General features: G+C 64.8%; 846 protein-coding genes, 4 tRNA genes, 2 other RNA genes, 11 pseudogenes and 2 riboswitches (2 of these 865 cut by a window edge). Of the genes and pseudogenes, 488 read left to right on the forward strand and 375 right to left on the reverse strand.

The genetic code is table 11. From position 1 onward, the window contains the following. The 3 genes in view from CIT37_RS07425 to CIT37_RS07435 are tightly spaced (at most 35 nt apart) and all read right to left on the reverse strand, a layout consistent with a single transcriptional unit that may run on beyond the window. A protein-coding gene (locus CIT37_RS07425; RefSeq protein WP_038947482.1) for a hypothetical protein crosses the window boundary here: on the reverse strand, positions 1-524 show its 5' portion. It extends 25 nt beyond the left edge of the window; only the first 524 of its 549 coding nucleotides appear in the window; its start codon is at positions 522-524; its stop codon lies beyond the left edge, outside the window. Between the two features lie 35 nt (positions 525-559). Next, on the reverse strand, positions 560-955 hold the full coding sequence (locus tag CIT37_RS07430; RefSeq protein WP_028140132.1) for a VOC family protein: 396 nt from the start codon (positions 953-955) through the stop codon (positions 560-562). Then, positions 956-1,309, reverse strand: coding sequence for a c-type cytochrome (locus tag CIT37_RS07435; protein WP_334262581.1), 354 nt, complete (start codon positions 1,307-1,309; stop codon positions 956-958). A 334-nt stretch (positions 1,310-1,643) separates the two neighbouring features. Between CIT37_RS07435 and CIT37_RS07440 the strand changes: the two genes are divergently transcribed. Continuing rightward, the gene (locus CIT37_RS07440) at positions 1,644-1,952 is read left to right on the forward strand and encodes a hypothetical protein (protein WP_028140134.1); all 309 of its coding nucleotides are present in this window, start codon (positions 1,644-1,646) and stop codon (positions 1,950-1,952) included. Positions 1,953-2,014: 62 nt separating this feature from the next. On the opposite strand, the gene arfB is transcribed toward CIT37_RS07440, so the two are convergent. From arfB to CIT37_RS07475, 7 genes are all read right to left on the reverse strand, one after another. Continuing rightward, positions 2,015-2,431, reverse strand: coding sequence for an alternative ribosome rescue aminoacyl-tRNA hydrolase ArfB (gene arfB, locus CIT37_RS07445; protein WP_095424850.1), 417 nt, complete (start codon positions 2,429-2,431; stop codon positions 2,015-2,017). 117 nt (positions 2,432-2,548) lie between these two features. Continuing rightward, a complete protein-coding gene (locus CIT37_RS07450) occupies positions 2,549-3,916 on the reverse strand; it encodes a M16 family metallopeptidase (RefSeq protein WP_161966347.1) in 1,368 nt (455 codons plus the stop codon). Beyond that, complete coding sequence (locus tag CIT37_RS07455) at positions 3,913-5,307, reverse strand: M16 family metallopeptidase (protein WP_404515391.1); 1,395 nt, start codon at positions 5,305-5,307, stop codon at positions 3,913-3,915. The genes CIT37_RS07450 and CIT37_RS07455 overlap by 4 nt, the downstream gene beginning before the upstream one ends. 189 nt (positions 5,308-5,496) lie before the next feature. Next, positions 5,497-6,222 carry a hypothetical protein gene (locus tag CIT37_RS07460; RefSeq protein WP_095424807.1) on the reverse strand — a complete coding sequence of 242 codons (726 nt, stop codon included), beginning with the start codon at positions 6,220-6,222 and terminating at the stop codon, positions 5,497-5,499. Positions 6,223-6,317: 95 nt separating this feature from the next. Next, entirely contained in the window at positions 6,318-6,812 is a 495-nt protein-coding gene (gene lspA / locus CIT37_RS07465; RefSeq protein WP_095424808.1) for a signal peptidase II, read from the reverse strand. A gap of 10 nt (positions 6,813-6,822) precedes the next feature. Next, positions 6,823-9,831, reverse strand: a complete 3,009-nt coding sequence (ileS, locus tag CIT37_RS07470) for an isoleucine--tRNA ligase (RefSeq protein ID WP_028140140.1) — start codon at positions 9,829-9,831, stop codon at positions 6,823-6,825. A gap of 203 nt (positions 9,832-10,034) precedes the next feature. Continuing rightward, complete coding sequence (locus tag CIT37_RS07475) at positions 10,035-11,006, reverse strand: bifunctional riboflavin kinase/FAD synthetase (protein WP_028140141.1); 972 nt, start codon at positions 11,004-11,006, stop codon at positions 10,035-10,037. Positions 11,007-11,235: 229 nt separating this feature from the next. On the opposite strand from CIT37_RS07475, the gene CIT37_RS07480 reads away from it, so the two are divergent. Beyond that, entirely contained in the window at positions 11,236-11,631 is a 396-nt protein-coding gene (locus CIT37_RS07480; protein WP_008567674.1) for a response regulator, read from the forward strand. Between the two features lie 186 nt (positions 11,632-11,817). Here the strand turns inward: CIT37_RS07480 and CIT37_RS07485 are convergent, their stop codons facing one another. From CIT37_RS07485 to uvrC, 9 genes are all read right to left on the reverse strand, one after another. Further along, complete coding sequence (locus CIT37_RS07485; protein ID WP_028140142.1) at positions 11,818-12,672, reverse strand: TIGR01459 family HAD-type hydrolase; 855 nt, start codon at positions 12,670-12,672, stop codon at positions 11,818-11,820. 15 nt (positions 12,673-12,687) lie between these two features. Next, complete coding sequence (locus CIT37_RS07490) at positions 12,688-14,193, reverse strand: EAL domain-containing protein (RefSeq protein ID WP_095424809.1); 1,506 nt, start codon at positions 14,191-14,193, stop codon at positions 12,688-12,690. Between the two features lie 149 nt (positions 14,194-14,342). After that, positions 14,343-15,473, reverse strand: coding sequence for a YihY/virulence factor BrkB family protein (locus CIT37_RS07495; RefSeq protein ID WP_095424810.1), 1,131 nt, complete (start codon positions 15,471-15,473; stop codon positions 14,343-14,345). Continuing rightward, positions 15,474-16,061, reverse strand: coding sequence for a hypothetical protein (locus CIT37_RS07500; RefSeq protein WP_095424811.1), 588 nt, complete (start codon positions 16,059-16,061; stop codon positions 15,474-15,476). A 91-nt stretch (positions 16,062-16,152) separates the two neighbouring features. Next, the gene (gene prmB, locus CIT37_RS07505) at positions 16,153-17,112 is read right to left on the reverse strand and encodes a 50S ribosomal protein L3 N(5)-glutamine methyltransferase (protein ID WP_038947474.1); all 960 of its coding nucleotides are present in this window, start codon (positions 17,110-17,112) and stop codon (positions 16,153-16,155) included. Next, positions 17,112-17,594, reverse strand: a complete 483-nt coding sequence (locus CIT37_RS07510) for a molybdenum cofactor biosynthesis protein MoaE (protein WP_095424812.1) — start codon at positions 17,592-17,594, stop codon at positions 17,112-17,114. Before CIT37_RS07510 ends, prmB begins: the two co-directional genes overlap by 1 nt. A 3-nt stretch (positions 17,595-17,597) precedes the next feature. Beyond that, entirely contained in the window at positions 17,598-17,849 is a 252-nt protein-coding gene (gene moaD, locus CIT37_RS07515; RefSeq protein WP_018318355.1) for a molybdopterin converting factor subunit 1, read from the reverse strand. Beyond that, entirely contained in the window at positions 17,846-18,463 is a 618-nt protein-coding gene (gene pgsA / locus CIT37_RS07520; RefSeq protein WP_018318354.1) for a CDP-diacylglycerol--glycerol-3-phosphate 3-phosphatidyltransferase, read from the reverse strand. The genes moaD and pgsA overlap by 4 nt, the downstream gene beginning before the upstream one ends. A gap of 97 nt (positions 18,464-18,560) precedes the next feature. Beyond that, on the reverse strand, positions 18,561-20,615 hold the full coding sequence (gene uvrC / locus CIT37_RS07525) for an excinuclease ABC subunit UvrC (RefSeq protein WP_095424813.1): 2,055 nt from the start codon (positions 20,613-20,615) through the stop codon (positions 18,561-18,563). 235 nt (positions 20,616-20,850) lie between these two features. Here uvrC and CIT37_RS07530 point away from each other — a divergent pair, with 235 nt between their 5' ends. After that, complete coding sequence (locus tag CIT37_RS07530; protein WP_028140149.1) at positions 20,851-21,474, forward strand: outer membrane protein; 624 nt, start codon at positions 20,851-20,853, stop codon at positions 21,472-21,474. Positions 21,475-21,588: 114 nt separating this feature from the next. Here the strand turns inward: CIT37_RS07530 and CIT37_RS07535 are convergent, their stop codons facing one another. The 4 genes and pseudogenes from CIT37_RS07535 to CIT37_RS07550 all read right to left on the reverse strand — a co-directional run bounded on the left by CIT37_RS07535 (position 21,589) and on the right by CIT37_RS07550 (position 24,389). Further along, positions 21,589-21,804: a cold-shock protein gene (locus CIT37_RS07535; RefSeq protein ID WP_008544396.1), complete on the reverse strand. Its 216-nt coding sequence runs from the start codon at positions 21,802-21,804 to the stop codon at positions 21,589-21,591. A 268-nt stretch (positions 21,805-22,072) separates the two neighbouring features. Beyond that, positions 22,073-22,933, reverse strand: coding sequence for a 23S rRNA (adenine(2030)-N(6))-methyltransferase RlmJ (locus tag CIT37_RS07540; protein WP_095424814.1), 861 nt, complete (start codon positions 22,931-22,933; stop codon positions 22,073-22,075). A gap of 155 nt (positions 22,934-23,088) precedes the next feature. Further along, positions 23,089-23,782 (reverse strand): annotated as a pseudogene (locus tag CIT37_RS07545) (ribonuclease T2 family protein). A gap of 145 nt (positions 23,783-23,927) precedes the next feature. Beyond that, a complete protein-coding gene (locus tag CIT37_RS07550) occupies positions 23,928-24,389 on the reverse strand; it encodes a hypothetical protein (RefSeq protein WP_028140152.1) in 462 nt (153 codons plus the stop codon). Between the two features lie 185 nt (positions 24,390-24,574). On the opposite strand from CIT37_RS07550, the gene CIT37_RS07555 reads away from it, so the two are divergent. Together CIT37_RS07555 and CIT37_RS07560 are read left to right on the forward strand one after the other, a co-directional pair. After that, positions 24,575-24,874, forward strand: coding sequence for a hypothetical protein (locus CIT37_RS07555; protein ID WP_038947472.1), 300 nt, complete (start codon positions 24,575-24,577; stop codon positions 24,872-24,874). Positions 24,875-24,919: 45 nt separating this feature from the next. After that, positions 24,920-25,450 (forward strand): DUF3617 domain-containing protein, encoded by a 531-nt coding sequence (locus CIT37_RS07560; RefSeq protein ID WP_028140154.1) that lies wholly within the window; start codon positions 24,920-24,922, stop codon positions 25,448-25,450. Between the two features lie 72 nt (positions 25,451-25,522). On the opposite strand, the gene CIT37_RS07565 is transcribed toward CIT37_RS07560, so the two are convergent. Genes CIT37_RS07565 through CIT37_RS07575 form a run of 3 tightly spaced genes read right to left on the reverse strand, consistent with a single transcriptional unit; the run spans position 25,523 to position 28,200 of the window. Next, positions 25,523-26,911 carry an ATP-binding protein gene (locus CIT37_RS07565; RefSeq protein ID WP_028140155.1) on the reverse strand — a complete coding sequence of 463 codons (1,389 nt, stop codon included), beginning with the start codon at positions 26,909-26,911 and terminating at the stop codon, positions 25,523-25,525. Between the two features lie 18 nt (positions 26,912-26,929). Then, entirely contained in the window at positions 26,930-27,661 is a 732-nt protein-coding gene (locus CIT37_RS07570) for a response regulator (protein WP_038971144.1), read from the reverse strand. Beyond that, a complete protein-coding gene (locus CIT37_RS07575) occupies positions 27,658-28,200 on the reverse strand; it encodes a MarR family winged helix-turn-helix transcriptional regulator (RefSeq protein WP_028140157.1) in 543 nt (180 codons plus the stop codon). The genes CIT37_RS07570 and CIT37_RS07575 overlap by 4 nt, the downstream gene beginning before the upstream one ends. 337 nt (positions 28,201-28,537) lie before the next feature. Here CIT37_RS07575 and CIT37_RS07580 point away from each other — a divergent pair, with 337 nt between their 5' ends. From CIT37_RS07580 to CIT37_RS07600, 5 genes are all read left to right on the forward strand, one after another. Further along, the gene (locus CIT37_RS07580; protein ID WP_028140158.1) at positions 28,538-29,620 is read left to right on the forward strand and encodes a branched-chain amino acid aminotransferase; all 1,083 of its coding nucleotides are present in this window, start codon (positions 28,538-28,540) and stop codon (positions 29,618-29,620) included. A gap of 135 nt (positions 29,621-29,755) precedes the next feature. Further along, positions 29,756-30,280: a YegJ family protein gene (locus tag CIT37_RS07585; protein ID WP_095424815.1), complete on the forward strand. Its 525-nt coding sequence runs from the start codon at positions 29,756-29,758 to the stop codon at positions 30,278-30,280. Between the two features lie 145 nt (positions 30,281-30,425). After that, entirely contained in the window at positions 30,426-31,946 is a 1,521-nt protein-coding gene (gene hisS / locus CIT37_RS07590; RefSeq protein ID WP_095424816.1) for a histidine--tRNA ligase, read from the forward strand. 118 nt (positions 31,947-32,064) lie between these two features. Beyond that, positions 32,065-32,268 (forward strand): tautomerase family protein, encoded by a 204-nt coding sequence (locus CIT37_RS07595; RefSeq protein ID WP_008144861.1) that lies wholly within the window; start codon positions 32,065-32,067, stop codon positions 32,266-32,268. A 196-nt stretch (positions 32,269-32,464) separates the two neighbouring features. Then, on the forward strand, positions 32,465-32,869 hold the full coding sequence (locus CIT37_RS07600) for a thioesterase family protein (protein ID WP_095424817.1): 405 nt from the start codon (positions 32,465-32,467) through the stop codon (positions 32,867-32,869). 121 nt (positions 32,870-32,990) lie between these two features. Here CIT37_RS07600 and proC read toward each other — a convergent pair whose 3' ends face one another. Both proC and CIT37_RS07610 read right to left on the reverse strand, forming a co-directional pair. Beyond that, positions 32,991-33,866 carry a pyrroline-5-carboxylate reductase gene (gene proC, locus CIT37_RS07605; RefSeq protein ID WP_161966524.1) on the reverse strand — a complete coding sequence of 292 codons (876 nt, stop codon included), beginning with the start codon at positions 33,864-33,866 and terminating at the stop codon, positions 32,991-32,993. A 127-nt stretch (positions 33,867-33,993) separates the two neighbouring features. Continuing rightward, the gene (locus CIT37_RS07610; RefSeq protein ID WP_028140163.1) at positions 33,994-34,494 is read right to left on the reverse strand and encodes a type III secretion system chaperone family protein; all 501 of its coding nucleotides are present in this window, start codon (positions 34,492-34,494) and stop codon (positions 33,994-33,996) included. 411 nt (positions 34,495-34,905) lie between these two features. Beyond that, a riboswitch (FMN riboswitch) is annotated at positions 34,906-35,066 on the forward strand. Positions 35,067-35,141: 75 nt separating this feature from the next. Here CIT37_RS07610 and CIT37_RS07615 point away from each other — a divergent pair. Next, the gene (locus CIT37_RS07615; RefSeq protein WP_095424819.1) at positions 35,142-35,702 is read left to right on the forward strand and encodes a 6,7-dimethyl-8-ribityllumazine synthase; all 561 of its coding nucleotides are present in this window, start codon (positions 35,142-35,144) and stop codon (positions 35,700-35,702) included. A 113-nt stretch (positions 35,703-35,815) separates the two neighbouring features. Here the strand turns inward: CIT37_RS07615 and CIT37_RS07620 are convergent, their stop codons facing one another. The 6 genes from CIT37_RS07620 to CIT37_RS07645 all read right to left on the reverse strand — a co-directional run bounded on the left by CIT37_RS07620 (position 35,816) and on the right by CIT37_RS07645 (position 41,254). Further along, positions 35,816-36,769: a ribose-phosphate pyrophosphokinase gene (locus CIT37_RS07620; RefSeq protein ID WP_026202002.1), complete on the reverse strand. Its 954-nt coding sequence runs from the start codon at positions 36,767-36,769 to the stop codon at positions 35,816-35,818. 191 nt (positions 36,770-36,960) lie between these two features. Next, positions 36,961-37,572 carry a hypothetical protein gene (locus CIT37_RS07625; protein ID WP_038971139.1) on the reverse strand — a complete coding sequence of 204 codons (612 nt, stop codon included), beginning with the start codon at positions 37,570-37,572 and terminating at the stop codon, positions 36,961-36,963. A gap of 187 nt (positions 37,573-37,759) precedes the next feature. Further along, complete coding sequence (pgeF, locus tag CIT37_RS07630) at positions 37,760-38,527, reverse strand: peptidoglycan editing factor PgeF (protein ID WP_038947462.1); 768 nt, start codon at positions 38,525-38,527, stop codon at positions 37,760-37,762. Further along, on the reverse strand, positions 38,524-39,642 hold the full coding sequence (locus CIT37_RS07635) for a class I SAM-dependent methyltransferase (protein ID WP_038947461.1): 1,119 nt from the start codon (positions 39,640-39,642) through the stop codon (positions 38,524-38,526). Before CIT37_RS07635 ends, pgeF begins: the two co-directional genes overlap by 4 nt. A 20-nt stretch (positions 39,643-39,662) precedes the next feature. Beyond that, entirely contained in the window at positions 39,663-40,508 is an 846-nt protein-coding gene (lgt, locus tag CIT37_RS07640) for a prolipoprotein diacylglyceryl transferase (RefSeq protein ID WP_038947460.1), read from the reverse strand. Between the two features lie 8 nt (positions 40,509-40,516). Beyond that, positions 40,517-41,254 carry a dienelactone hydrolase family protein gene (locus CIT37_RS07645; protein ID WP_038947459.1) on the reverse strand — a complete coding sequence of 246 codons (738 nt, stop codon included), beginning with the start codon at positions 41,252-41,254 and terminating at the stop codon, positions 40,517-40,519. 162 nt (positions 41,255-41,416) lie between these two features. On the opposite strand from CIT37_RS07645, the gene CIT37_RS07650 reads away from it, so the two are divergent. The 4 genes from CIT37_RS07650 (at position 41,417) to ychF (ending at position 44,418) form a co-directional block, all read left to right on the forward strand. Next, positions 41,417-41,677, forward strand: a complete 261-nt coding sequence (locus CIT37_RS07650) for an accessory factor UbiK family protein (protein WP_095424820.1) — start codon at positions 41,417-41,419, stop codon at positions 41,675-41,677. Between the two features lie 263 nt (positions 41,678-41,940). Continuing rightward, positions 41,941-42,651 carry a 50S ribosomal protein L25/general stress protein Ctc gene (locus tag CIT37_RS07655; protein WP_028140171.1) on the forward strand — a complete coding sequence of 237 codons (711 nt, stop codon included), beginning with the start codon at positions 41,941-41,943 and terminating at the stop codon, positions 42,649-42,651. Between the two features lie 58 nt (positions 42,652-42,709). Beyond that, positions 42,710-43,315, forward strand: coding sequence for an aminoacyl-tRNA hydrolase (pth, locus tag CIT37_RS07660; protein ID WP_028140172.1), 606 nt, complete (start codon positions 42,710-42,712; stop codon positions 43,313-43,315). A 5-nt stretch (positions 43,316-43,320) separates the two neighbouring features. Beyond that, positions 43,321-44,418, forward strand: coding sequence for a redox-regulated ATPase YchF (gene ychF / locus CIT37_RS07665; protein ID WP_028140173.1), 1,098 nt, complete (start codon positions 43,321-43,323; stop codon positions 44,416-44,418). A gap of 140 nt (positions 44,419-44,558) precedes the next feature. Here the strand turns inward: ychF and CIT37_RS07670 are convergent, their stop codons facing one another. Continuing rightward, positions 44,559-44,855 carry a DUF4282 domain-containing protein gene (locus CIT37_RS07670; protein WP_038947458.1) on the reverse strand — a complete coding sequence of 99 codons (297 nt, stop codon included), beginning with the start codon at positions 44,853-44,855 and terminating at the stop codon, positions 44,559-44,561. A gap of 167 nt (positions 44,856-45,022) precedes the next feature. Here CIT37_RS07670 and CIT37_RS07675 point away from each other — a divergent pair, with 167 nt between their 5' ends. The 3 genes from CIT37_RS07675 to CIT37_RS07685 all read left to right on the forward strand — a co-directional run bounded on the left by CIT37_RS07675 (position 45,023) and on the right by CIT37_RS07685 (position 46,299). Continuing rightward, complete coding sequence (locus CIT37_RS07675; RefSeq protein WP_028140174.1) at positions 45,023-45,475, forward strand: MaoC family dehydratase; 453 nt, start codon at positions 45,023-45,025, stop codon at positions 45,473-45,475. Then, positions 45,475-45,954: a MaoC family dehydratase gene (locus CIT37_RS07680; RefSeq protein ID WP_028140175.1), complete on the forward strand. Its 480-nt coding sequence runs from the start codon at positions 45,475-45,477 to the stop codon at positions 45,952-45,954. The genes CIT37_RS07675 and CIT37_RS07680 overlap by 1 nt, the downstream gene beginning before the upstream one ends. 198 nt (positions 45,955-46,152) lie before the next feature. After that, positions 46,153-46,299, forward strand: coding sequence for a hypothetical protein (locus CIT37_RS07685; RefSeq protein ID WP_028140176.1), 147 nt, complete (start codon positions 46,153-46,155; stop codon positions 46,297-46,299). A gap of 39 nt (positions 46,300-46,338) precedes the next feature. On the opposite strand, the gene CIT37_RS07690 is transcribed toward CIT37_RS07685, so the two are convergent. The 5 genes from CIT37_RS07690 to CIT37_RS07710 all read right to left on the reverse strand — a co-directional run bounded on the left by CIT37_RS07690 (position 46,339) and on the right by CIT37_RS07710 (position 49,814). Continuing rightward, entirely contained in the window at positions 46,339-46,476 is a 138-nt protein-coding gene (locus CIT37_RS07690; protein ID WP_164936752.1) for a hypothetical protein, read from the reverse strand. 279 nt (positions 46,477-46,755) lie between these two features. Next, positions 46,756-47,178 carry a hypothetical protein gene (locus CIT37_RS07695; protein ID WP_028140177.1) on the reverse strand — a complete coding sequence of 141 codons (423 nt, stop codon included), beginning with the start codon at positions 47,176-47,178 and terminating at the stop codon, positions 46,756-46,758. 329 nt (positions 47,179-47,507) lie between these two features. Beyond that, positions 47,508-48,425 carry a hypothetical protein gene (locus CIT37_RS07700; protein ID WP_028140178.1) on the reverse strand — a complete coding sequence of 306 codons (918 nt, stop codon included), beginning with the start codon at positions 48,423-48,425 and terminating at the stop codon, positions 47,508-47,510. 271 nt (positions 48,426-48,696) lie between these two features. After that, positions 48,697-49,137 (reverse strand): nuclear transport factor 2 family protein, encoded by a 441-nt coding sequence (locus tag CIT37_RS07705; RefSeq protein WP_038947455.1) that lies wholly within the window; start codon positions 49,135-49,137, stop codon positions 48,697-48,699. Between the two features lie 230 nt (positions 49,138-49,367). After that, positions 49,368-49,814: a nuclear transport factor 2 family protein gene (locus tag CIT37_RS07710; protein ID WP_095424822.1), complete on the reverse strand. Its 447-nt coding sequence runs from the start codon at positions 49,812-49,814 to the stop codon at positions 49,368-49,370. A gap of 293 nt (positions 49,815-50,107) precedes the next feature. Between CIT37_RS07710 and CIT37_RS07715 the strand changes: the two genes are divergently transcribed. Both CIT37_RS07715 and CIT37_RS07720 read left to right on the forward strand, forming a co-directional pair. Beyond that, entirely contained in the window at positions 50,108-50,344 is a 237-nt protein-coding gene (locus CIT37_RS07715; protein ID WP_095424823.1) for a hypothetical protein, read from the forward strand. 138 nt (positions 50,345-50,482) lie between these two features. Next, complete coding sequence (locus CIT37_RS07720; RefSeq protein ID WP_038947454.1) at positions 50,483-50,869, forward strand: hypothetical protein; 387 nt, start codon at positions 50,483-50,485, stop codon at positions 50,867-50,869. 59 nt (positions 50,870-50,928) lie between these two features. On the opposite strand, the gene uvrB is transcribed toward CIT37_RS07720, so the two are convergent. The 4 genes from uvrB to CIT37_RS07740 form a co-directional block, all read right to left on the reverse strand. Next, positions 50,929-53,904, reverse strand: a complete 2,976-nt coding sequence (uvrB, locus tag CIT37_RS07725; protein WP_095424824.1) for an excinuclease ABC subunit UvrB — start codon at positions 53,902-53,904, stop codon at positions 50,929-50,931. Positions 53,905-53,996: 92 nt separating this feature from the next. Beyond that, a complete protein-coding gene (locus CIT37_RS07730) occupies positions 53,997-54,227 on the reverse strand; it encodes a hypothetical protein (protein WP_095424825.1) in 231 nt (76 codons plus the stop codon). A gap of 54 nt (positions 54,228-54,281) precedes the next feature. After that, positions 54,282-54,506 (reverse strand): hypothetical protein, encoded by a 225-nt coding sequence (locus CIT37_RS07735; RefSeq protein ID WP_018318312.1) that lies wholly within the window; start codon positions 54,504-54,506, stop codon positions 54,282-54,284. 102 nt (positions 54,507-54,608) lie between these two features. Beyond that, positions 54,609-55,526, reverse strand: coding sequence for a LysR substrate-binding domain-containing protein (locus CIT37_RS07740; RefSeq protein ID WP_028140186.1), 918 nt, complete (start codon positions 55,524-55,526; stop codon positions 54,609-54,611). Positions 55,527-55,806: 280 nt separating this feature from the next. Here CIT37_RS07740 and CIT37_RS07745 point away from each other — a divergent pair, with 280 nt between their 5' ends. Both CIT37_RS07745 and CIT37_RS07750 read left to right on the forward strand, forming a co-directional pair. Beyond that, positions 55,807-56,586, forward strand: a complete 780-nt coding sequence (locus tag CIT37_RS07745) for a sulfite exporter TauE/SafE family protein (RefSeq protein WP_095424826.1) — start codon at positions 55,807-55,809, stop codon at positions 56,584-56,586. After that, positions 56,583-56,813 (forward strand): hypothetical protein, encoded by a 231-nt coding sequence (locus CIT37_RS07750; RefSeq protein ID WP_038947450.1) that lies wholly within the window; start codon positions 56,583-56,585, stop codon positions 56,811-56,813. The genes CIT37_RS07745 and CIT37_RS07750 overlap by 4 nt, the downstream gene beginning before the upstream one ends. A gap of 32 nt (positions 56,814-56,845) precedes the next feature. Here CIT37_RS07750 and CIT37_RS07755 read toward each other — a convergent pair whose 3' ends face one another. Together CIT37_RS07755 and CIT37_RS07760 are read right to left on the reverse strand one after the other, a co-directional pair. Continuing rightward, positions 56,846-57,421, reverse strand: a complete 576-nt coding sequence (locus CIT37_RS07755; protein ID WP_244611395.1) for an SCO family protein — start codon at positions 57,419-57,421, stop codon at positions 56,846-56,848. Positions 57,422-57,450: 29 nt separating this feature from the next. Next, the gene (locus tag CIT37_RS07760) at positions 57,451-58,566 is read right to left on the reverse strand and encodes an MBL fold metallo-hydrolase (protein ID WP_095424828.1); all 1,116 of its coding nucleotides are present in this window, start codon (positions 58,564-58,566) and stop codon (positions 57,451-57,453) included. 200 nt (positions 58,567-58,766) lie between these two features. On the opposite strand from CIT37_RS07760, the gene CIT37_RS07765 reads away from it, so the two are divergent. Continuing rightward, positions 58,767-59,471 carry a glutathione S-transferase family protein gene (locus CIT37_RS07765; RefSeq protein WP_095424829.1) on the forward strand — a complete coding sequence of 235 codons (705 nt, stop codon included), beginning with the start codon at positions 58,767-58,769 and terminating at the stop codon, positions 59,469-59,471. Between the two features lie 171 nt (positions 59,472-59,642). Here the strand turns inward: CIT37_RS07765 and CIT37_RS07770 are convergent, their stop codons facing one another. Next, complete coding sequence (locus CIT37_RS07770; RefSeq protein ID WP_038971126.1) at positions 59,643-59,849, reverse strand: cysteine-rich CWC family protein; 207 nt, start codon at positions 59,847-59,849, stop codon at positions 59,643-59,645. Positions 59,850-59,963: 114 nt separating this feature from the next. On the opposite strand from CIT37_RS07770, the gene CIT37_RS07775 reads away from it, so the two are divergent. From CIT37_RS07775 to hmuQ (CIT37_RS07785), 3 genes are all read left to right on the forward strand, one after another. Beyond that, positions 59,964-61,475, forward strand: coding sequence for a DUF1800 domain-containing protein (locus CIT37_RS07775; RefSeq protein ID WP_095424830.1), 1,512 nt, complete (start codon positions 59,964-59,966; stop codon positions 61,473-61,475). Between the two features lie 2 nt (positions 61,476-61,477). Further along, on the forward strand, positions 61,478-62,695 hold the full coding sequence (locus tag CIT37_RS07780; RefSeq protein ID WP_161966349.1) for a DUF1501 domain-containing protein: 1,218 nt from the start codon (positions 61,478-61,480) through the stop codon (positions 62,693-62,695). A gap of 86 nt (positions 62,696-62,781) precedes the next feature. After that, positions 62,782-63,096, forward strand: a complete 315-nt coding sequence (gene hmuQ / locus CIT37_RS07785; RefSeq protein ID WP_095424832.1) for a heme-degrading protein HmuQ — start codon at positions 62,782-62,784, stop codon at positions 63,094-63,096. 16 nt (positions 63,097-63,112) lie between these two features. On the opposite strand, the gene CIT37_RS07790 is transcribed toward hmuQ (CIT37_RS07785), so the two are convergent. The 6 genes from CIT37_RS07790 to CIT37_RS07815 form a co-directional block, all read right to left on the reverse strand. After that, the gene (locus CIT37_RS07790; protein ID WP_028140531.1) at positions 63,113-64,054 is read right to left on the reverse strand and encodes an aldo/keto reductase; all 942 of its coding nucleotides are present in this window, start codon (positions 64,052-64,054) and stop codon (positions 63,113-63,115) included. Between the two features lie 252 nt (positions 64,055-64,306). Beyond that, positions 64,307-64,762 (reverse strand): GNAT family N-acetyltransferase, encoded by a 456-nt coding sequence (locus tag CIT37_RS07795; protein ID WP_095424833.1) that lies wholly within the window; start codon positions 64,760-64,762, stop codon positions 64,307-64,309. A 71-nt stretch (positions 64,763-64,833) separates the two neighbouring features. Next, a complete protein-coding gene (locus CIT37_RS07800; protein ID WP_095424834.1) occupies positions 64,834-65,646 on the reverse strand; it encodes a PAS-domain containing protein in 813 nt (270 codons plus the stop codon). A 128-nt stretch (positions 65,647-65,774) separates the two neighbouring features. Next, positions 65,775-65,930 (reverse strand): hypothetical protein, encoded by a 156-nt coding sequence (locus CIT37_RS07805; protein ID WP_092255007.1) that lies wholly within the window; start codon positions 65,928-65,930, stop codon positions 65,775-65,777. 73 nt (positions 65,931-66,003) lie between these two features. Then, a complete protein-coding gene (locus CIT37_RS07810) occupies positions 66,004-66,180 on the reverse strand; it encodes a hypothetical protein (protein ID WP_018318299.1) in 177 nt (58 codons plus the stop codon). A 150-nt stretch (positions 66,181-66,330) separates the two neighbouring features. Then, positions 66,331-66,981: a glutathione S-transferase family protein gene (locus CIT37_RS07815; protein WP_028140528.1), complete on the reverse strand. Its 651-nt coding sequence runs from the start codon at positions 66,979-66,981 to the stop codon at positions 66,331-66,333. Between the two features lie 638 nt (positions 66,982-67,619). On the opposite strand from CIT37_RS07815, the gene CIT37_RS07820 reads away from it, so the two are divergent. From CIT37_RS07820 to CIT37_RS07855, 8 genes are all read left to right on the forward strand, one after another. Then, positions 67,620-68,822: a pyridoxal phosphate-dependent aminotransferase gene (locus tag CIT37_RS07820; protein WP_026201996.1), complete on the forward strand. Its 1,203-nt coding sequence runs from the start codon at positions 67,620-67,622 to the stop codon at positions 68,820-68,822. A gap of 428 nt (positions 68,823-69,250) precedes the next feature. Further along, the gene (locus CIT37_RS07825; protein WP_028140527.1) at positions 69,251-69,730 is read left to right on the forward strand and encodes a DUF992 domain-containing protein; all 480 of its coding nucleotides are present in this window, start codon (positions 69,251-69,253) and stop codon (positions 69,728-69,730) included. A gap of 190 nt (positions 69,731-69,920) precedes the next feature. Next, positions 69,921-71,969 (forward strand): elongation factor G, encoded by a 2,049-nt coding sequence (locus CIT37_RS07830; RefSeq protein WP_095424835.1) that lies wholly within the window; start codon positions 69,921-69,923, stop codon positions 71,967-71,969. A gap of 318 nt (positions 71,970-72,287) precedes the next feature. Then, complete coding sequence (locus tag CIT37_RS07835) at positions 72,288-72,560, forward strand: helix-turn-helix domain-containing protein (RefSeq protein WP_026201995.1); 273 nt, start codon at positions 72,288-72,290, stop codon at positions 72,558-72,560. A 95-nt stretch (positions 72,561-72,655) separates the two neighbouring features. Further along, positions 72,656-74,398: a SulP family inorganic anion transporter gene (locus CIT37_RS07840; protein ID WP_038947439.1), complete on the forward strand. Its 1,743-nt coding sequence runs from the start codon at positions 72,656-72,658 to the stop codon at positions 74,396-74,398. Between the two features lie 72 nt (positions 74,399-74,470). Continuing rightward, positions 74,471-75,310, forward strand: a complete 840-nt coding sequence (locus CIT37_RS07845) for a shikimate dehydrogenase (RefSeq protein WP_038947438.1) — start codon at positions 74,471-74,473, stop codon at positions 75,308-75,310. Positions 75,311-75,366: 56 nt separating this feature from the next. Beyond that, positions 75,367-75,993, forward strand: coding sequence for a hypothetical protein (locus CIT37_RS07850; RefSeq protein ID WP_018318290.1), 627 nt, complete (start codon positions 75,367-75,369; stop codon positions 75,991-75,993). 29 nt (positions 75,994-76,022) lie between these two features. Beyond that, positions 76,023-76,625, forward strand: coding sequence for a single stranded DNA-binding domain-containing protein (locus CIT37_RS07855; RefSeq protein ID WP_038971119.1), 603 nt, complete (start codon positions 76,023-76,025; stop codon positions 76,623-76,625). Positions 76,626-76,861: 236 nt separating this feature from the next. Here the strand turns inward: CIT37_RS07855 and CIT37_RS07860 are convergent, their stop codons facing one another. Continuing rightward, entirely contained in the window at positions 76,862-77,998 is a 1,137-nt protein-coding gene (locus CIT37_RS07860; RefSeq protein ID WP_028140522.1) for an alpha-hydroxy acid oxidase, read from the reverse strand. Positions 77,999-78,114: 116 nt separating this feature from the next. Here CIT37_RS07860 and CIT37_RS07865 point away from each other — a divergent pair, with 116 nt between their 5' ends. The 12 genes from CIT37_RS07865 to CIT37_RS07920 all read left to right on the forward strand — a co-directional run bounded on the left by CIT37_RS07865 (position 78,115) and on the right by CIT37_RS07920 (position 91,337). Beyond that, positions 78,115-78,282: a hypothetical protein gene (locus tag CIT37_RS07865; RefSeq protein WP_162832259.1), complete on the forward strand. Its 168-nt coding sequence runs from the start codon at positions 78,115-78,117 to the stop codon at positions 78,280-78,282. A 220-nt stretch (positions 78,283-78,502) separates the two neighbouring features. After that, the gene (gene glmM, locus CIT37_RS07870) at positions 78,503-79,846 is read left to right on the forward strand and encodes a phosphoglucosamine mutase (protein WP_028140521.1); all 1,344 of its coding nucleotides are present in this window, start codon (positions 78,503-78,505) and stop codon (positions 79,844-79,846) included. A 167-nt stretch (positions 79,847-80,013) separates the two neighbouring features. Then, positions 80,014-81,261 (forward strand): MFS transporter, encoded by a 1,248-nt coding sequence (locus tag CIT37_RS07875; protein WP_038947436.1) that lies wholly within the window; start codon positions 80,014-80,016, stop codon positions 81,259-81,261. A gap of 226 nt (positions 81,262-81,487) precedes the next feature. Next, positions 81,488-82,339 carry an outer membrane protein gene (locus tag CIT37_RS07880; protein ID WP_028140519.1) on the forward strand — a complete coding sequence of 284 codons (852 nt, stop codon included), beginning with the start codon at positions 81,488-81,490 and terminating at the stop codon, positions 82,337-82,339. Between the two features lie 168 nt (positions 82,340-82,507). Next, a complete protein-coding gene (locus CIT37_RS07885) occupies positions 82,508-83,317 on the forward strand; it encodes an outer membrane protein (protein ID WP_038947435.1) in 810 nt (269 codons plus the stop codon). Positions 83,318-83,391: 74 nt separating this feature from the next. Next, the gene (locus tag CIT37_RS07890; protein ID WP_095424836.1) at positions 83,392-83,982 is read left to right on the forward strand and encodes a glutathione S-transferase family protein; all 591 of its coding nucleotides are present in this window, start codon (positions 83,392-83,394) and stop codon (positions 83,980-83,982) included. 17 nt (positions 83,983-83,999) lie between these two features. After that, the gene (locus CIT37_RS07895) at positions 84,000-84,464 is read left to right on the forward strand and encodes a GNAT family N-acetyltransferase (RefSeq protein WP_095424837.1); all 465 of its coding nucleotides are present in this window, start codon (positions 84,000-84,002) and stop codon (positions 84,462-84,464) included. 172 nt (positions 84,465-84,636) lie between these two features. After that, on the forward strand, positions 84,637-84,828 hold the full coding sequence (locus CIT37_RS07900) for a hypothetical protein (protein WP_240536301.1): 192 nt from the start codon (positions 84,637-84,639) through the stop codon (positions 84,826-84,828). 81 nt (positions 84,829-84,909) lie between these two features. Next, complete coding sequence (locus CIT37_RS07905; protein WP_095424838.1) at positions 84,910-86,082, forward strand: phosphoserine transaminase; 1,173 nt, start codon at positions 84,910-84,912, stop codon at positions 86,080-86,082. Positions 86,083-86,197: 115 nt separating this feature from the next. After that, the gene (gene serA, locus CIT37_RS07910; protein WP_038947431.1) at positions 86,198-87,787 is read left to right on the forward strand and encodes a phosphoglycerate dehydrogenase; all 1,590 of its coding nucleotides are present in this window, start codon (positions 86,198-86,200) and stop codon (positions 87,785-87,787) included. 156 nt (positions 87,788-87,943) lie between these two features. Continuing rightward, on the forward strand, positions 87,944-89,116 hold the full coding sequence (locus CIT37_RS07915; RefSeq protein WP_095424839.1) for a thiolase family protein: 1,173 nt from the start codon (positions 87,944-87,946) through the stop codon (positions 89,114-89,116). 247 nt (positions 89,117-89,363) lie between these two features. Then, positions 89,364-91,337, forward strand: a complete 1,974-nt coding sequence (locus tag CIT37_RS07920) for a methyl-accepting chemotaxis protein (RefSeq protein WP_095424840.1) — start codon at positions 89,364-89,366, stop codon at positions 91,335-91,337. A gap of 132 nt (positions 91,338-91,469) precedes the next feature. Here CIT37_RS07920 and CIT37_RS07925 read toward each other — a convergent pair whose 3' ends face one another. Next, the gene (locus CIT37_RS07925) at positions 91,470-94,931 is read right to left on the reverse strand and encodes a sensor histidine kinase (protein WP_095424841.1); all 3,462 of its coding nucleotides are present in this window, start codon (positions 94,929-94,931) and stop codon (positions 91,470-91,472) included. Between the two features lie 581 nt (positions 94,932-95,512). Here CIT37_RS07925 and CIT37_RS07930 point away from each other — a divergent pair. The 4 genes from CIT37_RS07930 to tenA all read left to right on the forward strand — a co-directional run bounded on the left by CIT37_RS07930 (position 95,513) and on the right by tenA (position 98,183). Then, positions 95,513-95,947: a phasin gene (locus tag CIT37_RS07930; RefSeq protein WP_028140510.1), complete on the forward strand. Its 435-nt coding sequence runs from the start codon at positions 95,513-95,515 to the stop codon at positions 95,945-95,947. A gap of 426 nt (positions 95,948-96,373) precedes the next feature. Next, a tRNA-His gene (locus CIT37_RS07935) sits at positions 96,374-96,450 on the forward strand. Between the two features lie 178 nt (positions 96,451-96,628). Next, on the forward strand, positions 96,629-97,066 hold the full coding sequence (locus CIT37_RS07940; RefSeq protein WP_028140509.1) for a hypothetical protein: 438 nt from the start codon (positions 96,629-96,631) through the stop codon (positions 97,064-97,066). Between the two features lie 433 nt (positions 97,067-97,499). Further along, positions 97,500-98,183 (forward strand): thiaminase II, encoded by a 684-nt coding sequence (tenA, locus tag CIT37_RS07945; RefSeq protein ID WP_028140508.1) that lies wholly within the window; start codon positions 97,500-97,502, stop codon positions 98,181-98,183. A 35-nt stretch (positions 98,184-98,218) separates the two neighbouring features. On the opposite strand, the gene CIT37_RS07950 is transcribed toward tenA, so the two are convergent. Both CIT37_RS07950 and CIT37_RS07955 read right to left on the reverse strand, forming a co-directional pair. Then, the gene (locus CIT37_RS07950) at positions 98,219-98,623 is read right to left on the reverse strand and encodes a nuclear transport factor 2 family protein (RefSeq protein ID WP_028140507.1); all 405 of its coding nucleotides are present in this window, start codon (positions 98,621-98,623) and stop codon (positions 98,219-98,221) included. 84 nt (positions 98,624-98,707) lie between these two features. Further along, entirely contained in the window at positions 98,708-99,646 is a 939-nt protein-coding gene (locus tag CIT37_RS07955) for an AEC family transporter (RefSeq protein ID WP_028140506.1), read from the reverse strand. A gap of 310 nt (positions 99,647-99,956) precedes the next feature. Between CIT37_RS07955 and CIT37_RS07960 the strand changes: the two genes are divergently transcribed. Next, positions 99,957-101,096 carry a helix-turn-helix transcriptional regulator gene (locus CIT37_RS07960; RefSeq protein WP_095424851.1) on the forward strand — a complete coding sequence of 380 codons (1,140 nt, stop codon included), beginning with the start codon at positions 99,957-99,959 and terminating at the stop codon, positions 101,094-101,096. Positions 101,097-101,376: 280 nt separating this feature from the next. On the opposite strand, the gene CIT37_RS07965 is transcribed toward CIT37_RS07960, so the two are convergent. Both CIT37_RS07965 and CIT37_RS07970 read right to left on the reverse strand, forming a co-directional pair. Continuing rightward, positions 101,377-102,297 (reverse strand): HpcH/HpaI aldolase/citrate lyase family protein, encoded by a 921-nt coding sequence (locus tag CIT37_RS07965; protein ID WP_095424842.1) that lies wholly within the window; start codon positions 102,295-102,297, stop codon positions 101,377-101,379. 2 nt (positions 102,298-102,299) lie between these two features. Continuing rightward, positions 102,300-103,466, reverse strand: a complete 1,167-nt coding sequence (locus tag CIT37_RS07970; RefSeq protein ID WP_095424843.1) for a CaiB/BaiF CoA transferase family protein — start codon at positions 103,464-103,466, stop codon at positions 102,300-102,302. 428 nt (positions 103,467-103,894) lie between these two features. Between CIT37_RS07970 and CIT37_RS07975 the strand changes: the two genes are divergently transcribed. Together CIT37_RS07975 and CIT37_RS07980 are read left to right on the forward strand one after the other, a co-directional pair. After that, entirely contained in the window at positions 103,895-104,236 is a 342-nt protein-coding gene (locus tag CIT37_RS07975) for a hypothetical protein (RefSeq protein WP_095424844.1), read from the forward strand. A 383-nt stretch (positions 104,237-104,619) separates the two neighbouring features. Continuing rightward, positions 104,620-105,297 carry an AAA family ATPase gene (locus tag CIT37_RS07980; protein WP_038948136.1) on the forward strand — a complete coding sequence of 226 codons (678 nt, stop codon included), beginning with the start codon at positions 104,620-104,622 and terminating at the stop codon, positions 105,295-105,297. A gap of 79 nt (positions 105,298-105,376) precedes the next feature. Here CIT37_RS07980 and CIT37_RS07985 read toward each other — a convergent pair whose 3' ends face one another. From CIT37_RS07985 to trxB, 7 genes are all read right to left on the reverse strand, one after another. Beyond that, entirely contained in the window at positions 105,377-105,541 is a 165-nt protein-coding gene (locus CIT37_RS07985; protein ID WP_109866588.1) for a hypothetical protein, read from the reverse strand. Between the two features lie 133 nt (positions 105,542-105,674). Beyond that, complete coding sequence (locus CIT37_RS07990; protein ID WP_154694126.1) at positions 105,675-105,827, reverse strand: hypothetical protein; 153 nt, start codon at positions 105,825-105,827, stop codon at positions 105,675-105,677. Between the two features lie 98 nt (positions 105,828-105,925). Further along, positions 105,926-107,602 (reverse strand): recombinase family protein, encoded by a 1,677-nt coding sequence (locus CIT37_RS07995; protein ID WP_109866589.1) that lies wholly within the window; start codon positions 107,600-107,602, stop codon positions 105,926-105,928. A 140-nt stretch (positions 107,603-107,742) separates the two neighbouring features. Then, the gene (locus tag CIT37_RS08000; RefSeq protein ID WP_223153759.1) at positions 107,743-107,997 is read right to left on the reverse strand and encodes a ribbon-helix-helix protein, CopG family; all 255 of its coding nucleotides are present in this window, start codon (positions 107,995-107,997) and stop codon (positions 107,743-107,745) included. A 226-nt stretch (positions 107,998-108,223) separates the two neighbouring features. Further along, positions 108,224-109,132, reverse strand: coding sequence for a 4-hydroxy-tetrahydrodipicolinate synthase (dapA, locus tag CIT37_RS08005; RefSeq protein ID WP_095426768.1), 909 nt, complete (start codon positions 109,130-109,132; stop codon positions 108,224-108,226). 459 nt (positions 109,133-109,591) lie between these two features. Next, positions 109,592-110,515: a LysR family transcriptional regulator gene (locus CIT37_RS08010; protein ID WP_026201990.1), complete on the reverse strand. Its 924-nt coding sequence runs from the start codon at positions 110,513-110,515 to the stop codon at positions 109,592-109,594. Between the two features lie 5 nt (positions 110,516-110,520). After that, positions 110,521-111,486, reverse strand: coding sequence for a thioredoxin-disulfide reductase (gene trxB / locus CIT37_RS08015; RefSeq protein ID WP_038971099.1), 966 nt, complete (start codon positions 111,484-111,486; stop codon positions 110,521-110,523). A 266-nt stretch (positions 111,487-111,752) separates the two neighbouring features. On the opposite strand from trxB, the gene CIT37_RS08020 reads away from it, so the two are divergent. Further along, the gene (locus tag CIT37_RS08020) at positions 111,753-112,232 is read left to right on the forward strand and encodes an Lrp/AsnC family transcriptional regulator (RefSeq protein ID WP_026201989.1); all 480 of its coding nucleotides are present in this window, start codon (positions 111,753-111,755) and stop codon (positions 112,230-112,232) included. A 161-nt stretch (positions 112,233-112,393) separates the two neighbouring features. Here the strand turns inward: CIT37_RS08020 and greA (CIT37_RS08025) are convergent, their stop codons facing one another. The 3 genes from greA (CIT37_RS08025) to CIT37_RS08035 all read right to left on the reverse strand — a co-directional run bounded on the left by greA (CIT37_RS08025) (position 112,394) and on the right by CIT37_RS08035 (position 117,866). Next, a complete protein-coding gene (gene greA / locus CIT37_RS08025; RefSeq protein WP_007596674.1) occupies positions 112,394-112,867 on the reverse strand; it encodes a transcription elongation factor GreA in 474 nt (157 codons plus the stop codon). Positions 112,868-113,089: 222 nt separating this feature from the next. After that, positions 113,090-116,554: a carbamoyl-phosphate synthase large subunit gene (gene carB / locus CIT37_RS08030; RefSeq protein WP_028140499.1), complete on the reverse strand. Its 3,465-nt coding sequence runs from the start codon at positions 116,552-116,554 to the stop codon at positions 113,090-113,092. Positions 116,555-116,696: 142 nt separating this feature from the next. After that, positions 116,697-117,866 (reverse strand): MFS transporter, encoded by a 1,170-nt coding sequence (locus tag CIT37_RS08035; protein WP_028140498.1) that lies wholly within the window; start codon positions 117,864-117,866, stop codon positions 116,697-116,699. Positions 117,867-117,979: 113 nt separating this feature from the next. Between CIT37_RS08035 and CIT37_RS08040 the strand changes: the two genes are divergently transcribed. Beyond that, complete coding sequence (locus CIT37_RS08040; protein WP_038971098.1) at positions 117,980-118,351, forward strand: ArsR/SmtB family transcription factor; 372 nt, start codon at positions 117,980-117,982, stop codon at positions 118,349-118,351. A 111-nt stretch (positions 118,352-118,462) separates the two neighbouring features. Here CIT37_RS08040 and CIT37_RS08045 read toward each other — a convergent pair. Both CIT37_RS08045 and CIT37_RS08050 read right to left on the reverse strand, forming a co-directional pair. Continuing rightward, positions 118,463-118,538, reverse strand: a tRNA-OTHER gene (locus CIT37_RS08045). Positions 118,539-118,592: 54 nt separating this feature from the next. Further along, on the reverse strand, positions 118,593-119,294 hold the full coding sequence (locus tag CIT37_RS08050) for a class I SAM-dependent methyltransferase (protein ID WP_095426767.1): 702 nt from the start codon (positions 119,292-119,294) through the stop codon (positions 118,593-118,595). 114 nt (positions 119,295-119,408) lie between these two features. On the opposite strand from CIT37_RS08050, the gene CIT37_RS08055 reads away from it, so the two are divergent. Beyond that, positions 119,409-119,933, forward strand: coding sequence for a Dps family protein (locus CIT37_RS08055; protein WP_028140495.1), 525 nt, complete (start codon positions 119,409-119,411; stop codon positions 119,931-119,933). Positions 119,934-120,048: 115 nt separating this feature from the next. On the opposite strand, the gene CIT37_RS08060 is transcribed toward CIT37_RS08055, so the two are convergent. Together CIT37_RS08060 and carA are read right to left on the reverse strand one after the other, a co-directional pair. After that, positions 120,049-120,570: a cupin domain-containing protein gene (locus CIT37_RS08060; RefSeq protein WP_038971109.1), complete on the reverse strand. Its 522-nt coding sequence runs from the start codon at positions 120,568-120,570 to the stop codon at positions 120,049-120,051. Between the two features lie 173 nt (positions 120,571-120,743). Further along, positions 120,744-121,934, reverse strand: coding sequence for a glutamine-hydrolyzing carbamoyl-phosphate synthase small subunit (gene carA, locus CIT37_RS08065; protein WP_038948142.1), 1,191 nt, complete (start codon positions 121,932-121,934; stop codon positions 120,744-120,746). Positions 121,935-122,080: 146 nt separating this feature from the next. Between carA and CIT37_RS08070 the strand changes: the two genes are divergently transcribed. The 7 genes from CIT37_RS08070 (at position 122,081) to CIT37_RS08100 (ending at position 127,752) form a co-directional block, all read left to right on the forward strand. Then, positions 122,081-122,791: an alpha/beta fold hydrolase gene (locus CIT37_RS08070; RefSeq protein ID WP_038948144.1), complete on the forward strand. Its 711-nt coding sequence runs from the start codon at positions 122,081-122,083 to the stop codon at positions 122,789-122,791. A 51-nt stretch (positions 122,792-122,842) separates the two neighbouring features. Next, positions 122,843-123,298 (forward strand): GatB/YqeY domain-containing protein, encoded by a 456-nt coding sequence (locus CIT37_RS08075; RefSeq protein WP_095426766.1) that lies wholly within the window; start codon positions 122,843-122,845, stop codon positions 123,296-123,298. A 124-nt stretch (positions 123,299-123,422) separates the two neighbouring features. After that, complete coding sequence (locus CIT37_RS08080) at positions 123,423-124,559, forward strand: epoxide hydrolase family protein (RefSeq protein WP_028140490.1); 1,137 nt, start codon at positions 123,423-123,425, stop codon at positions 124,557-124,559. A 159-nt stretch (positions 124,560-124,718) separates the two neighbouring features. Next, on the forward strand, positions 124,719-126,329 hold the full coding sequence (locus tag CIT37_RS08085; protein ID WP_038948147.1) for an acyl-CoA synthetase: 1,611 nt from the start codon (positions 124,719-124,721) through the stop codon (positions 126,327-126,329). A 42-nt stretch (positions 126,330-126,371) separates the two neighbouring features. Beyond that, positions 126,372-126,839: a MarR family winged helix-turn-helix transcriptional regulator gene (locus tag CIT37_RS08090; protein WP_095426765.1), complete on the forward strand. Its 468-nt coding sequence runs from the start codon at positions 126,372-126,374 to the stop codon at positions 126,837-126,839. Between the two features lie 80 nt (positions 126,840-126,919). Further along, entirely contained in the window at positions 126,920-127,306 is a 387-nt protein-coding gene (locus CIT37_RS08095; RefSeq protein ID WP_095426764.1) for a nuclear transport factor 2 family protein, read from the forward strand. Positions 127,307-127,308: 2 nt separating this feature from the next. Continuing rightward, positions 127,309-127,752 (forward strand): hypothetical protein, encoded by a 444-nt coding sequence (locus tag CIT37_RS08100; RefSeq protein WP_028140486.1) that lies wholly within the window; start codon positions 127,309-127,311, stop codon positions 127,750-127,752. Position 127,753: 1 nt separating this feature from the next. Here CIT37_RS08100 and CIT37_RS08105 read toward each other — a convergent pair whose 3' ends face one another. Further along, entirely contained in the window at positions 127,754-129,985 is a 2,232-nt protein-coding gene (locus tag CIT37_RS08105) for an ATP-binding protein (RefSeq protein WP_028140485.1), read from the reverse strand. A 240-nt stretch (positions 129,986-130,225) separates the two neighbouring features. Here CIT37_RS08105 and CIT37_RS08110 point away from each other — a divergent pair, with 240 nt between their 5' ends. Further along, on the forward strand, positions 130,226-130,999 hold the full coding sequence (locus tag CIT37_RS08110) for a DUF2189 domain-containing protein (RefSeq protein WP_028140484.1): 774 nt from the start codon (positions 130,226-130,228) through the stop codon (positions 130,997-130,999). A 28-nt stretch (positions 131,000-131,027) separates the two neighbouring features. Here CIT37_RS08110 and CIT37_RS08115 read toward each other — a convergent pair whose 3' ends face one another. Together CIT37_RS08115 and CIT37_RS08120 are read right to left on the reverse strand one after the other, a co-directional pair. Next, entirely contained in the window at positions 131,028-131,219 is a 192-nt protein-coding gene (locus CIT37_RS08115; RefSeq protein ID WP_028140483.1) for a hypothetical protein, read from the reverse strand. Further along, the gene (locus CIT37_RS08120; RefSeq protein WP_028140482.1) at positions 131,219-132,025 is read right to left on the reverse strand and encodes a transglutaminase-like domain-containing protein; all 807 of its coding nucleotides are present in this window, start codon (positions 132,023-132,025) and stop codon (positions 131,219-131,221) included. The genes CIT37_RS08115 and CIT37_RS08120 overlap by 1 nt, the downstream gene beginning before the upstream one ends. 389 nt (positions 132,026-132,414) lie before the next feature. Here CIT37_RS08120 and CIT37_RS08125 point away from each other — a divergent pair, with 389 nt between their 5' ends. Further along, positions 132,415-132,594 (forward strand): hypothetical protein, encoded by a 180-nt coding sequence (locus tag CIT37_RS08125; RefSeq protein ID WP_028140481.1) that lies wholly within the window; start codon positions 132,415-132,417, stop codon positions 132,592-132,594. 18 nt (positions 132,595-132,612) lie between these two features. Here the strand turns inward: CIT37_RS08125 and CIT37_RS08130 are convergent, their stop codons facing one another. The 3 genes from CIT37_RS08130 to CIT37_RS08140 are packed head-to-tail and all read right to left on the reverse strand — an operon-like array spanning position 132,613 to position 133,899. Next, positions 132,613-133,125: an SRPBCC family protein gene (locus tag CIT37_RS08130; protein WP_028140480.1), complete on the reverse strand. Its 513-nt coding sequence runs from the start codon at positions 133,123-133,125 to the stop codon at positions 132,613-132,615. Continuing rightward, on the reverse strand, positions 133,122-133,592 hold the full coding sequence (locus CIT37_RS08135; protein ID WP_095426763.1) for an SRPBCC family protein: 471 nt from the start codon (positions 133,590-133,592) through the stop codon (positions 133,122-133,124). Before CIT37_RS08135 ends, CIT37_RS08130 begins: the two co-directional genes overlap by 4 nt. Beyond that, positions 133,585-133,899 carry an ArsR/SmtB family transcription factor gene (locus CIT37_RS08140; RefSeq protein ID WP_028140478.1) on the reverse strand — a complete coding sequence of 105 codons (315 nt, stop codon included), beginning with the start codon at positions 133,897-133,899 and terminating at the stop codon, positions 133,585-133,587. Before CIT37_RS08140 ends, CIT37_RS08135 begins: the two co-directional genes overlap by 8 nt. A gap of 208 nt (positions 133,900-134,107) precedes the next feature. Between CIT37_RS08140 and CIT37_RS08145 the strand changes: the two genes are divergently transcribed. Next, entirely contained in the window at positions 134,108-135,553 is a 1,446-nt protein-coding gene (locus tag CIT37_RS08145; protein ID WP_095426762.1) for an LVIVD repeat-containing protein, read from the forward strand. Between the two features lie 258 nt (positions 135,554-135,811). Continuing rightward, on the forward strand, positions 135,812-136,432 hold the full coding sequence (locus CIT37_RS08150) for a LysE family translocator (protein ID WP_080670083.1): 621 nt from the start codon (positions 135,812-135,814) through the stop codon (positions 136,430-136,432). Positions 136,433-136,435: 3 nt separating this feature from the next. Here the strand turns inward: CIT37_RS08150 and CIT37_RS08155 are convergent, their stop codons facing one another. Next, entirely contained in the window at positions 136,436-137,239 is an 804-nt protein-coding gene (locus CIT37_RS08155) for an N-formylglutamate amidohydrolase (RefSeq protein WP_095426761.1), read from the reverse strand. A 76-nt stretch (positions 137,240-137,315) separates the two neighbouring features. On the opposite strand from CIT37_RS08155, the gene CIT37_RS08160 reads away from it, so the two are divergent. After that, positions 137,316-137,714: a gamma-glutamylcyclotransferase family protein gene (locus CIT37_RS08160; RefSeq protein WP_095426760.1), complete on the forward strand. Its 399-nt coding sequence runs from the start codon at positions 137,316-137,318 to the stop codon at positions 137,712-137,714. Positions 137,715-137,791: 77 nt separating this feature from the next. On the opposite strand, the gene CIT37_RS08165 is transcribed toward CIT37_RS08160, so the two are convergent. Then, on the reverse strand, positions 137,792-138,355 hold the full coding sequence (locus CIT37_RS08165; RefSeq protein ID WP_095426759.1) for a chlorite dismutase family protein: 564 nt from the start codon (positions 138,353-138,355) through the stop codon (positions 137,792-137,794). 161 nt (positions 138,356-138,516) lie between these two features. On the opposite strand from CIT37_RS08165, the gene dnaG reads away from it, so the two are divergent. Both dnaG and rpoD read left to right on the forward strand, forming a co-directional pair. Then, complete coding sequence (gene dnaG / locus CIT37_RS08170; RefSeq protein WP_095426758.1) at positions 138,517-140,562, forward strand: DNA primase; 2,046 nt, start codon at positions 138,517-138,519, stop codon at positions 140,560-140,562. A gap of 375 nt (positions 140,563-140,937) precedes the next feature. Continuing rightward, positions 140,938-143,076 carry an RNA polymerase sigma factor RpoD gene (rpoD, locus tag CIT37_RS08175; protein ID WP_028140471.1) on the forward strand — a complete coding sequence of 713 codons (2,139 nt, stop codon included), beginning with the start codon at positions 140,938-140,940 and terminating at the stop codon, positions 143,074-143,076. Positions 143,077-143,228: 152 nt separating this feature from the next. Here rpoD and CIT37_RS08180 read toward each other — a convergent pair whose 3' ends face one another. From CIT37_RS08180 to CIT37_RS08195, 4 genes and pseudogenes are all read right to left on the reverse strand, one after another. Continuing rightward, positions 143,229-143,465: a hypothetical protein gene (locus CIT37_RS08180; protein WP_028140470.1), complete on the reverse strand. Its 237-nt coding sequence runs from the start codon at positions 143,463-143,465 to the stop codon at positions 143,229-143,231. Positions 143,466-144,013: 548 nt separating this feature from the next. After that, a pseudogene (locus CIT37_RS08185) lies at positions 144,014-144,362 on the reverse strand (hypothetical protein). Positions 144,363-144,480: 118 nt separating this feature from the next. Continuing rightward, positions 144,481-145,395 (reverse strand): OmpA family protein, encoded by a 915-nt coding sequence (locus CIT37_RS08190; protein ID WP_404517136.1) that lies wholly within the window; start codon positions 145,393-145,395, stop codon positions 144,481-144,483. A 146-nt stretch (positions 145,396-145,541) separates the two neighbouring features. Beyond that, complete coding sequence (locus CIT37_RS08195) at positions 145,542-146,069, reverse strand: hypothetical protein (protein WP_028140467.1); 528 nt, start codon at positions 146,067-146,069, stop codon at positions 145,542-145,544. A gap of 234 nt (positions 146,070-146,303) precedes the next feature. Between CIT37_RS08195 and CIT37_RS08200 the strand changes: the two genes are divergently transcribed. Further along, positions 146,304-147,110 carry a lytic murein transglycosylase gene (locus tag CIT37_RS08200; RefSeq protein WP_028140466.1) on the forward strand — a complete coding sequence of 269 codons (807 nt, stop codon included), beginning with the start codon at positions 146,304-146,306 and terminating at the stop codon, positions 147,108-147,110. A 213-nt stretch (positions 147,111-147,323) separates the two neighbouring features. On the opposite strand, the gene CIT37_RS08205 is transcribed toward CIT37_RS08200, so the two are convergent. Next, a complete protein-coding gene (locus CIT37_RS08205; RefSeq protein WP_095426756.1) occupies positions 147,324-148,154 on the reverse strand; it encodes an SDR family NAD(P)-dependent oxidoreductase in 831 nt (276 codons plus the stop codon). A gap of 120 nt (positions 148,155-148,274) precedes the next feature. Here CIT37_RS08205 and CIT37_RS08210 point away from each other — a divergent pair, with 120 nt between their 5' ends. From CIT37_RS08210 to CIT37_RS08225, 4 genes are all read left to right on the forward strand, one after another. Then, on the forward strand, positions 148,275-148,649 hold the full coding sequence (locus CIT37_RS08210; RefSeq protein ID WP_028140464.1) for a response regulator: 375 nt from the start codon (positions 148,275-148,277) through the stop codon (positions 148,647-148,649). Between the two features lie 242 nt (positions 148,650-148,891). Then, complete coding sequence (locus tag CIT37_RS08215) at positions 148,892-149,503, forward strand: LysE family translocator (protein WP_028140463.1); 612 nt, start codon at positions 148,892-148,894, stop codon at positions 149,501-149,503. Between the two features lie 810 nt (positions 149,504-150,313). Then, positions 150,314-151,525, forward strand: coding sequence for a GGDEF domain-containing protein (locus tag CIT37_RS08220; protein ID WP_028140462.1), 1,212 nt, complete (start codon positions 150,314-150,316; stop codon positions 151,523-151,525). Positions 151,526-151,558: 33 nt separating this feature from the next. After that, positions 151,559-152,185, forward strand: coding sequence for a peptidoglycan recognition protein family protein (locus CIT37_RS08225; RefSeq protein WP_095426755.1), 627 nt, complete (start codon positions 151,559-151,561; stop codon positions 152,183-152,185). An 8-nt stretch (positions 152,186-152,193) separates the two neighbouring features. On the opposite strand, the gene CIT37_RS08230 is transcribed toward CIT37_RS08225, so the two are convergent. The 3 genes from CIT37_RS08230 to CIT37_RS08240 form a co-directional block, all read right to left on the reverse strand. After that, positions 152,194-152,535: a hypothetical protein gene (locus CIT37_RS08230; RefSeq protein ID WP_038948171.1), complete on the reverse strand. Its 342-nt coding sequence runs from the start codon at positions 152,533-152,535 to the stop codon at positions 152,194-152,196. Positions 152,536-152,717: 182 nt separating this feature from the next. Beyond that, positions 152,718-153,617: an RNA polymerase sigma factor RpoH gene (rpoH, locus tag CIT37_RS08235; protein WP_018318222.1), complete on the reverse strand. Its 900-nt coding sequence runs from the start codon at positions 153,615-153,617 to the stop codon at positions 152,718-152,720. Positions 153,618-153,834: 217 nt separating this feature from the next. Next, entirely contained in the window at positions 153,835-154,842 is a 1,008-nt protein-coding gene (locus CIT37_RS08240) for an RluA family pseudouridine synthase (RefSeq protein ID WP_038948174.1), read from the reverse strand. On the opposite strand from CIT37_RS08240, the gene CIT37_RS08245 reads away from it, so the two are divergent. Both CIT37_RS08245 and CIT37_RS08250 read left to right on the forward strand, forming a co-directional pair. Further along, a complete protein-coding gene (locus CIT37_RS08245) occupies positions 154,841-155,185 on the forward strand; it encodes a hypothetical protein (RefSeq protein WP_028140457.1) in 345 nt (114 codons plus the stop codon). The two genes, CIT37_RS08240 and CIT37_RS08245, sit on opposite strands and share 2 nt — an antisense overlap. Positions 155,186-155,242: 57 nt before the next feature. Beyond that, a tRNA-Glu gene (locus tag CIT37_RS08250) sits at positions 155,243-155,317 on the forward strand. Between the two features lie 318 nt (positions 155,318-155,635). On the opposite strand, the gene CIT37_RS08255 is transcribed toward CIT37_RS08250, so the two are convergent. Both CIT37_RS08255 and CIT37_RS08260 read right to left on the reverse strand, forming a co-directional pair. After that, positions 155,636-156,055, reverse strand: coding sequence for a CBS domain-containing protein (locus CIT37_RS08255; protein ID WP_028140456.1), 420 nt, complete (start codon positions 156,053-156,055; stop codon positions 155,636-155,638). A 182-nt stretch (positions 156,056-156,237) separates the two neighbouring features. Further along, positions 156,238-156,708, reverse strand: a complete 471-nt coding sequence (locus tag CIT37_RS08260; RefSeq protein WP_095426754.1) for an aminoacyl-tRNA deacylase — start codon at positions 156,706-156,708, stop codon at positions 156,238-156,240. A 449-nt stretch (positions 156,709-157,157) separates the two neighbouring features. Here CIT37_RS08260 and CIT37_RS08265 point away from each other — a divergent pair, with 449 nt between their 5' ends. After that, positions 157,158-158,975 carry a DEAD/DEAH box helicase gene (locus CIT37_RS08265; RefSeq protein ID WP_095426753.1) on the forward strand — a complete coding sequence of 606 codons (1,818 nt, stop codon included), beginning with the start codon at positions 157,158-157,160 and terminating at the stop codon, positions 158,973-158,975. Between the two features lie 18 nt (positions 158,976-158,993). Here the strand turns inward: CIT37_RS08265 and CIT37_RS40180 are convergent. Next, positions 158,994-159,178, reverse strand: a pseudogene (locus CIT37_RS40180) (hypothetical protein); the annotation flags it as partial. A gap of 219 nt (positions 159,179-159,397) precedes the next feature. Next, positions 159,398-159,949: a TetR/AcrR family transcriptional regulator gene (locus tag CIT37_RS08275; RefSeq protein WP_028140454.1), complete on the reverse strand. Its 552-nt coding sequence runs from the start codon at positions 159,947-159,949 to the stop codon at positions 159,398-159,400. 115 nt (positions 159,950-160,064) lie between these two features. On the opposite strand from CIT37_RS08275, the gene CIT37_RS08280 reads away from it, so the two are divergent. Both CIT37_RS08280 and CIT37_RS08285 read left to right on the forward strand, forming a co-directional pair. Continuing rightward, positions 160,065-160,919, forward strand: a complete 855-nt coding sequence (locus CIT37_RS08280) for an oxidoreductase (RefSeq protein ID WP_095426752.1) — start codon at positions 160,065-160,067, stop codon at positions 160,917-160,919. A gap of 70 nt (positions 160,920-160,989) precedes the next feature. Beyond that, positions 160,990-162,009, forward strand: coding sequence for an NADP-dependent oxidoreductase (locus CIT37_RS08285; RefSeq protein ID WP_028140452.1), 1,020 nt, complete (start codon positions 160,990-160,992; stop codon positions 162,007-162,009). 156 nt (positions 162,010-162,165) lie between these two features. Here CIT37_RS08285 and CIT37_RS08290 read toward each other — a convergent pair whose 3' ends face one another. Further along, positions 162,166-163,119, reverse strand: coding sequence for an alpha/beta hydrolase (locus CIT37_RS08290; RefSeq protein ID WP_049801859.1), 954 nt, complete (start codon positions 163,117-163,119; stop codon positions 162,166-162,168). A gap of 995 nt (positions 163,120-164,114) precedes the next feature. Between CIT37_RS08290 and CIT37_RS08295 the strand changes: the two genes are divergently transcribed. Together CIT37_RS08295 and CIT37_RS08300 are read left to right on the forward strand one after the other, a co-directional pair. Beyond that, positions 164,115-165,605 (forward strand): amidohydrolase family protein, encoded by a 1,491-nt coding sequence (locus CIT37_RS08295; protein WP_095426751.1) that lies wholly within the window; start codon positions 164,115-164,117, stop codon positions 165,603-165,605. Positions 165,606-165,608: 3 nt separating this feature from the next. Next, a complete protein-coding gene (locus CIT37_RS08300) occupies positions 165,609-166,535 on the forward strand; it encodes a CobW family GTP-binding protein (RefSeq protein WP_095426750.1) in 927 nt (308 codons plus the stop codon). Positions 166,536-166,554: 19 nt separating this feature from the next. Here CIT37_RS08300 and CIT37_RS08305 read toward each other — a convergent pair whose 3' ends face one another. Next, positions 166,555-166,932 carry a tautomerase family protein gene (locus CIT37_RS08305; protein WP_028140448.1) on the reverse strand — a complete coding sequence of 126 codons (378 nt, stop codon included), beginning with the start codon at positions 166,930-166,932 and terminating at the stop codon, positions 166,555-166,557. A 160-nt stretch (positions 166,933-167,092) separates the two neighbouring features. Between CIT37_RS08305 and CIT37_RS08310 the strand changes: the two genes are divergently transcribed. Further along, positions 167,093-167,692, forward strand: coding sequence for a TetR/AcrR family transcriptional regulator (locus CIT37_RS08310; RefSeq protein ID WP_028140447.1), 600 nt, complete (start codon positions 167,093-167,095; stop codon positions 167,690-167,692). A 3-nt stretch (positions 167,693-167,695) separates the two neighbouring features. Here the strand turns inward: CIT37_RS08310 and CIT37_RS08315 are convergent, their stop codons facing one another. Further along, positions 167,696-168,163 (reverse strand): hypothetical protein, encoded by a 468-nt coding sequence (locus CIT37_RS08315; RefSeq protein WP_028140446.1) that lies wholly within the window; start codon positions 168,161-168,163, stop codon positions 167,696-167,698. 11 nt (positions 168,164-168,174) lie between these two features. Continuing rightward, a complete protein-coding gene (locus tag CIT37_RS08320) occupies positions 168,175-168,675 on the reverse strand; it encodes a hypothetical protein (RefSeq protein WP_028140445.1) in 501 nt (166 codons plus the stop codon). 285 nt (positions 168,676-168,960) lie between these two features. Here CIT37_RS08320 and CIT37_RS08325 point away from each other — a divergent pair, with 285 nt between their 5' ends. The 4 genes from CIT37_RS08325 to CIT37_RS08340 all read left to right on the forward strand — a co-directional run bounded on the left by CIT37_RS08325 (position 168,961) and on the right by CIT37_RS08340 (position 177,802). Further along, positions 168,961-170,643 carry a methyl-accepting chemotaxis protein gene (locus tag CIT37_RS08325; protein ID WP_095426749.1) on the forward strand — a complete coding sequence of 561 codons (1,683 nt, stop codon included), beginning with the start codon at positions 168,961-168,963 and terminating at the stop codon, positions 170,641-170,643. Positions 170,644-170,804: 161 nt separating this feature from the next. After that, a complete protein-coding gene (locus tag CIT37_RS08330; RefSeq protein ID WP_095426748.1) occupies positions 170,805-172,526 on the forward strand; it encodes an AMP-binding protein in 1,722 nt (573 codons plus the stop codon). 12 nt (positions 172,527-172,538) lie between these two features. Beyond that, positions 172,539-175,844 carry an acetyl-CoA carboxylase family protein gene (locus CIT37_RS08335; RefSeq protein ID WP_161966351.1) on the forward strand — a complete coding sequence of 1,102 codons (3,306 nt, stop codon included), beginning with the start codon at positions 172,539-172,541 and terminating at the stop codon, positions 175,842-175,844. Between the two features lie 95 nt (positions 175,845-175,939). Beyond that, positions 175,940-177,802 carry a sigma-54-dependent Fis family transcriptional regulator gene (locus CIT37_RS08340; protein ID WP_028140441.1) on the forward strand — a complete coding sequence of 621 codons (1,863 nt, stop codon included), beginning with the start codon at positions 175,940-175,942 and terminating at the stop codon, positions 177,800-177,802. Positions 177,803-177,987: 185 nt separating this feature from the next. Here CIT37_RS08340 and CIT37_RS08345 read toward each other — a convergent pair whose 3' ends face one another. Both CIT37_RS08345 and CIT37_RS08350 read right to left on the reverse strand, forming a co-directional pair. Next, positions 177,988-178,542 (reverse strand): flavin reductase family protein, encoded by a 555-nt coding sequence (locus CIT37_RS08345; protein ID WP_038948187.1) that lies wholly within the window; start codon positions 178,540-178,542, stop codon positions 177,988-177,990. A gap of 57 nt (positions 178,543-178,599) precedes the next feature. Further along, a complete protein-coding gene (locus tag CIT37_RS08350) occupies positions 178,600-179,697 on the reverse strand; it encodes an LLM class flavin-dependent oxidoreductase (protein ID WP_038948189.1) in 1,098 nt (365 codons plus the stop codon). Between the two features lie 238 nt (positions 179,698-179,935). On the opposite strand from CIT37_RS08350, the gene CIT37_RS08355 reads away from it, so the two are divergent. The 3 genes from CIT37_RS08355 (at position 179,936) to poxB (ending at position 183,344) form a co-directional block, all read left to right on the forward strand. Next, the gene (locus tag CIT37_RS08355; protein WP_028140438.1) at positions 179,936-180,862 is read left to right on the forward strand and encodes a 2-dehydro-3-deoxygalactonokinase; all 927 of its coding nucleotides are present in this window, start codon (positions 179,936-179,938) and stop codon (positions 180,860-180,862) included. Position 180,863: 1 nt separating this feature from the next. Then, positions 180,864-181,496, forward strand: a complete 633-nt coding sequence (locus CIT37_RS08360; RefSeq protein WP_028140437.1) for a 2-dehydro-3-deoxy-6-phosphogalactonate aldolase — start codon at positions 180,864-180,866, stop codon at positions 181,494-181,496. A gap of 111 nt (positions 181,497-181,607) precedes the next feature. Continuing rightward, positions 181,608-183,344 carry a ubiquinone-dependent pyruvate dehydrogenase gene (gene poxB, locus CIT37_RS08365; protein WP_038971067.1) on the forward strand — a complete coding sequence of 579 codons (1,737 nt, stop codon included), beginning with the start codon at positions 181,608-181,610 and terminating at the stop codon, positions 183,342-183,344. Here poxB and CIT37_RS08370 read toward each other — a convergent pair. Together CIT37_RS08370 and CIT37_RS08375 are read right to left on the reverse strand one after the other, a co-directional pair. Beyond that, on the reverse strand, positions 183,341-183,706 hold the full coding sequence (locus CIT37_RS08370) for a hypothetical protein (RefSeq protein WP_038971066.1): 366 nt from the start codon (positions 183,704-183,706) through the stop codon (positions 183,341-183,343). The genes poxB and CIT37_RS08370 overlap by 4 nt on opposite strands. Positions 183,707-183,773: 67 nt before the next feature. Beyond that, complete coding sequence (locus CIT37_RS08375; protein ID WP_038948194.1) at positions 183,774-184,682, reverse strand: PaaI family thioesterase; 909 nt, start codon at positions 184,680-184,682, stop codon at positions 183,774-183,776. Between the two features lie 116 nt (positions 184,683-184,798). Here CIT37_RS08375 and CIT37_RS08380 point away from each other — a divergent pair, with 116 nt between their 5' ends. Then, entirely contained in the window at positions 184,799-185,119 is a 321-nt protein-coding gene (locus tag CIT37_RS08380) for a hypothetical protein (protein WP_028140433.1), read from the forward strand. 112 nt (positions 185,120-185,231) lie between these two features. Here CIT37_RS08380 and CIT37_RS08385 read toward each other — a convergent pair whose 3' ends face one another. Further along, positions 185,232-186,701 carry an amidase gene (locus tag CIT37_RS08385; RefSeq protein ID WP_161966352.1) on the reverse strand — a complete coding sequence of 490 codons (1,470 nt, stop codon included), beginning with the start codon at positions 186,699-186,701 and terminating at the stop codon, positions 185,232-185,234. Between the two features lie 1,098 nt (positions 186,702-187,799). On the opposite strand from CIT37_RS08385, the gene CIT37_RS08390 reads away from it, so the two are divergent. From CIT37_RS08390 to CIT37_RS08405, 4 genes are all read left to right on the forward strand, one after another. Continuing rightward, positions 187,800-190,136, forward strand: coding sequence for a Tex family protein (locus CIT37_RS08390; protein WP_095426745.1), 2,337 nt, complete (start codon positions 187,800-187,802; stop codon positions 190,134-190,136). Between the two features lie 245 nt (positions 190,137-190,381). Beyond that, positions 190,382-190,828: a hypothetical protein gene (locus CIT37_RS08395; protein WP_028140430.1), complete on the forward strand. Its 447-nt coding sequence runs from the start codon at positions 190,382-190,384 to the stop codon at positions 190,826-190,828. A gap of 100 nt (positions 190,829-190,928) precedes the next feature. Then, the gene (locus tag CIT37_RS08400; RefSeq protein ID WP_038948196.1) at positions 190,929-191,621 is read left to right on the forward strand and encodes a response regulator transcription factor; all 693 of its coding nucleotides are present in this window, start codon (positions 190,929-190,931) and stop codon (positions 191,619-191,621) included. Next, a complete protein-coding gene (locus tag CIT37_RS08405) occupies positions 191,608-192,678 on the forward strand; it encodes a sensor histidine kinase (protein WP_095426744.1) in 1,071 nt (356 codons plus the stop codon). The genes CIT37_RS08400 and CIT37_RS08405 overlap by 14 nt, the downstream gene beginning before the upstream one ends. Here CIT37_RS08405 and CIT37_RS08410 read toward each other — a convergent pair. Continuing rightward, a complete protein-coding gene (locus CIT37_RS08410; protein ID WP_095426743.1) occupies positions 192,673-193,044 on the reverse strand; it encodes a response regulator transcription factor in 372 nt (123 codons plus the stop codon). The two genes, CIT37_RS08405 and CIT37_RS08410, sit on opposite strands and share 6 nt — an antisense overlap. After that, positions 193,041-193,907: a S1C family serine protease gene (locus CIT37_RS08415; protein WP_095426742.1), complete on the reverse strand. Its 867-nt coding sequence runs from the start codon at positions 193,905-193,907 to the stop codon at positions 193,041-193,043. Before CIT37_RS08415 ends, CIT37_RS08410 begins: the two co-directional genes overlap by 4 nt. Before the next feature lie 187 nt (positions 193,908-194,094). Here CIT37_RS08415 and CIT37_RS08420 point away from each other — a divergent pair, with 187 nt between their 5' ends. The 3 genes from CIT37_RS08420 (at position 194,095) to CIT37_RS08430 (ending at position 198,574) form a co-directional block, all read left to right on the forward strand. After that, positions 194,095-195,060: a VOC family protein gene (locus CIT37_RS08420; protein ID WP_095426741.1), complete on the forward strand. Its 966-nt coding sequence runs from the start codon at positions 194,095-194,097 to the stop codon at positions 195,058-195,060. 56 nt (positions 195,061-195,116) lie between these two features. Then, positions 195,117-195,992, forward strand: a complete 876-nt coding sequence (locus CIT37_RS08425) for a dihydrodipicolinate synthase family protein (protein ID WP_095426740.1) — start codon at positions 195,117-195,119, stop codon at positions 195,990-195,992. A 257-nt stretch (positions 195,993-196,249) separates the two neighbouring features. Further along, positions 196,250-198,574 carry a xanthine dehydrogenase family protein molybdopterin-binding subunit gene (locus CIT37_RS08430; RefSeq protein ID WP_095426739.1) on the forward strand — a complete coding sequence of 775 codons (2,325 nt, stop codon included), beginning with the start codon at positions 196,250-196,252 and terminating at the stop codon, positions 198,572-198,574. Between the two features lie 224 nt (positions 198,575-198,798). On the opposite strand, the gene CIT37_RS08435 is transcribed toward CIT37_RS08430, so the two are convergent. From CIT37_RS08435 to CIT37_RS08445, 3 genes are read right to left on the reverse strand one after another with little or no spacing between them, the layout of a single operon-like run. Beyond that, positions 198,799-199,995 (reverse strand): acyl-CoA dehydrogenase family protein, encoded by a 1,197-nt coding sequence (locus tag CIT37_RS08435; protein ID WP_095426738.1) that lies wholly within the window; start codon positions 199,993-199,995, stop codon positions 198,799-198,801. 15 nt (positions 199,996-200,010) lie between these two features. Further along, entirely contained in the window at positions 200,011-201,150 is a 1,140-nt protein-coding gene (locus CIT37_RS08440) for an acyl-CoA dehydrogenase family protein (protein ID WP_095426737.1), read from the reverse strand. Between the two features lie 5 nt (positions 201,151-201,155). Beyond that, complete coding sequence (locus CIT37_RS08445) at positions 201,156-202,010, reverse strand: enoyl-CoA hydratase (protein ID WP_028140420.1); 855 nt, start codon at positions 202,008-202,010, stop codon at positions 201,156-201,158. Between the two features lie 263 nt (positions 202,011-202,273). Here CIT37_RS08445 and CIT37_RS08450 point away from each other — a divergent pair, with 263 nt between their 5' ends. From CIT37_RS08450 to CIT37_RS08475, 6 genes are all read left to right on the forward strand, one after another. Further along, on the forward strand, positions 202,274-202,882 hold the full coding sequence (locus CIT37_RS08450) for a LemA family protein (protein WP_028140419.1): 609 nt from the start codon (positions 202,274-202,276) through the stop codon (positions 202,880-202,882). 137 nt (positions 202,883-203,019) lie between these two features. Next, the gene (locus CIT37_RS08455) at positions 203,020-203,931 is read left to right on the forward strand and encodes a TPM domain-containing protein (protein WP_161966353.1); all 912 of its coding nucleotides are present in this window, start codon (positions 203,020-203,022) and stop codon (positions 203,929-203,931) included. 4 nt (positions 203,932-203,935) lie between these two features. Continuing rightward, complete coding sequence (locus CIT37_RS08460) at positions 203,936-204,433, forward strand: TPM domain-containing protein (RefSeq protein WP_028140417.1); 498 nt, start codon at positions 203,936-203,938, stop codon at positions 204,431-204,433. 289 nt (positions 204,434-204,722) lie between these two features. Further along, positions 204,723-205,697: a hypothetical protein gene (locus tag CIT37_RS08465; protein WP_161966525.1), complete on the forward strand. Its 975-nt coding sequence runs from the start codon at positions 204,723-204,725 to the stop codon at positions 205,695-205,697. A gap of 92 nt (positions 205,698-205,789) precedes the next feature. After that, complete coding sequence (locus CIT37_RS08470; protein WP_095426734.1) at positions 205,790-207,301, forward strand: hypothetical protein; 1,512 nt, start codon at positions 205,790-205,792, stop codon at positions 207,299-207,301. Between the two features lie 25 nt (positions 207,302-207,326). Then, a complete protein-coding gene (locus CIT37_RS08475; protein ID WP_162832258.1) occupies positions 207,327-207,491 on the forward strand; it encodes a hypothetical protein in 165 nt (54 codons plus the stop codon). Positions 207,492-207,561: 70 nt separating this feature from the next. On the opposite strand, the gene CIT37_RS08480 is transcribed toward CIT37_RS08475, so the two are convergent. The 3 genes from CIT37_RS08480 to putA form a co-directional block, all read right to left on the reverse strand. Continuing rightward, positions 207,562-208,209: a glutathione S-transferase family protein gene (locus tag CIT37_RS08480; RefSeq protein ID WP_028140414.1), complete on the reverse strand. Its 648-nt coding sequence runs from the start codon at positions 208,207-208,209 to the stop codon at positions 207,562-207,564. Positions 208,210-208,536: 327 nt separating this feature from the next. Continuing rightward, positions 208,537-209,742 carry a CaiB/BaiF CoA transferase family protein gene (locus tag CIT37_RS08485; RefSeq protein ID WP_095426733.1) on the reverse strand — a complete coding sequence of 402 codons (1,206 nt, stop codon included), beginning with the start codon at positions 209,740-209,742 and terminating at the stop codon, positions 208,537-208,539. Positions 209,743-209,858: 116 nt separating this feature from the next. Then, complete coding sequence (gene putA / locus CIT37_RS08490; RefSeq protein ID WP_095426732.1) at positions 209,859-212,870, reverse strand: bifunctional proline dehydrogenase/L-glutamate gamma-semialdehyde dehydrogenase PutA; 3,012 nt, start codon at positions 212,868-212,870, stop codon at positions 209,859-209,861. Between the two features lie 114 nt (positions 212,871-212,984). On the opposite strand from putA, the gene CIT37_RS08495 reads away from it, so the two are divergent. Then, positions 212,985-213,446, forward strand: coding sequence for an Lrp/AsnC ligand binding domain-containing protein (locus tag CIT37_RS08495; protein WP_018317238.1), 462 nt, complete (start codon positions 212,985-212,987; stop codon positions 213,444-213,446). 170 nt (positions 213,447-213,616) lie between these two features. Here the strand turns inward: CIT37_RS08495 and CIT37_RS08500 are convergent, their stop codons facing one another. The 4 genes from CIT37_RS08500 to CIT37_RS08515 all read right to left on the reverse strand — a co-directional run bounded on the left by CIT37_RS08500 (position 213,617) and on the right by CIT37_RS08515 (position 217,603). Next, positions 213,617-213,817, reverse strand: a complete 201-nt coding sequence (locus CIT37_RS08500; RefSeq protein WP_008134691.1) for a cold-shock protein — start codon at positions 213,815-213,817, stop codon at positions 213,617-213,619. Between the two features lie 208 nt (positions 213,818-214,025). Continuing rightward, a complete protein-coding gene (gene sorB / locus CIT37_RS08505) occupies positions 214,026-214,334 on the reverse strand; it encodes a SorB family sulfite dehydrogenase c-type cytochrome subunit (protein WP_161966354.1) in 309 nt (102 codons plus the stop codon). Positions 214,335-214,347: 13 nt separating this feature from the next. Beyond that, positions 214,348-215,547 carry a SorA family sulfite dehydrogenase catalytic subunit gene (gene sorA, locus CIT37_RS08510; protein ID WP_095426730.1) on the reverse strand — a complete coding sequence of 400 codons (1,200 nt, stop codon included), beginning with the start codon at positions 215,545-215,547 and terminating at the stop codon, positions 214,348-214,350. Between the two features lie 322 nt (positions 215,548-215,869). Continuing rightward, positions 215,870-217,603, reverse strand: coding sequence for an adenylate/guanylate cyclase domain-containing protein (locus CIT37_RS08515; protein ID WP_095426729.1), 1,734 nt, complete (start codon positions 217,601-217,603; stop codon positions 215,870-215,872). 402 nt (positions 217,604-218,005) lie between these two features. On the opposite strand from CIT37_RS08515, the gene CIT37_RS08520 reads away from it, so the two are divergent. After that, positions 218,006-219,523: a glycosyltransferase family 39 protein gene (locus CIT37_RS08520; protein WP_095426779.1), complete on the forward strand. Its 1,518-nt coding sequence runs from the start codon at positions 218,006-218,008 to the stop codon at positions 219,521-219,523. A 114-nt stretch (positions 219,524-219,637) separates the two neighbouring features. Here CIT37_RS08520 and CIT37_RS08525 read toward each other — a convergent pair whose 3' ends face one another. Then, positions 219,638-220,666: a YcjF family protein gene (locus CIT37_RS08525; RefSeq protein ID WP_028140408.1), complete on the reverse strand. Its 1,029-nt coding sequence runs from the start codon at positions 220,664-220,666 to the stop codon at positions 219,638-219,640. Continuing rightward, positions 220,663-222,132 carry a YcjX family GTP-binding protein gene (locus tag CIT37_RS08530; RefSeq protein WP_095426728.1) on the reverse strand — a complete coding sequence of 490 codons (1,470 nt, stop codon included), beginning with the start codon at positions 222,130-222,132 and terminating at the stop codon, positions 220,663-220,665. Before CIT37_RS08530 ends, CIT37_RS08525 begins: the two co-directional genes overlap by 4 nt. 178 nt (positions 222,133-222,310) lie before the next feature. Between CIT37_RS08530 and trhA the strand changes: the two genes are divergently transcribed. Together trhA and CIT37_RS08540 are read left to right on the forward strand one after the other, a co-directional pair. Further along, positions 222,311-223,006 (forward strand): PAQR family membrane homeostasis protein TrhA, encoded by a 696-nt coding sequence (gene trhA, locus CIT37_RS08535; RefSeq protein ID WP_095426727.1) that lies wholly within the window; start codon positions 222,311-222,313, stop codon positions 223,004-223,006. Positions 223,007-223,059: 53 nt separating this feature from the next. Continuing rightward, entirely contained in the window at positions 223,060-223,854 is a 795-nt protein-coding gene (locus tag CIT37_RS08540; RefSeq protein WP_038948224.1) for an SDR family oxidoreductase, read from the forward strand. Positions 223,855-224,047: 193 nt separating this feature from the next. On the opposite strand, the gene CIT37_RS08545 is transcribed toward CIT37_RS08540, so the two are convergent. Continuing rightward, entirely contained in the window at positions 224,048-224,503 is a 456-nt protein-coding gene (locus CIT37_RS08545) for a MarR family winged helix-turn-helix transcriptional regulator (protein ID WP_049801853.1), read from the reverse strand. Between the two features lie 77 nt (positions 224,504-224,580). Between CIT37_RS08545 and CIT37_RS08550 the strand changes: the two genes are divergently transcribed. Beyond that, positions 224,581-225,357, forward strand: coding sequence for an SDR family NAD(P)-dependent oxidoreductase (locus CIT37_RS08550; RefSeq protein ID WP_028140404.1), 777 nt, complete (start codon positions 224,581-224,583; stop codon positions 225,355-225,357). Positions 225,358-225,510: 153 nt separating this feature from the next. Here CIT37_RS08550 and mdlC read toward each other — a convergent pair whose 3' ends face one another. The 3 genes from mdlC to CIT37_RS08565 all read right to left on the reverse strand — a co-directional run bounded on the left by mdlC (position 225,511) and on the right by CIT37_RS08565 (position 229,410). Next, on the reverse strand, positions 225,511-227,139 hold the full coding sequence (gene mdlC, locus CIT37_RS08555) for a benzoylformate decarboxylase (protein ID WP_095426726.1): 1,629 nt from the start codon (positions 227,137-227,139) through the stop codon (positions 225,511-225,513). Between the two features lie 153 nt (positions 227,140-227,292). Continuing rightward, on the reverse strand, positions 227,293-228,507 hold the full coding sequence (locus CIT37_RS08560; RefSeq protein ID WP_197742266.1) for an ABC transporter substrate-binding protein: 1,215 nt from the start codon (positions 228,505-228,507) through the stop codon (positions 227,293-227,295). Positions 228,508-228,543: 36 nt separating this feature from the next. After that, on the reverse strand, positions 228,544-229,410 hold the full coding sequence (locus CIT37_RS08565) for an alpha/beta fold hydrolase (protein WP_244611370.1): 867 nt from the start codon (positions 229,408-229,410) through the stop codon (positions 228,544-228,546). A gap of 170 nt (positions 229,411-229,580) precedes the next feature. Between CIT37_RS08565 and CIT37_RS08570 the strand changes: the two genes are divergently transcribed. Next, positions 229,581-230,099, forward strand: a complete 519-nt coding sequence (locus CIT37_RS08570; protein ID WP_240536470.1) for a MarR family winged helix-turn-helix transcriptional regulator — start codon at positions 229,581-229,583, stop codon at positions 230,097-230,099. A 128-nt stretch (positions 230,100-230,227) separates the two neighbouring features. Here CIT37_RS08570 and CIT37_RS08575 read toward each other — a convergent pair whose 3' ends face one another. The 3 genes from CIT37_RS08575 to CIT37_RS08585 are packed head-to-tail and all read right to left on the reverse strand — an operon-like array spanning position 230,228 to position 233,378. Beyond that, the gene (locus CIT37_RS08575) at positions 230,228-231,079 is read right to left on the reverse strand and encodes an HTD2 family dehydratase (RefSeq protein ID WP_028140400.1); all 852 of its coding nucleotides are present in this window, start codon (positions 231,077-231,079) and stop codon (positions 230,228-230,230) included. 15 nt (positions 231,080-231,094) lie between these two features. Beyond that, positions 231,095-232,198 (reverse strand): CaiB/BaiF CoA transferase family protein, encoded by a 1,104-nt coding sequence (locus CIT37_RS08580; protein ID WP_038948231.1) that lies wholly within the window; start codon positions 232,196-232,198, stop codon positions 231,095-231,097. Positions 232,199-232,208: 10 nt separating this feature from the next. Further along, the gene (locus CIT37_RS08585) at positions 232,209-233,378 is read right to left on the reverse strand and encodes an acyl-CoA dehydrogenase family protein (protein WP_018317224.1); all 1,170 of its coding nucleotides are present in this window, start codon (positions 233,376-233,378) and stop codon (positions 232,209-232,211) included. Positions 233,379-233,503: 125 nt separating this feature from the next. Here CIT37_RS08585 and CIT37_RS08590 point away from each other — a divergent pair, with 125 nt between their 5' ends. Continuing rightward, on the forward strand, positions 233,504-234,424 hold the full coding sequence (locus CIT37_RS08590; protein ID WP_028140398.1) for a LysR substrate-binding domain-containing protein: 921 nt from the start codon (positions 233,504-233,506) through the stop codon (positions 234,422-234,424). A 304-nt stretch (positions 234,425-234,728) separates the two neighbouring features. Here CIT37_RS08590 and CIT37_RS08595 read toward each other — a convergent pair whose 3' ends face one another. Beyond that, positions 234,729-236,003, reverse strand: a complete 1,275-nt coding sequence (locus tag CIT37_RS08595) for a cytochrome P450 (RefSeq protein WP_161966355.1) — start codon at positions 236,001-236,003, stop codon at positions 234,729-234,731. Positions 236,004-236,182: 179 nt separating this feature from the next. Next, positions 236,183-237,448 (reverse strand): cytochrome P450, encoded by a 1,266-nt coding sequence (locus CIT37_RS08600; protein ID WP_095426723.1) that lies wholly within the window; start codon positions 237,446-237,448, stop codon positions 236,183-236,185. A 410-nt stretch (positions 237,449-237,858) separates the two neighbouring features. Here CIT37_RS08600 and CIT37_RS08605 point away from each other — a divergent pair, with 410 nt between their 5' ends. After that, on the forward strand, positions 237,859-239,004 hold the full coding sequence (locus CIT37_RS08605) for a YjgN family protein (RefSeq protein ID WP_174719470.1): 1,146 nt from the start codon (positions 237,859-237,861) through the stop codon (positions 239,002-239,004). A 3-nt stretch (positions 239,005-239,007) separates the two neighbouring features. Beyond that, positions 239,008-240,120 carry a M48 family metallopeptidase gene (locus CIT37_RS08610; RefSeq protein WP_095426721.1) on the forward strand — a complete coding sequence of 371 codons (1,113 nt, stop codon included), beginning with the start codon at positions 239,008-239,010 and terminating at the stop codon, positions 240,118-240,120. A gap of 7 nt (positions 240,121-240,127) precedes the next feature. Here CIT37_RS08610 and upp (CIT37_RS08615) read toward each other — a convergent pair whose 3' ends face one another. The 3 genes from upp (CIT37_RS08615) to CIT37_RS08625 are packed head-to-tail and all read right to left on the reverse strand — an operon-like array spanning position 240,128 to position 243,311. After that, the gene (gene upp / locus CIT37_RS08615; RefSeq protein WP_018317218.1) at positions 240,128-240,757 is read right to left on the reverse strand and encodes a uracil phosphoribosyltransferase; all 630 of its coding nucleotides are present in this window, start codon (positions 240,755-240,757) and stop codon (positions 240,128-240,130) included. Positions 240,758-240,808: 51 nt separating this feature from the next. Continuing rightward, positions 240,809-242,047 carry a URC4/urg3 family protein gene (locus tag CIT37_RS08620; protein WP_095426720.1) on the reverse strand — a complete coding sequence of 413 codons (1,239 nt, stop codon included), beginning with the start codon at positions 242,045-242,047 and terminating at the stop codon, positions 240,809-240,811. 7 nt (positions 242,048-242,054) lie between these two features. Beyond that, positions 242,055-243,311: a GTP cyclohydrolase II gene (locus CIT37_RS08625; protein ID WP_095426719.1), complete on the reverse strand. Its 1,257-nt coding sequence runs from the start codon at positions 243,309-243,311 to the stop codon at positions 242,055-242,057. 328 nt (positions 243,312-243,639) lie between these two features. Between CIT37_RS08625 and CIT37_RS08630 the strand changes: the two genes are divergently transcribed. Together CIT37_RS08630 and CIT37_RS08635 are read left to right on the forward strand one after the other, a co-directional pair. After that, on the forward strand, positions 243,640-244,764 hold the full coding sequence (locus CIT37_RS08630) for a threonine synthase (RefSeq protein ID WP_095426718.1): 1,125 nt from the start codon (positions 243,640-243,642) through the stop codon (positions 244,762-244,764). Positions 244,765-244,871: 107 nt separating this feature from the next. After that, complete coding sequence (locus CIT37_RS08635) at positions 244,872-245,678, forward strand: class I SAM-dependent methyltransferase (RefSeq protein ID WP_095426778.1); 807 nt, start codon at positions 244,872-244,874, stop codon at positions 245,676-245,678. A gap of 81 nt (positions 245,679-245,759) precedes the next feature. On the opposite strand, the gene CIT37_RS08640 is transcribed toward CIT37_RS08635, so the two are convergent. Together CIT37_RS08640 and CIT37_RS08645 are read right to left on the reverse strand one after the other, a co-directional pair. Continuing rightward, complete coding sequence (locus tag CIT37_RS08640) at positions 245,760-246,575, reverse strand: DUF2927 domain-containing protein (protein ID WP_095426717.1); 816 nt, start codon at positions 246,573-246,575, stop codon at positions 245,760-245,762. A 215-nt stretch (positions 246,576-246,790) separates the two neighbouring features. Next, the gene (locus CIT37_RS08645) at positions 246,791-247,369 is read right to left on the reverse strand and encodes a L,D-transpeptidase (RefSeq protein WP_028140388.1); all 579 of its coding nucleotides are present in this window, start codon (positions 247,367-247,369) and stop codon (positions 246,791-246,793) included. Between the two features lie 360 nt (positions 247,370-247,729). Here CIT37_RS08645 and CIT37_RS08650 point away from each other — a divergent pair, with 360 nt between their 5' ends. Continuing rightward, complete coding sequence (locus CIT37_RS08650; RefSeq protein WP_038972723.1) at positions 247,730-249,277, forward strand: acetolactate synthase large subunit; 1,548 nt, start codon at positions 247,730-247,732, stop codon at positions 249,275-249,277. A gap of 190 nt (positions 249,278-249,467) precedes the next feature. Continuing rightward, a complete protein-coding gene (locus tag CIT37_RS08655) occupies positions 249,468-249,998 on the forward strand; it encodes a hypothetical protein (RefSeq protein ID WP_095426716.1) in 531 nt (176 codons plus the stop codon). Between the two features lie 68 nt (positions 249,999-250,066). Here CIT37_RS08655 and CIT37_RS08660 read toward each other — a convergent pair whose 3' ends face one another. Further along, on the reverse strand, positions 250,067-250,306 hold the full coding sequence (locus tag CIT37_RS08660; RefSeq protein ID WP_095426777.1) for a DUF3551 domain-containing protein: 240 nt from the start codon (positions 250,304-250,306) through the stop codon (positions 250,067-250,069). 258 nt (positions 250,307-250,564) lie between these two features. Between CIT37_RS08660 and CIT37_RS08665 the strand changes: the two are divergent. The 4 genes and pseudogenes from CIT37_RS08665 (at position 250,565) to CIT37_RS08680 (ending at position 252,922) form a co-directional block, all read left to right on the forward strand. After that, positions 250,565-250,899 (forward strand): annotated as a pseudogene (locus tag CIT37_RS08665) (hypothetical protein). A 145-nt stretch (positions 250,900-251,044) separates the two neighbouring features. After that, entirely contained in the window at positions 251,045-251,530 is a 486-nt protein-coding gene (locus tag CIT37_RS08670; protein WP_095426715.1) for a hypothetical protein, read from the forward strand. Positions 251,531-251,631: 101 nt separating this feature from the next. Continuing rightward, a complete protein-coding gene (greA, locus tag CIT37_RS08675; protein WP_028140382.1) occupies positions 251,632-252,114 on the forward strand; it encodes a transcription elongation factor GreA in 483 nt (160 codons plus the stop codon). A 130-nt stretch (positions 252,115-252,244) separates the two neighbouring features. Then, positions 252,245-252,922, forward strand: coding sequence for an SNARE-associated domain-containing protein (locus CIT37_RS08680; protein WP_038948251.1), 678 nt, complete (start codon positions 252,245-252,247; stop codon positions 252,920-252,922). Positions 252,923-254,998: 2,076 nt separating this feature from the next. On the opposite strand, the gene CIT37_RS40265 is transcribed toward CIT37_RS08680, so the two are convergent. Together CIT37_RS40265 and CIT37_RS08685 are read right to left on the reverse strand one after the other, a co-directional pair. Then, a complete protein-coding gene (locus CIT37_RS40265) occupies positions 254,999-255,409 on the reverse strand; it encodes a DUF7662 domain-containing protein (protein ID WP_420867667.1) in 411 nt (136 codons plus the stop codon). A gap of 115 nt (positions 255,410-255,524) precedes the next feature. Continuing rightward, positions 255,525-255,830 (reverse strand): hypothetical protein, encoded by a 306-nt coding sequence (locus tag CIT37_RS08685; protein ID WP_028140378.1) that lies wholly within the window; start codon positions 255,828-255,830, stop codon positions 255,525-255,527. Positions 255,831-256,188: 358 nt separating this feature from the next. On the opposite strand from CIT37_RS08685, the gene CIT37_RS08690 reads away from it, so the two are divergent. Together CIT37_RS08690 and CIT37_RS08695 are read left to right on the forward strand one after the other, a co-directional pair. Continuing rightward, the gene (locus tag CIT37_RS08690) at positions 256,189-259,761 is read left to right on the forward strand and encodes a GAF domain-containing protein (protein WP_244611371.1); all 3,573 of its coding nucleotides are present in this window, start codon (positions 256,189-256,191) and stop codon (positions 259,759-259,761) included. 75 nt (positions 259,762-259,836) lie between these two features. Further along, complete coding sequence (locus tag CIT37_RS08695) at positions 259,837-260,673, forward strand: universal stress protein (protein WP_095426713.1); 837 nt, start codon at positions 259,837-259,839, stop codon at positions 260,671-260,673. Between the two features lie 1,183 nt (positions 260,674-261,856). On the opposite strand, the gene CIT37_RS08700 is transcribed toward CIT37_RS08695, so the two are convergent. From CIT37_RS08700 to CIT37_RS08710, 3 genes are all read right to left on the reverse strand, one after another. Further along, positions 261,857-262,522: a hypothetical protein gene (locus CIT37_RS08700; RefSeq protein WP_038948258.1), complete on the reverse strand. Its 666-nt coding sequence runs from the start codon at positions 262,520-262,522 to the stop codon at positions 261,857-261,859. After that, on the reverse strand, positions 262,509-263,126 hold the full coding sequence (locus CIT37_RS08705; RefSeq protein ID WP_095426712.1) for a C39 family peptidase: 618 nt from the start codon (positions 263,124-263,126) through the stop codon (positions 262,509-262,511). Before CIT37_RS08705 ends, CIT37_RS08700 begins: the two co-directional genes overlap by 14 nt. A 91-nt stretch (positions 263,127-263,217) precedes the next feature. Beyond that, positions 263,218-264,381 (reverse strand): Y4kA family protein, encoded by a 1,164-nt coding sequence (locus CIT37_RS08710; RefSeq protein ID WP_038948260.1) that lies wholly within the window; start codon positions 264,379-264,381, stop codon positions 263,218-263,220. Between the two features lie 374 nt (positions 264,382-264,755). Between CIT37_RS08710 and CIT37_RS08715 the strand changes: the two genes are divergently transcribed. Both CIT37_RS08715 and CIT37_RS08720 read left to right on the forward strand, forming a co-directional pair. Continuing rightward, the gene (locus CIT37_RS08715) at positions 264,756-265,628 is read left to right on the forward strand and encodes a hypothetical protein (RefSeq protein WP_095426711.1); all 873 of its coding nucleotides are present in this window, start codon (positions 264,756-264,758) and stop codon (positions 265,626-265,628) included. Positions 265,629-266,067: 439 nt separating this feature from the next. After that, positions 266,068-267,399, forward strand: a complete 1,332-nt coding sequence (locus CIT37_RS08720; RefSeq protein WP_014492323.1) for a tyrosine-type recombinase/integrase — start codon at positions 266,068-266,070, stop codon at positions 267,397-267,399. On the opposite strand, the gene CIT37_RS08725 is transcribed toward CIT37_RS08720, so the two are convergent. After that, a complete protein-coding gene (locus CIT37_RS08725; protein WP_014492324.1) occupies positions 267,344-267,709 on the reverse strand; it encodes a hypothetical protein in 366 nt (121 codons plus the stop codon). The two genes, CIT37_RS08720 and CIT37_RS08725, sit on opposite strands and share 56 nt — an antisense overlap. Positions 267,710-268,024: 315 nt before the next feature. On the opposite strand from CIT37_RS08725, the gene CIT37_RS08730 reads away from it, so the two are divergent. The 7 genes from CIT37_RS08730 to CIT37_RS08760 all read left to right on the forward strand — a co-directional run bounded on the left by CIT37_RS08730 (position 268,025) and on the right by CIT37_RS08760 (position 271,247). Then, a complete protein-coding gene (locus tag CIT37_RS08730) occupies positions 268,025-268,399 on the forward strand; it encodes a hypothetical protein (protein ID WP_162130959.1) in 375 nt (124 codons plus the stop codon). Beyond that, positions 268,362-268,832, forward strand: coding sequence for a site-specific integrase (locus CIT37_RS08735; protein ID WP_014492326.1), 471 nt, complete (start codon positions 268,362-268,364; stop codon positions 268,830-268,832). The genes CIT37_RS08730 and CIT37_RS08735 overlap by 38 nt, the downstream gene beginning before the upstream one ends. A gap of 46 nt (positions 268,833-268,878) precedes the next feature. After that, complete coding sequence (locus CIT37_RS08740; RefSeq protein ID WP_014492327.1) at positions 268,879-269,088, forward strand: hypothetical protein; 210 nt, start codon at positions 268,879-268,881, stop codon at positions 269,086-269,088. A gap of 288 nt (positions 269,089-269,376) precedes the next feature. Next, the gene (locus tag CIT37_RS08745) at positions 269,377-269,562 is read left to right on the forward strand and encodes a hypothetical protein (protein WP_014492328.1); all 186 of its coding nucleotides are present in this window, start codon (positions 269,377-269,379) and stop codon (positions 269,560-269,562) included. A 222-nt stretch (positions 269,563-269,784) separates the two neighbouring features. Continuing rightward, positions 269,785-270,228, forward strand: a complete 444-nt coding sequence (ybgC, locus tag CIT37_RS08750; RefSeq protein ID WP_011089947.1) for a tol-pal system-associated acyl-CoA thioesterase — start codon at positions 269,785-269,787, stop codon at positions 270,226-270,228. 53 nt (positions 270,229-270,281) lie between these two features. Beyond that, the gene (locus tag CIT37_RS08755) at positions 270,282-270,686 is read left to right on the forward strand and encodes a YbgC/FadM family acyl-CoA thioesterase (protein WP_028140374.1); all 405 of its coding nucleotides are present in this window, start codon (positions 270,282-270,284) and stop codon (positions 270,684-270,686) included. Between the two features lie 93 nt (positions 270,687-270,779). Continuing rightward, on the forward strand, positions 270,780-271,247 hold the full coding sequence (locus CIT37_RS08760) for a nuclear transport factor 2 family protein (protein ID WP_095426710.1): 468 nt from the start codon (positions 270,780-270,782) through the stop codon (positions 271,245-271,247). A gap of 161 nt (positions 271,248-271,408) precedes the next feature. On the opposite strand, the gene CIT37_RS08765 is transcribed toward CIT37_RS08760, so the two are convergent. Continuing rightward, positions 271,409-272,113 (reverse strand): type 1 glutamine amidotransferase, encoded by a 705-nt coding sequence (locus tag CIT37_RS08765; protein ID WP_028140372.1) that lies wholly within the window; start codon positions 272,111-272,113, stop codon positions 271,409-271,411. Between the two features lie 122 nt (positions 272,114-272,235). Continuing rightward, positions 272,236-273,162, reverse strand: coding sequence for a LysR family transcriptional regulator (locus tag CIT37_RS08770; protein ID WP_095426709.1), 927 nt, complete (start codon positions 273,160-273,162; stop codon positions 272,236-272,238). A gap of 184 nt (positions 273,163-273,346) precedes the next feature. Between CIT37_RS08770 and CIT37_RS08775 the strand changes: the two genes are divergently transcribed. Genes CIT37_RS08775 through CIT37_RS08815 form a run of 9 tightly spaced genes read left to right on the forward strand, consistent with a single transcriptional unit; the run spans position 273,347 to position 282,088 of the window. Continuing rightward, entirely contained in the window at positions 273,347-274,270 is a 924-nt protein-coding gene (locus CIT37_RS08775) for an N-carbamoyl-D-amino-acid hydrolase (protein WP_026201901.1), read from the forward strand. A gap of 39 nt (positions 274,271-274,309) precedes the next feature. Then, positions 274,310-275,137, forward strand: coding sequence for an ABC transporter substrate-binding protein (locus tag CIT37_RS08780; protein WP_028140370.1), 828 nt, complete (start codon positions 274,310-274,312; stop codon positions 275,135-275,137). Then, positions 275,134-275,991, forward strand: coding sequence for an amino acid ABC transporter permease (locus CIT37_RS08785; protein WP_161966357.1), 858 nt, complete (start codon positions 275,134-275,136; stop codon positions 275,989-275,991). Before CIT37_RS08780 ends, CIT37_RS08785 begins: the two co-directional genes overlap by 4 nt. After that, positions 275,988-276,752 (forward strand): amino acid ABC transporter ATP-binding protein, encoded by a 765-nt coding sequence (locus CIT37_RS08790; RefSeq protein WP_095426707.1) that lies wholly within the window; start codon positions 275,988-275,990, stop codon positions 276,750-276,752. Before CIT37_RS08785 ends, CIT37_RS08790 begins: the two co-directional genes overlap by 4 nt. Before the next feature lie 14 nt (positions 276,753-276,766). Continuing rightward, positions 276,767-277,582, forward strand: coding sequence for an ABC transporter substrate-binding protein (locus tag CIT37_RS08795; protein WP_161966358.1), 816 nt, complete (start codon positions 276,767-276,769; stop codon positions 277,580-277,582). Next, positions 277,569-278,453: a polysaccharide deacetylase family protein gene (locus CIT37_RS08800; RefSeq protein ID WP_095426705.1), complete on the forward strand. Its 885-nt coding sequence runs from the start codon at positions 277,569-277,571 to the stop codon at positions 278,451-278,453. Before CIT37_RS08795 ends, CIT37_RS08800 begins: the two co-directional genes overlap by 14 nt. 8 nt (positions 278,454-278,461) lie before the next feature. Then, complete coding sequence (locus CIT37_RS08805) at positions 278,462-279,112, forward strand: aspartate/glutamate racemase family protein (RefSeq protein ID WP_095426704.1); 651 nt, start codon at positions 278,462-278,464, stop codon at positions 279,110-279,112. Between the two features lie 22 nt (positions 279,113-279,134). Then, the gene (locus CIT37_RS08810) at positions 279,135-280,718 is read left to right on the forward strand and encodes an ABC transporter substrate-binding protein (protein ID WP_095426703.1); all 1,584 of its coding nucleotides are present in this window, start codon (positions 279,135-279,137) and stop codon (positions 280,716-280,718) included. Next, on the forward strand, positions 280,715-282,088 hold the full coding sequence (locus CIT37_RS08815) for an amidohydrolase family protein (RefSeq protein WP_095426702.1): 1,374 nt from the start codon (positions 280,715-280,717) through the stop codon (positions 282,086-282,088). Before CIT37_RS08810 ends, CIT37_RS08815 begins: the two co-directional genes overlap by 4 nt. Here the strand turns inward: CIT37_RS08815 and CIT37_RS08820 are convergent. Beyond that, the gene (locus CIT37_RS08820; protein ID WP_095426701.1) at positions 282,078-282,995 is read right to left on the reverse strand and encodes a LysR substrate-binding domain-containing protein; all 918 of its coding nucleotides are present in this window, start codon (positions 282,993-282,995) and stop codon (positions 282,078-282,080) included. The two genes, CIT37_RS08815 and CIT37_RS08820, sit on opposite strands and share 11 nt — an antisense overlap. 272 nt (positions 282,996-283,267) lie before the next feature. Here CIT37_RS08820 and CIT37_RS08825 point away from each other — a divergent pair, with 272 nt between their 5' ends. From CIT37_RS08825 to CIT37_RS08870, 10 genes are all read left to right on the forward strand, one after another. Next, complete coding sequence (locus tag CIT37_RS08825) at positions 283,268-284,302, forward strand: ABC transporter substrate-binding protein (RefSeq protein WP_095426700.1); 1,035 nt, start codon at positions 283,268-283,270, stop codon at positions 284,300-284,302. 26 nt (positions 284,303-284,328) lie between these two features. After that, on the forward strand, positions 284,329-285,369 hold the full coding sequence (locus CIT37_RS08830; protein WP_038951041.1) for an ABC transporter ATP-binding protein: 1,041 nt from the start codon (positions 284,329-284,331) through the stop codon (positions 285,367-285,369). Further along, the gene (locus tag CIT37_RS08835; RefSeq protein WP_095426699.1) at positions 285,366-286,241 is read left to right on the forward strand and encodes an ABC transporter permease; all 876 of its coding nucleotides are present in this window, start codon (positions 285,366-285,368) and stop codon (positions 286,239-286,241) included. The genes CIT37_RS08830 and CIT37_RS08835 overlap by 4 nt, the downstream gene beginning before the upstream one ends. Further along, entirely contained in the window at positions 286,238-287,047 is an 810-nt protein-coding gene (locus CIT37_RS08840; protein WP_095426698.1) for an ABC transporter permease, read from the forward strand. The genes CIT37_RS08835 and CIT37_RS08840 overlap by 4 nt, the downstream gene beginning before the upstream one ends. An 8-nt stretch (positions 287,048-287,055) precedes the next feature. Then, entirely contained in the window at positions 287,056-288,252 is a 1,197-nt protein-coding gene (locus tag CIT37_RS08845) for an NAD(P)/FAD-dependent oxidoreductase (RefSeq protein WP_038972703.1), read from the forward strand. Positions 288,253-288,281: 29 nt separating this feature from the next. Continuing rightward, complete coding sequence (locus CIT37_RS08850) at positions 288,282-288,578, forward strand: (2Fe-2S)-binding protein (protein WP_028140357.1); 297 nt, start codon at positions 288,282-288,284, stop codon at positions 288,576-288,578. Then, a complete protein-coding gene (locus tag CIT37_RS08855; RefSeq protein WP_095426697.1) occupies positions 288,575-289,993 on the forward strand; it encodes an FAD/NAD(P)-dependent oxidoreductase in 1,419 nt (472 codons plus the stop codon). The genes CIT37_RS08850 and CIT37_RS08855 overlap by 4 nt, the downstream gene beginning before the upstream one ends. Further along, positions 289,990-291,111: an NAD(P)/FAD-dependent oxidoreductase gene (locus CIT37_RS08860; protein WP_095426696.1), complete on the forward strand. Its 1,122-nt coding sequence runs from the start codon at positions 289,990-289,992 to the stop codon at positions 291,109-291,111. Before CIT37_RS08855 ends, CIT37_RS08860 begins: the two co-directional genes overlap by 4 nt. A 17-nt stretch (positions 291,112-291,128) precedes the next feature. Beyond that, positions 291,129-291,476, forward strand: a complete 348-nt coding sequence (locus CIT37_RS08865) for a RidA family protein (RefSeq protein WP_038951035.1) — start codon at positions 291,129-291,131, stop codon at positions 291,474-291,476. Between the two features lie 161 nt (positions 291,477-291,637). After that, positions 291,638-293,251, forward strand: coding sequence for an ABC-F family ATP-binding cassette domain-containing protein (locus tag CIT37_RS08870; protein WP_095426695.1), 1,614 nt, complete (start codon positions 291,638-291,640; stop codon positions 293,249-293,251). 187 nt (positions 293,252-293,438) lie between these two features. Here CIT37_RS08870 and CIT37_RS08875 read toward each other — a convergent pair whose 3' ends face one another. Beyond that, positions 293,439-294,773 (reverse strand): dicarboxylate/amino acid:cation symporter, encoded by a 1,335-nt coding sequence (locus CIT37_RS08875; RefSeq protein WP_028140353.1) that lies wholly within the window; start codon positions 294,771-294,773, stop codon positions 293,439-293,441. A 140-nt stretch (positions 294,774-294,913) separates the two neighbouring features. Here CIT37_RS08875 and CIT37_RS08880 point away from each other — a divergent pair, with 140 nt between their 5' ends. The 9 genes from CIT37_RS08880 to CIT37_RS08920 all read left to right on the forward strand — a co-directional run bounded on the left by CIT37_RS08880 (position 294,914) and on the right by CIT37_RS08920 (position 306,813). Next, positions 294,914-296,233: a solute carrier family 23 protein gene (locus tag CIT37_RS08880; RefSeq protein WP_095426694.1), complete on the forward strand. Its 1,320-nt coding sequence runs from the start codon at positions 294,914-294,916 to the stop codon at positions 296,231-296,233. A 73-nt stretch (positions 296,234-296,306) separates the two neighbouring features. Further along, complete coding sequence (locus CIT37_RS08885) at positions 296,307-297,143, forward strand: SDR family oxidoreductase (protein ID WP_028140351.1); 837 nt, start codon at positions 296,307-296,309, stop codon at positions 297,141-297,143. A 116-nt stretch (positions 297,144-297,259) separates the two neighbouring features. Continuing rightward, a complete protein-coding gene (locus CIT37_RS08890) occupies positions 297,260-299,059 on the forward strand; it encodes a cation:proton antiporter domain-containing protein (RefSeq protein WP_095426693.1) in 1,800 nt (599 codons plus the stop codon). A gap of 76 nt (positions 299,060-299,135) precedes the next feature. Then, the gene (locus CIT37_RS08895; protein WP_028140349.1) at positions 299,136-299,957 is read left to right on the forward strand and encodes an NAD-dependent protein deacetylase; all 822 of its coding nucleotides are present in this window, start codon (positions 299,136-299,138) and stop codon (positions 299,955-299,957) included. Between the two features lie 141 nt (positions 299,958-300,098). Continuing rightward, a complete protein-coding gene (locus CIT37_RS08900; RefSeq protein WP_028140348.1) occupies positions 300,099-302,183 on the forward strand; it encodes a hydantoinase/oxoprolinase family protein in 2,085 nt (694 codons plus the stop codon). Between the two features lie 2 nt (positions 302,184-302,185). Next, positions 302,186-303,844 (forward strand): hydantoinase B/oxoprolinase family protein, encoded by a 1,659-nt coding sequence (locus tag CIT37_RS08905; protein ID WP_038951027.1) that lies wholly within the window; start codon positions 302,186-302,188, stop codon positions 303,842-303,844. A 33-nt stretch (positions 303,845-303,877) separates the two neighbouring features. Beyond that, positions 303,878-304,876 carry a TRAP transporter substrate-binding protein gene (locus CIT37_RS08910; protein ID WP_095426692.1) on the forward strand — a complete coding sequence of 333 codons (999 nt, stop codon included), beginning with the start codon at positions 303,878-303,880 and terminating at the stop codon, positions 304,874-304,876. Between the two features lie 7 nt (positions 304,877-304,883). Further along, positions 304,884-305,477 carry a TRAP transporter small permease subunit gene (locus tag CIT37_RS08915; protein WP_095426691.1) on the forward strand — a complete coding sequence of 198 codons (594 nt, stop codon included), beginning with the start codon at positions 304,884-304,886 and terminating at the stop codon, positions 305,475-305,477. A 31-nt stretch (positions 305,478-305,508) separates the two neighbouring features. Next, positions 305,509-306,813, forward strand: a complete 1,305-nt coding sequence (locus tag CIT37_RS08920; protein WP_095426690.1) for a TRAP transporter large permease — start codon at positions 305,509-305,511, stop codon at positions 306,811-306,813. 980 nt (positions 306,814-307,793) lie between these two features. Here the strand turns inward: CIT37_RS08920 and CIT37_RS08925 are convergent. Next, a complete protein-coding gene (locus tag CIT37_RS08925) occupies positions 307,794-308,438 on the reverse strand; it encodes a glutathione binding-like protein (protein ID WP_095426689.1) in 645 nt (214 codons plus the stop codon). Between the two features lie 103 nt (positions 308,439-308,541). Here CIT37_RS08925 and CIT37_RS08930 point away from each other — a divergent pair, with 103 nt between their 5' ends. Beyond that, a complete protein-coding gene (locus tag CIT37_RS08930; protein ID WP_095426688.1) occupies positions 308,542-309,204 on the forward strand; it encodes a TetR/AcrR family transcriptional regulator in 663 nt (220 codons plus the stop codon). A gap of 167 nt (positions 309,205-309,371) precedes the next feature. Here CIT37_RS08930 and CIT37_RS08935 read toward each other — a convergent pair whose 3' ends face one another. Then, a complete protein-coding gene (locus CIT37_RS08935) occupies positions 309,372-311,339 on the reverse strand; it encodes a methyl-accepting chemotaxis protein (RefSeq protein WP_161966359.1) in 1,968 nt (655 codons plus the stop codon). Positions 311,340-311,641: 302 nt separating this feature from the next. Continuing rightward, the gene (locus tag CIT37_RS08940) at positions 311,642-312,607 is read right to left on the reverse strand and encodes a 2-hydroxyacid dehydrogenase (protein WP_095426687.1); all 966 of its coding nucleotides are present in this window, start codon (positions 312,605-312,607) and stop codon (positions 311,642-311,644) included. Between the two features lie 142 nt (positions 312,608-312,749). Between CIT37_RS08940 and CIT37_RS08945 the strand changes: the two genes are divergently transcribed. From CIT37_RS08945 to CIT37_RS08960, 4 genes are all read left to right on the forward strand, one after another. Then, the gene (locus CIT37_RS08945) at positions 312,750-313,118 is read left to right on the forward strand and encodes a YciI family protein (RefSeq protein ID WP_028140339.1); all 369 of its coding nucleotides are present in this window, start codon (positions 312,750-312,752) and stop codon (positions 313,116-313,118) included. Beyond that, the gene (locus tag CIT37_RS08950; RefSeq protein WP_095426686.1) at positions 313,115-314,407 is read left to right on the forward strand and encodes an RNA polymerase sigma factor; all 1,293 of its coding nucleotides are present in this window, start codon (positions 313,115-313,117) and stop codon (positions 314,405-314,407) included. The genes CIT37_RS08945 and CIT37_RS08950 overlap by 4 nt, the downstream gene beginning before the upstream one ends. Positions 314,408-314,614: 207 nt before the next feature. Further along, positions 314,615-315,154: an SRPBCC family protein gene (locus tag CIT37_RS08955; protein ID WP_028140337.1), complete on the forward strand. Its 540-nt coding sequence runs from the start codon at positions 314,615-314,617 to the stop codon at positions 315,152-315,154. Positions 315,155-315,184: 30 nt separating this feature from the next. Continuing rightward, a complete protein-coding gene (locus tag CIT37_RS08960) occupies positions 315,185-315,598 on the forward strand; it encodes a VOC family protein (RefSeq protein WP_028140336.1) in 414 nt (137 codons plus the stop codon). A 112-nt stretch (positions 315,599-315,710) separates the two neighbouring features. On the opposite strand, the gene CIT37_RS08965 is transcribed toward CIT37_RS08960, so the two are convergent. The 4 genes from CIT37_RS08965 to CIT37_RS08980 form a co-directional block, all read right to left on the reverse strand. Then, positions 315,711-316,073, reverse strand: a complete 363-nt coding sequence (locus CIT37_RS08965) for a hypothetical protein (protein WP_028140335.1) — start codon at positions 316,071-316,073, stop codon at positions 315,711-315,713. Between the two features lie 543 nt (positions 316,074-316,616). After that, complete coding sequence (locus CIT37_RS08970) at positions 316,617-317,054, reverse strand: hypothetical protein (RefSeq protein ID WP_028140334.1); 438 nt, start codon at positions 317,052-317,054, stop codon at positions 316,617-316,619. 128 nt (positions 317,055-317,182) lie between these two features. Beyond that, positions 317,183-317,971 (reverse strand): SDR family NAD(P)-dependent oxidoreductase, encoded by a 789-nt coding sequence (locus CIT37_RS08975; RefSeq protein ID WP_028140333.1) that lies wholly within the window; start codon positions 317,969-317,971, stop codon positions 317,183-317,185. A 108-nt stretch (positions 317,972-318,079) separates the two neighbouring features. Beyond that, positions 318,080-319,744, reverse strand: coding sequence for a methyl-accepting chemotaxis protein (locus CIT37_RS08980; protein WP_095426685.1), 1,665 nt, complete (start codon positions 319,742-319,744; stop codon positions 318,080-318,082). Between the two features lie 316 nt (positions 319,745-320,060). Between CIT37_RS08980 and CIT37_RS08985 the strand changes: the two genes are divergently transcribed. The 7 genes from CIT37_RS08985 to CIT37_RS09015 all read left to right on the forward strand — a co-directional run bounded on the left by CIT37_RS08985 (position 320,061) and on the right by CIT37_RS09015 (position 324,958). Continuing rightward, on the forward strand, positions 320,061-320,423 hold the full coding sequence (locus tag CIT37_RS08985) for a nuclear transport factor 2 family protein (protein WP_038948382.1): 363 nt from the start codon (positions 320,061-320,063) through the stop codon (positions 320,421-320,423). Positions 320,424-320,548: 125 nt separating this feature from the next. Further along, complete coding sequence (locus tag CIT37_RS08990) at positions 320,549-320,953, forward strand: YciI family protein (protein WP_091956420.1); 405 nt, start codon at positions 320,549-320,551, stop codon at positions 320,951-320,953. Between the two features lie 58 nt (positions 320,954-321,011). Continuing rightward, positions 321,012-321,377: a YciI family protein gene (locus CIT37_RS08995; protein ID WP_095426684.1), complete on the forward strand. Its 366-nt coding sequence runs from the start codon at positions 321,012-321,014 to the stop codon at positions 321,375-321,377. Between the two features lie 129 nt (positions 321,378-321,506). Further along, positions 321,507-322,247, forward strand: a complete 741-nt coding sequence (locus CIT37_RS09000; protein WP_028140328.1) for a TetR/AcrR family transcriptional regulator — start codon at positions 321,507-321,509, stop codon at positions 322,245-322,247. A 122-nt stretch (positions 322,248-322,369) separates the two neighbouring features. Further along, a complete protein-coding gene (locus CIT37_RS09005) occupies positions 322,370-322,861 on the forward strand; it encodes a DUF2852 domain-containing protein (RefSeq protein ID WP_038948384.1) in 492 nt (163 codons plus the stop codon). A 394-nt stretch (positions 322,862-323,255) separates the two neighbouring features. Beyond that, complete coding sequence (locus CIT37_RS09010; RefSeq protein ID WP_095426683.1) at positions 323,256-324,149, forward strand: peptidoglycan-binding protein; 894 nt, start codon at positions 323,256-323,258, stop codon at positions 324,147-324,149. Positions 324,150-324,193: 44 nt separating this feature from the next. Continuing rightward, positions 324,194-324,958: a peptidoglycan-binding domain-containing protein gene (locus tag CIT37_RS09015; RefSeq protein WP_095426682.1), complete on the forward strand. Its 765-nt coding sequence runs from the start codon at positions 324,194-324,196 to the stop codon at positions 324,956-324,958. An 88-nt stretch (positions 324,959-325,046) separates the two neighbouring features. Here the strand turns inward: CIT37_RS09015 and CIT37_RS09020 are convergent, their stop codons facing one another. Continuing rightward, positions 325,047-326,210, reverse strand: coding sequence for an acyl-CoA desaturase (locus CIT37_RS09020; protein WP_095426681.1), 1,164 nt, complete (start codon positions 326,208-326,210; stop codon positions 325,047-325,049). Positions 326,211-326,535: 325 nt separating this feature from the next. On the opposite strand from CIT37_RS09020, the gene CIT37_RS09025 reads away from it, so the two are divergent. Then, positions 326,536-327,300, forward strand: coding sequence for a serine acetyltransferase domain-containing protein (locus tag CIT37_RS09025; protein WP_028140324.1), 765 nt, complete (start codon positions 326,536-326,538; stop codon positions 327,298-327,300). Positions 327,301-327,393: 93 nt separating this feature from the next. Here CIT37_RS09025 and CIT37_RS09030 read toward each other — a convergent pair whose 3' ends face one another. Next, complete coding sequence (locus CIT37_RS09030; protein WP_095426680.1) at positions 327,394-327,912, reverse strand: DUF2231 domain-containing protein; 519 nt, start codon at positions 327,910-327,912, stop codon at positions 327,394-327,396. 523 nt (positions 327,913-328,435) lie between these two features. Between CIT37_RS09030 and tolQ the strand changes: the two genes are divergently transcribed. The 11 genes from tolQ to CIT37_RS09085 all read left to right on the forward strand — a co-directional run bounded on the left by tolQ (position 328,436) and on the right by CIT37_RS09085 (position 342,516). Then, complete coding sequence (gene tolQ, locus CIT37_RS09035; RefSeq protein WP_018317771.1) at positions 328,436-329,152, forward strand: protein TolQ; 717 nt, start codon at positions 328,436-328,438, stop codon at positions 329,150-329,152. A gap of 43 nt (positions 329,153-329,195) precedes the next feature. Continuing rightward, a complete protein-coding gene (gene tolR, locus CIT37_RS09040) occupies positions 329,196-329,645 on the forward strand; it encodes a protein TolR (RefSeq protein WP_028140322.1) in 450 nt (149 codons plus the stop codon). A 3-nt stretch (positions 329,646-329,648) separates the two neighbouring features. Further along, positions 329,649-330,608, forward strand: coding sequence for a cell envelope integrity protein TolA (gene tolA, locus CIT37_RS09045; RefSeq protein WP_091956427.1), 960 nt, complete (start codon positions 329,649-329,651; stop codon positions 330,606-330,608). A 41-nt stretch (positions 330,609-330,649) separates the two neighbouring features. Then, positions 330,650-331,996: a Tol-Pal system beta propeller repeat protein TolB gene (gene tolB, locus CIT37_RS09050; protein WP_028140320.1), complete on the forward strand. Its 1,347-nt coding sequence runs from the start codon at positions 330,650-330,652 to the stop codon at positions 331,994-331,996. A gap of 252 nt (positions 331,997-332,248) precedes the next feature. Then, entirely contained in the window at positions 332,249-334,579 is a 2,331-nt protein-coding gene (locus CIT37_RS09055; RefSeq protein ID WP_038974611.1) for a putative bifunctional diguanylate cyclase/phosphodiesterase, read from the forward strand. Positions 334,580-334,770: 191 nt separating this feature from the next. Next, positions 334,771-335,511, forward strand: coding sequence for an N-acyl amino acid synthase FeeM domain-containing protein (locus CIT37_RS09060; RefSeq protein ID WP_028140318.1), 741 nt, complete (start codon positions 334,771-334,773; stop codon positions 335,509-335,511). 305 nt (positions 335,512-335,816) lie between these two features. Beyond that, positions 335,817-336,305: a peptidoglycan-associated lipoprotein Pal gene (pal, locus tag CIT37_RS09065; protein WP_095426678.1), complete on the forward strand. Its 489-nt coding sequence runs from the start codon at positions 335,817-335,819 to the stop codon at positions 336,303-336,305. 204 nt (positions 336,306-336,509) lie between these two features. After that, the gene (gene ybgF / locus CIT37_RS09070) at positions 336,510-337,574 is read left to right on the forward strand and encodes a tol-pal system protein YbgF (RefSeq protein ID WP_095426677.1); all 1,065 of its coding nucleotides are present in this window, start codon (positions 336,510-336,512) and stop codon (positions 337,572-337,574) included. 77 nt (positions 337,575-337,651) lie between these two features. Continuing rightward, complete coding sequence (gene tilS / locus CIT37_RS09075) at positions 337,652-338,710, forward strand: tRNA lysidine(34) synthetase TilS (RefSeq protein WP_095426676.1); 1,059 nt, start codon at positions 337,652-337,654, stop codon at positions 338,708-338,710. Positions 338,711-338,974: 264 nt separating this feature from the next. Next, positions 338,975-340,900 carry an ATP-dependent zinc metalloprotease FtsH gene (gene ftsH / locus CIT37_RS09080; protein ID WP_028140315.1) on the forward strand — a complete coding sequence of 642 codons (1,926 nt, stop codon included), beginning with the start codon at positions 338,975-338,977 and terminating at the stop codon, positions 340,898-340,900. A gap of 170 nt (positions 340,901-341,070) precedes the next feature. Further along, positions 341,071-342,516 (forward strand): hypothetical protein, encoded by a 1,446-nt coding sequence (locus CIT37_RS09085; RefSeq protein ID WP_095426675.1) that lies wholly within the window; start codon positions 341,071-341,073, stop codon positions 342,514-342,516. 1 nt (position 342,517) lies between these two features. Here CIT37_RS09085 and CIT37_RS09090 read toward each other — a convergent pair whose 3' ends face one another. The 4 genes from CIT37_RS09090 to CIT37_RS09105 all read right to left on the reverse strand — a co-directional run bounded on the left by CIT37_RS09090 (position 342,518) and on the right by CIT37_RS09105 (position 347,521). Then, a complete protein-coding gene (locus CIT37_RS09090) occupies positions 342,518-343,201 on the reverse strand; it encodes a class I SAM-dependent methyltransferase (protein ID WP_244611372.1) in 684 nt (227 codons plus the stop codon). Positions 343,202-343,209: 8 nt separating this feature from the next. Further along, a complete protein-coding gene (locus CIT37_RS09095; RefSeq protein ID WP_095426673.1) occupies positions 343,210-344,205 on the reverse strand; it encodes a glycosyltransferase family 2 protein in 996 nt (331 codons plus the stop codon). Positions 344,206-344,365: 160 nt separating this feature from the next. Next, the gene (locus CIT37_RS09100; RefSeq protein WP_095426672.1) at positions 344,366-345,928 is read right to left on the reverse strand and encodes a hypothetical protein; all 1,563 of its coding nucleotides are present in this window, start codon (positions 345,926-345,928) and stop codon (positions 344,366-344,368) included. A gap of 102 nt (positions 345,929-346,030) precedes the next feature. Continuing rightward, positions 346,031-347,521 (reverse strand): hypothetical protein, encoded by a 1,491-nt coding sequence (locus CIT37_RS09105; protein WP_095426671.1) that lies wholly within the window; start codon positions 347,519-347,521, stop codon positions 346,031-346,033. A gap of 414 nt (positions 347,522-347,935) precedes the next feature. Here CIT37_RS09105 and CIT37_RS09110 point away from each other — a divergent pair, with 414 nt between their 5' ends. Next, entirely contained in the window at positions 347,936-348,100 is a 165-nt protein-coding gene (locus CIT37_RS09110) for a Flp family type IVb pilin (protein WP_028140309.1), read from the forward strand. Positions 348,101-348,348: 248 nt separating this feature from the next. Here CIT37_RS09110 and CIT37_RS09115 read toward each other — a convergent pair whose 3' ends face one another. Further along, positions 348,349-349,839 carry a hypothetical protein gene (locus CIT37_RS09115; RefSeq protein ID WP_095426670.1) on the reverse strand — a complete coding sequence of 497 codons (1,491 nt, stop codon included), beginning with the start codon at positions 349,837-349,839 and terminating at the stop codon, positions 348,349-348,351. 289 nt (positions 349,840-350,128) lie between these two features. On the opposite strand from CIT37_RS09115, the gene CIT37_RS09120 reads away from it, so the two are divergent. Next, a complete protein-coding gene (locus tag CIT37_RS09120) occupies positions 350,129-350,809 on the forward strand; it encodes a TetR/AcrR family transcriptional regulator (protein ID WP_028140307.1) in 681 nt (226 codons plus the stop codon). Between the two features lie 151 nt (positions 350,810-350,960). Here CIT37_RS09120 and pyk read toward each other — a convergent pair whose 3' ends face one another. After that, on the reverse strand, positions 350,961-352,397 hold the full coding sequence (gene pyk, locus CIT37_RS09125) for a pyruvate kinase (protein ID WP_018317789.1): 1,437 nt from the start codon (positions 352,395-352,397) through the stop codon (positions 350,961-350,963). Continuing rightward, complete coding sequence (locus CIT37_RS09130; RefSeq protein ID WP_095426669.1) at positions 352,394-352,987, reverse strand: DUF1036 domain-containing protein; 594 nt, start codon at positions 352,985-352,987, stop codon at positions 352,394-352,396. Before CIT37_RS09130 ends, pyk begins: the two co-directional genes overlap by 4 nt. A gap of 179 nt (positions 352,988-353,166) precedes the next feature. Here CIT37_RS09130 and CIT37_RS09135 point away from each other — a divergent pair, with 179 nt between their 5' ends. The 3 genes from CIT37_RS09135 (at position 353,167) to CIT37_RS09145 (ending at position 354,521) form a co-directional block, all read left to right on the forward strand. Continuing rightward, complete coding sequence (locus CIT37_RS09135) at positions 353,167-353,472, forward strand: DUF1244 domain-containing protein (RefSeq protein WP_018317791.1); 306 nt, start codon at positions 353,167-353,169, stop codon at positions 353,470-353,472. A gap of 196 nt (positions 353,473-353,668) precedes the next feature. Then, positions 353,669-353,941 carry a DUF2312 domain-containing protein gene (locus CIT37_RS09140; RefSeq protein ID WP_014492426.1) on the forward strand — a complete coding sequence of 91 codons (273 nt, stop codon included), beginning with the start codon at positions 353,669-353,671 and terminating at the stop codon, positions 353,939-353,941. Positions 353,942-354,083: 142 nt separating this feature from the next. Next, positions 354,084-354,521, forward strand: a complete 438-nt coding sequence (locus tag CIT37_RS09145; RefSeq protein WP_095426668.1) for a hypothetical protein — start codon at positions 354,084-354,086, stop codon at positions 354,519-354,521. Positions 354,522-354,567: 46 nt separating this feature from the next. Here the strand turns inward: CIT37_RS09145 and mepK are convergent, their stop codons facing one another. The 3 genes from mepK to CIT37_RS09160 all read right to left on the reverse strand — a co-directional run bounded on the left by mepK (position 354,568) and on the right by CIT37_RS09160 (position 360,523). Further along, positions 354,568-356,196 carry a peptidoglycan L,D-endopeptidase MepK gene (gene mepK, locus CIT37_RS09150; RefSeq protein ID WP_095426667.1) on the reverse strand — a complete coding sequence of 543 codons (1,629 nt, stop codon included), beginning with the start codon at positions 356,194-356,196 and terminating at the stop codon, positions 354,568-354,570. Between the two features lie 269 nt (positions 356,197-356,465). Continuing rightward, positions 356,466-358,679 carry a L,D-transpeptidase family protein gene (locus CIT37_RS09155; RefSeq protein ID WP_095426666.1) on the reverse strand — a complete coding sequence of 738 codons (2,214 nt, stop codon included), beginning with the start codon at positions 358,677-358,679 and terminating at the stop codon, positions 356,466-356,468. A 347-nt stretch (positions 358,680-359,026) separates the two neighbouring features. Beyond that, positions 359,027-360,523, reverse strand: a complete 1,497-nt coding sequence (locus CIT37_RS09160) for a sigma-54-dependent transcriptional regulator (RefSeq protein WP_095426665.1) — start codon at positions 360,521-360,523, stop codon at positions 359,027-359,029. Positions 360,524-360,650: 127 nt separating this feature from the next. On the opposite strand from CIT37_RS09160, the gene CIT37_RS09165 reads away from it, so the two are divergent. The 11 genes and pseudogenes from CIT37_RS09165 to CIT37_RS09215 all read left to right on the forward strand — a co-directional run bounded on the left by CIT37_RS09165 (position 360,651) and on the right by CIT37_RS09215 (position 370,605). Then, complete coding sequence (locus tag CIT37_RS09165; RefSeq protein WP_095426664.1) at positions 360,651-362,558, forward strand: M3 family oligoendopeptidase; 1,908 nt, start codon at positions 360,651-360,653, stop codon at positions 362,556-362,558. 72 nt (positions 362,559-362,630) lie between these two features. Further along, positions 362,631-362,897, forward strand: coding sequence for an AbrB/MazE/SpoVT family DNA-binding domain-containing protein (locus CIT37_RS09170; protein WP_038948412.1), 267 nt, complete (start codon positions 362,631-362,633; stop codon positions 362,895-362,897). After that, positions 362,894-363,280, forward strand: a complete 387-nt coding sequence (locus CIT37_RS09175) for a type II toxin-antitoxin system death-on-curing family toxin (RefSeq protein ID WP_038948414.1) — start codon at positions 362,894-362,896, stop codon at positions 363,278-363,280. Before CIT37_RS09170 ends, CIT37_RS09175 begins: the two co-directional genes overlap by 4 nt. Positions 363,281-363,377: 97 nt before the next feature. After that, entirely contained in the window at positions 363,378-363,530 is a 153-nt protein-coding gene (locus tag CIT37_RS09180; protein ID WP_028140297.1) for an aa3-type cytochrome c oxidase subunit IV, read from the forward strand. A gap of 137 nt (positions 363,531-363,667) precedes the next feature. Then, positions 363,668-364,795, forward strand: coding sequence for a Re/Si-specific NAD(P)(+) transhydrogenase subunit alpha (locus CIT37_RS09185; RefSeq protein WP_038970886.1), 1,128 nt, complete (start codon positions 363,668-363,670; stop codon positions 364,793-364,795). Positions 364,796-364,806: 11 nt separating this feature from the next. After that, positions 364,807-365,124 (forward strand): proton-translocating transhydrogenase family protein, encoded by a 318-nt coding sequence (locus CIT37_RS09190; protein ID WP_018317801.1) that lies wholly within the window; start codon positions 364,807-364,809, stop codon positions 365,122-365,124. A 39-nt stretch (positions 365,125-365,163) separates the two neighbouring features. Next, the gene (locus CIT37_RS09195; protein ID WP_028140295.1) at positions 365,164-366,561 is read left to right on the forward strand and encodes an NAD(P)(+) transhydrogenase (Re/Si-specific) subunit beta; all 1,398 of its coding nucleotides are present in this window, start codon (positions 365,164-365,166) and stop codon (positions 366,559-366,561) included. Between the two features lie 218 nt (positions 366,562-366,779). Continuing rightward, positions 366,780-367,576, forward strand: a pseudogene (locus CIT37_RS09200) (alpha/beta hydrolase). Beyond that, the gene (locus CIT37_RS09205) at positions 367,530-369,008 is read left to right on the forward strand and encodes a sodium:proton antiporter (RefSeq protein WP_095426663.1); all 1,479 of its coding nucleotides are present in this window, start codon (positions 367,530-367,532) and stop codon (positions 369,006-369,008) included. Before CIT37_RS09200 ends, CIT37_RS09205 begins: the two are co-directional and overlap by 47 nt. 254 nt (positions 369,009-369,262) lie before the next feature. Next, positions 369,263-369,547 carry a cupin domain-containing protein gene (locus CIT37_RS09210; protein ID WP_028140292.1) on the forward strand — a complete coding sequence of 95 codons (285 nt, stop codon included), beginning with the start codon at positions 369,263-369,265 and terminating at the stop codon, positions 369,545-369,547. A gap of 92 nt (positions 369,548-369,639) precedes the next feature. Beyond that, a complete protein-coding gene (locus tag CIT37_RS09215; RefSeq protein WP_095426662.1) occupies positions 369,640-370,605 on the forward strand; it encodes a hypothetical protein in 966 nt (321 codons plus the stop codon). Between the two features lie 16 nt (positions 370,606-370,621). Here CIT37_RS09215 and CIT37_RS09220 read toward each other — a convergent pair whose 3' ends face one another. Together CIT37_RS09220 and rpsU (CIT37_RS09225) are read right to left on the reverse strand one after the other, a co-directional pair. Continuing rightward, positions 370,622-371,272 carry a tetratricopeptide repeat protein gene (locus tag CIT37_RS09220; protein ID WP_095426661.1) on the reverse strand — a complete coding sequence of 217 codons (651 nt, stop codon included), beginning with the start codon at positions 371,270-371,272 and terminating at the stop codon, positions 370,622-370,624. 270 nt (positions 371,273-371,542) lie between these two features. Beyond that, positions 371,543-371,842, reverse strand: coding sequence for a 30S ribosomal protein S21 (gene rpsU, locus CIT37_RS09225; RefSeq protein ID WP_028140289.1), 300 nt, complete (start codon positions 371,840-371,842; stop codon positions 371,543-371,545). Positions 371,843-372,103: 261 nt separating this feature from the next. Between rpsU (CIT37_RS09225) and aqpZ the strand changes: the two genes are divergently transcribed. Continuing rightward, a complete protein-coding gene (aqpZ, locus tag CIT37_RS09230; protein ID WP_028140288.1) occupies positions 372,104-372,826 on the forward strand; it encodes an aquaporin Z in 723 nt (240 codons plus the stop codon). Positions 372,827-372,871: 45 nt separating this feature from the next. Here the strand turns inward: aqpZ and CIT37_RS09235 are convergent, their stop codons facing one another. After that, positions 372,872-373,978: a 5-(carboxyamino)imidazole ribonucleotide synthase gene (locus CIT37_RS09235; RefSeq protein ID WP_028140287.1), complete on the reverse strand. Its 1,107-nt coding sequence runs from the start codon at positions 373,976-373,978 to the stop codon at positions 372,872-372,874. Next, positions 373,975-374,463, reverse strand: a complete 489-nt coding sequence (purE, locus tag CIT37_RS09240) for a 5-(carboxyamino)imidazole ribonucleotide mutase (protein WP_018317812.1) — start codon at positions 374,461-374,463, stop codon at positions 373,975-373,977. The genes CIT37_RS09235 and purE overlap by 4 nt, the downstream gene beginning before the upstream one ends. Positions 374,464-374,793: 330 nt before the next feature. Between purE and CIT37_RS09245 the strand changes: the two genes are divergently transcribed. Continuing rightward, a complete protein-coding gene (locus tag CIT37_RS09245) occupies positions 374,794-376,038 on the forward strand; it encodes a tyrosine-type recombinase/integrase (RefSeq protein WP_095426660.1) in 1,245 nt (414 codons plus the stop codon). A gap of 6 nt (positions 376,039-376,044) precedes the next feature. Here the strand turns inward: CIT37_RS09245 and CIT37_RS09250 are convergent, their stop codons facing one another. The 4 genes from CIT37_RS09250 to CIT37_RS09265 form a co-directional block, all read right to left on the reverse strand. After that, the gene (locus CIT37_RS09250) at positions 376,045-376,515 is read right to left on the reverse strand and encodes a GNAT family N-acetyltransferase (RefSeq protein WP_109866591.1); all 471 of its coding nucleotides are present in this window, start codon (positions 376,513-376,515) and stop codon (positions 376,045-376,047) included. A 414-nt stretch (positions 376,516-376,929) separates the two neighbouring features. Next, positions 376,930-377,463 (reverse strand): hypothetical protein, encoded by a 534-nt coding sequence (locus CIT37_RS09255; protein ID WP_095426658.1) that lies wholly within the window; start codon positions 377,461-377,463, stop codon positions 376,930-376,932. 130 nt (positions 377,464-377,593) lie between these two features. Then, complete coding sequence (locus tag CIT37_RS09260) at positions 377,594-377,764, reverse strand: hypothetical protein (protein ID WP_154694127.1); 171 nt, start codon at positions 377,762-377,764, stop codon at positions 377,594-377,596. A 458-nt stretch (positions 377,765-378,222) separates the two neighbouring features. Then, positions 378,223-380,550 (reverse strand): phage/plasmid primase, P4 family, encoded by a 2,328-nt coding sequence (locus CIT37_RS09265; protein WP_161966360.1) that lies wholly within the window; start codon positions 380,548-380,550, stop codon positions 378,223-378,225. 942 nt (positions 380,551-381,492) lie between these two features. Here CIT37_RS09265 and CIT37_RS09270 point away from each other — a divergent pair. From CIT37_RS09270 to CIT37_RS09285, 4 genes are all read left to right on the forward strand, one after another. Next, entirely contained in the window at positions 381,493-381,930 is a 438-nt protein-coding gene (locus CIT37_RS09270) for a hypothetical protein (protein WP_174719454.1), read from the forward strand. A 61-nt stretch (positions 381,931-381,991) separates the two neighbouring features. After that, on the forward strand, positions 381,992-382,372 hold the full coding sequence (locus CIT37_RS09275; protein ID WP_095426655.1) for a hypothetical protein: 381 nt from the start codon (positions 381,992-381,994) through the stop codon (positions 382,370-382,372). An 11-nt stretch (positions 382,373-382,383) separates the two neighbouring features. Further along, positions 382,384-383,232 (forward strand): hypothetical protein, encoded by an 849-nt coding sequence (locus CIT37_RS09280; protein ID WP_152036327.1) that lies wholly within the window; start codon positions 382,384-382,386, stop codon positions 383,230-383,232. 202 nt (positions 383,233-383,434) lie between these two features. Then, the gene (locus CIT37_RS09285; protein WP_081494282.1) at positions 383,435-384,160 is read left to right on the forward strand and encodes a GGDEF domain-containing protein; all 726 of its coding nucleotides are present in this window, start codon (positions 383,435-383,437) and stop codon (positions 384,158-384,160) included. On the opposite strand, the gene CIT37_RS09290 is transcribed toward CIT37_RS09285, so the two are convergent. The 3 genes from CIT37_RS09290 to CIT37_RS09300 form a co-directional block, all read right to left on the reverse strand. Beyond that, positions 384,157-384,408: a hypothetical protein gene (locus tag CIT37_RS09290; protein WP_028140285.1), complete on the reverse strand. Its 252-nt coding sequence runs from the start codon at positions 384,406-384,408 to the stop codon at positions 384,157-384,159. The genes CIT37_RS09285 and CIT37_RS09290 overlap by 4 nt on opposite strands. A gap of 23 nt (positions 384,409-384,431) precedes the next feature. Then, on the reverse strand, positions 384,432-384,650 hold the full coding sequence (locus CIT37_RS09295) for a hypothetical protein (RefSeq protein ID WP_028140284.1): 219 nt from the start codon (positions 384,648-384,650) through the stop codon (positions 384,432-384,434). A 122-nt stretch (positions 384,651-384,772) separates the two neighbouring features. Further along, entirely contained in the window at positions 384,773-384,979 is a 207-nt protein-coding gene (locus CIT37_RS09300) for a YdcH family protein (protein ID WP_008546179.1), read from the reverse strand. A gap of 329 nt (positions 384,980-385,308) precedes the next feature. Between CIT37_RS09300 and CIT37_RS09305 the strand changes: the two genes are divergently transcribed. After that, entirely contained in the window at positions 385,309-385,488 is a 180-nt protein-coding gene (locus tag CIT37_RS09305; RefSeq protein ID WP_026201910.1) for a YdcH family protein, read from the forward strand. Positions 385,489-385,663: 175 nt separating this feature from the next. Here the strand turns inward: CIT37_RS09305 and CIT37_RS09310 are convergent, their stop codons facing one another. Beyond that, positions 385,664-386,767 carry an NAD(P)/FAD-dependent oxidoreductase gene (locus tag CIT37_RS09310; RefSeq protein ID WP_028140283.1) on the reverse strand — a complete coding sequence of 368 codons (1,104 nt, stop codon included), beginning with the start codon at positions 386,765-386,767 and terminating at the stop codon, positions 385,664-385,666. Between the two features lie 202 nt (positions 386,768-386,969). Here CIT37_RS09310 and CIT37_RS09315 point away from each other — a divergent pair, with 202 nt between their 5' ends. The 5 genes from CIT37_RS09315 (at position 386,970) to CIT37_RS09335 (ending at position 394,230) form a co-directional block, all read left to right on the forward strand. After that, on the forward strand, positions 386,970-389,657 hold the full coding sequence (locus CIT37_RS09315; RefSeq protein ID WP_028140282.1) for a sensor domain-containing protein: 2,688 nt from the start codon (positions 386,970-386,972) through the stop codon (positions 389,655-389,657). 137 nt (positions 389,658-389,794) lie between these two features. Then, positions 389,795-391,255 carry a glycerol-3-phosphate dehydrogenase gene (locus tag CIT37_RS09320; protein WP_095426776.1) on the forward strand — a complete coding sequence of 487 codons (1,461 nt, stop codon included), beginning with the start codon at positions 389,795-389,797 and terminating at the stop codon, positions 391,253-391,255. A gap of 74 nt (positions 391,256-391,329) precedes the next feature. Then, positions 391,330-392,502: an ABC transporter ATP-binding protein gene (locus tag CIT37_RS09325; RefSeq protein WP_038970878.1), complete on the forward strand. Its 1,173-nt coding sequence runs from the start codon at positions 391,330-391,332 to the stop codon at positions 392,500-392,502. Then, positions 392,499-393,413: an ABC transporter permease gene (locus CIT37_RS09330; protein ID WP_095426653.1), complete on the forward strand. Its 915-nt coding sequence runs from the start codon at positions 392,499-392,501 to the stop codon at positions 393,411-393,413. Before CIT37_RS09325 ends, CIT37_RS09330 begins: the two co-directional genes overlap by 4 nt. Positions 393,414-393,417: 4 nt before the next feature. After that, the gene (locus tag CIT37_RS09335; protein WP_095426775.1) at positions 393,418-394,230 is read left to right on the forward strand and encodes an ABC transporter permease; all 813 of its coding nucleotides are present in this window, start codon (positions 393,418-393,420) and stop codon (positions 394,228-394,230) included. Here the strand turns inward: CIT37_RS09335 and CIT37_RS09340 are convergent. The 5 genes from CIT37_RS09340 to CIT37_RS09360 form a co-directional block, all read right to left on the reverse strand. Beyond that, the gene (locus CIT37_RS09340; protein WP_038948428.1) at positions 394,163-395,155 is read right to left on the reverse strand and encodes a hypothetical protein; all 993 of its coding nucleotides are present in this window, start codon (positions 395,153-395,155) and stop codon (positions 394,163-394,165) included. The genes CIT37_RS09335 and CIT37_RS09340 overlap by 68 nt on opposite strands. A gap of 113 nt (positions 395,156-395,268) precedes the next feature. Next, positions 395,269-396,120 carry a carbohydrate ABC transporter permease gene (locus CIT37_RS09345; RefSeq protein ID WP_018317827.1) on the reverse strand — a complete coding sequence of 284 codons (852 nt, stop codon included), beginning with the start codon at positions 396,118-396,120 and terminating at the stop codon, positions 395,269-395,271. Continuing rightward, entirely contained in the window at positions 396,117-396,989 is an 873-nt protein-coding gene (locus CIT37_RS09350) for a carbohydrate ABC transporter permease (RefSeq protein ID WP_028140277.1), read from the reverse strand. The genes CIT37_RS09345 and CIT37_RS09350 overlap by 4 nt, the downstream gene beginning before the upstream one ends. 93 nt (positions 396,990-397,082) lie before the next feature. After that, positions 397,083-398,468 (reverse strand): ABC transporter substrate-binding protein, encoded by a 1,386-nt coding sequence (locus CIT37_RS09355; RefSeq protein ID WP_028140276.1) that lies wholly within the window; start codon positions 398,466-398,468, stop codon positions 397,083-397,085. A gap of 229 nt (positions 398,469-398,697) precedes the next feature. Continuing rightward, positions 398,698-399,678 (reverse strand): LysR family transcriptional regulator, encoded by a 981-nt coding sequence (locus CIT37_RS09360; protein WP_095426652.1) that lies wholly within the window; start codon positions 399,676-399,678, stop codon positions 398,698-398,700. 118 nt (positions 399,679-399,796) lie between these two features. Between CIT37_RS09360 and CIT37_RS09365 the strand changes: the two genes are divergently transcribed. Continuing rightward, the gene (locus tag CIT37_RS09365; protein WP_095426651.1) at positions 399,797-400,870 is read left to right on the forward strand and encodes a 4-oxalomesaconate tautomerase; all 1,074 of its coding nucleotides are present in this window, start codon (positions 399,797-399,799) and stop codon (positions 400,868-400,870) included. 68 nt (positions 400,871-400,938) lie between these two features. After that, positions 400,939-402,323, forward strand: a pseudogene (gene dctA / locus CIT37_RS09370) (C4-dicarboxylate transporter DctA). A gap of 115 nt (positions 402,324-402,438) precedes the next feature. Here dctA and CIT37_RS09375 read toward each other — a convergent pair. Beyond that, entirely contained in the window at positions 402,439-404,379 is a 1,941-nt protein-coding gene (locus CIT37_RS09375) for an AsmA family protein (protein ID WP_161966528.1), read from the reverse strand. Positions 404,380-404,651: 272 nt separating this feature from the next. On the opposite strand from CIT37_RS09375, the gene CIT37_RS09380 reads away from it, so the two are divergent. After that, positions 404,652-405,359, forward strand: coding sequence for a CoA transferase subunit A (locus CIT37_RS09380; RefSeq protein ID WP_028140272.1), 708 nt, complete (start codon positions 404,652-404,654; stop codon positions 405,357-405,359). A gap of 18 nt (positions 405,360-405,377) precedes the next feature. Further along, positions 405,378-406,028, forward strand: a complete 651-nt coding sequence (locus CIT37_RS09385; RefSeq protein WP_028140271.1) for a 3-oxoacid CoA-transferase subunit B — start codon at positions 405,378-405,380, stop codon at positions 406,026-406,028. 143 nt (positions 406,029-406,171) lie between these two features. Here CIT37_RS09385 and CIT37_RS09390 read toward each other — a convergent pair whose 3' ends face one another. The 4 genes from CIT37_RS09390 to CIT37_RS09405 form a co-directional block, all read right to left on the reverse strand. Beyond that, positions 406,172-407,050 carry an SUMF1/EgtB/PvdO family nonheme iron enzyme gene (locus CIT37_RS09390; RefSeq protein WP_095426774.1) on the reverse strand — a complete coding sequence of 293 codons (879 nt, stop codon included), beginning with the start codon at positions 407,048-407,050 and terminating at the stop codon, positions 406,172-406,174. Positions 407,051-407,102: 52 nt separating this feature from the next. Beyond that, positions 407,103-408,197, reverse strand: coding sequence for a copper-containing nitrite reductase (gene nirK, locus CIT37_RS09395; protein WP_028140269.1), 1,095 nt, complete (start codon positions 408,195-408,197; stop codon positions 407,103-407,105). A gap of 123 nt (positions 408,198-408,320) precedes the next feature. After that, positions 408,321-409,196, reverse strand: coding sequence for a copper chaperone PCu(A)C (locus CIT37_RS09400; protein WP_095426649.1), 876 nt, complete (start codon positions 409,194-409,196; stop codon positions 408,321-408,323). Between the two features lie 25 nt (positions 409,197-409,221). Further along, positions 409,222-409,422, reverse strand: coding sequence for a hypothetical protein (locus tag CIT37_RS09405; protein ID WP_028140268.1), 201 nt, complete (start codon positions 409,420-409,422; stop codon positions 409,222-409,224). A 204-nt stretch (positions 409,423-409,626) separates the two neighbouring features. Here CIT37_RS09405 and hemN point away from each other — a divergent pair, with 204 nt between their 5' ends. Together hemN and CIT37_RS09415 are read left to right on the forward strand one after the other, a co-directional pair. Beyond that, on the forward strand, positions 409,627-410,979 hold the full coding sequence (gene hemN / locus CIT37_RS09410; protein ID WP_038948435.1) for an oxygen-independent coproporphyrinogen III oxidase: 1,353 nt from the start codon (positions 409,627-409,629) through the stop codon (positions 410,977-410,979). 208 nt (positions 410,980-411,187) lie between these two features. Next, positions 411,188-411,385, forward strand: coding sequence for a DUF1858 domain-containing protein (locus tag CIT37_RS09415; protein WP_028140266.1), 198 nt, complete (start codon positions 411,188-411,190; stop codon positions 411,383-411,385). A gap of 134 nt (positions 411,386-411,519) precedes the next feature. Here the strand turns inward: CIT37_RS09415 and CIT37_RS09420 are convergent, their stop codons facing one another. Beyond that, positions 411,520-412,230, reverse strand: a complete 711-nt coding sequence (locus CIT37_RS09420; protein WP_038970872.1) for a Crp/Fnr family transcriptional regulator — start codon at positions 412,228-412,230, stop codon at positions 411,520-411,522. A gap of 130 nt (positions 412,231-412,360) precedes the next feature. Here CIT37_RS09420 and CIT37_RS09425 point away from each other — a divergent pair, with 130 nt between their 5' ends. Beyond that, positions 412,361-413,572, forward strand: a complete 1,212-nt coding sequence (locus CIT37_RS09425; protein ID WP_028140264.1) for an NnrS family protein — start codon at positions 412,361-412,363, stop codon at positions 413,570-413,572. 3 nt (positions 413,573-413,575) lie between these two features. Here CIT37_RS09425 and CIT37_RS09430 read toward each other — a convergent pair whose 3' ends face one another. Continuing rightward, positions 413,576-414,610 carry an AraC family transcriptional regulator gene (locus tag CIT37_RS09430; RefSeq protein WP_095426648.1) on the reverse strand — a complete coding sequence of 345 codons (1,035 nt, stop codon included), beginning with the start codon at positions 414,608-414,610 and terminating at the stop codon, positions 413,576-413,578. Positions 414,611-414,815: 205 nt separating this feature from the next. On the opposite strand from CIT37_RS09430, the gene CIT37_RS09435 reads away from it, so the two are divergent. Both CIT37_RS09435 and CIT37_RS09440 read left to right on the forward strand, forming a co-directional pair. Continuing rightward, positions 414,816-415,436, forward strand: coding sequence for a response regulator transcription factor (locus CIT37_RS09435; protein WP_038948441.1), 621 nt, complete (start codon positions 414,816-414,818; stop codon positions 415,434-415,436). Between the two features lie 171 nt (positions 415,437-415,607). Further along, on the forward strand, positions 415,608-417,284 hold the full coding sequence (locus tag CIT37_RS09440; RefSeq protein ID WP_095426773.1) for a mucoidy inhibitor MuiA family protein: 1,677 nt from the start codon (positions 415,608-415,610) through the stop codon (positions 417,282-417,284). Positions 417,285-417,288: 4 nt separating this feature from the next. On the opposite strand, the gene CIT37_RS09445 is transcribed toward CIT37_RS09440, so the two are convergent. Genes CIT37_RS09445 through CIT37_RS09460 form a run of 4 tightly spaced genes read right to left on the reverse strand, consistent with a single transcriptional unit; the run spans position 417,289 to position 420,361 of the window. Then, positions 417,289-418,116 carry a heme ABC transporter ATP-binding protein gene (locus CIT37_RS09445; RefSeq protein ID WP_095426647.1) on the reverse strand — a complete coding sequence of 276 codons (828 nt, stop codon included), beginning with the start codon at positions 418,114-418,116 and terminating at the stop codon, positions 417,289-417,291. Next, positions 418,113-419,198 carry a FecCD family ABC transporter permease gene (locus CIT37_RS09450; RefSeq protein WP_038948445.1) on the reverse strand — a complete coding sequence of 362 codons (1,086 nt, stop codon included), beginning with the start codon at positions 419,196-419,198 and terminating at the stop codon, positions 418,113-418,115. Before CIT37_RS09450 ends, CIT37_RS09445 begins: the two co-directional genes overlap by 4 nt. Next, complete coding sequence (locus tag CIT37_RS09455) at positions 419,195-420,148, reverse strand: heme/hemin ABC transporter substrate-binding protein (protein WP_038948446.1); 954 nt, start codon at positions 420,146-420,148, stop codon at positions 419,195-419,197. Before CIT37_RS09455 ends, CIT37_RS09450 begins: the two co-directional genes overlap by 4 nt. A 6-nt stretch (positions 420,149-420,154) precedes the next feature. Next, complete coding sequence (locus CIT37_RS09460) at positions 420,155-420,361, reverse strand: hemin uptake protein HemP (RefSeq protein WP_028140258.1); 207 nt, start codon at positions 420,359-420,361, stop codon at positions 420,155-420,157. A 267-nt stretch (positions 420,362-420,628) separates the two neighbouring features. Here CIT37_RS09460 and CIT37_RS09465 point away from each other — a divergent pair, with 267 nt between their 5' ends. From CIT37_RS09465 to CIT37_RS09490, 6 genes are all read left to right on the forward strand, one after another. Next, the gene (locus tag CIT37_RS09465; RefSeq protein WP_174719455.1) at positions 420,629-422,977 is read left to right on the forward strand and encodes a TonB-dependent receptor, heme/hemoglobin family; all 2,349 of its coding nucleotides are present in this window, start codon (positions 420,629-420,631) and stop codon (positions 422,975-422,977) included. Between the two features lie 92 nt (positions 422,978-423,069). After that, positions 423,070-423,402, forward strand: a complete 333-nt coding sequence (gene hmuQ, locus CIT37_RS09470) for a heme-degrading protein HmuQ (protein WP_095426645.1) — start codon at positions 423,070-423,072, stop codon at positions 423,400-423,402. A gap of 24 nt (positions 423,403-423,426) precedes the next feature. Next, positions 423,427-423,942 (forward strand): heme utilization cystosolic carrier protein HutX, encoded by a 516-nt coding sequence (gene hutX, locus CIT37_RS09475; RefSeq protein ID WP_095426772.1) that lies wholly within the window; start codon positions 423,427-423,429, stop codon positions 423,940-423,942. A gap of 26 nt (positions 423,943-423,968) precedes the next feature. Further along, positions 423,969-424,739 carry a tonB-system energizer ExbB gene (exbB, locus tag CIT37_RS09480; RefSeq protein ID WP_095426644.1) on the forward strand — a complete coding sequence of 257 codons (771 nt, stop codon included), beginning with the start codon at positions 423,969-423,971 and terminating at the stop codon, positions 424,737-424,739. Between the two features lie 4 nt (positions 424,740-424,743). Continuing rightward, positions 424,744-425,190, forward strand: coding sequence for a TonB system transport protein ExbD (gene exbD / locus CIT37_RS09485; RefSeq protein WP_095426643.1), 447 nt, complete (start codon positions 424,744-424,746; stop codon positions 425,188-425,190). Beyond that, the gene (locus CIT37_RS09490; RefSeq protein WP_095426642.1) at positions 425,190-426,020 is read left to right on the forward strand and encodes an energy transducer TonB family protein; all 831 of its coding nucleotides are present in this window, start codon (positions 425,190-425,192) and stop codon (positions 426,018-426,020) included. Before exbD ends, CIT37_RS09490 begins: the two co-directional genes overlap by 1 nt. Positions 426,021-426,233: 213 nt before the next feature. On the opposite strand, the gene CIT37_RS09495 is transcribed toward CIT37_RS09490, so the two are convergent. The 5 genes from CIT37_RS09495 to CIT37_RS09515 all read right to left on the reverse strand — a co-directional run bounded on the left by CIT37_RS09495 (position 426,234) and on the right by CIT37_RS09515 (position 432,140). Continuing rightward, positions 426,234-427,589 carry an esterase-like activity of phytase family protein gene (locus CIT37_RS09495; protein ID WP_095426641.1) on the reverse strand — a complete coding sequence of 452 codons (1,356 nt, stop codon included), beginning with the start codon at positions 427,587-427,589 and terminating at the stop codon, positions 426,234-426,236. Between the two features lie 85 nt (positions 427,590-427,674). Beyond that, positions 427,675-428,577 (reverse strand): carbohydrate ABC transporter permease, encoded by a 903-nt coding sequence (locus tag CIT37_RS09500; protein WP_028140250.1) that lies wholly within the window; start codon positions 428,575-428,577, stop codon positions 427,675-427,677. After that, positions 428,570-429,526: a carbohydrate ABC transporter permease gene (locus CIT37_RS09505; RefSeq protein WP_018317857.1), complete on the reverse strand. Its 957-nt coding sequence runs from the start codon at positions 429,524-429,526 to the stop codon at positions 428,570-428,572. The genes CIT37_RS09500 and CIT37_RS09505 overlap by 8 nt, the downstream gene beginning before the upstream one ends. A 140-nt stretch (positions 429,527-429,666) precedes the next feature. Then, on the reverse strand, positions 429,667-431,013 hold the full coding sequence (locus CIT37_RS09510) for an ABC transporter substrate-binding protein (protein WP_095426640.1): 1,347 nt from the start codon (positions 431,011-431,013) through the stop codon (positions 429,667-429,669). Positions 431,014-431,096: 83 nt separating this feature from the next. Next, positions 431,097-432,140 carry a C-terminal binding protein gene (locus CIT37_RS09515; RefSeq protein ID WP_028140247.1) on the reverse strand — a complete coding sequence of 348 codons (1,044 nt, stop codon included), beginning with the start codon at positions 432,138-432,140 and terminating at the stop codon, positions 431,097-431,099. 258 nt (positions 432,141-432,398) lie between these two features. Between CIT37_RS09515 and CIT37_RS09520 the strand changes: the two genes are divergently transcribed. After that, positions 432,399-434,084, forward strand: a complete 1,686-nt coding sequence (locus CIT37_RS09520; RefSeq protein ID WP_028140246.1) for a methyl-accepting chemotaxis protein — start codon at positions 432,399-432,401, stop codon at positions 434,082-434,084. A gap of 158 nt (positions 434,085-434,242) precedes the next feature. On the opposite strand, the gene CIT37_RS09525 is transcribed toward CIT37_RS09520, so the two are convergent. The 3 genes from CIT37_RS09525 to CIT37_RS09535 all read right to left on the reverse strand — a co-directional run bounded on the left by CIT37_RS09525 (position 434,243) and on the right by CIT37_RS09535 (position 437,612). Then, a complete protein-coding gene (locus tag CIT37_RS09525) occupies positions 434,243-435,220 on the reverse strand; it encodes a Bug family tripartite tricarboxylate transporter substrate binding protein (protein ID WP_038948458.1) in 978 nt (325 codons plus the stop codon). 234 nt (positions 435,221-435,454) lie between these two features. Then, positions 435,455-436,390: a DMT family transporter gene (locus CIT37_RS09530; protein WP_038948459.1), complete on the reverse strand. Its 936-nt coding sequence runs from the start codon at positions 436,388-436,390 to the stop codon at positions 435,455-435,457. Positions 436,391-436,679: 289 nt separating this feature from the next. Beyond that, a complete protein-coding gene (locus CIT37_RS09535; protein ID WP_038948461.1) occupies positions 436,680-437,612 on the reverse strand; it encodes a DMT family transporter in 933 nt (310 codons plus the stop codon). A gap of 420 nt (positions 437,613-438,032) precedes the next feature. On the opposite strand from CIT37_RS09535, the gene CIT37_RS09540 reads away from it, so the two are divergent. Together CIT37_RS09540 and CIT37_RS09545 are read left to right on the forward strand one after the other, a co-directional pair. Then, positions 438,033-439,325, forward strand: a complete 1,293-nt coding sequence (locus CIT37_RS09540; RefSeq protein ID WP_028140242.1) for an adenylosuccinate synthase — start codon at positions 438,033-438,035, stop codon at positions 439,323-439,325. 37 nt (positions 439,326-439,362) lie between these two features. Then, positions 439,363-440,970: a hypothetical protein gene (locus CIT37_RS09545; RefSeq protein ID WP_095426639.1), complete on the forward strand. Its 1,608-nt coding sequence runs from the start codon at positions 439,363-439,365 to the stop codon at positions 440,968-440,970. 64 nt (positions 440,971-441,034) lie between these two features. On the opposite strand, the gene CIT37_RS09550 is transcribed toward CIT37_RS09545, so the two are convergent. From CIT37_RS09550 to CIT37_RS09560, 3 genes are all read right to left on the reverse strand, one after another. After that, complete coding sequence (locus tag CIT37_RS09550) at positions 441,035-441,328, reverse strand: hypothetical protein (RefSeq protein ID WP_162832256.1); 294 nt, start codon at positions 441,326-441,328, stop codon at positions 441,035-441,037. A gap of 255 nt (positions 441,329-441,583) precedes the next feature. Continuing rightward, a complete protein-coding gene (locus tag CIT37_RS09555) occupies positions 441,584-441,814 on the reverse strand; it encodes a hypothetical protein (RefSeq protein ID WP_026202008.1) in 231 nt (76 codons plus the stop codon). 37 nt (positions 441,815-441,851) lie between these two features. Then, a complete protein-coding gene (locus CIT37_RS09560; protein ID WP_028140239.1) occupies positions 441,852-442,094 on the reverse strand; it encodes a hypothetical protein in 243 nt (80 codons plus the stop codon). Between the two features lie 142 nt (positions 442,095-442,236). On the opposite strand from CIT37_RS09560, the gene CIT37_RS09565 reads away from it, so the two are divergent. Further along, on the forward strand, positions 442,237-442,662 hold the full coding sequence (locus CIT37_RS09565) for a DUF5413 family protein (protein ID WP_028140238.1): 426 nt from the start codon (positions 442,237-442,239) through the stop codon (positions 442,660-442,662). Between the two features lie 61 nt (positions 442,663-442,723). Beyond that, on the forward strand, positions 442,724-443,278 hold the full coding sequence (locus tag CIT37_RS09570; RefSeq protein WP_095426638.1) for a DUF4112 domain-containing protein: 555 nt from the start codon (positions 442,724-442,726) through the stop codon (positions 443,276-443,278). A 135-nt stretch (positions 443,279-443,413) separates the two neighbouring features. Here CIT37_RS09570 and CIT37_RS09575 read toward each other — a convergent pair whose 3' ends face one another. The 4 genes from CIT37_RS09575 to msrA all read right to left on the reverse strand — a co-directional run bounded on the left by CIT37_RS09575 (position 443,414) and on the right by msrA (position 445,360). Continuing rightward, a complete protein-coding gene (locus CIT37_RS09575; RefSeq protein WP_018318374.1) occupies positions 443,414-443,707 on the reverse strand; it encodes a hypothetical protein in 294 nt (97 codons plus the stop codon). A gap of 213 nt (positions 443,708-443,920) precedes the next feature. Beyond that, a complete protein-coding gene (locus tag CIT37_RS09580; RefSeq protein WP_080670079.1) occupies positions 443,921-444,085 on the reverse strand; it encodes a DUF3309 family protein in 165 nt (54 codons plus the stop codon). Positions 444,086-444,192: 107 nt separating this feature from the next. Further along, entirely contained in the window at positions 444,193-444,612 is a 420-nt protein-coding gene (gene msrB, locus CIT37_RS09585; protein ID WP_095426637.1) for a peptide-methionine (R)-S-oxide reductase MsrB, read from the reverse strand. Positions 444,613-444,643: 31 nt separating this feature from the next. Continuing rightward, entirely contained in the window at positions 444,644-445,360 is a 717-nt protein-coding gene (msrA, locus tag CIT37_RS09590) for a peptide-methionine (S)-S-oxide reductase MsrA (RefSeq protein ID WP_095426636.1), read from the reverse strand. A 257-nt stretch (positions 445,361-445,617) separates the two neighbouring features. Here msrA and CIT37_RS09595 point away from each other — a divergent pair, with 257 nt between their 5' ends. Continuing rightward, positions 445,618-447,300 (forward strand): tetratricopeptide repeat protein, encoded by a 1,683-nt coding sequence (locus tag CIT37_RS09595; RefSeq protein WP_095426635.1) that lies wholly within the window; start codon positions 445,618-445,620, stop codon positions 447,298-447,300. Between the two features lie 208 nt (positions 447,301-447,508). On the opposite strand, the gene CIT37_RS09600 is transcribed toward CIT37_RS09595, so the two are convergent. Continuing rightward, a complete protein-coding gene (locus tag CIT37_RS09600) occupies positions 447,509-448,624 on the reverse strand; it encodes an ATP-dependent DNA helicase (RefSeq protein ID WP_028140233.1) in 1,116 nt (371 codons plus the stop codon). A gap of 482 nt (positions 448,625-449,106) precedes the next feature. Here CIT37_RS09600 and CIT37_RS09605 point away from each other — a divergent pair, with 482 nt between their 5' ends. Genes CIT37_RS09605 through CIT37_RS09640 form a run of 8 tightly spaced genes read left to right on the forward strand, consistent with a single transcriptional unit; the run spans position 449,107 to position 455,818 of the window. Beyond that, complete coding sequence (locus tag CIT37_RS09605; RefSeq protein WP_157158058.1) at positions 449,107-449,385, forward strand: 4Fe-4S dicluster domain-containing protein; 279 nt, start codon at positions 449,107-449,109, stop codon at positions 449,383-449,385. Next, positions 449,378-449,713, forward strand: coding sequence for a chaperone NapD (locus tag CIT37_RS09610; RefSeq protein WP_049801838.1), 336 nt, complete (start codon positions 449,378-449,380; stop codon positions 449,711-449,713). Before CIT37_RS09605 ends, CIT37_RS09610 begins: the two co-directional genes overlap by 8 nt. Before the next feature lie 26 nt (positions 449,714-449,739). Continuing rightward, positions 449,740-452,289: a nitrate reductase catalytic subunit NapA gene (gene napA / locus CIT37_RS09615; protein WP_038948467.1), complete on the forward strand. Its 2,550-nt coding sequence runs from the start codon at positions 449,740-449,742 to the stop codon at positions 452,287-452,289. A gap of 18 nt (positions 452,290-452,307) precedes the next feature. Beyond that, complete coding sequence (napG, locus tag CIT37_RS09620; protein ID WP_095426634.1) at positions 452,308-453,072, forward strand: ferredoxin-type protein NapG; 765 nt, start codon at positions 452,308-452,310, stop codon at positions 453,070-453,072. Beyond that, a complete protein-coding gene (napH, locus tag CIT37_RS09625) occupies positions 453,069-454,013 on the forward strand; it encodes a quinol dehydrogenase ferredoxin subunit NapH (RefSeq protein ID WP_095426633.1) in 945 nt (314 codons plus the stop codon). The genes napG and napH overlap by 4 nt, the downstream gene beginning before the upstream one ends. Further along, positions 454,010-454,477, forward strand: a complete 468-nt coding sequence (locus CIT37_RS09630) for a nitrate reductase cytochrome c-type subunit (protein WP_038970850.1) — start codon at positions 454,010-454,012, stop codon at positions 454,475-454,477. The genes napH and CIT37_RS09630 overlap by 4 nt, the downstream gene beginning before the upstream one ends. A gap of 7 nt (positions 454,478-454,484) precedes the next feature. Next, on the forward strand, positions 454,485-455,201 hold the full coding sequence (locus CIT37_RS09635; RefSeq protein ID WP_063711736.1) for a NapC/NirT family cytochrome c: 717 nt from the start codon (positions 454,485-454,487) through the stop codon (positions 455,199-455,201). A gap of 5 nt (positions 455,202-455,206) precedes the next feature. Continuing rightward, positions 455,207-455,818 (forward strand): DUF2478 domain-containing protein, encoded by a 612-nt coding sequence (locus CIT37_RS09640; protein ID WP_161966361.1) that lies wholly within the window; start codon positions 455,207-455,209, stop codon positions 455,816-455,818. A 73-nt stretch (positions 455,819-455,891) separates the two neighbouring features. Here the strand turns inward: CIT37_RS09640 and CIT37_RS09645 are convergent, their stop codons facing one another. From CIT37_RS09645 to napE, 5 genes are read right to left on the reverse strand one after another with little or no spacing between them, the layout of a single operon-like run. Then, entirely contained in the window at positions 455,892-456,533 is a 642-nt protein-coding gene (locus tag CIT37_RS09645; RefSeq protein WP_028140229.1) for a NapC/NirT family cytochrome c, read from the reverse strand. Then, a complete protein-coding gene (locus tag CIT37_RS09650) occupies positions 456,530-457,000 on the reverse strand; it encodes a nitrate reductase cytochrome c-type subunit (RefSeq protein WP_028140228.1) in 471 nt (156 codons plus the stop codon). Before CIT37_RS09650 ends, CIT37_RS09645 begins: the two co-directional genes overlap by 4 nt. 3 nt (positions 457,001-457,003) lie before the next feature. Beyond that, positions 457,004-459,508, reverse strand: coding sequence for a nitrate reductase catalytic subunit NapA (gene napA / locus CIT37_RS09655; protein ID WP_095426631.1), 2,505 nt, complete (start codon positions 459,506-459,508; stop codon positions 457,004-457,006). A gap of 17 nt (positions 459,509-459,525) precedes the next feature. Continuing rightward, positions 459,526-459,840 carry a chaperone NapD gene (locus CIT37_RS09660; RefSeq protein WP_028140226.1) on the reverse strand — a complete coding sequence of 105 codons (315 nt, stop codon included), beginning with the start codon at positions 459,838-459,840 and terminating at the stop codon, positions 459,526-459,528. Positions 459,841-459,859: 19 nt separating this feature from the next. Further along, entirely contained in the window at positions 459,860-460,048 is a 189-nt protein-coding gene (gene napE, locus CIT37_RS09665) for a periplasmic nitrate reductase, NapE protein (protein ID WP_028140225.1), read from the reverse strand. Positions 460,049-460,286: 238 nt separating this feature from the next. Here napE and CIT37_RS09670 point away from each other — a divergent pair, with 238 nt between their 5' ends. From CIT37_RS09670 to CIT37_RS09725, 12 genes and pseudogenes are all read left to right on the forward strand, one after another. Next, positions 460,287-461,492: an LLM class flavin-dependent oxidoreductase gene (locus CIT37_RS09670; protein ID WP_028140224.1), complete on the forward strand. Its 1,206-nt coding sequence runs from the start codon at positions 460,287-460,289 to the stop codon at positions 461,490-461,492. Positions 461,493-461,501: 9 nt separating this feature from the next. Further along, a complete protein-coding gene (locus CIT37_RS09675) occupies positions 461,502-461,855 on the forward strand; it encodes a DUF2200 domain-containing protein (protein ID WP_028140223.1) in 354 nt (117 codons plus the stop codon). 118 nt (positions 461,856-461,973) lie between these two features. Further along, complete coding sequence (locus CIT37_RS09680; RefSeq protein ID WP_038970848.1) at positions 461,974-462,762, forward strand: helix-turn-helix transcriptional regulator; 789 nt, start codon at positions 461,974-461,976, stop codon at positions 462,760-462,762. Positions 462,763-462,914: 152 nt separating this feature from the next. Further along, positions 462,915-463,799, forward strand: a complete 885-nt coding sequence (locus tag CIT37_RS09685) for a L,D-transpeptidase (RefSeq protein ID WP_095426630.1) — start codon at positions 462,915-462,917, stop codon at positions 463,797-463,799. Positions 463,800-463,887: 88 nt separating this feature from the next. After that, positions 463,888-465,051: a cytochrome P450 gene (locus CIT37_RS09690; protein ID WP_095426629.1), complete on the forward strand. Its 1,164-nt coding sequence runs from the start codon at positions 463,888-463,890 to the stop codon at positions 465,049-465,051. A 207-nt stretch (positions 465,052-465,258) separates the two neighbouring features. Then, positions 465,259-466,209 carry a sulfonate ABC transporter substrate-binding protein gene (locus CIT37_RS09695; protein WP_028140219.1) on the forward strand — a complete coding sequence of 317 codons (951 nt, stop codon included), beginning with the start codon at positions 465,259-465,261 and terminating at the stop codon, positions 466,207-466,209. A 38-nt stretch (positions 466,210-466,247) separates the two neighbouring features. Beyond that, the gene (locus CIT37_RS09700) at positions 466,248-467,201 is read left to right on the forward strand and encodes a sulfonate ABC transporter substrate-binding protein (protein ID WP_095426628.1); all 954 of its coding nucleotides are present in this window, start codon (positions 466,248-466,250) and stop codon (positions 467,199-467,201) included. Positions 467,202-467,209: 8 nt separating this feature from the next. Then, a pseudogene (locus CIT37_RS09705) lies at positions 467,210-468,207 on the forward strand (LLM class flavin-dependent oxidoreductase). Beyond that, the gene (ssuC, locus tag CIT37_RS09710; protein WP_038970845.1) at positions 468,204-469,010 is read left to right on the forward strand and encodes an aliphatic sulfonate ABC transporter permease SsuC; all 807 of its coding nucleotides are present in this window, start codon (positions 468,204-468,206) and stop codon (positions 469,008-469,010) included. Before CIT37_RS09705 ends, ssuC begins: the two are co-directional and overlap by 4 nt. A 212-nt stretch (positions 469,011-469,222) precedes the next feature. Beyond that, a pseudogene (locus tag CIT37_RS09715) lies at positions 469,223-469,858 on the forward strand (ABC transporter ATP-binding protein); the annotation flags it as partial. Positions 469,859-469,890: 32 nt separating this feature from the next. Then, positions 469,891-470,472 (forward strand): flavin reductase family protein, encoded by a 582-nt coding sequence (locus tag CIT37_RS09720; protein ID WP_038970844.1) that lies wholly within the window; start codon positions 469,891-469,893, stop codon positions 470,470-470,472. A gap of 94 nt (positions 470,473-470,566) precedes the next feature. Beyond that, positions 470,567-470,725, forward strand: coding sequence for a hypothetical protein (locus CIT37_RS09725; RefSeq protein WP_018318398.1), 159 nt, complete (start codon positions 470,567-470,569; stop codon positions 470,723-470,725). A gap of 118 nt (positions 470,726-470,843) precedes the next feature. On the opposite strand, the gene CIT37_RS09730 is transcribed toward CIT37_RS09725, so the two are convergent. From CIT37_RS09730 to CIT37_RS09775, 10 genes are all read right to left on the reverse strand, one after another. Then, positions 470,844-471,992: a M20 family metallopeptidase gene (locus CIT37_RS09730; protein WP_038948485.1), complete on the reverse strand. Its 1,149-nt coding sequence runs from the start codon at positions 471,990-471,992 to the stop codon at positions 470,844-470,846. Positions 471,993-472,276: 284 nt separating this feature from the next. Beyond that, positions 472,277-473,527: a vanadium-dependent haloperoxidase gene (locus CIT37_RS09735; RefSeq protein WP_038948487.1), complete on the reverse strand. Its 1,251-nt coding sequence runs from the start codon at positions 473,525-473,527 to the stop codon at positions 472,277-472,279. A 258-nt stretch (positions 473,528-473,785) separates the two neighbouring features. Then, positions 473,786-475,171 carry a sigma-54-dependent transcriptional regulator FlbD gene (gene flbD / locus CIT37_RS09740; RefSeq protein WP_095426627.1) on the reverse strand — a complete coding sequence of 462 codons (1,386 nt, stop codon included), beginning with the start codon at positions 475,169-475,171 and terminating at the stop codon, positions 473,786-473,788. A 33-nt stretch (positions 475,172-475,204) separates the two neighbouring features. Continuing rightward, positions 475,205-475,555, reverse strand: a complete 351-nt coding sequence (fliN, locus tag CIT37_RS09745; RefSeq protein WP_018318401.1) for a flagellar motor switch protein FliN — start codon at positions 475,553-475,555, stop codon at positions 475,205-475,207. 3 nt (positions 475,556-475,558) lie between these two features. Then, complete coding sequence (locus CIT37_RS09750; RefSeq protein ID WP_095426626.1) at positions 475,559-476,182, reverse strand: FliH/SctL family protein; 624 nt, start codon at positions 476,180-476,182, stop codon at positions 475,559-475,561. Next, a complete protein-coding gene (gene fliG / locus CIT37_RS09755) occupies positions 476,182-477,273 on the reverse strand; it encodes a flagellar motor switch protein FliG (RefSeq protein ID WP_028140210.1) in 1,092 nt (363 codons plus the stop codon). The genes CIT37_RS09750 and fliG overlap by 1 nt, the downstream gene beginning before the upstream one ends. 47 nt (positions 477,274-477,320) lie before the next feature. Next, a complete protein-coding gene (gene fliF / locus CIT37_RS09760; protein WP_095426625.1) occupies positions 477,321-478,931 on the reverse strand; it encodes a flagellar basal-body MS-ring/collar protein FliF in 1,611 nt (536 codons plus the stop codon). A 193-nt stretch (positions 478,932-479,124) separates the two neighbouring features. Continuing rightward, positions 479,125-479,400 (reverse strand): CtrA inhibitor SciP, encoded by a 276-nt coding sequence (gene sciP / locus CIT37_RS09765; RefSeq protein ID WP_002714638.1) that lies wholly within the window; start codon positions 479,398-479,400, stop codon positions 479,125-479,127. A 393-nt stretch (positions 479,401-479,793) separates the two neighbouring features. Continuing rightward, a complete protein-coding gene (locus tag CIT37_RS09770; RefSeq protein ID WP_028140208.1) occupies positions 479,794-480,501 on the reverse strand; it encodes a flagellar hook assembly protein FlgD in 708 nt (235 codons plus the stop codon). 12 nt (positions 480,502-480,513) lie between these two features. Next, positions 480,514-482,151, reverse strand: coding sequence for a flagellar hook-length control protein FliK (locus CIT37_RS09775; RefSeq protein WP_038970842.1), 1,638 nt, complete (start codon positions 482,149-482,151; stop codon positions 480,514-480,516). Positions 482,152-482,497: 346 nt separating this feature from the next. Here CIT37_RS09775 and mnmA point away from each other — a divergent pair, with 346 nt between their 5' ends. The 4 genes from mnmA (at position 482,498) to CIT37_RS09795 (ending at position 485,070) form a co-directional block, all read left to right on the forward strand. Next, positions 482,498-483,676, forward strand: a complete 1,179-nt coding sequence (gene mnmA, locus CIT37_RS09780; protein ID WP_095426624.1) for a tRNA 2-thiouridine(34) synthase MnmA — start codon at positions 482,498-482,500, stop codon at positions 483,674-483,676. A gap of 20 nt (positions 483,677-483,696) precedes the next feature. Further along, entirely contained in the window at positions 483,697-484,335 is a 639-nt protein-coding gene (locus CIT37_RS09785; RefSeq protein ID WP_028140205.1) for a class I SAM-dependent methyltransferase, read from the forward strand. Positions 484,336-484,379: 44 nt separating this feature from the next. Beyond that, on the forward strand, positions 484,380-484,736 hold the full coding sequence (locus CIT37_RS09790) for a hypothetical protein (protein WP_028140204.1): 357 nt from the start codon (positions 484,380-484,382) through the stop codon (positions 484,734-484,736). A gap of 257 nt (positions 484,737-484,993) precedes the next feature. Beyond that, positions 484,994-485,070, forward strand: a tRNA-Met gene (locus CIT37_RS09795). A gap of 328 nt (positions 485,071-485,398) precedes the next feature. On the opposite strand, the gene CIT37_RS09800 is transcribed toward CIT37_RS09795, so the two are convergent. Further along, entirely contained in the window at positions 485,399-485,530 is a 132-nt protein-coding gene (locus CIT37_RS09800) for a hypothetical protein (RefSeq protein ID WP_275937778.1), read from the reverse strand. A gap of 353 nt (positions 485,531-485,883) precedes the next feature. Here CIT37_RS09800 and CIT37_RS09805 point away from each other — a divergent pair, with 353 nt between their 5' ends. The 16 genes from CIT37_RS09805 (at position 485,884) to CIT37_RS09880 (ending at position 502,420) form a co-directional block, all read left to right on the forward strand. Beyond that, the gene (locus CIT37_RS09805) at positions 485,884-486,936 is read left to right on the forward strand and encodes an NAD(P)-dependent alcohol dehydrogenase (RefSeq protein WP_095426770.1); all 1,053 of its coding nucleotides are present in this window, start codon (positions 485,884-485,886) and stop codon (positions 486,934-486,936) included. Between the two features lie 1,171 nt (positions 486,937-488,107). Continuing rightward, positions 488,108-489,778, forward strand: a complete 1,671-nt coding sequence (locus CIT37_RS09810; RefSeq protein WP_091960700.1) for an aromatic/alkene/methane monooxygenase hydroxylase/oxygenase subunit alpha — start codon at positions 488,108-488,110, stop codon at positions 489,776-489,778. A gap of 83 nt (positions 489,779-489,861) precedes the next feature. Next, on the forward strand, positions 489,862-490,902 hold the full coding sequence (locus CIT37_RS09815; protein ID WP_095426622.1) for a 2Fe-2S iron-sulfur cluster-binding protein: 1,041 nt from the start codon (positions 489,862-489,864) through the stop codon (positions 490,900-490,902). 62 nt (positions 490,903-490,964) lie between these two features. Beyond that, positions 490,965-492,035, forward strand: coding sequence for an aromatic/alkene monooxygenase hydroxylase subunit beta (locus CIT37_RS09820; protein ID WP_095426621.1), 1,071 nt, complete (start codon positions 490,965-490,967; stop codon positions 492,033-492,035). Positions 492,036-492,041: 6 nt separating this feature from the next. Further along, positions 492,042-492,413, forward strand: coding sequence for an MmoB/DmpM family protein (locus CIT37_RS09825; protein ID WP_095426620.1), 372 nt, complete (start codon positions 492,042-492,044; stop codon positions 492,411-492,413). Positions 492,414-492,535: 122 nt separating this feature from the next. Beyond that, entirely contained in the window at positions 492,536-493,558 is a 1,023-nt protein-coding gene (locus CIT37_RS09830; protein ID WP_095426619.1) for an amidohydrolase family protein, read from the forward strand. A 65-nt stretch (positions 493,559-493,623) separates the two neighbouring features. Then, complete coding sequence (locus CIT37_RS09835; RefSeq protein ID WP_244611375.1) at positions 493,624-494,400, forward strand: iron-sulfur cluster assembly protein; 777 nt, start codon at positions 493,624-493,626, stop codon at positions 494,398-494,400. A gap of 104 nt (positions 494,401-494,504) precedes the next feature. Beyond that, positions 494,505-496,136 carry a molecular chaperone GroEL gene (locus CIT37_RS09840; protein ID WP_095426617.1) on the forward strand — a complete coding sequence of 544 codons (1,632 nt, stop codon included), beginning with the start codon at positions 494,505-494,507 and terminating at the stop codon, positions 496,134-496,136. Positions 496,137-496,312: 176 nt separating this feature from the next. Further along, positions 496,313-496,807 (forward strand): hypothetical protein, encoded by a 495-nt coding sequence (locus CIT37_RS09845; protein ID WP_095426616.1) that lies wholly within the window; start codon positions 496,313-496,315, stop codon positions 496,805-496,807. Between the two features lie 103 nt (positions 496,808-496,910). After that, positions 496,911-498,977 (forward strand): sigma-54-dependent Fis family transcriptional regulator, encoded by a 2,067-nt coding sequence (locus CIT37_RS09850; protein ID WP_095426615.1) that lies wholly within the window; start codon positions 496,911-496,913, stop codon positions 498,975-498,977. Positions 498,978-498,994: 17 nt separating this feature from the next. Further along, a complete protein-coding gene (locus CIT37_RS09855; protein WP_095426614.1) occupies positions 498,995-499,444 on the forward strand; it encodes a hypothetical protein in 450 nt (149 codons plus the stop codon). Then, positions 499,441-499,749 (forward strand): hypothetical protein, encoded by a 309-nt coding sequence (locus CIT37_RS09860; protein WP_161966362.1) that lies wholly within the window; start codon positions 499,441-499,443, stop codon positions 499,747-499,749. The genes CIT37_RS09855 and CIT37_RS09860 overlap by 4 nt, the downstream gene beginning before the upstream one ends. Before the next feature lie 8 nt (positions 499,750-499,757). Next, entirely contained in the window at positions 499,758-500,873 is a 1,116-nt protein-coding gene (locus tag CIT37_RS09865; RefSeq protein ID WP_244611377.1) for a WD40 repeat domain-containing protein, read from the forward strand. Positions 500,874-500,920: 47 nt separating this feature from the next. Continuing rightward, a complete protein-coding gene (locus CIT37_RS09870; RefSeq protein ID WP_091960733.1) occupies positions 500,921-501,103 on the forward strand; it encodes a hypothetical protein in 183 nt (60 codons plus the stop codon). Between the two features lie 483 nt (positions 501,104-501,586). Beyond that, a complete protein-coding gene (locus CIT37_RS09875; protein WP_095426612.1) occupies positions 501,587-501,748 on the forward strand; it encodes a DUF2934 domain-containing protein in 162 nt (53 codons plus the stop codon). Between the two features lie 393 nt (positions 501,749-502,141). Then, on the forward strand, positions 502,142-502,420 hold the full coding sequence (locus tag CIT37_RS09880) for a DUF2934 domain-containing protein (RefSeq protein WP_038948495.1): 279 nt from the start codon (positions 502,142-502,144) through the stop codon (positions 502,418-502,420). Between the two features lie 1,473 nt (positions 502,421-503,893). Here the strand turns inward: CIT37_RS09880 and CIT37_RS09885 are convergent. Continuing rightward, a complete protein-coding gene (locus tag CIT37_RS09885) occupies positions 503,894-505,681 on the reverse strand; it encodes a peptide ABC transporter substrate-binding protein (RefSeq protein ID WP_038970856.1) in 1,788 nt (595 codons plus the stop codon). Positions 505,682-506,001: 320 nt separating this feature from the next. Here CIT37_RS09885 and CIT37_RS09890 point away from each other — a divergent pair, with 320 nt between their 5' ends. From CIT37_RS09890 to CIT37_RS09935, 10 genes are all read left to right on the forward strand, one after another. Further along, positions 506,002-506,796: a MetQ/NlpA family ABC transporter substrate-binding protein gene (locus CIT37_RS09890; RefSeq protein WP_028144345.1), complete on the forward strand. Its 795-nt coding sequence runs from the start codon at positions 506,002-506,004 to the stop codon at positions 506,794-506,796. 151 nt (positions 506,797-506,947) lie between these two features. Beyond that, positions 506,948-507,982, forward strand: a complete 1,035-nt coding sequence (locus tag CIT37_RS09895) for a putative FMN-dependent luciferase-like monooxygenase (protein ID WP_095426610.1) — start codon at positions 506,948-506,950, stop codon at positions 507,980-507,982. 35 nt (positions 507,983-508,017) lie between these two features. After that, a complete protein-coding gene (locus tag CIT37_RS09900; protein WP_095426609.1) occupies positions 508,018-508,620 on the forward strand; it encodes a CMD domain protein in 603 nt (200 codons plus the stop codon). A gap of 15 nt (positions 508,621-508,635) precedes the next feature. Next, a complete protein-coding gene (locus CIT37_RS09905; protein ID WP_028144348.1) occupies positions 508,636-509,214 on the forward strand; it encodes an alkylhydroperoxidase domain protein in 579 nt (192 codons plus the stop codon). A 59-nt stretch (positions 509,215-509,273) separates the two neighbouring features. Then, positions 509,274-509,645 carry an ABC transporter substrate-binding protein gene (locus tag CIT37_RS09910; protein WP_244611378.1) on the forward strand — a complete coding sequence of 124 codons (372 nt, stop codon included), beginning with the start codon at positions 509,274-509,276 and terminating at the stop codon, positions 509,643-509,645. A gap of 37 nt (positions 509,646-509,682) precedes the next feature. After that, positions 509,683-510,812 (forward strand): IS3-like element ISRj2 family transposase gene (locus CIT37_RS09915; protein WP_109866565.1). Its coding sequence is split into 2 segments (ribosomal slippage): positions 509,683-509,935 and positions 509,935-510,812, totalling 1,131 coding nucleotides; the frame shifts between segments, so codons are not numbered across the junction. A 173-nt stretch (positions 510,813-510,985) separates the two neighbouring features. Then, a complete protein-coding gene (locus CIT37_RS09920) occupies positions 510,986-511,798 on the forward strand; it encodes an ABC transporter substrate-binding protein (protein WP_244611379.1) in 813 nt (270 codons plus the stop codon). 55 nt (positions 511,799-511,853) lie between these two features. Next, positions 511,854-513,677, forward strand: a complete 1,824-nt coding sequence (locus tag CIT37_RS09925) for an ABC transporter permease (RefSeq protein WP_095425958.1) — start codon at positions 511,854-511,856, stop codon at positions 513,675-513,677. Next, the gene (locus CIT37_RS09930) at positions 513,677-514,522 is read left to right on the forward strand and encodes an ABC transporter ATP-binding protein (protein ID WP_028144351.1); all 846 of its coding nucleotides are present in this window, start codon (positions 513,677-513,679) and stop codon (positions 514,520-514,522) included. Before CIT37_RS09925 ends, CIT37_RS09930 begins: the two co-directional genes overlap by 1 nt. Continuing rightward, the gene (locus tag CIT37_RS09935) at positions 514,519-515,259 is read left to right on the forward strand and encodes an ABC transporter ATP-binding protein (protein ID WP_028144352.1); all 741 of its coding nucleotides are present in this window, start codon (positions 514,519-514,521) and stop codon (positions 515,257-515,259) included. Before CIT37_RS09930 ends, CIT37_RS09935 begins: the two co-directional genes overlap by 4 nt. A gap of 120 nt (positions 515,260-515,379) precedes the next feature. On the opposite strand, the gene CIT37_RS09940 is transcribed toward CIT37_RS09935, so the two are convergent. Both CIT37_RS09940 and CIT37_RS09945 read right to left on the reverse strand, forming a co-directional pair. Continuing rightward, positions 515,380-516,891: a helicase HerA domain-containing protein gene (locus CIT37_RS09940; protein WP_028144353.1), complete on the reverse strand. Its 1,512-nt coding sequence runs from the start codon at positions 516,889-516,891 to the stop codon at positions 515,380-515,382. A gap of 103 nt (positions 516,892-516,994) precedes the next feature. Beyond that, positions 516,995-517,813 (reverse strand): YkgJ family cysteine cluster protein, encoded by an 819-nt coding sequence (locus CIT37_RS09945; protein WP_028144354.1) that lies wholly within the window; start codon positions 517,811-517,813, stop codon positions 516,995-516,997. 260 nt (positions 517,814-518,073) lie between these two features. Between CIT37_RS09945 and CIT37_RS09950 the strand changes: the two genes are divergently transcribed. After that, the gene (locus CIT37_RS09950) at positions 518,074-518,658 is read left to right on the forward strand and encodes a LysE family translocator (RefSeq protein WP_028144355.1); all 585 of its coding nucleotides are present in this window, start codon (positions 518,074-518,076) and stop codon (positions 518,656-518,658) included. A gap of 27 nt (positions 518,659-518,685) precedes the next feature. On the opposite strand, the gene CIT37_RS09955 is transcribed toward CIT37_RS09950, so the two are convergent. Further along, positions 518,686-519,750, reverse strand: coding sequence for a ketopantoate reductase family protein (locus CIT37_RS09955; RefSeq protein ID WP_095425960.1), 1,065 nt, complete (start codon positions 519,748-519,750; stop codon positions 518,686-518,688). A gap of 876 nt (positions 519,751-520,626) precedes the next feature. Here CIT37_RS09955 and CIT37_RS09960 point away from each other — a divergent pair. Further along, positions 520,627-521,709, forward strand: coding sequence for an alpha/beta hydrolase family protein (locus CIT37_RS09960; RefSeq protein WP_095425961.1), 1,083 nt, complete (start codon positions 520,627-520,629; stop codon positions 521,707-521,709). A 71-nt stretch (positions 521,710-521,780) separates the two neighbouring features. Here the strand turns inward: CIT37_RS09960 and CIT37_RS09965 are convergent, their stop codons facing one another. Continuing rightward, complete coding sequence (locus CIT37_RS09965) at positions 521,781-522,260, reverse strand: MarR family winged helix-turn-helix transcriptional regulator (RefSeq protein WP_028144358.1); 480 nt, start codon at positions 522,258-522,260, stop codon at positions 521,781-521,783. Positions 522,261-522,771: 511 nt separating this feature from the next. On the opposite strand from CIT37_RS09965, the gene CIT37_RS09970 reads away from it, so the two are divergent. After that, positions 522,772-524,343 (forward strand): porin, encoded by a 1,572-nt coding sequence (locus CIT37_RS09970; protein WP_095425962.1) that lies wholly within the window; start codon positions 522,772-522,774, stop codon positions 524,341-524,343. A 578-nt stretch (positions 524,344-524,921) separates the two neighbouring features. On the opposite strand, the gene CIT37_RS09975 is transcribed toward CIT37_RS09970, so the two are convergent. The 4 genes from CIT37_RS09975 to CIT37_RS09990 all read right to left on the reverse strand — a co-directional run bounded on the left by CIT37_RS09975 (position 524,922) and on the right by CIT37_RS09990 (position 529,298). After that, positions 524,922-525,557 carry a MarR family winged helix-turn-helix transcriptional regulator gene (locus CIT37_RS09975; RefSeq protein WP_095425963.1) on the reverse strand — a complete coding sequence of 212 codons (636 nt, stop codon included), beginning with the start codon at positions 525,555-525,557 and terminating at the stop codon, positions 524,922-524,924. Positions 525,558-526,412: 855 nt separating this feature from the next. Beyond that, positions 526,413-527,738 (reverse strand): flagellar protein export ATPase FliI, encoded by a 1,326-nt coding sequence (fliI, locus tag CIT37_RS09980; RefSeq protein ID WP_028145754.1) that lies wholly within the window; start codon positions 527,736-527,738, stop codon positions 526,413-526,415. Positions 527,739-527,780: 42 nt separating this feature from the next. Further along, a complete protein-coding gene (gene flgF, locus CIT37_RS09985; protein ID WP_095425964.1) occupies positions 527,781-528,509 on the reverse strand; it encodes a flagellar basal-body rod protein FlgF in 729 nt (242 codons plus the stop codon). Positions 528,510-528,512: 3 nt separating this feature from the next. Continuing rightward, positions 528,513-529,298, reverse strand: coding sequence for a DUF1217 domain-containing protein (locus tag CIT37_RS09990; RefSeq protein WP_028145752.1), 786 nt, complete (start codon positions 529,296-529,298; stop codon positions 528,513-528,515). Positions 529,299-529,441: 143 nt separating this feature from the next. Here CIT37_RS09990 and motA point away from each other — a divergent pair, with 143 nt between their 5' ends. From motA to CIT37_RS10175, 37 genes are all read left to right on the forward strand, one after another. Next, positions 529,442-530,338: a flagellar motor stator protein MotA gene (motA, locus tag CIT37_RS09995; protein ID WP_028145751.1), complete on the forward strand. Its 897-nt coding sequence runs from the start codon at positions 529,442-529,444 to the stop codon at positions 530,336-530,338. After that, the gene (locus CIT37_RS10000; RefSeq protein WP_028145750.1) at positions 530,335-531,276 is read left to right on the forward strand and encodes a flagellar motor switch protein FliM; all 942 of its coding nucleotides are present in this window, start codon (positions 530,335-530,337) and stop codon (positions 531,274-531,276) included. The genes motA and CIT37_RS10000 overlap by 4 nt, the downstream gene beginning before the upstream one ends. Beyond that, positions 531,257-531,571, forward strand: a complete 315-nt coding sequence (locus tag CIT37_RS10005) for a hypothetical protein (protein WP_028145749.1) — start codon at positions 531,257-531,259, stop codon at positions 531,569-531,571. The genes CIT37_RS10000 and CIT37_RS10005 overlap by 20 nt, the downstream gene beginning before the upstream one ends. A 76-nt stretch (positions 531,572-531,647) precedes the next feature. Beyond that, positions 531,648-532,037: a flagellar motor switch protein FliN gene (gene fliN / locus CIT37_RS10010; protein ID WP_018318435.1), complete on the forward strand. Its 390-nt coding sequence runs from the start codon at positions 531,648-531,650 to the stop codon at positions 532,035-532,037. A gap of 2 nt (positions 532,038-532,039) precedes the next feature. Continuing rightward, entirely contained in the window at positions 532,040-533,080 is a 1,041-nt protein-coding gene (locus CIT37_RS10015; protein WP_028145748.1) for a flagellar motor switch protein FliG, read from the forward strand. A gap of 13 nt (positions 533,081-533,093) precedes the next feature. Continuing rightward, a complete protein-coding gene (gene flhB, locus CIT37_RS10020) occupies positions 533,094-534,179 on the forward strand; it encodes a flagellar biosynthesis protein FlhB (protein WP_038970828.1) in 1,086 nt (361 codons plus the stop codon). Between the two features lie 64 nt (positions 534,180-534,243). Beyond that, entirely contained in the window at positions 534,244-534,645 is a 402-nt protein-coding gene (flgB, locus tag CIT37_RS10025) for a flagellar basal body rod protein FlgB (RefSeq protein ID WP_038950165.1), read from the forward strand. Between the two features lie 11 nt (positions 534,646-534,656). Beyond that, entirely contained in the window at positions 534,657-535,073 is a 417-nt protein-coding gene (gene flgC / locus CIT37_RS10030) for a flagellar basal body rod protein FlgC (protein ID WP_028145745.1), read from the forward strand. A 2-nt stretch (positions 535,074-535,075) separates the two neighbouring features. After that, positions 535,076-535,405, forward strand: coding sequence for a flagellar hook-basal body complex protein FliE (gene fliE / locus CIT37_RS10035; RefSeq protein ID WP_028145744.1), 330 nt, complete (start codon positions 535,076-535,078; stop codon positions 535,403-535,405). Positions 535,406-535,422: 17 nt separating this feature from the next. Then, entirely contained in the window at positions 535,423-536,211 is a 789-nt protein-coding gene (flgG, locus tag CIT37_RS10040; protein ID WP_038970827.1) for a flagellar basal-body rod protein FlgG, read from the forward strand. Positions 536,212-536,224: 13 nt separating this feature from the next. After that, a complete protein-coding gene (gene flgA / locus CIT37_RS10045; protein ID WP_038974583.1) occupies positions 536,225-536,701 on the forward strand; it encodes a flagellar basal body P-ring formation chaperone FlgA in 477 nt (158 codons plus the stop codon). Then, complete coding sequence (gene flgI / locus CIT37_RS10050; protein WP_038950160.1) at positions 536,698-537,828, forward strand: flagellar basal body P-ring protein FlgI; 1,131 nt, start codon at positions 536,698-536,700, stop codon at positions 537,826-537,828. The genes flgA and flgI overlap by 4 nt, the downstream gene beginning before the upstream one ends. Positions 537,829-537,895: 67 nt before the next feature. Further along, positions 537,896-538,663: a MotE family protein gene (locus tag CIT37_RS10055; protein WP_038950158.1), complete on the forward strand. Its 768-nt coding sequence runs from the start codon at positions 537,896-537,898 to the stop codon at positions 538,661-538,663. Next, on the forward strand, positions 538,664-539,371 hold the full coding sequence (flgH, locus tag CIT37_RS10060; RefSeq protein ID WP_028145739.1) for a flagellar basal body L-ring protein FlgH: 708 nt from the start codon (positions 538,664-538,666) through the stop codon (positions 539,369-539,371). Positions 539,372-539,413: 42 nt separating this feature from the next. Beyond that, the gene (locus CIT37_RS10065) at positions 539,414-539,857 is read left to right on the forward strand and encodes a flagellar basal body-associated FliL family protein (RefSeq protein ID WP_028145738.1); all 444 of its coding nucleotides are present in this window, start codon (positions 539,414-539,416) and stop codon (positions 539,855-539,857) included. Further along, on the forward strand, positions 539,854-540,594 hold the full coding sequence (gene fliP / locus CIT37_RS10070) for a flagellar type III secretion system pore protein FliP (protein WP_018318447.1): 741 nt from the start codon (positions 539,854-539,856) through the stop codon (positions 540,592-540,594). Before CIT37_RS10065 ends, fliP begins: the two co-directional genes overlap by 4 nt. 264 nt (positions 540,595-540,858) lie before the next feature. After that, the gene (locus tag CIT37_RS10075) at positions 540,859-541,764 is read left to right on the forward strand and encodes a flagellin N-terminal helical domain-containing protein (protein WP_028145737.1); all 906 of its coding nucleotides are present in this window, start codon (positions 540,859-540,861) and stop codon (positions 541,762-541,764) included. A gap of 263 nt (positions 541,765-542,027) precedes the next feature. Next, a complete protein-coding gene (locus tag CIT37_RS10080) occupies positions 542,028-542,939 on the forward strand; it encodes a flagellin N-terminal helical domain-containing protein (protein ID WP_028145736.1) in 912 nt (303 codons plus the stop codon). A 334-nt stretch (positions 542,940-543,273) separates the two neighbouring features. Beyond that, positions 543,274-544,899, forward strand: coding sequence for a flagellar basal-body MS-ring/collar protein FliF (gene fliF, locus CIT37_RS10085; RefSeq protein WP_038950157.1), 1,626 nt, complete (start codon positions 543,274-543,276; stop codon positions 544,897-544,899). Then, positions 544,896-545,588: a hypothetical protein gene (locus CIT37_RS10090; protein ID WP_038950155.1), complete on the forward strand. Its 693-nt coding sequence runs from the start codon at positions 544,896-544,898 to the stop codon at positions 545,586-545,588. Before fliF (CIT37_RS10085) ends, CIT37_RS10090 begins: the two co-directional genes overlap by 4 nt. Positions 545,589-545,594: 6 nt before the next feature. Beyond that, positions 545,595-546,920 carry a MotB family protein gene (locus CIT37_RS10095; RefSeq protein WP_028145734.1) on the forward strand — a complete coding sequence of 442 codons (1,326 nt, stop codon included), beginning with the start codon at positions 545,595-545,597 and terminating at the stop codon, positions 546,918-546,920. Next, positions 546,917-548,095 (forward strand): chemotaxis protein, encoded by a 1,179-nt coding sequence (locus CIT37_RS10100; protein WP_095425965.1) that lies wholly within the window; start codon positions 546,917-546,919, stop codon positions 548,093-548,095. Before CIT37_RS10095 ends, CIT37_RS10100 begins: the two co-directional genes overlap by 4 nt. Next, a complete protein-coding gene (gene fliK / locus CIT37_RS10105; RefSeq protein ID WP_095425966.1) occupies positions 548,092-549,420 on the forward strand; it encodes a flagellar hook-length control protein FliK in 1,329 nt (442 codons plus the stop codon). Before CIT37_RS10100 ends, fliK begins: the two co-directional genes overlap by 4 nt. Then, on the forward strand, positions 549,371-549,952 hold the full coding sequence (locus CIT37_RS10110) for a transglycosylase SLT domain-containing protein (RefSeq protein WP_095425967.1): 582 nt from the start codon (positions 549,371-549,373) through the stop codon (positions 549,950-549,952). The genes fliK and CIT37_RS10110 overlap by 50 nt, the downstream gene beginning before the upstream one ends. 90 nt (positions 549,953-550,042) lie before the next feature. Beyond that, the gene (locus CIT37_RS10115; RefSeq protein WP_018318456.1) at positions 550,043-551,275 is read left to right on the forward strand and encodes a flagellar hook protein FlgE; all 1,233 of its coding nucleotides are present in this window, start codon (positions 550,043-550,045) and stop codon (positions 551,273-551,275) included. Positions 551,276-551,309: 34 nt separating this feature from the next. Further along, positions 551,310-552,788: a flagellar hook-associated protein FlgK gene (flgK, locus tag CIT37_RS10120; RefSeq protein ID WP_095425968.1), complete on the forward strand. Its 1,479-nt coding sequence runs from the start codon at positions 551,310-551,312 to the stop codon at positions 552,786-552,788. A gap of 3 nt (positions 552,789-552,791) precedes the next feature. Next, positions 552,792-553,838 (forward strand): flagellar hook-associated family protein, encoded by a 1,047-nt coding sequence (locus CIT37_RS10125; RefSeq protein WP_038950149.1) that lies wholly within the window; start codon positions 552,792-552,794, stop codon positions 553,836-553,838. Positions 553,839-553,893: 55 nt separating this feature from the next. Beyond that, positions 553,894-554,238, forward strand: coding sequence for a flagellar biosynthesis regulator FlaF (gene flaF, locus CIT37_RS10130; RefSeq protein WP_028145728.1), 345 nt, complete (start codon positions 553,894-553,896; stop codon positions 554,236-554,238). Then, positions 554,238-554,648 (forward strand): flagellar biosynthesis repressor FlbT, encoded by a 411-nt coding sequence (gene flbT, locus CIT37_RS10135; RefSeq protein ID WP_018318460.1) that lies wholly within the window; start codon positions 554,238-554,240, stop codon positions 554,646-554,648. The genes flaF and flbT overlap by 1 nt, the downstream gene beginning before the upstream one ends. A 14-nt stretch (positions 554,649-554,662) precedes the next feature. Continuing rightward, entirely contained in the window at positions 554,663-555,085 is a 423-nt protein-coding gene (gene flgD, locus CIT37_RS10140) for a flagellar hook assembly protein FlgD (protein ID WP_095425969.1), read from the forward strand. After that, positions 555,082-555,348 carry a flagellar biosynthesis protein FliQ gene (fliQ, locus tag CIT37_RS10145; RefSeq protein ID WP_018318462.1) on the forward strand — a complete coding sequence of 89 codons (267 nt, stop codon included), beginning with the start codon at positions 555,082-555,084 and terminating at the stop codon, positions 555,346-555,348. Before flgD ends, fliQ begins: the two co-directional genes overlap by 4 nt. A 75-nt stretch (positions 555,349-555,423) precedes the next feature. Beyond that, positions 555,424-557,505, forward strand: coding sequence for a flagellar biosynthesis protein FlhA (flhA, locus tag CIT37_RS10150; protein WP_028145727.1), 2,082 nt, complete (start codon positions 555,424-555,426; stop codon positions 557,503-557,505). Then, positions 557,502-558,254, forward strand: a complete 753-nt coding sequence (fliR, locus tag CIT37_RS10155) for a flagellar biosynthesis protein FliR (protein ID WP_028145726.1) — start codon at positions 557,502-557,504, stop codon at positions 558,252-558,254. Before flhA ends, fliR begins: the two co-directional genes overlap by 4 nt. A 7-nt stretch (positions 558,255-558,261) precedes the next feature. Further along, positions 558,262-558,681 (forward strand): hypothetical protein, encoded by a 420-nt coding sequence (locus CIT37_RS10160; protein ID WP_028145725.1) that lies wholly within the window; start codon positions 558,262-558,264, stop codon positions 558,679-558,681. Continuing rightward, entirely contained in the window at positions 558,678-559,151 is a 474-nt protein-coding gene (locus CIT37_RS10165; RefSeq protein WP_028145724.1) for a rod-binding protein, read from the forward strand. The genes CIT37_RS10160 and CIT37_RS10165 overlap by 4 nt, the downstream gene beginning before the upstream one ends. Positions 559,152-559,194: 43 nt before the next feature. Beyond that, a complete protein-coding gene (locus CIT37_RS10170) occupies positions 559,195-559,707 on the forward strand; it encodes a hypothetical protein (protein WP_028145723.1) in 513 nt (170 codons plus the stop codon). Next, positions 559,704-560,162: a hypothetical protein gene (locus CIT37_RS10175; RefSeq protein WP_095425970.1), complete on the forward strand. Its 459-nt coding sequence runs from the start codon at positions 559,704-559,706 to the stop codon at positions 560,160-560,162. The genes CIT37_RS10170 and CIT37_RS10175 overlap by 4 nt, the downstream gene beginning before the upstream one ends. A 303-nt stretch (positions 560,163-560,465) precedes the next feature. On the opposite strand, the gene CIT37_RS10180 is transcribed toward CIT37_RS10175, so the two are convergent. Next, complete coding sequence (locus tag CIT37_RS10180; protein WP_038950144.1) at positions 560,466-561,236, reverse strand: response regulator transcription factor; 771 nt, start codon at positions 561,234-561,236, stop codon at positions 560,466-560,468. Between the two features lie 820 nt (positions 561,237-562,056). On the opposite strand from CIT37_RS10180, the gene CIT37_RS10185 reads away from it, so the two are divergent. Further along, positions 562,057-563,013, forward strand: a complete 957-nt coding sequence (locus CIT37_RS10185) for a hypothetical protein (protein ID WP_095425971.1) — start codon at positions 562,057-562,059, stop codon at positions 563,011-563,013. Positions 563,014-563,027: 14 nt separating this feature from the next. Here CIT37_RS10185 and CIT37_RS10190 read toward each other — a convergent pair whose 3' ends face one another. Then, on the reverse strand, positions 563,028-563,606 hold the full coding sequence (locus CIT37_RS10190) for a MarR family winged helix-turn-helix transcriptional regulator (protein WP_095425972.1): 579 nt from the start codon (positions 563,604-563,606) through the stop codon (positions 563,028-563,030). A 730-nt stretch (positions 563,607-564,336) separates the two neighbouring features. Between CIT37_RS10190 and CIT37_RS10195 the strand changes: the two genes are divergently transcribed. Continuing rightward, positions 564,337-565,224: a dienelactone hydrolase family protein gene (locus tag CIT37_RS10195; RefSeq protein ID WP_095425973.1), complete on the forward strand. Its 888-nt coding sequence runs from the start codon at positions 564,337-564,339 to the stop codon at positions 565,222-565,224. Positions 565,225-565,287: 63 nt separating this feature from the next. On the opposite strand, the gene CIT37_RS10200 is transcribed toward CIT37_RS10195, so the two are convergent. Then, a complete protein-coding gene (locus tag CIT37_RS10200) occupies positions 565,288-566,556 on the reverse strand; it encodes a serine hydrolase domain-containing protein (protein WP_095425974.1) in 1,269 nt (422 codons plus the stop codon). A 122-nt stretch (positions 566,557-566,678) separates the two neighbouring features. Then, a complete protein-coding gene (locus CIT37_RS10205; RefSeq protein ID WP_095425975.1) occupies positions 566,679-567,527 on the reverse strand; it encodes an SDR family oxidoreductase in 849 nt (282 codons plus the stop codon). 146 nt (positions 567,528-567,673) lie between these two features. Here CIT37_RS10205 and CIT37_RS10210 point away from each other — a divergent pair, with 146 nt between their 5' ends. Then, positions 567,674-568,408 (forward strand): HAD family hydrolase, encoded by a 735-nt coding sequence (locus tag CIT37_RS10210; RefSeq protein WP_161966364.1) that lies wholly within the window; start codon positions 567,674-567,676, stop codon positions 568,406-568,408. 24 nt (positions 568,409-568,432) lie between these two features. Here CIT37_RS10210 and CIT37_RS10215 read toward each other — a convergent pair whose 3' ends face one another. Together CIT37_RS10215 and CIT37_RS10220 are read right to left on the reverse strand one after the other, a co-directional pair. Further along, complete coding sequence (locus CIT37_RS10215; protein WP_028145714.1) at positions 568,433-568,840, reverse strand: nuclear transport factor 2 family protein; 408 nt, start codon at positions 568,838-568,840, stop codon at positions 568,433-568,435. A 98-nt stretch (positions 568,841-568,938) separates the two neighbouring features. Beyond that, positions 568,939-570,423 carry a mannitol dehydrogenase family protein gene (locus CIT37_RS10220; protein WP_095425976.1) on the reverse strand — a complete coding sequence of 495 codons (1,485 nt, stop codon included), beginning with the start codon at positions 570,421-570,423 and terminating at the stop codon, positions 568,939-568,941. 140 nt (positions 570,424-570,563) lie between these two features. Between CIT37_RS10220 and CIT37_RS10225 the strand changes: the two genes are divergently transcribed. From CIT37_RS10225 to uxuA, 6 genes are all read left to right on the forward strand, one after another. Then, positions 570,564-571,379, forward strand: coding sequence for a FadR/GntR family transcriptional regulator (locus CIT37_RS10225; RefSeq protein ID WP_038950135.1), 816 nt, complete (start codon positions 570,564-570,566; stop codon positions 571,377-571,379). Positions 571,380-571,461: 82 nt separating this feature from the next. Further along, a complete protein-coding gene (locus CIT37_RS10230) occupies positions 571,462-572,427 on the forward strand; it encodes a sialic acid TRAP transporter substrate-binding protein SiaP (protein ID WP_370126372.1) in 966 nt (321 codons plus the stop codon). A 114-nt stretch (positions 572,428-572,541) separates the two neighbouring features. Further along, positions 572,542-573,120 (forward strand): TRAP transporter small permease, encoded by a 579-nt coding sequence (locus CIT37_RS10235; protein WP_028145710.1) that lies wholly within the window; start codon positions 572,542-572,544, stop codon positions 573,118-573,120. A 4-nt stretch (positions 573,121-573,124) separates the two neighbouring features. After that, positions 573,125-574,531, forward strand: coding sequence for a TRAP transporter large permease (locus CIT37_RS10240; RefSeq protein WP_028145709.1), 1,407 nt, complete (start codon positions 573,125-573,127; stop codon positions 574,529-574,531). Continuing rightward, positions 574,528-575,577, forward strand: a complete 1,050-nt coding sequence (locus CIT37_RS10245; RefSeq protein ID WP_095425977.1) for an L-idonate 5-dehydrogenase — start codon at positions 574,528-574,530, stop codon at positions 575,575-575,577. Before CIT37_RS10240 ends, CIT37_RS10245 begins: the two co-directional genes overlap by 4 nt. Before the next feature lie 70 nt (positions 575,578-575,647). Then, positions 575,648-576,838, forward strand: coding sequence for a mannonate dehydratase (gene uxuA / locus CIT37_RS10250; protein WP_095425978.1), 1,191 nt, complete (start codon positions 575,648-575,650; stop codon positions 576,836-576,838). A 33-nt stretch (positions 576,839-576,871) separates the two neighbouring features. Here uxuA and CIT37_RS10255 read toward each other — a convergent pair whose 3' ends face one another. Further along, positions 576,872-577,561, reverse strand: a complete 690-nt coding sequence (locus tag CIT37_RS10255; RefSeq protein ID WP_038970815.1) for an aspartate/glutamate racemase family protein — start codon at positions 577,559-577,561, stop codon at positions 576,872-576,874. Between the two features lie 1,326 nt (positions 577,562-578,887). Here CIT37_RS10255 and CIT37_RS10260 point away from each other — a divergent pair. The 3 genes from CIT37_RS10260 to CIT37_RS10270 all read left to right on the forward strand — a co-directional run bounded on the left by CIT37_RS10260 (position 578,888) and on the right by CIT37_RS10270 (position 582,975). Next, complete coding sequence (locus tag CIT37_RS10260) at positions 578,888-580,549, forward strand: thiamine pyrophosphate-binding protein (protein WP_095425979.1); 1,662 nt, start codon at positions 578,888-578,890, stop codon at positions 580,547-580,549. A 3-nt stretch (positions 580,550-580,552) separates the two neighbouring features. Continuing rightward, a complete protein-coding gene (locus CIT37_RS10265; RefSeq protein WP_095425980.1) occupies positions 580,553-581,818 on the forward strand; it encodes an NAD(P)/FAD-dependent oxidoreductase in 1,266 nt (421 codons plus the stop codon). 377 nt (positions 581,819-582,195) lie between these two features. Further along, positions 582,196-582,975 (forward strand): SDR family NAD(P)-dependent oxidoreductase, encoded by a 780-nt coding sequence (locus CIT37_RS10270; protein WP_095425981.1) that lies wholly within the window; start codon positions 582,196-582,198, stop codon positions 582,973-582,975. A gap of 120 nt (positions 582,976-583,095) precedes the next feature. Here the strand turns inward: CIT37_RS10270 and CIT37_RS10275 are convergent, their stop codons facing one another. The 3 genes from CIT37_RS10275 to CIT37_RS10285 are packed head-to-tail and all read right to left on the reverse strand — an operon-like array spanning position 583,096 to position 586,864. Further along, positions 583,096-583,890, reverse strand: coding sequence for an IclR family transcriptional regulator (locus tag CIT37_RS10275; protein WP_028145702.1), 795 nt, complete (start codon positions 583,888-583,890; stop codon positions 583,096-583,098). Positions 583,891-583,907: 17 nt separating this feature from the next. Next, positions 583,908-585,641: an FAD-dependent oxidoreductase gene (locus CIT37_RS10280; protein WP_095425982.1), complete on the reverse strand. Its 1,734-nt coding sequence runs from the start codon at positions 585,639-585,641 to the stop codon at positions 583,908-583,910. An 8-nt stretch (positions 585,642-585,649) separates the two neighbouring features. Next, complete coding sequence (locus CIT37_RS10285; protein ID WP_095425983.1) at positions 585,650-586,864, reverse strand: ABC transporter substrate-binding protein; 1,215 nt, start codon at positions 586,862-586,864, stop codon at positions 585,650-585,652. Between the two features lie 390 nt (positions 586,865-587,254). On the opposite strand from CIT37_RS10285, the gene CIT37_RS10290 reads away from it, so the two are divergent. From CIT37_RS10290 to CIT37_RS10320, 7 genes are all read left to right on the forward strand, one after another. Then, positions 587,255-588,556, forward strand: a complete 1,302-nt coding sequence (locus tag CIT37_RS10290; RefSeq protein WP_095425984.1) for an MFS transporter — start codon at positions 587,255-587,257, stop codon at positions 588,554-588,556. 209 nt (positions 588,557-588,765) lie between these two features. Beyond that, positions 588,766-589,227, forward strand: coding sequence for an Hsp20 family protein (locus CIT37_RS10295; RefSeq protein WP_038970808.1), 462 nt, complete (start codon positions 588,766-588,768; stop codon positions 589,225-589,227). 86 nt (positions 589,228-589,313) lie between these two features. Beyond that, positions 589,314-589,805: an Hsp20/alpha crystallin family protein gene (locus CIT37_RS10300; protein ID WP_095425985.1), complete on the forward strand. Its 492-nt coding sequence runs from the start codon at positions 589,314-589,316 to the stop codon at positions 589,803-589,805. An 86-nt stretch (positions 589,806-589,891) separates the two neighbouring features. Continuing rightward, entirely contained in the window at positions 589,892-590,227 is a 336-nt protein-coding gene (locus CIT37_RS10305; RefSeq protein ID WP_038970807.1) for a hypothetical protein, read from the forward strand. A 155-nt stretch (positions 590,228-590,382) separates the two neighbouring features. Next, the gene (locus CIT37_RS10310; protein WP_095426126.1) at positions 590,383-591,489 is read left to right on the forward strand and encodes a trypsin-like peptidase domain-containing protein; all 1,107 of its coding nucleotides are present in this window, start codon (positions 590,383-590,385) and stop codon (positions 591,487-591,489) included. A 126-nt stretch (positions 591,490-591,615) separates the two neighbouring features. Further along, entirely contained in the window at positions 591,616-592,401 is a 786-nt protein-coding gene (locus CIT37_RS10315) for a fumarylacetoacetate hydrolase family protein (RefSeq protein WP_028145694.1), read from the forward strand. A 361-nt stretch (positions 592,402-592,762) separates the two neighbouring features. Beyond that, on the forward strand, positions 592,763-593,146 hold the full coding sequence (locus CIT37_RS10320) for a hypothetical protein (RefSeq protein ID WP_038951121.1): 384 nt from the start codon (positions 592,763-592,765) through the stop codon (positions 593,144-593,146). 61 nt (positions 593,147-593,207) lie between these two features. Here CIT37_RS10320 and CIT37_RS10325 read toward each other — a convergent pair whose 3' ends face one another. Then, a complete protein-coding gene (locus CIT37_RS10325) occupies positions 593,208-594,059 on the reverse strand; it encodes an HpcH/HpaI aldolase/citrate lyase family protein (protein ID WP_028145692.1) in 852 nt (283 codons plus the stop codon). After that, positions 594,059-594,511 (reverse strand): MaoC family dehydratase, encoded by a 453-nt coding sequence (locus CIT37_RS10330; RefSeq protein WP_011089535.1) that lies wholly within the window; start codon positions 594,509-594,511, stop codon positions 594,059-594,061. The genes CIT37_RS10325 and CIT37_RS10330 overlap by 1 nt, the downstream gene beginning before the upstream one ends. A 232-nt stretch (positions 594,512-594,743) precedes the next feature. Between CIT37_RS10330 and CIT37_RS10335 the strand changes: the two genes are divergently transcribed. Then, on the forward strand, positions 594,744-595,910 hold the full coding sequence (locus tag CIT37_RS10335) for an acyl-CoA dehydrogenase family protein (RefSeq protein ID WP_095425986.1): 1,167 nt from the start codon (positions 594,744-594,746) through the stop codon (positions 595,908-595,910). 32 nt (positions 595,911-595,942) lie between these two features. On the opposite strand, the gene CIT37_RS10340 is transcribed toward CIT37_RS10335, so the two are convergent. The 3 genes from CIT37_RS10340 to CIT37_RS10350 all read right to left on the reverse strand — a co-directional run bounded on the left by CIT37_RS10340 (position 595,943) and on the right by CIT37_RS10350 (position 598,904). Continuing rightward, positions 595,943-597,517 carry an AMP-binding protein gene (locus tag CIT37_RS10340; RefSeq protein ID WP_095425987.1) on the reverse strand — a complete coding sequence of 525 codons (1,575 nt, stop codon included), beginning with the start codon at positions 597,515-597,517 and terminating at the stop codon, positions 595,943-595,945. A 33-nt stretch (positions 597,518-597,550) separates the two neighbouring features. After that, positions 597,551-598,186, reverse strand: a complete 636-nt coding sequence (gene upp, locus CIT37_RS10345) for a uracil phosphoribosyltransferase (RefSeq protein WP_028145689.1) — start codon at positions 598,184-598,186, stop codon at positions 597,551-597,553. Between the two features lie 250 nt (positions 598,187-598,436). Next, positions 598,437-598,904, reverse strand: a complete 468-nt coding sequence (locus CIT37_RS10350; protein ID WP_161966365.1) for a hypothetical protein — start codon at positions 598,902-598,904, stop codon at positions 598,437-598,439. A 600-nt stretch (positions 598,905-599,504) separates the two neighbouring features. Between CIT37_RS10350 and CIT37_RS10355 the strand changes: the two genes are divergently transcribed. Genes CIT37_RS10355 through CIT37_RS10385 form a run of 7 tightly spaced genes read left to right on the forward strand, consistent with a single transcriptional unit; the run spans position 599,505 to position 607,671 of the window. Beyond that, the gene (locus CIT37_RS10355) at positions 599,505-599,594 is read left to right on the forward strand and encodes a K(+)-transporting ATPase subunit F (RefSeq protein WP_018641117.1); all 90 of its coding nucleotides are present in this window, start codon (positions 599,505-599,507) and stop codon (positions 599,592-599,594) included. Positions 599,595-599,597: 3 nt separating this feature from the next. Then, a complete protein-coding gene (locus CIT37_RS10360) occupies positions 599,598-599,726 on the forward strand; it encodes a hypothetical protein (RefSeq protein WP_256379457.1) in 129 nt (42 codons plus the stop codon). Continuing rightward, positions 599,723-601,426, forward strand: coding sequence for a potassium-transporting ATPase subunit KdpA (kdpA, locus tag CIT37_RS10365; protein WP_095425990.1), 1,704 nt, complete (start codon positions 599,723-599,725; stop codon positions 601,424-601,426). Before CIT37_RS10360 ends, kdpA begins: the two co-directional genes overlap by 4 nt. An 18-nt stretch (positions 601,427-601,444) precedes the next feature. Continuing rightward, positions 601,445-603,559, forward strand: coding sequence for a potassium-transporting ATPase subunit KdpB (gene kdpB / locus CIT37_RS10370; RefSeq protein WP_038951115.1), 2,115 nt, complete (start codon positions 601,445-601,447; stop codon positions 603,557-603,559). Between the two features lie 56 nt (positions 603,560-603,615). Beyond that, positions 603,616-604,221 (forward strand): K(+)-transporting ATPase subunit C, encoded by a 606-nt coding sequence (locus CIT37_RS10375; protein WP_038951114.1) that lies wholly within the window; start codon positions 603,616-603,618, stop codon positions 604,219-604,221. A gap of 40 nt (positions 604,222-604,261) precedes the next feature. Next, positions 604,262-606,985, forward strand: a complete 2,724-nt coding sequence (locus tag CIT37_RS10380; RefSeq protein WP_038951113.1) for a DUF4118 domain-containing protein — start codon at positions 604,262-604,264, stop codon at positions 606,983-606,985. Continuing rightward, positions 606,982-607,671, forward strand: coding sequence for a response regulator (locus tag CIT37_RS10385; protein ID WP_028145683.1), 690 nt, complete (start codon positions 606,982-606,984; stop codon positions 607,669-607,671). The genes CIT37_RS10380 and CIT37_RS10385 overlap by 4 nt, the downstream gene beginning before the upstream one ends. A 135-nt stretch (positions 607,672-607,806) precedes the next feature. Here the strand turns inward: CIT37_RS10385 and ku are convergent, their stop codons facing one another. Then, complete coding sequence (gene ku, locus CIT37_RS10390; RefSeq protein WP_038951112.1) at positions 607,807-608,691, reverse strand: non-homologous end joining protein Ku; 885 nt, start codon at positions 608,689-608,691, stop codon at positions 607,807-607,809. A gap of 118 nt (positions 608,692-608,809) precedes the next feature. On the opposite strand from ku, the gene ligD reads away from it, so the two are divergent. Continuing rightward, complete coding sequence (gene ligD, locus CIT37_RS10395; RefSeq protein ID WP_095425991.1) at positions 608,810-611,497, forward strand: DNA ligase D; 2,688 nt, start codon at positions 608,810-608,812, stop codon at positions 611,495-611,497. Between the two features lie 150 nt (positions 611,498-611,647). Here the strand turns inward: ligD and CIT37_RS10400 are convergent, their stop codons facing one another. Next, positions 611,648-611,812, reverse strand: a complete 165-nt coding sequence (locus CIT37_RS10400) for a DUF3309 family protein (protein ID WP_018318514.1) — start codon at positions 611,810-611,812, stop codon at positions 611,648-611,650. Positions 611,813-611,992: 180 nt separating this feature from the next. On the opposite strand from CIT37_RS10400, the gene CIT37_RS10405 reads away from it, so the two are divergent. Next, positions 611,993-612,310, forward strand: coding sequence for a polyhydroxyalkanoic acid system family protein (locus CIT37_RS10405; protein WP_028145680.1), 318 nt, complete (start codon positions 611,993-611,995; stop codon positions 612,308-612,310). 2 nt (positions 612,311-612,312) lie between these two features. Here CIT37_RS10405 and treY read toward each other — a convergent pair whose 3' ends face one another. From treY to CIT37_RS10435, 6 genes are read right to left on the reverse strand one after another with little or no spacing between them, the layout of a single operon-like run. Continuing rightward, entirely contained in the window at positions 612,313-615,099 is a 2,787-nt protein-coding gene (gene treY, locus CIT37_RS10410) for a malto-oligosyltrehalose synthase (protein ID WP_095425992.1), read from the reverse strand. Position 615,100: 1 nt separating this feature from the next. Next, positions 615,101-616,852, reverse strand: a complete 1,752-nt coding sequence (gene treZ / locus CIT37_RS10415) for a malto-oligosyltrehalose trehalohydrolase (protein ID WP_095425993.1) — start codon at positions 616,850-616,852, stop codon at positions 615,101-615,103. Then, positions 616,849-618,927, reverse strand: coding sequence for a glycogen debranching protein GlgX (glgX, locus tag CIT37_RS10420; protein ID WP_095425994.1), 2,079 nt, complete (start codon positions 618,925-618,927; stop codon positions 616,849-616,851). The genes treZ and glgX overlap by 4 nt, the downstream gene beginning before the upstream one ends. Positions 618,928-618,930: 3 nt before the next feature. Further along, positions 618,931-621,078 (reverse strand): 1,4-alpha-glucan branching protein GlgB, encoded by a 2,148-nt coding sequence (gene glgB / locus CIT37_RS10425; protein WP_161966366.1) that lies wholly within the window; start codon positions 621,076-621,078, stop codon positions 618,931-618,933. Then, positions 621,071-624,364: a maltose alpha-D-glucosyltransferase gene (gene treS / locus CIT37_RS10430; protein WP_095425996.1), complete on the reverse strand. Its 3,294-nt coding sequence runs from the start codon at positions 624,362-624,364 to the stop codon at positions 621,071-621,073. The genes glgB and treS overlap by 8 nt, the downstream gene beginning before the upstream one ends. A gap of 11 nt (positions 624,365-624,375) precedes the next feature. After that, a complete protein-coding gene (locus CIT37_RS10435; RefSeq protein ID WP_095425997.1) occupies positions 624,376-626,322 on the reverse strand; it encodes a maltotransferase domain-containing protein in 1,947 nt (648 codons plus the stop codon). 204 nt (positions 626,323-626,526) lie between these two features. On the opposite strand from CIT37_RS10435, the gene malQ reads away from it, so the two are divergent. Continuing rightward, positions 626,527-628,488: a 4-alpha-glucanotransferase gene (gene malQ, locus CIT37_RS10440; protein WP_095425998.1), complete on the forward strand. Its 1,962-nt coding sequence runs from the start codon at positions 626,527-626,529 to the stop codon at positions 628,486-628,488. 45 nt (positions 628,489-628,533) lie between these two features. Further along, positions 628,534-630,336: a glycoside hydrolase family 15 protein gene (locus CIT37_RS10445; RefSeq protein WP_095425999.1), complete on the forward strand. Its 1,803-nt coding sequence runs from the start codon at positions 628,534-628,536 to the stop codon at positions 630,334-630,336. An 84-nt stretch (positions 630,337-630,420) separates the two neighbouring features. On the opposite strand, the gene CIT37_RS10450 is transcribed toward CIT37_RS10445, so the two are convergent. The 6 genes from CIT37_RS10450 to CIT37_RS10475 are packed head-to-tail and all read right to left on the reverse strand — an operon-like array spanning position 630,421 to position 637,935. After that, entirely contained in the window at positions 630,421-631,233 is an 813-nt protein-coding gene (locus CIT37_RS10450) for an HAD family hydrolase (RefSeq protein WP_095426000.1), read from the reverse strand. Between the two features lie 25 nt (positions 631,234-631,258). Next, positions 631,259-631,789, reverse strand: a complete 531-nt coding sequence (locus CIT37_RS10455) for a gluconokinase (RefSeq protein WP_038970791.1) — start codon at positions 631,787-631,789, stop codon at positions 631,259-631,261. Further along, the gene (pgl, locus tag CIT37_RS10460) at positions 631,776-632,525 is read right to left on the reverse strand and encodes a 6-phosphogluconolactonase (RefSeq protein ID WP_161966367.1); all 750 of its coding nucleotides are present in this window, start codon (positions 632,523-632,525) and stop codon (positions 631,776-631,778) included. Before pgl ends, CIT37_RS10455 begins: the two co-directional genes overlap by 14 nt. Next, the gene (zwf, locus tag CIT37_RS10465; protein WP_028145668.1) at positions 632,525-634,036 is read right to left on the reverse strand and encodes a glucose-6-phosphate dehydrogenase; all 1,512 of its coding nucleotides are present in this window, start codon (positions 634,034-634,036) and stop codon (positions 632,525-632,527) included. Before zwf ends, pgl begins: the two co-directional genes overlap by 1 nt. Before the next feature lie 37 nt (positions 634,037-634,073). After that, positions 634,074-635,072: a phosphogluconate dehydrogenase (NAD(+)-dependent, decarboxylating) gene (gene gnd / locus CIT37_RS10470; protein WP_028145667.1), complete on the reverse strand. Its 999-nt coding sequence runs from the start codon at positions 635,070-635,072 to the stop codon at positions 634,074-634,076. A gap of 13 nt (positions 635,073-635,085) precedes the next feature. Next, a complete protein-coding gene (locus CIT37_RS10475; RefSeq protein ID WP_038950965.1) occupies positions 635,086-637,935 on the reverse strand; it encodes a bifunctional transaldolase/phosoglucose isomerase in 2,850 nt (949 codons plus the stop codon). Positions 637,936-638,239: 304 nt separating this feature from the next. On the opposite strand from CIT37_RS10475, the gene CIT37_RS10480 reads away from it, so the two are divergent. The 4 genes from CIT37_RS10480 to CIT37_RS10495 all read left to right on the forward strand — a co-directional run bounded on the left by CIT37_RS10480 (position 638,240) and on the right by CIT37_RS10495 (position 643,978). Then, a complete protein-coding gene (locus CIT37_RS10480; protein ID WP_028145665.1) occupies positions 638,240-638,905 on the forward strand; it encodes an STM3941 family protein in 666 nt (221 codons plus the stop codon). A gap of 297 nt (positions 638,906-639,202) precedes the next feature. Beyond that, on the forward strand, positions 639,203-641,146 hold the full coding sequence (locus CIT37_RS10485) for a PrkA family serine protein kinase (protein ID WP_028145664.1): 1,944 nt from the start codon (positions 639,203-639,205) through the stop codon (positions 641,144-641,146). A 19-nt stretch (positions 641,147-641,165) separates the two neighbouring features. Continuing rightward, positions 641,166-642,443, forward strand: coding sequence for a YeaH/YhbH family protein (locus CIT37_RS10490; protein WP_028145663.1), 1,278 nt, complete (start codon positions 641,166-641,168; stop codon positions 642,441-642,443). Further along, positions 642,440-643,978, forward strand: a complete 1,539-nt coding sequence (locus CIT37_RS10495) for a SpoVR family protein (protein ID WP_028145662.1) — start codon at positions 642,440-642,442, stop codon at positions 643,976-643,978. The genes CIT37_RS10490 and CIT37_RS10495 overlap by 4 nt, the downstream gene beginning before the upstream one ends. A 250-nt stretch (positions 643,979-644,228) precedes the next feature. Here the strand turns inward: CIT37_RS10495 and CIT37_RS10500 are convergent, their stop codons facing one another. The 6 genes from CIT37_RS10500 to CIT37_RS10525 form a co-directional block, all read right to left on the reverse strand. Continuing rightward, positions 644,229-644,663, reverse strand: coding sequence for a DUF1801 domain-containing protein (locus CIT37_RS10500; protein ID WP_095426002.1), 435 nt, complete (start codon positions 644,661-644,663; stop codon positions 644,229-644,231). Positions 644,664-644,677: 14 nt separating this feature from the next. Further along, positions 644,678-644,872 carry a hypothetical protein gene (locus tag CIT37_RS10505; RefSeq protein ID WP_085967818.1) on the reverse strand — a complete coding sequence of 65 codons (195 nt, stop codon included), beginning with the start codon at positions 644,870-644,872 and terminating at the stop codon, positions 644,678-644,680. Between the two features lie 59 nt (positions 644,873-644,931). Beyond that, on the reverse strand, positions 644,932-645,363 hold the full coding sequence (locus CIT37_RS10510) for an SRPBCC family protein (protein ID WP_028145659.1): 432 nt from the start codon (positions 645,361-645,363) through the stop codon (positions 644,932-644,934). After that, positions 645,360-645,683: an ArsR/SmtB family transcription factor gene (locus CIT37_RS10515; protein WP_028145658.1), complete on the reverse strand. Its 324-nt coding sequence runs from the start codon at positions 645,681-645,683 to the stop codon at positions 645,360-645,362. The genes CIT37_RS10510 and CIT37_RS10515 overlap by 4 nt, the downstream gene beginning before the upstream one ends. A gap of 263 nt (positions 645,684-645,946) precedes the next feature. After that, entirely contained in the window at positions 645,947-646,396 is a 450-nt protein-coding gene (locus tag CIT37_RS10520) for a DsrE family protein (protein ID WP_095426003.1), read from the reverse strand. 43 nt (positions 646,397-646,439) lie between these two features. Then, entirely contained in the window at positions 646,440-647,060 is a 621-nt protein-coding gene (locus CIT37_RS10525) for a hypothetical protein (RefSeq protein ID WP_028145656.1), read from the reverse strand. Between the two features lie 304 nt (positions 647,061-647,364). On the opposite strand from CIT37_RS10525, the gene CIT37_RS10530 reads away from it, so the two are divergent. Both CIT37_RS10530 and CIT37_RS10535 read left to right on the forward strand, forming a co-directional pair. Then, positions 647,365-648,906 (forward strand): SUMF1/EgtB/PvdO family nonheme iron enzyme, encoded by a 1,542-nt coding sequence (locus tag CIT37_RS10530; protein WP_028145655.1) that lies wholly within the window; start codon positions 647,365-647,367, stop codon positions 648,904-648,906. A 17-nt stretch (positions 648,907-648,923) separates the two neighbouring features. Continuing rightward, complete coding sequence (locus tag CIT37_RS10535; protein ID WP_028145654.1) at positions 648,924-649,373, forward strand: DUF4399 domain-containing protein; 450 nt, start codon at positions 648,924-648,926, stop codon at positions 649,371-649,373. Here CIT37_RS10535 and CIT37_RS10540 read toward each other — a convergent pair whose 3' ends face one another. From CIT37_RS10540 to pqqA, 10 genes are all read right to left on the reverse strand, one after another. Continuing rightward, positions 649,374-650,429, reverse strand: coding sequence for a 2-oxoacid:ferredoxin oxidoreductase subunit beta (locus CIT37_RS10540; RefSeq protein WP_018318541.1), 1,056 nt, complete (start codon positions 650,427-650,429; stop codon positions 649,374-649,376). It abuts the gene before it with no gap. Positions 650,430-650,559: 130 nt separating this feature from the next. Then, entirely contained in the window at positions 650,560-652,407 is a 1,848-nt protein-coding gene (locus tag CIT37_RS10545; RefSeq protein ID WP_028145653.1) for a 2-oxoacid:acceptor oxidoreductase subunit alpha, read from the reverse strand. Continuing rightward, on the reverse strand, positions 652,377-654,176 hold the full coding sequence (locus CIT37_RS10550) for an FAD-dependent oxidoreductase (protein ID WP_095426005.1): 1,800 nt from the start codon (positions 654,174-654,176) through the stop codon (positions 652,377-652,379). Before CIT37_RS10550 ends, CIT37_RS10545 begins: the two co-directional genes overlap by 31 nt. Before the next feature lie 236 nt (positions 654,177-654,412). After that, on the reverse strand, positions 654,413-655,090 hold the full coding sequence (locus CIT37_RS10555) for a DUF4286 family protein (RefSeq protein ID WP_095426006.1): 678 nt from the start codon (positions 655,088-655,090) through the stop codon (positions 654,413-654,415). 24 nt (positions 655,091-655,114) lie between these two features. Further along, the gene (pip, locus tag CIT37_RS10560; RefSeq protein ID WP_095426007.1) at positions 655,115-656,101 is read right to left on the reverse strand and encodes a prolyl aminopeptidase; all 987 of its coding nucleotides are present in this window, start codon (positions 656,099-656,101) and stop codon (positions 655,115-655,117) included. After that, complete coding sequence (gene pqqE / locus CIT37_RS10565) at positions 656,091-657,290, reverse strand: pyrroloquinoline quinone biosynthesis protein PqqE (protein WP_028145649.1); 1,200 nt, start codon at positions 657,288-657,290, stop codon at positions 656,091-656,093. Before pqqE ends, pip begins: the two co-directional genes overlap by 11 nt. Continuing rightward, complete coding sequence (gene pqqD / locus CIT37_RS10570; RefSeq protein WP_028145648.1) at positions 657,287-657,598, reverse strand: pyrroloquinoline quinone biosynthesis peptide chaperone PqqD; 312 nt, start codon at positions 657,596-657,598, stop codon at positions 657,287-657,289. Before pqqD ends, pqqE begins: the two co-directional genes overlap by 4 nt. A gap of 12 nt (positions 657,599-657,610) precedes the next feature. Then, positions 657,611-658,390 (reverse strand): pyrroloquinoline-quinone synthase PqqC, encoded by a 780-nt coding sequence (pqqC, locus tag CIT37_RS10575; RefSeq protein WP_038950958.1) that lies wholly within the window; start codon positions 658,388-658,390, stop codon positions 657,611-657,613. Next, positions 658,387-659,316 carry a pyrroloquinoline quinone biosynthesis protein PqqB gene (gene pqqB, locus CIT37_RS10580; RefSeq protein WP_095426008.1) on the reverse strand — a complete coding sequence of 310 codons (930 nt, stop codon included), beginning with the start codon at positions 659,314-659,316 and terminating at the stop codon, positions 658,387-658,389. Before pqqB ends, pqqC begins: the two co-directional genes overlap by 4 nt. Positions 659,317-659,434: 118 nt before the next feature. After that, a complete protein-coding gene (pqqA, locus tag CIT37_RS10585; protein ID WP_007595659.1) occupies positions 659,435-659,515 on the reverse strand; it encodes a pyrroloquinoline quinone precursor peptide PqqA in 81 nt (26 codons plus the stop codon). A 249-nt stretch (positions 659,516-659,764) separates the two neighbouring features. Between pqqA and CIT37_RS10590 the strand changes: the two genes are divergently transcribed. The 5 genes from CIT37_RS10590 to tarD all read left to right on the forward strand — a co-directional run bounded on the left by CIT37_RS10590 (position 659,765) and on the right by tarD (position 663,663). Continuing rightward, a complete protein-coding gene (locus CIT37_RS10590; RefSeq protein ID WP_026202038.1) occupies positions 659,765-660,022 on the forward strand; it encodes a DUF6894 family protein in 258 nt (85 codons plus the stop codon). 200 nt (positions 660,023-660,222) lie between these two features. Then, a complete protein-coding gene (locus tag CIT37_RS10595) occupies positions 660,223-661,623 on the forward strand; it encodes an amidase family protein (RefSeq protein ID WP_028145645.1) in 1,401 nt (466 codons plus the stop codon). 2 nt (positions 661,624-661,625) lie between these two features. After that, on the forward strand, positions 661,626-662,102 hold the full coding sequence (locus tag CIT37_RS10600) for a glutathione peroxidase (protein WP_028145644.1): 477 nt from the start codon (positions 661,626-661,628) through the stop codon (positions 662,100-662,102). Beyond that, positions 662,099-662,356 (forward strand): DUF3297 family protein, encoded by a 258-nt coding sequence (locus tag CIT37_RS10605; protein ID WP_018318553.1) that lies wholly within the window; start codon positions 662,099-662,101, stop codon positions 662,354-662,356. Before CIT37_RS10600 ends, CIT37_RS10605 begins: the two co-directional genes overlap by 4 nt. 137 nt (positions 662,357-662,493) lie before the next feature. After that, positions 662,494-663,663, forward strand: a complete 1,170-nt coding sequence (tarD, locus tag CIT37_RS10610) for a D(-)-tartrate dehydratase (RefSeq protein ID WP_028145643.1) — start codon at positions 662,494-662,496, stop codon at positions 663,661-663,663. A gap of 173 nt (positions 663,664-663,836) precedes the next feature. Here the strand turns inward: tarD and CIT37_RS10615 are convergent, their stop codons facing one another. Then, entirely contained in the window at positions 663,837-665,189 is a 1,353-nt protein-coding gene (locus CIT37_RS10615; RefSeq protein ID WP_028145642.1) for a malonyl-CoA decarboxylase, read from the reverse strand. Between the two features lie 278 nt (positions 665,190-665,467). Further along, positions 665,468-666,292, reverse strand: coding sequence for an AraC family transcriptional regulator (locus CIT37_RS10620; protein WP_038973452.1), 825 nt, complete (start codon positions 666,290-666,292; stop codon positions 665,468-665,470). A gap of 51 nt (positions 666,293-666,343) precedes the next feature. Here CIT37_RS10620 and CIT37_RS10625 point away from each other — a divergent pair, with 51 nt between their 5' ends. Further along, positions 666,344-667,516, forward strand: a complete 1,173-nt coding sequence (locus CIT37_RS10625; RefSeq protein WP_028145640.1) for an MFS transporter — start codon at positions 666,344-666,346, stop codon at positions 667,514-667,516. Positions 667,517-667,743: 227 nt separating this feature from the next. Then, entirely contained in the window at positions 667,744-670,011 is a 2,268-nt protein-coding gene (locus CIT37_RS10630) for a cation:proton antiporter domain-containing protein (protein ID WP_095426009.1), read from the forward strand. An 84-nt stretch (positions 670,012-670,095) separates the two neighbouring features. Here the strand turns inward: CIT37_RS10630 and CIT37_RS10635 are convergent, their stop codons facing one another. Together CIT37_RS10635 and CIT37_RS10640 are read right to left on the reverse strand one after the other, a co-directional pair. Beyond that, the gene (locus CIT37_RS10635) at positions 670,096-673,254 is read right to left on the reverse strand and encodes an efflux RND transporter permease subunit (RefSeq protein WP_095426010.1); all 3,159 of its coding nucleotides are present in this window, start codon (positions 673,252-673,254) and stop codon (positions 670,096-670,098) included. Between the two features lie 13 nt (positions 673,255-673,267). After that, positions 673,268-674,461 (reverse strand): efflux RND transporter periplasmic adaptor subunit, encoded by a 1,194-nt coding sequence (locus CIT37_RS10640; protein WP_161966368.1) that lies wholly within the window; start codon positions 674,459-674,461, stop codon positions 673,268-673,270. 244 nt (positions 674,462-674,705) lie between these two features. Here CIT37_RS10640 and CIT37_RS10645 point away from each other — a divergent pair, with 244 nt between their 5' ends. Further along, positions 674,706-675,497 (forward strand): ABC transporter substrate-binding protein, encoded by a 792-nt coding sequence (locus tag CIT37_RS10645; RefSeq protein ID WP_038950887.1) that lies wholly within the window; start codon positions 674,706-674,708, stop codon positions 675,495-675,497. A 26-nt stretch (positions 675,498-675,523) separates the two neighbouring features. Here CIT37_RS10645 and CIT37_RS10650 read toward each other — a convergent pair whose 3' ends face one another. The 4 genes from CIT37_RS10650 to CIT37_RS10665 all read right to left on the reverse strand — a co-directional run bounded on the left by CIT37_RS10650 (position 675,524) and on the right by CIT37_RS10665 (position 679,788). Beyond that, the gene (locus CIT37_RS10650; RefSeq protein WP_095426011.1) at positions 675,524-676,519 is read right to left on the reverse strand and encodes an NAD-dependent epimerase/dehydratase family protein; all 996 of its coding nucleotides are present in this window, start codon (positions 676,517-676,519) and stop codon (positions 675,524-675,526) included. 65 nt (positions 676,520-676,584) lie between these two features. Beyond that, a complete protein-coding gene (locus CIT37_RS10655) occupies positions 676,585-677,652 on the reverse strand; it encodes a hypothetical protein (protein ID WP_038950886.1) in 1,068 nt (355 codons plus the stop codon). An 89-nt stretch (positions 677,653-677,741) separates the two neighbouring features. Then, positions 677,742-679,232, reverse strand: a complete 1,491-nt coding sequence (locus tag CIT37_RS10660; RefSeq protein ID WP_095426012.1) for a flavin-containing monooxygenase — start codon at positions 679,230-679,232, stop codon at positions 677,742-677,744. 106 nt (positions 679,233-679,338) lie between these two features. Then, positions 679,339-679,788, reverse strand: a complete 450-nt coding sequence (locus CIT37_RS10665; protein ID WP_095426013.1) for a cupin domain-containing protein — start codon at positions 679,786-679,788, stop codon at positions 679,339-679,341. A gap of 188 nt (positions 679,789-679,976) precedes the next feature. On the opposite strand from CIT37_RS10665, the gene CIT37_RS10670 reads away from it, so the two are divergent. After that, a complete protein-coding gene (locus CIT37_RS10670) occupies positions 679,977-681,002 on the forward strand; it encodes an AraC family transcriptional regulator (protein WP_028145631.1) in 1,026 nt (341 codons plus the stop codon). Between the two features lie 10 nt (positions 681,003-681,012). On the opposite strand, the gene CIT37_RS10675 is transcribed toward CIT37_RS10670, so the two are convergent. After that, complete coding sequence (locus CIT37_RS10675; RefSeq protein ID WP_095426014.1) at positions 681,013-682,878, reverse strand: ATP-binding protein; 1,866 nt, start codon at positions 682,876-682,878, stop codon at positions 681,013-681,015. 235 nt (positions 682,879-683,113) lie between these two features. Between CIT37_RS10675 and CIT37_RS40310 the strand changes: the two are divergent. From CIT37_RS40310 to CIT37_RS10715, 9 genes and pseudogenes are all read left to right on the forward strand, one after another. Continuing rightward, a pseudogene (locus CIT37_RS40310) lies at positions 683,114-683,731 on the forward strand (NAD(P)/FAD-dependent oxidoreductase); the annotation flags it as partial. A gap of 29 nt (positions 683,732-683,760) precedes the next feature. Continuing rightward, entirely contained in the window at positions 683,761-684,420 is a 660-nt protein-coding gene (locus CIT37_RS40315) for an NAD(P)/FAD-dependent oxidoreductase (RefSeq protein ID WP_479686308.1), read from the forward strand. Positions 684,421-684,428: 8 nt separating this feature from the next. Then, entirely contained in the window at positions 684,429-685,355 is a 927-nt protein-coding gene (locus CIT37_RS10685; protein ID WP_095426015.1) for a 2-hydroxyacid dehydrogenase, read from the forward strand. Between the two features lie 425 nt (positions 685,356-685,780). Continuing rightward, entirely contained in the window at positions 685,781-686,002 is a 222-nt protein-coding gene (locus tag CIT37_RS10690) for a hypothetical protein (protein WP_244611222.1), read from the forward strand. A gap of 93 nt (positions 686,003-686,095) precedes the next feature. Next, entirely contained in the window at positions 686,096-686,296 is a 201-nt protein-coding gene (locus CIT37_RS10695; RefSeq protein WP_244611223.1) for a hypothetical protein, read from the forward strand. A gap of 322 nt (positions 686,297-686,618) precedes the next feature. After that, positions 686,619-689,948, forward strand: coding sequence for an adenylate/guanylate cyclase domain-containing protein (locus CIT37_RS10700; protein ID WP_161966369.1), 3,330 nt, complete (start codon positions 686,619-686,621; stop codon positions 689,946-689,948). Positions 689,949-690,265: 317 nt separating this feature from the next. After that, positions 690,266-691,546, forward strand: a complete 1,281-nt coding sequence (locus tag CIT37_RS10705; RefSeq protein WP_240536535.1) for an HlyD family secretion protein — start codon at positions 690,266-690,268, stop codon at positions 691,544-691,546. A 12-nt stretch (positions 691,547-691,558) separates the two neighbouring features. Further along, entirely contained in the window at positions 691,559-693,715 is a 2,157-nt protein-coding gene (locus CIT37_RS10710) for a glycosyltransferase (protein ID WP_028145624.1), read from the forward strand. After that, the gene (locus CIT37_RS10715) at positions 693,712-695,616 is read left to right on the forward strand and encodes a diguanylate cyclase domain-containing protein (protein ID WP_161966370.1); all 1,905 of its coding nucleotides are present in this window, start codon (positions 693,712-693,714) and stop codon (positions 695,614-695,616) included. Before CIT37_RS10710 ends, CIT37_RS10715 begins: the two co-directional genes overlap by 4 nt. Positions 695,617-695,646: 30 nt before the next feature. Here the strand turns inward: CIT37_RS10715 and CIT37_RS10720 are convergent, their stop codons facing one another. After that, positions 695,647-696,870 (reverse strand): polyhydroxyalkanoate depolymerase, encoded by a 1,224-nt coding sequence (locus CIT37_RS10720; protein ID WP_095426017.1) that lies wholly within the window; start codon positions 696,868-696,870, stop codon positions 695,647-695,649. Between the two features lie 156 nt (positions 696,871-697,026). Here CIT37_RS10720 and CIT37_RS10725 point away from each other — a divergent pair, with 156 nt between their 5' ends. Then, positions 697,027-697,683, forward strand: coding sequence for a glutathione S-transferase family protein (locus CIT37_RS10725; RefSeq protein WP_095426018.1), 657 nt, complete (start codon positions 697,027-697,029; stop codon positions 697,681-697,683). Between the two features lie 280 nt (positions 697,684-697,963). Here CIT37_RS10725 and CIT37_RS10730 read toward each other — a convergent pair whose 3' ends face one another. Then, on the reverse strand, positions 697,964-698,188 hold the full coding sequence (locus tag CIT37_RS10730; RefSeq protein WP_018318578.1) for a hypothetical protein: 225 nt from the start codon (positions 698,186-698,188) through the stop codon (positions 697,964-697,966). 183 nt (positions 698,189-698,371) lie between these two features. Here CIT37_RS10730 and CIT37_RS10735 point away from each other — a divergent pair, with 183 nt between their 5' ends. Beyond that, positions 698,372-698,725, forward strand: coding sequence for a hypothetical protein (locus CIT37_RS10735; RefSeq protein ID WP_095426019.1), 354 nt, complete (start codon positions 698,372-698,374; stop codon positions 698,723-698,725). A gap of 9 nt (positions 698,726-698,734) precedes the next feature. Here CIT37_RS10735 and CIT37_RS10740 read toward each other — a convergent pair whose 3' ends face one another. Next, on the reverse strand, positions 698,735-699,838 hold the full coding sequence (locus CIT37_RS10740) for a mandelate racemase/muconate lactonizing enzyme family protein (protein ID WP_095426020.1): 1,104 nt from the start codon (positions 699,836-699,838) through the stop codon (positions 698,735-698,737). Positions 699,839-700,010: 172 nt separating this feature from the next. On the opposite strand from CIT37_RS10740, the gene CIT37_RS10745 reads away from it, so the two are divergent. The 5 genes from CIT37_RS10745 (at position 700,011) to CIT37_RS10765 (ending at position 705,270) form a co-directional block, all read left to right on the forward strand. Further along, a complete protein-coding gene (locus CIT37_RS10745) occupies positions 700,011-700,844 on the forward strand; it encodes an AraC family transcriptional regulator (RefSeq protein ID WP_095426021.1) in 834 nt (277 codons plus the stop codon). A gap of 138 nt (positions 700,845-700,982) precedes the next feature. Beyond that, positions 700,983-701,921 (forward strand): SMP-30/gluconolactonase/LRE family protein, encoded by a 939-nt coding sequence (locus CIT37_RS10750; RefSeq protein ID WP_038973439.1) that lies wholly within the window; start codon positions 700,983-700,985, stop codon positions 701,919-701,921. A 158-nt stretch (positions 701,922-702,079) separates the two neighbouring features. Further along, on the forward strand, positions 702,080-702,673 hold the full coding sequence (locus tag CIT37_RS10755) for a GNAT family N-acetyltransferase (protein WP_038950869.1): 594 nt from the start codon (positions 702,080-702,082) through the stop codon (positions 702,671-702,673). A 16-nt stretch (positions 702,674-702,689) separates the two neighbouring features. Next, entirely contained in the window at positions 702,690-704,336 is a 1,647-nt protein-coding gene (locus tag CIT37_RS10760; RefSeq protein ID WP_095426022.1) for a GMC family oxidoreductase, read from the forward strand. Positions 704,337-704,457: 121 nt separating this feature from the next. Beyond that, on the forward strand, positions 704,458-705,270 hold the full coding sequence (locus CIT37_RS10765; protein ID WP_095426023.1) for a hypothetical protein: 813 nt from the start codon (positions 704,458-704,460) through the stop codon (positions 705,268-705,270). Positions 705,271-706,212: 942 nt separating this feature from the next. On the opposite strand, the gene CIT37_RS10770 is transcribed toward CIT37_RS10765, so the two are convergent. Further along, positions 706,213-707,055, reverse strand: a complete 843-nt coding sequence (locus CIT37_RS10770) for an AAA family ATPase (protein ID WP_095426129.1) — start codon at positions 707,053-707,055, stop codon at positions 706,213-706,215. A gap of 95 nt (positions 707,056-707,150) precedes the next feature. Then, positions 707,151-707,396 carry a GlsB/YeaQ/YmgE family stress response membrane protein gene (locus CIT37_RS10775; RefSeq protein WP_018318587.1) on the reverse strand — a complete coding sequence of 82 codons (246 nt, stop codon included), beginning with the start codon at positions 707,394-707,396 and terminating at the stop codon, positions 707,151-707,153. Positions 707,397-707,519: 123 nt separating this feature from the next. On the opposite strand from CIT37_RS10775, the gene CIT37_RS10780 reads away from it, so the two are divergent. From CIT37_RS10780 to sseA, 3 genes are all read left to right on the forward strand, one after another. Continuing rightward, positions 707,520-708,695, forward strand: coding sequence for a vWA domain-containing protein (locus CIT37_RS10780; RefSeq protein ID WP_028145611.1), 1,176 nt, complete (start codon positions 707,520-707,522; stop codon positions 708,693-708,695). Positions 708,696-708,826: 131 nt separating this feature from the next. Beyond that, complete coding sequence (locus CIT37_RS10785; protein WP_028145610.1) at positions 708,827-709,240, forward strand: rhodanese-like domain-containing protein; 414 nt, start codon at positions 708,827-708,829, stop codon at positions 709,238-709,240. Between the two features lie 141 nt (positions 709,241-709,381). Then, on the forward strand, positions 709,382-710,242 hold the full coding sequence (gene sseA / locus CIT37_RS10790; protein WP_099421848.1) for a 3-mercaptopyruvate sulfurtransferase: 861 nt from the start codon (positions 709,382-709,384) through the stop codon (positions 710,240-710,242). Between the two features lie 105 nt (positions 710,243-710,347). On the opposite strand, the gene CIT37_RS10795 is transcribed toward sseA, so the two are convergent. Continuing rightward, positions 710,348-711,136 (reverse strand): hypothetical protein, encoded by a 789-nt coding sequence (locus CIT37_RS10795; RefSeq protein ID WP_174719456.1) that lies wholly within the window; start codon positions 711,134-711,136, stop codon positions 710,348-710,350. Between the two features lie 369 nt (positions 711,137-711,505). Here CIT37_RS10795 and CIT37_RS10800 point away from each other — a divergent pair, with 369 nt between their 5' ends. Then, a complete protein-coding gene (locus CIT37_RS10800) occupies positions 711,506-712,711 on the forward strand; it encodes a L,D-transpeptidase family protein (protein ID WP_028145607.1) in 1,206 nt (401 codons plus the stop codon). 57 nt (positions 712,712-712,768) lie between these two features. Here the strand turns inward: CIT37_RS10800 and CIT37_RS10805 are convergent, their stop codons facing one another. Both CIT37_RS10805 and CIT37_RS10810 read right to left on the reverse strand, forming a co-directional pair. Next, a complete protein-coding gene (locus CIT37_RS10805) occupies positions 712,769-713,731 on the reverse strand; it encodes a D-2-hydroxyacid dehydrogenase family protein (RefSeq protein ID WP_038971294.1) in 963 nt (320 codons plus the stop codon). A 143-nt stretch (positions 713,732-713,874) separates the two neighbouring features. Next, entirely contained in the window at positions 713,875-714,090 is a 216-nt protein-coding gene (locus tag CIT37_RS10810) for a hypothetical protein (RefSeq protein ID WP_028145605.1), read from the reverse strand. A 234-nt stretch (positions 714,091-714,324) separates the two neighbouring features. Here CIT37_RS10810 and ettA point away from each other — a divergent pair, with 234 nt between their 5' ends. Beyond that, a complete protein-coding gene (gene ettA, locus CIT37_RS10815; RefSeq protein WP_028145604.1) occupies positions 714,325-715,974 on the forward strand; it encodes an energy-dependent translational throttle protein EttA in 1,650 nt (549 codons plus the stop codon). 7 nt (positions 715,975-715,981) lie between these two features. Beyond that, positions 715,982-717,208, forward strand: a complete 1,227-nt coding sequence (locus tag CIT37_RS10820; protein ID WP_095426025.1) for a lytic murein transglycosylase — start codon at positions 715,982-715,984, stop codon at positions 717,206-717,208. A gap of 80 nt (positions 717,209-717,288) precedes the next feature. On the opposite strand, the gene CIT37_RS10825 is transcribed toward CIT37_RS10820, so the two are convergent. Both CIT37_RS10825 and CIT37_RS10830 read right to left on the reverse strand, forming a co-directional pair. Then, the gene (locus CIT37_RS10825; protein WP_028145602.1) at positions 717,289-717,573 is read right to left on the reverse strand and encodes a hypothetical protein; all 285 of its coding nucleotides are present in this window, start codon (positions 717,571-717,573) and stop codon (positions 717,289-717,291) included. A 238-nt stretch (positions 717,574-717,811) separates the two neighbouring features. Further along, positions 717,812-718,135 (reverse strand): hypothetical protein, encoded by a 324-nt coding sequence (locus CIT37_RS10830; RefSeq protein ID WP_095426130.1) that lies wholly within the window; start codon positions 718,133-718,135, stop codon positions 717,812-717,814. 136 nt (positions 718,136-718,271) lie between these two features. Between CIT37_RS10830 and CIT37_RS10835 the strand changes: the two genes are divergently transcribed. The 3 genes from CIT37_RS10835 (at position 718,272) to bfr (ending at position 719,632) form a co-directional block, all read left to right on the forward strand. Further along, complete coding sequence (locus CIT37_RS10835) at positions 718,272-718,577, forward strand: hypothetical protein (RefSeq protein WP_095426131.1); 306 nt, start codon at positions 718,272-718,274, stop codon at positions 718,575-718,577. 161 nt (positions 718,578-718,738) lie between these two features. Further along, positions 718,739-719,011 carry a (2Fe-2S)-binding protein gene (locus CIT37_RS10840; protein WP_018318601.1) on the forward strand — a complete coding sequence of 91 codons (273 nt, stop codon included), beginning with the start codon at positions 718,739-718,741 and terminating at the stop codon, positions 719,009-719,011. A 132-nt stretch (positions 719,012-719,143) separates the two neighbouring features. Then, positions 719,144-719,632, forward strand: a complete 489-nt coding sequence (gene bfr / locus CIT37_RS10845) for a bacterioferritin (protein ID WP_011089420.1) — start codon at positions 719,144-719,146, stop codon at positions 719,630-719,632. A 196-nt stretch (positions 719,633-719,828) separates the two neighbouring features. Here the strand turns inward: bfr and CIT37_RS10850 are convergent, their stop codons facing one another. The 3 genes from CIT37_RS10850 to CIT37_RS10860 all read right to left on the reverse strand — a co-directional run bounded on the left by CIT37_RS10850 (position 719,829) and on the right by CIT37_RS10860 (position 722,087). Beyond that, positions 719,829-720,431: a pyridoxamine 5'-phosphate oxidase family protein gene (locus tag CIT37_RS10850; protein ID WP_095426026.1), complete on the reverse strand. Its 603-nt coding sequence runs from the start codon at positions 720,429-720,431 to the stop codon at positions 719,829-719,831. A gap of 77 nt (positions 720,432-720,508) precedes the next feature. After that, positions 720,509-720,862: a hypothetical protein gene (locus CIT37_RS10855; protein WP_095426027.1), complete on the reverse strand. Its 354-nt coding sequence runs from the start codon at positions 720,860-720,862 to the stop codon at positions 720,509-720,511. A 148-nt stretch (positions 720,863-721,010) separates the two neighbouring features. After that, the gene (locus CIT37_RS10860) at positions 721,011-722,087 is read right to left on the reverse strand and encodes an alpha/beta fold hydrolase (RefSeq protein WP_095426028.1); all 1,077 of its coding nucleotides are present in this window, start codon (positions 722,085-722,087) and stop codon (positions 721,011-721,013) included. A 129-nt stretch (positions 722,088-722,216) separates the two neighbouring features. Between CIT37_RS10860 and CIT37_RS10865 the strand changes: the two genes are divergently transcribed. After that, a complete protein-coding gene (locus CIT37_RS10865; protein ID WP_028145596.1) occupies positions 722,217-722,483 on the forward strand; it encodes a DUF2277 domain-containing protein in 267 nt (88 codons plus the stop codon). 97 nt (positions 722,484-722,580) lie between these two features. Next, complete coding sequence (locus CIT37_RS10870) at positions 722,581-722,802, forward strand: hypothetical protein (protein ID WP_028145595.1); 222 nt, start codon at positions 722,581-722,583, stop codon at positions 722,800-722,802. 148 nt (positions 722,803-722,950) lie between these two features. Here CIT37_RS10870 and CIT37_RS10875 read toward each other — a convergent pair whose 3' ends face one another. Continuing rightward, entirely contained in the window at positions 722,951-723,463 is a 513-nt protein-coding gene (locus CIT37_RS10875; protein ID WP_028145594.1) for a collagen-like domain-containing protein, read from the reverse strand. 81 nt (positions 723,464-723,544) lie between these two features. On the opposite strand from CIT37_RS10875, the gene CIT37_RS10880 reads away from it, so the two are divergent. Continuing rightward, positions 723,545-723,862 (forward strand): hypothetical protein, encoded by a 318-nt coding sequence (locus tag CIT37_RS10880; RefSeq protein ID WP_240536316.1) that lies wholly within the window; start codon positions 723,545-723,547, stop codon positions 723,860-723,862. On the opposite strand, the gene CIT37_RS10885 is transcribed toward CIT37_RS10880, so the two are convergent. Together CIT37_RS10885 and CIT37_RS10890 are read right to left on the reverse strand one after the other, a co-directional pair. Beyond that, positions 723,859-724,107, reverse strand: a complete 249-nt coding sequence (locus tag CIT37_RS10885) for a helix-turn-helix domain-containing protein (RefSeq protein ID WP_028145592.1) — start codon at positions 724,105-724,107, stop codon at positions 723,859-723,861. The genes CIT37_RS10880 and CIT37_RS10885 overlap by 4 nt on opposite strands. Before the next feature lie 287 nt (positions 724,108-724,394). Then, positions 724,395-725,162 (reverse strand): SDR family NAD(P)-dependent oxidoreductase, encoded by a 768-nt coding sequence (locus CIT37_RS10890; protein WP_095426029.1) that lies wholly within the window; start codon positions 725,160-725,162, stop codon positions 724,395-724,397. A gap of 111 nt (positions 725,163-725,273) precedes the next feature. On the opposite strand from CIT37_RS10890, the gene CIT37_RS10895 reads away from it, so the two are divergent. After that, entirely contained in the window at positions 725,274-725,771 is a 498-nt protein-coding gene (locus tag CIT37_RS10895; RefSeq protein WP_028145590.1) for a molecular chaperone DnaJ, read from the forward strand. A 178-nt stretch (positions 725,772-725,949) separates the two neighbouring features. Here the strand turns inward: CIT37_RS10895 and CIT37_RS10900 are convergent, their stop codons facing one another. The 3 genes from CIT37_RS10900 to CIT37_RS10910 form a co-directional block, all read right to left on the reverse strand. After that, positions 725,950-726,201, reverse strand: coding sequence for a hypothetical protein (locus CIT37_RS10900; RefSeq protein ID WP_028145589.1), 252 nt, complete (start codon positions 726,199-726,201; stop codon positions 725,950-725,952). A gap of 232 nt (positions 726,202-726,433) precedes the next feature. Next, positions 726,434-726,694, reverse strand: coding sequence for a hypothetical protein (locus CIT37_RS10905; RefSeq protein ID WP_028145588.1), 261 nt, complete (start codon positions 726,692-726,694; stop codon positions 726,434-726,436). Positions 726,695-726,845: 151 nt separating this feature from the next. Then, positions 726,846-727,229: a RidA family protein gene (locus CIT37_RS10910; RefSeq protein ID WP_095426030.1), complete on the reverse strand. Its 384-nt coding sequence runs from the start codon at positions 727,227-727,229 to the stop codon at positions 726,846-726,848. 487 nt (positions 727,230-727,716) lie between these two features. Between CIT37_RS10910 and CIT37_RS10915 the strand changes: the two genes are divergently transcribed. Beyond that, positions 727,717-728,151, forward strand: coding sequence for a hypothetical protein (locus tag CIT37_RS10915; RefSeq protein WP_028145586.1), 435 nt, complete (start codon positions 727,717-727,719; stop codon positions 728,149-728,151). A gap of 126 nt (positions 728,152-728,277) precedes the next feature. Here the strand turns inward: CIT37_RS10915 and CIT37_RS10920 are convergent, their stop codons facing one another. Continuing rightward, a complete protein-coding gene (locus tag CIT37_RS10920) occupies positions 728,278-728,973 on the reverse strand; it encodes a glutathione S-transferase family protein (RefSeq protein ID WP_028145585.1) in 696 nt (231 codons plus the stop codon). 154 nt (positions 728,974-729,127) lie between these two features. Between CIT37_RS10920 and CIT37_RS10925 the strand changes: the two genes are divergently transcribed. Further along, on the forward strand, positions 729,128-730,711 hold the full coding sequence (locus tag CIT37_RS10925; RefSeq protein WP_095426031.1) for an outer membrane protein: 1,584 nt from the start codon (positions 729,128-729,130) through the stop codon (positions 730,709-730,711). A gap of 64 nt (positions 730,712-730,775) precedes the next feature. Here CIT37_RS10925 and CIT37_RS10930 read toward each other — a convergent pair whose 3' ends face one another. Both CIT37_RS10930 and CIT37_RS10935 read right to left on the reverse strand, forming a co-directional pair. Then, entirely contained in the window at positions 730,776-731,414 is a 639-nt protein-coding gene (locus CIT37_RS10930; RefSeq protein WP_095426032.1) for a glutathione S-transferase family protein, read from the reverse strand. Positions 731,415-731,664: 250 nt separating this feature from the next. Next, positions 731,665-732,186 (reverse strand): mismatch-specific DNA-glycosylase, encoded by a 522-nt coding sequence (locus tag CIT37_RS10935; protein ID WP_404514759.1) that lies wholly within the window; start codon positions 732,184-732,186, stop codon positions 731,665-731,667. A 53-nt stretch (positions 732,187-732,239) separates the two neighbouring features. On the opposite strand from CIT37_RS10935, the gene CIT37_RS10940 reads away from it, so the two are divergent. After that, complete coding sequence (locus CIT37_RS10940) at positions 732,240-732,746, forward strand: hypothetical protein (RefSeq protein WP_152036328.1); 507 nt, start codon at positions 732,240-732,242, stop codon at positions 732,744-732,746. Between the two features lie 164 nt (positions 732,747-732,910). Here the strand turns inward: CIT37_RS10940 and thiC are convergent, their stop codons facing one another. The 6 genes from thiC to CIT37_RS10970 all read right to left on the reverse strand — a co-directional run bounded on the left by thiC (position 732,911) and on the right by CIT37_RS10970 (position 738,613). Continuing rightward, positions 732,911-734,809: a phosphomethylpyrimidine synthase ThiC gene (thiC, locus tag CIT37_RS10945; protein ID WP_095426035.1), complete on the reverse strand. Its 1,899-nt coding sequence runs from the start codon at positions 734,807-734,809 to the stop codon at positions 732,911-732,913. A gap of 201 nt (positions 734,810-735,010) precedes the next feature. Then, positions 735,011-735,619 (reverse strand): thiamine phosphate synthase, encoded by a 609-nt coding sequence (locus tag CIT37_RS10950; RefSeq protein WP_095426036.1) that lies wholly within the window; start codon positions 735,617-735,619, stop codon positions 735,011-735,013. Beyond that, positions 735,606-736,388, reverse strand: a complete 783-nt coding sequence (locus CIT37_RS10955; protein WP_095426037.1) for a thiazole synthase — start codon at positions 736,386-736,388, stop codon at positions 735,606-735,608. Before CIT37_RS10955 ends, CIT37_RS10950 begins: the two co-directional genes overlap by 14 nt. Before the next feature lie 171 nt (positions 736,389-736,559). After that, a complete protein-coding gene (gene thiS, locus CIT37_RS10960; protein WP_028145578.1) occupies positions 736,560-736,757 on the reverse strand; it encodes a sulfur carrier protein ThiS in 198 nt (65 codons plus the stop codon). Next, positions 736,748-737,758 (reverse strand): FAD-dependent oxidoreductase, encoded by a 1,011-nt coding sequence (locus tag CIT37_RS10965; RefSeq protein ID WP_095426038.1) that lies wholly within the window; start codon positions 737,756-737,758, stop codon positions 736,748-736,750. The genes thiS and CIT37_RS10965 overlap by 10 nt, the downstream gene beginning before the upstream one ends. Beyond that, a riboswitch (TPP riboswitch) is annotated at positions 737,746-737,874 on the reverse strand. It overlaps the preceding gene by 13 nt. A gap of 181 nt (positions 737,875-738,055) precedes the next feature. Further along, positions 738,056-738,613 (reverse strand): lytic transglycosylase domain-containing protein, encoded by a 558-nt coding sequence (locus CIT37_RS10970; protein WP_028145576.1) that lies wholly within the window; start codon positions 738,611-738,613, stop codon positions 738,056-738,058. A gap of 243 nt (positions 738,614-738,856) precedes the next feature. Between CIT37_RS10970 and CIT37_RS10975 the strand changes: the two genes are divergently transcribed. Continuing rightward, positions 738,857-739,072, forward strand: coding sequence for a hypothetical protein (locus CIT37_RS10975; protein WP_028145575.1), 216 nt, complete (start codon positions 738,857-738,859; stop codon positions 739,070-739,072). A gap of 1 nt (position 739,073) precedes the next feature. On the opposite strand, the gene CIT37_RS10980 is transcribed toward CIT37_RS10975, so the two are convergent. Both CIT37_RS10980 and CIT37_RS10985 read right to left on the reverse strand, forming a co-directional pair. After that, the gene (locus CIT37_RS10980; RefSeq protein ID WP_095426039.1) at positions 739,074-740,396 is read right to left on the reverse strand and encodes an ATP-binding protein; all 1,323 of its coding nucleotides are present in this window, start codon (positions 740,394-740,396) and stop codon (positions 739,074-739,076) included. Between the two features lie 14 nt (positions 740,397-740,410). Next, positions 740,411-741,196, reverse strand: coding sequence for a response regulator (locus tag CIT37_RS10985; RefSeq protein ID WP_028145573.1), 786 nt, complete (start codon positions 741,194-741,196; stop codon positions 740,411-740,413). Between the two features lie 180 nt (positions 741,197-741,376). Between CIT37_RS10985 and CIT37_RS10990 the strand changes: the two genes are divergently transcribed. Further along, the gene (locus CIT37_RS10990) at positions 741,377-741,877 is read left to right on the forward strand and encodes a hypothetical protein (protein ID WP_161966372.1); all 501 of its coding nucleotides are present in this window, start codon (positions 741,377-741,379) and stop codon (positions 741,875-741,877) included. A 230-nt stretch (positions 741,878-742,107) separates the two neighbouring features. Further along, complete coding sequence (locus CIT37_RS10995) at positions 742,108-742,638, forward strand: PRC-barrel domain-containing protein (RefSeq protein ID WP_018318630.1); 531 nt, start codon at positions 742,108-742,110, stop codon at positions 742,636-742,638. Between the two features lie 105 nt (positions 742,639-742,743). Here CIT37_RS10995 and CIT37_RS11000 read toward each other — a convergent pair whose 3' ends face one another. The 8 genes from CIT37_RS11000 to CIT37_RS11035 form a co-directional block, all read right to left on the reverse strand. Further along, positions 742,744-743,955 (reverse strand): ABC transporter substrate-binding protein, encoded by a 1,212-nt coding sequence (locus tag CIT37_RS11000; RefSeq protein WP_095426040.1) that lies wholly within the window; start codon positions 743,953-743,955, stop codon positions 742,744-742,746. 312 nt (positions 743,956-744,267) lie between these two features. Further along, positions 744,268-745,095, reverse strand: coding sequence for an ABC transporter permease (locus CIT37_RS11005; protein ID WP_028145570.1), 828 nt, complete (start codon positions 745,093-745,095; stop codon positions 744,268-744,270). Further along, on the reverse strand, positions 745,092-746,354 hold the full coding sequence (locus CIT37_RS11010) for an ABC transporter permease (RefSeq protein WP_095426041.1): 1,263 nt from the start codon (positions 746,352-746,354) through the stop codon (positions 745,092-745,094). Before CIT37_RS11010 ends, CIT37_RS11005 begins: the two co-directional genes overlap by 4 nt. Before the next feature lie 22 nt (positions 746,355-746,376). Next, entirely contained in the window at positions 746,377-747,435 is a 1,059-nt protein-coding gene (locus tag CIT37_RS11015; RefSeq protein WP_038971281.1) for an ABC transporter substrate-binding protein, read from the reverse strand. Between the two features lie 48 nt (positions 747,436-747,483). Then, positions 747,484-748,593, reverse strand: coding sequence for an ABC transporter ATP-binding protein (locus CIT37_RS11020; protein WP_038947716.1), 1,110 nt, complete (start codon positions 748,591-748,593; stop codon positions 747,484-747,486). Positions 748,594-748,729: 136 nt separating this feature from the next. Continuing rightward, positions 748,730-750,298, reverse strand: a complete 1,569-nt coding sequence (locus CIT37_RS11025) for a DUF4403 family protein (RefSeq protein ID WP_095426042.1) — start codon at positions 750,296-750,298, stop codon at positions 748,730-748,732. Positions 750,299-750,420: 122 nt separating this feature from the next. Further along, a complete protein-coding gene (locus tag CIT37_RS11030) occupies positions 750,421-751,062 on the reverse strand; it encodes a Vgb family protein (RefSeq protein WP_095426043.1) in 642 nt (213 codons plus the stop codon). Positions 751,063-751,091: 29 nt separating this feature from the next. Beyond that, complete coding sequence (locus CIT37_RS11035; RefSeq protein WP_095426044.1) at positions 751,092-752,312, reverse strand: winged helix-turn-helix domain-containing protein; 1,221 nt, start codon at positions 752,310-752,312, stop codon at positions 751,092-751,094. Between the two features lie 153 nt (positions 752,313-752,465). Between CIT37_RS11035 and CIT37_RS11040 the strand changes: the two genes are divergently transcribed. Together CIT37_RS11040 and CIT37_RS11045 are read left to right on the forward strand one after the other, a co-directional pair. Then, the gene (locus CIT37_RS11040; RefSeq protein WP_370125883.1) at positions 752,466-753,257 is read left to right on the forward strand and encodes a DUF899 domain-containing protein; all 792 of its coding nucleotides are present in this window, start codon (positions 752,466-752,468) and stop codon (positions 753,255-753,257) included. After that, the gene (locus CIT37_RS11045; RefSeq protein ID WP_038971273.1) at positions 753,250-753,474 is read left to right on the forward strand and encodes a hypothetical protein; all 225 of its coding nucleotides are present in this window, start codon (positions 753,250-753,252) and stop codon (positions 753,472-753,474) included. Before CIT37_RS11040 ends, CIT37_RS11045 begins: the two co-directional genes overlap by 8 nt. 213 nt (positions 753,475-753,687) lie before the next feature. Here CIT37_RS11045 and CIT37_RS11050 read toward each other — a convergent pair whose 3' ends face one another. Beyond that, the gene (locus tag CIT37_RS11050) at positions 753,688-754,107 is read right to left on the reverse strand and encodes a c-type cytochrome (RefSeq protein ID WP_244611224.1); all 420 of its coding nucleotides are present in this window, start codon (positions 754,105-754,107) and stop codon (positions 753,688-753,690) included. Positions 754,108-754,221: 114 nt separating this feature from the next. After that, a complete protein-coding gene (locus CIT37_RS11055; protein ID WP_095426047.1) occupies positions 754,222-754,938 on the reverse strand; it encodes a L,D-transpeptidase in 717 nt (238 codons plus the stop codon). 274 nt (positions 754,939-755,212) lie between these two features. Here CIT37_RS11055 and CIT37_RS11060 point away from each other — a divergent pair, with 274 nt between their 5' ends. The 3 genes from CIT37_RS11060 to CIT37_RS11070 all read left to right on the forward strand — a co-directional run bounded on the left by CIT37_RS11060 (position 755,213) and on the right by CIT37_RS11070 (position 757,775). Further along, entirely contained in the window at positions 755,213-756,265 is a 1,053-nt protein-coding gene (locus CIT37_RS11060; RefSeq protein WP_161966373.1) for a glycosyltransferase family 4 protein, read from the forward strand. Between the two features lie 35 nt (positions 756,266-756,300). Beyond that, entirely contained in the window at positions 756,301-756,990 is a 690-nt protein-coding gene (locus CIT37_RS11065; RefSeq protein WP_095426049.1) for a class I SAM-dependent methyltransferase, read from the forward strand. Positions 756,991-757,115: 125 nt separating this feature from the next. Next, the gene (locus CIT37_RS11070) at positions 757,116-757,775 is read left to right on the forward strand and encodes a hypothetical protein (protein WP_095426050.1); all 660 of its coding nucleotides are present in this window, start codon (positions 757,116-757,118) and stop codon (positions 757,773-757,775) included. 302 nt (positions 757,776-758,077) lie between these two features. On the opposite strand, the gene CIT37_RS11075 is transcribed toward CIT37_RS11070, so the two are convergent. Further along, entirely contained in the window at positions 758,078-759,742 is a 1,665-nt protein-coding gene (locus CIT37_RS11075) for an aminotransferase class III-fold pyridoxal phosphate-dependent enzyme (protein WP_095426051.1), read from the reverse strand. A 35-nt stretch (positions 759,743-759,777) separates the two neighbouring features. Between CIT37_RS11075 and asd the strand changes: the two genes are divergently transcribed. Both asd and CIT37_RS11085 read left to right on the forward strand, forming a co-directional pair. Then, on the forward strand, positions 759,778-760,641 hold the full coding sequence (gene asd / locus CIT37_RS11080; RefSeq protein ID WP_095426052.1) for an archaetidylserine decarboxylase: 864 nt from the start codon (positions 759,778-759,780) through the stop codon (positions 760,639-760,641). A 69-nt stretch (positions 760,642-760,710) separates the two neighbouring features. After that, on the forward strand, positions 760,711-761,304 hold the full coding sequence (locus CIT37_RS11085) for an NUDIX hydrolase (protein ID WP_095426053.1): 594 nt from the start codon (positions 760,711-760,713) through the stop codon (positions 761,302-761,304). Positions 761,305-761,441: 137 nt separating this feature from the next. Here the strand turns inward: CIT37_RS11085 and CIT37_RS11090 are convergent, their stop codons facing one another. Continuing rightward, entirely contained in the window at positions 761,442-762,896 is a 1,455-nt protein-coding gene (locus CIT37_RS11090; RefSeq protein WP_161966532.1) for a FecR domain-containing protein, read from the reverse strand. Between the two features lie 268 nt (positions 762,897-763,164). Further along, positions 763,165-763,929: a DUF2147 domain-containing protein gene (locus CIT37_RS11095; RefSeq protein ID WP_095426055.1), complete on the reverse strand. Its 765-nt coding sequence runs from the start codon at positions 763,927-763,929 to the stop codon at positions 763,165-763,167. A 193-nt stretch (positions 763,930-764,122) separates the two neighbouring features. Between CIT37_RS11095 and CIT37_RS11100 the strand changes: the two genes are divergently transcribed. Further along, a complete protein-coding gene (locus tag CIT37_RS11100) occupies positions 764,123-764,998 on the forward strand; it encodes a DUF2147 domain-containing protein (protein ID WP_028145552.1) in 876 nt (291 codons plus the stop codon). Between the two features lie 326 nt (positions 764,999-765,324). Further along, positions 765,325-766,530: an extensin family protein gene (locus CIT37_RS11105; RefSeq protein ID WP_028145551.1), complete on the forward strand. Its 1,206-nt coding sequence runs from the start codon at positions 765,325-765,327 to the stop codon at positions 766,528-766,530. A 126-nt stretch (positions 766,531-766,656) separates the two neighbouring features. Here the strand turns inward: CIT37_RS11105 and CIT37_RS11110 are convergent, their stop codons facing one another. Both CIT37_RS11110 and CIT37_RS11115 read right to left on the reverse strand, forming a co-directional pair. Further along, on the reverse strand, positions 766,657-766,992 hold the full coding sequence (locus tag CIT37_RS11110) for a DUF6665 family protein (protein ID WP_038947698.1): 336 nt from the start codon (positions 766,990-766,992) through the stop codon (positions 766,657-766,659). A 44-nt stretch (positions 766,993-767,036) separates the two neighbouring features. Beyond that, positions 767,037-767,672, reverse strand: coding sequence for a TetR/AcrR family transcriptional regulator (locus CIT37_RS11115; RefSeq protein ID WP_028145550.1), 636 nt, complete (start codon positions 767,670-767,672; stop codon positions 767,037-767,039). Positions 767,673-767,868: 196 nt separating this feature from the next. Here CIT37_RS11115 and CIT37_RS11120 point away from each other — a divergent pair, with 196 nt between their 5' ends. From CIT37_RS11120 to CIT37_RS11140, 5 genes are all read left to right on the forward strand, one after another. Further along, entirely contained in the window at positions 767,869-769,182 is a 1,314-nt protein-coding gene (locus CIT37_RS11120; protein WP_028145549.1) for an HlyD family secretion protein, read from the forward strand. A 29-nt stretch (positions 769,183-769,211) separates the two neighbouring features. Continuing rightward, positions 769,212-770,795: a DHA2 family efflux MFS transporter permease subunit gene (locus CIT37_RS11125; RefSeq protein ID WP_095426057.1), complete on the forward strand. Its 1,584-nt coding sequence runs from the start codon at positions 769,212-769,214 to the stop codon at positions 770,793-770,795. Positions 770,796-771,314: 519 nt separating this feature from the next. Next, entirely contained in the window at positions 771,315-773,114 is a 1,800-nt protein-coding gene (locus tag CIT37_RS11130) for an ABC transporter ATP-binding protein (protein ID WP_161966374.1), read from the forward strand. Between the two features lie 67 nt (positions 773,115-773,181). Further along, a complete protein-coding gene (locus tag CIT37_RS11135) occupies positions 773,182-774,588 on the forward strand; it encodes an MATE family efflux transporter (RefSeq protein ID WP_038947691.1) in 1,407 nt (468 codons plus the stop codon). Positions 774,589-774,661: 73 nt separating this feature from the next. Next, on the forward strand, positions 774,662-776,017 hold the full coding sequence (locus CIT37_RS11140; protein ID WP_240536305.1) for an O-antigen ligase family protein: 1,356 nt from the start codon (positions 774,662-774,664) through the stop codon (positions 776,015-776,017). A gap of 12 nt (positions 776,018-776,029) precedes the next feature. On the opposite strand, the gene CIT37_RS11145 is transcribed toward CIT37_RS11140, so the two are convergent. Next, positions 776,030-776,773, reverse strand: coding sequence for a sulfite exporter TauE/SafE family protein (locus CIT37_RS11145; RefSeq protein WP_095426059.1), 744 nt, complete (start codon positions 776,771-776,773; stop codon positions 776,030-776,032). 222 nt (positions 776,774-776,995) lie between these two features. On the opposite strand from CIT37_RS11145, the gene CIT37_RS11150 reads away from it, so the two are divergent. Further along, positions 776,996-777,259 (forward strand): hypothetical protein, encoded by a 264-nt coding sequence (locus CIT37_RS11150; protein WP_038971261.1) that lies wholly within the window; start codon positions 776,996-776,998, stop codon positions 777,257-777,259. A 1-nt stretch (position 777,260) separates the two neighbouring features. On the opposite strand, the gene CIT37_RS11155 is transcribed toward CIT37_RS11150, so the two are convergent. Continuing rightward, positions 777,261-778,631, reverse strand: coding sequence for an aminotransferase-like domain-containing protein (locus CIT37_RS11155; RefSeq protein WP_161966375.1), 1,371 nt, complete (start codon positions 778,629-778,631; stop codon positions 777,261-777,263). A gap of 79 nt (positions 778,632-778,710) precedes the next feature. Here CIT37_RS11155 and CIT37_RS11160 point away from each other — a divergent pair, with 79 nt between their 5' ends. Next, a complete protein-coding gene (locus tag CIT37_RS11160) occupies positions 778,711-779,139 on the forward strand; it encodes a DUF983 domain-containing protein (RefSeq protein WP_244611225.1) in 429 nt (142 codons plus the stop codon). A gap of 188 nt (positions 779,140-779,327) precedes the next feature. Here the strand turns inward: CIT37_RS11160 and rnpB are convergent. Then, positions 779,328-779,753, reverse strand: an RNA gene (rnpB, locus tag CIT37_RS11165) — RNase P RNA component class A. A gap of 150 nt (positions 779,754-779,903) precedes the next feature. On the opposite strand from rnpB, the gene CIT37_RS11170 reads away from it, so the two are divergent. Beyond that, positions 779,904-780,257, forward strand: a complete 354-nt coding sequence (locus CIT37_RS11170) for a YciI family protein (protein WP_026202052.1) — start codon at positions 779,904-779,906, stop codon at positions 780,255-780,257. A gap of 22 nt (positions 780,258-780,279) precedes the next feature. Next, positions 780,280-781,512: an RNA polymerase sigma factor gene (locus CIT37_RS11175; RefSeq protein ID WP_095426062.1), complete on the forward strand. Its 1,233-nt coding sequence runs from the start codon at positions 780,280-780,282 to the stop codon at positions 781,510-781,512. Between the two features lie 152 nt (positions 781,513-781,664). Here CIT37_RS11175 and CIT37_RS11180 read toward each other — a convergent pair whose 3' ends face one another. Then, positions 781,665-782,447 (reverse strand): N-acetylmuramoyl-L-alanine amidase, encoded by a 783-nt coding sequence (locus CIT37_RS11180; RefSeq protein ID WP_038971256.1) that lies wholly within the window; start codon positions 782,445-782,447, stop codon positions 781,665-781,667. A gap of 523 nt (positions 782,448-782,970) precedes the next feature. Between CIT37_RS11180 and rsmH the strand changes: the two genes are divergently transcribed. The 19 genes from rsmH to ligA all read left to right on the forward strand — a co-directional run bounded on the left by rsmH (position 782,971) and on the right by ligA (position 809,239). Next, the gene (rsmH, locus tag CIT37_RS11185) at positions 782,971-783,960 is read left to right on the forward strand and encodes a 16S rRNA (cytosine(1402)-N(4))-methyltransferase RsmH (RefSeq protein ID WP_038947685.1); all 990 of its coding nucleotides are present in this window, start codon (positions 782,971-782,973) and stop codon (positions 783,958-783,960) included. A 3-nt stretch (positions 783,961-783,963) separates the two neighbouring features. Beyond that, the gene (gene ftsL / locus CIT37_RS11190; RefSeq protein WP_095426063.1) at positions 783,964-784,356 is read left to right on the forward strand and encodes a cell division protein FtsL; all 393 of its coding nucleotides are present in this window, start codon (positions 783,964-783,966) and stop codon (positions 784,354-784,356) included. Then, complete coding sequence (locus CIT37_RS11195; protein WP_028145537.1) at positions 784,353-786,095, forward strand: peptidoglycan D,D-transpeptidase FtsI family protein; 1,743 nt, start codon at positions 784,353-784,355, stop codon at positions 786,093-786,095. The genes ftsL and CIT37_RS11195 overlap by 4 nt, the downstream gene beginning before the upstream one ends. Positions 786,096-786,179: 84 nt before the next feature. After that, complete coding sequence (locus tag CIT37_RS11200) at positions 786,180-787,649, forward strand: UDP-N-acetylmuramoyl-L-alanyl-D-glutamate--2,6-diaminopimelate ligase (protein ID WP_095426133.1); 1,470 nt, start codon at positions 786,180-786,182, stop codon at positions 787,647-787,649. Beyond that, positions 787,646-789,025: a UDP-N-acetylmuramoyl-tripeptide--D-alanyl-D-alanine ligase gene (locus tag CIT37_RS11205; protein WP_095426064.1), complete on the forward strand. Its 1,380-nt coding sequence runs from the start codon at positions 787,646-787,648 to the stop codon at positions 789,023-789,025. The genes CIT37_RS11200 and CIT37_RS11205 overlap by 4 nt, the downstream gene beginning before the upstream one ends. Positions 789,026-789,203: 178 nt before the next feature. Then, positions 789,204-790,307 (forward strand): phospho-N-acetylmuramoyl-pentapeptide-transferase, encoded by a 1,104-nt coding sequence (gene mraY, locus CIT37_RS11210; protein WP_018318673.1) that lies wholly within the window; start codon positions 789,204-789,206, stop codon positions 790,305-790,307. A 7-nt stretch (positions 790,308-790,314) separates the two neighbouring features. Continuing rightward, positions 790,315-791,712 carry a UDP-N-acetylmuramoyl-L-alanine--D-glutamate ligase gene (gene murD, locus CIT37_RS11215; protein ID WP_095426065.1) on the forward strand — a complete coding sequence of 466 codons (1,398 nt, stop codon included), beginning with the start codon at positions 790,315-790,317 and terminating at the stop codon, positions 791,710-791,712. A gap of 229 nt (positions 791,713-791,941) precedes the next feature. Next, on the forward strand, positions 791,942-793,093 hold the full coding sequence (gene ftsW / locus CIT37_RS11220) for a putative lipid II flippase FtsW (protein ID WP_028145532.1): 1,152 nt from the start codon (positions 791,942-791,944) through the stop codon (positions 793,091-793,093). Positions 793,094-793,301: 208 nt separating this feature from the next. Next, the gene (gene murG, locus CIT37_RS11225; protein ID WP_095426066.1) at positions 793,302-794,402 is read left to right on the forward strand and encodes an undecaprenyldiphospho-muramoylpentapeptide beta-N-acetylglucosaminyltransferase; all 1,101 of its coding nucleotides are present in this window, start codon (positions 793,302-793,304) and stop codon (positions 794,400-794,402) included. Between the two features lie 121 nt (positions 794,403-794,523). Then, positions 794,524-795,927 (forward strand): UDP-N-acetylmuramate--L-alanine ligase, encoded by a 1,404-nt coding sequence (gene murC, locus CIT37_RS11230; RefSeq protein ID WP_095426067.1) that lies wholly within the window; start codon positions 794,524-794,526, stop codon positions 795,925-795,927. Positions 795,928-796,137: 210 nt separating this feature from the next. After that, positions 796,138-797,058: a UDP-N-acetylmuramate dehydrogenase gene (murB, locus tag CIT37_RS11235; protein WP_095426068.1), complete on the forward strand. Its 921-nt coding sequence runs from the start codon at positions 796,138-796,140 to the stop codon at positions 797,056-797,058. A gap of 132 nt (positions 797,059-797,190) precedes the next feature. Beyond that, positions 797,191-798,177, forward strand: a complete 987-nt coding sequence (locus tag CIT37_RS11240) for a D-alanine--D-alanine ligase family protein (RefSeq protein ID WP_095426069.1) — start codon at positions 797,191-797,193, stop codon at positions 798,175-798,177. A gap of 349 nt (positions 798,178-798,526) precedes the next feature. Further along, entirely contained in the window at positions 798,527-799,549 is a 1,023-nt protein-coding gene (locus tag CIT37_RS11245; RefSeq protein WP_038947675.1) for a cell division protein FtsQ/DivIB, read from the forward strand. Continuing rightward, entirely contained in the window at positions 799,546-800,868 is a 1,323-nt protein-coding gene (gene ftsA / locus CIT37_RS11250) for a cell division protein FtsA (RefSeq protein ID WP_028145526.1), read from the forward strand. The genes CIT37_RS11245 and ftsA overlap by 4 nt, the downstream gene beginning before the upstream one ends. A gap of 87 nt (positions 800,869-800,955) precedes the next feature. Then, the gene (gene ftsZ / locus CIT37_RS11255) at positions 800,956-802,755 is read left to right on the forward strand and encodes a cell division protein FtsZ (RefSeq protein ID WP_095426070.1); all 1,800 of its coding nucleotides are present in this window, start codon (positions 800,956-800,958) and stop codon (positions 802,753-802,755) included. Positions 802,756-803,118: 363 nt separating this feature from the next. Beyond that, a complete protein-coding gene (lpxC, locus tag CIT37_RS11260; RefSeq protein ID WP_028145524.1) occupies positions 803,119-804,081 on the forward strand; it encodes a UDP-3-O-acyl-N-acetylglucosamine deacetylase in 963 nt (320 codons plus the stop codon). A gap of 245 nt (positions 804,082-804,326) precedes the next feature. Then, positions 804,327-805,217: an outer membrane protein assembly factor BamD gene (locus CIT37_RS11265; RefSeq protein WP_028145523.1), complete on the forward strand. Its 891-nt coding sequence runs from the start codon at positions 804,327-804,329 to the stop codon at positions 805,215-805,217. 13 nt (positions 805,218-805,230) lie between these two features. After that, positions 805,231-806,901: a DNA repair protein RecN gene (gene recN, locus CIT37_RS11270; protein ID WP_095426071.1), complete on the forward strand. Its 1,671-nt coding sequence runs from the start codon at positions 805,231-805,233 to the stop codon at positions 806,899-806,901. 247 nt (positions 806,902-807,148) lie between these two features. Further along, positions 807,149-809,239 (forward strand): NAD-dependent DNA ligase LigA, encoded by a 2,091-nt coding sequence (gene ligA, locus CIT37_RS11275; RefSeq protein ID WP_244611397.1) that lies wholly within the window; start codon positions 807,149-807,151, stop codon positions 809,237-809,239. A 109-nt stretch (positions 809,240-809,348) separates the two neighbouring features. Here the strand turns inward: ligA and CIT37_RS11280 are convergent, their stop codons facing one another. After that, positions 809,349-810,623, reverse strand: coding sequence for a multidrug effflux MFS transporter (locus CIT37_RS11280; RefSeq protein ID WP_095426073.1), 1,275 nt, complete (start codon positions 810,621-810,623; stop codon positions 809,349-809,351). Between the two features lie 187 nt (positions 810,624-810,810). Continuing rightward, positions 810,811-812,640, reverse strand: coding sequence for an aminopeptidase P family protein (locus tag CIT37_RS11285; protein WP_095426074.1), 1,830 nt, complete (start codon positions 812,638-812,640; stop codon positions 810,811-810,813). A gap of 186 nt (positions 812,641-812,826) precedes the next feature. On the opposite strand from CIT37_RS11285, the gene CIT37_RS11290 reads away from it, so the two are divergent. Then, positions 812,827-813,006 carry a hypothetical protein gene (locus CIT37_RS11290; protein ID WP_095426075.1) on the forward strand — a complete coding sequence of 60 codons (180 nt, stop codon included), beginning with the start codon at positions 812,827-812,829 and terminating at the stop codon, positions 813,004-813,006. 116 nt (positions 813,007-813,122) lie between these two features. Here the strand turns inward: CIT37_RS11290 and CIT37_RS11295 are convergent, their stop codons facing one another. After that, positions 813,123-814,010, reverse strand: a complete 888-nt coding sequence (locus tag CIT37_RS11295) for a 50S ribosomal protein L11 methyltransferase (RefSeq protein ID WP_095426076.1) — start codon at positions 814,008-814,010, stop codon at positions 813,123-813,125. 163 nt (positions 814,011-814,173) lie between these two features. Here CIT37_RS11295 and CIT37_RS11300 point away from each other — a divergent pair, with 163 nt between their 5' ends. Next, positions 814,174-814,329 (forward strand): Flp family type IVb pilin, encoded by a 156-nt coding sequence (locus CIT37_RS11300; RefSeq protein WP_018322539.1) that lies wholly within the window; start codon positions 814,174-814,176, stop codon positions 814,327-814,329. A 273-nt stretch (positions 814,330-814,602) separates the two neighbouring features. Here CIT37_RS11300 and CIT37_RS11305 read toward each other — a convergent pair whose 3' ends face one another. Then, entirely contained in the window at positions 814,603-816,213 is a 1,611-nt protein-coding gene (locus tag CIT37_RS11305; RefSeq protein ID WP_095426077.1) for a phytoene desaturase family protein, read from the reverse strand. A 227-nt stretch (positions 816,214-816,440) separates the two neighbouring features. Between CIT37_RS11305 and CIT37_RS11310 the strand changes: the two genes are divergently transcribed. Continuing rightward, on the forward strand, positions 816,441-818,720 hold the full coding sequence (locus CIT37_RS11310; protein WP_095426078.1) for a spermidine synthase: 2,280 nt from the start codon (positions 816,441-816,443) through the stop codon (positions 818,718-818,720). Positions 818,721-818,890: 170 nt separating this feature from the next. On the opposite strand, the gene CIT37_RS11315 is transcribed toward CIT37_RS11310, so the two are convergent. Together CIT37_RS11315 and CIT37_RS11320 are read right to left on the reverse strand one after the other, a co-directional pair. Beyond that, on the reverse strand, positions 818,891-819,874 hold the full coding sequence (locus tag CIT37_RS11315; protein WP_095426079.1) for a glycerophosphodiester phosphodiesterase: 984 nt from the start codon (positions 819,872-819,874) through the stop codon (positions 818,891-818,893). Between the two features lie 67 nt (positions 819,875-819,941). Further along, on the reverse strand, positions 819,942-820,736 hold the full coding sequence (locus CIT37_RS11320) for a L,D-transpeptidase (RefSeq protein WP_173015782.1): 795 nt from the start codon (positions 820,734-820,736) through the stop codon (positions 819,942-819,944). Between the two features lie 304 nt (positions 820,737-821,040). Between CIT37_RS11320 and CIT37_RS11325 the strand changes: the two genes are divergently transcribed. After that, on the forward strand, positions 821,041-821,367 hold the full coding sequence (locus CIT37_RS11325; RefSeq protein WP_028145512.1) for a hypothetical protein: 327 nt from the start codon (positions 821,041-821,043) through the stop codon (positions 821,365-821,367). Positions 821,368-821,374: 7 nt separating this feature from the next. Here the strand turns inward: CIT37_RS11325 and CIT37_RS11330 are convergent, their stop codons facing one another. Together CIT37_RS11330 and CIT37_RS11335 are read right to left on the reverse strand one after the other, a co-directional pair. Then, on the reverse strand, positions 821,375-822,136 hold the full coding sequence (locus CIT37_RS11330; RefSeq protein WP_028145511.1) for an ABC transporter permease: 762 nt from the start codon (positions 822,134-822,136) through the stop codon (positions 821,375-821,377). Further along, the gene (locus CIT37_RS11335) at positions 822,133-823,056 is read right to left on the reverse strand and encodes an ABC transporter ATP-binding protein (protein WP_028145510.1); all 924 of its coding nucleotides are present in this window, start codon (positions 823,054-823,056) and stop codon (positions 822,133-822,135) included. The genes CIT37_RS11330 and CIT37_RS11335 overlap by 4 nt, the downstream gene beginning before the upstream one ends. Positions 823,057-823,346: 290 nt before the next feature. On the opposite strand from CIT37_RS11335, the gene CIT37_RS11340 reads away from it, so the two are divergent. Then, positions 823,347-824,069, forward strand: coding sequence for a hypothetical protein (locus CIT37_RS11340; RefSeq protein ID WP_038947663.1), 723 nt, complete (start codon positions 823,347-823,349; stop codon positions 824,067-824,069). Between the two features lie 30 nt (positions 824,070-824,099). On the opposite strand, the gene CIT37_RS11345 is transcribed toward CIT37_RS11340, so the two are convergent. Continuing rightward, positions 824,100-825,278, reverse strand: a complete 1,179-nt coding sequence (locus tag CIT37_RS11345; protein WP_038947662.1) for a cytochrome P450 — start codon at positions 825,276-825,278, stop codon at positions 824,100-824,102. 14 nt (positions 825,279-825,292) lie between these two features. Then, positions 825,293-826,477 carry an ABC transporter substrate-binding protein gene (locus CIT37_RS11350; RefSeq protein WP_244611226.1) on the reverse strand — a complete coding sequence of 395 codons (1,185 nt, stop codon included), beginning with the start codon at positions 826,475-826,477 and terminating at the stop codon, positions 825,293-825,295. Between the two features lie 26 nt (positions 826,478-826,503). Here CIT37_RS11350 and CIT37_RS11355 point away from each other — a divergent pair, with 26 nt between their 5' ends. Further along, positions 826,504-826,995 carry a MarR family winged helix-turn-helix transcriptional regulator gene (locus CIT37_RS11355; RefSeq protein WP_095426081.1) on the forward strand — a complete coding sequence of 164 codons (492 nt, stop codon included), beginning with the start codon at positions 826,504-826,506 and terminating at the stop codon, positions 826,993-826,995. Between the two features lie 177 nt (positions 826,996-827,172). After that, positions 827,173-828,111 (forward strand): LysM peptidoglycan-binding domain-containing protein, encoded by a 939-nt coding sequence (locus CIT37_RS11360; RefSeq protein ID WP_038971234.1) that lies wholly within the window; start codon positions 827,173-827,175, stop codon positions 828,109-828,111. 54 nt (positions 828,112-828,165) lie between these two features. Here CIT37_RS11360 and CIT37_RS11365 read toward each other — a convergent pair whose 3' ends face one another. After that, on the reverse strand, positions 828,166-829,239 hold the full coding sequence (locus CIT37_RS11365; protein WP_028145504.1) for a tartrate dehydrogenase: 1,074 nt from the start codon (positions 829,237-829,239) through the stop codon (positions 828,166-828,168). A gap of 146 nt (positions 829,240-829,385) precedes the next feature. Here CIT37_RS11365 and CIT37_RS11370 point away from each other — a divergent pair, with 146 nt between their 5' ends. Then, positions 829,386-830,303 (forward strand): LysR family transcriptional regulator, encoded by a 918-nt coding sequence (locus tag CIT37_RS11370; protein ID WP_095426082.1) that lies wholly within the window; start codon positions 829,386-829,388, stop codon positions 830,301-830,303. Between the two features lie 37 nt (positions 830,304-830,340). Then, positions 830,341-831,165, forward strand: a complete 825-nt coding sequence (locus tag CIT37_RS11375; RefSeq protein ID WP_038971229.1) for an aspartate dehydrogenase — start codon at positions 830,341-830,343, stop codon at positions 831,163-831,165. Positions 831,166-831,169: 4 nt separating this feature from the next. Here the strand turns inward: CIT37_RS11375 and CIT37_RS11380 are convergent, their stop codons facing one another. The 9 genes from CIT37_RS11380 to CIT37_RS11420 all read right to left on the reverse strand — a co-directional run bounded on the left by CIT37_RS11380 (position 831,170) and on the right by CIT37_RS11420 (position 839,566). Further along, positions 831,170-832,474 carry a PQQ-dependent sugar dehydrogenase gene (locus CIT37_RS11380; protein WP_095426083.1) on the reverse strand — a complete coding sequence of 435 codons (1,305 nt, stop codon included), beginning with the start codon at positions 832,472-832,474 and terminating at the stop codon, positions 831,170-831,172. 143 nt (positions 832,475-832,617) lie between these two features. Then, positions 832,618-832,827, reverse strand: a complete 210-nt coding sequence (locus tag CIT37_RS11385) for a hypothetical protein (protein WP_038947653.1) — start codon at positions 832,825-832,827, stop codon at positions 832,618-832,620. 248 nt (positions 832,828-833,075) lie between these two features. Next, a complete protein-coding gene (locus tag CIT37_RS11390) occupies positions 833,076-833,702 on the reverse strand; it encodes a methyltransferase family protein (protein ID WP_028145499.1) in 627 nt (208 codons plus the stop codon). A gap of 27 nt (positions 833,703-833,729) precedes the next feature. Next, positions 833,730-834,761: an NAD-dependent epimerase/dehydratase family protein gene (locus CIT37_RS11395; protein ID WP_095426084.1), complete on the reverse strand. Its 1,032-nt coding sequence runs from the start codon at positions 834,759-834,761 to the stop codon at positions 833,730-833,732. 28 nt (positions 834,762-834,789) lie between these two features. Beyond that, positions 834,790-835,308: an Mpo1 family 2-hydroxy fatty acid dioxygenase gene (locus CIT37_RS11400; RefSeq protein WP_028145497.1), complete on the reverse strand. Its 519-nt coding sequence runs from the start codon at positions 835,306-835,308 to the stop codon at positions 834,790-834,792. A 172-nt stretch (positions 835,309-835,480) separates the two neighbouring features. Beyond that, positions 835,481-836,152 (reverse strand): OmpA family protein, encoded by a 672-nt coding sequence (locus CIT37_RS11405; protein ID WP_038947650.1) that lies wholly within the window; start codon positions 836,150-836,152, stop codon positions 835,481-835,483. Then, positions 836,152-836,565 carry a hypothetical protein gene (locus tag CIT37_RS11410; RefSeq protein WP_038947649.1) on the reverse strand — a complete coding sequence of 138 codons (414 nt, stop codon included), beginning with the start codon at positions 836,563-836,565 and terminating at the stop codon, positions 836,152-836,154. Before CIT37_RS11410 ends, CIT37_RS11405 begins: the two co-directional genes overlap by 1 nt. 88 nt (positions 836,566-836,653) lie before the next feature. Further along, on the reverse strand, positions 836,654-836,941 hold the full coding sequence (locus CIT37_RS11415; RefSeq protein WP_038947648.1) for a type II toxin-antitoxin system HicB family antitoxin: 288 nt from the start codon (positions 836,939-836,941) through the stop codon (positions 836,654-836,656). Between the two features lie 9 nt (positions 836,942-836,950). Further along, positions 836,951-839,566, reverse strand: coding sequence for an ATP-dependent helicase (locus tag CIT37_RS11420; protein ID WP_038947647.1), 2,616 nt, complete (start codon positions 839,564-839,566; stop codon positions 836,951-836,953). Positions 839,567-839,802: 236 nt separating this feature from the next. Here CIT37_RS11420 and CIT37_RS11425 point away from each other — a divergent pair, with 236 nt between their 5' ends. Beyond that, entirely contained in the window at positions 839,803-839,976 is a 174-nt protein-coding gene (locus CIT37_RS11425) for a DUF1328 domain-containing protein (protein ID WP_018319670.1), read from the forward strand. A 16-nt stretch (positions 839,977-839,992) separates the two neighbouring features. Here the strand turns inward: CIT37_RS11425 and CIT37_RS11430 are convergent, their stop codons facing one another. Then, a complete protein-coding gene (locus CIT37_RS11430) occupies positions 839,993-840,499 on the reverse strand; it encodes a thioesterase family protein (protein WP_095426085.1) in 507 nt (168 codons plus the stop codon). A gap of 83 nt (positions 840,500-840,582) precedes the next feature. Between CIT37_RS11430 and CIT37_RS11435 the strand changes: the two genes are divergently transcribed. The 3 genes from CIT37_RS11435 (at position 840,583) to CIT37_RS11445 (ending at position 843,846) form a co-directional block, all read left to right on the forward strand. After that, the gene (locus CIT37_RS11435; protein ID WP_028145491.1) at positions 840,583-842,007 is read left to right on the forward strand and encodes an FAD-binding oxidoreductase; all 1,425 of its coding nucleotides are present in this window, start codon (positions 840,583-840,585) and stop codon (positions 842,005-842,007) included. A gap of 134 nt (positions 842,008-842,141) precedes the next feature. After that, positions 842,142-843,440, forward strand: coding sequence for a Spy/CpxP family protein refolding chaperone (locus CIT37_RS11440; RefSeq protein ID WP_095426086.1), 1,299 nt, complete (start codon positions 842,142-842,144; stop codon positions 843,438-843,440). A gap of 34 nt (positions 843,441-843,474) precedes the next feature. Further along, on the forward strand, positions 843,475-843,846 hold the full coding sequence (locus CIT37_RS11445; protein WP_028145489.1) for a hypothetical protein: 372 nt from the start codon (positions 843,475-843,477) through the stop codon (positions 843,844-843,846). 52 nt (positions 843,847-843,898) lie between these two features. Here CIT37_RS11445 and CIT37_RS11450 read toward each other — a convergent pair whose 3' ends face one another. Then, entirely contained in the window at positions 843,899-845,371 is a 1,473-nt protein-coding gene (locus CIT37_RS11450; protein ID WP_028145488.1) for a caspase family protein, read from the reverse strand. 427 nt (positions 845,372-845,798) lie between these two features. Here CIT37_RS11450 and CIT37_RS11455 point away from each other — a divergent pair, with 427 nt between their 5' ends. Genes CIT37_RS11455 through CIT37_RS11465 form a run of 3 tightly spaced genes read left to right on the forward strand, consistent with a single transcriptional unit; the run spans position 845,799 to position 849,693 of the window. Next, complete coding sequence (locus CIT37_RS11455; protein ID WP_028145487.1) at positions 845,799-846,830, forward strand: TRAP transporter substrate-binding protein; 1,032 nt, start codon at positions 845,799-845,801, stop codon at positions 846,828-846,830. Then, complete coding sequence (locus CIT37_RS11460) at positions 846,830-848,704, forward strand: TRAP transporter large permease (RefSeq protein ID WP_028145486.1); 1,875 nt, start codon at positions 846,830-846,832, stop codon at positions 848,702-848,704. Before CIT37_RS11455 ends, CIT37_RS11460 begins: the two co-directional genes overlap by 1 nt. An 11-nt stretch (positions 848,705-848,715) precedes the next feature. Next, the gene (locus CIT37_RS11465) at positions 848,716-849,693 is read left to right on the forward strand and encodes an NAD(P)-dependent oxidoreductase (protein WP_095426134.1); all 978 of its coding nucleotides are present in this window, start codon (positions 848,716-848,718) and stop codon (positions 849,691-849,693) included. On the opposite strand, the gene CIT37_RS11470 is transcribed toward CIT37_RS11465, so the two are convergent. Continuing rightward, positions 849,690-850,856 (reverse strand): ABC transporter substrate-binding protein, encoded by a 1,167-nt coding sequence (locus CIT37_RS11470; protein WP_095426087.1) that lies wholly within the window; start codon positions 850,854-850,856, stop codon positions 849,690-849,692. The two genes, CIT37_RS11465 and CIT37_RS11470, sit on opposite strands and share 4 nt — an antisense overlap. A 329-nt stretch (positions 850,857-851,185) precedes the next feature. On the opposite strand from CIT37_RS11470, the gene CIT37_RS11475 reads away from it, so the two are divergent. From CIT37_RS11475 to CIT37_RS11490, 4 genes and pseudogenes are all read left to right on the forward strand, one after another. Continuing rightward, on the forward strand, positions 851,186-853,576 hold the full coding sequence (locus CIT37_RS11475; RefSeq protein WP_167456561.1) for a bifunctional diguanylate cyclase/phosphodiesterase: 2,391 nt from the start codon (positions 851,186-851,188) through the stop codon (positions 853,574-853,576). Between the two features lie 102 nt (positions 853,577-853,678). Then, entirely contained in the window at positions 853,679-854,980 is a 1,302-nt protein-coding gene (locus CIT37_RS11480) for an MFS transporter (RefSeq protein ID WP_095426089.1), read from the forward strand. A 158-nt stretch (positions 854,981-855,138) separates the two neighbouring features. After that, a pseudogene (locus CIT37_RS11485) lies at positions 855,139-857,720 on the forward strand (EAL domain-containing protein). 104 nt (positions 857,721-857,824) lie between these two features. Continuing rightward, positions 857,825-858,019 (forward strand): DUF6894 family protein, encoded by a 195-nt coding sequence (locus CIT37_RS11490; RefSeq protein WP_244429102.1) that lies wholly within the window; start codon positions 857,825-857,827, stop codon positions 858,017-858,019. Between the two features lie 77 nt (positions 858,020-858,096). On the opposite strand, the gene CIT37_RS11495 is transcribed toward CIT37_RS11490, so the two are convergent. Further along, a complete protein-coding gene (locus CIT37_RS11495) occupies positions 858,097-858,306 on the reverse strand; it encodes a hypothetical protein (protein WP_404514737.1) in 210 nt (69 codons plus the stop codon). A gap of 90 nt (positions 858,307-858,396) precedes the next feature. Continuing rightward, complete coding sequence (locus tag CIT37_RS11500; protein ID WP_028145479.1) at positions 858,397-858,606, reverse strand: cold-shock protein; 210 nt, start codon at positions 858,604-858,606, stop codon at positions 858,397-858,399. A gap of 442 nt (positions 858,607-859,048) precedes the next feature. Between CIT37_RS11500 and rpsU (CIT37_RS11505) the strand changes: the two genes are divergently transcribed. Continuing rightward, positions 859,049-859,324, forward strand: coding sequence for a 30S ribosomal protein S21 (gene rpsU / locus CIT37_RS11505; RefSeq protein ID WP_028145478.1), 276 nt, complete (start codon positions 859,049-859,051; stop codon positions 859,322-859,324). Positions 859,325-859,485: 161 nt separating this feature from the next. Here the strand turns inward: rpsU (CIT37_RS11505) and CIT37_RS11510 are convergent, their stop codons facing one another. Further along, positions 859,486-860,097 carry a TetR/AcrR family transcriptional regulator gene (locus tag CIT37_RS11510; protein ID WP_028145477.1) on the reverse strand — a complete coding sequence of 204 codons (612 nt, stop codon included), beginning with the start codon at positions 860,095-860,097 and terminating at the stop codon, positions 859,486-859,488. Positions 860,098-860,229: 132 nt separating this feature from the next. Between CIT37_RS11510 and CIT37_RS11515 the strand changes: the two genes are divergently transcribed. The 4 genes from CIT37_RS11515 (at position 860,230) to CIT37_RS11530 (ending at position 866,998) form a co-directional block, all read left to right on the forward strand. Next, the gene (locus tag CIT37_RS11515) at positions 860,230-861,462 is read left to right on the forward strand and encodes a cytochrome P450 (RefSeq protein WP_161966378.1); all 1,233 of its coding nucleotides are present in this window, start codon (positions 860,230-860,232) and stop codon (positions 861,460-861,462) included. Between the two features lie 142 nt (positions 861,463-861,604). Further along, on the forward strand, positions 861,605-865,216 hold the full coding sequence (locus tag CIT37_RS11520) for an AsmA family protein (RefSeq protein WP_095426092.1): 3,612 nt from the start codon (positions 861,605-861,607) through the stop codon (positions 865,214-865,216). Positions 865,217-865,586: 370 nt separating this feature from the next. Next, complete coding sequence (locus tag CIT37_RS11525; protein ID WP_028145474.1) at positions 865,587-866,708, forward strand: DUF2336 domain-containing protein; 1,122 nt, start codon at positions 865,587-865,589, stop codon at positions 866,706-866,708. A 47-nt stretch (positions 866,709-866,755) separates the two neighbouring features. Beyond that, positions 866,756-866,998 (forward strand): hypothetical protein, encoded by a 243-nt coding sequence (locus CIT37_RS11530; RefSeq protein ID WP_028145473.1) that lies wholly within the window; start codon positions 866,756-866,758, stop codon positions 866,996-866,998. A gap of 56 nt (positions 866,999-867,054) precedes the next feature. Here CIT37_RS11530 and CIT37_RS11535 read toward each other — a convergent pair whose 3' ends face one another. Beyond that, entirely contained in the window at positions 867,055-868,074 is a 1,020-nt protein-coding gene (locus CIT37_RS11535; RefSeq protein ID WP_095426093.1) for a zinc-dependent alcohol dehydrogenase family protein, read from the reverse strand. Between the two features lie 24 nt (positions 868,075-868,098). Next, the gene (locus CIT37_RS11540; RefSeq protein ID WP_244611227.1) at positions 868,099-868,572 is read right to left on the reverse strand and encodes a cyclophilin-like fold protein; all 474 of its coding nucleotides are present in this window, start codon (positions 868,570-868,572) and stop codon (positions 868,099-868,101) included. A gap of 155 nt (positions 868,573-868,727) precedes the next feature. On the opposite strand from CIT37_RS11540, the pseudogene CIT37_RS11545 reads away from it, so the two are divergent. Then, positions 868,728-868,945 (forward strand): annotated as a pseudogene (locus CIT37_RS11545) (LysR family transcriptional regulator); the annotation flags it as partial. Positions 868,946-869,032: 87 nt separating this feature from the next. On the opposite strand, the gene CIT37_RS11550 reads toward CIT37_RS11545, so the two are convergent. The 12 genes from CIT37_RS11550 to ssrA form a co-directional block, all read right to left on the reverse strand. Then, positions 869,033-870,739 (reverse strand): ATP-binding protein, encoded by a 1,707-nt coding sequence (locus CIT37_RS11550; RefSeq protein WP_028145470.1) that lies wholly within the window; start codon positions 870,737-870,739, stop codon positions 869,033-869,035. Continuing rightward, complete coding sequence (locus CIT37_RS11555; RefSeq protein ID WP_028145469.1) at positions 870,736-872,250, reverse strand: ATPase domain-containing protein; 1,515 nt, start codon at positions 872,248-872,250, stop codon at positions 870,736-870,738. Before CIT37_RS11555 ends, CIT37_RS11550 begins: the two co-directional genes overlap by 4 nt. Positions 872,251-872,556: 306 nt before the next feature. After that, positions 872,557-873,054, reverse strand: coding sequence for a GNAT family N-acetyltransferase (locus CIT37_RS11560; RefSeq protein WP_028145468.1), 498 nt, complete (start codon positions 873,052-873,054; stop codon positions 872,557-872,559). 167 nt (positions 873,055-873,221) lie between these two features. Beyond that, positions 873,222-874,325: a calcium/proton exchanger gene (gene cax, locus CIT37_RS11565; protein WP_028145467.1), complete on the reverse strand. Its 1,104-nt coding sequence runs from the start codon at positions 874,323-874,325 to the stop codon at positions 873,222-873,224. 94 nt (positions 874,326-874,419) lie between these two features. After that, positions 874,420-874,701 carry a hypothetical protein gene (locus tag CIT37_RS11570; protein WP_028145466.1) on the reverse strand — a complete coding sequence of 94 codons (282 nt, stop codon included), beginning with the start codon at positions 874,699-874,701 and terminating at the stop codon, positions 874,420-874,422. A 191-nt stretch (positions 874,702-874,892) separates the two neighbouring features. Continuing rightward, on the reverse strand, positions 874,893-876,764 hold the full coding sequence (gene feoB, locus CIT37_RS11575) for a ferrous iron transporter B (protein WP_028145465.1): 1,872 nt from the start codon (positions 876,762-876,764) through the stop codon (positions 874,893-874,895). A 37-nt stretch (positions 876,765-876,801) separates the two neighbouring features. Next, positions 876,802-877,077 carry a FeoA family protein gene (locus CIT37_RS11580; protein WP_018319701.1) on the reverse strand — a complete coding sequence of 92 codons (276 nt, stop codon included), beginning with the start codon at positions 877,075-877,077 and terminating at the stop codon, positions 876,802-876,804. A 124-nt stretch (positions 877,078-877,201) separates the two neighbouring features. Further along, a complete protein-coding gene (locus CIT37_RS11585) occupies positions 877,202-877,453 on the reverse strand; it encodes a ribbon-helix-helix domain-containing protein (RefSeq protein ID WP_018319702.1) in 252 nt (83 codons plus the stop codon). Further along, positions 877,450-877,638, reverse strand: coding sequence for a DUF4169 family protein (locus CIT37_RS11590; protein WP_028145464.1), 189 nt, complete (start codon positions 877,636-877,638; stop codon positions 877,450-877,452). The genes CIT37_RS11585 and CIT37_RS11590 overlap by 4 nt, the downstream gene beginning before the upstream one ends. A 281-nt stretch (positions 877,639-877,919) precedes the next feature. Continuing rightward, positions 877,920-879,353 carry a class II fumarate hydratase gene (fumC, locus tag CIT37_RS11595; RefSeq protein WP_095426094.1) on the reverse strand — a complete coding sequence of 478 codons (1,434 nt, stop codon included), beginning with the start codon at positions 879,351-879,353 and terminating at the stop codon, positions 877,920-877,922. A gap of 89 nt (positions 879,354-879,442) precedes the next feature. Further along, complete coding sequence (locus CIT37_RS11600) at positions 879,443-879,961, reverse strand: SspB family protein (protein ID WP_028145462.1); 519 nt, start codon at positions 879,959-879,961, stop codon at positions 879,443-879,445. A 110-nt stretch (positions 879,962-880,071) separates the two neighbouring features. Then, positions 880,072-880,437: a transfer-messenger RNA gene (gene ssrA / locus CIT37_RS11605) on the reverse strand. A 96-nt stretch (positions 880,438-880,533) separates the two neighbouring features. Between ssrA and CIT37_RS11610 the strand changes: the two genes are divergently transcribed. From CIT37_RS11610 to CIT37_RS11665, 12 genes are all read left to right on the forward strand, one after another. Beyond that, positions 880,534-881,151, forward strand: coding sequence for a chromate transporter (locus CIT37_RS11610; RefSeq protein ID WP_095426095.1), 618 nt, complete (start codon positions 880,534-880,536; stop codon positions 881,149-881,151). Then, positions 881,148-881,678, forward strand: coding sequence for a chromate transporter (locus tag CIT37_RS11615; RefSeq protein WP_095426096.1), 531 nt, complete (start codon positions 881,148-881,150; stop codon positions 881,676-881,678). The genes CIT37_RS11610 and CIT37_RS11615 overlap by 4 nt, the downstream gene beginning before the upstream one ends. Before the next feature lie 94 nt (positions 881,679-881,772). After that, positions 881,773-882,534, forward strand: coding sequence for a tripartite tricarboxylate transporter TctB family protein (locus CIT37_RS11620; protein WP_028145459.1), 762 nt, complete (start codon positions 881,773-881,775; stop codon positions 882,532-882,534). A gap of 7 nt (positions 882,535-882,541) precedes the next feature. Continuing rightward, complete coding sequence (locus CIT37_RS11625; RefSeq protein ID WP_028145458.1) at positions 882,542-884,056, forward strand: tripartite tricarboxylate transporter permease; 1,515 nt, start codon at positions 882,542-882,544, stop codon at positions 884,054-884,056. A 143-nt stretch (positions 884,057-884,199) separates the two neighbouring features. Then, positions 884,200-885,180, forward strand: a complete 981-nt coding sequence (locus CIT37_RS11630; protein ID WP_095426097.1) for a tripartite tricarboxylate transporter substrate binding protein BugD — start codon at positions 884,200-884,202, stop codon at positions 885,178-885,180. Between the two features lie 171 nt (positions 885,181-885,351). Beyond that, positions 885,352-886,146 carry a thymidylate synthase gene (locus tag CIT37_RS11635; protein ID WP_095426098.1) on the forward strand — a complete coding sequence of 265 codons (795 nt, stop codon included), beginning with the start codon at positions 885,352-885,354 and terminating at the stop codon, positions 886,144-886,146. A gap of 5 nt (positions 886,147-886,151) precedes the next feature. Further along, the gene (locus CIT37_RS11640) at positions 886,152-886,637 is read left to right on the forward strand and encodes a GNAT family N-acetyltransferase (protein WP_095426099.1); all 486 of its coding nucleotides are present in this window, start codon (positions 886,152-886,154) and stop codon (positions 886,635-886,637) included. Further along, positions 886,637-887,146 carry a dihydrofolate reductase gene (locus tag CIT37_RS11645; protein ID WP_095426100.1) on the forward strand — a complete coding sequence of 170 codons (510 nt, stop codon included), beginning with the start codon at positions 886,637-886,639 and terminating at the stop codon, positions 887,144-887,146. The genes CIT37_RS11640 and CIT37_RS11645 overlap by 1 nt, the downstream gene beginning before the upstream one ends. A gap of 153 nt (positions 887,147-887,299) precedes the next feature. Then, on the forward strand, positions 887,300-888,436 hold the full coding sequence (gene hflK, locus CIT37_RS11650) for an FtsH protease activity modulator HflK (protein ID WP_028145454.1): 1,137 nt from the start codon (positions 887,300-887,302) through the stop codon (positions 888,434-888,436). Further along, positions 888,433-889,329 (forward strand): protease modulator HflC, encoded by an 897-nt coding sequence (gene hflC, locus CIT37_RS11655; protein WP_028145453.1) that lies wholly within the window; start codon positions 888,433-888,435, stop codon positions 889,327-889,329. Before hflK ends, hflC begins: the two co-directional genes overlap by 4 nt. A 72-nt stretch (positions 889,330-889,401) precedes the next feature. After that, positions 889,402-889,608, forward strand: coding sequence for a DUF2065 domain-containing protein (locus CIT37_RS11660; protein ID WP_028145452.1), 207 nt, complete (start codon positions 889,402-889,404; stop codon positions 889,606-889,608). A gap of 141 nt (positions 889,609-889,749) precedes the next feature. Then, on the forward strand, positions 889,750-891,267 hold the full coding sequence (locus CIT37_RS11665; protein ID WP_028145451.1) for a Do family serine endopeptidase: 1,518 nt from the start codon (positions 889,750-889,752) through the stop codon (positions 891,265-891,267). A 135-nt stretch (positions 891,268-891,402) separates the two neighbouring features. On the opposite strand, the gene serB is transcribed toward CIT37_RS11665, so the two are convergent. Further along, complete coding sequence (gene serB / locus CIT37_RS11670) at positions 891,403-892,308, reverse strand: phosphoserine phosphatase SerB (RefSeq protein WP_095426101.1); 906 nt, start codon at positions 892,306-892,308, stop codon at positions 891,403-891,405. Positions 892,309-892,319: 11 nt separating this feature from the next. Here serB and miaA point away from each other — a divergent pair, with 11 nt between their 5' ends. From miaA to CIT37_RS11715, 9 genes are all read left to right on the forward strand, one after another. Next, complete coding sequence (miaA, locus tag CIT37_RS11675) at positions 892,320-893,276, forward strand: tRNA (adenosine(37)-N6)-dimethylallyltransferase MiaA (RefSeq protein WP_095426102.1); 957 nt, start codon at positions 892,320-892,322, stop codon at positions 893,274-893,276. 329 nt (positions 893,277-893,605) lie between these two features. After that, positions 893,606-895,381, forward strand: a complete 1,776-nt coding sequence (locus CIT37_RS11680; RefSeq protein ID WP_095426103.1) for an acetolactate synthase 3 large subunit — start codon at positions 893,606-893,608, stop codon at positions 895,379-895,381. Positions 895,382-895,405: 24 nt separating this feature from the next. Next, positions 895,406-895,948: an acetolactate synthase small subunit gene (ilvN, locus tag CIT37_RS11685; protein WP_028145447.1), complete on the forward strand. Its 543-nt coding sequence runs from the start codon at positions 895,406-895,408 to the stop codon at positions 895,946-895,948. A gap of 3 nt (positions 895,949-895,951) precedes the next feature. Continuing rightward, positions 895,952-896,647 (forward strand): class I SAM-dependent methyltransferase, encoded by a 696-nt coding sequence (locus CIT37_RS11690; RefSeq protein ID WP_028145446.1) that lies wholly within the window; start codon positions 895,952-895,954, stop codon positions 896,645-896,647. A gap of 45 nt (positions 896,648-896,692) precedes the next feature. Beyond that, on the forward strand, positions 896,693-897,583 hold the full coding sequence (locus CIT37_RS11695; protein ID WP_095426104.1) for an EamA family transporter: 891 nt from the start codon (positions 896,693-896,695) through the stop codon (positions 897,581-897,583). A 7-nt stretch (positions 897,584-897,590) separates the two neighbouring features. Beyond that, positions 897,591-898,193 carry a LysE family translocator gene (locus tag CIT37_RS11700; RefSeq protein WP_161966379.1) on the forward strand — a complete coding sequence of 201 codons (603 nt, stop codon included), beginning with the start codon at positions 897,591-897,593 and terminating at the stop codon, positions 898,191-898,193. 134 nt (positions 898,194-898,327) lie between these two features. Beyond that, positions 898,328-899,347: a ketol-acid reductoisomerase gene (ilvC, locus tag CIT37_RS11705; RefSeq protein WP_028145443.1), complete on the forward strand. Its 1,020-nt coding sequence runs from the start codon at positions 898,328-898,330 to the stop codon at positions 899,345-899,347. Positions 899,348-899,494: 147 nt separating this feature from the next. After that, positions 899,495-900,346 (forward strand): SDR family oxidoreductase, encoded by an 852-nt coding sequence (locus CIT37_RS11710; protein WP_095426106.1) that lies wholly within the window; start codon positions 899,495-899,497, stop codon positions 900,344-900,346. Between the two features lie 361 nt (positions 900,347-900,707). Beyond that, positions 900,708-902,420, forward strand: a complete 1,713-nt coding sequence (locus CIT37_RS11715) for a sulfatase-like hydrolase/transferase (protein ID WP_028145441.1) — start codon at positions 900,708-900,710, stop codon at positions 902,418-902,420. Between the two features lie 174 nt (positions 902,421-902,594). On the opposite strand, the gene CIT37_RS11720 is transcribed toward CIT37_RS11715, so the two are convergent. Both CIT37_RS11720 and CIT37_RS11725 read right to left on the reverse strand, forming a co-directional pair. Then, entirely contained in the window at positions 902,595-904,154 is a 1,560-nt protein-coding gene (locus tag CIT37_RS11720; RefSeq protein WP_095426107.1) for an ABC transporter permease/substrate-binding protein, read from the reverse strand. Beyond that, on the reverse strand, positions 904,151-904,635 hold the 3' portion of the coding sequence (locus CIT37_RS11725) for an ATP-binding cassette domain-containing protein (RefSeq protein WP_028145439.1). The gene runs 298 nt beyond the window's last position; only the last 485 of its 783 coding nucleotides appear in the window; the start codon falls outside the window, past its right edge — the gene reads right to left on this strand; it ends in the stop codon at positions 904,151-904,153. Before CIT37_RS11725 ends, CIT37_RS11720 begins: the two co-directional genes overlap by 4 nt.

The raw sequence follows: 904,635 nt of genomic DNA on the forward strand, positions 1-904,635 counted from the left end.
TCGGCGAAGCCACGGTTGATGTAGCCGCCGTGCTCGGCCGAGGAGCCCTCGTAGCCGAAGCGTGGCCAGACCTCCTTCTGGTTGTAGAGCGACACGACGAGGTCGCCGCGCACCTTCTGGAAGAAGTCGCTTCCCTCGATCTCCTTCAAGAGCACGACCCGGTCGGCTTCCCATGGCACTTCGACATAGGGCACCTTGTGGCGATCCCGCGCATTCTGATCGAGCCGCGTGATGCCGTCGCTGATCAGCGACTTGACGGCGGGATCCTTCGCCGCCTTGCCGTCCCACGGCTTGATCGCGGTGATGTAGTAGTTGTCGCCGAGCACGTCGTGCGGGTAGATGTCGCGCGCGACTTTCAGCAATGTCTTCATCGTTGCGGGCGAGAGCGCGCTGGAATCATCGGCCCACGCATCCTCGATGCTCACAGCGACGCTGGTCGCGACGGCCACGACCGGCACGGCGGTCGCTGCGCCCTTGAGAAAGACGCGGCGGCTGTGCTTGCTTCGACGATCGACTTCTCTCATGGCATTCCTCCGTCAATTTTGATTTTATGATTGGATCAGTTGAAACGTCCGCCCCGCTGGATCACCTCGATCTTGTAGCCATCGGGATCGCTGACGAAGAAGAAGCGCGCCAGCGTCCTGCCGTCGTGCTTGAAATCGCGTAAGGGCCCTGGCGCGAGCTTCTCGCGCTCGAAGCGGGCATGCTCGGTCTCGAGATCCTCGACCACGACGGCGAGATGGCCGTAGCCGTCGCCGGGCTGGTACGGCTCCTTGCGATCGAAATTCACCGTCAGCTCGACCTCGAAAGGTGAGGAGGGGTGACGCAGATAGATCAGGGCAAAGTCCGCGAATTTCAGATGGTCGGCGACTTCGAGGCCGAAGGCACGCCGGTAGAAGTCGAGCGAGCGCGCTTCATCAAGCACGCGGATCATGGAATGCACCGGCTTTGCCATTCAGTGCTGCTCCTTCAGGTAAGCGATGATGGCGGCGCGCGTCTCCGGCTTGCCTTGCCGGTAGGCCATGACGACGCCGGGAATGACGGCCTGCGGATTGGTCAGCCACGCGTCGAGCCGGGCTTCGTCCCAGGTGAAATCCGCGTTCGCGAGGCCTTGCGAATACCTGAAGCCCTCGACCTTGCCGGCGGGACGGCCCAAGACCTTGAGCAGCGGCGGTCCCGGGCGCGCCGGCTCCGACAGGCTCAACGTGTGGCACGCCGCGCATTGTTGCTTGAAGAGTGTCGCGCCGGCTGGCGGCATCGCGGCCGGCAAAGGCATTTGCGCGTCGGCAACCCGCACCATCAGCACCATCGCGGTGCACAATCCCAGCACGAACGCGCGCATCGTCTAGAGCCGCCCATCCACATCAACCTGCGCAAACTCTAGGCGGCGTCAGATGGGCGGTGGTAGTAGCGGGCTGTTTCGTAGCGCGCGGAGATGCTCGTGATGCGCACTGTTCCGCGCCGCCTTATATGCGGAGCACAATTCCGCGAAACCGCCGTCAAATCCCTAAACGATCACCACACCATGCGCATTGCATGACGATTGCGCCGCTCGAATTCTCGACGCGATGCAATGGCCCGGTACAGACGAGCGGCGTGAAAGCCGCCGGGCCATTCATCGCGAAAAAATCCAGGAGAAATGGATGAAGTTGGTCAAGACCTCGATGATCGCATGCGCTCTGTCGGCTCTCATTGCGACGCCCGTTCTCGCGCAAAGCGCGCCCCCCACCGCCAAGCCGGGCGGCACCGTGCAGAGCAAACCCATGCAAGGCAGCACGATGGGCAGCGGCGACGAGGAGATGAATGCTCAGCCGGGCGCGGCGGGCGAGAAGGCCGGCATGAAATCGACCAAGGGCACCAGGGGTACGGTCGGCACCACGGGCAGCGCTGCGCACAAGGGAACGGCCGACGATGCGGCGACGGGCGGCGCAGCCCCTTCCAAGCGTTACTAGTCCAGCCGCGTAAGACGGCACAACTCCGGTCGCCTCGCGGCCGGAGTTTTTTGCCGCGCTAATTAGTCGTCGAAGCGCCCGCCACGTCCGGCCTTGACGTCGCTGCGGCGCTTCTTGCCCTCGAGCCGGCGTTGCTTTGAGCCAAAAGTCGGCTTTGTCGCCCGACGCGGCTTTGGCCGCACCATGGCTTCGCGCAGCATCTCCGTGAGGCGGTCGATGGCATCCTGGCGGTTGCGCTCCTGGGTACGGAAGCGCTGCGCCTGGATCACGATCACGCCGTCCTTGGTCATGCGCTGACCGGCGAGGCGGGCGAGCCGAATCGCCGCATCCTCCGGCATGGTCAGCTTGCGCGCGTCGAAGCGCAGCTGCGCCGAGGTCGCGACCTTGTTGACGTTCTGCCCGCCCGGGCCGGAAGCACGGACAAAGCCGATCTCGATGTCGTCCTCGTCGATGACGAGATCGCGGGATATCCGCAGCATGATGGCACCATTCGTGATGTCCGGACATATCGCGGACGTCTGCATTGGGCAATGGTGCTTGGTGGAAACGCAAATGGCCGGGCGAGCCCGGCCATTTCAGGACATCCGAGAGGGACGTCAGTTCGACTTCGTCGCCGGAGCCGCGGAGGGCTGCGCCGCGGCCTGCGGGGCGCGGCCGACGACGACGGTCAGGAGACCCTGGCCCCAAAGGCGCTTGGCGGCGGCCTTGGCGTCGTCCAGCGTCACGGCGTCGACGATGGCATTGCGCTTCTCGATATAGTCGATCGGCAGCTTGTCCTGCTGGTACTGCAGCAGCGCTTGCGCCAGCTTGGAGGAGGTGTCGAGCGCCAGCATCTGCGAGCCCTTGAGGTAGGACTTGGCCTCGTCGAGCTCCTTCTGCGTCGGGCCTTCCTCGGCGATCCGGCGCACTTCCTTTTCGATGGCGTCGATGGTGTCGCCGGCGCGGTCGGTGCGCGTGCCGGTATTGCCGATGAACACCGCCGAATGCTCCATCCAGAGCAGCGATTCGAACACCGAATAGGCGAGGCCTCGCTTCTCGCGGACCTCGCGATAGAGCCGGGAGGACAAGCCACCGCCGCCGAGGATGTGATTGACGACATAGGCCGCCATGAAGTTCGGATCGCTGCGCTTCACCCCTGGGCCACCAAAGGTGATCACGGTCTGCGGCACGTCGAGCGTCACGAAGGCGCGCTGCGGCGGCTTTGCGGCCTCGACGTCCGGAACCGGCGTGAGGTTGGCCTTGGCGGGCAGGCTGCCGAAGGTATGGTCGAGCAGCTTGCCGAGGGTCGCCGGATCGACGTCGCCGACGACAGCGATCTTCAGCCCATCCTTTGCAAGCACGCGGCCGACATAGTCTTTCATGTCGGGGACCGTGATGGTCGGCACGCTGTCGAGGTTGCCGTTGGTCTGCCGGCCATAGGGATGATCGCCGAAGGCGACCTCCAGGAACTTGCGGCTCGCCAGCGAGGTCGGATTGGTGGTCTCGCGGCGCAGGCCCGAGACGACCTGCGAGCGGATGCGTTCGACATCGGCGGTGTCGAAATGCGGCGAGGTCAACGCGCTCCTGAGCAGGTCGAAGGCCTCGTCCTTGTTGTCGCGCAACATGCGCAGGCTGCCGCGGAAGGTGTCGCGGGTGGCGCTGAAGGAGAGCTCGATGGCGCGGCGGTCGAGCCGCTCGTGGAAGGTCTTGGAGTCGAGATCGCCGGAGCCTTCGTCGAGCAGGTCGCCGACCAGGTTGGCGACGCCCGGCTTGTCCTTGGGATCCTGCGCCGAGCCGCCGGCAAAGGAATATTCCATGGCGATCAGCGGCACGGTTGCGTCCTGCACGAACCAGGCTTCGATACCGCCCGGCGAGATCAGGTGCTGGATCTTTGCGGCCGCCTGCGACGGCGAGACCGCAGCGAGCGCGAGCGCAGCGCCGGTGGCAAAAGAGAATGCAGCGCGTCGAAGGAAGGGATAGGTCACGAACGCTTCTCCTCGCGCTTGGTGGCGGCAGTGTCCTTGATCAGATAGCCCGTCACCGAGCGCTTCTTCTCGAGCCATTTCTGCGCAACGGCGCGGACCTGCTCGGCGGTGACCGCGCGGATGCGGTCGGGCCAGCTCCTGATGTCCTCGATCGACAGGCCCGTGGTCAGCGCGCCGCCATACCAGCGTGCCAGCACCGCCTGATTGTCCTGGGCGTAGATCGCCTCAGCGATCAGCTGGGTCTTGACCCGCTCCAGATCCTCGGCGCGGATCGGGTTCTGCGCGACATTGGCGATGACGCCGTCGACCGCCTGCTCGACCTCGGCAAAGCTGACGCCGGGTTTTGGTGAGGCCGAGATCGCGAACTGGGTCGGGTCGAGTGAGATGCTCGAATAGCTGGCGTTGGCGGAGACCGCGAGCGGCTTGTCGACGACGAGGGCGCGGTAGAGATAGGAATTGCTGCCGCTGCCCATCAGCTGCGCCAACACGTCGAGGGCGGCACTCTCACCGGCGGCGGCCGTGGTTGCCGAGGGCACCAGATAATAACGCCGCATGCTCGGCTGCTCGACGCGCGGGTCGGCCAGCGTGACGGTGCGCGGGGCGGCGGGCTCCGGCTCCTGCGGACGGACGCGCCGCGCCGGGATGGCTGATTGCGCCGGGATGGAGCCGAAATTGCGCTCGACCAGCGGGCGGATGTCGGCGGCCTCGACGTCGCCGGCGATCACCAGGATCGCGTTGTTTGGCGCATAGAAGCGGCGGTAGAAGGCGAGTGCGTCCTCGCGGTCGAGCTTCTCGATCTCCTGATGCCAGCCGATCACGGGACGGCCGTAGGGATGATTGAGATAGAGCGCGGCCATGATCTGCTCGTTCAGCCGCGCGTCCGGATTGTTGGCGACGCGCATGTTGTACTCTTCGAGCACCACGTCGCGCTCGGGCAGCACGTTCTCGTCCTTGAGGATGAGGCCGGTCATGCGGTCGGCCTCGAACTCCATCATGGTCGGCAGCTGCTCTTTCGGCACACGCTGGTAATAGTTGGTGTAGTCGACCGAGGTCGAGGCGTTCTCGTTGCCGCCGACGCGAAGCACGGTCTGGGAGAACTCGCCGACGGGGTGCTTCGAGGTGCCCTTGAACATCAGGTGCTCGAGGAAGTGCGCGAGGCCGGACTTGCCCGGCGTCTCGTCGGCCGAGCCGACCTTGTACCAGATCATCTCGGTGACGACCGGCGTGCGGTGATCGGGGATCACCACGACCTGCATGCCGTTGCTGAGCGTGAAGCTGGCGGGCGGGGCCGATGTTACCGTGGTCTGGGCAAGGGCCGCGCCGGCCGAGAGGATGCTCGTCGAAAGCAGCGCGGCAAGGAGGCAGGCAGCCGATCGGTAAGAGGACATCATGATCCTTTTGAAAGGCCGAGATCCGGATGTCCGGCTCGGACGGCACGGCATGCTACACCGCGCGGCTGAGGCTTCGCGTCACGAAGCAGAGACTCAACGCATAGGCAAGTTACTGATCAGCAATTTATGCGCCTCGGCCGGCGTACATGAAGCGCCGGCGCGGGGTTTCGGGTCTGTGGAACAGGAACGCTATTGTTCCTTGTCCTTGCCGGACATGATGTCGAAATAGGTCCGCCGCGACTTGTCCGGCCCGGCGCCATAGGAGTAGTTCGGAGACGGCGTCTGATAGCCCGGCGGCGGCTCGACCAGCGACTGGCGCGGCGGCTCCTCGGTGAATTTCTTTTCTTCGGTGGCGTTGCCGCCCTTCATCATATTCCACAGGCCGCCGGAGAAGCCGAGTTCGGCGGGGCTGAGTGACGGATTGCCGTTGGTGCCCGGCTGGATCGGGTCATTGCTTGTCCGGGGGGCTGCGGCGACCTGGCCGGCCTTCATCTCGGCGGGCGTCAGCTGTCGGGCGGCCTGCCAGTTTTCCGTTTCCTTGGTCGCCTTCTTGCGCGCGGCGATGGCTTCCTTGCGGCGCTTCTCCTCGGGGTCCTTGGGCCAGTTCGGAGCGGCCTTGGCCTGAGTCGCGGGAGGCGGCAGGTCGAGCTTGGGCGGCACCACCAGCGGCGAGCGCTCGCGGTATTCGATGCCGGGCTTTTCCATGCTCTTGGCGCCGATGCCGGACATCAGATTGTCGATGATCTTCTCTTCGAAGGTCATCCCGTCATCTTCCTCGTCGTCGTCACCGGCGCGGGCTGCGCCGGCCGACATGACGAGACCGATGCCGAGCGCGACAGCGGACAATTTCAACGCCTGCCAAAGCCCCGATCGGGGGTCTCGAACCATCGAAATGCTGGTCTTCGAGCTGCGCATTACTGTACCTGTTCCATATTGTGTCAGATCGCCGCTCGCACGCGGCAAACCCTCGCAAAGGCCGGGTTCCACCTGCCGGTCCGTATCGGCCGGGATCAGGGCGCTTTTGCGGCGGGTACCCCCAGGAAGGAATCATACAATAGCGCCGCCACCCCAGCAACGATGGCCACGTCGGCGAGGTTAAACACATACCAATTATAGGTATTTCCGCCGATCTCGATGTGGAGCAGGGCGAAATCGACCACCGCGCCGTAGGCCAGGCGGTCGATGCCGTTGCCGATGGCGCCGCCGATGATCAGGCCCAGCGCGACCGTGGCCAGCTGGGTGTGCGAGCGGGCCATCCAGATCGCCAGCGCGACCACGGCGACGGCCTTGACCGCCATCAGCGCGAGCTGCGCGGCCTGGCTGTCGTTCTGGAGCCAGCCGAAGCTGATGCCGATATTCCAGGCCAGCACCAGGTCGAAGAACGGCGTCACCTTCACCACGCCGCGACGGGCGAGGTCGAACCCGTTCAGCAGCCAGAGCTTCGAGGCCTGGTCGGCCACAAGCGTGACCAGGGCCGCGAGGATGCCGGCGCGGAGCGGGGTCATGGGGTGCCGATCAGACGCTCACGCCCAACGCCTTCCACTCGCGCAGTGCTTGTGCGTCGCGCGGGGTGACGTCGGGGTATTCAGCGTCTTCGCCGACCGTCGGGGAGATCTTCCAGGAGCGGGCGCATTTGGTGCCGACCGCCTTCTCCACCACGACCGCGACACCGGGCACGGCATCGAGCCGGAATGCATCGGCGGGAGCCTCGCCCTCACGCACCTCGTAGTTCGAGGTGATGCAGATTTCGGCCAGGTCGACGTCGAACAGCGTCATCAGCATGTCCCGGTCGGCGACATAAATCACCGGCGAGGCTTCCAGCGACGAGCCGATGTTCTTGGCGGCGCGTTCGAGCTCGAGCGCGCCCGTGACGACACGGCGGACGTTACGGATCGCTTCCCATTTCGCGGCGAGCTTGTCGTCGCGCAAGGCTTCGAGATCGTTCGGGAACTGGGTCAGATGCACCGACGGTTCGGCGTTGGGGCGATACATGCGCCAGCCTTCCTCCGCGGTGAAGCTGAGGATCGGCGCCAGCCATTTCAGGACCGAGGCGCACAACAGGTCGATCGTCGTCAGCGCCGCCTTGCGCGTCGGCGACGACGGCGGATCGCAATAAAGCGTGTCCTTGCGGATGTCGAAATAGAACGCCGAGAGTTCGCTGTTCAGGAAAGCGGACAGGATCGCGACCACCGACTTGAAGTCGAACTCCTGATAGGCCTTGCCGATGGCGGCGGCGCGGATCGCGAGCTCGTGCAGCATCAGCCGCTCGAGCTCGGGCATCTCGGCGGGCGCGACCGCCTCAGTCGGCTTGTAATGATGCAGCGTGCCGAGCATCCAGCGCACGGTGTTGCGCAGCTTGCGGTAGGTCTCGACCGTGTTCTTCAGGATCTCGGGACCGATGCGCTGGTCGTCGGTGTAGTCGCAAGACGCGACCCAGAGCCTCAAGATGTCGGCGCCGGATTCCTTGATGACGGCCTGCGGCTCGATGGTGTTGCCGAGTGACTTCGACATCTTGCGGCCGTCCTCGGCCTGGGTGAAGCCGTGGGTCAACACGATGTCGTAAGGAGCCCGACCGCGCGTGCCGCAGCTCTCCAGCAGCGAGGAGTGGAACCAGCCGCGATGCTGGTCCGAGCCTTCCAGATACATCACCGTGTCGGTGCCGCCGTCGACCTTGCGCTTGATGCCGGCGAGCCCGGGAAACTGCACGGGGTCTTCGAGCACGAAGGCGTGCGTCGAGCCGGAATCGAACCAGACGTCGAGAATGTCGTCGACCTTCTGCCAGTCTTCATTGGCACGCGCGCCCAGGAAGCGCTCGCGCGCGCCTTTTGCGTACCAAGCATCGGCGCCTTCCTGCTCGAAGGCATCGCCGATACGGGTATTGACGGCCTCGTCCTGGAGGATCTCGGCGGAGCCGTCGCCCTTCTCGCGCACGAACACGGCGATCGGCACGCCCCAGGCGCGCTGGCGCGAGATCACCCAATCGGGCCGCGCCTCGATCATGCCGTTGATGCGGTTTTCGCCTGAAGGCGGCACCCATTGCGTCACCGAGATCGCGTGCAGCGCGCGGGCCCGCAGCGTGTCGCCGCTCTTCGCCTTGCCGCTCGCCGCAACGTCCTTGTCCATCGCGATGAACCATTGCGGCGTATTGCGGAAGATCACCGGCTTCTTGGAGCGCCAGGAGTGCGGATATTGGTGCTTGAGCCGGCCGCGCGCCAGCAGCATGCCTCTTTCGACGAGCGCCTTGATCACGGCCTCGTTGGCGTCGCCCTTCTCGCCCTTGTCGTTGATGACACGCTTGCCGGCAAAGCCCGGCGCATGATCGGTGTAGGCGCCGTTCTCGTCGACGGTATAGGGGATTGCCGTGGTGATGCCGCGTGCATCGAGATCGCGCGCCTGCGCCATCCAGGCATCGAAGTCCTCGCGACCATGGCCAGGCGCGGTGTGCACGAAGCCGGTGCCGGTGTCGTCGGTGACGTGGTCGCCGGGCAATAGCGGCACGATGAAGTCGTAGCCGCCGGCAAGGCCCTTCAGCGGATGGGCGCATTCGATCGCGTCCATTGTGTCGCCGGGGATATCGCGCACCTTCTCGAAGGCCGTCACGCGGGCCTGCTTGAAGACCTCTTCAGCGAGCGCATCGGCGAGGATCAGGAGGTCGCCCGTCTTGGTCCAATTGTCGGCGGGCGCGTCCGTCACCTTGTACAGGCCGTAGGCGATCTTCGGCGAGAACGAGATGGCGCGGTTGCCCGGCAGGGTCCACGGCGTGGTGGTCCAGATCACGACGCTTGCGGAGGCGAGAGCGCCGTGCGCGGGCGACGTGACCGGGAATTTCACCCACACCGTATCGGAGGTGTGGTCCTCGTACTCGACCTCGGCTTCGGCCAATGCGGTCTTCTCGACCACGCTCCACATCACCGGCTTGGAGCCGCGATAGAGCGTGCCGTTGGCGGCGAACTTCATCAGCTCGCGCGCGATCTGGGCTTCGGCCGGATAGCTCATGGTGGCGTAGGGATGATCCCAATCGCCGATGACGCCGAGGCGCTTGAACTCCTCGCGTTGCACGCCGAGCCAATGCGTGGCGTAGGCGCGGCACTCCTTGCGGAAGTCGATCATCGCGGTGGAGTCGCGGAAATCGGGCTTCTGCTTGCCCTTCTTGCGATAATGCTCTTCCTCGACCTTCCATTCGATCGGCAGGCCGTGGCAGTCCCAGCCTGGCACGTAGTTGGAATCGAAGCCGAGCATCTGCTGGCTCTTGGTGACGAGATCCTTGAGGATCTTGTTCAGCGCCGTGCCGATATGGATGTTGCCGTTGGCATAGGGCGGGCCGTCATGCAGCACGAACTTGGCGCGGCCCTTCGCGCTCTCGCGCAGTCTCTCGTAGAGGCCGATCTCGTACCAGCGCTTGAGGATCTCCGGCTCGCGCTGCGGCAGGCCGGCGCGCATCGGGAATTCGGTCTGCGGCAGGAACAGGGTCTTCGAATAGTCTTTGGCTTCAGACTTTGGGGACTTTTGCGGCTTTTCGGACATGAGGCTGACTGGCTCGGAAGGGCGCGGGAACGGATGGCGATGCGGAATCGCGGGGTGAAACGACAAAATCCCGGTCTTGCGCCGAGCCCTCAGGCTCAGGCGGAAGCCGGGCCGCTAATCCCTATGATGCGCCGCGCAAACATGGGCTCTCCATAGCAGGGGGCCAAGGGAAGCGCAAAGGTTCGGGGAAGCCGGGTTCGGGCTCAATCGATGGTGCCGAGCCGCGGAAACGCGTCCGGGGCGGCCGCCAGGATGGCGCGGGCACGGGCGGAATCGTCGTCCATCTGCCGGATCAAGGCCTCCAGACTGTCGAATTTCAGCTCCTCGCGAATGAAGCCGACGAAGGCGCAGTCCAGAGCCTGCCCGTAGAGGTCGCCCTTGAAGTCGAACAGGAAGATCTCGAGGAGGGGAGCGCCATTATCAAAGGTCGGGCGGCGGCCGAAGCTCGCCACCCCGTCCAGCCGCTCAGGCCCGCGGCCGACGCGCACCGCATAGATGCCGTGCTTCAATCCGCAATTGGCGTCGAGGCGGATGTTGGCGGTGGGGTAGCCGAGATCGCGGCCGCGCTTCTCGCCGTGGATCACCTCGCCAGTGACGAACCAGGGTGCGCTCAGCATGGTGGTGGCCTCGTCCAGCTGGCCTTCGGCGAGTGCGATCCGGATCGCGCTGGAGGACACCGGCCGCTCGTCGATATCGACATGGGGCTGCACGTCGACCTCGATGCCGAGCCGGGGCGCTTCGTTGACCAGAAGGCTCGGCGAGCCGACGCGGCCTTTGCCGAAATGGAAGTCATAGCCGACCGCGATCCCGCTGACGCCGAGCCGCCCGATCAGGTCATGGTGAATGAAGTCTTGCGCGCTGGTTCCGGCACGGGCCTTGTCGAAGGTCATGACCACGGCGCCGGCAAGCCCGGTGCCGGCCAGAAGCCGCAACTTGGCCCGCTCGTCCGTCAGACGGAATTGAGGGGTGTTGGGGCTGAAAAAACGCCGCGGATGCGGCTCGAAGGTCAATGCCAGCGCAGGGCGGCCCTGCGCCCGGCCCATTTCCAGGGCTGCGGCGATCACGGCGCGGTGGCCGAGATGAACCCCGTCGAAATTGCCCATGGCAACCACGGCACCCCTTGGAATAGCGGAGACCGGCGTGGTGTCGCGGATAATGGTAAAATGCGGAGCCATCAGGGGAATTCTCAAACCGGCAGGACCGGCCGGGACCGTGGCGCGACCGGCCGGATGAAGTCAAGCGGGAGGGGGCGGCCGCATCGAACGCGATTTCAGTTCTTGGGAGGCGTCCCCAATTAACGCGCTGTTTAACGCCTTGGTGCTAGTCCTTGAGCGTGGAACTGCCGGGCTCCGGCTTGGGCAGGTCCGATCGTAATATTCCTGCGTTTGTGTTGGGGGAGTCGAGATGGCGGTTGATTTGTCGATGCCGGTTCTGGTGGTGGATGACTACAGCACCATGATCCGTATCATCAGGAATCTGCTGAAGCAGCTTGGCTTCGAGAACATCGATGATGCCAGCGACGGTTCGGCAGCACTGAACAAGATGCGCGGCAAGAAATACGGGCTCGTGATCTCCGACTGGAACATGGAGCCGATGACGGGTTACGACCTGCTGCGCGAAGTGCGCGCGGATCCGAACCTCGCCACCACGCCCTTCATCATGATCACCGCGGAATCCAAGACCGAGAACGTGATCGCGGCCAAGAAGGCCGGCGTGAACAACTACATCGTCAAGCCGTTCAACGCGGCGACGCTGAAGACCAAGATCGAGGCGGTCTTCCCGGACATGGCGAGCGCGTAAGCGCCGCCTGATCCAAACACAGCTTTCTACAGAGATCGTCATGCCCGGGCTTGTCCCGGGCATTTGGCGTTACCGTCGTTCCGGGGCGCACGAAGGGGCGAACTATGGTGCGCGATTGCGCACCTGAGAACCTCGAGATTCCGGGTTCAGTGCTGCGCACTGCCCCGGAATGACGGAGCTAGAAAATCACCACTTCAGTTCGCGCATCAGCGCCTTCGGCGGGTGGCCGAACAATTCCATCACCGATGCCGGGTCGAGCTGGTCGAGACCCTCGAACTCCTCGGCATGGATGCCGCGGGTCACGAACAGGCAGTCGATGCCGAATTCGCGCGCGCCGGTTAAGTCGGTGCGGACGGAATCGCCGATCGCCAGCACTTTCTTCCGGTCGATCGGGTGGCCCTGGCGTTCGCCGGCGAGTGCCATCGCGCGCTCGTAGATCGGACGGTGCGGCTTGCCGTAGAAGATCACCTCGCCGCCGAGCTCGCGATAGAGCTCCGCGATGGCGCCGGCGCAATAGATCAGCCGGTCGCCGCGTTCCACCACGATGTCGGGGTTGGCGCAGACCAGCGTCAGCTTGCGCTCGCGCGCCTTCAGCATCATGCCGCGATAGTCTTCCGCCGTTTCGGTCTCGTCGTCATAGAGGCCGGTGCAGACGATGTAGTCGGCTTCCTCCAGCGGCGCGGTTTTCGCATCGAGGCCGCGATAGATCGAGTTGTCGCGCTCGGGGCCGAGCCAGAACATCTTGCGGCCGGGATGCTCGGCGACATAGAGCCGGGTCAGGTCGCCCGAAGACACGATCGCGTCATAGGTCTCGTCGGCGACGCCGAGCTTGCGCAATTGCCGCTGCACGCTATCGGCCGGGCGCGGTGCGTTGGTGATCAGGATCACCGTACCCCCGCGGCTGCGATAAGTGTGCAGCGCCTCGCAGGCCTCGGGGAAGGATTCGAGGCCGTTATGGACCACGCCCCAGATGTCGCTGAGCACGACATCGACACCGCCCACGAGCTCGCGCAGGCTTTCGGCGAAATGCAGCGTGGTCATGATGCGCAGCGCCGATCAGATGCGGCGCGCGAGCGCCGCGTTGCCGGTGATGCGTTGCGCCGGAGGAGCGGCTGACGTTGCGCCAGGTGTCGCGCCAGATTTCGTACCTTGGCTGGGGGGAGCGGAGCCATTGGATCCCTGAATGTCCTGCGCCTGGTTCGGCGAGGCCCCGCCGGTAGCAGATGCCCCCTCAGGCCGCAATGGCCGGGGCGGCGCGAACAGGAACCCCTGGCCGAACCGCACGTCATAGTCGAGCAGGTCCACGACCGCACGCTCGCCTTCGATCCGCTCCGCGATCAGGTCGATGCCGAAGCGGCCGAGCAGGTCGGAGAGGTCGGAGGGATGGATGTCCGAGGCCGAGGCCTGCCTGGGGTCGAGCAGCAGCGTGGCCGGCACCTTGATGAAGCGCACCCCGCGGTCGGCCAGCTCGCGCGGCTCGATGCGCAAATCGGTGACATGGTCGATCGAGAAACGGAAGCCGCGCTGAGCGAGCGCCGCGAGATTCTCGGTCTCGGCCGCGCCGAGACTGCGGAAGGTCGATTGCTTGAACTCCAGCACCAGCGAGGGCGCCAGCGCCCGGTTGGCTTCGAGAAAGTCGAGGCATTGCGCGAAGGTGGTGGAATTGCCCAGCGTGGAGGCCGCGACGTTGCAGAACACGCCGACGTCCTTGTTGCGCACCATCAGGCGCCGCAGCACCTGCACACAGCGCAGCATCACCATGTTGTCGATGCGACCGATCAGCCCGGACGCTTCCGCGATGCTGATGAACTCCTCCGCGGCGATCAGCTGGTCGCGCTCGTCACGCAGGCGCGTCACCGCCTCGTAGAATCGCACCTTGCGTTGCGGCAGCGTGACCATCGGCTGCAGGAAGATGTCGATGCGGTTTTCATCGATAGCGTTGCGCAGCGTCGCCAGCAGCTGGGTCTGGTTGCGCCCGGTGACTGCCGGAACCGGATTGGCGGCCTGGCTCTGGATCGCCGGTGCCGGTCGTGACGGCGGTGCGGGCAACGGGGGAGGGGCCGCCGGCCGCTCCTCGAACGGCGCAATCAGGTCGATCGGCGCCTCCGGCTCCAGCCTGGCGATCGGAGCGGGAACGGGAGCCGGCGCTGGCGCATGGCCGGCCAACAGATCCTCATGGGTCGATACGGTGGTGGCGAGCTGCCTGACCAATCCGCCGAGCTCGTTGATCTCGCCGACCACCGACTGGATGCGGTCGGAGTTGGTCGAATTGGACGAGGCGATGCGTCCCTCGATCGCGGCTAACCGGCGGCCGAACTCGGCCACCTGGCGGGCGAGATCGGCGGTGCCGCGCGACAAATCGGCGATCTGGCCGCCGACGTCGCTGCGGTCGCGCAGCCGCATCGACACCGCGTTGTAGAGGATCAGGAAGGTCAGCGCGGTCAGGGCCACGATCGCGGATTCGGTTCCGCTGATGCCGGCGACGGCGTAGAGCACAAGCCCGAGCGAGGCCGCGACCAGTACCATGCAGATGGCGATGAAGATCGTCGAAATGCGAATCATGCCGCGCGTTACGCCTCAAAGAGCTGACTGCCTCACCCGGGAAAACACGGGTCACTGTGCGAACCCGTCACGCCTCATGCTCCCCCTAGGCCGTATGAGCTTAGCATCATTGTTGATTCGAGGGGATAGCAGCCCGTTCCCGGGCGCGGTCAGGCTGGCGCGGCGGCTCCGACCGTGTCGGCCGAGACGGCGTCGCGGGTGCCGAGCGGCTTGGATGGCCCTTCGGTCGTGTCCTTCAGCGTCTGCCGTTCGATCTCCGAATTCAGCTCGGCGCCGAACATGATGACGATCGCCGACATCCACATCCAGGTCATCAAACCGATTGCGGCGCCGAGCGAGCCGTAGGTCGCATTGTAGTTGGCAAACTCGGAGAGATACCAGGAGAGCAGCGCCGAGCCGGCAATCCAGAGAATGGCGGCAATCACCGCGCCGAGGCTGAGCCATTGCCAGCGCGGCGCATCGCGGCTGGGCGCGAAGCGGTAGAGGATCGCAAGCGCCACCAGCAGGACGAGGAACATGAGCGGCCATCGTGCCAGCGCCACGATCAGCTTGCTTTCGGGCGCCATGCCGAGATGATTGAGCGCCAGCGGGAAGGCAACGACAAGCCCCACCATCACCAGCAGCGCCACGATGCCACCGACCGTGAAGGCCAGAGACACCATATTAAGCTTGATGAAGCTGCGCTTCTCGCGCTCCTCATAAGCGACGTTGAGTGCATCGAAGATCGCCTTGACGCCCGCATTGGCGCTCCAGATCGCCAGCACAAGGCCGAACAGGAACGTCGCACCGAGCGTGGTACTGCCATGTGAGACCACGCGCGCCACCTGCTCCTCGACGATCTGGAACGAGCCCTCAGGGAGCATCGTCGCGAGCGTCTGCAGATTGGCGCTGATCGTCTTAGGATCGGCGAACAGGCCGTAGGAGGAAACCAGCGCCGTAACCGCCGGAAAGATCGCGAGCAGCCCAAAGAACACGACGCCGCCCGCTGTCGCCAGAAGGCGATCCTCGTCGATGCGCTGATAGGTCCGCCAGAAGATATCCTTCCAGCCCTTCCAGGGGATCTCAAGCGGGCTCTTGGCGCGGCGGCCATGGCCGGGCTGCACGGCCGCGCGCGCGGGGTGCGTCTCCGGAGAATTCGCCTCGCCTTTGCGATGGTCTTGCGGCGGCCCCGATGGGACCAGGTCCCTGTCCTGAAAGTAGCGCTCCGCCGTCAGCACGAAGACGGCCGTCGCCGCCACCAGCAGCCAGGAGTCGAGCTGTTCGGAGCGCCGCACCAGCATTCAAGCGTCCAATCTTTGACCGTGACGTCTGCGGCGCGCCGCCGTAAACCCCGCCAGCCCAATCGCCGCGAGCATCAGGCCAAGCTGCACGGGCCGGTTGGTGCGAACGGGTGAGGCCCTTCTGCCATGGCCGCGCTCGCCCGGCGCGAGCGGCACCAGGGGAATCGTCGTCGCGACCTCCTTCATCGCCTGCTTGACCGTTCCGCGCGGAATCCGAGGGGAGGCGATCGCAACGCGCATCCGGCTGGCGAGCGGTACGATCTGCTTGGTCGGCCGCTTCATCATCGCCATGGCGACGCCGGCGCAGACCGCGGCGAGCACCAGCAGCACGGCGGCGACGGCACCAAAGCCCCAGAATTGTCCGTAGGTGATTGCAATCCAGCGGTAGAGGGCGATCAGGCCGACGAAGAAGGTCGCGATCACGAACAGCCCGGCGACCGCGAACAGACCGGCCGCGACCGCGTAGGACGTCGCGCGCCCGGTGGCCTGGCTGGTGCGGTCACGCAAATAGGATTGCGCGGCGCGCTTGAGGTGGTTGAGTTTCAGCGCCATGCCGGCGCGCAGCAATTCGCCCGATGGCGCGAGCATGCGGACATCCTCCGAGAGCGAGAAAATTCGTTCGGGGGATGAACGTGGCGGAATTTGACTTGTTCCGACGGAGCTCCGTCCGTTTGGTGAATCAGGCGAGATCGGCGGCCGCGATCCAGAACACCTCGCCCTCGGAGTCCTCGGTGTCGAGCCAGAGCAGCGGCAGTTCCGGAAAGGCCTCGTCGACCAATTCCCGGCCGCGGCCGATCTCGCAGATCAGTCCGCCGTCCGGGGTGAGGTGATCGGGCGCCTCAGCCAGGATGCGGCGGACCACGTCGAGGCCGTCGGCGCCGCCGTCGAAGGCGAGCTTGGGTTCGGCCCGGCACTCAGGCGGCAGTGCGGCCATGCCTTCTGCGTCGACATAGGGCGGGTTGGTGATGATCAGGTCGTAACGCGCATCGCCGAGCGGGGCGAACAGATCGCCGCGATACAGGCTGATCCGGTCCTCGAGCCCGTATTCGCCGACATTGCGCGTGGCGACCTCGAACGCGCCCTTGGAGATGTCGACGGCATCGACGGCGGCGTTCGGGAAATGATGCGCGGCGAGGATGGCGAGGCATCCCGATCCCGTGCAGAGATCGAGCACGCGCTCGACGCCCGTAGGGTCGTCGATCAGCGCTCCAGCATTGCCTTCGCCGCCGAAATGCGACTCCAGGAGCTCGCCGATGAAGGAGCGTGGAACGATGACGCGCTCGTCGACATAGAAGGGCAGGCCGCGCATGTAGATCTTGTTGACCAGATAGGCGGCCGGCTTGCGCGTGGTGACGCGTTGATGGACGAGGTCGAGGATGGTCTTGCCTTCCGCCGCCGTGACCCGTGCGTTGGCAAAAATCTCGAACTGCTCGGGATTGAGATGCAGCGCTTCGCTCACCAGGAAGGCTGCTTCGGCAATCGGATCGGTCGTCCCGTGCGCAAAGGCGAGCTCGGCTTCGACAAAGCGGCTCACCCCGTAGCGGACGAAATCGAGCAGCGTGAGAAGTTCGCCCGGGCCGACTTTGGCGAGCTTGGGCGCGGCGCGGCCGCCGACGGTCTTTTTGGATGCTTTTGCCATCAGGATCGGGTCCAGCGCGCGGCGGCCTCGTCGTCACGGGCGTGGGCCTCGACCCAGCCGGTGCCGGCTTCGCTCTCTTCCTTCTTCCAGAACGGGGCACTGGTCTTGAGGTAGTCCATCAGGAACTCGGCGGCATGGAATGCGGCCTGGCGGTGCTGCGAGGCGGTCAGCACCAGCACGATGTTCTGGCCCGGCATGAAGCGGCCGACGCGATGGATCACGGTGACGCCGTTCAGCGGCCAGCGCGAGGTCGCCTCGTCGGCATGACGCCTGATCTCTTCCTCGGCCATGCCAGGATAGTGCTCGAGCGTGAGCGCGGCGACCTTGGCGCTGTCATCGTCCGCGCGGCAGATGCCGGAGAAGCTCACGACCGCGCCGATGTCGGTCCGGCTCTTGGTCAGGACCGCGATCTCGCGCGCGATGTCGAAATCGTCTTCTTGAATACGGATGGTGACGGGGCAGCTGGCGACAGGGGAAGACATGGCCTAACCGCCGGTCATCGGCGGGAAGAACGCGATCTCGCGGGCGCCCGCGATCGCGGCATCCGATTTGACATGGGCATGGTCGATCGCGGTGCGGATCACCTTCGGCTTCTCGAATGCGTAGGCATAGGCCTCGCTCTGGCCGGACAGCCAGGCGATCAGCTCCTCGACGGTGCGCACGGTCGCCGGCGGCTCGATGGTCTCCTCCGCCTTGCCGACGCGCTCGCGCACCCAGGCGAAATATTTCACCTTCATCCCTCGTCCTCCTTGATGAGGTGATGGATGCCGGCGCGGAAATAATCGTAGCCGGTGTAGATAGTCACGATCGCCGAGGCCCACAGCAGCGCGAGGCCAATCATCGAGACGACGGGCACCACCTCGTCGCCGGCGGGTCCCGCGAGCAGGAAGCCGATGGCGACCAGCTGGACCGTGGTCTTCCACTTCGCAAGCTTGGTCACGGGCACGCTGACCCTGAGCGCGGCGAGGTATTCGCGCAGGCCCGAGACCAGGATCTCGCGGCACAGGATGACGATGGCGGCCCACAACGACCAGCCATGGATGATGCCGTCGGCGGCCAGCATCAGCAGGCACGAGGCGACCAGCAGCTTGTCGGCGATCGGGTCGAGCATCCGGCCGAACGCCGATTGCTGATTCCAGATCCGCGCGTAATAGCCGTCGAGGTAATCGGTGACCGCGGCCGCGATGAAGAGGGCCACCGCCACCCAACGCAGCCAGAGCGGCTGATCCAGAATCGACTGCGCATAGATGCATCCGACGACAACCGGGATCGCGGCGATCCGGCCATAGGTCAGGATGTTGGGGAGGGACATCGCGCGGCTGGTCGTCCCTCGTGTGGTGGCGATGTTCATCCGTCCTACCAATACCGCTGCTGCCTGAACGTCAACCGTCCCGCGCACCAAATGAGGTGCGGACACGACGATCATATGACTGCGGTCCCCCTTTAATTCATCCCGGCTGGGGATGGAAATACTCGAAAATCCTGCGCGCGCTCTCGGCACTGACCCCCGGAACCTTGCCGAGATCGGCGATCGAGGCCCGTTCGATCTCCTTCAGGGTTCCGAAATGATGCAGCAAGGCACGTTTGCGTGACGGGCCGATGCCCGGAATTTCCTGCAAACCAGCCTCGCGGATATCCTTCTTGCGCAGCTTGCGGTGGGAGCCGATGACGAAGCGGTGGGCCTCGTCGCGCAGCCGCTGGATGAAATAGAGCACGGGATCGCGCGGCTCCAGCTTGATCGCCTCACGCTCCGGCATGAACAGGGTCTCGCGGCCGGCATCCCGGTCCGGTCCCTTGGCGACTGACATCAGCGACACCTGGGTCAGGCCGAGATTTGCAAAGATCTCGCGCACGGCGTTGAGCTGGCCGCGGCCGCCGTCGATGATGACGAGATCGGGCCATTGCGGGAAATCGTCGTCCTTGGCTTTGGCCGCCCCTTCCTCGGGCGGATTGATCAGGCGCTTGAAGCGCCGCTCCAGCACCTCGCGCATCATGGCGAAGTCGTCGCCCGGCGTGATCCCTTCCGACTTGATGTTGAACTTGCGGTACTGGTTCTTCACGAAACCGTCGGGGCCGGCGACGATCATGGCGCCGACCGCATTGGTGCCCTGGATGTGGCTGTTGTCGTAGACCTCGATGCGCTTGGGCGAGTGCGGCAGGCTCAGCGTCGTGGCGATGGCGTCGAGCAGGCGGCTTTGAGTGGCGGTGTCCGCGAGCTTGCGGCCGAGGGCCTCGCGCGCATTGGTCAGCGCGTGGGCGACGAGTTCCTTCTTCTCGCCGCGCTTGGGCGCGGTGACCTCGATCTTGTGGCCGGCCTTGATCGATAGCGCATTGGCGAGCAGCTCGCTCTCCTCGATCTCGTGCGAGAGCAGGATGTTCCTCGGCGGCGGCTTGTCGTCGTAGAACTGGGCGAGGAAGGAGCCGAGCACCTCTTCGGGGGTGTACGTCTTCTCCGCGCGCGGAAAATAGGCCCGGTTGCCCCAGTTCTGGCCGGTGCGGAAGAAGAACACCTCGACGCAGGAGAAGCCGCCCTCCTGATGGATGGCGAACACGTCGGCTTCCTCGACGGTGCGCGGATTGATGCCCTGCTGCGACTGGATCGCCGACAAAGCGGCGAGGCGGTCGCGGTAGAGTGCGGCGCGCTCGAACTCGAGCTCACCGGACGCCTTCTCCATCTCGCCCGCAAGCTCCTGCTTCACCGCATGGCTCTTGCCGGACAGGAAGTCGCTCGCCTCGCGCACCAGGGTCGTATAGCCGGGAAAGTCGATCTCGCGGGTGCAGGGGCCGGCGCAGCGGCGGATCTGGTAGAGCAGGCAGGGCCGGCTGCGGCTCTCGAAGAAGGAATCCGTGCAGGAGCGGATCAGGAAGGCGCGCTGCAGCGCCGTGATGGTGCGGTTGACCGCGCCGGCGGAGGCGAACGGACCGAAATAGCGCCCGGGCCGGCTCTGCGCGCCGCGATGTTTCAGGATCTGCGGCGCCCAATGGTCACCGGTGATCAGGATGTAGGGAAACGATTTGTCGTCGCGCAGCTGCACGTTGAAGCGCGGCCGCAGCTGCTTGATGAGGTTGGCTTCCAGCAGCAACGCCTCGGTCTCGGTGTTGGTCGAGACGATCTCCACGGTGACCGTGGCCGCGATCATGCGCAGGATGCGGGCCGGCTGTGGCGCATTCTGGCGCGCATAGTTGGAGAGGCGCTTTTTGACGTTCTTGGCCTTGCCGACATAGAGCACGTCGGCATTCGCATTGAGCATGCGATAGACGCCGGGCGAGGTCGGGGCGAGCCGGACCGCGCGCTCGATCGCCTCATGGCCGGACGCCAGCGGGCCTTCGCCGACGGCGCCGCTCTCTTCCAGGATATCGGGCAGCCGCGCATCGTCCTCGTCATCGCCGCCGCTGGTGGCGGGATCGAGATCCGGAGGCGTCTCGGCTGGGACGTCCGGCGCGGTGCCACGCACGGGTTTGGGCGCGCGGTCGTCCGGATTGTCGGTGGAATCGTGAACCATGGAGGGAATTTAGGCGCTGGGGGTGCCGATTTGAAGTTCCGGCCGTGCGGCACGCACAGGATGGCGCCGCAGTTCCCGGTAACGCTTGCTTAAGCCTGTTAACAGCGCGGTAACCCGGCTTAACAGCCCTTTAACTTAAAACTCTCGATAAATCTTACGCGAAAAGGTCGTGGTTCCGTAACCATGCGGTTTGCCTGGCGCCGCACCGGTGACGGCAGTTGCGTTGGAGTGTGTGATGAAGAGGCTCGTTGTGGGCGCAGCCGCGTTGGTTGCCGCCGGCTGGACAGCTTCGGCGGAGGCCGCCGACATGAATTACGGTCAGCGCGCGCCCTATACCGTCAACCAGCCGCTCAACGCGTATAGCTGGGCAGGCCCCTATCTCGGCGGCAACATCGGCTATGAATGGGGCTCGGTGGACAACAACCCCTCGAAGCCGTCGGGCTTCGTCGGCGGCGTGCAAGCCGGTTACAACTTCCAGAATGGCCCGTTTGTGTTCGGCGTCGAGGGCGACATCCAGGCCGCCGGTGCCGACGACACCTTCGCACCGTGGAAATTCTCCAATCCGTGGTTCGGCACCCTGCGCGGCCGCGCCGGCTATGCCTTCAGCAACGTGCTGTTCTATGGCACCGCCGGCCTCGCCTTCGGCGAGCTGCGTGCGCAGACCTTCGGCTGGACGGAATCGCACACCACCGCCGGCTGGACCATCGGCGCCGGTGCGGAAGTCGGTCTGGCCCCCAACTGGAGCGCCAAGCTGGAATATCTCTACATCGATCTGTCGACGACACAGTTCGCAATTACAGGGGTGTCAAACGGCTATAGCGCCAGCGTTGTGCGCGCAGGCGTGAACTATCGTTTCTGATAGCTGAAGAAGAAAATACCGGACCACAACCTCCCGGCCGCTCGCGGCCGGGAATTTTTTGCGCCAGGTATTTTTTGCGCCAAGTATTGCGCCGAATGTTGTGCGTCAGGCCCGCTAGGACAGGATGACCAGATTGACCGCCTTCGGTCCCTTCCCCTTCTTGTCGGGTTCGACTTCGAAAGTAATACGCTGTCCTTCCGCAAGGTCCTTCAGTCCGGCTCGCTCCACAGCAGTAATATGTACGAATACGTCGCGGCCGCCGTCGTCAGGCTTGATGAAACCGTAGCCGCGTTCGCCGTTGAAAAACTTGACCGTTCCCGTCATGGCCATCGGGAAACTCCCCCTCATTGCTCCTCCGCCGCGACGCAGACTCACGTCACGACATGACCGGGCACTACGGAGCCCGGGAGCTGGCCATCCTTGGGCGGACCGCTGGCGGTCCGGCCGGATCTTTCTTAGGCCTTCACTCCGCCGCAACCATTCGCGGAAGCGGAACGTAAAGCCAGTCACGGAAACAGCATAATACGGTTCTCTGCAGATTGACTACCGCTCCTGCATATTTTTCCCAAGAATGCCGGAGTGTTACGGCTTCTTGGCTCTAGGGCTTGGGCACCTCCAATCGGAATCTGGCAGCACCACCTTGGCCGAGCGGCATTTCCAGCTCGGGCAGGATCGTCTTGAGCTCGCCCTGCAGCGTGTAGGGCGGATTGACGATCAGGAGCCCGGTGGAGGCGAGAGCCCCGCCATCGAGCTGAGGCGCGACGCTGAACTCGAGGCGCAGACAATTTCCCGGCGGCTTTGCTGCAGCTGCGAGCCGCGCCACCGTTTGGACCAGTGTGTCGGTGGCGCGCCGGTTCTTGGCGGGATACCAAATGACATAGATGCCGGTCGGCCATTTCGCGAAGGCGGTGGAGAAGGCTTCGCCCAGCCGCTCGAACTCGTCCTTGGCCTCGAAGGGCGGATCGATCAGCACGAGGCCGCGCCGCTCCTTCGGCGGCACGAAGGCCGGCAGCGCCACCCAGCCGTCGAGGTCGACCACGCGCGCCTGTTCGTCGCGGCGCAGCACGGCGATCAGCGCTTTCCGCGCCTTCGGCTCGAGCTCGCAGGCGACGAGTCGGTCTTGCGGCCGGAGCAGGCCGCGCGCAATCAACGGCGAGCCCGGATAGGCTTTGAGCTCACCCTTCGGATTGAAGGCGCGGACGATATCGAGATAGGGTTGTACCAGCGCCAGGGTCTCGTTCGACAGGCGTGCCTGCATCAGCCGCGCGATGCCGGTCAGCCATTCGCCGCCCCGGCGCGCCTCGTCGCTGTCGAGATCGTAGAGGCCGGCGCCGGCATGGGTGTCGATGACGCGGAACGCCCCCGGCTTGTCCTGCAGATAGGTGATGATGCGCGCCAGCACGATGTGCTTGATGACATCGGCGAAGTTGCCGGCGTGGAAGGCGTGACGGTAATTCATGGCGGAGAGTTACGACATCGCGCGATGAAAGTAACTGCCGTCATTCTCCGGGGCGGTGCGCAGCACCGAGCCCGGAATTCATTTCGCCACCGGCTATGCGGGACAATGGTTTCTTCGCGCTTCGCGGCCCCGGAATGACGGTCTGAGAAGTCGGCCTATCCGCCCCTGATCGGCGGCATGGTCACCTGATCGCGGCGGCAAGTGCGGCGTTCGATCTCGTCGCAAGCGCGGAATTGCAGGTTCCTTGCTGAGGCAGATACGGACCTCGGACAGCCGCGTCCGGTTGCAGGTGACCGAGACGGCGGCATTGCTCAGTCCCGGATTGGCCTTGATGAAGGCTTCCTCGACCTCCGCCGGCGCCACGGACTTGGCCTGCGGCAAATCGAGATATTCGGTCGGGATCTTGATCGCAGCGCGCGCCTTGCGGATCGTCTCGAAATAACTGCGGCCCTCGAGGCCCGAGCAGGTGCCGTGCTTGTCCCATTCGTTGAAGATCAGGCCCGGCGCCGGCATCAAATCGAGCATCGAGGAGACGATGCTGCGGTTCAGCCGCGGTGCGGGCCGCTGGCAATATTCCGGGAAGCCGTTCTCATATTGCGGCCACAGCCCATGCACCACGAAGGCGTAGGGCCGACCGCTGCACTGGATCTGCGAGCGGCCGCCACGCTCGGCCGCCTCCTCGCAGAACGAGGGCGACCACGATAGCGACAGCACATAGAAGTCGAATTCGCCGGGCGCGTTCTGCCGCTTGTCCTGGGCGCTTGCGCTGCCGGCGAGCAAAGCCAGTCCGGCGGCAAGGGTCAGGGAGATCACGAGACGGGAAAACAAATGCAATCTGGAATGAAACATGGCGACGCCCCTCAACTAGACTGTGCGAGGAAGCCTAGCAGGCGATGGGAACATTTCAAGAACAAAATTCCGGCGGCCGCCGTTCGGCGCCTCGAGCGACCAATCAGGGCTTCCTAATCAGGGCTTCCTGATCAGGGCTTCCCGATCAGGGCTTGGCGGCGCGGCAGGCCGGATTGTAGGCCCAGTTGCGGTCGAGCCCGACCACGCACCATTCGACGCCGTTGCCATAGCCGGCGAAGCCGCCATCCTCGATGATCGAGAAGTGCACCTTGCGCACCTTGCCGTCATTGAGCATGGCCTCGCCGGTGCAATAGCGGCGCGGAATGTTGTCGGACTGCCAGGGCCGGAATGCGGTCTCGCGAACGGCGGAGAAGCCGGTGATCCTCAACGAGGAATTCCAGAACGTGCTTTCCTTTTCCCAGAACTGGGTAGCGATGGTCGGTAGCGCCCTGTCGCAATCGGCGACGGCGCCGTCATAGCGCGGTCCGCTCAGCCAGAAGTTCAGCTCCAGCGGATTGGCGGCCCTGGCCTCACCGAGCGACATCGCTCCGAACATGAGGCCGAGCACAGCGGCATAGCGGAGCAATTTCAGGAGGGGGGCGCGCATGGTCAATCCGGACAGCTAAGGTCTTGCGAAGGTTGGACGGTGCCGCGAAGGCCGGGGGAGGTCAAGTGCAGCGCGGCAACACTTCGCCAGGAGTTGACCACAACTTCGTGGTTGGCAGGGCTTGGGTTCTTTCCACTTTCCTTCCGGCACCGTAAACTGGCGACCAGCCAATTGGAGTGACGGGAATGCGAATCATTGCGGCCGCGGGTCTTCTCGCCAGCCTGGTTGTCTCGGGCATGATGGCGAGCCAGTCGGCGCGCGCCGATTATGTGCCGCCATTCAAGGGCAACGACACCGGCGGCATCATCGCCTATTCGATGGCCACCCAGGTCGACGCCCGGCAGGCCGCGGTCGACCACTGCGCGCGCTACGGCAAGGTCGTGAAATTCCTGGCGGTGCAGGCCTATGAGGGCGGTTACATCTCGTTCTCCTGCCGCTGGGTGCCGTATGGCGCCGCCGACCAGCCGATCCGCACGCTCTACTGAGGCGCTGTCGTAACGCCGCACTCTCTCAGCCGGGAGCCTTTTCACATGACGCGCAAACTCGCTTTGCTCGGCTCGGCCCTTTGCCTCGTGGTTTCGGCAGGCGGTGCCTTTGCCGACGACCTGCCGGTGCGCAAGGCCGGTCTTTGGGAGATGAAGCTGGTCACGAGCGGCTCGCCCGTGCCCGAGATGACCATGCAGCACTGCACCGACGAGACCGTCGACAAGGAGATGAGCAACAACGTCTCCCCGATGGCCAAGCAGATCTGCGCCAAGCAGGAGATCAAGAAGACCGCGACCGGCTATGTCAGCGATTCCGAGTGCAGCGTCGCCGGCGTCAGCACGACCTCGCATGCCGAGATCACGGGCGATTTCAACTCGGCCTATACGGTGAAGACCTCCTCGCACGCACAAGGCGGTGTCGCCGGCGCTGCGGGACGCGATACCACCATGACGCTGCAAGCCAAATGGCTTGGGGCCTGCAAACCGGACCAGAAGCCCGGCGACATCGTGATGCCCGGCGGCTTCAAGATGAACGTGCGCGACATGGATAAGCTGAAGGCGCTGCTGCCGAAGTAGGTAAGCGTTGCCCCGAAACCGGTGCGCTCCCTCGCCCCGTTCTTACGGGGAGAGGTGAGGCTGCAGCTACAGCTACACCGGTATCCGCACGCTCGCCCGCAGTCCCCCCATCGGACTGTCGCCGAGGGTGATGTCGCCGCCATGCGAGCGGGCGATGTCGCGGGCGATGGCAAGGCCAAGGCCCGTGCCGCCTTCATCCTGGTTGCGGGCGTTGTCGAGCCGCAGGAACGGCTTGAACACTTCTTCGCGCAAATGCGCGGGAATGCCGGGGCCGTCGTCGTCGATCGTCACGGTCAAATAACGGTGATCGCGCTGGCCGGTGATGGCGATGGCCTTGCCGTAGCGCGCCGCGTTGGTGACGAGATTGGCGAGGCAGCGTTTGAACGAGGCCGGCTTCACCGTCACGACGGGCAGGCCGTGGAAGGCGACGGTCGCGGTGTGACCGTGGCGCTCGGCGTCGCCGCGCAGCTCCTCGAGCGCCTGCGCCATGTCGGTCGGCTGCGACTGCTCGCCGGAATCGCCGCGGGCGAAGGCGAGGTAATCCTCCAGCATCATCGACATTTCGTCGACGTCCTTGCGCATGCCCTCGAGCTCGGGGCTGTCGCCGATCAGCGCCAGCTCCAGCTTGAAGCGGGTCAGGATGGTGCGCAGATCGTGGCTGACGCCGGCGAGCATCGCGGTGCGCTGCTCCATGGTGCGCTCGATGCGCGACTTCATCTCGAGGAAGGCGACCGCCGCGCGCCGCACCTCGCGCGCGCCCCTGGGGCGGAAGTTCGGCGCTTCGCGGCCCTTGCCGAAGCTTTCGGCGGCGTCGGCAAGACGCAGGATCGGCTTGATCTGGTTGCGCAGGAACAGCACGGCCACGATCAGCAAAATCGAGGACGTGCCGACCATCCAGAACAGGAATATCTCCGAGTTGGAGGCATAGGCGGCGCTGCGCTGCGCGAACACGCGCATCACGGCATCGTCGAGCTGGATGCGGATCTCGACGAGATTGGAGCGGCCGACCGTGTCAATCCAGAACGAGCGCCCGATCTGGCGGCCGAGCTGCACCGACAGCGTCTGGTCGAGCAGCGAGAAGAACGGCTTTGGTCCCGGCGGCGGCATGTCGCCGGCGGGCAGGAAATCGACGACGAGGCCGAGGCGCTGCTGGGCGATGCGGCGGATCTGCTCGCGATCCCGGTCTTGCGGATACCCCTTGTAGACGTCGATCAGCGCGGCGATGTCCTGCACCACGGCGGCCGACAGTCGGCGCGTCACCGTATTCCAGTGCCGCTCCATGAACACGAAGGCCACGACCGATTGCAGCACCACCATCGGCACAATCATGATGAGCAGCGCGCGGGCGTAGAGGCCGGTCGGCATCCACCCCTTGAACGCGTTGCCCATCCAGCCGTTGACGGCGGAGACGCGGCCGGCGGCGCTTCGGAGCAGCGTCAGGCCGGTATCGATCGTGCTCATCGGTCGCGCTTCACTGATTTATGGCGAGGCTACCAGCCGGTAGCCGATGCCGCGCACCGCCTGGAGGAACAGCGGATTGGCGGGGTCTGTCTCGATCTTGCGCCTGAGGCGGTTGATCTGCACGTCGACGGCGCGCTCGTTGACGCTGCCGTTGCCGGTCAGCGCACTGCGCGGCACGGTCTCGCCCGGCGTCTCCGAGAGGATGCGCAGCATCTCGCGCTCGCGGTCGGTGAGGTGGATGACCTCCTCGCCCTGGCGCAGTTCACCGCGATCGAGATGATAGACGTAGGGACCGAACGCGATCTTCTCCACCGTCGTGGCCTGCGGCGGCGGCGCGGCGCGCTTGAGGATGTTGTTGATGCGCAGCGCCAGCTCGCGCGGCTCGAACGGTTTCGCCACGTAGTCGTCGGCGCCGATCTGCAGGCCCTCGATGCGCGCTTCCGCCTCGTGTCGTGCCGTCAACATCACGATCGGCACGGAGGAGGATGTCCGGATGAAGCGGGCGAGATCGAAGCCGGTCTCGCCGGGCATCATCACGTCGAGGATCAAGAGGTCGAAATGCAGGCCCAGCAGTTTCGAGCGTGCATCGCCGGCGCTCGCGGCGGTGGTGACGCGGTAGCCCTCGGCGGCGAGGAAGCGCGAGAGCAGATCGCGGATGCGGCGGTCGTCGTCGACGAGCAGCAGATGCGGCGCGTCATCGGCCGGGCGCGCCGGCGGGCGGGCGAGAGTGGCAGCGAGCGTCACGGTCACTCCTTGGCGTCGTGGTTGACGGAAGCGAAGATCGTCTCGAGCACCTTGTCCGGATCGTCGCGATCGATCATCGCGCGCAAGAAGCGCTTGACGGTTTCCGCATCCTGCGGACCCATTTCGGCGAGCGCCTTGGTGATCCGCGTGGTCTGCAGACCGGCGAGCTTCTGCACCAGCGCCTCGCCCTTCGGCGTCGCGTAGAGCAGGCGCTGGCGGCGGTCATTGTCGCCGGTCTTCTGTACGATGTAGCCCTCGTCCAGCAGCTGCTTGAGCACGCGGCCGAGCGATTGCTTGGTGATGCGCAGGACGTCGAGCAGATCGGCGACCTTGAGGCCGGGATAGCGGTAGACGAAGTGCATGACCCGGTGGTGGGCGCGGCCGAAGCCGAAAGCCTCCAGCTCCTGGTCGGGATCGCCGACGAAGTCGCGATAGGCGAAGAACAGTAGCTCGATGATATCCCAGCGCAAATTGCCTCCGTCGTCTGCGGCCGGCTTGGGCTCGGCGGCGTCGTGAGAGGAAGTCGCGAAATTTATGTCAGGCATATTGACGTATCTTGGGTTCAATGTTACAAAACGATTGACCAGCACGAAATTTTAGATCGTTTCGCGCGGGTGGCATCGAAGCAGGGCGGCTGGAGAGAGCCGGACAGGCGACGACGGCCGGATCAGATCTACCGTGCGATTGTCGAGCGGCGTTTCGGCAAAACATACTGGACTTCCGCCTTCCGCAAAAGCATGTCCTCGGCGATATGCTGGCCACGGAAACCGGCCGTAACAAGGCTGGCGGCGGTCCGGCCTAAAACCAATCAAGCCAGCCGGGCCCGAAAAGGGCAGGCCGGCGCCAGAACGGCGCCGCCACCGGCAAGCGGGAGGCAAGGACATGAGCATGAAATTCGACATCCAGCCCGCATCCAATCCGACGTCCGAGAAGGACCGCGTGGCCAAGCTGGTGGACCCCGGCTTCGGACGAGTCTTCACCGATCACATGGCGATCGTGCGCTACAACCAGGCCAAGGGCGGCTGGTACGAGGCGAAGATCGAGGCACGCGCCAACTTCCAGATGGATCCGGCCGGCGCGGTGCTGCACTACGCCCAGGAAATCTTCGAGGGCCTCAAGGCCTACAAGCGCGACGATGGCGGCGTGAACCTGTTCCGTCCCGACGCCAATGCGCGGCGCTTCAAGGATTCCGCCGACCGCATGGCGATGGCGCAGCTGCCCGAGGACGTCTTCATCGAGGCGGTCGAGCAGGTCGTGCGTATCGACCGCGCTTGGATGCCGGGCGGCGAGGGCAGCCTCTACCTGCGGCCCTTCATGATCGCGAGCGAGACCTTCCTCGGCGTCAAGCCGTCGTCCGAATATATCTTCGCCGTCATCGCTTCGCCGGTCGGCTCCTACTTCAAGGGCGGGCCTGCGCCGGTGTCGATCTGGGTCTCGGAGAATTACACGCGCGCGGCCGTCGGCGGCACCGGTGCCGTCAAATGCGGCGGCAATTATGCCGCGAGCCTGCGTGCCCAGGCCGAAGCGATCCAGCATGGCTGCGATCAGGTCGTCTTCCTCGACGCGGTCGAGCGCCGCTACATCGAGGAGCTCGGCGGCATGAACGTGTTCTTCGTGTTCGACGACGGCTCGCTTTCGACGCCGCCGCTCGGGACCATCCTGCCCGGCATCACCCGCGACTCCATCATCGCGCTGGCAAAGGATGCCGGCAAGACCGTGCGCGAGGAGCCGTATTCGCTCGACCAGTGGCGCAAGGATGCGGCCAGCGGCAAGCTGAAGGAAGCGTTTGCCTGTGGCACCGCGGCCGTGATCTCGCCGATCGGCAAGGTGCGCTCGGTGAGCGGTGATTTCGAAATCAGCGGCGGCGCCGCCGGCCCCGTCGCCATGGGCCTGCGCAAGCAGCTCGTCGACATCCAGTACGGCCGCACCAACGATCCCCACAACTGGATCCGCAAGGTGTTTTGAGATACGCCGATGCGCGTTTCCCCTCTCGTGAGCAGAGGGGAAACGCGCATCGTTTGTGGTTTTTCGTGCACTGAACGTGCCGTTGCCGACATGCGACAAAGTCTGGACACATCTGGACATCAGGACTTCGCAACCATGGCAACGAAACTCTCCCAACCCATGAAATGGGTCGTTCTCGCCGCAATCGCCGGCGTTTCCGTTTTCGGCATCCTGACCATCGGCCCGATGCATGAGGTGGTCGCGCAAGATCGCTCGCCGATCGTCGATGTGCGCACCAGCGATCCCGAGATGAATGCCGCGATCGCGCGCGCCCGTGGCTCGCTTCCAACTTTCTGGGCCTCCTATGACACGCCGAAGCCGTCGGAGGCTGGGCACGCCCTGAAGGTGCGCTTCTCGACCCGCAAGGGCGGTGAGCACATCTGGATCGGCGGGGTGAAGAAGCGGCCTGACGGGACCTATTCTGGTCTCCTCGCCAACGAACCGCGTGACCTGCCAGGCAAGCGGGCCGGCGACGAGGTCAAGTTCACCGAGGCTGACATTTCGGACTGGATGTTCATGCGCAACGGCAAGATCGTCGGCGGCGAAACCATCAAGCCGACGCTGAAGTCGCTGCCGAAGGCGGACGCGGATGCCCTGAGAGCGCGGATGGAGAAGCCGTAAAGGTTGGCCGTCATTCCGGGATGGTCCGAAGTACCAGACCCGGAATCTCGAGATTCCGGGTTCGATGCTTGCGCATCGCCCCGGAATGACGGCGTCCCCTAAGCACCGGTTGCCGCTTCGCGCCCCGGCTGGTAAATGCCGGCGCATGGCCGAGAAACCCAAAAAACCCCAGAAACTGAAGGCGCGCCTGCCGCGCGGGCTCGAGGATCGCGATCCCTCAGCGATCCGGGCGACGCGCGAGATGGTCGAGAAGATCCGCGCCGTCTACGAGCTCTACGGCTTCGAGCCGGTGGAAACGCCGGCGATGGAATACACCGATGCGCTCGGCAAGTTCCTGCCCGACCAGGACCGTCCGAACGAGGGCGTGTTCTCGTTCCAGGACGACGACGAGCAGTGGATCAGCCTGCGCTACGATTTGACCGCGCCACTCGCCCGCTACGTCGGCGAGCGCTACGGCACCGACGCTCTTGTCTTGCCCTACCGCAGCTACCGGGTCGGCCATGTCTTCCGCAACGAAAAGCCCGGCCCGGGCCGATTCCGGCAGTTCATGCAGTTCGACGCCGACACCGTCGGCTCGGCAACGCCGGCGGCGGATGCCGAGATCTGCATGATGGCCGCGGACACGATGGAGGCGCTCGGCATCGCGCGCGGCTCCTATGTCGTGAAGGTCAACAACCGCAAAGTGCTCGACGGCGTGCTGGAGGCCATCGGGCTCGGCGGCGACGAGAACGCAGGCCGCAGGCTGACCGTGCTGCGCGCGATCGACAAGCTCGACAAGTTTTCCGCCGACGAAGTGCGCAAATTGCTCGGTCCCGGACGATGGGACGGCGGCGAGGAAGGCAAGGGCGATTTCACGAAGGGCGCCAATTTGAGCGAGGCGGAGGCTGATGTCGTGCTCGCCATCACCAAGCCGCGCGAGGATTGGAAAGAGGCCATTGCCGCGGCCGAAACCTACCTCGCCAAGAGCGAGATCGGTCAGGCCGGCGTGAGCGAGCTGGACGAGATTGCCAAGCTGGTCACGGCGTCGGGTTACGGTGCGGACCGCATCAAGATCGATCCCTCCGTCGTGCGCGGCCTCGAATACTACACCGGCCCCGTCTACGAGGTCGAACTGCTGCTCGAGACCAAGGACGAGAAGGGCCGCCCGGTGCGCTTCGGCTCGGTCGGCGGGGGCGGGCGTTACGATGGCCTGGTCTCGCGCTTCCGCGGCGAGCCCGTGCCGGCGACCGGCTTCTCGATCGGCGTCTCGCGGCTCCAGGCCGCGCTGACGCTGCTCGGCAAGCTCGACACCAAGCCGGAGTTCGGTCCCGTCGTCGTGACCGTGTTCGACCGCGACCGCGTCGCCGACTATCAGAAGATGGTGGCTAGCTTGCGCGCCGCCGGCATCCGCGCCGAGCTCTATCTCGGCAATCCCAAGAACATGGGCAACCAGCTCAAATATGCCGACCGCCGCAATTCACCGTGCGTGATCATCCAGGGCTCGGATGAAAAGGCGCGCGGCGAGCTGCAGATCAAGGATCTGATCGAAGGCGCGAAGGCGGCCGCGGCGATCGCCTCCAACCAGGAATGGCGCGAGAGCCGACCGGCGCAATTCTCGTGCAGCGAAGCCGATCTCGTCACCAAGGTGCGTGAGGTCCTGGCCCGTCATGACGTAAAGTGGGGATAGCTATTCCGCCAGGCCGTCATGCCCGGGCTTGTCCCGGGCATCGACGTCTTGTTTGATGGATAAGCACGTGAATGGCCGGGACAAGCCCGGCCATGACGACAGCAACAGGGAGAAAACAATGCCTGAGATCACTGTCAGCATGGCCGAAGGCCGCACCGACGAGCAGAAGGCCGGCATGATGCGCGACATCACCCAGGCGTTGGTGAAGAATCTCGGCGTCGATGCCGATGCCGTCGTCATCCAGATCAACGAAGCCCCGCTCCGTCACAAGATGAAGGGCGGCAAGACCTTCGTGGAGCGCGCGGCGGCGGCGAAGAAGTAGCCACTGGCGGTTCGGCATTCACCGCTGTCGTCCCGGACAAGCGTCAGCGCAGATCCGGGACCCATAACCACAGGGAGCGGTTATCTGGCCAGCTGGTAACTCCGAATCTTCGCCAAAGTCGATCCTGTGGTTATGGGTCCCGGATCAGCGCTCGCTACGCTCGGTTGTCCGGGACGACAGCGGAGTTTGAGGCACCATGGACGCACGCGATTTCATCAAGGTCGGCATGAATGCCGAGCGCACGCTGGTGGTCCCGGCGGAGCGCACGGTCGGGCATTTCGTGCCGGGCATGCCGTTTGTCTACGCGACGCCGATGATGATCCTGGAAATGGAGATGACCGCAGGCGATGCGATCCGCGCTGCGCTTCAGCCCGGCTGGGTCACTGTCGGCACCGAGGTCGACATCCGCCATCTCGCAGCCGCGCTCGTCGGCGCGACGGTGCGGACCACCGCGAAGGTCGTCGCCGTCGAACGCCGCGTCATCCGCTTCGAGGTCGCGGCGTTCGAGGGCACGCGCAAGCTCGGCGAGGGCCGCCACGCGCGCGGGCTCGTCAATGTCGAGATGTTCAACAGGCGGTTAGCCGCGGGCACGACGCCGTAGGGTGGATTAGCCCTGCGGACTACGCGAAGCGTAGACCGCTTGGCGTAATCCACCACGTCTGCGTCCTCGGAAATAGAAGAGGTGGGTTACGGCTTCGCCTAACCCACCCTACGGCACCTGCTTACTTCGCCAATTCCTTCGACCGCTTTGTCGCCGCCGCGATCGCGCGGATCATGAGATCGCGCAGACCCGGCTCGGCCATCAGCACACCGAGCGCGGCGGCCGTGGTGCCGCCGGGCGAGGTGACGTTCTGACGCAACGTGCTCGATGGCAGCTCCGACTGGTGCAGCAGCTCGCCGGAGCCGGCCACGGTCTCGCGCGCCAGCCTGGTCGCGAGCGACTCGGGCAATCCGGCCTCGACGCCGGCGCGGGCGAGCTCCTCGGCGAGCAGAAACACATAGGCCGGGCCGGAGCCGGAGACGGCGGTCACCGCGTCCATCAGGCTCTCGTCATCGACCCATTCGACTGAGCCGGTGGCGCGCAGCAGCGCATGGGCCACCGCGCGCTGCGCGGCGCTGACGTTCTTCGCGGCGACCGCAACGGTGATGCCGCGGCCGATCGCGGCCGGCGTGTTCGGCATCGCGCGCACCACGGCGCCGCCGCAGACCTCGGCAAGCGATGCGATCGTGGTTCCCGCCATGATCGAGACCACCGAGGTCTTGTCCGAGACGAACGATTTCAGCTTCGCGCCGGCCTCGCGGAACATCTGCGGTTTCACCGCGACGACCAGCGTCTCGACCGTGCCGACCGTTGTCACATCAGGATTGAGCGCGACGCCCTTGGCGGCAAGCGCGGTGATCTCGGTCGAGATGTGCGGATCGACCACCGCGACACGGCGCGGGTCGAGTCCGCCCGACAGCCATCCGGTCAGCATCGCGCCGCCCATCTTGCCGGCGCCGGCGAGGAGGATGGTGCCGGTGATGTTTTTGAGGGTGCTGCTATCTGCCACTGCGATCACCTTGCAAACGGTGTCGTCCCTGCGAACGCAGGGACCCATAACCACCGGCGGTTCTAGTGGATAGAGAGCAGAGCAACAAGCCGCGCGCCACAAGAGGCATCACGCGGTATGGGTCCCGGATCTTCGCTTCGCTTGTCCGGGACGACGGCGCAGCGCTGGGCGAGACTTACGCCTCTCCCACCGTGTCGAACATCGCCGCGTCCATCGCTTCGGTCGTGGTCTTGCCCGCCCACACCACGAACTGGAACGCCGGGAAATAGCGCTCGCAGGCGTGGATGGCGCCGGCGAGCATGGCCTCGCATTGCGCGGTCGAGGCGGTCAGGCCGCCGGGCAGCACCAGGGCCTGGCGGTGCATGACCATGCCGGTGTTGGTCCACAAATCGAAATGACCGACCCACAACTGCTCGTTCACGGCGGCGACGAGCCGCTGCACCTCGCCGCGGCGCGCGACCGGAATCTTCATGTCGAACGCGCAGGCCAGATGCAGCGCCTCGATCTCGCCCATCCAGGTGAAGGAGAGCTGGTAGTCGGTCCATTGTCCCTTGGAGACAATGGTGAGTTCGTCCTCGCCGGAGCGTTCGAACGGCCAGTTGTTGCTGGCAGCGATATCCTCGACCACCGCAAGCGGATGGCTTTTGGAATCGATAGTGCTTTCGAGCAGGGACATGCCGTCTCGACCTCTTGCCTTCTTGTTGTCCTTGATACGCACGCGGTCGGCCCGGCACGCTCCCTCAACGTCGCTGGTGCGATCCCTCGGATCAGCGCGGGCCTGTCGCGGATCAAGTGATGTGATTTGCGGAATCTGCGCAACGGGGTCCCGAGTCCGTCCACAAGTCAGGACTCGTTCGTCCACAGCTCATCTCCGCCACAATTCTTAACGGAGGGAAGTCCTCGATCCGGATGGATGAGAACAAACCGGAATCGGATTCGCGGGGGAGGGCGCCATTCGTTAATTCCGCCGCGCGAGGGCCGGGCCGCCATGACGGCATGGGACCATGCGCCTTCCCCATGCGGAACACGCTTGCTGCGGCCGCCGGCTGGCGTCATATTTCCAGCCAGGCCGTTCATCCCGGACGGCCGATGTTCTCAGGGCGGGGTGAAAGTCCCCACCGGCGGTAAGGGCCGAAAGGCCTAAGCCCGCGAGCGCCTTGCCTAAGGTCTTCTTGCCGAGGGGAAGGGTCAGCAGATTCGGTGCAACTCCGAAGCCGACGGTTAAAGTCCGGATGAAAGAGAACGGTCGGAGGCAGACGCATCGCAAGATGCGGCTGTTTGTCGTTCCGTGTGCCCTGATTCTGGTCCTTGAGAAGGAAAGCCATGAATCAGATGCTGCAAGACCCCAAAATCGAAACTTCCGAAGTCAGCCAACCGCCGGTTCCGCAAGACCCGGCGCCCGACCACCCGCTCTTTGCCAAACCGCAGCGGGTGGCCTTCGTGCAGGCCTGCTGGCACCGCGACGTGGTCGAGGAGGCGCGTATCGCCTTCATCAAGGAGGCCGAGGCGCGCCATCTCACCCATGTCGACGTGTTCGAGGTACCTGGCTCGTTCGAGATCCCGCTGCACGCGCAGGTCCTCGCCAAGACGCGGCGCTATACCGCCATCGTCGCGGCCGGCCTGGTCGTCGATGGTGGCATCTATCGCCACGAATTCGTCGCCGACACCGTGATCAAGGCGTTGATGGACGTGCAGCTGCGCACCGAAGTGCCGGTGTTCTCCGCGGTGCTGACGCCGCAGCAATTCCACGAGACCGAGGTGCACTACGACTTCTTCCGCAAGCATTTTGCGATCAAGGGCGTCGAGGTCGCGGCCGCTTGTGCAGAGACGTTGCTCGGCCTGGAGCGCCTGCGCGGCCAGGTCGCGGCGGGGATCGTGGGGTAGGCATGGTCATTCCGGGGCGCGCGAAGCGCGAGCCCGGAATCCATTGATCGACACGGATTGCTGCAAGATGGATTCCGGGTTCGGCGCTCTCGCGCCGCCCCGGAATGACGGTGTCAGTCGAACAGGCTCGACACCGACTCTTCCGCCGCCGTGCGCGCGATCGCGTCGGAGATCAGGCTGGCGATCGGCAGCGTGCGGATGTTCGGCGCCTTGGTCACCGCGTCCGTCGGCAGGATCGAGTCGGTGATCACGAGCTCCTTCAGCCTCGAGCCCGCGATGCGGGCGGCCGCGCCGCCGGAGAGCACGCCGTGGGTGATGTAGGCGTAGACGTCCTTGGCACCCTTGGCGATCAGCGCGTCGGCCGCGTTCACCAGCGTTCCGCCGGAGTCCACGATGTCGTCGATCAGGATACAGGTGTAGCCGGCGACGTCGCCGATCACGTTCATGACCTCGGATTCGCCCGCCCGTTCGCGGCGCTTGTCGACGATCGCGAGCGGAGTGTTGATGCGCTTGGCGAGGCCGCGCGCGCGGGCCACGCCGCCGACGTCGGGCGAGATCACCATGGTCTTGGAGAGGTCGAACCTCTCCTTGATGTCGCGCACCATCAGTGGCGCCGCGTAAAGGTTGTCGGTCGGGATGTCGAAGAAGCCCTGGATCTGGCCGGCGTGCAGATCGAGCGTCATGACGCGGTCGACGCCGGCCTGCGTGATCAGGTTGGCGACCAGCTTGGCCGAGATCGGCGTGCGCGAGCCCGACTTACGGTCCTGCCGGGCGTAGCCGAAATAGGGCAGCACCGCCGTGATGCGGCGCGCCGAGGAGCGGCGCAGCGCGTCGGTGATGATCAGCAATTCCATCAGATGGTCGTTCGCCGGGAACGAGGTCGACTGGATGATGAAGGCATCCGAGCCGCGCACGTTCTCCTGGATCTCGACGAAGATCTCCATGTCGGCGAAGCGCCGCACCACCGCCTTGGTCAGCGGCAGGTCCAGGCCCTGCGCGATCGCCTGCGCGAGGGCCGGATTGGAGTTGCCGGCGACGAGCTTGATGGAGCCGTTTTTGGCCGACATGGACGCTTCCTCCCGCGCTTTGCTGGATACGACGTTCAACATCTCAGATCCCACTGGAAGCACGGTTACGACGGGCGAGGAAATATCAGGCCGGAGGCTGCAATGGCAACCCGGGATGCTACGTTTTCCCTTCGAAATCCTGAGTCGGGCCAACGGCTTGGCCGCAACTTGAGGCCGTGGTTTAGCGGGGGTTATCGGTCGGCGTAGCCGAGTGCCGTGGCCGGCATCTCCGCCACTGGGCCCTGCGGGATCACGCTCGCCACCGCCGGGCCCCGCAAGCCAGGAGCCGTGCCCGGGGCATCCGGCGTTCCGTTGATCATGTTGGAAAGTCCGCTGAATCCGGCCTGGGCGATCTTCCGCAGCACGAGGTCGTCAGCTGCTCCCCACGGATCGCGGCCGCCTTTGGCCGAGGTCGGTTCCTCGCCGGAGAGGCGCAGCGCCCGCTGCTGGTTGGCGTCGTAGACGTCCCAGACCCAGGCGATCACCGTCTTGCCGCGCACCACCTGGGCGGAGAGATAGCTGCGCACGCGGTAGGCGGCGGTCCCTTCGCGGGAGACGACGGACAGGCTGCGCAGCTTGGATTCGCTGTCGATCACGCCGACCATGCGGTCGAACACCTGCGGCGGCGGCCCGTCGATCGATTCGAAGGCGACCGTTGCCCCGGAGCCGGCGCTCGGCGCCATCGCATAGGAGTTGGCGGCCCCGCCGCCGGCGCAGCCGCCAAGCGCGGTCGCTGCCGCGAGCAGCATGACCGCCAGCACGCGCGAACCCGCACGGCCCAGGATGAATGACGCGTCCCTCATTATGGAGGGCAGCGATATCGTTAAAATCGATTAAGGTCTAGGGCGGGAGCGACACAACACACGGTCATTCCGGGGCGCGCCACTTGGCGCGAGCCCGGAATCCATTTCGCCGCGTGAATTGCTGCACGATGGATTCCGGGTTCTCGCTTCGCGAGGCCCGGAATGACACACAGTGTTGCCCTTGTGTTCACGCTTCCAGCGCGATCGCGTGGACGTGGCGGCCGTAATCCGGCTCCTTGCGATGCACCGAGCGGCGATAGCTGAAGAAGCGCTCGTCGGCGTAGGTGTCGACGCCGAGATCGTCGATCATCAGGATGCCGGCGGCCTCCAGCCGCTTGCGGATGAAGCCGGCGAGGTCGAACATCGCGTGGCCCTCGCGCACCGACGGGATGAAGTACATCGCGTTGTCGGCATCGGCCTCGATGAAGCGCGCCACGAACTCGTTGCCGACCTCGTAGCTGTCCTGTCGGATCAAGGGCCCGATCGCGGCGATGATGCCGCTGCGCGTCGCGCCGAGTTTTTCCATCGCTAGAATCGTCGCCTCCAGCACGCCCGTCAGCGCGCCCTTCCATCCCGCATGTGCGCCACCGATCACGCGCGCGTTGGGATCGACGAACAGCACCGGCCCGCAATCGGCTGTGGAGACGCCGAGCGCGATGCCGGGCGTGTTCGTCACCAGCGCATCGCCCTTCGGCCGCGGCCCGTTCGGCCACGGCGCTTCTGCGACGAGCACGTCGGGCGAATGGATCTGGTGCAGGCTGAGGAAGCGTTCCGGCGCAACGCCGACATGCTCGGCCATGCGGCGGCGGTTCTCCGCGACAAGGGCCTGATCGTCATTGGAGCCGAGGCCGCCGTTCAGCGCGGAGTAGATGCCACTGGAGACGCCGCCTTCGCGGGTGAAGAACGAGTGGCGCAGGCCGGGCACAGCCGACAGCAGCGACGAAGCGAGCGTCATGAGGCTTCTCCGGCCTGTTCGAGATCGCTGAGGCCGGCAATGCCTGTCAACCGCGGCTCGGAGATGCCGAGCACCTTGAACATCGAGCCCATGCCGCCGCGCCCGGTATCCGTCAGCCGCTTGAGGGCGATCGAAATGTCGGTGGCGACCTCCGGCGTTGCCTTCTGCATCAAGGCGGCGGCCCTTGTGTCGATGCCGATCCGCTTGAGGAAGTCGCCTTGCGTCACCGGCCCGTGCACGCGCGCGCCGACATCTTCGGCCGCGCGCGCCAGCGCCTGGAAGTCGACATGAGCGGTGACGTCGGCCTGGCCCGGCGCCTTCAAGGGATCGGCGAAGGTGTGGCGCGCAATCGCCTGGAACGTGTCGCCGGCATCGCTGCGCAAATGGCCATAGTCGATGATCAGCGCCGCGCCGTCCTGGTCGCGGACGCGCGTGGCGAGCTTCATGATCTCGCCGTCGGGGCGCCATTCGAACACGGCGCCGACGGGTGCGGCGCGCACGAGCGGCGGCAGGAGCACGTCGAAGCGCGGCGTCGGCTCGGGCGCTGCGCCGAATTGAAGCTTGCCGTTGGGATCGATCTCGATGACGCGCTCGTGCCAGCCGTACTCGTGGCGGACCATCTGGTGGACCGGCAGCACGTCGAAATATTCGTTGGCGAGGATGATGCTCGGTCCCTCAGGCACGTCGTCGATGCTGTCGTGCCAGGCGATGTTGCGCACGCCCGACAGCGTCGCATTCTGCCGCTCGCGCAAGACGGGATTGACCTCGACCATGTGGATGTGAAGCGCCTGGTAGAGCGGCGGCAGCACGCGAAGGGCGCGCAACGCGTCCGCCATCATGGTGCCGCGGCCGGGGCCGAGCTCGATCAGCCGCAGGAACTGCGGCGAGCCCATCTGCTTCCACACCGAGGCGGTCCACAACCCCAGGAGCTCGCCGAACATCTGGCTGACTTCGGGTGAGGTTGTGAAGTCGCCCTCACGCCCGAGCGGATCGCGCGAGACGTAATAGCCATGGCGCGGATGCATCAGGCACAGTTCCATGTACCGCCAGACCGGCATGGGACCTGAGGACTTGATCAGCGCCTTGATCTCGTTGAGTAGCGGCTGTTCGGTCACGGCTATCTTCTCGAAATGAATTAACGAACGGCCCCTGCGGGCTTCGGCGCACCGCGCCGGACTGCCAATACAATAAGTATGCCGCCCACGATAAGCATCGGAATCGACAGCAGCATGCCCATGGTTAATCCGCCCCAGAGGAAACCGAGCTGGGCGTCCGGTTCGCGGAAGTGCTCGCCGGCGATCCGGGTCAGACCGTAGATCAGGATGAAGGCGCCGAGGATCATGCCCGGCCGCTTCAGCGCGCCGAGCCGGATCATCACCGCGAGCACGGTGAACAGCAGGATGCCTTCCATGCCGGCCTCGTAGAGCTGGCTCGGATGACGCGGCAGCTGCGTCGGATCGTTGGGAAAGATCATCGCCCAGGGCAGGCTCGCATCGGTGGCGCGGCCCCACAATTCGCCGTTGATGAAATTGGCGATGCGCCCGAGCAGCAGCCCGACCGGGGCGACCGCGGTGGTGATGTCACCGAGCGACAGGATCGAGATGCCATTGCGAAAGGCGAACCACATCACCGCGACGACGCAGCCGAGGAAGCCGCCATGGAAGGACATGCCGCCCTCCCACAACCGGAAGATCGCGGCAGGATGATCGATGAAGAAGGGCAGATTGTAGAACAGCACGTAGCCGGTGCGGCCGCCGAGAATGATGCCGAGCGTGACCCAGAGGATGAAGTCGTCAATCTGCAGCAGCGACATCGGCGCGGGGCCGCCCCACAGGCGCTCCTTCTTCAGAAGCGAGCGCGCATAGAGCCAGCCGAACACGATGCCGCAGATATAGGCCAGCGCATACCAGCGGATCGCGAACGGGCCGATCTCGAGCGCAATCGGCTTGAAGGCGGGGAAGTCGATGAGAAGAAGCTGCATCTCGCCTTCTATATCTGGACGAGATTGCGGCGATAGAGCGCCAACAGGCGCTCCCAATGCCGCTCGGCGGCGTCGCGGTCATAGACCGGGCGCTTGGGGAAGGCGAAGCCGTGATGCGTGCCGGGATAGATCTCGACCTCGGCCTTGGCGCCGTTCATGGCTTCTTTGACCTTCTCGATAACCTCCGGCGGCGCGTAGACATCGGTCTCGGCGCAGGCGAAATAGAGCTCGGCCTTGGTCTTAGCCGCAGCCAGGTGCGGGCTGTCGGCCTGATCCGTTGCCAGCTGCACGCCGTAGACCGAGGCGGCCGCCTTGACGCTGTCAGGGAAATGCGTGGCGGCGTTGATGGCGTAGCGGCCGCTCATGCAGTAGCCAACGGTGCCGACCAGTCTGGTGTTCGCGGCCGCCTGGCCCTCGGCATAGGTGAGCAGCGCCCGGGTGTCGTCCATGATCATGGGGATGGTGAGCGACCCCATCAGCTGGAACATGCGCTTGCGCTCCGGCGCGTTCGGGTCGGCCGGAAGCGCGCCGAGCTCCATCACGCCGGAGCGATAATAGAGGTTCGGCAGCATCACGTAATAGCCCGAGGTCGCGAGCCGGCGCGCCATGTCGCGCAGCTCTTCGCGGATCGCCGGCGCGTCCATGTAGAACAGGATGACCGGAAACGGCCCGCCGCGTTCGGGATGGCTGATGAAGGTTGCGGTGTGGCCGTCCCTGGTGGGGATCGCGATCTGCTGGTCGATCATCTCATGCGCCTTGTGATTCTTCTTATGCAGGGACGATGAATACGATTGCAAGGAAACCGGGGCATGACAAGGATACCTCCGATCGGGCCTTGAACCGTTCCGCTCGGATTGCCATTGTCTTTTCGAGAGTTCGCGCAAAGTAGAGGCCGCCAGGAGACCGAAATGACCCAGACCAACAACCGGTTTTTCGACGAGATCGGCCGCCTGATGAACGATGCCGCCGGTGCCGCCCAGGGCGTCAAGCGCGAGTTCGACACGGTGCTGCGCACCCAGGCCGAAAAATTCCTGCGCGACATGGATCTGGTCAAGCGCGAGGAGTTCGAGGCGGTCAAGGACATGGCCCGCCTGGCCCGCGAGGAGAACGAGGCGCTGAAGGCGCGACTCGCGGCGGTGGAGGCCAAGCTCGGCGGGGCGCCGAGCTGAGGTCGTCATGCCCGGGCTTGTCCCGGGCATCCACGTCTAACCTGGTGCCCGGCAACACGTGGATGGCCGGACAAGCCCGGCCATGACGGTGTTCCCCGGGATACCGGCCGCACAAAAAATCCTCGCATTTCCTTGTCATTTCCGCATCTTCCGGGTAAAAGCCCGCCAGTTCGTGGCCCCCGCACCCCTGGAGGCTTGCTGCGAACGATGCCATGGGCCGCGCTGCGGCCCATTAACTTTTGCAAAAACAAGGACTTAACGACATGGCGACGACCGTCAAGGAATTGAAGGCGACCGCACGTCCGAAGAGCGGCAAGGGGGCCGCCCGGGCTGAGCGTCGCGCCGGGCGAGTGCCCGGAGTGATCTATGGCAACAACCAGCCCCCCGTCACGATCTCGATCGAAGATCGCGAACTGCGCCAGCGCATCCTCGCCGGCCGGTTCCTGACCACGCTGGTCGACATCGATCTCGAGGGCAAGAAGCACCGCGTGATTCCGCGTGACTACCACCTCGATCCGGTCAAGGACTTCCCGATCCATGTCGACTTCATGCGGCTCGGCGAAGGCGCCACCATCCGCATCAGCGTGCCCTTGCACGTGGTGAAGTCGGAAGCCTCCCCGGGCGTGAAGCGCGGCGGCACGGTCAACATCGTCGCCCATGCGATCGAGCTCGAATGCGGCGTCGAGAGCATTCCGCAGTACATCGAGGCCGATGTCGGCTCGCTGGAAATCGGTCACTCCTTGCATCTGTCGGACGTCAAGCTGCCGAACGGCGTGAAGGCGCTGACCCGCGAGGACGCAACCCTCGTCACCATCGTGCCGCCGTCCGGCTACGCCGAAGAGCAGAAGGCCGCGGCTGCGGCTGCAGCTCCTGGCGCTGCTGCGGCTGCTCCGGCGGCTGGCGCTGCGGCTCCGGCCGCTGCTGCTCCTGCCGCGGCTGCCAAGGCTCCCGCCGGCGGCGACAAGAAGAAGTAATCTCTCAAAGCTGGCGCGCGGTCTCTGATCGCGCGCCGAGCGAGGGGCGCGCCGCGTCATGCGACTTTTTGTTGGGCTCGGCAATCCCGGCGCGAAATACGCACGTAACCGGCACAATATCGGCTTCATGGCCGTCGACGAGATCGCGCGGCGTCATGGTTTCGCACCATGGCGCCGTCGTTTTCAGGGCGAGACCTCGGAAGGCACGCTCGGCACCGAGCGCGTGATCCTGCTCAAGCCCACGACCTACATGAACGATTCCGGCCGCAGCGTTCAGGAGGCGGCGAGCTTCTTCAAGATCGCCATGGGCGACGTCACCGTGTTTCACGATGAACTCGAGCTGCCGCCGGGCAAGGTGCGGGTGAAGATCGGCGGCGGCATCGCCGGCCATAACGGCCTGCGCTCGATCTCGGCGCATATCGGCAACGACTATCGCCGGGTGCGACTCGGCATCGGTCATCCCGGCGTCAAGGAACTGGTGCACGGCCACGTGCTGTCGGACTTCGCCAAGGCCGACAACGACTGGGTGACGGCGCTGTGCGAAGCGGTGGCCGAGCACGCAGGCCTGGTCGCCAAGGGCACGGACGCGACCTTCGCCAACAGGGTGCATCTCGCCATGCAGGCGAAAGGATTTTTGACCAAGGACGAGAACGGCAAGGAATAACGCTCGTGGGATTTAAATGCGGAATCGTCGGATTGCCCAATGTCGGCAAGTCGACCTTGTTCAATGCGCTGACCGAGACGGCCGCGGCGCAGGCGGCGAACTATCCGTTCTGCACCATCGAGCCGAATGTCGGCGAGGTCGCGGTGCCCGATCCCAGGCTCGACAAGCTCGCGGCGATCGCCAAGTCCGGCCAGATCATCCCGACCCGGCTGACCTTTGTCGACATCGCCGGCCTCGTGCGCGGTGCGTCCAAGGGTGAAGGCCTCGGCAACCAGTTCCTCGCCAACATCCGCGAGGTCGATGCCATCGCGCATGTCGTGCGCTGCTTCGAAGATTCCGACATCACCCATGTCGAGGGCAAGATCGCCCCGCTCGCCGACATCGAGACCATCGAGACCGAGCTGATGCTCGCCGACCTCGACAGCCTCGAGAAGCGCGTCGACAACCTCACCAAGAAGGCCAAGGGCAACGACAAGGACGCCAAGGAGCAGCTCGACCTCGTCAACCGCACCCTGGTGCTGCTGCGTGAAGGCAAGCCCGCGCGCCTCGTCGAGCGCAAGGCGGAGGAGGAGCGCGCCTTCGGCATGCTCGGCCTGCTGTCGTCCAAGCCCGTGCTCTATGTCTGCAACGTCGAGGAAGGCTCGGCCGCAACAGGCAATTCGTTCTCCCAGGCGGTGCAGGAGCAGGCCGCCAAGGAAGGCGCGGTCGCCGTCGTCATCTCCGCCAAGATCGAATCCGAGATCGCCACCATTTCGCGTGAGGAGCGCGCCGACTTCCTGGAGACGCTGGGTCTCGAAGAGGCCGGCCTCGATCGCCTGATCCGCGCCGGCTACACGCTGCTCGACCTCATCACCTACTTCACGGTGGGCCCGAAGGAAGCACGCGCCTGGACCATCTACCGCGGCACCAAGGCACCGGGCGCGGCCGGCGTGATCCATACCGATTTCGAGAAGGGTTTTATCCGCGCAGAGACGATTGCGTTCGAGGATTACGTGGCGCTGGGCGGCGAAGCCGGCGCCCGCGATGCCGGCAAGCTCCGCCTCGAAGGCAAGGAATACGTCGTCGCCGACGGTGACGTGATGCATTTCCGGTTTAACACGTAAGACGCTGACATCGGTGCCGTAGGGTGGGCAAAGGCGCATCGCGCCGTGCCCACCGTCTAACCAATATTGCGACGGAAGACGTGGGCACGCTTCGCTTTGCCCACCCTACGAGGCCGGTGACTACGCCACCTGCGTCTGCCTCACCGCAACCCGCCGCCCTGATCCCTTATGGCGCCGAGATGCTCGTTGATGCGGAAGACGATCAGGATCAGCTCCGCGGCGATGCGCGAGAATACGATTCCGACGACGACGCTGGCGATCGACGACAGCAGCACCAGGAAGCCGCCAAAGGGACTGATCGCCATCGCAGCCAGGCCGGAGAAGATGCCGGAGAGGCCGAACAGGCAGATCAACGCGATCACCAGCCAATAGAAGGTCTTGATGATCGTCGGCGTGATGAAGCGGTCCCACTGAAACAGATCGCTGAATGAAAACATTGCTCTCCCCAGGGCATCGGGCCTTGGTAAATGGATCTTGGCCCTCGGTTGATCCGACTCAAGACCAACGCCGCCACCCCGTATGTAGCACGAGCCATGCGGGCCGGCGGGTTGAGATTGCCGCAAAGTGCGGCCACAATCTGTCATTTCCGCTAGCCAATCCCAAGATGACCCTGACCTTCGAAGATTTCCCGCCCGGCCGGTTCGGAACATTCGGCCCGCGCCACGTCACCCGCGACGAGATTTTGGCCTTCGCGGCCGAGTTCGATCCGCAGCCGATGCATCTGGACGAGGAGGCTGCCAGCAAGAGCATGCTGCGTGGCCTGTCCGGCTCGGGCTGGCACCTCTGCTCGCTGATGATGCGGATGATGGCCGACGGTTTTATTACCCGCGCCGCGTCGCTGGGGTCTCCCGGCGTCGACGAGGTGCGTTGGCTCTCGCCGCTCCGGCCCGGCGACGATCTCATGCTCGACGTCGACGTGTTGGAGGCGCGCCCCTCGAAGAGCCGCCCCGAGCTCGGCATCGTCAAGTTCAAATGCACCGTGCGCAACGCCAAGGGTGAGCCGCTGGGCGAGATGACCTCGCCGATCCTGATCAAGCGGCGCGAGGGGGCGGTCTGATGCGGTTCTTCGACGACATCGAGATCGGCCAGCGCCGCGAGATCGGCACCTATACGTTCACGGCCGAGGCCATCAAGAATTTCGCCGCGAAGTTCGATCCGCAGCGTTTTCATCTCGACGAGGAGGAGGGCAAGAGCTCGCTGTTCGGCGGGCTTGCCGCCTCGGGCTGGCATGTCGGCTCGGCCTGCATGAGCCTGCTTGTCGCCGACGGCCAGCGCCTGGCGCGCGAGGCCGTATCGCGCGGTGAGGAGGTTGCGGTGTGGGGACCTTCGCCGGGCTTTCGCGATCTGCGCTGGATCAGGCCGGTGCTCGCCGGCGACACCGTCGCCTACGTCAACGTCGTCACCGACAAGCGCACTTCGGCCTCGCGCCCGGGCTGGGGCATCCTGACCGCCCGCACCACCGGCACCAACCAGCGCGGCGAGGACGTCTATTCCATCACCGCCAGCGCTTTCGTGCCGATGCGGAAGAGCGGTTAGATCTGTTCCAAGATGAACGGGCAAATGAGTGCGCGAGTGTTGCCCGCGCGCTATGGACGCGATTCCGGGCGGCTGCCATAAGCCTGCGCAACATGGTTACCGCGAAGCAGTTTGGCGGAACCAGTGAGTTGCTAACTAATTATGAACCTGTCGCTGTCTAATTGAAACGAATTGGGCAGAGTACAGGGGACGAGGACCATGGCAGATCGCGGCGCACTCAAGCTTGTCGGATTTCTCTTCGCTACCGCGACGCTGGCAGTGATGTTGGTCGCCGGCATGGTGGTGAAGGGCTATGCCGATGGCGCCTACACCCTGGAAGCCTCGGCTGTCGACGCGAGCCGGTAGGAATCTGTTAAGTTCTCGGGGCCGGAAAACGGCCCCGCATCAGCGGCTGTAGACGAACGCCAGCACCGCGATCGCAACCACCAGCAATCCGACGAAGCGCAGCATGATCGTGCCGAGCTGATTGGGCGCGGGCCGCAGCGAGATCGGGTCCGTGTTGTCGGGCCGAATGCTTTCCATGAAATGTCCCCCGGCCCGGCCGCAAGAGAAGCGGGCGCTTGGCATTGGTCGCCGGGAAGGCGCGGGGGGTTCAAATGTGCACTCTCGTGTCCCGGACGCGCCGCAGAGTGTAACGCTGCGGCGCAGAGCCGGGACCCATTGCGCCGCGCATGAATCCTGACCATGGGCCCCGGCTCTGCGGCGCGTCACTGCGAGCCGCAGAGCCGGGGCACAGACCCCCCAGAATCAAAATCGCCGCGTTCCTTTCGGAACGCGGCGGTTCGGTGATGCTCAATACGATCAGCTATTGCGCAGGCCGTCGGCGGCGCGCTTCCACTGCGCGACGTTGTCGGCGATCATGCGGGTCGACTTCATCGCGGCCTGGCTGAGCTGGGCATAGCCGGAGATCTCGCGCTGAACGCGCTGGCCCTCGGCATGGAGCAGGTCACGCAGGCTCTCGAGCTCCGAGATCAGATTCTCGATCTCGGCGAGCGAGGTGCCGGCGACGCGCTGGATCAGCGAGTTGACGTTGGTGACGGTGGCCTCCGCGCTCGGATCGAGCGGGGGCGCATCCGTGGTCGTCGCCGCCGGACGGCGGAGATAGGCGATGTCGTTGCGGACGAAGTCGCGGATGCCGGCTTCGACTTCCGTAACTGCAGCGAGGTTGGTGTCGACCGTCTCGGTCTCGGCGGCTTCGGTCTTTTCCGGACGCATGGCGTTCATCGTTATTCCCCTGTTCGCGTTGAGCGCAGCGCGAGTGTCCCCCGCACGACGACGTCTGTGAGGCAGCCTGCATCAGGGCGCCGGAATTGGGCCGCAAATGGGCCGAGATGCGGCAAGGGCGGACCATTCGGGGGTTTTGCCGTGGCGTATGGTTACGAGAGTCTGAATGGCGGTAACGCGCGTCGGAACCCACCCCCTCATGGTGAGGAGCACGCCCCTTCGCGCGCGTCTCGAACCATGCCGGCCCCGCCCTCGCAGCGCGGCCTCGATCCTTCGAGACGCGCTGCTTTGGAGCGCCCTCAGGATGAGGGCAAGAGTATAGGCTTGGCCTACCAGCTCTTCTTGAAACCCGCCGTCACGCTCTTGTTGATCGCGCCCTGCGAGGTCTCGCCGACCGAGCCGGAGACGGTGACGTTGTCGAACAGCTTTTGCTCGGCGCCGACCTTGCGCAGCCATTTGTCGTCCGTGGTCGACAGCGTCTGGCCGGCGGTGACGCTGGTGCCGGTGTCGGTGAGGGTGACCTTGGCGGACTGGTCGGTCTCGTAATTGCGGGTGATGTGGCCGCCGATGCCGGGGACCGCACTCGTGCCTTGCTGGTTGACGCTATAGCCGTTCTGCAGCGTCAGCGAGGTGTCGCCGGACAGCGGCACCGATTTGGTCAGCGAGGCCCCGAGCTTGCTCTGTTCCGAGCCGGGATCGACGCGGGCTTCCACCGCGGTCTTGTCCCAGATGACTCCGGCGCCGGGCGCGGTCGCCGTCGCCCAGGCGCTGCCGGAGGATTGCGGCAGGTTGCCGCCATTGGTGGCCTTTTGCGCCAGCAGCTCGGACATCGTCCGCGGCTCGCTGGTCACCGTCATGTCGGCGCCGATCCGCGTATCCCAGAACGAGAACACGGACTGTTTCACCGTCACCGCCGAGGAGCCGTTCGCATTGGCATTCGACGACCAGTCGAGGCCGTCCTTGGCGGCGGCCTGGGCGCGCTTCTTGGCGGCGATCGGGTCGATGCCGGTGCCGGCGTCGACCGCGAGCTGACTCCAGTCGAGCTTGTCGACGTCGATGCCCTTGAGCACGTCGGGGTCGTTGACGTCGGGGGCCTCTGCCGTCTCGGTCTCGGCCTCGTCGGACGCGCCCGCGGGTGGGGAGAAGGGCGGAATGATCTGCGCCGAAACCGTCAGCACAGAGCCCAAGATGAACGCGGCCGCCAGCACCGGCAGCCTGGTCCAGCCACAACCTGTCGAGAATTCCATCGTCCTGCCCGCCAACCCCAGCGCACGTTGTCCGCCAATATAAGACGGTCCGTGGTGATGACCATGCGCCATTCGGTCTGCTCGCATCAATGCGGATTTATCGTTGCGAAATTGTGGCAACTCGCGTGGGGACGCGAACCAACGGGCCGCGCGAGAGGCGCGCGCCCGACGACGAGCTTCCGGCACGACGGCATCCGGCGGGGCTGGAGGCCAGGACGTCGCGTCAGGCGTTGTCATAGGTCCCGAACAGCGGGGCCCGTTGGCGTCCCCCTCAGCCGACGCTGGTCATCTTCGGCAGATGAATGGCGCGGCCGAGTGCCTGCTCGACCAGGTCGAAGGTGTCGATCAGGACGCGCATGCTGGTGAGCTTGCCCGCCCTGAACTGGGCGAACTGCGCGACCCGCAAGCTGATCGGCTTGTTGGAATCCAGTGCCGTCAGCGAATAGCGCAGCATCGAGGCGGCGGAATCGACGCCCAGCATGATGCTCTCGCGGTCGAAGCGGCGGACCTGGAAATTGTCGGCGAGCTGGCGGATGACGTCGAGCACGGCGTCCTTGCCCTGGCGCGCGCCGAGGAACGGAAACATGTCGATCGGGCCGTAGAGCGCCCATTCGACGTCCTCGTCGATCAGGGCCTCGATGTCCTCGAAATGCCGGTCGTTGATCGCGCGGTGCAACGCGCGCGAGAAACGCCAGAGGCTGTGCTCTGTCATTTTGGGCAGTCCTGAAGCTGGCTTTGCGAAGAAAAACGGAAAACGACCCCAGCGCCGTCAGGCGGTGGGGCTCAACTCATTTGTATACGAATAAAATACCCGATTTCGGCCAAAACGCAATTCACGTTTTCGCAATGCACAATTGATGGCGATCTGTGAGATTTGCAACAAAACCCCGTAATCTCCCGGGTCCCGGCGGATCGCGTGCGGGTTCCAGGGGAGGAGCAGGCTCAGTCCACCCGTGCACCCACGATCAGCGGCCCGATCTCGCGCTCCAGCACCTGCTGCACCAGATCGTAGGAATCGATGATCTCGCGGATCTCCGCCACCAGCCCGCCGCGGAAGGTGTAGAACACGGCCATGTCGAACTGCACGATGCGGTCGTTGCTGCGTTTCCTGAAATAGGCCTGCATGTAGGTCGCGACCGCCTCGCCTTCGGCCAGGATGTGCGGTGCCTTGTAGCGGATTTCCGAATAGCGCGACCAGACCGTCTGCCAGAGCTCGCGCAGCTCTTGCTTGCCGTGGCGCGGCACCATGTGCGGCAGCACGTCGATCGGCGCATGAGTGAGGAAGTCGACGTCGTCGGTGCAGCACGCCAGCGCGGCCTCGATATCGCCGCGCGCGAAGGCGTCGAGCAGATGAAGCACGCGTTGCCTGTTCAGCTTCTCAACCGTCATGCTGCTCCTGCCCTCACTGGCCGTGCTTTGCAAACGCTATCGTGCGGCTCGCGGGTCCATCAATCCGCAAAATCACAGAGTGATTGCAGGGTATGACGCGCGAGCACAATGCCCGGTTCATGGGGTGCAATTGCGGGTTGCGTGCGTTTCCGCATGCAAGAATTCGCTCGGCGCTTTGCGTCCTGCGTGACGCCGCGGGCACATCGCGGTCGCCTCCTGCCATGGCGGGCGCTGGAACCCGGACCCATCGGCGCCCGTTGAGACGCCGATACCGCATCCGGAGACATCGATCCATGAAAGCCCCGCTTTTCGCCATCGCCGCCGCCCTTCTGATGCTTGGCGCGACCTCCGCCGCCAACGCCAAGGGCTGCATCAAGGGCGCCGTCGTCGGCGGCGTCGCCGGTCACTACGCCGGCCACCACGGCGTCCTCGGCGCCGCCGCCGGCTGCCTCTACGGCAGGCATCACGCCAAGGAACAGGACAAGCAGCGGCAGCAGCAGGGTCAGGTGAACGGCCAGGGCAAGCTGTAGGGGCGACCTCGATCCGCAGCGGCAGTCTGCTTCCTCTCCGCGCAAGCGGGCGAGGTGAGGAAGGGCGCGTGATCCATCTCACATCACCCCGTTCCCGATGCGCCTAACGTCATCGGCATGTCATCAGGGAGACGTGCCATGGCTGCCCTCGCCACCGTCAGAAAGTCCCGCCTGCACAACGCGCTCGAAGGCCTCGCGCTGACCACGATCCTGCAGAGCTTCCCGACCTTCGCCGCTGCCGCCTTCCTGCTCAAGCTCTGCGGCAACCACGATCTCGTCGGCGACCCCGGCGTCGCCATCTTCGTCGCCATCGCCTCGCTCGCCCACGCCATGCTCGCCGTGACCCTCGGCCCGAGCTTCCCGCACCTGTTCAAGACCGTCTACGAACCAAAGTTCTTCGAGGCCCATCTGTCGCTGTCCGACAAGATCACGGCCTGGCGCACCCAGCCCGTCGCCTCGCTGCAGTTGGTGACCATCGTGCTGCTGCTGTCGGTGATGGCCGTGGTGACGGCGAGTGTGGGGTGAGGGGAACGCCGAGCGAGTCTCGCTTGCCGACGATCAACCCCTGCCGCAGTGTCGGACAATCACCTCTTCTTCCACCCACCCCGCCGCCCGGGCATCCCGCCCGTCGACTTCGGCGCCGGCCCAAACTCCGGTCCCGACTGCCGCGAGTCCGTCGGCTGAATAATCCGGCTCTCGCCGCCGAATGGCTTTGCCGGCAGCGCGCGGTTCTCGCGATAGGGCAGCGATTCCGGGCCGTGCATCTCGTCGAGATGCGGCTTGTGGACCTTCGAACCGCTACCGCCGCCGCTGGCTTTCAGCGCGGAGCCCACGGTCTTCTTCTTCATGGCGCTGACCGGTAAATTCGCGGCGTCGCCGTACTTCTTGCTGCCGGCATAGGCGCCGGCCTTGCCCTGCACAGTGCGTTGCTTGGCGGTGGGATCGTCCACCACGGCGAGCTCGGTGGCGCGCAGCCGTTTGACCTCGTCGCGCAGGCGCGCGGCTTCCTCGAAGTTCAGATCGGCTGCGGCCTCGCGCATCCGCGTTTCCAGGTCGCCGAGCACGGCTTCGAAGTTGTGGCCGATCGAGATGACGTCGTCGGTCATGTCGTGGCCGCCGACCTCGATCAGCACGTGGTCGCGCTCGTAGACGGAGTTGAGGATGTCGCCGATCTGCTTCTTCACGCTCTCCGGCGTGATGCCGTTGGCGGTGTTGTATTCGACCTGCTTCTCGCGGCGGCGGTTGGTCTCGGCGATGGCGCGCTCCATCGAGCCCGTCATCTGGTCGGCGTAGAGGATCACCTTGCCATCGACGTTGCGCGCGGCGCGGCCGATGGTCTGGATCAGCGAGGTCTCGCTGCGCAAAAAGCCTTCCTTGTCGGCATCCAGAATCGCGACCAGCGCGCATTCGGGAATGTCGAGGCCTTCGCGCAAGAGGTTGATGCCGACCAGCGCGTCGAACGCGCCGAGACGCAAGTCGCGGATGATCTCGATGCGCTCGATGGTGTCGATGTCGGAATGCATGTAGCGGACGCGGATGCCCTGCTCGTGCAGATATTCGGTGAGGTCCTCCGCCATGCGTTTGGTCAGCACGGTGATCAGCGAGCGATAGCCGGCCTGCGCGGTGGCGCGGACCTCGCCGACGAGGTCGTCGACCTGGGTGCGGGCCGGGCGAATGTCGACGGGCGGATCAATCAGCCCCGTGGGGCGGATGACCTGCTCGACGAACACGCCGCCGCTCTCGTTCAGCTCCCAGCCGCTCGGCGTCGCCGACACCGCGACGGTCTGCGGCCGCATCATGTCCCACTCCTCGAAGCGCAGCGGGCGGTTGTCCATGCAGGACGGCAGGCGGAAGCCGTATTCGGCCAGCGTCGCCTTGCGGCGGAAGTCGCCTTTGAACATGGCGCCAATTTGCGGCACGGTGACGTGGCTCTCGTCGGCGAACACCAGCGCGTTGTCGGGGACGTATTCGAACAGCGTCGGCGGCGGCTCGCCGGGGCGGCGTCCGGTGAGGTAGCGCGAATAGTTCTCGATGCCGGCGCAGCTTCCGGTCGCCTCCATCATCTCGAGGTCGAAAGTGGTGCGCTGCTCCAGCCGCTGCGCTTCCAACAGGCGCCCCTGGTCGTGGAGCTGGTCGAGCCGCTGCTTCAGCTCGGACTTGATCGACTTGATCGCCTGCACCAGCGTCGGGCGCGGCGTCACATAGTGCGAGTTGGCGTACATCTTGATGAATTCGAGCTCGTCCTGCTTGTGGCCGGTGAGCGGATCGAACTCCTCGATGGTCTCGATGGTGTCTCCGAACAGGTTCACGCGCCAGGCACGGTCCTCGTAGTGCGCCGGGAAGATGTCGATGACGTCGCCGCGCACGCGAAAGGTGCCGCGGGTGAAATCGGCCTGGGTGCGCTTGTATTGCAAGGCGACGAGGTCGGCGATGAGCTGGCGCTGGTCGATGCGCTCGCCCTTCTTCAGCGCGAAAGTCATCGCGGTATAGGTCTCGACCGAGCCGATACCGTAGATGCAGGACACCGAGGCGACGATGATGACGTCATCGCGTTCGAGCAGCGCGCGCGTCGCCGAGTGGCGCATGCGGTCGATCTGCTCGTTGATCGAGGAGTCCTTCTCGATATAGGTGTCGGTGCGCGGGACGTAGGCTTCCGGCTGGTAATAGTCGTAATAGGAGACGAAATACTCCACCGCGTTGTCGGGGAAGAAGTTCTTGAACTCGCCATAGAGCTGGGCGGCGAGCGTCTTGTTCGGCGCCAGGATCAGCGCGGGGCGCTGCGTCTTCTCGATCACCTGCGCCATCGTGTAGGTCTTGCCCGAGCCGGTGACGCCGAGCAGCACTTGGGTGCGGTCGTTGCGCTGGACGCCTTCGACCAGCTCGGCGATCGCGGTCGGCTGGTCGCCCTTGGGCTGGTATTCCGATTTGATCTCGAAGCGCACGCCGCCTTCGGACTTCTCCGGACGTGGCGGCCGGTGCGGCGTCCATACCTTGGTGGAGCCGTCGTTCTTGCGGAACTCCGGCCGGCCCTCGCGGATCAGCGACTCCAGCGCCTCCGCGGTCGCCTTGACGCCGAGCGCCTCCATCTTGTTGCGCGGCGGACGCGCCAGCGCCTCGGCATCGTCCTCCTCGGTGGGCAGGCCGAGCTGCCGCGCCAGTTCCGGATCGAGCGTCGGGATCGTGGCCGCGGTTCCGTAATTGGCCTGCGGCGCTTCTTCCAGCCCACCAACCTCGGTGGATTGCCGGGCGCCCGGCGGCTGCGGGTTGGGCCGCAGCGGCATCGGCCGCGCACTATCCTGCGGAAACTGCTTTTGAAGGTCTTTGGGCGTCGAGGCCCGCGCGCGATGGGCCGCGGCCTCGCCGCCCGAGCGGCGGTCGCGGGAATTGTCCGGCGGCGGCTGCAGGCCGGTGCCCGAGCCAAGTCCGGCGTCGCCGCGATTGATCGCGGGATTGAGCAGCTCGGCCAGGGCCGGCCCGATCGGCTGCACGTCGGGCCGATGTGCCTTGGAGTTCGGAGCTTTGGATTTAGGGGATTTTGGGGGAGCAGGTTTCTTCGCCATGAGCCGAATATGGGATGAGTCCGCCTCCCGATAAAGGGTGAATGACCGTCCTCATGCAGCCTGCTGACAGCAGGTTGGCAGCAGCCTCGGCCCTACGCGGTCGGCAGCGGACCCTCGTCGTCCTCGCCCGCCTGATGCGGCTTGAGGATGTCGAGATGGATGCCGCCGCAATCGGTGCAGCGCATGGTCCAGTACTCGCGTCCTGCGCGGCCGCCGATGACGCGGAGCACCGTGAGATCGCCGTCGCATTCCGGGCAGTTGGACAGCACATTGCGGGCATAAATTCTCGGCCGCGGCGCGTCTTCGATTTCGATGACTGACATGACCCGGTTCCCCCCTTTATGCTGTTGCCCTGGTTCGCTTGCCGTCCGGCTCGCTTATTCGTCGTCGCTGTCGGCCCGCCGGCGGAAGCGGTCGATGTGGTGCTTGGCGTCGGCGATCGCGGCGTTCTGATCGGGCCAGGCGAAACCGACTTCCATCGCCGGAAACAGCACGCCGTCGATGGCGACGGGGCTGAGATCGGCGCGGCGGATGCGGGCGTGCCAGAGGCCTTTGCCAGCCTCGAAGGATTCAATGTCAAAGCCGTCGTAGAGGGTCGTCATTCTTGTCGGTCCCACGTTTCTTTTCGGAGGGTCAGGGGACCACGTTTGCGGATTCCGGAATGTGAAGCCGTTCACAAGCGGCAGGCTTTTTTGCCTCGGGCGTCAGTTCCGCGCGGCGACACGGCCCGTCCGCTTGACCGGGCGGGCGGCGGGTTCCGAGGCCGCGCGCATGATCCAGCGGCGGAACGCGGCAAAGTCGCGGTGCTCGGTTTGAAAGCTGCGATAGAGCAGGTACCAGCGCATGCCCTTGGGCACCGAGAGGTCGAACGGGGCGACCAGCCGGCCGGCGGCGAGATCGTCGTCGATATAGGGGCGGATGCCCATGGCGATGCCGAGCCCGTCGGCGGCGGCCTGCAGCGCCTGGCCGTAAAACTGGAACTCCGGCCCGCGCGGATTGATGCGGGTGAGGTTCGCGGCTTTCAGCCAGATCGGCCAGTCCTCCGGCGAATGTTCGACGCGGATCAGGCTCGGTCCCTTCAGGTCGGCCGGGCGCTTCAGGCCGCTCGCGAGGCGGGGCACGCAGACGGGCGTGAGATCGCCGGCGAACAGGGGCTCGGCGACGAGACCAGGCCAGTCGCCGGTGCCGAGCTTGATGCCGCAGCTCCAGTCCTCGCCGAACGGTACCGACGCGCCGCCGGTGGTGAAGCGCACCTCGATGTCGGGCTCTTCGCTGCGAAACTCCGACAGGCGCGGGATCAGCCAGCGCATCGCAAAGGTGTGGCCGACGCCGATCGTGAGCACGCGGACGCTTGCCGGCGCCGTCACCTGCGCGGTGAGGCTGGCGAGCGCGTCGAAGATCGGCGTCAGCCCGCTCTGATAGGCGCGGCCGGCCTGCGTCAGCACCAGGCGATTGGCCTTGCGCTCGAACAGCGCGACGCCGAGGCGCTCTTCCAGCAGATGCACCATGCGGCTGACGGCGGCCGCTGACACGCTGAGCTCGAGCCCGGCGGCGGCAAAGCTGCCGGTCCGCGCCGCCGCCTCGAATGCCTTGATGCCGTTGAGAAACAGCAGACGCCGCAAAGGCAGGACCCTTATGCAAGACCCTCAGGAAAACTGATGCCAGGCCAAGATAACTCAGTTTGCGCGGAAGGGGCAAGCGAGGCACGTTCCCTTCGCCGCTCCCCGCTTGCGGGGAGAGGCCGACGCGCAAAGCGCGCGGATGAGGGGGAGTCTCCGCGGGGCAGCTGCCATCGTGACTGCGGAAGCGGTCCCTCACCCCCCTCTCCCCGTAGGAACGGGGCGAGGGAGTGAAGCAGCCTGCGTGCCCTGCTCAACGGCCCCACCACCGGAGATTCCCCACGTGACGCCCATCATGATCGCTGCCCTCGGATTGCTGATGGTCGCCACCGCGTTCCTGTCGGGACTGTTCGGCATGGCGGGCGGGCTGATCCTGATCGGCGTGCTCTTGGCACTGATGCCGCTGCCGACCGCGATGGTGCTGCATGCGATCACGCAGATGGCCTCGAACGGCTGGCGCGCGTTTCTCTGGCGGGGGCATATCCGCTGGCGGCCGGTCGCGAACTATATGGTCGGCGCTGCCGTCGCGCTCGCGGCCTGGTCGATCACGCGCTACGTGCCGGACAAGCCGATGGCCCTGCTGCTGCTCGGCATTACGCCGTTCATGGCGCGGCTGTTACCGTCGACCATCAAGCCGGACCCCGACCGTCTCTGGCAGGGCACCGTCTATGGCACGATCTGCATGGGCTTGATGCTGATGACCGGTGTGTCCGGCCCGCTGCTCGACACCTTCTTCCTCGGCGGCGATTTCGGCCGGCGCGAGAAGGTCGCGACCAAGGCGATGTGCCAGCTCGTCAGCCATTTCACCAAGCTGGTCTATTTCGGCGGCATCATCGACCAGGCGGCGAGCCTCGATCCCGTGCTCGCCGGCGTCGCCATCCTTGCCTCGATGCTCGGCACCACGCTGGCGCGGCGCATCCTCGAAGCCATGACCGACCAGCAGTTCGTGGCCTGGTCGAACAAGCTGATCACCACGATTGCCTGCTACTACATCGCCTATGGCGGCTGGCTGATGGTTCGCACACCGGTGCTGGCCGCCTTCGACAAGGGAGGTTTGCAATGAGCAGTAACGCCGATCCGCTGGTGCTGGACTTCGTCGAATGGGTCGCGCGCGAGCCGCGCGCCTATGCCGAGGTGATCGCGACCTGGAAGACCTCGTGCCCGCGCCTCACCATCTGGGAAGACGCCGCCGATCGCGGCTACGTCGCGCGCGAGACCATTGCAGGCCTTGGCCTCGTCATCGCGGTGACGGAAGGTGGCGAAAGGTTCTTGCGCGCCAACGGGCGGTGAGCGCGTCGCTTTCGACGGCTCTCGCCGGAGTGCTATCGCGAAGGCACCGCAAGCCGTGGCCGGATGATCTCGACCATGCGCTCGGCCGAGGTGCCCGGGGGAAAGAAGCCGAGATATTTTCCGTCGCGGTCCATGAGATAAATGAAGGACGTGTGGTCGACCGTGTAGTCGTTGGCCCCCTTGCCGATCGGAATCCTGGCAAAATAGACCTTGTAGGCCTCTGCCGCTGCTCCGATCGCTTCGGGGCTGCCGGTGAGCCCGAGCAGCCGCGGATGAAACAGCGGCACATATTCGGCAAGATGCTCGGCCGTGTCGCGCTCGGGGTCGAGCGTGATGAAGACGGGCTGCACGGCCTCTGCGTCCGGTCCGAGTTGCTCGAGCGCCTGTCCGATCGCCATCAGGTCGGTCGGACAGACGTCGGGGCAATAGGTGAAGCCGAAATAGACCAGCATCAGCCGCCCGCGGAAGTCGCCCTCGCTGCGCGGCTTGCCGGTCTGGTCGATCAACTGGAACGGTCCGCCGACCGGCTCCCGATTCCACATCAGGATGTCCATCGTCTCGGCGGCCGAGCGCGCCTGCGCCGCTGCCGCGCAGGCGAGCGTCAGCATCACGTACAGCCAGGCGCTGGCGAGCCGCATCACAGCCCGAAGGTGAGACGGCTGCCTGTCGTCGTCACCACCACCTTGCCCTCCATCTGGGCATTGGCTTCCTGTGCGAAGTTGAGCCCGCTGCAATGCATGGGCACCACGACGTCGGGATTGAGCGCCTTGATCTCGCTCACGACCTGCGTGAGGTAGTTCCTGGGCGCCGGGCCGAGATGGAAGCCGCCGACGACGGCGTGCACCTTCTGGACGCCCGACACTTCCTGCGCCTGCTTTACCGAATTGACGATGCCGACATGGCCGCAGGACGAGATCACGACGAGACCGAGATCCCGCACGTTGAAGCAGGTGGCGTGCTCGTGAATGTGCTCGTCCGGCACGATCTTGCCCTCCATTTCCGCGGGCAAATAGTGGCCGACATTGCAGCCCAGCCCGTCCTTGATGCCGAACTCGACGAGCGTGTTCGGCAGTACGCGTTCGCCGCTGCGCCGGGTGATCTTGCCGGTGGTGAAGGCATGATCCGCAATCACGGTCGGCGTTTCGCACAGCACGGTCGTGACTTTCTGCGCCGCAAGCTGCCGGCGGTCGAGGGTGCCGAAATCGGCGAATTGCCCCTGCGTCGGCGTCGGGGTGACGCGATGGCAGAAATTGTCCTCGCCGCCCGCATAGAGCTTGAGGTCGGCGGGCAGCCTGTCGCGGAACTTGTCGAGGAAGCCGTTCAAGCCACCGAAATGATCGTAATGGCCGTGGCTCACGATCAGCGCGTTGAGCTTGGCCGGATCGACGCCGATCAACGCCATGTTGTTGAGCAGCACGTCGGGCGTGTAGCCGTAGTCGAGCATCAGCGTGCGCTGATTGCCGCCGCCCTCGGATTCCAGCCAAAGCGACAGGCCCCATTCATTGTGCAGCGATTTGCGGAAATCACCGCCGCGTGCAGCCGGAGTGATGGAGACCCCGTTGATCTGCTTGGGACGGAAGAACAGGTCGAAACTCGAATCCACCAGCACGCGGATCGAGAGCTTGTCGACGATCGGAACGGCAATCGGGGCAGCGCTCGCGATCTCGACGCAGGTGAAAGCGTTGGCGGCCGCAGCTCCGGCCAGTGCCGCCGAGCCCAAGAGAAAATCGCGCCGTTGAATGGTCCTGGTCATTGCAACGCCTCCTGTATCGGATCTTGGACATGCCCAAGCTTAGGTCCAATCCGGTGCCGGCTCAACAAGCCGTGGCCAAATCCGGCACGGGCGAGGCAGCCAGTCGCCGGTCACACCCCGACACCGGCGGCAAGACGGCTTGCTTGCGCTCGTCGGCATGACGGCTACTCTGATCGCCAATCACAGCAGCTGGATCAGCCATGTCACTCAGACTCTTCCTCTTCGAACTCGTCGGCACCGACGCCTCGCGTCCCTTCAGCCCGTATTGCTGGCGCACACGGATGGCGCTGGCGCACAAGGGCCTCGCGGCGGAATCGCTGCCCTGGCGCTTCACCGAGAAGAGCGCGCTCGCGCCGCACGGGTCGGAGAAGGTTCCGGTGCTGTTGCACGATGACAAGCCCGTCGTCGACTCCTGGACGATCGCGACCTATCTCGAGGACAATTTCCCGGACCGTCCGTCGCTGTTCGGCGGCGAGGGCGGCCGCGCCATGGCGCGCATGATCAACGCCTTCGGCGACATCGCCGTGGTCGGTGGCATCTTTCCGCTGATCGTTGCCGACATCCCGAAGAATCTCGCCGAGGTCGACGCTGCCTATTTCCGAAAGTCGCGCGAGGCGCGCTTTGGCGGCAAGAGCCTGGAAGAGGTCATGGCGAGCCGCGACATCGGCGTGGTCGCCTTCCGCAAGTCGCTGGAAGTGATGCGGCAGACGTTGAAGAAGCAGCCCTATCTCGGCGGCGCCGCGCCGAACTACGCCGACTACATCGTGTTCGGCGGTTTCCAGTGGGCGCGCGTGGTGAGCCCGTTCAAGCTGCTCGAGGCGGACGATCCCATTTATGCCTGGCGCGAGACACTGCTCGATGCGTTCGACGGCATGGCGCGGAAATCGCCGGGGCATGAGGTGTAAGGTACCGTCTCTCCGACGTCGTCCCCGCGAACGCGGGGATCCATACCGCGTGATCTATTCGAGCGCGGATGGTCGATGTACCGGACGACCAGTCTTCGCCAAACCTCTCCCTGTGGTTATGGGTCCCTGCGTTCCAGGGACGACAGGGAGGGTGCGGTGATCCTCTCGCGGTTAACGAGCCGCCGCGCTCGCTCCCGCCGCTGCCTTGCGCAAACACTCCCGGCATAAACAATCCTCGCCTTCGACCGGCATCGGCAGCTTCGCGGTTTCCTCCGCGCACCAGCAGGTGCCCGAGAGGTCGCAGCCGAATTCGGTGCCGCAGCGCGCGCAGGCGAGGCGGCGCGGTTCCGGCGGCGGGGATTCTTTCGGATTTGTCATGATTTGCGTCGAAGCTTCGCCGTGATTTTCATGTCGGGTTCATCGGTCGTTGCGGTATATTAGGCGTCGCGCGCGGACTCCGAAAGCGGCTCCCGGCACGCGAAGGACAAATCGATGGCCCGCGATTCGCAAGCCGCGCTCGTCGCGCTCAACCGTTTTGGCTTCGGCGCGCGCGGCGGCGCGTCCGGAGATCTCATCAACGCAGCCTCCGATCCGCGCGGTTTCGTGAAGGCAGAGCTGGTCCGTGCGAGCGGGGTGCTGCTGGAGGCGCCCGGTCTGCAATCGACGCAGCAACTCGGGCAGGCCGTCTTCGCCTATCAGGATCAGGTCAGGCAGGCGCGCGAAGCGGCGAAGGCCGCCGCGCCCGCCGAGACGCCGTCGCCTGCGCCGACCGAACAGAAGCCCGGGCTCCGCCGCAATCTCTCGCTGAATGCGGCAGCAACGGAGGTCGCCGGCCAGATGACGGAGACCAAGCCGGCGGACAATGCGGCAAAGCCGGCCCCGCAGCCGCTCAACGTGATTCAAAAGACCTTCCGTACCGAAGCGCTGGCGCGCCTGCAGCGCGCGACGCTGGCCACCTGCGGCTTCACCGAGCGTCTCGTCGCGTTCTGGTCCAACCATTTCTGCATTTCCGCGACGAAGGGCGAGCTGGCGCGGATCTGGGCCGGCGTGTTCGAGCGCGAGGCGATCAGGCCGCACGTGCTCGGGCGCTTCGCCGACATGCTGAAAGCGGTCGAGCAGCATCCGGCGATGCTGTTCTTCCTCGACAACCAGCAATCGCTGGGGCCGGATTCGCGCGCAGGCCAGAATCGCAAGCGCGGGCTCAATGAGAATCTCGCGCGCGAGATCATGGAGCTGCATACGCTCGGCGTCGGTGGCGGCTATACGCAGGAGGACGTCACCTCGCTCGCGCGCATCATCACCGGCTGGACCTTTGCCGGACGGCAGGGGCAGCTCGGCACACCAGGCTCCTTCGTGTTCAACACCAATGCGCACCAGCCCGGCGCGCAGATGCTGCTCGGCAAGAGCTACGAGGCGACGGGTCTCGCGCAAGGCGAGGCCGCGCTCGCCGACATCGCGCGCCATCCGTCGACCGCGAACTTCATCGCGACCAAGTTCGTTCGCCACTTCGTTGCCGACGATCCGCCGCCGGGCCTGGTGGCGCGGCTGCGCGAACTCTTCGTCAAGACCGACGGCGACCTCAAGGCGCTTGCCGCGGGGCTGGTCGATTCCGACGAGGCGTGGACGGCGCCGCTGACCAAGATGCGCAGCCCTTACGATTTCCTCGTCGCGAGCGGCCGGCTGCTCGCGCGCGTCCCGGAAGATCCCGGCGCCTATCTGAACAATCTCAATCTGCTTGGACAGCCGCTGTGGTCGCCGGCCGGCCCCAATGGTTTCCCCGATACCAGCGCCGCATGGGCCGCGCCCGAGGGCATGAAGCTCAGGCTCGATATCGCCGCGCAAATGGGCGCACGGCTCGGGCCCAACATCGATCCGCTGGATCTGCTGGAATTCGCGGCGGCGGATGCGGCCTCGATCGAAACGCGCCGGACCATCGAGCGCGCGGAGTCGCGCCAGCAGGCGCTGGCGCTGCTCTTGATGTCGCCGGAAATGCAGAGGAGATGATGATGGTCGACTGCGTCGAGAACCGGCTCCTCACCTCGCGCCGCGGCCTGCTGCTCGGCGGCGCCTCCTTCGCGGCCTGGGCTTACCTGCCGAAATTCGCACGCGCCGCCGATGGGCGCGATCCCCGGCTGCTCGTGGTGATCCTGCGCGGCGCGCTCGACGGTCTCTCGACCGTCGCGCCGATCGGCGACCCTGACTATGCCGGCCTGCACGGCTCGATCGCGCTGGCCGCGGACGGCGCGCATCCCGCGATCATGCTGGACTCCTTCTTCGCGCTGCATCCGGCGATGCCGGAATTCGCGCGGATGTATCGCGACAAGCACGCTGCGGTGATCCATGCGGTGGCGACCCCCTATCGCGACCGCTCGCATTTCGACGGCCAGGACGTGCTGGAGAGCGGTTATGCCGGGCCTGGCCGCGTGCAGTCCGGTTGGCTCAATCGCGCGCTGGAAGCGCTGCCGCGCGGCGAGCGCGTATCGAGCGCTCTTGCGGTCGGGCCTACCACGCCGCTGGTGCTGCGCGGAAGCGCGCCGACCGTCGGCTGGGCGCCGGTGGCGCTGCCGCAGGCGGATGACGACACCGCGATGCGCCTCGTCGATCTCTACCGTCATCGCGATCCCGCGCTGGCGATGGCCTTGTCGCAAGGCCTTCAGCTCGACAAGGTCGCGAGCGGTGACGACATGAAGCCAAAACCCGGCAATGCGATGGTGCAGATGCGCCAGGTCGCGCGCGGCGCTGCGAAGCTGATGGCGGCCGACGATGGCCCGCGCATCGCCGCGCTCGCCTTCGACGGCTGGGACACGCATGCCAATGAAGGCGGCCCGGTCGGTCGTCTCGCCTTCCTGCTCGGCGGGCTCGATGGCGCACTCGCCGAATTCCAAAGCGGTTTGGGGGAGCGCTGGCGCGACACCGTCGTCATCGTCGCCACTGAATTCGGCCGCACCGCGCGCATCAATGGCACCGACGGCACCGATCACGGCACCGGCACGATCGCGCTGCTCGCCGGCGGCGCCGTGAAAGGCGGCCGGGTCATCTCCGACTGGCCGGGCCTCAAGCTCGCGAACTTGTATGAAGCTCGCGATCTCAAGCCGACCACCGATCTTCGCTCCGTGATCAAGGGCGTGCTGCAGGGCCAGTTCGGCCTGTCCGATCGCGTGCTGGCCGAGACGGTGTTCCCGGATAGTGCGGGAGTACGGCCGATGAAGGGATTGGTCGTCTAACCCCACGCGCCGTCATTCCGGGCCTGCGCCTTGCGGCGCATCCCGGAATGACGAGATAATGGTGCAGCATCAGGAGAACCATCCCCATGTACATCGCCATGAACCGCTTCCGTGTCGCCAAGGGCTCCGAGGCCGCCTTCGAGCAGGTCTGGCTCAGCCGCGATACGCATCTGGACAAGGTGCCGGGCTTCGTCGAATTCCATCTGCTGCGCGGCCCCGAGCTCGAGGACCACACGCTCTTTGCCTCGCACACCGTGTGGGCAAACCATGCCGCGTTCGACGCCTGGACCAAGTCCGAAGCGTTTCGGGCCGCGCACCACAAGGCAGGCGACAACAAGCCGCTCTATCTCGGCCATCCCCAGTTCGAAGGCTTTGAGGTGATTCAGACCGTCGCGAAGTAGCGCCGCGCCTCGAACGTCAGCCCAGCGTGATCTTGTCGATCTCCGCCATCTCATCCGCGCTGAGCTTCCAGGCGATCGCCTTGACGTTCTGCTCGATCTGCTCGACGCGGGTGGCGCCGGCGATCACGCTGGACACCTGCGGGCGGGCGGCGAGCCAGGAGAAAGCGAGCTCTAGCATGCTGTGGCCACGGGCCTTGGCGAAGGCCTGGAGCTTCTCGACGATGTCCTCGTTGCGCGGTGTGACGTAGCGGTCGCGCAGCCGCTCCACCTTGCCGAAGCGGGTGTCGTCGGGCGCGGCCTCGCCCTTCCGGTACTTGCCGGTCAGGAGTCCGCTGGCGAGCGGGAAGAACGGCAGAAGGCCGAGCTTGTACTCCTGCGCTGCCGGCAGCAGGTCCTTTTCGATGTCCCGCACCAGGAGGCTGTATTCGTCCTGGCACGACACGAAGCGGCTGACATTCATCGCGCGCGCGACGTACTCGGCTTCAGCGACGCGCCAGGCCGGGAAGTTGGAATTGCCGATGTAGCGGACCTTGCCCTGGCGGACGAGATCGTCGAGCGCGCGCAGGCTCTCCTCGATCGGCGTCAGCGGGTCATAGTCGTGCTGCTGATAGAGATCGATGTAATCGGTCTTCAGCCGCTTCAGGCTCGCTTCGACGGCGTCCATGATGTAGCGGCGCGAGGCGCCCTGCTTGGTTCCGTCCTCCGCCATCGGCTTGGAATATTTCGTCGCCAGCACGATGTCCTTGCGGCGGTCGCCCAGCACGGCGCCGAGCACGTTTTCCGAGCCGCCCATGTTCGAATAGATGTCGGCCGTGTCGAACAGCGTGATGCCGAGGTCGAGCGCGCGATGGATCACCTTGCGCGAGGTCTCCAGATCCGTGCGCTGGCCGAAATTGTTGCAGCCGAGCCCGACCGCGGACACGCGAAGGCCGGAGGCGCCGAGATTGCGAATTTCCATGGGAGATCCTGTCAGAGAGAGCAGCCACTCATTGTGACCATCGTGCGCCGCAGCAGCAAGGCGCGCGCCGCGCTGCTGCCATGCTGACAAGGCGGACAAAAAAATGCGGCCCCTGTCAGACGCGGCGACTGACGGGGACCGCTTGGGGCGCTTGATCGGTGACGGGGGGCCTGATCAGACGCAAATGCAGCGTAGCCCCGCTATGTTACGGGCGGGTGACAGGCGGAGTTATCCACAGGGTGCGGGCGGGGATCAGAACAGCTTGCGATAGACGATGAAGCCGGAACGCTCCGCGACCTTGTCGTACAGGCGCTGTGCCATGAGATTGGTCTCGTGCGTCTGCCAATAGACGCGTGGCGATCCCGCCAGTTTCGCCCGCTCATACACGCCGTGGATCAGCGCCGAGGCGACGCCCTTGCCGCGCGCGGCTTCCAGCGTGAACAGGTCCTGCAAATAGCAGGACGGCTCGATCGCGGTGGTGCTGCGATGAAACAGGTAGTTCGTCATGCCGAGCAGCTTGCCGTCGCTCTCGGCGACCAACCCATGCACCGGTTCATAGGCATCGAAGAAACGCTGCCACGTCATTGCAGTGATCTCGCCCGCCAGCGCGGTCGGGCCGGAGCGGCCGTAGAAGGCGTTATAGCCGTCCCACAGCGGCAGCCATTGATCGTAGTCCTGCCTGGTGACGGCGCGAATGGTGAGCGACATGTGGAATTCCTGCGATCGATGGGACGTCCTTCATACGTGATGACGGGCGTGCCGATCAATCGCCAGTCGCATCACTCCGCGGCGCGCAGATGCCGGATCAGCCTGCGGCCCGTGGGATCGCGCAGCGAGCGGTAGTAGTCGGCGCGTGAGGGCGCGTCGGTGTGGCGGACGAGGTCGGTCACCGGCGTGTAGCTCAGCATGCGTCCGCCGTCGGGCAGCGCGGCGCAGACGAAGCGCAACACCTCGCCGGTGCGCAAGGCGATGTTGATCGGCGTGGCATCGCCGATGCGCACCATCTCCATGCGCTGCGCGATGAAGGTGCCGAGCTCGTCTTCGGGCAGCTCGAACGCGCCGGTGTCGCGGCCATGATACATCAGGGCGATGAAGGGCGGCTTGCCGTCGGCGATCTCGTCCGGCACCGCGAAATAATCGCGAAACGCGCGGTTGATGAACTCGGCCCGCGTCTCGGTATCGAGCAGCACGATGCCGATATCGACCTGGTCGAGCGCGGCCGACAGCCGTGCCGCCGTGGCGTGGCTCCGGCGCTCGGCCGCGACCGTGCCGAGCAGCCGCTCGCGCATCAGGCCGGTGATGCCGGCGGTGGCGGCAGCCGTGATCGCCAGCAGGCCGAGTTGGACCAGATCGGTGATGGTCAAGCCGGAAACGCCGTGGCGGCCGAGGAGGAGCAGCGCCGCACCGATCACCGCGACGGCCGCGCTGGTGATCGCGGAGGCGAGACCCGACAGTGCGCCGGCGAGCGCCACGATGCCGACGAGCAGCGGAACGGGCGAGGTAGTGGGGAGAAAGCGATCGAAAAGCATCGCCGGCAGCAGGGTTGCTGCCGTCAGCACCGGACCGGAGATCGCACGCCATCCGAACCGCATGGACCCGTCTCGCTCCTCCCGAACGAGGTAACGTCGCAACACTGACTGATCGTTGCGCCACCGCGATACGTTTTCCCGCGGTGTGTTTAAGGCCCGCTTGCGTGCAAGCTTCAGGTTTTCGGATGATTTTAGACCAAGTGGGCGTGCTTGAGGGGCTGTTGCAGCGCCGGCGCATTCAGCGTCGAAATCCCCGGGCCCTTGCGCGTGACGACAATCAACAGCGACGCCGCGACCAAAATGGCCGCAGTCAGTGTGATTGCAACGACTACCACGGGTGATTTCATCGACGTCCTGTCGCGATGCCTGAAGGCGCGGGGCACACGGCGCCTTGAAGGCTGGACCAGGATGAAACGGGAATCAGACCGGCAGGCCCATCGCCATGGTCGCCTTGGTCGACAGCACCGTCAGGGTGACGATCAGGCACAGCGAGAGCGCGGCGACGGCGAGCGAGGCCGCGACCGCGTTGGTCAGCCGGGAAGACGCGACGGTAGCGGGATGGCCCTGAAAGCCTGCCGTGCCGGACGCCCGTATCATGGTCTAAATCCTTCAACGCGCGAGCGAATCACCCGCGACTTTCCACAATTTCCCAGTTTCAACCGGCAATATTGCGGCGGCTATCGCGCGGAAAATGGCGGGATTGCGGCGAATGTTGCCCTTGTACCCGCTATTCGCCAGAGCGCGCGCTCAGGCGCCGGCGGCAATGCTGGCGGGGTCGTCGACGTCGGCCGGCCGCCAGTCCATCGACACGAAGCCTGGCGCCGCTTCCACCCGCTTCAGCCAGTCGCGGATCGCCGGGAAGGCCTGGAGGTCGAAGTCGCAGCGGTCGGCGAGGTGGGTGTAGCCGTACAATGCGATGTCGGCGACCGTGAGCTGGCGCGCGGCGAAATAGGCGTTGGTCTTGAGGTGGTTCTCCATCACCTGGAGCGCGCCATAGCCGCGCTCCATCCAGTCCTCCAGCGAATGGGTCTGGAGGTCGCGGCCGCCCTTGACCAATGATAGCCAGAAATAGGCGGCGCCGATGTTCGGCTCCAGCGCGTGCTGCTCGAAGAACATCCATTGCAGCGCCTCGGCGCGGTCGATGCGGTTCTCCGGCGCGAGTGGCGTGCCGACGGCGACGTACCAGAGGATGGCGTTGGACTCCGCGAGAAAGCGGTCGTCTCCGACCTCGAGCAGCGGCACCTGTCCCGACGGGTTCTTGGACAGAAAGTCCGGCGTGCGGCTCTCGCCGCGCAGAATGTCCACCTCGATCGCTTCGTAAGGCACGTTGAGCAGCGCCAGCGCAAGGCGGACCTTGTAGCTGTTGCCCGAGCGTTGCATCGAATAGAGCTTGTACATTCTGAGAATGATTCCGGAAGACGGGGACGCGCGTCGCTCGTTGCCGCGCGAGGCGGCTAAACAATGATGCCGATGCGAATCCGCCGCAAGGGCCGGCCAATAGAAAAACTCGAAATCCCTACCGCACTGCAACGCCGCGAAAGATCATTTCCGCGCGACGATGCAAATCAGATCACGCTTGCGTCAGCATGCGAGCGCTTGGCTCGCGCGATCGTGCGCAGGGCGAGCGATTGGGGAAGAGCGCTGTCATCAATCCAGTGCAATCCAGTGTGCCGTCATGCCCGGGCTTGTCCCCGGGCATCCACGTTCGTCGTGCCGCGGTGAGGCGTGGATGGCCGGGACACAGGCGAGCGGAGAGCGACGCCGTCCTTCGGGCGGCTATGCCCGGCCATGACGGAGCTTGAGCGCGCAACACGCAAAATTGCTCCGAGGACAAGCTTTCCGGGATATGAGCGATTCGCGCGGTAAAGTTGCGGAAAATTGCTTGGAATCGTTGCTTGAACCACTCCAGATCCGTAAGTTTTTCCGAGATCGGGCCGAAGTTTCTTGCGGCGCAGCGGCACACGTTTTAGGGTATCTCATTCCCACAATCAGAGTCGTGAGGCCCAGGGCTTTTCGACGCTTGTCAGGAGATGACGATGTCCTTCCTTGCCGCTGCGCTCGACCGTGTGAAGCCGTCCGCGACCATCGCGGTCACGGATAAAGCACGCGCGCTGAAAGCGGCGGGCCGCAACGTCATCGGCCTCGGTGCCGGCGAGCCCGACTTCGACACGCCCGCCAACATCAAGCTGGCCGCGATCCGCGCCATCGAGGCCGGCAAGACCAAGTACACCGCGGTCGACGGCATTCCCGAGCTGAAGGACGCGATCATCGCGAAATTCCAGCGCGAGAACGGCGTTGCCTACAAGCCGAACCAGATCATCGTCGGCACCGGCGGCAAGCAGGTGCTGTACAACGCGCTGATGGCGACCATCAATCCGGGCGACGAGGTGATCATTCCCGCGCCGTACTGGGTCAGCTATCCTGAGATGGTGGCACTCGCCGGCGGCGAGCCGGTGCCGGTGGTCTGCACCGCCGCGACCGGCTTCAAGCTCCAGGCCGAGGCGCTCGAGCGCGCGATCACGCCGAAGACGAAATGGGTGATCCTGTGCTCGCCGTCGAACCCGACGGGAGCCGCCTACACGCGTTCGGAACTGAAGGCGCTCACCGACGTGCTGGTGAAGCATCCCCATGTGTGGGTGATGACCGACGACATGTACGAGCATCTCGTCTATGACGACTTCCAGTTCACCACGGTCGCGCAGGTCGAGCCGAAACTCTACGACCGCACACTCACCGTGAACGGCGTGTCGAAGGCCTATTGCATGACCGGCTGGCGCATCGGCTATGCCGGCGGTCCCGCGCAGCTGATCAAGGCGATGTCGACCATCCAGTCGCAGTCGACCTCGAACCCGTCCTCGATCGCGCAATGGGCCGCGGTGGAAGCTCTGAACGGTCCGCAGGACTTCATCCCCGCCAACAACAAGGTGTTCAAGGAGCGGCGCGACCTCGTCGTCTCAATGCTCAACCAGGCCAAGGGCATCGAATGCCCGCGTCCCGAGGGCGCCTTCTACGTCTATCCGTCCTGCGCCGGCACGATCGGCAAGACCGCGCCGTCGGGCAAGGTGATCGACAATGACGAGACTTTCGTCACCGAGCTCCTTGAGACCGAAGGCGTCGCGGTGGTGCAGGGTTCGGCCTTCGGCCTCGGCCCGGCGTTCCGCATCTCCTACGCGACCAAGACCTCGGACCTCGAAGATGCCTGCAAACGTATCCAGCGCTTCTGCGGTAATCTGCGCTGAGACCGTCGCAACGAGAATTGAAAAGGCCCGCTTCGTGCGGGCCTTTTTTATGCGTGTTCGATAAGTGGAGTTGGATGGACGATTGATCTGGCCGACATTTTGCCATGCCCCTCACCCGGATCACATCTGCGATGTGATCCGACCTCTCCCCGCTGAAGAGCGGGGAGAGGTTAGGACGCCCGCCACGCGCGATTGAAGTTTGATTGGCTTTGAGCGAGGGGCGCGCCGCTCTCTCACTCCCTCGCCCCGTTCTCACGGGGGCGGGACGAGCAAAGCTCGCCCTGAGAGGGTGGGGTGAGGGGCTCTCTCCACAAGCTCGATTCTAACCGCCTGCGATCTGGCACCCACAACGCACTTGTGGCATAGACCATCGCGCAGCGTGCAGTGCGCCTTCTCTGCTCGCATCACTTCATCGCCGGAGAAATTTCATGCGCCGTTCGTTCATCTTCGCCGGGCTCGCCGCCGCCAGCCTCGTTGCCTCCAGCGTGAGCGGCAGTGCGCAGCAGCGGATGGCGCGGGTCGGCGTGCTCGAATGCCGCGGCGGCGCCAGCGTCGGCTTCATCGTGGGATCGGTGACCCATCTCGGCTGCGTGCTGCGCGCCGACGGTTTGCCCGACGATCGTTACGTCGCAACCATCCGCAAAGTCGGTCTCGACATCGGCATCACCCAGGAGACGGCTTTGGCGTGGGGCGTGTTCGCGCCGGTCGACCGGCTCGGCCCCGGCGACCTCTCCGGCAATTATGCCGGTGCGCAGGGCAGCGCCTCGGTCGGTGTCGGCTTGGGGGGTAACGTGCTGGTCGGCGGCTCCAACAATTCGATCGCGCTCCAGCCGCTCAGCGTGCAGGGCCAGGTTGGCCTCAACATTGCCGCCGGCCTCGAGAGCCTGGAACTTCGTCCGGGCCGTTGATCGCGCGCCGGGCGGGTGGTGCTGCTCCACCTCTTCCCAGCGGGAAGAGGTGGAGCACCACTGTTAAGACTTGGACTAATCGACGACGCACCGCAGCGACGTTTGATGCTTGCCAAATCTCGGGGACGGGCAGAGCATCCGCGATTGCCGACCCAATCATGGGCCGAGCTCCACACCAAGGAGGCGGCGAATGGGACAAGACGTCAGAAGTCCCCGAGGTCCACGGTGCATCGCGCTGGTGGGCCCTTTCCAAAGCGGTAAAACCACACTTCTCGAAGCAATACTGGCGCGAACGGGCGCAATCCCGCGTGCCGGCAGTGTCGACGCCGGAACTTCCGTCGGCGACGCTGCGCCCGAGGCCCGTCATCACAAGATGACCGTCGGGCTCACTGCCGCCACCACGAGTTTCATGGGCGACAGCTACACTTTCCTCGATTGTCCCGGTTCCGTCGAGTTTGCCCACGACATGCGCGCCGCGCTGCCCGCGGTCGATGCCGCGATCGTGGTCTGCGAGGCCGACGAGAAGAAGCTGCCGCAGCTTCAGATCATCCTGCGCGAGCTGGAGGAGCTGAAGATCCCGCGTTTCCTGTTCCTCAACAAGATCGACCGCGCGAGCCAGCGCATCCGCGAGTCGCTCGCAATGCTGCAGCCCGCCTCCCGCGTGCCGCTGGTGCTGCGCCAGATCCCGATCTGGAAGGACGAGCTGATCGAGGGCTTCGTCGATCTCGCGCTGGAACGCGCCTTCATTTATCGTGAGCACAAGGCCTCCGAGGTGGTCGCGCTCGAAGGCGGCAATCTCGATCGCGAGAAGGAAGCCCGCTTCTCGATGCTGGAGAAGCTCGCCGATCACGACGACGCACTGATGGAGCAGCTGCTCGAAGACATCCAGCCGCCGCGTGATGCCGTGTTCGACGATCTCGCCCGCGAATTGCGCGAAGGGGTGATCTGCCCTGTGCTGTTAGGGGCAGCCGCGCGCGAAAACGGCGTGCTGCGCCTGATGAAGGCGCTGCGTCACGAGGCGCCGGGAATAGCGGAGACCGCAAAACGTCTCGGCGTTCCCGAGACCAGGGACGCGCTCGGCTTCGTGTTCAAGACGCTGCATTCGCAGCATGGCGGCAAACTGTCATTGACGCGGCTGCTCGCCGGCCATCTCGACGACGGCGCCACGCTGCAATCCGCTTCCGGAGGAGCGGGCCGCATCTCCGGCATCCTCGCCGTCAACGGCGCCTACGACACCAAGCGTGCCGCTGCCGAAGCCGGCGACACGGTGGCGCTCGCCAAGCTCGATCCGGTCAAGACCGGCGACACGGTCTCGAGCGGCAAGACCCCGCCTGCGGCGCTCGCGGTCTCGGAGCCGACGCCACCGGTGCTCGCGATCTCGGTTGCGGCCACCGACCGCAAGGACGACGTCAAGCTCGGCCAGGCGCTGACGCGGCTGCACGAGGAGGATCCGTCGCTCGTCATCGTGATGAACGCCCAGACCCACGACACCGTGCTGTGGGGACAGGGCGAGATGCACTTGCGCGTCGCAGGCGAGCGGTTGCGCGACCGCTTCGGCGTCAAGATCACATCGCATCCACCCGCCATCGGCTATCAGGAGACCATCCGCAAGCCGATCGTCCAGCGCGGCCGCCACAAGAAGCAGTCCGGCGGCCACGGCCAGTTCGGCGACGTCGTGCTCGACATCAGGCCCTTGCCGCGCGGCGAGGGCTTCAAGTTCGCCGAGAAGGTCGTTGGTGGCGCCGTGCCGCGCAACTACATCGGCGCGGTGGAAGAAGGCGTCGTCGACGGATTGACGCGAGGTCCGCTCGGTTTCCCCGTCACCGATTTGCAGGTGACGCTGACCGACGGCTCCTATCACAGCGTCGACTCTTCCGATCTCGCCTTCCGCACGGCCGCGCGGATCGGACTCAACGAGGGCCTGCCGCATTGTCAGTCAGTGCTGCTGGAGCCGATCCACGTGGTCGAGATCGTCTGTCCGACCGACGCCACCGCCAAGATCAACGCGATCCTGTCGGCGCGGCGAGGCCAGATCCTCGGCTTCGACACGCGTGACGGCTGGGGCGGCTGGGACTGCGTTCGCGCCATGATGCCGGAAGCCGAGATCGGCGAACTGATCGTGGAGCTGCGCTCGGCCACTGCCGGCGCCGGCAGCTTCACCCGCCAGTTCGACCACATGGCCGAAGTCACGGGCCGCGCCGCCGATCAGATCATCGCCGCGCATCAACACGCGGCTTGATCAAGCTGGCTTAGTCAGGGACCGCACTTCTCTCACACCCTCTCCCCGTCCTTACGGGGGGAGGGTTGGGGTGAGGGCTGTCCCCACGGGTGCGGCGCTTCATTCAGGCCGCGCCCTCTCTCCACTCGTCATTGCGGGCGTAGCGAAGCAATCCAGACTGTCTCTGCGCAGGGAGCCTGGATTGCTTCGTCGCAAGAGCTCCTCGCGATGACGGAGGCGATAGGCGCAAGCCCCCTTGCGCTTGCCCACCGATGATTTATTTTACATCATTGTACACGTCTCAGATATCATTTATAAGTTCTGGTAAGTGAGGCCAAGGTGATCACGTCGTTCCAGATGCGGGCAGCCCGCGCGCTGCTGGGCATTGACCAGAAAACCCTGGCCGAGCTCGCCGGCGTTTCGCTGCCGACCATCCAGCGGATGGAGGCCAGCACCGGCAATGTGCGTGGCGTGGTCGAGACCCTGATCAAGGTGGTCGAGGCGTTCGACCGGGCCGGTGTCGAGCTGATCGGCGAGCAGGTCCGCAGCGACAGCGGCGGGCGTGGCGTCCGCCTGAAGGAGCCCGGGCCGCCGCGTCGGGTGGGGGCGTGATCTTGCGGGTCATGTCCGGAGCAGACTGAACCAACGCACCGTCGCGTCCGAATCGCGGCCGCACGATGCAGTGGAGCATTGTGGGGCAGCGGAGCATGAGCATCACAAGCGATCACGCAAGCCGGCTGCACCAGCTGCGTCAGCCGACCTTTGCCGAACTGTATCTGCCAAAGCTCGTCACCGTCTGGCGTGAAGGCTACGGCGTCGCGGACTTCCGCGCCGACGTCTTCGCGGGCCTGACGGTTGCGATCGTGGCGCTACCGCTGTCGATGGCGATCGCGATCGCCTCGGGCGTGACGCCGGACCGCGGTCTCTACACGGCCGTCGTCGGCGGCTTCATCGCCTCGCTGCTCGGCGGCAGCCGGTTCCAGATCGGCGGACCCGCCGGCGCCTTCATCGTATTGGTCGCGGCGACCGCGGAACGTCACGGCGTCGATGGCGTCATCCTCGCCACCCTGATGGCGGGCGTATTCCTGATCGCCGCGGGCCTGCTCCGGGTCGGCACCTACATCAAGTTCATTCCCTATCCGGTGACGGTCGGATTCACCGCTGGCATCGCCGTGATCATCTTCGCCAGCCAGCTCCGCGATCTCGGCGGCATCTCGCTTGCGGGGAAAGAGCCCAGCGAGTTCGTTCCAAAGCTGGTCGCGCTCGCCGGCGGTCTCAACACCATCAATCCATCCGCCGTGGCGGTCGCAATCATCAGCATCGCCATCATCGCGGCCTTGCGGATCTGGCGGCCGTCCTGGCCCGGCATCCTGATCGCGGTCGTGCTCGCCGCCGTTGCGTGTGCCGTGCTGTCGCTGCCGGTGGAAACCATCGGGTCGCGCTTCGGCGGCATTCCGCGCGAATTGCCCTCGCCGGTGCTGCCGGCGTTCTCGGTTGCGAAGGCGACCGCCGTGCTACCGGATGCGATCTCATTCGCGCTGCTGGCCGCCATCGAATCGCTGCTGTCGGCGGTGGTGGCCGACGGCATGACCGGGCGCCGTCACCGCTCCAATTGCGAGCTGGTGGCGCAAGGCGCCGCCAATATCGGCTCGGCGCTGTTCGGCGGCATCTGCGTCACCGGCCTGATCGCGCGAACCGCGACCAACATCCGCGCCGGCGCGCGCGGGCCGTTGGCAGGCATGCTGCACTCCGTGTTCCTGCTGCTGTTCATGCTGATCGCGGCGCCGCTCGCAAGCTACATTCCGCTGGCCGCGCTCGCCTCGGTGCTGGTCGTGGTGGCCTGGACCATGGCGGAGAAGCACGAATTCGCCACGCTCCTGCGTTCGTCGTGGGGCGACGCCGTCGTGCTGCTTGCGACCTTCCTGCTGACGATCTTCCGTGATCTGACCGAAGGCATCCTGGTCGGCTTTGCGCTCGGCGCCGTGCTGTTCATCCATCGCATGGCGGAGATGACGGGCATCGAGGAACGCTCGCCTCTGGTCGCCGGCGATCGTCCCGACGACGGCAACGGCGAGCGCGTTCGCTACGATCCTGCGCTTGCGGTCGATCGCGACGTGCTGGTCTATCGCATCACGGGCGCGTTCTTCTTCGGCGCGGCCTCCGCCATCGGAGGCGTGCTCGACGAGGTCGCCGACAAGCGCAAGGCCTTCGTGGTCGATTTCGCCGCGGTGCCGTTCCTGGATTCGACGGCGGCCAACGTGCTGGGCCGCGTCGCCGCCAAGGCGCACCGCCAGGGCATCCGGCTGTTCATCACCGGCGCCTCGCCCGCGGTCCGCCGCGCGCTGCTCACCCATGGCGTGACGCCGCCGCGGGCGCGCTATCGCCAGAGCCTCGATCGCGCGATTGCCGACATCAAGGGCTCTGCGGGCGAGGAGGCAGCGGCGGACTAGCGACGTCCGCACGCTTGACAGGCCCCACGGGACGCGAAATGGATCGCCTCGGGAATACGACCCGAGGAAAAGATGACCGCGCCCAAAGCTCCTGCAGCCTGTCTGATCGGATGGCCGGCCGCGCATTCGCGCTCGCCGCTGATCCATCATTACTGGCTGCGCACGCTCGGCATTGCCGGCGGCTATGTCATCGAAGCGGTTCCGCCCGAGGATCTCAGGGATTTCGTGCTGCGGCTGTCGCTGCGCGGCTTCGTCGGGGCCAACGTCACGATCCCGCACAAGGAGGGCGTGCTGGCGCTGTCGGCGCCCGATGCCCGCGCCAAGGCCGTCGGCGCGGCGAACACGCTGTGGTTTGCCGAGGGCGAGCTGCGCTCGACCAACACCGACGTCGAAGGTTTCATCGGCAATCTCGACGCCAGCGCGCCCGGCTGGGATGCCGCCGAGGAGGCGCTGGTGCTCGGCGCCGGCGGCTCCTCGCGGGCGGTCGTGTTCGGTCTGCTCGAGCGTGGGATCAAGCGCATCCATCTGGCCAATCGCACCATCGCGCGGGCCGAGACGCTGGCAAGACAGTTCGGGCCGAACGTGCATCCCGTGACGTGGGACGGGATCGACGACGTGCTGCCGCGCGCAAAACTTCTCGTGAACACGACCTCGCTCGGCATGCACGGCCAGCCCTCACTCGATGTTGATGTCGCGCGCCTGCCGCAGGCGGCGGTGGTCGCCGACCTCGTCTATGTGCCGCTGGTGACGCCGCTGCTCGCCGCCGCAACGGCGCGCGGCCTGAAGACGGCAGACGGGCTCGGCATGCTGCTGCACCAGGCGGTGCGCGGCTTCGAGCTGTGGTTCGGCCGGCGGCCGGAGGTCACGGCCGAGCTGCGGGCGCTGGTCGAGGCCGATCTCACAAAGACTTGAGAGAATAGCGCGCGTCGTCCGGAGTTCTCCATCCGTGGGGACAATCGGAGACCGTCATGTCTGTTCAACGTGCAACTTTCACACGTCCGCTGATCGCCGTCGCGATGGTGGCCGCTTCCACCCTCTATGCCTACGCGCAGAGGGCACCGGTGCCGACGCGCGTGCGCGGCACGATCGAAAGCGTCAATGGTGACACGATGCAGGTCAAGTCGCGCAGCGGCGAGGACGTCAAGCTGCGCATCGCTCCCGACGTGAACGTATCGGGGATTACCAAAATTTCACTCGCCGACATCAAGGTCGGCTCCTTCGTCGGCGCCACCACGGTGCCCGGACCGGACGGCGGCCAGAATGCGGTCGAGGTCCACGTGTTTCCGGAGAGCATGCGCGGCACCGGCGAGGGCTCGCGGCCCTATGACCTCAAGCCGAATTCGAGCATGACCAACGCCACGGTGTCGGAGAGCGTGGTCGGCAATGACGGCCATACGCTGCTGGTCAAGTACAAGGACGGCGAGAAGAAGGTGTTCGTCGCCGACAACACGCCGGTGGTGACCTTCGTGCCCGGCGACAAATCCGACCTCAAGGCCGGCGCCAAGGTCATCGCCTTCATGAAGCAACTGCCGGACGGCTCGTTCGAGACCAACCGCGTCAGCGTCGGCCGTGACGGCCTGACGCCGCCGATGTGAGAAAGGACCGGATCATGCTGACTTCGACGATGAAATCCGGCCTGCTCGCAGCGGTCCTCGCTCTCGCCTCGTTCGCGGCCTCGGCGCAGCAGGCGCCGACGGTCCGCATCCGCGGCACCATCGAAAGTGTCGACGGCAACATGCTCGGCATCAAGACGCGCGAAGGCAGCGACGTGAAGGTGCGCATGACCGACAACGTCGCCGTCTTCGCCGTGGTGAAGACGGAGCTGTCGGAAATCAAGGAAGGCTCCTATATCGGCGTCACCGGCATGCCTGAACCGGACGGCACGCAGAAGGCGATCGCGGTGCATATCTTCCCGGAGAACCAGCGCGGCGCGGCCGAGGGTTTTCGTCCCTGGGACGCGCGTGCCAATTCGACCATGACCAATGCCACCGTGGCGCAGACGGTGAAAGGCACCGACGGCCAGAACATCACGGTCAAATACAAGGACGGCGAGAAGAAGGTCGTGGCGCCGCCGGACACGCCAATCGTCACCTTCATCGCCACGGACAAGTCGGAAGTGAAGCCGGGCGCCAAGCTGATCATCTTCGGCGCGGCGAAGAAGGACGACGGCTCGCTGGAGGCCAACCGCGTCAATGTCGGGCGCGATGGAGTTACGCCACCGATGTGAGGCTAGAGTCGCCGATGCATTCTCGGTGTCATCCCGGACAAGCGTAAGCGCAGATCCGGGATCATAACCACAGGGCGGAGTTTGGCGAAGATTGGTAACCCCGAGTCCCGTAACCACACCTTCCTGTGGCTATGGGTCCCGGATCAGCGCTCCGCTCCCGACAACGCTACGCGTTGTCGAGCGCTGCGCTTGTCCGGGACGACAGCCGTTGTTGCTGCCGCGTCCCGGCATGCCTTTCACATCGCGATGACATGATCGTCGATCTCGTCGATCCGGTTGACGCCGCACAGGCCCATGGTGGTGAGCAGCTCCTTCTGGATGATGTCGATCGCCTTGGCGACGCCGGCCTGGCCGCCGGCACCCAGGCCGTAGGCATAAGCGCGGCCGAGCATGCAGGACTTTGCGCCGAGCGCAAGCGCGCGCATCACGTCCTGGCCGGAGCGGATGCCGCCGTCGAACATGATCTCCATCCTGTCACCGACCGCATCGGCGATCTCCGGCAGCACCTCGATCGATGACGGTGCACCGTCGAGCTGCCGGCCGCCATGGTTGGAGACGACGAGCGCCTGCGCGCCGGTCTTGGCGGCCTCCTCGGCATCCTCGACGTCGAGGATGCCCTTGATGACCAGCTTGCCCGGCCAGATGCTGCGGACCCACTCGACGTCCTTCCAGTTCAGCGAGGTGTCGAACTGCGAGGCCGTCCATTCGGCGAGGCGATTGAGATCCTCGGTGTTCTTCACGTGGCCGGCGATGTTGCCGAAGGTGCGGCGCTTGCCCTGCAGCACGCCGGAGACCCAGCTGGGCTTGCTGGCGAAATCCAGCAGCTTCGACAGCGACCATTCGGGGGGCACGGTCATGCCGTTCTTGATGTCGGCGTGGCGCTGGCCGATGACCTGGAGGTCCACGGTGAGCACCAGCGCGCTGCACTTGGCCGCGATCGCGCGCTGGATCAATTCCTTGATGAAGCCGCGGTCCTTCATGACGTAGAGCTGGAACCAGAACGGCTTCTCGACATTGGCGGCGATGTCCTCGATCGAGCAGATCGACATGGTCGATTGCGTGAACGGGATACCGGCGGCCTGCGCGGCGCGGCAGGCATAAATTTCGCCGTCGCCATGCTGCATGCCGAGCAGCCCGACGGGGGCGAGCATCAGCGGCATGGTCGAGGGCTCGCCGAGAATCGTGGTCGAAGTGTCGCGCTTGGAGACATCGACCAGGATGCGCTGGCGGAACTTGATCGCCTGCATATCCTCGCGGTTGGCGCGCAGCGTCTCCTCGGCATAGGAGCCGCGGTCGCAATAGTCGAAGAACGCCTTCGGCACGCGGCGCTTATGCAGCGTGCGAAGATCGTCGATACAGGTGATATGTTTCATGATCGTTCCCCGGCCCGTCTTGTACCAAGAGTCTTGCATCGGAAGATTTCGGGGTCATCTAGCATGGTTGGATGCACAGCCAAATCCGTTTGCAGACCGTTTTGCAGGAGGGCGCCATGACGAAGCCGCACGCTGGACCTTCGCCGGAAGAGATCAAGGAGAAGCGTGATCTCGAGGAAGCCCTGGAAGAGGGTCTGGAAGAGACCTTTCCGGGCTCCGATCCCGTCAACGTCACCCAGCCGGCGCCGAGCCGCGGCGATGGCCACGTGAAGCGCAGCGATTAAACGGGTTCCACCCTGTTTCGAGGCTATGGGCCGGAAATATAATGTTAACAAGACGTTGTCGGTACGGCGGCGCCCCGGTTCCGTAATGATTCATCATATTTTTTGAAGCCAAGTTAGCCTCACAGGCATTATAACACGCCTAGCAAATCAGGGATGCGGGTCCCGTTCGGGCAGCCCGTGGTTGTCAAGGGGATCCCCTGGTTGTTGCTTGGGGGACGATATGAGTCGCAAATATTTCGGGACGGACGGGATTCGGGGCCGCGCCAACGGACTGATCACGCCGGAGCTCGCCCTCAAGGTCGGCCAGGCCGCAGGCCTTGCGTTTCAGCGCGGTGACCACCGCCACCGGGTCGTGATCGGCAAGGACACCCGCTTGTCCGGCTACATGATCGAATACGCGATGGTCGCCGGCTTCACCTCGGTCGGCATGGACGTGCTGCTGGTCGGCCCGATGCCGACGCCGGCGGTTGCGATGCTGACCAAGTCGATGCGCGCCGATCTCGGCGTCATGATCTCGGCCTCGCACAATCTGTTCGAGGACAACGGCATCAAGCTGTTCGGCCCGCAGGGCTTCAAGCTCTCCGACGACGTCGAGCGGCAGATCGAGCAGCTGCTCGACGAGCCCATCGACAAGCGGCTGGCACAGAGCGCGAGCCTCGGCCGCGCCCGCCGCATCGACGGCGTGCATGACCGCTACATCGAATTCGCCAAGCGCACGTTGCCGCGAGACCTCTCGCTCGACGGCCTGCGCGTCGTGATCGATTGCGCCAACGGCGCCGCCTACAAGGTGGTGCCCGAAGCGCTGTGGGAGTTGGGCGCCGACGTCGTGCCGATCGGCGTCGAGCCCGACGGCTTCAACATCAACAAGGATTGCGGCTCGACCTCGCCGGAAGCACTGTCGCGGAAGGTGCGCGAGATGCGCGCCGACATCGGCATCGCGCTCGACGGCGACGCCGATCGCGTCATCCTGGTCGACGAGCGCGGTCATGTGGTCGACGGCGACCAGTTGCTCGCGGTGATCGCGCAGAGCTGGAAGGAAGACGGCCGCCTGTCGCGTCCCGGCATCGTCGCCACCGTGATGTCCAATCTCGGGCTCGAGCGCTTCCTGAAAGGGCAGGGGCTCGATCTGGTGCGCACGCCGGTCGGCGACCGCTACGTGCTCGAGCAGATGCTGAACGGCGGCTACAATCTCGGCGGCGAGCAGTCGGGCCACATCATCCTGTCCGACTACGCCACCACCGGCGACGGTTTTGTCGCTGCGCTGCAGGTGCTGGCGGTGGTGCAGAAGCTGCGCCGCCCCGTGTCGGAAGTCTGCCACCGCTTCGATCCGCTGCCGCAGATCCTCAAGAACGTCCGCCACAAGGGCGGCAAGCCGCTCGACGATTCCGACGTCAAGTCGGCGATCTCCGACGGCGAGAAACGGCTCAACGGCCACGGCCGCCTCCTGATCCGCTCCTCCGGCACCGAGCCGGTGATCCGCGTCATGGGCGAGGGCGAAGACCGCATCCTGGTCGAGGACGTCGTCGACACCATCGTCTTCGCACTCGGCCAGGCGGCGGCCTGAGGTCTTTCAAGCACGAGCGGGTAGGGTGATCTCACCCTACGATATCGGACTCGCGGGGAGGGTAAGACCCGCGCATTCCAGCCATTTGCGATTGACGGTGGTTCCATCGCCGCTTGCATCGTAATGAGCCGATGCGGCGGTTCGCCGCGCCGGCCGGGACCGCTGCATTGAACAAGCCTGTCGTCGTCTCAGAGGAAACGCTGACCGAGCCCGTCGTCGTCGTCGACGTGGCACCCGCCGCCAAAGCGGCAGGGCCGGCCTATGTCGTGCTCGCCGGCATCAGCTTCTCGCACTTCCTCAACGACACCATGCAGTCGCTGATCGCCTCGGTGTATCCGATCCTGAAGGACACCTACGCGCTCGACTTCGCGCAGATCGGCATGATCACGCTCGCCTTTCAGTTCACGGCCTCGCTGCTGCAGCCGGTGGTCGGGCATTACACCGACAAGAAGGCACAGCCCTATTCGCTGGCCATCGGCATGGCCTCGACCTTCTTCGGCCTCTTGCTGCTCAGTGCCGCGCACCAATATCTCGTCATCCTCGTCGCCGCCGCGCTGGTCGGTCTCGGCTCGGCGGTTTTTCACCCCGAATCCGCGCGCATCGCGCGGCTTGCCTCCGGCGGCCGCTACGGTTTTGCGCAATCGGTGTTCCAGCTCGGCGGCAGTTTCGGCACCTCGATGGGGCCAGTGCTGGCGGCGCTGATCGTGGTGCCGTTCGGGCAGGGCAGCATCGCCTGGTTCTCCTCGATCGCATTCCTCGCAATCCTCATCCTCTGGCGCATCGGCCGCTGGTATGCGCCGCAGATCAAGGCGAAGAAGACGGCGGCCGTTCAGGCGCATCCCGACGCGCCGAGCTCGCGCCGCGTCGCCGTTGCGCTGCTCGTGCTGGTCGCGCTGCTGTTTTCAAAACAGCTCTATGTCTCGAGCCTGTCGAGCTACTACATCTTCTACCTGATCGATCGGTTCGGCGTGTCGACGCAGGCAGCCCAGATCTATCTCTTCATCTTCCTCGCGGCGAATGCGGTCGGCGCGTTTCTGGGCGGTCCCCTGGGCGATCGCTTCGGCCGCAAGATCGTGATCTGGATCTCTATCCTGGGCGCGCTCCCGTTCACGCTGGCGCTGCCCTATGCCGGGCTCGTCGGCAGTGCGGTGCTGTCAGTCATCATCGGCCTGATCATCTCCTCGACGACGTCGTCGATCATCGTATTTGCGCAGGAGCTGGTGCCGCACAGATTCGGCATGATCTCCGGCGTGTTCTTCGGCGTTGCCTTCGGCATCGGGGGCCTGGGCGCCGCCGTGCTCGGCAAGCTCGCCGACCACACCTCGATCGAGTTCGTCTACCAGGTCTGCGCCTACCTGCCGGCGATCGGCCTGCTTGCGGTGTTCCTGCCCAAGCTGCCGCGGCACGCGCGTTAACGGATTCTCTCCCGCTGCACTGCGGCTTTACACATCGTTAGCAATTGCGGCGTGAGGCGCTGCAATTTTGCAACGCTTCTCGTCCATGCGCGCGAGCAGTCAGGAAAAATCAACCTTAAAAATTAGGGTTAAGTGGCGCTTAAACATTTGCTGGCATCGTCCGCTCCGTGAGTTTCCAGAACGTGAGGCCTGCGTATTTGCCTCACCGGCCAAAAGGACGAAGCCAATGCGTAGCGTTAAGTCTTTCCTTGCCGCGGGTGCGGCAACCCTGATCTCGTCGATGGCATTCGCCGCCGATATGCCGATCGCGGCGCCCCCTCCCATGTACGCGCCGCCGGCCCCGCCCGCCGATTTCGGCGGCTGGTATCTGCGCGGCGACATCGGCTTCAGCAATCAGAAGACGAAGGATCTGCGCTACGGTCGCGAGTCGGCTTATTCGCAGCTCACCTCGTTCGATCAGCAGACTTCGTTCGACGCGGCCGGCATCTACGGCGTGGGCGTTGGCTACCGGTTCAACAATTGGTTCCGTGCCGACGTGACCGGGCAGTATCGCGGCAATTCAAATTTCAAGGGCACCGATCGTTTCACCGGGACCGCGGGCGGCGTGCCGTACAGCGGCATCGACAATTACAGCGCAAGCAAGTCCGAATGGCTGGTTTTGGCCAACGCGTACGTTGATCTGGGCACCTGGTGGTGCATCACGCCGTTCATCGGCGCCGGCGTCGGCGGTGCACGCGTTTCGATCGCGAACTTCACCGACACGGGCATCAACAACCTCGCCGTCGGAAATACCAGCTTCGCGAGCGCGCCGTCCGGCTCGAAGTGGAATTTCGCCTGGGCGGCCCATGCCGGTCTTGCCTATAAGGTCAATCCCAATCTCGTCCTCGAACTCGCCTACAGCTATGTCGACCTGGGCCCCGGACAAACCGGTGTCCTGTCGGACTACACCGGTGGGACCACGGGCAACGTCTTCAAGTTCAAGGATATCACCTCGCACGACCTGAAGCTCGGCGTGCGCTGGAATCTCGACAGCGCGCCGGCCTACATGCCGCCGCCGCCGCTTGTCACAAAGGGCTGATCGACACTTCGATCGGTTAGGACTTCTTAACGGCGCGGGATCATCCCGCGCCGTTTTGCTTTGCGTATTTTTCATGGCGAGTAGCGATGAAGGCGGCCGACGCAACCATTGGTTAAGGTTAACGAGCCATGATCACGGATGAAAGTTCGAGTTCGATGGAGCGTTGCGATGCGTGGCCTTTTGTTGGCGGCGGCGATGTTGGGGACGGTGTCTGCCGCGCATGCGGCCGATATGCCCGATCTTCCCATCCTGCGCGGCAGCTTCACCGACGGTCTCACCAGGTCCAGCGTCAACTGGCAAGGCTTCTATGTCGGCGGGCAGGGTGGCTACGGCTCGTCCGATGAGAATTTCAACGGGTCGACCAGCAATATGATGGCGGCGCTGCTCGCAGACACCCTGATCGAGCAGGAGATGCAGGTCTCGCAATGGAATCTCGGCCTCGGAAAGGCCTCTCAGCGCAGCAGCGGATATGGTGCTTTCGTGGGCTACAATGCCCAATGGGACGATGTCGTGATCGGCCTGGAGGCCAGTTACCTGCACGGTAAGTTCGGCGGATCGACCACTGCCAGCGAAGCTCGCAGCAATACGCTGTCCGACGGCAACGTGCACACGGTGACGGCGAGCTCGACGGCTTCGATCGCGATCAAGGACATGGCAACGTTTCGCGGCCGGGCCGGTTATGCATGGGGATGCTTCCTGCCCTACGTGTTCGGCGGGCTCGCGCTCGGCAATGCCGATATCGTCCGCACGGTGAGCGCTCAGGATTTCGTGACGCCTGCCGGCGTTCTTCTGGGGCCGGTTTCCGCGAGCGAGGCGCAGCACAATCATCTGATCTACGGCTACAGCGGGGGTCTCGGCGTGGACGTCAACCTCGTCGGCGGTCTCTTCATGCGCGCCGAGTGGGAATACATTCGCTTCACTTCCCAGGTCGACACCAGTATCAACACCGTCCGCGCCGGCCTCGGCTACAAGTTCTGACGCAGCCGCGCACGCCGCGGTTGACAGCTCCGCGCCGTCCTGATGCTCTGTCGTTCCAACGCGGGGCGGCAGCGATGAAGATCTACGGCGACAGCAATTCCGGCAATTGCCTGAAGGTGAAGTGGGTCTGCGACAAGCTCGCATTGCCCTACCAATGGATCGAGATCGACACGCGCAAGGGCGAGACGCGCACGCCGCAATTCCTTGAGATGAACGGCGCCGGCCAGGTGCCCACCGTCGCGTTCGACGACGGCCGCACGCTGGCGCAGTCCAATGCCATCATCCGCTATCTCGCCCGCGACAGCGCGCTCGTCCCGCGCGACGCCTTCATGGCGGCCAAGATGGACGAATGGCTGTTCTGGGAACAGTACAGCCACGAGCCCTATATCGCGGTGTGCCGCTTCCTCCTCGTTTATCTCGGCAAGGACGCATCCGAGCTCGACCCCGAAAAGGTCAAGCGCGGCTATGCGGCGCTCGACCGCATGGAGCAGCATCTTTTGGCCTCCCGCTTCTTCGCCGGTGAAGAGGTTTCGCTCGCCGACGTCTCGCTGCTCGCCTATACCCGCGTGGCGCATGAAGGCGGCTTCGATCTCGGCCGCTATGCCGCTCTCCGCCGCTGGATCGGCGAGGTCGAAGCGCTTCTCGGCGTCCCGCCGGCGCGCTGAGGTTGGAGTTGCCTGACATGAACGCCGAATCCGTCTCCATTCGCCGCGCGCGCCGCGACGACGTTCCAGCGATCGTGGCGATGCTCGCCGACGATCATCTGGGCCGCGCGCGCGAGCGCGTCGAGGATCCGTTGCCTGCCGCCTATTACGAGGCCTTCGCGCGGGTCGAGCGCGATCCGAATCTCGCGCTCGTGGTTGCCGAGAGCGAGGGCAGGGTGGTCGGCTGCCTGCAACTCGCGATCCTGCCGGGCATCAGCTCGCAAGGCGGCGTGCGCGGCCTGCTCGAAGACGTTCGCGTTGCTTCGGATTGTCGCAGCCGCGGCATCGGCGAGCGGTTGGTGCAATGGGCGATCGCGAAAGCGAAAGCGCGCGGCTGCAGTCTGGTCGAGTTGCTGACGCATGCGAGCCGCGTCGATGCGCAGCGCTTCTACAAGCGGCTCGGGTTCGCGGCGAGCCACGTCGGTATGACTGTCCGCTTTTGAGGCAGCTCCTCGCGAGCCTTGCGCGATCAGCGAATTCGGATCGCGCGCTTGTTCATATTAACAGCTGATAAACTACCCAGCCGTCGTTCACGTTGATCCGGGAACGAACGGTGCTAGGCAGCGTCAGACACCGGGCTCTGTCGGTTCGGGGATTTCGATGACAAGCTATTCAATGATCAAGGTCGGCAACGATTACGTCGTGCAGGCCAATGACAAGTGCATTTTGAAAGTCGGCAGCCGTCGCAGAGCCGCGCAATTGATCAGCGAGGCCACGGACTTGCTGAATGCGCTCGCGGTCGTCGAATCCCCTGATATCGCGCCGGAAGCACCATCACGCCGCCGTGAGACGCCGGAACTTCCTTGACGACTCTTCCTGTTTCCCGTATCAGCCGCGGCGGGACACCTCCCCCCAACGGGAGGCTGACTATCTGGAAGGGTAGATATTATGACTGTAGCGAAGCCCGCTTCGCGGCCGAACGTGCCGCATTTCTCCTCCGGCCCCTGCGCCAAGCGCCCCGGCTGGAACGCCCAAAATCTCAAGGACGCAGCGCTCGGCCGGTCGCATCGCGCGAAGGTCGGCAAGACCAAGCTCAAGCTCGCGATCGATCTGACGCGCGAAGTGCTCGATGTGCCCGCCGATTATCGCATCGGCATCGTGCCGGCCTCCGATACCGGCGCGGTCGAGATGGCGCTGTGGTCGCTGCTCGGTGCGCGCCCCGTCACCACGCTCGCCTGGGAATCCTTCGGCGAGGGCTGGGTCAGCGACATCGTCAAGGAATTGAAGCTCAAGGACGTCACCAAGCTCAACGCAGCCTATGGTGAGATCCCCGACCTCGCCAAGGTCGATCCCAAGAGCGACGTCGTCTTCACCTGGAACGGCACCACGTCGGGCGTGCGCGTGCCGAACGCCGACTGGATCAGCTCTGCCCGCGAAGGCCTGACCATCTGCGATGCGACCTCGGCCGCGTTTGCGCAGCCGCTGGACTGGGCCAAGCTCGATGTCGTCACCTTCTCCTGGCAGAAGGCGCTCGGCGGCGAAGCCGCGCACGGCATGCTGATCCTGTCGCCCCGTGCGGTGGAACGGCTGGAAACCTACAAGCCGGCCTGGCCGCTGCCGAAGATCTTCCGCATGACCAAGGGCGGCAAGATCAATGAAGGCATCTTCGTCGGCGAGACCATCAATACGCCGTCGATGCTCTGCGTCGAGGATTATCTCGACGCGCTGAACTGGGCCAAGTCGATCGGCGGCCTCAAGGCGCTGATCGCGCGTGCCGACGCCAACACCAAGGTGCTCGCCGACTGGAAGGCGAAGACGCCCTGGATCGACTTCCTGGCCAAGGACGCGGCGATCCGCTCCAACACCTCGGTGTGCCTGAAGTTCACCGATCCCGCCATCACCTCGCTGTCCGAGGATGCGCAAGCCGACTTCTCCAAGAAGCTGGTGGCGCTGGTGGAGAAGGAAGGCGCCGGCTACGACTTCGCGTATTATCGCGATGCGCCGGCCGGCCTGCGCATCTGGTGCGGCGCCACCGTCGAGGCCAAGGACGTCGAGCTGCTGACGCAGTGGATCGACTGGGCTTTTGCCGAGACCAAGGCCACGCTCGCCAAGGCGGCGTAGCTTTACTTTCTCACCTCGCCCCGTTCCGACGGGGAGAGGCAGAAGTTGCTTCCGACATCATCCTGTTCCGGTCGAACGCCAACCCTTCCATCAGGGAGGGTAGAGGATCATCCCCATGACCAAACCCAAAGTTCTCATTTCCGACGCGCTCTCGCCCGCTGCCGTGCAGATCTTCAAAGACCGCGGCGTCGAGGTCGACTTCCAGCCCAATCTCGGCAAGGACAAGGACAAGCTCGCCGAGATCATCGGCAATTACGACGGCCTTGCGATCCGCTCCGCGACGAAGGCGACCGCAAAGATTCTCGACAAGGCGACCAACCTCAAGGTGATCGGCCGCGCCGGCATCGGCGTCGACAATGTCGAGATCCCCGCCGCCACGGCCAAGGGCATCATCGTGATGAACACGCCGTTCGGCAATTCGATCACGACCGCCGAGCATGCCGTCACCCTGATGCTGGCGCTCGCGCGCGAAATCCCGCAGGCCGACGCCTCGACCCAGGCCGGCAAGTGGGAGAAGAACCGCTTCATGGGCGTCGAGATCACCGGCAAGGTGCTCGGCGTCGTCGGCTGCGGCAACATCGGCTCGATCGTCGCCGACCGCGCACTCGGCCTGCGCATGAAGGTGATCGCGTTCGATCCGTTCCTGTCGCCGGAGCGCGCCAAGGACATCGGCGTCGAGAAGGTCGAGCTCGACGACCTGCTCAAGCGCGCCGATTTCATCACGCTGCACACGCCGCTGACCGAGAAGACGAAGAACATCATCGACGCTGCCGCAATCGCCAAGATGAAGAAGGGCGTGCGCCTGATCAACTGCGCGCGCGGCGGTCTCGTCGACGAGCAGGCGGTGGTCGATGCACTCAATTCCAAGCACATTGCCGGCGCCGCGTTCGACGTCTTCGTCGAGGAGCCCGCGAACGCCAACGTGCTGTTCGGCCATCCCAACGTGATCTGCACGCCGCATCTCGGCGCCTCCACCACCGAAGCGCAGGAGAACGTCGCGCTCCAGGTCGCCGAGCAGATGTCGGATTACCTGCTCACCGGCGCGATCTCGAACGCGGTCAACTTCCCCTCGATCACGGCGGAAGAAGCGCCGAAGCTGAAGCCGTTCATCTCGCTCGCCGAGAAGCTCGGCTCGTTCGCCGGCCAGCTCACCGAGACCGGCATCCTCAAGGTCGAGATCACCTATGAGGGCCACGTCGCCGAGATGAAGATCAAGGCGATCACCTCCGCCGTGCTGTCGGGCCTGCTGCGGCCGATGCTGGGCGAGGTCAACGTGGTGTCCGCGCCCGTCGTCGCCAAGGAGCGCGGCATGGTGGTGGACGAGATCGTGCGCGCCGCCCAGAGCGACTATGAGAGCCTGATCACCGTGACGGTCGCGACCGAACGCCAGGAGCGCTCGGTCTCCGGCACCGTCTATCACGACGGCAAGCCGCGCCTGGTCGACATCAAGGGCATCCGCGTCGACGCCGAGTTCGGCAAGTCGATGATCTATGTCACCAACGAGGACAAGCCGGGCTTCATCGGCAGTTTCGCTGGCCTATTGGGCGACGCCAAGATCAACATCGCGACCTTCCATCTCGGCCGCGTCGAGCAGGGCGGCGACGCTATCGCGCTGGTCGAGGTCGATGGCGCGGTCCCGGCGGAGGTGCTCGCCAAGGTGCAGGCCCTGCCGCAGGTCAAGCAGGTCAAGGCGCTGACGTTCTGAGACGCTGACATATTCCGACCCGCGGAACAACGCCGCCTCCGTCACGGGAGGCGGCGTTTTTATTTTCCGCGCCTGCCAAACTTTGTGTACCAATGGCGCCAGGACAACTCGTTCAAAGAGCGCTCCGTTCAAAATCGCTCGACAAGGGAGAAAACAATGCGTGAAGCCGTCATCGTTTCCTATGCGCGCACGGGCCTCGCAAAATCCGGCCGCGGCGGGTTCAACATCACGCCGCCGATGTCGCTCGCGGCCCACGCCATCCAGCATGCGGTGAAGCGCGCCGGCGTCGACAAGGATTATGTCGAGGACCGCTATCTCGGCAATTGCGCCCATGGCGCGCCCAACATCGGCCGCCAGGCCGCGCTGCTCGCCGGCCTGCCGAAGACCACCGCCGGAGTATCGGTGAACCGGTTCTGCTCCTCGGGACTGCAGACGATCGCGATGGCCGCCAACTCGATCCGCTCGGACGGCGCCGACTGCATCGTAGCCGGCGGGGTCGAGAGCATCTCGATGCCGGGCGGCGGCACCCCGAAGGAATCGATCGATCCTGAATTGCTCAAGGTCGCGCCCGATATCTTCATGGCGATGATCGACACCGCCGACATCGTCGCCGAGCGCTACAAGCTCAGCCGCGAATATCAGGACGAGTTCTCGCTGGAATCGCAGCGCCGCATGGCGGCGTCGCAGCAGGCGGGCAAGTACAAGGACGAGATCGTCCCGATGAAGACCAAGATGAAGGTCGTCGACAAGGCGACCAAGGCGGAGAGCATCGTCGACTACGTCGTCGATCGCGACGAGTGCAACCGGCCCGAGACCACGATGGAAGGTCTCGCCAAGCTCGAGCCGGTGAAGGGTCCCGGGAAGTTCGTCACCGCCGGCAATGCCAGCCAGCTCTCGGACGGCGCCGCTGCCGTGGTGCTGATGGAAGCCAAGGACGCCGAGAAGCGCGGCCTCAAGCCGCTCGGCCGCTTCGTCGCCTGGGCGACCGCGGGCTGCGAGCCCGACGAAATGGGCATCGGCCCGGTGTTCGCAATTCCGAAGCTGCTCAAGCGCACCGGCCTCAAGGTCGACGACATCGACCTGTGGGAGCTCAACGAAGCCTTCGCCAGCCAGTGCCTGTACTGCCGCGACCAGCTCGGCATCGATCCCGCCAAATACAACGTCAACGGCGGCTCGATCGCGATCGGCCATCCCTTCGGCATGACCGGCGCCCGCCTCACCGGCCACCTGCTGCAGGAAGGCGCGCGCCGCAAGGCCAAGTGGGGCGTCGTGACGATGTGCATCGGCGGCGGCCAGGGCGGCGCCGGCCTGTTCGAGATCTACAGCTGATCCAGACCGCCACCGTCGTTTGAAGACAGGACAGCACGGCGCCACGAGCGCCGTGTTTTTTTGTCCGCGCCTGTGTATCTCACCGTGCATAACATGCCAGTAGAAACCTGGCGTGGGGAGTCCGTTACCTCTCGTATGACGGGTATCGTGCACAAGTACGTATTCATACGTGCCGGTAAATTAACGGTAGTTTCCTCGCCCTGACGTTTCATACTCGCATCAGCCACAACCGATTTTTGAAGCCAAGATGCGATTTCTCTCCCTTCGTCTCACCCACAAGATCACCGCGATCGGCGTCATTGGCGTCATCGGTGTCGTCCTGATCGGCGGCATCCATCTCTACGGCGAGAACGCGATGGCGTTCTATCGCGACGCCGCCGAGAAGGCGCGCACCATCTTCGAGCTGAACAACAGGATCGCCGTCGAGCTGCTCGAGGGACGCCGCGCCGAGAAGGACTTCCTCTTGCGCAGCGAACCGGCCAAGGCGCAGCGCCAGGCCGAGATCAGCCAGCAGGTCTCGCTCGATATCGAGAAGCTTCGCGCCAGGATTTCAGGGCTCGGCAAGCCCGAGCTGGTCGCGAGGATCGACGCGATGACCGCATCGCTGAAGACCTATCAGACCCGTTTCGCCGCGGTGGTCGAGCAGAGACAGCGGCTCGGGCTCGATGAAAAGTCCGGTCTCGAAGGCCGCTTGCGGGCCTCGGTCCACGACATCGAGACCAAGGTCGGCGAGCTCCGGAATCCGTCGCTCAAGGTGACCATGCTGATGATGCGAAGGCACGAGAAGGACTTCATGCTGCGTCGCGACGCCAGATACGGCGACGACATGAAGAAGCGCGCGGCCGAGTTTGTGACGGGCCTCGACGAGCCCTCCATTCCCGGCGATGCGAAGGCCGAGTTGCGCCAGAAGCTCGCCAATTACCAGCGTGACTTCTTCGCCTGGATGGAGACCGCGCTGGCTCTGGGAATCGAACTCAAGGCGATGTCGGAGGCCTTCTCCGCGGTCGAGCCCGTCATCGAGCAGGTGTCGCAAGCGGTCGACCAGATCCGCGCCGAAGCCGACCGGCTGAACGATGCCCAGCGCGACAGCATCCAATGGTGGATCGGCGTTGCGATCGCGATGATCGCATCCGCCGTGCTCGGCCTCGGCATCTTCATCGGCCGCTCGGTTTCCAAGCCGCTGTCGGCCATGCGCGCGGCGATGATCGAGCTCGCCAACGGCAATTTCGCCATCGTGCTGCCCGGGCTCGGCCGTCCCGACGAGATCGGCGAGATCGCGCAGGCCGTCGAGACGTTCAAGGTCAATGCCGAGCGGAAGGCGCAGGAAGAGGCGGAAGAGAAGATCAGGCAGGACAAGCTTGCCGCCGAGCGCCGCCGCGCCGACATGATCAGGATGGCCGACGATTTCGAAGGCGCGATCGGTGAGATCGTCGAGACCGTGTCGTCTGCCGCCAACGAGCTCGAGGCGTCGGCGACCTCGCTGACCACCACCGCCAGCCGCTCGACCGAGCTTGCCACGCTGGTCGAGGCGGCCTCCGAAGAGGCCGCGACCAACGTGCAGTCGGTGGCCTCCGCGGCGGAGGAGCTGACCGCCTCCGTCCACGAGATCAGCCGCCAGGTGCAGGCCTCCGCGCGCATGGCCGGCGAAGCCGTCAGCCAGGCCGGGCAGACCAACGACCGCGTCAGCGAATTGTCGAAGGCGGCTGCGCGCATCGGCGACGTGGTCGAGCTCATCAGCGCCATCGCGGGTCAGACCAATTTGCTGGCGCTGAACGCCACCATCGAGGCCGCGCGTGCCGGCGAAGCCGGGCGCGGCTTTGCGGTGGTCGCCTCGGAAGTGAAGGCGCTGGCCGAGCAGACCGCGAAGGCCACCGGCGATATTGGTCAGCAGATTTCCAGCATCCAGGTTGCGACCGAGGATTCGGTCGGCGCCATCAAGACCATCGGCGGCACCATCGAGCGGCTGTCCGAGATCTCCTCCACCATCGCTGCCGCCGTGGAAGAGCAGGGCGCTGCGACCGGCGAGATCTCGCGCAACGTCCAGAATGCCGCTGCCGGCACCACGCAGGTGAGCGCCAACATCAGCAGCGTGCGCCAGGGCGCGACCGAGACGGGCTCGGCCTCCTCGCAGGTGCTTTCCGCGGCGCAGTCGCTGTCGAACGACAGCAGCCGGCTGAAGATCGAGGTGAGCAGGTTCTTGGACACCGTGCGCGCGGCGTGATTGCCTGAGTTCTAGCGCGCCGATGCTTCCACATCGTCATGGCCGGGCTTGTCCCGGCCATCCACGTCTTGCCTGCGGTACCTAGAACGTGGATGCCCGGGACAAGCCCGGGCATGACGCCTGTGGCGACGCCTACGCCCCCGCCACCACCGGTGCGAACACCACTTCGATCAGCGTGCCGGAATTCCCCGCGCTCTTGATGTTGAAGCGGGCGCGGTTGGCCTCGACCAGGGCCTTGGTCAGCGACAGGCTTAGCGCCGAATTGTCTGCGGCATCGCCGGGCGGCGGGGTGCGGAACGGCTCCATCGCGGCGGCGACTTCGCGCTCGGACAGGCCATGGCCGGTATCGCGGATGCGCAGCGCAATCTCGCCGCGGTCGGACAGCGCGGTGGAGACGATGACCTGGCCGCCGGCGCTGGCGAGCCGGATCGAGTTCGAGATCAGATTCATGGTGATCTGCCGCATCGCGCGCGCGTCCGCCGTGACCTGCGGCAGCGCATGCGCGAGCGAGGTGCGGATGATGATGCGCTCGCGATTGGCCTGCGGCTGCATCACGGTCACGCAGGCTTCGACGAGGTCGTTGAGGCTGAGGTTGGCGAAGTTGAGATCGAGCTTGCCGGTCTCGATCCGCGACAGCTCCAGGAGGTCGTCGATGATCGCGATGACGCGCTCGCCGGAGGCGCGGATGTCCTTCATGTATTCGCCGTAGCGCTCGTTGCCGAGCGTGCCGAAGCGTTCGGAGATCATCACCTCGGCAAAGCCGATGATGGCGTTGAGCGGCGTGCGGATCTCGTGGCTGATCCGCGCCAGCATGTCGGCCTTGGCGTTAGCCGCGCTGTGGACGAGGTGGCGGGCCTGCGTCAGCTCGCTCTCGCCCCTCTTGCTCTGCGAGAGATCGCGGAACACGGCGAAGAAGTTCGGGCCGTCCGGCCGCGTGCGGCCCATGATCATCGCGAGCGGAATGACGCCGCCCTTCTTCTCGCGTCCGAGCACCTCGCGGCCGTGGTCGAGCAGGCTCGAAATGTCCTGGCTCTTGAGGCTTTCGAGATAGTCGGTGACGATCTGGCGGCTCTCCGGCGCGAACAGCGTCGCCAGATTCTGCTCGAGCAGGTCGGCGCCGTCATAGCCGAACAGCGCTTCGGCGCTGCGGTTGCAGGCGTGGATGTTGCCTTCGGCATCGAACATGACGATGCCCTCGGCGGTGGTGTCGAGGATCGCGGCGAGATCCTCGGCATCGGCATCGCCGGCCGCGGAGTCCAGCTCGGGCGCGTAGGGGAAGGATTCGGCGACAACAGATTCAGTGACGATCGTCTGTGCGATCACGGGCGCCGCGACGCTGGGCGCCGCCTGCGGCAGCGCGCAGATGAGCGCATGTGCGCTCTCGCCGTCCCAATCGATCGTGTGCAGATGCGCCTCGGTGGTCGCAAGCGGTGCTTCGCCGTTCGCGAGCGTCGCGCTGATCGTGATAGGCGTGCCGGCTTGCGAGGTGCTGCTGGCCGAGGACACGCCGGGCTCGACATAGAGCGCATCGAGCCCGCCGGCATTCTCCAGCGCGTTGATGCCGGCATAGCCCATGCGCGCGAGGAAGGCGGGGTTGGCATAGAGCAGGCGGTCGAGCCGGTAGATCAGGATGCCCGTCGGCAACAGGTCGAGCAGGGTGCGGTCGCGCGCGCTGGCGCCGCGCGCCGGCGGCGCGGGCTCGGTCAGCCATTCGGCCGGCGCGTGGGGCGGTTCGGGCTCCGGCGCCGGCGGCTCTATGGTGGTCTCCGCCACAGGCTCGGAAGCTTCTGCCGCGATCGTCTCGCGCTCGCGTTCGAGGCGCTCGGACAATTGCCGGGCGAGCTCATTGAACGCGCTGTTCTCGACCGGCGTCAGCGTCGGCGATCTCTGATCACTGGGTGATCTGACATCGCCGTGCGGGCGGAACGGCACGACATTCGGAGGGGTTTCGACTGGCGTTTCCACTGAAATGTCCGGATCGGTTGGGTGTGAATTCGCGTCGCTGGTGGGCTCTAGCAGTTCAGGTTCGGGTGTTGGCTCGGGCTCGGCTGCGGGCGGCTCGATCGGCGGAGGCGGCGCCTCCGCGAGCGGCTCGGCCTCGGGCGCGACCAGTTCGGCAGACGGGCCGTGCTGCGCCGGCGGTTCGGTCACCGTCTCGAAGCGCCTGAGTGCTTCCAGGCGGTTGAGGCCGTCGAGATCGCGGCAGACGCCAAAGCCCTTGAAGCCGGCAAAGTTGCGCGACTGGTCGTAGACCGGCAGGCCCGCGAGCTCGACCGGCAGATGCTCGCCGCCGTCAGCCGGCCAGTTCACTGTGATCCCGGCCCAGGTGTCGTGGCTTGCAAGCGCCTCTGCGACGCGGCCATCAGGATCGAGCGAGAATTGCTCGGCGATCTCGCGCCAAAGGCGGCCGAAGCCGGCGGCGGTGCGCGCGCCGATCAGGCGGATGAATTCGTCGGAGAGAAGCACAAAGCGGCCCTCTGCATCCATCTGCCAGAGGAAGCGTAGCGGATGCTGACGCGGTGCGGGCGATTCTTGGCCCGACGATTCCCGGCCAGACGATTCCTGGCCCGACGGCGGCTCGACCATGGCTGATGTGATCGGCGCAGCCTGCGGCGACACGATGGCTTGATGCGGGTTTTCAACCGGAGTCTTTGGCGCGATGCCGGCGGTCTGGTCCGGCGTTTCGCGAGCTGGTTCTCGAACAGGCTCTTCGGCCGCGTCCTCAATTCTTGCCGAGTCCTGCGGTTCAGGCGCGATCGTCTCGGTTGCCGTGGGCGCCTCGATCGGCTCGGCGAACGCATCGAACAACGAGATCCCGGCCGATCCGTCCAGCGCCGGTGGCGGCTCGCTCGGCATGGCCGCGGCCTGCGGCGCAGATTCAACCGGCGTCTCGTTTGCGGCTTCCGCCGTGCTCTCTTGCACGGCCGTTGCGGGCGCAGCTTGGGTGGCCGGCTCGATCAGCGCGATCAGGCCGACATCGGCCCCTAGGCCGACCCGTTGCAGCACCATCTGGCCGATGCCGATCGGCGTTTCGACGCGGCCCTCGCGCAGCGCATCGTTGCGCGCCTGTTCGAGGCCGGCCTCGCCGAGATCGCGGAAGCCGAGCAGGGAGCGGGCGGCCTCGCTGGCGCCGACGAACAGGCCGTCGGGCGCGAACGCCGCCATCGGCATCTTCGCGTCTTCGACCAGGCGATGCAGCCGCTCGACCAGCGGCATGGCGCGCAAGGTCGGGTCCATCGCGGTGACGAGCACCGCGTGTCCGCCATCGGCAAAGTCGAGCCGGGCGCAGGCGCAGGTCATCAGCGTGCCGAACCGGGCGCCGAAGCCGCGCAGACGTTCGAGCCGCACAGCGCCATTCGCGGGCAGGTGCCGGGCAAGCCGGGCAACCTGGCGGCGATGGGGGTCGGCCGGGCCGAACATTTTGTCCGCAAGCGCCGCGCCGTTCGCCGCGCCGAACAGCTTTGCGCCGACCGGATTGGCCCACAGCACGCGCGTCCCGTCGATCGACCACAGCCATGTCGCTAGCTGCGAGGTCGCATGCACGGCCAGCCGGGGATCGCCCACACCTCGCAACTGGAAATCCGAACTCGTCATCCGACCGGCTGTGTCTCACGCTTGAAGCTGACGGCTGCCGGGAATGACAGCCTTAAGAAAGGGTTAGTATCGCCCGCGCCCGCGGGCAGGTCCACGGCCCCGGTCCCCGGCGGCGGCCCTAAGCCGCGATAACCTTAATCAGCCCGAACCCGCAAGCCGCCGCCCGGTTCATCCAAGGGATTCGGGGCGAGGCGCTCTCCGCCGTCATTCCGGGGCGCGCTCAGCGCGAACCCGGAATCCATCGGGCCGCAGAGACGGTGGTGGAATGGATTCCGGGCTCGCGCTGAGCGCGCCCCGGAATGACAGCGGGCTAGCCCGACCCACCCCGCCTCAACCCCCGGTTCCCCCATACCGGAACCTCATCCTAACCTAGATTAATTTCGCAGCGCACCCTGTTGGCGCATTGCGCTGCACAATGTTGACACGATAGGCAGCCATAATGCTGAGCGCTGGGCGAGCCATCTCTTTGTTTCGCGTTTCCAGTCTTTCGTACCCGCTCAATGTGTGACGGCCCAGACCGGGGGCCGGCGGGCGCGCCAGAAGGCTCACTCCATTTTTTTCAATTAGCGTGAGGGACAACCATGACAGGTGCGACTGATCCGTTTTCTGCCTCGATCATTCCGTTCGAGGTCCCCGAGCAGATGCGTGCGTTCGCCGAAAAGGGCGTGTCGCAGGCCCGCGAAAACTACGCCAAGTTCAAGGACGTGGCCGAGAGCCACAACGGCACCGTCGAGGCCGTGTTCACCTCGGCCAGCAAGGGCGCGAGCGAATACACCGCCAAGCTGGTGGAGTTCATGAAGGCCAACACCAGCGCCCAGCTGGACTTCGCCCAGCAGCTGTTCGGCCTGAAGTCGCCGGCGGAAGCGCTGGAGCTGTGGACCGGCCACACCCGCACCCAGCTCGAGACCCTCCAGTCCCAGGCCAAGGAGCTGGTCGAGCTCACCCAGCGCGTCGCCGCCGAGACCGCCGAGCCGATCAAGGCCAGCGCCTCGAAGTTCTACAAGCCCGCCGCCTGAGCGGTGAGGCAGGTTTGAACTGGCGAAACCCGGGCCAAGCGCCCGGGTTTTTCTTTGCCTCTCCCGCTTGCGGGTATGCTGGTAGCCACGAAGGTCGTCATGCCCGGGCTTGTCCCGGGCATCCACGTTCTCAGTGCCGCGCGCAAAGGCGTGGATGGCCGGGCCAAGCCCGGCCATGACGATGTGGGAGCCTGAGCGCCTAAAGCTTCAGCGTCACACGCGGTGCCCTGCTCGAGCGGACGGCGGGCAGCGTAACCCCTCGATGCCCGCCATCAAGCCCGATTTCGTCGCATCGACGGCGATTTCAGCTGGTTTTTCGCCCCATTGCGGCCTTGCCAAACCGGGCCGTTGCACCTAGTTTCCGCCCCGTCCAGCCCCCTAGGTCGACGGCCTTTTCAGGTAGCCCCGAGGGCGGCTCGCCAGGATGCAGTTGTAGCTCAGTTGGTTAGAGCGCCTGTCTGTGGAACAGGAGGTCGGTGGTTCGAGCCCACCCAACTGTACCAGCGCCTCCACGTCAGCCATCCAGCTTGTCGAACGGTCTGAGATCAGCAGCTCTCCTGAAGCCAAGTCACTTTAATCAAAGATTGAACGTGCATGCGTCTCAACCGGCTTCTCGGATTGGGACTGAGCGCTCTATCGTCTTCGCATTGGGCCGAGGCTCGTTGGTCGTCGGGGTGGTGCATGATTGGTGGAGCTTCGGAGAAAGTAGGGGGCGCGAGCCGCCCGGATAGTGTCATTTGGTACGAGCGCCTGGCTGGTGCGGCGCTTGTCACGGGCTTGGGGTCGGCTGCTGCGAATCCCGCCAGCCTCGCCAAGTACTACAGCCTGTATCCAATCGGCTATCCGATCATGTTCCTTTGCTCCATCTTAGGGCAGTCGCTTTGGATTTGGCTGATTGCGCGAAAGCGACAGAATTGGGCTCGCTGGATCAGTCTCGTCATGGTCATTATCGGAATTCCGAGCGTCATCATCGACTTCGACGAACGTTTCCGGCTCAACGCTGTTGCGGCGATCCTCTTTCACATCGGATATCTATTGTTGGTAGTCGCCGTGGTGCTGCTCTTTCGCAGCGACGCCCGCCAGTGGTTCTCGCGCGCGCGTGTCGCGCCAGACGTCTAACGATTGTGTTGCTCTTTCAGTAGCGTCCCTTGCGATATATTTTCAACGTTCCCGGAAAATGAAGTGCCGCGAGTACTGCTCATGCAACGGAGTAAGCACTGGTCGAGCCGCGGCAAAGACGGAAGAACTTTCATTGTCAGTTAAGCGCACTGTCACCGTAATTCGGAGCGATATTTTCATGCATTCGCCGGGCGATAGTTTCCGCCTGAACGCATGGGTGCCGCAGCCGTAACGCAAGCAGGGAATTGCGGTGAGGGTGCACGAAAGACGTTTGCGCGGACAGTGCACCAAACCCTCGACGCGGGGAGTGCCCCATCCGCAACGCTGTTCAAAGCCAATTCTGTCCGCCGTCACCGTAGCTCCTCGTTCCGCAATGCGCTATCGGTAGTGAACCAAAGACGTTCAAGGACCAACAAGCCAGGCAAAAACCATCGTGAGTTTCTTCGAGCGTCTCAAGACAGAAGCATCCGTTGAGTGGCGGGCCTACACCGAACATCCCTTTACGAACGGATTGGCGGACGGCTCGCTCTCTGAAGCTGCGTTTCGTCACTACCTCGTTCAGGATTACCTGTTCCTCATCGAGTTTGCTCGCGCCTACGCGCTCGCGGTCTACAAGTCGCCCAGGCTTGCCGACATGCGTGAAGCAGCGGCCGGCCTGTCGGCCATCCTCGATGTCGAGATGAACCTGCATGTGAAGCTCTGTGCCGATTGGGGCCTATCCCCGGCCGATCTTGAACAGGCCCCTCCGGCGGCCGAGATGCTGGCCTATACACGCTACGTGCTCGACGCTGGAATGCGCGGCGATCTGCTGGCACTCAAGGTGGCGCTTGCCCCCTGCGTGATCGGGTACGCCGAGATCGCAACGCGGCTCGCCTCGCGACCCCATGCGGACGCTGCGACGAACGCCTATCGCGTCTGGATCGCGGAGTACGCCGGCGTGCCGTACCAGGAGGTCGCTGCCAAAGCCCGTGCGCACCTCGACCATCTCGCCGATCTCTACGCCACGCCGGCCCGCGAGGCCGAGCTGACTGCGATCTTCAAGGAAGCCACCCGGCTCGAGGCAGACTTCTGGGAGATGGCCTGGCGCGAGGGCCAGCGTGTTGCCGAGTTACGGTGACAGTGCGCGAAACTCCTACGGAGCTGCATCCCGCCTCACGCAATCATCGCCTTGATCTGCGCCGTGTCCGCAAACTCGATCAGCTCGGCGATTTTGCCATCCTGAAATCTGAACAGGTCCAGGATCTCGGTGCTGAAAGTCTTTCCGCTCGGATTGTATCGAACGAGAACCCGGGAATGGACTGCAACGCGATCCCCGTCGACCAGCTCAGCCAGGATCTCGCGGCTTTCGAAGCCGAAGGTGGCAGTGAACTGAGTGAAAGCCCCGCGCAGGGTCGGGTGCCCCTCCATGCGTCCCGTCAGTTCGAGCGCACCCTTGTCGCCCATCAAGGTGAAGTGGCCGTCGGGATGAAAAGCCGCCACCAGGCCTTCGACGTCGCCGTCGCCGCGCGCGGCGTAGGCGGTCCTGATCAATGCGAGCATGTCTTCGCGCTGTGCCATGTGCCCCTCCCTGAAACACGTATCAGGGCAGCCTAGCGACCTTCGCGTGTAAAGGCAAAATCTTCGAGACGATGCTGCGCGTGCTCAGCGCGCCACCACCCAAACCACCACCGGCAGCGTCGCCGCCGCCAGCAGCGTGCCCAGCGCCACCGCCCCCGACACCGGGTTCACCAGCCGCTGATACTGCACCGCGAAGATGTACGCATTCGCGCCGGTCGGCATTGCCGCGAACAGCACGACGACACCGGCGGCCAGCGGCGGCAGGTCGAGCAGCTTTGCCAGCACGAACGCGGCCGCCGGCATCGCCGCCAGCTTGAGCGCGCACATCACCAAGATGCTCAGCTTCTCGCCCTTCACCTCGAAGCGGAACAGGTTGATGCCGAGGGCGATCAGCGCCGTCGGCGAGCCCGCCTGCGCGAGCAGCTCGATGGTGCGGTCGACGACCGGGGTGAGGCCGAGGCCGGTAAAACGCCAGACCACGCCAAAGCCGATCGCCAGCATCAGCGGGTTGCGGGCGAGGTCCGTGAGCACCGGCCAGATCACCGACAGGGCCGAGCCGGTCCGCTTGCGGTTGACCAGCTCCATCTGCAGGATGCCGCAGAGCCAGAGCAGCGGCGTGTTCACCGACAGGATCAGGGCCATCGGTCCGGCGGCCTCATTACCCAGCGCCGAGAGCGTCAGGGGAATGCCGAGCATCACGATGTTGCCGTAGACCGAGCCGATCGCGAACACGACGCCGTCCTCGCGATCTTCCCGCGGCGCGCGGAGCAGCGCGGAGATCGCGAGCGCCGCGATCCAGATGACGGCCAGCGCGCCGTAATAGGCGCCCCACATCCTGTAGGGGCTGACATCGGGGAATTCCGACACGACGATGGTGCGGAACAGCAGCGCTGGGATCGCGATGCTGAAGGCGAATTCGCTGATGCCCTTGTGCGCGGCCTCGGAGACGAAGCGAAACAGCACCGCGGCATAGCCGGCCGCGATCAGCGCAAACACCGGCGCGACGATCAATAGCGTGGCCATGCGCCGCTACGACCCCAGTCCGATGATCCGGCGTGCCATCCGCCCATTGGCATAGTCGATCATCTTGCCTTCCAGCGTCACCGCCCCTGATGACAGGAGCAGTGCTTGATGACGGTGATAGTCCACAAGAACGCCCGCACCGCAGAGTGCACGTTAGCCGCAAGGCAGACCAAAGACAATTTGTGCACCGCCACCGTAACCGATCTCTCACGTAGAAATCGGGTAGAAGTCCCGGGAAAGCGGCCGGACGGCAATTGCTTGAGGGCAATCTCGTGTAACCTGAATGCATTCTCTGATCGATTTGGATCCCATGCCCCTTGCTGCCGACCGTCTCCTCGCTGCCGTCGAAGCGATCTACGATACAGCAGCGAGCCCATCACTCTGGCCATCCGCTCTTGGCAAGATCGCAGGCTGCTTCGATGACGCCGGCGCGATCCTGCAATGGCGAAGGGACGACGGGGCCTTCGGAGCCATCGCCTCCGAAAGCCTCGCGCCGGCGCTCACCGACTATGGGACGCGTTGGGCGCAGCACGATTTCAAGGCCGAACGTTGCATCTCGGCCGGCCTTTACGTCAGCGGCGAGCCCTTCACCGATCGACACATCGGCCCGATCGACGACGCCTACCTCAACCATCCGTTCAGCAGGGAATTCCTTGCAAGGCACGGTTTGGGCTGGTTCGGATCGATCGGGGTGTCACCCGACCCCCGGATCATCGTGGCTCTCAGCGTGCAGCGAGCCTTCGCCAGGCCGCAGTTCTCCGACGCCGAGCTGGACCTGATAGCGACGCTCGGGCGCCATGCCGAGAAATCGTTGCGGCTGTCGATCAGGCTGCTTGATACCGAACTGGCCAATCTGGGCCTCGGCGACGCCCTCGCGCGGATCGGCATCGGCGTGTTCGCGCTGGACTCGTCGGCGCGTGTGCTGTTCGCCAATCCGGTGGGGGAGAGCCTTCTCGGCGAGGTGTTCGACCTCGTGAACGATCGTCTGCGTGTTCGTATGGTGGCGAGCCGGGCGCCGTTCGAGGCCGCCATGACGCAAACGCTTCGCGCCGAGGCGCGCGATCTGCTGGCCGAGCCGAGACCCATTCTCGTCGAGGCGAGTGCAACAGGCCGGCGTTTCGTCATCTACCTGCTCCCGATCACCGCCGGCGCACTTTCAGACGGCCATTTTCTGACCCGCACGCGAGCGATCGTGCTCGCGATCGAGCAGAAATCTGCCGAGCCTCCGGATCCCGCCATCGTGCGGGACATCCTGGGCTTGACGCTCGGGGAGGCCAGGATCGCCTCGCTGGTGGGCTCGGGCGTTCCGCCGAAACAAGCTGCGGGCCGGCTCGGGATTGCCGAAGACACGGCGCGCAATGTGCTGAAGCGCGTATTTCAGAAGCTCGGCATATCCAGGCAAAGCGAGCTCGCGGCGCTGCTCGGCCGGCTCGTGTTGCGAGGGCCTTGAATCACCGGCCTTGTAGCACCGGTCTTGCATCCTGGTGCACCCACCATATGAGAGTGATTTCGCCGTGGCCATCCTTCGAGACGCCCGCCGTTGGCGGGCTCTCAGGATGAGGACCGAGTGCCCTGCGCTGGTTTCAACGGGTTCGATTGCCGCCTAGCCTCATCCTGAGGAGACCGCGAAGCGGGCGTCTCGAAGGACGAGGCGCTTGCTCCGATGTCCCCGCGAAGCATATGCGATAGCCCTGCTCGAAGGGGGCGTCGGGAATGGCTCGTAAGCGCCGCTACGACCCCAGGGCGATGATCCGGCGCGCCATCCGCACATTGGCGTAGTCAATCATCTTGCCGTCGAGAGTCACCGCGCCCTGGCCTTGCGCCTCCGCCTGCTCCATGGCTTCGACGATCCGCCGCGCCTGGGCCAGCTCCTGGTCCGACGGCATGAACGCGCGCAGCGTCGGTTCGATCTGGTCGGGATGGATGACCTGCTTGCCGTCAAAACCCATCGCCGCGGCCTTTTGCGCAGCGCTTTCGGTGAGCCTGGCATCGCGGAACGCGCCGCAGGGGCCGTCGATGGCGTGAAGGCCGAACGCGCGGGCGGCGACCAGAAGGCGCATCATCGGGTAGGCAAGCAGGTCGAGCGGGGCAGAGGCATAGCCGCTTTGCGCCGATCCGACATGGCGGTAGCCATCCGGCGACACGCCGATGTCGGAGGAGCGGGCGCCGATCGACGCCGCGAAATCGCCGACGCCGAGATGCAGCGCGGCGACGCTGTCGTGACATGCGGCGAGCGTGTCGACATTGACGAGACCGAGCGCAGTCTCGATCAGCAATTCCAGCGCGACCGGCGAAGCGCGATCCGGCGCGGCGGCGCGCAGCTGATCGGCGATCGCAACGATGTCGCCGGCGCGCTCCGCCTTCGGCACGATCACCGCATCCAGCCGGGGAAGCATCGCCAGCGCGCGGATCTCCTGCGCGATGAAGCGGCTGTCGGCGGCGTTGACCCGCACCGTGACGCGCTTGTTGCCCCAGTCGAGCGAGGAGAGGGAGCGAACGGCTTCCTCCAGTGCGAGGCTTTTCTCCGATGGCGGCACCGCGTCTTCGAGATCCATGAAGACCGCGTCCGCAGCCGAGGCCGCTGCCTTGGCGACGAGACGGGAGCGATGCGCGGGGACGGCGAGGTAAGCCCGCGTTGGCCGTTGTGCCATCGTCAAATGTCCTTCGCCAGCCCGAGTTCGCGGAGGATGGCTTGATTGTGCTGCCCCAAATCCGGCACCGGATCCATCCGCGGCTCGACGCCTGGAATGGTGAGCGCGGGCAGGAAGCTCATCACCGGCCCGCACGGCGAGCCGACGCTCTGCACCCGCGAGCGCGCGCGGAGCTGCTCATGCTCCAGAAAGGCCTCGACCGAATTCAGATGCGCGTTGGCGATCGCGGCCTCATCCAGCAGGCGCAGCACCTCCTCGCTGGTCATCGCGGCAAAGCGCTGCTCGATATGCGCCTGCAGATCGTCGCGGTTCTGCATGCGCAGCGGATTGGTGCGGAAGCGCAGGTCGTCGGCGAAGCCGGCGTCGCCGAGCACGATGCGGCACAGCGAGCGCCATTCGCGATCGTTCTGGATGCCGAAGAAGATGGTGTTGCCGTCGCCGACCCGGAACGGGCCGTAAGGCGCGATCGTCGCGTGCCTGGCCCCGGTTCGCGGCAGCGGCCGTCCCGTGCTTTGCGTGTAGAAGGCGGGATAGCTCATCCAGTCCGTGATGGAATCGAATAGCGAGGCCTGAAAGGCGGTGCCCTTGCCGGTCCGCTCGCGACGGTACAGCGCCATCAGCACGCCGTTGAGGATGTACATGCCGGTGGCGATGTCGACCACCGACAGCCCGACCTTGGCCGGCTCCGCCTCGGTGCCGTTGATGGCGAGAACCCCGGCCTCGCACTGGACCAGCAGATCATAGGCCTTCTTGTCGCTGTAGGGGCCGCCAGTGCCGTAGCCCGACACGTCGCAGGCGATGATGCGCGGATGTCTGCGCAACAGCGATGCGGCATCGAGGCCGAGCCGCTCGGCAGCGCCGGGCGCCAGGTTCTGGATGAACACATCGGCCTGCGGCAGCAGGGCGTCGAGCACCTTGCGGCCGTCCTCGCTCTTGATGTCGATGGCGAGGCTTTCCTTGGAGCGGTTGGTCCAGACGAACTGGCTCGACATGCCGTTCATCACGTGGTCGTAGTCCCGGCAGAAATCCCCAGTGCCCGGCCGCTCGATCTTGATCACCCGCGCGCCCCAGTCGGCGAGGTGCCGGCTGGCCAGCGGCGCTGCGATCGCCTGCTCGAGCGAGACCACCGTGACGCCCGACAGCGGCAGATCCGCTTCATTCCCTTCCATTGCGATCGCTTCCTCTCGTGCGCTTTCCGACCAGCGCAGGAGACAGGCCGACCACCCACGCGCATCTTCTTGATGACGACATCATGCCCCCGTTTTGCCCGACGAGTCAAATTCGGCTTCGTTAAATCCTAAGTCGTGAAATGCGTAACGATTGCTGCGACTTGGCTACTGTGCATGGGGTTGTTTTCGCGTTTTTTGTGGGGCGGGGCACTCTTTCCTCGCGCACAGCTGTCATCCCCCGGGCCTCCATGTGGTCGTCATGCCCGGGCTAAACGACATGCCCGGCCATGACGTCGTGGACAGCTAGCGGAAGTCTGCCCCATCCTGTTGCCAAGACCGCACAGGTCCGACCTTTCGCATCTGCCCTCGTTGCCAACGAACCGCCGTTCACCCACTATTCCCTCCGACTCGACATGTTGGGGGGATCGATGCCGGCGTTTCGCTTCAAGACATCCTTGGCTGCTGCAACCCTCGGGATGGCCCTGGCGGTGCTGGTCCAGCCCGGCACCGGCTTCGCCTACACCCCGGAGGAGCAGCAGGCCTGCACGCCGGATGCGATGCGGCTGTGCGGCGAGTTCGTTCCGAACGTCGACGCCATCACCGCCTGCATGATCAAGAAGAAGGCGCAGCTCTCGCCGCAATGCCGGGTGTTCTTCCGGCCCGGACCCGAGCCGGGCGAGGCCCGCGCCGGCAAGCCGACCAACATCGCGCCCAAAACCGCGAAGAAGAGCACCAAGCCGGCGAAGAAGAAAAAGACCAGCGACAGCTGAGCGCGGGACAGCCGCGTTCCTTGTCTGAAACCTTCGTCATGCCCGGCGTCAGCCCTGCGCCAGCGAGCGGACTCCTTTTGTTCGCGCAGGCCGCGCTGATGCCTGCGGCAATTACGAACGCGCGATGGAAAAGAGTCGGATAAGGGTTTGCGCGGGAGGGTTGCATTCCGCCTGGTCCCGCTCGGCTGCTCAAAGAACGCACAGATGCTCGCGCGGGCGGCGTTTCGTTGCAGTTGGTCTCTCGTCCTGCGACGCAGTGTGACTCAAAAGCCAACACGCCTTGTTATTTCGTGGCGGTAACGCAACCCCAGATAAATTTTTCTTTCACGAATCAGCGCGGTGATTCATTTTCGCGGCCTAGGGTCAATCTGGAGGCCGAAGGTATGAACGTTATTGTTTTTGCATCGCGTAAAGGCGGCTCGGGCAAGAGTACCCTAGCCGCGCATCTCGCCGCGCAGATCAAGGCGAGCAAGCAGGTCATGCTCGTGGACGCGGACCCGCAGGGCTCGCTCACGCTGTGGCACAAGCTGCGTGGCACCAACGAACCGCCGATCAAGGCGGCCGTGAACTCCGTCAGCGGCATCGTCTCCGCTGCCAGGCGCGACGGTTATGAATGGGTGTTGATCGACACGCCGCCGAACCTCTCGGCCGTGGTCGACGACGCGATCAAAAATGCGACGATGGTGGTCATTCCGGCGCGTCCCGGCGTGTTCGACGTCAACGCGGTGCAGGAAACCATCCAGATGTGCCGCGCCGCGCGCAAGCCCTATGCGGTCGTGCTCAACGGTGCACCGGCCAAGCGCGACGAAGCCGAAAGCCCGATCGTCACCATCGCCCGCGAAGCGCTGGCCAAATTCCGGGCTCCGGTGTGGGGCGGCCAGATCACCAACCGTTCGGACCTGCTGATGGCGCTGAGCCACGGCGAGGGCGCGCGGGAATATCAGGCCGAGAGCCGTGCGGCTCAGGAAATCGCAAGGCTGTGGGCGGCGATCGAGCGTTCAGTCAAGGCCATTCGCGGCACGGCGTCGGCGTCCGGCGCAATGCACAAGCAGGCTGCTTAATTCTTTAAATCATTCCCCGGACGAAAAACGCGCGGGAACGTCCGCGCGTTTTGCGTTTTCGGGATCTGCTGAAGGAGAGCTACGCCACCATCAGCATGTAGAACACGATGACCGGCGACATGGTCAGGATCACCGACCAGATGCCGGCGGCCCAGAGAATGTCCTCGGTGGTAAAGCTCTGCTCGGTGGACAGCTTCTCCTGTCCGGCGCCGAAATACGACGCCATCTCATTATGATTATTCATAAACGCCCCCGCGATTTCTTCGCTTATGGGCGTGAACGATACGCGGGATGTTTTAAGATTCCGGCTTGCAAACCGCTGCGCATTTTGAGCGCATTTGTGACGGCCGCTTAACCATCCGCGCGACGTGCCGCCTTCAGGCGAGCCAGATCCGATACAGCAGCACCGGCATCAGGCCGAGCATCACTGCCCAGAACCCGAACGACGAAACGACGAGAATTCCCTGCAAAAGATCGGCCGGCGCGTATTGGCTCGCGGCCGTAGGCCGGGTGCGATGTCCCATGGTCATTCCCCCTCTGGAAGTTCCTGGAGAGCAACGATAGGGACGGATGGGTAAACGAGCGGTGGATGCGCCATGCGGCGGGCGCGAAGGCCGTTGGGGTGATGTTAACCACGGGCGGCGCTCTGGTTCCCTGAACGCAAAAGATAACTTTGCGGTGGGGGAGCGGTCACGGAGCTATTGGCGGCGCCGGGCGCCTTTCCACCGGGAGGGGTGGGTGGGAGGGGGATGGAGTGGCGGATGACGATCTTGTCGTCGCCAACGAGGACTTCCTTCACGAGAAGGCGCAGCACGCGTTGGCGTTCGATTATATCGAGCGCGCCGACGGACGAGCGGAGGCGCTCGAGGAAGCTAGTCACGGATTCAGCGAGACGCAGACAAACCTCCTGCTCCTGCGATTGGTCTTCGATCGCCTGCAGCGCCGACAAGCAAGCCTGTTCGCGGCTACGCAAATCGGGCATGCGACTGCGCAGCTCTTCAAGTGAGAGAAGGCTCTCTTGATAGGCCGTGAGGAGACGCTCGATGCTTTTCCGGGAACGCGCAAGATCGCGGCGAAGCGTTTCCTCCCGGCGCTGTGTGGGATCGGAGTTGCGCGCCGCCTTGAGCCGGCGCTCAAGTTCGTCTTCGATGAGCTGTCGGTCTTCAAGTAAACGCGCGATCTCTTTCCATACCACCTCGTCCAGCAAATCCTGGCGCGTCGGGCGACTGTCGCAGACCGGCCCGCCGAGCCGGCGCCAGCCATCCGAGCCCAAGCAGCGGTAGTAATGGATGGTTCGAGCGCTCGACCTGGTCGAGGTGCGATAGAGCCCATAGCCGCATTTGGCGCAGCTCAACAATCCTTGCAGGGCGCTCGGCGTGATCGTGCGTCGCGGGGCATGCTTCTTGTTGGCTTCCAAAAGCTCGTTCGCCAATGCGAAGGTCTCTTCGCTGATGATGGTCGGCACAGGGATTTCGATCCACTCTGTGCGAGGAAGCTCATGATTTGCGCTATTGCGAGGAGCGACGCCGCCGCGCAATCGCAACGGCCGCGTCACACGCATGCGCGGCGCGATCCGCGTCTTGCCAAAGCAGGCCGTTCCTTTATACGCGGGATTGCGCAGCATCGCCCAGACCGTCGAGCGCTCCCAGCGGCCTGTTTCTTTGGCTGTCGGAATCTGGCGCTCATTGAGCAGGCGCGTGATGGCGCCGATGCTGTGGCTTTTTGCGGTGTAAAGCTCGTAGACCCAGCGCACGATACCGGCCTGTCGCTCGTCGATCTCATAATAGGCGGCAGAGTGATCGGTCTTGCGCTTGTAGCGATAGCCAAACGGAGCGCCGGAAAGCACGCTCACTTGGCCTTGAAGGGCGCGATGGCGCTTCCCTCGCCGCGACCGTTCCAGGATTTGCGCGCGTTCATATTCGGCGATCATGCCCTGAAACTGCAGCAGCAGCTCGTCTTCCGGCGTCGCTGCCCGTCTCGAGCGAATGAACAAGACTTCGACGCCGGCGCGCGCGAACTCTTCGATAAGAAGGATTTGATGCGCATAGCGCCGGCTCAGCCGATCGGGAGCGTAGACGAGCACGGCTTGGATCCGCCCTTCTGCGGCGAGGTCGCGCAGTCGTTCAAGTCCGGGGCGCAACAAGCTCGCGCCGCTATAGCCGTCGTCTTCGATCACCCATTCCGCCGGCACGTCGCAGTTCTGCTCGCGCGCGAAAGCGATCAGCGCGCTCGTCTGACTGGCGATCGTGTTCTCCTCCTTCTGTTTGTCCGACGACACTCTGGCGTAAATCGCGGCGGTCTTCATCTTCGCCTCCCGTCACATCGGCGCCAGCGCGCGCGAAGCGCACCTGATCTGGAACGAGAATTTCGTAAACCTGTTCAAGTTTGACGGCGACGAGGCGATCGAACGCAAATTCGAGTCGAACGTCGCGTTTTTTTCGCCGCTCAGCCATCTTCGCGGACAGACGCGAGATAAGCGGCCACCGCTCGGCGCATCACCTCGCTTGCCGAAAGCCTGGAAGCCGTCGCATGCGTCTGGAGTTTTTGGGCAAGATCGGCCGGCATCTTCAGGGAGAGCGTCACTGATGGCTGCGGCGCGGGAAGGAGCCGCTCCCTGCTTTTGGCCACTTCGAGATAGCGATAGGCCTGCCGCAGCGACAAGCCGCTTTCGCGCGACAGCACCAAGGCCGCCTCCGCCATGCCGATTTTCTTCGCGAGCAAGCGTCGCGCCGCCCTCAGCCGCTCGGCTTTCTGCGCTTGCGTCGATCGAATCATATGACATAACGGTATTACCTTTTGCGTCTCAAATCAACAACGGCTCTATCACGCCAGCCGACGATGACGCGTTCAAAGCGGAAGTTATCTTTTGCGTTCAGGGAGCCCTTACCCTCCCCTGGAGGGGCCCTCCAGGGGAGGGTAAACGATACTACGCCGCGACCTTCGTCCGTCGCTCGATCTCGCGATCGATCGCGGCGGCGAGCTCGCTGCTCACTTCCACCATCGGCAGGCGTACTTCGGGGCTGTCGATCAGGCCGCACCGCCACAGCCAATACTTTGCCGGCGCCGGGCTCGGCTCGGTGAACAGCAGCTGCGTCAGATCGGCGACCTCGTGCCAGCGCGCCAGAGCCACGTCGTGGTTGCCGCGCTTCGCTTCCGCATACACCGCCGCAAACGTCGCGGTCTCGACATGGGCGGACAGCACGATGCCGCCGTCGGCGCCGTCGACGAGCGCCTCGAAATAGTTGGCGTCCTCGCCGGTGAGCACACGAAAATCCTTCGGACGGTCGCGCAGCAGCGCGATCGATTGCTCGCGGCTCGCGCCGCAATCCTTCAAGCCTACGATGTTCGGATGCTCAGCGAGCCGCAGCATGGTCTGGTTGGTGATGTTCACCGAGGTGCGATAGGGAATGTTGTAGAGCGCAATCGGCCAGGCGGCGTGATCGGCGAGCGTCTCGAAATGCGCCAAGAGGCCGCGCTGCGAGGGGCGCACATAGTAAGGGCTTGCGATCAGATAACCGTCGATCGGCCAGTCCGCGGTCTCGTCGAGACGGTCCTTCAGCCGCGCGGTGTCCGCGCCTGACAGTCCGAGGCAGATCGGCAAGGTGCGCCGGCCCGCCGCCATCTCGTCGCGCACGATGGCGACGAGGCGTTCGAGCTCGGCCTCGCGCAACGTCATGCCTTCACCGGAGGTCGCCCCCAGGATGAAGCCGTCGATGCCTTGCGCGCTGTAATGTCGCGTCAGCCGCCGCAGCGATCGCTCGTCGAGCGCGCCGCCCTGAAACGGCGTCACCAGCGGCAGCCACAGCCCGTGCAAATGATCTTCAAGTCCGGTCATGTTTCCATCTCCTTCTCGGGAAACCTGAGACGGAGGGCACATGAAAAAACCCCGTCCAGGCGGCGGGGTTTTCGGGATTGCAGCGATGACGAAGCCGGTCTAGCGCGCGCAAAACTCCGAGGTCCCCAAATGGGGGCCTTTTTTCGAGGCGATCGCCTTCGACGAGATTGCGCACGACTTCGTGATCATCTGCAAATGATGCGGGGTATGCCTGGAACTGTCAATACACGCGGAAGGCGAAAGCCGATTTGACCGAAAAAAAGCCGGGCTCGAATGAGCCCGGCTTAAGGTATTGGCCACGTGAGGCCGACACAATCACCTTCCAAGAGGGATTACTGAACTCCCGCGCCACTGGAGGAGGGGGACAAATGCGCAACGCGAAGGCTCAGCGTGCAAGCAGTATGAGCTTGACGAGCGCCCTGCAGCAACAGCCGAGGCCGCATGTCAGTCATGCGGAAATCAGGAAGGCCAGCGCTGCGCCTTGCTCACCACGAAGTCGCGGAACACCTGCACGCGCGCGACCGTCTTCAACTCCTCGGGATAGACAAAGTACGTATCGAGCTGGATCGAATCCGACTCGCCGAACAGCTGCACGAGTTTGCTCTGTTCCTCGACGAGGTAGTCGGGCAGCGCCGCGATGCCGAGGCCCTGCTGACAGGCGCGCACCAAGCCGAGGATGTTGTTGACCCTGAAATAGGCTTCGCGCGGACCCGAGCCGTTGCGGCCCGCTTCGACCAGCCAGTTGCGGTTCTGCAGATGCGGCGCGAAGTTGCCGTCCGAGAGCGTGATGATGCGGTGGGAGTCGAGCTCCTCCAGCGTGCGCGGCGTGCCGAAGCGCTTGATGTATTCCGGCGAGCAGTAGGCGTGGAAGCCCATCGCGAACAGCTTGCGCTGGATGAGATCCGGCTGCGTCGGCTTGCGGGTGCGGATCGCGACGTCGGCCTCGCGCATCGACAGGTCGAGCTCCTCGTCGGTGACGATCAGCGAGATCCGGATTTCCGGATAGAGCGCGGTGAACTCGCCGAGCCGCGGGATCAGCCAGTTGATGCCGACGCCGGGGGTGGTGGTGATCTTGAGGTCGCCGCTCGGCCGCTCGCGGCTGTCGGTCAGCTTGGCGCGCGCCGCCTGGAGCTGCATGAACACGTCATGCGCGGTGCGGAACAGCAAATCGCCCTGCTCGGTCAGGATCAGGCCGCGGGCATGGCGGTGGAACAGCGAGACCGAAAGCTCCTGCTCCAGCGCCGAGACCTGGCGCGACACCGCCGATTGCGACAGGCCGAGCTGCTCGCCCGCATGCGTGAAGCTGCCAGCTTCCGCCGCTGCGTGAAACACCTTCAGCTTGTCCCAGTCCATATCTGTAAATCCGTCGCGTGTTCGGGGCATGATCTTTATTCCGCTGCCGCGCGCTCGCTGGCGCGCAGGGCCAAGAAACGTTCGGCTTCGAGAGCTGCCATGCAGCCGAGGCCGGCGGCCGTGACGGCCTGGCGATAGGTTTCGTCGGCGACGTCGCCGGCGGCGAACAAGCCGGGCACCGATGTCGCCGTCGAGTTCGGGGCGACCTCGACATAGCCCGACGGTTTGAGCTTGATCTGGTCTTTCACGAGCTCGGTCGCCGGCGCGTGGCCGATGGCGATGAAGACACCGTCGGTCTTCACGTCCGTCAGCGCGCCGGACTTGACGTTCTTCAGGCGCACATGGGTGACCTTGTTCGGGTTCTCGGTGCCGCAGATCTCGTCGACGGCGCTGTCCCAGATCACCTTGATCTTGGGGTGCTTGAACAGACGTTCCTGCAGGATGCGCTCGGCGCGGAAGTGGTCGCGGCGATGCACGATGGTGACCTGCGAGGCATGGTTGGTGAGGTACAGAGCTTCCTCGACCGCGGTATTGCCGCCGCCGACCACCACGACCTCCTTGTTGCGGTAGAAGAAGCCGTCGCAGGTGGCGCATGCCGACACGCCGCCGCCCTGGAACTTTACTTCGGACGGCAACCCGAGCCAGCGCGCTTGCGCGCCGGTGGCGAGGATCACGGCGTCGGCGAGATAGACGTCGCCGGAGTCGCAGGTGAGGCGGAACGGCCGCTGCGAGCTGTCGAGCTTGATCACAAGGTCGGAGACGATCTTGGTGCCGACATGGACCGCCTGCTTCTCCATCTGCTCCATCAGCCAGGGGCCCTGGATCACGTCGGCGAAGCCCGGATAGTTCTCGACGTCGGTGGTGATGGTGAGCTGGCCACCCGGCTGGATGCCCTGAATCAGGATCGGCTCGAGCATCGCGCGCGCGGCGTAGATCGCCGCCGTGTAGCCGGCGGGGCCGGAGCCGATAATGACGACCTTTGCATGGACAGGGGCGGACATATTGACGGACGCCTTTCACGGGGGATTCACAGCGCGGGAGCGGAACGTGCCGGGAGGCCTCGCGGAGGCGCTGAAATATCAGAGCTAATCTAAGCCTTCTGGTGAGCTATGCAAGAATTGCATTGCCTATCGGCGGATTTTTCCAACAAGGAACAAAAGTCGATTGCGGTGCACGCGCAATAAAATTGCGCTAGCCGCGCGGACTGGGCTATGAGGATTGCGGCAAACCCACCAATACAGCCGCAAAGGCCAGGAGTTCCAATCAAGTGTCGCGGAACCTAGACGACATCGACCTGAAAATTCTCTCCGAGATTCAGGCTGACGGTCGAATCACGAATGTCGAGCTGGCCAAGCGGGTCGGCATCTCGCCGCCGCCCTGCCTGCGTCGCGTCCGGGCGCTGGAGGAGGAGGGCTATATCCACGGCTATCGCGGCCTGCTGGACGCCCGCAAGCTCGGCTTCGACGTCACCGTATTTGCCGCCGTGCACCTGTCCAGCCAGGCCGAGGCGGACTTACGCGCCTTCGAGGAGTTCGTCCGCGCCGAGCCCCTGGTGCGGGAGTGCTGGATGCTGTCGGGCGAGGTCGATTTCATCCTCAAATGCGTCGCCCCCGACATGGCGACCTTCCAGGATTTCGTCACGCATCTGACCGCCGCGCCCCACGTGCGCAATGTGCGGACATCGCTGGTGCTGCATAATTCGAAATACGAGGCGGCGGTGCCGCTGGACGTGAAGGGGAGGCGGTAGCCGCTCCAAGGTCCTGCCAGTCCCGTCATCCTGAGGTGCGGGCTGCGCTCGCAACGACGAGGGGTGAGAAAGCGTGCTCCACCCACACAAGCAACACGCCGAAACAAAAAGGCCGCGCGATGCGCGGCCTTTTGAAACGTCTCAGCGCGGGCGGCAAATTCTTACCGCCATTCCACCTTGGTAATTTCATACGCCTTGGCGCCGCCGGGTGCGTTGACCTCGACGGTCGAACCCTTCTTCTTGCCGATCAGCGCGCGGGCGAGCGGCGAGGTGATGGAGATGCGGCCCTTCTTGGCGTCGGCCTCGACCTCGCCGACGATCTGCCACACCGTCTTCTTCTCGGTGTCCTCGTCGACCAAGGTCACGGTGGCGCCGAACTTGATGGTATCGCCGGACAGTTTCGAGATGTCGATGATGTCGGCGCGCGCGAGCTTGTCCTCGAGCTCGGCGATGCGGCCTTCATTGTGGGACTGCTCTTCCTTCGCGGCATGATATTCCGCGTTCTCCGACAGGTCTCCGTGCGAGCGCGCCTCCGCGATGTGCTCGATGATGCGCGGACGGTCCTCGGACTGGCGCTTCTTCAATTCTTCCCCGAGCGCGGCAAAGCCGCCCGCTGTCATCGGAACCTTTTCCATCTCTTCTCTCGTCCTTCGGCTCCGCGTCCCCACAACAGCGGGCGCGGCAACCTTGATTCGTCGGTATTCCCGGCCCTGAACACGCGGCCACCGGAACGTTATGTGGGCTGGCGCCGGAACAGAACAACCACCATGGCCGGACAGTTCCTCCGGCCATTGTGGCTTCATTGCCAATCACTTAACGGATGGCTTAACCCTTAAGGCTCGGCCGTCCGCTCGCGATCAGGTTTCCGAAAAGTAGCTCTGCAGGGTACGAACCTCAAGGTCCCCGCCGAGATAGGCGCGGATGCCCTGCGCGGCCGCCACGGCCCCGGAAAGAGTGGTGTAATACGGCACTTTATGCAAGAGGGCCGCGCGCCGCAGCGAACGGCTGTCGGCGAGCGCCTGCGGGCCTTCGGTGGTGTTGAAGACGAGCTGGACGTCGCCATTGGTAATGGCGTCGACGATGTGCGGCCGGCCCTCCAGCACCTTGTTCACCTTCTCGGTCGGGATGCCCTGGTCGGTCAGGAAGCGCTGGGTGCCCGAGGTCGCCAGCACCTTGAAGCCGAGCGAATGCAGTTCGCGGACCGCCTCGGCGATGCGCGTCTTGTCGCTCTCGCGCACCGAGACGAAGACCGTGCCCTTGCGCGGTACTCGCGTGCCGCCGCCGAGCTGGCTCTTGGCGAAGGCGACCTCGAAATTGCGGTCGATGCCCATGACCTCGCCGGTCGAGCGCATCTCGGGGCCGAGCACCGTGTCGACGCCGGGGAAGCGCGCGAACGGGAATACCGATTCCTTGACGCCGACGTGCTTGAGCTTTGCCTTCTTCAGCTTGAAATCGGCGAGCTTCTCGCCCGCCATGATGCGCGCCGCGATCTTCGCGACCGGCGTGCCGACGACCTTGGCAACGAAGGGCACGGTGCGCGAGGCGCGCGGATTGACCTCGAGCACGTAGATCTCGCCGTCCTTGATGGCGTATTGCACGTTCATCAGGCCGACGACGTCGAGGCCGAGCGCGAGCTCGCGGGTCTGCCGCTCCAGCTCCTCGATCATCTCAGGCTCGAGCGAATGCGCCGGTAGCGAGCAGGCGCTGTCGCCGGAATGGATGCCGGCTTCCTCGATGTGCTCCATGATGCCGACGATGAAGGTGTCCTTGCCGTCGCAGAGGCAGTCGACGTCGATCTCGATTGCGTCCGAGAGATAGCGGTCGAACAGCAGCGGGTTCTTGCCGAGCACGGTGTTGATCTGCCCGGTCTTGTCGTTCGGATAGCGTGCCTTGACGTCGGCCGGCACCAGCTCCGGCAGTGTGCCGAGCAGATAATCGTTGAGCTGGTTCTCCTCGCGGATGATCTGCATCGCGCGGCCGCCGAGCACGTAGGACGGGCGCACCACAAGCGGCAGGCCGAGATCGGCGGAGACGAGCCTTGCCTGCTCGACCGAATAGGCGATGCCGTTCTTCGGCTGCTTGAGACGGAGCTTGTCGAGCACGCGCTTGAAACGGTCGCGGTCTTCCGCAAGGTCGATGGCATCAGGCGAGGTGCCGAGGATCGGCACTTCGGCGGCTTCCAGGGCGCGCGCGAGCTTCAGCGGGGTCTGGCCGCCGAACTGCACGATCACGCCGTGCAGCGTGCCATTCGTGCGCTCCTTGGCGATGATCTCCAGCACGTCCTCGGCAGTGAGCGGCTCGAAATAGAGCCGGTCGGCGGTGTCGTAGTCGGTCGACACCGTCTCCGGGTTGCAGTTGACCATGATGGATTCGTAGCCGGCATCGTGCAGCGCGAAGCAGGCGTGACAGCAGCAATAGTCGAACTCGATGCCCTGGCCGATGCGGTTCGGTCCGCCGCCGAGAATGATGACCTTCTTCTTGTCGGATGGCGTGCTCTCGTCCGCCGGTGCGCCGGCGAACAACGCCTCATAGGTCGAATACATATAGGCGGTCGGCGAGGCGAATTCGGCCGCGCAGGTGTCGATGCGCTTGTACACCGGGCGAACGTCGAGCGCGTGGCGCTTCGCGGTGACCTCGGCTTCCGTCGTCTCGGCAAGCACCGCCAGCCGCGCATCGGAGAAGCCCATGGCCTTGAGCGTGCGCATGCCGAAGGCATTGCCCGGCAGGCCGTTCTTGCGGACCTTCTCCTCCATGTCGACGATGCCGCGCATCTCGCTGAGGAACCACGGGTCGATCTTGCAGGAGTTGAAGATCTCCTCGTTCGACCAGCCGAGCCGCATCGCCTGGGCGACCTGGAGCAGCCGGTTCGGCGTCGGCGTGCCGAGCGCGGCGCGGATCGCATTCTTGTCGTCGTCGCGGCCGAGACCTTCGATCTCGATCTCGTCGAGGCCGGTCAGTCCGGTCTCGAGCCCGCGCAGCGCCTTCTGGAGGCTTTCCTGGAAGGTGCGGCCGATCGCCATGACTTCGCCGACCGACTTCATCGACGTGGTCAGCGTGGTGGAGGCGCCGGGGAATTTCTCGAAGGCGAAGCGCGGCACCTTGGTGACGACATAGTCGATGGTCGGCTCGAACGAGGCCGGCGTGGCGCCGCCGGTGATGTCGTTGGCGATCTCGTCGAGCGTGTAGCCGACCGCGAGCTTGGCTGCGACCTTGGCGATCGGAAAGCCGGTGGCCTTCGAAGCCAGAGCGGAGGAGCGCGACACGCGCGGGTTCATCTCGATAACGACCATGCGGCCGTCCTCGGGATTGACGCCGAACTGCACGTTGGAGCCGCCGGTCTCGACGCCGATCTCGCGCAGCACCGCCAGCGAGGCGTCGCGCATGATCTGGTATTCCTTGTCGGTCAGCGTCAGGGCCGGCGCCACCGTGATGGAATCGCCGGTGTGCACGCCCATCGGATCGAGGTTCTCGATCGAGCAGACGATGATGCAATTGTCCTTCTTGTCGCGCACCACCTCCATCTCGTACTCTTTCCAGCCGAGCACGGATTCTTCGATCAGCACTTCGTTGGTGGGAGACGCGTCTAAGCCGCGCTCGATGATGTCGAGGAACTCTTCCTTGTTGTAGGCGATGCCGCCGCCGGTGCCGCCCATGGTGAAGGAGGGGCGGATGATCGCGGGCAGGCCGATCTCGGACAGCGCCATCATGGCCTGGCCCAGCGCATATTCCTGATAGCGCTTGCGGCGGTCGCTTTCGCCCAGCGTCCACTGCCGATCGTGCTCTTCGAGGGCCGCGCCCGAGAGCTTTTCGCGTTCAGCCTGACGCTTGTCGCGGAAGGACTTCTTCAGGGCGGAGGCATTGGCGAGCCGCGACTTCGGCGTCTCGAGACCGATCTTGGTCATGGCCTCGCGGAACAGCTGGCGATCCTCGGCCTTGTCGATCGCGTCGGCGGTGGCGCCGATCATCTCGACGTCGAACTTCTCCAGCGTGCCCTGCTGGCGCAGCGACAGCGCGCAGTTCAGCGCGGTCTGTCCGCCCATGGTCGGCAGCAGGGCGAAGCCGCCGGGAATGACGTGACGTTCTTTCTCGATGATCTTGGCGACGATCTCGGGCGTGATCGGCTCGATATAGGTCGCATCGGCCAATTCCGGATCGGTCATGATGGTGGCCGGGTTGGAATTGACGAGGACGATGCGATAGCCCTCTTCCTTCAGCGTCTTCACCGCCTGGGTGCCCGAATAGTCGAACTCGCAGGCCTGGCCGATCACGATGGGACCTGCGCCGATGATCAGGATGGTGGTGATGTCTGTACGTTTGGGCATCAACTCTCGCCGGACTGGAATTTGGGCACAAAAAAAGGGCGCGCTCCTGCGCGTCCCTTTGGCCGAGAGCGCGGTGGTCTCCCTCGCGCGCGGGTGGGTCTTAGACCAGATTCCGGGGCGGCGAAACCCCGAAAAACGCCCATCAACCGGCAATTTTGACGGGTTTTGGCCTGGCCTGCCAGCCACGGGCGAGATGCACCAGAAGTGAGGCCGCAACGCTCATTCCACCGATCCAGCCGAGGTCGTTCGGCGAGAGGGTGGCCAGCACCGCCCCGCCCAATGCCCCGCCGATGGCGAAGCCGAGATACATGGCGGAGGCGTTGAGCGAGAGCGCGATCATCGAGGCCTGCGGCTCGATCCGGATGATGCTGGAGACCTGGGCCGGGTAGAATGCCCAGCCCGAGATGCCCCAGAGGAAGATCGTGCCCAGCACCGCATAGTGCGCCTGGCCCGGCATCAGCTTCAGGACCACCGAGTGAAGGATCAGCGCAGCTGCCATGCCGGCGAGGCCGAGGCCCACGGTGGCGAGCGTACCGAGCCGGTCGGCAAGTAAGCCGCCGAACATGTTCCCGATCGCGGCCGCGCCGCCAAACACCAGCAATGCAAGGCTGATTTGCGACGCATCGAAGCCGAGGCCGCGCAGCGGAACCGCGAAATAGGTGAACACGGTGAAGCCGCCGAGCGCCCATAGGATCGTGATCACAAGCGCGACCAGGACATTGCTGTGACGCGCCACCGCCAGCCGTTCGCCGAGCGAGGCCGTGTTGCGCGGCAGGCCGCGGGGCAGGCCGAGCAGCAGACCGGCGAGCGCGACGGTGCCTATCATGGCGACCATCGCAAAGGTCGCGCGCCAGCCGAGGAGGCTGCCGACGAGGTTGCCGAGGGGAACGCCAATGACAGTCGCGACCGTCAGGCCCGACGTGACCAGCGCCACCGCTCGGCCGCGCCGTTCGGGCGAGGCGACCGCCACGGACACCGCGAGCGCCGTCGGCATGCAAAGCCCGGAGCCCAACGCCATCAGCATCCGCGAAGCCAGCAGCAGGGCGTAGCTGGAAGCCACCATCGCGGCGAGATTTCCGGCGATGAAAGTCGCCAGCGCCAGGGCCAGCACGGTTCGGCGGTCGATATTGTTCAGCGCGACGGCCAGGATCGGCGAGCCCACGGCATAGGTGAGGGCGTAGGCCGTGACCAATTGGCCGGCGGCGGAGACCGAAATCTGCAAATCGGCAGCGATGCCGGGCAAAAGACCCGCGATGACAAAGCCTTCGGTGCCGATCGCAAAGGCCGCCAGGGCCAGCCAGAATACGCTCATTGGACGATATCCCTATGTTCAACGTTTATTGAACTATTGGATATGGTGGTTTGTAAGTCAATTGGTTCAAGAACTATTGAACATTGCGGCCGCTTCGCTATGATTCCCGGGTCATGAGCCGCACACCTCTCCACCCGACCCGCGAGCAAATCGAATTGCCGATGGTGCTGGATTGCCTCAGCGATCCGATCCGGCTCGCCATCGTCTACCAGCTCGCCCAGCAGGAACGTGTCAGCAGCGAGCTCCGCTGCGGCGACTTCAACGGGCTCGCGGGCAAGTCCAACCTCGCCTATCACTTCGCCAAGCTGCGCGAATGCGGCGTGATGCAGACGCGCGTGGCCGGCACCAACCGCTTCATGCGGCTGCGCCGTGAGGATCTGGACGCGCGTTTTCCCGGCCTGCTCGATGCGGTGATCAGCTCTGCCGCCAAGGATGCCGAGCGGCTTCAGCTGATGGCTGAGTGTGAAGTGGTGGAGGCAGGTTGAGGTTTGCGCGGGCAGTCCGTCTACGCTTCCGCTGCGCTCCAGCTAGGCCGGACACGCTTCGCCCCTTCGGGTCAAGCGTGGCTGCGCCACGCGTAGCCCGAAGGCGAAGCGTGGAGACCCGGCCTGGATTTGAACCAGGATGTAGAGCGTTGCACCGCCCTCGCGTAGACGCTTCCGCCACCGGGCCACGGCGATCATTACCGATTGCAGTGCGACAAGCTACAACGGCTAATTGTTATGCTTAACGAACCAGAGGCTGCCGCGCGACGAAGGTCATGCGCCAGCGATTATGGCCGATATTGGTGTGGGCGCGCTGGACCGCGAACCCGGCCGCTCTCAGCTTGGCGGTGATCTCCTCCTCGCTGTAGCGCTGGAGCCCGATGCGCGTGCGCAGATGTCGGTAATCGGACAGCGCGGTGCTGATGAGCCCGACCAGCGCGTCCTTCAAGAAACCGTGGCGCAGGCCGAAGCCGAGCAGCGCCATGACGTCCCTGACCATGCCGACATTGGGCTGGAGGATGTCCCCCAGCACCAGCTTGCCGGAGGGCTTCAGGATACGGCGGATGGTGAGGAGCGCGGCGTCGAGCTCCTCCGGCGCCATGTATTGCGCGACCGAGTTCATCACGACGAGGTCGATCGACTGGTCCTGCATCTTGCGGACATCGTCGAGCGAGCGGACGCGGATCTTGGTGTTCGGGGCAAACCGCGCGATCAGCCGGCCGCGCACGCCCGGCGCGGGCTCGGCGAGGATCAGCTTGCCGCAGCTACCAGCCACCTGGCTCGCCGACAGCGCCTCGCCGCAGGCATAGTCCAGCACCGTTGCGTCCGGCGAGGAGATGTAGCCGATGATGTCCCGCGCGATGATCTGGAAGTGCAAGTCGCGATGCAGCTTGCTGACATAGATCGTATGCGTCGAGTCGTAATAATCGATCCAATCGTCCATGGTATTCGAAGGTCCCCGCCAAACGGTTCCCGTCAAGGAACCGGCGCTGCCCGCCTTGCGTTAGGGGTGCGACGGCGCGCCGTCAATGTCCGCGTCCTAACAGGAAGGCTTCCCGTGAGCAAAACCAACAACAAGGTCTCGCCCGATCTCGATACCCCCACCGACCTGTCGCCCGACGGGGTCAAGAAGGTCTCGGAGGCGCTCAACGTACTTCTGGCCGACGCCTTCGCGCTGTATCTGAAGACCAAGAATTTCCATTGGCACATCAGCGGCCGCCACTTCCGCGACTATCATCTGCTGCTCGACGAGCAGTCCGACCAGATCTTCGCCACCACCGACCAGCTCGCCGAGCGCGTCCGCAAGATCGGCGGCACCACGCTGAAGTCGATCGGCCAGGTCGCAAAGCTCCAGACCATCAAGGACAACAACGAGGACTACGTCCCGCCGCGCGAGATGCTGCGCGAACTGATGCAGGACAACAAGCACGTCGCGGCCGCGATGCGCAAAGCGCACGACGTCTGCGACGACGCCGGCGATGTCGCCAGCGCCAGCATTTTGGAAGTGTTCATCGACGAGACCGAGCGCCGGACGTGGTTCCTGTTCGAGGCCACGCGGCAGGAAGGCAGCAACGCGGCGTAGGGCGAACTGCCGTAGGATGGGTTAGCCGCAGGCGTAACCCACCTCTTCTGTTTCGGCGGAGACAGACGTGGTGGATTACGCTTCGCAAATCCACCCTACGCACCTTCGCTTTTGTCTACCGCCACAACCGCATTAACGCCCCATCCTTGCCCGTCACGGGATCAGCCGGCGGCAGCGCGACTTGTGGAATCGTCTTCAGCGCCTTGGCGTGGTTGTCCGGCGTTGCGCGCGTGATCTCCATCTTCGCGCCGGGCGGATAGGCACCGATCACGCAGAAATCCTCGCTCGCCCTGATGCATTGATGTCCGGTGCCGGCCGGCAGGATCGCGACATCACCCGCCTTGATCTCGAGCTCCTGGCCATGGTCGCCGCCGAAGCGGACGCGGGCGCTGCCGCGCGCCACGCCGAGCACCTCATGCACCGTCGCGTGGTAATGCAGATAATCGTAGACACCGTTGCGCCACGTCCCGCCCCAGCCGTTCGCTTCGAACAGGTTCTCGATGGTCTCTTCCGGCTGCTTCGGGTCGAGCTTCACCGCACCCTGGTAGACCAGGAAGGGGCGGATGTTGTTCGGCACGAGCCCATCATCCTCGAACACGATGGCGAGCGGCTCGGCCTTGTCGCGGACGACGGACATGGCGGGCTCCGGCTGCAAAAGACAGCGGGACAACATTCTATCGTGTGGAGGTGTTCCTCAACGGGTCACCTGTCCCGGACGCGCTGCAGCGTGCAACGCTGCGGCGCAGAGCCGGGACCCAGAGAGCCGCGAGTGGTAGGCCCCGGTTCAGCGGGGGCATGAGAGCGCGCGTCTTACGCGCTCTTCTTCTGACGCATCAGATCCGCAAAACGCTGGAACAGATAGTGCGAGTCGCGCGGGCCGGGCGATGCTTCCGGGTGGTACTGCACCGAGAACACCGGCTTGCCGTCGAGCTGGATGCCGCAATTGGAGCCGTCGAACAGCGAGATGTGGGTCTGCGTCGCGCCCTTCGGCAGCGTGGTCTCGTCGACCGCAAAGCCGTGGTTCATCGAGGTGATCTCGACCTTGCCGGTGGTCTCGTCCTTCACGGGGTGGTTGGCGCCGTGATGGCCCTGATGCATCTTCTTCGTCTTCGCGCCGACGGCGAGGCCGAGCATCTGGTGGCCAAGGCAAATGCCGAAGGTCGGCGTGCCCGACTTGATGACGTCCCGGATCACGGGCACGGCATATTTGCCGGTCGCGGCCGGATCGCCGGGACCGTTCGACAGGAACACGCCGTCCGGCTTCATCGCCAGAATGTCTTCGGACGAGGTCGTCGCCGGCACCACCGTCACCTTGCAGCCGACGCCGGCGAGCAGGCGCAGGATGTTGCGCTTGATGCCGTAGTCGATGGCGACGACGTTGAACTCAGCCTTGTCCTGGCGGCCAAAGCCCTTGTCCCACAGCCACGGCGTCTCGTCCCAGGTGAAGCGCTGGCCGCTTGTGACCATCGGCACGAGGTCCATGCCCTCGAGGCCCGGCCATTCGCGCGCCTCTTCCTTCAACCCATGCAGGTCGAACTCGCCGTTCCTGGCGTGCGCGATCACGGCGTTGGGCATGCCCTTGCTGCGGATCAGCGCGGTCAGGGCGCGGGTGTCGATGCCGGAGAGGCCGATGATGCCGCGCGCCTTCAGCCACTGGTCGAGATGCTTGGTGGCGCGGTAGTTCGAGGGATCGGTGATCGCGGTGCGCAGGATCACGCCGCGCGCGCCCGGCGTCGCCGCCATGTTCACCGTCTCGATGTCTTCCTCGTTGGTACCGACATTGCCGATATGCGGGAAGGTGAAGGTGATGAGCTGGCCGGCATAGGAGGGATCGGTGAGGATCTCCTCATAGCCGGTCATCGCGGTGTTGAAGCAGACTTCACCAACGGCGTGGCCTTCGGCGCCGAGGCCAAAGCCTTCGAGCACGGTGCCATCGGCGAGCACGAGGAGCGCGGTCGGTTTATGGTCCGGCCAGGCGGGATCGTTGTCATGTTGTGTCATGAGCGCGTTTCATAAGCCTGCCGGACGCCCCCGTCAAAGCGCAGATGCGCCGATTCACATGCGTTTTTGCATATTTGACAGCCCGTCTCGGGCTCCTAAGCTTGGCCGCACAATTTCCGGCAAATTCCTGGGCTTGCGAGGCAATAATGGACCAGACCACCCCGATTCTGTTGGTTCCGGGGCTGGCCTCCTCGGCCCGGATCTATGCCCCTGTCATCCCGGCGCTGTGGCGCTTCGGCCCGGTCATGGTTGCCAACCATATCCGCGACGACAGCATGGCGGCGATCGCCGCCCGCGTGCTGAGCGAGGCCCCGCCGCGCTTCGCGCTCGCTGGCCATTCCATGGGCGGCTACATCGCATTCGAGATCATGCGCCAGGCGCCCGAGCGGGTGGCCAAGCTCGCGTTGATCAACACCCAGGCGCGGCCCGACACCCCGGAGGCGACCGTGCGCCGCCGCGGCCTGATGGAGCGCGCCCGGCGCGGCGAGCTCCGCGCAATCCGCGAGGAGAGTTTTCCGGAGCTCGTGCATCCGTCGCGGCGCGATGATGCCGATATTCTCAAGCTGGTGCATGCGCAGGACGAGGATGTCGGTGTCGAGGGCTATCTGCGGCAGCAGACCGCGATCATCGCACGGGTGGATTCGCGCCCGACGCTTGCAGCGATCAAATGCCCGACGCTGGTGTTGACGGGCGATGCTGACAACACCATCCCGAACGCTCTCTCCAGGGAGATGGCCGAGGGCATCGCCGGCGCTAGGCTCAAAGTCCTCGATCGCTGCGGGCACTTGCCGCAAGCCGAGCAGCCGCAAGCGACAGTGCGGGCCTTGACCGAATGGCTCGGAACCGAGGTTGTCTAGGGGCCGCGAACGGCCTAGATCAGGCGTCAGATATTCGAAGGGATCACGATCATGTTGCGCGACGACATCAACAATGCGGTCAAGGAGGCCATGAAGGCCAAGGACGAGCGCAAGCTGTCCACGCTGCGCATGGTCAATTCGACCATCAAGAATGCCGACATCGATGCGCGCGGGCAGGGCAAGCCGCCGTTGTCGGACGCCGACCTGCTCGGCGTCTTTCAGAAGATGATCAAGCAGCGGCAGGAGTCGGTCGAGCTCTACGAAAAAGGCGGCCGCGCCGAGCTTGCGGCCCAGGAGCGCGAGGAGATCGCAGTGATCTCGGCGTATCTGCCGAAGCAGATGGCCGACGACGAGGTGAAGAAGGCGATCGCGGACGCGATCACTGAAACCGGCGCCGCCGGCATGAAGGACATGGGCAAGGTGATCGCCGTGCTGCGCGTCAAGTATGCCGGACAGATGGATTTCGGCAAGGCCAGCGGTTTGGTGAAGGCGGCGCTGTCGGGCTAAGTCGTCATTCCGGGGCACGCGTAGCGTGAACCCGGAATCCATCGCGCTGCTGAGTCCGTTGCTTAATGGATTCCGGGCTCGCGCTACGCGCGCCCCGGAATGACAAGAAGAAGGGAGGCAGCCAATGACCGCCATCAAACCGTTCCGCATCGCCATCAGCGACGACATTCTCTCCGATCTCAAGTCGCGTCTCACCCGCACGCGCTGGCCGGAGGCGGAGCTGGTTGACGACTGGAGCCAAGGCGCGCCGCTGAAGTGGATTCAGGAGGTCTGCACCTATTGGGCCGATGGCTACGACTGGCGGGCGCGCGAGGCAAAGCTCAACCGCTTCGAACAGTTCACCACCGAGATCGACGGGCTCGACATTCATTTCTCGCATGTGCGCTCGAAAGAGCCAAACGCGCTGCCGCTGATCATCACCCATGGCTGGCCGGGTTCGATCGTCGAATTCCAGAAGGTGATCGCGCCGCTGGTCGATCCGGTCGCGCATGGCGGCAATCCCGCGGACGCGTTTCACGTCGTCTGTCCCTCGCTGCCGGGCTTCGGCTTCTCCGCCAAGCCGAAGGCCACCGGCTGGGGCGTCGACCGCATCGCCGCGACCTGGGCGAAGCTGATGGAGCGGCTCGGCTATGCGCGCTACGGCGCGCAAGGCGGCGACTGGGGCTCGGCGGTGACGGCCTCGCTCGGTGCGCAGGATGCGGCGCACTGCGCCGGCATTCACATCACGCTGTCCTTCAACTCGCCGCCGCGCATGGAGGGCGAGCCGACCGCGGAGGAGAAGCGAGCGCTCGCCGGCCTCAAGCATTACGTCGATCTCGACTCCGGCTACTCCAAGCAGCAATCGACGCGCCCGCAGACGCTCGGCTATGGCCTCACGGATTCGCCGAGCGGGCAGGCGGCCTGGATTCTGGAGAAATTCTGGGCCTGGACCGATTGCGACGGCCATCCCGAGAACATCTTCACCAGGGACGAGTTACTCGACAACGTCATGCTGTACTGGGTGACGGAGACGGCGACCTCCTCGGCGCGGCTCTACTGGGAGAGCTTTGGCAAACGCCGCACCACGCCTGTCGTCAAGGTGCCGACGGGCGTCGCCGCGTTCCCCAAGGAGATCATCACGCCGGTGCGACGCTGGATGGAACCGAACTTCCATGACATCACGCATTGGAGCGAGATGGAGAAGGGCGGCCATTTCGCCGCGTTCGAGCAGCCGGAGCTGTTCGTGCGCGATGTCAGGAAGTTCTTTGCGACGGTGCGGTGAAGGGTCCCCTCAAACGTCATGCCCGGGCTTGTCCCGGGCATCCACGGCCTTAGACTAGCAGTGAAGCAAGAAGAGCGTGGATGGCCGGGACTTGATCGCGAAGACGCGCTTTGCGCTTTTGCCGGCCATGACCGAGACTGACGGAAACGATCCAAGCCCATGCTGACCGAAGCCGCAACCTACGACGAACTCACTCGCAACTTCCGCTGGGACATCCCGGCGCGCTTCAACATGGCGGAAGCATGCTGCGATCGGCATGCCGACGGCACCGGCCGGCTCGCGCTGATCTATGTCGACGAGAACGGCGCCACCACGCGAACCTCCTTCGACGAGGTCGCGGACATGTCGCGCCGCTTCGCCAACGTGCTGAAGGCGGATGGGCTTTCGCGCGGCGACCGCGTCGCGGTGTTCCTGTCGCAATCGCTGGAGCTGCCGATCGCGCATATGGCGGCATTCCGCTCAGGCCTGGTCTCGATCCCTCTGTTCGCACTGTTCGGCGAGGACGCGCTGGAATTTCGCCTGTCGAATTCACACGCGAGGGCAATCATCACCGATGAGGCGGGCTGGGAGAAGCTCACGAAGATCCGCGAGCGGCTGCCCTATCTGCAGGACATCTATGTCACGAGCGGCGCCGTCCACGCCGGCGCAAAGCCATTCTGGCCGGCGATCGAAACCGCGTCCGAGGACTTTGCGACCGTCGACACCGCCGCCGACGATCCCGCGCTGATCATCTACACCTCGGGCACGACGGGAAATCCCAAGGGCGCGCTGCATGCGCACCGCGTCGTGCTAGGCCATCTCCCCAATGTCGAGATGTGTCACAACTTCCTGCCGCGTCCCGGCGATCTCATGTGGACGCCGGCGGACTGGGCCTGGATCGGCGGCCTCGTCAACGGCCTGCTCGCATTCTGGTATCACGGCATCCCCCTGGTCGGGCATCGCGCGCGCAAATTCGAGCCGCAGGCGGCGATGCAGATGATGGCCGACCTTGGCGTCCGCAACGTCTTCCTGCCGCCGACCGCGCTCAAGCTGATGCGGCAGGCCGGGGTGAAGCATCCGGGCGTCAAGCTCCGCAGCATCTTCACCGGCGGAGAATCGCTCGGCGGCGAACTGCTCGGCTGGGTTCGCGAGACTTTTGGTATCGACGCCCATGAGGTGTTCGGCCAGACCGAGTGCAATCTCGTGATCGGCAGCAACTCCAATCTGTTTCCGATCCGCCCGGGTTCGATGGGCAAGGCGACGCCGGGCTTCGACGTCCGCATCGTCAACGACAAGGGCGAAGAATTGCCGCGCGGCCAGCGGGGCATCATCGGCGTGCGCCAGCCATGCCCCGTCACCATGCTCGAATACTGGCGCAATCCGGAGGCGACGGCGAAGAAATATGCCGGCGAATTCCTGCTCACCGGCGATCTCGGCGTGCAGGACGAGGACGGCTATTTCTGGTACGTCAGCCGCGAGGACGACGTCATCACCACCGCCGGCTATCGCGTCGGCCCGTCCGAGATCGAGCACACGCTGATGAAGCATCCCTCGGTGGCAATGGCCGCGGTGGTCGGCATCCCCGATCCGATCCGCACCGAATCGATCAAGGCCTGGATCGTGCTGCGTCCGGGCTTTACCGGCACCGACGCGCTGGCGCGCGAGATCCAGGAGTTCGTCAAGGTGCAGCTCGCCGCGCATGAATATCCGCGGTTCGTCGAATTCGCCGAGACGCTGCCGATGACGGCGACAGGCAAGGTGCTGCGGCGCGAGCTGCGGGCCAAGGGCTGACGCTTACAAGGGCTGACTTCTTACAAGGGCTGACTTCCGACAATGGCCAGGACGTCTCAAGCCGCGGGACTTCACCGCGCTTCGCTCGACAAGCTGCACGATCTCGATGCGGCGCTGGAGCTCATGTATTACGGCTGGCGCGGCATGACGCTGGAAGCCGACGAATATCTTGCGAAGCAGGGCCTGTCGCGTCCGCATCATCGTATCCTCTATGTGGTGGCACGCCGGCCCGATATCGCGATCGGCTCGCTGCTCGAGGTCCTCGGCATTTCCAAGCAGGCCTTGAGCCGGCCGCTCAGTCTGCTGCTCGAGCGCAAGCTGGTGACGTCGAAGCGCTCGCCCGAGCAGCATCGCTCCAAGCTGCTGCGTCTGACGGCCGCCGGGCAGCGCATCGAGCAACGGGCCTCGGACCACGAGCGCAAGGTCTTGCGCGAGGCGTTCGATCGCGTCGGCGCATCCGGGGCGGCGGCATGGATGGCGGTCATGGGGACGATCGCCGACAACAATTGACCGTTCTTAAAGTCAATATAGTTGACATGAGAAGCGGGCTTTGTCACTGTCCTGGCAACGAGCCGGGGAGGGCTCGTGTCATGAGCGGACAGAATCCATTGAGCGCGCAGAAAATGAATCGCGTGGCCGCCGAACGCTTCGTCGCGGCCTGGTGCGCGAGCTGGTGCAAGGTCGATATCGACGCGGTGGTGGCGCATCTTGCCGAGAATGCGCAGATGCGCAGCCCTCTGGCGCTGACGCTGACCGGTTCTCCTGTCGTCGCCGGCATCGAGAATATCCGCGCCTATTGGCGCAAAGCCTATGGCCACATCGAAAGCGCGGACCTGAGGATCCTGAGCTGGAGCTGGGACGACACCATCGCGCGCCTGACGGTGTGGTGGCAGCTGGGAGACACGCGCGCCAGCGAGTTCATGGATTTCGACGCTACGGGGCGCGTCGTGCGCAGCGAAGCCTTTTACGGAAAATGACCATGCGCCTTTCGGATATCGTCCTGCTCCTCAACACGCTGTGGTTCGGCGGCGCCTTCATCCAGTTCAGCATTGCGCAGGCCAACACCCTGAAGATCTTGCTGCCGCGGGAAGAGCGCAGCAATCCGATCGCGCCAACCCTGGCGGCCAGCGTCGCGTTCCTGGGCGGGATGAACCTGCCGATAGGGGTGTTGTCGTTCTACCTTCTGGCTGCGCGTCCGCTCTTCTTTCAGCCGGTCGAGGCGCAGCTCACGCTGTTCCTGTTCTTTTCGGCCTGCCATTTCAGCCAGTTCGCCTATAACCTCCCGGTGCTGATGCGTGGCGGACGCGTCGGGGTCGCCTACTGGCCGGTGTTGAAGGGGCCGATGCTCCGGATCTTCGTCATCGACGCGGGCCTGTTCGCGGCCAATCTCGCAGTGGCGCTCCAGCTCGCGATAGCGTCCTGATCTACCGCGACGGCTCCGAGAGCGCGGCCCGCAGCATCGCCGCAAGATCCTTTCGCCGGAACGGCTTGGTCAGAATGCGGGCGTCGCCGACCCCGTCCGGTGTCTTGACGGGCGTCTGGCTGTAGCCGGAGGTGAAGAGCACCTTGAGATCAGGCCGCAGCCCGGTTGCTTGCCTCGCAAGCTCCGGCCCGAACATGCCGCCGGGCATGACGACGTCGGTGAACAGCAACTGGATGTCCCCGGGCTGGCGCAGCACCTCCAGCGCCGCCGGTCCGTTCGACGTGGCGATGACCCGGTAGCCCAGCGTCCTGAGCTCGTTCTCGACATAGGCCCGCACCATGTCGTCGTCTTCGACGAGGAGAATGGTCTCGTGTCCCGCTTGTGTGACGGTCGCTTCCGCCGGGCGCAGGTCCTGGCCTGGCGGCGTTGCGATACGGGGAAAGAACAGCCTGACGACACTGCCTCGTCCCGGCTCGGACTGCATCTGCACAAGTCCGCCGGACTGTTGTGCAAATCCGTAGACCATGCTCAGGCCCAGGCCGGTCCCCTTGCCGACCTCCTTGGTCGTGAAGAACGGCTCGAACGCGCGGCTGACCACCTCGGCGCTCATGCCGCTGCCGGTATCGGTGACGGCCACCATCACATAGTCGCCGGGCCGCGGCTCGCCGTTGACGTCGAGGTCGGATTCACCGAGCGAGCTGTTATGGACCTCGACCGTCAGCTTGCCGCCCTCCGGCATCGCGTCGCGCGCGTTGAGTACGAGGTTGAGCAGGGCCGTCGTCAGCTGGCCGGGATCGACGCTGGTCGGCCATAAATCCCGGTCGAACGCGAAGCGGCACTCGATGTGCTCGCCCAGCGTCCGGCGCAGAAGCTGCTCCATGCCGAGCACTTTCTCGGCGATGTCGATCTCTCTCGGCCGCAGCGGCTGCTTGCGCGCGAAGGCGAGCAGGCTCCGCGTCAGGTCAGAACCGCGCTCGGCGGCGGTCGCGATGTCGCCGGCAATGCGGTGCAATTCCTTGTTTCCCGCCAGCCGGTCGGCGAGATGCTCCGAGTTGCCGAGAATGACGGTCAAGAGATTGTTGAAATCATGCGCCACGCCGCCGGTGAGCTGGCCCATGGCTTCCATCTTCTGGGATTGGCTGAGCTTCTGGTTGAGATCCGCGATCGCGGCGCGCTGCTGTTCTAGCGATTCGGCGGTGCCGTTGAGCAGGCTCATCAATCCGCCGAGCTCGCCGCCCGGATGGGGCTCCGGAATGCGGGCGCTGAGATCGCCGCGCGCGAGCCTCTTCGCCATGGTGGCGAGCCGCCCGATCTGGCGGCCGATGCTCACGGTCGTGAGGATCCATAAGCCGGCGAGGAGCAGCAGCAAGGCCACCGCGAGAATCGCCATGTCCTCGTAAAGCCGGCGGTTCGCCGCCGCGACCAGTCCGTCCTTGGAGCGTCCGACCATGATGGTGAGGCCGGCCTTGCGCATCGAGGGCGAGCGGGCAACGCCCCAGATCTGCGTGCGGCCCCCGCGGTCGGTGACTTCCCGAAATGGCTCGCCATCGGGCGCTGCGGCAAAGCGGAACAGATCGGAGCCCGCAATGGTCCCGCCGACAGGCTCGCTCCAGCCGCCGCCCTTGGGGGCGACCAGGACCGTACCTTTGGCGTCGACGAACAGGATATCCTTCTCGGCGAGCAGCCGCTTGTCGTGAAATTCCGCGAATTTGTTCAAGTTGAAGGACGCGAGCAGCACGAACTTCAGCGCGCCCGTCTCCGATCGCACGGGATAGGCGATCTGCAGCACCGATAGCCCGGTAAGACGGCCGAACACCGGCTCTGCGGCAACGACGCCTTGAAGACCCTTGACCTCTTTGAAATAGCCACGGTCGTTCAGGTCGAGGGTGCGGTTGGTCCGAAGCGAGTCGCAGAACAGGCTGCCGTCGGGATCGATGGTCAGGATGCCCGTGAACTGCGGGTATTCTTCGCGCACTTCCGACAGAAACGCCGAGCACGCCGCCTTGTCGCGCGTGTCGAGGTCGCGGGCCCGGGCCAGACCGTAGTGGAGCTGGGCGGTGCCCTGGATCTTCTCGTTCAGATCGCTGGCGATGTCGTCGGCGGATGCGGCCAGATTGGCCAGCGCCGCGTCGATCTCGCTGGCCCGGTTCTGCACGAAGCGCAGCCCGACCAGGATCGCCGGCACGAGCATGGCGGCGATGACGAGGATCAGTAACCGGGTACGCAGGCTCATCGGTGGGGCGGTCCGCTCTCAGGCGTATCTGCTCGGAGGTATAATTTGCGGCACGATCGTCTGCTCAGTCCATAGCCATTGGGCGAAAATCGCACTGATGGTCAAGGATTTCACACCGCGAGCATAGTTACCTCGCCGCTATTCTTCGCGCCGGCTCGCATCAAGTTGCGCCTGCGCGCGGCGGCGCTAGTATCGCAGCCTGCGCGCGACGAAGATCGCGTCGATGTGTGGAGGGAGCTGATGTCCATCTCCGGCAAGGTCGATCCGGTGGTACGTCGCGTCGCGGCGACCGACATCGCCGAGGCGCTGGTCGAGGGTCTGCGCGATTTCCAGGCGCTGCCGTTCTACGGTCTCTGCTTCGGCGCGCTCTACGCCGCCGGCGGCATCGCCATCATGCTGTGCCTCACCGCCTTCGGCATGGTCTATCTCGTCTATCCCCTGGCGGCCGGCTTCGCGTTGATCGGGCCGTTCGTGGCGATCGGACTCTATGAGGTCAGCCGCCGCCGTGAGCGCGGCGAGCCGGTCTCCTTCGGCGCGATCTGGTCGGCCGTGCGCGCGCGCAGCGAGATCGGCTGGATGGCGTTCGTCACGCTGTTCGTGTTCGTGATATGGATGTACCAGGTGCGGCTTTTGATCGCGCTCCTGCTCGGCCTGCACGCTTCGTTCTCGAGCCTTCAGGAATTCATGACCGTGGTGCTGACCACGAATGAAGGCCTGCTGTTCCTCGGCATCGGCAATGCGGTCGGTGCGGTGCTGTCGCTGATCCTGTTCTCGTTGACCGTGGTGTCGTTTCCGCTGCTGCTCGACCGCGAGGTCGATTTCGTCACGGCGATGGTGACGAGCGTGCGCGCAGTGGTGACGAGCCCGCTGCCGATGATCACATGGGCCGCCGTGATCGTGATGCTGCTGATCGTCTCGGCGCTGCCTTACTTTCTCGGGCTGATCGTGACACTGCCCGTGCTCGGGCATGCGACCTGGCATCTTTATCGGCGGCTGGTGGTGCCGGCGGCGTAAGAAGGGAGCCGGGCGCGACGGCGGCGAGCTATTCGCCCGTTGCCAAGCGGCGAACGCCGGATGAGGTCAGTTCGAGTTCGCCGAGCCGCCTGATCGCATAACCCAGGTTGACCAGGCGTTCGCCGTGTCCTTGCGGAATATCGTCCTGCGCCTTGCCCTTGCCGACCTCGGCCAGCGACGCGAATTCATCGGCGCTGAGCGCAGCGGTGCTGTCTGTCATCAGGCGACCTCGTTCGTCCATACCTTGAAATTGAGCAGGGTATTCGGCCCGAAGGTCTGGGTGATCGGGACGTCTGCGGCGTCGCGTCCCTGTGCGATCAGCACGCGGCCAATCCGCGGCGTGTTGTTGCGCGGATCGAACATGTGCCAGCTCCCACCGATGAAAGCCTCGAACCAGGCCGCGAAATCTCCCGCAGGCCACGGCTGCGGTGTGCCGATGTCGCTGAGGTAGCCGGTGCAATAACGCGCCGGGATGTTCATGCAACGGCAGAAAGCGATGGCGAGATGGGCATAGTCGCGGCATACGCCCTTGCCTTCGTCGTAGGCTTCCCGGGCTGTCCTGGTCGCACGCGCGTGCTCATGCCCGAACGTGATGCGGCGATGAACAAAATCGCAGATGGCCTGGACCCGCGCCCAGCCCGGCGGCGTCTGCTCGAACAACTTCCACGCGATGTCCGACAGGCGATCGGTCTCGCAGTAGCGACTACCGAGCAGATAGACGAGCGCGTCGGCCGGCAGCGCTTCGACGGCGTGCTGAATCGCTTTTGGAAACACCGGGTCGGGCAGGCCGCTGTCGCCAACGACGCCATCGCCGGCAAGGCGGAAGGCGCCGGCTGGCGCTACGATGCGGCTGCACCAATTGCCGAAGAGGTCGCGATAGGGACTGATCGCCACCGAGGGGCTGGTGGTCAGCAGATCGGGCACGATCACATCGGAGGCGCGCGTGAAGTGCGTGCCCAACACCATGATCATGGGCGTCGGCTGCGGGAATTCGTACAGCATCTCGTACCCGACGCGGAGCTTCATACGAAACACTTTCCCTTGGCTAAGCTCTCAACATGGCTACGAAGCGGTCGAACACAAGGCTTCGACCGCCTTATTCGCCCGCGAGCGGCATTTGGCGCTTCAAAAGCGCGGCGCGGGCGAGAAAACGATAGCTAATTGCAGTGATTGCGCGCACGGTGCGCCAATGTCGGGCAGGCCGGTCGTCTCTGCGCACACAGGCCGCTACGACTCCAAGCGCGCGACGTGAACGGCTCATTTCTGGCGTCGGCGGAACCGACACGTCGTAACGACGACCATTGGCGTATTGCCCGTTTCAGCGGCTGGGCCGCGCGCGGCGGGCTCGTGCCGCTCGATGACGGGAAGATTCCATCGCGGTCGATGTGAGATCGAACGCCAACCGAAAGCACCTGATGCAAACGCTCTCCCCACGGCACGTCAAGGCAGACGAAGCGCTCCGGCTCGGCGTGGAGTCGGGCTGGTACGCGATCAAAGTCAGCGGGACCTTTGTCTCGGGGCCGCACGACTCTGAAGGGGAATGCCGTCGCAAGATCGACGAGATTCATCCGCCGCTGGTGAAGAAGAAGCGATGAGGGCCCAGGTTCCGGCCGCTACGGCGTCTTGATCCCCATCGCCTTCAGCGCATCCAGCATCCGCTGCGGCGGGCCCATCTTCACCACCAGCGGCTTGCCGGTCTCGAGCACGCTCTTGAGACCGGACAGGATCGCCGGCCAGCCCTGCCGTCCGCCTTCGAGGATGTCGTCGCCGAGCGGGCGGTCGTGGCCTTCGCTCATGGTGAGGCGGACCGCATCGCCGGCCTGTTCGATCTCGTAGGTGACGAGCGTCGGGCCGAGCTTCTCGATCAGCTTGGGCCAGTTCACGTTGAATGTGACCGAAAGCTTTCGCGGCGGATCGTAGGCGAGAACCTCGCCGCTGATGTGCAACGCGCCATCGGGCGTGCGCACGGTGAACGCACCGCCAAGACGCGGCTCGACCTCCACGGCATTGCCGAAGAAATACTGCTTGCTGAACTCGGCCGAGGTCAGCGCCTCCCATACCTTCTCCGGCGTCGAAGCGATGTAGATGGTGTAGACCGTCAGCGGCTTGAATTGATCGAGGTTCATTTTGCGTCGAATCCCTTGTTGAGCGCCGTGCGCGGGATGGCGAGCACTTTGCCGCTCTCCAGCAGGCTCTTGAGCCTGGACAGGATCGCCGGCCAGCCATTGGAGACGGCGCCGAGATATTTGCCGCCCTCGACGAAGCCGTCATGCAACACGGTCAAACGCACGAGCGCGCCGAACGGTTCGATGGTGAAGACGACGCGTGAGATCGGCTCGCCGCGCAGCTCTTCGAACTTCTGGTGCTTGAAGCTGTAGGACAGGCGGCGCGGCGGATCGGCCTCGAGGATCTCGCCGGAATCGGTGATCTCGCCGTCGAGCGTGAGCGCAAAGGGCGAGCCGGCTTTCCAGTCGGAGCGGACCTCGGCGCCGAACCAATATTGCCTGGTGAATTCGCTCGACGTCAGCGCCTCCCATAGCTTTTCCGGCGTGGTCTCGATATAGGTCACGTAGACGAACTCCGGCTTACTCATCGCGCTTCTCCAACTGGCGTTTCAACTCGCTGAGTGCGGCGAGCTTGCCGCGCTCGAATTTTTTGATCCAGCGTTCGCCGATCTGATGGATCGGCACCGGGTTGAGATAGTGCAGCTTCTCGCGGCCATGCCTGATAGCGGTGACCAGATTGGCCTCTTCCAGAATGACAAGGTGCTTGGTCACGGCCTGTCGCGTCATCGCAAGGCCCTCGCAGAGCTCGTTCAGCGTCTGGCCGTTTTTGGCGTGAAGCCTGTCGAGCAGCGACCGTCGTGACGCATCGGCGAGCGCTTTGAAGACCTCATCCATGGCATCGATAATAGGCAACCAAATGGTTGCATGTCAAGCGCGCCGTCATTCCGGAAACCGCGCAGCAATTATCCGGAATCTCGAGATTGCGGGTTCGCACTTTGTGCGCCCCGCAATGTCCAGCCGCAGAATCGTGTTTTGGTCGCCCGCAATCGGCCGTGCTAGCCTTTCAGCTCAGCCAACGCAGATTGGTTCCGGGAGGATTTTCATGTTCCGTCGCGTTTCACTTGCTGCCGCTCTCGTCCTTTTCGCGTGCAGCACCGGGGCCCAGGCGCAGAAACAGACCATCGGCGCGCCGCCCGAAGCGTCCAACATGAAGCTCGTCGGGAGCAACGACCTCCAGGCCCGCAGCGCCTATCAGCCGACCATCCATCACCAGGGGGATCGCTGGATCGCCTATATCGGCCATCACGGCGGCACTGATGATGTGCCCGCGCCTGTCAACCCGATGACGGGCAAGGCCGAGCCGAACGGAACCTCGATCGTCGACGTCACCGATCCCGCGCGTCCGAAATATCTGCGGCATCTGCCGGGGCAGGAGGGCAAGTACGACTCCGGCGGGGCGCAGATGGTGCGGGTGTGCGACGGCAAGGCGTTGCCGAAGGGTGATCCCAACGCGGTCTACATGCTCAGGACCTTCGGCGGCGAGGCGCATGAGTTATGGAACGTCACTGATCCCGCGAGCCCGGTCCTCATCACGCGCATCGGCGGCCTGAAGGACACGCACAAGAGCTGGTGGGAATGCGACACCGGTATCGCCTATCTCGTCTCGGGCGCGCCGGACTGGCGCACGCGACGCATGACGCAGATCTATGATCTCTCCGATCCCGCGCATCCGCAGAAGATCCGCGACTTCGGACTGCCCGGTCAGGAGCCCGGTTCGACCGGCGCGGTGCCGACCGAGCTGCACGGGCCGATCTCGACCGGGCCCGATGGCAACCGCGTCTATTTCGGTTACGGCACCAACAAGGGCGGCATTTTGCAGATCGTCGATCGCGACAAGCTCCTGAACGGGCCGAAAGAGCCGACGCCGGACAATCTGCGCTATCCCGAGATTTCGCGCATGCCGATGTCGGCCTTCAACGGAGCGCATACGACGTTTCCGATGCTCGACATGCCGATCGCCGAATTCGCCGAGGACAAGGACGGCAAGATCCGCGACATCGTCATGATCGTGAATGAAGCGATCCTCAACGAATGCGGCGAGGCGCGGCAGATGGTGTGGTTCGCCGACGTCACCACCGAGACGCGGCCGATGATGATCTCGAGCTACACCGTGCCGGAGGCGAGCGGGCAGTTCTGCCAGCGCGGCGGCCGGTTCGGCTCGCATTCCTCCAACGAGAGCATGGCGCCAGTCTATTACAAGAAGATGGCCTTCATCGCCTTCTTCAATGCCGGTGTGCGCGCGCTCGACATCCGCGATCCCTATCACCCGAAGGAGGTCGGCTATTTCATTCCGTCGATCACTGGCGCAACCGACAAGCGCTGCATCCCGATCGAGGGCGGCGAGCGCTGCAAGGTCGCGATCCAGACCAACAATGTCGAGACGGATGATCGCGGCTTCATCTACATCGTCGACCGCGCCAATACCGGCCTGCATATCCTGGAGCTGACCGGCCCGGCGCGCAATGTCGCCGGCCTGCCGAAGAACTGACGATGCGGGGGCGGAGCGATGTCGGCATCGATGTTGGTACGTCGGCTCTCACATTCTCCGCTGTCATTCCCCGCGCAGGCGGGAATCCAGCATTCCAGAGACGTTGGTGAAGTGCGGAGGCGTCGCGGCGTACTGGATCCCCCGCTTTCGCGGGGGATGACACCGTTGGTTGAGCGCGCACCTTGCGCTCATCTCGCTTCCCTCTGCGCTCAACCCATGCATTAATACCCGCAAGCCGCCATCAGCCGAGTCTCCCCCATGATGTCCATGCAAGCCTATTTCGCCTTCGTCGCCGCCTGCATTGCGCTGGCGCTGCTGCCGGGGCCGATCGTCACCCTCGTCATCGCCAACGGCCTGCGCCACGGCACGCGTGCTGCGCTGACCAACGTGGCCGGTGCGCAGGCCGGCCTTGCCATCGTCATCGGCATCGTCGCGGTCGGCCTGACCTCGCTGATGGCGACCATGGGCTACTGGTTCGACTGGGTGCGCTTTGCCGGCGCCGCTTATCTCGTCTGGCTCGGCATCAAGCTGATCTGGGCGCCGGTCGAGGGCGTCGATGTCGACACACCGCCTCCGCCGCCGCGCGGCGGCTTCTTCCTGCAGGGTTTTCTGGTGCTGCTGTCGAACCCGAAGGTGCTGGTGTTCTTCGGCGCCTTCATCCCGCAGTTCATGGACATGAACCAGCCGCACTTTCCGCAGGTCGCGCTCTTGGGCGCAACCTTCATGGTCACCGCCGTGGTGACCGATGCGCTTTACGCCATTGCCGCAGGCCGCGCGCGAAAATTCTTCTCGGCGCGCCGCACGCGGATGATGTCGCGCATCTCCGGCGGCTTCATGATCGGCGGCGGCATCTGGCTGGCGCTGACCAGGGCGAAGTGAGGCTTACACCAGCAGCTCCGCCTTCAGCTCCACCGCGACCTCGGCAAGGATTCTTGCCAGCCGTTCGGCCCATTGCTGCTGGCCCGCGTGGTCGGCGATCAGATCCTGTCGGATCTCGATGCCGGTGTTGACGAGGCCGCGCCCTTCGCCGTGGACGGGGATGGTGTAGTCGGTGAGGTCGCTGACCGCGTAAGGTTCGTTGTCGCCGACGACGAGATCGCCCTCTGCGCGCAGATGCTTGAGCAACAGCTGCGGCAGCACGGTGTCGCGGTTGTACAGCGCGGCGATGTGCCAGGGCCGCGCGACGCCGGCATAGACGGGCGTGAAGCTGTGCAATGAGACCAGCACCGTCGGCCGCTTGTCGTGCAGGCGGGCGTCGATCGCGGCATCGATGCGATCATGATAGGGCTCGAAAATCTCGCGCCGCCGTGCCTCGCGCTCCCCATCCGAAATCCCTTCGTTGCGCGGGATCGCGGTCGCTTCGGAGATTACGGGGATAGAGCTCACCGCGGCCGGCGGGCGGTTGCAGTCGATCACGAGCCGCGAATAGCGCTGCGCGATCAGGTGCGCATCCAGCAACCTGGCGAGCCGCTCGGCGACGCCGGCGATGCCGATGTCCCAGGCGATGTGTCGCGTCAGTTCGGCCTCGGTGACGCCGAGATCGCCGAGCGCGCGCGGCAGCACCCGTCCGTAATGATCCGAGGTGAGCAGGTAGGGTGAGGTCCCTCCCGCGTTCACCTCATGCACCGGCGGAATATCGCCCTCATCGAGCAGTTGATCGGCGGCCTCGGCCGTGTGCAGGTCCATCCTGATTGCCTATGAAACGATTACGTTGTCTAAACGGAGTAACGATATTGCACCGACGTCGCAACTTTAGAGCAGCATGACCTCCGATCGCCTTTTCGTCTACGGCACCCTGATGCGCGGCTTCGACCATCCGATGGCGCGGCTGCTTGCGGGCCACGCGGATTTTCTGGGTGAAGCGACCTGCCGCGGCAGCCTCGTCCTGGTGAAGCATTATCCGGGATTGCTGCTGTCGGAGGCGGCCTCCGACATCGTTCATGGCGAGCTCTTCCGGATGCGCGTGCCTGACGAACTGCTGGGCGAGCTCGACATGTATGAAGCCTGCGGCGAAGGCTTTCCGGAGCCGACCGAATATCTGCGCCGGCTGATCGACGTGACGCTGGCTGATGGCGCCACGGAGAAGGCCTGGACCTATGTCTACAACTGGCCGGTCACGGGTCTGCCGCGCATCGAGTCCGGGCGCTTTCTGAAGCATTAGTTATTTTCGAGCATGATCTTCTCGGAAAACCGCTTCGCACTTTGCACTGACGCGGCCGTCCGGGTCCGGATCGTGCTCTAAGCCGACAGCACTTCCTTCACCACGCGCACGTCGACCTCGCGCTCGACGTAACTCCATTCCTCGGTTTCCCGGAGCATCGCCACCAGCTCCTCGAACAGCGAGGCGTGCGCGGGGGCGAATTCGAACCAGGTCAGGAAGTCGAAGGGCTCGCCGAGATCGCGGCAGTGATAGAGCTGCCGCGCGATCGCGGGCAGGAAACGAAGACTGCTTGCGATGTGGTGCGACTTGTCCTCGAAAATCTTGCGGCGCTCTTCCTGGGTCAGCTCCCACCAGGCCTGCGATTTGCGGATCGGGATCAGCGCCGCGCTGGTTGCTTCCATCCGGCCGAGCCCGGCCTGCACGGCCACTAGTTGCTCCTTCTCAGGCCGCTCGGTGTAGCGCAAATTGCTCGGGGCCCCGACCAGCCGCCACGCATTGCGCGAGGGCACCAGCGGCAATGAGACGGCCTCGCTGTCGGTGACCGACAGCGCAGGCATGAAGGGCAGGGGCTCGCCGGTCACTGATGAAATCGAGGTGACGCGCCAACCCCCGCTGTGGCCGCCTCGAAACGTCCTGAACATGGCCTATGGAAGCGCGGAACCGGGGCGGGTTCAAGCTTTCCGTCGAAACTTTCGCCTGTGAATAGCCGGGAGAAGCCACACATGCTTCGTATTTCCCGGGACCGTCCCTATATGCCTATCCGGTTGGCCATAACGCCCGACTCAGCCCAGAAATCAGCATAATGCGCTTCACACCCCAATTCCTCGACGAGCTTCGTGCCCGGCTTTCGGTCTCCGAAGTCGTGGGCAAGCGCGTCAAGCTGAAGAAGGCGGGGCGGGAGTGGAAGGGGCTGTCGCCGTTCCAGCAGGAGAAGACGCCGTCCTTCTACGTCAACGACCAGAAGGGTTTTTACCACGACTTCTCCTCCGGCAAGCACGGCGACATCATCAGCTTCGTGATGGAGACCGACGGCCTGCCCTTCGCGGAAGCCGTCGAGCGGCTCGCCAGCATGGCAGGCCTGGCGCTGCCGGCGGTGACGCCGGATGCGGCGCGGCACGAGCAGCGCCGCCGCACGCTGCATGACGTCATGGATCTCGCCGCGACCTATTTCGCGGAGACCCTGGCCTCGCGCGTCGGCGCCAAGGCGCGCGGCTATCTCGCCGACCGCGCGATCTCGCCGGCGACGCAATTGCAATTCCGCCTCGGCTACGCCTCGCCCGATCGCTTCGCGCTGAAGGAGCATCTCGGCAAGCTCGGAATCTCCGTCGACGACATGGTCGAGACCGGCCTGCTGGTGGCCGGCAACGACATTCCCGTGCCGTATGACCGCTTCCGCGATCGCGTGATGTTCCCGATCACCGATTTGCGCGGCCGCGTCATCGCCTTCGGCGGGCGCGCGCTGGAGAAGGACGTTCCGGCAAAATACCTGAATTCGCCGGAGACGCCGCTCTTCCACAAGGGCGACAATCTCTACAACCACCAGACCGCGCGCAAGGCCACCCATGACGGCAGCGCGCTGATCGTGGTCGAGGGCTATGTCGACGTCATCGCCATGGTCACCGCGGGCTTTGCGGGCGCGGTCGCGCCGCTCGGCACCGCGCTGACCGAAAGCCAGCTGGCGCTGCTCTGGAAGATGGCGGACGAGCCGATCCTCTGCTTCGACGGCGACCGCGCCGGTCAGAAGGCGGCGTATCGTGCTGCCGATCTCGCGCTGCCCTTCCTCGCACCCGGCAAGAGTCTTCGGTTCGCGCTGTTGCCGGAGGGGCAGGACCCCGACGATCTCGCGCGCTCGGGCGGTCGCGGCGCCATCGAGGAAGTCATCGCGGCGGCCAAGCCGCTTGCCGAGATGATCTGGTCGCGCGAGCTCGAAGGCGGCAACTTTGCCACCCCCGAGCGCCGCGCTGCGCTGGAGGCGCGCATCAAGGAGCTCGCGAACGGCATCTGCGACGAGGTGGTGCGGCGCTATTACCGCGATGATTTTGCCGAGCGGCTTCGGCGCACTTTCGCGCCCGAGGGTGGCCGCGGCGGCTTTGCCGGCCGGGGCAATTTCCAAGGTAATTTCCAAGGCAATTTTCAAGGCAATTCCGGCCGCCAATTCCAGCCCCGGGCTGCGGGAGGCGCGAATCGATTCGGTGGCCAGGGGTTCGGTGGAGGCTTCGGTGGCGGCCGCCGCGGCGCGCCCGGCCCCACCCTGTTACCCTCCGGCCCCTACCAGGCGGCGAGCCCGCAGCTGGCGGCCAGCCCGATCATGAAGGGCCAGCGCAGCGCGATCTCCCGCCGGGAGGCCCTGATCCTGCAAAGCCTGATCAACCATCCCTGGCTGCTGCACGACCACCTCGAGGAGGTCGCCGCCCTGGAGCTGGCCCATCCCGAGGCCCACAAGCTCAGGGCCGGCATCATCGCCGCCTTTGCCAACGACCACCACCACTCCCCGGACCCCGGCGAGCAGGCCGAAAAGATGCGCGGCGATCTCGTTAAGGGCGGATTTTCGCAAGTACTTCAAAGGGTTGAGAACGGCATCACCACCGCGGCAGTGTGGGGCGCCCGCGCCGGCGCCGCCCCCGACGACGTTCTCTCCACCTGGCACCAGCTGGTTGCCTTGCATCGGCAATACCATTCACTACTTAGAGAGTTGAAAGACGCCGAGCTGGCCTTGGGGGAGGACCCCAGCGAGGCCAATTTGGCGTGGCTGCGTGACGTCAAGGCCCGTCTGGCCGAGGTCGACGGCACCGAGGCCCTGATCGAGGGTTTTGGCGAGCTGTCGGGCCGGTTCCAGAAGAGCGTGTGATGAAAGAATCATGCGGACGGCCGGAGCCGGAACCGCTAAAAGACTCGCCAAATCCAAGGTTTGGCGGCAAAAACAGGGTTAATCGAGGCTTAACGGTCTTGTAGCACTTTGGCCACCAGGCGGCCGCAGGCAGAACAGACGCGTCAGGAATGAATCCGCGCATTGCTGTTGGCACTACACCTGCATCCGCTGCGACAAAGAGGCTGACGAAGCGTTAGGCATTTCCGGCGAGAGAGAGTTGGGGGTGGCGAGAGACATGTGCGCCGCCCTTTCCGTGTCGAGAGCTGCCGAAGCGAGAGCGTCGGGCAACAGGTTCATGTGAATTCAGGCAGGCGCGGCGAGCCGACTGCATTGAAGCGCGTTTAGGAGCAATGGATGGCCACCAAGGCAAAGACGCTGCAGGCGAAGGACAAGGAAAAAGACGACAAGGCAGCGGACGCGCCGGAAAAGGATTCCCAGGACGCGCCCTCGCCGTTGCTCGACCTGTCCGACGCCGCCGTAAAGAAGATGATCAAGCAGGCCAAGAAGCGCGGCTTCGTGACCTTCGATCAGCTCAACGAAGTCTTGCCGTCCGACCAGACCTCGCCCGAACAGATCGAGGACATCATGTCGATGCTCTCCGACATGGGCATCAACGTCACCGAAGCCGACGATAGCGAAGGCGAGGACGACAAGGACGAGGGCGGCGAGGACGAGACCGACAACGAGCTCGTCGAGGTCACCCAGAAGGCCGTCACCGAGGTCAAGAAGAGCGAGCCGGGCGAGCGCACCGACGATCCCGTGCGCATGTATTTGCGCGAGATGGGCACGGTCGAGCTCTTGTCCCGCGAAGGCGAAATCGCCATCGCCAAGCGCATCGAGGCCGGCCGCGAGGCGATGATCGCGGGTCTGTGCGAAAGCCCGCTGACCTTCCAGGCCATCATCATCTGGCGCGACGAGCTCAACGAAGGCAAGATCTTCCTCCGCGACATCATCGATCTCGAAGCCACCTATGCCGGCCCCGACGCCAAGGCCGGCATGAACAATGCGATGATCGCAGGTCCCACTGGCGAGAACGGCGAAGCGCCCGCCGAGGGCCAGGCCGCCGCGACCGGTGCGCCCGCGCATGTCGCTCCGCCCGCCGCGCCGCCGTCGCCGACCCCGTTCCGTGCCGCGCCTGCGCCGGGCGGCACGGAAGCCGGCGAGGAGAAGGATCCGGGCGAGGCCGCGGCCGAGTCCGACATGGACGACGACGAGTTCGAGAACCAGATGTCGCTCGCGGCCATCGAGGCCGAGCTGAAGCCGAAGGTGGTCGAGATCTTCGACAAGATCGCCGACAGCTACAAGAAGCTGCGCAAGCTTCAGGAGCAGGACATCCAGAACCAGCTCCAGAACGAGTCGCTCTCGCCGCACCAGGAGCGCAAGTACAAGAAACTGAAGGACGAGATCATCGTCGAGGTGAAGTCGCTGCGCCTCAACCAGGCGCGCATCGACTCACTCGTCGAGCAGCTCTACGACATCAACAAGCGCCTCGTCTCGCACGAGGGCCGCCTGATGCGCCTTGCCGACAGCCACGGCGTCGCGCGCGAGGACTTTTTGCGCAACTACACCGGCTCGGAGCTCGATCCGCGCTGGCTCAATCGTGTCTCGAAACTCTCGGCCAAGGGCTGGAAGAACTTCGTCCATCACGAGAAGGACCGCATCAAGGACCTCCGTCACGAGGTGCATCAGCTTGCAGCCCTGACCGGCCTCGAGATCGTCGAGTTCCGCAAGATCGTGCATTCCGTTCAGAAGGGCGAGCGCGAAGCACGTCAGGCCAAGAAGGAGATGGTGGAAGCCAACCTCCGTCTCGTGATCTCGATCGCCAAGAAGTACACCAACCGCGGCCTGCAATTCCTCGACCTGATCCAGGAAGGCAACATCGGCCTGATGAAGGCGGTCGACAAGTTCGAGTACCGCCGCGGCTACAAGTTCTCGACCTACGCCACGTGGTGGATCCGGCAGGCGATCACCCGCTCGATCGCCGACCAGGCCCGCACCATCCGCATTCCCGTGCACATGATCGAGACGATCAACAAGATCGTGCGCACGTCCCGCCAGATGCTCAACGAGATCGGCCGCGAGCCGACCCCGGAAGAGCTCGCCGAAAAGCTCGGCATGCCCTTGGAGAAGGTGCGCAAGGTCCTCAAGATCGCGAAAGAGCCGCTCTCGCTCGAAACGCCCGTCGGTGACGAAGAGGATTCACACCTCGGCGATTTCATCGAGGACAAGAACGCGATCCTCCCCATCGACGCCGCGATCCAGTCCAACCTGCGCGAGACCACGACGCGCGTGCTGGCCTCGCTCACCCCGCGCGAAGAGCGCGTGCTCCGCATGCGCTTCGGCATCGGCATGAACACTGACCACACGCTGGAAGAAGTCGGCCAGCAGTTCTCGGTGACGAGAGAGCGTATTCGCCAGATCGAGGCGAAGGCGCTGCGCAAGCTGAAGCATCCGTCGAGGTCGCGGAAGCTGCGGAGCTTCTTGGATAATTGATCCAAGCATCCTTCAAAACGAAAACGGCGGGCCGAGGCCCGCCGTTTTTGTTTGCCGTCATTGCGAGCGCAGCGAGGCAATCCAGAGTATTTCCGCGGAAGGATTTCTGGATTGCTTCGCTGCGCTCGCAATGACGGGGAGAGCTTGAAGTCCTACTTCTTCTTCACCCCGACCCGCTCGATCCGCTTGATCTCGAGCGCGGGGCGGCCGCTCTTTTCGGCGATCTCGCGGTCCTGCTCCATGATGAAGTTGCGTGCGGGTTCGTCGCCGTCGAGGCCGCCGAGCAGCTCTGAGGGCACGCGGCGGTTGGAGCGCTGGGAATCGTCTTCATAGAAGACGTTGAAGAAGGCGAATTCGCCTTTGGGATTGGTTCCGGGTTTCTTGGCCATGGCGGCTTGTCGTCGATTGGAGGGCCGCAGTCAAATGACTTTGGCGGCCACCGACGTCAGTCCAGGCCCGAACGCGACGGGGATCGATGCGGCTGATTGAAATCGGGCTGCGGGGAGGGCGGCGGGCGCCTGTTGCGATCTGGCGAGACCCTTGCTCAACCAGCCCTTGTTCAGGCAACGCTTGCCTCAATAAACGGCGGGCCGAAGCCCGCCGTCTATTTCTGGTCTTCAGTGTCGCCCGGGGCTGGCGGGGCGACAACCTAAAATAGAAGGCTATAGAAGGTGCCCTGCGATGGCAAGGCAAATCGTGGCGGCGTCGATGTCGCAGCCAGCGGATCAGATATGCGGTGGTTGCGACGTGTGATTACCATCCACGTCGAAGCAATTGTTTAGAACGTCAAATCAATTTGTTCATCTTGCCGGCTTCGCGATGCAACGCGCGTGCCGTGCTGTGTCGGAAGGCGCGCCAACCTGCACCTCTTCCCGCCTGCGTGCAGACAGTGTGATCCCGATCCGCAATAGCGGGTTCCATCGTCGCCGCTCATGTCTCAATGCGTGCGCGTGCGCCGCGCCGTCTCCTGCACCGCGAGCCGCGAGCCGCGATCCGTGTCCGCCGCCCTTGCCGCTGTGCTCTTTAAGTCCCTGCGCCATGATCGCGCTGCCCATCGCGGCCGAGCCGAAGGTGATGAGGAAGGAGGCAAGCAGCAGCGCGAGCGCAATGCCGGGCGAATTGTCGGCGAAGATCAGCTCGCGCAGATGTCCGGGGTTGAGCCAGAGCAGGCCGCCGACGAGGAGCGTCGCGGCGCAGGCGCCGATCGCGAGGTTGATGGCGAGCAGGCGGAACAGGGGGATGCGCAGGAGCACGGAGCGGGCCGGCTTGTTCTGATGGTCGGGCATGGCTTGTTGCCTCAGACTTTGTCGCGCCCGGGAATGACGAGAGAGAGGATGTCTGCGGCATCCATCTCACGCCGTTCGCGCTGCGATGTTGACCCGCATCAAACTCCCGCGCGACGTCTCACGGCGCCACCAGCTCCACCCGCCGGTTGAGCGCGCGGCCGGCATCCGTCGCGTTCGGGCCGACCGGCGCCAGCAATCCGACGCCGGCGGTGCGCAGGCGTGTCGGCACGATCCGAAAGCTCTTCACCAGCTCGGCGGCCACCGCCTCCGCGCGGCGCTTCGAGAGGTCGAGATTGTACTCATAGGCGCCCTGGCTGTCGGTGTGGCCGACGATGAAGACGCTCAGCTGCGGCTGGCTCGCGAGCAGCCTGGCGATCTGCTCCAGCGTCGGGCGGCTTTCTGGCTTCAGCACCGCCTTGTCGGTGTCGAAATAGATGCCGTAGAGCGCGATGTGGCCGGTCTCGCCAAGACCCTTCGCCATCGCAGCGGCGTCGACCATCTTGTTCGCGATGGCCCCGAGCTCGGCGATCGTGACCTGCGCGGTGATGTCCTGGTTGTTCTGGCTGACGATGACGCTGGCATAAATCTCGCGCCCGCCTTCGGCCTTGCGGCCGGCAAAATAGCGGTAGTTGAAACCGTCGACCCACATCTGCGGCACCGGCAGCGTGTCGATGCTTTCGGTGAAGGGGATGGCGCCGCAGGCGTCGGTGTCGCAGGCCAGCAAGGTCTCGAAGCCGGCCTTGGCAAGCTGCGTCTCGAAATTGCGCGACACCTCCAGGATCGAGGGCCCGGGATTGGTGCGATAGGCGATGCGGATGATGCGACCCTCGAGCCGCCGCGCGTCGGTCGGCTGGCCGTCCCTGAAGCTTGCGGCCTGCATCCGTGCCGCGTCAAAATCCTTCACCACATAGCCGGTGACGACGCTGCCGGCGAACCGGCCGATGCCGGGATAGTCGCGCGCGCCCGCCACGTCGCGCGTCTGCGCGGAGGCGGGGATTGCGTGCAGGACGAGCAGGGCGGCAAGGACGAGCATTCCCGGGATGTTCTGCGGCGCGGACATCGGCACTCTCTGTCGGTTGCGGGGGACGGGACGCAAGACGTTAGTCTCGCGCGCCGTCCTGCCGGTTCTAACCGACGAACCAATCCCGGTTCGATTGTCCCGGAAAGCGCGCTGCCGCCTCAGGCCGCAGGTGTGGCCCGGCCGACGGCCGCACGCTCCTGCGCCGCCTGCTGCCGTTCCATCATGGTCTGCCAGAGCGTTGCGATGCTCGCTTGTGTCTGCGGCGCGATCAGGCAGTGGCCTTCATTGTCGAAGCCGCAGAACCGCACCGAGGGGTCCTTCTTCACCTCGATCAGCGCCTGGTTGATCATCTCCAGGCACGTCATGACCCCGCCGATGTCGGGCAGGCGGGTGTGATGCAGGATGTCCATCAGGCGGAAGGTCATCACCGCGGGCTGGCCGAAGCTGATGCCGGGACGGCCGAGCTCGAGCAGCACGTTCACGGCCGGAAGCACGCCCCTGATGTGCTCGAGCACGCCGGCAACGTCCTCCACGCTGCAGGCGACGAGATGGGAGGCCTGGGGCGGGATCGTCACGGGCGCGCGCGGCGCAAGGCCGAGCGAGGTGATGACCTCCTGCTCGATCCATTGCCGCACCGCTGCGGGGGCATTGCGGATCTGCTCGGCGGTCAAGGTAATTCCGGTCATGGACGCTTCTCCTGGGCGACTCTCCTGTTCGCTGCAATCTAGGAAGCGGGACGTGAGACAGTTTGATGCGGATCAAGCCTTCTGATTCAAGCCTTGCGCCTTCAAGCCTCGCGCCTTCAAGCCTCGCGCTTTCAAGTCTTGCGCTTTCAAGCCTTGCGCTTTGACGCTCGCGTCTTTCCCGGGCATGATCCGCGCGCTGCTTCGCAGCTAGGATTTTTAAGGGGATTGCTCCACATGCTGAGACTGCTTCTCGCCGCCGCGTCCGTCATTTGTCTGGCCGGCGGATCGGCGCAGGCCGCGCGCTGCGGCGGCGACTTCAACAGCTTCGTCGCCAGCATGGCCCAGGAAGCGCAAGCGGCCGGCGTCTCGGCAAGCGTAACCAGCGCGGCGCTCAGCGGCGTCACTCCTGATGGCGCAGTGCTCGCCTTCGACCGGCGCCAGCGCCACACCTTCAACAAGAGCTTTGAGCAGTACGTCTCGACCCGCGTCGGCCCCGGCCGCATCAATGGCGGCCGCGCGCTGCTGCAGCGCCACGCCGCGCTGCTCTCGCGCATCGAGCAGCAGTTCGGCGTGCCCCGCACTATCCTGGTCGCGATCTGGGGCCTGGAGAGCGATTTCGGCAAGGGCGACATCGGCAAGATGCCGGTGGTGCGTACGCTGGCGACGCTCGCGCATGATTGCCGCCGCACCGACCTGTTCCAGGGCGAGCTGCTCGCTGCGCTGAAGATCGTGCAGCGCGGCGACCTGCCGCTGCGCGACCTCATCGGCGCCTTTGCCGGCGAGATCGGACAGACCCAGTTCCTGCCGTCGTCCTACATCAAATACGGCGTCGATTTCGACGGCGACGGCCATGTCGACCTCCGCCACAGCGTCCCCGACGTGCTCGCCTCGACCGCAAACCTGCTCCACACCAGCGGCTTCAAGATGGGCCAGCCCTACGGCGAAGGCACCGCCAATTTCGAAGCGATGCGCGAGTGGAACAGGGCGGTGGTGTATCGCAAGACGATCGGGTATTTCGCCGATCGGCTCGCGGGGCAGTGACGACACACGCAGTCTCGTAGGGTGGGCAAAGGCGCAAAGCGCCGTGCCCACCATTTCCATCCGTCGTCGGAAGTCGTGGGCACGCTCCGCTTTGCCCACCCTACGACGGCGCAGCTTGTCGTTTGTAGGATGGGTAGAGCGCAGCGAAACCCATCGCGTACTCTCTTTGCGGAAACATGATGGGTTTCGCTGCGCTCTACCCACCCTACGAATTCACGTCCCCTTCGCCATTTTCTCCAGCCGCCGCTGCAGCGGCGCCCAATACGTTGCCGGGCGGAAGCGCTGCAAAAGGTCCATGAAACGGGCGTCGTTGCCGATCAGGATGCGGGGCTCGTTCTTTTCGATCCCCTTGATGATGCGCAGCGCAGCGTCCTTCGGCGTGGTCCTTGCCGCGGTCTCGAACCGCTCGATTGATTGCGCGCGGCGGGAATTGTCGGTGACGCCGACCCCGGTGCGGGAGTTGCGCGCGATGGCGGTGGCGACGCCGCCGGGATGCACGACCGACAGCCTGACCGGGCTGCCCGCCACCGCGAGCTCGTGCCGCACGCTCTCGGAGAAGCCGCGCACCGCGAACTTCGCCGCCGCATAGGCCGATTGCCCCGGCGGCGCGATGATGCCGAAGATCGAGGAGAGGTTGACGATATGCGCCTCGGGCCTCGTCTTCAGATGCGGCAGGAAGGCGCGCGTGCCGTGCACCACGCCCCAGAAATTGATGTCGAACAGCCAGTCCATCTGCGCCTGGTCGATCTCCTCGAACGAGCCCATCAGCGCCACGCCGGCATTGTTGACGACGATGCCGAGCGCGGGATGCGCGGAGATCGCCTCGTTCGCGAACTGCGCGATGTCGTCGGGTTCGCCGACGTCGATGCGGTGCACGCTGACCTTGCGTCCCGCACCGATCTCGGCCGCGAGCGTCTTCAGCCCGGCCTCGTCGCGGTCGGCCAGCGCGAGATCGCAGCCGCGCTGCGCAAGCTCGATCGCCAGCGCCCGGCCGATGCCGCTGGCGGCTCCCGTGATGGCGGCGGCGCCGCGAATCGTGGTCATGATGTTCCCCGTCAACCCCTGATGCGGGAACTATGCTTGACATTTTTTCAGAATGGAACCGAACCGCAGCCGAGTTGGCTCCTTAACTTACGTTACGCGAGCAAGCATTGGGAGACGCCGATGGGACAAGCACAACCATTTCGCGCGACTGCGCTGATCGTCGAGGACGACGTCATGCAGCGGGAGATGCTGAGCCTGCTGCTGGAGGAGAGCGGCTACCAGGTCATCCAGTGCGAGAGCGCCGAGGCCGCCGAGCGCGTCCTCGACAAGAGCGCCGGCGCGCTCTGCCTGATGATGACCGACGTCCAGCTCGCGGGGCGCATGACCGGCGTCGAACTCGCGCACGTCGCCAAGGACCGCAATCCCAAGCTCGACGTCGTCGTCACCTCCGGCCGTCCGTTGAGGCAGCCCTTGCCCGACGGCGCAAAGTTCTGGGCCAAACCCTGGGCGCCACTCGACGTGCTGCGCGAAGCCGAGCTCGCGCAACTGGCCTGAGCGAAGGTTTCACTATCAAATCCGTCATCCTGAGGCGCGAGTGATGGGGCGCTCAGCGCCCCATCGGGAGCCTCGAAGGATGCACGGCCGAGATGCAGCCGGGCCGTCGCCCTTCGAGGCTCGCCGAAGAGGCGAGCACCTCCAGCGACAACGGCTCCGCCGTTGCGCGGGGGTGATGGATGAGAACCTGAAGGCCCAAGGCCCGACTTTCCCGCCGTGATGCCGGGTGATAGCGTCGGCCCATGTCCTGGTCCTTCCTGCTCACCTCGCTCATCGTCGTCGCTTCCCCCGGCACCGGCGTGCTCTACACGCTGGCTGCGGCGCTGACGCGCGGCTCGCGCGCCAGCCTCGCCGCCGCCTTCGGCTGCACGCTCGGGATCGTGCCGCACATGATGGCGGCGATGCTCGGGCTCGCCGCCGTGCTCCACACCAGCGCGCTCGCCTTTGCCGCGCTGAAATGGGGCGGGGTGCTCTATCTGCTCTACATGTCCTGGCAAGCGCTGCGCGAACAAGGTGCGCTGGCGGTCGAGGGCGAGATCCGCGAGCGTTCGGTCGGCCGTGTGATCGTCACCGGCTTTCTGATCAACATCCTCAATCCGAAGCTGTCGATCTTCTTCCTCGCCTTCCTGCCGCAGTTCATCGCCGCGGACGAAGCCCATGTGCTGGCGCGCATGCTGGAGTTGAGCGGCGCCTTCATGGCGATGACCCTTGCGGTGTTCGTGGTCTACGGCCTCTGCGCCGCCTCGGTGCGCGAGCACGTCATCTCCCGCCCGCGCATCATGGCCTGGCTGCGCCGCAGCTTCGCCGCCGGTTTCGCCGCGCTCGGCGCCAAGCTGGCGTTCGCGGAACGGTAGGCTCTTCTTCCGGTCGCTCGTGGCTAGGCATTTGCACTTGCCGCCATCCTTCGAGACGCCCGCTTTAGGCGGGCTCCTCAGGATGAGGGCGGGGTGCGTAGCGGCTGCTTCAACGGGCACAGTGCCGCTTAGCCTCATCCTGAGGAGACCGCCGGAGGCGGTCGTCTCGAAGGACGAGGCGTGCGTTCAGGTGCAGCCGCTATAGGCCATTGCTCGGTCGTACGATTGAGAGAGCAAGCCAATAAAAAAGCGGGCCTCGCGCCCGCCGCCTTCAAACTCTCTACCCGAAGCCCGGGCGGAGCGAGGCTCCACCCGGGCAAAGAAACAGAAGCCTCGTTACTTCTTCTTCGCCTTCTTGGCCTTCTTCGCCTTCTTCTTCGTCGCCTTCTTCGCTTTCTTAGCCATAGGATCCTCTTAAGGGTTAATGGTGGAACGCGACACGAGGGATGCTCGGCGGAGGGCCAGCCTCGCAACATCCTCGACGACAAACTCAGCAGATTCGCGGGTCTCTGCCCCGCGCTGTCACATCCGTGTCATCGCGTTATCCACAGCTCAGATGCATTTTCGGGTGATTTTGGTGCGCGAATCCGCATCGCGGCGTCGAAGCCGCGTCGTCGCCGACATCCCTAACGATCCGACAACGAAGCGGCGCCGTTCATGAATCCAAAACCAAAGGCGCGTTTTGCCGGATCGCGGTGAGACTCCATTAAGCGCGAGGGCCGCATTCTTCTCCGCAAGAAAACGGGGATGGGTCATGGACGGACGGCTGCCAGGGACGGGGGGCGCGACGCTGCGCATGCCGCACGCGTCATGCTGAACGTACCGACGCTCTGGACCGTCTTCGTCGTCAACTTCCTGGCGCTCGGCGTGATCTGGGCCTACGTGACGCGCTCCTATCCGAAATTCGCCGCCGCGCGGTTCTGGATGGCATCGTCCTTCGTCGGCGCGATCGGGGCGATGACGGCCCTGGTCCGCCTGTTCGTCGCCTCTCCCCTCCCGCTTCTGCTCGGCGCGGCCGGCGTCATCGCCGCGAGCTGCCTCGCCGCGATGGGCATTGAGCGCTTCTATGGCCGGCCGGTCTCTTGGCGCCTCATGACGGCTACGGGAGGCCTGAGCCTTGCCGGCGTCGTGGTCTTCATGGTCGGCTTCGAGCACATGCAACTGCGCATGCTCAGCTACACGCTCGGTCAGGCCCTGCCGCTGGTGCTGGCGCTGCGCCTGCTGCTGTCGCCGCCGGAAGGGCGCGTCAGCCCGGGCGCGCGGCTGTCCGGCATCGTCATCCTCACCATCATCGCGATCCTCATTGCCCGCACGATCGGCAATCTGCTCGGACACGATCTGTCGGCGAAGGCCGGCGGCCAGACCCATGCCGTCATGGTGCTGGGGCTGCTGTTCCTGTCGATGACGCTCAATTTCGGCTTCCTGCTGATGGCGATGGACCGGCTGCGCGGCGAGGTCGCCGATCTCGCGCTGCTCGACGATCTCACAGGCGTCGCCAACCGGCGGCATCTGCTGCAGCGCCTGACCGAGGAATGCGCCCGCTCGGAGCGTAGCGGCGCGCCGTTCTCGCTGCTGGTGATCGATCTCGACGGCTTCAAGACCATCAACGACACCCACGGCCATGCCGCCGGCGATGCCTGCCTGCAGCACTTCACACTGATGGCGCAGACGCGGCTCCGGCCCGGCGACATGCTGGCCCGCACCGGCGGCGACGAGTTCTGCGTCGTGCTGCCGTCCTCGTCCTTGCGCGAGGCCGCCGCGATCGCCCGCCGCGTGCTCGAGGTCTGCCGTCAGGATGCCGAGGCCTGCACCGGCAGCGAGATCCCGATCGCGATCTCGATCGGCGTCGCGCAGTGGGATCGCGGCGTCGGCGAATTCCCGGATCGCCTGATGGCCAATGCCGACCACGCCCTCTATGCCGCCAAGAAGAACGGCAAGAACGATTTTGCCGTCTACGATCCGTCGCCGCCGCTCTCGCCTGAGCCGATCGGCCGGGGCGAGGCCGCGCGCCATTTCGCCTGAGGCCATGCTAGGTTTGGTCTCTGTTGGACCCGCATGATGATCGCTCGCCTGCTCGCGGCCGCCCTCGCCGTTTTCTTTCTGATCGCCCCCGCCGCTGCCGAGGATGCCGAGCTCGCAAAGCTCGCCCGCGCCTCCGGCACGCCCGATATTCCCGGCCTGAAGATGGTCTGGCTGGCGCCATGGGGTGACGTCCGGAGCGCAAGACCCTGGCGCAACATCATTGTGCACCAGACCGAAGGGCCGGCGGGGTCGGCGCGCGGCGGCGCGCAAGCGCAAGCGAAGACCCCGACGCGGCGCGGCGTCACCGTGTGGGTCGAGACCGACGGCACGGTGTATTGGGCGGTCGCGGAAAACCTGGTGCCGACCCATGGCGACGGCGCCAACCGCAACGACAACAAGTTCATCGACAACGGCGCGACCTATCGCCAGGTCGTGCGCGACAATTCGATCGGCGTCGAGTTCGCCGGCAATTATCCTGATGTCGCGGCCGGCCCCACCGAGGCGCAGGTCGCTGCGTGGCAGATCCTCGTGAAGGTGCTGCGCTCGCGCTACGACATCCCGCTCGAACGCGTCTATGCCCACAACTGGATCGACTACAAGGACGCGCGCTATTGCGAAGGCTGCTGGCTCGCGACCCTGGCGAGGATGTGGGGGGAGTGACGGAGGCGTCACACCGCCTGCGCCATCCAGCCGAAGAACCGTCGCATCAATCCCGGCCGCTCCGGCAATTCGGGCGGTCCATCTGCCGCCAGCACGCGTTTGAAGAAGTAATCCAAAAACACCATGTCGTTCGGCTCGGTGACGGTGAAATTCTCCTCGCCGAAGAACACGCTGTAACTGAAGAAGAACGGACCCATGAGCGGGATGGTCGCTGTGCCCGCATAATCCTTCGATATCACGAACTCGGACGGCTCCAGCCCGCGCTCGCGCATCGCCTGCTCGACCAGCGGCAGCTTGCGCATGAACTGGGCTGAGAAGCCGCCGACGGTGGATTGCAGGATGATCGACATGGTGATCGTCCAATCGATGCTGTCGGTCCGATCATTCTGGGTCGGATGACCGGCGAGGCCGGTTCAAGATGACTGGCCCCGCGCCTCCGCGAACATGCTGGACATCACACGCAAAAAAGCCGGCGTTGCCGCCGGCTTTCTGTCTTTTCGATCCGCCAATTTCTCGCCGCGGCGAAGCCCGCTTAGTGCGCGGCTTCCAGCGCGGCCTGTTCGGCCCTTGCGATCGTGCCCTTGACCGCGGACTGCACCTTCTCGAAGGCGCGGACCTCGATCTGGCGGACGCGCTCGCGCGACACGCCGAACTCGGCAGCGAGGTCTTCCAGCGTCATCGGCTCATCGGCGAGGCGGCGAGCCTCGAAGATGCGGCGTTCGCGCGGGTTGAGCACGCCCATGGCGCCGTTCAGCGCGTCACGGCGTTCGTCATACTCCTCGTGCTCGGCCAGCATGGCTTCCTGGTTGGGCGTATTGTCGACCAGCCAGTCCTGCCATTCGCCGGCTTCGCCGTCGTCGCGGATCGGTGCGTTGAGCGACGCGTCGCCACCGAGGCGGCGGTTCATGTCGATCACGTCCTGATCGGTGACGCCGAGGCGCTTGGCAATGATCTTCACCTGGTCGGGGCGCAGATCGCCCTCGTCCAGCGCGTTGATCTTGCTCTTCGCCTTGCGCAGGTTGAAGAACAGCTTCTTCTGGTTCGCGGTGGTGCCCATCTTCACGAGCGACCAGGAACGCAGAATGTACTCTTGAATCGACGCCTTGATCCACCACATGGCGTAGGTGGCGAGACGGAACCCCTTCTCGGGTTCGAAACGTTTCACCGCCTGCATCAGGCCGACATTGCCTTCCGAGACGACCTCGGAGATCGGCAGGCCGTAGCCGCGATAGCCCATGGCGATCTTGGCCACGAGCCGGAGATGGCTGGTGACGAGTTGGTGCGCCGCGTCGCGATCGTCATGCTCGCGCCAACGCTTGGCGAGCATGTATTCCTGCTGGGGTTCCAGCATCGGGAACTTGCGGATCTCGGCGAGGTAACGGGAAAGGCCGGATTCTCCATTGAGGACCGGCAAAGCAGCGGTACGGGCCATACTGAAGCCCTCCAAAGGTTCAGGCCCCCGATAGCGGCGGGCCAGGCAGACGACCGCTGTGTTAAAGCCGGCCGTAGCTGCGATGTTCCGTTGGTCATTTCCAACGCACGCGCAATATACCCCATGGGGGGCCAAAAAGGGAAGGATTGCTGACGTCACGACCCCGTGTGGCAGCTATAACTTTTTGTAATGTAACGCTTTTCTTAAAGGGCCTGCGTCATACCGCCGCTTTCAGGGAGCCTTGGAGGAGAAGCAAATCCTCCGGCAAAGCCGCCTCCCAGTGGAGTAATTCTCCGGTCCTCGGGTGCTCCAATACCAGCAAATACGCATGCAGGGCCTGCCGCCCAAGCGCGGTCAGCGCGACCTGCGACTCGGGACCGAGCTGGTTCGCCTTGGTCTTGAAATGCGGGCCATAGACCGCATCGCCCATCAGGGGATGACCGATATGGGCGAGGTGGACGCGGATCTGGTGGGTGCGCCCGGTCTCGAGCTCGCAGGCCAGCAGCGTCGCGATCGGCTTGCCGTCGCGCCCGTTAAAACTTTCCAGGATCTCCCAATGCGTCACCGCCTCGCGGCCGCCCTGGCGCACCGCCATCTTCTCGCGCGCATGCGGATGGCGGTCGATCGGCGCGTCGACGGTGCCGCGATGGCGGCCAGGGACGCCCCAGGCAAAGGCCATGTAGCCGCGGCGCATCGCACCGGTGCGGCCGTGGTCGGCGAATTGCGCGGTCAGCGAGGCATGGGCGAGGTCGTTCTTGGCGACCACCATCAGCCCCGTCGTGTCCTTGTCGAGCCGGTGCACGATGCCGGGCCGGCGCACCCCGCCGATGCCCGACAGCGAAGAGCCGCAATGGGCGATCAGCGCGTTCACCAGCGTGCCGGTCTCGTGGCCGGCCGCGGGGTGCACGACCAGGCCCTTCGGCTTGTTGATGACGATGATATCGTCGTCCTCGAACACGATATCGAGGGCGATATCCTCCCCCTTCGGCTCCGGTGGGGCCGCTTCCGGCACGTCGATTATGATCGTATCCCCGGATGTGACGTGATAAGCGGGGTCGCGGACCGCGGAGGCCTTCAGGCTCACCGCGCCCGCCAGGATCAGGGCTTTCAGCCTCGATCGCGACAGGTCGGTGAGGTGGGCCGCCAGCACGCGGTCGAGCCGGGTCGAGCCCTCGTTGCCGGCGACGACAACCTCCAACCTTTGCGCAGAGCCAGAATTTTCCATGACGACGACTGATACCGCTGTTCCCGAACCGAGCCCCGAGCAGGCCGCGCTGTTCGCGCGGGTGCGGCGGATGATGCTGATCGCGGGGTTGACCACGGCGCTGGCGATCTGCGCCGTGCTGATCGCGGTGGGCTACCGCCTTTTCAAGTCCGAGGGAAGGGCGGCCGAGGCGGCCAGTGACGTCACCGCCATCCTGCCGAAGGGCGCCAAAATCGTCTCGACCGGCCTCGCCGGCGACCGCCTCGTTGTCAGCCTGGATGTCGGCGGTGTCATCGAGATCCGCACCTTCGACGCCCATACCCTCAAGCCGGCCGGACGGCTGAAATTCGCCAATGAGCCGTAAAAGGCTCCTCGGGGTCCTTGCGGCGGACAAATTTCGAGGCTATTGGCTAGCCCTCACGCTCCCTTCGTCTAGCGGTTAGGACGCGGCCCTCTCAAGGCTGAAACAGGGGTTCGATTCCCCTAGGGAGCGCCAAATCCGCGATATTCCTCGACTTTTTGCTGCGCCCCCATCCGACGGCGGCCCCGTCCGGCCGCGCGATCCCGCTTGGTCATAGGTTGCGCGCCGCAGCGTCGACGCTGATGCTGATGAAGCGATCGAGTGGACCCGCCCTCACATTCACTCCGGCGCAAAGTAAGCCACATCGCGCCGTCGCTTCCGTGCCGCGCGATGGTTGCATGACGAGGCGCGCGGCTCGGGCTCCGCTCGACGCCTGTTTGAGCGGCGATCGCGAGAAGAGCCCTGGCCGTAAGCCCTGGCCGTAAGCCTTGGCCGTGAGTCCTGGCCGCAAGTTCAGTGATGCGCCGAAATGCTCCTGACGGTCTCGGTGAGCATATCACCGGACGCGGAATGGCCGACGTCGCCCAGGCTGATGATGCCGACCATCCGCTTGCTCTTGTTGATCACCGGCAGCCTGCGGACCTGCAGCTTCTCCATGTGATGCATCGCCTTGGCGAGGTCATCGTCCTCGCGGCAGCAATGGATGCCCTCGGTCATCACGTCGCGCGCCGTCGCGCGGCCGGCATCGAAGCTGTGGCTCGCGAGCCCTTTGCAGACGATATCGCGGTCGGTCACCATTCCGACCAGCTTGTCATCCTCGCCAATCGGAATGCAGCCGATGTCATGCGCCCGCATCAGTTTGGCAAGCTCGGTGATTGGGGTGTTGGGGCTGACCCAGTCGACACCCTTGTGCATCACGTCTTTGACTTTCATGGCGAGCCTCCGTTCGTGGGTTTCAAGTGCGTTGATGCAATGCAACGGCCCCCCAATCTTCCGAACTCCGACCAGACAAGCGCAGACACTCTCGCCGCCACCCTGCGGAACAGTATGACGGCGACCTCGCGGCCAGAGTTCCCGCCCAAGATCGCAACGGCAATGGGCGGTCTACAAAATCCTCAGTCATGCGCGCTGAAGCGCCCGTGCGGTGCGTTGGCCGTCAGGCGCGCAAACTGCGCGTGACCCATATGGAGCAGCGTCTCATGATCGCCGGCTTCCATATAGATGTCTGGCTGGGCCTCGATGCTGTCGTCGACGATCATTTCCAATCCGTAACATTTGCCGACGGCGGGAACCGCACCGTGTGCACAGTCGCTGAACAGCCGATTGATCTCGGTTTCATCGGCCATGTGGACATTGTCGCCGAGGCTTGTCCTCAGGTCCGACAGGCGGAGGTGATGCGATGCGGGCAAGATGGCCAGCATGTATCCGCCGTCGCGCCGCAACACGATGCCTTTGGCGAGGCGGTCCCCCGAGATATGACATGTCTCGGCCGTTCGAGCGGACGTCATGCTGAGTTCGTGCGGGATCACCTCGTACTGGATGTTCTCAGCGGCGAGGTATTTTTGGAGCGTGGGAGCAATGGCCATGACATCACCTCCGATGCGGAATGCAAACCATCCACCGTGAGGTCGACCCTGCAGACTCTCGCCATACGATGGGCGGCTGCCTGACTAGAGACTCAACATAGGTCTTCCATCCGCAAGCTGCAAATCATCATCAGATAGTCGGATAATCGCCTCCTCTTTCGAACCGGCTCTTGCTGCGCTCCGTTTGGGCACCAGGTCTCGCCGAAGTTGTATGGCAATTTCAATTACATAAGAGTTCGCGATGTCCTGAGCGGCGCGCCGGACAAATCCTAAGCCATTGAAAACCTGCACACTCTGGGCAACCATGTGAGCCTGGAGAGACCGCTCTGCTACGCACGTAGCCTCACAGGATGGTCCGCAATGGCGACTTCGGGTCACATGCAGCGCGCTTCGCGAACATCCGCTCCCATCGTCACGCCGGATGCTCAAATCAACCTCGCGGTCGCAGCATGGCAATCCTGATCCCCAGTCTGGGCTTCGCGCGCTTCGACAGCCGTGGAGAGCTACGACTCGCGGAACGGCTCAAGGACTTCCTCGAAGAGAACGCCGTCGTTTGGCACAACCTCCCTGTTGGCCCTCTCAACCGGCATCCGGATTTCATTATCGTTCATCCCGCGAGCGGCCTGCTCGTGCTCGAGGTGAAAGACTGGCGGCTGGAGACGATCGTTTCGGCGGACAAGACCAAGGTCGAGTTGCTGACAAGTCGTGGTGTCGTACGGGAGACCAATCCCCTCGAGCAGGCTCGCAAATATACGTTCGAGGTCGTGCGCACCTTGGAGCGCGATGGGCAATTGCTGTTTCCGCCCGGTCATCGCTACATGGGCCGATCCCTTCTTTCGTTCGGCTTCGGGGCCGTGTTCACGAATATCACGCGCAAGCAGTTCGACCAGACCAATCTCAAGGATGTCTTCGTCGAGCATTTATGTGTGTTCAAGGATGAAATGACGGAGGGCGCCGATCCCGAAGAATTCCGGTCGAGATTGTGGCGCATGGTTTATCCGCGTCTCGGAGAACCTCTATCGATGCCGCAGTTCGACCGGCTGCGTGCGCTGCTCTTTCCAGAAATACGCATACGACAGATTGCCCTGCCTCTGGACGACGCGACTGGGGTCGATCCTGCGGACCGGACGCTTGCGGTCATGGATATGCATCAGGAGCAGTTCGCGCGCAGTCTGGGAGAGGGGCATCGGATCATTCGCGGCGTCGCCGGATCGGGCAAGACGCTGATCCTGGCCTTCCGGGCCGAGTATCTGGCGCGCGCGGCGTCAAAGCCGGTGCTCATCCTGTGCTACGCCAATGGCATCGCCGGGCGGCTTGAGGATGCCATGCAGAGCCGGGGCGTAGAGAACCGCGTTCAGGTTCTTACCTTTCATTCCTGGTGCTACCGGATGCTGCGGACGTATGGGATTCCCGCCCCATCAGAGCGAGACTATCCTGACTACGCAAAGCGACTGGCTGCGAGCGTTTCAGAGGTCGTGAAGGCTGTAGATGAAGGCCATATCCCGGCGGAGCAGTACGACGCTGTCCTGATTGACGAGGCCCACGACTTCGAGCCGCAATGGCTCGCGCTTGCGGCCAAGATGGTGAACCCGCGCACCAAGGCGTTGATGGTCGTCTACGACGACATCCAGGCCATCTACAAAGGACGTGAACGCCCGGTGTGGAGTCAGCTCGGCATCGAAGCCAAGGGCAGAACGACCGTGTTGAAAGTCAACTACCGCAACACGGCGCAAATCGTCGCCTTCGCGAGACGCTTCGCTGCAGACGTCATTGGCGCTCCGGGCATCACGGCCGACGATGAGCACGCCATCCTGTTGCCCGAAGATGCGGGTCGGCAAGGACTGGAGCCGGACGTTCGGCGGTGCGTGAGCGTCGACGCAGAAGCTCACTGCGTCGCCGAATGGTTTCTCGATCGGAAAAAGGCCGGGTACGAGTGGTCGCAGATGGCGTGTCTCTATCCGGAGCACTGGATCGGCGGGCGGGTCGCGCAGATACTCGCCACGCATGGCGTGCCGATCGATATGGCCAAAGACAATCGCAACAGAGTCTCGATCAAGCGGGTGGCCGTGCGGTTCTTGAGCATGCACAGTGCGAAGGGGCTGGAGTTTCCCTGCGTCGCCATCGCTGGCCTGGGCTTGCTCGGCCGTCACGGTGAGACCGTCGAGGAATGCGTCCGATTGACCTATGTCGGGGTGACCCGGGCGACTCACGAGGCGCTCCTGACCTATTCGAGCGAGTCCGCCTTGGTGCAGCGTTTGATTGCGTAGACTGGCACAGCCGCTCCCTCACGCCGTCGTGCCGTCGATCGAGCGGCGGATCACCTTCTGCACTTCCCCATTCGACAGGAACAGGTCGTGGTTGATGATGCCCAGCCTTCCTGGGAGGCATCGACCACGCGCACGCCGAGCCGGGCGATGGCGGCTTTCTCGGCGGCGCCGACCCGCGTCATTCCGCCTGCGATCGATGTCGATGTCGGGCGCAATTATGGTGACAGTGCACTCAATTCGCTCCATCGTCGCTACTCGATAGCGGAGAGCTGGCTCATTATGGAAATCCAATTGAGTACACTGTCACTTGTAATTCTGATGATTGCGCGAAGGCGAGACAGACCATCTCGCCTCCCATGGAAATGCAATCAGTGGCAGCTGCTGCATTCGCAGCTTCGACTAGCGGTGAATTGAGTGCCCCGTCACCCCGATAGCGAATTCCTCGTCGCGCGAAGTATCTCGTCCGACAGCTTGGGATCGTTCACCGCCCGGGCGAGGACCAAGGCCCCGACCAGGGAGGCGGTGGCGGCGAGCGCCTTGTCCCTACTCTGCCGTGGCTTCAGCGTGGAGGCCATTCGGCCGCTCAGGAAAGCGATCGCGCCCCGCACGCCGGCCGTGAAGCGCTCTCTCACGCCGCGGCTCTGGCGCGACATCTCGCAAGCCAGGGCGGCAAAGGGGCAGCCGCTTGCCGGATCGTCGCGATGGGCCGGCGAGAGGTAGTCCGAAACGTAATCGTCGAGAGCAAAGGCCTCGGGCAATTCCTGCGCCTTGGCCGCGATCGCGTAGGCCACCGCTTCTTCGACGAGCCGTTCCTTGGAACCGAACTGACTGTACAGGCTGCCGTGTGTCATCCCGGCCGCCTCGGCAAGAGCATCGACACCCACGCCGGAGATGCCGCGCTCGCGCATCAGGCGGGAGGCGGTATCGAGGATGCGCTCGCGATTCTTCGCCGCCTGTTCTTTTGAAACGCGCATGTTCGCTGGTCCTCAATCACGGGGCTTGACAATTATAATTACGGTCGTCATGTATATCAATAGTTACGATCGTAATCAAAATGTTTCTAGCCGAGTGGTGGCGCCGGAGAGGCTTATGAACAGGATTGAACCGAAGATCGCGCTGGTGACCGGCGCCTCGTCAGGAATCGGACAGGCCACGGCGGAGCGGCTTGCGAACGCCGGCTATAACGTGTTTGGCACCAGCAGGCGGGGCACACAGGCTGGCAAGCATCCGTTCGAGATGCTGTCACTCGACGTGACCAGCGATGCATCGGTAGAAGCAGCCGTCAGCGAAGTGATACGGCGCGAGGGCCGCATCGACCTGCTCGTGAACAATGCCGGCTTTGGTGTTGCCCCTGCGGGGGCGGAAGAGAGCTCGATGGATCAGGCACGAGCGATCTTCGACACGAACTTCTTCGGGCTGATCCGGATGACGCGGGCCGTCGTGCCACACATGCGACGCCAGGGGAGTGGCCGCATCATCAACATCGGCTCTGTGCTTGGCTTTCTACCGATGCCGTATGGCGCGCTCTATGCCGCAACCAAGCACGCGGTGGCCGGCTACTCGGAGTCGCTCGACCATGAACTGCGCACGAGAGGCATTCGGGTCTCGGTGATTGAGCCCGCGTACACCAAGACGCCGTTCGACGCGAACTTCCTGGAGCCCGATGCCAAGCTCGATGAATATCGCGAGGCGCGCGCGGGCGTGACCAAGAAGGTGAACGAGGTGATGGCAACGGCCGAACAGCCGGCCGTAGTGGCCGAGACCGTGCTGAAGGCGGCGAGCGCGATGCGGCCGCAAGTCCGGTACGCGGCTGGCAGCCTCGCGAAGCGCCTGCGATTCTTGCGGCGATTTGCGCCAGTCGGCTTGGTGGATGCCGGCATACGAAAAGACCTGCGTCTTGATGTGCGGGCGTCGCAGTCCGCCCGCACCGCCCGGGCCTTCTGACCGCAACAACCGGCGTACGCGCGGCCACTTGCCACCGCGACTGCAAGGAACCTTCGGACCGAGAGGGAAGATGAAAGCTCTTGTCTTCAAACGTTACGGCAAGCCGAATCAGGTCGCATTGGCTGAAATTCCCCGGCCGACGCCCAAGCCGAACGAAATTCTGGTCCAGGTTCACGCCGCGGGCTTGAACCCGATCGACAACATGATTCCGAAAGGAACATTCAAGCCCATCCTCAAGTTTCAGCTGCCGGCAACGCTGGGCAGTGATCTTGCGGGCGTCGTCGTCGAGGTCGGAAGCAGCGTGACCCGCTTCAAGCCGGGCGATGCCGTCTTCGCCAGCATCTTCGATTTCGGAACCGGTGCTCTCGCCGAATTCGCGCGCGTGCCGGAGCATGCCGCCGCGCTCAAGCCGCCAAACCTGGACTTCGTGCAGGCGGCCTCGATCCCGATGGTCGGCCTGACATCGTGGCAGGCGCTCAAGGAGCGCATGCGTCTCAAGCCCCATCAGAAGGTGTTCATCCCCGCGGGCGCCGGCGGGATCGGCACCTTTGCGATCCAGCTCGCGACATATCTCGGAGCCCGGGTGGGAACGACGACCAGCACAGGAAATGTCGATCTGGTGCGCAGCCTCGGGGCTGACGAGGTGGTCGACTACAAGACACAGCAATTCGAGGACGTGCTGCGGGACTACGACGCCGTGCTAGGCACGGTCAGGGGCGATGCGCTCGAAAAATCGCTTCGGATCCTGAAGCCGGGAAGCACGATAGCTTCGCTCATCGGGCCACCGGACGCCGCGTTCGCGCGCGCCCGAGGGATGAACTTCTTCATGGTGTTCCTGTTCGGATTGCTGAGCCGCAAGATCATTCGCCATGCCGGCAAGATTGGCGCGGAATATTCATTCCTGTTCGTGCATCCCGACGGTAGCCAACTCGCCGAGATCGGCGAGCTTCTCAAGGCCGAGCGCATCCGGCCGGTGATCGACAAGGTATTTCCGTTCGAACAGGCGAAGGCGGCGCTGGCGTATCTCGAAAAGGGGCGAGCCAAGGGGAAGGTCGTAGTCCAGATGAGGTCAAGCGCCAATTCTGGCTAACAAAACGTCCATACCGCGTCCAACAACGAGGTGTTTCGGAAGGGCCCGGGGAGCGCCATTTCGTCGGCCACCCCCAGAATTCGGCCGCCTTCCCCTCGTAGCCGCGACGACGATGCTCAGGAGCCAGCTTTCGCATGGCTCGGCGCAGCCACTCTCTCACGCCGTCGTGCCGTCGATCGAGCGGCGGATCACCTTCTGCACCTCCGAATTCGACAGGAACAGATCGTGGTTGATGATGCCCCAGCCTTCCTGGGAGGCATCGACCACGCGCACGCCGAGCCGCGCGATGACGGCCTTTTCGGCGGCGCCGACCCTGGTCATTCCACCTGCGATCTGGCCCGACAGCGCGAGTGCGCGGTCGTTCGTCGCGGCGATCACGGTGATCTTGCCGGCCAGCGGACCGATGCGCTGGATCGCCGACGAGAACACGTCCATGTCGATATCGGGCGCGGCAAACACGACCGCGCCGATCTTGCTCGTGACGGTGTCGCCGTATCGCGCATGGAGCTGACGCAGGCTTTCGAGCGTCAGCATGGTTCCCATGCTGTGGGCGACGATGTGCACGCGGCCGGCGCTTGGCGCCGACACGAGCGCGGAGAGCACGCGTTCGAAATCGTCGCGCGACCACATCGCGCTGTCGCGGTCATAGGCATAGTCGAACAGGCCGGCCTTGGAGGGCCAGGAGAACACCATCGTCCGGCCGCGGAACTTGATGCCATCGGAGAGATGGGCGCCGTCCAGCACGGCCGTCTCGAATGTCTGCTTGAAGCCGTGCACATAGATCAGCACGTCGCCTGTCCCGGCCTGCGCGGCGAGATCGCCAGCGTCGGCCGGCACCGGTTCGACCCGATCAAGGCGCCAGTCGCCAAGTCCAACGGAGGCGAGGGACAAACGGCTCTCGTCCGGCGCCGCCAGCTTGGCCCGCGCGACCGTCATGGCCGTCGCGCGTTCCGGCCCAAACCAGGGTTTGGCACGGGCGCCGTTGACGGGCTTGCGCGTGGTGGTGACAAGCACTGTCGGGTCAAGCGAGAGCGACGACGCGTCGAAGCGCGCGCCGGTTGCACCCAGGCCAGCGCATCCGCCGAGTGCGACGGCACTTCCTGCCGACATAAGCCCGCCGAGGAAAGCGCGGCGCGAAACGGAATGACGGGAGTCGCGTTGCTGAGGACGTCGGACGATCACTGGGAACCTTTGGGAACTTTGCCCACCTCAGGCCGCCCCGCCTAGCTCACTGAATGACAATGCAGGCGAGAAGACGGCGGAGCCGCTTCGCGGCCGGTTCAAAAGTCATGGCCTTCGAACAGGTGCCGCATCAGCCGATGATGCCGATCGCGTGGAGCGTGCACAATCGCGCAAGGCTTACTCCGTGGCTTTCGCCGCGTAGGCCCCGCCCCGTAAAGCGAAACAGGCCAAAGTTCTGTCAACCCCTCCTCACAAAAATATTCTACTTTACCGAAATTCGGATTTGTCGTATGTGTCGGCCATCCCAGCCCACCAAAGGGGCGGTCGTACGTCGTTTCGAACGCGGGCGGGGAGTTGCGGTGGACGCGGGCGGCGTTAAAGGCGGAGCTTGCGCGTGCAGGGCGAGGTCATCTCGTGAGCAAGCGTGACCCGCGAAGACGAACGGCGCCCCTGCGTACGGCGAAACCGTGTGGTCCTGGCCGTCGTTGCTACGGTCAAGCCTTTCGCGGAGATGCGAGCGAGCCCAACCGGGCAGACTGCATCATCCAATTCGCGGGGCGAGGGAGGCCAGAAGGAAAGTTCGGCTCCCGGGAGAGCGCGGCATATTGGCCGTCAAACCATCGCGCAGGGAAGGCCTGGTATCGGCTGCCCTGTGTCTCCCCTGTGCATTGCGTGTGCATTTGTTCAGCACGGGGGTCTATACGGGTGCCAGCCGGCGCCCGGCCTTCCCTGCGCCCTTTCTTTCGAGAGGGTGAGGAGAGCAGCATCACTCGGGCAAAACATGCCGCGAGGACGCGGGCGCGCGTCCGCGGGTTGCCTGCCAGATGACCTTCCGTGCGAGCATGATGCGTCGGCTTCAGTGGAGGTGGTCGTCGCTTCCGGAATCTGCCTTGATGCGATTTCGAGGTGGAGGGAGTGACGATATGAGCGGCTTGGTGATCTCTGGCGGCCGGGTGGTAGATCCCGCGAGTGGGATGGACGCCGTCGGCGACGTGGCGGTGGTGGACGGCAAGGTCGCCGCGGTCGGCACGGGCCTCGGCGGCGCCGAGCGGGTGATCGACGCGACCGGGCTCGTGGTCGCCCCCGGCTTCATCGACCTGCACGCCCATGGCCAATCCATTCCGGCGGACCGCATGCAGGCGTTCGACGGGGTGACGACGACGCTCGATCTCGAGGCCGGCGTGCTGCCGGTCGGGTCCTGGTATGAGCGCCAGGCGAGAAAAGGCCGCGTGCTGAACTATGGCGCCGCCACCAACTGGGCGTTTGCGCGCATCGGCGCAATGACCGGCTCCAATGCGGAGAGCTCGCTGGAGGCGTTCGGCAACGCCATGCGCGACCGCCGCTGGATGGACAACGTGGCGAGTGATGCGGAGGTCGCCGGCATTCTCGAGCGTCTTTCGCGCGGTCTCGATGAAGGCGGCATCGGCGTCGGCATCCTCAATGCCTACGCGCCGGGCGCCGGCGTGCAGGAGCTGACCGCGGTCTGCCAGCTCGCCGCCGCCAAGGACGTGCCGACCTTCACCCACGTCGCCTTCATGTCGCGCATCGACCCCGAGAGCGCGGTGGAAGCCTATATTCGCCTGATCGGCTATGCCGGCGCCACCGGCGCGCACATGCACATCTGCCATTTCAATTCGTCGAGCAAGACCGACGTCGAGCGTTGCCGCGTGCTGATCGCGAAGGCGCAGGCGCAGGGCCTGCCCATCACGGTCGAAGCCTATCCTTACGGCACCGGTTCGACCGTGCTGGCCGCCGCCTTCTTCAGCGACCCCGAATTCGTCGAACGCAACGGCACCGGCTACGATTCCGTGCAGCGCGTGACCGACGGCTATCGCTTCCATGACCGCGAGGAGCTCTTGAAGGCGCAGGCCGAAGAGCCGTCCTCGCTGGTGCTCTGGCACATCCTCGACATCGATAACAATGCGCATCACCGCGACCTGCTCGACATGTCGGTGCTGTATCCCGGCGGCGCGATCGCGTCCGACGCGATGCCGTGGACGACGTCGGACGGCAAGACCTACACCGGCGATGCCTGGCCGCTGCCTGACGATGCCACCTCGCATCCGCGCTCGGCCGGCTGCTTCACGAAATTCATCCGCGAATGGGTGCGCGAGCGCAAGACCGTGTCGCTGCTCGACGGCGTGCGCAAATGCGCGCTGATCCCGGCCGAAATCCTGTCGCAGAGCACGCCGGCGATGCGCGCCAAGGGCCGGCTGACGAAGGACGCGGACGCCGACATCGTCGTGTTCGACTACGAGAAGCTCTCGGACCGTGCGACCTTCACGGCGATGAACCGTCCCTCCGAAGGCGTGCGGCATCTCGTGGTCAGCGGCGAGGTGCTGATCAGCGACGGCGTGCTGGACCTCGCGGCGCGGCCGGGTAAGCCGGTGCGCCGCCCCGTCGTCGGGGGTTGACCCATGCCGGTCCCCATTCTCCTTGTGACGGGCTTTCTGGGGGCGGGCAAGACCACGGTCGTGAACCATCTGTTGGCGCATGCGGAGGGACGGCGGATCGCCGCAATCGTCAACGATTTCGGCGCCATCAACATCGATGCGGAGCTGATCGCGGGCGCCAGCGACGGCGTTGTCAGCCTCGCCAACGGCTGCATCTGCTGCTCGCTCGAAGGCGATCTCCTGCGCACGCTCTCGACACTGCTGCGGCGAGATCCGAAGCCCGAACATATCGTCATCGAAACCAGCGGCGTTGCCGATCCCGCCGACATCGTCCGCAATCTGATGGACCCCGTGATCCTGCGCGAGGCGCCGCTGGAGACGGTGCTGTGCGTGATCGACGCCGCGACACCGCCGGCCGCTCTGGACGATGCCCTCCAGCGCTCGCAATTGCGCGTCGCCGATATCGTGGCGCTGACCAAGCTGGATCTGGCGGAAGAGGGCGCGGGTGCGCGGATGCGTCAGGCCATCCGCGCCTTGCGCCTTCCCGCCGTGGTGGTCGAGGCGCGGCATGGCGAGATTCCGTCCGCGCTGCTGTTCCCCGCGAACGTCGAGCGTGCGCCCGCGCCGCGTGATCCGGGCCCGAAACGACCGGCAGAGGAGCGCTTCGAGACGCTGAGCTGGACCTCGGACCGCCCGATCTCGCTGCCGCGCCTGCAGCAGGCCATCGGCAAGCTGGCGCCGAAGCTGGCGCGCGCCAAAGGCCTGTTCGAGACGGTCGAGCAGCCGGGACGCCAGATGGTGTTTCAGTTCGCCGCCGGCCGCGCCACGCTGGCCCCGGGCGATGCGCCGGCGGCGGGCGTACCGCGGACGCGCATCGTGTTCATCGCCGAGCTCGGGGTGCTCTCCAAGGCCGAGCTCGACGGCATCATGGAGGCGTGCGTTGCCGAATGAAGCTGCAGTCTGTGCCGTCTCACGCGAATTGGGCGACGCCGTTTCCGATCGACCAGTTCTCCGCGGGGGCGTCGAGCACGTTGACGAACACGTCCTCGGGCCGGATGCCCGGGCTTTCGCCGAGCAGGTCGGCGATGCGGCGGTACAGCGCTTTCTTCTGCTCGGGAGTGCGCGAGGCGAACACCGTGATCTGGATCAGCACCGCGTCGTCGCTGCGCGCGACGCCGTAGGCATTGCCGCAGCGGAAATTCGCCGGCTCGTGCTCGCTGATGGTCATGAACTCGTCGCCCTCGGGCACGCTCAGCGCCTCGCGCATGGCGCGGTAGAGGCCGTCGAGAATCGCCTGCCGGTAGGCTTGCGGCTTGCCGGCGCGCATCGAGATGTGGAGCAGAGGCATCGCGCGTCCCTTTGCATGCGGGCCCGACCAGCAGGGCGAATGCGTGCGCCGCTGTTCGGCCCAGTGTTGAAACGGACTATCAATTCCAATTGGTTTTTGACACGATGTCGAGAAAGCATGTTCTTGACGTCGTGTCAAATACTTCCAAAAGGAGCCGAGCTTGCGGCCGCGCGAATTCGATCATGACGAGGTCCTGCGCATCGCGTTCGACCAGTTCTGGCGCAAGGGCGTGCGCGGCACCTCGCTGTCGGACATCGCGCGCGATGCCGGCGTCCAGCGCGGCAGCCTCTACAACGCCTTCGGCAGCAAGGAAGCGCTGTTCCTGCAGGCCTATGAACGCTATGCCGGGGATTATCTCGCAGCGCTGCAGAAGGCGCTCGGGACGGGCTCCTTGCGCAAGCGCCTCACCGCGTTCTTCGATCTGACCATCACCAATTTCCGCTCGGGCACGCCGCCGCGCGGCTGTCCGACCACGCGCGGGCTGATGGAGCTCGGCGCCGCGGAAGGCGAGGGGTTGGACGAAGACGCGCGCCAGGTCTTTGCGGGCCTTATTTCGCGTATCACAGCACTGGTTCAGGACACGTTGTCGGCAGGCGCCGAGCGCGGCGAGTTCAACGGCAATGCCGCGGCCGCGGCGCTGCACATCGTCACCGTGACGCGCGGCCTCGCCGTGCTCGAACGTGCCTTCGGCGACGAGCCGCAATTGCGCAAGATCGCCGCGCACACCATCGATCTCGTGCTCGGCAGGAAAGGCGGCTAGATGTCAGCACAGAGCAAGCGCGTTGACCGCCCGTGTCGCCGCGGCTTCCTTGCCCGAGCCGACGAACGCGCAGACGATGGATTCGAGCTCGCCCGGCTGCTTGCGGCGCGCGACCGCCAGCAACCGCATCAATTCCGTCTCGTCCTTCGACAGCCGACGACAGGACGGCGGCATGAAGCACAGTTCGCATGGCCGGCCGCTGCGCAGGATTCTGACCAGCGCGGCAGCCCGCGCCACCAGCAGCGGACTGTCGGCAATGCCAGGCGCCTCGTCGGCAAAGCGATAGGCGGCCTCCCAGCAATCGGAGGCGCCGGTGGTGTAGGCCGCTCCGATGAAGCGGAACAGCGACAGCGCGACGCGGCAGAAATCATCGTAGCTGTCGACGCAGGGGCGCGCTCCAAGCGCGGCCTGGAGCGGACAGAGCCGCGATTGGCCGGCGTCCGGCACAGAACCGCAAATATCCGGGGTCATGACCGATCTCGTCAGTGCAATGTCGGGCTTCCGACCAGCCAGCTCTTCATCGCCATGGTCCGGTCATGGTCGAAGGATCGCACCTGCCGGTCGGGCAGGATGAGACCAGCCATGCGGAAGATCGTGGCGAGACCCCGCACGGGCGCCAGCGCCCAATCGGCGCCGACCGGCGGCAGCCAGCTCTCGAACCGTTCGCGCACGATGTCGATGCGATCCTGTTGTGCCGCGGCGATGGCCTGCAGAATCCCGCGCTCGCTGTCCGACATGCGCGGACAGGTCGGGCAGTGCACCTCGATCGCGGTGTGGGCCGTGCAGGCGAAGATCTCGATGATGGATTCCAGCGAGAGCACGGCATCGCCCACGCGGAAATGGTCGTACACCTCCTGGACATCGGCTGCGGTCGGAACGGCGCCGCCGCTGCGTGCCTTGGCCCGGAATCCCCAGATGAAGAGCCGTTCCGCCGCACTGAGCGCGGGAAGATCGACAGACCCTGATGATGTCGATTGATGCATGAAACCTCTGGCCCTTGGCTGCGCTCACGCCACAGCTGGCGCTGATTGTCTGCATCGATCGTTCTGCCGGAGCCCGCCCCAAGTCAACGCTCGCAGGGGCGATATCGAGGTCTTCTAGTTTTGAAGAGGTTTATATTCGAAGACGGGCGCGGCGCCGCGAGGGCGCGAAAGCCGTGCGCGGCGGCCGGGCCTCGGCGGCCGCTTGGGGAACCCGAATGCTTAAAGCTTTGCTAAGAGGATCGGGATAAATTGGCATGTCTGTCCCGCCAAATTTCGTGAGCTCCGATGATTTTCTCCCGCATCAGTTTCAAGCTGGTCCTGATTGTCGGCATCAGCCTTCTCGGCATGATCGCCCTCGTGCCGATCGCGCTGTCGACCCTGCGCACGCAGATGGTCGCCGATCGTCAGGCCAAGACGCAGCAGATGGTCGATGTCGGCTACGGCATCCTCGCCCACTACCAGAAGCTCGAGAGCGACGGGAAACTCCCGCGCGAACAGGCCCAGGCCGCCGCGATCGCCGAGATCAAGAGCCTGCGCTACGACAAGGTCGAGTATTTCTGGATCAACGACATGGCCCCGAAGATGGTCATGCATCCGATCAAGCCGGAGCTCGACGGCAAGGATCTGTCCGGGATGAAGGATCCCGCCGGCAACGCGCTGTTCATGGGCTTCGTCGACGTCGTCAAGAAGCAGGGCGCGGGCTTCTACGGCTACCTCTGGCCGAAGCCCGGCTTCGACCAGCCGGTCGGGAAAATCTCCTATGTGAAGGGCTTTGCGCCCTGGGGCTGGATCATCGGCACCGGCATCTATCTCGACGATGTCGACGCCGTGTTCCGCCAGGCTGCGACGACGTTCGGCTACGTCTGTCTCGCCGTGCTGGTCCTGGTCCTCGGTGCGTCCTTCGTGATCGGCCGCAGCGTGACCCGGCCACTGGCAAAAATCACCGCGCTGACCGAGCGGCTTGCCGCCGGCGACAGCGCGTTCGAGGTGCCCTATACCGACCGCAACAACGAGGTCGGCGGGCTCGCCAAGGCGCTGGCCGTGTTCAAGGACAATGCGTCGGCCGTCGGGCGGATGCATGCCGAGCAGCAGGAGCTGAAGCAGCGGGCCGACGGCGAGAAGCGCAAGGCGATGACCGATCTCGCCGGCAAGTTCGAGGCGAGCGTTCAGGCCGTCGTCCGCGACGTCTTCAACGAGGCGCGCGCGATGCAGCAGGCAGCCCAGGGCATGTCGGAAACCGCGGACAAGGCGACCGACCGCGCGAGCTTCGTCGCCTCCGCCTGCCAGCAGGCCTCGAGCAACGTGCAGACGGTGGCCTCCGCCGCCGGCCAGCTGTCGTCCTCGATCTCGGAGATCAGCCAGCGCGTCGCACAGGCCGCGACGGTGGCCGACAAGGCCGCCGCCGACGGTCAGCGCACCAACGACACCGTGCAGGGGCTGGCAGCGGCCGCGCACAAGATCGGCGAGGTCATCGACCTCATCAACCAGATCGCCTCGCAGACCAATCTGCTCGCGCTCAACGCCACGATCGAGGCGGCGCGGGCGGGCGAAGCCGGCAAGGGCTTTGCGGTGGTTGCGAGCGAAGTGAAGTCGCTGGCGAGCCAGACGGCAAAAGCGACCGATGAGATCGGCGCTCAGATCACGGCGATCCAGGCCGAGACCAATCAGGTCGTCGGCAACATCGAGAGCATCCGTGCCACCATCATGGAGGTCAACGAGATCTCCTCATCGATCGCCGCCGCGGTCGAGGAGCAGGGCGCCGCGACGCAGGCGATCGCACACAGCGTGCAGGAGGCGGCCTCCGGAACCGACCAGGTCTCGCAGAACATCTCCGGCGTCAGCGACGCGACCGCGGCGACCGGCCAGGCCGCAGGCCTCGTGCTGCAATCGAGCGGCCGCCTGACGCAGAAGCTGCAATCGCTCGAAAACGAAGTCAGCGCTTTCGTCGCGGGCGTGCGCGCGGCGTAACGAGAAGCGCTGCAAGACGACTTTCTTTTTCCGCGTCGCGGCATCGGCCGCGACGCGGATGCTGTTTTTCTTGACATGACGTCTGCCGTGCTCGACGTGTAGCGATGTCGATTGACGGCACGTGCGTGCCCTCGAAAAGAAAAGCAACACGGAAAGACGTCATGAGCGCGGGCCTCAACGAGAAGGATTATCTCGCTACCTTGCGTGGCCTGTGGGACAAGGCCTGGCCGAACGGCATGCCGCGTTCGCCGAATTATCTGCACGGCGAAGTTCCCTTGACGGAATATCTGCGCGCCTGGGCGAAGCGCAGTCCGGAGCGGCCTGCAATCATATTCTACGGCCACGTCACCACCTACGCCGATCTCGACCGGCAGAGCGACCGCTTTGCGGCGCTGTTGCAGGCCAAGGGCGTCGGTAAGGGCGATCGTGTCGCCGTGTTCCTGCCGAACTGCCCGCAATTCCACATCGTGTTCTTCGGCATTTTGAAGCTCGGTGCGATCCATGTCCCCGTCAGCCCGCTGTCGCGCGCGTTCGAGCTGTCCTACGAGCTCAACGACACCCAGGCCGACGTGATCGTGGCGCTCGACCAGCTCGTCCCCGTCGTCGAGCAGGTGAAAGGCGAGGTGCAGCTGCGCGAGATCATCGTCACCAGTTTTGCCGACGTCATTCCGAAGGCGCCCGCATTTCCCACGCCGGACTCGATCCGGACGCCGCGCGTTTCGGTCCCGGACGCGACCGATCTGCTGCCGGCGCTCGCCGCAATGCCTACACCCACGTCGCTGCCGCCGCCTGGGCTCGATGACGTTGCCGCGCTCAACTACACCGGCGGCACCACCGGCATGCCCAAGGGCTGCGTCCATACCCATCGCGACATGGTGTACACGGCCGCGGCCAATTACGGCATCTCGGTGCTGTCGGACGAGAGCAGCGTGTTCCTGTCGTTTTTTCCGGAATTCTGGATCGCCGGCGAGAACTTTGGCCTGATCTTCCCGCTGTTCTCCGGCGCGACGCTGGTGCTGCTGGCGCGCTGGGATGCCGTCGGCGCCATGGCCGCGATTGACAAATACAAGGTCACCATCACCGCGATGCCGGTCGATGGCGCGGTCGAGCTGATGGACCACCCGCGCTGGAGCGAGTTCGATCTGTCGTCATTGAAGCAGGTCCGCGTCGTCTCCTTCGTCAAGAAGCTCAACGCCGACTATCGCAAGCGCTGGAGGGATCTGACCGGTACGATCCTGATGGAGGCGGCGTGGGGCATGACGGAGACCCACACCTCCAACACCTTCACGGCCGGCTTCCAGGACGACGATTTCGACCTCAACAACCAGCCGATCTTCGTCGGCCTGCCGGTCCCCGGCGCCGAGTTCAAGATCACCGATTTCGAGACCGGCGCATTGCTGCCGCTCGGCGCGGAAGGCGAGATCCGCGTACGGACGCCCTCGCTGCTCAAGAGCTATTGGAACAAGCCGGAGGCGACCGCCGAGTCGCTCGTCGACGGTTGGCTGCGCACCGGCGATATCGGCAACATCGACAAGGACGGCTTCCTGCACTTCCTGGGCCGCCGCAAGGAGATGCTGAAGGTCAAGGGCATGAGCGTGTTTCCGCCGGAGATCGAGGCACTGCTGGGCCAGCACCCGAAGGTGCTAGGCTCGGGCGTGGTCGGGCGCGACGATCCTGACAAGGGGCAGGTGCCGGTGGCCTATATCCAGCTCAAGCCTGAGGCGGTCGGCACCATCTCTGCGGAAGATCTGCGCGCCTGGTGCGCCGAGCGCATGGCCGTCTACAAGATCCCGGAAGTGCGTATTATCGATGCCCTGCCGCTGACGGCCACGGGCAAGGTGAAGAAGCAGGATCTCGACCCGAATCTTCCTGCTGCTGTCTGAATGAGAGAGACGATGTCGTTCAAGAAGCTCCTGATTGCCAATCGCGGCGAGATTGCCATCCGCATCGCGCGCGCGGCGGCCGACGCCGGCATCGCGACCGTCGCGATCCATCCCGCTGATGATGCGCTGTCGCTTCACGTGCGTGTTGCCGACGAAGCGGTCGAAATCCCCGGCCGTGGCGCCAGGGCCTATCTCGACATCGATGCGGTGGTGACGGCGGCAAAGAGCGTCGGCTCCGATGCCGTGCATCCCGGCTACGGCTTCCTTAGCGAGAACGCGGCATTCGCCAACGCGTGCGCCGATGCAGGACTCACCTTCGTCGGCCCGAAGCCGGCCGCGCTCGAACTGTTCGGCGACAAGGTCGCGGCACGACAACTGGCAAAGCGTTGCGGCGTGCCGATCATTGCCGGCACCAGCGGGCCGTCCTCGCTGGAGGAGATCACGGCGTTCTTCAGCTCCCTCGGCAGCAATGCTGCGATCGTGATCAAGGCCATGGCTGGCGGCGGTGGGCGCGGCATGCGCGTCGTCGAGAACGCGGCCGATCTCACGGAGGCCTATGCGCGCTGCCAGTCCGAGGCCAAGGCTGCCTTCGGCTTCGACGGTGTCTATGCCGAGCGGCTGATCCGGCAGGCGCGCCATATCGAGGTGCAGATCATCGGCGACAAGCACGGCGCGATCTCCCATCTCTGGGAGCGCGAATGCACCATCCAGCGCCGGCACCAGAAGCTGATCGAGGTGGCGCCGAGCCCCTCGCTGAGCGAGCCCTTGCGCGGCCGAATCATCGAGGCGGCGAAGCAGCTTGCGACAGCGGCTGCTTACGACAATCTCGGCACCTTCGAGTTCCTGGTCGACGGCACGGCCGAGGACAGCTTTGCCTTCATCGAGGCCAATCCGCGGCTTCAGGTCGAGCACACCGTGACGGAGGAGGTACTCGGGCTCGACCTCGTCCGCGCCCAGCTTGCGGTCGCGGCGGGCAGCACACTCGCCTCGCTTGGCCTTGCGCAGGGATCGATCCCGAAGCCGCGCGGCCATGCCATGCAGCTCCGCGTCAACATGGAGACGCTGGACGCATCAGGCGCGACGCATCCGACCGGCGGCGTGCTCGCTGTTTTCGAGCCGCCGTCAGGGCCGGGCGTGCGCGTCGATAGCTTTGGTTACGCCGGCTACAAGACCAGCGCGGCCTTCGACTCGCTCCTCGCGAAAGTCATCGTGCATACGCCGGGCGAAACCTGGCATGATGTCGTTGCAAAAGCCTCGCGCGCCTTGCGCGAGTTCCGGATCGACGGCGTGGTCACCAATATCGCCTTCCTGCAGGCGGTGCTGGCGCATCCTGATTTCAGGACCAACCGAATCGCGACCGACTTCATCGATCGCAATATCGCAAAGCTCGTCGATGCCGCCGACGGTGCGGCCAAGCCGCTCTACTTTGCGCCGACCGAAGGAAGTGGCGTTTACGGCGCGGAGACGCATGTCGCGCAGATCGTGCCTGAAGGCACGGTGATGGTCGCAGCGCCCTTGCAAGGAACCATCGTCACCATTCAGGTGAAGGAGGGCGAGATCGTGCGCCCCGGCCAGCAGCTCGCCGTGATCGAGTCCATGAAGATGGAGCATCTCGTGATGGCCGAGCAGGGCGGCCGGGTGACAAAACTCGCCGCCGGCGACGGTGCCACGCTGCTGCATGGCGAGGCGATCCTCTATCTGGAGCCGCTCGACGTCGCGGCCGACAGCACGACGGCCGAAGCCGATATCGATCTCGACCACATCCGCCCCGACCTCGCCGAGCTGATCGCGCGCCAGGCCAACACGCTGGATGCGAATCGCCCCGCCTCGGTCGAGCGCCGCCGCAACACCAATCAGCGCACCGCGCGCGAGAACGTCGCCCAGCTCGTCGACGAAGGCTCGTTCATGGAATACGGCAGCCTTGCCATCGCGGCGCAGCGCCGCCGCCGCAAGCTCGACGATCTCATCAAGAACACGCCGGCCGACGGTCTCGTCATGGGCGTCGCCACGGTCAATGGCGAGAAGTTCGGGCCCGAGGGTGCGCGCTGCATCGTCGCGGCCTATGACTACACCGTGCTCGCGGGCACGCAGGGGCACATGAACCACAAGAAGATCGACCGCATGCTGACCTTGGCGGAAGATTGGCGCGTGCCGCTGGTGTTCTATGCCGAAGGTGGCGGCGGCCGGCCCGGCGACACTGATCGGCTCGGCATGACCGGTCTCGACGGTCCGTCCTTCGTGCAGTTCGCAAGGCTCTCCGGCCTCGTGCCCGTGATTGGTGTCGTCTCCGGCTATTGCTTCGCCGGCAACGCCGCGATGCTCGGCTGCTGCGACGTCATCATCGCCACCAAGAACGCTTCGATCGGCATGGGCGGTCCTGCGATGATCGAGGGCGGCGGCCTCGGCGTCTATCACCCCGCCGAGGTCGGCCCTGTCTCGTTCCAATCGCCGAACGGCGTCATCGACATCCTCGTCGAAGACGAGGAGGAGGCGACAAGGATCGCGCAAAAATACCTGTCCTATTTCCAGGGCGCGGTGACGGAGTGGGAGGCCGCCGACCAGCGCCTGCTGCGCCGGGCCATCCCCGAGAATCGCCTGCGCGTCTACGATATCCGCAGCGTCATCGATCTCGTCGCCGACAAGGATTCCGTTCTGGAGCTGCGCCGCGACTACGGCGTCGGCATGATCACCGCGCTGATCCGCATCGAGGGAAAACCGTTCGGCCTGATCGCCAACAATCCGCGTCACCTTGGCGGCGCCATCGATGCCGATGCCGGCGACAAGGCCGCGCGCTTCCTCCAGCTCTGCGACGCGTTCGATTTGCCCGTCGTCTCGCTCTGCGACACGCCCGGCTTCATGGTCGGCCCGGAAGCGGAGAAGACCGCGATCGTGCGCCACGTCTCCCGCATGTTCGTCACGGGCGCGAGCCTCACCGTGCCGCTGTTCGGCATCGTGCTGCGCAAGGGGTATGGCCTCGGCGCACAGTCGATGATCGGCGGCGGCTTCCACGCCTCGTTCTTCACCGCGGCCTGGCCGACCGGCGAGTTCGGCGGCATGGGGCTGGAGGGGTACGTCCGCCTCGGCTTCCGCAAGGAGATGGAAGCCATCGCCGACCCCGAGGAGCGCGAGACCTATTACCGCAACAAGGTCGCCGAGCTCTATGCCAACGGCAAGGCGGTCTCGATCGCCTCGGTGTTCGAGATCGACAACGTCATCGACCCCGCCGAGACGCGGCGCTGGATCATGGCCGGACTCCGTTCGGTGCCGAAGCCGCCGGCCAGGGCCGGGAAGAAGCGGCCGTGCATCGATACGTGGTGAGGGCGGTGCAGCAATAGCTGCGTTTCGGTTCCGGATTGACATCCCCGCCTGTGGTGCCAGACTTTGCACAATAATACAGGGTGGAGACGTCCGCGATGGCCAGCCTGTCGGCCTCGAACCATGTCGCCCGCGTCTTGTCCGTCGCCAATCAATTGGCCGACGTCGATGCCTCTTCGCGCATTGCCGATTCCTGGCGGCGCTGCCTGATCAGCCACAAGCTCGACCCCGCCCGCCAGGGACCGCCGCAGACGCTGACCGAGGCCGAGGTCCGGCATGTCGCCGAACCGATGGAGCAGCTGATCCAGCTGGCGACGCCGGAGCTCGAAGACCTCGCGCGGGTGCTGCGCGAGGCCGGCTATTGCGTCAATCTCGCCGACCCCAGCGCCACGATGCTGTGGAGCCGGCTGCCCGGCCCGGCCGATACTGAGATATTCATGCGCTGGAAGGTCTATACCGGCTCGAATTTTTCCGAGGCTTTCGAAGGCACCAACGGGCTCGGCACCGCACTTGCGGAGCAAAGGCCGATCCTGGTGCATCGTGACGAGCATTTTCGCGCGCAGTGGCACATGTTCTCCTGCGCCGTGGCGCCGCTGTTCGACCACGCCGGTCGCCTCGCCGGTGCCGTGAACATCACCTCTTGCCGAGAGGATCTCGAGCGCGCTGCGCATCAGCTCGCGCTCGCGGTGACGATGGAGGCGACGCGGCGCATGGAGGGCGCGATCTTCCGCGGTCATTTCCGCAACGCCTGGATCGCGACCGTGCCGGGCGACGGCGGCAGCGGTCTGCTGGCCTATGACGACGATCGCCGCATCGTCGGCGCCTGCCGTTCGGCGCGCGCACTGCTGGGCCTCACCGACGGCTTGATCGCATCCGGCATCGATCTGTCGCGCTACGTCAAGTTCGATCGTCATGCCGCCCGCGGCGTGGACGAGACAGTCGAGTTGCGTCGCGCCGATGGCAGTGCGTTAGGGCAGGGGCATGTTGCGCCGCCCCTGCAGACGAGATCATCGGCGCGTCCGCTCGCGCCGCGCCGCGATGCGCCTGTCGATCGCTTCGACGCGCTGCACCGGCTCGCCGGCCGCGATCCCGGGCTGATCAGAAGCGTGAAGCGGCTCCGAAGCATCGGCGATCACAATCTGCCCGTGCTGCTGCACGGCGAAACCGGCGTCGGCAAGGATGTGTTCGCGCGCGCCATTCACGCCGCGAGCAGCCGGGCGCGCAGCAATTATGTCGCGCTGAATTGCGCGGCGATGCCGGAGAGCCTGATCGACGCCGAGCTGTTCGGCTACGAGGCCGGCGCGTTCACCGGGGCGCGGCGCGACGGCTCGAAGGGCCTGATCGTGCAGGCCGACGGCGGCACGCTGTTCCTCGACGAGATCGGCGACATGCCGATCGCGCTGCAGACGCGTTTGCTACGCGTGCTGGAAAACCGAGAGGTTTGGCCGCTCGGCGCACTCAAGCCTGTCGCCGTCGACATCCGCCTCATCAGCGCCACGCACCGCGATCTCGGCCGCATGGCCGAAGAAGGCGGCTTCCGCGCCGACCTCTATTTCCGCCTGCGCGGCCTCGAGGTACGGCTGCCGGCCTTGCGCGAGCGTGCCGACCGGGACGACGTCATCCGCCAGATCGCGCGCGAGGAGGCGCCGAACTGCAGGCTTTCGGACCAAGCGTGGTCGCAACTCTCGGCCTATTCCTATCCCGGCAACATGCGCCAGCTTCGCCACGTGCTGCGGCTCGCCGGCTGCACGGCGGAGAACGGGATCATCACCGATGCGGATCTCGACCTGCCGCCGTTCGGAAAAGCGGAGCCGGACCTCGAAGCGGCCGAGCGCGCCACGATCGTCGAGGCGCTGCGCAAGCACGGCGGACGCGTCGCCGAAGCAGCACGGGCACTGAAGCTCAGCCGCGCGACGCTCTATCGGAAGATCAAGCTGCTGAAGATCGAAACGGCGCAGTAGCGGTCTCTGTCCCAGATCACAGACGTCGGAGGGTGGGCAAAGGCGCACTTGCGCCGTGCCCACGTCTTCTCGTTTAGGACCTAAGACGTGGGCACGCTTCCGCCTTCGCTCTTCGAGCTACGGCGGACAAGTCGCTTTGCCCACCCTACGATCTCTGTAGTCGTGGATCGCTTGCGTGGCGCCTCTTACGAAAAATCCGTCCAGCTCAGATGCCGTGAATCGAGGTCGCCGACCGTCACCGTTTCGCGCATCTCATGCGGCGTGTGAAAACTGCTGCGCAGGTACACCAGCGGCGCTGCGGTCGCCAAATGCGACACGCCGCGCACTTCGCCGACGAAGATCGAATGCGTCGTCGTCTCGAACTCCTGCGCCAGCACGCAATCGAATGCGGCGACCGCATCCGTCAGCACCGGGGCGCCGGTCGCGCCGCGCGTCCACTGTCCGAACGCAAAACGGTCGTCGCCGTTGACGCCCTTCTGGCCGCTGAAGGTGAGCGCGAGCAGGGCGTGATCCTCGTGCAGGAAGTTGATCGCGAAGGCGCCTTCCTCGCGGATGCGCCCATGTGCGCTGGCGTTGCGGTTGACGCAGACGATCAGCGACGGCGGGGAGTCCGACAGCGAGCAGGCCGAGGTCACCGTCAATCCCGTGCGCTTGCCGTGCTCGGCGCCGACCGTGACCAGCGCGACGGCGCCGGCACATTGGCGCATCGCCTGCTTGAAATCCTTTGCGTCCACGCTCACGCCGAGGCCTCCGAAATGGAAACGGGTGCGGCACGATCGCGCCGCACCCGCTGAGCGTCAAGCCGCCTTCTTCGCGGAGCCGAGATGCGCAAGGCGCGGCATCACCTCGTTCTTCAGCAGCGAGAGCGAGTGATGCCAGGCTTCCGCCTTGTGCTTGTAGTCGAAGCCGAACACCAGCAGCACGCCGAAGCCGCCGACCTCGTCGTAGATCTTCTCGATCTTCTCGGCGACGGTCGCGGGCGAGCCGACGATCCAGTTCCGCTTGGCGCAATATTCGACGGTGACGTCGCTGTCGGGCACATCAGGGGCGTGCTTGAGATAATCCTTGAAGCCGAAATGGCCGAGCAGCGGCAGGAAATACTCGCCCATCATCCGGCCCATCATGTCGCCGGTCGAGAGCTTCCAGGCTTCCTCGTCGGTGTCGGCGACGAACACCTCGCGCACCAGACGCCAATCCTGCCGGTTCGGCTTGCGCCCGGTCTTGGCGGCGCCGATCTCGACGGAGTCCCAGTGGCTCGAGACATAGGCCGGGTTGAGGTTGAGGCTCATCGGGATGAAGCCGCGCTCGCCGGCGAGCTTCAGCGTGTCCGAGTTCTTCGACAGCCCGGCGACGCCGATCGGCGGGTGCGGCGCCTGCAGCGGCTTGATGTGCGGCTTGAGGAAGTCGAACATCGTGTCCGGCTTGGTCACCGTCCAGAACTTGCCCTTGTGGGTGAAGGGCGCGGGCTCGGTCCACAGCTTCAGGATGATCTCCAGAGCTTCGCGCGTCATGTCGCGGTTCTGCCCGCTCATGCCGTCGACGTTGAACATCGCCCAGTCGCTCGGCAGGCCGGAGGCCGCGACGCCGAAATTGAGCCGGCCCTCGGAGAGATGGTCGAGCATCGCGACGCGGTTGGCGAGCTCGGCCGGATGGTGATAGGGCAGCAGGAATCCGCCCGGGCCGATGCGAAGCTTCTTGGTCTGCATCAGGGCCTGCGCGATCAGGAGGTCCGGCGTGGGATTGGGTTCCCAGGGCGCGGTGTGGTGCTCGCCGACCCAGGCCTCCTGATAGCCGAGCTCGTCGAGCCAGCGCATGACCTGCAGGTCCCAATCGTTCCCTTCCTTCAGGCCGCACTCCGGCGGATGCGAAGGCATCGTGAAATAGCCGATCTCCATGGGTTTCCTCATCTGATGTTGACGCGTCTTGTCGCGCGTTGACGGAGTTGAGCAACGAAGCTTCAGCAAGCGCTGTGCCAGCGGTTTAGCAAGCGCTGTGCCAGCACGGTTGAGCCTCGAATTGCGGAGAAAGGGCTGGTTTGCCCGCACAATAGCCGGTATCCCGGCGGTAGACCCGCAAGACGTCGTCTCATTGTCGCGAGACGGCGTCCCGGCCGTGAGACGAGGACAGTTTCGAATGACCGAACCCGCTTATGTCGCGGTGGACTGGGGCACCAGCAGTTTCCGGTTGTGGCTGGTCGATCGTGCCGGCCAGGTGCTGACCGAGCGCCGCAGCGGCGAGGGCATGCTGGCGGCGGCGAAGGCAGGCTTTCCCGCCGTGCTGCGATCGCATCTTGCGGCGATCGAAGCGCCGGATCATCTGCCGGTTCTGGTCTGCGGCATGGCCGGTGCCAAGACTGGCTGGGTCGAAGCCGGCTATGTCGACACGCCGGCGCCGCTCTCGGCCGTCCTGAAACAGGCCGTGCGCGTCCCCGGCGAAGCGCGCGACATCCGCATCCTGCCGGGCATCGCGCAGCGCGATGCAGCCGCGCCGGACGTCATGCGCGGCGAGGAAACGCAGCTGCTCGGCGCGCTCGGCCTCGATGCCGCGGGCGAGGCGCTGGTCTGCATGCCCGGCACGCATTCGAAATGGGTGCGCGTGAGGGACGGCGTGGTCGAACGCTTCTCCACCTTCATGACCGGCGAGCTCTTCAGCGTCGTCTCGCGCGAGACCATCCTGTCGCTCGCGGTCGCCGGCGCCGACGAGGCCGAGGATGTCGCGAGCTTCAAGGCGGCGGTGAAGGCCGCCTATGAGGCGCCGGCCTTCGCCGCCAATCTCTTGTTCGGCGCGCGGTCGCGCCAGCTTCTGTTCGGCGGCACGCCGGCCGCGGCGCGCGAGACGCTGTCGGGGACGTTGATCGGCGTCGAGCTGGCGGCGGGGCTTTCGGGCCTCGTGCCGCAAGCGGGCGTCAAGCTGATCGCCTCGGGGCGGCTTGCGATGCTGTACCGGCTGGCGTTTGAGGCGCTGTCGGTCAACGCTGATACGGTCGATGCGGATGAAGCCGTCCGCCGTGGCCTTTCGATGGCAGCTGCCGCGATCTGGACGAAATCAGAGGATCTTTGAGATGAGCGTTCCCTTTCCGCCGATGAAGCGGCCGCTGGTTGCGATCCTGCGTGGCGTCAAGCCCGAGGAGACCGAGGCGATCGTCGCCGTGCTGATCGAAGCCGGCATGACCGCGATCGAGATCCCCCTGAACTCGCCCGATCCGTTCCGCTCCATTGCAACGGCGGTGAAGCAGGCACCTCCGGGCGTGCTGATCGGCGCCGGCACGGTGCTGGCGACCGCGGATGTCGATCGTCTCAACGACGCCGGCGGCAGGCTGATGGTCTCGCCGAATGTGGACACGCAGGTGCTCGTGCGTGCGCATCAGTACGCCATGGTCACGCTACCCGGCGTGTTCTCGCCGACCGAGGCGCTGCTTGCCGCGCGCTCCGGCGCATCGGGCCTGAAATTCTTTCCGGCCAGCGTGCTAGGTGCCTCCGGCATTGCCGCGATCCGCGCCGTGCTGCCATCAGGCGTCATGATCGCGGCCGTCGGCGGCGTCTCCGATCAGAATTTTGCCGAGTACATCAAGGGCGGCGTCACCGCCTTCGGGCTCGGCTCCAGCCTCTACAAGCCCGGCATGAGCGTCGCCGACGTCGCCGCGCGCGCGAAGGCGACGATCGCGGCTTACGATCGGGCAATTCAGAAAGATTGAACGGACAATAACTAGCCGTGATCCTGACATAGCCTATTGTGCCACCACATGGAGTCGCGATGCTGATATTTGCGCATCGTGTGATGTGACTGGCTGAATCAGGAGACCGACATGGCGATCAACAACGTGGCCGATCTGTTCGTGGCAACGCTCGAGCAGGCCGGCGTCAAGCGCATCTACGGCATCGTCGGCGACAGCCTGAACGCCCTGACCGAGGCGCTGCGCCGCCGCGGCACCATCGAATGGATCCATGTCCGCCACGAGGAGGTCGCCGCGTTCGCCGCCGCCGGCGAAGCCGAGATGACCGGAAGCCTTGCGGTGTGCGCGGGCTCCTGCGGCCCCGGCAATCTGCATCTGATCAACGGCCTGTTCGACGCACATCGCAGCCGCGTTCCCGTGCTGGCGATCGCGGCGCAGATCCCGACCGCCGAGATCGGCGGTGGCTATTTCCAGGAGACCCATCCGCAGAACCTGTTCCGCGAATGCAGCCATTATTGCGAGCTGGTGTCCGACCCGAGCCAGCTTCCTTACGTGCTGGAGAATGCCATCCGTGCGGCGGTGGGCCTGCGCGGTGTCGCCGTCGTCGCCATGCCCGGCGACGTCGCGTTCCGCAGCCCGCCCAAGCGCGCGCTGTCGACCACGCGCGGACTCGCGCTGTCGGCGCCCCATGTGGTGCCGCAGGCGAATGAGCTGAAGGCGCTCGCCGATCTCCTCAACGGCACCGAGCGCGTCACCCTGTTCTGCGGTCGCGGCTGCGCCGGCGCGCATGCGCCCTTGATGCAGCTGGCCGAAGCGCTGAAGAGCCCGATCGTGCATGCGCTCGGTGGCAAGGAGCACGTCGAATACGACAACCCCTATGACGTCGGCATGACCGGCTTCATCGGCTTCTCCTCGGGCTATGCCGCCATGCACGCCTGCGACGCGCTGGTGATGCTCGGCACCGATTTTCCCTACAAGCAATTCTTTCCGACCGATGCGAAGGTCGCGCAGATCGACATCCGCCCGGAAAATCTGGGACGGCGCTGCAAGATCGATCTCGGCCTCGTCGGCGACGTCAAGTTGACCATCGAAGCGCTGCTGCCGCTGCTGAAAGCGAAGACGCAGCGCAAGCATCTCGACGACGCCGTCGCGCACTACAAGAAGGCGCGCGAGGGTTTGGACTCGCTCGCCAAGGGCACGCCGGGCAGCAAGCCGATCCACCCGCAATATCTCGCAAAGATCATCAGCGATCATGCCTCCGACGATGCGGTCTTCACCGCCGATGTCGGCACACCCACGGTGTGGGCCGCGCGCTATCTCGACATGAACGGCCGCCGCCGGTTGATCGGCTCCTTCGTGCACGGCTCGATGGCCAACGCGATGCCGCAGGCGATCGGTGCGCAGGCCGCCCAGCCGGGCCGCCAGGTCATCTCGCTCTCCGGCGACGGCGGCTTCACCATGATGATGGGCGATCTGATCACGCTGACGCAAGAGAAGCTGCCGGTGAAGGTCGTGATCTTCAACAACGGCGTGCTCGGCTTCGTCGCGCTGGAGATGAAGGCGGCAGGTTTCGTCGACACTAATGTCGACCTGGAGAATCCCGATTTCGCGGCGATGGCGCGCGCAATGGGCATCTTTGCCAAACGCGTCGAGGATCCCGGCGAGCTCCCCGGTGCGGTCAAGGAGATGCTCGCCCATGACGGCCCGGCCCTGCTCGACGTCGTCACCGCCAAGCAGGAGCTGTCGATGCCGCCGACCATCACCACCGAGCAGGTCAAGGGGTTCAGCCTCTGGGTCCTGCGCGCGGTGATGAACGGCCGCGGTGACGAGGTGCTTGATCTTGCGAAGACGAATTTGTTGCCGCGTTAGCCCCGCTTCACCGAAGGCGCGGGCAGCTGCTCCTGGCGGCGCTGGAAGCGCTGCCAGTGCAGCACGCTGCCGATCAGCAGGGCCGGCAGGAAGCCGAGCGCGATCAGGAAATGCGGCAGCTGCGTCGGCGAGACGAAGGCGATGGCGATGTCCGAGATCAGCCAGAGCGCTGCGAACATCACCGCAAAGTCCGTTCGCGCGCAGCGCAAATAGTAGAACACGGCGGTGATGACGATCGTGGGGCCGATCGCAACGCCGATCATGATCGCGGTCAGCTCCTTCGGCGTCAACGCGTCGAGCATCATCGCGGCCAGCAGCCAGAGTGCGGCGAACATGGCGACGATGTCGAGCGGATGCCGCAATTCAATACCTCTCGCGGGGACGCGCTATCGTTGTGGCCGGAGCTGCGGCCGTCAAGTCAAAATGCGCTTATTCCTCGTCACTTCCGGGCGTCGGGCGCAGCATGAAATGGCCGAAGGCGGTGGCGATCGGCTTGGCCGCGTCATCCTGCCAGGCGCGCGCCTCGAAGGCGACGATACGCCGACCCTGCTTCACGATCGAGACGTTGGCAAACGTGTCGAGCGCACGGCCGGAGCGCAGATAGTTGACGGTGAGCCCGATCGGCTTGGGTGGCGCGGCGGCGCCGAGCTCGCGCGCGACGCCGATGACAGCCGTGGTCTCGAGGAAGGCTCCGGTCATGCCGCCATGGATCGCGGGCAGGATCGGGTTGCCGATGATTTTTGGCGAGAACGGCATCGTCAGTGTGCCGTCGTCATTGACGCGGATGCCGAGAGCGCGCGCGAACGGGCTGCGCGCGAAGGGGCCATCCGGATCTTCCGGCGCCTCCAGCACCGGGATGCTGCGCGCATCCATCCTGCGGTCGGCGAGCATGTTGGTGCGGTTGGCGCCGATCATGAAGCAGGCGGTCGCAGTCGCTACCGGATCGTCCTCGGACTCCTGATAGGCGGTGGAGCGCACGAAGGCGATCGAGCGCGTGGTGCGGTAGCAGACCGAATGCGCCTTGATGTCGAGGCCGGGTGTCGCCGGCTTCTGGTAGTCGATGCGCAGGTCGAGGGTTGCGATCGCGCGCGTGCCGTCGAGCGCAAGTTGCACCGCCATGCCGCAGCTCTCGTCCAGCATCGCGGTGACGACGCCGCCATGCAGCACGCCGGTCTCGGTGTCGCCGACGAAGACGGGACGATAGGGCAGGCTCGACCAGGCCTCAGCCGGCGCAAAGCGGTCGAGCTGGAGCCCGCTGATATGGCCGTAATCGGAGCGGCGGCCCTGGACGGCGTCGGCGAGTTCCTCGAACGGGAGCGTGGTTGGTATGGTGCTCATGGGAAGGTTCTAGACCAGTGTCGGGCGCCGCGCAAAACCCCGAATTGGCCTCGACAGGGCAGGCCGAAGCACCGATGGTGGGCGCTTCGTTCGCCGACTAGCCGCAAGGAGCGCCCATGGCCGACCCCGAAACGCCCGCCAACAATCAGGGGCCCGTCACCATTTCGAGCTCCAGCTCCGAGCGGGCGCCGATCATCTATTTCGACGGTGCGTCCTGCTTCGGCCATCACAACGGCGCGATCCAGATCGAGCTCGCCGCGAACCTCCTGATGCCGGTCGGCGCGGCCGTCAGGGTCGACGTGATCCAGACCGCGCATCTGCGCTGCAGCGTCGCCGCAGCGCTTGCGCTGCGCGAAGCCCTCGACAAGGCACTGGCGATGTTCCGGCAGGGCCAGCAACAGCCGGTGACGGAGGAGATCCCCGCGGTGAAGAATTGAGATCGGAACGCTCTAGGATCCCGTCGCGAAACAAGACCTCATCCTGAGGGCCCGCCATCGGCGGGCGTCTCGAAGGATGGCCGCGAGGGCCTACGAAACAAATAGGCCTGCCTCAGCCCACATGCACCTTCGGCTTCTTGCCGCCGTTCCACTTGCCGTCGAGGGCGCGCTCGATCTGGGCGGCGAGTTGCAGCAACAGGCCGTCATTGGCCTGCTTACCGATGGCCTGGATGCCGAGCGGCAGGCCGTGGTCCTGGGCCGCCATCGGCATCGAGATCGCAGGCATGCCGCAGAGATTGGCGAGCGGCGTGAAGGCGAAGAAGCGCCAGAGATTGTCGAACCAGTCGCGCACATCGGGATTGTCGGAGATGGTGAGATATTCCCTGGTGCCGACCTTCGGCGTCGGCAGCGCGGTGATTGGCGTCAGGATCACGTCCCACTGCTCGAAGAAGGCGCCGAAGCCGCGTGACGTGGTGTTGAACACGCCCTGCATCTTCGCCCGCTCGGCGAAGCTGGTGTGCCGCCCGGCTTCCCAGATCCGGATGTTCATCGGCTCGATCAGGTCCTCCGGCGGTCTTTCCAGCCCGCGGGCGGCGAGCATGTTGGAGATCACCACCGCGAAATTCGAAATGTAGCACGTGGTCTGCGCCTCGAATGCAGCGGGAAGGTCGATCTCCGGCAGCGCATAGTCGACGTGATGGCCGAGGCCTTCGAGGAAGCGTCCGGCCTTCTCCAGCTCGGCTGCGAGCTCGGGCGTCGCGGTGTAGTTGCCCCATGTATGGGACAACGCGATGCGCAGCTTCGAGGGATCGCGCTTGATCATCTCGGAATAAGGCTGCGCCGTGGTCCAGAACGGCATGAACTCGCCGGGTGCCGGCCCGCGGGCATGATCGACGAAGGCGGCGGTGTCGCGCACCGAGCGCGACTGGCAGCCCTGGATCGAGACGAGGCCGGTGAGATCGGACATGTGGGGGGCGAGCGAGAACACGCCGCGCGAGACTTTCAGCCCGATGTTGCCGTTGACGCCGGCGGGAATGCGGATCGAGCCGCCGCCGTCGGTCGCATGCGCGATCGGCACCACGCCGGCCGCGACCATCGCGGCGCTGCCGGCCGACGAGCCGCAGGTGGTGTAGTCGGTATTCCAGGGATTGCGGGTGACGTAGACGGCGGGATTATCGGCCGAAGAGCACACGCCGAATTCCGGCGTCGTGGTGCGTCCGATCAGGTTGAGGCCGGCCTGGCGGAATTTGCCCGTGAGGAACGTATCGGCCGCGGCGCGATTGCCGCGCATCAACAGCGAGCCCATTTCCTGCAGCCGGCCCTTCATGGTCGGCCCGAGGTCCTTCATCAGGAACGGCAGGCCGGCGAACGGACCTGCGAGATTGGCGCCGTCCTTGGCGGGATCGGCGATCACGTCCTCGAACAGCTCGACCACGCCCGACAGCGCCGGATTGACCTTGGCGACACCGGCGGCAGCCTGGCGCGCCAATTCCTTCGCCGTCAGCTCGCCCTTGCGGACACGCGCCGCGAGGCCCACGCCATCGTGCTGCGCCCATTCAGTCCAGCTCATCGGCAAAGTCATGAAATTCAAATCCCTTTGATGCGGCGCCACCTTCCTTTAGCAAGGGGCCGCATGAATCAACTGAGCCGGCACGAGGGGCAGGGTTGCATGGGGCGGAGAGGTCGCAAGGCGGGTCTCAATCCGGCAGTGGTGCGATGGTTGCAACCGGGCCGGCGCGACGATCGACCGTAGCCCGTAGCCTGCCGCGCCAATCCCGGATTACGCCTGCGCTGCATCCATCGTTACTGTGTCGCCCTCTGTCAATCCATAAGCGCAAAAATATTCCACTTTACCGAAATTCGGTTTCGGCGTATGTGTCGCCCATCCTGATCCGGCGAGAGGGGCGGTCGTACGTCGTCACGAGCCGCGGATCGGGGAGCGGTGGACGCGGCAGCGTCGTGCACGAGAGGCGGGAGCAGGGCGGGCGAACCCCGTGAGGTCCCGGCGGCGTGCGGACGAACGGCGCTGATGCGTACGGCCAAATCGCGTGGTCCTGGCTGTCGTTGCTACAGTCAAGCCTTGCGGAGGTGCGCCAAGCCCGACCGGGCGAAGCGCATCGCCAATCCGCGGGGTGACGGAGGCAAGCAGGAACTCGTCTCCGGGGAGAGCGCGCCATACGCCGTCAGACCATCGCGCAGGGAAGGCCGGATGATCGGCTGCCCTGTGTCTCCCTCGTGCATTGCGTGTGCAATGTCTTCGCACGGGGGTCTTGCGGGTGCCAGCCGGCACCCGGCCTTCCCTGCGCCCTTTCTATTGAGGGCGCGAAGAAGAGAGCAAAACTCGGGCGGAAGCGCCGCGAGGAGGAGAAGCCATGTCTGCGAGTCACAACCTCCGACATCGTAGGGTGGGCAAAGCGCAAGCGTGCCCACGCATCTCGTGCCGCAAATTGAGTTTGGTGGGCACGGCGCTTCGCGCCTTTGCCCACCCTACGGCACGTGTCTGCCGCTCACATCGGCACGTCCCCACGAATGTGGCGAGATCGCATCTGTTCGACAAAAAAATCCCCTGTCGACGGTCCTCCGCGGTACCTTGATGAATCAACCCCGGTTGGTCCATAAGCGGCGTCCCGTGGCCGGTGGTTCGCCCCCGCGTTGCGTGCTTGGATAGAGGAATTCTCGCGTGGCAAATATCAACCAGAAAATTGCGCAGGAGCTTGGGGTTCGGGCGGAGCAGGTCGAGGCGACGGTGACGCTGCTCGATGGCGGCGCCACGGTTCCCTTCATCGCCCGCTACCGCAAGGAAGCGACCGGTGCGCTCGACGACGCGCAATTGCGCACCCTGGAGGAGCGCCTGGGTTACCTGCGCGAGCTCGAGGACCGCCGCAAGGCCATCCTCGAATCAGTCCGCGAGCAGGGCAAGCTCGATGCCGCGCTCGAGGCCTCCATTCTCGCCGCCGACAGCAAGGCCCGTCTCGAAGACATCTATCTGCCGTTCAAGCCGAAGCGCCGCACCAAGGCGGAGATCGCCAAGGAGGCCGGCCTCGAGCCGCTCGCCAACCAGCTGATGGCGGAGCCGACCAACGATCCGAAGGTCGTGGCCGAAGGCTTCATCAACGCCGAGAAGGGCGTTGCGGATGCCGCCGCCGCGCTGGATGGTGCCCGCGCCATCCTGGTCGAACGCTTCGACGAGGACGCCGATCTGATCGGCGCGCTTCGCGAGGAAATGTGGACCAATGCGCGCATGGCCTCCAAGGTGCGCGACGGCAAGAAGACCGAGGGCGAGAAGTTCGCCGACTATTTCGAGTTCTCCGAGCCGCTGACCAAGCTGCCCTCGCACCGCATCCTCGCGATGTTCCGCGGCGAGAAGGAGGAGATCCTCGACCTGCAGATCCAGGCCGAGGCCGAGGCGCCGCCGCCGGGCGTGCCCAGCGCCTATGAACTGAAGATCATGAAGCGGTTCGGCATCGCCGACCTCAAGCGCGCCGGCGACCGCTGGCTGATCGACACCGTGCGCTGGGCCTGGCGCACCAAGATTCAGGTCCATCTCAATATCGACCTGCGCATGCGGCTGTGGAACGCCGCCGAGACCGAGGCCGTGCGCGTGTTCGCCTCCAATTTGCGCGATCTCCTGCTGGCCGCGCCGGCCGGCACCCGCGTCACCATGGGGCTCGATCCCGGCTACCGCACCGGCGTCAAGGTCGCCGTCACCGATGCGACCGGCAAGGTGGTCGATACCGCCGTGATCTATCCGCACGAGCCGCAGCGGCAGTGGAACGAGTCGCTCGCGATCCTCGGCAAGCTCGCACTGAAGCATCGTGTCGAGCTGATCGCGATCGGCAACGGCACCGCCTCGCGCGAGACCGACAAGCTCGCAGGCGATCTCGTCAAGGGCCTGGCCGAGCTGAAGATGACCAAGATCGTGGTGTCGGAAGCCGGCGCGTCGGTCTATTCGGCCTCGGCTTTCGCCTCGGAGGAATTGCCCGGTCTCGACGTCACCCTGCGCGGCGCGGTCTCGATCGCGCGGCGTCTGCAGGATCCGCTCGCCGAGCTCGTCAAGATCGAGCCCAAGGCGATCGGCGTCGGCCAGTATCAGCACGATCTCGGCCAGGCCAAGCTCGCAAAATCGCTCGACGCCGTGGTCGAGGACTGCGTGAACGCCGTCGGTGTCGACGTCAACACCGCGTCCGCACCGCTGCTTGCCCGCGTGTCGGGCGTCGGCTCCGGTCTGGCGCAGAGCATCGTGGCCCACCGTGACGCCAACGGCCCGTTCAAGTCGCGCAAGGCGCTGAAGGACGTGCCGCGGCTCGGGCCGAAGGCGTTCGAGCAGTGCGCCGGCTTCCTGCGCATCCTCGGCGGCGAGGACCCGCTCGACGCGTCCGGCGTGCATCCGGAAGCTTATCCGGTGGTGCGCCGGATCCTCAGCGCCACCAAGAGCGACATCAAGGCGCTGATCGGCAGCAGCGAGATCGTGCGCACCTTGAAGCCGAAGGATTTCGTCGACGAGACCTTCGGTCTGCCGACCGTCACCGACATCTTGAAGGAATTGGAAAAGCCCGGCCGCGATCCGCGTCCGGCGTTCAAGGCCGCCGTGTTCAAGGAAGGCGTCGAGGAGATCAAGCATCTCCAGAAGGGCATGATCCTCGAGGGCACCGTGACCAACGTCGCCGCGTTCGGCGCCTTCGTCGACATCGGCGTGCACCAGGACGGCCTCGTGCACATCTCCGCGATGTCCAAGACCTACATCAAGGATCCGCGCGAGGTGGTGAAGCCCGGCGACATCGTCAAGGTCAAGGTGCTGGACTTCGAGGTCGCGCGAAAGCGCATCTCGCTGACCTTGCGCCTCGACGACGAGGTCGGCGCCAAGAAGGACGCCCCCGGCATGCAGCGCGACAACAGCTCGCGCAACCCTTCCCGCATGACGTCGTCCGCACCGCGCAAGCAGGAATCGTCCGGCGGCGGTGCGCTCGCCGAAGCCCTGCGCCGCGCGGCGGAGAAGAACAACGGCAAGCGGGCGTGAGATCTTAACCTCTCCCCGCCCTTTGCGGGGAGAGGTGAGCTGCTCGACGGTGGAAAGCTTTCTCCACGTCGTCATTGCTTCGTCGCAAGGGCTCCTCGCAATGACGGGGAGAGAGTTGGGCTCCCTCTCCCTAACACCCGCGTCAGAATCTGGCGCGTTTGTAAGTTGAAGGCGCCGCTCGCTTCCTCTCATCTGATCGTCCTCGTGCGGCGTTAAGACCGCCGCACTGCAAGGAGGATGCTTCGATGAACAGCAGGCTTCTCAAAGGCCTCACCGCGGTGACGCTCGCCGCGGTGATGGCGGCAGCTTCACCGGTGCTCGCCAGAGGCGGCGGTGGCGGACATGGCGGCTTCGGCGGTGGTGGCCATTTCGGTGGTGGTGGCCATTTCGGTGGCGGCGGGATGCGCGCCGGCGGCTTTAGCGGCATGCATGTCGGCGGGATGGGCGGCGCGCGCTTCGCCCATGTCGGCGGTCCCGCCTTTGGCGGCGCACGCTTCGCGCATGCGGGGATCGGGCCGCGGTTCGCCGGTGCCGGCTGGCACGGTCACCGCGGCTTCCACCATCATCATTTCCGTCGTTTCGCCGTCTTCGGCGCGCCCTTCATTTACGCCGGTTACAATGACGGCTGCTGGCGCAGGAGCTGGACGCCCTACGGATGGCAATGGGTCAATGTGTGCGGAGACTATTGGTAGTCGCATCGCCGTACCGCACCATTGTCGCGGTCGCCACCGGGCGGTTCCGTCCAGCCCCGGAACGGGATAGTCTGGTGGCGATCGTCGCGCGGAGTTTTGCATGACCGGAGGTCACCGTCGCATCCTGGTCGTCGAGGACGATCCGGAAACCGCAGGCCAGCTCGTCGAGGAATTGACGACCTCCGGCTACGACGTCGATCTCGCAGCCAACGGCCGTGAAGCCCTGAGCCACGGCGCCGCGCGCGACTATGCCGTGATCACGATCGACCGCATGTTGCCCGATATCGACGGCATCAGCGTGATGCGGCAATTGCGCGACGACGGCGTCGCCGCGCCGTTCCTGATCATCTCCGCGCTCGGCGAGGTCGATGATCGCGTCCGCGGCCTGCGCGCCGGCGGCGACGATTATCTCGTCAAGCCGTTCTCCTTCACCGAATTGCTGGCGCGGCTGGAGGCGCTCGGCCGCCGCAGCGAGACCATCGCCAAGGAGACGCTGCTGCGGGTCGGCGATCTCGCCATCGACCTGATCGCACGCAACGCCAGCCGCCGCGGCCGCAAGATCCCGCTGCTGCCGCGCGAATTCCAGCTGCTCGAATATCTCGTCCGCAACGAGGGCCGCGTCGTCTCCCGCGCGATGCTGCTCCAGCACGTCTGGGACTTGCATTTCGATCCCTCCACCAACATCATCGACGTCTATGTCGGTCGCGTCCGCCGCAAGGTCGACGATGCCCAGGCCTATCCGCTGATTCATACCATACGCGGCATCGGATATTGCCTCCGTGCTCCTGGTTAAGACGCTCCGCTCCTCGACCTTCCGCCTGGCGCTGATCGCGATCGCGGCCTTCGGGCTGATCGTCGCGGCGATCATGGCCTATGTCTATTTCGGCACGATCGCCTATGTGCGGAGCCGGGTCGGCGACGCCGGCGATCACGGCGGGTTCACCGCGATGATCGAGCTTGCGATGGCCGCGGTTGCCGTGCTGCTGCTGGTGCTCGCCGGGCTCGCCGCCGTGCTGGTGACGCGGCGCACGGTGGGGCGGATCGAGGAGATCAACGCCACCAGCCGCGCCATCATGCTTTCCGGCCTCGACCAGCGCATCCCCTTGCGCGGCAGCCATGACGAATGGGACCGCGTCGCCGAAAACCTCAACCAGATGCTCGACCGCATCGAGACGCTGATGGGCGAGGTCAAGCAGGTCAGCGACAACGTCGCCCACGATCTGCGCACGCCGCTGACGCGGATGCGCGGCCGGCTGGAAAAGGCCTATCACCACGAGCGCAACAGCGAGGCGGATGCCGCGCTGATCGGCGACACCATCGCCGATCTCGACGCGGTGCTCGGCATGTTCGCCTCCATCACCCGGATCTCCGAGATCGAGACCCGCGCCCGCACCGGCGCCTTCCGCGCGCTGAACCTGACTGAAATCGCCGGCGAGGTCGTCGAGCTCTACGACGCCGCCGCCGAGCAGGTCGCAACCCGCCTCAGCCTTGCCGGAGACCGCCAGGTGCCGATCACCGGCGATCGCGACCTGCTGTTCGATGCCATCGCCAATCTCGTCGACAACGCGATCAAGCACGGCCGGCCGGGCGGGCAGGTGACCGTGACCTGCCGCAGCGCCGAGGGCGGCGCGGTGATCGCGATCGCCGACGATGGTCCGGGCATTCCCACGGAGGAGCGCGATCACGTCTTCAAGCGCTTCTACCGGCTCGAGCAGAGCCGCTACACACCGGGCAATGGTCTTGGCCTCAGCCTCGTCGCCGCGGTCGCGCGCCTCCACGGCGCGGGAGTGGCGCTGCATGACAATGCGCCGGGCCTGACGGTCGAGCTCAGCTTCCCGATCGCGCTATAGCTCGATCACGCCGCGGCGTGCCGCATGCGCCACCGCGTCGGTGCGGCCGGTGGCGTCCAGCTTGTCGAGCAGCGAGCCGACATGGAATTTGACGGTGTGCACGGAGATGCCGAGCCGTCGCGCGATCATCTTGTTGGAGGCGCCCTCGGCCATCAGCGCCAGCACGTCGAGCTCGCGCTGCGTCAGCGCGATGTCGGCGGGCATGATGCGTGGATCGCGGGCGACGATCGTCGCCGTGGCGGCCTCGCCCGGCGCGGCAAGGCGAAGTCCGACGATATTGCCGAGCAAAGCCGCCAGGCGATCGGCGAGGGCGGGATCGTCGATCTCCAGGGCAAGCACGATCTCCGGCGTCCGGTCCTCGCTCACGCCTCCGGCCTTTCGCCGACTGTGACCTTGAAGCTGATCGGCTCACCGCCGCGGCGCGCAGCGACATCGACCACAGCGCCGACGCTGGAAGGTCCTAACGTCCGCGACAGCGCGCGCACGCCTGATAGCTTCTGGTCGTTGACCGCGACGATCACGTCGCCCTGGCGGATGCCGGCCGCGGCCGACGGACCGGCCTTGTCGACATTCATCACCATCGCGCCGATGCCGTCGTCGAGCCGGACCGGCTGGAGTCCGAGGCCGAGATATCCGCGCGCGATGCGGCCGCGCGTCTCGAGTTGCGCCGCGACCCGCTCGATCGTCGCCGTCGGGATCACCAGCACGCGCCGCGGCCCGAGCACCGCCATGCCGAAGGCTTCGCCCGATGCATCGAGCGCGAGGCCGCCCTGTTGGCTGCCGCGCAGGCGGACATCGAGCTCGATCCGCGCATCGATCTCGCCGCCGCGCAAGGAACGCCAGCCGCTGCCGGATGCCGACACCAGCCCCAGCGCGGCACTCGGCGTCTCGCGGTTGGTGGCCACCACCATCGACAACGCGCCGAGGGGCGGGACCGTTGCGGCGAGCTTGACCGGGGCAACAGCGGCCTCAGTGCGCAGCAGCGCGATATCGGTGGTGTGGTCGCGGCCCACGATCGTGGCGGCCGCCCGGCTGCCGTCGGGCAAGCCGATTTCGACCTCGCCCTCATCGGCCAGCGCCTCGTCGGCGGTGACGATCAGGCCTGGCTTCCACGCAAAGCCGGTGGCGCGGGAGCGATGCGAGTGCACGGAGACGACAGAGGGCGCGGTGCGCGCCACTACGTCCGCGAGGGCGGACGATAGTGAGGACAGGGGAGTTGGGTCGGTCATGGCTGGCTCCTGTAAGCTGCCCCCAATCTGGGATGTCGCGCGGAATCGCGAAACTGGCCGGGTGGTCAGGACACCGCCTGTTGCGGTCGACGAACATGTGATTGGGAGCCGCTCACGGGAACGTGTAGCAATCGGCCCGACATTGCGCCGCACGGCCTTAAGCCCTTTCAGCGAGCCCTGACTGACCATGACCATCGACCTCACCCGCCGCACCCTGCTGCAACTCGCCGGCGCGACCTCGCTGGCCATGGCCGCCGCAGCCGCGGCGCGCGCCGAGGGCACCCCGCAGGGCGGCGGCCCGACCTTTGCCAGCCGCACGCCGATGCGGGTCGGCATGGTGACGCTGCGGGTGAAGAATCTCGACAAGGTTGCGGACTACTACCGCGATGTCATCGGCCTCACGGTGATGGAGCGCTCGGCGACTGCGGCGAAGCTCGGCACATCAGGCATCGCGCTGCTGGTGCTGGAGGCCCGCCCCGATGCGGCAATCGAGCCGCGCAATGCCGCCGGCCTCTATCACACCGCCTTCCTGATGCCGACCCGCAAGGACCTGGCGCGCTGGCTTGTGCACGCGGCCTCGCACCGCGTCAAGCTGTCGGGCTTTGCTGATCATCTCGTCAGCGAATCCGTCTATCTCGATGACCCCGAAGGCAACGGCATCGAGGTCTATGCCGACCGCGATCCCTCGCAGTGGCAATGGAGCGAGGGCAGCGTGAAGATGGCGTCCGACGAGCTCAACATTCCCGACCTGCTGTCGCTGACCAATACGCGCGTGCCTGATTACGCCAGGGCACCGGACGGAATGCGCATCGGCCACATGCATCTGCGGGTCGGCGATCTCGCGCAGGCCGGAAATTTCTATCATGGCGCGATCGGCCTCGATCCGACCCGCAGCCGCAACGGCGCCGCGTTCCTGTCGTCGGGCCGCTATCATCATCATCTCGGCATGAACGTCTGGCAGAGTCAGGGCGCCGGCCAGCGCGACGGTCAGATGACGGGTCTCGCCTGGTTCTCGCTGGTCATGGCGAAGCCGGAGCTGCTCGCCGCGCAGGAAGAGCGCCTGCGCAAAGGCGGTGCGAAGGTCACGGCGCTTGCCCACGGCGTGGAGGCGATTGATCCCTGGGGCACGCGAGTACGCTTGCTCAAGGTTTGATCGCGGGGGCGGGCATTGCTAAGACCCGTCGGGTGCCAGCTTCCGGAGCCCCCGACATGTCCGAATTCCACGGCGTCTTTCCCTACCTCGTCTCCCCCGTCGATGCCGACGGCACGGTGCGGACGAACGTGCTCGCAAAGCTCTGTGACGACCTGATCGGCGCCGGCGTGCACGGACTGACGCCGCTGGGCTCGACCGGTGAGTTCGCCTATCTCAGTGCCGCGCAACGCACGGCGGTCGTGCAGACCACGATCGAGGCCGCGAGGGGCCGGGTGCCCGTGATCGCGGGCGTCGCCTCGACCTCGACGGCGGATGCGGTGGCGCAGGCGAGGGCCTACCAGAAGTGTGGGGCCGACGGCATCCTGGCGATCCTGGAGGCGTATTTTCCGCTCACCGACGCCCAGGTCGAGGCCTACTTCCGCGCCATCGCAGATGCCGTCGACATTCCCGTCGTCATCTACACCAATCCGCAATTCCAGCGCTCGGACCTCACCCTCGACGTGATCGCGCGCCTCGCCGAGCATCCGCGCATCGGCTACATCAAGGACGCATCGACCAACACCGGTCGGCTGCTCTCGATCATGAACCGTTGCGGCGATGCCTTTGGGGTGTTCTCGGCCTCCGCCCACATCCCGGCCGCGGTGATGCTGATCGGCGGGCTTGGCTGGATGGCGGGACCGGCCTGCATCATCCCGCGCCAGAGTGTCGCGCTCTACGACCTCTGCGAGGCTGGCCGCTGGGACGAGGCCATGGCGCTGCAGCGCCGGCTGTGGCGCATCAACGAGGCCTTCGCCCGCTTCAATCTCGCCGCCTGCATCAAGGCCGGGCTTTCGATCCAGGGCTACGACGTCGGCGACCCCGTCCCGCCGCAGGCGGCGCTGACGGCCGAGGCGCGCCAGGTGGTGGAGGCGGCGCTGCGTGAGCTGGCGTAGCTTCCGTAGGGTGGGCAAAGCGACTTGTCCGCCGTAGCTCGAAGAGCGAAGGCGGAAGCGTGCCCACGACTTTTCTCGACGTCCAAGAGATCGTGGGCACGGCGCAAGTGCGCCTTTGCCCACCCTACGGATTCGCGGGTCGCGGGACAGCATGCCGAATCCGCGGATATCCCGCCCAAAACCGCGGCTGGTATGCCCTTGATCGATCCGCTAAAAGGCTGCCCGCAGTTTCGAAAAGACCTCAAGGACCCCACGGAATGAACATTCTTCCCGGCAATTTGCGTTTCGGAGCGGGGCAGCCCGTCAAGCGTTTGGAAGACCAGCGGCTGCTGACCGGGAAGGGGCAATTCATCGACGACAAGCCGGGCGACGGCGCCCTGTGGCTCTACGTCCTGCGCTCGCCGCATGCCCACGCCAAGATCGTCTCGATCGACACCAGTGCAGCCGCCGCGATGCCGGGCGTGACCGCGATCTACACCGGCGCCGACCTCGTCAAGGACGATGTCGGCAGCATCCCGACGCTGAGCATCTTCAAGCGCCCCGACGGCAAGCCGATGACAGTGCCGCCGCGCCGATTGCTCGCCCATGAGGTCGTCCGCTACGCCGGCGAGGCCGTGGCGGCCGTCGTGGCGTCGTCCCGCGTCGAGGCGCAGAGCGCGGCAGAGGCAATCGTCGTCGAGTACGACGTGCAGCCGGCGGTGGTCGACCCCGTCGAGGCCGTGAAATCGGGCGCGCCCGTGGTGTGGCCGGAGGCGCCCGACAACATCGTCGGCGCGATGGCTTACGGCGATGCCGCCAAGGTGGACGAGGCGTTTGCCAAGGCGGCGCACACCGTCGAGCTCGACCTCGTCAGCCAGCGCCTCGTGCCGTCCGCGATGGAGCCGCGCTCGACCATTGCCGAGATCGACAAGAAGACCGGCCGCCTGCTGCTGCACGTGCAGTCGCAGACCCCGGCCTCGACCCGCGACGTGCTCGCCGAGGCCGTGCTGAAGCGTCCCAAGGACAGCGTGCGCGTGCTGGTCGGCGACATCGGCGGCGGCTTTGGCCAGAAGACCAACCTCTATCCCGAGGACGGCATCGTCGCTTACGCCGCAACCAAGCTGAGCAAGAAGATCCGCTGGCGCGGCGATCGCACCGACGAGTTCGTCGGTGGCACCCACGGCCGCGATCTCACCTCGACGGCGTCCTTCGCGCTCGACGAGAAGGGCAAGGTGCTGGCCTATCGCGTCAAGTCGATCGGCTGCACCGGCGCCTATTCCTCGGGCGCGGCGAACATCATCCCGCTGGTGCTCGGCCCGTTCGTGCAGACCGGCGTCTACGACCTGCCGCTGGTGCATTTCGAGGTGCAGTCGGTGATGACCCACACCGCGCCGGTCGGCGCCTATCGCGGCGCAGGCCGGCCCGAGGCCGTGTTCATCGTCGAACGCCTGTTCGACGCTGCTGCGCGAAAAATCGGCATCGATCCGCGCGCGATCCGCAAAGCCAATTACATCAAGCCGGCGCAGCTGCCCTACACGAATGCCGCCGGACAGGTGTACGATTCCGGCGCCTTCGCGCACATGCTCGACCGCGCCGTGAAGCTCGCCGACTGGGACGGCTTTGCCGCGCGCAAGAAGGCGGCGAAGAAGAAGGGCCTGCTCTACGGACGCGGGCTCACTTCCTACATCGAATGGACCGGCGGCCGCGCCCACACCGAGAAGGTCAGCCTGCACGCGACCTCGCAAGGGCGCGTCGTGCTGCACTCCGGCACCATGGCGATGGGGCAGGGGCTGCAGACCACCTACACCCAGATGATCTCCGACACGCTCGGCATTGCCATGGACAAGATCGACGTGGTCCAGGGCGACACCGATTTGGCGATGGGCTTCGGCAGCGTCGGTTCGCGTTCGCTGTTCGTCGGCGGCACGGCGGTCGCGGTCTCCTCCAACGATCTGATCCAGAAGGCGCGCGAGAAGGCTGCGAACGTGCTGGAGACCTCGGTCGAGGACATCGAATATCAGGGCGGCATGCTCACGGTGGTCGGCACCGATCGCCGCATCAGCCTGTTCGACATTGCGGAGAAGGAGAGCGGGGCCAAGCTCAGCGTTGATTCCGAAGGCGAGGTCGATGGTCCGAGCTGGCCGAACGGCACGCATATCTGCGAGGTCGAGATCGACCCCGAGACCGGCGTCTCCAAGGTCGTGCGCTACACCACCGTCGACGACGTCGGTGTCGCCGTGAACCCGATGCTGGTCACCGGCCAGATCCATGGCGGTGTTGCGCAAGGCATCGGCCAGGCGCTGTATGAGGGCGTCTCGTATGATGCCGACGGCCAGCTCCTCACCGCCAGCTACCAGGATTACTGCATCCCGCGCGCCGACGATGTGCCGCCGATCGTAGTGACGCTGGACGATACCGCGCCGTGCCGCACCAATCCGCTCGGCGCCAAGGGCTGCGGCGAATCCGGCGCCATCGGCGGCCCGCCTTGCGTCACCAACGGCGTGATGGACGCGCTCGCCGAGCTCGGCATCACCCAGCTCAACACGCCGCTGACGCCGCAGAAGGTCTGGCAGGCGATCCGGGACGCGAAGGCGGCGGGGTAGTCGTTCGCTCCAAACTCCGCTGTCGTCCCGGACAAGCGCGCCATAAGCGCGCGCCGATCCGGGACCCATAACCACAGGGGAGTGGTTGTGGCGCGAACTGATAACTCCGAATCCCCGCAATCACATCTCCCTGTGGCTATGGGTCCCGGATCTGCGCTTACGCTTGTCCGGGACGACAGCGGAGTGTGTAGCGCTCGCTCGCGCCAAATGCTCGGGCTGCGGCGCTAAATCCCCAGCATCATCTTCGCAATAATATCGCGCTGGATCTCCGAGGTGCCGCCGAAGATGGTGTAGGCGCGGCCGTTGAGATATTCCGGCACCATTGTCAGCATCTCCTCCGGCGTCGCCGGCTCGTGATTGAGCTGGTAGAGCGGTCGCATGGGCTCGACGGCGAGGGCGTCGTGGCCGATCACATCGACTCCGAGCCGCGTCACGGCCTGGCGGATTTCGCTGTTGCGCAGCTTCAGGATCGACGACACCGCGCCGGGATTCTGTCCGGTCTGCAATGCCGAGAGCACGCGCAGCTCGGTCATTTCAAGCGCGTCGATATCGACTTCCACCTCCGAGATGCGCGCCGCGATATCGGGGCTGTCGATGGCGCGGCCGGTCAGGTCCGATTCGGCGAGATCCGAAATCGCTTTCAGCCCCTCGCGCAGCTTGGCCGAGGCGATGCCGGAGCCGCGCTCGAACTCGAGCAGATATTTGCCGTAGGTCCAGCCCTTGCCTTCCTCGCCGACCCGGTTGGCCACGGGCACGCGGACGTCGTCGAAGAACACCTGGTTGACCTCGTGGTCGCCGCCGATCGTCAGGATCGGGCGTATCGTGATCCCCGGCGTCTTCATGTCGATCAGGATGAAGCTGATGCCGTCCTGCTGCCGCGGCCCGTCGCTGGTGCGCACCAGCGCGAACATGCGGTTGGCGTGGTGCGCATGCGTGGTCCAGATCTTGGTGCCGTTGATGATGTAATCGTCGCCGTCGCGGACCGCGCGTGTCTTCAGCGAGGACAGATCGGAGCCGGAGCCCGGCTCGGAATAGCCCTGGCACCAATAATCCTCGCCGGAGAGAATCCGCGGCAGGTAGAAGTTTTTCTGCTCGGGCGAGCCGAACCCGATGATGACGGGCCCGACCATCTTTACCCCCATCACATTGACGTTCGGTACGCCGGCCCGTGCGGATTCGGTCTCGAAGATCCAGCGCTGCGCCGGCGTCCAGCGCGGCCCGCCATGCTCGACCGGCCAGCCCGGCGCGCCCCAGCCCTGCCTGTGTAGCGCGCGCTGCCAGGCCATGCCGATATCAGGGTCGGAGAATACCGACGGCGTCAGCGCGGTCGCGCGCTTCATCTCCTCGGTGAGATTCTTGGCGACGAAGCCGCGCACCTCGTCCTGGAAGGCGCGCTCCTCGGCATTGAACGACAGGTCCATGAGGCTCTCCCGATATCAGGCCTTGCGGCCAAGTTCGGCGTGACGGGCATAGTGGTGCGCGCTGCCGCCAAACAGCGTGTCGAAGGCGACCAGCCGCTTGAAATAGGCGCCGACCTCGAGCTCCTCGGTGACGCCCATGCCGCCATGAAGCTGGATCGACTGCTCGCCGACGAACCGTGCGCATTTGCCGATCTTGGCTTTCGCGGCAGACGCCGCACGGGCCCGCTCGACCGGCGGGCTATCCGCCTTCAGCGCAGCCCGCAGCGCCATCGAGCGCGCCTCGTCAACCTGCATCGCCATGTCGGCGAGGCGATGGCGGATCACCTGGTTGGCCGACAGCGGCCGTCCGAACTGCTTTCGGATCTTGGTGTATTCGAGCGTGGTGTCCAGCAGCGTCTGCATGATGCCGACGGCTTCTGCGCCGAGCGCGGCCATGGCGCGGTCAATGGCCCATTCGATGGCCGGCAGCGCGTCGTGGCCGTCACCGAGCAGGGCGTCCTCCGGCAGATGCACGTCGGACAGCTCGATGTTGCAGGCGCGTCCGCCGCCGAGGCGCGGATAGTCGCTGACGACGAGGCCAGGCGTCGTCGCCGGCACGAGGAACAGGCCGATCCGTCCCGAAGGCCTCTGATGATCATGAATGTGCGCGGAGACGATGATCTCGTCGGCGGCATGGCCGTCGAGCACGGCGATCTTGCTGCCGGCAAGGCGCCAGCCGTTCGCCGTCTTGTTGGCTGATGTCGCGACCTTGGCGAGATCGAACCTCGCCGCGCGCTCGGAATGCGCAAACGCAAGCTTCAAGGATCCATCCGCGATCTTCGGCAGGCTCTCCTGCTTCTGCTCATTGGTGCCGCAACGGTCGATCAGTGCAGCACCCATCACCACGGTCGCGACATAGGGCTCCGACACCAGCCCGCGGCCGAACGCTTCCATCAGGATGCCGATCTCGACGGCACCGCCGCCTAGCCCGCCGAACTCTTCCGCAATCGGCAGCGCCAGCCAGCCGAGCTCGGCGAACTGCTTCCACACCGCCGGGCTGAAGCCGAGTGGATCGTTCGCCATCTTGCGGCGGTGATCGGCATCGTAGCTTCCGGCCACGAAGCGCTCCGCGCTCTCGCGCAGCAATCTTTGCTCGTCGCTGAGGTTAAGATCCATCGCAATTACTCCGCGGCCGCCGGCGGCTTGCGCACGGAGGGATGCAGACCGGAGGGATCGACGATCATGCCGAATTCCTGAAGATTGTGGGCGTGGCAGAGCTGATGCAGCGCGAAGGCCTGGTCGATCGCGGCGGGCTGGCCCATCACGTCGACGGAGCGGTTCACCGCTTCCTTGGTCATCTTCAGCGCGAAGGCCGGCTTTGCCGCGATCCTGCGCGCCAGCTCCAGAGTGCGCGCAGAAAGCTCCGCGCGAGGCACGACCTGATTGACCATGCCGAGCTGCCGCGCCACCTCGGCGCTCCAGTTGTCGGCGGTGAACAGGAACTCCTTGGCCTTGCGCGCGCCGAGCTCCCAGGGGTGCACGAACCATTCGACGCCGCAGACGCCCATGGTCACCACGGGATCGCAGAACTGTGCGTCGTCGCTGGCCATGATGAGGTCGCAGGCCCAGGCCAGCATCAGTCCGCCGGCGATGCACTTGCCGTGCACCTCGGCAATGGTCGGCTTGGCCAGGTTGCGCCAGCGCCGGGTGATCTGGAGATAGATTTCCTGCTCGCGCGCGAAGCGGCCATGGGCATTTGGTTCAGCAAAACCGCCCCAATTTCCGATCGGTGGAAAATCGACGCCGGCGGTATTCTTGCCGCCGGGACGCAGATCATGGCCGGAGGAGAAATGCGGACCGTTGCCGGCGAGGATGATCACCTTGACCGAGTCGTCCTGCACCGCCGCGTCGAAGGCGGCGTTGAGGTCGTAGGTCATTTGCAGGTTCTGCGCGTTGCGCGCCTCCGGCCGGTTCATCACGATCCGGGTGATCGCTGGATCCGGCCTCTCCACGAGGATGGTCTCGAACGAGGTCATCGCGTTCCCCCGGTGTTCTGTCTTATTGTTTCGTCGAGTTGACTATGTCGGTCAGGGATAGGCAAGAGGCTTGCGTCAGTCGGCTGGGGTGCGCAGCGCAGTCATTCCGGGATGGTCCGAAGGACCAGACCCGGAATCTCGAGATTTTCAGGTGCGCAAGGGCGCACCATAGCTCGCTTCGCGCCCCGGAATGAACCCGAAAAGCTGGTACCGCGTTATCGCTATCTGATATTGAGTTACGGGATTCCACCGGGAGAAATTTAATGCGCAAGATCCTGACCGTGCTGGCGGCGCTGGCCTCGCTGAGCCTCACCAATTGCGGCTACAACGCGATCCAGAGCGAGGACGAGCAGATCAAGTCCAACTGGTCCGAAGTCGTGAACCAGTATCAGCGCCGCGCCGACCTCGTGCCCAATCTCGTCAACTCCGTGAAGGGCTTTGCCCAGCAGGAGAAGGACGTGCTGCTGGGCGTCACCAATGCCCGCGCCAAGGTCGGCAGCGTCCAGGCGACGCCCGAGGTGCTGAACGATCCGGCCGCCTTCCAGAAGTTCCAAGCCGCGCAGGGCGAGCTCTCCAGCGCACTGTCGCGACTGCTGGTCGTCACCGAGAACTACCCGCAGCTCAAGTCGGACGCGCTGTTCAAGGATCTGATGTCGCAGCTCGAGGGCACCGAGAACCGCATCACGGTGGCGCGCAACCGCTACATCAAGGCGGTGCAGGATTACAACGTCACCATCCGCTCATTCCCGAGCAACCTCACCGCCATGATGTTCGGCTACAAGGAGAAGCCGAACTTCTCGGTCGCAAACGAGAAGGAAATCTCGACCGCGCCGAAGGTGGACTTCAACCCGGCGCCGGCACCGTCGAAGTAAGCGCGCGCCGTTTTGCAATGCGCCAAGCTCCACCCACCGCCGTCATTCCCCGCGAAAGCGGGGAATCCAGTACGCCGCGGCTTCACGGCTCATGCACTGCGGCCTCTGGAATACTGGATCGCCCGCCTTCGCGGGCGATGACAGCAAGGGTGGGGCGAGCGTATTCGGTGGTCGCCTCACTTGTCCTCGCCATCGCACTCCTCTTCGCACTCCCCGCCTCCGCCGACGTCGCCGTCCCCCAGCTCACCGGGCGCGCGGTCGATCAGACCGGGACGCTGTCCAGCAGCGAGACCGCCGCGCTGTCGCAAAAGCTGCGTGACTTCGAAACACGCAAGGGCAGCCAGATCGCCGTCCTGATCGTGCCGACCACGCAGCCGGAGACGATCGAGCAATTCTCGATCCGCGTTGCGGAGGCCTGGAAGATCGGCCGCAAGAAGGTCGACGACGGCGCGATCCTCGTCGTCGCCAAGAACGACCGGCATCTGCGCATCGAGGTCGGCTACGGCCTCGAAGGCGCGCTCACCGACGTCACCTCGCGCCGGATCATCGATGAGATCATCACACCGAAATTCAGGAGCGGCGATTTCGCCGGCGGCATTGCCGACGGCGTCGAGCGCATGATGCGGGTGATCGACGGCGAACCCTTGCCGGTTCCCTCGCCCACCGTGAACTTCGGCAGTCTCGACGATCTCGCACCGCTCTTCATCGTCACGCTGTTCGTCTCGGTGGGCATCGGCGGCGCCTTCCGGGCCGCGCTCGGACGGCTGCTCGGATCGTTCGTGACTGGAGGCATCATTGCGGCGCTGACCTGGTTCATTCTCGGGTCTTTCGCACTTGCCCTCGCGCTGGGTGGTCTCGGCTTCATCATCGGATTCGTCGCCGATCTGTTTTCGGTGATCACGCCGGGCACTGGCCGCTCGCGCGGCGGCTCCTGGTCGAGCGGCTCCTCGTCGGGCGGCTGGAGCAGCGGATCGTCGAGCAGTGATAGTGGCGGCTTCAGCGGCGGTGGCGGCAGTTTTGGCGGCGGCGGCGCCTCGGGGAGCTGGTAGCGGTATGAGCATCAAGCGCATCGCCAGACATCTCGTGCAGCATCATTGGCGGGCAAAGCAGATCTTTCCGCCGGCCGTGCTCGCCCGCATCGAGCAGGCGATCAGGCAGGGCGAAACCACCCATTCCGGCCAGGTCCGCTTCGTGGTCGAAGGCGCGCTCGACGGCGCGCCGCTGTTCCGCAACCAGCCGGCCCGCGAGCGCGCGCTCGACGTGTTTGCGCATCTGCGCATCTGGGACACCGCGCATAACAACGGCGTCCTGATCTATCTCCTGCTCGCCGACCGCGATGTCGAGATCGTCGCCGATCGCGGCATCCACGCCAAGGTCGGTGCCGAAGGCTGGGAGAGCATCTGCCGCGCCATGGAGGCGGAGTTCAGGTCGGGCCAGTTCGAGCGCGGCGTAATCGACGGTATCACGGCGGTGTCGCGCGAACTGGCGCGGCATTTTCCGCCCGGCGCATCGCATGCGAACGAGCTGCCGGATGCGCCGGTCGTGATGTGAACGGAGCGCGCTCCGTTCTCTCACCGTCATCCCCGCGCAACGGCTCCGCCGTTGCGCGGGGATGACGGAAGTGACAAGGGACGCCCAGCGCTTATTCCGCGGCCGTTCATCTTCACCCGATTACAATTTGTTTCACGCCCGCCACACCGGTTCCACTTTCCCGGCCAAATTCGGCCCCGGATAACTTCCTAAAATTTCGGTAAGCGGGTCCGCAGGTAAGGATTTCGCAAGTAATGAAAGTTACCAAAAGGTCAACCCAGACTGGAGTATTTGAGCCGTGAGCGAACCAATGCCCGAGCAGGCTGCCCAGGACGCCGGCGTCGTCGAAGCTGCTGCGACCGCGCCGCAGGCCAATGAGGCCGCTGGGATCGAGGCTCCCTCGATTGCGCCGGACCATGAGGCGCCACCCAAGCCGGATCCGGTGAAGATCGAGCCGCCGAAGATTGAGGCATCCCGGATCGACGTGCCGAAGCTCGAAGCCAAAGCCGCAACCAAGCCCGAGCCGAAGCCCGGCAAGCTGATCGTCATGGCGCCGTCGGAGCGGAACTGGGACCGTGAGGATTTTGCTCCGCATATGAAGGCGGAAGAGCCGCGTGAGACCGGCAGCAAGCGCCGCCTGTCGGCGATGGCCGCGGTGGTGGTGATCGCCGCCGGCGTTGGCGCCATCAGCGGCGCGCTCGCAACCGCCGGCATGATGCATTTCGCCGCCCCGGCCCAAGCGCCGGTGCAGGTCGCCGACACCAGCGCGCTCGATGCTTCGGTCGCCCGGATCGATGCCGACCTCGTCGCGCTCAAGGCCAATGTCGAGCACAGCTCGAAAACCGGCGTCACCCAGTTCAACCGGGCCAACGACCGCCTCGACAAGCTCGAGAAGGCGCAGGCCGAGCCGATGGCCAAAATCGCAAAGCTGTCCGAGACCGTCGACAAGCTCCGCGCCACGCCGCCCGCCGCCCCCGCGCAGGCCGCAGCAGCGGTGCCCAAGGAGACCACCGGCTCGATCGCGCCGACCCAGGTTGCGACCGCCGCCGCCGCGCCGGCCCCAGTGGCTGCCGCACCCAAGACCGAGGTCGGCCGCCTGCCGACGGTCGAAGGCTGGCGGCTGCGCAACGCCGGCAATGGCGGTGCGCTGATCGAGGGCCGCGACGGGCTCTACGAGGTCTATCCCGGCGATCCCATCCCCGGCCTTGGTCGCGTCGATGCGATCCGGCGCCAGGACGGCCGCTGGGTGGTCGTCACCAGCAAGGGCCTGATCACCGGACGCTGAGCGGCTCGGATACGACTTTCGAAAGGCGCTTCACCACCATGCGAAGCGCCTTTTTGCTTGAATAGGCGGACCGCCGCGGTGTTACCTCAGGCATGAGCCGCGCGTTGCGAATTTTCCTTGCTGCCGCCGTGTTGTTCGGCGGTACTGCCGCGCTGTCGGCCGCGCAGACCCCGTCGCTGACGCGCGGCACCGCCATCACCGATCCCGATCTGCTGCGCAAGCTCGACGACGGCGACGCTCTCACGCTCCAGCACCTGTTGGCGCCGGAGCGCAAAGCGAATGGTTCGCTGACGACCGACCGGCTGTTTTCAGAGCTGTCCCAGCTCAAGGACATTCCGCCGGCGATCGATGCGGAGTTCGAGCGCTACATCACAGGGCAGAAGGCGGCCTATCCGAGCGAGACCATCGGCGTCGGCGAGGGCTTTGACGTGCAGCTGTTCGATCGGGCCATGCTGAAATCGCGCGACACGCGCTTCGTGCTGGCCGGCATCGTCAACCGCATGGACCGCGCCTACGCCTCGGAGGAGTCCTGCGGCGAGATCCGCCTGATCTATCGGCTGGCGCGCTTCGACGGCACAACCGCGACGCGGCTGCCGATGACGCTCAATCTGGTGATGAAGGCGCGGGATGCGCGCCAGACGGACGCGAACGGCAAACCGATCAATTGCGCCGAACTCGCGCGGCGCTGGCTCGACGACGGCAACTGGCAGGAGCTGATCGGCAGTCGAGACGACGCCATGCTCGAACGCATCGAGACCAACATCCAGCTCTCGGTCGCGGCCAAGTCGGCGCTGCATGACTTCCGCTCCGACTATCTGCTCAAGGTGTTCAAGTACAATTCCGCCACGAAGGCCTTCGAGGAATCGACGCTGGAGAACCAGGTCGACCGCGACCGGATCATGGCGGACGAGGCGCTTCGGCGCGACTTCAAGGATTGGCTGCTCGCACCCGAGCATCTTCGCGAGTTCGATCGCGGCACCGTGCTGATCCCCGAGAAATTCCTGGCAAGGAGTGCGGTGGTGCCGACGCCGGCCGGCCTCGATGCTTCGGCGCTGCAGCCGGAATTCGGCATGATGCAGGCTGAGGGGGAGGGCAAAGCGGTCTTCACCGATAACGACGTGGTCGGTGCGTTGAAGCAGGCGGCCGCGCGCGGCGACATGCAGAACATCCGCTCGGTCGCGGGCTTCCAGCGCCGGCTCAACGACGTCACCTGTTCAGGCTGCCACCAGACTCGCGGCATCGGCGGCTTTCACTTTCCGGGCGTCGATTGGCTGGCGGACAGGCCGTCCAATGCGAGCATCGTACCGGCCTCGCCCCACTTTCTCGGCGACCAGCCCCGCCGCCGCGACATCCTGACCGCGTTCGCCGCAGGCAGACGCCCTGATTTCTCACGCGGATTTGCCAGCCGGCCGCAGACCCGCGGCAGCCGGGAGCTCGCCGGGAGCGAATATCAGGACGGCTGGGGCGCGCATTGTTCCCTGCAAGATGCGGGATCGGGAACGCGAGATGAGAGTTTTACGTCATGGAGCTGTGCTAACGGTCTCACCTGTCAGGCTGCCCCGGCCTCGCGCCGCATCGGCATGTGCTTCATCAAGACGCGTTGAGCCCGCAAAGCGATTTGGATGATTCATGACGAATACCGGCGACGCCAACAAGGAGCGCAATCGCGAGATTGCACGCAACGAGGAAGTCAAGCAGGTCACCGGCGGCGCCCGCGTCAGCATCTGGGCGATCGCGATGGCCGTTATCGTCGGTGGCATCCTGTTCACGCTCGGCTGGCTGTCGCTGCGGTAGCTGCGCTCTCTTTCGTCATGGCCGGGACAAGCCCGGCCATGACGGGGCTGGGGGTTCAGTGCTCGCACCCTCACGTCGCGTAGTTCGTCATCCGCTTGCCCGGCAGCAGCTCGTACGCCGGCTTCCAGCCGGGCAGTGCGGCCATGCGGCCGAGCCAGGCGTGGATGGCAGGATGGCTCGTGGCGAAATCGAAGCCGTGCTCGTCGCTCGGATAATGCAGATAGGCCATCATCGAGATGTCGGCGACGGTCGGCCTAGTGCCGATCGCGAAGGCGTTGTGCTGAAGATGCCCGTCCAGGATGCCGAGGAAGTCCTCGAGCCGGCGGCGAAAGTGTTTCAGCACTTGCGGATCGTTCTTCTCGGTGAAGGCCCGCATGAAGCGATAGGTCGCCATGTAGCCGGTGAGCTTGTGGTTGTCCCAGAACAGCCAGCGCAGCAGCTCGAACTTCTCTTCCTCCGTGTCGGCGCCGAAGCGGCCGTACTGCTCGGCGAGCTTCAAGAGGAGCGGCGCAGTCTGCGTCATCTTCAGCCCATCGACTTCGAGCACCGGGATTTCGCCCATCTCGTTGACGGCCTTGCGCCATTCTGCCGTGCGCGTGACGCCGCCGCCGAAATCGGTCCAGACCGGCTCGAACCTCTCGCCGCAAAGCGTCAACATCAGCGCCAGCTTGTAGCTGTTGCCGGATTCGGGGAAGTAGTGCAGGCGGTAACTGGGCATGGGACCTCGCGGCGTGGTTTTGGGCCGGTAGTTTATAGCGAGATCGCCCGGCATCGTCATTGCGAGCGTAGCGAAGCAATCCAGCAATGCAGCCGCGGAGATACTCTGGATTGCTTCGCTGCGCGCAATGACGGAGGTCGTGAAGACGGGCTGTCTCCCCGCTGTCGTCCCGGACGAGCGAAGCGAAGATCCGGGACCCATAGCCACAGGCCGTGGTTTGGCGAAGACTCGGAGTGACCAGTCGCGCCCACAACCACTCCCTGTGGTTATGGGTCCCGGGCTCGCGCTTTGCGCGCCCCGGGACGACGGCGGAGTGTGAGTGCGCTCCTAGCCCACCGCCCCCGACGACCTCAGCTGCTTGATCGCCGCTTCGTCGTATCCCGCCTCGCGCAAAATCTCGTCACTGTGCTCGCCGACAGCGGGCGGCTTGCGCGGCTGGACCTTCTTGGTGCCGTCGATCCAGATCGGGCTGGAGATGGTCAGCATGGTGTCGTTCTCGAACGGCACCAGCACCTCGTTGTCGAGCATCTGCTTGTCGTTGGGGATGTCGTCGAGAATGCCGACGATGCCGAACACGAGGCCGTTGCCGTCGAGAATCTTGCGCCATTCGGCAAGATCCCTGGTCGCGAAAGTCTCGTCGAAGATCTTGATCAACTCCACCGAACGGGCGTGACGGTCGGGTTTGGTGGCGAAGCGCGGATCGGTGATGAGGTCTTCGCGTCCCAGACATTTCGCCAGCGTCGGAAACTGCTTCTCCTCGCTCAGCAGCGACAGGATCAGCCAGCGGCCGTCCCTGCATTGATAGTGGTTGGCGACTGCGTTCAGCGCGCGCTCACGCGGACGCCGCTCGCCGAACTTGGCGCCGCAGAGTTTTGCCTGGGCCAGCACGCTCGCGGCCCACACCCCGTTCGCCATCAGATTGGAGGCGACGTGCGAGCCCTTGCCGGTCTTCTCGCGCTGATAGAGCGCGGTGACGATGGCACCATAGAACGCCATGGCGCAGGGGTGGTCGCCCATGCCGGCGACCGAGCGGGCCGGGGTGGTGTCGATGTCGGCACGGACCAGGTCCATCAGGCCCGAGCGCGCCCAATAGGCGTTGCTGTCGAAGCCGGGCTTGTTGGCCTCCTCGCCCTTCTCGCCATAGCCGGTGAAGGAGGCGTAGATCAGCCGGTCGTTGAGATGGGCGAGGTGATCATGGGTGATGCCGAGCTTGGCGCGCACCGGCGGCGGCATGTTGGTGATGAAGACGTCGGCCTCTTCCACGAGCTTGTAGAGCACGGCCTGCGCCTCGGGCTTGGCGAGGTCGAGCGCGATGCTCTTCTTGTTGCGGGCCTCCAGCAGCCAGGCGAAATTGTGCTCGCCGGTCGGATAGCCGGGCAAATTCGGCAGATTGCGATAGGGATCCCCGGCGCCGGGCGGCTCGATCTTGATGACGTCGGCGCCGAAATCCGACAGCACGGTCGCCGCCGCGGGCGCTGCGATGAAGCTCGCGCAGTCCAGAACCTTCAGGCCTGAAAAGATGCCTTTTTCCATCGCGGCGTTGCTCCCTCGCTCTTGTCGTTTCCCGCGCGCTGGAATTGGCGCGGGCCAGATCGTGAGAGCATTAGACCGATGTTTTGCCGGGATGCAACGGCATCAGGCGCAGGGCCTCACTCCTCCCCCGCAAGCAACGCCGCGTTGCCGCCGGCTGCGGCCGTGTTGATCGTCACGGTCTGCTCGGTCGCGAAGCGCGCGAGGTAGTGCGGGCCGCCGGCCTTGGGACCGGTTCCGGACAGGCCATTGCCGCCGAACGGCTGCACGCCGACCACGGCGCCGATCATGTTGCGGTTGACGTAGATGTTGCCGACCTGCACGCGGTCGATGATGGCCTCGATGGTATCGTCGATACGGGAATGGACGCCGAGGGTGAGGCCGTAGCCGGTGCGCTCGATCGCCTGCAGCACGCGTTCGAGGTTTTCGGCACGGTAGCGCACGACGTGCAGGATCGGGCCGAACACCTCCTCGGTGAGCTGGCCGGCGTCTTTGAGCTCGAAGATGTGCGGCGCGACGAAGCAGCCTTGCGGCGCGTGGCCTGCAAAGTGCAGTCGCGCCTCACTCTTCATCCGCGCGATATGGGCGTCCAGCCGCTGCTTGGCCTCCATGTCGATCACCGGGCCGACATGGGTCGCGACGTCACGGGGATCGCCGATCTTCAACTCGCGTGCCGCGCCCGCGATCATCTCGATCATGCGGTCGGCGACGTCCTCCTGCACGAACAAGAGCCGCAGCGCCGAGCAGCGCTGGCCGGCGGAGCGGAACGCGGAGGTCACGACGTCGTCGGCGACCTGCTCGGGCAGCGCGGTGGCATCCGCGATCATGGCGTTGATGCCGCCGGTCTCCGCGATCAGCGGCACGATCGGCCCATCCTTGGCGGCGAGCGTCCGGTTGATGTTGCGGGCGACCTCGGTCGAGCCGGTGAAGACGACGCCCGCGATATCAGCGTGCGCGGTCAGGGCGGCACCGATACGGCCGTCGCCGACAACGAGATGCAGCGCATCTTTCGGGATGCCGGCCTCGTGCAGCAGGGCGACGGCCTCGCGCGCGATGCGCGGGGTCTGCTCGGCGGGCTTTGCCACCACGCTGTTGCCAGCCATCAGCGCCGCCGTGACCTGGCCGAGGAAAATCGCCAGCGGAAAATTCCACGGCGAGATCGCAACGAAGACGCCGCGGCCACGCATCGCGAGCGCGTTGCTTTCGCCGGTCGGGCCTGGCATTGCCGCATCAACGCCGAACAGCTTGCGGCCCTCTGCGGCATAATAGCGGCAGAAATCGGCGGCCTCGCGCAGCTCCGACAGCGAATCGTCGAGCGTCTTGCCGCCCTCGATTTGCAGCATCGCGATGAAGCGGGCGCTGCGGCTCTCCAGGAGATGCGCGGCCTGCTCCAGCGCCGCCGCGCGTGTGGCCGCAGGTGTCCGGCTCCAGGCCGCAAAGCCGACACGCGCGGCAGTCACTGCCGCATCGGCTTGATCCGGCGTGGCATCCGCAATCGGCTCGAGCTCGGTCGCTGCGGCTTTGACGTCAGCGAGCAAATGATCGAGCGCGACGCGTGCGCCGAACTCGACGCCGCGCGAATTGCGCCGCTCCGGCGCGTAGAGATCACCGGGCAACGGGATTTTGGGATGCGCCGCCGCTTGCGGCCGGACGATGGCGTCCGCCGGTCGCTGCAACAGCGCCGGCACCGGAACGCGATAATCGGCGGCCTGCGCCACGAACGACGAGTTGGCGCCGTTCTCCAGGAGGCGCCGCACCAGATAGGCGAGCAGGTCGCGATGACTGCCGACCGGGGCATAGGTGCGGTAGGCGATCTCGGGGTGATCCTTGGTGAGCTGCTCGTAGAGCGCTTCGCCCATGCCGTGCAGGCGCTGGAATTCGAATCCGCCGCTCCTCCCGGCAAGCTCCAGCACGGTCGCGACGGTCAGCGCGTTGTGGGTGGCGAATTGCGGAAAGATGCGCGGCCGAAGACTCAAAAGCTTCGTCGCACAGGCGACGTAGTTCAGATCGGTCATCGCCTTGCGCGTGAACACGGGATAGCCGTCGAGCCCGCGTTCCTGCGCGCGCTTCATCTCGGTGTCCCAATAGGCCCCCTTGACCAGCCGCACCATCAGCCTGCGGTCATGCGCGCGGGCGAGCGCGTCGACGTAATCGATCACCGCGCTGGCGCGCTTCTGATAGGCCTGGATGGCGAGGCCAAATCCGTCCCAACCTCTCAGCGAGGGATCGGCGAGCGTTGCGGCGATCATTTCGAGCGACAGCTCGAGCCGATCTGCCTCTTCGGCATCGACGGTGAAGTTGAGGTTATGCGCTTTGGCGCGCCGCGCGAGGTCGAGCAGCAGCGGCACCAGCTCGGCCATCACGCGGTCGCGGCTGATCGCCTCGAAGCGCGGATGCAGCGCCGAGAGCTTGACCGAGATGCCGGGCCGGTCGGGCAGGGGATTGCTGCCCGCAGCCTTGCCGATCGTCTCGATCGCACTCGCATAGGCATCGAAATAACGCCTGGCATCGGCGGCCGTGCGCGCGCCTTCGCCGAGCATGTCGAAGGAATAGCGCGGCTTCTGGCCGGAGCGCGGCTTGCCCCGCTCCAGCGCCTGCTCGATGGTCTCGCCCAGCACGAAATGACTGCCCATCAGCCGCATCGCCTGACGCGTCGCGGTGCGCACCGCAGGTGCGCCCAGCCGCTTCACCAGACGGCCGATGGTGCCGTCGGGCGTCTCGCCGGGCTGGATCACCCGCGCCGACAGGCCGAGCGCCCAGGCCGAGGCGTTGACCAGGAAGGCGGTGGACTTGGTCTCGTGGTGGATGAAGTCGCCCTCGCCGAGCTTGTCCTCGATGAACTGGTCGGCGGTGCGCGCGTCCGGCACGCGCAGCAGGGCCTCGGCCAGCACCATCAGCGCCAGCCCCTCCTTGGTCGAGAGCGCGAACTCCCGCAGCATGTCCTCGACCCCGCCAAGACTACCTGCAAGCCGGTCGTCGCGCTTGCGGATCGCCTCGATCAGCCGGGTCGCGGTGCGGTCGATCCGGGCCTCCTGCGGCGCGGACAGATGCGATGTCGGCAACAGGCGCGCGGCGATCTCGGCATCATCGGGCGCGTAGGGGGCGGTGAAGGGCGGCGGGATGTTCGGCATGGCGTGTCCTGTGGCTAAAATCCAGGATAAGGCCCGCGTGACCGTAGTTCGATAGACAATCTAGCCAATTTGCCTTAGAAAATTAAGAAAAGAAGCAGCTTGGCCTGATTAAACATGGAACTCGATCGGATCGACCGGAAGATCCTCTCGATTTTGCAGGAGGATGGGCGCATCGCCAATGTCGAACTCGCCGAGCGCATCGGGTTGTCGCCAACCTCGATCGGCGAGCGGCTGAAGCGCTTGCAGCGGGAGGGCTTTGTCGAAGGCTATGGCGCGCGGCTCAACCCGCACCGGCTCGGCCTCGGTCTGTTGGTGTTCGTCGAGGTGCTGCTCGACAAGACCACGCCGGACAATTTCGAACGTTTTGCGCGCGCGGTGAAACTCGCGCCTGAAGTTCTGGAGTGTCACATGGTTGCCGGCGGCTTCGACTATCTTGTGAAGGCGCGGCTCGCGGACATGGCGGCGTATCGACGCTTTCTCGGCGAGACCCTGCTGTCGATGCCGGGCGTGCGCGAGACGCGGACCTATGCGGTGATGGAGGAGATCAAGCGCGACGCACCGTTACCGGTGGGCTGACGAAGTGCCGTCGCGATTGTCATTGCTGAGGCGTTGAACGGGCGGTCCTCGCGGGAAAATAGCTCTCCGTGTGCAGTCGCAACGCCTGTCGTCGAATGCACTGGCCGTCTTCTAAAATTTTCTTGGCCCAGCTCCCGGATCGATCCGGGAGGCAGCAAAAGCTGGCGGGCTTATACTTTGAGGTTCTCTGCGGAGGTCTTGCCCCGGTTTGCGATCTCTTCGTATTCCACCGTCTGTCCTTCGTTCAGGGACGACAGACCGGCTTTCTGCACTGCCGAGATATGCACGAACACATCCTTGCCGCCCGACGCAGGCTGGATAAATCCATAACCCTTCGTCGGGTTGAACCACTTGACCGTACCTTTAGCCATCACGACTTCTCCGCGGGTCTTCCTCCGAGATCTCGAACCGCCAGTCCCCGCCAACCGGCCGGTTCGGTCCTAACAGGATACGCGGAATGTGGCCGGCTTGGTAGCTCAAACCACATCGGCCTTTCGCCGAATTCCGCTCAACTTCGCGGCGTTTTTGCCGGTTTTGCCCGTTTCGCGGTCAAATGGCCGGCGTGCTGCGCGCTGTCCGTCAGTACGTCGCGGCCAGGTAATCGACGATCTTGCCGACATCCGCATCGTCGATCGGTGCGCCATAGACCTTGATCATCTTGGTCACCTCGGCCTGCCAGAAGCCCTTCTTGTCCTTCATCGGCGGCTGCGTCTTGACGTAGTCGGCCGAGTGGCAGGCGCTGCAATTGCCCTGGACGATTTCGAGATTGGGGCCTGCCTTGAAGGCGGCGACCTCGTCCGGAAGCTGGTAGTTGACGGGCGCCGCGGTCACGGCCGTCAGGCCGGTGGCGAGGGCGAGCGTGACGGCGAGGAGAATGGTGCGCTGCATGGTCATTCTCCTTTCAGGCCACGGTGACGCGGACGGTTTCGACGACGTTGCGCAAGTATCCCGCCGGGTTCCAGCGCGGCGCGTCCGGCTGCGTCTCGCCGCCATTGCCGGTGGCGCGCACCTTGAGCTCAACGCTTCCCGCCGCAAGCTTCACCGGCAGCTTCCATTCGCGGAACGAATATTTGCCGAGATCCTTGCCGAGCTTGGCGCTCACCCAGGTCTTGCCGCCGTCGGTGGAGACCTGGACCTCCTTGATGCCCTTGCCGCCGTCGAAGGCGATGCCGCGCAGGGTCACAGCTCCCGCCTTCAGCTTGGCGCCATCGGGGATGCTGGTGATGAAGGAGCGAATGGTGAAACGGTTGATCGGGATCGTCGCCTTAGGTGCGGTGCCGGGCTCGATCGCGTTATCAGGCGTATCGGGAATGCGATAGGCGGACTTCATCCAGAAGCCGTCATAGACGTTGTCGATGACGGTAATCTCGTTGAGATGCTTGACCCAGTAGGTGCCGTAATAGCCGGGCACGATCAGGCGCAGCGGAAAGCCGTTGAGGAACGGCAAATCCTCGCCGTTCATGCCATAGGCCAGCATCACCTCGCCGTCACTGGCGTGAGCGATGTCGAGTGCCTTGACGAAGTCAGGCGTCTTGTCGCTGACCGGCCCGTCCATGCCGTTGAAGGTGACCTGCCTGGCGCCGCTCTGCACGCCGGCCATCTCCAGCACCGCCTTCAACGGCACGCCGCGCCAGCGCGCATTGCCCATGGCGCCGTTGGCGAGCTGGCCGCCGGCGACGCGCGGCTCGAAGAAGCCGCGGCTGTTGCCGGAGCACTGGTTGACGGCGACGATCTCGGTCGCCTTCATCTTCCTGATGTCCTTCAGTGAAAGTTTCAGCGGCTTGTCGACCTTGCCCTTGACCTCCAGCGTGAACTTGTCGGGGTCGAGATTGTAGGGCAGGTCCGAGAGGTGATAGCGGACGAAGAACGCATTGTTCGGCGTGATCGGGCCGTCGTTGAAGATCGCGAACGGCGTCTCGAGCTGCGGCGGCCGGCTGGTCAGGCCGATCATCGGCCGCTTCTGCGGGTATTTCACCAGCGGCCGTTCGCCATTGGCGAAGGGCAGGGTCACGGTGTCGAGTGCCAACGCCCTGGTGGCATTCAGTGTGGCCGCCATGGCGGCAAGCCCCGCTCCTTTGAGCAGGTCGCGGCGATCGAACATCTGGTCCCCTCCCGGAGCTTTTCGTTGGCCCGCGGTCATCACCGCGAGCCGCGCTCATCTGTCGCAACGATTTGAACGAAGTCAATTCGTGCTTTCGCAGCAGGCCCATGCCGCTGCGTTGCAGCAGGCCGGTGTTACGGAGACATGCATGTGGCCAAGTTCTCACCGCGGCGGCGGTGTGCTCCCTCGCCCCGCTTGCGGGGAGAGGGTTGGGGTGAGGGGGAGTCTCCGCGAGGGAGGAAGCAGTTGGACTCGCGGAGAGTCCCCCTCACCGCCGCGCTGCGCGCGTCGGCCTCTCCCCGCAGGCGGGGAGAGGCGAACATCAGGCCGCGACGCGCTCGCTTCGATCGACCAGCGCCGTCAGCCCCCGCGCATCGGCCACCACGCGGACCGCCATCGGCTCGTCGCGGCCGCGGATCGCGACCTCCTGTTGCGGCAGCGTATCGTCGGCGAGGCCCGCGGTGCCGCGGATTTCGTCCGAGACGATCGCCTCGCAGGCCAGCGTCTTGGTCATGTCCTGCAGGCGGGCGGCAACGTTGACGGCATCGCCCAGCGCCGTGAAGACGATGTGATCGCGATAGCCGATGTCGCCGATGATGACCTCGCCGCCGTGAATGCCGATGCCGAAGCGGATCGGCTGGCGAAGATCGTGGCTCAGCAGCTCGTTCAGTTCGTCGATATGGGTGGCGATGCCGCTGGCCGCCTTCAGCGCCTGCCGGCAGGCGGTTTGCGGATCGGCCGTGAGTCCGAACAGCGCCAGCATGCCGTCGCCGACGAACTGGTTCGGCTGGCCGCCATTCTCGATCACGGCCTGCGACACCGCGCCGAGGAAGCGGTTGACGATGAAGACGGTATCGAACGGCAGCCGCTTCTCGGCGAGCTGGGTCGAGCCGCGCATGTCCACGAACAGGCTGACGAGATAGCGCTCCTGGCCGATCCTCGCCGGCGCCGAGGCCTGCGCGTTGGCCGACGACGTTTGCGGGGTGAAGAGCTGGAAGAAGGACAGATCCGACGTCGGCCGCAGCTGGCAGGCCAGCCTGATCGAGGGGTCGTTGGTGCCGACGCGAGTGAGCACGAAGGCCTCGCGCTGCGACGGCTCGGGCAGGACGCCATGATCGCCGATGACGCGGATGCGGCAGGTCGAGCAGCGGGCGCGGCCGCCGCAGACGCTGGCATGCGGCAGATTATGGCGCAGGCTCGCTTCCAGCACGGAGAGACCCTTGGGAACCCGCACCGTCTTGCCGTTGCCGTAGGACAACGCGATCATGCCGCCGCGCCGCTCGCGCCAGGCCCGCACGCCGCGTGCCGCCAGCGCCAGGCCCAGCAGCCCAAAATAGGTGACGGTGAAGGCGCCGGTGATGCGATCGAGCGCGTTGCCTTCCGCGACCGTGCCGACCTGGCGTCGCGTGAGATTGTGCGTGCGCCATTCCCCGTCATCGGCCTCGATCGCGACGCTGCGGCCGCCCTGGTAGATGCCGAGCAGCGACAATGTCGGGACCAGCACCGCGGCGGCGAGCAGATAGGGCGCGGCGCGCGTGAAGAACGGCTTGAGGCGGAGCCAGAAATAAATCCCGATGCAGCCGTGCACCCAGGCAATGAGAAGCAGGATCGTCATCTGCCAGAGCCGGCCCGGCGCCGCGACGAAGAACAGATAGAGCTCCTGCGGATAGAGCTTCTGGTGATCGTACAGCGTGTAGCCGAGCCGCACCCCGACCACGTGCCCCATGATCAGCGCGGGGATGCTGAGGCCCAGCACGAGCTGAAGCGGCTCGATCGTCCGCCAGCGGAACTGCCGGCGCTGATACAGCGCATAGATGCCGAGCCCCATATGCGTGAGCGCGGCGGTGTAGAACACGATCGAGACGGGGAGGAACTGCCAGAAGACGGTGTGGTAGTAGACCCCGGCCTCCATGGCCTCGACCGAAATATTGCCGAGCGCATGGTTGAGGAAATGGCTGATCACATAACAGAACAGGATCACGCCGCAGACGAGCCGCACCTGCCGCACGCTGGTCCCGCGGACGAGTTCGGAGATGGATGCAGCAGCGGTGGCCATGATTCGGTTGTATCAGTTCATGAAGGAGAACAGCCAGCGTAGCGGTTAATTCCCGATGTGGACAGGTTCGGGGATCACATGCCCGGGAAGGCGCCTCACACTCCGCCGTCGTCCCGGACAAGCGCGCCCTAAGCGCGCGCCGATCCGGGACCCATAACCACAGGGTTGGGTTTGGCGAAGACTCGTGGTTACCAGCTCGTGCCATAACCCCTCCCTGTGGTTATGGGTCCCGGGTCTGCGCTTTGCTTGCCCGGGACGACACCTATGTCTGGACAGCCGACATTGACTCCCCCTCCCAGGTTGGCGAAAAGCGCGGCCGTGACGACATCCCCTGATATCACCGTGTTTCCCCGTGGCGCCGCGCGCCGGCCCCTCGTCATCGCCGTGCTCGTCATCGCGGCGATGACGCTGCTGCGCATCGTCTACGCCTCCGCGATCGAGCTGCGCACCGACGAGGCCTATTACTGGACCTGGTCGAAGGAGGGTGCGCTCAGCTTCCTCGATCACCCCCCGGGCATCGCCTGGCTGATCCGTTTCGGAACCGCGATCTTCGGCGACACCACGCTCGGGGTCCGTTTCGGCGGCATCGTCGCGATGCTGGTGACGCAGCTCCTGCTTGCCGACGTCGTCCGCCGCCTCACCCATGATGTGCGCGCCGTATTGTTCGCGGTGCTGATGCCGGAAGCCGCGCTCTATTACGGCCTGCTGATGGCCAAGGCCGCGCCCGATGTCGCCATGATCCCGTTTGCGGTGGCAATGATGTGGTCGCTGGTGCGGCTCGCGCAAAGCGGCGACGGACGCTGGTGGCTTGCGGCCGGTCTGTTCGCCGGCCTCTCGATGCTGTCGAAATTCACCGCCATCATGTTCGCGCCGGCGGTTGCCGCCTTTCTGCTGGTTCCGGATTGGCGTTGGCGCTGGCTGCGCAGTCCTTACCCTTATCTCGCGGTGCTGGTCGCAATAGCCGTGTTCTCGCCGGTGCTGGTCTGGAATGCGCAGCACGATTGGGCCTCGTTTCGTTTCCAGGGCGTACGCGCCACCGCCAATTACGGCATCTCGCTGCGGACCATCGGTGACTTTATCGGCCTGCAGTTCGGCCTGGTCGGCTTCGTCATGCTGCCGGTGGTGCTGACCGGGCTGGTGCTGACGGCATGGCGCGGCTATCTCGCGCGCGAGCCCGTTGGAATTCTCTTGTCGACGGCGGTGCTGGTGCCGTTTCTGTATTTCCTCGCGAAGTCGACCACGCTTCGGGTCGGCGACACCTGGCCGATGTTCATGTGGCCGGTCGGTTTCGCCGCGGCCGCCGTGAACCTCGCGGCGATGGCGAAGGAGGATTGGTCGGCCCGTATGCTGAGATCGTCGGTGTTCTGGGCCAAGACAGCCGTCGGCTCGGGCATCGCCTTCGTCGTCATCGTGTTCCTCTATTACGTCGCAGCGCCCTGGAATCTCCTCGGCAAGATCGATCCGATCGGCGCCGAGGCCGGCTATGAGCAGGTCGCCGCGCGGGCGCAGGCCGCGCTCGACGAGACCGGCGCGACCTGGATCGCCACCACGGACTATCGCACCTACGCGATGATGCGCTGGCTGTTCAGGGGCCGCGTGCCCGTCATCGAGATCAACGAGCGCGGCCGCTTCCAGGATTTCCGCGATCCCGGCCTGGACCGGATCAAGGGCCATGCCGGCATCTATGTCGGCCGCGAGCCGGACGATCGTTCCTCGCTATGGGAGAACATCCCAGCCAAGCGCGAGCAGCTCGGCGAAGTCGAGCGCCGCTGGCGCGGTGTTCTCGCGGACACCTATGTGATCGAAAAGCTCACCGGCTGGACCCCCGAGCTGTCGCCGTCGAAGGATTCGCCGCTGTTTTGGTGGAAGGTGCTGGCTTTCCTCTCCCTCTCCCCGCTTGCGGGGAGAGGGTTGGGGTGAGGGGGACTCTCCGCGGGGGAGGTGACAGTTGAACTCGCGGATAGTCCCCCTCACCCGGATCGCATCTGGCGATGCGCTCCGGCCTCTCCCCGCACGCGGGGAGAGGCGAAGAAGCTACGCCTCGTCGTCCTTCTTCCGCAAGAGATCCGTCGCGAGATCCGACAGTTTGGGCGGCGGCAGCGCGGCGAACGGCAGCGGACGCGTGACGTCGATCGCCGCCAGGCCCAGCCGTGCCGTCAGCAATCCGTTCAGCACGCCTTCGCCGAGCCGCTGCGACAGCTTTGCCGCGATGCCGTGGCCGAGCATCTGCTGCACCAGGCTGTCGCTCGCGGCCATGCCGCCGGTGATGGCGAGGTGGGCGATGACGTGGCGGAGCAGTCGGATCATGCCGAGCGCGCCGGGGCGCCCGCCGTAGAGATAAGCGAGCTGGCGGATCAGGCGCAGCGCGGCGACGAACACGAACAGCACGTCGATCGCCGCGCGCGGGCTCACCGCGGTCACGATCGAAACCTTTTGCGCGGCTGACGACACCAGACGCCGCGCCTCCGCATCCAGCGGAGACATCAACTCGCGTTCGGCGAGCCGGATCATGTCGGCGCCGTCGATGATCTCGCCGGTGTGGCTCTCCAGCGTCGCGCGGGCGCGGGCGAGCTGCGGGTTCTGGTGCGCGATCTTGAGCAGATCCTGCACGATGACGCGGCTCTCCTTGCGGTCGTCGCTGGCGAGCACAGCGGCGGCGCGCGCATGCAACTGCTCGATCGTCGCCAGCCGCGCCAGACCGACTGCCTCGCGGCCGATCACCACCGCAAGCGCAAGCGCGGTGACGAGCGCGAAGGCGAGACCGACATAGCCGAGCGTTTCGCTGCGCGCGAACAGGTCCTCGATCAGATGCACCACGCCGAGCCCGGTGCCGAGCAGCGTCAGCCCGGCGAGGCCTGACCAGAACAGCGTACCCCAGGGAAAACCGCGGCGCGCCGGCAGCGCCGCTTGAACTGGGACCGGAAGCGCCAGGGGATCGGGCTCCGGCGTGATCTGGATGGTGGCGCGGCTGAGCCGGCTGGTCTCGTCGGCTTCGGTGACGACGACGCCGGGATCGTCGAGCCGGAACGTCGCCGGCCGCCGTGGCTTCGATCGGTCGTTCATGCGAGCTTGTCTCCGATCAGGAACTGCAAGGCACGGTCGAGGCGAATGTGAGGCAGCGTCGGCGGCTCGGAGCCTTCGCGGTCGAGTGTGGGCGGGCGGAAGCGCAGGAAACGAAAGTCGCTTGTCCCGGCGGTCTCGGTCGCGAGGCCGCGGAACGCGGCATTGCCGTTGAACAATGGCTCGGGATCCAGGGGCAGGTCGCCCGGAAAGGTCGCAACCTCCGTGTTGCCGTCGAAGAATTCGCCGCCAGCGCTCTCGCCCGCGGTCGGTGTTCCAAGGATCGACGGCAATTTGTCGCGGCCGCGCGCGACTTGAGCCTCTCTCGTGGCGCGCACCGCGGCGAGCGCCACCACGTCGATCGCCGCGCCGGTATTTTCCGCGCGCGCGACGGCACCCGAGACGGCGCGGCGCAATACGGCCTCGAGCCGGTCGTGGCTGGAATGGTGCAGATGGTCGGCCTTGGTCGCTGCAAACAGGATGCGATCGATGCGCGGACGGAACAGGCTGGAGAGGATCGTGCTGCGGCCGATGTTGAAGCAGTCGAGAATGCCGGCGAGGGCTGCTTCGAGATCGTGCAGCGCCTCGGGTCCGGAGTTGAACGCGGACAGTGCATCGGCCAGCACGATCTGGCGATCGAGCCGGGCAAAATGATCCCTGAAGAACGGCCGCACCACGACGTCCTTGTAGGCCTCGAAACGGCGCACCATCATCGCCCACAGCGATCCCTCCGGCGCCTGGCCGCCTGCGGGCACCTCGAGGGGCGCGAAGGTCAGTGCCGGGGAGCCTGCGAGATTGCCGGGCATCAGGAAGCGGCCGGGCGGCAACAGGCTCATCGCGAAGCGCTCGTCGCGGCAGGCGCGCAAATAATCGGTGAAGAGTTTTGCGGCCGTCAGCGTCGCCTGCTCGTCCTCGCGCGCGTCGGGCTTGAGCGTTGCCAGATGCGCGTGCCATTCGCCCGCAAGATGCGCGCGCGGCGCCTCGCGCGACAAGACCAGGCTCTCCGCCGACCATTGCTCGAAACTCTTCTGCAGCAGCGGCAGGTCGAGCAGCCACTCGCCGGGATAGTCCACGATGTCGAGTGTCAGCGTGCGGTCGGCGCCGTTCGGGCGCTGATAGTCGATGACGAGCCGGAGCTCGCTGATGTCGACGGTCGAGTTCGGCCAGCGTCGCTCCTCGATCAGCGCGCGCAGATGGCTCTCATAGGCAAACCGCGGCACGGCATCGTCGGGCTGCGGCGCCAGATGCGCCCGCGCGATCCGGCCCGAGGCGTAAGCGTCGAACACCGGAAACCGGCCGCCGCGGGTGAGGCCGTGGATCAGCGCGGTGATGAACACGGTCTTGCCGGCCCGCGACAGGCCGGTAACGCCCAACCGCACCGTCGGGTTGAAGAAGTGCTCGCCATAGTCGATCAGCGCCTGCGCGGACAAGCGCGCTTCTTCGACCATATCCTGGAAACTGAATGCCATATGAACGTTAGTGGATCGGGGGCGGCGGGACTGTGTGACCGATCACAAAAGTGGCAATTGCGTGAAGAAAATCAAGCTCCATACTTCCACCGTCTTTGTCGGAAAATCAGCCGTTTGAACGACGCGCCGATCCCGAAAGACCCATACAAGAGGACATTGCCTCATCTTGCGGATTGCCATGACCGTCTTCCAACTGAAAGAGTTCGCCTCCAGCTCCGTCCACGCCGCAGCCGACGTGATGGGCTGGAATTACGACCGCGCCGAGCTGATCGCCGACGGAATCATCCACGCGATCGGCGTCCTCTCCGGCCTCATCGCCGCGACCGTGCTGGTGGTGCTGACGGCGATCTATGCCGATGCGACCGACATCGTCGGCGTCTCGATCTATGTCGCCGGCCTGCTCTCGATGCTGGTGCTGTCGGCGACCTATAATCTCTGGCCGGTGTCGCCGGCCAAATGGCTGCTGCGGCGGTTCGACCACTCCGCGATCTATCTGCTGATCGCGGCGACCTATACGCCGTTCATCCTCGAGGTGAAGGACAGCGGATTCGCGCTGGTGCTGCTCGCCGGCGTCTGGTGCGTCGCCATCCTCGGCATCGTGCTGAAGCTCTTCTATCCCGGCCGGTTCGACCGCGTCTCGGTCGGCATCTATCTCGCGATGGGCTGGAGCGGCGTGATGCTCTACGACGCCGTGGTCCGGGCGCTGCCCGCGCTGGTGCTGGGCTTCATCCTTGCGGGCGGGCTGCTCTACAGCTTTGGCGTGATCTTCCATGCCTGGCGGCGGCTGCGTTTCCAGAATGCGATCTGGCACGGCTTTGTGTTGGCCGGCGCGGCGTGCCATTATACCGCGGTGCTCGATCTCATGTTGAGCTGAGCAAGACCCAGGGGGTCTTCCAAGAAGCAGTATAAGACAAGAGGAGACGTCGCATGCAGGTGACCGGCAAGGTCGTGGTCGTCACGGGCGGCGCAAACGGCATCGGCAAGGCGCTGTGCGAGGCGTTTTACAATGCGGGCGCAGCCAAGGTCGTCGTCGCGGACATGGACGCCGCCAATGCGCGGGCGGTCGCGGCCATGGTGGATGGCGCGGCCTTCAAATGCGATGTCGCGCAGGAGAAAGACATCTCGCACGTCATTGAGGAGACCGAGCGGCAGTTCGGCCCCATCGCCCTGTTCTGCTCCAATGCCGGCATCGGCGGCGGCTTCGATCCGATGTCGGTCAATGCCGGCGGAGCCTCCGACGAGCCGTGGCAGCGCAGCTGGGCGATCCACGTCATGGCCCATGTCTATGCGGCGCGGCATCTGATCCCGCGCATGAAGGCGCGCGGCGGTGGCTATTTCCTCAACACGATCTCGGCCGCGGGCCTGCTGTCGCAGGTCGGCAGCCCCGCTTATTCCACCACCAAGCACGCCGCGGTCGGCTTTGCCGAGAATCTCGCGATCTCGCACAAGGCTGACAACATCAAGGTCTCGATCCTCTGCCCGCAGGGCGTCGACACCAACATGCTGCGCTCGATCCCGAAAGGCCCGCAATCCGGCGACGGCGATCTCACGCCCGAGCAGGTCGCGAAAGACGTGCTCGCCGGCCTCGAGCAGGAGACGTTCCTGATCCTGCCGCATCCGCAAGTGCTCGGCTATATGCGCAAGAAGACCGAGAATTATGATCGCTGGATCGGCGGCATGGCCAAGATCCAGGCCAGGATGCGGGAGGATTTCGCGAAGTAGCCGTGAGGTCGGTGCTATTGAGGCACACTCGCGCCAAACACTCGCTGTCGTCCCTGCGAAAGCAGGGACCCATAACCACAGGGAGAAGTTTGGCGAACACTGGTAGATGTTCTTGCGCGCGGTACTGACACCTGCGCTTTACGGATAAATCACGCGGTATGGGTCCCTGCGTTCGCAGGGACGACACCGGTGGTTACCGAGGCAACGTCTCCTCCCCCCGGCTCTGCCTGAGCGCCCGCGCATAGAGCATCATGCCCTCGCGCACCGTGCGCTGTTCCGCCGCCGTCAGCGCCGCCAGCGCGCCGCGCACCTGTTGCCGGCCGAACGCGTGCAGCCCCTCCAGCGTGCGCCGACCCTTCGCGGTCAGCGACAATAGCTTGCTGCGTGCATCATTCTCATCCGGCGTCTCCCTGAGCTCGCCGCAATCGATCAGCTTGCGCACCAGGCGGCTGACGCTGGATTTCTCCAGCCGCAGAAAATCACCGAGCTCGCCTGATGTCATCGGGCCGCGGATGCCGATCTCCAGGATCGTGTGCACGGCCGAGGGCGGATAGTCCGACGCCGCCACCGTCGCATCCATGAAGCCGAGCTCGCGCACCATCAACCGCGAGGCGGCGCGAATGTCGTCGATGAGCGCAAGCTCGGCCATCCCTTGACTCCTCGCCTATAGTTGTATCATACAACTATAGGCGCAACGCGGCGCACGCAAGCGTTTTGGAGTGAGCCATGGGCGGAGCTTTGCCGACGGCGATGCGGATGAATGGCAAGGTCTGCCTCGTCACGGGCGGCGGCACCGGCATCGGCCGCGCCACAGCGTTGCGGATGGCATCCGAGGGCGCCGAGGCGATCATCGTGGCGGGCCGGCGCGAGGCCGAGATCGAGGCGACCGCCGCTTCATGCCGCGAGCTCGGTGCGGAGGCGATCGCGCTCAAGACCGACATCACGCGCGAGGACGACGTCGCGCGCCTCGTCCGCACCGCCATCGAACGTTGCGGCCGGCTCGACGTCGCCTTCAACAATGCCGGCTTCCAGGAGCGCCGCGCGCCGCTGGAACAGCAGGGCACTGACATCTACGACAGCGTGTTCGACACCAATGTCCGCGCGCTGTTCCTGTGCCTGCGCCACCAACTGCCGGCGATGCTGGCGCAAGGGCGCGGCAGCATCGTCGTCAACGCTTCCGTCAGCGGCGTGCGCAATCCCAATCCCGGCTTCTCGCTCTATTCGGCCTCGAAGGCCGCCGCGATCTCGCTGACGCGCTCGGCCGCGCTGGAGAATGCCCCGCGCGGCATCCGCATCAATGCCATCGCGCCGGGCCGCGTCGTCACCGACATGATGCTGCGCGCCGGCGTCGGCGACATCGCAACGGTGAGTGCTGGCCTGCCGCTGCGGCGGATGGGGAGCCCGGAGGAGGTGGCGGAGGCCGTGGTGTGGCTGTCGTCGGATGCGTCGTCGTATGTCGTCGGGCACGTGCTGGCGGCGGACGGGGGATTTCTGGCGTCGTAGTTGGCAGCGGTGGTGCGGCAAACTCGATGTCGTCCCGGCGAAGGCCGGGACCCATAACCCCAGGCAGTAGTTGTGGCACCAAGCTGCCCACTACGAGTCTTCGCCAAACCTCTCCCTGTGGGTATGGGTCCCGGCCTTCGCCGGGACGACAACTCAATGCTTCTGCCCGTAGAGCACCGGCACCGCCGAATCCACGACGACCTCGACCAGGCTCGTCCCCTCGAACGCCATCCCGCGCTTCAGCGCCTTGCCGAGCTCAGCCGCCTTCGTCACCCGCACCGCGTGACATCCCATGCCTTCGGCGAGCCGGACGAAATCGATCCCCGGCAGCTCCAGCCCCGGCACATTGCGCACCTGCATGACCTGGCTGAATGAGCGCATCGCGCCGTAGCCGGAATTGTTGATGACGACGATGGTCAGCGGCAGCTTGCGCTGCGCGGCGGTCCACAGCGCCTGGATCGAGTACATCGCCGAGCCGTCGCCGATCAGGCAGACCGTGCGGCTGTTCGGCTTGCCGAGCGCCATGCCGACGGCGGCGGGCAGGGAATAGCCGAGGCCGCCGCTCGCCATGGTGTAAAAACTGTCCTGGCCGCGCATCGGCATGAACTTCTGCATCGCCGGCCGGTGCGAGGGCACTTCCTCGACGACCGACGCACCATCCGGCATCGCCTGCGACAGCGAATGCAGCAGGAACTCGACCGGCAGCGGATCGGCGGCTTGCGGCGCCGGCGGCAGTGTGCGGCCGTTCGGCGTGGCGCGCTTGCTCTCCGGCAGCAGGTCGAGCAGCGTGCTCAGTGCCGGCTTCATGGTGGCGATGATGCTGGTGCCGACGGGCGTCACAGCCGCCGCATCCGGGTCATCCGTGATCTGAAAGATCGTCGCGCTACCATCGAAGATCGCGGCATGGCCCTCGACATGGAAGGTGAACACGGGCGCACCGATCACGACGATGAGATCATGCTCACGCAGTGCGTCGGAGAGTTGCGCCGGCGAGGCATGCAGGAAGCCGGCGAATTGCGGATGCCGCTCGGGGAACGAGCAGCGCGCCGAGAACGGGCTGACCCAGACGCTGGCCTTCGCCTTCTCGGCGACGCGCACCATCAGGTCCACCGCGCCGGCGCGGTCGACGCCGGGGCCGACGACGAGGGCAGGGTGCCTTGCGGAGCCGAGCGCGGCGACCAGTGCCTTCATCGGCTCAAGCTCGGGGCCGATTTCCCGGCTGACCTTGCGCGCCTCGGACGGCGCGCAGGCATGCGCCCAGTCGTCGATCGGGATCGACACGAAGGTCGGCCCGCACGGCGGCTGCATCGCGGTGTAATAAGCACGCGCGATCGCAGCCGGCACGTCCTCGGGCCGCGCCGGCTCGACGCTGTATTTCACGTAAGGCCGCGGAAACTCCGACGCGCGCTCGGCATAGAGGAAGGCCTGCAAGGGCAGGATCGAGCGCGCCTGCTGGCCCGCGGTGATCACCAGAGGGGTCTGGTTGCGATGCGCGGTGTAGACGTTGCCGAGCGCGTTGCCGACGCCGGCGGCCGAATGCAGATTGACGAAGCCGGCATTGCGGGTCGCTTGCGCGTAACCGTCGGCCATGCCGACGGCGGAGGCTTCCTGCAGCGCCAGCACGTAGTCGATGTCATCGGGCCAGTCGCTCAGGAACGGCAGCTCGGTTGAACCAGGATTGCCGAACACTTTTGTGATGCCGAACGAGCGCAGCAGGTCGAGCGTCGCCTGCTTGACGGTGACGGACTTGCTTTTTGTCGCGGCGGGCTTGCGGGACGACATCGGACGGCTCCCCTGATCTTCTTGTGTTCCGTCGCCGTGCCGAGCATGAGCGACGATTTGTCCGCCTTGGCCTTTGAGCACAGGCAAAAGCAACCTACCTCTCGGTGGATTGCTTGGCGAAGTCAAGATGAGGCTGCGTGTGATGCTGGGGCGCTAGCGCGTGGCGCCCTTGACCAGTGGGCACTTGCTCTCCGAGAGCGGCCACGCGGTCTGTTCCGATGGAATCGGACGCACGATCTCCAGATAGTCCCAGGGATATTTCGACTCCGAAGGCTTCTTGACGCGGGCCAGATACATCGTGCGTGTCACGCGGCCGTCTTCGCGCAGCGTCGCGCCCTGCGAAAAGATGTCGTCGATCGGGATCGCGCGCATGGCGGCGGCGACCCGCTCGGCGTCGTCGGTGCCGGCCTGGGTGACAGCCTTCAGATAGTGCCGCACCGCGCCGTACACGCCGGCATGCAGCATCGACGGCGGCGCGCCGGTCTTCACCATGAACTCCCTCGACCAGGCGCGCGTCGCCTCGTTCATGTCCCAGTACGATGCCGTCGTCAGATACGTGCCCTGTGCGGCTTCCAGGCCCAGGGTGTGGATGTCCTGCAAGAACAGGATCATCGCCGCAAGACTTTGCCCGCCCTTCACGATCCCGTACTCGTTGGCCTGCTTCATCGCATTGATGGTGTCGTTACCGGCATTGGCAATGCCGATGACCTTGGCGCCGGAAGACTGCGCGGTGAGCAGGAACGAGGAGAAATCCGGCGTGTTGAGCGGATGGCGGACGGCGCCCAGCACTTTGCCGCCGGCCGCCGCGATCACGTCGCTGGCGTCTTTCTGCAACTGCTGGCCGAAGGCATAATCGGCGGCGAGGAAGAACCACGTCGTACCGCCGGCCTCGACGACTGCCGAGGCCGTTCCGTGCGAGACCGCGTAGGTGTCGTAGGTCCAGTGCACGCCGAACGGCGAGCACTGCTCGTTGGTTAGTGCCGTCGTGCCCGCGCCGGAATAGAGCACGATCTTCTTCTTTTCGCGTGCGAGGCCCTGGATCGCGAGCGCGACACCGGAATTCGGTACGTCGACGATCGCATCCACGCCCTCGACATCGAACCACTGGCGGGCAATTCCGGTGCCGATGTCGGGCTTGTGCTGATGATCGGCTGAGATCACCTGAACCGGCTTGCTGAGCACGGTGCCGCCGAACTCGCGAACCGCCATCTCGGCGGCGACAAGCGAACCCTTGCCGGTGACATCAGCGGTTACACCAGCCATATCGGTCAGGACGCCGATTTTGACGACGCCACCCGAGACTTCCGCCTGTGCCGCAATCGGAACGATCAGCGCGATCAGGGCCGCGCCGAGCAGGTTCGATCTCATCTTCATCTCCTCCTGATCTTCTCGTGTCTTGTCGGGTCAGCAGCCGGCCGCATCGAGCCAATCGAGGACCAGCGCGGCGAGATCATCGCTGTTGTCCTCGATCATCATCATGTGGCCGTTGCCGGTGATGCCGCGATCCGGCAGCCAGATGAAGTCGGCATCGAGATAGGCCGCGGTCGCAGCGTCCACCTCGCGTGGATGACGCGGATCGAGCTCGCCGGTGACGATCAGGATGCGATGGTTGCCGAGTCTGTTGAGATCGCCGACGCGGAGGCCGCGTCCGCCGATGTTGAAGCGCTCGTTCAGGATACGCGGGCTTTCGGGCACGATGGACGCGAAATAGTGCTTGAACGCATGTTGCGGAAATCGCGATGTGTTCGCCCAGGAAGAAGCGGCGAATTCGGCGTTCAGCCAGACGGGCCGATCCTCGGCGGCATGCACCGGCCGACCGGCGCTGGCGTCGTCGCGTAGCGCTGCAAGCGCGGCCGGATCGTCGGGCAGATCCTTCAGCAAATCGGCGGGCGGGCCCGGCGCGATGCCGACGACGGCGCGGACCAGATCGGGCCGTCGCTCGGTCATCCACCATGCCATCGGCCCGCTCGCGGAATGCACCAGCAATACGGCGGGGCCGATCTCCTCCAGCAGTGCGAGCAACGAGTTGGCGACGTCGGCGCTGCCAAGCGTCGGAAAATCCGCCCGCTGTGGCGAGCGGCCATGGCCGGGCCAATCAGGCACGAACACATGGCGGCCGGTACCTGCGAATCGTGGCGCCCAGCCCGGCCGCAGATCAGGCGTCGCCATGTAGCAGGCGCCGGTGTGCGCAGCGCCATGTACCATCACGACGGGCGTCCGCTCGGTTCCGCCCTCGGGCGGTCGGACGTGATCGACATAGATCGGATGCACCTCAGTCCCTGCGTAGAAGCACGATGGCCCCTGCGCGCGCAGCAAATGCCTCCGTCGCGCGGACGCGACAGGTCCCGCCTTGTTCACAGCCGGCGATCTCCCAGAGTTCTGTTCTATTCCGCTGCGATGTTAGGATGAGATCAATCCGAAAGGCAATGAGAAAGTCACATATGAGACGATCTAGCAAAGACGCGACCCGGCCCAATTCAGGGGAAAGCGCCGACCGCGCCAGGGACGTGCTCGGCGGCACCGAAGTCAGGATCGCCTACAAGATGGGTTACGTCCTGAATTTCTACCGTGAGCCGTCGTTTCGGAAGATCGAGATGGAGCTCGGCATCACACGTCCGGAGATCGTCACGCTCATCTTCCTGAGTTTTCGCGAGGGCGTGACCGCCAGCGAGATCTGCGAGTTTTCCGGTCATCTCAAGGCCAATATCAGCCGCGGGATCATTGCGCTGGAAAAGAAGAAGCTGTTGCGTCGCGACGTCGACAAGAACGACAATCGCCGCCAGCGTCTGTATCTGACGCCAGCCGGACGCACGCTCTATGCCAGATACATCCCCACCTTGCGCGAGCGCGAACGGGCGATGCTGTCATGCCTCAGCGTGTCCGAACGCAAGGTGTTCGAAGGTCTGCTCGACAAGCTGGCCGAGCATGTCCCGCAGTGGACGGCGCTCGATGAACTGTGAAGGGCGCGCTCCTGGCGGCGTCATGCCGGGGGGCGCGAGGCGAACCCGGAATCTCGCGATTCCCCGGTGCGCAATTTGCGCACCTGAGGTCCGATCCTGCGGACCGCCCCGGAACGACGGGACGTCCCTCACCAAACCGCCGTGCCCTTCATCGTCGGCTGCCCTTCCGCATTCGCGGTCCACAGCTCCATGCCATCAGTGGTCTCGTTGGCGTTGACCGAGAACTCCGTGCCCTCGAACAGCGGCTGCAGGCCGCGATAGGTGAACTTCTTCGGCGCCTCGCCGCCGTGCAGCTTCGCGGCCAGCTCGATGATCAGCGCCGCCTGCAGCGGGCCGTGGAAGATCAGGCCCGGATAGCCCTCGACCTTGGTGACGTAGTCGCGGTCGTAATGGATGCGGTGACCGTTGAAGGTCAGCGCGGAATAGCGAAACAGCAGCACGGGGTCGGAGACATGGGTCTCGCGGTGCTGCGCCTTCGGCGGCGGAGGCGGGGCCTTGGCGCCAGCCGGCGCGCTGCTCGTCATCTCGCGATAGACGATGTCCTGCCGCTCGCGAATGGCGACGCCGCGCGGCGAGGAGATGCTGTGCTCGACCGAGACGAAGCACAGCGTGCCGGTCGAGCCCGTCTTGACCTGCACGTCGGCGATGCGCGAGGTCCGAGTCGATTCATCGCCGACCTGCAGCGGCTGCAGGAACTCGATCTCGCCGCCGGCCCACATCCGGCGTGGCAGCGGCACCGGCGGCAGGAAGCCGCCGCGGGTGGGATGGCCGTCGGGCCCCAGCATCGACATCGGGAACACCGGCTGCGCCAGGCACCAATGCACCGTGAACGGCGCGGCGTCGCCTTTCCTGGGCTCGCCGACCTCCTGGAACAGCGTCGCGCGCAGGCCCATCACGAGCTGCGCGGTGACGATGTCGGTGGCCTCCGTGCTGCGGCCGATCCATTGCCGCAAGTGATCGATGTCGAGCTTCTCGGTCATGACGCCTCGCTCTTCTTACGTCTTGGACTTTGGGTTTTCGCCGATGGCGGGCACAGCGCCGTAAGCGCGCGTTTCGCCGACGACGATCGGCGCCGGCGCGGGATAGCTGACGCGTCCCTGCGGCGTGTCGACCTCGATGCGGCGCAGATGCGGGTGGTTGGTGAGGTCGGCCATGGTGTTGACCTCGGCAAAGGCGATATCGGCATCCGACAGCCGCTTGAGCAGCTCGTCGCGCGTCATCTTGCCGAAGATATCCGCCACCGTCGTATCGGTGAAGTCGCGGTTGCGCACGCGCTCGACCATGTTGGCGACGCGGGGATCGGCGGGCAGATCGGGTTGATCCAGCACCTTCGCGCACAGCGTCCTCCACTCGCGCTCGCTCTGGATCGAGATCAGGATGTCCTTGCCGTCCTTCGAGGTGAACACGCCATAGGGCGCGATCGAGGGATGCCGCAGCCCCATGCGCTTGGGCGGATTGCCGGCTTCGGAGTTGAGCAGCGGCACGGTGCACCAGTCCGCCATCACGTCGAACATGGAGATGCGGATGTCACAGCCCTTGCCGGTACGCCCGCGCCCGATCAGCGCCTCCAGGATCGCCGCATGCGCGGTCGCGCCGGTCGCGACGTCCACGATCGACATGCCGACGCGCGAGGCGCCATCAGGGTTGCCGGTGATCGAGGCCAGGCCGCTCTCGGCCTGGATCAACAGATCATAGGCCTTGCGATGCGCGTAGGGACCTTCGTCGCCATAGCCGGTGATCGTGCAGGAAATCAGCTTCGGATAGTCCTTCAGCAGCCGCTCGCGCGAAAAACCGAGCTTGTCCATCGAGCCCGGCTTGAGGTTCTGGATCAGCACGTCGGCGCTGGCGATCAGCTTCTCCAGCTCGGCGCAGCCTTCTTTCGTTGCGAGATCCACCACCGCCGATTGCTTGCCGCGGTTGAGCCAGACGAAATAGCTGCTCTGGCCCTTGGCCGCCGCGTCATAGCCGCGGGCGAAGTCGCCTTCGGGCCGCTCGATCTTGATCACCTCGGCGCCGGCATCCGCCAGGCGCGAGGAGCAGAACGGCGCCGCTACCGCCTGCTCGACCGCAATCACCCTGATCCCGTCCAATGCTCCCATGATGATGGCCTCAGTACGAGCGCGGCATGCCGAGCACATGCTCGGCAACGAAGGAGAGCACGAGGTTGGTCGAGATCGGCGCCACCTGATAGAGCCGCGTCTCGCGGAATTTGCGCTCGACGTCGTATTCCTCGGCGAAGCCGAAGCCGCCATGGGTCTGGATGCAGGCGTTCGCCGCCTCCCAGGACGCATCCGCCGCCAGCATCTTGGCCATGTTGGCCTCCGCGCCGCAGTCGAGCCCGGCCTCGTATTTGCGCGTGGCTTCCTTCACCATCAGTTCGGCCGCGCGCATCGAGGCATAGGCCTTGGCGATCGGGAACTGGATGCCCTGGTTCTGGCCGATCGGCCGGCCGAACACGCTGCGCTCCTTGGCGTAGTTCGTCGCCTTGGCGATGAACCATTTGGCGTCGCCGACGCATTCGGCGGCGATCAGGATACGCTCGGCGTTCATGCCGGAGAGGATGTAGCGAAAGCCCTTGCCTTCCTCGCCGATCAGATTCTCCGCCGGCACCTTCATGTCGGTAAAGAACACTTCGGTGGTGGCGTGGTTCATCATGGTGCGGATCGGGCGGATCTCGAGGCCGTTGTTCTTGGCCTCGCGCATGTCGACGATGAACACCGACAGGCCGTCCGTGCGCTTCTTGGCCTGCTCCTTCGGCGTGGTGCGCGCCAGCAGAACCATCAAATCGGAATGCTCGGCGCGGCTGGTCCAGATCTTCTGGCCGTTGACGATGTAGCTGTCGTTGCCGTCCTTGCGCGCGAAGGTTTTCAGCGAGGAGGTGTCGGTGCCGCTGGTCGGCTCGGTGACGCCGAAGGCCTGCAGGCGCAATTCGCCGCTGGCGATCTTCGGCAGATATTTTGCTTTTTGCTCGGCGTTGCCGTGTCGCAGCACGGTGCCCATCGTGTACATCTGGGCGTGGCAGCCGCCGCCGTTGCAGCCCGCACGCTGGATTTCTTCGAGGATCGCGGCCGCCGCGGACAGCTTCAGCCCCGCACCGCCATATTCCTCGGGGATCAGCACCGAGAGATAGCCGGCCGCTGTCAGCGCGTCGACGAACGCCTTGGGATAGGCCATCTCGCGATCGAGCTTGCGCCAATATTCGCCGGGGAACTGGGCGCAGAGCTTTGCGACGGCTTCACGGATGTCGGCGTAATCTTCGGTGTGGTGTTCTTCACTCATGGCGTTTCCAGTTCTTAGCGGCAGTTAAGATAACGCCGGCCGATCCTCAGGCGTTGTGAAAACAACGCCAACCCCCTATGCTCATTTGTTATAGCGTATGGAGTAGCCTTCCAGGATTGGCAAGCATGGATTTCCGGCAGCTCAGGACCTTCAGTTGCGTGGCGGAGCTCGGCAGTCTGAGCAAGGCCTCCGACACGCTGCGCGTGGCGCAGCCGGCGCTTTCCAGGCAAATCAAGCTGCTGGAACACGAGCTGCGCACGGAGCTTTTCACGCGCAACGGCCGCGGCATGGTGCTCACAGAGGCCGGGCGCCTGCTGCTGGCGCGCACCTCGGGCATCGTGCGTCAGATCGACCAGATCCGCGACGATATCCAGTCGTCCCAGGGGCCGCCGTCCGGCCAGGTCGTGCTTGGCCTGGTTCCAACCGTGAGCTGCGTGCTGTCGGCGCGCTTTGCGCGGCGCTGCGTCGAAAAATTTCCCGGCATTTCGCTGCGCATCGTCGAGAGCTACAGCGGCCATCTGGTCGAATGGCTGCATCGCGGCGAGATGGATCTCGCCATCCTCTATGGCCGCTCGGCCGATCTGCATCTCAACGTGGAGAGCCTGGGGCGCGACAACATCGTCGCGGTCGGCCCGCGCGGCTGCGGCCTCGCGCGCAAGAAGAGCGTCGACATCGGCTGGCTGCTGCGGCAACGGCTGGTGCTGCCCTCTCACTCGCACGGCCTCCGTGCGCTGATCGAGCACGCGGCCGCCCAGCGCAAGATCAAGCTCGACGTCCAGCTCGAGGCGGATTCGTTCCGCGTGCTGACCAGCCTGGTCGAGGAGGGGCTCGGCTTCGCGCTGCTGCCGCCGTCGTCGGTCCACGGCGAGGTCGCGGACGGGCGGCTGGAAACCGCTGTCGTCTCCAAGCCGATGACGCGCGAGCTCATTTTCGCTTCTCCGATCGACCGCCCGGTCTCGACGGCCTCGCTCGCCGTCACGGCGCTTCTGCGCGAGGAAGTCGCCGCCTGCCGCAAGGAAGGCGTGTGGGATATCAAATTGAGTTAGATGCGGCTCGTGTCGTAGAACAGCCGCGCGCCGCCCGGCCATCGCATCTGGCGCGAGCTGTCATGCCGAAATTTTATAGCTGGGCTGGAGCGCCAACATACCGCTCTCGTGCCCCGGACGCAGCGCAGCACGCCCGGCGATGCGAAGCATCGTCCGGTGTGTGATGCGCTGCAGAGCCGGGGCCCATGTTGCAGCGAGGCCGTTGCTTGCTGGGTCCCGGCTCTGCGCCGCACCGCTACGCGCTGCGGTGCGTCCGGGACACGAGCGAAGAAGACGCTTCGCTCGCAATGACGGAGGTTAGAGCCTACCCCGGAATCCTCACCGGCAGCGTCTCGTACCCCTTGATGAAGCTCGAATAGATCCGCTTGGGCTCGCCGACCACCTCGATGCGGTCGAAGCGCTTCAGCATCTCTTCCCAGACGATGCGCAGCTGCAGCTCGGCGAGGCGCATGCCGACGCAGCGGTGGATACCGAAGCCGAAGGAGAGGTGGGTGCGCGGGCGCGGACGGTCGATGATGAAGTCGTTCGGCTTGTCGAACATCTCCTCGTCGCGGTTGCCGGAGACGTACCACATCACCACGCGGTCGCCCTTCCTGATGTGCTTGCCGCCGATCTCGGTGTCTTGCAAGGCGGTGCGGCGCATATGCGCCAGCGGCGTCTGCCAGCGGATCACCTCGGGCACCATGGAGTCGATCAGCTCCGGATTGGCGCGCAGCTTGTCGTATTGCTCCGGGTTCTCGCTCAGCGCCAGCACCGAGCCGGTCATGGTGTTGCGCGTGGTGTCGTTGCCCCCGACGATGAGCAGGATGATGTTGCCCATGAGGTTCTCGGGGTCCATGTGGCGCGTGGCATCGTTGTGCGCCATCAGCGACAGCAGATCGTTGCGCGGTGCGGAGTTGACGCGCTCGTTCCACAGCTTTGACATGTAGGCGTAGCACTCGTCCATCTCGCGGCGGCGCTCTTCGGCGGAGGCGACGATGCCGCTCTTGGGCAGCGCGGTCGAAACGTCCGACCAGCGCGTCAGCTTGCGCCGCTCCTCCCAGGGGAAGTCGAACAGGGTCGCGAGCATCTGCGTCGTCAGCTCGATCGAGACGCGCTCGACGAAGTTGAAGGTCTCGTTGCGCGGCAGATTGTCGAGCACGGTCTGCGAGCGCTGCCGGATCAGCTTTGCCAGCTCGTCCAGATGTGTCGGCGTGAACATCGGCGACACCGTCTTGCGCTGCGACGAATGCCTGGGCTGGTCCATCGCGATGAAGCTCGGATAGTCGTAGCCTTCCGGCACGTCGCGGATCGAGATGCCGCCGAGCGTGGAGTCCGAGGAAAAGATGCCGTGATTGGTGTCGACATGCATGATGTCGTTGTATTTCACCACCGACCAGTACGGCTCGATCGGCGCGTTGGTGCAGTAATGCACCGGCTCTTCCTTGCGCAGACGCTCGAACCACGGCCACAGCGTGTCGTCCTGGAACAGCCTGGGCGCGCCGGGGTGGAATTGCGCCAACGGCGTCGCATAGGCCTCCTCGCGGGCCCTGCGCATGCGTTCGGCCTTGTCCACTTTAACGGGCGCTTGGATGTTCATCGTCGTGGCTCCAGTTGGCTCTTCCTTCACCTCGCCCCGCTTGCGGGGAGAGGTCGGATCGCATCGTTAGATGCGATCCGGGTGAGGGGGACTCTCTGCGATTCGGCTGTCGCCGTCTTCGGGGAGAGAGCCCCTCACCCCTCCCTCTCCCCGTAAGAACGGAGGGAGGGTTTTTCGTCTCACGCCGCAATCTTCACCGGCAGTTCTTCCAGACCCTTCACGAAACTCGAATAGACCCGCTTGGGTTCGCCGACCACGTCGATATGATCGAACCGCTTCAGGATCTCCTCCCAGATGATCTTGAGCTGGAGTTCGGCAAGCCTGAGGCCGACGCAGCGGTGGATGCCGAAGCCGAACGACAGATGCGTGCGCGGGCGGGCGCGGTCAATGATGAATTCGTAGGGCTTCTCGATCGCCTCCTCGTCGCGGTTGCCCGAGACGTACCACATCACGACCTTGTCACCTTTCTTGATCTCTTTGCCCCGGAACCCGAAGTCGGCGAGCGCCGTGCGCCGCATATGCGCCAGCGGCGTCTGCCAGCGGATCACTTCGGGCACGAAGCTGTCGAGCAGAGCGGGATTTTCGCGCAGCTTGCGATACTGCTCGGGATGCTGGCTCAGCGCGTGGAGCGAGCCCGACATGGTGTTGCGCGTGGTGTCGTTGCCGCCGACGATCAAAAGCACGAGATTGCCGAGGAAGTTCTTGGCGTCCATGTCGCGGGTCGCGGCGCCATGCGCCATCATCGAGAGCAGGTCGCTCTTCGGCGGCTGCGCGATGCGCTCCTTCCACAGCCGCGCGAAATAGCCGGCGCATTCGGTCAGCTCGGCCTGCCGCTCGTCCTCGGTGGCGACGAGTCCGTCAGGCCCGGGAATGGTGGTGGCGATGTCGGACCAGCGCGTCAGCTTGCGGCGGTCCTCCCAGGGAAAGTCGAACAGCACCGCCAGCATCTGCGTCGTCAGCTCGATCGAGACGCGATCGACCCAGTCGAACACCTCGCCGCGGGGCAGATTGTCCAGGCACTCGGCCGAGCGCTTGCGGATGTTGAGGGCGAGATTGTCCAGATGCGTCGGCGTGAACATCGGCGCCACGGTCTTGCGCTGCGCCGCATGGCGCGGCGGGTCCATCGAGATGAAGCTCTCGCGGCGCAGGTCCGGATCGATGTCGCGGATGGTGATGCCGCCGAGGGAGGAGGCCGAGGAGAACACCGAATGGTTGGTCTCGATCTCCATGATGTCGTTGTAGCGCGTCACCGACCAGTACGGGCCGAACATCGAGTCCTTGCAGTAGTGCACGGGATCTTCGCGGCGCAGCCGATCGAAATACGGCCAGAACGTATCGGTCCTGAACAATTCCGGATCGCCCGGATCGAATTGCTCCAGCGGCAGTGTCGTGGCGCGCTCGCGAAGGGCGTCGAGCTTGGCCGCGCTCTCGATGGTCCCATGCATGACCGTTCTCCCTGGCATGTACCGCGCGTTCTCGTTGAATTCTGCGCTGCGGTATTTGATGTGCAATTACAGCCGGTTATCTGCGCCGGAGCAAGGGAGAGTTTTGTCACATCCAACCTTTGCGAGAGGGTGGATGTGAAGCCCGAATGGAGCCACCGGGTCGGCGCAAAGCGCCGCCCGATGACAGGCTCCGCGTCATCCGGGGCCGGCGTCGCTTGGGGCACGATCACGGATTACGCTGACGGGATCTCGATCAGCGTGACCCTCCGCACACCGTTTGTCGTGAAAACGTGCCAGAAACCGACTGGAATCAAGGTAAATCGAACCCCGCCATCTTGGGGGCCGACCAACCTCTGATCTATAGTTTGACCCGATCAAGACCGCATCCCGAGGTTGCCGCCGTGAACGACATGCAATGGACCCCCATCGGCTCCGAGCCCTTACCGCCGCCGCTGCCGCCCACGCGGGTCGATTTCAGCGGTGACCGCTCCGAGTTCCGCAAAATGGTCACCAAGGGTGCCATGCTGGAGCTGGTCACCTTCGGCTTCTACCGGTTCTGGCTCGTCACCGACATCCGTCGTCATCTGTGGGCGAACACCGGGATCGACGGCGATGCCGCCGAATATACCGGCCGCGCCAAGGAGCTGCTGGTCGGCTTCCTGTTCGCGCTCGCGATCCTGGTGCCGATCTACCTCGCCTACTTCCTGATCGGCATCGAGTTCGAGCGCTGGCAGGGGTTTGCCTCGACGCCGCTGTTCATCGGCTTCTACGCCTTCGGCCAGTTCGCGATTTTTCGCGCGCGACGTTACCGGTTGACGCGCACCGTTTGGCGCGGCGTCCGCTTCTGGATGGACGGCTCGGGCTGGGCCTATTCGTTCCGCGCCATGGCGTGGGGCTTGCTCGTGTTCCTGACGCTCGGCCTGGCGCTGCCCTGGCGCGAGGCCGCGCTCGAACGCTACAAGATGCAGCACACCCATTACGGCGATCTCCGCGGCGATTTTGAGGGCAACGGCTGGACCTTCTTCAAGCGCGGTTGGTGGCTGTGGCTGCTCAGCCCGATCGCGCTGGTGATCTTCCCGCTTGCGCCGTTCTTCTATGCGGAATTCAAGGCGCGCGAGTGGCGCTGGTGGCTCGACGGCATCCGCATCGGCGGCGTCAGCCTGTCCTCGGACCTGCCGCACGATGCCTTCTACGGCCTGTACTGGAAGGTGATCGGCTGGTGGACGCTGCTCTCGATGGTGTTCTCCGCCTATCTCGGCGGCAGCGCCTTAGCGGTCGTCCAGCTGAGCGGCGTTCCGGCCGATCAGGTGTTCGGCTCCGACAATGCCGCCAGGAGCATCCCGATGGTGGTGATGATGGTGATCGGCTATCTCGCGCTGGCGCTTGCGATCAACATCGTCATGCGGGTCTATCTTCAGCGTGATCTCTGGGCCAAGGTGCTGGAGACCGTCAAGGTGCACGACATCGGCGCGGCGTCGGATGTGCAGGGGCGCGGCGTACTTGCCAGCGCGCTCGGCGAAGGTTTTGCCGACGGGCTCGATGTCGCGGGATTCTGAGCTGTGACTGACGTATTTGCCGAGGCGCCGGCGCAGGCCGCCAAGCCGACCATCTTCTTCGACGGCACGTCGAGCCGCCGGCGGCAGGTGACGCTGACGTTCGCCGACGCGCTCGATATCCTTGAGGAGGGCGGAACGCCGGTTCGCTGGTCCTATGCTGACATTCGCCGCGCCGACAGTCCGCCCGGGATTTTGCGTCTGGCTTGCACCACGGCGCCGCCGCTGGCGCGGCTCGAGATCCGCGACGCCGTACTCGCGGCAGACGTGACCATCCGCTGCACCCATCTCGACGAGCACCGGACCTCGCGCCGCGGCGTCGCAAAAATCGTCGGCTGGTCGGTGGCCGCCACCGTCTCCATCGTCTGCGTCGTGCTGTTCGGCGTGCCGCTCGCCGCCGACCGCCTCGCGCCGCTGGTGCCGAAACCGATCGAGCGGCGCATCGGCGATGCCTCCGAAGTCCAGGTGAAGACCATCTTCGGCCGCAGCGTGTGCGAAGACCCCGCGGGCAAGGCCGCGTTCACAAAGCTGGTCAACCGCCTGCGCGATGCCGCCGGCCTCGACGACGATTCCATGACGGCGGGCGTGCTGCCGACCGCGGTGCCGAACGCGTTCGCGCTGCCCGGCGGCAAGGTCTACGTGCTGAGGGGCCTGCTCGACAAGGCGCAAAACCCCGACGAGCTCGCCGGCATCCTCGCCCACGAGCTCGGCCATCTCAAGCATTACGACAACATGCGCGGCCTGATCTACAACGGCGGCACGTCGTTCCTGATCGGCCTGTTGTTCGGCGACGTCACCGGCTCATCCGCCGTGATCTTTGCCTCGCGCACCGTCGTCGAAGCCTCCTATTCGCGCGAGGCCGAGACCGCCGCCGATACGTTCGCGATCGAGATCATGCACAAGCTCGGCCGTTCGCCGAAGCCCGCGGCCGAGCTGATGTTCCGCATCACCGGCAAGGAGGGCGGCTCCACGCTCACGTCGATCCTCGCCAGCCACCCGCTGACCGAGGACCGCCTCGCCCGCATGACCAGGGAAGATCGCCCGGCCAGCGGCCCGCCGCTGCTGACGGACAAGGAATGGCAGTCACTGAAGGGGATTTGCGGCAGCGGGAAGGTGTGAACTTCTCTTACCGCGTCCCGTAAGCGCGGTCGCCGGCGTCGCCGAGGCCCGGCAGGATGAACCCGTTCTCGTCGAGGCCCTCGTCCACCGCCGCGGTCCAGATCGGCACGTCCGGATGCAAGCCGCGCAGCCGTTCGAGGCCTTCCGGGGCGGCGATCAGGCAGGCGAGGCGGATGTCCCTGGCGCCGCGCTCCTTCAGGCGGTCGATGGCAGCGACAGCCGTGTTGGCGGTGGCGACCACCGGGGTCACCACGATCGCGAGGCGCTCGCCGAGGTCGGACGGCGATTTGAAGAAATACTCGACCGCCGCAAAGCTGTGCGGCTCGCGGTAGAGTCCGATATGGGCGACGCGCGCGGTCGGCACCAAATCCATCATGCCGTCGACGAAGGTGGTGCCGGCGCGCAGCATCGGCACGAACACCAGCTTCTTGCCGGCGATCTTGGCCGAGTGCATCGTCGCCAGCGGCGTCTCGATGACGGTGTCAGCAAGCGGCAGGTCGCGCGTCACCTCGTAGCACAAGAGCATGCCGATCTCCTTGATCAGCTCGCGGAACGACTTTGTTGAAATCGATTTGTCCCGCACCAGCGTCAGCTTGTGCTGCACCAGCGGGTGATCGACGATCGTGACGCCTTCCATGATGGGATGCTCCTGAAATTCATCAAGTGAATGTGTGAGCGGCAGCGAGGATTAGAAAACCGTGCCGTCGCTGATGACCTTGAGCGGGGGGGAGCCATCGGGACGGCGCGCAAACGCAATGGCGCGGCCGGCGGCCCAGGTGCCGCCTTCCAAGATGCTGGCGAGCGGCAGCGACTCCGGCGAGCGACCGAGCTTGGTGCGGATGCGCTCCGCAAGCCGATCGAGCAGCGCGACGGTGAGCGCGCGCCATTCCACGACGAGCAGCGAATCCACCGCATGTGCGCGCTCGGCATCGGCGGCATCGCGCAGGCGCAGCACCTCGTGATCGACGAACAGGCCGCCGTTGCGGTATTCGGCAAGCCCGGTCAGGCCGTCGATGTCGGTGACCTCGAAGCCTGCGCGCTGCAGCGGCTCGATCAGCGAATAGCTCAGCCATTGCGACAGCTTGTGAAGGGGCACGAGGCCCTCCGTTGAGTCGTTCGCCTTGATCGCCGGGTGGCGCCAGCAATCGCCAAGCGGAATCCCAGCAAGCTCCAGCCGCGATGGCCAGATCGGCCCGAGCTCGTTCAGCACGGCGGTCAGGATGGTGGGCGCGGCAATGGTGCCGCTCACAGCGCGAGCTGCGATATGATCGAACAGCCCGCCCGGCCGCGGCGCATCGTGCCGTGCAAAAATCTCCGGGTAGTTCGCAACATGCTCGCCCAGGCGCCGCAGCAGATCCGCACGCCCTTCGAGGCCGAGCAGAGGGTTGGCATCGCTGACCTGAAACGCTGAGGTGAGGAAGGCGAGGGGCAGCTGTGCGAGCACATCCGCATCAGCCCTGAACGGCGCACGCGCATCGCCGGAAAAGAGCCCGCTCGCGAACATGTCGAGGCTCGCAATCGCAAGGCCCTCGGAGCGGCCGATGGCTTCGCCCGTCACCGCGTCGCGATAGCGCCACGCAGCGCCGGCGCCGGCATCGAGCAGGACGGAGACGATCGCGAGGTCGAACTCGGCCCGCGCCCGCGCCGCGCGATCCGGCCATAATGCAGCGTCGGCAAGCCGCGCCCAGCGGTCGACGCCGCCGAGCACGAAGTGACGCCAGCGCGCGTGGAAGGGCACGTCCAGCGTCGGATAGGCTTTTCGGGTGACCGCGATCACGGCGTCGGCAACGCCGTCCATGCGGTCGAGATCGATCGTGAAGTGGCTCAAGCCGCCGGCAAGGCCGATCTCAAGCATCTCGCCGGCACGCGCGCGAACCGCTGCTGCGCTGAGCAGCGAGCGGGCTTCTCGTTCCAAAGAGTCCGACATCGCGCGATCAGTATTTTTCCAGCGAGCGCCCGACCACGCCGTCCACGTCCTTCTCGGGCGCGATGTCGGTCGAGTAATAGCCGGCGGCCTTCTTCGCGGCGATCTCGACATGGGCATCGGCCGGAATCAGCTCCAGCGGGATCGGCACGCGCTCGACGATGTCGATGCCTTGGGAGGTCAGCGCGTCGTGCTTCATGTCGCTCATCGACAGGAAGCGGTCGATGCGCTTCAGGCCCAGCCAGTGGATCGTGTCCGGCATCAGCTGCTGGAAGCGTGCGTCCTGCACGCCGGCGACGCATTCGGTGCGCTCGAAATAGGCGGCGGCCGCGTCGCCATCCTCCTGGCGCTTGCGCGCGTTGTAGACCAGGAATTTGGTGACCTCGCCGAGCGCGCGGCCTTCCTTGCGATTGTAGACGACGAGCCCGAGCCCGCCCTCCTGCGCGCCGCGTGCGGATTCCTCGATGCCGTGGATGAGATAGGGCCGGCAGGTGCAGATGTCGGAGCCGAACACATCGGACCCGTTGCACTCGTCATGCACGCGGCAGGTGATCTTGGTGCGATGGTCCGGCAGTTTCGTCACATCGCCGAACATGTAGACCGTGGTACCGCCGATCGGCGGCAGGAACACCTTCATGTCCGGCCGCGTGACGAGCTCGGGGAACATGCCGGCGGTCTGCTCGAACAGCGTGCGGCGCAGCTCGGTCTCGCCGGTGCCGAAGCGCGCCGCAAGGCCGGGCAGGTGCCAGACCGGATCGATCGCGATCTTCACCACGGAGACGCTGCCATTGGCATGCACGACCTCACCGTCGGCGCGTAAGCGTTTCGCTGCCAGCGCCTCGCGGATCTCCGGCAGGTCGAGCCGCGCCCGCGTCACCGCGATGCTCGGGCGGATGTCGGAGCCTTCTGCGATCTCCTTGCCGAAATTCTCCGCGACCAGATGCCCCCAGGGATCGAGCGCGACGATCTTGGCGGGATCGCGCCATTGCTCGAACGGACCGATGGTTGCAGCCGGAAAGGTGTTGGTGAGGTCGGGCCTCCGAATCGGATCGAGCGCGCCGGCGGACACTGCGAGCGCGCGGTACATCGCATAGGACCCGCCATGGCTGCCGATCACGTTGCGATCCCCGGCGCGCGAGACCGTGCCGATGATCGGTCCGCGGGCGCGCGCGTCAGGGGCGCCCCAGTGGATCGGGAAGGCGGACTTCCGGCCCGGCTCCGGATGGGAGGTCAGGCGGATGTGGTCGGTACGGTTCGCGCGGCTCATGACCAAACTCCCAAAAAGCCAACGGCCCGCCGCTCGGACGGGCCTGGCTCGGTCGCGTTGCCGACGCGGAACATCGGCGACGCAAGCTCAATCCAACATATTGTAGCGGCAAGACGCGACAGACAAGTTAATCGTGCTGCGCGCCCCGGAAGGATCATTCCCGCGCCCGTCCGGATCGGCGGTCGACGCCGAAATGCTCCCTATATCTATGTAATCGTTTGAATTTTTGAAAGGGGCGGGCGGCGCCTCGGCCTCCAAACGCGTGACTGGATAAAGCCCGTATATTCAGACATATCGACTGGATCGGCTGCCCGCCCCGGAGACCCCCATGCCCGCCAGCTACATCGACCCCCGCAACGCAAAGCTCTACTCGCTCGACCAGCCGCGCTGGTGCTCGGACGAGCGCACGCCGCTACTGGTGACGCCGGGGGCGGGGATCACGCGCGAGGACATCGATGGCCGCACGCGCTCGCTCTGGCGCTACCGGGCGGCGCTGCCAGTCGAGATCAAGGCTCCGATCACGCTCGGCGAGGGCTGCACGCCGCTGGTGCAGCAGGACTGGGGCGATTTGCGGCCGTTGTTCAAGCTCGAATGGTTCAACCCGACCGGCAGCTTCAAGGATCGCGGCTCCGCCGTGATGCTGTCGTTCCTGCGCCAGATCGGCGTCGACGCAATTCTCGAAGATTCTTCCGGCAATGGGGGCTCGTCGATGGCCGGGCTCGGTGCCGCCGGCGGCATGCGCGTGAAGATTTTGGCGCCGGCCTCGACGTCGCCGGCCAAGATCGCGCAGGTGCGCGCCTACGGCGCTGCGGTGCAGCTCGTCGAGGGCCCGCGCGAGGAATCGGAGGCCGAGGCGATCCGCCAGTCGAGCCAGACCTTCTATGCCAGCCACAATTGGCAGCCGTTCTTCCTCGAAGGCACCAAATCGCTCGCCTATGAGATCTGGGAGGATCTCGGTTTCCGCGCGCCCGACAACGTCATCGTTCCCGTCGGCGCCGGCAGCTCTCTGCTCGGCTGCGCCTTCGGCTTCCGCGAGCTGTTGAAGGCCGGTCAGATCGCGAAGCTACCGCGGCTGTTCGCGGCGCAGCCGCTCAATTGCTCGCCGATCGATGCGAGCTTCAAGGCGGGCGTCGATACGCCAGTCGCGCGCGAGGTCAACAAGACCATCGCCGAAGGCACCGCCATCAAGCACCCGCTGCGCCTGCGCGAGATCGTCGCAGCTCTGCGCGAGAGCGGCGGCGCCACCGTCGCGCTCACCGAGGACGAGATCGTCGCCGCCCTGCGGCGCCTCGCGCGCCAAGGCCTGTTCGCCGAGCCGACCAGCGCAAGTGCTGCCGCCGCGCTGGAAAAACTATCTGCCATCGGCGCCATCAAGGCGAACGAGACCACGGTTGCCGTCCTCACCGGCACCGGCCTGAAGGCCGCGACCACGGTTGCCGATCTCGTGCAATAGGGCCGCGACGATGAAAGACCGTGCCGTCGCCGTCATGAGGCCGCGTTGAACCTTCGGTGACCTTCGCCAGCCTCATGGAGATCGACCTCGAGCAAAGGGAGAGTTCCATGACTGCGCAGGACCCGTTTGCAGCTTTCAAGGCAGTCCAGAAGGAAGCCTGGTCGCTGTTCACGCCGATGGAAGTTTTCACGACACCGACCGCCGCCAGGCTCGTCGGTTTTGCCGGCGTTGCCGCCGGCCAAAGGCTGCTCGACGTCGGCTGCGGCACCGGCGTGGTCGCGATCACGGCGGCGCGCCGCGGTGCGAAGGTCAGGGGTCTCGATCTGTCGCCGGTCCTGATCGAACGCGCCCGCGAGCATGCGCAACTGATGAACCTCGATGTCGACTTCAAGGACGGCGACGCCGAAAGCCTGCCCCATGGCGACAACGAGTTCGACGTGGTGCTCAGCCAGTTCGGCCACATGTTCGCGCCGCGTCCGGACGTCGCGATCGGCGAGATGCTGCGCGTGCTGAAGCCCGGCGGCACCATCGCCTTCTCCACCTGGCCGCCGCATCTGTATGTCGGGCGGATGTTCGCGCTGATCGGCCGCCATCTGCCTCCGCCCGAGGGCGTGGCATCGCCGGTGTTGTGGGGCGATCCGAAGATCGTCGCCGAGCGTCTCGCGGGGAAAACGAAGGATCTCTCCTTCGAGATGGACATGATGACGCCGTCCGCCCTCAGCCCGCAGCATTTCCGCCGCACCATGGAAGCGACGATCGGGCCTTTGATCAAGCTCGTCGCCCAGTACAAGGACGAGCCGGACAAGCTCAAGAGCTTCCGAGCCGAGTTCGAGGCGCTGATCTCGGAATATTTCGACGCGGGCCACAATGTGATGCGCCAGCAGTTCCTGATGTCGAAGGCAAGGAAGGTGTGAGGCGCGTTTGACCGTGAGATTCTGCCTCATGTGAGAGCCCGCCAAAGCAGGCGTCTCGAACCATGGGGAGGGTCGCGCGGCTCACTCCTTCAGATCATTCACCTGCCTGACCCAGGTGCGCACGTCGGCGAGCACGGCGGGCAGCACCGCCTTGACCTCGGCTACGGTCATGCCGGGCTTGATGCGGGGATCGTACAGCAGATTGAGGATGTACTGGTCGTAGACGTCGAAATAGCCCATCGAGACGTTGTCGTTGAACATGGTCCACGGCACGCTCGCGGTGTCGTTGATGGGCCCGAGCGATTGCAGCAGCTCTTCATAGGCGCAGTCGAGGAAGACGAAATCGCCGTTGTCGACGGTGAGGATGACGTCGGAATGCTCGATCTCGAAATTGTCGTTCTTGCGGAAGCCGGACAGGCATTGCGGGTCGAGCGAGGTGCGGATCTCGCGCGCCTTCTCGGCGCCGTAGAAGCTGGAGATGGTGCGGAAGAGGTCGCGGTCGCGCACCAGCTTCACCCGCACATTGGCCGCTTCGGCGGTCGCGATCATGGCGATGTCGAGGTGCTGCACGCGATGGGCGATGTCGGCCACGACCTTGGCGAGCTGCGTCTTGCGGTCGGCGCGGTCGCTCTCGGCGTACACGCGCACCGGCCCGTCGAATTTGCGGATGCGGTCGACGCGGCCGGCGAGATGATATTCGGCGCCGAACGCCGTCTTCAGGAAGCCTTCGATGATCTCGCCGTCGGTGAAATTCTTCTTCTCGGAGCGCTGGCGCGAGGAGATCGCGGGTAATTCGCCCGCCACCGCCGTGGCCGCGGGGTCAGGCGCGCAGGTGAGCGCGGCGAGCGCCAGCAGGGCGATGCGAAGGGCAGCCGAGGACGGATTGAGTGCGCTCATCGTCGTGCGACGCTGCCGTATTCACGTCGCGCGCACAAGGCCGCAGATTCACGCGGCCTGCGGGTTCCCGGCGTTGTCTGTAACAAGAGAGTTACAGTGTCGTAGGGTGGACAAAGGCGCGAAAGCGCCGTGCCCACCATCTCAAACCCGTGGGCACGCCGGCAGACCGCGCGTTCGCGCGATCCTCCGGCTTTGCCCACCCTACGAGAGTTGCGTCAGTTGTTCAGCACCACCACCGTGGTACCGACCGAGACGCGGCCGTAGAGATCGCTGACGTCGTCATTGGTCATGCGGAAGCAGCCCGAGGAGACCGCCTGGCCGATCGTCTCCGGCTCGTTGGAGCCGTGGATGCGGTAGAGCGTCGAGCCCAGATACATTGCGCGCGCGCCGAGCGGATTCTCGACGCCGCCCTTCATGTGGCGCGGCAGGTCCGGCCGACGCGCCAGCATCTGCGACGGCGGCGTCCAGTCCGGCCATTCCTTCTTGGCGGTGATCCTGTGCACCCCGCCCCAGCGGAAGCCGTCGCGGCCGACGCCGATGCCGTAGCGCAGCGCCTGGCCGTTCTGCAGCACCAGATACAGCCGCCGCTCGCTGGTGTTCACCACGATCGTGCCGGGGGCGTAATTGCCGTTATACATGACGGTGGTGCGGGGGATCGGATTGGCGCCAGAACGGAAGAAGTTCGGGCCGCCGCCCATGATGTCGCGCGAGTCGAACTCTTCGGCGAACGCGCCGCCCGCCATGGCCGACAGCAGTGCGACGGCGGCAATCGGCGCGGCAAAAAACCGGATCATTGTTTCCCCCAGCAAAAAATCGATTCAACACAGGCCACAGGCCATATTTGCGGGCTTTTCGCAAGCCACGGCCGCGTGAGGGACATCATCCAGCACGGGCGTTATCAAATCGGCAACCATGCCATTTGCCGAAAAGCACCAGAGCGTTTTCAAGCGAAGTGGATACCGGTTCGCATCAAGAAAACGCGTCAAAACATGAGGCTAATACCCGTTCCGAGTCTATCGGAACGGGCTATTAGCCAAGCCGGCGCATCGTCGCGCGGGGCAGGGCCGCGATGCCGCCTATTGCTTTGACGGGACGAGCGAACAATGATTGATCGAACGGGTCTTTGGATATTGCCGGTTGCGGGAGCAGAACGAATGAACGGTGCGGAAAGCCTGGTGCGGACGATGGTCAAGGGTGGGGTGGATGTCTGCTTCACCAACCCAGGCACCTCCGAGATGCATTTTGTCGCAGCTCTCGACCGCGTGCCCGGCATGCGCTGCGTGCTCGGCCTGTTCGAGGGCGTCGTGACCGGTGCAGCGGACGGCTATTTCCGCATGAAGGGCACGCCGGCCTCGACGCTGCTGCATCTCGGCCCCGGCCTCGCCAACGGCCTTGCCAATCTGCACAACGCCAAGAAGGCCAATTCCGGCATCGTCAACATCGTCGGCCAGCATGCGGTCTACCACATCGGCTTCAACGCGCCGCTGACCTCCGACATCGAGGGCCTGGCCCGGCCGATGTCGTCCTGGGTCCGCACCTCGCCCGATGCCAAATCGGTCGCCGCCGACGGCGCCGCGGCGATTGCCGCCGCCAAGAGCGCCCCGCCGCAGATCGCGACCCTGATCCTGCCCGCCGACACCGCCTGGAACGAGGCCGACGGCGTTGCCGAGGTTCCAGCCGAGCAGCAGCGCGCGAGCTATTCGCCGCAGGCGGTCGAGCAGGCCGCAAAAATCCTGCATGGCGACGGCGAGGGTACGCTGCTGCTGATGACCGGCAGCGCCCTGAGCGAGCAGGGCCTGGCGCTGGCCGAGCGCATCGCCGCCAAGACCGGCTGCACCGTGATGGGCCCGACCTTCCGCCCCAAGATGGCGCGCGGCCGCGGCCGCTACTCGATCGACCGCATCCATTACGTGATCGAGAACGCGCTGCCGATGCTGGCCAAGTTCCGTCACATCGTGCTGGTCGAGTCCGACGATCCCGTGGCGTTCTTCGCCTATCCGAACAAGCCGAGCATGCTCAAGCCCGAGGGCTGCGACGTGCATCGCATGACCTCGTGGGGCGAGAATTCGGTCGCAGCGCTCGAAGCGCTCGCCGGCGCCGTCAAGGCCAGCGCCAAGGACGTCAAGCCGCAGGCGGTGCAGGAGCTGATCAAGCCGACCGGCGCGCTGACCCATGCCTCGATCGCGCAGTCGATTGCGTACGCGATCCCCGAGAATGCGATTCTGGTCGACGAGTCTCTCACCACCGGCCGCGCCTTCTTCCCGCCGACGGCCGCCGCCGCGCCGCACGACTGGCTCCAGAACATGGGCGGCTCGATCGGCTTCTCGACGCCGCTCTCGATTGGCGCCGCGATCGCATGCCCCGACCGCAAGGTGATCTGCATGGTCGGTGACGGCAGCGCGATGTACACGATCCAGTCGCTGTGGACGCAGGCGCGCGAGAACCTCAATATCGTCACCATCGTGTTCGCCAACCGCATCTACCAGATCCTGCGCGGCGAGTTCGACAATGTCGGCGCCGGCGAGCCCGGCCAGCGCGCCAACGACATGCTCCGCCTCGACCGCCCGACGCTGGATTTCGTCGCGCTGGCCAAGGGCATGGGCGTGCCCGGCCGCGCCGTCACCAATGCCGACGAGTTCAACAAGGCGCTGGCCGAAGCCGTGGCCGAGCCGGGGCCGCGGCTGATCGAAGTCCTGATGTAGGGTTGATTGAACAAGCTCTCTCCCCACGTCGTCCCGGCGAACGCCGGGACCCATAACCCCAGGGAGAGGTTTGGCGAAGACTCGGAGTTCGGTACGTGCGCCGTGTACACTCGATAGACCTCGCGGTATGGGTCCCGGCGTTCGCCGGGACGACACCGAACCAGGTGCGCGAGATGGGCCCGGAGGCACGATGCAGACCGAGCTGAACAAGGTGATCGCGGCGCTGCGGGACTTCTACGCCCACGAGGGCTTCCTGTTCGAGAAGGACATCGGCGAGCGCGCGGTCACCCACCGGTTCGCCGTGCATCTGGAGAAGCAGTTCGCCGGCTGGTCGGTCGACTGCAATTACGACCGGCTCGGCGAGCGCACGCTGCATCTGCCGCACGGCACCATCATCTCGACCGACGACCATCTCGGCAAGTCGATCTACCCCGATGTCGTCGTGCATCAGCGCGAGATCCCGAACAATCTGCTCACGGTGGAGATCCGCAAGGCGAGCAATCACACCCCGCTTGAGCACGACCAGCACAAGCTGCGGGCGCTGACCGACGTGCATGTCTGGTTTCCCTACTGGATCGGCGTGCTGCTCGTGCTGGACAAGCATCGTGTGACGATGTCGGAGGTGTATGTCAGCGCCGCAATCGATCAGCCGCTCTCGCTCTGGTTCGCGACGCGGCTCGAGGAAAGCGGATTGGGAGCCGGCGCGCAGAGGCCGGGCTAATCACTTCCGACACAATAGGTGCTCTCCCTCTCCCGCTTGCAGGAGAGGGAGTCTCACCACCTGCTTCATCAGTAATGATACGGCTGCGAATAGGCGTAGCGCGGGTTGATGCCGCAATAGGCTGACGTTCCGGAGGCCGTGGCGGCACATTGCTGGTAGCTCGCGAACTGGCAGTTGCCGGGATAGCCCCAGTTGCGGCCCTGCAGGCAGTATCTGTCGCTTCCGGCCTGGGCCTGGGCCTGGGCCGCCGACAACGATGCGGCGATCAGCGTTGCGAACGATGCAAGCGTGAGGATGGTGCGACGCATTTCGATCTCCTTCAATGGTAGGTGGAACGACCGAGCCTTGGCGTTCCCGTGGCCTGTCTGACGCGGGGTCATGCTGTGTTGGTGTCCGCGACGCCGGATGCGTTCGAAGCGAGGTACATCGTGACGCAGCCAGCGGCTTGCACTGTGATCTCCGCCACAGTTCGCGCACGGGTTCCGACCTATCCTCGGCGAACTTGCACGCCTCGATCCTGTGGGACTAGGCTTGCCTCATACGGATCAAGGCATTTGGAGGTTCTGATGCAGAAATCATATTTGCTGGCTGCAGTGGCAGCGCTGGCGCTCATGACGCAAACGCCGCATGCCCTGGCCCAAAGCACGCCGGCTGCCGGCGGAACCGCGGCGCCTGCGGCGACAGCCACTGCGCCGGCCACGACGGCGGCGCCGAGCGCAACCACCGACACGTCCAGCCAGCCGACCGACTCCAAGAAGAGCGCGTCGAAGAAGCCGGCGAAGAAGAAGATGACGCGGCAGCAGGAAATCGACCACTCCGTCGACAGCGGCACCGTGCCCGCGCGCTATCGCAGCTCGGTGCCCAAGCAGTACCGCAATATATCCCGTTCGATAAGCAGTGACGGATCGCACGGCGGCGCGACGTGATCAGCCGTCGCGCCGCCGGTGCCTGCCCAGATGGGCGCTGGCCGGGCGGCTGCCGACCTCATATCCCCGGTGGCGGTCTGCGAGCGCAGTGCTAGAGTAGGCCGAAGCCTGGGGGGAGTGATGAGTGACGACGTGAAGGATGCTGGCCTTGTGGCCATGATCAGCAGCATCCTTGGAGGCAACAAGCGCGCAGACAGTGTTGCACCGCCGCCGCTCACCGAGGGGCCGCCGACCGTGCCGTCGAACGGAGCGGACGCGGTCGCGACGCCCGTCCCTGAGGCGACGTCGACCGGGCAGGAGGATGCGACCAGCGCCGCGCCGGCCACCGTGGAACCGGTCGAGCCGCCTGCGAAAATCGTCACGACGCGGGATGGCAAGCAGCTGTTGCCGGCAGAAGCGATCGCCGATCTCGTGCTTGGCGAGCTGCGCAAGCTGGAGAATTTCCCGGCGACCGGCGCCTCGGTCACGGTCTATGGCTACCGGCACTGGAACGCCATGATCACCTTCGCGCCGTTCTCGACCAATTTCCAGAACGCGACGCGGTTCCGCCAGGCCATGCCGGATCTCGTCTTCAAGCTCCGTCGTTTCGTCGAACTTGAGATATAGTCCAGGGCAATCGTCAGCGGCGCCTCTGCGCGATTGCCCTCGGTGAATCGCAGCATGATGGTGCGCGCCGTTACCCGAAACAGTTCGACAGGATCTTTGAATTGAGCGTCGCCTTTACCAAGGAAGAAAGCGCCGAAACCGCGTCCGAGACGCTGTTGCCGGATCGCCCGATCTCGCCGCATCCCAACCTCGTGACGGAAGCAGGGCTGCAGGCGTTGCAGACGCAGCTTCAGCAGGCCCGCGAGGCTTATGAGGCCGCGCAGGCCATCGAGGACGTCAACGAAAAGCGCCGGCAGTCGGCGGTGCCGTTGCGCGACGCCCGCTATCTGACCGAACGGCTGCGCACGGCGCAGCTCATTCCCGATCCGACCTCGACCGAAACGGTCGCCTTCGGCAGCACCGTGACCTTCAGCCGCACCGACGGCCGCGTGCAGACCTATCGCATCGTCGGCGAGGACGAAGCCGACCCGAAGGCGGGGACGATCTCGTTCGTCGCGCCGGTCGCGCGGTCGCTGATGGGGAAGGCGGTGGGTGACGTCGTAGGGACGGGCGCGCAGGAGATCGAGATTTTGTCGATTGCGTAGCAGCGTGCAGGGCGAGGCGAGGATTGCAGGAGCAATCCCATTCGCCTAATGCATGAGCCATGCGTCTTTGTTGTCCTGTCCTGATATCGATGATCCCCGCCGTGTCCGCGAAACAAAGCCCGATGGTTGGATGAGACGGTTTCTGTCGGGAGCATTGCCGTTTTACGCGCTGGCTGCATTGGCCATGTGCATGTATCTCGTCCTGTACAGGGCAAACCTTTTCGATCTGAACGCCATCGTCCAGGGTGCGACCGGTTCGTCGTGGTTTCTGGTGTTCATGTTCGTCTGCGTGCTCCTGGAGTCGGTCTTCCCGTATTTCGGCTATTTTCCCGGAACCGCCCTCATCCTGATGTCCGTGGCGCTCAATCCAAAGTCGGCGGATGCTTCCGTCTTTGTGGTGGCGTGGCTCGCTATCATCCTGGGCGCCGTCTTGAGTTACGGACAGGCTCGTTTCTTCAGGCCGTTCCTGCAGCGGGTGGCCTCGAAGGCGGCCCTGCGCCGATGTGAGTCCCTGTTCGACGCCTATGGCGCTTACGCGCGCATTGCCTTGTTCGTTCATCCCAACGCCTGCGCGATGTATTTCACGGCGCTCGGACTTCTCGGCCGCAGCCTGACGCGAGAGCTCGCCTATCTCTGTGTGGGTGCAGCGGCCGCCGTGGGCATCCTGTTCGTGATCGTGACCAGGTTGGTATCGTCCGTCGGCCCTGCTGATGACGGCGAATTGCAGGTGCTGTTGGCGGCAGCGCTGGCCGCCATGGGGACGCTTGTTGGCCTCTACGCGGCCTGGCGGCCGGAGCGGGTCGCCTGAAGCCTGCTCCGTCTTACACCTCCGGCAGCTCAACGCCCGTCAACTTGTGTGCATGGGGTTGTTTTCGACATTTTGAGGCAGCTCGAAGGACCGCTGGCGGGCGCCGTGATCGCCTGCGATCGGCAGCTTCAGGGCGACGGCGCTGATCTAGCCACACCTAAATAATGCGCCTCTACCCGCCAAGCTTAGTGCAATACGCGAGCGGCTTCTGCTAGCCGGACTTTCTCTCTGAGGCCCTCGAGATCCTGTATCGCCTTAAGCAATCTCACCAAATCGGAAGCTATGTGTGCCAGAGTAGGCTTTTGCGGCTTTGAGGTTCGAGATTTCTGTTTCATCGCGAAACGGCTCCCTGCCAGGACCGGTAAAGATAGGCCGGGATTGGCAAGGACCGTGCCAGGGAAGCGCAACCGGCATTTCAGGCCAGAGAGCGCGCAGGAGGCAAGCGAAAGGGTTATCTGGCCGGTGCCGCTTTCCATCCATACGACTGGCGTGCGATCTGGCCAGTGATATCGGTGTCCTTTTCGTCAGAGAGGCGCCAGGCCGCCACCCCGAAGCAGACGGTTAAAACCACGGCTGTTGTCAGCAGCAGCATCGATAGAAACTGGCTCACACCTACACCCCCGAATACGGCGCATGCGCCAGCGACCATGGAACGTCGATTCGGAAAATGCAGATGCGTTGACCTATTAGCAGGTATCCCCAAGCTACGCACAATGCGCAATTATCCTTGGTCGCAATTGCTATTCGTTCAAGCCGTTGAGATTGAATCAGGTTCTGATCGACCAGCGAAGTGCCGATCCATGGTTCGGAAAATAGCCGCTCAAGAACGCACGCTCAAACCCGCCCGCGGCCTGGGGGCGAAAGTGCAGCTGGGAGCATTTGGTGCTGGCGCGAACCGCGTTGAGATCGTTGCGGACTTCGCATCCCGCGTTGCCGAAAGAGCGGCCGAAACAAACGATGAAGATCCGATCGTTGCTAGCGCTACGAGCACTACCCCGAAAATTAGGCTGCGCATTTAATCCTCCCTCACTCGATCTCAGCATCGGACGCCGTTGTTTCAGCGCCGCTTCGTTTGGCCGCCAAAATGGTTTCGTGCACGCGACCGTGAAGTGTGGATTGCTGTTTTGCTCTGGCCCAAAGGCTCTCTAAGCCGAAGCAGAGCCCAGCCGGCCTCAGCCGCCCAGACTGCTTCAAGAACGCGCGCGGCCACGGCTGCTCTTTGAGGACAATTCGATGAGCATTATTGCCTTCCGCATCAGGAAGGGACAAACCCATCAGGTGGACCGATAGCGCTTACAAGTCCGATGACTATGGGGACGAACCCCGATAGGACAGGTGAGCTGAATGAATGGTCGGAAATGCAGCGGCCCCGGCACCCGTTCGCTGAGGCCGCTTTTATTTGCTCGGTAAGCGGAACGACTTTCCCAATTCCGAGTCGAATCCAAGCTTCCGACAAGTCCCCAAATCAAAAAGCCCCCGTCGGGAGCAAACCTTCCCCAAGGTTGGCGATCTCGGCCCCAAACCGAGGTCGCTTGTCATAAATGTGGAAAAAGGCGTCGGCAAGGCCTGTGCGAGCAAACGCAAATCGCGCGCTTCTTGCTTTGAATGCGCCGGTCGCAGTCGCGTGAGAGCGGAATTAAATCAGACCTAATCTCCATGGCAAAGTGCATTTAATTTAGCCATTTAAAGCTGGAGTGTCGCGGCAGAGACTCGGCTGCCGTGCCATGATTGCCGCAGCAGGAAGCTTAAAGGTCCTATCAACCGTTTCCAGTAAGCTTTGGGCTTGACCGGCGCATAATGCGAGTTCCCATTTAAATCTCCAGTTCGAGATGAGTCGGGATTTGCCGTGGGTATTTACTTGCTCTCGCTCGCGGCGTGCGTTGTCGGGGTTCTTCTATTCATGGCATTCCATCGATAGGGCCGACAACGGACGCAACAGTTACATTGAATCCTCAACCCAAGCCGAAATTAATAGTTTTGGCCGGTTGTTTTTGACTGTGCACAGTTGCTCGCGTTCAATTCCAAAGGTGGAGGCGAACGTGTTTTTGAACTGGGTCCTCGTTATCCTTATCGGCGTCAGCGTTGCGGTCCTGATAGCCCACGCGATTGACGCGATGCGTTCCTGAGGTGCCCTCTTGGCGATGTCTCTGATGGACCTTGCCGGTACGGGCGGGGCGCTAGCCCGGCGCGGTGGAATTCGTCGAGGTCGATGAACTCCACGGCTCGCTGTCTTAGTGAAACCCTGGCTACAAAGCCGGCATGCAGCCAAGCCATAGATTGCGTGTGACCGGCTTTGCGCAAATTGTTTCCCCACCAGGCATTGAACTTGTACGCTGACGGCGGCAACGGTCTGCCGAGAATTGCTTCAATTTCCGAGAATGTGAGCCGAATCGTTTGCGGCCCTGTGCGCTGTAGCTCTTCCCGTAATGGATCGTAAACGGACATAACATTCGGCTCGTCACGTTGGCCCGTAGGCGTCCCTGCCATGCTCCAGGTATCTGGTGCAGCTGATTGATCGCTCCGCTTCGCCCCAGCATGAGTTGGCTCGCATCACCAGATTCAATTGCTCCTGGATCAGCGACGATAGCGCAGCGAGTATCGATTAGTGCACTTTTTGCTCAAGGTCTCTCAGTAGCGCGTGCAGAAAGTCGCTGGCATGGTCATATTGAGCGTTGCCGTTCGTGATTTGACGGACGCGCGGGCTCACCAAGCGACCAACAGTTTCAGAGCGGAGCAGCTCAGCTCTGTCCGAACACTGCAGCAGTAAAGCATCGGGTAAATCTTCCGCAGATCCGAATAGCTTCAAGAGACAATGTTCGCCCTCGGCCTTACGGTCGTGATGCGCCTTCGCAGCATATAAAGCAAACAGCCCACGGAAAGCATCGCGGGAAACGGCAGGTTTTCCCATCGCAGCGCCCTGAAAAATTAAATCCATAATAAAGGCAAGTCTGAAGCATTGGTGCGGAAAAAGCTAGCGCAAAATTAAATCAACCCGTATCTCCCATTGAGAGATTAGAGGCGGTCCGAAATCAGCCGCCGCAATAGCCGCACTTGGATCCGGCGATCTGCCACCATGTGGACCAAAGCGGCGCGACTTGTGGAGCTCGCTGCTTCGGTAGATCGAGGAGGCGAATTGACGCGTGGTCGATTGAAAATCAACTAGCGATACGTCTGGTCGGAGGCACCTGATGGTGGAATAATTCCGACGCTTTCTTGATTGGATTTTGACGTCGGCCGCGAACCGGCTGGCGACCTGGATTTTCATCATGGCCGCGCTTCCTCAGGGCGTTGTGGCGGAATTGCAGCACGAGAACGCGCGGCTCCTGGCCGAATTGCGCGCTGCACAAGATCGCGAGACCGCCACCGCGGACATCCTCAAAATCATTGCCAGTTCGCCATCGGAGGTGAAGCCGGTATTCGATGCGATCGCGAGGCGCGCCAATGCCCTGCTCGGCGGCTTTTCGACGACCGTATTCCGCTTCATCGACGGCACTGCCCATTTGGCGGCCTTCACGCCGACGAATTCTGCCGCCGATCGAGCTTTGCAGCAGATGTTTCCGCGGCCGATTGCCGATTTCGAGAGTTTTGAAAGTGCGCGGGCCGGTAAGGTGGTGCCGACCCCCGATACCGAAGCGCTGACAAACGACATCAAATTCATCGCGCGCGCCCGCGGCTTTCGCAGCATGTTGTTCGTTCCGCTCGCGACCGGCGGCGTGGTGATCGGCATGATCAGCGTCACGCGGGTCGCGCCGGGTGCCTTCGCTCCGCATCATGTGCAACTTCTGCAGACTTTCGCCGATCAGGCCGTTATCGCCATTGAGAATGCGCGGCTGTTCGATGAGGTGCAGGCGCGCACTGACGACTTGCGGGAATCGCTGCAGCAGCAGACGGCGACTGCCGATGTCTTGAAGGTCATCAGCCGCTCCGCGTTTGATTTGCAAACGGTGCTCGACACGCTCACGGAATCGGCGGCGTGGCTGTGTGGTGCCGACATGGCGGCAATCGTCCGGCAGGACACCGACGGCGCATACTATCATGCAACTCGGTACAATTTCTCGCCCGAGTGGGCCGAGGTCTCGGCGGGCATTCGACTCAATGCTGGACGCGGCAGCGTCGTTGGGCGTGTCCTGCTGTCCGGCAAGGCTGTCCAGATCCAGGATGTCCTGGTCGATCCCGAATACGCTTATCCCGAGCAGCAGAGGGCCGGCGGCTACCGGACCCTCCTGGGCGTACCTTTGCTTCGATCCGGAGAAACGATCGGCGTGCTGTTCCTGGGCCGCAAGGCCGTGAACTCGTTCACGGACAAGCAGATCGACTTGGTCTCAACTTTCGCCGATCAGGCCGTGATCGCGATTGAGAATGTCCGGCTGTTCGATGAGGTCCAGGCGAAGACGCGCGATCTCGCCGAATCGCTCCAGCAGCAAACCGCGACTGCCGATGTGCTGAAAGTGATCAGCCGCTCGACCTTCGATCTGCAGACCGTGCTCAACACGCTGGTCGATTCGGCGGCACGGCTGTGCGAAGCGGAGATGGCATTCATCATGCGCCGCGAAGGCGATGAATATCAGGCCGGAGCAGCGGTGGGGTTTTCCGAGGAATACATCGAGTTTCTGCAGGGTCACCCGATTACGCCCGGCCGGAGCACGGTAACAGGTCGGGCCGTACTTGAGCGCCGCCCAGTGCAGATCCTCGACGTCGCTGCCGATGCCGAATACGGCCTGCACGAGTCCATCACCATGGCTGGTCAGCGCACGGCGCTCGGTGTTCCCCTCATGCGCGAAAATGAGCCGATCGGCGCGCTCGTAATCGCTCGCAAGCGCGTGCAGCCCTTCACGGAAAAACAGATCGAGCTGGTCGCCACATTTGCCGACCAGGCCGTGATCGCCATCGAGAATGTACGGCTGTTCGAACAATTGCAGACTAGAACGCGAGATCTGTCTGAGGCGCTGACGTACCAGACCGGCAGCGCCAATATCTTGCGGGTTATCGCTTCCTCGCCGACCGAGGTCGGTCCGGTGCTCAAGGCGATCGTGGAAAGCGCATGCGGACTTTGCGAGGCATATGATGCACTGGTAGTTCTGAGGGACGGCGACGACATCGTCATCCAGGCCCATCATGGACAAGTTCCCGTGGTGTGGAGCCGGCGGGCGATCAGTGTCAAATCGCCCACCGGCCGGGCGATTATCGACCGTCGCACCGTTCATGTGCACGACCTGCTCGGGCCCGAAGGCGAGGAGTTCCCGACCGGACGCGAATATGCGCTTCGCTCGAACGTTCGGACCGTTCTGAGCGTGCCGCTGTTGCGCGATGACGAGAGCATGGGTGCGATCGTGCTTCGTCGCACGGAGATTCGTCCATTTGGCGAGAAGCAGATCAACCTGCTTCAGACTTTCGCGGATCAAGCTGTCATCGCCATCGGTAACGTGCGTCTGTTCGAACAATTGAATGAATCGTTGGAGCGGCAGACGGCAACGTCGGAGGTGCTGGAAATCATAAGCGCTTCATCGGGCGCATTGACCCCGGTCTTCCACAAGATGCTGGAGAACGCGACGCGAATTTGCGGGGCCGGCTTCGGCACCATGAATCTCTACGAGGATGGCGGCTTTCGCACGGTTGCGTTACACAACGCGCCACAGGCTTATGTTGATACCCGGCTGTACCAGAGCATTCGCCCACATCCGGCGAGCGGGCTAGGCACCGTCGAGAAAACTCATCAGACGGTTCATATCGACGATATCAGGACTCAGCCGCCCTACGTCGAAGGCAACCCGAACGTTCGCGCGCTTGCCGACCTTGCCGGCGCACGGACCCTCGTCATCGTGCCCATGCTGAAGGAAGATGAGCTGATTGGCACCATCACGATCTTTCGCCAGGAAGTTAGATCCTTCACTGACAAGCAGATCGAGCTCGTGTCCAATTTCGCACACCAGGGCGTGATCGCGATCGAGAATGCACGCCTGCTGAACGAGCTGCGCGAGCGCACCATGGAACTGTCCCAATCGCTCGAGGAATTGCGAAATGCGCAGGATCGGTTGATCCAGACCGAGAAGCTTGCCTCGCTCGGGCAACTCACCGCCGGCATTGCGCATGAGATCAAGAATCCGCTCAATTTCGTCAACAATTTTGCTGCGCTTTCCTCCGAACTCATCGAAGAACTCGGCGACGCGCTGCGCTCAGCCGGACTCGGCGAGGCAGCAAGGCTGGACATCGACGTGCTGATACACATGCTACAAGGCAACCTGGAAAAGATCGTGCAGCACGGAACGCGCGCCGATTCCATTGTCAAGAATATGCTTCTGCACTCTCGCGAAGGGTCTGGCGAACGCCGCGAGGCCGATATCAACGCCGTCCTCGAGGAAAGCCTCAACCTTGCTTATCACGGAGCGCGCGCCGAGAAAGCAGGCTTCAACATCACGCTCGAAAGGAACCTCGATCCGTCTGCCGGGGCGCTCGATCTGTATCCGCAGGAAATCACGCGGGTGTTCCTCAATCTCGTTTCAAATGGCTTCTACGCGGCGAGCAAACAAAAGGACGCCGCCGGCGACGGCTTCGAGCCAAGGCTGCGCGCGACGACGACAAACCTCGGCGGCGCCGTCGAGATCCGGATTCGCGACAATGGCGCCGGCATCCCGGCCGACGTGAGAGGGAAAATATTCAACCCATTCTTCACAACCAAGCCCGCAGGCGAAGGAACCGGCCTTGGCCTTTCAATCTGCCACGACATCATCGTGAAACAGCACGGCGGCAGCATCGAGGTCGATACCGAGCCCGGCGATTATACGGAGTTCATCATCAGGCTGCCGCGTAGGCTGGCGGCGCACCGGAACGACGCCAAGTGAAATTATCGTAGGCATCAATTCAAGCGAAACTAGGAATCCTGCGTCGAACTTCACTGCAAACACCGGAGGTCGAAAATGAAGACGCTCTTGGTCCCGCTTCAAAATATTCCGATGATGACACCCACGCTCGATGCCGCCGTACGCCTCGCGCATCGTACCGGCGCCTATATCGAAGGCTTTCCGCTCCGGTTCGGCATCCCTCAATATCTGGCCGCGGAGTTGGCCACCGGCATTCTGTTAGATTCGTATGAAGTGAAGAGCGCAGCCGAATTGAACGACATGCGCGACTTTTTCGAAGCATTCATGCTGAAGCACGATGTTCCTCGATCCGCTGGATTGGGTCGACCATGTTTCGGCTGGCTGGAGACCGCCCCTGAGGGCGAAGATTTTGTCGGAAGCTATGGGCGCGCTTTCGATCTGATCGTGATGGCACGGTCTGACATTGATGCTGCGGGCCCTCACCGTCGCGCGATTGAGTCCGCGCTGTTCGAGAGCGGCAGGCCCGTTCTACTTGTGCCATCGAATGCACCAAGAAGCATCGCAACAAACATCATGATCCATTGGAACGGTAGTACGGAGCAAGCTCGGGCAAACGCATTTGCCATGCCGTTGCTTCGTCTGGCCGAGAAGGTATCGGTCCTAACCGTCGTTGGCGGCCAAGCGGTACCAGGACCGTCTGCCGATCAGATCGTCCAGCAACTGCGGTACAATGACATTGCAGCGCAGGCGAGAACGGTTGAACTGGAGGATCGCGACACCGGAGAGGCAGTCCTCGATGCCGTTAGAGCTGAGGGCTGCGACCTTTTGATCAAGGGAGCCTTCACCCGCGCCCGGTTGCGGCAAATGATATTCGGCGGGGCGACCAGCTATATCATGGAGCATGCGGATCTGCCTGTCCTGATGGCTCATTAGCGCCGCACGATTCTCTTCAGATCATGCAACCCTGCTCCTGTCTTGCCCGACGGGTCAAACCATGATTCGGAAAAGGCGCAACCCCTTGATCCGACTGAGGCCGGCTACCGTGCAGGGGTTGTTTTCGATGTTTTGATATGGGCGGTCCCGAACAGCCGTGAGGCCAGGGCGATCGTCCGCAACCGGCAGCGGTCGGGAAAATGAATGGTGGGCGCACAAGGGATCGAACCTTGGACCTCTCCCGTGTGAAGGCCAGACCTGCGATTGATGCAATTTGCAAATTTCGTGACCAACGCGATCTCCCCGTCTTTTCCCCACCCCAGAGGGGATTGGAGCTATGGGCCCGCTAACCCGCACAGCGCCGGCTCATCGGAGATTCTGCGGATTGCCCCTATGGCTGCAGGCAACGCCGCCCGTCCCCGAGAGCTTGCCGGCCGAGGGTCCGGTTAGTTTGTAAGCACGGACGCAGTGGCTGCGGCGATCAATCGCTTTAACGGGGCCGGCGAGGCGCTGGGCGGCCCGCGCTGGGCCGATCCCAACCTCAGCAGGGACGCCGTGCCGCACGGCTTCCGGGCGACATTCAAGCGCCGAACAGGCCGGCTCCCCCAACCATCTCCGACATGGCCTAGCCCCACACGATAGCCAACAAGGTCGAGCCGGCCTACCGCCTCGGCAACATGCGGGAGAAGGGCGGGGTCGATGGCGGATGGTCAGACTATTGCGCAAGCCGCCGGCCCCACCAGAGTGGGAATGCATATGCCTTTAAGGGCTAATGCACCGCGCCCCGCTCGAAGTTTAGACGCGCCTGAATCGGCGCCGTCGGGATATAGTGGGCGCCGGAACGTCCCCGGGGAGGCTGGAATTGGTAATTCAAGTAAGGGGTTCCCTAAATACCGAAACTCGGCACGGTAAACAGATCAAGAGCTATTTTCGATCGATCCGAGCTCGCTGATGGGAAGAGGGCTGCAGGAACTGGGAGAGTAAGCATCCCCAAGCTGATCATCGGCGCGGTGGTCCTTCATCCAGCTACAATTGTCATGGTTTGACCTTTGCAAGCCGTCAGACGGGTATTGATGATCGGGCGGTGGTCAGAGAGATTCTACAACAGGATGATTATAATCAAGGTTGAGCGGAAAGACCTGTTGCCTGGCGATACCGTGATCCATGTAGACAGTGATGGTGATCAGTTTGGTAGGTTCGGATCAATTCGTCTCGCAAATGGCTGCAAGCGCCTCAGTACCGTTGATGCGGACTCCCACTTTCCAGGCTCAAGGCCAAATTCAGGACGTGACGTCAAGGACGTCAGGACGAGGCCGTCATTTGCTTGAAGGGCCACAAACGTAGTGCGCAAAGCGGGCACGCGTACCTGCGCAAAATGGTTGGTACCGCCAGGTGCTTGCGCGGTCGAGTTCGCTTTTATATCGCTGCGGGCACGTGCCTCGTTTGGCGTTCCGAACGCTGCAGCGACCCATTCCCCTTTTATCTCTGCGATAGTGACGGAGGATTTGGTCTTTCCATCGACGGTGATCGAATAAACAAACTGGCCCGTCGGACGCAGCAGCTTCATCGGATCGCCGCCGTCCCACTCCCGCAGAGGATCAAGCCCGATCATGTAGTCGGCAACGGGGTCTCCGATCGAAGCGTGGGAGGCGTCACCGGGAGCGTCAAGACCAAGTGTCTTGAACTGCGTCGGAGCGTTCGAGATCGAGCGGAAAGTGTCGAGGGATTGGGCCGCAGCGGACGTGGCCGCGGCAGGCGCTGCAGTTTGCAGTTTGGCGTCCTGTGATATGGCTGGCGCCGCGGCAAGGACGAGGATGCTCGACAGAGCTACCGTGTTAGCGAATGTCATAGAAGTCGTCCCAATGAGGGTGATCACCTGGAAGCTGGTCGTAGACCTCGTAGAGGATTGTCCGAGTCGCTCCGATATTCGGTTCCCATGGATCGTTGACATGGACGTAGTTCTTTCCATCGGGTGTCGTGGTGTAGCCCGTTGCGACCATCATATGGCCACCATTCCCGATCCAGCGCCAACTGAATGCGAAAGGCGTGAAGCTGCAAGGCTCGCCTACCTTCTTGGCGGCAAGCTGACTGCGCAGCTGATTCCAAGTCAACGGAGTGCCGTTTGTACGCTTGAATTGAAATCCGTATCTCTCGAACTCCGGCCAACCGCCCGAAACACATTCGTCGGGTGTCGGGGAATTGCAGCAGTCGCTGCGGTGCAGACGATAGTTCGCCTGAATGCATTGCTCGACCGACTTTCCTAGATACTCCATGACCATCTGACCGCTTGCCGCCCAGCACCACATACCCGTCTTTTGTGGGCGTAAGGTGACCTGAAGTTCCATCGTGCTAGGCGGATCGCAAGACGGCACCGCTGTGGGTGCCGCTTGGGCAAACGCTCCGCTCGAAGCCGCCGCAGCCAATCCAACGATCAACAATGCGCGGACTAGCATCTTCACTCTCCTCAAATGTCGCTCGATCCAAATTCGTAGAAGAAACAATTCGGGTTGGGCTTACGGTTTGAGCTGCTGCCCTGTCTTAACTTCAGAAAGGTAGAAGGCCGGCGGGGCGGTTAGGGCGCACTGGTATCCGCTCTCGCAGCTCGCGTTCATCGTCCGTCTTCCTGCGCTTCCCTTGTTCTACTCCGCCGGGCCCAGGTGCCAAGTTGGCGCCTTGCGTCAAGGTTACCGCAATTGTGCGCTGTGGCTGGCGGCCATATTGGGGTGCAAATTCGTCAGCGTAAGTGATGCAATAGACAACGGGATCAGTGAGACGCAGCTGCTTAAATGTGTTCTCTCTTGTGCGGGCATCCTGGACGCAAAGGTTGTAGCGCGCTCGCCAAGGTGCAGGCCGCAAGAATGGCGCGTTTAGGTCTCCATCAAAACGAACAACATTTTTGATTCCCCCCTCTGACGGCGGATCCAAACGGGGAAACACAAGGCTAAGCGTCAGTTTGTGAATGTCCAGTCGCGACGCGCTGATGCCGGCAGTCGCCGCCACAGGCCGGAACTGATTAGGCACTGGGTCCAGTCTTACCGCGGCGCCAGCGCCTCCACCGGCGTCTGTCGTAAAGGTCAGTGTGTCGACAAAGCTGTCCTTAGCACCCCCTTGCTGTTCGATATCGATGAAAGTCTCGACAACGCGTCCCACTCCGATCGCCCCTGTTAACGGATAGATGAAGTTTGCTGGATTTTCTGGCTGTTCAAAAACCCCCAGACACCGTTCGCGATTGGTGAGCAGTTCGTCCCAAGTGTCCTCGGAGGTGAAAACACGGTGACCTTGGCGCGTCAGATCGAGCGACGCGGAAGCCCCGGCGTCCAGCACATTTGACGTCATCCAGGGAAGATTAAATGCTGCACTGGCGCCAGAGATGTTCCGCTCTTTGATATCGAAGTCGAACGCGTAAACCACCGCGACTTTTGCTATCTTTCGGAGCAACACCTTCTGCTTTGGGCTCAAGCTTGTTAGGGGTTTCTTCGACTCTCCGTTCGCTGCGGCAATCTGTGCTGCAATCCGTTCGGGGGTAGCTGGAAGATCGATGAGTTCTTTGGAAAGCATGTAGTTGATGACTGCGGACCTCATCTCGCAACGAGCATAGCGAACGATGTCCTCAGTCTTTGAATAGCCGACGTCGTCGGGTATGGGATAAAATGAACAACCTCCAAGCCCCGCCGTCAAGATACAGACAGCCCAATTCACCGCGCGCATCGTTGCCCCCGTCCAACTTAAAAGACTTCGCAAACTAAAAATTCTTACTGACGAAATTTCTCGAGCCCACCGACAAAGCGAGCAGGTGCCACCCCATACATCCCTAGCGTGTCTAAGTGGTTCTGGCTGGTCAAGTAGAAAATCGTTCGGGAATAACCTTTTCCGTCGGTCCATGTCACTGGCTCAAACTACGAGACGTGAGCGCAGCCCGCGTTGCACCAGGTAACCACCCAGTCAAAGATGCTTGCTTTGAAGCGCTCCGATTTCACGCCCGGTAGAGCGCGGCTCGAACTTTCGGAAATATCCAACCCAATAGCTCTTGATTGGTAGAGCGATGTCACGAGAGCATCGGCTTCCGTAAAACGGTGACACGCATGGGTCTGTCAATTCGCTTTTATCTGTTCGCCGAGGACGGGCTTCTAGCGATCTCGCAGCGCGTCATGATGGGACTGATCCGCGGCCAAGACGCAATGCCGCAGTACGCTGGCACGAAGCAGAAGGTTGCCGACGTCATCCTTGAGAATGAGGGCAAGAAACCGCTCCGGATCGAAACAGTGCAGGGGAGTTTCCTGACGTTCGACGACAAGGGTAAGGTGCACAAGGACCTCGTGGCATCTGGCTTTGCGGCGCTCGAAACCGGCATGGCGCTCGAGGAAGCCTTAAAGCAACCGCAGACCAAGATCTGGACCTCACGCCAAAGCTCAATCGCGAGAAGTGGGAGAGAGAACCGATGGACACTCTCCAAGGACGACCTGGACGCCATTGCGGACGATATCTGGAGACGCAAGGAAGCGAGTCAGCCGCGCATCGAGCGCGCCCAGGGGATCGCTCCTAAGCCTCCTAAGGTCACCTACGAGGCCAAGGAGGCGATCCGAGAGATCAGGACGAGCCTGATTAGCATCGACAACAAGCTTCAATGGCTAAGCGAGCCTGCTCTGAAAGGCGCCGCGTTCGAGGCTCGCGAGAACGCCAAGATCGAAGCGGATGGGCCGCTGTGGCTCGGGATTGCCGCGGCGGCTGATCGCTATCACGAGATCCAGGTTCGCCGACGCACAGGACGGGGTATCTGGTACGCGCTTGTGGAGATACTGCGATGGGATGCGGTTCAACGAACTGGAGAAGTGATCGCAAGCGTCGGGAGACTTATGACCGAGAATGCCAACTGCTTTACCGCGGAGACGTCGGTCCATACCGAGGTGCTATGTGAACTGGAGTGGGATGAAGAGGCGGGAGCTAAGCTTCTATGAGCCAGAACGCTGCAAGAACAAATTCCCCCGCCTTTCCCCGAGTGTTGCTGCTTAGTTCTGCTCTTTCGTGCCTGCAACAGCCGAATATATGCCCGCGGCCGAAATTACAAAAAAAGGCTGGAATAACAGAGGTTTTGGTGGTGGGCGCACAAGGGATCGAACCTTGGACCTCTCCCGTGTGAACCACAATCCGTAGACCCGAGCTAACCAAATCCGGCCATAGTTGAGGTGTAAAAACTCCTTAAATTAATGAGAGTTATGGCCTACTACGGCTATAAGAGCCCATACCTGACCTTACTACATTTTGTATGCCCCCGTTGTGCCCGCCGCGGATATTCCCTTGGGGCACACAAACGGGGGAGGTCTGAGACCCGGTTCTGTTCGAGGCTCACCGCCCTTCTTGCGGGGCACACTGGGGCACAGAGAGAGGGAAGGAATCATGACGGAGCCGGCCAACCAGCTGACACTCACCGATGCGGTGATCCGCAACGCAACGCTGCCGCCGGGTAAGGCGCAGCATTATCTCCACGACGACAAGCTGCCCGGCCTCGCCTTGCGCATGCGCGCCACCGGCGGCCGGACCTGGGTCTACCTCTTCACCAAGCCGGGGGTGAGGGGGACCCAGCGCAAGACCCTCGGCGCGTGGCCCAAATATAATGAGAAGGCCGCCCGCAAGGCCGCCACCATCGCCGCAGGCGAAGTCGTCAAGGGCTTGGACCCGAACGACGCGAAGCGCGAGGCGAGGCGGCAACAGGCAGCCGAGAAGCAGCGCACCACGCTCGCGACCCTCATTGTTGAAGATGGTCCTTACCAGACGTCTATGACCGAACGTCAAGTCGTCAACTGGAAGCCAGCAATGTCGGCGCTGCGGCGCGGGCTCAAGGATCACGCCGAGAGCGGCGTGGGGGACCTGACGCGACGGCAGATCATGGCTGCGGTCGATAAGATTGCCAAGACCGGCAAGCGTGGTGCAGCCAAGGACTTGCGCAAGCACGTGCATACTTTGCTCGAATGGTGCGTCGGTGAGGGCTATGTCGAGCACAACGTGCTCGCCGGCTATCGCGCGCCCAAGGAAACCCGCGCGCAAAGGGTCGGACGCCGAACGAAGGGCCGCGCGCTGACCGATGAGGAAATCATCAAAGTCTGGGATGCATCCGGCAAGCTCGGGGCTTTTGGTCTCCTGGCTCGCATGTGCCTGCTCGGTGGCCCGCGCCGCAGCGAGCCTACCATGATCGAGTGGCGAAAGCACATCATGGATGACCGTATCACCTTCGATGCGGCGTGGACCAAGATGGGCCTGCACCACGACGTGCCGCGCACCCACCTCGCAAACGAGGTGCTCGCGGCCGCCAAACACTTCCAGCGCGCAACGTCCGACTATGTCTTCCCGTCACCAAAGACCGGCGGCCAGATGTCCGGGTTCACCAAGATGGTCAACCGCCTGGTCAAGGAAGCGGGTGTTGCCAAGTTTACCATGCATGACCTAAGGCGCAGCTTACGAACCGTCATGTCTCGCTGCGGCTACGACAACGAAATCCAGCGGCTGTGTGTCGGGCAAAGGCCAAGCGGAATCGATCAGGTCTACAATCACGACGAACAGTGGATCATCCGCAAAATGGCGTTCGAAGCGGCTCACGACTACATTGCGGAGTTGGTCGGCGCGAAACGGGTCGGCAAAATCGTGCGCCTGCAGCGGACGAATCCGCTTGACCCGATCAAGGCCGAGCTCCTCGGCCGTCTCCGTGAGCATTATGCGGCTGAGGCATCTTAGTGGTCTTATCGCACTTGGCCAGATAGTCGCGTACCGCATCGACACGATAGAGGGGGCGGCCATCGACGTAGCGCCATTTCAGCGGGTGGCTCGGATTGCGCCGCCACTGCTCCAACGCGCCGGGCGTACGCCGGATGACCGCGGCCGCCTCAAATGCCGTCAAATTAGAGCTGCCCGGCAGCGTATCGATATCGAACGTCGCGGGCGGCGGCATGCCACGGTTCTTGCGACGGCGATTCGCCCGCGGTATTTTGCTGGAACCTGCCGACCCAAATGCCTCGATCCCAATCTTTTCGTCTTTGCCGCGCATGCCTCCGCCCCGAACCATGATCGGTCTGGGCAATAAGATCGTAGGCTGCTCCGGCAAGAAAGAAACCAAGTGCGCAGGTATGGTTGCTGGGTAGCTGTGGCGTACAAATAGGACGAACCGGTTCCAGCCCGGCAGACCTTCGGCCTCATAACCTGAAGGTCATAGGTTCAAATCTATCCCCGCAACCAAATTTCTGATGTAATACAACGGGTTGGGCGAAAGCCTAACCCTTTAATTTTTCGTAAATGGCCTAGCACGCGCCTAGCACAAAATTCGACTTTTTGGTTCCCTGCGCTAAAATGCACGTGGAGGTGCATGATGGCCAGGCACGAGCTTCTAGGTGGTCTGATTCAGGTATACCGGCGAAACGGCCGGTATTGGCACTGTTCGGCCTCCATCGACGGCCGCCAACACCGCAGCACGACCGGAGAGGAAGATCTCTCCCTCGCCAAGCAGTTTGCGGAGGACTCGTTTATCGGTCTTCGTGGGAAGGCGCGGGAGGGGCTGTTGGTGAATGAGAAGACCTTTCGCCAAGCCGCTGACCAATTCCTGAAAGAGTATGAGGTGATCACCGAGGGCCAGCGCAGCGAGCGCTGGGTCCAGGGTTACGAGATCAGGCTTCGCCTGCACCTGTTGCCGTTCTTCAGGCAAGGTGCAGGAATATCGCCTACACCGGATCGCAACGTCTAAGACCGGCAAGGCGCCCGCGCGCAGCACTATCCACGACGAGGTCGTGACGTTGCGGCAGGTGTTGAAGACTGCCATTCGCCATGAATGGCTCGCGCACCTGCCGGACTTCTCTCCTCCTTATAAGACTTCGGGGAAGGTGGTGCATCGGCCGTGGTTCAGCCCCGAGGAATACAAGCAGCTCTACGAAACCACGCGGGCGCACGCGAAGGCCAGCCAGATCCACCACCGTTGGAGTGCCGAGCAATTGCATGATTACGTCCTGTTCTTGGCCAACACCGGCTTGCGGCCGGATGAGGCCAAGAACCTCCAGCATCGCGACGTGACCATTGTTGAGGACGAACGTAGCGGCGAGCGCATCCTGGAAATCGAGGTGCGCGGCAAGCGGGGCGTCGGCTACTGCAAGAGCATGCCGAGCGCGGTGCGACCCCTATGAGCGGCTGCTAGGCCGCGCGAAATACGTGAAGCAGGGCAGAGCGCGGGTGCTGGCGAAGCTGCCGCCCTCTAACGAGCCGCCGCAGTTGCCCAAGCCGACCGACCACGTGTTTCCGGGCAATCACATCAAGATGTTCAATGCCCTGCTTGATAGGAGCGAGTTGAAGCTGGATCGGGATGGCAATCGGCGGACCGCATACAGCCTGCGGCATACCTACATCTGCATGCGCCTGATGGAAGGGGCGGACAGCTACTAGATAGCGAAGAACTGCCGAACCTCAGTGGAGATGATCGAGAAGTTCTATGCGGCGCACATCAAGAACAGGCTCGATGCTTCCGCCATCAATGTGCGTCAGGCCAAGCCCGCTCCTCGCAGGCAGTTGAGTGAGGTCTTCTGCTTTTGTCGCCTTGTAGACCCTTCTGGACCAAGATCGGCGCGCGGCCTGGCAACAGGACGGCAAGGGCTTCAACATCCAGTTGAGCTGCCTGCCATTGAACGGCCGCCTCGTGGTTCGCGAACCCAAGGCCGACGCGGAGGCGGGGCAATGAGCCCAGCCGCCACGCGGGGCTACGACGTCGGCTTCAAAAGCTGGATGACATACGAACCCCTCGTGCTCGCCAGCAGCGAGCACGAGGCCATCGCCAAGGGCAAGGCCATTTACGGCCTCGCCGGCCTCGGCGATTTTTCGTTCAGCGATTGCGGCGAAGGACTGGCTCGCCTAGGTTCATGAGCCGGAGGCGCATTCATGAACGTCGTCCTCAAGCCGGGTACGCGTTGACGATAGATCTCCGACATATTCATCCGAAGTCGATGGCAGCAGCGCGACGCCTGCCGCATTCAGGCGGTTGCCTCAGCTTCCGGCAGCAGGAGCCAAGCTCAAGACGATTGCTCAGAAAACCGCCTCTGTGCAAGACAATGGGTCCCTGTACGCGCAATAAGAGGAAACCGCGCTGTGACACTCTCTCTTGACGGCGAAATTCGAGACGGACGGCATTACATGCAGGTCCGCGTCTATTTCGAAGATACCGATTCCGGCCAGATTGTTTATCACGCGAATTTTTTGCGTTTCATGGAACGTGGCAGAACGAATTACTTGCGCCTGCTCGGCACCAATCAGCAAGCGCTGCTCGAGGAAACGCGGAACGATGCGCCGGGCTTCGCCTTCGTTGTCCGTTCGATGACAATCGATTTTCTAAAACCGGCAGTCTTGGACGACCTGCTTGACATTGTCACGGTCCCGCAAGAGGTGAGAGGCGCGTCGATTGCCTTGCTGCAGGAGTGCAGGCGCGGGGGTGATCTCTTGGTCTCGGCGCGTGTACGGGTCGCGTTTATCTCAGGCGGAAAAGCGCAGCGCATCCCAAAGGCTCTGAGGCTTGCTATGGAAGAGCACAGATAAATCTGCCTTTCGTTCACGCTTTAACGCTCCAGCGACCCAATGAAATCAATGCGTTGGCCTTTTGTTGCGATATCGTCAAGTCAGAGTTCTCCGGCATCGTCTATCACGCCAATTATCTGCGCTACATGGAGCGCGGCCGCACCAATCACCTCCGGCTGATGGGCGCCGAGCAGCAGGCGCTGTTCGACCAGGTGGAGACCGAAGGTGCCGGCTTTGCCTTCGTGGTGCGCTCGATGCATCTGGATTTCCTGAAACCCGCTCGGATGGACGACGTGCTCGACGTCGTGACCTGGCCTGTTGCGGTGAAGGGCGCCTCGATCATGCTGGCGCAGGAAGTGCGTCGCGGCGAGGAGGTTCTGGTGAAGGCCGAGGTGCGCGTCGCCTTCATCAGCGGCGGCCGCGCCCAGCCGATCCCGAAATCGATCCGCGCGTTGATGAAGGCCGATCTGATTTCCTGATCGCCCGATAAGTGATCGCCCGATTTGTGATGGCCTATCGACTCCACCAGTCGCGGCGATAGATTGCGGCCTCGACCAACCGATGAGGCCATCATGTCGCGCCCGCCGCTTCCGCCCTTCACCCGTGAGACCGCCGCGCAAAAGGCCCGCATGGCCGAGGACGCCTGGAATTCACGCGACCCGGTGCGGGTCTCGCTCGCCTATACCGAGGACAGCCGCTGGCGCAATCGCTCAGAGGTCTTGCAGGGCCGCGAGGCCATCGTCGCGTTCCTCACCCGCAAATGGGAGAAGGAGCAGGACTACCGCCTGATCAAGGACCTCTGGGCCTTCGACGAGAACCGCATCGCCGTGCGCTTCCAGTACGAATGGCACGACGCGAGCGGCCAGTGGTATCGCTCCTACGGCAATGAGCAGTGGGAGTTCGACGAGCACGGCCTGATGAAGCGGCGCGAAGCCTCGATCAACGATATCGCGATTGCGGAGAAGGACCGCCGGTTTCACTGGATCGCGCCGGGGCCGCGGCCGGCCGATGTGCCGGGGCTGGGGGAGAGTCCGTTCTGAGGCGCTTCCTCTCCCTCTCCCCGTTCTTACGGGGAGAGGGTTGGGGTGAGGGGCTGCTTCAGCAAATTCGATGGCAGACGGACTCGCGGAGAGTCCCCCTCACCCGGATTGCATCTTCGATGCAATCCGACCTCTCCCCGCAAGCGGGGCGAGGTGAAGTCTCACCGCCTTGCCAGAAACCGCGTAATCGCCCCACCGAGCTTCGCATTGTCCATCGGCTCGGCTAGCGATGCGCGCGCCGTCGCCACCACGTCATCCGGAGCCTTGCCGTCGCGCAGATCGCAGCACACTTGCGCAAACGCCACGTCGAACTCCGGGTGCGGCTGCACGGTCAGCGTCGTGCCATTGGCGTAGAGCAGGCCGGCATGCGGGGTGAACTCCGACGACAGGATCGTCAGCGCGTCGTTGGGCGGCTCGATCACCTGATCCTGATGTGAGGCGGCGATTGCAACCTCCTCGCAGGCAATGACGCCGTTCTCCGGCAGCACCTGATAGACGTGCCGGCCGATGCCCCAGCCTTTCTCCGACTTGCGCACGGTGCCGCCGAGCGCCTGCGCGATCAACTGATGGCCGAAGCAGATTCCGACCATCGGCGTCTTGTTGGCGTAAGCGGTACGGACGAAATGCTCCAGTGGCGCGATCCAGTCGAGCCCGTCATAGACGCCTGCTGCCGCGCCGGTGATCAGCACGGCCTCGAGCTTGCCCGGATCGGGAAGCGCGTCGCCATTCGGGATGCTGACGACGTCCACCGTGGCCGTCGGGTCCTCGGTGCGGACCATGCGTTCGAACATGTCCGGGAACGAGCCGTGCTGCTCCCGATATTTTTGCGGGACCTGTCCGGTCTCGATGATGGTGATGCGTGCCATGTGCCCCCCGGAAGGTTGCGAAGCCAAAGCGCGATGAGATCAGAATGAATCGTCATCGCGCTTTGTTTGTTGTTCAAGCATGATCTTTCCGGAGAACCGCTTCACACTTTTCCGGATCATGCTCAGTCGCCTTCTGCCCTATATTGCTGGTGTGACGCTGTACGCTCCAGCAGTGCACTTTCCTTGCGGACCTCGTTGAGAAAGGCCTTGGCCAGGCGCGACAGCGGCTCGGCCTCCGACCATAGCATATAGGCGACCGCGTGCGTCGTCGGCGTGAACGGGCGGACAACGAGGCCGCTGCCGCCGTTCTGTCGCGGCGAGTAGGGATCGACCACCGCGGCGCCGACGCCGGCGGCAGCTAACACGCAGGCCGTGTTGCAGTAGCGCACCTCGACGGTTGGCTGAAACGGCGCGCCGGCGCGGGCAAAACTGTCGCGCACGGCCTCACCCAGCCGCGTGCCGCGTTCGAGCCCGATGAAAGGCAGGCCGGACAGATCCGAAGCCGAGATCACGGGCCTTTCGGCGAGCGGGTGCTGCGGCGGCAATACGCACACCATCTCGCCGGTATGCACCACCTCGTGCGCGATGCCGGGATGATGCGTCAGCCCGAGCGCGAAGCCGAGCTCGGCGACACGGCTGAGCACGCCCTCGATGATGCCCTCGTAGCGGCGCACGTCGAAGAACACGCGCGTCTCCGGGCGGCGTCGCAGGAAGCCCGACAGCGCGGAGGGGATGATGCTGTAGGCCAGCGGCGGCGTCGCCACGATGGCAAGGTGCCCGGAGCGGTTCTCGCGCAGATCGCGCACGCGGTTCTCGAGTTTTGCGTGCAGCGCGAAGATCGCCTCGCTCTCCTTGTACAGCGCCATCGCTTCCGCGGTCGGAAACAGCCGGTTGTTGACCCGCTCGAACAGCGCGAAGCCCGCCTGCGCCTCCATCGTCTTCAGCGCATTGCTGACCGCGGGCTGCGAGAGGGCCAGTTCGTCCGCCGCCGCGACCGTCGTGCGATGGCGGATGACGGCGCGCAGGATTTCGAGCTGACGCAGGTTCATATCACTGCCGATTATACTCAGGGCCAAAACATCATAGCAGAACGAATTGATTTTGCAGCCCCGCTCGCCCGTAATGGCGGCGGATTTGCACGTCGCATCAAAGGGTTCATTCGCCCATTGAGGCAGCACTGCGCACAGATTGGAGGCAAACTTGGTTCGTGTCCTTCGCGCCGCCGCCGCTCAAATGGGGCCGACGCAAAAAGCCGATACGCGCGAGCATACGTTGTCGCGGATGCTTGCACTGCTGGAGGAGGCGGCCGGCCGCGGCGCCAGCCTCGTGGTGTTCCCCGAGCTTGCCTTCACCACCTTCTTCCCGCGCTGGCTGCTCGAGGGTGAGGCGCTCGACCGTTATTTCGAGCGCGGAATGCCGAACCCTGCGGTGGCTAAACTGTTCGATCGTGCGCGGGCGCTGCGCGTCGGCTTCTATGTCGGTTATGCCGAGCAGACCGCTGACGGCCGCCGCTACAATTGCGCCATCCTGGTCGATCGCGACGGTGAGATCTTGGGCCGCTATCGCAAGGTTCACCTGCCGGGTTCGGTGGAGCCGCGGCCGGGCGCACGTTACCAGCAACTCGAGAAACGCTATTTCGAATATGGCGATCTCGGCTTTCCCGCCTTCCGCGCCGGCTCGGCCTGGGCCCACGCCATCATGGGCATGATGATCTGCAACGATCGCCGCTGGCCGGAATCCTGGCGCGTGCTCGGCCTGCAAGGCGTCGAGCTTGTCTGTATCGGCTACAATTCGGCTGCCTACGATCCCAATGGCGGCACCACCGAAGACGGCGCCCTGCGCACCTTCCACTCGACATTGGTGACGCAGGCCAACGCCTACATGAACGCGACCTGGGCGATCTCGGTGGCGAAGGCGGGCGAGGAGGACGGCTCCGGACTGATCGGCGGCTCCTGCATCGTCGATCCGAATGGGCGCATCGTCGCGCAGGCGCAGACGCTCGCAGATGAAGTGATCGTCGCCGACATCGATCTCGACCTGTGTCGCCAGGGCAAGGACAAGATGTTCAACTTCGCCGCCCACCGGCGGCCGGAGCAATACAGGGTGATCACTGAACGTGCAGGCGTCATCGAGCCGGCCGTTCTCGATGCGGATTGATTTCAAACGGCCGGTTGCGGCGTTGGCAAAGGAGCTGACATGACACGCCTTTCGCATTTCCTCGCCCTTGCAACCCTGGCTGCCGCGACGTCGGCACAGGCGGCCGAGCTTCCCGCGGAGATCAAGCAGGCGGGCACGCTGAAGCTCACGGTCAACTCCACCTATGCGCCGATGGAGTATCGCGATCCCGCGACCAATGAGCTGGTCGGGCTCGACATCGATCTTGCCAACGAGCTCGCCAAGCGGCTCGGCGGCCTCAAGATCGTCTGGAGCGAGACGCCTTTCGCCGAGCTGATCCCTTCGCTGCAGACCAAGCGCGCCGACTTCATCATCTCCGGCATCTCGGACCGGGCCTCGCGGCGCGAGACCGCCGATTTCGTCGATTACCTCCAGACCGGCCCGCAATTCTTCGTCGTGGCGGACAATGGAGCCAAAGACGCGACCGATCTCTGCGGCAAGAAGGTCGGCACCACCCGCAGCACCAGCTTCCCGGTCGAGATCGAGAAGTGGAGCAAGCAGAATTGCGAGCCGGCCGGCAAGCCTGCCATCCAGTACGTCCCCGGCGAGAACTCGATCGACGTCCGCAACCAGCTCAAGCAAGGCCGCATCGATGCCGCCGTGCAGGGCAGCGAGACGCTGCCTTACGCGCAAACGCAGGAGCCCGGCAAATACCGCGTCGTCGGCGAGCCCTTCGCCAAAGGCTATCAAGGCATCATGTTCCGCAAGGACGATGCCGCCCTGCGCGAGGTCGTGACCGAGAAGCTCACCGCCATGATCGCCGATGGCTCCTACAAGGCGGTTCTCGACAAATGGGGCTTAGGGGCCAACGCGGTCGCCCAGCCCATGCTCAACGCGGCGCCGCAATGAAGCCGGCGCCGGCACTCGCGGAAGGTTTCCCTGATCTGTCGGGGATGAGGATCGCGCGCGAGCCGCACTGGTTTCGCTGGCTCAGCGCCGCGCTCATCATTCTCGTGCTCGCGGCCATTGCGCGCGCGTTTGCGAACGGGCAGATCGAATGGTCCTATGTCAGCCGCTTCCTGACCGCAAAAGTCATTCTCGAAGGCATCGTCAACACCATGGTGATGGCGGTGCTGGCGATGACGCTCGGCATCGTCCTGGGCATCATCGTCGCGATCATGCGGCTGTCGCCCAATCCGGTGCTGAAGACGGCCGCCGCCGGCTACACGTGGCTGTTCCGCGGCACGCCGCTGATCCTGCAGCTGCTGCTCTGGTTCAACCTCGCGCTGGTGTTCCCGACCATCGGCATTCCCGGCTTGTGGAGCGCGCGCGCCGTTGACGTCATGACGCCGTTCCTTGCCGCGCTGCTCGGGCTCGGCATCAACCAGGGCGCCTACACCTCCGAGGTGATGCGCGCCGGCATGTTGTCGGTCGACATCGGGCAGTATGAAGCGGCGCAGGCGATCGGCATGGGACGGTTGCGCGCGCTGCGGCGGATCGTGCTGCCGCAGGCGATGCGCGTGGTGATCCCGCCGCTCGGCAACGAGTTCATCGGCATGGTGAAGGCGACCTCGCTTGCGAGCGTGATCCAGTATCCGGAGCTGCTGCACAACGCCGAAAACATCTACTACGCCAATTCCCGCGTGATCGAGCTCTTGATCGTCGCCGGGCTCTGGTACCTGCTCGTGGTCTCGATCCTGACCCCGCTCCAGATGCTGCTCGAACGCCGTTTTGCGCGCGGCACATTGCGGCTCGCGCGATGACAAAGCCCCTCGTCGCGATCCGCTCCGTCGCCAAGAATTTTGGCGAGTTCCAGGCTCTCAAAAGCGTCTCGCTCGACGTCTGGCCCGGCGAGGTGATGTGCCTGATCGGGGCCTCCGGCTCCGGCAAGACCACGCTGCTCCGCTGCATCAACCAGCTGGCCACGATCGATGCCGGCGGCATCTGGCTCGACGGCGAATTGCTCGGGGTGCGCGAGCAAAGCGGACGGCTGCACCGTCTCAGCGAGCGCGAGATCGGGCGGCAGCGGCTGAAGACCGGCATGGTGTTCCAGCGCTTCAATCTGTTTCCGCACAAGACCGCGCTGGAGAACATCACCGAAGGTCCGCTCCAGGTGCAGGGCCGCAAGCCTGACGAAGTACGCACGGAAGCGCTCGAACTGCTGCGCCGCGTCGGATTGTCCGCGAAGGCGGACTGGTATCCCGCCCAGCTCTCGGGCGGCCAGCAGCAGCGCGTCGCCATTGCCCGCGCGCTGGCGATGAAGCCGATGCTGATGCTCTTTGATGAACCGACCAGCGCGCTCGATCCCGAGCTCGTCGGCGAGGTTCTTGCCGTGATGAAGGAACTGGCGAAGAGCGGCATGACCATGATGGTGGTGACGCACGAGCTCGGCTTCGCGCGTGAGGTCGCTGATCGCGTCGTCTACATGGACCAGGGCGCGATCGTCGAACAGGGCCGCGCATCGGACGTATTGGGCGCCCCGCGCGAGGAGCGCACCAGGGCTTTTCTTTCCGCTGTGATCTGAATGGGAGCGTGTTGATGAAGAGACTTTTGGTTGCGGCGGCGTTCCTCGGCGTCATGAGTGTGCCCGCGATGGCGATCGATCTGCCCGCGGAGATCACCAAGCGGGGCAGCATCAAGGTGGCGCTGGTGCCGAACTATCCGCCGATGGAGTTCCGCGATCCCGCGACCAACGCGCTGTCCGGCTTCGACATCGATCTCGGTGAAGCCATCGGCCGCAAGCTCGGCGTCAAGATCGAATGGACCGAAACTAGCTTTGCCGAGTTCATGCCGTCGATCTCGACGGGGCGCGTGGACGCCATCCTGTCCGGCTTCACCGACTATGCCAGCCGGCACGAGGTCGCGTCCTTCGTCGATTATCTGCGCAGCGGTCCGCAGTTCTTCGTGCAGCAGTCGCGCAAGGCTGAGTTCAAGGACGCCGCATCGCTCTGCGGCAAGAAGGTCGGAGCCAGTCGCCGCACCATGTTCCCGGCGCAAATCGCGGCGTGGAGCGAAAAGAACTGCGGCAGCAGTCCGATTCAGTTCGTCGGCACCGACGGCTCAGCCGACGCCCGCACCCAGCTCAGGCAGGGCCGCATCGATGCCGCCGCCCAGGGCAACGAGACGCTGCCTTACATCATGGATCTCGAGCCCGGCACCTATGCAACGGTGGGCGAGCCCATCGCACAGCAATTCACCGGCATCGCGCTGCCGGTCAAGGAAAAGGCGTTGCAGCAGGCGATGCTGGAGGCGGTCGACGCGCTGATCGCGGACGGCACCTATCGCACGCTGCTCGCCAAGTGGAAACTGACGGACAACGCACTCGAGAAGGCGACCATCAATGCTGGACAGTAAAGCACTCCAAAGCATCCCGCTCGTCCCGGCCAACACCGCGGATCCCGCGCCGGACTATCCCTGGCCGAAGCCGTACAATTCGGCGATGTTCCTGTCGTTCGACGTGGACGCCGAGAGCGCGTGGACCAGCAAGGACGCAGGTCACGCCCAGCGGCTCATCACCATGAGCTATGGCGGCTATGAGGCCCGTGTCGGCACGCCCAAGCTGCTGGAGCTGCTCGACCAGCTCGATCTCAAGGCGACTTTCTTCGTCACGGGATGGTCGGTCGATGCGCATCCCGCGATGGCCGAGTCCATCCTCAAGGCCGGCCACGAGATCGGACATCACGGCTATCATCATCTCCTGCCCGATCCCGGCGATCCCTGGATCGAGGAGGAGCTGGCGCGCGGTTTCGAGGCGCTGAAGCGCCGGCTCGGCGTGAAGCCGACCGGCTATCGCGCGCCCTATGGCGAGTTCACCGAGGAGCTGCGGGTGGCGCTGGTGCGTCACGGCATCGTCTATACCTCCTCGTTCCGCGACGACGTGCGGCCCTATCGCCATCGTCTTGCCGACGGCAAGCCCGGCACGATCGAGCTGCCGGTGACCGCGAGCTATGACGACTGGATGCATGGTCTCTCCGCCCGCTTCAGCCCGCGCTCGATCTTCCCCAAGGAGCACGTGCTCTCGATCTGGAAGGACGAACTCGACGAGGTCCGCGACTGGGGCGCGATGGTGACGACGGTCCTGCATCCGCAATGCAGCGGCCGTCCGATGCGGCTGCGGCTGCTGCGCGAGTTCCTGACCTACGCAAAATCGTGCCCGGACGTTTGGATCACGACCGGCGAGAAGATCGCGGAGAACTTCCTGCGGCATGAGGCCGGTAACCGTTAGGGAGCGCCATGACCCGCATTCTCGTCATCAACCCGAACTCCTCGGCGTCGGTAACGGCGGCGATCGACGAGGCGGTCGCGCCGCTGCGGATCGCCGGCGGACCTGACATCGAGGTCGTCGGCCTTGCCGAGGGGCCTCCGGGCATCAGCTCGCAGCGCGATGCCGATAGCGTCGTCATGCCGCTGGTGAATCGTGTGTCGCGCGACGACGCCGATGCCTTCGTGCTCGCTTGCTTCAGCGATCCAGGTTTGCATGCGGTGCGCGAGGCTGCCGGCGGCCGTCCGGTGATGGGCATCGCCGAGTGCGGCATCTTTCGCGCGCTGATGCTCGGCGAACGTTTCGGCATCATCGCGCTGTCGCCGTCGAGCATCCGGCGCCAGCAACGGATGGTGCGGGTGATGGGCGTCGACGGCCGCTATGCCGGAAGCTGGTCGGTCGGCGCGAGCGCAGCTGAGACCGCAGCCGCCGATATCCGGGGACGATTGATCGAGGCCGGCCGCGCGCTGGTCATGCAATCCCGCGCCGATGTCGTGGTGATGGGCTGCGCCGGCATGGCCTCGCACCGCGCGGCAATTGCGGAGGCGATCGGCGTGCCCGTGGTTGAACCGGCGCAGCAGGCGGTAGCGGCTGCGATCGGCGCGATCTTGTTGAATACGTAAGACCCTTCAGGAGCCTTCTGTAATGCCCATCTCCCGCCGTTCGCTCCTCAAGGCCGCCGCAGCCATGCCGGCACTTTCGTTTCCGGGCATCGTCCGCGCCGAATCCCAGTCCACGCTGCGCTTCATCCCTGTGATCGATCTCGCCTTCGTCGATCCCATCTACTCGACCGCGCAAGTGTCGCGGAACCACGGCTTCATGGTCTACGACACGCTCTATGGCATGAGCGCCTCGCTCCAGGTCTCGCCGCAGATGCTGTCGGGCCACGTCATCTCCGGTGACGGGCTGCAATGGGATCTCAGCTTGCGCGACGGCCTGTTCTGGCACGATGGCGAGCGCGTGCTCGCGCGCGACTGCGTGGCGAGCATCCGCCGCTGGGCCGCGCGCGACGGCTTTGGCGGCGAGCTGATGGAGGCGACCGACGAGCTGTCCGCCGCCGACGATCGCACCATCCGCTTCCGTCTCAAGCGTCCGTTCCCGCTGCTGCCGCAGGCGCTCGGCAAGGCCGCGATCAATGCCTGCTTCATGATGCCGGAGCGGCTGGCGAGCCAGGATCCGTTCAAGCCGCTGACCGAGGTGATCGGCAGCGGCCCGTTCCGCTACCTCGCCGACGAGCGCGTGCAGGGCGCGCGCAACGCCTACGCCAAATTCGAGCGCTATCAGCCCCGCACCGACGGCAAGCCGGATTGGACCGCGGGCCCGAAGATCGTGCACTACGACCGCGTGGTCTGGACCACCACGCCCGATGCCGGCACCGGCGTCGCCGCGCTGCAGACCGGCGAGCAGGACTGGCAGGAGACCACGCCGCACGATCTGTTGCCGGTGATCAAGGCCGCCGGTGACATTGAGACGCGCATCCTCGATCCCAGAGGTTACGCCTGCATGCTGCGGCTCAATCACCTGCAGCCGCCGTTCGACAATCCCGCCATCCGCCGTGCGCTGCTCGGTGCGATCGACCAGTCCGCGTTCATGACGGCGGTCGCCGGTGTCGATCCCGCCTTTCAGGTCTCGCCGATCGGCTACTTCGCGCCCGGTACGCCGATGGCGAGCGAGGTCGGCCTCGATGTGTTCCGCGGGCCCCGCGACTACGCCAGGGTCAAGGCCGACCTGAAGGCGGCCGGCTACAAGGGCGAGAAGATCGTGGTGCTCGTGCCCACCAATTCGTTGGCGCAGAAACCGCTCGGCGAGATCGCGGTCGATAGCTTGCGCAAGGCCGGCATGAACGTCGAATATGCCGGGCTCGATTTCGCCGTCGTGTTACAGCGCCAGCTCAAGAAGGATCCGGTCGGGCAGGGCGGCTGGAGCGCGGCGGTCGGCAATTGGCAGGGCATCGACTGGCTCAATCCGGCCGGCAACACCAACATCCGCGGCGAGGGCAAGGTCGCCGGCTGGTATGCGAGCGAGAAGATGGGGGCCTTGCGCAGCCAATGGCTGGCGGCCTCCGAGCTCGCCGAGCAGCAGCGCATCTGCCGCGAGATCCAGGCAGTGGCGTTCGAGGAAATCCCCTATATTCCGATCGGCCTGTACAAGCAGCCGACCGCCTATCGCAAGGCCATCACCGGCATTCTCGACGGCACCGCCGTCTTCTGGAACGTACGCCCCGCATGAGCACGATCGCAATCTTCGGCAGCTATGTGCTGTCACGGAAAGACGGCGCGCAGGATGTGCTGCGCGACCGTTGGGTCCTGGTCGAAGGCAAGAGGATCGCCGCGGTCACGCGCGACAGGCCGCGCGCGGACGAGGTCTACGACCGCCCCGGCCGCTTCGTTCTGCCGGGCTTGCTGAACCTGCACAATCACTGCTTTTCTGAGGCGGTAGCGCGCAGCCACACCGAGGACGGCAACGGCCGCAAGAACAACCAGAGCATCGTCTACACGGTGCTGCTGCCGCTGACCAAGCGCGGCGCCGATCTGCTGTCGGCGGAAGAACGCATGGCGGTGGCGCGGCTCGGCATCCTCCAGCTCCTCAAGGGTGGTGCTACCACGGTGATGGAGCCGTTCCGCAATTCGATCCCTGAAATGTTCGACGCCGCCGAGGAGATGGGCATTCGCTTTTATGGCGCGCCCTATCTGTTCTCGACGTCGGACGCCAAGGCCGGCCCCGACGGCGTAGTGCAATATTCCGGCGATGACGGCGCCGCCGACATGGCGACGTGGGATGCGCTCTACCAGCGCTGGAACAATCGCGGCGACGGCCGCATCGGCCTCGCCATGAGCCCGCACGCCACCGACACCTGCGGCCCCGACCTCCTGAGAGCTTGCGCCGTGCGAGCGCGCGAGCTCGGCGTGCCCGTCACGACGCATATGGCGCAGAGCCGCGCCGAGGTCGAGACCATCGGCAGGCGCTATGGCGGCCGCACGCCGGCGCAATATCTGGATTGGCTCGGCCTGCTCGCGCCCGATTTGATGGCGGCGCATTGCATGTTCAGCAGCGACGACGATCTCAAGCTGATGGCCGCGCGCGGCATGACCGTTCTGAATTGCCCGCGCGTGTTCGCGCGCGCCGGCGTCACCGCGGCCTTCAGCCGGTTCGCCGAGCATGGCGTGCGCACCGTGGTCGGCACCGACGGCTACAACATGGATCTGCTCGGTGAGCTCAATGCGGCGTCACTGATCTCCAAGACCACCTCGCAGCGCGCCGATGTCGCCAATTCGCCCGAGTTGATCGAAGCGAACACGGCCGTGGCCGCCGACGTCATCAAGCGACCGGATCTCGGCCGGATCGAGCCGGGCGCGACCGCCGATCTCACCGTGGTCGATCTCACCCATCCGCATCTCCAGCCGCTGTTCGATCCCCGCCGCGCGCTGATCGCGCTCGCCAACCGCGCCAATATCGATCAGGTGATCGTCGATGGCCGCGTGCTGGTCGATGCCGGCCGCTATCTCGGCGCCGAAGAAGCGGCGATCACCGCAGCGGGCAGCGCCGCGATCGGCAAGATCTGGGATCTGCCGGAGGCGCAGGCCGCGTTCAACGGCTGAGGCCAGCGTCGCCCTCGAACTCCATCAGCGCCTTGCGCATGGTCTCCACCAGATCCAGCGCCACCGGCGACGGACTGCGCTGCGCCGGGAAGACGGCGGAGAATTCGAAGTCGATGCGCGGCAGGAAGCGCCGCACGACGACGCCGCGCGTCGCGAACTCCTGTGCGGTGAAGGGATCGCAGATCGAGACCCCGAGCCCCGATGACACCATCCCGCACATGATCTCCGACAGCGTGGTCTCGACCCTGAGCACGCGGCGGACGTCGCTGCGGTGAAACACCTGGTCGACGAGGTGCCGGCTCGACGATCCCGCCGACAGCGAGATGAACGTCTCGCCCTCGAAATCGCGCGGCTCCAGCACTTCCTTCTCTGCGAGGCGATGTCCGGTCGGCACTACCGCGACGCGCGCCAGCGCCGGCAGCCGCAGGCTCGGCAGGCCGGAATGGGCAATCGGCACCTCGGCAAAGCCGATGTCGCATTGATTGTTCAAGACCCAGTCGACCACGATGGGCGAGATCACGCCGAAGAAGGCCAGGTTGAGGTTGGGTCGTTCCATCAGGAAATGACCGGCAAGTCGTGGCAGATAGCCGTTCGCCAGCGCCGGCAGCGCGGCGATGCGCAGCGAGCCAGTGCGGCGGCCACGGATTTCTTCGGCCGCAGCCGTGATGCGTTCGAGACCGACAAAGGACCGTTCGACCTCGGTGTAGAGCGCCATTGCCGCGGCGCTCGGCACGAGGCCGGTGCCGCGCCGCTCGAACAACTCCATCTTCAACAGCGCCTGGAAGTCGCGCAGCAACCGGCTGACAGCGGGCTGCGTCACCACCATCAGCTTCGCGGCCTCGGTGACGCTGCCGGTCAACATCATCGCGCGGAAGGCCTCTACCTGCCGCGAATTGATCCGCGCCATCCCAAATCCATCCATAACATTTAGGCATACAGAGGTTGCCATTATTCATTGGACGATGGAAGTATAGGTTGCGATCTTTTTTATCAGGACTGGAGACAGCCCGCTTTTTCGGCAGATTGGAGGGGTTCAAGCCTCCAGATCGCGCCAAAACCCGCCGTACGGGCGCCGGAGCCTGCTTGGAGACGGGATTGCGCGGAAGGAAATGCGGAAGAGGCTTCAGCCAGCGAGACTCGTCGGCACGTCACCTCATTCCGGTATGGAGATCGGTCCACATGAAGACTCTTCGCCTTCTGACCGCGGTCAGCATCGCAGCGCTCATTGCCGCCCCGTCGGCCGCTTTGGCCCAGCAAAAGACGCTCTACGTCGCCGGCTATGGCGGCTCGTTCGAGAAGACGATCCGCGACGAGGTGATCCCGGCCTTCGAGAAGGAGAACGGCGTCAAGGTCGAATACGTCGCCGGCAATTCCACCGACACGCTGGCAAAACTCCAGGCGCAGAAGGGCAACCAGCAGATCGACGTCGCCATCGTCGATGACGGCCCGATGTACCAGGCGATCCAGCTCGGCTTCTGCGGCAAGCTCGAGGGACTGCCGGCCGATCTCTACGACACCGCGCGCTTCAAGGACGATCGCGCAGTCGCCATCGGCATCGTCGCGACCGGGCTGATGTACAATACCAAGGTGTTCAAGGAGAAAGGCTGGGCGCCGCCGACCTCGTGGAATGACCTGAAGGATACGAAATACGCAAAACAGCTGGTGATCCCGCCGATCAACAACACCTACGGTCTCGAAGCGCTGGTGATGCTGTCGAAGATGAACGGCGGCGGCGAGACCAATGTCGATTCCGGCTTCAAGATCTTCAAGGAGCAGATCAATCCGAACGTGCTCGCTTACGAGCCGTCGCCGGGCAAGATGACCGAGCTGTTCCAGTCCGGCCAGGCCGTGATCGCGGTGTGGGGCACCGGCCGCGTGCAGAGCTTTGCCAATACCGGCTTCCCCGTCGACTTCGTCTACCCGAAGGAAGGCGCTGCGACGCTGCTGACCACGGCGTGTCCGATCACCAAGCCGAACGCCTCGCCGCTGGCATCAAGTTTCGTCAAGATGCTGCTCGACCCCAAGATCCAGCTCGTGATGCTGAAGGATTACGGCTACGGCCCGGTGCTGAAGTCGCTGGTGATCCCGCCGGAGCTCGGCAAGATGGCGCCGATCGGCGAGCGTGCGGCCAAGCTCTATAATCCGGACTGGACCGTCATCAACGAGAAGCGCGAGGAGTGGACCAAGCGCTGGAATCGCGAGGTCGAGCGTTGATCTGATCGTCGCAGCGGAGACAGCGTATGGCCTATCTCGAGCTCGATCGGGTCGCCAAGCAATTCGGGGCGCAGACTGTGGTCGATGACTTCAGTCTCTCGGTGGGGAAGGGGGAGTTCATCTCCTTCCTCGGCCCGTCCGGCTGCGGCAAGACCACGACGTTGCAGATGATCGCGGGCTTCCTCGATCCCACCCGCGGCGCGATCCGCCTGGAGGGCAAGGACCTGACCGCGATCCATCCGGCCAAGCGTGGCCTTGGCATCGTGTTCCAGAGCTACGCGCTGTTTCCGCACATGACGGCGGCGGAGAACGTCGCCTTCGGGCTCGAGATGCGCAACGTGCCGCGCACTGAAAGAGCCGAGCGCGTTCGTGCCGCGCTCGCGATGGTCGGCCTTGCCGGCTTCGAGGACCGCCATCCCCGCCGCATGTCCGGCGGCCAGCAGCAGCGCGTGGCACTCGCCCGCGCGCTGGTGATCAAGCCGAGCGTGCTCTTGCTCGACGAGCCGCTGTCCAACCTTGACGCCAAGCTGCGCGAGGAGATGCAGATCGAGCTGCGTCAGATCCAGCGCACCATCGGCACCACCACGATCCTGGTCACCCATGACCAGAACGAGGCGATGTCGCTGTCCGATCGCATCGTGGTGATGAGCCAGGGCAAGATCGAGCAGATCGGGACGCCGCAGGAGACCTATGAGAAGCCGGCCTCGGCCTTCGTCTCGCAATTCCTCGGCAAGACCAACGATTTCGCCGCGGCGGTCGATCGGACCGCCACGCCAGCGCGGGTGACGGCGGGCTCCTGGAGTGCGCCGGCCCCGGCGGGCCTCAGCGGTCCCGTCACCGTCAGCATTCGCCCTGAAAGAATCGGCTTCGGCGATGCCGGCCTCAGCGCAAAAATCGTCACGCGCATCTTCCAGGGCAATCACTGGCTGTTCCAGTGCGACAGCGAATGCGGCCCGGCAATCGTGATCCGCCAGAATGACGGCAAGGCGCAGCCGGCCGAAGGCGAGACGGTTCGTCTTACCTGGCGGCCCGAGGATATGAGCGTCCGCGCGAGGGCTGGCGCATGAGCACGGTCGCCGAGGAACGCAGCGCGCGTGCGCCCTGGGCGCTGACGGCGCCTGCCTTGATGCTGTTCGTCGGCGTGCTGCTGATTCCGCTGGCGATGACGGTGATGCTGTCGTTCCACGATTGGGGCCAGTACAAGGGCATCGAGCCGGTCTTCATCCTCAAGAACTGGCACGAGATCGCGACCGATCCCTATTACGCCGAGATGTTCTGGCGCACCTTTCGTATCGCGATCCTGACCACGCTGCTCACCGCGCTGCTCGGGGCGCCCGAAGCCTACATCCTCAACCGCATGAGCGGCCGTTGGAAAAGCTTCTTCCTGCTCGTCATCCTCGGGCCGCTTCTGATCTCCGTGGTGGCCCGCACGCTGGGCTGGGCGCTGCTGTTCGGCGGCAACAACGGCCTCGTCAACAAGCTCTTGATGTCGCTCGGGGTGATTAGCTCGCCCATTCCCTTCATGTTCACCGAAACCGGCATGGTGGTCGCGCTCGCACACGTGATGATGCCGTTCATGGTGCTCTCGGTGTGGGCTGCGCTGCAGCGGCTCGATCCGCAGATCGAGAATGCCGCGATGTCGCTCGGCGCCGGCCCCGCCACCATCATTCGCCGCATCATCATGCCGCAGATCATGCCGGGCGTGCTGTCGGGTGCGATCATCGTGTTTTCGCTCTCGGCCAGCGCGTTTGCGACGCCCGCGATCATCGGCGGCCGCCGGCTCAAGGTCGCCGCGACGCTCGCCTATGACGAGTTCCTCAACACGTTGAACTGGCCGCTCGGCGCAGCGGTCGCGACGCTGCTGCTGGTCGCGCTGGTGCTGATCGTCGTCGGCAGCAACGCATTGATCGAGCGGCGCTACGCGGAGGTGTTCCGATGAGACGGAACGGCCCGCTGGCGCTGATCTTCCATACCTTCTTCGTCATCGTCATGGTGGCGCCGATCCTGGTGGTCTGTCTCGTCGCCTTCACGCCCGAAGGCTTCCTGTCGCTGCCGACCAACGGCTTTTCGCTGCGCTGGTTCAGGACGATCGCGAACTACCCCGAATTCATCCACGCCTTCTGGGTCAGCCTTGGCCTCGGCGCGCTGTCCTCCTTCGTCGCGCTCCTGTTCGCGGTGCCGGCGGCATTGGCGATCGCGCGCTATCGATTCCGCGGCCGCGATGCGCTCGCCGCGCTGTTCCTGTCGCCGCTGATGATCCCGCATGTCGTGCTCGGCATCGCCTTCCTGCGCTTCTTCACCTCGGCCGGCCTGGGCGGCAGTTTTGCCGCGCTGATCATCGCGCATGTCATCATCGTGTTTCCGTTCGCGCTGCGGCTGACGCTTGCGGCAGCGACAGGCATGGACCGCACCGTCGAGATAGCCGCGATCTCCCTCGGCGCCGGCGGCTGGACGCTGTTTCGCCGCGTGACCTTGCCGCTGATCCTCCCCGGCGTCATCAGCGGCTGGGCGCTCGCTTTCATCCAGTCCTTCGACGATCTCACCATGACCGTCTTCCTCGCGGCACCCGGTACCGAGACGTTGCCGGTGCGCATGTTCCTTTATATCCAGGACAACATCGATCCGCTGGTGACGTCGGTCTCGGCCTGCGTGATCGCTGTGACCATGACCGCCCTCATTCTGCTCGACCGCTTCTACGGGCTCGACCGTGTGCTCGCCGGCAAGGGCGGCGATACGGGGCGATAGGAGAACTTATGTCTAAAGCGTTTTCGAGCGAAGTGGACGCCGGTTCGCGTAAAGAAAACGCGTCTAAACAAAAATCTGATTACGACGTCGCCGTCGTCGGCGGCGGGTTGCTCGGCTCCGCGATTGCCTGGGGCCTCGGCCGGCTCGGCAAGTCCGTTGCCGTGCTCGACGAAGGCGACATCACCAAACGCGCCTCCCGCGCCAACTTTGCGCTGGTCTGGGTCCAGAGCAAGGGGCTCGGCATGCCCGCCTATACGGTGTGGACCGTGCAGGCGTCGCAGGCGTGGGGCCGGCTGGCGGAGGAGTTAAAGCAACAGACCGGCCTTGATGTCTCGCTTCAGCAGAATGGCGGTTTTCATCTCACCCTTGGTGAAGAGGAGTTCGGCCAGCGCACCGAGCTGGTCAAGCGCATGCACAACCAGGCCGGTGCAGCCGACTACAAGATGGAGATGCTCTCCGCATCCGAGGTCAAGAAGTCGCTGCCGCTGATCGGGCCGGAGGTCTCCGGCGGCAGCTATTGCCCGCTCGACGGCCACGTCAATTCGCTGCGCACGTTCCGCGCCTTCCACACCGGCTTCAGGGCGTTCGGCATCGATTATTTTCCGGAGCGTCCGGTCTCGGCGATCAGCAGGAGCGGCGGCGAATTCCGCCTGACCACGCCGAAGGGCGAGCTGCGCGCGGCCAAGATCGTGCTCGCCGCCGGCAATGCCAATCAGACGCTGGCGCCCATGGTCGGCCTCTACGCGCCGATGGGCCCGACCCGCGGCCAGATCGTGGTGACCGAGCGCACCATGCCGTTCCTGCCGCATCCACTGACCACGATCCGCCAGACCGACGAGGGCACGGTGATGATCGGCGACAGCAAGGAAGACGAGCTCGATGATCGGGCGCTGAAGCATTCGATCAGCGCCGTGATGACCGATCGCGCCCAGCGCATGTTCCCGCATCTGTCGCGGCTCAACGTGGTCAGGAGCTGGGCCGGCATCCGCGTCATGCCGCAGGACGGCTTTCCGATCTACGACCAGTCGAAGACGCATCCCGGCGCCTTCGTCGCCTGCTGCCATTCCGGCGTGACGCTGGCCTCCAACCACGCCTTCGAGATCGCGCGCATGGTGGCGCAGGGCGCGCTCGAGCCCGAGCTGGTCGGCGCGTTCTCGGCTAGCCGTTTCGGCGCCGCGGGCGCTGCGAACAACAGCGGTTATTAGAGATTTTGAAGGAGCCAAGAGGCATCCCCATGTTTAGACGATCCGAACAGGACAAGCGACCGCAGGTCGAGATCTTCGTCGACGGCGTTGCCGTTGCGGCGCGCCAGGGTGACACCGTCTCGGCTGCGCTACTGGCCTCCGGCCGCGACGCACGGCGTTCCACCGCTGTGAGCGGCGCACCGCGTCTGCCCTATTGCATGATGGGCGTGTGCTTCGACTGCCTCGTCACCATCGACGGCGTCGGCAACCGCCAGGGCTGCCTCGTGCCCGTCGCCGAGGGCATGCAGATCGAGATCCAGAAGGGCAAGCGGGAGATCGGAAAATGACTGTGGCTCCCAAGCGCGAAGACTATGACGTCGTGGTGATCGGCGCGGGACCCGCGGGCCTTGCCGCCGCTGCGACATCCGCCGAAGCCGGCTTGTCCACGCTGCTGCTCGACGAGAATGTCGGCCCGGGCGGTCAGGTGTTTCGCGCGATCTCTTCGACGCCGGTAACCGATCGCAATCAGCTCGGCGCCGATTATTGGGTCGGTGCCGATCTCGTGCAGTCGCTGCGTGCGACCAGCGCCGAGGTCATTCATCGCGCGACGGTCTGGAGCCTCGACCGCAACCTCGAGATCGCCGTCTCGGTCGGCGGTGCCTCCGCCTTCGTCAAGGCGCAGCGCGTGATCCTTGCGACCGGCGCACTGGAGCGGCCGTTTCCAATACCCGGCTGGACGCTGCCGGGCGTGATGACCGCGGGCGCCGCGCAGACGATGCTGAAATCGTCGGCTCTGGTTCCCGATGGCCGCACGGTGATCGCAGGCCAGGGGCCGCTGCTGTGGCTGCTCGCCGCGCAGATCCTGCGCCTCGGCGGCCGCATCGACCGCATCCTCGACACCACCGAGCGCGGCAATTACTTTGCGGCGCTTCCGCACGCCTTCGCGTTCCTGACCTCACCCTATTTCGCCAAGGGTCTCGCGATGATGCGCGAGGTGAAGGCCAAGGTGCAGGTCGTCTCCGGCGTCGCGGAGCTCTCGGCGGCCGGCGACGGCCAGCTCGCCAGCGTGAGCTATGTCGCCGGCGGCAAGCGCGAGACCATTCCTGCTGACCTTCTGTTGCTGCATCAGGGCGTCGTGCCCAACGTTAATCTCGCGATGTCCGCAGGTGTCGAGCATCGCTGGGACGATCTGCAACTGTGCTGGTCGCCGGTGCTGGATGCCAGCGGCAGTTCGTCGGTCGCCGGCATTGCGATCGCCGGCGACGGCGCCGGCATCGGTGGTGCCAATGCCGCCGTGGTGCGCGGCCGCATCGCGGCGCGCGCGGCAGTCGAAGCGTTGGCACCCGCGGCTGCCGCAAAATTTCCGTCGATGGCAGCGTTGCGTACCGATCTCGCCAAGGCCGAGCGTGGTCGTATCTTCCTCGATACGCTGTTCCGCCCCGCGCCGCAGTTCCGTATTCCCTCCGGCGACACCATCGTCTGCCGCTGCGAGGAGGTCACGGCAAAGGACGTTCTCGATTCCGTCGCGATCGGCGCGACCGGGCCGAACCAGCTCAAGGCCTATCGCCGCACCGGCATGGGCCCGTGCCAGGGCCGGCTCTGCGGCCTCACCGTCACCGAGCTGATGGCGCAGGCGCGCGGCAAGTCTCCGCAGGAGATCGGCTATTACCGGCTGCGCGCGCCGGTGAAGCCAATCACGCTCGCCGAGCTCGCGGCCGTTCCGAAAAGCGAGGCCGACGTCAAGGCGGTGGTGCGCGGATGACAAGATGCGTGGATGCGATCGTCGTCGGCGGCGGCATCCACGGATGCTCCACCGCGTTGCATCTGTGCCTCGCCGGCCTGAAACCGGTGTTGATCGAGAAGGATTATGCCGGTCGCCACGCCTCGGGCGTCAATGCCGGCGGCGTCCGCCAGCTCGCGCGGCATATCCCGGAGATTCCGCTCTCGATCCGCTCGATGGGAATCTGGGAGAAGATCAAGGATCTCCTCGACGACGATTGCAGTTTCGAGAGCCACGGCCAGGTGCTGGTCGCCGAGAACGAGGAGGAGCTCGCGGTCTGCCGCGTGCGCGTGGCCGAGCTCAATGCGCTCGGCTTCACCCACGAAGAGCTGATCGACGCGACTGAATTGCGCCGGCTGGTGCCCGCGGTGGCTGAAAGCTGTCCCGGCGGCGTGGTTTCGCGCCGTGACGGCGCGGCCAATCCGGCGCAGACGACGACGGCGTTCCGGCGCAAGGCCGAACAGCTGGGCGCCACAGTGCGCGAAGGCATGGCCGCCAGCAACATCCGGTACAGTGATGGGCTCTGGCATGTCGATGTCGGCACTGAAACCTTTGCCGCGCCGGTGCTGGTCAACGCCGCCGGCGCCTGGGCCGGCAAGATCGCGGCGGCGCTCGGCGAGCCCGTGCCGGTCGAGACCGTGGCGCCGATGCTGATGATCACCTCGCGCGTGCCGCACTTCATCGACCCCGTCGTGATCCTGCGTGGGCGTAAACTCTCGTTCAAGCAATTCTCCAACGGCACGGTGCTGATCGGCGGCGGTCATCTGGCAACGCCCTATCAGGATCGCAACGAGACGGTGCTGGACTGGAAGAGCCTCGCGACCAGCGCCCGCACCGTGTTCGAGCTGTTCCCGGTGATGCGCAGCGCCACCATCGTCCGCGCCTGGGCCGGGATCGAAGCGAAGATGAAGGACGATATTCCCGTGTTCGGACCGAGCAGCCGTCACAAGGGCCTCTATCACCAGTTCGGCTTCTCGTTGCACGGCTTTCAGCTCGGCCCCGGCGCCGGTGCCGTGATGGCGGAGCTGATCGTCAACGGCGGCACCCAGACCCGCGTCGGTGATCTCGGCATCGACCGCTTCCATCCCTCAACGCTCTAGCAACAAGAGGATATCTCATGAGCATCACCCGCAGCATCCGCACGCCCATCATGCACCGCGCCGTCGAGGCCAATGGCTTCGTCTTCCTCGGCGGCACCATCGCCGATGACACCAGCGTGTCCATGGGCGATCAGACCCGCAACATCCTCGGCAAGATCGCCGGTTATCTGAAAGAAGCCGGCACCGACAAGAGCCGCATCGTCAGTGCGTCGATCTTCGTCACGGATCTCTCCAAGAAGAAGGAGATGGACGCGGCCTGGACCGAGTTCTTCGGTGACAATCTGCCGACCCGCGCCACGGTCGGCGTCGCCGATCTCGGCGGCAGCGCGCTGATCGAGGTGGTGGTGACCGCGCTCAAGGGCTGATCGCGACAGGGACGTCGGCGCTCTCCGCGCCGTCGTCCCTCGAGCCGCGCCTTGATCTCGCGCTTCGATGGGACTAGTTAGAGGGTCCCCGATCAGGAACTTCGCAGCCATGGATTTTACCCCGACCGCAAAGCCCATCCGCCTTGCTCACGGGGAATTCCATGCCTGCTTCAATCATCCTGTCGAATCTGTCGCTGTCCACGCCTGACGGCCGTCCTCTTCTCTCAAACATCGATCTGACGTTCGGCGCCGAGCGGACCGGCCTCGTCGGCCGCAATGGCGTCGGGAAGACGACGTTGCTCGCGTCGATCTCCGGGGAGCATCTTCCCCAGGCGGGGCGCGTCGTCGTCAACGGAACCGTCGGTTTGCTGCGCCAGGATGTCCAGCTCCTTGCCGGTGCGACGGTGGCCGATTTGTTCGGAGTGCGAGGTCACCTCGCGCTGCTTCGCCGCGCCGAGCGGGGGGAAGTCTCGGCCGACGACCTCGCCGAGGTCGATTGGACTCTCGAGGCACGCCTACAGGCTGCGCTTGCACGTCTCGGGTTTGATCTCGCTCCCGACACCGAGCTGGAGCGGCTGTCCGGCGGCCAGATCACGCGGGTTCGCCTCGCCGCATTGGTCTTTGCCGAGCCGGACTTCCTGCTGCTGGACGAGCCAACCAACAATCTCGACCAGGACGGCCGCAAGGCCGTGATCGATCTCCTCGCGGCCTGGCGCGGCGGTGCGATCGTCGTCAGCCACGATCGGCGCCTGCTCGATACGATGGATGCGATTGTCGAGCTGACGTCGCTCGGAGCCACGCGCTACGGCGGCAACTGGAGCCGTTACCGCGAACAGAAGGCGGTCGAGCTCGCCGCCGTCAGGCACGACCTCGCGCATGCCGAGAGGAAGCTATCCGAGATCGACGGCAAGGCGCAGGAGGCCGCGGAGAAGAAAGCGCGCAAGGACAGCGGCGGCAGGAAGAAGCGCGCCAAGGGCGACATGCCGCGCATCCTGGCGGGGGCGCGCAAGGATCGCAGCGAGGATACCGGCGGCAAGACCGCACAAATCGCCGAGCGGCTGCGCGCGGAAGCGCTTCAAGCCGTCGACACGGCGCGCGGGCGCATCGAAATTCTTCAGCCGCTCTCCGTCAAGCTGCCCGCGACCGGCCTGCCGGCGGCCAGGGAGGTGCTTTGGCTCGACCGCGTCAGCGCCGGCTATCGGTCGGAGCAGCCGGTCCTGCGCGATCTCTCATTTGCCGTCGTCGGCCCGGAGCGGGTCGCGCTTGTCGGGCCCAACGGCTCCGGCAAGACGACGCTGTTGAAACTCATCGCGGGGGATCTGCGTCCGCTCTCGGGCACCCTGCGGGTCAGGCCGGATTTCGCGCTGTTCGACCAGAAGGTCAGTCTGCTCGATCCCTCGATCTCCATCCTGGAGAATTTTGGGCGTCTCAATCCGAAGGCGGGAGCGAACGAATGCCATGCCGCGCTGGCGCGGTTCATGTTTCGCGCCGATGCCGCCTTGCAAGTCGCCGGAAGCCTGAGTGGCGGGCAGATGTTTCGCGCGGGCCTCGCTTGCGTGCTGGGCGGGTCATCGCCGCCGTCGCTGCTGATCCTGGACGAGCCGACCAATCATCTCGACATCGAGTCCATCGAAGCGGTCGAAGCTGGCTTGAGGGCCTATGACGGCGCGCTGCTCGTCGTCAGTCATGACGAAGCGTTCCTGCAGGCGATTGGGGTCACGCGGCGGCTCGACCTCGCCGCCAAGGTGTTGCGCACTCACGGCGGGATCGTCTGATCCCGGCCGGCGGTCCTGATATGGCAGTGATTTTCAAAAACCCGACGCCCTGCCCCCAGCGCGTCGGGTGGAAAAAAATGAGTATCAATCCGTGATCCCAACGCAACTGTTGTGACGCGTCCCGCAGCAATTGACCACTCCGGGAAACTACCGCGTCGGAATCGCGCTGAGCCGGCTGGTTTGCAACCTACGATGCTGCACTCCCGCCCGGCTCGAGCGCTTCGCCGATCTCGAGCGGGTGGGCCATGGTCTCGTGCAGCGCCTCGCGGTCGAGCTCGCCTTCGGAGATGCTGATGACCACGCAGGCGACGCCGTTGCCGATCAGATTGGTCAGCGCGCGGCATTCGCTCATGAACTTGTCGATGCCGACCAGGATCGCGATCGACTGGATCGGGATGTCAGGCACGATCGAGAGCGTCGCGGCGAGCGTGATGAAGCCCGCGCCGGTCACGCCGGAGGCGCCCTTCGAGGTGATCATGGCGATGCCCAGAATGCCGAGCTCCTGCCAGATGGTCAGATGCGTGTTGGTCGCCTGCGCCAGAAACAGCGTCGCCAGCGTCATGTAGATGTTGGTGCCGTCGAGGTTGAAGCTGTAGCCGGTCGGAATCACGAGGCCGACCACGGACCGCGAGGCGCCGAGATGCTCCATCTTCTGGATCATCTGCGGCAGCACCGTCTCGGAGGACGACGTGCCGAGCACGATCAGCAGCTCGTCCTTGATGTAGGCGATGAAGCGGAGGATCGAGAAGCCGGCGAGCCGCGCGATCGCACCTAACACCACGAGCACGAACAGCATGCTGGTGAGATAGAACGTGCCGATCAGGGCGGCGAGATTGATCAGCGAGCCGAGGCCGTAGGCGCCGACCGTGAACGCCATCGCGCCGAAGGCGCCGATCGGCGCCACGCGCACGATGATGCGGATGATGCCGAAGAACATCTTGGCGGCCTTGTCGATCGCGTCCGCAATGGGCTCGCCGGCCTTGCCGAGAAAGGCGATGGCGAAGCCGGACAGGATCGAGATCAGCAGCACCTGCAAAAGGTCGCCGCGCGCGATCGCGCCCAAATAGCTGTCGGGGATGATCGCCATCAGATGGGCGACGATGCCCTCTTCCTTGGCTTTGGTGACGTAGGTGGCGACCGAGTTCGGGTCGATCGTGGCGGGATCGATGTTGAAGCCGTGCCCGGGCTGCAGGATCTCACCGACCAGGAGGCCGACCGCGAGCGCGACGGTCGAGACCGTCTCGAAATAGATCAGCGACTTCAGCCCGACCCGGCCGACGCGCTTGAGGTCGCCCATCGAGGAGATGCCGTGCACCACGGTGCAGAAGATCACCGGCGCGATCATCATCTTGATCAGCGCGATGAAGCCGTCGCCGAGCGGCTTCAAGGCCTTGCCGAGATCGGGGTAGAAATAGCCGATCAGTACGCCGAGCGCGATCGCGATCAGCACCTGCACGTAGAGGATCTTGTACCAGGGCTGTTGCCGGCGATGGATGGCTGGCTGGATCGCGACTTGTGTCATAGAGTGGCCCAGGAACGCATTGAGTTTGCGTGATTTCGATCTTGCATGGCTTGCATCATGTGATGGTCGCCGCAGAAGCGACAATCACATTTTTGTCTGTTCGCACGAAGATCGGTCGCTGCACCGCAACTGGGGGGAACATGTCGACTTCATCAGGCTCCGGCCGGCGACAGCAGGGCTATTTCCCGCGTTGGACGTTGAAGACCTCAGGCGTGATCATGCCGGAGGACCGGCTGTCGTGGGGTCAGACGGTCGTCTCCGGTCTCCAGCATTGCGTCGCAATGTCCGGCTCGACGATCATCGCGCCGCTGCTGATGGGGTTCGATCCCAACGTCGCCGTCCTGTTCTCCGGCGTCGGCACGCTGATCTTCTTCGTCATCGTCGCGGGGCGCGTGCCGAGCTATCTCGGCTCGAGCTTCGCGTTCATCGCCGTCGTCATCGCCGCCACCGGCTATGCCGGGCAGGGGGCGAATCCCAATATTTCGGTCGCGCTCGGCGGCATCGTTGCCGCTGGAGTGCTCTATGGTGTGATCGCGCTGATCGTGATGTGGTCGGGAGTCGGCTGGATCGAGCGGCTGCTGCCGCCGGCCGTCACCGGTGCGGTGGTCGCGGCGATCGGCCTCAACCTCGCGCCCGTGGCGGTCAAGGCAGTAAGCGCCGGCACTTTCGATACGTGGATCGGGCTTGCGACCGTTCTGATCATCGGCGTGGTGGCCGTTGCGGCGCCAGGCCTGTGGCGCCGCCTGCCGATCATCCTCGGTGCGATCGGCGGATATCTTTTGTACTTGCTGTTCGCCAACGGGCTCGGCTTCGGCAAGCCGATCGACTTCACTCAGCTTTCGGCCGCGCCGTGGCTCGGCATGCCGAGCTTCACCACGCCAACATTCCAGGCCGATGCGATCTTCCTGATCGCGCCGGTTGCGATCATTCTCGTTGCCGAGAATCTCGGTCACATCAAGGCCGTCGGCGCCATGACGGGCCGGAGTCTCGACGCCTATCTCGGCCGCGCCCTGTTCGCCGACAGTCTCGCGACCATCGTGGCGGCCTGCGGCGGGGGCACCGGCGTCACCACCTATGCCGAGAACATCGGCGTCATGGCGGCGACGAAGGTCTATTCGACATTGCTGTTCGCCTTCGCCGCCATCGTGTCGATCCTGCTTGGCTTCTCGCCGAAATTCGGCGCGCTGATCCTGTCGATCCCGGGGCCCGTCATCGGCGGCCTCTCGATCGTGCTGTTCGGGCTGATCGCGGCGATGGCGGGCCGGATCTGGGTCGAGAACAAGGTCGACTTCGCCAATCCTGCAAACCTGATCACCGTCGCCGTGGCGCTGACCGCCGGTGCGGGCGACCTCACGCTCAAATTCGGCGCATTCACGATCGGCGGGATCGGCACGGCAACTTTTGGCGCCATCATCCTCTACCAGATCCTGACCTCGCCGCTGGCGCGGCGCGCGGAGTGATTCCCAGGGATGCACGAAAGGGATGGAACAAAACGCCGGTTCCATCGATGATGAGACATCCCGGAGAGAACCCATGCCGCAAACCGATCGCTCGACCTCCTTTCCCTCGCGCCTTGTTGGCCAATACGCCCTGGTGACCGGCGCCTCGCAAGGCATCGGTCGCGCCGTCGCCATCCGGCTCGCCCAGGAAGGTGCGACTGTTGCGATCAATTATTTCGAGAACGAGGAGCGGGCGGAGGAGACGCTGGCGCATGCACGCACGGCATCGGGCGATCGTGGCCATGGCAAGCTCGATCATCTCATCGTCAGGGCCAATGTCGGCAACGCGCAGGAGATCGCCGCGATGTTCGAGACGATTTTGGCGCGCTGGAAGCGCCTCGATTGTCTCGTCAACAACGCCGGCTTCCAGAAGGAATCGCCGAGCGAGGCGCTCGACGTCGAGACCTATCGGCGCATCATCGACGTCAATCTCAACGGCGCCGTGCTCTGCGCCCAGAAGGCGCTCGCGCATTTCGTGGCGCGCGGGGGAGGGGGCTCCATCATCAACTGCTCCAGCGTGCACCAGATCATCCCGAAACCCGGCTATCTCGCCTATTCGATCAGCAAGGGCGGCATGGCCAATCTGACGCGCACGCTGGCGCTGGAGTTCGCCGGCCGCGGCATTCGCGTCAACGCGGTCGGGCCTGGCGCGATCGACACGCCGATCAACGCGGCCTGGACCGGCGATCCCGAAAAGCGCGGCGTCGTCACCAGCCACATTCCCATGGGACGCGTCGGTACGCCGGAGGAGATCGCCGCCGTGTTCGCCTTCCTCGCCTCGGACGATGCGAGCTACATCACCGGGCAGACCCTCTACGCCTGCGGAGGCCTGACGCTCTTTCCGGAATTCCGCGAGAACTGGGCGAGTTGATCTCAGTTTGGGACTGTGAGGATGGCGGTCGGGCCGGGTAGGGGTCTGCGGCGCCGTGTGCTATCGACCGTGGACGACGCTGCCGCTATTGGCAAGCGTCGACACATGAAGGGCTCGTGACCACAACCATCAACATCAATGCCTACAGCGACGCGCTGGTGGTCCTCGGCACTGCCGGCGTCGTGGTGCCGATTGTCCGCCATTGGGGCATCAATCCCGTGCTGGGCTATCTCGGTGCCGGCGCCATTCTCGGTCCGCTCGGGCTCGGCTCGCTCGTTCAGCAGCTCCCGTTGCTGTACTGGGTCACCGTCGCCGACGCGCAGAATGTCGAGGGTATCGCCAATCTCGGTATCGTCTTCCTGCTGTTCCTGATCGGGCTCGAACTATCTTTCAGGCGGCTCGTCACGATGCGGCGCCTGGTGTTCGGGCTTGGTGGCCTGCAGGTGCTGGCGACGTCCGCCATGATTTTCGGCGTGACGCTTCTCTCCGGGCAGAGCTCGGATACTGCCGTCATCCTGGGCGCGAGCCTTGCGTTGTCCTCGACGGCGATCGTGCTCGAGCTTTTGTCCACCGAGAAACGACTTGCGACCACTGCCGGTCGCGCCAGCTTCTCGGTGCTGCTGGCCCAGGACCTCGCAGTCGTTCCCATTCTGGTTTTCGTCTCGGTGCTCGGCGCGGAGAGTGGCGGCTCCGTCCTGGCGCACATCTCCAGCGCGATCCTGAAGGCCGCGCTGGCGGTCGCTGTCCTCACTCTGCTCGGACGGCTGCTGATGCGGCCGCTGTTCCAGATGGTTGCGGGCACCCACTCGACCGAGCTGTTTGTTGCCGCGACCTTGTTCGTCATCGTCGGCGCAGGGATTGCCGCGCACCAGGCGGGCCTGTCGATGGCGCTCGGAGCATTCGTTGCGGGACTGATGCTGGCGGAAACGGAGTATGGCAAGGCCATTGAGGCCACCGTCGAGCCGTTCAAGGGCCTGCTGCTGGGCATCTTCTTCTTCACGGTCGGCATGGCCATCGACTTCCGCGTGTTCATGCGCGAGCCTGGTTGGCTGCTGGCCGCGGTCATCGGCATTCTCGTCGGCAAGGCGATCGTGCTCATCCTCCTCGGCCGGCTCTTCAAGCTGTCCTGGGCGACGGCGATCGAGATCGGCTTCCTGCTGGGTCCCGTCGGTGAATTCGCGTTCGTCAGCATCGGGATGGCGGTGGCCGGCGGCTTGATCGAGCCGCGCGTGTCGAGCTTTGCCGTCGCCGTCACCGCCGTGACGATGGCCTTGACACCGCTCTTGAGCATGCTCGGACGCCGACTGGCCGCGAAGCTGGGTCCTGAGCGCTCGCCCGATCCAGAGCTGGCGGTCCGGCCGCCCGGCGACCGGGCGCAGGCCATCGTGGTCGGCTACGGCCGCGTTGGAAAAGTCGTCTGTTCGCTGCTGACCAGCCACGGCCTGAACTACATCGCGGTCGATCACGAGGCCGTCGCGGTGGCGCGCGACCGCCGCGACGGTCACAAGGTCTATTTTGGCGATGCGACAGAGCTCGGTTTCCTCGAGGCTTGCGGCCTGATGCAGACGACCGGTGTGATCATCACCATCCAGTCGCGGCCGGCGATCGATGCTGTCGTCGAGCGGATCCGGGCGGTGCGGCCGGATGTGCTGATCGTTTCACGTGCGCGGGACGCCGACCATGCCCGCCACCTCTACGCGATCGGCGCAACCGATGCGGTGCCGGAAACCATCGAGGCAAGCCTGCAGCTTTCCGAAGCCGCACTGGTCGGCCTCGGAGTTGCGGTCGGGCATGCGATAGCCTCGGTGCACGAGAAGCGGGATGAATTCCGACTGACGCTGCAGCAAGCCGCCCGCATTGCCGGACAGGAGAAAGTGCGCCCGCTCGATCTCACGGGGCGCCGGTCCCCGCGATAGCCTCCCATCCGGGTCGCTATGCGCTGCGGACTGCGATGATCTGGCAAAACCCGCCCGCGCAGACTACATCTGCGCCATGGCAAACGCTCCACTGGCAAGCTCCCCGCTCCAGGATTTCGTCGGCCGGCACGAAAAACTGTTCGTGCTGACCGGCGCCGGCTGCAGCACCAATTCTGGCATTCCCGATTATCGCGACAGCAACGGCAATTGGAAGCGGACCCAGCCGGTCAACTTCCAGTCCTTCATGTCGGACGAGCATACGCGGCGGCGCTATTGGGCGCGCAGCCTGATCGGCTGGCGGCGGTTCGGCCAGGCTCGCCCGAACGATGCGCATCGCGCGCTGGCCCGGCTCGAGGCGAACGGCCGGTGCGGGATGCTGCTGACCCAGAACGTCGACCGGCTGCATCAGTCGGCCGGCCACCGCCAGGTGATCGACCTGCACGGCCGGCTCGATCTGGTTCGCTGCATGGGCTGCGGCCGCAAGACGCCGCGCGATGAGTTTCAGCACGCGCTTGGTCGCGCGAATGCGGCGTGGCTGACGCTCGATGCGGCCGATGCACCCGATGGCGACGCTGATCTGGAGCACGAGGAGTTTTCGTCCTTCCAGGTACCTCCTTGCGAAGCCTGCGGCGGCATCCTCAAGCCCGACGTCGTGTTCTTCGGCGAGAACGTGCCCCGCGACATCGTCGCCACCGCGCAGGATCATCTGGCGCAGGCCGACGCCATGCTGATCGTCGGCTCCTCGCTGATGGTCTATTCCGGATTCCGCTTCGTGCAGGCTGCCGCGCAGCGCAATATTCCGATTGCGGCGGTCAATCTCGGCCGCACCCGCGCCGACGATCTCCTGACGCTCAAGGTCGAGGAGCGCTGCGAGGCGGCGCTTGCATTCCTGCTCTGATCGCGCAGGCGGTGAACTCAGCTTGCCTATTGCATAGGTGCCAAGCAGAATGGCCGGGCGCGGCGTTGTCCTCGTCGTCCATGGCATGGAAATTGCTGCGCTTTCGACCTCAGTCTTGACGATCAGCGCGGAGAATTTGGAATGCTTGAGGGAGCCGAGGTGCGGCTTGCCGTCGATATCGGTGGTACGTTCACCGACATCGTGCTGGACGTGGGGCAGGATCGCAAGACGCGCAAGCTGCTGACGACGCCGCAGCGCCCCGAACAGGCCGTGCTGGACGGGATGCGTCTCATTCTCGCCGATGCGCGCGCGCATATCAGCGACATCGACGTCTTCATTCACGGTACCACGCTCGCCACCAACGCCATCATCGAGCGCCGCGGTGCCAAGACGGCCCTGATCGCGACCGAAGGCTTTCGCGACGTGCTCGATATCGGCACCGAGAGCCGCTACGATCAATATGATCTCGGCATCGACAAACCGAGGCCGCTGGCGCCGCGCAGCCTGCGTTTCACCGTGCCCGAGCGCGTCGACGCCCACGGCGCCGTCCGTCTCCCGCTCGACGAAGCGTCGGTGCGTGCACTCGCGCCGAAATTGCGTGAGCTGGGCGTCGCGAGCGTCGCGATCGCGTTCCTGCACTCCTATGCCAATCCCGAGCACGAGCGTCGTGCGGCCGCGATCCTGGCGGAGGAGATGCCTGATATCTCCGTGACGGTGTCCTCGGCCGTTTGCCCGGAGATTCGCGAGTATGAGCGCACATCGACAGCGGTCGCGAACGCCTATGTGCAACCCCTGATCGACGGCTATCTCGCCCGCATGGCCGACGCCTTGCAGGTCGAGCAGTTCCGCGGCGCGATCTATCTCGTCACCTCAGGTGGCGGCGTCACCTCGATCGAGACGGCGCGGCGCTTTCCGGTGCGCCTCGTCGAGTCCGGGCCTGCCGGCGGCGCAATCTTCGCGGCGCAGATCGCGGCGCGTCTTGGCGAGAGCAAGGTGCTGTCCTTCGACATGGGCGGCACCACGGCAAAGATTTGCCTGATCGAAAAGTACCAGCCCGAGACCTCGCGCGTGTTCGAGGTCGATCGCGCCGCGCGCTTCCTCAAAGGCTCCGGCCTGCCGGTGCGCATCCCCGTGATCGAGATGGTCGAGATCGGCGCCGGGGGCGGCTCGATCGCCCATGTCGACGCGATGAAGCGCGTCACCGTCGGGCCCGAGAGTGCATCGTCCGAGCCGGGCCCGGCCTGCTACGGCCGCGGCGGCCAGCGTCCGGCGGTGACCGATGCGGACGTCGCGCTCGGCATGATTGATCCCGACGCATTTGCCGGCGGTACGATCAAGCTCGATCCGGAGCTTTCGAAGCAGGCGCTGCTGCGCAGCGTCGGCGAGCCGCTCGGCCTGTCGGCAGAGACTGCGGCCTATGCCGTGCACGAGGTCGTCTGCGAGAACATGGCGAGTGCGGCGCGTGTCCATGCGGTCGAGCGCGGCGAGATCGTCGGCCAGCACACGCTGATCGCCTTTGGCGGCGCGGCGCCGTTGCATGCGGCGCGCGTTGCCGAGAAGATCGGCGTCTCCCGCGTGATCGTGCCGTCGAATGCCGGTGTCGGCTCGGCCGTCGGTTTCCTTGCGGCACCGATCGCCTATGAGCTGGTGCGCAGTCGACATGTCCGGCTCGATGATTTCGACACCGAAGCGGTGTCGGATCTCCTGCAGGAGATGGTGACCGAGGCGCGCGCGCTGGTCGAGCCTGGTGCTGCCGGTGCGCCGGTGCGCGAACGACGCGCCGCCTTCATGCGCTATGTCGGCCAGGGCCATGAGATCTCGGTCGAGTTGCCGAACCGGCGGCTGACGGGGGCCGATCTCGCCGGCCTGCGCCAGAAGTTCGAGGCGGACTATTCCGCGATGTTCGAGCGGCCGATCCCGGGCGCCGCGATCGAGGTGTTGAGCTGGTCGGTGCTCGCTACGACGGAGGCGCGCAATCCATCTGCTGTCGCCGCCGTCACGCGCAAGCCTGCCGGCAAAGCTGTCGGCAGCCGCAAATTCTTCGACGGCCGCGCCGGCGAGGTGATCGAGATCCCGCTCTATCGCCGCGAGGACATGGTGCCGGGCGCGACCATCGCAGGCCCGGCCGTGATCGCGGAGGACGAGACCTCCACCTTCGTCTCCACCAGTTTTGACGCCCATATCGACGGTGCCGGCAGCATCGTCATGGAACGGAAGGCGGCCTGATCATGAGCAAGGCAAATGGCGCGAGCCTGATCGACCTTCAGATCATGTGGCACCGGCTGATCGCCGTGGTCGAGGAGCAGGCCCAGGTGCTGCTCCGCACCGCCTTCAGCCCGATCGTGCGCGAATGCGGCGACCTCTCGGCCGGCGTGTTCGACCTCAAGGGGCGGATGCTGGCGCAGGCGGTGACCGGCACGCCCGGTCACGTCAACTCGATGGCGGAATCGGTCAAGCACTTCATCAACCACTTCCCGATCGAGACGATGAAGGAGGGTGATGCCTACATCACCAACGATCCCTGGATGGGCACCGGTCATCTCAACGACTTCGTCGTCACCACGCCCTGCTTCAAGGACGGCAAACCGGTCGCGCTGTTCTCCTGCACCAGCCACCTGATGGACATCGGCGGCATCGGCTTCGGGCCTGACGCCACCGACGTGTTCATGGAGGGGCTCTACATCCCCATGCTGAAGCTGATCGACCAGGGCGTCGTCAACGAGACGCTGATGGCGATGATCCGCACCAACACGCGGCTGCCGATCGATACCGAGGGCGACACCTATTCGCTCGCCGGCTGCAACGACGTCGGCTGCGAGCGCCTGGTCGAGATGATGACCGAGTTCGGCATCGACACGCTCGACGGGCTCGGCGACTACATCTGCGACCGTTCGCGCGAGGCCGTGCTGGCCGAGATCGCAAAGCTGCCGAAGGGCAGCTGGCGCAACACCATGGTGGTCGACGGCTATGATGCGCCGGTGACGCTGGCTGCGACGCTGACGATCTCGGATGCGGGCATCCATGTCGATTTCGACGGCACCTCCGCGGCCTCGAAATTCGGCATCAACGTGCCCTTGTCCTACACCACCGCCTACACTGTGTTCGGCCTCGGCTGTGTCGTGGCGTCGCAGATCCCGAACAATGCCGGCTCGCTGTCGCCGCTGACGGTGTCGGCACCCGCAGGCGCGATCCTGAATGCGCCGAAGCCCGCGCCGGTCGCCTCGCGCCACATCATCGGGCAGATGCTGCCCGACGTGGTGTTCGGCTGCCTGCGCCAGATCATTCCCGAGCGCGTTCCGGCCGAAGGCACCTCGTGCCTGTGGAATCTCAACGTCCGCGGCCAGACCCGCTCCGGCGTCGGCGGCAATTACGGATTCTCGATGGCGGTGACCTCCAATGGCGGCACCGGTGCGCGCTTCGGCAAGGATGGGTTGTCGGCCACCGCCTATCCCAGCGGCGTGCGCGGCACGCCGGTCGAGATCGCGGAGACGCAGACGCCGCTGATCTTCTGGCGCAAGGAGCTGCGTCCGGATTCCGGCGGGGCAGGGCGCACCCGCGGCGGCCTCGGCCAGATCATCGAGGTCGGCAGCGGCGTCGATGCGCCGTTCGACATCTTGGCGGCGTTCGACCGCATCGATCATCCGCCGCGCGGGCGCGATGGCGGCAAGAACGGCGAGGCCGGCTATGTCGGCCTCAAGTCAGGCAAGAAGCTGCGTGGAAAAGGATTTCAGCAGGTGCCGCCGGACGACCGGCTTGTTGTGCTGACGCCGGGCGGCGCCGGCATCGGCGCCCCCACGACGCGCGATCGCGCGGCGGTCAGGGACGACATCGAAAGCGGGCTCGTGTCCGCCGACAATGCGGCTGCAGTTTATGGGTACCCGCGCTGACAAACCAGTGCGCTTGGTAAACGGAGGGGAGCAATGATCACGCGACGGAACTTCACCGCGGGCGCAGCGACGCTGCTCGCCGCCGGCCACATCTCGACCCGCGCCCGGGCGGCGACGGCGAGCTGGGACATGTCGACGGTCTGGCCCGACGGCAATTTCCACACCCAGAACGCGATGGCCTTCGCGGAAGAAGTGAAGAAGCAGAGCGGCGGCTCGGTCGCGATTACCGTGAAGGCCGGTGGCCAACTCGGCTTCAAGGGACCCGAACATCTGCGCGCCGTGCGCGACGGCCTGGTGCCGCTTGCCGACGTCCTCAACATCCAGCAGGTCGGCGACGAGCCCTTCATGGGCGTCGAGAGCATTCCCTTCCTCTGCAGCTCGATGGACGAACTGAAGGTGCTGCACAAATATGTGCGGCCCGAATACGAGAAAGTCGCCGCACGCAACAACCAGAAGATCCTCTACATCGTGCCGTGGCCGACGCAGTATCTGCATCTCAAGGTCAAGGTCGCCGATGTCGACGGATTGAAGAACATCAAGATCCGCGTGCCCGACAAGAACGCCGTCGACATGCTGGCCGTGGTCGGCATGGCGCCGGTGATGATCCCCTGGGGCGAGACCATCCCCGCGCTCGCCTCGGGCGCCGTCGCGGGCGTCTCGACCTCGGCGGTCTCGGGCGTCGACGGCAAGTTCTGGGAATTCCTGAAATACGTCTACCCGACCAATCACGTCTGGTCCTCGCAGATGCTCACCGTCAATCTCGATTCCTGGAAGGCCCTCAGCGCCGACCAACAGCAGATGGTCGCCGGCATCGCCGCGAAGATGGAGCCGGGGTTCTGGGCGAACTCGCTCAAGGCCGATGCCGACAGCCTCAACCGCCTGAAGGAGGGCGGCATGGAGGTGGTGCCGGTCTCGGGCGCGATGATGACGGATATCCGGGCCAAGACCGCGCCGCAGCTCGACGCCTTCCTCAAGCGCGTGCCGGCGGCCGATAAGCCGGTGCGGGCCTATCTCGCCGAAATGAAGCGCTGAGGCCGATATGGTCAGCGTTTCGCCCGCGGCTTCACAAAGTCTCAACGCCGCGGCGCCGGCGCCGCTGCGCATTCTGCTCGACGGCATCGACCGTCTCGGCCGGCTCGACGGCTGGATCGGCGGCGGCTGCCTGTTGACGCTGACACTGCTGATGCTGTGCGAGGTCGCAACGCGCTTCCTCTCGAATTTCCTGTCGTTCTTCCCGCCGACGATCTCGATTGCCTGGGAATACTCATCCTATCTGATGGCGGCGTCCTTCACCTTCGGAGCCGCCATGACCTTGCGTGTCGGCGGCCACATCCGTGTCGTGCTACTGCTCAAGAACGCGCCGGCGCCGTCGCAACGGGCGCTGGAGATCCTGTCGGCCGCGGCCGGTTTTGCCTTCATGGCGTTCCTGACCTCGGCCATGGCGAAGTTCGCTTTCGGCGCCTATGTGCGCGGCCAGGTCTCGACCTCGAGCGACACGCCGCTGTGGTTTCCGGAAGCCGTCGTCACCTTCGGCATGCTGCTGCTCACGCTGCAATTCCTGGCACGCGCGATCCAGGCCGTGCTCGGCCTGCCGCTGGAGGATCACCGCATGAAGGCCTCGCCCGTCGAATGACAGCTTTGCTCGCTCCTGGATTCCAGATCGCATGACCATCGAAGTCGTCGCCCTCTTCGCGATCCTGTTTGCGCTGCTGGCCTGCGGCGTGTGGATCGGCCTCACGCTCGCGCTGACAGCGACATTGCTGCTCGCGATGTTCCGCTCGATCCCGCTGGACAAGCTGTTGCCGCAATACGCCTGGAACATCCTGACCACGCAGGAGCTGCTGGCGCTGCCGCTGTTCATCCTGATGGGCGAGCTGCTGTTCCGCACCCGCCTGTCGCGCTCGCTGTTTCAGGGGCTGGCGCCCTGGGCGGGGTTGCTGCCCGGCCGATTGCTGCATGTCAACGTGATCGGCTGCACCATCTTCGCGGCGATCTCGGGCTCGTCGGCCGCGACCACGCAGGTGATCGGCCGCATGTCGCTCAACGAGCTCTTGCGCCGCGGCTATTCGCGCGACATCGCGATCGGTTCGCTCGCCGGTGCCGGCACGCTCGGCTTCCTGATCCCGCCGTCCAACATCATGATCATCTACGGCGTGCTCGGCGACGTCTCGATCCTGAAACTGTTCACGGCCGGCGTGCTGCCCGGACTTCTGCTCGCCGCAACCTTCATGGGCTGGGTGATGCTGCACACGACCCTCAACCGCAGCATGGTGCCGGAGACGGAAGCCAAACTGTCGCAGGTGCCGTGGCGCGAGCGCTTTGCCGCGCTGAAGGATCTCGCGCCCGCGCTGTTCCTGATCGCCTGCGTGCTCGGCTCGATGTATGGCGGGCTCGCGACCCCGTCGGAAGCCGCCGCCGTCGGCGTGCTCGGCGCGGCGCTGGTCGCCTGGGCGCAGGGCTCGATGTCGCAGCAGGTGATACGCGACGTGCTCATCGGCTCGGTCGTGACCTGCTCGATGATCGCGCTGATCGTGCTCGGCGCTTCGATCCTCGGCAATGCCGCGGCCTTTCTCGGCATCCCGCAGGCCGTCGCCGCCTTCGTCAAGGGGCTCGGCCTGTCGCCCTTCATGCTGATCGTCGTGCTGATCGTCTTCTACCTGATCCTCGGCTGCTTCCTCGACGGCTTCTCGATGATCGTGATGACCTTGCCGATCGTGCTGCCCATCGTGAAGGGGGCAGGCTTCGACGAGATCTGGTTCGGCATCTTCCTCGTGCTCGCGGTCGAGATGGCGCAGATCACGCCGCCCGTCGGCTTCAACCTGTTCGTCATCCAGGGCCTCACCGAGGACGGCCTCGGCTACATCGCGCGCGTGACGCTGCCGTATCTCGTCATCATGATCGGCTTCGTGCTGCTGCTGACGCTCTGGCCCGGCATCGTCACGATTCTGCCGCGGGTGCTGTACGGGTAGATTGGTCGAGGGCGGGTGCCGCAGCCGTCAGCGGAATGGCGTTGCGGTGCGGCGGGGATCGCAGGCCTGCCCACCTACCATCCGTTGTGTTGCCTGACGGGCAAAACACTCCAGCGCTGGGTCGATACCCGTGCGCGAAAATATTCGCATTTACAGAAATTCGGTTTTGCCGTACAAGCCAACACATCCCGCCCGCCACAAGGGGCGTTTCGCGATCGTCACGGGACGCGGGCCGGGATGCGGTGGCCGCGACGGCGTCGGCGCGCGATGATGGCTGCAGGGCGGGAAACCGTGAGCAGCGACAGGCGCGATACGACACGGCGCTGACAGCGTCCTTGTTCGGCCCCGATGGCGAGCGCACGCCAGCCGTCGGGGATGCGGATGGGGATGTGCGCGGACGGAGAAGTCGTGTGGTCCTGACGCCCGGGGTCTGTGCGTCAAGGCTTGCGGTGATGTGGCGGCCCGACCGGGCGCGTGCATCAGCCATCTGCAAGGCGACGGGGGCAATAGTGCATCGCTCCCCGGGGAGAGCACGAAGGACACCGTGAAAACCATCGCGCAGGGAAGGCCGGGCGACCGGCATCACCTGTCGTCCACCCCGTGCGCGTTTCTTTCGCACACGCGGGACCTCGGGTGCCAGCCGGCGCCCGGCCTTCCCTGCGCCCTTGCTTTTAAAGGGCGGAAGAGATCAGCAAAGCTCGGGCAAGTCAGGCCGCGAGAATAAGCAGTCATGTCCATCGCTAAACAACGGTCTCGTGCCCCGGACGCAGTGCAACGCGCCGCGTCTTCGCGGCGTGGTGCGCTGCAGAGCCGGGGCCCATGCATCAGCGAAGTGTGTAGCCTTCTGGGTCCCGGCTCTGCGCAGCAGCGTAAGAACGCTGCAGCGCGTCCGGGACACGAGAGAGGCGCGCCAAACGTCGTCCCGGCTTGTCGACCGGGACGACTTGCGCGAGCAAGAGCGAAGGGGTGTTCAGCCCGGCCTAGGCCGCCGCCTTCTTGCGCGCGAGCTCGGCCTTGTACAGTTCGAACTCTTCTGCAACCGCCTTCGCGACCGACGGCCGCTGGCGCAGGCGCTCGTAATAGGCCTTCACGTTCGGCCATTTGGCGAGATCGATCGGCGGCGTCGCCATGGTCCAGTTGATGACCGTGACCAGATAGGCGTCGGCAACGCTGAAATGGTCGAGCAGGAAGTCGCGCCCCTTCAGGTAGTTGTCGAGATAGTCGAGCCGCGACAGGTTCTTCTCGAGGGCATAGGCCTTGGTCTCCTGCGGGGCCTTGCGATCGAGCACCGGGATGAAGAGGCCCTTGTGAAGTTCGGTGCCGATGAAGCACAGCCATTGATGCAGCCGCGTGCGCTCGATGCCCTCTGCGGCGCCAAGCCCGGATTGCGGGAAGCGGTCGGCGACGTATTGCAGGATTGCCGCGTTCTCGGTCAGAACCACGCCCTCGTCGGTGCGCAGCGTCGGCACCAGGCCGATCGGATTGACGGCGCGGAAGTCGGAGCCGTCGCTCAGCACGGTCTTGGTCGGCGGGTCGACCTCGAGATAGTTCGCTTCGGCGCCGGCTTCATACAGCGCGACGCGTGTTGCCATCGAACAGGCGAGCGGCGAGAAATAGAGATCCATCTGTAGCCTCCTTGGGCAATTTCTGAGATTTCGCTCAACCTGGCCAGATTGATTTTTGTACCATGTTGCATAATATGGGATCGGTCAAGGATTAGTTTGCGAAATGGTACAAAAATCGAAGCCGCCAGCTGCTGCCAATGAACCCGAGGGCGCCGGCCAACCTAAGCGCCGCGGCCGTCCGCGCGCCTACCAGCCCGATATCGCGCTCGGCAAGGCGCTGGATCTGTTCCGCCGGCAGGGTTTTGCCGCGACCTCGCTCGATGATCTCAGCGAAGCGACCGGGATGAACCGCCCGAGCCTTTACGGCGCCTTCGGCGACAAGCGGGAGCTCTACATCAAGAGCTATCAGCGCTACCGCGAGGATGCGCGGGCCTCCATGGCTGCGATCTTCCGCGAGGAGATGCCGGTGCGTCAGCGGCTGGAACGCATCTTCGCCTCCGCGCTGAACATCTATCTCTCGGGCGAGACCGGTCCGCGCGGCTGCTTTACGGTGGTGACCGCGGCGTCAGAAGCCGTTGACGATCCCGAGATCCGCGCCATGGTGCTCGACGGTCTCAACGAGCTCGACAAGGCCTTTGCAAACTGCTTCCGCCGCGCCAAGGAGAACGGCGAGCTGCCGGCGAGCGCCGATCCGGTCGTGCTGGCGCAGATCGCATCAGCCACCGTCCACACCATCGCCATCCGCTCGCGCGCGCGTGTATCGCGCAAGGAGCTGGAGGCGATCGTGAAGGGGGCGATCGACGTGATGGTGGGGGCCAGGAGTTAGGCTGTCGTCCCGGGGCGCGCGTAGCGCGAGCCCGGGACCCATAGCCACAGGGAGGTGTTTGGCGAAGACTAGGAGTTACCAGCTCGCCTAACAAACTTCTCCCTGGGGTTATGGGTCCCCGCCTTCGCGGGGACGACAGCGAGTATGTCGCCCGATCCCGCGCTCAACTACGCCGCGCGGATTTGCGCGAGGAAGCGATCCACCTCGTCCCGCAGCCGCTGCGACTGCTTCGACAGCTCGATCGCCGAACCCAGCACCTCCTCGGCCGCCGTGCCTGTTGCGGCGATGCCGGCAGTGACACCGGAGATGTTCTGCGAGACCTCGCCGGTGCGGGCGGCCGCCTGCTGGACGTTCTGTGCGATCTCCTGCGTCGCCGTGCCCTGCTGGCCGACGGCTGCGGCGATCGCGGCGGAGATTTCGTCGACTTGCTGGATCGTCGCGCAGATCGACTGGATGCCGTCCACAGCGCCTGATGTCTCGCCCTGCACCGCGTTGACCTGGGCGCCGATCTCCTCGGTCGCCTTCGCCGTCTGCGTCGCCAGTGCCTTGACCTCGGAAGCGACCACGGCAAAGCCGCGGCCGGCTTCGCCCGCGCGCGCCGCTTCGATCGTCGCGTTCAGCGCCAGCAGGTTGGTCTGGCCCGCGATGCCGTTGATGAAGGAGACGACGTCACCGATCTTTTGCGCCGCGTCCGCCAGGCTCTGCACGCGCTCGTTCGAGCGCCGTCCGTCGCTCGCGGCCTTGCCCACCACTTCGGTCGCGTGGGCGAGGCGCCGGCTGATCTCGGTCATCGACGAGGACAACTCCTCGGCTGCTGCGGCGACGGTCTGCACATTTTCCGAGGCCAGCGCCGACGCGGATGATACGGCGCCGGTCTGCTGTCGGGATTGCTCGACGATGGCCGACATCGAGCGCGCCGTATGCTCCATCTCGACCGCAGCCGAGGACACCGTGGTGACGACGTCGCGGATGCTGGCCTCGAAATTGTCGGCAAGCGCGGCGAAGGCACGCCGCTTCTCCGCTTCGGACTGCGCCTTGGCCTCCAGCTGCTCGGCCTGAAGCTTGCCAAAGTTGACGGCGTTGTCGCGGAACACCGCGACCGCCTTCACCATCGCCCCGACTTCGTCATTCGCCTTGCTGGCGGGGATGGTGACGTCGGTCCGGCCGTCTGCGAGCTCGCGCATGACGGACGTGATGGAGAGGATCGGACGCGAGATGCTGCGGGCGATGAGATAGCCGACGATGGCGGCAAGCACGAGCCCGATCGCGGCGATCGCAATCGCGAGCATCCAGGCGCGGTCGGCCGAGGCCTCGTAATCGGCATTGTCCATCACCAGTTCGACGGCGCCGAGCGGCTTTCCGGAAAAATCCCTGATCGGTCCGAGCAGCGCCGCCACCGGCGTATTGTCGAGCTTGGCCCGCTTCACCGTGAAGCTGCCTGTGGTAGCGCGGCCGTAATCGGCCGCGTCGAAGAAGCTCTTGCCCTTCAGCGTGCCGCCGAACAGCTTGAAGCCCGAGCCGTCGGCGAGGTGGAAGGCGACGTCGACATGGCGGTTGGTCTTGAAATCGTCGAGGAAGGACTGGCCGAAGGTCAGGCCGAATTCGACCGAGCCGAGCTGCTTGGCTCCTTGCGCGATCGGCACCACGCCGCGGATGCCGAGCCCGGCGACGCCGCCTTCGAGGCCGACCACGACCTTGCGATCCTGGTTGGCGACGACGACGGTCTTGCGGAATCCGCTGAGGTCGTCGCCGAACTTGGCGGGCTGGTGCACGCGCAGGAACGAGGTCGCCGGCGCCACATGGAACTGGAACTGCTCGACACCGTATTCCGATTTGGTCGCGGCAAAGACCGGCCCGAACAGGGCTATCAGGGCGTTGCGGTCCTGCTTGGCCATCGCATCCTGCGTCGCCGGCATCGCGGCCACGACCGTGCTCATGGCGGCGGCCCGGTGCGATTCCTCGGCGATGCGCGACTGAAGGGCATCATAATGGCTGTGCAGCTCGCGCTGGTCGGCGCGGTCGATGATCCCCGCGATGATCCACATCGCCCCGAGCACCGCAAACAGGGCGGTTGCCGCCGCCGTCACCGCGAGGGCAACCGTGATCCGCATCCTGAGGCCGAGGCTCGCGCGCATGTTCGACTCGTTGTTTGAGCGTTGGTTAACAACGCTTATCAACTTCTCGCTAAGAGAGGGTGAACGGGATACCGGCGGAGCGCTGTGGTTGTGAGCGATCGTTAGGCCAGCCCGGTTGCCTCCCCACAAGCGGGGTCGTCCCCGCGAACGCGGGGACCCATACCGCGGAATCTATCAAGTAAAGGCAGTCGCAGTACCGAGCTGCGACTTTTCGCAAAACTTCACCCTGTGGTTATGGATCCCCGCGTGCGCGGGGATGACACGGAATTTGCAGAACCAGCGTTCGCAAAATTCCGAGCGCCTCAATAGCCACTGGCCCGGTCCACCACGTTCTCCAGCGTGCCGCCGGCCTCGAACCGTGCGATCTGCTCGGCGACATAGGCCGAGATCGCGTCCGCGTCGGTGTCGGCTGCGTTGTGGGGCGTCAGCACCACCTTGGGATGGGTCCAGAACCGGCTGTCCGCCGGCTGCGGCTCCTGCACGAAGACATCGAGCGAGGCGGCGCCCAGCGTGCCGTCGTCGAGGCAGGCGAGGATGTCGGCCTCGTTCTGCAAGCCCCCGCGGCCGGCATTGATCAGCACCGGCGCGCCGAGCGGGCTGTTGCGGTTGAGCTTGGTGAAGACGTCGCGGTTGAGGATGCCGTGCGTCTCCGGCGTCAGCGGCAGCAGGCAGACCAGGATATCCGTCGCGCGCAGGAATGCATCGATCTGGGCCGAGCCATGGAAGCATTCGACACCATCGATCGCGCGCTGGCTGCGGCTCCAGCCGGCGACGCGGAAGCCGAGCCGGCGCAGCACGTCGGCCGCATCCGCTCCTAACGTGCCGAGCCCCATGACGCCAACCGTGACCGCGCTCGCAGGCCATTGATATTTCGGCTCCCAGCGTTTTGCGCGCTGCGAGTCCCGCAAATAGAGCTCCTGGCGGTGATGCATCAGCACGTGCAGCACGACATATTCAGTCATGCGGCCGGTCAGGTCGGGTACGGCGACCCGGACCAGCGGCACATCGGGCAGGCTCTTGTCCGCCATCAGCGCATCGACGCCGGCGCCGAGATTGAAGATCGCCCGCAGATTGGGGAAGGCGCCGAGATCGCCGGGCACCGGCTTCCACACCGTGGCATAGTGCACCTCGGCGGGATCGAGCGTGGAATCCGGCAGCAGCACCACACGGCGGCCGCCGCAGACAGCGTCAAACCGGGCCTTCCAGCGCTCGGGCAACCAGTTCTGCTGCGTGCTGTTGATCAGGACGGCCAGTGTGCCCTTGGTCATTCGAAGTGCCTCGTCGGTTCCGCTCAAGAAGGCCCTCCTTGGCACGACCTGCCGGATTTTTCCTGCTATTTTTTTCCGCAGTCCTGTCGGACCGGGGCATAGTGGATCGTCTTCACAACAAGACCCGAGGAAAATGTCGCCCATGCTTTATGCAATCCTTTGCTATCACGATGAGGACTTTGTCGGCTCCTGGAGCAAGGAGCAGGACGAGGCCGTGATGAAGAAGCTCGCCGTGGTGCAGGAGAAGCTCACCCAGCAGGGCCGGCTCGGGCCGGTCGCGCGGCTGCTGCCGACCACGGCAGCGGCGACCCTGCGCAAGGAAGATCCGCCGCTGGTGCTCGACGGCCCCTATGCCGAGACCAAGGAGCAGCTGCTCGGCTTCTACATCGTCGACTGCAAGAATCTCGATGAGGCGCTCGACGTCGCCCGCGACCTTGGCGCGGCCAATCCCGGCGGCGCCTATGAGGTGCGTCCCGTCGGCGTGTTCCGGCCCGGAGGAAACCTGACGTGAGCGAGACCGACACCGCCTGGATCGAGACCGCGCTGACCTCGGCGCGCCCCCAGGCGGTCGGCGCGCTGCTGCGTTATTTCCGCGATCTCGACACCGCCGAGGAGGCGTTCCAGAACGCCTCCCTGCGCGCGCTCAAGACCTGGCCGCAGAACGGACCGCCGCGCGATCCTGCGGCCTGGCTGATCATGGTCGGCCGCAATGCCGCCATCGACGAGGTGCGCCGGACCCGCAAGCAGCAGCCGCTGCCGGAGGACGATCAGGCGATCTCCGATCTCGACGACGCCGAAGGCGCGCTGGCCGAACGGCTGGACGGCTCGCACTACCGCGACGACATCCTGCGGTTGATGTTCATCTGCTGCCATCCGCAATTGCCGGCGACGCAGCAGATCGCGCTGGCGCTGCGCATCGTCTCGGGGCTTACCGTGAAGCAGATCGCGCGCGCCTTCCTGGTGTCGGACGCGGCGATGGAGCAGCGCATCACCCGCGCCAAGGCGAAGGTCGCGGAAGCCGGGACGCCGTTCGAAGCGCCCGGCGCAATCGAGCGCTCCGAGCGGCTCGCCGGTGTCGCGGCGATGATCTATTTGATCTTCAACGAGGGCTACTCGGCGAGCGGCGACACCGCGGAGATCCGCAAGCCGCTTTGCGAGGAGGCGATCCGGCTGGGGCGCCTGCTGCTCAGGCTGTTTCCGAGCGAGCCGGAGATCATGGGGCTCACGGCGCTCATCTTGCTGCAGCATGCACGCAGTGCCGCGCGCTTTGCCGCCGACGGCTCGCTGATCCTGCTGGACGACCAGGACCGTTCGCTTTGGAATGACACCATGATCGCGGAAGGGCTGGCGCTGATCGACAAGGCGATGCGCCACCGCCGCAGCGGGCCCTATCAGATCCAGGCCGCGATCGCCGCGCTGCATGCCCGCGCGTCGACGCCGGAGGAAACCGACTGGACGCAGATCGACCTGCTCTATGGCGCACTGGAAGTTGTGCAGCCGTCTCCCGTGGTGACGCTCAACCGCGCGGTCGCGGTCTCCAAGGTGCGGGGGCCGCAAGCCGCGCTCGATCTGATCGAGCCGCTTGCGCCGAAGCTCTCCAACTACTTCCATTTCTACGGCGTGCGCGGCGCCTTCCTGATGCAACTCGGCCGCAACGAGGAGGCGCGTGTCGCCTTCGACCGCGCCATCGCGCTTGCCAACACGTCCGCAGAAGCGGCCCACATCCGCATGCACATCGATCGCCTGATCCGGGACAGCCAGCCGAAGGCTGGCGCGCGGCAGGGTGCGAAAGTGAAGTGACGCCGCACGCGTCATTCCGGGATGGTCCGAAGGGCCAGACCTCAGGTGCGCACTGGCGCACCGGGGAATCTCGAGATTCTCAGGTGCGCAACAGCGCACCATAGTTCACCCTTCGGGTGCCCCGGAATGACGGCAGAATAATTTCGTCTTCAATTGTCGGCCTCCGCCGTTCCCGTTCGTCCTAAGCCCGTATCCACGGAGCTCCTCATGCTGAAAGCCGTTGCCGTCATCGCCATCCTGCTCGCCGCCGGACTTGCGGGCGTCCTCGCCTTTGCCCTGACAAAACCTGACACGTTCCGCGTCGAGCGGAGCCTCGCGGTGAAGGCGCAGGCCGGTGCGATCTATCCGCAGGTCGCCGATTTCCGCCGCTGGACCAACTGGTCCCCCTATGAGACCCGCGATCCCGCCATGAAGCGCACCTTCGGTGGATCTGAGGGAGGCAAGGGCGCGACCTATGCCTGGGACGGCAACAACAATGTCGGCGCCGGCCGCATGGAGATCCTCGAGGCGACGGGGCCGTCCAAGCTTCGCATCAAGCTCGATTTCGAGCGGCCGTTCGAAGGTCACAACACCGCCGAGTTCACCTTTGTGCCGCAAGGCGATGCCACTCTGGTCACATGGGCGATGTACGGTCCGGCTCCGTTCATGTCCAAGATCATGCAGGTGTTCATCAACATGGACAGCATGATCGGCAAGGATTTCGATGCCGGCCTCGCCAGCCTGAAGAAGCTGACCGAGAAGCAATAAGCCTCACTGCAAACGAAGAGGAGAGAAACGATGCTCAACGCTTATCTGTTCTATCAGGACACCTGCGAAGCTGCGTTCAACTTCTACGCCAAGGTCCTGGGCGGCAAGATCGACGCCATGATGCGGTCATCGGACGCGCCGCCGGACATGCCCGCCGCGCCCGGCCGCGAGAAGATGATCATGCACGCGCGAATGTCGTTGCCCGACGGCAGCGTGCTGATGGCTTCCGACGCGCCGCCGGAGCATTTCGCCAAGCCACAAGGTTTTTCGATCTCGTTCACGGTCAAGGATCCCGCAGATGGCGAGCGTAAATTCAACGCGCTCGCCGATGGCGGCACCGTCACCATGCCGTTCAGCAAGACGTTCTGGGCCAAGGGCTTTGGCATGTGCGTCGACAAGTTCGGCATTCCCTGGATGGTGAACTGCCCGGCCGAAGGGATGTGACAGGCGCGACCGCCTGCATGATCTGTTGAGTCCGCAATCCCCTCTCTGCACTGTCGCGCGAGAGGGGACGCCTGGATTTATCGCGTCATATCCGGATCGGTCGTGCGCTCGCTCAACGGATCGATCCGGTCGCGTCCTCGCTTTGCTGCGGCGGCTGAACGCAGCGAGGGCAGATCACGAGCTTGGTGCCGAGCTGCTTGTCGTTCTCGGCTTCGATCTCGTCATGGACCGCCCACCACGCCTCCGAGTATGGCCGCAAGGTGCCGAGCACTCGTTGCCGCTCCTGATTGGGATCACTTGCCGCGGGCGCGGGGTTCGTCGCGCGCCGCTTGGCGGCATGCGGGCGGTTCGAGCCTTTGTTGGGGTCCTGGCCGAGGCCATCCCATGCGATCGGGCGGCGCTCCTGCGCCGGTGCGACTGCACATCCAAGCAGCGCTGTGCAGAAAGTAAGCAAAATGAAGCCGCGTCGTATCATGCCGGACCCAAAGTTCGATGCGCAATGCGCAAGCTTCCGCACGGGAAACTTGCATCGTGTCGGTCAAATGGAACTTAAGGCAAACGATTGGCCGGCGTGGCCGAGGAATGAACGCGCGATTCGCATCACTTTGCGGGAGCAGTGAGGCCGCTTCGTGAAACCATGCGGACTGCATCGCACAACAATTGACGCAATATTGGGCTGTAATCTGCACGTCAGAATCGCTATTGGTGACTCACAAAATCTAAAAAGCTGGGGTGGACGTCACTTGGAAGGGGAGCGACCGATGGCGGCGGCGCTACAGATCAATTTTGCCCTGTGGGGGATGCTTATCTGCGTCAGCATGAAGCTGGGGCCGGTGATCCAGACTCTTTATTGACGGCAGCCAAAGTGTAATGGCGTGGAGACCCCGGTGCGCACATTGGGTGCGAGCACAGGGAACCTGCCGTGTGGCCTCGGGCCGGCCAGGCCAATGCCTTTGATGTGACGTGACGCGGTTCACAGAACTCATTCACGTCACATGCGTGGCGGCTGCCACATTCGTCAGCGGCAGCGCGGATAGATCGCGGCGAGATCGCGCCCCTTGAGCAAGAGTAGCCGCGAAGTGAGGCCGCCACGGCGGCTGATCCAGTCGCGCACTGGGCCGGGATAGGCGGCAAGCACCGCGACCGATGCTTCCGGCTCGGCATAAAAGCGCCCGCGCCGGTCGACCGAACGTGCCGCATGGAAGCCGAGCACGGCGCGCTTGGTGACGCAGATGCGCTCGCCCGGCACGATGCTCAGCACCAGCGTGCAGGCAGACAGGCAGGGACCATCGATCACCACGCGCTCGCCGCTCTCGCGCACCTTCTCGAACAAATCGAGGAACGGCCCGACCTGTCCGCCCGGAGACTGGATGATGCGGATTTCAGCGGACGCGGGCGCGGCGGCGAGCAGGGCGGATGCGAGGATCAGGGCTTTGAGGGAGGTGACGCGTCGCATGAACTCTCCACCAACTCGGTTTCGTAGGGTGGGCAAAGCGTAGCGTGCCCACCTTCAGCATCGCAGATCCGGAAGAACGTGGTGGGCACGGCGCAAGAGCGCCTTTGCCCACCCTACAGAAACTGTGCCTACCCGTTCCGCCTTTGCCCGCGCAGCGTCGGCAGGCCGATACCCGCCGCATCGAACCCGCCATCAACGGCCAAAATTTGACCGGTGATGTAGCTCGATCGTTCCGAGCACAGGAAGTAGATCGCTTCCGCAAGCTCCTCCTCCAGGCCGTAACGGTTGAGCGGAATGGCGTCGTGATAGTCGGCGCGGATCTCCTTGGTATGCACCTGCTTCGCCATCGCCGTGTCGACCGGTCCTGGCGCGACCGCGTTGACGCGGATGTTGAGGGAGGCGAGTTCGACCGCGAGCTGCTTGGTCAGGTGCGCGAGCCCGGCCTTGCTGGTGCCGTAGGCCGAGCGTAGCGTCGACGCGCGCACCGCCGAGATCGAGGTGATGTTGACGATCGCGCCGCCATGGCCTTCGCGCATCAAGGGAACCGCGGCCTTGGTGCAGAGGAACGGGCCGGTGAGATTGACCTCGAGCACGCGGCGCCAATCGGTCTCGGACGTCTCCATCAGCGGTGCGAACACCGCGATGCCGGCATTGTTGACCAGTGCATCCAGTCGGCCGAACCGGCGCTCGACCGACTCCATTGCATCGCTCACCGCGGCGGCGTCCGAGACGTCGCAGGTCAGCGCCAACGTCGCCTCGCTTTGGTCGATTTCGGCGACCGCCCGGCCGAGCAACTCGCCCTCGATGTCGAGCAGCGCCACGCGCCAGCCCTCGCCAAGGAACTTCTTCGCGGTCGCAAGCCCGATGCCGCGGGCGGCTCCGGTGACGAGAGCGATTTTTTGCGGGGCTTGCGGCATGGGAGATTTGTCCTCGAGTAGCATATGGGCGCAGGAATGCAGGCTCCTTTTACTGCGCTTTTATGCTGGCGAGGAAGGGGCAGGCGAGGGCTGGAGGGGAAGTCGCCCTTACGCCAGCTCCGCCGAGGCACGCTGCATGTTGGCCGACATGTCCGCGGTCACGATGCTCTGCTCCTCGACCGCGGCTGCGGTGGAGGCGATGAACTCGTTGACGCCTGCGATCGCGGCCTTGATCGCGGTCAGGGAGCTCGCGACGTCGCCGGAGATTGTGTTCAGCGCGTCGATTTCGGACGTGATCGTGTCGGTCGCCTGCTTGGCCTGGCTCGCGAGGTTCTTCACCTCGGACGCCACCACCGCAAAGCCGCGTCCCGCTTCGCCGGCGCGGGCCGATTCAATCGTGGCGTTGAGCGCGAGCAGATTGATCTGGTTGGTGATGCCCGAGATCATCTCGACGATGCCGCTCATGGCCTGTGCGGCGGCCGTCAGCCTCTGGGCCTGGAGGTCGGCGGACTCGACCCTTGTGGTCGCGACCTTGGACGTCTCGCGCGACTTCGTCATGGTCTCGGAGATTTCGCGGATCGATGCGCTCATCTCTTCGCTGCCGGCGGCGACCGCCTCGATCATCCCGCGCGCGTTGTCGGCCTTCTTGCGGCCGATCGCCTGCGCGGTGATGTCGGTGGCGTATTTCACCACCTTGTACGGCTGGCCGTTGAGATCGAAGATCGGGTTGTAGGACGCCTGGATCCAGATCTCGCGGCCGCCCTTGGCGATGCGCTTGTATTCGGCCGCCTGGTATTCGCCGCGATTGAGCGCTTCCCAGAATTGGCGGTAGGCGGCCGAATTCCTCTCGTTCGGCTCGACGAACATGGAATGGTGCTGGCCCTTGATCTCGGCCAGCGAATAGCCCATCGCCTTCAGGAAATTCTCGTTGGCGGTGCGGATCGTGCCGTCCATGTTGAACTCGATCACCGCTTGCGACTTCTGGATCGCGGCGAGCTGACCGTCATTGTCGGCTGCCTTCATCTTCTGCGCGGTGACGTCAGTGGCGAACTTCACCACCTTGAGCGGCCTGCCCATCTCGTCGAGGATCGGGTTATAGGTCGCCAGGATCCAGATTTCCTGAGCCCCCTTGCCGAGCCGCTTGTATTCGGCCGCCTCGAACTGGCCGCGGTTCAGCCGCGCCCAGAAATCCTTGTAGGCGGAGCCCGCGCGGTCCTGCGGCGTCACGAACATGGAGTGGTGCTTGCCCTTGATCTCGTCGAGCGAGTATCCCATCGTCTTGAGGAAGTTCTCGTTGGCGGTGACGATGGTGCCGTCCATGTTGAACTCGATCATGGCCTGCGCACGACTGATCGCCGCGAGCTTCCCCGCGTCCTCCATGGTCCGCATCTTGTAGGCCGTGATGTCGGTGGCGAACTTGATGAAGCTGACCACCTTGCCGGTCTCGTCGAGCAGCGGCGCGTAGGAGGCATGGATCCAGAGCTCTTTGCCGTCCTTGCCGTAGCGCCTATATTGCGTGGTCTGGAACTCGCCGCGGTTCAGGCTGGCCCAGAAGTCGCGATAGCGGGCGCTTTCGCGCTCGGCCGGGCTGACGAAGATGCTGTGGTGCTTGCCCTTGATCTCCGCGAGCGTGTAGCCGCTCATCTTGAGCAGGTTCTCATTGGCATCGAGGATGGTGCCGTCGAGCCCAAATTCGATGACCGCCTGCGACCGGTCGAGCGCCTCGACCTCCGCGATGGCGTGCCTGACCTTCTTGCTCAGGAAATTGAACACGTAAGCCCCGCAATGCTCGGATGCGATCCGATAGGATCGCCATACCGTTTCCCCTGAGCTGAAAAGTTGCATTGCTATCGTTGAGCATCGGTAAATCCTGAATAACGCTGCGACGAGCTCCGCGAGTCCGCGTGCGACAGCCAACTACTTCAACTGACAGCTGCTCTTGGTTTATATGCACGGTGGAGTTCACAATGCGGAGCCGTACTTGTACGGGGGCGCAGCCGAGATATTTTTCGCGCCGCCTTGCATGGCGGTGTCGGCGCGGTCAGGGGCGAACCGTCTTTAACAGGATGCCTCGTTGCGGAGACTAGCGATGCCCGACCATGAATGCCTGATCCGAGACCTCTTCGCCGCCTATCTCGCCAACGACCGGCAGCGGGTCGCCGACGCATTGGCCGACGATTTCCGCTTCACCAGTCCGTTCGACGACGACCTCGACAAGGCGACCTATTTCGAACGCTGCTGGAGCGACAGCGGCTGGATTGCACGGCATGACATCGAGCGCATCTTCGCCCGGGGCGAGGAGGCCTTCGTTACTTATCTCTGCCTTGCGACAGATGGCAGGAGTTTTCGCAACACGGAGTTCTTCACCTTCGCAAGCGGCAAGATCCGGCGCATCGATGTCTATTTCGGCGCTGCCCGGCAGGATGGTCGTTTCCTGCCGCAGCCGCGCTAGGGCCAGGCCCCTCAGATTATTTCCGCGGGCGTGTCGGTTCGGTGAGAGTTCGTTCGTCTTGAAGGCGAGCGGGCCTGCGCCTCACGGCGCATCCCGGAACCACCGCAGAAGCCAGGATACGACCCATGCGATTCATGATGTTGATGATCCCGCTCGGCTACGAGGCCGCGCCGCCGGACGTCCAGCTCGATCCCGAGCGCGTCGCGGCGATGATGCGCTACAACGAGGCGCTGAAGGACGCGGGCGTGCTGATCACGCTCGATGGCCTGCATCCGCCGTCGATGGGCGCGCGGGTTTCGTTTGCGACCGGCGAGCCTGTCGTGACCGACGGCCCATTCACTGAAGCCAAGGAAGTCCTTGGCGGCTATTGGATGATCGAGGTTGCCTCGCGCGCCGAGGCGATTGCCTGGGCGAAGAAGTGTCCGGCTTCGGCCAACGAGATCATCGAGATCCGGCAAGTCCAGGAGATGAGCGACTTTCCGCCCGACGTGCAGGAGGCCGCGGCCGGTTTCGGCGACCTGAAGAGGTAGCCACAGCGATCGCGATGAAATCGCGTCTGTCGTCAGTCAATCAGCAAGGAGAGAACCGATGAGCACCGAACATAAATTCCTCGCCGTCTATCTCGGCAGCATGAGCGGCGAAAAGATGAAGGCCTGGCATGCGATGCCCGAGGCTGAACGGAAGGGAAAAGAGCGCGAAGGCATGGCCGCCTGGCACGGCTGGGTCGAGAAGCACAAGGACGTCATCGTCGAGCTGGGCGGCCCGCTCGGCAAGACCCGCCGGATCGACGGACGCGGCATTGCCGAGATCAGCAATGCGCTGACCGGCTTCACGGTGGTGCGGGCCGCCTCGCAGGAGGAAGCTGCAAAATTGTTCGAGAACCATCCGCATTTTGCGATCTTCCCGGGCGAGGCGATCGAGGTCATGCCCGTGCTTCCGATTCCGCAGATGTAGCTGCGGACGAGGTCAATTCCGGGTGCGATGCCGTCGCTCCGGGCCGGCATCGCCCGTGAAAGTACGGGGTTAATCACGCCCGATTCCTGCTAGTGACCTTCACCGCCGGCTCATGTAAAGATCGTTCACATGAGCTGGCGCAAGGAGCAGCGCCGCGCCGAGCGCGGCTATCACCACGGAAATCTGAAGGAAGCCCTGTTGCAGGCCGCTCTCGGGCTGATCGCCGAGAAGGGCGCGGCTGGCTTCACCTTCGCCGATGCCGCACGCATGGCCGGCGTCAGCGCAGCGGCGCCCTATCGGCATTTCCGCGACCGCGACGAGCTGTTGTCCTCGATCGCGCAGCGCGGCTTCGAGCAGTTCGAGCAGCGCCTGACCGCGGCCTGGGACGACGGACGCCCCGACACGGTCACCGCGTTCGAGCGCGTCGGCAAAGCCTATCTCGCCTTCGCCCGTGAGGAGCCCGCGTTCTACAACGCGATGTTCGAGTCGGGCGTGCCGGTCGACGCCAATCCCGCACTTCAGGCCGCCAGCGAACGCGCCTTCAACATCATTCGCGCTGCAGCCGAGCGGCTCGCGGCGCTGACGCCGCCGGGTAGGCCGCGGCCGCCGGCGATGATGATGGCGCTGCACATCTGGTCGATGGCGCACGGCGTGGCTTCGCTGTTCTCCCGTGGCGACGCCGCGCGACGAAAACTGCCGATGTCGCCGGACGAACTGCTCGAGGCCGAGGTGCTGATCTATCTGCGCGGCCTCGGCTTCCCGACCGACCGCCGTCCTGCAGGCAAGGGCGCCGAGCCGCCGCCGGTGCCGCCGGAGGCGTCCTCCGGTTCAGGTGTGCCGCCGGCTGGTCCCTGGGGCAAGCCGAAATAAGATTGCGCAAAATAATCACGCGGGCGTGTCTGGCGGCCAGCTTGACAAAATCGCGGGATGGTCTAGCTATGTAAATGTTATTTACATTCACAACGGCGCTGGTGCCGTGATGGAGATGGGAAATGGCCTACACCGCTGACGTTAATCGCTGGCGCGGCCCTTCGGACCAATACCAACAATACGAGCGTCCCCGCATGCTCGATACGCCCTGGCATCCCGGCTGGATCGCCGTGACCATCCTCGGCTTCATCATCTGGTGGCCGATCGGACTTGCCCTTCTCTTTTTCACACTCGGGAGCAGAAGAATGTCGTGCTGGAGCCATCAGGATCGCTGGCAGAACAAGATGGAAAAGATGCAGTACAAGATGGACCGCATGCGCGGCCGCATGGAGCGCCGCGGCTTCGGCTTCGGCTTCGGCCCGCCGTCCTCCGGCAACCGCGCCTTCGACGAGTACCGCTCGGAAACGCTGCAGCGGCTCGAGGAGGAGCAGGTCGAGTTCAGGAACTTCCTCGACCGTCTGCGCCACGCCAAGGACAAGGAAGAGTTCGACCAGTTCATGGCGCAGCACAAGACGCGTCCGACCCCGCCGCCGACCGACCAGCAGCAGGGCTGATCTTCAAGGCTGACACCTCTCAAAGCCTTCAGGCGCATGCCCCCAAAGTCCTGATGGCCCCGAGCCGCCCGTCTGCGCAACCCGCAGGCGGGCGGTTTGGTTTTTTGGTTCAATCTCTCGCGCGCGCGAGAGCAGGCATCGGCCGGCTTCGGCCGCCATCGTTGCTCGCATTGCTCGTCGTGCCGCGCCTAGTCCTGTCGCGAGATGCAGGTTGCAATTTATCGCGGTGGCAACTGACAAGCACTAGACCGGACGTTGCCGAGAATGTCGCCCGGTTGCGGCGGTGTGGCCTGTCCGGAAAATCGAATCTCCTCTTGCAACCAAAGGGTGTTGTGCATAATCTTGGGACGTTTTTCAATCGATGATATTTGGCTGAATATTAGGGAGTATTTTCGTGCGGATCGTAACGATCGTTCGGAAGGTAGCCCCTCGCTGCTATCCCAATTACCTCAAGGCTTTTGAAGACGGCGACGAAATCTTCGACCGCTTCAAGATCAACACTCCGCTTCGCATCGCGCACTTCCTGGCTCAGGCGCTATATGAAACCGGCCGCGGTACGGTTCTGTTCGAGAGCCTCAAATACAAAACCACGGAGCGACTTCTCGAGATTTTCGGCATCGGCCGTCACAGCGCGGCGATCCGGCCCGATGAAGTCGATCAATATCTCAACAACGATCGCGCCTTGGCCGAGCGCGTCTATGGACTGGGCAATCCGAAGAAGGCGAAGGAGCTCGGCAATACCAAGCAAGGAGACGGATACAAATATCGCGGCGGCGGCCTGCTGCAGACGACGGGCGGAGCCAACTACGCACGCATGGGCAAACTTGCCGGCGTGGATTTCTACAACAACCCGGATCTGATTGTCGCTCCAGAAGCGGCCCTCCTTCCCGCGCTCAACGAATGGAATGAGGGAGGCATGAACACTTATGCGGATCAGAACAACATCCGTGCGATCACGCGGACCATTAACGGCGGTTACAACGGCTTGAGCGGCCGCACGGAACTGTTCGAGATCGTGTGGAGCGCGATCGGCAAGGGCGGCGCAAACCAAGTGGCGTGGAAAACCGCGACCGCGTCGGATGAAACGCGCGAGCTTCAGGAGGCCCTGAACGATCTCGGGGCTGAGCCGGCGCTTGTCGTGGATGGACGATATGGTCCCGCCACCGCGCGGGCGGTCGAGTGGTTTCAAAACCACGCCAAGATCCCGGTCGATGGAAATGCAGGCGTGGTGACGCAGGCGGCGTTGAATCTCCGCCTGAATTCCCGGACGGCTTCAGAGCGCCCCTAAGAGCGTGCCGCCTTTGACGCGCGAAGGTCGCCGGAGCTTCGCAAATGGATGTCTCGATTATTGAGGGCCGAATTTTAGCAAGTCTTATTACGCAGAAGGAATTGAGCATGACCGACGGCGAAAAGATGCTGAAGCTGGCCGAGTCCCGCATCGGCGAGAAATACGTCAATGTCTGCGTTCCCAAGAACAACAAGAACTGGCACGGTCCATGGGACTGCGCGGAGTTCATGTCCTGGTTGGTGTATCAGGTCGGTGGTTTCCTGTATGGATGCGTCGACGACAACGGCAATCCTGCGACGGTCGAGGCCTATACAGGCGCCTGGAAGAGCGATTCACAAAAACTTGGAAAGCGCGTGCCGTGGCGGCAGGCAGCTTCAACGGTGGGAGGCATTCTTCTCCGCTACCCGCCCGGACCGGGCATGATGGGGCACATCGTCGTTTGTGACGGCGAGGGCGGCACCGTGGAGGCGATGGGAACGGCCTATGGCGTTCGTCGCGGCAAGGTGTCGGGCCGGAATTGGGATACCGGCGTCTTGCTGCCGAACTTCACGTATGGGGCGGCGGGCGGAGCACTCGACCTGGTTGAGCCGAGCCAGCTGTATGCGCTTGGGCAGCCGAATATGAAGGCGTCCGTCGTTCGGGACATCCAACGCGCGTTGAAAGAGCTGGGGTTCAATCCGGGGCCGATCAACGGTGAATATAATGACCTGACGGTGGCGGCGGTCGCAGCGTTTCAGGCGACCAAAGGACTCATTGTTGACGGACAGGTAGGATCGCAGACGGCAAAACGGTTGAAGATCGAACTCTAGGGATCGGCGGATTCTTCCACCTGCTCCGCGCGACGGAGGCGTCCCGGCGGCATGACTGGCGCCGGGCTGCATCGCATGACCGCCAGCTTCAGCGAGCGGTGGCCAGCTGCGCGTGAACCGAAGCCAGGAATTGTTCGTAGGCGTGATCCACGATCTCGTTGAGCGATCGCGTTCGTGCGAACATCGCCTTGGCCTCGGCGAGAAACTCCTCGCGGGTCGGTATCTTCGGCAGATGCAGGTGTGTCAGCGCGTCGACGCCGTCATGCGCGCGATTGAGGATGTCGTGCAGCGTCGGCAGCTGCAGCTGGGTCGGGTCGGCCCGGTGCAGCGCCGAAGAGATCGCGTGTGCAAGCTTCGGCGCGTCGAACCGCCCGGCAAGCTCGCGGGCGGCCCGATTGATGACGCGGGCGCCGAGCGGTTGCTCATTGCGCAGCACCTGTTCGGGCGGCGCCTTCATGTTCCAGACGATTCCGAACCAGGACAATACCGTCAGCACGTAATAGGTGACGTCGATCTCCCACCAGCGAAAACCCTGCCGCACGCTGCTCTGATAGGCGTGGTGATTGTTGTGCCAGCCCTCGCCCATGGTGAGCAGCGCCAGCAGCCAGTTGTTGCGGGAATCATCGCCCGTCACGTAGCGCTTGCGTCCGTGCACATGGGCCAGCGAATTGATGCAGAAGGTCGCGTGATAGACCAGCACCGTGCTCCACAGGAAGCCGACGATCAGACCCGACCACCCGGCCACCAGGAAGCAGAGCGCTGCAAGCACGAAGGCCGGCAGCAGCTCCAGCCGATGCAGCCACATCAGCTCAGGATAGACCGTGAGATCGCCGACTTTCACGAGATCGGTCGCGTCGTGCTCCCGGTAAAAGATCCAGCCGAGATGGCTGTACAGGAAGCCGCGCTGACGCGGCGAATGCACATCCAGTTCGGTGTCGGAGTGCAGATGATGATGCCGATGCTTGGCCGCCCACCACAACACGCTCTTCTGCGCGGTGCTTTGCGCAAGGCAGGCCAGGATGAACTGAAACACGCGGCCGGTGGCGAAAGCCCGATGGGAGAAATAGCGGTGGTAGCCGGCGCCGATCGCAAACATCCGAACGACATACAGCGCACCACAGATCGCGACGGCCTGCCACGTGACGCCTGACCAGATCGCCGCAAAGCATCCGAGATGGACCAGCACGAACGGTATGGCGGAGGGGTACATGACGTCGTCGTGGTGGTCGTCGGCGGGCGCGTTGGGCAACATGTTTCAGCGTGACCTCAGGTAACGGGGATCCGGAATTTGCATCGGCAGCACCGAGGGCTGCCGGGTACGAAAAACCCGCGGATGGCGGACCACCGCGGGGCTTGAGCGAGCTGCTTTGCGTGTCATCCCGGCTAAAGCAGCATCAGCCGAAAATCCGACTGAATATATGGGCGCGGATGGCTGGCATGCAAGCTCGTAGCCTCACGGGGAGCTGCGGCATGGTGCTGGGGTAGTCACGGTGCCGCGGACGCCGCGTGGCGCGCGGGTCGTCCGCGGCCTATATTCGACACGTGAAGGAAGCACCAAAGCACCGGAGGCGGCCTTGATGGCAGCTGCGACCGCAACGAACGATCGCCTCTGGCAGAACATACGCGCGGAGGCGCAGCGCGTGTGCGAATCCGATCCCGTCTTCAGCAAGTCGCTTGCCGATGCAGTGCTGGCGCATGATAGTTTTGCCGCGGCTCTGGCCGATCTGATCGGGCGCAGGCTTGGCGGCAACGCCGCCGGGCAGGCACGCTTCACGGCCTTTTCTATCGACGCCTTTCGTGGCGCGCCGGAATTGATCGAAGCGGCCGGCCGCGACTTGCAGGCGATTGTGCTCCGCGATCCCGCCGTCGCCGGCCTGTTGCCGCCGCTGCTGCATTTCAAGGGCTACGTGGCGCTACAAGCCTGGCGCGTCTCGCACCGGCTCTGGCGTCATGACCAGCGCGACGCGGCGCTGCTGTTTCAGAACGAGGCCGCGAACGTCCTGCAGGTCAGCATTCACCCGGCGGCCAGCATCGGCTCGTCCGTGTATCTCGACCACGCCACCGGGATCGTGATCGGCGCCAATGTGCTGATCGGCGATGACGTCACCATTCTCCAGAATGTCAGCATCGGCCGCGGCAGCGAACTGCCGACGCGCTCGCCGCGTATCGGCTGCGGCGTCTTCATCGGCGCCGGCGCGACCATCTTGGGCGATATCCGGATCGGCGATTTCGCCAGGATCGGCGCCGACACGGTCGTGACTTCCGACGTTCCCGGCGGCTGCACCGCGGTTGGAAATCCTGCGCGGTTGACCAATTGTCCCGCGCCCGCTTCGGCGGCCTGAGGCGCCATCACGTCATGAGATGCGGCGGAGCGCGGCCCGATCAGCCGCAAAGGCAGGGTCGCCGAGGTCTGCCCCCGGCGACATCCCGTTGCCTCAGGCGGCGCGGCGATGGCTCTCGCCGCCATGCTGGGGCGTGACCGGCTCCGAGCTGGTCTGGCCCGGCGCATCCAGTACCGCGACGTGGTGACGATAGACCATCTCCCAGCCCTTCCATCCCGTGAACAGGAGGATGCCGACCACGATCAGGGAGAGCACCACGCCCCACGGCTTGATCGCAGTCTCGGCGCCTTGCGCGTAGCGCAGGTAGAAATTGATCAGCGCCAGCACGACCGCCGCGAGATTGCCGACCATGTGGTACCAGGCATCGTTGAGGCGGCGGATGCGGGGCTCGCTGAAGAAGTCCGTAAAGCCGGCCACAGCCGCGACGAGCGCCATGACGATGCCAGCCCCGATCAGCCACATCGCGGCTCTGGCCCAGAAATTGTCGCCGGTTCCGATGAAGGCCAGATCGGCGATGGGCGCGCCGACCAGACATGCGACCGGGAACGGGATCAGCATGGGGTGGAGCGGGTGATCGCCGATGGCGGCGGTCGTCTTGGGGTTGATGGTCATGGCAACACCTCGCGGAAAGTGATTTTTGGGACAATTTTTCGGGCGAGGGCTGGTTCCTCCGGTCGCACGGACACGCGGAACTCTCGCGCCCCGGACGCACCGCAGCGTCTCTTTGACGATGCGCTGCTGAGCCGGGGCCCATCTCACCGCACATGCACGCCGCATCCCGGGTCCGGGACACGGACTAGGCCTGTCCGCCCATCCCCCTGCGCCACCTACCTTTCCGGCAACCAAATTCACCCCTGGTAACCCCGCATTAACCAACGGCGGGCTCTGGTAAGGGCGGACAATCGCGCCCAAAGCCCGAAGCCAGGGACCGTCAAGGCCCGGGGCCAAAGGCCCATAGTTTTGACATCTTGGCAGGGAATGCAGACGGCCGGCTCTGGACGAGCCCCTGCACCCAGAAAGACAAGGCTTTGAGCGGGCTTGCCGGCCGCGCCGGTGCTAGCGCGGCCATTGGGGAACCGGCAGCCATTTGCTGGCCGGCACATCGGGTAACGATCGCCTTGAGAGGATACTGCTTATGAATCCGGCCGACGTGGCTCAGTCAGCCCTTCCGGTTGCCGCTTCCGCGGACGTGTCGCTGATCGCGCTGTTCTGGCAGGCTCACTGGATCGTGAAAGCGGTGATGCTGGGACTTCTGTCCTGCTCGGTCTGGGTCTGGGCGATCGCGATCGACAAGATCTTCCTGTTTGCCCGCACCCGCCGCTCGATGGACCGCTTCGAGCAGGCGTTCTGGTCCGGCGAATCGATCGAGGAGCTCTATCGCACCCTCTCTGCCAAGCCGACGCATTCGATGGCGGCCTGTTTCGTGGCGGCGATGCGCGAGTGGAAGCGCTCGTTCGAGAACCAGGCCCGCTCGGTCGCCGGCCTTCAGATGCGCATCGACAAGGTCATGAACGTCTCGATCGCCCGCGAGGTCGAGCGGCTGGAACGCCGCCTGCTGGTGCTTGCGACCGTCGGCTCCGCCGGCCCCTTCGTCGGCCTGTTCGGCACCGTCTGGGGCATCATGTCGAGCTTCCAGTCGATCGCGGCGTCGAAAAATACCTCTCTGGCGGTGGTCGCGCCGGGCATCGCGGAGGCGCTGTTTGCGACCGCGGTCGGCCTTATCGCCGCCATTCCTGCCACTATTTTCTACAATAAGTTCACGTCCGAGGTGAACCGGCAGGCCCAGCGGCTCGAGGGCTTCGCCGATGAATTTTCCGCCATCCTGTCGCGTCAGATCGACGAGCGGGGCTGACGGGCGGCATGTATAGTGTGAAGGGCAATTTGGGCACGCGATCATGGCGATGAACGTTGCGAGTTCGTCCGGAGGCGGCGGCCGCCGCGGCCGGCGCAAGCCCGTCGTGGCCGAGATCAACGTCACGCCGATGGTCGACGTGATGCTGGTGCTGCTCATCATCTTCATGGTGTCGGCGCCGATGCTGACGGTCGGCGTGCCGCTCGACCTGCCGCAGACCCAGGCCAAGAGCCTCGAAAACAACGACCAGAAGCCGATCCAGATGTCGATCGACATCAAGGGCAAGGTGTTCATCAACGACGCCGAGATCGCGATCAACGAGCTGATACCCAAGCTGAAGGCGATCACCGACGCGCGCGGCGGGCTCGAGGAGCGCATCTATCTGCGCGCCGACAAGAAGGCGGATTACGGCACGGTGGCCAGGGTGATGGGCCAGTTGTCCGGCGCCGGATTCAAGAAGCTCGCACTCGTCACGGAAGCGGATCAGGGGTAGGCCGTGAAGGTGAAGGTCGACAAGACACTCGTTGCGTCGATTGCCCTGCATGTCCTCGTGCTGGGATGGGGGCTGGTCACCTTTAGCAGCAAGGCCTACGTCGCGCCGGAAGAGTCACTTCCGATCGACATCATCTCGACCGATCAGCTCGCGAAGATGATGGCCGGGCAAAAGACCGGCAAGAAGGAAGAGCCCAAGCCCAAGGTCGAGAAGATCGCCGAGCCCAAGCCGGAGGAAGACGCCGTCGGCAAGGTCACCGAGAAGAAAGAACTGATCAAGACCAATTCGCAGCCGGAGCCGCCGCCGAAGCCGGTCGAGAAGCCGGTGGAGAAGAAACCCGAGCCGCCGAAGCCCGTGGCCGAGGCGAAGCCGAAGGAAGAGCCGAAGCCGCAGGAAAAGAAGCCTGATCCGGCCAAGGAAGATCCGATCGCCGAGCTGCAGAAGAAGCTGGAGACCAAGAAGCCGCCGCCCAAGCCCGTGGAGCAGAAGGTTGCGGCGGTGCAGCCGCAGCAGCAGCCCAAGCCCAAGGAGCGCAGCTTCGATCCCGCGCAGATCCAGCGCGACCTCGACAAGCGTGCCGCGACCCGGCACGAGCTCACGGGAACGGCGCTGAACGCGTCGGCCTCGCTGGGATCGGCGACCGGCACTGCCGCCAACAACATTGCGACCTGGCGCGGTGCGTTCCAGGGCGCGGTCAAGCGCTGCTTCACGCCGACCTATAACGGACAGGACGCCGACCAGTACGAAGCCGACATCGACATTCCCATGAAGATCGACGGATCGCTGGCGTCCGAACCCATCGTGGTCGCGGTGAGGGGGCCGTCGCGGTCGATCGCCCAGGCGGTGGCGGAGAGCGCCAGGCGCGCCATCGTGCAGTGCCAGGTCTACTCGTTCATGCCGAAGCAGCAGTACGAGAGCTGGAAGCTCATTCCGATGACTTTCGGCCTGAAAGATATGTTGTGACATCCGAACAAAAGAATTTTGCAATGAATGACGTCCGATCGATGAACCGCCGCCGCTTCATGACCCTGACCGGATCGACGCTCGCGATGCTCGGGGGCGGACGTGCCCTCGCTCAAGGCCAGGACGGCCGCATCCGCATCGATCCCACGGCATTCCAGCCGATCCCGATCGCGATCACCGGCTTCGTGCCGGGCTCGCCGTCCGACGGCGACGTCGGCAACGGCGTCACTCAGGTCATCACCAACAATCTGAAGCGCTCGGGCCTGTTTGCCCCGATCGACCAGGCCGCCTTCATCGAGCGCATCAGCAACATCGACGTCGCGCCGCAATTCCAGAACTGGAAGACGCTCAACGCGCAGGCCCTCGTCACCGGCCGCATGACGCGGCAATCAGATGGACGGCTCAAGGCCGAATTTCGCCTGTGGGACGTGGTCTCCGGCCAGCAGCTCGCCGGACAGCAATATTTCACCTCGCCGGAATATTGGCGCCGCATCGCCCACATCATCTCCGACCAGATCTACGAGCGCATGACGGGCGAGAAGGGCTATTTCGACAGCCGCGTGGTGTTCGTGGACGAGAGCGGCCCGAAGGAGCGTCGCGTCAAGCGGCTCGCGATGATGGACCAGGACGGCGCCAATGTGCGCTACCTGACCCGCGGCTCCGACCTCGTGCTGACGCCGCGCTTCTCGCCGAACTCGCAAGAGATCACCTATATGGAGTTCGGCCAGGGCGATCCGAAGGTCTATTTGTTCAACATCGAGACCGGCCAGCGCGAGATCGTCGGCAACTTCCCGGGCATGACCTTTGCGCCGCGCTTCTCGCCGGATGGCCAGCGCGTCATCATGAGCCTGCAGCAGGGCGGCAATTCCAACCTGTTCGTGATGGATCTGCGCTCGCGCTCGACCACGCGCCTTACCGACACGCCGGCGATCGATACCTCGCCGTCTTACTCGCCGGACGGCACCCGCATCTGCTTCGAGTCCGATCGTGGCGGCAGGTCGCAGATCTATGTGATGGCCGCGGGCGGAGGACAGGCGCAGCGGATCTCCTTCTCCAAGGACGATACCAACGCCAGCTATTCGACCCCGGTATGGTCGCCGAAGGGCGATTACATCGCCTTCACCAGGCAGGGCGGCGGGCAATTCTCGATCGGCGTCATGAAGCCCGACGGCTCCGGCGAGCGGCTGCTCACCTCCGGCTTCCACAATGAGGGCCCGACCTTCTCGCCGAACGGCCGCGTGCTGATGTTCTTCCGCGATCCCGGCGGCAATGGCGGGCCGTCGCTGTACAGCGTCGACATCTCCGGCCGCAACGAGCTCAAGGTGCCGACGCCCGGCTTCGCCTCCGACCCGGCATGGTCGCCGCTGTTATCCTCGACGGCGGGTTGACAAGAGAGCGCTAAAACATCGCGCGTTCAGACGCGCGATGTTGTCGAAAAACGCGCCGATTTTTTCGACTTTTCTGCGCAAAGCAAGCCTTCCTTCACCTTGTGCCCGGCAAGGCTTGCCTAGTTGCTTGATATTTAAGCGGAAATCGGTTCGCTGATACCGAAAAACAACTCGACTTTAACGATGTTCCCTCAGAAAGACTTCATCTGGGCTGGGTAAGACTACGCGCCAAACAGGACGCGTAACAAGCCAATGCAACTGGCCGACCAGAAGCAGAGTGATCGAGACGAGCTGGAGCCGATACTCTACGCCGCTCTCATCAACTCCATGGTGCAGAATTTCTGGGCGATCTTCCTCGGCTCGGCCTCCGCGGCCGTGGCCGCGGTGATGACTGCGTTGAAGACGGGCGACGTCTGGCTGTGGCCGCTTGCATTCCTGCTGATTGCCATCGGCACCGCGCGCGCCTTCCAGATGCGCGGATATGAAAACCGCACCGAGGTGCTGTCATTCGAAGAGGCCAAGCACCTGGAGCCGCGTTACTGGATCGGCGCGCTGAGCTATGCGGCCGTGCTCGGTGTGTGGGCCTTCGTCGTCATCTACAACAACAACGATCCGGTCGCCGACATGCTCTGTGTCGCCATCGGCATCGGCTACACCGCGGGCGGCGCCGCCCGCAATTACGGGCAGCCCCGGGTGATCCAGTGGCACGTCGCACTGGCCTGCGGTCCGATGTCGCTCGCCTTGCTGCTGCACGGCGGCTTCTACCACATCGGTCTTGCCATCCTGCTGGTGTTCTTCTTCATCGGGCTCAAGAACATCAACCTCAGCCTGCATGCGATCTTCGTCAAGGCGCTGACCTCGAGCTTCCGCGAATCCGCGCTGGCGAGCCAGTTCGACACCGCGCTCAACAACATGCCGCACGGGCTGTGCATGTTCCGCGCCGACGGCCGCCTTGCAGTGATGAACCACCGCTTCGGCGAGCTGATGGCCTTGCCCGAGGACCTCGTCAAGCGCGGCGCCACTGCCGCCGATATCGCGGCGGCCTGCGTTTCCGCCGGGTCGATCTCGGCGGAGAGCGGCAACCACATCCTGGCCGAGATCGAGCATGCGCGGATCTGCGAGATCGTCACCGCCGATCCGGATTCCTCGCGCGGCCGCACCCTGGCCTGGACGTTCCAGCCGATGACCGGCGGCGGCACGGTGCTGCTGCTGGAAGACATCACCGAACGCACCAATGCGGAAGCCCGCATCAGCCATCTCGCCCGTTACGACGAGCTCACGGCGCTGCCCAACCGGGTCAGCTTTCACGACGAGATCGAGCGGCTGCTGAAGAATTCGCATCATGCCGAGCGGCTCTCCGCGCTGCTCTTCGTCGACCTCGACCAGTTCAAGCAGGTCAACGACACGCTCGGTCATCCCTGCGGCGACCAGCTGCTGTGCGCCGTCGCCAACCGTCTGCGCGAAATGCTGCGCCCCGAAGATTTCGTCGCCCGTTTCGGCGGCGACGAATTCGTCGTGTTCCAGCAGAACATCTCCTCGCCCGAGGACGCCGCCGCGCTGGCCCGCCGCATCGTCGAGCGGCTGAGCGAGCGCTACCGCATCGACAATCATTTGGTCGAGATCGGCGCCAGCGTCGGCATCGCGCTGACCTCGCCGGGCGATGCCAGTGCCGATACGCTGCTCAAGAACGCCGACATGGCGCTGTACCGTGCCAAGGCCGACGGCCGCGGCACGTTCTGCTTCTTCCGCGACGAGATGGCGGCGACCGTCGAGGCCCGCCGCATCCTCGAGCTCGACCTGCGCAAGGCGCTCGCCAACGAGGAATTCGAGCTGTTCTACCAGCCGCTGGTCAATCTGAAGTCCGGCAAGATCACCACTTGCGAGGCGCTGCTGCGCTGGAATCATCCGGTGCGCGGCACGGTCTCGCCGATCGACATCATCCCGGTCGCCGAGGACATGGGCCTGATCGTCGATCTCGGCCGCTGGATCCTGCGCCGCGCCTGCATGGAATGCATGAAGTGGCCGGAGGGCGTCAGCGTCGCCGTCAACTTCTCGCCGCAGCAATTCCACCAGCGCGACGTGCTGAGCGAAATCCGCTACGCGCTGGAGGTGTCGGGCCTGCCGGCGCATCGGCTGGAGATCGAGATCACCGAGTCCTCGCTGCTGCGCAACACCCAGCTGACCCACGACATCCTGTCGCAATTGCATGCGCTCGGCGTGCGCATCTCGCTCGACGATTTCGGCACCGGCTATTCCAGCCTCAGCTATCTGCACAATTTCCCGATGCAGAAGGTGAAGATCGACCGCTCCTTCCTCGAAGGCATCGACACCGACCGCCCGCTGACGCTGCTGCGCGGCGTGGCGCGGCTGTCCGCCGATCTCGGCATGGCCGTCGTGGTCGAGGGCATCGAGACCAACGAGCAGCTCGATCTGATCAGCGCCGACGGCACCGTCTCCGAGGCGCAAGGCTATCTGTTCAGCCGTCCGGTGCCCGCCGTGCGGATGCGCCAGCTGCTCAACGCCTCGCATGGGCGGCGCGGCGAAGGCCAGCTCCACGTCGCCAGCTCGCGCTCCTTCGCTTAACTCCGTTTCTCGGAAACGTCCCATCATTTCAGACTGTTGCAGGGTACCGTAGTGCTACGGAGGTTAACCCTAACCCTTCGATTGCTTTGCATACTTGTTAAGAAGGTGTTAATAAATCATGGCGCGCGCGTAAGTTGTCTTGCAGGAATTGCCTTCGAATGCCGCGACGTGAGTGTGTTTAAGGAGTTGGAATGCAGTCCTCAGCCAGATCTGTCATTTCGGCTGTTGGACGGGGAGCAGAGCTTCTGACCGACGTCGATTATCATCTTGCCGAAACCGTCGCGGAGAAGGAGGAGATCTACAATCTCCGCTACCGCGCCTATCTGCGGGAAGGCGCGGTGAAGCCCTCCGCCGATGCGCGGGTGACCGACCGCTACGACGAGCTGCCGAACGCGTGGACCTTCGGCGTCTATCTCCATGGCGAACTCTGCAGCTCGGTGCGCATCAGCGTGCTGACATCGGAATGGCGCGAGTCCACCTCGGCCGATGTCTTCCCGGACATCCTGCTGCCGCGGCTCGATCGCGGCGAGGTCATGATCGACCCGACCCGCTTCGTCGCCGATCCCGACCAGGTCAAGCGGGTCCCGGAATTGCCCTATCTGACGACGCGTCTCGCTTACATGGCCTGTGAGCATTTCAATGCCGATCTCGGCCTCGCCATCGTGCGCCCCGAGCATCAGGCCTTCTACCGGCGGGTGTTCCTGCATGAGACCATCGCCGAGCCGCGGCTGGTTCCCGGCCTCACCAAGCCGTTCGGACTGATGGCGGCGGACTTCCCGACCTTCCGCAAGAAGGTGTTCGAGCGTTATCCAATCATGCGGTCGACTGCCTTCGAGCGGCGGATGCTGTTCGGGCGCGGCGGCCAGCGCCAGGTGCCGCAGCGGCCGGTGCTCGTGGCTGACGCTGCGCACGCGGACGCCGCGCACGCCTGAGTCGGCGATGGCGTGGATGCGGCTCCAGGTTTGAGCCTGGGCTCTGCCCCTTACCCGTCACGCGTCGCCACGCATCGCGCCCTGGGCCCAAAATTCCGGCGAAAGCCGGGTTTTTGCCGGCCGCCGCGGCTTGCCTTCACCCTCGCGCCACATTTACAACCCATTAACCATGACGGGTGCTTTTCGCTGGTTGGGGGCATTTGATCGGCTGAGGCAAGGTTCCGTCAAGGTTGACGGAACGTTCGCTTAACCAACCCCCTGTAGACCGGACAGCAGTGGACTAACGTGAGCGTGGAGGCTCCGGAATGAAACATCCTATGCGTATCCTCCAGGGATTGAAGCTGGTCGCGGTGCTCGCCGTCGCGCTGTCGATGGGCGCCTGCGCCAACAAGAATGCCGCGACGGATGCGATGGCCAATGCGGCAACACCTGGCAGTCAGCAGGATTTCGTCGTCAACGTGGGTGACCGCGTATTCTTCGAAAGCGACCAGACCGATCTGACCCCGCAGGCGATCGTGACCCTGGAGAAGCAGGCGCAGTGGCTGCAGACCTATTCGCGCTACAGCTTCACCGTCGAAGGCCACGCCGACGAGCGCGGCACCCGCGAATACAACATCGCGCTCGGCGCCCGGCGAGCCCAGTCGGTGCGTTCGTTCCTGGCCTCGCGCGGCATCGATCCGAACCGCATGCGCACGATCTCCTACGGCAAGGAGCGGCCGGTCGCCGTCTGTAACGACATCTCCTGCTGGTCGCAGAACCGTCGTGCCGTCACCGTGCTGAACGCGAGCTCCTGACGCCGAGATACTGACACTCAGTCAGGCGCCGTTCATCTTCCAAAACCGATTATGCCGGCGCCCTCTCGGGCGCCGGTTTCGTTTCAGCAAACCGTGACCTAAAACCCCTTGGTTCAAGTCACGGTTTTGGCGTACTCCCTTCCTCATTATGTGGCGCGGCGAATGGTCCGCCGTGGGCCACGTCGCTTTTGTCGTCAGGGCAAGATGTCATCGAAATTCAAGGCAATTACCGGCACCGTGGCAACCGTCGCGCTGCTCTCTTTGTGTTCGCCCGCAACTGCGCAGTCGGTCTTTGCGCAGTCGGATGATGCCGATCCCGAGATGCGGATCGAGCGGCTGGAGAACCAGCTGCGCCAGCTCACTGGCCAGAACGAAGAGCTGCAATACCGCAACCGCCAGCTCGAAGAGCGGCTGCGGGCGCTCGAGGGCGGCGCCCAAGGCGCGCCCGGACAGGCGCCCAATGTCGCGGCGATGCCGCCCGCCCAGGTCGGACCAGGTCAGGTTGTGCCCGGCTATCGCCAGCAGCCGCAGCAGCAGGCCGTGCAACCGAATTACGAGCAGCCGCAGAGCGCGGCTTCTGCGCCGATCGTTCAGGAGCAGCCGGCGCCCGGCGCTCCCGGCACGCGCCGTCGCGGCGATGCCTTCGATCCGAACCAGAACCCGAACGCGCCGGGTGCGCCGCGCGCGCTCGGCGGCGGCCCGCAGCCGATGCCGTCGGGAGCACCCGGCGGCCGCGGCGCCGGCGAGCCGCTCGATCTCGCCAACACCGGCCCCCGTTATCAGCAGCAGGCCGCTCCCCCGGCCGCGCAGCCCGGCTATCCGCCGGCCCAATCCGGCTCTCCCGCGCCGGCCGGCGGCGCCGGCCTGACCACGCTGCCGCCCTCGGCAACGCCGCGCGACGAGTTCGACCTCGGCATCGGCTACATGCAGCGCAAGGACTACGCGCTCGCCGAGCAGACCATGAAGAACTTCACGCAGAAATATCCGAGCGACCCGCTGCTCGGCGACGCGCAATACTGGCTCGGCGAGAGCTACTTCCAGCGCCAGCAATATCGGGACTCCGCGGAAGCCTTCCTCGCCGTCACCACCAAATACGAGAAATCGGCCAAGGCCCCGGATGCGCTGCTGCGGCTCGGCCAGTCGCTCGCCGCGCTGAAGGAGAAGGAGGCCGCCTGCGCCGCCTTCGGCGAGGTCGGCCGCAAATATCCGCGCGCCTCCGCCGGCGTCAAAGCCGCGGTCGACCGCGAGCAGAAACGGGTGAAGTGCTGACGTCGGGGGTCCTGACAACGCGGATGGCGCTGCGCTAGACATCGTAACCATCCGCCTGCGACGGTCAGGGCCGCGTCATGTCAGACGACGACAATTCTCCGATCTCGACACGCGAGGCGAGGCGGCTCTTCGCCGGCCTGAAGAGCGCGCCGGCGCTGGTGCTCGCCGTGTCGGGCGGGCCCGACTCGGTCGCGCTGATGTGGCTTGCGGCGCGCTGGCGGCGCAGCCTCGCGCGCGGCCCAAGTCTCACCGTCGTCACGATCGATCACGGCCTGCGGCGAGAGGCGGCGCGCGAGGCGCGCGAGGTCAAGCGGCTCGCCACTGAACTCGGATTGCCGCACCGGACCCTGCGCTGGCGCGGCGCAAAGCCGAAGACCGGACTGCCGGCGGCGGCGCGCGAGGCGCGTTACCGCCTGCTCGCGCAGGCCGCGCGTGCCGTCGGCGCGAGCCATGTGCTGACCGCCCACACCCGCGACGACCAGGCCGAGACCCTGTTGATGCGCCTGTTGCGCGGCAGCGGACTTGCCGGGCTGTCGGCAATGGCCTCCCTCAGCGAGCGCGACGGGATCGTGCTGGCGCGTCCGCTGCTCGAGGTCCCGAAGGCGCAGCTGATCGCGACCTTGAAGCGGGCCAGGATCGGCTTTGCCGACGATCCCACCAACCGCGACACCGCCTTCACCCGGCCGCGGCTGCGGGCGCTGCTGCCGCTCCTTGCGGCCGAGGGTGGCGATGCCCGCACGCTGGTGCGGCTCGCGGCCCGGCTGGCGCGGGCCAATGCGGCGGTCGAGCTGCTGGCCGACGGCGCCGAGCGCTTCCTCCATTTGAGGGATCGCGGCGATGCGCCGCAGGCAGGTGTTCGAAGCTTCGAGGCCTCGGCCTTTGCCGTCCTGCCGGAGGAGGTCCGGCTGCGGCTCCTGCTGCGGGCCATCAACGCGCTCGGGCACGAAGGGCCGGCGGAACTCGGCAAGGTTGAGTCTCTCCTTGCCGCGCTCGACCAGGCCATCGCCGCAAGCCCTCGCACGGGCGCAAATGGCCGGCAGGCCTTGAGGCAGACCCTTGCGGGAGCCTTGATCAGCCTAGCCGGCGGGCGTATCCACATCGCACCGGCGCCGGTCCGGCGTCGCAAGGGCGGATAGGCGCGGACGAGGGCGGATCATGACACCGGTCAATTCGGCCCCGCGCCGTCAGGACACCTTAACCAGGCAGGAAAAACCCCGCTCCGGACGCCATTATTTCAGCGGGAATCGCTCTAAGATGGGATAAATAGTCCCACCTCGTTCCCTTGGCAGCGACCGGGACGGCACCTAAATTGTATGCGTCTAACGATGAGGATTCCTTGGGGATTTCCTCGTAGAGCCCAAGGATGAGGCCGCGATCCGCGCGACCACGAAGGAAGATCGATGAACGCCAATCTGCGCAATTTCGCCCTCTGGGTCATCATTGTCTTGCTGCTTTTGGCGTTGTTCACGCTCTTCCAGAATCCGGGTCAGCGGGCCTCCTCGCAGGACATCGCCTTCTCGCAGCTCCTGAGCGAGGTTGACCGCGGCAATGTGCGCGACGTCGTGATCCAGGGGCCGGACATTCACGGCACCTTCACCAACGGCTCCAGCTTCCAGACCTATGCGCCCAGCGACCCGACGCTGGTGAAGCGCCTCTATGACAGCAAGGTGCAGATCACCGCGAAGCCGCCCGGCGACAACGTGCCGTGGTTCGTCTCGCTGCTGGTCTCCTGGCTGCCGTTCATCGCCCTGATCGGCGTGTGGATCTTCCTGTCGCGGCAGATGCAGGGCGGCGCCGGCAAGGCGATGGGCTTTGGGAAGTCGCGCGCCAAGATGCTGACCGAAGCGCATGGCCGCGTCACCTTCGAGGACGTCGCCGGCGTCGACGAGGCCAAGCAGGACCTGCAGGAGATCGTCGAATTCCTGCGCGACCCCGGCAAGTTCCAGCGCCTCGGCGGCCGCATTCCGCGCGGCGTGCTGCTGGTCGGCCCTCCCGGCACCGGTAAGACCCTGATCGCGCGCGCGGTCGCGGGCGAAGCCAACGTGCCGTTCTTCACCATCTCCGGTTCTGACTTCGTCGAGATGTTCGTCGGCGTCGGCGCGAGCCGCGTCCGCGACATGTTCGAGCAGGCCAAGAAGAACGCGCCCTGCATCATCTTCATCGACGAAATCGACGCGGTCGGTCGTCATCGTGGCGCCGGCCTCGGCGGCGGCAATGACGAGCGCGAGCAGACGCTGAACCAGCTGCTGGTCGAGATGGACGGCTTCGAGGCGAACGAGGGCGTGATCCTGATCGCCGCGACTAACCGTCCCGACGTGCTCGATCCCGCGCTGCTGCGTCCGGGCCGCTTCGACCGTCAGGTCGTGGTGCCGAACCCCGATGTCGTCGGCCGCGAGCAGATCCTCAAGGTTCACGTTCGCAAGGTGCCGCTGGCCCCCGATATCAACCTCAAGACCATCGCGCGCGGCACCCCGGGCTTCTCCGGCGCCGACCTGATGAACCTCGTCAACGAGGCCGCTTTGACCGCCGCCCGCCGCAACAAGCGGATGGTGACGCAGGCCGAATTCGAAGAGGCCAAGGACAAGGTGATGATGGGCGCCGAGCGCAAATCGCTCGTCATGACCGAGGAAGAGAAGTTGCTGACGGCCTATCACGAGGGCGGCCACGCCATCGTCGGCCTCAACGTCGTCGCGACCGACCCGATCCACAAGGCGACCATCATTCCGCGCGGCCGTGCGCTCGGCATGGTCATGCAGCTCCCCGAGCGCGACAAGCTGTCGATGTCTCTGGAGCAGATGACCTCGCGGCTCGCGATCATGATGGGCGGCCGTGTCGCCGAAGAGCTGATCTTCGGCCGCGAGAAGGTGACCTCGGGTGCGTCCTCCGACATCGAGCAGGCGACACGCCTGGCCCGGATGATGGTGACGCGCTGGGGCCTGTCCGAGGCGCTGGGCACCGTGTCCTATGGCGAAAACCAGGACGAGGTTTTCCTGGGCATGTCGGTGTCGCGCACCCAGAACGCATCGGAGGCGACGGTCCAGAAGATCGACACCGAGATCCGGCGTTTCGTGGAAGAGGGCTACAACGAAGCGACGCGTATTCTCACCGAGAAGCGCGCCGATCTCGAAGCGCTCGCCAAGGGCCTGCTGGAGTTCGAGACGCTGAGCGGCGACGAGATCGTCGATCTGCTCAAGGGCAAGAAGCCGAACCGCGAGTCCGTGCTCGAGCCGAGCACGCCGCGCGCCTCCGCGGTGCCCCCGGCCGGCAAGTCGCCGCGCCCGCGGCCCGATACGGATCCCGGCCTGGAGCCGCAGCCGCAGGCGTAATTGCGAGCGGCAGGTGAGATTGCAAAACGCGGCGGAAACGCCGCGTTTTTTGTTGGCTGGCGGTTCGCGGATGCAGGGCGCTCCCGGCGCGAGCGAAGCGCGCGGCTTCCGGGGCAACCGCGGGAATCACTAAAGAAGAACTTAACGCTTGCGTCCTATTTTGGCCCGCCATGACTGACCAGGTCGTCCACAGCGCGGTTCAACCGTTTTCGGCACGTGCAGCGCTCCCTTGGGCAGTGGGCATCGGCGTCTATGCCCTGTTGCTGATCGTTGGGCCGTGGCTGCTCGGTGATCCCGACAGCTATTCTCATATCGAGGTCGGGCGTTGGATCATCGCGCATGGCACCCTGCCGGAGAGCGATCCCTTTTCGTTTTCGAAGCATGGCGCGCCCTGGATCACGTTCGAATGGCTCTCGGAAATCGTCTACGCCGGAGCCTACGCATTGTCCGGCTGGCCCGGCGTCGTCGTCGTCGCAGCAGCGGCGATAGCGCTCGCCTTTGGCCTGTTCACCTTCTTCCTGCTGCGCGAGCTCTCGCCGGCCCTGACGCTGCTCATGGTGATCGCGGCCGTCATCCTGTTGGCGCCGCATATGCTGGCGCGGCCGCATGTCCTCGTGCTGCCGGTGATGGTGATTTGGGCGGCGACCCTGGTGCGCTGCATGGATCGCGGCGGGCCTCCGCCATACTGGGCGCTGCCGCTGCTGGTGCTGTGGACCAATCTGCATGGCAGCGTGGTGCTCGCGCTCGGGCTGATCGGTCCGGCCGTGCTCGAGGCGCTGCTGCGTGAGGAGCGAAGCGAATGGCCGCGCGTGCTGCTGCGATGGCTGCCATTCTCGGCGCTTGCCCTCGCAGCATCATGCCTGACACCACACGGGCCGGAACCGCTGCTGATGCCGTTGACGACACTCGGTCTCGGCTCTGCGCTCGCCTGGATCGGGGAATGGCGGCCGCAGGATTTCAGCCATGTCGGTGGCTTCGAGTTGCTGCTGCTGGCTGGCATCTTTGCGCTCGCGCGCGGCGTGACGCTGCCGGTCGTGCGGGCCCTGGTGGTGATCGGCCTGCTCCATTTCGCACTGGCGCAGGTCCGCAACGCGGATCTGCTGGCCATGCTGGCGCCGCTCTATCTGGCGGCCCCCTTGGGTCGGACATTCGGCGGGCGGATCACGGACGATGCGGAGGGCGCGTCGCGCGGCCTGAATCTGGCCGCGTTCGGTGTTCTGATCGCGATGAGCGGGGCGGCGCTGGCGCGCGACATACGGCCGGCTACCGTCATCACCCCTCGAGTTGCCGTCGCGCAAGCCGACCTCGCCAAGGCGGGGCGCGTGCTCAACGATTATTCCTTCGGCGGCTATTTGATCTTTGCCGGCATTCCCACCTTCATCGATGGTCGCGGCGAACTGTATGGCGGGCCGTTCATCGACCGCTACAATCGTGCCCTGGCGCTGGTTGACCTCGCAGATTTTCTCAAGCTGCTCGACGAATACGACATCGGCGCGACGCTGCTCGCGCCGCGGACACCGGCGGTCGCGATGCTCGACCGGCTGCCGCAGTGGCAACGCGTCTACAGCGACGACGTGGCGGTCGTGCACAAGCGGCGGGATACGCCGCAAAGATAAGTCAGACGGACCCGAAGGCCGCGTATTGGCCGCCGAGCGACACGCCGCTCAGGGCATCTTCGAGGCGACGCGCCGGTTTGGTGTCCCAGGGGAGCAGCAGAAAATGGCGGGCGCCGATCTCGCGCAAGCCGCCCGCAGCCATCAGCTTTCGGACTTTGCCGGCACTGAGCAGGACGGCGTCCCGGTCGAACTCGCAGCGCGCAACGGCAAGACGTGTCAGCGGGTTGTAGGGATTGTGCTCGATCACGCAGACGAGCCCCCCGGGCCTCACCACCCGCCGCATCTCGGTGATGAAATGTGTCCATTCGGCCGGCACGATATGGTGCATCACGCAGATGGCCGTGACGAGATCGAAGCTGGCGTCCTCGAAGGGAAACGTGCGGCCGTCAAACTCGCGGTAGTCGACCCCGCTATTGGCCGCGCGGGCCTGCGCCAGGCTGGCCGACGAAACGTCGATACCGCTCAAGCGGCCGACCATGCCGTGCAACAGGGGATGAAGGCTGCCGACACCGCAGCCGACGTCCAGCATGTCGGGCCTCTCGGTGTTCAGCCGCTGCGCGATCAGATCGGCCAGGAGATCGGCCTTCGCGCGCATGAAGAAATCATGCGGCAAGCCGGAGAAGTCGATCGAGGATTGGACAACGTCACGGTAGTTGGCGTGATAGCCGTCGAAGAGCTCGCTCATGCGCCGGATCACTCGTTGACTGCGTGGATTGCAGGCGCTGCCGCCGCCTCGTTGCGATCGAAGCCGGCGCGCGTCTGCACCACATAGAGCGGGCGGCGTTTCACCTCGGCATGGATGCGGCCGACATACAGCCCCACGATACCGGTCATCAGCATGTTGATTCCGCACAGCAGGGACACGACGACGATCGTCGACGACCAGCCGGTCACGAGATGGCTGTCCTTGCTGAGCCACAGCAGGATCACCCAGCCGCCGTAGAGCAGGGCCAGTCCCGAAACCGTCAATCCGCACCAGATCGCAAGCCGCAGGGGCAGATCGGAAAAGCCGAGCGTGGCGTTCACCGCGAGCCGCACCATCTTGAACAGCGGGTATTTGGTTTCGCCCGCGGCGCGCTCGAGGCGGTGGAAGGCGACCTCGGCCTGCCGGAAACCGAGCCAGGCGATCATGCCGCGTACGAAGCGATCCTGCTCCGGCATCTGCCTGAGTGCGTCGAGCACCTTGCGATCGATCAGGCGGAAGTCGCCGACATCGGCGGGGATGCCGACCGAGGACATCCTGCCGAGGAGCCGGTAGAACAGATGCGCCGTCGCACGCTTGAACCGGCTTTCGCCTTCGCGTGACAGGCGGCGGGCGTGGACGACGTCGTTGCCTTCCTGCCATTTTGCGATCAATTGCTCGATCACTTCGGGCGGATCCTGCAAATCGGCATCCATCACGATGATCGCGTCACCTTCCGCGGCGTCCATGCCGGCGGTGATGGCGACCTGATGGCCGAAATTTCGCGACAGGCCGACATAGCGAAAGCGCGGATCGCGCTTGGCGAGCGCCTGGAGCACGATCGAGCTGGAATCGCTGCTGCCGTCGTCGACGAAGATCGCTTCAGCCGGACCGTCGAGCCGGGACAAGACCAGGTCGAGCCGGCGCAGCAGGACCGGCAGCACGGCTTCCTCGTTGAACACGGGGATGACGAGGCTGTAGCGGATCGATCTGGAATTGGCCGCCATGCGAGAGATTTCCGGCTGGGTTGCAGGGGCGGGAGTCTAGTTCGGCGGTGGTTAAGGTCGCCTTGCCGCGACTGTTAAGGATCTAGGGCACTCGGGCGATTGAGGGCGGAGGCGGAACGCGATGCACGATTAACCATGCTTGCGCAGCCGTGGCGTCGGTCTAGGACCTGCGGCGGATCTTGTAGAGAACAAATCGCTCCGAGGTATCCAGCACCTCGAGCAGTTCCGGCAGCGGGTTCGCGGCCGACGGTCCGAGCACATAGAGATAGTCGTAGTCCCGGTACCAGGTGCGGATGAACGGCGGAACGTCCGCCGGCGGCCGGCTTGTCGCAATCGCGGTGAGCAGCTCCGACGGCACCGGCCCTCCATAGGGAATGGCAAGGCGGCGCACGCCCTCGCGGGGCCGCACCGGCTGCTTGCCCGCTTCCGTGAAGAGGTTGGGCACGAACGCGTTGGCATAATGCACGGCCAGCGTCGGCGCATAGTACATCGGATACGAGGTGAGGTCGGCGAAGGGCGGATCACCATTGTCGCCCGTGCTTCCAACGAGAACGCGTGAGCCGCGCTCGATCTTCTGGAACGAGGCGATGATCGCCGCATAGTCGGCGCGGTAAGGCAGCCACACCGCGAGGACGATCGCGAGATTGATCAGTGTGATCCCACTGATCGCGGCGAGCGCAGCCGTTCTCCAGGCCCGGCTCGGCAGCGACAGCGAGCAGAAGGCCGGCAGGATCAGAGCTGCAGCGGGAATCACGCGAAGGTCCACGAACGAGGTTCCGAACAGCTTGGAGGGAATGACCAGGTAGAGCAGTGCAAAGCCGATCGCGAGCCAGAGGCCGGCGGGCTCGAGCTTGAGGACGCCGCGCCTTGCGGCGAAAAGCAACGAGATCATCAGCGCCAGCCCGGTCACTGCCGATGCCGTCAGGCTGTAGCCGTTCAGGATGCGCAGCGGCCAGACCGGCTTGAATCCGAGGAACCAGCTCGTCCCCTCGCTTCCGATCGAGCCCGCCGTCATTTGCATGATCCCAAACAACACGACTGCCGGCAGGGCCAGCGCGCCGAGCCGCGCGGCCACGCCCATGTACGATGCTCGCTGCTGACGAATGCGCGAGAGCTCGTAGAGGCCAAGCGTCGCGCCGTAGATACCGAGGGAGAAGAAATGCGCCGCATACAGCGCAGCGACGAACAGCAAATTGGCGACGAAACGCAGCGGCCATGGGCCTTCGGCCAGCATCAGGTAGATTGCGATGCCCCAGAGAGCGAGGCCGAGGCCAAACTCGAAATTCACGAAGCCCCAGCTGAACGGCAGACAGTAGAGGAAAGCGAGCGCAGCGAAGCCGGCAAGATGAACCCGGCCCTTCCGCGCCCATTCCAGCAGCAGCGCACCCCCGACGATCAGCAATTGGCTCAGCAGCAGAAACAGCCGCGTGGCGTGCTCGACGCTCATCAGCCGCGCCAGCTGCGGCACCAGCAGATCCATTCCAAGGTTGGGATAGAAGGCCCAGGCCACCTCGTAATACGGATTGGCGTCGGGGGTGCCGTTCCGGCTCAGAATGTACATGCGGACGAGGTGATTGGGATAATCCACCATCGCGGGAATGGGGGTCAGCAGCACCGGAAGAAGGGAGACCGCCGCCAGCACCGCAAGAACGGCGATTCCCACGGACCGCTCCGAGTCGAGCCGAGCCGGGATTGTCAAAGTCGGCCTGTCAAAAGAAGACATGTCGCGGGATCGCCGGGGTTTTAGCGTGGTGTGCCAGGTCGCGTCCACGTCGCCTTTGGAGGGACATCTCACGGTTACGAGTGCGCGCCCTCAAGGAGGCTCTCACTTCGAAGGCGTCGCGGTCGCGCTGTCCGCATGGTCTCGCACATGGATCACCGCGATGTCGTCCGCATAGATCCGCTTCCAGCCCTTGAGCTGGTCGAGGATCTGCGGGCCCGGCGCATCGGCAACCAGGAGCGTCGCGTCGATCTTGTACTCGTCGAGCAGGCGCGGCAGCAGCTCGGGCTTCTTGCCCTCCGTCGCCTTGAAGAAGTCCATGACGAACTTCTCGCCATAGAGCTCGGCACGGCCGTCAACGAAGACCGGAATATCGCGCGAGATCAGATAGCCGCCGAACTGGTAGGCATTGAAGATGCGCTGCATCTTGCGTTGCTCGAGCACGTCGACGGCCGCAACCGGCGTGTGCGTCGTCGTGAAGGTGAAGCGGTGGTGCGCCATGTAGAGCGACGTCGAGGTCCAACTCGCCGCCACGATCATCAGCGCGCCAAGCGCGGTGACATAGCGGGCGGGCCAGCGCCCGGCACCGGCGGCGTCAGGCGCCGGGCGCGGGAACATCTCGCCGAGCGGCTTTGCCAGCACCAGCGGTACCACGAACGCAAATGCCTCGATGCTCCTGACATGGGTCAGCGCGCTCCAGGTCAGGAACAGGATCAGGAAGATCCGGGGCGCCGACAGCACCAGGCCGCGATAATAGCCGAATGCGATCAGGCCGAGCAGGGCGCCTTCGAATGGGGTGAACGTGGAGAAGTTCGCGGGCATCCATTCGAAGATCAGCGACAGCAGTTCGCCGAGGCCGAGAATATTGGTCGCGCCCAGCAGCGTCCGCCAGCCATACGGCGTGCAGCAGCTCGCGATCAGAGCACCGATTCCGAACAACACCCAGCGCATGAACAGCTGGAGCCGTCGTCCCTTCTCGGCGTGCTCGACGGCCTCGAGCGCGATCGGGCCGATCAGCACGAGGCCCAGCACGAAGCCGCCATGCAAATTCGCCCAGAGCGCCATCAGCGGCAGCCAATACCAGGACGGCGCGCTCTTGCGGTCGGCAGCTGCCATCAGCAGACCGACCCACGCCACCATGACGGGCAGCGCCAGGATATGCGGCCGCGCCAGCACGTGATGGGCCGACAGCAGCAGCGCCAGCATCGCGAACAGCACTGCGCGTGGTGCCTCGATCTGCACGTCGAGCAGATAGACGAAGATCGCGACCGTGACCGCGACCGCGACCGCGGTGAGTATGACGGGACCTGCCCAGTCCCATTGCGCGTGGGAATAGGCGAACAGCACCTGCGACAGCCACGACGTCGACATCCATGGCGCGCCCGTTCGCGTGAACGAATAGAAGTCGGTGGTGGGCATGGCGCGGTGATCGAGGATCCATTGCCCGATCTTCACCTGCCAGAACGAGTCGGAGTCCTGTAGCCGGGTGTCGCCGAGGTAGAGGAAGAACAGATAGACGCCGGCGCCGACGCATAGCGGCACCAGGGCCCTCGCGCGGCTCCGCGCCGCGATGCTGTTGGCAAAGGAAAGTGACATGCCGCCTCGTCGTCCTGTTGTTCTTGTCGGTCGGGCATGATCCGGACCCGGCGGGCCGCGTTGGCTCAAAGTGAGGTGCGGTTTCCGAGAAGATCATGCTCAAGCAATCACCTGAAGCGCGATGAAGGATTCATCTCATCGCGCGCCAGTCCGAGCGGGCGGCATTGGATCACGGGCGGTCATAACTTCGGGTAAACCGGCAGGCTACGCCGGTTTCATGTCCCGACAATTTAACGGATTGTTTTAGATTTCGATTTACCATCGGCGAATACACGCAAACCGCTCGATGTTTACGCAGACGAATTAACTGCGGCGCAATTCTTTGCCTCTACGTTTGGTTCCATGGTCGGGCGGCGCTGGGAAGCCGAAAAGACCAGATCAGTTGTAGCCTCGTGTACTCATTTGGAGCACTCTATGAAGAACCTCGTTGCGCGTTTCCTGAAGGATGAATCCGGCGCCACCGCCATTGAATACGGCCTGATCGCTGCCGGCATCGCGCTGGCCATCATCACCGTCGTCAACAATCTCGGCACCACGCTGAACGCCAAGTTCACCTCGATCTCGAGCAGCCTCAAGTAAGGCCGGCCGACCTGAGAATTCTGAGAGCCTCGTCCAAGACGAGGCTCTTTTCTTTTGTGCGTGGCTTGCCGCCGGCCGATCGGCTAACGGACGAGGTGGCGTTTCGCGGGGAGGTGTCCGGCTCTCATTTTGGCGAGCCCTTGGCTTGTGTCTTGAGCCGTGTGGCCGGCGTTCCTGCCCGTGCGAGGCGCGCGAGAGCTGGGAGCCTGAAGCATGATCCGGATCATGCTCGAGATTTGGTTCGTGCCTCACTGTGACGTGGAGGGTTTGGTCGGTGCGTCGTTGCGGACATGGACCACGGCGATGTCATCCGCATAGAGTCGTTTCCAGCCCGGCAAATGGTCCATGATCATCGATGCCGGGACCGTCCTGTTCAGCAGAGTCGCGTCGATCCGGTAGGTTTCGAGCAGGCGCAGCAGGGTCTCGACGTTCTTGCCTTCGACAGCCTCTAAATAGTCGAGCACGAATTGCTCGCCATACAGTTCGGCGCGGCCGTCGATGAAGGTCTTGATGTTGCGGGTGACCAGATAGCCGCCGATCGGCGCGGTGCTGAAGATCCGCTGCGCGTGCCGCCGCTCGAGCAGGTCGACCGCGGCCGCAGGAGACGGATCGCTGATGAAGGCATAGCGGTGCGGCGTGGCATAGGACCTCGTGATGCTCCAGCCGGCCGCGACGATCGCGAGCGCCGCGGTCGCGGTCAGCGCAAAAGAGGGCCGCGTTTCCGTTCCCCTGGGCGCGACGGCCCTCGTTATTCCAAAATGTTCGGCGAACGGTTTCGACAGCACGAGCGGCGTCAGCAGCGCAAAAACCTCGATGTTCCTGAAGTGGCTGAGAGCCGCCCAGACCAGGCCGAGCAGCAGAAGAATACGGGTCGCGGTCAGCACCACGCCGCTGTAGTAGCCAATGCCGATCAAGCCGAGCAGGCTGACTCCGAACAGATCGAGCGAACTGAAGTCGGCTGGCCTCCACTCCCCGATCATCGAGAGCAGCTTGCCGAGGTTGAGGATTTTCGTCGACGCGAGGAGCGTGTTCCAGCCATAGGGCGTGCAGCAGCTTGCCGCAAGCGCGGCAAGCCCGAACACGGTCCAGCGTGCGGCCAGTGCAAAGCGGTCCTTGCGATCGGCGGACGCGATCGCGTCGAGGCCAACGGCTCCGATCAGCGCTAGACCCATGACGAAGCCGCCGTGAAGATTGGCCCACAGCGCCATCAAGGGCAGCAACAGCCAGGATGGCGCGGTGCGCCGGTCGGCGGCCGCCAGCAGTCCGCCGACAAAGGCCAGCATGACAGGCAGGGCCAGCATGTGCGGGCGCGCGAAAAAATGGCCCATCGACATCACGAGAATTGGGGCGATGAGCAGCAAGGCGCGCGCGGGATCCAGATAGGGGTCGATCAGGTGCGCGAAAATCGCCGCGGTCGCGCCGATCGCGAGCGACGTCAGGATAACCACGCCCGCCCAGTTCGACGGTTCATAAACCAGCGCGAACAAAACTTGCGACAGCCAGGAACTCGAGATCCAGGGCTCGCCGTCGCGCGTGAACGAATAGATGTCGTTGTGGGGCAACGCGCGGTGTTCGAGGATCCACTGGCCGATCTTGATCTGCCACAGCGTGTCGGAATCCCGAAGCATGATGTCACCGACGCCAAGAAAGAACAGGTAGGCACCGGCACCGATGCAGAACGGCAAGATCCAGCGTGCTAAGCCGCGCACGGGAGCGCTGCTTGTCAGGGAAACCGACATTGAACTCTCGGGGTTGGATCGACCACGCAGTGACGGCGCATCCGCACATCACCATGATCGCGTTTAAGTTGAGGTAAACCAAACTGATCCTCCGCGGTCATCCCGCGTAAGGATGCGTTTATTATGCTCACGCGTGCTCTCCCGAGGTGCCGGGCGTTCGGATGATCATTTGCGTCTTGTCATCCCGCCTGAATAGTTGTTCAGTCTTTGCGGGGCGATTTGCATCTTTTGCGTGACGAAGCGTTTTGCCGCAGGGCGTGCGGCAGGCGTGTGGGACAGGAAGCGCGCCATGGTTTATCGGCGGACGCATCAAGTGGTGAAGCGCCTTGCGGCGCGGCGCAGTGCGATCTTGACGGCGGCACGGGAGACTGCAGCGGAAGGCGGGATGGCGGCGGTGCAGATCGCGCCCGTCGCGGTCCGGGCCAATGTCGCGGCCGGCACGGTCTACCGCTACTTCCCCTCCAAGGCCGAGCTGATCTCCGAGCTCATTGCCGAGGTCTCGCGCGATGAGCTCGCGGCGATCCGCCGGGCGGCCGATGCCGCGCCGGGGCCATCCTCGGCGCTGGCGGCCGCCGTCACCACCGTGGCGGTCCACACCCTGTCGCAGCGGCGGCTGGCCTGGGGCATTCTGGCAGAACCTGTCGATGTCGATGTCAGCGCCTCCCGCCTTGCCAGCCGGCGGGAGATTGCCGGCGAGATTGCCGCCCGGATCGACGCCGCGGTGCGTGCCGGTCACCTGCCGGCCCAGGACACCGCACTCGCCGCCACCGCCTTGCTCGGCGCGCTGCATGAGGCCCTGGTCGGGCCGCTAGCGCCTGACAATCTCGACGATCCCGTCAAGATGCGCGATGCGGTGCAGACCGTGACGCTGCTGGCGCTGCGTGCGGTCGGCGTCATGGACGCCCGCGCCCGGGGACTCGTGGTGCAGCAGACGCTGTTGCCGGCCGCGAAGGCGCTCGTTGGGGCGTAAAATCGCCCCGTGCACGAAGCGGCCGGCCTGACGGCGCTCAGGTGGTTGACTGAGCGAGCCTTTTCGCAAAACCACAGCAGGATCGCCGGGCCCTCCGGCTACTGTGCATGGGGTTGTTTTTCGACTTTTTGTTTGGCGTGCCCTGGCGGGCCTACATGATCGCGTCGCCCTCGGGGCCGACCGAGGCGATGCGCACCATGTTGGTGGTGCCGGGGATGCCGAGCGGCACGCCGGCGACGATGATGACACGCTGGCCGGCGCGGACGAAACCGTCCCGGAACGCGATCTGGCCGGCGCGGCCGACCATGTCGTCCTGGTCGCGCGCGTCTTCCGCCACCACGCAATGCACGCCCCAGACCACCGCGAGCCGTCGGCCGGCGGTGATGTTCGGCGTGATCGCCACGATCGGCGGCTTCGGCCGCTCGCGCGCCACCCGCACTGCGGTCGAGCCCGAGCTGGTCCAGCAGATCAGGGCGGGAAGGTCGAGCGTCTCGGCGATCTGCCGCGCGGCGTCGGCGATGGCATCGCCCGCGGTGGATTCCGGCGCGGGACGCTGTGCGGTGAGCACGGAACGATAAATCGGGTCGCGCTCGACCTCCTCGCCGATGCGGTTCATGGTCGAGACCGCCTCGACCGGGAATTTGCCGGCCGCCGATTCCGCCGACAGCATGATGGCGTCGGCGCCCTCATAGACTGCCGTGGCGACGTCGGAGACCTCGGCGCGGGTCGGCACCGGCGACTGGATCATCGATTCCAGCATCTGGGTTGCGATCACCACCGGCTTGCCGGCGCGGCGTGCCATCCGCGTCATCTGCTTCTGCAGGCTCGGCACGCGCTCGAGCGGCAATTCGACGCCGAGGTCGCCGCGCGCCACCATCAGCGCGTCGGAAGCCTCGATGATGTCGGCGAGGCGGTCGATCGCCTGCGGCTTCTCGATCTTGGCCATGACCGCGGCGCGGCCGCGGATCATCTTCTTGGCTTCGATCACGTCGTCGGCGCGCTGCACGAAGGACAGCGCGATCCAGTCGATGCCGGTGACGAGCGCCGCCTCGAGGTCGGCGCGGTCCTTCGAGGTCATGGCGGAAACCGGCAGGTCGGTGTCGGGCAGGCTGACGCCCTTGCGGTCGCTCATCTTGCCGCCGACCACGACCCGCGTCACCGCGTGCTCTTTCGAGGTCTCCTCCGCGATCAGGCGTACCTTGCCGTCGTCGAGCAGCAGCGCGTGGCCGGGCCGCAGCGCCGCCAGGATCTCCGGATGCGGCAGGTGGACGCGCGTGGTGTCGCCGGGGGCCTTGTCGGAATCCAGCGTGAAGGTCTGGCCGTTCTGCAGCTGCACCGAGCCTTCGGCGAAGGAGCCGAGCCTGAGCTTCGGGCCCTGCAGGTCGACCAGGATGCCGATCGGCCGGCCATAGCTGCTCTCGACGTTGCGGATCGTCGCCACCAGCTCCCGCATCTTGTCATGCGGGGTGTGGCTCATGTTGATGCGAAACAGGTCGGCGCCGGCCTCGAACAGGCGGCGGATCATCGCGAGGTCTGAAGAGGCTGGGCCCAGGGTCGCGAGAATCTTGATACGGCGAAGACGCCTCATGGCTTATTTCCAGACGGGGGCGAGGGAGCTGGCGGGAGGCCAGGCGGGGCGGGGGGCGTACCACCGGGCGGGCTATTGGGCAAACCCGGAACCCCGCCCGGGCCAACCGGACCGGGGAGGCCGGGTACGCGCTGCTGCGCCGGCTGTTCGTTGGCATCGGTGAGCTGCACCGTCCACGCCCGCTGCTCACCGGTATCGACCTCGAAATAGCCGGTCCGGTCATAGCCGCGCGCGAGGCAATCCTCGGTGCCGCGGATGGTGAACTCCTTGTCGCGCGAGCACATGAAGGCCTGCCCCGACCACTCGCCGCCGCGGTCATAGTCGATGGCGTAGATGTAATAGTAACGGGCGACCAACGTTCCCCGCAGCAGGGTCTCGCAGGAGCGGGACGAGATGTTCCACCAGCCCTCGGTGGTCCAGCCCTCGGCGTCCTTGTAGCCGAGCGCAATGCCGACCCGGCTCGACGTGTTGTTGCAGAGACGGAAATCGGCGGAGGCCGGGCTGCTCCACAAGCACAGCAGACCAATCGCCAGCACCGGGACCAACCGGGCGAGCATGCGAAGGGGGTAGCGGGGAGATTCGGCGATCATTGTCGCGGAAGCTATATCAGATCATTGGCGATTTGGCGTAGGAGGCCGGGGAACTGCCTCAAGGCCGGGTTCGGGTCGGTTTGCGCCGGGATATGGCAAAATCTGTGACAGGACCCACCTGATCCCGTAAGGGTGACCGCAATCGGGGCAGGCCCAAAGGGATATCAAGGGACATAGCCATGGCAATCGACGACAAAACCAGAACGGAGCTCGAGGCGGCCGCTTTCCGCCGTCTGGTCGATCATCTGAAATCGCGGACGGATGTCCAGAACATCGACATGATGAATCTGGCGGGCTTCTGCCGCAACTGCCTGTCCAACTGGCTCAAGGAAGCTGCCGACGCCCAGGGCGTCGCCTTAAGCAAGGACGAGAGCCGGGAGGCCGTCTACGGCATGCCCTACGAGACCTGGAAGTCGAAATACCAGGGCACGGCCACGCCAGAACAGCTCGAGACGATGAAGAAGGTCCATCCCCACGGGCACTGAACGGCCCGGGTGCGCCTCGCCTGAGTCGCACCACACAACAGCTTTCTTGGCCTCGCCGCAGGAAGGTGTGGGCGCGCTGTGGACGAGCGCGATGCTGCCTTGAACGCAGTCGGTACCAACCCTAAGGGTCTACCAGCACGCGCGGTGAGGGATGCCGGCGTCACCTCGTTTTGCCAGTTCCATTGGGAGTACCTAGATGGCCACCTCCGCCGCCGTCCGCGACGACGAGCCCGCGACGAAATTTGCCAAGGACCAGCTCAAATCCATCATCGAGCGCATCGAGCGGCTGGAGGAAGAGAAGAAGGCGATCTCCGACGACATCCGCGACGTCTATGCCGAAAGCAAAGGCAACGGCTACGACGTCAAGGCGCTACGCACCATCGTGCGCATGCGCAAGCAGGACCCCAACGAGCGCGCCGAGGCCGAGACGATTCTCGAGACCTACATGCAGGCGCTGGGCATGCTCTGAGGCGTTCGCGCCTCAAGCACGACTGCGGCAGCCCGGAGTACAGCGAAATCCGGGTTCTCGCAGTGTGAAAGCAACCCCGGATTGCGCCGCGCTCCATCCGGGCTAAAAATTGCGCGTGTTTCGTTTGCGAACGGAGTCGCGAATGACTGCGCCACCGCTGCCGCGCGAGGTGAACCGTGCCTTCGGCGCTCTGCCGGCACCGATCGGCAAGCGGCTGCTTCAGGTGCGCGCGCTGATCTTCGCGACGGCCGCGGCGTATGAAGAGGTCGGCCGGCTCACCGAGACTCTCAAATGGGGCGAGCCGGCGTATCTGACCGACGAGACCGGCAGCGGCTCGACGATCCGGCTCGGCCGCGTCAAGGACTCCGCACACGCCGCCATCCTGTTCAATTGCAAGACGACGCTGATCGATAGCTTCCGCGAACGCTTTCCCGATCGGTTCGAGTACCGGCAGACCCGGGCGCTGTTGTTGCCGGTGGTGGGCAAGCTGCCAAGCCGCGAGCTATCGGTCTGCCTGTCGCTGGCGCTGACGTATCATCTGGACCGGCGAGCGCGAAAGCGCGGTAGGGCGTTCTTGTAGCCTGGATGGAGCGAAGAGACTGAATTCGTGGAGGTAGCTCGGCGCCTCAGCGCAGCGCGGCCGTGCGCATGACGAAAGACGTCGTCTGGAGCTTCGCGGTCGCGCTGCCCGAAAAACTGTCGCAGGACAGGCCGTGCATCGGGTCGTCGGCAAAGCCCATTGCGATCACGGCCTGCGGCTTGACGAAATAGCCGCGCAGCGCGGCCGTATCGAGCTCGCCCATCAGCGTGACCGACATCGCGCGGCTGGCGCTCGGCGATAGCATCACGATCTTGAGCCAGATGCTCTCGCTCTTGGCGGCCGAGAGGCGGGTCGCGGTCGCGACCGCGCCGTCGACGCTCTTGCCGACCACCGTGTTGATTTCGGTCGCCTGGGCGATGCTGCGCGACGCGGGACGGGCCGAGCGCGGGATCGGCGCGGAGGCGGCGACGACATTGGCGCGATCAACCGGGGAGGCGGCCGGCGCGAAAGCCAGCGCCTGAAGGGCCGCGTTGGACACGCTCGCGGTTGCTTGCGGATCGGTGGCAGAGGCGAGCGCCTGGCGGGCCTTCAGCGCAGCGATTTGCGCCGGCGTCGCCTGCTGCGGCGCGGCCGGGACATCATCCCAGAAGCCGCGGGCGTTGATGATGTCGGCCGGAGTCTCCGGCTTGCCCTCCGCAGATTTGGGTGCCGGCTTGTCAGCCACCGGCGCGGGCTTCGGCTTGGGCGGCGCGACCAGCTGTGCGTCGGCCGAGGCGAGCTGGATCGCGGCGGCGATCTGCGGCTTGGCGCGCGGCGTCGGCACCGGATCGGCGGGCTTGGCTGCGGCTGCGACGACAGTTGCTGCCGCCGGCTTGGCGGCCGGCGCGGGCGCGCCCTCGTCGTCCTCGTCGCTGCTGGCGGCCGGAGCGGCGGACTTGCCCTTGAACAAAGCGGCGAAGAAGTTCGGCTTGCTGCTGCTGGAGTCGTCGCCATTGCCGCGGCGCTCGATCTCGGCCTTGGCGAGCTCATAGCCCTTGAGCGGGGTGCCGTCTGTCGGCAAGTGCACCGTCTTTCCGTCCGGGAAGACGCGGGCGAGCTGGTCATGCGTCATGCGCGGCCAGTGCCGGATGCTGCCGGTGTCCAGATGCACGAAGGGCGAGCCCGACGTCGGGTAGAAGCCGACGCCGCCGCGCTGCAGGCGCAGGCCGGCGAAGCGGATCTGCTCCAGCGGCACGCCCGGAATGTAGAAGTCCATCGCATGTCCCAGCATGTGCTGGCTGAAGCGCGCCACCCCGGAGGAGCGGCGGCGGAGCATGGCGTTGGTGGCGGGGGAGCGGTAGGAGGAGATGATCTGGATCGGCTGCTTGGCGTCGACGTCGCGGTAGACTTCCCAGAGGATATCGAAGAGGCGGCGGTCCATGACCGTCTCGTCCTGGGTGCGCCAGTCGCGCAGGAAGTGATTGAGCTGCTTCAGCGCCGCTTCGTCATAGCGGCCATCACGCTTGAAGGTGACGGTCAGGTCTTCGCCGGAATGGGTGTGGTGGAAGGAGAGGGTCTTGGTTTCGCTCAGCGCGGCGGCGTTGTGGACTGAACCCGCGGCAGCAAGCAGCAATACGGCAGCGAGGCCGATCCGGGATCCGGCCTTCACTCCCGCATGGGACAACGACAGCACAGTAAATTGGCGTGCGAGACCAGTCAGCACGTATGAGCCCACCCAGTCGACGAGCGTTCAAAATGGACTCTCCCGCCAACCCCGTAGCAGTGCGAAAGAGGATGAACGCTTTCTTAAAGCGAGAAGGTTAATTCGAGGTTGACCTTCCCGCGCCCAAACCAAGTCAGGCTACAATCCTAACCCGTTGAGTGTGGCAAAAAAACGCCCGGTGCCGGGAGCCAGGTGGACAATGGTTAACGTTAAACGGCCCCATCCATGGAACGGGGCCGTTGATATCGTTGTGGAATTCGAAAAGCTGAGCTCCCGCAGCCTTACCGGGTGAACACCCGCTGCTGCTGGGACCGGCGGCCGACCGGAGCCGGCGGCGGGGTCGGCGCCCCGCCTCCGAACAGCCGTTCGAAGAAGTTCGGGCCCGACGAGCCGAAGCCACCCCCATTGTTGGCCACGGCAACGCCTGAGGGCAGGGTCGTCGCCGGGCGCGAATAGCTCGGCTGCGAATGCGCAACGACGGCCTCGAGATCCTTGCCGCGGTTGTTCTTCAGGATGTTGATCATGGTCGCGTCGCGGCCATAAACGTCCTTGCGGAACTGCAGTTTGCCGGCATCGTCCACGAAGGCGGTCTGATAGGTGATGTTGACCGGGACCGGAGTCGGGAATTTCAGGTCGATCTCGCTCTTGCCGTACATGCTGCGCACGCGCTCGGGCGTGTACTTCTCGTTCGGCATGGTGATGTTGAGCAGTACGGACGCGTACTGATCCGGGTTCTGCACGCGCATGCAGCCATGGCTGAAGGCGCGATCTTCCCTGGCGAACAGGTTCTTGTCCGGCGTGTCGTGCTGATAGACCAGGAACTTGTTCGGGAAGTTGAAGCGGATGCGGCCGAGCGCGTTGGCTTCACCGGGCGGCTGCGAGATGTGCACCGAGCCGTCGCGGTTCTGTTCGAGCTTGAGGCCCATGCGCTGCAGCACTGTCGGGTCCTGCTGCAACGCCGGCAGATACTCGTTGTAGACGATCGACGGCGGCACGTTCCAGGTCGGATTGACCGTGATGTACTTCATCGTCTCGGTCAGCAGCGGGGTCGCATGCGTGCCCGGCTTGCCGGTGACGACGCGGGTGGTCCAGACCTGCTGGCCGCGCTGCATCACCTTCAGCGTGTAGTCGGGAATGTTGAGGATCACATAGGCATCGCCCAGCGCGGGCGCGCCGAGATCGCGCGGCAGCCAGCGCCAGCGCTCCATGTTCACCAGCACCACGTCGATCTGCTTGTCGCGCTTGGGGGTGTTGAGCGCCTTGACCGTCTTGTCGTCGAGGACGCCGGTCACCTTCATCTCGGCGCCGCTCTGGAATTTTCGCACGGCGTCGGCGACCGCTGCGTCATAGCGGGTGTCGCCGGCATTCTCGGCAAGGCCGAGCTTGGCGCGAAGCTGCGGCACACGCGCATCTTCCACGACGACCTCAGCCTGCTTCTTGCTGGCCGGGGTGTATTTCAGCGCCGGACCGTCGGCGATCTCGATCACCGGGCCGCTGCCCTGACCACGAAGCTCCGCGAGCTTGGCCTTCAGCTCCTTGTAGAGCTTGTGGGGCGGATTGTAGCTGTCGAGCGCAGCGGAGGCGTCCGTCGCGGTCGTGACCTTGGCGAGCACCTCGTTCGGGTCGACCGGATGCTCGGGATAGAGGATGTCGCCGCTGACCTGCGACCAGTGCATGCGGCCGCTCTGGGCCTGGCGCGCATAGTCGAACATGCTGGCGGTGAGCTTGAGCTCGGCATCGGCCAGCGCATCGGGCGTGGTGGCGCTGGCGAAGTCCGGCACCGGATAGTCGGCGGGATTGAGGCCGTCGGACGCCGCATCCTTCAGCCGCGCGATGACGCCCTTGGCCGCGGTGGTCAGGCTGCCGCCTTGCGTCCAGACCGGCGCGAAGTCGCGTGCGCCATAAAACTTCTCGATCGCCGCGCGCTCGTTCTTGCGATCGAAATGGCGCGAGGTCTTGGCGCCGATGATGTCCTTGAGCTTGTCGGCGACCGGCTGGTCGGCGGCGGGAACATTGCTCGCGGCCTTCACGGGCTCAACGGTAGGTGCCGCAGCCGTGGCCGGTGCCGCAGGCGCAGCCGGCATGGCGGTGGCTGCCTTGGCCGGCTCGGTCTTCACAGGCTCGGTCTTGGCAGGCTCGGTATTGGCCGTTTCGCCCTTCGGCGCCTCGGCGGCGGGCGTGGTGGCGACGTCGGAAGGCTTGGTCTCGACCTTGTTCGGGGCCGGTGCGATGTCAGCCTTCACGGGCGCCTGTGCCGGCTCCTTGGCGGAATCCTGCACCGTGGCGGTGGTGTCGAGCTTGATATCGGAGGCGGTCGGGGGCGGGACGTTGGCCGGCTCGGGGCGCGGGATCGCGGCTTCGATCGCGAGCTCGGCAGCGCTGCTGCGCGCCTGATCCTGCGCCAGGGCTGAGCTGGCCGACACCGTGAGGAAGGTCGCCGCGACCGTCATCAAGACACGGTCGAAGCCCGCACGGTGGTTCAAACAGTCACGCATTGTGTCGCACCCCTCGGGTGAACTGTCCCTCGTGGAACAGCTTTGTTATCGCCTATTGAGCTTCGGCTAAATCGCGCCGGCCTCTCGAAAGTTGCACGCCTGCACGCAACGATTCATACGCAGACGATATACAGGCCCCGGTTTTGCAGCCAGCGCTAACCGGGACAACTCACGCCAAACTGACTTCAAGGGAGCCTCTTGGCAACGGATTGTGCGCCTGCACAGCGCGCTTTTCCCTGTGTCTGTCACTTCCAAGTCACGGTTCAAGAAGCAGTCGAATTCTGTCGTCGTGCGAACGGCTTACAGCCGCTCCCGCATCGCCGCGCGAACCCTCGTTCGCATGATGCTCAGTGCGTCTCCTCGCCGCTTTTCCCGCCATGTCCGGGAACCCCGGCCTCGTCGAGTTTGCGGTAGAGGGTGGACCGGCCGATTTTGAGGCGGCGAGCCACCTCGGACATCTGGCCGCGGTAGTGCGAGATCGCGAAGCGGATGATCTCGTTCTCCATGTCCTCCAGCGAGCGGACATCGCCGGTCGCGGTGAGCAGGGCGAGCGTGCCTACCGCCGGGAGCGGCGCGATCGGTATTTCATTACCCGATACCACCGACGGGGTCGCCGCCGGCTCGAGCATCAGCGGGGCGGTCGGAATCTCGGTTACGGGATGCGGCTGCGAAGCGAGCAGAGGGAAGTCGCCGAGGCCGAGCTGGTCGCCGTCGCTCATCACCACGGCGCGGTAGACCGCGTTCTCGAGCTGGCGGATGTTGCCGGGCCAGTCGAGCTGGGCAAGATGGGCCATGGCCTCGCCGCTGATGCCGGTGATCGCGCGGTTCTCCTCGGCGGCAAACCGCGCCAGGAAATGCCGGAGCAGATGCGGGATGTCCTCGCGCCGCGCCCGGAGCGAGGGGATCGTCAGCGGCAGCACGTGCAGGCGATAGAACAGGTCTTCCCGGAAGTGTCCTTGTTTCACCCGCTCCAGCAGCCGGCGATTGGTTGCCGAGACGATGCGGACATCGACCTTGACGGGCTTGCGGCCGCCGACCGCCTCGACTGCGCCTTCCTGGAGCGCGCGCAGCAGCTTGACCTGCGCAGTCAGCGGCAGCTCGCTGACCTCGTCCAGGAACAGCGTGCCGCCATGGGCCTCGACGAACTTGCCCATGTGCCGCTCGGTCGCGCCGGTGAAGGCGCCCTTCTCGTGGCCGAACAGAATGGACTCGACGAGGTTGTCGGGGATCGCGCCGCAATTGACGGCGACGAAGGGCTTGGCCTTGCGCTCGCCGCTGCCATGGATCGCGCGCGCGAACATCTCCTTGCCGACGCCGGACTCGCCTTCGATCAGAACGGGAATCGCAGAGTTCGCCGCCTTCTGCGCGGCGCGCATCACGGGTGCCATCGCCTCGGCGCGGGTGATGATGTCGGAGAACGTCAGCCGGCCCTCGCGGCTGTGCCGGATGCGCTGCAATTCGCCCTTGAGCGCGGAGGCGTTGAGCGCGTTGCGCAGCGAGACCTGGAGCCGCTCCACACCAACCGGCTTGACCACGAAATCGGCCGCGCCGGCGCGCATCGCCGAGATCACGTTGTCGATGCCGCCATGGGCGGTCTGCACGATGACGGGGACGCTGAGACCCGCTTCGCGGATTTTCGCCAGCACGCCCATGCCGTCGAGGCCGGGCATCACGAGATCGAGGATGACGGCGTCGATGGCCGGCGCGTCGGAAGTGGTAAGGACGGCGATCGCGGCGTCACCGGAGTCCACGACGACCGTCTCATAGCCGCATTTCTGCACCATGTTCTCGACCAGCCGGCGGGCTACGGCGTCGTCGTCGGCGATCAAAATACTGGCAGCCATGGTGTTCCCCGCACGCTACTACTATCTGTCTCGAATCGGGGCACTCTGGCCGAAGCCGATTAACGCACTCTTAAACCTTGATGCCTCCGCCCGCCGTCGCGCTTGTTGAACACAGGTTTCCCACACAATGAATTCGCGCTCCAAGACTGCTCTCCGCAAGCCTGCCGCCAAAACATCCGCCCCCAGAACATCCGCCGCCAAGAAATCCGCCGCCAAGGCAAAGTCCTCCAAAACGCCGCTCGCAAAGCCTGCGAGCAAGACCGGCAAGCTTCCGGAGTGGAACCTTGCCGATCTCTATTCCGGGATCGATGCGCCGGAAGTGGCGCGCGATCTCGAAACGATGGATGCCGACTGCGTCGCGTTCGAGACGGACTACAAGGGCAAGCTGGCGACAGGGACAGCAAACGAAGATGGCGGAAAATGGCTCGCGGAAGCCGTGCGACGCTATGAGGCAATCGACGATCTTGCCGGCCGGCTCGGTTCATATGCCGGGCTCGTCCACGCCGGCGACAGCGTGGACCCTGCGATTTCAAAGTTTTACGGCGATGTGTCGGAGCGGCTGACGGCGGCGTCCACGCATTTGCTGTTCTTTGCGCTCGAGCTCAATCGTGTCGATGACGATATTTTGAACCGGGCCATGCAAGCGCCCGAGCTCGCGCACTACCGTCCCTGGATCGAGGATCTGCGCAAGGAGAAGCCGTATCAGCTCGACGACAAGCTCGAGCAGCTTTTCCTGGAGAAGGCGCAGACCGGCTATTCCGCCTTCAATCGGCTGTTCGACCAGACCATCTCCGGACTACGCTTCAAGGTCGGGGCCAAGGAGCTGGCGATCGAGCCGACGCTCAATCTGTTGCAGGACCGCGACGGCGCCAAGCGCAAGAGCGCAGCCGAGGCACTGGCAAAAACCTTCAAGGCCAATGAGCGCACCTTTGCGCTGATCACCAACACGCTCGCCAAGGACAAGGACATCTCCGACCGCTGGCGCGGCTTCCAGGACGTCGCGGATTCCCGCCATCTGAACAACCGTGTCGAGCGCGAAGTGGTGGATGCGCTGGTCGCCTCGGTGCGGGCGGCCTATCCGCAGCTGTCGCATCGCTATTACGCGTTGAAGGCGAAGTGGTTCGGCAAGAAGCGGCTGGCTTATTGGGATCGCAACGCGCCGCTGCCCTTTGCCGCGACCGATACCATCGGCTGGCCCGACGCGCGCAACATGGTGCTGACGGCCTATCGCGGCTTCTCGCCCAAAATGGCCGATATCGCCGAGCGCTTCTTCACCGATCGCTGGATCGACGCGCCGGTGCGGCCGGGCAAGGCGCCGGGCGCGTTCTCGCATCCGACCACCCCGTCGGCGCATCCCTATGTCCTGATGAACTACCAGGGCAAGCCGCGCGATGTGATGACGCTCGCCCACGAGCTCGGCCATGGCGTGCATCAGGTGCTGGCGGCGAAGAACGGTGCGCTGATGGCGCCGACGCCGCTGACGCTGGCCGAGACCGCCAGTGTGTTTGGCGAGATGCTCACGTTCAGGCGGCTCCTTGCCCAGACCAAAAATGCAAAACAGCGCCAGGCGCTGCTCGCCGGCAAGGTCGAGGACATGATCAACACCGTGGTGCGGCAGATCGCGTTCTACTCGTTCGAGCGCGCGGTCCACACCGAGCGCAAGAACGGCGAGCTCACCGCGACGCGGCTCGGCGAGATCTGGCTGTCGGTGCAAGGCGAGAGCCTGGGTCCGGCGATCGAGATCAAGGCGGGCTATGAGAACTACTGGATGTACATCCCGCACTTCATCCATTCGCCGTTCTACGTTTACGCCTATGCCTTCGGCGATTGCCTCGTGAACTCGCTCTATGCGGTCTACGAGAACGCGGCCGAGGGTTTTGCCGAGCGTTATCTCGACATGCTAGCTGCCGGCGGCACCAAGCATTATTCCGAGTTGCTGCGGCCGTTCGGGCTCGATGCCAAGGACCCGAAGTTCTGGGACGGCGGCCTGAGTGTCATCGCCGGGATGATCGACGAGCTCGAGGCGATGGGCTGAGTGTAGGGCCGTAAAACATTTGTTGAACAATTGGGTGGGTCGTGTTATACAGATGTATAACGAGGTGCTGCCATGAACGAGAACGCGAGCTCTAAGGACTTGAAGAACGAATCCACCGTGCTTCAGGTGCGCAAGATAGGCAATTCGATCGGCGTTATCCTGCCGAAGGAGCTCGCGGGTCGTCTGAATCTCAAAGAGGGCGACAGGCTGTTTCCGGTCGAGCAGTCGGACGGTGGCGTGTTGCTGACGCCGCATGATCCTGACTTCGAAAAAGCAATGGAAGTCGCACGGCGAGGCATGAAGCGTTATCACAACGCTCTCGCCGAGCTTGCCAAGTGAATGAGCCGTTCTGGCTGACGCGTCGGATCATCATTGCGATCCACCACGAACAACTGGCGATCCATGGCGGCGCAAGCGGCCTTCGAGATGAAGGCATGCTCGAATCCGCGCTCGATCGGCCCAGAAACAAATGGTCTTACGAGAGCGCCGATCTTCCCGAATTGGCGGCGGCGTACGCCTTCGGCATCGCGCGCAACCATCCGTTCGTCGACGGCAATAAGCGCACGTCGCTGCTGGCGCTGTACACGTTTCTCGGCGTGAACGGCATCGACTTCGTTGTACCCGAGGCTGAAGCGGCAGCCATCATCCTGTCGCTCGCTGCCGGCGAGGTCAGCGAGGAGAACCTGACGCGTTGGATCCGCGACAATTGGGATTCCAAATGAGCCGATTTGCGGGAAAACCGCTGCCCAGCGCCGTTGCCCTGCTCGAAGGTTTCAGGTATCCCAGCCCAAGAATTCGACTTTCGACTGGGGACAATCCATGGCTGATCATAGCGAAGTGGCGTACAGCACCGCCGACGGCAACGACTACGTTGCCCACGAGCAGACCTACGAGGGCTTCATCAAGCTGGTGAAGTACGGCACGGTCTCGGTCGCGCTCATCGTGATCCTGATGGCGGTCTTCCTGACCTGATCTGTCGGCAGCTGCACACGCCAGCGGCAGCAGCTGCCCAGAATATTTGCATCCAAGCCGGTGCCAAAACCGGTATCGAACGCCGCGGGAGTAACGCTTAGTTTGCGCGCGCGCTGTCCCGCGCCGCCGGAGGACCTATGAAGATCGCCGTTGCCAAGGAAATCGATCCGCTCGAGCCGCGAGTCGCCGCTTCGCCCGATACGGTGAAGAAGTTCAAGGCGCTGGGCGCCGAGATCGCCGTCGAGCCGGGCGCCGGCCTCAAATCGGGCCTGCCGGATTCCGAATTCACCGCGGTAGGTGCCACCGTCAGCGCAGACGCGCTGAAGGATGCCGACATCATCATCAAGGTGAAGCGTCCTGAAGCCTCCGAGCTCGCGCAGTACAAGCGCGGCGCGCTCGTCATCGCCATCATGGACCCCTATGGCAACGAGGCCGCGCTGAAGACGATCGCCGATGCCGGCGTTTCCGCCTTCGCGATGGAATTGATGCCGCGCATCACGCGCGCGCAGGTGATGGACGTGCTGTCCTCGCAGGCGAACCTCGCCGGTTACCGCGCCGTGATCGAGGGCGCCGAGGCGTTCGGCCGCGCCTTCCCGATGATGATGACCGCTGCCGGCACCGTGCCTGCGGCGAAAGTGTTCGTGATGGGCGTCGGCGTCGCCGGCCTCCAGGCGATCGCGACCGCGCGCCGTCTCGGCGCCATCGTGACCGCGACCGACGTGCGGCCCGCGACCAAAGAGCAGGTCGAATCGCTCGGCGCGAAATTCCTCGCCGTCGAGGACGAGGAGTTCAAGAACGCGCAGACCGCCGGCGGCTACGCCAAGGAGATGTCTAGGGAATACCAGGCCAAGCAGGCCGCGCTCACCGCCGAGCACATCAAGAAGCAGGACATCGTGATCACCACGGCGCTGATTCCGGGCCGGCCCGCGCCGAAGCTCGTCTCCGGCGAGATGGTCAAGTCGATGAAGCCGGGCTCGGTGCTGGTCGATCTCGCCGTCGAGCGCGGCGGCAATGTCGAGGGCGCCAAGGCCGGCGAGGTCGTCGACCTCGATGGCATCAAGATTGTCGGCTACACCAACGTCGCTGGCCGCGTCGCGGCCTCGGCCTCCAGCCTCTACGCGCGCAATCTGTTCTCCTTCATCGAGACCATGGTCGACAAGAAAGAGCAGAAGCTCGCCGTGAACTGGGACGACGAACTGGTCAAGGCGACCGCGCTCACCAAAGACGGCGCCGTCATCCACCCGAACTTCCAGCCGAAGGCTTAAGGAGACCCGCCATGGAGCATGCTGCACAGGTCGTCGACCCCTTCATCTTCCGGCTGTCGATCTTCGTCCTCGCCGTCTTCGTCGGCTATTTCGTGGTGTGGTCGGTGACACCGGCGCTGCACACGCCGCTGATGAGCGTGACCAACGCGATCTCCTCGGTGATCGTGGTCGGCGCGTTGCTTGCCGGCGGCGTCGCGAACGTCTCGAGTGGCTCGGGCTGGGCTCGCGCCTTCGGCTTTGTCGCGCTCATTTTCGCCTGCGTGAACATTTTTGGCGGCTTCCTTGTCACCCAGCGCATGCTGGCGATGTACAAGAAGAAGTCGAAGTAAGCGGCCACCTCGGGCTGAAGGGATCAATGGGGACCTGAGATGAGCGCCAACCTCTCTGCATTTTTGTATCTCGTGGCGGGAGTGCTGTTCATCCTGTCGCTGCGCGGGCTGTCGAGCCCGGCTTCGTCGCGCCAGGGCAATCTGTTCGGCATGATCGGCATGGCGATTGCGGTCGCCACCACGCTGGCCAACCATCCGCCGGCAGACGGCCTCGCCTGGGTGCTCGTCATCGTCGGTATCGCCATCGGTGCCGCGATCGGCGCGGTGATCGCCCGCCGCGTGCCGATGACCTCGATGCCGGAACTGGTCGCCGCCTTCCACTCGCTGGTCGGCATGGCCGCGGTGCTGGTCGCCGCCGGCGCGTTCTACGCGCCCGAGGCCTTCGACATCGGCACCCCCGGCAATATCCATCCGCAGAGCCTGGTCGAGATGTCGCTCGGCGTCGCCATCGGCGCGCTGACCTTCACCGGCTCGGTGATCGCGTTCCTGAAGCTGTCCGCACGGATGAGCGGCGCGCCGATCATCCTGCCCGCCCGCCACATCATCAACATCGCGATTGCCGTGGCGCTGGTGTTCTTCATCGTTCGCCTGGTCCTGACCGGCGGCGCGCTCGACTTCTGGCTGATCGTCATCCTGGCGCTGGCGCTCGGCGTGCTCATGATCATCCCGATCGGCGGCGCCGACATGCCGGTCGTGATCTCGATGCTGAACTCCTACTCCGGCTGGGCTGCGGCCGGCATCGGCTTCACGCTCGGCAATTCCGCGCTGATCATCACCGGCGCGCTGGTCGGCTCCTCGGGCGCGATCCTGTCGTACATCATGTGCCACGCGATGAACCGGTCCTTCATCTCGGTCATCCTCGGCGGCTTCGGCGGCGAGACCGCGGCGGCCGGCGGTGGCGGAGGCGAGCAGAAGCCCGCCAAGCTCGGCTCGGCGGATGATGCGGCCTTCATCATGAAGAATGCCCAGAAGGTCATCATCGTGCCCGGCTACGGCATGGCGGTGGCGCAGGCGCAGCACGCGCTGCGCGAGATGGGCGACATCCTGAAGAAGGAAGGCGTCGAGGTGAAGTACGCCATTCACCCGGTCGCCGGCCGCATGCCCGGCCACATGAACGTGCTGCTCGCCGAAGCCAACGTCCCCTATGACGAGGTGTTCGAGCTCGAGGACATCAACTCCGAGTTCGCGCAGGCCGACATCGCCTTCGTGATCGGCGCCAACGACGTCACCAACCCGGCGGCCGAGGAGGACAAGACCTCGCCGATCTACGGCATGCCCGTGCTTCAGGTCTGGAAGGCCGGCACCGTGATGTTCATCAAGCGCTCGCTCGCCTCCGGCTATGCCGGCATCGACAATCCGCTGTTCTACCGCGACAACACCATGATGCTGCTCGGCGACGCCAAGAAGGTCACCGAGAACATCGTCAAGGCGATGTAGCACGCGAAGGAAACGGACCGTGGCCATCAACAGGGAATGGCACCGGTCCCATCGCATGCCGCTCAAGGCGACGCGCGAGCAGCGCGTCGCATGGCACGCCGCCCACAAGGCGGCGTGCGGCTGCCGGGACGTACCGGCGAGCCTCCGGCCCGACGTCATGAAATTGCTGCGGAGCAGTCGCAAGCCCTGAGCCTGAACCGGGGGCCGGCCGCGCAATGATCACCATCGCCAAATGGACCGTCATCCTGCTCGCGACCGTCTATCTCGCCGGGCTCGTCGTGCTCTATGCCCGGCAGCGCGAGATGCTGTTTCCGATACCGACCGCCAAGCGGACCCCGCCTGAGGCTGCAAATTGTCCGAGGCGGAGGAGCATGTCCTGGCCACCTCGGATGGCGAGAAGATCATCGTCTGGCATGTGCCGGCGAGGCCGGGTCGTCCCGTGATCCTGTATTTTCCGGGCAATGGCGATTTTCTCGCCGGCCGTGTCAGCCGCTTCAAGGCCATGACGGCTGATGGCACCGGCTTGGTCGCGCTGTCCTACCGCGGCTATGCCGGCTCGAGCGGCGCGCCGAGTGAGGAGGGTCTGCTGCGCGATGCCGCTGCCGCCTATGCCTTCACCACCGCCCGCTACACGGCGGAACGAATCGTCGCCTGGGGCTTCTCGCTCGGGACCGGCGTGGCGGTTGCGCTCACCTCGGAACAGCGTGTTGGAAAGCTCGTCCTGGAGGCCCCCTATACCTCGACGGCCGACATTGCATCTTCGTCATTCTGGTTCGTGCCGGTGCGCCTCTTGATGCGCGATCCGTTCCCTTCCGACGAGCGGATCGCGCGCGTCACGGTGCCGCTCCTGGTGATGCATGGCACCAATGACCTTGTCATTTCGATCGTGTTCGGAGAGCGTCTGTTCGCGCTCGCGCATGAACCGAAGCAGTTCGTTCGCTTTGCGGGCGGCGGACACGACAATCTCGATGCGTTCGGTGCGATCGAAACGGCAAGGCGCTTCATTGGATCCTGAACGGCTCGTCTCCCGGCTGTGGGGCGTATCCCTCGCCGCCATCCTCGCCTTGTTGCCGCAGCAGGCCTGGGCCGCAAGCGGCCTCGATGGTGCGGCGATGCGCTGGCCCTATGCGCTTCCCTTTGCCGGCCTGTTGCTGTCGATCGCGCTCGGACCGCTGCTGTTTGCAAAAGTCTGGCACCATCATTACGGCAAGATCGCTGCTGCCTGGTCGCTGCTGGCGCTGGCCTCGCTCGTCATTTTTGCCGGGAGCATGGCGACGCTGGCGGCGTTCGTCCATGCCATGCTCGCTGAATATCTCGGCTTCATCGTGCTGCTGTTCGCGCTCTATGTCGTGGCCGGTGGCATTCTCGTCACGGGCGACATCAAGGCCACGCCGGCGACGAATGCCGGCATCCTCGCGCTCGGCACCCTGATGGCAAGCATCGTCGGCACCACGGGGGCCGCGATGATCCTGGTCCGTCCGCTGATCCGCGCCAACCGGCCGCGGCGCCACAACGCCCATGTCATCATCTTCTTCATCATCCTGGTCGCCAATGTCGGCGGCGCGCTGAGCCCGCTCGGCGATCCCCCGCTGTTCGTCGGTTTCCTGCACGGCGTCGACTTCTTCTGGACCACGCGGAGCATCTGGTTGCAGACCGCAATCGTCGCCGGATTGCTGCTCGCGATCTTCATCGCCATCGATTCCTGGCGCTTCCGCAGCGAGCCTGAGCTCAGCGACGCCGGTCCTGCGGATCCGGTCCGCATCCGCGGTCTGGTCAACCTCGTGCTGATCGCAGCCATCGTCGCGAGCCTGCTGGCCTCGGCGATGTGGAAGCCCGCTATCGCCTTCGACATTCTCGGAACGAAGCTGGAGCTGGAAGACATCGCGCGCAATTTGGCGCTGCTTTCCATTGCAGCGCTGTCGGTGTGGCTGACGCCGGACGAGCACAGGCTGGCCAACGGCTTCACCTGGGAGCCGATCCGCGAGGTCGCAAAACTGTTCGCGGGCATTTTTGTCGCCATCATCCCGGTCATTGCCATGCTCAATGCCGGCCATCACGGCGCCTTTGCCTGGCTGTTGTCGGCCGTGACGGCACCGGACGGCACGCCGCGCGAGGTCGCCTATTTCTGGTTCACCGGCCTGATGTCGGCGTTTCTCGACAATGCGCCGACCTATCTCTTGTTCTTCCAGCTTGCCGGCGGCGATCCGCAAATGCTGATGCATCAGCTGTCGGGCACGCTCGCGTCGATCTCGATGGGCGCCGTCTACATGGGAGCGCTCACCTATATCGGCAACGCGCCGAACTTCATGGTCAGCAGCATTGCCAGCGAGAACGGGATCAAGATGCCGAGCTTCTTTGGCTATCTCGTGCGCGCCGGCGCGGTGCTGATCCCGCTGTTCATGCTGCTGACGCTGCTGCCGGTCGCGCCGATCCTGCGCTGGCATTGAATCCGCCGGCCGATTTGCTCGCCGCTCGACAAGGAGCTCGAGCTCGGCCTCGACGCCCGGGGGGCAGCGTGGTCTTGCTCCCGACCTTCGTCCTGAGCATGCCGACCTTCGGCACGGGCAGGACAAACGTCCTGTTCGGGCTGGTCCATGTGATGGTATTTGGCGTCTACGTATTCATGGTTTCGTTGCCCTGAACCCACTTTGCGCTCACGCGGCCCTTCGGGGGCCGGGATCGCGTCCCAGGAGAGGTCCCAATGCTTGCCGCCAGATCCGAGGTTCAGGTCGACAACGAGGAGGTCCGGGTGACGGAATGGCGGCTCGGTCCGGGCAGCGCCACGGGGCATCACACCCACGGCATGGACTATGTGATTGTTCCCGTCGTCGCGGGCGAAATGACCATCGTGGCGCCGGGCGGCGAGCGGTCCAAGGCGCAGCTGGCGGCCGGGAAATCCTATTTCCGCAAGGCGGGCGTCCAACATGACGTACTTAACGAAACCTCAACCGAGATCGTGTTCCTTGAGATCGAGCTGAAGCCGTAGGTCCGGCCTTACAACTTGCCATCGATCCGTCGCAGTTGATCCCTTACAATGCCCCAAAGTTCCCGCATCAGATCGCGCGGGGAGTGGCCGGAATGCTGAAATACCTCGCTAAAATTTCGATGGATATTTTCCCCTCGGTGCTCGCGACGATCATCGGGGCGTACATCGTTAACCACTACATCAACGCCAAGCCGGCGGCTGACGCCCCTGCGGCCGTCGTGGCCCCTGCCGAGGCCGGCAAGAACGGCAAGCCCGCCGATGTGGCCAATCTCCCGGCGCCCGGCGTCAAGGCCAAAGGCATCCCCGAGAAGAGCGTGACGGACAAGCCGGCGGCTGAAAAGGCTGCCGATCAGCCGACTGCCGAGCACAAGGCTGTTGATGTGGCTCCGGCCGAGGCCAGCCCGCGTGGCAAGCCGTCGGCGCGCGAGAAGGCGGTCGCCAAGTCTACCCCGACGTCTACCCCGGCCGCCAGCACGCCCGCTCCCGCCGCTCCGGTGGTTGAGGCCAATTCGGCGCCGGCTGCCGCGGCTCCGGCCCCCGACGCCAACGACCTCGTGCGTGCCGCGATCGAGCGTCTGCGCAAATCTCCTGAGGGCAAGTCTCCTGAGGGCAAGTCGTCTGAGGGCAAGTCCGCCGAGACCAAGCCTGCCGAGGTTAGGCCGTCCGAGACCAGGTCAGCCGAGAAGCCGACCGAGCCTGCCGTGCGGGAAGCCGCTCGCACGCCGGAGGCCCCGCGGGTCATCAGCATGGAGCCGGCTACGGTCCGTCCGCTGCCGCCGCCGATCACGGTATCGACGCCCTCACCAGAGGCCTATGGCAAGGATGGCTCCTCGCCGGCCAATCCGTCCTATACGGCCTCGGTCGGCAGCGATGATCCGAATCGGATGACGCCGCCGGCCGACATTCCCGTGCCGGTGATCGCGCCACCGCTCGATCTGCGCGCCGACGCCGGCGGCTCCATGCCGCGGCCCAAGAAGACCAATGTCGCCGACGAGATGCTGTCGGGCATGAAGTCGATGTTCCACTCGGTTCTGCCGAAGAGCGCCACCCCCGATTGAGACGGTGCCAGAACCGTCAGCCGCCGACGCGGGCCAGGCCGCTGCGCGCGGCGTCGTCGCGTGGACGAAGCGATACAGCCCTGGTGTAGGACGCCGCCGCCTTGGCCCTGTCGCCCAGCCGCTCATAGGCCTGTCCCCGCGCGGTCCAGACCTGCGCGTTGTGCGGATCGGCCTCTGAGGCCTCATCCAGATCGGCCGTGGCCTCCTTGACCTTGCCGAGCGCGAGATAGCTGGTGGCGCGGCCGAGCAGCGGCTCGACCTTCTGGGGATTGAGCCCGCTCGCAGCGCTGAAATCTGCGATCGCGAAGTCGTGCTGATTGTTGCTCTGGTAGATCAGGGCACGGCCATACAGCGCCTGCGCATTGTAGGGATCGAGCCCGACCGCGCGATTGAACTCGTCGAGCGCCGCCGCGACCTCGCCTGACTTGGCCAGGGATTGGGCTTTTGCGGTGTGGGCCTGAGCCTCGGTGACGTTGGCGGCGCTCACCGCGCTCTCGGCGGGCGCGGCGGCCTTGGGCGCCTCCTGCGGCTTGTCCTTCTCCGGCATCAGCGATCCCAGATCGAACGAGCAGCCGCACAACGCAATCCCCATGAGCGCCAGCGCGAACGGCGGCTGCCAGATCCGGCATAGCCACGTCAAGCCGTGCTGGGGGAGGGGGGAGGCCATCTACGGTTCGCTCGCGCTAGAGCATGATCCGGACCCGAAGGGCCGCGTTGGCGAAAAGTATGCAGCGGTTTTTCCTCGCGACAAACGCGCAATGCGTTTGCGTAGAGATTGCTCAAACAACAAACTAAAGCGCGACGACGTTCAATCCAAATCTCATCGCGCTTGCGTGCCGCATCCGTGGTGCCGACCCGGAAAAGGCCCCGCGCACAAACAATAACGCGGGCCAGAGGCCCGCGTCATCGAAACTGAAATCCTGCAAAATTCGGTAAATCAGCGCGGTCCGCGCGGACCAGCACCTGCACCCGGGCCACGACCGCCGCGATCACCGCCGGGACCGGCGCCGAACACCGGCTTCGGCTTCATCGGCAGCAGGCCTTCGCGCTGCAGCTTCTTGCGGGCCAGCTTGCGCGCACGGCGCACAGCTTCGGCCTTTTCGCGGGCCTTCTTCTCGGAGGGCTTCTCGTAATGACCGCGGAGCTTCATCTCGCGGAAAATTCCCTCGCGCTGCATCTTCTTCTTCAGCGCCTTGAGGGCTTGGTCGACATTGTTATCGCGAACGAGAACCTGCACGCGGCATCCTCTTCAGTGGATCGGATTTGAATTCTGGTAAGACGAAGGGGATGGCGAAAACGCGCAAGCCCTTAACCTTGAGGGCGCGGATGTATCAGACAAATCCCGGGATGTCCACCGGACAAGCGGGCTTTCGGGCCAAGTTCAGCCATTAAATGAGGCGAAAATACCTCTGTGCGGCCCTGATTTGGGCGATTCGACGCCAGGGATGGGGCCGTTTCCGGAGCTTGTTCCGGAATCTTTGAAAGCAGGGGACGACACATGGATATCAAGAAATACGCCGCTGAAGCCATCGGCACCTTCTGGCTCACATTCGCAGGCTGCGGAAGCGCGGTGATCGCTGCCGGCTTCCCGCAGGTCGGAATCGGTCTGGTCGGTGTCTCCCTCGCATTCGGACTGAGCGTGGTCACCATGGCCTATGCGATCGGCCATATCTCCGGCTGCCATCTCAACCCGGCCGTCACGGTCGGTCTTGCCGCCGGCGGGCGTTTTCCGGCCGGCCAGATCCTGCCCTATGTGATCGCGCAGGTGGCCGGCGCGATCGTGGCCGCCTGGCTCCTCTACGTCATCGCGAGCGGAGCTCCCGGATTCGATGTCAGCAAGGGCTTCGCATCCAACGGCTATGATGCGCATTCGCCCGGCCAGTACAGCATGATCGTGTGCTTCCTCACCGAGGTGGTGATGACCATGATGTTCCTGTTCATCATCATGGGCGCGACCCATGGCCGCGCGCCCGCCGGCTTCGCGCCGCTCGCGATCGGGCTCGCGCTGGTGATGATCCATCTCGTCAGCATCCCCGTCACCAACACCTCGGTGAACCCGGCGCGCAGCACGGGTCCTGCGCTGTTCGTCGGCGGCTGGGCGATCGCGCAGCTCTGGCTGTTCTGGGTCGCACCGCTGATCGGCGGTGCGCTGGGCGGGGTGATCTATCGCTGGCTCAGCGAGGAGCCCACGGGCGTCGTCGCAGGCGCGAAGACGGCCTAAAGCGTTTTCGAGCGAAGCGGGATCGCAGCGATTGCTGCGGTCCCGCTACTTGCCTTTCGTCGGCCTGACTTCGGTGACGTGGCCCATCTTTCGGCCGGGACGCGGCGCACCCTTGCCGTAGATGTGCACGGTCGCGCCGGGCACGCTCAGCCACTTTTCGTAATCGTTGATCTCGTCGCCGATCAGATTGGTCATGGTGACGACTTCGCCGTGACGCACGGGCTTGCCGAGCGGCCAGCCGGCGATGGCGCGGATGTGCTGCTCGAACTGCGAGACCGACGCGCCGTCGAGCGTCCAGTGCCCGGAATTGTGCACGCGCGGGGCGATCTCATTGACCAGCACCTTCGGGCCTGTGCCATTGGCGAGCACGAACATCTCGACAGCGAGCACGCCGACATAGTCGAGCGCGCTTGCGATCTTGCCGGCGATGCTGCGTGCTTCGTCGGCGAGCGCAGCCGGGATCGGCGCGGGCGCGCGCGATATCTTCAGGATGTGGTCGCGGTGCTCGTTCTCGGTGACGTCGAAACACTCGACCTGGCCTGTGACCGAGCGTGCGGCGATCACGGAGATCTCGCGCTCGTATGGCACGAAGGCTTCCAGGATCGCGGATTTGGTCGCGAGGCTGGTCCACACCTTGGCGATATCGTCGCCCTCGCGGATGATGGCCTGGCCCTTGCCGTCATAACCGAAGCGGCGGGTCTTGAGCACGGCCGGAAGGCCGATCCTGGCGATCGCCTCGCGCAGCGAGGACACCGAGGTGACGTCGGCATAGGCCGCAGTGCCGATGCCGAGCCGCGTCACGAAATCTTTTTCGGCGAGCCGGTCCTGGGTGGTCTCGAGGATCTTGCGGTTGGGCAGCACGGGTCGGCGCGCGTCCAGCACCATCGCGGCGGCCGATGGCACGTTCTCGAATTCGTAGGTGATGACGTCGACGTCGTTGGCGAACAGTTCGAGCGCTTCGACGTCGGCATATTCGGCGCAGGTCGCGTTCAATACGACGTCGAAAGCCGGCGAGTCCGGATCGGGCGAGAACACCTGGCAGCGCAGGCCGAGCCGCGCCGCAGCCATGGCCAGCATCCGGCCCAATTGTCCGCCGCCGAGGATTCCGATGGTGTCACCGGGCTTCAGCTTCACCTGCCTGGTGTCGGTCACGCCTTGTCCTCCGGGCGCTCGGCGACCGCCTCGGTCTGCGCCTTGCGCCAGGCTGCGAGGCGATCGGACAAGGCCGGGTCGGACAACGCCAGGACGGCCGCTGCCAGCAGTGCGGCGTTGGTTGCCCCGGCCTTGCCGATGGCGAGGGTGCCGACCGGGATGCCGGCGGGCATCTGGACGATCGAATAGAGCGAATCGAGGCCCTTGAGCGTCTTGGATTCGACGGGAACGCCGAACACCGGGAGTTCGGTCAGCGCCGCCGCCATACCGGGCAGGTGCGCAGCGCCACCGGCGCCGGCGATGATGACCTTGTAACCCGCGGCCTTGGCGCCCTTGGCGAAAGCGAAGAGACGGTCGGGGGTGCGGTGGGCCGAGACGATGCGGGTGTCGGCGGCGACGCCGAGCGCGGCAAGCGTGTCGGCGGCATGCCGCATCGTGTCCCAGTCCGACTGGCTTCCCATGATGATGGCGATCGGCGCGGTCATGACGTTAATTGTGCCCGAAAAACAGAAAGATAGGCCAGATTAACGGTTCCGGCCGGCGGCTCGCAAGGCGGTGGCAAGGAGAAGGGAATCCACTATCCTGTCTTGGTGAATCCCCGCAAGCCTTCATTGAGCAGCCTTGCTCGGTTTACCCACCAAAAGCCGCGAGCAGTATAACGAACAATTTACCTTGTTCCGCCTTCGCGGGAACGACAGCATTCGGCAGCACGGGCTACCCCCCGGAAGCCACCTGCAGCGACCGTCCCGTAGCCCGGTTGTAGCCCAAGCTTGACCTCTACCGGGTCCTGTCGTCGGGTTCGCTGCGAGGATGCGATGAGGCGTAACTTTTCCGATCGATTTATTCGCGGGCTGCGGCCCGCTCCGGCAGGCAAGCGCGTCGAGTACTGGGATATGCGCGTGCCCAACTTTGGCGTTCGAATTACCGAACGCGGACACAAGACATACGTACTCTACCTTCGATGGCCGGGCAGCCGCGCCCCGTCCCGGCGCGAGATCGGCGATGCCAGCAGAATCTCCCTGGCGAAAGCGCGCGAAATTGCCCGGCGCTGGCTGGAGCAGGTCGAATTGGGCATCGACCCGCGCGAGCAGCAGAGAGCAGAGGAGATCAAGAGACAGCGCGAGAGGCAGACCACATTCGAGGTGGTGGCCGAGGCGTGGATCGCCAATATCGCGTCGCAGCGCAAGGGCACTGAGGTGGCTAACGACGTGAGGCGAGAGTTCGTGGCGAGATGGGGCAAGCGGCCCGTCACCAGCATCACCAAGGAGGACGTCGCGGCCGCCATCGGCGCGAAGAGGGACGAGGGCCACGCGCCGCAGGCGCATAACCTGCTCGGCTATGCTCGGCGTCTGTTCGACTGGGCCGTCCATCAGCACGCCTATGGCATCGAGATTTCGCCCGTCGAGAAGCTGCGGGCGTCGAAGCTGATCGGTGAGCGCGCGAAGAAGCGAGAGCGGCCGCTCTCCGACGAGGAGCTGCGCGAGGTGTGGCAGGCAGCAGAGGAGGCCGAGTATCCTTACGGCCCCATGTTTCGCATGCTCATCATGACGGGCCAGCGAAGATCGGAGGTCGCGGGCGCGTGCTGGCAGGAGTTCGACATCTCCCGCAGGCTCTGGACGATACCGGCCGAGCGCATGAAGAAGACCACGAAGAATCCGAAGCCGCACGACGTGCCGCTGACGGAGGACATGATCTCCCTGCTCAAATCACTTCCCCGGTTCGATGCGGGCGACTGGCTGTTCACGGCGACCAGCGGCGCGGGACCGGTCAACAGCTTCGGCAGAGCGAAGCGCGCGCTGGACGACATCGTTGCCCGGGGGAGGAGCAAGCCGATGGAGCCCTGGGTGATCCACGATCTGCGCCACACGATGAGGACGCGACTGCCGAAGCTCAAGGTCGACGAGGTCGTCAGCGAACGCATGATCGCCCACGCCATTCCCGGTATCGCCGGCGTCTACAATCACCACGATTATCTTGAGGAGCGCCGCGAGGCATTCGGCAGGTGGTGCGACTACCTGCGTGGCATCATGCAGCCGAAGGTGGTCCGCATTCGGGGATAGCCACGCCTAACCAATCTTTCGGGCGTAGTGGAGTGCTGGCATTCCCGAAACCTCGTCGGTCACCTTCGTGGGCGCAGAGGAGATCACCGCCGCCGCAACATGCTGGGAAGGTTCGTTGTGGGCACCGACAATGGCCTCCACGTAGAACGTCGGGATTCGGTTTCTTCCGAGTCCATTCTTCATCTCCGCGATCGCCGCCTCCACCGCACTTTTGGCGAGCCCCATCCTGCGGTGTGATTCGGGCACGGCGACACCTAGTTGAAAGCACGGGAGACCTTCGATCGGATCAGACATGACTGCGATCACGAGCGCGGTCACCTTCTTTCCCTCAAGTCGCGCGTATGTCAGCCTGACTTCGCCCTGAGGGCGGTCTTGATGGACAAAAAGATCACGATCGAGCGCTCCACGCTGGAGATCTAACTCTCCGTCGAGAAGGGCCTGCTGGAATGACACGAGGGAGTCGGTCGGATCAGTCATTCTGGTCACGTAAGTCTCCGTCACTGGAAGCCTGCCAAGTGCAACTAAGCAGCGGTAGGTCTAGGTTCTTCTTGAACGATAAGCCGTTGCAATTGTTCATGCTTCGAGTCTGGCGCCCCCGGAACCTCTGCCGCACTTAACTTTATGGAATCGCTGCGATTTTCCCGCCGGGGCTGTTGACAGAGCAGCAAAGAGCTACAATATGTAGAAAGGCTGAAGGCCCGAACTCTGGGGCGGTTACTCCCAAAGCCGGGCCTTCAACTCACACTAATAACGCGCGGGCTTTCCGCACTTAACATCACCTGCCTTCCTAGTTGCCCTCGGGAAAGAGGGGCGGGTTAGCGGTCACCAACCGCCAGATACGAACCTCGGTGACGCCATCACCGGGGTTCGATTCGTTTTGGGCCATCGCCCTCAATTGAACAATCCGTTCGACGCCGGGGACGCCTCGTCGCTATTGCCCTGGGCCTGAGGAGCTGTCCTGCGACCGTTCCACTCGACGAGGCCGTACCCCCCGAAGCCCGGGACGTTGTCGAACTTCTTCGAGGTGGAGAGATAGCTGGAGATGGTCTTGCTCGGCATCTTGCCAGGGACGTGGATGCCCTTCGACTGGACGTACGGGAGCAACTCGCCCGACGTTGCCCGTCGACCCCTCTGAGTGAGATATTCCGCGGCGGCGGCCTCGACCTGCGCAGTCTTGGTGCGATGCGCAGTCACTATCGGCTCGATCGCTTGTTCGACCGCGTCTTTGGTCTGTGCAGTGAGAGCTGGTTCGGTTGGCTTCGCCGGCGCTGCCGTCTGAGCGACCTGAACCTCAGGGTTGCCGCGATACGCAGAGATCAACGCCTCGGCGGCCTTGAGCCGCTTGTACGCTGGCGTCTTTTCGAGCTCTGCACGAAGCCGGGCTACCTCGGCTTCTGCGAATTCGATCATCTTGTCGTCGGCCACGGGTGAGAATCTCCGTTCTAATGTTCTCGGAGATAAGACCTGAGTTCTGATCCGTCAAGGCCAGAACGAGAACGAAAAGCAGAACTCCCTGAAGATTAACAGAATGGTAAGAGTCGCTGACCCATCGCGCTCAGGACATGGGACGGGTGCTGCCCCTCCGGCCGCGAGTGATCGCAGCGTCGATCGCACGCCTTATCCTCTTGATGTTGGGGTAGTCTTGCGCATCGTGCGCCCGCCGCAATTTCTCCAGCAGCCTTGCCAACTCCCGCGCCCGTTCGGCGCTGCCCAGCTTCTTGGTCATGATGCCTCCGCGCCGGGCGGCATGCCCGGGCGAGACTAGGAATATATTCCCTCTAGAGTTGTTAAAACTGCTATAGTTGACTTGAGGTAAGCACAACGTTGGGTGCGGCACTGCCACCAAATTTTTACCCGGGTAAAATAGCATATGGACGTGGTTTGGTCGAGCGCTGGGCGACTCGCTGGAGGCCCGTTGGGCGGGGCGGTAGCCGTACAGCGGGCAACCCCGGCAAGCCCATCCAGCGCGACCTCCTGGGCCAAATTTAAGGGGTGCCGGCGAAGGCCAATCGGACGGCCCGCCGCCTTAGTAGCTCTTTGGTTGTACAAACAGAGGATGCTACCCCTGCTCCCGACCGTAGCCCCGGGCTGGTAGCCCCGGCCGGGGCTGGGCGGTGACGCGGAGGCCAAAAAGCTTGGTCCGCGTCTGCGCCGCCACCCGCCCGGGGGCAGGGTGGCGGGAAATTAGATGGGCCTTTCGTCTCTGCGCCTCCTTCTCAGCTTCGTAAAGACTTCGGAGCCCATAGACTTGATCGTCGCGTGATGCTGCTTCAGCCTCGATGTTATTGCTCGCTGCAGCAGAGGCTGCTCACCTCGTGCAGCGCAGGCTTGGGCGTACTGCTCGTAAATCTCTCTCGGACTGACGCGATCGCCATCACTTCCCGTCGTCATGAACTCCGTGGCCATCACGTAGCCAAGCGTGTCTGCCTCAGCGAACAGATCATCCGTCCGGCCCTGAACTACTTCAGGCGCTCGCAGACCCGTGAGGTTATACTTGACCGCACCGTTGATCGCCCACCGGAGAATGCCCGGCAGCTCAGAGCGAAGGCGTTCTCCCAACTTGCTGTCCCTGAGAAATATGTAGGCCGCCTCGCTCACCTCGTTCGGATCGTCCGTGACGCGCATTTGCCACGGCACGATCTCTAGGCGTCTCCGCATGGCACTATCGGTGCTGCGCAACCGCGGCTCCCCGTTGCCTGAGAACCATGGGGTGAACTTGATCCGAAATGTCTGATTCTTCTGATACACCTCGCGGGCAGTGATCGTTCCGCCACCCGTAATCTTCTTTATCTCCTCCTCGTTCCAATACCTGTCTGACGCGTTCTCGTCGTAGGAGAGCATTCGTGCGTGCCGCGCGGAGGCGAGGTCGTTCGTTGACTTAGAAAACTTCGACTCGATGAACATTCCCGGGGGCGCCGAGAAGTGCAGTTCGCCCAGCGCGGCGGCCAAGGTGCCGACGAACACGCCCTTTCCGTTCCCACCGCCGCCGCAGAGAAAGAACAGTTTGTGCTCGGGGTTCTCGCCGACGAGGGTGTAGCCTGCGCATACCTGGAGGTACTCGACCAGTTCGACACTGCCGCGAGTTACCTGCGATAAAAACTCCTTCCAGGTCGGGCACTCCTCCTCAGCCCCCGGTATCGCAGCGGTTATCCGCGATATGCGATCCTCGCGCTTCGGCTCGCGCAGTTCGCCCGTTCGCAAGTCGACGGTGCCTCCGGGGGTGCCGAGGAGTATCGGGTCGGCATCCCAGCAGTCGCCAGATACAACGATTCTCCTGTCGAGACGCGAGAGCCAGTCGACCGCGCTTATAAAGGTCTTGTTCACGAAGCGCGCCTGCACCTTGGGCTTCTCGTTCTTAGTGCGCTCTCGCAAGAAATCGCGAATCATGTGGGCGACAAGCCCGGTGTCATCCCGACGCCAGTGGGTGCCCGACCAGACGAAGTAACTCTCCTCGCTCCAATCGTAGCGTATGTCGTCGACGTTCTCCGACACGAATGCGAGGGCAGCATCGTCCTGTGCGACTACCCCGATCGAGTTTTTCAGATCGTCGTGTGGATTCTGCTGACCATCCGCAATGGACCGGCGCAGCGTATCGTCGGTTTTGTCGGGATCTGTCCAATGCGCAACCGCAGGCGCAAGCGCGTCCAGCACCTCTTGCTCGTGAATCCAGCCAGCACCTATCATGGTGCCCATGTGATAGGCCTGCTTTGTCAGGGTATTGTTGCGGTGTCCCTCCGGGCAATTTGACAGCTCGACGACGTATCTATCGAGCATGCGTCGCGCGTGTGCCTGCTCGCGGCTAGTGTCGGTCGTCCTCCTGCCTCTTGCGGGTCCTGTCCCTGCCCGAGCCGAGAGCGTCTTGATCTGTTCGCCCGTGAGGCGCTGTCGCTCAGCCTCCCATATGAAGGATTGGAGCGGCATCTCGAAGCCCCGGGGTCGAACAACCCTGTACTCTGATCCGAGGTACGGCATGTTGAGTTGCTTGGGCAGCTTGTCCGGGCTTCGCCTTGAGCACGGTGGGAAATATTCGATGGTGAGCTCGGACAATCCGAGCGTAGCCGCGATGCCTCGACCTAGAAGCTCGGACTGCGCAATCGAGATAGCTTCGTGAAAGGCGAGAACGCGCGCGCGTCCCACGCTCTTGGAAGCATAGACAAAGAATGGCAGACGCGACGCTCTTACCGCGCTGTTTAGTTCGACGATCTCGATCTCCTCGTCGATGTCGAGGGCAGTTACTGAGGTCGTGCCGTCGTCACATTCTAGTGCGACGACCAATGCGCGCTCACCACGCAGGTGCTGCTCCCAGTCGTGCGCTGTGACGGGACGTCTGTGAGTGACGTACTCGACGCGAACCTTTCCATGTTCGTCCGGCGGCATTCTGCTGCTCGGCTTCCAAGAACCGTGCGCGAGCGTCGAGCAAGGGAAGAGGGACATCATCCTCTTCGCGAGTGTCGCTGTGACTTGCTCGTCTTGTGGTTGTTCTTTGATCTTGGTAGTATTGCGTTTGCTCATGGGCATGCAGACTCATGCTCGTGTGGTTTGAGTAGCGCCCGGGTCCTGCGGCACACAGGCTCGGGCGCAGTGATCTAGGCGACACTGCGTTGTCCCGACCTGGCGCCTCGCCCTACCTTCGGGTCGTACTCGACGCGCTCGAGCGAGGTGATGTAGTCTCGCACCTCGTGCTCCCAGAACGCGATGCGCTGGGGCGACACGCGAACGGGTCTTGGGAAGTTCGGGATGGTTCGAAGCCACTTCCACAGGGTCTGCTTATGGCAGTGTAAGAGCGTCGACACCTGTTCGGGCGTCATCAGGATGCGTTGGGACGATGTCTCTTCCGTCGACGTTCGCAGCGCGAGCGATGATGCGCTCGCTAGTTTCTTGTCACGACTCACGTTCGGACTCCGATGGTTATCTCGGACGTCGCAAGTGCAGGGCTGGGGAAGATGGTCGTGGGCCGCGCACAAGACGAGAATCCGAGTGGATTGAGGGCGAGCGGCTGAGCTCGGCGGTCACTCGATTCGTTCCGAAAGGCAAAGCCTCGGAGGTCTTATGCGCAGCTCTCCGCAGGCGGAGCGCGCTACCGTGATTAGTATGGCATACGTTGGCTGGTGGCAGCAATCGCTGGCCTGCAACCCTTACGGGGCGCTGGCGGTGGCTTTCCGGGGGCTCGCGACGAACACGGCAGGCGCGTCGTGCGAAAGCTACCGAAAGCCGCCGAAAGCGGTGGTCAGCCTAGGGTCTACAAGGGTCGCCCAACTGTAAGCCCAAAGGATACGAATGGTTGGCCGCCATGCCGAATAAATAGGATATAAAAAGGTACTGCAGCACGACCCTGCTAGACCCTAAGCGGTGCCAGCGCCGTAAAAACGAGGGGAAGACGAAGGGGCGCCCCCGGAAAACTCTGTTGCTCGCGCGATTCGCGGCGTGCCAGCTTACGCGTTCTGGAGCGGCATCATGAGCAAAGCAAACGTCACGTCATTTAAGAAGGGCCACGTCAAGTCGCCCAATGCGGGCAGGCCGAAGGGGCAGCCGAACAAGTCGACGCGTATGCTGCGAGAGGCCATCCTATTGGCGGCGGAGGGGCACGGGCACGACGGCAAAGGAGCAGGCGGGCTAACCGGATACTTGCGATTGCTCGCGGCCACGGAAAAAGCCACCTTCGCACGTCTGCTCGGTCGCTTGATGCCCCTGCAAGTGGACGTCGCGGAGAAGAACGCAACGTATACGGTAGAGGAGGCTGCCGCGGAGCTCCAGCGTCGCGGGCTCCCCGTTCCGACTCTACTCGCCCTCGCGCCGCCCCCGGACGAGCCTCCTATCCCAGCAAACGAAGATGCCCCCGAAGAAGGCGAGTTTTACGAACGCGCGCCGGGCGTCGAATCGATAGAGCAGTAATTGCGATTGCTTGGCCCATTCTACCAAAGGTAGCATGTTGTTCTAGAGTAATGGCGGGGCGTTGCCCAGCCGCACCCTCAAGGAAGAGAACATGAACCACTATTTACGAATTAGCGACGGGACGCTCGCGCAAGCAGACGAGGCGCTCGACGAGCGCGGCTTGCTTCGCGACGGCTATCTGCTTCGGACCGCCGTCACGATGATGGACTCCGGACGCATGCCTTTCCCCGACGACGATAGAGCCAGGAAGATCGCCGATCGCGAGGCTCGCAAGGCAAGACTGTCTGACGCATGGCGTACTCCGGCGCCACAGCCCCCGCGTCCGGCTCTCGCCGCCGAGCTAGCGGCATTGGAGCGTAAGCCAACTACTCCGCCGGCAGGCGATGGAGTGGCGGCACGGGCCGAGCGCGATCGTCGGCTCGTCGACGCATGGCGTCACTGAGGAGGCAACAAATGACAAGCAGACTGACTGCAAAAGCAGCGGCCAAACTCTCGGCGCTTGCCGACGAGGTGGACCAATCTCGGAGCCTCGTCGACCTGACCATGCGGCGCATCCGCGAGGCACAGGCAGCGATGCGCAACATCAACCAAGACGCCGATCCCGATCGGTGGGCCGCACTGGAGCTGGAGGTCCAGCGGCTACACGGCCGACGCGAGATCGAGCAGACGCATCACGCCCGCCTTGCGCGTCAAGTCGCGTGCCTGAGCTCGTGGCTGGACACTCTACCCGTTGGGGTCGAACTGACTGACGTTCCCGTCGTCGACTGGCACCGCGATGAGAGCGACGACCTGCAGGAGTGCGTGGAGATCGTGCGCATCGAGATCGAGCAGCTGCTCAGTACGCGAAAGAGCGTGGCAAGCTCGGTTCCCCCGGTCGAGGACCTGTACCTTCAGGCCGACCGTCACGTCGACGCCCTCGCGAAGCAGGGCGTGCCGAGCATCAAGGTCGAGAACGGTCGCCTCAGCGTGCAGCACGCCAGCAGCTGGACTGGCTCAGGAGCCGAGGCCATCGCGATGCTGGCATGGCTAGACGGCGACCGGCTCGCCGAGGCCTTGCACGCGCGGATCGACGAGATCCGGGCCGACGAGCTGCGGCGAGGTCTCGTCGTCATGCATCCCAACGACCGGAAGAAGAAGCTGGCCGATTTCGACAATCGCATTCGTGCGCTGGAGCTGGAGGAGGAGTTCTACATCGTGCAGGCCGAGGGGAACGGCATCACCATTCCTCGGCGCGACAAGGCCAGCCCGGCCGCCGTCTTGGGAGTGGCAGTTGTGCCTAAGAAGAGTGAGATCGCCGCCTAGCGTCGAGCGGCCGCGGACAAGTGGGCGAGTGTCCGCGTTCATGGCAACAACCCCCACAGCTGGCGGCCAGGGTACTTCCTGCGGCGCGGCCAGCGTCCTTCCCGCGTAGCCCGGTTGTAGCCCCGGACTGGACCCGGCTCGCGGGGAGCCCTATTTTACCGCACTTTTCTAGAACCGCCACCCGGCATTGAGCAGGATGCCCATGAAGAAACCAAAAAGGGCGGGCGCTGCGAAGGCCAAAAAGGGCCGGAAAACCAGTGCCGGCCGATCCAAAGCCGCCCCAAAACGGCTGACCAGGCGTTCGGCGGGGCCGCCGACGCGCGGCGCCTCGGGCGATGATGGAGCCAAGGATGCCGTCAGGACGACGATCCGGGGCTTGCGGGCCAAGCTCAAGGAGGCGCAGCGCCGGGTCGCGGAACTGGAAGCTGCGGCCGACACCGATTTCCTGCTCGATATCCCCAACCGGCGCGGCTTCGAGCGCGAGCTCGCGCGCGCCATCGCCTACATGAAGCGCTACCGCGCCAGCGGGGCGCTGATCGTGCTCGACGTCGATCGGTTGAAGCCGATCAACGATTCGTTCGGTCATGGCGCCGGCGACGAGGTGCTCAAGGCGATTGCCGCCACGCTGACGCGGCAGGTCCGTGCCTCCGACGTGGTCGGCCGGCTCGGGGGCGACGAGTTCGCGCTGCTGCTGTGGAATCTCAGCGAGACCGACGCCAAGGCGAAGGCGGCCATCTTCGAGCAGGCGGTCGACGAATTGTCCTTTGTCTTTCGCGGCCAGGAGGTGACCGCGGGCGCCTCCGCCGGTGTCGCGCTTCTGGGGGCGCAGTCCGACCCGGGCCGCGCCCTGGAGGAGGCGGATGCCGCCATGTATGTGCGCAAGGCGCACCGGCGGCACGAGCCGGGGGTCAGGCTGGTCGGCAGCTAAAGCGCGCTGAGATCTGGCGGTACGTTACCGAATTTCCGCAGCAATTTGGCGTCGCCAAACTCGCCGGTCAGGGGATCGCCGCTGCGGCTGAAGGCGACGGCGCCGATATGGCCGGCGCCGTGCGCCAGCATTTCCGCACGACGCAGGGCGGCAGCCGATGTCTGGCATTCCTCGGCAGCACCCGCCACCGGCGATCCGTCCTCGTCGATCAGGAAGGGCAATGCAACGTAGTAGGTGACGTCGGGCATGATCGGCTCCGATAGCTGACGGTTCAGGCGGCGCTGCTCTTGCTCCGCATCTTGCTGCGCGAGGTGTCCGGAATGCAGCCGGCGGAAATCGCCGCCTGCAATTCCTCCAGCTCGGCCTCCAGATATTCGTTGGCCATGATCAGCGCCTTGATGGTGCTGCGCAGATTGCCGTCGCACATCGCGATCGCCTGATCGCACGCCTGTTCATAATGGCTGTTGTCGAGAAGGGCGGCTGTCGACATCTGCATTGTCCTTGTCAGTTGTCCTGGGCGTTTTCTGGGGGCGCTGGGGTCGTCGAATGTTCCTATTTTGTTCTTTTGGAGTCAAGCGGATTCATCCGCGCGAGGGAAAGCCGGATCGCAGGTCAGGCGATGATGTCGGGGGTGATCTGGTCTTCGATGAACGCGATGCGGTCTCGTAACAACAGCTTGCGCTTCTTCAAGCGCTGTAACCGCAATAGGTCGGGGGCGGGCGATTGATGCAGTGCATCGATCGCCGCATCGAGATCTCGGTGTTCCTGCTGCAACCGGGTGAGCTCGGCTTCGAGCTCACGCTCGTCTTCATTGGTCATGTCTGCGGTGGCCGAAAACCGATAGGCGTGGGATTAAGGCTGTGGATGCCCTGTGGAAATTATCGTCCTTGCGCGGCGTGATCGCAAGCGATCTGCGACCATCGTTCGCCGATCTCCAGCGACATATTTCCGCTGATCGCTGCGGCGCTGCGCAAGCGCATTGATATCATGGATTTTTCCCGCGCGGTTCCTTTACTCACGCTTCGTTACATATGAATTTTCAAAAATGAAGCTGCGGCGACGGTTACCCATCGACAGAACGAATCGCTGATGTACACTTCCTTGTCCGGATCGAATCCTGAGGTTCAACCCTACCGAGGAGGTTTCGAATGACAATTCAGGCACATCTCGTTGAATTGGAGCGGAAGCACAAACTTCTCGAAAACGAATTGCACGAAGCTCTCGTGCACCTTTCAACAGACGACCTGCAAATTGTTGAGTTGAAGCGCCGGAAGTTGATGGTCAAGGACCAGATCGAGCGTCTGAGGCACGGCGACACGCTCCACTAGTACCCCCCGCAACAGCGTAGAGTTGAACATACCCCTATCCCGCAGGGGTGGGAGCTTTTGCGCTCATCCCTGCAACAAAGGTGAGAAACCGTGCAAAGAAGTTTGCGCGGTGTTTGGTTTTTGTCGCAACGCGTTGTCTTGCCGCGAACTGATATCCACGTCGCTCGAAAACGCTTCAGATGTCTGCGAGCTCGGCGACGTGATCTGCGATCGCGAGCGACGACGTCAGTCCTGGCGATTCGATGCCGAACAGATTGATCAGGCCAGCGACGCCGTGATCGCGCGGGCCCTGCATCAGGAAGTCCTGCGTGGCCACCGCGGGCGGTACGATCTTCGGCCGGATACCCGAATAGCTCGGCATCAACGCGCCGTCAGGCAGTGTCGGCCAGTATTTGCGGATCGCCGGGTAGAACCGCTCGGCGCGTGACGGGTCGACCTCGTAGTCGATCGTCTCGATCCACTCGACGTCAGGGCCGAAGCGCGCTTGGCCTGCCATGTCCAGCGTCAGATGCACTCCCAACCCGCCGGGTTCGGGCACCGGGTAGATCAGGCGCGAGAACGGCGCCTTGGCATTGCAGCTGAAGTAATTTCCCTTGGCGAGATAGGCGCGCGGAATTCGGTCCAGCGGCATGCCGTCGATGTTGCGCGCCACATTGGTCGCCGAGAGCCCCGCGGCGTTGACGAGGAGGGCGCATTGCAGCGTCATTGGCGCCTCGCCGCCGGCGTCGATCTCGATCAGGCCGTTCGCCGCCTTGGCGCGGATCAGCGGCGTGTGAAACGCGAACGCCGTGCCGGCTTCCTCGGCTTCGCCGCGCAGCGAGAGCATGTAGGCGTGGCTGTCGATGATGCCCGTCGATGGCGACAGCAGCGCGGCGTCGCAGGCCAGCGCCGGCTCCAGCGCGCGTGCCGCCTCGCCCGTGAGCTGCTGCATGTCGAGCACGCCATTGGCCTCGGCATGCGCCTTGATCGATTGCAGCTTCTCGGTCTCCTGCGGGCTGGTCGCGACGATCAGCTTGCCGCAATTCTTGTGCGGGATGCCGCGCTTGGCGCAGTAGCGGTAGAGCGCGTGCTTGCCGTCGACGCACATGCGCGCCATCCAGCTCCCGGCGCGGTAGTAGATGCCGGCATGGATCACCTCGCTGTTGCGCGAGGAGGTGATGGTGCCGATCGCCTCGGCCTCCTCGAGCACGATGACCTCGCGTCCGGCCTGCGCAAGCTTTCGAGCCACCGCGAGCCCGACCACGCCGGCTCCGATGACGACGCAATCGACCTTATCCATGGTTGTGCAGGAGGTCCGCTGGAGGCGCCGGTGGCATCAGGCCTGGAGAGAATGCCGCGCGGCCGTTTTCCGTTAAGGAAGAATTTATCATGTCAGGGCAATTGCCGTATTTCACGTCACATTTTTCTGTTGCGCGTACAGGCGTTTACCCGATCCAAACGCGTGAAGCCAGACAATCCGACGTTGAAATCGCGGGTGGCTGATGGCTGAGAAGAACTGGCACGAGGGCAGCACGCTTCCGATTGCTGTGCAGGCCGTTGTGTGCCTGGCCGGCACGGTTGCGCCCGCGCGCGCCTTTGCGCTGTCGGATGGCTTCGCCGCGCCGAGCTATCTCGGCCAGCTCGATCCCAACGTGGTCTGGGAAGTCCTGATCGCGGGCATCGTCGTCTGCGCGTTCCTCGGCGCGATCGTGCTGTGGATCCATTCCTCGCTGCGCCGGACCAGGCGTCTACAGTTGCGGCGCAACGCCTTCGTCTCCTCCGCCATGAACAATCTCAATCAGGGCGTGGTCATGACGGATGCGCAGCGCCGCATCATCTTCTGCAACGACCGCTATCTCGAGATCTACGGCCTGACGCGGTCGGAACTCTGGGCCAATATGGACGGCCATGAGCTTCTTAAGCTCCGGCGCAAGCGCGGGGTGCTCGGCGGCATCTCCGACGACGAATTCTACGAGAAGGCGGCGAGCCACAACGGCCTGGTCACCGAGCTGCCCGACGGGCGAGCCATCCTGGTGAAGTTTTTCGTGCTGCCGAACGGCGGCTCGGTGGCGACGCATCTGGACGTCAGCGAGCAGCGCAAGCTGTCGCGACAGCTCGCTTCCACCAAGCAATTCCTGGAATCGGTGCTGGACCATGTGCCGGCCTGCGTGGCCGCGAAGAACATCGAGGACGGCTGCTACATCTTCGCCAACAGCGCCTATGAGCGGTTCTGGGGGTTCTCGCGGGATCATGCCGTCGGCAAGAACGCACGCGAGCTGTTTGCGCCGGTCTCGGCAGCCAGTATCGAGGCGACCGACCGGGCGGCGCTCAACTCCCCGGACGGCCAGTTCCGTAACGAGTTCGAGGTCGACCGCGGCGGCGAGCGGCGCATGGTCGCCTCGATTCGGATCGTGGTCCGCAACGAGAGCAACAAGCCCGAGTTTCTGCTGCTGGTGTTCGAGGACATCACCGACCGCCGGTCGCTGTCGCAGGAGCTGGAGAGCACGAAGAAGTTCCTCGAGCTGGTGGTCGACAACATCCCGGTGGCGCTGATCGTCGAGCAGGTCAAGGACGGCCGCTATCTGCTCGCCAATCGCAGCGCGGAGACGATCCTCAACCGCCGGCGCGAGGAGGCCACGGGCCTGACCGCGTCCGACATCTTCAACCCCAAGGAAGCCAAGCTGATCATCGCGCGCGACGAGGCCGCGATCAAGAAACGCGGGATGATCACCGAGGAGCATCCGATCTCCACCAAGGACGGCCTGCGGCTGTTCCTGACCCGCCGCGCCACCGTGCTCGGCGATACCGGCGAGCCGCAATATCTGATCAAGACCCACGAGGACGTCACCGACCGCCGGCAGACCGAGTCGCGCATGGCGCACATGGCCTATCACGACGGCCTCACCGATCTGCCGAACCGCGCCGCCTTCCTTCAGGCGCTGACCCAGATGATCGAGGCCTGCGAAGGCACCGGCGAGGAGTTCGCCGTCCTCTGCGTCGACCTCGACGGCCTCAAGGAGGTCAACGACGTCTTCGGTCATGCGCTCGGCGACAAGCTCCTGATCGAGGTGGCCAAGCGGCTCCAGGACTCCGCCCGTGGCGGCGTGGTGGCGCGCCTGTCCGGCGACGAATTCGGACTGATCATCGACGGCAAGCAGCCGGACGCGGGTCTTGCGCTGGCGCAGCAGATCGGCGACGCCGTCGCGAAGGACTTCCAGATCGACGGCCGGGCGGTCCGCGCCGGCGTCACCACCGGCATGTCGATCTTCCCGCACAATGGCACTGACGGCGCCTCGCTGCTCGCCAATGCCGGTGCGGCGCTGTTCCGCGCCAAGCAGAAGTCGCGCGGCACGATCAGCCTCTTCCAGCCGGAGATGGACCAGCAGATCCGCGACCGCCGCGTGCTGCACCAGGACCTGTCGGTGGCCATCAAGAACGGCGAGCTCTCGCTTGCCTTCCAGCCCCAGGGCGCCGCCGGCCACAGCGTCGCCGAGAGCGAGATCATCGGCTTCGAGGCGCTGGCGCGCTGGCAGCATCCGGTACGCGGCCAGGTCTCGCCGGCCGAATTCATCCCAATCGCCGAGGAGAGCGGTCTGATCGTCGAGATGGGCGAGTGGATCCTGCGCGAGGCCTGCCGCGAGGCGGCGTCCTGGCCGAAGCCGCTCCAGGTCGCGGTCAATCTGTCCCCGGCGCAGTTCATGCACGGCGACGTGGTTGGCCTCGTCCATTCGATCCTGCTCGAGACCGGCCTTGCACCCGGCCGGCTCGAGCTGGAGATCACCGAGGGCGTGTTGATCGAGGACTTCGACCGGGGCCTCGCGCTGCTGCGCCGCCTGAAGGCGCTCGGCGTGCGCATCTCCATGGACGATTTCGGCAGCGGTTACTCCTCGCTGAGCTATCTCCAGGCGTTCCCGTTCGACAAGATCAAGATCGACCGGGCCTTCATCACCAATCTCGGCCGCAATCCGCAATCGGCTGCGATCGTGCGCGCGGTGATCGATCTCGGCCACGGCCTCGAAATGTCGATCATCGCCGAGGGCGTCGAGACGGTCGAGCAACTCGCCTTCCTCGCCAAGGAGGGCTGTGACGGCGTGCAGGGCTATCTGCTCGGCAGGCCCCTGCCGATCGGGAAATATGCCGGGCTCGTCGGCCGCGCTGAAGTCATGGAGCTTGCGCTCAAGACCGGCTAGAGCGTTCGAGCGAAGTGGACGCCGGTTCGCGTCAAGAAAAACCGTCAGAATAAGAACCTAGAGACCCCGTTCCGATTTCATCGGAACGGAAATGGCTCTAGTGATGATGGGGCGCTTTGCTTCCATTCGACGGCTTCATGGCGGATTACGACCTCGCGATCATCGGCGGCGGCCTGAACGGTGTCAGCCTCGCGCGCGATGCGGCAGGCCGCGGCTTGCGGGTGATCCTGTTCGAGCAGGGCGATCTCGGCAGCGCGGCATCGTCGGCAACACCGCGGCTGATCCACGGCGATCTGTCGGTGCTGGAGCGGCGCGGGTTCCGGCGGGTGCGCCGGGCCCTGGCCGAGCGCCGGACCTGGCTCCGGATCGCACCGCATCTGGTCCGGCCGATGCGCTTCGTGATCCCCGCGCATTCCGACGAGCGGCCGCCATGGCTGCTGCGTGCCGGCCTGTATGTCTATGACGGTCTCACGAACCGGGGCGGCCTGCCGCCCTCGGCCACTCTCGACATCACGCATCATCCGGTCGGCAACGCGCTGAAGCGCCCGTTCGGTACGGCGTTCGAATATTCGGACTGCGTCGTCGATGACTCTCGCCTGGTGGTGCTGACGGCGCTGGATGCCGCTGAGCATGGGGCGGCGATCCGGACTGGTGCGCGTTGCGTCCGTGCGGACAGAACCGACATTTGGCGGCTCGCGGTGGTCGATCGCGGCCACCGCCGCACCATCACGGCGCGGGCACTGGCCAACGCCACCGGCGGCTGGACGCCAATGGTTGCTGAGACCGTGCTGCGGCAGCCGCAGCCCGCGATGGCGGCCACGCAGATGAGCCAGATCATCGTGCCCAGGCTGTTCGATTCCGAGAACGTCTACGTCTTTCAGAACAATGATGGACGGCTGATCTTCGCCCGCCCGTTCGAGGGCCACTTCACGCTGATCGGCACGGTCACGCACGCCTTCACCGGCGATCCCGCAATTGTGGCGATGCCGGGGGCCGACGTCGGCTATCTCTGCGAAGCGGCGAGCCGCTATTTTCGTCAGCGCGTCGCCCCGACCGACGTGGTCCGGACAGTCTCCGGCGTCAACCTGGCGCTGGCGTCCCTGCGCGGCCGCGACGGCACGATGCTGTTCCATGCGCGCCGGCGCAAGGCGCCGCTGCTCACCATGTTCGGCGGCGACGTCACCACCTCGCGCCTGCGCGCGGAGTGGGCGGTGACGAAGCTGACGCCGTTCTATCCGATGTCGCCGCCCTGGACTGCCGGCGCCGCGCTGCCCGGCGGAGATTTTGCCTGGGAGCGTTTCGACACCGAAGTCGACCTTGCGCGCGACCGCTGGCGCTTTCTGTCGGAGCCAGAGGCCCAGCGTCTGGTCGGGGCTTATGGGACGCGGTTGTCCGCAGTTCTCGGTGACGCCAGGAGCCGCGACGATCTCGGCCCGGGCTTCGGTCCCGAACTGACCGGCGCCGAGGTCCGCTACCTGATGGCTCGCGAATGGGCCCGCTTCCCCGAGGACGTCCTGTGGCGCCGCTCCCAGCTGGGCCTGACCATGCCTGCGGCGGATCGCGACGCGCTGGCGTCGTTCATGGCGAATGTGATGTGAACGATCTCTCCCGGCACGGTTGAGCTAGGGACGATCGGCGGCTAGCGTGCGGCGGAATCGGGGTTGGCAGGATCATGACGGACGAGTTGCCCAGAACAGGCGCCGCGGCTGATGCGGCCGGCGGAGATGCGCTTCCTGCGGCGGGCCAGCCGCTGCTGCGCATCGAGGGCGTCGCCAAAACCTTTGGCACCTTCCGCGCCGTGGATGGCGTCTCGCTGGACATCAAGGCTGGCGAATTCTTCGCGCTGCTCGGCCCGAGCGGCTGCGGCAAGACCACGCTGCTGCGCATGCTCGCCGGCTTCGAGGCGCCGGACGAGGGGCGCATCCTGCTCGGGGACAAGGACATCGCGCAGGCGCTGCCGCATGAGCGCCCGATCAACATGATGTTCCAGAATTACGCGTTGTTTCCGCATCTGTCGGTGCGCGACAACATCGCCTTCGGCTTGAAGCGCGCCGGCATGGCACGCGCCGACATCGCCGGCCGTGTGGCCGAGATGGTCGCCCTGGTGAAGCTCGAAGGGCTCGAGAAGCGCAAGCCGGATCAGCTCTCCGGCGGCCAGCGCCAGCGCGTCGCGCTTGCCCGCGCACTGGCGCGCCGCCCGCAACTGCTGCTGCTCGACGAGCCGCTCGCGGCGCTCGACAAGAAGCTGCGCGAGAATACGCAAGGCGAGCTGATGGAGCTGCAGCGCCGGCTCGGCATGACCTTCATCGTCGTCACCCACGACCAGGAGGAAGCCATGACGATGGCGAGCCGGATCGGAGTGATGAACACCGGCAGGCTTGCTCAGGTCGCGAGCCCCCGCGAGCTCTATGAAGCTCCGCGCTCGCGCTGGATCGCGGAGTTCGTCGGCGACGTCAATGTGTTCGACGGCGAGACCAGATTGCGCGACGGTCATCGTCTGGTCATTGGTACGCGTGATGCGGGTACGCTGGTGGTGGCCGAGCCGCGCGAACCGGTCGGCGCGGGAAGATTCTCGATCGCGATTCGTCCCGAGAAGATCAAGTTGTCGCGCCGCGCCCCGGTCAGCGAAGCCGGTCGTGAAACCACGATCAACAGCCTGGACGGCGTGATCGCGGACATCTGCTATCTCGGCGGCACCACCACCTATAAAGTGAAGCTCGATACCGGCGGAATCGTACGGGCCTCCGTCGCCAACAGCGCGCGTCTGGACGTCGACGCCTATAGCGTGGGCCAGCAAATCGTCGCCTGGTTCACGCCCGATGATTGCGTGGTGCTGCCGTCATGAGCTCCCGCCGTATCTTCGCGCGTCCGGCGCGCTTTGCCGCGATCGCCCCCTATGTCTGGATGGTGCTGTTCTTCCTGGTGCCGTTCGCGTTCGTGCTCAAGATCAGCCTGTCGCTGACGGCGATCGCGCAGCCGCCTTACGAGCCGGTGTTCGACCTGATGGCGGGGTGGGACGCGCTCAAGGCGGCCTTTGCCGCACTGTCGATCGACAATTTCAAGCTGCTCGTCTCCGACGACATCTATGTGTTCGCCTATGTGCGCAGCCTCACCGTCGCTGTGACCGCGACTGCGCTGCTGCTGCTGATCGGCTATCCCATCGCCTACGGCATGGCGCGACTGCCGAAGAGCTGGCAGGCGGTGGCGATGGTGCTGGTGATCGTGCCGTTCTGGACCTCGTTCCTGATCCGCATCTATGCCTGGATCAACATCCTCCAGCACGACGGGCTGCTGAACCAGATCCTGCTGGCGCTACACCTGGTCAGCCAGCCCCTGGTCTGGCTTTCCACCAACAGCGCGATGTATATCGGCATCGTCTATTCCTATCTGCCCTTCATGATCCTGCCGCTCTACGCCACGCTCGCCAAGATGGAGCCAGCGCTGGAGGAGGCGGCTGGCGATCTCGGCGCGCCGCCGTGGCAGGTGTTCTGGCTCGTCACCTTCCCGCTGTCCCTGCCCGGCGTCGGTGCCGGCGTGCTGCTGTGCTTCATTCCCATCGTCGGCGAATTCGTCATCCCGGACCTTCTGGCCGGCTCCAATTCGCTGATGATCGGCCAGACCCTGTGGCTCGAATTCTTCACCAACAAAGACTGGCCGGTCGCCTCTGCTGCGGCCATCGTGCTGCTGGTGGTGCTGCTGGTGCCGCTGCTGCTGTATGAGCGGCTCCAGAAGCGGCAGCTGGAACAGGGCCGCTGACGCCATGCGCAAGGTCTCACGCCTGTCCCGTTTCAACGTCGCCTCGCTCGCGCTGGGGCTGGCGTTCCTTTATTTGCCGATCCTCATCCTCGTCATCTATTCCTTCAACGCCTCAAGGCTGGTGACGGTGTGGGGCGGCTGGTCGCTGCGCTGGTATCACGAGTTCTTCAACGACCGCGCCATGATCGAGGCGGCCTGGATGAGTTTTCGCGTCGCGGTCTCCTCCGCGACCATCGCCACGCTGCTCGGCACGCTCGCCGCGGTCGCATTGTCGCGCGGCGAGCGCTTCCGCGGCCGCACGCTGTTCTCCGGCATGCTCTACGCCCCGCTGGTGATGCCCGAGGTGATCACGGGCTTGTCGCTGCTGTTGTTGTTCGTCGCGCTGAACGCCGAGCGCGGCTTCTGGACGGTGACGATCGCGCATACCACGCTGACGATGTGTTTCGTCGCCGTGGTCGTGCAGTCCCGCCTCGGCTCGCTCGACCGTTCGCTGGAGGAGGCGGCGATGGACCTTGGCTGCGACCCGGTCCGCGCCTTTCTTTCGATGACGCTGCCGTTGATCGCCCCCGCGATCGTCGCAGGCTGGATGCTGGCCTTCACGCTGTCGCTGGACGATCTCGTGATCGCGAGCTTCACGACCGGGCCGGGGTCGGCGACCTTGCCGATCCGGATCTATTCCGAGGTGCGGCTGGGCGTGAAGCCGGAGATCAACGCGATCTGCACGCTGGTGATCGCCCTGATCGCGGTGGTCATCGTGATCGCCTCGCTCGCTTCGAAACTGTCGAGCTCGCAGGGCGAGAGCGCGGCGCCGCTGTAGCCGTTCGTGCAGCGTGCCATCCTCGCGCCGCGCCCTGCACCGCCGCCCCGAGTTGCCGCAGCGCCAGGGCGTCGAGCGGAAATTCCAGCAGGATATGGATCAGGCTCAGCGCCAGCAGGAAGGTGAAACCGAACGCGTAGTCGTAGAAGTAGAGCGCGGTGGAGGCTGCGCTGGCGGCGGCCATCGCCGCCAGCCGCGCCTTCGGGACTGCGGTCCAGCGGATGACGTCGGCTTTGATGAACCAGTTGAGGTAATGATAGGTATAGACGAAGGCGAGCAGGCTCGTCAGCCTCGTGTCGAGGACGAGACCGGGTACGCCGAACAGCCGGCTGAGCGCCGGGCCGACATTGCCGAAATAATCCTGTCCAACCCGGGCAAAGCTTGCGATCCGGACTTCGGCGGTTGGCGGCAGCAGCAGGATCGTAGCAATCGCGACGAGGTAGACAGCCACCAGCGCAGCCTGGACGCGGCTGCCGGATCGGTGCGCGCCGAGCACCATGAAGATCAGCGTGAACAGCGAGACGTGGACCAGGGTCGGAATCAGGATGCCGATGACCGCGAGCGAAGACCCGCTCGAATACATGATCGCGGACAGGGCGAGTGCCGTCATGAACAGCAGCATGCTCTCGATCGCCGAGGTGGTGGCCGCGAGCATGGCGCAGACGATCAGCGCGCCCCACATCGCAAAGCCGAACCAGGAGGCGTTGTCGATCAGGGCCGCGACCACGGCGATGATTGCGAGGGCTGCCGCAATCCCGCGATGTGGCAGGTAGTAGCTGCGGTCGTGCAGCCACGAAATCTCGGTGAAGTAGTGCGCCGGGCCGAGCACGACATAAGCCAGCAGGAGCAGTTCGAACGGCATCAGATAGGCCGCCGCGAGCGCCAGCAGCATCAGGCCGAGATGGATCGCGTCGTTGCTGCGCATGATGCCGTGCCCTGCATTGGGGCACGGAGGTTAGAGCAGGCGTGGACAACCCGCAATTGTCCACGTTGTCGCTCGAACGTCCTGCTTGCGGCGACCCGTTGCGTCCTGTCGCGTCAGGACTTCACCGCACCTGCCGTGAGCCCGCCCACCATGTAGCGGCGGAAGGCATAGTAGATCGCGGCCGGCGGCAGTGCGTAGATGAAGCCGGTCGTCATCAACAGCTCCCAAGGCGAGTCGTCGGCGGCGAGGAAGTTGCCGAGCGCGACGGGGAGGGTGATCTCGCGGTCGTTCGAGAGCAGCAGGAACGCGTAGAGATATTCGTTCCAGGCCAGCAGCACCGCATAAGTGCCGATCGCGACCAGCGAGGGCATCATCAGCGGCAGGTAGACCAGACGGAAGATCTGGAGGGTCGTCGCACCGTCCATCACGGCGGCTTCGTCCAATTCGACGGGCAGCTTGTCGGAGGCCTGCTTGAGCACCCAGATCGCGTAAGGGCTGGCGATGGTCACCATCGCCAGGATCAGCGACCAGTGATTGTTGAGCAGGCCGTAATTGCCCATGGTGCGGTACATCGGCACGGCAAGGAACGCCGCCGGGATGAAATAGGTGAACAGCGCGAGATTCATCACGACCCGCCCGCCGGGCACCTTCAGCCGCGAGATCGAGAATGCCGCGGCGGTGGCGATGAACAGCGTCAGCACGCCGACGGATGCCGCGATCACCAGCGAGTTCCAGAACTGTATGTAGAAGTCGCGCAGGAAGTAGTGCTGTTGCTTGAACACGATTTCGAAGTTGTGCAGCGTCGGATGGTCCGGCCACAGCTTGCCGGAGAATGCGTCCTCCTTCGGCGAGATCGCGAACAGGAACATGTGGTAGATCGGAATCATCGTCCAGAGGAAGACGGGAATGCCGATCAGCAGCAACCGCGCTTCGGTTGCGACTTCGCGCAGGGTGGGGAGCTTCATCGCGACAACCGTTTCATCATGAAGTACACGAGCGGCAGGACGAACGGCATTGCGCAGACGATCGATGCCATGGCCAGGCTGAGCTGGTCGAGCCGGAGATAGCGGATGCCGAGGGTCGACAGCACATGCGTGAGGTCGGCCGGGCCACCGCCGGTGAGCAGATAGACGCTGTTGAAGTCGCCGAGCGTCCAGATCATCGAGAGCAGCGTGCAGGTGACGTAGAGCGTCTGCATCGACGGCCAGGTGATGTAGCGGAATTTCTGCCACCAGCTCGCACCGTCGACCTCGGCGGCCTCGAACAGATCGTGCGAGATCGCAAGGCGGCCGGTGATCAGGATCAGCGTCCAGAACGGCAGCGACTTCCAGATGTGCACCGCGATCGCCATGCTGAGCGCCACGGTGGGGTCGTTGAGCCAGTTCGGGCCGTCATCGCCGGTCAGGGAGAAGATGAGGTGATTGACCATGCCCCATTCGGGATTGAGCATGAACCGAACCGACAGGATGGTCGGGATCGACGGCACCGCCCAGGGCAGGATGAAGATCACCGAGAGCCATTTGATCCAGGGGCGCTGCACCGCGAAGAAGCCGGACAGGAACAGCGCGATCAGCATCTTGATGTTGATGCCGATGACCAGGAAGATCAGCGTGTTAACCGCGGCGCGCGCGAAGATCGGATCGTTGTAGAGCGCGACATAATTCGACGGGGCCCGCGCCAGCCACAGCCCGTAGCCGACGGGGTAGACCACGAAGGCAAGGAAAACGAGCAGATAGGGCGCAAGCAGCACGATGCCCCAGACCTGCGGCGGGGTCAGCCGCGACGACAGGGGCGGGCCGGGGAGTGCCTGATCGCCAGAGAGCGTGATCGCCATTCTTTTCGGACTCTTCAAAGAGATGCCGGCCGCGAAACGCGGCCGGTGTTGTTCTAGCACCTCTCCCCGCGAGGCGGGGAGAGGCAGGATGATTTAACCCGCGACCTGCTTGATGCGGGCGATCAGTTCGTCGACGGCCTTGTCGACCGGAACCTTCTCGCTGACGACGCGGTTCATCGCCTTCGCCCACACGTTCTCGTTGTTGAGGATCGTGAACTTCCAGTTTTTGGTGAAGTCGAACGCCGCGGTGCCGCCCTTGAACTGCGTGTAGACGGCCTTGCGGTGCTTGTCAGCCTGCCAGAACGGGCTTTCCTGGCTTTCCTTCGTCACCGGGAACCAGCGGCCGAGCGCGCCCTCGATGTAGGGGCGGACGTTCTCTTCCTGGAGCAGGAAGCTGATGAACTGCTTGGCCTCTGCCTTGTTCTTGGCCGCGGTGAAGACCAGTCCGGTCTTGACGTCGGAGCGGTAGCGGATGGTCGAACCATCCGGCGCCTTCGGGAAGGACGCCGTCACGATGTCCTGCTCGTAGGCCTTCTTGCCGGCTTCGCGCTGTTCGGGCGTGAGCGCCTGGTTCTGGGAGTCCTCGAACCACTTCGCGGCGATCGAGATCGTGAAATTGTGGGTCATCACAATGGTCTTGTTGTGGAACGCGACGTTGTTGTCGGGATCCTTCCAGGTCGTGGAGGATGGCGGCGTGCAACCCTTGATGTAGGTGTCGGTGTAATCCTTCATCGCCTTGATCAGGTTCTCGCGAACCGTGGGATCGTCGACCGTGAGCTTGCCGTCGTCGTCGACCAGCTTGACGTGGTAGGCGTCCATGAAGGTGTAGAACGACTGGAAGGCGTCGGTGGATTCCACGCCCATCGGCTGGCCGACGGCATAGATGCGCTGGCCGGTGGCCTTGCGGATCCCCGGCTGCACCTTGTCGCACCAGAACGTCCAGTAGCCCGTCCAGTCGTTCGGGATATCGGCGAGCTTGAAGCCGGACTTCTCCAGCATGTCGTTCCAGATCTGGACGTGCATGCTCTGCTGCTTCAGCGGGAAGCCGTAATAGGCCTTCTTCTTGGTGACGTCGTTATAGAGGATCGACGCATCCAGCGTGTTCTGCACGAACCGGCCCTTGATCGGCTCCATCACGTCGGAGAGATCCTCGAGCTTGCCTTCATAGGCCCACTTGCCCTGCGCCTGGACGTCATAAGAGTCGGAATAGGCGACATCGGGCACGGTGCCGGCATCGAGCGCGGCGACCGTCTTCGGAATCATGTCCTGGATCGCGTATTGCGACAATTCGACCTTGATGCCGGTCTTGGCTTCGAACTTCTTGATCGTCTCGATCAGTGCGTCGTCTTCGGAGCGATAGAAGCCCTTGCCCCACCAGACCGTGATCGTCTTCTGCTGCGCAAATGCGGGTGCAGCGGCTGCAAACAGCCCGGCCGCAGCGACCGCCAGTGATACTGCGCCAATAACCTTGGATTTCACGTTTTTCTCCCTCAAACGGCCGGTGTTTTTAACCGGTCGTATAAAACACTAGCGCATGGCGTTAGCTCGATCTAGCGGCATGTTGTCAGACATAGGTCGCGGGGATGGGCCTTGCGGAGATGCTTAACGCGTGCATCGATCCAATCACCGCATCAATTCGCCCTGATCAATTCGCGCCTTCCGAGGAACTCCAGTTTGGGGAACGGTCTCCTCCCGCTCGGGCGAGCCGTCAGCGTTTCCGCTTTAGACCCGTCGATATCGTGTTCGAACTTGCCTCAGCGGATCGGGGCCGGGGCTTGCCATGCCCGCCGGCTCGAGAAGGAGAGCGCCATGCCTCGAGGAGCATCTTCAAAAACTGGCTGGCATGCGGCGATAGCGTCGCCCCGCGCCTGCGCACGATTCCGATCGTCCGCGACACTTCCGGCTCGATCAGCCGAACGGTGTGAATGATCGGATGACCGGCGGCGGGCGTCGCGAGCCTCGGCAGCACAGCGATGCCCAATCCCTCTTCGACCAGGCCAAGCGAGCCGGAGAGGTGGGCGACTTCATAAGACCAGTTCAGCTGCAGGCCCTGCCGCGCCAGCGCATTGTCGATCAACGCGCGATTGCCGCTGTTGCGACCGACGGTGATGACCCGGTGCGACACGATCTCCGACCAGCTCACCTGCTTGCGCGATGCCAGCGGATGGTCATGACGGCAGGCCAGGACGAACGGGTCCTCAACCAATTTCTCGAATTCGATTTCGGCATGCGAAGCGCCGATGAAATTGATGCCGAAGTCGGCTTCTCCGCGCGCGACCGCTTCCAACCCCTCATTGGCGCCGATATCCAGAATGCGGATGCGGATGCGCGGATACGCTTCGGCGAACCGGCCGATCGCTCGCGGAAGAAAATAGAACACCGCTGTCGGCACCGCAGCCACGGAGACCAAACCCGAACTTCGCGCGCCGATATCATGGATGGCGAGCACCGAGGTCTCGAACTCGTCGATGAGACGGCGGACCTTCGGCAGGAAGTCGCGGCCCGTCATGGTGAGATTGACGTGGCGCGTGGACCGTTCGAGCAGCGGCGCTCCGAGACTTTCCTCCAGCTTCTGAATGCGCCGGCTGAGCGCCGGCTGGGACAGATTGAGCGCCTTCGCGGTCCGGACGAAGCTGCCCATCTCCGCGACGGTGATGAACGCCTTGAGGTCGAGCAGTTCTGCGTTCATGGCAGGGCTCCATTATGTCGATTGACGAAATAATACCTCAGATATTTGCATTTCACAAAAGAGTTCGGAGGGAGGATGCTCTGGTTCAGGCGAGCATGTCGCCGAACGGAAGAACATCATGAACGATCAGATTGCCATTCCCTGTGTGGTCATGCGCGGTGGGACCTCGCGCGGACCGTTTTTCCTGGCTCGCGACCTTCCTGCCGATCCCAACGCGCGCGACGCGGTCCTGTTGTCGGTAATGGGAGGTGGGCACGATCTCGGAATCGATGGAATCGGCGGCGGCAATGCCGTGATCAACAAGGTCGCGATCATCGGACCGGCAACGGTGCCCGACGCCGATGTCGACTACCTGTTTGCCCAGGTGCGCGTTCGCGAAGGGATCGTCGATACCTCGCCGAACTGCGGAAACATGCTGGCGGCGGTCGGGCCGTTCGCAATCGAAGCTGGCCTGGTCGCCGCTACCGCAGATCGCACCCATGTGCGTATCCATAACGTCAACACCGGTAAGCTGGTCGATGCGACGGTCGCCACTCCCGGAGGACGGGTGACCTATGAGGGCGGGGCGCGGATCGACGGGGTACCGGGAACGGCCGCGCCCATCGAACTGTCGTTCCCCAACGCGGCCGGCGCACGCACCGGTCGCCTGTTGCCGACAGGACGTCCGGTCGACCGTATCGGAGGGATCGACGTGACCTGCATCGACGCAGCCATGCCCGTCATGCTGGTCCGCGCGGCAGATCTCGGATGGACCGGCCGCGAGGCCCCTCCGGCCTTCGCCGACGGCGCCTTCCGCGGGCGGCTCGAACATTTGCGCATCGAGGCTGGACGCCGGATGGGTTTTCCGGATTCCGCGTCAATGGTGATTCCGAAGCCGGTTCTGATCGCACCTGCAAGCGGGGCGGCGTTGAACGTCAGGTACTTCATGCCGCACGACTGCCATAGCGCGCTGGCGGTGACCGGTGCCGTCGCGATCGCGACCGCCTGTGTGACGCCCGGGACGATCGCCGCAGAGATGGTTGGATTGCTTGCACCTCCGGTGCCGATCACGCTCGCCCATCCCTCCGGCCAGCTCGTGGTTCGGCTGGAGCCCGGCCCGGTTGCCCGGGTGCAGCGGACAGCCCGGCGAATTCTCGAGGGCCATGTCTTCGCCCGTCGATCGCACGTCCCTCATTCCGTCCTGGCAGCCTGAAGCCGGACCGCTTTCAAAGCCTTCAAAAATCAGAGCCATGAAAAATCAGAGCCATGGGAGAAACGAGAATGCAGAAGCAAGCGCTGGTCGGGCCCGTGAACAGTGAGACGCGAAAGCCCTTCTACCGGATCCTCTACGTCCAGGTGCTGATCGGTCTCATGTTGGGCGCCTCACCGGCCATCTCTGGCCTGAGTTCGGTGCCGCGCTGAAGCCCTTCGGCGACGGCTTCGTCAAGCTGGTCAAGATGATGATCGCGCCGATCGTGTTCTGCACCATCGTCAGCGGCATCAACAGCATCAGCGATTCCCGCGAGGTCGGCCACACGCTGGTGAAATCCATGGCGCTGTTCTACCTGCTGACCGTGCTCGCACTGCTGGCCGGGCTGGTCGCCGTGTTGCTGATCCAGCCGGGCGTCGGCATGCATGTGTCCGTCAGCACGCTGGATCCGGCGGTGGCCGCGAAATTCACCAAGCAGGCGAGTGCGACCGGATTTGCGGACTTCATGCTGCACATCATCCCGCATTCCTTCTTTGGCGCGTTTGCCGACGGCGAAGTGCTGCCGGTCCTGCTGGTCTCCATCCTGATCGCCTTTGGCCTGAGCCGTGCCGGCGATGGGGGCGCGGTGGTTACGAAGGCGGTCGATTCCTTCTCTCAGGTCCTGTTCGTGTCCTTTGGCTTCGTCATGAAGCTCGCTCCGCTCGGCGCCTTTGGCGCCATGGCGTTCACGGTGGGCCGCTACGGCATTCGATCGATTGGCTCGCTCGGACTGCTGATCCTGACATTCTATATCGCCTGCTCCGTCTTCGTGGTCGTCGTGCTCGGCACGCTGGCGCGGCTGAACGGCTTCAGCCTGTGGAAGACCATTCGCTACTTCAAGGAAGAGCTGCTGATCGTGCTCGGCACATCATCGTCGGAACCGGCGCTGCCGGGAGCGCTGCGCAAGCTGGAGCAGCTCGGATGCCGGAAAGGCGTGTCCGGCCTCGTGTTGCCGATGGGCTATTCCTTCAACCTGGACGGCAGTGCCATCTATCTCACCCTGGCCTCCATCTTCATCGCGCAGGCCTGCGACATCCACCTGTCGTGGGGGCAGATTGCGGCGATGCTCGGACTGATGCTGCTGACGTCCAAAGGCGCGGCTGGCGTCACCGGCAGCGGCTTCGTGGCGCTTGTCGCGACCCTCTCCGTCATGCCGGATCTGCCCGTGACCGGCGTGGCGCTGCTTGTCGGCATCGACCGTTTCATGTCGGAAGCGCGGGCGCTGACCAGCATGATCAGCAACTGCGTCGCAGCCATTACCGTTTCGCTGTGGGAGGACGCCTGTGACCGCGAGGTGTTGGCTCGCGAACTGGGAGGAAGCGGCGCTCTCAAGGTCGCGGCCGGATCGAAGATCGGTGGAGGAGCAGTGCTGCAGGGGGACAAGGCCTGGATTTCGACGACGCAATCGGCCGCTTAACGCCGCCTCCGGGATGCAATCGGCCGCACTGCTCGATTTGGATTTGGCAAGTCGCTGGCATGTCGAGCTTGTTGAGCTCGGGCTACCGAAATCCGCGAAGGCTGCGTTGATCAGCCTAGTTGGATTTGGCGTTTTCCTTCGCGTTCTCTTTGGCGTTCTCCGCCGTCGGCGATTCCGCCGGTGGAGGACGCTTTCCGCTGCCGGTGATGCGCTCGATCGCGGAGCGCACGGCGTCGCCCCCCTTGCGATCCTTCAGCATGTCGAGCAGCGGCGCGGAGGCCGGCGAGCGGCGGATCAGGCTTTCCGGATCGGGGAAGATCAGGGGATCGTCCCAGGGGCCCTGCACCACGAATGGCAATTCGAATCCCGACGTGCTGTTGAGGCTCGCCACGCCCTTCATGTCGTATTCGCGCGTCGGCACCGAGGCGGTGCCGGTGAGCGTGATCTTCGCCGCCGGCCCTTCGACACGGATGTCTTCGGCGGTCGCGACCCCATCGGAGAATTTCACGGCGATGGTGAGATTGTTGTACGGCGTCGAACCGTTGCGGAAATTGCCGCCGCCGGACAGCGGCCTCCGCTCCAGGCGTTTCAGCAGCTGCTCGGCATTGAAGCCCGAGATCGCGCCGTCATGACCGGTGACGGTGGCGCTGCCGTCGAGCGACTGCACGAGGCCGAACGGGCTCGAGCCCGAGGCGAAGAGCGACACGTTGATGTTGCCGCGGCCGGATAGCTTGTTGAGGCCGAACAGTTCGGTGGCGCAGGCCTGGAGATCGACGTCGGTGAACTGGAATTGCGCCTTGATGTCGGCGACGGTGTCGGAACGCGCGATGCCGAACGAGCCCTTGGCGATGCCGCCATAGACCTGCGCCTCGCCGACCGAGAGCGCCAGCGTGCCGTTGCGCAAATTGGCGCCGATCGCGGTGCGGCCGAGCCTGGTCGGACCGACCGTGAGCTTTGCTGCCGACAGGCGCATGTCGAGGTCGGTCGTCGACAATCCGTTGAGATCGAACAGCTGCCTGTTCCAGTCCCGCGCGCCGCTCGCGAGCAGGCGGAAGGTGGAGATATAAGGCGTGAAGTCGAGCGCGTCGGCGGCAAGCGTCGCCTGCAGCGTCTGCCGGCCGTTATTGGCGTAGGTCATGACGCCCTCGGCGGCATTGCCGTCGAGCTCGACATTGACGTTGGTGAGCGCGATCGAGGCGCCGACGACGTTGGCGCGCGCCTTCAGCACGAAGCGGCCGAAGCCGCCGCTGGCGGGCTGTGGCTGCCCGGTCCAGCGCAGCGCGTTGCGCAAGGAGGGGCTGTCGATCGTCAGCGTGCCCTCCATCATCGGGCTGGTGCGGTTGGCGACGCTGCCGTCGAAGGCGAGCTTGAGCGGCGCGCTGGCGATCCGCGCCTTCAACCCCGAGCGCTCGCCGGAGAGGGCGGCGACGAAATCGGAAAAGCTGATCGAGCCGTCGACACGCTCGCCGCGCCAGTCGAACTGTCCAGTCGCGGCGAAGGAGCGCGAGATCGAAGGCCAGGCCAGGGACAGGTCGATGTCCTCGAACTTCTCGGTGCCGTGCGTGGCGGCGTCCTCGTAGTCGAGCACGCCGTCCTGGATCCGGATTTCGGAGAACGAGACCTGGTTCTCGGCCCCGGGCTTCATGGTGCGCGCGATGGTCTGAATGAAGGGCGTCCAGTTGCTCTGGCCGTCCGGCTTCAGGCTGACATGGATGCGGGGCCGCAGCAGCGTCAGGTCGGAGATCTCGAACCGTTGCAGCAGCAACGGCAGCAGCCGCAGATTGGCGGTGAGCACGTCGACCTGGAGCGCGGGATCGCTGGTGCCGCCGCCCTTGAGGCCGACGTCACGGAAGGAGATGTAGCTTGCCGGCAGCACCGAGATGTCGATTGCGCCTGCGACACTGAGCTCGAGCCCGGTGACGTCGCGGATCTGCGCTTCGACCGCCCTGCGCAGCGCGTCGCGGTTGATGAGCCATGAGGTCGCGATCAGGGCGATCAGCGCGACACCGAGCAGCGCCGCGATCGGCGTCCCGAGGCGCTTCATTCCTTGGGCCATGGTCAATGGCATGTCCTGATCGGGTTGGTCGTTGGAGCCAGAAGGGCGGGTCGGGAAACCTGCGTGCCCACGCCCAACCCCCGCAACTTGATGGTTTTTCTTGTCGCTTTCAAGGCCGCGGACGGTTCTGCCCACGGTGTGGGCAGCTTCTATCACCCGGGCGCGGTGCGGAGAACCCCGTATCATTGACGGCTTTGGAGGATTTCGCCTAATAATCGCCGCCAATAGGGCGCGACGCCTCCAAGCCGAAGGTTCAGTCGAAGGTTATTTGCATGAACAAGGTCTATCCCGACGCCAAGTCGGCTCTCAACGGCATTTTGAAAGACAACATGATGATCATGTCGGGAGGCTTCGGCCTCTGCGGCATCGCCGAGGAGCTCTCGGATGCGATCCGCGAGTCCGGCGTCAAGGGCCTGACGGTGGTCTCCAACAATGCCGGCGTCGACGGCATCGGGCTCAGCCGCCTTTTGGAAACCCGGCAGATCAAGAAGATGATCTCGTCCTATGTTGGCGAGAACAAGCTGTTCGCCCAGCAATTCCTCGCCGGCGAGCTGGAACTCGAATTCAATCCACAGGGCACGCTCGCCGAGCGCATCCGCGCCGGCGGCGCCGGCATCCCGGCCTTCTACACCAAGACCGGCGTCGGCACGCTGATCGCCGAAGGCAAGGAAGTGAAGGAGTTCGACGGCGAGAAGTATCTGATGGAGCGCGGCCTGTTCGCCGACCTCGCCATCGTGCATGCCTGGAAGGGCGACACCGCCGGCAACCTGATCTACCGCAAGACCGCGCGCAATTTTAACCCGATGATGGCGACCGCCGCCAAGATCACCGTCGCCGAGGTCGAGCATCTGGTTCCGGCGGGTGAACTCAATCCCGACCACATCCACACGCCCGGCATCTTCGTGAAGCGCATCGTCGAGGTCGGCACGGCCAAGAAGCGCATCGAATTCCGCAACACCCGCCCGCGTACCGCCGCTTAAGCGTATCAGGAGACACACATGGCCTGGACCCGTGAACAGATGGCCGCGCGCGCCGCAAAGGAATTGCGTGACGGCTACTACGTCAATCTCGGCATCGGCATCCCGACGCTGGTTTCGAACTTCATCCCCGATGGGGTCGATGTCAGCCTGCAGAGCGAGAACGGCATGCTCGGCATGGGCCCGTTCCCCTATGAAGACGAGGTGGACGCGGACCTGATCAACGCCGGCAAGCAGACGGTGAGCGAGCTGCCCTCGACCTCGTATTTCTCGAGCGCGGATTCCTTCGGGATGATCCGCGGCGGCCACATGGACCTGTCGATCCTCGGCGCCATGCAGGTGGCCCAGAACGGCGATCTCGCCAACTGGATGATCCCCGGCAAGATGGTCAAGGGCATGGGCGGCGCGATGGACCTCGTCGCCGGCGTCAAGCGCGTCGTCGTGGTGATGGAGCATTCGGCCAAGGACGGCTCCAAGCTCCTAAAGAAGTGCAATCTGCCGCTGACCGGCGAGCGCGTGGTCGACATGGTCGTCACGGATCTGGCGGTCTTCACCATCGACAAGCACGGCGACGGCGGCATGGCCCTGATCGAGCTCGCCGACGGCGTCTCGCTCGACGAGGTCAAGGCGAAGACCGAAGCCGAGTTTCGCGTGGCGCTGAAGAACAGCTGAGTTGACGATCCGCGACCAATGGGAAAGGGCCGGGCTTTGTCCCGGCCATTTTCATTGAAGTACCGACGCGCACTGCTTCCACATCGCGATGACGGAGTATGAGGCGCGGCCGAGACTCTGCTATTTCGCGAGTCAGGCCCGCCCTACGACCTCACCGCCCACACCTTGCTCCAGCGCGCCGACACGCTCGCGACCCAGGAGGTCTCCTCGCGCACCAGGCGAAAGCCGAGATTGGCGGGCGGCACGCCCTGGGCGCAGCCGCCGGCGCGGGCGTCGCGGATGAAATCGGTGACATAGGCGCGGTGGGCGCCCTCAGCGACACGGACGCCGCAGTTCACGGTGGGGCGGCCGGCATTGCCGGCGGCGTCGACGCGCGAGCGCACGAAGCAGGTCGAGGTCCATTCCCAGACATTGCCGGCGAGGTCTTCGACGCCGTGCTCGTTCGGGCCGAACTTGCCGAACGGATAGGCCGTGGTGTCGGAAAGGTCGCGTTCGGATTCGCGCTCATAGCGGCTGATCCAGCGCTTCGAAGGATCGTCGGCATCGACAGCGACGCCATCGTCCTTGAATCTGGAGCCTGCTGCAAAGGCCCATTCTGCATCGCTCGGCAGGCGGTAATGGTGGCCTGTCTTGCGCGACAGCCAGCCTGCATAAGCCTCGGCATCGTGCCAGCTCACCTGCACCGCGGGACGATCGGCGGCGACCGCGACGTCGCGATCGAGCGCGCGGCAGGCGCCATCCTGCACACAGAGCTGATAATCGGATGAGGAGACCTGATTTCGCATGATGTGGAGCGGCCGGTCGACGCGCATCACGCGCAGCGGCGCTTCCGCCTGCTGTCCGCCGCGTGTGAAATCGCCGGCCTCGCGATAGGACAGGCTGCCCGCTGCGACCCTGACGATCGCAGGCTCCGACGCCGTGCCGTGGACGGTCATGTCCGAGACCAGCGGCGCCATCGCGATCGGCCCGGCGAGCCCGGCGGCGCAGGCGAGTGCCAGTTTGAGCTTGAATGCGATCAGCATGGTCATTCCTCGGAGAAAGAAGGGGCCGGTGATGACCGGCCCCTTGTCGCGTTTAGTTGGTGGCGGCCGGTATTTCGGCAGGGGCCTTCACCTGCATCATCAGATCGTCGTTCCACTTGCCTTCGACCTTGAAGTGCGCGGTGGCGCCAAGGTCGGCGGCCTCGATCAGATTGTGCGTGACGTAGGCGTAGATGCCGGGCTGCTGGAACTTGTACAGTGCAGCTCCCGCCGAGCCGCCGCGGATGAACCAGGTCTCGAGCCCGACTTCGGGTGCATTACCGAACTTGCCGGTCTCCCAGACGTAGTCGCCATGGCCGCCGATCAGATGCGGGCGGCTGTCGCGGTTGGCCTGCGAATGCACCATCAGAACGTTCTCGCCGACCTTGGCAGTCAGTGCGTTCTTGCCGGTGAGCGCGCCGACCTTGCCGTTGAAAACGACGTGGGTGGGGGTCAGCTTTTTCATCACCTCTTCGGTGTCGGTGAAGGCTTCACCCGGCGAGTCGTAGGACTTGAAGTTGCCCTTCTCGTCGCGCGGCACGTACATGTCCTGCTCGCCGATGTAGTAGACCTTGTCGTACTTCAGAGCGTGGCCCTTGCCATCGTTCAGTCCGTCGCGCGGCAGCACCATCACGGCGCCGTTCATGCCGGAGACGACGTGCCAGGGGATCATCGGGCCGCCCGGAGCGCAATGGTAGACGAACACGCCGGTCTTGGTTGCCTTCCAGCGCAGCACGACCTGCTCGCCGGGATTGACCAGAGTGAGCGCGCCGCCACCGAGCGCGCCGGTCGCGGAATGGAAGTCGATGTTGTGCGGCATGGTGTTGGTCGCGGGATTGACCAGCGTCGTTTCGACGTAGTCGCCCTCGTGCACGACCATCAGCGGGCCCGGCATCGAACCGTTGAAGGTCATCGCCTGGAAGGTGGTGCCCTTCTCGTCGATGACGACCTTCTTCTCCTCGATCGTGAGCCTGAACTCGATGATCTTGGGGCCTTGCTTGGTCGCCTGCTCGTGCGCGTGCACGAAGGGCGGAGCGACCAGCTCTACCTTTTGGCGCGGCAGCTTGAGATCATCGGCCGCGAAGGCGGGGGTCGCCAGCATCAGCGCGGTCGCGGCGGCGCTGATCAATGCGGCTCTGCGGGTGAACATCGGAAGCATCCTTCATCTGGAAAGGTTTTTGATGACGGATGCAGTGTGCGCCGATCGTGGCAAGAGTGTTTGCGCTGCGACAAGGTTTTGCCGGATTCGTCTCCGCAACAGTACTTAGGTGTCTCAACGGAGCAGGATCGGTGACACCACGTTAACCGCATCCGACGGATTGATGCGGATGTCGAGGCCGAGCGACCAGCGGCCGGACAGCGGTGCCGACATTCTGACTCGCCACTGATCGTTGCCGACGCGTTCGGCGTTCGCGGTGATCGGCGCGACGCCGTGCTCGGCGTTGCCGAGCGTGACAGCAACCGCGTCGGCGCTCAGCGGCAACTCATTCGCATCTTCAAGCTGGATTGCGATTTCGACTGGACCGGCGCGCCCGGGCGAGACCGTGACGTTGGCCATGGCCTTTTCAGCATGGAGATGCGTGAAGAAGCTCTCGTCAGCTTCGGTCGTCGACGCGGGTGGGACCGCCGCAGCCTGCTCCACGCGATGTGCAGGCTCTGCGGCCGCCGTTGTCTTCGCGCTTTCGGGAGCCTGTGCGCCGATGGCCTGCACGTCCAGCGTCACTTTCACTGCGCCGGCGTGCTCGAACGACAGCGTCACGGGCATCTGGTCGCCGGCATGGAGCGGCACATCGAGACCGATGAACATCAGGTGTCCGCCGCCGGGTGCAAGCGTCACGATTTGTCCGGGTGCGATGACAAGCCCCTTGTCGAGCGGGCGCATGGTCATGACACCGTCGTTGACGGTCATTTCATGGATCTCGGTTCGAAGCGCATGGGCGGCCGATGCGGCCTGCAGCCGCTCCGGCGCGCGGCCCCTGTTCTCGATCGTCAGATAGCCGCCGGCGACCCTGGCTCCGCCGGGCGTCGCCCGGCTCCAGGCCCTGGTGATGACGAGATCGCCGCTGGTCGTGTCGGCCGCAAAGGCCGGCGCCCCGACAATGCATGCCAGCACGACCGCGCCGGCGAATGCGCGCTTGGATGAGATCATGGTCGAGGCCTTCGCGAAGACGTGACTAAAATAGATGTGTGGCAAGCCAGACCGTTGCCCAGATCGCCAGCGACAGCACGGCGAAGACGGCGATGGCCGCGGCCAGAGCGCGCACGGTGCCGGCCGGGGCCGGTGCGACCGGGGCCGGCCGAAAGTCGTCGAAACGCGGGATATGGCCGCGGACGTCGAGCAAGGAAAGAATCAGTTCGAGTGCGAGAAGCCTCATGGGCAAACGCTCCGGATGGCGTGCGAATTGCCATGATCATGGCCCCGAACCCGCCGCTGCGCTTTGCGCGAGCGCAATGTCTGCTGCACCCCCGGCCGACTTTGCGCGAGCGCAAGGTCTCCTCCGCGGATCCGGGTTATTGGAGTGCATTCCGTGATTTGCCGTGATGTCTGCGCACGGCGGAAATTTACGAATGGGTAAGACATGAGAGCTGATCTAGCGGCGAGCTACGGCGAAGAACGATTGCCACGCTACACGAGCTATCCGACCGCGCCGCATTTTTCGACGGCGGTCGGACCGGACGCCTACGCCAGTTGGCTGGCGGAGCTGCCGGCGGGCGCCAGCGCGTCACTCTATCTCCACGTGCCGTTCTGCCGCGAGATGTGCTGGTATTGCGGCTGCCATACCCAGATCGTCCGCCGCGACGAGCTCATCGCCGGCTACCAGCGGACGCTGCGCAACGAGATCGAGCAGGTCGCCGCAACCATTGGCCGCCGCATCAAGGTGGAGCACATCCATTTCGGCGGCGGCACGCCGACGATCATGCAGCCGGAAGCTTTCGCCGAGTTGATGGCGACGATGCGCCAGAAGTTCTTCGTGCTACCCTCGGCCGAGATCGCGGTCGAGATCGATCCCCGCACATTGACCGCCGACATGGTCGATGCCATGCGGCTCTCCGGCGTCAACCGTGCGAGCCTTGGCGTGCAGAGCTTCGATCCCGTGGTGCAGCGGGCGATCAACCGCGTGCAGAGCTTCGAGCAGACGGCTTCCGTGGTCGACATGCTCCGGCGCGCCGGCATCGAGGGACTCAATTTCGATTTGATCTACGGGCTGCCGCACCAGACCGTCGCGTCCTGTCTGGATACGGTCCGGCGCAGCCTCACGCTCGCGCCCGACCGCTTCTCCGTGTTCGGGTACGCTCACGTGCCCAGCTTCAAGAAGCACCAGCAGATGATCAACGAGGCCGTGTTGCCGGACGGACTCGCGCGCCACGACCAGGCTTGCGCGATCGCGAATGCATTGAAGGAGGCCGGTTACGTGCAGATCGGGCTCGATCATTTCGCGCGACCCGACGATTCCATGGCAGTGGCCTTCGAGGAACGGACGCTGCGGCGCAATTTTCAGGGCTACACCACTGACAAGAGCGAAGTCCTGCTCGGTTTCGGCGCGAGCGCGATTGGGCATTTGCCGCAGGGTTACGTCCAGAACGAGGTGCAGATCGGCGCCTATGCGCAAAGCATCGCCGCCGGCCGTCTCGCCACCGCCAAGGGCTATGGGCTCACCGACGACGACCGGCTGCGCGCCGACATCATCGAACGCATCATGTGCGAGTTCAGCGCCGATCTCGGCGACATCTGCGCGCGCCATGGCGCGGAGGCGGGGGCGATGCTGAATTCGGCGGCGCGTCTGAAGCCGCTGATCTCCGACGGCATCGTGAGGCTGGATGGCAACCGCCTCGCAGTCGCAAAGGATTCGCGCTTCCTGGTCCGCAGCGTCGCGGCCGCGTTCGACGCGCATCTCAATCCGGCGAAGCAGCTGCACAGCCGGGCTGTGTAAGGTCTCTCCTCCTGTCATTCCGGGGCGCGCCCTTTGGCGCGAACCCGGAATCCATTTCTCCACGTCACCTGCTGCGCGATGGATTCTGAGATGCGCAATTGCGCATCATAGTTCGCGCTTCGCGCGCCCCGGAATGACAAGCCAGCTTGCGCTTCGACAAGGAGCCTTCGATCCATTCTGCTATCGTCGTTGCGGAACGGAGTTGTCCATGTCTTTTGGATCCGACGATCTGGTCGATGACATCATGCGTACCGCGCCGCACACGATCCGCGTGTTTCTGGCCTTCAGGATGGCTTGTGTCGGTTGCCCGATCGCAACCTTCCACACGGTGGATGATGCCTGCCGCGAGCATGGCATCGACCGCGAGAAATTCCTCGCCGCGTTGTGCGATTGCGTGCCGGCGTGAAGCGGTCCGGAATTCACGCGGGCGCGCGCGGATTCCCGGGTGAGGGACGCTTTCGCCGTAAGCGGAAGCGCCTCTCACCCCTATCTCGATCCCTGTCTTAATCCCTATCTTGGGCGGAGACGTCCCGGCGGCTGTCACGCCGCGCCGCTGTCGGCGCTCCGCTCCGCCAACACGACGATTCTGTGCGGATCGCGCAGGATGATGCGCTGACGGCCGCTCTCGACGAGGCCTTGGCTCTCCCAGCCGCTCAGGATGCGGCTGACGGTGTGCAGCGTGGTGCCGGTCATCTGGGCGATGTCCTGGCGGCTGATCGGGAAGTCGATCTCGATGCCGTGGTCGAGCTTCTTGCCGGACTGCTTGGCGAGGCGCAGCAGCGCATGGGCGACGCGCTGCTCGACCTGCTGGGTCGACATTTCCAGGATGCGGGTGTGGCTTTCCTGGAGGCGCTTGCCGACGGTCTGGAGCGTGTTGGCCGCCAGCGAGGGAAATCGCTCAACCAGCCGCGGCCAGGCCGAGGTTGGCCAGATCAGCACCACGCTGTCATCGACCGCGATCGCGGTCGCCGGATACTGCACGGCTCCGATCGCCATGGCGAGCCCGAACGTTTCGCCGGGCGCGACGTAGCGTACCACGATCTGCTCGCCGGTCGGCGTGGTCTTGGCCGCGCGGACATGGCCGTGCAGCAGCAGGAAGAAGGACTGCGCATCCGCCCCCTGCTCGAAAATGGCACTGTTCTTGGGATAGCGCGCCGAACGGGCCTCACGCAGGATCTCATCCAGAGCTTCCGGCGTGACCCCGGCAAACAGCGGCAAATGCGCAACCAGCGATGTGTCGACCTTGGCCATTCTGCCTCCTTGGCATCAGGGAGTGTGATGGCACCTGCAATCGTTCGATAGTTTGCGATAGCGCAAAACGGGACGGCTGAGTGGCAGTATTTTTCCAGATAACGGACTGAAATTTATTGGAGTTGACCCCATGGCTGGCGCCCGATCCCGCAACTTTGAGGGCTGGCCGCTGTTTGCGAACAGTTTTCGGCCCTTCTTCCTGCTCGCCGCGATCCAGGCGGGGCTATCGATCCTGGCCTGGCTGCCGATGTTCTACGGCGAGTTGTCGGTGAGTTCCGCGTTCGCGCCGCGCGACTGGCACGTCCACGAGATGCTCTACGGCTTCCTGCCGGCGGTGATCACCGGGTTCCTGTTCACGGCCATCCCGAACTGGACCGGGCGGCTGCCGATCCAGGGCACCTCGCTGGGGGCGTTAGTGATGGTCTGGCTTGCCGGACGTATCGCGGTGACGTTGTCGGCCGATACCGGCTGGGCGTTTGCGCTTCTCGTCGATGCCGCCTTCCTGGCGCTGGTGGTCGCTGCCGCGGCGCGCGAGATCATCGCAGGCGGCAACTGGCGCAACCTGCCCGTGGTGGCGATGGTGTCCGTTCTGCTCGCCGGCAATGTCGCTTTTCATCTCGAGGCGCACTACCAGGGCGCGGCCGATGTCAGCATCCGCGTCGGCATCGGGGTGGTCATGCTGCTGATCTCGCTGATCGGAGGCCGCATCATTCCGAGCTTCACCCGCAACTGGCTGGTCAAGTTCAATCCCGGCCGTCTGCCGGTGCCGTTCGGACGCTTCGACGGCGCAGTGATCGGATGCAGCGCGCTCGCGCTCATCTTCTGGATCGTGGCGCCGTTGAATGCCGTCACCGGTGTCCTGATGGCGCTGGTCGGCGGGCTGCATCTGGTGCGGCTTGCGCGCTGGGCCGGCGATCGCACCTTTCGCGAGCGACTGCTGGTGATCCTGCATATTGGCTATGTCTTCGTGCCGCTCGGCTTCATCCTGCACGCCGTCGCGGTTTTCGGAGCGCTGCCGCCAAGCGCCGGCATCCACGCCTGGATGACGGGCGCGGCGGGAACCATGACGCTGGCGGTGATGACCCGCGCGAGCCTCGGCCACACCGGACAGGCGTTGACCGCTTCGCCGGCGACCCAGGGAATCTACGCTGCGATCATCATCGCGGCTCTGGCACGGGTCGCCGCCGTGGTGTTGCCCGCGCACAGCGATCTATTGTTGCACATCGCCGCTTGCGGCTGGCTGGTCGCGTTCCTCGGATTTGCCGTCGCGTTCGGCCCGCTGCTCGCCGGCAGCCGGCGGCGTGCCCTTGCCGTAATGGGCGTGCCTGCTCCGGCGCGCTGAAACTCAAGCTGCGGTCGCCGAAGGCGCATCGGACGGTGTCGGAGGCCGAATGCCCTTGCGCCAGTCGGTGACGGTGCAGCCGAACCGGCCGCGGAACCAGCGCGCCATGGCGCTCTGCGCGGAGAAGCCGAGCTGGGTCGCGATGTCAGCCAGCGGCCGGTCAGGGTCCTCGGTCAGCTGGATCACGAGATCGGCGCGTTGCGCATCCAGGATGGCCGAGAAGCTGGTGCCTGATGCGGCCAGATGCCGGTGGATGGTACGGCGGGTGCAGGCAAGATGCTCGGCGACCCGCTCGACGGTGCAGTTGCCGCCGGCGAGCAGGGTCCGCACGATCTCGTCGACCTTCCCTTCCCAACTTGCCGGCCGGGTCTCGATTGCCTCGATCCGCTTGCGCAGATAGCTCGCGATCAGGGGATGCGCGCTCGGGATCCGGCGCTCCATGTCGCGCGCCGAGAGCAGGATCGCATCGTGTTCGGCGTTGAAGGTCACGCGGCAGCCGTAGAACTCGCGATAGCGCTTGCGATCGCGCGGCGGCGGGTAATGCAGGTGGACCTCCTGCGGCCGCCAGTCATGGCCGTACAGCGACTGGATGATGCGGTGGATGCTGCCGAGCGCCATGTCGATCGCCTGGCGCGGCGCGCTCGGCCGCCGGCCGCGCAGGTGCAGCGTGACCGTCACGATCTGCCCGTCGCGCGCAACGTCCAGCCGCATGCCGTCATGATGGATGTGGATGAAGTGCGAAAATGCGTCGATCGCTTCGCCCACGGTCGCCTGTTCGCGCACGATCAGGCCGACCGAACCGAAATTGGTCAGGCCGCCGCGCTCTGCGAGACGCAAGCCGAAATCTTCGGCGCCGGAGGCCTCTGCCGACAATTCGAGCAGATGGCGCAGGCCGGAGACGGCGATGGGTGTGTCGGGCTTGTCGAGGCAGGCCAGCGGTAATCTGGCCTTGCGCATCATCTGTTTGGGATCGAGCCCGACTGACCGGGCGACCTCCGGGTAATAGCTCAAGCCTGCGCTGCGAACGAGGTCGGTCATGCGAACCGTTCCTGCCAGCCATTCCCGCAGATGTCCCGAAATGTAAAGTTTCTGTCTCGATCCGTCAAATCCAGGAACCGGCCGGAACATACATAGGGGAAACCGAAGCACTGGCGTGAATGCCGTGCTCACGACGGCGCGGCAGGGCGATGCGGCCCGCTTTCCGTCTCGGACCATTTGACCAAGACATTGCTGGATCGGGATTATGCCGGGGAACATGCTTTCCAAGGGCGAGGTATTCGTCATCGACACCGACGCTGCCTCCCGCGAACAACTTTCGACCGCGCTCCAACAGAGCGCCTATGACGTGATCTGCTTCGCTGACGGTGCCTCACTTCTGTCGGAAGCGAAGGCGCGGATGCCGGCCTGCGTGCTGATGGAGCTGCCGCCCGATCGCTCCGGCCTCGACATGCTCAGGCGGCTGCGCGAGGAAAACTGCATGGCACCGGTGCTGGTGACCTCGGCGAATGGCAGCATCGCCATGGCGGTCGACGCCATCAAGAGCGGCGCGGCCGACTTCATCGAAAAGCCGTTCCGCACCCACGACATCGTCGGCCGGATCGATGCCGCCATCGACGAATTTGCGCAGCCCGGCACGAGCCGGCAGCGCTGGTTGCCCGGCTGCGAGCCCTTGACCGAGCGTGAGGGCGACGTGCTCGAGCACCTCGCTGCCGGCCTGACCAACAAGGAGATCGCCCGGCGCATGCATCTGAGCGCACGGACCGTCGAGGGCTATCGCGCCGGCATCCTGAAGAAGGCCGGAGCCAGGAACGTGACCGATCTGCTCCGCCGCATCTTCGGCCAGGGGGCGTCGCCCCAGGTTTAGCGGGCTCGCCACGGGACGACGTTCCGTTCCGCGGCCTTGGTGCCGCCGCCGCGGCGCCCCACGGAAACCCCAATCGAACCAGTTCCTTCCCTGCCGCGTCCAACCATGTTGGCGAGGCATTTGATCGCGCGCGTCCGGCTGGCGGCGCGGCGATACGGCAGGAGGGACTTCATGCGCATCACCGCAAGATATTTGGCAACGACGAGCCTGGTTCTGGTCACCATGGCGGCGTCGTCGCCATCATGGGCCGCCGATCTGGACGCCATTTCGGCGATCGATACGGTCACGGTTTACCCCGATGGTGCCACCGTCACGCGCGTCATCACGGTCGATTTGCCGTCCGGGGATTCGACGCTTGTTGCCAAGGACTTCCCGCTTGGTCTCGATGCCTCCTCCATCCGGGTCGAGGGTGAGGGCGGCGCAAAGCTCACCATCGGCACGATCGATGCGCGGTCGCCTCGCGCCGCGCCCGTCAATCTGCCCGAGCTGGAAAAGCGCATCGAGGCCTTGAACGATCAGCGCGCCGATTTGCAAGGCGCGATCGACTCGGCGAATGCGCGGCGCAAGTTTGCGGAGCACTTTGCGGAAACCTCCCCGGCGGGGATCGGCGACAAGGGCGAGGCGCGGCCGATCGCCGAATGGCGCGCGGCTTTTGCTGCGGTCGGCGAGGAAATTGCGAGCGCCGACACCGCCGTCCGCGACGCCACGCGCAAGACGCGCGAGATCGACCGGCAGATCGCCCAACTCGAGGTCGAGCGCAAGGCCAAGCCGCCGAGCAAGCTCGAGGTTCGCATGGACGTTGCCGCGGCCGCTGCGATGAAGGCGACGCTGCGCGTGACGTATGCCGTGCGCAATGCGCGCTGGATGCCGCTCTATGACGCCCGGCTCGACACCGGTGCCAAGGATCGCAAGCCGCAGCTCGAACTCATTCGTCGCGCCGAGATCACGCAATCGACGGGCGAGGATTGGTCCAACGTGACGCTCGGCGTCTCCACAACCCGCATCAGCCGCGGCGGCAGTGCGCCGGAACTGCATTCACTGGTCGCGCAATATCCCCAGGTGCCGAGGCCGCTGGCAGCAGGCTCGGTCTCCGATCTGGCGCGGCCCGCGCCGGTCCTGCGCCAGATGCAATCGCCAGCGATGGCCAAGATCGCGGAGGCGGCCGAGCCGCGCGAACGTGCCGACGAGCAGCAGGCAATTGCCGAGATCGGGGATTTCCAGGCGACGTTCAAAATTCCCGGCCGCGTCAGCCTCGGCGCCGCCGAGGGCGCCAAGAGCCTGCGGATTGCAGCGATGACCGTGCCCGCCGACCTCGCGGTCCGCGCCGCACCGGTGCTGGACCCGACCGCCTTCCTCGAGGCCAGCTTCAGGCAGACCGACGACTCGGCTCTGCTGCCCGGCAAGGTCGCGATCTACCGCGACGGCGTCTTTGTCGGCCGCGGCAAGCTCTCCGCTTCCGCCAAGGACGACATCGTGCGGCTCGGCTTCGGCGCCGACGACAAGGTGAGAATCGAGCGCGCCGTGCTCAAGCGCAACGAGGGTTCGGCCGGCCTGCTTGTCACAACATCCAAGACCGACGAGCGTACGTTCAAGACCACCATCCGCAACGGTCATGATTTCCCGATCAAGGTCGCGATCGAGGATCAGTTGCCGGTCAGCGAGAGCGAGGACATCGTCGTCGAAATGCTGCCCGCGACCACGCCGCCGACCGCCAGCAACATCCGTGACCGCCGCGGCGTGCTGGAATGGTCGTTCGACGCCAAGCCGGGCGAAGTCAAGGATATCAACTTCGCCTGGCGCATCCGCTGGCCGAAGGACAAGAGCATGGTGATCGTCCCGGCGGGGTAGGCGGCTAGGCCCTCACCTCTCCCCGCTGGGAAGAGGTGAGGAGCGCCGCCCGCATCGACTGCGGCAGCACGTAAGGCACGCCGTCGTCGCCTTGATGGACGACGGCATCGATCTCGAAGATCTCGCGGATGATCTCGCGGGTGACGACATCCGCGCGCGGGCCATCTGCGGCGAGCTTGCCGCCAGCCAGCACGACCAGCCGGTCGGCGAAGCGGATCGCGAGATTGAGGTCGTGCAGGATCGCGATGACTGCGGTGCCGCCGGCCGCGCGGCGGCGCGCTGCTTCGACGAGGTCGATCTGGTGGCGCAGATCCAGGCTCGAGGTCGGCTCGTCCAGCAGCAGAAGTCCCGGGCCATGCTCGGCTTCGCCGCAGGCGAGCTGCACCAGCACGCGGGCGAAATGGGCACGCTGCTGTTCGCCGCCTGAGAGCGTTGGCAATTGCCGTTCGCGGAAATGGGCTAGCCCAACCTCATCGAGGGCCGCGTCGACGAGCGCGCCTGCTTCACGCGCGCTGCGCTCGCCCGCGCCCATCAGCACGATCTCCTCGACGGTGAAGGGGAAGGTGACGTTGATGTGCTGGGACAGCATGGCGCGGTGCGCGGCAAGCTCGCGGGGCGCATAGCCGCTGATATCCCGCTGCTTCAGGCGCACCTCGCCTGCGTTTGGGCGGAGATCGCCGGAGAGCAACCGCAGCAGCGTCGACTTGCCGGCGCCGTTCGGGCCGATGATCGCGACCATCTCGCCGGCCGCAACCGTCAGGCCGACGCCATCGAGCAGCGTCGCGCGGCCGGCGCGCTTGCTCAAGGCACGCGCCTCGATCACGGCGCTCATAGCGAGGCCAGCCCGCGCTGCCGCAACAGGATGAAGAGGAAGACCGGCGCGCCGACCGCTGCGGTCAGAATGCCGATCGGCATCTCCGCCGGCGCCACGATGGTGCGCGCCAGCGTGTCGGCGCCGACCATCAGGATCGCGCCTGATAGCACCGAGGCCGGCAACAACAGCCGATGCGCAGGTCCAATGACGAGACGGAGCAGATGCGGCACGACGATGCCGACGAAGCCGATGACACCGCTGATCGACACCGCGACGCCGGTCATGGCGGAGACCATGACGATCGAGATCCGCTTGAGACGCTCGACGTCAACGCCGCCGTGAAAGGCGTCGGCCTCGCCGAGCACCAGGAGATCGAGGCCGCGCGCGATGAAGGCGCAGGCGCCAAGCCCGATGACGAGGATGGGCGCCAGCACGGCGGCCTTGGTCCAGGTCACCCCGCTCATCGAGCCCAGCAGCCAGAACGTGACGTCGCGGAGCTGGCGGTCGTCGGCGATGAACACCAGAAGCCCGATGCCGGCATTGGCGATGGCGGTGATGGCGACGCCGGCGAGCAGGAAGACCGCGATCGAGGTGCGGCCCGAGCGGCTCGAGATGCCGTAGAGGATCGCGGTCGTGGCCAGCGATCCCGCGAATGCCGCGAGCGGCAGGAGCTCGGCCTGGAGGAAGCGCAGCGTCTCGCCGAAGCGCGAATCGGTGAACACGATCGCGCTTGCGGCTGCGAGCGCGCCGCCGCTGGAGACGCCGACCAGCGCGGGATCGGCGAGCGGGTTACGAAACAGCCCTTGCATGATCGCGCCGGCCGCGGCGAGCAGGCCGCCGACCATCGCCGCCGCCGCGATCCGGGGGACGCGGATCGACCACAGCACGAGCTGGTCGCGGGCCGTCATGGCCGTGCTTTCGCCTGATAGGCCGAGTGCGGCAGGCAGACGGGAGAGGGGAATGCCGGCGGCGCCGAAGCTCAGCGCCACGATCGCAGCGACCGCGAGCACCGCGATCAGGAGAGGGATTGCGAACGATGCGGACCGCGAGCTGGGGCGTCGTTCCGTGCCGCGCGCTTCCGTGCCGATCGCCACCCTCATTGCCGGCAATTCGCCGCCGACAGCGCCGAGGTGAATGCATCGCCCGGTTCGGCCAATGCCGGATAGAGTTTTACCGAGAGATCTCGCGCCGCCGCCGCCGTCCGTGGCCCGAAGCCGAGCAGATAGAGCCCGTCCATTGTGATGAGGCTCTTGTTGGCCGCGACCGACGTCAGGGCGAAGCCGGGATGGGCGTAGATCGCGTCGGCAGGAAGCGAGTCCTTGCCGCGCTCGATCGACAACACCACGTCGGGTCTTGCCGCCGCGATGGCCTCGTCACCGATGATCTTGTAGCCGTCGAAATCGTCGACGGCGTTGGCTGCGCCGGCGAGTTGAATGATCTCGTCGGCCGCGGTCTTGTGGCCGGCGACCATGGCGCGCCCGTTCTGGAGCGACATCACGAACATCACGCGCACCGGCTTGGTCACCTTGGCGCGCAGGGCGCGCAGCTGCGCAAGATCGGCGCCGACCGCGGCGCTGAGGCAGGCGGCGCGCGCATCGACACCCATGGCGTGGCCGACCAGTTTTATCTTCTCGATCAGGCCGTCCTCGGAGAAGGTGTCGGGCACCAGCACCAACGGCACCTTCGCCGTTTCCAGGATCTCCATGGTCGCGTGCGGGCCCGAGCCCTGGATCGCCAGGATCAGGGTGGGGTTGAGGCCCAACACGCCTTCGGCGGAGATCTGGCGCATGTAGCCGACATTGGGTTTGTCCTGCAGTGCCGCCGCTGGATAAAGGCTGGTGGTGTCGACGCCGACCAGCCGGCTCTCGAGCCCGAGCGCATAGATGATCTCGGTGATGGCGCCGCCGATCGAGACGGTGCGCGCGAAGTCGGTCACGGCGACGTCGCGATTGCGCGCGTCATGCACGGTGATGCCGGCGGCGTGCGCGGCAGAGGCGACCGCGATCGTGCTGGAGAGCAGGAGGCTTGCGAGGGTGCGACAAAATGTCATTACAGGTTACTTCGTCAGGATCAGCTTGTTCTGCGAGGTCAGGCGAAGCCGATAGCTGTCCTCGCCATGCGCGATGATGATCTCGCGCTCGGCCGCAAACAGCTCGCGACTGTCGATCCGGCTCCCACGCATGGTGAGGGTTCTCGTTGTCGCAGCAGGGCTTCCTGCCGACCCCGCCGCGCCGCCGCTGCTGTCTCCTGATGTTGCTGACATGTAGGCTGTGATGCGCTTTCGAAACTCTGGAGTGCTGCTTGCTTGTTTGTATAAGCGGCACGAAGCGCATTCCAACGGCTGCAATTTACAATCGATATAAACTGCAACCTGATGTCATTGACCGTCAGAGTGTTGCCACGTAACCAATTATGGCGGCGGGGTGACTTGCCCGCGTCTTGAGAAATCAGCCAGCCAGTCGTTCGCGTTGCGAACGCACGCCAGCCAAAAGACCTGAAATAATAGAGTGAAGTGCAGGCTGGGGCTGATATGGCTGACGGGGCTAGGTATTCGCGCGCCTTGATTTTGGGCGCGTCGGTGATTTCATTTGCGGCAATGACGACGGAGAGCGGTCTTGCACAGACCGCCGAGCCGCAGGCTGAACGCGCGTCGACGGAGCGGCCGAAGCAGGCCAAGCGCAAGCCGACCAAGCCGCTGGTCGCGCAGCAGGCAGCGCCGGTGGTCCTCAACGCCCGAGCCCAGGCCGGCGGCACCGCGCCGGTTCAGACGCTCGACACCATCACGGTCGCTGCAACGAAAACCAAGGAGCGCGCGATCGATGCGCTCGCGCCGGTCAGCTCCATTTCGCTCGACCAGATCCAGGGAATCCAGCCCAACCGGCTGTCGGGCATCTTCTATGCTGTCCCCGGCGTGTCGTTCCAGGAGCGCGGTGACGATCCCGCGACCGTCATCAACATCCGCGGCCTGCAGGAGTTCGGGCGCGTTGCGGTGGTCGTCGATGGTGCGCGGCAGAATTACCAGCGCACCGGTCATAACGCCAGCGGCTCCTTCTTCCTCGATCCTGAATTGGTCGGCGGCGTCGACGTCGTGCGCGGCCCGACCGCCAACATCTACGGCTCCGGCGCGATCGGCGGCCTGGTCTCGTTCCGCACCAAGGACATCGACGATGTGCTGCGTCCCGGCGAGCGCTCGGGCGTCGATCTCTCGGGCTCCTACGGCTCCAACAACAATCGCGGCCTCGGCTCGGTCTTCGGCGGCGTGCGCGCCACACCGGACGTCGATATCTTCGGCGGCGCGGTCTATCGCACGCAAGGCAATTACAAGGACGGCAACGGCACCGAGATCGGCAACACCGGCAACCAGGTCGAGAGTGGCCTGATGAAGCTCACGGTGCGTCCCGCCCTCGGCCACGAGGTCAAGTTCGGCGCCATCTTCCAGGACTATCAATACGATGTCGGCCAGTTCAACAGGGGCCCCGTCGCGACCGCCGCCCAGCGCGCGCTCTATCAGGGCTCGTCGGTCTACGCCTCCGATGCCAAGAACTACACCGGCACGATCACCTGGAATTACGCGCTGCCGAGCGACAATTTGTTCGACTGGCACATGTCAATCTATGGAAACCGCGTCGATAACGACCAGACCAAGACCTACCACTATTCGACCTCGGGTGCGGCTTTGTGCGGCACCGGCAATTTCGGCAACAACATCTCCGGCTGCGTCGGCGACAAGCGCGGCTATGTCCTCAATACCTACGGCATCGACGCCAACAACACCACGCGGTTCAACGTCGGTGACTGGCGCAACGCACTCACCGTGGGCTTCGATGCGTTTCAGGACGATGTGATCACGACCGACAGCCGCGGCAATTCCAACATCACCACGCCGAGCGGCATCCGCACCGTGTCGGGCGGTTTCCTGCAGTTGAAGCAGAACTACAGCACCTGGTTCGAGGCCGTGAGCGCGATCCGTTACGATCGCTACGATCTGGAGTCGGGCAAAACCAACGGCAGCGGCGACCGCTTCTCGCCGAAGATCACGCTTGGCGTCACGCCCGTTCCCGGCTTCCAGCCATATGTCAGCTACGCCGAAGGCTATCGCGCTCCCTCGATCACCGAGACCGTGATCTCAGGCGCGCATGCGACCGGTGGCGGGCCGGCCTTCTTCCCCTGTCCTGACGGGACCGTCGGCTTGTTCTGCTTCCTGCCCAATCCGAATCTTCGTCCCGAAGTCGGCAAGAACAAGGAAGTCGGCATCAACCTGAAGTACGACAACATCTTCAGCGCCAGTGACTCCTTCCGCGGCAAGATCAACCTGTTCCGCAACGACGTCAGCGATTACATCGACCTCGTCGCCTCGACGCCGGTCCCGACCGGGTTTGGCTCGTTCAGCCAGTTCTACCAGTACCAGAACATCGCGCAGGCCCGCATCCAGGGTTTCGAGGCGGAGACGATGTACGATGCCGGCAGCTGGTTCATCGGAGTCGCCGGTCACTACATCCAGGGCAAGAACGCCGTCACCAATGTCGGGCTCGCGACCATCACCCCGCGCAAGGTCGTCACCACCGGCGGCGTCCGCCTGCTCGACCGCACGCTGATCCTGACGGCGCAATGGGCCTCGTTCGGTGCCAACAACGACGTACCCGCCGGCTATTTGCCCGCGACCGGGTACGAGCTGGTCAATCTGTACATGACCTACAACGCGACGAAGGACATCGTGTTCTCGGCGTCGATCGACAATCTCTTGAACCAGTACTACCGGCCTTACGCCATTCCCGGCACGTCGACCGACGGCACCACGCAGAACGACGTGCTGTGGTCGAGCCCCGGACCGGGCCGGGTCTACAAGGCCGGCATGAAGATCCATTTTGGAGGTGCGTAGCGCCAGCTTCGCAGCACCACATCTCCGCCGGGCCGCGCTGATGCTCCAGCGCGGCTCCGCGCGTTTCGTTTTGATCAGAAGGAGAGACTTTGATGTTCATCGCCATGAATCGTTTCCAGGTGAAGAAGGGCGCGGAGACCGCGTTCGAAACCGTCTGGGCCACCCGTGAATCCTATCTCGGCAGCATGCCGGGCTTCGTCGAGTTTCACCTGCTGAAGGGCCCGGAGGCCGAGGACCACACGCTCTATTCGTCGCACACCACCTGGGTCGACAGGACGGCGTTCGAGGCCTGGACGCGCTCGGACCAGTTTCGTCGTGCCCATGCCCGCGCCGACAACTCGACCGGCGAGAGCCTGTATCTCGGCCATCCCAAGTTCGAGGGCTTTGAGGTGATCCAGAGCGAGCGCAAGGCCGCGGCCGCCTAGATTGCAATGGCAGAGGAGCCGGACATGTTGAGCACCGATCTTGCCGATCTCAGGGCCCATATGGCCGACAATCCGGGCGAGGTGATCGAGGACGTTGCGCGCCAGCGCAAGGTCACCCCGCGCAGCGTGATCGAGGCGCTGCCATCCTCCATGGTGCATATTGGCGGCGGCGAGCACTTTGCCGCCGCCATGCTGGACATCGCGGAGTGGGGCGAGGTCACGCTGATCGTGCACACCGATGACGCGATCTTCGAGTTCACGGGCGCTGTTCCTGCGGGCGAGATCGGCCGCGGCTACTTCAACCTGATGCAGCCGAAGGGTCTGCACGGCCATCTTCGCCACGAGCGCTGCGCTGGCGTCGCCTTCGTCGAGCGCCCGTTCATGGGCAAATCGTCGGCCTTCATCGCGTTCGTCAACGCCGACGGCGGCATCATGTTCAAAGTGTTCGTCGGCCGCGACGAGACAAGGGCGCTGCGGACGGATCAGCTGGCGCGGTTCCGGCAGCTCGCGGCCCGCATCACGGCGCAGCCGGCTGCGTAGCTTTCTTTTGTTGTCGGGAGATCAGGATGCAAGGCAAGTCCAGGCTTCGGCAAATGGTCGTTGCAATCGCGCTGGCGCCGACACCGGCCTTCGCGATCGACGAAGCCCTGTTACCGCGCAATCTGTCGCCCTGGGGCATGTTCGTCAGCGCCGACATTATCGTGAAGACGGTGATGATCGGGCTCGCTGTCGCCTCGCTGGTGACATGGACGGTGTGGCTCGCCAAGACCATCGAGCTGCGCCGCAAGGGCATGCTCGCCTTGCAGCGGACGCGCGGGCTCGAAGGCAACATGACGCTGGCTGAGGCATCGTCACGGGCCGGTGACGCGCACGATGCCGTTGCCCAGCTGATCCAGTCCTGCGCCAGGGAAGCCGAGCTCTCGGGCGGCATCCTCGACGACGGCCTTCAGGAGCGGGTGGCGCTGCGGCTCGAGCGGGTGGAGGCGGCGATGTCCAGGCAGATCGCGCGCGGCACCGGCGTGCTCGCGACCATCGGCGCCACTGCGCCCTTCGTCGGCCTGTTCGGGACCGTCTGGGGCATCATGAACGCCTTCATCGGCATCTCCGAGAGCCACACCACCAGCCTCGCGGTGGTCGCGCCGGGCATCGCGGAGGCGCTGCTCGCCACCGCGCTCGGCCTCGTCGCGGCGATCCCGGCGGTGGTGATCTACAATCATCTGGTCCGCAGTATCGCCAATTACCGCGCGTTGCTCGGCGATGCCTCGGCGCAGCTGATGCTGCTGGTCAGCCGTCAGCGCGACCACAGGGAGTTCCGCCTGGCGCGGGCGGCGGAGTAGGCCCATGGGTGCGAAGCTCGGCGCGCGCGGGGGATCGCCGCTCAAGCGCGGTGACCCGGATGATCTCCACGTCGTCAACGAGATTAACGTCACGCCGTTCATCGACGTGATGCTGGTGCTGCTGATCATTTTCATGGTGGCAGCCCCACTCGCCACCGTCGATATCGGTGTCGAGCTGCCCGCGACCGCAGCCGAGCCGGCGCCGCGGCCGGACAAGCCGACCTTCGTGACGGTGAAGCCGGATTCCACAATTGCCGTTGGCGAGGACACGATGGCCCGCGACGGTCTCGCCGCCGCCCTCGATGCCGTCATCAAAGGCCGTAAGGACGAGCGCATCTATCTGCGCGCCGACAAGGCCGTCTCCTACGGCGACCTGATGGAGGTGATGAACACCCTGCGTAACGCCGGCTACCTCAAGGTTGCCCTCGTCGGCCTCGATGGACGCAACTGATGGCCGCGAACGCCTTTGCCCTGCACGAGCCGCTTCGAGAGCGCGAGACCGCGCGCTGGGGCCTCTCGGCCGCGGTGATCGTGATGTTGCATGTGGCTGTCGCGCTGCTTGCGGTGAATTGGATCAGGTCGCAACCGGAACAGGGCGTCAGCCTCCCGGCGATCATGGTCGACATGGCACAGGTGACCTCGGCGCCGCAGTCGACGCAGGATGATGTTGCGCCGGGACCGGTGATGCAGGAGGCCGACGCCTCGTCGCCGGAGCCCGTGCAGCAGCAAATGGCTGAGGAGACGATCGCGCCGACGCCGCCGCAGGAGAAGCCGGATGTCGTGGCGCCGCCGGAGCAGAAGCCGGAGCCGACACCTGCCAGGCCGGAGCCCGCGAAGATCGTGCCGGTCGAAAAGCCGGCCCCGGTGAAGCCGAAGGTGGTTCGCCGCGAGGCCAAGAAGCCCTCGGAGGCGACCCCCGCGCCGCGCACCAGCGCAGCCCCGCGGGCCGAGCGCGAGGCGCCGATGGCATCGGCCCCGAGCGCCGGCGCGGCGGCCTCCGTGATTGCATCCTACAATCAGCGCGTCCGCGCGCATTTGATGCGCTTTCACCAATATCCCAGCGGTGGCGGCGGTCAGCGCGGCGTTGCCAGGCTGAGCTTCACCCTCAGCCGCAGCGGGCAGGTCACGTCCAGCCGTATCGGCGGCTCGTCCGGCGTTGCCGCTTTCGATGCCCAGGCCATGTCGATGATCCGCCAGGCCTCGCCGTTTCCGCCGGTGCCAGACGAGATCAAGAATGGGGCGATGAGCTTTTCGATCCCCGTGGAGTTTACGGTGAGGTAGTCGGCCGTCCCAACAAACTCAGCCGTCGTCCCGGACAAGCGCGCCCTAAGCGCGCGCAGATCCGGGACCCATAACCACAGGGGAGCGTTTGGCGAAGATTCGTCGCCACCATCTCGTGCCACAACCCCGCCTGGCGTTATGGGTCCCGGATCTGCGCTTGCGCTTGTCCGGGACGACGGCGGAGTTTGTGGCGGCTGAAGAGCGACCGTTGCCCTATTTCGCCTTCAGGAAATCCGCGACCTCGAGCAGCATGAACTCGTCGTCATCGGCCTTGTTGGGATCGCGGCTGGAGGAGAACGGCAGATTGTTGTCGTTGCCGACGATGATGTGGGTGTCGTCGACGCGATCGACGTTCTCGATGGTGAAGAACGGGAAGGTGTAGACGCCGTCGTTGAGCGGCTTCCTCGCCTTCTTGTCGGGATCCTTGATCTTCAAGAGGTCGATATAGCCGATCTTGCGCACGGGCTTGCCGACATTGGCCTCCGTGAGCTCGATCTTGTAGATGCGCTTGAACTTGGCGAGATCCGGGAAGCAGTTCTCGCCGCGCTGGCCTTGCGGGCAGGCCTTGTCCGCCGTGCCTTCGCCGTTGTCGCGCTCGATGATGAGGCCGGAGGCCTGATCGATCATGTTGAAATCGCCGATGGCGTTGCCGTTTTGCTCGAACACATACTGCCAGTAACGGCCGGTGAACTTCTCCGCAGCGACGTCGAATTCGAGGATGCGGGAGGCTTCCTTGCCGTCGACCTTCTCCCAGTCCTTCTTCTCGGCGTCCCACAGCGGTCCCTCGAGCAGGCCGTAGAGGAACTTGCCGTCCTTGGAGGACGCAAAGCCCTCATAGCCCTTGGAGCGGCGGAGGTTGACGTTGGTGTAGGTCGCGCCCGGCGCGCCCGGCGTCGCCACGGCCCAACTGTCCGGCGACCGCACCGGCTTGCCGTCAGCAACCGTATCGAACACGGCCAGGATCTTGCCTGATTTGTCGGCCTTCAGGATGTAGGGACCGAACTCGTCGCCGATCCAGAAGGTCTCGCCGATGATCTGGAAGCCTTCGGTGTCGAAGTCGGAGCCGGTGAGATTGCGCTTCTGCGTGTCCTCGTGCACGATGCGGAACGGGACCTTTTTGTCGGGATCGTGCAGGAAGATCGTCTCCAGCCGCTCGATTTTGCCGCCGGCCCAGTCCATCTTGTAGCGGTTGAGGTACAGCATCGAATCCGGCGAGTTGGCGCGCGCGCCCATGCCGTTGTCGGTGATGACCCAGAAGCTGCCGTCGGGCATGGTCTTGATGCCGGAATGGCCCTGGAGCGGCTGGCCCTTGAACGGCAGCGACACGCCGGTCGCGCGCTCATAGGACTTGCCCATCACGGTGCCGAGCGCGTCGACCCGCTTGCCGGTGGTGTATTTCCCTGAAGTCTTGAGATCGGCGGGTGCGTCGGCGGGGGCGTCGATGAAGGTGGCGGCCGGCATCACCACGTGGCCGGCGAGCTTGGCGGGGAATTCACCTTCGCTCTGCGCGAGCGCTGGGCTCACGGCGAGAATGATCGTTGCGACGGTGGCAAGAAAAGTCGCGCGCATGTGCGTCTCCTGTTGGCGGACGCACGCGTTATGCGGATCGCGTGTTGCAGTTTTGTGAAACCGGGCCAAACGCCGCAGCCGCGATCTACTCCTTTACCGCGCCGGTCAGCGAGGACACGTAGTAGTCCACGAACAGCGAGTAGAAGATCGCGACCGGCAGCGAGCCCAGCAGCGAGCCTGCCATCAGCGCCCCCCATTGGTAGACATCGCCGGTGACGAGCTCGGTCAGGATTGCGACCGGCACGGTCTTGTTGGCGCCGCTCTGGATGAAGGCGAGCGCGTAGATGAACTCGTTCCAGGACAGCGTGAAGGAGAAGATGCCGGCGGAGATCAGCCCGGGCACCGCGAGCGGCAGCGTGATCCGTCGCAGGATCTGGAGGCGTGTTGCGCCGTCCACCAGCGCGCATTCCTCGAGCTCATAGGGGATCGACTTGAAGTAGCCGATCAGCAGCCAGGTGCAGAACGGCACCAGGAAGGTCGGATAGACCAGGATCAGCGCCAGCGGTGAGTCGAACAGGCCGAACTGCACAACGACGGTGGCGAGGGGAATGAACAGGATCGACGGCGGCACGAGATAGGCCAGATAAATGCCGAGGCCCACATAAGGACTGCCGCGGAAGCGCAGGCGCTCGATCGCATAGGCAGCGAGCGTGCTCGCGATCAGGGACAGCGTGGTCGAGCCGATCGCCACCAGCATCGTCGTCTTGAGCCAGCGCGGATAGGCAGTGTCGAACAGCAGATGCTTGATGTGGGCAAGCGTCGGCGAGGAGATCCAGAACGGATTGTGGTCCTTGTAGTTCATCAGCTCCGCGTTCGGCTTGAACGAGGTGATCGCCATCCAGTAAAACGGGAACAGCAGGATCAGCACGAAGCAGCCGAGCGGCAGATAGATCATCATCAGCCGCCGCAGCCCGGAATCCCAGGCCATGGTGTCAGGTGCCGCTTTCGCGTCGGCCACAGCGGCGGTTTGCGCGACGGTATCAGTCATTGGCCTCTCCCTGCTGCCATTTGCGGCGCGCCAGGCCGAAATAAGAGAACAGCGTCGCGAAGATCAGGAACGGGATCATCGATACCGCGATCGCCGCACCTTCGCCGAGTTCGCCGCCGGCGATGCCGCGCTGAAACGCCAGCGTCGCCAGCAGATGGGTCGAGTTGACGGGCCCGCCGCGGGTGATGGCGTAGACCAGCTGGAAGTCGGTGAAGGTGAAGATGATCGAGAAGGTCATGACGATGGCGAGGATCGGCATCATCATCGGGAAGGTGATGTAGCGAAAGCGCTGCCAGGCGCTGGCGCCGTCGAGCATCGCGGCCTCGTAGAGCGAGGGCGAAATGGTCTGCAGGCCGGCGAGCAGCGAGATCGCGACGAAGGGAATGCCGCGCCAGATGTTGGCAGCGATCAGCGAGAAGCGCGCCGGCCAGGGCGAGCCGAGGAAGTCGACATTGCCCGACCGCCAGTGCAGCACGTCGACCAGCAAATAGGAGATGATCGAGAACTGCGGATCGTAGATCCACCAGAACGCCAGCGCCGAGAGCACGGTCGGCACGATCCAGGGCAGCAGGATGATCGCACGCAGGATGCTCTTGAACGGAAAATGGTTGTTGAGCAGCAGCGCGAGCCAGAAGCCGAGCGCGAACTTCCCGAAGGTCGCGATGCCGGTATAGACCACGCTGTAGAACACGGCGTTCCACCACAAGGGATCGGTGAGCAGATACTGGAAATTCTCCAGGCCCACGAAGACGCCGCGCCGGCCGATCGTGGTGTCGGTGAAGGCGAGCCAGATGCCGAGGCCGAGCGGATAGGTCAGGAACACCGAGAGCAGCCCGATCGCGGGCGCCAGGCACATCACGATCAGGAACGGCTTGTAGTCGAACAGCCGCACCAGCCAGTTCGGCTGCCGCTGGGCAAGTACGGGAGAGGAAAGTGTCGTCACGGACATCAGTGTGTTGTCCTATCGTTGAACGTCACCACACCGTCATTGCGAGCGAAGCGAAGCAATCCAGTCTGTCGCCGCGGCTGCAGTCTGGATTGCTTCGTCGCAAGTGCTCCTCGCAATGACGACGGCTCTATCGTCGCGCGTTACCGCTGCCGCCGGAAGTACCGCTTGCAGCGCTGCTCGGCTTCCGCGGCGGCGGCCTCCGGCGTGGCCGCACCGGTCGCAACGGACGCGCACATCTGAATCAGCACGTAGTCGGCGCTGACGGCTCCGGTCGCCGTCGAGATCGGGCCCTTGTAGCCGTCATAGTAAGTGCTGTTCATCGTGTCCTTGAACAGCTTCACCTTGGGATCCTGCGACCACACCGCGGCCTCGGCATAGGCGGCCAGCGGCTGCGACCAGTAGCCGGAATTGGCATTGAGCCAGGGCTCGTACTGGTCCTTTTCCAGCATGTATTGCAGGAAGGCCTTTGCGGCGTTGGGGTACTGGCTGTGCTTGAACACCATCGCGTTGAGTGTCAGGCCCGCCATCGGAGAGACCTTGGCCAGGCCCTTGGGCAGCAGCTGATGCTCGCTGTCCTCGGCGATCGCCTTGGTCGCCGGGTCGTTCTTGAGCGAGAAGTACAGCGAGACGCCGTTGGCGGTCAGGGAGATCTCCTGCGAGGAATAGGCGCGGTTGTTGCTGACGTCGTTCCACGACGGCGTGCCGGCGATGAAGGTCGGGTAGATCTGCTTGACCCAGTTCAGCGCCGCGATGGTCTCCTTGCTGTTGATGACGACATTGCCTTCCTCGTCAAGCAGGGAAGCATTGTGCGACCACAGCGCCCAATTGGCGAAGCCGTTGCCGTCGCCCTTGGCGTTGCCGAGCGCGAAGCCGGCTGGTTTGCCGGCCTTGTGCAGCTTCTGGCACAGGTCGAGGATTCCGGCATGGTCTTCCGGCACCTTGTCGAAGCCGACCGATTGCAGGATCGACTTGCGGTAGATCAGGGGCCCCGCGGTTGCACCGAACGGCAGGCCGATCCAGGCGTCGCTCTTGTTCTTCTTGCCGTAGCGCTGCGCAAGCGGCAGCCAGCCGCCATAGCGCTTGCCGACATAGTCGGCGACGTCGGTCAGCTCGATCAGCTTGTCGACGTAGATGTGGGGAGCGTCGGAGAAGCCGATGATGATGTCGGGGCCCGCGCCGGAGTTCGAGGTGACCGCGGTCTGCTGGTTGATGTCCTCCCAGCCGACGAAATCGACCTTGACCTCGACGCCGGTCTCCTTGGTGAACTTTGCTGCATTGGCGCGGAACACGTCCTCGTCGGCCTGGACGAAGCGCACCGGGCGCAGCATGCGCAAGGATGCGCCCTTCTCGATCGCAAGCTTGGGCGCCGCCACGTCGGCGGCCTTGATTGTCGATGATGTTGTTTGCGCTGCAGCACCGGTGGCCGCGAGCGTTGCAGCGGACAGGCCCAGCGCCAAGGCATCACGACGTGTGATGTCGTTCCTCATCAGTTCCTCCCTATGATGTCCCCTTCCCGGCGTTGATCGCCGGTGAAGGGCCGTTTCGCCTCTGGCGCCTTGGCGCCGGCCGCCTAGCTGTTCGGCCCGCGATCCATGCTGACGGGTTGCCAGCGGCGGAGCGTGGTGTCTTGCAGCACCGACGGATTGACGCAGCTTACCGGCCACATGCCCTGAAGCACCAGTGACAATTCGTAGCCCACGCGGCGCTTGCGCGCTTCGTCAAACCGTGCCGAGGCCGAAGCGACGTGGGCGGTCAGGGTCACGTTCTCCATGCCAAGCAGGGGATTGTTGTGCGAGGGCGGCTCCTTCTCCAGCACGTCGAGCGCGGCGTGCGCGATCCAGCCTTCCTGCAGCGCCTTGATCAGGCTCTCCTCGTCCACGGTTGCGCCGCGCCCGGTGTTGATGAAGATCGAGCCCTTCTTCATCTGCCGAAAGTGCTTCTCGGTCAGCATGTGATGCACCTCAGGCCTTGCCGGGGCATGCATCGAGACGAAGTCGGATTGCGACAGCACCTCGTTCAGCGTCGCCGGGATCACGCCGTGATCGTACATCAGCGTTTCCTGGATGAAGGGATCGTAGGCCATCATGCGCAGGCCGAACGGCGCCGCGCGTTTCGCAACCGCACGCGCCACGCGGCCGAACGAGACGAAGCCGAGCGTCTGGCCCATCAGCCTCGGGACCTTGAGCAGCGCTGGCCGGCCCTCGGCCCAGCGGCCGCTGCGTACCATGCGGTCCTGCTCGACCAGGCGGCGGAAGCCGGCGAGCAGCAGCATCATGGCGTGGTCGGCGACCTCTTCGATGAAGGTGTCCGGAATGTTGGTGACGGGAATGCCGCGCGCGGTGGCGGCCTTGACGTCGACGCTGTCGACGCCGACCGAGCCAAGCGTGATGACCTTGCAGGTCTGCAAGCTGTCGATGATGGTCTTGGTGATCGGGATGCCCTTGGCATAGATGGCGTCCGCGGTCTTTGCGGCGGCGATGAACCCGGCCTCGTCGGCGGGAGCCTCGATGATCTCGGCGTCGATCGGATCGAGCGCCTCGCGCTCAAAGGAATAGTCGCTGCCCGCGACCGTGAAGCTCGCGCCCTTCGGCGTCACCACCCTGTATTTCGGCATTTTCTCGCTCCCGATTTGGTTTGTCGGTTCTTGTTGTGACCCGTCTCCGCGGGCGGGCCTTTGCGTCTTTTACGCGAAATCGGAGCGGTCGCGTACAATCGTTGGTTGCCGGTGCGGAGATAAATTGCCGTTTATTGCGGCTGCGTCCGGGCTTCTACGGAGGCACGTAAGTAACTTGCTAAGGCTCTCTCCCTAAAAGCTATTTCGATTTCGATCGATCTGTCGCGCGCCCGTATCCCATTATTGCCGGAGCTAATCGTGAAATTGAGCAATCTGAAGATCGCCCCGAAGCTCGGCATCCTTGTCGGCGTCACCTTGTTCGGCCTGTGCATCTCCGGTGTCCTCGCCGGCTATCTGATGAAGCGCGAGATGGTGAATGCGCGCATCGATCAGGCCAAGGCGATCGTCGAGCTGGCACGCAACTATGCGGGCGCTCTGAAGAAGCGCGTCGACGCCGGCGAGCTGACGAAGGACGCGGCCATGGCCGAGCTTCGCCGCTACGGCAATTCGATGACCTACGACAACGGCGCGGGCTATCTGTTCGGTACGTCGTATGAAGGCATCACGCAGCTCGCGCCGGATCCCAAGCAGATCGGCACCAACCGCATGGATGTCGTGACCAACGGCCGCAAGCTGTCGGTCGAGCTGATGGACGGCGTCAAGGCCAACGGTTCGATCCTGCTGCATTATGAATACATGAAGCCCGGTCAGCCGACGCCGATCCGCAAGATCGGCTACGCGGTGGCGGTGCCCGGCTTCGACATGTATCTCGGCACCGGCGCTTATCTCGACGACATCGACGCCAAGATGGGTCCGGTCTATTGGCTGCTCGGCTTTGCCATGCTCGGCATATTCATTGTCGCCGGCAGCGTCGCCTGGCTGATCGGCCGCGGCATCAGCCGCCCGCTGGCGCTGCTTGGCGCCCGCATGAAGGATCTCGCCGACGGCAAGCTCGAGGGCGACATTCCCGGCGTCGGCCGCGGCGACGAGGTCGGCGCGATGGCCTCCACCGTCCAGATCTTCAAGGACAACGCGGTCCGCATCCGCGACCTCGAAAGGACCGAAGCCGATGCCAAGGAACGCGTCGCGGCGGAACGTCGCAGCGCGATGGAAGGCATCGCCAACGACTTCGAACGCAGCGTCAACGGCATCGTCCGCTCGGTCTCCTCGGCCGCGGCCGGCATGCAGACGACGGCGCAGTCGATGACCGCGACCGCCAGCGACGCCTCCTCGCGCGCGGCGACGGTCGGCGCTGCCTCGCAAAAAGCCTCCGGCAATGTCGGCACGGTTGCGGCGGCCGCCGAAGAGCTGTCGAGCTCGGTTGCGGAAATCTCCCGCCAGGTCACGCGCTCGACCGAAGTCGCCAGCCGCGCCGTCAGCGACGCCGAGCGTACCAATGCCACCGTGCAGGTGCTCTCGACCGGCGCCGAGAAGATCGGCGAAGTCGTCAAGCTGATCCATTCGATCGCAGCGCAGACCAATCTGCTCGCGCTCAACGCCACCATCGAGGCGGCACGCGCCGGTGAATCCGGCCGCGGATTCGCGGTCGTCGCCTCCGAGGTCAAGGCGCTGGCCAACCAGACCGCCAAGGCGACCGAGGAGATCTCCGCGCAGGTCGCGGCGATGCAGACCTCGACCAGCGACGCGGTCACGGCCATCTCCGGCATCACCCAGACCATCGCCGAGATGAGCGAGATCACCGCCGGCATTTCCGCATCGATCGAGCAGCAGGGCGAAGCGACCCGCGAGATCGCCCGCAACATCCAGTCGGTCGCGGCCGGTTCGAACGAGATCAACGCCAATATCGGCAGTGTCACCTCGGCCGCGGAAGCGACCGGCACCGCGGCAACCGACGTGCTCACCAACGCCCGCGAACTGGACAGCCAGTCCGGCGCGCTGCGCAGCGCCGTCGACGGCTTCCTCGCCAAGGTGCGCGCGGCGTAAGGCCAAACGCTCGAAATTCGTAGGGTGGGCAAAGGCGCCGAAGCGCCGTGCCCACCTTTTCTTTTTGCGACGACCTGACGGTGGGCACGCTTCGCTTTGCCCACCCTACGAGAGCGGTGCCCCGGGCTCAGCGCCGCGTCCGCGACACGAGACCGTCCTTACTGCTTCTCGATCTTCGCGTTGGTGATCAGCTTCTCCCACAGCACGAGCTGTTCGTTCACGAACGTGCCGAGCTGCTCCGGCGTGCCCGAGAACGCGTCCATGCCGAGGGTGGCGAGCTGTGCCTTGATCTCCGGCTTCTCGACGATCTTCCGGATCTCGGCGTTGAGCCGGGTCACGATCTCCTTCGGCATGCCGGCGGGGCCGAAATAGCCCTGCCAGGACGAGATGTCGAAATCAGGCACGCCGGCCTCCTGCATCGACGGCAGGTTCGGCACCAGCGGCGAGCGGTCCTTGGTGGTGACGGCGAGCGCGCGCAGCGCGTTGCCGTTGACGTGGGGCAGGCCGGTCAGGATGTCGACGAACATCATCGAGACGCGGCCGCCCATGACGTCGTTGAGCGCCGGCGGCGAGCTCTTGTAGGGCACGTGCAGCAGGTCGAGCCCGGCATTGTGCGCAAAGGTCGCACCCGACACGATCGCGGAGGACGATCCCGAGGCGTAGCTCAGCTTGCCCGGATTGGCCTTGCCGTAGGCGACGAGCTCGCCAACGGTCTTGGCCGGCACTTCCGGATTGACGACCAGCATGAAAGGCAGGTCGCCGGTGCGCGCGATCGGCGTGAAATCCTTGACCGGATCGTAAGTGAGGCTCTTGAGCAGATAGGGATTGGCCGAATGCGTGGTGTTGGTCGTCACCAGCAGCGTGTAGCCGTCGGGGGCGGCCTTCGCGACATAGCTTGCGGCGAGCATGCCGTTGGCGCCCGCCTTGTTCTCGATCACGATGCCGACGCCGAGCGCCTGCGACAGATGCTGCGAGATCAGCCGTGTCGTCGTGTCGGTGCCGCTGCCGGCCGCGAACGGCAAAACAAGCGTGATGTTGCGGCTCGGCCAGGTATCGGCCTGTGCAGTGGATGCGGCGACGAGGCACAATGCAGCCGCGCCGACGGCACGCAGGTTTCGAATCAGCCCTGAAATCATATCGAGACGTTCCCTCTTTTTCGTTGGCGGGGAACCTAGCGTCTCTTCGCCAAAATCGGAAGACGCGAGTTGTCTCGTGTGCCCCGGGCGCAGTGCAGCGCGCCGCCGTTCGCGGCGTGATGCGCTGCCGAACGGGGGCCCATGCTGCCACAAACTGGATCTCGGCTCTGCGACGCACCGCTTGCGCGCTGCGTCTTGTCCGGGACACGAGCACGCATCGTCCGCCGCGCGGAATTACTTCACCGCCGAGCCCTGGCGTGAGGCGATCACGACGCCGGCGAGCACCAGCGCGTAGCCGATCAGGTGAAACGGCTGCAGCTTTTCGCCGAGCAGCACGATCGCCATCGCCGAGCCGAACACCGGCACCAGATGGAAGAACGGCGCGGCGCGGTTCGGGCCGATCAGCGCGACGCCGCGGTTGAAGAACAGATAGGCCAGCGTCGAGGGAAAGATCAGGATGTAGCCCAGCGTCGCCAGCGTCGTCCCGTCGAATTGCAGCACGCGGCCGCTTGCCGCCTCCCAGATCGCGGTCGGCAGCAGCATCGTCGCGCCGCAGCAGGTGGTGAAGGACAGGAAGGAGAGCTGGTGGATCTTGGGCCGACGCGGGATGAAGGCCGAGTAGATCCCAAACGCCACCAGCGAGGAGGCGAACATGATGTCGCCCCTGTTGAAGCTGATGCTCGCGAGCGCGGCGAGATCGCCGCGCAAAATGATGATCAACACGCCGAGAAGCGAGATCGCGATGCCGGCGAACTGGGCACCCGTCAGCCGCACGCCGAACAGCACCAGCGACCACAGCGCCACGAACAGCGGTCCGGCCGACTGGATCAGCAGCGCGTTCAGCGCCTCCGTGTACTGCATCGCCCAGTACGAGATCGCGTTGTTGAAGGCGAAGCCCACCAGCGACAGGAACAGCATCAGCGGCAGGCTGTTGCGCAAGGCGGGCCAGTCGCGCTTCAGATGCGGCCAGGCGAACGGCAACAGGATCAGGAAAACGCCGAACCAGCGGATCGTGGTCACCGTCAGCGGCGGCACATGCGCGCCGACATGGCGCGCGAGCACGATGTTGCCGGCCCAGAACAGCGAGCTCAGGCTGAGCAGCAGATAAGGCTGGTTGTTGAGCCAGCTGGCCGGACTGGAGGCAGGTGGCGCGGGCGAGGCAATCGTCATTGGCGTTGGATACGAGCTTGTGCCGGATTGCCGTCGCGGCACAAGTCACGCGGCCGCAATGCTACAATGCAGGCAAACCCTGAGGAGGCGCCTTTGGCGGCTAATATGTTGAACAAGGTGACGCGGCGTTGGCTTTGCCCCTCTCCCCTTGCGGATGAGGGGTATCTCTCCGCTCGCTTGGACTCGTAGGGTGGGCAAAGGCGCACTTGCGCCGTGCCCCCCGTCTCTCTCGATCGCAAAAATGCGTGGGCACGCTTCGCTTTGCCCACCCTACGAGAGTTCGAATAAATTACGTCGCCTGCTTTCGTGACGCCACGAACACGCCCGACAGCACCAGCGCAAAACCGATGAAGTGGAATGCCTGCGGGTGTTCGCCCAGGAACGCCATCGCCATGATCGAGCCGAACACCGGCACGACGTGGAAGAACGGCGCGGCGCGGTTGGCGCCGATCAGGCGCACGCCGCGATTGAAGCAGAGATAGGCCAGCGTCGAGGGAAACACCGCGACGTAGAACAGCGTCAAGAGGTTCGGCCCGTCGAGCTTCATGACCGGGCGCGCGGACAATTCCCAGATCTCTAGCGGAATGAGGCAGGCCGCGCCGGCCCCGAAGGTGAAGGCGAGGAACGACAGGCCGTGCATCGGCGGCCGTTTCAGCGTCAGCACCGAATACAGCGCGAAGATGACGAGTGCGACGATGAAGATGAGGTCGCCCTTGTTGAACTCGATGTTCGACAGCGTGGTGAAATCGCCGTGCAGCAGAATGGTCAGCACGCCGCACATCGACAGCAGCACGCCGAACGCCTGCGCCACGGTGAGGCGGATGCCGAGGATGGCCAGCGACCACAGCGCCACGACCAGGGGCGCGGCCGACTGCAGCAGCAGCGTATTGAGTGCCTGGGTATGCTCCAACGCCCAATATTGCAGCGTGTTGAAGGCGCCGATGCCGGTGACCGAGAGCGTGATCATCAGGCCGAGCCTGCCGCGGATCGCGGGCCAGTCCTGGGCAAGATGTTTCCAGGCGAACGGCAGCACCAGCAGGAAGGCAAAGAACCAGCGCAGGAACGACAGCGTGACCGGCGGGATGTGGCCGGCGGCGAGCCGGCCGACGATGGCGTTGCCGGCCCAGCACAGCGCGGTGATGCTGAGCAGCAGATAAGGCTGGTTGGCGATCCAGCTGTGGCCGGATGTCTCCGCGCTCGTGGTCTGGCCGGTGGCGGACATTGGGATTGGCGTGCCCCGCGTGCGCCGAGGCATCCAGCCCGGCGGGATCCGGGCCGGCTGATCGCCCGGCGCTGCCCAAAGACACGGAAATCGGAGCTGCATCAACGGGGGGCGGACGCATCGCGACCATGCAGCGGCGGATTGAGCCTCTCACGCTTTGGTCGAAGCCTGCGCGCTGGCCGCGAAGGTTTCTGGATTTTCCGGGGATATCAAAGGCTTGGAGTAGCCTCGAAGCCCTGAAAATGCCCCGTTCTTGCTTGCCTAGAGAGGCTGCTTCCTTTATCCGGTTGGGCTGCCTCGGTGCGAACGGCCTCTGGCCGGGAATTGGGCTGGGCGCAGGCATGATTCCGGAAAAATGGGTACCAATTTTCCGTTCGGATCGTGCCACCTACAGAGAAATCTTCGAAGGATTACCCGCGAATGGCCAATGTTGTCGTCGTCGGCGCCCAGTGGGGCGACGAAGGAAAGGGCAAGATCGTCGACTGGTTGTCGGAGCAGGCGGACATCGTCGTCCGCTTCCAGGGCGGTCATAACGCCGGCCACACGCTGGTGATCAACGGCAAGACCTACAAGCTCGCGCTGCTGCCCTCCGGTGTCCTGCGTGAGCAGAAGCTGTCGGTGATCGGCAACGGCGTGGTGTTCGATCCCGCCGCCTTCCTCGACGAGGTCTCCAAGCTGCGAGCGCAGGGCGTCGCGGTCTCGCCGGAGAACCTGCGTATCGCCGAGAACGTCACGCTGATCCTGCCGCTGCACCGCGAGCTCGATGCGCATCGCGAATCCGCCAGTGCGGCGACCGCGATCGGTACCACCCGCCGCGGCATCGGGCCTGCCTATGAGGACAAGGTCGGCCGCCGCGCCATCCGCCTGATGGACCTCGCCGACCTCGACACGCTCCCGCACAAGATCGACCGGCTGCTTGCCCACCACAACGCGCTTCGCCGCGGCCTCGGCCTGCCCGAATTCGACGGCAAGGTGATCTTGAAGGAGTTGAGCGCGCTGGCGCCGGAGCTGCTGCCCTACGCCGAGACGGTGTGGCGGCTGCTCGACATCAAGCGGCGTGAAGGCAAACGCATGCTGTTCGAAGGCGCGCAAGGCGCGCTGCTCGACGTCGACCACGGCACTTACCCCTACGTCACCTCGTCCAACACGGTGGCGGCGCAGGCGGCGACCGGCTCGGGCCTCGGACCCGGGGCGGTCGGCTATGTGCTCGGCCTGTGCAAGGCCTACACGACCCGCGTCGGCCAGGGCCCGTTCCCGACCGAGCAGGACAACGAGACCGGCCGCCGGATCGGCGAGCGCGGCCGCGAGTTCGGCACCAACACCGGCCGTCCGCGCCGCTGTGGCTGGTTCGACGCCGTGCTGGTCCGCCAGGCGGTCCGGACCTGCGGCATCAACGGCCTGGCGCTGACCAAGCTCGACATTCTCGACGGCTTCGACACGATCGAGGTCTGCACCGGCTACAAGCTCGACGGCAAGGAGATCGACCACTTCCCCGCCGGCGAGGGCGCCCAGGCCCGGGTCGAGCCGATCTACGAGACCATCGAGGGCTGGAAGGAGCCGACCGCCAATGCGCGGTCCTGGGCCGACCTGCCGGCCCAGGCCATCAAATATGTCCGGCGGATCGAGGAATTGGTGGGGTGCCCGGTTGCGCTGCTTTCCACCAGCCCCGAACGCGAAGATACTATCCTGGTGCAAAATCCGTTTGAGGCTTAACGATATCTTACCGGGACGCGCGTATAGTTGAGTTGAAATGGCTGATTACTATCCGCTGATCGCCCGCGCTATTGCCGCCCTGGACCCGAACGCTCCCGGCGAAAGCCGTCGCGCGCTCTATGAGCGGGCGCGCACGGCGTTGATCGCGCAGTTGCGCAGCGTGCAGCCGCCGCTCTCCGAATCCGAGATCACCCGCGAAAGGTTGTCGCTGGAGGAGGCCGTCCGCAAGGTCGAATCGGAGGCTGCCCAGCGCGCCCGCGAGGCCTCGCGCCCCGGTGGCGGCGCCCGCGGCGGCAGCAGCGGAGATGCCTTCCGCCGCGCCAGCACCCGAGCCGCCGAAGGCAGCCCCGCCGCGGCCGCGCCGGCCCCGCCGCGGACGCGTCCGGCTCCGCCGCCGCCGCGCGCCGACCGTCCCTCCTTCAACGTCGATGACCAGAGCGAGGCCCCGCGTCCGCCGCGTGCGCCCCGTTTCGACGCCCCGCGCCAACCGGGACCGTCCGCCCCGCCACCGATGCCGGAGCCGGCGGCCGGGCGCGATCGCGCCGGTGCGCGCCGTCCGCCCGATGTCGGACCTCCGCCGCCGCTGCCGCCGGCACCGGGCGTGCGCGGCTTCCGCGACATCACGGCGGACGCCAACGATCTCGGCGGCGCTGCCGCCCAGGCCAGCCGCGCCGCGCGCCGCACCTACGCCAACGTGCCCTCGCCCTCGCCGGAATTCGACCGGCTCGAGCCGAGCCTGGAAAACCGCGCCGGCGAGCAGGACGCGCCCTATTCCTACGACGAGTCGGTCGAGGAGGCCGAGCGCTACGCGCCGCAGCCGCCGTCGCCGCGTCCGCGCATCGCGCCCGAGCGCGACGCCAAGAAGCGCGCCCGCACGCGCTCCGCCTTCCCGTTCAAGAGTGCGATCGCCGTCGGCATCGTGCTGATCCTGGTCGGCGCCGGCATCCTCTGGGGCAAGCAGCTGGTCCAGATCGCGACCAACCTGCTCAAGTCCTCGCCGACCCAGGTGGTGGAGGCGCCGAAGGATCCGTCCCAGCCGCAGAGCAAGCCCAAGATTCCGGATCGCGTCGGCCAGCCCTCGGCCAGCGACCAGCCGGTCGCGCCGGTGGCGCAGAAGGTCGTGCTCTATGACGAGGATCCGTCCGATCCGAAGGGCAAGCAATATGTCGGCTCGGTGGTGTGGCGGCTCGAGCCGATCAAGGCGTCGGGCAACCAGAAGGCCGACGTCGCCGTGCGTGCCGACATCGAGATCCCCGACCGCAAGTTCAAGATGACGATGTCGTTCCGCCGCAACACCGATTCCTCGCTGCCGGCGAGCCACACGGCGGAGCTGACCTTCATCCTGCCGCCGGATTTTCCCGGCGGCAGCGTCTCCAACGTGCCGGGCATTCTGATGAAGTCGAACGAGCAGGCGCGCGGCACGCCGCTCGCCGGCCTCGCGGTCAAGGTCACCGACGGCTTCTTCCTGGTCGGCCTGTCCAATGTCGACGCCGACCGCTCCCGCAACGTTCAGCTCCTGAAGGAGCGCTCGTGGTTCGACGTGCCGCTGGTCTATGCCAATCAGCGCCGCGCCATCATCGCCATCGAGAAGGGCGCCCCCGGCGAACGCGCCTTCAACGACGCCTTCGCACAGTGGGGCGACTGAGGCACTGCTGTCATTCCGGGCTCGGTGCTGCGCACCGCCCCGGAATGACATTCTTCATGGATTACTATTGCGCCGCCGCTTCCCGCTTGCGCGATGCTGATGCCGCGGCTTCGCGGTCCATCACCGCGCGGCAGCCGGGGCTGACCTGGGCCTTGTTCCGCACCATGCAGGCCCTGACCCTGGGAATGTCGGGGATCTCACTTGAGCACAGCCGCATCGCATCGCCCGTGCACATCTGCTGCGCTTCGGACGAGAAGGCGAGGCCGGGTGAGGTCTGGAGTGCGATGGCGGTGGTTGCTACGGCCAACAGCGAAGCGGTGGTCTTAAGCAGCGAAGCGATCGTCTGATAGCGTGTCATGCAGAATGCGTCCCCGAGTTCCGTGAGCTTGAGCCACTTGGTTTTTGGGGCGCCGCACACGGCTTGATCTGCCGCATGTCACAGCCTTCACGTCGGGAACTTTGGTCCCGCATGTGGTCGCTCGATTTCTTGATGTTCGAATCGAAAAGTGCTGCGCCGCCCGAGCGAAGTATGCGCCATTGTCACGCGGCTGCAATGGCAGGCGCAAAGGAATTTACAATTGTTGCGGGGACGTCACGCACAAAGCGTGCGCGATCAGATCATCCGATCGAAGGAGGCGCTCGCTTGTTCCACATCGCTCGCGCCGAGCGCGGCGGCGTGTTCCTCGACGGCGGTGACGCCTTTGGCAGTCAGCTCGAACAAATCGCCGTCCTTCATCACGTAGCCGTCGGCGATGAGCTCGCCGATCTTGCCGTGGCGGTCGTCGGCGAAGGCAACGGACTGGCTGATGTCCCGCAGGATCGAGAGCTGTTCGTCGCGCAACATGGCTTCACTCTCCGTTCGCTGGGGATGGTCGCGGTCCTCACATGCCGTGGCTCTGAAACACCTTGCTGCAAGAGCGCGACAGCTTGGCCCGGTTGGCTTGCAGGCAGCCCTGCACGGCGCCGTCATTGCCGAGGTCCTTGCGGCAGAAGCGCGAGGCGTCGCGCGAGCAGGCCTGCTGTTCCTGGGGCGAGCCCATGTGGCCTTGCGCAAGAGCGGGTGCGTTCGACAGGCCACTCAGGGCTGCCAGCGTGATCGTCGCCAGGAGAAATCTGCGGGCCATCGGCGGCTCCAATCTGACAGGGATAATTCAGGTCCTGTCTGAACTCGTCGCCTTGCCACTTGTTCCTCCAAAGGCAGAGCTCGCCCCGCTATTCAAGGTTCCCGGGGCGCTGCTATAACACCGGCGAAACGTGAGGTGTTTGATGAAACGCTATCTGGTGTTTGCGCTGGTGGGCCCGTTCGTCGGCGGGTTCCTCCTGCTGCTGACGACGACCTATCAGTCCGGCTATTGGGCCCAGACCAGTCTCGGCGAGGTCGGCAAGCTGTTCGCGGTGTTCTTCAAGACCCTGCAGTACAGCTATCTGTTCGGCTTCCTGCCTTCGCTGATGATCGGCGCAGTCGATGACATCCTGACCCATGTCAGGCGGATCGGCCCGGGCTTGCGGATGCTCCTGGTCGGCCTGTTCGCCTTCGTGCTGGCCTCGCTCACCTACAGCTCGCGCGGGCCGGATTCGGGCGCGGTGCAGTTCATCCTGTATGGCCTCGTCGGGTTCGTGCCGGCGGTGATTTCGTCCTGGCTCGTGCATAAATACATCAAGGAGCCGCATCCGGTGGCGGCGCCGACGTGAGCGCGCGACGTTCGGACGCGGCGCAGCAACCTCAGCCGCGTCCGCGCGTTCCCTGAAGGCCATGACCATGTCCGACGACGACATCCTAGCTCCACGCAGATCCCGTCCGGGGAGCTCGCGCGCGACCTCTTTCGGCACCGAGGCACGCGGGCCGATCATCGACCAGGACGGCCGGGAAATCCGCCCCGAGACGCTGCAGCAGGGGTTTCGCGAATTCGGTTTCGAGCTTGGCAAGGACAATCCATTCGCCGGGAGTCCGTTCGGCAATCTGACGCGCGAGCAGCGGATCGCGCGGATCGAGGCGATCGCAAAGCTGCTCGACGTCGCCTTCATCCTGCCCGGCACCAACATCCGCTACGGCATCGACGGGCTGATAGGCCTGATCCCCGTCGTCGGCGACATCATCACCACGGCGATCTCGCTGTGGCTGGTGCGGGAGGCCCGCGCGTTGGGCGCGCCCTGGTACATCACCACCCGCATGCTCGGCAATGTCGCGCTCGACGGCGTGGTCGGCATGGTCCCGTTCGCGGGCGACGCTTTCGACGTGATGTTCCGCGCCAACATGCGCAACGTGCGTCTGCTCCGCCGCTGGCTCGACAAGCAGCCGCGGATTTAGCGCGGCGGCCGGGAGCGCTTGCCGCGAGGCCATCTGGTCGATGATGCGCCGCTGCGGGGAGAACCCCCAAACGCAAAAAACGCGACAGCCTTTCGGCCATCGCGCTTTCTGCGCACATCGGAGGCTTGCGAAAACTTAGGCCGCGTCGGCGGCGTCGGTCTCGGCCGGCGCCGGCTTGGGACGGCGGGGCAACGGGAAGGCTTCGCTCTCATAGAGCGAGCGGATGCCGTTCTGGTCGAAACGCGCTTCCTCGACCTGGAGATAGGCGCCGTTCAGTGAATCCGTCGGCAATTGCTCCATCGCGAACTGCACGGCTTCGGCCGCGGTGCCGAACCGGCGATAGGTGAAGCCTGCGCGCTTCTTCTTGCGGATCGCGGCGGGGAAGAGTTCGGCGGAGGTGTTGAAGTTGAACGGACGCAGTGGACGCATGGTCAAAGACCTCGTGATCTTCTCTGGGGCTTTAAGCGCGTGGGGTTTGGGAGGGCAGGGGCCGCCATCGAGCGAGCCCGCCGCACATGCCATTTCGCCCTCTAATATAGGCCGATTTGACAAAAATGCGACCCCCGCGATGGGAGATGATGAATCCGCGCATGGCAGCTCCGCGGATGAAATTAATCAAACTATTTCAATGGTTTATATGGATTACAATTTGCCAAGAAGCAGCAGGACGACCAGCACCGCCAGCACGACGCCGCCGATGCCCATGCCGGAATGGCCCATCCCATAGCCGTAACCGCCGATGCGGCCGGACAGGCCGCCGAGCAGATAGATGATCACCAGGATGATCAGGACGGTCCCGAGTGACATGGCATCCTCCCCTGGCGGCCGCCAAATGCGATGATCGGCCGCACCGCCAGACGAGAAAAGCACATCGCGCGGCCGGGTTCCACGAAGGAACCAGGCCGCGCGCAACCTTATTTCGGCTGCAGCTTCAGCGCGGCCGAGTTGATGCAGTAGCGCAGGCCGGTCGGCCCGGGGCCGTCGGGGAAGACGTGGCCGAGATGGCCGCTGCATTTGGAGCAGAGCACTTCGGTGCGGATCATGCCGTGGCTGACGTCCCGCTCCTCGTCGATATGGCTCTCCACGGCGGGCTGGGTGAAGCTCGGCCAGCCGCAGCCGGAATCGAACTTGGCGTCGGACTCGAACAGCACATTGCCGCAGCCGGCGCACGTGTAGGTGCCGGCGCGGTGGTCGTGCTCATACTCGCCGGAGAAGGGACGCTCGGTCGCCTTCTCGCGCAGCACCGCGTACTGCATCGGCGACAATTCGCGCCGCCACTGCTCTTCGCTCTTGATGACCTTGTTATCGGTGGTTTTCATTTTGGTGTCGGGCATGGGTCTCCCGTTTGTTTCGGTGATCTCGCGATCAGTTGGTGGCCTTGCTGGCACTCACCAGCGTCGGCTTTTCAATGTAGTTATCCGCGAACAGCTTTTTCAGGTTCTCGAGCTTGGGCAGGTCGTTATAGGCGATGTAAGGCTGGTTCGGGTGCAGCGTCAGATAGTCCTGGTGGTAGGCCTCCGCCGGGTAGAACGCCTCCAGCGCGCCGACCTTGGTCACGATCGGCTTGCTGAAGACCTTGGCGCCGTTGAGCTGGGCGATATAGGCCTCCGCCACCTTCTTCTGCTCGTCGGAGGTGGTGAAGACGGCCGAGCGATATTGCGTGCCGACGTCGGGGCCCTGGCGGTTGAGCTGGGTCGGGTCGTGCGCCACCGAGAAGTAGATCTGGAGGATCTTGCCGTAGGAGATCTTCTTCGGGTCGTACTTGATCTCGACCGCCTCGGCATGGCCGGTCCGGCCGCTCGAGACCGTCTGGTAGTCGGCGGTCGCCTTGGTGCCGCCGGCATAGCCGGAGACCGCGTTGACGACGCCCGCGGTGTGCTGGAAGACGCCCTGCACGCCCCAGAAGCAGCCGCCGGCGATCACGGCGGTCTGGATCCCGCTCGCGGGTGCCGCATCCATGGCTGGGGCGGGGATCACGACCGCATCCTCCGCAGCCCGGGACGGCGCGGTAAAGGCCAGCGCAAAGGTTAGCGAAAGGGCGGTGGTTGCGGCGAGCAGGGAGGCGAGGGCAGGTCGGCGCATGGCGGATCCTCTTTCGGAAGGTCTGACAGTCTAGGGCGGTCGGGGCCGGACGAACAGTTGCCCGGCTGCGTTTTCGCACCATCCGAGGTACGGACGCGGCCGCCGATTGTTACGACGGGACGGACACGAGTCTGTGAAATGAGCCGCGCGGGATAGCCGGGCGCCGGCGGCTTGGCGAGACCGGGAACTCCGCGCTAGATGAACCGGTGCGATCGATGATCGACTTAAGAAGAATCTGGCTGGAGCAGGCCTGACCCATGCTGCGCGTCGTTTCCCTGACCCTCGTCATCCTGACGGCCGGCCTGTTCAGCGCGGCGGCCGACCCGCAGGCCGACGATCTCACCCTCTGCCGTGACCGCCAGGCGGAGGCCCAGGCCCGCGCGAGCGCCTGCGACAATCTGCTGAAGGCCGACAAGCTCAGCGGCAAGGACAAGGCCATCGCGCTCTCGGTGCGCGGCAATACGCTGATCAGCAAGCGCGATTACGACCACGCGATCGAGACCCTGTCCATCGCGGTCGATCTCGATCCGGACTACGTGATTGCTCTCAACCTGCGCGGCCTCGCCTATGAGCGCAAGGGCCAGGACGACCTCGCCATGGCGGACTACAACCTCGCCCTCCAGAAGCGCCCCACCTATGGTGTGCCCTACAACAATCGGGGCGTCATCTACGCGCGCCGCGGCGCGTTGCAAAGCGCGATCGACGATTTCAGCCTGTCGATCAAATACACGCCCAAATTCCTGCTCGGCTGGACCAATCGCGCCCGCGCGCGGACGCTGATGAAGGATTTCGACGGCGCGATCGCGGATTTCGCGGAGGCCGAGAAGATCGACCCGGCCGCGCCGCAGATCGCCAGCAACCGCTGCATCACGTACGGCATGATGGGCAAGTACGCGCAGGCGCTTGCCGACTGCAACGGCCTGATCGAGCGGCAGCCGAAAAACGTGTTCGCGATCAACAACCGCGCCGACGTCAGCATGATGAAGGGCGACCTCGACGCCGCGCTGAAGGATTACAACACGGCCATCCAGATCAATCCGAACAACATCCGCGCGCATTCCGGTCGCGGCCAGATCTACGAGCGGAAGAAGGATCTCGCGCAAGCGCGCGCCGATTTCCGCGCGGCCGCCTATTCGTTGACGAAGTTCGACGAGCCCGACGTCGCCCGCGCCCGTGCCGTCGCGCAGGAGCGGCTCGCCGCGCTGACGCTGCAGGCGCCGGCCGGGGCAACCGGGCGCCGCGTGGCGCTGGTGATCGGCAACGGCGCCTACAAGAACGTCCACGCCTTGCCCAATCCGCCGCGCGATTCCAAACTGATCGCGAGCGTGCTGCGCGACGTCGGCTTCCAGAGCGTGATTTCCGTCAATGACCTCACCCGCGACAAGTTCTTTGACGCGTTGAAGGCCTTCGCGGAGGAAGCGGAGAAGGCCGACTGGGCCGTGGTCTATTACGCCGGCCACGGCTTCGAGATCGGCGGGGTGAACTATCTCGTTCCCGTCGACGCCAAGCTCGCCGCCGACAAGGACGCCGAGACCCAGGCGGTCGCCCTCGAACAGGTGATCGCCGCGGTCGGTGCCGCGCGAAAGATGCGTCTCGTGGTCCTGGATGCCTGCCGCGACAATCCGTTCGCGCCAAGCATGCAGCGCACGCTGTCGCTGAAGCTGGTCGACAAGGGCTTTTCCAACATCGAGCCCGGCGCCGGCTTCATGGTGGTCTACGCCGCCAAGCACGGCGAGACCGCGATGGACGGCGACGGCAGCGCCAACAGCCCGTTCGCCACCGCGCTGGCCCGCGAGATCAAGCAGCCCCGCATCGAGATCCGAAAACTGTTCGACATCATCCGCGACGACGTCTGGGCCGCCACCAGGCACGAGCAGCAGCCGTTCACCTACGGCTCGCCGCCGGGACGGGAAGATTTTTATTTTGTCGCGGGGAAATAACTGAGCGTGAGGCGCGGCAACGCCACCTCATAACCGCTGTCGTCCCCGCGAACGCGGGGACCCATAACCCCAGGCAGGAGCGTGAGGCAAAACTCCCACTCCGAGTCTTCGTCAATCATCTTCCTGTGGGTATGGGTCCCGGATCGGCGCTCCGCTTCGCTACGCTTGTCCGGGACGACAGCGGAGGTCGAGGCTCGGGCCTCGGCACCTAAACCACGATACTCAACCTTTTCGCCGCCCGCGTGATGCCTGTGTACAGCCACCGCGCCCTTGAGTCCTGGAACGCAAAGCTCTCGTCGAACAGCACGACGTCGTCCCATTGCGAGCCCTGCGACTTGTGCACGGTCAGCACGTAGCCGTAGTCGAACTCGTCATAGGGCTTGCGCTGCTCCCAGGCGATCTGCTCGACGCCGCCCTCGAAGCAATCGGCGCGCACCGAGACCTTGGTCACCTTGTGGCCGAAATCCTCGTCCGGCGACAGCCGCATGCTGAGGATGCGCGATTTCGCGCGCGAGGTGTTGCGCGACTTCACGCGCCATAGCCCGCCGTTGAACAGGCCCTTCTTGCGGTTGTTGCGCAGGCATACCAGCTTGTCGCCGGCGACCGGGAAGACGTCCTCGATGTTCTGGCGCTGGCGCACCCGCATGTTGTAGGCGCGCCTGGTGTTGTTGCGGCCGACCAGCACCTGGTCGGCGCCCATGACCCTGTCAGGATCGAGCTCCTTGCGCGACACCACCTCGCTCTCGCCGTAGCGGCCGATGTCGAGCTCGCGTCCCTCGCGCACGTCCATCGACATCCGCACGATCGGATCGTCCTGCGCCTGGCGGTGCACCTCGGTCAGCATCGCGTCCGGTTCGGTGTTGGTGAAGAAGCCGCCGCCCTGGATCGGCGGCAGCTGCGCGGGATCACCCAGCACCAGCAGCGGGCAGTCGAACGACATCAGGTCGCGGCCCAATTCGGCGTCGACCATCGAGCATTCGTCGATCACGATCAGCTTCGCCTTCGAGGCCGGCGCGTCGTCCCACAATTCGAAGCTCGGCTGCTCCTCGCCGGATTCGCGGGCGCGGTAGATCAGGGAGTGGATGGTGGAGGCATCGTCGCACCCCTTGTTGCGCATGACGAGGGCGGCCTTGCCGGTGAAGGCGGCGAACTTCACCTCGCCGTCGACGCCGTCGGCGATGTGCCGCGCCAGCGTGGTCTTGCCGGTGCCGGCAAAGCCGAACAGACGGAAGATCGGCGGCGTGCCATTGCGGCCCGGCTTGGCCTTCAGCCAGTCGCCGACGGCCTTGAGAGCGGCATCCTGATGCGGTGTGAAACTGGCCATATCTGTCTTGAGGAAGGGCGAAAAGGCGGCGATTCGCTACGCCCCAAGTTAATCATTCGACCCCCGCTTTCAAGCCGGATGCAGCAGCGAAGATCGAGGCGTCAGCGGGCGGTCGTCAGCTTCCGCTGGCCCGCCTCGCGGCCGTAAATCCGCCTCGTCACGTCGCAGGTGAAGGCGAAGTAAACGCCTTGCCCGGTTTGCGCAATTTCGTGCGGCAAACGACCCGCAGGTTAATCGTTGCTTGCGCGCGTTCGCGACGCCGGTTGATCTAGCGCAATGCAACATGGACAGCGCGAACCTATGGTCCGCAGCGGTGACAACGGCGTCGACCGAGATGTGCCCGATGGGGCGCATTCTCCTGGAAAATTCCTCAACACGGGTCTGCCCGTGAGGATTCGGATATGCCGAGACCAATGTCGCGACGCTCACTATTCTCTGCCGTTCTGCCTTTCGCATCCGGCCGCGACGCGCTTGCGCCGCGCGTGAACGAGTCGTGCCCCGAACAGGTGGCGACCGTCTCCAGCGCGAGCGCCTGCGTCGAAAGACACGGCGTGGTCTGCCGTCGCTGCGTCGAAGCCTGTGAGCATTCCGCCATCCGCATTCTCGCGCGCGAGAAGCTCGGCGCCGTCATCGATGCCGCGGCCTGCACCGGCTGCGGCGACTGCATCCCGGTCTGCCCGGTCGAAGCCATCGCGCTCGCGCCGCGGGACCGGATCGCGCTGGTATCCGAACTTGCAAACCTGGTCGTGCACAATGGCTGAGGCCACCAACATCTGCGGCGTTGCCGTCTATCTCGCACCGGATGCCGCGGACGGTCTGACGGACCGGATCCTGGCGTTGCCCGGCGTCGAGCTCGAGGCCGCATCCGGCGAGAACCGGCTTGCGCTGACCGTCGTCGATACGCCGGCCTCGCTGGCGATCGACCAGATCGCCGCGATGCATCGCCTGCCCGGCGTCGTCAGTGCCTCGCTGATCTTTCACGCCTTCGATGCGCCCGACGACGAGAGCGCGATCGAGACCGAGCCGGCCGCCTGCTGCGGCGGCCTCTGCCAGAATTCCGGCGCGCACGCGCGCCCTTCCGCAATTTGAGATTCGTTGAGCCGGAGAGACCGACGATGGTTACGAAGTTGACGAACGGAAATGAAGCCACGGCGACCCGCCGCGATGCGTTGAAGGCAGCCGCAGCGGTTGCTGCCGCCTCGACCATCGGTGTGACGCTGCCGGATGCGGCGATCGCGCAGCCGGGGAAGACCGACGGCATCCGCTGGGACAAGGGCGTATGCCGCTTCTGCGGCACCGGCTGCGGCGTGATCGTCGGCACCAAGAACGGCAAGGTCGTGGCGACGCAAGGAGATCCCGATGCGCCGGTCAATCGCGGCCTCAACTGCATCAAGGGCTACTTCCTGTCCAAGATCATGTACGGCGAGGACCGGCTGACCCAGCCGATGCTGCGCATGAAGAACGGCAAGTTCGACAAGAACGGCGAGTTCGCGCCGATCTCGTGGGACGACGCCTTCAAGCTCATGGCCGAGAAATGGAAGACCGCGTTGAAGGCCGGTGGTCCCTCGACCGTCGGCATGTTCGGCTCGGGCCAGTGGACCATCTGGGAAGGCTACGCCGCCGCCAAGCTCTACAAGGCCGGCTTCCGCTCCAACAACCTCGATCCGAATGCGCGCCACTGCATGGCCTCGGCCGTCACCGGCTTCATGCGCACCTTCGGCATCGACGAGCCGATGGGCTGTTACGACGACATCGAGCATGCCGATGCGTTCGTGCTGTGGGGCTCGAACATGGCGGAGATGCATCCGATCCTGTGGTCGCGCCTGACCGACCGCCGTCTGACCCATGAGGGCTGCGAAGTCCACGTGCTCTCCACCTTCGAGCACCGCTCGTTCGAGCTCGCCGACAATCCGCTGGTGTTCACCCCGCAGAGCGACATGGCGATCCTCAACTACATCCAGAACTACATCGTCAACTCCGGTGCGACGAACAAGGACTTCGTCGAGAAGCACGTCGAGTTCGCATCGACCGTGACCGACATCGGCTACGGATTGCGGCCGACGCACGCCCTCGAGATCAAGGCGCTCAACGCCTCGCACAAGGCCGGCAAGGACGGCGCGCTCGATCCGGCCGGGTTCAAGGACAAGATCGGATTCGACGAGTACAAGAGGCTGCTCGAGCCCTATACGCTCGACTATGCTCACAAGATGTCGGGCGTGCCGAAGGAGAATCTCGAGCGGCTCGCAAAGCTCTATGCCGATCCCAAGAAGAAGGTCGTCTCCTACTGGACGATGGGCTTCAACCAGCATGCACGCGGCACGTGGGTCAACAACATGATCTACAACGTGCACCTCTTGATGGGTAAGATCTCGGAGCCCGGCAACGGCCCGTTCTCGCTGACCGGCCAGCCCTCGGCCTGCGGCACCGCGCGCGAGGTCGGCACCTTTGCCCATCGCCTGCCGGCCGATCTGGTCGTCACCAACCCGAAGCACCGCGAGACGGCCGAGAAGGTGTGGCAGCTGCCCGAGGGCACCATCCCGGGCAACATCGGCTACCATGCCGTGCTGCAGAACCGGATGCTGAAGGACGGCAAGCTCAACGCCTATTGGGTCCAGTGCAACAACAACATGCAGACGGCCCCGAACATGAATGAGGAGGGCTATCCCGGTTATCGCAATCCGGCTGCCTTCGTCGTCGTCTCCGATCCCTATCCGACCGTGACCACGCTGGCTGCGGACCTCATCCTGCCGACGGCGATGTGGATGGAGAAGGAGGGCGCCTATGGCAATGCCGAGCGGCGCACCCAGTTCTGGCGCCAGCAGGTGAAGGCGCCGGGCGAGGCGCGCTCCGATCTCTGGCAGGTGATGGAGTTCTCCAAGTACTTCAAGATCGAGGACGTGTGGCCGGAGGAGCTGATCGCCAAGAAGCCGGAGGTGCGCGGCAAGACGCTGTTCGACGTGCTCTACGCCAACAGCGAGGTGAACAAGTTCCCGATCACCGAGTGCCAGAAGGGTTTTGACAATTCGGAGAGTGCCGCATTCGGCTTCTACGTGCAGAAGGGCCTGTTCGAGGAATACGCCAAGTTCGGCCGCGGTCACGGCCACGATCTGGCGGATTTCGAGCAGTATCACCAGGCGCGCGGCCTGCGCTGGCCGGTCGTCAGCAACAAGGAGACGCTCTGGCGCTTCCGCGAGGGCTACGATCCCTACGTCAAGCCGGGCGAGGGCGTGTCGTTCTACGGCAAGCCGGACAAGAAGGCGCGCATCATCTTCTGTCCGTTCGAGCCGGCGGCCGAAACGCCCGACAAGGAGTTCGATCTGTGGCTGTGCACCGGCCGCGTGCTGGAGCACTGGCATTCCGGCTCGATGACGCGCCGCGTCCCCGAGCTGCACCGTGCCGTGCCGGCCGCGACGCTGTTCATGCATCCGGACGACGCGGCCGAGCGCAAGCTGTTGCGCGGACAGCCGGTGAAGATCCAGACGCGGCGCGGCGAGGTGGTCACGCGGGTCGAGACCAAGGGCCGCAACAAGCCGCCGCGGGGCCTCGTCTACTTCCCGTTCTTCGACGAAAGCCAGCTCGCCAACCAGCTCACGCTCGATGCGACCTGTCCGATCTCGAAGGAGACCGACTTCAAGAAGTGCGCCTGCCGCGTGACGTCGGCCTAAACCCTCGATGGACGAGCCATGTCGGATTCCAGCTCAGGCATCCCGCGCGATCCGCGCCGCCGCAAGGCGCTGCAGGATATGACGCGTTTCGGCGGCGGCGCAGCCGTCGCCGCAACGATGCTGACGGCATTCGGCGTGTCCTCGCGGGCCAAGCCAGCGCAGACGCTGCGGCCGCCGGGTGCGCTGCCCGAGAAGGATTTTCTGGCGGCCTGCGTCCGTTGCGGCCTGTGCGTTCGCGACTGTCCTTACGACACCCTGAAGCTGGCGGACTGGGCCGACGGGCCCGCGATGGGAACGCCGTTCTACGTCGCCCGCAACGTGCCTTGCGAGATGTGCGACACCATTCCCTGCGTCAAGGCCTGCCCGACCGGCGCGCTCGAGCATGCGCTGACCGACATCGCGAAGGCCAAGATGGGCGTCGCGGTGATCACCAGCCGCGAGACCTGCCTCAATCTGCAGGGCTTGCGCTGCGACGTCTGCTATCGGGTCTGTCCGGCCATCGACAAGGCGATCACGCTCGAGGTCTCGCACAATGCGCGCACGACCAAGCACGCGATCTTCGAGCCGGTCGTTCACGCCGAGTCCTGCACCGGCTGCGGCAAGTGCGAGAAGTCCTGCGTGCTGACCGATGCCGCGATCAAGGTGCTGCCGATCGAGGTGGCCGCGCTGAAGCAGGATGCGCACTACAAGCGCGGCTGGGAAGAGAAGTCCAGGGCCGGCGGAGCCCTGGTCGACGCGCCGCTCAAGCTGCCGGTGCGCAGACCCGAGGGAGGCACGCCATGACGGCGAATGCCAGGCCTTATGTCGAAGCGCGCGCGGTCAAGGGACTTTGGGCCGCCTCGCGGTTTCTGGTGCTGCGGCGGGCGAGCCAGCTGTTCTTCCTCGCGCTGTTCCTGTCGGGACCGCTTCTGGGCGTCTGGATCGCCAAGGGCACGCTGGCCTCGTCGATGACGCTCGGCACGCTGCCCCTGACCGATCCCTTCGTCTTGCTGCAATCGCTCGCGGCGCGCCATTGGCCCGAGGGCCTCTCGGTGATCGGCGCCGCGATCGTGCTCGCCGCCTATCTGCTGTTCGGCGGCCGGACCTATTGCTCCTGGGTCTGCCCGGTCAATCCGGCGACCGATCTTGCTGCCTGGCTGCGGCGGCGGCTGGGCATCACCTTCACGGCCAAGATCCGCCCGGAGCTCAGGCTCTATTTCGTCGGCGCGGTGCTCGCGGCCTCCGCACTATCAGGGTCGATCGCCTGGGAGCTGATCAACCCGGTGACGGCGCTGCATCGCGCGCTGGTGTTCGGTCTCTGGTTCGGCGCCGGCGGCACCGCGGCGATCTTCGTGTTCGATCTCCTCGTCGCCAGGCACGGCTGGTGCGGTCATCTCTGTCCCGTCGGCGCGTTCTACGGCCAAATCGGCAAGGTCGCGCTGCTGCGCGTCACCGCCGACAACCGTGCCGCCTGCAACGACTGCATGGATTGCTTCGCCGTCTGTCCGGAGCCGCATGTCATCGGCCCCGCGCTCAGGGGCGAGCGCAGCGGCGCCACGCCGGTCATCATTGCGGGCGATTGCACGCTCTGCGGAGCCTGCATCGACGTCTGCTCCAAGCAGGTCTTTCATCTCGGTCTGCGCGGCCGCAATGCGGCGCGTCCGGACCCCTCCATGACCGCGCCATCGCCAGCGGCGCGCGTCGTCTCTTCCCAGCCGGCCGTCCTTGAAAGGGACCTCCCATGACGTTTGTTCGACTGATTCCGTTGATCGCGGCGGCGGCCGTCGCCGTCGCAGTTGCAATTCCGTTCGCGGTGTCGGGCCCGCTTGCGCAGGAGGCCAAGCAGCCCAAGGCGCTGCGCGAGGCCCCGCTGACCGAGATGTCGGCGCCGCCCGACGTGACCAAGCAGTCGGTGCCGGCGAGCGGCTTCGAGCGCGCCTATCGCCAGCAGCCGCCGCTGATCCCCCACAAGATCGACGGCTACCAGATCACGACGGAGAACAACGCGTGCATGGGCTGCCACGACTGGCCCGGCAATACGCGCGTCAACGCGCCGAAGATCTCGGAGACGCATTACGTCGACCGCCAGGGCGTGCGGCTCGATAAGGTCGCCGGCACGCGTTACTTCTGCCAGCAATGCCACGTGCCGCAGGCCGACGCGAAGCCGCTGGTCGGCAACATCTTCCAGAACGCGACGCAGGCGAAGTGAGGCTGACATGCAGGACACCAGCACTTCTGCCGCCGTCGCAGCAGCGCAGCCGGGTCGCCTGAAACGGCTGTGGCGATGGTTCTTCTCGCCGACCGCGCGCTACGCCTGGGGACTGATCGCCATCGTCGCATTCGCCGGCGGCGTCCTGTTCTGGGGCGGCTTCAACTGGGCGATGGAGCTGACGAACAACGAGCAGTTCTGCATCTCCTGTCACGAGATGAAGGAAAACGTCTATCTCGAATACCGCAACACGGTTCACTATTCGAACCGCACCGGCGTGCGCGCCAGCTGTCCGGATTGCCACGTGCCGAAGGAATGGAGCCACAAGGTCGTCCGCAAGATCCAGGCCTCGAACGAGGTGCTGCACAAGATCCTCGGCACCATCGGCACGCCCGAGAAGTTCAACGCCCACCGCATCGACCTTGCCAAGAGCGTGTGGCGCGGCATGAAGACGACGGATTCGCGTGAGTGCCGCAACTGCCACAAGTTCGACCACATGGAGTATGCGGTGCAGGAGCCGCGCGCCTCCAAGCTGCACCAGACCGCGTTCGCGCAGGGGAAGACCTGCATCGATTGCCACCAGGGCATCGCGCACAAGCTGCCGCCCAAGGCGCAGGAGGGATATCGCGATATGCTCGAGCATATCGACGAGGTCGGCCCCGTGCAGCGCATGATCGACTTCCTGCAGGATGCCGACGTCGCCAAGGCGAAGGCGGCGAGGTGATGGACATGCTTCAGCAATCCCGCGATACGGCGGATAGCGCGCCCCGGCCTTCCGCCGCCGTCAGCGTTGCCCTGGTCTATGATTCGGGCCCGGCCGTGAACCGGTGGTTCGCCGGTCTCGTCACCGAGCTTCGCGGCTCGGGCAAGAGCCTGGCCGGCCTGATCCAGGAGGACGTGCCGCAGCCGGGTCGCACACGCTGCGACATGGTTCTGCACGAGCTCGCCACCGGCCGGTCGATGTCGATCTCCGAGGATCTCGGCGCAGGTGCGACCTCCTGCCGTCTGTCCACGCCGCGCCTGCTCGAAGCGGCGCAACTGGTCGAAGCCCAGCTCGCCGACGCCGAGATCGTGTTTCTCAACAAGTTCGGCAAGGCCGAGGCGGAAGGCGGAGGGCTGCGCGACCTGATTGCCCATTGCATCGAGTCCGGCAAGAGCCTCGTGATCGGCGTTCCCAGCGGCAATCAGCAAGCCTGGACCGATTTCTGCGGCGAGTATTTCAGGACGGTCGCGGCAACGCCGGAGCCGAGCCAGGAGGCGATCGCGGCTCTTGCAGCTCTGCTCGGTCAGCCCAAGACTGGTAGCGCGAAGGCCGGCAGCGAGCAGCTACACGTGGCCTGAGGCCGCCTCCCGGCTCGTCCCACCGGACCGGCGGGCGCCATTGCTCCCGCTGGTTCAAGCGGGGGCGGAAGCGCTATTGCCAGCCGGGAACGCCGCGCATGTCGGGCAGCTTGTGGGCAATGCCCTTGTGGCAATCGATGCAGGTCTTCTCGCCGCTGAACAGGTAGCGCTGATGCGCAACCGAGGCCCGCGGCGACTGCTTCGTGATGTCCATGGAATCCGCGCTGTGGCAGTTGCGGCATTCCAGTGAATCGTTGGCCTTGAAGCGCGCCCATTCATGCGCGGCCAGCTCGAGCCGGTGATCCATGAATTTCTCGCGGGTGTCGATCGTGCCGAAGATCTTGCCCCAGACTTCCTTGGACGCCTGCATCTTGCGCGCGATCTTGTCGGTCCAGTTGTGCGGCACGTGGCAGTCCGGACAGGTGGCGCGGACACCGGAGCGGTTGGAGAAGTGGATGGTGGACTTCAGCTCCGCATAGACGTTGTCCTTCATTTCGTGACAGCCGGTGCAGAACTTTTCGGTGTTGGTCAGTTCCAGCGCGGTGTTGAAGCCGCCCCAGAAGATGACGCCCGCCACGAAGCCCGCGAGCACGAGCGTGCCGAGCGCGAACACAGAGCTCGGGCGCCTCAGCACGCCCCAGAGCTCGAGCACAAAGCTCCAGGTTCGCGCGATGAAGCCGCGCCTGGGCTTGGACTCCTCCGTGGTCGCGCTCATCGGCGGCCACCGGGGCTTGCGCGCGAGAGCAGCGTGTCGATGTCGACGAAGTCGTTGCTCACGGGCGGATTGGCGGTGTTCTGCGGCACGTGACACTCCGTGCAGAAGAAGCGACGCGGCGAGATCGAGGCCAGGAACTGGCCGTCGCGGTCCATGAAGTGGGTGATCGAGACCATCGGCGCCTGCGACTCCGCCGTGCGCGCGCGGGCATGGCAGGACAGGCACTTGTTGCCGTTGAGGTCGATCTGGTAGCCGTCGATCGTATGCGGGATCACCGGCGGCTGCTCCGGGTAGTTGCGCGTCTCCTTCTCGGAGGTGTTGCGGTTCGGCAGCATCGTCGGCGCCGGCCCTTCGTCGTTAAGCGGGGTCGGGCCGCGCAGGCCTGAATTGAGCGTCTGCGCGGTCAGCGCGCTCGCCCCCGCGGCAATCGCGAGCGCCAGCACGGCAATGCCAAGTCGCTTCATCATGGCTCACACCCGCTCGATGCGCACGGCGCATTTCTTGTAGTCGGTTTGCAGCGAGATCGGATCGGTGGCGTCCAGCGTCACCTTGTTGATCAGCTTGGATTCGTCGAACCACGGCACGAAGACCAGCCCACGCGGCGGCCGGTCGCGGCCGCGTGTCTCGACACGGGCGCGGATGAAGCCGCGCCGCGAGACCACCTTCACTTCGTCGCCGCGACGGAACTTGGCCTCCTGCGCATCGTCCGGGTGCATGAAGCACACGGCCTCGGGGAAGGCCTTGTAGAGCTCGGGCACGCGGCGCGTCATGGTGCCGGAATGCCAGTGCTCCAGCACGCGGCCGGTCGAGAGCCAGAACGGATATTCGCCGTCGGGCGATTCCGCCGGCGGCTCGTAGGGCAGGGCGAAGATGCGCGCCTTGCCGTCCGGATAGCCGTAGAACTGCACGTCGGTGCCCTGCTTGACGTAGGGGTCGCTGCCCTCGCGGAAACGCCATTTGGTTTCCTGGCCGTTGACGACAGGCCAGCGCAGGCCGCGCTCGCGGTGATAGGTCTCGAACGGCGCGAGGTCGTGGCCGTGGCCGCGGCCGAACGAGGCGTATTCTTCGAAGAGTCCCTTCTGCACGTAGAAGCCGAATGCTTTGGATTCCTCGTTGGCGTAGCCCTCCTCGATCTCGGAGGTCGGGAATTTGTCGACCTGGCCGTTCTTGTAGAGCACGTCGAACAGGGTCTTGCCGCGAACCTCGGGTTTCTTGGCGATCAGCTCCTCGGGCCAGACCTCCTCGATCTTGAAGCGCTTGGAAAACTCCATGAGCTGCCAGAGATCGGACTTCGCCTCGCCGGGCGCGTTGACGAGCTGGTGCCAGAACTGCGTGCGCCGCTCGGCGTTGCCGTAAGCGCCCTCCTTCTCCACCCACATCGCGGTCGGCAGGATCAGGTCGGCGGCCAGGGCCGTCACCGACGGATAGGCGTCCGAGACCACGATGAAATTGTCGGGATTACGGAAGCCCGGATAGGTCTCCTCGTTGGTGTTGGGGCCGGCCTGGAGATTGTTGTTGACCTGCACCCAATAGGCGTTGATGAGGCCGTCCTTCAGCATCCGGCTCTGCAACACGGCATGTGCGCCGGGCTTGTCGGGAATGGTGCCCTCGGGCAGCAGCCAGAGATGCTCGGCGTGGTCGCGGTGCTGCTTGTTGGTCACCACCATGTCGGCGGGGAGGCGGTGCGAGAAGGTGCCGACCTCGCGCGCGGTGCCGCAGGCGGAGGGCTGCCCGGTCAGCGAGAACGGGCTGTTGCCGGGCGAGGAGATCTTTCCGGTCAACAGATGGATGTTGTAGACGAGGTTGTTGCACCAGACGCCGCGGGTGTGCTGGTTGAAGCCCATGGTCCAGAACGAGACCACCTTGGTCTTCGGGTCGGCATAGAGCTCGGCCAGCGCCTCGAGGCGGTTCAGCGGCACGCCGGACATCTCCGCCGCTTTCTCCAGCGTGTAGTCCGAGACGAACTTGACGAATTCGTCGTAGCTCATGTCGGTGGAGTCATTGGCCTTCGCCGCACCCGTCGCCTTCTTCTGCAGCGGATGCTCGGGCCGCAGGCCGTAGCCGATGTCGGTCTGGCCGCGCCTGAAGATGGTGTGTGCGGCGACGAAGTCCTTGTGGACCCGGCCGGTCTTGATGATGTGATGGGCGATGGCGTTGAGAATGTAGAGGTCGGTTTGCGGCTTGAACACCATGCCGATGTCGGCGAGGTCGAACGAGCGGTGCTCGAAGGTCGAGAGCACGGCGACGCGGACATGCGGCGCCGAGAGCCGGCGGTCGGCGAGGCGCGTCCACAGGATGGGGTGCATCTCCGCCATGTTGGAGCCCCACAGCACGAAGGCGTCGGTCGCCTCGATGTCGTCGTAGCAGCCGGCCGGCTCGTCGATGCCGAAGGTGCGCATCATGCCGGCGACGGCCGAAGCCATGCAGTGCCGCGCGTTGGGATCGATGTTGTTGGTGCGGAAGCCGGCCTTGAACAGTTTCGAGGCGGCATAGCCTTCCCAGATCGTCCACTGGCCCGAGCCGAACATGGCGACGCCGTTCGGTCCGCGCTTCTTCATCGCCTCCTTCCACTTCACCTCCATGATGTCGAAGGCTTCGGTCCAGGACACGGGCGTGAACTCGCCGTTCTTGTCGTATTTGCCGTTCGCCTTGCGCAGCATCGGCTGCGTCAGGCGGTCGTGGCCGTACATGATCTTGGAGAGGAAATAGCCTTTGACGCAGTTGAGGCCGCGATTGACCTCGGCCTTGATGTCGCCGTGGGTCGCGACCACGCGGTTGTCCTTGGTGGCGACCATCACGGAGCAGCCGGTGCCGCAGAAGCGGCAGGCGGCCTTGTCCCATTTCAATTCGCTCGCCTCCCGCTCGGCGGCGAGATTGGCGGCGAGCGCCGGGACCGGCATGCCGGCAGCGGCGGCCGCGATCGCGGCAGCCTCCAGCTTCAGCATCTGGCGGCGGTCGAGCTTTGGCGATGTCATGATGGCTCTCCCGGTCTTTAGGCGGTTTCGATGGCGTGGAAGACGAGCGCCGCGGAATAAACGTGTCGCAGGGATTGGATGGTGTTGAGCATGGTGCCGAGGCTGCCGGCGTCCAGCGCCTCGGCCACGACCACGAGCTTGCCACGCACGTCGCGGCCGTAAATCTCGCAGCCCGCGAGGGCGGTGATGTCGGCTTCGACGTCGGCGAGATGCTCGGGGCGCGCCTGCACCACGATACTGGCAATCTCGCCCCCGGGCGGGGGCACGATGCGGTCGGCGCCGAGCACCTGTCCCGTGATCAGCGCGCGACGGTTGAGTTTGGCTTGGGCCATATGCCTGCCTTTCTGGATATCAATGCGGGGTCGGAGGCGGGCCGGGCGGGCCCGCGAACATCTGGTAGATCCACACGGCCAGCCCGTAGCTGCCGACGGTCCCGACCGCGAGGACGGGCATCACGACCGCCGTCAGGAACAGGAACGCGAAGATCTCCATGCGCCGTTGGCGCAAACGCCCAGTCGTGTCGTCGCCGGGGGCCGGCATATCCGGTCTCTCTCTTGCAGTGCCTAAGATCTTGACGGCTTACGGCCGTCGCTCCGTGAACTTGTCAAACTATATCGCCGGAGACCGCCGATTCTGACATGGATCAATGCGCCTTGCATCAACTAAGTCGTCGCATTTCGCATGGCTGATTCGAGCCCGTGATGGCGAGCAGCCATGGACAGCGCGACCCCGCTCATTAAGATGCCATTAACAACAATAATCGCGGGAGAACGACGCCATGAAGTTCGGCATCTTCTACGAGCTGCAACTGCCGCGGCCCTGGGTGGCTGGCGACGAGCTCGCCCTGTACCAGAACGCGCTGACGCAGATGGAGCTTGCCGACAAGCTCGGCTACGACCATGCCTGGGTGGTCGAGCATCACTTCCTCGAGGAATATTCGCACTCGCCGTCACCGGAATCCTTCCTCGCTGCAGCAAGCCAGCGCACCAGGAACATCCGGCTCGGGCACGGCATCCTGCAGCTCACCACCAATCATCCGGCGCGCGTTGCCGAGCGTGTCGCGGTGCTCGATCTGCTCTCTAACGGCCGCTGCGAGTTCGGCATGGGCGAGAGCGCCTCGATCACCGAACTCACGCCGTTCGGCCGCGACATGGAGACCAAGAAGGAAGTGTTCGAGGAAGCCGTTGCCGCGATCTTCCCGATGTTCAAGGACGCGGGCAGCGAGCATCACGGCAAGTATTTCGATATCCCCCTGCGCAACGTCGTGCCAAAGCCGGTGCAGAAGCCGCATCCGCCGTTGTGGATGGCGTGCTCGCAACTGCCGACCATCGAGCGTGCCGGCCGTCACGGCTTTGGCGCGCTCGGCTTCCAGTTCGTCAGCGCCGACGCCGCGCATGCCTGGGTGCACGCCTATTACAACGCGATGACCAAGCGGCTGCATAAACTGGCGGACTACCAGATCAACCCGAACATGGCGCTGGTCTCGTTCTTCATGTGCGCCAAGACCGACGAGGAGGCGCGCGCCCGCGCCGACGGCGCCACCTTCTTCCAGTTCGCGCTGCGCTTCTACGGTGCCTCGCAGAACCGCCAGCGGCCTGCGCCCTACACCGTCAACATGTGGGACGAGTACAACAAGTGGAAGCGCGACAATCCTGAAGCGCAGGAGGCGGCGCTGCGCGGCGGCCTGATCGGCTCGCCGGAGACGATCCGCAGGAAGCTGAAGCGCTTCCAGTCCTCGCATATCGACCAGGTCATCCTGCTCAACCAGGCCGGCAAGAACAGCCACGAGCACATCTGCGAATCGCTGGAGCTGTTCGGCCGCGAGGTGATGCCGGAGTTCCAGAACGACCCGGCGCAGGCAGCCTGGAAGCAGGGCGTGATGAGTGGCGAGATCAAGCTGGAGGAGATCGACACCGAGGCCTTTACGGACCGCTACGGCAAGCTGGCGATCAGTGTCGCCCCGGCGAAGGCGGCGGCGGGGTAGGGGGCTCCGTTGCCAAAGCACCGGATCTACACGACCAGCTTCGCCAGCGTTTACCCGCTCTATGTTGCGAAGGCGGAGAAGAAAGGGCGCTCGAAGGCCGAGGTCGATCAGATCATCTCTTGGTTGACGGGTTATGGTCCGAAGGAGCTGCAAGTCCAACTGGAAGGACAGACGGATTTTGAGACCTTCTTTGCAGAGGCCCCTGCAATCAACCCCTCGCGCGCCCTCATCAAAGGCGCGGTGTGTGGCGTTCGAGTGGAGGACATCAAGGAGCCAACGATGCGGGAAATCCGTTACTTGGATAAGCTGATCGACGAACTGGCCCGGGGAAAGACAATGGACCAGATTCTGCGAAGAAAGTGATTTCGAGCGGCTACCGTCCATTCGGCTCAGCGACGTTCGCGCAATCTGCCACGCAGAGCGGCCTTCCGGCGCGCCGCCATTGCTGGTAGACCACGTCAAAAGCGACAGGGAGAAGACGATGCGCCCTTGCGGGACGTCCACAACTGCAGCGGCAGGCGATATCGCGCCCGCGGTGCTCGCCATCGGCCGCTCCGATTTCCCAAAAGTCCTGATCGACACGCTGCGCCGCCACGCCGATGTCGGCCATTGCATGGTGTTCGCGCTGAGCCGTGCCGGTGCCGCGACCTGCCTGCTCGATGCCGGCAACATCCCGATCGGCGGCGATCTCGGCGCGGCCTATGCCGGGCACTTCCATGAATCCGATCCCAACCGCGATGCGCTGTTCGAAGGCGAGGGCCCTGCGCCGATCATGCTGCCGTCGTTCGCGCCGCGCATGTATGGTGCGCGCTACCGCAAGATCTTCTTCCACGAGTCCGGCATCGTCGACAAATGCGCGACCGCGATCTGGACCGGCGGCACCTGCTTCTATGTCAATTTCTACCGCATCACGGCCCAGGGCCGTTTCAGCGCCGCCCAGCGCGAGCGGCTCCAGGCGATCGCACCGGCGATCGGCGCCAGCGTCGCCCGTCATTTCCAGCAGACCGCGACCGCGACGCCTGACCAGAACCTCGCCACATTGTTCGCCACGCGCGCGCCGCTCTCCACGCTGACACCGCGTGAGCAGGAGGTCTGCCGTCGCATCCTGCTCGGTTTCAGCTCCGAGGCAATCTCGCAAGAACTCGGCATCAGCCTGCATTCGACCCTGACCTACCGCAAGCGCGCCTATCAGCGGCTCGGCATCTCCTCGCAGAACGAATTGTTTTCGATCGTGCTGGGTCTGCTCGCGGGGCCTCACGGCCTGAACTGAGGGCAGTATCAAGCGGTATCCCATTCTTGATGTCGCCGAACAAGAATTCCGCGTTAACCATCGCCAACGGTTCCCGTCTGCGCGGCATCGCTTCGAAGTTTCTTAAATTTTGCTGGGTACCTCTTCAGGCACAGTGACCCCTGGAGAAAGATATGGCTAAGCGGGCCAAGGCCAAACGTGGGAAGGCGGAGACGCTCGCAATCTCGATGGCCGCGAGGGTTGCAATTTGCGCCGTGGCCGTCGCCGCGTTGGGGTACGGTTTGCTGTCCGGCCAGGCGGGCGTGCAGCCGGTACGGAAGCCGCCCGCACAGGAAGCCCGGGCATCGTCGTCTCCTGTCTACGTGGCGCCTCCAGTTCATGCCGCAGCGGCGGTTCCGGCCCCGGCTGCAGCTCCGATTCCGGCACCGGTTCCGGCGCCTCTGGCCGAACCGCCCAAAGCCGACGCTGATGCTCCTGGAGCATTGGTGCGGCAGGTGGTCGACTATGCCAGCCGCCAGGCACCGGGCACGGTCATCATCGATACCGGAAACACATTCCTCTATTTCGTCCTGAACGACAGGCAGGCGATGCGCTACGGCATCGGTGTCGGCCGCGAAGGTTTCACGTGGTCCGGTGAGCAGACCGTGGCCCGTAAAGCCGAATGGCCGGATTGGCATCCGCCCGTGGAGATGGTCTCGCGCCAGCCTTATCTGCCGCGCTTCATGGCAGGTGGTCCCGGCAATCCGCTCGGCGCCCGCGCAATGTATCTCGGGGAGACCGAATATCGCATTCACGGCACCAACAACCCCGCTACGATCGGCAAGCGCGTTTCGTCCGGCTGCATCCGGCTCACCAATGACGACGTCACGGACCTCTATGAACGGGTGAAGGTCGGCGCGAAAGTGATCGTGCTTCCGGCAAGCGCTGCCCGCCGGCCGTCCCCGGGCGCGCCCGACGCCGCGTCCCGGTCGCCGGACCCGGCACCGCCGTCGAGCCGCCCCTCGGCTGCCAATGCGCAGATGCTGCCATCTGGACCAAGGATCGCCGAGGCGCGATAGCTCAGTTTGTCCCTATCGCTAGGGACAGACGCCGGCCGCGGAGTTCGCTAGTCTGGCCTGAAGGATACGACAATCCGGGGAGGCCGCTTTGAGCACCGCGCCGCGCATCGACATCGACCCGGTCGCGTTCTGGGCCGATCCCTATCCGATGCTCGCGACAATGCGGAAAGAAGCGCCGATCGCGTTCGTGCCGCAGCTCGGCTCGACCCTGCTGACCAGCCGCGACGACATCTCGATCTCCGAGAAGCAGATCGACGTGTTCTCCTCGCACCAGCCCGCCGGCCTGATGAACCGGCTGATGGGCCACAACATGATGCGCAAGGACGGCGAGGCGCACCAGCTCGAGCGCCGCGCGATGTTTCCGACGGTGTCGCCGAAGACGGTGAAGGCGCATTGGACCGCGCTATTCCAGGCCCATGCCGACCGCATCCTCGACGCGATCGCGCCGGGGCGGATCGACTTCATGCGCGACTTCGCGCTGCCGTTCTCCGGCGAATGCCTGAAGTCGATCACCGGCCTCACCAATATCGGCTTTGGCGACATGGACGCGTGGTCGCAAGGCATGATCGAGGGCATCGCCAACTATGCCGGCGATCCCGCCGTCGAGGCGCGTTGCCATGCCGCGACGTCGGGCATCGACGCTGCGATCGACGACATCCTGCCGGTGATCACGAAGAACCCGGACCAGAGCATCCTCGGCGTGCTCGTGGCCTCCGGCATGCCGATGGACAGCGTGCGGGCAAATGTCAAACTCGCGATCTCAGGCGGCCAGAATGAGCCGCGCAAGGCCATCGCCGGCACGGTCTGGGCGCTCCTGACCCATCCCGAGCAGCTCGATCTGGTGCGCAAGGGCAAGGTGACCTGGCTCGAGGCGTTCGAGGAATATGCCCGCTGGATCTCGCCGATCGGCATGTCGCCACGGCGTATCGCCAAGCCGTGGAGCATCCGCGACGTTTCGTTCGAGCTCGACGAGCGTGTGTTCCTGATGTTCGGCTCCGCCAATCGCGACGAGAGGCATTTTGAGCGCGCGGATCAGTTCGACGTGCGGCGTGATACGACCAAGAGCGTCGCGTTCGGCGCCGGCCCGCATTTTTGCGCCGGCGCATGGGCCTCTCGCGCCATGATCGCCGACGTCGCGCTGCCGACCGTGTTCGCACGCGCCAGGCTTCTCGAGATCGCCAACGACGAGCCGGTGCGGGTGGGCGGCTGGGCGTTTCGCGGACTGCAGAATCTGCCGGTGACATGGCATTAGCCGGGACCAGATCCGTGCGGCTCTCACATTCGCGTGCAGAAAAAATCCCTCTGCATCATCGCGGCAGCTTGAAAGATTAATCATGCGCGCTGCCGCACGCGCAGTGCTCGCATCGCTATTTTTCCGCACGTCTCGACAGCTTTGACAACCCGCACCATCATTCCTGAAACGTGAATGATGACGGCCGCACGCGGCCGGGAGTGTGGAATGCAGCGTCGTGACTTTCTCAAGCTCTCCATCGGAACCGCAGCCGCCGCTGCGCTCGCCTCGCCTGCGATCGCGCAAGGCGCGGTGAAGGAAATTCGTGTCGGCTACCAGAAGAACGGCGTGCTGGTCATCACGCGCCAGCAGGCCGCGCTGGAAAAACATTTCACGCCCCTGGGCATCGAGGTGAAGTGGGTCGAGTTCTCCTCGGGCCCGCCGATGATGGAGGCGATGAATGTCGGCAGCGTCGATTACGGCGCGGTCGGTGATTCCCCGCCGGTGTTCGCGCAGGCCGCGGGCGCCGCGATCGTCTATGCCGCGGGCCAGCCCATCACCAACGGCCAGGGCATTCTGGTGCCAAAGGATTCGCCGATCCGCGCGATCGGTGAGCTGAAAGGCAAGCGTGTCGGCTTCACCAAGGGCTCCAGCGCGCACAACATCGTGGTGCAGACGCTGGAGAAGGCGGGCCTCACCTATGCCGACATCACACCGGTCTATCTGACGCCGCCGGACGCAGGCCCCGCCTTTGCCAATGGCAGCATCGAGGCCTGGGCGATCTGGGATCCGTACTTCGCGATCGGTGAGACCAAACAGAGCGGCCGCATCCTGATCAACGCGCGCGAGGTCACCAAGACCAATTCCTTCTACATCGCCAACCGCGATTTCGCGAAGAACCACGGCGCGATCCTGCAGCAGATCGTCGACGTCACCACCGCGACCGCCAGATGGGCCGAGCAGCATCGCGACGAGGTCGCGAAGTCTCTCGCCGCGGTGACCGGCATTCCGCTGGAGATCCAGACCATCGCGGCGAACCGGTCGTCCTTCGTCGTCGGGCCCGTCACCGATGACATCGTCGCGACCCAGCAGGGCGTCGCCGATCGCTTCTACAAGCTCGGCCTGATCCCGAAGCCGATCGCGATCCGCGACATCGTCTGGCGCAACCCGGCAGCCTGATCGTGCCGACCAGCCTTTCCACACACAGGGGTTTGAACATGAGGCGTATCATCCAGCGTCTGATCGCGGCCGTCGTGCTGTCGATCGGCATCGTCGCCGCCGCGGTCGGCACGTCCTACGGTCAGGACAAGGTGGTCCGCATCGGCTACCAGAAATACGGCAAGCTGGTGCTGCTCAAGAGCAAGGGCACACTCGAGCCGAAGCTCGCCGCCGACGGCTACAAGGTGGTGTGGACCGAATTCCCCTCCGGCCCGCCGCTGCTCGAAGCCCTTAATGTCGGCGCGATCGATTTCGGCAACACCGGCGAAGCCCCGCCGATCTTCGCGCAGGCCGCCGGCGCGCCGATCCAGTACGTCGCCTATGAGCCACCGGCGCCGAAGGGCGAGGCGATCCTGGTGCCAAAGGACAGTCCGCTGAAGTCGGTCGCCGACCTCAAAGGCAAGAAGGTCGCGCTCAACAAGGGCTCTAACGTCCACTACCTCCTGGTCAAGGCGCTGGAGAAAGCCGGCGTGAAATATTCGGAAGTTGAGCCCGTGTTCCTCGCACCCGCCGACGCGCGCGCCGCCTTCGAGCGCGGCGCGGTCGATGCCTGGGTGATCTGGGATCCGTTCCAGGCGGCGGCGGAGGCGGCCACCGGCGCGCGCACGCTCGCTGACGGCACCGGCATCGTCGCCAACTATCAGTTCTACTTTGCCTCGAAGAAATTCCTCGGTGCCAATCCTGAGATCGTCGACGTCGTGCTCGCCGAGCTCAGCACGGTCGACGACTGGGCCAAGGGCGACATCCATGCGGTGGCCGAGCAGCTTGCTCCGGCGATCGGATTGTCGGTGCCCGTGGTCGAGGTGGCGTTGAAGCGACAGTCCTACGGCATCAAGCCGATCACGGATACCGTCATCGCCGACCAGCAGCAGGTGGCCGACGCGTTCTTCGCGCTGGGCCTGATTCCCAAATCCATCAAGATCTCCGATGTGGCTCGGAAGTCAGGATCGTGAGCAAGGTCATGAGCAAGCAACCCAACACCAACATTCTCTGGTTCCTGCCGACCCACGGCGACGGCCGCTATCTCGGCACCGGCGTCGGCGGCCGTGAGGTCAATTTCAACTATCTGCGTCAGATCGCGCAGGCCGCCGACCAGCTCGGCTATTTCGGCGTGCTGCTGCCGACCGGGCGGTCCTGCGAGGATTCCTGGATCGTCGCCTCCGCAGTCGCACCGTTCACCGAACGGCTGCGTTACCTCGTGGCTGTCAGGCCCGGCCTGCAATCGCCGAGCGTTGCGGCGCGCATGACCGCGACGCTCGATCGCGTCACGGGCGGCCGGCTGCTCGTCAACGTCGTCACCGGCGGCGATCCCGTCGAGAACAAGGGCGACGGCATCTTCCTCGGCCATGACGAGCGCTACGAGGTCACCCGCGAGTTCCTGGGCGTCTATAGCGACCTGCTCGCCGGCAAGACGGTCAATGTCGAGGGCAAGCACATCCATGTCGAGGGCGGCAAGCTGCTGTTTCCGCCGGTGCAGTCGCCGCGCCCGCCGCTCTATTTCGGCGGACCAACGAGGAGGCCTGGGGTGCCGCGAACGAGCTGATCAGGCATGTCAGCGACGACACCATCGCGCTGGCGCAGAAGAACTTTGCCCGCATGGACTCCGTCGGCCAGCAGCGCATGGCGCAGCTTCACGGCGGCAAGCGCGACAAGCTCGAGATCGCCCCGAACCTGTGGGCCGGCGTCGGCCTCGTGCGTGGCGGCGCCGGCACGGCGCTGGTGGGCGACGCCGAGACGGTGGCGGCCCGGATCAGGGAGTATCAGGAGATCGGCATCGATACCTTCATCATGTCGGGCTATCCGCATCTGGAGGAGGCCTATCGCTTCGCCGAGCTGGTGTTCCCGCTGCTCTCGCTGGAGCAGCCCTCCAACGTGACGAAGCTGCACTTCAACGGCGGTCCGTTCGGCGAGACGGTCGGCAGCGACTTCCGTCCGCAACATCGGGTGTCGCAGTCATGAGCGTGATCGACAGCGTTTCACTTCCGCGCAGCTTTCGTTTGCCGCGGATCGACGGCCTGATCCAGTGGATCGTGCCGCTCGCCATCATCGCGATCTGGCAGGTCGCCAGCGTGACCGGCTTCGTGCCGACGCGGGTGCTGCCGGCCCCGAGCGACGTCCTGCTCGCCGGCTGGAAGCTGCTGCTCTCCGGCGAGCTCGTCCGCAACATCTGGGTCTCGTTCTGGCGCGCCTCGATCGGTTTCCTGATCGGCGGCAGCATCGGCTTCGCGTTCGGCCTCGCCAACGGCCTGTCGCAGCTTTCGGCAAAACTCACCGACACCACGTTGCAGATGGTGCGCAACGTGCCGCATCTGGCGCTGATCCCGCTGGTCATCCTGTGGTTCGGCATCGACGAGAGCGCAAAACTGTTCCTGGTGGCGCTGGGCGTGTTCTTCCCGATCTACCTCAACACGCTGCACGGCATCCGCACCGTCGATCCGCAGCTGGTCGAGATGGGCCGCATCTACGGCATGACCGACGGCGAATTGTTCCGCCGTGTGATCTTCCCGGGCGCGCTGCCGTCGATCTTCGTCGGTATCCGCTTCGCGCTCGGCATCATGTGGCTGACCCTGATCGTCGCCGAGACCATCGCGGCGTCATCGGGCCTCGGCTACATGGCGATGCAGGCGCGCGAGTTCATGCTGATCGACGTCGTCGTGCTCTCGATCCTGATCTACGCCCTGCTCGGCAAGCTCGCCGACAGCGCCTCCCGCGTGCTGGAGCGTTTGACGCTCTCCTGGCACCCCGCCTTCCAGAAAAATTGAGCAGAGATACTGGGAATCACATGCAGACAGCCGTTCGTAGCTCCCTTCCGGAAACCGAGCTCGCCAGCCGCGCCAATTTTGCGCCTCACGCGCGCGTCGTGCGCGAGGCGCAAAGCACCGGCCTGCCGCTCAGCATCCGGGGCTTGCGCAAATCCTTCGGTAGCAACGAGGTGCTGCGCGGCATCGATTTGCACATTCCCGCCGGCCAGTTCGTCGCCATCGTGGGAAAAAGTGGTTGCGGCAAGAGCACGCTGCTGCGCCTCATCGCGGGCCTCGACAAGATCGACGCCGGCAGCATCAGCTTCGGCCAGGACATTCAGCCCGAGGACATCCGCGTCATGTTCCAGGAGCCGCGGCTTCTGCCCTGGGCGCGGGTGCTGGCCAATGTCGAGGTTGGCCTCGGCCGCGATCGTGCCTCCGCCGATGCCCATGCGCGCGCCGAGAAGGCCTTGAGCGAGGTCGGCCTTGCCGACAAGCGCGACCAGTGGCCGTCGGTGCTGTCGGGCGGCCAGAAGCAGCGCGTCGCGCTCGGCCGTGCGCTGGTTTCCCGTCCGCGCGTGCTGGCCTTCGACGAGCCGCTTGGTGCGCTGGATGCGCTGACCCGGATCTCGATGCAGCGCCTTTTGGAGCGTGTCTGGCGCGACCAGGGCTTTACTGCGATTTTGGTGACCCATGACGTCGCCGAGGCCGTGGCGCTGGCGGACCGGGTGCTGGTGATCGAAGAGGGCCGCATCGCCCATGATGTCGTGGTTCACGCAGGCCGGCCGCGCCAGCGCGGCTCGGCCGAGCTTGCGGGTCTGGAGGGCTCGATCCTGAGCCACCTGTTGTCGGCGGACGATCGTACCTAGATACAAGGGAACCCCGTCTCGGGGACCATGCCATGAATGTAGTGCCTCGCGATCTCATGACTGAAATCCCCATCTCGTCCGCCGATTTCCGCGGCGCCATGCGCCATCTCACCGGCGGCGTCAGCGTCATCACGGCCGGGCGGGGCAAGGACATCACCGGCATGACGGTGACCTCGGTGACCTCGCTGTCGGTCGAGCCGCCGACGCTGCTGGTCAGCATCAATCGCGACGCCTCGTCCTTCCCCTTGATCCGGCGCCACGGCGCTTTCGGCGTGAACATCCTCAACGCCGACCAGCTCGACGTCGCCGAACGCTTTGCCGGCAAGGACGGGCTGAAGGGCGCTGACCGTTTCACGGGCGCCAAATGGGTGACGGCGGTCTCGGGCGTTCCGCTGCTCGTCGGCGCGCTGTCGGCCTTCGATTGCGAGGTCGAGGAGATCGTGGAGCGACATTCGCACGGCATCGTCATCGGCCGTGTCAGGAACGTCAGGAATTCCACCCGCAACGCGGCGCTGGCCTATTGGCATGGCCAGTACGTGGCGGTCGACCAGGACGAGGACGCCGCGAGGCTTGCGGACGTGAGCGTTCCCGCGCGCGGCCGGCGCGGCCTTTGATCGCGCGGGTGGCCGGCGCGGAAGGCTGGCCTTTTCCCCGTCATCGCTCTAGAAGCGCCTGAGCCTCCCGCCGGGACGGCAATGGAGCGGATCGATGAAGCGCGTCGCGACCTGGGCGTTCTATGCCATCGGCGCGCTGGCGATCGCCTATCTCGCGCTCTACGCCTACGCGATGTTCTCGGGCCAGCCCGTGATCATCCCCGGCGATCCCATCCACATCTTCCGCAAGCCGGACGCGCCGAGTTATTCGTAGACACTCGGGAGGTTTCGTAGGGTGGGCAAAGGCGCACTTGCGCCGTGCCCACCATCTCGTTCCAATTGCCGTCAAATCGTGGGCACGCTTCGCTTTGCCCACCCTACGGCACCTGCATTCATCCCCTCAAAATCGCCAGCGCCAGCGCTTGCGCGCGCGGCACGATGCTGTCGATATCGAGATACTCCTCCGGCGTGTGCGCGAGGCCGCCGACCGGCCCGAGGCCGCAGATGGTCGGCGTGCCCACGGCGGCGGTGAAGCCGGAATCGGCGCAGCCGCCGGAGAACTCGCCCTGGAGCGTGGTGAGGCCGGCCTCTCTTGCAGCCGCCTGGTAGTTCTCGAACAGCGCCTTCGAATCCGCGCTCTGCACCACGGGCACGAACTCGCCCTTGATGGTCAGCGTCGCACGCGTGCCCGGCACGTAAGACGTTGCGACGATGGTCTCGATCGTGTCCATCACCCGCGCACGATCCGCGGGATCGACATAGCGCAGGTCGATCTGGCCCTCGGCGTAAGGCGCCGTGGTGTTGACGGACTGTCCGCCCGAGACCAGGCCGACATTGAGCGTGATGCCCTTGTCGAGATCCGTGAGCGCGTGGATCTGCACGATCTTGTGCGCGAGCTCGCCGATCGCGCTGACACCCGCGGCGAAATTGGCGCCGGAATGCGCGGCTTTGCCGGTGATGCCGAGATGCATGAAGATGCCGCCCTTGCGGCCCGTCACGACGTTGCCGGTGGGGCGGCCCGGCTCGGAATTGAACACGGCGCGGGCGGAGCGGCCTTCACGCTCGATCACGGGCCGCGAGGAGGGCGAGCCGATCTCCTCGTCCGAGGTGATCAGCAGCTTGATCGGATGCGGGTTGCCGCCGAATTTGTGGAAGGCGGTCGCGACGAAGATGTTCATGACGACGCCGGACTTCATGTCGGCGACGCCAGGCCCATAGGCGCGGCCGTCCCTGATCGTGAACGGGCGCCGCTCCGCTTCACCCTTGCCGAACACGGTGTCGCGGTGTCCCATCAACAGCACCGGCTTCTCGTTGCTGCCGGGCTTGGCCACCTCGGCATGGATCGCGTCGCCGAAGGCGTCGTGGCTCTCGCGCCGGAACGGAATGCCATGCTCGGCAAAATGCCGCTCGAACCGCGCACCGACCGCATCGACGCCCTCCTTGTCGTAGGAGCCGGAATCGATGTTCACGACATCGCGAAGCAGATCGATCATCGCCTGCCGCTGCGATGCCAGCCAGTCCGTGATTTGAGATTGAGACATGTTTACCCTCGTGGTTCTCACGCGGGGTTATAGGGCTTCGCATGCGTGCGACCTAGTCGGAGAACGCGGTGCGGCCATGTCCATCGCTGTCGTCCCCGCGAACGCGGGGACCCATACCGCGGAATCTATCGACTGAAGGCGATAGAGGTACCGAACGACGAATCTTCGCCAAACTCCCCCCTGGCGTAATGGGTCATGGCTTTCGCCAGGACGACGGCGGAGGGTGGGGCGGCGGTGCGAGCCCCGCTCGCAAAGAAGAACGCCCGGGACCCGCCCCGGGCATTCTAACGCTTCGGTTCCGCCATTGCCTCCACACCGCGAAGCTGCGTCGCGACGACCAGCGCGCCGATCTTCCGACCCATGTCCTTGCCGACTTCGGTCGAGAACCGGTAGTGGAAGCCGGCCCAGATGCGCGCATTGGAGACTTCGTCGCTATAGTCCTGGAGCCGCGACCATTTGCGCGTGACCCCTGGCGCCGTCGGGCTGGTCAGTGAGAACTCGCCAAAATCTCCAACGACGGTCTGGAGCACGGTCGAAATTGCGGCCGAGATGATGCAGTGAGCGCAGGGATATTCAGGATGCATCGGCGTGTCCCCAAGCGGCAGCCAGGAGGGATCGCGAGGCGTTGCGGCATTCGAGGTCAGATCGGCATTGCGTATGGCCGTGATCGGGCGCCAGAAATTGTAATGGTACTTGGCGTCGAACACGGCAACGATGGCATCGTTCCCGGCAATCGACGTCAGGGCGAACAGGCGGGCGCAGTCGACGAGATCCACTCCCTTGGCCAAGGCGGCCTGCCTCACGATGGGATTGTAGGTGCGGGCGCCGACAGAGAACCAGAAGCGGCCGATCGTCGTCTGCTCGGGTGTCCGGGTCGGGCTGCCTCTGCCGCCGACCTCGCGGATTTCGTTGACGTCCCTGGTCCAAACCTCTGAATCGAGTGCCGGCGGTGGTCCGGGGCGAAACTGCGATCCGGACGCCATGACCCACGGCGTTGTCGCACCGGTGGTCGAGAAGAGCGGGACGACGGTTGGAATATAGGCGCCCGGTGTGGTCGGGGGCCGGTACGTTTCCACGGCGGCGCTGCCATCGTTCGCGCGAAGCTGGATGATCTGCGCCGCAGCTTCTTTCCCGAGCGCGATGCCGGCGCTCTTGGACTCGCCCTCGGCAATCGGCGTCAGCGCGTTCGTCAGTGTCGCATCCAGGTCCGGCTTGAGGTCCGGATAGATCGACAGCAGCACGTCGTGAGCCGCAACTGCCCCCGCGGCTTCCCGCGAGGTCGAACGCTCCGCGGACAGCGTGACCTTGTAAGGCGCGTAGCGGCGGTCGATCGCATTGACGGCCTCGAACATTGCAACGTGCATCATGGACAAGGCGCGGCTGTGCGGCGCCGGAAGAATCTGTTTCTCGGCGGCGATCGCATCGGCTTTGGCGTTCCAGTCCATGATTACGTCCGCGCGCGCAAGCGGCGCGGTGGCCGAGATCAGCGCTGCAATCAGCGAAAAGCGGGAGATCGTCCACGAAGCGTATTTCATGGCGTGCCCTTTCGGTTAAGGAGGTTCGCGAAACGCGGATGCGGCACCTCGCCGGCATCCTGCCAAGCGGCATCGGGACTCTAACGATGTTGCGGCGTGTCCTTTGTGAACTGCTTCACGCACCGTTCCTCCCGGCGCTGTCCCGGCCCCACGCGCAATTGCGCAGCAGGCGGGGACGACACCAGCATAGCACTACCCCGCAAAGAAAAATGCCCGGGACTGGCCCGGGCATTCGCATCTCAATTTTGTCAGAAGCCCTTACGCTCCCATCATCGGTATGCGCGGATACTCGCCCGGCGTTCCCGCGGGCGTGATCGGGATGCCGCCGTCGGAATATTCGTTGAGCTTGTTGCGCAGCGTGCGGATCGAGATGCCCAGGATGTTGGCGGCATGGGTCCGGTTGCCGAGGCAGTGCTTCAGTGTCTCCAGGATCAGGTCGCGCTCGACATCGGCGACGGTGCGCCCCACCAGCGCGCGCGTCACCTGCTCGGCGGCCATCGTGGCATGCGCCACGGCCGGCACGGTTTTCGCGAGGTCGAGGCGGTCGCCGTCCGGGGTGAGGATCGCGTCGGCTCCGATCTCGTCGCCCTGCGCCATCAGCACGGAGCGGTGCATGGTGTTTTCGAGCTCGCGGACGTTGCCCTGCCAGCGGTTGGCCGAGAGCACGCGGCGCGCTTCCGCCGAGATCGGGCGCACCGGCACTCCGTTGGCTTCGGCGTACTTCTTCACGAAGTGCTGAGCGAGCTCGAGGATGTCGAGGGGACGCTCACGCAGCGGCGGGATCTTCAGGTTGACGACGTTGAGGCGGAACAGCAGGTCCTCGCGGAACGTGCCTTCGCGCACGGCCTCGGCCAGATTGCGGTTCGAGGTCGCGATGATGCGGATGTCGACCGGCACCGGCTTGGTGCCGCCGACGCGGTCGATCACGCGCTCCTGGATGGCGCGCAGCAGTTTCGATTGCAGGCGGACGTCCATCTCGGAGATTTCGTCCAGCAGCAGCGTGCCGCCGGTCGCCTCCTCGAACTTGCCGATGCGGCGCGCGATCGCGCCGGTGAAGGCACCCTTCTCGTGGCCGAACAGCTCGGATTCCAGGAGATGCTCGGGAATAGCGGCGCAGTTGATGGAGATGAAGGGGCGCTTGGCGCGCGCCGAGCGGGTGTGGACGTAGCGGGCCAGCACTTCCTTACCCGTTCCGGACTCACCGGTGACCATTACCGAGGCGTCGGATCCTGCGATCTGCTGCGCCAGCTTGATCACCTTCGCCATCGCCTCGTCGCGATAGACCAGCTCGCGGGAATCGTTGGCGACCGCGGCCAGCACCGCGGCGATCAGCTCCGGGTCCGGCGGCAGCGGGATGTATTCCTTGGCGCCGGCGTGGATCGCGGCGACCGCGGCGCGGGCGTCGTTGGTGATGCCGCAGGCGACGATCGGGGCGTGGATGTGCTCGGCCTCGAGCCGCATCACGAGGTCGCGGATGTCGAGGGCGACGTCGACCAGCAGGAGGTCGGCGCCCTTGCCGCCGCGCAGCACGCGCATGGCCTGGTCGTGATCCTCGGCATGGGTCACGGTGGCGCCGTTGTCCATCGCGATCTTGGTGGCGGTGGTGAGCTGGCCCTTCAATGTGCCAACGATGAGAAGCCGCATGTCAGTCTCCTGTCCGTCTGGTCGCGCGCGCTATCAGCTGCGTTCGGTCTTGATGATTTCGGTCATGGTCACGCCGAGCTTGTCCTCGACCAGGACGACTTCGCCGCGGGCGACCAGCTTGTTGTTGACGTAGATGTCGATGGCCTCGCCGACGCGGCGGTCGAGCTCGAGCACGGTGCCGGGTCCGAGCTTCAGGAGCTCACTGACGTCCATCTTCGAGCGGCCGAGCACGGCCGAGACCTGCACGGGAACGTCGAACACCGCCTCGAGATCGGCGGCGGCACGCGCCGCATATTCGTCCTCGTTGTAGCCGACATCCGTGCCGGTGGGCGGCATCGGGCCGTTGAGATCGGGCAGCGGGACCTGTCCGTCGGTATCGCTCATGGCTTAGCTCCCCCTGCGGGACGCGACATAGCGTCCAACCATTTCGTCGATCTTGGCCGCGATGGCGCCGCGCTCCAGCACGACGCCGCCATCGGCCCATTCGATCCGGCAGTCGCCGGTCGCAATCTCCGGCTCGGCCAGGATCACCAGCCGTCCTTCGAAGCCGCTCTGCTTGGCGAGCCGCTCGATCTTCTCGCGGGCGCTGTCGTAGAGCGCGTCGTTGATGCGGACTACCAGATGCGGTGTCGCGACCAGATGCGAGAAGCAGTCCTTGACCAGTGCGACGATCTCGCCGAGCGGCTCGGCGGCGACCAGGTCTGCGCACAGCTTGCGCGCAACCGCCACCGCAACGTCGACCGCCTCGGTTTCCATCTTGGATTCGATGTTGCAGATGCCGGATGCGATGCCGCGGATGCCGATATTGATCTCTTCCATGGCAAGCGCGACGCGGCGGTCGCTCTCGGCCTTGGCCTCCTGCTGGCCGGCGGCAAAGCCGTCCTGATAGGCGCGCGCCTCGGCTTCCGCGACCTTCTGGGCGATCTCCGCAGCGGTCGCGGCCTTCTCGCGTGTCGTCCGCTCGGGCGCCGCGAAGTCGGTATCGAACAGGAATTTTGCCGGAGCGGCCATCAATACACCAGTTCGTCGTCGGCGCGGTTCTTGGTCAGCATGATCTCGCCCTTGGCGGCGAGATCCTTGGCGAGGTTGACCAGCAGCGCCTGGGCCTCGTCGACGTCGCGCAGCCGCACCGGGCCCATCGCCGCCATGTCGTCCTGGAGCATCTTGGCAGCGCGCGAGGACATGTTGCCGAAGAAGAAGTTGCGGACGTCCTCGTTGGCGCTCTTGAGCGCGACGCCGAGCTTGTCCTTGTCGACGTTGCGCATCAACGTCTGGGCCGAGCCGGAATCCAGCTTCACGAGGTCGTCGAAGGTGAACATCAGCGCCTTGATGCGCTCGGCCGATTCGCGGTTGTCCTCTTCCAGCGAGGTGATGAAGCGGGTTTCGGTCTGGCGGTCGAAATTGTTGAAGATTTCCGCCATCACCTCGTGGGCGTCGCGGCGGCGGGTCTGCGACAGGTTGGACATGAATTCTGTGCGCAGGGTCTTCTCCACGCTCTCGATCACCTCCTTCTGCACCGCCTCCATCTTCAGCATGCGGTTGACGACGTCGAGCGCAAGCTCCTCGGGGAAGATGCCGAGAACGCGCGCGGCGTGTTCCGGTTTCAGCTTCGAGAGCACCACCGCGATGGTCTGCGGATATTCGTTCTTGAGATAGTTGGCGAGCACCTCTTCCTGCACGTTGGAGAGCTTCTCCCACATGTTGCGTCCCGCGGGGCCGCGGATTTCGTCCATGATGCCGTTGACGCGCTCGGGTGCCAGATATTGCTGCAGCAGCCGTTCGGTGGCGTCGAAATTGCCCATCAGCGCGCCCGATGCCGACATGCGCGAGACGAATTCGAGCAGCATGTCCTCGACGGTGTCGACCTCGACGGTGCCGAGCGTCGACATCTCCAGCGAGAGCTGGCGCACCTCGTCGTCGTCGAGCAGTCCCCAGATCTTGCCGCCATATTGCTCGCCGAGCGCCAGCATCAGGATCGCCGCGCGCTTCGGCCCAGACACCGCTTCGACCGCGTTGCCCGCGCGGCTGCCGGCACGCTGGCCGAGCGTGGAAATGACGCTGGTGATGTCGTTCGAGTTGGCGTTTTGCAGACTGGCGGCCATGTCAGATCACTTCTTGATTCACTTGGCGAGGGATCACTTGGTGCGGATTACTTGGCAGGTTCGGTCAGCCACTGGCGGATGATGGCGACGGTTTCGTTGGGGTTACGCTCGGCGAGCTCGCCGACGCGATGAACGGACTGGGCGTGGACCTGGCCCTGGATGGTGGCAACGTCGATCGCGCTGGCGGCGCCGCTCGGCAGCAGCGCCTGGCCGGCTGGCGCGCTCTCTTCCGAAGCCGCCGGGCCGGCGAGAACGCCGGAGATGGCGGCGGCGACTTCGTCGGAGGCCAGGATGCGCTTGACCAGCGGGCGGATCACCAGGAACAGCACGATCAGGCCGAGCAGCATCATCACGCCGAGCTCGACGAAGTACATGACGTCGTCCTTGGTGAACTGGAGCATGCCGAGGAAGCCGCCGGGCTCGCCGATCGGGGCAGTGGAGGGCGCATCCGCAAAGCGCAGATTGACGACCTCGACCTGGTCGCCGCGCTTCTGGTCGAAGCCGATCGCCGAGCGCACCAGCGTGGCGATGCGGTCGAGCTGCTCCTTGGTGCGGTCCTGATAGGCCAGCTCGCCCTTGTCGTTCTTGGAGTAGATGCCGTCGACCAGCACCGCGACCGAGATGCGGTTGACCCGGCCGGCTTCGGTCACTTCGGTCTTGGTGGTGCGGGAGATCTCGTAATTGTTGGTCTCTTCGGACTTCTTGCTCTGGTCCTTGGCCGCGACGCCGTTGTTCTGCTGGTTGCCGGGCAGCTCGTTGTTGACGGTGACCTGGCCGTTGTTGTCGGCGGTCATGCTCTGCTCTTCGCGGGTCTGGCTCGAGCGCAGCACGCGGCCCTCGGGGTCGAACTTGTCCGAGGTCTGGGTGATCTTGTTGAAGTCGAAATCGGCGGAGAGCTGGACGCGGGCGCGGCCCGAGCCGACCACGGAGGAGACGATGTCCTCGACCTGCTTGCGCATCCGCTTCTCGAAGGAGATGCGGCGCTCGTCGCCGACCGCCTGCTCCGGATCGGTGGCGGCGCCGTCGGCGAGCAGCTGGCCGGCCTCGTCGACGATCGAGACCCGCTGCGGCTTCAATCCGTTGACGGCGGAGGCGACGAGGTGGCGGATGGCGCGGATCTGCTGGGCTTCCAGCGAGCCGCGGACCCGGACCACGATCGAGGCCGACGGCTCCGGCGCCTCGCGCGCAAACAGCGGGCGCTCGGGCAGCACCAGATGGACGCGGGCGGCCTGGATGCGGTCGATGGCGCGGATGGTGCGGGCGAGCTCACCTTCCAGCGCGCGGAGGTGATTGATGTTCTGGACGAAGGAGGTGGTGCCGAGCGCGTCCGACTTGTCGAACACCTCGTAGCCGACGCCGCCGCCCTTGGGCAGGCCGCCCTCGGCGAGCTTCATCCGCAGGCGCGTGACCTTGTCCTTGGGCACCATGATGATGCTGCCCTCGTTGCGGATCTCGAACTGGATGCCCTGGCGTTCCAGGTCCTTGATAATGCCGGAGGAATCCTCGACGCTGAGGTCGGTGAACAGCGTCGTCATCTGCGGCGTGGTGACGCGCATGATGACGAACGCGAAAAAGCCGATGAGCGCGGCGGTGACCGCGATCATCGCCCCGAACCGGGCGGCGCCGATACTCTTCAAAAAGTCCGCAAGACCTTGCAAGCAACCGCCCCAACAGATTCGGCCGCTTTTCACAGGAAAGGCCGACTGGGCAATTATTGCCTAGGTGATGGTTTCGATATGGTTAACGAAGGTTAAGAGGTCGGACAAAAGTCGCGCAAAGGGCGGATATGAAAAAAATCGGCCTCGCAGGGCGAGGCCGATTTTCGTCAAAAGCCGCAGATTTCCGGATCGCCTACTGGCGATATTGCTGGATGCGGGTGGTGCGAAGACCCGCCAGACCATGCTGGTCGATGGAAAACTGCCAGGAGAGGAATTCGTCGACCGTCAGGGTATAACGGCTACAGGCCTCCTCCAGCGAGAGAAGTCCACCACGGACGGCGGCGACGACTTCGGCCTTGCGGCGGATGACCCAGCGTTTGGTGCCGGGTGCAGGCAGATCCGCGATCGTCAACGGACTGCCGTCCGGCCCGATGACGTATTTTACCCTCGGGCGATGGGGTTCTGTCATGGCGTACTCACAAACTCTCAACCACTGAACTCACGCCCGTAACCCTACGCCCGGCGGCTTAAAAATCCGCTAAGCCTAAGGCTTCAATACAATTCTCGTTGAAAATGGCTGGAACGGCGCCGTGTCGGCCGGCGAAACGGTGGAATCCGGGCCGGTCGAGGGGGACTTCGTAAATACTTTACTAACGAATGGAGCCGGAGCGCGGTGTCGCGGAGGCTCCAACTGTCGTCCCTGCGAAAGCAGGGACCCATACCGCGTGATCTATCGATGAGACGCGGGCAGCAGTACCAAGAATGACTTCCTAACCCCTGGTCTTCGCCAAACTTCTCCCTGGGGCTATGGATCCCCGCCTTCGCGGGGATGACAGCGAGTATATAGCAGCGGCGCGCACCTTTAATTGCTGCTCGTCGCGATGATGCTCTTCACCTGGCTCAGTGTGTAGCTTGCGCCGTCGATGGTGAGCAGGGGCGGCGATTGGGTCAGGTCGACCGACGACACGACGCCCTGCACCTGGGCGGCGATGCCGACATTGTTGTTCGCCACATCCTTGCCCGTCGCCGTGATCGTATACTTGCCGTCGGGCCATTGCGTGCCGTCATTGCCCATGCCGTTCCAGGTGAAGGGAATGTCGGTGCCGGCGGCGGCGGTGTATTTGCCGGTGAACACGGTCTGGCCGCTGGCATTGGCGACGGTGATGTCGACGGTGGAGTCGGTCGGCACGTTGAGATGCCAGGTGGCTGATGACTTGGTCATGGTCGCGGTCGAGCCGTCGACCAGGGCGGTCTTGCCGACGAAGCCCAGCGCCTGGGTCGCCTGCGTGGTCTGCTGCAGGGTGACGAGCTGCGACAGCGCATCGTTGGTCTTGAGCTGCTGCTCGACGCCGGCGAACTGCACCAGTTGCTGCGTAAACTGGTTGGTGTCGAGCGGATCGAGCGGGTTCTGGTTCTGCAGCTGCGTGGTCAGCAGCGTCAGGAAGGTCTGGAAGTTGCCGGCGAGCGTCGATCCCGTGGTCGAGCTCAGCGAGTTCGACGAGGAGGATTTCGGGAGGTCGGTCGTGCCGGAGACGACAGCAGGAGCGGTAGCGCCAGTCGTGGTGGTCATGTCGGATACTCCTTACACTCTGATGTCGACGCCGCCGCTCGGCCCGTACATGCGGCCATAGCCGCGCCCGACGGGTGCGGCAGCAGCGGTGTCGTCCTCGCTGATGATCAGCCGGCGGGCATTGCCGCCATTGTCGTTGTTCTGGCCGGAGTTCTGGCCCGACGAATTCTGGTCGCGCAGGCTGAAGGACAGCCCGTTGCTGCCGGACTTGAGGCCGGCATCATCGAGCGCGCGCTGCAATTGCGGCGCGTCCTGGCGCAGCATCTGCAGCGTCTCCGGCTTCTCCACCGTGAGATGCGAGGTGACGTTGCCGTTGCGGTCGACATTGATGCGGACGTCGATGCGGCCGAGCTCGGCCGGGTCGAGGCTGATGTCGAAGCGGGACTTGCCGGAGCGGATGGCGGCCGCGATCTCCACCGGCACGCCGTTGATCGGCACCGCCGTCGCACTGGCCGCGGTCGCGGTCAGCGTCGCGGTCGAAGCGGACGCGGTCGAGGTCGTGTTGGTCAGCGGCGCCTGCATCGCGGAGGCGGCCTGCGCGCTGGTGTCGGCGGTGTTGAAAGCGGCCTGCGCATTGGCATGGGCGTGGGCGGCCGGTGCGGCCGGGATCGCGTCGGGCGTACGGTCCGCTGCGCCGGGCTTCGCCTCGGTCGCTGCGCCATCTGCCTGCGGCTTGGCGCTTTGCGGATGCGCTGCGGCGTCGGCGGTCGCGGCGCCCGGCGCTTGTGTCGGGGCGGCGTTCGCCTTGCCGGCGTCCTGGCCGATATTGGAGACGTCCGACTGTCCTTGTGCGGTGGCGACGGCGGCCTGGAACGAGGTCTTCGGCGTGCCCTGGTTGACGGGGATCAACCCGCCGCTCGCCTTGGCGTCGGTCGCGGCCGCGTCGGTTGCCCCGGTCGCGGCATCGGCCAGCGTCGCGGTGGTGTCGGCGTCGACCTTGGCGCCGGCGGTCTTGGCGCTCTTGTCGGCGGGCGTGGCGGTGTCGGTCTTGGTGCCCGCGATCTGCGCCGCGGTCGAAGCGCTGGCGGCGATGCCGGCGGCGGCGATCGTCAGCGGCGAGGCGGTGGCGGCCTGGTTTGCAGCCGCGTTGGGATCGGCCGGGACGACCGGCGCGGCAACCACGATCGCGTTCGGATCGGGCACAGCCTGCGCCGCGTCGGCCGGCGCGGTTGCTGCGGCATCGACCGCGGCGGTGAGCGTGTCGGTGCCCTCGGTCTGGTCGTCCTTGGTTTTCTCGGATGTGTCAGCCGATTTGGCGTCCGACGCCTCGGACTTGTCCTTGACCCTGTCCTTGGCCGTGCCGGCGTCCTTGGCCGCATCCGTGGTCGTGTCGTTCGCCTTGTCGTTCGCCTTGTCGTTCCTGGCGGGCGCGGAGGTGTCGGTGTCGTCGCTCGCCCTGCTCTGCGAGGATTCATCCGTGGACGAGGTGTCGCGCGGCCCCTTGTCCGCGGAGGACGAATCGCTCCGCCGCGGCGCGCTATCCTGGGCCTGCGAGGCCGCATTGGTGTTGATCGCCTGGGTGTTGCTGTCGACCAGCGACCCGAAGGAGTCGTTCGCGGACGGCTCCCTGGCGCTCTGCGACCGCGCAGGCTTTTGCTGCGCGCTCGAAACTTGCACGCTGGCCACGACATCTGACGTACGACTGACCACAGGCGACCCCTTGGAAACATCTTCGGCATCAGGGGAGCAAGGAGCGGGCCAGTGCCCTTTCAGGTATATTTATGCAGCAAAATCAATAGTTTATGGATTTTATCCCGTCGCCGCAGGGCCCGCTGCGACCCCGCCATTTCTGCCTCCCCGGCAAGAATTGCCCTAAGCTGGCCGCCCCCGTGATTGCTTCACCGGAATGCCGCCTATATTAAAGAGGTTACTCTCAGCCGCTTTCGACCGGGCAGTCGTGCCTTGCGGGAACTAAAGTTCCCGGGGTTCGACGACGTCCCGCGAGAAGCATGAAATCGCGGATCGCCGCACGCCGCCGTCACAACCCTTAAGGCCCATGCTCAACAGTCTGGATCTCGAAGGCCGTCCTGAGGACACCAGGGTCGTCGTCGCCATGTCGGGCGGCGTCGATTCCTCGACGACGGCTGCGCTTCTGAAGGCGGAAGGCTACGACGTCGTCGGCATCACGCTGCAGCTCTACGACCATGGCGCTGCGACCCACCGCAAGGGCGCCTGCTGCGCCGGCCAGGACATCCACGACGCCCGCGACGTCGCGGCAAAACTCGGCATTCCCCATTACGTGCTCGACTACGAGGATCGTTTTCGCGAATCCGTCATCGACAATTTCGCCGACAGCTACGCGCTCGGCGAGACGCCGGTGCCGTGCATCGAGTGCAACCGCAGTGTCAAATTCCGCGACCTCCTCAAGACCGCGCGCGAGCTCGGCGCGCAGGCGCTCGCCACCGGCCATTACGTCGCCTCGCGCCGCCGCGAAGACGGCTCGCGCGCGCTGGTCTGCGCCGCCGATGCCGACCGCGACCAGAGCTATTTCCTGTTTGCGACCACGCAGGAGCAGCTCGACTTCCTGCGCTTCCCGCTCGGCGACATGACCAAGCCCGAGACGCGCGAGCTCGCGCGCCGCTTTGGCCTGTCCGTCGCCGACAAGCACGACAGCCAGGACATCTGCTTCGTGCCGACGGGCCGCTATACCGACATCATTACGCGCCTGCGTCCGAATGCGATGGACCCCGGCGACATCGTCGATCTCGATGGACGCGTGCTCGGCCGGCACAATGGCATCGCCAATTTCACCGTCGGCCAGCGCCGCGGCCTCGGCATCGCCGCCCACGCGCCGCTGTTCGTGGTGCGGCTTGAGGCTGCCACCCGCCGCGTCGTCGTCGGCCCGCGCGATGCGCTGAAGATGCACCGCATCGCCTTGCGCGACGTCAACTGGATCGGCGGCGACATCGACCGCGCCATCGGCGCCGGCCTCGAATTGTTCGTGCGCGTGCGCTCGACCCGCGCGCCGCAGCCGGCATGGCTGCGCGGCGCGAACGGCCATTATGAGGTCGAGCTCGTCGGCGGCGAGGAGGGCGTCTCGCCCGGCCAGGCCTGCGTGTTCTACGACGCGCCCAGTGGGCAGGCCCGCGTGCTTGGCGGCGGCTTCATTCAAAGCGCCGCCGCGAAAGTCGCGACAGGCACGGCGAGGCCGCTTGTCGAAGCGGTGCGCGGTTAAGAGAATTCAGGGCAGGGGGCATGGCAGCAGACATCTCGCGGGCCGGGGTCGAGAAGGCCTATGGCCGCTGGGCGCCGGTCTATGATCTCGTGTTCGGCAAGGTGTTCGACGCCGGACGGCAGTCGACCATCGCGGAGGCCGACCGCATCGGCGGCCGCATCCTCGACGTCGGCGTCGGTACCGGCCTGTCGCTGTCGGACTATTCGCGCACCACGAAAATCTGCGGCGTCGACATCTCCGAGCCGATGCTGCGCAAGGCGCAGGCGCGGGTGCGTGCGCTTCGCCTCTCCAATGTCGAAGTGCTCTCGGTGATGGATGCGAAAAACCTCGCCTTCCCCGAAAACTTCTTCGACGCGGTGGTGGCGCAATATGTCATCACCGCCGTGCCCGATCCCGAAGGCACGCTCGACGAGTTCGTGCGCGTGCTCAAGCCCGGCGGCGAGCTGATCCTCGTCAACCACATCGGCGCCGAGACCGGCCCGCGCAAACTGTTCGAGCTCGCCTTCGCGCCCGTCGCCCGCCGCCTCGGCTGGCGCCCGGAATTCCCGTGGGCCCGCCTCGAGGGCTGGGCCGCGAGGCACGGCGGCATCACCTTGGCCGAACGGAGGCCGATGCCGCCGATGGGGCACTTTTCGCTGATCCGCTACCACAAATCGTGATCGTGCCGAGGGAACACGCGCCGTGATCGGCGCGTTTTTCTCCCATGCGCACGACATCAAACATCATCCTGGCCAGCCTCCTGATCGTCGCCTCCGGCAGCGCGATCGCGCAGGCTCCGCCCGCCCCGGCGACGCCGCCGCAAGCGACCGCGCCGCCATCCCCGCAACATGCGGCCAATTGCACCCCGCAGGACCGCCCTAACCGCCAGGCCGATGGCACCACCACCGGCCAGTCCCGGGAACCGCTCGGCGACAAGCTGGCAAAGTCCGACGGCGTGCTCTGCCCGCCCGCGGGCGTCGACCCCGAGATGCACGCCCCGGCCCCCGACACCGGCGGCAACACCCCGGTGATCCCGCCCCCCGGCAGCCCCGGCGGCGACCCGAACGTGCGGCCGAAATAGGCCCGATTCTTCCTTCGCCTCTCCCGCTTGCGGGAGAGGCCGGAATCCGCAAAAGCGCGGCTTCCGGGTGAGGGGGAGTCTCCGCAAATCTGATATCCAAAAACAGGCGATCCGCCGCCAAAACCGGTCGCTTTTCCACCCCCAAACGCCCTGTCGCGCCGAAGCTTTTAGCGAAGGCGGATTGACTTCCCGCCGCCCCCTTCTTTATATGCCGCGCGTTCGCGAGATCGGCCGTAGCCGCCGTTCGCGGGCCCTGTGGCGGGGTAGCTCAGCTGGTTAGAGCACGGGAATCATAATCCTGGGGTCGGGGGTTCGAGTCCCTCTCCCGCTACCATCTTTCCCAACACTCCCGTGGCCCGATTGGGATAGGCGGATTCGCCAAGCAGGGCATTTGGCCGGCCGGCTATCTCCGCCGCGACTCTACCTGGTCTGGCTGGATCCCGGGACACCGTGACCGTACCGACAAGGTCTCGGATGGCTTCTGCGGCATCCAAGGCCGTCGACCGAGGTCCGAGAAGGGAGGGATCGCCATGACCTTTCGTGATCGCATCCACCGGCCGCTCGCTTTCCCTGTTCGATTTCCCTGTTCGATTGACCGTGCTGCTGCTCAAGGCGCTGCCGTCTTGCATGTGATGTTGCTGCGAGGCGCCTCCGTTCCCTGGCTAGCCGACCAGCACTGTGTCAACGACGCCCTCGCGAACGGCCCGGATCTCGATCCCGAGAAGATAGCCTCTCATGGATGCCTGCGAGATCGTCACGTAGCGATAAGGGCAATCGAGCGTGTCGACGATCACGACGTCGAAGAATCTCTCCCGGCGCCAACGCGTGGATCGGTTTGGCCGTCCGGTTGAGCTCCTTGCGCGACAAGCGATGCGCAGCAAAGTCGAGCTGCCATCCTCTTTGCCGCACTTTGCTTGACCATCGGTCCTTCCGAGAGTGGAGGACCTTAGAGGACGCTGATCCATGCTTGGTAGTATCGGGCTGTTTCCACACGGATGAACCAATACCTCCGCGCTGCACCGCAGAAGGTTGTTGGCGCGCTTCCAGTCGTCGCTGATGGCGCCGCGACACCAATCCCCTGGCACAAAAAATGCTGAGGCTGAGCCGATGGCGCACCGAAGTTCGCCGCGGGGAGACGGAGGAAATGATGAGAGCCCAAGTACTGAGAGCGTATGACGAAAAGCTTTCCGGCGAGCGCTGGGTTAGCGAAGAACAAGTGCCTGATCCGAAGCTGACGAAATCGACCGACGTCATCGTTCGCATTGGCGGTGCAGGCGTATGCAGGACCGATCTCCATATCATCGAAGGCGTGTGGAAGCCGCATATGGATCCGACCGGCGACAAGCTGCTTCCGCTCATCATGGGACACGAGAATGCAGGGTGGGTCGAAGAGGTTGGCAAGGAAGTCGAGGGATTGAAGAAGGGTGATCCCGTGATCGTCCACCCGAAGATCACCGGCGGAACGTGTCTCGCCTGTCGCCGCGGCTTCGACATGCATGGTCCAGGCACATTTCCAGGCCTCGACTGCAACGGCGGGTATGCGGAATTCCTTTGCACCTCGGAGCGCAACATTGTCCCGTTGCCGCGGACGCTCGCGCCGAAGGAAGTCGCTCCATACGCGGACGCCGGCCTCACCGCGTATCGCGCCGCCAAGAAAGCCACGCGGCATCTTTTGCCAGGCGAATTCTGCGTCGTTATCGGCGCGGGCGGCCTGGGCCACATTGGAATCCAGTGCCTCAAAGCGATGTGTGCGGCCGACATTATTGTCGTCGACAAGTCCGAAGCATCGCTGAAACTGGCCGAAAAATCGGGCGCCGATCATCTTGTGAAAGCTGACGGCAACGAAGTGGAAGCCGTTCTGGGCCTGACCGGTGGAAACGGTGCGGAAGCGGTGATCGATTTCGTCGGCGAGAAGGGTACGACCTCGAAGGGCCTGGCAATGACACGCCCGATGGGCAGCTACTACGTCGTCGGTTACGGCGAAGACATTCGGGTGCCGACCGTCGACATGGTGATAACCGAGAAGAACATCATCGGCAATCTGGTCGGCACGTGGGCCGAACTGACCGAGTTGATGGCCCTTGCGGACCGAGGTCTGGTCGAGCTCGCGACGGCGGAGTATCGCCTTGCCGATGCCAACAAGGCTCTTCACGACCTCAATGCCGGCAAAATTCACGGACGTGCAGTGCTTATTCCCTGAACCTGATCCAACCCGATCCATCGCGGGTAAGCACTTGCTCGCGATGGACTTCGAGGGTTCTCGCTCTGAAATGGGCGTGCAGTTCTGGAGGGCGTTCGGTCAAAATACTCGGGCGTCCTGACCTGCTTGTGCGCCAAGCCGTCGAGGCAACCAAACGCAGGGCAGAGAGTCTCATTCTGCGTCGTCGTCTCAATTTGCGTCGCAGCGGGGGAGCAAAATGCGCCGAAGCTTCCAGAGTCCCGCGGACCAGGTGCCGCGCTATCTGCGCTTCACCGGCATCATCCCTGGCGTACGGCGCCGGGCTCCGGGAGGGACGTCGATCGGTTCAAACGACGTGATGAGGCCGATCGCAAATGGCTTCGCTGCTTGTTGGCCGGATAGTCCGAGCAGAACTCTCAAATAACATCGTGCGGCTTCGCCTTGGGAGCGTCAGATGAGGTTCGTCCTGGTGAATGGCAGGATGCCATGTTCGAAGACGCTTTGCATGCATTGCTGTGCGCCGATCCATGCAGGCTATTTGAGAGAACTCAGCACCGGGCTGTCGTTCTGCGATCACGAATGCTACGCGCTCTATTCCTGTCGCTGGGCCGTGAAGCTTGGGTCGGGCGTTGCGGGGATCAACGCCCAATAACGCATGTCCATTGCCCAGGCGCGTGATCGCTGCTGCAATGCGAATAGTGCGGCGCAAACTCTCGCTTCTGGTTTGCTGAGATTCTCAATCTGCAATTTCTGTCGCAATTTGCATCGGCCTCGTCCGCGGGCTCGTAGCTGTAACGCCTGCGTTTGCGCCTATCTCCGCTTCCGCGCGGCCGGAAGCGATCCGGCGAGCTGTGCCGACCGCTGGCACGACCGTTGCAAAGCTTCCGATACAAGAACGCCGACTGCTCTGTATGGGGCGAGCCGCGAAAAGAACGAGGGAAGGGACGTCGAGCTAAGGGCGCATCATGTGCGGGATGACGTAACTGCGATCGGAGGACCGCCGCTCCGATGATCGCCTCATCCTCCTGGTGCTCCACAGTCGTCCCAGGACCCTTGCCGATATCAAGCGTCCGGCCGTGCAAGCGGCCGCGAGGTGGCCCGTAACGCACGGGTAGGCACTGCCCGGCCCGTGGAGGGTCTGGGCAGGCGAAATATCGATGTGGTTTCTGACCCGATCAGGAGGAAAGACGAGATGTCTGGAACTTTAACTCTCAACAAGATCACGGCCCAGCGCGGCATTTCTGTCGGTGAGGCTGCAAAGAAGATTGCAGATCTCGGATGGAATCCGTCCTACGTCCAGGAAGCGATGACCTTCCCCACCGACTACAAGATCACGAAGGCGCCGAAGGATCCGATGAAGCAGGTCCTTCGCTCTTACTTCCCGATGCAGGAGGAGAAGGACAACCGCGTCTACGGCGCCCTCGATGCCGCGCTGCGCGGCGACATGTTCCGCAACGTCGAGCCGCGTTGGGTCGAGTGGATGAAGCTGTTCCTGGCGATCATCCCGTTCCCGGAAATCTCCGCCGCGCGGTCCATGGCCATGGTCGGCCGTCTGGCCCCGGGTGAGGATCTCCGCACCGGCTTCACCATGCAGATGGTCGACGAATTCCGTCACTCGACCATCCAGATGAACCTGAAGAAATGGTACATGGAGAACTACATCGATCCGGCCGGCTTCGACATCACGGAGGAGGCGTTCGGCAAGTGCTACGCCACCACGATCGGTCGCCAGTTCGGTGAAGGCTTCATCACCGGTGACGCCATCACGTCGGCGAACGTCTACCTGACCGTGGTTGCAGAGACCGCGTTCACCAACACGCTGTTCGTCGCGATGCCATCGGAAGCGGCCCGGAATGGCGACTATGCGTTGCCGACCGTGTTCCTGTCGGTCCAGTCGGACGAGAGTCGCCATATCGGCAACGGCCATTCGATGCTGATGTCGATGCTGAAGGAGCCGGAGAACCACCTGCTGCTCGAACGCGACATGCGGTATGCCTTCTGGCAGAACCATGCCATCGTCGATGCGGCGATCGGCACCTTCATCGAATACGGGACCACCAACCGCGACAAGAACAAGGAGTCGTATGCGGAGATGTGGCACCGCTGGATCTTCGAGGATTACTACCGGACCTATATGCTGCCGCTCGAGAAATACGGCATCAAGATCCATCATGACGACGTCCAGACCGCCTGGAAGCGACTGACCGAGAAGCACTATGTCCACAAGGTCGCGCAATTCTTCGCAGTCGGCTGGTCGGCGAACTTCTGGCGCATCGAGGCCCAGACCGACAAGGACTTCGAGTGGTTCGAGCACAAATATCCGGGCTGGTACGCGCAGTTCGGCGAGTTCTGGAAATGGTACGAGAAGCTGTCGCACCGCGGCCAGACCAACATCCTGTTCAATAGCGATGTCGGTTACGTCTATCCGCATCGCTGCTGGTCGTGCCTCGTTCCATGCCTGATCCGTGAGGACATGGTTACCGACGAGATCGACGGCAAGCTGCACACCTTCGCCCATGAGCTCGACCGCTGGACGGCGGTCGAAGCCTTCGCCGGCGAGTACCAGGGACGTCCGACCCCGGCGATGGGACGGTTCAGCGGCCGTCGCGAGTGGGAGAGCGTCTACCACAACGTGGATATCGCCGACGCCATCAAGGATCTCGGCTTCGTGCGCACGGACGGCAAGACGCTGGTCGCCCAGCCGCATTTGCGGTTCGACCAGAAGGAAATGTGGACGCTCGACGATGTCCGCGGCCACATCCTCAAGAGCCCGCTGCAGACGCTGCGGGAGATGAGCCCGGCCGACCGCGAGACTCATCTTGCCGACTACCGCAAGGGATTCACGATCAATCCCTGCAACTAAGCGAGACCGAGGGGGCCGGCTTCGGCCGGCTCCTTCCCGACCGTTCCCCGGAAGATATGAAGCTTGGTTTGAGGAGGCCCCCTATGGGCGCGCCCACGAATGTCGTTCGCCTGCAGCCGGTTGGCATAGAGTTCGAGGTCGAGGAGAACGAAACTGTTCTCGACGCCGCGTTTCGCCAAGGGATCGCGCTGCCGCATGGTTGCAAGGAAGGACAGTGCTCGGCGTGCAAATGCGTGCTTACCGGAGGGGACGTGGAGCTGAAGAAATACTCCACGTTTGCCCTCAATGAGATGGAACGCGGCCAGGACTACATCCTGCTCTGCCGGACTTTGGCCTATTCGGATCTTGAGGTGGAGCTTCTCAACTATGACGAGGAGGTGCTGTCGAAATCGATCCCCGTCAAGGATTTCACGGGAACGGTCACCAACGTCGCTGCGCTCACCCATGACATCCGCCTCCTCGAGATCACGCTGGAGCAACCTCTGAAGTTCTGGGCGGGTCAATATGTCGACATCACGCTCCCGGGACCAGAGACGATTACGCGCTCGTTTTCCATGGCAAATCCGCCGGGCGAAAGCCAAAAGCTCGCGTTCATCATCAAGAAGTACCCCAACGGACGCTTCTCCTCACGACTCGACGGAGACCTTGTCGTCGGAACCGAAGTCGGAATCAAAGGACCTTACGGGACCTGCTTCCGGCGAGAAAACAAAACCGGAGCCATGATCCTGGTCGGCGGTGGATCCGGGATGTCGCCACTGTGGTCCATCCTGCATGATCACATCAGCTCGGGAGAAGTGCGCCCGGTGTACTTCTTCTACGGAGCTCGAACGCAGGGCGACCTTTTCTATCTCGATCGCTTCGCCGAGCTCGCAGCCAACCATCCGGAGTTCAGCTTCGTCCCCGTCCTTTCCCATGCAGCGGACGATACGGCCTGGAGTGGAGCGAAGGGCTTCGTGCACGAAGCGGTCGGATCACACCTTCGCGGCGCCGGATATGGCGAAGACGTCGACGTCTACGCTTGCGGACCATCGCCGATGATCGAGGCGTTGACGCCGGTACTGCAGATGAACGACGTCGAGTCGGACCGAACCTTCTTCGACAAGTTTACGCCGGCCAACAATTAGGGCGGCCTTTGACCGCCGAGCGACCAATCATAAAGCCCGACAACAGGAGGAGGAAGACGACCATGACTGCCGTTCAAACTGAATCAGCCAAATCCGGTGCAGCAGGTTCTGCGGTGTTCCCGGACTCGGACAGCCGAAAATATCGGTATTTCGAGCCACGCAGCAAGCGAGCCACGCACTACGAAGACGTGACGGTCGACGTCCAACCCGACCCGGAACGCTACCTGTTGCAGGACTGGATCATCGCCTTTCCGAACGGCAAGGGTGCCTACACCAAGGACAACACGGCGGCGCTCAGCTCGAACTGGCATGCCTTCCGCGCCCCCGACCAGGAGTGGGAGCGCACTCACTACCAGCGGCAGTCCAGGATCGAGGCGATGGTCCAGGCGGTGATCGCCAACGGCCGCAAGTCCGGCGCACCGAAGAGCTTCGACAAGGCCTGGATCAAGATCCTGCAGAACCATCTGGGCGCCTGGAAGCATGCCGAGTTCGGTCTCGGCACGTCGCTGATGCAGGCTCAGCGCTACGGCTACACCCAGATGATCAACAACGCGACGCTGACCAACTCGTCGTACAAGCTCCGCCTTTCCCAGGACATCACGCTCTATCTGGCCGAGATCGGAATGGACATTCCGGGCTTCGACGACGCGGCAGGCAAGCGCACCTGGCTCGAAGACAAGGGCTGGCAAGGTACCCGGGAAGCGATCGAATCGATCATGGGCTCGCCCGACTATCTCGAGCAGTACTTCGCCACGAACATCGTGTTCGAGCCACTCGTCGGCGAATTGTTCCGCAGCGGCTTCCTGATGCAGGTGGCCTCGTCGAACGGCGATTTCATCACGCCGCCGGTGATTTCGTCCGCGGAGGCGGATTACGAGCGCAATCTCGCCAACACGATCGACCTGATGCACCTCCTGGTGACCGACAATCAGCATGCGGCCCACAACAAGAAGCTGTTCCAGGGCTGGGTGAACAAGCACGTGGCGCTCGCCAACAAGGCGGCGGCCGGCCTTCAGCCGATCTGGTCGCAACCGCATTCGAAGCCGGTGCAATACGCCGATGCCCGTGCGCAGTCGGTCGAACGCATCAAGAAGGTTCTCGGCGAGCTCGGCCTCACCCTTCCCAAGGAGTAAATTGCAATGTCCGTCGTTTCCAGATCTGCGACCAACCAGAACATCTTTCAGAAGATGGGAGATCTTCGTTTCGAGCAAACGATTTCCCATCAGTGCGGCGTCACCATGAACGACAGCGTCGAGGCGCGAGCCATTGCCGAGTTCATGGGAAAGAAGCCGAACGTCACCGTGACCTACCAGCCCGCGCTGATCCGCATCGACGGCGAGGGCAAGCTGATCTTCAAGATGGACGAGATCAGCGAAATTCTCGGGAAGGACATGACCGCCGAGATCTTCGAGGTGAATACCTCGACCCACTACGGCCGGATGGTGCGCATCGACGACAACACGGTGACGCTGTTCGGCAACATGGACGAGGTCTTCGAATACATCGAGTGAGCTCCATTCTCCCTGACTGGGTGGGGCCGCTTCGTGGCCCCACCTCTTCTCGAACCGTTCCAGCGCGACGTCAGCGCATCGATTGATCGAATAGAGCTAACCAAGGATTCCTGGAGATCACCATGTTCATCACTCCCAGCGGCGAGGAAGTTTTCGTAATCGACGGTCACACCCATTTCTGGGACGGTAGCCCGGCAAACCAGCTCAACATCCACGGCAAGCAGTTCATCGACTGCTTCTACGCCTATCACACCTCGCTCAGCCCGAAGGACAAGCTCTGGCCGAAGGAGCAGTTCGAGAAATACAGTGCCGACCAGATGTACCACGATCTGTTCGTCGATGGTCCGGACGACATGGCCGTCGTTCAGTCGACCTACCTGACCGAGTTCTACAAGAACGGGTTCAATACCATCGATCGCAATGCCGAGATGGCGAAGAGGTACAAGGACCGCTTCATCGTCAACGGCGCCTTCGATCCGCGGGACGGCGAGAAGGCGCTCGAGTATATCCACTACATGAAGGAGACGTTCGGCATCAAGGGCGTCAAGCTCTATACGGCCGAGTGGAAGGGCGACTCGCGCGGCTGGAAGCTTACGGATCCCAACGCATATCGTTGCTTCGAGCTCTGCCAGAAGCTGGGCATCACCAACATCCACGTCCACAAGGGGCCGACGATCATTCCGTTGGACAAGGATGCCTTCGATGTTCACGACGTCGACCATGCCGCGACCGATTTCCAGGGGCTGAATTTCATCATCGAGCATTGCGGTCTGCCGCGCCTCGACGATTTCTGCTGGATCGCCGTGCAGGAGACCAACGTCCATGGCGGCCTCGCGGTGGCACTCCCCTTCATCCACGGACGTCCGCGCTATTTCGCCGAGGTGATCAGCGAGCTTCTGTTCTGGGTCGGTGAGGACAAGATTCTCTTCGGCAGCGATTACGCGATCTGGACGCCTCGCTGGCTGGTCGAGAAGTTCTGGAACTTCGAGCTGCCGGAAGACCTGAAGCAGGAGCACGGCGTCGACCTCACCCCCCAGGCGAAGCGGAAGATCCTGGGCCTCAATGCGGCGCGCCTCTATGGCGTCGACGTCGAGGCGCAGAAGGCGAAGCTTGCACAGCAGGTTCACGCGGCTGCGGCGGAGTAGACATCATGAGCGCGCTCCAACATCAGCATGATCGTAAGACCGGCGAGGTGTGGGAGCGCCTTGCGATGGTGACGGATCCCGAGCTGGACGAACCGGTCACCGAGCTCGGATTTGTCGAGCAGGTCTCCGTCGATCATGACGACGGCGTCGAGATCGTCTTTCGTCTGCCGACCTATTGGTGTTCGGCGAACTTCGCCTTCCTGATGGCCGATGACATGCGCCGGGCGGTATCCTCGCTGCCATGGGTTCGCGAGGCCCGTCCGCAGCTTCGAGATCACATGGTCGCCGAGGAGATCAACAAGGGTGTCCGCGAGGGCATGTCGTTTGGCGAGGCGCTCAAGGATTTCGCAAGCGGCGGGTCGCTTGACGAGCTGCGGGAGAAATTTCGCCGCAAGGCATTCGAACGGCGCCAGGAGACCATGATACTGGCATTGCGAGGGCTGGGTTATGAGGATCCGGCGATCTGCCGGATGGACCTGAGCACATTCGACGCGATCAACTTCGACTCGGAGGAAATTGCCCGCCAGAAGCCGCGCTATCGAGAGCTTCTGGTCGAGCGGAACCTCGGCAATCTCGCCGGCGATCGCGCCTTTGTCACCTACGATGGATGCACGATCAAGCGACACGAAATGGTCTCGTATCTGCAGCGGTTGCGAGGCGTGCGCATCAACATGGAGTTCAACAGCTCCTTGTGCAGAGGGCTCCTTGCGGTCCGCTATCGCGATGTCGATGGGGATCGGTCGAGCCAGACGCCGGGGCCATGCGGCGGCTGCGACAGTGGTTGTGCCGCGCAGTCTGTGGGACCGGCGGTCCTGAAGGCACATTCCGCAGCGCTTGTGTGAGGCTGGGCCGCTGCACGAAGCGCCTGCGAGCGCCACTGGACGGAGCGGACAGCAAGCCCGCCCGAGCTGATAACCAAGAGACGACCACGTGGGAGTGAAGCGCAATGCCAAAAATTCTGCTGCATGACATCGAAGCTCGCCGTGCTCTCGCGCGCGGGGTCCAGAAGCTCGCCGCCGCGGTCGAATCGACGCTCGGTCCGAAGGGCATGAACGCGATGGTGGACAGGCCGATCGGCACGCCCATCGTATCGCGCGACGGCGTGACCATCGCCTCCGAGATCGAACTGCCGGACCGGTTCGAGAACATGGGCGCACAGGTGGTGCGTGAGGTCTCGATGCAGACCAACGAAGTCGCCGGCGACGGTACGACGACGGCGATGGTGCTCGCGAACGGCCTCATTCAAGGCGGCGTTGTGGCCCTGGAGCGAGGCGCCAAGGCCGTCGATCTCTGCAAGGGGATCGACCGGGCCGTCGAGGTCGTCGTCGAGACCCTGAAGGGTGCGGCGGTCGCCGTAACGGATCGCAAGACCCTGCAGGCGGTGGCGACGATCGCATCGACCGACGCTCACCTGGGCGGTCTGATCGCCGAGGCGGTCGAGCGCGTTGGCAAGGACGGCATCATCAGTTCCGAATACGGGCTGACGACGAGCACGACGCTCGAGGTCGTCGAAGGCATGTCGTTCGACCGCGGTTACATTTCCCACCATATGGTGACGGACGTCGAGAAGATGGAAGTGGTGCTGGACCAGCCCTACATTCTCCTGACCGATCTGAAGATCAGGACGCCGAGCGAACTGTCACCGGTCCGCGCGATGGTGGCCGCGACCGGACGGCCGCTCGTCATCGTCGCTGAGGAGATCGCGCCGGAGGTCGTCGTCACGCTGCTGGGCGATGGCAACCGCGGCAAGGTGCTCGTGGTCAATCCACCTGACTACGGCCATTGGCGCAAGGCGATGATGGACGACCTCGCCATCATCACCGGCGGCCGGGTCATCGCCCGCGAGCTCGGCGGCAGGCTGGAGGAGATCGGCATGGGCGATCTCGGCACCGCGCGGCAGGTGCGGGCGAGCGCGCGTGAAACGGTCATCATCAGGGGCGGTGGCGACGATGCGGCGATTGCGGCGCGGCGCCAGCAGGTGGCCAAGCAGCACGATCTGGCACCGCCCAACATCGAGCAGGACAAGCTCAAGGAGCGCCTCGCCAAATTGTCGGGCGGAACCGCGGTTATCTTTGCGGGGGGCGTCACGCCGGTCGAGCAGAAGCGTACGATCCAGCTGATCGACGATGCGCTGAGCGCGGCGCGGGCCGCGGCCGAGGAGGGCATCGTACCCGGTGGCGGCACGGCATTGGCGCAGTGCGCGCCGGTGGTGGCGCGCACGCTCGGCAACATCAATGGCGATCTGGGTGAAGGCATCAGGCTGGTACGTGAAACCTTGTCGCGTCCTGCCGCCTTCATCGCGCGGAATGCGGGGCATGATGCGCAGAAGGTCGTGGCCGAGCTGCAAAGCTCGCGGACGGGCGTCGGATTCGACGCCGCAAACGGCGTTTTCATCGACATGGTCTCGGCCGGCATCGTCGACCCCGTCAGGGTGACGTATACCGCGCTTCGAAACGCAGCCTCCGTCGCCACGCTGGTCCTGACCACCAACACGTTGGTTGCGGACGTGCCGCAATACACCGATCCGACGCAGGGGCCGGCACTCGGCGGCGGAGCAGAGAAGCTTGGCCGCGCATGAGGCGTGTGCACGCGCCTCATGTTCCGCCGCACCGCTTCAGGCTCGAAGCGGTCGGGATATCTTAGGTGACAACGATCCGGAACGCGGTACAATCTTGGAAGCTCCGGCATGAGCCGAAGGAGGCGTGTAACAAGCCTCCACGGACATCTGACTAGCCGGGCAGGAGGAAGCGGGACATGGCCTACATCATCTCCAAACGCGACGGTCCGCACCGCGAAGAGGTGGCGGCGAAGGACTTCCTTCAGAAGAACCGCACCACCATCAACTCGCTCGCCAATCATCTGACGCTCGGGCGTTGGCAGGAGTTGCGCAATCCGAAGCCTCCTTCGCAGCCTGAGCCATCGGGCAAGCTCTGGTCTACGTCTCCGGCGCGGCCAAAGGAGCTCGAGCCCTATGTGCGGATCAGCTTTAATGGTCGCGTCGTGATCGCCGATCTCGCTTCGGGCCGGCAACTCCATTTTGTCGGCGAGCTGCGCGGCAGCGGCCGATCGCGCCACTTCGCGCTGGCGACGCGCGAGAACGGGATCTTCGATCCGCTGGACGACGAGTTGTACAAGGTCCTGATCGACCTGGAAGGCGTGAGCGTCCCCGATGAGACGTCGGAGGCGCAGCTGGAGCAGGTCATCTCCAATCGTCTCGGCTTGGACGCGATCGCCAGAAGCATCGAATAGTCTCCACGGCCTGGACCTTGCGGGATATCGATCTCGATCGGGTCCGGCTCATGTCGTTTCTGCCGATCAAGCTGCTGTTTGCCCATTCAGATTTGGTGCCCCAATGCTGACGGAAACGTTCATGGCTAAGCCGCCGTTTTCCCTGGAAGGCTACAAAGTTCCGGACGCGACTGATGCGGAGCAGGGGCGGCCCTACGATGAACGAGAGACCAACAGAGCGTGGGAGAACTTCCTGACATTCGGAGACGCGAAGCGCGAGAACGCGCTGGTGCGAGGCGTCATCGAGGAGTCGTGGCAGCGCAGCATCCAATCGGGTGTCGATGCCCGTTGCAAGGGCAGCGGTCTCATCGCCTCGCCGGACGATCTCTATGAGCTGCGTCTGAAGAACGACGATCTGCTCGGCTCCAGCGCGCAGACCTTTCGCCGGGTGGCGGAAGTCCTTGGCGATGCGGCCACGATGTTGGTCATCACCGACAGGAATGGCGTCGTGCTCGATGTCGGGGGCGACCAGCGGACGATCGATGCGGGGCACGATATTCGCCTCGAAGTCGGCGCCGACTGGGGCGAGACGGTGACGGGCACCAACGGCATTGGCACGGCGCTCGTCACGGGCAAGCCGGTCCATGTCCACGCGGCGGAGCACTTCTCCGAAGGCATCAAGGCCTGGACCTGCGTCGGCAGTCCCATTCGCAGCCCGATCGACGGCAGCATCATCGGCATCATCGATTTTTCCGGACCACAGGCAATCTTCCATCGTCACAATGTCGCGCTGGCGGTGATCGCCGCCAACCATATCGAGCTTGCCCTTTCGGAAAAGATCCGGCTCGAGAGAATACTGCTCCTCGAGGCGAGCATCTCTCGGATGCCGGGGATGGGCAGTGCCGACGGCGTGGTGATCCTGGATCGCTTTGGTCGGGTCGTCCATCACAACGACATGGCGTCGGCTCGCTGGCGGCGGCTCGCGCAGTCTCGTGAGTTGAGCATTGGGTCACAGATTCTTCCAAGTCGCGAAGGCCTTTTGGGAAAAGACTTGGCCGAGGGGTTGCCCGAAGAGCTGCGCGAGCAGCGGATCGAGCCACTTATCGTCGACGGGGTCGTGAAGGGCGCAATGCTCGTGCTTGCTTCGAAGCCGCGGTCAAATCCTGCTGCATCCGAGATGTCGCCGACAACCCGCGCCGCCCTGATGTCGGCAAAGGAAGCAATCGTCGGATGTAGCGAGGCATTGCTCGAGGTGGTGCAGAAAATCGAGCGGGCGGCGCTCGGCCGGACGGCAATCCTGCTCGAGGGCGAGACGGGCGTCGGCAAGGAACTCTTCGCCCGCCTGGTTCATGCCGCCAGTCAGAAGACCGGCAAGGAGCCTTTCGTTGCCTTCAATTGCGGCGCGGTGTCGAAAGAGTTGCTCGGCGGCGAATTGTTCGGGCATGCGCCGGGCGCTTATACTGGCGCGACGCGCGAGGGAAGGCCCGGGCGGTTCGAATTTGCCAATGGCGGCGTGCTCAGCTTGGACGAGATCGGCGAGATGCCGATGGACCTGCAACCTTACCTGCTCCGTGTGCTGGAAGAGCGCGCGGTGTACAGACTGGGTGACAGCAAGGCGCGCCCGGTGGACGTCCGGCTGGTGGCGTCGACCAATCGGAACCTGAAGCAGGAAGTGGCCGAGGGACGTTTCCGGAAAGATCTGTACTTCCGGATTGGCGTCGTCAAGTTCACCATCCCGCCGCTGCGCGACCGGCTGGGCGATGTCGAGATCCTGATCGATCACTTCAACAGGCAATTCGCGACCATCTACAGCACCCAGCCGCTGCGCTTCGAGGCGGCCACCATGGAGTTGCTGCGCCGCTATTCCTGGCCGGGAAACGTTCGCGAGCTGCGCAATCTGATCGAAAACCTCGTGCTGATGACGATCACCGGCATCGTCACTCCTAGGGACCTGCCAGAGGATTTCGTGGAGGTCACGCCGGCTCAACTTCCCTCGATGTCGGTGCAGTCGGAGAACAGCGCGACGGGATCGGAGGGCGACGAGATCGCGCGCTTTGATGAGATGGAGCGGCGTGCGATCGAGAGGGCCGTCGCAAACGCCGGCGGCAATATTGCCGCTGCCGCGGAAAAGCTGGGGCTTTCGCGCGCTACGCTGTACCGCAAATTGCACCAATACCGTTCCCGGACCTAGCGATCGGGGAGCCTTTCATGGCGGCTGTCTGGGATGAGCAAAAGGGCGGGAATGGTCCGGCCCCCGCGGCGACGCTGGCCTCGCAGATCCTTGCGCGCGCCGACCGCGACGTCACTTTCGTGGTCCACCTGGTCGGCGAAAGCCAAAGTTTGCTGGTGCGGCATTTCATCTTGTTCATCGAGTCCGAGCTCGCAAAGCGCGGCATGAGCTACGGCGTACATCCGCTGCTGCGACCGTTCGTCGAAACGCATGCACGCGAGCTGTCGGATTTCGTATTGCAGGGGATCGGCTTGCGGCATCAGTTCGGTCTTCAGGCCATCGAGACGATGATGGGCGATCCGGCGCGGTTGCTGAGGGTCGATCTGTGGGACTCGCTCCAATCTTACGTCAACGACGCGCAGCAACACTTCGTGTCCGATGCCCGGGGTCTCCAGCGGATCCTTGATCAAATCGAGCCGAGCGCATGAGTGTCGATCCGGAGGTTCTTGTCGAGATGCTGAAGGAGCGGTTGCTCGTCGTTCAGCAGATGTCGGCCGCTCAATCGTGGAACCTTCTGAACCGTCAGCTCGCCGGTGGTGCAGAATTCGAGATTCAGAGGATTGAGCAGGAGATCGCGGCGACGGGCGATTCGCATGCATTCGGCCACGTTATCGACGAAGCGCACGAGCGCTTGAAGGAAGCAAGGGCCGGAATGGCAACATGCGACGCCCAATGCGCCGCGCTGGAACGACGCCTTGAAGAACTCGACAGGTGTATTGCGACCGGCAGGTGAGGCGACCGATGGACACGATGGAAGCTGAGACGGCTACGCTCTATGACTTGCTTGGTCGGCATTGGATCATGGGGGCGCCGGTTACGAACGCGGCGTTCGACGCTGCGGGACAGGCGGTGGCGTTCGCGCTTGCCGATGGCTCTCTGGCCATCGCTCCGCTGGCCGACAGCGAACCGCCGAAAGACCGTTATCGTGTGGCCTTGGACGGAGGTCGATCGACGATCTCGCCACGGCGGAATCCGATCCCGCCGTTGACGAAAGTCGTCATCAGCGATGCTTCGTTGCATCTCGCCTCGATCCAGCCCGAGGGCTTCATCGCAAGCGATGGCAGTCAGTTGCTCCATGTGTCGGCATCCGGTGTCACGCGACAGGCCGCAAAACTAGCGGCCCCGATCGATCTCGTTGCCCCGGTGCATGCCGGCGGTATTCTGGCTGCTTCCGACGGGTCGGTCATATTCTGCGATTCCAACGGCGAGGTCGGCTGGCTTCAGGAGCGTGCGGGAGGAAGTTCATCCGCGATCGCCGTCTCGCCAGACGGTCGGAGCTTCGCGCTGGGAGCTGACGGTTGCCTGCTTGTGCGGGCCTTCGGACCCCGACCTGAGCCCACCGCTACAATGGCTTTGGGCTTCATCTCCAGCTTGGCGTGGAGTCCCGATGGAAGCTGGCTGGCAATGTCCGTCGCAGAAGGAGGTATCGTATTGCTGCGCCTTTCCGATGCGCGCGCCGTTCGGATTCCGAGCTATCCTGCAAGCGTCCGGTCTCTTTCGTGGAGTGCGGACTCCCGCATTCTTGTGACGAGCGGAGCCTACCGCATGATCGCATGGGACGTTTCCAGTCTCGACGACGGTGGCGAACAGCCGACGAGCGTTGGCACCGGCCGCGGTGGCTTCGTCCTTGTCGAGGCAGTGGACGTGCATCCGGGACGTCCGTTGGTCGCGGCAGGATACACCGACGGCAGGGTCGTCGTTGCCAGGATCGGCGAACCCGACGAACTGGTCGTCAAACCGCCGGGCCGGAGCGCGGTCCAGACCGTCCGCTGGTCCGACGACGGCCAGCATCTTGCCATCGGGACACATGGCGGCGAGGCGGCGATCGTGACGTTCCCGCCGCAAATCTTCAAGTAACGGCGAGCTGGGCGACGAGCCTTGCCGCGAGCTCCAGGAGGAAGTTCATGACAGCCACCGAAGCGCGAAGCGAAGCCACAAGCAAGGATCACTTCTTCCAGGAACTGGCGGAGCTCTCCGAGCGTATGATTGCCGCGCACGGAAAGGAGTTTTCGATGGGGGCCTTGGTGTTGGCGGCGAGGTTCATCGCCGAAAACAAACCCTTCGAGAGTAGCGCAACAACGCAGTGAAGGCGCGGCGAAGGTGCTACATCCGGAAGAGATGTATCACGCTCGGGCTCGCGCCTCCGATCCAAGTTTACGGATTTACGTAGGATTTTGATTTTTTGGAATGTGGTGGCGGATCCCTCTCCCGCTACCGATATTCCCGAGCTTCGCACCTCCATCCTCCCGAGGCATTGCACGACCCTGGTGTCCTGACCTTTGCGACCTCGGGATGTGCGGTCGTGATCCCCGTGATCGCGGCCGCCTGGCCTTCTCGAGAGCCGGGGCGTTGCCCAAGTGGCTCCTGTTCTGGCTGGACGCCCTGTTCTTTCCTGTCTCGCGTAATTGATGAGGACGTCGTCGTCCGGCCCGCGCGATTAGGAACTCCCGCGCACGATCGAAGCTTGAATCCGCGGGTCAGCCTCGCCGCCGATCGCTGGCCTGCACGGCCCGCCTCCAAGCCCCCCATACCCCCCAGGGTGGGCCGTGCTTCACCAGAGGAGACGAGAATTGCCCGACCCGACCGAGCGAGAGATCCGAGAACGCGCGCACCGCTTGTGGGAGCAAGCCGGCAAGCCAGAAGGCCGTGAAGAGGAATTTTGGAACGCGGCCGAGCAGGAGCTGCGCAACGAGGACAAGTCGAACACGCTGCGGACGCCGGATACGCTGTGACCGACAAGAGGTGCCCATTCTGCCGGGGTCTGGGATGGGTCTGCGAAAACCATCCGCTCCGGGCGTGGAGCGAGAAGCTCGGCGGCTGCCGCTGCGGCGAGGGCATGCCCTGCACCTGCAACACGGCGGAAGATCCCGAAATCAGAGTGGTGATCGTCGAAGCGGATACGACGTGGCACTGAGCTGGGGCCCGCTTCGGCTCGCAGTGGTGGCGGGTAGGATGGATGGAGCGAAGCGAAACCCATCATGCTTCTCCTTGTCAGACCCCATGGGTTGCGCTCCGGTCTCCCATCCCGCGCGCAGCCGCCGAGGGAACAGACCATCCCCGAAAGGAATTCAATCTCTGAACAGCACGGGCTCTGACAACATTCCTTTCCCACGGCAGTGTCGGCGGTGGACGAGCAGAAAAAGATAGAGCACCAGATCGAACTCGCCACGCGAGCGGCCGCGCTCGTCAAGGACGAAACCACCGGCCAGCGCTTCCGCAGCTTTGCCGAAGAGCTGAAGCGAAAGCTCCGCCGCATGATGGGGCGCGGCCAGGTGCGCGCGCGCGCCTACGAGCTCTGGGAGCAGGCGGGCCGGCCGAGCAATCGCGACCTGGAATTCTGGCTCGAAGCGGAGCGGCAGGTCGAGGAAGAGCGGGAGGAGCGGAAGGGGGCGGGTGGTTCATAGGCGGAAGCTCCACCTCGATTGAGGGAGATCACGTTCGGACATCGTCATGCCCGGGCTTGTCCCGGGCATCCACGTTCTCAGTGCTGCACAGCAACAAAGAAAAAAGCCGCCGGGCTCTTCACCCGGACGGCCTCGAAAAGTCCCTAGCTGTCGATCGCCTCCGCAGCCTCACGCGTACCGCCGTTACCTTGTTTGCGGCCATGCTGGGTCATTGTAGGGGAGGGCCGCTGATTCTGCTGTGATCTGAAGCACACAGTGGAAAAGAGGATGGGGAGGGGAAGGTCCCGTGCCGCATGAGAGCTCGGTAGTAGGATGGGTTGAGCTCTTGCGAAACCCATCATGCCTCGGCGTTGGGAACATCTTGATGGGTTTTGGTCTCGGGCCGCGGGAGCTAGGCTTGTGTTCCATGGAGACTGAGGGCTTGTTTAGCAATCGCGACGATTGACTTGTCTGCCCATAACCCACCCTGTGTCGCCCTCCGTCAACCCCTCCTCACAAAAATATTCCACTTTACCGAAATTCGGTTTCGGCGTATTTCTCGCCCATCCCGGCTCACCCAAGAGGGGCGACTATGTGTCGTCACTGTCGCGAGCCGGGCTTGCGGTGGACGCGGCAGCGTCGGCACGAGAGGTGCGGACAGGGCGGGTAGTCCCTGTGAGTCCGTAACCGCGTGCGACGAGCGGCGCTGTCAGGTTCGTCTCGCCGGCAGGTCGACGGCAACGTGCACAACGTCGTCGAACCCTGCGGCGAAATGGCGGGCCGTGCGTACGGCAAAACCGTGTGGTCCTGGCCGTCGTTGCTACGGTCAAGCATCTGCGGAGATGCGCGCGAGCCCAACCGGGCAGACGGCATCGTCAATTCGCGGGGCGAGGGAGGCCAGAAGGAAAGGTCGGCTCCCGGGAGATCACGGCATAAGCCGTCCGACCATCGCGCAGGGAAGGCCGAGTGATCGGCGACACCTGTATGCTGCTGTGCGGTCTCCTTTGCGCACTATTCGCGCAGCAGACCGCGGGTGCACGCTGGCACCCGGCCTTCCCTGCGCCCTCTTGGCTTTATGAGGGTGGAGCGACGAAGCAAAGCTCGGGCGGATTGAGCCGCGAGATCGGGAAGGCGTGTCTGTGTTTCGAGCTGCGTGCCACACACTCGATCTCGTAGGGTGGGCACAGCGGAAGCGTGCCCACGCCTTGTTGCTTATGGAGAGAGATCGTGGGCACGGCGCTATGCGCCTTTGCCCACCCTACGGCACTGCCGCTGGGATGCGCACTGGCGCATTGTAATGACGGTGGAGAGAGCGGGCGTCATAACTCCGCTCTCGTGCCCCGGACGCAGCGCAGCGCTCTTGCGGTGCGCTGCAGAGCCGGGGCCCATGTCGCTGCGCCCTACCGTGCCGCCCCTGGGTCCCGGCTCTGCGCTGCAACATGCTATGCGCGTTGCCGCTTGTCCGGGACACGAGAGCCTTCGCGCCGTGCCCCCTCAAACCCGATACCACGCCGCCAGATTCCACGTGATGGTGTCCCAGCCGGAGATGTCGATCATGAGGTTGTTGGCGCCGGCGTTGACGATGGGGCGTGAGAGCAGCGGCAGGAACACGTGGGCTTCGCAGAAGATCTCGTCGACCTTCATCAGCAGCGCGGCGCGCTTGACCGGGTCGAGCTCGTTCTGCGCGGCCTTGTAGGCCTTGTCGGCTTCGGGATCGGAATAGCGCGAGTTGTTGCGGCCGAGCCATTTGTTGTCCTTGGTGGCGATCTCCCAGGACACGCACTGGTTCAGCAGGCGCTCCGGGTCGGGCTGCGGCTGCGTGGTGTTGTACATCTCCATGTCGGCATAGAATTTGGAGTAGGTGTCGGGATTGCCGACGTCGGAGGAGAAGAACACCGATGCGGTGACCGACTTGAGCTCGATGTCGATGCCGGCCTTCTGGCAGGCCTGCTTGATGATGGCCTGCGTCTTCTGGCGCGGCGCGTTGATCGAGGTCTGGAAGACGTATTTGAGCTTCTTGCCGTCCTTCTCGCGGATGCCGTCCGCGCCCTTCTTCCAGCCGGCCTCGTCGAGGATCTTGTTCGCCTTGTCGACGTCGAACTCGTATTTGAGCTTGGGCGATTTGAACTGCTTGGGCGCGTTGACGAAGCTCGCGGTGGCGATGCCGCCGCGGCCGTAGATGAATTTCTGGATCGAGTCGCGGTCGATCAGGAGGTTGATCGCCCGGCGCACCGCGGGATCGGACAGCGTCGGGTGCTTGGACTTGACGCTGGAGCGCTCGCCGTCGATCTCGGTCCACGGGTCCGTCGTGTTGAGGATGATGAACTCGACATTGCCGGACGGCGTGATGTCGAGCTTGCCCTTGCCGCCCGCCTCCATGCGCTTGAGCACCTCCTCCTCCACCTGCATGTTCCAGGCAAAGTCGTACTCGCCGGTCTGCAGCACGGTGCGCGCCGCGGACACCGCATCGCCGCCGCCCTTGATCTCGAGCGTGTCGAAATGCGGCTGGTTCTTGATGTGATAGTCGGGATTGCGTTCGGCGCGGATCAAATCGCCCGGCTTGAACTCGACGAATTTGTACGGGCCGGTGCCGACCGGCTTCAGATTGGCCGGTGCCTCGCGCGACTTGGCGCCGGCATAGTCGCCGAAATGATGCTTTGGCAGGATCAAGCCGACCGAGCCGACGAAGGGATCGGCCCAGAACGGCGTCGGCGCCCTGAAGATCACCTTGACGGTGTGGTCGTCGATCTTCTCGACCTTGATGTCCTTGTAGGATCCCGTGGTGTAGGCCGCAGTGGCGAGATCGGCGGCGTATTGCCAGGTGAAGATGACGTCGTCGGCGGTGAAGGGCTGGCCGTCATGCCATTTGACGCCCTGCTTCAGCTTCCAGACCACGCTCATGCCGTCGGCCGCAAGGCTGCCGTTCGCCTTGGTCGGAACCTCGGCGGCGAGGCACGGGATGAGGTTGCCCTCCTTGTCCCAGCCGGCGAGCGGCTCGAAGAACACGCGCGAGGCCATCTGGTCCTTGGTGCCGAGCGCGAAATGCGGATTGAGCAGGGTCGGCGCCTGCCAGAACAGCAGCTTGAGCGGGCCGCCGCCGCCGGCCTTGGTCGGCTTGTACGGCAAGGTGGCATCCGCCATCGCCACGTCGTGCCAGAGCAGGATCTGGCTCGCGATGGGCGCTGCGATTCCGACCGCGGCCACCTTCTGGATGAACGAGCGTCGGGACAGCGTGCCTTGCTTCACCTCCGCGACCAGACCCCGGATTTCGTTCTCGTTCATCAGATGACCCTCCACCGCGAAGACAAATCGTCGCCGGCGGCCATCATGTTGCATCATGCACGAGGCGGCAATGCCGGCGTGACTGCCGGGCCATGCGACGAAATGACGATGGGGAACGCCCTTGCGGGCCACGGCCCGGACCGCCGCCCGGGAGCGGCGTGGGTGGTCATGGCGAAACTCCGGCGCTGTTTGCGCGTTCGTTCCCCACATCGGATCGAACGGAGAAGCGTCGTCCGCGCCGGGCGGCAAATATGGTTTTCCATTTCATTGATTTCATCCGGCGGAGAAGCGAATACGGTTCCAATCATTCTCGCCGTGCCATGGAGACCAAGATGTCGTTTCGCTTCCCCCTGATGCTCGCAACCGCGCTCGCCGCCTGGTCGGCAGCAGCCACCGCCGAGACCATCAAGATCGGCGTGACGCCGGGCCCGCATGCGCAGATCCTGGAGGCGGTGAAGCCGATCGCCGCCAAGCAGGGCCTCGACATCCAGCTGCTCGAATTCTCCGACTATGTCGTGCCGAACGCCGCGCTCGATGCCGGCGAGATCCAGGCCAATTCGTTCCAGAACCAGCCTTATCTCGACAACCAGAAAGCCGACCGCGGTTACAAGATCGAGGCCGTCGGCCTGACCGTGAATTTCCCGATCGGCGTCTATTCGAAGAAGCACAAGGCCATCGCCGACATCCCCGAGGGCGGCAAGGTCTCGATCCCGAACGATCCGACCAATGGTGGCCGCGTGCTGCTGTTGCTGCGCGACAAGGGCCTGATCAAGCTGAAGGACGGCACCGGCTTCAAGCCGACGGTGCTCGACATCACCGAGAACCCGAAGAAGCTGAAATTCATCGAGGTCGACGCGGCGCAGGCGCCGCGCGCGCTCGACGATGTCGACGCCGCCGCGATCAACACCAATTATGCAACCCAGGCGGGCCTCGATCCGGTCAAGGATCCGATCCTGCGCGAGGACCCGAAGGGCCCCTATGTCAACCTGATCGCCGTGCGCACCGCCGACAAGGACAAGCCCTGGGTCAAGATCCTCGTCGACAGCTACCACACGCCGGAGGTCAAGGAGTTCGTCCTGACCAAGTTCAAGGGCGCGGTGCTGCCGAGCTGGTAGGCAATCTGCCCAGCTCCAGCGCAGGGGCGATCACGGCGGGCAGCGTTGCGTACGAGCCTTTGCGTATGAGCCCTGCGCAATGCCCGCTTGTCTGGAGCAGCAGTAACCGACATCATCGGCAGCCTGGTCATCCCAGTCCGACAGGGGTCGCATGAAACGCTTTGCAAATCTGAAACGCCTGGGATTTTTCACGCGGCTTTTGGACGAGGCCCCGCCCGCCGAGCGCTATCGCTTCGCGGCCGAGCAGATCGTGCGCGCCGAAAAGGCGGGCCTCGATTCTGCGTGGATCGCGCAGCATCATTTCCACGAGCGCGAAGGCGGCCTGCCGTCGCCCTTCACCTTTCTCGGCTACGTCGCCGCCCAGACCTCGCGCATCCGCCTCGGTACCGGCATCGTGACGCTGCCGCTGGAGAATGCGGTGCGGGTGGCGGAGGACGCAGCCGTGCTCGATCTGATCTGCAACGGCCGCTTCGAGCTCGGCGTCGGCACCGGCGGCAATCCGTCGGCCTTTGCCGCCTTCGGCCTCGACAGCGCTCAGCGCAACGAGATCTTCGCCCGCAATCTGGAGGTCGTCCGCACCGCCCTGGTCGGCAAGCCGCTCGAGGGTGGCGACACGATCTACCCGCAACGGCCGCAGCTGGACAAGCGGATCTGGCAGGCCACGTTCTCGGTCGCGGGCGGTGCCCGAGCCGGCAAGGCCGGTGACGGCCTGTTGCTGTCGCGCACCCAGCCGCGGACCAAGGAGGCGCCGAAGGCGACGCTGGCCGAGATCCAGAATCCGGTGATCGATGCCTATCTGGAAGCGCTGCCCAAGGGGGCCGAGCCCCGCATCATGGCCTCGCGCAGCGTGTTCGTCGCCGACGATCATCGCGAGGCGTTGCGGCTTGCAGACATTGGCTTGCGGCGTGCGCTGCCGCAGTTTCTCAAGGGCGGCCACGCCAAGCCGGGCGAGACGCTGGAGGAGATGATCACGGCGTTCGACACCCATGTCGGAGGCGCCGACGAGGTCATCGCCTCGCTGCGCACCGATGCCACGCTGGAGCGGGTGACCGATCTCGTGTTCCAGGTGCATTCGGTCGATGCCCCGCATCCCCACGTCCTGCGCTCGATCGATCTCGTCGCGGAGAAGGTCGCACCCGCGCTGGGCTGGACCCGGACGGCGCCCGACGTGGCGCTGGCGGGCTGATTGGACATGAAGAGCATCGCGTTGCACGAGGCCGAATGATGACTACGCAGGATATCATCGACACACTCGCCGGGATCGAGCCGGGCTCGGCGCTGGACGCCATCCGCGCCCGCCGCCTGCAGGCGCGCGAGAACGCGCAGAAGAGCTATCTCTCGCTGTTCGAGCCGATCGACGCGGGCGATGTCTCGCTGGCCGAGCGCGCGGCGGTCGCCGCCTTCGTGACCGGGCTCCATGGCGAGTCGCCCGTTGCCACCTTCTATCGCGACAAGCTTGCCGCAAACGCGGATGGCGCGCCCCTGTTGGAGGCCATCGACGCCGAGATTGCGCGGGGCAGGACCTCGGGTCCCTATGGCTCGTATCCCGCCGGCCCACTGTCGATCGAGAACACGGCCGGCCTGATCTATCGCGTGAGTGCCGCGAGCAAGCCGGCGCTCGGTGCGAAGCTCGCAGCAGCGCTCGAGCATGCGCACCTGCTGGTGTTCCGGCCCCGCGATGCCGCAGCCGCCGACATGAAGGCGCTGCTTGACGCCGGCTGGTCGACCACCGGCATCGTCACCTTCTCCCAACTCGTCGCGTTCCTGTCGTTCCAGGTGCGGGTCGTCAGCGGCTTGCGCACGCTCGCCGCGGCGAACGCATAAGAGGAGACCGCAATCATGAGCGCCGCCGTCAACCCGCCCGTCGTCTTCACCCAGGACGAGCTCGGTTGGGTCTCCTGGATCGATCCGCTGCCCGAGGCCGAGCTGACCGAGCGGCATTACTCGGGCCTCGTCGATCGCTCGCGCGCCAAGTCGGAATATTTCCGCCTGCTGGTGCGCGATCCCGAAGTGCTGGAAGCCCGCACCAAGACCGACAAGGACATCTTCTACAACGTCGCCGACGGCTTGCCGCGCGCCGAGCGCGAGCTCGCGGCGGCCGCGACCTCGCGCTACAACGGCTGCATCTATTGCGCCTCCGTGCATGCGCGCTTCGCCAGCACCTATTCCAAGCGCCGCGACGACGTGCAGCGCCTGCTCGACGAGGGCATCAAGGCCGACCTCGGCGAGCGCTGGAATGCCGTGGTCAAGGCCTCGGTGGCGCTGGCCGCGACGCCGATCGCGTTCGGGCCCGACAATATCGCAGAGCTGCGCCGCGCCGGTCTCGACGATGCCGAGATCGTCGACGTCATCAACGGCGCCTCGTTCTTCAACTGGGCGAACCGGCTGATGCTGTCGCTCGGCGAGCCCTCGAAATAGCCAATCTCGGCGGCACAAGAATTGCTGCTTGTTTCAACATTGAGTGGATGGAGCCGTGCATGAGCAACATCGATCGTCGTAGCCTGGTGAAGGGGTCTCTCGCCGCCATGATGGCGGGAGCGGCCGTCTCGCGCGGCGCCTTCGCGCAATCGTCCGAACCGATCCTGCTCGGCGTCAGCGGCCCCCTGACGGGACCGAACGCGCAATATGGCACGCAGTGGAAGCAGGGTTTTGATCTCGCGCTCGACGAGATCATGGCGGCCGGCGGCATCAACGGGCGCAAGCTCGCTTATCAGTTCGAGGACAGCCAGAGCGATCCGCGCCAGTCGGTGGCGATCGCCCAGAAGTTCGTCTCCGATCCCCGGATCGTCATGGAGCTCAGAGCTGGCCCCGCAAATTCGGACAGTAGCTTGAGTGGATTTTCTGCCTGACAGCGGCGAGGATTCTTGCTGCGAATCAGGAGCGAAGATGACGAAGAAGAGCCGCCGGACGCATTCTCCGGCATTCAAGGCGAAGGTTGCTTTGGCTGCGGTCAAAGGAGACAAGACACTGGCGGAGCTGGCGCAACTGTTTGATGTTCATCCGAACCAGATCACGATCTGGAAAAACCAGCTCCTGGAAGGCGCCGCCGGCGTGTTTGGGCATGACAAGACATCGGCCGAGACGCCGGTCGATTTGAAGGCGTTGCATGCCAAGATCGGCGAGCTGGCGTTGGAAAACGATTTTTTGTCCGGCGCGCTCACCAAGGCGGGCCTGCTGAGCGCAAAGCGATGATCGACCGCGGTCATGATCTTTCTATCGTGCGCCAGGCGAAGGTCCTGAAGCTGGCTCGCAGCACGGTCTACTATGAACCTCGGCCAGTTTCGGCCGAGGACCTTGCCTTGATGCGTCGGCTCGATGAGCTGCATCTCGATTATCCCTTCGCGGGAGCGCGTATGCTGCGATCGTTGCTGCGGCGGGAGGGGGTATACGCCGGTCGCCGCCACATCGCGACGCTGATGAAGCGCATGGGGATCGAGGCGGTCTATCGTCGCCCGAACACGAGCAAGCCGGCTCCGGGTCACAAGATCTACCCGTACCTGTTGCGCGGATTGAAGATCGAGCGGCCCGACCATGCGTGGGCAATGGACATCACCTACATTCCGATGCGGCGTGGCTTCGTCTATCTCGCGGCGGTCGTCGATGTGTTCAGCCGACGGGTCCTGGCCCATCGCGTCTCGATCACAATGGAGGCGGCCTTCTGCGTCGAAGCGGTCCAGGAGGCGTTGGCGAAGCACGGCAGGCCCGCGATTTTCAACACGGACCAGGGCAGCCAGTTCACCAGCCTCGAGTTCACCGATGTGCTGCTGGACGCGAAGATCGCCATCAGCATGGATGGCAAGGGCGCCTGGCGCGACAACGTGTTTGTCGAGCGGCTCTGGCGCACGGTCAAATACGAAGAAGTTTATCTCCGCGCCTACGACAGCGTGTCCGAGGCGCGAGCGTCAATTGCCAAGTATCTGGCCTTCTACAATCAGGGACGCCCTCACTCGAGCCTTGACGGGCGCACGCCCGACGAGGCTTACTTCGGCACGCAAGCTATGGTGATGGCCGCATGACCGTCGCCGACGATTTTGTCGTCGCTCTGGTCGGGCTACGCCCTCCCGACGCAACGACAAAATCGTAAAGCCCCGCGTTCAGCATAACCCGGCAGGAATCCACTTAAATCCAGCGGGGCGCTGTCCAAACAACCGGGGCCAGCTCTCTCGGCGACTTCTCCAGCCCGGCCTCGATGGCGGCCTCGCCGATCTATCAGCGCGGCGGCCTCGTGCAATTCGGCTTCACCAACTCGCACCCCGATTTCACCAAGGGCGGCGACTTCATGTGGAGCACCTCGGTCAGCCAGGCCGACGAGCAGCCGCTGCTGGCGGCTTATGCGGTGAAGCGTCTCGGCCTCAAGAAGCTCGCGGTGCTGCACCTCAACACCGATTGGGGCCGCACCAGCCGCGACTATTTCGTCAAGGCGGCGAAGGAATACGGCGCCGAGGTCGCGGTGACCGAGGGCTACATCGCGGAGGAGCGCGACTTCCGCTCCACCCTGGTGCGCGTGCGCGACGCCAGCCCGGACGGGTTGATCCTGATCTCCTATTATTCCGACGGTGCGCTGATCGCCCGTCAGGCGCGGCAGGTCGGCCTGAAGCAGGTGATCTGCGCCGCGAGCTCGGTCTACTCGCCGAAGTTTCTGGAGCTCGGCGGCGAGGCGGTCGAGGATGTCCATCTCGGCACGCGCTATTTCCCCGAGGATCCCAGGCCCGAGGTGAAGAAATTCATCTCGGGCTTCAAGGCGAAGTACGGCGGGCAGGAGCCGGACGCCTTCAACGCTTATTCCTATGATGCGATGAACATGGCGGCCGCCGTGGTCAAGATCGGCGGCACCGACCGCCGTGCGGTCCGCGATGCCTTCACGAAAGTGAAGGACGTCTCCAGCGTCATCTTCGGTTCCGCGACGTTCGACGTCGAGAGCCGCCGCGTCAAGGGCGCCATGAACGCCGAACTCGTCGTGCGCAAAGGGCAGTTCGCGCTCTGGGACGGCAAGCCGACCTGACCTGATGGCCGGGGCATTCGCTTCTGCCGCTTCTCTCTCTCCTTGGGGCCATCGCGTGTCTTCCTGGCTCGACTACACGATCAACGGGCTGATCGTCGGCAATGTCTATGCCCTCGTTGCGGTCGGGCTTGCGCTGATCTTCGGCGTCAGCCGGCTGATCAACTTCGCGCAGGGCTCGATCTATCTGGTCGGCGCCTATATCGGCTGGGTCGCGGTGGTGCAGCTGCATACGCCGCTGCCGCTCACCATCATCGTGGTCGCGGTCGCTGCCGCGCTGGTCGGGCTGGTGATCGAGCGGTTCGGTCTGCGTCCGCTGCAGAACTCGGTGCGCATCGCGCCGCTGCTCGCCACGATCGGCATCAGCTTCGTGCTCGATCAGCTGGTGATGCTGACCTTCTCGCCCAATCCGCGCGCGCTGCCGAGCCAGTTGCCGGACGTGCGCTTTCAGGTCGGCGGCGGCACCATCGGCCCACTTGATCTGCTGATCGCCGGCGTCGGCCTCACCAGCGCGCTGCTGCTGTTCGTGTTCCTGCGCTACTCCAAGCTCGGCTGGGCGGTACGCGCCACTGCGCAGGACCGCGACGCTGCAATGCAGATGGGCGTCGACGTCAACCGCGTCAATCAGGCGGTGTTCGGCATTGCCGCCGCGCTCGGCTGCGTCTCCGGCATGTTGGTCGGCATGTACTATAACCAGATCGACACCGCGATGAGCCTGCAGGCGACGCTCAAGGGCGTCGTCGCCGAAGTGGTCGGCGGCGCCGGCAATGTGCCCGGCGCCGTCATCGGCAGCCTGCTGCTCGGACTGGTGGAGAGCTACGGCGTCGCCGTGTTCGGCACCAGCTACCGCAATCTGTTCGCCTTCCTGCTTCTCGTCGTCGTGCTCGTGCTGCGGCCGAACGGCCTGTTCGCCAGCGCGCGGCAAGCGCCGCCCGAGCCGCTCACCGGCACCTTCATCGCGCCGAGCCGCCCGGTGCGCATTCCGCGCTGGGCGCTGCTGGCTGCAGCCGCGATCTTCGCGGTCCTGCCGTTCTTCCCGGTGTCGTTCTACGTGCTGCAGACCCTGATCAACGCCTGGCTGCTCGGCATGCTCGCACTCAGCCTGACGCTGGTTGCGGGCACGATCGGCCAGGTCTCGCTCGGCCATGCCGCACTGCTTGCGATCGGCGCCTACACCTCCGCGCTGCTGTCGCTGACCCTCTCCGTACCGGTGGGCCTCTCGATTATCGGCGGCGGCCTGATGTGCGCCGCGCTCGGCACCGCGCTGATCTCGCCGTCGTTCCGGCTGCGCGGGCATTACGTGTCGATCGCGACGCTCGCCATCGGCGAGATCGTGTCGCTGGTGATCCTGAATTGGGAAAGCGTCACACGCGGCCCGATCGGCATCTCCGGCATCCCGCCGCTGTCGCTGTTCGGCTACGATTTGATCAGCCCGACCTCGATCTACTGGTTCAGCTTCACAGTGATGGTCGTGCTGGCGCTGCTGCAGGGGCGCTTGCTCACCTCGCATCTCGGCCGCAGCTTTCGCGCCATCCGCGACGACGACATCGCAGCGCGCGCCTATGGCCTCAGTCTCAACCGCTACAAGTCGCTGGCCTTCATCTTCGGCGGCTTCGCCGCCGGCGTCAGCGGCGGCATCGCGGCACACCTCTACTCCTACATCAACCATGAGACCTTCAATACGCAGCAATCGATCCTGGCGCTGACCGTGGTCATCCTCGGCGGCCTCGGCAATGTCGTCGGCGCGATTCTCGGAGCGGTCGCGCTGGTCGGCCTGCCCGAGGTCTTTCGGATCGCGGCGGAGTATCGCATCCTGATCTACGGCATCGTGCTGTTGCTGCTCGTGCGGTTCAGGCCGCAGGGCCTGTTGGGGACGCTGTGATGGCACAGCTCAATTCCATGCTGTCCCTGCGCGGGCTGACGCGGCGCTTCGGCGGCCTCACCGCGGTCGACGCGATCGATCTCGATCTCGCCAAAGGTGAGCTTGTCAGCATCATCGGCCCGAACGGGGCCGGCAAGACGACTCTGTTCAACCTCGTGACCGGGCTGGACCGGCCCGACGCGGGTACAGTTCACTTCGAAGGCCAGGACATCACCGGCCTGTCGCCGGAGCGGCTCGCAGGCGAGGGCATCGCGCGCACGTTCCAGCTCGGCCGCGTCTTCGGCAATCTCAGCGTCATGGACAACGTCCTGATCGGCGCGCACACGCGGCTGCGCGCGGTGAAGCCGGCGGTGCCGGTGATCGGTCCGCTGCTGGAATTGGGGTTGGCGCTGCTGCGGCCCGCCAGCGTCAAGGCGGAAGAAGAGCGGCTGCGCGAGGAGGTGAAGGCCATCCTCGCCCGCTTCGGCGAGCGGCTGCTGCCGCGGATCGACCAGCCGGCCTATAGCCTGTCCTACGCCAATCGCCGCCGCGTCGAGATCGCGCGCGCGCTCGCGCTCAAGCCGCGGCTGTTGCTGCTCGACGAGCCCACCGCCGGCATGAACCCGACCGAGACCGCGGAGATGCAGGCGCTGGTCGCCGAGCTCAAGGCGGAGGGGCTGACCATCCTCCTGATCGAGCACAAGCTGGAGATGGTGATGCGCCTGTCCGATCGTGTCATCGTCATGGACGAGGGTAAGAAGATCGCGGAAGGGCCGGGCGACGCGGTGCGGAGCGATCCCAAGGTGATCGAGGCCTATCTTGGCCACGGGCTATCAGGGGCGTCGGAGCAGGAGAGCGCAGCATGACGACGAGCGCACCCGAACCGCTGCTGGCGCTGTCCAATGTCAACACCTTCTACGGCCAGGCCCAGGTGCATTTCGATCTGTCGATCACAGTCGCGCGCGGCCACATCGTCTGCCTGCTCGGCGGCAACGCCAGCGGCAAGTCGACGACGATGAAGATCATCTTGGGCCTTGTGAAGCCGCGCTCGGGCGATGTCACGTTCGACGGCGCCTCGCTGATCGGGCTGACCACGCCACAGATTGTCCGCCGCGGCATCGCCTCGGTGCCGGAGGCGCGGCGGCTGTTCGCGGACATGAGCGTGCGCGAGAACATCCTGATGGGCGCCTTCGTGCGCAACGACCGTGACGCGGTGGCGCAGGATCTCGACAGGATGCTGACGCTGTTCCCGAAGCTCGGCCAGCGGCTGTCGCAGCGCGCGGGCTCGCTCTCCGGCGGCGAGCAGCAGATGGTCGCGATGGCGCGCGCGCTGATGAGCCGTCCCAGGATGATCGTGATGGACGAACCGACCATGGGCCTGTCGCCGCTCTATGTGGACCGCGTGCTGGAGCTGATCCGGACCATCAATCAGGAGGGCGTCTCGGTGTTCATGGTCGAGCAGAACGCCAGCCTCGCGCTGGAGATCGCACACGAAGCCTATGTGCTGCAGACCGGCAAGATCGTGCTTTCAGGCCGGGCGCGGGCGCTGAAGGACGACCCGCGCATCCGCGACGCCTATCTCGGCGGCTCCGAGGCTGCCTGACGCAATGCGCTGACCTCTCCACGTCATGGCCGGGCTTGACCCGGCATCCACGTCTTGCCTCCAGGCACGAAGAACGTGGATGCCCGGGACAAGCCCGGGCATGACGACCTCCATCCCGCTTCAAGCCGAAGCCGCGCTCGCGACCGGCTCCGCCGGCAGATCATCGCCATTGGGATCGCCGGGCGCCGTGGCCCAGGCCAGCTCCACCAGCGTCACGATCCTGCGTCCACCGCCGTCGAGCTGGACGACGATCAGGCCCTGTTCCTCCATGTAGCCGAGCAGCCGCTGCGCCCGGCGCAGCGAGTGCGAGCCATAGGCCCGCGCGATCGCGGCGTCGCCGGGGCATGGCCAGCCTTCCTTCGCCGCGCGCGCGATCATCATGAATACGCCCTGCATGTCGTCCGGCAAAATGGATGCGCGCAGCGATACGTCCTGCCAGGCGTCGTCTTCGGCATGCTCGGCGCCGAGCCCCGCGCGTGCGCGCGTCAGCATGCGGCGGAATTCGGTAAGGTCAGGGACGGCCGAGCCCAGTCCCTCGATCCGGCAGCGGACCACGAACTCCTGATAGAGCACGCCGACGGCGCGGAAGCCGGCGTCGGGCGCGGCGAGCACGGCACGCAGCGTGCGATCGACGCGTTCACGCCGCTCGGCGAGCTCCTCGGCGCTGACCGGCACCTCGTCCACTTCCGGCTGGATCACCGGCGCGGCGGCCTTCGCGGCGCGGAGCTGCTCGAGCAGATCCGGCGCCGGTCGTCGTTGCGGCCGGCTGGCATCGGGCGGCGGCGCGGCCAGGATCATGGCGCGCATATCTTCCGTGGCCGCCTCCGGTAGCGGCATCAGCCGCGGCGTGGAATTGCGCGGCTGGGTGTCGGTCGGCCCGATATGCAAACGCAGGGGCCGGCGCGACAGCGCAGGTCCCAGCGCCATGAACTGTCCACGCTCGAGATCGCGGAAGGATTCCGCCTGCCGCCGCTCCATGCCGAGCAGATCGGCGGCGCGCGCCATGTCGATGTCGAGGAAGGTGCGGCCCATCAGGAAATTCGAGGCTTCCGCCGCGACGTTCTTGGCGAGCTTCGCCAGGCGCTGGGTCGCGATGATGCCGGCCAGCCCACGCTTGCGGCCGCGGCACATCAGATTGGTCATGGCGCCGAGCGAGAGTTTGCGCGCCTCGTCCGAGACCTCGCCGGCCACGGCCGGCGCGAACAGCTGCGCCTCGTCGACGACCACCAACATTGGATACCAATGGTCGCGGTCGACGTCGAACATCCCGCCCAGAAACGCCGCGGCGCGGCGCATCTGGTTCTCGGCGTCCAGACCTTCGAGATTGAGCACGGTGGAGACGCGGTGCAGCCGCGCGCGCTCGCCGGCGACCTGAAGGCCGCGCTCGGTGTGATCCTCGGCCTCGATCACGAGATGGCCGAAACGCTCGGCCAGCGTGACGAAATCGCCTTCGGGATCGATGATGGCCTGCTGTACCCAGGGCGCGCTCTGTTCCAAGAGCCGCCGCAGCAGATGCGATTTGCCGGAGCCCGAATTGCCCTGCACCAGGAGGCGGGTCGCCAAGAGTTCCTCGAGGTCCATGGCGGCCGCGGCGCCCGCCGTGGTCTGCCCCATCTCGATTGCAACCGTCATGCCCGACTCAAGTCCCCGTCATTCGCGGACAGGGGCTTATCAATCCCGTCGCGGCGCGTCGAGCGGCACGGCGCTGATCATGCCGCGTTGCCCACGGCGGCGTTCAGGCGTGATTCGATAGCCGTAAAAGTGCGGGCCGATAGGGGGCTTGCGGATCGTCGTCCTCGTTTGCGGGGATCGCGCAGGAGCCGAATTCCTGCCTGATCCGCTCCATCTCGGTGATGCGCTCATGCAATCGCTGCAAATGCTCCGGCGATGTCGCCCGCCAGAATTGGAACGTGTCGGCCGTCAGCGGCACGAACGCCGTGCCAAACAGCGTCGGCTCGGGAACGACGGTGCGTCCGAGCAGCAGGAAACGGTCGGCGCCGGAGACGACGAGAGTGGCATAGCCGCGGTTTCCGATCCGCTTGATCCCATTCAGCGACCATTCGGCGAGCTTGCTGAAATAAGGCTCTTCGCGCCAGCGATCGGGGCAATGGTCGTCGACCGTGACGTTCACGGCATCCTGGCTGAAATGGACGATGATGCCCGACTTCGCCGGGAACCAGTCGTCGTCGAGATGCCCTTGCAGCCAGGCGCAGACGAAGGAGCGGCACATCTGCGGGCGGCGGTCGTAGATGGTGCAGCCGGTGCCCGTCTGCCAGTGCTTGCAGAGCTGGTTCACCGGCTTGTCGACGGCGGCCACCTCGAGAATGTCGCAGCAGGCGTTGCAGGATCCGCATTGCCGGGCGAACGGCGCCGTCTTCGGCTGGCCGGCTGCCTTGAAGCCCTGGCCGTCGCGGACCAGCAGCTTCTGCTTCTCCAGAGTGTTCAAGGCGCGCTCGACCTTGAGACGGGACAATCCAGTCGCGTCGATGACACTCTTCATGGTTGTCGCGCCGGCCTCCACCGCGCGAGCGACCTGCAACGTCGACTGATCCATCTTCGATGACTTGTTCTTTCGCCCGTCAATCCGGCTATCGCGGGCAGGCTTGGAACCCGCTGCCCGCAGCCGGCATCTGGAGTCTCTGCCGAGGCATCCCGGCGGCCTCTGTTACTTAAGGACAGACCTCGCATGGATGCAAATTTTTCGCAAATCGGCGGCCACGGAATGGGCGGATCCGGGTCGATTCCGGGCTTTGAGGACCGGATTCGATGATGAAGATCAAACCGGCCTGGCCCGGGGCCTGCTAGCTCAGGCGCATGAGCTTCCTGACCTTCTTCACGGCGACCTATTTCCTGCTGGCCGTGCCCGGGCCGACCAACACCTTGCTCGCGACGTCGGGCGCGGGGATCGGCATCGTGCGCTCGCTTCATCTGCTTGTGGCGGAGCTCGCCGGCTATCTGCTGGCGATCGCGCTGCTGCGGCTGGCGCTCGGGCCCATCGTCATGGATATCCCGCTCGCGGCCGTCCTGCTCCGCGTCGCGGTGACCATCTACATCCTGTGCCTTGCCGTCATGCTCTGGCGAGTCAACACGCGCGAGCTGCGCGACGGTGCACCGGTGACGTTCGGCCAGGTGCTGCTCACAACCCTGTTGAACCCGAAAGCGCTCGTCTTCGCCTTCCTGCTCCTGCCACTTGGAGCTGGGCCGCTTGAACTGTTGCCCTGGTTGGGCGCGATTGCGCTTCAGATTGTCACCGCTGGCGCCGCGTGGATCACTCTGGGCGCAACGCTCGGCCGCGGCGCGCGCCGTCTCGGGCATCCCGACCTCATCACGCGCACCGGCGCGGTCACGCTTGTCGCGGTGACCGGCCTGATCTGGCTTCAATCATTCCTGAGCGCGTGAGCGCCGACGTCACCGCAAGCAGCGCGCTTATTGCGCGCCGGATCCGCCTTGCACGATCTTCTCGTTCAATTTCAGATCGACGGTCTCGACGGTGCGGTCGATCTCGGCATTGGGCACGCCCAGCTGATGCGAGATCAGCTTCACCAAGAGGTCGACGCGCTCGATGAAGGGGGCGCCGCTCGCGACCGCGCGCGCCGCCGATGACGGCTTGAGCAGGCTCTCGGCGGCCTTGGCGTATTTCGCGAACGGCACCTGGTCCTGCGGATCGGCGCCGAGCTTGCGGGCGATGGCATCGACGTGGTCGTAGATCGTCTGCGAGCGCTTGAGGTCGCCGTGCACGGCGTCGCGGATCGACTGCGGATCGTGCGGCGTGATGCAGCGGTAATTGCCGGTGAGCAGCATCGACCATTTCGCCAGCGGCACGAACAGGGAGTCGAACACTTTCAGCTTCACCGGCACGTCGTGGCCGTCGAGCGTCACCGCGTCGATGTCGGCCTCGAGCTCGCGCAGCACCTTGTTGTGCTTCTCGTCGGCGAATACCGACGCCTTGAAATTGGTGGGCAGGCCGACATGCAGCACGTTTGCGGCTTCTTCCGGCGGACGGAAAGCCTGCGGGTCGGGCGAGCACAGCGTCACCAGCCCCGGCTCGAACCGCTCCCACACCTGTGCATTGGTATAAGCCTCTTCCAGATCCATGTCGGCGAGCGCCGGGATCCGCTTCAGATAGGGCAGCGGCGGCATGTTCATGATCGACAGGCACGGCAGCTTCGCCGCCGCGATCTTGACCATGAGAACGCGCACGGTGTGGTTGGTGTATTGCGGCTCCTGCATCGCAAGGCCGACCATATCGTAGCGGGAGAGGTCGACATTGGCGGGGGTCACGGCGTCCAGCTTGCCGGGCAGGTTGCGCGAGAAGATCGCCCGGTGCACCGCCTCGTCACGCAGCTTGATGCGCACCTCGGTACCTTCGCGATTGATCAGCTCCGCGGTCTTGGCGCGGCAGACCAGGGTCACATTGTGCCCCGCCATCAGCAGCTTCGTGCCCAGCAGCGAGCCGTAAGAAGCCCCGAGAATCAATATGTTGCGCGCCATATTCCGTCCCTTTGACAATGTGTGTGATTTTTGAGCCCCGGCCGTCATCCGCGGGCGAGTTGGCGGCATGTAAAGCGAACTGCGCGGAGATGGCAACTGGGATAATGCATACAAGGCGCGCCAGGATCCCGGCGGCAGGGGTATCGCGAAGAGCATTATCCGGCGATCTTTCCGCCCGCCGGCAAGGACCAGGCTTGCGCGGCGCTCATCCGCGACGAGCCCCAATTTGACGCCGACGGGTCCTCGCTGTCCCGCCACCTGCGGGTGTCAATCGGCTCACTCAACGCCATACGACTTTACCGAATCCAAGTAGGCCGGAGGATGTCTCGCTCGTCCGGCTCAGCGTGAGGTGCGATCGTACGTCGTCACATGTCGCGTGCCGATGATCGCCACGTTGGTTGGTCCCGCTGTTTTCTTCTTGTCACATTTGCCTTTCGACATTGATGAAAGCGGCAATCCGCCGCATCCCTCACCATATCGTGCTTTCACAATGCCGGCCTACGCAGGCATGTATTTTACGTCGGCGAAGTGACGTCATTTCGGTTCGCCGATCGCAACAAGAAACGACAAGGCCCGCATCGCAAGTCTGTCGCAAGACTGGCGGAGTGCGCGGCAAACAACTGTGTTCAGCGATGGAGCTGGGACGTGACGATTGAGTTGGGGCGGCCTCGACCTTGTGCCCAAGCGGGTTGGTTGGGAATGGTGGCGAAAGACGTCGACGCGGCGGGCAGCATCGACAGGTGCAAGCGCGATGGACGCGATCAGGGGCGGCAGCGATCGCGTCGAGCAGATGTGCTGGGTGCTGCGCAGAACGCGAAGCCGGCAGGTCTGGGCGCAAGTCCGGGCAAGCGTTGACGGCGCCGCTCGGGGGCTGACATGGAAGGTGATCATTGGCCGCACGGCTCGTGCGACGGCGCCGGGCAAAGCCTGGCGCGCTTGCGGGATCGCGCGTCCCAATTTTTCCAAAGCCTGTCCGTCGCGGAGCTTGGGCGTGAGACGCACCGGCATCTGTGCATTTCGGACTGGTTGCAGGTCGCGGACGACTACCGGGCCTTGGCCGAATCCGCGCACCAAAACCGTTCCGCCTGGGTTTCGCGGGAAGCGTGGCTCTGTTCGCTGACGGCCCTCGAAGTCGTCAGACGCTTGTCTTGTCCGGGAGATGTCGAAAGTGCCGGCCTCGCAGACGAGGTCGGCATCAGCCTGAGAGGTTTCGAGGCGGAGGCCGGTCTGGCGATCGAGCGCGTCAAGATCGATTGCTTCGACCAAGGGGCGCTGGCCGGCTTCTTTCTGCCGGCACTCCGTCGTGGAGCTTCCGCGCCGACGGTCATCTGTCTCAGTGACGAGGACATCACCCTGGGCTCGATGATGAGCAGGCTGTTGCCGGCCTCACTCTGCGGGACCATGTCGCTCCTGTTCGTTGATGCCGGCAATTCGACGGTGCATCGCTCCTTCAAGCCGGAGCACAGGCTTCAGTGCTGGTTGGACTATCTGGAGGCTCGCCCCGATGTCGATGCGCGGCGGATCGCAATCTATGGCGAAGGGGAGGGCGCTTCTCATGCGTCCCGCCTTGCCCTCTCGGATCGCAGAATAGCGGCCGCCGTGTGCGACGGCGGCCTTTTGACGCCGGTGATGCGCAGAGCATCGCTTCGCTGGATGACCGGCTTCGGGCAGGCCGTCCCTGACGGAGCCTCGACGGGTTCGCTGCCGCCGTCGCGTCGACTTCCGTGCCCGCTGCTCATGGTCGTCGGGAGCCGCTCCATGATATGGGAGCAGGACGCCCTGGATCTGCAAGCCGGCTATCGGCAGACCGGAGCAGATTGCTCGGTCGTCGTGCCCAACAATGTCCGGCACCCGCTCGGCGAGGTCGAGAATTTCATCGCTGTCGACGACTTCGTCTTCGAATGGCTCGGCAGCAAGCTCGGAACGGCCCGTCAGCTTGACCCCGTGACCTATCTCTAGCGCTTGGGGGTATCGTATTCGAGAGCGGTGTTTGCCGACATGCTTCGGTCGCCTCGAAGCCGAGGCGCGCGTCACGACACGTCGATAGCCAGCAATCGTGCCGCCAGCCGGGCGTTCCTGCCGATCGTTGCGAGCGCGGCATTCAGTTCAGCCAGGGTCTTCTCGTCGAGCTCGTTGAAGATGGTCGAATTCAAGGCGAGCTTTCTCTTGGACAGTTTTTCGATTTCCGTCGTGGCCTTCTCCGTCAGCGACATCAGAACGAAGCGGGCATCGTCCGGTGCCGGCCGCCGCGACAGGAAGCCGCTCTTTTCGAGGCTCTTGGTCTGGTTCGTCACGAAGGCCGGGTGGACCCGCAACTTGTTCGCGATGTCGATGCCGGCGACGCCGCGCCCGTCGTCCAGTTCGGTGATCGCCATCAAGATCAGCCACTGCGGCTCGGTAATGCCCAGCAGTCCGGCCCAGCAGGTATGGATGTCCTCCAGCTGGGAGTGAATTTCGACGACGTTCCAGATGAAGTCCGTAATCGCCCTGTCGAGTTTTTTCTCGATCATGTGGCTGCCCCCCGTTTCCCTCAATTCACTCTTTTAATGGGATATTGGGGAATCGTCTCGCATATCGCGCATAGACAATGGTGGCGGACACCGCGCGGTGGAAACGGTTGGACGGTTTAGTACTTGCGAAAAGCAATTAATTGAATTACGTCTCCTCACACTCAATCTTTGCTGCTCTTGACCCTGTCGATGGACAGCGATGTGAGACCTCCAAGAAAGCCCTCGGGATGCCCCCTGAGGGCTTTTTCGTTTTGGATTAAAGAGTTAGTTGCCGTGCCGACCGCCTCTGTTGCCATCGGGCAACATCTCTGACGGAAGTTACGATTCACTAAATCAATAAATTGAGGCCGTTGTTTTTATAAACTATACGTGAAGCTACGACGGAGGGGGGGCACCTCACTGTCGTTTCAGTCCGGACCTTCAGTGCGGACCTGAATTGAACGGAAATTAAGTGGGTCAAGCGGCGTCCTCCGAGGAGCCGAGCCCCCTGAACCGACCTGGAGGTTTACTAATGAAGTTGACGAAGACGCTCTTTCTCGGCTCGGCTGCCGGCCTGATGGCCGTCTCCGGGGCGTTCGCAGCCGATCTCCCCGTGAAGGCGAAGGCGGTCGAATACGTGAAGATCTGCTCGCTGTACGGCGCGGGCTTCTACTACATCCCGGGCACCGACACCTGCATCAAGCTGGGTGGTTATCTGCGCGCTGAAGTCGCGTTCAACACCAACAGCAACTACGGCATCTCGAACGGCTCTCCGGCCGGTGCGCACAACCGCCTCAGCAACTACTACCAGATGCGCGCTCGTCAGGATCTCAACATCGACACGCGCACCGCGACCGAATACGGCGTCGTCCGTACCTTCTTCGACGGCGTGTTCACCTGGACCACCGGTGGCTATCAGGGCTCCGGCTCCGCGACGGGCGGCACGGTCTATACCGGCAACCTCGGCCTCAACACCTCCGGCGCGACGCCGGCGCTCGTTGGTTCGTCGATCAACGGCACCGACGGCAACACCTCGGGCGGTTCGCTCGGCGTGTACTACGCCTTCATCCAGTTCGCTGGCTTCACCATGGGTAAGGCCGTGTCGCAGTTCGACGCGCCCTGGACCAACTATCCCGGCAACAACATCGACAGCCTCGTCGGCGGCAGCGGCACGGTCACTGGTGTCAACCAGTTCACCTACACCGCTGACTTCGGTCAGGGCGTGACGGCGTCGTTCTCGGCGGAAGACGCGACGGCTTACTACCAGGCCGGCAACGTCAACCTGACCGGTGCGACCGCAGGCAGCATGGTCGGCGGCACCTACGGCACCAACGCCATCGGCGGTTCGCGTTCGCCGAACCTCGTCGGTATGGTCCGTGTCGACCAGGCCTGGGGCATGTTCCAGGCGTCGGTCGCCGCGCATGACAACCACGTCGCCTACTACGGCGCGAATGAAGCCACCGGTCACCCCGACGACAAGTGGGGTTGGGCTGTTCAGCTCGCTCTGTCGATCAAGAACATCCCGACCGGCGCGGGTGACGTGATCAACATTTCGGGCGTCTACACCGACGGTGCGACCCGCTACAACTTCCAGAACCTGGCGGGCAGCAGCTACTCGATGTTCGGCAGCTCGGGCGTTGCCTATCAGAGCGTCGGCTTCGCCTATGCTCCGGACACCGTGTTCGTCACGGGCGGCCAGCAGGAGACCGTCAAGACCTGGGGCTTCCGCGGTGCTTACACCCACAACTGGGATCCCTACTGGAACACCGCGCTCTACGGTGCCTACGCTCAGGCGCAGTACGGCTCGGTCGCCAAGACCGCTCTCTGCGGCGCTGGCGGTGCAGGCGGCGTGTTCGGCGGTCTCGCCGGTGTGACGGGTTGTAACCCTGACTTCGCCGTCGGCCAGGTCGGTATCATCACCCGCTGGACCCCGGTCAAGAACCTGACGTTCTCGGGCGACCTGAACTGGACCCGTCTCGACCAGAAGTACTCGGGCACGGTCGGTTACGCCGGTGCCGGCACGACGGCCAAGCCGGCCGCCCTGTACGAGCTGAAGGATCAGGACAGCATCACCCTGCTGCTCCGCGCCCAGCGCAACTGGTAAGATCTTTCGAACCACGTGATGAACACCCGGCGGGAAACCGCCGGGTGTTTTTTTGTGCGCCCATCCCGCGTGATGCCTGACGCCCCCGTTGCCCGGATCGAGCCGACGGGTCGCGCGAAGGCGCGGCCGATGGCGTAGTCCAGGGCATCTCTTACCGTACGGTCCCGGATTGCGCTCCTCCATGCGGGCCTACGGGATCTTGCTGTGTCGCGGCTCCCGTCAATCCGGCCACGCGAAAGATATATCGTTTCTCCGAAATTCGGTTTCGGCGCATGGGCGCCTCGCAATGACGGTGGAGGGAGTGCTGGCCGTACTCCGCTCTCGTGCCCCGGACGCAACGCAGCGTCCCCCTGGGCGATGCGAAGCATCGTCCAGGGGGACGGTGCGCGCTGCGGAGCCGGGGCCCATCTCTCCGTGCCATACCGGGTCGTCCCTGGGTCCCGGCTCTGCGCAGCAACGCTTCGCGTTGCAGCTTGTCCGGGACATGAGAGGACGGAGTGCGTCGTTCGAAGGCAGGCGCGGCTACGAAGCCATCTGCAGGCTGTGCCGCAACCACTCGCGCGGAAATTGCGTGCGCCTCAGCCTTGGCTTGCCATCCGCGCGCGGTCGAGATGCTCCTCGATCTTGGGGCGGTCGCGGGTGCGCTCGAAACTGGTGCACAGCAGTTCGGTCTCATCGAGCGAGACCGGAGCGCGATACAGCCGGCACATGAATTCGGCGCTCGCGCGACCTTTGGAGGTGCCCGGGCCGCGTTCGGCGAGAAACATGCAGTCCCGGCAGACGCTGGCATCGAGCCGTTGATGGGCCGCGTCGAGGTGATTGAGAACTTCGCGGAGCGAGTCGCGCAGCCTGACGCATTCGTCGTTGCCAAGCGAGGTGACCGCATTCACCACGTGATTGATCGGGTCGTGCTGGTTCAGGCATTTCTCGCCCTGGGCGGTGACGTGCAGGACGACAGAACGCTTGTCCTCTTGCGACGGCTTGCGCACCAGAAAGGATTTGCTCTCCAGCGTCTTCACGATCTGCGATGCTGTTGCTCTGGTGGCGCCGATGAAGCCGGCCAGCGCGGATGGCGTGCGCGAAAACCTGTTGGCGCGGCCGAGAAAGCGCAGCGCCATCCATTCGCGATCGCGCAATCCATGCTGATTGCCCTCGAAATACCAAGCCCTCGCCCCCTGAACCAGCAGCTCGACGGCTTCCCGTGCCAACGGCATGAATCTACCTCGTCCCCGGAACTTCGTCTGCGGCGCCCCGAAGCCGCTTTGCACCCTGGCCCGCGAAACCTTCGAAAGACATCGAACGGTTGCAGCTGTCCGGCGAACACGTCGTGTCGAGCTCTCGTTCGAAGGAACGAATCGCAGTGCGCCCGATCTGGACTGATGCGCGTCGCGTGCTTCGGAGTGACGGACTGCGTCGTTGGCATGCCAACAGCGTCGTCGCACGGGAGCCCGAGTTGCCGTCGCCAGCCGACGATGGATCGGAATAGTTCAACCGAAGCCCCTGAGTTCAAGTCACACGCAGACGTTTCTTATATTCCGTCGAAACGATGAATGAGCTTCTCAACAAAATCAAGTAGAGACGCTCGCGCAGCCCAGATGTCGTTGCAGGCGAATGTAACGTTCAAGACAATCTCGCTCATCGGGACACATGATGGTGAACGCAATACGCTGCCCGGCAAGCAACATGCACTCAATTCTGCGACGCCGTGATTGCACGGCATCCTGCTGACCGTGATCGACGCAAATTGATCGAAGCTTGTGCATGACGACGATGAGTTCGGCACGTCATCCACAACTTGTGGGTGGAGCCGGAGAATCGTCAAGGGAACTCGGAGGAATTACACGCGCCGGTTGTTGACCGTTATGCTCGCAGAATCGCCGGTGCGGTCCCTTCCGGCGCGGTCGTCCACTGCCCTCACCCGAGTGGTGACGGCGCTCAGGACGGAAAACCGGCGGCGGCCGTGCGGCGCATGCGCCGGCTACGTGGCGGCATGCGCAATCTCCTGTCGAAACAACGGGGAGGAGCAGGATAGCGGCGCATGTTGCCGGCGGTCGCGGCCTCTCGCGCTGCTATTCGCCCTTGAGCATGTCCCGCAGCTCGCGGAACGGATCGGCACTCGGCGGAGCCGAAGCATCCTGCCGCATCGCGCCGTAGATTCTCGGAACCATGTCGACCGCCTGGTCGAGGCCCGAATCACGTCCCGACTGATAGCCGCCCATCAGGCGAAGGTCGCGCGTGTCCTCGTATTTGGCGATCAAGGAGCGCAGCTTGCTGACCAATTCGCGCTCTTCGGGATCCCAGACGTTGTGGGCGAGGCGGGAGACCGAAGCCAGCACATCGACGGCCGGATAGCGCGCCTGGTCGGCGATGTGCCTGGAGAGCACGATGTGCCCATCGAGCGTGCTGCGGATGGTATCGGCGATCGGCTCGTTGTGGTCGTCGCCGTCGACCAGCACCGAGAAGATCCCGGTGATGGTGCCGGAACCTTCCTCGCCGGGTCCGGCGCGCTCCAGGAGGCGCGGCAGATCGGTGAAGACCGTCGGCGCGTAGCCGCGGGCGACCGCAGGCTCGCCGGCGGCGAGCGCGACCTCGCGGGCGGCGTGGGCGAAACGCGTGATCGAGTCGACCATGAGCAGCACCGATTCGCCCCGGTCGCGGAAATATTCCGCGACCGCCATGGCCGTCTTCGGCGCCAGCCGCCGCATCATCGGGCTTTCGTCGCCGGTCGACACGATGGTGACCGCGCGCTGGCGATCGTTGCCCAGCACATCCTCGATGAACTCGCGAACCTCGCGGCCGCGCTCGCCGACCAGGGCCAGCACGACGGTGTCGAAACCCTGGCTGCGGGCGAGCATCGCGAGCAGCGTCGATTTGCCGACACCGGAGCCGGCAAAGATGCCGACGCGCTGGCCGGCGCAGATCGGCGCGAACAGATCGATGACGCGTACGCCGGTGCGCAGCGGCTTGTGCACGCGCGCGCGCTTCATGGCCGAGGGCGCCTCAGCCTCCGCCGAGACCGCCTGTGGGCCCGGTGTGAGGGGCCCCAATCCGTCCAGCGGCGCGCCGAGAGCGTTGATGACGCGACCCTTCCAGCTCGGATCGGGCGCGAACGACAAGGGCGGCATCCGGTAGGCGACCGAGCCGAGGCCGCCGGCGAACTGCCGGTCGAACGGCTTGGCGATGATGCCCTCGCTGTCGATTCGCACCACCTCGCCAATCTGCGGCTTGCCGCCCGAATTGACGCCGATGAGCTCGCCGAGCCTGACGAAGCGCGACAGGCCGGAGACACGGAAATGCGTCGGCGCGATCTCGGAGATCGCGCCGCTGACGCTTGCCAGGGGAGTGCTCTGCTGAAGCTCCAGCAGCGCCCACTCGAGTTGCCGAAGAGCGTTCAAGGAAACCGTCCAACCTCAATCTCAATGCGCACGGGGCGCGGTCTACTTGCCGGGTTCGCCCAGCGTCCGGATGGCGTTCTGCAGCGAGCTCTCGGTGCCCTCGATCATCGAATTGGTGCCGTCGAAGGCACGCGAGGCTGCGATCAGCTTGGTCAATTCCATCATCGGGTTGGCGCCGGAGCCCTCGACATAGCCTTGCTTGAAGCCGTCGCGGGAGAAATCGGCGATGGCGCTCGCGGGCCGGTCCGGCGTCACGCCGGAATTGCCGTAGCGCTCGAGATTGGCGTCAGCGGGGATGTTGAACAGGCCGATGGTGCCGATCTCGTTGTTGTCCTGGGTGATCGCACCGCTGCGCGAGATCGAGATCGGTCCGCCGTTCGGGTCCAGCGTGATCTGCGCGCCGCCGGAATCGACGACGGGAAAGCCGCTCACGGTCTGAAGATCGCCGTTGGTGGCGATCTGGAGCCGGCCGTCTCGGGTATAGACCGTGCCGTTGGGACCTGCGAAGGCGATCCAGCCCTGGCCGACCACGGCGACGTCGAGCGGGTTGCCGCTCTCGGTGATGTTGCCTTGCTCGCGCGAGATGATGTTGTCGCCGGGCGAGGAGAAGGCGACCGGGTTCGCGCCCGCCTTGGACAGCACGGTCTCGAACTTCACCACGTCGGTGCGGAATGCCGCCGTGTTGACGTTGGCGACGTTGTTGGCGATCGTCTGGAGGCGCTTTTCGAGAGCGACCTGGGCCGACAATCCCACATAGAGGGCCGATTGCATGATCTACTTTCCGAACCGGAGGGACTGAAGTTTCGAGAGCATGTCGATATCCATGCTGGCCGAGCTGGCGCCGCCGATCAGGACCAGCGCGGGATTGGTCGAATTGTCGCTCTGGGCCTGGGTCGCATCCCACATCGCCGCAAAGCGCTGCACGAATTTGGTGACCTTGGCCGGGTCCTGGAAATCGGTGAGCTTGACCCTGTTCGTGATCATCTTGGCCTGGGCGTCGATGTCGGCCGCGCTGATCGTCGAGGGCAGGCCCAGCGCGGTCTGAACCACCTGCGTCAGCGCCTTGTCCGCCAGCACCTGGTAGGCGGTCGTGATCGTGGACGCCTTGCGGGTGAAATAGAGCGCGAGCCGCAGGCCCTCGTTCTGGTCGCCGGCCTTCTGCTCCATCGTCTGCGTGACATAATGGGTCGCCGTCCCGGTCGTGGCCTGGGTGGTCTTCGTCGCGTTGCTGCCGAGGGCGGCGAAATTGAAGGCGGTGGCGAATTCCCGGTAGCGGGTGTCGGTCAGCTTGTTGGCGAAGGTGTTCTTGTTCCCGACACCCTCCGTCAGCACCTTGCGCATGAACGCCTTGGCGTAGGTCATGTCGCTGAGGCCAAAGGCCTTCATCGCGTAGGAGTAGAGGCGATAGTCCTTCAGGAAGTCGTCGATCGTCTTCACGTTGCCGATATGGCTCAGGTAATAGTCGGTCTCGCGGCTGACATCCGGCTGCGTCGCGACCTGCGTCAGCGACTTGCCCATGTCCTTGGTCAGTCTGGTGTAGTCCGCGATGGTGGATAGCATGACACGCGCCCCTCTGGCCGCTGTTGCGACGCCGCCCCAAGCTGCCGCCGATTGCTTGCGCGGGGCTGGCGAGGCGGGAAGCCAGCTTCGCGCAAGGCTCGCCGACTAGATATTCCCGGTGGGATTGGCGATGGAGCGGCGCGTTGGGCAGTTTCGTGGGGATTTTCATCACGGTAGCGGCGCTGCTCGGCGGATTTGCCGCCATGGGCGGGCATCTGGCCGTGCTCATGCAGCCGTGGGAGTTCGTGATCATCATGGGGACCGCGGTCGGCACCTTCATCGTCGCCAATCCGTGGAAGACGGTGGTGGATACCGGGGTTGCCTGCATGCAGGCCATCACCGGCGCGGTGCCCGGCCAGCGCTACTACCTTGATCTGCTCGGCGCGCTCCACGCCCTGATGCGCGAGCTCAGGGGCAAGGGCCGCAACGAGGTCGAGGCCCATATCGACGATCCCGCGTCCTCCGAGATCTTCAAGGCGTTTCCGAGCGTGCTCGGGGATCCCTCGCTGCTCCAGTTCATCTGCGACTACGTCCGCCTCATCATCATGGGCAACGCGCGCACGCACGAGATCGAGGCGCTGATGGACGAGGAGATCCACACCATCGTGAAGAGCAAGCTGGCGCCCTATCATGCGCTGGTGACGGTGTCCGAGGCGCTGCCGGCGCTGGGCATCGTCGCCGCCGTGCTCGGCGTCATCAAGGCCATGGGCGCGCTCGACCAGTCGCCGAAGCTGCTCGGCGGCTTCATCGGCGCGGCCCTGGTCGGCACCTTCGCCGGCATCTTCCTGTCCTACGGCGTTCTTTCGCCTTTCGCGATCAAGATCAAGATGACGCGCGAGAAGAAGTGCCGCCCCTACATCATCGTCAAGCAGACGCTGCTGGCGTTCATGAACGGCGCCATGCCGCAGATCGCCGTCGAGCACGGCCGCAAGATGATCGCGAGCACCGAGCGGCCGTCGATCGACGTCGTCGAGAACGAGACGATCGCAGGTCCCAAGGCCGTCGTCACCGAGCCCGAACCCAAGGCCGCCCGCGCATGATGATGGAAGACGTCGAGGTCGATCAGCGCAAGCAGCTGCCGAACTACCTGCTGGACGCGGCCGGCATATCGATCGAACGTATGCCGATGCTCAATGTGATCTTCGATCGCATGGCGGCATCGTGTACCGACAGCCTGCAGCCGATGGCGGGAACGCCCTGCTATTTCTCGGTCAACGGCATCACCAACGATCCTCTCGGCGACATCATCAAGGACTACGAGGGCAACGCGGTCGCGGCGGTGCTCTATGCCGAGCAGTGGGACTCGCGCGTCATCATCATGCTGGACCGCGACTTCGTGTTTACGATGGTCGAGGCGATGTTCGGATCCGACGGCGCGGAACCGCCGCTCGATGTCGAACGCACTTTCTCGAACATCGAGATCCGCCTGGTCCAGGCGCTGTTCGAGCGGTTCGCCAAGGCGCTGCAGAGCGCCTTCGCCGGCACGTCGAACGTCACCTTCCGCGTCGAGCGGGTCGAGACGGCGATGGCCTCGCTGGCGATCGGGCGCGCCAGCAACATGTCGATCTGCGCGAACATGATGGTGCAGGCGCTCTACCGCGGCGGCCAGATGTTCCTGATCATTCCGCACTCCGCGCTCAACCCGCTGCGGCAGAAGCTCGCTCACGTCGTCGTCAGCGACGGCCGCGCGACCGATCCGCGCTGGCGCGAGCAGATGGAGAGCGAGGTCCACCGGACCGAAGTGACGCTGAGTGCGGTGCTCGACGAGAAGATGATCTCGCTCGAGGACGTCGTGAAATTCAAGGTGGGGCAGGTGCTGGAGCTGGAGGCCACGCCGCGCACGCTGGCGCGCCTCGAGAGCAACAACCAGGTGCTGTTCTGGTGTCAGATCGGCCAGCTCGATGGCTATTACGCCATGCAGGTGGCCGATCCCGTCGATCAGAAACGGGAGTTCGTCGATGATATCCTATCTCGTTGATGCCGTGCTGCTGATCGCGCTCGCCTTCACCAGCATGCGGGTGACCCGGATGCACCGCGAGCTGGCGCGGCTGCGCAGCTACCAGGGCGAATTCTCCACCATCGTCCACGAGACCGCGGGCGCCTTCGACACTGTCATCACCGCGGCGCATGATTCCACCGCCAATCTCGGACGGCTCGCCAACGTGCTGACCACCAAGATCGATCAGGCCCACGAGGCGATCGCAGCACTCGATGCGAGGAGCGGGCTCGCGCCGGCTGCGACTGCAGGCGGCACTGAGGTGAACAAGCACTGAAGCCGAAGCCGGCTGAACCAATACGAGCGGAACGCCAGGGCGCTCCGGGAGCGGAAATACCAAGAGGCGATACCAGATGGCGCAATCCTTCGACTATGACTCTGCCACGCGAGCACCTGCCGCCGACGAGGGGCATACCGACACGACTCCGCTGGAGCGGCTCGCGGAGATCGCCGCGCGCACGGCGGAGGAGAGCGGCAAGTTCGCCAATGTCGATGCGATCCTGCGCATTCCGGTCACCATGCAGGTGGTGCTGGGATCGGCGACCATTCCGGTGGCGAACCTGATGAAGCTCGGGCGTGGCGCGGTGGTTCCGCTCGACCACCGGGTCGGCGAGCCCGTCGACGTCGTCGTCAACGGCCGCATCGTCGCCCGCGGCGAGGTGGTCGTCGTCGAAGAGGACAATTCCCGCTTCGGTGTCTCGCTGACGGAGATCGTCGGTCCCTTGGGGCAGGGTGACAGCTGACCATGGCGGCACAGGTCGGCATCGCTCCCGTCAAGCAGCGAGGCGTTGCCACGCTGGGCGGTACGGAAAAGGTCGCGGCGCTGCTCCTGGCCATGGGCCGGCAGGCGGCCGCGAGCGTGCTCTCGCAGTTCGAGCCGCAGGAAATCCGCGTCGTCACCAAGGCCGCGGCCGAGCTGCGGCCGATCACGGCGCAGGAGCTCGAGGGGATCGTCGAGGAGTTCGCCCAGCAGTTCTCGATGGGCGCCAACATTCTCGGCACCATCGGTGGCCTGGAAGCCGTGCTTGGCGACGTGCTTCCGGCCGACCAGGTCTCGGCGATCATGACGGACCTGCTCGGCAATTCGAGCCGCTCGGTATGGGACCGCGTCTCGTCCGTGTCCGAAAACTCGCTTGCGAGCTACCTGTCCAAGGAGCATCCGCAGACCGCGGCGCTGATCCTGTCCAAGGTCAAGCCGGCCTGCGCCGCCAAGGTCATGAGCCAGCTGCCATCGAGCCTGCGCAACGAGCTGATGCGGCGCGTGCTCAGCCTCAAGCCGATCGCCGACGACGCCATGAGGGTGCTCGAGAAGACCCTGCATGAGGATCTGACGCTGAACTTCGCCCGCAACCTCGGCGCCGACACTTACGCGCGCGTCGCCGACATCATCAACAAGATGGAGCGCGGACATATCGAGGACATGCTCAAGAGCCTGTCGGAGAAGCGGCCGAAGTCGGCCGAAGTGCTGAAGGAGCTGCTGTTCACCTTCGACGACGTCATCAACCTGGCGCCGAAGGCGCGCACCATGATCTTCGACCAGGTGCCGACCGACCGTATCGTCGTCGCGCTGAAGGGCACCGACAAGCATTTCCGCGAACTGATCCTGTCCGCGGTCGCCTCGCGCGTCCGCCGCGTCGTCGAGCATGAGCTCGCCATCGGCGAGCCGTCGAACCAGCGCGACGTGCTGGAGGCGCGCCGCGTCATCACCGACCTGGCGCTCGACCTCGCGGAGAAGGGCGAAATCGAGCTCAACCCCGACCAGGAGGATGAGCTGGTCTTCCGCTGACCGCTGAACGGGCATGGCAGAATCATCCGATCAGGAGAGCAAGACAGAAGAGCCGACCGAGAAGAAAGTCCGTGATGCGCTCGAACAGGGCAAGATCCCGGTCTCTCGGGAGGCCTCTATTTTCGCCTCGATGGCCGCGCTGATGGTCATTCAGGCGTTCCTGATCGGCCAGGGCGTGCAGCAATTGACGCCGACGTTGAAGAACCTCCTGGACGATCCCGAAGGCTTCCCGCTCTCGACCGGCGCGGACGCGCAGAACCTGCTCACCGTGGTCGGCCTTGAGGCGCTGCGCTTCCTGGTGCCGCTAGTCGTCACCCTCGGCGCGTTCGGGCTCGCCGCCTCGCTGCTGCAGAACGCGCCGCGCCTGGTGCTGGAGCGCATCAAGCCTGACCTGTCGCGGATCTCTCCGATCAGCGGCTGGAGCCGTCTGTTCGGAACGCAGGGACTGGTCGAGTTCGCCAAGTCGCTGTTCAAGCTGGCCGCGGTGACCTCCGTGGTCGCCTTCGTGCTGCGCGCGTCGGAGGCGAAGGCGTTCGAGGCGATGTACACCGATCCGGTTGCGCTGCCGGAGATGATTCTCAACATCGCGATGCGGATCGTCTCGGCGATCTGCATCGCAACCATCGTCCTGGTGGCGATCGATCTCGCCTGGGCGCGCTTCCACTGGCGGCGCCAGCTGCGCATGACCAAGCAGGAGATCAAGGACGAGCACAAGCAGGCGGAAGGCGATCCGCTGATCAAGGCGCGCCTGCGCTCGCTGGCGCGCGACCGCTCGCGGCAGCGGATGATCGCATCCGCATCGCGCGCGACGCTGGTGATCGCGAACCCGACGCACTTCGCGATCGCGTTGCGCTACAAGCGCGAGGAAAATCCGGCGCCGCTCGTGGTGGCCAAGGGCATGGACGTGATCGCGCTGAAGATCCGCGAGGTCGCCGAGCAGAACCGGATTCCAGTGATCGAGAACAAGGCGCTGGCGCGCGCACTCTACGAGGCGGTGCAGGTCGATCAGGTGATCCCGGCGGAATTCTTCCGCCCCGTCGCCGAGATCATCTACTTCCTCCAGTCGAAGCAGGCGTCGCGGACCGAGAAGGTCCAGTAGAATTCAGAGGACGACGTCCGGCCCAACAGCTTGACGAAAGCTTAACGCCCTAGGCTTCTCCCGAATGGACCAGAACGGGGCTGTCGTGGGACCGCTTTATCTCTTCGAACTCGCATCGTCGCAGGCGCGGTACCTCGAGCTCCGCCAGTCGACCATCGCCACCAACGTCGCCAACGCCAACACGCCCGGTTTCAAGGCGCGCGACGTCGAGCCCTTCAACAAGGTGCTCGACGGCATGCCGGTGAGGCTTGCCACGACGTCGCCGTCGCACATGCAGCTGGCCGCGGCCGAGACCGACACGCGGGCGACCGCGAAGAAGGACAGCTGGGAAGTGGTTCACTCCGGCAACTCCGTCAGTCTCGAACAGGAAATGATCAAGGGCAGCGACGTCAGTCGCGATTACTCGATGAACTCGGCAGTCGTGCGGTCGTTTCACCGCATGCTGCTGTCGAGCGCGAAGAGCTGAGGTGAATTGAGATGCTGGACTCACTGCAAGCGTCATTGACGGTCGCGAGCTCCGGGCTCGAAGCGCAGTCGACGCGTATGCGCATCGTCTCGGAGAATTTGGCGAACGCGACCTCGACGGGGCGTACCGCCGGCGCCGATCCCTATCAGCGCAAGACGATCACCTTCGATGCTGCGATGGATCGTGCCTCGGGCTCGCAGCTGGCGAAGGTCAAGGAGATCGGGGTCGACACCACGCCGTACCGCGTGGAGTACGACCCGGGACATCCCGCTGCCGACAAGGCCGGCTACGTCAAGCTGCCGAACGTCAACATGATGATCGAGATGGCCGACATGCGGGAAGTCAACCGGTCCTATGAAGCCAATCTCCAGGTCGTGAAACAGGTGAGGTCGATGCTCGGCATGACCATCGACCTCTTGAGGAGCTGACAATGCTTGAGGCAATTTCATCCACTGCGATTTCCGCAGGGCAAGCGGCGAGCCGTGCGACCGAGGCGCAGGCCATCGCGCCGGCGGCTCCGACCGCCATTCAGTCCACCGACGATGTCGGGTTCGAATCGGTGATGAAGCAGGTGACGACCGACGCGATCGGGACGCTCAAGGCAGGCGAAGCGGCGTCGATCTCGGCGATGCAGGGCAAGGAATCCACGCGCAAGGTCGTGGAGGCGCTGATGTCGGCCGAGCAGGCCTTGCAGACGGCGGTCGCGGTTCGCGACAAGGTCGTGCAAGCCTACCAAGAAGTCGTCCGGATGTCGATTTGATCTGAAGGAATGAAGCTGTGAAATCGCTTGCCATTGCGGCCACGGGCATGAACGCCCAGCAGACCAATATCGAAGTCATCGCGAACAATATCGCCAACATCAATTCGACGTCGTACAAGCGTGCACGCGCCGAGTTCACCGATCTGTTCTACCAGATGGACCGCATGCAGGGCGTCGCGAACGTCAACGGCTCCTCGCCGATTCCGGAAGGCGCCAATCTCGGTCTCGGCGTCAAGTCGGCGGCGATCCGCAAGCTGCACATCCAGGGCGCGCTGACGCAGACCGGCAACCCCTACGATATGGCGATCAACGGTCGCGGCTGGTTTCAGGTGCTCGGTCCGAACAACGAGGTGCAATACACCCGCGCGGGCTCGTTCAACACCAATGCCAACGGCCAACTCGTCACCATCGACGGCTATCTGCTGGACCCCGCGATCACGGTGCCGCAGGGCACGGTCGAGGTCACGGTCAACCAGACCGGCCAGGTCTTTGCCAAGCTGGATACCGAGGTGAACCCGCGCCAGATCGGCCAGCTCAACCTCGCCAACTTCGCCAACGAAGCAGGCCTCGAGCCGCTGGGCAGCAATCTCTATCGCGAGACCACGGCGTCGGGCACGCCGGTCGTCGGCCTGCCGGGCGATTCCGGATACGGCAAGATCAATCAGAAGTGGCTCGAAGCCTCGAACGTCGATCCGGTCAAGGAGATCACCGAGTTGATCTCGGCGCAGCGCGCCTACGAAATGAATGCCAAGGTCATCCAGGCCTCGGACGAAATGGCCCAGACAGTATCGAAGGGCATGCGCTAGTTCCGGTGTCTCGATGTTGAACAGGGTGGGCCTGATCGTGCGCGGGTTGGCCGCCGTGCTGCTGGTTCTGGCTTCGGCGCGCCTCGCAATGGCCGAGGAGAAGCGCCTTCCCGTGCCGGCGGTTGCGATCCGCGCCGGCGAGCTGATCCGGGACGACATGATCACCGAGCGCGCCTTCGCGCCGAGCCTGCTCGGCGTTGCCATGTTCGTCGACGGGCGCCAAGTCCTGGTCGGCCGCATGGCGCGGCGCGCGCTGTTGCCGGGCCAGCCCATTCCAACCAACTCGGTGGAAGACCCCTGGACCGTCGCCCGCGGCGCCATGGTCAAGGTCGTGGTGGAAGACAGCGGCCTGTCCATCGTCACTTACGGCTCGGCGATGCAGTCGGGTGCGTCCGGCGCGCTCATCCCGGTGCGCAATACGGATACCGGGGTGATCATCAGGGGCGTGGTCCAGCCGGACGGCACCGTGAAGGTCGTGGACGGGTCATGACCAGAATCCTGCTTGCGCTCGTCCTGCTGCTTTCGGCCGCCAGCGCCCATGCCGCCGTCCGCATCAAAGACATCGCGGACATCAAGGGTCTGCGCGAAAACCAGATCGTCGGCTACGGCCTCGTCATCGGCCTGAACGGCACCGGCGACACGCTTCGCAACGCTCCGTTCACGGAGCAGTCCCTGCAATCCATGCTCGAGAACATGGGCATCAACGTCAGGAACGAGACCACGAGCACCAACAATCCGACCCGTCCGACGACGCTGCGCACGCGCAACGTCGCGGCCGTGATGGTGACTGCGGACCTGACGCCCTCGATCGGGCCCGGCGAGCGCATGGACGTGACCGTGTCGTCGCTCGGCGATGCGACGTCGCTGCTCGGCGGTACGCTGGTCATGACATCGCTGCGCGCGGCGGACGGCGCCGTCTATGCGGTGGCGCAGGGCGCGATCACGGTGGCCGGCTACAGCGTCGGAGGCCAGGCGCAGAACGTCAGTCAGGGTACACCGACGGCCGGGCGCATCCCGAACGGTGCGCTGGTCGAGCGCGAGGTGCAGGGAAGTCTCCACGAGATGGAGTTCCTGGTGCTGCAGCTGAAGAACCCCGACTTCGTCACCGCAACACGCATCCTGGACGCCATCAACCGCTACGCCGGCGGACGCTACCGCGCGCAGATCGCCTTCGAGCGCGACTACCGCACCATCGTGCTGTCGAAGCCGCGCCACATCGGCCCTGTCCGCTTCCTCGCCGAGATCGGCGAACTGACGGTCGAGCCTGATACGCCTGCACGGGTGGTGATCAACGAGCGCACAGGCACTGTCGTGATCGGGCGCGACGTGCGGATATCGACCGTTGCCGTGACGCACGGCAATCTGACGGTTCGTGTCACGGAGATGCCCGTGGTGTCGCAGCCGGCGCCGTTCTCGCGAGGGCAGACCGTGGTGGTCCCGCAGACCGTGGTCGAGGCCAACGAGGCCGGATCGCAGGTGGCGATCCTCAGCGGGGTCGATCTGCAGCGCCTGGTGCGCGGGCTGAACCAGATCGGCCTGAAGCCGTCGGGCATCATCGCGATCCTGCAGGCGATCAAGACGGCTGGTGCGCTCCAGGCCGATGTCATCGTCCAATGATGCGCAAGCGTCGTGCAAGCTTGGTCGCTCAATGCTCGTGTCTCGACCGAGAATCGCACGCGGCCCGATGCTGAAGCTGGATCACAAAGCCAAACTCCTCCTGCTGGTCGCGGCCTCAGTGTTCGCGGGCGCGTCGCCCGTGCTGGCCCTGGACGAGGCCAAGCCGACGAAGCCGCTCAACCTGCTCTCCTTCGCGCGCGCCCGCGCCCCCGGCCCGCAGAAGCCGCAGCCGGTCACGGCGGGGCCAGGCGACAATGCGTCGATCCGGGCGACGGCCTGGGCGGCCGAAGACCAGGGACCTGCGACCACTGGCGCGGTGCCCGCTTCCGAGACGCCAGCGACCGCACCTGCAGTTGCACCGGCACGTCCAGCCAAGCCCGGCAGCGTCACGGCACCGCCGAAACCTGCGCCGCCACAGGCCGCGGTATCCGCGGACAACGAAGTCGCCCTGTTCTGCAGCAACGTCGCCGATCCCGCCGTCGATGCAAGGCTGGCCTGGCAGATCAAGGAGCTGGAGAAGGCCGAGAGCCTGCTGCGCGAGCGGATCGCCGAGGTCGAGGCCAAGCGGGTCGAATACGAGAAGTGGATGGCGCTACGCGACGACTTCCTGAAGAAGGCCGAAGCCAGCGTCGTCGAGATCTATTCGCGCATGAAGCCCGAAGCTGCGGCGACCCAGATTGCCGGCATGGCGGACGAGACCGCCGCCGCCGTGCTCGCCAAGCTCAGCCCGAGGAACTCGAGCGCGATCTTCAACGAGATGGATACGGCACGCGCGGCGCACCTCGCCGACCTGCTTGGCGGAATGCGTCGCGTGGATGACGGAAAGACCAAATAGATGAAGAAGCCGATCCTCATCCTCTCGCTCATGCTGGCGTCCGTGCCCTTGGCCGGATGCTTCCATGATCCGTCCGAGGTCCTGACCGGCCCGCAAATGTCGCCGGTCGGCAGCGGCCTCCGGACCCAGGCCGATCCGATTCCGGTGACGCCGCGCATGCGCACGCCGGTCAGCTATCGCTCGACCTGGGACGACGGCACCGATCTCTACCGCGATCCCCGCGCCCGGCGCACCGGCGACGTCGTGACGGTGATCATCTCGATGCAGGACAAGGCCAAGCTCGACAACAAGACCGGCCGCTCGCGCGACTCGCAGGTCAAGTTCGGGCTCGACTGGCTGATGGACGTCGCAGGGTGGAGCGACAAGGGATCGACCAACGCCAATCTCAGCACCAACACCCAGATCAAGGGCAACGGCCAGATCGATCGCACCGAAGATATCAAGCTCTCGATCGCGGCCATCGTCACCGACGTGTTGCCGAACGGCAATATGATGATCAGCGGCTCGCAGGAGTTTCGCGTCAATACGGAGATGCGCGTGCTCAACGTCGGCGGCATCGTGCGGCCGCGCGACATCTCGCGCACCAACACGATCTCCTACGAGAAGATCGCCGAGGCTCGCGTGTCCTATGGCGGTCGCGGGAATCTGTCCGACGTGCAGCAGCCTGGATGGGGACATCGGATCTATGACGCCGTGGCACCATTCTGAAGTCCGCGCCGGTCTGGCCGCGTCGCGAGGGCAGGGGACGTGATGCGCCTGATTGCGGCCATCGTGGCGCTGACCCTTGTCGCGATCGGTGCGGGCGCGCTGGCCGGGCTGCATCTGTTCGCGGCCGCCGAGCGCGTCGCCGACGCGAAGAAGACCGCCACGCCGCCGCCGCTTGCCTCGAGCTACGCCGGCAGCGCGCGGCTCAGGAAGTTGTCCCCGATCGTGACCAATCTCGCCGCGCCGGCCAACAACTGGGCCCGCATCGAAGCCTCCATGGTGACCGAGAGCATGAGCGACGAGGATGCCGGCATCCTGGCCGCCCACATCAGCGAGGACATCGTCACCTATCTGCGGTCGGCGACGGTGACGCAATTCGAGGGATCGCGCGGGCTTCAGCATCTGCGCGACGACCTGACCGAGCGCGCCAGTATCCGTTCGTCGGGCAAGGTGCGCGAATTGATCATTGAGACCCTGGTGATTCAGTGAGAGTGAAAATCCTGCTGCTCGCGTTGGTTCTGGTCGTGCTGCCCGAAGTGGCGCTCGCCCAGATACCGGACCTCAACTCGCTGCTGCCACCCGGAAACGGCTCGACCAGCGGCCGGATCATCCAGCTGATGGCGCTGATCACGGTGCTGTCGGTGGCGCCGGGACTGCTCATCATGGTGACGAGCTTCACGCGATTTGCGGTGGCGCTGTCGTTCCTGCGCGCCGGGCTCGGCCTGCAGACCACGCCGGCCAACCTGGTGCTGATCAGCCTCGCGCTGTTCATGACCTTCTACGTGATGGCGCCGACCTTCGATCGCGCCTGGGAGACCGGCGTCCAGCCGCTGATGAAGAACGAGATCTCGGAAGAGCAGGCCTATCTGAAGATCACCGATCCGTTCCGCGAGTTCATGCTGGCCCATGTCCGCGACAAGGATCTGCAGACCTTCGAGTCGCTCGCCGCCGAGAGCTTTCGCAAGAAGTTCGACGACAAGCGCGTCGATTTGCGCGTCATCATTCCGGCCTTCATGATCTCCGAGCTGAGGCGTTCGTTCGAGATCGGATTTCTCATCATCCTGCCGTTCCTCGTCATCGACATGATCGTGGCGACGCTGACGATGTCGATGGGCATGATGATGATGCCGCCGACGATCCTGGCGCTGCCGTTCAAGATGCTGTTCTTCGTGCTGATCGACGGCTGGAATCTGCTCGCCTCCGGACTGGTGCGCTCGTTCTCGTAACCGCGGCGATCGCCTGGCGCCCCGTCATGGTTAGCGAAAAGTACCGCGCTATGGTTAGCGCTGGGTAATATTAACCATCTGATATTGCTGAAGAATTCAAGCCGATCTTAATCCGCCGGCAAGATTCGACGTGTTAGCAAGGCGTCACGGCGGGTTGGACCTCACCCACATCAGTCCAAAGGCATGATGCCGCCCCTCCGTACCGGTGCAAGTCCGGTATGTCCCCTGATGAAAATGTAACGCGTACATAAAGGGACATTCTCAATGTCAAGCCTGCTCACGAACTCGTCCGCCATGACCGCGCTCCAGACCTTGCGGTCTGTCAGCTCGCAACTCTCCACCACGCAGAGCCGGATCTCCACCGGCCAGCGCGTGGCTACCGCCGCGGACAACGCCGCCTACTGGTCGATCGCGACCTCGATGCGCGCCGACAACGCCGCGCTCTCCGCCGTCTCCGACTCGCTCGGTCTGTCGGCCGCGACCGTCGACACCGAGTACACCGCTCTGAACAAGGTCCTCGGCGACAGCAACTCCGGCCTGACCAAGCTGCAGTCGCTGCTGGTCGAAGCCAAGACCGCCGGTATCGATCGCAGCAAGATCCAGTCGGAAATCACCCAGATTCAGCAGGACATGAAGAACGTCGCCAGCGCGGCGACTTTCAACGGCGTCAACTGGCTGAGCACCAACGCCTCCACGCCGACGACCGTCAATCTCGTGTCGTCGTTCTCGCGTGTCGGCTCCACGCCGACCACCAGCTCGATCACGGTGACCGTCGCCAACTACTCGCTCTACACCTCGAGCACGGGCGGCATCCTCGACACGGTGAGCGGCAGCGCGTCGGTCGACAGCCTCAACATCGGTGCGCTGACCGACTCGGCTGCTGACCAGACCATTCTCGATGGTTACATCGCGAAGGTCACCGCAGCGATCGGCACGGTGTCTTCGGGCGCCGCCAACCTCGGCGCCATCAAGAACCGTATCTCGAACAACTCGGAGTTCGTGAAGTCGCTGATGGACTCGGTGGATCGCGGTATCGGCCAGCTAGTCGACGCCGACATGAACCAGGAGTCCACCCGCCTGGCGGCCCTCCAGGTCCAGCAGCAGCTCGGCGTTCAGGCGCTCTCGATCGCCAACAACAACAGTCAGAGCATCCTGTCGCTGTTCCGCTAAGCCTTCGACGATCTCGGGAGGGCCGCGCTTCTTGCGAAGCGCGGCCCTTTCGTTTGCCTGACGCGCGCACCGCGATTTCGGCTGCCCTGTTGCAGCGGGGGCACAGCGCCACAAGCCCCGCACAAGCTTCGCTGGCTAGTCTGGCCGCTACGACGGATTGGGTTTACGCGCATTTCCGCAGCCCAAAGGCATGATGCCGCCCTGTCGTACCGGTGCAAGCCCGGTATGTCCCCATCCATTCTGTTTTCAAAGGGACATCGAAGATGGCTTCCAGCCTGCTTACCAACTCCGCCGCAATGACTGCGCTCCAGACCCTCCGGAATGTCAGCGCCAGCCTCCAGACCACCGAAAACCGGATCTCCACCGGCCAGCGCGTCTCGACCGCTTCGGACAACTCGGCCTATTGGTCGATCGCGACCTCGATGCGCGCCGACAACGCCGCGCTCTCGGCCGTCTCCGACTCGCTCGGTCTGTCGGCTGCGACGGTCGACACCGAATACACCGCTCTGAACAAGGTCATCGGCGACCAGAACTCCGGCCTGACCAAGCTCCAGGCGCTGCTGGTCGAAGCCAAGACCGCCGGTATCGACCGCACCAAGATCCAGGCTGAAATCACCCAGATCCAGCAGGACATGAAGAACGTGGCCAACGCGGCGACGTTCAACGGCGTCAACTGGCTGAGCACCAACGCGTCTACGCCGACCACCGTCAACCTGGTGTCGTCGTTCTCGCGCGTCGGCGGCACGCCGACGATCAACACCATCACGGTGACGGTCGCCAACTACTCGCTCTACACCGCGACCACTGGCGGCATCCTGGACACGGTGACCGGCAGCGCGTCGGTCAACACCATCGGCATCGGTGCGCTGACCGACTCGACGGCCGACCAGACCATCCTCGACGGCTACATCGCGCAGGTCACCACCGCGATCAACACGGTCAGCCAGTCCGCCGCCAACCTCGGTGCCATCAAGAACCGCATCTCGAACAACACTGAGTTCGTGAAGTCGCTGATGGACTCGGTGGATCGTGGTATCGGCCAGCTCGTCGACGCCGACATGAACGCGGAATCGACCCGGCTCCAGGCGCTGCAGACCCAGCAGCAGCTCGGCGTTCAGGCGCTCTCGATCGCCAACCAGAACAGCCAGAGCATCCTGTCGCTGTTCCGCGGCTAAGCGGCGCTTTCGAAAACGACCGTGCTCCCTCAGGGAGCACGGTCCCCGCCGTGACCGGCGGACGTGGCGGCACAAGACGTCCGCAATCGATCTCCCGACGTTGAATTTCATGCGACACGCCGCGGCCGATCGTGCGGCCGTGCGTCCCGGCGTGCATTGCCGCCGACCGGATTGCGTCGCCAGGGCTTCTTGTAAAATAGGCCTTCTTGTAAAATAGGCCTTCTTGTAAAATTGCAACGCCTCGCCTGCGAACTGACACATTCGTGTCCTCGCGCAACCTTCAGACAAGGTTGGCAGCGGAGTGTCCCGTACGTCCGCATTGGTACGAGGTCATATGCTCAGTCGTGCGCAGGTACAGCAACTGCTCAACAATCTGCTGGAGCTTGGGCCGCGACGCCTGATGGCCCTGGGCCTGATCGGTTTTGCCGTTCTCGTGACCGTCGTCGGCGGCGCGTACTATCTGAGCCGGCCTGAATTCGAGACGCTCTATACCGGCCTCACCCGCGAAGACGTGACGCGCATGGGCGCCGCGCTGCGCGAGCAGAACATCACCTTCGACGTCAATACGGCCGGCGACGCGCTCTCGGTGCGCCCGAGCCAGACCATGCAGGCGCGGATGCTGCTGGCCGAGAAGGGGCTGCCGACCAGCGCCAATTCCGGCTACGAGCTGTTCGACAAGATCGGCTCGCTCGGCCTGACCTCGTTCATGCAGGAGGTCACCAAGCTCCGGGCGCTGGAAGGCGAGATCGCGCGCACGGTGCAGTTGATGAAGGGCGTCAAGGCGGCGCGGGTGCATATCGTGCTGCCGGTGCGCGGCTCGTTTCGCGCGACGCAGCAGCCGCCATCCGCATCGGTCGTGCTGCGCACCGACGGCGCGATCGAGGCCCGCACGGCGCAGTCGATCCGCCATCTCGTCGCCGCCGCCATTCCAGGCATGAACCGCGACAAGGTGACGGTGCTGGACGCCGACGGTTCGATGCTGCTCGCCGAAGAGGACGAGGCGAGCGCCGCCCCGACCAAGATGGCGAGCCTGCAGAAGACGGTCGGCGGCATGGTGCAGGAGAACATCCGCAAGGCGCTGACGCCCTATCTGGGCCTCGACAATTTCGAGGTCAGCGTCGCGCCGCAGCTCTCCACAGACAAGCGGCAGATCAACGAGACCGTCTACGATCCGGAGAGCCGGGCCGAGCGTTCGGTGCGGAACGTGCGCGAGAAGGAATCTTCGCAGAACGCCGACCGTTCGACGCCGACCACGGTGCAGCAGAACCTTCCCGATCAGCAGGTCAACGCCGGCGGCGGCAAGAACTCCAGCGAAGACAAGACCCGCCGCGAGGACGTCACCAACTTCGAGGTCTCGTCCAAGACCACGACGACGGTGAGCGACGGCTATGCGGTGAAGAAGCTCTTCATCGCCGTCCTGGTCAATCGGGCGCGGCTGGTCGCCGATCTCGGCGACAAGAGCAACCAGGCCATCGTCGACAGCAAGCTCGCCGAGATCAGCCAGCTCGCCGCGACGGCCGGCGGATTGGACAAGCAGCGCGGCGACCAGATCCAGGTGACGGCCGTCGACTTCATCGAGGGCTCGCGCGAGCTGGCGCCGGTGCCGCCGATCAGCTTCGTCGAGATGATCAACAAGCAGCTCGGCAGCGTCATCAACGCGGTGACGATCCTGGCCGTTGCGTCGATGCTGGTCTGGTTCGGCCTGCGGCCGGCGGTCAACGGCATTCTGACCCATCGCGCGGAGCAGGAGCAGGTGGAGGCGGCCGAGGCCGCTGAGATCGAGGCTGCTGCGGCCCTTGCACTGGCCGAGAGTCAGGACCCCGAGCTCAATCTCGTCGAAGATCTCGAAGGCAAGATGCAGCGAACGCCGCAGAAGCGACTGGAGCAGATCGTCCGGCTCGACCAGGCGCAGGCCGCAGCGATCCTTAAAGACTGGATGCGACGCGAGGAGGCGGCATGAACGCGGCAATCGGAAAATTCCTGACGCAGTTCGACGCGAACGGCCGGGTCAAATCACCGCCGCCTCCGCCGCCCAGGATCCAGGACGTGCTGACGAGGCCGAAGGAGATCATGCGCGAGCCTTCGCCGCAGCCCCAGGCCCATTCGCAGCCACTGCCGCAGTCGCCGTCTCCGGCACCGAGGGCGGAAGCCCCGCCGGCCAATGTCCTGGACGACGCCTACCGCCGCGGCCATGCGGCCGGCGTCGCGGAAGGCGACGCCAGGCTTGCCGAGGAGCGCGTCCGCAGCGCGATCCGGCTCGGCGAAGAGCGCGCCAAATGGTCCGACCAGCAGGCGGTCGCGATCGTCAGCGGCTTCGAGACGGCTTGCCGCGAGATCGAGACCAACATCGCAAGCTCCGTGGCGCGGATATTACTGCCGTTCCTCACCGAGGCGGTCCGCGACAAGGCGATCGGATCGCTGGTCGAGCAGATCGCAGCGCTGACCGGCAACTCGTCGGTGCCGGCGTTCAAGGTCACCGGTCCGAGCGAGCTGCTCGACCTCGTGAAGACGCAGCTCGAGGCGTCCAGGCGCACCGGCATCGAGTACGAGGCGGCCGACACCTTGGAGGTTCGCGTCGTGGCCGACCAGACCGTGATCGAGACGCAGATCACGGCCTGGAGCGAACGCCTGAAGGAAGCACGCCGGTAGCCCGTCATGGAAGAGGTCAAGCATGAACTCGTGATCGTCCGCCGGCGCAGCGCCTTCGCCGAGGAGGCGCATCACGGCGGCGTATGGAAGATCGCCTATGCGGACTTCATGACCGCGATGATGGCGTTCTTCCTGGTCATGTGGCTGCTCAACGCGCTCAACCAGGATCAGAAGCAGGTCGTCGCGAGCTATTTCAATCCGATCCAGCTCGCGGAAAATGCCCCCGCGCCGAAGGGCCTGAAGAATCTTTCCAAGAAGGAGCCGACCTCGTTCGAAGGTCAGGACGGCAAGCGTCAGCCGGCCGGCTCGAACGAGGAACGTCGCGGCGACTCGCCGACGGCGGAGAAGCCGGCCTCCTATGAAGAGAAAGTCCTGTTCCGTGATCCCTATGCGACGCTTTCCGAAATCGCGAACAGCGCGAACCAGTCCACGGGACAGCGACGCGCCGGCGCGCTGACGTCCGCCGAAGAGGATGGTCTCAAGGGCGGCGACGCCTACCGCGATCCCTTCGACCCCGGCTATTGGAAGCTGGCGCCGCAAGCATCCAAGGACGCCGATCGCATGATCGAGAGCGAGCCCAAGCCGAATGCTTCCGCGCGCGACGGTGCCTCAGGCACAAATCAGGGCGAGCCGCAGCCGCGTCGTGCCAAGGCGGACGATGCCGGCGGAAGCCTGGCGCCGAACGCGGATGCGTCGTCCGCAAACCTGTCGCCGTTGTTGCCGCCGGGGCCCGCGCCGGCGCAGGCCCCGCGCGAGGGCAGCGCCCAGGCCACCGTTCAGGCGAGCGCTCAAGCCAACGCCGCCGCGCAGGCGCGTCCCAACGATACGACGAAGGAGTCCGAGCCGCGCGATGCGGCGCAAACCCAGCAGCCGACCGTCAAGCAGCTTCAGGCCGCGATTGCCGACGCGCTCTCGGACATCAAGGCTGGCGCCGGGCCGGCGGCCGAGGTGCGTCAGGTCGAGGAGGGCCTCCTGATCAGCCTGACCGACGATGCGAGCTTCGGCATGTTCGCGGTCGGCTCGGCCGAGCCGCGGCCCGAGCTGATCCGCGTGATCGACAAGATCGGGCCGTTGCTGACGAAGCGCCAGGGCATGATCATCGTCCGCGGTCATACCGACAATCGACCGTATCGTTCTGAGACTTACGACAATTGGCGGCTGTCGACCGCCCGCGCGCAGATGGCCTATTACATGCTGGTTCGCTCCGGCGTCGACGCGCTGCGGATCGAGCATGTCGAAGGCTATGCCGACCGCCGGCCGAAGCTTCCGAACGATCCGGCGGCCGCGCAGAACCGCCGGATCGAGATCCTGATTCGTGAGAAGCGCCCTTGATCAGGCCGCTCCTCTGCGCCGCCGTGCTGCTCCTGCCGTTCACGGCAGCGAACGCGCTCGCACAATCCGCGCGCCAGCCGGGCGAGCCCTATGAGCTCGTCCGCGCGTTGCAGGCCGTGCAGGACAGCATCGCCAACGGTGACACCGCCGCGCATGGCAGTCACGTCGCGCTGATCCGGCAGATCGGAGAGAAGTTCCTCGCCGCCGATCCGGGCGTGTGGAGCAATGCGCAGAACAGCCAGGCTGCGGTCATCTACCTGCTCAGCGGCGGCGCGCCGCAGATCGTCCGCAAGCTGCCGCGCGACAAGATGAACGTCGACGAGCGGCTGTTCAACGGCGCGCTCGCCTATGTCGAGGGCCGTCAGGAGGAAGCGCGGGAGTTGCTCAAGGACGTCAAGCCGCGGACGCTGTCCTCCGGCCTCGGCGGACAGGTCGCGCTTGTCCAGGGCGCGTTGTTTGCGCGCTCCGAGGCATCGCTCGCGATCGAGCGTCTGGACGACGCGCGCCTGCTCCTGCCCGGTACGCTGGTGGAGGAGGCGGCGTTGCGGCGCGAGATCCTGCTGGTGGGGCAGGCGGAGGATTTCGACAAGTTCGAGTTCCTGGCGCTGGCCTATATCCGCCACTACCGCAACTCGATCTATGCCGGCGATTTCTGGCAGCGCTTCTCCTCGGGCCTGACGCAATCGAGTCTGGCGCTCGACGATCGCCGCTTCGCGCGGATCGCAGCGCTGCTCGAGCAGATCGATCGCGCGAGCCGCCTCAAGCTCTATCTCGTGATCGCGCGCGCGGCGATGGTGCGCGGGCAGATGGCTGTGACGCGGCTTGCCGGCGAGCGGGCGCTGACGCTCAGCGCCGACGCCTCGGCGGATCGCGAGCGGGCGCATTTCTTCCGCGGCGCCGCGCGGGCGCTCACCGACGAGTATGATGGCGGTCTGGCCGAGCTGAAGGCACTCGACCGGTCGAAGCTGCCCGAGCGCGACGTGCCCCTTCTGAATGCCACGGTGCAGCTCGCGCTCGATGTTCGCAAGCCGTTTCCGGGCGGATCCGCCGCTGCTGCCGACAAGCCTCCGGCAACGCCGGCACGTCTCGATCTGGCGTCATCGACCGTGACTCTCGCGCGCGCGCAGAAGCAGCTCGGCGAGCTCGAACTCCTTACCAGGGACCGCCGCCCATGACCAAGCTCAGTGGAACCTCCGGACAGCTCTTCTCGGGTCTCGCCGAGAGCCTCAACATCCGCGGCACGTCGCGTTCGGCAAAGAACGCCGGAGCCAAATCGCAGGCGGGCTCGTCGTTCAACGATCTGCTCCACACCGTCTCGAACCTCGCCAAGCAGGCACTCAACGATGAGGGCAGCGATACGACCGCGAAGGCCGGAGCGCTGCGCACGCGTCTGGCCCACCCCGCGGGCAAGGACAAGTCGAAGGACGAGACGGACGAGCGCACCGAGGCGACCGACCTGCTCAAGGCCGGCGACCAGACGACCGACAAATCCTCGGAGACGCAAAGCCCGGTCGGCCATGATCCGAAGCCAGACGGTTCGAATCGCTCGAACGCTCCCGCGATCGTGGGACAGGATCTCGTTGCCGCATCGGCCGCGAAGCCGCAAATGCCGTCGCAGTCGGGCGACAGGAAAGACGTGCCCGCGCGCGACGAGCGCTCATCCGGGACGAAGCGCGAAGTTGCGGCCACAGGCATCGCGAAGGCAACGACGGCGGATTCCGCGCCGTCTGCTGTCGTTCCGACCGGCGCGCGTGCACAAGGCGATGCATCGCAAGCCGCGGCCGCACAGCCAGGCAGCGAGGCTTCCGCCAAAGCCATGCCCGCGACATCAGGCTTCGAGGCGGTCACCGCAAATGTCGAACGCGCCGCCAAGGTCTCGACGCGCGACGCGTTGCCCGAGACGACCAAGGTCACCGTGGTCCAGCAGGAGACCCATCTGCCCCCGGCGCAGTTCAACGCTCCGCAACAAGTCGCCAATGCGGTCGTCGCCGAACTGAAGGACTCCGCAGGCCCGGCGGGGTCCGCAGCGCCCGATCCCGCAGCATCCCAGACCAATGCGCCGGATCAGCCGCTCAAGATCCTGACCATCAATCTCGAGCCGCCCGCGCTCGGCAACGTCACCGTGCGCCTTCGTCTCGTCGGCACCGAAGTGTCCGTCCACCTTGCCGCCGCGCGCAAGGACACGAGCCAGATGCTGGATCAGCAGCGCGACCAGATCCGCGATCTCATGCAGACGGCGGGTTATGTCGCCGACGTCGCGCCCGTGCAGCACGGCTCGCTGGATGGATTCCAAAGCGGCTCCGGCCAGTCGCAGCCGCAGCTCTCGGGCCAGCAACAGCCCTCGTCGCAGTCGCAAGGTGCGTTCGGTGGCGCAGGCTCGTCGTCGGGGCAATCCGATGGCGGCGCGAAGCAGGCCCGCCAGGAGCGCCAGCCCAGCCAGGAGACGCGTCATGACCAGGACGTGGCGCCGCATCTTCGTCGCGGCCCTGTTTATCTGTAATGCCGGCGCCGCGGACGCGGCCACCGACGCCGCGCGCCCCTGCGAGCGCGAGATGGCGCGCGCGGCCCAGCAGCATGGGATTCCGCTTGGCATTCTCTACGCAGTCGGTCTCACCGAGACCGGCCGCCGCGGCGCGCTGCATCCTTACGCCCTCGGCGCCGACGGCCAGACCGTGTTCGCCAGGGACATGGATGATGCGATCGCAAATTTCCAGGCCATGCGAGGCAAGGGCATCAAGCTGATCGATCTCGGCTGCATGCAGATCAACCATTACTATCACGGCGACAAGTTCGTCTCGGTGCGCGCGATGTTCGATCCCGCGAAAAACGTCGAATATGCCGCGCGCTTCCTGAAAGAGCTGAAGCAGCGCGAGGGCAGCTGGACCATGGCGGTGGCTCGCTACAATGCCGGCCCCAACAACCAGCCGGCGCAGAAGCGCTATGTCTGTCACATCGTGGCTCACCTCGTGTCGAGCGGTTTCGGCGCCTGGACCGACAAGGCACGCTCGTTCTGTCAGCCGAAAACGACATGACGACATGAAGTTGTGCATGGTTCCGAACCATCAGCCCCGCGCAAGCAAGATCCCCCATTGTAACTGCAACCTACCAAAGGAGCCCACTTCATGAGCCTGTATGGTGTTATGCGCACCGGCGTTTCCGGTATGAGCGCGCAGTCCAACAAGCTGTCGACGGTTTCGGACAACATCGCGAACGTCAACACCACCGGTTACAAGCGGGCTTCGACAGAATTCTCCTCGCTGATCCTGAAAAGCGGCTCTGGCAATTACGACTCCGGCGCTGTCGAGACGACCGTCCGTTACGCCATCAGCGATGCCGGACATACGCAGTTCACGACGTCGTCCACCGACCTTGCCGTGCAAGGCAACGGCTTCTTCGTGGTCTCGAACGCCACCAACACGCAGCAATATCTGACGCGCGCCGGCTCGTTCGTGCCGGACGCTCAGGGCAACCTCGTCAACGCGGCCGGCTACTACCTTCTGGGCCAGCCCGGCAAAGTCACCAATTTTTCGCAGAACAGCCTGGCCGGAATGCAGATCGTGAACATCGCCCAGGTCTCGCAGGTGCCGGTGCCGTCGACTGCGGGCACCCTGACGACCGGCAATCTCGATCCGAAGGCGGCTGTCATTGCCGGTCCGCCCGGTCCGGCGTCATATTCGTCGAAGAGCTCGATCGTCGCCTACAACAATATCGGTCAGGCTGTTACGCTCGACGTCTATATGTCCCACACCGCGACGGCGGCCGGCTCGGATACCTGGCAGGTTCAGGTCTACAACTCCGCGACGGGCACCTCGCTCGCCGCCGCCACCACTTTCACCTTCGACACCACCGCGACCGGAAAGGGCGCGCTGGCCGCGGCGAGCCCGACGGGCCTTACGTTCACGGTCCCGGGCGGCGCGGCGATGACCATGGACCTGTCGAACATGACGCAGGTTGGGGCCGACTTCAGCTTCAAGGCCACCGTCAACGGCAGCGTCCCCGCGGCGATCGACAAGGTCGATGTCGACGAGGCGGGCCATGTGACGGCGATCCTCAAGAACGGGCAGCAGCTGACGCTCTACACGATCATGCTCGCCGACGTCGCGAGCCCCGACAATCTGACGCCCGAGCCGGGTAACGTCTATTCGACCAACATGAATTCCGGCAATGCGCAGGCCGGGAATGCCGGCACCGGCGGGCTCGGCACGGTCCAGTCCGGTGCGCTGGAGGACTCCAACGTCGATCTCGCGGACGAGCTCACCGGGATGATCGAGGCGCAGCGCGGCTTCACCGCCAACTCGAAATCGTTCCAGACGGGCGCCGACCTGCTCGACGTCGTCGTCAACCTGAAGCGCTGAAGTCTCCAGCGCTCACCCCCGGCAAGAGCAGATCATGTCCCTTACCGCCGCCCTCGACTCCGCTCGTGCCTCGCTCATGGCGTCGGGCATCCAGTCGTCGACGATCTCGCGCAACATCGCCGGTGCCAGCGCCACCGGCTATTCGCGCAAGATCGCCGTGCTGGACAACCTCCCCGGCACCGGCGTCTACGTCGCGGCGATCCAGCGCGCCGCCAGTTCGGGTCTCTATTCGAACGTGCTGACCGCGACCTCGTCGTCGGCCAAGCAGAGCGTGATCTATGACGGCCTGCAGAAGATCGCGGCCGCGACGGTGGACGATCCCGAGCTCGAGCAGTCGCCGACCGCCCAGCTCAACAAGCTGAAGCAGGCGTTGCAGCAATACGCCAACTCCACCGACAATGCGACCCTGGCGCAGGCGGCCGTGACGTCCGCCAAGGACATGGTGACCGGGCTCAACCAGGCCACCAAGACGGTGCAGTCGGTCCGCGAGGGGGCCGACGCCGACATGGCGAATTCGGTCGCCAACATCAACCAGCTGCTGTCCCAGTTCCAGACGGTCAACACCGCCATCGTGAAGGGCACGATCTCCGGCGACGACGTCACCGACTATCTCGACCAGCGCGACAGCATCGTCTCCAGGCTGTCGCAGGAGGTCGGCGTCTCGATGTCGATCCGGACCAATGGAGATGCCGCGCTCTATACCGACAGCGGCGTCGTGCTGTTCGACAAGACGGCGCGGGCCGTGAGCTTTGCGCCGACCAATGCCTATACCGCCGGCACCACGGGCAATGCCGTCTTCATCGACGGCGTTCCCGTGACCGGCGCCAATTCCGTCATGCCGCTCAAGTCCGGCAAGCTCGCCGGCTTGGCCCAGCTGCGCGACAAGGACACGGTCACGTATCAGAGCCAGCTCGACGAGATCGCGCGCGGCCTGATCGACGCCTTCAAGGAAAGCGACCAGTCGGCTGTCCCGACGCTGGCGGACCGGCCCGGCCTGTTCACTTATCCCGGCGCGCCCGCGATGCCCGCGAGCGCGACGATCTCGGTGGGCCTCGCCGGGAGGATCTCGGTCGCCGCCTCGGTCGATCCGGCCGTAGGCGGAAATCCGAACCTGCTGCGCGACGGCGCCATCAGCGGCGTTGCCGCCTATAATTACAACACGACCGGCAATGCCGGCTTCTCGGCGCGGCTGCAGCAGCTCATCAACAAGATGGAAGCGCCGCAGCCATTCGATGCCACGGCTCAGGGCAAGCCGAGCGGCAGCGTGATCGAGTTTGCGTCTTCCTCGGCGAGCTGGATCGAAAGCCAGCGCAAGACCGCCGACGACAGCGTCCAGTATCAGAATACGCTGCTCGACCGCAGCACCGCGGCGCTGTCCAACGTCAGCGGCGTCAACATGGACGACGAGATGGCGTTGATGCTCCAGGTCGAGCGCACCTATTCGGCGTCGTCGAAGATCATTTCCACCGTCGATGAGATGCTGCAGAGCCTGCTGGCTGCCGTAGGGAATTAAGTCATGATGAGCGCGAACTACATCTCGACCCTGATGCTGTCTTCATCGTTGAGGTCGTCGATCACGAACAACCAGAGCGCGCTGACCAAGGCCTCGAAGGAGGCGACCACCGGCCGTTTCGCCGATGTCGGCCTCGAGCTCGGCACGGGAACGGGCCGCGACGTGGCGCTGCGCGCCGATTTCAACTTCGCCGACCAGCTCGTCGACACCAACGAGCTGGTTTCGGGGCGCCTCGATGTGACCCAGAACCGGATCACGCAGCTCGGCAAGACCGCGTCGGAATTCCTCAAGAACCTGATCGCGGCCCGCGACGCCGACAGCGGCGCGAAGATCATCCTGCCGAGCGCGTCCGCGAACCTTCAGGACGTCATCGGCGCGCTCAACGTTTCCTACAACGGGTCGTATCTGTTCGGCGGAATCGATACGCAGACCGTGCCGGTCACGAACTACACGGCCGGCTCTGCCAGCAAGAACCAGGTCGATGCGGACTTCCTGGCGACGTTCGGCTTCTCGCAGGCTGCGGCCGGTGTGAGCACCATCACTCCGGCGCAAATGCAGAATTTCCTCGACAACACCCTCGACCCCGAGTTCGCGAGCCCGGCCTGGAACGCCAACTGGTCGTCGGCCACGGATCAGACGCTGTCGAGCCGCATCTCCACGACCGAAGTTGTCGACAGCTCGGTCAGCGCCAACCAGCCCGGCTTCCGCAAGCTGGCCGAGGCCTACACCATGCTCACTGATCTCGGGAACACGAGCCTCAGCAAGGACACGTTTCAGGTCGTCGTCGACAAGGCCATCAGCCTGGTCAGCGGCGCGATCAACGATCTCGCCGTGCTCGGCGGGACCGTCGGCTCGATCCAGCAACGGGTCACCGGCGCGACCGAGAAGCTGAAGATCCAGAAGGACATCCTCAACGACCAGATCGTCAAGCTGGAGGCGGTCGACCCGACCGAGGCCTCGGTCCGCGTCAACACCCTGCAGACCCAGATCAAGACGGCGCTCGCGCTGACCTCGCAGCTCCAGCAGATCAGCCTCATCAACTATCTCTAGAGCCGAGGCTCGCAACCTCGTCCTGTTACCCGGTCTCCTGCGCAGAGTGATGCTGATGACGTTTGAAGCCTATGAATCGGTCGTCGACGAGAGCGGTTACGAGGCGCGGGGCCGCGAGCGGCAGGCGCTCAGCCTCGGCATCGACCGGCTCGAGCGGATTCAGCGAGGCGTGTTCCGCCTCGAGGATCTGGTCGAGAGCCTGCTCTATGTGCGGCGGCTGTGGACGATCTTCATCGAGGATCTCTCGCACCCCGAGAACGGGCTTCCGGACAAGCTGCGCGCCGACATCATCTCGATCGGCCTGTGGGTCGTCAAGGAGGCCGATCGTCTTCGCGAGGAGAGGTCGAACGACGTGATGCAGCTCATCGAAATCAACCGCCTGATCCGAGACGCTCTTTGATGAAGATCTCCTTGCGGGCGGGCGAACGGATCTACATCAACGGCGCGGTGCTGCGCGTGGACCGCAAGGTCTCCGTCGAGCTCGTCAACGACGTGATGTTCCTGCTCGAAGGGCAGGTCATGCAGGCGTCCGACGCCACCACGGCGCTGCGGCAGCTCTACTTCATCGTCCAGCTCATGCTGATGAACCCGACCGACATCCGCGACGCCGCGGCACTCTACGCCCAGCATCACGCGGCCCTGTGCGCCGTGTGCGAGAGCCGGGAGATGCTGGACGGACTGGGCGCGGTCGACGAGCTGGTCGAGGCGACCCGCTACTTCGAGGCGCTCAAGCGGATCCGGGCCCTGTTCCCGGTCGAGCAGGCCATCCTGGCCGGCGCCATCACCGAGTCCCCATTCCAGGCTGCCTGACAGCGGAGAGGTACATGAACGTCAACAGTGCGACCGACAGCACGAGCAAGTCGTCCAGTTCGACCGGCTCCACCAATTCGACCTCGAGCAACAGCGTCGACTACAACACGTTTCTTCAGCTTCTCGTCGCCGAGATGAAGAACCAGGATCCGACCAATCCGATGGATACCTCGCAATATATGAGCCAGTTCGCGCAGCTCTCGACGGTCGAGCAGGCCATGCAGACCAACTCGAAGCTGGATGCGCTGCTGTCCTCGCAGTCGTTGTCGCAGGCCAACGGCCTGATCGGGAAAACCGTCAGCTTCGCAGACGCCACCGGCGCCAGCTTCAGCGGCAAGGTCGTCTCGGTCTCCATCAACGCCGACGGCTCCATCGCGACCCTCGAGAACGGCACCAAGGTCGCGGTCGGGCCGGGACTCACGATCAGCCAGTCATGAACGAACGCGACGCTCTCGACATCGTCCAGGCGGCGATCTGGACCATCATCGTCGCCTCCGGGCCCGCGGTCGGCGCCGCGATGCTGGTCGGCACCATCATCGCGCTGATCCAGGCCCTGACCCAGATCCAGGAGGTGACGCTGACCTTCGTTCCGAAGATCATCGTCATCCTCCTGGTCGTTGCCGTCTCCGGCTCCTTCATCGGCGCGCACCTCTCCACCTTCACCGAGATGGTCTATTCGCGGATCGAGCGCGGCTTCTGACCCGCGCGGCCTCGGCCACCATCCCCGCGTAAGCTTTGCGGGGCAGATTAGGGGCGGACCCTCTGCCGGTGACCCATGGCCGATACGTTAGCTGCTAGCCTGCCGACCCCACGACGATTGGGGGCCGACGCCTTTTTCGCCGGCGGCATCGTGGCCATGCTCACGATCCTGTTCCTGCCGATCCCGCCGATCCTGATCGATCTCGGCCTCGCGTTCTCGATCGCGCTGTCGGCGCTGATCCTGATGGTCGCGCTGTGGATCCAGCGACCGCTCGACTTCTCCGCCTTCCCGACTGTGCTGCTGATCGCGACCATCCTGCGGCTGGCGCTGAACGTAGCGACCACCCGCCTGATCCTGTCGCGCGGCGGGGAGGGCGAGCAGGCTGCCGGCCACGTCGTCGCCGGCTTCTCCAAGTTCGTCATGGGCGGCGACTTCGTCATCGGCCTGATCATCTTCGCCATCCTGGTCACCGTGAATTTCGTCGTGATCACCAAGGGTGCGACGCGTATCGCCGAAGTCGGCGCCCGTTTCACCCTCGACGCCATCCCCGGCAAGCAGATGGCGATCGACGCCGATCTGTCGGCGGGCCTGATCGACGACAAGGAAGCCCAGCGCCGGCGCCGCGAGCTCGAAGAAGAAAGCGCGTTCTTCGGTGCCATGGACGGTGCCTCGAAGTTCGTTCGGGGCGATGCCATCGCCGGCCTGCTCATCACCGCGATCAACATTTTCGGCGGCATCATCATCGGCGTCACCCATCACGGGCTGACGCTGTCGCGCGCCGCCGACGTCTACACGAAGCTCTCCGTCGGCGACGGTCTGGTGTCGCAGATGCCGGCACTCATCGTGTCGCTGTCGGCCGGCCTGCTGGTCTCCAAGGGCGGCACGAGAGGATCGGCCGAGCAGGCCGTGCTGCGCCAGCTCGGCGGCTATCCCCGCGCTGTGTCGGCCGCCGCGCTGATGATGTTCGTGCTCGCCTTGATGCCGGGGCTGCCGTTGGCGCCCTTCGTGCTTCTCGGCGGCGTCATGGCCTTCGTCGGCTACACCTTGCCGAGGCGGCAGGCGGCGCGGGAGCGGAAGGAAGATGTGCGCAAGGCCGACGAGCGCGCCCAGGCTGAGGCCAAGGAATCCGTCAAGGACCAGCTCAAGACCGCCGAGATCGAGCTTGCGCTCGGCGGCCATCTTTCGGTTCATCTGCTGGGCTCGCGCACCGAGCTGGCCCACCGCGTCGCCAAGATCCGCAAGAAGTTCGCCAAGCAGTACGGCTTCGTCATTCCCGAGATCAAGCTCAGCGACAATCTGTCGATCGACCCCAAGGGCTACCAGATCCGGATCCACGACACCCGCGTCGCCCATGGCGAGCTCCGGCTCGGCGAGGTGCTGGTGCTGGTCGACAAGGACGGCAAGCCCGACGTGCCCGGCGAAGAGGTGGTCGAACCCGCTTTCGGCATGAAGGCGCTGTGGGTGACGGAAGCCTTCACGGACGAAGTCAAGCGGCAGGGCTGCAAGCCGGTCGACAATCTGTCGGTGCTGCTCACGCATTTGAGCGAGGTGCTCCGGGCGAACCTCGCCCAGCTCCTGTCCTACAAGGACATGCGCGCGCTGCTCGACCGGCTCGATCCCGAGTACAAGCGCCTCGTCGAGGATCTCTGCCCGTCGCAGATCTCCTATTCCGGCCTGCTGGCGATCCTGAAGATCCTGCTGGCCGAGCGGGTCTCCATCCGCAATCTTCACCTCATCCTCGAGGCGATCGCCGAGATCGCGCCTCACGTGCGGCGCTCCGAGCAGGTCGCGGAGCACGTGCGGACCCGGCTTGCCCAGCAGATCTGCGGCGATCTCTCCGACAACGGCGTGCTCAACGTCGTCCGTCTCGGCAACCGCTGGGACCTCGCCTTCCACCAGAGCCTGAAGCGCGACGCCAAGGGCGACGTCGTCGAGTTCGACGCCGATCCGCGCCTGATCGAGCAGTTCGCGACCGAAGCCAGCGCCGCGATCCGCAAGTTCACCGAGAACGGCACCAGCGTGGTGCTGGCGGTGACGCCGGAAGCCCGGCCCTATGTCCGGATGATCCTGGAGCGGGTGTTCCCGACCTTGCCGATCCTGTCGCATGTCGAAGTCGCGCGCAGCGCCGAGATCCGGGCGCTCGGAGCCGTGTCGTGATCAGCGGCCTTGCCGACAGCGTGCTGGTGACGTTCATCGTGTTCTGCCGTATCGGCGCCTGCCTGATGCTGGTGCCCGGCTTTTCCAGCGTCAACGTTCCGGCACAGGTCCGCCTGTTCGTCGCGCTCGTCACGACGTTCGCGCTGACGCCGATCCTGATCGCGGTGCTGAAGCCGCTCACGGACAACGCCGCGCCGCTGACGCTGGCGCTCCTGATCTGCTCCGAGCTCGTGGTCGGCAGCGTCATCGGGCTCGGCGGGCGGGTGTTCTTTCTCGCGCTCCAGACCATGGCGACGGTGATGGCGAGCGCGATCGGGCTCAGCAACATCCCGGGAACGCCGGTCGCCGACAGCGATCCGGCGCCGGCGCTGGTGCCGCTGATCATGGTGTCCGTCACCACGCTGTTCTTCATGACCGACCAGCATTGGCAGGTCCTGCGTGGGCTGATGAACTCCTACGACGTCTGGCGTCCCGGGAGTCGGCTCGGCGGCGGCATGGCACTCGACCTGCTCGTCGGCCGCCTGTCGGAAGCGTTCGTGCTGACGCTGCGGATCGCCAGCCCGTTCATCGTCTATTCGGTGATCGTCAACCTGGCGGTCAGCCTGATCAACAAGCTGACGCCGGCAATTCCAGTCTATTTCATCTCCGTGCCCTTCGTGCTGTTCGGCGGCTTCCTGCTGCTCTACCTCACGAGCGACGAGCTGCTGACGCAATTCATGCTCGGCCTCTCGTCCTGGCTGGCGGAGTGAACCTGTGATGACGTCGCGCGCGGACAAGCTCGGCCGGATGGTGTCGCTGGTGAAGCTCCAGCTCCGGCTGTCCGAATGGCAGCTCGCGCAGCTGCGGCAGCAGGAGCGAAGCCTGCAGGACGAGCAGGAATGGCTGGTGGGAGCCCTGAACGATGGCAAGCCGCCGGCGGGATCGTCGAGCGAATCGATCGCGCGGCGCTTGAACAGGACGAGCGTCGGTGCGCGCGAGATCCGGACGCAGGCCGCGCAGCAGCTCGACCAGGTCCGCGCCGAGAGCCGCCGCGTGAAGCAGCTCGAGCAGGTCGCGAAGGCGGCGCTGGCCGACAAGCTCCGTGACGCCGAGAAGCGCTCCCTCGAGGAGATGACGGGAATAAGCCCAGCCGTGCGCGCGTGGACGCCACGGCCAGCCAATCGGAACAAGCCATGATCGTGACCGCGACGCCCGACCTCGTTCTCGACGTCCTCGAGGCCGCCGATCCCGTGACCCAGCGCGCGGCGACCGCGAAACTCGATGCGCTGAAATCCTCCGATGCCGACTTCGCCGCAACGATGGACGCGGAGGCCGGCAAGGCGGCAGCTGCCGAGCAGTCCGCGACGAAGGTCTCCGAGGCGTCGTCGGATGCGGTGAATGGGGCCCCGGTGCGGATGATCAAGGCGCCGGCGTCGGGCGAGGTGTACCGGAAGTTCGAAGCTTTCATCCTCCAGACCTTCGTCGAGACGATGTTGCCGAAGGAATCCGAGCAGGTCTTTGGCAAGGGCACGGCCGGCGGCGTCTGGAAATCGATGCTGGCGGAGCAGCTTGGCAGCCAGCTGGCAAAGGGCAACGGCATTGGCATCGCCAAGCAGCTGGCCGCCGCCAATCCGGCGGGGCCGAACGGTGCCGGCAAGGCCGGATGATTGATCCGCGAACGGGTGACAGAAGTTGAAGGGTGAATTTCCTATGCAGGCACAAGACAGCGCGGCGGCCATGGTGATCGAGCAGCCGGTCGTGGATACCGGGGTGATGACGACGGAAGCAGCAGAAGCCGATGCGCTGCTGCCGGTGCTGCTGCCGATCATGAGCGGCGAGGCCGTGGTCGACGGCGCGGATGCGGCGAGATTGGATGAAGTGCGGGGCCTGCTGGCAGCGATCCGCCGGCTCGAAAGCATCGTCGAGGAGGAGACGGTCGCGCTCACGACGCGTCAGAAGATCGATTTCGACGACTTCAGCGCGCGGAAGAGCCGGAGCATGCTCGAATTCGTCCGCCTGATGCGGGCGCGGATGCATCTCGGCGGCGACGTCGAGGTCACCGACGAGATTCAGCGGCTGCGCGAGAAGCTCGAGCGGAATCGCTCGATCCTCGAAATGCACTACGACGCGGTGCGCGAGATCGCGGGCATCATCGTCAAGGCGATCAAGGAGGCCGAGTCGGACGGCACCTATACCGGCCGCGCAGCGCAGGACGGAAAATGATCAGACTGGTGCTGGCCGGGCTCTGGGTATGCATCCTCACCGCGGGCACGAGCTATGGCGTGGCCTATTGGAAGGAGAACGGCAGCCTGCTGCCGGCGAAGGACGAATATCTCGAGGGGCTGCAATACCAGAAGACCCGGGCTTTGAGCGTGCCCATGGTCGAGAACGGCAATGTGCAGGGCTATATCGTCGCGCGCTTCGTCTACACCGTGGAGGCGCGGACGATGCACCAGCTCAACGTTCCGCCGGAGCCGTTCGTCGTCGACGAGGCCTTTCGCAGGATCTATGCCGACGATCGTCTCGACTTCAGGAAGCTCGCCCGCTACGACCTCTCCATCCTGACGGCCGCCATCAAGCAGCGCGTCAACGAGCGGATGCAGGCTGACGTCGTCCAGGACGTCCTGGTCGAGGATTTCAATTACGTCTCCAGGGAAGAATTCCAGCAGAAGCCGTAGAGCGCGGGCTGAATAGGCGCAGCTGGTTCGTCACAAAGACGTCGTCATGCCCGGGCTTGCCCCGGGCATCCACGTTCTTGGTCCGGCGTAGCAACCCGTGGATGGCCCAAGCCCGGCCATGACGACGTGGAGACTCTTGCGCCCAATAGCTCCGATGGGATTGCCTCTTCACAAGAGGAAAACGCACCTCCATCGAGGCGCTATAGGGGGCTCATCCCACATCTCCCGCCGCCGAAAATGCAACGGCCTCTGCGATGGTGCTTCGTAGAGGCCGTTGTCTGTTCGTGGCAGGCTTGTGCCGTGTCAGTTGCCGACCGGATAGGCGGCCGGGACGGCATGCGCCCTGTTCAGGATGATGCCGACCTCGTCGAGCTCCTGCATCGGCACGTCGAGGGTGTCGCCGGCAGGGATGTCGAGGCGGTATCCGACGTAACGCCGGGCCACGATCGCGTCGAAGCCGAGGCGGTCGCGGAGTTTCTTGCGCAGCTTGCTGACGTGGCTCTCGATCACGCTCTCGTCGAAGGTGGACTCGAAGATGCCGTAGACCGCGTTGAAGATCTGCGTCTTGGTGATCCACTTGCCGTGATTGCTGACCATATATTCGAGAATGCGCAGTTCGCGGCGGGGCAGCGTGAGGGCGTGGCCCGCGATCTCGGGGTCACGGCCGTTGAAGAAGACCTGGATCCTGCTCTCGCAGGGCCTCGGCAGCTCGCCCACCCGGCGGCGCGCGATCGCGGCCGTTCGGGCAAGGATCTCGCGCAGGTGGATCGGTACGTGCACGACGTCGTCGACACCCGATTCGAACAGCTCCAGCGTGTTCTTGAGCATCTTCTGGCCGCTCATGGCGATGATGGGAGCCGAGGAACGCTTGCGCATCGCCCGCGGCAGGCTTCCGCGGGCATCGCAATCCCCGAGGAGGAAGGCGTCCACCGCTGCCAGATCCGATTCACTCGCGGATTGCAGCCAGTCCCAGAATTCCCCGGAGGAGAAGCCGATCGACGATACGCCTTCGCGAACGAGCCCTCCGACATAGCTGTTCGCGACGCTCTCGCGATCATCAACGATAATATACATCAGTCTTTCGCCCCTGTTTCGCACCTGTCGCGGCCGGCTGGTTGTTGTGATGCCCGGCTCGGCAACGATGCTGTTTGACGACATTCCTTCCCGCGAACCGTTGTTATGGTTTCGATATTCGCGGGCAGCCCTACGCATTCAGTGCCTGCGTCTCGCAGGCCTGGTACTTCAACTCGATACTGAACGCTTACTGCGTGAGGCCCGGCGGGTGTCTTACGGATCACCTCGCGGGGCGGATTGAGAAACGACCTAGAACAGTTGCGCCAAGTTGCTCATCGCGTCCGAACGCCACTGAATCTGTGTCGATCTCCTCGCCAACTGGCGAGAATCACTTGAGTAGGACCGTAACAATTGCCGATTTCCGATCAAGCGTGCGAAACAAAGCGATTGCTACGTGTGCTTGATGCTGTTGGTTGGTTTCGGGTTGTTTCTTGATATATTCAAACGCATCAGTTGATTTGGAAACTAAACTAGTTCTGCATCGTGATGGGTCTAAGGTTCCGCATCCCCGTACAATCACAGCTATTTTAGGTGGTGGGGTGGATCAGGCGTATCGAGGGGCTGTCAACCCGGGATTGACTCTCATGGGCGTGTTTCGCCGTGCGACAATTCGACTCACGTGTGGCGGCGAGACTCCAGCTTGGCGAAATCTTGGCGAGTGTGTGTCTTTCGAGTCGCACTCTCGCCACGTCCATGACGCGATTGACTCATGTGACGTCGCATCGCGCGCGATGGAAAAGTTTTCGATGCGCACGTTTCAGGCAAGCTTCGGCAAATAACGTCATCGTTCGACAGATCGAACCGAACGGAGCATTTTCACATGTTGTCCGATGGACAAGCTCGTCCCAACGCGACCACTGATGTTTCCGCAACGACGAAGCCGGCTCCCGAAGCACGCGATACGAAGGACGATACGGCGCGAGCGCCCAGGCCTGCCGCGGGCGCAAAGCGAGCGTCGGCCGCGGCAAGCGATGAAGCTCTGGCGAAGGAGGCACTCGAGGGGCTGAAACGTATTCGGGCCAAGGCGCGTCTCGACAAGATGGCGATCCCCAAGCCCGCGCCGACCGTGATCAAGCCGGCCGTGATCGTCGCCAAGCCCCCGCCGCCCCGTCCGACATGGGTTGCGCCGCTCGCGACATTGGCGGTCGCCGCCATGTTGGTGGTCTGCGCCTGCACCGGCGTGATCGCCTATCTCACCACGCAGCCCGCCCAGAACAACGTTGCAGCCAATACGGAGATCAGGAATCTGCGCGAGACCGTCGCGCATCTGCGCAAGCAGGTGTCGGGCGTGTCGGAAAATCTCGATGGCCTGCGCACCGCGGTGGATCAGTCGAGCAAGGCGACCAATGACCGTTTCGGCAGGTTCGCCGAGAATTTGGACCGTATCGAGCGGGTGAGCTCGTCCTCGACGGTGAAGCTCGACAAGCTCGCCCAAGCGCAGGTTCAGCCGCCGGCTCCGGCGCCGGCCATGGTGCAATCGCAGCCCTCGCCACAGCAAGGATCGATGGTGGCTTCGGTCGCAGCGCCCGAGTTCACGGGCTCGGTGTCTTCGTCCGAGCGCGCGCCGGCGTCGCGGAAGGTGATCAAGGGTTGGTCGGTCCGCCAGGCCTATGAAGGCATTGCGATCCTGCAGGGTCCGAACGGCGTCATCGAGGCCGTGCTGGGACAGCAGGTGCCGGGTCTTGGCCGCATCGAGGAGATCAGGAGCGAGAACGGGCGCCTGGTGGTGGAGGCGAGCGGCGGTGTCATCTATTCGTCACGTAAGGCGACGCCCTGATCGAGGGCTGTCCTCTATTGGCGGTGATGCTCGAAGCTGGTGCATAGCAGATCGACCTCCGCCTCCGCGATCGGCGAGCGGAACAGACGGCAGCTGAACTCGGCCGCTGCCTTGCTGTCGTTGGTGGTGCGCTCCTCCCGGAGGAAGATGCATCGTTTGCAAACGTCGGTGTGGTGCCGCTGCTCGGCCGCGTCCGACTGATCCAGCACGTGCCTGAAGGTGTCGCGGAAGCGGATCTTGACCTCCTCGTCGAGGACGGCAATCGCCTCGACCAGAACGCCGACGGGGTCGCGCACGAGGAACTTCTTGCCCTGCTGCGTCACGCTCAGCATCACCGAGCGCTTGTCGGTGGCCGAGCGTTTTCGCTCGATATAGCCCAGCCGCTCGAGCTCCCCGATGATGAACGAGGCGGTGCCACGCGTGGTGCCGACGTAACTCGCGAGCGCCGAAGGCGTCCGGGAAAAACGGTTGGCGCGGGAAAGGAAGCGCAGCGCCATCCACTCGCGGTCGCGCAAGCCGTGCTTGGTGCCTTCGAACCACAGGATTCGTGCGACCTGCTCCAACAGTTCAATCGATTCGCGAGCCAAATTCATTTCAATTCCAGATCGGATAAAGCTTTATTCAATTGAGCCTTGGGGTGCGCAATCTGTGTGGACGAGAATGAAGTCCTCGCGTGACCCTTCGTCCGTTGCCGGACGGCGGACCGCGTGGGGAAGAAGCTCTCTGTTTGCAGAGATGGAACTTCCGGCCGTGGAACTAGGGCGTCACAAAGAAAGTTCGAGTAAATCGCACGGCTCAAGTCCTCCGAAAATTTCAATCAAATGACGACGGCTCGCGCGTGATTGACGGTGATGTGTCGATGCGCAAGCAACATGATGTGTCATTGTGGCCACTGCGGTGCCCATTTGTTGCGGGTGAGCGTCTCGAAGGCGCACACATGCGCATCACCTGCAGCACTTGGCGGTGCGGCCGGCCGCGGGAGAACCCTCTTTTTCGGTTAATGGATGTTGCGATGCAGTGCAGCTAGACGGTTAAGTCCGGCACACGAGCGAAGCGAATGTCAGAGTGCCGTTGGGAGTCGAAACAGTCAGCGTTGTTCAACGTCCTGCAGCGTTGGCAGCCACGGTCGGCTCCTGCGTGGCGCAATCGTCGAACTTTGGCGCGATGAGCCCGATGCCCGAGATTGCGCCGGTGCAGAAACCGCACGGTCTGGCCTGAAAGCGCGCGTGCTCGCAGGCTGGTGATTTGCATCTCGCCGGCAACTATTGGCGAATGCGTCGCCCCCCGGGGATACCAGCACAGGCAGCAGCAAGGGATAGATCGATGAGCTTCGAAACTACCATGGCATCCGACGTCGTCGGGTTGACGAAAGTCGCCCCGGTCTCTCGCCGCGGGTTCATGACCGCCACCGCGGCCGTCGCCGCCGGCTACACGCTTGCGGCCGGGCCCGTGCGCGCCGAGGCGATCACGACCGACGCCAATGGCCTTCAGGTCAGCGACGCCAGGATCAAGGTCGGCTCCGAAGAGATGCCCGTCTATTTCGCCCGTCCCGCCGGCAACACCAAGGCGCCGGTGATCATCGTGGCGATGGAGATTTTCGGCCTGCACGAATATATCAAGGACGTGACGCGGCGCCTCGCCAAGCTTGGCGCGTTCGCAATCGCGCCCGACTATTACTTCCGCAAAGGCATCGATCTGACCAAGGTCGCCGAGGTCAAGGATCTGCTCCCGGTGGTCAATGCCAAGCCCGACGCGGAGCTGCTGTCCGATCTGGACGCGGTGGCGGCCTGGGCTGGATCGCAAGGCGGCGACACTGCAAAGCTTGGCATCATCGGCTTCTGCCGTGGCGGGCGCACCGTCTGGGAATATGCCGCCCATAGCAGCACGCTCAAGGCCGGCGTCGCCTTCTACGGCACCTTGGTCGACCCCGAAAATCCGTTGCTGCCGAAGAGCCCGATGCAGCTCGCCCCCGAGATGAAAGCGCCGGTGCTCGGCCTCTATGGGGGCGCCGACACCGGCATTCCCGTCGCCCAGGTCGAGCAGATGAAGGCCGCGCTCGAGCAGAACAAGAAGACGGCCGAATTCAAGATCTACCCCGAAGCGCCGCACGGCTTCCATGCCGACTACCGCGGCAGCTACCGAAAGGACGCCGCGGAAGATGCCTGGAAGCAGGCGCAGGCCTGGTTCAAGAAGTACGGCGTGTTGAGCTGACGCTGGGTCAAAACAAAAGGGCGGCCCGATCGGCCGCCCTTTTTCTTTCAGTGCGTGCCGATCTCACTTCACCATCGCACCATAGACGATGTCCTGAACCTGCTCGCGATAATACTTCCTGAGCTCGCCGGGCGCAGCCGTTCCCACCACGACCACGAGACGCTCCTTCGGGTCGCAGAAGAACTGCGTTCCGTAGGCACCGTTCCAGGTGAACTCGCCGGGATTGCCGGGGACAGACGACAGCCCTTCGCTGGTGCGAACCGCGACCGAAAGGCCGAAGCCGAAGCCGCCGCGATGCGGCTCGACATTGGCCACGTTGTTCTTGATCTCGGGGCCAAGGTGGTTGGTCGTCATGTGATGCACGGTCTTCGGACCCAGGATGCGCTGGCCGTCGAGCTCGCCGCCGTTGAGCAGCATCTGCCCGAAGCGGGCGTAGTCGCCGACCGTCGCGAACGAGCAGGCGCCGCCGCAGTCGAACTTGGTCGGGGTGTCGAGCAGCTTGATCGCCTGCGGCTTGCCCGTCAGCGGATCGTTGGCAAACGGGCGGGCGAGGCGAGGGCGTTGCGCGTCGGTCGGGTGGAAGGTCGCGTCCTTCATGCCGAGCGGCTGCCAGACATTGGCGGCGAGATACTCGCCGAGCTTCTGCTCGCTCACCTTCTCGACGACGGCGCCGAGCACGTCGATCGAGAAGCCGTATTCGAACTCGGTCGAGGGCTGATGCGCCAGCGGCAGTTTGGTGATGCGGTCGATGAACGCCTGGGTGTCACCTTCGATCGCGGGCGCGACGCCGTCAGGATATTGCCGCGCCACCGGGCTCGAACTGTCGGGCCGGCCGCCATACATCAATCCGGAGGTGTGCCGGTAGAGATCGTGGATGAAGATCGGCGAGGCCTGCGGCTCCAGCTTGAGCGAACCGTTGGTCTCGGTCACGCCGATTTTCATGTCGGAAAAGCCGGGATAGTAATCGGACAGCTTGGCCTGGAGCGGCAGCCGTCCCTGCTCCATCAGCGTCAGGCCCGCGACCGCTGCCATCGGCTTGGTCATCGAGGCCAGCGCGAAGATCGCATCGATCGGCATCGGCGTGCCCTTGTCCGGATCCAGCATGCCGTAAGCCTTGTAGTGCACGAGCTTGCCGTCGCGCGCGATGGCGACGACCGCGCCGGGGACGCGCTTGGCGGCGATCTCGCGAGCGAAGAAATTGTCGAGGCGTGCAAGGCCCTGACTGGAGAAGCCGACATCGTCGGGTTTGGCTTCGGGCAGCGGCGCGGCGATGGCCGTGCCGAATGTGATGACGGCAGTCGCCGCCGCGATCATGGCGATCGTCTTGTTCATTATGTTCCTCCCGCACGAGCTCGTTGTGTGAGGGGCTCGTTGCACGCCCAGATCACGACTGCACCGACGCGAAGTCAAGCGCGGGCAGGGCATGTCTGGGACGTGCCGGACGCGGCGGTGCCTTATCGTGCTTCGCCTGCATGCCACAACGCATCGAGGCCGCGCCGATAGGTCGGGTGGACAAGCGTGACGCCGAGCTCGCGCTTCAGTTTTGCGTTGGAGACGCGGGCGCTGCTGGCATAGAAGCTGCGGGCCATCGCCGACATCTCGGCCGTCGCGAACGCCTCTTCCGGCGGCGGCACAACGCCCATCAGTTTCGTCGCATAGGCGATCACGTCCTGCGGCGGCGCCGGCTCGTCGTCGCAGACGTTCCAGATGCCGCCGGTTCGGTGGGGAAGCGCGGCCATGATCGCGTTCGCGATGTCGTCGACATGGATGCGGTTGAAGACCTGGCCCGGCTTGATGACGCGGCGGGCTGTCCCACCCCGCAGTGTCGCCAGCGCGTTGCGGCCGGGGCCGTAGATGCCCGCAAGCCGCAGGATGGCGGCATCGTCGCGCGCCATGTCCATCCAGGCCTGCTCGGCGGCAACCCGCATGCGGGCGCGGTCGAGCGTTGCCTGCGGCGGAGTACTCTCGTCGACCCAGCCGCCGCCGTGATCGCCGTAGACGCCGATGGTGGAGAGATAGACGATCTTGCGGCGGCCCGTCGCCAGCACGTCGCCGAACGCGGCGATGGCGGGATCGCCGCTGCTACCGGGCGGGATCGATATGAGAAGGACATCGGCCTCGCGAACCTGCTCGACCGTCTCGCGTGCAGGAGGCTCGCCGGAAAAGGCATGCACCTCGATGCCGGCGAGGTCATCCCGCTTTCCGGGATCGCGCACGGTGCCGACGATATGCGAGAAGCTGCCGCCATGTTTGCGGACGAAATGCCGGGCACTATAGCCGAGGCCAAGGATGAAGAGCCGCATGCGTCTCCTGTGCAGGTCGAAAGTTCCCGTCCGCGCCGTCGCGCGTCGTTTGCTCATAAGAGATTTTTGGGTCCGGCAAAAGATATTGCGATTTGTCTCGCCTCCTGCCTCGGGCGATGTTCGCCTGTCACCGGGAGGCATCGATCATGCAGGCAGAAGCGCTCGCCTTGGTGCCGCTGGATGCCAATGAGCTGGTCCGGCGCGCGGCCGCGCTGATCTTCGACGTCGATGGCACTCTGGCCGAGACCGAGGAGCTGCATCGGCAGGCCTTCAACCATGCCTTCGCGCACCACGGTCTCGACTGGCAGTGGGACCGCGCGGTCTACAAGGACCTGCTGCGGGTGACCGGCGGCAAGGAGCGCATGCGCGCCTACCACGGAAGGCTGCGGAACGTCCCGCCGCTGCCGGACGAGGACATTGCCGCGCTTCACCGCATCAAGACCGCGCATTACGCCGAGCTGGTCGAAACCGGCTGCTGTTCCTTAAGGCCGGGCGTGATCGAGCTGCTCGCTGCGGCGAAGGCGCGCGGCCAGCGGCTTGGGATTGCGACCACGACCTCCCACGGCAACATCGATGCGCTGCTGTCGCAGGCGCTGGGGGCGGGTTGGGCTGCGCAGTTCGACGCCATCGTCGCCGGTGACGATGTCAGGCACAAGAAGCCGGCACCGGACGTCTATCTGGAAACGCTGGCGCGGCTGCAACTCGGCGCGGCCGACTGCGTGGCCATCGAGGATTCCGCCAACGGGCTGATTGCGGCCTCACGCGCCGGCATTCCGGTTCTGATAACCCGGAGCATGTTCTTCGCGGATGATGATTTTTCCGCGGCGCGGGCCGTGCTGGATGACCTGTCGGAACTCGAAAAACAACCCCATGCACAGTAGCTCACGCCCGCTTGTCCGCCGCGGTCAGTGCACGCGGTGGCTCGCTCTATCGTCTTCAGCCTGCTCGACAATCTGCGCGATCGGGCTCGATTGGTGATGCACTAGCAGCCACTCGTCGCCGACGCGGCGAAAATGGTTCGCCGCGGCCAAGGCGGTGCCGTCGACGATCTCGATGCAGAGCACGCGGGCGCTGTCGCCGTCGACGATGACCTGCGGCTCGGCGCAGACGATCTGCGGCCGCTCCGGGCTTTGCAGGATGTCGCGCCAGCTTCCGATCACCGTGGCACGCCCGATGATGGCCGGCCAACCGGGATGGATGCAGGAAATGGCGTCGTCGTCCGCCCACAGCCGTTCCATGCCGTCGAAGTCGCCGGTCGAGAACGCGGCGTAAAAGGCCGCGTTGGCGGCGATGATCTTGTTGTCCTTTGCCATCGCTCTCGGGTGGGGCAAGGACAGGCAAAAATCAAGCGCGACTTCCGTTCGACCTTGTGTCCGATTTGGACCGCAGTGCAGCATTGCCCGCTCAGTGGTCAGGCCGCGACGAGCGTCTCCACGGCCCGCCGCGCACCATCCTTGTAGAGACGGCCGAGCGCCGTGGTCACGGCCTCGCGCAGGCGCGGCTCGGACCCCAGCGGCCCGAACACCTTCTGAACCCCGAGCAGCGCAGGCGCGAGCCGCTCGGCAACGGGCCCCGCCTCGCGCGCCAGCGCGGCGAATTCGGCGGCGAGGGGATCGCGCACGTCGATGGCGCGGCCCTGCTCGTCGAGGCCGCTGACGTAGCGCATCCAGCCGGCCACCGCGAGCGCATGAGTTGCGATCGGCAGGTTCCGGGCGAGGCGGTCCTGCATCGCGCCGAGCAGCCGCTGCGGCAGCTTTTGCGAGCCGTCCATCGCGATCTGCCAGGTGCGGTGATGCAGCGCCGGATTGGCGAAGCGCTTGAGCAGCGAAGCGCGATAGGCGGCGAGATCAGTGCCGGCAGGCATCGTCAGCGTTACCGCGGCCTCTTCCATCACTTGCGCGGCCAGCCGCGCGAAGTGCGGATCATGCATGGTGTCGGCGATGGTCTCGTAGCCCGCGAGATAGCCGAGATAAGCCAGCGCGGAATGGCTGGCGTTGAGCAGCCGCAGCTTCATCAGCTCGAACGGCTTGACGTCGGCAACGAGCTCGACGCCGGCGGCGGCAAGGTCGGGCCGGCCGGCCGTGAAACGATCCTCGACCACCCATTGCGTGAACGGCTCGGTCATCACGGGCCAGGCGTCGCGCATGCCGAGTGCGTTCGCGACCGCGTCGCGGTCGGCGTCATTCGTCTCCGGCACGATGCGGTCGACCATGGTCGAGGGAAAAGCGGCATTGTCCGCGATCCACTTGCCGAGTTCCCTGGAGCGGAGCGCGGCGAACTGCGTCACGATGCGCTGCACGGTGTGGCCGTTGGCAGCGAGATTGTCGCAGCACAGCACTGTGAAGGGCGGTGCGCCTAGCGCGCGCCGGCGTGCCAGCGCCGCGACGATGAAGCCGGGCGCCGAGCGCGGCGCGTCGAAATTGTTGAGATCGTGCACGATGTCAGGATGCCGTTCATCGAGATCGCCGGTCTGCGGCGTGTGGCAATAGCCTTTCTCGGTGACCGTCAGCGAGACGATGCGAATGGCGGGATCGACCATCCGCTCGACCAGCGCCGCCGGCTTCTCGCGCGCGACGACGCTGTCGAGCAGCGCGCCGATCACGCGGTGCTCGGTGCCTTCGGCGGCACGCACGGCAACGGTGTAGAGATGATCCTGCGGGGCGAGGGCGTCGCGCGTATCCGGGCTGCGCAGGCTGGCGCCGACGATGCCCCAGGACGAGCTGCCGCTGGCAAGGCAATCGTCGATGACGACGGCCTGATGCGCGCGATGAAAGGCGCCGAGGCCGAGATGCACGATGCCGGGCGTGATGCGCGAACGGTCGTAGGCCGGGCGGCGGACGGCCGGCGGCAACCGGTCGAGATTGGCGCTGCCAAGACGCACGGAACCTGGGCGCATGGACGTCTCCCCTTGCTTTGCCGCTGCTTGACATGGCGCCCGTATCAGGTCAATGCTCCGGTCAATTGGTAAGACCAATTTTCCAAAATTGGCGGGCCGCGGGTCGAAATGCCTCGCGCGACCCTTTCGGGAGGACCAGCGTGCCGCTGGAAGCTGTGGAGGCGAGACGGCTCTATCGCCAGGTCGCCGATCAATTGCGAAGCCTGATCGACAGCGGCGAGTACGCGGTCGGCAGCCGCTTGCCGACCGAGCGCGAGCTCGCCGAGCAGCTCAAGGTGTCCAGGCCGACCGTGCGCGAAGCCTTGATTGCGCTCGAGGTCGAGGGACGCCTGCGCATCCGCGTCGGCTCCGGCATCTATGTGATCGAGCCCGCTGCCATCGCCGCGCCCGCAGCCGCCTCCGTCATCGAGGGCCCGTTCGAGCTGCTGCGCGCCCGCGAATTCCTCGAAAGCGCCATCGCCGAACAGGCCGCGCGCGTCGCGACCAAAGACGACATCGCCCGCATCGACGCCTCGCTCCTCGCGATGGAGAATGTCGAGCATCCCGGCGAAGCCTCGATGGTGCACGACCGTGCGTTTCACGTCGCGATCGCCGGCAGCCTCGGCAATGCCGTTCTGGTGCGCGTCGTCGGCGAGCTGTTCGACCAGCGCCTCAATCCCTATTTCGCGCAGCTCGCGCATTATTTCGAGAGCCCGGGCACCTGGCGCACCGCGCTCGACGAGCATCGCGCCGTGCGCGAGGCGATCGCGGCGCATGATCCGGACGCCGCGCGCGAAGCGATGCGCGCGCATCTGGCGCGCTCGCAGGAGCGCTTTGCGCAGAATTTCGGCGCCGAGAACGCGGCAGGATCATCTTCGGGGCGGGGCCGGACGGCGCGAGCACCGGCAAAGCCATCGAAACCGAAACCGGCGCCGAAGAAGAAGCAGGCCGGAGGCGGCAGCGCGCGGCGGCGATGAGATTGTACGGCCCGCATCCGTGCCGGGGCGGGTGAACAAGAAGCAGACTTGAACGATGGAGGAAAAGTCGATGTTGAAGAAAATGACGATTGCAGCAGTGATGTCCGCCGCCACGCTGTTGGCGGCCACCCAGGCCAGCGTGGCGCAGACCAAGCTCAAATGGGCCCATGTCTACGAGACCTCGGAGCCGTTCCACACCGCTTCGGTCTGGGCCGCGCAGGAGATCGGCAAGCGCACCAACGGGCGCTATGCGATCGACGTCTATCCGGCCTCGCAGCTCGGCAAGGAAGCCGACATCAACCAGGGCCTCTCGCTCGGCTCGGTCGACATCATCATCTCCGGCTCGAGCTTCGCGGCCAAGAGCTTCCCGCCGATCGGGGTGACCTACTATCCCTACACCTTCCGCGATGCCGATCATCTGCTCGCCTACACCAAGAGCGACATCTTCAAGGAGCTCGCCAAGGGCTATGAGGACAAGAGCGGCCACCACATCGTCGCGGTCACCTATTACGGCGTGCGCCAGACCTCGTCGAACAAGCCGATCAAGACTTGCGCGGACCTCAAGGGCCTGAAGATGCGCGTGCCCGACGTGCCGGCCTATCTCGCGATGCCGCGCGCCTGCGGCGCCAACACCGCGCCGATCGCCTTCGCGGAAGTCTACCTCGCGCTCCAGAACGGCACCGTCGAGGCGCAGGAGAACCCGCTGACCACGATCGAAGCCAAGAAGTTCTACGAGGTGCAGAAGCACATCGTGCTGACCGGCCACATCGTCGATCACCTCAACACGGTGGTCGCTGGCGCGCTGTGGAAGAAGCTCTCCGACGAGGACAAGAAGATCTTCACCGACGTCGCCCAGGAGGCCGCCGCCAAGGCGACCGCGGAGATCAAGCAGAACGAGGCCAAGCTGGTCGCCTTCTTCAAGGAGAAGGGCTTGAGCGTGACCGAGGTCGACAAGAACGAGTTCCGCGACACCGTGCTGAAGAACGTCGCCTTCGAGACCTTCGGCTATCGCAAGGCCGACTGGGAAAAGATCCAGGCGGTGAAGTGACGACGTAGTCGTCATCCCGGGGCGGCTCGAAGAGCCGAGCCCGGGATCTCGAGGTTCCGGGTCTGGTGCTAACGCACCATCCCGGAACGACGGAGCCAGTTTGAGGAGTCCCCCATGTCCACCGCCGAAATACACCGGCAGATCACCGCGGACGAGATCGCCCATACCTTCGAGGAGGAGGCGACGCCGAAGGTCGACCTCGGCATCTACGCGTTCGAGGACTGGGTGGCGCTCGCGATCTTCTGGGTGATGGCGCTCGCCGTCTTCCTCCAGTTCTTCACGCGCTACGTGCTCAACGACAGCTATGCCTGGACCGAGGAGATCGCGACCTATTGCCTGATCGGCGTCGTCTTCATCGGCGCCTCGATGTGCGTGCGGCTGTCGCGGCACATCCAGGTCGACCTCCTCTACCGCTATTTGCCCCACATCGTGGCGCGCGCGCTGTCGACGGTGATCGACCTGATCCGGATCGCCTTTTTCGGCTACGCCATCAAGCTGGTCTGGGTCTACATCCAGATCATCGGCGACGAGCAGATGACCACGATCAATCTTCCCAAGGACTACGTCTACTACGCCGTCCTGGCCGGCTTCGTGCTGATGTTCGTGCGCTCGGTGCAGGTGGCCATACAACATTTGCGACAGGGTTATTCGATCCTCGAACGTCCCGGCGCCTACGACGGTTTTGAAGGATAATCCCATGTTGCTGCTGCTTGGAGGCTTCCTCATCCTGATGCTGCTCGGCGTTCCCGTGGCGATTGCCATGGCCGCGTCGTCGCTGCTCTACATCCTGGTCAGCGGCGTGACGCCCGACGTCACGCTGGCGCAGCGCATGATCGCCGGCGTCGAGAGCTTTCCGCTGCTCGCGGTGCCGTTCTTCATCCTGGCCGGCAACCTCATGAACATCGCCGGCGTCACCGGGCGCATCTACAAATTCGCCGTCGCGCTGGTCGGCTGGATGCGCGGCGGCCTCGGCCACGTCAACATCATCGGCTCGGTGATCTTCTCCGGCATGTCCGGCACCGCGATCGCGGATGCCGCCGGTCTCGGCACCATCGAGATCAAGGCGATGAAGGACCACGGCTACTCCACCGAGTTTTCGGTCGGCGTCACCGCGGCCTCCGCGACGCTCGGCCCGATCATCCCGCCGTCGCTGCCCTTCGTGATCTACGGCATGATGGCGAACGTCTCGATCGGCGCGCTGTTCCTCGGCGGCGTCATTCCCGGCATCGTCATGACGCTGCTGATGATGGCGACCGTCACTTATTTCGCGCACAAGAACAAATGGGGCAGCGACACGCCGTTCTCCTGGCCGCAGCTCGGCTCGGCCGGCCTCGAGATCGCCATCGTGCTGGCGTTCCCGATGGCGATCTGGCTGATGGTGCTCGCGGGCATGTCGGTCAACATGGCCGTCGTCATCGGCCTCGGCACGCTGCTCATCATCGACTGGTATTTCGACTTCTCGGCGGTGATGGCGCTGATGGCGCCGGTGATCCTGATCGGCGGCATGACGCTCGGCTGGTTCACGCCGACGGAAGCCGCGGTTGCCGCCGTGATCTGGTCGCTGTTCCTCGGCCTCGTCCGCTACCGCACCATGACGCTGAAGACCGTGGCGAAGGCGACGTTCGACACCATCGAGACCACGGCCTCGGTGCTGTTCATCGTCACGGCGGCCTCGATCTTCGCCTGGCTGCTGACGGTGTCGCAGGCCGCCCAGATGCTGTCGGACTGGATGCTCAGCATCACCCACAACAAATGGGTGTTCCTGGCGCTCGCCAACGTGCTGATCCTGTTCGTCGGCTGCTTCATCGACACCACGGCGGCGATCACCATCCTGGTGCCGATCCTGCTGCCGATCGTGCTCAAGCTCGGTATCGACCCGATCCATTTCGGCCTGATCATGACGCTGAACCTGATGATCGGCCTGTTGCATCCGCCGCTCGGCATGGTGCTGTTCGTGCTCGCCCGCGTGGCCAAACTCTCGGTCGAGCGCACCACGGTCGCGATCCTGCCCTGGCTGGTGCCGCTGATGCTGGCGTTGATCGCGATCACCTACATCCCCGAACTGACCCTCTGGCTGCCAAAATACATGGGACTCTCCAAATGACCTCCACCGCTCTCGCCGCAACCCTGTTCGGTCCCGAAGATCTGCGCATGGTCGAGCATCCGCTCGACAAGCTCGCAGACGGCATGGTGCGCATCCGCTTCGGCGCCGGCGGCATCTGCGGTTCGGACATGCACTATTTCCGCCATGCCCGGACTGGCGATTTCGTGGTGAAGTCGCCACTGGTGCTCGGCCACGAGATATCGGGCGAAGTCGTGGAGATCTCCGGCTCCGCTGCCAATCTGAAGGTCGGCGACCGCGTCGCGGTCAACCCGTCGCGCTGGTGCGGCCATTGCGTCGCCTGCCGCGAGGGCCGGCCGAATCTGTGCGAGAACATCTACTTCATGGGCTCGGCCTCGAAGACGCCGCACATGCAGGGCGGCTTCGCCAACTATTTCGACGCGGTCCCCGCGCAGTGCGTGAAGATTCCCGATCACGTGTCCTATCAGGCCGCAGCGCTCGCCGAGCCGCTCGCGGTCTGCCTGCACGCGGTCGCGCGCGCCGGCAATATCGAGGGCAAGCGCGGCATCATCTTCGGCGCCGGCCCGATCGGGCTGTTGACCATGCTCGCCGCGCATCGCGCCGGGATGGCCGACATCACGGTCGCCGACATCGCGCCGGCACCGCTCGCCTTCGCGACCAAGCTCGGCGCTTCGCATGTGGAGAATGTCTCGGGCGGTGAGGAAGGACTGAAGGCGCAGGCTGCGTCGCGTCCCTATGACGTTGCGTTCGAGGTCTCGGGCACGGCCGCGGGCCTTGCGAGCGCCATCGGCATCGTCAGGCGCGGGGGCATCGTGGTGCAGATCGGCAATCTGCCCGGCGGCCAGATCCCGACGCCGTCGAATGCGGTGATGGCCAAGGAGATCGACCTGCGCGGTTCGTTCCGTTTCGGCTTCGAGTTCATGACGGCGGTGGAACTGATTTCCTCCGGCGGCGTCGACGTGCTGTCGCTGGTCACCGCCGAGCGGCCGCTCTCGACCGCGCCCGATGCGCTGCGGCTGGCGCTCGATCGCTCGCAGAGCGTCAAGGTCGTGCTGACCGCGAACTGACCTTGTTTTGACGCGTTTTCTTCACGCGAACCGGTATCCACTTCGCTCGAAAACGCTTTAGGAGATATCCATGATGCTGCAGGGTTGGCGCTGGTACGGGCCCGATGATCCCGTGTCCTTGGATGACGTCAGGCAGGCCGGGGCGACGGATATCGTCTCGGCGCTGCATCAGGTGCCGATCGGCGAGGCCTGGACCCGCAAGGCGGTCGAGGAGCGCAAGAACTTCATCGAGAACGGCCAGCCCGGCCGCTCGCAGCTGACCTGGTCGGTGGTGGAATCGATTCCGATCCCCGACGACGTCAAGCGGCTCGGCGGCAAGGCGACCAAGTCGATCGAGGCCTGGATCGCCAGCCTAGAAGCTGTCGCGGCCTCCGGCATCAAGATCATCTGCTACAATTTCATGCCCGTGGTCGATTGGTGTCGCACCGACCTCGAATGGGAGATGCCGAACGGCGCCCGCGCCATGCGCTTCGACCAGGACCGCTTTGCTGCGTTCGAGCTGCATATCCTCAAGCGCCCGGCTGCCGCACAGGACTATTCGCCCGAGCAGCAGGCGCGCGCGAAAAAGCTGTTCGACCAGATGAGCCAGGCCGACATCGACTATCTCGTCATGGTGATCGCCAGCGCGCTGCCCGGCTCGACCACCGAGCCGATGACCATTCCGCAATTCCGCGACCGGCTCGAGACCTATCGCGACATCACGCCAAATATCCTGCGGCAGCATCTCGCCGAATTCCTCGCGCGCGTGACGCCGGTGGCTGAGCAGCTCGGGGTGTCCTTGACCCTGCATCCGGACGATCCGCCGCGCCCGTTGTTCGGCCTGCCGCGCATTGCGTCGAGTGCCGACGACTATCAGGCGCTGTTCGACGCCGTGCCGTCCAAGGCCAACGGCATCTGCCTGTGCACCGGCTCGCTCGGCGTGCGCGCGGAAAACAATCTGCCTGAAATGGCCGAGCGCTTCGGCCCCCGCATCGCCTTTGCCCATCTGCGCGCAACCAAGCGCGAGGCCGACGGCCTGTCGTTCTACGAATCCGATCATCTCGACGGCGACGTCGACATGGTCGCGGTGCTCAAGGCGCTGCTGAAGGAGAACGCCACGCGTTCGCCGGACAAGAGAATCGTGTTCCGCCCCGATCACGGCCACCGCATGCTCGACGACCTCGCGGCGACCAAGCGCACCAACCCCGGCTACACCGCGATCGGCCGCCTGCGCGGCCTCGCCGAGCTCCGCGGCGCGATCCGCGCGATCGAGCATCGGTGATAGAGGCGGGGCTCGGCGACGGCCGACATCGCATCAACCCATGGCGAAATCGGCCGCCGTCTCGGCGTGAATGGCCGTGGTGTCGAACGTCTCCACCGTTGTGTCATCAGGGCCGACCAGCATCGTGATCTCGGTGCAGCCGAGGATGATGCACTCGGCGCCGGCGGCGACCAGCGCTGCCATCACGTCCTGGTAGCGGCGGCGCGAGGGATCGGCGACGATGCCGAGGCACAGCTCCTCGTAAATGATGCGGTTCACGTCGGCGCGCGCCTCAGTGGGAGGAACCAGCACGTCGAGATCATGCGCGCGCAGCCGGTCGATATAAAAGTCCTCCTCCATCGTGAACTTGGTGCCGAGCAGCCCGACCCGCCGATAACCTTTCGCCCGGATCCGCTGCGCCGTCGCGTCGCCAAGGTGGATGAACGGAACGGTCACGCTGGAGATGATGTCGGGCGCCAGCTTGTGCATCGTGTTCGTGCACAGCACGATCGCCCGCGCGCCAGCGCCTTCGAGACGCCGCGCGACCTCCGCCAGGCTGGCCGCCGCCTCGCTCCAGCGGCCCGCGTATTGCATCTGCTTGATCTCTTCGAAATCGTAGGAATACAGCAACAGCGGAGCCGAATGCAGCTTGCCCATGCGGTCGCGGACCCGCTCATTGATGAGCTTGTAGTAGAGCGCCGTGCTCTCCCAGCTCATGCCCCCGATCAGACCGATGGTTTGCATTCCGGTATCCTCGACGATGTGGTTCGGCCGGATCGTAAACGAAGACGTCGCAGCGCGGTAGCCATCGCTTGATTGCGGCCTAATGCACCGTCAGACCTGACCATCTCAGCGCTTCATCCGGGCCATCGTGGCTGTGTCGCCTTCTGTCAATCCACAAGCGCAAAAATATTCCACTTTACCGAAATTCGGTTTCGACGTATGTGTCGCCCATCCTGATCCGGCGAAAGGGGCGGTCGTACGTCGTCACGAGCCGCGGATCGGGGAGCGGTGGACGCAGGCAGCGTCGTGCACGAGAGGCGGGAGCAGGGCGGGAGAACCCCGTGAGGTCCCGGCGGCGTGCGGACGAGCGGCGCTGATGCGTACGGCCAAATCGCATGGTCCTGGCTGTCGTTGCTACAGCCAAGCCTTGCGGAGGTGCGCCGAGCCCGACCGGGCGAAGCGCATCGTCAATTCGCGGGGTGACGGAGGCAAGCAGGAACTCGTCTCCGGGGAGAGCGCGCCATACGCCGTCAGACCATCGCGCAGGGAAGGCCGGATGATCGGCTGCCCTGTGTCTCCCTCGTGCATTGCGTGTGCAATGTGTTCGCACGGGGGTCTTGCGGGTGCCAGCCGGCACCCGGCCTTCCCTGCGCCCTTTCATTGAGGGCGCGAAGAGAGCAAAACTCGGGCGGAAGCGCCGCGAGGATGAGATGGCATGTCTGCGAGTCACAACCTCCGAATCGTCGGGTGGGCAAAGCGCAAGCGTGCCCACGCATCTCGTGTCGCGATTGAATCTGGTGGGCACGGCGCGGTGCGCCTTTGCCCACCTACGGCACTGAAACTTGAAATGCACGTTGGAGAGCTGCAATGCCACCGGCTGCTCGAAGCAATCCAGCTTCTCTCCGCGGAGGGATTCTGGATTGCTTCGTCGCAAGAGCTCCTCGTAATGACGAGGAGAGAGCGCCAAACTCCGCTCGTGCCCCGGACGCAGCGCAGCGGCCCGGCGATGCGCAGCATCGTCCGGGGTGGTGCGCTGCAAAGCCGGGGCCCATGTCGCCGCGTGCCGTGCCGCCTTCTGGGTCCCGGCTCTGCGCCGCAACGCCATAAGCGCGTTCACGCGCGTCTTCGACGCGCTATGCGCGTCGCGGCGCGTCCGGGACACACTGGCGGCGTTATGTCGACCGCCATCCTTCCATCAAGCCGGACGAATGGGCGGTCGTGCAAACGGCACCGACGGGCATGACGTCTGCGCAGGCTAGGAGAAGCCTTTCGATCTTGCGTGCCCACCGGGCCTGTCCTACGCAGTCTCCGAATAAGTACGCATCGCCAAAGCCTTGAGGAGCCGTCATGACCATCCGCAACACCCGCACCGGGGGCCAGATCCTGATCGATCAGCTCGTCGCCCAAGGCGTCGAGCGCGTCACCTGCGTGCCGGGCGAGAGCTATCTGGCCGCGCTCGATGCGCTGCATGACAGCCCGATCGACGTCATGATCTGCCGCGCCGAGGGCGGCGCGGCGATGATGGCGGAGGCCTACGGCAAGCTCACGGGCCGGCCCGGCATCTGCTTCGTCACCCGCGGTCCCGGCGCGACCAATGCCAGCCACGGCGTCCACATTGCGATGCAGGATTCGACGCCGATGATCCTGTTCGTCGGCCAGGTCGACACCGGCATGCGCGAGCGCGAGGCGTTCCAGGAGCTGGACTACAAGGCGGTGTTCGGCACCATGGCGAAATGGGCGGTCGAGATCGATCGTCCCGATCGCATTCCGGAGCTGGTGGCGCGCGCCTTCCGCGTCGCCATGCAGGGCCGTCCCGGTCCCGTCGTGATCTCGCTTCCCGAGAACATGCTGACCGAGACCGCCGCCGTAGCCGATGCCATGCGCATCGAGCCTGCCGTGAGCTGGCCCGCGCCGGCCGATATCGAAAAGCTCGGCGCCATGCTCGCGACCGCCAAGGCGCCTCTCGTCATCCTCGGCGGCTCGCGCTGGACCGATGACGCCACCAAGAGCATTGCCCGCTTTGCCGAGCGCTTCGACCTGCCGGTCGCAACCTCGTTCCGCCGGGCCTCGCTGATCGATGCCGACCATTCGCATTATGCCGGCGATCTCGGCATCGGGCCGAGCCCGGGCCTGAAGGCGCGCATCGACAACGCCGATGTCGTTCTCCTCGTCGGCGGCCGCATGTCGGAGATGCCGTCCTCGTCCTACACGCTGCTCGACATTCCGAACCCGCAGCAGAAGCTGATCCACGTGCATCCGGGCTCCGAAGAACTCGGCCGCGTCTATCAGCCAGCGCTGGCGATCCAGGCGACGCCCGCGGCGTTTGCCGCCGCCGTCGAGACGCTGAAGCCTTCAGGCGCGGTGGCCTGGAAGGGCGAGGCCGCCAAGGCGCACGCCGATTATCTCGCCTGGACCGAGAAGGCGCGCGAGCTGCCGGGCACGTTCCAGTACGGGCAGGTCATGACCTGGCTGCGCGACCGCCTGCCGAACGACGCCATCGTCTGCAACGGCGCCGGCAATTATGCCGGCTGGATCCATCGTCATCACCGCTTCCACAGCTTTGCCTCGCAGCTGGCACCGACCTCGGGCTCGATGGGCTACGGCGTGCCGGCGGCGGTGCTGGCCAAGCGGCAATATCCGGATCGCACCGTCGTCGCCTTTGCCGGTGACGGCTGCTTCCTGATGAACGGTCAGGAGTTCGCAACCGCCGTGCAGTATGACGCGCCGCTGGTCGTGATCGTGGTCGACAATTCGCAATACGGCACCATCCGCATGCACCAGGAGCGCGACTATCCCGGCCGCGTCGTCGGCACCCAGCTCAAGAACCCCGATTTTGCGATGTACGCGAAGGCGTTCGGCGGCCATGGCGAGCGGGTCGAACGCACCGAGGAATTCGCGCCGGCGTTCGAGCGCGCGCTCGCCTCCGGCAAGCCGTCGATCCTCCACTGCATCATCGATCCGCGCGCGATTTCGGTCGGCAAGGACTTCGCGCCCGCGGTGAAGGCTTAGGCGATGGCGGCCGGCCGCCACGTCGCCATCATCGGCGCCGGCGCTGTCGGTGTCATCAGCGCGATCGAGGCGCTGCGCGAGGGCCATCGCGTCACGCTGATCGATCCGGGCGAGCCTGGCGGCGAACAGGCGGCGAGCTATGGCAATGCCGGCTGGCTGTCGTCACATTCGGTGATCCCGCCGGCGGAGCCGGGCATCTGGAAGAAGGTGCCGGGTTATCTGATGGACCCGCTCGGGCCGCTCGCGATCCGCTGGTCGTATTTGCCGAAAGCGCTGCCCTGGCTGGTCAAATATCTGGTCTCGGGCTGGACCGAGGCGCGGGTCGAGAAGACGGCGTTTGCCCTGCGCGACCTGTTGAGGGACGCGCCGCTGCTGCACCGGAAGCTGGCGGAAGAAGCGGGCGTTTCTGAATTGATCGAGCGCAATGGCGTGATGCATGTGTTTCCGTCGCGCGGCAATTTCGACAACGATCTCGGCTGGCGCCTGCGCAAGAAGGTCGGCGTCGAGTGGATGGAGCTCAACGCCGACGAGATGCGCCAGCGCGAGCCCGATCTGCATCCGCGCTACACCTTTGGCGTGGTGGTGGAGGAGGCCGGGCGCTGCCGCGATCCCGGTGCTTATGTCGCGGCGCTTGCCAATCATGCGATCGCCAGCGGCGTCACGCATGTGCGGGTCAAGGCGACCGGCTTGAGGTTGAATGGCGACAAGCTCGTGGCCGTCCTTACCGAGACCGGCGAGATCGCCTGTGATGCTGCCGTCGTCGCGGCCGGCGCCCGCTCGAAGCAGCTCACCGCATCGGTCGGCGATCCCTTGCCGCTCGAGACCGAGCGCGGCTACCACGTCATGATAGAGAACCCGGAGTCAGGTCCGCGCAGCTCGATGATGGCATCCGACGCCAAGATGGTGGTGAACTGGACCAACAAGGGCCTGCGCGCCGCCGGCACCGTCGAGATCGCCGGCCTCGAGGCCGCGCCGAACTGGAAGCGCGCCGAGATCCTGCGCAACCACCTCATCAGCATGTTTCCAAAACTTCCGAAGGATATTCCGCCTTCGCGCATAAAAACCTGGTTCGGGCATCGGCCGAGCATGCCGGATGGACGTCCCTGCATCGGCTATGCGCGCGCCTCGCGCGACATCGTCTATGCCTTCGGCCACGGCCATGTTGGCCTGGTTGGTTCGGCCCGTACCGGGCGGCTCGTCGCGCAGCTGCTCAGCGGCAAGGCGCCAGAGATTCCGCTGGCGCCGTTTGCGCCTGAACGCTTCCTCTGAGGTCGTGCATCCGGACTGCGCTCGCGCGTCTTGCCGGATTCCGATCGTCGCAAAGGCCTGAACAATCTCTGGTAGCGCTGCCGTGTGCATTGCCTTCGTCCACGCGGCCCCGGTATATAGAGCTGTGTCCGGGCATCAATGCAGCTGATGAAGAGCAACGTGGAACTCGCTTCCGACAGCATCGTCGATCGCGTCTATGAACAGCTCAAGGCGATGGCCGTGAGCTACGCGTTACTTGCGTCTCCGTGCTGGAAAAGCACGTCGACCGCCGCCTCGACCGCATCACCGCCGCGATCAAGGAAGGCTACGCGCAGATTTACATGCCGGCGACGGCAAGGTCGGCGGCGAATTGAGGTTCTCTTGTCTGGAGTGAGACCATGAAGCTATCCGGTAAGGTCGCCGCCATCACCGGCGCAGCGCGCGGCATCGGCAAGGCCTGCGCGAAGAGATTTTTGGATGACGGCGTCAAGGTCGTGATTTCGGATGTCGATGCCGAGGGCCTCGCCAAGACGGCGGCCGAGTTCGGACATCCGGAGGCCTTGCGCACCGTCGTCGGCAACGTCGCCAAGCGCGCCGATGTCGACCAGCTCGTCGCCACCGCCGTGAAGGAGTTCGGCCGGCTCGACATCATGGTCAACAATGCCGGCGTCGCCCGCAACCGGGACATCCTGGAGATATCCGAAGAGGAATTCGATGAGATCATCGGCATCAATTTGAAGGGCGCGTTCTTCGGCGTCCAGGCGGCGGCGAAGCAGATGATCGCGCAAGGCGGCAGCGGGGTCATCATCAACATGTCCTCGGTGAACGCGCTGCTGGCGATTCCGGCGCTGGCAACCTACGCGATGTCCAAGGGTGGCATGAAGCAGCTCACCTCGGTCGCCGCCGTCGCGCTCGCCCCGCACAACATCCGCGTCGTCGCGGTCGGGCCGGGCACGATTTTGACCGACATGGTGGCATCGTCCATCTACACCTCCGAGGACGCCCGCAAGACCGTGATGTCGCGCACCCCGGCTGGCCGCGGCGGTGAGCCGAGCGAGGTGGCCTCTGTCGTCGCGTTCCTGGCGAGCGACGATGCGTCCTACATCACCGGGCAGACGATCTATCCTGATGGCGGAAGGCTGATCCTGAACTATACGGTGCCGGTGAAGGAGAAGTAGGAGCGCGAGTTCTCTCGGTCGTCATGCCCGGGCTTGTCCCGGGCATCCACGTCTCTCGGCAGTCGTCGCGCTACGTGGATGGCCGGGACAAGCCCGGCCATGACGGCGCATCTGACAGCCTCACTCCGCCGCAACCGTCATCCCGTAGCCCAGCCGCTTCGAGATAGCGCCGGCGCAGTCGCGCAAGGCATGCGCGATCGGGCTGTCCCAGCGCGCATCGAACGTGCCTTCCGGCCCCATCGCCGTGATGACCAGCGCGACATGGCCGGAATGATCGAACACGGGGGCCGAGAACGCATTGACGCCGGGCAGGGGATCGCCGAGCGCGCGGGCGAGGCCGTGCTTGCGGACCTCGGTCAGCATCTCGGCGACCTTCGGGCCCTTCACGGTGCGCTTCGGATTGTAGCCGACGCCGTGACGATCGAGCCCGCTCTCCAGCGCGGCGTTGATGGTCTTCTCCGGCAGGAACGCCGCAAAGGCGCGGCCGGTGGCCGTCTCCAGCAGCGCCATCACCGACCCCGCGCGCATCACGATGTGGACCGGCTGGGCCGGCTCTTCGAGCTGGACGACGGTCGGGCCGTACGTGCCCCAGACTGCCAGTGAGACCGCATGTCCGATCTGGCTCGCGAGCGCGGCGATCTTCGGCCTTGCGATGCGCACGCCGGAGAGGCGGCGCAGGCTGATCAGGCCGAGCTCCAGCGCCAGCGCGCCGATCTCGTAGCGGCCGGTGGTCTCGTCCTGCTCGATCAGCCCGATGCGGGAGAAGCTGGCGAGATAAGGATGCGCCTTGGCCGGCGACATGCCGGCCTCGCGCGCGAGATCGCGCAGCATCATCGGCTCGCCGCACCTTGCGAGCGCGCGGAGCAGCTCCCCGCCGACCTCGATGGACTGGATGCCGCGGCTTTCCCTCTTCATGCGCCTCCTGGCGTGGCTTAGGCCGCGTCGCGCTTGGCGGCGCTGTCGGCGAGATGACGCCCGGCAATGTAGCCGAAGGTCAGCGCCGGCCCAAGCGTGATGCCGGCCCCCGGGTAATTGCCGCCCATGATGCTCGCCATGTCGTTGCCGGCGGCATAGAGCCCGGGAATGACGCGGCCCTCGGCATCGAGCGCCCGCGCGCTCTCGTCGGTGACGATGCCGGCATAGGTGCCGAGATCGCCGACCACCATCTTGATGGCATAGAACGGCCCGTTCTCGATCGGCGCGACGCAGGGGTTCGGGCCGTGCATCGCGTCGCCCTGGTAGCGGTTATAGGCCTTCGAGCCCTTGCCGAAGGCGGCATCATGGCCTTGCGGCGCGGTGGCATTGAACTGCCTGACGGTGTCGATGAACGCCGCCGCGTCGATGCCGGCCTTCGCCGCGAGCGCCTCCAGCGTATCGCCGCACATGAGATAGCCGGTATCGAGGTGATGACCCAGCGGCATCGGGAAGGGCGGCACGCAGCCGAGGCCGTATTTGCGCAGCGTCTTGTGATCGCAGACGAGATAGGCCGCGATCTCCTCGCCGGGCTTGGCCGCCTTGACCATGGCCTGGACGAAGTCGTGATAGGAATTGCCTTCGTTGGCAAAACGCCGGCCGTCGCGCATCACCGCGATCACGCCCGGCTTGGCGCGGTCGATGAAATGCGGCATCACGCCTTTCGAGCCGTCCTTACGCGTGGTCAGCGACACCGGCACCCAGGCCGCCGCGTTCGGCAGGCGATCCTCGATATGTCCGCCGGCGCGCTCCGCAAGACGCAGTCCATCGCCGGTGTTGCCGGTCGGCCCCGGCGAGAAATGCTCGCTGCCGGTCGGCGCGTGCGGAAACATCTTCTTGCGCCGCTCCACATCATGCGGGAAGCCGCCGCAGGCCAGCACCACGCCTTGCCTTGCACGAACGCGCACGTTGCGTCCCTCACGCGAAACGATGGCACCCGTGACCGCGCCGTTCTCGACCGTCAGCTCGCGCACGGGCGCGGACAGCCACATCGGAATTTTCAGATCCTGCGCGGATTTCGCCAGCCGTCCGGCCAGCGCATTGCCGTTGGTCAGCGTCATGCCGCGGCCGTAGCGCAGCACGTCCATCAGGTGACGCGACAGGCGCTTGGCGACGTAGACCGCGGAAGTCAGCGACTTCGTCACCCGCATGAAGTGGATGATCTCCTTGCCGCTTCCCAGCATCATGCCGAACACGGTCAGCTCCGGCAGCGGCATGCCCAGCGTCTTGATGAGGTCGCCGAGCTCGCGGCCGTCGAACGGGCGCGTCACCATGGAGCGCCCGCCTTGCGCGCCGCCGGGTGCTTCGGCGTGATAGTCGGGAAACACCAGCGGCATGTCGAAGCGGAGCGCGGTCTTGGTGGTGAAGAAATCGACGGCCTCGGGACCGGCCGAGAGAAATGCATCGACCCGTGCCGCGTCGTAATTGTTGCCGGCCTCGTGCCGCAAGTAGGTGCGGGCCTGTTCCGGCGTCTCGGCGATGCCGTAGGCCTTTGCCAGCGAGGTGCCGGGAATCCAGAGCCAGCCGCCGGAGCGGGCGGTGGTGCCGCCGAAGCGCGGCTCCTTCTCGACGATCAGCACGTCGAGGCCGCGATGGCGCGCGGTGATCGCGGCCGACATGCCGGAGCAGCCTGATCCGGCCACGAGCACATCGCACTCGTAAGTTTCAGTTGCGCTATGCTCGCTGCCGGTCATGCTTGGCCTCACTTCTTCAGGAGCGGACATTTGGACTCGGAGACCGGGCGGAAGGCGTCCTCGCCCTTCACGGTCTTGACGATGTCCAGATAGTCCCACGGCTCCTTCGACTGTTCGGGCTTCTTCACCTTGGCGAGATACATGTCGCGGATGACGCGGCCGTCCTCGCGCAACTTGCCGCCGTGGACGAATGTATCCTCGATCGGCAGCTCGCGCATCCTGGCCATCACCTTGGTGGAATCGTCGGTGCCGGCCGCCTTGATGGCCTTGAGATAGTGCAGCACCGAGCCGTAGACGCCGGTCTGGATCATGGTCGGCATCACCTTGGTGCGCTCGTAGAACTTCTTCGACCAGGCGCGGGTTGCCTCGTCCATGGCCCAGTACGAGGCCGTGGTCATGTAGGTGCCCTGCGCGGCCTTGAGGCCGATCGCGTGCACGTCGGTGTCGAACATCAGGAGGCCGACGAGCTTCTGGCCGCCCTGGACGAGGCCGAACTCGCCGGACTGCTTGATCGCGTTGTCGGTGTCCTGGCCGGCATTGGCGAAGGCGACGACGTCGGATTTCGAGCTTTGCGCCTGGAGCGCGAAGGAGGAGAAGTCCGCGGTGTTGGTCGGATGCTTCACGCCGCCCAGCACCTTTCCGCCCATCTCATTGACGAAACGCGTGGCGTCCTTTTCGAGCTGCTGGCCGAAGGCGTAGTCCGCGGTGATGAAGTACCAGGACTTACCACCCTCCTTGATCACGGCGGAGGCCGTCACCTTCGACAGCGCATAGGTATCGTAGGTGAAGTGCACGGTGTTCGGGCTGCACAGCTCGTCGGTCAGCGAGCTTGCGCCGGGACCGGAGAGCAGCGCGACCTTGCCCCGCTCGCGCACCATGTTGTGGACGGCGATCGCGATGCCGGAATTGGGGATGTCGACGACCGCGTCGACCTTGCCGTTGTCGAACCAGCCGCGAACGATCTGCACGCCGACGTCGGTCTTCATCTGGTGATCGGCGCTGATGATCTCGATGGGCTTGCCGAGCACGGTCGGCCCGAATTCTTCCACCGCCATTTTCGCGGCCTCGACCGAGCCCGGCCCCGAGTTGTCGCGGCCCCAGCTCGACAGATCCGTCAGCACGCCGATCCGCACCGCGTCGTCGGAGACTTGCGCGGTGGCGACTGTGGTCATGGCTGCCGAAGTCATGGCCCCGAGCATGGCGCAGGCCAGAAGCCCTCTCATCGTCGTTTCCTCTCTTTTATTGGCCGCATGGCGCGGCAGGCTGTTCTCGAGACAAATTAGATATAAGCAAATAAGTTTGTCAATGGTGAATTCAGGTCTGGATGGGTTCCTCTCGGCGGGTGAGACGACAGGAGGCACCGCTGCTTCAGCACCCGCGATTGCGAGGGCAGCGACTTGTCCGCCGAAGCCTTGGCGAAGGCGGAAGCAATCCAGACTGTCTCCACGGAGGCAGCCTGGATTGCTTCGTCGCAAGAGCTCCTCGCAATGAAGGATGTTGCGACACCTGCGCACAAAATCCCGCATTGTTATCCTGTGAGAGCCATCACCCCTGCAGGTTGCAACCCTCGGCGCGATTGGCCATGATGCTCTCCGGAATCTCTGGGGCGGGGCATGACGGCAGCAACGGGAGTCTCCGCGGCGGCGGCGAAATCTACGACGGCGCATGTGGTGTGGGCGAGCGCGCTCGGCACCGCGATCGAATGGTACGACTTCCTGATCTACGGCACGGCGGCGGCGCTGGTCTTCAACAAGCTGTTCTTCCCGAGCTTCGATCCCTTCGTCGGAACGCTGGCGGCGTTCTCGACCTATGCGGTCGGTTTCGTGGCGCGGCCGATCGGCGGCGCCATCATCGGGCATTACGGCGACCGGCTCGGCCGCAAGACCATGCTGGTCGCGACCATGATCGCGATGGGGCTCGGCACCTTCCTGATCGGCTGCCTGCCGACCTACAGCCAGATCGGCGTGTGGGCGCCGATCCTGCTCATCGTGCTGCGCTTCGTCCAGGGCATCGGCCTGGGCGGCGAGTGGAGCGGCGCGGTCGTCATGGTGATCGAGCATGCCGGCAATCGCCGCGGCTTCTATGGCAGCCTCGTGCAGATCGGCTTTCCCGTCGGCGTTGCCGCATCGACCGGCATTTTCGGCCTGATGACCAAGCTGCCCGAAGCTGATTTCCTGAGCTGGGGCTGGCGCGTGCCCTTCCTGATCAGCATCCTGCTCGTCGGTGTCGGCTTCATCGTGCGGCTCAAGCTCGCGGAGACGCCGCACTTCAAGGAGGTGGTCGAGCGCAAGGAGGTGCTGGCGCAGCCGGTGCTGGAAGTGCTCCGCCGCGACTGGCGTAGCTTTCTGCTGGCGATCGGCATCACGGTGTCGGAGGTCGGGCTTGCTTATCTCCTCACCGTCTTCACCGTGGTCTATGCCACGACGAAGCTCGGGCTGTCGCGCCAGGTGATCCTGGATGCCGTGGTCTATGCTGCCCTCGTCGAATTCGCGACGCTGCCGCTCGCCGGCTGGCTGTCCGACATCTTCGGCCGCAAAGCGCTGTATCTCGCCGGCGGCGTGTTCTCGGTGGCGTTGGCGTTTCCGTTGTTCTGGTTCCTCGATACCAAGGAGCCGGCGCTGATCACGCTGGCGCTCGTCGTCACGATGACGCTGACCCATGCGCTGCTGTTCGGGCCGAAGGCCGCGTTCATGCCGGAGTTGTTCCGCACCCAGGTGCGCTACAGCGGAGCCTCGCTCGGCGCCAATGTCGCGGCGGCGCTGAGCGGCGGCTTCTCGCCGCTGATTGCGACTGCGCTGCTGGCGTGGGCCGGCTCGTACTGGGCCGTGTCCGTCTACATCATCGCCCTCTCGATCATCACGATCGTCGCGACGCTGATGGCGCCCGAGACGGCGCGGGAGGCGCTGAGATCCTGAGGGGCAGCGCCTGCCCGGCGGCCCAAAAAATTTTCGGGCTGGCCCCTTGAAACCGACTTGCGATTTTCTAAGTCGTGTCTCGCCGCGAGAGCGGTGTGCCGGATGCCAAAAACAGGGTCCGGCACGGGCGCCTGGCTGGTCTTTCGGACCCGTCTGAAATCCCGCCTTGCGCTCCTTCGTATCCATCTTGCTCTTTGGAGGACTTGGTTATGAGGACCAGTTTTGACTTCGCGCCCCTATGGCGTTCCACCATCGGCTTCGACCACCTGGCCGACCTCGTCGACAGCACGCTGCGCCAGACGACTGAGGACAACTATCCCCCCTACAACATCGAGCGTTCCGGTGAAGACCATTATCGGATCAGCCTTGCGGTGGCGGGGTTTGGTGCCAACGACATCACCGTGACCGCCGAACAGAACGCGCTCACCATCGAGGGCAAGAAGCCCGAGACGGCTGCGCGCGAATACCTGTACCAGGGCATCGCCGCGCGTCCGTTCCGGCGCGTGTTCAACCTGGCCGACTATGTCCAGGTGAAGCAGGCCTCGTTCCAGGACGGGCTTCTGATCATCGACCTCGTCCGTGAGATTCCGGAAGCGATGAAGCCGCGCCGGATTCCGATCGCGGGCGCCCCTCCTGCGGCATCGCAGATCGAGCAGAAGAAGGCAGCCTGACGCTCGATCAACGCTGGATCAAGACAGTGACGGAACGCGGCGCGCCGATGCGCGTCCGCGCTCCCCGATGCATGGAGGAGATAATAATGGGTTTTCGTGATCTCATTCCCTGGTCAGGGAAACAGGACCTCGCGCCTGCGCGCGACAATTTCGATCCCTTCCTGACGCTTCATCGCGAGATGAATCGTCTGTTCGACGACGTTTTCCGCGGCTTCGGCGGGACGAGCCTGTCGCGGCTGATTGAGGGCCGTTTCGACTGGCCGAAGGTCGAGCTCAGCGAGACCGATAAGACGCTGACCGTCTCGGCCGAACTTCCCGGCCTGACCGAGAAGGATGTTCAGGTCGAGATTGCGGGCGGCGTCCTGACCCTCCGCGGCGAGAAAAAAGCCGAGCGCAACGGCGAAGGCAGGTACTTCACCGAGCGCTACTACGGTGCGTTCGAGCGGCAGATTCCGCTGGAGGGTGTCGAGGAGGACAAGGCCGAGGCGTCGTTCAGTAATGGCGTGCTGACCGTGTCGCTGCCGAAGTCGGAGAAGGCACGCGAAGGCGTCAAGCGCATCGCGATCAACACGCACTGACATCAAGCGGGACGGCGGCGGTCGGCGCCGCCGTCCAACGTCCACAAACCGGTCCCTTGGAAAGGAGCATGAGGGAGGCACGACCGATGACCAACGTGAACACCAATGCCGGCACGCTCAATCCGCTGTTTCACCCAGCTGCCCATTACGATTCGCCCGCTGACGTCCTGAAGGCCGAGGAACTCTCCGCGCCGGAGAAGCGGATCATCCTGTCGTCCTGGGCATCCGACATGTACGCGGTCGAATCATGTCCCGCGCTGCGCGAGATACCGGGCATGAGCCACATCATCCGGCTTGCCGATGTTCTGGCGGCGTTGCGTAAGCTCGACGGCGACAATGACAATGATGATCCGCCACGCGGGGGCGGCGTCCCGATGCGGCTGCGACGGCCCTGGGCCGCCGCAGAGAGGCGCGCCGCATGATCGTCACGCACACCGTTTTGACGCTCGTGCTGCTCGGCCAAGCCTCGGCGGCCTTCGCCGTGCCATTTCTCGCGGTACACGGCTTGGTCGCCGCACCGCGTGACTGAGGCCACCAGTTCTTCCATCCACATTGGACCATGCGGCAGGTGACCAAGATGAATGTCATGCGTTTGCTTTGGCTTGCATTGCTGGTGCTCGCGCTCACGGCATCGCAGCCGGCCGCTGGCCAAATTCCAGACCTGAAGACGGGCGGCTCGGTGCCCACGCTGGCGCCGCTCGTGCGCCAGGTGACGCCGGCCGTCGTCAACATCTCCGTGCATGGCCGCGTTCGCGAGGACAATCCGCTCTATCGCGACCCGCTCTTCCGCGAGTTCTTCGACGTCCCCAGGCAGATCGAGAAGGAGGTCAACGCGACCGGCTCAGGGGTCATCGTCGATGCCCAGCGTGGCCATGTCCTGACCAACAATCACGTGGTCGAAGGCACTTCCGCCGTTCAGGTCACAACCAAGGACGGCCGGCAATTCTCCGCCAAGGTCATCGGCCGCGATCCGCCGACGGACATTGCCGTGCTCCAGATCCAGAACCCATCCGGGCTCCAGGCGCTGTCCTTCGGCGACAGCGATGCGCTTGACGTCGGCGACTTCGTGCTTGCGATCGGCAACCCTTTCGGCCTCGGCCAGACCGTGACGTCCGGCCTCGTTAGCGCGCTCGGCCGGACCGGACTCGGGAAGCAGGGCTATGAGGACTTCATACAGACCGATGCAGCGATCAATCCCGGCAATTCCGGCGGAGCGCTGGTCAGCCTGCGGGGTGAACTGGTCGGCATCAACTCGGCCATCATTTCGCCTGCCGGCGGCAATGTCGGCATCGGCTTTGCAATTCCCGTCAACATGGCGCGGAAGGTGATGGAGCAGATCGTCGCCAAGGGCCGCGTCGAGCGCGGCCGGATCGGCGTTTCTCTGAAGGACCTGCACCCCTCGGTCAACAAGGGATTGAACCAGGGAGCCGTCGTCGCGGAGATCGCGGCGGATTCGCCGGCGCAACAGGCGGGCCTGCGCAAGGGCGATATCATCACGAAAGCCGACGACCGTCCGATTCGCACCGCAGCCCAACTCCGCAACACGATCGGCCTCGCGCGCGTCGGCGAGGAGGTGAAGCTCACGGTGTCGCGAAATGGCGCACCGGTTGCGATCGTCGTGAGAGTGGCGCCCGCGTCCGATACGAGTAGTGCTGTCGCAGGCGGCGATCGTTTCGTCCGCTAGTGGATTTGTGCCGCGCGGCGATCAAGCTGCCGGCGCCGATCCATGTTGCTGGCATGCCAAATATCGACTATCAGCCGGATCGGCGCGCATGACGCTGCCCAAGCAAAGGCAAAGGGAGCACCCGAGATGACCTCACCCACGCGACGTGATCTGCTCGCAACCGCTGCGGCGGCCGCCGCCGTTTCGATGGCCGAGGTCGCACCCGCCGCCGCGCAGGCCGGACCCAAGTTCCCGGTGCCGATGGTGACGATCCCGATCGTCGGCGAGAGCCAGGTGTTTCAGGTCCGCCGCATCTACTGCATCGGGCGCAACTACGCCGCGCACGCGATCGAGCGCGGCTCGGACCCGAACCGCGAGCCGCCGTTCTTCTTCCAGAAGCCGACCGACGCGATCCAGAACGTCGCGGTCGGCGAGGTCGCCGATCATCCCTATCCGTCACTGACCAAGAACTATCATCACGAGGTCGAGCTGGTCGCCGCGCTGAAATCAGGCGGCACCAATATCCCGGTCGATAAGGCGCTCGACCACGTCTATGGCTACGCGCTCGGCCTCGACATGACCCGGCGCGACCTCCAGAACGGCATGGCCGCGGAGAAGAAGCCCTGGGAGATCGGCAAGAGTTTTGACCACGCCGCGGTGATCGGCCCGATTCATCCGGCCAGCAAGACCGGGCATTTCGACAAGGGCGCCATCTCGCTGGCGATCAACGGCACGGTGAAGCAGAACTCGGATCTCAGCAAGATGATCTGGAACGTGGCCGAGCAGATCGCAAAGCTGTCGGAAGCGTTCGAATTGAAAGCCGGCGACATCATCTATTCCGGCACGCCGGAGAATGTCGGTCCCGTCGTGAAGGGCGACGTGCTGCTGTGCAAGCTCGAGGGCTTGCCGGATATGTCGATCAGGATCGTGTAGTTGCTGCCGCCTCTCCCCGCTTGCGGCGGGGGCGATCGCGTTTGAGAGCTGTCCTGCGCCATCCTTCGAGACGCCCGCTCTAGGCGGGCTCCTCAGGATGAGGACGGAATGCGTAGTGGCAGTTCAACGGGTACGATGCTGCTTAGCCTCGTCGTAAGGAGACCGCGAAGCGGTCGTCTCGAAGGACGAGGCGCGCCGTGAGGTGTTGCCAAAGTCAAATACGACGACCGCGCTCTCCAGGAACAGAGGCCATTGTCGCCCCACAGCCGGGTTCCCCGCCGATTGCCTTTTGTTGGCCGGCAAGCGAACCTCGTGCGGCCATATTTGAGCAGGAGTGATTTCCCGTGAGGGAGGCGCTCCGATGACCAAGGCTTTGATCACTGCTGTCGCAATGCTGGCTTGTGTGCCGGTGAGTGCGGTTGCGCAGGAGCGCGCCGGCGATGCAGCACTCGGTGCCGTCTCCGGCGCGGTCGTGTTGGGGCCAGTCGGTGCGGTTGCCGGAGCCTTGATCGGCTACACTGCCGGACCTTCGATCGCCCGTTCCTGGGGCATGAGAGGTTCGCAGTCGGCAGGACATCGGCCGCCGCCGCGCCGCGCGGCCGCGACCAGGAGCCCGACGCGCACCCGCGAGGCGATGGCAGCCAACGGTCAGATGCGAGCTGCCGGCAATCCGGCTCCGCCGGTTCAGGCCGCGCCCGCCGTGCCGGCGCAGAGCTCGACGCCGCCGGTTCAGGGATTCGACTGAGGCCGTCGCATGACGGGATGAGGGTCGATCGATGCTACGACGAACCTAAAGACATTCCACGCTAGGGCTGGCCGAGGATCTTCTTCGCGGCGCGAAGATGCGGCTTGTCGATCATCTGGCCGTCGAGCCGCAGCGTGCCTGAATTGGGATTGCTGGCGAACGCGGCGATCACTTTTTCCGCCCAGGTGCGTTCGGCCTCGGTCGGTTCGAATGCCGCGTTGACGACGTCGACGTGCTTGGGATGGATCAGCGCCTTGGCGGAAAACCCGTCGCGGCGCGCCGCGCGTGTTTCCTGCTCGAGACCGGCGAGGTTGTCGATGTCGGTATAGACCGTATCGATCGGCGCGACCTCGGCCGCGGCCGCCGCCATCAGGCAGAGATCGCGCGCGAGGCGATAGGGGCTGTGGAACACGCCGCCGGACGCCTTTTCGGTGGCGCCGAGCGAGGCCGAGAGATCCTCGGCGCCCCACATCAGGCCGGCGAGGCGAGGGGAGCAGCCCTTGTAACTGCCGAGCCCGAAGATCGAAGCCGCGGTTTCCGTCGCCACGCAGACGATGCGGGTGGTGCCGATCGCGATGCCGGCCGCTGCTTCCAAGGCTTCGAGCCAGGTTGCGACCTGCCTTACGTCGTCGCCGCCTTGCGATTTCGGCAGCACGATGCCGTCGGGCCTGCCGGGCAACACCGCGGCGAGATCGGCCAGCGTCATGCCGGTGTCGAGCGCGTTGACGCGGACATAGAGCTGGTGCGGGCCGCGTCGGCCCTTGAGCATCGTCAGCGTCAGCCCGCGCGCCTCCGCCTTCTTCTCGGTGACGACGGAATCCTCGAGATCGATGATCAGCGCGTCGGCCTTGCCTTCGCTCGCCTTCTCGAATTTGCGCGGGGAATCGCCCGGCACGAACAGCATCGAACGCATCAAACCGGCCTCTTGTGCATCATCGCCATGCGGCGGCATTTGCCGACGATCTCGTCGTTCTGGTTCAGGGCATGGTGCTCGAATTCGACGATGCCGGCCTTGGGCCGCGATTTGGATTCCCTCAACGAAAGCACCTTCGTCGTCGCCCGCAACGTGTCGCCATGGAAGACCGGCTTTGGAAAGGTGACGTCGGTCATGCCGAGATTGGCAACGGTGGTCCCCATGGTCGTATCATAGACCGTCATGCCGATCATGATGCCGAGGGTGTAAAGGCTGTTGAAAATGCGCTGGCCGAACTCGGTCTTTTCGGCGAAATGCGCATCGATGTGCAGCGGCTGCGGATTGAGCGTCAGCAGGCTGAACATGGTGTTGTCCATCTCCGTGACGGTGCGGGTCAGCGGATGCCTGAACTCCTGGCCTACGGAAAAGTCTTCGAAATACAGTCCGGCCATCGCGGTTTCCTCCCTGCGAAATAACGGCGCGCTCATAGCTTTACGTCGCATGACCCTATGCATGGTAGACACAGTTGATAGACAAATTCACGTATCTGTACGCGGTTTTTCGAGCTAAGAACCCAGCCAAGGGCACGTCAGGGCGCGAAGCAAGCGGCCGCGGCCTTCGAGCGGGGAACGCGAAGAGACGGGAGATGGCGCGGTCGCGGCTCCCGACAAGGAGATCAAGACCATGGATTTCGCGCTCACCGATCAGCAGGAAGCCATTCGCGATGCCATCGCCAAGATCTGCGAAGGCTTTCCGGATGCCTATTGGCTGAAGAAGGACCATGACGGCGGCTTCCCGCACGATTTTCATAAAGCACTTGCCGACACCGGCTGGCTCGGCATCTGCGTGCCGGAGGAATATGGCGGCTCGGGGCTCGGCATCACCGAAGCTGCGATCATGATGCGCACCATCGCCGAATCCGGCGCCGGCATGTCCGGCGCATCCGCCGTGCACATCAACGTGTTCGGCCTCAATCCCGTCGTCGTGTTCGGCACCGAAGAGCAGCGCAGGCGCATGCTGCCGCCGATGGTGGAGGGCCGTGAAAAGGCCTGCTTCGCCGTCACCGAGCCCAACACCGGCCTCAACACCACGCAGCTCAAGACCCGCGCGGTCGCCAAGAACGACCGTTACATCGTCAACGGCCAGAAGGTGTGGATCTCGACCGCGCAGGTCGCGCACAAGATCCTGCTGCTGGCCCGCACCACGCCGCTGGAGGAGGTGCGCTCGCCGACCCATGGCCTCAGCCTGTTCTACACCGATTTCGACCGCAACAGAATCAAGGTCCACGAGATCGAGAAGATGGGCCGCAAGATCGTCGATTCCAACGAGCTGTTCTTCGAGGACTTTGAAATTCCGATCGAGGATCGCATCGGCGAGGAAGGCAAAGGCTTCCAGTACATCCTCGAAGGCATGAACCCCGAGCGTATCCTGATCGCGGCGGAGGCGGTCGGCCTTGGCAAGCTGGCGCTGGCGCGGGCCACGGAATATGCCAAGACGCGCGTGGTGTTCAACCGTCCGATCGGCAAGAACCAGGGCATTCAGCATCCGCTCGCGGTGAACTGGGTCGAGCTCGAGGCGGCCTGGCTGATGGTGATGTCGGCGGCGTGGCAATACGACAAGGGCATGCCGTGCGGCGCTGCGGCCAATGCCGCAAAATACCTTGCGGGCGAAGCGGGCTTCTCGGCCTGCGAGCAGGCGGTGATGACCCATGGCGGCTTCGGCTATGCCAAGGAATTCCACGTCGAGCGCTACTTGCGTGAAGTGCTGATCCCGCGCATCGCGCCCGTCAGCCCGCAGCTGGCGCTCAGCTTCATCGCGGAGAAGGTGCTGGGGCTCGCGAAGTCGTACTGAACGAGCCTTGTGCCCAAACCAAATGGGCCGGCCTATTCGGCGGCGATCCGCTCCATCGCCATGGCGCGAAGCCTGGCGCGCTGGATCTTGACGCCGTTGGCGCTGTCGGTGACGGGGAAGGCCTCCACCACATAGATCCGGGCCGGGATCTTGTAGCCGGCGAGCCGCTCGCGCAGGCGCGCGACCAGCGTCTCCTGCATTGGCGGCTCCTTCGCCGGGATCACGAAGGCGACGCAGCGCGCCTGACCCTTGAGGTCGACTGCAACCACCTGGGCATCAGCCACGCCGGCACATGATTTGAGCTCGTCCTCGATCTCGCCGGGCGCGACGAGGAAGCCGCCGAGCCGCATGGCGTCGCCCGCGCGGGTCTCGTAGACGAAGGAACCGTCGCCGCGCAGCCGGCCGATGTCGCCGGTGCGGAAGAACCCGTCCGCGGTGATCGCATCGCGCGTCGCATCCGGATTGTTGAAATAGCCGAGGAAACGTGACGGCGCGCTGATCTCGATCTCGCCGGAAACGCCTTCGGCCGCAAGTTCGCCGGTCTCGGTGTCGCGCACGCGCACGCTTGCCTCGGGTGACATCGGCCAGCCGCCGCCCTCGATGCGATCGGCGAAGGCGTCGCTGGCGCGGGCGATCGAGAATAGGGCCTGAACCTCGCTCGACCCGTAGAGGCCGAACAGCGGCAGGCCGCGCGCCTCGGCCTCCGCGGCAAGCTCGCGCCAGCCAGGCTGGAACGCGGCGAAGCCGCAGACGTCGAGATGCGGGAATGGGCGTGGCGTACCGCTGAGGGCGACAATGCGCCGGAACATCTCGTCGGAGCCGAAGGCGTGCGTGATCCCCTGCGTGCTGAGGATCTCCAGTGCCGGTGCCGCCTCGAAGGCGTCGAGCACATGGACGGTCGCGCCCGCCGCGACGAAGCCGAGCAGGCTCGTCATGCCGAACGTGCCGCAGAACGGAAGCATGGCCAGCAGCGAATGACACTGCGGATCAAGCCGAAGCGCCTTGGTGACAGAGACGGCGTGGCCCGCCAGCGTCCGCTGCGAATGCGCGACGAGCTTCGGGCCCTTGGTGGTGCCCGATGTCGTGTAGAGCAGCACCGGCAGATCGACGTCGTCCCGTGTCGGAGAGGCGGCCGGATAGGGCTTTTCGAAAGCGTCGAAGCGGACACAGGGCCAATTGGCCTTGATCGCATCCGCGCCGACCACCGCAAGCCGCTGCAGCGCCGGCACTTCGTCCTTGGCGATGTCGGCGAGGATCGCGGCAAAATCCACCGAGCGGAATGCGGCCTCGACCACCATCAGCCTGGCGCCGGACAAACGAAGCAGATGCGCGACTTCCGCGCTGCGATAGCGGGTATTGACGGCCGCGACGATCGCGCCAAGGCGGGCGGCGGCGAACAGCAGCGCGATCCATTCGATCCGGTTGACCAGCCAGACCGCGATCACGTCGCCCTTGCCGATGCCTTGCTCCGCAAGCCAGGCCGCGGTCTGCTCTATCCTTTCGGAGAACTCAGCGCGCGAGACCCGCGTGCCGTCGAATACGAAGGCGGTATCGGCGGCGGCCTCGGTCCGGATCAGCGATTGCAGTGAAAACGCGTTGGCACTCATGGCAAGGGGAGTAACCCGATCGCGCCAACCTGTCTACTTGGTGCCGAACATCCGGTCGCCGGCATCGCCCAGGCCCGGCACGATGTAGCCGTGGTCGTTGAGCCGCTCGTCGATCGCGGCGGTCCAGATCGGCACGTCAGGATGCTCGCCCTGGAATTGCGCGATGCCCTCGGGCGCGGCCAGGAGGCACACGAAGCGGATGTCGCGGGCGCCGCGGGCCTTGAGCAGAGAGGCGCCGGCGCAGGCCGAGTTGCCGGTCGCCAGCATCGGATCCATCAGGATCACGGTGCGATCCGACAGGTCCTGCGGCGCCTTGAAGTAATATTCCACGGCTTGCAACGTCTCGGGGTCGCGGTAGAGCCCGATATGGGCGATGCGCGCCGATGGCATCAGCGCCAGCATGCCGTCGAGGAAGCCGACGCCGGCGCGCAGGATCGGCGCCAGCGTGAGCTTCTTGCCGGCGATCTTGGGCGCCCGCATCGGCGCGATCGGCGTCTCGATCTCGACCAGCTCCAGCGGCAAATCCCGGGTCACCTCATAGCCAAGCAGCATCCCGATCTCGTTCAGGATCTCGCGAAAGCTCTTGGTCGAGCGATCCTTCTCCCGCATCAGCGAGAGCTTGTGCTGGACCAGGGGGTGGGCGACGATGTTGACATTGCCAGTGCTCATGAAACCGCTCTACACGTTTCCCTAGAATTGCGCCAGATCGGCCCGGCTTTTTCCGCCGGACAGGCGGCGTCAACCGGGCATCGCCACCGCGCTGCGGGCCGGGTTGCTCGCGGCATAGGCAGCCATGGTCAGTTCGCGGTTGGAGCGGAGGAGCTAGACGCCGAGCCTGCGTGCGACAAGGATGAGTGCAGCGGTTGTTCAAAGCCATCTGTCAGCACCGGCATTTTCCAGGATCCTTCCGTCAGGCTGCCTAGCCGCAATTGTCGCAAGCGAGCGGCTCGTAAAGCGGATCCAGCACAGGACGAACGGAAGGAACGCTCGGCCGCGGCACGTCCGCGGCCAATGCCCGGACCTCGACGAGGGCCGACAGCAGAGCCAGCGCGAGGTCGGAATGGCGCGCCTCGACCGCGGCGTCCAGCCAGTCCGGCAGCTCACGGGCGCGCGACAGTGCGCAATGCCACTCGCCCTCGTCATAGGCGATGCGGCGGACCTGCCACATCGGCAGCTCGAGCTCGATCAGCGCCAGCACCGCATCGGCCCAGGCCTCGACGTCGATCAGGCGCATGATGCGTGCGGGGCGTTCGCCTTGGCCGAGCGTGGGGACACGCCGGCAGGCGTGCGCGATGATGTCGAGCATCAGCGGCCGGGTCATCGCCGGTGCCGCGCGAAGCTGCTGGCTGAGGAAAGGTGGGTCGAGGCGTCGGAGAGCGGCGGTCATGTCAGGCCTCCTGGAATTGGCGTCGGTCAGTCGGCCGGCCTTGCCAGGATGGCGGGCAGTGCATTTGAAAACGAGATGGGGAAGAGGGGGGAGATATAGGGATTTCATAAGTGGCGCGTGGGTGGGCGAGGGGCGCAATCGCCCCATTCTCCGCTGTCATCCCCGCGCACGCGGGGATCCATAACCACAGGCAGTAGCTGAGGCGCAAATCAGGTCACTCCGAGTCCTCGCCCAACCTCTCCCTGTGGCTATGGATCCCGGATCTGCGCTGCGCTTGTCCGGGACGACGGGGGTTGTCTTCCGATCTCGGCCCGCGCCGGCCTTTATGAGATTCCTATATCTTCGCCATAGCCCTCATCTCGAAAACCTATGTCCGGGGTGGCACTTCAGCACGGTCGAGAATCCCGGCTGTCGCCCGTGGAAATGCATTCCATTTCCGGCGCGAGCCGCCGGGTCACCGTGAGAAAGTTGCGCCGGATCTGACGGCGCAACGAGGAGTATCGCCATGATGGACATCCTGATGCTGGTGCTGGGCTTCGTCTTCTTCGCCCTCGCGATCGGCTACACCTACGCCTGCGAACGGCTGTGACGGAGCAAACCATGATCTTCGATTATGCGCTCGCCGGTGCCGTCTCGTTCGGTCTGCTGGTCTACCTCACCTATGCGCTGCTGCGGCCCGAGCGGTTCTGACCCGTGCTGCTGCTCGTCGAATTGCTGCTGGCGGACGCGGTGCTCGTCGCCTGCCTGCTGACGGTGCTCCTGCCGCTGTTGCGGGCAAAAAGTCTGAAGGATTGCACCAAGCCTGAAGGGTTGATTCCATGACTGTGATCGGTTGGCTCCAGATCATTCTGTTTTGCGCCATTATTGTTGCGCTGGCCAAGCCGCTCGGCTGGTACATGACGCGCGTATTCAACGGCGAGCGGACGTTCCTGTCGCCGGTGCTGCGCCCGATCGAGGCCGGCATATACTGGATCTCCGGCGTCGACGAGAAGCGCGAGCAGCATTGGCTGACCTACACGGTCGCCATGCTGCTGTTCCATGTCGGCGGCTTCCTCATCATCTACGGCGTGATGCGGCTTCAGGCCGTGCTGCCCTTCAATCCGGCCGGACAGGGCGCGGTCGCTGAGGATCTTTCCTTCAACACCGCGGTCTCCTTCATCACCAACACCAACTGGCAGAACTACGGCGGCGAGAGCACGCTGTCCTATCTCGTCCAGATGCTCGCCCTGACGCATCAGAACTTCCTGTCGGCGGCAACCGGCATCGCGCTGGCGATGGCCCTGATCCGCGGCTTCTCGCGCGCCTCAATGCGCACGGTCGGCAATTTCTGGGTCGACGTGACCCGCTGCACGCTCTACGTGCTGCTGCCGATCTGCGTCGTCTACGCGCTGTTCCTGGTCTGGCAGGGCATGCCGCAGACGCTCGGCCCATATATCGAGGCGACCACGCTCGAAGGCGCCAGGCAGACCATTGCGGTCGGCCCGGTCGCTTCCCAGGTGGCGATCAAAATGCTCGGCACCAATGGCGGCGGCTTCTTCAACGCCAACGCCGCGCACCCGTTCGAGAATCCGACCGCGCTGTCGAATTTCGTGCAGATGCTGTCGATCTTCGCGCTCGGCGCCGCGATGACCAACGTGTTCGGCGGCATGGTCGGCAACCAGCGCCAGGGCTGGGCGATCCTGTCCGTGATGGGCGTGCTGTTCGTCGCAGGCGTCGCCATCACCTATTGGGCGGAGGCCAATGGCACCTCGACCATGCATGCGCTGGGCCTGACCGGCGGCAACATGGAGGGCAAGGAGGTTCGCTTCGGCATCGTCGCGTCCTCGCTGTTCGCCGTCGTCACCACGGCCGCTTCGTGCGGCGCGGTCAACGCCATGCATGACAGCTTCACCGCGCTCGGCGGCATGATCCCGCTGATCAACATGCAGCTCGGTGAGATCATCATCGGCGGCGTCGGCGCCGGCCTCTATGGCATGCTGCTGTTCGTCGTGCTCGCGATCTTCGTGGCGGGGCTGATGGTCGGCCGCACGCCGGAATATGTCGGCAAGAAGATCGAGGCACGCGAGGTCAAGATGGCGATGCTCGCGATCCTGGTGCTGCCGCTGATGTATCTCGGCTGGACCGCGGTCGGCGTGGTCTATCCGGCGGCGGTCGCCTCGATGGCCAATGCCGGCCCACACGGCTTCACCGAGGTGCTCTATGCCTTCACCTCGGCGACCGGCAACAACGGCTCGGCCTTCGCGGGCCTCACCGGCAACACGCTGTTCTACAACCTCACGCTGGCAAGCGCGATGTTCGTCGGCCGCTTCTTCATGATCGTCCCGGCGATGGCGATTGCGGGCTCGCTGGCCGCCAAGAAATCCATCCCGCCGTCGGCAGGCACCTTCCCGACCACGGGCGGGCTGTTCGTCGGCCTCGTCGTCGGCGTGATCCTGATCATCGGCGGCCTGACCTTCTTCCCGGCACTCGCGCTCGGCCCGATCGTCGAGCATCTGGCGATGAACGCTGGCAACCTCTTCTGATTGTCTGGAGTGACCTCCATGGATACGATGAAACTGCAAAAGCGTGCTGCCGTCTCGGCAATGCTCGATCCGAAGATCGTGCTGCCGGCGATCCGCGCCTCCTTCACCAAGCTCGATCCGCGGCTGATGGTCAAGAACCCCGTGATGTTCGTGGTCGAGGTCGTGGCCGCGCTGACGACGGTGATCTTCCTGCGCGACGTCGTCGCGGGCGGCGCTGGCCTCGGCTTCACCTTCCAGATCATCGTCTGGCTCTGGTTCACGGTGCTGTTCGCCAATTTCGCCGAAGCGGTGGCCGAAGGCCGCGGCAAGGCGCAGGCTGAATCGTTGCGCAAGACCCGCACCGAGAGCCAGGCCAAGCTGCTGACCGGCGCCGGCCAGGACTTCAATCTCGTGCCGGGGACCAGCCTCAAGGTCGGCGACATCGTGCTGGTCGAGGCCGGCGACACCATTCCCTCCGACGGCGAGGTGATCGAGGGCGTCGCGTCCGTGAACGAGGCCGCCATCACCGGCGAGTCCGCGCCCGTCATCCGCGAATCCGGCGGCGACCGTTCCGCGGTGACCGGCGGCACGCAGGTGCTGTCCGACTGGATCCGTGTCCGCATCACGGCGGCGCAAGGCTCGACCTTCATCGACCGCATGATCAAGCTGGTCGAAGGCGCCGAGCGGCAGAAGACGCCGAACGAGATCGCGCTCAATATCCTGCTCGCCGGTCTCACCATCATCTTCGTGTTCGCAACCGTGACCATTCCGAGCTATGCGGCCTATGCCGGCGGCTCGATCTCGGTGATCGTGCTGGTCGCGCTGTTCGTGACGCTGATCCCGACCACGATCGGCGCACTGTTGTCGGCGATCGGGATCGCCGGCATGGACCGCCTGGTGCGCTTCAACGTGCTGGCGATGTCCGGTCGCGCCGTCGAGGCCGCCGGCGATGTCGACACGCTGCTGCTGGACAAGACCGGCACCATCACGCTCGGCAACCGGCAGGCGACGGCGTTTCGCCCGGTGCGCGGCGTGACCGAGCAGGAGCTCGCCGACGCAGCCCAGCTCGCTTCCCTCGCCGACGAGACGCCGGAAGGCCGCTCCATCGTGGTGCTGGCGAAGGAGAAATACGGCATCCGCGGCCGCGACATGGCGGAGCTCGGCGCCACCTTCATTCCGTTCACGGCGCAGACCCGCATGAGCGGCGTCGATGCCGGCGGCTCGTCGGTGCGCAAGGGCGCGGTCGATGCGATGCTCAGCTATGTCGGCGGCGGCGCGCAGCTGGCGGTTGCTTCTGGCAACGCGGCGCGCGCCATTCAGCCCAGCGGGCTCTCTGAGATCGGCCGCGAGATACAGACCATCGCGGATGAGATCGCCAAGGCCGGCGGCACGCCGCTGGCGGTCGCGAGGGACGGCAAGCTGCTCGGAATCATCCAGCTCAAGGACATCGTCAAAGGCGGTATCCGCGAGCGTTTTGCCGAGCTGCGCCGCATGGGCATTCGCACCATCATGATCACCGGCGACAACCCGATGACGGCGGCTGCCATCGCAGCGGAGGCAGGGGTCGACGACTTCCTGGCGCAGGCAACCCCCGAGGACAAGCTCAAGCTGATCCGCAACGAGCAGGCCAAGGGCAAGCTGGTTGCGATGTGCGGCGACGGCACCAACGACGCCCCGGCGCTTGCGCAGGCCGACGTCGGTGTCGCCATGAACACGGGTACGCAAGCTGCCCGCGAGGCCGGCAACATGGTCGACCTCGACTCCAACCCGACCAAGCTGATCGAGGTCGTCGAGATCGGCAAGCAGCTCCTGATGACGCGCGGCGCGCTGACGACGTTCTCGATCGCCAACGACGTCGCAAAATACTTTGCGATCATTCCGGCGATGTTCCTGGCGTTCTACCCCCAGCTCAACGTCCTCAACGTCATGAATCTGTCGAGCCCGCAGAGCGCCATCCTGTCGGCGATCATCTTCAACGCGTTGATCATCATTGCGCTGATCCCGCTCGCGCTGAAGGGCGTCGCCTATCGCGCCGTCGGTGCCGGCGCGCTGCTCCGGCGCAACCTCTTGATCTACGGCCTCGGCGGCATCGTCATTCCCTTCATCGGTATCAAGGCGATCGACCTCGTCGTCGTTGCTTTACACCTGGCTTGACCGTCCCCGCGCGGTGCAAGGCGCCGCGCGCCATGACGAAGACTTAGGAGACCAACATGCTCAGAGAAATCCGCCCCGCCATCGTCCTCTTGCTGGTGCTCACCGCCATCACCGGCCTTGCCTATCCGCTGGCGATGACGGCCATCGCCGGCGCGCTCTTCCCGGCGCAGGCTCAAGGCAGCCTGATCGAGAAGGACGGCAAGGTGATCGGCTCCGCCCTGATCGGGCAGGAGTTCAGGGACAACAGATACTTCCACGGCCGTCTCTCGGCGACGGTGGCGCCCGACCCGAACGATCCGACCAAGACGGTGCCGGCGCCGTACAACGCCGCCAATTCCGGTGGCTCCAACCTCGGCCCGACCAGCAAGGCGCTGGCCGACCGGCTCAGGGAAGATGTAGACAAGCTCAAGGCTGAGAATCCGAACGCTGCCGTGCCGGTCGACCTGGTGACAACCTCCGCCAGCGGCCTCGATCCTGATATCTCGCCGGAAGCGGCGCAATTCCAGGTGCCGCGCGTGGCCAGGGCGCGGAATATGCCGGAGGATCAGGTCAAGCAGATCGTGACCGCCAATACCGAAGGCCGCTTGTTCGGTCTGATTGGCGAACCCAGGGTTAACGTTCTGGCACTGAATCTCTCGCTGGATCGCGCCGCCGCCAGGTAGCGGTCTAGGCTCGCGTCACGCAGATGATTATATTGGCAAAATGGTCCGAGAGCGCCGCGATCCCGAACAACGTCCGTCGCCCGAGGCGCTGCTGGAAGCGGCGCGGCGGGAAGGGAGCGCGAGCGGCAAGCTGAAGGTTTTCGTCGGCGCCGCCCCCGGCGTCGGCAAAACCTACGAGATGCTGCAAAGCGCCCACGCCAAGCGCAAGGCCGGCATCGACGTCGTGGTCGGCTTCGTCGAGACCCACGGCCGTGCCGAGACCGAGGCGCTGGTGCGCGGGCTCGAAGTGGTCCCGCGCAAGCGGCTCGACTATCGCGGGCAGATCGTCGAGGAGATGGATCTCGATGCGGTGATCGCGCGCCGGCCGCAGATCGCGTTGGTCGACGAGCTCGCCCACACCAATGCGCCCCTTTGCCGCCATCCCAAGCGCTATCTCGACGTCGAGGAATTGCTGTCCCACGGCATCGACGTCTACACCGCCGTCAACATCCAGCACATCGAGAGCCTGAACGACGTCGTCGCCCAGATCACCCATGTCAGGGTACGCGAGACCGTGCCGGACTCGGTGTTCGATCGCGCCGACGCGATCGAGCTGATCGACCTCACGCCCGACGATTTGATCCAGCGCCTGAAGGAGGGCAAGGTCTATGTGCCCAAGCAGGCCGAGCGTGCGCTGGAGCACTATTTCTCGCCGGGGAACCTGACGGCGTTGCGCGAGCTCGCTTTGCGCCGCACGGCGGAGCGGGTCGACGAGCAGCTCCTCAATCACATGCAGGCCAATGCGATTCCCGGGCCCTGGGCCGTCGGCGAGCGCATTCTCGTCTGCGTCAGCGAGGATCCGCGCGCCGCCGGTCTCGTCCGCTACACCAAGCGCCTGGCGGACCGGCTGCATGCCCCTTTCACCGCGGTTTCGATCGAGACGCGGCGATCGCTGCAATTGTCCGATGAGCAGCGCGACCGGCTGGCCGATACGCTGCGGCTCGCGGAATCGCTCGGCGGCGAGGCGTTGACCATTCCGGCGGTCGGTCGCCGCATCGCCGACGACGTCGTCAATTTCGCGCAAGGCAACAACGTCACCCAGATCGTGATCGGCAAGTCGACCCGCTCGCGCTGGTTCGAGATGACACGCGGCTCGGTCGTCCATGATCTGGTTCGCCGCGCGGGCAACATCACGGTTCATGTCATCGCCGGCGACGAGCTGCCGGGCGAGGGGGCGCCCAAGACGGCGGTGCAGACCGCCGTGCGGTCCGAGCCGTTCAATCCGTTGCCTTATCTGAAGGCGCTCGGCATCGTGCTGATCGGCCTTGGCGCCGCCGAGCTGATTCAGCCGCGGTTCGGCATCGAGAACGTCGACCTCGTGCTGCTGACGGCGGTGGTGGCGGTCGCGGTCCGCTACGGACTATGGCCGTCGCTGCTGGCGACTGTCGCGGCCTCGCTCTGTTACAATTTCTTCTTCCTGCCGCCGATCCACACCTTCACGATCACCGACCCGACCAACGTCGCCGCCTTCGTGCTGTTCATGGTCGTGGCCATACTCGTCTCCAACGTTGCGGCGCGCGTGCGCACCCAGGCCGATGCCGCCATCGGCCGGATCAGGATGAGCGAGCAGCTCTACGCCTTCAGCCGCAAGCTCGCCGGCACCGCAACGCTCGACGACGTGCTGTGGGCGACGGCCTACCAGATCGCGTTGATGCTGAAAGTCCGGGTGGTTTTGCTGCTGCCGGAAGCAGGTCTGCTCACGGTGAAATCCGGCTATCCGCCCGAGGACGAGCTCGATCAGGCTGATCTCGCCGCCGCCAACTGGGCCTGGAGCAACGACCGCCCCGCCGGCCGCGGCTCGGACACGCTGCCGGGTGCAAAACGGCTGTTCCTGCCGATGCGCACCGGGCGCGGCCCGATCGGGGTGATCGGCATTGACGACGACCGCACCGGTCCGCTGCTGACGCCGGACCAGCGCCGCCTGCTCGATGCGCTGGTCGACCAGGGCGCGCTCGCGATCGAGCGCGTGCTGCTGGTCGAGGACATGGACCGCGTCAAGCGCACCGTCGAATCCGAGCGGCTGCGCTCGGCGCTCCTGACCTCGATCTCGCACGATTTAAAGACGCCGCTCGCCTCGGTGCTGGGGGCGGCCTCCACCATGCGCGATCTCGCCGGCGCGCTTTCCGACACCGAGAAGCGCGACCTGCTCGCGACCGTGATCGACGAATCCGAGCGGCTGAACCGCTTCATCGCCAATCTGCTCGACATGACCAAGCTCGAGTCGGGTGCCGTCGTGCCCAACGCGGCGCTGCACGATCTCGGTGAGATCGTGGGCAGCGCGCTGCGGCGTGCAGCCAAGATTCTCACCGCACACGAGGTCGAGCTGGTGCTGGCCGCCGATCTGCCGATGCTGCAGCTCGATGCGGTGCTGTTCGAGCAGGTGCTGTTCAACCTGCTCGACAACGCTGCGAGATATTCGCCACCCGAGACCACAATCTCGATCCGCAGCCGGCGTGACAGCGATCATGTCGTGCTCGAGATCGCGGACGAGGGGGCCGGCATCCCGCCTGATGAGCTCGAGAGCGTGTTCGACAAGTTCTACCGCGTTCAGAAAGGCGATCACGTCCGTCCCGGCACGGGGCTCGGGCTCGCCATCTCGCGCGGCTTCGTCGAGGCGATGCGGGGCACGATCTCGGCCGCCAACCGCAGCGACCGCAGTGGCGCTGTCCTCACCATCCGTCTTCCCGTTCCGGCAGAGAGCCGCGCATTGGATACCGCCGCATGAGCGCTGCCCCGATCAAGGTCCTGGTCATCGACGACGAGCCGCCGATCCGCAAATTGCTGCGGATGGGGCTGACGACGCAAGGCTATGAGATCCTGGAAGCGTCGAACGGCAAGATCGCACTGGAGAAGCTCGTCGAGGAGCCGGCGCTGATCATCCTCGATCTCGGTCTGCCCGACGTGCAGGGACACGAGCTGCTGCGCACCATCCGCGCACGCAACGAAGGCGTGCCGATCGTGGTGTTGTCGAGCCGTGGCGACGAAGCCGGCAAGGTACAGGCGCTCGATCTCGGCGCCGACGATTATCTGACCAAGCCGTTCGGCATGGACGAGCTGCTGGCCCGCCTGCGCGCGGCGCTGCGGCACCAGCTCCAGGTCCAGGGCGAACGCCCGGTGTTTCGCAGCGGTGATCTCTCGGTCGATCTCGTGCGCCGCATCGTCAAGGTCGGCGAGCGCGAGGTGAAGCTGTCGCCGAAGGAATACGACCTCCTGCGCGTGCTGGTGCAGCACGCCGGCAAGGTGCTCACCCACCGCTTCCTGCTGAGGGAGCTCTGGGACGAATTGACCGACGCGCAATACTTACGCGTCTATGTCCGCCAGCTCCGCCAGAAGATCGAAGCCGACCCGGAGCGGCCGCAATTTGTGCTGACCGAGACGGGGATCGGGTACCGGTTGAAGGCGGGGGATTAGGCTCCGACTTCGACAGCCCGTAGGGTGGGCAAGGGGCAAAGCGCCGTGCCCACCATTCTCGCGATTTTGATAAAGGTGGTGGGCACGCTCCGCTTTGCCCACCCTACGATATCGAGTGTCGGGCGAGCGATCCCCTCAACCCGCCTTCCGATGTCGCGCCGTGGACCGATGCGTCTTCTTCGCGGCCCGCTGCCGTCCAGTTGCCCGCCGCGCATGCGACTTCGCGGCCGTCTTCTTGCCGCCACGTCCTTTCAGGCTCTGCTTCAGCGCATCCATCAGGCTGACGACGTTGCTGGGGCGCTCCTCGGGCTCCGGCAGCTCGATCTTCTTGCCGCTGGCCTTGCGTTTCACCAGCGCCTTCAGCGCGTTCTCGTACTCGTCCTTGAACTTGCCGGGGTCGAAATGGGCGGCCTTGGTCTGGAGAATGTGGCCCGCGAGCTCGACCATGTCCTTGGTGATCTTCGGGCTCTTGATGTCTTCGAAGAACTGGTCCTCGTCGCGCAGTTCGTAAGGAAAGCGCAGCGTGGTGCCGAGCAGGCCCTTGCCGAGCGGCTCGATCGCCATGATGTGCTCGCGGTTGGTGAGCACGATCTTGGCGAGCGCCACGCGCTCCTGGTCCTTCATGGCGTCGCGGATCACCGCAAAGGCATCGACCGCGGCCTTGCCGTCGGGTGCAAGGTAATAGGGATGGTTGAGGTAACGCTGGTCGATCTCCTCGCTCGGCACGAAGCTCTCGATGTCGATGGTGTGGTTGCTCTCGATCTGGACCGCCTCGAGCTCTTCCGGCTCGATCTCGACGTATTTGCCCTTGCGCAGCTCATAGCCGCGGCCCTTCTGGTCGCTCTCGACGACATCGCCGGTCTCGGCATCGATCATCTGCTGCTTGAGCCGGTTGCCGGTCTCGCGGTTGATCAGATGAAACCGCGTCTTCTCGGCCGCCGTGGTCGCCGGATAAAGCACGACCGGGCAGCTGACCAGCGAGAGCTTCAACGTTCCCTTCCAATAGGCGCGCGGGGCCATTCCATTCTCCAGCGTTTTCAAGGCGTTTTGGAACCCCAACCGCCCCGCGGGGTTTTGGTTCCGGATGGGACTTTGGCCGTGATAGGCTTGAATCCCCGAAAGAGAAGCGGGACCGGTCGTGCTGCAAAAACTCTCCACTTACCGACAGAAGCGTGATTTCGAGAAGACACCGGAGCCGTCGGGCAAGACGGCGGTGACGCCGTCGAAGCAGCGGCGCTTCGTGATCCAGAAGCACGATGCGAGCCGGCTGCATTATGATCTCAGGCTCGAATTCGACGGCGTGTTCAAGTCCTGGGCGGTGACCAAGGGTCCCTCGCTCGATCCGCACGACAAGCGGCTGGCGGTCGAGGTCGAGGACCATCCGCTCGACTATGGCGATTTCGAAGGCACGATTCCGGAAGGGCAATACGGCGGCGGCACGGTGATGCTGTGGGATCGCGGCACCTGGGAGTCGGAAGATCCCGAACGCGGCTTCAAGAAGGGCGATCTGAAGTTCACACTGCATGGGGACAAGCTGCAGGGAAGCTGGGTCCTGGTCCGCATGCGCAACGACCGTACCGGCGGCAAGCGCACCAACTGGCTCTTGATCAAGCACCGCGACGAATTCGTCCGCGAAGGGGCCAAGAACGACATTCTCGACGAGGACAAATCGGTCGCCTCCGGCCGTGCGATGGAGCAGATCGCCGAGGGCAAGGGGCGCGCGCCAAAGCCGTTCATGCTGGCCAAGGGTGCCAAGACCAAGGCCGACGCGGTCTGGCAATCCAACCGGGCCGAGGAAGCGAAAGGGCAAACGGTCAAGCCGGCGCCACGTACGGCGTTGAAGGGCGGCAAGATCTCTAAGAGCGGGGCGGCGAAGAAGAAGGCCACAACTGCCACCAGTGGCAAGAAGGTCACCGAGATGCCGGACTTCGTGCCGCCGCAGCTCTGCACCTCGGTCGAGCGGCCGCCGGGCGGCGAGGGCTGGTGCCACGAGATCAAATTCGACGGCTACCGCGTGCAGCTCCGGGTCGAGGACGGCAAGGCGACGCTGAAGACGCGCAAGGGCCTCGACTGGACCGACAAGTTCGCCTCGATCGCGAACGAGGCGGCTGCGCTGCCGGACGTGATGATCGACGGGGAGATCGTGGCGCTCGATCACGACGGTGCGCCGAATTTCTCCTCGCTCCAGGCCGCGCTGTCGGACGGCAAGACTGAAGAGCTGATCTTCTTTGCCTTTGACCTCCTGTTCGCGGAGGATCTCGATTTTCGGCGTCTGCCGCTCGGCGAGCGCAAGGCGCGGCTGAAGCAGCTGCTGGGAGCGCGCAGGCGGAAATCGGCTCAGATCCGCTATGTCGAGCATTTCGAGAGCGGCGGCGATGCGGTGCTGCAATCGGCCTGCAAGCTCGAGCTGGAGGGCGTGGTGTCAAAGAAGCTGGAGGCGCCCTATCGCTCCGGCCGCACCGAGAGTTGGACCAAGGCAAAGTGCCGTGCTGGCCATGAGGTCGTGATCGGCGGCTACAAGACCACCAACGGCAAATTCCGTTCGCTGATGGCCGGCGTGCATCGCGGCGATCATCTTGTTTTCGTCGGCATGGTCGGCACCGGCTTCGGCGCGGACAAGGTCAAGCGCATCATGCCGTCCCTGAAGGCCATGGAGGCCAAGGAGAGCCCCTTCGGCGGCAAGAACGCGCCGAAGAAGAGCCGCGAGGTGCACTGGCTGAAGCCGGAACTCGTCGCCGAGATCGAGTTCGCCGGCTTCACCGCCGACGGCAATATCCGCCAGGCCGCGTTCAAGGGCCTGCGGCAGGACAAGCCCGCCGAGGAAGTCGAGGCGGAGACGCCTGTCGACACCGAGCTCGCCGAGCCCACGCCCCGCAAGCGCGCGGCGAAGACAGCCAAGCGATCGAAGGACACCGGCACCGCCGAGGTGATGGGCGTCGTCATCTCCAAGCCGGACAAGGAGCTGTGGCCCGACGGCGGTGACGGCGAGGGCGTGACGAAGCTGGATCTCGCGCGCTATTTCGAGGCGGTCGGGACCTGGATGATCGAACATCTGAAAGGGCGCCCGTGCTCGATCGTGCGTGCGCCCGACGGCATCGGCGGCGAGACGTTCTTCCAGCGTCATGCCATGCAGGGCACCTCGAATTTGCTCGAGCTGGCCAAGGTCTCGGGCGATCGCAAGCCGTATTTGCAGATCGATCGCGTCGAAGGGCTGGCCGCCGTCGCGCAGATCGGCGGCGTCGAGCTGCATCCCTGGAACTGCGCGCCTGATGCCTACGATACGCCGGGCCGGCTGGTGTTCGATCTCGATCCGGCGCCGGATGTGGAGTTCGCCGATGTCGTCGAGGCCGCCAAGGACATGCGTCAGCGGCTCACGGACCTCGGCATGGAGAGCTTCTGCAAGACCACGGGCGGCAAGGGCCTGCACGTGGTGGTGCCGCTGCTCCACGGCGCGCGCGACAAGGTGAGCTGGAAGGAAGCCAAGGCCTTCGCGCAGGGCGTCTGCCAGTGGATGGCCGACGACGATCCAGAGCGCTATCTGCTCAACATGTCGAAGAAGCTACGCAAGGGGAAGATCTTCCTCGACTATCTCCGTAACGACCGGATGTCGACGGCGGTGGCCCCGCTGTCGCCGCGTGCGCGGGCCGGAGCCACGGTTTCGATGCCCGTCACGTGGGCGCAGGTCAAGAGCGATCTCGATCCGAAGCGCTATACGCTGCGGACCGTGCCGGGCCTGCTGCCGCGGTCGAAGGCGTGGGAGGGCTATGACGATGCGGCCGCGTCGATCAAGGCGACGATCAAGAAGCTTGCGGAGAAGATGAAGTAGGGTGGATTAGACGGCGCAGCCCCTGCTCCAGCCGCGACACTCGTAGCGTGGGCAAAGCGAAGCGTGCCCACCACCTTCTTGTTGCGGCGAGGGAAGGTGGGCACGGCGCAAGAGCGCCTTTGCCCACCCTACGAAATCCTCGCTGGGTCGCTAGATCCGTCCCATCAGCAGCAGGATCAGCAGAATGACGATGACCAGTCCGAGGCCGCCGCCGCCGTAATAGCCGGTGCCGTAGAACGGGCCGCCGCCGATGCCGCTGAAGCCGCCAAGCAGGGCGATGACCAGAATGATCAGAATGATCGTACCGATTGACATGCGAATCTCCTCAGCCCTTTGTTGCAAGGGTCGTTTGCACCTGTCCCCTCGTGCGAGGGCAACTTGCCGCAGGGTTTTAGGTTCCGTTTTTGAAACAGGGCCACAGGTCCAAGTTGCATGGAACCTTTGCCGCGTCGTCCGGCATGACTATGTGAGGATCGATCATCACGGGGCAGGGCCATGTCAGCACCGCTTGTCGTTTCAATTCCGCATCATCTCGGCCGCGAGGAGGCGGTCCGCCGGCTCAAGACCGGGCTCGGCCGGGCGGCAGCCAGCATTCCGGTGATGCAGGTCGAGGAGGAACGCTGGACCGGCGACAGCATGGCCTTTCGCATTCGCGCGCTCGGGCAGATCGCGACGGGTCAGGTCGACGTCGCCGAAGACCATGTCAAGGTCCAGGTGGTGCTGCCCTGGCTGTTGCAGCGCTTTGCCGAGATGGCGCAGGCCACGATCAGGAAGCGCGGGCAGTTGCTGCTGACCAAGGACGACGGAAAGTAGCTTCAGGCGCGCACGCGCGGGCGCGCGGGCCTGATGGCGCTTGCCGTGCGGGCCTCGATGACAGCGGCGGGAAAATCACGGAAAGCCTGCGTGACCGGCAGTTCGTGGCCCTCATGGCCTGTCGCGGCATAGCCCGTGATATCGACGGTCGCGTCAATTCCCTCCACCGCGGGCCATTCCCGGCCCGCTTGGGTAAACGGCGCGAACTGGCGCCCGACCACGACGATCGCCGCAGCGCGGCCATGGCGCCGGGCGTAGGCAATGACATGGTCGGCATGGGCGCCGCGCACCGCCAGCGGCTGATAGTCGCCTTGAGCGAAGACGTCGGCGAGTTCATTGCGCAGCTTGAGAAGACGCCGTGTCCAGGCCAGCTTGATCAGGCCGTCGGGCCAGCTCTTGGTCAGGCCACGCCAATCCGGATCGTCCAGTGAACTCAGCGCCGCGTGCCGCGCGCCAAAATCGACCGGGCGACGGTTGTCGGGGTCGACCAGTGACAGGTCCCAGAACTCGGTGCCCTGGTAGAAGTCGGGCACGCCGGGCAAGGTGGCCTTGAGGGTGAGCTGGCTCAGAGAATTCAAGGCGCCGAGCAGCGCCAGGCGCCGGGCCAGCGTTTGCAGTGAATCCAGGAATTCACCGGATAGTGCGGGATCGAGAATCTTGTCGATGAAGCTCTTGGCGCCGTTCTCATAGGCTTCATGCGGGTTGAGCCAGCTCGTCTCTTCCTTGCCCTCGCGCGCGGCCTTCAGCGCATAGGCCTGGATGCGCTCGACGAAGCCGGCATCGACCGGTCCCTGCAGCGGCCAGGCTCCGAGCAGGGTCTGGTAGAGCATGTATTCGAACGTCGCCGACGGCGCGCGGTAATTGCCATGGAGCGTGAGGTGTGGCGCGTTCAGCACCTTCCATCGCGCCACCGCGCTGGTCCATTCGCCGGGAATCTCGCTGATCGCCGCGATGCGCGCGCGGGCGTCCTCGCCGCGCTTGGTGTCGTGGGTGGCGGTCGCCGTCATTCCCAATGGCCATTCCTTGGCGCGGGCCTGCATGGTCTCGTGGAAGGTGGAAATCGTGAGCCCGGTGCTGGCGGGATCGCCGCCGACCTCGTTCAGCGCGAGCAGCCGGTGGAATTGATAGAACGCGGTGTCCTCCAGCGACTTCGCCATCATCGGCCCGGTGAATTGCTGCACCTTCAGCGCGAAACGACGCACGCGCGGGGCGCTGTGCGGGGGGCGGCCGGGCTTGAGCAGGTCCATGGTCAGCGCGTCGCGCAGGAAGTCGAAGATGCCTTCGTCCGCGGCGAACCATTCCGCGCGGGCGCGCGCGATGGTGTCATCGATCAGCTTGCGGTCGGGCGCGGTCGGGCCGCTGTTGGTCAGATAGGTGCGGTACACCGGGAAATGCAGCACATAGAGCTCCAGCGCCTGCCGCAAACTGTCGGCGGAGAAATCGCGCGTCGAGTAATGCCCGTTGGCGATGCGCGCGAGCAGGCGGGTCAGCACGGTGAATTCGCTGGTGAGCAGCGTCTCCAGCACGCGCCGCTTGGCGTCCTTGACGTAAGGCGCAAGCCGCGGCGGCCGGTTGCTGACCTGCCGCCAGGTCTCGTCCAGCGCCCCCAGGCCCCCGGCCTCGACCAGCGCATGGGTGATGACGTTCATCCATTCATAGCCGGTGGTGCCCTGAACGCCGGCGAGGTGCGGCAGGCGTTCGTGCTCGCACAGGATCTTCTCGATCACGGTGTAGAACGGCTTTGTATTTCCTTGCGCGTCGCGCACCAGCCGGCGCAGCCGCTGGCAATATTGCGCGGGGTCGCGCAGGCCGTCGATGTGATCGAGCCGGATGCCCTGCAGCTTGCCGCTGGCGATGAGCTGCTTCACCAGCCGGTGCGTGGCGGCGAAGGTGCTCGCGTCCTCGACGCGCAGACCTGCGAGCCCGTTGACGTCGAAGAAGCGGCGATAGTTAATATCGCTGGAGGCAAGCCGCCAGTGCCCGAGCTTGTAGTGCTGGCGCTCCAGCAGATGGTGCAGCGCCAGCGTCTGCGCGGGACGATCCTTGGCGGCACGATAGGCGGCAAGGCCGCGTGCGATCACCTCGGCAGCACCAGGGATCTCCCTGAGCTCGGTCTTGAACGCCGGTGCCTCCTTGCGATTGGGACGACGCAATCCCGTATAGCGCGCCGCAAGCGACAGCAGAAGTTCGCCGGCCTCCGTCTCGGCGGCATCCGCTTCCTTCACGATCATGCGCAGCATCTCGCCATAGCGCTCCGGCGCGACGGGCAGGCGATGCTCGAAATACCAGGCAGAGAAGCTTCCCTGGTCCGGATCGTAGCGTAGCTCGATGTCGCCGCGCTCGAGCGCCTCGCCATAGGACGCGCCGAGGATGGGCAGCAGCACACCGCCGCGGGCGCGATAGGCGAGCTGATCCCAGTCGATGTCGAAGGAGACCGCGTGGGGCGAGGCCTGGCCCCATTCCAGCACGTCGAGCCACCAGGGATTGTCGGCAAAATGCACGCCGACATGGTTGGGTACGAAGTCGATGATGAGGCCGAGGTCGTGCTTGGTCAGCGCCTCGCTCAGCCGGGCGAAGCCGGCCTCGCCGCCAAGCTCCGGATTGAACTGGCTGTGATCGACGGTGTCGTAGCCATGGGTCGAGCCCTTGCGCGCCTTCATCACCGGCGAGGCATAGAGATGCGTGATCCCCAGCGCCTTCAGATAGGGGACCACCGCGGCCGCCTTGTCGAAGTCGAAATTCGCGGTGAGCTGAAGCCGATAGGTCGCGAGCGGAATGGCGGGAGGCATCCTAACCTCCGAGGCGCCAGACCACCGACCAGGGCGGAAGCCGGTCGCCGGTCTCGCCGCCCCAGATCGGCGTACCCGCGCTGACATTGGAGACGATCTCGTGGTCCGACAGGTTGGCGATCAGGCGCAGCACCGTGCCGTCGCCCATGCGCCAATGCGCGGTGAGCAGGCCGCTATCGGCCGCCTCGGCTTCGCCGAAACTCGCGCCCCTCAGCCGCGGCATGATCTCCTTGCGGCGAAGCGCAAGCAGCTCCCGGACCAGCGCGAGCCGCGCGTCCTGCTGCGGCGTGCGGCCGGTCCAGTCGAGCACGGCCGATTGCAGCGTTGCCGGATCGAGCGGGTTGGGCACCTCGTCGCCGTACTTCTCGTAAGCCCAGGCATATTCCTGCTTACGCCCCTTGCGGACGGCATCGGCGAGTTCGCCGTGGAAATCGCAGAAGAACGGAAAAGGCGCCGTGGAGCCCCATTCCTCGCCCTGAAACAGCATCGGCACCATCGGCGCGAGCAGTGTCACTGCAAGCGCCGCTTCGATCTGCTGCGATGATGCCAGGCTCTCGAGCCGGTCGCCGAGCGGACGATTGCCGATCTGGTCGTGGTTTTGCAGGAAATTGACGAAGGTCGCCGGCGGCAGCTTGCCGCTCGGCTCGCCGCGCGGCTTCTTGCCCCAGAACTCCGAAACCTCGCCCTGGTAGACGAAGCCGGAGGCCAGCGCGCGGGCGAGATCGAGCCGTGGCGTTTGATAATCCGCGTAGTATCCGGCGAGCTCGCCGGTCAGCATCACGTGCCAGACGTGGTGATAATCGTCGTTCCACTGTCCCCGATATTTGCCGTTCGGCGGCTCCTGCGCCGCGTCGAGCAGGCTGGCGCGATTGTCGCCGTTCTCCAGCACGAGGTGGATGCGCCGCCCCGTGGCCTTGGCAAGCTCGCCGGCGGCGACGCTGAGGTCCTGCAGCATCGACTGCTCGCCGGGGATTGCCATGATGTGATTGGCGGCATCCAGCCTCAGGCCGTCGAAACGGTAGTCGCTGAGCCAGGACAGCGCGTTCTCGACCGCGAATGCGCGCACCTGCGGCACGCGATAGTCGATCGCACTGCCCCAGGGCGTGTGAGCATCGGTGAAGAAGGTCGGCGCATAGCGGCCGAGATAATTCCCCTCGGGCCCGAAATGATTGTAGACGACGTCGAGGAATACCATCAGCCCGCGCAGATGCGCTTCGTCGATCAGCGTCTTCAGGTCTTCGGGCCGGCCATAGGCGCTGTCGGGCGCGTACCACAGCACGCCGTCATAGCCCCAGCCGCGGCGCCCGGCGAAATCGGCCAGCGGCATCAATTCCAGCGCGGTGATGCCCGTTGCGACAAGATGATCGAGCTTGTCGATCATGGCGCGGTAAGTGCCTTGGGAGGTGAAGGTGCCGACATGAGTCTCGATCAGCACCGTCTCTTCCCAGGGCCGGCCGCGCCAATCGCGCGCACGCCACGAAAAGGCGTCGTGATCGATCACCTCGCTCGGGCCGAACACATCCTCGGGCTGAAAGGCCGAGGCGGGATCGGGTACCTCGATCTCGTCGTCGATCCTGAACTTGTAGGGACTGCCGGCGGTGAGGCCGGAAATATCCGCCACGTACCAGCCATCCTGCCGGCGCTGCATCGCGTGTCTTCGGTCGAGCAGGAGGTCGACACGGCGAGCGCCAGGCGCCCACAGGCGGAACGACACGCCGTCCTTTGTCGGCCTCGCCCCGAAGGATGGCCTCATAGCGCCCCCGCGAAGGCGAGCACGGAGCGCGGCGGCGCCTTGCTATCGCTCCCGGGCGGGAACTCGACCGTATTCAGCTTGGCATCGGTCGTGTTCAAGATCTGTTGCCAGCTCTTGTATTCGGGCATTTTGGGCAATTTGAATGCGATCTCTTCGGGGGCGGCGTTCAGTACGATAAAGATCGCGGCCCCACCCGGTTCCATCGGGCCCATCACATAGGAGAGGAATCTTCCCTCCGGGAATTTCCAGTCGTTCTCCGTCATCTCGTCACCCGCAGGTGTCAGCCACAATGTGCCGTACGACACGCCGTCTGCGGGGCGGCCGTCGAGCCAGCGATGGCTGCGAAGTTGCGAGAACCGGCGGCGGATGTCGGCGAGATGGCCGACGAAATCGACCATGTCGTCGCCCTCTTTGCCGAGATTGTCCCAGCCGACCCAGCCGATCTCGTTGTCCTGGCAATAGGCGTTGTTGTTGCCGGATTGCGAGTTGCCGACCTCGTCGCCGGCGAGGATCAGCGGAACACCCTGCGCCAGCATCAGACAGGCCAGCACGTTCTTGCGAAGCTGGCGGCGCAGGGCGATGATATCAGGATCGTCGGTCGGACCCTCGACACCGCAATTGTTGCTGTGGTTGTCGTTGGAGCCGTCGCGGTTGTCCTCGCCGTTGGCCTCGTTGTGCTTCTCGTTGTAGCTGAAGAGGTCGGCGAGCGTGAAGCCGTCGTGGACGGTGATGTGATTGATGCTGGCGCGCGGCCGCCGTCCGTCATGGTTGAACAGGTCGGAGGATGCCGTCATCCGACTGGAGATGTCGCCGATTAGGCTGCCTTCGCCGCTCCAGTAGCGGCGCATGGCGCTGCGATAGCGATCATTCCATTCCGACCATTGCGAGGGGAATGCGCCGACCTGGTAACCGCCGAGGCCAAGGTCCCAGGGTTCGGCGACGAGCTTGACCGTCGCGAGCACCGGATCCTGCCGGATCGCGGTCAAGAACGAGATGCCGCGATCATAACCGTTCGGTCCGCGCGCGAGCGTGGTGGCGAGGTCGAAGCGGAAGCCGTCGACGTGGCAGACCTCGACCCAGTAGCGCAAGGAATCCATCACCATCTGCAGCACGCGCGGATGGGTGAGATTGACCGACGAGCCGCAACCGGTGAAGTCGTCGTAATAGCGCGGGTTCTCGCGGTTGAGCCAGTAATAGGAGGCGTTGTCGATGCCGCGGTAGCACAGCGTCGGACCAAGATGGTTGCCTTCGGCGGTGTGGTTGTAGACGACGTCGAGCATCACCTCGATGCCGGCATCGTGCAGGCGCGCCACCGTGGTGCGGAAGGAGTCGAGCGCGTTGTCCTGGGCGTAGCGCAGCTCCGGCGCGAAGAACGAGAGCGAGTTGTAGCCCCAGTAATTGGCGAGCTTCTTCTCCACCAGGATGCGGTCGTCGACGAAGCTGTGCACCGGCAGCAGCTCGACCGTGGTGACGCCGAGCTTCTTCAGGTGCTCGATCATCGCCGGCGAAGACAGCCCGCCATAGGTGCCCCGCAGGTTCGGTGGCACGTCGTCGCGCTTCTGGGTCAAACCCTTGACGTGAGCCTCGTAGATGACGGTGTCTTCCCATGGGATGTTGGGACGGATCTCGCGGCGGCCCCAGTTGAAGGTCTCGTCGACCACGACGGCCTTGGGCATGCCGCGGGCATTGTCGCGCCGGTCGAAGGAGAGATCCTCGCGCGCGCTTCCGGTGCGGTAGGCAAAATGCGCATCGCTCCAGACCAGGCGTCCCGCGAGCCGCTTGGCATAGGGATCGAGCAGCAGCTTGTTCGCGTTGAAGCGGTGGCCGTGCTCAGGCTCGTAGGGGCCGTGCACGCGATAGCCGTAGAGCTGGCCGGGCGAGACGTCGTTGAGATAGCCGTGCCAGACATCCTCGGTTCTTTCAGGCAGCTCGATGCGTTCGAGCTCGCGGCGGCCTTGCGCGTCGAACAGGCAGAGTTCCACCTTCTGTGCGTTCGCGGAGAACAGCGCGAAATTGGTGCCGCGTCCGTCCCAGCTTGCGCCGAGGCGTGCAGGCGATCCAGCAGTCAGGCGCATGTGTCAGCTTTCCGGAACGAGGAAGATCGCGGCGAGCGGCGGAATGGTGAGGCGGAGCTCGGGCGCCTTGCCTTCAACGGCATGAACCTCGCCGATGTTCCCGACATTGCTGCCGCCATAATGGGCGGAGTCCGAATTGAACACTTCCTTCCATTTGCCGGCAAAGGGCACGCGAACGCGATAGTTGCGATAGACATTGGGAGAGAAGTTGATGATGACGAGACACCGCGCCTGCTCGTCGAATCCCTTGCGCAGCCAGGCGAACACGTTGCGGTTGGCATCATCCGTGATCAGCCATTCGAAGCCGGCCTGGTCGCAGTCCATCTGGTGCAGCGCCGGCACCGCGCGGTAGAGCCGGTTGAGGTCGCGGATCAGTGACTGGATGCCGGAATGATACTTGTATTCGAGCAGGTGCCAGTCGAGCGACTGGTCGTGATTCCATTCGCGGCTCTGGGCGATTTCCGCGCCCATGAACAACAGCTTCTTGCCGGGATGGCCGAACATGAAACTGTAATAGGCGCGCAAATTCGCAAAGCGCTGCCACTCGTCGCCGGGCATGCGGCCGAGGATCGAGCGCTTGCCGTGCACGACCTCGTCATGCGAGAGCGGCAGGATGAAGTTTTCCGAGAAGGCGTAGTGCAGGCCGAACAGGATGTCGCCGTGATGGTGCTTGCGATGGATCGGATCCTTGCTGATGTAGTTCAGCGTGTCGTGCATCCAGCCCATGTTCCACTTGTAGCCGAAGCCGAGCCCGCCGAATTCGACCGGGCGTGAGACCTGCGGCCAGGCCGTGGATTCCTCGGCCGCCGTGGTCGCCTGCGGGAAGCGCGCGAATACTTCCGTGTTGAAGCGGCGCAGGAAGTTGATCGCCTCGATGTTTTCGCGGCCGCCATATTGGTTCGGGATCCAGGCGCCGGGCGGCCGGCTGTAGTCGAGATAGAGCATGGACGCGACGGCATCGACGCGTAAGCCGTCAATGGCATAACGCTCCATCCAGAACAGCGCGTTCGACACCAGGAAGTTCGTCACTTCGGTGCGGCCGTAATTATAGATCAAGGTGCCCCAGTCGAGATGGCGGCCCTGGAGCGGGTTGGCGTGCTCGTAGAGCGCGGTGCCGTCGAAGCTGCCGAGCCCGTGGGGATCGTCGGGGAAGTGACCGGGCACCCAATCGAGCAGCACGCCGACGCCTTCGCGGTGGCAGGCATCGACGAGGGCGGCAAAATGCTCCGGCGTGCCGAAGCGGCTGGTCGGCGCATAGAGGCCGGTCGGCTGATAGCCCCAGGAGCCATCGAAGGGATGCTCGCTCACGGGCAGGAATTCGAGATGGGTGAAGCCCATGTCGCGGGCATAGGCCGGCAACTGTTCGGCCAGCTCGCGATAGGTCAGCCATTCATCGCCGTTCTTGCGACGCCACGAGCCGAGATGGACCTCGTAGATCGACATCGGCGCCGACAGCGCGTTGATGCCGTCAGGCGCCGGGCGCGGACGCGCCAGATCCGCCTCGTCGAACACGATGGAGGCCGTCTTCGGCCGGACTTCGCTGGCAAAGGCCATCGGGTCTGATTTCAGCGGAAGCAGATGGCCGTGCGGCCCGATGATCTCGAACTTGTAGTGATCGCCGGCTTTGGCATGCGGAATGAACAATTCCCAATACCCGGCGCCGCGCACCCGCATCGGATGGCGACGTCCGTCCCAGAAATTGAAATCGCCGACCACGGAAACGCGGCGTGCGTTCGGCGCCAGCACCACGAAGCCGATGCCGTCGATGCCCTCGAGCCGCATCGGATGCGCCCCGAGCTTGTCGTAAAGGCGCTGATCGGTGCCTTCGCCCAGCAAATAGAGGTCGAAATCGGTCAGGATCGGCGGAAAGCGGTAGGCGTCCTCGAACTCGACGACGTTGCCGCCGAATTTTGCGCGCAGCTGATAGTGCTTCGAGCCATTGGGCAGGGCCCCGATGAACAGGCCGGAATCGTGCACGCGGTCGAGCGGAGCGACTTCGCCACGCTCGCCGACTGCCTCGACATTTGAGGCCTCGGGGAGAAAGGCGCGCACCACGCTTTTACCGCCCTCGGGATGCAGCCCGAGATAGTGGAAGGGGTCGGAGTGGCGGCCCTCGATGATCGCATAGGCCTCGGCAGGCAGTTTAGGCATGGGCTTCGCTCCCGGCACTGGACAGAATGCGAAGCAGTCCGGTCAGCGGCGCATGGAGCCCCTCAGGCCGGTTGGACAGCTCGTACTCTACTTCATCGAAGGCGTGATCAAGCAGGAAAAACCTTAACAGGCCTTCTGCGGATTGCCGATCCTCCGGCCACAGCCGTCGATCGGTCACGGCCTCGCGATAGGCGGACAGGAAGGTTGCGGCGGTTCGCTCGCGCCATTCGTCAAGCGCTGCGGTGATCCGGCCCTGCTCGTCGGAGGCACCCGTGAGTGCGCGGCTCAGCGCCGCGTTAACCGAAAGATCGATCGAGCGGATCAGGCCGGCGACGTCGCGCGCGGCAGGCAGCTTGCGCCGCTTGTCGGCCAGCGGCACACGGGGATTGCCGTCAAAGTCGATGATGAAGATATCGTCCTTCACGATCAGAGTCTGCCCGAGGCGGAAGTCGCCATGATGACGGATGTTCAGCCCGCCGATCCCGGAAGGCAATAGCGCATTCAGGGTGGCGGGCAGGGACGCGCGCACGGCGGCGAGCTGGTCGATCAGCGGCCGGTCCGCCTCCCGCATGCCGTCGCGGCTGTCGGCCAGCCGTTCGAAAATCCGCTCGGCCCGCGCCTTGAGGTCGGACACGAGGCGTTTGACGTACGCAGAGCCGATCGGCTCCGGGGCGAGATCGTCCGGCTTTGCCGCCGCCAGGGCAACATGCAACTCGCCGAGCCGCCGGCCGATCTGCGCGATGAAGTGCAGATAAGGCGCTTGCTCCTGGGTCTCGCGCGGCGCTTCGCCTGCCGACAACACGCGTTGCTCGTCGATATAGCGATCGAGATAACCCGTGGTCACGGTCCAGCCGTCACCCTGGTTCTCGACATAGGCATGGAGCACGCCGAGCGTGCTGCGCTGATCGCCTTCGACCAGCTCGACGCTGCCGAGCAACGCCGGCGTATTGGCAAAGCGCGCGACCTCGGTGAGATAATGGCCGATCTCGATCTCGGGGTTGATGCCGCTTTCGAGCTGGCGATAGAGCTTGGCGACGTACTGGTTGTCGACCAGCGCGGTGCTGTTCGATTGCTCGATCGCGCGGATGCGTTCGGGCTCCTTGATGGTGTAATCGGCGAAGCGGCTGGTCGCCTTGAACTCCAGCCGCAGATTGTTCTCTTCCACCACCAGGTTCTGCGACAGGTTGCGCAGGAACAGGCCGATGAAGATCTGATCGGTCGCCACGTCGAGCAGCGTGCCCTCGCGCGCGCCCTGGCGCACGGCGGCGAGCGCCTTCGGGTTGAACCGCTCGCGGTCGAAGCGCACCCACTCGATCTGCATCGGAAGCACGTAACGCGGCGCAGCGTCCTGGTCCGGCCTCTCAAAGAACGCGATCCAGGGCCTGTTGTCGCCGATGTCGCAGAACGGCACCGCCGAGGTCAGCGCGGTCTTGATGTGCTTGGGATTGTGCTCGGGATACCACCGCGTCCGCGACAAGAATCCCGGCAGCACGTCGCGCTCGAACACGCCGCGCTCGCGGGCGAGCGACACCCAGTTCGAGTTCACCGGCACCACCAGCGTCTCGAACTCCGGCACCGCGCGCGGCGTCACCGGCTCGGACTTGTCGCGCTCCTGGAGCTGGAACCAGTAGAAGCCGTAGGGCCCCAGCGTGATCATGTAGGGCAGTTCGCCGATCGCGGGGAAGCGCGTCCGTCCCAGCATCTCCTGCGGGATGCGGTCCTTCCACGGCGACAGGTCGAGCTCGGTCGCTTGCGCTGCGCGCGACAAATTGGCGACGCAGAGGATCACCTCGTCGCGGTATTGGCGGACATAGGCGAGCACGGCGCGATTGGCCGGGCGGATGAAGGTCATGGTGCCGCGGCCGAAAGCGAGCGTCGACTTGCGCACCGAGATCAGCCGCTTGGTGGCGCTGAGCAACGACGACAGGCTGCGCGACTGCGCCTCCACATTCACCGATTCGTAGCCGTAGACGGGATCCATGATCAGCGGCGCGTAGAGGCGGGCCGGGTCGCAGCGTGAGAAGCCGCCGTTGCGGTCAGGGCTCCACTGCATCGGCGTGCGGACGCCGTTGCGGTCGCCGAGATAGATGTTGTCGCCCATCCCGATCTCGTCGCCGTAATAGATGATCGGCGTGCCGGGGAAGGACAGCAGCAGCGAGTTCATCAGCTCGATCTTGCGCCGGTCATTGTCCATCAGCGGCGCAAGGCGCCTGCGGATGCCGACATTGATGCGGGCACGGGGATCGTTGGCGTAGGTGGTCCAGAGATAATCGCGCTCGACGTCGGTGACCATCTCCAGCGTCAGCTCGTCATGGTTGCGCAGGAACAGCGCCCATTGGCAGCTTGCCGGAATGTCCGGCGTCTGGCGCAGAATGTCGGTGATCGGAAAGCGGTCCTCCTGCGCGATCGCCATGTAGATGCGCGGCATCAGCGGGAAGTGGTAGGCCATGTGGCACTCGTCGCCGCGGCCGAAATATTCCTGCACGTCCTCCGGCCATTGATTGGCCTCGGCGAGCAGCAGCTTGCCCTTGGAGTAGGAATCCAGCTCGTGGCGCAGGCGCTTGATGATCGCATGCGTCTCGGGGAGGTTTTCGTTGTTGGTGCCGTCGCGTTCGCACAGATAGGGAATGGCGTCGAGCCGGAAGCCGTCGACGCCGGCGTCCAGCCAGCGCTTCATCACCTGGATGAGCGCGCTGACCACGCGCGGATTGTCGAAATTGAGATCGGGCTGGTGCGAGAAGAAGCGGTGCCAGTAGAACGCGCCGGCCTCGTGATCCCAGGTCCAGTTCGACTTTTCGGTGTCGGTGAAGATGATGCGCGTGCCCTGGTATTTCTGGTCGGTATCGCTCCAGACATACCAGTTGCGGGCGCTGGAGCCGGGATGGCTGCGGCGCGCGCGCTTGAACCATTTGTGCTGGTCCGAGGTGTGGTTGACGACGAGTTCGGTGATGACGCGCAGGCCGCGCTTCTGCGCTTCCTGGATGAAGCGCTTGAAGTCCTTCATCGTCCCGAAATCGGGATTGACCGAGCCGTAGTCGGCGATGTCGTAGCCGTCGTCGCGGCCGGGCGAAGGGTAGAACGGCAAAAGCCACAGCGCGGTGACGCCGAGCTCCTGGAGATAGGGCAGCTTCTCGGTCAGCCCGGCGAAATCGCCGATCCCGTCATTGTTGCTGTCGGCGAAGGCCTTGACGTGGAGCTGATAGATAATGGCGTCCTTGTACCAGAGCTCATCCACGATCTCAGCAGCCTCAAGCTTCTTGGTGTCGACGGAAGACAGAACATTCATGGCGTGGCCCCTTACGCCAGGCAGCGGAACAAGAGCGCCGGATCGCGGTCGGGATCGATACGCAACCTGATCCCGCCCCATTCGATGCGGGACTGTTCGCCGGTGAGAAGGTTTTCGAGTGTCGTCACATGGTGCCGCTGCCCGCCGGCGTCAACGGTGACGTCGCCGAGCGGCAGCCAGCACTCGCGCAAATGGCCCGAAAGCGCGATCACGATGAGGACGGTGTTGGCCGGCTCGGCCGCCTCCTTGACGAAGGCGATCGTCTCGCCGTCCTCAATGCCGAGAAACCGCAAATTTGCCGTTTGCTGGAGCGCGGCATTGTCGTTGCGGATGCGGTTGAGACCGGCAATGTAGGACTTGATGTTGCCGGGCCGGTCCCAGTCGCGTTGCCGGATCTGGTATTTCTCGGAATCCAGATATTCCTCGCGACCGGGCATCGCCTCGTGTTCCAGCAGCTCGAAGCCGCTGTAAACGCCGTAGCTGCCCGACAATGTCGCCGCCAGCGCAACGCGCGACTTGAACGCCCAGGCCTCTCCGCCCTGGAGATGATAGGGCAGCAGGTCGGGCGTGTTGACGAACAGGTTCGGGCGATAGAAGTCGCGCTCGGGATAGCGCGTCAGCTCGCCGAGATATTGCTCCAGCTCCCACTTTGTCGTGCGCCAGGGGAAATAGGTGAAGGACTGCGCAAAGCCGAGCTTGGCGAGGCCCTTCATCAGCTTCGGCCGGGCAAACGTCTTGGAGAACAGGATCACCTCGGGATGCCGGCGGCGGATGTCGCGGATCAGCCAGTCCCAGAATGCAAGCGGCGCGGTGTCGTGGTTGTCGATGGCGAAGATGGTGACGCCTTGGTCGATCCAGAACAGCATGGCATCGCGAAACCCGTTCCACAGCCCGGCCCTGTCGACGGAGTCGAAATCGGGGATCACGATGTCCGAATAGGGTCCATCCGCGGTCCGCACCGAGCGGTCCGGCCGCCATTTGAACCATTCCGGATGCAGCGTCAGCCAGGGATGGTCGGGCGAGCATTGCACGGCGAAATCGAGCGCGAGCTCGAGACCGTATTCCAGGCAGGTCGCAACCAGCGCGCGGAAATCCTCGATGGTGCCGAGATCGGGATGCAGCGCATCGTGGCCGCCCTCGGCGGCTCCGATCGCGTAGGGCGAGCCGGGCTCGCCCTCGGTTGCCACCGGCGCATTGTTGCGGCCCTTGCGACGGCTGCGGCCGATCGGCTGGATCGGCGTCAAATAGAGCACGTCAAAACCCATCGCGGCGATATCGGGCACGCGGGCGATGCAGTCGCGCAGCGTGCCGTGCTGGCCGGCGACCTGGCTCTGGCTGCGCGGCATCATCTGATACCAGGCGCCGAAGCGCGCCTTGTCGCGGTCGACGGTCAGCGGGAAAGGCTGCGAGCGGGTCAGGTCTGGCCGGGACTGGCTCTCTGCCATGGCATTGCCGAGCTCGGCCGCAAGCAGCGAGGCGACGTCGCCGGTCTGAAGATAATCCTCGCACTGTCTGACGATGACCGCCGCCGCGTCCTGTCGCGCGCCATGCGCCTTGGTCAGGAGCCCGGCCCCCTCGATCGCATCGAGGCTGACATCGGCACCCATTCGCTGCTTGCGCGCGACTCCGTGCGACCAGGTGGCGAACTCGTCGGTCCAGGCCTCGATCGCGTAGACATGTTGGCCGGGCTCAACGGGTGTGAATCCGCCGGACCAGCGGTCATTGCCCCGATGGTCCATCGGCTCGCGCTTCCAGTCGCGGTCCTGCTCGCGGCGCCAGATCAGCGCGGCCCCGACCACGGCATCGCCATCGCGGTAGACATCGGCCCACACCTCCATGCGCTCACCCGCGATCCGCTTCACCGCGAAGCGGCCGGCGTCGATTGCGGGATAGACGTCCTCGATCAGGAAAGCGCTGCCGGCTGCGGCACTTTCGACAGTTTGAATTGTCTTGTTCACGGTGATGCCATTGACAAGAAAGCAGGAGCCCGTTTCCCTTGTCGGGAACCTACGCTTGGTACCTATATAGAAAGCCGGTTGTGTGTCATTAGTTCCCTCGGGAACGGGTGGCGCGGTCTGCGAGTTAGGGCTGACTAACGTCTTCCACCGTCTCGTTAAAATCGATGCCCCCGGCAAAAGGGTGGCCTGCAAGCTGCGTGCCGAATGGATCTTTTAGCTCAAGCCCGGATCAAGGGCGTTCAATCCGAATTCATCGACGCCCTCGGAAAGCTGCGGGTCACCGATCCCGTGGCCCTCAAATCCATTCTCGATGCCCTGCCGGAGAAGCGGGTTTACCGCTTCGTCAGCGGGCCGGTCGTGGTCCGCGCCTTGGGGCATCCGCGCACCGAATTGGCGACGATCGGCGCGCCGCCGCTGAAGTGGAAATTGGCCGCAAAGGGGGAGGTGATCGCCGAGGGCGAGACGCGCGAGCCCGTGATCCCCTGGCCTGCCGGCCTGCCGCTCGGCTATCACCGGTTGACACTGACCGATGCCGAAGGTGTGACGGAAGAGGTGCCGATGATCGTGGCGCCCGAGCGCGCCTTCGGCGGCGATTTCGATCGCGGCTGGCTGCTTGCCGTGCAGCTCTACAGCGTCCGTTCGGACCGCAATTGGGGCATCGGCGATTTCACCGATCTCGCCGATCTCGTCCGGCTCGCAAAGCAGCTGGGGGCTGACGGTGTCGGACTCAATCCGCTGCATGTCCTGTTCGACGACCACCCGGCCGATTGCAGTCCCTACTCGCCGAATAGCCGGCTGTTCCTCAATCCGCTCTATATCGACGTCGAAGCCATTCCCGAATTCTCCGCAGACCTCGTGCCCGACGCGGCCGCGACCGCGGCCCGTCTGCGCCAAGGCGATCGCGTCCCCTATGCCGACATGGCGGCGTTGAAATGGCTGGGCCTGCGCGCCGCCTTTGACAGCTTCGTGACGACGGCAAGCGCGGCGCGCCGCAAGGCGTTCGACGCCTTCCGCGCCGCCCGCGCGCCGCTATTGTCCCGCTTCGCCTGCTTCGAGGTGCTGCGCCATCGTTTCACCGCGCCATGGTGGGAATGGCCGGTTGAATGGCAGCAACCGGACGAGGCGAAATGCGCCAGCTTGCGCAATGGGGCTGACAAGCGCGAGGTCGAGTTCGTCGAATTCGTGCAATGGACCGCAGATAGCCAGCTGCATGCTGCCAAGGAGCTTGCCAGCCAGCTCGGCATGCGCGTCGGGCTCTATCTCGACGTCGCCGTCGGCGTGCAGTCCAACGGCTTCGATGCCTGGAACGAGCAGATGGCGATCTCCCGTCATCTCGCCGTCGGCGCGCCGCCCGACGTGCTCAACACCATCGGCCAGGACTGGGGCCTTGCCGGCTTCAACGCCGGCGGCCTGGAAGCGCAATCCTTCGTGCCGTTCGCCGACATGCTGGCGGCCTCGATGCGCCATGCCGGCGCGATCAGGCTTGATCACGTGCTGGGCCTGAAGCGGCTTTATCTCGTGCCCCGCGGCTTCAAGCCGGATAACGGCGCCTATGTGCAGATGCCGTTCGAGGCGCTGCTTGGCGCCGTGGCGCGCGAGAGCGCGGCCCACAAATGCATCGTGATCGGCGAGGACCTCGGCACCGTGCCGGAAGGTTTTCGCGAGACCATGCAGGATTTCGGCATCTGGTCCTATCTCGTCATGATGTTCGAGCGCGACGATGCCGGCCATTTCCGCAATGTCGACCATTACCGGCCCAACGCGCTGGTCACGCTGAACACGCATGACCTGTCGACCTATGCCGGCTGGCGCTCATTCGGCGACCTGAAGATGAAGCGCTCGCTCGGGCTCGATCCCGGCGAGAACGACCAGGCGCGCTGGGATGCGCTCGGCAGGCTCGACGAGATCCTGCGCCAGAACGGCATTCGTGCCAACGACCTCTATTCGGTGCTCGCCTTCCTGTCGCGCACGCCGTCGCGGCTGCTCGCGGTCTCCATGGAGGATCTGCTCGGCGTGATCGACCAGCCCAACATTCCCGGCACGATCGACGAACATCCGAACTGGCGCCAGCGCCTGCCTGTTGCGCTCGACAAGATCGCCGCGAAGGTCGATCTCACGGCCTTGCGAGCAGCGACGCGGGAACGTTCGTTGAATGGCGGGAGTTGACGGCGTAAAGGGCTTCCAGGGGCTGTTTTCAAGGCTCGCACCACATTGTCTCAGAGGATCGAGGACTATGCGCTGATCGGTGATTGCGAGACCGCGGCGCTGGTCGGGCGCAACGGCTCGATCGACTGGCTGTGCTGGCCCGCCTTCGATTCCGATGCCTGCTTTGCCGCCATCCTCGGCAGCGATAAGAACGGCCGCTGGCTGGTTACGCCGGCCGAGGACGTCACCAGCATCTCACGCCGCTATCTCGGCAACACTCTCATCCTCGAAACGCGTTTCGAGACGAAGAGCGGCACCGTCGCGCTGATCGATTTCATGCCGCCGCGCGGCAAGGCGTCCGACATCGTGCGGCTGGTCCGCGGCGTCAGCGGCGCGGTGAAGATGCGGATGGAGCTCGTCATCCGCTTCGGCTTCGGCATCGATATCCCCTGGGTGCGGCGGATCGACCATTCGCTGATGGCCATCGCCAGCCAGGATATGACCGTGCTGCGCACGCCTGTCGAGATTCGCGGCGAGGATCTGACCACGGTTGCCGATTTCGAGGTGAAGGCCGGCGAGACGGTACCCTTCGTGCTGACCTACGGCCCCTCGCATCTGGAGCCGCCCGCGCCGATCGATCCGGAGATCGCGCTTCAGGACACCGAAAAGTTTTGGCAGGATTGGTGCGGCCATTGCACCCGCGACGGCGACTATCAAGACCTCGTCATGCGCTCGCTGATCACGCTGAAGGCGCTGACCTTCGCGCCGACCGGCGGCATCGTCGCGGCACCCACCACCTCGCTGCCGGAAAAGCTCGGGGGCAGCAGGAACTGGGACTATCGCTTCTGCTGGCTGCGCGATGCCACCTTCACGCTGCTGGCGCTGATGAACTCGGGATACACCGAGGAAGCCCTGGCTTGGCACAATTGGCTGCTGCGCGCGGCGGCCGGCTCGCCGGCGAACATGCAGATCATGTACGGCATCTGGGGCCAGCGGAGGCTCTTGGAATGGGAGGCGGGCTGGCTCGAGGGCTATGAGGGCGCCAAGCCGGTGCGCGTCGGCAATGCCGCACATGCGCAGCTCCAGCTCGACGTCTATGGCGAATTGATCGACGCCTTCCACCAGTCGCGCATGGCCAAGCTCAAGCTGGACGACGAAACGACATGGGCGCTGGAATGTGCCGTGCTCAATCATCTGGCCGAAGTCTGGGACCGGCCCGATCACGGCATCTGGGAGCGGCGCGGCCAGCCCAGGCACTACGTCTTCTCCAAGGTGATGACCTGGGTCGCCTTCGACCGCGGCATCAAGAGCGCCGAGACCTTCGGCTTCAAGGCGCCGCTGCTGCACTGGCGTACGTTGCGCGAGGCCATTCATCGCGACGTCTGCAACCGGGGGTTCGACGTGGAGGAAAATGCCTTCGTCGAATCCTACGGCTCGAAATTGCTCGATGCCAGCGTGCTGCTGCTGCCGGCCGTGGGCTTTTTGCCGCCGTCGGACCCGCGCATCCGTGGCACCATCGCCGCGGTCGAGACATGTCTGGTGCGCGACGGCTTCGTGCTGCGGCACGATCCGCGCGAGCTGCCTGCAGGGCAGCCGCCGCTCGAAGGCGCGTTCCTGGCCTGCAGCCTGTGGCTCGCCGATGCCCATGTGCTCGCCGGCGATCTCGACAAGGCGCAGATCTTGCTCGATCGCGTGGCCGGCATCGCGAACGACGTCGGGCTGCTGGCCGAGGAATACGATTCAGTCGCCCGGCGCCAGACCGGCAATTTCCCGCAGGCGCTGACCCACATCGCGCTGATCAACACCGCGCACAATCTGTCGGCGGCAAGGCAACAGTGCGACAAGCCGGCGGTGCAGCGGTCGAAGTAGTAGCGCTCTCTCCGTTCTCTCCCCCACAAGAGGGGAGGGAACGCACCGCAGTGGAGGAGCCTGTCGAGGCTCTTCACATCAAGCTCAGCCCACCCCATTCCACTTCAAGATCATCTCCATCGCCTCGGCAAAGCCATCCTGCTCGTTGCTCGCAGTGACGTGCGTCGCTTGGTCCTTGACGTAGTCGGTGGCGTTGCCCATGGCGATCGAGATGCCGCTGACGGCGAACATCGCAAGGTCGTTCTGCATGTCGCCGATGGTGGCGACGGCGCCGGTCGCAATGCCCAGGCGCCTGGCCATCGCCTCCACGAATGTGCCCTTGTTGAAGCCCGGCGGGGTGATGTCGAGATAATAGGTCTGCGAGCGCACCGCGGTGGCCTCGCTGCCGAGCGCCTCCTGCATCGCCTTCTCGCAAGCCTCGAGGCCGGCGGCGTCGGCGCTGGCGCCGACGATCTTGCAGGCGCTCGACAGGTAAGGCGAAAAGTCCGTCACGATGGTGGGATCGGAGCGGATCGTATGCTGCTCGTGCGCGACGTATTTACCGCTGGGGTTGTCGATCAGCCACTTGTCGGTGGTGAACAGCCAGATGTCGGCGCCGAATTCGCGGAGGATCTGCAAGGACCGCTCGGCCGCACTGGCCGGGATCAGGTGCTGTTCGACCGGCCGCATCTCGGGATCGACGATCGAGGAGCCGTTGAAGGGGCCGACCGGCAGCCAGAGCGCCAGCGGCTCGATCAGGACTCGCATGCCGATGGCGGGACGGCTGGAGGTGATGGTGAAGCCGATGCCGGCCTTGTGCAGCCGCTGCACCGCACCCCTCGCGCGTTCCGTCAGCGTCTTGTCCTTGGTCAGCAGCGTGCCGTCGACGTCGGAGACCACGAGGGAGATTTGCGTCATGACAGAACCTTCAGGTTTCCAAATCTCAGCGCTTCGCCCCGCCCAGCTTCAGCTGCCGTACGATCCCGTCCACGATCGCTTCGACGGTTTCGTCGATCGAGACGGTGATGACGTGCTCGCCCGCCTCCGGCGGCTCCAGCGTGTCGAACTGGCTCGTCAGTAGCCCAGGCGGCATGAAATGACCCCTGCGCTGCGCGAGCCGTTCGGCGATCAGCTCCTTGGTGCCCTTCAGGAACACGAAGCGGACGTCGTCGCGTCCACGCAGCAGCACGTCACGATAGGTGTGCTTCAGCGCCGAGCAGGCGATGATGATATGCCCGCCCTCGTCGCACACCCGTGCGATCTCGTCTGCGATGGCGTTGAGCCAGGGCCAGCGGTCCTCGTCGGTGAGGGGATGGCCGGCCCGCATCTTCTCGACGTTGCTGGCGGGATGAAAGCTGTCACCGTCCTCGAAGCGCCAGCCGAGCCGCTCGCCGAGCGCTTCCGCAACCGTGCTCTTGCCCGAACCCGACACGCCCATCACGATCAATGCACAAGGTGCTTCAACGCCCGCCACGAATGTCCTCCGGAAGCGCGGCCCTGTCGACCAGCCAGACGGTCTCACCATTCGAGCGCGCGCGTAAGGCCGGCAGAGTCTCGCCATTGACGATGCGCGTCAAGATCGGCTGCTTGTCATGCCCGGCAATCTCGAACAGCATTTCGCGGCAGGACGCCAAAGCGGGCAAAGTGAGCGAGACCCGCGGCACGAAAGGCGCGACATTGGCCTTGGGCACCCCGACGACCCAGCGTTCGGTCTCCTCGATTTCGGGGAAGCCCGGGAAGAGCGAGGCGGTGTGGCCGTCGGGGCCGGCGCCCATCAGCACCAGGTCGAACAGCGGCCGCGCCGGATCGAGACTTTCAGAACCGTAGAAGGCCTGCAGCTCGCGCGCATAGGCCTCAGCGCTTCGGTCTGGATTGTCGGCCGTGGTCGGGATCGGGTGGATATGGCCGGAAGGCGCATTGCGGTCGAGAAAGGTCGCGCGCGCGACCGCCATGTTGTTGAGCGGATCGCTGTCGGGCACGAAGCGTTCGTCGCCGATGAACCAGTGCACGCGGTCCCACGGGATCTTGCCCCGCCAGGGGTCGCTGCCGAGCAATTGATAGAGCTTCTTCGGGCTGGAGCCGCCGGTGAGGCAGATCGCGATGCGGGAGGGGTTGGCCGTGATCCGCGCAATCACCCGTTCGGCCGCGGCCTGCGCCAGCGCCCCGGCGTCGGCCGCGACGATCAGCTCCGGCGGTCCGGCCGCCGCCATCACGAAAATTTCCGCCAGCTTCGTCCGTCGCGCCGCAGCAGCTCGTCGGCGCAGGCCGGGCCGTCGCTGCCGGCTTCGTAGGTCTCGATGCCGTTGGTGCCCGCGCTTTTCCAGGCGTCCAGGAACGGCTGCACCGCCTGCCATCCGGCCTCGATGCCGTCGGCGCGCTGGAACAGGATGTTGTCGCCGATCATGCAGTCGTAGATCAGCGTCTCGTAGCCGGTCGAGGGATCGGCCCGAAAATAATCGCCATAGCGGAATTTCATCTCGACGCCGTCGATGGTGACGCTCGGTCCGGGGATCTTGGCGTTGAACTGCAGCTCGATGGTCTCGGTCGGTGCGATGCCGATGGTGAGAAAATTCTGCGACAGGCGATCGACTGTCGTGCCTGAGAACATCGACAGCGGCGCCTGCTTGAACTTGATCGCGACCTCGGTGCGCTTGTGGCCCAGCGCCTTGCCGGTGCGTAAATAGAAGGGCACGCCGGCCCAGCGCCAATTGTCGATCATAAGCTTCAGCGCAACGAAGGTTTCGGTGCTGCTCCCGGGCTTGACGTCCTGGGTCTTGCGGTAGTCCGGGATCTCGTCATCGCCGACGCGGCCTGCGAGATATTGCGCGCGGACCGAGTTCTTCAGCGCATCCTCCCGGCTCGGCTGCTGGATCGACGTGAGCACCTCGGCCTTCTCGGAGCGCACGGAATGGGCGTCGAAGCGCGCCGGCGGCTCCATCGCCACCAGCGACATCAGCTGGAACAGATGGTTCGGCACCATGTCGCGCAGCGCCCCGGTGGCATCGTAGAAGCCGCCGCGGTGGCCGACGCCGAGCTTCTCCTCCACCGTGATCTGGATGTGGTCGATGTGGTTGCGATTCCAGATCGGCTCGAACATGCCGTTGGCAAAGCGCAGCACCAGGATGTTCTGCACGGTCTCCTTGCCGAGATAATGATCGATCCGGTAGATCTGGTGCTCGTCCATGATCTTCAGCAACTCGGCGTTCAGCGCCTTGGCCGAGGCGAGGTCGGTCCCGAACGGCTTTTCGATCACCAGCCGCCGCCAGGCGCCGTTCTCCTTCGTCATGCCGGTGCGGCCGAGCTCGCGCGCCGTCGGTGCGAACGCAGTGGGCGGCGTCGCCAGATAGAACAGTCGGTTGCCGCCGGTTTCCTGCGCGCATTCCAGCGAATCCAGGTGCTCGCGCAGGCGATCGAACGACGGCGGGTCCTTCGGATCGGCCTCGACGAAGGTCACGCATTCCAGCAGCTTCTTTGCGATGTCGTCGTCCACGGGACGGGTCGCGAACTGGCGCAGTCCCTTCAACAGGCTGTTGCGCAGTTCGTCATCCGACTGCCCCCTGCGGGCCACGCCGACGACGCAGAACTTTTCCGGCAACAGATGCTCGGCCGCCAGATTGTAGAGCGACGGCATCACCAGCCGATGAGTGAGGTCGCCGGTCACGCCAAAGATGACGAAGGCGCAATTTTCCGGCTTGCGCTTTACTTGCGGGTCTTTTGTCACGAATTGTCGGCCTTCGCTTGGTACGCTTACTGAGCTCTTATTTGGACTTCGCGGCGCCCGGCTGCTTCGGCTCCTTGTGGCCGCCAAAACCTGCGCGCATCGCGGAGAGAATTTTTTCGGCGAAGGTGTGTTCCTGGCGGGAACGGAAACGTGTGTAGAGCGCCGCGGTCAAAACTTCGGCCGGCACGGCCTCGTCGATCGCCGCGTTCACGGTCCAGCGTCCTTCGCCGGAATCTTCCACGAAGCCGGAATATTCCGTCAGCTGCGGACTGTCGGCGAGGGCCGTCGAGGTGAGGTCGAGCAGCCAGGACGGGATTACGCTGCCGCGCCGCCACACTTCGGCGATGTCGGCGAGATCGAAATCGTAGCGGTGATCCGCCGGGAGAGCCTCGATATTGGCGTTCTTGAGGATGTCGAAACCTTCGGCATAGGCCTGCATCAGGCCGTATTCGATGCCGTTGTGGATCATCTTGACGAAATGGCCGGCGCCGACCGGGCCGGCATGGATGTAGCCCTGCTCGATGCGGGGATCGCGGCCCTCGCGTCCTTCCGTGCGTGGAATGTCGCCGGCGCCGGGCGCCAGCGCGGCGAAGATCGGATCGAGCCGGTCGACCACCTGCTTCTCGCCGCCGATCATCATGCAATAGCCGCGGTCGAGGCCCCAGACGCCGCCCGACGTGCCGACGTCGACATAGTGGATGCCGCGTTCCTTCAGCGCCTTGCCGCGGCGGACATCGTCCTGCCAGAAGGTGTTGCCGCCATCGATGATGACGTCGCCCGCCTGCATCACGCCCGCGATGGTCTCGATCGTGGTCTGGGTGATGTGCCCCGCAGGCAGCATCACCCAGGCCGTGCGCGGCCGCTCGAGCTTCGAGATGAAGTCTTCGAGCGTCGAGGAGCCGACCGCACCGTCCGCGGCAAGGCCCGCGACGGCCTTGGCGTCCTTGTCATAGACCACGGTCGAATGTCCCTGGCGCATCAGGCGGCGAACGATGTTGCCGCCCATCCGGCCGAGGCCGATCATGCCGAGTTGCATCTGCAATATTCCCTTAGTTCAGCGCGTCGTTGAGCGCCGCATTGAGTGCCGCGAGGCCCTTCTTGAGCCCGCCCTTGAGGTGGACGCGCAGCGCGCGCCGGCCGCGTTCGGTGAGCACGTCGAAATCGCCGCGTGCCTGCGCCGCCTTGATCACGCCGAAGCTCGCCTTCTGGCCGGGTACCGCCAGGTCCTTGGCATCATCAGCGGTGATCTGGAGGAACACGCCGCTGTCGGGTCCGCCCTTGTAGGCCTGCCCCGTGGAGTGCAGGAAGCGCGGTCCGAACTCGGCACAGGTTGCGACCTGCCGCTTCTCACGGACTTCGAGCCGCATGGCCTGGAGCGCGTCGATGGTCAGCTTGTCCCGCGCGACATAGCCGAGCAGGGCGACGTAATCGCCGTCGCCGGAGCGCGACAGATGCGCCTTCAGCCACGAGGTGAGGTCGCCGTTGGCGCCGGCGGCGCGCAGCGCGGTGGCGTTGGCCTCGTCGGTGTAGAGATCGGCCTCATCGGTGCTGACCACCGGCTGCTCTTCCGGCAACGCGCCGGTCTTCTCGAACGACGCGGTAAGCTCGCGGGTCTTGATCTTGGCGGCTTCCACGTCCGGCTGGTCGAACGGGTTGATGCCGAGGACCGAGCCCGCCACAGCGGTCGCCATCTCGAAGCGGAAGAACTCCTGGCCGAGATGGTCGATCGACTTCATCACGATGCGCACCACGGGATGGCCGGCCGCCTCGATCGCGGCAAGCTTGGAGTCGTGGGCGGCGTCCGCTTCGCCTTCGACGCGGATGTCGATGAAGAACCGGTCGTTGCCGTAGACGGAAGGGTCGCCCAGCGGCTCGCCCTCGATCGGGATCAGGCCCTTGCCCTCCTTGCCGGTCGATTCCGCGATGAGCTGCTCGGCCCAAGCTCCGAAATCGGCGATCTTCTTCGACGACAGGATCGTCACCTTGTCGCGGCCTTCGAGGCCGGCGAGGCCGATGGCAAGGCCAAGCTGCACGCCCGGGTTTTCGCTCGGCGGCACGTCCGGTCCGCAGGAGCGCGCCATGGCGAGCGCGTGCTTGACGAAGGTCTTGACGTCGATGCCGGCGGTCGCCGCCGGCACGAGGCCGAACGGCGACAGCACGGAATAGCGTCCGCCGATCGAGGGCTCGCCATGGAAGATGCGGGCGTAGTTCAGCTTCTTGGCGGCCTTCTCCAGCGATGAGCCGGGATCGGTCACCGCGATGAAGCGGAAGCCCGTCTTCGCCTTCGGGCCGAGCGCTTGCGCAACGCGCTCATGGAAATAGTCCTTCATCGCGTTCGGCTCGGTGGTGCCGCCCGACTTGCTGGAGACGATGAACACGGTGTTGGCGATGTCGATCCGGGCCTCCATCGCCCGCACCTGCGCCGGATCGGTGGAATCCAGCACGTGCAATTTTGGGAAGCCGGGCTTTTTCCCGAAAGTCTCGGCCAGCACCTCCGGCCCGAGGCTCGATCCGCCCATGCCGAGCACGACGGCGTCGGAGAACTTTTGCCCCTTCACGCGGCCGGCATAGTCCTCGTAATCGGCGACGTCGGCCTTGGCGGCGCTGTCGAGCCAGCCGAGCCATTTGTCCTCGTCCGTGCCGGTCCAGACCGACTTGTCGCGCTGCCACAGCCTGCGGATCTTGGCCGATGCACGCCATTCCTCCGTGCTCTTGGCCATCGCCTTGCCGAGCCCGTCGCCGAGCGAGAGAGACTGGCGGTCGAGCGCGGGCCCAAGCACCGTGGCGCGCTTGTGGGCGACGGCGCCGTAGAGCTTGTCGGCGGCGTCCGCGAACAGCTTGACGCCGTCCTTGACGAGCTCTTCGGTGATGGCGTCGAGCGAGACGCCGGAGCGCTCCAGCTCTTCCAGCACTCGGTAGGCGTCCTCGACGTTCTCTTCCAGGCTGTCGCGCGGCTTGCCATGGTCGCGGAACGCATCCAGCGTTGCCGGCGGCACGGTGTTGATGGTGTCGGGGCCGATCAATTCTTCGACATAGAGGACGTCGCTGTAATCCTTGTTCTTGGTGCCGGTGGAGGCCCACAGCATCCGCTGCGGTTTGGCGCCCTTGGCGGCGAGCTTGTCCCAGCGGGGACCCGAGAACAGGCGCTTGTAGTCCCGGTAGGCGACCTTGGCGTTGGCGATCGCGACCTTGCCCTTGAGCGCGGCGAGCCGCTCCTTCTCGGACGGATCGTTGGCGCGGGCGATCTTGTCGTCGAGCTGCTTGTCGACCACGGAGTCGATACGGCTGACGAAGAAGCTGGCCACGCTCGCGACATGCGAGGGATCGCCGCCGCCTGCGACGTATTTTTCGAGGCCGGCGATGTAGGCTTCGGCCACCTGGAGGTAGACCGCCTTGGAGAACAGCAGCGTGATGTTGATGCTGATGCCGTCGCCGATCAGCTGCTCGATCGCCGGCAGGCCCTCCGGCGTCGCCGGCACCTTCACCATCAGGTTCTTGCGGCCAACGTCCTTCCAGAGCCGGCGCGCCTCAGTGACCGTGCCTGATGTGTCCATGGCGAGATAGGGCGAGACCTCCAGGCTGACATAGCCGTCACCGCCCTTGAGGCGGTCATAGACCGGGCGCAGCACGTCGGCCGCGTTCTGGATGTCTTCGATCGCGACGGCCTCGAACAGGTCGGCCACGGTCCGGTCGCCGCGCTTCAGCGCTTTGCCGATCGGGGCGTCATATTCGTCCGAGCTGCCGATCGCCTTCTCGAAGATCGAGGGGTTGGAGGTGACGCCCTTGACGCCGTCGGTCTCGATCAGCCGCTTCAGGTCGCCCTTGGCGATGAAGCCGCGGGCCAGGAAGTCCAGCCAGACGGCTTGTCCGTGCTTTTCCAGTTCTTTGACGGGATTCATGATGCTTATTTATCTCCAAGCCTGCGGGCGAGGGGTTTCCGCGCCGGTCCTGACGCGCTATCCTCTAGCTTACATGCTCCCGGGAGGGAACCAATCAAGGGTACAGGCGTCATACCCTCCAGTGTAACTCCGTCGCGATCATGGCGATCCGGGCGGCAGTAGCGGTTGTTGCGTAAAAAGTCGTTGGCCGAAGGTTCGGCCGGGTCTCCTTGCGTAACGCCGGCCGCTTCGTCGTCAGCCAGTGGCTGCGTGGAGTGCCATCAGCGGATTCCGGTCCGTCTGGTGCATCGTGGTTCGGCCGCGAATGGCCATGCTGGGGAAGAGCATGCACGCCCATCCTGAAGGTCTGGCGTTTGCTGTCGCCGACAGCCAGCAATCTGCCATGACCATCGACGCATCCCGCGATCTCGAAATCAGGCGATGCGCGACGCAGTTGCGGCTGCTGGTTGCAGCGGGGTTTGCGATGACCCTGCTCAGCGCGAGCCTCGCTTTCGACTTGTGGGACGGTTTGGGCGACTACGACACGACGCTCGGCTATGCCGGCGTCGTGCTGTTCGGCCTGGTGACCTGCCGGCTGATCTGGATGCTGCCCGCCGAACGGGGGGCGGTCGTGGTCGTCACCCCCTACGGCATCCGCGATCTGCGCATCGGCAATGAATTTCTGCCGTGGGATTCGATTGCAGAGATTTCGGCTGAGGAAAGCCGCGGCCACAAGATGATCGTGCTGACGCCGACGCCGGCTTTGCAGCAGCAGCTCTGCGGCATCCGCGATCTGGCCCGTTGCGCGCGAAACGATCGCATCGTCATCCTGTCGGACGGCCTGGCGACCGATTTTGATACATTGCTGCGCGCTTGCCGCGACTGTCACGCTGCCAGCACTCCGCGCGCCGCATTGCAGCAGGAAGATGAACGCGGCACCCAAGGTGGTAACCAAGGCGGCGCTCAAGGCTTCGCCGTACAAGCGTCATAAGATCGCCGCTCGCCGATCGCTATGCTGCAACGCCGGATGGTCTCATCCCCGGTAACGCCCGGATGTTGCGACCGAGTGACATTTTGTGGAAATGAGCCAATATAGACAGAGATTCGCACAAAATACGGGCAGGTGCCTGTTCGTAACTCAACGAGTGCCTACGTTGTGCGTTGCGTCGTGTCTGCACCCGGGTGTCCAATGATCGTCATGTGCTCACGCTGATTCGAAACGGCCTGAGGAACGGTCCGGCAACTGCTTTCGTTTCAGCTTGTAGCGGAACTCACGCGGAGAGGGATCATGTACAACGATTCTCTATTCAACGCTTTCGCTAAGTCGTTCGAGGCGAGAAGCCAACACGACATGTCGATGGCGGAATATCTGGAATCGTGTCGAAGCGATCCCATGAAATACGCGAACGCGGCCGAGCGACTGCTAGCGGCGATCGGTGACCCCCAGACGATTGACACGGCCAAGGATACCCGCCTTGGCCGTATTTTTTTGAACCGTACGATCCGTACCTATCCGGCCTTCGCCGGCTTCTACGGCATGGAAGAAACCATCGAGCGCATCGTCGGTTTCTTCCGCCATGCGGCGCAAGGTCTCGAAGAGCGCAAGCAGATCCTCTATCTGCTCGGCCCGGTCGGCGGCGGCAAATCCTCGCTCGCCGAGCGCCTGAAGTCGCTGATGGAAGTGCATCCGATCTACGTGCTCAAGGCCGGCGATGAACTCTCGCCCGTGTTCGAGAGCCCCCTCAGCCTGTTCGATCCCGATCAGCTCGGCCCGATGCTGGAAGAGAAATACGGCATTCCGCGCCGTCGTCTCACCGGCCTGATGAGCCCGTGGTGCTACAAGAGGCTGGAAGCCTTCGGCGGCGATATCTCCCAGTTTCGTGTCGCAAAAATCCAGCCGTCGCGGCTGCGCCAGATTGCGATCTCCAAGACCGAGCCCGGTGACGAGAACAACCAGGACATCTCCTCGCTGGTCGGCAAGGTCGATATCCGCAAGCTCGAGACCTACGCGCAGAACGACCCCGACGCCTACAGCTATTCCGGCGGCCTCAATCGCGCCAACCAGGGCGTGCTCGAGTTCGTCGAGATGTTCAAGGCGCCGATCAAGATGCTGCACCCGCTGCTGACCGCGACGCAGGAAGGCAACTATATCGGCACCGAAAACATCGGCGCGATCCCGTTCACCGGCGTCATCCTCGCGCATTCCAACGAGGCCGAGTGGTCGAGCTTCAAGGCCAACAAGAACAACGAGGCCTTCATCGACCGCATCTGCGTCATCAAGGTGCCGTACTGCCTGCGCGTCACCGAGGAGCAGAAGATCTACGAGAAGCTGATCCAGGGCTCCGAGCTCGCGTCGGCGCCTTGCGCGCCTTCGACGCTGGAGACGCTGGCGCGGTTCTCGGTGATGTCGCGCCTTCGCAAGCACGAGAACTCCACCCTGTTCGGCAAGATGCGGGTCTATGACGGCGAGAGCCTGAAGGAATCCGATCCGAAGGCGCGCAGCGTCCAGGAATACCGCGACGCCGCCGGCGTCGACGAGGGCATGGACGGCGTCTCCACCCGCTTTGCCTTCAAGATCCTGGCCGCGACCTTCAACCACGATCCGCAGGAGGTCGCCGCCGACGCCGTGCATCTGATGTACGCGCTGGAGCAGTCGATCCGCCGCGAGCAGCTGCCGGAGGAGGTCGAGAAGCGTTATCTCGAATTCATCAAGGCGGATCTGGCGCCGCGCTACGCCGAGTTCATCGGCAACGAGATCCAGAAGGCCTACCTGGAATCCTACTCGGATTACGGCCAGAATCTGTTCGACCGCTACGTCGACTATGCCGACGCCTGGATCGAGGACCAGGACTTCAAGGATCCCGACACCGGCCAGCTGCTCGATCGCGAGCTTTTGAACCAGGAGCTGACCAAAATCGAGAAGCCGGCGGGCATCGCCAACCCCAAGGACTTCCGCAACGAGGTCGTCAAATTCTCGTTACGGTCGCGAGCCCAGCACGGTGGCAAAAATCCGACCTGGACCTCCTACGAGAAGATTCGCGACGTGATCGAAAAGAGGATATTCTCGCAAGTCGAGGACCTGCTTCCGGTCATCTCTTTCGGATCGAAGAAGGACGGCGAGACGGAGAAGAAGCACGGCGAGTTCGTCGCACGCATGGTGGAGCGTGGCTACACCGAGCGTCAGGTTCGCCGGCTCGTCGAATGGTACATGCGTGTGAAGCAGGCCGGTTGAGGCGGATGGTAAAGTGCCCATTCACATTATTGACAGGCGCCTGAATCCAGGCGGCAAGAGTCTTGAGAACCGCCAGCGGTTCTTGCGTCGGGCCAAATCCCTGGTGCAGGGCGCCGTCAAGAAGACCTCGCAGGAACGCGACATCAAGGACGTCCTGGAGGGTGGTGAGGTCACGATCCCGCTCGACGGCATGCACGAGCCGCGCTTCCGCCGCGAAGGCGGAACGCGCGACATGGTGCTGCCCGGGAACAAGAAGTTCATCGAGGGCGACTATCTGCAGCGCTCCGGCCAGGGCAGCGCCAAGAATTCCGGCCCGGGCGAAGGCGACAGCGAGGACGCCTTCCGCTTCGTGCTCTCCCGCGACGAGTTCGTCGATCTCTTCCTCGACGATCTCGAACTGCCGGATCTCGCCAAGCGCAAGATCGCGCAGACCGAGAGCGAGGGCATCCAGCGCGCCGGCTACACCACGTCGGGCTCGCCCGCCAACATCTCGGTGAGCCGGACGGTGAAGCTGGCGCTCGCCCGCCGCATCGCGCTCAAGCGTCCCCGCAAGGAGGAGATCGAGGAACTGGAAGCCGCGCTCGCCGCGTGTACGGACGAGGACGAGCGCGTGGAGCTTCTCGCCCAGCTCGAAAAGCTGAAGGCGAAGTCCAAGCGGATTCCCTTCATCGATCCGCTCGACATCCGCTACCGCCGCTTCGAGACGGTGCCGAAGCCGGTGGCGCAGGCGGTGATGTTCTGCCTGATGGACGTGTCGGGCTCGATGTCCGAGCACATGAAGGATCTCGCCAAGCGCTTCTACATGCTGCTCTACGTGTTCCTGAAGCGCCGCTACAAGCACGTCGAGATCGTCTTCATCCGCCACACCGACCGCGCCGAGGAGGTGGACGAGCAGACCTTCTTCTATGGCCCGGCCTCGGGCGGCACGCTGGTCTCGAGCGCGCTGCAGGCGATGCACGAGATCGTGCGCGAGCGCTTCAACCCGTCGGACTGGAACATCTACGCCGCGCAGGCCTCCGACGGCGACAATTCCTATTCCGACGGCGAGCTCACAGGGCTCCTGCTGACCGACAAGATCCTGCCGGTCTGTCAGTTCTTCGCCTATCTCGAGGTCGGGGAATCCGGCGGCAGCGCCTTCGATCTCTCCGACTCCTCGCTCTGGACCCTTTACGAGCGCCTGCGCAACGGCGGCGCACCGCTCTCGATGCGCAAGGTCAGCGAGCGCAGCGAGATCTTTCCGGTGTTCCACGATCTGTTCCAGCGCCGCGAAACTGCCCAGGAGAAAGCCGCTCCATGACGGAACGATTGTTCGAAGGCGCGGATTGGGATTTCCACACCTTGCAGCGCATCACCGATGCCTGCGAGATGGTGGCGACGAAAGATCTCGGGCTCGACGTCTACCCGAACCAGATCGAGGTCATCACCGCCGAGCAGATGCTGGATGCCTACTCCTCCGTCGGCATGCCGCTGTTCTACAAGCACTGGTCGTTCGGCAAGCAATTCGCTTTCCATGAGGCATCCTATCGCAAGGGCCTGATGGGGCTCGCCTATGAGATCGTGATCAACTCCTCGCCCTGCATCTCCTATCTGATGGAGGAGAACACGGCGACGATGCAGACCCTCGTGATCGCGCACGCCGCTTTCGGCCACAACCACTTCTTCAAGAACAACTACCTGTTCAAACAGTGGACCGACGCCGACGGCATCCTGGATTATCTCGACTTCGCCAAGACGTATGTCATGCAATGCGAGGAGCGCTACGGCCGCGTCGAGGTCGAGCGCACGCTCGATGCCGCGCATGCGCTGATGTCGCACGGCATCGACCGCTATCCCGGCAAGAAGAAGCTGGACTTGCGCGCCGAGGAGAAGCGGGCAGGGCGGCGCCGCCAGCACGAGGAGGAGGTCTTCAACGACCTCTGGCGCACCGTCCCCAAGGGCGCGGCCAAGAGCCGGTCAGCGCTCAGCATCGAGCGCCGCCGCAAGCTGCTCGGCCTGCCGCAGGAAAACCTGCTCTACTTCCTGGAGAAGAGTGCGCCGCGGCTGGCGCCGTGGCAACGCGAGCTGCTGCGCATCGTCCGCCACATCGCGCAATATTTCTATCCGCAGAGCCAGACCAAGGTGATGAACGAGGGGACGGCCACCTACGTCCACTATCGCATCATGACCAAGCTGCACGAGCAGGGCCGCATCACCGACGGCAATTTCCTGGAATTCCTGGGATCCCACACCAACGTGGTGTTCCAGCCCGAATTCGACGACCCGCGCTTCTCCGGATTCAACCCCTATGCGCTCGGCTTTGCCGTGATGCAGGACATCGAGCGCATCGTCACCAAACCGGAGGACGAGGACCGCGAATGGTTCCCCGACATCGCCGGCAAGGGCGACGTGATGGGCGTGCTGCGCGACGTCTGGGCCAACTACCGCGATGAAAGCTTCATCGCCCAGTTCCTGAGCCCGAAGCTGATGCGGCACTTCCGCATGTTCCATCTGCACGACGATCCCGAGGAGCGTGCCGGCATCCGGGTCGATGCCATCCACGACGAGCGCGGCTTCCGCCGTGTCCGCCGCGAGCTGGCGCGGCAGCACGATGTCGGCTTCATCGACGCCAATATCGAGGTCGTCGACGTCGATCTCTCCGGCGACCGCCGGCTGATCCTGCACCACCACGTCATCAAGGGCTCGCAGCTCAACGAGACCGATGCCAAGCGGGTGCTGCAGCACCTGGCCGATCTCTGGACCTACGACGTCGCGCTGATCGAGGTCGATGCCAACGACAAGGTCATGCGCGAATACGTCGTCAGCCCGCGCCCGATCCCGGCGGCGGTGGCTTGAGGCGGCTGACTGTGCCGGACGTCTGATGGGTTACCCTCAACTAGCGCACCGGCGGAGGTGCGTTCCCTCCCCCCTTGTGGGGGAGGGTTAGGGAGAGGGTACCTAGCAAAAGGTGCTGGTTGTTGATGATGCACCGAGTGTGATCGCGCGACGGAAAGAATCCCCGTGTCGCACCCCCCTCCCTGCCCCTCCCCCACAAGGGGGGAGGGAACGGAGAGAGGCTCCGAACTCGCTTTGAACTCGCTACCCCTTAGCGCTTCGCCGGCTTCTTCACCTTGCTCATATTCAACTCCACCGCCGCGCGGATCAGCGCCTTCAACGCCTTTTCGTTGATCTTCTCGCCCTCGCGAATGTCGATCGCGCGCCGGACATTGCCCTCGAGGCTGGAATTGAACAGGCCGGCCGGGTCGTCCAGCGCGGCGCCCTTGGCAAAGGTCATCTTCACCACTTCCTTGTAGGTCTCGCCGGTGCAGATGATGCCGTCGTGCTCCCAGACGGGAACGCCGCGCCATTTCCATTCCTCGACGACCTCGGGATCCGCCTGCTTGATCAGGCCGCGGACCCGCGTCAGCATTTCGCCGCGCCAGTCGCCGAGCTCCTTGATCCTGCCGTCGATCAGCTTGGAGGGCGACGGCCCAGTCGCGTCTTTCGTGCTGGTCTTCTTCGCCGCTACTGCCTTCTTCATCGTCTCGCCTCGTGTCACGCGTTGCCGCGGCGGCCGAGATAGGGCAGCGCGAACAGATAGAGCCCGGTCGCCAGCAGCGGGATCAGCGGGACCAGCGCGAGGAAGCCGATCCAGACGGCCTGGAGCTGCATGGTCATGGCGACGATGTTGGCGATGACGGCAAGCGTGAAAGCCATCGACAGCCAGCGATGGATCTGACGAATCCGCATGTCTGTGCTCACTGGGGTCTCCTTCTAGAGATGATTGGAATGGATATGGCCGGCCGGAGCTATTCTCCCCGCGCCAGCACCTCGTCCAGCTTGGCAAGGAACTGCTTCCAGCCGGCATGCGCGCCGCCGTAAGCCTGCTTCTGCGTCGGGCTGAAGCCCGCCTGCTCGACGCGTAAGTGCGTGCCCGCGCCGGTCGGAGTCAGCGTGAAGGTGACGACGCTCTTGAGGTCGAACGCGGCGTCCTCATGCGAGAAATTCCAGGTGTAGGCGAGCGTCTTCTGCGGCTCGATGGTGAGCACCTCGCAGTCCAGCACGCCGCCCCATTCGCCGCGAAGATTGAAGCGATGACCGACTGACGGCTTGAAGTCGTTCTTCATCAGCCATTCCTCGATCAGATGCGGCTGCGTCAGCGCGCGCCAGAGCCGCTCGGCCGGGAAGGCGAATTCGCGCTCGATCACGACGGAGCGCGTTTCGCTTGAGGCTTCGGTCATTGGTCCATCCTCTTCAGGAGATCGTCGAGTGCGTCGAGCCGCCTCTGCCAGAATCCGGTCATCTGGCTGGTCCAGTCGAGCAGCGGATCGAGTGCGCCGGGCTGCGCGCTGTAATGGGTCTGCCGTCCCTCATGGCGGTCGCGCACCAGGCCGGCCAGCTTCAACGCGCCGAGATGTTTTGAGACTGCCGGCTGGGAAACGCCGGATCTCACGGTCAGGGCCCCGACCGTCTGCTCCCCCTCGCGGCACAGCCGCTCGAAGATCGCTCGCCTTGTGGGGTCGGCGAGCGTCCGGAACAGGAGGTCGGGGGCGAGGGACATGGAAATCCATAACCGGGAAGTTATGGGTTAACTCATAACCGTGGAGTTATGGGTAAGTCAAGCTTGATGGCGGCGGCGGGAGCTTTGCAGCGGAAGGCATCCGCGGGCGCGACTTACCTCTCTCGCTTGCGGGAGAGGTCGACGCGAAGCGTCGGGTGAGGGTTCTCTCCTCTGGGGGTTCTTCATTGCGGAGACACCCTCTCCCCAACCCTCCCCCGCAAGTGGGGGAAGGGGCGCACCTTTCTCGTGGCAACCGCAATGCCCTACGGCCGCAGATACAGATACCCCTGCGACTGCAGCTCAGCCAAACGAACCACGCCGCCTTTTTCCGCGCTCACGAAGCCCGGCAGCAGCTCGGTGAGCGTCACGTTCTGCGCCTTCATCGTGTTGCCGCACGCGGCGAGCTCGACGCCATCCTTGGAGAATTCGCCCACGCGCTTGCTGATGTCGGGGTTGGCCTGCGCCGAGTGGAATGCCTTCAGCGCCGGCCCGTGGATCACCAGCGCGATCGTGACGTGATCAGGACCGCCGACGCCGTCGATGTGGTTCTGGATGTTGCCCAGCACGAAATTGACCTTCTCGGCATCGCTGAGATGGTAGACCACTTTGAGCTTGTTACCCGCGCCCGCTTCCGTCGCGGCTTTCGCGCTGGAGGCACCGAATGCTGCGCCCAGGGCCGAGATAGCGCTCCACACGATGTTCCGCCGGTTCATGGCGATCTCCCTCGACTGGACTGAATTCGCCGGGGACATATCATCATTTGTGGCGGAGCGCTGCGAGTTCCTTGCGGTCGGTCACCAGCGAAGCGCACTCGCTGTTGTCGGTGCGGTCGAGGCGGAAAATCCGGTCGTCGGCACCGCCGACCAGCGACTGCTCGGCCTCGTCATCCGGCTTGTTGTTCTGCCAGACGCGGACCCGTTCGAGCCGCACGATCGCCGATCTGTCGTCTTTGGACAGTGCAACGCCGATGCCGCCGCCCTCGCAATCGACACCGCAACCGAGGCGAACCTCGTTGCCGTCCTTGGTGAATACGGCGTGGTTACAAGAACCGCTGGAGTCGAAATCGCCGGAGCGATGGCGGTACCTGAAGCCCAGGCGGAAGGAATTGTGCAGCTCCCTGTCTTCCTTGTCCAACTCGGCTGAGATCAGCAGCTTCATCGAAGCGACCTTCTGCTTCGGATGCCGCGCCAGATGCTCCGCATCGTAGCGGCGGACGAAGCAGGCATAGGCCTTGTTGCCGGGGGTGCCCGCATACATCCGCGTGTTGAAGGTCTCGGCCTCGGCCTTGCTGGCTTCGCGGATGTCGTCAGCCTCATCCGCGTGGGCCGCGCTGATGAGTGCGGCAACGGCGAGGGCAGTCAGGAGAGAGAGCTTCATGATAGCCTCGAGCGCAATAGCTGAGCTGTAGGCTTTAGACGCGGCCCAGGTGCGACGCGTTCAACGCGCGCAAGTCGCGCATGATCATCGCAGCGCGGAGTGGGATGGATAGTTCCAGGCACGGCGTTAGTCACCGGCAGGGCGAGGAAGGTTCAACCGATGCGACGCCTTCGCCTTCCGGAACTCGATCCCTGGGAGTCCTTCGACATTGCTCCATTTCATCAATGTGATAGCCTTCACAGACGGTCGCCTTTAGCGGTCGTAAGCTGGGGCTGCCTTTGTAGGTTTGTGGAGTCCCCCCGCAATGGGCGAAATTCGCAACTTCAGACCCGGAAGTCAGGATGAGCCGCCTCCGCACGGCTCAATGCCTCGTCGTCTCGCAGCCATCATCGTCGGTGACATCGCCTCCTACAGCCGCATGATGCAGGCCGACGAGGAGGGCACGCATGTCCGCGTCAAGCGGATCGAGCGTGATCTCATCCAGCCCAGCATCGTCGAACATCACGGGGCGCTGGTGAAGACGACGGGCGATGGCTTCATCGCGATCTTCGACAGTCCTGTCGAGGCCGTTCGCTGCAGCATCGTCATCCAGCAGAACCTCATCGGCCGCAATGCCTCGCTTCCGAAGCACTCCCGGCTCGAATACCGGATCGGCGTCAATCTCGGTGACGTGATCGTGGAGCCGGACGATGTCTATGGCGACGGAGTCAACATCGCCACTCGTATCGAGGGTATCGCCGAGCCCGGTCACGTCTATATCTCAGGCGCGATCTACGAGCAGATCAAGCACAAGGTGGTGTGCGGCTATGAGTCGCTCGGGGACCGCAAGGTCAAGAACATCACGGATCCGGTGCGCGTCTATCGCGTGCTGCCGGACGCAGATGCCGTCGGAAGAACGCGAGGACGGCGCGAGAATACTCTGATCTTTCTCCTTGGCATCACGCTGCTGGTGATTGCGACCGGCGCGCTGTGGTATCTGCTGGCGCAGCCGCGGGGTAGAGTGGGCGAGCAGGCCGCCACGCCGGCCGCATCCCCGGTCGCTTCCCCGAGCCCGCTGGCTCCGCCGCGCGAAGCGGCGACGCAAACGCCGCAACCATCTCCGTCATTGGCGTCGTCTCCGGCACCGGCGCCCAGCCCGTCGGTCGCGCCGCCCAGCCCATCGGCCACGCCGCCCCGCGAACCCGAGATGATCGCCATTCGCGGCGGCAGCTTTGCGATGGGAAGCAATGACGATCCGACCGAACGTCCTGTCCACCAGGTCACGGTCAAGCCGTTCTCGATCGGCAAATATCCGGTGACCGTGCAGGAATGGAACGAATGCGCGGCCGCAAAGGCGTGCAGCTTCACCGCTACCGGCAAAGACGATGCGCCGATCAGCAATGTGAGCTGGACCGACGCGCAGCAATATGCGGGGTATCTGGCGCAGGCGACCAAGAAGCCCTACCGGCTTCCGAGCGAAGCCGAATGGGAATACGCCGCGCGCGGCGGCACGCAGAGCAAATATTGGTGGGGCGACAAGCTCCAGCCAGGCATGGCCGGATGCAAGGATTGCGGTGACCTCGCGGCCGAGCAGCCGGCGAAGGTCGGCAGCTTCAAGCCGAATCCGTTCGGCCTCCACGACATGGGTGGCGGTATCGATCAATGGGTCGAGGACTGCTGGCACAAGACCTATCAGGGCGCGCCCACCGACGGCTCGGCATGGAGTGGCGGGGACTGCAGCTCGCACGTCCTGCGCTCGGGCTCGTGGAAGAACGATGCAAGATATGTGAGGCCATCCAATCGCGATGGTTACGACACCAATGTCCGTTATCCCACGCATGGATTCCGCGTCGCGCTCGGTCCGTAAGTGCTGGAGTGGATTTGATGAAGATCATTCATTGTGTCGCATTGGCGACGGCGATCGCAGTGCACCCGGGCGCAGCCTACTCGCAGGGAAAGACCGCGCCAAAGGACGCAAAGCTCTATTTCATCACGCCGCACGATGGGCAGAAGGTTCGCGGTGGATTCTGGGTCCGGTTCGGGCTGCGCAACATGGGCGTGACGCATGCCGGCGACGATTACCAGAATGCCGGTCATCATCATCTGCTGGTCGACGTCAACGATCCCATCGATCCCAAGGAGCCGATCCCGCAGGACAAGTCGCACCTGCATTTCGGCGCAGGGCAGACCGAGACCATGCTGGACCTTGCGCCGGGGACTCACACCCTGCAGCTGGTGCTCGGCGACGCCAAGCACTATCCGTTCGAACCGCCGGTCGTGTCGGAGAAGATCACCATACGCGTCAGGTCGCCGGCTGCGGCCCGGAGCAAATGATCACCGCAGGCTGGCGTTGATCTTGTCCAGCACGGCCGAACCCGGGCACAGCGTGTCCGCTTCCAGCGTGTTGAGCGGCGTCTCGACCGTGTTGAGATGCTCGTGCAGATCTTCGGCGTCGGGGTCGACGTAAAGGAGACCCGTGACGATCTGCCCCTTGGCGGCGTGCCGCGCGAGGAAGGTCTGGGCGCCCAGCCGGTCATGCGGATCGTAGTCGGCGTCGATCTTGCGCAGCGCGATCTTGCTGCCGTCATGCTGCTCGACCATTTGCACCGTGCCCGGCGCATAGTCCACCGCGATGGGGTCGCGGCCGACCAGCACGTCGAGCCGGTTCACGGCGTCGTTGTGCTCGCGGACATAATCAAAGCTCTTGGTCGAGCCGGCGTGGTTGTTGAAGGCGATGCAGGGGCTGATGACGTCGATGAAGGACGCGCCCTTGTGGCGGATCGCGGCCGCGATCAGCGGCACCAGCTGGGTCTTGTCGCCGGAGAAGCTGCGCGCGACGAAGGTGGCGCCCAGCTGCAGCGCGATCGCAACGAGGTCGATGGCGTTGTCGGTGTTGGTGACGCCCTTCTTGGACTTCGAGCCGCGATCGGCGGTGGCCGAGAACTGGCCCTTGGTCAGCCCGTAGACGCCGTTGTTCTCGACGATGTAGGTCATGTTGACGCCGCGCCGGATCGAGTGTGCGAACTGGCCGAACCCGATCGAGGCGGAATCGCCGTCGCCGGAGACGCCGAGATAGATCAGATCGCGGTTGGCGAGGTTGGCGCCGGTCAGCACGCTGGGCATGCGGCCGTGCACGGAGTTGAAGCCGTGCGAATTGCCGAGGAAATAGTCCGGCGTCTTCGACGAGCAGCCGATGCCGGAGATCTTCGCCACCCGGTGCGGCTCGATCGAGAGCTCGTAGCAGGCCTCGATGATCGAAGCCGTGATCGAATCGTGACCGCAGCCGGCGCACAGCGTCGAGATCTTGCCCTCGTAGTCGCGATGCGTGTAGCCGAGCTCGTTCTTCTTGAGGCCGGGATGATGGAATTTCGGCTTTGCGATGTAGGTCATGAGAGCACCTGCGATCCCAAGCCCGTCATGGCCGGGCTTGTCCCGGCCATCCACGTCTTGGCCGGGAAGAAGAAAGGCGTGGATGCCCGGATCAAGTCCGGGCATGACGATGGAGAGAGCAACGCGTCGGTCATGACACGGCCTTGCGGAGCGGGGTCACCTTGAGGTGATCCTGGTGGTCGCCAATGGCTTTTGCGATGAAACGGGCGGTGATCGGCGAGCCGTCATAGTGCACGATCGGCACGAGGCGCACCGGGTCGATGCCGTTCTCGTTGACGATCAGCTGGCGGAGCTGGCTGTCGCGGTTCTGCTCGACGACGTAGACGAAATCGTGCTCGGCGAGGAAGCTCGCCACGCTCGAATGGAACGGGAAGGCGCGGATGCGCAGGCGGTCGAGCTGATGCCCGCGCGCTTCCAAAAGGCCGATCGCCTCGTCCATCGCCGGTGAGGTCGAGCCGAAATAGATCACGCCGTATTTGGTCGGCCGTTCCGCATTGGCCTGCAGCGGTCGCGGCACCAGGTCCTGCGCGGTCTCGAACTTGCGCATCAGGCGCTGCATGTTGTCGGCGTAGACCGAGCCTTCCTCGGAGTAGCGCGCATAGCGGTCCCGCGAGGTGCCGCGGGTGAAATAGGAGCCCTTGGTCGGGTGCGTGCCGGGATAGGTGCGGTAGGGGATGCCATCGCCGTCGACGTCGAGATAGCGGCCGAAGTCGCGCCCCTCTTCCAGCATCTCCTCGGTCATCACCTTGCCGCGGTCGTATTGCCTTGCGTCGTCCCATTTCAGCGGGCGGCAGAGCCGGTGGTTCATGCCGATATCGAGGTCGAGCATCAGGAAGATCGTGGTCTGGATACGCTCGGCGAGATCGAACGCGGCGGCCGCGAATTCGAAGGCCTCGGCGGGATCCTCGGGGAACAGCAGCACATGCTTGGTGTCGCCGTGCGAAGCATAGGCGCAGGCGATGATGTCGCATTGCTGGGTGCGGGTCGGCATGCCCGTCGAGGGGCCGGCGCGCTGGATGTTCATGATCACGGCCGGGATCTCGGCGAAGTATGAGAGGCCGATGAACTCGGTCATCAGGGAGATGCCGGGGCCCGACGTCGCGGTGAAGGCGCGGGCGCCGTTCCAGGACGCGCCGATGACGATGCCGATCGAGGCCAGTTCGTCCTCACCCTGGACGATGGCGTATTTCGCCTTGCCGGTCTCAGGATCGTGCCGGTATTTCTTGCAGTGCGCGGTGAAGGCTTCGGCCACCGAGGAGGACGGCGTGATCGGATACCACGCGCATACCGTGGCGCCGCCATAGACGGCGCCGAGCGCGGCGGCGCTGTTGCCCTCGATGAAGATGCGGTCGCCGACCTTGTCCGACTTTTTCACCCTGAGGCCAATCGGGCATTTCAAATTCTGCAGCGCCCAGTCGCGCCCCAAATGCAGCGCATGGACGTTGGAGGAGAGCAGCTTTTCCTTGCCCTTGTATTGCTCGCCGATCAGCTGCTCGATCAGCTTCGGGTCCATGTCGAGCAGCGCCGAGAGCGCGCCGAGGTAGATGATGTTCTTGAACAGCTGGCGCTGGCGCGGATCGGTGTAGGTCGAGTTGGTGATGGCGGTGAGCGGCACGCCGATTACGGTGATATCGTCGCGGAATTTGGTCGACGGCATCGGCTTGGTGGAATCGTAGAACAGATAGCCGCCGGGCTCGATGCCGGCCACGTCCTTGTCCCAGGTCTGCGGGTTCATCGCCACCATCATGTCGACGCCGCCGCGGGCGCCGAGATGGCCGTCCTCGGTCACCCGCACCTCGTACCAGGTCGGCAGGCCCTGGATGTTGGAGGGGAAGATGTTGCGTGGGGACACCGGGACGCCGTGCCGCAGGATCGCGCGCGCGAACATCTCGTTGGCGCTGGCCGAGCCCGAGCCGTTGACGTTGGCGAAGCGGACGACGAAGTCGTTTACGCTGCTGATCGGCTTTTTGTCGGGCATGTCGAACCTGCGTGGGTCATCTCGATGAAATATTTCTGCATGTCCCAGGCGCCGGTGGGACAACGCTCGGCGCACAGCCCGCAATGCAGGCAGACGTCCTCGTCCTTCACCATTACGCGCCCGGTTTTGAGATCCGAGGAGACGTAGAGGTCCTGGTCCGGATGCGGCGAGGGTGCCTTCAGGCGCTGGCGCAAATCGCTTTCTTCGCCGTTGCCGGTGAAGGTGATGCAATCCATCGGGCAGATGTCGGCGCAGGCATCGCACTCGATGCAGAGCGAGGTCGAGAACACGGTCTGGACGTCACAATTCAGGCAGCGCTCGGCTTCGCCCAACGCCAGCTTGACGTCGTAGCCGAGCTCGACCTCGGCGCGGATGTCCTTCAGCGCGATCACCTTGTCGCGATGCGGCACCTTGTAGCGTTTGTCGATCGAGATGTCGTTGTCATAGCTCCATTCGTGGATGCCCATCTTCTGCGATGAGACATGCACGTCGGGCAGCGGACGCTCGGTAATGTCTTCGCCCGAGAGCATCTTGTGGATCGACAGCGCGGCGTCATGGCCGTGCGCCACCGCCCAGATGATGTTCTTCGGGCCGAATGCAGCATCGCCGCCGAAGAACACCTTTGGATTGGTCGAGGCGAATGTCTTGGGATCGACCTTGGGCATGTGCCATTTGTCGAACTCGATGCCGCAATCCTGCTCGATCCAGGGGAAGGCGTTCTCCTGGCCGACCGCGACCAGCACGTCGTCGCAGGGAATGGTCTGATCGGGGTCGCCCGAAGGCACGAGGTTACGGCGGCCTTTGGCGTCAAATTCGGCTTTGACGTGCTGGAAGGTGACGCCGATGAGCTTGCCGGCGACGTGCTTGAATGCCACCGGCACCATGTAATTGAGGATCGGAATATCCTCGTGGATTGCGTCCTCCTTCTCCCACGGCGAGGCCTTCATCTCCTCGAAGCCGGAGCGCACGATCACCGTGACTTTCTCGCCGCCGAGGCGGCGCGCGGTGCGGCAGCAATCCATCGCGGTGTTGCCGCCGCCGAGCACGATCACGCGCTTGCCGATCTTGTCGACATGGCCGAATGACACGTTGGCCAGCCATTCGATACCGATATGGATGTTGCCCGCCGCTTCCTTGCGGCCGGGAATGTCGAGCTCGCGGCCGCGCGGTGCGCCGGAGCCGACGAAGATCGCGTCGTATTTCTCCGCGAGCAGCGACTTCATGCTCTCGATGCGGTGGCCGCCCTTGAAGTCGACGCCGAGACCCAGGATGTAGCCGGTCTCCTCGTCGATCACCGAATTGGGCAGGCGGAATTTAGGGATCTGCGTGCGCATCATGCCGCCGGCTTCGGGATCGGCATCGAACACGGTGCAGTGATAGCCGAGCGGCGCCAGATCGCGCGCCACCGTCAGCGAGGCCGGACCACCGCCGACGAAGGCGACGCGCTTGCCGTTCTTCGGCGAGGGGCACGGCAGGCGCTGCCTGATGTCGTCCTTGAAATCGGCGGCGACGCGCTTGAGCCGGCAGATCGCGACCGGCGTCTCCTCGACGCGTCCGCGGCGGCACGCCGGCTCGCATGGACGATCGCAGGTGCGTCCCAGAATTCCGGGAAACACGTTCGATTTCCAATTGATCATATAGGCGTCGCTGTAGCGGCCTTGTGCGATCAGTCGGATATATTCGGGAACCGGGGTGTGCGCAGGACAGGCCCATTGGCAATCGACCACTTTGTGAAAGTAGTCGGGGGCCGCGATATCGGTCGGTTTCATTCCTACCCTGTCCGCGCAGGCTCAAAGACCCGGCGGCCTCTTCTGAGCTTGGCGAACGCTTAACGCGCTGCGATCTGGTTTCTGAATGACGTCATTGGGTTAGCTTATTAGAACCTTTCCGAAGTACAACGGCAAAGTTCGGCGCGTCCCCGCTTTCATGGGAGCTACGCGCGCACAGCATTAACGGCCGTGCGCGATGCGCGTGCGGTGCAATATGTTGCGATGCAGATGGTTGTTCAGCCGCGCGCGATATCGCTCTTCGCGAGATCCCACATCAGGCTGTAAGTCCCGACCGAGACGGGCAGCGGGAAGGGTGATGCGGCAGGGCCGGTGAAGCGCTCGGCGATCACGGCCGAGACAGCGCCGACATGCGTGCCGTCGATCAGCGCGAACCAGTCGCGGACGCCTTCGTTGCGCACCGCCGGAATGTCCGCTGTCGCGCCGGACAATTCCGGCTCGCTCTCGAGCAGATGCATGGAGATGATGCCGTCGCGCTTCTCCGGCGCCAGCTTTTCTTGCAGTGCATCACGCCATGCGCCGGCATTGTCGGGCGTCGGCCGCAGGCGCACCACGCCGAGCGCAGCGCCGCGGCCGGTGCCGTTGCTGATGGTAATGCGCGCGACGACACGGAGCATGTCCTTGAAATGCGCCATGCTCCGCCGCGACCATTCGGTCTGGTTGGCCAGCCGCGCCCGATAGGCGGGACTGTCGAGCACGTCGAGCGTCGCGGTCGAGTACAGCGAGAGATATTTGGGATTGGCGGCATGCGCGACATAGCGCCGCGCTTCCAGAAAGCCCTCGATCGCGACGCGCTCTTCCAGATGTTCGCGATCGTACCAGCGGTTGAAATCGGCCTCATTGGCTGCGTCGATGTTCATCGACGTCAGCAGCATGCCCTTTCCGGCGAGCGGCATTTTCTTTTTGTCCTTTTTCGCGCATTAGCGCGCGGCCTTCGACGCAAGGTCGGCAATCGACTTCATCACCGCATCCCTCACGCCGGCATCATAGAGCGAATGTCCGGCTTCTTCCACGAGGCGAATCTCGGAACCCGGCCAAACTTTCGCGAGCGTGTGTGATGTCTCAGGAGGGCACAACAGGTCGTAGCGGCCCTGCACGATAATGCCGGGAATGCCGGCGAGCCGGTCCGCGTTCCGCAGCAGCTGGTCTTGGTTCATGAAGGAGTTGTTGATGAAATAATGTGCCTCCATGAACGGCGTCGCCGGCAGCGTGCGCCACACGTTCAGTGACGCCAGGTCCAGCCGCGTCTTCGCCACCTTGTGCTCCGACAGGGCTCGCTCGGTATCGTGCCAGGCGCGGGCCGCAGGTCCGTGAATGGCCGGATCGGCATCGAGGATGCGGCGATAATAGGCTTCCACCGGGCGCGCGCGTTCCCCGGGCGGCAGCACGCTCAGAAAATCCTCGTAGAGCGCGGGATAGAATTGCGGCAGGCGCACCGTGAAGGCCGTCTCGACCTCTGCCCGCGTGCCCAGGAAGGTCGCGCGGAGCGCAATGCCGGAGATGCGCTCCGGATGGGCCTGCGCGTACGCCAGCGCCAGCGTCGCGCCCCAGGAGCCGCCGACGACCATCCAGCGTTCGAAGCCGAACTTGTCGCGGATCATCTCCATGTCCGCGATCAGATGTTCCGTGGTGTTGTGCTCGCGCGATCCCTTGGGCCGGCTGCGGCCGCAGCCGCGCTGGTCGAACAGCACGGCGCAGAAGCGATCAGGGTCGAACAACCGGCGATGATCGGGCTGGCATCCGCTGCCGGGCCCGCCGTGCAGGTAGACCGCGGGAATGCCGTCGCTGCGACCGACGCTCTCGACATAGAGCTCATGGCCGTCGCCGACGTCGAGCATGTCGGAGGTCAGCGGCGCAAACGGATCGGCGCGCCTCGCGGCTGTGCCTGCGTCGGCGTCAGGCCCCATTCTCGGATTCCAGGGTGCCGCCGGCGAAGTTGCGATAGAGGAAGCGGCTGGTCTCGCCCTCGGCCTCACGCTCGGCCTGCTTGAAGATGGTTTCGTGCAGCGGCGACAGTGCGCAGGCGGGATCGGTGTTGGCGGCATCGCCGGTCAGCGCAAAGGCCTGGCAGCGGCAGCCGCCGAAATCGATCTCGCGGAATTCGCAAGACTTGCACGGCTCCTTCATCCAGCCGGTGCCGCGATAGCGGTTGAAGGCCTCGGAGTTCTGCCAGATCCAGGCGATCGAATGGTTGGAGCGCACCGACTCGAAGTCGAGCCCGGTGATGCTCTCGGCGGCGTGGCAGGGCAGCACCTTGCCGGCGGGCGAGATGTTGAAGAACTGACGGCCCCAGCCGCCCATGCATTTCTTCGGCCGCAGCGCGTAGTAATCGGGAACGACGTAGTCGATCGCAAGCGTGCCCTTCAGCCGTTCGCGCGCCTCCTCGACGAGGCGGGTACATTCGTCGAGCTGCGCCACCGTCGGCATCAGCGCGGCGCGGTTCTTCAACGCCCAGCCGTAATACTGCACATTGGCGACCTCGAGCCGGTCGGCGTCGAGATCGACGGACATCTGGATGATGTCAGGCAGCTGGTGCAAATTCTGCCGGTGCATCACCGCGTTCACGGTGAGCGGCAGATCGAGCTCGCGCGTCCACTTTGCGACCTCGAGCTTCTTGCGGTGGCCGCCCTTGTAGCCGGCGACGCGATCGGCGAGGCCTTCCTCGATGCCCTGGAACGAGATCTGCACATGGCAGAGCCCGGCATCGGCGAGATCGCTGAGCTTCTCGCGCGTCAGCAGTACGGCCGAGGTGATCAGGTTGGTGTAGAGGCCGACGTCGCTGGCATGCTTGACGAGGTCGACGAGGTCCTTGCGCGCCGTCGGCTCGCCGCCGGAGAAATGCACCTGCAGCACGCCGATCTCGGCGAGCTCGCTCAAGACCTTCTTCCATTCCTCGGTGGTCAGCTCCTTGCCCGAGCGATCGAGCTCCACCGGGTTGGAGCAGTAGGGGCATTGCAGCGGGCAGCGATGGGTGATCTCCAGCAGCACGGCGAGCGGAATGCCAAAAGTCTCCGCTGTCGAGCGCTGCTTCTCCAGCACCGCGAGGCTGTCGCTGGCGTTGGGCGGGACGGTGGGATTGCCGAGCACATCGCTCATGACGTCTTCTCCCGGGCTTCCGTGAGAAAGCCCTTGTCGGCGAGATCCTGCAGCATGACGATGACATCGGCCAGGATCGCCTCGCGCGGCGCGGCGTATTTGACCGCCAACGCGTCCGCAATGTCGCCGACGCTGCGCTCGCCGTTGCAGAGCTGCAGGACCTCGACTGCGATCTCGTCCGGGGCCAGAACACGTTCCGGCGCCAGGATCACCCAGACCTTTCGCGTCTCGTCATATTTCAGCTTGGCATGCCGCGGCAGCACCGGGCGGCTTGCCTCGCTGACGCTGATGTTCCGCGGCCCGGCCATTCCAGTTCCTCTTCAGCTCGCTTTGGGCACGAACGCGCCCGGCGGAATGTTGCCCTCGACATAGGCGTGCTGGAGCGCGTCGAGCTGCACCCATAGCACGTTGGTCTTGAAGATCAGCGCGTTGCAGACGGAGGCGCGCTCTTCCGGCGTCCTTGCATGCGCCTTGACATAGTCGAGCGCAAAGCCGGCATCGCGCGGCGCCTGGGTCAGGCGACGCTTGAAGTAGCTCATGATGTCAGGATTGACGAAATCATAGTGCTCCAGCATGCCGGAGATGCGTTCTTCATGCAGATTTGGCGCGAACAGCTCGGTAAGCGAGGAGGCGATCGCCTCCAGCGGGCTCTTCTCGCGGCAGTAGTGGACGTAGGCTTCGACCGCGAAGCGCGTCGCCGGCAAGATGCCTTCGGTCGATTCCACGTAAGCCGTGTCGAGCCCGAGTCCTTCCGTCAGCTTGATCCAGCGCTCGATGCCGCCCTCGGAGCCGACATCGCCGTCATGGTCCTCGATGCGATGGCGCCATTCCAGGCGCGTGGCGCGGTCGCGGAAGCGCGAGATCACCACCGCGTCCTTGATCGGGATGGTGCTCTGGTAATAGTAGCGGTTCAGCGCCCAGGCCTGCACCTGGCCCTTGTTCAGCTTGCCGCCGTGCAGCAGCTTATGGAACGGATGCAGGCTGTGATAGCGCGTCGCCCCGATATGGCGCAGCGCCGCCTCCAGCTCCTCGGCGCTCGTGAGCTTGATGTCCTTGCCGATCGAGAGCGCAGTCATTCCAGTCATTGACGCCGCATTCACAGCACGATCTCCGTTCCATCCGCCGGTATCTGCCAGCCCGCCTGCTCAGCGGCCTTGCGCTCGGGTGAGGCAGGCAGCAGCGCCGGGTTCGAGTTATTGATATGCAGAAATATCTTCCTGTCGATAGCAAGGTCGGCCAGCCGCGCGATGGCGCCGTCCTGGCCGGACATGGCGACATGTCCCATGCTCTTGCCGGTCTTGTGGCCGAGCCCGCATTTGATCATCTCGTCGTCCTGCCAGACCGTGCCGTCGAAGAACACGAGCGAAGCGCCGTCGATCTCGGCCTTCAGCGCGTCGGTCACCTCGGCGCACGCCGCGATGAAGTAGAAGCACTTGCCGGTCGCCTTGTCGGTGATCTTCAGGCCCAGCGTGTCGCCGTCGCCGCTCTCGCCACCGGGATGCGCCTTGCCTTCCAGATACCAGGCCGACTTGCCGGGGACTGCGAAGGCCAGCACTTCCAGCCCGGAGCGCGCGCCATCCGGTAGCCGCGGTTCGAACGGCTCGCTGATGTCGATCGGCTGGCGCCGCACGTTCTTTTCGTTCAGCACGTCGAAGATGCTGTTGCTCTTCAGGATCGCCAGCACCTTCTCGTGCGCATAGACCGTGAAGGGCGAGCCCTCGCGCATCGAGAGCAGGCCTGCCACCGCATCCACCTCGCTGTTGGTCAGGATAACGCCTGCGATCGGCGTATGGCGCAGCGCGCCCGCTTTGGGGTGCAGCTGCGGCGTGGCATTCAATTGCTGCCGCAGGTCCGGGGAGGCATTGATCAGGAACCAGTGCTCGCCGTCGCCGCTGAAGGCGACCGAGGCTTGGGTTCTCAAGAGTTCATGGCCGTTCTCACGGGCCGCCCGGCAGCCCTCGCAGCCGCAATTCCATTGCGGCACTCCGCCGCCGGCTGCGGCGCCCAGGACGACGACGCGAAGCATGATCCGTCTCCTGGAAGCAACGTCACGGAGGTGGATCTCAGGCCGACACGATTTCCATCATTCGGAAACCGGTCGTGACCGAAAGATCCACCTGCGCTGAACGCAGATCACCAACCGCTTACTTGCGGGTGGCGCTCACGTACATGTTGATTTCCATGCCGCAGGGCACTTCGACGATCTTCGGGGCTTTCCAGGCCATTTTGGCACTCCATTTTCGCGAATTCGGACGTATCCGCCCACCCGTTAAATTAATGCGCGCCGAGAAGTTCGCCAGTGAAATTTTCCCGAGAAGCCCATGTTGCGCCGCGAAAAAAAGCCCTCGGGAACACCACTTCTGGGGCGCTGCCTTGCGTTCGGCGCATTCGGTCGCGAACCCTGTCCTGATAAAGCAGTTGTGAGTGCAGTGCAGCTTTCAATCCGGTACAGGCGACCCAACTGGATTTCGATGATGCCCAGATACTACTTCAACACCCGTATCGGCGACGAACTGATCGTGGATCCCGAAGGCGAGGACCTGCGCAACCCCGACCGCGCCTGGGAGGTCGCCCGCCAGATGATCCTGGAGGTGGTGAAATCCGAGGGCACCCAGCGCGCCCTGCTGGACGCCGTGATCGAGGTGACCGACGCCGAAGGCGAGATCGTGCTGGAGTTCCCCTTCACCGAGGCGCTGCTGGACATCCCGGACGCGTCCGCGACGCGGCACTAGCCCCCACTCTCTCCCCGTCATTGGCCCTTGCGACGAAGCAATCCAGACTGCCTCCGCGGAGGGATTTCTCGATTGCTTCGCTGCGCTCGCAATTCAATGACGAGGGACCACCCGGCGCCTCAGCGCCTTCGCCCCTGCGAAATCCGCATGGCTTTGCCGCGTTCCCGGCGCTAAAAGACGCCGGTTACACGGAGCAAGCCATGCAAGATCTCTGGCGCCTGTCGGCTGCCGACCTCGCCACCCTCGTCAAGTCCAAAAAGGTGTCCGCCAGGGAGGCCGCTAAGGCCGGTCTCGCCCGCCTGGACGCCGTCAATCCCCAGCTCAATGCGGTGATCGACCACCGGCCGGACGACGTGCTCAAGCAGGCCGACGCCGTCGATGCCGCCATCGCGCGGGGCGAGGACCCCGGCGTGCTCGCCGGCGTGCCCGTCACCATCAAGGCCAATGTCGACCAGGAGGGCTTTGCCACCACCAACGGCCTCAAGCTCCAGCGCGATTTGATCGCGCGCGAGGACAATCCGGTGGTCGCCAATTTCCGCAAAGCCGGCGCCATCCTGCTCGGCCGCACCAATTGCCCGGCCTTCTCCTATCGCTGGTTCACCACCAACCTCGTCCATGGCGACACCAAGAACCCGCGTGACGCCTCTCTGACCCCGGGCGGCTCGTCCGGCGGCGCCGGTTCGGCGGTCGCGGCCGGCATCGGCCATATCGCCCACGGCACCGACATCGCCGGCTCGATCCGCTACCCCGCCTATGCCTGCGGTGTGCACGGCCTGCGCCCGACGCTGGGCCGCATCCCCGCCTTCAATCCGGCACTGCCGGAGCGCCCGATCGGACCGCAGATCATGGCGGTCTCGGGTCCGCTGGCGCGCACCGTCAACGACCTCAGGATTTCACTGGCTGCGATGTCGGCCCGCGACATCCGCGATCCCTGGTACGCACCAGTGCCGCTGGAAGGCCCAGCACGGGACAAGCGCGCCGCGCTCTGCCTCAATCCGGACGGCCTTGCCACCACGCCCGAAGTGAAGGCGGCGGTGATCGATGCGGGCAAGCGCCTCGAGCGTGCCGGCTGGACGGTCGAGACGATCGAAAACACGCCGTCGATGCGCGAGGCGGTCGAGTGGCAGATCAAGCTTTGGCTCGGCGACGGCTATGAAGCGCAGCTGGAGATGGCCGAGCGCGAGGGCGATCCCGGTGCGCTGGCGTGCCTGCGCGGCAATCGCGGCAGGGTCACGCCGATGGATCAGGCCAATTACGCCAAGGCGCTGACGCGGCGGGCCACTCTGACCCGCGACTGGATGCTGTTCTTCGAAAAATACGCGGTGCTGCTGACGCCGGTGTCCGGCGAGCTGCCGTTCCCCGATCATCTCGATCGCAAGGACGATGAGTCCTTCAAGCGCGTCTGGGAAGCGCAGCTGCCGCAGATCGCCATTCCCTTCATGGGTCTGCCGGGCCTCGTGGTCTCCACGGGTCTGGTCGGCAAGGCGCCCGTCGGCGTGCACATCGTCTCCGGCCGCTACCGCGAAGACCTCTGCCTGCTCGCAGGCGAAGCGATCGAGGCGGGCGGCGTGCCGCCGTCGCCGATCGATCCCGTGGGTTAGCGATGTCCGCGATCTACGATTTCAAGGCCAACTCGCTTGCGGGTGAGGAGGTTGCGCTCCGCCGCTTCGAGGGGCAGGTGCTCCTGATCGTCAACACCGCGAGCAAATGCGGCTTCACGCCGCAATATCGCGGTCTGGAGGATCTGCATCGCGATCTCTCGCCGCGCGGCTTCTCCGTGCTCGGCTTTCCCTGCAACCAGTTCGGCGCGCAGGAGCCGGGGCAGGCGAGCGAGATCCAGGCGTTCTGCTCGACCAATTACGACGTCACCTTTCCCTTGTTCGAGAAGATCGACGTCAACGGCGCCCATGCGCACCCTCTGTATGAGTACCTGAAACACCAGCAATCGGGCTTGTTAGGGGCCTCCATCAAATGGAATTTCACCAAATTCCTGGTGGACCGTCAGGGCCGCGTAATCGCGCGCTACGCGCCGACCGCACGGCCCGAAGGATTGCGGAATCAAATCGAGACCCTGTTATGAGCGAGACAATCATGAGCGACGAATTTCCGGACCGCCTGTCGGTCGATCCGAACAGCCCCTATTACAACGCAGACATCCTGGCGCGCGACGTCGGCATCCGCTTCAAGGGCGTCGAGAAGACCAATGTCGAGGAATACTGCATCAGCGAAGGCTGGGTCCGCGTCACCGCCGGCAACGCCAAGGACCGCCACGGCAACCCGCTGACCATCAAGGTGCACGGGCCGGTGGAGCCGTATTTCAGGGATAAGAAGTGACGGCGAAGCCGTCATTCCGGGGCGATGCGAAGCATCGAACCCGGAATCTCGAGATTCCCCGGTGCGCAATTGCGCACCTGAGGTCAGGTCCTTCGGACCATCCCGGAATGACGGGCTAACAAATCGAAAGGCCCCCCATGTCCGTCCGCATCGTCGACGTCCGCGAGATCACCAAGCCGATCTCATCGCCGATCCGCAACGCCTATATCGACTTCACCAAGATGACGACGAGCCTCGTCGCCGTCGTCACCGACGTCGTTCGCGACGGCAAGCGCGTGATCGGCTACGGCTTCAACTCCAACGGCCGTTACGGGCAGGGCGGCCTGATCCGTGAGCGTTTTGCCTCGCGCATCACCGAGGCCGATCCGAAGTCGCTGCTGAATGCGGCCGGCGACAATCTCGACCCCGACAAGGTCTGGGGCGCGATGATGACCAACGAGAAGCCCGGCGGCCACGGCGAGCGCTCGGTCGCAGTCGGCACCATCGACATGGCGGTGTGGGACGCGGTGGCGAAGATCGCGGGCAAGCCGCTGTTTCGCCTGCTCGCCGAACGGCACGGCGTCAAAGCCAATCCGCGCGTGTTCGTCTACGCCGCCGGCGGCTATTACTATCCCGGCAAGGACCTCTCGATGCTGCGCGGTGAGATGCGCGGCTATCTCGATCGCGGCTACAACGTCGTGAAGATGAAGATCGGCGGCGCGCCAATTGAAGAAGACCGCACCCGCATCGAGGCGGTGCTGAAGGAGATCGGCAAGGACGCGCAGCTCGCCGTCGACGCCAATGGCCGCTTCAACCTGGAGACCGGCATCGCCTATGCCAAGATGCTGCGCGACTATCCCTTGTTCTGGTACGAGGAAGTCGGCGATCCCCTCGACTACGCGCTGCAGGCCGCGCTCGCCGAATTCTATCCAGGCCCGATGGCCACAGGCGAGAATCTCTTCAGCCACCAGGACGCCCGCAATCTGATCCGCTACGGCGGCATGCGCCCGGACCGCGACTGGCTGCAGTTCGACTGCGCGCTCTCTTACGGCCTGTGCGAATACCAGCGCACGCTGGAAGTCCTGAAAACCCACGGCTGGTCCCCCAGCCGCTGCATCCCGCATGGCGGCCACCAGATGTCGCTCAACATCGCCGCCGGCCTCGGCTTAGGCGGCAACGAGAGCTACCCCGACCTGTTCCAGCCCTACGGCGGCTTCCCGGATGGCGTTGGCGTCGAGAACGGCCACATCACCATGCCGGACCTTCCGGGCATCGGTTTTGAAGGCAAGTCGGATCTCTACAAGGAGATGAAGGCGCTGGCGGAGTAGGGTCGACGGCGTCTCCAACAACTCGGTGTCGTCCCCGCGAACGCGGGGACCCATAACCCCAGGGAGAGGTTATGGAGCGGGCCGGCAACTCCGAATCTTCGCCAAACCCAACCCTGTGGCTATGGGTCCCGGATCAGCGCTTCGCTTGTTCGGGACGACGACTGAGTTTGCGGCTACGACAACCGCATGTCCAGCAGCCGCCTTCCTTCGCCCTTCAGCAGCTTCTTCACAGCGCTCGACGCCACCACCTCGCCGTCATTCGCGTAGGCCTCGTGGTTCTTCTCGATGTCGTCGAGGCGATAGAGGTAGTTGACCATCACGCCGGCGGATTCCCGCACGCCCTTCGGCGAGAGATCGCCGAGCCAGTTGATGCGCTCCAGCCTTGCGCCGTTGCCGAGATGGAAGCGGGCGACGGAATCGATCAGCTTGCCCTTCGGCGTGCGCGCCTTGAGGAAGTAGTGCGCCGCGAGCGGCTCGATCACGGCGCGGAGCTGTGCCGTCGTCTCGGGGCTCTCGAACCATTTGGGGTCGTCGAGGCGCTTCAGCACCTCGCGGTCCTCGTCCGACAGCGGCAGGTCCTTGTCCTGCTTCAGCCATGGCATGAAACCCGGCACCGGTGACAGCGTCACGAAGGTGTCGAGCTTGGGCGTTTCGCGGCGCAGCTCCTCGACCACCTGCTTGATCAGGAAGCTGCCGAAGGAGATGCCGCCAAGACCGCGCTGGGTGTTGGAGATCGAATAGAACACGGCGGTGCGCGCGCGCTCGATCGGCAGATACTGGCGATCGACCGCGAGCAGCGGCGCGATCGCGCCGGGGATCGTCTCGGTCAGCGCCACCTCGACGAAAATCAAGGGCTCGTCGACCATCGCGGGATGGAAGAAGGCGTAGCAGCGGCGGTCGACCGGATCGATGCGGCGGCGCAGATCGTCCCAGTCGGAGATCTCGTGCACGGCCTCGTAGCGGATGATTTTTTCGAGGATGTTGGCCGGGGTCGACCAGTCAATCCTGCGCAGCACGAGAAACCCCCTGTTGAACCACGAAGAGAGAAGATGCGAGACGTCGCGATCGAGCGCGGCGAGCTCGGTGTGGCCGTTCATCATGCCGAGCAGATCGGCGCGCATGTTGACGAGATCGCCGGTGCCGCCGGGCGCGCGGTTGAGGCGGCGGATCAGCTCCTGCCGCCGCGGCTCCGAGGCGAAATGCAGCGAGCTCGCATCCTCGTCGCTCGGCGCGGCGCGCCATTTCTCGATCGCCTTGGACAGGCGCTCCCGGTCCGGGCCGAAATCGCGCACCAGTCCGTCGAAGAAGGCGCGGCGTCCCGCCGCATCCAGCTCCCGGTAGATGTCGAGCACCTCACGCGCGATGGCGATGCCCGATGCCTCGCCCCGGCCCGACAGCAGCGCGTCGCAGAGATCGATCAGCCCGTCGGCGTCCCGTCTGGTGTCGGCGGAATCTCCCCGACGAAGCAGCGTGCGGCCGCGCTCGGAGATCGTGGCGAGCAGGTCGGAGAAGAAGGCGTTGGCCATCGGGACTTTCGTGTCGGGTTTGTGCGTTGCGGAAGCTTACACGGGATTTGGGCAGAAACCGATCACAATCAAGCGGAGGAATGCGGCAACTTTAGTTGGGCCGTGCGTCTGGAGAATGCCGGCATGCCTGCCTTCGCGGCAATGCCACCGAGGGCACCGCTACCGTAGGGTGGGCAAAGGCGCACTTGCGCCGTGCCCACGATCTCTCTCGATTGCGAAAAATGCGTGGGCACGCTCCGCTTTGCCCACCCTACGAGTTCTGCGCTCGTATCGACGAGCTACACTTTCCCCGCAAACTCCGTCGGCGTCCGCCCTGTGACTTGCCGGAACGCGGCCGAGAACGCCGGCACGCTGGCATAGCCCAGCTGCGTCGCGAGCTGTTTCACCGAGACATTCGCATCCATGGAGAGCCGCTGGATCGCCGCCGCAATCCGCGCGCGCTGGCACCAGCTTTTGAAGCTCAGCTGCGTTTCCGTCGAGAACAGCCGCGACAGCGTCCGCGCGGAAGTTCCAACCTCGCGCGCCAGCGTGTCGATGTCGTGCAGGCCGGTGGGATCGTCGAGCACGATCATGGCGGCGCGGCGGCAGCGCACTTCGCGCGGCAGCGGCACGAAGGTCGCGGAATCCTCGGCCTGGTGCAATTCCAGCATGACGAGGCGCACCAGCAGCTCGGTCCGCTCCTCCGTGTTGCGCGCGTCGAACAGCGCCAGGATCGCCTGATTGAGCAGCGGCGACACCCGCACCACGAATTCCCGGGTCAGGCCGTCATAGCGCTGCTCGCGCTTCAGCCAGGACAGGTCGAAATACAGCGTGCGCATCTCGATGTCGGCGAGCAGATCGATGGCATGCTCGAGCCCGGCCGGGACCCAGACCGCGCGGTCCGGCGGCACCAGCCATCGCCCCCCGGGCGTCGTCACCTGCATCGTGCCCTTGGCCGCATAGATCAGCTGCGCCTCGCGGTGCAAATGCGGATCGATCCGCATGCCCTTGGGATAGTCGCGCGCGACCAGGTGCACGCCCGCGGGCGAGCGGTGGTTGCTCCGGACCTCCCTCAGGATTGGCGTTTCCAAGATTGGCGTTTCCAAGACAGTCATTGGCAGCATCCCGTCATGGGTCCGACATATAACTCATTTTGGAGCAGGAGAGGATTCGTAATGAACAGCCCCAGCCGGGTCATCAGTTTCGTCAACGCAGGCCATTTCATCGACCATTATTCGATGCTGATCTTTGCCGCCGCCGTGATCATCATGGGGCCGGCGCTCGGCATGGCCTATTCGGAGCTGCTGCCTTACGCGACGCCGGGCTTCATCGCGTTCGGTGCCGGCTCGCTGCTGACCGGCTGGCTCGGGGACCGCTGGAGCCGCCGCCACATGATGCTGATCTTCTTCGTCGGCATTGGTGCCTCCATGATCTCGGTCGGCTTCGTGCAGACGCCCGTGCAGCTCGGCGCCGCGCTGCTCGCCATCGGCATCTTTGCCTCGATCTATCATCCCGTCGGCACCGCCATGATCGTGTCCTATGCCGACCGGCTCGGCCGCGAGATGGGGATCAACGGCGTCTGGGGCAATCTCGGCGTTGCCTCCTCCGCACTGGTGACCGGCGTGATCGGCCAGTATCTCGGCTGGCGTTTCGCCTTCATCGTTCCCGGCGTGGTCACGATCCTGATCGGCATCGCCTTTGCGATGCTGGTCGTGCACGAGGACCGCAAGGGCTCGAAGCAGGCGGCGGCGCAGGCGCGGGTGGCCAAGCAGGACATGTGGCGCGTGGTGCTGTCGCTGCTGATCGTGGTGATCGCGATCTCCACCACGTTCAACGCCGTCACGGTGGCGCTGCCAAAACTGTTCGCGGAGCGGTTGGCGGATTTGACGAAAAGCCCGGCACTGCTCGGCGTGATCGCGGCCTGCGTCTATGTGTTCGGCGCGATGACGCAATACACGATCGGACGGCTGCTCGACCGCTATTCGCTGAAGACGGTGGCGCTGCCGCTGTCCTTCATGCTGGCGCCGTTCCTCTATCTCGCCGCCAGCCTGAACAATCTGCCGCTGATTCTGGTCTCGATCGGCATCGTCATGGGGGCGTTCGGACAGGTCACGGTGAACGATGCCATGGTCGGCAAGTACACCAGTGAGGAATGGCGCTCGCGCGCCTACGCCGTGCGCTATTTCATCGGCTTCACCGCGGCCGGCGCCTCGGTCGGCCTGGTCGCCTGGCTCTACGAGCAGGGCGGCTTCGTCACCATGCTGCACGCCTTCGCCGCGCTCTGCCTGCTGGCAATCGCGGCCGCGATCATCCTGCCGCGCGAAATCAGGACGCCGGCTGCAGTGTGAGGGCCCGTGTCCCGGGCAAGCTGCAACGCGTAAGCGTTGCGGCGCAGAGCCGGGACCGAGAAAATTGCGGGCAAGTTTCTCGGCGGCATAGGCCCCGGCTCTGCAGCGCACCGCCGAAGAGGCACTGCGCTGCGTCCGGGGCACCAGCGGGGTGGAACCCGCCCCACCTCCCGAGGGTTCTATCCCCGTGGCCCCGACACCGGGGGTGAAGGGGGAAAGACACCAGCATGCCATGGCGCCTGCTCCGACCGGTCGGCCTCGTCCCCGCGGCGCTTGTCCTCACCACCATTGCGGCCGGTGCCGAGGGCGGCAAATCGGCTGGCCCATCCGAATTCCTGTTGGTGGCGCAGATCGTGCTGTTGATCGCGGTCGGTCGCGGTCTCGGCGAGATCATGCAGCGCGTCGGCCAGCCCTCGGTGATCGGCGAGTTGCTCGCCGGCATCATCCTGGGACCGTCGCTGTTCGGCTGGATCTGGCCGGAAGCGCAGCACGCGATCTTCCCGAAGGCACCCGAGCAGAAGGCGATGCTCGACGGCATTGCCCAGTTCGGAATCCTGCTCCTGCTGCTGCTCACCGGCATGGAGACCGACCTCAAGCTGGTCAGGAAGGTCGGCAGGGCCGCGATCGCGATCTCGATCGCCGGCATCCTCGTGCCCTTCGCCTGCGGCTTCGCGCTCGGCGAGTTCCTGCCCGATGCGCTGCTGCCCAATCCGCAACAGCGCCTGGTCGCTTCGCTGTTCATGGGCACGGCGCTGTCGATTTCGTCCGTGAAGATCGTCGCCGTGGTGGTGCGCGAGATGAATTTCATGCGCCGCAATGTCGGTCAGATCATCGTCGCGACCGCCGTGATCGACGACACCATCGGCTGGATCATCATCGCCGTCATCTTCAGCCTGGCCTCGCACGGCACGCTGGATATCGCCTCGGTGGCGAAAGCCGTGCTGGGCACGCTCGCCTTCCTCGCCGTCAGCTTCACCATCGGCCGCCGCCTGGTGTTCCAGCTGATCCGCTGGGCCAACGACAATCTCGTCAGCGCCGCGGCCGTGATCACGGTGATCCTGCTGTTGATGAGCGTGATGGCGCTGATCACGCATCTGATCGGTGTGCATACCGTGCTCGGTGCCTTCGTCGCCGGCATCCTGGTCGGGGAATCACCGATCCTGACGCGGCAGATCGACGAGCGCCTGCGCGGGCTGATCTCCAGCTTCTTCATGCCCGTGTTTTTCGGCCTCGCCGGCCTCAGTGCCGATCTCTCGGTGCTGCGCGATCCCAATCTGCTGATGCTCACCGGCCTCCTGGTCGTGATCGCCAGCGTCGGCAAGTTCGGCGGCGCCTTCGTCGGCGGCACATTGGGCGGCCTGAACAATCGGGAGTCGCTGGCGCTGGCGAGCGGCATGAATGCCCGCGGCTCGACCGAGGTGATCATCGCGACCATTGGCCTGTCCATCGGCGTGCTGAGCCAGAACCTGTTCACGATGATCGTGACCATGGCGATCGTGACCACGATGGCGATGCCGCCGATGCTGCGCGCCGCGCTGGCAAGGCTGCCGATGAACAAGGACGAGAAGGAACGGCTGGAGCGGGAGGAATTCGAGAAGCGCGGCTTCCTCGCCAATCTCGAGCGCCCTCTGCTGGCGGTGGACGAAAGCGTCAACGCCACCTTTGCCGCCCACATCGCCGGCCTGATCGCCGGCATGCGCGGGCTGCCGATCACCGTGCTGCATATCGGCAAGAGCGCCAAGGAACAGGAGAAGGGCCGCGACCAGGAGGAGAGCCACGAAGCGGTGGTGAAGAAGGCCGCCGAAGTCGTCTCCGCCCATGGCGACGGCGGGGCCGGCAACGTCGATGTCGTCACCCGTGCGAGGCAGGCGGAGCTCGGCGAGACCATCGCCGACGAGGCGCGCAAGGGTTTTGATCTTCTCGTCGTCGGCGTCGACAAGGTCGTGACGGCCAAGGACCGTTTCGACCGGAGGATCGACGACATCGCCGCGAAGTTCGAAGGACCGCTTGCGATCGTCGCGGCCAAGGGCAAGCACCTGAAGCAGCCGGCGCCCGATGCGCTCAACATCCTCGTTCCCGTCTCCGGCAGCGGCATCTCCAAGCGCGGCGCCGAGGTGGCGGTCGCGCTGGCGCAGGCCGGGTCAGGCTCGCTCCGGGTGATCTATGTCGCGACGACGCGCGACAAGGGCGCGCAGCGCGGCGCCTCCCGTGGCCTCGGCCAGGAGGCGGGCATCCTCAAGGACGCCAGCGATCTCGCCGCCCGCTACGACGTCGACATCACCACCACGCTGCGGGTGAACCGGGCGCCGGAGGCCGCGATCCTGCGCGAGATCGACACCACCGACGTCGATCTCGTCGTCATGGGCGTCGACCGCATCCAGGCCGACCATCTCTCCTTCGGCGGCGTCGCCGACGCCGTGCTCAGGCAGTCGAAAGTCTCGGTGCTGCTGGTGTCGAGCGGCGAGGCGCGGCAGGCGGTGGTGGAGAAGGCTTAGGATGTGGCTGTAGCCGCGTGGACGGTGCGCTCCCTCTCCCGCTCGCGGGAGAGGGGTGGGGAGAGGTGTTTCCGCAGTGGGCTCTTAGGGCTTCACCTCCGCCGCCGTCTCCACCTTCGCCACCTTCTTGCTCGCCCGCCAGTTCTCGAAGCGCTGCACCACCACGAAGAAGGCCGGCACGAACAGCACGGCGAGGCAGGTCGAGGCCAGCATGCCTGAGAACACCGTGATGCCGATCGACTTGCGCGCGCTGGCGCCGGCGCCGGTCGCGAGCACCAGGGGCACCACGCCGAGGATGAAGGCGAACGAGGTCATCAGGATCGGGCGGAAGCGGGCGCGCGCCGCCTCGATCGCGGCCTTAAGCACCGGCTTGCCGTCGCGGCCGTGGAGCTCGAGCCCGACCTCGACGATCAGGATCGCGTTCTTGGCCGACAGCGCGATCAGGAGGATCAGCCCGATCTGGCAATACAGGTTATTGTCGATCTTGAGCCCGGAGAGGATCAGCATCGGCCCGAGCAGCGACAGCGGCACCGCGAGGATCACCGAGATCGGCGCGTACCAGCTTTCATACTGGCCGGCGAGCACGAGATAGACCAGCAGCATGGCGAGGCCGAACACCCAGTAGATCTGGTTGCTGACCGCCTTCTCCTGATAGGACATCGCGGTCCATTCATAGCCGGTGCCAGGCGGCAGCGTCTTGTCGGCGATCTCCTCCATCAGCTTCAACGACTGGCCGGAGGAGTAGCCCTGCGCCGGCAGGCCGATCACGGTCGAGGACGGATAGAGGTTGTAGAGGCTGATCAGCGAGGGGCCGGTGGCCGGCGTGATCTTGGCGACGGTGCCGATCGGGATCATGTCGCCGTTCGAGTTGCGCACCTGCATGTTGGCGATGTCGCTCTCGGTGACGCGGAAGGCGGGATCGGCCTGGGTGTAGACCTGGAACACACGGCCGAACTTGTTGAACTGGTTGACATAGGACGAGCCGAGATAGGTCGACAGCGCCGAGAACACCTGATCGGTCGTGACGTGCAGCGTCTGGGTCTTGACCCGGTCGATCTCGACGTTGAATTGCGGCACCGAGGAGCGGAACGAGGACTGCACGCGCTGCAGTGCGCTCTGGCTCTGGCCGTTACTGACCATCGCGCCGGTGATCGCCTGCAGCTTGGCGAAATCGCTGTTGCCGTCGCGCAGCTCGACCTGCATCGAGAATCCGGCGGCGTTGCCGATGCCCTGGATCGGCGGCGGCGGCAGCACCAGCGTGCGCGCCTCCATGATGGTCGCGAGCTTGTCATTGAGCCCGTACACCAGCGAGCGCAGATCCTCGCCGGGTCCTTTGCGTGCGTCCCAATCCTTCAGGATGATGTAGGCGACGCCGGCATTGGCCAGGCTTGCGCTGTTGTCGAGCGCGGAGATGCCGGCGATGGTGATGACCTGCGCCACGCCCGGCGTCTCCTTGATCAGCCCGCTCGCTTTGTCGAGCACGGCTTGGGTCCGCTCCAGCGCGGCGCCGTCGGGCAGCTGCACGGCGGCGATCAGATAGCCCTGGTCCTCGATCGGCAGGAAGCCGGTCGGCACCCGCGACAGACCGTAGCCGCTGGCTCCGATCACCAGCAGCGCGAACGCAACCGAGACGGTGGCGTGCCGGCACAGGAAGGTGATCAGCCTTGTATAGCCGCGCTCGACCCGGTCATAGACCGCGTTGAAACCGCGATAGAAGAAGTTGCGCTGCTCCGGCGGCACCGTCGGTCGCAGCCACAGCGCGCATTGCGTCGGCTTCAGCGTCGCCGCGTTGATGGCGGATAGCAGCGCAGTCGCCGCGATCACCAGCGCGAATTGCGAATAGATGCGCCCGGTGAGCCCCGCGAGGAACGAGGCCGGCAAAAACACCGAGATCAGCACCAGCGTGATGCCGACGATCGGCGCGAACAGCTGGTCCATCGCCTTGATCGCGGCATCGTGGCCGTTCATGCCCTGCTCGATGTTGTGCGCCGCGCCTTCGACCACGACGATGGCGTCGTCGACAACGATGCCGATCGCGAGCACGATCGCGAACAGCGTCGACATGTTGATGGTGAAGCCGAGCGCCGCCATCGCCGCAAAGGCGCCGATGATGGTGACAGGCACGGTTGTCGCCGGCACCAGCATCGCGCGCCAGTCCTGCAGGAAGACGAGGATCACGACCAGCACCAAAAGGCCGGCCTCGATCAGGGTCATGTAGACCTCGTGCACCGAGGCCTCGACGAATTTCGTGGTGTCGAACGGCGTGTCGTATTTGATGCCTTCCGGAAACCGCTTGGCGAGGTCCGCCATCTTCTTCTCGACGGCCTGCTCGACCTGGAGCGCGTTGGCGCCGGGCGACTGGAACACGCCGATGCCGACGGCCGGCTGCTTGTTGAGCGAGAAGATCTGGCTGTAGGTCTGCGCGCCCAATTCGACCCAGCCGACATCGCGCACCCGCGTGACGTCGCCGCTGGTGCCTGACTTGACGATGATGTTCTCGAACTGGCTGGTGTCGTCGAGCCGTCCGTTGACGTTGAGCGTGTACTGGAACGCCTGGCCCGGCGGCGTCGGCGGCGCGCCGACCTGGCCGGCGGAGACCTGCTGGCTCTGTTGCTGGATGGCGTTGATGACGTCCTGCGGCACGAGGCCACGGACCTGCAGCTTGTTGGGATCGAGCCAGACCCGCATCGAATACTGGCCGGCGCCGAACACGGTGACGTTGCCGACTCCGGGCAGGCGGGAGAGCTCGTCGCGGATGTTGATGGTGGCGTAGTTGCTCAAATAGAGGCTGTCGTATCTCGAATCCGGCGAGGTCAGCGTCACGAACAGGAGGATCGAGGTCGACCGCTTCTGCACGGTGACGCCCTGGTTCTGCACCGCGCTCGGCAATTGCGACAATGCGCTGGAGACGCGGTTCTGCACCAGCACCTGCGCGAAATTTAGGTCGGTGCCGATCTTGAAGGTCACGGTCAGCGTATAGGTGCCGTCGGAGCCGCTGTAGGACTGCATGTAGAGCATGTCCTCGACGCCGTTGACCTGCTGCTCGATCGGCAAGGCAACGGTGTCGATCACGGTCTTGGCGCTGGCGCCGGGATAGCGCGTGGTGACCTGCACGGTCGGCGGCACCACATCGGGGTATTGCGCGATGGCGAGATTGAACAACGCGACGCCGCCGATCAGGATCATCAACAGCGCGATGACGTTCGACAGGACCGGCCGCTCGATGAAGAACTTTGAGATCATGGCAGGCAGCTCCCTACTTGGCAGACGCCTGCGGCTGCTCGATCTTCGTTGTTTGCGGATCGATCTTCTGGCCCGGGATCACCCGCAGCAGCCCCGCGATGACGACGCGGTCGTCCGGCTTCAAGCCGCTTTCGATGACGCGCAGCCCGTTGTCGACCGGGCCGATCTGCACCTTGCGCTGCTCGACGACGTTGTCGCCGTTGACCACCAGCAGATAGCGGCCGCCCTGGTCGCTGCCGAGCGCGGTGTCGGGGACGAGCAGGGCGCTCTTCTCCTGGTCGAAGGGCACGCGCACCCGGACGAAATAACCGGGCAGCAGCACCCGCTTGTCGTTGGGCACGACGCCGCGCACGGCGAGCGTGCCGGTTGATGTATTGAGGGTCGGCGAGACGTAGTCGAGCTTGCCCTCATGCGGATAGCCGGTCTCGGTCTGCAGTCCCACCTGAATCGGGAATTGCTTCATGTCGGCGGGGGTCAGTCCGCGGCGGGCCGCTTCGGCGCGGATGCGCAGCACGTCCTGCTCGTTGACCGTGAAGTTCACCCAGATCGGATCCATCGCGACGATGGTCGCGAGCTGGGTCGGCGAGGAGACGCCGACGAGCTCGCCGATCGAGACCAGGTGGGCGCTGACGATGCCGTCGAACGGCGCTGTCACCCTGGTGTAGCCGTAATTGACCTCGGCCAGCCTCGTATTGACCTGGGCCTGCTGGAGGTTGGCCTGGGCGTTGTCGCGGGTCGATGTCGAGGTGTCCAGGGTGGACTGCGAGACCGCCTGGCGCTGCACGAGCTCGACCTGCCGCTTGAAATCGGCTTCGGCCTGCTTGACCGTGGCTTGCGCACCGACCTCGGCCGCCTTCGCCTGCTCGACCTTGAGCTTGTAGGTCTCGGGCTCGATCGTGAACAGCTGGGTGCCCTGCTTGACGAAGGTGCCGTCCTGATAGTCGATCGACTGCAGGAAACCCTGCACCCGCGCCACGAGATCGACGCTCTTGATCGGCGCGGTGTTGCCGGTGGCCTCGATGTAGCGCGTCACCGGACGCTGCACCGGCGTTGCCACGTCCACCTTGGGCGGCGGCGGTGCCACGAACGTGTTCTTGTCCTCGCAACCCGCCAGTGCGACCACGGTCGCAGCGGCGGCCAGTGCCCGCCCGGCCTGTCTCCACGCTTCATTGCGCCGTGCAGCAGATGCGGGATTCGATGAGGTCATTCGGTAGCCCCCGAGTATCGTCTGTCGGTGCGGCAGGCTACCAACAAATGTCCGGCCGTGGAACACCATAGCCATGGCAGTCGCCGGCCTTGCGCTGCACAGGGCGGTGTGGCCTTTGACAGATTTGTCACGACAAACCGCTTTTCACCGAGCGCACGATCGACCAGAATTGTGCCAAAGACCGTGTGACGGTGCGCGAGCCAGCCGGGAAGAAGCCAAGAAGAAAAGGTGAGGAGAACATGACATGCCCACGTCCCTCCAGTCGGGCCTTGCGGGCCTCGTTCTCGCAGCGATGGTCGCCATGCCGGCGCTAGCAGACGGTCTGAAGGACGAGATCGCGCCGACCGGCAAGCTGCGCGTCGCGATCGCAATCAGCCCCGCAGGCGGCGCATTCTGGTCGACCAAGATCGAAGCCGGCTATGCCGGCGTTCCCGTCGATCTCGGCAAGGCGATGGCCGCCAAGCTCGGCGTCCCCGTCGAATATGTCGTCCACCAGAACTCCGGACAGATCACCGACGCGGCTGGCAAAGGCACGTGGGACGTCACCTGGCTCCCCAGGGATCCCGAGCGCGAGACCAAGATGCGGTTCGGCCCGATCTACGAGGTCGCCGACGCCACCTACATCGTCAAGCCCGGCTCCGCCGTCACCAATTTTGCGACGCTCGACCAACCCGGAATCAAGGTCGCGGCCGTCAACGCCACCACCACCATGCGCGGCGCGATCGCGCATCTGAAGCATGCAACGGTCACCGGCTATCAGACCTATGAGGAGATCTTCGGCTTGCTCAGGAGCGGCGAGATCGACGCCTTCGCATTGTCGCGCGACCAGCTCAACAAGATGGCGCAGAAGATTCCGGGCACCAAGGTGCTGGACGAGACGTTCAAGAAGACAGTGACCGCCGTCGCCGTGCCGCTCGGCCACGGCCAGGCACTGGCCTTCGTCACCAAATTCATGACCGAGGCCACGACGAACGGCACTCTGCGCAAGGCCTATGATGACAACGGCCTGAAGGATTCGCCGATCCGGACGGAGTAGACTGTCAGCCGGCTTGCGCGATTGGGCTAGGTTCCGGTTGCCGGTGTCCTTTCGGCATGCCAGGCCGCCAGCACGTCCCGCTCTTCATCGGCGGAAAGCCCGACGACCGGGCCGCCGCTGACGTGAAGCCAATGCAGCGTGTCGCGCGCGGTGTCTCCCGCTGGTCGCGAGGTCAGTCCGGCCTCGCGCGCCGGCGAGGTGTCGCGCGTCAGGAAGCCCGCGAAGTCGGGCAGGGGCAGCCACATCGGCAACGACCGCGGACCGGCCCAGCGCCGCACGTCGTGTGCCTCGAGGAAGGCGCGATCGATCCAGGTGAACGTGCAGGACGTATTCAGCGCCGCCGCGCATTCGATCAGAAGCTCGCCGCGCCTGCGGATTGGTCCAATCCCGTCATAGATGCCGGTGAGACGAATCTCCGCCGCATGCACGATCCATTGCGCGAGGTCGCGGACATCGATGAACTGGACGGCATCGTCAGGCGATCCCGGCGCCAGCACCTCGCCGCCGCGTGCAAGCCGTGTCGGCCAATAGGCGAAGCGTCCGGTCGGGTCCTCAGGGCCTGCGATCAGGCCGGCGCGGCAGATGAAGGCATCGCCGCCGACCGCCTGTTCGCAGGCGACCTTGGCCGCGCCGTAAATGGCATCGGTGCTGTGCTCCACATCCTCGGCCGCAGGCTCGCGCAGCGGCGCCGTGTCGGCACGTTGTCCGGGTATCCGATTGTCCGCATACACGCTGATGGTCGAGACGAAGGTCCAATGCACATTTGGTCGCTTCAGCGCCGCGACCGCGCGGCGAACCTGGCCGGGACGACGCGAGACGTCGACCACGGCATCGAACGACTCGCCTGCGAGCGGCGCAAGCCCGTCGGCCACATCACGGTCGATCCGGACGAGACGCGCGCCTGCCGCAATCGGACCCGCGAGACCGCGGGCGGCGCAGGTCACCTCATGACCGGCAGCACATGCATGGGCTGCGATCGCCCGCCCGAGAAACTGGCTGCCGCCGAGAATGAGAATGCGCATGTGACGGCCCGTGCTGCAAAGGAGATCCCGCAATAATACAATTACTGGTTGTCGCTGCAACTCCGTCAGCGCGGCTTGATCTCCGCATATTTCGCCATCGCCTTCTCGAACTTGCGGTTGAACAGCCACATCGCGGCGAGGATCTCGCGGAAGCTTGCCGAGGTGCGCGCCCGGTCGGCCTGTCCGAAGGCAAAGATGCTGTTGTTGCGCAGATGCTTCATGATCGTCGGGCTCGACACCCTGTAGTTCAGGAGGTCGCCGGACTTGAGCGCCGATCTCGTCGGCGTGGGAACGATCTGGATCAGCTCGAACAGCTTCATCTGGTCGATCGGGTCGGGCAGCGTCTTCACGATTCCAGGGATCTCGCGGAACACATCCGCATGTGCGTTCATCAGGCCGTCGCGCACGTTGGTCCAGTGATTGAAGCGGAGATCGGTGCCGCGGGCCCGCGCCTCTTCCTTGTCGTCGCGCGCGCTTAAGGCGGGATCGATCGCGGCGATCTCGCCCTTGATGGTGCCCCACTTCCTGCGGCCGTTGCGGTCCTCGGACGGGCCGGTCTGGAAGCTGCCCATATAGGTGTTCGAGCGTCCGTTGCGGACGTTCTGCTTGCCGTTGGTCTCGGCAAAGAACAGCCCGAGGCTGATGCGCCCCGCAGCGGCTGCGTGGTCAGGCGCAAGCCCCTTGGCGCGCGCGATCACCGTCGCGAGATCGACGACGTCCTTGAACGGCGTCGGCGAGTTCTGCGCATTGGCCGGCGGCGCCTCCATGACGTCGAACAGTTTCGAATATTCGTCGATCAGCGGCTCGATCTCGGCGTCGAAATAGGCCGGAGGAATCTCGAACTTGTTGGGCCTGCCGATCCGCGACGGCATGGCGTCGGTGAGATCCTTGTAAGAACTGATGACGGCGACGCGGGCGAGGTAGAGCGCCTGTCCCGGCAGGTTCGGCAGCGGCTGCTTCGTCTCGATCTGGCGCCGCCGCTCGGCGAGGATCGATTTGAACTCGGCGAGCGCCTTGTCATAGGTGGCGACCGCCTCGGATTGGCGAGGCGTGAGCGCGCGCTGTTGTCCGACGGCGGGCGCCGCGACGAAGAAGGCAACAGCCGCAAGGGCGGCAAGACGTCTCGATCCCATGGCCGGTTCCTGTCGATTCGGTGGCCAGGGAGATCGTAAGCATCAGAGGCGAGGGCTGGCGAGATGCAAATCCCGCTCAGCCGGAATTCTTATGCCGCCCGGTAGTCCGGCGCCGTCGCCAGGAATTTCGCATAGGCATCCGCATCCGGCGGCTGGAAGCGCCCTTTGAGCCCGCCGCGCTTCTGGTTCTTGGCGCCGATGTCGGCCATCAGCTCGTCGAAATGGCGGTAGTGATAGGGCGCGACGCAGAGGCCGCCATAGACGCCGGCGGCCGGCCGCTCGACGCGCTTGAAGTGCAGCATCATCTCGATGTTGTCGTGCATTTGCGCTGCCGTCGGCTGGTTGGCGAGCTGGCCGTCGGCATAGCGTACCAGCCAGTTGGCGGCGAGGTCGGCGCAGAGCACGGTGCAGAAAGACGAGTTGAAGCCGACGAAGCCGAGCTCGGGCAGATCAGGGTTGGCGATCAGGCGGTAGAGCCGGTACTGGCCGTCGGCATCGACCAGCTTCTGCTTGTAAGCCGCGGGCAGGAACGGCACGCCGAGCTTGTAGCCGATCGCGAGCACCGCGACGTGGGCGCTCACGCGCTCGCCGCCGTTCATCACGATGCTGTCGCCGTCGTAATGGTCGAAGGTGCCGAACACCGCCTTGATGCGGCCGTCGGCGACCATCGGGTAGAAGCCAGGCGTTGCGATCGGCACCGAGCAGTTGACGCCGTCCTCGATCCGCTCCTTCGGCACCATCTTGCAGCGGCCGAGCTTGAGCTGCGCCTTGAGCAGGCTCTCCAGCCCGCGCCAGTTCGCCCAGACCAGCGGCGCGGCGATGCGATGCGCGAGCCGCGTCATCGCTCCGATGCCCCAGCCCGGAAACATCTCCTCCTGCGCGCGGATGTAGAGGATGCGCTTGAAGTTCACGAGCCCGCCGATGAAATAGGGGATGCGCCAGACCGGCTCGCGCATCACGATGGTGACCTCGCGCGCGCCCGATTTCACCGCGTTCACCGCGATGTCGGTCGCCGATTTCGAGCCGCCGAGCACGACGATTCGGCGTCCTTTCGCCAGCGTGGGATCGCCGTATTTCGACGAATGCAGGATCTGGCCGCCCTGGGCGAGGAATTCATCCTCGCCAGGGCAATGCAGCTCGCGCGGCTCGTTGAATTGGCCGGTGCAGACCGCGACAAAATCGAAATCCTCGCTCGTGCTCGTGCCGTGCTTGTCCTTCAGCGCGAGCGTCCAGCCGGGCTTGCCGTCGGCGCGGCGCGCCATGCCGGCGACCTCGGTGCCAAGGCGCAGCATGCGGTCGAGACCAAAACTCCTGGCGTAGTCGGCGAGATAGGCGTGGACCTGCGGCCCGGTTGGCCATTCCGGATAGGCCTCCGGCATGGCGCGGTCGGTGTAGCGGTAGAGTTCTTTCGGGCTCTGCGTCTGCACGTCGGGATAGGAGCGCGCCGGCTCCCAGACGCCGCCGAGATCGGCGCTGCGCTCGACGATGGTGACGCGGTGGCCACGGCTGGAGAACGCCTTGGCGGCAGCAAGGCCGGAGACGCCGGCGCCGATCACGCAGATATGCTTGGGGCTGACCATGGATTTGCTCGCAAACGATGGGTTTTCCGCGCGCAAGCGGCCTCGTTCGGCCGCAAGGCGCGGCCGGCGGACCTGCAAGCAGATGAAAGTGGACGAGGGGGCGCGCCTAGTCGTTGGCCTCGGGCGGCAGGAAGTCGACCTCATGCAGCGCCGAGATGCGCACGACTTCGGCAGGGTCCGTCAGATTGTGCAGCTGGTTGAACAGCGCCTCCAGCTTCTGCATCGGCGAGACCCAGAACAGCGCGCGGCACCGCTTGTCGGACTTGTTGAAATAGCCGTGCGGAATGCCGCGGGGCATGCGCACGAGGTCGCCGGCATGGGCCTTGACCCATTTGCCGTCGAGCTTGAGGTCGAGCGTGCCCTCCTGCACCAGGATGAATTCGTCCTGGGTCGGATGGATGTGCACCGGCACGAACTGGCCGGGATCGCTGTTGGTCTCGAACGCGAAGGTGGAGTCGGTGACGGCCTTGGGGAAGTAGACCTGGCCCAGAATGTTCCAGCTCTTGCCGCCGTAGCCTGTGCCGCTAGCGGTAATGCCCTTTTCGAGTGCAGTCATGGCGCGCTCCTGTTGGATTCCGGCGGGAATGGAGCTTCAGCCAGCGGTGGGGTGCCTGTCTATCCGCTAAACGAATCCGCGAACGCCTGTTGCCATGCAGCATGACTATTTCGCCGGCGCTGCCCTTTTCGCGTCCGGGGAACTATTATAGGCTTAAAGCAATTCCCTGACGCGAAGCGTGGTCGACCATGTCCGCAGCCGTGCTGGAAATGAGCGCAAGGGCGCCCGCGGCCGAACGGCTCGCGGACTTCGCCCGCGTCACCACTGACGATGTCGACGAAGCGGCCGAACAGATTGGGCGCATCTTCTGCCCGCACGATCTCAAGCCGGCACGGCTGCGCGCCTCCGGCTTCTCCGCCCGGCACAATTGCGCCGATTTCGACGGCTTTTCCATCAATTACGTCGCCTATGGCGGATCGGTCGGCATCGACCCCGGCTGCCTCGAGCGCTTCTTCCTGGTGCAGGTCCCGCTCACGGGCACGGCCTACATTCGCGCCGGCACGACCGAGCTTGACGCCGCGCCGGAGCGGACGGCGTCGCTGCTGTCGCCGACGATCCCGACCCGAATGATGTGGCGCGACTGCGCGCAGGCGATCCTGCTGTTTGACCGCCGCATGGTCGAGCAGCGCGCCGCGGCGCTGTCGGGCAGGGTCTCCGGGACGGTCGAGTTCGATCCGGTGATCGATTTGGACGCGCCGACCGGGCGGGCGCTGCGGACCAGCCTGGCCGAGCTGATGATGCTCGCCGAGCGTCTCGGTCCCTCCCGCCGGCTGTCACCGGTCGCGATGGCCGATTGGCGGGAGCTGCTGCTCGATCACCTGCTCAATGGCCAGCGCCATGGCCTGTCGGATGCGATTCAGAACTTCTCCGGCCAGGCCGAGCGTCTGCCGCGCGCGCTCCGCGCTGCGCGCGACCACCTGGCGGACAATGCCGGCGAGCCGCTCGACCTTGTGCAGCTCGCCTGCGCCTCCGGCATCGGCATCCGCGCGCTCCAGCTCGGCTTCCGCCGTCACTTCGGCCTGTCGATCTCGCGGATGCTGCTCGACATGCGCCTCGCCGGTCTGCACGCCCGCCTGGCGCAGGCCGCGCCCGATGCCTCCATCACCGACATCGCCTTCGATCTCGGCTTCACCCATCTCAGCCGCATGGCCGGCGCCTATCGCGAAAAATTCGGCGAGACGCCGTCGGCGACGCTGCGGCGAAGGATGAGCTAGCGCGAGAGAGCTATTTCCGTGGCCGCGTTCTGCCGTTGTCTTCCGCCGCCTGTTTGCGCAGGAACGCCTCGACATCGGCCTGCACCGAATAGGGCGTCGGGATCGCGTCGCCGGCGGAATCGACGGCGGTGTCGAGGCAGCGGCGCAGCATGCGTGCGAGCTCGGCCTTGCGATAGGGCTTTCTCAGCAGCGGCGCGCCCATCGTCGCGCGCCCCTGTGCGTGCAGCGAATCGTAGGCGTAGCCCGACGTGAACAGAACCCGCAGGGAAGGGCGCGCCGCCACCATCTGCTCGGCGAGCTCGCGTCCGTTCATGCCGCCGGCCATCACGATGTCGGTGAAGAGCAGGTCGAACGGCTTGCCTTCGGCCGCAATCGCAAGCGCCTCGGTCGCATTGGCGGCTGGGATGACCTTGTAGCCGAGGCCTTCGAGCTGGACCGTGACGTAGTGGCGGACGTCGCGGTCGTCTTCGACGCAGAGGACGGTTTCCTTGCCCCCGATGATCTTGCGGTCGTCATAGCCGGTCGGGCGCAGCGCGCTCGCCTCCGCCTTCGGCAAATAGAGCGTGAAGATCGTGCCGCGGCCTTCTTCGGAGGCGACCTTGATGCCGCCGCCGGACTGCTTGACGAAGCCGAACACCATGCTGAGCCCGAGCCCTGTGCCTTTGCCGACCTCCTTGGTGGAGAAGAACGGATCGAAGATCCGCTCCAGGATGGCCTGCGGAATGCCGGTGCCGGTGTCGGCGATCTCGATCTCGACATAGTCACCCGCATAGCCGGCGCCGACCGCGACCGCCTCGCGGACGCCGAACACGACGTTGCGCGTCGTCAGCGTCAGCCTGCCGCCGTCCAGCATGGCATCGCGCGCGTTGATCGCGAGGTTGAGCAGTGCCGAGCTGAGCTGGCCGCGGTCGGCGTAGGCGAGCCAGACGTTGCGGTCGAGCCGGGTGACGATCTCGATCTTCTTGTCGAAGGTCGCCAGCAGCAGCTTTGCGAGCTCTTCCAGCAGCTCGTTGACGTCGATCTCGGCCGGCTGCAGCGCCTGCTTGCGGGCAAAGGACAACAGGCTCGACGTCAGCGCGGCGCCGCGATCGGCGGCCTCGCCGATCAGCTTGGTGATGGTCGCAAGCGGCGGGTTGTCCCTGACGGCGTCGGCGAGGATCTCGATCGTGCCTGTGATCACCGTGAGCATGTTGTTGAATTCGTGCGCGATGCCGCCGGTGAGCTGCCCGACCGCTTCCATATTCTGCGACTGCACCAGCTGCTCCTCGGCGGCGCGCTTCTGGGTGATGTCCCTGACGAAGGTGTTGACGATGGCGCGTCCGCCCAGCCGCATGACCGTGCTGGAGGCCTCGGCCAGGATCCGGTCACCGTTCCGGTGGATCAGGGCGAGCTCGAAGCGCAAGCCGGACGGGGTGTCCGACAATTCCGGCACCAGCCGCGCCATGCGCTGCCTGAAGGCGGCGCGCAGCGGCTCGGCGACGATGAGATCGACGACGTCGGCGCCGAGCGCCTCCTGGCGCGTCCATCCGGTCAGGGCCTCAGCCTGAAAGCTCCACTCCAGCACGGCGCCGCTGTCGTCGATCTGAATGAAGGCATCGAGCGCGGTCTTGATGACGGCTTGTGTCATCTGTGCGCTGTCGCTGCGCGCCCGCGCCAGCTCGGTCGATTGCGTGGCGGCGCGCTTGTCCTCCGATCTCTCGATCGCGCGGGCGCAGAGGCGAACCATCAGCGCCGCAAGGGCAGCGCTTGCCATTAGGGCAACAAGCTGGGGAATGCCGAAGCCGGCTCCGGCCATGGCATAGGAGGCGAGGAGGGCCGCCGCGGTCACCACGACCTGTGCGGCCATCGCGAGTGTCAGAAGCCCCCTGAGTTTCATGGTCTCCCACCAAAGAAGACTACCGCATCGGCCGCCCGGTCCCGGGTGCCGCTTTGATGTGAGCTACAGACTCCGCGCGGCGGCGTCGAGGGGCAATTTGCGGTGGTGTCGGCCGCCAGCCTTTCTCCGGCCTCAACCTGCGGGCGAATCGCATGGCGAGGAGGCGCGCATACAATCAATGCGATTGACAGCTGTATTCAGTCATGTTCGTTCGAACTGAACTCCAGGAGTGCCCATGTCCCCGCCGCTCAACCGGATCAACAGCGACGAACGCCTGCCGCAGCAGGTCGATGTCGTCGTCATCGGCGGCGGCGTCATCGGCGTCTCCGCGGCCTATCATCTGGCGAAGAAGGGCCTCTCGGTCGCTCTCGTCGAGAAGGGCCATGTCGGCGGCGAGCAGTCGAGCCGTAATTGGGGCTGGTGCCGCCAGCAAGGCCGCGCGCGCGAGGAGATTCCGCTCGCCCGTGAAGCGTTGAGGCTCTGGGAGGACATGCAGAACGACGCCGGCGTCGATGCCGGCTTCCGCCGCACCGGCGTGCTGTTCCTGACCAAGAGCAAGGACGAGCTTGCGAGCTGGGAGCGCTGGGCCGCGGTCGCGCGCGAGATGCAGGTCCACTCCACCGTCCTGACGCCGGCGGAGGTCGCCGCGCGCATGCCGGGCAATACCGACACCTGGGTCGGCGGGCTGCATACGCCGAGCGACGGTCGCGCCGAGCCGTCGATGGCGGTGCCCGCGCTCGCCACCGCCGCGCGAAAACACGGCGTCACCATCCATCAGGGCTGCGCCGCGCGCGGGCTGGAGACGACGGGCGGGCGGGTCAGCGCCGTCGTCACCGAGAAGGGCACCATTCGCACGCAATCCGTGCTGCTGTCGGGCGGCGCGTGGTCGTCGCTGTTCTGCCGCCGTCACGGCATCGAGCTGCCGATCGGTCTCGTCAACGCGACGGCCTGCCGGACCACGCCGGGCTGGGCACCGATCTCTACTGCGTCCGCCGCCGCCTTGACGGCGGCTTTACGCTGGCGTTGCGCAACCGCGGCACGGTGGAGCTGTCGCCCGATTTGTTCCGCTATGCGCGCACCTTCTGGCCGACCTATCTGCATCGCAAGAACGGACTGAAGCTGTCGCTCGGCAAGTCCTTCTTCGACCAGATCGTGCGCGGCACCAGCTGGAGCTTTGACAAGCCGTCGCCATTCGAGACCGAGCGCGTGCGCGATCCCGAGCCCGACATGTCGCTGGTGAATGCTGCGCTCGCTTCATTGATCAAGGCCAACCCTGAACTCAAGGATGTCGAGATCGCGGAAGCCTGGGGCGGCACCATCGACTGCACGCCCGATACGATCCCGGTGATCTCGCCGGTCGACGCGCTGCCGGGCTTCTTCCTCGCCACCGGATTCTCCGGCCACGGCTTTGGCATCGGCCCCGCCGCCGGCAAGCTCGCCGCCGACATCGTGACCGGCACCACGCCGCTGGTCGATCCCGTGGCCTACAGCCACAAGCGCATGATCGACGGCCGCCGGCTCGCGCCGGTCAGCCCGTTCTGAGGGCTCGCATGACGGTTCTCTACAAGGCCAACATGGTTCGCGGCGCCGAGTGGGCGCGCTTCTTCGCGGAGCGCGCACCCGACGTCCCATTCCGGCTCTGGCCTGACATCGGCGATCCCGCTGATATCCGATATCTCGTGGCGTGGGTGCCGCCCGACGACATCGCGACGACGTTCCCCAATCTCGAGCTGGTCTTCTCGGTCGGCGCGGGCGTCGATCAGTTCGATGCCACCAAAGTCCCGGCGCACATTCCACTGATCCGCATGCTGGAGCCCGGCATCGCCGAGACCATGGTGGAGTACGTCACGATGGCTGTGCTCGATCTGCATCGCGACCTCCTGCATTTCATCAATCAGCAGAAGCAGCAGGTCTGGCGCGAGATCCGGATCACGCCGGCGAAACGGCGGCGTGTCGGCGTGATGGGACTTGGCCAGCTCGGCCAGGCCGTGCTCGAACGGCTCAAGGCGTTCGGCTTTCCGCTGTCGGGGTGGAATCGCTCGGCGCGGAAGATCGAGGGCGTGACCTGTTACGCGGGTGCTGACACCTTGCCGGATTTCCTCGCACAGAGCGACATCCTCGTCTGCCTGCTGCCGCTGACCGACGAGACGCGCGGCATCCTCAACGCGGATTTGTTCGCACGCCTGCCGCGCGGTGCGTCCCTCGTCAATGTCGGACGTGGCCCGCATCTCATTGAGGCCGATTTTCTTGCGGCGCTCGACAGCGGCGCGCTGTCCGGCGCGGTGCTCGATGTCACCGAGCCCGAGCCGCTGCCTGAGGGACATCCGTTCTGGCGCCATCCCCGCATCCTGCTGACGCCGCACAATGCCAGCATGACGACGCCGGACACGGCTGTCGATTTCGTGCTCGATGTCATCGACCGTCACCGCCGCGGCGAGGAGTTGCCGGGGCGTGTCGATCGCAGCCGCGGTTACTGAGGTGAATGGGAACACCAGCAGCCCCGGGCTCCTCTTTACCTCTCATGCTCGAGGGATGATGGATTCCCGTCGTCGAGGTCGAGGCGCGACGATGAGGATCTATCCTCCTGAAATTGTGACTGGATGGAGCGACAGGGAACTGCGGTATGTGAATTGCCTCATATTCCATCACTCTCTTTTCCAGCTATCACTCCCGCAAGAAATTGTCGCACCCGGCGCCAACTGACAGACACGGGTGAGAGACAATGCCTGCGAAGCCGCGTGCTCGCAGCTTTGGATTGGCTCTCGTCTTGGTCACGAGCAAGCCAACCCCATCACTCAGCAAAGATCTTTCAGAAATTGGAAGCAAGGACATCGCGAAACGCGTCCACGCAGCTCCTATTCGGGGGTCGGCCGGTAGGCTGCTACTTAGTAAGGAGTACCCAATGAAGACGAGCAACGCAGCACCCAGCGCATTTTCCCTGACAAGGTACGCCGGCAATCTTCGGATCGCCCGTTCCAGTCTGATCAGGTCGGCCCATCTTCTTGAAAGAATTGGGCTTGCAGCCGTCGGGGCCTCCTGCGGCCTCTATGTGGGTGCGGCCCTATTGCGTCAGAAGGGCGGACTTTTTGAAAGCGGCTGGATCGTGCTGCTGACGGTGCTCTAGGGCGCTCTCAGCTATTATGTCGGAATTGATTTGTCCCGGTCGATCGCTCGGAGGTCGATTTCGAGTACCTCCGAAGAATACGATGGCTCCGAGATGGTTGAGATCATGAGTGCGGCCGGAACGTTCGGCGCAGCGATTGCAGCAGCCCTGTCCGTCAGCATCCTTGTCCTTGATCAAAACCTCCCCAACGGCCTGGTAGCCTTCGTCGCTGGCTGCTGGGTGGTTGGCTCTTCGCTTCAAGTTGCGGCGGGAGCGATGGCGCGTAACTGCGAAGTGCCCGACAACAAGGACTAAAGATAATTGTGCTCACGGAAAAACGTCTGCTTGGCGTCGTGACGTGGGCACAAGCCCGGTACCGGGATCAGGCTTAGGGCCTGAAAGCGAGTGACCGACGACTCATCGCAACTTCTGTCGTCCAATGCGGCGTGCAGACGATTTTTGGTAGCGCAGCCGCTCGCATCAAGCAATGTCCCAGCGTGGAAGCGGTATCGGTACCAAGCAACCTAAGTTATCGCGCAACAAACAAGACGTGCCATCATGGTGAGGTTGGGATATTGTCCCTGCGCGCCGTGGTCCAAAATTCTGCTCACCGCCAACCACACGATCGGTGGAGCCAATGCAGATTGCGGAGTGGCTCGAGAAGCTGGGGCTTGGGCAATACGCAGAGCGTTTTGTCCAAAATGGGATCGACATGGGCGTCCTTCCCGAGCTGATGGTCGAGGACTTCGACAAGCTCGGAGTCCTGCTCGGGCATCGCCGCAAAATGCTGCGTGCGATTGCCGACCTTGATCCAGCCGCGTTGATCGCATCGCCGACGCCTCCTCACGACGCCGAGCGTCGCCACCTCACTGTCATGTTCTGCGATCTGGTCGGCTCGACTGCGCTCTCGGCGCGTCTCGATCCCGAGGATATGTGGGAAGTGATCCGGGCCTATCGCGCCGCCTGCGCGAGCGTCGTTGCTGCTTATGACGGCAGGATAGCCAGGTTCGTCGGTGACGGAATACTCGTCTATTTCGGCTATCCGCGCGCCCACGAAGATGATGCGGAGCGCGCAGTGCGGGCCGGCCTTGACACCATCTCCGCGGTTCGCCAGCTCAAGATGGGCGCCGACGAACGGGTTGAACTGCGGATCGCAATTGCGACCGGGCTTGTGGTGGTCGGCGACCTCATCAGCGGAGATGCGTCAGAGGAGCGCGCAACCGTCGGCGATACACCAAACCTCGCTGCCCGGCTCCAGAGCCTGGCGGAGCCGGGAGCGGTCGTCGTTGCCTCGTCGACGCGCCGGCTGCTCGGTGATCTCTTCACGTTTCGCAACCTCGGCCGCCGCGAGGTCAAGGGGATATCCGAACCCATCGCGGTCTGGGCGGTCGAGGGAGCGCCCGCATCGGAAAGCCGCTTCGAGGCGGTCCACGCGGCGCGCTCGATCGGCTTTGTCGGCCGCAAGGAGGAGATCGAACTCACGCTCTCGCGCCAGCGGTTGGCATGGCAGGGGCACGGGCAGATGGTGCTGATTTCCGGCGAAGCCGGCATCGGCAAGTCGCGCATGGTCGCAATGCTGTCCGAAAGCCCCGTGTTGGGGACGCACCGCCGGGTGCGATATCAGTGCTCGCCGTACCACACCAACAGTTCGCTTCATCCCTTTGTCGCGCAACTCGAGCGCGCTGCCGGCATTTGCTCGCACGACACGCCCGGGCAAAAGCTCGACAAGCTCGAGGCGATGCTGGCGCTTGGAACGCAGCAGGTTGCCCGGGCGACAGCGCTCATTGCGGCACTGCTTTCGATCCCAACCGGCGACCGTTATCCGCCGCTCGGTCTGAGCCCGGCGCAGCTGCGGCGGCAGACCTTTGCCACCCTTCTCGATCAGCTCGAGGGATTGGCGCGAGAGCAGCCCCTGCTGATTGTCTGCGAGGATATGCACTGGGCCGATGCCACGACACTCGAACTGTTCGATCTCGGGGTCGACCGGATCAGGGGGCTGCCGATACTCGTGCTCATGACATCGCGGCCGGAATTCGAGCCCTCCTGGTCGGGCCTTGCCAACGTCAGTCTGTTGCGGCTCGACCGGCTCGACCGGCAGGACACGCGCGCGCTGGTCGAGGAGGTGACCGTTGGTCGCCAGCTGCCACGCGAGATGCTGAAGCAGATCATCGACAGGACGGATGGCGTCCCGCTCTTCGTCGAGGAATTGACCAAGATGGTGCTGGAGTCCGGATGGCTCGTCGAAGGTGCCGGGCGCTATCGCCTCGAAAGTCCGCTCCCGCCGCTGGCTATTCCTGCGACGCTGCAGGATTCGCTGATGGCGCGGCTCGACCGGCTGGCTCCGGTCAAGGAGGTGGCGCAGATAGGCGCCGCCATCGGCCGCGATTTCTCGTACGCGTTGCTGAGATATGTGGCGGGACGCGATGATCTGACGCTGAGCGCTGCGCTGGGGCAACTCGAAGAGGCCGAACTGCTGGTGTGTCGCGGGGCTCCGCCCGAAGCAAACTATAGTTTCAAGCACGCTCTCGTTCAGGAGGCGGCCTACGAGAGCCTGCTCAAGAGCAAACGGCAGGTGCTTCACACGCGCATCGGTGATGTCCTGCGCGAGAAGTTTCCAGCCGTGGCCGAGACTGAGCCGGAAGTTCTGGCGCACCACTTCACCGAAGCTGGGCTGAACGAGGTCGCCCTCGAGTGGTGGCGCAAGGCGGGCCAGCAGGCGCTGAAACGCTCGGCCTATTCCGAGGCGATTGCGCATCTCGGCAAGGCGATTGCCATTGCCGATGAGTTGCCCGACGAGCCTCGCCGGATGATGAGCAGGCTGCATCTTCAAATCGCCTATGGCCGCGCATTACGGGGCAGCCTCGGCCACAGTGCTCCGGAAACGGTCGCGGCATGGACGCGAGCGCGCCAGTTCGCAGTCGACATCAATGATCCCGTTGAACTTGCGCCGATCCATTCGGGCCTCTTCAATGCCTGCCTGACACACGGCGAGCTCGCTCCGATGCGGGAGCTGGCGGATGCCATCAAGAGCGCGGCCGACCGACGACCGGACTCACCGGTGGCCGCCGTCGTTGCACATTGGACCGGCGGGGTGACCTGTTGGTTCGGGGGCGACTATTTGAACGCGAGGGTGCATCTCGAGCAGGCACTGGACATCTATGGCGCCGAGCCGGATCCAGCGACGTTCAGGGCCTCGGCGCTGGATCTTCCGTTCGTGATCATGAGGTTTCTCGCCTTGGTGCTTTGGCCGCTTGGCAGGATCGCCCGGGCACGCCGCCTCGCCGCCGAAGCGGTGAGTGCTTCCGGAGAAAAACGGGCGCTTTCCCAGGCCAATGCGCTTGTGCATCGAGCCGTGTTCGACGGAGTATGCGGCGGCATGTTGCAGCAAACAGAGACGATCCTGGCGCTCGGTCTCGCGCGCGACCACACGATGCCGCTGTATGTGGCCGCGGGCACCTACCTGAACGGCCTGGCCAAGTGGCGCGACGGCGACCGAGCCACTGGACTTACGGAAATGCGCCGCGGCTGGACCTTGCTACACGAAAATGACTGCTACCTCTGTGAACCGTTTTGGGGGATGCATGTCGCCATGGCGGACGCAGAGTCGGGCCAAGTCGAAACCGGGCTGGAAATCCTGAGCGAATCGATCGCATGGGTGGCGCAATCCGGCCAGCATTGGCTCGATGCCGAGCTGCACCGCGTCTATGGCGAGCTTTTGTTGCGTCAGGATCCTCCAGACGAATCCGGTGCCGAAGATGCCTTCGAGCAAGCGCTGAAAATCGCACGACGCCAGCAGGCGAAGACGTTCGAGTTGCGCAGCGCCCTTGGACTTGCTCGCCTGCACAAGACAAGGGACCGAGCGGGCGCGGTCTCTGAAGTGCTTGCTCCCTTGCTCGCCGAGTTCGATGCGGAGCGAAATCTTCCCGAAGTCGTAGAAGCGAAAGAGCTGCTTGGGAACGGGCGTTAGCCGCGCCGCCATTCGATCGGCGCAAACGCCGCGCCGACTTCAAGCCGGAATGGGTCGATATCTCGATCCTCGACTCGGCAGCCGTAGTTATCCGGTTTTGACACAGCTTAACCTGTTGTGGTGAATGCTAGATATGCTTCTCGTGGTTGCGAAGGCGAGTCTGCCGCGGCGGCGAATCCTGATTTCGGCTGGCGGCAATGTTGTCGGATTGCTCCTTGCCTCAAGGCGCAGACGTCATCCCAGCGCCGGGCCATGCGGCGATTGGCTTGCCTTCGCTGCGGCTGGCGCAGCGACCAAAGCCCATTGGAGATCCAGTCGTGGTTCGTTTGCACGTCGAACGTTTCATTCGTAGCCGGGTTGTTCGTCGAGCCCTGGCGCTCGGGATCATCGCGCTGAGCGGATGGGCCCTGTTGCCGTATGTGACCTACCGAATCGCTCCCTCCGCATTCGTCAATGCCGAGCTCATGCGGGTGACTGCACCCTTCGCGGGTCAGCTCTCGCCTGATCTTCCACGCAAGGGTGAATATTTCCAGCAGAGCCGGGTGGTGCCGATGGTCGGGGCGCGGTCGCCGGATCGCCGGCACCTCATGGACCTCGATCAGCAGCTTGCCATGTCCACCAAACGCGCCGAGCTCGCACGTCGGCAACTCGAGGAAATCGCCGGGCTCGATCGCAAGCTCGGCGAGCGCAGCGAGGACTATCGTTTGGGGATGGTCGCGCGCCTGAACCACGAGATCGGCGAAACGGAAGTTGAAAAAGGCGGCTGTCTCGCCGAGGCGCGGCAGCGGAACGATGTCGCGGGCCGGATGGAGAGGCTCGTGAAGCTCGGCATCAGTTCGCAAATCCGCTCCGGTGAGGCCCAGGCCTCGCAGGAGGCAACCGCAACGCGGTGCCAGATGGCCGATGAACGCCTGCAGCGCCTCAAGACCGAGTTGGGGGCGGCCGAGAAGGGCATTTATCTTCGTGGCGACGCCAATGACGTGCCGTATTCTCAGCAGCAGCGCGAGCGGCTTGTCCTCCGCCGCCAGGAGCTCGAGACAGACCTGTTGCAGAACAGCTCACGTGCCACGCAGCTGGCCGCGGAAATCGCAGAGGAACGCACTCGGCTCGATCGTCTCGATCACTACGATCTGTCCTTGCCCGCAGCCCATGTGGTCTGGTCGGTCGCGGCCAGCCCGGGCTCGATGGTCACGGAAGGGCAATCGGTCTTTGATTTTGCAGATTGCGAACGCCGATTTATCGTTGTTGAACTCCCCGAACGCGATTTCGAGAAGATCAAGGCCGGAGATGCGGCTACCGTGCGCCTGATTGGGAGCCGCGAATGGAAGACCGGCCAGATCCGGCAAGTCCGCGGATCGGCAGCGTACGGCGATGATCGGCTGCTTGCGGCTCGGGTGCCGCGGCCCGATCCGGGCAACATTACCGTTGAGATATCGCTTCCGCCCAATGAGACGTCGGCCGACCATAACGGCTCCTGCGATATCGGACGGTTGGCTGAGGTGCGCTTCGAGCGTAGCGCCGACGGCCTGCTACGATTGGTCAGCTCGAAGTTGAAATGGCTGACCGCGCGCCTGGAGCTCGATCATTCGTCCCTGTGAGCGAGATGTTCCATGCAGGCCATGACTCTGCCTCTTTCTCAGCTGTTCGCGCCGATGCTGGGCATCTTTGCGGCGATGTACCTGTTGGCGCCGACCTTTCCAGTCGCGCGCCTTTGGGCGCGTGTCGCGGTCTTTATCGTGGTTTGGCTTGTGGTCGCCCGCTATCTCGAATGGCGTATTTTCACAACCGTGCTGCCGGCAAGCGGGACTTGGTATCAGGTCGGCTGGATCTGGTTCTGTCTCTTCGTCGAGCTTCTGACCTTCACAGATCAGTTCATTCTCTATCTGACGTTCCTTCGCAGGACCGATCGCAGCAGCGAAGCAGATCAGCACGAGCATCGGCTTCGCAGCCTGCCGGATGACGAGCTGCCCTCGGTCGACGTCTTTATTCCGACCTATGACGAGCCATTCGAGGTGCTGGAAAAGACGATCACTGGCGCGTTGTGTCTGGACTATCCAAACATCCACGTCTGGGTCCTGGATGATGGTCGCAGACCCTGGCTCAAGGAACTCTGCGAACACAAGGGCGCCGGGTATCTCACGCGCGCCGACAACTTGAATGCCAAGGCCGGCAATATCAATCATGCGCTGACGAAGACGAGCGGCGAGTTCTTCGCGATCTTTGACGCGGACTTCGTGCCGCAGCGCAATTTCCTGATGCGGTCGATGGGCTTCTTCGCTGATCCAAAGATCGGAATCGTTCAGATCCCGCACACCTTCTACAATGAGGACCCGATGCAGGCGAATCTTGGCCTGCACAGGGGGCTGCCGGACGAGCAACGGTTCTTCTTCGATTCCATCATGCCAGCGCGCGACGGCTGGGATGGTGCCTTTTGTTGTGGTTCCAACTCCGTCACGCGTCGCGCAGCACTCCGCGCCGTGGGCGATGCCTTGCCGACCCAGTCCATTACGGAAGACATCCTGCTGACGCTGGTCCTGCTGCGCAAGGGGTACGTCACTCGCTATCTACACGAGCCGCTGGCGATTGGACTGGCGCCGGAAAGCCTTGACGCCTTTTTCGTGCAGCGGCAACGCTGGGCGCGTGGCGCGATCCAGACGCTGTATCTCGCCGACGGCCCGCTCGGCCCCGGATTGGGCTTGATGCATCGGCTCCTGTTCTTTCCGACCCATTGGCTCTCATTGGGCCTGCGGGCGCTCACGGTCGTGGTGGTTCCGATCGTGTTCATGTGGACTGGGCTCGCGCCTGTCGTCGACGTTACCCCTGAGTCGGTCTTCTACTACTTATTCCCCGCGATCCTGGCGCTCAACGGCGGCATCTCGTGGTTTGCGCCGCACGCGCATTTTCCGCTCGCCGCTCAGGTGTCGGCGACGATACAGAGCTTCAAGATTCTGCCGACGGTGCTTGGGACTCTCGTCAAGCCGACGGGACATGCGTTCAGGGTGACGCCCAAGGGAGTTGCCGCGCGGTGCGCAAGCTACGCCGCGGAGATATTCTGGCCGTCAGCGGCCTTGATGGCGTTGACGGTTGTCGGCCTGGTTGTGAACACCATCCCGGAATGGCGGATGATCGATCATCCGGCCGCTTTACCGATGGTCGCCTTCTGGTCGGTGGTGAACATCGTCGTGCTCTTCTTCGTCTGCATGACCTCGCTGCAGGCGCGGATGGGACGCGCCGAGGAGCGTTTCGACTTCGATGAATCAGTCTTGATCGAGACTGGCACCGGCGAGCGGCTTTCCGGGCGCGTGAGCAACATCTCCCTCTCTGGCGCCGGCGTTCTGCTCGGCGCCGGCATTGACTGTCCTCGCGGTGGAGAACCGCTGCGCGTGCACATCGCGCAGGTGGGGTGGATCGACGCGATGGTCGTGCAACGAAGAGGCCATCTCATCGGGCTGCAGTTCCATTTGCCGCAGTCGCTTGAACGAGACCTGCTGATCCGCAAGCTCTTTACCGTCGCCCGTCTGAAGGGGAACGGTGTCATCGCATGCTCCGTGAACAGGGCTATGCTCAAGAACATCTGGTCAATGGCCGCGCCGTTGCCTCACATTGTTACAACTGGCGCGAAGCCCGCATCGCTCTCGCCGACGGTGCGTCTGCCGGCAGAGAGCCTGGTCATTCGGCCTCAACCGCGGATCGACGATTTGGCACATCTTGCCGGAGTTCGAAGCCTGCATCCGACGAGTTTTACTGAACCTGGCTGCGTCTCTTGATCGATCACCGTAGTGATGTTCGCCAGGGGCGTCTGACGCTCTGGGCCTCGGCATTCGTCGTGGTCGCCTGCTTGGCGATTGTCGCAATCAGCGGTTGGCGGGAGTGGTCCTCGCGACAGACGGTGCTGAAGGGCTCCGAAACAGACATGGCCAATCTGGCCCGGTCGGTGACGCAGCACGCGGACGATACGTTCGAACTCGCGGACACCGTTCTCAATGTGTTGGTTGGCCAACTCGAACTCGAGGGAACCAGCCCGGCGGCAATCGCCAAGATTCAGACCTTTCTTTCCCGGCGCAAAGCCGCGAACCGGATCCGCGCCGTGTTCGTCTATGACGAGACCGGCCGCTGGCTCGCGACCAGCGAGCCTGTGGATTTCGCCGGCCTCAACAACAGCGACCGAGAGTATTTCCAGCATCATCGTGCCGTGGCTGACCGGGGCACCTTCATTGGGTCTCCAGTGAGGAGCAGGTCGGGCGGGCAATGGATCATCGCCGCGTCGAGGCGCTTCAATCATCCTGACGGCAGTTTTGCCGGAGTTGCCCTTACCACGATCGACGTCGACTATTTTCTGCAGTTTTATCGTGGTTTCGACGTCGGCCAGAGCGGTTCAATTGCACTGGCGACAGCGAACGGCATTATCCTCGCGCGTAGCCCGGACAACGGATATACGGGCCGCGATCTGTCGGGTGCTCCGCTCTTCAGGATTATCCGTGAGCGGCCGGCCGCGGACGTCTACTACTTCACGTCGCCTCTCGACGGCGTCCGGCGTCTGAGCTTTTATCAACTCAGCAGTCGCTACCCCGTTCTCGTGGTTGCTACAGAATCGGAAGATGACGTTTTGGCCCCCTGGCGCCGAGCCGCGCTGACACGCATGGCTGCGGTGCTCGGGCTGATAGGAGGACTCGCTGTTGCGGGGCTCTTGCTGGTGCACCAGCTGCACCAGCGGCAAAAGATGGCCGCTGCCCTGGTCGCCAAGGAGGCGGATTTTCGCCTCCTTGCAGAGCAGTCGGGAGACATGGTCATGCGCATAGCGGTCGATGGACGGATCCTCTATGCGTCGCCATCCAGCGCTCGGATTCTTGGCTGGGCTCCAAACCAGTTGGTGGATACGTCAGCCCTCGCCGGCATAAATCCCGCGGACCTGGCCCGGGTTGGGCAGACGCTCTCCGCGTTGGGGAACGGCGAAGCCGAAGAGGCTAGAATCACGTATCGCATCCGGCATCGCGAGAAAGGCGAGGTCTGGATCGAAACCGCACTGCGCGTCGCCAGGAGTGCGCAGAGTGGAGACATCAACGGCGTGGTGGCGATCTCGCGCGACATGTCCGAACGTAAGGATCTGGAGGATAGACTGGCGGCTCTCGCCAGTTCGGATGGCCTGACGGCCTTGGCAAACCGCAGACACTTCGACGAACGGCTTGAGGCGGAATGGGACCGAGCCAGGCGCGAAGGAACGCCCCTGTCACTGTTGATGATGGACGTCGATCATTTCAAGAGTTTCAACGATCAGTACGGGCATCAGGCTGGCGATGCATGTCTTCGCTCGGTCGCCGGGGTCCTGGCGGAGCAGGCCAGACGGCCGGCAGACGTAGCCGCTCGGTATGGTGGTGAGGAATTCATCTTGCTGCTACCAAATACCGACATGGAAGGGTGCGAGCAGGTCGGAGAGCGAATCCGGCAAGCGATTCAGGACCTCGGCATCCTCCACGCGCTCAACCCGCCATCCAGGCAGGTCACCCTCAGCATTGGTGGCGCCACACATATGTCGTTCGGCGACAAGGCGGATTGCACGTCGCTGATAGCGGCTGCGGATAAGGCGCTTTACGCCGCCAAGGAGGGCGGACGCAACCGCCTGGTGATGTCAGGGCAAGTCGTCGCGTGGCCCGGCTCGATACGGGCTTGAAGAGCAATTCCAGCGCGCCGCGGCGTGGTGTCACGAATTGACGTGCACGAAATCCCGCAGCAGCGGATAGATCTCGTTGTTCCAGCGCCGGCCTGAGAACACGCCGTAATGGCCGACGCCGGCCTGCATGTGGTGGACGCGCCGATAGGCGCGCACGCCGGTGCAGAGGTCTTGGGCAGCAAGGGTCTGGCCGATCGAGCAGATGTCGTCCTTCTCGCCCTCGACCGTCATCAGCCCCATGCGGCTGACCGCCTTGGTGTTCACGGGGCGGCCGCGATGCATCAGTTTGCCTTGCGGCAACAGGTGCTCCTGGAAGACGTCGCGCACGGTCTCGATGTAGAACTCGGCCGGCAGGTCCATCACGGCGAAATATTCGTCGTAGAAGGTCTTGATGGTCGCGGCCTTGTCCTTCTCGCCCTTGGCGATGTGGTTGGCGAGGTCCATGTGCTGCTTGATGTGGCGCTCGAGGTTCATCGAGACGAAGGCGGTGAGCTGCACGAAGCCGGGATAGACTTTCCGCAGGGCGCCGCGGCACTGCATCGGCACGTAGTTGATCAGGTTCTGCTCGAACCATTCGATCGGCTTGCTCTTGGCGAAGTCGTTGACCCTGGTCGGCTGGATGCGGGTGTCGATCGGCCCTGCCATCAGCGTCAGCGTCGCCGGGCGCGAGGGATGGTTGTCATCGCACATGATCGCGGCGGCCGCGAGCGCCGACACCGACGGCTGGCAGATCGCCACCATGTGCGGGTGCGGACCGAGCTGTCCGAGGAAATCGATCAGATGCTCGGTGTAGTCGTCGAGCCCGAAGCGGCCCTCGCTGCGCGGGATGTCGCGCGGATTGTGCCAGTCGGTGATGTAGACGTCGTGGTCCTGCAGCAGCGTCTGCACGGTGCCGCGCAGCAGCGTTGCGAAATGGCCGGACATCGGCGCCACCAGCAGCATGCGCGGCTGCTCCGTCACGCCGTCCTTCCTGAAGTGCAGCAGCGAGCCGAACGGTGTCGCGTAGGCGATCTCCTCGGTGACGGCGACTTCGCGATTGCCTACCATGACGCTGTCGATGCCGTAGGCCGGGCGATGATAGGTGAGGGTGGAGCGCGAGATCAGCTCCAGCGCCGCCGACAGCCGGCCGACGACCTGATCCGACATGCCCTGCGGCACCAGATTGAGGAATCTGAGCGCGGACGAAGCCCCCGCGCGCCACGGCGCAGTCAGGTCCATCTGGTTCTGAAAGGCCTGATAATACATCGACATCATACTGAAGTGCCCACCTGTCCCCCGTCTTGATGCAATATCGAAGCCAGATGGGGCCGGACCGCCGGCAAAATTGGCACGTCGCTTGCTGCTCTTTGGGTGGGAAGGACGGGGCGCGCACGCGCGGCAGTGCGCTCCCAGGCGTGAGGGAAGGGCCATATGGCGAAGGCGACACTGACCATCAGCAGCAAGAACTACTCGTCCTGGTCGCTGCGCGGCTGGCTGCTGACGAAATTCTCCGGGCTCGATTTCGAGGAAATCGTCACCGCGCCGGACGATCCGTCGGCGCGCGCCGAAATCCTCTTGCTGTCGTCGTCGATCCTGGTGCCGTGTCTGCGGCACGACGGTGCCGTGGTCTGGGATACGCTTGCGATCGCCGAATACCTCAACGAGGCGATGCCGTCAGCCGGCCTGCTGCCTGATGACCGCGTGCAGCGCGCCCATTGCCGCTCGATCTGCGGCGAAATCCATTCCGGCTTCACCACCTTGCGCGCCTCGCTGCCCGTCAATCTGAAAGGACATTTTCCCGGCTTCAAGATCTGGTCGCGCGCCCAGGCCGACATCGACCGGGTCTGGTCGATCTGGCGCTACTGCCTGGAGAAATCCGGCGGCCCGTTCCTGTTCGGCGAGCGGCGCACCATGGCGGATGCGATGTACGCGCCCGTGGTCACGCGCTTCGTCACCTACGACGTCAAGCTCGAGCCGCAGCTGAAGGCCTACGCCGACACCGTCATGGCGATGGATGAGATGAAGGAATGGATCGCGGCGGCGAGCGAGGAGCCGGCCGAGATCGAGGAGCTCGAGGTCGAATATTAGGCAGTCCTTGCCTGGCCCTGCCTGTTTCGGGGGCGGGTGCCGGCCAGGGTGGTCTTGCGCGCTATGCCCTTGTCGCGATTAACCTTTGGCGCCCGTGCCCGGCCCGGGCCATCCGCCGCGCTGCGCAGATATTGTACGCGCCGGTAGAGCCGCATCGACATCTAGCCGTGAACAGCTGCGTACGCGGCCGTTCGGCCGATTCGGACGTGATTCGTTCGGGCCGCGTTCCGAAGGTTAAGGCGGAGCGCGGCGCCGTTGCATTTTGGAACAGATGCAGGCGTCAGGCGGCCCCGCGCTGCCTCACGCGCGGCAGGCGCCAGCCGATGACGGTCGCTTCCACCGCGATGCCGGCCTCGTGGTTCTGCCAGCGTCCCTCGACATAGCGGCAGGCGAACGGCAGCTGGTACGTTCCGCTGTGGTCCTCGCACAGCACTTCGAGCGCAAGCCCCGGCGGTGGTTCTCCGGCGCCGTCGAATTCCGCCAGTCGTCTATCGCGCGTTGCCATTCCAAAAATCTCCCCTAAACAAAGCCGCGGAACAGCGCCCACTTCTTCCGCGTGCCGATCATCGTTCCCCGTCCAAGGGAACGATGCAAGCTCAACGCGAGAATGCGGTACGAGTGTGGTAGCCCTGAGTGGCTGTGCGCAAAAAGCGCACATTGCCGTGATCGATTGGACGAGGAACCTCTCATGCTGCTTCGAAACGCCGGCATTTGTTTCGCAATATTGCTGCTCGCAACGCTGGCGAATGCGCAGGTGCACGCGCAGGACGTGCCCGGCATCGAGATCTGCACGGTCGAGAAGACCATGGAGCGGCGCACCAGCTGCCTGCAGAGCAATGTCGACTTCCTGCAGAAGACGATCACGAAGCTGAACCTCGACCACCAGCAGAAGCTGGATGCAGCAAACCGCCAGATCGACGCGTTGAAGACGAACCTCGCGGGCCTGCAGAAGACGCTTCTCGATCTCCAGGCCGCCCAGGTGAAGACGGCCGAGGATCTGAAGAAGAAGCAGGACGCGCCGCCGGCGAAGGACGCGAAATGAGCGCGCCGGTCACGTCACGCGATAGCGCTCCATCACGTCCCGATCGGGCTCATAACCGAGCCCGGGTCCCGAAGGCACCGCGACATGGCCGGTGGCATCGCTATCCGCGCGGCCGCCCCAGAGGCAGGCCTCGCGCTTGAGATAGAACATCTCGACCAGCCCGTCGTCGCGTGTCGCGAGGAGATGCAGCGTCGCGAGCAGGCCCGGACCGAAATACGGGGAGTGCGGAACGATCTCGACGCCGAGCTGATCGGCGAGCGCCGCGACCTTCAGAAATTCCGTGATGCCGCCGACCTTGGTCACCGACGGCTGGGCGTGGCTCACCGCGCCCGCCTCCATCATCTGGCGGAATTGATATTCCGTGCAGGCATTCTCGCCGGCGGCGATTCCGAGCCCGCCTTTGCTGCGGACCTCGGCGAGCGCGGCGAAGTCTTCCGGCGGCCACACCGGCTCCTCCAGGAACATCGGCCGCGCATCGCGGCACGACGTCGCGAATGCGATCGCCTGCTCGGCCGTGAGCGGACAGTTCATGTCGACCATCAGCGGAATGGCCGACCCGATCGCCTCCCGCGCGGCGAACACCGCAGGCGCCGTGGTCTCGTGCAGCTTGATTGCGCCATAGCCGAGCGCCAGCGCCTTCCTGCATTCGGCCGCGATGTTGTCGGGCGAGCCGATCCGCAGCAGGCTCGCATAGGCGGGAATGGCCGTGCGCCTGGTCTCGCCGAGCAGGCGATGCAGGGGCACGCCCTCGACCTTGGCAGCAAGGTCCCAGAGCGCGATGTCGAGCCCCGAGATCGCGAACATGGTGATGCCGTAGCGGCCGAACAGATGCAGATTGCGCTGGATCTGCTCCATCGCGGCGGGGATGCCGGCGGCATCGGGCACCTTCAGCCCGCGGGCCTGCGGCGCGATCATCTCCTCGACGGCGCTGCGCGTGGTGCGCGGGCAGACATAGGCGAACGCATCGCCCCAGCCGGTCAGCCCGGCGTCGGTGGTGACCTCGACGAGCACCATGTCGAGCGCGGTGATCGCGGATGCGCCCTGGCGGAAGCTCGCAACGCCGGCGTCATAGGGGATGCGGATATGGTGTGCCCGCACATCGGTGATTTCCATGACGCGGGTTCCTCTTTCTCGTGAGCGGTTTCCAAACAGTCTAGCCGCGAACGCCAAGGCGTTGCCAGTGGCCATTCCCGGACTATCCTTGCGCGAGGACAGCAATGCCGATCAAGCGAAGCCGGCGCCGACGGCGCATCATCGTCACGCTTTGAACGAGGGTTGAGCCGCCATGAACCCTGCCCAGCGCGCGCTCTGGTATATCGAGAGCCATCTGGCCGAGCCGATGACGCTCGACGAGATCGCTGCGATCTCGGGCGTGTCGCGGTTCCACATCGTGCGCGCGTTTGCCGCAGCCACCGGCCTTCCGGTGATGCGCTACGTCCGCGCGCGGCGGCTGACCAAGGCGGCGCGTCTTCTCGCGAACGGCGCGCCTGATATCCTCAGCGTCGCGCTGGAGGCCGACTACGGCTCGCACGAAGCTTTCACCCGCGCGTTCCGCGACCAATTCGGCACCACGCCCGAAGCGGTCAGGGCGGCAATGTGCGCCAATGACCTCAAGCTTCAGGAGCCGATCCTCATGGACTCCACCATGCTCGACCATCTCGCCCCGCCGCGCTTCGAGACCGCGCGGGCGTTGCTCGTCGCCGGTCCCGGCGAGCGCATCTCTTGCGACAACGGCGCCGTCATCCCCGGCCTGTGGCACCGCTTTCATCAGGAGGTCGCCGATATTCCCTCGAGGGTCGGACAGGTCGCCTACGGCGTCTGCTGCAACGGCGACGATTCCGGCAATTTCGACTACATCGCTGGCGTCGAGGTCGCCGAGTTCTCGGACCTGCCGCGACGCTTCGCCCGCATCCGCATCCCCGAGCAGCGCTATGCCGTGTTCACGCATACCGAGCACGTCGCCTCGATCCGCCGCACCGTCAACACGATCTGGAATCGATGGCTGCCCGCCTCGGGTTTGACGGCCGCGGACGCGCCGAGTTTCGAGCGCTACGACGAGGCGTTCGATCCCGCAACCGGCAATGGCGGCTTCGAGATCTGGCTGCCGGTGAAGCCGTAGGCTTCCGCAACGCTGGCATACCATCCCGCTTGCTTGGCAAGCCGGGGTGTCTTTGTCATAACCGCAGGCAAATCTTGCGTGTGGGGCCCGTGCCGGACATCCCGTGCAAGTCATAACAATCAGCCGGGAGGGGCCCCAATGTCCACCGCCACGTCCAACGTCCGCGTTCTCGCCACCGACCTCGAATTTCCCGAAGGGCCGGTCGTGATGCCTGATGGTTCGGTGGTGCTGGTGGAGATCCGCGGCCAGCGCCTGACGCGCGTTTATCCCGACGGCCGCAAGGAGATCGTCGCGAAAATTCCGGGCGGGCCGAACGGCGCCGCGCTTGGCCCCGACGGCAAGATCTACATCTGCAACAATGGCGGCTTCTCCTGGATCCCGACCCGCAACATGATCATGCCGGGCCCGCAGCCCGACGATTACCTCGGCGGCTCGATCCAGCGCGTCGATCTGCAATCCGGCAAGGTCGAGACCGTCGTCACCAGATGCGGCGCGCACGATCTGCGCGGGCCGAACGATCTGGTGTTCGACAAGCAGGGCGGCCTGTGGTTCTCCGATCTCGGCAAGCGCCGCGCCCGCGAGATGGACGTCGGCGGCATGTACTACCTCAAGCCTGGGATGACCGAGCTGGTCGAGGTCGTGCACGGCATATTGCCGGCGAACGGCATCGGGCTGTCGCCGGATGAGAATACCGTCTACATCGCGGAGACGCCGACCGGCCGGCTCTGGGCCTACGAGCTCTCCGCGCCCGGCACGCTGAAGCCGCGCGACGTGATCTATCGCGGCGAGCGGGGTAAGCCGATCTGCGGCCTCGGCGGCTACCAGATGTTCGACTCGCTCGCGGTGGAGGCGAACGGCAATGTCTGCGTCGCCACCCTCGTTTCCGGCTGCATCTCGGTGATCGCGCCCGACGGCACGCTGGTCGAGCAGGTCCCGACCGGCGACCGCGTCACCACCAACATCGCCTTCGGCGGCCCCGCGCTGAAGACCGCCTACATCACGCTATCGGGCAAGGGCGAGCTCGTCGCCATGGACTGGCCGCGTGGCGGTTTGCCGTTGAACTTTTTGAACAAGTGAATGTATCTGGACGAGCCGTGCCAATACATCCGTCGTCATTCCGGGATGCGTGCGCCGGCACGCAGGCCCGGAATCCATAACCCCGAGCGGTGGTTATGGATTCCGGGCTCGCCGCTTCGCGTCGCCCCGGAATGACAGCAGTCAATATGGAGTGAGAAATGCCCTGGCCCGATCCCATCACCCTGCGTGGACAGCACGCCCGTCTCGAGCCGCTGTCGCAGCAGCATCTCGACGGGCTGGTGACGGCCGTGAAGGATGGCGAGCTGTCAAAGCTCTGGTACACCGCGATCCCGCTGCCGGACAACATGGCCAAGGAGATCGACCGGCGCCTGGGGCTGCAGGCTGCCGGCTCGATGCTGCCGTTCACCGTGTTCGACGCCGGCGGCAACATCGTCGGCATGACCACTTACATGAACATCGATGCCGCCAACCGCCGCGTCGAGATCGGCTCGACCTGGTACGGCAAGAGCGCGCAGCGCGGCCCGCTCAACACGCAGTGCAAGCTCTTGCTGCTGCGCCACGCCTTCGAGACGCTGAACTGCATCGCGGTCGAATTCCGCACCCACTTCTTCAACCACCAGAGCCGCCGCGCCATCGAGCGCCTCGGCGCCAAGCAGGACGGCATTTTGCGCAGCCATCAGGTCGCGCCGAACGGCAGCTTGCGCGACACTGTGGTCTACAGCATCACCGCCGCCGAATGGCCGACGGTGCAGACGCATCTGGAATTTCAACTCAACGACAAGCCGCGCTAGGAGCGGCCGAGGCACCATGGACAGATTTGATTATGTGATCGTCGGCGCGGGCTCTGCGGGTTGCGTGCTCACCAGCCGGCTGAGCGAAGACCCCAACGTCAGCGTCTGCGTGCTGGAAGCCGGCCCGTCCGACTGGCATCCCTACATCCATCTGCCGGCGGGCTTCATCAAGACCTTCCACATGAAGAGCATCAACTGGGCCTATCAGCAGGAGCCGGGGCCCTGGACCGGCGGGCGCAGCATCTATGCGCCGCGTGGCAAGACGCTCGGCGGCTCCTCCTCGATCAACGGCCACATCTACAACCGCGGCCAGCGCATGGATTTCGACACCTGGGCGCAGATGGGCAATCGCGGCTGGGGCTATGCCGACGTGCTGCCTTACTTCAAGCGGCTGGAGAAGCGGGTCGGCGAGGGCGACAACAATTTTCGCGGGCGCGACGGCAAGCTCACCGTCACCACCATGGAGTGGCGCGATCCGCTCTGCGAAGCCTTCATGGAAGGCGCGGTCTCGCTCGGCATCCCGCGCAACCCCGACTACAACGGCGCCAAGCAAGAGGGCGTCTCGTACTGCCAGCGCACCATCGACAAGGGCCTGCGCGTCTCCGGCTCGACCGCCTTCCTCAAGCCCGCGATGAAGCGGCCCAACGTGCATGTGCACACCCATGCGCATGCCACCGAGATCATCTTCGAGGGCAAGCGCGCCGTCGGCGTGCGCTACACCAAGGGCGGCCGCGGCGGCACGCCGGTGGAGGTGCGCGCCAACAAGGAAGTCATCCTGTCCGGCGGCACCTATAATTCGCCGCAACTGCTGCAGCTCTCCGGCGTCGGCTCGCCCGATCTGCTGCAGCAGCACGGCATCGCGGTGCGTCACGCGCTGCCGGTCGGTGAAGGCCTGCAGGACCACTACGCCCCCCGCACGGTGGCGCGCGTCAAGGACATCAAGACCATCAACGAGCTCCGCCGCGGTGTCTCGCTGTGGATCGAGGCGTTGAAATGGGCGACCGCGCGCCGCGGCCTGCTCTCGCTGTCGCCGACCATGGTTTATTGCTTCTGGCACTCCGGCGAGAGTGCCGACTCATCCGACCTCCAGCTCACCTTCACGCCGGCGTCCTACAAGGAAGGCGTGCAGGGCCAGCTCGAGGACGAGCCCGGCATGACGGTGGCCTCCTGGCAGCAGCGCCCGGAGAGCCGCGGCTATGTCCGCATCCGCTCCAATGATCCCTTCGCGCCCCCGATCATCCAGACCAATTATCTGGACGCCGAGCTCGATCGCCGCGTCATCGTCGGCGGCATGAAGCTCGCGCGGCGCCTGCTCAAGAGTGCGCCGCTCTCGCCCTATTACGCCTACGAGGATTTCCCCGGTCCCAACATCAACACCGACGACGAGTTTTTGGCGGCCGCCACCGAGCGCGGCACCACCACCTTCCACCCCGGCTGCACCTGCCGCATGGGCCCGGCGGATTCCACCTGGGCGGTCGTCGACGACCAGCTCCGCGTCCACGGCCTGGAGGGCCTGCGCGTCATCGACGCCTCCGTCATGCCCCGCATGATCTCGGCGAACCTCAACGCGTCCACGATGATGATCGCCGATCGCGCCTCGGACCTCATCCGCGGGAAGGCGCCGATGGAAGCCGCGCGCATTCCGGACGCCGCGGTGGCGTGACATCTTCGTAGGATGGGTAGAGCGCAGCGAAACCCATCATCGTGCAGCGCTTGCTGAGCCCGATGGGTTTCGCTGCGCTCTACCCATCCTACGATTTCCGCCCATCGAATGAGTCGCATCCATGGAAGATCATCCGCTTCTTGACATCGTGACGAAATGGCCCGGTCGCCGGCCGACGCAAGCCGCGTTCGAGGCGCTTGGGTTCTCGCTCCACAGGGCGCGGCAGGACGAGCTCATTCAATTCTGTGGAACGGAGTGCTCGGACCTGCTCTACCGATATTGGGACGAAGTCGCTCTTGAAACGATGCAGTCGCTTGGACAGGGCAATCCCGACGGACGAACCTTCGTCATCATGCCGAAAAATCGTTCCGCCTTGCTGGACGAACTCTTCGCCGCCAGAGATTTTGTCGAGCCGCCATTCGTCGCCCCGCCACTCGTGAGATGCGTGTTCGAGCACCTTCGGAAAGTCTATGGGGACCAGGAGTTCCGCGAGAACCGGGTCGCCCATCTGGATCGGTTGCAAAGGGCGGAAGCCGAGCGTCTGCGCATTGATCCAGGCGGTGGACTTCGAATGAAAAAGGACGTCATTCCCTTCCTGGAAGAGTTTTGCGGCGTGCTGGGATTTGAAGGCCGTTCCCGGAATCGATGGCAGAAAAAGGTCGGCGGCTGCCTTGTCTTCGAGATTGGCGTTTGGCTCGGCGGAAATGCCTTTCGCATGTGGTCTCCGCTCAAGTTTCGCATCGTCCACGTGCGCGAGCCAAAATACGCATTCGAGACTGAGGGAGGCGCTGTGTTGGGCCGGCTCATCCCCGGAGCGGACTTGTATGGGCGATGGGGCAGCGATCTTGAATATGTTCTCGGCATCAGGGCTCTCATCGAGCTGTTCAATGTCGTCGCTGGCACGTTCGAGGATGCTCTAGCGAGCGGTTCCTGAAACGGTTGCTCGTGAGTCCCGTCGGGCAAAACACCCGCAACCCGTCAACCCCTCCGCGCAAAAATATTCCACTTTACCGAAATTCGGAATTGCGGCATACATCGAAGCAGCCCGGCCCGACGAAGAGGGGCGGTTCGCGAGTCGTTCGAGACGCGGGCCGGGTTGCGGTGGACGCGGCAGCGTCGTGCGCGAGAGGCGTGGGCAGGGCGGGTAGTCCCTGTGAGCCCGAGGCTTCGTGCGGACGAGCGGCGCTGAAGTTCGGCGAAGCCTCTTGGCGAAGCCGGATGAGCTGCGTACGGCAAAACCGTGTGGTCCTGGCCGTCGTTGCCACGGTCAAGCCTGTCGCGGAGATGTGCGCGAGCCCAACCGGGCAGACGGCATCATCCAATTCGCGGGGCGAGGGAGGCCAGAGGGAAAGTTCGGCTCCCGGGAGATCACGGCATAAGCCGTCCGACCATCGCGCAGGGAAGGCCGTGTGTTCGGCCGCACCTGTATGCCGCTGTGCAGTCCTTTTGCGCTATCTGCGCACAGCGGACCGCGGGTGCCAAGCCGGCACCCGGCCTTCCCTGCGCCCTCTTTCCTTGGGGGCGACGGAGAGAGCAAAGCTCGGGCGAGATGCGTCGCGAGGCTGAGGTGTGTCTGCGATTCAAAATGCGAGTCGGAAGGGCAACTGCTGCCTCATACTCCGTCATTGCGAGCGCAGCGAAGCAATCCAGACTGTCACCGCGGAGGCATTCCGGATTGCTTCGCTGCGCTCGCAATGACGGTGTGGAGAAAGCGGCGCACCGAACTCTACTCTCGTGCCCCGGACGCAGCGCAGCGTCTCTTGACGGTGCGCTGCAGAGCCGGGGCCCATGTCGCCGCATTGTACCGTGTCGCCTACCGGGTCCCGGCTCTGCGCAGCAGCGTTGCACGCTGCAGCGCGTCCGGGACACGGGAAGGTCACACTTCCCGTCTGCTCAAGAATGCCAGCCGCTCGAACAGATGCACGTCCTGCTCGTTCTTCAGCAGCGCGCCGTGCAGCGGCGGGATCAGCTTGCGCGGGTCGCGTTCCCTCAGCTGCTCGACGCTCATGTCCTCGTTGAGCAGCAGCTTGAGCCAGTCCAGAAGCTCCGACGTCGACGGCTTCTTCTTCAGGCCGGGCACCTCGCGCACCTCGAAGAAGATGCGCAGCGCTTCCTCGACCAGGCGCTTCTTGATGCCGGGGAAGTGGACGTCGACGATGCGGCCCATCGTGTCGGCGTCGGGGAACTTGATGTAGTGGAAGAAGCAGCGGCGCAGGAACGCGTCCGGCAGCTCCTTCTCGTTGTTGGAGGTGATCATCATGATCGGGCGCTGCTTGGCCTTGATCGTCTCGCCGGTCTCGTAGACATGGAATTCCATGCGGTCGAGCTCGAGCAGGAGGTCGTTCGGGAATTCGATGTCGGCCTTGTCGATCTCGTCGATCAAGAGCACCGGCCGCTGCTCGGCGGTGAAGGCGTCCCACAGCTTGCCGCGCTTGATGTAGTTCTTGATGTCGGACACCCTGCTATCACCGAGCTGGCTGTCGCGCAGGCGCGACACCGCGTCGTATTCGTAGAGGCCCTGCTGCGCCTTGGTGGTGGACTTGATGTGCCAGGTCAGCAGCGGCGCCTTCAGAGCCTTCGCGACTTCCTCCGCCAGCACCGTCTTGCCGGTGCCGGGCTCACCCTTGATGAGGAGCGGGCGCTCGAGCACGATCGAGGCATTGACGGCGACCTTGAGATCGTCGGTCGCAACATAGTCCTTGGTGCCGGTAAATTTCATCGCGTGTCCTTGGGTCATCGTCGGCGAGAGGCGTCGGCCCCGTCGCGACAAGCGAACGGCCGCTCGCGGCGGCTGTTCCTGGTTCGGTCAGGCTTTCAGACCCGTTTTATCAGCGAAAGGATGACGAGCACAATCACCGCGCCGATCGTGGCGTCCACGATGGCGCCGACCGTGCCCGTTGCCAGCTGGATGTGCAGTTGGGGCAACACCCAGCTTGCGACCAGCGCGCCGATGATGCCGACGACGATGTTGCCGATCAGTCCAAATCCCGCCCCGTGGACAATCTTGCCCGCAAGCCAGCCCGCGATCGCACCGATGATGAGTGCTGCGACAATTCCCATTGCAAACGTCCCCAAAACAACCCCGTGAGGGCCCCAATTCTAGAGCAAAAAGCTTCGCGGTCCAGCACCCCGCGGCGGTCTCCGCCCCTTGACGTCAGCCACCCGACGGGCAATCTGTCACCCATGTTCCTGCAATTCTTCACTTCTCTGCGCGATGCGCAGGTCCCCGTGACGCTGCGCGAATACCTCACGCTGATGGAGGCGCTCGACGCTGACCTGTCGGATTATTCGGTGGAAAATTTCTACTACCTGTCGCGCACCTCGCTGGTGAAGGACGAGCGCAACCTCGACAAGTTCGACCGCGTCTTCGGCACGGTGTTCAAGGGCCTGGAAAACCTGCTCGACGCCATGGAGAAGGCGGAGATCCCCGAGGAGTGGCTGAAGAAGCTCGCCGAAAAATACCTGACTGACGAAGAGAAGAAGCAGATCGAGGCCATGGGCTGGGACAAGCTCATGGAGACCCTGAAGAAGCGCCTCGAAGAGCAGAAGGGGCGGCACCAGGGGGGCTCGAAGTGGATCGGCACCGCCGGCACCTCGCCGTTCGGCGCCCACGGTTACAATCCCGAGGGCGTGCGCATCGGCCAGGAGAAGAACCGCAACAACCGCGCCGTGAAGGTGTGGGACAAGCGCGAGTTCAAGGACCTCGACGGCAATGTCGAGCTCGGCATCCGCAACATCAAGGTGGCGCTGCGCCGCCTGCGCAAATTCGCGCGCACCGGCGCACCCGACGAGCTCGATCTCGACACCACCATCCGCGAGACCGCCAATCACGGCTATCTCGACGTCCACATGCGCCCCGAGCGGCGCAATGCGGTGAAGCTTTTGGTGTTCTTCGACATCGGCGGCTCCATGGACGCGCATATCGAGCAGGTCGAGGAGCTGTTCTCGGCGGCGAAGAGCGAGTTCAAGCACATGGAGTATTTCTACTTCCACAACTGCCTCTATGAGGGCGTGTGGAAGCAGAACAAGCGCCGCTTCACCGACCGCACGCCGACCTGGGACGTGCTGCACAAATACCCGCACGACTACAAGATCGTGTTCGTCGGCGATGCGTCGATGAGCCCGTACGAGATCATGGTGCCCGGCGGCTCGGTCGAGCATGTCAACGAGGAGCCGGGCTCGGTCTGGCTCGACCGCATCATCCGCACCTATCCGCATGCGGTGTGGCTCAATCCGGTCGCTCAGAAGCATTGGGACTATTCGGAATCGACCACCATCATCAAACGCATTTTTGCGAACCGCATGTACCCGATCACGATCGAGGGGCTTGAGGGTGCGATGAAGGAATTGACGCACTAGCTTCTCGTCATTCCGGGGCGCGCGTAGCGCGAACCCGGAATCCATCGGGCCGCAATGTTCGTCGATGAATGGATTCCGGGTTCGATGCTGCGCATCGCCCCGGAATGACGAAAGAAGAGAAGGGAAGACCCATGCCCCAAAACATCACCCGCGGCATCAAGGCGCTGATCGACGAGGCCAATGCCGAGATCGAGACGCTCAACGCCAAGGACGCCATCGAGATCTCCAAGAATGGCGACGTCGTCATCGTCGACATACGCGACCCTCGCGAGATCGAGCGCGACGGTCGCATCCCCGGCGCGTTCGCCTGCACGCGCGGCATGCTGGAATTCTGGATCGACCCGCAGAGTCCCTACGCCAAGCCGGTCTTCCAGGAGGACAAGAAGTTCGTCTTCCACTGCGCCGGGGGCCTGCGCTCCGCACTCGCGGCCAAGACCGCGCAGGACATGGGCCTGAAGCCCGTCGCCCACATCGCCGGCGGCTACGCCGCCTGGCGCGATGCCGGTGGGCCGACGGAAGCGTGGGAGCCGAAGAAGAAGGGGTGAATTGGATACCGCGCGTACCACACACTCCGTCATGGCCGGGCCTGTCCCGGCCATCCACGTTCTTGCTCGCGCGCCGAAAGACGTGGATGCCCGGGACAAGCCCGGGCATGACGACCGACAAAGTTGCCAGAGAGTACATCAATGACTGACACCCCCACCGACCCCCTCGTCTCCACCGAATGGCTCGCCGCCCACATCAACGACGCCAACGTCAAAGTGCTCGACGCCAGCTTCAAGCTGCCGGGCGTGCTGCCGCTGCCGAAGGACGACTATCTCGCCGCGCACCTGCCCGGCGCTGCGTTCTTCGACGTCGATGCGGTGTCGGACCATTCCAACCCGCTGCCGCACATGTATCCGAGCGCCGAGCAGTTCTGCCGTGACATCGGCAATCTCGGCATCTCCAACGCCGACACCGTCGTGCTCTACGATGCCGGCGGCTGGGTCGCCGCACCCCGCGCCTGGTGGATGTTCCTGGCCTTCGGCCATAGCAACGTGCGCATCCTCAATGGCGGCCTGAAGAAGTGGCGCGCCGAGGGGCGAGCGGTCGAGAGCGGCGAGGTGAAGCCGAAGCCAGCGACGTTCAAGGCGAGCTACGATTCAAATCGCGTGCGCAGCATGCAGCAGCTGATCGCCAATGTGGAAAGCCGTGCCGAGCAGGTGATCGACGCGCGCGCCGGCGACCGCTTCGAGGGCCGCGCCCCCGAGCCGCGCGCCGGCATCCGCTCCGGCCACATCCCCGGCGCGCGCAACGTGCCCTACAATCAGCTGTTCGATGCCGCGACCGGCACGATGAAGCCGCTCGAGGACTTGCGCGCCGCCTTCACGAGCGCCGGCGTCAAGCTCGATGCGCCGATCGTGACGAGCTGCGGCTCGGGCGTCTCAGCCGGGGTGCTGACGCTCGCGCTCTATCGCCTTGGGATCACCGACACCGCGCTCTATGACGGCTCGTGGTCGGAATGGGGCCAGGAGGGCGGCCCGGCCATCGCGACCGGGCCGGCGTGAGCGTCACGATGACGGTGCGCGCCCTCGCGCTCTCGACGCCTTGAGCGCGTGCCTCGAAGGATGGCCACAAGCGAAATCGCTCCCGCAAGCGGGGCGCGGTGAAGATCACCGCATGCGCGTGGTCGTCGTCGCAAACGTCTGCGGCTGACCGAATGGATCGAGCTGCTGCTGCAACTGCTGAGGCGGCGGACGACGCACTACGCGATGCCGCTTCTTGACCTTCGCCTTGCGCTTGGCCGCCTTGTCGTCGGCCTTGCTCTCGGTCTTGGCCTTCGCCGGCGCATCCTTCACGGCCGTCGTCGCCGGCTCGTTCAAAGCGGCCAGCTTGGCCGAGGCGGCATCGAGTGCGGAGGAGGCCAGGGCCGCGCTGGGATCGACCGGCGCTGGCTCGCTGGCGGTCGCGGCAGGCTCGGCCGCGGGGATCGACGCCGTGGTGTCGGCCGGGGTGAGCGTGTCGGCGGGCGCCGGCGCTGCGGCCTCCGTCGTCGTCTCGGGCTTCGTTGTCTCGGTCTTCGTTGTCTCGGCCTTGGCCGGTTCGGCGACCGGGACGTCAGCCGGAGGTGCCGCGACCTGGGACTGGGCCTCGGTCTCGGTCGTCAGCACGGCGACCTGGTCGGACTCGCTTTCGGGCAGTCCAATGGTCGGTACCTTGTCGCGCAGCGACGGCTCGGGCTCGGCGGTCGGCTCCGGCTCCGCGCGGAGGACCGCGAGCACCGGCTGGGCCGGCTCGGGAGCCTGCGCGAACACCTGCTCCTGCGGACCGTTCCGCCAGGAGGGGTTGCTGACATACTGCTCGTGGCTCGCCCGCAGCAGTGCGGCGGCGCCCAAGCCGAACACCAGGATGGAGACTGACAGCAGGATCGCGGCAAACAGGAAGCGAAAGCCGGGAAGCATCGAGCGATTGCGAATTTCCGCCCCGGCGGCGAAGAGGCCAGGGCCCAAGAGCCATCTGAACGCGGTGACGGTACTGTTTGCCGCGTTCGCCACGCGGGGATCGAGAGCTCAAATGGGCGGCGAATCAGGCTGATTCGAACATACCGCAACGATTCCGACCCGTTCCGCAAAAAACGGGGCCGTAGACTCCGGCAATTGACGCCATGAGCTGATTTCCGCCCCGTGATGCAACGGGGCAACGGTAGTCTTGCGGATCACAAATCGGCAGGTCCCGCGCAAATAAGCCTGATATGTCTTGAATGTGCCGCTATCTTCGGCCATCTGGCCGTTAACGGTCCGATCGGGCTTGGGGACTATACAAGAGCGATGATGATCAAACATTTTCTGACGATATGCGCTGCCGCAACAGTCGCTGCGGCGGGAACCTCGCTCGCGCAGGCTCAGAGCTATCCGGTTCAGCAGGCACCGAGCTACGGCGCCCCGGCCGAATATCGGCCCGGCGACCGCACGCCGAATTTCGACGCGCTGGAAGATGACGACGACGCGATGCCGCAGGCATCGTTGCCGCCGCCCGGCCCAGCCGACGATCCGCGCTATGGCCGTCCGGTCGGTGCTCCCCCGGTCTACTCGGCCGCGCCGCCGCAGGGTCCGGTGATGTCGCCGGATGATCCGCGTTATGGCCGCCCGACTGGGGCGCCGGTCTATTCGGCCGCACCGTCGCAGGGCCCCGTGATGTCGCCCGACGATCCCCGCTACGGCCGCCCCGCGGGTCCGCCGCCAGTGATCTATGCCAATCGTCCGGGCCAGCAGGGGCAGGCTCCCGCCGGTGACGGCATGCGTCCGCCGGAGGCCGTTGGTGGTCCCGCCGCGACCGGAACGGTCCAGGCCGGGCAGCCGCCGGTCGGCGCTGACGGAAGGCCGATGACGATGGCCGCGCTGCCGCCTGAGGAGCAGCCCGATGCTGCGCCGGTGCAGCTGCCGCAGAACCTGCGCCGCCAGGAGGTCTCGTTCCAGACCAAGGAGCCCGCGGGCACCCTCGTGGTCGATACCCCCAACACCTACCTCTATTACGTGCTCGGTGGCGGCCGAGCGATCCGCTACGGCGTCCGCGTCGGCCGCGACGGCTTCACCTGGACCGGCGTGCAGAAGATCACCCGCAAGGCCGAGTGGCCGGATTGGCATCCGCCGACCGAGATGATCGAGCGCCAGCCCTATCTGCCGCGTTTCATGGCCGGCGGCCCCGGCAATCCGCTCGGCGCCCGCGCGATGTATCTCGGCTCGACCGTCTACCGCATCCACGGCACCAACCAGCCCTCGACCATCGGCAAGTTCGTCTCGTCCGGCTGCATCGGCATGCTGAACGAGGACGTCTCCGACCTGTTCGATCGCGTCAAGGTCGGCACCCGCGTGGTGGTGATGCCGGGTGGTCCGCCGCCGGGAACCGCGACGGCGTCCGCCGCGCCGGCGCCCGGTCCTGCCGCAGGTCCGGCTCCGATGGCCGCGCAGGCCGGTCCGGTCCCGGGCACGCAGCCGACCGTGGTGCCGCCGCTACCCGCGCCGGTCACCGTGCGCTAAGCGCGCCGCGAATATTCAAATTGCAAAAGGGCGTGCCATCGGCACGCCCTTCATCATTCAGGCCAGCTTGCGCGGCAGCTCGCTGCCTTTGGTGAAAGCGTCGATCGCCTCGACCATCTGGCCGTAATGGATGCGCAGGCCGTCCTCGGTGGCGTAGCCCAGATGCGGCGTCAGCACGAGGTTGTCGAGCTTGCGGAAGGGATGGTCGACCGGCAGCGGCTCGACCGAGAAGACGTCGATGCCGGCGCCCGCGATCTTGCGCTGCTGCAACGCCTCGAGCAGCGCCGCCTCATCGACAATTGGCCCGCGCGCGGTGTTGACGAGGAAGGCCGTCGGCTTCATCCGCGCGAGATCGTCGCGGCTCACCAGCCCGCGCGAGCGCTCGCTCAGCACCACATGGATGGTGACGATATCGGCCTTGGCGAACAGCTCCTCCTTGGTGGCGTAGCCGACGCCGGCCGCCGCGCATTTCTCCGGCGTCAGGTTCGGGCTCCAGGCAATCACGTTCATGCCGAACGCCTTGGCGATCCCGGCCATCCTGCTGCCGAGCTTGCCGAGCCCGACAATGCCGAGCGTCATGCCCTCGATCTCGACGCCGGCAAAGGTCTGCCAGGGCTCGCCAGCATGCATGCGCGCGTTCTCGCGGCCGATGCCGCGGGTCAGCTCCAGGATCAGGCCCATGGTCAGCGGTGCGGTGGGATCGCGCGAATATTGCGTGCCTGCGACGGTGACGCCGCGCGCCTTCGCGGCTTCCATGTCGATCGCGGCGTTGCGCATGCCCGACGTGAGCAGCAGCTTCAGCTTTGGCAGGCTCTCGAACAGGCTCTTCGGGAAGGCCGTGCGCTCGCGCATCGCGCAGATGATCTCGAAATCGGCCAGCGCGCTGGCCGCAGCCCGCTCGGAGGCGAAGGGATGGCTGAACACGGTGACGTCGAGGCGGTCGGACAGTTTCTGCCAGTCGGCGACGTCGAGCGCGAGATTGAAATAGTCGTCGAGAATTGCACAGCGCAGCCGGCTCATCAGCGTTCATCCAGGGCCAGAGTTGATGGCGAGAGGTGAGGGCGCTGGGCGCGCGCCATCGTCGGAACCGGGCCATGGTTGCGCGCAATCAGGACGGCGCGCAAGCCGCTTGCGTCTTCAAAAGTCCGATAGGAAGGAGGCGCTCAGAGATCCCGGGGCTTCAGGCGGAACGGCGCATCCATGCCGTGCTTGGCGCGCCATGCCGGACCGGGGCCACGCATGTAGTGCAGTTCGGGCCGGTAGGGATTGAAGGCGGTGGCGAAGAAGCGCTTCCAGAATCCCTTGATCTCCGAGACGAAGCCGGAGACGTGGCCGGCTTCTGCCGGAACAGGAAGAGAATGGGTCTCGATCAGAGCCATGATGCGGCCTCGCTGTGCTCCCGTTCGTTCTGAGCGGGTGGCGCTGTTTCCGCGCGAAACCGAGCTTTCAGCCTGATTTATTAAAAGATGGTTTCAATTGTCCGGATCGGTGACCGGATGGTGTCCGTCCCGTATTCATCCGTGGTGAACGGACGGAAAACATTGCCCTTTGGGGGCGGGATCGTTACATCGCAGGCTAAGCAAATTTCCTCAAATCGAAGGTTTTCGGGACCGATGGCGCGCCAGTTCATCTATTTCATGCAGGGCCTGACCAAGAGCTACCCGACCCGGAAGGTGCTCGATAACATCCATCTGTCGTTCTACCCGGACGCCAAGATCGGCGTGCTCGGCGTCAACGGCTCGGGCAAGTCGACGCTGCTCAAGATCATGGCTGGCCTCGACAAGGAGTATAACGGCGAGGCCTGGGTCGCGCAGGGCGCCCGTGTCGGCTATCTCGAGCAGGAGCCGCACCTCGATCCGGCACTCAGCGTGCGCGAGAACGTCATGCTGGGCGTCGCCAAGCAGAAGGCCATCCTCGATCGCTACAACGAGCTGGCGATGAACTACTCCGAGGAAACCGCCGACGAGATGACCAAGCTACAGGACGAGATCGAGGCCCAGGGCCTCTGGGATCTCGACAGCAAGGTCGACCAGGCCATGGACGCGCTGCGCTGCCCGCCCGACGATGCGGATGTCACGAAGCTCTCCGGCGGTGAGCGCCGCCGCGTCGCGCTGTGCAAGCTGCTGCTCGACCAGCCCGAGCTGCTGCTGCTGGACGAGCCGACCAACCATCTCGATGCCGAGTCGGTGTCCTGGCTCGAAGGCCATCTGCGCAACTATCCCGGCGCGATCCTGATCGTGACCCATGATCGCTACTTCCTCGACAACGTCACGAGCTGGATTCTCGAGCTCGATCGCGGCAAGGGCATTCCCTACGAGGGCAATTACTCGTCCTGGCTGGTGCAGAAGCAGAAGCGGCTGGAGCAGGAGGGACGCGAGGACGCAGCGCACCAGAAGACGCTCGCGCGCGAGCAGGAATGGGTCGCCTCGTCACCGAAGGCACGCCAAGCCAAGTCCAAGGCGCGCTATCAGCGCTACGAGGATCTGCTCAAGCAGGCGAGCGAGAAGCAGACCCAGACCGCGCAGATCATCATTCCCGTCGCCGAGCGGCTTGGCGCCAACGTCGTCGACTTCGAAGGTCTCAGCAAAGGCTTCGGCGACCGCCTGCTGATCGACGATCTCACCTTCAAGCTGCCGCCCGGCGGCATCGTCGGTGTGATCGGCCCCAACGGCGCCGGCAAGACCACGCTGTTCAAGATGATCACCAAGCAGGAACAGCCGGACAACGGCACCATCACGGTCGGCGAGACCGTGCATCTCGGTTATGTCGACCAGTCGCGCGACGCGCTCGACGGCAGCAAGAACGTGTGGGAGGAGATCTCCGGCGGCAACGAGCTGATCCTGCTCGGCAAGAAGGAAGTCAACTCGCGTGGCTATTGCTCGGCGTTCAACTTCAAGGGTGCCGACCAGCAGAAGAAGGTCGGCGCGCTGTCCGGCGGTGAACGCAATCGCGTGCATCTCGCCAAGATGCTGAAGTCCGGCGCCAACGTGCTGCTGCTGGACGAGCCGACCAACGACCTCGACGTCGACACGCTGCGCGCGCTCGAAGAGGCGCTGGAGGATTTCGCCGGCTGCGCCGTCATCATCAGCCATGACCGCTGGTTCCTCGACCGTATCGCGACCCACATCCTGGCCTTCGAAGGCGACAGCCATGTCGAATGGTTCGAAGGCAACTTCCAGGATTACGAGAAGGACAAGATGCGCCGGCTCGGCCAGGACAGCATCATTCCGCACCGCGTGAAGTACAAGAAGCTGACGCGGTGATTTCGGCATGATGCGGCGGGCGCTCATCGCTGCGGTGATCGTGGTCACCTGCGGCTGGACGTCCGCGCGCGCCGCCGATGCCGCCTTCACCCAGTTCATCGCCTCGCTGTGGCCGGAGGCGCAGGCAGAAGGCGTCTCGCGCAAGACGTTCGACGAGCAGACGCGCGGGCTCGAGCCCGACTACAAGCTGCCCGATCTGATCCTGCCCGGACGGCCCGCGCTAGGTGCGCCGTCGCAGGCCGAGTTCGTGCAGGTGCCGGCCGACTACGTCAAGGAAGCCTCGATCGCGCGGCTTGCGGGCGAAGGACAGCGGCTGCTGCAGAAATATCGCGCCTCGCTGAGCGAGATCGAGAAGAAGTCCGGCGTGCCGGCAACCGTGATGCTCGCGATCTGGGGCCGCGAGACCGATTACGGCCGCTACACGCTGCCTTACGATCTCGTCCGCGTGCTGGCGACGCAGGCCTATGTCGGGCGACGCAAGGATCAATACCGCACCGAGTTCATCCTTGCGCTGAAGATCCTCGGCGAAGGCGTGGTGACGCGCAAGGACATGCGCTCGTCCTGGGCCGGCGCCACCGGGCTGACGCAGTTCCTGCCGTCCGAATATTACAAGCACGGTGTCGATTTCGACGGCGACGGCCGCATCGACATCTGGCATTCGGTGCCGGATGCGCTGGCCTCAGCCGCGCAGCAACTCGTCAACAAGGGCTGGCAGAGCGGCGTGCGCTGGGCCTACGAGGTGCAGGCGCCGGCCAAGGTCGATTGCACCACCGGTGTGCCCGAGGTGACGAAGCCGCTCGGCCAGTGGTTGCGCGAAGGCTTTGTGCCGGTGCGCGGGCAGAAGCTGAGCGCCACCGAACAGGCGCAGCCGGCCTCGCTGCTCCAGCCGGAAGGCATCTATGGTCCCTCGTTCCTGACGACGAAGAACTACTTCGTCATCAAGGAATACAATTTCTCCGACCTCTATGTGCTGTTCGTCGGTCATCTGGCCGACCGCATGACGAGCCCGCTTCCGTTCGCAACGCCATGGGCGGCCTCGAAGCAATTGCGCACCAGGGATGTCGAGACCATGCAGCGTGGGCTTACGCACGTCGGGCTCTACAAGGACAAGATCGACGGCAAGGCCGGCATGCAGACGCGCGCCGCGCTCGGTGCCTATCAGAAGTCGGCGGGCCTCAAGGTCGATTGCTGGCCCAGCGAAGAGGTGCTGCGCTCGATCCAGGCGGCGCGATAGCGCGCGACCAAAGAAAAAGCCCGGCCGATGGTCTCGGCCGGGCTTCGATCGCGGCGCTCACGAGCGCCGGTGCGATCAGATCAGTAGCAGACGCGAACCGGACGAACGACCCAGCCGTAACCGTCCCAATAACGCTGACGCTGCCAGTAGCAGGGCGGGGGCGGCGGGCCGGGCTCGGCGACGTAAACGGGGCCGCCATAGGCCGGACGGCTCGACGCGATGGCGCCGCCGACGATGGCGCCGCCGATCAGGCCGGCCGCGATGCCGGCGCCAACGCCGTCATGGGCCTTGGCGGACGGAGTGGCGGTCACCAGCGAACCGGCGACCGTCGCAACCGTGAGGGCGGCAACTAAAGTCTTCTTCATGCTCTTGGCTCTCCTGGGAGATGGGTTCCTCTTGTTAGAGGCGCCCGGGTTTCAAAGGTTCACGCACACGCTGATGGAATTGGCCGTGCAGCTAGGAAGCGCGCAATTGGTCAACCCACGGTAAACGCACACGGAGCTGTGACGAGAAAAAGCGGTCTTTTTCAGGCCCGGAGATGAACGGCGCGCCCGTAGTGAACCGGTCAGCCGATGTGGTCGCGATGGACCGGTTCGAGTCGCCTCAGCCGCAGACTCTGACGCGGCGGACGCGCCAGGCATAGCCGTCCCAGAAGCGCTGCTTCTGCCAGACGCAGCCGCCGCCGTAATAGTCGTCAGAGACATAGCCCGGGCCCGGCGCATAGTAGCGGGGCGGGTAATAGCCGGGTTCGTAATAGCCGGGTCCGGGTCCGTAATAATACGGAGAGGTCAGCGCGCCGCCGACAATGGCGCCGCCGATGATGCCGGCCGCTACGCCCGCCGCGACGCCGCGCTGTGCATGGGCCGGGGTTCCGGCCGCAACGGCCAGGGAGGCGACGGCGGCGACCGTCAGGAGCAACTTCTTCATCGGCTTGACCTTTCGTACGAACACGCGGGAACCTTTTGGGAGCAGAGTTCCATACTTCGTTTGAATGATCAATGAACGGCACCTTGGTGGCGGGCGACCAATTGATGTGAACCGCAGGCTCGGCCAGGAGGCGACGATGGGCAACGCGATGATCAATGCATTGATTGCTGCCGGGGTCGTGTCCGCGATCGGCTACGGCTGGATCACCCATCTCCAGAACCGCGGCCAGCGGCGCTCCCGCGCCGGGGCGGGTGGCGATGGCAGCAGCAGCGGCGACACCTATTCGGGCAGCAATAACGGCTTCTCGCTGGGAAGCTGGTTTTCCAGCGACAGTTCGGGCAGCTCGGCCGACAGCGGCAGCTGTTCCAGCAGCGACTGCGGCAGCAGTGGTGGCGATTGCGGAGGCGGCGGCGATGGTGGGGGAGGCGGAGGCGGCGATTAGATCCGCTCCAATCTTGATCCAGCGCAACGCTGAAATTTAGGGCCGTTCTAGGCTGCTTTTGGGCCAGTTTGGAATAGCTTCAAATACCGCTTTTTCCTTTTGCATCCGGCGGGCCCGTTAAATATCGATGATGATGCATCACCGAAGGGCCTGCCGCTTCCATGATCGTTTGTTCCTGTAACGTGCTGAGCGATGACGACATCCGCGCCGCCGTCGCCGAGTCCGACGACGCCGTGCGCCATGCCAAGCAGGTCTATGGATGCCTCGGCTGCAGCGCCGAATGCGGTCGCTGCGCCCGGACGATCAAGACCATCATCGACGAAGCCCTTGGCCCCTGCGCCCAGTCCTGCTGTGCTGGCTGTCCGCACAACCACACTGTGGCTGCCAATGACGAGGCGGCCGAGCCCGCCCAGTTCGCCCTCGCGGCCTGCTGAAAGCCTTCGCAGCTCGGTTGAGCTTTTCCCCGGCCGCGCCGCCGTAGCCAGTTGCCCTCATTCGTAAACTGACTTAGAAGCGTTCTAAATTCGGTTTTGGGCCGATTTGGACTGCAAGAGCTGGAGTGAACCATGCAGGGCGACGCAAAAGTCATCGACTATCTCAACAAGGCACTGCGTCACGAACTGACTGCGATCAACCAGTACTGGCTGCACTACCGCTTCCTCGACAATTGGGGCCTCCTCGACATGGCCAAGGTCTGGCGCAAGGAGTCCATCGAGGAGATGGAGCACGCCGACAAGCTCACCGCGCGCATCCTGTTCTTCGACGGCTTTCCGAACATGCAGGTGCTCGATCCCTTGCGCATCGGCCAGAACGTCAAGGAGATCATCGAGTGCGACCTCGCTGCCGAGATGAGCGCGCGTGCGCTCTACCAGGAAGCGGCGACCTACTGCCACGGCGTCAAGGACTACGTCACGCGTGACTTGTTCGAGAAGCTGATGAGCGACGAGGAGCACCACATCGACTTCCTCGAAACCCAGCTCGACCTGATCGGCCGCATCGGCCTCGAGCTCTACACCCAGAAGCACGTCGGTGGGCTCGAGGGTGAGGGGCATTAAGCTCCGGCTCTGGCGCATACTCGGTGTCGTCCCGGCGAAAGCCGGGACCCATACCGCGTGATCTATCTGGATGCGCCGGTATGAGTACCGTGGGACGAGTTCTTCACTGCGAGTCTTCGCAAAACCACTCCCTGTGGCTATGGATCCCGGATCTGCGCTGCGCTTGTCCGGGACGACACCCTGATTGTCGCCCCACCTACAATTGCGTCTTGTAGATCTCTTCCACGGTCTCCTGGCTCGCCGGTTCGCCGAGGCCGGTCTGGTCGTGGATGACCGTGACGATGCTGGGCATCACCGAGCGCTGCACTTTCTCCGGCGACCACAGCTTCGAGCGCATCAGCGCCTTGCCGCAATGGAAATAGACTTCGCTGACGGCGACGTTCAGCACCGCCCGCGGTGGCTTGCCGAATTCCACCATGGAAGCGAGCAGATCCGGATCGGCCGACAGCGTGCCGCGTCCGCCGACGCGTAGCGTCTCGTCGATGCCGGGCACGAAGAACAACAGATGCACAAAGCCCGAGCCTTCGACGACGTTGCGGAAACTGTCGATCCGGTTGTTGCCGGAGCGGTCAGGCATCAATAGCTGGTTCGGACCGGCGACGTGGACGAAGCCGGTGCCGCCGCCGCGTGGCGAGGCATCGACGCTGCCGTCCGCGCCCGACGTCGCGAGCACGCAGAACGGCGACATCTCGATGAATTTCCTCGCATGCGCGTCGATCGCGGGACGCGCTTTCGCGATCACGCGCGGGCTCGGCTTGGCGTAGATGGTGGCGAGGTCTTCGGCGCAAAGATCGGTCAATGGCGTGCCTCCGCTTCAGCTTGGCGGCAAGCTATCCGATCGGGTCGCCTCCAGCCAATGGAATCGATCAAGACGTTTTACACGGCATCCGCCGGCACGAAGCAGCTGATGATGATGGCGCCGCGGTGGCGAACGTACCACACCACGGCCTGGCCGACCGGATTGCCCCGGTCGCGGATGATGGCGCGCTCGGGCACCTCCATCCATTGCCCTTCGATCGGCACCCAATAAGCGCCGCGGCGCACATCGTAGTCGGTGCGATGGCCGTCCGAGACATCGCAGCAGGGCACGCCGTTCGGCGCGATCACGCTCTTGAACCAGGCGCGGATATCGGGCGGGATGTGGTCATATTGCCCGTTGTCGAATGCGAGTGCGGCGCTGGTCAGCGCCGTCATCGCGACCAGCCAAACGCACAGTGCGAGCCTGTGCATGCGATCCCTCCTCGTCGCGTTCCGCTATTCGCGCGCGAGTCTTGCGCGTGTCGGTTCCATCGGTGACGCGATTAAGCCCGAGCTGTCAGCGCATTGCATGCCCAAATAATATGCGGCTCCGAAGTGCCGCACATGATGCGCTGCAAAATCAGCGGCGCGCCGATTCGATCGTTTGTTGCGGCGTGCTCTCCAGCAATTGCCGCACCTGCTCGCTGTAGAATTTCGCATTGCCGGTGGTGCCGTGGCCGCGCGTCTCGGCGCTCGCCGGGATCAGATAGAGGCGGCCGTTTTTGACCCGCTTCATGGCCGCGTCCGTGATGCCGGTCTCGGGCGGGTTGCGCTCGTCGTCGGCGGAATTGATCAGCAGCAGCGATGCTTCGATGGCTTCCAGCTTCTCGCCGGCATTATAGTCGTGCGAGGACTCCCACTGGTAGACGAAGTCGTTGGCATCCGCCGTGATCGGCGTCGCCAACCGGTCGTCGACGATCTTGTCGGCCTTGGCCGCGGTCGGCGCCTGCGATTGGTAGGCCAGGGTGCCGCCGATGCTGGCGATGCCGTAGGCAGTGATGGCATATCTCATCATGCGCGGCTGGCTGGTGTAGTTGCCGCCATTGTAGTCCGGGTCGTTGCGGATGGTGTCGAGCATGATCCGCCGCAGCATCCAGTTGCGCGACGCCATCTCGGTCGGCTGCGAGGCCATCGGGATCAGCGCGTCCATCGCGTTCGGATATTTCTCGCCCCACAGCCAGGTGTGCATGCCGCCCATCGAATTGCCGATGACGAGCCGCAGATGCTTGACGCCGAGTCCTTCCGTCACCAGGCGATGCTGCGCCTCGACCATGTCGTCGTAATCGTATTTCGGGAAGCTCGTCTTCATGCCGTCGGAGGGTTTTGACGATTTGCCATGACCGATGCCGTTGGGAAGGATGATGTAATATTTGGAGGCGTCGAGCGGTTGCCCCGCGCCGAACAGCTCCCCGGCGAAGGCGGGTGACAGCATGCTTGTGCCCGAGCCGCCCGTGCCGTGCAGCACGAGCACCGGTTGGCCTGAGGGCTCGCCGATTGTGGTGTAGTGCAGCTTCAGCTCCGGCATGGTCTCACCGGTGTGGAACTTGAAGTCCCTGGCGATCCAGTCGCCCTGCTTGGGTGCCGGATAATCGGCGGCCAGGACCGGCATTGAAAAGGACAGCAGGACAGCCGACAGCGCGGCGCAGGAAGCCTTCATGTTTCTCTCCCCATTGCGGCTCATGGTCGGCGGCCGCGTTGGAGCGGAACTTAGCAGAAGTGCGCGGAAGGATGTAGGATTTCGGCTCCGCCGATCGTCTTCAAGGAAACATCCGGAAGAGGCCCCTGCATGTGCCGCAACATCAAGACGCTGTTCAACTTCGAGCCGCCGGCGACGGAGGATGAGATCCACGCCAGTGCGCTCCAGTTCGTGCGAAAACTGTCCGGCTTCAACAAGCCGTCGCAGGCCAACGAGGCGGCGTTCGACCGTGCAGTGGCCGAGGTCTCGCAGGCTGCGCGAAATCTCCTGACCTCGCTGCACACCCATGCGCCGGCGCGGGACCGCGAGGTCGAGGCGGAAAGGGCGAAGGAGCGCTCGCGGCTGCGCTTCGGTTAGAGGGCTGCAGCTTCGCATTCCGTGATCTGGCTCACGGTATGGGGCGCCTCGTCCTGCAATGATGTCCGCCGGGATTTTGACAGCCCGGAGCAGGATCATGAGCCGCCCCCTTCTTCCGCTGAAAGCAGGTGCCATCGTCTTCACGCTGCTGTGGACTGCGTGGATGATGTGGTGGAGCGGCTCGTTCTCGAGCGCCAACGTGATCATCCTGGCCCTGTGCGGCGCGGCGGTGGGCTATCTCTGGTATCGCGCCATGCGCTGGCAGTTCGAGCGCATGGGCATGCTGCCGCGCAAGGATGACGCTTCCGGCGCGTCTTGATTTGGCTCGTGTCCCGGACGCGGTGCGGCGCGAAGTGCCGCTCCGCAGAGCCGGGACCCAGTCATCGTCAGCGCAGCTCCCGGCGATAAGGGCCTCGGCTCAGCAGCGCAGCATTGCATGCCGCGCTGCGTCCGGGGCACCGGCATCGCTAATCCCGGTGCTTCTTCTTTTTCTTCTTCTTCCTGTGCTCGTCGCTTTCGCCTTCGTCGCTCTCGTCGTCGACGATGGCCTCATCGGGCTCCTGCACGGCGGCCTCCAGCGCCTCGCGCTCGGCGGCGTCGCGCTCGCGTTGGCGGCGGCGCTCGTCCCAGGCGTCGAACAGTTGCTCGAGCCACGGCAGCACCTGTTCGATCGAGGGCAATTGACCGGCAGGCCCAGCCTCGCCGCGCGGGCCTTGCGGCCCCGCCGGCCCCTGCGGTCCGGCAGGTCCCTGCGCGCCGGCGGCCCCACGCGGGCCAGCCTCGCCCTGCTTGCCTTGCGGACCGAGCTTGCCCTGAGGTCCCGCCCTTCCGATCGGCCCCGGCTTGCCTTGCGGACCCGGCTTGCCGCGCGCGCCGTCGGGACCGCGCCGGCCCGGATGACCCTGCGGTCCCGGCCGTCCCGGCTCGCCCTGCCGTCCGCGCGGCCCTTGAGATCCCTGCCGTTTCTGTTCGTCTGCCACGCCGCTGCTCCCTTGACCGGAAGCAAGCTACTTAGCGGCGTTTGACGACAGCAGCAATTCCGCCGGGACAGCTCACCACGCTTGATCAACATCAATCGGCGGCACGCGCTGCTGTGTCATCGATCGCACGGCCACATCTCTTGCGAGGAGCGACCGATTCGCGCAGCGTGGAAGATCCTTTGGCTGTTCGCTGCCGTCCTTGCAGCAGCGCTTGGCCTCGCGCACCAACTGGTACCCGACGTCGTGCCGGTCGCGTTCGCCGAGGAGCCGCAGCCGTCATGGGCTGTCATGACGGCCTTCTTCCTCCGCGCGATCGAGATGATCGCAGCCTCGGTCGTGATGATCGCGCTTGCGGTCATCATCGGCGGATTGATTCAGCGGCGCGTCCTCGGACGCTAATCCTGATAGGCGGGCACGTCGATGCCGGACGCCGCGTAGATCCTGATCTTGTTGCGCAGCGTGCGCACCGACAGGCCGAGCACGCGCGATGCGCGGGTGCGGTTGCCGTCGCAGCGCGCAAGCGTCTGAAGCACGAGCTCGCGCTCGACTTCGTCGACGGTGGCGCCGATCAGAAGCGGAACGATCTGGTTGGGAGCAAGGAATTGCGCGCCCGACTCGGACGCAGCGACATGAACAGTGGTCATCAACACACCTCCCGATCAACGCCCGCTCCCATCTTTGGAAGCGGATCGAGAACCAACGACCCCCAAGCCGTAGATGTACGGTGGGCGGGTTTGGTTAATGAAAGGTTAATCGCGAACGAACGCACCAATTGACCCCAGGAATGCCGCTAAGCCGCCGCGATTGGCGCCAGATGCATCGTGATGCGGGACTATCTCTTCCACGCATGCGGTGTCATCGTCCGGTCCAGTGGCGCAATTGCCGACAAGGCGGACGACGAATCCCGTGCGCGGGGGTAGTGAGTCGCGCCTCACACCGTCCGGTAGCCGCCGTCCACCATCACGATCGTTCCCGTGACATAGGCCGACAGATCCGACGCGAGGAAGATCGCGGGCCCGACGATATCCTCGGGCTTGCCGGTGCGCGCCAGCGGGGTGTGGTCGACGAAGGCCAGCACCAGCGCCGGATTGGTCGCGCGCACATTGGCGTTGATGTTGGTCTCGATGAAGCCCGGCCCGATCGCGTTGACGCGCACGCCTTCCTTGCCGAGCTCGACCGCGAGCGCCTTGGTGAAGCCGAGCACGCCGTGTTTCGAGGTCGTGTAGGCCGCCGAGCTCGGCGTGCGCAGATGCACGAAGGACTGGATCGAGCCGATATTGACGATGCGGCCTTTGCTCGCGCGCAAGGGTGCGAGGAAGGCCTGCGTCATGTTGAAGACGCCGTTGAGGTTGAGCGAGATGATGTCGTTCCAGTCCTTCGCCACCGTCTCGGTCTCCGCGGTGAAGGCGTTGCGGCGAGTAATGCCGGCATTGTTGACGAGGATCGAGACCTGCCCGACCTTGTCGGCGATCTGCTTGGCGAGCGCAAAACAGTCCTCGCGCCGGGTCACGTCGAGCGCAAAACTCTCGACCCTGCCGCCCGCTTTGCGGATCTCCTGGGCGGCCTCCGCGACCGTGTCGGCATTGACGTCGAGCAGCACCACTTGCGCGCCCTCGCGAGCGTAGCCCGCCGCGATGGCCCGGCCGATGCCGGAGCCGGCGCCGGTGATGACGGCGATGTGGTTTGCGAGCAATGCCATGACATTTTCCTCCCGATTTCGTTTCGAAGTTTCACGAAACGCTAACTCGAAATTAAGGGGACGGAAACGGCAGCCTTGGCATACTGATCTTCATTGCTAAACGTTGCGCGCATGATGGAACGGCTCGACACACGGCTCGACTCCTGGAAACTCGCCCTTGAACGCCTGCGGTCGGCGCAATCGGCCGATTGGGCCGAGGCGGGCCGGCTCGTGGCCGAGATCGCGCGGACGAGCGTCGATGCCACGCTGCGCCAGGCCGCCGAGCAGGCGCTTCCGGTGCTGCGCCAGGCGGTCGAGAATGACGATCACGGCGTCACGCTGGCGGCCCAGCGCCGCATCGGCGTCGTTCTCGAAGTCGTTCATGATCTGACCGCGCCGCGCTTCGGCCGGCGCAACGCCACGCCGAAACAGCTGTCCAGCGAGGATCGTGCCCGCAAGATGCTCGGCCTGCCGCTCGCGGTGCAGCTCACCTGCGAGGACATCAACCAGGCCTATCGCCGCGCCGCCAAGGGCATGCATCCCGACCACGGCGGCAGCACGCAAGCCTTCATCGACCTCGCCGCCGCGCGCGACGTCCTGATCCATCCCGGCGCGCACAAGGACGCGTGAGGTGCTCGACGATATCTCGTAGGGTGGGCAAAGGCGCCAAACGCCGTGCCCACCATCTTCGTGGTGGATGGAAACGGTGGGCACGCTTGCGCTTTGCCCACCCTGCGACATCTCGAAGAGAAACGGGCAAGAACGCATGCCCGCGTCCTTGCCCGCTCTTCGTCCGCCGATCGAAATCTTACCAGGTGCACTGGCCGTTCTTCAGCGCGGCGTCCTTCACGGCGAGTGCGTCGATGAACGTCGGCACGGTTGCGCTGGCGCGATGATAGCCGGCCGGCCACGGCGTGGTCGGGATGCTCTCGTCCCAGATCTGGCAGAGGCCGGTGTCCTGCCAGCGGATCAGGTGATAGCTGGCTTCCGCTGGGTTCGCCGCGACGAAGGCGGTGACGGCAAGACCGGCGGCAGCGCACAGCACGGAAATACGACGCATGATCAGCTCCTCAAATGAATGATGTGATGCGCCTCCCGGCAATGCGGGGAGGGCTGGTGCCGGACGCTGGGGATGCGCCCCGGACAAGATGTGAGTAGTTCCGCAGGCCGGTCAGGTTCAAAGCGCGCGAGCGGGACATGGCTGATTTCGGCCGGAAAACGCGCGGTCCCGCAAAAGAAGAAGGCGGATCGCTCGCGCGACCCGCCCTCCAAATCCGGTCCGTTGCAAAAGCTCAGAGCGTGCAGCGGCGCTCGGCGCGCATCTTGATCTGGACGTCGGAAGCGGCCTGGAAGGTCGGGAGCGGCTTGCTGACGACCTTGTAGGTCGACACGCCCCATTGGAACGGCTTGTACTTCAGGTCCTCGTTCCAGACCTGGCAGATGCCGGTGTTGTCCCAGCGGATCACGTAATAGCCGACCGCCGCCGAGGCCGGCACGGCGAACACGGAGGTGGCGATGCCGGCAACGGCACAGAGGGCGAGAACGCGACGCATGAAATATCTCCTTGTGGGGAAGTGGGACGCAAAAATTCGTGCGGTAAAAGCAGGTCCTTTGCAAGCCGGGGAGCTGCCGTTCACGGACATGTCAGCTGTTCCCCAAGCATTTGGTTCGGCCGCGTGCCCGGCAAGCCACACGCTCAGTGGCTCACTTCGCCAGCGACGCCACCGCCTCGATCTCGATCAGCATCCTCGGGTCGGGCAGGGCGTGAACCACGCAGGTGGTGCGCGCCGGATAGGGCGGCGGGCCGAAGGCGCCGGCATAGAGCGCATTCATGGCGGCGACGTCGGAGGCGCGGGTCAAGAGGACGTTGACCTTGACGAGGTCGCGGACACCGGCGCCGGCCTCGCCCAGCACGCGCTTGATGTTGACGACGACATTGGCGAACTGCGCCTCGAAACCGTCGGGCAGCGCACCATTGGCATCGAAGCCGGGAATGCCGGAGACGAACAGGAGATCACCGACGCGCGTCGCAAAGGACAGCGGCGGCGCCTTCACGTGCGGCGGGGGCGCGAAATGCTGGATCGGCATGGCATCACCTCGAATGCAGGAACGGGCGCGTAGCCCGCATGAGCGTAGCGACATGCGGGAGACTTGCAATCGGGTTGCGGAGACCGGCAAGAACAAAAACGCGAAAACAACCCCATGCACAGTAGAGATCATGTGGAGATCATTGAGTTTTTACAATTCGGTAAAGGATAAACCTCCAAGTTGCTCCGTCGGGCAAGACAGGGGCGGAATGGGATGATGGAGATGCGCGACTTTGTGCCCGAACCTCCGCCGTCAGGCCCCGGCTTGACCGGGGCATCCATTGCGCCGCGGCCTCTCGGCGCAGTCACCGCCGCCTCTGGAATACTGGATCGCCCGGTTGGATGTTTGGACCGGGCGATGACGGTTGAGTGCGACGCCGCGCCTTGCGTCTCATGGCAGCCCCATCATTTTGCCGCCGCGATCCATCGGATAGATTCGCTGCGTCTGATTCGAATCCCTCCTTGAAAAATAGCCCCCGGAGATATCCATGAAGATCGCATCCACCTTCCGCGCCGCGCTGGTCGCCATTGCCGCCCTGGCCGGGCTCTCGACCTCGGCGATGGCCGACGGCGGCACCGTGGTGCTGACGATCTACAAGGCGGGCTGGATCATCGGCGGCTCCGGCGGTTCCGGCGTGCTCAACTTCCGCGGCCGCTCCTATGGGCTGTCCACCGGCGGGCTCGACTACGGTCTCGTCTTCGGCGGTTCCAAGACGGTGCTGCGCGGCCGCGTCTCCAACATCAATCGTCCCTCCGATGTCGCCGGCGTTTACGGCGCCGCCGGTGCCGGCCTTGCCGTCGGCCGCGGCGCCCGCGCCATCGTGCTCACCAACCAGAAGGGCGCCGTGCTGGAATTGACCGGCACCCAGGTGGGATTGATGGCGAATGCGGATCTCAGCGGCCTCGCGATCACGATGCGGTAGAGCAGGGTGCCGCCGTAGGGTGGGTTAGACCCTTGGCGTAACCCACCACTTCTGTCACCGCGGAAGGAGAAGAGGTGGGTTACGCGCATCGGCCCGCGCTTCGCGCAGCCGCTGCGCTAACCCACCCTACGATTTTCCGATCGCCGCATGAATCCGCTCGCAATGCGCGACGAGATTCTTCTGCGCATCGACGAACGCCTTCAGCGGCGTCGGGATCGGAAAATAATAGATGTTCGCGACGAAGCCGTAGATGCCGGCATCGACGCTCGTTGGCGCGGCGCCGTGCACGAAGCCCGCGGCGGGCACGATTTCGGCCAGCACCTGCAAATCGGCGAGCCCGCGCGCGTAAGCCTGCTCCGGCGTGTAGCGGCCGATGCCCTGGTAATGATAGCGCTGCGCATTATACGCCTTCGCCTTCTCGAATCCTTCTGCACTCACTTGCGGATGTTGCGCGATGAAGCCGTCGCGGAACGCCGGATAATAGCGCTCGTCCTTCCAGCGCGAATACGACATCACCCAATAGAGATCGTCGAGCATGCGCGTGACGAGGAGATTGGTGCGGCGCTGCTCGCTCGAGAGCGCGGCATCGATCGTCAGGCGATATTTCGCGATCACATGCGCGATGATCGCCTCGCTGTCGCCGATGGCCTCACCGTCGTCGACGATGTAGGGCAGCTGCCCGCGCGGCGCGGCGGAGGCGTCGAAGATGTGCTCGTGCACGAGCGGCACGCCCGCGAGCTTGAGGAAGGCGTAGACCTTGAGGCCATAGCCGTTGTTGTCGGCAACGCCGAACAGTTGCGGGTAGGAATAGAGGGTCAGCATGGGCGGGCTCCCTTCCACCCGGAGTCGTATCGCCGCAGTGACAGGCTTGCAACAGTCCGGCGCCTTGTGGGCGGTGTCGTTCGATCGGAGGACGCGAGGTATCGCCCGTTCGCAGTATGGATTCGGCCTGAAATTATTGCGCCAGGGCCCCGACATGCGATGCTCACTGACCCGCCGAAACACGCCGGCATTGTCTTTCGGCGGCGCGCTTCTGGTCGGGCTCGCCTTTGCAGCATCGGCACAGGCTGCGGATATCGCGGTAAAGCCCCTCACCAAGGCGCCGCCGGTCGCGATCTCGTCGTGGACCGGCTTCTATGCCGGCCTCGGCCTCGGCTTCCGATCGACCGCCGCCGACCTCACCACCACATCGGTATTCGAGGACGGCATTCCCCGTGACATCAGCGATGCCGTCGTCAGTCAGCCGTTCGACGGCCCGGGCCTTCGCGTCAATCCCTATGCCGGCTTCAATTGGCAGGTGGCGCCGAGCTGGGTCCTCGGCGTCGAAGGCGATGTGGGTTTTGGTCGCCAGACCACCATCCTCCAGGGGTTTCGCGCCTCGCCGCGGGCCGGCTCGTCCAGCTTCCTCGTCGACAGCCTCGCACTCACGGCCGGCTGGGATGCGAGCCTGCGCGGCCGCGCCGGCTATCTCCTGACGCCCGCGACAATGGCTTATGTGACGGGCGGACTTGCCTGGCAGCAATTCGACGTCACCTCGGTCTGTGTTGGCGCCACCTGCAACAATGCGCTGCCTGCCGTGGTGTCGAACTCCGCCACCAGAACCGGGTGGACGCTCGGGGGCGGCCTCGAGACCGCGCTGTGGGGCAACTGGCTGCTGCGCGCCGACTATCGCTACGCCGATTTCGGCACCACGCCGTTCACCATGGCACGCACCAGAAGCGGCGCGGGGCCCGCGCTGACGGTCGACAATTTCGACACCAGGCTGCGGACCCACACGGCGAGCGTCGGCCTCGCCTACAAGTTCGGTGCTCCCGTCACCGGCGCCGGTTCGCATCCGCTGCAAGCGCAGGCCGCCATGCTGCCGTCCTGGACCGGTGCGTATCTTGGCCTTGGTCTCGGTGCGCGCGCCACGCGCACCGACCTGACCGCTACATCGGAGACGATCGGCGGCTTTGCGTTCGACCTCGCAGAGCGCGCCAACAACCGTCCGATGGACAACACCGCGTTCCGCGCCAGCCCTTATGCCGGTTATCTCTGGCAGCTCGCCTCGCAATGGACCGCCGGTGTGGAGGGCGATTTTGGTTTTGCCGACCGCACCACCACGCGCGAAGGTTTTACCAGCGTCCATCTCGCCGACTCCCAGGCGCGCGGCGAGAGCCTGTCGATCCGCAGCCGCTGGGACGCATCCTTGCGCGCGCGCGGCGGCTATCTCGTGAGCCCGCAGACCATGCTCTATGCCACCGCCGGCGCGGCCTGGCAGAACTTCGAGTTGACCTCGACCTGCACCAGCCGCAACTGCAGCGGCTTCTTCGCGCTGTCGTCGCCGATCATCAATTCGTCGACCACGAAGATGGGCTGGACGCTCGGTGGCGGCCTGGAGACAGTCGTGTGGGGCAACTGGCTCGCGCGCGCCGAATACCGCTATGCCGATTACGGCAAGTCCGGCTTCACCGTCCCACGGTCGAGCGGCCGGGCCGAGTTCGATCCGTCCGTCAACACCTACGACGTCGCGATGCGGGCGCATCTGGCGACGTTCGCCATGACGTATCGGTTTCAGTGAGGCGGCGCGAGACGGTTGCAGGATTATGCCGAGGGACATTCGCGCAGCCCGGGGCTAATCCACCCTACGACTGTGATGCAGCCTTGAACACCGCCAGCTGCGCGTCGAACGCGCGCCGGAACGCCGGCCGCGCTTCACCGCGCGCGACATAGGCGGCGATGTCAGGATATTCGTCCAGCAGGCCGGATGTGTTCAGCCGCCGCAGCACCGTCACCATCACGAGATCGCCGGCGCTGAAGGCGCCATCGAGCCAGTCGGCACCACTGATGTGGCGGGACAGTTCGCCGAGCCTGGTACGGACGCGCTCCTCGAGCATAGGCAGCCGCTCCGCGTACCAGCTCCTGTCGCGCTCGAACAGCATGGCCATGGTGAGCTCGACGATCGGCGGCTCCACCGTGCTCAGCGCGGCGAACATCCACGCGATCGCGCGGGCGCGGGCATTGGCATCCTTCGGCAGCAACCCGTCGTCGCGCTCGGCGATATGCAGCACGATCGCGCCCGACTCGAACAGAGTGAGGTCGTCGTCCTCATAGGTTGGGATCTGCCCGAACGGATGCAGCGCAAGATGCGCCGGCTGCTTCATCGCCGCGAACGAGACGAGGCGGACGTCGTAGGGCTCCAGCGCCCAGCGAACCCGCATGTCGCGCGCTTGGCCCCGGCCGCGGTCGGGGGAGCTTTCGAAGGCAGTGATGGTGGGGGGCATAAGTGGCTCCATGTGGCGCGCGTTTGGTTCGAGGACGAACGGGCAGCGCGGATTCCGACAACGGTTCGTTCCTTCTCCCGCGTGTAGCCAAACAAACGGTGTCGTCCCGGCGAACGCCGGGACCCATACCGCGTGATTTATCTGTTGCGGTTGGTCCCCTTCCCGAAACGAACAGTCTTCGCCAAACCCCTCCCTGTGGTTATGGGTCCCGGCGTTCGCCGGGACGACGGCGGAGTGTGACGCGCCGTTGTCAGCTCACCTCACGACCAATCCACGCCGCCAACTCGCGCCACGGCTCCAGAGTCCAACTCCCCGACGCAGCACCGGACGGCGAGGGCAGCACAAAAATCTCCGGCAAGCTTGCATCGCGCGGCTGCCGCCCCAGCGAAATCGCAGCCGATGCCCTGCCGTAAAACAAGCTCGCCGCCTTCTTGCTGGTGAACGCAATCGTCCGCGGCCGATACTTGTCCATCTTCGCCCTGAAGCCTGATACGTCGATCGTCTCCGCCGCGATCTGGTGATCCATCCCGGCGCCCGACTTGGAGAGATCGGTGAAGCCGATGCCGAGCGCGATCAGCGATGCGAACTCGCTTGGCTGATACCGCCGCGGCGTGATCCCGGCCTCATGGATCGCGCGCCAGAAGCGGTTGCCGGGATGGGCGTAGTAGTGCCCGACCGCGGCCGAGCGCGTCGAGGCGGCGGTGCCGACGAAGACGAGACGGAGGTTGGGGCGGAGTTGGTCGGGGAGGCGGTGGGGGGGTGCGTTCGACACGTCAGACATCCGCGGCTGTAGCTCGCATGAGGGAAGAGATATGCGGGACGACAATGACCTCGGATGTCGCTACTCTTATCCGAGCTAAGCTTGCTAGCGGTGAATTTGAGATGGCGATTGGTTTCACCCAACACCTTGATTTTAGCCCCATCATTGGATGGGAGCTCTATCAAGTGACGATCGACAAGTATCATATTATGTTTTGGTTCGAGAATGAGCATGCTTTGCTGAATGTGGCGGACCGTCTCTCATTCAAGTCCTCCGATGGCGCAGTCGATTTCTCTTACGATATCTACGGCACTCAAAAATCTCTGAATGTCGATCGCATTCTGCGGATTAAAGTTGCCGAGGCGCGAATTGTCAGTAAGGACCAGCTCGATTTGGTGTTTGAAAATGGAGACGTTCTGTCGATCTACGATAATCCGGAATTCAGATCCTGGTGGTTTCTCGGGGGGCGCCAAAACGACCCGATTAAGCACAGGACGAGTTGGTCATTTCAAATCGGGGATCTAGAGTTGGAGGATCTCACGGAGCAAGAGTACCAAGATCGACGCATCTAACGAGTCTCAAACTCTCTAACTCTGATACCGGACCCTTGCTCTCCAGTGCGCCGTTGGATCGTTCTGTGCCAAATGAAAGAGGCCAGGCTTTCGCCCGGCCTCTACGCGTCCGCGGATTACCGGATCGGCTTCCAGCGAAATTATGGGAGCGTGGCGGCTTTCCCTCACAGCACCCGATTACTCTCCTTCACCTTCTCCGCATCCAGATAAACGCTGCTGCCCATCTCCTTGAACTTCGCGCTCATCTTGGCCATGCCGTCTTCGGCGGTGCCGGCCATCGACATGCCCACCGAGTTCGGATCATTCAGCGTCGCCGCATAGTCCCGCACGTCCTGCGTGATCTTCATCGAGCAGAACTTTGGCCCGCACATCGAGCAGAAATGGGCGACCTTGTGGGCTTCCTTCGGCAGGGTCTCGTCGTGGAAGTTCTTGGCGGTGTCAGGATCGAGGCCGAGGTTGAACTGGTCGCTCCAGCGGAAGTCGAACCTCGCGCGGGAGAGGGCGTCGTCGCGGAGTTGCGCCGCCGGGTGGCCCTTGGCGAGATCGGAGGCGTGAGCTGCGATCTTGTAGGTGATGACGCCGGTCTTGACGTCGTTACGATCGGGCAGGCCGAGATGCTCCTTCGGCGTGACGTAGCAGAGCATGGCGCAGCCGAACCAGCCGATCATGGCGGCACCGATCCCTGAGGTGATGTGGTCGTAGCCCGGCGCGATGTCGGTGGTCAGCGGTCCAAGGGTGTAGAACGGTGCTTCGCCGCACTCCTTGAGCTGCTTGTCCATGTTGATCTTGATCTTGTGCATCGGCACGTGGCCGGGGCCTTCGATCATGACCTGGCAGCCCTTGTCCCATGCGATCTTGGTCAGTTCGCCGAGCGTCTCCAGCTCGGCAAATTGGGCGCGGTCGTTGGCGTCCGCGATCGAGCCCGGGCGCAGGCCGTCGCCGAGCGAGAACGAGACGTCATACTTGCGCATGAGGTCGCAGATCTCGTCGAAATGCGTATAGAGGAAGCTCTCCTTGTGATGCGCCAGGCACCACTTGGCCATGATCGAGCCGCCGCGCGAGACGATGCCGGTGACGCGGCTCGCGGTGAGATGGATGTAGGACAGGCGCACGCCGGCGTGGATGGTGAAATAGTCGACGCCCTGCTCGCACTGCTCGATCAAGGTGTCCTTGTAGAGCTCCCAGGTCAGGGCCACCGGATCGCCGTTGCACTTCTCCAGCGCCTGGTAAATCGGCACGGTGCCGATCGGCACCGGCGAGTTGCGCAAGATCCACTCGCGCGTGGTGTGGATGTTGCGCCCCGTCGAGAGGTCCATCACGGTGTCGGCGCCCCAGCGGATCGCCCACACCATCTTCTCGACCTCTTCCTCGACCGACGACGTGACGGCGGAGTTGCCGATATTGGCGTTGATCTTGGTCAGGAAGTTGCGGCCGATGATCATCGGCTCGAGCTCGCTGTGGTTGATGTTGCAGGGGATGATGGCGCGGCCGCGCGCGATCTCGTCGCGCACGAACTCCGGCGTGATGAAGGCGGGCACCGAGGCGCCGAAGCTTTCGCCGTCGGCGAGGGCTGCTTCCGCGCGCTCGAGCTGCTGCTTGCGGCCGAGGTTTTCGCGCGCGGCGACGTAGATCATCTCCTTGGTGATGATGCCGGCGCGGGCGAATTCGAGCTGGGTGATCTTGTGGCCGTCGAGGCCGCGCAGCGGCTGGTGATAGGCCGAGAAGGCGCGCGCGGCGTTGTCGGTGGAGACGCTGCCGTTGTCCTCCGGCTTGATCTGCCGGCCCTGATATTCCTCGACGCCGCCGCGCTCCAGCACCCAGGCTTTGCGATTGCGGGCAAGGCCGGCGTTGACGTCGATGGTGACGCTCGGATCGGTGTAGGGGCCGGAGGTGTCGTAGACCGGCAGGTTCGGCTCGCCGGCGCCTTCGGACAGGATGATCTCGCGCAGCGGCACGCGCAGATCGGGCGCGGCGTCGGGGGAGGCGAAGATCTTTCGCGAGGAGGGAAGGGGGCCGGTGGTGACGGCGGGGATGGTTTTTTCGGGGTTGGAGCGGATGTTCATGGAGATCCTCCGGTTTAATTCGTTGATGTCGCTGTGCGAGAGGCAATTACCGCTGTCATCCCCGCCTAGTGCGCAATCGCGCACGGGGGGCGGGGATCCAGTATTCCAGAGACTGTCGTGGGATACGGAAGAGCCGCGGCGTACTGGATCGCCCGGTCAAGCCGGGCGACGACGGCGGAGTGTGTGGAGAGAGCGTGCGCATCACGCAGCCTCCGCGGACAGGCCGAGCCACTGCCGCACGCGGGCATCGGGGTCAGCGTTTTGCGTGACGTCGCTGACCACCGCGATGGAATCCGCGCCCGCCGCAAAGATCTCCGCGGCTTGCTCGAACTTGATGCCGCCGATCGCGACCAGCGGAATGCTGCCGATGCGCTTCTTCCACTCCGTGATCTTCGGAATGCCCTGCGGCTCGAAACGCATCGATTTGAGCGTGGTGAAGAAGATCGGGCCCAGCGCGACGTAGTCGGGCTTTGCCTTGAGTGCGGTTTCAAGCTCGGCATCGTCATGGGTGGAGATGCCGAGCGAGAGGCCCGCCTCGCGGATGGACTTGAGGTCGGCTTCCGCCAGATCCTCCTGACCGAGATGCAGGTACTTCGCGCCGGCGACGACGGCGGCGCGCCAATAGTCGTTCACGACCAGCTTGGCTTGCGTGTCCTTGGTGATCCCCAGCGCGTCGGTGACGATCTGCAGCGCGTCGGCGTCGTTGAGCTCCTTGGCGCGCAGCTGGATGGTGCCGACGCCAAGCTTTGTCAGCCGCTCGACCCATTTGAGGCTGTCGACGACGGGATAAAATCGATCAGGATACGGCATGCCAGAACGGAGTCCCAACGACAGGGGTGGAGGGGGAGGCGAAGTCGCGGGCGTTCATCAGCCCGGCTTCATAAGCGGTGCGGCCGGCATCACAGCCGAGGCGGAAGGCTTTTGCCATCGCGACGGGATCGGCGGCTTTTGCAATTGCGGTGTTGAGCAGCACGGCGTCATAGCCGAGCTCGAGCGCCTCGGCCGCGTGGCTGGGAGCGCCGAGGCCGGCGTCGACCACCAGCGTGATATCGGGCAGGCGCTCGCGCATCAGTTTTAGCGCATCGCGGTTGGTTATGCCCTTGGCGCTGCCGATGGGAGCCGCCCACGGCATCACCACCTTGCAGCCGGCGTCGACCAGGCGGTTGGCGACCGAGAGATCCTCGGTGCAATAGGGGAACACTTCAAAGCCGTCCTTGATCAGGAGGCTTGCTGCTTCGACGAGGCCAACGACATCGGGCTGCAGCGTGTCGTTGTCGGCGATGACTTCGAGCTTGATCCAGCTCGTGCCGAACAATTCGCGGGCGAGCTTTGCCGTGGTCACGGCCTCGCGCACGCTGCGGCATCCCGCGGTGTTCGGCAGCACCGTGACATCGAGCTCCCGGATCAGATTCCAGAACGCGTCCCCGGTCTTGCCGCCGGCGGATTCGCGCCGCAGCGACACCGTGACGATGTTCGAGCCGGAGGCGCGGATCGCTTCCTGCATGATCGCCGGCGAGGGGTAGAGCGCGCTGCCGATCAGCAGGCGGGAGGCGAAAGTCTTGCCGTAGAAGGTCACCATGTTGACGGTGTCTCCTCAAATGCAGTTGTCATCCCCGCGAAGGCGGGGATCCATACCGCGTGATTTCTCCTGGGGCACGCGGGGAGAGACCGAGCTTCATAACCGCTCCGTGTGGTTATGGGTCCCCGCGTTCGCGGGGACGACGCGAGGATAGAGCGTGCCACCATCACCTCACCCTCCCTGCCGCGGCGTGATGATCTCGATCTCGTCGCCGGCCTTCAGTGCCGTCTCGGCCCAGCGGCTTTTCGGCACGACGTCGTAGTTGAGCGCGATCGCGAAATGCGTGCCCTCGTAGTCGAGCTCCGAGAGCAGCGCATCGACGCTTCCCGAAGTCACCTCGCGCTGCTCGCCGTTGACGATCAAACGCATTGCATCACCTCGTTGTCGATCTGGCCGCGCTCGACATAGGCAAGCGTCAGCTCGGCGAGCGCCGGCGCGATCAGGAAGCCGTGGCGATAGAGGCCGTTGACGGAGATCGTCTTGCCGCGAATGCCGATGCGCGGCAGATTGTCGGGATAGGCGGGACGAAGCCCGGAGCCGAATTCGACGATGCGGGCTTCGCCGAACGCCGGGTGCACGGCGTAGGCGGCGCCCAAAAGCTCCAGCGCGGAGCGGACGCTGACGCCGGTGTCCTCGGCCTCGATCGAGGTCGCGCCCAGCATGAACAGATTGTCCTCGCGCGGGATCACGTAGAGCGGCCAGCGCGGATGCATCAGCCGCACCGGGCGCGCAAGCTGCACTTCGCTGGTCTCGATCAGGATCATCTCGCCCTTGACGCCGCGAAGCTCGCTCTGCTCGTCGCGGGCGCCAAGGCCCCGGCAGTCGATCACGATGCCGTCGAGATCCCCGGCTGCGACGTCGCTGGAGAACTTGATGGTGCCGCCGGCGGCGCGGATGCGCTCGTGCAGCTGCGGCAGCACGCGGCGCGGCTCGACATGGCCCTCGGCCGGGAAGAACAGCGCGTCGCGGAAGCGGCCTTCCAGCGATGGCTCGAGCGCGGCGAGGCCTGAGGCATCGACCCGGCGGTGGTCCTCGGTCATGCGCGCAAAGCGCTCGAAGTCGCTGCGTTCGCGCGGATGGGCGACGACCAGCGAGCCGTTGAACGGCGTATCGGGCAGCTCGCGCCGCCAGAGGTCGAGCGAGCGCAGCCCCAGGCGGCTGATGATGGGTTCGGCGACCTCGGCCTCGCAATAGGGCGCGAGCATGCCGCCGGCCCAATGGCTGGTGGCGTCCGTCATCGCCTCGTCACCGCGCTCGTGCAAGGTCACGGCATGGCCGGCCTGCGCGAACAGCAGGGCTTGCCAGGCACCCGCGATGCCTGCGCCGATGATGGATACCGGTGAATCCTGTCGCTTGGTCGTTTGCAACATCCCTGTCCCTTCGCCGGCATGACCCGGATCAGGTTCAAAGGGTCACCGCGGTCCTGGGCGGTATTGCCCATTTAGCGGTATCTCAGCTCCTCCTCGGAGCACCCCTCGGAACGGCTCTAATGTAGGACAGTGGGGCGGGGTGGTCAACGCGTGTTGACGGGAACTGCAGCCGTGCCCCGGACGCAGCGCATCACGCAGGGGTGCGCTGCTGAGCCGGGGCCCATGCTGATGCAGGGATGCGGGGTCCCGGCTCTGCGCAGCAACGCTTCGCGTCGCAGCGCGTCCGGGACATGGGAGTTATTTCAGCGCCTGCGCCCGCGCGTTGCGGACGCGCTGGGCCAGCTTCTTATGCGGGACGCTGTCGAACATCGGCTGCGGGTTGCCATTCGGCTCGAGCCAGGGTTGGCCCATATTGCCCATATTGGTAACGCCCATATTGGCGATCTGCACGGTCTCCTGCCGCTGCCGCTTGGCGGCGTAGTAATAGCCGCCGGCGAAATAACGCACGGCCCGGGCGTGGTCGCCATTGGCGGCGCGATAGGCGCCGGCGAGATATTTCACGGCATAGGTGAGGTTGGTGTCGGGATCGCGCAGACCGGCGGCGTCGCCGGTGTAGCCGACCCCGCGGGCGGTCGCGAGCTTGATCTGCATCAGCCCGATGGTGCCGCCGCGGCCGACGAGGTGTGGCTGGTAGCGGCTCTCGCGCATGATCACGCGATGCACCAGCGCTTCCGGCACGCCGTTGGCGCGGGCATGAGCCGCGACCATCTCGGCATATTCAGCTTCACCCGCGATTGCGGCCTGCGGCAATGTCAATCCGGCCGCGAGCAGCGCGGCAATGCGTACAATTTTCATCAGATATCCCTGAGGTCCCCTAGAGTGACCTGCGCCCAGTCGTCGTTAGGCCTTCCGAACGCGGCGATGATGTGACCAAACGCCGCCATCGCCCGATTTTGCGGTGCCGAGCCGCTGTTACGACTCAAAGCTGGCGCAAGAGAGCTTCGGGGGCGGACGACCCCCGCTCGCGGCAGCACGCCTGTCTATTCGCGCGTGCCAGCGAAAGCGAGTAAGAAGACGCTGCAAATCGGGAGAGGTGCCATGACAAAATCAAACATGGCCAGGCTGTATGCCGGCGACATCCCCAGACAAAACCCCTGTGCCCAATGCGGCACGCCGATCCCGCAGCCTGACTGGATCGAGCCGGGTGAGGGGCGCGTCTCCTATCTCTGGAATTGCCACGCCTGCAATTATCGTTTCGAGGCCGTGGCCATCTTCGACGAGACCGCCATCGAGCACCCGCCGCTCGCGGCTTGAGTCAGGCGGCGAGCCGCGGCTGCTGCCAGAGCGGCAATTGCATCCGTACGATTAGTCCATGTGGGTTGCGGTCGTGCAGCGACAGCTCGCCGCCATGGGCGAGCGCGATAGCGCGCGCGATCGACAGGCCGAGCCCGAAGCCGGTGGATTCGTCCATGGTGCGCGCATCGTCGCCGCGCACGAACGGCTCGAGCATCTCCTGCTTGCGCGAATCTGAAATGCCGGGGCCGTCGTCCTCGACGTCGATGACGAGCGTGGTGCCCGAGATGTCGAGGCGGATCGTCACCTCGGCGCCAAAGCGCACGGCGTTCTCGACCAGGTTGGTGACGCCGCGATGCAGATCGTCGGGCCGCGCGGCGGCGGTCACGGACGCCGGCCCGTCATAATGCACGACATGGCCCATGTCGCCGAACTGGTCGGCGACGAGCTGGAGCGTGCTGGCGATGTCGACCAGAGTGACCGCCTCGACCTTGCGGTCGTTGCGCAGCAGCGACAGCACCGATTCCAGCATCGCGCGCATCTGGTCGAGATCGACCAGCATCCGCTTGCGGTTGCCCTCGTCCTCGATGAATTCGGCGCGCAGGCGCAGCCGCGTGATCGGCGTGCGCAGATCGTGGCTGATCGCAGCGAGCATCCTGGTGCGATCCGACATCAGGCGGGCGATCCGTTCATGCATGCGGTTGAGCGCGCGCGCCACCGAGCGGATCTCTTCCGGGCCGCGCTCCGGCAGCGGCTCCGCCCCGCCATCGAGGCTGAAATTCTCGGCGGCCTTGGCGAAGGACGACAGCGGAGCCGCCAGCGCGCGCGCCGCCCACAGCCCGAGCACGCTGACGCAGATGAAAGCCGACATCAGCGCCATCAGCCACGGCGCGCCCCAGAACCATGGCCGCGGCCCGCCCTCGACATGCCCGGCGATCATGGTGCCGTCGGGCAACTCGACGCCGACGCGGGATACTGTGCCGTCCGAGGTCAGCTGGACCGCCCGGTAGCCGCGCCCGAGATGACGGCGCATCCCGCGCAGGCGCTGATTGTCGTTCTCCTCGACGCTTGCGGTGCCGGGCGCGAGCATTTCGATGCCGAGCTTGGGGAAGGCGCGCGCGAGATCGGCGACGAGGCGCGGACGCTCGCCGGCCTCGGCCGAGCCGAGCAGCAGCGCGGCATCGGTCAGCTGATGCGCGCCGTCCGGCGGCGTGTCGGGGCGGTCGGGCCGGCTGATCAGGAAGGCGGTGGTGACGACGAGATGGAGCGCGACGGTCGAAGCCAGCACCAGCGCGGCGATCTGCCCGCCGATCCCCTTGAGGTGGAAGAATCCGAACGGCTTCATCGTCGGCGCCCGCTTCAACTGCTCAGGGGCGCCGCAACCGCTTCAGTGCTCGCTGCTTGAGGGCTTGCTGCTTGAGGGCCTGCGACCTGCGTTCGCGGCGTGAACAGATAGCCGCCGGAGCGCACCGTCTTGATGAGGGTGGGATCGGCCGGATTGGGCTCGATCTTGCGGCGGATGCGGCTGACCAGCACGTCGATGGAGCGTTCGAACGATCCGGTGTTGCGGCCCTGCGTGAGGTCGAGCAGGCTGTCGCGTGACAGCACGCGGCCGGGCCGTTCGCAGAACGTGCGCAGGAGATCGAATTCGGCGCTGGTCACCGCGACGCGCGCGCCTTCCGGATTGCGCAGCTCGCGCAGCCGCAGGTCGATGTGCCAGCCCTCGAAGGTGAGCGTGCTCGCGCCTTCGATCGAGCTTGCCGCTTGAGCCGCGGCCTGGCGGCGCAGCACGGCGTTGATGCGGGCGAGCAGCTCGCGCGGGTTGAATGGTTTCGGCAGATAGTCGTCCGCACCCATCTCGAGGCCGACGATGCGGTCGACGTCTTCGCCGCGCGCGGTCAGCATGATGATCGGCGTCTGCGCCTCGGCACGCACCTTGCGGCACAGGCTGAGGCCGTCCTCGCCCGGCAGCATGACGTCGAGGATGATGAGGTCGACGCGGTGATCGGCCATGGCGCGCGACATCTCGCGGCCGTCGCTCACGGCGGTGACGTTGCAGGCGTTGTTGCGCAGGTACTTCGCAATCAACGTCCGGGTTTCGCGGTCGTCTTCGACGACCAGGATGTTGGGATTGGGAATGGCCATGCGCTTTGTTTGTCCAGGATTCGGGCCAAATGGCGAAGATTTTTGTTTCGGATTGTTTCTGGTTGGCTTCCCGCAACAGGCGGCAATCGCGCCGTCGCGAAAGGGCAAGGTCTCGTTAAGGCCGTTAACCATAGCGTGGCGTGGTCCGCGACGAAACCCCGCAAAATCCAAGGAGCCATCATGACCTCGATTTCGGCGGCCTCCGCCGGCAACCACCAGTCGCCGCTTCAGCGGCTGCAGCAGGAATTGCAATCGGAAGTGTCCGCCGGCACGATCTCGTCTTCGGACCAGTCGGCGCTCTCGACGGCGCTGACCGACATCGACACGGCACTCCAGCAGAGCCGGTCGAGCGACCAGTCCAGCGGCACGCGCCCCTCCAAGGACGAGATGCAATCGAAGATCGACGACCTCATCTCGAAAGAGGTGTCGAACGGCACGCTGACCTCGGACCAGGCCGAGGAGCTGAAGAACGTGTTTCAGTCCGCCTACAGCTCCTCGGATTCGGCGTCGTCCACGGACTCGACCAGCAGTACCTCCAGCGACCAGACCACCGCCGAGATCCTCCAGCAGTTCCTGCAGGCGCTGCAGCAGTCGCAATCATCGAGCTCGTCCTACGGCGCCAACGGCGGCTCGTCCGGCAATTCCGACTTCTCCGCGCTTCTGATCGACTACAAGAGCTGACCCTGAGCGACGCGGGTCGGCGCGGGTCCTCGCCGCGATCGTGCTTCACCCAGGGCGCATGATCGTCGGCGGGGAACCGTGCGCCGCAAAATGTTCCTGGGTGACGCAGGAACAGTCCCTGCGAGGTTTGCGCGCTCGCGCATAGCGCGACGAAATTGCGGCGCGCACGGAACTGCGTGTGATCAGCGCTGTTTTCTCTACACGAGTTTTTCTGTGAAGGAGAGGACAACATGCTGACGAAATCCATCGCCGCCGGCCTCGCCGGCACCGCACTGCTTGCGACCGTGGCGTTCGCGCAATCGCCGACCGCCACCACCGACAAGGCGCCGACCGCGGCCACCGCGACGACGGCCACCACGACCGCTTCTGGCGAGTGGCGTACGTCGAAGATGTCGGGCCTGAAGGTCTATAACGAGGCCAACGAGAACATCGGCTCGATCAACGAGCTGCTGATGGACAAGAGCGGCAACGTCAAGATTGCCGTGATCGGCGTCGGCGGCTTCCTCGGCATGGGCGAGCATCTGGTCGCCGTGCCCTATGAGAAATTGAAGTTCGTCAACGAGGCCGTCGCCTATACCGGCACCGGCACGAACCCGGGCGCCAAGCCCGCCGCGTCCACCACGACAGGCGCTGCGACCGGCACCGACAGGCCGGCTGCGACCACGACGTCGTCCACCTCGAAGTGGTATCCGGACCACGCTGTGTTCAATGCCAGCAAGGACGAGCTGAAGAACATGCCGGAGTTCAAGTACGCGGAGTAATGCAGCCCGCGTAACTGCCTGAACGAAGCGCGCCCGGTTTTCGCCGGGCGCGCTGTCGTGTCTATTTCTTACCTCGTCCCGCTAGCGGGGCGAGGGAGACGGCTCTCAGTGCGTCACCAGCGGGCAGCCGCCCTTGTCGAGCGGACGGAAGGCCTCGTCGCCGGGCACGGTGGCGATCAGCTTGTAGAGGTCCCACTCGCCCTTGGATTCTTCGGGCTTCTTGACCTCGAACAGATACATGTCGTGGACCATGCGGCCGTCGATGCGGATCTTGCCGTTCCTGGCGAAGAAGTCGTTAACCGGCGTCTTGCGCATCTGCGCCATCACCTTCGGCGCCTCGTCGCTCTTGATGGCGTCGATCGCCTTCAGATAGTGCATGGTCGCCGAGTAGAGCCCGGCCTGGATCATGGTCGGCATGTGGCCGACCTTCTCGTTGAAGCGCTTGGAGAAGGCGCGAGTCTCCTCGTTCATGTCCCAGTAGAAGGCGTCGGTGACGATCAGGCCTTGCGTCGCCTTGATGCCGAGCGAATGCGTGTCGGTGATCTCCTGCAGGAGCGCGATCATCTTCTGGCCGCCCTGCGTCAGGCCGAACTCGGACGCCTGCTTCAACGCGTTGGTGGTATCGCCGCCGGCATTGGCCAATGCGACCACCTTGGCCTTGGAGGCCTGGGCCTGGAGCAGGAAGGAGGAGAAGTCCGACGAGTTGAGCGGATGGCGGACTTCGCCGAGCACCTTGCCGCCGCTCTCCTTGACGACGTTGGCGGCGTCGCGCTGCAGCGCCATGCCGAAGGCGTAGTCGGCGGTGACGAAGAACCAGCTGTCCTCGCCGCGTTTCACCATCGCCTTGCCGGCGACGTTTGATAGCGCATAGGTGTCGTAGGTCCAGTGCACGGTGTTGGGCGAGCAGGCGGTGCCGGTGATGTCGGACGAGCCGCCGCCCGAATTGATGTGGATCCTGTTCTTCTCGCGCGTCAGGGCCGAGACCGGCAACGCCACCGACGACGTCGGAACGTCGAAGATCGCGTCGACCTTGTCGTTGTCATACCAGTTGCGGGCGATGTTGACGCCGACGTCGGGCTTGTTCTGGTGATCGGCCGCGACCACGGCGACCGGCTTGCCGGCGGCCTTGGCGCCGTAATCGGCGACCGCCATCTCGACCGCGGCGAGCGAGCCCTTGCCGGTCGCGTCGGCATAGAGGCTCGACATGTCCGTGAGCACGCCGATCTTGACGACGTCGTCGGAAATCTGCGCCTGCGCCGTGCCGGACGTAGCGGCGAGGGCGAGACCGGCCGCGACGGCGGCGATGAGTTTTTGCATGGTTATTCTTCTCCCTGTGTGTTGTTATTCGGGCTTTGTTACGGGGACTGTTCTAGCGACAATCAGTCACGGCAGCTAAGCGGTGTGCGCCATAGCGGAATGCAAAAAGAGAAGGGGCGGGCGGTGTTCCCCTTCGCCTCTCTCCGCGAAGCAGGATCAGCGAGATCAGGATCGTAGGGTGGGCAAAGGCGCACTTGCGCCGTGCCCACCATCTCACCAACATTGCGATAGAAGCGTGGGCACGCTTCGCTTTGCCCACCCTACGATACTGCCGCCGTCCTTGCGGGGAAGGAGAGAAGTCACGCCCGGCTCTTAGCCGCCACCCTTGAGCCGTTCATTGCGGCGGCGCAGGCCTTCGAGGGTGGCGAGGAGGATCACCGAGACCGTCGTCAAAATGACCGCCGCTGCCGTGATCGTCGGGCTGATGTTCTCGCGGATGCCGCTGAACATTTCGCGCGGCAGGGTGCGCTGTTCCGGACCTGCCATGAACAGAACGATTACCACCTCGTCGAAGCTGGTCGCGAAGGCGAACAATGCACCCGAAGCGAGGCCGGGCAGGATCAGCGGCAGGATCACACGGCGGAACGCCTCGAGCGGCGAGGCGCCGAGCGAGGCGGCGGCGCGGGCCAGATTGGTGTCGAAGCTCTGCAGCGTCGCGCCGACCGTGATCACGACGAAAGGCGTCGCCAGCGCGGTGTGGGCCAGGATCAAGCCGAGATAGCTGCCGGTCAGTCCGATCGGCGCGAAGAAGAAATACAGGCCGACCGCGGTGATGACACCGGGGACGACGACCGGCGACAGCACGAAGGCCAGCACGAGCGGTTTGAACCGGCTCTTCCACTGCGCCAGACCGAGCGCGGCCAGCGTGCCGAGCACCATGGACAGCAGCGTCGAGGCGACGCCGATGATCATGCTGTTCTTCAGCGAATTCATCCAGCGCGGCGAATTGAGGAAGTCGTCGTACCAACGCAACGACAGGCCCGGCAGCGGATAGGTCAGGTACGAGCCCGAGCTGAAGGACAACGGCATGATCGCCAGGATCGGCGCGATCAGGAAGATGAACACCAGCGTGGAGACAATGATGGTCGCGGTCCACGCGATGCGCTGGCTGGGCGTGCGGAGGGGAGCATTGTCGCTCAATTCTTCATCCCTCCCGTGACCTGCTGGCCCTGCACCAGCTTGCCGTAGACCAGTGCCAGCAGAAGGGTGGCCAGCAGCAGCACCGCACCGAGCGCCGAAGCAAGGCCCCAATTGGCGGTTTCGGTGGTGTAGAGCGCGATGAAGTAGCTGATCATCTGATCGGCGGCGCCGCCGACGAGCGCAGGTGTGATGTAATAGCCGAGCGCCAGGATGAACACGAGCAGGCTTCCCGCGCCGATGCCGGGCAGGGTCTGCGGCAGGTAGATTCGCAGGAAGGCGGTGACCGGTGGCGCGCCGAGCGAGGCCGCGGCACGCATGTAAGCCGGCGAGATCGCCTTCATGCTGCTGTAGAGCGGCAGGATCATGAATGGCAGGAGAACGTGGGTCATCGCCACGCAGACGCCGAAGCGATTGTAGATCAGGCGCAACGGCTCGTCGATGATGCCGAGCCAGTGCAGGCTGTCGTTCACGACGCCCTTGCTCTGCAGCAGCACGATCCAGGCGCAGGTGCGGACCAGGAGCGAGGTCCAGAACGGCAGCAGGACGAAGATCATCAGCAGGTTCGAGCGGCTCGGCGGCAGCGTCGCCAAGAGGTAGGCGACCGGGAAGCCGAGGATCAGGCAGAGTACGGTGACGCTGAGGCTGATGATGAAGGTGCGGGTGAACAGGCTGCGATAGATGGCCTGGTCCGGCGGGGCCGCGACGATCACGCCGTCGACGTTCCTGACAAGGTCGAGCGCCGCCAGAAGGTAGAAGCCCGTGACCGGGCCACTGGCATCCCTGATTGTCGTCCAGGTCGTGCGTTCGCGCCAGGCCGGATTGATCTTGCCCAGCGTCTCCTTGGCCGTGCCGGGCTCGGGCATCGTCTTCAGATTGCGTGCCGTGCTGGTCAGGATCGTGCGAAAACCGTTGAGTGCGTAGTTCAGCCGCTTGGCCGCAATCGCAATGGTGCCGGAGGTGCGCGCCGCCATGATGTCGCTTGCCAGCGCAGCAAAGGCTTCTTCGTCCGGCAGGTCCTTGCCGTTCCAGCTGGCGAGAGCCGCGAAGGTTTGAGGCAGAACCTGACGCACTTCCCGGTCATCGATCGCGCGCCACAGCATGCCGGCGATGGGGCCTGCGAAGGTGAAGAGCAGGAAGACGAGAAGCGGCGCGATCAGCGCCAACGCCTTGACCTGGCGTGTCCGCTCCGCGCGCCTCAATCGGCGCTTGAGCGGCACCTCGGTCGACGCATTGGCACCGGACAGGGACGCATCCGTCATTCGTCGAGCCTTGCCGGGCGCGCTATTTCGCGGCCCATTTGTTGAAGCGTTCGGTCAGGCGGTCGATGTTCTCGAGCCAGAACGCAACGTTGATCTCGACCGCATTCTTGATGTTGTCAGGCGCCGTCGGCAGGTCCTTCAGAACGGCCGGCGCGAGCCGTCCGGCTGCGTCCTTGTTCGAGGTGCCATAGGAGATATTCTCCGACAGTTTCGACTGGTTCTCCGCCTTGCCTGCGAAGTCCAGGAACTTGTAGGCGGCGTCCTTGTTCGGGCTGCCCTTCAGGATGACCCAGCTGTCGAGCGTGAACAGCGCGCCGTCCCAGACCATGCCGAAGTTCTTCTTCTCGTTCTTGTTCGCTGTGTCGATGCGGCCATTGTAGACCGAGGTCATCGCGACTTCTCCGGAGGCGAGCAGTTGCGGCGGCTGGGCGCCGGCCTTCCACCACACGATGTCGCCCTTGATGGTGTCGAGCTTCTTGAACGCGCGCTCGACGCCTTCGTCGGTCGCCAGCACCTTGTAGACGTCCTTCGGCGCGACGCCGTCGGCCATCAGAGCGATCTCCAGCGTGGTCTTCGGGCCCTGACGCAGGGCGCGCTTGCCCGGAATCTTCTTGGTGTCGAAGAAGTCGGCCCAGCCCTTGGGCGCTTCCTTCAGCTTGTCCTTGTCATAGCCAAGAACAAAGTCATAGAGGATGGCGCCGACGCCGCACGGATTGACCGACGGCGGGATGTAGGCGGCCTCGCCGCCGATCTTGGAATAGTCCAGCTTCTCGAACAGGCCTTCCTCGCAGCCGACCGCGAGTTCGTCGCTCTCGACCTGGACGACGTCCCAGGTGGCGGCGCCGCCCTGCACCTTGGCACGCAGCACGCCGACGCCGCCGTCCCAGGATTCATCGTTCATGGCAATTCCGGCCGCCTTCTTGAACGGTTCGAAATAGGCCTTCTTCTGGGCATCCTGATACGCTCCGCCCCACGACACGACGGTGAGGTCGCGCGCCTGCCCGACCGTGGCCAGCGCGGCGCTAGCGGTGAAGGCCGCGGCGAAACCCAGAGCAATCTTGCCAATCTTGCGCTTCAGCATGGTCATGGTTCCTTCTTCATGTGCGTTGCGTTGAGTTCGATCGCTGGATCAGACGGGATCGAGGGCGAGGCAGTCCTCGGGGTGAAAGGTGACGAACACGTTTGCACCGTGTGTCAGGCTGTCATGTGCGCCGGGCTGAAGCTTGACCATGAACTCGGCATTCCCCGAGACATCGAGCACGGCCAGCGCGTGGTCGCCGAGATAGATGGTGTTCTGCACCCTGGCCGGCAGCCGGTTCGGTCCGTCGCTGGAGGTGCCGTCCGGGATAATGGTGATCCGCTCCGGCCGCACCGACAGCGAGGTCGATGCGCCCGCGCCTGATACATTGACCGCCCGTGCGGTGACAGTGCCGCCGCCAGCCAGCGCGACGCGGCAATAGTCCTTGTCGACCGTCTCGACGGTGCCGGCCAGCACATTGTTCTCGCCGATGAAATGGGCGACGAAGCTGTTCACCGGATGCTCATACAGCGCGTCGGGCTTGTCGATCTGCTGCACGATGCCGTCGTTGAACACGGCGATGCGGTCCGACATGGTGAGCGCTTCACTTTGATCGTGGGTGACGTAAACGACGGTGATGCCCATCGTCTCGTGCAGTTGCTTGATCTCCAGCTGCATCTGCTCCCGCAGGCGCTTGTCGAGAGCGCCCAGAGGCTCGTCCATCAGCACGAGCTGCGGATTGAAGACCAGCGCGCGGGCCAGCGCCACGCGCTGCTGCTGACCGCCGGACAGCTGTCCGGGCCGCCGGTGCGCCAGGTTTTCCATCTTGATCATGCGTAACGCCGATCCAACGCGTTCCTGCACGTCCGCCTTGTTCGTCTTGCGAACGGATAGCGGGAAGGCAATATTCTCCGCGATCGTCAGGTGCGGAAACAAGGCATAGTTCTGGAACACCATGCCGATGTCGCGCTTGTGCGGCGGCATGTTCTTGATCGGCCGGCCCGCGAGGTAGATCTCGCCATGGGTCGGAACCTCGAAGCCGGCCAGCATCATCAGCGTGGTCGTCTTGCCCGAGCCCGACGGGCCGAGCAGGGTGATGAACTCGCCCTTCCTGATGTCGAGATCGAGGTTCTTCACCACCAGATGCTCGCCATCATAGGTCTTCTGAATGCCGGAAAAGCGCACCAGTGCCGGCGCAGGCGTGACCATGCCGGCTTCCATGTTGACCTCGCGTTTACCCGCTACAGTGCTGTCGGCACCTCATTCGAGGTTGCGAGGAACAGCTTAGCATCCTCCGATCAGAATGCCAGCGGCGCAACCGATCAAGAGGCGTCCAAGCGCGGCGAATGAAGGCGAGCTACATCCCCGACAGCTTCGTCACCGACACATTCAGCGTGCCGCCGGCTTCCGCGACCACGCGCAGCGTCTTGGAATCGAAGGCGATGTCGGCCAGCGTCAGGCTGTCGATCTTGGCGTCGACCTTGACGCCGTCCTCGCTCTTCTGGAAGTCGGCGATGACGCCGGCGATCTTCTCGCGCGCGTTGGCGGCGATCGGCTTCAGGTCGAGCGTCGCCCTCTGCAGCAGTGCTTGCTGCATCTGCGGCACCACCGCGCGCGCCGCGGCACCCAGTAGGCCGAAGGCGGCTTCCGATTCCACAGCAAGCTGGATGTCGGTGAGCCGCAGCGTCTGCTGCCCCTGGTCGAGCACCGGCCGGCCCCAGATGTGCACGGTCGCCTCGGCGCCGAGACCGAGCCAGCTCTTCTTTTCCTTGGCGCGCGCCAAAAGCGAGATCAGCAGGCGCTCGCCCGACGGGACCACGTTGACGCTCTTGACGGTCACGTCGACCGGGCCGGAGCCGTCCTCGGGATAGGTGTGGCCGACCATCTGCGCGGCGATCAGCTTGTTGATCTCGGTGAAGGGCACGTCGATGGGCACGCCGATGCTCACGCCGGTGCCGGTCGGCGGCACGATCGAGATCTTGTCGGGGAACGGGCAGTCCGGCTTGGTCTGCGTCGACGTCACGCGCGTCTCCGCTTCCAGCCCCATCAGCAGCGTCACGGCCTGGGCATCGACGCGCGGCTGCGCGGCAATGGCGCGGATCGGCTTCATCTCCAGCCAGAGCGGCGGAAGCGCGGCCGAGGAGCCCGAGCCCTGCAGCGGGATCGAGCGGCAGGCCTTGGCCCATTGCAGCTTCGCATTCTCGCGCAGGCTCGGATCGTTGCGGATGCGTTCGGAGACGATGTTGATCTGCTCGCCGACATTCTTGTCGATCAGCGGCTTGACCTGCGCCGGCACGTTGACCTTGGCGCCGGCGACGTTGAGGTTGGTGTCGCCGAGATTGACCTGGGCGCCGAGATTGGGCTCGAGATGCCAGTTGGCCGCGAGCTTTGGCCGCGAAGTGACGATCACGTTGCCCTTGATCTCAGCGCTGGCGTTGAGATTCTTGATATTGACCGCGCCGATCCGTTTCGCTGCGTCACCGCCGAGCACGCCGCTGAGCGCATCGCCGAGCGCGCCGGTGGCTTTCGAGGACAGCGAGCCCGTCACGTTCAGCTTGCCGCTGAGCGGTGTCGAGATCGTCAGCACGTCCTTGTCGCCGGCAGCTGCCATCGGCCCGCGCACGGCGGTCCAGCCGATGTCGGCGTTCTCCAGGATTTGCGAGATCGGGTTGTCGGCCTTCCCTGCGAAATTGCGCGGGGCGGCCTTCTCGGCCTGGTCGCGGATCGCCGACAGCGCGATGGCGACCGGCGCCACGACGATCGAGCTCTTCGCGACCGGCGGCAACGGCGGCAGTTGCGCTACCGGCGGCGCGGAATTCGTCGCGCGCGGCGACAGCCAGTCCATGGCCTTCAAGCTGATGAAGAACGACGCCGCGAGCACTACGACGGCGATCGTGATGGTCTTCAGATTCAACGTCAGTCGCATCGATCCCCCAAGCCGCCCCGGCAGGGATTCTACAGGGCAGGCGAGGAGGGCGCTAGAGCGCACCGATGGGGTGGAATTGGGGCGAACGGGCTAACGGCAGCGACCGCATCGCTGCCGTGCATTCAGGCCCCGCGCCGGGGACGGCGGACCGCTCTCACATTGCCGTTAGCGCCACCGCCGCAGAAGAAGCGGTCGCCGCCGTCGGACTCCAGTCCTGACACCATCGTCCCCGCCGGCAGGTCGAGCAGTTCGAGTACCTTGCCCGTGTCAGGATCGATCCGCCTGATATCGCTATCCTCGCCCTCCCAGGTGCCGTGCCAGAGCTCGCCATCGACCCAGGTCACCCCGGTCACGAACCGCTTGCTCTCGATGGTGCGAAGGACCTTGCCCGTGTCCGGATCGACCTGATGGATCTTGCGCTCGCGATATTGCCCGACCCACAGCGAGCCCTCGGCCCAGGCCAGGCCGGAATCGCCACCGCCACCCGGCGCAGGAATGCTGGCGAGCACCTTGCCCGAGGCCGCATCGATCTTCTGGATGCGATCCTCGGCGATCTGGAACAGGTGCCGGCCGTCGAACGCCGTACCCGCATGGGCTGCGACATCGAGGGAGCGCGCGACCTTGCCGCTATCAGGATCGATCGCATTCAACTTGTCGCCGGATGCGAACCAGACATGGCTGCCGTCATAGGTGACGCCATGCACGGCCTCGACGCCGGCAAACGGTCCGTACTCCCTGATGATCTCGGCGGCTGAACGCTTCATGTGATCGCTCCCTGTGATGTGCTCCTACCTTACGTCTTCAGGAGCGGTCCCGGGAGTAACAAGCCTGTCGGGAAACCCGGGACAGGCGGCGTCATCCAGCGCCGCGCCCGCCCATGTCCGAACGACTGCACCTTGTTCGATCGCGCCAGCTCGTCGAGCGCGCGTTGAACCGTGCGCGCACTGGTTCCCAGTGCCAGCGCGAGCGCCGAGCTCGACCACGGCTCGCCGTCGGAGAGGAAGGCGAGGACAGCGGCGTGCTTCTCCTCGACGGGCCGCGCCAGTACCATGACCTGCCGCGTCTTGCGCGGCGTCAGTGCAAAACCCTGCTTCGTCGCAGTGACATCGGCCACAGGCTTGAGCTTGGCGCGGAGGCGGCCGATCTCCACGCGCAGGCGCGCGCGGTGCGATTCATCGACGTGCCTCGCCTGAAACGCCCCAGCCATCAGCGCCTCTCGCGAGACGTCCGCGGGCCAGGCCTGCGCCAGGACGCGGGCGAGTGCGAACAGCACCGGGCGGGTTCCGAGCGATACGATCGTGCCCCGCCTGCGCACCGAATGATGGAACGTGTCTACGACCAGCGCGTCCGAAGCCGCGAGCTCCTCGACCTGCTCCAGCAGCAACGGACGTTCGTTGCCATGCGTGATCAGGCGTGCCGCGGGCGTATCGAGCACGCGGTTCGTGCTCTCGACCTCGGCTGTCAGCCCTGGGATGCCCGCCAGGCTCGCTGCGTGAGCCGCCCGGCCAAGCGCCACGCGCGCGTCTTTGGTTCTGAGCCGCCGTATTGCGATGCCGGCGACCACGAGCTCGCGGACGACCTGCGGGGCAGGCGGCAGCGGGGAGGTGCCGAGCTCGGCGAGGATACGCTCGGCTTCGTCGAGCCGTCCGACGAGAAGAAGACGGCGTGCCTCGATGTGGCCTGCATGCGTGGCATTGGCGACATCGCCGTGCTTTTCGAGCGTCGTCCGTGCCGCCGCGAGCGTCTTCGTCGGCCAGCCGAGATCGCGCGAAACCAGCGCGATCTCGGCTTCGGCCACCACGCATCTCGCGCGAGCCACAGCCTCGCGCGGACCGAAGGCGCGCGCGGCGCTTCGCAGCAGCGTCTTCGCCTTTGCGAGATCGCCGAGCTGCGCCATCGCGATGCCGCGCAGCGCCAGCGACGGCGCATCGTTGCGCAACGCAACGCGGTTCAGCGCGCCGAGCGGATCGCCGGCCTCGAGCGCGCGCGCTGCGGCCGTGATCAGCGACTCCATGTCAATCCCGCCACACTTGTTACTCCCACCGCGCAACCACGAGGTGCCAGAATTCGTTGACGGCCGACAAGGTGCGGTGAAGGGCGAGCGGTTCCACGAGACGCGGAATGATCGCCCAGGCAAGACGTCAGGCAGGAGATTCGGAGAGTCATGATGACATTAGCCCAAAACGAACGGAACAACGGACAGGCCGACATGCAAACACCGCCGGTGGTGTCGCCGCAGGATTGGGAGGCCGCCCGTCAGCAACTGCTCGTGAAGGAAAAGGCGCATACCCGTGCCCGCGACGCCCTGGCCGCCGAGCGCCGGCGCATGCCGTGGATGGAAGTGAGCAAAACCTATGCGTTCGAGGGGCCCGGCGGCAAGGTCAGCCTGCTCGACCTGTTCCAGGGCCGACGGCAGCTGATCGTCTACCGCGCCTTCTTCGAGCCCGGCGTGTTCGGCTGGCCTGATCACGCCTGCCGCGGCTGCTCCATGGTGGCCGACCAGGTCGCCCACGTCGCGCATCTCAACGCTCGCGACACCACGCTGGTGTTCGCCTCGCGGGCGCCGCAAGCCGACATCATCAGGCTGAAGAAGCATATGGGCTGGACCATGCCGTGGGTCACCGTCACCGACAGCTTTGATGCCGATTTCGGCGTCGACGAATGGCACGGGACGAACGTGTTCTACCGCGACGGCGACCGCATCTTCCGCACCTATTTCATCAAGAGCCGCGGCGACGAGCAGATGGGCGGCACCTGGAATTATCTCGACATCACGCCGCTCGGCCGCCAGGAGGTCTGGGAAGACTCGCCAAAAGGCTATCCGCAGACGCCGACCTACAAATGGTGGAACTGGCACGACAGCTACACCGAAGGCGCGGCGCCCGACCAGAAGTGGGTCGAGATCTCGGACGCCGGCGAGAAGGCGTTTCGTCAGGAGGCGGCGGAAGGTCGTGACTAGTGCCGCCAGCCTTGCCAGATGGCTCGGCCTCGCGGCCACGCCGACCTTTGCGATCATGGCCGGGCTGACGGCCATGATCGGCGGCGGTCAGGCGGACATGCTGTGCGCCGCCGGGCGCGGGTCTTCGCTCGGCGAGATGGTGCCGATGTATCTGCTGATGAGCGCGTTTCATTCAGCGGCGTGGCTGAGATTGATCTCTGAGAGGACCGGCGGATGAGCGATTTCCGCCGGTGTGAACGCCTCGTCCTTAGACGACCGCTTCGCGGTCTCCTCAGGATGAGGCTGACTGGCATTCGCGCCCTGGTGCAATAGCTGCGTGAGCACGAGCTGCCGCACACTCCGCCCTCATCCTGAGGGCCCGCCGCAGGCGGGCGTCTCGAAGGATGCGCTGCGATTTCGAATGCAAGCCTCACACGCGGCGCCCACGCGACTATTGCCCGCCCGCCGCCTGCAGATACGCCACCACCTTCGCCGCGTCCTCCGCCGAGACGCCGCCATAGGGCTGCATCTTATTGCCCGACACCACCTCGTCCGGCTTGACCATGAAGCGCGTGAGCTTGTCCTGGTCCCAGACGAAGCCGGCCTCTTTCATCGAGAACGAGTAGTTGTAGTCCGGCAGCGAGCCGGCCTTGCGTCCCACGATCTTGTTGAGATTGGGACCGAGGCGATTGTCGCCTTTTTTCACGGAATGGCAGGTGCGGCAGGAATTGTTGAAGGCCTGCTGAGCTGCCGCGTCGCTCGCCGGCTGCTGCGCGAGCGAGGAGGGTACGGACACGAGCAGCGTTAACGCTCCGGCACCGGCGACTGGGCGCAGCCACTGAAACGGCGAGGATTGCAGGCGTGGTTGCATTTGCGCCTCCATCGGGGACCCGCGCCGCAGCAAGCGCGCGCCGGAATGTCGAGGGCAAACGAAGGCGGCCCCGGGGATGTTCCGGGGCCGTTTGCGTCACAATGTCCTGTCGGTTCAGCGCGTCGCGGTTCCGAGCTCCGCGCGCCGTTCCGTCATCGGCAGCACAATCACCTTGGTGCCGACGTTGACGCGGGAGTAGAGGTCGGAAACGTCATCATTGGTCAGGCGGATGCAGCCGGAGGAGACGCGCTTGCCGATGGTGTCGGGGGCGTTGGTGCCGTGGATGCGGTAGATGGTGCCGCCGAGATACATGGCGCGGGCGCCAAGCGGGTTGCCGGGGCCGCCGGCCATGTGGCGCGGCAGATAGGGCTGGCGGGCGATCATTTCCGGCGGCGGGGTCCAGGCCGGCCACTCGGCCTTCCTGGTGACGGACTGCGTGCCCGACCAGGTGAAGCCGTCGCGGCCGACGCCGATGCCGTAGCGCAGCGCCTGGCCGCCTCCGAGCACATAATAGAGATAGGTGTTGGGCGTATCGATGATGATGGTGCCCGGCGCCTCACGCGTCGCGTAGGAGACGGTCTGGCGGCGGAAGCGTGCCGGCATCTCCACGGCGTCCTGATCCTCGGACGGCTCGGTCTGATAGGTCGGCGCCTGGTAGGGCTGATAGGGCTGGATCGGCTGCGGCGCGGCGAACGGCGGCAGCGGCTGGAAGAAGGGGAAGAGCTGCACCGGCGCGGCCTTGGCGCTACCCGCGAATGCGATCGCGGAGACCGCGACTGCACTGAGCGCAACGGCGCGCGAAAACGTCTTGAACGTATCCAGATTGAACATGTGATCGCCCCTGTTTGCTCGGTGGTTTCGGCCACCGCGGCACCGTTGCGGTGCTCTGTTGCTGAGATCACTAACCGCAAAACGTTTCGGGACATTTGCGCGGAAAACCGAAAACGGTTTCACGGCGGCAAGGATTGTTTCATGACAGTTTCGTGGCCGCAGGTGCCCGTTAACGAACAAAACGGTGGGCCGACACTTCTGTGACGTCACACGCCTGAAATATCCTTCGTTGATGGTCGGAAACCGAGAATCATCAAACTCTCGGGATTTCCCCATGCGGGTATTAATCGCGACTGACGCCTGGCATCCCCAGGTTAACGGTGTGGTCCGCACCCTGACCTCGCTGGCGAATGCCGCCAAGGCCCTCGATGTCGAGATCGACTTCCTGACGCCGGACGGCTTTCCGTCCTGGCCGCTGCCGACCTATCCGGGCCTGCGCATCGCGCTGCCGAGTGGAAAGGAGATCGCGCGGCGGATCGAGAAGGCTGCGCCGGACGCGCTCCACATCGCGACCGAAGGTCCGATCGGCTGGGCCGCGCGAGCCTATTGCCGTCGCAACCGGCTTGCCTTCACCACGTCCTACACGACGCGCTTTCCCGAATATGTCTCGGTGCGGACCGGCATCCCCGCCGCCGTCGGTTATGCCGTGCTGCGCCACTTCCATGATGCCGCCGCGATGACGATGGTGGCGACGCCCTCGCTGCGGCAGGAGCTCTCCGAACGTGGCTTCAAGCGGCTCGGCTTCTGGACGCGCGGCGTCAACACCGAGCTGTTTCATCCCGACTCGCCGGCACGGCTCGATCTGCCGGGGCCGATCTTCATGACCATGGGCCGGGTCGCGGTAGAAAAGAATCTCGAAGCGTTTCTCTCGCTCGATCTGCCCGGCACCAAGGTGGTCGTGGGCGACGGCCCGCAGAAGGCGGCGCTCCAGAAGAAATATCCGGAGGTGGTGTTCCTCGGCGAGAAGAAGGGCGCGGAACTCACTGCGCATCTCGCCGCCGCCGACGTGTTCGTGTTTCCGAGCCTGACCGATACGTTTGGCGTGGTGCAGCTGGAGGCGCTGGCCTGCGGCACGCCGGTTGCGGCGTTTCCCGTGACGGGTCCCAAGGACGTGATCGCCGATCATCCGATCGGCGCGCTCGACCACGATTTGCGTACCGCGTGCCTGCGCGCGCTCACCATGTCGCGCGAGACCTGCCGTAACTTCGCGCTGGAGCGTTCCTGGGAAAACAGCGCGCGCCAGTTCGTCGGCAATCTCACCTCACTTCAGCCCAGCCGCGCCTTGCGCGCCTCGCCTCGGATGGCGCGGCGGCCGGTGCGCGGTTGATCCCAAACGTCTGACCCACAGCGAGAACCTCATCGATGGCTAAGATCATGAACCTTGACGGCACCCAGCAGCTCGATCTCACCCGTGGCACGGTCGAGCAGGCCTATGACCGCTGGGCGCCCGTCTACGATCTCGTGTTCGGCGGCGTGTTCGCCAAGGGCCGGCAGGCGGCGATCGCGGCCACCAACAAGATCGGCGGCCGCGTGCTCGAGGTCGGCGTCGGCACCGGCATCTCGCTGCCGCTCTATGCACCGAACCTGCGCATCTTCGGCACCGATATCTCGGAAGCGATGCTCGACAAGGCGCGCCAGCGCGTCACCGAAGGCAAGCTGAAGAACGTCGAAGGCCTCGCGGTGATGGACGCCGAGAAGCTCGAATTCCCCGACAATTCCTTCGACGTCGTGATGGCGCAATATGTCGTCACCGCGGTGCCGAACCCGGAGAAGGCGCTCGACGAATTCGCCCGCGTGCTGCGTCCCGGCGGCGAGCTGATCATCCTCACCCGCGTCAGCGCCGATGCTGGCATGCGCCGCTTCATCGAGCAGAAGCTGCAGCCGGTGGTGCGTCCGCTCGGCTTCCGCACCGCCGAGTTCGCCTGGTCGCGCTATGCCAAATGGCTGGCCGGCGCCCACGGTATCGAGCTCGCCGAGCGCCGCCTGATTCCGCCGCTCGGCCATTTCTCACTGGTGCGCTTCCGCAAGGTCGACGTCGCGAAAGCGGCGTGAGCTGAAGCTCACGCGTCGCGTGCGTCATCGCGCCGCTGCACATCGTCACATGACAAAATGATGATGTCACACGGCCTACATCGAATCCCTGTAATCCCGTACCCGAAAGCATTTTGGGGGAGAGCATGATCAAGAATTATCTCGAGCAGCTGCGGATCCAGCGCTGGGACGACCATCGCTACTATCACCACAGCCGCATCAACCAGAGCCTGCACTTCATCAGCGCGCTGAGCTTTCTCTTCGCCTATGTCTGGCTGTTCATCGACCCTGTCGTCTCCGCGCTGGTCGGCTGGCTGGTCTCGATGACCTCGCGCCAGGCCGGTCACTTCTTCTTCGAGCCGCACGGCTACGACCACATCAACCAGGCCACCCACGAGCACAAGGAAGAGATCAAGGTCGGCTACAATCTTCAGCGCAAGGTGGTGCTGATGGCGATCTGGGCGGCTTCGCCCCTGGTGCTGTTCGCTGATCCCTCGCTGTTCGGCCTGTTCACCCCCTGGGCGTCCGCGACCGACTTCATGCGGCAGGTTGCCAAGATCTGGCTCGTGGTCGGCGGCGGCGGTCTGTTGTTCCGCACCGTGCACCTGTTCTTCATTCGCGACGTCGAGACCGGCCTCGTCTGGATGACCAAGATCCTGACCGATCCCTTCCACGATCTGATGCTCTATCGCAGCGCGCCGCTCGCCCTGATGCGCGGCGAGCTGATGGACCCCGGCCTGCACCTCAACCCCGAGCACACGCTGGGCCTCATCGGCGAGCCCACGCTCGAAGAGCAGCACGCCTGACACGGCCGTTGCCCGGATCGCGAATGTCCATGGTCTACGTCATGCCCGGGCTTGTCCCGGGCATCCACGTCTTGGGGGCTGCTTCCTCGCCTCTCCTCGCGTGCGGGGAGAGGCCGCAGCGCATCGAAGATGCGATGCGGGTGAGGGGGGCTCTCCGCGGGGGTGCCGCCAGATGGTCGCGCACTAACTCTCACCGACTGCGCGGAGAGTCCCCCTCACCCCAACCCTCTCCCCGCAGGCGGGGAGAGGGAGAGGAGAGACCTCGCCCCGGAATGACGGTGAATGTGGTTGGAGTGCCGGCCTCAGCGCCCGAAGCGCTTGGCCAGCATCTCTTTCAAAATCTGCCGCTTGATGTTCTTGTTGGTGAGCACGCCATCGTGCCACCAGAAGCCGTCGGCCTTCATCTTCTGCGCCGCGCGGACGAAGCGTTCGGCGACTTCGCTGAAGTCGGCGTCGGTGTAGTTGAGGCTGAAGATCAGCCGGCCGGTGCCGACCCAGCTCAAGGACAGGCCTTCGGCGCGCAGGTAATATTGCAGCATCCAGTTGTAGCGGGACGGGGTGGTGTATTTCACCGTCCAGATCGACGAGAAGTTGGCGAACCGTACTGGCAGGCCGGCGTCGGTCATCATCTGGTTGAGTTTCTGCGCGCGGCCGTTCCAGGTCGCATCCAGCCCGTCATAGATGGCGCGAAAATTCGGGGAGGCGAGGCGGCTCAAAAACTCGTCCATCGCCGTCATGACGTACGGATGCGAGTTGAAGGTGCCGCGGGCGAAGCAGACGTCGGCGGGGCGGTCGTCGCGGAAGCGGCGCATCAATTCCTTCTTGCCGCAGACCACGCCGACCGGCAGGCCGCCGGCGAGGCTCTTGCCGTAGGTCACCATGTCGGCGCGCACGCCGAAATATTCCTGGGCGCCGCCGGCGGCGAGACGGAAGCCGACGAAGACTTCGTCGAAGATGAGCACGATGCCGCGCTCGGTGCAGACTTCACGCAGCCTCGCGAGCCATTCAGTGTAGGCCGCGCGGTCGAAATTGCCGCCGCGAGACGAGTCGACCAGCGAGGAATCGCCGGGCGCGTTGGCGTTGGGATGCAGGCCCTGCAGCGGGTTGACCAGCACGCAGGCGATGTCCTTGCGCGTGCGCAGGACGTGCAGCGTCTTCTCGGACATCTCGGCGAGGGTGTAGGTCTCGTGCGCGGAAATCGGGTTGCCGACGCCGGGCTGCACGTCGCCCCACCAGCCGTGATAGGCGCCGGCGAAACGAACCAGATGCGTGCGCTTGGTGTGGTAGCGCGCCAGCCGCACCGCCTGCATCACGGCCTCGGTGCCGGACATGTGGAACGAGACTTCGTCGAGGCCGGAGATCTGGCGGAGCCGCTGCACGTTCTCGAGGATGACGGGATGGTAGGGGCCGAGCACGGGGCCGAGTGCATGCGCCCGCTTCTCGGCGCCCTCGATGCACTCCTTGTAGAAGTCGTTGCCGAAGATGTTGACGCCGTAGGAGCCCGTGAGGTCGTAGGAGGTGTTGCCGTCGACGTCCGTGACGGTGACGCCGCTCGAGGACTCCATGAAGGTCGAGGTGCCCAGATGCTCGCGGACGAGACGCGAGAACTGGAACGGCACGCGGTAGCTCTCGGTGAAGTTCAGGTCGGAGATGGTTTCCGCCGCTTCCTTCGTCATCGCGCGACCCCTGGGGTAGCGCTCGGCGTAAAGCTTGGCGAGGCGGAAGAAGGCGTCCTTACGCTGCGCCACCACGTTATCAGGCGCGCCGTCGCAGCCGAAATATTTGTCGCCCTCGAATTCGTAGAACGGGAGCAGCTTTGCCACCCGGCGCGACATCTTGGAGTGCCCGGCGAGCGACCGGTGCTTGGCGCGGGACAGTTCGACCCGCGCCTTGAGCTTCGGGAGGACGGCGGCAGCAGACGCTGCGGCGGCCACGGACATCGAGAGAATCGGGAGTGTCGTTTCCATGACAACAAGCGCTAATACTGTGAGCTGACAGATTCATGACAGTCAAAGCCCTCATCGCCTCTTTCACCCAGCAGGAAGACCTCAACTTCCTGTTGACCAACCGCATCCCCCGCGCCGCGCTAACCCGCTTCATGGGCTGGTTCTCCAAGATCGAGAATCCGCTTGTGCGGGACTTCTCGATCGCTCTGTGGAAGCTGTTCTCCGACCTCGATCTGTCGGAGGCGCGCAAGACTCATTTCAAGAGCCTGCACGACTGCTTCACCCGGGAGCTCAAGCCGGGACTGCGGCCTTTTGATCCCGACCCCTCCATTGTCGCCAGCCCCTCCGACGGCATCGTCGGTGCCCACGGGAAGATCGCCGACACCGAGCTGTTTCAGGTCAAGGGCGCGCCCTATTCGCTGCTCGACCTGCTCGGCGATTCCGCGCTGGTCGACCAGCACCGCAACGGCTCCTTCGTCACGCTGCGGCTGACCTCGAGCATGTATCACCGCTTCCATGCACCCTATGACGCGCATATCGAGCGCGTCACGCTGATCCATGGCGATGTCTGGAACGTCAACCCGATCGCCTTGAAGCGGGTCGAGCGCCTGTTCTGCAAGAACGAGCGCGCGGTGATCCGGACGCACCTTTCGACCGGCGAGGCCGTGACCCTGGTGCCGGTTGCCGCGATCCTGGTCGCGAGCATCCGCCTGCACTTCCTCGACATGGTGCTGAACGCGCAGACCCGCGGCCCGGTCAATTTCCCCTGCGACGTCAACGTGGCCAAGGGCGAGGAGCTCGGCTGGTTCGAGCACGGCTCGACCATCATCATCCTCGCGCCCGGCGATTTCACCTTCTGCGACGGCATCGCCGAGGGCACGCGCATTCGCGCCGGTCAAGCGCTGTTGAGGAGAGGATAGCCTTCAATCCGCCGCGTCCGACGCCTATATCGTGCTGCGGGGATGCATAGATCGACACGGATGTGAGTGATGGCGCGAGCGCCGGTCATGGCGGCGGGTGGTATTGTGCTGCGGCGTGGAGCTGTGCCGCTGATCGCGGTCGTGCGCCAGCGCAAGCGCAACGAATGGGTTTTGCCCAAGGGAAAGCTCGACGACGGCGAAACGCCGAAACAGGCCGCGCACCGCGAGGTGCTCGAGGAAACTGGACACGACGTCGCCATCCACGAATTCCTCGGCACGCTCGTCTATCAGTCCGGCGGGCGTTCCAAGGTCGTGCATTTCTGGCGCATGGAAGCTGAGGGCGGTCCGGTCCGCAAGCTGATGAACGACATCAAGGCGGTCGACTGGCTGCCGCTGGACGACGCGCTTGCGCGCCTGTCGCGCGAATATGAGCGCGCCTTTCTGACCCAGATCGGCCCGATCGCGCTTGCGGCAGCGGGGCTGGCGTCGCCGCCCGCGCCCCAGCCGACGCCGCCGCTCGCGGCCGACGATATCGATGCAACGCTGCAGACGCTGACGCCGGCCGAAGCCGCATCCGTCGAGGAGCTGCGGCATGGTCTCCTGCAGAAGGTGAAGGCCTGGCTGCGCGGCGAGCTTGCGGGGAGAGGTCGGATTGCATCGTAGATGCAATCCGGGTGGGGGCACTCTCCGCGAGTTTCACTGCCACTATTTCTGCGGAAGCAGCCCCTCACCCTAGGCGAGGAAGCAGCCCCTCACCCTAGGCGAGGAAGCGCACCGAGCGCGCTCATGCACGCCGAACTTTACCGCCGCTCCTTCTCCTTCGGAGCCGGCGCCGGTCTGCGCGGCGCTACGGGGCGTTGCGCGGCAGGGAGGCGCTGCTGGAAGCCGCCGGGTCGCTGCATGCCCGGCGGTTGGACTGCGGGCGGATGGGCCGGCTGCATGCCGGTGCGCGGCAGTTGCGACTGCGGATGAGTCCCGCCCGGCTGTGACGGCACGACTCCTCCGGGCTGAATCTGCCCACCACGCTGCGGCTGTGTTTGCGGCGTGGCGTTCGGCGGGGTGGCTTGTCCAGGGCGCGTTGGACGCCCTGCGCCTTGCTGCTCGCCGCGCTGCGGCTGGCCTTGTTGCTGTTGTCCTCGCGGCAGTTGCCCCTGGCCCGCACGCGGCGTGCCCGGTTGCACGACGCCGCCTTGTCCTTGTTGTCCTTGCCGCGGCGGCTGCTGCGTTCCTTGCCGGCCCGGCGTGCCCGGCTGCTGCTGACCCGGACGGTTGTTCTGACCGGGCTGGCCGTTCGGCCGCTGCGGCTGTTGGCCAGGTGCGGTCGTCGGCCGCAATTGTTGTTGCTGCGGCGCCTGGGCCGGCCGCGGAATGCGGCTGAGCGCGGTCGGATTGGCGCGGCGGAAGTCACGCTGCTCGGTGACGATCTGGCGGCCCGTGGTTTGCGCCAGATGCACCTGGCCGACGAAACCGCGGTCGCGTGCGATCTGTTGCGCGGGAATCGTGATCGGCACCGCGGCGAAGCGCATGATTCCGGCAGTGGCCGCGCCGGGCCGGATCGCAAAGCCGCTCGCGCCTTGCGTCAGCGCGCCGAGTCGCGTGCCGCTGGTGCGGTCGTCGACGTCGATGTGGCCGACGCGGCCGTCGGCGTCGGGATAGAGCTTGATGTTGACGTTGCGCGCGCTGCTCGCTGCCGCGCCTTCAGGCACCTCGACGACGCCGGTGGTGCCGCGGATGCCGAGCGTCGCGGTCGGCGTCGTGATTTTCATGTTACCGGTCTTCGCCACCGCAGCTGCAACGAAGGCCACTGTGCCCTTTCCGACGTCGAATATCCCTGAGTTCTGCCTGCCGCCGTCCTCATAGACGTAATTGTCGATGGTGATCTTCGAGCTGGCTGAAAGATTGAACGTGGTGGCGTCGTCGAAAGTGATGCCGACCGTGGAGTTCGACGAGGTCTGCACCACGTCGTTGAGATAGATGTCGTCGCGCACGCGCAGCGGATAGGAATTCTTGTCACGGATCACGGTCGCGATGCCCGTGACGGTCGCAACGTTGCCGATCGGCTCGACGGCGGCGGGTTGTGCGTCCGCGGCCGGTGTCGGTGAAGCCGATGGCGTCGGGGAGGGCGCTGGCGCCGGCTGCGCTTGTGGCTGGGCCTGGGCGACTTCGATCGCATCGGATGCGATCGCAATGCTCGCGCCTGCCAGCGGCAATGCCGGCAGCACGAGCGCGAACACGAAGCGGCGCCAGGCCAGCATTGATGTCACGAGGAAGTCCCGGTGAGAACGCGAGCGAGATCGGTTGATATCAGCCGGGGGGACCTGAATGGTGGATGAACGTGTGTGGCAGGAGGAGGGCCGAACGTTCAGACGTCACGTTCGGTGAGGGATTTGGCGCCGCCTTCTTACTCGTCATTCCGGGGCGCGACGAAGTCGCGAACCCGGAATCTCGAAGTTGTGGTGCGAGTTCGCCGCGCGAGATCCCGGGTTCGATGCTTCGCATCGCCCCGGGATGACACCTGCGGTGTCAGCTCACGCGCTTCCAGGTCTGGCCGCCGCAGAACATGCCGCCGAAGGCGCAACCCTGCACGCGCATCGCATTCGGACCCTTCATCGCGATGGTCGAGTCGTAATTGCGGCCGGAGTCGGGATCGTGGATGCGGCCGCTCCACTTCGAGCCCTCTGGCTTCATGTTGATCAGGATGCGCGCATTGGTCTTTTCGGCATAGCCGCAGAGATTGGCGCCGCACTGCTCGACGCGGACATTGCCCTTGTTCTCTTCGGTGGCCCAGACGCCGATCGGCGTGTTGGCAACCACCACAGGCGCCGGAGCAACCGCGACCGGCGCGGGTGCAGGAGCAGGAGCCGCGACGGGCGCCGGCTGCGTATTGGCGTCAAAGCCGACCGACGGCGCGGCAGCAGCCGTCGCGGCCGGAGCGGCGGGAGCCGTGACCGCGGGCGCGGCCGGCGCGGTCGCCTGCGCCGGCGCCTGCTGCACCGGCTGCTGCTGCACCGAAGCTGGCGCGGGCTGCGCAGTCGTCGTGCTTGGCGTGGTGTCGTCATCGTCCTTGGAGCCGCCAAGGCCCTTCAGGTTGATGTTGTTCAGCTTGATCGGCTTGTCCGACAGGCCCGGCGCAACGATGGTCACGCAGTTGAGCGAGGCGCAGTTGCGCGGCGTCTCGATGCGGATGTGCTGGCCTTCGATCTGGAACGAGATCGTGTTGCCGCCGGCATGGGCGGCGGCGGTCGACGCCAGAAAGAGCGCGGTGGCGGCGATGGTGAGCTTGTTCATGACAACCTCCGAAAATGGCGTGGTCCCGATGGACTGAAGTCGCCGGTGGATGAAGCGTGGTTCGAGCCTACGCCGGCCTGGCCGGGCGTTCTGTGATGGGGGTCACAACGGTGCCGCGCCGTCTGGGTGAGGCAGCGCACATTCAGCCGCGTCGCCTCGGCGTAAGCTCGCGGCGACACTCAGGGAGGTGTGGATGAAACGGCTTGCGACTTCGCTTGGCACCTTGATCGCACTGATGGCGATCACGCCCGCGGCCGTGGCCGGTTCCTATTCCTTCTCGATCGGCGGTCACCGGTTCCATGTCGAGTCGCCGCGCAATTGCCGGTCGGCCTCTTGTGTGTCGGTCTCCAGCCGCAGCCTTCGATCGACAGACGATGTCGACACGACATCAGCCGCGCCGCCTGCGGTCGCACCGCTGCAGCCGGCCTATCCCGCAGCTCCCGTCCGACCGGCGCAAGCAACCATCGTCGTGCCGCCACCGGCGCCGACCGGCCCTGTCGTCACCGCGACGACGTCGCAGCCCGTTGTCCTGCCGCCGCCAAGGGTCGAGGCGCCGACACTCGTCACGCCGAGCCTCAATCCGCCACGGATCGACCCGCCGCGAATGGATCCGCCGAAGATCGTTACGCTCGATCCGCCGCGCATGGAGCCGCCGCCCTTCCCAAGTCCCGAGATCAAGCAGACCGCAACGGTCGCACAGCGCAGCGACGATGAGCCGGCTTATATGCCACTGGGCGAATGGGAGAGCCCCGGCGCCAAGGGCACGGTTCGCATCGAACGCTGTGGCCCCGCACTGTGCGGTTACGCGCTGACGGAGGCGTCGAGCCGCGGCGAGAGCGTGCTCGTCAACATGAAGCCGAAGTCGCACGACGTCTGGACCGGCAACATCTACAGCCGCTCCAGCGGCAACACCTATTACGCGACCATGACGCTGAAGAGCTCCGGCCGGCTCCACGTCGAAGCCTGCGCGCTCGGCCGCTTCTGGTGCTCCGGCAACGACTGGACGCGGATCGAGGCGCCGCGAGAGCAAATGCTCACGACGTCGCGGCAATGGAGCGCGCGGTCGTAGTTTTTCTCCCCCTCTCCCCTTGCGGGAGAAGGGACGAAGAGCGTGTATCGGAGCGATAAGCCGCTAAATCATGCCGAGCACGATGGCGCCGACGAAGGCCATGGCGAGGTATGCGGCGACAACGCTCAGTCTCCCGGCGAACGTCATGAGGTCGCTCCCTCCATGCGCGCCGCTTTGCGCGCAGGCATCATGGTTAACAGAGAGTCTCCTTGCGAAAAAGTCAGGCTTGCTGTCGCTCAGCCTGCCGGCTCCGGGCCCGTATGGTTAAAGAACTCTGAAATCAACGTGTTGAAGAGTCTTTAAGTAAATTCACCGAACGTGCGTGCATGACGCGCGGAGTTCGTTTGTATCTCGTCGGCTCCATCGTCCTTGTTTCGCTAGCGGGTTGCGGACGCGGCTTCTTCCAGGCCGAACGCGAACCGTGGCGAGCCGAGGCCGAAGCCGCATGCCTGAAATCGGGCGCGGTGAAAGAGGGGCCGGATCTCGTCCGCATCGACCCGATCTCCGGGCCCGGCATGTGCGGCGCCGAGTTTCCGCTCAAGGTCGCCGCCATCGGCGAAGCCTCGAGCAGCTACGGCTTTGCCGACGAGGAGCTGCGCCCGCCGGGCAGCATCGGCGGCCAACCGCGCTGGCCGGTGACGCAGCCGCGGTCGACTACGCCGCAGAGCCAGAACTATCCGGCATCGTCCTATCCGCAACGATCGAACTATCCCGAAAGCGCGGTGCGCCAACCCTCCGGCTATGGCAGCTCAAGCGGGCCGGTGTCACTGAACGCGCCCGGCGTGGCGGCGCAGGAGGACGAGATCGACCTGCCGCCCGACGGCACCGATGCCGCGGGCGCGGCGCGCTACATGAATTCGCCGAGCTATCCGGCGCGGCCGGCACCTTACTCGCAGGCGCCTGCGCAGCAGCCGCCGCCGCGCCTTGGCCCGGCGCAGGGCAATCCCGTCACGGCCGTCGGTCCGGTCGCGATCAAGCCGACCGCGACGCTCGCCTGTCCGATCGTGTCCGAGCTCGACCGCTGGCTCGCCGACACCGTGCAGCCTTCGGCGATGCGCTGGTTCGGCGTCCGCGTCGCCGAGATCAAGCAGATCTCCGCCTATTCCTGCCGCGGCATGAACGGCAATCCGCATTCCCACATCTCCGAACACGCCTTCGGCAACGCGCTCGACATTGCCGCCTTCGTGCTCGCCGACGGCCGCCGCGTCACCGTGAAGGACGGCTGGCGCGGCATGCCGGAGGAGCAGGGATTTTTGCGCGACGTACAGTCGGGCGCTTGCGCGCATTTCACCACCGTGCTCGCGCCGGGGTCGAACGTCTATCACTACGATCACATCCACGTCGATCTGATGCGCCGTGCCAGCCGCCGCCTGATCTGTCAGCCCGCCGCCGTCTCCGGTGAAGAGGTGGCCTCGCGCGCGCAGTCGCGCAGGCCGTACGCGAATGCGCGCGAGCCTTCCGTGACCGGCTCGCTCGGTGTGCGCAAGAGCACGGGGCACAAGCGCGAGGAAGACGATTACACCGACGATTAGACGGACGCAGCTGCTCTTGTCGCCCGGATGAGCCAACGGGTCGGCGCGAAGCGCCGCCCGATGACAGGCTCCGCGATATCCGGGGATAATGGTCCCGCATGTCGCTGCACTCACGCGGGCTACGATCTACGTCCGCTTCGCCGGTGCGGGGACCAACCCCATGCAGAGCTGCACCTCGCCCGGGACATTGTAGGTGCGCATGATATGGCGGCTGTCGCGCAGGCCGGTCGCCTCACGCTGCACCACGAACATCCAGAGCGCCTGACCGGCTTCCATCACCAGCTTGCGCCTGGCCGGTTGCATCGAGGCCGGCAGCTCCGAGAGCGCGTGGGCGGCGTCGAACTCGCGCAAGCGGGTTAGCGCCTGTTCGAGTGTGCGGCCCATCCGTCCAAGCGCCGAGGCCTGTTCCTGAACGATCTCGTAATGGAGGATATCGACGGGCGGGCGAAGATCACGGGACATGACCGCAAATATAGTGCCGCCTGACGGGCCTGCGCAACGCGCAGCTACTTCGCCTTGTATGCCGCCATAAACATCCGCGTCGCACTGTCGACGACCTCGGTCATGCGCTGTTCCGACGGCGCGGGCGCGGCCTGGAACACGAAGGGCAGAAAGAGGGACGCCTTGCACAGCTCCATGAACTGGGAGGCGGCAAGGTTGCAATCGTCGATCTTGAGATGGCCCGAGGCGACATGGGCTTTGAGATAGTCGGAGAGGCGGTTGATCGACTTGTCCAGCACCCGCGCATAATAGCGGCGGCCGACATCGGGCATGCGCTCGGCGATCGCCATCACGGTGCGGATCGCCGATCCGCCGCCGGGCCGGCAGAGCAGATGGATATAGGCCCGGCCGAACTCCTTCAGCGTGGTCTCGGCATCGCGCGCCGGATCGAAATTGAACACGACCTGGCCGAACTGGAGCGCCTCCTGCTCGAGGATGGCTTCGAACAGCGCGCTTTTGTCGGCGAAGTAGACGTAGAGGGTGCCCTTGGAGACCTGCGCGGCGCGCGCGATCTCGCCCATGCTGGCGCCGTCGAAGCCGAGATCCATGAACACTTTGCGGGCGCCGTCCAGGATCTGGCGACGCTTGGAGCCGTCCTCCTCCTGGATGACGTGCAGATGATCGCGGCCGGCTACAACCATTGGTTCAGGGTCTCGGCAGGTTTTTGAGTCGGGTCTGCGGCCATGAAACCCGAATAAAGGATTCTCGTCAGTAGGGTCCGGCCGGGATTATTATGTATATTGACCGAACCGTTCGGTCAATGGTATTTGGATTAGCGAGAGGGAACAGTCCGCACGCCGGCTGTCTCTTTGATCGCGCTTTTTTGGGGAGGCCTTTATGGCCGTATCGAGAGACCAGGCTGCGCGCGTCCTTCGCCAGGAAACGGTGGAGGAGCACGCGGACGGTGATGCTGCGATCGAGAACGCTGCACCCCTTGCCGAGCAATTGCGCTCTCACGTGGCCGAGGAAGCCAGGCGCCGCACCGCCGAGGCGCCGGAGAAGCCCGTGACCGACAAGCCGGCCGCGCCAGCGCCGGAGGCACCCGCCGCCGGCGCTCCCAAATCCGGCAAGCGCAAGTTCGTCCTGATGGGCGTCGGCCTCGTGCTGGCGCTCGCGGCCGCGAGCTATGCCGGCTACTACACGCTGGTTGGCCGCTTCTACATCTCCACCGATGACGCCTATGTCCGCGCCAACAACACCATGCTGGGCGCGCGCGTCTCCGGCCACATCGCCTCGATCCTTGCCGGCGACAACACGACCGTGAAAGCGGGCGACATTGTCTTCCGCATCGATGACGGGGATTACAAGATCGCGGTCGATGCCGCCGCGACCAGGATCGCAACCCAGCAGGCCACCATCGATCGCATCGGCCGCCAGGTCGCCGCGCTCGACAGCCAGGTGGCGCAGGCCAAGGCGCAACTCGTCTCGGCTGAAGCGGGCCTCAAGCGCGCCGATCTCGACTATGAGCGCCAGCAGGCCCTGAGCAACAAGGGGTTTGCCTCGCGCGCCACCTTCGAGAGCTCGGAAGCCGGACGCGACCAGGGCGCCGCCGCAGTCAAGGCCGCGCAGGCCGCATACGACGTTGCAATCAGTAATGTCGATGTCGCCAAGGCGCAGCAGGCCGAAGCCCAGGCCCAGCTCGCCGAGCTCAAGACCACGCTCGCCAAGGCCGAGCGCGATCTCAGCTTCACCGCGGTGCGCGCGCCGGTCGACGGTACGTTCTCCAATCGCCTGGTCAACGCCGGCGACTTTGTCGCGGTCGGCCAGCGCCTCGGCAACATCGTGCCGCTGGACGCCGTCTATATCGACGCCAATTTCAAGGAAACGCAGCTCAAGCGCATCCGTCCCGGCCAGTCGGTGACGATCAAGGTCGATGCCTACGGCATGCGCAAGTTCTCCGGTGTCGTCGACAGCATCGCGGCGGGCGCGGGCTCGGTGTTCACGCTGCTGCCGCCCGACAACGCCACCGGCAACTTCACCAAGATCGTGCAGCGCGTGCCGGTCCGCATTCGCGTGCCAAAGTCGGTAGCGAAGCAGAACCTGCTCCGTGCCGGCATGTCGGTCTATGCGACCGTCGACACCAACAAGGGCGCGGCCGACGCCGACAGCGAGGTCGACCTCGACGATCCCACCGCGATCCACCCGCAGTAGCCACAGCCTCAGCGCTGCGAGGTCAGACCATGGCCAACGCCACCACCGCTTCACCCGCCATGATGGCGGACGCCGCTTCGGAGCGCATCGCGCCGAAGCGGTTGTTCGCGTTCATCATCATGGTGTTCGGGATGTTCATGTCGATCCTGGACATCCAGATCGTCTCGGCCTCCCTGAGCGAAATCCAGGCCGGATTGTCGGCGAGCTCCAGCGAGGTCTCCTGGGTCCAGACCGCCTATCTGATTGCGGAGGTCATTGCGATCCCGCTGTCCGGATTCCTGTCGCGCGCCTTCGGCACGCGGCTGTTGTTCGCGATCTCGGCGGCTGGCTTCACCGCCTCGAGCCTGCTCTGCGGCTTCGCCACAACCATCGAGGAGATGATCCTCTGGCGCGCGCTGCAGGGCTTTCTCGGCGCCGGCATGATCCCGACGGTGTTCGCCTCGGCCTATACCGTTTTTCCGCGCTCCAAATTCCACATCGTCGGCCCCATCATCGGGCTGGTCGCGACGCTGGCGCCGACCATCGGACCGACGGTCGGCGGTTACATCACCGACCTGATGTCGTGGAACTGGCTGTTCTTCATCAACGTCGTGCCCGGCATCGGCATCACCCTGGGCGTGCTGGCGCTGGTCGATTTCGACGAGCCGCATTTCGAGCTGCTCGACCGCTTCGACTGGTGGGGTCTGTTGTTCATGGCGGGCTTCCTCGGCACGCTGGAATATGTGCTGGAGGAGGGGCCGCAATATGAATGGATGCAGGATACCTCGGTCGCGATCTGCGCCTGGATCTGCGCGATCTCGGCCATCGCCTTCTTCTGGCGCGTCTTCACGGCGGCCGAGCCGATCGTCAACCTGCGCACCTTCTCCAACCGCAATTTCGCGATCGGCTGCGTGCTGCAGTTCTGCATCGGCATCGGCCTCTACGGCCTGACCTACATCTATCCGCGCTATCTCGCCGAAGTACGCGGCTACAGCGCGCTGATGATCGGCGAGACCATGTTCGTCTCGGGGATCACCATGTTCCTGGTCGCGCCGCTGGTCGGCCGCCTCATGGTGAAAGTCGACATGCGCTACATGATCGCATTCGGCCTCGTCGTGTTCGCGATCGGCTCCTACCAGATGACATGGATCACGCGCGACTACGATTTCTACGAGCTGCTGGTGCCGCAGATCCTGCGCGGCATCGGCATGATGTTCGCGATGGTGCCCACCAACAACATCGCGCTCGGCACGCTGGCGCCTGATAGGGTGAAGAACGCTTCGGGTCTGTTCAACCTGATGCGCAACCTCGGCGGCGCCGTGGGCCTCGCCGTCATCAACACCGTGCTCAACGACCGCACCGATTTGCACATCACCCGCCTCCAGGAGCGCGTGACCTGGGGCAATGCGACCGCGACCGAAACCCTGACCATGTTCATGCAGAAGTTCCAGGGCCTCGGCGATTCCACGTTGATGGCGATGAAGCAGCTCTCCCAGCTCGTGCACCGCCAGGCCGTCGTGATGAGCTTCGGCGATGCCTTCTTCGTGCTGACGCTGTTCTATCTCGGCCTCACCCTGCTGGTGACGCTGCTGAGCAAGCCGGCCCCACTGACCGGCGGCGGCGACGCGCATTGAGCCTGCCACACACGCGGTGTCATCGTCCGGCTTGACCGGACGATTCAGTATTCCAGAGGCCGGCGTTGGTGAACTCGCTCTCACCACATCCGCCGCGGCGTACTGGATGCCCCGCTTTCGCGGAGCATGACGGCGGAGGGCGGGGCGGCTGTGGAGCGCATCAAGGCCGCGCGCACCAAATTGCAACACTCATCCGTGATCTCGCGCGAGCCCCGTTGCAAGTCGCGAACGACACATCTATAAAGCGCACCTCATTCACTCGAACCGGGGAGAGATTTGCATGATTTCGTCGCATTCGCAGATCGTACGCCCGCGCTCGATGATGTTCTGGTTCGGTATGTACGCGGCCTGTTAGAGGCCTCCTCCGCCAGTTTCGATTGGGCCAAGTTTCCGACCAAGCGTCCCGATCGCTTTCTTTCCCAAGTCAAAGCCAACCTTAAGTGACGCCGTCTCGGCCCTCGCGGCCGGCCTGCGTCCATCGATGGAGCCGGCCCGCGCCAAAGGCGGCCGGATGATGTCATGACCGCTCTGTCAAAAAAGCCCGCGGCGATCCGCCTGGTGCTGCCCTTCGTGTTCCGGCACTGGCTGAAGCAGCCGGGACGGGGGCTCATCGTGGCCGGCGGCCTGCTGGGTGCGACCATAGCCGACCTGTTCATGCCGGTCTTCTCGGGCCGGCTGGTCGATGCGCTGACGCGCGGCCCGTCGGATCCCGATGCGCGGCATGCCGCCCTGGTTGCCTTCGGCGCCATCGTGGGGCTGGGCGCGGCCTCCGTGGTGCTGCGGCTGGCCGGCCTGCAGGCGATCGTGCCGTTCACGCTCAAGACCATGTCGGACGTCGCACAGGAGGCCTTCACCCGTGTGCAGCGCTTCTCCACGGACTGGCACGCTAACTCCTTCGCGGGCTCGACCGTGCGCAAGATCACGCGCGGCATGTGGGCGCTCGACCTGCTCAACGACACCATCCTGATGGCGCTAGCGCCCTCGCTGCTGGTGTTGATCGGCTCGATGGTCCTGATCGGGATGCACTGGGCCTCGCTCGGCGTGGTGATCGCGGTCGGCGCGTTCTTCTACGTCACCATCACCGTCGTGTTCTCGACGCGCTACATCGCGCCGGCCGCCCGAGTCTCCAATGCCTGGGACACCAAGGTCGGCGGCACGCTTGCGGATGCCCTGACGTGCAACGCGGTGGTGAAGTCGTTCGGCGCGGAAGCGCGCGAGGATACGCGGCTCGGCCGCGTCATCAACCGATGGCGCGTGCGGGTGCGGCGGACCTGGCTGCGCTACAACTACACGTCCATGGCGCAGCTGTCGCTGCTGCTCTGCCTCCGCACGTCCGTGATCGGCGGCGCGGTGCTGTTGTGGATGTCGGGACATGCCTCGCCTGGCGACGTGACCTATGTGCTGACCAGCTACTACATCATCCACGCCTATTTGCGTGACGTCGGCATGCACATCAACAACCTCCAGCGCTCGGTCAACGACATGGACGAACTGGTTGCGATCCATGCCGAGCCCATCGGCATCGCCGATGCGGCCGGTGCGCGGCCGATCGCGATCGAGGGCGGCGAGATCGTGTTCGACGACGTGACGTTCCACTATGGCGGCCATCGCGCGCCGCTCTATGACGGGTTGTCGGTGACGATCCGGGCCGGTGAACGTGTCGGCCTCGTCGGACGCTCCGGCTCCGGCAAGACCACCTTCGTCAAGCTGGTGCAGCGGCTCTACGACGTCACCGGCGGCCGTGTGCTGATCGACGGGCAGGACATCGCATTGGCCACACAGCAATCGCTGCGCAGCCAGATCGCGATCGTGCAGCAGGACCCGATCCTGTTTCACCGCTCGCTCGCCGAGAACATCGCCTATGGCCGGCCCGGCGCCAGCCTCGAGGCGATCGAGCAGGCGGCGCGGCTTGCGAATGCGCACGACTTCATCCTGCGCCTGCCGAAGGGCTACGGCACGCTGGTCGGCGAGCGCGGCGTGAAGCTGTCGGGCGGTGAGCGGCAGCGCGTGGCGCTGGCGCGCGCGTTCCTGGCGGATGCGCCGGTGCTGATCCTGGACGAGGCGACCTCGAGCCTGGATTCGGAATCGGAGGCGCTGATCCAGGAGGCGATGGAGCGGCTGATGAAGGGCCGCACCTCGATCGTGATCGCGCACCGGCTGTCGACGGTGAGGAGCCTCGATCGCATCCTGGTGTTCGACCGCGGCGAGATCGTCGAGCAGGGCACCCACGCCACGCTCGCGGCCAGACCCGGCGGCATTTATCGCGGCTTGTTCGAGCGCCAGGTGGTGGAGCTCGGGCATATCGCTGCAGCGGAGTGAGGCGCGCGACTGCGGGACGAAAGTCCCGCAGTCGCGCCGCCAAGGAATGCGTCAAGGATGGAATGAGATGAAAGACCTGACCAACGGCTCCATCGTGAGACACATCCTGGCCATGGCGCCTCCGATCATGGCCGGCATGATATCGATCATGGTCTGCCAACTGGTCGATCTGTACTTCGTGTCGGGCCTGGGCGATGCCGCCGTGGCGGGCGTCGCCGCGGCCGGCAATGCTGGCTTTCTCGTCAACGGGCTGATGCAGGTGCTCGGTGTCGGCGCGGGGGCACTGATCGCGCATGCCGTGGGACGCAAGGACCGGTCGGATGCGAACCTGATCTTCAACCAGGCGATCGTGCTGTCGGTGCTGTTCGGACTGTTGACCCTGCTCGCAGGTGCCGCGCTGTCGCGCGCCTACATGCGCTCGATCGCAGCGGACCAGGCCACGATCGAGGCCGGGACCACTTACCTGCTGTGGTTCATGCCGGCGCTCGCGCTGCAGTTCGCCACCCAAGTCATGGGGGCTGCGCTGCGCGCGACCGGTATCGTGCGTCCCACCATGCTGGTGCAGGCGTTTGCTGTGGCCATCAATATCGCGCTGGCGCCGGTCCTGATCACGGGCTGGGGTACCGGCCATGCGCTCGGGGTCGTCGGTGCGGGGCTGGCGAGCTCGATTGCGGTCGCCATCGGCGTGCTGGCGCTGCTGGCGTATTTCCGCAAGGTCGAGCGCTATGTCGCCTTCAATCCGGCGCAGTGGCGCCCGCAGCCGCACCATTTGAAGCGCATTCTCAATGTCGGCCTGCCGGCCGGCGGCGAGTTCGCGATGATGTTCATCTTCATGGCGGTGGTCTATTACGTGCTGCGCGATTTCGGCGCGGCGGCGCAGGCCGGCTTCGGCATCGGGCAGCGCGTGCTCGGCCTGATCAACATGCCGGCGCTTGCGGTCGGGCTGGCGGCCGGGCCGATCGCCGGCCAGAACGTCGGCGCAGCCAACGCTGCGCGCGTGCGGGAAACTTTCCTCAAGGCCGCCTTGATCGTCACGATCGTGATGACCGGCTTCATGACCCTTGCGCAAGTGAAGCCGGAGCTGCTGCTCGCCGGATTCTCGAACGACCGCGAGACCATGGACATCGCCTACCTGTTCCTGCGGATCATCTCGCTCAACATGGTCGCACAGGGGCTGATCTTCACCTGCTCGAGCATGTTCCAGGCCCTCGGCAACACCAGGCCGGTGCTCTTGAGCTCGGCGACGCGCGTGTTCACCTACTCACTGCCGGCGATCTGGCTGTCGACGCGGCCGGGCTTTCGCATGGAGTATGTCTGGTATTTGTCGGTCGCGGCGACAATATTGCAGGCGGGCTTGAGCCTGTGGTTGCTGCGCCGCGAGTTCAGGAAGCGCCTGACTTCGGCGCCGAAGGAGAAGGACCCAGAGCAGGAGAGCGCCGAGCCCATTGCGCCTCTCGCCCGCGAGCCTGCGTAACGGTGGCTTGTTCCATCCTGGCTGCTCCGGCTAACTTGCCGGGCGGGGTGGATGGTGGGCTGCAGAAGGGCCAATGACCGGAGTGACGAACGAGCCGCGGGCGGCGTCATGGCTCGCCGCGATCTGGGCGGCGCGCTATCGCACGCCGGCCCGCTTCGTCGCACTGATCGCTCTGCTGCTGCCGTGGACCACGACCGGGCTGACCTTCGCGCTCATACCCTGGCTGATCGCCTTCGCGTTTGTCGATCTGCGCGCGTTTCCGCGTTCGCTGCTTCGCCCGATCTGCCTGCTGCCCATCGCGCTGGTCGCGCTCGCCGCCGTGGGCACGCTCTGGTCGGATGTGCCATGGCCGGAGCGAATCCACGCGATCGGGCCGGCGGCGAAGCTGCTGGTCATTCCGCTCCTGATCTACCAGTTCGAGCGCTGGCCGTACGGCCATTGGGTGTTTTTCGCCTTCCTGGCGTCCTGCACGGCGTTGATGCTCTATTCCTTCGCCGTCGCAATCGACCCCGCACTCTCGCTGAAGCTCTATCTGTCGCGGGGGCCCTACAAGGTCGAAAGCGGGATCGCGGTGCGCAACTATATCGACCAGAGCCAGGAGTTCGCGCTCTGTGTGCTCGCGCTGGTCTATCCGATCGTGGCGCTGCTGCGGCAACGCCGCGTCGGCATCGCGGCGCTGTTCGCGACGCTCGCGATCGGATTCCTCGCCAACATGATCTTCGTCGTGGTGTCGCGCACGGCGCTGGTGACGCTGCCGATCCTGGTGGTGCTGTTCGCGTTGCTGTATCTGCGTCTGCGTGCGGCGCTGCTTGCCGCCGGCGCGATGGCGCTGTCGGCGGTGCTGCTCTTTGGCGTGTCGCCGCATCTGCGGACGACGGTTGCGAAATTTCAGGCCGACTATCAGACGAGCGTGCAGGACAGTCAGGTCAGCGGCATGGGTTCACGTCTGGAATATTGGCGGAAGTCCCTTCGTTTCATCGCCGATGCACCGCTGGTCGGTCACGGCACCGGCTCGATCCGCGGCCTGTTCGCAAGCGTGGCCGCCGATGCGAAGATCGATCCGCTGCGTGGCGAGATCGTCAGCAACCCACACAATCAGACCCTCAGCGTGGCCGTGCAGTGGGGAATCGTCGGTGTCCTGATCCTCTACGCGCTCTGGTTTGCGCATCTCTCGCTGTTTCGCGGCGAGGGCCTGGCCTCTTGGATCGGCCTGCTGGTCGTGGTGCAGAACATGCTGACCTCGCAGCTCAACACGCATTTGTTCGACTTCACGCCGGGCTGGGTCTACGTCCTCGGCGTCGGTGTCGCCGGCGGCATGACGCTCGCGAAGAGGGCGCGAGAGCTAGAGCATGATCCGGAAAAGTGCGCAGCGGCTTTCCGAGAAGAATGCTTAGACAACAACCTAAAGCGCGATGACGCTTCATCCTGATCGCATCGCGCTCTAGAGCGCGCCGAGACTGTTCCAGACCAGGGTCAGGCCAGACAGGAACAACAGGCCGAGCACGACATCGCCGAAATGCTTGTCGTGGAGGGCGTGATAGACGCGGGCGCCGGCCCAGGCGCCGATCAGGGTGCTCGGAAACGCGACCAGCGCGAGCCAGACCACTTTGAGCTCGACGAGACCCGATGCGGTCTGCAGCACCAGTGCTGTCGCGAGAACCGTGAAATTGAAGAGCTGAAAGATGCCGCGCCGCTCATGCTTGTTCCAGCCGCGGATGTTGGCCCACAGGATCGGCAGCGGCCCGGACAACCCGGCGAGGCCGCCAAGAATACCGCCGGCAAAGCCGATCGCGCCGTCGGCAAGGCGGCCGCCGAATTTGATCGCGAGCGGCCTCTTGTTCAGATAGAGCGCGCTCGAGAACATCAGAATTAAAATGCCGACGCTCAGCTTGAACACTTTTGGATCGGCCGAGGCGATCAGCATGGTGCCGATCGGTACGCCGATCAGACCGCCGATCAGGAACGGCCAGACCAGCGAGAGGTCGAAGCTCTTCCACATCGAGGGCAGCGTCGAGGTCTGCGCGATCACCGAGCAGATCAGCACCAGCGGCACTGCGAGCGAGGGCGGCAGTACGTAGAGCCAGATGCCGAGCGCCATCAGCGCCGTGCCGAACCCGGCCAGGCCCGAGACGAAGCCGCCGGCCAATGCGCCGAGCAGCAGCAGCGCGTAGGTGAGCGTTTCCAACAGAATGTCCTCGTCGCCGGGGCGATCTCGAACTGTTGATCGCCGTCGCCCGCATAGCATGCTTGCTGTCGTGCAAGTCAATCCGCCCTGCACGCAAGCGTGATCTGCGGCGCCGGGCGTTCGCGAAAGACATGCCTACATGACGGTCCTACTTTGATCCCGGGGCCCCCCACCGCCATCCTGCACTCGGATCGGTCGGACCCGAGATGATGGAGAATGACCATGACCCGCACCAAGATCGCCGCTGCAGCCGCGCTGTTGGCGGCGACGCTGATGCCGACGATGGCCCAGGCGCAGCTTTCCGAGCCTGCAGCGTATCAGGCGGCTCATCCCGACCGCGACGTGCTGAACGGCGGCCAGCTCACGCCTGCGGCGCGTGCGGCTCTCGGCCAGCAGGGCACGCCCAGCGATGCATATGCTTTGCAGGCCTATCCGTCGCCTGGGGCGCCGGTCGTGCGCTCGACCCATCGCCGTCATCGTCGATGATCTAGACGATTTGTCTGGTGTCGGCGGGCTTCTGCAGCGCGCCGACCAGGATGCGTAGCGCTTCCGTCAATTCTGACCTGTTGCGTGCCGCGCCCAGCGAGACGCGCGCCGCGTGCGGCGGTGTCCCATCGACCGTGAAGGCCTCGCCGGCGACGACCGCAAGTCCGTTTCGCAACAGATGCGCCGCGACATCGGGCCGGTCCTCAGGCAGCCGCAGCCACAGATGATGCGCCGCGGGCTTGGCCAGGAACTGGAAGCCTTTCAATGCGCGCTGCGCGAGCTGCTGACGGCCGACCGCCTCGCTGCGGATGGCGGTGATGATACGATCGGCAATGCCGCTTTCGATCCAATGCGTCACCAGCGCGACCATCAGCGGCGCCGGCATCTGCACGGTCGCCTGCAAATATGTCCGCATGTCCCGCTGCGCCTCGCTGTCGGGCGTCGCCAGATAGGCAACGCGGAGCGCCGGCGAGATGCATTTTGACAGCGTGGTCGCAAGATAAGTCCGCTCGGGAATGAGATTGGCGATTGGCGATGCCGAGCGGTCGAGCAGGCCGTAGGCGTCGTCCTCGATCAGGATCGTGTCGGTATCGCCGATGATCTTTGCGATCGCACTGCGCCGCTCGGAGGTAAGCGTCGCCGTGGTCGGATTGTGCAGCGTCGGAATGAGATAGACGGCCTTCGGCTTGTGCGTGCGGCACGCCTTTGCCAGCGCGTCGGGCAGGATGCCGCCATCATCCATGGCGACGCCGACGAGCTTGATGCCGAGCCGCACTGCTGCGGCCTTGATGCCGGGGAATGTCAGCGCCTCCGTCAGCACGATGTCGCCGGGCCGCGCCAGATGGGCGAGCAGGTTGAACAGGATCGTCTGGGTGCCGGGAAAGACCACGAGCTTGTCGGCATGCGCGTGCGGCACCCGCGCACGCATCCAGCGCGCGGCGACGTCGCGCTCATGCGCGCTGCCGCCGGGCGGCTGATAATTGAGATACGCCGTCAGGCCCGATTGCGCGCGGATCGCTTCCATCCCGGCGATGATGCGCTCGTCGAGCTGCGCCTCCAGCGGATGCGGCGGCACGTTCATCGAAAGATCGATCGCGACGGGATGCGGCAGATCGACCGCGCGGCGCGCGCTGGTCTCCGACACGAACGAGCCCTGTCCGACCCGCGCCTCCATGATCCCGCGTCGCCGCGCCTCGGTGTAGGCGCGCGTCACCGTGGTGAGATCGACGCCGAGCGCCTTTGCAAGCGCGCGCTGCGTCGGCAGTTGCTGGCCACGCACCAGCCGGCCGGCGGCGATGTCGGCCTCCATGGCCTCGACGATGCGCTGGTAGCGCGGCCCTGATAGCTCCGAGATTGTCGGGCTCCAATCCATGCAATTTAAGCCCATTTCCTTTGAATGTATGGATGCAAGATATTATTGTATGGATCGTCGAAAAGGAAGAGGTGGGGTCATGGCGGCAGGTTCAGTCTCTCTGGCGAAGGCGATGTGGCGCGGCTTTCGCGGCAAGTGCCCGAACTGCGGCGAAGGCCATTTGTTCAGCCGTTCCCTGAAGGTCGCAAACAGCTGTGATCGTTGCGGTGAGGAGCTGTTCCACCAGCGCGCCGATGACTTCCCCGCCTATCTCGTGATCGTCGTAGTCGGCCATCTCGTGGTGCCGGCGATCCTCGCGGTCGAGACCGCCTATGCACCGGCGGTCTGGCTGCAACTGGCGGTGTGGTTGCCGGTGACGCTGTTCGCCTCGCTCGCGCTGCTGCAGCCGACCAAGGGCGCCATCGTCGGGCTGCAATGGCAGGTCGGCATGCACGGTTTCGAGGCGAGCAAGCAGCGGCGCGAGGCGGACGAGCTTGCGCCGGTGCTGGTGAAGGCAAGACAACGCTAACCGGGCGTCATTCCGGGGCGTTCGCAGCACGAACCCGGAATCGATTCATCCACCAACTTTGCCGCCCGATGGATTCTCAGATGCGCAATTGCGCATCGTAGCTCCCGCTGCGCAAGCCCCGGAATGACAGCGGGCCAAGCCAAAATGGTGAGGGGCCCGATGCGCTAGCATCGAACCCCTCGTTGCAAGATATCAGCCGGCCTGTAAGCCGGGTTCTGTAAGGCACCGTCCACTTGCGCGAACGATACGTGACGGCCATTCCTCTGGGACCATGTTTGCACATGGCCTCGAGCAACCTACCCGGACGGCGGGCCTGACATCGCCCTGCGGCGTTATCGCTTTCGCGAACAGCCCGCTACGCCGTCCCTATTCGGTTTTGCTCCCGGTGGGGTTTGCCATGCCGGCTCCGTTGCCGGACCCGCGGTGCGCTCTTACCGCACCTTTTCACCCTTACCCCGCGAAGCCGAAGGCGAAGCGGGGCGGTTCGTTCTCTGTGGCACTTTCCCTGGGGTCGCCCCCGCCGGACGTTATCCGGCACCGTATGTCAAGGGAGCCCGGACTTTCCTCCCCGGCGGCCTTTCGGCACCTGCCGGAGCGGCCGTCCGGCCGACTGACTGACAACGCATGGGGCATTTGTGACGGTTTCGTCAAGCCGATATCGCGGCCCACGATCCGCCCGAAATAATTTATCCTGAAGATGTCGTTTGCTGCGTGCCCCGTTCGACTGGATGTCGGCGACACAGCCGAACAACAGGAGTGAAGCGATGCAATATCTGCTGATGATCTACCAGAACGAGGCCGAGTACGCGAAGATTGACACGGGAACCAGCCAGAAGATGTCGGCGGAGTATGAAGCCTTCACGCAATCCATCATCCGGAACGGCAATTTCAAGGCCGGCGATCGACTGCGGCCGACCACGACCGCGACGACGGTGCGTGTGCGCGACGGCAAGATGCTGACGACCGATGGACCGTTTGCGGAGACCCGCGAGCAGCTCGGCGGCTACTATCTGATCGAGGCCAAGGATCTCGACGCCGCGATCGAGATCGCGGCGCGGATTCCGAGCGCGCGCGTCGGTTCGATCGAGGTGCGGCCGATCTGGGTCTACGACAAGTGACGGCCGGGCCGCGCGTCGCCGCATGACCCCTGGCGAGATCGACAAGATCTTCCGCGACGAGGCGGGGCGGGCGCTGGCCACGCTGATCCGCCTCGTCGGCGATTTCGATCTCGCCGAGGACGCGCTTCAGGATGCTTTTGCCGTCGCGCTGGAACGCTGGGCCGCGTGCGAGGTCCCCGACAATCCGCGCGCCTGGCTGGTCAATGTCGCCAGGCACAAGGCGATCGATCGTGTCAGGCGCCAGGCTGTCTTCCGCGGCAAGCAGCAGGCGCTCCTGCACGAGATCGAGCTCAACGCGCAAACGGTCGACGAGCCGCCGGCAACACTCGACGACGACATGCTGCGGCTGATCTTCACCTGTTGCCATCCGGCGTTCGCGCCAGAGGTCCAAGTCGCGCTGACGCTGCGCACCGTCTGCGGGCTGTCGACCACGCAGGTCGCGCGCGCCTTTCTCGTGGGCGAGGAGGCAATGGCGCAGCGGCTGGTCCGCGCCAAGCAGAAGATCAGGCTCGCCGGCATCCCCTACGAGGTGCCCGAGCGCGACACGCTGGCGCCGCGGCTCGATGGCGTGCTCGCCGTGATCTATCTGGTCTTCACCGAGGGCTATGTCGCGACCGAGGGCGCGGATCTGATGCGGCCTGATCTTGCAACTGAAGCGATCCGGCTCGGCCGCTTGCTCGATCGGCTGATGCCGGATCGCGGCGGCATCAGGGGCCTGCTGGCCCTGATGCTGCTCCACGATGCGCGCCGCGCCGGACGCGAGACCGCGGCCGGCGATATCGTGCTGCTCGAGGAGCAGGACCGCATGCTGTGGGATCGCGCGCAGATCGAGGAGGGCCTGGGCCTGGTCGAGGATGCGCTACGCGTGCCGGGACGGCCGCAGCCTTATGCTGTGCAGGCCGCGATCGCCGCGCTGCATGCCCGTGCGCCGAGCTTTGCGCAGACCGACTGGCGTCAGATCGCCGGGCTCTACGAGGTGTTGCTGCGCATCTCTCCCTCTCCGGTGATCGAGCTCAACCACGCTGCCGCCGTGTCGATGGTCGATGGGCCGGCACGTGCGCTCGATCTCGTCGATGCGATCAGCGCCCGAGGCGGGCTGCGCGGCTATGAGCTGTTGCCCGCAGTGCGTGCGGATCTGTTGCGTAGGCTCGGCCGCAAGGATGAAGCGTGCGAGGCGTATCAGACAGCGACTGCGGCGACACAGCTCGAGCCGTTGCGGCGGCTCTATGCGCGGCGGATGAGGGAGATGGGGTAGGGGTCTCGTGCCCCGGACGCAGCGCAGCGTCTCTTCGACGGTGCGCTGCAGAGCAGGGGCCCATCCTATCGAAGCGTGACGTGTCGCCGACTGGGTCCCGGCTCGCGCTTTGCGCGTCCGGGACACGAGAGAGAACTGCGCGGCCATCGCCGTCACTTCGACGCGACGGTCGTTCCCTCTGCCGGCAGGCTCGCCAGCAGCGCCTGCAATGTCGACAGCGTCGAGTGGTCCGCGACACCATCCAGCCGCGCGGGGCGGAAGTGGCGCTGGAAGGCGGTGACGACTTCCATGGTCGCGGCATCGTATTTGCCGGTCAGCGGCACGCCGTAGCCGTATCTGGCGAGCGCCTGCTGCAGGCTAAGCACTTCGTCGCTGATGGTGCCGAGCATCAGGGTCTCGCCGCGCACGACCGGGGCCGGCGTCACCCAGTGACCGACGCCGGAATTGGCCAGCGAGTGCCACGGAAACTTTTCGCCGGGGTCTTTCTTGCGCGCGGGCGCGACGTCGGAATGGCCGAGCACCCGGTGGGCCGGCACCTTGCGGCGAAGCATGATGCCGCGGCACAGCGCGATCACGGCGGCGATCTGGCGCAGCGGATATTCCGGATAGCCCCAGTCATGGCCGCGATTGATGATCTCGATGCCGATCGAGCAGGAGTTGATGTCGTCCTCGCCCGCCCAGGACGAGACGCCGGCGTGCCAGGCGCGCCTGGTTTCGGGCACGCATTGCACGATGCGGCCGTCTTCCAGCACGACGTAATGCGCCGAGACTTCGGTTCCCGCCGTGCACAGCCGCGCCAGCGCGCCCTCGACATCGGGCATGCCGGTGTAGTGCAGCACGATCATGTCGGGCTGCCGTGCCTTGTTGCGCTCGCCATAGTTCGGCGAGGGGATGATGTCGGACACGATCGAGGAATCCGGCTCGAACGCCCTCATGCTCGCCGCGGCCTTGGGAACCGGGAGAACGCGTTGACGCTTCGAATCAGATCCAGACGGTGTGGACGAACCGGACGGCGGCATAGACAAACCAAGGTCGGACGGAGAGTGGGCCAAGCCCTTCTCTTTACTATTCCTTTACCCTCCACCGTGCGCAATCGCGCGGCGCGGTTAACGGATGCATTTTGGCGAAGTGTGTGGATGAAGCATCACCGCCTCATCAGCTTTTCGACTTGTCACGAGCCGAGCAACGCTTTCTTAACGCTAAGGGCCGTTACTGAGGGTTGAAGAGCCGACCCGCGTCCGGAGGCGGCCAAAGCGTATTTTGGCTCGAAATCCCATGGCTGCCCGACAAATTCCGCTGGGAACACTGGGTTTGCCGCCCGGGACGACCGGGCTTGGTAACCATGCTGGGCGGTGCGGTCGTGGAACCGCCGCGATACGGAGTCATTCGAGGCGTCATGGGCTTGTTCGTCCCCAATCTCGCTTGGACGTCAGGCTGGGCCTCCAGCAGGTCTGGCGCATGAGCTCGGCTCCGCACATTCCCGTTCTTGGCCGTGAGGCCATCGCCCATCTCGCCCCGCGCGATGGCGGTATCTACGTCGATGCCACCTTCGGCGCCGGCGGCTATAGCCGCGCCATCCTCGACGTGCCGGGAACCCGGCTCATCGCCATTGACCGCGACCGCACCGCAGTCGCGGGCGGTGCGGAACTGGTCGAACGTTCCGCGGGCCGGTTGACGCTGGTCGAGGACCGATTCTCCAACCTCGGTGAGGTCTGCGCGGCGCAGGGCGTCGAGGCCGTGGACGGCGTCGTGATGGATGTCGGGGTGTCCTCGATGCAGCTCGACCAGGCCGGCCGCGGTTTCTCTTTCCGCCTCGACGGTCCGCTCGACATGCGGATGGGGCAGGCGGGGCCGACCGCGGCCGACGTCGTTGCCCGCGCTTCGGAAGGCGATCTCGCCGACATCATCTATCTCCTCGGCGAGGAGCGGCATTCGCGCCGCGTCGCCCGCGCCATCGTCGCGGACCGTCAGGAGGCGCCGTTCACGACCACGCGCGCGCTCGCTGACCTCATCGGCAGGGTGGTGCGCTCGAAGCCCGGCGATATTCATCCGGCGACGCGGACATTCCAGGCCCTGCGCATCTTCGTCAATGAAGAGCTCGAGGAACTGCAGACCGCGCTCGCTGCGGCCGAGCGCGTGCTCAAGCCGGGCGGACGCCTCGTCGTGGTCTCCTTCCATTCGCTGGAAGACCGCATCGTCAAGAATTTCCTCTCCGAGCGTTCGAAAACCGGCGGCGGCTCGCGGCACCTGCCGGAGGTGGCGCAAGTTCCGCCGAGCTTCCAGCTTCTGACGCGGCGGCCCGTAGTCGCCGGTGAGGACGAAGTCGCGCATAACCCGCGCGCGCGTTCCGCAAAGCTTCGCGCCGCCGAGCGCACCTCGGCGCCCGCGCATGACGATGGCGAGCCATCGTCATGGCCAAAACTCTCCGACGTGATGAGGGGAGGCTAGCGCATGCGCATCATCCACCTCTTCGTCATCGGCGCGCTGATCTTCGCGGCGGCCTATGTCTACAGGATCAAGATGGACTCCACGGCGCGCACCGAGAGGGTGCTGCGGCTGCATGCGGAGATCCGCGAGCAGCGCGACGCGATCGCTTCGCTGCGATCCGAATGGGCCAAGCTCGATGCGCCCCACCGATTGCAGGGCCTGTCCGACCGGCATCTGCAGCTCAAGCCGGTCAACGGCACGCAATATGATTCGCTGAAGAACCTGCCGGAGCGTCCGCCGCGGATGTTCAGGCCTGGCGAGCCCGATCCGATCGGAGCCATGCTCAACACCATCGAAGCCGCGAGCGATCCCGACAATGTGACGGGCTCCGTGCCTCAGGCCGAGGACAAGCAATGAGCGCTGCGACTCCGGCCAAACCTACGGAACCCTGGCGCCAGCGGCTGATCCGCAGCCTGCTCTACGGGCGCAATGTCGACCGCGCCGCGAAGGCGCGCGCGCGCGTAGGTCTCGCCATGCTCGCCTTCGCCTCGGTCTACGCCCTGATCGGCGGCCGGCTCGTGATGTTCGCCATCGGCGCCGATGCCCACGGCGCGCGCCGCGCCGCGGCGCAGGAGGTGGTGGCAACCGCACGGCCCGACATCGTCGACCGCAACGGCGCAATCCTCGCCACCGACGTCAAGGCGGCGAGCCTGTTCGGCGAGCCGCGCCGCATCATCGACAAGGACGAGGCGATCGAGCTGCTCACGGCGACCGTGCCCGATCTCGACGAGGCCGAGGTGCGCGAGCGCCTGAGGACGCGTAAGGGCTTCGTCTGGCTCAAGCGCGAGGTCACGGCCAAGCAGCAGCAGGCGATTCACAAGCTCGGCATTCCCGGCATCGGCTTCCTGCGCGAGAACAAGCGCGTCTATCCGACCGGCAACGAGGTCGCCCACCTCATCGGTCTGGTCAACATCGACAACCAGGGCATCGCCGGCATGGAGAAGTGGCTCGACAATCAGGGCCTCGCCGATCTCCACCGTGCCGGCTTTGCCACCGACCGGCTGCAGAAGCCGATCGAGCTCTCGATCGATCTGCGCGTCGAGCACGCGCTGCGCGACGAGCTGTTGAAGGCCAAGGAGAAGTACCACACCAAGGCCGCCTCCGGCATCGTCTCCAACGTCAAGACCGGCGAGATCGTGGCAATGGTCTCGCTTCCGGATTTCGATCCCAACAATCCGAAGGAAGCGCACGACCCCGACCGCATCAATCGCCTGACCACCGGCGTTTACGAGATGGGCTCGACCTTCAAGGCGTTCACGCTGGCGATGGCGCTCGATTCCGGCAAGATCAATCTGAACACGTCGTGGGATGCCCGTGGAAACCTGCACTATGGCAAGTTCACCATCCACGACAGCCATCCGCTCGGGCGTTTCATCAACACCAAGGAAGTGTTCACCTTCTCGTCCAACATCGGCGCCGCGCGGATCGCGCTCGGCCAGGGTGTCGAGGCCCACAAGGCGTTCCTCGCCAAGATGGGCCAGCTGACGCGGCTGCGCACCGAGCTGCCGGAGAGCGCGGCTCCGCTGATCCCGCGCCGCTGGGGTGAGCTGAACACGGTCACCATCGCGTTCGGCCAGGGCATGTCGGTGGCGCCACTGCAGGCGGTGATGGGCATCAACGCGCTGGTGAACGGCGGCTATCTGATTCCGCCGACCTTCATGAAGCGCAGCGAATCCGAAGCAGCGGCGATGGCCAAGCGCGTAATCAAGACGGAGACCAGCGACAAGATGCGGTTTCTGATGCGGCTCAATGCCGAAATCGGCACCGCCAAGACCGCTGACGTCAAGGGCTACTATGTCGGCGGCAAGACCGGCACGTCCGAAAAGGTCATCAACGGCCGCTATGCCAAGAAGCGCGTGCTCAACTCCTTCACCGCCATCATGCCTTGCGACGATCCGAAATATCAGATCCTGATCATGCTGGACGAGCCGCAGGCGATTCCTGAAACGAAGGGCTTCATCACCTCGGGCTGGAACACGGTGCCGACCGGCGGCAAGGTGATCGAGCGGATCGCGCCGCTTCTGGGCGTCGAGCCGCGGTTCGACCTGCCGCCTGCGGAGCGCCTTATTCTTGCAGCATCCAGGACAACCCAGTAATCAACGGGGTAGGCCTTCGCCGCGGCTGAGTCGGGATTTTCCGTGGGATTCGGCTTTCCGGCAGGGCATGTCGACTGGAAGACCATGAAGCTGCGCGACCTCTTAGGCCAAGATCTGTCAGGCAATGCCGCGATCGAGCCCGCTATCGCCGCGCTCGAGGTGACCGGGCTCGCGCTCGACAGCCGCGTCGTCAAGCCGGGCGATCTCTTCTTCGCACTCGCCGGCAGCAAGACCGACGGCGCGCGCTTCGTCGATGCCGCGGTCGCCGCAGGCGCCGTCGCTGTCGTGGGTGATCATGCGTCCGACGGTGGCAAGGTGCCGTTCATCAGCGTTGCCAATCCACGCCGCGCGCTGGCGCTGGCCGCGGCGAGTTTCTTTCCCGCCCAGCCGGCGACCATCGCGGCCGTGACCGGCACCAGCGGCAAGACCTCGGTCGCCGCGTTCACGCGCCAGATCTGGGAACGACTGGGGCATGCCTCCGCCAGCATCGGCACCATCGGCCTCGTCTCGCCCAAGCGCACGGTCTACGGCTCGCTGACGACGCCGGATCCAATCGCGCTGCACCGACAGATCGATGAGATCGCGCGCGAGGGCGTGACGCATCTCGCTTTCGAAGCGTCCTCGCACGGGCTCGATCAGTATCGCCTCGACGGCGTACGCGTCTCCGCCGGCGGTTTCACCAATCTCTCGCGCGACCACATGGACTACCATCCGACCGTTGCGCATTACCTCGCGGCGAAACTCCGCCTGTTCCGCGAACTGGTGCCGCCCGATGGCGCCGCGGTGATCTCGGCCGATCATGATTGCTCGGCGGAAGCGATCGATGCCGCGAAGTCGCGCGGCCTGCGCGTGATGGCGGTCGGTCGCAACGGCGACGGGGCAGGCGAGGGCATTCGTCTCACTGAGGCCGTGGTCGAGGGCTTCTCGCAAAGGCTGACAGTCGAACATCGCGGCAAGCGCTATGCGATCCGGTTGCCGCTGGTCGGCGAATTCCAGATCGAGAACGCGCTGGTATCGGCCGGACTTGCGATCGGTACCGGCAGCGATGCCGCCAACGTGTTCGCAAGCCTGGAGCGTCTCGAAGGCGCCAAGGGACGGCTCGAGCGCGTCGGCGAGCGCAACGGTGCGCCGATCTTCGTCGACTACGCGCACAAGCCCGATGCGCTGGCGAAGGCGCTGCAGGCGCTGCGGCCCTATGCGAAACGAAAGCTGGTCGTCGTGTTCGGCGCCGGAGGCGATCGCGATGCCGGCAAACGTCCGATCATGGGCGAGATCGCGGCCGAGAACGCCGACGGAATCATCATCACCGACGACAATCCGCGCAGCGAGAAGCCCGAAACCATTCGCGCCGAAATCCTCGCAACCGCAAAGGGCGCCCGCGAGATCGGCGACCGTGCCGCGGCAATCCGAACCGCGATCGAGGAACTCCAGGAAGGCGATGCCCTACTCGTCGCCGGCAAGGGCCACGAGACCGGGCAGATCGTCGGCGGAGAGGTTTTGCCCTTCAGTGATCACGAGGCGGTCGCCGCCGCATTAGCGTCGAGGGTTGCATGAGCGCGCCGATATGGACAGTTGCCGACGTCGCGCGCGCGCTGGGCGCTGCCGGTTCGTTCCCGGACACGCCGATCGACTTCGTCACCCAGGACAGCCGGCTGGTGAAGCCGGGCAGCCTGTTCGTCGCGCTGGGCGGCACGCCGAGCGGCGGCTTCATCTCGGCCTTCGCCAGCGCGCGCGACGGTTGGGAGTTCGCGGACAAGGCAGAAGCTTCCGGCGCAGTCGCGATGATCGTGCCGCACGAGATCGCGGGCATCCGCATTCCGCAGATCGTCGTCAAGGACACGCTGATCGACGGCCTCTGGGGCCTCGCGCGCGCCGCTCGCGCCCGCTTCCGCGGGCCTGTGATCGGGCTGACCGGCAGCGCGGGCAAGACGAGCACCAAGGAATTTCTGGCGGCCTATCCGAACGCCTATGCAAGTCCGTCCAGCTTCAACAATTTCTGGGGCGTGCCGCTGACTCTGTGCAATGCCAGACCCGATGCAAGTCTCTGGGTCGTCGAGATGGGCATGAACCAGCAAGGCGAGATCGCGCGGCTCAGCGAACTGACGCGGCCCACCGTCGCACTCGTCGTCAATGTCCAGCCCGTGCATCTGGAGAAGCTCGGCTCGCTCGAAGCCATCCGCCGCGAGAAGGTGTCGATCGCGCTCGGCCTGCCCGAGGACGGGGTGCTGGTGCTGCCGGCCGGGCTAAAGGCATCCGAATGGAAGGGCAAGGTGGTGCGCTTTGGCGAACATGCCGAGGTGCATGAGGTCACGCACGCGCCGCATGGCGAGAGCTGGCAGGTCGTGGCCATGATCGGCAAGAAGCAGATCGCCTTCAGCCTGACGCCGGGCGCGCCGCACCGCGTGCAGAATGCGCTGGCCGCGCTCGCCGCCATCCGCGCCGCGAGTCTCGATGCGGCGACGCTGGCGATCAAGCTCGATCGGGTCGGCATCATGACTGGCCGCGGCGTCGAGCAGGCGGTCGGCGGTATCACCGTGATCGACGACAGTTTCAACGGCAATCCGGCCAGCGTGGCCGCTGCGCTGCAAAGCCTCCAGGCGCGCAATGTGACCGGCGGCCGCCGCGTTGCCGTGCTCGGTGACATGCTGGAGCTGGGCGATGATGCACCAGGCTATCACACCGGCCTTGCCAAGCATCTCGACGGGATTGACGGAATCTACTGCGTCGGCCCTCTGATGCGCCACCTCTACGATGTGCTCCCGGCCGGCAAGGGCCTCGGCTGGCACGGCGATCCCGCCACGCTGAAGCCGAGTGAGGTCGCGAACCTGCTGAAGGCAGGCGACGTCGTGGTTGTCAAGGGCAGCAAGAAGATGTTCTGGGTCAACAAGTTTGTGCCGGGCCTGGTGGCCGCCTTGCAGGCAAAGGCGTAAACTGCTTGGAAGGCGCCGTTCCCGAATCCCACCCTTTGCGGCGCGAAGCCGTCCGGTTTCCCGGAGGTCGCGACCCATGATGAAGACCAGCGAATGCGCGTGAGGCACGTTGAGGCCAAGGTAAAGACCAAGATCAAGGCCGAGACCGCGTGTGCAAAGGCGCCATAGGACCGTCTGAATGTTTTACTGGCTGATCGAGCTCTCCAACACATTTCCGGGCTTCGGTGCCGTTCGCACCTTCCTGAACGTCTTCCGCTACATCACCTTCCGTACCGGCGGCGCCGTCGTCACCGGCGCGCTGTTCGTGTTCCTGTTCGGGCCCTGGATCATCGATCACTTGCGCATCCGTCAGGGCAAGGGTCAGCCGATCCGGACCGACGGTCCGCAATCGCACCTCGCCAAGAAGGGCACGCCCACCATGGGCGGGCTGATGATCCTGTCCGGCCTCACGGTCGGCACCGTGCTGTGGGCCAATCCGCTCAATCCCTACGTCTGGATCGTGCTGGCGGTGACGCTCGGCTTCGGCTTCGTCGGCTTCTATGACGATTACCTCAAGGTGACCAAGCAGACCACGACCGGGTTCGGCAGCAAGCTTCGCCTGCTGATCGAGGCGGCGATCGCGCTGGTGGCCTGCTATGCGCTGGTGCGGCTGAACCGCGATCCCGCATCGACCGCGCTGACGATTCCGTTCCTCAAGGACACCGTGCTGCATTTCGGCTGGTTCTTCGTCATCTTCGGCGCCTTCGTCATCGTCGGCTCCGGCAACGCGGTGAACCTCACCGACGGGCTCGACGGCCTCGCCATCGTTCCCGTGATGATCGCGACCGCGAGCTTCGCGATGATCGCCTATCTCGCCGGTAATGCGGTGTTCGCCGAATATCTGCAGATCAAATATGTCGCCGGCACCGGCGAGCTCGCGGTGCTCTGCGGCGCACTGCTGGGCGCCGGCCTCGGCTTCCTCTGGTTCAACGCGCCGCCCGCCTCGATCTTCATGGGCGACACCGGCTCGCTCGCGCTCGGCGGCATGCTCGGCGCCATCGCGGTCGCGGTGAAGCACGAGATCGTGCTCGCGGTGATCGGTGGCCTGTTCGTGCTGGAGGCGGTCTCCGTCATCGTGCAGGTGGTCTCGTTCAAGCTGACGGGCAAACGCATCTTCCGGATGGCGCCGATCCATCACCATTTCGAGCAGCTCGGCTGGACCGAGCCGCAGATCGTGATCCGCTTCTGGATCATCTCGGTGATGCTGGCGCTGGCCGGTCTCTCCACGCTGAAGCTGCGGTGATCGATCGATGATCCCCGTCACGTCCTTTGCCGGCAAGACCGTCGCGGTGTTCGGCCTCGGCGGCTCGGGGCTCGCCTCCTGCCACGCGCTGAAGGCCGGCGGCGCCGAGGTGATCGCCGCCGACGACAACGCCGAGAACGTCGCCAAGGCCGCGCAGGCCGGCTTCATCACCGCAGATTTGCGCAACGTGTCCTGGGCGAGTTTTGCCGCGCTCGTGCTCGCGCCCGGCGTGCCGCTGACCCATCCGGTGCCGCATTGGAGCGTGCTGAAGGCGCGCGAGGCAGGTTGCGAGGTGATCGGCGACATCGAGCTGTTCTGCCGCGAGCGGCGGCGCCATGCGCCGGATGCGCGGTTCGTCGCGATCACCGGCACCAATGGCAAGTCGACCACGACGGCGCTGATCGCGCACCTCACGAAAGTCGCCGGCTACGATACCCAGATGGGCGGCAATATCGGCACCGCGATCCTGTCGCTGGAGCCGCCGCGCATGGGCCGCGTCCACGTCATCGAGATGTCATCCTACCAGATCGACCTCACGCCCTCGCTCGATCCCTCCGTCGGCATCCTGCTCAATGTCAGCGAGGATCATATCGATCGCCACGGCACCATCGCGCACTACGCTGCGGTGAAGGAGCGCCTCGTTGCCGGCGTGCAAGCTGGCGGCACCGCGATCGTCGGCGTCGACGACGGCTTCTGCCGCGACATCGCCGACCGGCTCGACCGCGCCGGCAAGACCGTCGTGCGCATCTCCGTCAAGAACCCGCTGGCTTCTGGCATCCATGTCGAGCACGGCAATATCGTGCGCACCGCGGGTGGCGCCCGCAGCGAGATCGCAAAGCTCGGCGGCATCGGTTCGCTGCGCGGCCAGCACAATGCGCAGAACGCGGCCTTCGCCGCCGCCGCCGCGCTGGCGATGGGCATCAACCAGGACGTGCTGCAGAATGGCTTGCGCAGCTTTCCCGGCCTCGCGCACCGCATGGAGCAGGTGGGCCGCCGCGGCAACGTGCTGTTCGTCAATGACTCCAAGGGTACCAACGCCGACGCCACCGCGCATGCGCTGTCGTCTTTCGCCGACATCTTCTGGATAGCCGGCGGCAAGCCGAAGGCCGGCGGCATCACTGGCCTGACCGGCTACTTCCCGCGCATCCGAAAAGCCTATCTGATCGGCGAAGCCGCGCACGAGTTTTCGGGAACGCTGGGCCCAGTCGCGCACGAGATCAGCCAGACGCTGGACGTCGCCGTCGAGCACGCCGCGCGCGATGCGGAAGCCTCAGGGCTCGCTGATGCCGTCGTGCTGCTCTCGCCCGCCTGTGCCTCCTTCGACCAGTACCGCAACTTCGAGATCCGCGGGACCAAGTTCCGCGAGCTGGTGCAGGCGCTGCCGGGCGTGAAGCCGGTGGTGTAGCGAGTTCTCGTGTCCCGGACGCGCGTAGCGCGAGCCGGGACCCAGAAGCTGCTAGGCCTCCGGCTCTGCAGCGCACCGCAATAGCGTGTCGAAGACGCGCGTAAACGCGCTTATGGCGCTGCGCTGCGTCCGGGGCACGAGACTGTGCACAACTTCATCCACTTCCTTAACCCCCCGGTAACCAACCTCGGCGACCAATGGACGGACCTCTGTCCGAAAGCGGCCGCCCATGCTCTCCCGTGAAGAACGCACCCCCTTTTCCGAGTGGTGGTGGACCGTCGACAAGCCGCTGATGGGCGCCATCCTGGCGCTGATGCTGACCGGGGTGATCCTGTCGCTGGCGGCGAGCCCGCCGGTTGCGACCCGTATCGGGCTTGATCCCTTCCACTTCTTCAGCCGCCACGTGATGTTCCTTCTCCCGTCCTGCCTGGTGCTGCTCGGGGTCTCCTTCCTGTCGCCGCGCGCGATCCGCCGCTCGGCGCTGATCATCTTCGCGGCCAGCATCATCCTGATCGTGCTGACACTCGCGATCGGGCCCGAAGTGAAGGGCTCGCGGCGCTGGATCACGCTGCTCGGCGTCAACATCCAAGCCTCTGAAATCGCAAAGCCGTCGTTCGTCGTCATCGCCGCCTGGTTGTTCGCGGAATCGACCAAGCGCCCGGAGATGCCCGCGACCTCGATGGCGCTGGTGCTTCTCATGATGCTGGTCGCGCTGCTGGTGATGGAGCCGGATTTCGGCCAAACCATGCTGATCCTGATGGTGTGGGGCTCGCTGTTCTTCATCGCGGGCATGCGCATGATCTGGGTGTTCGGCCTCGCGGGTCTCGGTGCGGCCGGTCTGTTCAGCGCCTATTTGTTCGTCCCGCATGTCGCGGGCCGCATCAAGCGCTTCATGAACCCGGCCTCGGGCGACACCTTCCAGGTCGATACCGCCATGGAAGCCTTCTACAACGGCGGCTGGTTCGGGCTCGGACCGGGCGAGGGCATCGCCAAGCGCAGCCTGCCGGACAGTCACACCGACTTCGTGTTCGCGGTCGCGGCCGAAGAGTTCGGCATCATCCTGTGCCTAGCGATGCTGACGCTGTTCGCCTTCGTCGTCATCCGCACGCTGTCGCGCGCCTATGCCAATGAGGACATGTTCTCGCGCTTCGCGGCTTCCGGCCTTGCCATCCTGTTCGGCGTGCAGGCGGCGATCAATATGTCAGTGAACCTCCAGCTGATCCCCGCCAAGGGCATGACGCTGCCGTTCATCTCCTATGGCGGCTCCTCGATCGTGTCGCTCGCCTATGGCGTCGGCATGATGCTGGCGCTGACGCGCCTGCGCCCACGCACCGAGGTCGAGGCCAGCGGCCACGCCGACGCGATGCGGAGTTACGCCTGACCGCTCTCGTGTCCCGGACCAGTTCCGCGAAGCGGAGCGCAGAGCCGGGACCCAGAATGCCGCACCAATCGCCCCGGTTCAGCAGCGCACCACGCTGAACTGGACGATGCTTCGCATCGCCAGGAGCGCGCTGCGCTGCGCCCCGGGGAACGAACACCTTCGTAGCCGGCTCGCAATGACGGAAAACTCCCGGTAAAACTCCCCCACCATGAACAATTCCCCCCTGATTCTTCTCGCCGCGGGCGGCACTGGCGGCCATCTGTTTCCGGCCGAGGCACTCGGCGTCGAATTGATCCGGCGTGGCTTTCGCGTCCGCCTCGTCACGGATGAACGCGCGCTGCGTTACAGCGGGCTGTTCACCAAGGACGTGATCGACGTTGTCGCGAGCGAGACCGCACGCGGCCGCAATCCGCTCCAGCTCGCCTATGCCGGCCTCACGCTCGCCGCCGGCACGCTGTCGGCCTACGCCCTGATCAAGCGCTTGAAGCCCGTCGCCGTCGTCGGCTTCGGCGGCTATCCGACGCTGCCGCCGCTGGTCGCTGCGAAATTCGCCGGCGTGCCCGGCATCATCCACGACGCCAACGCCGTGCTCGGCCGCGCCAACCGGTTCCTCTCGAGCCGCGTGCGCGCGATCGCGACGTCATTGCCCGGCGTGCTCGACCGCGATCCGGCACTCTCCGGCAAGACCACGACGGTCGGCACGCCGATGCGGCCCGCGGTGCTTGCCGCGGCTGCCGTGCCTTACGCCGCGCCCGACGTGAACGGCCCGTTGCGCCTGCTCGTCGTCGGCGGCAGCCAGGGCGCGCGCATTATGGCCGACATCGTGCCCGGCGCGATCGAGCGGCTCGAGCCTGCGCTGTGGGGCCGTCTTGTCCTCACCCAGCAGGTGCGGGACGAGGACATGGCGCGTGTGCGCGCAGTCTATGACAAGCTCAAGATCAAGGTCGAGCTGGCGCCGTTCTTCACCGATTTGCCGGCACGGCTTGCCTCCAATCATCTCGTGGTATCGCGCTCCGGCGCCGGGACAGTGGCAGAGCTCGCGGCGATCGGCCGGCCCTCGATCCTGGTGCCGCTGCCCGGCTCGATCGACCAGGACCAGTTCGCCAATGCCGGCGTGCTGGTCAAGGTGGATGGCGCGATCCGCATCCCGCAGGCCGAGTTCAGCTCCGACCGGCTGGCCTCCGAAATCTCCGCCTTCGCCGCCGAGCCCGCGCGCCTTGCCGCCATGGCGCAGGCCGCCCGCGGCGCCGGCCGGCTCGACGCCGCCGAGCGACTGGCCGATCTGGTGGTCAAAGTCGCGGGAATCTGACGCGAAAAAGCCCTTGTCTTCGCCTTCTAAAGCGGGGCATCCAGTAAGAACGGCGCGGCTGATTTGGCCGTGACCTTCGCCAGATACCGCCGTTTCAGGCGGCGAGGTCAGGGAACAGAGCATGAGACTGCCGCGCGAGATCGGACCCATCCACTTCGTCGGGATCGGCGGAATCGGCATGAGCGGGATCGCCGAGGTGCTGGTCAATCTCGGTTATGCCGTGCAGGGCTCGGACGCCTCCGACAATTACAATCTCGATCGTCTGCGCAAGAAGGGCGCAAAGGTCTCGGTCGGCCACAGGGCCGAGAATGTCGATGGCGCCGAGGTCGTCGTGGTCTCGACCGCGATCAAGCGTGACAATCCGGAACTGATGGCGGCGCGCGAGCGGCGCATTCCCGTGGTGCGCCGCGCCGAGATGCTGGCCGAGCTGATGCGGCTGAAGAGCTGCGTCGCGATCGCCGGCACCCACGGCAAGACCACGACGACCACGATGGTCGCAACGCTGCTCGACGCCGGCGGTCTCGATCCCACCGTCATCAACGGCGGCATCATCAATGCCTATGGCTCCAATGCGCGCCTTGGCGCGGGCGACTGGATGGTGGTGGAAGCCGACGAGAGCGACGGCACGTTCCTGAAGCTGCCGACGGATGTCGCGATCGTCACCACTGTCGACCCCGAGCATCTCGATCACTTCAAGACCTTCGAGGCCGTGCAGGACGCGTTCCGCCATTTCGTCGAGAACCTGCCGTTCTACGGCTTCGCGGTGATGTGCATCGATCACCCGGTCGTGCAGAGTCTCGTTGGCAAGATCGAGGACCGCCGCATCGTCACGTACGGCGAAAATCCGCAGGCCGATGTGCGGCTGGTCGATCTGACCCCGATGGGCGGCGGATCGAAATTCAAGGTCGCGTTCCGCGATCGCAAGACCGGCGCCGTGCACGAGATCGCCGACCTCATGCTGCCGATGCCGGGACGCCACAACGCCTCCAACGCGACGGCCGCGATTGCGGTCGCGCGCGAGCTCTGCGTGTCCGACGAAGCGATCCGCAAGGCGATCGCCGGCTTCGGCGGCGTCAAGCGCCGCTTCACCAAGACCGGCGAATGGAACGGCGTCACCGTGATCGACGATTACGGTCATCACCCCGTGGAAATCGCGGCGGTGCTGAGGGCGGCGCGCGATTCCTTCACTGGCAAGATCATCGCCGTGGTGCAGCCGCATCGCTACACCCGCCTGCAATCGTTGTTCGAGGAATTCTGCACCTGCTTCAACGATGCCGATGCGGTTGTCGTCGCCGACGTCTATGCCGCCGGCGAAGCGCCGATCGACGGCATCGACCGCGATCATTTCGTGACGGGCCTGCGCGCGCATGGCCATCGCGAGGTGATTCCACTGCCGGCATCCTCCGAGCTCGCGGGCATCGTCAAGGCATTGGCGAAGTCCGGCGATCTCGTCGTGTGCTTAGGGGCCGGCAACATCACGCAATGGGCGTATGCGCTGCCGGACCAACTGAAGGCGCTGGGATAGGGCGGTGATTTTGATTTCACTATTCACCACGGAGCACGCTGCGCTCCCTCCCCCCTTGCGGAGGAGGGCGGGGGAGAGGGGTGGCCCCGGGCGAGCTCTGAGTTCGTGGCTACCCCCCTCCCTGACCTCGAGAGCGAGCTTCGCTCGCCTCGGACCCCACAAGGGGGGAGGGAACGGAGAGTTTGTGCCTTCTGCACTTGAGGAAGTGGCATGAGCTTTCCCGACATCACGCCCGAGCTCAAAGCCGCGATGCCGGAGCTGCGCGGGCGGCTGCTGGCCAACCAGTCGCTGGCCGAGCTGACCTGGTTTCGCGTCGGCGGCCCTGCCCAGGTGCTGTTCACGCCGGCGGATGAGGACGATCTCGCTTACTTCCTCGCGCATCTTGCGCCCGACATTCCCGTCTACGTCGTTGGCGTCGGCTCCAATTTGATCGTGCGCGACGGCGGCATTGCCGGCGTGGTGATCCGTCTCGCGCCGCGCGCCTTTGGCGAGGCGATTGCGAGCGGCAATGTCGTCACCGCCGGTGCTGCCACGCTCGACAAGCGCGTGGCGGAAGTGGCTGCATCTGCCAATATCGGCGGGCTCGAATTCTACTTCGGTATTCCCGGCACCATCGGCGGCGCACTGCGGATGAATGCGGGCGCCAATGGCGGCGAGACCAAGGACGTGCTGATCGAGGCGCGCGGTGTCGGGCGCGACGGCACGAAGCACACCTTCTCCAATGCCGACATGAAGTTCGTCTACCGCAACAGCGGCGTCGATCCCTCCATCATCTTCACCTCCGCGCGGTTTCGCGGCGAGATCAAGGATGCCGATGCGATCCGCGCGCGCATGGCGGAGGTGCAGACGCATCGCGAGACCGCACAGCCGATCCGCGAGAAGACCGGCGGCTCGACCTTCAAGAACCCGCCCGGCCATTCCGCCTGGAAGCTGGTCGATGCCGCCGGCTGCCGCGGCTTGCGCGTCGGCGGCGCGCAGGTCTCCGAGATGCACTGCAATTTCCTGATCAACACGGGCGATGCCACCGCACACGACATCGAGACGCTGGGCGAGACCGTGCGCGAACGCGTGAAGGCAAATTCCGGAATTGAGCTACACTGGGAAATCAAGCGGATCGGGGTTTCCGTGTGAGTGTCATTCCGGGGCGCGACGCAGTCGCGAGCCCGGAATCCATAACCCCGGCTCGTGGTTATGGATTCCGGGCCTGCGCCTTACGGCGCATCCCGGAATGACGACGACTGGCTAGGATAGGTAACAAAAGACATGCGCACCACCATCCTCTTCGGCGGCTCCAACCGCGAGCGTCTGGTTTCGGTCGCCTCGGCCCAAGCCCTGCATCAGGCATTGCCCGAGGCCGATCTGTGGTGGTGGGATGTCGAGGACAAGGTGCATGTGGTGCAGTCGAAGCAACTGCTCGAACATGCCCGCCCCTTCGAGGACGAGTTCAAGCCCGGAACGCGCGGCATCCCGCTGGAGCAGGCACTCGACCGGGCGAAGGCGGAAGGTCGCGTCCTGGTGCTCGGCCTGCATGGCGGGCGCGCCGAGAACGGCGAATTGCAGGTGATGTGCGAAGCGCGCGGCGTGCCTTTCACCGGCTCTGGCTCGGCCTCCTCGCATCTGGCCTTCGACAAGATCGCGGCCAAGCATTTCGCCGCGCTTGGCGGCGTGACGTCACCGGCAAACATAGCGCTCGACGAGATCGACGAGGCATTTGCCGAATACGGCAGGCTGATCGCAAAGCCGGCGCGCGACGGATCGAGCTACGGCCTGATCTTCGTCAACGCCAAGCAGGATCTCGTCGCCGTCCGCAACGCGGCCAAGCACGAAGAGTACGTCATCGAGCCCTACATCGCCGGCGTCGAGGCGACCTGCGGCGTGCTGGAGCGCACCGATGGTTCGATCATGTCGCTGCCGCCGATCGAGATCATTCCGGGCGAGGGCAATTTCGATTACGCTGCAAAATATCTCCTGAAATCGACCCAGGAGATCTGCCCCGGTCGTTTCGCACCCGAGATCACCGCGGCGCTGAAGGCCCAGGCGATGCTGGCGCACCGCGCGATGTCCTGCGCCGGCTATTCCCGGTCGGACTTCATCGTCTCGGACAAGGGCCTCATCTATCTCGAGACCAACACGCTGCCCGGGCTGACCAAGTCCTCGCTCTACCCCAAGGCGCTGAAAGCCGAGGGCATCGAATTCGTCGACTTCCTGCGCGGCCTGGTGGAGCTCGCCGGGCAGCGCGTGCCGAAATAATTAGGACTGGTTAACGGCCGAATCGGCGAAACGGGCCGGTTTGGGGTCCAAAACCGGTAAAATGCCGGACATCACGGCATAAATGCCTCACATCGCGGGGCAAAATGCGCCGGACGTTAACGAACTTTACCTTTTGTTTACCAGGACGTCCGAAGGTTAACGCTGGCGGCGCATATGGCGCTTTGGCTGCCGGCGCGTGAGCTCTCGGGGGTGACGTCACCTCCAGCGAACGCTTTGAAGGGGAGAGGCTTCTTCTGCTGAAGACCAGCACCCGGCCCGGCACGTCGAAGACGTCATGTTCGCCAGGATCCGCGCGATGTCGCGGGCAAACTGTTGACGAGCTCGTGCAATGGATGGAGCAGGAAGCCTCACCCGGTCGCTTTTCAGATCGCTGAGGCCCCAAGCCGACCTGAAGGCGGCCGCTGTCGGAGCGGTCGTGCTTCTGCGCGAGTGGCTGCAGGACAAGCGCCAGCAAAGACTTCACGCCGCGCGTGCTGCCGCCAAGATCAAGGCCAAGGCCATCGTCGAGCGTGAGCCGCCGCCGCGCGTGGTCGCGCTGATCGAGCGCTATCTGCCGCGCCGGGTCGGGATCAGCATGACCGTGCTGCTGCTCATCGGAAGCTGCGGTTTCGGCATCGTCAAGGGCGGCCATCTCCAGGATTTCATCACCGCGGTCAGCGATGCCCGCAACGCGCTGGCCAATTCCGCGGGCTTCCGCATCACCTCCGTCGTGATCAATGGCCGCAAGCAGCTCACCCAGGACGAGATCCTGGCGATCGGCGGCGTCAGCGGCCGTTCCTCGCTGCTGTTCCTCGATGCTGACGCGGTGCGCGACAAGCTCAAGGGCAATCCGTGGATCGCCGATGCGACCGTGCTGAAGCTCTATCCGGGCCAGCTGATGATCGAGCTCACCGAGCGCAAGCCATTCGCGCTGTGGCAGGAGGCCGGCCGGCTCTCGGTGATCGCCGATGACGGCGCCGTGCTCGAACCCTATGTCTCGCGCCGCTTCCTGTCGCTGCCGCTCGTGGTCGGCAAGGGCGCCGAGAGCCAGGCCCGCGATTTCCTCGCGCTGCTGGCGCGCTATCCGCAGGTCAACTCGATCACCAAGGCCGCGATCTTCGTCGGCGAGCGGCGCTGGAACCTGAGGCTCAAGGACGGTCTCGACATCCGCCTGCCCGAGCAGGACGTCGGCAACGCGCTGGCGATGCTGTCCAAGCTCGACAAGGAGGACAGGCTGTTCTCGCGCGACATCGTCGCCGTCGACATGCGCCTGCCTGATCGTCTGGTGGTGCAGCTGTCCGAGGACGCCGCCAAGGCGCGCGAGGAGCTGTTCAAGGACAAGAAGAAAAAGAAGGCCGGGGACGCCGCATGACCGGTCTCGATCGCACCCAGACGCCGAAGACGCGCCCGATGCCGCACAAGCGCGGCGGCCTCGTCGCCTGTCTCGACATCGGCACCAGCAAGATCGCCTGCATGATCGCGCGGCTGAAGCCGTCACCGCCGAGCGAGGCGCTGCGCGGCCGCACCCATGCGGTGGAACTGATCGGTTACAGCCAGATCCAGTCGCGCGGCATGAAGGCCGGGGCGGTGATCGACCTTACCGAATGCGAGCAGGCCGTGCGCCAGGCCGTCGCGCTCGCGGAGAAAATGGCCAAGGTGCGGGTCGAGTCCGTGCTGCTCTCGGTCTCCGGCGGCCGGCTTTCCGGCCAACTGGTCGAGGCCGCCGCCGACATCCGTGGTGGCGCCGTGACGCAGGCCGATGTCAGCCGCGTCACCTCGACCGGCATGCGTCACGCCACCGGCGAAGGCCGCACCGTGCTGCACGCGCTGCCGGTCGGCTACACGCTCGACGGCGTCAAGGGTATCCGCGACGCCCGCGGCATGGTCGCCCATCAATTCGGCGTCGACATGAACGTCGTCACCTGCGACGCCACCGTGGCGCGGAACCTGATGCTGGCGGTCGAACGCTGCCACATCAATGTCGAAGCCATGGCGGCGAGCCCATATGTCGCCGGATTGTCGGTGCTGACCGACGACGAGGCCGATCTCGGCGCAGCGGTCGTCGAGATGGGCGCCGGCACCACAACGATTGCCGTTTATTCGGGCGGCCGTTTCGTGCATGCGGCGGGTTTTGCGGTCGGCGGGCAACACATCACGATGGATCTGGCGCGGGGACTCTCCGCGACCATTGCCGATGCCGAGCGAATCAAGACGTTATACGGGACCGTCATCACCGGCGGATCGGACTCGCGTGAGCTGATGTCTGTGCCGACAGCCGGTGACGAGCAGGATCTGCCGCAGATCGTCTCTCGCGCCACCATCGCCAACATCGTCAAGCACCGTGCCGAGGAAGTCTTCGAAATGGTTCGGGACAAGCTGAAGGATTCGCCCTTCGCCTCAGAGCCCAACGGCCGGGTCGTACTCTCGGGCGGCGCCTCGCAGCTGACCGGCCTCGTCGAACTCGGCACCCAGATTCTCGGCCGGCCCGTGCGGGTCGGACGTCCGCTCGGCTTCGGCCGGCTGCCCAACGAGGCGAAGAACGCCGCGTTCGCGGTGCCCGCCGGACTCCTCGTCTACCCGCAATATGTTCACCACGAACATGTCGAACCGCGGCATACGCGGCAGCAGGTCAGGACAGGGACCGGCGGTTATTTCGGAAAGGTCGGACGATGGCTACGCGAGGGCTTCTGATGATTCATTTCCGCAATTCCCGACTTTCACCAACTCCCGCGGCCGCCGGCCGGGGCGAACCCACGCGCACGTGATCGAGAGGCAAACATGACCATCAGCATCAACGTTCCTGATATTCACGAGTTGAAGCCCCGGATCACCGTGTTCGGCGTCGGCGGCGCCGGTGGCAACGCCGTCAACAACATGATCACGGCGGGCCTCCAGGGCGTCGACTTCGTGGTCGCCAACACCGACGCGCAGGCGCTGACGATGTCGAAGGCGCAGCGCATCGTGCAGATGGGCACGGCGGTCACGCAAGGCCTCGGCGCCGGCTCGCAGCCGAACGTCGGCGCGGCGGCGGCGGAAGAGGTGATCGACGAGCTGCGCGACCATCTCTCGGGCGCCAACATGGTGTTCGTCACCGCGGGCATGGGCGGCGGCACCGGTACCGGTGCAGCTCCCGTGATCGCCAAGACCGCGCGCGATATGGGCATCCTCACCGTCGGCGTCGTGACCAAGCCCTTCCACTTCGAGGGCGGCCGCCGCATGCGCACGGCGGAAGCCGGCATCAACGAGCTTCACAAGGTCGTGGATACGCTGCTGATCATCCCGAACCAGAACCTGTTCCGGGTCGCCAACGAGAAGACCACCTTCGCCGACGCCTTCGCGATGGCCGACCAGGTGCTGTACTCGGGCGTTGCCTGCATCACCGACCTGATGGTCAAGGAAGGCCTGATCAACCTCGACTTCGCCGATGTGAGGGCGGTGATGAGGGAAATGGGCAAGGCGATGATGGGCACCGGCGAAGCCTCCGGCGACAAGCGGGCGCTGACCGCCGCCGAAGCCGCGATCGCCAACCCGCTGATCGACGATAGCTCGATGAAGGGTGCCAAGGGCCTCCTCATCTCCATCACCGGCGGCAAGGACCTCACCCTGTTCGAGGTCGACGAAGCCGCGACCCGTATCCGCGAGGAAGTCGACCAGGACGCCAACATCATCGTCGGCGCCACCTTCGACGAAGCGCTCGACGGCCTGATCCGCGTCTCCGTCGTTGCCACCGGCATCGAGCAGGCCGCGATCGCCCGCAACAGCCAGGCGACCTCCGCCCCGGTTGCGAACGCGGCGCCGCAGGCGCAGCAGGCGCCCGCAGTTCCGGCCGTCGCCGCCGAGAGCCGTCTTGCCGACCTGACCGCGCGGCTCCGCGCCGACAATCAGCGTATGGCTGAGCGCGCCCAGAAGCTGGAAGGCCAGATTCCGGCCGCAGCCCCGGTCGCTGCCGCGCCGATGGCGCCCTGTCCGAATGTCGAGCGCGCCGCGCTGGCCGCCATCGCCGCCGCCGTTGCGGAGGTCCCGCAGGCGCCTGCGCCGATGCAGACCTATGGCGACGTCACCGTGCGCCCGATCGCGCAGAAGCCGACGCTGTTTCCGGAGCCCGACATGGCCCCGGTCGCGATGCAGGAGCCGATGACGCCGGAAAACTTCATCCCGCCGCAGGCCGAGCGTGCGCCGGTCCGTGCGCCGCGTATGCCGCGCCTCGATGAGCTGCCGATGCCGGCCCAGGCCGAGATTCGCCAGGCCCGCGGCGAGGTCGAGGAGGAGACTCCGCAGAAGACCCGCCTGTCGCTGCTGCAGCGCCTCGCCAATGTCGGCCTCGGCCGTCGCGACGAGGAAAGCGAGCCGCCGGTCGCGGCCCGCACCGCCGGTCCCGCGATGCCGCCGCTGCCCGAGCGCCGGCAGCAGAAGACCGTGGCGCAGCAGATCGCGTCGAGCGAGCCGGTATCCGAGTATGCCCGCCGTCCCGCGCCGCAGGGGCTGGACATGCACGGCCGTCCGGCGCCTGTTGCGCCGGCGCCACAGGGCGACGACCATCTTGATATCCCGGCCTTCCTGCGGCGGCAGGCGACCTGAGGATTGTTACAATAAGGCAGACGAAAAAAGGTCCCGGCAACAAGCTTGCCGGGACCTTTCCTTTTGTCGCGTGCATATCCGGATTGCGCAGACAAGCAACTGATTTTAAATAATTAATTACGTGTTTGGGTGTTCAGTCAAACTGCCGGAAGCGACCCGAAACCTCGGCGCAATTTGGTTAAGCCTTGGCGCGAATACGGCAGGTTTGGGGTAACAATCGGTAAAAAAGCGTGAGTTGGCGCTGTTTGAGGCAGTGACTATGGTTTGCCGTGACTTGGGGATACGGATTCGCAGGAGCTCGGCACTGGCCGGCCAAGTGGGTCTCGTATAAGTCGCAGTGGGTCGTAGTGGGGCGGGTTCCTGATGAAATTTAGCCGGCAAACAACGCTTCGTGCGCAAGCCTCCGTGGCAGGCGTGGGCGTTCATTCCGGTCTTCCCGTCACTCTCACCCTTGGGCCTGCGCCTGTCGACGCGGGTTTTATTTTTGTCCGCACCGGCCTCGAGGGAAGTGATCGCGAAGTTCAGGCGACCGCCGAGCAGGTGATCGCGACCGACTTCGCTACCGTCCTCGGCGATCGCAACGGTCCGCTGGTGTCCACCGCCGAGCACGTGCTTGCTGCACTGCGGGGTATGGGTGTCGACAACGCCACCATCGAGATCGACGGTCCCGAAGTGCCGATCATGGACGGCAGCGCGGCGGCCTTCATTGCGGCGATCGACCAGGCCGGCATCGTTACCCAGCCGGCACAGCGCCGCTTCATTCAGGTTTTGAAGCCGATCTCGGTCAAGATCGGCGACTCCTTCGGCGAGATCAGGCCCTTTGCCAACGGGTTCTGCGTCGAGGTCGAGATCGATTTCACCAATCCTGTCATCGGCCAGCAGAGCTACGCCTTCGACCTCAATCCGGAGCGTTTCCGCCGCGAAGTCGGCCGGGCCCGGACCTTCGGTCTGATGAGCGACGTCGCGCGGCTTTGGAGCGCGGGCTATGCCCTCGGCGCTTCCTTCGACAACACCGTCGTGTTCGACGACGAGCGGCTGCTCAACACCGAGGGCCTGCGCTACGCCGACGAATGCGCCCGCCACAAGGTGCTGGACGTGATCGGCGACCTGTCGCTGGCCGGCCTGCCGCTGCTTGGCGCCTACCGCTCGGTGCGTGGCGGCCACAAGCTCAACCACGCTGTCCTGACCGCGCTGCTCGCCGACCGTACCGCCTGGCGGGTGGTCGAGGGCGAGGCGGCCCGCCGCACCACGCGTCCTGTGGGCGAGGTCGGTCGCGGTATCGTCGGCGGTCGGATCGCTGCGGCCTACGGGCCGGACGTGTCCTGAACAGAGTTGTTGCCGCCGGCCTCAGGCAGCGGCTTACCCCGGGAAACTCCTGGTAACCATGATCGGCTAGGATTGCGGCACGTTCGCCTTAATCCGGGCGGAATGCCTGCCTATCCGGTTGGTTAAAGATCGCTTTTCGGATACATCGGCGTGGTCGCATGGCAGGCACCACGGTTACATTTCGCGCCCATGACGGGGTTCATGGGCTGGCGGCACCGCATCACAGGGCGTCAGGGCTTAAACTCATGTCGGCACAGCGTACGACGCGCGGATATTTCTCGGTCTCGTCGCGGGCCCGTGGGCTGCTGCAGGCCGTGACCTTCATGTTGCTCGCGCTGCCGCTGGCCGGCTGCGGCACCGGCTCGCTCTGGGACAAGTTCACCGCCAAGGACGACACCTTCGTCGAGGAGCCCGCCGACAAGATCTACAATGAGGGCCTGTACCTCATGAACGAGAAGAAGGACATGAAGGCGGCGAACAAGAAGTTCGAAGAGGTCGACCGCCAGCATCCTTATTCCGACTGGGCCCGCAAATCGCTGCTGATGTCGGCTTATGCGTCCTACCAGGGCGGCGACTTCGACGGCTGCATCGGCGCCGCCACCCGCTATGTCACACTGCATCCCGGCAGCCCGGATGCGGCCTATGCGCAATATCTGATCGCCGCTTCCCATTACGACCAGATTCCGGACATCAGCCGCGACCAGGCCCGCACCGAGAAGGCGATCGCCGCCCTCGAAGAGGTGGTGCGCAAATATCCGAACTCGGAATACGCCACGTCCGCCAAGGCCAAGATCGAGGGTGCGCGCGACCAGCTTGCCGGCAAGGAAATGAATGTCGGCCGCTATTACGCGCAGAAGCGCGACTACACGGCGGCGATCAACCGCTACAAGACCGTCGTCACGCAGTACCAGACCACCCGCCATGTCGAGGAAGCGCTGTTCCGGCTGACCGAGGCCTATATGGCGATCGGCATCGTCGGGGAGGCGCAGACCGCGGCGGCCGTGCTTGGGCACAATTTTCCTGACAGCCGCTGGTACAAGGACGCCTATAATCTTGTAAAATCCGGCGGTCTCGAACCGAGCGAGAATCAGGGGTCTTGGATCAGCCGGACCTTCAAGAAGATGGGTCTCGGCTAGGAAATTTGGTTCCATGCTGGCGCGTCTGTCGATCCGTGACATCGTCCTGATCGAACGGCTCGATATCGAATTCGCCACCGGCCTCGCGGTTTTGACCGGCGAAACCGGTGCGGGCAAATCCATCCTGCTCGATGCCTTTGCGCTCGCACTCGGCGGCCGCGGCGACGCCGGCCTCGTGCGCCACGGCGTGGAGCAGGGGCAGGTGACCGCCGTATTCGATGTCCCCAAGAATCACCCCGCGACGAAGATCCTTGCCGAGAACGGCCTGGATGACACCGGCGAGATGATCTTGCGCCGCGTGCAGCTCGCCGACGGCCGCACCCGGGCCTTCATCAACGACCAGTCGATCAGCGTGCAGACCCTGAAGGCGGTCGGCGCCGCCCTGGTCGAGATCCACGGCCAGCATGACGAGCGCGCGCTGGTCGACGCCGCCACCCACCGCCGCCTGCTCGACGCGTTCGCCGGCCTGGAGAAGGACGTTGCCGCGGTCGAATCGCTCTGGGACGCACGCCGGACTGCCAATACCGCGCTGGAGGAGCATCGCGCCGGCATGGAGCGCGCCGCGCGCGAGGCCGACTATCTACGCCACGCCTCCGCCGAGCTGAAGCAGCTCGCGCCCAAGGACGGCGAGGAGACCTCGCTCGCCAACCGCCGCACCACCATGATGCAGGGCGAGAAGATCGCCTCCGATTTGCGCGAGGCGCAGGAGGCTGTCGGTGGCCACCATTCGCCGGTCTCGACGCTGTCGGCGGCGGTACGCCGACTGGAACGCCGCGGCGTCAATTCGCCGGCGCTGGTCGAGCCCGCCGTGAAGGCGATCGACATGGCGATCAACGCGCTGGAGGAAGCCGACCAGCATCTGCAGGCGGCACTCGCGGCGACCGATTTCGATCCGGCCGAGCTCGAACGTATCGAGGAGCGCCTGTTCGCGCTGAGGGCCGCCTCGCGCAAATATTCGACGCCGGTCGACGGGCTCGCCGCGCTGGCCGCCAAATATGCCGCCGACGTCGTGCTGATCGATGCCGGCGCCTCGCGGCTGAAAAAGCTGGAGCAGGCCGCGATCGAGGCAGATAGCCGCTATGCCGCCGCCGCCAAGAAACTGTCGCTGGTGCGGCAGAAATCGGCGGAAAAGCTCAACAAGGCGGTCAACGCCGAGCTGGCGCCGCTCAAGCTCGAACGCGCAAAGTTCATGACCCAGGTCGCGACCGATGAGGCAGCTCCGGGACCGCAAGGCTTCGACCGCGTCGAGTTCTGGGTGCAGACCAATCCGGGCACCAAGCCGGGACCGATGATGAAGGTTGCCTCGGGCGGCGAGCTGTCGCGCTTCCTGCTGGCGCTCAAGGTCGTGCTGTCCGACCGCGGCTCGGCGCCGACGCTGGTGTTCGACGAAATCGACACCGGCGTGGGCGGTGCGGTCGCCGACGCCATCGGTGGGCGCCTGGCGCGGCTTGCCGGCAAGGTGCAGGTGATGGCCGTGACCCACGCCCCGCAGGTCGCCGCCCGCGCCGACCAGCACCTCCTGATCTCCAAGGACGCCCTCGACAAGGGCAAACGCGTCGCCACCCGCGTCAATGCGCTGGCCGCCGACCACCGCCGCGAGGAAATCGCCCGCATGCTGGCCGGCGCCGAGATCACGGCGGAGGCGAGAGCGGCGGCGGACCGGCTGCTCAAGGCGGCAAGTTAGCACGGCACCCATGGCACAAAAGCGAAGCAACTATAATAAAGCCGTTGCGCTAAATTACATTGCCGATGATTGGCTCCTCGTTGATCCGCATCTTCGAAAAGCTCAATTGGTCGCCATTCTCAATTCTTTTGAAGACGAGCACTTACATGAAGTCTTTGCCTTTCATCAAAGACTGCATGATTTGGACGCAGACGAGAAACGGAAGACACTCATAAGTCTGCCAAAAGCTTTCGAAAAAGAAACTTCGATGATGCTGCGGGCTTACGCTGAGGAGATCGAGAGGGCGAAGCACGCCTACTATAACTTGGACAAGCCGATCATACCGGACGCAGATTACGATGTCCTAGAGAAGCTGCTTATCAGTACATGGAAGCAACAGAAGCGATGGAAGGAATATTTTGATCGAATAAGGATCGTTGGAGCCAAGCCCTCGGGACGCTTTGCGAAGGTGCAGCATGTCGTGCCCATGCTCTCGCTTGGCAATGCCTTCAGCGACGAGGATGTGACTGAATTCGTCGAGCGCATCCGGCGTTTCCTCAAGCTCGGTGACGATCACATTCCGGCACTGGTTGCCGAGCCCAAGATTGACGGTCTGTCACTGTCGCTACGTTACGAAAATGGCGAACTGATTCGCGCCGCGACCCGCGGCGATGGATTTACCGGAGAGGACGTCACCGCCAATGTCCGTACCATCAAGGACGTTCCGCACACGCTGAAGGGCCGGCACATTCCCGCGGCCTGTGAAATGCGCGGCGAGGTCTACATGCTCAAGAAGGATTTTCTCGAGCTGAATAAGAAACAGGCCGCCGCGGACGATGCGGTCTTTGCCAATCCGCGAAATTCAGCGGCAGGTTCTTTGCGCCAGAAGGATGTTTCGGTCACAGCCTCCCGCCCGCTGAAGTTCTTCGCCTACACCTGGGGCGAGATGAGCGAGCGTCCGGCCGAGACGCAGCATGGCATGCTGGAGTGGATGCACAAGGCAGGTTTCGTTGTTAATCCGCGAACGCGGTTATGCAAGAGCCTCGACGAGGTCCTGGAGTTTTACAATGAGATTGGCGAGGACCGAGCCTCGCTCGGCTACGATATCGACGGCGTGGTCTACAAGATCGACCGACTGGACTGGCAGGACCGGCTTGGTTTCGTCTCGCGCAGTCCGCGCTGGGCGATCGCCCATAAATTCGCGGCGGAGCAAGCAACCACGCTCCTCAAAGGCATCGATATCCAAGTGGGCCGAACCGGTGCGATGACGCCGGTCGCACGACTCGAACCGGTGACGGTCGGCGGCGTCGTGGTTTCGAATGCGACTCTGCACAATGAGGACTACATCAAGGGTATCGGCAATGACGGTGCCCCCATTCGTGACGGCGTCGATCTTCGAGTCGATGATACCGTCGTCGTCCAGCGCGCCGGCGACGTCATTCCTCAGGTCGTCGGCGTTGTCATGGACAAGCGGCCGAAGAGCGCCAAGCCCTACAAGTTTCCCGAGACCTGTCCGGTCTGTGGCAGTCATGCTGTCCGCGAAGAGGGCGGGGCGGTGCGACGGTGCACCGGAGCGCTGATCTGTCCGGCGCAGGCGGTGGAACGCCTCAAACATTTCGTCTCGCGCCTCGCGTTCGATATTGACGGGCTCGGCGAGAAGCAGATCCAGGAGTTTTACGAGGACGGCATCGTAATGTCGCCGGTCGACATCTTCACCCTCCGGGAGCGCGACAAGCGGTCGGTGAAGAAGTTGATGGAGCGGGAAGGTTACGGCGAGACATCGGTACGTAACCTATTCGACGCGATCGACGCCAGACGCAATGTCGAGCTGCATCGGCTGATCTTTGCATTGGGAATTCGCCATGTCGGCGAGGGCAATGCCAAGCTGCTGGCCCGGCACTACGGCACGATCGAGAGTTTTCGCGACGCGATGCTTGCTGCCGCGAACGGCCTCGGCGAGGAAGAAAACACCACGGAGGCCTATCAGGACCTCAACAACATCGGCGGGGTCGGCGAGATCGTGGCCGACGCGGTGGTCGAGTTCTTCGCCGAGCCGCGCAACGTCAAGGCGCTCGGCGAATTGCTAGGTGAGATCAAGGTGAAGCCGGCTGAGCAGCCGCGCAAGAGCTCGCCAGTTTCTGACAAGACGGTCGTATTCACGGGCTCGCTGACCAAGTTCACCCGCGATGAAGCCAAGGCAATGGCTGAGCGCCTCGGCGCCAAGGTCGCCGGATCGGTTTCCAAGAAGACCAACTATGTGGTTGCAGGCGAGGAGGCTGGTTCCAAGCTTGCCAAAGCACGCGAGCTCGGCGTCGCCGTGCTGACCGAAGATGAGTGGCTGAAGTTGATCGGGGAGTGAGCCCTCTCTTCGCTATTGCGAGCGCAGCGAAGCAACTCAGAATCTTTCCGTGGCGACAGTCTGGATTGCTTCGCTGCGCTCGCAATGACGGGGAGAGGGACTGCCTCCCTCACATCATCCCGCTCTCTTCCTCTTCCGCCTGCTCGATCAGTGCCTCGCTCACCACCACTTCGCGGCGGGGGACGACGAAGATCATCACGCAGGCACAGAGCAGCGAGATCGCGAGGACTGCGCCGGTGAGCGGCAGCGTCGTTGCGGAGTGGCCGCCGAGATAGGCGCCGAATTGCGACATCAGCGCGCCGATGCCCTGTTGGAGGAAGCCCATCGTGCCGGAGGCGGTGCCGGCGGCCTCGGGGCGGATGCTGATGGCGCCGGCGGCCGAATTCGCCATCACGAAGGCATTGCCGGCCATCACGATCATCTGCGTGCCGAACAGCCAGGCCGGGGCCTCGTTCCAGCCGATGATACTCCACAGCAGGTTCGCAAGGCTGCCGGCGAGTTGGAGGGCGAGCCCGAACCAGATCAGTTTTTCCAGCGAATGCCGCGGCGCAAAGCGTACGCAGAGCAGGTTTCCGACGAGAAATGCAAAGCCCGAGGTCGCGAACCAGGCGCCGTATTCGGCGCTGCTGCGGCCCATCTGCGTCACCACGATGTAGGGGCCGCCGCCTGCGAAGGTGAAGATGATCTGCGAGGCCAGCACCTGGCACATCACATAGCCGACGAAGGCGCGGTTGCGGATCAGGATGCCGACGTCGCCACGGAAGCCGCTGCCGGCGGCGCGACTGCGCCGCGTTTCGGGCAGCGCCACCGCGATGCCGACGGCGACAATGATCGCGGCGATGGTGATGGCGTAGAAGATCGCGCGCCAGCCGAACGCGGTCTCGATCAGGCCGCCGGTGAGCGGGGAAACCATCTGCCCGATCATCAGCGCCGCGACCACGAGGCTGATCATTGAGGCGACGCGGTCGCGCTCGTAGATGTCGCGGATGATGGCACGGCTGATCACCATGCCGGAGGCGCCGCCGAGCGCCTGGAAAAAGCGTGCGGCGATCAATTGCGGCAAGGTCTCGGCGAAGATGCACGCGACGCTGGCCACGACCATCAGCGCCAGCCCTCCGAGCAGCACCGGACGCCGTCCGAATCGGTCCGACAGCGGTCCCATGATCAGCTGCGACAGCGCGATGCCGACCATGTAGAGCGACACCGTCATCTGCGCGATCGAGATGTCGCTGCCGAAATTCGTCGCCAGCACCGGCAGTGCCGGAACCAGGATGTAGAGCGAGATCGGCGCGATCCCGGTCATCACGACCAGCAACAGCAGCACCAGGCGCGACGTCGCGAGGTTCGCCGCCGCTCCCGGCGGCTTGCTGATCATGCCGTGCATTGTGTCCGTCTTTCGAGTTCGAATCGACTGTAGCGCGCCCGCGCAAGACGGATATCGGCGTTTCGGAATGCGGCTATACGGATTCCGGGATGGTTATGCTGGAGGCGCGATATTCGCTTTAGCCTCCGTGTCGGGAAACAGCGTTGCGCATACGGCGTAGCGCCATGCGCGCTGCGGCAGGGTGACCCTACGCCTTCAGCTCCGCCGTCGCCTGATCGAGCCAGGCCTGCGTCGCCTCGTCCAGCGCGGGCCGCACCTCGGTCCGGACGCGCGCGTGGTAGGCATTGAGCCAGCCGAGTTCGTCGCGGCTCAGCATCGCGACATCGATGAGGCGGCGGTCGATCGGCGCTAGCGTCAGCGTCTCGAACGCGTTCATCGGCTTCTCGGCGCCCTTGATGTCGGCGGCCACCACCAGCTCCAGGTTCTCGATGCGGATGCCGAAACCGTCGGTCTTGTAATAGCCGGGCTCGTTGGAGAGGATCATGCCGCGCTTCAGCGGCGTGGTACCGAGCTTCGAGATCCGCGCCGGCCCTTCGTGCACCGAGAGATAGCTGCCGACGCCGTGACCGGTGCCGTGCTCGAAATCGACGCCGGCGGCCCAGAGATATTGCCGCGCCAGCGTATCGAGCTGCGCGCCCGTGGTGCCGTCCGGAAAGACGGCGCGCGCGATCGCGATATGGCCGCGCAGCACGCGGGTGAAGCGGTCGCGCATCTCAGCGGTGGGTTCGCCCACCGCCATGGTGCGCGTGACGTCGGTGGTGCCGTCTTCGTACTGCGCGCCGGAATCGATCAGCAGCAGGTCGCCGGGTGCGATCCGCCGATTGCTCTTGCGGGTGACGCGGTAGTGCACGATGGCGCCGTTCGGGCCGGTGCCGGAGATGGTCGGGAACGAGACGTCCTTCAACGCGCCGGTGTCGCGGCGGAACGTCTCCAGCGCCTCGACCGCGTCGATCTCCGTGAGCTTGCCGCTTGCGGCCTCGCGGTCGATGAAGGCGAGGAAGCGCGCCAGCGCCACGGCGTCGCGCCGATGCGCCGTCTGCGTGCCTTTGATCTCGGTGGCGTTCTTGATCGCCTTGAGCAGTGCAATCGGATCGCTACCGCGCACCGGCTTGCCGCCGGCCCCCGCGATCAGCCGGCTGAGTGCGTCGGCCGCGGTGGCGCTGTCGAGCGCAATCGATCCGCCGCTCTTGGCGAGCGCCATCAGCGTCGGCGCCATCGCATCGGGCTCGCGCACGTCGGCGGACTGCTCGAGATGGTCGCGCGTCAGGTTGGAGAGTTTTCGGTGGTCGATGAAGATGGTTGGACGGCCGTCCTTCGGCACCAGCGCATAGGACAGCGGCAGCGGGGTGTGGGCGACGTCGGCCCCGCGGATGTTGAAGGTCCAGGCCACCGCGTGGCTGTCCGACAGCACCAATGCGTCGGCGCCGAGCTTGCCGATCTCGTTTCGGATCTGCGTCAGCTTCTCGGCTTCAGTGACGCCGGCATTCTGCAGGCTGTGCACGGCGACGGGGGCGAGTGGTGGCTGCGGGCGGTCCTGCCAGATTGCGTCGATTGGATTGCTGTCGACCGCGACGAGCTCGGCGCCGGCCCTGGCGCATGCGGCGGACAGGCGCTCGGCTGCCGCAAAAGTGTGCAGCCACGGATCAAATCCGAGGCGGTCACCGGCTTTCAGATGCGCGGACACCCAGCTCTCCGGCGCCGGGTCGATCAGCGATTCCACGGCCCAGGCCTTTGCGTCGACCTGCTTGGCGGCCTGAAGCGTGTAGCGGCCGTCGACGAACAATGCGGCCTCCTGGGTCAGCGCCACCGCGAGGCCCGCCGAGCCCGTGAAACCGGTCAGCCAGGCCAGCCGCTCTTCCGACGGCGGCACATATTCGTTCTGCTGCTGATCGGCGCGCGGGATCACGAAGCCGGTCAGCTTGCGGCGGGCGAGTTCTTCGCGAAGTGCGACGAGCCGTGCCGTCAATGCGACGCCGGCCTCCGGCTCCTCGAATGTCTGGAAGTGTGCTTCGAACATGGTGGATCACTTTAGGATCATGGGGACGAGTCCGCAATCTGGACGCATTCGCGTCGCATCTGGCATGGACTGTGCTTGAATGGTTCCATTCGAATTGAGTGGAGTAAAGGATGCGGCAGTTGCGCTTCGTCCGGATGACAGGGAAATTCGAGCAGGTGGTTCATCTCAACGGCGAGGGGACACACGATGCCAGCATTCACGTTTGAGAAGATTACGCCGCCGGTGCATCGCACCCCGACTGCGGCGGCTCCGAAGAAGCCGCGCGGCGTCATGCGCCAGATGATCGACCGTATCGCCGAGCGCCGCGCGAAGCGTACCTTGCAGGATGAGCGCGCGCTGCAGCGGGATGAGAAGGCAGCAGAGTAGCGGCATCGATGATGCCGTAGGGTGGGGCAAAGGCGCGTAGCGCCGTGCCCACCATCTTCTATTCGAGGGCGAGATGGTGGGCACGCTTGCGCTTTGCCCACCCTACGGCGCTTCGCTCAATCCACCTTCCGCAGCAACAGGCTGCTCCACCCCTCGATCCGCAGATGCTTCAACGGCACGAGGCCGCGCGCGCGGTAAGCGGCGATCACGGCGGGGGCCTGGTGTGTCAACAGGCCGGAGAGGATGACGCGTCCGCCGGGCGCGAGATGCCGCGCCATCGGGCCCGCCAATTGCCTGAGCGGGTTGGCGAGGATGTTGGCCAGCACCAGGTCGAACGGACCGGCCTTTCCGAAATCCGGGGCGGCGAAGCCGGTCGCGCGGATGACCCGGACCTGGTTGCCGACCTCGTTCATTACCGCGTTCTCGGCCGCCACCCGCACCGACGGCGGGTCGATGTCGGAGGCGAGCACCGCGCGATGCAGGGCCTTGGCGGCCGCGATGCCGAGTACGCCGGTTCCGGTGCCGAGGTCGAGCAGGTTCCTCGGACGGGAACTCTTAAGGACATGGTCAAGCAGCAGTAAACAGCCACGGGTGGTGCCGTGGTGGCCAGTGCCGAAGGCAAGCGCCGCCTCGATCTCGATCGCGAGCTTGTTCGGCGCCACACGATCGCGGTCATGGCTGCCGTGCACGACGAAGCGCCCGGCCGGGACCGGGACGAGATCTTCCAGGCTGGCCTTGACCCAGTCCTTGGCCTCGACCGTGTCGAAGAGAATAGTCTCGGCGATGGCATTTCCTGCTGAAGTTGCAACGAGTTCGCGCAGCCAAGCCTGGTCGGGCGCCTCGGCGAAATGGAGCGTGACGTCCCATGGTCCGTCCGGCCGCTCGAAGGCGGCAACCGCCGCATCGCCGTCGAAAAACACCTCGGTGAGCACGTCGACGACGCGCCTGGCGTCGGCCTCGCTGCCGATCGAAAAGCTGGCGCGATGGGTGGGAGAAGGCTGCATTCAGGGTTCCGTTGAGTTCAATTTTTGGAACTTTCGTCGCCAATTTTCCGCATAAGTTGCGGTTCCCCGGTTAACCGGGCTGTAGGTTGCGCCCCGTATCTTTGCGGATGTCGAAGCCAACCAACACAGCTTGGAATTGAAACGGAGACGAGTCTTGAAGCGCATGGTTCAAAAGTTCTGGTCGGACGAGTCCGGTGCAACCGCGATCGAGTACGGCCTGATTGCCGCAGGTATCGCTCTGGCGATCATCACCGTGGTGAACAGCCTGGGCGTCACCCTGAACGACAAGTTCACTTCGATTAGCAGCTCCTTGAAGTAATATCCGCCTCCATTTCCCAGCGGGGGCTATTTTTCTTTGAGGTTATTCCTGATCATCGCCCGCGAGGGGATACCCCTGGCGGGCGAGGTCGTTTTCGGACGAGCGTTCTCAGTGCTCTTCGCAAATTGTCCGCCGCCTGCCGGGACGCCGTCCACCCGCTTGTCCCGCGATTGTCCACCGGCTTTCCCCAAGTTCGGTCCCGACGTTCTGGCCCATGTATCCTCTGTCTGACCACAGGCCATTCAACAGCAAGTCCACAGCTCATCCACAGACCTATCCACGGCTTCCGAACAGCGACCTGTGATCTCTCAAGATCGCCTGCGCGGCGTTATGGCCGGGAGCACCGGTGACGCCGCCGCCGGGGTGGGCGCCGGAGCCGCAATGATAGAGGCCCTTCAACGGCCCGCGATAATCGGCATGGCCAAGCATCGGCCGCGCCGAGAACAACTGGTTCAAGGTCAGCGCGCCATGGAAGATATCGCCGCCGAGGAGGCCGAACTGCCGTTCGAGATCGAGCGGGGACAGGATCTGGCGGCCCAGCACGCTCGCCGCAAAACCAGGCGCGTATTTGTCCACCGTCGCGATCATGAGATCGGCGACCTCGTCGCGATGGTCGTCCCACGACTTTCCATCGGGAAGCTCCGGTGCGACGTGCTGGCAGAACAGGCTGGCGACGTGCTTTCCAGCTGGGGCCAACGTGTCGTCGAGGGTCGAGGGGATCAGCATCTCCACGACTGGTTCCCGGCTCCAGCCCTGCGCCCGCGCATCGAGCCAGGCGCGGTCCATGTAGCGGAGGCTTGGCGCCAGGATGATGCCGGAGCTGAGATGATCGCCCTCGCCGGGCAGCGCCGTGAAGGAGGGCAGGCGGTCCAGCGCAACGTTCATGCGGAAGGTGCCGGAGCCATTCTTCCAGTGCCGGATGCGGCCGAGGAAGTCCGCAGGAAGCGCGTCGGCCGCGACCAGCCGCGTGTAGAGCAGCTTTGGATTGACATTGGCTGCGACATATTTGGCGCGGATGGCCGTGCCGTTCTCCAGCACGACGCCGACGGCGCGGTCGCGCTCGACGATGATCTCGCGGACGCCGGCATCCGTTTCGATCACGACCCCGCGGCCCTGTGCCGCGCGCGCCATCGCCTGCGCGATCGCGCCCATGCCGCCGATGGCGTGACCCCAGACCCCCTTCTTGCCGTTCACCTCGCCGAAGGCGTGATGCAGCATCACATAGGCTGAGCCGGCGGCGTAGGGGCTGGCATAGTTGCCGACGATGGCGTCGAAGCCGAACAGGGCCTTGACCAGATCATGCTCGAAGCGCTCGTCCAGCATCTCGCCGGCCGAGCGGGTGAAGAGATCAAGCAGGCTGCGGCTCTGTTCCAGCGTGAGACCGCGCAGGATGTTGGCCGTCTTCCAGGCGTTGACGCCTTCGCGAACGGCTGCCGCGCCAAAGCCGTCGACGAGGTTCGGCGGCGCGCGGAGCACGAACTGCCGCAGCACGTCGGCGATGTCCTCCAGCTCGCGCGAAAATCCGTCGAGCGCGTCTGCGTCATGCGCGCTCAGCCGCGCGACTGATGCCTTCGTCCGCCCTTCGCCGGTGAGGAGATAGCTGGCATCCGGCGAGGGCAGAAAGTTCTGGGCGCGCCGTTCGACGATACGGAGGCCCTGCTCGGCGAGCTTGAGGTCGCGGATCACTTGCGGATTGAGCAGGCTCACAGTGTAGGCCGCGACCGAATTGCGGAATCCGGGGTGAAACTCCTCCGTGACCGCGGCGCCGCCGACCACCTTGCGGCGCTCGACCACGCGCACGCGCAGGCCTGCGCTCGCGAGATAGGCCGCGCAGGTGAGGCCGTTATGCCCCGCGCCGATGATGAGGACGTCGGTTTCGCTCATGATTCCCTGGTGTCTTTCCGGGGCGCGCGAAGCGCGAACTATGGTGCGGGCTCCGCACCGGAGAATATCGAGGTTCCGGGTTCGATGCTTCGCATCGCCCCGGAACGACATCTCTATATCAAGCATTCCTCGCTGCAACATCACGAGCGCCTTTATTGCCCGTTCAGGCGCCTTGTGCTCCATTGCGCGCGTCCGGCGCCCGCCGGGGAATGTAGGCTGGAGCTTCCATGGATTCGATCGTGCAACCTGCCGCCACGGAGCAGCCGTCATCCTCGCGCAACCGGTTGCTGCTGACGGTCTACACCGCTGCGATCTTTGTCAGCGCGCTGCTGCTATTCTCGGTGCAGCCGCTGTTCACGAAGATGGTGCTGCCGCGGCTCGGCGGCTCGCCGGCGGTGTGGTCGGTGGCGATGGTGTTCTTCCAGTCGCTGCTGCTGGCGGGCTACGCCTATGCGCATCTGTTGATGCAGGCGAGGAGCCGCGTCGTGCCGGTGGCCGTGCATCTGGTATTGCTGGTGCTGGCCTTCGCCACGCTGCCGCTCGGAATAGCCTCCGCCTATGGCGAGCCGCCCGCTTCGGGCTATGCGTTCTGGCTGCTCGGCCTGTTCGTGGTTTCGATCGGCCTGCCGTTCTTTGCGCTCGCCGCCAACAATCCGCTGCTGCAGGCCTGGTTCGTCCGCACCGGCCATCCCGCTGGGCACGATCCCTACTTCCTCTACGCTTCCTCCAACATCGGCAGCTTCCTCGCGCTGTTGTCCTATCCGTTCCTGCTCGAGCCGATGTTCACGCTGCATGCGCAGAACCGGTTCTGGACCGGTGGCTATGGCCTGTTGATCCTCCTGATCGCCGCCTGCGGCGTGTTGCTGTTGCGCTCGCCGAAGCTCGCAATGGCCGATGCGCGGACCGAGGACGCCAATGCGCCGGCGCCGGATATCGTGACGCGGCTGCGCTGGATCTTCCTGGCCGCGGTGCCTTCGGGTCTGCTCATCGCGGTCACCGCGCACATCTCGACCGACGTCGCCGCGGCGCCGTTGCTATGGGTGCTGCCGCTGTCGCTGTATCTGCTCACCTGGGTCGTGGTGTTCCAGTCGCGGCCGCTGCTGCCGCACAAATGGATGCTGATGCTGCAGCCGGTCGCGATCGCGGGCGTCGTCGTCCTGCTCGCCTTCGGCGGCGAGCAGAACTTGCTGCTGACTCTCGGCGGCCATCAACTCTGCTTCTTCGTCATCGCCATGGCCTGCCACGGCGAGCTGGCGCGGACGCGGCCGGCGGCGAGATATCTCACCGGTTTCTATGTCGCGCTGTCGTTCGGCGGCATGGTCGGCGGTCTCTTTGCTGGCCTCGTTGCTCCCTTCACCTTCTCGTGGATCGCCGAATACCCGATCCTGATCGCGCTTGCCGCGCTGTGCCGGCCGTCCGCGAACGAGCGTCTCGCAGGTGTCGTCAAATGGTACTGGCTGGTGCTTGCCGCGCTCGCGATGGCGCTGGTTGCGCCGTCCTATACCACCGGCGGCCTCCCGACCTGGTTGGAGGATCACCGCGTCTGGGTCGCCGGCGCCGTCGGCGTGCTCGCCGCGCTGCTCGCTCTGGCGCTCAATGCCGGCCGCTGGAAGATCTTCGCCACCGTCGCACTCGCGCTGGCGTTGATCCGCGTCTATCCGGCGGACGAAGGCCGGGTCACGACGGTGCGCAGCTTCTTCGGCGTGCACAAGATCGTGGTGACGCCCGGCGGCTATTTCCACGTGCTGATGCACGGCACCACCATCCACGGCGCCGAGCGCTTCCGCAACAATGACGGCACGCCGGTCACCGGCCGGCCGGAGCCGATCACCTATTATCACAAGGACGGCGGCATCGGTCAGGCCGTCAGCGCGATCCGCGAGCGCAAGGGCGCGCCGCTCAAGGTCGCCGCGATCGGCGTCGGATCGGGCACGCTCGCCTGCGCCGCCGAACCTGGCGAGGACTGGAAATTTTTCGAGATCGACCAGTCGATGGTGGATGCCGCGCGTGACCCCAAAAATTTCCGCTACATCTCGAGTTGTCTGCCGGACATGAAGCCGGTGATCGGCGATGCGCGCCTCACCTTCGCAAAGGAGCCCGACGGAGCCTACGACCTCATCATCGTCGATGCCTATTCGTCGGATGCGATCCCGATTCATCTCGCCACCGAAGAGGCGATGAAGATCTACAAGGACAAGCTCGCGCCGCACGGGGCTGTGGTGATGCACGTCTCCAACCGGCATCTCGATCTCGAGACCGTCGTGGTCGGTATCGCGGACGCCAACGATCTCAAGAGCTGGGTCTTCAACGAGGATTCCGGGCGTGATGGCGACTACATCTTCTCGACCGACGTCGTCATCTCCGCGCGCGAGGAGGCCGACATCGGTCGGCTCGCGTCCTCCAAGGTCTGGGAGCAGACCGAAGCCGACGACAGGGTACGGGTCTGGACCGACGACTATTCCAACATCCTGGGCGCCCTGTACCGGCGTTTGAAGAATGGAGAGTAGGGCGGCACCCGTCTCCATCCCCGGACGCAGCGCAGCGCTTCCCTGGCGATGCGAAGCATCGTCCAGTTCAGCGGTGCGCTGCAGAGCCGGGGCTGATGGCGCGGCGCTCTGGGTCCCGGCTCTGCGGAGCAGCGTTGCATGCTGACCGCGTCCGGACACGAGACCGACGGTTACGGCGCGATCGGCGTCCCCGCCGGCAGCACAATGCCCTTCTCGCCGGCAACCTCGCGCAGCAGATCGGGCCTGTCGGAAATGATCCCGTCGACGCCGAGCTCCATCATCCGCGCCATGTCTTCGCGCTTGTTGACCGTCCACACCACGACGCGTAATCCGAGCTCGTGGGCTTCCGCGACCAGCGCGGAGGTCACATCGCCGAAATAGGGCGACCAGACTGCGCCGCCCGCCGCCTTGATCGTCCGTGGCAGCGAGCTGCCGTGCTCGGCCGGGCTGAAGCCTGCCGTCCAGTTGGTGGCTTTGTCCAGCACGACTGTCTGGCCTGTGCCGCGCTGGAGCGTCAGGTACACCGTCGGTATCTTCGGTGCCTGCTGCTGGACGAGCTGCAGGGTCCTCCAGTCGAAGGATTGGATCATGACCCTATCGGAAAACATTTCGGCCTCGATCAATCCCAGCAGCTTCGCGACAAAGGCTTGCGGATCGAGGGTTTCGTCCGGATGGTTCGGATCGATCTTGGTCTCGATGTTAAGGCGCACACGCGAGTTGCCGGATTTCCGTACCAGCGCGAACAGCTCGCTCAGGGTGGGAATGCGTGTCCCCGGCACGGCGCGCTGGTCGGGGAATTGTTTCGCATAGGCACTGTCCGGCCGGATCTGGCCGACGTCATAGGTCCTGACCTCGTCCAGCCGCAGTTTTACGAAGGGCGTGCCGGGCGGAGCAATGTAAGTCCTGCCAGCACTGCGCGCGAGATCCGGATTGAGCCCGCGCTCATGCGAGACGACGACTTCGCCGTCAGCGGTCACGCCGACGTCGAGCTCCAGCGTGTCCACGCCCATCGAGAGCGCGTTGGCGAAGGCCGGCAGGGTGTTTTCCGGCAACAGCGCTCGCCCGCCGCGATGCGCCTCGATATCAAAGGCCATGACCCGCCCCGTTATCAGAACTGAGAGCACAGTCAGAATGGTCGTGGCACGTGACGGCATGGTGCCTCGAATAGCTATCCTGTTGTTCGCGCTGACGACTGACGACGGTGACGGAGCTGCGGCCGCGTCAGTTCTGGTAGTAATAGCCGCGCGGCTGGTAAACCTGCCGCGGCTGCGGTTGATAGTAATAGCCCTGCTGGCCGGAGCCTTGGTCGTAATAGGGACGCGGCTGCTGCTGGTAAACCTGCGCATCATAGAGCGGGCGTGTGCCGCGCGGTGCCGGATACCGTGCGCCGGTGTCGCTGCCGTCGGCCGGATAGATGTAATTGTCGTCCTGCGGCATGTAGCGGCGGGCGGGCTGCGCCGGCGGCGTCAGATTCACAGGATCGCCCGTGGTCGCGTACTGCTCTTCGGCTGGCTGCTGCGGCGCGCGGGCGACGGCATTGTTAGTGCGGCCGCGCGGATTGCGCGCCAGCGCCACCTGCGCCGAGCCGGTCAGCGTCACCGTGGTGTTGAGCACGCCCTGCTGCTGCACCAGCGCATAGAGTGTCGAGGCATTCTGGCGCGACAGCCGCACGCAGCCGTGGGACGCCGGTGAGCCGAGACGGCCGACCGAGTCGGTGCCATGGATGGCGTGGCCGACCTTGGTGAAGAAGATCGCGTGCGGCATCGGCGCGTCGTCGAATTCCTTGGAGTAGTGATCCTCTTCCATCCGGAAGGCGCGGAACGCGCCGTTAGGCGTTTCGCGCGAGGGGATGCCGGTCGACACCGGCCAGTGGTAGCGCGCGACGCCGTCGACCGCGACGGTCATCTGCTGATTGTCCTTGTCGACGGTGATCTCGACCTTGGCCTGCGCGCTGCCTGCGCTCAAAAGCATCAGTGAGGTGAAAGCGATAAAAAATGAACGCATCTGGAAACGCATTTGAATCCTGGCCTCCGGCCTGTTCACGCTAGGCGCCGCGGCTCTCCGTCCCCGACGTGCAATATGCCTGCAATCCGGCTTTCGTTCCAGCGGCCTGCCCGCCCATCGTTAACGCGGCGCCGGGCGTAAGCAAGGCCGCTTTGTGCCGCGCCGCGCGCGGTGGCGCTGACATTTTCGCGAGCGGCGCGCCGTTCATAACGCCGACAATTCGTCACAAAGGCGCAACCATTTGGCCGCCCAGTGCGTTGACGATCACCTGCCTCGACAGGCGGCGCTCGCCGCCATTCACCGTTTGGGATCGAAGATGAACAAAGCCCGCATCGCCGCCGCGCCGTCGCCGGCCGGTTTAGCCTTCCGCCTGGTGTTCGCAGCCGCCGCCATCCTGCTCGCGCTGTTGTCGCTACCGCAGGCCGGCCACGCCCAGGGCATCGTCCGCGGCGCCCAGGAAGGCTCTTACGAGGGCAACCGGATTGCCGGCCCCGTGGGCGGTGCGGTCGGAGGCGTCGTCGGTGCCGGTGTCGGCGGCGCCGTTGGTGCGGTCGAGGGTGTGCTCGGCATTCCTCATCGTCACTACCGTCACCGCTGCCACGGCTATTACGACGGCTATCACCGCTTCCATTGCTATCGGTGAGGTCGCGTCAATTCTTCAGCCGATACCCCGTCCGAAAAATCCACCAGATCACGACGAGACAGATCACCAGGAACGCCGTCGTCATGCCGACGCTGACGGACATGCTGACGTCCGCGATCTCGTAAAAGCTCCAGCGGAAGCCGGAGATCAGATAGACGACCGGGTTGAGCATCGCCACCGTGCGCCAGGTGGGCGGCAGCATGTCGATGGAATAGAAGCTGCCGCCGAGGAAGGTCAACGGCGTCACCACCAGCATCGGGATCATCTGCAGCTTCTCGAAGCCGTCGGCCCAGATGCCGATGATGAAGCCGAACAGGCTGAACGTCACTGCCGTCAGCACCAGGAAGGCCAGCATCCAGATCGGATGGTGGATATGCAGCGGCACGAATAATCCGGCGGTCGCCAGGATGATCAGGCCCAAGATGATCGACTTGGTCGCGGCGGCGCCGACATAGCCGAGCACGATCTCGAAATAGGAGATCGGTGCCGACAGGATCTCGTAGATCGTGCCGGTGAATTTCGGGAAGTAGATGCCGAACGAGGCGTTGGCGATGCTCTGGGTCAGCACCGAAAGCATGATCAGGCCCGGCACGATGAAGGTGCCGTAGCTGACGCCCTCGACCTGGCTGATGCGAGAGCCGATCGCGGCGCCGAACACCACGAAATAGAGCGAAGTGGAGACCACAGGCGAGACGATGCTTTGCAGCAGCGTGCGCCAGGTGCGCGCCATTTCGAACAGATAGATGGCGCGGATGGCGCGGTGGTTCATGACGTCCTCACGAGATCGACGAAGATGTCCTCGAGCGACGATTGCGTCGTGTCGAGATCGTTGAAGCGGATGCCGGCGGTGCGGAGATCGCCGAGCAGGCTGGTGATGCCGGTGCGCTCGCCCTTGGTGTCGTAATCGTAGACCAGCGTCGCGCCGGCATCGCAGAGCTCCAACTCGTAATGCCCAAGGCTCTCCGGCAGCGCGTCGAGCTTGCCCTGCAGATGCAGCGTCAGCCGCTTCTTGCCGAGCTTCTGCATCAACGTCGCCTTGTCCTCGATCAGCACGATCTCGCCCTTGTTGATGACGCCGATGCGGTCGGCCATTTCCTCGGCTTCCTCGATGTAATGCGTGGTGAGGATGATGGTGACGCCGGACTGCTGGAGGGTGCGCACCACTTCCCACATGCCCTTGCGCAGCTCGACGTCGACGCCGGCAGTGGGCTCGTCCAGGAACAGGATCTGCGGCTCGTGCGATAGCGCTTTGGCGATCATCACGCGACGCTTCATGCCGCCGGAGAGCGTGATGATCTTGTTGTCCTTCTTGTCCCACAGCGAGAGGTCCTTCAGCACCTTCTCGATGTGATCAGGATTCTTGGGCTTGCCGAACAGGCCGCGGGAGAAGCTCACGGTCGCCCACACGCTCTCGAAGGCGTCGGTGTGCAATTCCTGGGGCACGAGGCCGATCAGCGAGCGCGCCTTGCGGTAGGAGGTCTGGATGTTCTCGCCGCCGACCAGAACCTTGCCTTCACTGGGGTTGGCGATGCCGCAGATGATCGAGATCAGCGTGGTCTTGCCGGCACCGTTCGGGCCGAGCAGCGCAAAAATCTCGCCCCGCTTGATGTCGAGATTGATGTTCTTGAGCGCCTTGAAGCCGGACCCATAGGTCTTCGACAGGTTGGCGACGGAGATGATGGAGGACATGGATGGCCGTCAGGCTGAGGGGGCAAGGTCTGGGGAGGGAGGCTGGAACCTGCCGGGAAGGGCGGGTCAGCGGAGCCCTGAGATAAGAACGCCTTTGCCGGGCCGCAATTGGCGAGAGAAAAATGGTCTCAAAACAGGCCCTTCGGTGGCAGGTTTCGGGCAGGTGTTGCGCGATGGTCACGGGCTGTGGCTAAGATTGCCATTCACGCGGCTCTTTGTTGCGTCTGCGAGCAGGCCATGGCTACGATTCCGACCAATCGCAAAGCGTATTGTCCCCAGGGAAAAGATCGATGAGACCGAACGGCCGTCACACCGCCGGCGTCAGCCAATTGTCCGCCCTCCGTGTATGGGCGATGGGCCTGCTCCTGCTGTCAGCTGTTGCCATCAGCCCGACCACGGCCCGGGCGGCCCCGAGCCAAGCCCAGGTCGCGACCACGCATGTCTATCTGCTCCGCGGCGTGCTCAACATCTTCTCGCTCGGCCTCGACACGATCGGCGCCCGGCTCCAGGCGCAGGGCATCCCGGTGACGGTCGCCAACTTCGTCTCCTGGTCCTCGCTCGCCGATGAAGCCGCGACCGCCTACAAGGCCGGCCGGCTCAAGACCATCGTCCTGGTCGGCCATTCCTCCGGCGCGACCGCGCTGCCCGACATGATCGCGAAACTCAACCGGCTGGGCGTGCCCGTGAAGCTCGCGATCGGCCTCGATTCCGTGTTCAAGACCAAGCTCTCGACCGGCGCGGAGCGTTACATCAACATCTATATCGGCGACGGCCCCGGTGAGCCGGTCAAGCGTGCCGACGGTTTCCGCGGCAAGCTCGACAATGTCGACGTGCGCGGCACCGGCGTCGGCCATATCTCGATCGACAAGAACGAGGCGATCCAGCGCCGCGTCATCGCCGAGATCGACGCCGCCATCATGCGCTCGCGCGCGCCGGCGGCGGTCCCGGTCGCCGAACCTGGCGCACCGCGGCAGGCGCGCTCGGCGGCCGCAACGGCGCCGGCAAGGAACTGAGCCGTCGCATCCTCCCCCGCGTGATGCCGCCTAAGCGGGCGTCACGCGGACCGGCATGCTCTCCAGCCCGCGCAGGGAATTGTTGAGCCTGCGTTTCGGCTCCGCCGTGAGCTCGATGGTCTTCACGCGCCTCGCAAGCTCGCTGAAGATCAATTCGCCTTCCAGACGCGCGATCATCTGACCGACGCAGGCGTGGATGCCTGCGCCGAAGCCGACATGGCCGGTCGCGGTCCGTTCGACCTCGAAGCGATCGGCTTCGTCCCATCGGGCCGGATCGCGGTTGGCGGAGGCCATGAACAGCAGCACCTTGCGGTGTGCCGGGATCACGCCGCCGCCGATCTCGACGTCGCGCGAGGTGGTTCGAAAGAACGTCTGCACCGGTGAATCGTAGCGCAGGCCTTCCTCGAAAGCGTTGCGCGCCAACTCCGGCCTGTGGTGGAGCTTGCGGTATTCATCCGGATGGGTGGCGAGCGCGAGCAGGGTGTTGCCGATGCCGTTGACGGTGGTGTCGATCCCCGCCGTGAGGAACGGCCGCACCAGATGCGTCGCCTCGTGCTCGGTAATCTCGCCGTCGTCGGCTGCCTGGTAGATCATCATGCCGAGGCTGTCGGGCCGCAACGCATCTCGTGCGCAGCAGTCCATGATCCAGCTCTGGGCGGCGAGGCCTTCCTTGCGTGAAGCCGCTAGCATCTCGTTCTCGGGGCCAAAGCTGTCGAACACGAATGTGCTCCAGGCCAGCAGCTTCTCGCGGCCGTCCGCCCGGATGCCGATCGCATCCGGAAACACCTTCATCGGATAGGCTTCGGCAAGATCGGTGACGGCATCGAACGTGCCTTTGTCGATCAGCTCCGTGACCTTCTTCTCCGCCTCCTGCTGAAACGTCTCGCGCAGCTTCCTCGCGACGCCCGGAGACAGCGTGCGGCCGAGGACCCGCCGGCCCTTGTCGTGATCGGGCGGATCGATCTGGAGCGTCAGCGGCTTTGGCAGCGCAGGGTTCATCCCGTTGAGCCCGACGCCCTCGCCACTGATGAACGTCTTCCAGTCCTTCAAGGCCGGCTCGACCTCGCCATAGCCCGCCATCGCCCACACGCCGTAACGCTCCAGCGCGAACACGGGCCCGAGCGCGCGTAGCGCCGCATAGGCAGGATAGGGGTTCAACAGGAAGTCAGGCGCAAACGGGTCGACCTGACTGGAGGCGATGCCGCTCATGGTCAGCTCCGCTTCTATGGTTTGCTGAGCGGGCACTGGCCATCGCTCTCCGAGCGGAACGCGTCCTCGCCCTTGATGGTGGCGACGACCTTCAGCAGATCCCACGCCGAGGTCGATTCCTCGGGCGACTTGACCTGCAACAGGTAGAGCGGGTGGATCTTGCGTCCGTCCTTGCGGATATAGCCATTGCCGAACAGAACATCGTCGGTCGGCATCTCCTTCATTGCGGCGACGACGGCCTTGCCATCCTTGGCGCCTCCGACCTTGTCGACCGCCTTGAGATAGTGAATGACCGAGGCATAGACGCCGGCCTGCATGTCGTTCGGATAGGCCTTCGAGGGAATCCGTTCGGCGAAGCGTTTTGCGAAGGCCCGCGTGCCGTCGTTCAGATCCCAGTAGAACGGGTTCATGATCTGCGCGCCTTGCGCGAATTTCAGGCCCAGTGCGGGAAGCCCGTTCATGCCGAGGATCAATCCGACCAGCTTGTGGTCCTTGGTCAGTCCGAACTCGGCGGCCTGCTTCATCGACGTGATGGTGTCGTCACCGGCATTGGCGAAGCCGACGACGTTCGCGCCCGACGCCTGGGCCTGTAGCAGGAAAGAGGCGTAATCGGCCGTTCCCAAGGGATGCCGTACGCTGCCGAGCACCTCGCCACCGGCCGCTTTCACGGCCTCCGCAGCCTGCTTTTCCAGATCATGACCGAAGGCGTAGTCGGCGGTGATGAAGAACCATTTCTTGCCGCCCTGCTGGACGATCGCCTTGCCGAGACCGCGGCCGTAAGAATAGGTGTCGTAGGTCCAGTGCACGGTGTTCGGCGTGCATTTCTCGCCGGTCAGCAGCACTGTTCCGGCGCCCGATCCGACGAAGACCTTGTTCTTCTCGGCGCTCATGCCGGCCACCGCAAGCGCGATCGACGAGTTCGGGAGATCGAAGATCGCATCGACGCTGTCGTTCTCGTACCAGCGCCGCGCGATGCCGATCCCGATGTCGGTCTTGTTCTGGTGGTCGGCCGCGACGACCTCGACCGGCTTGCCGGCGGCCTTTCCGCCAAAATCCTCGACGGCCATTTTGGCGGCAACGACCGAGCCGATGCCCTGGTAGCTCGCGAACGGACCCGACTGGTCGTTCAGGATGCCGATAGGCGGTCTTGGTGCCGCTGAATAATAGTTATATTTTATAACTATTTTTGAGAGTGTCAATTCGGCCGTCCCTGGGATTGAGAATCATGAGCCCGAAGCCTCTAAGCGGAGCCAAATCCGCTCCGCAAAAGTCCGCTCAGCAGACGGAGAAATCGCTGGACCTGCGCGCGCTCCAGCGCACCCCCGGCTTCATGCTGCGCCTGGCGCAGCTGAGATTCTTCGAGGGCTTCTACGAGGAGTTCGCCGCCTTGGGTCTGACGCCCGCGACCTATGCGATCTTCGCCGTCATTCGCGACAATCCGGGCGTTCCGCCGAGCAGCCTCGCCGGCCTGCTGCGGCTGCGGCTGCCGAACCTGATCAAGATCCTGAACGAGCTGGAATCATCCGGCTTCATCAAGCGCAACCGCTCGAAGTCCGATCGCCGCGCCGTCGAGCTCATGCTGACGCCGAAGGGCGCAAAGCTCATTGCGGAGGGTGCAAGGCTGACGGAGCCCTATAATCGGAAGATGCTGGCGCCGCTCAGCGAGGCCGAGCAGCGCACGCTGCTCGAATTGTTGAACCGGATGCTGCCATTTTAGCCGTTCGCGCGCGAGGACTGGGGCCAATCGTCGCAAAGTCCGGTCGCGCCGCCAGGCGTGCGGTGAGAGTTCGCACTCGGAGGAGATAGCCGGTTCCGTGCCCCAAATTCCACCCAATCGGCCGTCACTAAGCCGGCGGGGGAGGTGATCGCCTCCCGTCGTGGGACTGCTGGATTGATGATTGATTTGAGGCGACTAGTCGCGCTGGCAGCCGTTGCGCTGCTCGCCCTGAGCCCCGGCATGGCCGCCGCCTCACCTGCCAAGTCCAAGGCCACCGCGGCCGCACCCGCCGCGCCGCCGCCTCCGCCGTTCGAGCCGTCGCCGCCGCCGAACGTCTATCTGTTCCGCGGCGCCATGGGCCCGATCTTCTCGACCGGCATGGACCGGCTCGGCGAGAAGCTGACACAGGCCGGCTTTTCCGCCGATGTCTACGAATTCACCCTCTGCCGGTTCATCGGCAACCGCGTCATCGCCAGCTACAAGGAGAAGGCGGCGCCGATCGTGCTGATCGGGCACTCCATGGGTGGTCTGTGCTCGATCGTCATCTCCGAGATGGCGGCAAAGGAGAGCATCCCGATCAGCCTCGTCATCGCCATCGATCCCGCGCATGCGACCGGTGACGTGCCGCTCAATGTCGAGCGCTTCATCAACATCTTCCTGTCCGATAGCGTGCTCGGCGGCGGCGACGTCGTCGCGGTCCCCGGCTTTCGCGGTCATTATGCGAGCTACGATCTGAAGGAAAACAGCCGCGTCTCGCACATCAACATCGAGAAATCCGACGACATCCATCGCCAGATCGTCGAGATGGTGACCCAGCTGCCGCGCATTCCGCCGCAGACCCAGGCCGGTGCCGTGCCGCTGCGTTATCTGGTGCCTGCGGATACGCTGGTCGAATTGTGGGATAGTGGCGTGCGGGTGCCGGTGCGGCGCGGCGACACCATGGAGAGCATCGCCGCCGCCAATCGCGTGCCGCTGTGGACTCTCGCGCAGAGCAACTCGCTTGCAGAGAACGCGCAGCTCACGCCCGGACAGACCATCATCGTGCCGCGCCATCTGGCACCGCCGGAGCCGGCCGCCGCGATGGCGACGCCGGCTCCTCCGGCGGGGCGGAGGTAGTTAATTCACACCCGTCATGCCCGGGACAAGCCCGGCCATGACGTCGAGGGGCGATCACACATTCGAGCCGTTGATCGCGTCGATCACGGCATCCGTCACTTCCTTTGTCGTCGCCTTGCCGCCGACATCCGGCGTCAGCACGCCCGCCGCGCAGACGCGCTCGACCGCCGCCATCAGCCTTGAAGCGGCGTCCTTCTCGCCGAGATGCTCGAGCATCTGCGCGCCGGTCCAGAAGGTCGCGACCGGATTGGCGATGCCCTTTCCGGTGATGTCGAAGGCCGAGCCGTGGATCGGCTCGAACATCGAGGGGAAACGGCGCTGCGGATCGATGTTGCCGGTCGGCGCCACGCCGAGGCTGCCGGCCAGCGCGCCGGCGAGGTCGGACAGGATGTCGGCATGGAGATTGGTCGCGACGATGGTGTCGAGGCTTTTCGGATGCAGCGTCATGCGCACCGTCATGGCATCGACCAGCATCTTGTCCCAGGTCACGTCGGGGAATTCGGTCGCGACCTCGGCCGCGATCTCGTCCCACATCACCATGCCGTGGCGCTGCGCGTTCGACTTGGTCACGACGGTCAGGAATTTGCGCGGGCGCGACTGTGCGAGCTGGAACGCATAGCGCATGATGCGGGTGACGCCGACGCGGGTGAAGATCGCGACCTCGGTGCCGACCTCTTCCGGCAGGCCCTTGTGGGCGCGGCCGCCCATGCCGGCATATTCGCCCTCCGAGTTCTCGCGCACGATCACCCAGTCGAGATCGCCGACACCGACATTGCGCAGCGGCGAGGCGACGCCGGGCAAGATCTTGGTCGGCCGCACATTGGCATATTGGTCAAAGCCCTGGCAGATCGGCAGGCGCAGGCCCCACAGCGTGATGTGGTCGGGCACATCAGGCGCGCCGACCGCACCGAAATAGATCGCGTCGAACTTCTTCAACTCGGTGAGGCCGTCGGCCGGCATCATCACGCCGTGCTTCTTGTAATAGTCCGAACCCCAGTCGAACGTCCTGACGCTGAAGGCGAGGTCGCCGCTGCGTTTTGCCAGCGCCTCCAGCACGCGGATCCCGGCCGAGATCACCTCGGGGCCGATGCCGTCGGCGGGAATGGCTGCGATCGAATGAGTGCGCATGAGAATGCTCCGTGTGAGAGATCGCGCCGGCATATCTGGCTGTCTGCGTCGCCAGCGAATCTAGACGGGAGTGCAGGGCGGATTCAATTGGCGCTGGTTTATACAAAAAAATGATATAATCCTCGCGAGGCGAGAGGATTTGCGGAATGGAATTGCATCAGCTCCGGTGCTTCGTGGCGGCGGCCGAGCAGCTGCATTTCGGCCGGGCGGCGCAGCAGCTCCAGATGCTGCCTTCCGCGCTTGGCCGCCAGATCAGGCTGCTGGAGGAGGATCTGGGCACGCGGCTGTTCGCGCGGACGACGCGTGCAGTGTCGCTCACCGAGGACGGCGCGACGCCGCTGCGCGATGCCCGCGTCATCCTCGCCAAGGTCGAGGCGGTCGAGAGCAATCTGCGCAACCGCTCCCGGGCGGGGACTGCGCGGCGGCTCCGGATCGGCGCCATCGACAGCGCAGCCGCCGGGTTGCTGCCGCCGCTCTTGCGCGACTTCCGCGCCAAGCATCCTGACATCGCGGTGCAGCTGCTCGAGGACAAGACCATCCGGTTGCTGCCGAAGATCCTGACCGGCGCGCTCGATCTCGCCTTCGTTCGCCGGCCCGATCGTGCGGACAAGCGCCTCGAATTCCGCGATCTGCTTCAGGAGACCGCGATCGTGGCGTTCCCGCAGCGGCACGCGCTGGCCGCGCGCAAGTCGATTAAGCTGGCCGACATCGCCGACGAGGCGATGCTGGTGCCGGACCGCCGCTCCCGGCCGCACAGCCATGACCTCACGATCAAGCTGTTCGAGCAGGCAGGCCTGACGCCGCGCATCGTGCAGGTCGCCGACGAGAAACAGACCATCATCAACCTGGTGGCCACGAAGCTCGGAGTTGCGATCGTGCCGCGCTGGACGGCGCGCATGGCGGTCACGGGCGTGCGCTTCGTGCCGCTGCGGCCAAGGCAGAGCGGGCCGGTCGGCCGGCTGCCGCTCGCCGCCGCGTGGCTGCGCGGCTCGCGCGATCCGGCCCGCGATGCCATGCTGGCGGTGCTCGAGGCGCGCCTGCGCAGCTATGCGCGGGAGGCGTGAGGGGCTATGACGGAAGCTCGGACCTTAGGTGAGTGCGATGACTGAACAGAGAGCTTCGAGCGAGTTGCGGGTCGCCATCGCCGGGCTGGGCTCGATCGGCACGAAGATCGCGACCGCGCTCGATCAGGGCATTGAGGGACTGGCGCTGTCGGCCGCGGCTGTGCGCGATCCCGCCAAGCATCAGGTCTTCATCGGCGGTCTGCGTCATCCGCCGAAGATCCTTCCGATCGATCAGCTCGGCGAGGTCGCCGACATCGTGGTCGAGTGCGCACCGAGCAGCCAGTTGCGCGCGATCGTCGAGCCCGCCGTGAAGCGCGGCAAGGCGGTGGTCGTCGTGAGCGTCGGTGGCCTGCTCGACAATTTCGATCTCGTCGATCTCGCCCGCGCCAATGGCGGCCGCATCATCGTGCCGACCGGCGCGTTGATCGGGCTCGACGCCGTCAACGCCGCCGCAATCGGCACCATTCATTCCGTGAAGATGGTGACGCGCAAGCCGATCGACGGGCTGAAGGGCGCGCCCTTCATCGTGCAGAACAAGATCGACATCGACAATCTGCGCGAGCCGCTCAAGCTGTTCGAGGGCAGCGCACGCGAAGCGGCGAAGGGCTTTCCGGCGAACGTCAATGTCGCCGTTGCGCTGTCGCTGGCGGGAATAGGGCCCGATCGTACCGAGATCCAGGTTTGGGCCGACCCGACCGTGACGCGCAACGTTCACCGCATCGAGGTCGAGGCGGATTCGGCGCGGTTCTCGATGGGCATCGAGAACATCCCATCCGAAAATCCAAAGACCGGCCTGATCACCGCGCTGTCGGTGATCGCGCTGCTGAAGAAGCAGCGCGCCACGCTGTGTGTGGGGACGTGATCCTTTACGCGCCCGTGACGCGCCAGATCACGTTGCCGACGTCGTCCGCCATCAGCAGTGATTTCTTGTCGGGGCCGATCACGACACCGACCGGGCGGCCGTAGGATTCCTTCTCGTCCGGGGACAGGAAGCCCGACAGGATGTCGCGACCGGGGCCGGACGGCTTGCCGTTCTCGAACGGGATGAACACCAGCTTGTAGCCGGACAGCGTGCTGCGATTCCACGAGCCGTGCTGGCCGATGACCATGCCGTCGGGGAAGCCCGGCAGCGTGCCTGCGGGCATCCAGCACAGGCCGAGCGAGGCGGTGTGGCCGCCGAGCGCGTAGTCCGGTTGAAGCGCCTTGGCGACCATCGCAGGATCCTGCGGCACGCGGTCGTCCACCGTCTTGCCCCAATAGCAATAGGGCCAGCCGTAGAAGCCGCCGTCGCGCACCGACGTCAAATAATCCGGCGGCGTCTCGTCGCCGAGCCCGTCGCGCTCGTTGACGACGGTCCAGAGCACACCCGTATTCGGCTCCCACGCAAGCCCGACCGGGTTACGCAGGCCCGCGCCGAAAATGCGGTGCGTGCCGGCAACGAGGTCGAGCTCGTAGACCGCGGCGCGGCCTTCCTCGACCTCCATGCCCATCTCGGCGATGTTGCTGAGCGAGCCGACGCCGGCATAGAGCTTCTTGCCGTCGGGGCTTGCCAGCAGGCTGCGGGTCCAGTGTCCGCTTGGCTTGAACGTCGTGAGCCGCTTGCCCGGCGCGGTGATGCGGTCGGCACCCCCGACATAGGGAAACGCCATCACGCCGTCGGTATTGCCGACATAGAAGGTGTCGCCGACCAGCGCCATGCCGAACGGCTGGCTGAGATTTTCCATGAAGGCGCCGCGTTGCTCGGCGACGCCGTCGCCGTCCGTGTCACGCAGCAGCGTGATGCGGTCGGCGGACACGCCGAGCGCCGCGGCGCGCCGCATCGTTGCCTGCATCGCGTAATGAAACACGCTGCGCGGTGCGCCCGCGATCTGCGTCGCCTCCGCAATCAGCACGTCGCCATTGGGCAGCACCTCGATCCAGCGCGGATGGTCGAGCCCGGTCGCGAACGCGTTGACCTTGAGCCCGGGAGCGACCGTCGGCTTCTGGCCCTCGCTCCAGCCGCGCGCGGTCGGCATCTTCAAGGTCGGGATCGCGCCTTGCGGCTTGGCTTCGGGAATGGCGGGCTTCTCTCCCCAGGCCGGCGCAGGCACGGTGCCCGACAGCTTCCGCCATTGCAGTGCGACGCCGCCGAGGAGCGCAACGAACTGCGCAAAGATGCTGGAGAAGGTCATGAGAGGGCCCCTGTTTGCGCGCGCATCCAACTGGCTGACGGGGCAGACGTCAACCTGTGCGGGGCGCCGGCCGGGCCTATTCCCGCGGAATGGCAGCCGATCGATTTTGCATGGGACGAACGCTGGCGGGGCTTGCCCGGAGATCAGCGAGGGATCTGCCGCTCCAGTCGCCGTGCCGCACGAAAATCGTCGAGGTGATGGATGTTCGGCACCAGCGCGGCCTCCTTGGACAGCAGATGATAGACCCGCGCCACCGTGCGCTGCTTCTGCTTCGGTCGCCCGCGCGGCAGCGCCCGCGCCTTGCGGACAGCGGCGATCGCATGCTCGCGAAAATAATCGTAGGCGTCCGACATGGCTCGATGCTCGCGCAGGTGGCAGCTGTCGAGGGATAACGGGCTTGGGGAGGGGCGGTTCCTTGGTGCGTCCAAGCACGCGCTTGGTGCCCCGGACGCAGCCCAGCGCGTCTTCGCGGTGCGATGCAGAGCCGGGGCCCATCTCACCGCCATGTAGTACGTCGCTATCTGGGTCCCGGCTCTGCGCAGCAACGCCAAGGGCGTTGCAGCGCGTCCGGGACACGAGAGTGAGGCGAGCTGCTAAGCCCTCACCGCGGCGACAGGAACGGGATGATCATCGGCACGCGCCGGCAATAGGCGCCGTAGGCGTCTTCGCCAAGCTCCTTGGAGAGGAACACCTCTTCCATCCGGCCCTTTTGCCACATGCCGAGCGAGATCAGGATCGCGCCGAGGATCGCGGTGACGGTGCCGACTGCGATGCCGGTGGCGAGCATGCCCGCGATCAGGCCGGTGTAGATCGGATGGCGCACGATGCCGTACGGCCCGGTGTCGACGACGCGGTGGTCTTCTTTGTGGGTGATGGTGTTCGACCAGAACTTTCCGAGATGCAGCCGTCCCCACCAGGTGAAGGAGATGCCGGCGAGCACGATCAGCGCCGTGATGTAGACAGCGGTATTGCTGAACACCCAGAGCGGCTTCTCACCGAGCACTTCCGCGGTCCACGGCGTGAACAGGATGCCGCCGACCAGGATCGGGATGCGATAGCGGCCCGACTCCAGCGTCAGCACCTGCTTCTGGGTGCGGCCCTGCCAGAACGAGGCGCCGACCCAGCTGGCGAGCCAGGCGAGCCAGATCAGGGCGAGCAGTTGCGTCGGCCAGGTCGTGGTCCAGCCACCCCAGGCGACAGAGAGAAGCTTGCTGAAATCGAAGGACATGAAGGTTCTTTGCGTTGGGCGGCGGCTTCAGCTCGCGCGCGAGGAGAGCGCGTGATGCTTGATGGCGCCGGAGGGCTGCTGGCCGTTGCGGGCGAGCAGATGGGTGATGGTTTCGCGCAGCACGGGCTCGATCGGACGCGGCGCGTAACCGAGCTCGGTGCGCGCCTTGCCGATCGAGAGGTCGCTCGCGGCGAGCGCAATGCGCACGCCCTCGGCGGTGCCATTGGGCGGCCGCCGCGTGACGCGATCGGCGAGGTATTCGAGCATGATGCCGGAGAGCTCGGCGATCTTGCCGGGCACGACGACCGGGAACTGCCGGCGGCCGCTCATCGCCGACATCATCCGCAGGATGTTGCCGAGCGGGACGCAGTCGCCGCCGAGGATGTAGCGCTGGCCGATGCGGCCGCGCTCCATGGTCAGCACGAGGCCCATGGCCACGTCGCGGACGTCGACGAGGTTGACCAGGAAGTTGAGATGCGGCTGCACCTTCTTCTGCAGGAAGTACCACAGCATCGCCGTCGGCGGCGTCAGATTGTGGTCGGCCGCGCCGATCGGCATGGTCGGCGTGCCGATCACGAGCGGAAAGCCGCTGGCCGCCGCTTTCGCGGCATGATGCTCGGCGAGCGACTTCGACCGCGTATAGGCGCCCGGCATCGCGTCGGCCGGCTGTAGCGCCTCTTCGGCGGCTGCGCCTTTGAGGTCGGAATAGGGGAACAGGATCGATTCCGTCGAGCAATGCAGGAAGCGCGACACGCCGCGCTTCATTGCGGCCGCGAGCACGATTTCGGTGCCGCGACAGTTGACCTCGTGAAAGTCCTGCTTGTTGGCGACCCACATGCCGGGCAGGCCGGCGAGGTGATAGACCTGATCGACCCCGGCGATCGCAGTATCGACCGCTGCGCCGTCGAGCACCGAGCCGTGGACGAATTCAACGTCCGCGTTGGCCGCGGCCGGCGCGCGGACATCGAGAACGCGCACCCGCTGCCCACGGGCGCGGAGCGCTTCGACGAGGTGATGTCCGATGAAGCCACTGCCACCGGTAACCAGTACGAGAGCCATGCAGAAGGTTGCTGTTTCGCGTCTAGAGCTATCGGGTTGAAAGGGAATTGGCCGGAAGAGGCGCCAGAATCGCGGCAAGGTCGCGACGGAAGCCCAATGCAATGAATAATTTTGCCATCACGAACATCGGTCCAAGCAAAAGATGCGAAGGAAAAGTGAACAACGAGGCTTCGCGGCCCTCAAAAACCTTGTGACCGATGGCCTGCGCGGCGAGGCCGAGCGCCACCAGCGCGGCGAAAATCGCCCACATCGTCGCGGTGCCGACTTGCGCCGCAACGGTCGTCGCAACGGAAAACAGCACGATCGAGACCGCCAGAATGCCGATCCCGAGCGCCACATCGAGCAGCAGCCAATATATCAGGACCGGCAACGCCAGGATCACCGCGAGGCTGACATCGAAACCGAACAGCGGAAGCCTGACCAGCGTCAGCGGCATCACGGCGCCGGTGAACAACAGGAGAATACCGACCACATGCATCGCCGTGTTCCGGGGGTCGCGATGGTACTCGACATAAACGGCAAGTTGGCGCTGAAAATAGCCACCCATTTCGGTCTCATGCAGCACGGGGTCGGGGAAGGGCGAACAGAGGCTATAGCACTGGACCGGGCGGTGCACAAACCGGCGCTTTTGTCGCGTGAAACCGCATTTGTGCGCCCCGAACAGGCTACAAAACGATCGGGACTTCAAAGGGTTCCGTCGGGTGCGAAGTTGCGTTTGCTCAGCGCTTCTTGGCGGGCTTTTTCGCCGCAGGCGCAGGCGCCGCAGCCGGATGCGCAGGCGCCTCCTCGGGCACCTTGGCGTAGGTCAGGATCTGCAACTGGCCGTTGACGGCCGAGGTCGGCTTGGCCCGGTCGAGAAACTGCTCCTCGCCGAGCCCGATCGGATGCAGCCGCTTGGTCGAGATCTTGAACGTGTTCACCAGCACGTCGCGGATCGCGTCGGCGCGGCGCTGGCTCAGGATCGCGTTGGCCTCGCGCGTCTTCGAGTTGGATTCGACGTGGCCGACGATCAGGAACGTGTAGGGCAGCAGCGAGGAATGAACCAGCGCGTCCGCGATGCGGCCGACGGTCTGGTAGGAGGCCGGCTGGATGATCGGCGTGTCGGCATCGAACTGGATCTGCGCGTTGAAGGCGGGCAGCTTGGCGAGATCAGGCGCGATCGGCGGCCGGTTCACCGGACCCGGATCGTTCTTGATCCTGGCCTTGGCGCGCTCCATCACCTGCTGCTTCAGCGCGGGAAGGTCGACCTCGGCGGCTTCTTCGAAATGGTTGAGCTTGCCGACGATGTCGTCGCGGGTCGGCGCCGCCGTCTGGGCGACGGCAGTGCCCGCGAGCAAAGCGAGGCCGAGCGCGACCGCAGTTCCGGCAATGAAAAGCCTGCTCGCGCGCATCAGCGGTACCCCGCGTCGTCGACGGCTTTCAGGCAGTTGTTGCTGATGCCCTTGGGCGTCGAAACCAGGCAGGGGATCGACTTGCTGGTCTCCTTGGTCGAGCCGCCGCAGACCTTGACGATCTCGCGCTGGCAGGCGTTCGCCACCGTGACGCGCGCGGCGACGCGCTTCTGGATGGCGTCGAACGCGCCGAGATAGTCGCTCGCGCATTGCTGGGACAGCACGTCGCGGTTGCGCGACAGGCACTCCTTCAGGCGGGTCGAATCCGGGTTGACGCCGCGGCAATTGGCGACGATTTCCGCACCGCAGCTCTTGGCCAGGAGCCCGATCGAATCGCCAAAGCTCATGGTCTCCGCCGCGCTAAGCGACGGCATCCCCAATGCCAGCAAGATCAGTGCGATGCCCCGGACCATGGTTGCATCTGATACGGGGAAGTTCGGGCTGGTCAAGGGCTGTTCGGACGAGAACTGTCGAAGGCCCGGCGAGTGCGGCGAACAGTCCTCACTCGTCGGCGTCTTCACGGGGCGGCCATTCGATCAGGGCGACCGTGTGTTTCCTGAGGTCGTCGGCGAACTCAGGCTCGGCCTTGAGCTCGTCCAATGTTCTGGGCGGAGGAAGCTGCCGGCCGTCCGCGATCAGCTCCTGCGCATAGAAGGCGAGTGCCTCGGGTGCACTCTCCAGGGCCTCCTCGACATCGTCGCCGCCGGAAATGCAGCCGGGCAGGTCGGGAAACCACAGGCTGACAGCGTCGGGATCGGTGTCTTCGATGATGGCAACATACTGAGCCATATCGGGCGCTCACGCCCGCTGCACAAAGCTGTCCACGACCTTCTTCTCGCCGGCCTTGTCGAAGGCGATGGTGAGCTTGTTGCCGTCGATCTTGGTGACGCGTCCGTAGCCGAATTTCTGGTGGAAGACGCGGTCGGACAGCGAGAATTCGGAAGTTGTGCCGGTGGATTTGGCGACCAGCTCGCCCTCGATCGTCAGGGGACCGCGGCGGCGCGAGGAGAAGCTGCCGAAGTCGGGGCCTGATGACGAGGAGGATGAGAACGTCGCAGCCTCTTCCTCGAAGCCGCCGCTTCTAACGCCGCCGCCACCGCCGCCATTGCGGCCGCCGCCCCGGTTGCGGTTGGCCTGCGCGCGCTGCCAGCCCGGCGTCGAATAGGTGGAGCCGAATGCCTCCATGTCGTCGAAGCGTGAGGCGCCGTAGCCGCCGGTGCCGCCCCAGGCCGAGCCGCCCTTGGATTCGGTGATCTCGACATTGGCCGCCGGCAGTTCGTCGAGGAAGCGCGACGGGATCGTGGTCGACCAGGTGCCGTGGATCCGGCGGTTGGTGGCGAAATAGATCATGGCGCGGCGGCGGGCGCGGGTCAGGCCGACATGGCCGAGCCGACGCTCCTCCTCGAGGCCGGCGCGGCCCTGTTCGTCCAGCGTGCGCTGGCTCGGGAACAGGCCCTCCTCCCAGCCGGGCAGGAACACGTTGTCGAATTCGAGCCCCTTGGCCGAATGCAGCGTCATCAGCGACACCGCGTCCTCATCGGCGCCGCTGTCGCGGTCCATCACCAGCGAGATGTGCTCGAGGAACCCTTGCAGGTTCTCGAACTCCTCCATCGAGCGCACCAGCTCTTTCAAATTCTCCAGCCGGCCTGCGGCGTCCGCCGAACGGTCCTTCTGCCACATCTCGGTATAGCCGCTCTCGTCGAGCACGATCTGGGCGAGGTCGGTGTGCGCGGTGACCTCGCGCTGGGCGCGCCAGCGGTCGAACTGGGCGACGACCTCGCGAAGCGAGCCGCGTGCCTTCGGCTTCAGCTCGTCGGTCTCGACTACGGCGCGCGCCGCTTCGAACAAGGGAATGCGGCGCTTGCGGGCGTGGTCGTGCAGCATCTGCACGGTAGCGTCGCCGAGGCCTCGTTTGGGCACGTTGACGATACGCTCGAAGGCGAGGTCGTCGGCCGGCGAGTTGATGACGCGCAAGTACGCCAGCGCATCGCGGATTTCGGCGCGCTCGTAGAAGCGAGGGCCGCCGATGACGCGGTAGGGCAGGCCGAGCGTGACGAAGCGGTCTTCGAACTCGCGCATCTGATAGGAGGCGCGCACCAGGATCGCGATCTCGTTGAGCTTCTCGCCCTTGCGCTGGATCTGCTCGATCTCCTCGCCGATGCCGCGGGCTTCCTCTTCCGAATCCCACGAGCCCGTTACCGTGACCTTCTCGCCGTCCTGGTCCTCGGTGCGCAGCGTCTTGCCGAGCCGGCCTTCATTGTGCGCGATCAGGTGCGAGGCGGCGGCGAGGATGTGGCCGGTCGAGCGATAGTTGCGCTCCAGGCGAATGACCTTGGCGCCAGGAAAATCGTGGTCGAAGCGCAGGATGTTGTCGACCTCGGCGCCGCGCCAGCCATAGATCGACTGGTCGTCGTCGCCGACGCAGCAGATGTTCTTGGTGGGGGGCGTCTGCTCCCTCGCCCCGCTTGCGGGGAGAGGGTCGGGGTGAGGGGGAGTCTCCACGAGCGCGGTGCTCGGAGAGTCCCCCTCACCCGCCGCGCTTTGCGCGTCGGCCTCTCCCCGCAAGCGGGGAGAGGCGAAGGACGGGGACGACGGCGCCTGCGACAGCAGCCGCAGCCACAGATATTGAGCGACGTTCGTATCCTGGTACTCGTCGACCAGGATGAATTTGAAACGCTGCTGGTACTGCCTGAGAATATCCGGATGCTCGCGGAAGATGCGGATATCTTCCAAAAGCAGATCGCCGAAATCGGCCGCGTTCAAAATCTTCAGCCGCTCCTGATAGCTCGCATAGAGCTTGCCGCCCTTGCCGTTGCCGAACATGGCGGCTTCGCCTGACGGCACCTGCGACGGCATCAGGCCGCGGTTCTTCCAGCCGTCGATCAGGCCGGCGAGCATGCGTGCTGGCCAGCGCTTGTCGTCAATGTTCTCGGCCTGCAGCAGCTGCTTCAGCAGCCGCACCTGGTCGTCGGTGTCGAGCACGGTGAAGTTGGACTTGAGCTGCGCCAGCTCGGCATGGGTGCGCAGGATGCGGCCGCCGATGGAGTGGAAGGTGCCGAGCCACGGCATGCCCTCGACGGCATGGCCGAGCATCTGGCCGAGCCGGTGCTTCATCTCGCGCGCCGCCTTGTTGGTGAAGGTCACCGACAGGATCTCGGCGGGGCGGGCGCGGCCCTGGCTCAGGATATGGGCGATACGCGTCGTCAGCACGCGCGTCTTGCCGGTCCCGGCGCCGGCCAGCACCAGGACCGGGCCGTCCAGCGTCTCCACGGCCTCGCGCTGCTCCGGATTGAGCCCGGACAGATATTTCGGGCCCACCGAGGCGCGCGCACGCGCGGCAATGCCGCCGGCTGCGGGTTGGTGGTCGGGGACGTTCTGGGACGTGATCTTGCTTGGCTCGGTCATGCGAATCATTGGCCCCACGATGGCACCGCGGGGTGGCGGAAGGGAGCCTTCTAACAGGGATGGTGCCTATATGGGGCGGCGGAATGAGGTTTTCCACGTGCGCGGCAGGCCAATTTGTTCCTGCGGGCCTTTCGAATTTCCACCCTGCGCGGATCGGAACCATCGTTCCCGCCTCGAGATTGTCTGGGCAGGTGGCGCGGCCAGCCGCGCCAAACGCAGACAGACATCAAGACGAGGATTTTACCATGCTTGGCTGGGTTGTGACGTTTCTGGTTATCGCATTGATCGCCGGCATCCTGGGCTTCGGCGGCATTGCCGGCGCCTCGATCGAGATCGCCAAGATCATCTTCTTCATCGCGGTCGTTCTGTTCCTGGTCTCGGCCGTGGTCGGCCTGGCCCGCGGCCGCAACAGGGTCTAGTGCGCCGGATCACGCGCTACCGCCTCGAGGGCATCGCCACGTTGCGGCCGATGGCCTCGGGGCGCGAGACCGCGCTGTGGGCCTTTGTGACCGCAGCGATGCGCTCGCTTATATCCGGCGGAAAAGGCGCAACCTTGCGCGAGTTCATGTCCATATGAAGCGACATGTTCTCGGACGTCGCCGACAGCCAGCCTTCGCTTGCGTGCCGCATCTCCTCGAACGTGTGCAGCCGCTTGTCGTCGGCCTCCAGCAGCCAGACCAAGATCTGCACGGGATCGCCGAGGTGGATTTCGCGCAAGTAACGCACGTGGCATTCGGCGGTGAAGGTCGAGCCGTGGCGTTCCTTCATGTAAGTCGGCCCGATGCCGAGCTCGGCCCAGAGCTGGTCGATCGCGCGGTCGAACATCACGTTGTAATAGGCCATGTTGAGATGGCCGTTATAATCGATCCATTGCGGCTCGATCTGCATGATCGAGGCGCGGAATGGCTGTGCTTGGGGCGCTGAGGCGGCAGTCTCCGGCATGTTTTCTTCCAGCTATGCGTCCGGTCGCTTGACTTGACCGGTTTTATGTCCTTTGCCACGGTTCTTCTGTCGGGAGGAATTCCGTGGGTACGACCATCACCAATAATCCGCCGCGGCCGGAGCCGAAAGCCCTCGCGAGCGCACTGGAGCAGCTTGCCGCACGCTTCGGCAACCGCCTCATCACCTCGCAGGCCGTGCGCGAGCAGCACGGCCATACCACCACCTGGATTCCCAACCAGCCGCCTGATGGCGTGGTAATGGCGCAGGAGACCGCCGACATCCAGGACGTGGTGCGGATCTGCGCCAAGAACCGTGTCCCCGTCATTCCTTTCGGCACCGGCACCTCGCTCGAGGGCCAGGTCAACGCGCCGGCCGGCGGTATCTCGATCGACCTGCGTGACATGAATAAGGTGCTCGCGGTCCACGCCGAGGACCTCGACTGCGTGATCCAGCCCGGCGTCACCCGCAAGGCGCTCAACGAGCATCTACGCGACCAGGGCCTGTTCTTCCCGATCGATCCCGGCGCGGATGCCTCGCTCGGCGGCATGGCCTCGACCCGCGCCTCCGGCACCAATGCAGTGCGCTACGGCACCATCCGCGAGAGCGTGCTGGCGCTGAAGGTGGTGCGCGGCGACGGCGAGATCATCACCACGGGCACGCGCGCCAAGAAGTCATCCGCCGGCTACGACCTCACCCATCTGTTCGTCGGCGCCGAAGGCACGCTCGGCATCATCTCGGAATTGACCATCCGCCTGCGCGGCATCCCCGAGACGATCGCGGCCGGTGCGGTGTCGTTCGAGAGCGTGCACGGGGCCTGTCAGGCCGTGATCCTGGCGATCCAGACCGGCATTCCCGTGGCGCGCATCGAGCTGCTCAATGCCGCGCAGGTGCAAGCCTGTAACGCCTATTCGAAGCTGACGCTGCCGGAGACGCCGCTGCTCCTGATGGAATTCCACGGCAGCGAGATCGAGGTCGCCGAGCAGTCCAAGGCGTTCGGTGAGATTGCGAGGGATTGCGGCGGCGGCGAATTCTCCTGGACCACCAAGCCGGAGGATCGCACGAAGCTGTGGCAGGCGCGGCACGACGCCTATTGGTCGGTGAAGGCGCTGCGGCCCGGCGACAGCATCGGCGTGGTCGCAACCGACGTCTGCGTGCCGATCTCGCGGCTTGCCGATTGCGTCAGCGAGACCGAGGAAGATCTCAAGCGCCTCAATCTGTTGTCGCCGATCGTCGGCCATGTCGGCGACGGCAATTTCCATTGCTCGCTGGTCTGCGACACCAACGACGCGGCCGAGATGGCGCGCGGCGAAGAGTTCATGCATCGCCTGGTCGAGCGCGCGCAGGCGATGGACGGCACCTGCACCGGCGAGCACGGCATCGGCCAGGGCAAGCAGAAATACCTTAAGGCGGAACTCGGCCCCGAGGCGCTCGATGCGATGCGGGCACTGAAGAAGGCACTCGATCCGCTCAACATCTTCAACCCCGGCAAGATCGTGCCGGAGGCGTAGGCCTTCGGCACAACAAAGCCGCCGCAGGGCCCATGCCGTCCACCGGTCGGGGGCGGGAACTTTCGGCAATCCTGTCGGTTCCAATTCCCGCCAAGTTCCGATGCCTCAATGGCGCGGCTCTGCGGGAGGATGCGATGGTGCGACCGGTCATTGGAATTGCCGCGATGGCGCTTGCCTGCATGCTGGCGGGCGCGGCTCTGGCGAAGGGCGGACATGGCGGTGGCCATGGAGGCGGCCATGGAGGCGGGCATGGCGGTGGCCATCACGGCGGCGGACATTTCCGTGGCCACGGCGGTGGACATGGGCATGCCGGCGGGCATCATCGCGGCATGCGGTTCACGTCCGGGGTCCGACGCGGCGGGCCCAACTTCGGTCAGATCCGCAATGCGGCGATCCGCCCCGCGAGCTTCCGCAATGCCCTGAACACCAGCGCATTCCGGAACGGCCGGCTGATCAGCAATCCGGCAGCGCGTACACAGATCGTGGCAGCAGCCGCATTGGCCGGCTGGAGCGGCGCAAGCAGCGGATGGTGGCAGCATGCGGGCGGCGGCTATGGCTGGGTCGGGCCGCTGTTCTGGCCGTTCGCCTATAACGACCTTTACGACTACACGATCTGGGGCGACGGGCTCGGCTTCTGGGGGTACGGCTATCCGGACATCTATGCAGGCATTTTCGGCCCCTATGGCTATGATCGCCTGTCGGCCTATCTGCCGCAGCAACCGCAGGGACGACGACGGGCGCGTAGCGCACCGCTCGATCAGCTCTGCGGCAGTGACCGCCGTGCCATCGCCGGACTACCGATCGATCAGATCGCATCCGCGGTGCAGCCGACAGATGCGCAGGGCGCCGCTCTCGATGCGCTCGGCAATGCCTCAGTCGACGCGGCAGCGCTGATCCGCACATCCTGTCCGACGCAGGCCGCAGCGACGGCGCCCGGCCGGCTCGCAGCGATGCAGCAGCGCATCGAGGCGATGCAGAAGGCTGTCGAGCTGGTCCAGCCCGCGCTCGACCAATTCTATGGCTCGTTGAACGACGAGCAGAAGGCGCGCTTCAATGCGCTGGCCGAGGATCAGCGTCGTGCGACGGCACCGAACAATGCGAGGGAAGCGTCGGTGCAGTCTTGCAATGTGACCGCCGCGTTCGATTGGCCCGGTGCTGCGATCGATGAGAGGCTTCGTCCGAGCGACACCCAGCGTGCGGCGCTCCAGGTGCTCCAGGATACCAGCGCCAAGGTCAGCGCATCGCTCAAGGCGGGCTGCGAGCCCAATGATGTGATGACACCGCCGGCACGCATGGCCACAATCCGCAAACGGCTCGATGCGATGCTGGACGGGATCAAGTCGGTGCGCGCGGCGCTCGATGATTTCTACGCCACGCTCAACGACGAGCAGAAGGCGCAGTTCGAGGCGATCGGGCCGCGCCGCACGTCCTGAATAGTGCAAGCCAATAAAGGCCACGGGTGGGGCAATGAAGTGGTTTGCAAGGCGGCAGCCGGCCGACATCTGGGATGAGCCGATCCAGGGACCGATCGGCGATATCGACGCGGCGGAGCGCATTCGTAACATCTGCGAGGCTGCGAGAGCGGGCGCGGAGGCTGTCGGAGGCTCCGCACAGGCTGATAAGCGCGAACGTGAGCGCTTTGAACGTGCAGCCCGCGTCGCGATGGAAATTGCGATGAAGATCGCAGACGATCTGATGCGCGACGATGCGGTCCGCCGCATCGTCGACCTCTGCGTGAAGGCAAATGATATCAAGACGGCGCAGATCCTGTTTCGCGCGATCCAGGCGGGCTGGATCCGGGAGGCCGTCCAACACGACTATCCGGCGCTGGCGCAGTAGATCCGGCTCGCGCGTCGGGCGCGAGCCAGATCAATGTCTATGCCGGACAGTCTCAGTATCTGCGGTAGTCGCCGCGATAATGGTCGCCGCCGCCGCGGCCGCCCATTCCCATGCCGATCCCGATTCCGATGCCGATACCCTGCATCACGGCGCCGGGCGGCGGGCCGGGGGGCGGCGCGCGCTCGTAGACCACTTCCTCGGGCGGCGGGCGGCGCTTCGGCGGTGTCTCGACCACCTTGCGCTTGGGCGGGGTGTCGTCGACGCGCTTCTTGATCACGGGCGCGACGCTCGGAGTGACCGGCGTTGCCGGGCTCGACGGCGTCGAGCACGGGCAGGTCGGGCCCATCGCGACGGCGACCGGGGGCGCTGCGGCGGCGATGGGGACGCCGTAGTTGCGGTTCTGCACGCGGAGCAGCAGCCTGCGCGCGGTTGCCGCGAGATCGCTGTTGTCCCAGTTGGCGAGATAGGCCTCGAACGAAGCGCGGGTGTTGATCGCAGTTGCGCGTTCCCAGGCCAGCATCTGGCGTCGCCGTTCCAGCACCGTGCGCACGCGCGGCGTGCGGGTGTCCTGAGCGTAGAGCTCGATATAGGCCTGATACGCCGGCACCGTGTCGTCGGTGATGACGAGTTCATAGGCGACCATGGCCGGCTTGCCCTGCAAGTCCCTGCGCCAGTCCTCGACGCTGCGCGTGCCGCTGGCGAGCGCCATCGAGGAGGCGCCCGGCATGGCCGGCTGGCTGCCGCTGCTCTCGCCGAAGAACTTGAAGTCGGTTGTCAGCGAAGAGCTTTCCCAGGGGATCTGCCGTCCGTCGGTCGATTGCGCGACGGCGACGCGGATGCGCTTGAACACTTCCTCGATCGGTAGATTGGGCTGCTTGGCAACGGTCAGCGCTGCCGTGGTGTAGGGGCTGTCGATGCCACTGCCGTCCTCGGCCTCGGCGCCGGGCGAGGTTGAATAGGAGATGAAGGAGCCCGGCGCGCCGGCCTTGGTGTCGACGATCGCAAGCCCGTGGCCGGCGCCGCTGAGCGCCGGGAACGGATTGTTGCGGCAGGCATCGAGCATGAAGATGCGCGCCCGCGTCGGCAGCGCGCCGAGCGTGTTGAGCATGTCGTTCAGCCGCACGCCCTGGAGCGGAATGTCGGCCTCGCGCTTGGGATCGAGATCGACCGGCACCAGATAATTCTCGCCGTCGATCTGCAGGCCATGGCCGGCATAAAACACCAATGCCACCGTGTCGGCGCCGCTGGCGCTGACCTTGCCGGCGAAATCCGAGATCGCCGCGCGCATCTCGCTCTGCGCCAGGTTGGAGGCCGTGGTGACGGTGAAGCCGGCATTGCCGAGCAGCTCCGTCATGCCCTTGGCGTCGTTGGCGGCGTTGGGCAGCTCGGGCACGGTGCGATAGGCGGATTGGCCGATCACCAGCGCGAGCCGCGCTTCGGCCGCGGCCCCCGTCGGTGTCATCAACTGTGCGAGCGCAAGAAAACCGGAAGCAAGAAGCAAATTGGGAAGGGCTGGACGGCGCATGATGTCACCTCCATCGGCAATACGTGCGATGATGTCACTTTTTCTAGGGGGCCGCCATGCGCCTGTCTGTGCACTGGATCACGCTCGGCGTGCGGCAAAATGGGGCAGAACGTTTGCCGGAGCTGGAAGGGCATCGTTCTGGGCACATCCATGTGAATTGCGCATTGATCCATGCTCCAATTGGATCGATGCCAAGTCTACGCGAAAGCGCCCTCGCGCAGATGAGGCCGCAGGCCGATCCGCATCGCAAATGCCGGGAATCACAGTCGTTCTGGAGCGCTCGCGGACTGACGGAACGCGCCGCGGGCGCGCTCTGCGGCGGCCGGCCGCCACGCTTGCCTGCGCCGTCGCTTTGGCCATACAGTCCACGCAACAGGCCACGGCAACGACCGCGGCGAACAAAAAATAATGTGGGAGAGACCGCACCATGACCATCGTGCCCGTGAACCGTCGCGCGTTCATCAAGTCATCGGCGGCGGTCACCGCCGGCCTCGTGCTCTCCCCCGCCATCATCGGCCGCGCCGAAGCCGCGACGCTCAAGCTGAAATGCTCCTCCTCGCTGCCGAACGATCCCAAGTTCGCCAACGGCCGCGTCTACTACGACAACCTCGTCAAGAATTTGAAGGGCAACGGGCTCGGCGAGCAAGTCGAGGTCGCGTTCTTCCCCGACAACCAGCTCGGCCAGGAGATCGACGTCATCAACTCGGTGAAGCTCGGCGTCATTGATCTCATGGTGTCAGGCTCCTCGATCTCGGCCAATCTGGTGCCGCTGGTCGGCACCTACGATCTCGGCTTTCTGTTCTCCAGCTTCCCGCAGCAGACCAAGGCGTTCGATGCCGGCGCCGCCAAGCCGATCGAGGACGCCCTGCTCAAGGGCGGCAACATCCGCATCATCGCCTGGGCCTATAATTTCGGCTCGCGCAGCGTATTGGCGAAGAAGCCGGTGAAAACGCCGGAAGATCTCGCCGGCCTCAAGATCAGGACGCTGCCGAACCCGGTCATCACGGAATGCCTGCGGCTGATGGGCGCCGCCGCGACGCCGCTGGCCTTCGGCGAAATCTATACGGCCTTGCAGGCCGGCGTGCTTGACGGCCTGGAGCACGATCCGCCGACGATCCTGGCCAGCAAGTTCTTCGAGACGGCGAAATTCTACGCCCTGACGCAGCACAATTTCTCGCCGCTTGCGATCTACTTCAGCGACATGACCTACAACCGCATGGACCCGAAGCTGCGCGAGGGCTTTCTCGATGCTGCGAAGAAGGCCGCGGCCGACACGCGTGCCCATGGGCTTGCGGTCGAGAAGGAGGCGCTGGCGGCCTTGACCGAGAAGGGCGTGACGGTTGCCGAATGCGACCGCGAGGCCTTCAAGAAGCGGGTCGCGCCGCAGACCGAGAACTTCATCAAGGCCCGGCCGGAATCCAAGGCCGTCATCGACATCATCCGCGCGACGCAAGCCTGATGGCCAGGTCTGAGATGGTGGTGACGGCCGCCGTGCCCGTTTCGGCCGGCCGCCACGGCAGCATCGCCCTGCTGCTTCAGCTCAGCGACGCGATCGCGGCCATCCTGCTCGCCGCCGATCTCGTGGTGGTCTGCGTCTCGGTGCTGCTGCGTTTCTTCTTCAACGCGCCGGTCGAATGGTCCGACGACGTCGCGCGCGGGCTGATGGTCGGTTCGGCCTTCTTCGGCGCGGCGAGCGCGCTCGCGCGCGGCGAGAATGTCGGCGTGTCGTTCTTCCGCGATCTCCTGCCGCTGCGCCTGCGCGCGCTGGTCGATGCCGCCGGCGCTCTGCTGGTGGTGCTGATCTCGGGTTACGTCGCCTATAATGCCATCAAGCTGGGCTCATTGACTGCAGGCCAGACCACCGGTTCCGGCCTGCCGCTGGAGCTGACGTTCTATCCGATGGGCGTCGGCGCGCTGTTCATGACGGTGTTCGCCATCGACCATCTCTGCGCGAGGCCGCTTCCCGATATCGTCAGGGGGATCGTTGCGATCATCGTCGTCACCGGGCTCTATCTCGCCTGGGATTATCTGTCGCCGTCCTCGGTGCCGTCGGCGGGCACCTTGATGCTGATCGGCTTTTTCGTGACGCTGTTCGGCGGATTGCCGATTGGCTTTGCGCTGGCGCTTGCCGCGCTCATCTTCATCTGGGTCGAGGGCGCGCTGCCCGGCGTCATCTTCGCCCAGCAGATGGCGCGCGGCATCGACAATTTCGTGCTGCTTGCGATCCCGTTCTTCATCCTCGTCGGCTATCTCATGGAAGCCAACGGCATGTCGGTGCGCCTGATCGAGCTGTTGCAGCGCGGGGTCGGCCGCATGCGCGGCGGACTGAACGTCGTGATGGTGGCGTCGATGGTGCTGTTCTCGGGCATCTCGGGCTCGAAGATGGCCGATGTCGCCGCGGTCGGCTCGGTGCTGATCCCGGCGGCGCGCCGCTCGAAGCAGAACCCCGGCGGCGCAGTGGCGCTGCTGGCGGCGTCCGCGGTGATGGCGGAGACCATCCCGCCCTGTATCAACCTGATCATTCTGGGCTTTGTGGCCAACTTGTCGATCGGCGGCCTGTTCGTTGCGGGGCTCTTGCCGTCGGCGCTGATGGCGCTGGTGCTGATTGCGGTGTCCATCATCTTCGGCAAGCGGCCGGACAAGGTCGAGGACGTCGAGCCGCAGATGCCGGTGTCGGGGCTGTGGAGCGGCGCGATCGCCTCGTTCGGCCTGATCTTCATGATCTTCTTCGGCTTCAAGAGCGGCTTTGCCACCGCGACCGAGATCTCGGCCTTCGCGGTGGCCTATGCGCTCGTCGTCGGCAGCGTGGTGTTCCGCGAGCTCAGCTTCAAATCGGCCGCGCACAGCTTCGTGCAGGCGGCGACGCGCGCCGGTCTCGTGCTGTTCATCGTCGCCGCCGCGCAGTCGCTCGCGTTCACGCTGACCTTGCAGCAGGTGCCGCATGCGGTCGGCGATTTCATGCTCGGTTTGTCGAAGACCTCAGGCGTCTGGCTGTTCATCCTGCTCGCGATCGCCGTGCTGATCGTGATGGGCTCGGTGCTGGAGGGCGCCGCCGCGCTGATCATCTTCGGGCCGCTGCTGTTGCCGGTGGCCGTGCAGCTCGGCGTCGATCCCCTGCATTTCGGCGTCGTGCTGGTCATCGCCATGGGCATCGGTTTGTTCGCGCCGCCGCTCGGGCTCGGCCTTTACGGTGCCTGCCTGATCGGCAACGTGCCGATCGAGCAGACGGTGAAGCCGATCATGGGCTATCTCGGCCTGTTGTTCCTCTGCCTGCTCGTCATCGCCTTCGTGCCATGGCTGTCGACCGCGCTGCCGCGGGCATTCGGTTACTGAAGGAGTTTGTCGTGAAGGTTCTGCTCGCTCACACGCCGGAGATGCGGCGCAATTACTATGGGGATCGCAGCCTGAGCGGCCTGCGCGCGGCCGCCGAGGTGATCCTGCACGAGAGCGACGAAACCCTGGACGCCGCCGGCCTCGTGCGCGCCGCGAAAGATGCCGACATCATCGTCGCCGATCGCATGACCGAAGGGCGCGGCGAGATTTTTGCGCAGCTGCCGCGTCTGCGGGCCTTCGTCCGCTGTGCCGTCGACATCCGCAACGTTGACGTCGAGGCGGCATCAAAGGCCGGCGTGCTCGTGACCCGGGCCGGCCCCGGCTTCGTTCAGGCGGTGGCCGAGCTCGCGATCGGCTTCATGGTCGATCTCTCCCGCGGCGTCTCGCGGGCGACGGCGGACTACCAGGCCGGTCGCAAGCCCGAGGCGCGGATGGGCCGCCAGCTCGCCGGCAGCCGGATCGGCATCATCGGTTACGGCAGCATCGGCCGCTATCTCGCCGAGGTCGCAAAAGTGCTGCGCATGGAGGTGCTGGTCGCCGATCCCTTCGCAACCGTCAGCGACGCTGGGATCCGGCAGGTCGGTCTCGACGAGCTTCTCGCCGCGTCGGACTATGTCGTTTGCCTCGCGATCGCCAACGAGCAGACCGAGAATTTGATCGGGGAGGCGGCGCTGGCGCGCATGCAAAGGCATGCGGTCTTCGTCAATCTCTCGCGCGGCAATCTCGTCGACGAGGCAGTATTGGCGCGCGCGCTGCTGGAGCATCGCATCGCCGGCGCGGCGATGGACGTCGGCCGCGCGCCTGATCAGATGCCGACGCCGGAGCTGGCGAAGCTCCCCAACGTCATCGCGACGCCGCACGTCGGTGGGCTGACGCCGCAGGCGATCGAATATCAGTCGCTGGAGACGGTTCGGCAGGTGGAAGCGATCGTCAAGAGCGAGATCCCGCCGGGCGCGGTCAACGCCGAGCGATGGACGCGGCGGCCCTAGAGCCGATCCACCGCCCTAAACGTTCCGTCCTTCTGGATCACCGTCAAGAACACCTTCGGCGGCGTGTCGATCATGCGCAGGCCGACGGTGACGGCGCTGCCGCCGATGTCGAAGCGGCCGACATCGTTGATGGCGCGGAGCAGGTTTGCGCGCGTTGGCTTCGGCCCGGCCTGTTCCAGCGCCGCGGCCGCGAGGCGGCCGGAGAGATAGCCTTCCAGCGACACGAAGTCCGGTGTCAGCGTCGGATCGAACGCCTTCTGCGCCGCCTGGTAGTCGGCGACGATCTTGAGCGAGCGATCCCATGGAAACGGTACGACCTGCGAGACGATGACGCCTTCACCGTCGGGACCGAGCTCCCTGGCCAGCGCATTGGCGCCGACGAAGGAGACGTTGACGAAGGTCGGATGGAAGCCGCTGCGGTGCGCGAGCTTGATGAACTCCGCGCAGGGACCATAGGTCCCGACCATCACGATCGCCTCGGGTTCGGCGCGCCTGATCACCCGCCAGGCTGCGGTGACCGCGCGGGTGTTGCGCTCGAACGTGCCTTCGGCGGCAAGCTCGAGGCCGCGCTTGGCGAGCGCGCGCTTGACGCCGACCAGACCGTCGCGGCCGAAGGAATCGTCCTGGTAGAAGATGCCGATGCGGGTGAAGTGGCGATCCTCCGTGAGGTGCTTGATCCAGGCCTCGGCCTCCGCACCGTAGCTCGCGCGGATGTTGACGACGTTGGCAAGCTCGAGGTCGCGCAGGAATTCGGCGCCGCTGAACGGACCGATGAAGGGGATGTTCCTGGCGCTGGTGATCGGAATTGTCGCCATCGCGGTTGGCGTGCCCACCGCGCCGATCAGCGCGAACACCTTGTCGTCCTCGATCAGGTGCAGCGTCTGCGCCACCGAACGATCGGGGTCGTAGCCGTCGTCGCGGCTGATGAGCTGGAGCTTGCGGCCGTGGACCCCGCCCTTGGCGTTGATCTCGGTGAATGCTGCGACGATGCCTTGCCGCATGCGCTGTCCGAGCGCGGAGGAGGGGCCTTCCAGCGCGGCGGCCTGGCCGAACAGGATCGCATCCTCGCTGACGCCGGCCTCGTCAGCTCTCGCTGCGAGCATGGTCGCGGCGAGGAGCGCGATGGTCAGGACGAGGGATGTCGCTGATCGAAATCGATACATCGGGGAAGTCTTGCCGAATGATGGGGAGGAGCCTCGCGCAACATATTCCCGCGAGCCTGAATAGCTCGCTAACCGGCGGCGTGTCGGCAGCCCGTAGTACTCCGGGCAAAACCGGCAAGTTGTTTCCACAATGCCGGATCATTCGGGCAGTTCATTAACTAATTCACGCGTTGCGGAATGGTCGGGTTCCGAAATTGTGCAGTTCTTAACCGCGGTCTTGTTCCGATAGCGGCGCCGGCACCTCAACCAGAGGTTCGGTTCGTCGCGGACAGGGGGACGGCGGCTTCAAGATGGGCGATCGCGATCAGAACGATCAGGATCGGGGGCGTATGACCGGATGGTGGCGTGCCGCGCCGCTGCTCGGGCTGTATCGCCCTGCGCTCGTCGCGGTCGGCGTCGGTCTTCTGTTTTCGGTCGTGGGCGCGGCCGCCGTGGCGCGGTGGGAGGATCGAGTCAACAGGATCGAGTTCGAGAACGCGGCCGAAACCGAAGCGATCGTCATGCAAAACGGCATGGGCGAATACATCTCCCGGCTCGTCGCGCTGCGCACGCTGTTCGAATCGACCAATGACGAAGTCACCCGCAGCGAGTTCGAGACCTTCAGCGCCCGCCTGTTCGAGCGCCATCCCGGCATGCTGCGCATTGCCTGGCTGCCGCGCGTCAACCGCAAGGAACGCGCCGAATACGAGACCGCGGCGATCGCGGATGGCGTGTCCGGCTATCGCATCAAGTCGCTCCAGAGCGCGGGCTTTGCGACGGCGCCGCAGACCGATGAATATTTTCCGGTGTTCTACTCGACCCAGCCGAAGACCTCGCCGGTCTACGGCATGGATTACGCCACCGTTCCGGAGCGCCGCGCGGTGCTGGAGCGGGCGCGCGACAGCGACAAGGTCGCAGCCATTCGCACCCGCCTGTTCGAGCCGAAGGAGGGGGGCCGGCTGCCGGACGTTCTCGTTGCCATTCCCGTCTACGCCAAGGGAACGTCGCGCGAGACGGTTGCGGACCGGCGCCGCAATCTCGCCGGCTTCGTGGTCGGCGTCTTCGACCTGCCGCTGTTGATCCAGGCCATTCGCGTCACCACCGGGGCAAGTCCCGCTGTCAGCATGAACGTCTATCCGCCCTTCACGGCGCAGATCGTCAGCCTGGAGCAGATGCTGCCGGATTATTCCTCGGCGGCCACGGCGCCGCAATCGATGCGGGACGTCGCGCGGGCGCTGCACTGGGCAGGCAGCCTCAAGATCGGCGATACCGACTGGCAGGTGCGGGCGGTTCCAACCGCCGGCGGTCCGCTGGAGACGACTTACGATCGCGCCGGCGCGGTGCTGATCGTCGGCATGCTGCTGACGCTGTCGCTGTCGACCTATCTCATGCTCGCAAGCCGCAATTCGCGGCGGCTGTCGCTGGCGAACCGGCGGGTGCTCGAGCTCGCCCAGACCGACATCCTGACCGGACTGCCGAACCGCGCCTTCTTCCTCACCCGGCTCGACGAGATGAACAGCCAGCTGAGCGTAAGGGGCCTGCCGTTCTCGATCCTGATGCTCGACCTCGACCGCTTCAAGAACGTCAACGACTCCCTCGGTCACGGTGCCGGCGATGCGCTGCTGCGCCAGGTGGCGCAGCGGCTGAAATCCGCCGTGCGCGCCAACGACGTGCTGGCGCGGCTCGGCGGCGACGAGTTCGCCATCATCCAGGAAACCGGCGCCGATCAGCGCGCCTGCTCGACCGAGCTGGCGGCGCGGATCGCCAAGCTCTTGACCGAACCGTTCCTGCTGCCCGGTCACCGCGTCGAGATCGGCACCAGCATCGGCATCGCCATCGCGCCGGATCACGGCAGCGATCAGGAGCAGCTGCTGAAGAAGGCGGACCTTGCGCTCTACCGTTCGAAATCGGCAGGCCGCAACTGCTTCACCATCTATGACGAGGCGATGTCAGCGGAGCTGGAGGCGCGCAACACGCTGGAGGGGGATCTGCGCGATGCCATCGCGCGGTGCCAGCTGGAAGTGCATTACCAGCCGTTCGTCGACGCGCTCAGCGGCGCGCGGCGCGGCTTCGAGGCGCTGGTGCGCTGGCGGCATCCGACACGCGGATTGATTCCGCCGGACCAGTTCATTTCGCTTGCGGAGGAGACCGGGCTGATCGTGCCGCTCGGCGAGTTCGTGCTGCGGCGTGCTTGCGCGGATGCGGCCGGCTGGCCGTCCGGCCTCGCGGTCGCCGTCAATTTGTCGCCGATCCAGTTCAAGGAAGCCCGGCTGTTCGAGGTGATCTGTGCGGCGCTCGCCGATTCCGGCCTGCAACCCCAGCGGCTGGAGATCGAGATCACGGAATCCGTGCTGCTGGAGCGCGGCGGCGAGAACCACGCCTTCATGCAGCGGCTGAAGCAGCTCGGCGTCGAGCTCGCGCTCGACGATTTCGGCACCGGCTATTCCTCGCTCAGCTATCTGACGGCGTTCCCGTTCGACAAGATCAAGATCGACAAGTCGTTCATCCGCAACCTCACCCAGCAGCCGCGCAGCTCCGCCATCATTTCCTCGATCGTGACGCTGGCGCGTGGGCTGGACATGTCGGTCACCGCCGAGGGCGTCGAGACCCGCGAGGAGTACGAGCGGCTGAAGGCGCTCGGCGTCAATTTCGCGCAAGGCTATCTGTTCGGCCGCCCGCAGCCGATCGAGCGGATCCTGTTCGACGCGCCGGCCAAACCCTCACGGCGGGACGCCGCCTGAGATCGCCCTGAAGCATCTCGCCCGACGGGCATGCGCGGAATTCGCTTGACCCGGGCACCCCCGGATGGTCGGTAGGACCGTCCAGGGATGAAACACACAAATATGCGGCTTCCGTTCTTCTACGGCTGGGTCGTGGTCGCCGTGACCTTCGTCACCATGGCCATTGGCGTCAACGCGCGCACCGCCTTTTCACTGTTCTTTCCTCCCATCGTCTCCGAATTCGGCTGGGAGCGCGGCGTCACCGCGGGCGCCTTCTCCTTCGGCTTCGTGGTGTCGGGCGTGGTCAGCCCTCTGATCGGCCGCCTGATGGACCGCGCCGGCCCGCGCGCGGTGATGGAGCTCGGCGTCGTGCTGATGGGCGGTGGGCTGCTGCTTGCGCCGCTCACCAGCGCGCCCTGGCATCTCTATGTCACCATCGGCGTCATGGTCGGCGCCGGCTCGGTGTGTCTCGGCTATTCCGGCCAGTCGCTGTTCCTGCCGAACTGGTTCATCCGCAAGCGCGGCTTCGCCATCGGCATCGCTTTCGCCGGCGTCGGCATCGGCTCGGTGACGTTGCTGCCCTGGGTGCAGCACATGATCGAGCAGACCGGCTGGCGCACCGCCTGCACCGCGATGGGCCTGCTCATCCTGGTCGTGCTGGCGCCGGTCAATCTGCTGCTGCACAAGCGCCCGCAGGACATCGGCCTCGAGCCGGACGGCGATGCCGTCTCGGCCGCGGGCGCGGCCGAACCGATCTCCAACGTCGTCGATCCCGTCTGGGTCGGGACCGACTGGACGCTGAAACGCGCGGTGGCGACCGCGCGATTCTGGTGGATCGCGCTCGGCTATTTCTGCGGCCTGTACATCTGGTACGCGGTGCAGGTGCACCAGACCAAATTCCTGCTCGACATCGGCTTCAGTCCCGGTGTCGCGGTGTGGGCGCTCGGGATCGTCAGCCTGCTCGGCATTCCCGGCCAGATCCTGCTCGGCCATGTCTCCGACCGGATCGGACGGGAATGGGTGTGGGCGATCAGTTGCGCGGGCTTTGTGATCTGCTTTGCGGCGCTCATGGCGTTGAAGTTCCAGCCGTCGCTATGGCTGGTCTACGTGATGGTGTTCACGCAAGGCGCGCTCGGCTACGGCCTCACCTCGATCATGGGCGCCGTGGTGTTCGAGATTTTCCAGGGCAAGCACCAGGGCAGCATCTTCGGCACGATCATGCTGGCGGCGCTGGCGGGCGGTGCGGCCGGACCGTGGGTGACCGGTTTCCTCTACGATCGCACCGGTGACTACACGCTCGCCTTCGCCATCGCGATGATCGTGAGCGCCTTGTCGGCACTCTCGATCTGGCAGGCCGCGCCGCGGAAGGTGCGGGCCGTCGCCGGCCGGCTGCACAAGCTCCAGGCAGGAACGGGCGCGGATTAGGTTCCGCACGCATCAACATACCGTCGTGGTTTTCGCCGATCGTTAAGCATGCCGCGTCTTGATCCCGAGGCGATAGGGCGGCAAAAACGTCTTGGACACCATCGGAGCGTTAGCGTCTGAGCGATTGCCGCATTTTCCCGCTATCGCCGGGTCAAACGATGTCCGCCTTCGATTGTCTCACTGAAATTCCGGACGTGCTGCGAGCCGCGCTCGAACGCGCCGAGGATGGCGTCGTCATCGTCGATGACGCCCATCGCATCACGCATTTCAACGCCGCCGCGGAGCGCATCTGGAAGCTGGCGCGCACCGACGTGCTCGGTCGCGATGCCGAGATTCTCACCCTCAAGGGCTTCCAGGCCGAGCAGGTGACCGATCTCCGGGACGAGATCAGTCTCGTGCGCTGTGACGGCAGCCGCATCAGGGCGGCTATCGCGCTGTCTTCCGTGAAAATCGGCGGCGCCAATCATTACATCGTGTTTGCGCGCGACGTCACCATCGAAGCCGAGCGCCGCGTCAGGATCGGGCTTCTCCACGCTGTCTCCGACCAGACCAACCGGGCGGTGATCATCAGCGACACCGAGCAGAACATCGTCTACGTCAATTCCGCCTTCACGACGCTGTTCGGCTACACCGACGCGGAGGCCGAGGGCCGCCGCGCAGGCGAGCTGATTGCCGGCCGGCACACCGATCGCAAGGCGATCGCGAAGCTCATCAAGCGCCTGATGCATGGCGGTCGCCGCGGCGAAGCCGAGGTGCTGGCCTACGACAAGGACGGCGAGGAGATCTGGGTCTGCGCCCGGATCGATGCCTTCCGCGACATGAAGGGCCGGGTCAGGCACATCTTCGCGCTGCTCGAGGACATCACCGAAACCAAGCAGCTGCGCTCGTTGCAGCAGCTCATCATGGGCGCGCTCGCCGACGAGGTGCCGATCGGCGAGATCGCCGACAGGCTGTGCCGTCGCGTCGAGGAGATCGCGCCCCACGTGGTCTGCTCGTTGCTTCACGTCGATGCCGCGGGCCTGATCCATCCGCTCGGCGGCCCGAGCCTGCCCGATGATTATTCCCGCGCGCTGGACGGCGTGGCCATCGGCCCGATGTCGGCTCCTGCGGCACCGCCGCCTTCTACGGCGAACCGGTGCTGGCGACCGATCTGGAGACCGATCCGCGCTGGCAGCCCTACAAGGCCATGCCGCTCGCGATCGGCCTGCGCGCCTGCTGGTCGACCCCGGTCAAGGCCAAGGACGGCCGGGTCATTGCGACCTTCGCCTTCTACTATCGAGAAAGCCGCGCGCCGAGCAATTGGCACCGGCGTATCGTCGAGGCCTGCGTCAATCTCGGCGCCTTCGCGATCGAGCGCAAGGAAGCGCGCGCCGAGATCGCGCGGCTCGCCTATCACGACATCCTCACCGGCCTGCCGAACCGCGCGCAGCTGCGGAACCTGATCACTACGGCGATCGATGCCTGCCCGACCGGCAGCCACGTCGCGCTCGCTTTCCTCGACGTTGATCATTTCAAGGACGTCAACGACACGCTCGGTCATGCCGCCGGCGACGAGCTCCTGATCCAGCTCGCCCAGCGCCTGCGCGAGCAGATCGGCCCGGAGGACATGCTGGGACGGCTCGGCGGCGACGAGTTCGTCATCCTGCTCCCGCAACGCAACGCCGAGAGCGCCGCGCGCGTCGCGGCCGACATCACGGAGGCGCTGGCTGCACCCTTGAAGCTTGGATCGAAGCTGATGCCGATGTCGGCCAGCATCGGCATCAGCCTCTATCCCGACCATGCTACCGACATCGACACCCTGATGCAGCAGGCCGATGCCGCCATGTACATGGCCAAGCAGGCGGGCCGCTCGACCTATCGTATCTTCAGCGCCGAGATGAACGGGCTCACCGAGCAGCGGCTGGCGCTGATCGCGGCGCTCCGCCGTGCCATCGCCGAAAGCGCGCTGACTCTCAGCTACCAGCCGCAGATCCGCAGCTGCGACGGCGCCATCCACGGCGTCGAGGCGCTGTCGCGCTGGCGCGATGCCGTGCTCGGCGACGTCTCGCCGGCAAAATTTATCCCGCTCGCCGAGGAATGCGGCCTGATCGAGCAGATCGGCCTGTGGTCGGTGCGCGAGGCCTGCCGGCAGATGGCGAGCTGGCGCCGCGCCGGGCTCAACATCCCTTGCGTGTCGGTCAACCTGTCGCCGATCAATTTCCGCAACGTCACGCTGGCGGCGCGGCTCAAGGACATCCTCGCCGAATACGATCTGCCGGCGGACGCTTTGATGCTGGAGATCACCGAAGGCGCATTCATGCAGGATGGCGTCGCCGCGCTCGAGACCATGAACGCGATCCGCGAGCTCGGCGTTGGGCTCTCGTTGGACGATTTCGGTACCGGCTATTCCAGCCTCAGCCGTCTCGCGCATCTGCCGATCCGCGAATTGAAGATCGACCGCAGTTTTATGCGCGACATCGAGCGTGACGCCAGCGCGCTTGCGATCGCCACCGCGGTGGTGCGCGTCGGTCAGGGCCTCGGCATGACCGTCGTCGCCGAGGGCGTTGAGACCGAAGGCCAGCGCAAGACTTTGGCCGAGCTCGGCTGCGACGTCGTGCAGGGCTTCTTCTACGCACCCGCACTTCCCCCCGTTGCCTTCGAGCGCTGGCTGATCGAGCACTGCGCCGAGCAGGCGAGGGCGATGCTGGGGCGACTGGATGTGACGGCGGCGGAGAGCGACGCTGTGCGGAAGTCGGCCTAGTTGCCTTTGAGATATTCCCAGCCGGTAGGAACACATCGGCGGCCGGCGGTTTGGTCCCGCGGCGTCCGCCGCATGGGCACCGCCATCTCTGAGGGGGGCCCTAGATGTCGCAATTCTACTTCGACATCTGGGACGGTGAAGCGATCGTCGTAGACGAAGAAGGCCTGGATCTGGCCAGCCGACGGGCCGCGGAGGTCGAGGCCGCGTTGTCTCTTGCCGACATTGCCAAGCAGCTTGAGCCGTCGCCAGCAGCGATGGCCTGGCCATCAATGTCCGGGATGCGAGCGGTCTGGTGTTGAGAGCGATATCCGTCTGCGTAAGAGACCAGCCGGTCAATTGAGATCACCACAAGCGGCATGCCCGCTGATGGGTCTGGCTAGAGCAGCGAAAGCACGATGATCCCGTCTTCGAGTTCCCCTGAAGCGAGGCGCACCCGCGCCATACGCTCGAACTCCGTGCGATGCTTCTGGAGGTAGCTGAAGGCCTGCTTCTGCGTGTTGAATGTGGTGGCAAGCCGGCACGTCTTCCGGCTTGCGCCAAACGCAGGAAGGAAGGTGATGGTTCCGCCGTCCAGTTTGACTCTCACCCGGCCCCGCAAACAACCAAACCCGCTCAATCCGGAGATTGAGCGGGCAAAACGACCGTTTCAGTACATCCGTGAAACGGCGCCACGATATCAAGCCAGCGAGAGGTTCTCGGCGCTGACTTTACCTCGCATCTTGTCGGTCTTGGTCTCGAAGTTGACCTTTTGCCCCTCTGCGAGGCCGGCAAGGCCAGCTCTCTCAACAGCGCTGATGTGAACGAACACATCATTGCTGCCGTCGTTGGGTTGAATGAAACCGAAGCCCTTTTGGCCGTTGAACCACTTGACGGTACCTGTCGTCATCTTCTTCTCCAAAGCGCGCAAACGCGTTCCACGTGACGATCACGCGGTTATCTTCAACTTCGTCGATGTCGTCGGAAAAGGAGCCCGCGGGCGCATTCAACAAGGCACAGCGGCTAATCGAATCATCTCGATATAAGGGGCTTTCGGGATTTTGCAAGGAGCGAAGGCGGCTTGTTGTTGCGGAGCAGTTCTGGGTGCTCCCCATCGAGACGGTTTCGCGTGTGTCTGCCGACCTGTAAGCAAGCCGTTGTTGATTGACAGCGCTGCACGACAATGGTCACGTGGACCTCACCAAGCTGCTTCGCCGTGACAGGCAGGATCGGCTCGTCCGAAGCCGCGACGAGTGTCGCCGCTACTATCCTCAAAAATCGCAATGAAGCTCCTGCGCAATTTGGCTGCCGGCAGGACGTGTCGCATTCGCAGCCTCAGTCAGGAGGATCAATTGCACGTACTTGTCAGGGACAACAATGTTGAGCAGGCACTCCGTGTTCTCAAGAAGAAGATGCAGCGCGAGGGCGTCTTCCGGGAAATGAAACAACGGCGTTCCTATGAAAAGCCGTCCGAGAGAAAGACCCGCGAGAAATCTGAAGCGATTCGTCGCGCCCGCAAGCTTGCCCGGAAGCAGGCGATCAGGGAGGGGTTGCTGCCCGCGCCGCCGAAAAAGAAGCCCTTTGAACGCAAGCCGCCCTTGCCGGAAGTCAAAGCACGGACGGAGTAGAGAAGACCTTGGACCATGTGACGGCGATACCGGGGCCTTCTGCCTTGCATCGGGCGTCGCGGTGTTGCCGTGCTCTATGGCCTGAAATCGATGCCGCGTAGCACGATGCCGGGCGGCCGAGAATTTCAGGGGCAGGGCTGTCGTTCAATAGCGACAGGACTTTACTCCGATGCCAGCCCCGTCCTCCGCCGCAAATCCGTGATCGCGCGCAGAAAGCTGTCCGCGGGCGTCGTCTCGGGATCGATCAGCCGGTGCAGGCGAAAGCCGTCTTCGAGCGCCAGCACGACGGAGGCCATCCAGGGCGGGTTCAGATTGTCGTTCCGTCCGTTGCTCTTCAACGTCGCCTCGACGATGTCGGCCACCAGCTTGCGCCGCGCGCGCAGGCGTTTGGCGAGCTCGGGGCGGCGCTTCTCGGCGCGGGCGACGAACAGGATCATCTCCATGTGCAGGAGCGGCGAGCGGGCGAGGGGATCCTGCCTGGTGCGGTCCATCGCTTTCAACGCCGCGATGAAGTCGTCGAGATTGTCGTGCCGGGCAAGGATGTCGAGGTTGCGCCGGATCGACTGCTCGACATGGTCCTCGAGCATGGCGATGATCAGCTCGTCCTTGCTTCTAAAGTTGGAATAGAACGCGCCGCGGGTGAAGCCCGCCGCCGCCGCGATCGCCTCGATGCTGGCGCCGCCGATGCCGTCCTCCTCGAACACGCGCGCGGCCGCCTCGAACAATTTGTCGCGCGTGTCGTCCCTGGTCGGCCTGGTTCTCAGCCTTGACATCGGATGAGGTTAGGGCAGAATGCAACTCGATACAACAATGTATCGAGTTGATAAATCTTGGGGATGGTTGCGCCGGGCAGTGGGGCTGCGATCGGCGTATTCGTGTCATCGGCAACCAATTTTGAGGTCACCATGAACGAGCACGTGCAAGGCGCCGGCGGCGCGCCGCTGTTCAACCCGCTGTCGCCGGACTTCATCCGCGATCCCTATCCGCACTATGACCGGCTGCGCACGATCGATCCGATCCACGTGACGCCGTTCGGCCAGTTCGTCACCAGTCGCCACGCCGACGTCAGCCTCGTGATGCGCGACAAGCGCTTCGGCAAGGATTTCGTCGAGCGCACGACGCGCCGCTATGGCGAGAAGATCATGGACGAGCCAGTGTTCCGCAGCATGAGCCATTGGATGCTGCAGGCCGATCCGCCGGATCACACCCGCCTGCGCGGCCTCGTCGTAAAGGCCTTCACCGCGCGCCGGGTCGAGGACATGCGGCCGCGCATCCAGGCGATCGTCGACCAGGCCATCGATGCCGTGATCGATCGCGGCCACATGGACCTGATCGAGGATTTCGCCTTCCGCCTGCCCGTCACCATCATCTGCGAGATGCTCGGCATCCCCGAGGACCATCGCGAGGTCTTCTACAAGAGCTCGCGTGACGGCGGCCGGCTACTCGACCCCGTGCCCCTCACTGCCGAGGAGATCAGGAAGGGCAACGAGGGCAACCTGATGGCGCAGATGTATTTCCAGCAGCTGTTCGAGCTGCGCCGCAAAAATCCCGGGGACGATCTCACCACCCAGCTGGTGCAGGCCGAGGAGGACGGCAACAAGCTCACAAACGAGGAGCTGACCGCCAACATCATCCTGTTGTTCGGCGCCGGCCACGAGACCACGGTGAACCTGATCGGCAACGGCCTTTTGGCGCTCCACCGCAATCCGGACCAGCTTGCGCTGCTCAAGGCGCGCCCCGAGCTGATGGAAGGCGCGATCGAGGAATTTTTGCGCTACGATTCCTCGGTGCAGATGACCGGCCGCGTCGCGCTGGAGGAGATCGAGGATCTCGGCGGCAAGAGGATCCCCAAGGGCGAGACCGTGCTGTGCCTGCTGGGCTCGGCCAACCGCGATCCCGCAGTCTATCCTGACCGGCCGGACCGGCTCGATGTTACCCGCCAGAACGTGAAACCGTTGTCGTTCGGCGGCGGCATCCATTTCTGCCTGGGTGCCCAATTGGCGCGCATCGAGGCCGAGATCGCCATTGCCACCCTGCTGCGGCGGCTGCCCGATCTGCGCATCGACGACGTCGAAAACCCGGAATGGCGGCCGACCTTCGTGCTGCGTGGCCTCAAGCGGCTGCCGGCGAGCTGGTGAGGCGGCCCGGCATTAACCTCCGCGCGCAACAGTCGCTGTGACTTCGCCACACTTCCCTCTATATAAGGGGCTGTTCCGGCGCGCCTGAAGTCCACTAAGGCCAGGGTTTGGTCCGGATGCCGGTTTGGCCGAGGGGAGACCCGTGCAGACGACGCTGCTCGGATTGGCGATTGCCTTCATCATTGCGCTGCTGGCCGCGCTGATCGGGCCTTACTACGTCGACTGGAACCAGTTCAGGCCCCAGTTTGAGGCGGAGGCTGGCAAGATCATCGGCGTACCGGTGCGGGTCGCGGGCGAGCTCGACGCGCGGCTGTTGCCGGCGCCGACGCTGCGGCTGCGCCAGGTCACCTTCGGCGGCAACAACGATCTCGGTCGCCTGCGCGCCGACAAGCTCGACGTCGAGTTCAGCCTGGGCTCCTTGATGCGCGGCGAATGGCGCGCCACCGAGCTTTCGGTGGGCGGCATGGCGGTCGACCTCGGCCTCGATGCCCGGGGGCGGGTCGATTTGCCCTCCACCGCGAGCGGCACCTTCAATCTGGCCTCCCTCGCCATCGAGCGGCTGAATCTCACCGGCCGCATTGCGCTTCACGATGCCGCCAGCCGCTCGACGCTGGAGCTGAACGACATCGCCTTCTCCGGCGACGTCCGCTCGCTCGCGGGCTCGGTGCGCGGCGACGGCAGATTCACCGCCGCCGGGGTGCGCTATCCGTTCCGCGTCTCGTCGGGCCCGAGCGCCGACGGCAGCGCCACCCGTCTCCACCTCAACATCGATCCCGGCGAGCGCGCCATCCTCGCCGATCTCGAAGGCGTGCTCGCCTTCGACAACCGCCTGCCGAAATTCGACGGTGCGCTGACGCTGGCCGTGCCGACGGTCAAGAAGGCGGGCGAGGCGGGTCCGACGCCGTGGAAGCTCACGACCAAGCTCAAGGCGGATCCGGCCGGCGCGAAGTTCGAGCAGATCGACGCGAACTTCGGCGCTGAAGACAATGCGCTGAAGCTCGGCGGCGTCGGCGACCTCAGATTCGGCGCCGCGCCGCTGCTGCGCGCGGTGCTGTCGGCGCGCCAGGTCGATGCCGACAAGCTCGCGGGCAAGGACGATGCCGAGCCGCTCCGCATCCTGCCGGCGCTGCGCGCGGGGCTGGCTGCCATTCCGCAGGCGCCGATCCCGGCGCAGATCGAGTTCAACTCCGACCAGATCATGCTCGGTGGCCGCCCGCTGCAGAACATCGCGGCCGAGCTTCAGACCGATGGACGATCCTGGACGTTCCAGCGGCTCGAGCTGCGCGCGCCCGGCATGACGCAGCTCTCGCTCAACGGCGCAGCCCCGGGCGCCGACAGTTTCAGCGGCCGTCTCAGCGTCGAATCCTCCGATCCTGACGCGCTGGTGGCCTGGCTCCAGGGCCGCAGCGAGATCAACCGCCGCAGCACGCGGCCGCTGCGTCTTGCCGGCGACGTGACGATCGCCGCCAACCATCTCGCCATCGACAGGCTGAAGGCCGACATCGAAGGCGGCACCGTCGAGGGCCGCATCGCCTTCGTGCAAACAGGCGCGAGCAAGGGCTCGCGGATCGACGCCGAGCTCAAAGCCGACCGTCTCAACCTCGATGCCGCCGCAAGCTTCGTGCGCGCGCTTGCGGGGCCCCAAGTCGAATGGCCGGAAGAGGCAAAGCTCTCGCTCGATATCGGCCGCGCGATCTCCGCCGGCCAGGAGCTGCGGCCGTTCGCGGCAAAGCTCGCTTTCGGCCCCGCATCGCTGTCGCTGCAGCAGCTGCGCTTCGGCCAGGCCAGCGGCGTGACCACGGAGGCAAGCGGCAGCTTCGACCGCACCAAAGCCACCGGCAAGCTCGCGCTGAAATCCTCGGCCAATTCGCTGCGCGAGCTCACCGCGTTAGTCGAGCCGTTTGCGCCCGCGGTGCGCGCGCGTTTCGATGCCATCCCGTCATTGCCAGGCGCGACCCGCCTCAAGCTCGATCTCAGCCTCGACAAGAATGCCGAGCATGCCGATCGCAGCAATGCCCGCGCCGTGCTTGATCTCGACGCGCCGCAGCTCAAGGCGACGGCGACGCTGGCCGCGCAGATGCCGGCGGCGGCGGTCAACGGCGTCGATATCGACAAATTGCGCAACAGCGACTTCACGCTGGACTCGAAGGTATCGGCCCCGCAGGCCGGCGCGCTGCTGGTGCTGCTCGGGCTCGATCGCGTGGTGGCTGCAGGCGAGGGCGCTTCGCAATTCGAAGGCAAGCTGACCGGAGCGTGGCGGCGGCCGTTGCAATTGAATGCCAAGCTCAGCGGCGGCGGGCTGGACGCCGATGCGCAGGGCAGCGTCGAATTGTCGGAGTCGAAAGCCAGCGTGAATCTGCGCGTGCGCAAGGCCAATCTGGCGCCGCTGTTCGGGACCAGCCCGGCCGACAAATCGATGCAGGCCGTGAGCCTGTCCTCCCGCCTCACGCTCTCCGGCAACCGCCTGACCTTCGACGATCTCGACGGCAACGCGGCCGGCTCGCATTTGCGCGGTCATCTTGCGGTGACGCTCGATCAGGAAAGGAGCGTCGACGGCGAAGTCGGCCTCGATACGCTCGATCTGGCGCCCGCGCTCGCGATGGCGATCGGCGCCGCCGGGCACGAGTCCGGCGAGCCGCTGAGTGCGGGGTTGTTGGGCGGCTGGCGCGGCCGCATCGCTTTCCAGGCGCTGCGCGGGATGTTGCCCGGTGGCATCGAGCTGCGCCCGTTCGGCGGCACGCTTCGAAGCGACGGCCAGTCGCTCGCACTCGATGCGCTGAAGGGCGGCCTCAGTGGCGGCGAGATGTCGGCGAGCTTCGACGCACGCAACGGCGCGAATGGTCTTGCGCTGAACGCGCGCATCGATCTCAGCAATGTCGATGCGGCGACGCTGCGCTATCGCGATCTCGCGCTGCCGAAGGGGCGCGCCACGGTGCAGATGGCGCTGACCAGCCAGGGCCGCAGCGTCGCGGCGCTCACCGGCGCGCTCGCCGGCAACGGCACGGTGACGCTGGACTCCGCGGAAATCGGCGGCCTCAATCCGCGCGCCTTCGAGATCGCCATCCGCGCCAGCGACGGTGGCCAGGTCGCCGACGACAACCGCCTGCGGCAGCTCGTCGAGCCCGCGCTTGCCGCCGCGCCGATCGCGGTGGCCTCGGCGCAGATCCCGTTCACGATCCGCGACGGACGCTTACGCGTCGGCGCGACCCCGCTCGAAGCGAAGAATGCCCGCGCCATCGTCTCCGGCGGCTACGACATTCCCGCCGATCAGGCCGACATCCGCGCCAGCCTGACGCCGATCATGACCGGGCTCTCCGGCGCGCCGCCCGAAATCCAGCTGTTCGCGGCGGGCCCGCCCGACAGGCTCAATCGCACGATCGACCTTGCGCCGCTGTCGTCGTGGCTTGCGGTGCGCACGATCGACCGCGAGACGCGCCGGCTCGACGCCATCGAGCGCGGCGAGCCGCCGCCGGCGACCGCCGCGCTGCCGACGCTGGTCTCGCCCGATCCCGCGCCGGAGCAGGCGCCGGTCAATGTGCCGCTGCCGGGCCAGGATCCGCGCCGCGCACCGTCAAAGCCGAAAGCCGCGCCGCTGCCAAAGGCCCCGCAGGCCGCGCCCGCCGCGCCAAGCCCGCCGCTCGCCCAACAGCTTGCGCCGCTGCCGCCGGCCATCGACGTGAAGCCTGCACCGGGTCCGCCGCCCGCCAAGCCCAAGCCGAAGCCGCCGCTGGTCCTGACGCCGCAGAATCCGTAAGGGTGACTTTAGTGAGATGAACGCGCGGGCTCGGTGCAACCTCTCCCGCTTGCGGGGGAGGTCGGCGCGAAGCACCGGGTGGGGGCTCTCTCCACATTGGGAGTCTCTCCGTTGAGACAGCCTCTCCCCAACCCTCTCCCGCAAGCGAGAGAGGGAGCGCACCTTCCGAGCCGCCTTGTCCGTCCGTGAATCCATTCCCTCGCATTTGAATGAATTTTGCCCGGCAAAACTGATTTGCCGATTTTACCGAATTCTCGCGTTTGATCTCTAGCGTCAGTTCCCAGAGGAATCCGGTGTCCCGCCACGAGCGGCGGGACGCCGCGCCAAAAGAACTGCCAAGAATTACTCGCCAAGAACTGGGGTTATCGAGATGAACGGGGCGAAAACGCTTCTACAGGATCTGGACGACGCGATCGCGCGCGGCACTGACGAGAGCCGGGCGAAGGCGTTGTGGCATGCGACCGACATTCTGATCACCGGCCGCTACAGCGACGACGAGATCAGCATGTTCGGCGAGGTCATCGGGCGGCTCGCCGACGAGATCGAGGTCGCCGCGCGCGCGCAGCTCTCGGAGCTGATGTCGGCATGCGATCATGCTCCGCTCAACGTCATCGAAAAGCTGGCGCTCGACGACGAGATCGAGGTCGCCGGTCCCGTGCTGCGCGACTCCACTCGTCTCGACGAGAAGATGCTGGTCGAGAGCGCCATGACCAAGGGCCAATCGCATCTACTCGCAATCGCCCAGCGCAAATCGATCGGCGAGGCCGTCACCGACGTGCTGGTCAAGCGCGGCGATCAGGAGGTCGTGACCTCGGTGGCCAGGAACGAGGGCGCGCGCTTCTCCGGTTCGGGCCTGTTGCACATGGTCCGCCGCGCCGAAGGCGATTCGATCCTCGCCGAGCAGCTCGGCCTGCGCAAGGACGTGCCGCGCCACATCTTCCAGCAGCTGATCTCGAAGGCGTCGGAAGACGTCCGCCGCCGCCTCGAGACCGAGCGGCCCGAAATGATGGCGCAGATCCAGAGCTCGGTGACCGAGGTCACCGGCGATCTTCAGTCCAAGTTCGGCCCGTCCTCGCGCAGCTATTTCGTCGCCAAGCGCGTGGTGACGACGCAGTATCGCCAGGGCAACCTCAACCAGGATTCGATCTCGAACTATGCGCGCCAGCACCGCTTCGACGAGGTGCAGATCGGCCTGTCGCTGCTGTCGGCGCTGCCGGTCGACGTGATCGAGCGCGCGATGATGGACCGCAACCGCGAGATGATTCTGGTGCTGTGCAAGGCGCTCGACTTCTCCTGGGACACGACCATGTCGCTGCTGTTCCTCGGCGCCAAGGATCATCTGATCACGGCGCGCGAGCTGCACGACAACGAGCGGGATTTCGGCCGGCTGAAGATCGAGACCTCGCGCAGCGTCTTGAAGTTCTACCAGTCGCGCAAGACCGCCGGCGATTCCACCGCGGGCGGCCGTCAGCCCGAGCTTCAGGTCCACTGAACAGGTGCACTGAGCATCGTCCCGGACTTCAAAGGGGAGTATTTGCAATGTTGCCTCAATTCGGCACCGCGGTTCGCAAGAAGAACCTCAACAGCGCCGTGACCGCCGATCTCGGCGCGGGAGCGCCCGACAAGGCGTCGGTGGACGCCGCCTGGCTCGTGCTGGAGGCCGCCAACGACCTCGGCGACCACGCCGCGATCGACGCCTGCCGGCGTGTCATCGACGCCGAGCTGAACGGCACGGTGGCCGGAAGCTCGGACATCGATCTCGTGCTGGGGTATTTCCGGTAAGCTGCCTCCCACACCGTCATCATCTCTCTCGCCTCGCCGTGAGGCGTCGCCCCATCTTAGAGGGTGATCAACGTCTTGATCGCGCGCCGTTCGTCCATGGCGCGGTATCCCTCGGCGACATCGGACAGCGGCAGCTTGAGGTCGAACACCTTTCCCGGCTTGATCTTGCCGGCGAGGACGCGGCCGATCAGGTCAGGCAGGAAGCGCCGGACGGGGGCCGGTCCGCCCAGCATGCGCCGCTGCGCGAAGAACATCGCCTGGCCGTCGAAGGTCACGCCGTGCGGCACGCCGACATAGCCGATTGATCCGCCGGGCCGCGAGCAGGCGATCGCCTGCGCCATCGATTCCTGCGTGCCGACGCACTCCAGAACGGAATCGGCGCCGACGCCATCGGTGAGGTCCTTGATGCGGGCAATGCCCGCCTCGCCGCGCTCGGCCACGATGTCGGTGGCGCCGAATTCGACCGCGAGCTGCTGCCGCGTCTTGTGTCGGCTCATGGCGATGATCCGCTCGGCGCCCATCTCCTTGGCCGCCAGCACGCCCATCAGGCCGACGGCGCCGTCGCCGACTACGATTGCGGTCGATCCCTTGCAAACGTTGGCGGCATCGGCGGCATACCAGCCGGTGCCAAGCACGTCGGAGGTCGCGAGCAGGTCGGCAATGAGATCGGGTGACGGATGCTCAGCGGTTGCGACCAGGGTGCCGTCGGCCAGCGGAACGCGCGCGTAGGGGGCTTGCGCGCCCGACATGAATTCGCGCTGGACGCAGGAGGAATGGAAGCCGAAGCGGCAATGCGGGCAGGTGTTGTCGGAGATGCAGAACGAGCCGACGACGAACTGCCCGGGTCGCACCGTCTTCACCTCGCTGCCGACCTCCACGACCACGCCGCAATATTCGTGGCCCATGTGCTGCGCACGACCGTCGATCGGCTGCAGGCCGCGATAGGGCCAGAGGTCGGACCCGCAGATGCAGGTTGCCGACAGCTTGATGATGGCGTCGGTGGGCTTGAGGATCTTGGGATCGTCGACCTCTTCGCAGCGGATGTCGCCGGGACCATACATGAGTGTTGCCAGCATGGCTGAACCTTTCGGGTTTGATCGTCAGGAGAGAAGCTCGAGCCGCAGCGGATATTTTCCGCGCGTGAGCAGGGGCTGAGCGCCGCCGTCGAGATGGCCGAGACGGATCAAGCCCTTCGAGTAGCGATAGCTGCCGTGGAAGAAGGCGAGATTGCCCCAGGGCGCGAAGTAGCAGAGATCGCCCGGCGCCTCGTCGGCGAACGGGACGCTGTCGAGCTCCGTCAGCTTGCGCGGCAGATAGGCGATCTTCTCGTTGGTCGAATAGTCCTCGATGGCGAGGTCGAGCGGCAGCAGAGCGACGAGGTCCCTCGCCGACGGGTTGTCCAGAAGGGTTGCCGTAAAACTGTGGCGGTCGAAGGCGCATCGCATCTGCATGTTCGCAGCTCCCGTCCGCCCGGCGGCGTTCGTCACGGTGAGGCCGGCGACGGAGCCGGGCACCGCGGCGATGGCCACGAGGCCGCCGACAACGGTCCGGCGCGTGAAGCAACGTCTGGACATGATACATGCGCCTGTGGTCGGGGCCGGAGGGCACGAGAGCCGCGGCCGCCTCCGCCATTGGACATAACGCCCGGCGGGCGATCCGATTAGATGGATTAATCCGCTTGCGTTGATCGATGGGAGGCATAAATGGGAACTCTCGGCGGTGGAAGGCGATGGCCAGGCAGGATTTCAACGACCTTCTTTCCTTCCTCACGATCGCCAAGTAGCTCGGCTCACCAAAGCGGCGGCCAAGCTCGGCGTTGCCCAGTCGACGCTGAGCTACACCATCAAGCGTCTCGAAGAGCAGATGGGTATCCGGCTCTTGACGCGGACCACCCGCAGCGTCGGCCTGACGGAGGCCGGCGAGCGGCTGCGGCAAGCGATGGCACCGCTTCAAGGTCATCGTCGACGCACTGCGTCATCGCGGGAAGTGACGGCGGCCGGCGATGCGGTTCGGTGCCGTCCCGTTCGTTCGAAGTCAGTACGAACCCGAGCGCTTTGATCCTGCATCGAGCCGTAGACTTGACCTCGCCGCGCTCAGCGCCGCAGACAGCTCGTCGATGTGGTAGGGCTTCGCCAGGATCTGGATGCCCGCCGCCTGCGCCTCATGGACGGAGGCTTCGGCGTAGCCGCTGGTCAGCAGAACCGGTATGTCGTTGCGACGCCGTTTGATCTCGTGTGCGAGTTCAACCCCATTCATGCCGCCGGGCATCATGATGTCCGAAAAGATCACATCGACGGAGCGACCATCGGCCAAAGCGCCGAGAGCCGCGGCAGCGCTGGCGGCGCGTGTGACTTCGTAACCGAGTTGGCCGAGCATCTCGGCGACCAGTGCGGCAACCTCGTCGTCGTCTTCGACCAGCAGGATTCGGCCCTGGTTGCTTTTCTTCGGTCGCACCCTGGTGAGGTCGATGAGGTGCCGCTCGCTCGAAGGGACATCGAACGATCGCGGCAGGTACAGTTCGATGCTGGTGCCCCGGCCGGCCTCCGATTGAATGCGGACCGTGCCCCGAGACTGCGTCGCAAATCCATGGACCTGCGCGAGCCCAAGTCCCGAGCCCTTGCCGACGTCCTTGGTCGTGAAGAAGGGCTCGAAGACCCGCGACAGGATCTCCGGAGCCATGCCGACACCTGTGTCGATCACGGACAGCCGGACATAGTCGCCGGCGATCTCCGCGTCGTTCAGCTCGGGCAGGTTTTCGCCGCGGACGAGGATCGTGCCGCCGTTCGGCATGGCGTCGCGGGCATTGACGGCCAGGTTGAGGATCACCAGCTCGAGCTCCCCGGGATCGACCTCCACCGGCCACAGCGAATCCGGAAATTCGAACTCGACATGGACGTCGCCTCTCAGGCTTCGATCGAGCAGCTCGCGCATGCCGCCGATCTGTGCGGCGACGTCGACGGGTTCCGGGCGCAGCTTCTGTCGGCGCGAAAACGCCAGAAGCTGCTTGGTCAGGCTGGCCCCGCGCTGCGCCGCCTGGATCATCCCGTCCATCAAGCGGCGACGGCGGTTGGGGTCCGTCTGGCGGTCGAGCATGTCGAGGCCGCCGGAAATCACCATCAGCAGGTTGTTGAAGTCGTGAGCTACGCCGCCGGTGAGCTGGCCGATGGCTTCGATCTTCTGAGCCTGGCGAAGCGTCTCCTCGACGCGAGCGCGCTCGTTCATTTCGAGACGCAGTTGCTCGTTGGCTTCCTTCAGCTCGCGCGTCCGCTCGACCACCAGCTTCTCGAGCTCCTGCGCGGTCTGCTCGCGGGCCTCGAGCAGAGCCCGGATTTCATATTGACGCCGGCGTGCCCTGATCGCCGACTGGATGGCGCTGGTCAGCGTGATCGGCTGAACCGGCCGTTCGAGCAGCGAGACGTTACGGAGAAGCTCGACGATACTGCGTCGCCACGCGACGACCGCCGGCTGTTCTCGATGGCTGGTGAGAACGACAAAAGGGAGGTCGGACCACGGCGGTTGGCGCTCGATCCATTGTGCCAGCGGCGCCGTGTCTCTCCCGAACAATCCTTCCTCGGCCAGGAAGACCGCGCCCACGCCTTCGGTCATCGCGCTGACGAGCGCGGACAGATCGCGGCAGTTGACCGCCTCCAGGCTCGCGCCGCGAAAGAGTTCGGTCGATGCCGGCCCGTCGCGGCCGATCGGGGCGAATACGAGAACGCGGTGATCCGGGTCGAGGCTCATTCGAATGGCCCTTCCGGCAGTGCCCTGCCGGTATAATGCGGATTGCCGGAAAAGATGCCGCTGAACTCCTGCAGTGGCGGGCCGAGCCTGATCCCGCTGCTGCCGAGCCGGAATTCGCGAATGCTATGCTCGTGATTGCCGCTACGCTTCTTGACGACTGACAAGGCGCGCCGCACCGTTCCACCGAATTCGAAATAGCGCAGCATCAGCACTGCATCGCTCAAATAGCTGATGTCGAGCGGCGTATCCATGGGACCTACAAGCCCATGCTGAGCGAGGATCAGGATGGTGAGGACGCCCTGCTGTGCCAGGTAGCTCAGGAGTTCATGCATCTGCAGGATGAGAAAACGTTCATCCGGCATCGCGTTCAGGTAACCGTTCAGGCTGTCGATGACGACAAGGCGGGCGTTGTCGGCCTCGACGCTTCGGCGGAGCGTCGCCGCGAACTCACCGGGCGACAGTTCGGCCGGATCGATCTGTTGAAACCGGATTTTTCCCGAGGCGAGATGTTTCTCCAGAGGCAAGCCAAGTGTCCGTGCACGTGCTTCGACCGTTCCACGGCCTTCATCGAATGCGAAGAATACGGCGTGCTCGCCACGTTCGGCCGCCGCAATGGCATAGGTCAGTGCGACCGACGACTTGCCCGCACCGGCAGAGCCGAGCAGAAGCGCGTTGGTGCCGCGTTCGAGCCCGCCTCCCAAGAGCTGATCGAGCTCGGCGTTGCCGCTGGACATGGGCTCACCGGCGAAGGACTTGTGATGTTCGGCCGCGACGAGCCGGGGGAAGATCCGCAAGCCGCCTTCCGAAATTGTAAAATCGTGGTAACCACCGCGAAACCGGATGCCCCGCATCTTGATCACGCGAAGACGGCGCCGCTCGGCCCCGTAGTCGATGGCGAGCTGTTCGAGCATCACCACGCCGTGCGCAATCGAATGCAGTTGCAGGTCGTCCTGAGAGGACGAGAGATCGTCGAGGAGAACGACAGTGCAGTTGCGGTTGGTGAAAAAGTGCTTCAGGGCCAGAACCTGACGCCTATAGCGCAGCGGGTTCTGCGCCAGCAGGCGCAGTTCGGACAGGCTGTCGAGCACCACGCGGGTGGGATCAATTCGTTCGACCTCCCTGAAGATCAAATTGGTGGTTTCGCTCAGCTCCATTTCGGCGGGATGGAAGACCGTGAGCTCGCGCTCCGGGTCGAGCGTCGTCTCCGGTGGCACCAGTTCGAAGATGTCGACCCCGTCCAGCGACCAGCCATGCCGACGCGCGACGACACTCAGCTCCCTCTTGGTTTCGGACAGGGAGATATAGAGCACGCGTTCGCCATCACGCACACCTCTCAGAAGGAATTGCAGCGCGATCGTGGTCTTGCCGGTGCCGGGCCGGCCCTCGTAAAGATACATCCGATTGGCGTCCAGGCCGCCGCCCAGGATGTCATCCAGGCCGTCGCTGCCGGTCGAAACTCTCGGCGAATCCTTAAGGTCGCTGTCTGGAGCAGCCCTCGACGGACCGGTCATTGAACCCCCTCGCGCATATCTTCCGGAAGCTGATTTTGCCCGAGCGCCCAGAGGCTGGCAGCCGGGGTTGGACCGAAGAAGAGGTCCTTCCAAGGAACTCTTCAGACAGGAACGAGTTCCCGCAAAGAGGTTTGCCCGGGCGATCGGTGGCCCCGGCTTGAGCTATCGTGCAAGAAGCCAGTTGCGGGTCGGGAGCGTCCAAGGGACGAGCCGCAATAGACTGTGCCGATAGCTCGGTGCTGTCGGTTCAAAACTGAACACAAGCTCCTGTGCTCGCCGCAGGTGGATCCGGTCGCATCGTGGCGGTCATCGCCTTGCGCGGTAGATCACCACGTCCTCGCCGTGACGACTCGTGCGCCGCTCGAGCAGGTAATTCGATTTCTCCAGCACGCGGCGCGATGCGCCGTTTGCGGTATAGACGATGCCGATGAGAGACGGCAGCTCGAGTTGTGACAGCCCGATCTCAGTCAGCTCGGTCGCGGTCTCGCTGGCAAATCCCCGGCCCCAGAGACTGGGTGTGAACGCGTAGGCGATCTCGATCTCGTCCACGTCATCCACCAGGATGTGCCGGATGCCGGCCCGCCCGGCAAATGCGCCGTCTTTCGTGCGCAGGGTCCACAGGCCAAAACCGTATTGATCCCAGTGCGCCATGTTGACGGCGAGATATTTCTCCGTTGCCTCCGCCGAACGCACGCCGCCGATGTAACGCGACGCTTCGGGATCCAGATGGAGCGCGACGAGGTCGGCGAGGTGACTTTCGTTCAGCCTCTCGGCGGTCAGGTTGTCGGTACTGAAGCGATCCATGGAAGCAGGGTGTCGCGCGGAGCTGGTCGCGATCTGGATGTTGTTGAGGCCGATGATGCCATCGTGCCGCTGTTTTGCCCGACAGGTCAACCGGCTCGCGGCCTTTAGGTTTTTGTTCAAGCATGGTCCTTTCGGGAAAACCGCCGCGCACTTTTCCGGATCATGCTTTAGACCGGGCCGTGCGAGCCGGGCGGGACCATGTAGAGCGTCATCGCGAAGATCGTGTAGATGCAGAGCAGGAGGGCACCGACGAACCAGGCGGAGCGTCCGCCATTGGTGACGAAGCTCGTCACCACGGTGGCGATCATGACCATGGTCACCGCTCCCGGCCAGAATTGAAGGTCCATGGGCTGCGGCCCGACGACGTAGCTCAGCAGCACGAGAACGGGTGCGACGAACAAGGCGATCTGGCTGGCGCTTCCGAGCGCGATGCTCACGCTCAAGTCGAGCCGGTTGCGGCGTGCCGCGGAAAACGCCACGGCCATCTCGGCCGCAGCCCCGACCAGGGCAACGACGATGAATCCGACGAATGCCGGGGTCATGCCGAGCGTTTCGGCGGCCTTCTGCACCGATGTCACGAAGATCTCGCTCACGAGTGCCACCAGCACGGTGACGATTCCCAGTGTCGGAACGGCGATCGCAATCGGCAGTATCGGGCCGCCTGCCTCGCCATGGTCGCTGCTTGCAAACAGCTCCTTGTGCGTCTTCAGCGAGAACAGCAGGCTGAGACCGTAGGCCGCAATCAGCAGGACCGCCAAGGCGGTGCTCAAGCGCTGCACCGTCGCCTCGTGGCCGGGAAAGTCGAGGTCGGCCACGGCCGAGGGTGACAACAGGGCGATCGTGGCCATCAGCAGCAGCGCGGAATGGAGCCTGCCGCCTGCCCGGTTGTATTCCTGCACGCGATGCCTCAATCCGCCCAGAAACAGCGATGCGCCCAGCATGAATAGCGAGTTGGTCACGATCGCACCCGCAATCGAGGCTTTGACCAGCATGTATTGACCGGCCTGCAACGCCGTGACCGCGATGATGAGCTCCGTGAGATTGCCAAGCGTGGCGTTCAACAGCCCGCCGACCGCATCGCCGGTCTTCTCGGCCACGGCCTCCGTCGCGTGGCTGAGCAGGCTCGCGAGCGGCACGATGGCGATCACGGCCAGCACGAACAGCAGCGTATGCGCGTCCGGCATGACATGCTCGAGCACGATCACGACAGGCACGACAGCCAGCAGCCACAGCAGCGGGCTGTGCCGGATTTCCCTGAGCAGCGCGTTCATGGTCCGTCCTACGCGGTCAGACCTCGACGCTGCCGCCGGAGTGGGGCCCGGTGTTGATCTAGCTCAACGGCTTGTGCGCCCTCGAACCGGCGCCTCAATAGCAGGGCGGATAGGGGTGATATCCACAAGCCCGGCGATAGCCATAGGCGCCATAGGCGGCAGCTCCCGCCGCTGCGGCACCGTAGTAAGCCCGCCGATGGACCCTGCGGTTGACGCCGGCAACGCTTCCCGGCGTGAGCGGGCGTCCGACGCGGGCCTCGGCGGTGTCAACGGACACGGCGAGCGCATCCACCGGCGAGGTGTGGAACGACAGGGGCGCTGCCGTGAACAGCGCGGCGGTGACGAACAGTCCGATCAGCTTGGCATGTCCAGTCATGTGCTCTCTCCCTTTGCAGGACGACGAGAAAGCGTGACAGGCGGGTGAGGTGGACCATTGACCGAAATCAATGGTCGCGGTTTCCTGGGATCGCCTGGCCCGGATGATTCCTGCACTCGCGTAAGCCATTGATTTCACAACCCCGGTCTACTGTGCATGGGGTTGTTTTCGCAATTTTAGTTTTGAGGGCTTCAGCCGGCGCCCAGCGCCACCGCGACGTTGTACGTCAGGAGGCTCGCGGCATAGGCCAGCACCAGCATGTAGGTGAAGGTCACGGCCATCCAGGTCCAGCTTCCGGTCTCGCGCCGGATCACGGCCAGCGTCGAGGCGCATTGCGGCGCGAAGATGTACCAGGCCAGCATCGACAGCGCGGTGGCGAGCGACCATTTCGTCGCGAGCACCTGGCCGATCTGCTCGGCCGCTTCCTTGCCGCCCTCGATCGCATAGACGGTGCCGAGCGCCGCGACCGCGACCTCGCGCGCCGCCATGCCCGGGATCAGCGCGACCGCGATCTGCCAGTTGAAGCCGACCGGGGCGAGCAGGGGTTCGAGCGCCTTGCCGATGATGGCGGCGAGGCTGAAGTCGATGGCGGGCTCGGTGGCGCCCGCCGGCGGCTGCGGGAACGAGGCCAGGAACCAGATCAGCACCATCATCGAGAAGATCGTGGTGCCGGCGCGCACCAGGAACATCTTGGCGCGGGTGTAGATGCCGATCGCGATCGATTTCAGCTGCGGCATCTTGTAGTCCGGCAGCTCCAGCATGAACGGCGCCGGCGCAAAGTCGCGCAGCATGAAGAACTTGATCAGGAACGAGACGGCAAGCGCGCTGATGATGCCGGCGGCGTAGAGGCCGAACATCACGAGGCCCTGCAGGTTGATGAAGCCCCAGACGTCCTTCGCAGGGATGAAAGCCGAGATGATCAGCGTGTAGACTGGAATACGCGCCGAGCAGGTCATCAGCGGCGCGATCAGGATCGTGGTCAGCCGGTCGCGCTTGTTGTCGATCACGCGCGTCGCCATGATGCCGGGAATGGCGCAGGCAAAGCTCGACAGCAGCGGTATGAAGGCGCGGCCGTGCAGGCCGGCGCCGCCCATGATGCGATCCATCAGGAACGCGGCGCGCGCCATATAGCCGAAATCTTCCAGCAGCAGGATGAACAGGAAGATGAGGATGATCTGCGGCAGGAACACAATGACGCTGCCGACGCCGGAGATCACGCCATTCTGCAGGAAGCTCTGCAACAGGCCGTCGGGCAGGGTGGCCTGCACGAGCTCCCCGAGCGCGTCGAAGCCGGACTTGAGCACGTCCATTGCTGGTTGCGCCCAGGCGAACACCGCCTGGAACATCACGAACAGGATCAGCGCGAGCACGATGAGGCCGCCGACCGGATGCAGCACGATCGCGTCGATCCGCGCGGTCCAGGTGTCGGGCCTAGCAGGCAGGCTGACGCAGTCGGCGATGATGCGGTCGGCCTCGCGCTGGGTCGCGCGTAGTTCGCCGACGCTGAGCGCGCGCCAGCTGTTCGCCGCCGCCTCGGCGGCGAGCTTTGCCGAGATCTCGTCGGTCAGCTTCAAGAGGTCGGCGGTGCCGCCCTTGCGCACCGCGATCGAGGTGACCACGGGCAGGCCGAGCTCCTTGGCGAGCCGCTCCGTGTCGACGGTAATGCCGCGGCGGGCCGCGATGTCGAACATGTTGAGCACGAGCAGCATCGGCCGTCCGGTGCGCTTGAGCTCGAGCAGCAGGCGGATGGTCAGCCGCAAATTGGTCGAATCGGCCACGCACAGCACGAGGTCGGGCACGGTCTCGCCGGACGCCTTGCCGAGCACGAAGTCGCGGGTGATCTCCTCGTCGGGGCTGCGGCCGCGCAGCGAATAGGTGCCGGGCAGGTCGACCACCGAGACCTGACGTCCCAGCGGAGTGACGAAGAAGCCTTCCTTGCGCTCGACGGTGACGCCCGGATAGTTCGCGACCTTCTGCCGGCTGCCCGTCAGGGCATTGAACAGCGAAGTCTTGCCGCTGTTCGGCGTGCCCACCAGGGCGAGATGCAGCAGGGGTAATTCCATGGAATCACTGGTCCGGGATCAGAGGTCCGGTCGCTGTCTAGGCGACGATGATGGCCATGGCTTCGCGGCGTCGGACCGCAATCGTGATGCTGTCGACCCGCACGGCGATCGGGTCGCGCCCGACCAGCCCCTCGTGCAGGACCTCGACCCGGGCGCCTTCGACGAAGCCGAGCTCGATCAGGCGGCTCTCGAGCTCGATGTCGGAGAGCGCCGAGCCCGCCTCGCGAGCGGAAAGATGCTGGATGACGCCGGTATAGCCGCGCTGGGCCAGACCCAGCGGCATGTGCGGGCGCGTGTCATTGGTGTCGGTCATGCCCTGTATTTTCAACGCAAGGCATTGAGGTCAAGCGCGCGCGCTCCCTGAAACCGCACCTTAGAGTGATTTTAAAGTGCGGGTGGCGGAGCGCCGTCGAAGGCGCCCCCGAGGGCTGGGTTGGCTACTGGGCCGCGACCTTGTCCGGCTGGGGGGCCATGGCCCGGCTCTTGAAGTAGTCCAGCACGAACAGGCGGATCGCCGACGACAAATTGCCCTGCTGGCGGTTGTTGTCGATCTCGCCGACCAGCTCGGACAACGTCATGTTGCGCAAGCCGGAAATCTCCTTCATGCCGTTCCAGAACGCCTCTTCCAGGCTGACGCTGGTCTTGTGCCCGGCGACGACGATCGACCGTTTCACGACGGGCGACTTCATGGCTGCTCCTCGCGATCGATCTGATGCTGATCCAGATGCGCTTTCGCCTTGTCCGCGCGTGTCTCCTGCGCCGACCGTTCCGCCTTCGTGCGGCCGAACTTCGTCCGGTTGGCGTCCGCCTGCTTCGCCGAGGCTTCCCGTTCGGCGCGCTTCCTGAAACGATTCAGGTTGATGACGTTCCCCATGCCGCGTCTCCATCATCCGATCCTTTCCAGGCAGGATGAAACATTCAGAAACAGGGTGCCGCACTGCGCCCCACAAGACTTGATCGCCATTCGCTTGTCCTCGTCAATCGGCCTCTAGGGCCATCAAACGATGAATTTCGCCCCCGTCGAGGGGCGGAAGGGCTGCGTAGCACGCCGTCCTGCCGGAACATTGACGGTAATCAAATCCCGCCCCCAAAGCCGCACATTTCTAGGGCGCCGAGCGTCCGTATCATTACGGATGGCTATCGGAATTCGGAGTTCTATCCCGGGCTGGTCATCTTCTCGGGACGTACCAGGCGATCGAACTCATCAGCCGAGACGAAGCCGAGCCGCAGCGCCTCCTCCTTCAACGTGGTGCCGTTGGCATGGGCCGTCTTGGCCACCTTGGCGGCATTGTCGTAGCCGATCTTCGGGGCGAGCGCCGTCACCAGCATCAGCGAGCGCTGCATCAACTCACTTATGCGCTTTTCGTCGGCACGGATGCCGCTCACGCAATGCTCGGTAAAGGATCGCGCCGCATCCGCGATCAGGCGGATGGAGTGCAGCATGTTGTAGGCGAGCACGGGCTTGTAGACGTTGAGCTCGAAATGGCCCTGGCTGCCGGCCACCGTGATCGCGGTGTGATTGCCGAACACCTGGCAGCACACCATGGTCATCGCCTCGCACTGGGTCGGATTGACCTTGCCCGGCATGATCGAGGAGCCCGGCTCGTTCTCCGGCAGGATCAGCTCGCCTAGCCCTGAGCGCGGGCCTGATCCCAGGAGGCGGATGTCGTTGGCGATCTTGAACAGGCCTGTCGCGACCGAATTGATGGCGCCGTGCGCCAGCACGTAGGCGTCGTTGGAGGCCAGTGCCTCGAATTTGTTGGCGGCGCTGGTGAAGGGCAGCTTCGTGATCCCGACCACGTGCTTGGCGAAAAGCTTCGCGAAGCGCGGCTTCGAGTTGAGGCCGGTGCCGACGGCGGTGCCGCCCTGCGCCAGCGGATAGAGGTCCTTCACCGCGACCTTGAGCCGGGCGATGCCGCTTTCGACCTGCGCGGCATAGCCGGAAAACTCCTGGCCGAGCGTCAGGGGCGTGGCATCCTGCGTATGAGTTCGGCCGATCTTGACGATGTTTGCGAACGCCTTCTCCTTTTTGCGCAGCGCGCGGAGCAGCTCATCGAGCGCAGGAATGAGATCGGCAGTGATGCGACTTGCGGCCGCGATGTGCATCGCGGTCGGAAACGAATCGTTCGACGACTGGCTCATGTTGACGTGATCGTTGGGATGCACCGGCTTCTTGGCGCCGAGCTCGCCGCCGAGCAGCTCGTTGGCGCGGTTGGCGATCACCTCGTTGAGGTTCATGTTGCTCTGCGTGCCCGAGCCGGTCTGCCACACGACGAGCGGGAAATGGTCATCGAGCTTGCCCTCGATCACCTCGCGGGCGGCGCGGATGATGGCGCCCGCGCGGCGCCGGTCGAGCAGGCCGAGCTCGAGGTTGGACTGTGCCGCGGCGAGCTTGACGATGCCGAGCGCGTGCACCAGCGAGATCGGCATGCGGTCGGTGCCGATGCGAAAGTTCTGGCGCGAGCGTTCGGTCTGCGCGCCCCAATAGCGGTCGGCAGGGACCTCGATGGGACCGAAACTGTCGGTCTCGATGCGGGTGGCGGGGCGGGCGGTCTTCGCGCGGGCGGCTTTGGCCATGAGCACATCCATTCTACCGCGCGAAACACCGCGCGGCTCTTTCGTGTGCTTCTCTATATAGGGAGTTCGGCCGCGTGCGACGGGCTCGAACCTAATCTAGATCATTTCTTGCGGAAACGATCGAGCCGCACGACTTCGGCGCCGCCCTGGTTCGGGGCCGCCGGCTCCTCCGTGCTTTCCGCCGTTTCAGGGGCGGGCGTCTGCACGGCGACGGCCGATGGCGCGGGAGCTGTCGGCAGCGTCTCGGGCGCGACCTCGGCAACGTCAGACGTGTCGAACTGCAGGCCGAACTTCACGGACGGATCGAGGAAGCTCTTGATGGCGCTGAACGGCACGATCAGCCGTTCCGGAATGCCGCCGAAGGACAGGCCGACCTCGAAGCGGTCCTCGAGCACGGTCAGGTCCCAGAACTGATGCTGCAGGATGATCGTCATCTCTTCCGGATATTGCGCCAGCAGCCGCGACGACAACTTCACGCCCTCGGCCTTCGACACGAAGGTGATGAAGAAATGGTGCTCGCCCGGCAGGCCCTGGGCCGCGGCATCGGTCAGCACCTTCCGCAGCACGCCGCGCAGCGCGTCGCGGGCCAGCACATCGTATCGGATATGATCGGTCGCCATGGTGGTCCTGTTGCATCCCCGAAGCCGGACCGTGCCGACTCGCCAAGCCGCAATAGTACCGCGCCTGACGGATCAGCAGGAGTCCCCGCCGGGGAAGAAATCAAGAGTAAAGTGGAGGCTTCTGTTGCCAGGTGCCTCCGAACCCCGCCTAACGGAGCTTAACCCGTTAGGACTTTAAGATGGTCTTTCAAACTGCGTTACGCAGCCTGAGCAACCGGAGCAAAGTTGTCGTTGGCAACTATTGCAGTAGCCCGATAACGGCGGAACAATACCGGGAAAAAGTACGCCCTTTACGCCCTCGTCGATCCTATTTCGCCCCCGCCAAAGCCCGCTTCGGGATGACCGGTTGGTGGGCTTTGGTGGAGGCGCCGGGTACCGCCCCCGGGTCCGAATGGTTTATTGCGACGACCGTTTATTTCCATAGCCGGCGAACCGGCAGCCCCAATATAGGGCGCAAAGGTTTCGAATGACAGGTGTTTCGCGCGGCGATCCCACGGTTCCCTTTGGATAGGTTCCGGACGGGCAGGGGCCGGAGCTTGGCGGCGTGGCGACCGGCCCTCTAAGCTCCTGTGATGCCCGACGATTCCGCACCGGCGGCCCAACAACCAGATCAGGTGCCGGATCAACCGGCCGCCGGCGCCGAGTCGCCCGGCCTGCTCGCGCTGTTCCTGGCCTTCGCCCGGATGTCGCTGGCCGGCTTCGGCGGGGTCTTGGTGTTTGCCCGGCGGGCGATCGTCGAGCAGCACCGCTGGATGAATGCGGACGAGTTCAACGAGACTTTTGCGCTCTGCCATTTCCTGCCCGGGCCCAACATCGTCAATCTGTCCATGGTGTTCGGATCAAGGCTGCGCGGGATCGCGGGCGGGCTTGCCGCCTTTGCCGGGTTGTTGCTGCCGCCGACGCTGATCATGACGGTGCTTGCGATCATCTACGCCCGTTACGGTGACCTCGACGTGCTGCGCCGCAGCCTCGCCGGCATCTCCTGCGCGGCGGTCGGTCTCTTGATCGCGGTAGTGTTCCGCATGATGACGCCGCTGCTGAAGAGGACGGATCCCCTCGCACTGATCCTGATGGCCGGCGTGTTCCTCGCCATCGGCGTGCTCCGCCTGCCGCTTCCTGCGGTGCTGCTGGTCGCGATCCCCGTCAGTGTCGGCGCCACTTTTTTCCTGCGGCGGAAAGTAGCAGCATGAAGCCTGAGAATCCGATCTGGGCGCTGATCTCCACCTTTGGACTGATGTCGCTGCTCGCCGTCGGCGGCGCCGCGGCGGCGGTGCCCGAGATGCACCGCATCGCGGTCGAGGTGCATCACTGGATGACCGACAAGCAGTTCACCGATGCCTATGCGATCGCGCAGCTCTCGCCAGGTCCGAACGTGCTTATCGTGACGTTAATCGGCTATGCCGTCGCCGGCATCCCCGGCGCGCTGGCGGCGACGCTGGCGATGTGCCTGCCGACCGCGTTGCTTGCCTATTATGTCAGCCGCCTCCTGAATCGGCCCAGCAAATCGCGCTGGCCCGGTTTGATCCAGGCTGCACTGGTTCCGCTTTCGATCGGATTGATGGCGGCGAGTGCCCTGATCCTGGCCCAGTCGACCGATCGCACAATTGCTGCAGTGCTTCTGACCGCAATGGTTGCGGTGATCGCCTCGGTCTCGCGCATCAATCCACTCTGGCTCCTGCTCGCCGGGGGACTGTTGGGTTTTGCTGGCATTGTGTAATGAAAATCGCTAGGCAGTGGTCGGGCGGGGGATCCATTTCCAGCCGATTTAGAACAACAGTGCTCGTGACTTACGGGTCGCGGAGGAGACATGCATGGCCGATACGATGGGCCACTCGGCGACTGCCACCCGAAACACATCGGTGGCGCTCGGCTTCTGTCTGCTGGCGATTGCGCCGCAGATTTTCGAATTCATCTGGTCGATAGGGACGATTTTCGGTTGGGGCGCGGGCCGCGGCCCGGCCACGGTCGTGATCAGCCACGCCACCGCGTTGCTCGTCGGTGCGCCCGGTACGTTGATGGGAGCGGCCACCGGTGACACCAAGAAGGCGTCGTCCGAGGTGCTGCTCGCGCTGATCTATTCCTATCCGATCTTTGCGGTGGCGATCGTCACGCTGTTCATGACCATCAAGTCGGCGCAGGACTATGTCGGCGGGGTCATCCTGATGGCGCTGGCCCTGTTTGCACTGTGGGCCTCGAGCGATCTGCAGGGCATGCGCGGCTTCTCCTTCGGCGCCGGCACTGCGCCGCGGATGTTCGGCGGACTGCTGGTCGCCTTGTCCGCCGGCATCGCCCTGACCGGCCTTTTGACCGATGGGCCGGCGATGGCCCATTACTCGTGGCGCGGGCCGATGTTCGTAATGGCCGCGATCCTGTTCTTCGCGCTGGCGATCCGGCCGCTCGGCCTCGTGGTCACGGCCTTTGCGAGCTTCATGATCGCCGCGACGGGGTCGCACGAGACGCGCTGGCTGGAGGCCGCCATCGTCGGCGCCTGCCTGACGATCGGCTGCGCGATCCTGTTTCCGTACGTGCTCGGGCTGCCGATGCCGATGTACCCGCGTTTCCTGATCCAGTGAGGGTGTGATGGATATCTTTGCCAACCTCGCTCACGGTTTTGCCGTCGCGCTGTCCCCGATCAACCTCCTGATGTGCCTGATCGGCGCCCTCGTCGGCACCCTGGTCGGCGTGCTCCCGGGCATCGGCACCATCGCCACGGTCGCGATGCTGCTACCGATCACCTTCGGATTGCCGCCGGTCGGCGCGCTGATCATGCTCGCCGGCATCTATTACGGCGCCCAGTATGGCGGCTCGACCACGTCGATCCTGGTCAATATTCCAGGTGAGGCGACATCGGTCGTCACCGCCATCGACGGTCACCAGATGGCCAAGCAGGGCCGCGCCGGCCCGGCGCTGGCGATCGCGGCGATCGGCTCGTTCTTCGCCGGCTGCGTTGCGACCGTGCTGATTGCCGTGCTCGGCGCGCCGCTCACCAAGCTCGCGCTGGCGTTCGGCCCGGCCGAGTATTTCTCGCTGATGGTGCTCGGCTTGATCTTTGCGGTCGTGCTGGCCAAGGGCTCGGTGCTGAAGGCGATCGCGATGATCGTGTTCGGCCTGCTGCTGTCGATGGTCGGCTCGGACATCGAGACCGGCGCCTCGCGCATGGCCTTCAACATTCCGGAGCTCGCCGACGGCCTCGGCTTTGCGACGGTGGCGATGGGCGTGTTCGGCTTTGCCGAGATCATCCGCAATCTCGACGCCGGTGCCGAGATGAACCGCGACCTCGTGCAGCAGAAGATCACCGGCCTGATGCCGACCAGGAAGGATCTGATCGACTCGACGCCGCCGATCCTGCGCGGCACCGTGCTCGGCTCGATCCTCGGCATCCTGCCCGGCGGCGGCGCGGTCATCGCCTCGTTCGCGGCCTATACGCTCGAGAAGAAGCTCGCGAAGGATCCGAAGCGGTTCGGCCGCGGCGCGATCGAGGGCGTGGCGGCGCCGGAAAGCGCCAACAACGCTGCGGCGCAGACCTCCTTCATCCCGCTCTTGACGCTCGGCATCCCGCCGAACGCGGTGATGGCGCTGATGGTGGGCGCGATGACCATCCACGGCATCGTGCCGGGTCCGCAGGTGATGCAGAAGCAGCCCGACCTGGTCTGGGGCATGATCGCCTCGATGTGGATCGGCAATCTGATGCTGATCATCATCAACCTGCCGCTGGTCGGAATCTGGGTCCGGTTGCTCCGCGTGCCGTACCGGCTGATGTTCCCCTCGATCGTGATCTTCTGCGCGATCGGCATCTACTCGGTGAACAACGCGCCGGTCGACGTCATCCTTGCCGGCGTGTTCGGTCTCGTCGGCTACTGGCTGATCAAGCACGATTTCGAGCCGGCACCGCTGCTGCTCGGCATGGTGCTCGGACCGCTGATGGAAGAGAACCTGCGCCGTGCGCTGCTGATCTCGCGTGGCGACTGGAGCGTGTTCCTGACGCGTCCGCTGTCGGCGGTGCTGCTCGCGATCGCGGCGAGCCTGCTGCTGCTTACGGTGCTGCCTGTGTTGCGGTCGAAGCGCGACCAGGTGTTCACGGAGTCCGAGAACTAGGGGGCTCCTGCGTCGGCGCCGTCGCCTGCGTCGGCGCGCCGCATTCGGAAGTCGAATCGACTTGTGTTACGGCTTCGTGAAATGAAAATGCCGGCCTTTGGGCCGGCATTTTGCTTGTGTCCAAGGGAACGACGGGGATCGACATGACCTTCATTCGCGCGCTCACGAGCGCATGTGCCGCAGCGCTCGCCTCGCTGTGCACTTTTGCTGCGCCGGCCGATGCGCAGACTTATCCGACGCGCAGCATCACCATGATCGTACCGTTCGCGGCTGGCGGACCGACTGACGTGATCTCGCGCATCGTCACCGGGCATATGGCGCAGACGCTGGGACAGAGCATCATCATCGAGAACGTGGTCGGCGCCGGCGGCACCACCGCAACCACCCGCGCCGCGCGCGCGGCCAATGACGGCTATACGCTCATCACCGGGCATATGGGCACGCATGCCGCCTCCGTGCCGCTCTATCCCAAGCTCGCCTATCATCCCGAGAAGGACTTCGAGCCGATCGCGCTGCTCGCGGGTACCCCGATCCTGATCCTCGCGCGCAAGGACTTTCCGCCGAAGGATTTGAAGGAGTTCGTGGCCTATGTGAAGGCCAACGCCGAGAAGGTGAACGCTGCCCATGCCGGCGTCGGCTCGGTCTCGCACGTCTCCTGCGAGCTGCTGCACTCGATCCTCGACATCAAGCCGGTCGGGGTCCCCTTCAACGGCACGGGACCTGCGATGAACGCGCTGGTGGCGGGGCAGGTCGACTACATGTGCGACCAGATCGTCAATGCCGTGCCGCAGATCAATGCCGGCACCATCAAGGCCTATGCGATCGCAACGCCGGAGCGCAATCCGTCGCTTCCGAACGTGCCGACGACGGCAGAAGCGGGCCTGCCGAAATTCCAGGCCCAGGCCTGGAATGCGATGTTCGCGCCCAAGGGAACCTCGCCGGCGATCCTGGCCAGCCTAAACGCTGCGGCCAACAAGGCGCTCGACGACGAGACCGTGAAGAAGCGCCTGCTCGAGCTCGGCAGCGTCATCCCGGGTCCCGCGGAGCGGACGCCGGAGGCGCTGGCCACCCTCGTGAAGAACGAAATCGCGAAATGGACCCCGGTGCTGAAGCCGGCAACTTAGGCAATGCGATCAAGCTGATAGGGCAAGGGGCGGGACGTAAGTTCCGCCCCTTGTCGTTTGCGCCGGGAGGACTCACTTTTCCGGGTATAATCGGAGCGGACAGCGAATCGCCGCTGTTGCAGCGCGGGGGCGGCCGCTAAGTTCGCCGGCTCCCCAAAGGCTCAGTCGCACATGCACCAGTATCAGGACCTGCTCGAGCGGATTCTTTCAGACGGCGCCGAAAAGACCGACCGGACCGGCACCGGTACGCTCTCGGTGTTCGGTCATCAGATGCGCTTCAATCTGTCGGCCGGCTTCCCGATGCTGACCACCAAGCGGCTGCCGCTGAAGGCGATCATCCACGAGCTGCTGTGGTTCCTGAAGGGCGACACCAACATCAAATATCTCAGGGACAACGGCGTCACCATCTGGGACGAATGGGCGGACGCCAATGGCGATCTCGGCCCGGTGTATGGTCATCAATGGCGCGCCTGGCCGGCGCCTGACGGCCGCAGCATCGACCAGATTGCGAACGTGGTCGACATGATCAAGCGCAATCCGGACTCGCGCCGCCTGATCGTCTCGGCGTGGAATCCAGCCGAAGTCGACAAGATGGCGCTGCCGCCATGCCATTGTCTGTTCCAGTTCTACGTCGCAGGCGGCAAGCTGTCCTGCCAGCTCTATCAGCGCTCGGCCGACGTCTTCCTCGGCGTGCCCTTCAACATCGCCTCCTATGCGCTGCTGACCATGATGGTGGCGCAGGTCACCGGCCTGAAGCCCGGCGACTTCGTGCATTCGTTCGGCGATACCCATCTCTATTCCAACCATCTGGAGCAGGCCCGGCTTCAGCTCACGCGCGCGCCGCGCGCGCTGCCGGTGATGCGGATCAATCCCGATGTGAAGGACATCTTCTCCTTCCGCTTTGAGGATTTCGAGCTCGTCGGCTACGACCCTCATCCGCACATCAAGGCGGAAGTCGCGGTTTAGCGCCGATGTCGCTCAACATCCGCCGTGTGCGCCCGGGCGAAGCCGGGCTCGTTCTCGCTTTCATCCGAGAACTCGCCGAATACGAAAAGCTCTTGCACGAGGTCGAGGCGACCGAGGCCGACATCGCTGACGCGCTGTTCGGCGAGAGACCGCAACTCTATTGCGCGATCGCCGAGTGGGACGGCGATCCGGTCGGCTTCGCGGTGTGGTTTGCGAATTTCTCCACATTCAGCGGCCGCCATGGCATCTATCTCGAAGATCTCTACGTGCGGCCGTCGCACCGGGGCAGGGGCCTCGGCAAGGCGCTGCTGGTCCATCTCGCCAAGGAATGCGTCGAGAACGGCTGGTCCCGCCTGCAATGGGCGGTGCTCGACTGGAACGCGCCGTCGATCGCGTTCTACAAATCGCTCGGCGCGGTCATGATGGAGGACTGGACGCTGTGCCGTGTCACCGGGCCGGCGCTGACGCGGCTTGCCGGGAGTGCGCCCTGATGGAGATCGTCTTCGTCGTCGCGATCGCGGAGAACGGCGTCATCGGCGCCGGCAACGCCATGCCGTGGCGCATGAAATCCGACATGGCGCGCTTCAAGGCGCTGACGATCGGCAAGCCCGTGGTCATGGGCCGCAAGACCTTCGAATCCTTGCCCCGGCCGCTGCGGGACCGCACCAACATCGTGATCACGCGCGATGCGGCCTATCGCGCCAACGGCGCCATTGTCACGACATCGGCCGCCGATGCCGGCGCGGTTGCGCTTGGCGACGCCCTGCGGCGTTCGGTCACCGAGATCGCGGTGATCGGCGGCGCCGAGATCTATCGGCAATGGCTCGATCGCGCCGATCGCCTCGAAGTCACCGAAGTGCACGCGCGCCCCGAAGGCGACACGCGTTTCGACATCGACAATGCGGAATGGGACGAGGTTGAACGTATCCGCCATGCTGCCGGCCCCGACGACAGCGCCGACTTCTCCTATGTGACATATCGTCGGCGGCGCGGCCATTAACCGCTTTCGTCAATGTTTACATTGACTTTTTCGTGCCCGAGCATAGCTCGGAAGACGGGCACCGCTGCGTTGTAAGGGACTTGCCTGTCCCCTATAAAGCCGGACCGGACAAAGCGGGCGGGGGCAATTCCACCCTGCCGAGGAGAGCGTCGAATGCCGTGGAAGAATCAGGGCGGTGGCCCATGGGGCTCGGGTCCGAAGGGACCATGGGGCTCAGGCCCGCAACCGGTCGGGCCGAGGCCGCCGGATCTGGAAGACCTTCTGCGGCGCGGCCAGGACCGCCTCCAGCAGATCATGCCGGGCGGCTATTTCTCCGGCATCGGCATCACGCTGATCGTGCTGCTGATCGTCGCGTTCTGGCTGCTGTCGGGCTTCTTCCGCGTGCAGTCCGAAGAGCTCGGCGTCGTGCTGCGCTTCGGCAAGCATGTTCGCACCGTGCAGCCGGGCCTGAACTATCATCTGCCCTATCCGATCGAGACAGTGCTGCTGCCCAAGGCGCTGCGCGTCAACACCATCTCCATCGGCATGACGCTGATCGACGATCCGGCGCGGCGCGGCCGCTCCATTCGTGACGTGCCGGAAGAGAGCCTGATGCTGACCGGCGACGAGAACATCGTCGACGTCGACTTCACCGTGCTCTGGCGCATCAAGCCGGATGGCGTCGGCGACTTCCTCTTCAACATCCAGAATCCCGAAGGCACCGTGAAGGCGGTCTCCGAGAGCGCGATGCGCGAGGTGATCGGCCGCTCGCAGATCCAGCCGATCCTCACCGGCGCGCGCAACGTCACCGAGCAGGGCGTGCAGGAGCTGATCCAGAAGACTCTGGACAGCTACGGCGCCGGCATTCAGGTCAGCCAGGTGCAGATGCAGAAGGTCGATCCGCCGGCGCAGGTGATCGACGCCTTCCGCGACGTCCAGGCGGCGCGCGCCAATCTCGAGCAGTTGCAGAACGAGGCACAGACCTACGCCAACCAGGTGGTGCCGCAGGCGCGCGGACGCTCGGCGCAGATCATGCAAGCCGCCGAAGGTTACAAGGAGCAGGCGGTTGCCGAGGCCAAGGGCCAGAGCGCGCGCTTCCTGAAGGTGTACGAGGAATACAAGAAGGCGCCCGACGTGACGCGTGAACGGATCTATCTGGAGACGATGGAGCGCGTGCTCGGCGGCGCGGACAAGCTGGTCTATGACGGCGGGCCCTCGGGCCAGGGCATCGTGCCCTATCTGCCGCTCGGCGAACTGACGACCAAGCGGCCGCCTACCACCGGTCCGCAGTCGAGCGGAGGTAGCCGATGAGGTCCCCGGTCACAGGTATCGTCACGCTGCTTGGGCTCCTGCTCGTCGTGATCGTCGGCTACATGTCGCTATTCACGGTGCAGCAGACCGAGCAGACCATCGTGCTGCAGTTCGGCCGGCCCGTCGACGTCGTCACCGCACCCGGCCTGCACTTCAAGGCGCCGTGGAATTCGGTGATCAACATCGACAAGCGGATTCTCGACCTGGAGAACCCGTCGCAGGAAGCGATCGCCTCCGATCAGAAGCGGCTCGTGGTTGACGCCTTCGCGCGCTACCGCATCAAGGATGCGCTGCGCTTCTATCAGAGCGTCGGCTCGATCCAGGCTGCCAACATCCAGCTCACCACGCTCCTGAACGCGGCGCTGCGCCGCGTGCTGGGCGAGGTCACCTTCATCAACGTGGTGCGCGACGATCGCGAGAAGCTGATGCAGCGCATCCGCGACCAGCTCGATCGCGAGGCCGACGGCTACGGCATCCAGGTCGTCGACGTCAGGATCCGCCGCGCCGACCTGCCGGAGCAGAACAGCCAGGCGGTCTATCAACGTATGAAGACGGAGCGCGAGCGCGAGGCGGCCGAGTTCCGCGCACAGGGCGGCCAGAAGGCCCAGGAGATCAAGTCCAAGGCCGATCGTGAGGCGACCGTCATCGTCGCGGAAGCGAATTCGCAGGCCGAGCAGACCCGGGGTGCGGGCGATGCCGAGCGCAACCGCCTGTTCGCCGAAGCCTACAGCAAGGATGCCGACTTCTTCGCCTTCTACCGGTCGATGACGGCCTACGAGAACGGGCTGAAGTCGAACGACACCCGCTTCCTGCTGCGGCCGGACTCGGATTTCTTCCGGTACTTCAGTAACCCGTCCGGCAAGACGGCGACCGAGACGCCGGCGAAGCCGTAAGCTAGACAAAGGGCGGCGGATCTCGCCGCCCTTCGTCCAGACAAGAATAGCATAACGGGAGGTTCCAATCCGATGAGGTCCATTGCGTTCGCCGACTTCCTCATCGGCTTGGGCATCCTGTTCGTGCTGGAAGGCTTGATGTTCGCGGCAAGTCCTAACTGGATGCGCAAGGCCATGAAGAGCGCCATCGCCACGCCGGACAACATCCTGCGGGCGGTCGGGATCGGTTCGGCCGTCGTCGGCCTGGTCCTGATCTGGGTTATGCGGCGCCCCATTTAGGCGTCGCGCCAACGCCAAAGTGAAGGCGACAGACCGGTTTTCGCCGTATTATCGGGGTTCTGAGGCCCGTTAAGCTCCGCGCTTGCGCCGTCCTCCCGTCAAGCGCAGTCTGGCGCCGAATCCCTCTCTCTGGAGATCACAATGACCGCTGCCACCATTGCCCCGTCCCGCTCGCGACTTGGTGTGCGAATTGGGCTGGCCGCGCTCGCCGTCGCTGCTTTCAGCGCGTTCGGCACGCCGGTCTATGCGCGCGGACCGGAGGGCATCGCCGACGTCGCCGAGAAGGTGATCGACGCGGTCGTCAACATCTCGACCTCGCAGACCGTCGAAGCCAAGGGCGGCGGCAGCAACGCCATGCCGCAATTGCCGCCCGGCTCGCCCTTCGAGGAGTTCTTCGACGACTTCTTCAAGAACCGCAAAGGTCCGGGCGGCAGCAGCAAGGGTGGCGAGCGCGGAGACGGCGGCCCGCCGCCGCGCAAGACCAACTCGCTCGGAAGCGGCTTCATCATCGACACATCAGGCGTCGTCGTCACCAACAACCACGTCATCGCGGATGCCGACGAGATCAACGTCATCCTCAACGACGGTACCAAGATCAAGGCCGAGCTGGTCGGTGTCGACAAGAAGACCGACCTTGCGGTGCTGAAGTTCAAGCCGACCAAGCCGCTGGTCGCGGTGAAGTTCGGCGATAGCGACAAGCTGCGTCTCGGCGACTGGGTGGTCGCGATCGGCAACCCGTTCAGCCTGGGCGGCACGGTGACGGCCGGCATCGTCTCGGCCAAGAACCGCGACATCTCCTCGGGTCCCTATGACAGCTACATCCAGACCGACGCATCCATCAACCGCGGCAATTCCGGCGGTCCGCTGTTCAACCTCGATGGCGACGTCATCGGCGTCAACACGCTGATCATCTCGCCCTCCGGCGGCTCGATCGGCATCGGCTTCGCCGTGCCCTCGAAGACGGTCGCGGGCGTCGTCGACCAGCTCCGTCAGTTCGGCGAGCTGCGCCGCGGCTGGTTAGGGGTGCGGATCCAGAGTGTTACCGACGAGATCGCCGAAAGCCTCAACATCAAGCCGGCGCGCGGCGCGCTGGTTGCGGGCGTCGACGACAAGGGCCCGGCCAAGCCGGCCGGCATCGAGCCGGGCGACGTCGTCGTCAAGTTCGACGGCAAGGACGTCAAGGATCCGAAGGACCTGTCCCGCGTCGTCGCCGATACGGCGGTCGGCAAGGAAGTCGACGTCATCATCATCCGCAAGGGCAAGGAAGAAACCAAGAAGGTCACGCTCGGCCGTCTCCAGGATCCCGAGAAGGTGCAGGCCGCGGTGAAGACCGACGAGCCCGCGCCCGAGAAGCTGGTGACGCAGAAGGCGCTCGGCCTTGATCTTGCGGCGCTGAACAAGGATCTGCGCACTCGCTACAAGATCAAGGAGAGCGTCAAGGGCGTGGTCGTCACCAATGTCGACGCCAATTCTGACGCCGCCGAAAAGCGCCTCTCCGCCGGCGACGTCATCGTCGAGGTGGCGCAGGAGGCCGTCTCCAGCGGCGCCGACATCCAGAAGCGGGTCGACCAGCTCAAGAAGGACGGCAAGAAGTCGGTGCTGCTGCTGGTGTCGAACGCCGACGGCGAGCTGCGGTTCGTTGCGCTGAGCGTGCAGTAGTCGCGGGGCCGGTGCCGTAGGGTGGGCAAAGCGAAAGCGTGCCCACCGTCTTTCCACCGCCGCAGCAAGAATGGTGGGCACGGCGCCAGGGCGCCTTTGCCCACCCTACGGGTGCGGAGCGCGCCGCGAGAGAGGCTACCCCTCCACGAACTCGTCCCGCCGATACCCCTGCGCATACAGCAGCGCGGTGAGATCGCCGTGGTCGATCCGGGCCGCAGCCGCAGCCGCCACGGCCGGCTTGGCGTGATAGGCGACGCCGAGCCCCGCGGCCTGGATCATGGCGAGATCATTGGCGCCGTCGCCGACCACGACCGAGTCGATGTCGTCGAGATCGAACGACTCCATCAGATCCACCAGCGTCGCGAGCTTTGCCGCGCGGCCCAGAATCGGCTCCTTCACCTCGCCGGTGAACTTGCCGTCGCGCACGACGAGCTCGTTGGCGCGGTTCTCCTGGAAGCCGATCTTGGCGGCGACTGCGGTCGTGAACAGCGTGAAGCCGCCGGAGACGAGGCAGGTATAGGCGCCGTGGGCGCGCATGGTCGCGACCAGTTCGCGGCCGCCCGGGGTCAGCGTGATGCGCTTGGCCAGCACCTCGTCGACCACGCCGGCGGGCAGCTCCTTCAGCAGCGCCACGCGCTCGCGCAGCGCCGGCTCGAACTCGATCTCGCCGCGCATCGCGCGTTCGGTGATGGCGGCCACGTGGGCCTTCATCCCGACGAGATCGGCGAGCTCGTCGATGCATTCCTGGCCGATCATGGTGGAATCCATGTCGGCGAGAAAAAGCTTCTTGCGCCGGGCGCCGACTGGCTGCACGACGATGTCGACGGGCAGGTCGCCGCGAAGCTCACGGAGCCGCTCCTCGATGGCGTGACGGTCGCCTTCGAGGTTACTGTCGGCGCCGAAGGGAATGTCGACCGCGACCCCGTCGAACAGCCAGTGGGCGGGCGCCGCCTGGGGCAGCACGGCGCGGGCGCCATCGACGATGGTCGAGTCGAGCGCGGGATTGTCGGGATTGCAGATCAGCGTGGCGACGAGGGACATTTGAGGTTTTCGTGAGCGAGGGGCAAGTCAGCAGAAGCCATGTTGGCAAGGCCGTGCTTATCGCAGGCCCGACCGCCAGCGGCAAGTCGGCGCTGGCGCTGGAGCTTGCCCTCAGCACGGGCGGGGTCGTCATCAACGCCGATTCCATGCAGGTCTATCGCGACCTGCGGATCATCACGGCGCGCCCCACACAAAGCGAGGAAGCGCGCGCGCCGCATCGCCTGTACGGTCACATCGATGCAGCCGTGAATTTTTCGGCCGGCGCCTGGGTGAGTGATGCCGCCAAGGCGCTCGACGAGGCGAAAGCGGAAGGCCGTCTGCCGATCTTCATCGGCGGCACCGGGCTTTATTTCAAGACGCTGACGGCGGGGCTCTCCGTGGTGCCGCCAATTCCTGCCGAGATACGCGAGGACGTGCGCGCGCGGCTGGAACGCAACGGTGCGGAGGCGCTGCATGCGGAACTGGCGCGTCGTGATCCCAGTGCGGCCGGGCGATTGAACCTGCGTGACCGCACCCGGATCGCGCGCGCGCTCGAGGTGGTCGAGGCGACCGGCCGTTCGCTGCTCGACTGGCACCGGGAGGGCCAGCCGCCGCTGCTGCCGAAGGACAGTTTTCGCGCGGTGTTTCTCGCGCCCGAACGGGACGAGCTTTATGCCCGCATCGATGCCCGCTTCGACGCCATGCTGGGCGCCGGCGCGCTGAGGGAGGTCGAGCGGCTCGCCGCCAGGCATCTCGATCCGCTGCTGCCGGCGATGAAGGCTCATGGCGTGCCGGCCCTGATGCGGCATCTGCGCGGCGAGCTCAGCCTGGAGGACGCCGCAGGAATCGGCCGCGCCGACACCCGCCACTATGCCAAGCGGCAATTCACCTGGTTCCGGCACCAATTGCCTGAGTTCGAATGGGTGAAGCCCGGGGAGGCGAGGGGATGGCTCGTCGCCATCGTGAACGCGGCCCGCGACCCCGCCTGAGGCGCTTTTCTGTCCGGGTTCCCGAATTTACCTCTCGCCGAACCCGGGGAACACCGCTACACTTGCAAAATCGCGCGGGAACGGCCGCATCGCCTTGACATCCAGGCTTTGGCCGCTATGTTTCGCGCAACCTTTGGGAAGCCGGGCACCTGCCATGCGTAACATTATTACCAAACTCCTTATCGCCGTCGTACCCAGGCACACCGCCGGGGGTGGCTAGCTGCCATCCACATGACAGGCGGTGTGCATGGGCCCTCTTCGGGGCCTTTTTTATTTCCCGAACCCGACACGAACGAAGCCGCTGACAACAGCGCATCCGGAGCAAGCCAATGAGCGACAAGAGCCACGATCCGAACCAGATGACCGGCGCCGCGATGATCGTCCGCGCGCTCATCGATCACGGCGTGACCGACATTTTCGGCTATCCCGGCGGCGCGGTGCTTCCGATCTACGACGAGATCTTCCAGCAGAGCGAGGTCCAGCACATCCTGGTCCGTCACGAGCAGGGCGCGGGCCATGCCGCCGAAGGTTACGCGCGCTCGACCGGCAAGCCGGGCGTTGCGCTGGTGACCTCCGGCCCCGGCGCCACCAACATGGTGACGCCGCTCACCGACGCGCTGATGGACTCGATCCCGCTGGTCTGCATCTCCGGCCAGGTGCCGACCCATCTGATCGGCAACGACGCGTTCCAGGAATGCGACACCGTCGGCATCACGCGTCCCTGCACCAAGCACAATTGGCTGGTGCGCGACGTCAACGATCTCGCCAAGGTGCTGCACGAGGCGTTCTACGTTGCGACCACGGGCCGTCCCGGCCCCGTCTTGGTCGACGTTCCCAAGGACGTGCAGTTCGCGACCGGCACCTATCATCCGCCGCGCAAATCCGACGTGCACCGCTCCTACGCGCCGCGCGTCAAGGGCGATGCGACCCAGATCCGCAAGGCCGTGGCGCTGCTCGCCCATGCCAAGCGCCCCGTGATCTACAGCGGCGGCGGCGTCATCAATTCCGGCCCCGAGGCGACCAGGCTGCTGCGCGAGCTGGTCGGGGTCACCGGCTTTCCGATCACCTCGACGCTGATGGGTCTCGGCGCATACCCTGCGTCGGGCAAGAACTGGCTCGGCATGCTCGGCATGCACGGCACCTACGAAGCCAACATGACGATGCATGATTGCGACGTCATGCTGTGCGTCGGCGCGCGTTTCGACGACCGCATCACCGGCCGCGTCGACGCGTTCTCGCCGGGCTCGAAGAAGATCCACATCGACATCGACCCGTCCTCGATCAACAAGAACATCCGCGTCGACGTGCCGATCATCGGCGATTGCGGCAACATCCTCGGCGACATCCTCCAGGTGTTCAAGGCGGAGGCGAAGAAGCCCGACATCAAGGCGTGGTGGCAGCAGATCGCGCAGTGGCGCGCCCGCAACTCGCTCTATTACAAGAAGAGCAACGACATCATCCTGCCGCAGCACGCGATCCAGAGCCTGTTCGAGGCGACGCGCGGCAAGGATACCTACATCACGACGGAAGTGGGCCAGCACCAGATGTGGGCGGCGCAGTTCTTCGGCTTCGAGGAGCCGCATCGCTGGATGACGTCGGGCGGTCTCGGCACCATGGGCTACGGCCTGCCGGCCGCGGTCGGCGTGCAGGTCGCTCATCCCGACAGCCTGGTCATCGACATTGCGGGCGATGCCTCGGTGCAGATGACGATGCAGGAGATGTCGACGGCGGTTCAGTACGAGCTGCCGATCAAGATCTTCATCCTGAACAACCAGTACATGGGCATGGTGCGGCAGTGGCAGCAGCTCCTCCATGGCAACCGGCTGTCGCATTCCTACTCGGAGGCGATGCCGGACTTCGTCAAGCTCGCGGAAGCTTACGGCGGCGTCGGATTCCAGGTGCACAAGCCCGGCGATCTCGACGGTGCCATCCAGGAGATGATCTCGGTCAAGCGCCCGGTGCTGTTCGACTGCCGCGTCGCGTCGCTGGAAAACTGCTTCCCGATGATTCCGTCCGGCAAGGCGCACAACGAGATGCTGTTGCCGGAGCAGGCCAACGACGAGGCCACCGCCAAGGCTTTCGCCGGCGGCAAGGCGCTGGTGTGACGCGAGACATTTGAGGGGACGACAATGAACCAGCCCGCATCCGCCTACTTCATCGAAGAGCGCCACGATCCGAACGAGACGCACACGCTTGCCGTGCTCGTGCAGAACGAGCCGGGCGTGCTCGCGCGCGTCATCGGCCTGTTCTCGGGCCGCGGCTACAACATCGAAAGCCTTACGGTCTCGGAGACCGAGGCCCAGAAACATCTGTCGCGCATCACCATCGTCACCACGGGCACGCCGATGGTGATCGCGCAGATCAAGAACCAGCTCGACCGCATGATCCCGGTCTACCAGGTGGTCGACATGACCCAGACCCGGCGCTCGATCGAGCGGGAGCTGGCGATGGTGAAGGTGCGTGGGCAGGGCGAGCACCGGGTCGAGGCGCTCAGGCTCGCGGATGCGTTCCGCGCCCGCGTGATCGACGCAACGACCGAGAGCTTTGTGTTCGAGATCACAGGCAATACGGACAAGATCAATCAATATATCGACCTGATGCGCCCGCTCGGCCTCGTCGAGGTGTCGCGCACCGGTGTTGCCGCGATCGGCCGCGGGCCCGAAGGGATGTGAACCATGCTGGCGCGCGACTGGTACTATAACGAGCGGAACCGGATGGGGATCGAGCCCGCGGTGGCCTCGATCTACGACGCCCACGACGATGCCGATCTGCGGGCGCGCGCCGCGCTGAAAATGCTGGGAGTCCAGCGCGGCTGGCGCATCGCCGACATCGGCTGCGGCAACGGCGTGCTGGCGACCGAAGCCGCGCTGCTGGGTGCCGAGGTCGACGCCATCGACATCTCGCCGGCGATGCTGGCGCTTGCCGAGATCTACGCGCGTGATCGCAAGGCGCCCGTGCGCACCCAGTCCGCCGGCCTGCTCAGCTTCGCCTATCGGCCGGAATCCTACGATCTGATCGTCAGCGAATTCACGCTGCACCATTTGCCGGATTTCTGGAAGGCGGTCGCGATGTCGCGAATTTTTCGCGCGCTCAAGCCGGGCGCGAGCTTTTATTTGCGCGATATCGTCTATGCCTCCATGCCCGACGCGATCGAGCGCGACGTGGAGCAATGGGCCGACTACCACATCAAGAATCACGATTTTTCGCGCGAGGGCGTGGTGATGCATATGCGCGACGAATATTCCACCTTCGGCTGGGTGATGGAGCGGATGCTGACCGACGTCGGTTTCACGCTGGTCTCGGCCGATTACCACGCACCGATGCACGGCACGTATCTGCTGCGCAAACCAAGAGCCGGCGAGCAAGGCTAGACGACAACAACAGGGCTGCACGACAGGGCAGAACCGAGAACAACAATGAAGCCGGCCGATATCCTCATCGCCATCCTGGTGGCGATCATCTGGGGGCTTGCCTTCGTGGCAAGCCGGATCGCGCTCGACGAGTTTTCGCCGGAACTGATGACCGCGATGCGCTTTTCCATCGCCGCGCTGCCGTGCCTGTTCATCCCCAAGCCGAAAGTCGCATGGTCGCTTCTGATCGCGATCAGCTTCACGTTGTTCCTCGGTCAATTCCTGAGCCAGGCCTATGGTATCGCCCATGGCGTGCCCGTGGGGCTGACCAGCGTCGTGGTGCAGAGCCAGGCCCTGTTCACCATCGGATTTGCCGCGATCGCCTTCGGCGAACGGCCGACGCCGGTCCAGACGCTCGGCATCGTCATCGCGGCGATCGGCCTGCTCATGATCTGCGGCACGGTTGGTTATGATTTCAGTGTCGCTGCATTTGCGGTGCTGATGATCGCTCCGATCTGCTTTGCCGTCGGCAATCTCCTGCTGCGCGGCGCCCGCGGCGCGCCGATGTTCGATTTGTTTGCCTGGCTCTGCCTCACCGCCGCGTTGCCGCTGTTTGCGCTTGCACTGGTCGTCAACGGGCCAATGCCGACCTTCGAGTCGCTGATCCACATGTCACTGACCGGCTTGATCTGCCTGCTGGTGATCGGCGCCATCTCGACCAGCATCGCCTATTGGCTCTGGGGCCGGCTGCTGCGCGACTATCCCGCCGCGCTGGTGGTGCCGTTCGCGCTGCTGGTCCCGTTCGTCGGCTCGGCCGCCTCCAGCATCGTGTTCGGCGAGCGGTTCGGACCCCTGCGGCTGGCCGGCATGCTGACCGTGATCGGCGGTATCGCGGTGATGGTGCTGGCGAAGCGGCCCAAGGCGTTACCCGAAGAACCGTTGCCGAAAACGGCGTGAGGTGAGCATGTCCCAGTCGCTGTTCTACGCCTTCCTGATCTTCATGGTCGTGATGTATTTCACGCCCGGGCCGAACAACATCATGCTGCTGTCCTCGGGCCTGACCTACGGCTTCCGCCGCACCATCCCCCACATTGTCGGCGTCGTCATCGGCTTCGCCTTCATGATCGCCGCCGTCGGCCTCGGGCTCGGCTCGGCGTTCCTGGCCTACCCGATCCTCCAGACTCTCCTGAAATATGCCGGTGCGGCCTATCTCGTTTATCTTGCTGCCGTGATCGCCATGTCCGGCCCGACCAAGCCGGGTGAAGGTGATGGTCGCCGTCCGATGACCTTCTGGGGCGCAGCCATGTTCCAGTGGATCAATGCCAAGGGCTGGGTGATCGTGATCGGCACCATCACCGCCTTTGCGGCCATCGCCCAATTCCCGCTCAACATCGCGATCCAGACCCTGATCAGCCTGCTGGTGGGGTCAGTGTCGTGCGTGGTCTGGGCGCTGTTCGGTACCGCGTTGCGGCCGGTCCTGACCTCCGAGCGGCTGGTCCGCGCCTTCAATATCCTGATGGCGATCCTGCTGCTGGTCTCCCTCTACCCCGTCTTCATGGATGCATGATGCCGCAGTTTTCCATGCAGAAACGGGTTTCCCAGGGGGCTGAAAATGCTCTAGACAGCCCCCGAAATCCGCAAATTTCACTGCCAAGACCTGACCAACGGCCGATTCTGGCCACCTGAACGAGGAAACGACCCATGCGTGTTTATTACGATCGCGACGCCGACCTGAACCTGATCAAGGGCAAGAAGGTCGCCATCGTCGGCTATGGCAGCCAGGGCCACGCCCATGCGCTCAACCTGAAGGATTCCGGCGTCAAGGACGTCGCCATTGCGCTGCGCAAGGACTCGGGCTCGGTCAAGAAGGCGGAAGCCGCCGGCTTCAAGGTGATGGAAGTCGCCGAAGCCGCCAAATGGGCCGACCTCGTCATGATGCTGACCCCGGACGAGCTCCAGGGCGACATCTACCGCGAGCACCTGCACGACAACATGAAGAAGGGCGCCGCCCTGGTGTTCGCGCACGGCCTCAACGTCCACTTCAACCTGCTCGACCCGCGCGCCGATCTCGACGTGCTCATGATCGCGCCGAAGGGCCCCGGCCACACCGTGCGCTCGGAGTATCAGCGCGGCGGCGGCGTGCCCTGCCTGATCGCGATCGCCAAGGACGTCTCGGGCAACGCCCATGACCTCGGCCTGTCCTATGCTTCGGCTGTCGGCGGTGGCCGCGCCGGCATCATCGAGACCACCTTCAAGGAAGAGTGCGAGACCGATCTTTTCGGCGAGCAGGTGGTGCTCTGCGGCGGCCTGGTCGAGTTGATCAAGGGCGGCTACGAGACCCTGGTCGAAGCCGGCTACGCGCCGGAGATGGCCTATTTCGAGTGCCTGCACGAAGTGAAGCTGATCGTCGACCTGATCTATGAAGGCGGCATCGCCAACATGAACTACTCGATCTCCAACACTGCGGAGTATGGCGAGTACGTCACCGGCCCGCGCATCGTCACCGCCGAGACCAAGGCCGAGATGAAGCGCGTTCTCGCCGACATCCAGGGCGGCAAGTTCGCCCGCGACTGGATGCTCGAGAACAAGGTCAACCAGACCTCGTTCAAGGCGACCCGCGCCAAGCTCGCCCAGCACCCGATCGAGGAGGTCGGCGCCAAGCTGCGCGACATGATGCCCTGGATCAAGAAGGGCGCGCTGGTCGACAAGTCGAAGAACTAAGCCGTTGTGCCCCGGACGCAGCGCAGCACTGTGGTGTTGCGCTGCTGATCCGGAGCCCAATGCGGCTCCTGGGTCCCGGCTCGGCGCTTGTCCGGGACATGGGTAAGAATCCAAGGCATGATCGCGTGAACTTCAGGGGAGAAGATCATGCGATCTGTCGTCGTCACCGGTGCGTCCACCGGCATCGGCTGGGCCACAGCAAAATTCCTGATTGAGCGCGGCTTTCGCGTGTTCGGCAGCGTCCGCAAGCAGGCCGATGCCGACAGGCTCAAGGCCGAGCTCGGCGCCAATTTCGCGCCGCTGCTGTTCGACGTCACCGATGAGGCTGCGGTCCTTGCTGCCGCGCGAACAGTCCGCGAGGCGCTGGGCGGCGAGACGCTGGCCGGCCTCGTCAACAATGCCGGCATCGCGGTCGCAGGCCCCGTGCTCGAATTGTCGGCCGATGATTTCCGCCGCCAGATGGACATCAACGTCATCGGCCCTGTGATCGCGACGCAGGCGTTCGGGCCGCTGCTCGGGGCGGACCCGTCGCTGAAGGGGCCGAAGGGGCGGATCGTGATGATCAGCTCGGTCGCGGGCAAGAACGGCAATCCGCTGTCGGCGCCCTACTGCGCCTCCAAGCACGCCGTCGAGGGACTGTCGGAAAGCCTGCGCCGCGAATTGATGCTGTTCGGCATCGACGTCATCATCGTCGCCCCCGGCGCGGTGAAGACGCCGATCTGGAGCAAGGCCGAACAGACAGATCTGTCCGTTTACCAGAACTCGCCCTATCTGCCGGCGTTGAACAAGGTCATGGCCTTCATGATGGACCTCGGCGCGAAGGGCCTGCCGGCCGAGCGGATCGCCGAGATCGTGTTCGAGGCGCTGACGGCGGTAAGCCCCAAGGTGCGCTACCAAATCACGCCCGACCCGCTGCGCCATCTGATCGGCGCCGTACTGCCGAAACGGACGGTCGATCGCATCATCGCCAAGCGGCTCGGGCTGCTGCCGCAGGGGTGACTGACGCTCAGTTCGCCCCGGCCGCAAGCCGCGCGGCCTCCGGCCCGCGGTCGAAGCCTGACCATGCCCCGGGCGACCTCCGCCGTGTGCTGATGCGCTGCAGCTTGCACCGGAAGAGCAGGTGGCGGCCCAAGACCCGAGCCGTCCAGCCTGTCCGGCCTGCGGCCCATCGCCGCCCGCGAAACATTAAGCGAAGGTCGGATCACGGCGCGCGTTGCCTGTCCTTGACCGTTCAGTTACAGTTTTATGACACGGTGCAGGCTTTCCGGCTGCGCCGGACGCCCTAGCCGCCCTTATTCCCGCCTTGGGCCGGCCAGACGGCTAGGTATCATTGCGCCGGACCAGCTGTTGCGTGTCGTCGATGGCGTCCGCGCCCAATCCAGGTCCTTCTGCCGCCACCGCCGTCCTCGCCAGCGTCGCCGCGCTCGGCATCTGGCGGCTGCTCGCGGTTGCCGCGCCGCATCTGGCCGCGCTCGCGCTGATGTACCAGACCGAGACCGATTTCGGCTCGCGCCTCTCCTTCGCGCTGGCCTGGGGCATCCTCAATTTTTTCTGGATCACGCTGCTGCGCCGGCCGGCGCTCTCCGGCGCGCTGTCGCTGACCATGGTCGTGGTGCTGGTGCTGCTGTCGCGGCTCAAGCACGACGTCGTCCAGATGACGGTCAACTTCATCGACCTGATGATGATCGACCGCGACACCGTCGCGTTCCTGTTCACGATCTTCCCGAATTTGCGCTGGTCGGTGATCCTGGCCGGCTTCGTCACGCTGCCGCTGATGTATGCGCTGTGGTGGCTCGATCCGTTCCGTATCCGCCGTCTGCCGGCGCTCGCCTGCAAGCTGGCCTGCCTTGCCGCGCTGGTCGGCTATTCGCTCTATCATCCGGACGAAGCCTGGCGCGGCTATTACGACGACGGCTATCTGTCGAAATTCTTCCGCTCCGGCGTCAGCTCCGTCTCCGACTTCGTGCAATACGGCTTCATGGAATCGGCCGCCGCCACCAACGAGCGGCTCAACATGCCGCTGGTCGATTCCTGCCATCCGGCCGGCCGCCGGCCGAACATCATCATGATCCATGATGAATCGAGCTTCGACATCCGCGCCGCCCAGGGCATCAAGGTGCCGCAGGGCTATGGCAGCCACTTCAAATCCTGGGACGGCAGGCAGCGCACGTTCCTGGCCGAGAGCAATGGCGGGCCGAGCTGGTTCACCGAATACAACGTGCTCGCAGGCCTCTCCTCGCGCTCGTTCGGCCGCTTCGCCTATTTCGTGACGCGCATCGCCTCGAACCGCGTCGAGCGCGGCCTGCCGCTGGCGCTGCGCCGTTGCGGCTACGACACGATGTCGCTCTATCCCGCCCATGGCGGCTTCATGGCCGCGCGCAGCTTCCAGATAACGACCGGCATCGAACGCTTCCTCGACGCCAAGGACCTCGGTGCCAAGGACGTCGAGCCCGACGGCTTCTTCTACGACAAGGCGCTCCAGCTGATGGGTCAGCAGCCGCCCAACAAGCCGCTGTTCACCTTCATCTATCTCGGTGCCAATCATTTCCCCTGGGAGACGCGCTTCCGTCCCGACCTGCTGCCGAACTGGCGCGCGCCGGGCAATGTGGCTTCCATCGACGAATATCTGCGCAGGCAGGCGATCAGCGCCGAGCAATACAAGGCGTTCGTCGCGGGCCTGAAGAAGACGTTCCCGGGCGAGCCCTTCCTGATCGTGCGCTATGGCGATCATCAGCCTGAGTTTGCACCGGGTATCCTCGAGCCCGGGCTCGACGAGGGCGCTCTCGGCAAGAAGCTGGACGCCTACGATCCGCGTCTCTACGCGACCTATTATGCGATCGATGCCGTCAATTTCGAGCCGGTCAGAAGCGAGGCCGTGATGGACACGATCGACGGTCCTTATCTGCCGCTGGTGATCCAGGAGGCCGCCGGCATCCCGCTCGATCCGTCCTTCGCCGAGCAGAAGGAGATCATGCTCCGCTGCAAGGGCGTTTTCTACAGCTGCAAGGACGGCGCTGAAGCGCGGCGGCTGAACCGCCTGCTGATCAATGCGGGGATGATCAGGGGGCTGTAGCCGGCTTGCTTTGGCCGCAAGCGATACTCTTTGACCGTCCACCCTGAGGTGCTCACCAAGCGGCGTCAGATCGTAGGGTGGGCAAAGCGAAGCGTGCCCACCATCCCGTCGTGCGTGTTGAGAGACGGTGGGCACGACGCTTTCGCGCCTTTGCCCACCCTACGAAATCCGGGCCTACCGCCCGCCTACCTTCTCCCATAGCCACTTCGCGACCGCATCCGGCGAGGAATTCGCGTCGTTGCCGCTGGCGCGTAGATTCGCCTCGCGCATGGTGGCGATGTCGATCTTGCCGAGCATTGGCTGCAGCGCTGTCTTGAGCCGCTCGTCGCCGGCACGTTTCGGGGCCAGCAGCAGGATGGCGTCGTAGGGCGGGATCGCGTGCCTGGGATCGTCGAGCGCGACCAGATCGTACTTTGCGATCAACCCGTCGCTGGTGTAGCCGGCGATCACGTCGACTTCGCCGCTTGCAACCGCTGCATACATGAAGTCGGGCTGCATCTGGCGCTGGGCGCGGAATGAGAGGCCATAGGCCTTTTGCAGCGCCGCCCATTCCGGGCGCGAGAAGAACTCGTAGTCGCCGGCAATCGACATCGTCGATGCGTGCGCGGCGAGATCGGCGATAGTGCGGATATGAAGCGCCTCGGCGCGCTTCTTCGGAAGCACCAGCGCATAGGCATTCTCGAAGCCGAGCTCGCCGAGCAGGGTGATGTTGTCCTTTGCCAGGCTTGTCTTCAAATCCGTCAACAGCTCTGCGCGCGGCTTGATGTCGGTGCGATGCAGCTGGTTGGCCCAGAGCGTGCCGGAATAATCCACATAGAGATCGATGTCGCCGGCCTTCAACGCCCCGAAGATCACGCTGGAGCCGAGGCCCGAGCGCGCCGTTGCGGACAGACCGGCGGCCTGGAGGCGGTCCCTCAGTAGCGCCGACAGCACATATTGCTCGGCGAAGGTCTTGGCGCCGACGACGTAGCCCTGCGACGAGCGCCCCATCGTCGGCACCAGCGTTGCGGCGACCAGCGCTGCGATTCCGGCCGCGCCGAGCGCGGTTCGGGCGCGGCCGCGGCGGCGCAGACCGCTCTCGATCAGGCCGAGCAGCTGGTCGACGGCGAGCGCGAGCAGGGCCGAGGCAAAGCAGCCGAACAGCACGAACACCCAGTTCTGGGTTTGAAGCCCGGCGAAGATGTAATTGCCGAGGCTGGTCTGGCCGATCGGCGTCGACAGCGTCGCGGTGCCGATCACCCACACCGCGGCGGTGCGGATGCCCGCCATCATCACCGGCAGCGCCAGCGGCAGCTCGACCATGACCAGCGACTGCCGCGCCGTCATGCCGACGCCCTTGGCGGCCTCGATCAGCGCGGGATCGATACCATTGAGCCCGGTGATGCCGTTGCGCAACACCGGCAGCATCGAATAGAGCGCCAGCGCCAGCATCGCCGGCAGGAAGCCGAACGCCGAGAAGGACACGCCGAACCAGGCCAGCGTCACCGAGGCGGCCAGCAGCAGCAGCGGATAGAACAGCGCGAGCAGCGCCAGGCCCGGCACCGTCTGCACGATGCTGGCGATTGCGAGCAGGATGGCTCGCGGCGCCGGGCGGTTGCGCGTCAGCATCGCCAGCGGCAGGCTGACGGCAAGGCCGAGCGCGAGCGCGGCAAGACTCACCCGCACATGATTGCCGAGATAATCGGGCAGATGCGCCAGCGCCTCGCCCCAGCGTGGATCGGCGAGGAAGCTCATGCCGCACCGCTTTGTGGCAGCAGCGCGTTCAGCCGCTCGACCTGGCGCCGCGGCGTACGCAGCAGCTCCAGCACGTAAGCGTCGCTGCTCTTCGAGAGCGCGGCGGGGGTGCCCTGCGCGAGCAGCTGTCCGCTGTGCATCACCGCGATGCGGTCGGCGAGCAGGATCGCCTCCGTCATGTCATGGGTGATCATCACGGTGGTCAGGCCGAGCTTGCGATGCAGCGAACGATAATCCTCGCCGAGGGCATCGCGGGTCAGGGGATCGAGCGCGCCAAACGGCTCGTCCATCAGCACGATGCGGGGCCTCGCCGCCAGTGCCCGCGCCACGCCGACGCGCTGGCGCTGGCCGCCGGAGAGCGCCTCCGGCAGACGGCTGCGATGCGCGTTGCGGTCGAGCTGCACGAGACCCAGCAGCTCGTCGACACGTGCTGCGATATCGGCCGCCGGCTCGCCCAGCAGTTTCGGCGTGATCCCGATAT

This window comes from Bradyrhizobium ottawaense (assembly GCF_002278135.3).
Taxonomy (GTDB): Bacteria; Pseudomonadota; Alphaproteobacteria; order Rhizobiales; family Xanthobacteraceae; genus Bradyrhizobium; species Bradyrhizobium ottawaense.

Bases quoted from the DNA above. Each gene is read 5' to 3' on its own strand.
- CIT37_RS07680 (WP_028140175.1), top strand. From the start codon at position 45,475: ATGCGGTTCTTCGACGACATCGAGATCGGCCAGCGCCGCGAGATCGGC.
- CIT37_RS10270 (WP_095425981.1), top strand. From the start codon at position 582,196: ATGAAGCTATCCGGTAAGGTCGCCGCCATCACCGGCGCAGCGCGCGGC.
- CIT37_RS07810 (WP_018318299.1), bottom strand. From the start codon at position 66,180: ATGATACGGGCGTCCGGCACGGCAGGCTTTCAGGGCCATCCCGCTACC.
- CIT37_RS08920 (WP_095426690.1), top strand. From the start codon at position 305,509: ATGACCATCGAAGTCGTCGCCCTCTTCGCGATCCTGTTTGCGCTGCTG.
- CIT37_RS07500 (WP_095424811.1), bottom strand. From the start codon at position 16,061: ATGCTCGCGCCATCGGGCGAATTGCTGCGCGCCGGCATGGCGCTGAAA.
- CIT37_RS11360 (WP_038971234.1), top strand. From the start codon at position 827,173: ATGATTGATTTGAGGCGACTAGTCGCGCTGGCAGCCGTTGCGCTGCTC.
- CIT37_RS10300 (WP_095425985.1), top strand. From the start codon at position 589,314: ATGGGTTTTCGTGATCTCATTCCCTGGTCAGGGAAACAGGACCTCGCG.
- CIT37_RS09345 (WP_018317827.1), bottom strand. From the start codon at position 396,120: ATGAAGCTCCCCACCCTGCGCGAAGTCGCAACCGAAGCGCGGTTGCTG.
- CIT37_RS11700 (WP_161966379.1), top strand. From the start codon at position 897,591: ATGTCCCAGTCGCTGTTCTACGCCTTCCTGATCTTCATGGTCGTGATG.
- CIT37_RS10735 (WP_095426019.1), top strand. From the start codon at position 698,372: ATGCTGCTTCGAAACGCCGGCATTTGTTTCGCAATATTGCTGCTCGCA.
- CIT37_RS08720 (WP_014492323.1), top strand. From the start codon at position 266,068: ATGACGGAGCCGGCCAACCAGCTGACACTCACCGATGCGGTGATCCGC.
- CIT37_RS08000 (WP_223153759.1), bottom strand. From the start codon at position 107,997: ATGGCGGAGGCGGCCTTGGTGCTGTCGCGCGAAAGCGGCTTGTCGCTG.
- CIT37_RS08885 (WP_028140351.1), top strand. From the start codon at position 296,307: ATGCCGCAAACCGATCGCTCGACCTCCTTTCCCTCGCGCCTTGTTGGC.
- CIT37_RS09965 (WP_028144358.1), bottom strand. From the start codon at position 522,260: ATGATCGAGAAAAAACTCGACAGGGCGATTACGGACTTCATCTGGAAC.
- CIT37_RS08470 (WP_095426734.1), top strand. From the start codon at position 205,790: ATGAGCCGCGCGTTGCGAATTTTCCTTGCTGCCGCCGTGTTGTTCGGC.
- CIT37_RS08340 (WP_028140441.1), top strand. From the start codon at position 175,940: ATGGCCAGCCTGTCGGCCTCGAACCATGTCGCCCGCGTCTTGTCCGTC.
- CIT37_RS08520 (WP_095426779.1), top strand. From the start codon at position 218,006: ATGACGCTGCTGCGCATCGTCTACGCCTCCGCGATCGAGCTGCGCACC.
- CIT37_RS09600 (WP_028140233.1), bottom strand. From the start codon at position 448,624: ATGGCCAGTTTCACACCGCATCAGGATGCCGCTCTCAAGGCCGTCGGC.
- CIT37_RS08315 (WP_028140446.1), bottom strand. From the start codon at position 168,163: ATGACCCCGGATATTTGCGGTTCTGTGCCGGACGCCGGCCAATCGCGG.
- CIT37_RS09415 (WP_028140266.1), top strand. From the start codon at position 411,188: ATGTCTTTTGGATCCGACGATCTGGTCGATGACATCATGCGTACCGCG.
- murB (WP_095426068.1), top strand. From the start codon at position 796,138: ATGAGCTTTCCCGACATCACGCCCGAGCTCAAAGCCGCGATGCCGGAG.
- CIT37_RS08435 (WP_095426738.1), bottom strand. From the start codon at position 199,995: ATGGACCTGTCGTTCAATGCCGAGGAGCGCGCCTTCCAGGACGAGGTG.
- CIT37_RS10380 (WP_038951113.1), top strand. From the start codon at position 604,262: ATGGTCCGAGAGCGCCGCGATCCCGAACAACGTCCGTCGCCCGAGGCG.
- pqqA (WP_007595659.1), bottom strand. From the start codon at position 659,515: ATGGCCTGGAAAGCCCCGAAGATCGTCGAAGTGCCCTGCGGCATGGAA.
- CIT37_RS10780 (WP_028145611.1), top strand. From the start codon at position 707,520: ATGTTCCTGCAATTCTTCACTTCTCTGCGCGATGCGCAGGTCCCCGTG.
- CIT37_RS09955 (WP_095425960.1), bottom strand. From the start codon at position 519,750: ATGGCGCGCAACATATTGATTCTCGGGGCTTCTTACGGCTCGCTGCTG.
- msrA (WP_095426636.1), bottom strand. From the start codon at position 445,360: ATGCGCCGACCTGCCCTCGCCTCCCTGCTCGCCGCAACCACCGCCCTT.
- CIT37_RS10170 (WP_028145723.1), top strand. From the start codon at position 559,195: ATGCAGGCACAAGACAGCGCGGCGGCCATGGTGATCGAGCAGCCGGTC.
- CIT37_RS09940 (WP_028144353.1), bottom strand. From the start codon at position 516,891: ATGACGGTTGCAATCGAGATGGGGCAGACCACGGCGGGCGCCGCGGCC.
- pgsA (WP_018318354.1), bottom strand. From the start codon at position 18,463: ATGAACATCGCCACCACACGAGGGACGACCAGCCGCGCGATGTCCCTC.
- CIT37_RS09435 (WP_038948441.1), top strand. From the start codon at position 414,816: ATGCCGGGGAACATGCTTTCCAAGGGCGAGGTATTCGTCATCGACACC.
- CIT37_RS08650 (WP_038972723.1), top strand. From the start codon at position 247,730: ATGAACGGTGCGGAAAGCCTGGTGCGGACGATGGTCAAGGGTGGGGTG.
- CIT37_RS11425 (WP_018319670.1), top strand. From the start codon at position 839,803: ATGCTTGGCTGGGTTGTGACGTTTCTGGTTATCGCATTGATCGCCGGC.
- recN (WP_095426071.1), top strand. From the start codon at position 805,231: ATGCTGGCGCGTCTGTCGATCCGTGACATCGTCCTGATCGAACGGCTC.
- CIT37_RS08495 (WP_018317238.1), top strand. From the start codon at position 212,985: ATGGAACTCGATCGGATCGACCGGAAGATCCTCTCGATTTTGCAGGAG.
- CIT37_RS11075 (WP_095426051.1), bottom strand. From the start codon at position 759,742: ATGGAAACGACACTCCCGATTCTCTCGATGTCCGTGGCCGCCGCAGCG.
- CIT37_RS09700 (WP_095426628.1), top strand. From the start codon at position 466,248: ATGAGGCGTATCATCCAGCGTCTGATCGCGGCCGTCGTGCTGTCGATC.
- fliQ (WP_018318462.1), top strand. From the start codon at position 555,082: ATGAACGAACGCGACGCTCTCGACATCGTCCAGGCGGCGATCTGGACC.
- CIT37_RS08595 (WP_161966355.1), bottom strand. From the start codon at position 236,003: ATGAACATCCAAGCGCCCGTTAAAGTGGACAAGGCCGAACGCATGCGC.
- CIT37_RS08110 (WP_028140484.1), top strand. From the start codon at position 130,226: ATGTCCATCTCCGGCAAGGTCGATCCGGTGGTACGTCGCGTCGCGGCG.
- CIT37_RS10260 (WP_095425979.1), top strand. From the start codon at position 578,888: ATGACCATCCGCAACACCCGCACCGGGGGCCAGATCCTGATCGATCAG.
- CIT37_RS08200 (WP_028140466.1), top strand. From the start codon at position 146,304: ATGCTGAGACTGCTTCTCGCCGCCGCGTCCGTCATTTGTCTGGCCGGC.
- CIT37_RS10695 (WP_244611223.1), top strand. From the start codon at position 686,096: ATGGTTGAGATCATGAGTGCGGCCGGAACGTTCGGCGCAGCGATTGCA.
- CIT37_RS08915 (WP_095426691.1), top strand. From the start codon at position 304,884: ATGGTCAGCGTTTCGCCCGCGGCTTCACAAAGTCTCAACGCCGCGGCG.
- CIT37_RS07815 (WP_028140528.1), bottom strand. From the start codon at position 66,981: ATGTACAAGCTCTATTCGATGCAACGCTCGGGCAACAGCTACAAGGTC.
- CIT37_RS10530 (WP_028145655.1), top strand. From the start codon at position 647,365: ATGGGCGAAATTCGCAACTTCAGACCCGGAAGTCAGGATGAGCCGCCT.
- CIT37_RS08190 (WP_404517136.1), bottom strand. From the start codon at position 145,395: ATGCTCGTCCTTGCCGCCCTGCTCGTCCTGCACGCAATCCCCGCCTCC.
- CIT37_RS10910 (WP_095426030.1), bottom strand. From the start codon at position 727,229: ATGCCGATCCAGCATTTCGCGCCCCCGCCGCACGTGAAGGCGCCGCCG.
- CIT37_RS08730 (WP_162130959.1), top strand. From the start codon at position 268,025: ATGATGGCCAGGCACGAGCTTCTAGGTGGTCTGATTCAGGTATACCGG.
- fliN (WP_018318435.1), top strand. From the start codon at position 531,648: ATGGCGCAATCCTTCGACTATGACTCTGCCACGCGAGCACCTGCCGCC.
- CIT37_RS09055 (WP_038974611.1), top strand. From the start codon at position 332,249: ATGCAACTGGCCGACCAGAAGCAGAGTGATCGAGACGAGCTGGAGCCG.
- trhA (WP_095426727.1), top strand. From the start codon at position 222,311: ATGACCGTCTTCCAACTGAAAGAGTTCGCCTCCAGCTCCGTCCACGCC.
- CIT37_RS09805 (WP_095426770.1), top strand. From the start codon at position 485,884: ATGAGAGCCCAAGTACTGAGAGCGTATGACGAAAAGCTTTCCGGCGAG.
- CIT37_RS09930 (WP_028144351.1), top strand. From the start codon at position 513,677: ATGGCACAGCTCAATTCCATGCTGTCCCTGCGCGGGCTGACGCGGCGC.
- CIT37_RS08760 (WP_095426710.1), top strand. From the start codon at position 270,780: ATGTCGCGCCCGCCGCTTCCGCCCTTCACCCGTGAGACCGCCGCGCAA.
- CIT37_RS10535 (WP_028145654.1), top strand. From the start codon at position 648,924: ATGAAGATCATTCATTGTGTCGCATTGGCGACGGCGATCGCAGTGCAC.
- treS (WP_095425996.1), bottom strand. From the start codon at position 624,364: ATGAATGTTCTGTCTTCCGTCGACACCAAGAAGCTTGAGGCTGCTGAG.
- treZ (WP_095425993.1), bottom strand. From the start codon at position 616,852: ATGAGGCCATCCTTCGGGGCGAGGCCGACAAAGGACGGCGTGTCGTTC.
- CIT37_RS11015 (WP_038971281.1), bottom strand. From the start codon at position 747,435: ATGCTGAAGCGCAAGATTGGCAAGATTGCTCTGGGTTTCGCCGCGGCC.
- CIT37_RS09145 (WP_095426668.1), top strand. From the start codon at position 354,084: ATGACTGCGCCACCGCTGCCGCGCGAGGTGAACCGTGCCTTCGGCGCT.
- CIT37_RS09220 (WP_095426661.1), bottom strand. From the start codon at position 371,272: ATGGCCTCCCCCCTCCCCCAGCACGGCTTGACGTGGCTATGCCGGATC.
- CIT37_RS10265 (WP_095425980.1), top strand. From the start codon at position 580,553: ATGGCGGCCGGCCGCCACGTCGCCATCATCGGCGCCGGCGCTGTCGGT.
- CIT37_RS07920 (WP_095424840.1), top strand. From the start codon at position 89,364: ATGCGATTTCTCTCCCTTCGTCTCACCCACAAGATCACCGCGATCGGC.
- CIT37_RS07575 (WP_028140157.1), bottom strand. From the start codon at position 28,200: ATGCCTGACATAAATTTCGCGACTTCCTCTCACGACGCCGCCGAGCCC.
- CIT37_RS11555 (WP_028145469.1), bottom strand. From the start codon at position 872,250: ATGACCGGTCCGTCGAGGGCTGCTCCAGACAGCGACCTTAAGGATTCG.
- CIT37_RS11560 (WP_028145468.1), bottom strand. From the start codon at position 873,054: ATGGATCGCTTCAGTACCGACAACCTGACCGCCGAGAGGCTGAACGAA.
- CIT37_RS08035 (WP_028140498.1), bottom strand. From the start codon at position 117,866: ATGAGCGTATTCTGGCTGGCCCTGGCGGCCTTTGCGATCGGCACCGAA.
- hflC (WP_028145453.1), top strand. From the start codon at position 888,433: ATGAGGTCCCCGGTCACAGGTATCGTCACGCTGCTTGGGCTCCTGCTC.
- CIT37_RS10970 (WP_028145576.1), bottom strand. From the start codon at position 738,613: ATGAAAATTGTACGCATTGCCGCGCTGCTCGCGGCCGGATTGACATTG.
- CIT37_RS09425 (WP_028140264.1), top strand. From the start codon at position 412,361: ATGGCTGGCGCCCGATCCCGCAACTTTGAGGGCTGGCCGCTGTTTGCG.
- CIT37_RS07530 (WP_028140149.1), top strand. From the start codon at position 20,851: ATGAAGAGGCTCGTTGTGGGCGCAGCCGCGTTGGTTGCCGCCGGCTGG.
- CIT37_RS11030 (WP_095426043.1), bottom strand. From the start codon at position 751,062: ATGAAGCGTTCAGCCGCCGAGATCATCAGGGAGTACGGACCGTTTGCC.
- fliK (WP_095425966.1), top strand. From the start codon at position 548,092: ATGACCAAGCTCAGTGGAACCTCCGGACAGCTCTTCTCGGGTCTCGCC.
- CIT37_RS08705 (WP_095426712.1), bottom strand. From the start codon at position 263,126: ATGCTAGTCCGCGCATTGTTGATCGTTGGATTGGCTGCGGCGGCTTCG.
- CIT37_RS09290 (WP_028140285.1), bottom strand. From the start codon at position 384,408: ATGCCCGACGTCACCTACTACGTTGCATTGCCCTTCCTGATCGACGAG.
- CIT37_RS11395 (WP_095426084.1), bottom strand. From the start codon at position 834,761: ATGGCTCTCGTACTGGTTACCGGTGGCAGTGGCTTCATCGGACATCAC.
- CIT37_RS09890 (WP_028144345.1), top strand. From the start codon at position 506,002: ATGGAGACCAAGATGTCGTTTCGCTTCCCCCTGATGCTCGCAACCGCG.
- CIT37_RS09195 (WP_028140295.1), top strand. From the start codon at position 365,164: ATGAGCGCCAACCTCTCTGCATTTTTGTATCTCGTGGCGGGAGTGCTG.
- carB (WP_028140499.1), bottom strand. From the start codon at position 116,554: ATGCCCAAACGTACAGACATCACCACCATCCTGATCATCGGCGCAGGT.
- CIT37_RS10750 (WP_038973439.1), top strand. From the start codon at position 700,983: ATGTCCACCGCCACGTCCAACGTCCGCGTTCTCGCCACCGACCTCGAA.
- glgB (WP_161966366.1), bottom strand. From the start codon at position 621,078: ATGCCTAAACTGCCTGCCGAGGCCTATGCGATCATCGAGGGCCGCCAC.
- CIT37_RS10540 (WP_018318541.1), bottom strand. From the start codon at position 650,429: ATGACCTACATCGCAAAGCCGAAATTCCATCATCCCGGCCTCAAGAAG.
- CIT37_RS09525 (WP_038948458.1), bottom strand. From the start codon at position 435,220: ATGATTTCAGGGCTGATTCGAAACCTGCGTGCCGTCGGCGCGGCTGCA.
- CIT37_RS08835 (WP_095426699.1), top strand. From the start codon at position 285,366: ATGAGCACGGTCGCCGAGGAACGCAGCGCGCGTGCGCCCTGGGCGCTG.
- tolB (WP_028140320.1), top strand. From the start codon at position 330,650: ATGAACCGCCGCCGCTTCATGACCCTGACCGGATCGACGCTCGCGATG.
- flgK (WP_095425968.1), top strand. From the start codon at position 551,310: ATGTCCCTTACCGCCGCCCTCGACTCCGCTCGTGCCTCGCTCATGGCG.
- napA (WP_038948467.1), top strand. From the start codon at position 449,740: ATGGTTACGAAGTTGACGAACGGAAATGAAGCCACGGCGACCCGCCGC.
- CIT37_RS11085 (WP_095426053.1), top strand. From the start codon at position 760,711: ATGGCGCGAGCGCCGGTCATGGCGGCGGGTGGTATTGTGCTGCGGCGT.
- CIT37_RS11615 (WP_095426096.1), top strand. From the start codon at position 881,148: ATGAAGCCTGAGAATCCGATCTGGGCGCTGATCTCCACCTTTGGACTG.
- CIT37_RS10280 (WP_095425982.1), bottom strand. From the start codon at position 585,641: ATGACCGGCAGCGAGCATAGCGCAACTGAAACTTACGAGTGCGATGTG.
- CIT37_RS08670 (WP_095426715.1), top strand. From the start codon at position 251,045: ATGAGTGACGACGTGAAGGATGCTGGCCTTGTGGCCATGATCAGCAGC.
- CIT37_RS11665 (WP_028145451.1), top strand. From the start codon at position 889,750: ATGACCGCTGCCACCATTGCCCCGTCCCGCTCGCGACTTGGTGTGCGA.
- CIT37_RS10755 (WP_038950869.1), top strand. From the start codon at position 702,080: ATGCCCTGGCCCGATCCCATCACCCTGCGTGGACAGCACGCCCGTCTC.
- sciP (WP_002714638.1), bottom strand. From the start codon at position 479,400: ATGACAGAACCCCATCGCCCGAGGGTAAAATACGTCATCGGGCCGGAC.
- tarD (WP_028145643.1), top strand. From the start codon at position 662,494: ATGTCCGTCCGCATCGTCGACGTCCGCGAGATCACCAAGCCGATCTCA.
- CIT37_RS08960 (WP_028140336.1), top strand. From the start codon at position 315,185: ATGCTCAACGCTTATCTGTTCTATCAGGACACCTGCGAAGCTGCGTTC.
- CIT37_RS09960 (WP_095425961.1), top strand. From the start codon at position 520,627: ATGGAAGGTGATCATTGGCCGCACGGCTCGTGCGACGGCGCCGGGCAA.
- CIT37_RS08500 (WP_008134691.1), bottom strand. From the start codon at position 213,817: ATGGCTAAAGGTACGGTCAAGTGGTTCAACCCGACGAAGGGTTATGGA.
- CIT37_RS08585 (WP_018317224.1), bottom strand. From the start codon at position 233,378: ATGAGTGAAGAACACCACACCGAAGATTACGCCGACATCCGTGAAGCC.
- CIT37_RS08560 (WP_197742266.1), bottom strand. From the start codon at position 228,507: ATGAGATCGAACCTGCTCGGCGCGGCCCTGATCGCGCTGATCGTTCCG.
- CIT37_RS10005 (WP_028145749.1), top strand. From the start codon at position 531,257: ATGATATCCTATCTCGTTGATGCCGTGCTGCTGATCGCGCTCGCCTTC.
- CIT37_RS10665 (WP_095426013.1), bottom strand. From the start codon at position 679,788: ATGACTGCACTCGAAAAGGGCATTACCGCTAGCGGCACAGGCTACGGC.
- CIT37_RS07930 (WP_028140510.1), top strand. From the start codon at position 95,513: ATGACAGGTGCGACTGATCCGTTTTCTGCCTCGATCATTCCGTTCGAG.
- CIT37_RS09570 (WP_095426638.1), top strand. From the start codon at position 442,724: ATGACCATGTCCGACGACGACATCCTAGCTCCACGCAGATCCCGTCCG.
- CIT37_RS10355 (WP_018641117.1), top strand. From the start codon at position 599,505: ATGATCTTCGATTATGCGCTCGCCGGTGCCGTCTCGTTCGGTCTGCTG.
- kdpA (WP_095425990.1), top strand. From the start codon at position 599,723: ATGACTGTGATCGGTTGGCTCCAGATCATTCTGTTTTGCGCCATTATT.
- CIT37_RS08260 (WP_095426754.1), bottom strand. From the start codon at position 156,708: ATGGCCATTGCTCCCACGCTCCAAAAATACCTCGCCGCTGAGAACATC.
- dnaG (WP_095426758.1), top strand. From the start codon at position 138,517: ATGCGCTTCACACCCCAATTCCTCGACGAGCTTCGTGCCCGGCTTTCG.
- CIT37_RS08350 (WP_038948189.1), bottom strand. From the start codon at position 179,697: ATGGAGATCGGCTATTTCACGATGCCTTCGCATCCGCCGGAGTGCGGC.
- CIT37_RS10065 (WP_028145738.1), top strand. From the start codon at position 539,414: ATGCGCCTGATTGCGGCCATCGTGGCGCTGACCCTTGTCGCGATCGGT.
- CIT37_RS07555 (WP_038947472.1), top strand. From the start codon at position 24,575: ATGCGAATCATTGCGGCCGCGGGTCTTCTCGCCAGCCTGGTTGTCTCG.
- CIT37_RS09950 (WP_028144355.1), top strand. From the start codon at position 518,074: ATGAGCTTCCTGACCTTCTTCACGGCGACCTATTTCCTGCTGGCCGTG.
- CIT37_RS09405 (WP_028140268.1), bottom strand. From the start codon at position 409,422: ATGAGGCTTCTCGCACTCGAACTGATTCTTTCCTTGCTCGACGTCCGC.
- CIT37_RS07585 (WP_095424815.1), top strand. From the start codon at position 29,756: ATGGCAACGAAACTCTCCCAACCCATGAAATGGGTCGTTCTCGCCGCA.
- CIT37_RS09135 (WP_018317791.1), top strand. From the start codon at position 353,167: ATGGCAATCGACGACAAAACCAGAACGGAGCTCGAGGCGGCCGCTTTC.
- CIT37_RS11430 (WP_095426085.1), bottom strand. From the start codon at position 840,499: ATGCCGGAGACTGCCGCCTCAGCGCCCCAAGCACAGCCATTCCGCGCC.
- CIT37_RS07430 (WP_028140132.1), bottom strand. From the start codon at position 955: ATGGCAAAGCCGGTGCATTCCATGATCCGCGTGCTTGATGAAGCGCGC.
- CIT37_RS11280 (WP_095426073.1), bottom strand. From the start codon at position 810,623: ATGCACGGCATGATCAGCAAGCCGCCGGGAGCGGCGGCGAACCTCGCG.
- CIT37_RS07670 (WP_038947458.1), bottom strand. From the start codon at position 44,855: ATGTTTTCATTCAGCGATCTGTTTCAGTGGGACCGCTTCATCACGCCG.
- CIT37_RS10855 (WP_095426027.1), bottom strand. From the start codon at position 720,862: ATGCACAGGCTCGCACTGTGCGTTTGGCTGGTCGCGATGACGGCGCTG.
- CIT37_RS08180 (WP_028140470.1), bottom strand. From the start codon at position 143,465: ATGGCCAAGAAACCCGGAACCAATCCCAAAGGCGAATTCGCCTTCTTC.
- flgA (WP_038974583.1), top strand. From the start codon at position 536,225: ATGTTGAACAGGGTGGGCCTGATCGTGCGCGGGTTGGCCGCCGTGCTG.
- CIT37_RS08160 (WP_095426760.1), top strand. From the start codon at position 137,316: ATGACCTCCGATCGCCTTTTCGTCTACGGCACCCTGATGCGCGGCTTC.
- CIT37_RS09170 (WP_038948412.1), top strand. From the start codon at position 362,631: ATGAACGAGAACGCGAGCTCTAAGGACTTGAAGAACGAATCCACCGTG.
- ftsA (WP_028145526.1), top strand. From the start codon at position 799,546: ATGACCGGTCTCGATCGCACCCAGACGCCGAAGACGCGCCCGATGCCG.
- CIT37_RS11135 (WP_038947691.1), top strand. From the start codon at position 773,182: ATGAAAGACCTGACCAACGGCTCCATCGTGAGACACATCCTGGCCATG.
- CIT37_RS11460 (WP_028145486.1), top strand. From the start codon at position 846,830: ATGGCCAGGTCTGAGATGGTGGTGACGGCCGCCGTGCCCGTTTCGGCC.
- CIT37_RS08285 (WP_028140452.1), top strand. From the start codon at position 160,990: ATGAAAGCTCTTGTCTTCAAACGTTACGGCAAGCCGAATCAGGTCGCA.
- CIT37_RS08865 (WP_038951035.1), top strand. From the start codon at position 291,129: ATGAGCATCACCCGCAGCATCCGCACGCCCATCATGCACCGCGCCGTC.
- CIT37_RS08725 (WP_014492324.1), bottom strand. From the start codon at position 267,709: ATGCGCGGCAAAGACGAAAAGATTGGGATCGAGGCATTTGGGTCGGCA.
- CIT37_RS11540 (WP_244611227.1), bottom strand. From the start codon at position 868,572: ATGTCCAGACGTTGCTTCACGCGCCGGACCGTTGTCGGCGGCCTCGTG.
- flgB (WP_038950165.1), top strand. From the start codon at position 534,244: ATGGACCAGAACGGGGCTGTCGTGGGACCGCTTTATCTCTTCGAACTC.
- CIT37_RS08545 (WP_049801853.1), bottom strand. From the start codon at position 224,503: ATGGCCGAGCTTGCGCTCATCGACGACATTCGCGCCGCCTCGCGGTTG.
- CIT37_RS07760 (WP_095424828.1), bottom strand. From the start codon at position 58,566: ATGACCAGGACCATTCAACGGCGCGATTTTCTCTTGGGCTCGGCGGCA.
- CIT37_RS08635 (WP_095426778.1), top strand. From the start codon at position 244,872: ATGACTGCGCAGGACCCGTTTGCAGCTTTCAAGGCAGTCCAGAAGGAA.
- thiC (WP_095426035.1), bottom strand. From the start codon at position 734,809: ATGAACATCCGCTCCAACCCCGAAAAAACCATCCCCGCCGTCACCACC.
- CIT37_RS07885 (WP_038947435.1), top strand. From the start codon at position 82,508: ATGCGTGGCCTTTTGTTGGCGGCGGCGATGTTGGGGACGGTGTCTGCC.
- CIT37_RS09635 (WP_063711736.1), top strand. From the start codon at position 454,485: ATGCAGGACACCAGCACTTCTGCCGCCGTCGCAGCAGCGCAGCCGGGT.
- CIT37_RS11065 (WP_095426049.1), top strand. From the start codon at position 756,301: ATGGCTAAGATCATGAACCTTGACGGCACCCAGCAGCTCGATCTCACC.
- CIT37_RS09990 (WP_028145752.1), bottom strand. From the start codon at position 529,298: ATGCTATCCACCATCGCGGACTACACCAGACTGACCAAGGACATGGGC.
- CIT37_RS08100 (WP_028140486.1), top strand. From the start codon at position 127,309: ATGCGCCTTTCGGATATCGTCCTGCTCCTCAACACGCTGTGGTTCGGC.
- CIT37_RS09920 (WP_244611379.1), top strand. From the start codon at position 510,986: ATGGCGGCCTCGCCGATCTATCAGCGCGGCGGCCTCGTGCAATTCGGC.
- CIT37_RS08375 (WP_038948194.1), bottom strand. From the start codon at position 184,682: ATGAGCACCATACCAACCACGCTCCCGTTCGAGGAACTCGCCGACGCC.
- CIT37_RS07490 (WP_095424809.1), bottom strand. From the start codon at position 14,193: ATGATTCGCATTTCGACGATCTTCATCGCCATCTGCATGGTACTGGTC.
- CIT37_RS10160 (WP_028145725.1), top strand. From the start codon at position 558,262: ATGACGTCGCGCGCGGACAAGCTCGGCCGGATGGTGTCGCTGGTGAAG.
- CIT37_RS07625 (WP_038971139.1), bottom strand. From the start codon at position 37,572: ATGAGGGACGCGTCATTCATCCTGGGCCGTGCGGGTTCGCGCGTGCTG.
- CIT37_RS11295 (WP_095426076.1), bottom strand. From the start codon at position 814,010: ATGCAGCCTTCTCCCACCCATCGCGCCAGCTTTTCGATCGGCAGCGAG.
- CIT37_RS10165 (WP_028145724.1), top strand. From the start codon at position 558,678: ATGATCGTGACCGCGACGCCCGACCTCGTTCTCGACGTCCTCGAGGCC.
- CIT37_RS07655 (WP_028140171.1), top strand. From the start codon at position 41,941: ATGGCGACGACCGTCAAGGAATTGAAGGCGACCGCACGTCCGAAGAGC.
- CIT37_RS08255 (WP_028140456.1), bottom strand. From the start codon at position 156,055: ATGAAAGTCAAAGACGTGATGCACAAGGGTGTCGACTGGGTCAGCCCC.
- CIT37_RS10920 (WP_028145585.1), bottom strand. From the start codon at position 728,973: ATGCTGACCCTCTATTCCTACCCGCAACTGTTCGGCGTTGCCGACAAC.
- CIT37_RS09350 (WP_028140277.1), bottom strand. From the start codon at position 396,989: ATGGCGATCACGCTCTCTGGCGATCAGGCACTCCCCGGCCCGCCCCTG.
- CIT37_RS10820 (WP_095426025.1), top strand. From the start codon at position 715,982: ATGATGCGGCGGGCGCTCATCGCTGCGGTGATCGTGGTCACCTGCGGC.
- sorB (WP_161966354.1), bottom strand. From the start codon at position 214,334: ATGCAGCGCACCATTCTCCTCGCCGTCACGCTCGCCCTCGCCACCGGC.
- CIT37_RS07985 (WP_109866588.1), bottom strand. From the start codon at position 105,541: ATGAATAATCATAATGAGATGGCGTCGTATTTCGGCGCCGGACAGGAG.
- CIT37_RS11155 (WP_161966375.1), bottom strand. From the start codon at position 778,631: ATGGATTGGAGCCCGACAATCTCGGAGCTATCAGGGCCGCGCTACCAG.
- CIT37_RS11550 (WP_028145470.1), bottom strand. From the start codon at position 870,739: ATGAGCCTCGACCCGGATCACCGCGTTCTCGTATTCGCCCCGATCGGC.
- CIT37_RS09695 (WP_028140219.1), top strand. From the start codon at position 465,259: ATGCAGCGTCGTGACTTTCTCAAGCTCTCCATCGGAACCGCAGCCGCC.
- uvrB (WP_095424824.1), bottom strand. From the start codon at position 53,904: ATGGCGAAGAAACCTGCTCCCCCAAAATCCCCTAAATCCAAAGCTCCG.
- exbD (WP_095426643.1), top strand. From the start codon at position 424,744: ATGGGTGCGAAGCTCGGCGCGCGCGGGGGATCGCCGCTCAAGCGCGGT.
- CIT37_RS09060 (WP_028140318.1), top strand. From the start codon at position 334,771: ATGCAGTCCTCAGCCAGATCTGTCATTTCGGCTGTTGGACGGGGAGCA.
- CIT37_RS07940 (WP_028140509.1), top strand. From the start codon at position 96,629: ATGATTGGTGGAGCTTCGGAGAAAGTAGGGGGCGCGAGCCGCCCGGAT.
- CIT37_RS09580 (WP_080670079.1), bottom strand. From the start codon at position 444,085: ATGTCACTCGGGACCGTCCTGATCATCCTGGTGATCATCTATCTGCTC.
- msrB (WP_095426637.1), bottom strand. From the start codon at position 444,612: ATGCCCGACACCAAAATGAAAACCACCGATAACAAGGTCATCAAGAGC.
- CIT37_RS10350 (WP_161966365.1), bottom strand. From the start codon at position 598,904: ATGACCGCCGCTCTCCGACGCCTCGACCCACCTTTCCTCAGCCAGCAG.
- CIT37_RS08770 (WP_095426709.1), bottom strand. From the start codon at position 273,162: ATGAACCTGCGTCAGCTCGAAATCCTGCGCGCCGTCATCCGCCATCGC.
- CIT37_RS10840 (WP_018318601.1), top strand. From the start codon at position 718,739: ATGATCGTTTGTTCCTGTAACGTGCTGAGCGATGACGACATCCGCGCC.
- CIT37_RS08420 (WP_095426741.1), top strand. From the start codon at position 194,095: ATGACCATCGACCTCACCCGCCGCACCCTGCTGCAACTCGCCGGCGCG.
- asd (WP_095426052.1), top strand. From the start codon at position 759,778: ATGACAGTCAAAGCCCTCATCGCCTCTTTCACCCAGCAGGAAGACCTC.
- CIT37_RS08685 (WP_028140378.1), bottom strand. From the start codon at position 255,830: ATGGGAAAACCTGCCGTTTCCCGCGATGCTTTCCGTGGGCTGTTTGCT.
- CIT37_RS10195 (WP_095425973.1), top strand. From the start codon at position 564,337: ATGAGCTTCGAAACTACCATGGCATCCGACGTCGTCGGGTTGACGAAA.
- CIT37_RS10605 (WP_018318553.1), top strand. From the start codon at position 662,099: ATGAGCGAGACAATCATGAGCGACGAATTTCCGGACCGCCTGTCGGTC.
- CIT37_RS11025 (WP_095426042.1), bottom strand. From the start codon at position 750,298: ATGCGACTGACGTTGAATCTGAAGACCATCACGATCGCCGTCGTAGTG.
- CIT37_RS07485 (WP_028140142.1), bottom strand. From the start codon at position 12,672: ATGACCACGCTGCATTTCGCCGAAAGCCTGCGCGAGCTCGTGGGCGGT.
- CIT37_RS08450 (WP_028140419.1), top strand. From the start codon at position 202,274: ATGCGCAAGATCCTGACCGTGCTGGCGGCGCTGGCCTCGCTGAGCCTC.
- fliE (WP_028145744.1), top strand. From the start codon at position 535,076: ATGCTTGAGGCAATTTCATCCACTGCGATTTCCGCAGGGCAAGCGGCG.
- CIT37_RS11120 (WP_028145549.1), top strand. From the start codon at position 767,869: ATGGCCGTATCGAGAGACCAGGCTGCGCGCGTCCTTCGCCAGGAAACG.
- CIT37_RS08690 (WP_244611371.1), top strand. From the start codon at position 256,189: ATGGCCGCGCTTCCTCAGGGCGTTGTGGCGGAATTGCAGCACGAGAAC.
- ku (WP_038951112.1), bottom strand. From the start codon at position 608,691: ATGGCCCCGCGCGCCTATTGGAAGGGAACGTTGAAGCTCTCGCTGGTC.
- CIT37_RS08440 (WP_095426737.1), bottom strand. From the start codon at position 201,150: ATGGATCTTAACCTCAGCGACGAGCAAAGATTGCTGCGCGAGAGCGCG.
- CIT37_RS09645 (WP_028140229.1), bottom strand. From the start codon at position 456,533: ATGAGCGCGACCACGGAGGAGTCCAAGCCCAGGCGCGGCTTCATCGCG.
- flgH (WP_028145739.1), top strand. From the start codon at position 538,664: ATGAAGAAGCCGATCCTCATCCTCTCGCTCATGCTGGCGTCCGTGCCC.
- flgI (WP_038950160.1), top strand. From the start codon at position 536,698: ATGACCAGAATCCTGCTTGCGCTCGTCCTGCTGCTTTCGGCCGCCAGC.
- CIT37_RS10495 (WP_028145662.1), top strand. From the start codon at position 642,440: ATGACGGAACGATTGTTCGAAGGCGCGGATTGGGATTTCCACACCTTG.
- CIT37_RS08590 (WP_028140398.1), top strand. From the start codon at position 233,504: ATGGATTTCCGGCAGCTCAGGACCTTCAGTTGCGTGGCGGAGCTCGGC.
- CIT37_RS08360 (WP_028140437.1), top strand. From the start codon at position 180,864: ATGAGCGTTCCCTTTCCGCCGATGAAGCGGCCGCTGGTTGCGATCCTG.
- CIT37_RS11480 (WP_095426089.1), top strand. From the start codon at position 853,679: ATGCGGCTTCCGTTCTTCTACGGCTGGGTCGTGGTCGCCGTGACCTTC.
- CIT37_RS09860 (WP_161966362.1), top strand. From the start codon at position 499,441: ATGAGTGTCGATCCGGAGGTTCTTGTCGAGATGCTGAAGGAGCGGTTG.
- CIT37_RS08010 (WP_026201990.1), bottom strand. From the start codon at position 110,515: ATGCCCCGAACACGCGACGGATTTACAGATATGGACTGGGACAAGCTG.
- CIT37_RS07550 (WP_028140152.1), bottom strand. From the start codon at position 24,389: ATGCGCGCCCCCCTCCTGAAATTGCTCCGCTATGCCGCTGTGCTCGGC.
- CIT37_RS08640 (WP_095426717.1), bottom strand. From the start codon at position 246,575: ATGAGCGCACTCAATCCGTCCTCGGCTGCCCTTCGCATCGCCCTGCTG.
- CIT37_RS09325 (WP_038970878.1), top strand. From the start codon at position 391,330: ATGACGGACGAGTTGCCCAGAACAGGCGCCGCGGCTGATGCGGCCGGC.
- CIT37_RS08680 (WP_038948251.1), top strand. From the start codon at position 252,245: ATGAGACGGTTTCTGTCGGGAGCATTGCCGTTTTACGCGCTGGCTGCA.
- CIT37_RS09730 (WP_038948485.1), bottom strand. From the start codon at position 471,992: ATGTCTCAATCTCAAATCACGGACTGGCTGGCATCGCAGCGGCAGGCG.
- flhA (WP_028145727.1), top strand. From the start codon at position 555,424: ATGGCCGATACGTTAGCTGCTAGCCTGCCGACCCCACGACGATTGGGG.
- napA (WP_095426631.1), bottom strand. From the start codon at position 459,508: ATGACATCGCCAAAGCTCGACCGCCGCCAGATGCTGAAGCTGGAGGCT.
- CIT37_RS10510 (WP_028145659.1), bottom strand. From the start codon at position 645,363: ATGACCGAAGCCTCAAGCGAAACGCGCTCCGTCGTGATCGAGCGCGAA.
- CIT37_RS09030 (WP_095426680.1), bottom strand. From the start codon at position 327,912: ATGACCATCAACCCCAAGACGACCGCCGCCATCGGCGATCACCCGCTC.
- CIT37_RS11375 (WP_038971229.1), top strand. From the start codon at position 830,341: ATGACTGAACAGAGAGCTTCGAGCGAGTTGCGGGTCGCCATCGCCGGG.
- CIT37_RS09815 (WP_095426622.1), top strand. From the start codon at position 489,862: ATGGGCGCGCCCACGAATGTCGTTCGCCTGCAGCCGGTTGGCATAGAG.
- CIT37_RS10240 (WP_028145709.1), top strand. From the start codon at position 573,125: ATGTTGCTGCTGCTTGGAGGCTTCCTCATCCTGATGCTGCTCGGCGTT.
- CIT37_RS10505 (WP_085967818.1), bottom strand. From the start codon at position 644,872: ATGCGGATTCGTCAGATCCATCGCTGGCTGTCGATGGCTTTCACGCTT.
- CIT37_RS10885 (WP_028145592.1), bottom strand. From the start codon at position 724,107: ATGACCACTGTTCATGTCGCTGCGTCCGAGTCGGGCGCGCAATTCCTT.
- kdpB (WP_038951115.1), top strand. From the start codon at position 601,445: ATGGATACGATGAAACTGCAAAAGCGTGCTGCCGTCTCGGCAATGCTC.
- CIT37_RS08795 (WP_161966358.1), top strand. From the start codon at position 276,767: ATGAAGAGACTTTTGGTTGCGGCGGCGTTCCTCGGCGTCATGAGTGTG.
- CIT37_RS10730 (WP_018318578.1), bottom strand. From the start codon at position 698,188: ATGGCAACGCGCGATAGACGACTGGCGGAATTCGACGGCGCCGGAGAA.
- CIT37_RS09335 (WP_095426775.1), top strand. From the start codon at position 393,418: ATGCGCAAGGTCTCACGCCTGTCCCGTTTCAACGTCGCCTCGCTCGCG.
- CIT37_RS09900 (WP_095426609.1), top strand. From the start codon at position 508,018: ATGATGACTACGCAGGATATCATCGACACACTCGCCGGGATCGAGCCG.
- CIT37_RS08300 (WP_095426750.1), top strand. From the start codon at position 165,609: ATGCCGGTCCCCATTCTCCTTGTGACGGGCTTTCTGGGGGCGGGCAAG.
- CIT37_RS10215 (WP_028145714.1), bottom strand. From the start codon at position 568,840: ATGGCAAAGGACAACAAGATCATCGCCGCCAACGCGGCCTTTTACGCC.
- CIT37_RS07710 (WP_095424822.1), bottom strand. From the start codon at position 49,814: ATGACGGTTGAGAAGCTGAACAGGCAACGCGTGCTTCATCTGCTCGAC.
- CIT37_RS07900 (WP_240536301.1), top strand. From the start codon at position 84,637: ATGATCAAGGTCGGCAACGATTACGTCGTGCAGGCCAATGACAAGTGC.
- CIT37_RS08210 (WP_028140464.1), top strand. From the start codon at position 148,275: ATGGGACAAGCACAACCATTTCGCGCGACTGCGCTGATCGTCGAGGAC.
- CIT37_RS11070 (WP_095426050.1), top strand. From the start codon at position 757,116: ATGATCAAGAATTATCTCGAGCAGCTGCGGATCCAGCGCTGGGACGAC.
- CIT37_RS08875 (WP_028140353.1), bottom strand. From the start codon at position 294,773: ATGACACAAGTCGCGATCCAGCCAGCCATCCATCGCCGGCAACAGCCC.
- CIT37_RS11610 (WP_095426095.1), top strand. From the start codon at position 880,534: ATGCCCGACGATTCCGCACCGGCGGCCCAACAACCAGATCAGGTGCCG.
- CIT37_RS11060 (WP_161966373.1), top strand. From the start codon at position 755,213: ATGCGGGTATTAATCGCGACTGACGCCTGGCATCCCCAGGTTAACGGT.
- CIT37_RS11170 (WP_026202052.1), top strand. From the start codon at position 779,904: ATGCAATATCTGCTGATGATCTACCAGAACGAGGCCGAGTACGCGAAG.
- CIT37_RS10975 (WP_028145575.1), top strand. From the start codon at position 738,857: ATGACAAAATCAAACATGGCCAGGCTGTATGCCGGCGACATCCCCAGA.
- napE (WP_028140225.1), bottom strand. From the start codon at position 460,048: ATGCCGGCCCCCGGCGACGACACGACTGGGCGTTTGCGCCAACGGCGC.
- tilS (WP_095426676.1), top strand. From the start codon at position 337,652: ATGTCAGACGACGACAATTCTCCGATCTCGACACGCGAGGCGAGGCGG.
- tolQ (WP_018317771.1), top strand. From the start codon at position 328,436: ATGAATCCGGCCGACGTGGCTCAGTCAGCCCTTCCGGTTGCCGCTTCC.
- CIT37_RS11455 (WP_028145487.1), top strand. From the start codon at position 845,799: ATGACCATCGTGCCCGTGAACCGTCGCGCGTTCATCAAGTCATCGGCG.
- CIT37_RS08125 (WP_028140481.1), top strand. From the start codon at position 132,415: ATGCAAACGCTCTCCCCACGGCACGTCAAGGCAGACGAAGCGCTCCGG.
- CIT37_RS07780 (WP_161966349.1), top strand. From the start codon at position 61,478: ATGGTCGACTGCGTCGAGAACCGGCTCCTCACCTCGCGCCGCGGCCTG.
- CIT37_RS11305 (WP_095426077.1), bottom strand. From the start codon at position 816,213: ATGAGCGAAACCGACGTCCTCATCATCGGCGCGGGGCATAACGGCCTC.
- CIT37_RS10600 (WP_028145644.1), top strand. From the start codon at position 661,626: ATGTCCGCGATCTACGATTTCAAGGCCAACTCGCTTGCGGGTGAGGAG.
- CIT37_RS10550 (WP_095426005.1), bottom strand. From the start codon at position 654,176: ATGAAACCGACCGATATCGCGGCCCCCGACTACTTTCACAAAGTGGTC.
- rpoD (WP_028140471.1), top strand. From the start codon at position 140,938: ATGGCCACCAAGGCAAAGACGCTGCAGGCGAAGGACAAGGAAAAAGAC.
- CIT37_RS07805 (WP_092255007.1), bottom strand. From the start codon at position 65,930: ATGAAATCACCCGTGGTAGTCGTTGCAATCACACTGACTGCGGCCATT.
- CIT37_RS10295 (WP_038970808.1), top strand. From the start codon at position 588,766: ATGAGGACCAGTTTTGACTTCGCGCCCCTATGGCGTTCCACCATCGGC.
- CIT37_RS07460 (WP_095424807.1), bottom strand. From the start codon at position 6,222: ATGCGCAGCTCGAAGACCAGCATTTCGATGGTTCGAGACCCCCGATCG.
- CIT37_RS11580 (WP_018319701.1), bottom strand. From the start codon at position 877,077: ATGACCGACACCAATGACACGCGCCCGCACATGCCGCTGGGTCTGGCC.
- CIT37_RS08995 (WP_095426684.1), top strand. From the start codon at position 321,012: ATGAGCACCGAACATAAATTCCTCGCCGTCTATCTCGGCAGCATGAGC.
- CIT37_RS09770 (WP_028140208.1), bottom strand. From the start codon at position 480,501: ATGACCACCACGACTGGCGCTACCGCTCCTGCTGTCGTCTCCGGCACG.
- CIT37_RS11150 (WP_038971261.1), top strand. From the start codon at position 776,996: ATGACCCGCACCAAGATCGCCGCTGCAGCCGCGCTGTTGGCGGCGACG.
- CIT37_RS10515 (WP_028145658.1), bottom strand. From the start codon at position 645,683: ATGTCCCTCGCCCCCGACCTCCTGTTCCGGACGCTCGCCGACCCCACA.
- malQ (WP_095425998.1), top strand. From the start codon at position 626,527: ATGGATCTTTTAGCTCAAGCCCGGATCAAGGGCGTTCAATCCGAATTC.
- CIT37_RS08630 (WP_095426718.1), top strand. From the start codon at position 243,640: ATGCCCGCCAGCTACATCGACCCCCGCAACGCAAAGCTCTACTCGCTC.
- CIT37_RS09610 (WP_049801838.1), top strand. From the start codon at position 449,378: ATGGCTGAGGCCACCAACATCTGCGGCGTTGCCGTCTATCTCGCACCG.
- CIT37_RS09490 (WP_095426642.1), top strand. From the start codon at position 425,190: ATGGCCGCGAACGCCTTTGCCCTGCACGAGCCGCTTCGAGAGCGCGAG.
- CIT37_RS10785 (WP_028145610.1), top strand. From the start codon at position 708,827: ATGCCCCAAAACATCACCCGCGGCATCAAGGCGCTGATCGACGAGGCC.
- greA (WP_007596674.1), bottom strand. From the start codon at position 112,867: ATGGAAAAGGTTCCGATGACAGCGGGCGGCTTTGCCGCGCTCGGGGAA.
- CIT37_RS11420 (WP_038947647.1), bottom strand. From the start codon at position 839,566: ATGATTCGCATGACCGAGCCAAGCAAGATCACGTCCCAGAACGTCCCC.
- CIT37_RS10555 (WP_095426006.1), bottom strand. From the start codon at position 655,090: ATGCCGCTCGCCGGAAAGGGCATGCTGCTGACGTCGATGAACATCGAC.
- pip (WP_095426007.1), bottom strand. From the start codon at position 656,101: ATGGGGCCTGACGCCGACGCAGGCACAGCCGCGAGGCGCGCCGATCCG.
- CIT37_RS10795 (WP_174719456.1), bottom strand. From the start codon at position 711,136: ATGCTTCCCGGCTTTCGCTTCCTGTTTGCCGCGATCCTGCTGTCAGTC.
- CIT37_RS11240 (WP_095426069.1), top strand. From the start codon at position 797,191: ATGCGCACCACCATCCTCTTCGGCGGCTCCAACCGCGAGCGTCTGGTT.
- CIT37_RS09180 (WP_028140297.1), top strand. From the start codon at position 363,378: ATGGCTGATCATAGCGAAGTGGCGTACAGCACCGCCGACGGCAACGAC.
- CIT37_RS08935 (WP_161966359.1), bottom strand. From the start codon at position 311,339: ATGCGCGCGAGCCTCGGCCTCAGGATGCGGATCACGGTTGCCCTCGCG.
- CIT37_RS11410 (WP_038947649.1), bottom strand. From the start codon at position 836,565: ATGGTCCGGGGCATCGCACTGATCTTGCTGGCATTGGGGATGCCGTCG.
- CIT37_RS10635 (WP_095426010.1), bottom strand. From the start codon at position 673,254: ATGATCTCAAAGTTCTTCATCGAGCGGCCGGTCCTGTCGAACGTCATC.
- CIT37_RS10385 (WP_028145683.1), top strand. From the start codon at position 606,982: ATGAGCGCTGCCCCGATCAAGGTCCTGGTCATCGACGACGAGCCGCCG.
- CIT37_RS10220 (WP_095425976.1), bottom strand. From the start codon at position 570,423: ATGCGCCCAGGTTCCGTGCGTCTTGGCAGCGCCAATCTCGACCGGTTG.
- CIT37_RS09555 (WP_026202008.1), bottom strand. From the start codon at position 441,814: ATGTTGCGCGACGAACAGCTCTCGATCCTGCGGGACATCAGCCAGTCC.
- CIT37_RS09855 (WP_095426614.1), top strand. From the start codon at position 498,995: ATGGCGGCTGTCTGGGATGAGCAAAAGGGCGGGAATGGTCCGGCCCCC.
- hmuQ (WP_095424832.1), top strand. From the start codon at position 62,782: ATGTACATCGCCATGAACCGCTTCCGTGTCGCCAAGGGCTCCGAGGCC.
- CIT37_RS11020 (WP_038947716.1), bottom strand. From the start codon at position 748,593: ATGGAAGCCGGCATGGTCACGCCTGCGCCGGCACTGGTGCGCTTTTCC.
- CIT37_RS08800 (WP_095426705.1), top strand. From the start codon at position 277,569: ATGCTGGACAGTAAAGCACTCCAAAGCATCCCGCTCGTCCCGGCCAAC.
- dapA (WP_095426768.1), bottom strand. From the start codon at position 109,132: ATGACCGGACTTGAAGATCATTTGCACGGGCTGTGGCTGCCGCTGGTG.
- CIT37_RS11175 (WP_095426062.1), top strand. From the start codon at position 780,280: ATGACCCCTGGCGAGATCGACAAGATCTTCCGCGACGAGGCGGGGCGG.
- CIT37_RS08335 (WP_161966351.1), top strand. From the start codon at position 172,539: ATGTCGTTCAAGAAGCTCCTGATTGCCAATCGCGGCGAGATTGCCATC.
- flhB (WP_038970828.1), top strand. From the start codon at position 533,094: ATGGCAGAATCATCCGATCAGGAGAGCAAGACAGAAGAGCCGACCGAG.
- CIT37_RS08460 (WP_028140417.1), top strand. From the start codon at position 203,936: ATGAGCATCAAGCGCATCGCCAGACATCTCGTGCAGCATCATTGGCGG.
- CIT37_RS09095 (WP_095426673.1), bottom strand. From the start codon at position 344,205: ATGGCGGCCAATTCCAGATCGATCCGCTACAGCCTCGTCATCCCCGTG.
- CIT37_RS09720 (WP_038970844.1), top strand. From the start codon at position 469,891: ATGAATGTAGTGCCTCGCGATCTCATGACTGAAATCCCCATCTCGTCC.
- CIT37_RS09000 (WP_028140328.1), top strand. From the start codon at position 321,507: ATGAGCTGGCGCAAGGAGCAGCGCCGCGCCGAGCGCGGCTATCACCAC.
- CIT37_RS09155 (WP_095426666.1), bottom strand. From the start codon at position 358,679: ATGCGTGACTGTTTGAACCACCGTGCGGGCTTCGACCGTGTCTTGATG.
- CIT37_RS07830 (WP_095424835.1), top strand. From the start codon at position 69,921: ATGGGACAAGACGTCAGAAGTCCCCGAGGTCCACGGTGCATCGCGCTG.
- CIT37_RS08220 (WP_028140462.1), top strand. From the start codon at position 150,314: ATGCTGAACGTACCGACGCTCTGGACCGTCTTCGTCGTCAACTTCCTG.
- CIT37_RS09300 (WP_008546179.1), bottom strand. From the start codon at position 384,979: ATGACCAATGAAGACGAGCGTGAGCTCGAAGCCGAGCTCACCCGGTTG.
- CIT37_RS08580 (WP_038948231.1), bottom strand. From the start codon at position 232,198: ATGGGAGCATTGGACGGGATCAGGGTGATTGCGGTCGAGCAGGCGGTA.
- CIT37_RS10940 (WP_152036328.1), top strand. From the start codon at position 732,240: ATGACCTCGGATGTCGCTACTCTTATCCGAGCTAAGCTTGCTAGCGGT.
- fliN (WP_018318401.1), bottom strand. From the start codon at position 475,555: ATGAGCGATACCGACGGACAGGTCCCGCTGCCCGATCTCAACGGCCCG.
- nirK (WP_028140269.1), bottom strand. From the start codon at position 408,197: ATGTTCACCCGCAGAGCCGCATTGATCAGCGCCGCCGCGACCGCGCTG.
- CIT37_RS08780 (WP_028140370.1), top strand. From the start codon at position 274,310: ATGACACGCCTTTCGCATTTCCTCGCCCTTGCAACCCTGGCTGCCGCG.
- CIT37_RS10890 (WP_095426029.1), bottom strand. From the start codon at position 725,162: ATGGCATTGCTCGCAAACCACATCGCCGTCATCACCGGCGCCGGCTCC.
- CIT37_RS11515 (WP_161966378.1), top strand. From the start codon at position 860,230: ATGAACGAGCACGTGCAAGGCGCCGGCGGCGCGCCGCTGTTCAACCCG.
- CIT37_RS08385 (WP_161966352.1), bottom strand. From the start codon at position 186,701: ATGACTTTGCCGATGAGCTGGACTGAATGGGCGCAGCACGATGGCGTG.
- CIT37_RS11470 (WP_095426087.1), bottom strand. From the start codon at position 850,856: ATGTATCGATTTCGATCAGCGACATCCCTCGTCCTGACCATCGCGCTC.
- CIT37_RS10955 (WP_095426037.1), bottom strand. From the start codon at position 736,388: ATGGTGACCTTCTACGGCAAGACTTTCGCCTCCCGCCTGCTGATCGGC.
- CIT37_RS08975 (WP_028140333.1), bottom strand. From the start codon at position 317,971: ATGCCGCAAGCCCCGCAAAAAATCGCTCTCGTCACCGGAGCCGCCCGC.
- CIT37_RS08845 (WP_038972703.1), top strand. From the start codon at position 287,056: ATGTCTAAAGCGTTTTCGAGCGAAGTGGACGCCGGTTCGCGTAAAGAA.
- pgeF (WP_038947462.1), bottom strand. From the start codon at position 38,527: ATGACGCTCGCTTCGTCGCTGCTGTCGGCTGTGCCCGGCCTGCGCCAC.
- CIT37_RS11245 (WP_038947675.1), top strand. From the start codon at position 798,527: ATGGATGGAGCAGGAAGCCTCACCCGGTCGCTTTTCAGATCGCTGAGG.
- CIT37_RS08600 (WP_095426723.1), bottom strand. From the start codon at position 237,448: ATGCATGGGACCATCGAGAGCGCGGCCAAGCTCGACGCCCTTCGCGAG.
- CIT37_RS11290 (WP_095426075.1), top strand. From the start codon at position 812,827: ATGCCAGCATTCACGTTTGAGAAGATTACGCCGCCGGTGCATCGCACC.
- CIT37_RS07690 (WP_164936752.1), bottom strand. From the start codon at position 46,476: ATGGAAAGCATTCGGCCCGACAACACGGACCCGATCTCGCTGCGGCCC.
- CIT37_RS11640 (WP_095426099.1), top strand. From the start codon at position 886,152: ATGTCGCTCAACATCCGCCGTGTGCGCCCGGGCGAAGCCGGGCTCGTT.
- rpoH (WP_018318222.1), bottom strand. From the start codon at position 153,617: ATGGCCCGTACCGCTGCTTTGCCGGTCCTCAATGGAGAATCCGGCCTT.
- CIT37_RS08320 (WP_028140445.1), bottom strand. From the start codon at position 168,675: ATGCATCAATCGACATCATCAGGGTCTGTCGATCTTCCCGCGCTCAGT.
- CIT37_RS09650 (WP_028140228.1), bottom strand. From the start codon at position 457,000: ATGATGAAGCGACTTGGCATTGCCGTGCTGGCGCTCGCGATTGCCGCG.
- CIT37_RS09445 (WP_095426647.1), bottom strand. From the start codon at position 418,116: ATGAGCGCCGTGATCGAGGCGCGTGCCTTGAGCAAGCGCGCCGGCCGC.
- CIT37_RS10760 (WP_095426022.1), top strand. From the start codon at position 702,690: ATGGACAGATTTGATTATGTGATCGTCGGCGCGGGCTCTGCGGGTTGC.
- CIT37_RS07895 (WP_095424837.1), top strand. From the start codon at position 84,000: ATGAACGCCGAATCCGTCTCCATTCGCCGCGCGCGCCGCGACGACGTT.
- CIT37_RS10190 (WP_095425972.1), bottom strand. From the start codon at position 563,606: ATGAATTTGGCTCGCGAATCGATTGAACTGTTGGAGCAGGTCGCACGA.
- CIT37_RS08060 (WP_038971109.1), bottom strand. From the start codon at position 120,570: ATGTCCGTCGTCCGCGACAAGGCCGAGCCGCTCGCCATCGTGTTCGAG.
- CIT37_RS11315 (WP_095426079.1), bottom strand. From the start codon at position 819,874: ATGCCGTCACGTGCCACGACCATTCTGACTGTGCTCTCAGTTCTGATA.
- CIT37_RS10115 (WP_018318456.1), top strand. From the start codon at position 550,043: ATGAGCCTGTATGGTGTTATGCGCACCGGCGTTTCCGGTATGAGCGCG.
- CIT37_RS07880 (WP_028140519.1), top strand. From the start codon at position 81,488: ATGCGTAGCGTTAAGTCTTTCCTTGCCGCGGGTGCGGCAACCCTGATC.
- CIT37_RS08380 (WP_028140433.1), top strand. From the start codon at position 184,799: ATGGCCGACCCCGAAACGCCCGCCAACAATCAGGGGCCCGTCACCATT.
- flaF (WP_028145728.1), top strand. From the start codon at position 553,894: ATGACGTTTGAAGCCTATGAATCGGTCGTCGACGAGAGCGGTTACGAG.
- CIT37_RS08330 (WP_095426748.1), top strand. From the start codon at position 170,805: ATGAGCGCGGGCCTCAACGAGAAGGATTATCTCGCTACCTTGCGTGGC.
- CIT37_RS09630 (WP_038970850.1), top strand. From the start codon at position 454,010: ATGACGTTTGTTCGACTGATTCCGTTGATCGCGGCGGCGGCCGTCGCC.
- CIT37_RS10655 (WP_038950886.1), bottom strand. From the start codon at position 677,652: ATGGGATCGAGACGTCTTGCCGCCCTTGCGGCTGTTGCCTTCTTCGTC.
- CIT37_RS11390 (WP_028145499.1), bottom strand. From the start codon at position 833,702: ATGTCCTTCGATTTCAGCAAGCTTCTCTCTGTCGCCTGGGGTGGCTGG.
- CIT37_RS08930 (WP_095426688.1), top strand. From the start codon at position 308,542: ATGGTACAAAAATCGAAGCCGCCAGCTGCTGCCAATGAACCCGAGGGC.
- CIT37_RS11445 (WP_028145489.1), top strand. From the start codon at position 843,475: ATGAAGTGGTTTGCAAGGCGGCAGCCGGCCGACATCTGGGATGAGCCG.
- CIT37_RS09330 (WP_095426653.1), top strand. From the start codon at position 392,499: ATGAGCTCCCGCCGTATCTTCGCGCGTCCGGCGCGCTTTGCCGCGATC.
- CIT37_RS08395 (WP_028140430.1), top strand. From the start codon at position 190,382: ATGAACAGCAGGCTTCTCAAAGGCCTCACCGCGGTGACGCTCGCCGCG.
- CIT37_RS09785 (WP_028140205.1), top strand. From the start codon at position 483,697: ATGGCAGCAGACATCTCGCGGGCCGGGGTCGAGAAGGCCTATGGCCGC.
- CIT37_RS08985 (WP_038948382.1), top strand. From the start codon at position 320,061: ATGCCCGACCATGAATGCCTGATCCGAGACCTCTTCGCCGCCTATCTC.
- CIT37_RS10740 (WP_095426020.1), bottom strand. From the start codon at position 699,838: ATGGAAATCACCGATGTGCGGGCACACCATATCCGCATCCCCTATGAC.
- CIT37_RS10095 (WP_028145734.1), top strand. From the start codon at position 545,595: ATGGAAGAGGTCAAGCATGAACTCGTGATCGTCCGCCGGCGCAGCGCC.
- CIT37_RS07715 (WP_095424823.1), top strand. From the start codon at position 50,108: ATGAAAGCCCCGCTTTTCGCCATCGCCGCCGCCCTTCTGATGCTTGGC.
- CIT37_RS08040 (WP_038971098.1), top strand. From the start codon at position 117,980: ATGAGCCGCACACCTCTCCACCCGACCCGCGAGCAAATCGAATTGCCG.
- CIT37_RS09905 (WP_028144348.1), top strand. From the start codon at position 508,636: ATGAGCGCCGCCGTCAACCCGCCCGTCGTCTTCACCCAGGACGAGCTC.
- CIT37_RS08775 (WP_026201901.1), top strand. From the start codon at position 273,347: ATGGGGCCGACGCAAAAAGCCGATACGCGCGAGCATACGTTGTCGCGG.
- lpxC (WP_028145524.1), top strand. From the start codon at position 803,119: ATGAAATTTAGCCGGCAAACAACGCTTCGTGCGCAAGCCTCCGTGGCA.
- putA (WP_095426732.1), bottom strand. From the start codon at position 212,870: ATGCCGAACATCCCGCCGCCCTTCACCGCCCCCTACGCGCCCGATGAT.
- ligA (WP_244611397.1), top strand. From the start codon at position 807,149: ATGATGCTGCGGGCTTACGCTGAGGAGATCGAGAGGGCGAAGCACGCC.
- CIT37_RS10340 (WP_095425987.1), bottom strand. From the start codon at position 597,517: ATGAGTGCCAACGCGTTTTCACTGCAATCGCTGATCCGGACCGAGGCC.
- CIT37_RS08550 (WP_028140404.1), top strand. From the start codon at position 224,581: ATGGGCGGAGCTTTGCCGACGGCGATGCGGATGAATGGCAAGGTCTGC.
- proC (WP_161966524.1), bottom strand. From the start codon at position 33,866: ATGGGTCCCTGCGTTCGCAGGGACGACACCGTTTGCAAGGTGATCGCA.
- CIT37_RS11400 (WP_028145497.1), bottom strand. From the start codon at position 835,308: ATGGGTGGCTATTTTCAGCGCCAACTTGCCGTTTATGTCGAGTACCAT.
- sseA (WP_099421848.1), top strand. From the start codon at position 709,382: ATGACTGACACCCCCACCGACCCCCTCGTCTCCACCGAATGGCTCGCC.
- CIT37_RS07475 (WP_028140141.1), bottom strand. From the start codon at position 11,006: ATGGCTCCGCATTTTACCATTATCCGCGACACCACGCCGGTCTCCGCT.
- CIT37_RS07915 (WP_095424839.1), top strand. From the start codon at position 87,944: ATGCGTGAAGCCGTCATCGTTTCCTATGCGCGCACGGGCCTCGCAAAA.
- CIT37_RS08480 (WP_028140414.1), bottom strand. From the start codon at position 208,209: ATGCCCAGTTACCGCCTGCACTACTTCCCCGAATCCGGCAACAGCTAC.
- CIT37_RS07775 (WP_095424830.1), top strand. From the start codon at position 59,964: ATGGCCCGCGATTCGCAAGCCGCGCTCGTCGCGCTCAACCGTTTTGGC.
- CIT37_RS10745 (WP_095426021.1), top strand. From the start codon at position 700,011: ATGAACCCTGCCCAGCGCGCGCTCTGGTATATCGAGAGCCATCTGGCC.
- CIT37_RS11310 (WP_095426078.1), top strand. From the start codon at position 816,441: ATGGATTCGATCGTGCAACCTGCCGCCACGGAGCAGCCGTCATCCTCG.
- CIT37_RS07580 (WP_028140158.1), top strand. From the start codon at position 28,538: ATGAGCATGAAATTCGACATCCAGCCCGCATCCAATCCGACGTCCGAG.
- CIT37_RS11525 (WP_028145474.1), top strand. From the start codon at position 865,587: ATGAACGGGGCGAAAACGCTTCTACAGGATCTGGACGACGCGATCGCG.
- CIT37_RS11405 (WP_038947650.1), bottom strand. From the start codon at position 836,152: ATGCGCGCGAGCAGGCTTTTCATTGCCGGAACTGCGGTCGCGCTCGGC.
- CIT37_RS08205 (WP_095426756.1), bottom strand. From the start codon at position 148,154: ATGACCACGATTCGCGGCGCCGCCGCCATCACGGGAGCCGCCAGCGGC.
- CIT37_RS10650 (WP_095426011.1), bottom strand. From the start codon at position 676,519: ATGCGCATTCTCATTCTCGGCGGCAGCCAGTTTCTCGGGCGGGCGATC.
- CIT37_RS07770 (WP_038971126.1), bottom strand. From the start codon at position 59,849: ATGACAAATCCGAAAGAATCCCCGCCGCCGGAACCGCGCCGCCTCGCC.
- flgF (WP_095425964.1), bottom strand. From the start codon at position 528,509: ATGCAATCGGCCCTCTATGTGGGATTGTCGGCCCAGGTCGCTCTCGAA.
- CIT37_RS11205 (WP_095426064.1), top strand. From the start codon at position 787,646: ATGAGCGCGCCGATATGGACAGTTGCCGACGTCGCGCGCGCGCTGGGC.
- CIT37_RS09830 (WP_095426619.1), top strand. From the start codon at position 492,536: ATGTTCATCACTCCCAGCGGCGAGGAAGTTTTCGTAATCGACGGTCAC.
- carA (WP_038948142.1), bottom strand. From the start codon at position 121,934: ATGACACAACATGACAACGATCCCGCCTGGCCGGACCATAAACCGACC.
- flbT (WP_018318460.1), top strand. From the start codon at position 554,238: ATGAAGATCTCCTTGCGGGCGGGCGAACGGATCTACATCAACGGCGCG.
- CIT37_RS11115 (WP_028145550.1), bottom strand. From the start codon at position 767,672: ATGGTTGTAGCCGGCCGCGATCATCTGCACGTCATCCAGGAGGAGGAC.
- CIT37_RS10000 (WP_028145750.1), top strand. From the start codon at position 530,335: ATGATGATGGAAGACGTCGAGGTCGATCAGCGCAAGCAGCTGCCGAAC.
- CIT37_RS11660 (WP_028145452.1), top strand. From the start codon at position 889,402: ATGAGGTCCATTGCGTTCGCCGACTTCCTCATCGGCTTGGGCATCCTG.
- CIT37_RS07455 (WP_404515391.1), bottom strand. From the start codon at position 5,307: ATGATGTCCTCTTACCGATCGGCTGCCTGCCTCCTTGCCGCGCTGCTT.
- CIT37_RS09025 (WP_028140324.1), top strand. From the start codon at position 326,536: ATGGCAGCTGCGACCGCAACGAACGATCGCCTCTGGCAGAACATACGC.
- CIT37_RS08050 (WP_095426767.1), bottom strand. From the start codon at position 119,294: ATGGACGATTGGATCGATTATTACGACTCGACGCATACGATCTATGTC.
- fumC (WP_095426094.1), bottom strand. From the start codon at position 879,353: ATGGATGTGCTCATGGCCAAAGCCGCCCGCGCGAAGACCGCCCGCCCC.
- pyk (WP_018317789.1), bottom strand. From the start codon at position 352,397: ATGAGGCGTCTTCGCCGTATCAAGATTCTCGCGACCCTGGGCCCAGCC.
- CIT37_RS09360 (WP_095426652.1), bottom strand. From the start codon at position 399,678: ATGAACGCAGAACTGCTCGACCTCAAGGCGTTCATCACCGTCGCGGAG.
- CIT37_RS09850 (WP_095426615.1), top strand. From the start codon at position 496,911: ATGCTGACGGAAACGTTCATGGCTAAGCCGCCGTTTTCCCTGGAAGGC.
- CIT37_RS08570 (WP_240536470.1), top strand. From the start codon at position 229,581: ATGAGACGATCTAGCAAAGACGCGACCCGGCCCAATTCAGGGGAAAGC.
- moaD (WP_018318355.1), bottom strand. From the start codon at position 17,849: ATGAAGGTGAAATATTTCGCCTGGGTGCGCGAGCGCGTCGGCAAGGCG.
- CIT37_RS08120 (WP_028140482.1), bottom strand. From the start codon at position 132,025: ATGAAGCTCCGCGTCGGGTACGAGATGCTGTACGAATTCCCGCAGCCG.
- CIT37_RS10180 (WP_038950144.1), bottom strand. From the start codon at position 561,236: ATGTATATTATCGTTGATGATCGCGAGAGCGTCGCGAACAGCTATGTC.
- thiS (WP_028145578.1), bottom strand. From the start codon at position 736,757: ATGCGTTTGATCGTCAACGGCGAGCAGCGCGAGGTGACTTCGGGAAGC.
- CIT37_RS07790 (WP_028140531.1), bottom strand. From the start codon at position 64,054: ATGGAAATTCGCAATCTCGGCGCCTCCGGCCTTCGCGTGTCCGCGGTC.
- CIT37_RS11195 (WP_028145537.1), top strand. From the start codon at position 784,353: ATGAGCGCTGCGACTCCGGCCAAACCTACGGAACCCTGGCGCCAGCGG.
- CIT37_RS08240 (WP_038948174.1), bottom strand. From the start codon at position 154,842: ATGGAAAATTCTGGCTCTGCGCAAAGGTTGGAGGTTGTCGTCGCCGGC.
- CIT37_RS08275 (WP_028140454.1), bottom strand. From the start codon at position 159,949: ATGCGCGTTTCAAAAGAACAGGCGGCGAAGAATCGCGAGCGCATCCTC.
- CIT37_RS10645 (WP_038950887.1), top strand. From the start codon at position 674,706: ATGCCCACGTCCCTCCAGTCGGGCCTTGCGGGCCTCGTTCTCGCAGCG.
- tolR (WP_028140322.1), top strand. From the start codon at position 329,196: ATGGCGATGAACGTTGCGAGTTCGTCCGGAGGCGGCGGCCGCCGCGGC.
- CIT37_RS07650 (WP_095424820.1), top strand. From the start codon at position 41,417: ATGACCCAGACCAACAACCGGTTTTTCGACGAGATCGGCCGCCTGATG.
- CIT37_RS10925 (WP_095426031.1), top strand. From the start codon at position 729,128: ATGCGATGCTCACTGACCCGCCGAAACACGCCGGCATTGTCTTTCGGC.
- CIT37_RS09540 (WP_028140242.1), top strand. From the start codon at position 438,033: ATGGCCAATGTTGTCGTCGTCGGCGCCCAGTGGGGCGACGAAGGAAAG.
- CIT37_RS11140 (WP_240536305.1), top strand. From the start codon at position 774,662: ATGACCGGAGTGACGAACGAGCCGCGGGCGGCGTCATGGCTCGCCGCG.
- CIT37_RS07765 (WP_095424829.1), top strand. From the start codon at position 58,767: ATGTCACTCAGACTCTTCCTCTTCGAACTCGTCGGCACCGACGCCTCG.
- CIT37_RS11325 (WP_028145512.1), top strand. From the start codon at position 821,041: ATGAACAAAGCCCGCATCGCCGCCGCGCCGTCGCCGGCCGGTTTAGCC.
- CIT37_RS11690 (WP_028145446.1), top strand. From the start codon at position 895,952: ATGCTGGCGCGCGACTGGTACTATAACGAGCGGAACCGGATGGGGATC.
- rsmH (WP_038947685.1), top strand. From the start codon at position 782,971: ATGAGCTCGGCTCCGCACATTCCCGTTCTTGGCCGTGAGGCCATCGCC.
- CIT37_RS08155 (WP_095426761.1), bottom strand. From the start codon at position 137,239: ATGGACCTGCACACGGCCGAGGCCGCCGATCAACTGCTCGATGAGGGC.
- CIT37_RS10075 (WP_028145737.1), top strand. From the start codon at position 540,859: ATGTCAAGCCTGCTCACGAACTCGTCCGCCATGACCGCGCTCCAGACC.
- CIT37_RS08700 (WP_038948258.1), bottom strand. From the start codon at position 262,522: ATGACATTCGCTAACACGGTAGCTCTGTCGAGCATCCTCGTCCTTGCC.
- CIT37_RS08660 (WP_095426777.1), bottom strand. From the start codon at position 250,306: ATGCGTCGCACCATCCTCACGCTTGCATCGTTCGCAACGCTGATCGCC.
- CIT37_RS08710 (WP_038948260.1), bottom strand. From the start codon at position 264,381: ATGCGCGCGGTGAATTGGGCTGTCTGTATCTTGACGGCGGGGCTTGGA.
- CIT37_RS09400 (WP_095426649.1), bottom strand. From the start codon at position 409,196: ATGATCTCATCCAAGCGCGCATTCGCCGGCGCGGTCGTGCTGGCATGC.
- CIT37_RS08280 (WP_095426752.1), top strand. From the start codon at position 160,065: ATGAACAGGATTGAACCGAAGATCGCGCTGGTGACCGGCGCCTCGTCA.
- hmuQ (WP_095426645.1), top strand. From the start codon at position 423,070: ATGTTCATCGCCATGAATCGTTTCCAGGTGAAGAAGGGCGCGGAGACC.
- CIT37_RS09595 (WP_095426635.1), top strand. From the start codon at position 445,618: ATGCTGCGCGTCGTTTCCCTGACCCTCGTCATCCTGACGGCCGGCCTG.
- CIT37_RS09365 (WP_095426651.1), top strand. From the start codon at position 399,797: ATGAACGATCAGATTGCCATTCCCTGTGTGGTCATGCGCGGTGGGACC.
- CIT37_RS11125 (WP_095426057.1), top strand. From the start codon at position 769,212: ATGGCCAACGCCACCACCGCTTCACCCGCCATGATGGCGGACGCCGCT.
- glgX (WP_095425994.1), bottom strand. From the start codon at position 618,927: ATGCGCCTGACTGCTGGATCGCCTGCACGCCTCGGCGCAAGCTGGGAC.
- CIT37_RS10660 (WP_095426012.1), bottom strand. From the start codon at position 679,232: ATGGTCAGCCCCAAGCATATCTGCGTGATCGGCGCCGGCGTCTCCGGC.
- CIT37_RS09430 (WP_095426648.1), bottom strand. From the start codon at position 414,610: ATGACCGACCTCGTTCGCAGCGCAGGCTTGAGCTATTACCCGGAGGTC.
- ftsL (WP_095426063.1), top strand. From the start codon at position 783,964: ATGCGCATCATCCACCTCTTCGTCATCGGCGCGCTGATCTTCGCGGCG.
- CIT37_RS10825 (WP_028145602.1), bottom strand. From the start codon at position 717,573: ATGAAGAAGACTTTAGTTGCCGCCCTCACGGTTGCGACGGTCGCCGGT.
- CIT37_RS09420 (WP_038970872.1), bottom strand. From the start codon at position 412,230: ATGGCCAAGGTCGACACATCGCTGGTTGCGCATTTGCCGCTGTTTGCC.
- CIT37_RS07890 (WP_095424836.1), top strand. From the start codon at position 83,392: ATGAAGATCTACGGCGACAGCAATTCCGGCAATTGCCTGAAGGTGAAG.
- CIT37_RS10615 (WP_028145642.1), bottom strand. From the start codon at position 665,189: ATGGCCAACGCCTTCTTCTCCGACCTGCTCGCCACGATCTCCGAGCGC.
- CIT37_RS10235 (WP_028145710.1), top strand. From the start codon at position 572,542: ATGTCCACCGCCGAAATACACCGGCAGATCACCGCGGACGAGATCGCC.
- CIT37_RS08445 (WP_028140420.1), bottom strand. From the start codon at position 202,010: ATGACCTCGTTCGAGACCATCCTCGTGGAGAGGCCGGATCCAGCGATC.
- CIT37_RS09460 (WP_028140258.1), bottom strand. From the start codon at position 420,361: ATGTCAGCAACATCAGGAGACAGCAGCGGCGGCGCGGCGGGGTCGGCA.
- CIT37_RS10545 (WP_028145653.1), bottom strand. From the start codon at position 652,407: ATGCCCGACAAAAAGCCGATCAGCAGCGTAAACGACTTCGTCGTCCGC.
- CIT37_RS11040 (WP_370125883.1), top strand. From the start codon at position 752,466: ATGACATTAGCCCAAAACGAACGGAACAACGGACAGGCCGACATGCAA.
- CIT37_RS11365 (WP_028145504.1), bottom strand. From the start codon at position 829,239: ATGCGCACTCATTCGATCGCAGCCATTCCCGCCGACGGCATCGGCCCC.
- CIT37_RS10830 (WP_095426130.1), bottom strand. From the start codon at position 718,135: ATGAAGAAGTTGCTCCTGACGGTCGCCGCCGTCGCCTCCCTGGCCGTT.
- CIT37_RS08075 (WP_095426766.1), top strand. From the start codon at position 122,843: ATGTTGCGCGACGACATCAACAATGCGGTCAAGGAGGCCATGAAGGCC.
- poxB (WP_038971067.1), top strand. From the start codon at position 181,608: ATGGCGATCAACAACGTGGCCGATCTGTTCGTGGCAACGCTCGAGCAG.
- CIT37_RS11380 (WP_095426083.1), bottom strand. From the start codon at position 832,474: ATGACCTTCTCCAGCATCTTTGCGCAGTTCGTTGCGCTCCTCGGCGGC.
- CIT37_RS09185 (WP_038970886.1), top strand. From the start codon at position 363,668: ATGAAGATCGCCGTTGCCAAGGAAATCGATCCGCTCGAGCCGCGAGTC.
- CIT37_RS11530 (WP_028145473.1), top strand. From the start codon at position 866,756: ATGTTGCCTCAATTCGGCACCGCGGTTCGCAAGAAGAACCTCAACAGC.
- CIT37_RS07695 (WP_028140177.1), bottom strand. From the start codon at position 47,178: ATGAACGCCATGCGTCCGGAAAAGACCGAAGCCGCCGAGACCGAGACG.
- CIT37_RS08925 (WP_095426689.1), bottom strand. From the start codon at position 308,438: ATGGATCTCTATTTCTCGCCGCTCGCCTGTTCGATGGCAACACGCGTC.
- CIT37_RS09120 (WP_028140307.1), top strand. From the start codon at position 350,129: ATGGTTTATCGGCGGACGCATCAAGTGGTGAAGCGCCTTGCGGCGCGG.
- CIT37_RS08145 (WP_095426762.1), top strand. From the start codon at position 134,108: ATGTTCCGTCGCGTTTCACTTGCTGCCGCTCTCGTCCTTTTCGCGTGC.
- CIT37_RS07600 (WP_095424817.1), top strand. From the start codon at position 32,465: ATGGACGCACGCGATTTCATCAAGGTCGGCATGAATGCCGAGCGCACG.
- CIT37_RS10720 (WP_095426017.1), bottom strand. From the start codon at position 696,870: ATGATGTCGATGTATTATCAGGCCTTTCAGAACCAGATGGACCTGACT.
- CIT37_RS07560 (WP_028140154.1), top strand. From the start codon at position 24,920: ATGACGCGCAAACTCGCTTTGCTCGGCTCGGCCCTTTGCCTCGTGGTT.
- purE (WP_018317812.1), bottom strand. From the start codon at position 374,463: ATGACCGCGCCGATCGCCATCATCATGGGAAGCCAGTCGGACTGGGAC.
- CIT37_RS08530 (WP_095426728.1), bottom strand. From the start codon at position 222,132: ATGGCATTCAGTTTCCAGGATATGGTCGAAGAAGCGCGCTTGTCCGCG.
- ettA (WP_028145604.1), top strand. From the start codon at position 714,325: ATGGCGCGCCAGTTCATCTATTTCATGCAGGGCCTGACCAAGAGCTAC.
- CIT37_RS09500 (WP_028140250.1), bottom strand. From the start codon at position 428,577: ATGACTGATACCGTCGCGCAAACCGCCGCTGTGGCCGACGCGAAAGCG.
- CIT37_RS09545 (WP_095426639.1), top strand. From the start codon at position 439,363: ATGGCTGATTACTATCCGCTGATCGCCCGCGCTATTGCCGCCCTGGAC.
- CIT37_RS08830 (WP_038951041.1), top strand. From the start codon at position 284,329: ATGGCCTATCTCGAGCTCGATCGGGTCGCCAAGCAATTCGGGGCGCAG.
- CIT37_RS09750 (WP_095426626.1), bottom strand. From the start codon at position 476,182: ATGGCCGCTCCGGCAAAATTCCTGTTCGATACCGACTTCGCGGCGCCC.
- CIT37_RS08765 (WP_028140372.1), bottom strand. From the start codon at position 272,113: ATGGCACGCATCACCATCATCGAGACCGGACAGGTCCCGCAAAAATAT.
- CIT37_RS10375 (WP_038951114.1), top strand. From the start codon at position 603,616: ATGCTCAGAGAAATCCGCCCCGCCATCGTCCTCTTGCTGGTGCTCACC.
- CIT37_RS10015 (WP_028145748.1), top strand. From the start codon at position 532,040: ATGGCGGCACAGGTCGGCATCGCTCCCGTCAAGCAGCGAGGCGTTGCC.
- CIT37_RS10255 (WP_038970815.1), bottom strand. From the start codon at position 577,561: ATGCAAACCATCGGTCTGATCGGGGGCATGAGCTGGGAGAGCACGGCG.
- uvrC (WP_095424813.1), bottom strand. From the start codon at position 20,615: ATGGTTCACGATTCCACCGACAATCCGGACGACCGCGCGCCCAAACCC.
- CIT37_RS10625 (WP_028145640.1), top strand. From the start codon at position 666,344: ATGAACAGCCCCAGCCGGGTCATCAGTTTCGTCAACGCAGGCCATTTC.
- arfB (WP_095424850.1), bottom strand. From the start codon at position 2,431: ATGCTGCGGATATCCCGCGATCTCGTCATCGACGAGGACGACATCGAG.
- CIT37_RS11620 (WP_028145459.1), top strand. From the start codon at position 881,773: ATGGCCGATACGATGGGCCACTCGGCGACTGCCACCCGAAACACATCG.
- lspA (WP_095424808.1), bottom strand. From the start codon at position 6,812: ATGACCCCGCTCCGCGCCGGCATCCTCGCGGCCCTGGTCACGCTTGTG.
- CIT37_RS08135 (WP_095426763.1), bottom strand. From the start codon at position 133,592: ATGAGTAAGCCGGAGTTCGTCTACGTGACCTATATCGAGACCACGCCG.
- CIT37_RS11680 (WP_095426103.1), top strand. From the start codon at position 893,606: ATGAGCGACAAGAGCCACGATCCGAACCAGATGACCGGCGCCGCGATG.
- CIT37_RS10335 (WP_095425986.1), top strand. From the start codon at position 594,744: ATGGATTTCGCGCTCACCGATCAGCAGGAAGCCATTCGCGATGCCATC.
- CIT37_RS09245 (WP_095426660.1), top strand. From the start codon at position 374,794: ATGAGGCGTAACTTTTCCGATCGATTTATTCGCGGGCTGCGGCCCGCT.
- CIT37_RS10055 (WP_038950158.1), top strand. From the start codon at position 537,896: ATGCTGAAGCTGGATCACAAAGCCAAACTCCTCCTGCTGGTCGCGGCC.
- CIT37_RS10810 (WP_028145605.1), bottom strand. From the start codon at position 714,090: ATGGCTCTGATCGAGACCCATTCTCTTCCTGTTCCGGCAGAAGCCGGC.
- CIT37_RS09140 (WP_014492426.1), top strand. From the start codon at position 353,669: ATGGCCACCTCCGCCGCCGTCCGCGACGACGAGCCCGCGACGAAATTT.
- CIT37_RS07645 (WP_038947459.1), bottom strand. From the start codon at position 41,254: ATGATCGACCAGCAGATCGCGATCCCCACCAGGGACGGCCACACCGCA.
- CIT37_RS10770 (WP_095426129.1), bottom strand. From the start codon at position 707,055: ATGAAATTTACCGGCACCAAGGACTATGTTGCGACCGACGATCTCAAG.
- napG (WP_095426634.1), top strand. From the start codon at position 452,308: ATGTCGGATTCCAGCTCAGGCATCCCGCGCGATCCGCGCCGCCGCAAG.
- CIT37_RS08815 (WP_095426702.1), top strand. From the start codon at position 280,715: ATGAGCACGATCGCAATCTTCGGCAGCTATGTGCTGTCACGGAAAGAC.
- CIT37_RS11130 (WP_161966374.1), top strand. From the start codon at position 771,315: ATGACCGCTCTGTCAAAAAAGCCCGCGGCGATCCGCCTGGTGCTGCCC.
- CIT37_RS07495 (WP_095424810.1), bottom strand. From the start codon at position 15,473: ATGCTGGTGCGGCGCTCCGAACAGCTCGACTCCTGGCTGCTGGTGGCG.
- CIT37_RS10835 (WP_095426131.1), top strand. From the start codon at position 718,272: ATGGGCAACGCGATGATCAATGCATTGATTGCTGCCGGGGTCGTGTCC.
- CIT37_RS11710 (WP_095426106.1), top strand. From the start codon at position 899,495: ATGCGATCTGTCGTCGTCACCGGTGCGTCCACCGGCATCGGCTGGGCC.
- CIT37_RS09295 (WP_028140284.1), bottom strand. From the start codon at position 384,650: ATGTCGACAGCCGCCCTTCTCGACAACAGCCATTATGAACAGGCGTGC.
- CIT37_RS09735 (WP_038948487.1), bottom strand. From the start codon at position 473,527: ATGAAATACGCTTCGTGGACGATCTCCCGCTTTTCGCTGATTGCAGCG.
- CIT37_RS10915 (WP_028145586.1), top strand. From the start codon at position 727,717: ATGAAGATCGCATCCACCTTCCGCGCCGCGCTGGTCGCCATTGCCGCC.
- CIT37_RS10520 (WP_095426003.1), bottom strand. From the start codon at position 646,396: ATGAACCGGCGGAACATCGTGTGGAGCGCTATCTCGGCCCTGGGCGCA.
- CIT37_RS09130 (WP_095426669.1), bottom strand. From the start codon at position 352,987: ATGATCGCCGAATCTCCCCGCTACCCCCTTCGCATGCTCGCCCGGTTG.
- CIT37_RS09725 (WP_018318398.1), top strand. From the start codon at position 470,567: ATGAAGCGCGTCGCGACCTGGGCGTTCTATGCCATCGGCGCGCTGGCG.
- CIT37_RS08070 (WP_038948144.1), top strand. From the start codon at position 122,081: ATGGACCAGACCACCCCGATTCTGTTGGTTCCGGGGCTGGCCTCCTCG.
- CIT37_RS08855 (WP_095426697.1), top strand. From the start codon at position 288,575: ATGACTGTGGCTCCCAAGCGCGAAGACTATGACGTCGTGGTGATCGGC.
- feoB (WP_028145465.1), bottom strand. From the start codon at position 876,764: ATGGAATTACCCCTGCTGCATCTCGCCCTGGTGGGCACGCCGAACAGC.
- CIT37_RS08900 (WP_028140348.1), top strand. From the start codon at position 300,099: ATGCTTGAGGGAGCCGAGGTGCGGCTTGCCGTCGATATCGGTGGTACG.
- CIT37_RS10315 (WP_028145694.1), top strand. From the start codon at position 591,616: ATGACCTCACCCACGCGACGTGATCTGCTCGCAACCGCTGCGGCGGCC.
- CIT37_RS11720 (WP_095426107.1), bottom strand. From the start codon at position 904,154: ATGAGCTTCCTCGCCGATCCACGCTGGGGCGAGGCGCTGGCGCATCTG.
- glmM (WP_028140521.1), top strand. From the start codon at position 78,503: ATGAGTCGCAAATATTTCGGGACGGACGGGATTCGGGGCCGCGCCAAC.
- CIT37_RS11440 (WP_095426086.1), top strand. From the start codon at position 842,142: ATGGTGCGACCGGTCATTGGAATTGCCGCGATGGCGCTTGCCTGCATG.
- CIT37_RS07735 (WP_018318312.1), bottom strand. From the start codon at position 54,506: ATGACGACCCTCTACGACGGCTTTGACATTGAATCCTTCGAGGCTGGC.
- CIT37_RS07995 (WP_109866589.1), bottom strand. From the start codon at position 107,602: ATGAAGACCGCCGCGATTTACGCCAGAGTGTCGTCGGACAAACAGAAG.
- CIT37_RS09165 (WP_095426664.1), top strand. From the start codon at position 360,651: ATGAATTCGCGCTCCAAGACTGCTCTCCGCAAGCCTGCCGCCAAAACA.
- CIT37_RS07965 (WP_095424842.1), bottom strand. From the start codon at position 102,297: ATGGCACAACGGCCAACGCGGGCTTACCTCGCCGTCCCCGCGCATCGC.
- CIT37_RS08715 (WP_095426711.1), top strand. From the start codon at position 264,756: ATGGGTCTGTCAATTCGCTTTTATCTGTTCGCCGAGGACGGGCTTCTA.
- CIT37_RS07855 (WP_038971119.1), top strand. From the start codon at position 76,023: ATGAAATCCGGCCTGCTCGCAGCGGTCCTCGCTCTCGCCTCGTTCGCG.
- CIT37_RS07440 (WP_028140134.1), top strand. From the start codon at position 1,644: ATGAAGTTGGTCAAGACCTCGATGATCGCATGCGCTCTGTCGGCTCTC.
- CIT37_RS09575 (WP_018318374.1), bottom strand. From the start codon at position 443,707: ATGCGTCCACTGCGTCCGTTCAACTTCAACACCTCCGCCGAACTCTTC.
- ybgF (WP_095426677.1), top strand. From the start codon at position 336,510: ATGTCATCGAAATTCAAGGCAATTACCGGCACCGTGGCAACCGTCGCG.
- CIT37_RS09870 (WP_091960733.1), top strand. From the start codon at position 500,921: ATGACAGCCACCGAAGCGCGAAGCGAAGCCACAAGCAAGGATCACTTC.
- CIT37_RS11335 (WP_028145510.1), bottom strand. From the start codon at position 823,056: ATGTCCTCCATCATCTCCGTCGCCAACCTGTCGAAGACCTATGGGTCC.
- CIT37_RS07685 (WP_028140176.1), top strand. From the start codon at position 46,153: ATGGCAGATCGCGGCGCACTCAAGCTTGTCGGATTTCTCTTCGCTACC.
- hflK (WP_028145454.1), top strand. From the start codon at position 887,300: ATGCCGTGGAAGAATCAGGGCGGTGGCCCATGGGGCTCGGGTCCGAAG.
- CIT37_RS09100 (WP_095426672.1), bottom strand. From the start codon at position 345,928: ATGTCTTCTTTTGACAGGCCGACTTTGACAATCCCGGCTCGGCTCGAC.
- CIT37_RS10620 (WP_038973452.1), bottom strand. From the start codon at position 666,292: ATGCTGCCAATGACTGTCTTGGAAACGCCAATCTTGGAAACGCCAATC.
- CIT37_RS10210 (WP_161966364.1), top strand. From the start codon at position 567,674: ATGCAGGCAGAAGCGCTCGCCTTGGTGCCGCTGGATGCCAATGAGCTG.
- ftsZ (WP_095426070.1), top strand. From the start codon at position 800,956: ATGACCATCAGCATCAACGTTCCTGATATTCACGAGTTGAAGCCCCGG.
- bfr (WP_011089420.1), top strand. From the start codon at position 719,144: ATGCAGGGCGACGCAAAAGTCATCGACTATCTCAACAAGGCACTGCGT.
- upp (WP_018317218.1), bottom strand. From the start codon at position 240,757: ATGGAAGGCGTCACGATCGTCGATCACCCGCTGGTGCAGCACAAGCTG.
- CIT37_RS09670 (WP_028140224.1), top strand. From the start codon at position 460,287: ATGAAGTTCGGCATCTTCTACGAGCTGCAACTGCCGCGGCCCTGGGTG.
- CIT37_RS11100 (WP_028145552.1), top strand. From the start codon at position 764,123: ATGAAACGGCTTGCGACTTCGCTTGGCACCTTGATCGCACTGATGGCG.
- CIT37_RS08965 (WP_028140335.1), bottom strand. From the start codon at position 316,073: ATGATACGACGCGGCTTCATTTTGCTTACTTTCTGCACAGCGCTGCTT.
- CIT37_RS09560 (WP_028140239.1), bottom strand. From the start codon at position 442,094: ATGGCCCGCAGATTTCTCCTGGCGACGATCACGCTGGCAGCCCTGAGT.
- CIT37_RS08870 (WP_095426695.1), top strand. From the start codon at position 291,638: ATGCCTGCTTCAATCATCCTGTCGAATCTGTCGCTGTCCACGCCTGAC.
- CIT37_RS07905 (WP_095424838.1), top strand. From the start codon at position 84,910: ATGACTGTAGCGAAGCCCGCTTCGCGGCCGAACGTGCCGCATTTCTCC.
- CIT37_RS10205 (WP_095425975.1), bottom strand. From the start codon at position 567,527: ATGCGGCTCTTCATCCTTGGCCTCGGCTATAGTGCCCGGCATTTCGTC.
- ftsH (WP_028140315.1), top strand. From the start codon at position 338,975: ATGAACGCCAATCTGCGCAATTTCGCCCTCTGGGTCATCATTGTCTTG.
- CIT37_RS08245 (WP_028140457.1), top strand. From the start codon at position 154,841: ATGACGACGACTGATACCGCTGTTCCCGAACCGAGCCCCGAGCAGGCC.
- CIT37_RS10690 (WP_244611222.1), top strand. From the start codon at position 685,781: ATGAAGACGAGCAACGCAGCACCCAGCGCATTTTCCCTGACAAGGTAC.
- flgD (WP_095425969.1), top strand. From the start codon at position 554,663: ATGAACGTCAACAGTGCGACCGACAGCACGAGCAAGTCGTCCAGTTCG.
- CIT37_RS09305 (WP_026201910.1), top strand. From the start codon at position 385,309: ATGACAATTCAGGCACATCTCGTTGAATTGGAGCGGAAGCACAAACTT.
- CIT37_RS08620 (WP_095426720.1), bottom strand. From the start codon at position 242,047: ATGTCGGACTCTTTGGAACGAGAAGCCCGCTCGCTGCTCAGCGCAGCA.
- CIT37_RS07860 (WP_028140522.1), bottom strand. From the start codon at position 77,998: ATGAAACATATCACCTGTATCGACGATCTTCGCACGCTGCATAAGCGC.
- CIT37_RS07435 (WP_334262581.1), bottom strand. From the start codon at position 1,309: ATGGTGCTGATGGTGCGGGTTGCCGACGCGCAAATGCCTTTGCCGGCC.
- pgl (WP_161966367.1), bottom strand. From the start codon at position 632,525: ATGGCGGCGGCCGGACCGCCGGAGCTGATCGTCGCGGCCGACGCCGGG.
- CIT37_RS11110 (WP_038947698.1), bottom strand. From the start codon at position 766,992: ATGTCCCGTGATCTTCGCCCGCCCGTCGATATCCTCCATTACGAGATC.
- CIT37_RS08325 (WP_095426749.1), top strand. From the start codon at position 168,961: ATGATTTTCTCCCGCATCAGTTTCAAGCTGGTCCTGATTGTCGGCATC.
- CIT37_RS10325 (WP_028145692.1), bottom strand. From the start codon at position 594,059: ATGCGTTCGATGCTGTTCGTGCCGGGCGATTCCCCGCGCAAATTCGAG.
- CIT37_RS08150 (WP_080670083.1), top strand. From the start codon at position 135,812: ATGATGTCCATGCAAGCCTATTTCGCCTTCGTCGCCGCCTGCATTGCG.
- gnd (WP_028145667.1), bottom strand. From the start codon at position 635,072: ATGCAACTCGGCATGATCGGCCTCGGCCGGATGGGCGGCAACATCGTT.
- CIT37_RS09970 (WP_095425962.1), top strand. From the start codon at position 522,772: ATGAAGTTGACGAAGACGCTCTTTCTCGGCTCGGCTGCCGGCCTGATG.
- CIT37_RS08840 (WP_095426698.1), top strand. From the start codon at position 286,238: ATGAGACGGAACGGCCCGCTGGCGCTGATCTTCCATACCTTCTTCGTC.
- CIT37_RS09375 (WP_161966528.1), bottom strand. From the start codon at position 404,379: ATGGCCCAAGGAATGAAGCGCCTCGGGACGCCGATCGCGGCGCTGCTC.
- CIT37_RS08805 (WP_095426704.1), top strand. From the start codon at position 278,462: ATGACCCGCATTCTCGTCATCAACCCGAACTCCTCGGCGTCGGTAACG.
- CIT37_RS08525 (WP_028140408.1), bottom strand. From the start codon at position 220,666: ATGAACGACCGATCGAAGCCACGGCGGCCGGCGACGTTCCGGCTCGAC.
- CIT37_RS07960 (WP_095424851.1), top strand. From the start codon at position 99,957: ATGCCCCTTGCTGCCGACCGTCTCCTCGCTGCCGTCGAAGCGATCTAC.
- hisS (WP_095424816.1), top strand. From the start codon at position 30,426: ATGGCCGAGAAACCCAAAAAACCCCAGAAACTGAAGGCGCGCCTGCCG.
- CIT37_RS08910 (WP_095426692.1), top strand. From the start codon at position 303,878: ATGATCACGCGACGGAACTTCACCGCGGGCGCAGCGACGCTGCTCGCC.
- CIT37_RS08140 (WP_028140478.1), bottom strand. From the start codon at position 133,899: ATGGATGAGGTCTTCAAAGCGCTCGCCGATGCGTCACGACGGTCGCTG.
- serB (WP_095426101.1), bottom strand. From the start codon at position 892,308: ATGTCCCTCGTCGCCACGCTGATCTGCAATCCCGACAATCCCGCGCTC.
- CIT37_RS11090 (WP_161966532.1), bottom strand. From the start codon at position 762,896: ATGCTGGCCTGGCGCCGCTTCGTGTTCGCGCTCGTGCTGCCGGCATTG.
- CIT37_RS10670 (WP_028145631.1), top strand. From the start codon at position 679,977: ATGTCCGCAGCCGTGCTGGAAATGAGCGCAAGGGCGCCCGCGGCCGAA.
- CIT37_RS09455 (WP_038948446.1), bottom strand. From the start codon at position 420,148: ATGACATTTTGTCGCACCCTCGCAAGCCTCCTGCTCTCCAGCACGATC.
- CIT37_RS10985 (WP_028145573.1), bottom strand. From the start codon at position 741,196: ATGGCCATTCCCAATCCCAACATCCTGGTCGTCGAAGACGACCGCGAA.
- CIT37_RS07865 (WP_162832259.1), top strand. From the start codon at position 78,115: ATGACGAAGCCGCACGCTGGACCTTCGCCGGAAGAGATCAAGGAGAAG.
- CIT37_RS08790 (WP_095426707.1), top strand. From the start codon at position 275,988: ATGACAAAGCCCCTCGTCGCGATCCGCTCCGTCGCCAAGAATTTTGGC.
- mdlC (WP_095426726.1), bottom strand. From the start codon at position 227,139: ATGTCGTCCCGCAAGCCCGCCGCGACAAAAAGCAAGTCCGTCACCGTC.
- CIT37_RS09975 (WP_095425963.1), bottom strand. From the start codon at position 525,557: ATGCCGTTGGCACGGGAAGCCGTCGAGCTGCTGGTTCAGGGGGCGAGG.
- CIT37_RS08825 (WP_095426700.1), top strand. From the start codon at position 283,268: ATGAAGACTCTTCGCCTTCTGACCGCGGTCAGCATCGCAGCGCTCATT.
- CIT37_RS10710 (WP_028145624.1), top strand. From the start codon at position 691,559: ATGCAGGCCATGACTCTGCCTCTTTCTCAGCTGTTCGCGCCGATGCTG.
- CIT37_RS07820 (WP_026201996.1), top strand. From the start codon at position 67,620: ATGTCCTTCCTTGCCGCTGCGCTCGACCGTGTGAAGCCGTCCGCGACC.
- CIT37_RS09110 (WP_028140309.1), top strand. From the start codon at position 347,936: ATGAAGAACCTCGTTGCGCGTTTCCTGAAGGATGAATCCGGCGCCACC.
- CIT37_RS10775 (WP_018318587.1), bottom strand. From the start codon at position 707,396: ATGGGAATTGTCGCAGCACTCATCATCGGTGCGATCGCGGGCTGGCTT.
- CIT37_RS10700 (WP_161966369.1), top strand. From the start codon at position 686,619: ATGCAGATTGCGGAGTGGCTCGAGAAGCTGGGGCTTGGGCAATACGCA.
- CIT37_RS09020 (WP_095426681.1), bottom strand. From the start codon at position 326,210: ATGTTGCCCAACGCGCCCGCCGACGACCACCACGACGACGTCATGTAC.
- CIT37_RS09260 (WP_154694127.1), bottom strand. From the start codon at position 377,764: ATGACCAAGAAGCTGGGCAGCGCCGAACGGGCGCGGGAGTTGGCAAGG.
- CIT37_RS09680 (WP_038970848.1), top strand. From the start codon at position 461,974: ATGCGCCCTTGCGGGACGTCCACAACTGCAGCGGCAGGCGATATCGCG.
- ilvC (WP_028145443.1), top strand. From the start codon at position 898,328: ATGCGTGTTTATTACGATCGCGACGCCGACCTGAACCTGATCAAGGGC.
- CIT37_RS08850 (WP_028140357.1), top strand. From the start codon at position 288,282: ATGTTTAGACGATCCGAACAGGACAAGCGACCGCAGGTCGAGATCTTC.
- CIT37_RS09270 (WP_174719454.1), top strand. From the start codon at position 381,493: ATGAGCAAAGCAAACGTCACGTCATTTAAGAAGGGCCACGTCAAGTCG.
- CIT37_RS09090 (WP_244611372.1), bottom strand. From the start codon at position 343,201: ATGAGCGAGCTCTTCGACGGCTATCACGCCAACTACCGTGACGTTGTC.
- CIT37_RS11450 (WP_028145488.1), bottom strand. From the start codon at position 845,371: ATGCGCCGTCCAGCCCTTCCCAATTTGCTTCTTGCTTCCGGTTTTCTT.
- CIT37_RS08940 (WP_095426687.1), bottom strand. From the start codon at position 312,607: ATGACCAAGGGCACACTGGCCGTCCTGATCAACAGCACGCAGCAGAAC.
- CIT37_RS08575 (WP_028140400.1), bottom strand. From the start codon at position 231,079: ATGACCGAGAAGCTCGACATCGATCACTTGCGGCAATGGATCGGCCGC.
- CIT37_RS09250 (WP_109866591.1), bottom strand. From the start codon at position 376,515: ATGACTGATCCGACCGACTCCCTCGTGTCATTCCAGCAGGCCCTTCTC.
- flbD (WP_095426627.1), bottom strand. From the start codon at position 475,171: ATGCGGCTTCTCATCGTTGGCACATTGAAGGGCCAGCTCACCACCGCC.
- CIT37_RS10080 (WP_028145736.1), top strand. From the start codon at position 542,028: ATGGCTTCCAGCCTGCTTACCAACTCCGCCGCAATGACTGCGCTCCAG.
- CIT37_RS09820 (WP_095426621.1), top strand. From the start codon at position 490,965: ATGACTGCCGTTCAAACTGAATCAGCCAAATCCGGTGCAGCAGGTTCT.
- upp (WP_028145689.1), bottom strand. From the start codon at position 598,186: ATGAGCACTGGCAATGTCAACATCGTCGCCCACCCCCTGGTCCAGCAC.
- CIT37_RS11585 (WP_018319702.1), bottom strand. From the start codon at position 877,453: ATGAAGTCGCCCGTCGTGAAACGGTCGATCGTCGTCGCCGGGCACAAG.
- CIT37_RS08225 (WP_095426755.1), top strand. From the start codon at position 151,559: ATGATGATCGCTCGCCTGCTCGCGGCCGCCCTCGCCGTTTTCTTTCTG.
- CIT37_RS10990 (WP_161966372.1), top strand. From the start codon at position 741,377: ATGACCTCGATTTCGGCGGCCTCCGCCGGCAACCACCAGTCGCCGCTT.
- CIT37_RS08195 (WP_028140467.1), bottom strand. From the start codon at position 146,069: ATGACCGGAATTACCTTGACCGCCGAGCAGATCCGCAATGCCCCCGCA.
- CIT37_RS08475 (WP_162832258.1), top strand. From the start codon at position 207,327: ATGACGAATACCGGCGACGCCAACAAGGAGCGCAATCGCGAGATTGCA.
- CIT37_RS07700 (WP_028140178.1), bottom strand. From the start codon at position 48,425: ATGGAATTCTCGACAGGTTGTGGCTGGACCAGGCTGCCGGTGCTGGCG.
- CIT37_RS09205 (WP_095426663.1), top strand. From the start codon at position 367,530: ATGCGTTCGGTGCGATCGAAACGGCAAGGCGCTTCATTGGATCCTGAA.
- CIT37_RS10865 (WP_028145596.1), top strand. From the start codon at position 722,217: ATGTGCCGCAACATCAAGACGCTGTTCAACTTCGAGCCGCCGGCGACG.
- CIT37_RS09935 (WP_028144352.1), top strand. From the start codon at position 514,519: ATGACGACGAGCGCACCCGAACCGCTGCTGGCGCTGTCCAATGTCAAC.
- CIT37_RS09535 (WP_038948461.1), bottom strand. From the start codon at position 437,612: ATGTCCGCCACCGGCCAGACCACGAGCGCGGAGACATCCGGCCACAGC.
- CIT37_RS09315 (WP_028140282.1), top strand. From the start codon at position 386,970: ATGGCTGAGAAGAACTGGCACGAGGGCAGCACGCTTCCGATTGCTGTG.
- CIT37_RS10485 (WP_028145664.1), top strand. From the start codon at position 639,203: ATGTACAACGATTCTCTATTCAACGCTTTCGCTAAGTCGTTCGAGGCG.
- CIT37_RS11345 (WP_038947662.1), bottom strand. From the start codon at position 825,278: ATGAGCGGCATCGCCTCCAGTCAGGTCGACCCGTTTGCGCCTGACTTC.
- CIT37_RS09440 (WP_095426773.1), top strand. From the start codon at position 415,608: ATGCGCATCACCGCAAGATATTTGGCAACGACGAGCCTGGTTCTGGTC.
- CIT37_RS11630 (WP_095426097.1), top strand. From the start codon at position 884,200: ATGACCTTCATTCGCGCGCTCACGAGCGCATGTGCCGCAGCGCTCGCC.
- trxB (WP_038971099.1), bottom strand. From the start codon at position 111,486: ATGTCCGCCCCTGTCCATGCAAAGGTCGTCATTATCGGCTCCGGCCCC.
- CIT37_RS08905 (WP_038951027.1), top strand. From the start codon at position 302,186: ATGAGCAAGGCAAATGGCGCGAGCCTGATCGACCTTCAGATCATGTGG.
- exbB (WP_095426644.1), top strand. From the start codon at position 423,969: ATGCAAGGCAAGTCCAGGCTTCGGCAAATGGTCGTTGCAATCGCGCTG.
- CIT37_RS08130 (WP_028140480.1), bottom strand. From the start codon at position 133,125: ATGAACCTCGATCAATTCAAGCCGCTGACGGTCTACACCATCTACATC.
- CIT37_RS07540 (WP_095424814.1), bottom strand. From the start codon at position 22,933: ATGAATTACCGTCACGCCTTCCACGCCGGCAACTTCGCCGATGTCATC.
- CIT37_RS09285 (WP_081494282.1), top strand. From the start codon at position 383,435: ATGAAGAAACCAAAAAGGGCGGGCGCTGCGAAGGCCAAAAAGGGCCGG.
- CIT37_RS11000 (WP_095426040.1), bottom strand. From the start codon at position 743,955: ATGCAAAAACTCATCGCCGCCGTCGCGGCCGGTCTCGCCCTCGCCGCT.
- CIT37_RS09790 (WP_028140204.1), top strand. From the start codon at position 484,380: ATGCGCACGACATCAAACATCATCCTGGCCAGCCTCCTGATCGTCGCC.
- aqpZ (WP_028140288.1), top strand. From the start codon at position 372,104: ATGGATATCAAGAAATACGCCGCTGAAGCCATCGGCACCTTCTGGCTC.
- CIT37_RS07980 (WP_038948136.1), top strand. From the start codon at position 104,620: ATGAACGTTATTGTTTTTGCATCGCGTAAAGGCGGCTCGGGCAAGAGT.
- CIT37_RS08695 (WP_095426713.1), top strand. From the start codon at position 259,837: ATGAAGACGCTCTTGGTCCCGCTTCAAAATATTCCGATGATGACACCC.
- CIT37_RS08455 (WP_161966353.1), top strand. From the start codon at position 203,020: ATGACAGCAAGGGTGGGGCGAGCGTATTCGGTGGTCGCCTCACTTGTC.
- CIT37_RS08215 (WP_028140463.1), top strand. From the start codon at position 148,892: ATGTCCTGGTCCTTCCTGCTCACCTCGCTCATCGTCGTCGCTTCCCCC.
- CIT37_RS08265 (WP_095426753.1), top strand. From the start codon at position 157,158: ATGGCAATCCTGATCCCCAGTCTGGGCTTCGCGCGCTTCGACAGCCGT.
- CIT37_RS10800 (WP_028145607.1), top strand. From the start codon at position 711,506: ATGATCAAACATTTTCTGACGATATGCGCTGCCGCAACAGTCGCTGCG.
- serA (WP_038947431.1), top strand. From the start codon at position 86,198: ATGACCAAACCCAAAGTTCTCATTTCCGACGCGCTCTCGCCCGCTGCC.
- CIT37_RS11300 (WP_018322539.1), top strand. From the start codon at position 814,174: ATGGTTCAAAAGTTCTGGTCGGACGAGTCCGGTGCAACCGCGATCGAG.
- CIT37_RS08655 (WP_095426716.1), top strand. From the start codon at position 249,468: ATGCAGACCGAGCTGAACAAGGTGATCGCGGCGCTGCGGGACTTCTAC.
- CIT37_RS09015 (WP_095426682.1), top strand. From the start codon at position 324,194: ATGGATGTCTCGATTATTGAGGGCCGAATTTTAGCAAGTCTTATTACG.
- CIT37_RS07840 (WP_038947439.1), top strand. From the start codon at position 72,656: ATGAGCATCACAAGCGATCACGCAAGCCGGCTGCACCAGCTGCGTCAG.
- CIT37_RS09280 (WP_152036327.1), top strand. From the start codon at position 382,384: ATGACAAGCAGACTGACTGCAAAAGCAGCGGCCAAACTCTCGGCGCTT.
- CIT37_RS11385 (WP_038947653.1), bottom strand. From the start codon at position 832,827: ATGTCGGACGCCTACGATTATTTTCGCGAGCATGCGATCGCCGCTGTC.
- CIT37_RS08425 (WP_095426740.1), top strand. From the start codon at position 195,117: ATGTCCGAATTCCACGGCGTCTTTCCCTACCTCGTCTCCCCCGTCGAT.
- CIT37_RS10245 (WP_095425977.1), top strand. From the start codon at position 574,528: ATGACCTCCACCGCTCTCGCCGCAACCCTGTTCGGTCCCGAAGATCTG.
- ilvN (WP_028145447.1), top strand. From the start codon at position 895,406: ATGAACCAGCCCGCATCCGCCTACTTCATCGAAGAGCGCCACGATCCG.
- CIT37_RS10595 (WP_028145645.1), top strand. From the start codon at position 660,223: ATGCAAGATCTCTGGCGCCTGTCGGCTGCCGACCTCGCCACCCTCGTC.
- CIT37_RS11050 (WP_244611224.1), bottom strand. From the start codon at position 754,107: ATGCAACCACGCCTGCAATCCTCGCCGTTTCAGTGGCTGCGCCCAGTC.
- CIT37_RS07795 (WP_095424833.1), bottom strand. From the start codon at position 64,762: ATGTCGCTCACCATTCGCGCCGTCACCAGGCAGGACTACGATCAATGG.
- CIT37_RS11600 (WP_028145462.1), bottom strand. From the start codon at position 879,961: ATGGCGACCGATCATATCCGATACGATGTGCTGGCCCGCGACGCGCTG.
- CIT37_RS11625 (WP_028145458.1), top strand. From the start codon at position 882,542: ATGGATATCTTTGCCAACCTCGCTCACGGTTTTGCCGTCGCGCTGTCC.
- CIT37_RS11500 (WP_028145479.1), bottom strand. From the start codon at position 858,606: ATGACGACAGGTACCGTCAAGTGGTTCAACGGCCAAAAGGGCTTCGGT.
- CIT37_RS10525 (WP_028145656.1), bottom strand. From the start codon at position 647,060: ATGAAGCTCTCTCTCCTGACTGCCCTCGCCGTTGCCGCACTCATCAGC.
- CIT37_RS11645 (WP_095426100.1), top strand. From the start codon at position 886,637: ATGGAGATCGTCTTCGTCGTCGCGATCGCGGAGAACGGCGTCATCGGC.
- CIT37_RS11330 (WP_028145511.1), bottom strand. From the start codon at position 822,136: ATGAACCACCGCGCCATCCGCGCCATCTATCTGTTCGAAATGGCGCGC.
- CIT37_RS08810 (WP_095426703.1), top strand. From the start codon at position 279,135: ATGCCCATCTCCCGCCGTTCGCTCCTCAAGGCCGCCGCAGCCATGCCG.
- CIT37_RS10400 (WP_018318514.1), bottom strand. From the start codon at position 611,812: ATGTCAATCGGTACGATCATTCTGATCATTCTGGTCATCGCCCTGCTT.
- CIT37_RS10200 (WP_095425974.1), bottom strand. From the start codon at position 566,556: ATGAACAAGACGATCGCCATGATCGCGGCGGCGACTGCCGTCATCACA.
- CIT37_RS08945 (WP_028140339.1), top strand. From the start codon at position 312,750: ATGCTTTATGCAATCCTTTGCTATCACGATGAGGACTTTGTCGGCTCC.
- CIT37_RS10110 (WP_095425967.1), top strand. From the start codon at position 549,371: ATGACCAGGACGTGGCGCCGCATCTTCGTCGCGGCCCTGTTTATCTGT.
- CIT37_RS07720 (WP_038947454.1), top strand. From the start codon at position 50,483: ATGGCTGCCCTCGCCACCGTCAGAAAGTCCCGCCTGCACAACGCGCTC.
- CIT37_RS11105 (WP_028145551.1), top strand. From the start codon at position 765,325: ATGACGCGCGGAGTTCGTTTGTATCTCGTCGGCTCCATCGTCCTTGTT.
- CIT37_RS11715 (WP_028145441.1), top strand. From the start codon at position 900,708: ATGGCGTCCGCGCCCAATCCAGGTCCTTCTGCCGCCACCGCCGTCCTC.
- CIT37_RS08605 (WP_174719470.1), top strand. From the start codon at position 237,859: ATGCAATGGACCCCCATCGGCTCCGAGCCCTTACCGCCGCCGCTGCCG.
- CIT37_RS11035 (WP_095426044.1), bottom strand. From the start codon at position 752,312: ATGGAGTCGCTGATCACGGCCGCAGCGCGCGCGCTCGAGGCCGGCGAT.
- CIT37_RS09005 (WP_038948384.1), top strand. From the start codon at position 322,370: ATGGCCTACACCGCTGACGTTAATCGCTGGCGCGGCCCTTCGGACCAA.
- CIT37_RS09865 (WP_244611377.1), top strand. From the start codon at position 499,758: ATGGACACGATGGAAGCTGAGACGGCTACGCTCTATGACTTGCTTGGT.
- CIT37_RS07990 (WP_154694126.1), bottom strand. From the start codon at position 105,827: ATGACCATGGGACATCGCACCCGGCCTACGGCCGCGAGCCAATACGCG.
- CIT37_RS11340 (WP_038947663.1), top strand. From the start codon at position 823,347: ATGAGACCGAACGGCCGTCACACCGCCGGCGTCAGCCAATTGTCCGCC.
- CIT37_RS11095 (WP_095426055.1), bottom strand. From the start codon at position 763,929: ATGAACAAGCTCACCATCGCCGCCACCGCGCTCTTTCTGGCGTCGACC.
- CIT37_RS07730 (WP_095424825.1), bottom strand. From the start codon at position 54,227: ATGTCAGTCATCGAAATCGAAGACGCGCCGCGGCCGAGAATTTATGCC.
- CIT37_RS09160 (WP_095426665.1), bottom strand. From the start codon at position 360,523: ATGGCTGCCAGTATTTTGATCGCCGACGACGACGCCGTAGCCCGCCGG.
- hemN (WP_038948435.1), top strand. From the start codon at position 409,627: ATGAGAGCTGATCTAGCGGCGAGCTACGGCGAAGAACGATTGCCACGC.
- CIT37_RS07975 (WP_095424844.1), top strand. From the start codon at position 103,895: ATGCCGGCGTTTCGCTTCAAGACATCCTTGGCTGCTGCAACCCTCGGG.
- pal (WP_095426678.1), top strand. From the start codon at position 335,817: ATGAAACATCCTATGCGTATCCTCCAGGGATTGAAGCTGGTCGCGGTG.
- CIT37_RS07950 (WP_028140507.1), bottom strand. From the start codon at position 98,623: ATGGCACAGCGCGAAGACATGCTCGCATTGATCAGGACCGCCTACGCC.
- CIT37_RS10905 (WP_028145588.1), bottom strand. From the start codon at position 726,694: ATGCGTCGCGTTCTCGCCCTCTGTGCCGTTGCCGGCATCGCCACCTCC.
- CIT37_RS40265 (WP_420867667.1), bottom strand. From the start codon at position 255,409: ATGGCAGGGACGCCTACGGGCCAACGTGACGAGCCGAATGTTATGTCC.
- CIT37_RS08625 (WP_095426719.1), bottom strand. From the start codon at position 243,311: ATGAGCCGCGCGAACCGTACCGACCACATCCGCCTGACCTCCCATCCG.
- CIT37_RS08880 (WP_095426694.1), top strand. From the start codon at position 294,914: ATGTCGACTTCATCAGGCTCCGGCCGGCGACAGCAGGGCTATTTCCCG.
- CIT37_RS09385 (WP_028140271.1), top strand. From the start codon at position 405,378: ATGGCCTGGACCCGTGAACAGATGGCCGCGCGCGCCGCAAAGGAATTG.
- CIT37_RS09510 (WP_095426640.1), bottom strand. From the start codon at position 431,013: ATGAGGAACGACATCACACGTCGTGATGCCTTGGCGCTGGGCCTGTCC.
- mnmA (WP_095426624.1), top strand. From the start codon at position 482,498: ATGCTCAACAGTCTGGATCTCGAAGGCCGTCCTGAGGACACCAGGGTC.
- CIT37_RS10185 (WP_095425971.1), top strand. From the start codon at position 562,057: ATGTTGTCCGATGGACAAGCTCGTCCCAACGCGACCACTGATGTTTCC.
- CIT37_RS08970 (WP_028140334.1), bottom strand. From the start codon at position 317,054: ATGCGACGCGTCACCTCCCTCAAAGCCCTGATCCTCGCATCCGCCCTG.
- CIT37_RS08415 (WP_095426742.1), bottom strand. From the start codon at position 193,907: ATGACCGACCCAACTCCCCTGTCCTCACTATCGTCCGCCCTCGCGGAC.
- CIT37_RS07535 (WP_008544396.1), bottom strand. From the start codon at position 21,804: ATGGCCATGACGGGAACGGTCAAGTTTTTCAACGGCGAACGCGGCTAC.
- CIT37_RS08990 (WP_091956420.1), top strand. From the start codon at position 320,549: ATGCGATTCATGATGTTGATGATCCCGCTCGGCTACGAGGCCGCGCCG.
- CIT37_RS09340 (WP_038948428.1), bottom strand. From the start codon at position 395,155: ATGCGCAGCAACGACGCGATCCATCTCGGCCTGATGCTGCTGGCGCTC.
- CIT37_RS07620 (WP_026202002.1), bottom strand. From the start codon at position 36,769: ATGTCGGCCAAAAACGGCTCCATCAAGCTCGTCGCCGGCAACTCCAAT.
- CIT37_RS08485 (WP_095426733.1), bottom strand. From the start codon at position 209,742: ATGGAAAAAGGCATCTTTTCAGGCCTGAAGGTTCTGGACTGCGCGAGC.
- CIT37_RS10725 (WP_095426018.1), top strand. From the start codon at position 697,027: ATGGCGAAGGCGACACTGACCATCAGCAGCAAGAACTACTCGTCCTGG.
- CIT37_RS08085 (WP_038948147.1), top strand. From the start codon at position 124,719: ATGCTGACCGAAGCCGCAACCTACGACGAACTCACTCGCAACTTCCGC.
- CIT37_RS10930 (WP_095426032.1), bottom strand. From the start codon at position 731,414: ATGCCCCCCACCATCACTGCCTTCGAAAGCTCCCCCGACCGCGGCCGG.
- ileS (WP_028140140.1), bottom strand. From the start codon at position 9,831: ATGTCCGAAAAGCCGCAAAAGTCCCCAAAGTCTGAAGCCAAAGACTAT.
- lgt (WP_038947460.1), bottom strand. From the start codon at position 40,508: ATGCAGCTTCTTCTCATCGACTTCCCCGCCTTCAAGCCGATTGCGCTC.
- CIT37_RS11200 (WP_095426133.1), top strand. From the start codon at position 786,180: ATGAAGCTGCGCGACCTCTTAGGCCAAGATCTGTCAGGCAATGCCGCG.
- CIT37_RS11320 (WP_173015782.1), bottom strand. From the start codon at position 820,736: ATGCGTTTCCAGATGCGTTCATTTTTTATCGCTTTCACCTCACTGATG.
- murC (WP_095426067.1), top strand. From the start codon at position 794,524: ATGAGACTGCCGCGCGAGATCGGACCCATCCACTTCGTCGGGATCGGC.
- CIT37_RS08820 (WP_095426701.1), bottom strand. From the start codon at position 282,995: ATGGCGCGGATCAATTCGCGGCAGGTAGAGGCCTTCCGCGCGATGATG.
- CIT37_RS09660 (WP_028140226.1), bottom strand. From the start codon at position 459,840: ATGGCCCAAGCCAAACTCAACCGTCGCGCGCTGATCACGGGACAGGTG.
- flgC (WP_028145745.1), top strand. From the start codon at position 534,657: ATGCTGGACTCACTGCAAGCGTCATTGACGGTCGCGAGCTCCGGGCTC.
- CIT37_RS08645 (WP_028140388.1), bottom strand. From the start codon at position 247,369: ATGATCCGGTTTTTTGCCGCGCCGATTGCCGCCGTCGCACTGCTGTCG.
- CIT37_RS08165 (WP_095426759.1), bottom strand. From the start codon at position 138,355: ATGTTCAGGACGTTTCGAGGCGGCCACAGCGGGGGTTGGCGCGTCACC.
- CIT37_RS09640 (WP_161966361.1), top strand. From the start codon at position 455,207: ATGCTTCAGCAATCCCGCGATACGGCGGATAGCGCGCCCCGGCCTTCC.
- hutX (WP_095426772.1), top strand. From the start codon at position 423,427: ATGTTGAGCACCGATCTTGCCGATCTCAGGGCCCATATGGCCGACAAT.
- CIT37_RS10675 (WP_095426014.1), bottom strand. From the start codon at position 682,878: ATGAAACTCAGGGGGCTTCTGACACTCGCGATGGCCGCACAGGTCGTG.
- CIT37_RS10290 (WP_095425984.1), top strand. From the start codon at position 587,255: ATGACGGCAGCAACGGGAGTCTCCGCGGCGGCGGCGAAATCTACGACG.
- CIT37_RS11010 (WP_095426041.1), bottom strand. From the start codon at position 746,354: ATGACGGATGCGTCCCTGTCCGGTGCCAATGCGTCGACCGAGGTGCCG.
- CIT37_RS10980 (WP_095426039.1), bottom strand. From the start codon at position 740,396: ATGAAGCCGTTCGGATTCTTCCACCTCAAGGGGATCGGCGGGCAGATC.
- CIT37_RS07970 (WP_095424843.1), bottom strand. From the start codon at position 103,466: ATGGAAGGGAATGAAGCGGATCTGCCGCTGTCGGGCGTCACGGTGGTC.
- CIT37_RS10685 (WP_095426015.1), top strand. From the start codon at position 684,429: ATGACGGTTCTCTACAAGGCCAACATGGTTCGCGGCGCCGAGTGGGCG.
- CIT37_RS09190 (WP_018317801.1), top strand. From the start codon at position 364,807: ATGGAGCATGCTGCACAGGTCGTCGACCCCTTCATCTTCCGGCTGTCG.
- CIT37_RS09685 (WP_095426630.1), top strand. From the start codon at position 462,915: ATGGCTAAGCGGGCCAAGGCCAAACGTGGGAAGGCGGAGACGCTCGCA.
- CIT37_RS11590 (WP_028145464.1), bottom strand. From the start codon at position 877,638: ATGGGGAACGTCATCAACCTGAATCGTTTCAGGAAGCGCGCCGAACGG.
- CIT37_RS09530 (WP_038948459.1), bottom strand. From the start codon at position 436,390: ATGACGATTGCCTCGCCCGCGCCACCTGCCTCCAGTCCGGCCAGCTGG.
- CIT37_RS11055 (WP_095426047.1), bottom strand. From the start codon at position 754,938: ATGTTCAATCTGGATACGTTCAAGACGTTTTCGCGCGCCGTTGCGCTC.
- CIT37_RS08895 (WP_028140349.1), top strand. From the start codon at position 299,136: ATGGCAAACGCTCCACTGGCAAGCTCCCCGCTCCAGGATTTCGTCGGC.
- CIT37_RS09910 (WP_244611378.1), top strand. From the start codon at position 509,274: ATGAGCAACATCGATCGTCGTAGCCTGGTGAAGGGGTCTCTCGCCGCC.
- CIT37_RS10870 (WP_028145595.1), top strand. From the start codon at position 722,581: ATGAGCCGCCCCCTTCTTCCGCTGAAAGCAGGTGCCATCGTCTTCACG.
- CIT37_RS10965 (WP_095426038.1), bottom strand. From the start codon at position 737,758: ATGTTGCAAACGACCAAGCGACAGGATTCACCGGTATCCATCATCGGC.
- CIT37_RS11285 (WP_095426074.1), bottom strand. From the start codon at position 812,640: ATGTTCGAAGCACACTTCCAGACATTCGAGGAGCCGGAGGCCGGCGTC.
- CIT37_RS11490 (WP_244429102.1), top strand. From the start codon at position 857,825: ATGTCGCAATTCTACTTCGACATCTGGGACGGTGAAGCGATCGTCGTA.
- CIT37_RS10230 (WP_370126372.1), top strand. From the start codon at position 571,462: ATGACGATTGCAGCAGTGATGTCCGCCGCCACGCTGTTGGCGGCCACC.
- CIT37_RS10630 (WP_095426009.1), top strand. From the start codon at position 667,744: ATGCCATGGCGCCTGCTCCGACCGGTCGGCCTCGTCCCCGCGGCGCTT.
- napH (WP_095426633.1), top strand. From the start codon at position 453,069: ATGACGGCGAATGCCAGGCCTTATGTCGAAGCGCGCGCGGTCAAGGGA.
- CIT37_RS11635 (WP_095426098.1), top strand. From the start codon at position 885,352: ATGCACCAGTATCAGGACCTGCTCGAGCGGATTCTTTCAGACGGCGCC.
- CIT37_RS10805 (WP_038971294.1), bottom strand. From the start codon at position 713,731: ATGAGCCGGCTGCGCTGTGCAATTCTCGACGACTATTTCAATCTCGCG.
- CIT37_RS09495 (WP_095426641.1), bottom strand. From the start codon at position 427,589: ATGCGCGCGACTTTTCTTGCCACCGTCGCAACGATCATTCTCGCCGTG.
- CIT37_RS07845 (WP_038947438.1), top strand. From the start codon at position 74,471: ATGACCGCGCCCAAAGCTCCTGCAGCCTGTCTGATCGGATGGCCGGCC.
- CIT37_RS09380 (WP_028140272.1), top strand. From the start codon at position 404,652: ATGAACAAGGTCTATCCCGACGCCAAGTCGGCTCTCAACGGCATTTTG.
- cax (WP_028145467.1), bottom strand. From the start codon at position 874,325: ATGAACGCGCTGCTCAGGGAAATCCGGCACAGCCCGCTGCTGTGGCTG.
- CIT37_RS07615 (WP_095424819.1), top strand. From the start codon at position 35,142: ATGAATCAGATGCTGCAAGACCCCAAAATCGAAACTTCCGAAGTCAGC.
- pth (WP_028140172.1), top strand. From the start codon at position 42,710: ATGCGACTTTTTGTTGGGCTCGGCAATCCCGGCGCGAAATACGCACGT.
- CIT37_RS09390 (WP_095426774.1), bottom strand. From the start codon at position 407,050: ATGCTGATCGCATTCAAGCTCAAACTGGCACTCGCCTGCGCCGCCGGG.
- CIT37_RS08400 (WP_038948196.1), top strand. From the start codon at position 190,929: ATGACCGGAGGTCACCGTCGCATCCTGGTCGTCGAGGACGATCCGGAA.
- CIT37_RS07705 (WP_038947455.1), bottom strand. From the start codon at position 49,137: ATGACAGAGCACAGCCTCTGGCGTTTCTCGCGCGCGTTGCACCGCGCG.
- CIT37_RS09515 (WP_028140247.1), bottom strand. From the start codon at position 432,140: ATGCCGAAATACAGGGTGGTGACGCCGAAGGGCGCGAGCTTCACGGTC.
- CIT37_RS08430 (WP_095426739.1), top strand. From the start codon at position 196,250: ATGAACATTCTTCCCGGCAATTTGCGTTTCGGAGCGGGGCAGCCCGTC.
- CIT37_RS09845 (WP_095426616.1), top strand. From the start codon at position 496,313: ATGGCCTACATCATCTCCAAACGCGACGGTCCGCACCGCGAAGAGGTG.
- CIT37_RS07595 (WP_008144861.1), top strand. From the start codon at position 32,065: ATGCCTGAGATCACTGTCAGCATGGCCGAAGGCCGCACCGACGAGCAG.
- CIT37_RS11475 (WP_167456561.1), top strand. From the start codon at position 851,186: ATGACCGGATGGTGGCGTGCCGCGCCGCTGCTCGGGCTGTATCGCCCT.
- treY (WP_095425992.1), bottom strand. From the start codon at position 615,099: ATGCCTCCCGCCATTCCGCTCGCGACCTATCGGCTTCAGCTCACCGCG.
- CIT37_RS11415 (WP_038947648.1), bottom strand. From the start codon at position 836,941: ATGGCTCAGTATGTTGCCATCATCGAAGACACCGATCCCGACGCTGTC.
- CIT37_RS09825 (WP_095426620.1), top strand. From the start codon at position 492,042: ATGTCCGTCGTTTCCAGATCTGCGACCAACCAGAACATCTTTCAGAAG.
- CIT37_RS08115 (WP_028140483.1), bottom strand. From the start codon at position 131,219: ATGACAGACAGCACCGCTGCGCTCAGCGCCGATGAATTCGCGTCGCTG.
- CIT37_RS09840 (WP_095426617.1), top strand. From the start codon at position 494,505: ATGCCAAAAATTCTGCTGCATGACATCGAAGCTCGCCGTGCTCTCGCG.
- CIT37_RS09310 (WP_028140283.1), bottom strand. From the start codon at position 386,767: ATGGATAAGGTCGATTGCGTCGTCATCGGAGCCGGCGTGGTCGGGCTC.
- CIT37_RS10090 (WP_038950155.1), top strand. From the start codon at position 544,896: ATGAACGCGGCAATCGGAAAATTCCTGACGCAGTTCGACGCGAACGGC.
- CIT37_RS07955 (WP_028140506.1), bottom strand. From the start codon at position 99,646: ATGGCCACGCTATTGATCGTCGCGCCGGTGTTTGCGCTGATCGCGGCC.
- CIT37_RS10765 (WP_095426023.1), top strand. From the start codon at position 704,458: ATGGAAGATCATCCGCTTCTTGACATCGTGACGAAATGGCCCGGTCGC.
- CIT37_RS08290 (WP_049801859.1), bottom strand. From the start codon at position 163,119: ATGTCGGCAGGAAGTGCCGTCGCACTCGGCGGATGCGCTGGCCTGGGT.
- CIT37_RS10860 (WP_095426028.1), bottom strand. From the start codon at position 722,087: ATGAAGGCTTCCTGCGCCGCGCTGTCGGCTGTCCTGCTGTCCTTTTCA.
- prmB (WP_038947474.1), bottom strand. From the start codon at position 17,112: ATGGCAAAAGCATCCAAAAAGACCGTCGGCGGCCGCGCCGCGCCCAAG.
- CIT37_RS08465 (WP_161966525.1), top strand. From the start codon at position 204,723: ATGCCCGAGCAGGCTGCCCAGGACGCCGGCGTCGTCGAAGCTGCTGCG.
- CIT37_RS07675 (WP_028140174.1), top strand. From the start codon at position 45,023: ATGACCCTGACCTTCGAAGATTTCCCGCCCGGCCGGTTCGGAACATTC.
- CIT37_RS07510 (WP_095424812.1), bottom strand. From the start codon at position 17,594: ATGTCTTCCCCTGTCGCCAGCTGCCCCGTCACCATCCGTATTCAAGAA.
- CIT37_RS08095 (WP_095426764.1), top strand. From the start codon at position 126,920: ATGAGCGGACAGAATCCATTGAGCGCGCAGAAAATGAATCGCGTGGCC.
- CIT37_RS07925 (WP_095424841.1), bottom strand. From the start codon at position 94,931: ATGACGAGTTCGGATTTCCAGTTGCGAGGTGTGGGCGATCCCCGGCTG.
- CIT37_RS08785 (WP_161966357.1), top strand. From the start codon at position 275,134: ATGAAGCCGGCGCCGGCACTCGCGGAAGGTTTCCCTGATCTGTCGGGG.
- CIT37_RS09450 (WP_038948445.1), bottom strand. From the start codon at position 419,198: ATGAGGGTGGCGATCGGCACGGAAGCGCGCGGCACGGAACGACGCCCC.
- CIT37_RS09320 (WP_095426776.1), top strand. From the start codon at position 389,795: ATGGCGGATTACGACCTCGCGATCATCGGCGGCGGCCTGAACGGTGTC.
- CIT37_RS10895 (WP_028145590.1), top strand. From the start codon at position 725,274: ATGATGGAACGGCTCGACACACGGCTCGACTCCTGGAAACTCGCCCTT.
- CIT37_RS07565 (WP_028140155.1), bottom strand. From the start codon at position 26,911: ATGAGCACGATCGATACCGGCCTGACGCTGCTCCGAAGCGCCGCCGGC.
- CIT37_RS07750 (WP_038947450.1), top strand. From the start codon at position 56,583: ATGAGCAGTAACGCCGATCCGCTGGTGCTGGACTTCGTCGAATGGGTC.
- CIT37_RS09465 (WP_174719455.1), top strand. From the start codon at position 420,629: ATGGCTGACGGGGCTAGGTATTCGCGCGCCTTGATTTTGGGCGCGTCG.
- murD (WP_095426065.1), top strand. From the start codon at position 790,315: ATGATCCCCGTCACGTCCTTTGCCGGCAAGACCGTCGCGGTGTTCGGC.
- CIT37_RS10310 (WP_095426126.1), top strand. From the start codon at position 590,383: ATGAATGTCATGCGTTTGCTTTGGCTTGCATTGCTGGTGCTCGCGCTC.
- CIT37_RS10480 (WP_028145665.1), top strand. From the start codon at position 638,240: ATGGCCATGCTGGGGAAGAGCATGCACGCCCATCCTGAAGGTCTGGCG.
- CIT37_RS10590 (WP_026202038.1), top strand. From the start codon at position 659,765: ATGCCCAGATACTACTTCAACACCCGTATCGGCGACGAACTGATCGTG.
- CIT37_RS09835 (WP_244611375.1), top strand. From the start codon at position 493,624: ATGGTGACGGATCCCGAGCTGGACGAACCGGTCACCGAGCTCGGATTT.
- CIT37_RS08295 (WP_095426751.1), top strand. From the start codon at position 164,115: ATGAGCGGCTTGGTGATCTCTGGCGGCCGGGTGGTAGATCCCGCGAGT.
- CIT37_RS11510 (WP_028145477.1), bottom strand. From the start codon at position 860,097: ATGTCAAGGCTGAGAACCAGGCCGACCAGGGACGACACGCGCGACAAA.
- CIT37_RS08540 (WP_038948224.1), top strand. From the start codon at position 223,060: ATGCAGGTGACCGGCAAGGTCGTGGTCGTCACGGGCGGCGCAAACGGC.
- CIT37_RS09215 (WP_095426662.1), top strand. From the start codon at position 369,640: ATGCTGAAATACCTCGCTAAAATTTCGATGGATATTTTCCCCTCGGTG.
- CIT37_RS10125 (WP_038950149.1), top strand. From the start codon at position 552,792: ATGATGAGCGCGAACTACATCTCGACCCTGATGCTGTCTTCATCGTTG.
- CIT37_RS10405 (WP_028145680.1), top strand. From the start codon at position 611,993: ATGTCAGCACCGCTTGTCGTTTCAATTCCGCATCATCTCGGCCGCGAG.
- CIT37_RS09085 (WP_095426675.1), top strand. From the start codon at position 341,071: ATGACTGACCAGGTCGTCCACAGCGCGGTTCAACCGTTTTCGGCACGT.
- CIT37_RS11160 (WP_244611225.1), top strand. From the start codon at position 778,711: ATGGCGGCAGGTTCAGTCTCTCTGGCGAAGGCGATGTGGCGCGGCTTT.
- CIT37_RS10175 (WP_095425970.1), top strand. From the start codon at position 559,704: ATGATCAGACTGGTGCTGGCCGGGCTCTGGGTATGCATCCTCACCGCG.
- CIT37_RS10285 (WP_095425983.1), bottom strand. From the start codon at position 586,864: ATGAGAGGGCTTCTGGCCTGCGCCATGCTCGGGGCCATGACTTCGGCA.
- CIT37_RS08955 (WP_028140337.1), top strand. From the start codon at position 314,615: ATGCTGAAAGCCGTTGCCGTCATCGCCATCCTGCTCGCCGCCGGACTT.
- CIT37_RS09945 (WP_028144354.1), bottom strand. From the start codon at position 517,813: ATGGATCAGTCGACGTTGCAGGTCGCTCGCGCGGTGGAGGCCGGCGCG.
- CIT37_RS11180 (WP_038971256.1), bottom strand. From the start codon at position 782,447: ATGAGGGCGTTCGAGCCGGATTCCTCGATCGTGTCCGACATCATCCCC.
- ftsW (WP_028145532.1), top strand. From the start codon at position 791,942: ATGCTCTCCCGTGAAGAACGCACCCCCTTTTCCGAGTGGTGGTGGACC.
- CIT37_RS08515 (WP_095426729.1), bottom strand. From the start codon at position 217,603: ATGGCCACCGCTGCTGCATCCATCTCCGAACTCGTCCGCGGGACCAGC.
- CIT37_RS10330 (WP_011089535.1), bottom strand. From the start codon at position 594,511: ATGGCCGGACTGTATTTCGAAGACTTTTCCGTAGGCCAGGAGTTCAGG.
- CIT37_RS11695 (WP_095426104.1), top strand. From the start codon at position 896,693: ATGAAGCCGGCCGATATCCTCATCGCCATCCTGGTGGCGATCATCTGG.
- CIT37_RS10995 (WP_018318630.1), top strand. From the start codon at position 742,108: ATGCTGACGAAATCCATCGCCGCCGGCCTCGCCGGCACCGCACTGCTT.
- CIT37_RS07610 (WP_028140163.1), bottom strand. From the start codon at position 34,494: ATGTCCCTGCTCGAAAGCACTATCGATTCCAAAAGCCATCCGCTTGCG.
- CIT37_RS08860 (WP_095426696.1), top strand. From the start codon at position 289,990: ATGACAAGATGCGTGGATGCGATCGTCGTCGGCGGCGGCATCCACGGA.
- pqqD (WP_028145648.1), bottom strand. From the start codon at position 657,598: ATGGCCGGGCCGCGGAACATCAGCGTCAGCGAGGCAAGCCGCCCGGTG.
- CIT37_RS08090 (WP_095426765.1), top strand. From the start codon at position 126,372: ATGGCCAGGACGTCTCAAGCCGCGGGACTTCACCGCGCTTCGCTCGAC.
- CIT37_RS07480 (WP_008567674.1), top strand. From the start codon at position 11,236: ATGGCGGTTGATTTGTCGATGCCGGTTCTGGTGGTGGATGACTACAGC.
- CIT37_RS08080 (WP_028140490.1), top strand. From the start codon at position 123,423: ATGACCGCCATCAAACCGTTCCGCATCGCCATCAGCGACGACATTCTC.
- CIT37_RS11265 (WP_028145523.1), top strand. From the start codon at position 804,327: ATGTCGGCACAGCGTACGACGCGCGGATATTTCTCGGTCTCGTCGCGG.
- CIT37_RS09265 (WP_161966360.1), bottom strand. From the start codon at position 380,550: ATGAGCAAACGCAATACTACCAAGATCAAAGAACAACCACAAGACGAG.
- CIT37_RS09895 (WP_095426610.1), top strand. From the start codon at position 506,948: ATGAAACGCTTTGCAAATCTGAAACGCCTGGGATTTTTCACGCGGCTT.
- CIT37_RS09885 (WP_038970856.1), bottom strand. From the start codon at position 505,681: ATGAACGAGAACGAAATCCGGGGTCTGGTCGCGGAGGTGAAGCAAGGC.
- CIT37_RS09565 (WP_028140238.1), top strand. From the start codon at position 442,237: ATGAAACGCTATCTGGTGTTTGCGCTGGTGGGCCCGTTCGTCGGCGGG.
- CIT37_RS09115 (WP_095426670.1), bottom strand. From the start codon at position 349,839: ATGTCGGTTTCCCTGACAAGCAGCGCTCCCGTGCGCGGCTTAGCACGC.
- ssuC (WP_038970845.1), top strand. From the start codon at position 468,204: ATGAGCGTGATCGACAGCGTTTCACTTCCGCGCAGCTTTCGTTTGCCG.
- sorA (WP_095426730.1), bottom strand. From the start codon at position 215,547: ATGTTCGATCGCCGCGACCTGCTCAAAGGAGCGGGGCTTGCCGCCATG.
- CIT37_RS10450 (WP_095426000.1), bottom strand. From the start codon at position 631,233: ATGACGCAAATCTCCCTCGTGGTCTCCGACGTCGACGGCACGCTGCTG.
- CIT37_RS09810 (WP_091960700.1), top strand. From the start codon at position 488,108: ATGTCTGGAACTTTAACTCTCAACAAGATCACGGCCCAGCGCGGCATT.
- CIT37_RS10275 (WP_028145702.1), bottom strand. From the start codon at position 583,890: ATGAAGAGGGAAAGCCGCGGCATCCAGTCCATCGAGGTCGGCGGGGAG.
- CIT37_RS11535 (WP_095426093.1), bottom strand. From the start codon at position 868,074: ATGCTGGCAACACTCATGTATGGTCCCGGCGACATCCGCTGCGAAGAG.
- CIT37_RS07800 (WP_095424834.1), bottom strand. From the start codon at position 65,646: ATGCGGTTCGGATGGCGTGCGATCTCCGGTCCGGTGCTGACGGCAGCA.
- CIT37_RS08305 (WP_028140448.1), bottom strand. From the start codon at position 166,932: ATGCCTCTGCTCCACATCTCGATGCGCGCCGGCAAGCCGCAAGCCTAC.
- CIT37_RS09550 (WP_162832256.1), bottom strand. From the start codon at position 441,328: ATGACACGCTATCAGACGATCGCTTCGCTGCTTAAGACCACCGCTTCG.
- mraY (WP_018318673.1), top strand. From the start codon at position 789,204: ATGTTTTACTGGCTGATCGAGCTCTCCAACACATTTCCGGGCTTCGGT.
- uxuA (WP_095425978.1), top strand. From the start codon at position 575,648: ATGATGCTGCAGGGTTGGCGCTGGTACGGGCCCGATGATCCCGTGTCC.
- CIT37_RS07825 (WP_028140527.1), top strand. From the start codon at position 69,251: ATGCGCCGTTCGTTCATCTTCGCCGGGCTCGCCGCCGCCAGCCTCGTT.
- CIT37_RS07755 (WP_244611395.1), bottom strand. From the start codon at position 57,421: ATGCTGACGCTCGCCTGCGCGGCAGCGGCGCAGGCGCGCTCGGCCGCC.
- CIT37_RS10900 (WP_028145589.1), bottom strand. From the start codon at position 726,201: ATGCGTCGTATTTCCGTGCTGTGCGCTGCCGCCGGTCTTGCCGTCACC.
- CIT37_RS10640 (WP_161966368.1), bottom strand. From the start codon at position 674,461: ATGACCTCATCGAATCCCGCATCTGCTGCACGGCGCAATGAAGCGTGG.
- pqqB (WP_095426008.1), bottom strand. From the start codon at position 659,316: ATGCTTCGCGTCGTCGTCCTGGGCGCCGCAGCCGGCGGCGGAGTGCCG.
- CIT37_RS10475 (WP_038950965.1), bottom strand. From the start codon at position 637,935: ATGAATCCCGTCAAAGAACTGGAAAAGCACGGACAAGCCGTCTGGCTG.
- CIT37_RS10320 (WP_038951121.1), top strand. From the start codon at position 592,763: ATGACCAAGGCTTTGATCACTGCTGTCGCAATGCTGGCTTGTGTGCCG.
- CIT37_RS10950 (WP_095426036.1), bottom strand. From the start codon at position 735,619: ATGCCGTATCCTGATCGATTTTATCCCGTCGTCGACAGCCTCAAATGG.
- CIT37_RS08105 (WP_028140485.1), bottom strand. From the start codon at position 129,985: ATGAGCCTGCGTACCCGGTTACTGATCCTCGTCATCGCCGCCATGCTC.
- CIT37_RS09210 (WP_028140292.1), top strand. From the start codon at position 369,263: ATGCTTGCCGCCAGATCCGAGGTTCAGGTCGACAACGAGGAGGTCCGG.
- fliF (WP_038950157.1), top strand. From the start codon at position 543,274: ATGCTCAGTCGTGCGCAGGTACAGCAACTGCTCAACAATCTGCTGGAG.
- CIT37_RS09505 (WP_018317857.1), bottom strand. From the start codon at position 429,526: ATGTCCGTGACGACACTTTCCTCTCCCGTACTTGCCCAGCGGCAGCCG.
- CIT37_RS09105 (WP_095426671.1), bottom strand. From the start codon at position 347,521: ATGTCACTTTCCTTTGCCAACAGCATCGCGGCGCGGAGCCGCGCGAGG.
- CIT37_RS11370 (WP_095426082.1), top strand. From the start codon at position 829,386: ATGGAATTGCATCAGCTCCGGTGCTTCGTGGCGGCGGCCGAGCAGCTG.
- murG (WP_095426066.1), top strand. From the start codon at position 793,302: ATGAACAATTCCCCCCTGATTCTTCTCGCCGCGGGCGGCACTGGCGGC.
- CIT37_RS08745 (WP_014492328.1), top strand. From the start codon at position 269,377: ATGAGCCCAGCCGCCACGCGGGGCTACGACGTCGGCTTCAAAAGCTGG.
- CIT37_RS07850 (WP_018318290.1), top strand. From the start codon at position 75,367: ATGTCTGTTCAACGTGCAACTTTCACACGTCCGCTGATCGCCGTCGCG.
- CIT37_RS08355 (WP_028140438.1), top strand. From the start codon at position 179,936: ATGACCGAACCCGCTTATGTCGCGGTGGACTGGGGCACCAGCAGTTTC.
- CIT37_RS11355 (WP_095426081.1), top strand. From the start codon at position 826,504: ATGAGCCCGAAGCCTCTAAGCGGAGCCAAATCCGCTCCGCAAAAGTCC.
- pqqE (WP_028145649.1), bottom strand. From the start codon at position 657,290: ATGAGCGATGTGCTCGGCAATCCCACCGTCCCGCCCAACGCCAGCGAC.
- fliG (WP_028140210.1), bottom strand. From the start codon at position 477,273: ATGGCCGCCAGTCTGCAAAACGCCAACTCGAACGACATCACCAGCGTC.
- CIT37_RS08230 (WP_038948171.1), bottom strand. From the start codon at position 152,535: ATGTCGATCATCCTGCAATCCACCGTCGGCGGCTTCTCAGCCCAGTTC.
- CIT37_RS10305 (WP_038970807.1), top strand. From the start codon at position 589,892: ATGACCAACGTGAACACCAATGCCGGCACGCTCAATCCGCTGTTTCAC.
- CIT37_RS11570 (WP_028145466.1), bottom strand. From the start codon at position 874,701: ATGACTGGACATGCCAAGCTGATCGGACTGTTCGTCACCGCCGCGCTG.
- CIT37_RS10500 (WP_095426002.1), bottom strand. From the start codon at position 644,663: ATGAAGAAGGCAGTAGCGGCGAAGAAGACCAGCACGAAAGACGCGACT.